Genomic DNA, 922,746 nt, shown 5'->3' with positions numbered 1-922,746 from the left:
ACACACGTGCTACAATGGGCAGTACAACGAGAAGCGAACCTGTGAAGGCAAGCGGATCTCTTAAAGCTGTTCTCAGTTCGGACTGCAGGCTGCAACTCGCCTGCACGAAGCTGGAATCGCTAGTAATCGCGGATCAGCACGCCGCGGTGAATACGTTCCCGGGCCTTGTACACACCGCCCGTCACACCATGAGAGTCTGTAACACCCAAAGCCGGTGAGGTAACCTTTATGGAGCCAGCCGTCTAAGGTGGGACAGATGATTAGGGTGAAGTCGTAACAAGGTAGCCGTAGGAGAACCTGCGGCTGGATCACCTCCTTTCTAAGGAAGCTGAATGGTGGAGAGTAGAGATACTAACAGAAGCCAAGAAAGCAAACGGAAGCACACGAGAGAAACTTTGTTTAGTTTTGAGGGTAGTACCTCAAAAGAAACTTGAATAACAAGCGTTAGTCGGGCCTATAGCTCAGCTGGTTTAGAGCGCACGCCTGATAAGCGTGAGGTCGATGGTTCAAGTCCATTTAGGCCCATTGACATAATGAATAAAAAGAGTTAAAGTTATGTCAGCCTAAAATAAAAGAATATTGGGGGCTTAGCTCAGCTGGGAGAGCACCTGCTTTGCACGCAGGAGGTCATCGGTTCGATCCCGTTAGCCTCCATTGAATCCTAGAGGATTCAGGAGCTAGTACATTGAAAACTGAATAAGAAACCAAGCAAAAACCGAGACAATCATTGAACAGATTGCGAAGAGCGACCGAGAAGAGAGATCTTGAGTAAGGTCAAGAAGAAAAGGGCGCACGGTGAATGCCTAGGCACTAGAAGGCGAAGAAGGACGTGACGAACCACGAAAGTCCTCGGGGAGCTGTAAGTAAGCTATGATCCGGGGGTATCCGAATGGGGGAACCCAGTGCAGAGATGCATTACTTATCATTGTTAAGATGGTAAGGGCAAGACGCAGTGAACTGAAACATCTAAGTAGCTGCAGGAAGAGAAAGAAAGATCGATTTCCTTAGTAGCGGCGAGCGAAGAGGAAAGAGCCCAAACTCAGTAATTTATTATTGAGGGTTGTAGGACTGCAATAAGGCACTTCAAGAGATAGCAGAATCATCTGGGAAGGTGAGCCAGAGAGGGTGAGAGCCCCGTAAGCGAAATCTTAAGAAGGCTGAGCAGTATCCTGAGTAGGCCGGGACACGAGGAATCCCGGTTGAATCCGCGAGGACCATCTCGCAAGGCTAAATACTAGCTAGTGACCGATAGTGAACCAGTACCGTGAGGGAAAGGTGAAAAGAACCCCGGAAGGGGAGTGAAAGAGAACCTGAAACCGTGTGCCTACAAGTAGTCAGAGCACATTAAAGTGTAATGGCGTGCCTTTTGTAGAATGAACCGGCGAGTTACGTTATGCAGCGAGGTTAAGTCAGAAAAGACGGAGCCGCAGCGAAAGCGAGTCTGAATAGGGCGAGCAGTTGCATGACGTAGACCCGAAACCAAGTGACCTACCCATGGCCAGGTTGAAGGCGTGGTAAAACACGCTGGAGGACCGAACCCACGTAAGTTAAAAATTGCGGGGATGAGCTGTGGGTAGCGGTGAAATTCCAAACGAACTTGGAGATAGCTGGTTCTCTCCGAAATAGCTTTAGGGCTAGCCTCGTGGTAGAGGATAATGGAGGTAGAGCTCTGTTTGGACTAGGGGCCCGTCAGGGGTTACTGAATCCAGATAAACTACGAATTCCATATATCCATACACGGGAGTCAGACTGCGAGTGATAAGATCCGTAGTCGAAAGGGAAACAGCCCAGATCACCAGTTAAGGTCCCCAAATCTATGCTAAGTGGAAAAGGATGTGGAGTTGCGTAGACAACTAGGACGTTGGCTCAGAAGCAGCCATCATTCAAAGAGTGCGTAATAGCTCACTAGTCGAGTGGCGCTGCGCCGAAAATTTACCGGGGCTAAGCATAGTACCGAAACTGTGGATGTGTTTTAAAGAGCACGTGGTAGGAGAGCGTTCTAAGTGCGGCGAAGGCAGATCGAGAGGACTGTTGGAGCGCTTAGAAGTGAGAATGCCGGTATGAGTAGCGAAAGATAGGTGAGAATCCTATCCGCCGAAAGACTAAGGTTTCCTGGGGCAGGCTCGTCCGCCCAGGGTAAGTCGGGACCTAAGGCAAGGCCGAGAGGCGTAGTCGATGGACAACAGGTAGAGATTCCTGTACTGCGATCAATCGTTAAGAGCGATGGAGGGACGCAGGAGGCTAGGAACGCGTGGGGCTGGAAATCCACGTTCAAGCGTCAAGCCAGAGAGTGAGTCAAATGCTTGCTCTTGATAAAAGCAAGGCGTGATGAGGAGCGAAATAAAAGTAGCGAAGGTTCTGATGTCACACTGCCGAGAAAAGCTTCTAGCCAGAGAGATCGTACCCGTACCGCAAACCGACACAGGTAGTCGAGTGGAGAACACTAAGGTGAGCGAGAGAACTCTCGTTAAGGAACTCGGCAAAATGACCCCGTAACTTCGGGAGAAGGGGTGCTGATCGTAACAGATCAGCCGCAGTGAATAGGCCCAAACAACTGTTTATCAAAAACACAGGTATCTGCAAAGTCGTAAGACGACGTATAGGTGCTGACACCTGCCCGGTGCTGGAAGGTTAAGAGGAGAGCTTAGCTTAGGCGAAGGTTCGAATTGAAGCCCCAGTAAACGGCGGCCGTAACTATAACGGTCCTAAGGTAGCGAAATTCCTTGTCGGGTAAGTTCCGACCTGCACGAAAGGTGTAATGATTTGGGCACTGTCTCAACGAGAGACTCGGTGAAATTATAATACCCGTGAAGATGCGGGTTACCCGCGACAGGACGGAAAGACCCCATGGAGCTTCACTGTAGCTTGATATTGGGTATCTGTTAAACATGTACAGGATAGGTAGGAGCCTGAGAAGATAGGACGCTAGTTTTATCGGAGGCACTGTTGGGATACTACCCTTGTTTGATGGATACTCTAACCTCGGCGCCTCAGCGGCGTCAGGGACAGTGTCAGGTGGGCAGTTTGACTGGGGCGGTCGCCTCCTAAAGTGTAACGGAGGCGCCCAAAGGTTCCCTCAGAATGGTTGGAAATCATTCGCAGAGTGTAAAGGTATAAGGGAGCTTGACTGCGAGAGATACATCTCGAGCAGGGACGAAAGTCGGGCTTAGTGATCTGGTGGTACCGTATGGAAGGGCCATCACTCAACGGATAAAAGCTACCCTGGGGATAACAGGCTTATCTCCCCCAAGAGTTCACATCGACGGGGAGGTTTGGCACCTCGATGTCGGCTCGTCGCATCCTGGGGCTGAAGTCGGTCCCAAGGGTTGGGCTGTTCGCCCATTAAAGCGGCACGCGAGCTGGGTTCAGAACGTCGTGAGACAGTTCGGTCCCTATCCGTCGTGGGCGCAGGAAATTTGAGAGGAGCTGTCCTTAGTACGAGAGGACCGGGATGGACGCACCGCTGGTGTACCAGTTGTCTTGCCAAAGGCATCGCTGGGTAGCTATGTGCGGAAGGGATAAGCGCTGAAAGCATCTAAGTGCGAAGCCCCCCTCAAGATGAGATTTCCTTTGCGAAAGCAGTAAGACACCTCAGAGACTATGAGGTAGATAGGCTGGAAGTGGAAGAGTAGTGATACTTGGAGCGGACCAGTACTAATCAGTCGATATCTTGACCAAAGCGATTCGCAACGGTTTTTGCGGAAAGGTTTCATATTCAGTTTTGAGTGTAAAAGCTCACAAAAGAGTACGGTGGCGATAGCAAGAAGGATACACCCGTTCCCATGCCGAACACGGAAGTTAAGCTTCTTAACGCCGAGAGTAGTTGGTGGGAGACTGCCTGCGAGGGTAGGCAGCTGCCGTGCTCAAATGGAGGATTAGCTCAGCTGGGAGAGCATCTGCCTTACAAGCAGGAGGTCACAGGTTCGAGCCCTGTATCCTCCATTCCGAGTCGTTAGCTCAGTTGGTAGAGCAACGGACTTTTAATCCGTGGGTCGAGGGTTCAAGTCCCTCACGGCTCATGACCCTAATGCGGGTGTGGCGGAATTGGCAGACGCGCTAGATTTAGGTTCTAGTGTTTTCGGACGTGTGAGTTCAAGTCTCACCACCCGTATATGCCAACCACATGTTGACATTAATGCCGATTTAGCTCAGTTGGTAGAGCATCTGTCTTGTAAACAGGGGGTCGTACGTTCAAGTCGTATAATCGGCATTTATATTTTTGCGGAAGTAGTTCAGTGGTAGAACATCACCTTGCCATGGTGGGGGTCGCGGGTTCGAATCCCGTCTTCCGCTTTTCATTAAAATATGCCGGGGTGGCGGAATTGGCAGACGCACGGGACTTAAAATCCCGCGGTTGGTTTCAACCGTACCGGTTCGACTCCGGTCCTCGGCATTTAATGAAGCGCCCATAGCGCAACTGGATAGAGTGTCTGACTACGAATCAGAAGGTTGAAGGTTCAAATCCTTCTGGGCGCATTTATTAACGGGAAGTGGCTCAGTTTGGTAGAGCACCTGGTTTGGGACCAGGGGGTCGCAGGTTCGAATCCTGTCTTCCCGATTAGTAATCTATAAATACATCTAATGGTTACAGTTTTTGGCGGTGTAGCTCAGCTGGCTAGAGCGTCCGGTTCATACCCGGGAGGTCGAGGGTTCGATCCCCCCCGCCGCTATTTTGTAAGCTTGGACCTTTAGCTCAGTTGGTTAGAGCAGACGGCTCATAACCGTCCTGTCGTAGGTTCGAGTCCTACAAGGTCCATAATGACTAAAAACTTTAATTATTTTTTAATCGCGGGATGGAGCAGTCTGGTAGCTCGTCGGGCTCATAACCCGAAGGTCGTTGGTTCAAATCCAGCTCCCGCAATATGGTCCATTGGAGCAGTGGTTTATCTCGCCTCCCTGTCACGGAGGAGATCATCGGTTCAAATCCGATATGGACCGTAAGATGGCTCGGTAGCTCAGTTGGTAGAGCAAAGGATTGAAGCTCCTTGTGTCGGCGGTTCGATTCCGTCCCGCGCCATTCGTTTTTGTATATATTGCGGGTATAGTTTAGTGGTAAAACGAAAGCCTTCCAAGCTTTAGTCGCGAGTCCGATTCTCGTTACCCGCTTTTCTTTGGGCCTATAGCTCAGCTGGTTTAGAGCGCACGCCTGATAAGCGTGAGGTCGATGGTTCAAGTCCATTTAGGCCCATATGGAGTAGTACTCAAGTGGCTGAAGAGGCGCCCCTGCTAAGGGTGTAGGTCGGGTTTTCCGGCGCGAGGGTTCGAATCTCTCCTACTCCGTAGTGTTAAACCACCTAATCGTTTATGATTGGGTGGTTTTTGTGTTTTGTTAAAGTTTATAGGATAAAATTATGGTTTTTGAAAAATTAATTCGTAGTAAAAGTATTGCTCAAACAAAAGAAATAGCAGGTGCATTAACTTTTTGTGGAGGATTCATCGATGCCTATACTTATATACAAAGAGGACATACATTAGCTGCTGGACAAACTGGAAATATTATTTTCTTTAGTGCCTCTTTAGCGAATGGAAATGTAATGGGTATGATCAATAGATTATCAACAATTTTAGCTTTTATTTTTGGATTAACTATAGTTACATATATTCATTCACATACTCAAAGTAGATATTGGAGAATTTTTGAAATGATTCCAATAATGGTGGTTTGTGCAGTAGTAAGTTTCTTGCCTAAAAATGTTCCAGATTATTATGTGGTTCCAGCTTTGGCTGTTGGATTATCCATGCAAACTGGAGCTTTTAAAAAAATTGAAGGATTAGGTTATAGTAATGGTTTTACTTCTGGAAACTTGAAAAAAACTGTCATTGCATGGAGCGAATATTATTTTGACAAAGATGTAGATCAAAAAGAGCCTGCACGCAATTATACACTCTTAGTCATTGCATTTGCGACAGGAGCGATTATTTCAGCCATTTTTCAAAAGTTTATAGGGTCATACACCTTACTGATAGCTACAGCGCTCCTAGCGCTTGTAAATGGGCTTTATGGATATATGGTATATAAGCGTCATAAAGAATGGGAGGCTAAAAAAAGAAACCTATGAAAACGTTGATGCTATAAGGCTTTAGAACTTTTTTTGAATAAAAATAAAAAAAGTTTCAATTTTTACTTGCCAAAACCAAAATTATTGTGTAATATTAAATACGTCTTGTGGCGCAGGTCACTTAACAAAAAGCTTTAAATCAAAAAAATAAAAAAAGTTGTTGACAAATGATTTAAAGTTAGGTATTATAATTAAGTGCCTTGCGTCAGTAAGGAATGACACGACCCGTTGGTCAAGTGGTTAAGACACGGCCCTTTCACGGCCGTAACATGGGTTCAAATCCCGTACGGGTCATTACCAATTAAATATAAGTTGGTACTTTATTTCACGATGGAGGATTACCCAAGTGGCTTAAGGGAACGGTTTTGAAAACCGTCAGGCGGGTTATGCTCGCGCGTGGGTTCAAATCCCACATCCTCCTTAACATCGCGGGATGGAGCAGTCTGGTAGCTCGTCGGGCTCATAACCCGAAGGTCGTTGGTTCAAATCCAGCTCCCGCAATATGGTCCATTGGAGCAGTGGTTTATCTCGCCTCCCTGTCACGGAGGAGATCATCGGTTCAAATCCGATATGGACCGTAAGATGGCTCGGTAGCTCAGTTGGTAGAGCAAAGGATTGAAGCTCCTTGTGTCGGCGGTTCGATTCCGTCCCGCGCCATCAATAACGGAGGAGTAGCGAAGTGGCTAAACGCGGCGGTCTGTAAAACCGCTCTCTCTGAGTTCGGCGGTTCGAATCCACCCTCCTCCATATAATAGGGATATCGTATAATGGTAGTACATCGGTCTCCAAAACCGCTGATGTGGGTTCAATTCCTACTATCCCTGTTTATACTTCACGGCGGAATTGGTGAAGGGGTTAACACACCGGTTTGTGGATCCGGCATACATGGGTTCGAATCCCATATTCCGCCCTAGCATTGGGATATAGCCAAGTGGTAAGGCATTAGACTTTGACTCTAACATGCACTGGTTCGAATCCAGTTATCCCAATCTATTTAACAGAATATAAAGCTCATGGCAGGGTAGCCAAGTGGTAAGGCAGAGGTCTGCAAAACCTTTATCGTCGGTTCGAATCCGATCCCCGCCTTTAAGCTATCAGAAAATATTATGGCGGTGTGGCGGAATTGGCAGACGCGCCAGACTCAAAATCTGGTGTCCATTACGGACGTATCGGTTCGACCCCGATCACCGCTATTTTCAAACAGTTCACGGAAGTGAGCTGTTTTTTTGTTTTTATATAACTTTTATATATATTTGCTATTTAAAATTGCGAATGCTTTCTTGAATCTCTATAATGGTTACTATGGAGGTATTTTTGATGAACATTGGTATTTTCACCGATACATATTTCCCCCAACTAAGCGGTGTTGCAACGTCTATAAAAACGTTGAAGGATGCCTTAGAAAAACAGGGGCACAATGTATTCATATTTACGACAACTGATCCTCATATAAAAAAAGAAACTATTGAGCCAAATGTTTTTCGGTTTAGTAGTATTCCATGGGTATCGTTTACTGATCGTAGAATTGCTTTTCGAGGCTTTTTTGAAGCAGCGAAAGTTGCTAAAGAAGTGAAATTAGATATTGTACATACTCAAACAGAATTTGCATTAGGTATGATGGGTAAATATGTTGCTCATCAATTAAAGATTCCGGTAATCCATACTTATCACACTATGTATGAAAATTATTTACATTATGTACTTAATGGACATTTGTTAAAACCTTATCATGTAAAACAGTTTACTAAGGGTTATTTGAAAAATATGGATGGAGTAATTGCCCCAAGTGAAAGAGTGAAAGAGTTACTCATTCGCTATGGAGTAAAAATTCCTATTAAAATTATTCCAACTGGCGTTGATATTGAAATAATGAATGGTGAAATTAATAATAATCTGCGAAATGAATTAGGAATAGAGACAGATGCTCCAGTTATTTTGACTTTAAGTAGAATTGCGGCAGAAAAGAAAATCAATCATATTCTTAATATAATGCCTCAAGTGGTTGAAGAATTTCCAAAGGTTAAATTAGTAATTGCTGGTGATGGACCCGATGTTGATGTTTTAAAAGAGCAGGTTGAAAGATTGACATTAGAAAAATATGTAATCTTTACAGGACCTGTTAAGCATGAAGATGTAGGTAATTATTATCGAATGGCGGATTTATTTGTTTCTGCTAGTGATACAGAAACACAAGGTTTAACTTATATTGAAGCTATGGCATCCGGAACCCCATCTATTGTATATGAGACTGAATATACAGAAAATATTTTTGATAATAAGCTCCTGGGCCAAACTTTTAACACTCAAGATGAAATGTTAGCTGAAATTTTAGAATATTTACATATGGGAAAGAAGAAAATTCCGCATGATATATTAGAAGCAAAATTGGATAAAATTTCTGCTAAACACTTTGGTAAAGAAGTGTACAATTTTTATCAGGAAGTAATTGAAAACTATAAGAAAAATAAAGAGGATTTAGATGATTAGAATTAATATGTTTTCTCAAGCTGATTCTGTTAAAGGACAAGGAGTAGGTTCGGCTTATAATGAATTGATGAGCTTATTAAGAAGAAAGATGGTTGATGAATACTACGTCACCGTCAATAAATATGGAACATCCGATTTAACGCATTACCATACAATTAACCCAACCTATTACTTGAATAGTTTTTCGCCAGCACGTGGTAGAAAAATTGGTTATGTTCACTTCTTACCTGATACTCTAGAAGGATCAATCAAATTGCCAGGTTCTGCTAAAAAGATTTTTTATAATTATGTAATAGATTTTTATAAACGAATGGATAAAATTGTAGTAGTTAATCCAATTTTTATTGATAAATTAGCTCAATATGGAATTGATCCAGAAAGAGTTCAATATATTCCAAACTTTGTTTCAAAAACTGAATTTTATCCTCAAAATCAAGTTACTAAAAATGCTTTTCGCAATAAATTAGGTATTCCTCTTGATAAATTTGTGGTTTTTGGAGATGGTCAAGTTCAAGAACGAAAAGGTGTAGATGATTTTGCTAAAATGGCACTAGCTAATCCAGATGTGCAATTTATTTGGGCTGGTGGCTTCTCATTTGGAAAAATTACAGATGGTTATGATCATTATAAAAAGTTAGTAGATAATCCACCAAAGAATTTAAAGTTTACTGGTATAGTTGATCGAAAAGATTTGGTAAACTATTTGAATATTGCAAATTTATTTGTTTTACCTTCATATGATGAACTTTTTCCTATGTCGGTTCTTGAAGCTTTTAGCTGCGGAACTCCTGTATTATTAAGAAATTTGGACTTATATAAAGCTATTATTGATGGATATTATCTTAAAGGTGATAATTTTGAAGAAATGAATAAACAACTTCAGAATGCTGTTAAAAATCCACAAATTTTGAAGCAATATAAGGAATTATCTTTAAAAGCTAGTGATCAATATTCTGAAGATAATTTAGCGAGAATTTGGAGTGATTTTTATGCTCAACAATATGATATTGGAAGGGAATTAGGACAAATTCATTAATGAATAAAAAACACTTATGGGGCATACTGATTGTTTTGGCAATCAGCGCCTTTGTACTTTATACAGACTTAAAGACTACTCCAATTCATGAAATTCAAAAAGCTGCCCAGGGAATGAATTGGTTTGCTTTTAGTATGATTTTTGTATTGATGCTTTTATCTTATGTTTGTGAAGCTGCAATTTTAGCGACTTTAGCTAAAAGAAAAAATGAACCTAAAAGAAGTAAATGGTCATTTTTTAGAATACCTATTATTCAAGCTTTATTTAATGCCATTACTCCAATGTCAACAGGAGGACAGCCATCTCAGCTTGCTGCAATGGTTCAGATGGGAATTGAAGGCGGAAGAGCTACATCGCTTTTATTAATGAAATTCATCATTTATCAAGTTGTTGTATTATTTGCCTATGTATTAACTATTATTTTTGGTTTTCATATGGTAGCAACTAAATTTTCTGCTTTAGCAATTTTTATTGTTATCGGCTTTATTATTCATGTTAGTTCAATTTTATTTTTATTAGCTATTATGTTTGCATATAATTGGACCAAGAATGCTACTAATTTTTTGATGAATTTACTCGCAAAGTTTATTAAAAAAGAACGTGTAGAAAAATGGCGTGCAGCTACAATGGAAAAAATTGAAACATTTTACGCTGAAAGTCAAAAACTAAAAAAAGAAAAGAAAAAGTTATTAATTTCAACATTTTTGACTGTGGGTCAGTTATTAATTTTTTATTCAATTCCTTATGTAGTATTAATGGCACTTAATGTACATGCTTCCTGGTTTGCAGTTACACAAATTAATATTATGATTATTATGTTTATGGCAATTATTCCAATTCCAGGAGCTTCCGGCGGGGCAGAATATAGTTTTCAGACACTTTTTGCTACTTTTGTTTCTTCACATGGTGCACTTGTCTTGGGAATGTTTTTATGGAGATTTGCGACTTATTTCTTTGGGATGATATTAGGAATTTTTGGCTGGATTTTTAAACCTAAGAAAATAAAGAGCAAGCAAAATAATTAACATTCAGTAAAATAGCTAGTTATTAACTGGAAATACGTAGTAATATGGTTAGCATGAGCGAAAGGAGGAGCACTGTTTGAAAAGTATAAAGTCTTTTTTTAACTGGTTGACTAAAACTAAGCTGGGCTTTTTTATAATTGTTTTGACCTTATTTTGGTTAAAGACTTATTGGGTCTATTTAAATAAGTTTAATTTAGGCGCAGTAGGTCCTATGCAAAATTTTTTATTATTAATAAATCCAATTCCAGCAGGGATGCTGCTTTTAGGAATAGGACTATTTTTTAAAGGACGAAAATCATACTGGATAGTGATGATTATCGACTTTTTGCTTAGTTTGTGGTTATTTGCAAATATTTTATATTATCGTGAATTTTCGAACTTTTTGTCTTTTTCAATTATGAAAACATCAGGCTCAACTTCAGATAATTTAGGAAAAAGTATTGCAGGAATTACTCAAGCCAGTGATTTTTTAGCATTTTTGGATGTTGCAATAATTATTGCATTATTAATTTTTAAAGTTATTCGTATTGATATTCGCCCATTAAAATTACGAGTTAATTTAATGATTGAAACTTTAGCCTTAACATTAATGGGAATTAATCTTTTGATGGCTCAAGAAGATCGTTCAGGACTTCTTACTAGAACCTTTGATAATAATTATATTGTTAAGTATTTAGGAATGAATGAGTATGCCGTTTATGATGGATTTAAAACTGCACAAACAAGTGCCCAGATGGCTAAAGCAAATGTTTCTGATATTAATTCGGTTCAAAAATATTTAAAGGCAAATTATGTTAAACCTAATCCTGAGTACACGGGTGTGGCTAAAGGAAAAAATGTTTTGGTAATTCACTTAGAGAGTTTCCAACAGTTTTTAATTGGTTACAAGTGGAAAGGCAAGGAAGTAACTCCTAATTTGAATAAAATTTATCATGCAAAAGATACTATAAGTTTTGATAATTTCTTTAATCAAGTAGGTCAAGGGAAAACTTCCGATGCTGAAATGATGCTTGAAAATTCGCTTTATGGGTTACAATCAGGAAGTGCAATGTCAAGTTATGGCACCAGCAATACTTTTCAAAGTGCACCAGCAATTTTGCATCAACAAGCAGGCTATACTACGGCTGTAATGCATGGTGGGGCTGGGTCGTTTTGGAATAGAAATAATGCTTATAAATCATTTGGTTATCAGTATTTTATGCCTTTGTCTTTTTATGAAAATAAGCCCGATTACTACATTGGATATGGAATAAAGGATAAGCTATTCTTTAATCAATCTATTAAATATATCGAACGTTTGCCGCAACCGTTTTATTTAAAGATGATTACAGTTACTAATCACTATCCTTATGATATTGATAAAAAAAATCAAACAATTTCTAAAACCAATACAGGAGATGAAACTGTTGATGGTTATGTTCAAACTGCTCATTATTTAGATCAAGCTATTGGTCAATTAATGAGTTGGATGAAAAAGACTGGCTTAGATAAAAATACTTTGATTATGTTCTATGGGGATCACTATGGAATTTCTGGTAATCACCATAAAGCTAGTGCTGAACTTCTTAAAAAAGATAGTTTTAATGATTTTGATAATTTAAATTTCCAAAGAGTTCCATTAATGTTTCATATGAAAGGACTTAAGGGAAAAATTGATCATACTTATGGCGGTGAAATTGATGTTTTACCAACTTTATTAAATCTTTTGGGCATAAAGGACAATGATACTATTCAGTTTGGACATGATTTATTAAGTAAAAATGCTCCACAAATAGTTGCTCAAAGAAATGGTGATTTTATTACGCCAGAATATGCTAAAGTTACAGGGAATTATTATTATACAAAGACAGGAAAGAAAATTACTCATCCTAATAAAAGGCTAAAAGAAAAGCTGTTAACTCTTTCTAATCAAGTGACAACTCAACTGTCATTATCAGATCGTGTAATCGATGGTAATCTTTTGAGATTTTATCAACCAAAATGGTTTACTAAAGTTAAACCAAGTGATTATAATTATAATAAAGATGAGTCTTTGAAGACTTTGTATTCAAAAGATAATAAAACATCATTGTGGTATAAGAATCACAAGAAGACAACACAATCGAAATTTAAGACAGATGCACCTGAGCTAGAAAAATAAGCCTGCAAAATTTTCTGTTTTGTGATAAAATTGTTCAGTAATCGTATCTGTGTATTGGAGGCAGCGCATTGTACAATTTATTTATGACGCTACTAATCATTGTTTCAATTTTAATCGTTATTGCAACAATGATGCAGCCACAAAAACAACAAGACGCTTTAAACGCCCTTTCTGGTGGTGCAGTTTTTAGTGGTCAAACCAAAAAACGTGGTTTTGAAGCATTTATGGAAAAAGTAACCGCAGTTTTATTGGTACTATTTTTCGCATTTGCTATTGTATTAGCAATAATGTCTTCAAAATAATTTTTGTTTAAAGTCTCCCGATCAAGTGTGTTGGGAGGCTTTTTTTATAAATACTTACTTATAAAGAAACGGAGAATATTAATGGTACAAAATGAAAAAACTTTAGGCGGTGTTTTAGAAATATTTCGTCATGAGCCTCAGAAACAGTTTCGTATAGATCAAATTGAAAAAAAGGCTCGAAGAGATCGTTTAGGCAATTTTACTGAACTTATTAAAGCATTATCATTTCTAGAACATGAAAAAAAGATTATTACAGATGGCAAGGGACGCTATCAATTAGCTCAAGCTAATACAATTGTTGAAGGTGAATTTAGAGCAAATGAACGCGGTTTTGGCTTTATAAGACTTGATGATGAAGAAGCCGATGATGTATTTGTTGATGCTGATTATACTAAATTTGCAGTTAATGGCGATCGTGTAAAGGTAAAAATTATTGCTGATGGCAATCCTTGGAATGGTAAGGGACCAGAAGGTCATATTGAGGAAATTTTAGAACGAGGAACCACAACATTAGTTGGTGAATACCATCCATTAACTGATGAAGAAGTTGAAGCAAGTCACTTTATTGGTTATGTTTTAAGTAACGATAAAAAACTTCATAAATATCGTGTTTATGTCTCAGAAAATGGTATTGTTCCCCAAATGGGTGATATGGTCAAGGTTTCAATTAAGGATTATCCTACTGAAGCTAATCCAGAATCAATGACTGGTGCAGTTATTGAGGTGATTGGTAATAAAAATGATCCTGGTGTAGATATTATGTCTATTGTCGCTTCTCATGATGTGCGCACAGAATGGCCTGAAGAAGCAATGGATCAAGCTAATAGTATTCCTGACCATGTTACTGATGAAGATAGAAAAGGCAGAGTTGATATTACTGATCAACCAGCTGTAACTATTGATGGGGATGACTCAAAAGACTTTGACGATGCTGTTGTTGTATGGAAATTGCCAAATGGAAATTACCATTTGGGTGTCCATATTGCTGATGTATCTCACTATGTCAAAGAAAATACTCCTTTGAATGCAGAAGCTTTTGCTCGTGGAAATAGTACATATTTAGTTGATAGAGTTATTCCAATGCTTCCATTTAGACTGTCTAATGGGATTTGTTCTTTAAACGAAGGTGTAGACCGTCTTGTTTTATCATGTGATATGGAAATTACACCAGAAGGTAAGCGTGTTAACTATAAGATTTATCCATCAGTTATGCGTTCTCATGGTCGAATGACTTATAATAAGGTTAATAAGGTCTTAGCAGGCGATATGGATGGCTTAGAAGATAAATATGTAAAACTACGTCCGATGCTTGAAGATATGTCAGACCTTCACAATGCCCTTTATAAGCAACGTCATAAGCGTGGTGCAATTGATTTTGAAGAACCAGAAGCAAAAATTATAGTTGATGATAAAGGCAAGCCTGTCGATATTGTTTTACATGAACGCGGAACAGCAGAAAAAATGATTGAATCTTTCATGTTGATGGCAAATGAGACTGTAGCGGAAGATTATTATAAAAAGCATGTTCCTTTCTTATATCGTGTTCATGAAACTCCTGATGGTGAAAGAATTAAAACTTTCTTTGAGTTTTGTAGTGCTTTTGGACTTAATGTAAAAGCTGATCCAAATAATGTGAAACCAATAGATTTACAAAAAGTGGTAACTAAAACAGAAGGTACGCCTGAAGAAGCAGTTGTTCAAATGATGATGTTAAGAAGTTTGAAGCAAGCACATTATTCTGAAGATGCGCTTGGACACTTTGGTTTGGCTGCAGAATTCTATACCCACTTTACTTCACCAATTCGTCGTTATTCTGACTTAATGGTGCATAGAATGATTCATCAATATGCAGATAAAGGTATGGGAGAAGATACCAAGAAACATTTTGCAAGTTATTTGCCAGAAGTTGCTGAACAAACTTCAACTCAAGAGCGTCGCTCAATTGATACTGAGCGTGAAGTTAATGATCTTAAGATGACAGAATTTATGGCAGATAGAGTAGGTGAGCATTTTGATGCAGTAGTTTCTTCAGTTACTAGCTTTGGAATGTTCATTCAATTGCCAAATACTGTTGAAGGTCTCATCCATATTTCTAATTTAGATGATGATTTTTACAGCTTTGATGAAAAAACGCTTACTCTTACGGGACGTGGCACTCATAAAAAGTTTAAGATAGGGATGCCTATTAAAGTTACATTGATTAATGCTAATGTTGAACAACATCAGCTGGATTTTGAAATTTATGACCCTAATGCTCCTAAGCGTAAACATAATGATCGTGGGATGAATAATCGTCGTCGTGGTAACCGCGGTTTTAAAAATAATCAAGGACGCCGTGGTGAAAAACAACATAACTTCCATGGTCGCAGAAATAATAAAAATCACAATAGCCGTAGTTTTAAGCATTAGGTGAGTTTTTATGAAAGAAAAAAATGAAAATCTGATTGCTCAAAATAAAAAAGCAGGTCATGACTATTTCATTAAAGAAACTCTAGAAGCAGGAATTGCACTTACAGGGACAGAAATTAAGTCTATTCGTGCACGCAGAATTAATTTACGTGATGGTTATGTGCAAATTATTGATGGATCTGCTTTTTTGGAAAATGTGCATATCAGTGAATATAAACAAGGAAATCGCTATAATCATGATCCATTAAGAAGTAGAAGGCTTCTTTTGCATAAAAAAGAAATTGCTCGTTTGGCTAAAGCTCAAGCAGAACGTGGGATTGCTATTATTCCTTTAAAGGTTTATCTTAAGCATGGCTTTGCTAAAGTTCTCATTGGAGTAGGTCAAGGGAAGAAGCAATATGATAAGCGAGAAACTATTAAGAAACGAGATCAAGATAGAGAGCTTCGTAGAAAATATAAAGTTTAGTTTTTAAAGAGTTACCCTTTTAAGGTAGCTCTTTTTTATAAGTATAAAATTATATTTGTATAGTATAAAATAAATAAAAAATATAGAATAGATTATTGAATAATATAACTTGGGATAGTAATATGTTTTTTGAAAATTATGTATAAGAAAGGAATTTAATCTCCATGCTAGAATATCTTATAGGACTGGAGAGTCTGATTAATGCTGGTGAAAGAAAAATTACCGTCACTAAGTTATGTAGAAAAAGTAATAAAGGATTGAATGATTTTAACTATCGTTTTAAGACCATGGGAGAATTCATAACCCAAGTCTTAGAATATGAGTTAAATAATAATTTACGTGCAAATACTTCTGAAGATTTTTCTAGGATTTTTTATAATGTTTTAAGAGAAATCTATAATCGAAAGTATTATTATCATGCTGTGATAGGCTTGTTAGATACAGGACATTTTGAGAAGCGAATTGAGCATAAAATTAAGGCATATCACAAAATTGAAAAAATCTTTATGATGGAGATTGAAGAATACATTAAAAGTACAGGTGTTTTGCGGATGAGGGATGTAAGAGGGTGTGCGAGCCATATTTGTTCAAGAATTCAAGTTTGGTGGACACATGAATTTAATGAAGATCCACAGACAATTTATCAAGAACTTCGTTCATCATTAGATATAGTGGAAAAAGCAAAAAGGGAAAAATATTAATAATAGATGTCTGAGAAAAAAACTAGATACTTAAAATAGAAAAATCCGATAGAAATCATTTCGATCTCTATCGGATTTTTCTATTCCTAATAATCACATTGTTTCAGTAATTAATAATTTTGGATATTATTCCTGAAGAAATACTTTTAGAAGATTAGCATAGTACTGGTAGACCGACTATTATCCGACAATGATGGTGATCGCAGAAGGCAGGCAGATCTTCTATCACGCGATTAATAATTTCAGGAGCAGTGATCATGCTGATCGACTAATCAAAGAATCTTTTGTTCATTTTATTAATCTTTTGCAAGAAGAAGGATTGATTAGAGAAGATGCCATCTTTATTGATGAAGCAAAGATTGAAGCTGAATTTCTTAAAGATTTATAACGAACTGTTTCAAAAAGAAGTTGAATTAGCTATAAGCGAAGAAAAAATTCAAAAGTTAGATGAGAGTATCGAATGAGAACCTAAAGTAATGCCAGACGGTTTTGTAAAGAAGCAACGCAGACATAACCTTAAAAAATACGTTCGTAATTTTCATACTAAGAGTTAAAAAGTATGAGAAGTTAGAACAAATCTTTGACGATCGTAATAGTTACTCTAAAACTGATCATGACGCCACATTTATGCATATGAAAGAAGATCATATGAGAAATGGACAATTAAAGCCCGGTTATAATGTTCAAGCAGCTACAACTAACCAAGTAGTAGACTTTGCACTCTATTCTAATCTAACGGACTTTAGAACCATCCTTAAATCAATGAAGGTTATAGATAAGTTTCAAAATATAGTAGCTGATGCAGGATATGACAGTGAGCTTAATTATTATGTTCTTGAAGATAAGAACTGCTACATTCCATATACTTGTTATGAGAAAATACAAGAATATTTGATTTAATTTAAATTTTTTAGAAAAAAGGGTTGCAATTTAACAAAAAGTCCTGTATTCTAATAAAGTCGCTTGAAGCGATAAAGAACTTCTGAAAAAGGAAGAGACAGCTCAAGAAAACTTTTTAAAAAAGATTCAAAAAAGGGGTTGTCAAAAAGAAGAAAAGCTGGTAATATATTTAACTGTCGTCAGGAAAAAGGCAGAAAGCCAAAGAGAGATGACAGCCAAGCTCAAAAATCTTTTAAAAGAAATTGAAAAAAGTTCTTGACAAAAGAAAATGAGCCTGATATAATATAAAAGCTGACTTCTAAGTCAGAAGGTAGTACATTGAAAACTGAACAAAGTTTCGCAAAGTGTGCGGGTGTAATAACCCAAACAAATGAGCGAAGTCAATTCGCAAGCAATAAATTTTGAGACAAAGATCTTAAAAAAACGATTATTTATAAAAATGAGAGTTTGATCCTGGCTCAGGACGAACGCTGGCGGCGTGCCTAATACATGCAAGTCGAGCGAGCGGAATTAGCAGATTTACTTCGGTAATGACGCTTTGGAAGCGAGCGGCGGATGGGTGAGTAACACGTGGGTAACCTGCCCTTAAGTCTGGGATACCACTTGGAAACAGGTGCTAATACCGGATATGATCTATAGCTGCATGGCTGTAGATTGAAAGGCGGCGTAAGCTGTCGCTAAAGGATGGACCCGCGGTGCATTAGCTAGTTGGTGAGGTAACGGCTCACCAAGGCGACGATGCATAGCCGAGTTGAGAGACTGATCGGCCACATTGGGACTGAGACACGGCCCAAACTCCTACGGGAGGCAGCAGTAGGGAATCTTCCACAATGGGCGAAAGCCTGATGGAGCAACGCCGCGTGAGTGAAGAAGGTTTTCGGATCGTAAAGCTCTGTTGTTGGTGAAGAAGGACATGAGTAGTAACTGGCTCATGTTTGACGGTAATCAACCAGAAAGTCACGGCTAACTACGTGCCAGCAGCCGCGGTAATACGTAGGTGGCAAGCGTTGTCCGGATTTATTGGGCGTAAAGCGAGCGCAGGCGGAAAGATAAGTCTGATGTGAAAGCCCTCGGCTCAACCGAGGAATTGCATCGGAAACTGTGTTTCTTGAGTGCAGAAGAGGAGAGTGGAACTCCATGTGTAGCGGTGGAATGCGTAGATATATGGAAGAACACCAGTGGCGAAGGCGGCTCTCTGGTCTGTAACTGACGCTGAGGCTCGAAAGCATGGGTAGCGAACAGGATTAGATACCCTGGTAGTCCATGCCGTAAACGATGAGTGCTAAGTGTTGGGAGGTTTCCGCCTCTCAGTGCTGCAGCTAACGCATTAAGCACTCCGCCTGGGGAGTACGACCGCAAGGTTGAAACTCAAAGGAATTGACGGGGGCCCGCACAAGCGGTGGAGCATGTGGTTTAATTCGAAGCAACGCGAAGAACCTTACCAGGTCTTGACATCTAGTGCCATCCTAAGAGATTAGGAGTTCCCTTCGGGGACGCTAAGACAGGTGGTGCATGGCTGTCGTCAGCTCGTGTCGTGAGATGTTGGGTTAAGTCCCGCAACGAGCGCAACCCTTGTTATTAGTTGCCAGCATTAAGTTGGGCACTCTAATGAGACTGCCGGTGACAAACCGGAGGAAGGTGGGGATGACGTCAAGTCATCATGCCCCTTATGACCTGGGCTACACACGTGCTACAATGGGCAGTACAACGAGAAGCGAACCTGTGAAGGCAAGCGGATCTCTTAAAGCTGTTCTCAGTTCGGACTGCAGGCTGCAACTCGCCTGCACGAAGCTGGAATCGCTAGTAATCGCGGATCAGCACGCCGCGGTGAATACGTTCCCGGGCCTTGTACACACCGCCCGTCACACCATGAGAGTCTGTAACACCCAAAGCCGGTGAGGTAACCTTTATGGAGCCAGCCGTCTAAGGTGGGACAGATGATTAGGGTGAAGTCGTAACAAGGTAGCCGTAGGAGAACCTGCGGCTGGATCACCTCCTTTCTAAGGAAGCTGAATGGTGGAGAGTAGAGATACTAACAGAAGCCAAGAAAGCAAACGGAAGCACACGAGAGAAACTTTGTTTAGTTTTGAGGGTAGTACCTCAAAAGAGCTAGTACATTGAAAACTGAATAAGAAACCAAGCAAAAACCGAGACAATCATTGAACAGATTGCGAAGAGCGACCGAGAAGAGAGATCTTGAGTAAGGTCAAGAAGAAAAGGGCGCACGGTGAATGCCTAGGCACTAGAAGGCGAAGAAGGACGTGACGAACCACGAAAGTCCTCGGGGAGCTGTAAGTAAGCTATGATCCGGGGGTATCCGAATGGGGGAACCCAGTGCAGAGATGCATTACTTATCATTGTTAAGATGGTAAGGGCAAGACGCAGTGAACTGAAACATCTAAGTAGCTGCAGGAAGAGAAAGAAAGATCGATTTCCTTAGTAGCGGCGAGCGAAGAGGAAAGAGCCCAAACTCAGTAATTTATTATTGAGGGTTGTAGGACTGCAATAAGGCACTTCAAGAGATAGCAGAATCATCTGGGAAGGTGAGCCAGAGAGGGTGAGAGCCCCGTAAGCGAAATCTTAAGAAGGCTGAGCAGTATCCTGAGTAGGCCGGGACACGAGGAATCCCGGTTGAATCCGCGAGGACCATCTCGCAAGGCTAAATACTAGCTAGTGACCGATAGTGAACCAGTACCGTGAGGGAAAGGTGAAAAGAACCCCGGAAGGGGAGTGAAAGAGAACCTGAAACCGTGTGCCTACAAGTAGTCAGAGCACATTAAAGTGTAATGGCGTGCCTTTTGTAGAATGAACCGGCGAGTTACGTTATGCAGCGAGGTTAAGTCAGAAAAGACGGAGCCGCAGCGAAAGCGAGTCTGAATAGGGCGAGCAGTTGCATGACGTAGACCCGAAACCAAGTGACCTACCCATGGCCAGGTTGAAGGCGTGGTAAAACACGCTGGAGGACCGAACCCACGTAAGTTAAAAATTGCGGGGATGAGCTGTGGGTAGCGGTGAAATTCCAAACGAACTTGGAGATAGCTGGTTCTCTCCGAAATAGCTTTAGGGCTAGCCTCGTGGTAGAGGATAATGGAGGTAGAGCTCTGTTTGGACTAGGGGCCCGTCAGGGGTTACTGAATCCAGATAAACTACGAATTCCATATATCCATACACGGGAGTCAGACTGCGAGTGATAAGATCCGTAGTCGAAAGGGAAACAGCCCAGATCACCAGTTAAGGTCCCCAAATCTATGCTAAGTGGAAAAGGATGTGGAGTTGCGTAGACAACTAGGACGTTGGCTCAGAAGCAGCCATCATTCAAAGAGTGCGTAATAGCTCACTAGTCGAGTGGCGCTGCGCCGAAAATTTACCGGGGCTAAGCATAGTACCGAAACTGTGGATGTGTTTTAAAGAGCACGTGGTAGGAGAGCGTTCTAAGTGCGGCGAAGGCAGATCGAGAGGACTGTTGGAGCGCTTAGAAGTGAGAATGCCGGTATGAGTAGCGAAAGATAGGTGAGAATCCTATCCGCCGAAAGACTAAGGTTTCCTGGGGCAGGCTCGTCCGCCCAGGGTAAGTCGGGACCTAAGGCAAGGCCGAGAGGCGTAGTCGATGGACAACAGGTAGAGATTCCTGTACTGCGATCAATCGTTAAGAGCGATGGAGGGACGCAGGAGGCTAGGAACGCGTGGGGCTGGAAATCCACGTTCAAGCGTCAAGCCAGAGAGTGAGTCAAATGCTTGCTCTTGATAAAAGCAAGGCGTGATGAGGAGCGAAATAAAAGTAGCGAAGGTTCTGATGTCACACTGCCGAGAAAAGCTTCTAGCCAGAGAGATCGTACCCGTACCGCAAACCGACACAGGTAGTCGAGTGGAGAACACTAAGGTGAGCGAGAGAACTCTCGTTAAGGAACTCGGCAAAATGACCCCGTAACTTCGGGAGAAGGGGTGCTGATCGTAACAGATCAGCCGCAGTGAATAGGCCCAAACAACTGTTTATCAAAAACACAGGTATCTGCAAAGTCGTAAGACGACGTATAGGTGCTGACACCTGCCCGGTGCTGGAAGGTTAAGAGGAGAGCTTAGCTTAGGCGAAGGTTCGAATTGAAGCCCCAGTAAACGGCGGCCGTAACTATAACGGTCCTAAGGTAGCGAAATTCCTTGTCGGGTAAGTTCCGACCTGCACGAAAGGTGTAATGATTTGGGCACTGTCTCAACGAGAGACTCGGTGAAATTATAATACCCGTGAAGATGCGGGTTACCCGCGACAGGACGGAAAGACCCCATGGAGCTTCACTGTAGCTTGATATTGGGTATCTGTTAAACATGTACAGGATAGGTAGGAGCCTGAGAAGATAGGACGCTAGTTTTATCGGAGGCACTGTTGGGATACTACCCTTGTTTGATGGATACTCTAACCTCGGCGCCTCAGCGGCGTCAGGGACAGTGTCAGGTGGGCAGTTTGACTGGGGCGGTCGCCTCCTAAAGTGTAACGGAGGCGCCCAAAGGTTCCCTCAGAATGGTTGGAAATCATTCGCAGAGTGTAAAGGTATAAGGGAGCTTGACTGCGAGAGATACATCTCGAGCAGGGACGAAAGTCGGGCTTAGTGATCTGGTGGTACCGTATGGAAGGGCCATCACTCAACGGATAAAAGCTACCCTGGGGATAACAGGCTTATCTCCCCCAAGAGTTCACATCGACGGGGAGGTTTGGCACCTCGATGTCGGCTCGTCGCATCCTGGGGCTGAAGTCGGTCCCAAGGGTTGGGCTGTTCGCCCATTAAAGCGGCACGCGAGCTGGGTTCAGAACGTCGTGAGACAGTTCGGTCCCTATCCGTCGTGGGCGCAGGAAATTTGAGAGGAGCTGTCCTTAGTACGAGAGGACCGGGATGGACGCACCGCTGGTGTACCAGTTGTCTTGCCAAAGGCATCGCTGGGTAGCTATGTGCGGAAGGGATAAGCGCTGAAAGCATCTAAGTGCGAAGCCCCCCTCAAGATGAGATTTCCTTTGCGAAAGCAGTAAGACACCTCAGAGACTATGAGGTAGATAGGCTGGAAGTGGAAGAGTAGTGATACTTGGAGCGGACCAGTACTAATCAGTCGATATCTTGACCAAAGCGATTCGCAACGGTTTTTGCGGAAAGGTTTCATATTCAGTTTTGAGTGTAAAAGCTCACAAAAGAGTACGGTGGCGATAGCAAGAAGGATACACCCGTTCCCATGCCGAACACGGAAGTTAAGCTTCTTAACGCCGAGAGTAGTTGGTGGGAGACTGCCTGCGAGGGTAGGCAGCTGCCGTGCTCTTTTTTAATATTCCGGCTTAGCTCAGTTGGTAGAGCGCTTGACTGTTAATCAAGATGTCGTCAGTTCGAGTCTGACAGCCGGAGCTAGCGGAATAGGAATAAAAGGCGAGGATAGTTTGTCCTCGTCTTTTTTGTTTTAAATTTCACATTCTTACTATATAAAGACTGTACAAAACAGAAAATTTAATATATACTATCTATAGTGACATAATGTCACATGGCTGTTAGAGTAATAATTTATTATGCTAGCATTATATAGTACTATTTTTAAAAAAACATTGCTCACTTTTTCATCATTTTGCAGAAAACGCTATCAAAATATAAAATTTTATAGTACAATAATAGCGGATTCATTTTTTGATCTAGAGGAGGAAATAACATGGTAGGAATTGTTTTAGCCAGCCATGGTGGTTTTGCCGATGGTATTGCACAATCAGCACAAATGCTATTTGGTGAACAAGACAATTTTGCTCATGTCATCTTAAAACCAAGCGAAGGTCCAGATGATATTCGTGGCAAAATGGAAAAAGCAATTGCTTCGTTTGATAGTCAAGATGAAGTATTGTTCTTAGTAGACTTATGGGGAGGCACACCTTTCAATCAAGCTAATGGGCTTCTTGAAAAACATGCAGATAAATGGGCAATTGTAAGTGGTTTAAACTTACCAATGGTAGTTCAAGCATTAACTGAAAGAATGATGAATGCTAATGCAACTGCTCGTGATATTGCTACTGCTGTAATTGAGCCAGCAAAAGATGGTATTAAGACTAAGCCATCTGAATTAATGCCTCAAACAGAAGCAGCTCCTGCGGCTACGTCAGGTGATTCTGCAGCATCTAAGAAATCTATCCCAGAAGGCACTGTTATTGGTGACGGTCATATTAAATATGTTTTGGCTAGAATTGACTCACGTTTGCTTCATGGTCAAGTAGCTACTGGATGGATTCCAGCAATGAAACCAGATCGTGTAATTGTTGTTTCAGATAGTGTTGCAAAAGATGATTTGCGTAAGAGTATGATTCGTGAAGCAGCTCCTGCAGGTGTTAAAGCACATACTGTTCCACTTAAAAAGATGGAAGAAATTGCTAAAGACCCACGTTTTGGTAATACTCATGCACTTCTTTTATTTGAAAATCCAGAAGATGTGCTTCGTGCTATTAAAGCCGGCGTTGATATTAAAGAAATCAATGTAGGTTCAATGTCATATTCTGAAGGTGACGTTAACGCTAACAATGTATTGTCAATGAATCAACAAGACGTTGATACATTCCGTGAACTTGAAAAGATGGGCGTTAAGTTTGATGTAAGAAAGGTTCCTTCAGATAATCCTGGTAATATGGATGCTATCTTGAATAAAGCACAAACTTTACTTGATGAACAAAAGAAATAATAAAATTAATTAGGAGTAATTAAATGAACGCTATACAAATGATTTTGGTAGTGGTTGTTGCTTTTCTTGCTGGTACTGAAGGTATCTTGGATGAATGGCAATTCCACCAACCATTAGTTGCATGTACATTAATTGGTTTAGTAACAGGACACTTGGACTTAGGCGTAATGCTCGGTGGGTCTCTTCAAATGATTGCTATGGGTTGGGCAAACATTGGTGCTGCCGTTGCACCAGACGCAGCTCTTGCATCTGTTGCCTCAGCAATCATCTTAATTGAAGGTGGTCAAGGAACAAAGGGTATTGGTACTGCTACTGGTATTGCTATCCCACTTGCAGTTGCTGGTTTATTCTTGACTATGATTGTACGTACCATTTCTACTGCTATTGTTCACATTATGGACGCAGAAGCTAAAAAGGGTAATTGGCGTATGATTAATTTGTGGCAATGGATTGCAGTTTGTCTTCAAGGTTTAAGAATTGCTATTCCTGCTGCTTTATTATTAGCTATTCCTTCAAATGTCGTTAAAGGTTGGCTTGCAATGATGCCACAATGGTTAAACGAAGGTATGACTATTGGTGGTGCGATGGTTGTAGCTGTAGGTTATGCCATGGTTATTAACATGATGGCTTCAAAAGAAGTATGGCCATTCTTTGCTATTGGTTTTGCCTTAGCAGCTATTAAGGACTTAACTTTGATCGCTCTTGGTGCTATTGGTCTTTCAATGGCTTTAATGTACTTAGCACTTGAAGCAAAAGGTGGTAAAGGCGGTTCAAATTCAGGCGATGCTGGTACCGGTGATCCACTTGGCGATATTATTGACGACTATTAAAAAGACCAATAGAGGAGGATTTTTATAATGGCTGATAAGAAAATCAAATTAACAAAAGCCGACCGCTTCAATGTTATGTGGCACTCACAATTCCTTCAAGGTTCTTGGAACTATGAAAGAATGCAGAACGGTGGTTTCGCTTATTCATTAATTCCTGCATTGAGAAAGCTTTATCCAAATAAAGACGATATGTCTAAAGCTTTAAAAAGACAATTAGTATTCTTCAACACTCACCCATACTTGGCTTCACCTGTTCTTGGTGTTACTTTGGCTTTGGAAGAAGATAAGGCTAATGGTGCCGATGTTGAAGATGAAGCAATTCAAGGTGTTAAAGTTGGTATGATGGGACCTTTGGCTGGTGTTGGTGACCCAGTATTCTGGTACACTGTTCGTCCAATTTTAGGTGCCTTGGGTGCATCAATGGCTTTAACTGGTAATGTTCTTGGTCCAATTTTATTCTTTGTATTATGGAACATTATTAGACTTGCCTTCTTGTGGTACACACAAGAGTTTGGTTATAAGGCAGGATCTGCTATTACTAGCGATATGTCAGGCGGTCTTCTTCAAAAAGTAACCCGTGGGGCTTCAATGATGGGTATGTTCGTCTTGGGTGCCTTAATTGAACGTTGGGTAAACATTAAGTTCACCCCAGTTGTTTCTCAAACTCCTATTCAAAAAGGTGGTTACATTGAATGGGATAAGTTGCCAAAAGGCGCTGAAGGTATTCAACAAGCTCTTCTTCAATGGAATAAAGGCGATGGTATGTCTTTAACTAAGACCAAGACCACTACTTTACAAGATAACTTGGACCAATTAATTCCAGGTTTGGCAGGTCTTCTTCTTACTTTCCTATGTATGTGGTTATTAAAGAAGAAAGTTTCACCAATTTGGATTATTATTGGTATTTTCGTAGTTGGTGTTCTCTTCCACGTATGGCACATTCTTTAATCAAAAATGGTTAAATCAATTAATACAAAAGTCGATCTAACTAAGAATGGAACTTGGTTTAGAGGAATTCCTTCTTATGGAAAAATTATGATTGGCGATAAAGCATTTGAGTTTTACAATGAGAAAAATATTGGAGATTTTGTTCAAATTCCATGGGATGAAGTTACATATGTAGTAGCTGATGTTAAATTTGGTGGAAAATATATTCCTAGATTTGAAATCAGAACTAAAAAGAATGGAAACTTTATATTTGCATCTCGTGATGTCAAAGAAACACTACGTGCAATTAATAAATATATTCCTTCAGATCATATGAGACGCTCACTTAGTCTTTGGCAAGGTCTAAAGCAACGATTTACTCATCGTAAAAAATAAAAAATAAAAATCCTTCCTATAAAAAATAGGAAGGATTTTTTAATCTTCAGAAATTGCTGCTCGAACTCTATCAATAAAAAGCTGAGCTACTGGTGAAAGTGGAGTTTCGTGTTTCCAAATTATTGTAATTGGGGAAGTCATAGCTGGTTTTAAAGGTTTGAATAAAAGTCCTGAACCAGCAGATGTATTTGCAAGTTTATCAAAGCAAAGCATGGTTGCAGCATGATTTTTTACCATTAAGGTAGCGTTATAATTTAAGTTGTAATCACCAATAAAGTCAATGCTTTTATAATAGTTGCCAAACCAAGATTGGAACAAGTTTCTTTCATTAGCTTGAGCAGAGTTTAAAATCGGGCGTCCGACTAAATCTTTTGGGGTGACAAATTTTTTGTCCTTTAAGATGTCATCTTCTGGGATTAATACTCCCCAAACATCTTTTTCAGGTAATTTAAGCGATTCATAGTTGGTTAATGGCAGATCACCCATTATTACTGCAAAATCTAATGTGCCATGATTTAAGCGCTTTTCCGTGATAGTATAATCACCACTAAAAATCCGTGATAGTATAATCACCACTAAAAAGATGAAGTTTAACCGTTGGATAATCTTTGATAATGTTGCTGATAATGTTCATAATTCTTTGCATTCCAGCACTTTCACCAGCACCAATTGTTAAATCTCCACTAATTACGGCTGAAGAGCGTAAATTTTCCTTAGTTTTATTAGATAAAGCAATAATTTCTCGGGCTTGTTCTTGTAAATATTGTCCTGCCGGTGTAAGGACTAATTGACGGGGATGCCGTTCGAACAGCTTAACTCCTAATTCGTCTTCTAAATCAGCAATTTGTCTTGAAAGAGCTGGTTGAGACACTAGAAGTTTTTCTGCAGCGCGAGTCATATTCAATTCTTGTGCTGTTGCTAAAAAGTAATTTAGTACTCGAATTTCCATAGTTGCTATAAATATTAGTTATCCTTAAATATAATCAATAAGTTTTTAACATTATTACTCTTTCATTTTAAACTTAATTTTAGTAATAATAAAGAAAAGGAACTAATAAAAATGGAAGATGCAGTTCAACAATTAGTGGCACAAAATCAGCGGTTATTGCAAAATTTAAACACAGAACGTCATTGCAAATGTGAAATTAATCAATTAATTGGTGAAATTATTGGTAAAAAAATACCATCTTCAACGGAGATTCGTCTGCCTTTTTATACTGATTTTGGCAGAAATATTAAGATTGGTAAAAATGTTTTTATAAATTCAAATGTAATGCTTGCCGATGAGGGTGGAATCGTTATAGAGGATGGAGTTAAGATTGGTAGTAATGTGCAGATATTAAGTGTAGATACAGTTTTAAGTTCTAAAAAAGTCATAATTAAAAAAGGTGCCAAAATTGGTTCTGGTAGCATTATTTATCCGGGTGTAGTAATTGGAAGGAATGCAAAAATTTTACCCGGAAGTATCGTAAAACACTCGATAGAGGATAATAGTATTTGCAAAGAATAAAAAAATCCAGCTTACAAAGCTGGATTTTTATTAAGCATTTTTTTCTTTATCCCAAATTTTACTAATTGTATAAAGTACAGCAAAGATAATCATTGCTGCAATCATTGGAATGCGATAACTTGGCAATATTAAAAGTAAAATTATCATTAAAATGAAAAACGCTAAAATTAAATAGTCAAGATATGGAAAACCTGGCATTTTATAATCGCTTAATTGATCTTCTGGAGTAGTGCGACGATAAGCCATATGAGTTAAAGTCATCAAGCACCAGATAATAAGAAACATACTGGTTGAAGTGGATGAAATGAAGTTAAATGCTTGGTCACCAATAATTAAAGTGATTAAAGGTGCAAGCCCCATTAAAATAGCAGATAAAATTAAACCATTTTGTGGTAATTGTCTACGTGATAAGTGACCAAAGGTTTGATTCCACTTTCCTTTTCCATCATAAGTTACTGAAAATAATAATCTGCCGGCACTATATAAGAAACTGTTAGTAGAAGAAACAGCTGCAGAAATAACTACAAAGTTGATAATTGAACTTGCATTACGAATGCCAGTTGCACCTAAAGCTTGTACAAATGGACTTGAACCTGTAGAAACTTTTGACCATGGAATAACCAATAAAATAGCTAAAATAGCTAAAACATAGAATAAAATAATTCTAACTGGTAATTCATTAATAGCATTTTTTAATGTAACTTTTGGATTTTTAGCTTCAGCAGCTGTTAATCCTACTAATTCGACCCCAATAAAACTGAAGATAACCATTTGGAAGCCTTGTAAAAATCCTTTACCACCGCGGGCAAAAAAGCCACCATTATCCGCAAGATTTTCAAACGATATTGGACCAAAAGTAGTTTTACCACCTGTTACTAATAAATAACCAATCAAAAGCACAAAGGCAACAATTGTTACAATCTTGATAATTGCAAAACTAAACTCTAAATTTCCAAAAACTTTGGCTGAAATTAGGTTAATTATCAATAAAACGACAATTGTAATAAGTCCCGGAATCCATGGCTTTAAACTTGGAAACCAATATTGAAAATAAATTCCTAATGCAGTAGTTTCTGCCATTCCTAATGTAATCCAACTTAACCAATATAAGTAACCTGTAATAAAGCCAATGTTTTTTCCTAAATATTTTTCAATAAAATCAATATATGTGTGCTTATTTAAATCGGACATAATAAGCTCACCTAAAGCACGCATTAGTAAAAATAAGAAAAGACCTACAATGATATAAATTAGAATAACACTAGGACCGGCACGATGAATACTATCACCAACTCCTAGGAATAATCCTGTACCGATTGTCCCGCCCAAGGCGATAAGCTGAATATGAGCATTACTTAAAGTTCGCTTATATCCAGTATTGTTTTGTGAATCCTTATTTGTCATTCAATCGCTCCCATAAAAATATGTTTAATAGTATTTTACCATTACTTAAAAAAGCTGCTATATTTATATATATTTTTTAAGAAATTCTAAAAATCTTAATAAATTATAATATATGTAAACATAAATAGCTTTACTTATATAAAGTTTGTTAATTCACAAACAAATAAAAATGATAGCGATTACATTCAAGAGAGAGTAAATTTTATCTTTAGCTACTGTGCTTGTGCAATAGAATATTTACTAAGTTAAGCATTTACATTTTTTTATTAAGTGCTATAGTAAAGATTGTAAAGAAGTTCACAATAACTAGTTAGTCTTAGAGGTAATAGAGAATGGCTAAAAAAGAACAAAAGCAAACTCTAACAGAAGAGCAGAAAAATCAACAAGTTTACGATATGGTTGATAACTTGGTGAAAAAATCACATATTGCTTTAGATGAAATGGCAAACTTCACTCAAGAACAAGTTGATAAAATTTGCGAAGCTATTGCAACTGCAGGTGAACAAAATGCGTATCCTTTAGCAAAGATGGCAGTTGAAGAAACTGGACGTGGAGTTGTAGAAGATAAAACAACTAAGAATATGTATGCAAGTGAAAATATTTGGAATTCACTTCGTCATGAAAAAACAGTTGGTATTATCAATGAAGATAAAGAACAAGGTTTGATAAAAATTGCAGAGCCTAAAGGTGTCATTGCTGGTGTAACTCCTGTAACTAATCCAACTTCGACAGTTATTTTTAAAACCATGCTTGCTCTCAAGACTAGAAATACAATTATTTTTGGTTTTCACCCACAAGCACAAAAATGTTGTGTTGAAACAGGTAAAATTTTACAAAAAGCAGCTGTTGCAGCTGGAGCTCCTAAAGACGCAATTCAATGGATTGAAGAACCAAGCTTAACTGCAACTAATGACTTGATGACGAATCCTGGAGTTCAAACAATTTTAGCAACAGGTGGTCCAGGAATGGTTAAGGCAGCTTATTCATCTGGTAAACCTGCAATTGGTGTAGGTCCTGGTAATGGTCCATCATACATTGAAAAAAGTGCTAATATCGACCGTGCAGTTTATGACATTGTATTATCTAAGACTTTTGATAATGGAATGGTCTGTGCTTCAGAAAACTCTGTTGTGGTTGATGATTCAATTTATGATAGAGTAAAGGAAGAATTTAAAAAGTGGAACTGCTACTTCTTGAATAAAGATGAAATTAAGAAATTTGAAGAACATTTTATTGATCCTCGTCGAGGCACTGTAGCAGGACCAGTAGCAGGTAAAAGTGCATATGATATTGCAAAACTTTGCGGAGTTGATGTTCCACGAGATACTAAAGTGATTGTAGCAGAATATAAGGGTGTAGGTCGCGACTTCCCATTATCTGCTGAAAAATTGTCACCAGTCTTTACTCTTTATCGTGCTAAAAATCATGAAGATGCATTTAAGATTTGTACTGACCTTCTTGATTATGGTGGTCGTGGTCACACTGCAGGTATTCATTCAAGTGATAATGAAATCATTAAAAAGTTTGCTATGAAGATGGATGCTTGTCGTATTTTAGTAAATTCACCAGCTGCACTTGGCGGTATTGGTGACCTTTATAACAATATGCTGCCATCATTAACTTTAGGAACTGGTTCTTACGGTGCTAATACATTCTCACATAATATTGGAGCAATGGACTTGCTTAATATTAAGACTGTAGCAATGCGCCGTGATAACATGCAATGGGTAAAGGTGCCAGCTAAAACTTATTTTGAACATAATGCAGCTAACTACTTACGTCATATGCCAGATGCACACCGCTTTTTCATTGTTACTGATGAAGGTGTAGCAGATCAAGGCTTTGCTGACGAAATTACTGATATAATTTCTAAGCGTCGTGGTACAAAAGAATACGAAGTGTTTAAAGCTGTTACACTTGATCCATCAACCGACGTCATTAAAGATGGTGTTCATAGAATGGAAATCTTTAAACCAGATGTTATCGTAGCAATTGGCGGTGGTTCTGTGATGGATGCAGCTAAGGCTATGCGTTTATTTTATGAAAATCCTGAGATGACATTTGAAGAAGCATATCAAAAGTTCTTAGATATCAGAAAACGTGTAGTTCGCTTCCCAAAGACTAATGATGTAAAGCTTGTATGTATTCCAACTACTTCTGGAACTGGTTCTGAAGTTTCTCCAATTGCAATTATTAAAGATGCTGAAACAGGTATCAAACACACTTTATGTGATTATGCATTGAACCCAGATGTTTCAATTGTTGATGATCAATTTGTTGAAAAATTACCAAAACGCTTGATTGCTTGGTCTGGTTTTGAAGCACTTGGTCACGCAATTGAAAGTTATGTTTCAACAATGGCGACTGACTTTACTCGTGGTTGGTCACTTGAAGCTATTAAAACAATCTTTGAGAACCTTAAACCTTCTTATGATGGTGATATGGAAGCTCGAAAACGAATGCATGATGCAGCAACTATTGCTGGTATGGCTTATTCAAATGCCTTTCTTGGCTTGGGTCACTCAATTGCCCACACTGTAGGTTCAACTTTTGATATTCCAAGTGGTGTTAGTGATGCGATTGCTCTTCCGCAAGTTATTCGCTTTAATTCTAAACGTCCACAAAAATTAGCTATGTGGCCTCATTATTCTGTTTATCGCGCAGAAAGTGACTATGCTAATATTGCTCGTGCGCTTGGTTTAACTGGTAAAAATGATCATGAATTAGTTGAAAAATTAGTACAAAAGATTATTGATTTAGCTCATTCAGTTGATATTAAACTAGCATTTAAAGAGTATGGTGTTGACAAGAGTGAATTTGATAAGAAAGTCAATGACTTAGCAGTTGAAGCTTATGGTGATCAAAATACGGTCACTAATCCAGTAGCACCACTTATTAAACAGACTGAGTGCTTAATGCAGGACTGCTATGAAGGCAAAGATGTAAAATAATTTCCCGGGAAATAAATCGCCAATTTTGAATACATATCCTATAAAAATAACCGTATCCTCTGTGGGGGATGCGGTTATTTCTTTTAGTTTGTTATAATAAAGATGATGATAATTATGACAAAACGATTGATTTTTTCAGATATTGATGGAACTTTACTTAATTCAAATTTGACTGTTTCAAAAGAGACTAGGAATACAATTCGTAGACAAATTATTAAGGGCAATCCATTTATACCAGTTTCAGCAAGAAATATTAAAGCAATAAAAACAGCAGTCGATTCTGTTGCGACAATATTGCCAATGGTTAGTTTAGTCGGAGCACTTGTAGTTGGTAAAGTCAGCTCCGCATTTATTGGAAATAATGCTCAGGGGTGTCAATAAGGGTGAAGGAGTTAAGGCAATTTGTCAAGAATTTGATATTTCTCTTAGAGATGCTTGGGCATTCGGAGATAACTTTAATGATGAAGATATGCTCAATATAGTAGGACATCCAGTGTTAATGGGGAATGCACCTAAAGATTTAAAGAGAAAGTTTTCTACTGTAACTTTAGATAATGACCATGATGGAATTGCAAAAATTCTAAATGAATTAAATTAGTAAACAAAAAATCATCAGATTGATAAAATAGTCTGATGATTTTTATTATGGATCTTACTAATTTCAAATATTAACTTAATTCCTTGATAATGTCTTCCATTTTTTATTAGATATCAATTATTACTTTTTCTCTTTTTAATTCGTAAAAAAGTAAATATTGCATCAATTAGAAATACTATATCTAATGGTATTAATAGGAGAATCATAATTCTTCCAGACAATTGTATCCCAATAAGATTAGATATTAGAGCAATTAGAATAGGAATAAAGATATTCCAATATCCTAGTTTTTGGTAAAGATATAGTTGATAGCGATGATATTGAGGAGTTGAACTACTTATTATGATTATTAATAATAAGAATATACTCCACCAAAATAGATGTGACATATATAATTAGTCCTTAATCTATCTAAAAGTGTGGAAAGAGTAAATGGAAGCAAAGTTAATATCCATATATATTTTACTATGTCTATGTGCCTTGTTATAATTATATAATCTATTATACATGGAATCGGCATACATTCCTATAGCATCCCCTAGTGTACCTGCGATTTCATGCCCAGTAACTTGAGCCACCATCGAAGCGACCGTAGCAATTCCAGAAGCTGTACTTATTTTACCTCTAAACCAATTTACAGCTGCATTTGAAGTAAAGTAAACTCTGACGCCCCACCAAAAAACTCTTACATAACATCCGCTTCTTAATCTAGTAGCACCTTTTACACTTGCAGCAAAAATGTTATAAGGTGAATATCGTGTGATTTCTTTTGTATCTGGATTAATGATTAGGTTGTCATCTTTAATAGCTTTATTAACTATTGTCAATCTGGATTCAACTTGGTTTACCAAGGTAGTTGGCATACTTGTTTTACCTTGATTAGAAAGAATAAATTGATTATTATTGACTACTATAAATTTATCAATTGATTGAATAGAGCTATCAGATAAATTTGCTTGTGAAGCACTTAAATTTGTAGTATTAGATGTATTTTTATTTGTAGTAACTTCTGAGTTAGACATATTTGTAGTATTTGATGATGCAAAGACTGTAGCTGGAGTTTCAATAGTAAGTAGACTTGCAGTTGCTAATAAAAGACAAGTTTGTATTGATTTTTTTATTGTAATTCTCTCTTAACTAATTAACTATTAACTTAATTCCTTGATAATGTCTTCCAAGGTCTTTTTAGCTTCTTCTTGGATTGGAGTTTCTGGATGTTCTTCATCGTATTTATTAAGCCAGTCCAAACGATCTTGCATTCTTCTTGCTAAGGTCTTTTGGTATTCTGGGTCTTCAAGGTGTACTTCATAACCATCAATTGGTAAGTATTGAACACCCTTGAAGTTACCAAATTGCTTCCAGTCGCTATCTTTGATGTCGCCATTAGCTAAGTCTTCAACAATCTTCTTAGTAACTTCTTTTGGAATATCTTTGCCCATGAATGCGTCAGTGTTCAAAATATAACATTGAGCACCACGCTTAGTGAATAATTCCTTGAAATCGCGGTAATCGCCACTTACAGGATAAGCACGGAATGGATCTGCAAATGGTTCAATTACCAAAGTATTCATGTCAAAACCTTTTGGTAAGTTTTCAGCACTAGTACGCTTAGTAGCAAGAGTACAACCCATAGTAGTTGCTAAAACTGGGTCATCAATTCTAAGAAGTGGTGGAAGTGAACCATCTTTCATAATCCAGAACAAAGCTGTAATTGGAGACTTTTCAAAGTCTACTCGGTGAGGACTAGTGTAACGAGTCTTTATAACACGACCATTGTTGTTTCTGAGGTCTTCAGTAACTATCACCTTGTTACCATCTTCATCTTGAGTAACATCACAGTTCATAATTGTAGTGTAGTACTTAGTTTCATGATGGCCTGCTGGATAGTCGTGAGTCTTATCAAAATATGAAGGCTCAAGGGCTACAGAAGAACCATCTTCACGTGAAATAATAAATGCATCATCATGTAAAACTGTGATGTCATATTTACCATCGTACATTTCATGAGTTAAGGTTGATTTACCAGAACCAGAAAGTCCATAAAAGGCAAATACTTTATCATCCTTATCATCAAAGTGGAATGACTTTTCACCACCGTGACAAGCAGTATAACCATGACGGTGAGCAATTGCCCAAGCCAAAGTTAAAGTACCTTTCTTAAGTTCACCAAAGTAGCGGAGGTTAAAGACGGCAGCACAGTTGTGTGGTGCATCAAATACACCTAAGCCCTTTGGAAATTCGGGATCTTGAGTGTTAGGATCGAAGTAAAAGTAAATATCTGGTTCATTATAAGCTTTTGATTTCTTGTACATTTTTTCAGCTTCATCATCAAAGAAATGGAAGTTTAAAATGTAAGAAAGTAAGTTAAACGCTTGATCTTCTGGCATCATAACGTGAGCTTTGACTGTGAAAGTAGGATCAAGACCAACTAAAACAGTAGCTTTTAAGAATTTTTGATTATGACCGGCGTAAATATCCTCGCGTAAGTTTCCTGCGAGAGCTTCTGCATCTTCTTTTGGATCATCAACAAAATGACGCGCACTAGCAGTTCTACCTAAAATTTTACCGTGGTTGTAAACAAGTTGCTTTGCATCTTTTGGTAAGCCTAATTCTTTAGTGTGTAAGATTGGCAAATCAGTAACAATAACACCAGGTTGCTTTTTTGCAAGTTCGTATGCTTCTGCAACGCTCTTAACTTCGTGTACGTTGTTGCCATAAAAAGCACTTTCAATAGTTGCTCGAACTCTACTAAACATAGGGTTAGCTTTTCTAAGTTCATCTTTTGAATAACGTTCTTTTGTACTCATTTTAAGATTATTCCTCTCTAGAACATTCGTAAGCGTTTACATTTGTTTACATACACTATAGTACCACACTTATTTGTGAATGAACACACAAATTTTGAAATATATATTTTGTTTTTATAAAACTATAATTAAAAAGTATCTTTGGCAATTTACCAAAGATACTCTGTACGTTATTGGATTTGAAGTATGATAAGTGTTGGGGAAAATAATAAATAAAGTTTACTTACTTGCTTCAGTAATGAGCTTCTTTAATTCATCATCAGAAAATTCTGTGCCGTATTTATCTTGCAAAGCTTCCAAAATGTAGCCATTGTCGCGATTACGGTGCATCATTTCTCTGGCTGATTTGATGACATCTTCTTTGTCACTTGTTGACATTGTCATTGGAAAACACCTCGATTCCAAAATCTCTCTACACTGCTTATTGTATGAGCTTTTATCATAAGACTCAAAGAATTAGTGTTAATATGCGAATTATTATATTTTTTAATAAAAAAATCACTTCAAAGTGAAGTGATTTTTATTGTTATTACTTATCTTCATAGCCTTTTGGATGACTCTTGTGCCACTTCCAAGCTGTGGCTATTACATCATCAACATTTTCATGCTTTGGCTTCCAGCCTAAGACTTCACGCGCCTTAGTTGAATCTGCTACTAAGCTGTCAGGGTCGCCTCCGCGGCGTGGTCCCATAGTGTAAGGGATGTCGATGCCAGTAACTTTCTTAGCAGCTTCCAAGATTTCCAAGTTGGAGTAACCTTGTGCAGTTCCTAAATTGAAGACATCAGACTTATTAGTTTCCATAACATGCTTAAGTGCTAAAATGTGGGCATCGATCAAGTCTTCTACTTGAACATAGTCGCGAACATTGGTGCCGTCTTTAGTATCATAATCATCACCAAAGATGGTAAAATTGCCATCTCCTGCAATAGCACTCTTTAAAATATTAGGGATCAGGTGAGTTTCAGGACCGTGGTCTTCACCGATTGTGCCATCACTTGAAGCTCCTGCTACATTAAAGTAGCGCAATGCAATTGACTTAATGCCGTCAGCTTTATCAGCCCAGTGCATGATCTTTTCCATCATCATCTTGGTCTCGCCGTATGGATTGATTGGATCAAGTGGAGTGTCTTCAGTGATTGGCAGCTTCTTAGGAATACCATAAGTAGCAGCAGAACTTGAGAAGACTAAGTATTTCACGCCTGCGTCATCCATTGCCTTTAAAAGTGAGATCATACCAGTGACATTGTTGTCATAATATTTAAGTGGCTTTTTAACAGATTCGCCAACTAAAGAATAAGCTGCAAAGTGCATCACAGCATCAATTTTTTCATCACGAAGGATTTTGGAAACTAAGAAAGTATCTTCGATATCACCTTGATAAAACTTAGCCTTAGGATCAACAGCCTTTTTGTGACCTGTATATAAAGCATCTAAAACAACAACATCGTTGCCTTGTTTAACTAATTCTCTGGTGGCATGAGAGCCGATATAGCCTGCACCACCAATAACTAAAACTCGCATATTTTGCTCCTTTGTTAATGTGATTTTCTACCCATCTCATAGTGTAGCATAATTAAATTTCTTAGTTGAACTTACAAAAAATTAGTAATAAACTAAAATAAAAGAGAGGAATTTTTATGATTGATAATTACACAATTAATAAGCAAATTAACCATCGTTCAATTAGAAAATTTAAAAATAAGACTTTAACTAATGAACAATTAACTACCATATATAAGGTATTTAGCCAGACTCCAACAAGCATGTTTATGCAAAATGCTAGTCTACTTCATATTACTGATGAAGAGCAAAAGAAGAGAATTCAAGATTTATGTGGTCAAAATTATGTTGGCGCAGAAGGTGATTTGTTCATTTTTGTAGTAGATTTGTATCGCAATCAACAAATTCGTAAGCAATTAGGAGTTGATGATGGGAGAGTTCATACAACAGACATCTTTTTCCAAGCAATGGAAGATACAATTTTAGCTTTTCAAAATGTAGCAAATGCCGTAGAAAGTATGAATTTGGGATATGTTCCACTTGGAACAATTAATGACCACCCGTTAAAAATGTTAGAGGAGTTAAATTTGCCAGAATTGACTTTCCCAGTTTTAGGGATGCAAGTTGGTATTCCAGATCAAGAGCCTCAATTGAAACCACGTTTACCGCAGAAGTTTACTTGTTTTGAAAATGAATATCCAAAAAACTTTAATGTTCAAGATTTAAAAGCTTACGATGAAAAAGTTACTACTTATTATGATCTGCGTGATAGTAATCGTAGAATTGACTCATTCACTAAACAAATTACCGGTGCTAAACTTAATAATCATGAAACTGATCGTGATGAATTACCAGAAGAACTTCATAAGCAAGGATTATGTTTAGACTGGAAATAATTCTTTTATAAAGGAAGGTTTTTTGCTATAATTACATTGTTATAGCAATGCCGAGTTAGCTCAGTTGGTAGAGCGCTTCCCTCGTAAAGAAGAGGTCGCCAGTTCGATCCTGGCACGCGGCATAAAATATTGCCAGAATATGATAGCTAAGTTGCTGTCATATTTTTTGTAATAGGAGAAAATATGAAAACAATAATTATTAGAATGATTCGTGCGGTAGCCGTGGTAAATGTCCCAAACAAGAGAGGTGAATAATTAGTTACAGAAGGGACAAAGAAATGAATAACTTACCAAATCCAAATGACATTTTTCCAAATCAATATCATACAATGTGCTTTGTTAAAAATGTAGTCAAAGCATCAAACATTGAAATCGGTAATTATACCTATTATGATGATGAAAAAGATCCAACTAAGTTTGAGCAGAACAATATTAAGTTTAACTATCCTGAATTTGGGGATAAATTGAAAATTGGAAAGTTCTGTTCAATTGCGCAAGGAACTCAATTTATAATGGGAGCAGCCAACCATCGGTTAAGTAGTGTAACTACTTACCCATTTGCAGTATTTGGTGGTGAATGGGAAAAACGAACACCAGAACATATGTCACAATTACCTAAAAAAGGAGATATTGTGGTAGGGAATGATGTTTGGATTGGGCGAAACAGTGTAATTATGCCAGGAGTAAAAATTGGAACTGGCTCAATTGTTGCTGCTAATTCTGTTGTGGTAAAAGATGTAGAACCATATTCGATTGTGGGAGGAAATCCTGCTAAATTTATCAAGAAAAGATTTGATGATGAATTAATAAACTTATTGCTTGAATATAAATGGTGGAACTTTAACAAAGAAAAGTTAGTGGAAGTTTTACCTTTGCTTTGTAATCCAGATTTAGCGCAAGTAAAGAAAATAATTAAAACGCAAATCAAATAATATGAAAGTGATGGAAGATATAATGGTCCATCACTTTTTGATTGCTTGTAGTTTTAAATGGAATTAAAATAATTTAAAAGTAAAAATAAATTTAAAAGGATTTAAAACTATGACATTAATCTACACAAGAAGTGCAAAACAAAGCGATTTAGAAGTGATTATGCAAATTATTCAAGAAGCTAAGAACTTTTTAAAAGATAGTGGTAGCAGTCAATGGCAAGGAACTTATCCAGATAAAACTACTATCCAAGATGATATTGAAAATGGTTATGGGCTAGTTTTGATTGTTGATGGTCAGGTTGCTGGTTATAGTGCAGTAATTACTGGTATTGAACCAACATATATTAACATTGAAGGTTCTTGGAAAAACAATAAAGATGTTTATGCGACTATTCACAGGATGGCGATAAGTTCTAAGTTTAGAGGGATGCATTTAGCTGACAAATTTCTTTCTAACATTATCTCAGTCAAATATGCAGAAGGTGTGCGGAACTTTCGAATAGATACTTCTCGTAAAAATAAAATTGTGCAACATATTGCAACTAGTCATAATTTTGAAGAGCGCGGAATTATTTACGTTGATGAAGATCCAGAAGATAAGAGCCGTTTGGCTTATGAATTGAATTTATAGGAAAGAATTAAAATGGATATAAAATCACAAAAATATTGGCATGAATTTTGTAAAAAACACAATTTAGATATAAATACTCCAATTGAAGCATTCGCTTTTGGTAGGACAGATGAGGAAGCAAATTATTTAGCTGATTTAGTGAATAAAGGCATTAAGACTGCAACTACCTCTGCTTATGACTTTTATATTGAAGATCCCCTTCCTAAAGCCGGCAACTACAGTATTATTTTAAATGCAAATGATGAACCAGTTTGTGTTATAAGAAACACTGATGTGCAAATTACTCCATATAATAAAATTACGCCTGAGTATGCTTTCTTGGAAGGTGAGGGAGACCGAAGTTATAAGTATTGGCGTGAAGTTCATGATGAGTTTTTTAAACAAGAATTTAAAGAACAATTAAATGAAGCTTTTGATCCTAAAAGTTTAATGGTGTGTGAATTTTTTGAAAAAATAGACTAAAAAACTTCAAGTCTTAGCTAATGCTAATTCTTGAAGTTTTTCATTAATCAAAATAGTGAAATCTTACTGAAACTATATTTAAGCCATTATCATCAATAAAGTAAATAAATCTGTGTTCGTTTGTAATTCTCCTAGACCATAATCCTGACATATCACCTTTTAGGGGTTCTGGTTTTCCAATTCCTTCGAATGGTGTGCATCTGGTATTCTTAATTAATTTTCTAATTCTTTTAGAAATTTTTTTATCATTATCTAGCCAATATTCAAAGTCTTTCCAGGATTCATCTGACCATATTACATTCATTATTCCCAGTTATGTTCCTTCCCTTTGCCAGATTTTAACTGTTCCCATGATTTCATGATGTGATTTACATTAGCTTTGGAACTGCGAATATAAGCATTTTCTATTAAGTTGTCATATTCATCTTGGCTTAAGAGTACAGAATTACTTTCTCCATCTCTAGAAGTAATAATAATCGCATCTGCATCATCATTTACTTTTTTCATAAAAGATTTTAAATTGTTTCGTACATTTGAGTAAGCTTCAGCTTGCATTATTAGATACCTCCATTTTTGACAATTTTTTGTACAACAATTTTAGCAAAAAATTGTACAAGTATCAAACAAAAAACTTCAAGTTTTAGCTATGCTAATTCTTGAAGTTTTTTCTGTATTTAATTATTCAGCATTTAAATCCATATCAAGCTCGCCGTTCTTCTTAGCTTCACGCTTTCTAAGCCATGGCAAGAGGAATCCGAGACCGAATAGTACGATAACAGTGATAATGTTCATCCATAATTGATGATTAAATTCACTAGTGCCTATTGCAACGTTTTGTGGAATAAATCCTAAAGTTGCACAGATGAAGGTGAAGATTAGACACCAGAAACCAACAATCAAAGCACCAGTCTTATTCTTAATAAAGACATAACCAGAAGTGAATTTTTCTTGTTGCAGTCTCATTGCTACGAAGGCAACGAATACCCAACAGGTCTTATATGGAGAAATAATACCGTTAATATTTAAAAGCCAGTTATAAATACTGTGAATACTTGGTAAAGTACCAGTAAGTAAAAGTAAGAATAAACTTAAACCAACAGTAAGTGTATAACTGTGAACTGGACGGCCATTTTTGTTTTTCTTAGTAAGCCACTTAGGCATGAATTTATCGCCAACATCACCAGCAAATACACGACTTGATGCATCAAGTAAAACAGCTAATTGAGCCATCATAAAGAGAGCTTGAACAACGGCGAAAATATACATTAAGCTCTTACCCATACCTAAACTTTGACCAAGTAATTGGAAAGCCTCATATGGTCCATTCATCTTGAATTTTTTATCGTATTGAACAGTATGAGCATTGAAAAACATTGATAATGCTAAAGTACCAAAGATAGTCAAGAAACCAGTCATAATTGCGAGCATCCACATAGCTTTAGGGAAGTCGCGCTTAGGGTTCTTCATTTGAGAAACATATGGTGCAGCAAGTTCAGCTCCGGACATTGCAAAAATCAAAAGTCCAGTAGTTGAGAAGTAATTCAAGCTGAAGCTTGGCTTAAATGAGCTCCAATTAAATGGTTGAGTAGCAATATGATGGTGTCCATGAATAACTGCCCATGCTGCCATTACAACAAAGAGTACAGACATAATGAACATCGCCCCACCACCAAGAAGAGAAAGAATTTCAAGTGAGTTCTTAAGTCTATTTTCTAATAAAATAAAAATTAAGATAATGACAAATGTCAAAATTCCAAACCAAAAAGTTGACATCTTCTTATCTAATGAATTATTTCCCAAAATAATCCAGCTAAAAGACACAATAACAGAGTTGGATACATCAACTAAATAAGGTACAGTTTGCACCCAGTACATCCAACTAGTCCAATATCCTAACGTATCATTGGTACTGTATTTTACCCAAGAAGCAAGTCCCCCTGCCTGGTTATCAAAAGTCAAACTCATTTGACTTGAAATAAGAGCATAAGGAATTACATAAGAAAAGAGCAAGAATATCCATGAGATTACAACAGATAATCCTTGGTTTTGAAATGGATAGAAGATATTTTCAAAACTAATAATTGTAACAAAGTCAATCAAGGCAATAACTGGCCAAGACATATAGTGTTTTTTATTTGGTTCTAAATCAATAGTTTCCAATTTTTTCCTCCTAAGTTTTAATCAGCTGTATTTTTAAGCAGAAATTAAAACTTCGGCGGCTTTAAAACAAGTAAACTTGGTGCTAGCACTTGTCTATACTCCCATATCTTTTTATAATTTATGTATTACATTCTTATAGGAAATGCAAAAAACATACGAAGAAAATTATAAGAGGGGTAGCACTAGTAATGCAAGACCTTTTTTAGAAAAAGGGGGATTTGGATGAATTTTTTAAAAATTGCGACAAGTAAAGATGTGCGTCTTACTGGGATTGAGTCAGTTAATTTATCTGAACAATTAAATCCTGCAGAACTTGCTGCAATTGTTATTAAAAAAGAGGAGAAAAATTCACAACAGTTAGCACAAAATTTGCGTGAAAAATCAGGATTAGAAATTCCAATAATTGAAGTAGATAATAATGTAGATTCTGAGCAAGTTTTAGAAATTGCAAAAAAGTATGAACAAAAAATGGTACCGGGCTTTTTGCAAGACTTGGTAAATTTTGCTCAAGATAGACCGATTAGTTTTACAACTCCGGGACATCATAATGGTCAATATTATATGAAACACCCAGCGGGAGTTGTTTTTGATAAGTTTTTTGGAGAAAACTTAATGTTTGCCGATACCAGTGACACAGTTCCTGAACTTGGCGATACTATGACGCACGAAGGGACACCGCTAACTGCGCAGCAAAAGGCTGCTAAAACTTATAACGCAGATAAGGTATATTTTTGCACAAATGGAACAACCAGTGCTAATTCCATTTGTGCAAGTGCGTTATTAAGTGAAGGAGATTTGGTTTTATTTGATCGTAATAATCACAAGTCTCTATATAATAGTGCCTTAGTTATGAGCGGTGCAAAGCCAGTTTATATTGCAACAGACCGCAATCCATTAGGACTAATTGGTGAGATGACGCCAGAAAGTTTGTCAGAGCAAAATATTCGCAAAGAAATTGCTAAAATTGACCCAGAAAAAGCTAAGGCTAAACGTCCATTTAGATTAGCAATTGTTCAAGCAGAAACCTACGATGGTTTATTTTATAATGCCAAATGGATTGTTGATAATATTGGAAAGCTTTGTGACTATATTTTATTTGACTGTGCTTGGGGTGGATTTGAGAGTTTTGTTCCAATTATGAAACACCTATCACCGCTTTTAATTAATTATGGACCAGATGATCCGGGTATTTTGGTAACGCAATCGCTTCATAAGCAACAAGCAGGAATGGCACAAGCTTCACAAATTTTGAAAAAAGATGCGCATCTTAAAGGGCAAGCTCGCTACGTTGATCATAAGCACTTTAACAATGCTTATCTTAAGTTTGTAACCTCTAGTTATTCTTATCCTCTTTATGCTTCTTTAACTGTTAATTCTTATATGACAGCTGGAGCAGGTAATAAGAAGTGGTGGGATGAAACCTTAAAAATGGGTATCGAATGGCGAAAAAAACTTCTTAAAAAATCGAAATTATTTAAGCCATTTGTTCCAGATGATTTTGCAAAAATTCCAACTAAAGATTTAATGAGGGATGCAAAATACTGGCAGATTTCCCCCGGTGCTAATTGGCATGGCTGGAGGGAAATCGGCAAAGGTGAAGCAATGCTCGACCCTCTTAAAATTACAGTAGTGACTCCAGGTATTGATATTAAAAATGCTCGTTATGAAGAAGAAGGAATTCCAGGTCCAGTAGTGGCGGAGTTTTTAATGGAAAAACGCATCATTCGAGCAAAAGACGACTTAAACTCACTTTTATTTTTGTTAACACCTGGTGACACCCAAGAAGAACTTGATGTTTTACTTGAAGCATTTTTAGAGTTTGAAAAATTATACAAGGAAGATGCTCCACTTGAAAAAGTAGTACCAAAACTAGTTCAAACTTATTCTGAGCGTTATAAGGGATATACAATCAAGCAGCTCTGTCAAGAAATGCATAACTACTATGCTAAAAATAAAACTTTTACTTTGCAAAGGGCAATGTTTAATCGAAAAGATATGCAAGATTATAGGATGACTCCTGCGCAAGCTGATCAATTATTTATGAAGAATCATAGTGAACTTGTAGATCTTGAAAAAGTAAAAGGACGAATTGCAATGGAAGGTGCGCTTCCTTATCCACCGGGAGTTTTTGTAGTTGCACCTGGTGAAAAATGGACTGAAGAGTCTTTAAAGTATTTTGAAGTTTTAGTTGGTGCAATTGAGGAGTTTCCAGGTTTTGTCCCAGAAATCCAAGGTGTATATTGGGACCAAGATAAAAACGGCAAAATTCATGTACAAGCAGAAGTATTAAAAGAGGAGAAATAAAATGGCATTTTCATGGAAAGAAGATTTACCACAAGAATTACAAGAAAAAGTTGCTAAAGTTGAAGAAAAGATTCAACCACGACTTGAAGAAATTGATGAGCAAGTTTTATACAATCAACAACGTGTATTGAACTTATTTAGAAAACACCATGTAGGTGAAGAAGATTTAGTTCCTTCAACAGGCTATGGCTATGATGATATTGGTCGTGACAAGATTGAAGCAATCTATGCAGATTATTTTAAAGCTGAAGATGCCCTTGTGCGTTCACAATTTTCATCAGCTACGCAAGCTATTTCTGTGGGGTTATTTAGTATGCTTAGACCAGGCGACACACTTTATTACTTAACAGGCACTCCATATGACACTATTCAAGAAGTTATTGGCTTAGCTGGTAATAAGTCTGGTAATATGAAAGAATGGGGCATTAATTTTAAAGCCACTGAACTTAAAGATGGAGAAGTTGATTATGAACAAGCTAAGAAGGATATTATGGATCCTTCAATTAAAGTAATCGCACTTCAACGTTCACTTGGTTATGCAGTGCGTAAGAGTTTTACCATGGAAAAAATCAAGAAGATGCTTAAGTTTATCAAGGAAGTTCGTCCTGATGTAAATATCTTTGTTGATAATTGCTATGGTGAATTTTCTGAAACTGAAGAGCCAACTTTTTATGGGGCAGACCTTATTGCAGGGTCCCTTTTCAAGAATGCAGGCGCTGGAATTGTTAAAGGCGGAGCCTTTTTAGTTGGTAGAAAAGATTTAATTGATGGAGCAGGCTCTCGCTTAAATGTACCCGGTGCTGGCAAAGGTGAAGGTGCTACTTGGGGTTACTTACGTGACTTTTATCAAGGTTTCTTCATGGCACCTCATACAACTGGCGAAGCTTTAAAAGGGATGATTTATACTTCTGCCTTATGTGAAGAAATGGGAATGAATGTATCACCTAAGTGGAGTGATCCAAGAACCGATATTGTGCAAACAGTAGAATTCGGTAAAGCTGACCCAATGGTTAAATTCTGTGCTGCAATTCAGCACTATTCACCAATGAATTCTTTTGTGGATCCGATTCCATATCACCAAGATGGTTATGAAGATGAAGTTGTAATGGCTTCTGGAAGTTTTACTGAAGGTTCAACTATTGAGTTATCATCAGATGGTCCACTTCGTCCACCATATCGTTTGTATATTCAAGGTGGACTTTCATATGCACATGTTAAGATTGCAATTACGCAAGCTGTAAATGAAACATTTTATAAATAGTAAAAACTGCTGTCCTGTGAGGGATAGCAGTTTTTTAGTTCATATTGAAAAATGTGATGAGGGATGTGATTAGTAGTAATAAACCGATTATAAGAAAAATGAAGGCGAGTGTAAGAGAGAGTTTGTTTTTCTTAGTTTTGAATATTAATAAACAGGTTAAAGAAATAATTATTAAAATTATACTGATAATAGACATTCCTAAATTTTCTTTTTGTTATTTATGGTGAAAGATAAAAGATTTTTTAATTCTATAGGTTACTATAAAAACATGTTTTTTTCATTGCTCATTATTACCGAATTTATGATAAAGTACCATAGCTATAATAATCAGCAAGATGGAAATAGAAGTACCTAAAGTATCTAATACATTATTATGTGCAGTTAATAAACTTCTAACTAAAGCCGTAATTCCTAATTCCATCAAGAATTCAATACTAGTATGACCTTTGTGCCTCAGGGCCGCAATTGCTAAAGCTGCAAATTCAAAGAATAAGAAGAATACAATGATTTCATCTAAAATTTGTTCATTATTTTTTGAAATCGGAATTGAAAAAAGTTGCTGACTAATAGGAATTAGTTCTCTAAATAATAGTAATATTAAAAATATACCCATTAGTCCTAATGTAATGGTTCGTAAAGTATGTAAAAATTTAGCGAAACGTACAATAATTTTATCCATGAAATTTTACCTCCATTCTTTCATTATAAAAGAAAAAGCGCAAGATACTAAATAATTTAATTTTTTAGCTAAAAATGTTGACAAACAACAAAACTAAAAGTAAGATATATGCATAAAGTTGATAAGCAACAAAAAGCGAAAACAAAAAATATATAAAGAAGGTAATAATTATGACAAAAGTTTTAGTAATTCAAGCACACCCACACATTGATAATAGTTTATCTTTAACAGTTGGAAAAGAATTTGTTGAAGATTATAAAAAGAGTCATCCAAATGATGAAGTGGTTATTCGTGACTTGTTCACTGAGGAAGGTGTTCCTGCTTTAAATGATGTAACGATGATTGCTTGGAAGAAGCAAAAGTTTGGTCAAGAAATGACTGATGAAGAAAAAGAAACTATTAAGAAACATGATGAATGGCTTGATGAATTTATTTCAGCTGATAAGTACATTTTCATCAATCCAATGTACAATCACTTCTTGCCAGCAGAAATGAAGCAATATCTTGATTTAACGGCAATTGCACGTAAGACTTTTAAATATACTCCTGAAGGAGCTGTAGGTCTTTTAACTGGTAAAAAAGCTATGCACATTCAAGCAGCAGGTGGTAAATATCATTCAGAAGATGCAAATCCAATGATGGATCTTGGAAGTGTCTACTTGACTAAGATGCTTAATTTTTATGGAATCAATGATATAGATAACATTTTTATTGAAGGAGCAGATGAAAATCCTGAAAAGCGTCAAGAAATTTTGGAAAAAGCATTACAAGACGCTCAAGCAAAAGCACCAAAATTCTAGTATAATAGAGAAAAAACTAGTGAGGTAAAGATTATGGCTTCAGAGCAACGAATTTATGAAGCAATTAAAGTTATGAGAGAAAATGCGCAAAATGCCCATTCTTCTCATGAACAAAATTGGATTAGTGAACATTTAGATAATTGTAAATTGAAAATAATTATTAGTAAGCTATCAATTGTTGCTTTGCACATGCTCTCTAGCCTTGAAAAAGGTCCTCAAACAGGGATGGAATTATCTTGCAATATTAATGTTACAAGGGGAGCCATCACACGTGCTAGTAAAAACTTGCTTAAATATAAGTTGATTACTACCCATAAAAAAGAAACTAATAGGAAAAACATTTATTATGAACTAACTGATGACGGGTTAGAGGTGGCTAAAGCTCATGATGAAATGCATTGTGAAATGAGGAAAACTGTAATTGACAAAATCAAGAAAAAATATAGCACGCAAGAATTAACATTGATTGCAGATTTTTTAGAAGATGTAAATTCTTTAGAACAGGACTTTTAAGTAAGTATATAAAAGAATCTTAGTAATAAAAAACGACTTAGTTGACATAATTCCAAATGGATGCATCAATTAAGTCGCTTTTTGTTTAGTCTTCTTTTTTGGCTTCATTCATAGCCTTCATAATTGAAGGGTTCTTTGAGTGACAATCCTTAATCATTTGCATATCTTCTTCATTTAACTTTACAACGTATTTAGTCATGATTATTCCTCACTTTTTAAAAATCTATCTATATTATAGTCTTTCAAGTTAAAAATTCCATATTTAATTCCTTATTTGAGGTATAAATCTTTCATTAATTTTTTAGAGGGAAACATATTTTCGATAATAGAAATATTGCAAAATTAGCAGTTTGAAGTTATCCAAATATACTGCGAACGTGTGTGCTTTTACTTAAATAAATGCTTATAAATCAATGATTAAGGCTGATTTTATTAGCTAAAATAAAATGACATAAATATTACAAATGTTACAAAAGTGACACATTTAGTAATAATTTCTTAACACTTGAGTGATAATTCTGTTATAGTTCTGAAATTTTTACATTGTATTATATAGCATGTCAATTGAATGATACAAATATTTATTGAGTGATTATTCACTCATCAATTTATTTTTTATGTTTAAGGAGAGACTTTTTTTGAAGATCAATTCTATCTTAGGTAAATCAATTGCAGCTGCTGCACTTTCAGTAACTGGTTTAGTTGCAGTAAATAATATGAACTCAAATGATGTACAAGCTGCTGTTGTTGCAAATGACGCAGCAGTATACACTACTAACAAGTCAACTACTGTTTACAACAATTACGAAAACCCAGTAGCAACTGGTCAAGTTTTATCAGCTAATACTTCATGGAAAGTTATTAAGACTGCTTACGACGCACAAGGTAATAAGTGGTACGACTTAGGTAAGAATCAATGGGTTAAAGTTGAAACTGAAACCAAAAAGGTAACTAAGTCACAAAATACTGAAACTAATACTGTTGCTCAAACTGCACAAGTAGAGCAACCTGCTGCTACTCAAGCACAACAGACTCAAACTTACTCAGCACCTGCAGCAACTCAAACACAAACTCAATCATCAAACTACACTTCAAATGCTACTGGCTCAGAAGCTAGTGCTAAGGCTTGGATTGCTAGTCGTGAATCAGGTGGTTCATACTCAGCAACTAACGGTCAATATATTGGTAAATACCAATTATCAGCTTCATACTTGAATGGTGACTATTCAGCAGCTAACCAAGAAAGAGTAGCTGACAACTATGTTAAGTCCCGTTATGGTTCATGGACTGCAGCTCAAAGCTTCTGGCAAGCAAACGGTTGGTACTAATAAGATTACAATCTAAGACGTCTTCCATTGGAAGGCGTTTTTTTATAAAATTTTATTATTAGTATAGAAGGTGAAAAATATGCATAAAAAAATTACAATTGCAATTATTAGTGCGCTGATGACTGTAGGATGTGTAAATTTTAATAAAAATACAAATCCTAATATTCAAACAGTTCAAGCTGCAACAAAGAAATATTTAAAAGTTAAAGGAACTAAAAAAGTTCGTTTATATACTTCAACGGCTAAAAAATCTAAGTACTATGCAAGTCCTAACAAAAAATATTCCTATACTGCAACAAAATATTTAAAAATTTCAGGAAAAAAGTATCTAGCTTATAAAATTGGAGATAATTCTCATTATATTTTAGCTAAAAATGCAAATTTAATTAAAAATGTTCAATATAAACAAGCTACTATTAAACTTCCTAAAGGTTATACTAAATCAGCTCTTCTTAAAGCATATAAAGGTAAACCAAGTAGCAGTTTTATTAAGGCATCCATGAAAGGGATGAATGATAATAACTTTAGTAGAGTTAAATTAGCTGAAAGTAAAAAAGATAATCAAACTAAAGTTGATCCTGCTAACTTAACTGCAAGCCAAAAGCAGGAGCTTACTAAGTTCAGTTTACGTCTTATTAATGATGCAAGAAAAGATTTAGGTTTAAAGCCATGGATCTATAGTAAAGGTGCGCAGAAATTAGCAGATGATATTGCAACTGAATATCAAGCAGACAAACATGGTATCCAAGATGGCGACCATTATGTAGCTGGAATTGTACGTGCATATAAAAATAATGGCTTAAATTTAGATGACAATTACGTAGAAGATATGGCTGGATTTGCTCATCTTAATGGTAAGATGACAATGACAGAAATGAAGAAAAATATTTATTTCGGTATCAAGCAGATGATTTTTGGTTATACTGGTGCAACTGAACTTGATCGAAAAAATAAATCATATTATCGTGAATGGGAACATGCAGGTGATTTATTTAATACTCAAGGTTCAAAACATGATGGGGACTACAATTATTATGGCTTCAGTATTTCAAAAGTAGGAAATGTCTATTCCATGCACTATGTAAGTGTGCCAAGTTTTGTAGTGAATAGTAGCAAGTATAATACTGGATTTGAAGTTTAAAAAAATGAAACGTTGATTCGTTTCATTTTTATTTTTCAATATTTATTGCTTGGATTAAATAATTACCATTTTTGAAGGTATTAAGATTAAGATTACTATAATTATTGACTATATCTTGTACAATTTGAAGTCCTAATCCATGATGCCCTACTTTACTTGTTTTGTGCTGTAAGATATTTTCCATTGAAAATCCAACATGCACTTTATTTTTTATAATATAAGAAATTTCGTTATCTATTTCTTTAATTGATAAACTTATTTCACCATCATTTAATTGTTTGCTTTCTTCAATTGCATTATCAATTAAAATTCCTAATATTCTTGATAAATCAATTATTTCTATACCTAAGAAAAAATGTTTAATATTAATGTTTACATCAAATTTTATCTTTTGATCAATGATTTGTGTAGATTTAACTTGTAGAAGTGACCTTAATGGTAATACAGGAATTTGATAAAATTCTTGAATAATTTTACTTTTAGAAATTTCTTGTTCAGCAAAAGGATAAATTTCATTCCAAAAATATTCTTTTAATGTTTCATCAGAACTTTGATTGATAAAGCTTCCCATGGTAAAAAAGAGATTTTTAATGTCATGGCGAACCTTTCTTAAGTTCATTAAAGTTTCTTCTGTATTTTCACTTTTTATAATAGAGTTAACTTGTGATAATTGCTGGCGATAATATAAAAGATATAATCCTAAGCAAATAAAAGCTAGTTCAATAGTTAAAAGAATTATTCCAAAAATTGGAATAAAGCTGATCAAGATATTATCAACATTATGTGTAATAATGATTGAAATAAAATTAAGTCCAAAAAGAAGCAGGGTTGTAAAAATTACCAAAAGATAACTCCAAATACTAACTTTAGGATATTGTAAATTAGCATATTTTAAACGTAATAAGAATTTTTTGAAATGTTTGCCGAGAATATAAGTTAAGCAGATTATGATTGTACTTGTTATCAATTCAAAGATAAATGGTAAATAGCGAAGTAATCGAAAAGGTAAATTGAGTTGTAAAGTAGTAATATTTGAACATAATTTTAATATGTAAGCTGTTAGTGAAAGATAAATATACGAGAAACAAATTTCTAACATATGATTTTTAAGTTTTTGTTGATGCAATTTGATTAGCATTGGCAATACAAAAATTAAAACCGCAAAAACTAAAGAATAGCCTAATACGGATAAAGCTGAACTAAAAATTCTATCGGGAAATAATAATGTAAGAAAAATATAACCATAATCATATTTTGAAAAGCTAGGAATTTTTAATAAAAATAATTCTGCTGTTAATGTAAATGAAAAAACAACTGACATTCCTATATCAAAATAGCTACCAAATTGTAATTGAAAATAAATTGCCCCTATACTTGAAATGATAAGTAAAGGCAATTTTAATCTTTTAAAAAGTTCACCTAAATGTGCCAGTATAATTAAAAGAATAACGTATCCGTAATATGTTAAAATTTGCCCGATCCCTTGAATTAATAAACTTTGAAAAGATATAACGTTATTAAGCATTATTGAGAACCTCTTTTAAAATTTTGGTATATTTTCTTGAATAAGGAATAGTATCACCACTGGATAAGCGTAAGTCTCCGTGATTCATGTTGACAATGTAATCTTTATTTACAATTGTAGAACGATGACAGCGTATAAAATTATCTGGTAGTTTTTCTGCTACTTTAGTTAAACTCCAACGGATAATTAATTGAGAATTATCTATTGTATGAAAGTAAATATGGTGTGCCTTTTCCAGAGCAGTTTCAATATAAGTGATTTTTTCAAAGGGCAAAAATACATATTCATCAATTCCAATTGGAATTTGTAATCCGTTACTTGACTTAGAGGCTGATGTGGATCTAATTTGAGCATTAGCTTTTTCAATTAAGAGTAGATAATGTTCAAATTCCTCTAGCATTTTTTGTTGATTGATAGTTTTTTCAATAAAGCCAAATGGCTCAACACCACTTTTTAAAACTTGAAAGACTTCTTCAGAATGACTAGTAACAAAAATTATCTTAGCATTTTCATCATATTGTCTAACATAATGAGATATATCAACTCCATTGAAATGATTATCACCAAAATCTAAATCCATAAAATAAATAAATGATTCAGAGGTATTTTCTAAAAAAGTTGATAATTCCTTATAGTTTCTTAAACAAGCAACGATTTCAAAATTAAGTTGCTTGTTTTTTATTATAGTAGATAAATAATTTTGTTCTATTTTTAAAGTAAATTCATCATCATCGCAAATAATAATTTTTTGTATCATAATTTCTCCTTAAAAATATTGTAAATGATTATTGCCTATAGATATTATCTTGTCCTTAATAACAATTTTTTGTCTTAAATGAATATCCTTAATGACTATTTGAGAGATTGAAAAAGCTAGTATGACAAAAAATACTTTTTAAGATTATGACATGTTACAGTAACAACATCAACTTAGAAAGGTTTTAATTATGCAAGAAAGTAAGATGATTCAAGGTCTCGGAGGATTAAGAGGAATTGCAATTATTGCAATTTTCTTCTATCATCTTTATCCTGAAATTTTTAAGGGTGGATTTATTGGAGTGTCTATCTTTTTCATTATGAGTGGATTTTTAATTTATATTACTACAATGAGAAAGCTAGACCAAAATGTAGGTAAATTTTATTGGCAAAGAATTCAAAGAATATACCCTAGTCTGTTAATTTTATTAATAGTTTGTACGATTTTCTTTGTTACCTTTATGCCAACAGGAATTCAGCACATTTTTTCTGAAGGTGTGAGTACAATTGGTTCATATAATAATTGGTATCAAATTTTTGAAAATAAATCTTATTTTGCAAAAATGACGTCTGGCTCTCCTTTTACACATTTATGGTATTTATCGGTTCAGATGCAATTTTATTTACTGTGGCCCTTAATTTTCTTTATTCATAAAACATTAATTGAAAAAGAGTCAGTTTCTGCTGGCAGTTGGTTTTTAGTTGGTGGAATTATTTTATCAGCTGCATTGATGTTTGTGATGTATAAGCCAGGAAGTGACCCATCAAGAGTCTATTATGGAACTGATACAAGATTATTTTCTTTTTTGATTGGAAATTTGCTCGGTGCATTATATTTGCAAAATGGTGCAGTTCGAATTAAGAATCAAAAAAATATTTTTTCCTTTTTGGGTATTTTAATTTTAATAGCATTTTTCTTAGTTGATGGAAATAAAGGATACATCTATCAGGGAGGAATGCTAATAATTGATGTAATAATTGCAACATTTTTATGGATTGTAATAAATAGTGAAAAAAAGGTTCCAATTTTAAATAATTCAATCTTGGAATTAATAGGTAGTTATAGTTTTGAAATTTATTTAGTTCACTATCCAATTATATTTTTCTTTTACAATAAAACTCGCAAAATTGATTTATTGTTATGCTTACTAATTATTATTTTAACAAATGCTTTTGCATTTTTATTAAAGACGGTTACTAAACAAGGAGTGTTAATTTTAAAAATGAAACTTAAATATTTATTATCTTTAGCAGTTATAGCAATTTTAGCATTAGCTTGTGGGCAATACATGGTTAATCGTTCACCAGAAGTTCAGCAGCAAAATAATTTAAAGGCTAGTTTAGAAAATAACCAAAAATCACTAAAACATGACAAAAAGAAAAAAGAAGCATACTCTTTAAAAAAAGAAGCAGTTACTTTAATTGGTGACTCTGTGAGTCTTGGGGCGGCTCCTGAATTAAAAGAGAAGTTCAATGAAATCGATATTGATTCAAAAGAAGGACGTCAAGTAGTTCAAACCCAAAGCATTATTGAAAATTTAAAAAAAGAAAATAAACTTCATAAACTTGTTGTTTTAGCTTTAGGAACAAATGGACCATTCACTAAGGAAGTAGGGCAAAAATTAATTAATACAATTGGTAAAAATCGTCAAATTTTTTGGGTAAATTCATATGGTACCCACTTACAATGGCAGGATCAAGTTAATGAAGTTATTACTCAATTAGCTGAAGAAAATAAAAATGTTCATGTAATTAATTGGGCTGCTGTGGCAAGTAAAAATCAAGATAAACTTTATAGTGATGGGATTCATCTTAAACCTGAAGCTCAAACTGAATACGCTGATTTAATTAAAGAAAGTATTGGTGAGTAAAATTAAGTTTAAAAAATCAATTGTAGTAATTATTTTTTTGAGTATGTTTGTTATTTTGGGATTTTTTGCTATTCAGAATCATCAAAATATAAATAAGAAAAATATTCCACAAACATTAGCAAGTCAAAAGCCAATTTCGTTTTTGATACTTGGAGTAGATCAAGGTATTGAGGGAAGACATGATAAAGGAAATTCTGATACGATGATTTTGGTAACGTTAAATCCCAAAAAAGAAAAAATAACTATAACTTCAATTCCAAGAGATTTATTAGTGCAAATTGAACAGAAGAATAAAAAATTTTGGTTTAAGATTAATTCTGCTTATCAAGTTGGAGGTTCAAAAACAGCCTCAAAAACAGTTTCTTCGCTTTTAAATGTACCAGTTAATTATTATATGGAAGTAAATATGAAAACTGTTAAAAATTTAGTTGATGAAATTGGTGGAGTAGATGTTGAAGTACCATTTAATTTCACTTATCATACTAAGTTTAAAAAAGGAAAGATGCATTTGAATGGTACACAAGCTCTCGATTATTCTAGAATGCGTTATGATGATCCAAAAGGTGATTATGGTCGACAAATGAGACAAAGACAGATAATTTTTAGTATAGTAAAAAAATTACTTAACGTAACTTCAATTCATTACTATCAAAAAGTCTCCCAAATAATTAATAAAGAAGTTAAGACAAACTTTCCAATGGATAAAATAATTGAAGTTGGATTAAAATACAAACCAGCTTTAAATAAAATTGAAGATGGATATATTCATGCTCATGATGCATGGATTGAGAAAGTTGCTATGCAAGTTGCTCCTACTGCAGAATTACAACGAGTTTCAAATCAAGTGAGAAAAAATATGGATTTGAAAGAAGAAACTATAGTTAATGCAGAAACAAAATTAAATTTAGAACAAGATGTTAATTGGAATTCGTTAGCTGCTTTTAAAAATTATCATGTAAAACTTTTAGATTAGTTGCTGATAAAGGCGACTTTCTGATAGGATAGAAGCATTGAATCTAACCTATCGGAGGAAAATTATGACAAAAACTATCTATCTAGTTCGACATGGTCAAACGTATTTCAATTTTTATCATAAGGTACAAGGGCAATGCGATTCACCTTTAAATGAACGTGGAATTCGCCAAGTTGAAATGACACGGGATTATTTCATTAAAAATGGCGTCAAATTTGATAAAGCTTTTTCTTCAACTCAAGAGCGTGCAAGTGATACTTTAGAAATTATTACTGCTCATAAGATGAATTATGTGCGGCTTAAAGATTTGCGTGAAAAATGCTACGGTATTTTTGAGGGACGAGATGAATTTTTGCTTCCTTGGAATTATGGTAATGAAAATATTGATCCAACTATGGAAAAAAATGAAGATGTTATAGCTAGAATGAAACGTGCAATTGTTGAGATTTTGTATGGGATGCAAGATGGTGAAACAGCACTTGTAGTAGGGCATGGCGATATTTTAGCAAAATATGTACGTGAATTTACTGAAAAGAAGGATTTTGCTGGATTTGGCAATGCAAGCTTTGTAAAGCTTACGTTTGAAGATAGTAGGCCACACTTTGAAGAATATGTTTGGCCAGCAGAAAATATGAAATAGCAAAAAAAGAATGGTTTAGTCATGATGATTAAACCATTCTTTTTTAAAATACAAATTTTTCAAAAGCTTCTGCGATTCCATCTCTATCATTAGACCCAGTTACATAATCTGCTGCCTTTTTTGCATCTTCTTGACCATTTCCCATGCAAACAGAGGTACCAGCATAATTAAACATTTCAATGTCATTTCTTTCATCTCCGATGACCATCACCTCATCAGAACTAAGATTTAATTTTTCTGCCAAAATTTTAAGAGCTGCACCTTTATTAACTGCTTTATTCAATAATTCTAAAAATGTGTTTTCTGTTCGCATGACATTAAGTGCTTTTCCAAATTTCTTTTTAATAACTGGCTCCCATTCATCAAGTAAAGCTGCATCACCTACATAACAGCCTTTAGCAATACGAATATTGTCTTCAGGCATTTCGTCAGGAGTTCGAATATAAAGTGGGGCATTATTTTCATAAGCTTGACGATAAATCATAGGATCAACATTGTGATCTGCGGTAATAATGCGAGAATTTGAATCAACAATGTTAAAGGGAATTTTGTGAGCTAAACCAAAAGCCGTCATTTCGCGATAGAAACTATTTGGAACCAAATTTTCTGTGATGATATCAGCATCAGTATTACGTATAAGTGCACCATTTAAAGTGATAACATATTCACCAGAACCCTTAATTCCTAATTCATTAAGAAAATTAGTTAATCCATCAATTGGACGACCAGAACAAAGTACAACCCTTATCCCTTTATCAAGAGCTCTGGTGATTGCTTTTTTAGTACTTCCTAAAATTTCTCCGTCAGAATTAAGTAATGTACCATCAATATCGAGAGCTATCAATTTAATTGCCATAATTATTCTCCTATTTTCAAAATTTGTAACCACTTTCAATTATAAACTAAAATAGTGATTTTTATATAAAAAACATTCTAAGCTTAATAGTGGATTGATTATCCGACGGGATAATTGATTCACTATTTTTCGTTTAGCCGTAAACTTTAAATAGTGATAAAACAATATGCCGAGAGGTGTTTAGGCGCATGACGCCGAATAAAAAACTGGCAGTTTTATCTTGCAGTTAGTAGCTTCCTCGAAGAATGTGGGCACCTGATGCCGAGTTTAGAAAATTAAGTCTGACTGCCTGGATAAATCAGTTTTATCACTTAGAAACAGCGAGGTATTGAAGATGGATATTGTTTTTGGAATTGATGTAAGCAGCCGTGAATCCAGTATTTGTATGTTAATGGATGATACCAGGAAAGAGTTTAAGATCTCTAACGATTCATTTGGATTTAAAGAGCTGCTCAAGAATCTTGCAGTATTCTCAAAGCATCCTCAGATCATTTTTGAAGCTACCGGGGTCTATTCAAGAAGACTGCAGAAGTTTCTAGAAGACTATGGCTATGATTACGTGATCCTTAATCCTTTAAAAGCTAAGAAAGAAATGGATCAGGGACTTCGTCATAATAAAACCGACAAAACAGATGCCTATAATTTAGCCAGAATTCAGCTTCAAAACAGACACAAGGCAAATAAACAAGAAGCCGAAGATTATCATAGATTGCGTGCCTTAAGCCGCTCTTATGAAGAATTGACTTCCGACATTGTCAGTGCCAAGAATCGTCTTCACCGTATCTTGCAATTGACTTTCCCTGAAATTGAAACAGTGGTTTCTACACCCAAGAACCGCAATTATTGGGAATTAGTTAAACTATTTCCGCATTGCCAAACGGTCAGAGAGATTGAAGCAGAAGATATTATCAATAAAATCAAGGATTTTAAAGGCTATGGCATCAAACGTGCTCAAAAAATTGCTCAAGGATTAAAAGAACTTGCCAATAAAGCATATCCCGTAGCAGAGCTTGATAGTCCTGAAACCAGCGATGTAATTTACTATGCCCAACGTCTCATCCAGCTTGATCAGGACAGAGATGAGCGGCTTAAGCAAATGGTTGATATATCTAAAAAGCTGCCTAATCGTGATCTAGAAATCCTCACAAGTATCCCTGGCTTCGCCCAGACTACTGCAGTACGTGTTTTGGCAGAGCTCGGAGATATCAGGAGATTCGACAACCCTAACAAGATTGATGCTTTTATTGGAATTGATCCGGGCAGATACCAGTCAGGCCAAATGGATTCCCGCCTTGGTATCACTAAACATGGTAACGCTATTGCACGTAAGATTCTTTATCGGGCAGTTGGTCAAATAGACAATGCTTCAAAGACCAATCCTTGCCATATTGCGGATTACTATGAAAATAAAAAATCTTCTCAAAGCAAAGGCTTCAAGAAGATTGCAATAGCTTCAGTGCATAAGCTAATCCGTACTATTTATGCACTAATCAAAAATGATCAGTTGTATAGTTACGAAGTCGCCAAACAAAATCAAAGACGTAAATCGTAATTAACTGATCAGCTTCATTATACTCTAACTTAGCTTCAAAGAGGTAATTTCTTTGAAGTCTTTTGCAGTACTTTCATAATTGAAATAATTCGCACCATTAAAACAAAGAAATCCAAATATATCAAAATAAGATAATTAAACATCTTGATATACTTGACTTTACGTAGAAAAACATCTCCGGTATTGACACCGCTTACACAAATTGCTATTATAGTAAACGTAAAGAAGCGGATTACTGATTAAATCAGGTCTTAGCTACTATAAATAATCAAGCGTGTTTGTTAAGGTTATTTATGGTGGCTTTTAATTTTGCAAAAAGGTAGGTGATTCGTTGAATGGATTTTCTAAAACAATTAAATAATAGCGCCGCAATTGTAAATGATAATGGTAAAGAAGAAGTAGTTCTTGGCAAAGGGATTGGCTTTGGTCTTAAAAAGGGCGATAAAGTTGATAAAACCAAAATTGAGCGCACGTTTGTTACGACTGATGATCAAATAAACTTAGATCAGGTTCAGGACATAAGCGCTAAAACACTTGATGTGACTACTCAAGTTGTTAAGATGGTAGAGCCGATACTGGATATTAAATTTAATGACTTTCAATATTTAGCTTTGGCAGATCACATTGATTTTGCCGTTACTAGAGTTAAAGATAATATTGATTTAAGTGATAATAATACTCGCTGGGAAGTTAAGAATCTTTTTCCTAAAGAATTTGCTACTTCTAAAGAAGTTATTAAGTTGATCAATCAAGAATTAGATATTAATTTGCCTAAAAGTGAACAAGTCTTAATGACTTATCACTTAGTAAATGCTTCTTCTAATGACAGTCAAATTCAAGAAACGATTCAAATTACAGAATTAATCAAAGGAATTATTAATATTATCCAGTTTGATTATCAGATGACATTAGATACAGATTCTTTTAACTATAGTCGTTTTATTACTCATTTACGAGCTTTATTTGTAAGGTTGCTTAGAAATCAATCAACAGACACCGCAGAACTTGATTCATCCCTTCTTGCATTCATGAAGATAAAGTATCATCATGCTTATGAAACAGAAGAAAGAATAGCTACTTTTTTACACGCAAAAATGGGCTGGATTTTAAAGCAAGATGACCGTTTTTACCTTGTTTTACATATTTGGCGAGTTACAAGTAGACAAAAAATTAAATAATACATACTTAGGTGTGTTACTTAAGAGGCATTAACCCAAGTTATTGTATGATTTTGAATTTATATGGAAATTCATCTTTATGCAATATCTTGGGTTTTTATTTTTTAATTAGGAGGAACATTATGGCTGATAATTATGATAAGTTAGCTAAAACTATCATTGAAAATGTTGGTGGAAAAGACAATGTTAATAGTGTTGTTCATTGTACAACTAGATTAAGATTTAAGTTGAAAGATGAGTCAAAAGCTAATGATGATGTCTTAAAAGATACTGATGGAATTGTAACAGTTGTCAAAGCAGCTGGTCAGTATCAAGTAGTTATTGGAAATGAAGTTAGTGATGTATATGATGCTGTTTTAAAAGAAGGAGGCTTTAGCGGCGGAGGAGAAGTTGCTGATGATTACGGCGAAAATGATGATACAAGTTTTATGGATAAAGCAATATCGCTAATTTCTGGAATATTCACTGACATTTTAGGGCCACTTAGTGCTGGTGGTATTATTAAAGGTCTAACTGTAATGGCTGGAGTGTTTGGCTGGTTTTCTACTAAATCAGGAGCTTATCAAATTCTCTATGCAATTGGTGATTCAATCTTTTATTTTTTACCAATTTTCTTGGGAGTAACTGCTGCTAGACGATTTCATATGAATCAATTTATTGGTTTAGCAATTGGGGGAGTCCTTACTTATCCATCAATGGTACAATTGGCAGCAAGTAAAACGGTTTTAGGAACCTTGTTTAGCGGAACACCGTTTGCATCAGAAATTCATACTACATTTTTTGGTATTCCAGTTGTAACGATGAATTATACTTCAACTGTTTTGCCAATTATCTTTGCAGTATGGTTTGCTTCAATTATTGAACATTGGGCAAATAAATGGGTTCCAGCAGTAATTAAAACTTTCATTGTTCCTGTAGTAACTATGTTAATCACTTTACCTGTTGCGTTTATTGTAATTGGTCCAGTTACCACTTGGGTTGGTGATGGTATTGGTGCAGTAATGTCTGGTATTTATCAATTTAGTCCAATTTTAGCTGGTGCGCTTGTAGGAGCTCTTTGGCAAGTATTAGTAATTTTTGGAATTCACTGGGGAATTGTTGCTGTAGCTACTACAGATTTAGCGGCTTTAGGATATGATCCAATTTTAGGTCTTTCTTGTATGGTTTGCTATGCACAAATTGGTGTAGTTTTAGCAATGATTAAACAAACTAAAGATCCAAGCTTAAAGAAAAATGCTATTGGGGCATTTTTCTCAGGACTTTTTGGTGTTACTGAACCAGCTATCTATGGTGTAACACTTCCGCGTAAAGTACCATTTATTTTAAGCTGTATTGGTGGTGGAATTAGTGGTGCAATTATTGGTGGAGTAGGTGCTAAATTATTCATGCTTCCATCAATGGGATTCTTTGCAATTCCTGGTTATGTTGATCCTAAAGGAAACTCTACTCTTCAAATTGTTGGAGTTATTATTGCCGCAATTGTTGCATTCATTGTAGGTTTTGTTCTTCAATTCATGTTTGGTAAAAAGTATGTTGACCAAGCTTATAATGAAAAGCAAGCTAAAAAGACAGTAGAAGCAATCAAAAATCCAGAACCCACTACTCCTATTTTAAATGTGGATACTGATCTAGTAAGTCCAGAAGATGGAACTATTATGCCACTTAGTGAGGTAAAAGATGAAGTGTTTTCTAGTGGTGCAATGGGACAAGGTGTAGCTATTGAGCCTACCGAAGGAATATTACATGCTCCAGCAAATGGTGAGATTGTTATGACTTTTCCAACAAGTCACGCAATTGGAATGAAGACTAATGATGGTGCAGAAGTATTAATGCATATTGGAATGGACACAGTTAATTTGCAAGGTGATGGATTTGAAACATTAGTTAAAAAGGGCGATAAGGTTAAGGCTGGCGATAATTTAATTAAGTTCGATATTCAAAAAATTAAAAATGCAGGATATATTGTTACTACTCCAATAGTTATTACTAATTCTAAAAATTATAGTGATATTAAACAAGTAGCAACTGGTAGAGTAAATACAGGGCAAAAGATTATAGTCTTAATCGGTAAGAAAGCAGAAAATTCTGTAGCGTCTACCATTCAACCGGCTTAAATAAGTTTATAATAAGTAAAAGAAAGCGTTTTATACAGAAAAGAGAAAATTATGTCATTTAAGAAAGATTTTTTATGGGGCGGAGCAACTGCCGCTAATCAAATTGAAGGTGCTTATGATAAAGATGGTAAAGGCTTGTCAGTAACAGATATAACTACTGCTGGCAGTTTAAAAAAGCCACGAATGCTTACTTATAAATTAAATGGAAAATTAGAAAAAACACCAGCAGTTCCTGGAGCTGGTTTACCAGATGGTGCAATTGGAGCGATAGACCCTAACAGTTATTATCCTAACCATGTAGCAATCGACTTTTATCATCACTATAAAGAAGATATTAAAATGTTTGCTGATATGGGATTTAAAACCTTTAGATTATCAATTGCGTGGACACGGATTTTTCCAAAAGGTGATGAAGAAAAGGCTAATCAAGCTGGACTTGACTTTTATCGTAAAGTTTTTGAAGAATGCAAAAAATATAATATTGAACCTTTAGTCACTATTTCTCACTATGAAGATCCCCTATATTTGAGTGAAAAGTATCATGACTGGGGCGACCGCAAGATGATTGATATGTATGTCAAATATGCTAAAGTTTTGTTTGAAGAATATAAGGGTTTGGTTAAGTACTGGCTGACTTTTAATGAAATTAATTCTACACTTTTGATGCTTAGTGCATTTGGCAATAATGTTACTGATGATAAAACTTTTCAACATGCATATCAAAAACTTCATTATCAATTTGTGGCAAGTGCTAAAGCTGTTAAATTAGCACATGAAATTGACTCAAATTATGTAGTGGGTAATATGATTTGCGGAATTTTGGATTATCCATTAACTCCAGATCCAGAAGATATGCTTGCAACTCGTCATCAAATGGAAGAAACTGTTCTTTATTGTGGCGATGTTCAATGCAAAGGTAAGTATCCAACTTATTCTAAGCGTTTATGGGATGCACATAATGTCCATCTTGATATTACTGAAGAAGATAAGAAAACTTTGGCTGAAGGAACAGTTGATATGTATGCCTTTAGTTATTATATGAGTAATGTAATTACAACTCATGAAGTAAAAGATAAAGCAAGTGGAAATTTTGCGGCTGGTGCTAAGAATCCATACCTTCAGTATTCTGAATGGGGTTGGGCAACTGATCCAACAGGACTTCAATACTATCTTGAAGTAATGTATGATCGTTATGATTTACCAATGATGGTCGTTGAAAATGGTTTAGGTGCAGTTGATAAAATTAGTGATGATGGTAAAATTCATGATAAGTATAGAATTGACTACTTAGCTCGACATATTGAAGCAATGCGTAAAGCAGTGGATGATGGAGTAGACCTTATTGGTTATACAACTTGGGGTTGCATTGATTGCGTAAGTGCCGGTACTGGGCAAATGTCTAAGCGTTATGGTTTTATCTATGTTGATCGTGACGATGATGGAAAAGGCAGTTTAAAGAGAATGCCAAAGGACTCATATTACTGGTATAAAAAGGTAATTAATTCAAATGGTGAAGATTTAAGTAAATAAACTAATATAATTAAAAATGCGCTGTCAATGACAACGCATTTTTAATATGAGAAATATTTCCCAGGAAATACTAATCTAATTCCATTTCATTGTAAGATAATTTTTTGCGGCGAAATACATGAACGACTAATCCAATTACTAATCCTGCAAGAGCGGGTAAAAGCCATGAAAGTCCCACGCTTGCTAAAGGCAATACATTTCTTAAAGAAGCTACCCATGTGCCAAAGGTACTTTGGCTAACAACACTTGGAAAAGCTACAACCATATCGCCCAGTGCAGGAACTACAGTAAGCATTACTACCCAGAAGTATACTACACCATCTCGTTTGAAAAGTGGGGACGCTACTGAAAGTAAGATAAGTACCATTGAAAGAGGGTATAAGAACATTAACATTGGAGTCGACCAAGCAATGATTTGATCAAGACCAAAGTTTGCGGCTAAGAATGAAGCAAAGCAACTTAATGCAAGCCAAGTGTGGTAGCTGACTTTAGGAAAATGATTGTGAAAATCTTGAGCAAAGGCAGCTACTAATCCCACAGCAGTTGTTAAACAAGTTACTGTTAGTAAGAATGCTAAGACAATTTGTCCAAAATTACCAGCATATGCGTTTACTAATTGATTAAATGCAACACCGCCATCTGCAGATACCTTAAAACGACCAAGTGACATTGCACCTAAAATGATTAAAAGAACATAAATTACAGCAACAGCACCCATTGAAAGGACGCCGGACTTTGCAACTACTTTAGAAACATCTTTACTTGATTTTTGCCCCATTAGGCGAATTGCTGTTACAACAGTTACACCAAATGCTAATCCAGCTAAGGCATCCATTGTGTTATAACCTTCTAAAAATCCATTAACAAGCGCACCATGAACATAGTTGGGAGTTACGGGGGCAGTTGCAGGATTGCCTAAAGGACGAGCAAAAGCAACTACAAAGACTAAAAATAAAAGTCCTAAAAATACTGGATTTAAGATTTTACCAATATTAGTTAAGATGTCGTTTTCTCGATATGAGAAGTAAAATGCTGCTGCAAAAAATAATGCTGAAAATACAAGTAATGCTACAGATTGATAATGTTTGTCAATAAACGGAGCAAGTCCAACTGTAAAAGAGACAGTTGCAGTACGAGGAGTTCCAAAAAGTGGTCCAATTGTTGCATGGATTAAAACCATAAACACTAATGCGAATCCAGTTCCAAGAGGTTTACCAATGTCAAAAACTCCGTCAGCACGTGTGACTGCCACTGCTAAAACTGATAAAAGTGGTAATAATACTCCGGTAATCAAGAATCCGACAGCTGCCATCATCCAATTTTTTCCAGCTAATTGACCCAAATGAAGTGGAAAAATTAAGTTCCCAGCTCCAAAAAACAGCCCGAATAAAAGGGAAGCCACTACTAAATATTTTTTAAATGTGAGTTTCGTTGAGGTTGACTCATTCATAATATTTCCTCCTAAAATTTCTTAATGAAAAAGAAAAACGCCCCTTAGTCCAACTTGGACTAAGGGACGCTGAGCGTGGTACCACCCTATATTCGTGCTTATTAAAACACCTCGTACACGTACGGCCAAACCGGCGATACGCTGCGACTATAATGGGCGCTCCCACTAAAACTTACTTTAATTTAAGCTTTAGACTCAAAAGTGATTTTTAATCAAATAAGGAAGCTATCTCTTCACACCAATCGAGACTCTCTGGAAGCTATTATTTGATCTACTTTTCTTTCTCATTGCGATTTATTAATTAAATTGTTGTTAATAATATTATACTGTTTTTAATAAAAGTCAATAGAAAATCAAAAATAATTTTAAGTGTATTTTGCCTTGTTGTTTTTATAATAAGTTCTAAAATATACTTATAAGCTAGATTTTTTATTAGATTTTTTAGGAGAAAAAAATGGACAATACACCTGTATTAAAGTTAACTAAGTTAGTTATCAAAAAAGAAGATCGTGCAGAATATATTAGAGAAGCTGAAAATGATATGCATCAATCAATTCCAGCACAAATTGATACTTTGATTATTGGTAGTGGTCATGAAGATGCCCAAGGAACTATTAATTATGTTGTAAGATTGTTCCGTAGTCCAATAGCTGAAGATTTATATACTGCTGCTGATCATGCAGATGAGTATGCAGAAACTATTAAGAGAATTGCCCAAGAGCAAAAAACTTGGGATTTGAATGCACAAATTATTACAACAAAGCCAAATAAAGCTCTTAATTCTTATGCTAACGAGTTTGTAATGCATCTTAATAAAATTAATGTTAAAAAAGGTAATGAGGATAAGTTTGAACATGCAATAAAGAAAGAAATTACCAATGCTATGGCCGAAGAAGTTGGCGTTGAAATGATCATTGCAGGTAATGATAAGAGTAATCCTGATGAATGGTTTGTACTTGAAGTATATTCAAATGACACTGAGTACAAAGCACACCTTGATTCAAAGCATTTTGCAGAATATCAAGATGAGATTAAGGACTTAATTGAAAGTAGAGAAAGCCACGAATTAGTACGTGATACACTAGCCTCACAAGGTGCTGTAGTAATTGACTAAATTTTTTTGAAAAAGTTTCAAATTTTTCTTGACTCTTTTCTTGTTATCCCCTATACTATTAAATGTCGAGTGGTGAGAACCATTTGAATAGAACTAACAAGTAAAAGGTTCGAAGGATGGGTTATAGCCAAGTGGTAAGGCAATGGTTTTTGGTACCATCATGCGCTGGTTCGAATCCAGCTAACCCAATTCATTGATTTTTAGGCGAGATACCAGCGATTTTAATCGCTGGAGGGATAGCCTTAAGCTGATGCGTTCGCGTCAGCTTATTTTTTTGATATTTTATATATTTCACAGTTTATATTTGATATAATATTTGTGAAGAAAGGAGGACAACAATGAACCAAACTGTTACTATCAAAGTAAAACTAAACTTTGATAATCAAACTATTGCTAACAAATTTGAAAAAACTATGGAAGCTTATCGTCTTACTTGTAACTATATTTCTGAGTACATATTTAATCATAATTTTGATATGTCACAGACCAGACTGAATAAAGCTATTTATTCTGATTTGCGTTCAAAATTTGGCTTAAAGTCCCAAATGGCTCAATCTGCAATTAGAAATGTTGTTGCCAAGTATAAGACTGTTAAGACTCAGCTCTTTAATAATCCACTGTATTATGATACTGGCCAAAAGAATGCTAAAGGCAAGAAAGTTTATCAGCGTGTTTATCGTAATTTAGACTGGCTTTGGAATCCGATTTCTTTTAATACTCCACAAGTTGACTTGCAGAGAAACAGAGACTGGTCTTATTTAGCTTCTAAAAACTTGCTCTCTTTAAATACTTTAGATGGCAGAGTCAAAGTAACTCCAATCTGTAAAGGCTTTGATCAATACTTTACACCTGAATGGAAATTAGGAATTGGCAAGCTTTTGAATATTGGAAACAAGTGGTATCTGCATGTTTCTGCTACTAAAGAAATACCTGATTATCAAGTTTCACAGACTGAGCATGTAGTTGGTATTGATCGTGGACTACGCTTTTTGGCAACCTGTTATGATGAGCATGGTAAGACAGCTTTCTTTGATGGCAAACAAGTTGCTAGAAAACGCAGAAAATATAAGAAATTAAGAGCTCAATTACAAGCTAAAGGTACTAAATCTGCCAAACGAAGACTGAAAAAAATCGGTCAGCGAGAGAACCGTTGGATGACTGATGTCAATCATCAATTGTCTAAGACACTCGTTAATAAGTATGGCAAGAATACCCTTTTTGTAATTGAAGATTTGGGCGGAGTTAGAGAAGCTACAGAAAAGACCAATAAAGATTCCAGATATGAAAATGTATCTTGGGCTTTCTTCCAATTAGGTCAATTCTTAACTTATAAATCAAACCTTAATTCTTCTCAAACTGTTGAATTACCGGCAGAGTACACCAGTCAAAGGTGTCCTAAGTGCGGACGTATTCGCAAGGAGAATAGAGATCATGATTTGCATCTCTATATCTGTGATAAGTGTGGTTATAGCACAAATGATGACCGTTTAGCAGCTATCAATATCCAGCAATTAGGGACAAGATATGTATCTGGTGAAGAAGAGCCGATAATAATCAAAGATAAATAGCTAGCAGATCAGTTTATGATCCTGTTAGAACATCTAGTGAGCTAAATCTTGCTAGATAAACGGGCGTAAGTCAATCGTCCGATATGATGTAGCCACAAACAAGCAGGAGTCGCAAGACATTTGGACTGCTGACTCAATGAGAGTCGTGAGTTACAAGCCACGGACTTTAGTCCGTGGTGAATTGACAGAGGTGAAAAAGAACACAGTGAGAGCTGTGTTCTTTTTTTTTGCTTTTTTATCTTAATTATTAATATAGCAAAACAAAAAAGAGTGACGTGTTAACCATGTACACTCCATTAGCTAATGCGGGTAATCAGCCCGACTTTTTGCGTGCTAGGTATGACCTAGTTTTATTAATCTTGCTAAAAAGATTATAGCATAGAATCAACAAAATGGTAAAATGTTTAATGCGTGCTTTAAGCACCTAATTAAAAACGCTTATGCGTTGAAAGGAGGTGTATGATATGAACCCTAAAATTAGGACATATTATTGATTAGCTTTGATTCATGATCGCATTCCGATATTCAATCGGAGTGCGATTTTTTAGTATAGATTTTATTCTCTTAGTGTTGTAATACTTAATATATTCTCTAATAGCTTGTTCTAATTCATCTAAGTTTTTAAAGTTTTTCTCAAAACCGTAGAACATTTCTCTTTTGAGTATGCCAAAGAACCCCCTCCATCATGCCATCATCTAAGGAGTTACCTTTGCGTGACATACTTTGAGTAATACCATGGTTTTTGAGCCAATTTTGGAAGAGTGGTTTTTGATATTGCCAACCTTGATCAGTATGGAAGATCAAGCCATTAAGTGCTGGATACTTCTTGTATGCATGTTCTAACATATCCATTACTTGTTTTAAAACAGGTCTGTGGCTGAGAGTATAAGAGACGATCTCTTGTGTGCAACCATCCATGATTGGGGATAAATAAAGCTTTTCACCATTTAAATGAAATTCTGTCACGTCTGAATACCACTTTATATTTGGCATCACAGACTTGAAATTGCGTTTGATTAGGTTAGCTTTGATTTTACCTACAGTTCCACGATAGCTTGAATATTTATACTTACGTCTAATGGCAATGCCATATAAGTGCATTTTAGTCATTAGACGCTTTACTTTTTTATGATTAATTTTAAGTCCTTCACGTTGAAGCTGCGCAGTAATTCTTCTATAACCATAGCGATGTTTGTGCTCTTCATATACTTCTTTGATCCTCTTCATAATCTTTTGGTTTTTTCTATCTTTATCATCATGTCCTTGAACATAGTAATAATTACTTCTGGATAGATGTGGAAGGTCAGGCTTAGAATTGATAACTTTGAGCACAAAACTTACAGTCACGTGAAGTTCTCGCCTTAGCTGTGTGACTGCAGAAACTATTTCTTGTGCTTTTGGTTTCTGGTTCTTTGTGCTACTAAGGCGTCTAATTTTTTTATAAATTCGTTCTCGACAGTAAGCTCTAAATTCTTCTGTTTGAGATTTTTGATTTGCTTTTGAAGTTCTTGGATCTGTTTGTCTTTGTCCTGCATTGGGTTTTCTGCCTTTCTGATGATTAATGACATTATACCCATCTTCTTTGTATTTGCGAAGCCAATTACGAAGCATTCCATCACTTGGTAAAGCAAGGTCTAGTGCTATTTGTTGTATCGGTTCAGCACCATATAGTATACGTTTTATTGCCTTCTCTTTAAACTCAATCGAATAGTTAGTATATGACCTGTTTAAGACGTCTAATCCATGTTTATCAAGTAACCTAACCAAATACCTAACTACACTAGAAGCTATTTTATATTCTTTGCTTAATGATTCAGCTGACTTTTTATAATTTTTCCAATTATTATAAATATCGATTTTATCTTGCTTAGTTAATTTAGTCATAATAAAACCCCGAAATTCTTGTCCAAATTTCGGGGTTCATATCAAAGGAGGTGTAAGGCATGACCAACGTTTTATTAATCATTGCTATCAGTGTGCTAATCGACTCAATCACTCGGTTAGTCCGTGAGATTAAGCGCCCTTAATGGCTTGCTTGATTTCTCAACTGGGACAGTTCTAATTGTAGAGCTGTCTTTTTTGGTTAATATGTACTTTCATCCGTATAATTTTAAAAATTTATATTTAAAACTTCCTAGATAGTTAAAAATTTAGTAGTATAAAGTAGGATACACCAGAATCATGTTTTAGCTTTTAGAAAGAAAGTTGTTTATGTCTGAAATTAAATATGAAAAAGTTCGCAATAGTCTGATAAAAGATATTGAAAGTGGCAACTATCAAGAAGGCGAAAAATTACCTACTGAGTCTGAATTAATGCAAATGTATAGTGTAAGTCGCTATACAATTCGAAGAGCAGCTGGTGAATTAGAAAATAGACACTATATTTATCGTATTCAAGGCGGCGGAATGTTCGTTGATAATTGGAAAAAAAGAATTAAATCTAAAGTTAGTGACACCAAAATGATTGGTGTAATAACTACTCATTTAGCTGATTATATTTTTCCTAGAATTATTAGTGGTATAGACAGAGTTGTTTCAGAAAATGGTTATTCTTTAATTCTTAATAATACCCATAATAATTCTGATGAAGAGCGTAAAGCTTTAAAAAGAATGATTGATAATGAAGTATCAGGATTAATTATTGAACCAACACAAAGTGCATTACCAAATAAAAATCTAGATCTTTATAATTATTTAAAAGAAAAAAATATTCCTACTCTTTTGATTAATGCCCATTATAATGATTTAGATTTTCCATATATAGAAGTAGACGATTTAAAAGCTGAAAAAGATATAACTAATTATTTGATTGGCTTAGGACATAAAAAGATCTTAGGTATGTTTCAAGTAGATGACATGCAGGGAACTAAGAGATTGCGAGGTTTTTTAGATGCCTACATGGAGCATCCTGATATTTCATATTTAAATGAAACTATTATGTATCAGTCAACTGAAAATATGTCGCCGATATTAAAAGAAGCAATTTCAAAAATTAATCGTGAAAATGGACCGACTGCAATAGTTTGCTATAATGATGAACTTGCCATTCAAATGATGGATGTAATTAGATCAGTAGATTTAAAAATTCCTACAGATATTTCAGTTGCTGGTTTTGATGATTATATTTTAGGAAGATATATTTCCCCACGCTTAACAACTGTGGCACATCCTAAAGAAAGAATGGGTGTAGATGCAGCTAAAACATTACTGGATATGATTAATGGTAAAAAAGTAACTTCTAAATGTTATAAAGTTAAGATAATGCCTAATGAAACAACCAGTAAGATAGATTAAAAATAATACTAATAAAAAAGACATTGAGCAAAAATTTGTTCGATGTTTTTTTATTTGTGTAATAATTTTAAATACAAAAATAATAAATGCAAAATTTATTATTAATTTGTATTGAAAAAAGGACGAGAAAGAAGTATTATTGATTTATAAATTGAAAGCGCATTCAATGACGAAAATAACAAGTTAATTTCATGAAAAAGGAGGAAAAAATGGCTAAAAGTGAAAAGAAGATATCTAGTGCTTTTATTTACTTCTTTGGATCGTTTGGTGGTATTTTATTTGGTTATGACATCGGTGTAATGACCGGGGCCTTACCATTTTTGGAAGCAGATTGGCATCTGCAAAACGCAGCGAGTTTGGTTGGATGGATTACTTCCGCCGTTATGTTTGGGGCTATTTTTGGTGGTGCACTTGCAGGTCAACTATCTGATAAGCTTGGTCGACGTAAAATGATTTTGATTTCTGCGGTAATATTTATGATTTTTTCAATTTTATCAGGGATAGCACCCGATATTGGAAAACTTAGCCCATATTATCTAATTATTGTAAGAATGCTTTTGGGACTTGCAGTTGGAGCTGCTTCGGCATTAGTTCCTGCATATATGTCAGAAATGGCTCCAGCAAAAGCAAGAGGTCGTTTATCAGGTCTTAATCAAACTATGATCGTTTCAGGGATGCTTTTATCTTATGTTGCTGATTTTTTGTTAAAAGATTTACCTGGAGAATGGGCATGGAGATTAATGCTAGGACTTGCTGCAGTGCCGGCTTTGATTTTATTTATGGGAGTATTGCGTTTACCTGAGTCTCCTCGTTTTTTACTTAAAAAAGGTGATGAAGCTCAAGCAAAGCGAGTTTTATCCTATATTAGATCAAACCCTGCTGAAATTAATCAAGAATTAGAAAGCATTAAAAAAACCGCTAAAAAAGAGCGTGAAGCAAATAAAAAAGCTAGCTGGAGTACTTTATTCAGTAGCAAGTATCGTTATTTAGTTATTGCTGGTGTTGGTGTTGCAGCTTTTCAACAATTTCAAGGTGCTAATGCAATTTTCTACTATATTCCTTTAATTGTACAAAAAGCAACTGGTCAAGCAGCTTCCTCTAACTTAATGTGGCCAATTATCCAAGGTATTATTTTAGTGATTGGATCACTATTTTATATGTGGATTGCAGATAAATTTAATCGCCGTGCGCTATTAATGCTTGGCGGCAGTGTAATGGGACTATCATTTATTTTACCGGCTATTTTAAATTGGATGATTCCAAATATGAATCCAATTACAATAGTTGTATTTCTTTGTATTTATGTGGCATTTTATTCATTTACCTGGGCTCCTCTTACTTGGGTTTTGGTTGGGGAAATCTTCCCATTAGCTATTAGGGGTCGCGCTTCTGGTCTTGCTTCTTCATTTAATTGGATTGGTTCATGGCTAGTTGGTTTAATTTTTCCAATTATGACTGCAAGTATGCCACAAGAAGCAGTATTTGCAATTTTTGGTGTAATTTGCTTATTAGGTGTAATCTTCATAAAAACTCGTGTTCCAGAAACTAGGGGACACACTCTTGAAGAAATTGAAGCTCAAGGAACAAATCATTTTAAGGCGATTAAAAAAGTACACTCTAAAAATATTAATGTAGAAAGAACTAATTCTTAGGAGAATAATTATGAATTTACTTGAAACTAAAAAACAAATTCAAAATGGTAAAACAGCCTTGGGAATTGAATTAGGATCTACAAGAATAAAAGTTGTCTTAATTGATAATAACTTTGAAACACTGGCTTCCGGAAGTTTTACATGGGAAAACCAATATAAAAATAATATTTGGACATATTCACTTGACCAAGTCTGGGAAGGAATTCAGCAAGCCTTTAAGCAATTAAAAGCTTCGGTTCAAAGTAAATATCATATTCCTTTAACTAGGATTGGTTCAATTGGTGTAAGTGCGATGATGCACGGATATTTACCATTTGACAAGGAAGGAAATTTACTCACTCCATTTAGAACTTGGAGAAATAATATTACTGAAGAAGCAGCTGATAAACTTACTGAATTATTTAATTTTAATATTCCTCAAAGATGGAGCATTGCGCATTTATATCAAGCTATTCTTAACAAGGAAGAACATGTTGATAATATTGATTTTATTACTACATTGGCTGGATATGTACATTGGAAGCTAACAGGAGAAAAAGTTACAGGAATTGGAGATGCTTCAGGTATTTTTCCAATAGATGAAAACGTGCTAGCTTATCGCAATGACTTTTTAAATAAATTTAGCAAATTACCAGAAGTTGCCAAATATTCATGGTCAATTGAAAATATTTTACCAAAACCTGTTGTAGCTGGAAAAAGTGCGGGGGAGTTAACCGAACAAGGTGCCAAGTTACTAGACCCCACAGGTTCTTTAAAAGCAGGTTCTCTTATGGCACCTCCAGAAGGGGATGCGGGAACTGGAATGGTAGCGACGAACAGTGTTAGAAAGCGTACAGGTAATATTTCCGTGGGTACATCAGCATTTTCAATGAATGTTTTAGATAAACCTCTCAAATCTGTTCACCGTGATATTGATTTGGTAACTACTCCTTCAGGTACACCTGTAGCTATGGTGCATGTTAATAATTGTTCTTCAGATATTAATGCCTGGGTTAATTTATTTAAAGAATTCGCAGATGCAACAGGTAATAAAATTAGTACGGATAACTTATATCAGACCTTATTTGATTCTACTGTTCGTGCTGATTCAAATGCTGGTGGCTTAGTAAATTATAGCTATTTATCTGGTGAAAATATTACAAAAATTAAGGCAGGTAGACCACTATTTGTCAGGACTGAAAATAGTAAGATGAATCTTGCTAACTTTTTCTTGAGCCAATTATATGCAGCTTTTGCTCCTCTTAAAATCGGTATGGATATTTTATTAAATGAAGAACATGTGCAAACTGATGTAATGGTAGCTCAAGGTGGTTTATTTGCTACACCTGTTATTGGACAACAAGTTTTAGCTAATGCTTTAAATATCCCTATTACTGTGATGAATACAGCAAGTGAAGGCGGTCCATGGGGAATGGCTGTTTTAGCAAAGTACGCTGAAACAGGTGGTGTTAAAAAATTAGCTGATTATTTAGATGAGGATGTATTTAAGAATCCAGAAAGCATGACTCTTACTCCTGAAGATAACGGTGTTAAAGGATATGAGGAGTTTATTGGGGATTATCAAGCTGGGTTGCCAGTAGAGGAGCTTGCTGGAAGTAAAATTAATTTTCAAGAAGGAGAAAAATAATGCTAGAAGACTTAAAAAAGGAAGTTTATGAAGCAAATATGCAGTTGCCGAAGCTAGATTTGGTTTCATTTACATGGGGAAATGTTTCCGGAATTGATCGTGAAAAGGGTTTGTTTGTTATTAAACCTTCTGGAGTTCCATATGATGAATTGAAGCCTGAAGATATGGTAGTTGTTAATCTTGATGGTGAAGTTGTAGAAGGGACTATGAATCCATCTTCAGATACTCCAACGCATACCTATTTGTACAATCATTTTCCAAAAATTGGAGGTATTGTCCATACTCATTCTCCATGGGCTGTTTCTTTTGCGGCAGCTAATATGGATATTCCAGCACTTAATACTACACATGCAGATACTTTTTATGGGGATGTACCGGCTGCTGATGCATTAACTAAAGAAGAAATTGAAGAAGATTATGAAGGGAATACTGGAAAAACAATTGTACGTACTTTTAAGGAACAAAATTTAGATTACGAAGCAATTCCAGCATCTTTAGTAAGTCAGCACGGCCCTTTTGCTTGGGGAAAAACTCCGCAAGAAGCAGTGTATAATGCAAAAGTTTTGGAAGTAGTTGCCGAAGAAGATTATCATTCTTTGCAATTAACTCGAGGTAATATTCATTTACCACAATATTTACTAGATAAGCATTATTATCGTAAACATGGTCAAGATGCTTATTATGGGCAAAATAACGCTCATTCTAAAGATCATGCTAAAAAAATTAGCTAAAATTAATTAATAAATATGTTATATTTATATTGAATTTATATGGTATTAGCCTTACAATTAAAATGTAAGCGTTTTATTTAAAATAAAAAAGGAGATCAATTATGCGTAAAGTTCCAGATTATAAGTTTTGGTTTGTTGTAGGTAGTCAACCGTTATATGGGGAGGAAGCTTTAAGAGAAGTAAAAGAAGATGCAGAAAAAATTGTTGCTGGTATTAACAAAAGTGGAAAGTTAGAATATCCGATTGAATTTAAGTTAGTTGCTACAACTGCAGAAAGTATTACTAAGTTTATGAAAGAAGCAAACTATCGTGATGATGTTGCTGGGGTAATTACTTGGATGCATACTTTTTCACCAGCTAAAAATTGGATTCGTGGTACTCAATTATTGCAAAAGCCACTGCTGCACTTATGTACACAATTTTTAAATCATATTCCATTTGATGATATTGATATGGATTATATGAATTTACACCAAAGTGCACATGGTGATCGTGAGTATGAATACATTAATGCAAGGTTAGGTGTTCCAGATACCATTGTTTATGGATGGTGGAATGATGAAAAAGTTCAAAAACAAATTGCTTCTTGGGAGCACGTAGCAATTGCTTATGATGAAAGTTTTCACATTAAAATTGCTAGATTTGGCGATACAATGCGTGATGTTGCTGTTACTGAAGGTGATAAGGTTGCTGCTCAAATCAAACTTGGCTGGACAGTTGATTATTACCCAATTGCTGATTTAGTTAAATTAGTTAATGAAGTAAAAGAAGAAGATATTGATAAAGAATATAAGAAGTTGGAACAAAACTTTGAAATGGTTGAAGGCGATAACGACCATGAAAAATATGTTCACGCTGTCCGTTATCAATTACGTGAATATTTAGCTCTTAAAAAGTTTTTAGATGATAATGATTACAATGCCTTTACTGATAACTTCCAAGATCTTGCAGGACTTGAACAATTGCCAGGACTTGCAGTACAACTTCTCCAATTACAAGGATATGGTTTTGGTCCAGAAGGTGACTTTAAGACAGCTGGCTTAAGTAAATTGATTAAGATATTAGCTGATAATAAGAAAACTGGTTTGATGGAAGATTATACGTTAGATTTACGTCGAGGCCATGAAGCAATTATGGGTTCTCATATGCTTGAAGTTGATCCTACCTTAGCCTCTGATAAACCTAGAGTAGAAGTTCATCCACTTGGTATTGGTGGTAAAGCAGATCCAGCACGATTAGTATTTACGGGATCAGAAGGAGACGGTATTTATGTAACTTTGTCTTACTTTGATAAAGGTTATAAGTTTGTTTCTTATCCAGTTGATGCTAAAATCCCTGAAAAAGAAATGCCTAAATTACCAACAGCTAAACAAATGTGGACACCAAAAGTTGGCTTAGAACCGGGTGCTAAAGCTTGGATGTATGCAGGTGGTGGACACCATTCAGTAATTTCTTTGAATGCTACTGAAGAACAATTGAAGCAATTAGCTCGCTTATTCAAAATTGAATTAGTTGATATTGATAAATAGAATTTTATGATTAATCTCGTTTAAAACTAGAATTAGATCTATAGTTTAAGCGAGATTTTTCTTTGCTTTTATAAATATTGGGCTACTCAAAAAAGCAGTAATAAAAGATAAAATCCAAGTTAAACAATAAATTATAAGAATACTTAAGAATGGAACTTGTTGAAATAAAATTTTGCCAAATAAATTCCAAAGAATCCATGACCACATTGCATTAGGCAGATAAGCTAAGTAAGCAATCTGAGCTAATTTATGAATTAAGTAACTTGTTTTTTTAAAGCGTGGTCCGACATGAATTGCAAATAAAGAAATTAAAAAGATAACACTTAAATCATAAAAAGTCATTGAAGGTTTATAATATGGTGCATTTGCTAGATTAAGAGGTAAGCCAAATTGAAATAATTCAAGATTAATAACAATAAAACTTAATATCAAAATAGCCACAATCGAGTATTTCCATTTTGATAAGAAATCACAATAAAATTCAAAAAATATAGCACATAATACACCGAGAAAACCATAAAGTGCAAAGCTCATAAAGAATCTGTCAAATAAATACCAATCGTGCATTTTAGGACCATGGAAAATCAAGCAATCATAGAATATTAACCATGAAGCAGATAAGATTAGAATAATAATCAAATAAAAGATAAATTTTTTCACTCGAAGCTGAAAATTAAAATCAATCCATTTTACAAGCAAATTAAATAGTGGCATTAATACCAAAAATTGCAGCATCATTACTGCATACCATAAGTGAGGTGCAGCATTTCCACTGATAAGCTGCCATAAAAAACTTTGAAAGTTATGATAATGATTAATTTGCTGTAAATTTGGAAAAAGTAACAAATAAATTATTCCCCATAAATAATAGGGAAAAAATGAGCTACGTAATATTTTTAGATAAAACTTTTTAGTATTAAATTTTGTTCCCAAATTGTACCGCGTATTAGTAAATAAAATACTAAAAATAAAAGCAGGTGCAGAAAATTTCACAACATTATAGCTAATACCAATTCTAATTTGGGTATCTGTATTGGGATGAGCATTTAAAGCAAACCCTAAGATAGATTGTAAAAAGACAGCTGATACTGCTATGACTTTTAAAAAGTCGCCATTATCAGCTGCCGTTTTATCTTGGAAAAAATTTCTATAATTCATTTTCATTGTCATAAGGGAATTTAAGTCCCCAAGCTACACGAACGCTGTTTAAAATATGAGCGATAGCTCGAGATTTCTCTAGTTGACCATCATCATGACCTTGTTCAATATAATGTTCAAAGTCACGAACCTCATATTGTAAAGCTTTATAACTTTCACCTGCTTCGATATAGTCGTGATCTTCTTCGTGAGCGCTTTCAGTGTAAGTAATGTCAGCGCGTGTTGCACGTGGATATTGGCTTATTTCAACATAACCTTTAGTGCCAGAGACAAGTCCACGCTTAGGTTGTTTAGCACGCATAGAAAGTGACATTACTGCCATTTGCCCTTTAGAGTTCTTTAAGATAATACCGGATTGTTCATCAACCCCAGTTTCAAAAAATTTAACTGAAGTAGTAATACTTTCTGGATATTCACCTAAAAATTCCATTGCAAATGCAGTAGCATACCCACCAATATCAAGAAGGGCTCCACCAGCAAGACGTTTACTAAAGAAGCGATTAGAAGGATCATAGTCTTTTAAACTGCCAAAATTAATTTGAATCATTTTTACTTGACCAAGTTTACCATCTTTAATAAGATCTTTAACTTTTTTATAAATAGGCATGTGATAAAGAGTAAATCCTTCAGTTAAGATAAGATGTTTTTCCTTAGCAAGTTTTGCTACTTCGTCAAACTGCTTAGCATTAACTGTTATAGGTTTTTCACAGAATACATTTTTGCCTGCATTTAACGCCTTTTTTATATAAGTATAATGAGACATATTAGGAGTAGCGATATAAATGATATCAATATTAGGATCTTCAATCATTTCATCAGGATCAGTAAAAATATGCTTAACATGCTTTTCTTCAGCGAATTCATCAACAGATTTTTCATTATTATTAGCTGCAGCATAAATTTCACCATTAACTGCATTTATTGCATCAGCCATATCATGAGCAATCCAGCCAGTGCCAACAATTCCCCAATTATATTTTTTCATAGTTTTCTCCTTATCAAAATTTTCTTACAATTAAAGTTTAGTATTATTGAAAGCGCTATGCAATAAAAGTGTTATGGCTTTTGATAAAGAAAAAAGATAATTTCAAAAATTAATTGATTTTTTTACAAAAAACACTTGCATTTATCCCTAAACTTATGTATTATAATAAACGTGCATTACGGAGGAATAGCGAAGTGGCTAAACGCGGCGGTCTGTAAAACCGCTCTCTCTGAGTTCGGCGGTTCGAATCCACCTTCCTCCATTGCTGGTTTATCCAGCTGGTAATTAGTTGAACTAACAAGTAAAAAGTTCAATGAATTGGGTTATAGCCAAGTGGTAAGGCAATGGTTTTTGGTACCATCATGCGCTGGTTCGAATCCAGCTAACCCAATAGTTCTTATAGAACACCCAACCCGATTAAGAAGTATCTCTTATGAGATGCTTCTTTTTTTGCTTATTTTCACTATACATTTTATGTATACTAGTATAAATAAATGTCATTTGAAAAATAGCTTGTTTCCTTTATACTTATTAATTGCAATAAACTTATATTTTGTAAGCAGGAGGAAAATATGAGACGTAATAGGGGATTTTTAGCTGGAATTGTGGTGTTAGTTGCAGCAGAGACATTAGCTGCGTGCTCTAATTCTAAAAATCAATGAAATAATAAAAGCTCGGATAATTCCGAGCTTTTAAAGTTCACTTATAGTTTTACCATGCCAATCGAGCATTCCTCCTTGAACATTAGTGACTTCGTAGCCCTTTAGTTCAAGGATAGCTGCTGCTTGACTAGAACGATTTCCAGATCTACAAATTAAGTAGTAAGGCTGATTTTTATTTCCAGAAAACTTTGCTATTTCTTCTAGTGGAAAATTTTGAGCTTCAGGGATATGGCTACCAGCATATTCCATTTCAGTGCGAACATCAATTAAGTTGATGTTTTTATTATTTAGCAAGTCCATTAATTTATTTGTAGAAATTTCTTTCATTTTTTAACCTCGATTATGCATTATTTACCTATTATAAAAGAAAAACAGGTAAAATGGTATTTAGTTTGTTTTTAGAAAGGGAAAAGTTGGATGCCTAGACTTATAAAAATTGGAGCTGGTGGCGCAGAAGTCACTTGGCATGATGCATTAAAAGATTTACACGCAGATGATGTATTGTTCTTAGAGCCTGGTTTTTACGAATTACCTAAGGGAATTACTTTGGCAGATATCACTATTAAAGGAACAGGATCAAGCCCAGAAGATACAACGATTTTAGGGTATGCCAGTATTTCTAAGAATAGTCGATATGTTACTTTAGAAAATCTTTGTATTAACACAAATAAAGATCGAAATAGTTTATTTGTACCCTTAGAAGCAGATACTTATCTGAGTTTACGAAATTGTGTTATTAAAGGATGCGGAACAGATACCGCAACTATTGCTGTAAATGGAAAAATCACTTTAGAATTATATTCAACAAAAATTATTGGTGGTTCTATTTCAATGTTTGAAGCATCAGATTTTAAATTAGAAATGAATGATTCAATTATTGACTATCCCTCAAATGAGTATTGTGCTTTAGCTTTAGAAGGGCATGGGACGGCAATTATTAATAATTCTAGAATCCATGGAAGTATTAATACTTTTGATAAAACTAACATGGAACTTGATTTTAATAATTCAATTCTTGATTACTTACTACTTCATGGTCAAACATGGATGAATATGATGGGAAGCGAAGTATTATCAATTGAGGATTCTTGTTTGTATGTAAGTGATGAGTGTTGGGTGAATATTTTAAATAGTAAATTTAATGGCGGTGTCTATTTAGATAAACAAGCTAGAATGATCGTACAAAATAGTGCTATAAATCGGATGGTGGCGATTGATGAAGCTGATGTGACTCTTAACAATTCGATTATTATGGCTCATGCTGATTTTCAAAATGATGCAAAATGTGATGCAAATCGTGTAACATTTAATGGAAATGCAGAATACGAGTATTTTTTAGCTGTTAGTGATGATGCCAAACTTTCAGGAAGTAATTTAGTTTTAAATTCAAATGGAGCTATTTTAGCAGTTCAAGATAATGCAAAATTTAAAGTAAATGTACTTGCAAGTAAAGATGACTCTCTACAAGTTGAATGTAGTAAAAAACCTAATGTTCATATTTTAGGAATGAAATGGACCGCTAAGAAAAAATAGCCATAAAAAATAAATGGGTCTTTAGACTATGCAATCTAGACCAATTTAGCTTATAATTGATTATAGATTTGGAGGGATGCACTATGGAAGAACCGATGTACATCAAAATTCATAATCAGATCAAGCAAGATGTAGAAAATCACGTCTATAAAGTGGGGGATCGAATTCCGGCAGAAAGACAGCTTGCAGTTGAGTTTGGTGTGTCAAGAATGACTTTGCGTCAAGCTATAAAAACGCTAGAAGAAGAAGGAATTCTTGAAAGACGCCTTGGTAGTGGAACTTATGTAGCTAGCCAAAAGGTTCAGGAAAAGATGTCAGGTATTATGTCTTTTACTGAAATTACTAAAGCAAACGGACAAAAGCCATCAAGTAAGCTGATTTCTTATCAAATTGGCAAACCATCATTATCAGAAAAAGAACGTTTAGCACTTCCAGCTGGTAAGGATGTTTTACGAATGGAGCGAATTAGATATGCTGATGAGACTCCAATTTGCTATGAAGTAGTAACGATTCCATATGATTTAGTTGAAGATATCTCTAAAGAAGATATATCTACTCATCTTTATGAAGCTTTAAGTAAAAATCATTATAAAATTGGACGTGTAACAGAACATATTTCTGCAGCTATTGCTAATGAACAAGATGCCAGACTTTTAAATGCTAAAAAAGGCGAAGCTCTTATTACTCGTAGACAAGTTACTGAGCTTTCTGATGGACAGCCTTTTGAATATACACGCGCACGTTATGTAGCAGAACGTTTCGAATTTACTTTTTCAAAATAAAAAACTCCAAATCTTACTCAAAGTAGTGAGATTAGGAGTTTTTTATTTTAAATCTTCTTTTATTTTAGTTGTAGAAATTCCAGGAGTTCTAGGTAAATAAATAACTTTACAATAAGGTTTTAAAAAGTCGAATTTTCCTTTCCAATCATCCCCCATTACAAAAGTATCAATGTCATATTTTTCTACATCTTTTACTTTTTGATCCCAATCCTTTTCCGGAATCACCTCATCTACGTAACGGATAGCTTCAAGTATATATTTTCGTTCAGGATAAGTGTTATAAGCTTCTTTATGCTTTTGAAATGCATTAAATTCGTCAGTTGAAAGTCCGACAATTAAATAATCACCTAGTTCTTTGGCACGCTTTAATAAACGAATATGACCATAGTGAAGCAAATCAAAAGTTCCATATGTAATGACTTTTTTCATATTTTTCTCCTTACATTGCTTAAAATAATATACCACAATTTCTAAGAAATCTTAAATTTACTAATGTTTCACGTGATTTTTGATAGAATTAAAATAAAAAACAATAAGAGGTTTTTATATGGATAAAGTAAATGTTCTGGGTGTAAATTTTGATAATAAGAATTTTAAACAATTTCAAGAAGAATTTTTGAATAGAATTAATAATCATCAGTCGACTTTTGTCGTAACTGCAAATCCTGAAATAGTTATGGCAGCTAATGAAAATCCTGTATTTATGAAAATATTAAAAGAAGATGCTGATTATATTACTGCCGATGGAATAGGAATTATTAAAGGGGCTAAAATTTTAAAAACCCCCTTACCTGAAAGAGTAACTGGGTATGATTTATTTACTTGGTTAATGAAGTTGGCAGATGATAAAGGGTTGAGAGTATATTTAATTGGAGCAAAACCTCAAGTAATTCATGCTGTTCAGGAAAAAGTTGCTCACCAATATTCTGGAACTAATTTAGTTGGTGCAGAAGATGGATATTTTACGGAAGATTTAGAAATGGTGGCTCGCAGGATTCGCCGAGCAAAACCGGATTTAGTTTTTGCAGCCTTAGGTTTTCCTAAGCAAGAACAGTTATTATCAATACTAAGAAAAGAAAATGTTCCAGCTTTAATGATGGGGGTTGGAGGAAGTTTTGATGTTTTTTCTGGAATGAGTAAAAGAGCGCCGCAATTTTTTCAAAATTTGCATTTAGAATGGTTTTATCGTTTGCTTAAAGAACCATCAAGGATTGGAAGAATGATGGTACTTCCGAAGTTTGTAATAGAAGTTAAAAAATCGAAAAGAGGCAAATAATTGTGAAAGTTTTGCATATTAATGCTGGCTTAGAAAATGGTGGCGGCTTAACTCATATTGTTAATTTGCTTACAGAAGCAAAAAAAGAAAATAAAAACTTTGAATTATTAACTCTTTCTGAAGGTCCCGTTGCTAAAAGTGCTCGAATAGCAGGAATTGATACCTACGTATTAGGTGCTAAAAGTCGGTATGATATAAATAGCTTAAAAAAATTAATACAATTTATTAATCAAGGCCATTATGATATTGTGCATACTCATGGAGCTCGTGCAAATTTATTTTTAGCAATGATTTATAAAAAAATCAATGCTAAATGGTGTATAACAGTTCATTCTAATCCATATTTAGATTTTGAAGGACGAGGCATTATTGGAGCGATTTTTACGAAATTAAATATTCATGCCTTAAAAAAGGCAGATTGTGTATTTGCTGTAACTAAACGTTTTGCAAATCTTTTGATAAATAAAACTCATATTAATAAAAATAAAATTCATGTTATATATAATGGGATATTCTTTCGTACTGATAATCAGATTCCCGCTAAGTATGAACATCCTTATTTCAATTTAATTAATGTAGCCCGTGTTGAAAAAATAAAAGGTCAAGAGCTTTTATTAAAAGCTTTGAAAAAAGTTGATGACCAGCATGTTCGTTTACATATTGCAGGAGATGGTAGTCAGCTTGAAAACTTAAAAAAATTAGCTAATGACTTGCAAATTGCTCCACAAGTTACATTTCATGGTTTTTTGAATCAAAATGAATTAAATAATTTATATAGAAGAACTGATTTGGCAACTTTAACGTCTTATTCTGAAAGCTTTCCGTTGGTTTTACTTGAAGCTAGTGATAATTTAGTACCAATTTTGTCAACTGATGTTGGTGATATTAAAATGATGATTCCAGATGATAATCATGGCTTTGTAGCTAAAATAGGAGACATTGATTCTATTGCTAAGCAAATAAAAAAGGCAGTTAATATGAATGCTGAAAAATTACAAGAAATAGCAGTTAATGAGAAGCGATATACTGAGAATAACTTTTCTGTAAGAAATCAATTGCAATCAATTGAATCTGTTTATAAAAAACTACTAGTAGAATAATTGCCGATATAGCTGGCTAGTCGTATAATTAAAGGCAAAACGTTTATTGAACTATGAGAGGAAAACAATGTTTTACCCAGAAATAGATAAAGATGATTCATTGGCTCTACATACAGATCTATATGAAATCAATATGATGTATACCTACTTCAAAAAAGGAATTGCTGATCGTAATGCCGTTTTTGAGGCGTTTTATCGTACGGAACCATTTGGTAATGGATTTGCTGTTTATGCTGGACTTGAGCATGTAATAGAATATTTGCAAAATCTTAAATTCAGCGAAAGTGATTTAAAGTATTTAAAAGAACAAGGGAATTATGATGATGATTTTATTGATTATCTTCGTAATTTAGAATTAAAATTAAACATTCGTTCAATGAAAGAAGGAGAATTAGTATTTGCTAATGAGCCTCTTCTTCAAGTTGAGGGACCTCTTGCACAATGTCAGTTAATTGAGACTGCAGTACTTAATATAATTAATTTTCAAACTCTTCTTGCAACTAAAGCTGCAAGAATTAAACTAGCAGTAGATGGAGACCAAATAATGGAATTTGGTTCTCGCCGAGCTCAAGAAGCAGATGCAGCACTTTGGGGCGCACGAGCTGCTTATATTGGTGGTTTTGATTCAACTAGTAATGTAAGAGCTGGAAAGTTATTTGGTATTCCAATTTCAGGAACTCACGCTCATGCTTTAGTTGAAGCTTTTGGTAGCGAATATGAAGCTTTTAAAGCATATGCAGAAACTCATAAAGATTGTGTTTTCTTAGTTGATACCTATGACACAGTTAGAAGCGGAGTTCCTAATGCTATCAAAGTAGCTAAAGAGATGGGAGATAAAATAAACTTCTTAGGAGTACGTATTGACTCAGGAGATATGGCTTATATTTCTAAGCAAGTTAGAAAAGAGCTAGATGATGCAGGTTATCCTGATGCAAAAATTTTTGCTTCAAATGACCTTGATGAAACAACTATTACTAACTTAAAAATGCAAGGTGCTAAGATTGATGTATGGGGAATTGGTACTAAGTTTATCACTGCTTATGATCAACCTGCACTTGGCGCAGTTTATAAGCTTGTTGCAATTGAAGATGAAGTTCATGCAATGCGTGATGCTTTGAAGATTTCTTCAAATGCAATTAAAGTTTCAACACCGGGTAAAAAGCAAGTATGGAGAATCAGTGCTAATACTGAAAAGAAAAATGAAGGTGATTGGGTATCACGTGATAGTGAAGATCCGAGAAAGTTTAATGCTCTATTCATGTTCCATCCGCAATATAATTATATTAATAAAGTGGTAACTGATTATACTGCTATTCCACTTTTGCAAGATATATTTAAAGATGGTGAATTAGTTTATAAGCAACCTACGCTAACAGAAATTCGAGAATTTGTTGCACAAAACTTGGATGGTTTATGGGATGAATATAAGAGAAGTCTTAATCCACAAGAATATCCAGTAGATTTATCACAGGACTTATATGAGTCAAAGATGAACCTCATTCAAGATATTCGTCGTAAAATTCGTGAAAGAAGTATTGGTCGATGAGAGAATTACAAAAGAAAATTATCGCATATGAACATGTTTTACCAGAAATTGATCCAGAAAAGGAAGTTAGAAAGTCAGTAGATTTCTTAAAAGACTACTTGAAAGCAAATCCTTTTTTAAAGTCTTATGTTTTAGGAATTTCCGGTGGACAAGATTCAACTTTAACTGGAAAACTTTGCCAAATAGCAATTAGTGAAATGCGCGAAGAAACTGGTGATGATTCTTACCAATTTATCGCTGTTCGTCTTCCTTATGGTGTTCAAGCTGATGCTCAAGACGCTGCAGATGCTGTTGAATTTCAAAATCCAGATCAAGACTTAATTGTTAATATTAAAGAACCAGTTGATGCCATGGTTAAGGCTGTTGAAGCTAGCGGTCAAAAGATCAGTGATTTTAATAAAGGTAATATTAAAGCACGTCAAAGAATGGTTGTTCAATATGCGATTGCTGGCGCAAATAGGGGTGCAGTTGTTGGAACTGATCATGCTGCAGAAAACTTTAGTGGTTTTTATACTAAATATGGTGATGGTGCAGCTGACCTTACTCCTTTATTCCGCTTAGATAAGCGTCAAGGTAAAGCGATGCTTAAATATTTAGGTTGTCCAGAACACCTTTATTTAAAAGCTCCAACTGCTGATTTAGAAGATGACAAACCAGAGCTTCCAGATGAAGTTGCACTTGGTGTTACTTATCAAGAAATTGATGACTATTTAGAAGGTAAAGAAATTAGCGATAAAGCAGCTGACCAAATTGAAAAATTATGGAAGAAGAGCGAACATAAACGTCATTTGCCAGTTACTATTTTTGATGATTTTTATAAAAATTAAACTTGTATAGTTGTTTGTTTTTCCTTATAATTATTATTGATCATAAGGGAGTAACGGCATCTTATATGCGATAAGCCCAACACCCGAAGAAAATCTTCTGGACTTATCTTAATTTGTGAGACTTATGTGCGATATGCATGTAGGTCTCTTTTTTGTTATAGGAGGTTAAAAAATTGGCGAAGAATTATTATACAGAGTCAATTTCTGAAGTAGAAAAGAGTTTTGATACTTCTTTAAGCGACGGTTTGACTAAAGATCAAGCTAAAAAAAGGCTAGAAAAATATGGTCCGAATGCTTTGGCTTCAAAGAAGAAGAAGTCAATGTTCATGAGATTCATTGATCAGTTTAAAGACTTTATGATTATTGTCTTGATTATTGCGGCTGTTCTTTCGGGAGTAGTTGCTAAAGAATGGACTGATGCAGCTATTATTATGATTGTAGTAGTTTTGAATGCAATTTTAGGAGTTTTTCAAGAAGCGCGTTCAGAAGCTGCTATTGATGCTTTAAAAGAAATGGCCACGCCTAATGCTCATGTCAAGCGTAATGGAGCAATTATTGAAATTCCAAGTACTGAATTAGTTCCTGGGGATATTGTTTTACTTGAAGCCGGCGACGTAGTTCCAGCAGATTTACGTTTAAGTCAAGCATATAGTTTAAAAATTGAAGAATCAGCTTTAACTGGTGAATCTGTTCCTGTCGAAAAGGCTGCTGAAACTTTAGAAGGTAGTGATATTGCTCTAGGAGATAGAGTAAATATGGCTTATTCCAACACTAATGTTACTTATGGTCGAGGCGAAGGTGTTGTTGTTGGAACAGGGATGCACACTGAAGTTGGTAAAATTGCCACTATGCTTAATAATGCTGATGAAACCGATACTCCTTTAAAGGAAAACTTAAATCAGCTAGGTAAGACTTTAACTATCATGATTTTGGCAATCTGTGTGGTTGTCTTTATCGTTGGTGTTTTAAAAGCGGATCCGGCTCAAAGAAACTCTACTCTCATGATCAACATGTTCTTGGTAGCTGTTTCATTAGCAGTTGCTGCAATTCCTGAAGGCCTTCCTGCTATTGTTACGATTATTTTGGCATTAGGAACTCAAACAATGGCTAAGCATAAAGCGATTGTTAGAAAATTACCTGCTGTAGAAACATTAGGTGCAACTGATGTTATTTGTTCTGATAAAACTGGAACTTTAACTCAAAATAAAATGACTGTTGAAAAAATCTTTTACAACGGTCAAATTTTTCCAGATAAAGATGCTATTTCAGAAACAAATCCAGCACTTCTTTCAATGGTTCTTGCCAATGATACTAAAATTGAAAATGCAGGTGATTTATTAGGTGATCCTACTGAAACTGCCTTGATTCAATATGCATTTGATAAAAAAATTGATGTTCCTGCCATGCTTAAAAAGTATGCACGTGTTCAAGAAGTTCCATTTGATTCAGATCGTAAATTAATGAGTACAGTTAATAAATACGGTGATAAATATTATGTAGCTGTAAAAGGTGCTCCAGATGAACTTTTAAAACGTGTTACTCAAGTTGAAATTGATGGTCAAGTTTCACCAATTACAGATAAGCAAAGGGAAAATATTTTAGCAACTAACCAAAACTTAGCTAAACAAGCTCTTCGTGTATTGGGACTTGCTTATAAAATTGTTGATAAAACTTATGAAGATCCAACAACTGAAAATGTAGAACAGGATTTGATTTTTGCAGGGCTTGTCGGCATGATTGATCCAGAGCGTCCTGAAGCTCGTGCTGCTGTTGAGGAAGCTCACAATGCAGGCATTAGAACTGTCATGATTACAGGTGACCACCAAGTTACAGCTCAAGCAATTGCAGAACGTCTTGGAATTTTAAAACCTGGTCAAGATGAGCGTGTTTTAACTGGGGCTGAACTTGATAAATTAAGTGACGACTACTTTATTAAGCACGTTCAAGACTATAGCGTCTATGCACGTGTTTCTCCAGAAAATAAGGTAAGAATCGTTAAGGCATGGCAAGCAAATGGTAAAATCGTTGCCATGACTGGTGATGGTGTCAACGACGCTCCAAGTCTTAAGCAAGCTGATATTGGTATTGGTATGGGAATTACTGGTACAGAAGTATCTAAGGGTGCCAGTGATATGATTTTAGCTGATGATAACTTTGCGACAATTGTTGAAGCGGTTAAGCAAGGTAGAAAAGTCTTTAGTAATATTCAAAAGGCTATTCTTTACTTGATGAGCTGTAACGTAGGTGAAGTTTTAACAGTCTTTATGATGACGATGCTTGGTTGGGATATTTTAGCTCCTGTGCAGCTTTTGTGGATCAACTTGGTAACTGATACTTTGCCAGCTATTGCGCTTGGTGTAGAGCCTGTAGAAGATGGTATTATGAAACGTAAGCCTCGTGGAAGAAAGAGTAACTTCTTCAGTGGTGGTGTAGCAAGTTCAATTATTTACCAAGGTATCTTGGAAGGTATTTTAGTACTTGGTGCATACCAAATAGGCCTTCATGTAGGACCACATGTTAATAATCCAAGTTTGCAACACGCAGATGCTTTAACAATGGCATTCTTGACTTTAGGATTAATTCAATTGTTCCATGCAATTAATTCTAAATATATTCACCAATCAATCTTTAGTAAGCATACATTCTCAAATAAATGGTTTAATTGGGCAATTATTATTGCAGCAATCATTATGGCATCAGTTGAATTGCCATTTATGACAAAACTCTTTGAAGTAACTGAACTAGATGGAATGCAATGGCTTGTCATTTTGTGTGCTGGACTTCTTATGATTATTATTGTTGAAATTGTGAAGTTCTTCCAAAGAAAATTAGGCAAAGAATAAAAATTATCAAAATAAATTAGAAAAGGCTTGAGTTTTCTCAAGCTTTTTTTGTACTCTTAACTAATAAGTATATTTTTGAATGGAAGATTAATTAATGAAGAGTTTTTTGTTTAGGCTTTATTTGTCGTGGATGAAGTTTTTGAGCCATTTTACAACAATGGAAGATAATAATATTGTTATTTTGAATGGAGCTGGGAGATCAGGGTCCAATGGTTATATTTTTTATAAATATTTACAACTAAATCACCCAGAATACAATGTTACATTAGTTGAGCCATGGCCGTCATCACATTTAAATTGGAAAACTTGGCAGAAAATTGGAGCAGCCAAATATATCATTACTACACATCAGCCATTTAAGGCTCGTAAAGGGCAAATAAATGTGCAATTTTGGCATGGAGTACCACTTAAGCGCATGGGAATTATGGCTAATAATACAAAACGCCGCGATAATCAAAGAAATGCAAATTTGTGGCACAAAACAGCCGATATTGTAACTTCTAGCTCTGATCTTTATGAAACACTAATGAGTAGTTGCATGGCTATTGAAACTAATAAATATAAAAAAATAGGTTTTCCAAGGCTTGATGCACTTAAAAATCCAATAATACCAAAAGAAAAATTATTAAAAGACTTATTTAATACTGAAGATAGTAATGCTGAAATCGGGATTTATATGCCGACTTTTCGTTATGAATTAGAAGATAAATCAATCATGGAAAAAATTAAGCAAGGGAACTTTTTTGCTTTTGATGATTTTGATGGAAAAAAATTAAATGCGGAGCTTAAGAAGAGGCATCAATATTTAATTGTTAAATTGCATCCTTATGAAATGCGATTGTTTGATAATTTTAATAGTAAGTATTCAAATATTGCTTTCATGAACAATGATTATTTATTTGATAATGATTATGACTTGTATGAATTATTAGGAAATACAGATTTCTTAATGACTGATTTTTCTTCAATTTATTTTGATTACTTGCATTTGAATAAGCCAATTATTTTTGTAACGAATTTTTTGAAACAATACGAAAAAACACGTGGACTTTTAATGGGACCCTATGAAGAAATTACACCGGGAATTTGCATTAATTCACAAAGAGAATTGATGCAAAATTTAGACAATTTAGATAATCAACAGATACAAAATCGTAGATTATATTGGCTTGATTTAACTAATCAAGTTAAAGGTGATAATTATTCAGATAAAGTATTTGATTACATGACAAAATATTTAGGTGATTAAATGAAAAGAACTTTCTTGAATATTTTATATAATGCTATTTATCAAATCTTTCTTGTTTTAGTTCCTTTAATTACTGTTCCGTATTTATCTCGGGTTCTTGGTCCTAAAACTTACGGAATTTATAGTAGTGTTAATAACACTGTGCAGTTTTTAATGGTCTTTTGTATTTTGTCTTTGTCTTATATTGGAATGCGGACAATTTCAAGGACACGTGTTCACGGTACTCCTCAAGATTTAACTAATACGTTTTGGGGCTTATGGTATTTTCAGGGAATTGCAGGAGTTGTTACAATTTTACTAACAATTTCGATTTGTAGTATTTTTAAAATTAAATATTGGAATTATATTCTTTTGATGCTTCCTTTTTTGGTTTCTGCTCAAGTTGATATTTCCTGGTTTTTTCAAGGGTTAGCTGATTTTGGTAGAGTTGTATTAAAAAATACAGTGGTGAAACTTGTCAGTGTTGTTTTAATTTTGCTTTTAGTAAAAAATCCGGGAGATTTATGGAAGTACTTGCTTATCATGTCGGTTTCAACGATGCTAGGGTCTTTTGTGTTTTGGCTTGATATTCATCGTTATGTTGGAAGACCTGCAAAGCATTTTTATAAATTTAAAACCACTTTGAAAGCAATCGTTATCTTGATGATACCGCAAATTGCTACTCAGATTTATACTTCACTTGATAAACCTCTTTTGGGGCTTTTTCAAAATTCGACTCAAGTTGCTTTTTATGATAATTCACAAAGAATTTCCAATATGGTGCTAGGGGTAATTACGAGTATTTCGTTAGTTATTATGCCTAAAATGGCGAGTGAAGAAAAAGAAACTCAAAAGGTAGTTTTGAAAAAATCGCTCGAAGCAACCATTATGTTAGGGACACTTTTTTCAGTGATTATTATGGCAAATACTAAGCAATTTGTACCATTTTTCTTTGGAAATAAATATACTCCGATGATTCCATTGATGTTTTTCTTCACTTTAACAATCATTATGATTCCAACTGGTGGAGTATTTGCGAATCAGTTTGCTTTAGCAAATCGCCGTGATAAAGATTATGCCTTTCCAGTTGTAATTGGAGCAGTCGTTGAAATTGTTTTGAGTTTTTTACTTGATAAGCCATTTGGAGCAACAGGAGCAATGATTGCAATTTTAATTACTGAATTTGTAGTTTTAGTTTTAAGACTTTGGGTTGTTAGAGATGGTTATAATTTCAAGTATGTATTTCATGATGTGCCTAAGTATTTCTTAATTGCCATAATTACATTTATGGTGGGGATGATATTACCGAATTTTATTCCGTCGGCCTTTTTTAATATGGCATTTAAGTCTATTGTGATGTTAATTGTATATTTAGGTATTATGTTTATGATGAAGCTTGATTTTAATCAAGATATTAAGAAACTAATCAAGAATTTTTTAAAGCGAGGCTAAAATGATTCCTAAAAAAATTCACTATGTATGGGTAGGAAGAAACCCAAAATCTCCTCTTATTCAAGAATGTATTAAAACTTGGAAAGAAAAACTTCCTGATTATGAAATTATCGAATGGAATGAAGATAATTTTAATATGCATGAAAATTGTTATATTGAAGAAGCCTATCAAGCTAAAAAGTGGGCTTTTGTATCTGACTATATTCGAGCAAAAGCAATTTTTGAAGAAGGAGGAATTTATTTAGATACTGATGTGCGAGTAATTGATAAGCTAGATTCACTTCTTGATGATAGAGCGTTTATTGGTTTTGAAAATAAAGACTTTCTTTCAGCTGCTATTTTTGGTGCGGAAAAAGGTCATCAATTCATGCAGGACATTTTAGATTATTATAAAGATAGAGAATTTACTTTTGATAAAAATAATCAAATGGCTGGAGTGAATAGTCTTTCTGTGACTGATATTGTAAAAAAATATGGACTTGAAACAGGTAACTTTGAGCAACGATTAAAATATGGTGTTCATATTTATCCAGATGGAATCTTATGTAATCCAAGTTCAAAATCTAAAAGTATTCACTTATTTACTGGAACTTGGATGAATGGAAAGCATTCTATTAAGGAAAAGATTGTGACTGCTCTTAAGCGTCATATTTCAACACCAAAACAAGCAGGGATGTATCAAAAATTAATTCGATGAATCAAAAAGAATTACAAAGGCTAGTTGAAGATATTTCGATAAATTATTTTCACAAGCCTTTTTTGCACCAAGTGAAAATTAATAAAAGAATGCGAACCACTGGTGGCAGATACCACTTAGATGACCATCATATTGAGATTAACCAGCATTTTTTAGCGAAAAAATATCATGCAGACTTAATTGGCATAATTAAGCATGAGTTGTGTCATTATCATTTGCATTTGGCTGGTCATGGTTATCGACATCGAGATGCGGATTTCAAAATTCTTCTTCAACGAGTTGGTGGAAGTCGTTATGCTCCTGATATTGGTTTAAGACAAAAGCAAAATAAAAAATATTTTTATATTTGCAAAAATTGCAAAGCAATCTATCCTAGAGTTAGAAAGCTTGATACTAAGCGATTTGTCTGCGGAAAATGTCATGGTAAATTAGTCTTGAAAGAAAAAAATGAAATTTTTTGAAAAAAGTTTCAAAAAACACTTGCCAAAATCCAAAATTACATGTATATTATTACATGTACCGCGGGCGTGGCGGAATGGCAGACGCGCAAGACTAAGGATCTTGTGACCAATATTAGGTCGTGGAAGTTCGAGTCTTCTCGCCCGCACTACTTAAGAAGTCGTTGGAAAACGACTTCTTTTTTTGTTTCTTAATGATTATCTGCGCTATAATTTAGTTATTAAACACAGATAGGGAATTTTTATGGCTAAAGAAAAGAAATCTAAAAAAGCAGCAATCGTTAAATTTATTGTTATAGTTTGTTTAACAATTATCGTATTAGGAATAGGTGCTGTAGGCTTTCATTATTATCGCCGTTATGCTGTAAAACAAGAGCAGATTAGAATGGCACAAATGCAGCGTCAAGAAGAGCAAGCACGTTTAATGAGAATGCGTAAAGCATTCATTAAAAAGGTAGGCCCAATTGCTAAGCAAGTTGATAAGTCTTATGATTTGCTTCCAAGTATTACAATTGCGCAGGCTTGCCTTGAAAGTAATTATGGACAAAGTGAACTTGCACAAAAATATAATAATCTCTTTGGTGTAAAAGGTACTAATCCAAATACTTCTGCAGTTTTAACTACTAAAGAATATGTAAAAGGAAAATGGGTCAATGTAAAGGCACGTTTTCAAATTTATGATTCCTATGAAGCATCTATTCGCGCCCATGCACGACTTTTTCAAAATGGCACCACTTGGAACCATAATCAATATAAACATGTCTTAGCAGCTAAAGATTATAAAAAACAAGCTAAAGCCTTAGTTCAAGATGGATATGCAACCGATCCAGATTATGCTAAGAAATTAACTGATTTAATTGAGCAGTTTGATTTGGACAAATATGATGAAAAGTAGATTTTCTTAATAATATTTACTAAACCCCACAAAAGCATTTAGAATCACTTCGAATGATTTCTAGATGCTTTTTACTATAAGTAAAAACTTAATAAACTTTAGAAAACGTTAACATAAACATCTCATAAAGCTCACAAAGTCGTTGTATAATAACAGTGTAGTCAAAAAAGTATTAATATTTGTTATGGAGGTACTTATTATGACAGATATTTATAATGCTAACGTACAAAAAGAATACGACTTGACAGGTGTTAATCAAGTTGTAGTTCAAAGATTATACAACTAAATATAATCGAATTTATAAGATTACTTGGTAGTGAATTTTAAGAGGAACAACAATGAAATTAAATAAAAATATTATCATCGGAGCAACGGCACTTGCCCTAGGAAGCTTATCCGTAGTTGCAATTAACACTAATAACTCTAACTACGTTTCTGCTTCTGCTGCAAGCACTAAAGAAACTACCGTTAAATTGCGCTTGAATCATAACTCCTATATCTATGATAAAAATGGAAAAAGGCTAAAGAAATATAAAGGCAAAAAAGCCCTTATAAAGAAATCCCAGGAATTAACGATAAAAGGTAAAATAGAGCCTATTCAAAAAATTAAAAGATATTATTTTTATATTGTGACTGATAGCGGAAAACATTCTACTCCATATTGGATGCAATATAAGAAAATAAAGGGCGACTATTATTACAACCTTGGTAATGGTAGCTACATTAAATGCATAAATGTTAAAAGTATTAATGGAAATAGTATTATCCCTTCACAAGCAACCGTAATTGTAAAACCGTTTTTGGGTAAGACGACTACATATGCAACAGATGATACAGGAAAGGCAACAAATAAGGTTCTTAGAAAAAACGAAAAATTAATTGTTGATAATACTGGAGTTCTAGGAGAAGTTGGTGGCTTTTCTTATCATATTAAAGGGACAGATTATTGGGTTTCTTCTGAGGATTTGAAAGCTAAACCAAGAACAAATTATGTTTCTAATAAATTGAAATTTGATTATGTAGTTCAAGAATAGTAAATACTTTGTTTTAGGCAAGTTCCATATTGGACTTGCCTTTTATTATCAATAAAGAAAGGCAAAACAATGAAATTAAATAAAAAAATCATTATCGGAGCAACGGCGCTTACCCTAGGAAGCTTATCCGTAGTTGCAATTAACACTAATAACTCTAACTACGTTTCTGCTTCTACCACAAGCACTAAAGAAACTACTGTTAAACTGCGCTTGAATCATAACTCCTATGTTTATGATAAAAATGGAAAAAGGCTAAAGAAATATAAGGGCAAAAAAGCCCTTATAAAGAAATCCCAGAAATTAACGGTAAAAGGTAAAATAGAGCCCATTCAAAAAGCAAAAAGATATTACTTTTATGACAATGATGTAAACAATAATATAATTCCTTATTGGTTAGCTTATACAAAAATAAAAGGAAATTATTATTACAGTATTGGTAATAAAGGCTACATTAAATGTATTAATGTTAAAAGTATTAACGGGGACGATAATAGATTAATATCTACCGAAGCAACTGTAATAATAAAACCACGTATAGGAAAAGTGGCCCATACTTGGAATAAGTTAGGTAAACAAACTACTAAAACATATAAAAGTGGACAAAAATTAATTATTGATGATACAAATATATTACCAAATCAAAACACTTATTCTTATCGAGTTAAGGGAACCGATTATTGGGTATCAGCCCAAGACTTAAAGTCTTATCCTAGACCTTCTCATACTGTTACCTCTCATCTACAATTTCACTAAACCCCACAAAAGCATTTAGAATCACTTCGAATGATTTCTAGATGCTTTTTTCTTATGACCAATTTGTTATAATAGTTAAGTTATAAAAGTGATTTGTGAAGGAGAAGATTATGAGCGAAGAAACAATTTTGTCAGGATTAAATCCGCAACAAAAACAAGCAGTTCAAACTACTGAAGGACCATTACTTGTTGTTGCAGGAGCTGGAAGTGGTAAGACATCAGTTTTAACACGTAGGATTGCTTATTTAGTTGAAGAACACGGTGTAGCTCCTTGGAATATCTTAGCCATTACCTTCACCAATAAAGCTGCTCAGGAAATGCGTGAACGTGAAAAGAGTTTATTAGGTCCAGCAGCAGAAAGTATTTGGATGTCAACTTTCCATGCTCTTTGTGTGCGTATTTTACGTAGAGATGCTGAAAAAATCGGCTATTCTTCTAACTTTTCAATTGCGGATTCTGCAGAACAGTTAACATTAATTAAGCATATTGAAAAGGATTTAAATATTGATCCTAAGTATTACCCTGCAAAACAAATTTTGGCAAATATTTCTAATGCTAAGAATGCTTTACTTACACCTGATGACTTCAGTACAAGTGTATCTTCTCCTTTTGAAAAGATGACAGCTGAAATATATACCGAATATCAAAAACGCCTCAAACGTGACCACATCATGGATTTTGACGATTTGATTATGCAAACTTTAGTATTGCTAAAAAAGGATAAGGATACTTTAGAATTTTATCAAAATAAATTCCGTTATATCTTAGTTGATGAGTACCAGGATACTAATCAAGCGCAATATGAATTAACTACGCTTTTAGCTAAAGGTTCTAAAAACATTTGTGTTGTTGGGGATGCTGATCAGTCAATTTATGGTTGGCGTGGGGCTAATATGGAAAACATCATGAATTTTGAAGAAGATTACAAAAACGATGGTGTTCAAACAGTAAAACTAGAACAAAATTATCGCTCAACTGGTCATATTCTGTCTGCAGCTAATGCAGTTATTAAAAACAATCAAAATCGTAAAGACAAAAGTTTGTGGACTGACCAAGGTGATGGTCAAAAACTAACTTACTATCAAGCTCAAAGTGGTGATGATGAGGCACACTACATTTTGTCTAAGATTAAAGAAGAAGTTGACGAAAAAAATCGTAATTATCGCGATTTTGCGATTCTTTATCGAACAAATGCCCAATCTCGTACTGTCGAAGAAGCCTTTGTTAAGTCTAGCGTTCCTTATCAAATCGTAGGTGGTCATAAGTTCTATGATCGAAAAGAAATCAAAGACGTTTTAGCTTACTTAAAACTTGTAGCCAATCCTGCGGATACGATGAGTTTAAATAGAATTATCAACACTCCTAAGCGTGGAATTGGGGTTGCTAGTGTTGACCGATTGCTTAGTTTTGCTAATAGCAATGGTTTTAATGCCTTAGAAGCTATGGATAGAGTTGGGATGTCTGATGTTTCAACTAGAGCAGCAATGAAGATGAATGATTTTGCAAGTAAGCTTCATGATGCAATTGCTTTTTCAAAAAATCATACTGTGACTGGTTTAACGGAAAAACTACTTAGTGACTTTGGTTATATCGAAGCTTTAAAAAAGGAAAAAACAATTGAAGCTGATACTCGTTTAGAAAACTTAGATGAATTTTTGTCTGTAACTAAACGTTTTGATGATAGTTATGAACCGGAAAGTGATGAATCTGATAGATTGAGTGATTTTTTGGCAGAAGTCTCATTACTAAGTGATCAAGATGATCTTAATGAAGATGATAACCAGGTAACTTTAATGACTTTACATGCTGCCAAAGGTCTTGAATTTCCAGTTGTCTTTTTGGTAGGGATGGAAGAGGGACTGTTTCCATTGAATCGTGCCATTCAAGAAAACAACTTGGAAGAAGAAAGACGTTTAGCTTATGTAGGAATTACTCGTGCTAAAGAAGAACTATTCTTAACAAGTGCATATTCAAGAATGATGTTTGGTCAAATGCAGCATAATGCTCCTTCGAGGTTTTTAGATGAAATTAATGATGAAGATATTAAAAAAGAAACATCTAATGCTGCTTCACCAATTTTTAAGAGTCAAGCTGCACCGTTTGCAAGAAAAATGGAACGAGCAACAAGTCAAGTTTATGCTAAAAAAGCCAGTGGAGCTGTTGGTGCTGAAAAGAAGGGCTGGAACATTGGCGATCAAGTAGAACATAAAGCTTGGGGTAAAGGTGTAGTTACCAAAATCAATGGTACTGGCGAAGATATGGAACTTGATATTGTGTTTGGAAATGGGATTGGTACTAAGCGTCTTTTAGCTGCCTTTGCACCAATTAAAAAGGTATAATTAAGACAGTAATTTTTGTTAGGAAGGAGAAACTATGGTTAAAACGACTTTAGAAGAAGCACAAAAAGAAGCTACTTCATTAAGACAAAAACTTAATAAATGGGCTGATCAATATTATTCACAAGATGCACCTGAAGTTGAGGATAGTGTTTATGATAAAGCTTACAGTCGTTTATTAAAATTAGAGCAAGACTTTCCAAAAATAGTAACACCTGAATCAATCACTCAAAGAGTTGGTGGTGAAATCAATTCCGATTTTTCAAAAGTTGAGCATGATATTCCTATGCTTTCAATGGGGGATGTCTTTTCAAAAGAAGAATTAAAAGAATTTGATGAACGTATACAAAAGTTGGTCGGTCATCCAGTAGCCTATAATGTAGAATTAAAAATTGATGGACTTTCTTTATCGCTTGAATATACAAAAGGTAAGCTTACAAGGGCTTCAACTCGCGGAAATGGTCAAGTTGGTGAAGATGTAACTCAAAATGTGCGCTATATCAGTGATATTCCGCAAAAATTACCAGTACCACTTACAACAGAAGTGCGTGGCGAATGCTATATGGAAAAAGACGTTTTTGCAAAACTTAACCAAAAACGTGAAGATGAAGGATTGACAACTTTTGCCAATCCTCGCAATGCTGCAGCAGGTTCATTAAGACAGCTTGATGCTCGTATAACAAAAGAACGCCAATTAAGTACTTTTATCTATACTTGGGTGAATCCTCCTGAAAATATTACCAGTCAACATCAAGCAATTGAAGAAATGCATAAGTTAGGCTTTCATACTAATGAAACAGGTAAGAAAGTTAATAATTTAGACGAAGTATTTAAATTTATTGATGAATATACAAAAAAGCGTGATAGCCTAAGTTATGGTATTGATGGAATTGTTTTAAAAGTCGATGATTTAAACTTGCAAACCAGTCTTGGTAATACTGTTAAAACTCCGCGCTGGGAAATTGCGTATAAGTTTCCTCCAGAAGAACAAGAAACAATTATCCGTGATATTGTTTGGACTGTGGGTAGAACTGGAGTAGTAACTCCTACTGCTGTAATGGATCCAGTTGAGCTTGCAGGAACTACAGTATCAAGAGCCAGTTTACATAATCCTGACTACTTAAAGCAAAAGGATGTGAGAATTGGCGACACCGTTAAGCTTCACAAGGCTGGAGATATTATTCCAGAAATTTCAGAAGTAGTATTAACAAAAAGACCAGTTGATTCTAAATCTTATGAAATTCCAACTAAATGTCCCTCTTGTGGTCAAGAACTGGTACACTTAGAAGGTGAAGTTGCTTTGCGTTGCATTAATCCTTCATGTCCTGCACAAGTTGAAGAACAGATTACTCACTTTGCTTCTCGTCCAGCAATGAATATTGCGGGTCTTGGCCCAAAAATTGTCAAGCAGCTCATTGATAAAGATTTAGTACATAATGTAGCAGATTTATATTTATTGACTGCAGATAATTTAGCCCAATTAGATCATTTCAAAGAAAAATCTATCAATAATTTGCGGACAGCTCTTGAAAATTCTAAGTCTAATTCTGTAGAATTGCTTTTAACGGGTCTTGGAATAGACCATGTTGGAGCTAAAGCTGCCAAGCTTATTGCACAAAAGTTTAAAAATATGGCAAAGATTATGTCTTTAAGCGTGCAAGAAGTAGCGGCAATAGATACAATAGGCATGACGATTGCAGAATCGCTTACGACGTATTTTGCGCAAGATTCTGCTAAGGAATTAATTGCCAGTCTTCAGTCAAGCGGCGTTAATATGAAGTATTTAGGTGAGGAGCCTGAAGAAGCACCAGATAATTTCTTTAAAGATAAAAAAGTTGTTTTAACTGGTAAACTTGAACACTATTCAAGAAGTGAGTTTACTAAGAAATTACAAGAATTAGGAGCTAAAGTTACTGGTTCTGTCTCTAAAAAGACAGATTATCTTATCTATGGTGCAGATAGCGGCTCAAAATACACTAAAGCTAAAAATTTAGGGATCCCACTTTTAACTGAAGAAGAAGCGATTGAAAAAATCAAATAAAAGGGTTTAATAATAGTGAAAAAATATGTGCAAGTGATGATGTTGGCTGGGGCTGCATTAACTTTAAGTGCTTGCGGAAATTTAAAAAATTCTGACTTAGCCAATAATGCAACCACAACTTCGAACACTAAGAAAAAAGGTTATCAAACAACCACTACAGGCAAGAACGGATATACCGTTTTAATGAAAAATGGACGCTATATTACAAGTCCAATATCTGGTTTAACTGCAACTGATAATGATAATTCAGTTGATACTCGTGAACTTGAACGTGGTCTTATTCAAATTTCTAAAGGTGAATATTCACCCAATTCTTTTGTCTTTCAAGAAGGACAATACTTAGATGCTTCAACAGTTACAGACTGGCTCGCAAGAAAGTCCAAGAATAACCCAGAAGGATTAAATCCAGAAGCAGGTACTAAGAAAAACTACAATCCATATTATTTAGAAGAAATTATAGAGCAAGATTATTTAACAGGTTCCAATCCTAATTATAAAATGGGTGGCATGAGTATTGGTTTGGCATTAAATTCTATTGATTATTATCAAAAAGTAAAAGATGGTCCAGAATATCAACAAACTATTTCTCGTAGTCAGCAAAGAAAATTTGGTGAAGAAGCTGCAGAAAAAATTATTGCTAGATTGCGCAAAAAGAAGGCTTTGAAAAAGATTCCAATTACAGTTGGGCTTTTTTCAAAGACTTCTAAAGATTCATTAGTTGGTGGAAGTTACTTTGCTTATGGGACAGCAGACGCTAATAGTAGTAAAATAACTAAATGGAAATCCATATCGGAAAAAACACAAGTTTTACCGACAGTTGGAAGTAATAAAGCTATCAATAGTGATGATGCATCTAGTTTCAATAGCTTTAAAAGTGCAGTTCAAGACTATTTCCCTAACATTAGTGGTGTAACTGCTACTTTGCGCTATGAGAATGGTAAACTTGCTCAAGAAAATATTTCAATTACTACGCAATTTTATGGTTATGAGCAAACACAAAGTTTTACGCGGTTAGTTTTATCAACTGCTAAGAAATATTTGCCAAAGAATTGTCCAATTGAAATAAAAATTGGGTCAGTTGATAATGTTCAAGCATTAATAGCTAAAGAAACGGCTGATAGTGCATATCAAGTTCATGTTTATGGTGGCGAATAGGAGGTAATTTGAGTGGAAATCACAGAAGAGACGATTAAGCACGTTGCTACTCTTTCTAGACTTGAGTTTAGTGATGATGAAATCGGCAAATTTACTGAACAAATGAGTTCAATTATTAATATGGCAGATCAACTTTCAGAAGTTGATACTGAAGGTGTCCCTGAAACTGTACAAGTTGTTGACCGTGATACTGTTTTCAGAGAAGATATTCCTGAACACTGGCAAACAAGAGAAGAATTGATGGAAAATGTTCCTGAAAAGGCTAACGGATTCATCAAGGTTCCTGTAATTATTGATAAGGATGAGGACGAGTAATGAATTACTTAAACGAAAATATTGACTCATTAAACAAAAAACTTGCCAGTGGTGAACTTTCTGCAGATCAACTTGCAAAAGACACTGTGGCAAACATTAAAGATACTGATGAAAAAATCAACGCTTGGATTACTGTTGATGATGATGCTAAACCAAGTGAAAATCTTGATTTTGAAAAAAATAAATTAGCTGGTATTCCAATTGGTATTAAGGATAATATTATTACCAATGGTACTTTGACTACTGCAGCAAGTCATATGCTTTACAATTACATGCCAATGTATGATGCAACTGTAATTAAGAAGCTTAAAGATGCTCAAGCTACCTTTGTTGGTAAGACCAACATGGATGAATTTGCGATGGGTTCTTCTACTGAACATACATACTATGGTGAAACTCATAATCCATGGAACTTAGATAAAGTACCTGGTGGTTCATCTGGTGGTTCAGCAGCAGCCGTTGCTAGTGGTCAAGTAGTTGCTGCTCTTGGTAGTGATACTGGTGGTTCAATCAGACAACCAGCAGCATTTAACGGTATTTTTGGTATTAAGCCAACTTATGGTCGTGTATCACGTTGGGGACTTATCGCATTTAGTTCTTCACTTGATCAAATCGGTGTGATGAGTAAGCGAGTTAAGGATTCTGCCGAAGTACTTAATGTAATTAGTGGTGGAGACGTTCACGATTCAACTGTTTCTCAACGTGAAGTTCCTGACTTTACTAAGTTTATTGGTAAAGATGTTAAAGGTCTTAAAGTAGCTGTTCCTAAGGAATACATGGATGCAGTTGAAGGAGAAGTTCGCGACGTTATTCAAAAGCAAATTGATATGCTTGAAGAAAATGGCGCAATTATTAATGAAGTATCTCTTCCACATACTAAGTATGTTGTTCCAACTTACTACATTATTGCTTCAAGTGAAGCTTCATCAAACCTTCAAAGATACGACGGTATTCGTTATGGTTATCGCGCAAAAGATACTAAGAACTTGCTTGATGTTTATGTAAAATCTCGTTCAGAAGGTTTTGGTAATGAAGTTAAGCGTCGTATTATGCTTGGTTCATTTGCATTGTCAGCTGGTTCTTATGATAAGTTCTTCAGACAAGCAGCTAAAGTAAGAACTTTGATTTGCGAAGACTTTGACAAGATTTTTGCCGAAAATGATGTTGTTGTAGGACCTGTCACTACTACTCCTGCATTTGGAATTGGTGAAGAAGTTTCTGATCCAATTAAGATGTATAACAATGATATTTTGACAATTTCAGCAAACTTAGCAGGTATTCCTGCAGCTAGTGTTCCAGCTGGGTTAGTTGATGGTATGCCTGTTGGCTTCCAAGTTATGGCTAAGCGTTTTGATGAAGGTAGCATTTTCCAAGTTGCTGACTTTGTTGAACGTAAGAATAAATTCTATGAAAAAACACCAACTGGAATGGAGGATTAATTGAATGAATTTTAAATCGACAATCGGACTAGAAGTCCACTTCGAATTAAAGACTAAGAGTAAGATTTTCTCACCTTCACCAGTTAGTTATGGTGCAAAACCAAACACTGAAACTAATGTTATCGACTGGGCTATGCCAGGTGTTCTTCCTCAAGTTAATAAAGATGTTTACCGTTTAGGTATTATGGTAGCTTTGGCAACTCACTCACATATTTTGCCAACTACTCATTTTGACCGTAAGAACTATTTCTATCCAGATAACCCAAAAGCTTACCAAATTACTCAATTCTTCCAACCACTTGCTCGTGATGGTTACATTGAAGTTGAAGTACGTGGTAAGAAGAAGCGTATTGGTATTCATGAAATGCATATCGAAGAAGATGCTGGTAAAAACACTCACGGAACAAACGGCTATTCTTATGTTGACTTGAACCGTCAAGGTGTTCCTCTTCTTGAAGTCGTTTCTGAACCTGACATGGAAGATCCTGAAGAAGCTTATGCATATCTTGAAAAGCTTCGTAAGATTGTTCAATTTACTGGTGCTTCTGACGTTAAGATGGAAGAAGGTTCAATGCGTGTTGATACCAATATTTCTATTCGTCCAGCCGGTCAAAAAGAACTTGGTACTAAGGTTGAAATGAAAAACTTGAACTCATTTGACCACGTAAGACGTTCCCTTGCTTATGAAGAAAAGCGTCAACAACAAGTTCTTTTGTCAGGCGGACATGTTCAACTTTCTACTCGTCGTTTTGATGAAGCTACTGGTAAGACTGTTTTGGAACGTGTTAAGGAAGGTGCTAGTGACTACCGCTACTTCCCAGAACCTGATATTGCTCCAGATCACATTAGCCAAGAATGGATTGATGAAATTGCTAAGACTCTTCCTAAGTCAGCATTTGAACGTTATGATGACTATGTAAACAAGTTTGGTATTAAGCCTTATGACGCAAATGTTTTGCTTCAAACTAAGGAAAGTTCAGACTTCTTTGATGAAGCAGTTGCAGCAGGTGCAGATCCAACTCTTGCAGCTAACTGGATGAACACTCAAGTTAATGGGTACCTTAATGATAATCGTGTAAGTTTAGCAGATGTTAAGCTTACTCCAGAAAACTTGGCTAAGATGATTAAGCTTATCCAAGATGGTACTATTTCATCTAAGATTGCCAAGAAGGTCTTTGCAGAAACTATTGAAAACGGTACTGATCCTAAGAAGTACGTTGAAGAAAAGGGTATGGTTCAATTATCAGATACTAGTGTCTTAGCTCCAATGGTTAAGGAAGTTGTTGATAATAACCCACAATCAGTTGAAGACTTTAAGAATGGTAAAGATCGTGCAATTGGCTTCTTAGTTGGTCAAATTATGAAGCAAACTCGTGGTAAAGCTAACCCTAAGATGGTTAATAAGCTTCTTAATGAAGAATTGGCAAATCGTTAATTAGAACTAAGGTAGTGAATATGACTCGTAAAGCAAGATTAATTTATAATCCTGTATCAGGTCACGAGCAAATGCCAAAAAATGTGGCCGATATTTTGGATGTTCTAGAACAAGCAGGTTATGAAGCCAGTGCTTTTAGAACTACTCCCGCAAAGAAAAGTGCACAAAATGAAGCTACGCGTGCTGCAAAAGAAGGCTTTGAACTTATTGTGGCTGCTGGTGGAGATGGTACGATCAATGAAGTAGTTAATGGAATTGCATTTTTAGAAAATAGACCTAAGATGGCAATTATTCCTGCGGGAACTACTAATGATTATGCCCGTGCGCTAGGAATTCCACGTGATAATATTCTTGATGCGGCAAAAATTATCCTTAAAAATAAAACTCGTAAAATGGATATTGGAAAAGCACATTTTGGTGCTCAAGACCAATACTTTGTTAATATCGCTGCCAGTGGTTCTCTTACTGAACTGACTTATGGCGTTCCTTCAGAAATCAAGTCAGCATTAGGTTATGCGGCATATTTAATTAAAGGTGCAGAAATGTTACCTCATTTGTCTGAAAACGAAATGCGTCTAACTTATGATGATGGAGTTTATGAAGGTAAGCTTTCAATGTTTTTACTTGGTATGACTAATTCGATTGGTGGTTTCGAACAGATTATGCCAGATGCTCAATTAAGTGATGGATTATTCCAATTAATTGTTGTTAAACCATCTGATCCAGTTAATTTGATGAGATTAATGGTTATGGCGCTTAATGGAAAACATGTTGATGATCCTAACATCATTTATACTAAGACAACTAGTCTTAAAGCAGAGCTGATTGGTAAAAGTAAAGGCAAAGATTTACCAGTGAACCTTGATGGTGAAATTGGTGGTTATTGTCCAGTAAGTTTTGAGAATTTGAAGCAACGTATTGAATTTTACGTTGGTGCATAAATTTAATAATATAAAATAGTGCTTAGCAATATTCTGTTAAGCACTATTTTTTGAGGTGAATTATGAGAAATAGAAATTCAAGAAAGCCACGTCCAAAATTATCCCAAAAACAAGCTAATGAAGTAACAAAATTTAGAGAAAAAATTAAACAAAGTAAAAAAGAAGAGCCGAAAAGATTAGGAGAACATCTACAAGCCTTTAATGATGCGGTGATTGCAATTGTAATGACGATTATTGTTCTGGAAATCAAGCCCCCTCTTTATGAGGCTAATTATAAAAGTTTTTTAACTGATATCTTTATCTTTTTAATTGCTTTTTTTATACTGGCTGATTTTTGGTATGATTTACATAAAATGTTCTCTCCACTAATTTTTAAACCGAATAAAATAGTTGTAATCTTTGATATCTTCTTATTAGCCGACTTGTCTTTGTTACCAGTTATGACAAAATGGATTATGGGAGAAGATACTGGATTTGCCGTAATGAATTTTGGAATAGTATTTTTAATTGCCCAAATTTTAAAAATTCTAATCTCATATTTTGGATTTAAATATGTTATGGAAAACTCTAAAATGGTAGAGATTTTTATTACGCGTGGAGCAATATGGAAAGCGATTTTTATTTTAATGTTAAATATACTTTTAATAGTTTTAGCATTCTATATTCCTCGATTAGCAATGATTTCCTATATTGTTATTCCAATTATTTCATTTTTCTTTACGCCTGAAGATACAAGGATTATATAAACCTTAAAGTAATATTTTTAGTAAAATAGTGGGTAGTGAATTAACTAAATACTATTTTTTGTGGAAGAATAATTATATGGAAAAAGCTTTCTTTTAAAGTGTTGGTGCCAACACTATCAGCAGGGATGCTATGTTTTTTAGGGATTTTAGATGAAACATCAACTACAGTAACGTTTACGAAATTGGGCCGATTAGCTCACAAATTAGACTACGTTGGTCAACTAAAAAAATATTTATTATTGGAATTAATAATTTTAATTATTATTAATTTGTTGATTTCGCTAAAATTTGTTCCTAAATCAATAAAAAAGGTATAAAAATAGCTCTGAATGTAAAAATTCAGAGCTTTTGTATTATCGACGGTCATTAAAGCCGAAGATTTCCAAGAAGTACATAAACAAGTTAACAAAGTCTAAGTACAATTGAAGAGCACCAGCAACTGCTAATCCCAATTCAGTATTTTCATCAGCGTAATTTGCATAAATGTTTTTCATTTGTTGAGCATTCCACGCAGTAAGAATGGTGAAGATAATTACACCAATGTAAGAAAAGATGTAAGTTACCATAGGATTCTTAAGGAAAAGATTTACCAAGCTGGCGACAATTAATCCAATTAATGCAGCAAAAGCATACGCACCAAAATTAGCTAGGTCTTTTTTCGTAAAAGTACCATAAAGTGCCATAGCAATAAAGACTGTAGCTGCAGAAACAAAGGCTGTAGCAATAGTTGCGCCAGTATAAGCTGTACAAATAATTGCAAAAGTAAATCCATATGCAATTGCCATTATCATCAGCATGATAAAGCTAGCTACTGGATTTCTAGTTGCTCTAAAACTAATTACAAATGTTAAAACAAGTGGCAAAAATAATAAAACCCAAGAAGCTGCCGCATTTGAAAGAAGTGAAATGAACACGCTTCTAAGAACTGTAGTTGATAAAAAGGCAGTAAGTGCTGAAACAAGAACAGCTAAGGCCATAATACCGTAAGTTTTTGCTAAAAAACTATTTACCTGACTGACGTCGACAACTTTTCGACGTTCAGGATTATTTGAAAAATTATCCATAATAAAAGTCCTTTCTACTATATAGAAACTCAATACTAAGTTACCACAAATATATAGAAACTCAATACTAAGTTACCACAAAAGCAGCAAGGACTAAAGAAAAAAGTTTATTTACTAAAAAGTTTTATTCAGCTTTAGCTTCATTGGTTTTTGGAAATGATTTTGGGGACCGTTGAAGACCAATTCCAGTTGTTCCGCTTAAAATTGAGAATACTGGAGATAATAAACTAAAGAATGTAAATGGTAAAAATTCAAGTACTGGTACTCCCAATGTTGATGCAGCGAATGATCCAGCTACACCCCATGGGATTAAGTAGTTAATAACGCTTCCCCCATCTTCAAGTGTTCGACTCAAAGCAAGAGGAGATAGTCCAATTTTATCAAATGCTGATTTAAATGCACGTCCTGGCAAAATTACCGAGAGGTATTGTTCACCAACAAAAAGGTTGATGCAAATCCCAGAAAGAATAGTAACAGTGATTAAACGACCAGGCTTTTTTAAGTGTTTAACTAATGGTTCCATTGCGCCTTGAACAATGCCGAATTTCATTAACATTCCACCAAGAGAAAGTGTAGAAATAATTAAGGCAACTGTAGCCATCATGCTTGAAATTCCACCACGTGTTAAAAGCGCATTAACAGATTTATCAGCGGTTTTTGCAACAAAGCCATTCATTATTAGATCATTTAAGCTAACAATTGAGTAATGAGGATTTTGTACAAAAATCATAGCTACTGTAACTGCAATATTAAGAAACAAGGTTGGAATCGCAGGAATCTTTTTCCAAGCACATAAAAGCATTAGGATAATTGGTAAAAGAGCCCACCAGCTGATTGTAAAATGAGATTGCAAAATTTGTGATGTGTGTTGAATTTTACTGGAATCAATTTGACCGCTATTACCTAAAATCCAAAAAAGAATGAAAGAAACCACAAAGGCTGGAATGGTTGACCACATCATATTTTTGATATGGGCAAATAATTCGCTTTCTGCAATTGCAGAAGAAAGGTTGGTTGAATCTGATAGTGGAGACATTTTATCACCAAAAACGGCGCCCGAAATAATTGCTCCCGCAACAAGTGCAGGGTTGGCGTTCATGCTTGCTCCAATTCCAAAAAGGGCAATTCCAACTGTTGAAATAGTAGTAAAACCACTACCAATGGCAGTTCCAACAATTGCACATACTATGAAGACTGATGGTACAAAGAAGCTACCATTGATTAAATGGAATCCAAGGACCATGATTGATGGGATGATTCCAGCTTGAATCCAAAGGCCAATCAATGCCCCAATTAAAATAAAGATAAAGATTGGAATAATTGCTACTCCGATACCTTCTTTGATACCGTCTTGAATTTCTTGCCAAGAAAATTGACGTGCTTTAGCCCAAAAGGTAAGAAGTAAAACTGTAAATAAAACAGGAACTTCTGGGGAAAGACTAAATTTGATAACTGCAACTCCTAAAATTACAAGAAGAAGCGCGAGAATAATTAAGGATTCGCTGAAAGAGACTTTCTTTTTCATATTTTTCCTCCAAATAAAAAATCCCGCTGACTAATTGTCAACGGGACGATTCTAATAACCGTGGTACCACCCAACTCATGGATCTAAATCCATACTCTACCAGATGATAACGGTTCTGGATATTTCCGAACAAACTAAGAAGATGCTGTAATTCACTAATCCTGCCTGACTGGTTCGCACTAACCACCAGATCTCTGAACACTTAACAAGTTAGCTACTGATTCATCTGTTGTTGAAAAACATGATAACAAGGTTAAAAAAATGTGTCAATACTTTTAATCAAAAAATTATTTTGCTTTTAAAGTTAATTTGAGGATGTAATTTTTAGGTGAAGATGAACTAGCTTCATCAATCAAGTATTCTTGGTAAATATTGCTATCAATTAATAAATGATGTTGATGAAGATAATGATATAAAAATGTATAGATTTCTGAGGTATCTTCATAATTAGCATAGTGATAAACTTGCAAATATTGTTCCTTAGGAATAAAACTATTAGTTAAAAATAAAGTTGGGTTTATGGGACGATAAAAGAAATTACTAATATTTTGGTAGTTATGTGTTTCAGCATTGTTCTTAGAAATAATGCTACTAATAGGAATGCTAGTCGTTATATGATTTTCTTTACAATAATTAATAAAGTTTTGAAATGCTAGCCAGTAGTTATCATTATCAGGGATATTTTTACTAAGAATAATAGGTGTCTTTGGGAAAATGTTAGTTTTAATGTAAGGCAAAGTTGGTAATTCTTTTGCTTCTTGAATATTTTTTTGACGGTACATTAATACATCTTGAAGTTGTTGTAAATATTTTATTTTAGAATTAATTTCCTGTGCTTCTTGATGGAAAACATTTTGCATAGTTTTGGGAGTGCGATGAATATTCCAATTTTTTATCTGTTCTAGGCTGAATCCACTCTCACGTAAAACAATAATTGCGCTTGCTAAATCTACTTGTTCTAGGGTGTAGTAGCGATAATTATTTTTGGAATCAATAAAGGTAGGTTTGAGAATATTCTCTTTATCGTAAAAAATTAAGTTTTGTCTGGGAATTCCAGTTAAATGAGCAAATTCACTAATTTTTAAATATTTCATTTTTTCTCCTTGACTATAAAGTTACTTTACAGTTTAAAATATTTTTTAGAATAAAACAAGAATAAGGGAGAGAAAATTATGCATTGGATTTATTTAATTATTGCAGGATTATTAGAAACTGTATGGGCTTCCACAATGAAGTTAAGTGATGGTTTTAGTAATTTACCATATAGTATTGCAACGATTATTGGAATGATTTTTAGCTTTGGTGCATTAGCATTAGCTACTAAAGATATGTCATTAAGTATTGCTTATCCTATTTGGACTGGAATTGGTGCAGTAGGAACCGTGATTGCTGGGGTAATTATATTTAAAGAAAATTTGAATTGGATGACTTTGGTTTTTGTAGGACTTTTAATTATTTCAATTATTGGAATTAAATTCACTTCGGGGGAATAATATACTAAAAAAGCGGATGGAGTATTCCATTCGTTTTTTTCTGTTATAATAGATTTCTAGTTACTACAAATAAAGGGAATTTAAAATGCAAAAAAATCAAATTGTTGAATTAGAAATTACAGATTTATCTTACGAAGCAATGGGAGTTGCCCACTATGAAGGGATGACTATCTTTGTTAATAATGCCATTCCAGGTGAAGTTGTAAAAGCTAAAATATTAAAAGTTAAAAAGAGCTTTGCTTTTGCAAAAATTGAAGAAATCATCAAAGAAAGTCCTGATCGAATTAAAGTTAAGCTGAATCAATGGGTGCAAACAGGTTTAGCAAGTCTTGCTCATATTAAGTATGAAAAGCAGCTTGATTTTAAGAAGCAACAAGTTGTGAACCTCTTAAATAAAGCTCATATGGATAATATTAAAGTTGATGAAACTGTAGCTAGTCCTGAAGAAACAGGTTATCGTAATAAAGCTCAGGTTCCAGTACGTATGGTTAAAGGACAGCTTGAAATTGGATTTTTCCGACGTCATTCACATGATTTAGTTCCGTTAACTAACTTTTTTACTACTGATCCAGAAATTGACCGTGTGCTTGTAGCGGTTCGTGATATTTTGCGTAAATATAAAGTACCAGCTTATGATGAGATTCATAATAAAGGTGAAGTGCGTTATCTTGATGTGCGCAGAAGTAAGGCAACTGGCGAAATTATGGTGATTCTTGTATGTTTGCACAAGGATTTCCCACAATTGCCAAAGGTTGCTGCTGAAATTAGTAATCTAAAAGATGTTGTCAGCATTGTTCTTAATTATAACCCTAAGAAGACTAATGTCATTTTAGGTAAGAAAGACTATCTTGTCTTTGGTAAAAGTCAAATTACCGATAAAATTGGCGATGTTGAATTTAAGATTTCTCCACAAAGTTTCTTTCAAATTAATTCTTTGCAAACACCGCGCTTATATGATTTAGCTATTAAAAAAGCCAACTTATCCCCTGACGATGTTGTAATTGATGCTTATTCTGGAATTGGTACTATTGGATTAAGCGTTGCTAAGCATGTTAAAGCAGTTCGCGGTATTGAAATTGTTAAAGATGCTGTTGAAGATGCAAATGAAAATGCTCAACTTAACGGTATTACTAATGCAAAATATGTTACTGGTAAAGCAGAAGAAATTATGCCTCGATGGGCTAATGAAGGTCTTAAGACTGATGTGATTTTTGTGGATCCACCAAGAAAAGGTCTTACTCCAGAATTTATTGATGCTGCTGTAAAAACAGGTCCTAAAAAGGTCGTATATATTTCATGTAATCCAGCTACCCAAGTGCGTGATTTGGAATTGTTTAAGGAACATGGATATAGCTTTGATGAAATTTCACCAGTAGATATGTTCCCACAAACACCGCATGTTGAAAGTGTGACGGTTTTAACTAAAGAAAATTAGTGTAAAATAATAAATTGTGTATTAATTCTATAGTTAATATTGGGATTAGTACACTTTTTTATTTTATGTCTTTTAATGAGTAAAATAAAAATGGTATAGTTATTAGTAGGTTGTATAAATATTAAGTACAAAAAGAAATAGCTCTATGAAAGAAAAAAACATAAAATTTATTCAATATAGTTTATCAGGAAAAATAATTAAAGAAGCTGAATTTCTTATTGATTTATTTAAAGAAAATCCAATTGGGGAAAAAGTTCGTATTACTTTAATTAATAATAAACAGTATATTGGTTTTTGGGATACTTTAATTGAGGATCAATTGTTGCCTGAGAAAATTAAAGTAAGTTGTTATGATTTAGATGAAGTAACTGGTTCTCTTAAAAGCTCTAAAAATATTACTAGTTATGTACCAGTAAATAGAATTTTTAAAATTGAGGTTATATTGCATAGTAATCCTCGATGGGGAGTTCCAATAACTAATAAATTTATCTTTATTAAATCTTTAAAATAATAAAAAAGAGGAGTCAATTATTATGGATGAATCAAATAAGTATTTAGATATTGGTGCTCAAGCTTATCAAGTTGGAAATTATGAAGAAGCACAAAAATATTATGAAAAATCAGCACAACTTGGTAATTCTCAAGCTGCTTGTAATTTAGGATACATCTACGAATACGGTAGAACAGGTGAAAAGAACCCTGAAAAGGCATTCTATTATTACAATGAAGCAGCAATGGAAGATAATGCAAATGCTTGTTATAAGATGGGAGACGCATATTTATATGGTGATTTTGTTCAAGAAAATCACCGTCTTGCTTTTTTGTATTATCAGCAAGCATTAGATTTAAGTCGAACTTATGGTGAAGATGATATTAAATCGGATATTTATTATCGAGTAGCACTTTGTTATTATGATGGAATTGGAGTAAAGAAAAGTTACTTAGAAGCGTTAAATTGGATTAATCAAGCTCATACATATTCTTATTATGACCGCTTCAATGACAAGTTCATGTGGCAGTCAACTGCGAGAAGAATTGCAAATTTACGTGAAAAAATTATTCGTAAATTAGATGCTGGAAAAAACAACTAAAATTAAAACAACAAGTCTAGTTATAGATTTGTTGTTTTTGTTATAATTAGAAAAAATACTTGGAGGAAAAATATGCCAATTAATCTACGAAATCGTAATTTTATTTCATTGACTGATTTCACTACAAGAGAATTAGAATATTTGTTAGATTTAGCAGAAGAGTTAAAACGTGAGAAATTAGCAGGAACTCGACATAAAAGACTTGAAGGCAAGAATATTGTGCTTGTTTTTGAAAAAGGCTCAACTCGAACTAGAGCTTCATTTGAAATTGCAGCTCATGATGAAGGGGCACATGTAACATATTTTGGTCCAGAAGATACACATTTTGGTTCTGAATCTTTAAAAGATAGCTCAAGAGTTCTTGGAGAAATGTTTGATGGGATTGGATATCGTGGATTTAGTCAAGAAAGTGTTGAAACTTTAGCGAAATATGCAGAGATTCCAGTTTGGAATGGACTAACTGACTTAGGTCATCCATCTCAAGCTTTGGTTGATTTTATGAGTGCAAAAGAAGTATTGGATAAATCATATAGAGATATGAAATTTGCATTTGTAGGAAATGGTCAAGACAATATTTCTAATTCCTTGATGATTGGAGCAGCTAAGATGGGGATGCAATATAGTATTGTTGCTCCAAAAGAATTGTGGCCAGAAGCAAAGCTTGTAAAACAAGCACAGAAAATAGCTAAAGAAACTGGTGCAGTTATTCAGATAACTGATAACATTAAAAAGGGTGTAAAGAACGCTGATGTAATTACTACCGATGTTTGGGTCTCAATGGGAGAATCATCAGAATTATGGCAAAAGCGTATAGAATTATTAAAGCCCTACCAAGTTACAATGGAAATGATGAAAATGACTGAAAATCCTGATACAGTATTTACGCATTGCTTGCCAGCTTATCATAATTTGGAAACAGATCTTGGTCGAAAAATCTATAAAGAATTTGGCTTAAAAGAAATGGAAGTTACTGATGAAGTTTTTGAAAGTGATAAGTCAATAGTTTTCAATGGTCCAGAAAACCGTATTCATGTTTTAAGATCAATTATGGTTGCTAGTTTGGGAGTGTAACAAATGAATAAAATGTATGTAGTTCAAGAGATAGATTATGATGGTGAAGAGTTTCCATTAATTCAATTATTTAAGAGTCATGAAAAGGCTGTTGAATATTTTGAAGCTCGAAAAGAAACTTTGAAAAGTATGTATGAAATAATGCGTGACTTTGGTAGAAATGATAATGAATTAGCTACTATGTTTCAAAAGAATGAAAAAGAAGTTAATTATTTGATGAAATTGACAGTCGAAAAAGTTAGAGATTAGGACAAATAATTCATCCATGCATCCACAAAAAATAAAAACTAATAACAAATATGGAACAAATTTTTCTCTTTTATCAGGTCAAACTCGTTATATGTATGGAATCGATGATAGTATTGATTTTTATGATATGCAAGAGTGGGGAATGCGCGAGAGCATTGAAGGAAGCGAGATTTATTTTTATGATTTAAAAACTCGAAAAATATACTCTCCCTTTAAAAAAGAGAAAAACGTTCTATATGGTAAACCTTTATGGCAAGATAATTATATTTATATTTTGCAAGGTGACTTTAATAGAAAGTTTATTAGAATTTATCAGTATTTACCCGAAAATAGTTTGAAGTTAGTCTATGAGCAGTCATTGCGGGATATGAGCCTATATAATCTGGAATTAACCCCAGGAGATAAGGTTTATTTGACCAGTACAGATTTTGAAACCTTTAATTGCTATTGGCCTAAGAGATTTAAAATGAAGTTCATTGAAGCACACGAAAATGTTGTTTATATTGATAAAAATCGGTTATTTATTCAATATGATAAAAATTTTGATGGAGATTTTTCAGAAGATACTGTAAAAATTACGGATTTTTCAAATAATACTTTATCTGAAGAAGATGGCTGGTTACAACAATTTCCAGATGGCTCATGGAAGATAGTGGATTAGCTTTAAAAAACTGTATTGTACCTAAAATACAGTTTTTTTATTTTCCTTTTTTGATTAGTTCCCGAACAATAAAAATATAAAAATAATCAAAAGTTAGAAAATAACATAAAAATACGCACGAAAAGGGTTTATTTATTTTATAAATATGCTAAAATCTTATTGTTAGTAATTCAGAGGGGATAACTTTTTAAAATGAACAACGATATTGAGCGCGTATTATACAGTGAAGAAGAACTTAGCAATCGTATGGACCAGATGGCTCAAGAGATTACAGCTAATTATAAAGATAAGACTCCACTAGTTGTACCAGTTATGACGGGAGCAATGATGTTTAGTAGTGAAATGCTAAAACGAATGAATTTCTTACTTAATGTTGATATTGTTAAGGCTTCAAGCTATGTAGGTTCAAAGTCAACTGGTGAAGTTAAGCTTGTACAAGATGTTAGAAGTGATGTTAAAGGTCGTCATGTTATTTTCATGGAAGACATTATTGATACTGGTCACACTTTAAAATATTTGAAAGAACTTTTTGAAAAGCGCGGTGCAGCAAGCGTTAAAATTTGTGCGATGCTTGATAAACCTGATACGCGTCAAGTTGATCTTCAAGGAGATTATGTAGGCTTTAGTGCACCAGATGAATTTTTGGTAGGGTATGGTTTAGACTATGATGGTTTTTATCGTAATTTACCATATATAGGTGTACTTAAAAGAAGCGTTTATGAAAAATAATAAATGAAAACACGTCCAATTTGGATGTGTTTTTTGTTGGTAATCGTTTTCAAAGTTGACTATACTAGTAATAGAAGTTGCTAGAAATGAGGCAAGATAACTATGATTAATGCACTTTGGATTGGTTTACTTGAAGGTTTATTAGCAGCAATCGTTGTTTTGGGAACTAGATGGGTATATGCGGTTAAGCATGATGAGCAATTTTTTGTAATAAAAAAAGATTTAACTTCGCGTAATCGTAAAAAAAGAAAAGTTAATCTTTATACTTGGAATATTTTTGGCATTTTGATTGGCATACTATTTATAGTGACAAGTTTTGTGTTTAAAGGTAGTTTTGTTGCAATTTCCTGGGGATATTTTGTTGGATTTTTGATTTTATTCATGGGCATTGGTGGAACAATTTTATTAACTCAAGAATTGAAGAAGGCATGAAATTATGAAAATTAAAAAAATTAATGAGGATTTTACTATTTGCAAGTTAGAAGAATATAGTGAAATTAATTTAGGCTTACCTTGGGTATTTGTAGCAAGTACTGATAAAGAATTATCACTAGTATGTCCTACCTATATGACACCAAAAGAAACACTAGCTAGAGAAGACGGCTGGAAAATGTTTAAGGTAGATGGTCAGTTTGATTTTTCTTTGATTGGAATTTTAGCTGAAATTTCTAAAATTTTAGCAGATAAAAAGATTAGTATTCTTACTCAATCAACTTATGATACGGATTATATTATGGTTAAAGCAGATAAATTTGATGAAGCTTTAATTGCATTAGCAGATAATGGATATAAAGTTATAAATTAATCCTTTACAACTAACAAAAAGTAAGCTAAAATAGTCTCTAGCGAAAACTTATTAAAAGTAAGCAATGCGGAGGCTATTTATGATTTAGGTGCTTTTGGACAGATTAGCAGCGAATAAAGGACTAGATTCTATGCCTGCATGGGAAATTGTTCAATATCCGGAATCTATTAAAAAGCATTTAGGTATTCCGAAAGATAAAATTTTGGCTATGGGAATAGGATTAGGATATCGTGATCCAAATACAAAAATAAATAAGTTTTATACTGATCGTGCAAATTTAGATACATTTGTAACAATTAAAAAGTAAGTGCTTTTAGTTAACTAATTGTAAATTAAATTCTAAAATAGAAGTAAAGATATTGTTAGATAAGGAGATTTCCATATGAGCAAAGTATTTATATATGGTGGCTCAGGTAGAGTTGCTAAAGACTTAATTAAAGACTTGGTTGTTGAAGGTTATGATGTTGTTGCTGGTGCTCGCCATCCAGAAAGAATTGAAAAAATGGATCACGTTGAAGCCGTAAAAACGGATTTACATGCAAGTGTATCAGATTTGGCTCAACAGTTAAAAGACAATAATATTGAAGTTGTTTACTTTACTGCAGGCAGTCGCGGTCAAGATTTGATTCAAACTGATGCCATGGGTGCCATTAAGACGATGATTGCAGCAGAAAAGGTTGGAATTAAACGTTATATTATGTTGAGTTCAATGTTAAGTTTGAACATTGATAAATGGAATGCTCTTCCAAGATTAGAGGATTATTTGGCTTCTAAATTCTTTGCAGATAAGTTTTTAATGGATTCAACTAATCTTGAATATACTATTTTGCAACCAACAAATCTTACTGAAGTAAAGGGAACTGGTAAAATTTCCTTGAATAATACTGATTCTAAAGAAAATCCAATTCCAGATGTAGCAATGGTATTAGCACATCTCTTAAAGTTCCCAGCAACTAAGTATAAGGTAATTGAAATGACTGGCGGGGATACCCCAATTGATCAGGCTTTAGAAAGTATTAAATAATAAGTAAGATAGGCAGTAAAAAATCCATACAAGCGGTTGACTTGTATGGATTTTTTGTTTTATTAAAATTAAATTCCAAATGCAATTTTATATGCGAAGATACCGATAATAGCACCTAAAATTGGGGCAAGTACAGGAATCCATCCATAGTTCCAGTGACCATGGCCCTTCTTATTAGGAATTGGTAATAATGTGTAAATAAGACGTGGACCAAAGTCACGAGCTGGGTTTAAAGCTGGACCAGTAGGACCACCAAGTGCCATAACAAGACCGGTAATAAGGAAACCTACTCCGATGTTAGCAACATCAGTAGCTTGCTTAAAGAACATACCATGGTAAAGTCCAATTGCAGCAAACATTAAGATGGCAGTACCGATAAGTTCGGAAACAAAACCGTTCCATTTACTTCCAGTACAGTCACTTGTTGCAAAAAAGCTGAATACGATATCTGGATTAGTAGATTCCTTAATGTGTGGCCAGTAAATAGCTAAAACAAGTAATTGACCACAAATTGCACCGGCAACTTGACAAAGAATGTAAGGTAAAACATGAGACCAAGGGAAAGCGCCAGCGGCTGCTTGAGCAATAGTTACAGCTGGGTTTTGGTGGTTACCTGAAATTGAACCAAAAAGCATTGCGGGAATCATTGCACCAAAACCGAATCCGAATGCAATAAGTAACCAACCACCATTTGCCTTACCGTCTTCTGGGTTGGCTGTGGTTCCTTTTAAGAATGAGTTAGCAACAGAACCGTTACCAAAAGCGACTAATATCAATGTACCGAAAAATTCAGCAAAATACTTTGCCATCCATGTATGTTCCATAAAAGTACTTTTTCCTCCTAAAGCTTGAAAAAATAGATGAAAAATAAACTGCAAGAAAGATTATACATGAAACCCGTTGTGAAACATAGCCCTAATTCGATAAGAATACGTTTTCATAAAAAATATTTTTCATTGAATTGAAAAAGCCTTTACACTAACCGCTTTCAAAGAGTTAAATATAAGAAAAAGTAGCAGTCCCAAAAGGGACTGTTTTAGTTTGAAAGTGGGATCTTATGAATGAAAAACAAATAAAAATGGTAACTATAGCCTTAATGCTAGGAAACGTTATGGCAGGACTTGATGGAACAATAACTAATACTGCAATTCCAGCCATTGTTTCAGCCCTTCATGGTATTCAATTTATGGGTTGGATTGTTGCAATTTATTTATTAGGCATGTCAATTTCTATTCCAATTTGGACAAAAATTGGTGAAAGAATTACTAATAAAAAAGCTTTTCAAATTGCAATTTGTCTTTTTGTGATTGGATCTGCTCTTCAAGGAATAGCACCTAACATCATATTCTTTCTATGTTCACGTTTAATTATGGGAATTGGTGCTGGAGGAATGGGGTCGCTCCCTTATATTATTGCGGGATATGTTTTTAAAAATATTAAAAAAAGAACTCAAGTCTTGGGATATTTAACAGCAAGTTTCAATGGAGCTGCAATTATTGGTCCCTTAATTGGAGGGTGGCTCATTGATGCTTTTTCATGGAATTGGGTATTTTATATTAATATTCCAATTGGAGCAGTGGCATTTATAATTTGTTTACTATTCTTTAAACCTGTTACTCCGAAGTCAATTCCAGTTTTTGATTTACCAGGTGCAGGATTATTAAGTAGTGGTTTATTGCTATTTTTATTAGGGATTCAACTTTTAGGAATTGCTAAAAATATTATTGTAGTAGCATTAGTAATTATGAGTTTAGTTTTATTGATAGCATTTTTTTATCGAGAAAAACATGCAGAAAATCCAATTATTCCGCTTTCAATTTTTAAAAAGAAAGATTTAGATGGAGACTTTCTCTTATTTGCGTTTACTTGGGGTGCATTTATTGCGGTTAATACTTATTTGCCCATGTGGGCGCAGGCTCTTTTAGGAATGAGTGCGTTACTTGGTGGAATGACCTTAATTCCTAACTCAGTTGTGGAAATTATCGCATCTCAAACAGTTGCTACTGTACAAGAACATTTAAGAACATTCACTTTAGTTTTAATTGGTATTATTACTATGATGATTTCAGTAGGGGGATTATATTTATCTACTCTTCAAACTCCATTATGGTTTTTAACAACGATTGCAGCTTTTTCTGGAATAGGAGTAGGATTTATTTTTGTAGCACTTCAAGTAAAAGTTCAAATTGATGCAGGAATGAAAGATATGCCTACAGCTACTTCGACCTCGTATTTGATTAGAATTTTAGCACAAACTATGATGGCAGCGATTTATGGTGTTATCATGAACCTTTCACTAGAGCATGGAATTGCACATCGCACAGATATTACTATGACAATGATGAATAAATTGAGTGATGCTAAATCAGCAGCTACTTTACCTCATGAATTATTGCCAGAAATGCGTATGATTTTTCATTCCGGTATAAAGGAAATTATGTTAGTATCTTTTATTTTGTTGATTTTTGCAGTGGTGTTGAATTTCTACTTTAATTTTAAAAAAACATCCAAAAAAGTTTTGAAATAATTGGCTAAAAAACTTGTTTTCTAAACTATTAGCAAGCATAATATAGATAATAGCTAGTCTTGATTTCCAAATCAAGGCTATTATTTTTTGAATACTTTGAATAAAGGAAGTGGGTTTATGAATAAAAAACAGGTTTCAATGGTAACTTTTGCTATGATTTTAGCAAATGTAATGGCTGGTCTTGATAGTACAATTATTAACACTGCAATTCCAGCTATTGTAGCTGATCTGCATGGGATTCAATTTATGGGTTGGATTATAGCAGTTATGCTACTTGGAATGTCAGTTTCAACTCCTATTTGGGGAAAAATTGGTGAAAAAATCGGTAATAAAGCTGCATTTGAAATTTCATTGCTCCTTTTTGTATTAGGCTCACTTTTCCAAGGTTTAGCTACTAATATGTATTTCTTCTTAGTTGCTCGTGCTGTCATGGGAGTAGGAGCTGGAGGAATGGGTTCTATTCCATATATTATGGCAGGATTTATTTTTGATAATCTTAAAAAGCGAACTAAAGTTTTAGGCTACTTAGGAGCCAGCTTTAGTGTAGCAGCAATCGTTGGACCGCTTGCTGGAGGTTATTTAGTAGATACTTTATCATGGCATTGGGTATTTTACATTAATATCCCTATTGGACTTTTTGCAACTCTTTTGTCAGTTCTATATTATCGTGAAAAAGTTGTTCATGAAAAAACAAAATTTGATTTAGGCGGTTCTATCTTAATTGTTATTAGCTTGGTAGCTATTTTACTTGGTATTCAATTACTAGGACTAGTTTCAGGATGGATAATTGCTGGCTTGATTATTGCCGGGGGAATAATATTAGTAATCTTCTTTAAGTATGAAGACCATGTTGCAAGTCCGGTTGTTCCAATTAGTATGTTTAAAAATAAGGCTTTAGTTGGAGATTTATTACTATTTTCACTTACTTGGGGAGCATTTTTAGCGGTAAATACATATTTGCCAATGTGGGCTCAAGGACTTCTTGGGACTAGTGCCCTGATTGGGGGATTAACTTTAGTTCCAAACTCAATTGCTGATACAATTGGAACCCAGGTAGTTAACCAGTTCAAAGCTCGTTATAGTGATTTGTCATTAATTATGATGGCAATTATTTGTATGATAATTTCAACTTTAGGAATGGTAGTAGCTCCAATTGATACCAACTTTTGGGTTTTAACGATAATTGCAACATTTTCTGGATTTGGCGTAGGTTTCATATTTGTGCTGTTACAAGTAAAAGTTCAAGTTGATGCTGGTGAAGAAAATATGGCACCTGCAACTTCATTGTCTTATTTGATTAGAATTTTAGCGCAAACGGTGATGGCTGCAGTATATGGTGTAATTATGAATTTGGCATTAGCTCGAGGGGTTGCAACACACAGCAATATTACAATGAATATGCTGAATAAATTAAGTGACGCACAATCTGCTAAAAGTTTGCCAAGTAGTTTAATTCCACAAATGCGTCAGATTTTTTATAGCGGGTTACGTGAAATTATGATTTGTGCCTTAATTTTATTGGTTTTATCAGTTTTCTGTAACCTTTATTTCAATAGAAAAAAGAATTAATTATTAGGTCATCTTATTAGATGACCTTTTTTGATATTTGTATAGTTATATAATATTTGATTTTAAAAAACGCTTACATTAAGATAGAGGTGTAATTAAATATATATAGATATATTTTTTGAAAGAAGTGTAATTATGCATTATACAAGTGGAAATTATGAAGCATTCGTACATGCTTCAACTCCAAAAGATGAAAATGTTGATAAAAAATCAGCTTACTTGGTTGGGTCAGGACTAGCTTCACTTGCAACGGCTGTTTTTTTGATTCGAGACGGTCATATGAAGGGTGAAAATATACATGTTTTTGAAGAGTTAGCTCTTCCAGGTGGTAGTCTTGATGGAATTTATAATCCAGCTGATCAAGCTTATATTATTCGTGGTGGTCGTGAAATGGAATCCCACTTTGAATGTTTATGGGATTTGTTTAGATCAATACCATCGTTAGATTATCCTGATGAAACAGTTTTGGATGAATTTTATCGCTTAAATCGCAAAGATCCAAGCTATTCTAAGACTCGTGTAATAATTAACCGAGGAGAGGAATTACCGACTGATGGTCAGCTTTTACTTACTCCAAAAGCTGTTAAGGAAATTTTAAATTTGGTAATGACTCCAGAAAAAGACTTACAAGATAAGAAGATAAATGAAGTCTTTACTAAAGAGTTCTTTGAATCAAACTTCTGGCTATATTGGTCAACGATGTTTGCTTTTGAGCCTTGGGCTAGTGCAATGGAAATGAGACGCTATTTGATGCGTTTTGTTCAACATGTGGCTACACTTAAGACTTTATCTTCACTTAAGTTTACTAAATATAATCAATATGAATCTTTGGTATTGCCATTAATGAGTTACTTAAAAGATCATGGTGTACAGTTCCATTATGATACAATTGTAAATAATATTATTGTTAACCGCTCAGAAGGTTACAAGGTAGCTCGAGAAATTCATCTAACTGAAAAGGGTAAAAAGAAGAATATCAAATTATCTGAGGATGATTTGGTGTTTGTAACTAATGGATCAATTACGGAAAGTACAACATATGGTGACAATTTCCATCCAGCAGACCAAAAGCACCCACTTGGTCCAAGTTGGCAATTATGGAAGAATTTAGCAGCTCAAGATACTGATTTTGGTCACCCAGAAAAATTCTGTGAAAATATACCAAAAGCAAATTGGGTAATATCTGCAACTATTACATTTGAAAATAACGATATTGTTCCATATATTGAAAAAGTTAATAAAAAAGATCCACATAGTGGTTCAATTGTAACTAGTGGTCCAACTACAATTAAAGATTCAAATTGGATGTTAGGTTATTCTATCAGTCGTCAACCTCATTTTCATAAACAAAAGCCAAATCAATTAATTGTTTGGTTATATGGTCTATATTCTGATACAGAAGGTAACTATATAAAGAAAACAATGCCCGATTGTAACGGTATTGAGTTATGTGAAGAATGGTTATATCATATGGGCGTGCCAGAAGAAAAGATTTCTGAAATGGCTCATGCAGCCAAGACTATTCCAGCACATATGCCATACATTACAAGTTACTTTATGCCACGAGCTTTAGGCGACCGTCCAAAGGTTGTTCCTGATCATGCAAAGAATTTTGCATTCATTGGTAATTTTGCGGAAACTGAAAGAGATACTGTCTTTACGACAGAATATTCAGTTCGTACTGCAATGGAAGCTGTTTATACTTTACTCAATGTTGATCGCGGAGTTCCTGAAGTATTTGCTTCTGCTTTTGATATTCGAATGTTAATGAATGCAATGTATTACTTAAACGATCAAAAGAAGCTTACAGAAATTGATTTACCAATTGGTGAAAAGATGGCAATTAAAGCCATGCTTAAGAAAGTTAAAGGAACTTATGTAGAAGAATTGCTTAAGAAATATAAATTAATGTAATATTTCCTCGGAAATAAAAAAGTCACGCAATCAATGCGTGGCTTTTTTGGTATAATATAAATATAGTTTTATTTGAAAATTAGAAAAGAAGGATACTATTTTAGAATCTAAACCAGCCCGATGGGGTACAAAAGCATATCGTGATGCAAGACAATTATATTTAAGTTCATTTCCAGAATGGGAACGCTTTTCATTACCATCATTATTAGTGATGTCATTGAAACCAAGTGTAAACTTTCATTCATTATATGATGGAGATAAATTTGCTGGACTTGCTTATTATGTTGAAAGTGAATCTACTATCTATTTGACTTATTTAGCAGTTAATGAAAAGTTACGTGGTCATGGTTATGGTAGTCAAATCTTAACAATGCTTGAAAATAAATATCAAGATAAGGCAATTGTAATTGATATTGAACCAGTGGTGCCAACTGCTAAAAATTACAAACAACGAATTAGTCGACTTAAGTTTTATGAAAGAAATGGTTTCCATCGAACAGATCAGAAATTAAAAGATCAAGATGGAGAGTTTGAAGCTCTTACCACTGGTAAGAAGCTTGATAAAGTAGGCTTTGCTAAGGCGCTTAAACAGATGAGTTTTGGTCTTTATCAATTTAAAATTGAAAAATAAAAAAGAGTTAGCTTCACCTCTTCGTTAGAGGGCAACTCTTTTTTGATTTATTGATAAATTTTTCCGTCTTGTTTTTCTTTTTTCTCATCAAGTACTTTTTCGCTAGCAGCTTTTTTAGGTAAAATCCAATTAAGAAGCATTCCTAAAATTGTACAAAGAGCAACAGAAGTTAATTGGAAGTTGCCAAGTTGAAGATAGGCTCCTCCAATCCCAATTACTAGGATAACAGAAGCAATAAGCATGTTCCTTTTTTCACCAAAATCAATTTTGTTATCTACTAAAATTTTAAGTCCATTAGATGCAATAGTTCCAAATAATAAGAATGAAATACCACCAATAACTGGCATTGGAATTGATTCGATAACTGCGGCAACTTTTCCAACAAAACTAAAGATAATTGCAAAGACTGCAGCCCCAGCAAGTACCCATACACTGTGAACTTTGGTCATAGCTAAAACGCCGATATTTTCTCCATAAGAAGTAGTAGGAGGACCACCAATGAAACCGGCAATAATTGTTGAAAGTCCATCACCCATCATAGTACGATGAAGGCCAGGATTTTTAAAGAAATTACGCTTAGTAAGAGAATTGAGGACCATAATGTGTCCCATATGTTCAGTCATTGTAACAAAAGCGATTGGTGCCATAGTTATAATGGCAGCAGGATACCACTTAAGATGATAACTAATTCCAGGTAATTCAAGTGCAGGTAAGGAAAACCATGCCGCTTTTTCTACTCCGGAAAAATCAACTATTCCTAAAAAGCAGGATAATACATACCCACACACGATTCCCAGCATGATTGATACTAAACTAGTGAACCCTTTGAAATACATTTGGAAGAATAAAGTCATAGCCAAAGTAAAAAGTGCTACTGCAAAATAAGTTAAATCATATTTTTGGTTATGGAGCATAGCATCATTTGCGGCAGTGGTTGCAAGTGAAAGGCCAATTACAATAATGATAGGTCCAACCACAATTGGAGGTAAAACTTTATTGACCCAAGCTGAACCTACTTTGCCAATAATCAGTGCAACTATTACATAGACAAGTCCTGCAGCAATTGCACCTTGGGCAATTGCGGGATAACCGTCCATTTTCATTAGTGCTTGCATTGTTGCTACAAAGGCAAAACTACTTCCAAGATATGCTGGAATTTTAAATCTTGTTAACAACATATGGACTAGTGTTCCAACTCCAGATGATAATAAAGCAATGCTTGGACTGATTCCGACTAAAATTGGTACAAGCACCGTAGATCCAAACATAGCAAACATATGCTGTAAGGATAATAGCACTCCTTGTCCCATTTTAGGTTTTTCATAAACATCTAAAATAGCATCAGAATTGTGAAAACTATCTTTTTGATTCATTCAAATTCTCCTAATCTAGATGACCAAAAGAAAAGACCATCCTGAACCCTGGGGTCCAAGATGGTCTCTTTGGATATGCGGATGCTCAAAAAACGCATTCTAAACACAAGATTCCTTCTTAGCCTCACGGGACTAACTTTAAAGGTCATCACTTATTTAGATATATTTAACTATCCTTTAGAGTATTTGTCAACTAAAAATTATTCTTGTGTATAATCTGTATTGATTGAAAATGTTAAGCGAGAATGTTTTAATTCATCTTTAACTAGCTCGCCGACTGTTTGCATAGCTAGATTTTGCATTTTTTTGGCATTTTGATTGTTAGCAGTTGTAAGAAAGTGGGTTAAGTGATTATCATGTAAAGTATTTGCTGTTTTGTCAGTTTGATGGATCAATTCATTAGCTAATTGGTCTGCTGTTGGGAGATACCCGTTTAATCCAATTAATAAGCTCTTCATTTCATTATAACTTGGTTGAATTAAACTGGCTATAGTGCGACTAAGCCAATAAGCTTCACTGATATTATAAGAATCGCTTGTATTATTGTAGGAATCACTTGTACCATTAGCATTAGCATAAAATGGGACATAGGGATTAAAAGTTGTCGGAGCAAAATTAAACCAAGTTATTGCGCTATATTCATCAGGAACATTATTTCTAATTTCTAGGATATGGGATTCGGCACATCTTGCCATTGCAATTGGACGAAAGCGAGTCTTATCGGCTTTTTTATCAGTTGAAGACAAAGGATCAAATATAGTTTCATTATAGTGCGAACTTAAAATGTAACCAATATCTTCATGTTTCAGTTTTCTATTTGGTTTAAAAGTAAAATCTAAATTATCACTTGTTGGACTAGAAGCGCGGTGTCCTAGATAGTTTTGACCAAACCAGACTCTTGGAGTATTGTAGCAATGGTCGCGGGCATTATTGGTTCCAAAGATGTGGCGGAAGTTATAGCCATCGACATCAGGATTAAGGTCATTTTGATCGATAAATTCTTTTAATCCAGCAGCCCATAAATAGTTATCAGTATCTTCAAAGTCTATGTTTTGTTCAGCTACTTGATTGGCAATTACCGCTACTCGGTTTTCGGATAATTTGGTTGCTGCCCAATAGTGACCGGTTGGAATTTCCATATACCATACTTCATTTTTATCACTAAATATTATGCCGTTTCCTTCATGAGAGCCATAAATGGCAATTAACTGACCTAAGTATTCAACTCCTTCACGAGCACTATGAATAAATGGTAAAACAATACTTAAAAGGGCATCTTCTCCAATCCCGTTTTTTACAAGAGGATCAAGAGCTAATACTTGAGGATTGCCATAAAGACTTTCAGTTGCACTCATTGCAACATTTGCGCTGTTAATCCCACATTCTCCAAATTGTCCATGGCGTTTATAATCTACAAATGGTGCCATTTGATAACGCATAGCACTATTTGGAAGAGGAATATCTAGTCCAGTTACATAAGAATGAAATGTTTGTTCTTCATTTTTAGCTGGAACAACAACGAATTTAACAGGGATATTGCATCGTTCTGCATCGCAATTACGAGCAATCATGGTTGACCCGTTGATGCTGGCTTTTTTACCGACTATTACGGTGGTACATGCCATAAAAATCCTCCTTTCTAAATTGGATTCATAGCATTCCAGAATGGTAAAATGATTGGATCAGTGGTGTACATATTGATTTCTTCGTCAGTTAAGTATTTCTTATTAACTACGATTTCGTAAGTATATTGATCCATCCATTCGTCTCCCATAATGAAGTAGCCTTTGTGACCGGGCTTGTCGCCCCATGAATTTTGAATCTTCCACTTAGTTGGTCTATCATGATTTAAATCAACTCCGCAAATTAGCATGGCATGGGTTGGAAGACTTTCATCAAATTCAAATCTTTTAGTTTTATCATTACCAAGTTCAATGCCGAATGATCTCTTCCAGTCATAAGTATCAAGATCAAGTAAGCCGGCAGGATTATTCCATTCTTGTAAAACATCGCATCCATACCATACAGGAGTGCCGTCTTTTAATTGTTCAATCGCCATTCTTTTAAGTTCTTTCATTGGTAAGTTTAAGTAACGATTTGGAGTTCCTCCTACCATATTTTCAGAATTTTCAATACCATAAATTCGATCATAAGGATAATCATTGCCTGGTAGGTTCATTAACTCGACATAATTATCTAAATCAACATCAATAAATTTCTTAAAGAATTCCATTGGTGTGATTTCACCAGTCGTATGGAATTTATTATTTTCATCACGATATTCATAAGTAAATTTTTCAGGAGGAGTACCAAAACTAATTGAAAGAATGCGATAATTTTCTTTATTAAAGCTTTCTAGTACACTCTTGATTTTTTCATCAGAAACATCATTATTTACTAATTCACGAAGCTTCATAGCATCTTTTTGAAGCTTACGATTATACATAAAGTCAAGTTCTTTAGTATTTTCAGTTACTGCAGTTTCATCCATTGTATTTTTTGGAACTACACCATATTTTTCAACTAAGTTAACTAATAAACTCCAATCCCCACCATCTTGTTGAGGTGTTTTAAGAAGCCATGAAACTTTTCGATTAGAAATTGGTAAATCAGCAGTTTCAATAATATTTTGATAGAAATAATTGGCTTTTTCGAGTTTATCGTAGAAAAAGTCATAAGTTGTTGAAAGTTCGAAATCCTTGATATGGTGCTTTTTTCCAGCTAAAAATCTGATAAAGTTAAGAGCACTGAACATCCAGCAGCGACCAGACTTCTTTTGATTCATTACTTTGTCAGAATCAACGTCAACTGAAAAAGCAAACGGTTTTTTGGCTGCAGCTGACTGATTCATAATTGATTTTTTAATGCCATTTTTCATAACGGCATTTTGAGTATTACGGAATTTGCTTTCTCTTAAAAAGTCAGTTCTAATCTTCCTTAAATTCTCAGTATTGATTTCCATTATAAATCTCTTTTCTAAAAATTATGATTTATTTTCTTTTAACTTCTTGATTTCGGTTTCAGACATTTGCTGATCAGGACTATATTTACGCTTGATTGGCATTCCCATTGGGTTTTGATCTTTTGACATTACCGTAGTTGGAATGTTAGAAGTTGCCTTGCTTGGTTTTTTAAGTCCTTCAATTTGCCAAGTAAATGGAGCGAATTCATTATCTGGATTTACCCAATCATGTTTCTTGGATAATTGATAAAGTAGGAGACAGATAGCTAAAATTACTAAAACTAATATGATAATTACAGAAACATAAGTTATGGGGGAACCAACTTCTGCTTTAACTTGTGCTGGTGGATAAATAGCTAAAACAATTGCAAACACACTTGAAATAAGTCCAATTCCTGCTACAAGCCATGCACCAAACATGCCGCCTGGTACTTTAAATGAACGAGGACGATTAGGCTGATCGTAGCGCAATCTTAAGAAGGCTGTAAACATTAAAATATAATAAATCATATATAACACCGTAATAGTTTGGGTTAACATGATTACAAACCCTTCGACATTTGGAATCATTTTTACTAAATAAGCAATAATCGTCATTCCTGCAATTTGAGTATACATTAGGTGTGATGGCATCTTATGCTTGTTTTTTTGTTGGAACCAGTTTGGCAAAAAACCGCTTCCTCCAGCTTGTCCAAGCATAAATGATGGGCCTGCCATATTAGTAATAACCATTGCAATAGTATTGCAAAGAAGTGCCCAGACAAGTACCATGTAAAGCCATGGAATCCCGATAGTTGTTCCTAAAACTCTAAATACTGAAAATAGAGTATATAAAACATTGATTTGTTTTTCCGGAATAATCATTGCAATAATGACAGTACCAACAACAAAGATTAAGAAGGCAAGAATGATTGAAATAAACATTGCCTTAGTAAAATCTTTTTCAGGGTGTTTTAATTGCTTAATGTGAGCAGCATTCATATCAATACCCGTGTAGGAGAAGAATACTCCAGCCGCTAGAGCTAGCGTACTCATTCCATTCCATTTAGGTATTAGTCCTTTTGGTGTCATTGGAATAGCTGGTTGATGTCCTTGAGCAAGCCAAACAATTGCTAAAACTACCATAACTACTAATGGAATTAAGCTCCCTATGATAACACCATATTTAGCAATGTTTGAAAAGGCCTTAACACCCTTGGTAGCAAGCCAGGTGAGGAACCAATATAAAATAATCCAACCAGTCATAATTAATAGTTCGTGATGTGGGTCTTGTGCAAATTTTACCGCAGCGTCATAATTAGGAGTATAGAACATAATCGTTGCTGTAAAACTAGGCATTCCCATACCGAAGTTAAGCATTGTTTGGAACCATAAAATTAGAAGGCAGGTAAGTGCCCATCCTTTACCTAGTCCTTCACCAACCCAGCGAAAAATACCTCCACGGTTGCTCCATCCAGAGGCAAGTTCAGCGGCTACTAATGCAGTTGGAATAAAGAAACAAATCGCCCCAATTGCAAAGTAGGTAACAGAAGCAAGGCCATAAAATGATTGCTGAACATCATTAGCAAGTCCAGCGACCATTGATACGTTCATCATAGTAAGGGCAAGAACGGATATATAGGCCTTTTTTTCTTGGCTTTTTTCATTCACCATCTAAATAATCAACTCCTATCTAATAGCTAATAGACTTTACTAAAAGATGAATAACTAGGAGCTTTTATAAATTAATAACCACTTTAGGCTTTTAGTTTATGGAATACAAGAAGTTGTGCATCCATTAGAAAGTTGAAATATTATTTTTAATAGATGAATTTCCAGCGCCTTAAATTAATCTATTCAAGACAAAGACTAAAACGTTCCCAAATAAAAGACAAATGTTAAGACTTATTAACTAATATTTTATAAAATAGCGCTTTATTACTAAAACAATAGGGATGTTAACCAAAATTATATAACTAAGAATAAATCTCTAAAATAGTAGCTTTTATTGGTATTAAGATACACTAAAGCCTATACTAAAGTGGAGAGAAGAAAATTATTAAGGAGGCAATTATCATGGCAAAAAAAGCGTGACTCCCAAGAAGCTTTCGTTCATATCTATTTACTTTTTGGGAATTAATGGGGTAATTGGTTCAGGAGCCTTTTTACTCCCACAAACTATTTATAAAGATATGAACTTGATGAGTGTTTTCGTTACGATTTGTGCCGCAATTACTGTTAGTATGGTTGCACTTTGTTACGCGGATCTCTCAAGTCGCTTTACTGGTTCTGGTGCTGCGTGGCTTTATTCATATAATGCCTTTGGCAGATTTACTGGTTATGAATTAGGTCTTTTTACTTGGTTTTTGGGATGTTGCACTTATGCTGCGGAAATTGTGGCACTTCTTACAACACTTAAGAGCTTTTGGTCAGTTTATAATAATAACTGGGTTTACTTTGGAACGGCGCTAGGTTTAATACTTTTATTTTCAATTATTAATTTCTTTGGACGTTCCCTTGTAAAGTTTGTCGATAATTTATCATCTGCAGCCAAAATGGGTACAATTATTTTGTTTATCATTATTGGTGCATTCTTTATGCATAAGGCAAACTTTTCACCAGTTATTCCAAAAGCTGCAATGACTGGAGTAGGTCCCTATTTTAAGCATTTTGGTGCAGCATTTAGTGTAGTTTTCTATATGTTTACTGGCTTTTCATTTATTCCAATTGCAGCAAAACAAATGCAAAACCCAGAAAAGAATATTCCAAAAGTTTTGATTTCAGTAATGATTAGTGTAACTATTATGTATTCATTAATGTTGTTAGTAGCAATTGGAATTCTAGGTGATAAAATGTCACTTTATAGTACTCCGATTGCTGAAGCTTTAAGAAAAGGCGTTGGTGAATGGGGTTATATTTTAATTATTATTGGGATGCTAATGAGTATCTTTGGTGTTGCATTTACTTGTTCATTCAATACGCCGTCATTAATTTCTTCCTTATCAAACGAACATGCTATGCTTCCAAAATGGATCGGTAAAAAGAATAAGTATGATGCACCATGGGTATCAATTATTTTAACTGCGATTGTCACTGCAGTATTGATAACGCAAAGCTACTTATTCCTAGTATCATGTATTGTTCTTGCATCCTTTGTTCAATATGTTCCATCAATCTTGGCGGTTATCAAATTCAAACACACTAATGAATTTCCAAACCATGGCTTTAAGCTCCCTGGGGGCTACACTATTCCAATTTTAGCTTTGATAATTTCTGCATATATGGTAACTAACTTTACTTGGAAAACTATCCTAGTCGGTGCTGTTGTTGCAATTTTAGCAGCAGTGCTTTACTTCTTTATTAAAAAAGATGTTAATGAAGAAAAGCGTAGACAAGATTATTTAAGTAAAATGAGGCAGAAGTAGAATAATAAGAAAACGTCTTATAATTGCTAGTAAATCTAGTAGTTATAAGACGTTAATTGTTTTATCAGCTAAAGTTGAGAAGAAAATAGAACAATGATAAAATTATAGCTTTAAAAATTTAAATAACCTAGAAAGGAAGCGCGTATAATTGAAGAAATTATTAAAAGTGGGATATTAAAAATCCTGAAATAATAACGAGTTTTAAAATTGTACGCAATGTAATCACCCCCCCTATATGAATGAAAATGAATTAAATTTTGGAGAAAACTTCAAAAATATCAGAAAAGCAAAGAAAATGAGTTTATCTAAAGTAGCTGATGGTATTACTTCTAAAAGTTCATTGAGCGAATGGGAAAATGGAAAAGGAAAAATGAGCTTTGAAAAGGTAGTAAAAATGCTTACTAAGTTATATATTACCCCTTCAGAGTTTGTTGTTGATAGTCTACAAAGCTCTCTCAATGAAATGATGATTGAAATTGACAATGCTTATACTAATGATCAATTAGATAAGTTAAAGGAATTATACGATTATTATTCAAAAAACTCTGATAAATATTTTTCTGATAAAAATGCATTTATATTAGAAATGATATCTGCTAATTGTTATATGGCTTTAAGTGGAATTAATTTATTTTCTGATGAAAAACAGGATAAGTTAGAAAATAAGGTACGTAAAATAAATAATTGGTATTATGAAGATGTGTTTTTTTTTAATAATTCTTCATTTTTATTGCCAGCAAAATTAGGAGAAAAAATGAGTTTGAATTTAATTGGTAAAATAATTCAAGTAGATCATACTAAAGAATTACATGTTAAATGGACAATAGTAGCTCTTGATGCTGTACTTAATTCAAGCTTTATTTTACTTCTACGTGATTATCAAAAAGGTAAAGAAGTTATAAAAAAGTTCAAAAAATTAACACCAATACTAGATAGATATGGAACTCAATTAGTAAGATTTCGATTTTTAGAATGTGCTGTAAATTATATAAAAACTAAAGATAGTAGTGAGTTTGAAAACAAATTTTTTCCAGCAATAGAATTTTTATCATTTTCAAATTATGGTGAAGGACTTAAATATGCGTTTAAACAATTAAAAGCAGTATATGGTCAATAGTTAAAATTTATTATTAACTAGTAAAATAATAGTAAATTTTATTATAAAAATGAAAAAGTGTTCGAAATAGCGAACGCTTTTTTACTTGATAAAAATAAAATAATAATATTAGTAAGAAAGTAAAAGTACTTTTAATTAAAAATTTGGAGGTTTTCTTATTGTTAAGGAATAAGAAATTAGGTTTATTAACTACAATTGGAGCAGCGTTTTTAATGGCTCCAACTGCAACTGTATTTGCAGGTAACACAGGAGACACTACATGGACTAATCACTATAGCGTGTTCTCTAGTGAAGATCATACACCTGCTAGAAGAAAGTCTAATGGATCTGCTTACTCCAATAAAACTAAAAGCTGTAGTGTAGTATATCACACTATTTGGGCTGCTTTGTACGATGGTAGAGATGTTTCAGCAGGTCATAGTTACAAGAGCTATGCTGGACAGACAACTCACTTATATAATGTTGCCACTGAAAACTATGGCAAAGGTGTGTCAGTGAGAATTAATTCTAGAAGTTTTAACAATGGAAGTGCTTCTGGTGTATGGAGTCCGGATTCTAAATAGGTGATGACAGGGGAATTAATATTCTCCTGTTTTTATATCATAATTTACGGAGGAACTTTATGAATTACATCATATCTAGACTACCTAAAAAACAAATCTATTTATCATTATTAATAGGTATTGCAATTAGCCTTTCACAATTTATCAATATGAGTAGAATTGATATTTTAGATTCGCCTTATACAAGATGGCTGGGAGTTGATTCATTTGGTTATTCTGCAATTTTGTTTTATTTATTATTGCCAATAATTTCAGCAATTCCAGCATCAACTTTATTAAAGAAAGATATAAATAGTGGATTTATTTATAAATTAAAAAATAAATATTCCATAAGCAAAATTTTTTCACTTTATGCTGGAGTTAGTTTTATTACTGGTGCAGCTATGATTGCTATTCCCTTACTATTAAATTTAATAATTTGGTTCACATTAGCACCTAATAATATACCAGATAACTTATTAAATATTAATGTGTTGATTTTTAACAAAAATACACTATTAGTACCCCTGTATTATTCTCACCCACTTTTGCATAGTATTCTTGCAATTATCTTTGCTTCAATTTGGGGAGGATTATTTGCGCTATTTTCTCTTGGAGTTTCTTTAAAAGTTAAAAATATCTTTGTAGGTTTAAGCAGTGGCTTAATTTTACAAGTAATTATTTTGGTATTAAATGCGACGATAAAATTACCTGATTATGTAAGTTATTCACCGGCTGACTTTTTACATGAAACGTCACCATCTTCTAATATTGATGGAGTGGTTATTTTGGTAGCCACGATAATTATGGGGATAATAGTAGAAATTTTAATTGAATTAGGAAAGCGTAATGTGGAGTAAAGTCATTAAACATCAGTTTTTATATATTAGTAAAAATTATAAAATCAATTTGGTAAATATTTCCCTGGGAATAATTATTGCTCTAGCAAGTGTAGGAAATTTAGCAAGAGAGACTACACAAGGTACTTTTATTTATGAAGTATTTTCTGAATATTTATTTTGCTTTGGTTTATATCCAATGATAATTTTTAACACTTTATTTAAATTTAAAATTAGATTAAGTGATATATATGCAACAAGAAGCCGAAACATCTTACTACAGCAAATGATTATTCAACTATTAGAAACTCTAATAAGTTTATTAGTACCGTGGCTAGTAACAATCTGGATTAGTTGTAAAATTAAATCTCTACGTCCTTCAATCTTTAAAATAGATTTTTTATTACCATTTATATACTTGATTTTGAGTTGCATATTAGTGATGTTGATGACATTAATATTTTATTGGGCATTTTTCAATAAAATAATTGCGTTTTTGTTAAGTTTTGTAATAGTTGCCATAATGTTTTATTGCTATCGCAGTTGGCATAATGGGGTACTTTATAGTTTTATGATAGCTATTACTGATTGGAAAGTTATTAGTGAAATAATTGGAATAGATATTTTATTATTTGCATTATTAGAAGTTCTTGTTACGCAAAGGGAGATTCTATAAGTGGGAATTTTTTTGAATCAGTGGATTAAAGTTTGGTATGAGATTCGAAAAAGAAGTTTAGCTTGGATTATTATTTTAGGATTGAGCATATTTTTATTAAAAAATAATATTCCCATTACTTCAAAAATTCATTTAGTCAATTATTTGTTTGATGGAGTAAGTTTTAAAGAAATTGAGTTAAATATGGTTAGATTGCCAATATTTTGGCTGAGTTATTTCTATGGGATTAGTTTAATTTTGCTGGATACTTTTGTGCAATTGAATAAAACTAGAGCTGTTGTTTTAAGAGGGATGCAAGTTTCAGCTAAAAAATACAATTTTTCTATTTTATGCATTATGAATTTACTCTGTTTTTTGTACTCTGGAATTATTTTTTGGATCATAATGGCAAATGATAGAAAAATCATTGACTACAGATTATGGTTAGTTATGTATTTAGGAACTTTATTTTTTATAGTAGTCCAGAATATTTTTAGTAAATATAATCTGATTTTGGGTCTAATTATTCCGCTAATATTTTTGGTTTTAACAATTTATATTCCATGGCAGCAGAATCCTTTGAATAGCTTAATGTTGGCAAGAAATAGTAGTGTGGGTCTATTAGCAATTAGTACAGTTTTAGTAGAGGTTATATTTTATTATTTGAATGATTATGGAGAAAAATATTGAGCTATATAGAATTAAAAAATGTAGAAAAAACTACAAAAAGACGAAAACTACTTTCAAATATTAATTTAAATATTGATAAAGGTGAAATTACGACTATTCAGGGTATCAATGGATCAGGAAAGACATTATTGCTTAAGGCAATTTTAGGAATACTTAAGACAACCGGCGAAGTTAAAGTTGCAGATCAAATAGTTGCTCCTAAAGCCAAGTTCCCTGTTAAAGCTGGAATTTTAATTGAAAATCCAAGTGTGATTAATGAATTTTCAGCTTATAAAAATTTAGACTTATTAGCAAAATTAGACTCTAATATTAAAGAAAAAGATATTTTGGAATTGCTTGAATATTTTAATTTGCCAGATGAAAAAGTGAAAAATTTTTCTTTGGGAATGAAACAAAAGCTTGGGATTAGCCAAGCTTTTGTTGGAAAATATTCTTTGATAATTTTAGATGAACCTACAAATGCACTAGATGATGAAAGTATTCAAAAGCTAGTTGACTTAATAAAGCGATATAATCAAAAGTATGGCACAACTTTTATTATTGTTTCTCATGATAAGGATTTTGTTAATGAAGTTTCAACTAAGAAGCTTTATATAAAAGAGGGACAAGTTTATGAAAAATAAAATTATTGCAATAATAAGTTTGATTTTATTTTTCGGAGTTGGGGTTGTTTTTGTTAAGAAATATACAGAAGTTAACGCTAATAACATCAAGGTTACAGAAAAAGTGATTCATAAAAATCAGCTCATTCATGCCCATAATATCAACTTTAAAGTTCTTAATACATCTGTACAAAAGAATAATGATGAAATTGAATTAAGAGTAAAAATGTATCTTCATCAATATGGAAAATTGGATTTTGGTCAAAAGACAAATAATCCTAATTACATCGAAAATATGTGGCTTGAGGTTCCTTATAGTTTAAGCAATCCAGTTGTTAAAGTATATGATAAAAATGACAAAGACGTAACTTATCTTAAAAAGCTACTTCATGCTAAGCAACCAGTTACTGTAGTTGCTACTCTTCCTAATAAAGAATATTATTCTGCTGAAAAGAAACCTAGATTTACTTTTATTGTTCCTAATGGTAAAAATTATACAAAATATTCTTTGCTGCTTTCACGTTAATTATAGTTAGAAAAAGATTTCTTCATCAGCATTTTAGTGATTAACTTTCATAATCTGAATAATACCTGTAAAATACTAATTAAAAGTTATTGTTTTTAAAAAGGATTCAATTATGAAAAAAGAACAAGAAATAAACATGCTTAAGGAATTCTCTGATGCAAATTCTACTTCAGGTTTCGAAGAAGAATTTGTGAAGATGTTTTCTGAATACGCTAAAGATACAGCTAATATTGATGTAGATGGAATGTTAAATGTCTATGCATCTAAAAAAGAAAACAAGGGCAATCGTCCTGTAATTCAAATGGATGCCCATTCTGATGCTGTAGGTTTTATTACGCAAGCGGTTCGACCAAATGGATTAATTAAATTTGTTCCTCTTGGTGGCTGGGTTAAGTATAATATTCCTGCTTTAAGAGTTAAAATTCGAAATCGTGATGGAGAATTTATCCCAGGAGTAGTTGCAACTAAGCCACCTCATTTTATGACAGCACAAGAGCGAAATAATGTTCCAGAAATTGCAGATATGTCAATTGATGTAGGTTCAAGCAGCCGTGAAGAAACAATTAAGGATTACAAAATTGATACGGGATGTCCAATTTTTGTTGATGTTAAGTGCGAATATAACGAAAAATCAGGTCTCTTTTTTGGAAAAGATTTTGATGACCGTTTTGGTGCAGGCGCTATGATAGATGTATTGGATAATTTAAAGGGTGAAGATACCAATTTTGATGTTGTGGCTGCCTTATCTAGTCAAGAAGAAGTTGGTTTACGTGGCGCTTATGTAACAGCAAGAAAAGTTAAACCTGACTTATGTATTGTGCTCGAAAGTTGTCCGGCTGATGACACATTTGAACCTGAATGGCTATCGCAAACTGGTTTAAAGCGAGGTCCTATGCTTAGAGATATGGATACAACGTTTTTACCAAATCCTAAATTCCAACAATATGCTTGTGATCTAGCTGATAAAAATCACATTCCATATACTCGCTCAGTTCGTACTGGTGGTGGTCAAGATGGAGCAGCGATTTATTATGAACAAGGTGCTCCAACTATTGTAATTGGGATTCCAGTTCGTTATGAGCATTCACCATATTGCTTCAGCGCATATCATGATTTTAAAGCATCCGTTGATTTAGCAACGGCAATTATTCGTGATATGACCCAAGAAAAATTAGATAGTTTCAAAAAATTCTAAATTATTTCCTAGGAAATAAAAGAGCTTTCTCCAACCAAAACGGAGAAAGCTTTTTTAAAGCACGTTATCAATAATTGCAGCTAGAGAACATAAAATAAAAATAATTCCAACAATGCTGGCTTGCAGTCTTTTAGTAATTACAACATAGGCAATAAATTCACGAATAAAAGCATTTAAAGTAAAGTACCATTTAGTTTTTGCACCATAGCCAATACATTTGAAGCCTTGGTTTTTAGCTAAAACTAAAGCTCTGTAGACATGGTAGGAGTTAGTAACTAAACAAAACTTAGAATTTGGACCCATTAATTTGTGCGAGAACATTATATTTTCATAGGTGGTTTTAGATTTGTCTTCAATAATTATTTTATTTTTAGGTACTCCAAGCTTTTCGGCGAATTTTGCCATTGCTACTCCTTCTGGAATAGATTCATTATTACCTTGACCACCAGACATAATTAGTTTTGAGCCAGGATTTTTCTTCATAATTTCAATTCCGCGCTTAATTCTTGCACCTAAAAGTGGGGAAACTTCGCTTCCGTTAAGAAGTACTGCTCCTAAAACTACAATGTAGTTAAGGTCTGTATTTTTAGGATTGACTAGATTTATCCAAGCAGTGAAAGTATACATAATCATAATATAGATAAAATAGAGAGTGGTTAACAAAATGAATGCATAAACATAAGTAACCCAGTCATTAACATAAAAGTGACCGAAATTAGGATAAATGAATAAAATTAATATAAATAAAATTCCTAACCCTAATGAAAGATAATTAGTCCAATGATTACCTTCTTTAAGAATAATTTTTATTCCATTAAATATAAGCATTCCTATTAAAACTAAAACTGTTCCCACAATAATTGCTAATGCTAAAATTAGAATTAGTAGAAATACTGAAATTAGCCAAGGATGATTTTTAGAGTAGATATCAGTTAAATCCATTAAACTAATAAGTATTAATAAAGCAAAAGTAAATAATGATGCCGTAAAAGTCATCCCAGCCCAAAGAGTACGTCGTTCATGTACTAAAACGTAGATGAAGCTTGCAAAGCAAATTAAAAAAATGCCTAAAATAATTAGTAGAACTTTTAACATAAAATCCTCCATCAGAAATATTTCCATAGAAAATTTTACCCTAATTTTCATTACAAAGAAAATGATAGCTAAATTTTAGCTATCATTTGTGCTTATTTCTTGAATTGATTTTTAACATATTCAGCGTAAAGTGGAGTAGATTTGATTAACTCATCATGGGTTCCGCTACCAGAGACGGTGCCATGATCAATGAAGTAAATCTTATCGGCATCTACAATTGTAGACAGACGGTGGGCAATAACTAGAGTGGTTCTGTCTTTCATTAAACCATTTAAGGCTTTTTGGACCATAGCTTCACTTTCAGAATCTAGACTGGCAGTTGCTTCATCGAGCATTAAAATTTTAGGATTTCTTAAAAATGCTCTAGCAATAGCAATACGTTGACGCTGACCGCCGGATAATTTGATTCCACGCTCGCCAATTTGAGTATCAAGTCCATCTTCCATTTCTTTGACAAACTTATCGGCATAAGCCATTTCAAGTCCATGCCACAATTCTTGGTCACTAACTTCACGATCTAAACCATAGATTAGATTTTCACGAATAGTACCGGGCATAACGGCTGAATTTTGTCCTACTAAGCCAATTTGTTTACGCCAATGAGCTAAATCAAGATTATCAATATTTTCATTTCCAATTGTAATTTTTCCAGAAGTTGGTTGATAGAACCTTTCAATTAGTGAAAAAATTGTGCTTTTACCACCGCCAGAAGGTCCTGCAAAGGCTACAACTGTATTTGGTTTGGCTTCTAAATTAATGTCATGCAAAATTTGTTTTCCATCTTCATAAGAAAAGTTAACTTTTTGAAACGCAAGGATTTTATTTGATATTTCATCAGTTTTATCATCTTGAGCTAGTTCCTCTTTTTCATCTAGCATTTGCTTAATGCGTTGAGTAGAACCGCTAGTTTTTGATAATTCATTGAAAAATTGGCTGATAATTAAAACAGGAGACATAATTTGAAAAATATACATTAAAAATGAAATTAATGCACCCATTGTAAGAGAGCCACTCATTACTCGAATAGCTCCATAACCTAAAATTCCTAAAAAGAGCATTGTCATTAACATATTAGTTAATGGTTGAGTAATAGCATTAATCCAAGCCTCTTTTTTACCGATATTGAATAAAGTTTCGATTCGCTTATTTCCAGTAGTAAGTTCTTTATTTTCTGCGTTAGAAGATTTAACTAAACGAATTTCACCTAATATACTAGTAGAATCGCTTGAAAAGTTAGCTAATTCATCTTGACGAACTTTACCAATTTTTCGAGATTGTTTCATTACTGGAAGCATAGCAAGCATTACAATTGGAATTGCGATAAACATAATTAGTGTCATTTGCCAATCCATTGCTAGCATAATAACTAAAGCACCAAAAAATTGCAAAATACTAGTCATTGCATTCGGCAAGGTATTGGCAAGTAAGTTTTTGACTTGAGAAGTATCGTTGACAAGACGTGAGGAAATTTCTCCAGTTTTAGTATTATCAAAATAACTAACGGGTAGATGAAGAAGCTTATTCCAGAGAAGCTTACGTAAATTCGCAACTACATTTTCACCAAAAATTCCTAATATTAATCCTGATAAAGCACTAATTAATATTCCACCAATGAAAATAATGATTGTTAAGATAATAATCCCAGAGTTTAAATTTTTAAAACTGTTAATAAGTTTTTGTGCAAGTTGTGGTACTAAAAGATTAGCTCCAGTTGAAATTAGCCCCAATAAGACCCCAATAAATAATTGCCAGTAATGAGGATGGGTGTGATTAATTAATTTAAAAAAGTCACTGAATTTAAATTTTTCAGTTGATTTTTCAACTTTTGTATTAGACATTCTATCCATAAAAATCTCCTTTCACTATAGTTAGGTACCTAACTAATTGAGTGAATATTATTAAAACAGATAGATGCCTAACTGTCAACTATTTATCAATAAAATCTTCTAAATGCTTATTTAAGTTTTTAAGTAAATGAATTAATTCATCTAATTGTTCTTCATCTAAATCGTGGCTGGCATCATCATTGATTTTTGAAAATGCTTTTCGAATTGAGACTATAGTTTTTTGACCGTATTGGGTGAGATAAATTCTTTTTACTCGGGCAGAAGCGGGATCATTTTTGCGGATAATATAACCATCTCTTTCTAAGTTCTTTAGCATATTACTAGCGCTGGCTCCACGCAAATGAAAATTATCTGCTAATTCTCTTTGAATAATTCCCGGATGACGCTCAATATAAGATAGAGTTCGAGACTGTTGAGGAGTTAGATTTAAATTTTCAGTATATTTTGAAAATAAACGATGTGAATTAATCATATAGAGACGTAATATTTGGTTAAGTTCATTAAATTTTGTAAGTTTGGTAGTCATTTGAATATCCTTTCTAAAAATTAGATACCTAATTATAAACTAAAGAAAATTTGACGCAAAATAAAAAACGCGATTTTTTCGCGCGTTTTTTAACTAGGATTAATAATTTGTTTGAGCTTCAGCTTTTCATCGTTAAATTCAAACTCAAGTACTGAACAATTACCAAAACCTTGATCTTTAACAACCTGAGGATTCAAGTTAACACTGATAAGAAAATTAAGTATTGCACCAGCATGGGAAATAATTAAAATATTATCACTATCATCACTAGATAATAATATAGAAAGAATTGTGGAGTTCATACGAGTTTGAACTTCTTTTTCACTTTCACCGCCATATTTTTTGAAAAAGTCTCCATATGGATAAGGTGGATTTAAACGTTCGCTGCTGCCCTCATATTTACCAAAGTTACATTCTTTTAAGCTTTTTAGGCGCATATAAGGAGAGTTTTCGCAAATGATATCCATTGTGTCGCAGGCTCTTTCGGAAGTTGAAGTATAACGTTTATCAAAGTAGATATTATTTTTTATGAAATATTGTTTGATTTCATTTGTTTGTTTAACACCTGTTGGAGTTAAGGCAGAATCACACCATCCTTGGATTCGATGCCATTTATTAAAATAAGTTTCACCATGACGCATTAAAAATAATTTAGTCATAATAATCACCTCTGTTAACGTCTCTGACTTCATTATAGTACAGAAGTCGTTAAGGTGGGTGTTTGAAGCAAAGTGAACTATAATAAAAGTGTTGCAAGTGAAAGCGATTCCGAAAAAGGAGAGATTGTAAAATGTTACATGAAAAAACAAGAAGAATTACAGATGAAGATATCATTAAGAAAAGCTTGTCTACGGAAAAGTTTGCTTCATTGAATATTAGATTGCTATCTAGTGATATTAGAATTGAAAACGGTGATCGTTTTGAAGTTACCTATAAAGGTATCAAGGAAGAAATGCCAAGAGTTGAACTTATTGGCGATATTATGAATATTGAACAAAATAGCCGTGAAGAAATTAATGTAACTTATGATTTGAATCATCGTTATGATTTAGGAGTTAAGGTTACTATTCCAAGAGAAGCACAAATTGATAAGTTAAACTTTTCTTCGATTGAAGGAGACTTCAAATTAAGAAAATTAATTGTTGCAAATATGTACATTAAAAGTAGCAATGGTGATGTAGACTTAGAAGACAGTAATATTAAGTCAGGAGAAATTTATGTTTTAGATGGTGACTTCAAAGCTGATAATACTGATCTTGATAATGTTGCTATTCAATTAGATGATGGAGATGCCTATATGAAACGGATGCACTTAACTGGTGGCTCTATTAATTTAATTGATGGTGATTGCAGAATTTGGGATAGTAAGTTTAATGGTAAATACTTTATTAGAAACAGCGATGGTGATAATAAAGTTGAAGGTGTTATGGGCGATGGTTATGGCTATAGCTTGGATACGCTTGATGGAACAAATAAATTATTTAAAGAAACTCGTCAAGGACATCTAGAATTAAATACCCAGTTTGATAACTTTATTACAATGAAGACAATGAAGGGTGACAATATTGTAAAATAGTCAACTTCTCCTTATAATTATGTAAGATATTAATTATAAGGAAAAATTTATGAAAAAAGCGATAGTATCAATAATTGCAATTCTTGGATTAACTGCATGTTCTAGTCAGAATAATAATTCAAAAAATCATACTAATTCGAGTAAAGTTCAGAATAAAGTAACTCAAATAAAAGAAAAAAAGATAGATACCTCTAAAAAATATCCCGGTCTTAGTTTGATGACGATTCCAAGTGAATTTCGCGGTAATTGGTATCGAAGTGATGAGTTTTCAAAAAGTGCTCGTAAGTTAGTAATTACAAAGCACTTAGTTAACGATTCTGTCGTTTATCAAAAAACTGGAAACATTAAGTTGGATCATAATTCTGAAAAGCAAAATAAGCAATATGCTGGGAATATTTCAATTGGTAAAGTTGATACAATAAATGGTCTCAGTTCTCTTAGAATTCGTGATGTGCTAGGCAGTGTAGATATTATCTATATGCTAGGAACATTTAAGGGACATCAGTGCTTATTTTTAGCGTATGATTTTGGTGATCGTGAAATTCATGGAGTGTTATTTAAAAAAGCCGATTTAGCAGTTAAGTATCGTAAGTATGATTTTTCAAAATTAAAATAGTAAAAATAACTCACTAATTATGAGTTATTTTTTTGTCTTGACAATAGTCCCCACACATACTAAAATTCTAAAGGTATGTGTATGGACTAAATTGAATGAAGAAGGATGTGAAGTATGGAAATAAATATGGATACAACTGAAAAAATATATTTAGCTATAGTGCGAGCTAATAAAGCATATGAAGAGTGGAACCGACAAAATAAGATGCCGGATTATATGAGTGTACTTTTATATGAACTTTTACTCCATAAAAAATTAACTCAAAAAGAACTTGTAAATTTAAGTGATTTGCCAAAACAATCAATAAATAAAGGTATTCACCATTTACAAGATTTAGGATATGTGAAATTAATTAAAGATGATAATGACCGGCGAAAAAAGTATTGTTCTCTTACTAAAAAAGGTGAAGAATATGCTTACAAAAAAATAACTCCTCTGATTGAATTAGAAACAAAAGTTTCTAACATAATGGGAAAAGAGAAAATGATGCAACTATCTCAGCTTTCTTGTGAATGGAGCGAGATTTTTTGGAGTTTATTAAAGAAAGAAGGGGAAAATAAGTGAAGATTTTAAAGCCACACCTTAAAAATTACAAAAAAGAAATTATTGGTGCTGTAATTGCTATTTTGATTTCGGCCTTTTCAACTCTTTGGCAACCGCGTGTTCTTGAAGATATTCAAAAAGCACTTCTTGTTAATAATCAGTCAAGAGTTTTACGTGATGGAATTTGGTTAGTAATTTTGGGAATAATTGCAATTGTTGCTGGGATTTTTAACGTTTATTATGCTGCTAAGATTGCTCAAGGAGTAACTAGTGATTTACGTGAAGAAACTTATAGTAAAATTCAAAGTTTTTCTCTAGCGAATATTGAAAAATTCTCAACTGGTTCATTAACTACGCGTTTAATCAATGATATGAACCAAATTATGAATATGATGATGACGCTATTTATGCAACTTTTGCGAATTCCAATAATTTTAGTTGGCTCATTTGTTTTAGCAATTATTACAATTCCGCGCTATTGGTGGGCACCGGTTTTGATGCTGGCATTGATTTTGAGTGTTGGAACTTGGGTTATGAAAAATATGACCAGCCTCTTTAATAAGTTTCAAGAGACAATGGATCAAATTTCTACTAGGGTCAAGGAAAATCTACAGGGCGTAAGAGTAGTAAAGTCTTTTAATCAAGAAAATAACGAAATTAAGAAATTTAATAAGACATCGGACTATTTAAACGATTTGAATATTAAAATTGGTTACTGGTTCTCTGCAATTATGCCAGCATTTATGTTGATAGCATATCTTGTAATTGCTTTGGTAATTTTATTAGTAGGAACCAGTATCAGATCACATCCAAGTGATGTAACTGTTGTAAGTCCATATGTTTCATATATTTTAACTTTATTATTTGCAATTTTAATTGGTGGAATGGTCTTGATGACTTTTTCACGTGGGAATGTTTCTCTTAAGAGAATCGCAGAAGTGCTTGAAACAGAAGCAGATGTTAAATTTGATGAAAATGCACCAGAAGAAGAATTATCGGAATCAATTGAGTTCGATCATGTATCATTTACTTATCCAGATGGTAATGATGAAACTTTACATGATATTTCATTTAAAATTGAACCTCATCAAATGATAGGTGTAGTTGGAGCCACAGGGTCTGGTAAGTCAACTTTAGCTCAGCTTATTGCCAGACTATATGATCCAACTGATGGTGAAATTAAAATTGGTGGCAAGAATTTAAAGTTAATTAATGAAAAAACTTTGCGTGATACAGTTTCTTTAGTTTTACAAAAAGCAATTCTTTTTTCAGGAACAATTGCGTCTAATTTGCGCCAAGGTAAAAAAGATGCCACCGATTATGAATTAGAGCGAGCTTCAGAAATTGCTCAAGCTCAAGAATTTATTAAACGTTATCCCGATGAATTTGATCATGAAGTAGAAGAAAGATCAGCTAACTTTTCTGGTGGACAAAAACAACGTCTTTCAATTGCACGTGGGGTTGTAAGTCAGCCACCAATTTTAATTTTAGATGATTCTACTTCTGCACTTGATGCTAAAAGTGAAAAGTTAGTTCAAGAAGCATTAGAACATGATTTAAAGAATACGACAACAATGATTATCGCTGAAAAAATTATGTCTGTGAAGAACGCTGATAAGATCTTAGTACTTGATGAAGGAAAATTAGTGGCTATGGGAAGTCATGATGAGCTTCTTAAAACTTCAAAAGTTTATCGTGAAATATATGATAGTCAAAAAGCAAAAGAAAAAAGAGGTGAATTAAATGAATAAAGCTCCAGAAAAAAGCAATGTTCAAAAGGCCTTAGCTTATTTTGCTCGTTATCTTAAACCTTATTGGAAAGGTATTACAATTGTTATTGTCTTGGGATTGATTTCAACTGCAACGCAAGTAATTGCGCCAATTTTCTTAGGAAATGCGGTTTCAAGTTTAACTAAATTTGTTGCAGGTGCTTTTAAGGGACAGAATCAATTAAATAACTTTTATCAAGCTTTAGGTTTGATGATTGGCTTTTATGCATTGGGAATTGTTTCAACTTTTATTGCTTGGATGGTTATGTCTAAGTTTAATGCTGATTCTACTAATGATATGCGTGAAAATTTGTTTGGAAAATTCCAAAGAATGTTAATTAAGTATTTTGATACTCATCAAGATGGTAAGCTATTATCATTATTTACTTCTGATCTTGATAATATTTTTAATGCAATGAATAATGCTGTTTTTGAAATTATTTCTCAAGGTACACTTTTCATTGGGACTATTATTATTATGTTCGTTGTAAACCCAATGATGGCTACAATGACAGTAGCTACTACGCCATTTATTTTGATAATTAGTATTATCATTATGAAAAAAGCTCGCAAGTACTTAGATAAGCAACAAGATGAAATTAGTGATTTGAATGGTTACATTAATGAACAAATTAATGGTCAAAAAGTAATTATTGCAAATGGCTTGCGAGAAGAATCAATTGATGGCTTTAAAACTTACAATAATAAAGTTCGCCATGCGATGTTTAACGGGCAATTTTATTCAGGGATGCTCTTCCCATTGTTACAGGGATTATCCTTACTTAATTTAGCCATTGTTATTGTAGGTGGCGCTTGGATGATCGTATCTGGTCAAGTAAGTCAGGCTGTCGGATTGGGATTGATTGTAACATTTGTAGAATATTCTCAAACTTATTTCCAACCCTTGACGCAGCTTACTTCAATCTATTCAATGATTCAGTTAGCACTTACTGGAGGTCGCAGACTTAATGCGGTTGAAGAACAAGCTGAAGAAAATCCAGAACTTGATGGTGAAGTTTTAACGGAAATTAAGGATGGAGTAAAACTTGAAAATGTATACTTTGGTTATACTCCGGACAAAGAAATTTTACATGGAGTTAATATTTCAGTAGATAAAGGCAAGTCTGTTGCCTTAGTTGGACCAACTGGCTCAGGAAAAACGACAATTATGAATCTTATTAATCGTTTTTATGACGTAGATAAGGGACACGTAATGTTTGATGGCGTAGATGTTCGGGACATTACCTTGAAATCACTTCGTGATAATGTGGGGATTGTGTTACAAGACTCAGTTTTGTTTACTGGAACAATCGAAGATAATATTAAATATGGTAAACCAAATGCAAGTCGTGAAGATGTGATTCGAGCAGCTAAAGAAGCTCAAATTCATGATTTTATTATGACTTTGCCAGATGGTTATGATACTGAAGTTTCTGATGAAAATACAATTTTTTCAACTGGACAAAAACAGCTTCTTTCAATTGCTCGAACTATTTTGACAGATCCAACTTTTCTTATTCTAGATGAAGCTACTTCTAACGTAGATACAGTTACAGAAGCAAAAATTCAAAAAGCTATGGATGCAGTGATTGCTGGAAGAACCAGCTTTGTGATTGCGCACCGTCTTAAAACAATTTTGAATTCAGATAAAATTGTAGTTCTAAAAGATGGAAATGTAATTGAGGAAGGTAATCACCAAGAGCTTTTAAAAGAACATGGTTTTTACTATGATTTATATACTAATCAGATGTCATTTGAATAAATTGTGTTATAATGAAAGCGTTACATAACAAATGATTAAGTCACTAGGGGTGCTATTTAGCTGAGACAATACCCTTTGAACTTGAACAAGGCAATACTTGCGTAAGGGAAGTGAAAAAAGAAGCAAAATATCAATTAAATGCTCCTAGCTGGCTTATTTGTAGTTTAGTTAGGAGCTTTTTATGTTTACAAGATCATCTAAATGGGATGTAAAATCAGTGATATTAGTAGCTTTAATTGGAATTTTAATGGGGATTATTTATACTTATGGGTTTAATAATCTTTACAACTTAACAAAATTTATTATGCTGCCAACTGGTTATGCTCCAGTAATGGATATGGTGTTTTCAGGATTATGGTATATGGCAGCTCCATTAGCTATGTACTTTGTTCCTACTTGTGGATCGGGTATTTTAGGAGAAGCAATAGCGTCAGTGGTTGAAATGGCAATCGGTGGTCAATGGGGCGCTTTAACGATTTTAGAAGGAGCCATTCAAGGTGCAACTAATGAGATTGGCTTTTTTCCTAAAAAAAGCCGTTATGAAAAATATTCTTGGAAAAGTGTGCTAACTGGAGCATTTTGTGCTAACTTGGGTGGTTATATTCCGCAATACTTTATTTATGGCTGGTACAAATATAGTCTTAATTTACAAATTACAATGTTTATTGTAGGGGTAGTATCGGCATTACTTTTTGATGGAGTGTTAGTAAAATTGATTACTAATTTATTTGAGCGAGCATTGAAACCTAAGTTAGACATTGATTAAACTGGCAAATTAAAAAGAGTGGTTTTGAAACCACTCTTTTTTAACTTAAAATTGATTCAACCTTAGTAGTAAGCATATCAATTGCTACATTGTTTGCGCCGCCTTCGGGAACAATAATATCAGCATAACGTTTAGTAGGCTCAATAAATTGATGATACATTGGCTTAACTGTATCCATATATTGATTGATTACAGAGTCAAGTGAACGACCGCGTTCTTTCATGTCACGTTCAAGGCGACGAATGAAGCGAATATCATCATCAGTGTCAACATAAACTTTAATATCCATTAAGTCACGAATCTCTTCATTAAATAAAACTAAGATTCCTTCCAAAATAATGATATCTGCAGGTTCTACATGAACTGTTTCATCACTTCGAGTGTGTGCAGTAAAGTCATATGTTGGCATTTCAATTGCTTGACGCTTCAAAAGCATTCCCAATTGTTTTTCAAGAAGTGGCATATCAAATGCGTTTGGATGATCATAATTGATATTCATTCGCTCTTCCATAGGGATGCCAGTATTATCCTTATAGTATGAGTCTTGTGTAATAATCGTTATACGGTCATTATCATCAAACTCTTCAGCAATTTTATGGGCGATAGTAGTTTTTCCACTACCAGAACCTCCAGTAATTCCAATAATCACAGGTTTATCAAGATTTGTCATTTTTTACTCCTTAAAATATATCCTTACCAATATTACCTGTAAAATAGCGTTGTGACAACATTTACAGGTGATTTTTTAATAAAAAAATTGTGTAATGTTTAATTTAACGAATATTTAAGACAGAGAATAAGAAATAAGTACCAGAAATAACGAACGCTTAGGAAAAGTATAGTATTATAATTCAGTAAATAACTAACCATTTTTAGTATACAATATAAAAATGTGTGGGATTTAATTAAAAAGGCACTTTTCTTTTTTGTGAAAAAAAGGTAAAATTTAAATTAACGCTATGTATGAAAGGATGTAAAACATGACACCAATTATCGAATTCCATCATGTTGACAAATACTATGGTAAATTTCATGCCTTAAAGGATATTAATTTAACTATCAATGAAGGCGAAGTCGTTTCAATTATTGGACCTTCTGGTTCTGGTAAGAGTACGCTTATTCGTACTATGAATGGATTAGAACCAATTAATAGTGGTAAATTAATTGTTAATGGTTATGATTTAGCTGATAAGAAGACTAATATTAACAAGATTCGTAAGGATGTCGGAATGGTATTCCAGCACTTTAATTTATATGAAAATCATACTGTATTAGGAAATATCGAATTAGCACCGCGTGTCGTATTGAATCGTCCTAAAGATGAAAATGAAGAAATTGCAATGGACCTTCTCAAAAAGGTTGGCCTTGAAAACAAAGCTCATATGTTTCCACGTAATTTATCAGGTGGTCAACAGCAACGTGTAGCTATTGCAAGAAGTTTGGCAATGCATCCAAAGGTAATCTTGTTTGATGAACCTACAAGTGCACTTGACCCTGAAATGATTCAGGATGTTTTAGATGTTATGAAACTTGTTGCAGAACAAGGTATTACAATGGTTGTTGTTACTCACGAAATGGGCTTTGCAAGAGAAGTCGCAAATCGCTTGATTTTCTTTGATCAAGGTCATATTTTGGAAGATCGTAAACCAGAAGAGTTCTTTGCTCATCCAAATACTGAACGTGCACAAGAATTTTTGGGTAAAATTATTACAAATTAACCGAGGTAGTTCTTATGCGAAAAATATGGAAGAAGCTTGGTTTTGTAACGCTTTTTTTGTTAGCAGTCGTTTCACTTAGTGCTTGTGAAAGTTATGGCAATAGCACAGCTGAACCAGAAAAAGATCAAGTTTATAGCCAAGTAAAAGCAAGCAAAAAGATTATCTGGGGCGTTAGAAATGATACACGTTTATTCGGTATCATGGATATTAAAGAAAATAAGTTAGTTGGGTTTGATATTGATTTGGCTAAGGCAATTACTAAACAAATGCTAGGAAAAGATGCCAAAGCTGAATTGTTCCAAACAACTTCAAAAACTAAGATTCCAGTTTTAAAAAATGGAAATGTTGATGCTTTAATGGCTACTGTAACTATTACGCCAGAGCGTAAAAAGCAAGTTACTTTTTCAGAACCTTACTTTAATGCTGGGCAGTCTCTTTTAGTATCTAAAAAGAGTTCAATTAAGTCAGTTAAGGACTTAAATAAAGCTGGCACAGTTGTAGTAGCAGTTAAAGGAACAACTGCAGTAGAAAATATTCACAAGTTTGCTCCAAAGGCTCGTGTTCTTGAATATGATGATTATGGTCAATGCTTTACAGCTCTTAAGGCTGGTCAAGGCCAAGCCATGAGTACTGATAATGGTATTTTAGCAGGGATTGCTGCAGAAAACCCAGGCTACAAAGTTGTTGGGGGCACTTTTACTCATGAACCTTACGGTATTGCTGTTGATAAGGGACAGACTAAGATGGCTAGTGAAATCAATAAAGCTTTTAATGAACTTAAGAAAAATGGTACTTATAATCGTTTAATGCATAAATGGTTTGACGGTATCCCAGGATTTAGTATAAAGGAGGCTGAAAGATAAATGTGGTCATTATTGGTTAATAATTGGCAAACCTTTTTGATTGGTTTCTGGAATACTATCTTATGTAGTATCTTAGCTTTAATTTTTAGTTTAATTATTGGAACCGTCTTTGCCATTTTAGAAACTATGCCAAATAAATTTTGGCGTGGGGTTGCTCGTGTTTATATCGAAATATTCCGTAATATCCCTCTATTGGTTATTGCGATGATCTTTTATTTAGTTATTCCACAATTTTGGATTAAAATGAGTGGATTTGCAGCAGGTACAATTGGACTTACACTGTATACTTCTGCATTTATTTCAGAAACTGTGCGAGCTGGTATTCAATCCGTTGGAGATGGTCAAATGGAAGGGGCCAGAAGTAATGGGATGACTTATTGGCAAGCAATGCGATATGTTATTTTGCCACAAGCGTTTAGAATTGTTATTCCACCATTAGGTAACCAGTTTGTTAACTTAATTAAAAACTCAAGTGTTTTAGCCTTTGTTGCTGGATTTGACTTAATGTATCAAGGGGATGTTATTGCATCAAGTACTTTCCAAACAATTCCAACTTATATTATTGTAGGGTTGTTCTACTTGATTTTAACATTGCCATTGTCATATTATATGCAACACTTAGAAAACAAATAAAAGGAGGATTTAAATGGATTTTTCACATGCATATTCATGGATTAACTTCCGCTTCCTCCTTGATGGGTTGTGGGTTACAATCTATGTTTCACTTATTTCAATCGCATTAAGTTTCATTATTGGACTTGTTTTGGGAACAATTAGATATTCTAAGGTTCCAATTTTGTCAAAGATTGTTGGTTTTATAGTAGATATTATTAGAAACTTGCCGCTTCTTTTAATAATCTTCTTTACTTATTTTGGACTGCCAGCAATGCAGATTAGGGTTAACGCAGTTGTTGCGTCGATTATAGCTTTGGTTGTATTTGAAAGTGCAATGATTGCCGAAATTGTTCGTTCTGGTATCGGAGCAGTTGATCCTGGTCAAATGGAAGGTGCTAGAAGTAATGGTATGACATACTTACAAGCAATGTTTTATGTAGTTATGCCACAAGCTTTGATGAAGATGATTCCAACGCTTTTATCACAATTTGTTTCCTTAGTTAAGGATACTTCTCTTGCAACGATTATTATCTTGCCAGAACTTCTCTATCATGCACAAATCGTTTATAGTCAAGACACTAACTATATGATTCCAATGTACTTGATTATTGCGGTAATGTACTTTGTAGTTTGTTTCTGCTTATCAATGGTTGCATCTTACTTACAAAAGAAGTTTTCAAACGATTAATATCAAAAAATACTAACTACGTGTTAAAGTTAAAGTAGTTAGTATTTTTTTGTAAGGAAAATAAACATGGATGCAAATTTGCAATTAACAGACTTAGACCGAATAGAATTAACTAAAAAGTCATATCAAAATTTAAACTTAGGCGAACGAATTGAAATTAGTGGTCACTTTATTGGAATTGTTACAGATTCTATTTATGAAAAAGATGGCTTAAGAGCTTTTGTAATTACGAATCAAAATGAAGTTACGATTTTATATAAGGGTTCATATGGCTTTTTAAAAGGTAATCCGACAACTTGGCGGGATGAGTGGCTTAAGACAAATTTACCAATTTTAGTATCATTGCTTATCAATAATGAAAAGAAAATTCCCAGTCAATTAAATTCTGCAGCAAAACTTTTAAATAAGACGATTAATAAATATCCTAAAGCACATTTTTATATTTATGGGCACTCACTGGGATCAATTAATGCTCAATATGCTTTAGCTAATTGTCACCATCCAAGTTCTATTTATGGTGCATATTTATATGAAGGTACTAATATTTGGTTACTTTTAACTCAAAAACAGCGTCAAGTTGCCGCAAAATTAAGAACAAAAATTTATAACTATGTAGATATTTATGATCCAGTAACCCTTGGCATTACTGCTACTCATCACATGGTAGGAAGATTGATGTATGTAGATTCAACGCCGATGTCACCCATTAAGCAGCATATGTGGGGTGGGTATCGTTTTGATAAAGATGGCAACTTGCTTTTGCGCGAAGTTGATGATGAATTTTTAAGGGAAAGTTTGAATGAGAGAAAATTTTTAACTAAGACTAATGATTTAGCTAAGGCCTTAGAAAAGAAGGGACAAGCTGGTGAAGTAAGAAAACTTGCCGCAGAAAAGTTAACAGATTTGAAGAAACGTTTTCCAGATAACAGCGGCTTTAATAAATTGGCAAGTTTAATTGATAAGGCTGGATTTTTGAAAGAAAAATAATTAATAAAAAGGCTTAATTTTGATTAAATTCAAAACTAAGCCTTTTATTCATATACTGTATAGTTTAAACTCTATTTTTTCTTACAAAAATATGATATAGATTTTCCTATGAAAATTAAAACAAAGCTCATCAACATAGGTCTTATAAATGTTTGAAAGTTGAGGACTCGCATATCTAGTAAGTAGTATAAAAATAAAAGTAGGTAGGTGATAAAAAAATCTATTAAATTTTTACCCATATCTCTTGTGTACTAATTCCACTCCATACCACATGCCACTGCCCAAACGGCTAACTGACCTGCTACAAGAATAGCATTTGTTTTTACACCAGCTCCTTTTGCAACTCTAATTACTACTTTTGCTAGCTCTTTCCAAGCCTTTTTCTTTGCGTATTTAACAATAACGCCAACATTTACCATTGCAAAAAGTTCATCTTTAATTTTATTGTACATACACTTGCCCATACTATTCCAACTGAACATTGAAATGAATGGAGAATATGTAGTTGAACTAGTATTTGCTAAATAATTAACATCTAATTCGCGACTAGCTGCTTGTAACTCTTGTTTGCTAAAATTTTCTTTAGCATATTTATTAAGATTTTCTTGACTTACGCCATGAGCAAACATTTTTTGTAATTCTGTCGCTACAGTATCAACATCTTGAGATTGTACTGAATCACTCGCATATACATTACTTGAAAGTGTCGCAAATAATTCTAAAATAATAGTAAAAACCATTAATAATTTAATGATTTTGATTGATTGTGATTTTGTTTTATTCATAAACACATCTCTCTTCTTTTAAAATATTAATTTTTAAAAAATTATAACAAATATATTAAAGTGGTGCAATAAGCTTTATTAAAGAAGTGATATTGGTAACTCTAATGAAATATCTTTTAGATGATTTAAAATAATAAAAAACGTTTTCCAGATAACAGCGGCTTTAATAAATTGGCAAGTTTGATTGATAAGGCTGGATTTTTGAAAGAAAAATAATTAATAAAAAAACTCGCCAAAAGGCGAGTTTTTGCTTAATAAGATTATTGTTTCCAAGCCGCATCAAGCTTAGTTTTCCCAGTTGAAATAGCTGTATTCCAGCTTTGCTTTTTACCAGCTTGAGCTAAAATTGTTTGCATGTTTGCATTCACTTGATCATATGCAGTTGTGGCATTTTTTGTAACTGGTAAGAAGTAAAGATTCTTGGTTGTATCAGCTAAAATTGCAGGAACTTTACTATTTTTATCAGCTTTATAAGTCTTAGAATTTAAGACCTTAGAGTTAACAGGCATGTAACCTGTTTGCTTGGCCCAATATAGTTGAGACTTTTCACTTGAGAGGAACTTAAGATACTTGAAAGCAGCAGCTTTTTGCATAGCAGATGCCTTATTAAACATATAAATGTCTGTACCTTGTTGAGCATTCAACTTACTTGGTCGAGGCGCAATCCCATATTGATATTTTTTACTCAAAGCTTGTTTGACATAAGCTTCATTAGCAGTAGAACCAATAAACATTGCAACTTGAGCATTATCAAAAGGAGTTGACATGTATTTTTCAGTACCAGCTTGCATGAAGTAGCCGTTCTTTACGCCATCTGCATAGTAATTGATGACTTTTTTAGAAGTTGAACTAGCGAAATTAAGCTTATTATTAAAATTGACGCCGTTTTCCTTCATTGCAAGCATGTAGTAATTATTAAGTGCATCAAAACCAGCTCCTCGAACTTTGTGGTTGCTCTTTTTATAAATGGTTTCAGAAGCTGATTTCAATTCTTGCATAGTTGTTGGTACTTTTACACCATATTTATCAAGCAGTGTCTTATTGTAGAAAAGAACCTCAACTGACTTGTTAAATGGTACACCATATTGTTTGCCATTGATCTTTGCACCATCCCAGAGACCTGATTGAATGTCGCTTTTTTTATAAGAGCCCCAGCCAATATTTTTGTTGTTAACATAAGGTGTTAAATCGGTTAGCATATTATTCTTAGCTGCATTATAAAGCCAACCAGGATAAGCTTGAGTAATAGTTGGCAAATCTTTAGGAGATTGTAGACTTGAAGTTAACTTTGACTGCAGGTCTGCATAATTTCCACCCTGGCTTTGCAATTTAATAGTAATATTCGGATTTTTCTTTTCAAAATCACTTGTAAGTTTCTTAAGAGCATTTTGAGAAGTTCCAGTTAAAGAATACCAGAAAGTTACAGTAGTTTTTTTAGAAATTTTTTCTGGAATCTTGCTACTAGAATTATTAGCCGATTTATTTGAGCATGCGCTAAGTGCAATAAGTGCCATTAAGACACCGGCAGCTGTAGCGACTTTATGTTTAAGTTTCATTTTTGAGTTTAAAAACCTTTCCTAACTCGAATGCTTTTTGAATTATACCGTAATTTTATCATAAAACACGGATAATTATAAATATTTTTTAAAATATTGTTCTTGATTGACAAAAGATAATTAGAAAATTATTATTGAGATTAAGAAACATAATAATATTTAGGAGAAGATCATGGATAAAGACCCATTAGTATATCAATACGCAATTGGTAAACGTAAACCTTATGATTATGATTATGGTAATCGGCAAGGTAATCAAAATGCCGGCTGTCCATTTTGCGATGTAGCTCATTTAGAGAATATTTTTGAAAAAGATGAGGATCGTATTTGGCTTAAAAATAAATATCCAACATTACAAGATACTGATCAAACAATTTTAATTGAATCAAGTGATCATCAAGGCGATATTTCAACTTATACTAGAGAAGAAAACCAAAAATTAATGAAATTTGCCCTTAAATGTTTTCATGAGATGCTAAATTCTAAAAAATATAAAAGTGTTTTATGGTATAAAAATTTTGGTCCCAAATCTGATGGTTCATTAACTCACCCTCATATGCAGATTGTTGGCTTAGACAAAAAGGACGGCTATCAAGATGTAGGTGAAGACAATTTTAAAGGTTTTGAAGTTGGAAAAAGTGGCGATGTGGAAATGAATTTATCTTCTCATCCAGTTCAAGGCTATCAAGAAGTCAATATTATCACTTATCATAATCAAGACCTGAATACTTGGGCAGATTTAATTCAAAAAGGTACTCAATATGTAAGATCAGTCTTATCACATGGTGTGGATTCTTATAACTTATTTTTCTATCCAATGAATAATGGACAAGGAACTTGCTGCAAGATTATTCCTCGTTTTTATGCGTCTCCATATTTTGTAGGTTACAAAATTTCTCAAGTAGATGATTCTGATACCTTAAAATGGGAGGCAGCACGCCTTAAAGGTTTTGTGACAGGTGGAATAAGTCTTAATTAACTTATATTTTTTTCTTGGTGGCAGACTGGTTTGCCACCTTTTTGTTATAATAAAAGTGACAAAAATGCGCATTAAAGAAGGAATTTATTAATGAAAAAAATTGTAGTTATTGGATCCAGTAATGTTGATACAACATTACATGTAAAAGACTTTCCTAAACCAGGTGAAACCATCAATGCTCAAGATGTTACTGTAGCAGGTGGTGGTAAAGGTGCCAATCAAGCTATTGCTGCAGCAAAGAGTGGTGCAGAAACTGAATTTATTAGCCGTGTAGGTGAAGATAGTTTTGGTGAATTTATCATGGCTCAACTTAAGAGTTATGGTGTATCGCTTGATTATGTACAAACAACTCAAGAGCAAAAAACCGGCCATGCTTACATTACTTTAAATGAAAATGGTCAAAATGATATTATTATCGATCATGGTGCAAATTATCAATTAAGTGCATCCGATATTGATGCTGCAAGCGATTTGATTGATGAAGTTGACTGTGTGATTGCTCAATTTGAAACTCCAATTGAAGCAACTATAGAAGCTTTTAAGATGGCTAAAAAGAAAAACGCAGTCACAATTTTGAATCCGGCTCCTGCTATTAAGGAGATTCCAGCAGAATTATTAAAATATACTGATTTAATTGCACCAAACGAAACAGAAGCTGCTGTGATTACTGGCATAGTTATCAATAAGGAAGAAGATTTAGCACAAAATGCTCAAAAATTGCATGAACTAGGTGTAGAAAATGTCGTTATTACTTATGGAGATAAAGGCTCATATATTTCTGCTGGAAATGTAGAAAAGCTTGTTCCTGCTTTTAAAGTGAATGCTACTGATACAACTGGTGCTGGAGATACTTTTATTGGCTTTTTAGCTGGAAACTTAAATAAGGATCTTTCTAATATTGAAGAAGCAGTTCTTATTGCAAGTCGTGCATCTTCTATTGCAGTTCAACGTCTTGGTGCTCAACCTTCAATTCCAACTGCAAAAGAAGTAGAGGATTTAATGGAGAATTAAAAAATGGATAAGCAAAAACAAGATGAATTAAAAAAAGAAGCAGCTACTCAAGCTGCAATGATGGTTAAACCAAACTCAGTATTAGGAGTGGGAACGGGTTCAACAGTTGCATTTTTCATTGATGCTTTAGGAAAAAGAAAAAATGAAGAAGGCTTAGAATTAAAACATATTGTTACAACTTCTAATAGAAGTAAGAAGCAACTTGAAAGTTTAGGCTTTAAAGTTGATGAATTAAGTGATGTTGATCAAGTTGATTTAACAGTTGATGGAGCTGATCGTGTAGACGACCAATTAGATGGTATCAAGGGCGGTGGCGGAGCATTAACTCTTGAAAAAAATGTTGCTGTAAATTCTAAGCAAATTATTTGGATCGTTGATGAATCAAAACTTGTTCATCATTTAGGTGGTTTTGCTCTTCCAGTAGAAGTGTTGCCCATTTCATGTGAACAAAACTTCCGCAAGTTTCAAGAAGAAGGGCTTAAGCCTAGATGGCGTATGACTGATGAAGGCAAGCGTTATATAACTCACTATGGCAATTACATTATTGATTTAGCAGCAGACCCAGTACCTGCTCCACATGGCTTGGCTGACTACTTAGATCACACTGTAGGAGTTGTAGAACATGGATTATTTCTTGATATGTGCGATGAAGTAATTATTGCACATAGTGATGGAACAATTGAAGAAAAGGTAAGATAAACTTATAAAAATAATAAAAAAATATTTTTGTTTTGCCCACAATTGGTAGAATTAAAGTAACAATAGTTACAAGAAAGGAATTTTATAATGACTAAAAAGCCATTGATTATTAGTACTGATCCAGGCATTGACGATGTTGCAGCGATGACGATCAGTTTATTTAGTAAAGAACTTGATGTGAAAATGATTGTACCAACTTGGGGCAATGTGCCACTTAAGTATACTTTGCAAAATACACTTAATTTAGAAAAGTTTTTAGGTACTACTGTGCCTGTAGTTGTAGGTGCAAATCAACCATTAGTGGCTCCAGCTATCAGTGCTGCTAGTGTCCATGGGAAAACTGGAATTGCCGGTTTTGAATTGCCAGAAGCTGATAATTCATTAGTAAAGTCTGGGCTTGCTGCAACATTAATGTATGAAGAAATTATGAGTAGCCCTGAAAAAGTTACTTTAATGGGAATTGGTCCTTTAACTGATTATGCACTTTTATTAAAGCAATATCCTGATGTTGTTAAAAATATCGAAGAGTTTGTTATTATGGGTGGAAATATTGGGCGAGGCAACCATAGTCCTTTAGCAGAATACAATATTGCAGGCGATCCAGAAGCTGCAAGTGTTGTCTTTAATAGTGGAGTTTTAGTAAAAGTAGCACCTCTTGAAATTGGGAACAAAGCTCATGTTACTCAAAAACAAATGGCAGAAATTAAGAAACATGGGAAAGTTGGCGACATGCTCTATTCAATGTTTTCTAATATTCATGAACCAGATGGTGATACTCGAATTAAGATTTTTGATCCAACAGCTGTAGGTATTATGCTTCATCCTGAATTTTTCACTATGAAAAAAGCTCGTGTAGATATTGAACTTACTGGTCGCTTTACTTATGGTGCAACAAGTATGGACTTCTTGAATGAAGAAACCAATGCTTTAATTGCGACCGATGTAGATGTTGATAAGTTTGCTGGTTGGTTTATTGACAGTGTAGAGCTTGCTGAGCAAGGACAAAAATAATGACGGACTTTGTTTATCGCAGTGTAATGCGCGATATTAAGCAAAATATTTTAAAGGGAAATTATGAGGGGATGCGTTTACCAGATGAGCGCAGTCTGGCAGAACATTATCAAGTTAGTCGTTCTTCAATGAAGCGTGCTTTAGGAGTGCTTGCTGAAGAGGGGATTGTTTTTAAAAAGCGTGGTAGCGGTACTTTCATTAATCCTTTATATTTAAAAAATCAGGCTCTTTTTCGTTATGAAGGTTCAAACTTGGGTTTGACTGATAGTTTCAAATGGCCTGGTAAAAAGCAAACTATTAAATTACTTAACTTTCATGTAGTTAAGGCAACTTCAGAAATTGCTCAGGATTTGTTTTTAAATGAGCAGGATTTTGTCTATGAGTTTAAAAGATTACGTTTATTAGATAATCAGCCATTTTTAATAGAAACCGGCTATTTACCAATTAAAATTATGCCAGAGCTAAAACCAGAAATTTTGCAAAGTTCGCTTTTTAATTACTTAGAAGATGAACAAAATAAAACAGTTACCAAGGCATTCTTAAATATTACAGTTGAACCATCGAATAGCGAAGATCAAAAAGAAATGAAATTAACACCTACTGAGCCGGTAGGAGTAATGGATGGAATTTTCTTTTTGGATGATGGAACTCCGTTTGAAGTATCAAATATGAGAGTTCATTATCACTATATGAGATTTAACACTTTTGTAAATTTAAATAGATGAAAAAAGGCAAATCACTTAGTGATTTGCCTTTTTTCATGGATTCATTTTTTGAGTTAAAGTAAGAAATTATACTTCAAATTGGTCGCTGTTATTTATAGGACTAGTATAAACATAGCACAAGTTAGTATATTTAGTATCCTCACGCAATACTTGCATAATTTTTCGTTGTTCGTGAGTCAAATGCAGATTTTTCAAAGCTACTTGTGCATCAATATACATTACCAATTTATTAGTATATGCTAAAGGATGATCGTGTTTTTCAAACTTACGCATTACTAGTCCTGCAGCATCGCGCACATTACGATATTTTTCGATATTCATTTCATTAAAAGTATTATTTTTGGAAAAACTGTTATAAAACTCATTTAATAATGTATAAATCTTATTATCTTCTTGCTTTTGCTGAGGACGACTGAACAAACTAATCATGATTTTACCTCCTTAAGTTACAGAGATAATTTGGGTTTTGGGACTGAAATTATCTGCAATTTCTTTAGGTAAAGCTACATCAGTAATTAATACGTTAACTTTATCTAAAGGTAATGACATAAAGGGAGAAGAATTTGCATTAGTGAACTTATATTGTTCAGCAACTAATACAATTTGCTTAGCTCGAGAAGCTGCCGCTGAAATCATTTGCGCATCTACTTGAGTTGAAGTGTAAACACCATCTTCGCGCACTTTTGATGTTCCAATAAAAGCTGTATCAAAATGCAACTTATTTAATTCAGAAAGTGAGTTCATAGAGTAGATAAGGCGATCTTTCTTTTGAATGGTACCTCCAAGTATTGATACAGCAGGTAGTGGTGCAGCCATTAAAGCTAAGGCATTATCAACAGAATTGGTAACTATTTCAAGATTTTTCCCAGTAATAAAAGTACAAAGATGGCGAAGAGTAGTGGAAGGGCCAATAAAGTCAAGTTGTCCAGGATGCACGAAGCGAGCTGCCACTTTTGCCATTTTTGCTTTAATTGGAGATTGAATTTGAGTTCTTGCTAAAAAATCAGGCACATCTCCGTGATTAATAGCCATCAAACCGCCATGAATCCGGAGCGCTTGACCTGTAGAAGTTAAATGGATTACATCACGGCGAGCTGTATCAAAAGAAACACCAAAATGCTTGGCAAGTTTTCGAGTTGATAGTTGATCATATTCTTTCAATAATTTTTTGATTTCAATTAAACGCTTCTCTTGTGACATCTTTTTCCCTCCATCAATAAGTTAACATTTTGCAAAGATTTAGTCTGTGTTTAGTAAGTGTTTTGCAATTATTTATCAGTATTATTATGTATTTAATTATAGAAATACTTAGATGCTTTGACAAGAATAGCTTTATAGCAAGCTTTTATGAATCAGTATTTATTTTTGATACTTGTTAAAAATTGGGTGGTACCAATTTTTTAAATAGTTGAACTTTCGTAAAAAGGTGGTATTATTAAAGTGTAAGAAAAAAGCAAATAAACTACTAAAATCTTATTTAGTATTAACCCAAAAGGAGAAATTATCATGGCGGTTGATTACGATTCAAAAGACTACTTAAAGAGTGTCGACGCTTACTGGCGTGCAGCTAACTACTTGTCAGTTGGACAATTATTTTTAATGAAGAATCCACTTTTAAGAACTCCGCTTTTAGCTGAAGATGTTAAGCCAAAGCCAATTGGTCACTGGGGTACAATTGCTCCACAAAACTTTATTTATGCTCACTTAAACCGTGTTCTTAAGAAGTATGACCTGAATATGTTCTATATCGAAGGTTCAGGTCACGGTGGTCAAGTTATGGTTTCTAATTCATATCTTGATGGTTCATATACTGAACGTTATCCAGAAATTACCCAAGATGTAGCAGGGATGACTAAGCTTTTCAAGAGATTCAGTTTTCCAGGTGGTGTTGCTTCACACGCTGCTCCTGAAACTCCAGGCTCACTTCATGAAGGTGGTGAACTTGGTTATGCATTATCACATGGTACAGGTGCAATTTTAGATAATCCTGATGTAATTGCTGCTGTAGAAATTGGTGATGGTGAAGCAGAAACTGGTCCACTTGCAGCTAGCTGGTTTAGTAATAAGTTCATTAATCCAATTACTGATGGTGCGGTTTTGCCAATTTTACAAATCAATGGTTTTAAGATTTCTAATCCAACTATTGTTTCAAGAATGTCAGATGAAGAGTTAACTGAATACTTCCGTGGTATGGGTTGGGATCCACACTTTGTTTCTGTCTTTAAAGGTGGACGTTTCGATGGTGAAAAGTCAATTGAAGAAGTTCACGAAGAAATGGCCAAGACAATGGATAAGGTAATTGAAGAAATCAAGGCCATCCAAAAGCATGCTCGTGAAAATAATGATGCTACTTTACCACATTGGCCACTTATTATTTTCCAATGTCCTAAAGGTTGGACTGGTCCAAAAGAAGACCTTGATGGCAATCCTATTGAAAACAGTTTCCGTGCTCACCAAATTCCAATTCCTGTTGCTCAAAGTGATATGGAACACAAAGACCTCTTAGTAGATTGGCTTGAAAGTTATAAACCAGAAGAATTATTTAATGAAGATGGTTCACCTAAGGATATTGTTACTCAAAACACTGCTAAGGGCGATAAGCGTATGGCAATGAACCCAATTACCAATGGTGGTATTGATCCTAAGCGCCTCAACTTGCCAGATTACCGCAACTATGCTTTAGAAATTAATAAGCCAGGTGAAAAGACTGCTCAAGATATGGTTGAATGGGCTAAGTATTTAGATGATGTAGCAACTTTGAACCCTGAAACTTTCCGTGGTTTTGGTCCGGATGAATCAAAATCAAACCGCTTGTTCCAACTTCTTGATAATAAAAAGCGTCAATGGGAACTTGATGTTCATGAACCAAATGATGAAAACTTGGCACCAGAAGGTCGTGTAATTGACTCACAATTATCAGAACACCAAGATGAAGGTTTCCTTGAAGGTTATGTATTGACTGGTCGCCATGGATTCTTTGCAACTTATGAAGCATTTGGTCGTGTAGTTGACTCAATGCTTACTCAACATATGAAGTGGCTTAGAAAAGCTAAGGAACAATACTGGAGACATGATTATCCATCTCTTAACTTTGTGGCAACTTCTACAGTATTCCAACAAGACCACAATGGATATACTCACCAAGATCCGGGTATTTTGACTCACCTTTATGAAAAGAATCGTCCAGACTTAGTTCATGAATACTTACCAAGTGATACTAATACTTTGCTTGCTGTATCAAACAAGGCTTTCCAAGACCGTGAATGTATTAATGTTTTAGTAACTTCTAAGCAAGAACGTCCACAATGGTTCTCAATTGATGAAGCTACTGAATTAGTTGATAAGGGTCTTGGTTACATCGACTGGGCTTCAACTGATAAAGGTGCAAAGCCTGATGTTGTCTTTGCTTCAACTGAAACTGAACCAACTCTTGAAACTTTGGCAGCAATCGACATTTTGCACAAGAAATTCCCTGACCTTAAGATTCGTTACATCAATGTTGTTGATGTTATGAAGCTTATGGCTCCAAAGGATAATAAGAATGCAATTAGTCAAGAAGAATTTGACAGATTATTCCCAACTGATGTGCCAATTATCTTCGCATGGCACGGATACAAGTCAATGATGGAAAGTATTTGGTTTGCTCGCAAGCGTTACAATGTTTCAATTCACTGCTATGAAGAAAATGGTGACATTACTACTCCATTTGACATGCGTGTCTTGAACCACTTGGATCGTTATGACTTAGCAAAGGATGCAGTTGAATCAATTCCAGAATTGCGCGGCAAGAATGCTGACTTTATTGCTGAAATGGATAAGATGCTTGCTAAGCACCACCAATACATTCGTGATAATGGTAAGGATATGCCAGAAGTTACTGAATGGGAATGGGAAGGCTTAGATTAAGATAGAATATAGTTATAAGAAAAAACGTCTGATGAAAAATCAGGCGTTTTTTGTGTATTGGAATATATTGTTATTAATAAGCGCGTTCTTTTGATGAGATGGAATATAAAAACTATAATAAAAGTGTAGATACAGAGGGAGAAGATGGATAAATGAAAGATAAAATAATCTGGTGGATACAATTTATTATTAATGAATTGTTTATGTTAAAAATGTATAGTTACATTTCTCAGTTATATGGCTATGATGGGGGCTGGTCTTTACTTATAGATGCGATTTTGATAGTAATTGCATTAGCGTTAGGCTATGCCCTAACAGTAAAATTTGAAAATAAGGAGTGAGAGTTACCATAAAAAATTGAAAACGTTGGCTATGGAAGTATGCTATACCCATCTTGGGGAACTGGACCTCAAGGTACTCCAGCTAAAACGCTTACCGTTGCTCAATTAGGTAATAATGCTGCGTATAGATTACCAGATTACTTCAAATACTTATTAGATAACAATGAATCAAGTTATCCATCATACTATTAAATAGTGTTTAATAACAAAAAACGTCTGATGAAAAATCAGGCGTTTTTTTGCTTCATAAAAATTATAAAATACGTTTTGTAATTTTTACTAAAATAGAAAAATACAAAGCATATTTTTCAATAATATTAAAAATGCAAAATTATAAAATATGTTTTATAATTTTAATAAAAATTGCAAATTATAAAATATGTTTTTAAAAAAGGAGCAGTTATGATAATTCAAAGACCAAGATACATGGAATTTTTAGAGAAGTTCAAAAACAATGAACAAATAAAAATAATTACAGGAATTCGTCGGTCAGGTAAGACCTACATCATGAAAATGTTTATTGATAAATTAAAGAAAGATGATGGAGTTGATTCGTCAAACATTATTCAAATGAATTTTGAATCATTTGCTTTCCGCAAAATTAAAGATGCAGATTCTCTCTATCAATATGTTATGGATCATAAAGGAAGTGGCAAGCAATATTTGTTCTTTGATGAAATTCAGCATGTCAACGCTTGGCAAGAAGCTATAAATGCTTTTAGAGTTGATTTAGATTGTGATATTTATGTGACTGGATCAAATAGTTCACTTCTTTCGGGTGATTTGGCTACACTTTTAGCGGGTCGATATGTAGAAATGCATGTTTTTCCGTTATCATTTTCTGAATATTATAATTATCATCAAGGAAAATCTGATACAGCTTACCAGCTATTTTTAAATTATGTTCAAGATGGTGGTTTTCCATTAGTTTCAATTGCAACCGATGCTGAAGTTAAAGCTTCTATTAAAGAAGGGATTATCGATTCAGTAATTTTAAATGATGTTTTGTTGAGATCGAGATTGCGTGATGAAACAGCACTTCTTAGATTAGTAGGCTATTTGATGGGTGAAGTTGGTAACAGTATTTCTGTGTCAAAAATAGTTTCTACATTAAAATCTAATCAAATAAATGTTTCTAATCCAACAATTAATACCTATTTGGATCTTCTTAAGAGAGCGTTTGTTTTTTATTCAGCAAAGAATTATGACTTACGTGGAAGAAAATATTTGAGTGCAAACGAAAAATACTATGTAGTAGATACTGGATTACGTAATACCTTCATTAATAAAAGTGGACGTGATAGTTTAGGACATCAATTAGAAGATATTGTTTACATAGAGCTTCTTAGACGTGGTTATCAGGTTGATGTCGGTAAATATGGTAGTAAAGAAATTGATTTTGTTGCAAGAAAAGGAGATGAAACTGTTTATTATCAGGTTACTCAACAATTACCAGAAAATAGTAAACGTGAAACCGATAATTTACGCTATATACCTGATGGTTATAAAAAGAAGGTTCTAACTTTAAATTTGTTAGATCAAGGAACAGTGGATGGAATTGAAGTTGAATATGTAATAGATTGGTTATTAAAAAATTAAATATACTTGACGACGTTTGGCCTAGTGTCAAGCGTTTTTTTGTGAAATAACTTAGCTATTTGTTTCTTATTTGGAAAATATAGCTTTCATCTATAAAATCTATCCTTTGTTATTTATCAATATGTAAAGCCTTAATATAAACATATTCTTTTGTGTAAACGGTTGCACAAACTTCTTATTTAATTATTTACTAAAAATGAAATATATTTCACAAGTTGAAATATTACATGAAAAAGTAGAAACAATCTTTCATCATTTCTGAAAGCGGATACATTTAATTGAAATAATGATATAAATATAACTGTAAGAACTAAAGAAAATCTTGATTGAGGAGGAAGAAACAATGACAGATAATCGTAAGTTTTCAGTTGTAATTGCTGGTGGTGGAAGTACATTTACACCGGGATTTGTACTTGACCTTATTAAAAGTCAGGATATGTTCCCATTAAGACAGCTCAAGTTTTATGACAATGATGCAGAGCGTCAAAAGAAAATTGCAGACGCTGTAAAAATTATTATTAAAGAAAGAGCTCCACAGATTAAATTTGAAGCAACAACAGATCCAAAAGAAGCCTTTAGTGATGTTGACTTTGTAATGGGATCAATTCGTGTTGGTAAGTACCACATGAGAAGCCTTGATGAAAAAATTCCATTAAAATATGGTGTCAATGGTCAAGAAACAACAGGCCCCGGCGGAATGGCATATGGTCTTCGTTCAATTCCTGCAATTTTGCAAATTATTGATTGGATGGAAAAGTATTCTCCAAATGCTTGGATGATTAACTATTCAAACACAATTGCAATTGTCGCTGAAGCTTGTCGTAGACTTCGTCCACACGCAAAAGTTATTAATATTTGTGATATGCCAATTGATATTATGAACAGAATGGCAAAAATTTGTGGTCTTGATAGTTTCCATGACTTAGATTTCACTTATTATGGTCTGAACCACTTTGGTTGGTGGAAGTCAGTTACTAACAAGAAGACTGGTGAAAACTTAATGCCAAAACTTAAAGGTTATGTAAATGAAAACGGCTACTGGGTTGGTGGCGACTATGATAAAGACACTGAGCCAAGCTGGGAAGCAACTTTCAAAAAAGCTGCAGATTGCTACAAACTTGAACCAGAAACATTGCCAAATACTTATATGCAATATTACTACTATCCAAAATATGAAGTAGAAAATGCCGATCCAAAGCATACTCGTACTGATGAAATTTTAGAACATCGACAAAAGATTGTCTTTGGTGAATGTAAACGTATTGTAGAAGCTGGAACCGCTAAGGATAATATTTGGGATATTTCAGGTCTTCACTCAGAATATATCGTTGATATTTGTCACGCTATTGCTTATAACACTCATGAAAAGTTTTTAGCAAATTGTCCAAATAATGGTGCCATTTCTAATATGGATCCAGATTCAATTGTAGAAGTGCCTTGCCTTTACGGAGCAGATGGAATTCAGCCAATGGCTACAGGAAGGGCTGGAAGATTCCAAAGAGGATTGATGATGGAACAACAAACTTGTGAAAAGCTCGTCGTAGATGCCTTTGTAGAACATTCATATAATAAGATGTGGCAAGCATTTGCACTTAATAAGACTGTTCCTGATGCATTAGTTGCTAAGCAAATCTTAGATGACATGATGGTTGTTAATAAGCCTTACTGGCCAGATTTAAAGTAACGATCAATTAGTTAGAAGGTGTATTATCATGATGCAAAAACTTCAGCGTTTTGGAGCAGCGATGTTTGTTCCGGTTATGCTGTTCTCATTTGCAGGTATCGTGGTAGCTCTTGGGAGTTTATTTAATAATCCAACTATTTTTGGGTCACTTGCTAATCCAGGGACTACTTGGAATTCTGTTTGGGATGTTATTTCAGCTGGGGGCTGGACTGTTTTTAATCAAGAAGGAATATTGTTTGCGGTAGGTTTACCAATTGGACTTGCAAATAAGTCTCGTGGTAGGGCAGCTATGGAAGCTGTTATTACCTATTTGACTTTCAACTACTTTGTTGGAGCAATCCTTGCCCACTGGGGAGCAAATTTTGGTGTTCCGGACTTTAATAAGATTCAAATTACAGCCAATTCAACTAATGGCGGTTTAACTATGATTGCAGGTATTAAAACTCTTGATACTTCAATTATTGGTTCATTGATTATTGCTGGGATTGTAATTTGGCTTCATAATCGTTATTTTGATAAAAAATTACCAGATTGGCTTGGAACTTTCCAAGGATCAACTTATGTATATTTCCTAAGTTTCTTTGCTATGATTCCTTTAGCAATTATCACTTGTTGGGGCTGGCCTAAATTACAATTAGGTATTACTGGTATGCAACACTTTATTGTTAACAGTGGTTTAGTTGGTATTTGGATTTATACATTCTTAAATCGTGTACTTATTCCAACTGGACTCCACCACTTAGTATATATTCCATTCCAGTTTGGTCCTGCTGTTGTAGCTGGCGGACTTCAACCATATTGGTTAAAGCACTTATCAGAATATGCGGCTTCAACTCGCCCATTAAGTCAATTGGCTCCATTTGAAGGTTTTCAGATTTATGGTAATGAAAAGATTTTCTTAGTACCAGCTATCTGTTTTGCCTTTTATGCAACTGCAAAAGTCAATAAAAAGAAGCAAACTTCAGCACTCCTTATTCCAGCTGGTCTTACATCATTTTTAGCTGGGATTACTGAACCTGTTGACTTTACTTATTTGTTTGCGGCACCCGTACTTTGGATTATATATTCGATTTTAGCAGCTACTATGAATACTATTATGTGGTGCTTTGGCCTTCGTGGCAATATTACTGACGGTGCGATTGGGATTGCTGCTCAAAACTGGATTCCTTTATGGCAAAACCACTGGCATGTATATTTAATGGAATTTATTGTTGGTCTTATCTTTGCAGTAATTACATTCTTTATTTTCAAAATCATGATTGAAAAGTTCAATTATGTCACCCCTGGTCGTGAAGCAGATGACCAAGATGTTCATCTTTTGAATAAGAAAGAATATAAAGAAAAGAAAGCTGCAGAAAAAGCTGGCGAAAGTGATCCATATACAGCTCGTGCAAAAGCCTATCTTGAACTTTTAGGTGGTCCTAACAATATTGAAGAACTAAGTTCATGTGCTACTCGTCTTCGTGTAACGGTAAAAGATCCAAGTAAGATGGGATCCGATGCAGAATTTAAAGCTAATAAAGCAGTTAATGTTGTTCACCATGGAAAAGCTATCCAAGTTATTGTAGGACTTGATGTGCCACAAGTTTTGGAACATATGCAAACTTTGATGGAGCAAGCAGGTAATAGCAATGTAAAAACTGAACAAGATAATCCATATGTTGAACGTGCAACGGGTTATATTGATCTTTTAGGTGGAAGTTCTAATATTGAAAAAGTAATTAGTTGTTCTACAAGAATTCGTGCTACTGTAGTTGATCCTAAGAAAGTAGCTCCAGATAATGAATTTAAGAAGTTTGATGCAAAAGAAGTTCAAAGAAAAGGAAACGAAGTTAATATTGTTGTAGGACTGGACGCAGATCAAGTTCTTGATGAAATGAAATCGCTTTTATAGAAAGAGAAAATTGTGTTAATATTAAAGTATAAATATTTTAATAAAGGACACAATTATGGCAAATTTGAAGACGATGGTTTATAAAAATGGAAATAAATTGAATGATTCTGAAAAGCAAATCGTTCAATTTGTCCTGAATAATCCTAAACTGTGTAGCAGTTTGAGTTTGTCCAAGCTTTCTAAGAAGTTATATGTTTCGGAATCCGCAATTTTTCGCCTATGTAAGAAATTAGGCTTGAGTGGCTATAGCGAGTTGAAATTTAATTTAGAAGAATTAGCTCGCCAAGAAGAACGAAATATCACAGCTAAAAATAATTTTCCTGAGGAATTAGCTTCAGGAATCAACGAAGTACAAAAATATTTTAAAAGTCTTGATTTGAATAAGTTGTTCCAAGATATTTCTAAAGCAAATAATATTTATATCTATTCAACTGGCTGGCAACAAGAACTTATTGCTCAGTATTTGTCTCACGAATTATTCATGATAGGACAACATACAACGGTTTTACCATCGGCAATTGATGAGTTGCGAACTATTAGCAGATATGCCAAAAATGGAGATTTACTCTTTATCATTTCTTATAGCGGTGATAACGCATTAATCAATAATGAATTAGTTAAACTTGAGTTGACAAACGATAAATTTAAATATGTTTCATTTACTAACTTAAAACAAAATAAATTAGCACTGCTAGCAGAATATAATTTTTATTATCCGACAATTGTTTTTAGCAAGGATTCCGAGTATACAGATGGTAAAGTAGCCTTTACTCCAGCGTATTACTTAATTGATTTATTTATTAGTGAGTATTTCACTTGGAAGAAAAATTACGAAGAAGGTGAATAAATATGTGGAGCGTTAGTAAAGTTAGATTGACAAATTTAATAAATAGCTTTTTAAAAAATGCCAATCTCACTGCAACAAGAATATTACATCTGTATACGTATATTCTGTTCTTTATTCCGCTTGCATTTGCAGCCTTGATTGAATTGCAAAGCTTATTAACTAAGGTTAGTTTTGCAGATCTGCTTAAATCACCTTTTGTAAGCATTTCAGTAATTGTTGCTTTTTGTGATTTTCTACTTGGATACTATCTGTGGATTAATAAAGATAAAGTTCTATTAAGAAAAACTCTCTATAAAAACTTTATGATTATTCAGGCAATTAGTCAGATGTTGGTTGGAAATTTTGTTTGTGGGGTTTTAGCTATTGCTGGAATTTATCAAGCAAAAGAAATAAATGGTCAAGAAATAACAAAAACTGATAAAATTATCAAAATTTCATCTATTGTAATGCTAGTAATTTTTGTAATGTGTTTTGTAATGTTATTGATGGCTAGTTTAAGAAAATAAGGTAAAGAAGGCAAAATATGTTTAACTTTTTCAAGAAAAAGAATAAAGGTGTTGAAATAGCAGCAGCTGTTAATGGAAATTCGATGCCTATAACAGATGTAAAAGATGATGTTTTTTCTACTAAAATGCTTGGAGATGGCTATGCAATCAAACCTAGTGATGGTGAAATTGTTGCTCCGATTGATGGTGAAATAACTACACTTTTTCCTACAAAACATGCCATTGGAATTACAACTGATAAAGGATTAGAAATTTTAATTCATTTGGGCCTTGATACTGTTGAACTGAAGGGTGAACCTTTCAAAGTAAAAGTCCAAAAGGGAGATAAGGTCAAAAAAGGCGACTCTCTTGCCCAAATGGATTTAGCTTCAATTACAGATAAAGGCTATGATAATACTGTAATTGTTGTTTATACAAATATGGATATCTTAAGTTCAGTTTCTACAATTGAACCAAAAACCGTAACTCGCGGTGAAGATATTCAAGTTATCGAGTATAAATAAGAATCTCCCCCTCTTTTTAGAAGTCTGATGTTAAATCAGGCTTCTTTTTTTATTGAAAACATTTACATTGAATTTTTTTAAAAAAATGCTTGCGTTTTTTAAAACATCCGGTATACTAATAAATGTGCTTGAGATATGAAGCATAAATCGAATATGACCCGTTGGTCAAGTGGTTAAGACACGGCCCTTTCACGGCCGTAACATGGGTTCAAATCCCGTACGGGTCACTAATGGAGGATTAGCTCAGCTGGGAGAGCATCTGCCTTACAAGCAGGAGGTCACAGGTTCGAGCCCTGTATCCTCCATATTTTTTTACCATCGACTAAGGTCGATGTTTTTTTCTTTTTAAATAATAGTTGAATTGGTAATTTTGCACTATAATTAAAGTAAACGCTTTAAGAAGTAGGTGTAAAAATGAAAAAATATCGTCCAAATACAACGGCTGTAGTTGTAGGAATTGTCTTGATGGTAATTGGTCTTATTATGTGGCTTATAAGAGCAGCTTTTAATCAAAACTCACTTAATTGGTTAATTATCTGGGGGTTACTATGTGTTTGCTGCGGAGGGTTAGAATTAACAATTGTAGCCTTTATTGCTTTAAGGAAAAATGACCTTGAAATTCAAAAGCAAGTTCGAGCAAAAGAAGCTCAAGAAAAGAAAGATAAACAAAAATAACCGTCTTAATTAGGACGGTTATTTTTGTTGCAGTTTTTTCTGTAATAACATTTGCTTTTTAAGCAGAGCTTGTTTCTTAGCCATTTCTTTTTGTAAGTTTTTAGCTTGTTTTACTGAGAGCACATGCCAAGAATTAGGCACTTTAAAAGTATATTGGCGACTTTTAAGCTCATTATTATGTTTAAAAATTCCAAACATTAAGCTGCTAAAGGTATTTTTATAAACATAAGTAGTTGTTTTGATAGTCATTGTAGGTTTTTTAGACTTAATTACGTTAGCAGACATTTTTTCAGTTGAAATTGCTTTAGGCTTCTTCTCGCCATCATAATTTTTATAAAGGTATACTTTTTCGGTGCCATTTCCAAGTGGTTGGTAAAGCAAGATTGGTAATTGTTTGTTAACACTAGAAGCTAAAGGCTTAGTAACAGTTACTGTTTTTTCTTTCATACCATAATGATTATAGTCATGTGCAACAATTCCCACAATTGAAAGAGTTGTTATTATTAAAGATATCCAAGCAAGTGGAGTGTGGAATTTGCCAGGAATCACATTAAAGTAAATAAAACTAATCGCGGCAATAATTAAAATTAAGATTATCATTACTTTTTAGCCTCCTCTGTGCTAATTCTTGCACGATTTCCTTTTTTTAAGAAGAAGGATAACACAAGTGCAATCAATGCGAATCCAATACTAATCGCAAATGAAGCATGGAAACCATCAAGAGTAGCATTAATCACGGAATTTTTATATTCAAGAGGAAGTGTATGGAGCAAAGTTTTGCCGGGCATATTGTCTTTAGTCGTTGTAGTTAATACTGAAACTAAAATTGCAGTACCAATTGATGATAAAACTTGTCTAAAAGTATTGTTAACAGCAGTACCATGAGAGATTTTATTTAAAGGCAGAGAGTTCATCCCACTAGTTGTAACGTTCATCATGACCATGGCAACACCCACCATTCTCACAGCATAGAGGATAGTAATCATTGTGAAAGAACTTTGTTCAGTTAAAAATATAAATGGAACTGTTCCAAGAGTAAGCAACGTCATTCCAGTAATTGCCATTTTACGAGCACCATAACGATCAAAAATTCGACCAGTAATTGGCGACATAATCCCAATCATTAAAGCCCCCGGCAAGAGCATAAGTCCAGAATGAAAAGCACTTTCTCCACGTAAGTTTTGAATATAAAGAGGGAGGACCATTTCAATTCCAACCATTGCTAAATTGGTAATCCCACTTAAAATTGCAGCAAGTGAAAATTCAAAATGTTTAAAAACAGTAATATCAAGAAATGGATCGGCCATTTTAATTTGACGAATTCCAAATAATACTACAAAAATTATCCCTATAAAGATAAATGCTAAAATTTCTGGATTAGTCCATCCTTTATTACCTGCTTCTGAAAAGCCATAAAGAAGAGAACCAAAACCAATTGTAGAAGTAGCAACTGAAAAGACATCAATTTTTTCTTCTTTAGTTGGAAGTACATCCTTAATTAAGAAAAATGCTAAAGCTACAACTACAAAGGAAATCGGCGCAATCAAAATGAATAAGTATCTCCAAGAAAGGTTATCAACTATCCATCCAGAAAGAGTAGGACCGATTGCAGGAGCTAATCCAATAACGATTCCTACAGTTCCCATAGCTGCTCCACGTTTATCAGCTGGAAAAATCGTTAACATGATTGTTTGAAGAAGTGGCATTGTAACTCCAACTCCAAGGCCTTGAATAATTCGACCAGCTAAAAGAAAATTGAAGTTTGGTGCTATAGCAGCTACTGTAGTCCCAATAAAGAAAGTTGACATAGCTGTCAAATACATCTTTCTTGAGCCGAAATGATTAATCAGCCAAGCTGAAATAGGAATCATTACCCCATTTACTAACAAAAATGCAGTTGAAAGCCATTCTGCAGTTGCAGTACTAATTTTAAAATCACGCATTATTGATGGAAGAGCTGTTGAAAGCAAAGTTCCATTTAGTACAGTACAAAATGATCCGATAATTAAAACTAAAACTAATAGATTACGATTATACTGCTTACCGTGAATATCGACAGGTTGTTTATCCATTTTATCCCTCTTTCTTTTTAATTTGCATTAAAAATATAGAATAAAAAAATATGTTTGTCAAATAATTTTACAAATTGGTTATATTTTTATACATATGTGTTAAAATTATTATATAAAAAAAGTTGAAAGAGAGACTAATTATGGCTGATACTCAACAAATAGCTAAACTGTTTAAAGAACTGAAAATTGGAATAGGTGAAGTTAGTAATATTTCTGGTGTTTCTCAGCGTCAATTACGTTATTGGGAACAAAAAGGCTATATAAAACCTATTGATAGTAGTAGCGGAGTGCGAGTTTATAATTTTGAGACAATATGCACCGTCTTTTTTATCAAAGGAAAGTTAGATGAGGGCTATACTTTAAGTGCAGCTTATGAAAAGTCAAAGTCAGCCTATACTAAAAGCAAAATCATTCGTAAATTCTTTCATAATTTAGTGAATGGGGTTGAAATAACTGATGAAAAAGCAGCTTATGGAAAAATATTATTAGGAGATAACTTGCATATTGATAATGAAGATTATCAGGTAGTGGGAATAGTTGATGATGATGGGAATCACTTTGAAATAAAAAAGAAAAAGTAGTATTAAATTGAAGTATCGTGGGGCTTTTTCTATTATAATAAGTAAGTATTAGTATGAAACGGTTGATTTTGAAGGGAGAAATTATGGATTTTAAAGAAGTATATAACAAGGAACGTGTAACCCGTAAGTTTACTAATCGTAAGGTTAATGAGAAATTATTAGAAAAAATAATTAAAGAAGCTCAATTATCACCGTCGCTTCTTAATTCTCAACCTTGGCGTGCATATGTAGTTACCGGGGATGCTTTAACAAAGTTAAGAGCAGAATCAAAGACTAAAATTGAAGCTGGAGACAAGCCGGATGAAGATTTTGCATCAATGCTTTCACTTGATTGGGATACTTTTCCAAGTCAAAATATGGCAACTATGGGGGCTTCTCAGGCTTACTTTTTCCGTAATAAATTGAATTTATTTGTCGATTCAAATAATGATATGTTTAATGCTCCAGCAATTATATTTTTGACTATTCCTATGAAGTCTCCAGCATGGTCAGTATTTGATTTAGGAATTTTTGCACAAAGTATTATGCTTTTAGCAATTAATAATGGATTGTCAATCATGCCAGCTCACTCATTAGTTTCTTTCCCGGATTTAGTAAGAAAACATGCTCAAATTCCTGAAACTGAAATGGTAGGTATGGCAATTGGAGTAGGATATCCAGATCGTGCTGCTGAAGTTAACGATCCTAAGTTTTTCCCAGATAGGGTTCCATTTGAAAAAATTTATAAGTTAATCAAATAATTATCTTGTATCAAAAGTCAGCTACTTAACAGCATAAATGGTAGAATAGTATTAGATAATATTTTAAATAAAAAGGTGAGAATACTTTGAGTGATGCTCAAATAATAACTAATATAGTTGCTACTTTGATTATCTTTGTTTTCGCTGCCTTCTTTGTTGCTGCCGAATTTGCATTAGTTCAAACGCGCTCTAGTCAACTAGAAGATATGCTGGCAAATGGTCAAGGTAATCAGAAAAAATTAAAACGTGCTTTACATATGGTGCACAATTTGAATGAATATCTATCCACTACTCAAGTTGGTACAACTTTAGTTGGGGTAGTTCTTGGTTGGTTTTCTGCGGATACTCTTTCGCAAATTTTTGAAAGATTATTTAATTTAACTTCTTTAAACCACTCCTTGGTTAAATCAATTAGTGCTATTTTAGGTGTGATTCTTTTAACTTACTTAGAAGTTGTAGTAACAGAAATCGTACCAAAGAATATTGCAATTGACATGCCAGTTAAGATGATGATGTGGGTAGTTACTCCTCTTCAAGGCTTTCATACCTTGGTTTATCCATTTGTATGGTTGCTTAATACAAGTTCAAACGGTTTATTAAAACTTTTAGGTTTTGAGCCGGCAGATGAAGAAAATGAAATCTACTCTCAATCAGAAATTATTAAATTGTCGCGAAATGCCGTTCATGGTGGTTCTCTTGATAAGTATGACTTAACTTATATGGAACGAGCTTTTGAATTAAACGATAAAGTTGCTAAAGATATCATGACTGATAGAACAAGACTTTGCGTTTTAAATTCAACTGATACGATCGAACATGCTTTGGATATGTATCTAAAAGAAGGCTATAGTCGTTTTCCTGTTGTGCGCGATAATGATAAAGATGATGTTGTAGGTTATGTTTATGCATATGACATTGTTCAACAAGCACAAATTGATAAAACAGTTCCTGTAACTAGAATTATTCGTACAATTATCACAGTACCTGAATCAATGCCAATTCAAGATATTTTGCATTTGATGATTAAAAAACACACCCCAATTGTATTGGTGGTTGATGAATATGGTGGTACAAGTGGTATTGTAACTGATAAAGATATTTATGAAGAGCTGTTTGGAACTGTTAAGGATGAAATTGATGATGTTTCGGATGATTACATTATCAAAGATAAGGATGGACAGATTCGCGTTTCCGGTAAAACAACCCTGTATGATTTTGAACGCTACTTCCATACTGACCTTAAGAGTTTTCAAGATAGTGATATTATCACTATTGGTGGATATATGATGGAACATTATCCTAACCTAAAAAAGGATGAAACGGTTGATTTAGAAGGTTATATCTTTAAGTTAGAGAACATTGAACAAGGTTTCATGCGTTGGTTTATTGTTACTCCACCTAAAAAAGAAGAAAAAACCGATTCAGAAAAATGAAATTATTAGCAAGAAAGCGTGATTTAATGCGCTTTTTTTGTTTGATGTGTTATAATTTTTCTATTAAGAGTTTTTGTAATAATTGAATGAAGGATGAATAAATGGCAAATAGCGACAATATCAACAGAATTATTGACCACAAGTTATTTACAGAAGAAGATATTCATGAAATGTGTGTTAGTTTAGGTGAACAATTAACTGAAGATTATGCTGGTAAGAAGCCTTTGGTTGTTGGTGCACTTAAAGGAGCAGTATATTTCTTGACTGATCTTACTCGTCAAATGGATGTGGAACATCAACTAGATTTTATTGATGTTTCAAGTTATGGAAATGGTTTTGAATCAACTGGAAAAGTTAAAGTAGTATCAGATTTATCAGTTGATGTTAAAGATCGCGATGTTTTAATTGTAGAAGATGTTGTTGATTCTGGACTTACTTTAAAGTTTATGAAGGACCTCTTTAAAAAGCGCGGTGCTAAGAGTGTTAAGTGTTGTGTAATGCTCAATAAGGAAGCTCGCAGAACTACAGATGTAGAAATTGAATATTACGGTTCAAAAGTTGGCGACGAGTTCTTAGTAGGCTATGGATTGGACTTTCTCAACATGTTCCGCAACATTCCTTATGTTGGTGCACTTAAGCCTGAAATCATCGAAAAATACACTAAGTAGTTTTCTAAAAAAGAAAGTCGCCTGATGGAGGTGGCTTTTTTTCTTTGAAAATAGGTGAAAAAAGTGAAAAAATTTCAACATAAATATACTTTACCTGCAATATTGACCTTGCTTGTACTTGCAATTAGCGGAATTTTAATTGGATTTTTCAATTTTCAAAGACAAACCACATTGCCGCCTGATTCCAATCCAAGTGCAATTGGTGTAGAGTTGAATCAGTCACTAGGGTATGTTGATTTGCATAAATTGCAGGATAATGGAGTTTCTTTTGTTTATTTAAAAGCAACTCAAGGAAGATCATATTTTGATGATGATTTTTTATCATATCGTGATCAAATTCTCGGAACTAAGCTTGCGTATGGCTGCATTATCAACTATAGTAATGAATCAACAGCTAATCAGCACTATCGCTACTTTAATAATAAGGTAGGGAAAAATACTGGTACTTTACCTGTTTTACTTGAGCCTACTAGTAGCAAAATGACTCAAAAATATTTGCACTCAATGAGTAAATTTGTTAAGTTATTACAACTTGAAGGAAAGCAAGTGATGGTAGAAGTTGCACACAAATATTATAAGATTTTTCCAACTAAAACTTTATTTATGGCAACTAGTGATAAATCTCCCAATAAACTTAAGTATTCATTTTGGAAATATACAAGTGATGGGCGGGTAAAAGATGTTGATGGACTAGAAAATGGTGCTACTATGTTTACTTATAATGGCACCGTTCAGCAATATAGACAAAGGTATGGACAATTAACGCAATAATGTATAACGAAAAAATCAAACAAGTTCTAGAAAAAGAACATAAAACTAAACCAACAATTATTCAAAAAGAAACATATGATGCAATAAAAAATGGCGCAAGCATTGTAGCTCTGGCTAAAACTGGAACTGGTAAAACTCTTGCTTATGCACTTCCAAGTTTAGAAAATGTAATAGCAGGTGAAGCAAATAGCTTAGTGATTTTTGCACCAACTACAGAATTAGCTGTGCAGATTCGTCATGCAATTAATCCTTATTTACATGTATTAGGATTAAAGGGAGCTACTTTAGTAGGAAGTGGTAATCGTAAGCGTCAAGAAGAAAACTTAAAAAAGAAGCACCCTGAAGTTATTGTGGCAACTCCAGGAAGATTTTTTGATTTCTTTTCAAGTGGCAGAATCAAAATTAATCAAATCAAAACTTTAATTATTGATGAAGCTGATGATATTTTGGAATTTACTAAGATGGAACTTTTGACTTCTTTAGGGCAAAATTTGCGTCCTAATAGTCAAATTTTACTTTTTGGTGCAACTGATTCTGAAATTACTAGAGATGCCGAAGAATTATTTGTACGTAATTTCTTACTAATTGATGTTCGTAATCAACAAAAATCAACTAGAAAAGATTATTTTTTGATGGTGGACAATTCTCATAAGATTGAATTCTTGCAAAGAATGACTAAACTTGACCACTTCAAGGGGATTCTTTTCTTTGATTCTAATAAAACAATGATGAGATTTGCTGGGATTTTTGGACATACTAAAACTAAATTTGAAATTCTGTCAAATGAGTGGAGTAAAGAACGTCGCGCCCAAGCTTTGCGTGATTTAGCTAGCGGAAAGACAAAACTTCTTTTAGCAACTGATTTAGCTGCGCGTGGTCTTGACATCCCTGGAGTTAGCTATGTGATTAATTTTGATATTCCAAGTGAAGTTAATACTTATCTTCATCGCGCAGGTCGTACTGGAAGAATGAATGCTGAAGGATACATGGTAACTTTAGGAAATGACCATGATTTTCGTGATTTAAAGAAGCTTCTAGTTAATGAAGAGGAAATCGAAGTTAAGCGTGTTTATTTTGCTGGATATCATTTAACTGAAAAGTTGCCAAAGAAAAAGAGTGAAAAAAAGCATAATAAACAAAATAAAGAAACTCAAACACAGGTAGTTAAAAAGAAAAAACATAAAAAACGAAAAAATAAAAATAAGGGATACCATCCTCATTACTTGAAAGGAAAGAAATGAGTCGATTAGTAGCATGGCTTGAAGATTATATTTTACCTTTGGCGAATAAATTAGGACAAGTTAGGTGGTTAGTTGCCCTAAGAAATGCTTTCATTTCAATTATGCCAATTACAATTGCTGGTTCAATTGCAGTTTTGATTAAGAGTTTAGTAGAAGCCTCTCGAGATCATTTGGGGTGGGATACTTTTGCGTTTGTAATGCAGCCAGTGGTTTCAATTAGTAATGTTGTATGGCGTGGAACTTTCTCGCTTTATGCCCTTTTTTTGGCAATTGCATTAGGTTATCAGTTAGCTAAAACTTTTGAAGCTAATAGATTAGCTGGTTCAATTGTTTCTTTGGCTTCTTTTACAATGAGTGTTGCCAGTTTTATGAAGTTAAAACTAAATGGTGATAATTTAGTTGTTCATAATGCTTTTGATATTACGCAATTTTCAACGATGGGGATTTTTACAGCTATCTTGTTTGGTAGTTTGGGGATGCTGATATACGTAGTTTGTTATAAAGCGCGTATAACTTTAAAAATATCAACTAATATGCCTCATGCTGAACAGGCTGCTTTTGATTCGCTGATACCAGGAATAATTTCAATTTTTACGGTTGGGGCAGTTAATTATATTTTCCAAGTTGCCACCGGAAGCTATTTTGGTAATTGGTTGCTTCATTCTGTCCAAGAACCATTAGTAAAAATGGGTCAAGGATTTGGAATGGTACTTTTAGTTACTTTATTAGTACAAATCTTTAGCTTTTTTGGGTTAAATGGATTGGGAGTTTTAGCACCAATTTTGGATTCAATTTGGGTAACTGCTCAAAATATAAATATTACTGCAGCCAGAAATGGAAAGATACCGCAATTTCTTTGGGTAAGAGGGTCATTTGATGCTTTTGCTTGGTTTGGCGGAACGGGTGGAACTTTGGCCTTGATAATTGCAATTTTATTCTTTTCAAAAAGAAGAGATTATCGAACGATTGCGAAAGTAGCACTTGCTCCTGGAATTTTTAATATTAATGAACCGATTATTTTTGGTCTTCCAGTAGTACTTAATCCAATTTATGTTATTCCATTTGTAGTGGCTCCTATAATTAATGTTGCATTTTCATATTGGGTTACTTTGATGGGACTTGTTAATCCAGTTCAAGTAGCAGTTCCCTCAATTGTTCCTCCAATCATTGGACCTTTCCTAGCTTGTAATTATGACTGGCGAGCAATTGTATTGAGTACGCTTAATATTATAATTGCGGTTTTGATTTGGATGCCATTTGTCTTTGCAGCTGATAAAATCGCTGATACTAATAATCCAAGGACATTCTTTAATACCCAATATTAAAAAATATAAAAAAGAATTAGCTTTTATCAAAGTTTTTTGGTAAAGTTAATTTATATTGGTCTCGTAGCTCAGCTGGATAGAGCATCGGTTTCCTAAACCGTGTGTCGTGAGTTCGAATCTCACCGGGATCATAAATTAAGGAAAGCTAAGCGTTGTGTCGCTTAGCTTTTTTATTATTTAAAAATTTATAAAATGCTGGTTATTTAAATGGTGTTTTATATACGAACATGATAGAATTATACTGATAAATCATAAAAGATAATTATTATCTAAGTGATTTTGTTAAGACACAGAAATGATACACTTTTTACAGGTTTTATCAAAATTTTACATAAATAATAACTATACAAAACTAATAGTTCAAAAAGGGGCGAGAGTGGTATTATTGAGTGTGTCACGGCAAAATAATAGTCGTCATGAGGAAATAGATTTTGGAGGCTGAAATAATGGTTTCAAAGAACAATCGTACTAAGAAACTTGAAGAAGTCGCTGAACGGCAATCTCATTTTGGAATTCGCAAATTGACCGTTGGGGCTGCTTCAGTTTTGTTAGGTACTACACTATGGCTAGGGTCAAACTCACAAATTGCCCATGCCAGTGATAATAATAGTGGCAATGATAAAGATATAACAGATGAAAGTCATAGCCAATCTGTAGATTCAGTTGATACTTCAACTGCTAAAAAAGCAGTTATTGAAGTTGAGGGCAATCAAAGTGCTGCAAGTAGTAGCAGTTCTGAAGCACAATCTAGTCAGAATTCTAGCGCTCAAAGCCAAGCTTCAACTGAGCAAAGTACTGAAAATACAAAGCAAACTACAAGTGAGTCATCACAAGCTCAAAGTAGTGAAGATAGTTCTGCTGCAAATGTTAATACTGATATTAAAGCAGAAACTAAGGTGCAAAAAAATGCACAGTCTAGTGCTGCGGTGCAAAAAAATACACAATCTAGTGCTGCATCTGCAGCTAAGTCTTCTGATAAAAATGACGAAGCAAAAGCAGATGCTGAAGCTGCACTTAAGATTCAAAAACAAAAAGCAGAAAAAGTTGCACAAAGTGCTGAAAAGCAAGCTCAAACAGCAACAAATGCTGCTGAAAAAGCAACAGAAAGTAGTAGTACTCTTGCTTCTCAAGCAGCAACTGCTAGTGAGGAGTTAAATTCTAAGGCTGCTCTAACTAGTAGTGCAATTAGTGGAGATAAGAGTGTTAATGCTGCTCAAAAGTCTGATAAAGATGCAGAAGTAAACGTTGACCTTACTAAGACAGGCTTAGATGGAAAGACTGCTAAGGCACTTTTAACTACAAATGAAATAAACTTGCTTAGATCAACTATTGCAAGTTTAGATAATGGTAATAATAAGGTAGACGCTTCTAAATATAGTGCAAAACAACTTGAACAATTGTTAGGCGCTTCTTTGGTACAAGATACGTCTTCTTCAACTACGCCTCAAAATATTGAGGATGTAACACCAAACTTTAATTTAGGTTCTACTTTTAATAGAAGTGTTTTTAATTATATACCTGAAACTCAAACTCTATTTTCAGCAGATAGAGATACTACTAATGGAAATGTTTTTGCATATTCTACAGATATTGCAGATCCCGGTAAGACTCTCTATTTCTGGTTAAATGGTAAACTAGTTGCTCAAATTTCTGGAGATAATTCTACCGGTGGTGCAACTGGTACAGGTAATATAACGAATCCTTTACATGCTGCTTTTAGTCCAGAACAATCATTTAATGATACTTTAGATGGAAAAGTATTCTTTATTGATCGTTATACAACTAAAGTGGGCGCTTACCAATATACTAAGTCTGTCATTACAAGTAATGATATGAAAGTTTATGGTATTTCTGGAGATGTAAAGAATACTGCAAGCAACTTTGTTTGGCTTGATCGTCAAACTGGTGAAGTTGATACAAGAATGAATTATTCTTTTAGAACAAGTTGGGTAGATGTAGCGGGATCTGTAAATAATAAAGTTAAACAAACAGTATGGTATGTAGATGAAGAAACCGGTAAGATTATGGCTAAAAAGAGTACAGATGCTCTTAGTGGTCAAACTTATAATATTACTGATGCTACTCCAGAAAAGGTAACTTGGAATGGAAACACCTATGTATTCGATCATCCAACTGATGGTGATAAATATGATTTAAATGATGCAGGAGTAAAGAATACCTTAAATACTGTTCTTGAAACTGTAAATGGTATTGATAAAAAAGTTAGCGATGTTATCAATACTCCTCTTCAAGGTACTGTTTCTTCAACAAGTGTTGGTGACATTGTTGGTATAAGTAATAACTTCCAAGGAGACGTTATCTGGCTTGATCAAATTATTGATGGGAAAGGTACCGCTAATATAAATGCCTATGTATTAAACAATGAAAACTCTTCGATTTCTACAGGCGGATATTCTGGTCGTCAAGCAGTCTTTCAAAATGTTCCAGGCGCAATAGCTAAAGCTAATTGGCCAGCTGGAAAGGCTTTTGAAGGGAAATATGGTGCTAATCCTACGTATGCTACTGCTGGGGCCATCGGGGTTAATGATAATATTCCAGGTAGTCAAGATATTGTTCTTCTTTATAAGAAAGCACCAGTTGAAATGCAAAAGGCTGATGTAATCTTTGTTGATGATGATAATAATGAACAAGAAATTCCAGGTTCAGTAAAACAAACTGCTGAAGGTGCTGCTGATACTCAAATCACATTTAGCGGTGCAGCAAACCAAGTTATTAATATTTTAGGTAAAGGCTACGAATACGTTAAAACAACTGGTGCTGGTGTAACTGGTGGTAATACTGGCAACTATACTAGTGTAAACTACCCAGATTATGACAATGATGTCAATACTGACCAACACTTCGTTGTTCACTTCCACAAGAAGACTGTTACTCCACCTACTCCAACCACTCCAACTTACAAGGCTACTACTGAAGAAAAATCAGTTACTCGTACTATTAACTACTACGACAAGGTAACTGGACAACGTATACCTCAAAGTGTAATTGATAAGAGTGATGTTCAGGTTTCTAATCCAGTGACTGAAACTGCTACCTTTACTCGTAGTACTATTACTGATAACAACGGTAAGTTTATTGGTTATGGTACTGTAAATTCTGATGGTACAAGCTACCGCCTTAACAACAACGGTGATATTGGTGAAGGATGGGTTGCTAAAGATGGAACTACTGGATTTTTAATCAAAAACTCTCCAGATCTAACTGCCCAACATTACACTGCTCCAACTGGTGGATTGAATGCGACAGCTGAAACCCCAGATAATGGTAGCCGAGTAGCGAGCTGGAACATTTCTCCAGAAGACCTTGGCACAAGTCGTGTATACAACATCTACTACGGTCACGAAACTCAACCGATCCACAAGACTGAAACAGTAGAACGTAATTTCCACTACATCTTTACTGATTCAGATGTAGAAGGCAAGCCGGGCAATGGTTCTACTCAGACTTACTCTAAAGCACCTCAAACTGTGACCTTCAAAGGTGATGGAACTAAGGATCTTTTGACTGGTGAAGAATCAATCACTTGGACTCCAGAAAGTGACACACTTGAACACTTTACACCAGAAGAGATCCCAGGCTACAAGCTCAAGTATGTATATAACGATGGTAAGTCATCTCCAGTAAGTGATGGCGCAGTTGAGATCAAGGTAGATCCAACTTCTAAGGATCACTCTGCAACCTTTATCTATGATCCTGACCAAAACCTTCAAAAGGCTAAGGTAACTATCGTAGATATTACAGATAAAGACAACCCACAACCAGCCAAGACTTTGACTTACTTTACTAACTACAATGGTGAAAGCGACAAGTCGATCATCTTTACTGTTAAGGGTGCGCCATCAGAAGACGCAGATGGTTCAAAGCAGGCATTGCAATCCTACCTTAACTCAGGATATGAATTTGTTAAGGCAGTAGAAGGTACTCCAATTCAAGACCTTAAGAATGTAAGTGACATCACCGGCACTGACATTGGAGGAGCCTCAAGTATTGACTATGGCAAGTTCAACACTGATACTAGCGATGTTCAAAACTTTACTATTTACTTAGCTCACAAGTTTGATACTAATACTGAAAAGGGTACCACAACTTCTACAGTTCACTACATCGTTGAAGGCAACAAGCCAGATAAGCCAGCGGCACCTAAAGATGATGTTCAAACCGTCAACTGGACTAAGACTGACAAGACTGACTTGGTAACTGGTACAGTTACACGCGGAGACTGGACAACAGAAACACCAAACTACAAAGATGTTCCAACTCCAGAACTTGCAGGCTATACTGAATCAACCAAGAACGTTCCAGGTGAAAAGACTGAATACGGCAAGAATCCATACACAGTTGTAACTTATTCACCAGTTGATACTCCAGTAACCCCACAAAAGGCTACAGTTGAAGTGATCGACAAGACCAACAACAAGGTACTTGGCAGCTTTGAAAATCCTCATGGAACAAGCGGTGCTAAGATCAGCTTTGATGGTTTGACCCCAACAGTTCAAGCCTACCTTAATAACGGTTACAAGTATGTCAACGCTGAAGATACTACTAATGGTACCAAGGAGATCACTTATAATCCTGCTGATGGCAGCGGCTTCCCAGAGTTTGATGATATTGACAACAATACTCAAAGCTTCAAGATCTATCTTGACCATAATGAAAAGACTGAAAAAGTTCCATCAACTGCTAAAGTCCACTACATTATGTCAGATGGTACTAAAGCTCCTGATGATAGCCCAACTCAAACTATCACCTTTACTAATGTATTTGATGCTGTAACTGGTGAAGTAAAGAGCTCAACTCCAGATAAGGATAGTTTCACTGATGTTAAATCACCAGATGTCAAAGGTTATACTCCAAATCAAACCAATGTAAGTTTTGCTAAGCCTGTTGCTGGTCAAAACCAAGTAATCAATGTTATCTACACTCCTCAAGCTCCAGATATACAACATGCAAGTTTGAAGATCGTTGATAAGACTGCTAACAAGACTTTGATCGATGGTTTGACAGCTGATGGCAACAGCGGCACCCAGATCTCCTTCCCAAGTGAGAAGAGTTTGGTAGATACCTTTATCAATGCTGGATATAAGTTTGATAGTGCTGTAAATGATGCCGACAATAGCTCAATCGGTGATTCTCAAGACAGCATCAAGTTCCCAGAATTTGATAATGATGCTTCAAAGAGCCAAGACTTCACTATTTACTTAGTTCATGATACAGCTCCAGTAGATCCTGAACACCCAGGTGCAGGATATGCCAAGAGCGACCTTGATAAGACAGTAACTAGAACGATCAACTACCTTGATGAACAAGGAAACAAGATCGCAGATTCTAAGACAGAAACTGTTGAGTTCAAGGGTAGCGGCATCGTTGACAAGGTAACTAACAAGTTTGTCAAGTCTGCAACTGATCTGACTCCGCTTGAAGATCAATCAAAGGGTATTACTTGGACTAAGACAGTTGATGGCAAGACTTCTGACGGCAACAGCTATGAATTCGCTTCAACTCAAGAGCGTCCAAACATTGAATTCAATAGTAATGACTACATCTTTAACCATGTAGATAAGAAGGAATATGATGGCGGCAGCGGAAGCGTTAAGAAATATGAAGTATCAGTTCCAGATAATGCAAATGATTTAACAGTTAATGTGATCTACAGCTTAAAGCCTGCAGATACTACTTACCACTACGCAGCTACTCCAGAAGAAAAGACTGTCACTAGAACGATCAACTACTATGACAAGCAAACTGGAGAAAAGATCCCAGCAGACTTGATCAAGGATAATCCAACTACCCAAACTGCGAAGATCACTCGTCAGGTAGTTTTAGACAATAATAACAAGATAGTTGGTCATGGAACTATTTCTGAAGATGGCAAGACATTTACTCCAAGTGATGATTGGACAACTGATGACAAGTCATGGGCAGAAGTTAAGTCACCAGACCTATCAAGTCACGGTTATACTGCTCCTGACAAGGAAAAGGTCGCTCATGAGACAGTTGATGGCAATACTAAGGATCAAACGATCAATGTTTACTATGATCATACTTATGTTCCAGTAACTCCAGATGATCCTAAAAAGCCAACTGATCCAGTCAATCCAGATGACCCACAAGGTCCTAAATATCCAGAAGGTTTGACTAAAGAAGACCTTGAAAAGACTGTAACTCGCAATATCCACTATGTAGGTGTAAATGATGATGGTACAACTACTGCAGTAAATGGTGCTCCAGATGGCAAGAGTGACTATACTCAAAGTGTAACTTTCACTAAGCATGCGATCGTTGATAAGGTAACTGGCAAGATCGTGGGTTATGATACTGATAACGATGGCAAGGCAGATACTCAAGATGCAACTCGTGCTTGGATGCCAAACAGCGCAAGCTTTGACCAAGTTGATTCACAAACTCCAGCCAGTGTTCAAGATAAGGATGGCAAGAAGTTTGACAGTGTAGATATACCAACAGTTTCATCAACTAGTGTCTTGCCAGACAGCAAGTTCCAAGATATTACTGTAACTTACCGTCATACTCCACAAACACCAGTAACTACTTACAAGGCAACTGACGAAACCAAGGATGTAACTCGGACCATCACTTACAAAGACAGTGTGACAGGTCAGGATATCCCAAGCAGTTTGGCTGAGCCACAGACACAAAAGGTAACTCTTCACCGTGATCGCATTACTGATAATAACGGCAACTTTGTAGGCTACGGAAAAGTCAGTGCAGACGGCAAGACTTACACTGTTGATTCTAAGAACCCAGAAGGCTGGAACACTGGTGATTGGGCTGAAGTTAAGTCTCCTGATTTATCAAGTCATGGCTACACTGCTCCAGATAAAGAAAAGGTCGATCATGTTACTGTAACTGGAGATACTCAAGATGCCAATGTAGTTGTTTACTACGGCCATCAAACTATCCCAGTTAAACCAGATGATCCTAAGAAGCCAACTGATCCAGTCAACCCAAGTGATCCAGACGGTCCTAAGTATCCAGACGGAGTTGATGAAACTAGTTTGAATAAGACTGTTACTAGAACTATCAACTATGTAGATGATGAGGGTAACAAGGTCAATGGTGCACCAGATGGTACAAGTCAAGAAGTAGAACATGTCAACTTCACTCGTACTGCAATCGTTGATAAGGTAACAGGAGACCTTCTTGGTTATGATACTAATGGCGATGGCAAGGCTGATACACAAGATGGTGATCGTGCTTGGAATCCAGTTTCAGGCAGCTTTAAAGAAGTAGCTTCTAAAGATCCTAAGGAAGTAGGCTACGATACAGTTGATAAGACCAGTGTTGCTGGACAAACTGTTGCTCCAAGTGATAAAGACATGACTGTCACGGTAGTTTACTCCAAGACCCCAGCTCCAACTCCTGCAGAAGATACAACAGGAAGCATCAAGTATATCGATGATACAACTGGTCAAACATTGAAGTCAGATAGCTTCAAGGGCAAAGTTGGAGAAAAGATCAGCTACACTAGCCAGGATAAGATCACCGATTATGAAAACATGGGTTATAAGCTTGTATCTAATAACTTTACTGATGGCAAAGAAGTTTATAACGAAGATGCTTCAAAGAATAACTTCGAAGTTCATCTGGTACATGATACGGTTCCAGTTAACCCAGATAACCCAGGAGAGCCAGACAAGCCGATCAACCCTAATGATCCAAGAGATCCAAAGGATCAGCCTAAGTATCCAAGCGGCAGTAGTGAAGATGACCTTCAAAAGACCATCACTCGTACTGTGCACTATGAAGGAGCAGATCAATACACTCCAAACGATGTCAAGCAGCCAGTCAACTTTACAGCTAAAGGCGTTCTTGACAAGGTAACTGGCAAGTGGACAACACCGCTTACTTGGTCAAGTGATCAAACAGTAGCTGCAGTTACAACACCGCAGATCCCAGGCTATCATGTTAAGAGTGTCGATAAGGATTCAACTGATGGCAAGAATGTTAATGCTTCAACTATCAAGCATGGCGATAATGACTACACAGTAACTGTAGTTTATGAAAAGGATCCAACCCCAACTGCAGAAACAACAACAGGTAAGGTTGTATATCATGATGATACAACTAACAAGGATCTTAGATCTGATGACTTAAGCGGCGAAGTTGGTACAAACATCACTTACACCAGCCAAGACAAGATCAATAACTTTGTCAACCAGGGTTACGTATTTGTCTCAAGTGATTATACTGATGGTACTGAAATCTTTGATAAAGATGCTTCAAAGAACAACTTCATTATCCACTTGAAGCATGGTACAACTCCGGTAGATCCTAATAATCCAGGAGAGCCAGACAAGCCGATCAACCCTAACGATCCAAGAGATCCAAAGGATCAGCCTAAGTATCCAAATGGTACTAGTGAAGATGACCTTCAAAAGACCATCACTCGTACTATTCACTACCAAGGCGCTGGTGAATACACACCAGAAGATGTCAAGCAGCCAGTCAACTTCACAGCTAAAGGCGTTCTTGATAAGGTAACTGGCAAGTGGACAACTCCGCTCACTTGGTCAGAAGATCAAGAATTTAGTTCAAAGAACAGTCCTAAGATTCCTGGCTACCATGTAGTAAGTGTTGATAAGGATTCAACTGACAACACTAATGTAGATTCAGCTAAAACTTCACATGATGGTTCAGACTACACCGTAAATGTAACTTATGCACCGGATGAAAAGGCAGAGCAAGGTTCATTGATCGTTAAGTTCCACGATGATACTGACGGTGTTGACATTCAAGGTGTGGGTACTAATACTGGTGATGTAGAAACTGGCACTAAGGTAACTTACAATTCAGATACTGATTTGCATAGCCTTGAAGAGCGTGGTTATGAATATGTATCAACAGATGGGACTATCCCAGCTGAGATCACAAAGGGCAATACAGTTGTCACGATCCACGTCAAGCACACAACTCGTCCAGTAACACCAGACAAGCCAGTTGACCCAGATCACCCAGTAGATCCAAATCATCCAGATAATCCATCTAACAAGAACCCTCAACCAGGACTTGCCAAGACTGATCTGGAAAAGACTCTTACTCGTAACATCAAGTACATCTTCACAGATGGCACTAAGCCAGATGCACATGGTCTAGCTGATCAAACACAAACAGTCAACTTCCATGGTGAAGGGACGATCGACCTTGTAACAGGAAACTTGGTAACTATTGATAAAGATGGCAACATCACTGGCAAGGGCTCAATTGTTTGGACAAGCGATAATGATAAGATGGCAGAAGTAGCAGCTCACAAGGTTGATGGCTACTACATCTCAGGTACTATCAATGCAAATGATGATGGTAGTGTAAATGGTTTAACTGTTAACCCAACTGATACAGTTCAAGATGCAACTATTATCTACACTCCTAATGCAAAGCCTGCTCCAACTGACCAATTAGCTCATCTGACTATTATTGATAGAAATGATGCCGCAAACCCTATCACTATGAATACTTACAATAATAGTGGTAAGGAAAATACTGCAATTTCATTCAACGGTTCACAAGATTATGTTCAAGATTTGATCAAGCGTGGATACATCCTTGATGGCTTTAAGGCAGGTAATGGTGCAGAAACTAAACTAAATTCATTTAACGATGTAACATTTGGTAATTTTGATAATGATCCTAATACTGACCAAGCCTTCACATTGTACTTAGTACACGGTACAACTACTGTAACTCCAGATAAGCCAGGTCACCCAGGGGATCCAGTAGATCCTACTAATCCAAGCGGACCTAAGTATCCATCAGGCACTGATGAACACAGTGTAAAGCGTGTTGGTACTCAAACTGTCCACTATGTAGGAGCTGGTGATAAGACTCCTGAGGATGCAGTTCAAACTACTACATTTACTAGAACTATTACATTTGATAATGTAACTGGCAAGATCGTTGAAGATTCTGGCTGGAATGAAAACAGTCACAAGTTTGATGAAGAAACTACTCCAGTCGTTCAAAACTACCATGCAGATAAGGCAACTGCCGGTGGAGTAACAGTAACTCCAGATGATTTGAACAAGACTGTAGTTGTAACTTACACACCAAATGGTCATATTGTTCCAGTAGATCCAGAAGGCAACCATATCCCAGGAACAGATACTCCAACCTTCCCAACAGATCCAAAAGATCCAACTAAGGTAGATACAGGTATCGTGCCAAATGTTCCAGATAACTGGACACCAACTAGCCATAAGCCAGGCGATAATATCAACCCAGATCCAAAGGATCCAGGCAAAGATGTCCCAGTACCATTCAATCCAGTGACACCAGCACCTGATCAAGGTTCAATCAATGTTATTGTTCATGATGTAACTGATAATGTAGACTTGCCAGATTATGGCAAGACTTCAGGTAGCCAAGACGTTGGAACTAAGTTTGATTACAATAAGCAAACTACAGTTAGCGACCTTGAAAACAAGGGCTACAAGGTGATCAACCCAGAAGTAACTATTCCAGGTGAAATTACTAAGGGCAATACCAATGTAACTATTTACGTAGAACACAATATTGTTCCGGTAAACCCAGATAATCCAGGCAAGCCAGGTGAGCCAATCAACCCTAACGATCCAGATGGACCTAAGTGGCCAAGTGACACTGATAAGGACAGTTTAACTAAGACTGGTACGCAAACAGTTCACTACACCGGTGCAGGTGAGGATACTCCAAAGGATAGTGTAACTACAGTTACATTTACTCACTCAATGACAATCGATAAGGTAACTGGAAAGACAACTGATAATGGCTGGACACCATCTACTCAAACTTACCAAAATATTGGTACACCAACTATTCCAGGCTACACTGCAGACCAGGTAAGTGCTGGCGGTGAGACAGTTAAGGCAACAGATGGCAAGATCGACCGTGAATACACAGTTCATTACACTAAGAACGCAGTAGTTGAAAATACTAAAGGTTCTGTAACTTACATTGATGATACTGATAATGGTAGAACAATGGAAACTGCAAACTTTGGTGGTCAAGTTGGCGACAAGATCGACTACACTACTAGTGACCGTGTAAGCTATTATGAAGGATTAGGCTACAAGCTAGTTGGCAATAATCCATTCAAAGATGGTGAGCAAACTTATGTTAAAGATCCAAATGGCAATACTTTCCAATTGCACTTTGTTCATGATACAACTCCGGTAAATCCAGATAATCCAGGTGCAGGCTACACTAAAGATGATTTGGATAAGACAATTACTAGAACTGTAACTTATGTTTACACAGACGGTACTGTTGCTCCGCAACCACAAGTACAAAAAGTCCACTTCACAGGAAGCGGTACTTATGACAAGGTAACCCATCAGTTGGTAACTGTTGATAAAGATGGCAAGATCACCCCAGGCGGTCAGATCACTTGGACTCCAGAAAACAGCAGTTTTGAAGAAGTTCCAGGTTTCAACTTGAATGGTTACTACATTTCAAGTGTTAAAGAAAATGGTACTAATGCCAATGTAAATATGGATAATGCTTCAGTAAGCGGTGAAGATGTAACGCATAATAGTACTGACAGTCATATCATTATTACTTTGACTAAGAAACCAGAAACTCCGGTTGCAGCTAATGGTTCAATCACTTACATTGATGACACTACAGGCAATGTTCTTGAAGGCGGCAACTTCAGCGGTGTAGTAGGACAAAACATTTCTTACACTACTAAGGATAGGATCACTCACTATGAATCAATGGGATACAAGCTGGTATCTAACAACTTTGATGATGGTAAAGAAGTATTTACTAATGGTGAAAACAAGTTTGAAGTTCATTTAGCTCACTTAACTACCCCAGTAACTCCAGATAAGCCGGGCAAACCAGGAGAGCCAGTAGATCCAAATAATCCAGATGGACCTAAGTATCCAGACAACTACCAGCCACAAAACTTAACTAAGACAGTGACTCGTGATGTAACATATGTTTACACAGATGGTTCACAAGCCCAAAGTCCAGTTCATCAAGAAGTTAAGTTTAACGGTAATGGTGTAGTAGACTTAGTAACTGGTCGCTTAGTAATAGTAGATAAAGATGGCAATGTAACTGGTAATGGAGATATCACTTGGACTCCAGAAGACAGCAGTTTTGAAGAAGTTCCAGGTATCGATACCACTAAGTACAACATTGTTGGTGTTAAGGAAACAAACACAAACGCCAATGTAGATAATACTGGTAAAATTGCGAGTGAAACTGTAACTCCAAAGAATAACAATAGCAGTATTGTTATTACTATGGATAAGAAGGCTCCAGTTGAAAATGCTCAAAAAGCAAGCTTGACGATCATTGATAGAAATGATCCTGCAAACCCAATTACAATGGGCAGCTACAGCGATTCTGGTATGCCAAATTCAGCTATTGCCTTTGATGGTTCTAAGAGTTTTGTAGATCAATTGCTCAAGAAGGGCTATGTAATTGATGGCTACAAGGCTGGCAATGGCGCAGAAAGCAAGGTAGATTTTGATACAGTAGAATTTGGCAAGTTTGATAATGATGATAATACTGATCAAACATTTACTCTTTACTTGAAGCACACAACTACCCCAGTAACTCCAGATAAGCCGGGCAAGCCAGGAGAGCCAGTAGATCCAAATAATCCAGATGGACCTAAGTATCCACAAGGCACCAGCAAGGATGATCTAACTAAGAGTGCAACTCAAACAGTTATCTACCACTACAGTGATGGTTCAAAAGCTGATGAAACCAAGACAGTAACAGTTCCAGATGCATTTACTAGAACGATCGTCTTTGATAATGTGACTGGTCAGTTTGTAAATACAGGTTCATGGACTGGAAGCCATAGCTTCAATGGTGTGAATACTCCGGTAGTTAACGGCTACCATGCAGATAAGAAGACTGCTGGAGAAGGTACTGCAACAGTTGATAATCCAACTATTACTGATGTAGTAACTTACACACCAAATGGTAAGATCGTTCCGGTAGATCCAGAAGGCAACCATATCCCAGGAACAGATACCCCAACCTTCCCAACAGATCCAAAAGATCCAACTAAGGTTGATACCGGTATCGTGCCAAATGTTCCAGATAACTGGACACCAAAGGATCCAAACAATAAGCCAGGAAGCAACATCACACCAGATCCAAAGGATCCAGGCAAGGATGTCCCAGTACCATTCAATCCAGTAACCCCAACTCCAGATAAGGGTTCAATTACTGTAATTGTTCATGACAACACAACTGGTAAGGACATTCCAGATTATGGTAAGACTTCAGGAAGTGTTGATGCTGGTACTAAGTTCACTTATGATAAGACGACCACAATCACTGACCTTGAAAACAAAGGCTACAAGGTAGTCAACCCAGAAGTAACTATTCCAGGTGAAGTAGCTAAGGGCAATACCAATGTAACTATTTATGTAGAACATGATACAGTTCCAGTTAACCCAACTAACCCAGGAAAACCTGGTGAACCAATCAATCCTAACGATCCATATGGACCTAAGTGGCCAAGTGAATCAGGCAATGTATCTAAGGATGTCACAAGAACTATTACTTTTGTTGATAATAACGGCAAGGAAGTTCATGCACCAGTAGAACAAACAGTTCACTTCACCGCTCAAGGAGTAATGGACAAGGTAACAGGTAAATGGACTACACCACTTACTTGGAGTTCAGACCAAACTGTAAACGGTCAAAACGTTCCATTTGTAGAAAATTACCACGTAACTTCTATCAGTAAAGACGGCGAAGGTACAAGTTCAATCAAGAGCGTAACTTTGAACCATGATTCTGACAGTTACAAAGTTGTAGTAAGCTACGAGCCAAATGGTCATATTGTTCCAGTAGATCCAAATGGCAATAAGATTCCAAACGTTGATAACCCAACTTACCCAACAGATCCAAATAACCCAGCTAAGGTAACACCAAATGAACCAGTACCAAGTATTCCAGGTTACACACCAGAAGTACCAACAGTAACACCAGATAATCCTGGTGAAGATACTCCAGTCATCTACACCCCAATCCCAGCAGATAAGGGACAAGTGATTGTGAAGGTCCATGACAATACAACTGGTAAAGATGTTCCAGATTACGGTTATAATTCAGGAGAACAAGAAGTAGGTCAAAAGGTCGACTACAACAAGAATGAAGTAATCACTAACTTGACCAACAAGGGTTACAAGGTGATCAACCCAGATGTAACTATTCCAAGTGACATCACTAAAGGTTCACAAGTGGTAACTATTTATGTAGAACATGATATAGTTCCAGTAAACCCAACTAACCCAGGAAAACCTGGTGAACCAATCAACCCTAACGATCCAAATGGACCTAAGTGGCCAAGTGACACTGATAAGGATAGTTTGACTAAGACTGGTACTCAAACAGTTCACTACACAGGTGCAGGAGACAACACACCAAAAGACAGCGTAACTACAGTTACATTTGAACACCACTTAGTAATTGATAAGGTAACTGGCAAGGTTGTTAAGGATGAAGGCTGGACTCCAAACAGTCAAACTTACAACAAGATCAATACACCGGTTATTGAAGGTTATACAGCTGATAAGAGTGTAGTTGGTGGAGACACAGTAACTAGTTCAGATAATAACATCAACCGTGAATACACTGTAACTTACACTGCTAAGACAACTCCAGTGACCCCAGTAACTCCAACACCAGAACCATCAGTAACTACAGTGGTAGGTAAGCAAACGATTACTTTTGTAGATGGAGACAATAACAACACTCCACTTAGAGATTCAGATGTACAAACACACACATTTACAATCACAGATGGAGTACCAAGTGAAAACAGCTACACATTTGGCACAGTTAATGTTCCAGTAATCAAGGGCTACGTCGCAGAGATCAAGACAGCAGGCGGTAAGACAGTAACGCCAAATGATCCAAATGCGGAAGTAGTTGTTGTTTACCACAAGATCGGCAAGATCGTTCCAGTGGATCCAGATCATAATCCAATCCCAGGAGCAGAAACACCACAATACAAGAACGATCCAGAGGATCCAACTAAGGTAGTGCCAGATGAAAATGTACCAATCATTGATGGCTATACCCCAAGTCAAAATACAGTGACACCAACTGATCCAACTGAGGATACTGAAGTTGTATACACTAAGAAGACAACACCGGTAGAACCAGATGAACCTGATACACCGGATGAGCCAGACAAGCCAACAAGACCAAAGAAGCATCGTGATAGCAACAAGCCAAAGCCTTCAACACCAAAGAAGACTAATAACTACAACTACAATAATGCACCACATGCCCAAAACGGCTATTGGAACAATAACGTTGCCCCACACGGCCAAACAGTAAATGGTTGGAGCAATAATATTGGACCACATGGAGAACATGTAGATGCAAATGGCAATATCGTTGCACCAAACGGTGAGATTATTGGTTACGTTGACAAGAACGGCAATCCACATTACACTAAGCAACTTCCACAAACAGGAGAAAAGCAGACGGATACTGCAGCAGCCCTTTTAGGAGGAGCAGCAGCAGGACTCAGTTTGATTGGACTTGCAGGTGTGAAGAAGCGTCGTAAGAAGGATTAAATCAAGTAAGTAAATTACTGATTGCAATAGAGCAAGATGTTAAAAAGCATCTTGCTTTTTTGTATGCATTTTTAAAATAAAATTAATAAGAATAAAGAAATATTAAAGTTATAGTATTTAAATTGAGTCAAGTATACATAATATGATAATATTATTTTCATAAAGGAAACGATTACAAAATAAAAGAAAGTGATATTAAATCAAGGAGGCTGAATATGGTTTCGAAGGTTAACAGTAATACAAAGTCAGTTTTAGTTGCAGAACATGAAGAAGCAACAATGCCTTATATTAAAATTGAGATTCCAGAGCATAAAAAACAACTTGCCCAAGTCGTATACCGTGATACTGATAATGACAATGAACATCTTGCTTCATCTGCGGTACTTGAAGGTGAAGCTGGCAAGCGAATTACTTATTCTACTGATAGAGTTGTGAAGCATTTTAAAAATAAGGGCTACACTTTGAAAAACAATGGATTTGATCCAGAAGGGCAAGTTCACTATTTTGATAGTAATGATGCAACTATACAGACTTTTTATGTTGACTTAAAACATGAACTCGTGAAAGTAACTCCGCAACATCCGGGTAAGCCAAATACTCCAATTAATAATGGAGACTCTTTAGGACCTAAATGGGAGAAAGAGACTGCAAAAAGTAATTTATTTAAGGACATAACACGTACTATTAACTATATTGATGAGCATGGTAAACAGCTTGCTGGTTCAATAGTTCAAATGACAAGGCTTACGCAAAGTGGAATTCTTGATAAAGTAACTGGAAAATGGATTAAACCTCTTACTTGGAATAAGTCTAATGGCACCTTATCTAGTCAAATTTTGCGAGAAATAGAAGGATATCATATAGTAGAAATTGATAGGAATTTTGAAAATAATAGTTATAAAAAAGAAAATGTTAAAGAGGAAAATCATTTAATAAATATTATTTATGCTCTTAACGACGTAAATATCAAAAATACTCGTTTAGTCCCATCTGTTCAAAAGATTAAGTTTACTGATGAAGAAGGAAATGAATTACAAGCACCAAGTATTCAGGAAAATGTATTTATTTATACTGGTGATACAGTAGATAAAGTTACGGATAAAGTTTTAAAGACAGGAAGCTGGAACCAGCAATCTTATACTTATGACGTGGTAGAAGTTCCAACTATTAAGGGCTATGTAGCTGATAGTGGTTATATTATCAGAGATAATAAAAAAATTACTGGAAATTTAACAGCGACATATAATACTCCTAATGTGACACGCACTGTTATATATAAAAAATGTAATTCTAAAACACATGCTGATATATTTAAAGGTATCTCCTTATCTAAAAAACCAATCGCAAGCATTATTGATGATCCAACTCAAAACTACAATTCAAATCATATTTCGAGTCTAGACCTAGTAGGATTATCAGGGATAAAATAAAGTCAAAATAACTTAAAATGACAAAATGTTTTAATGACATTTTGTTTTTTTATTGCAAAGAATCATCTCTTATTCTGTTATCACTATTTAAAGTAAAATATTGCTAATCTCTACGGAGAGTAAGAGTTAATAGTAATTATATTATGCTTAAATTACAGAAATAGCTGATAAAACTAGTGCTTTAATAAAATAAATTAGTTGAAAATAAAATAAAGCGCGTTATTATATTAGTAACAGATAAAATAAATCAAACATAACAGAAGTGTTAATAACAGAGCACTTTATTTAAGTAGAAAATTTGGAGGCCGAGTATGGTTTCAAAAAACAACAACATCAAGAAAGTGGAAAGGGTTGCTGAAAGACAACCTTCATTTGGTATTCGTAAGTTAACAGTAGGTGCGGTTTCAGTACTACTAGGAACAACATTGTGGCTTAGTAATAATGCAACTGTAGCAAAGGCTGATACTAATTCTGCTGATGATAAGGCAGAATCACAAGATAATACAGTAAAAAGTGTAAATGCTGCTCAAGCTAAAAAAGCAGTTGTGGTTGCACAAGTGACAGTTAATAATGAAAATAAGCAGACTGCAACTAATAGCACCACTCAGACTTCTACTCAATCAAATGAAAATTCTAAGTCTGATACAACTCAATCTAGCAATACTAATTCAAAAGACACTGACGCAAAACAAACACAGAGTTTAAAACAAAATAATGGTCAATATTCTGCAAAAAATGAAAGCGCTTATAGAAATAAGAGTGCATCTTCAGAAGTTACGTCTAAAAATGTTCAAACTCAACTTCAAAAAGCGGCTACTAATACTGCTCAGAAACAAGCTGAACAAAGAGCAAATAAAGATATAGCTACTCAAAAAGCAACAGCTTCTAAGATTCAAAAAGCAGCTCAAGATGGTCAAAAGAATAGTAAAAATGAAAATACTATTACTGCAGCAGCTTTAAAGGGTACTCAAACTTCACAAAGTAATGACTCTAAAACTGCTATAAAGGCTGATAATTCAACAACTAATTTTAATGCAGCACAAATTTCTGCTTTAACTGCAGCCAACACTGACCTTAATAAGGAATTAGGTGCTAGTTTAATTGATTTTGATGATAATGAAACTGCAACTTTAGATGGTTTAGTTGAGGGTGCCAATGCTCTTATTAAGAATGTTAATGCTCAAGTAGTACAGAAAGTAGATACTTCTAAATTTAAGACTGTTACCAATGGTAATGATTTAGTTAGTGCAATTAATAGTTGGGATACAAGTATTCAAGGAGTTAATGTTCAAGGAAACATCAATTTAACTGGTGCTGTTTGGGGCAATACTCTTACTATTAATAAAAACTTTTATATTAATGGGTTAGATAATGCGACTATTAATCTTGGACAAGTTTCACTTAATAACAATGCTAACTTGACTTTGGCAAATGTTACGGTTAATGGCTCTATTAAAGGAAATGGTAGTGTTGTAGTTAAGGGTGATGTTACTTCAAATGTAGATTACAGTAATAATGCAACTTTATCTGATAGCGAATTAAACACGCAAGTTGGTAGTAGTCATCCAGGCGTAAACACCAATAATTGGAAAGCTGCTAATATTGCTGCAAGTCGAGTAGTTATTGATCCAGAAGCAAGCTTAACTGTTAACCGCAATATTGACGGTGATGGAATTGTTCTAATGAATGGTGGAGCTTTATTTGGTCAAAATGTTGGAACAAATGGCGCTTTAGTAGCTAACTACAATAGTAAATTAACTATTAACTTAAAAGATTGGCAAACTGCTAGTCGTGCAAATGAACAAGCTACAAATATTGAAAATGCTAATACTGGTATTCGTGCAGTAAACAATGGTCACGTAGTTACTGGAGATAGTGCAGAAATCAATATTAATGCCGGTCATGGTCGTGCAATTATGTTCAATGAACCATTTGGTGGCAATGGTAGTATCCATCAAAAATCAAATCTTGAAACAAACTGGTACAACAATCGTTCCATTTCTCGTAATTTTAATTATGCAATGGATACAAACAACTCTGTGATTTTTGGTGATTCTAACAAGGTTCATGTTACTGGACGTGATGGTATTTTATTTGGTAATCGTGGTAATTTCGTAACTGGTGAACACTCAATTGTTAGAATTGACTCAAAAGGTAACGGTGCTGGGCTTCTTGGAGATGCTTTCAGTAGTGTTGAAGTTTCACCTCAATCACAATTGTTATTAACTTCAGATGGTAAGAATGCATCTGGTCAATGGAGTGGTGGTAACTTTATTGGACTTGGTGAAAATGGTCAATTCCGTGTAGAGCACGATGCAACATTTAGATATAAAATGATAAATCGTGGCGGAAATGATGGTAACTATTACGATGATAATATGAACATTATTTCTACTAATCCTCAATCTCACCCAGAAGTTTATGTAGGTACTAATGCTACGTTTGACGGTCAAAGTGACTATAGCAACTATTACGGAGAAATTTTCTCATTCCCACTTGGTTCAACTAATACTGTTTTCCAAATTGATGGTTCAAAATACGTTAACTGGGAAAGAAATGCAGTTTCTACAAAGCCAGGTCCAAATGGTAACCTTTATTATTCAATGGGTAAAAGTTTAATTGATGCAACTAGTGCTCAAAAAGGTCGCTCATACTATGTATTTAAGTGGTATAACCAATACTTTAACGGACAAGATTTAACATTTAATGATGAAAATTCTGATGCAGTCAAGCAATCACTTCAAGGATTCATTGATACATCAAGCGAGTATTGGAAGAATGTTACTCACTTAGCAACTTCTTATAGTAAGAATGGTAATACGGCAGAATTTCCAGGTCACTTTGTAACTGGAATTGATATGAATGGGGATGCTACTCCAGGACAAAAACATGGGACACCATTGAATGATTTTAGCGGAGGTAATGATGGTTTTGACCCTCATAGTTCTCAAAGATTGGTATTAGTAGCCACTATTATTCCAGTTCAAGAAGATAAAACAGAACAAGTTAAAACTCCATTTAAGATTCAAGTTCATGAAAACAAAGATCTTAAGCCTGGTGAAGTGAAGCTGGTTCAACAAGGTCAAGATGGATTAGTTCGTAAAACTACTACTACTTACTACAATGTTGATCCATCAAGTGGTGAAAAAACCATAGATACAAGCAAAGGTACTAATGGTGTAAAAACCACAACAACAGTAATTTCTGAAGAACAAGATGAAATTATTGATATAGGTCCACAAACCGCTTACATCAAATACCTATATCAAAATAATGACACTAATCAAACTGACCCAATTCAAGTTGATGGTCAAAACTTACAAGCAGCTATCAGTGCTATTCCTGTAGCAACTGATAGTCAAGGTAATATTATCTTTACTGAAAATGGCGATGTAACTGCTAATACAATTGATTACTCAGATGTGCAAGATTTACAAAAAGGTAAAGAAGCAGTTAGCCAGCAACAAAAAATAAATATTGATGATGTTCAAGTTCTTGAAAACCAATGGGAACAAGCTGTTAAGGATAAAACTAATAAATATAATGTAACTGGGCTTACTAGGGATGCAATTGTTGCAGCTGCTGAGAAGGCTGGTTTAAATAACCCAGTAGTAGTTGGTCCAACTGAGGGTCCAACATTTAAGGTTATTCTTGGAGAAAAGGCTCAGGATCAAACAGCACAAGTTATTTACCGGGACGTTCAAAATCCTGCAAGTCCAGTTCAATTAGCAACTTCAGGCGAACTTTCAGGTAAACCAGGAACTCCAATTAATTATTCAACTAGCCAAGAAATTCAAACTCTTGAAAGTAAAGGTTATGTTTTAACTAAAGATGGTTATCCAGCAAATGCCACATTTACTAATCAAGCAGAAACTTATTATGTAGACTTTGTTCATGGAGCAGTTCCAGTTACTCCAAATACTCCATCAACCGATATTCCGAAAACCCCAGATGGTAAGCAGTTAGTTGATCCAACTACTTTAACTAAGGATGTAACTTTAACAGTTGATTATGTAAACAACGATGGAACTAAGTTTACTGGTGAAATTCCAATGGATGCTAAGCAGACTATAACCTTTACTGGTTCTGCTTATATTGATAGAGTTACAGGTCAAATTGTTAATGCTAAGAAAGATGGAGATAATTGGGTAGCTAATGGTGCTGGTCAGATTACTTGGACTCCAGAAAGTTCAAGTTTTAAGGCAGTTATTTCACCTACTGAAACAAATTATCATGTAGTAAATGTCTCAGATTATAGAGATGGCAATAATGTTGCAGTAATACCTGATATTACTAAAGATAGTAAAGATATTAAGGTTACAGTCACTTATGCACCTGACGGTCAAAGTGTAATTAACCAAAAGTCAATCCCATCGACTCAAACTGTTAAGTTCCTTGAAGAAGGTACAGACAAGCAACTTCTTGATCCCAATAAACAAGCTTTCACCTTTACTTATAGCGGTGACACAATTAATTCTGAAACAAAAGAAGTGATTAAGAAGGGTAGTTGGAATGCCGAAAGTCACACTTATGATACAGTTAATGTTCCAGTAATTGATGGCTATGTAGCAGTTAAAGGATATGTAACTAAAGATGGCAAGGTAGTTGCAGGTGGACTTACTGCAACTCAAAGTGACCCAGATGTTCAAGCAATTGTTTACTATGCAAAAGTTGGTAAGATTGTTCCAGTTGACCCAGGTCACACACCAATTCCAGATACACCAACACCAACTTATAAGAATGATCCTGATAATCCAACTAAGGTAGTTCCAAATGAGCCAGTTCCAGAAGTACCAGGCTATACTCCAGAAGTACCGAATGTAACACCAGAAGATCCAACAAAGGATACTCCTGTTGTTTACAATAAGGATGCCCAAGATCAAACAGCTGAAGTTATTTACCAAGATATCAATGATCCTTCTAAGCCTGTTCAACTTGCAACTTCTGGTAAGTTAACGGGTAAAGTAGGAAACAAGATTGATTATTCAACCACAGATGAAATTAAGATCTTAACTGATAAAGGGTATGTCTTAGTTAAAAATGGTTTCCCAACAGATGCGATTTATCAAGATACAAACAAGGTTCAAACTTACTATGTAACTTTCAAGCATGGAACAGTTCCAGTTAACCCAGACAATCCGGGCAAGCCAGGTGAACCAATCAATCCTAATGATCCGGATGGACCAAAATATCCAGCTGATACTGAAAAATCTGCTTTAACAAAGACTATTACTCGTACAATTAATTACGTTGATAATAGTGGTAAGGTGATTAGTAAACCAGTTACTCAAACTGTAGACTTCACTAAATCAGGTGTACTTGATAAGGTAACAGGCAAGTGGATTACCCCACTTACATGGGATTCAACTTCTAAAGAAATTTCAGAAGTAACTTCACCAACAGTTCCTGATTACCACATTGTCAGCGTTTCAAAAGATAAAGATGGTGATAACGTTAAAGCAGTAACTATTATTCCAAGTGAAAGTAGTTATGATGTCACAGTCACTTATGCACCCGATGGTCAAAGCGTAATCAATCAAAAGTCAATTCCATCTAAGCAAACTATTAAGTTTGTTGATACTGATGGTAAAGAACTTTCTCCTGATAAGGTAAGTGATTTCACCTTTACTTATAGTGGTGACACAATCAATTCTGAAACTAAAGAAGTGATTAAAAAGGGAACTTGGAATGCGGAAACTCACACTTATGACACAGTGAATGTTCCAGTAATTGATGGCTATGTAGCAGTTAAAGGATATGTAACTAAAGATGGTAAGGTAGTTGCAGGTGGACTTACTGCAACTCAAGATAAGCCAGATGTTGAAGCTGTTGTAGTTTATGCAAAAATTGGTAAAATCGTTCCAGTTGACCCAGGTCACACACCAATTCCAGATACACCAACACCAACTTATAAGAATGATCCTGATAATCCAACTAAGGTGGTTCCAAATGAACCAGTTCCAGAAGTACCTGGCTATACTCCAGAAGTACCAAATGTAACTCCAAAAGATCCAACAAAGGATACTCAAGTTGTTTATAAAAAGAACCCTGAAGTTCAAGATCAAACAGCAGAGGTTATTTACCAAGATGTAAATGATCCAAGTAATGTTATTCAGCTTGCAACTTCTGGTATTTTAACAGGTAAAGCTGGCACTAGAATTGATTATTCTACTAAAGATGAAATTGCTAAGCTGACTAATGAAGGATATGTTCTTGTTACTAATGGCTTTCCATCTAACGCAACTTATGATGATAAAAAGAATATCGTACAAAAATTCTATGTAACTTTCAAGCATGGCACAGTTCCAGTTAACCCAGAAAATCCTGGTAAGCCTGGTGAACCAATTAACCCTAATGATCCAACTGGACCAAAGTATCCAGAAGATTCTAATGTAGTTAACAAGACAGTTACTAGAACTATTGAATTTGTTAATGAAAAAGGTCAACCAGTTGCTAAGGATATTAAACAATCTGTTAACTTCACTGCTAGTGGTGTTCTTGATAAGGTAACAGGTAAATGGATTACCCCACTTACATGGAGTCCAAATCAGGAAATAAGCGAAGAAAAAGTACCATTTGTTGAAAATTATCATGTTGTTTCTATTAATAAGGATGCAGATGGCAAAATTGCAGTTAAGGCAGTAACTCTGACTCATGATGATACTAGTTATACTGTAAAAGTTACTTATGCACCAAATGGTCATATTATTCCAGTTGATCCAAATGGTAAACAAATTCCAAATGCTCCAACTCCACAATATCCAACTAGTCCTGATAATCCAGCAGATGTTACTCCAAATGAACCAGTTCCAACTATACCTGGCTATACTCCAACTGTACCAACAGTAACACCACAAAATCCTGGTAAAGATACCCCAGTTATCTATACTCCAGTTGATGATATGGAACATGCTATTGTAATTTACCAAGACGTAAATAATCCAAATCACCCAGTTCAATTGGCAAGTTCAGGTGATTTAACAGGTAAAGCTGGCACTGTGATTAATTATTCTACTAAAGAAGAAATTACTCAGTTGATTGCTCGTGGTTATGTTTTAAAGAGCGATGGCTTTGCAAGTGGTGTGAAGTTTGATAGTGACAAGAATAAGGTTCAAACATTCTATGTAAACTTTGTTCACGGCACTCAACCAGTAAACCCAGACAATCCAGGCAAACCAGGTGAACCAATTAATCCAGAAGATCCAAATGGTCCAAAATATCCTGCTGGTTCAAATATTGTAAGTCGTGATGTAACTCGTACGATTGATTATGTTGATCAAAATGGTAAAGAAATGCCAGGACATAGCCCAATTGTTCAAACTGCCCACTTTACAGGTAGTGGTGTTCTTGACAAGGTAACAGGTCAATGGATTACTCCAATTACTTGGAGTGGAGACGGTAATTTAGCTGGAGAAACTAGTCCAGTAATTTCTGGTTTCCATATTGTACGTGTAAGTCAAGATTCAACTAATAATATTAATGTTGATCCAACTGTTGTTAAGTACAATACTGATAGTTATAAGGTTAGCGTTGTTTACGCACCAAACGGTCATATTGTTCCAGTTGATCCAAATGGTAAGCCAATTCCAAATGCTCCAACTCCGCAATATCCAACAAGTCCTGATAATCCAGCAGATGTTACTCCAAATGAACCAGTCCCAACTATTCCAGGATTTACTCCAGAGACGCCAACAATAACGCCACAAAATCCTGGGACCAATACTCCAGTTATCTATACTCCAGATGCAAAAATGCAAACAGCTATTGTCAACTATGTTGACAGTGATGACCATGATGCAATTATTGCAACATCAGGTGATATAACTGGTAAACCAGGTACGGTTATTGACTATAGTACTAAGAAAGAATTAACAATTCTTTCTGATAAAGGATATGTGTTAGTTCATAATGGCTTTGATCCTGATGGAGTTTCACCAAAATTCGATAGTGATAGTTCTACTGTTCAAACTTATACAGTTGTTTTGAAACATGGAATTGTAACTGTTACTCCAAATGATCCTGGTCATCCAGGTGAACCAATCAACCCTAATGATCCAAATGGACCTAAATGGCCTACTGATACTGGTAAAGATAGTTTGGAAAAAGTGGCTACTCAAACTATTAAGTATGTTGGTGCAGGAGACAACACACCAAAGGATAACGTTCAAAAGTTCACTTTTACTAAGAAGATGGTAATTGACAAGGTCACTGGTAAGGTAATTGAAACTGGGGCTTGGAATGATACAAGTCATACTTTTGGTTCAGTTGATACTCCAGTTGTTGATGGCTATCATGCAGATAAGAGAGTAGCTGGCGGAACTACTGTAACGCCAACTGATTTAAATAAGACAATTACTGTAGTTTATACTAAGAATGGTAAAATCATCCCAGTAGATCCAAATGGTAAGCCAATTCCAAATGCTTCTACCCCAACTTATAAAACTGATCCAAATGATCCTACTCAAGTTGTACCAGATGAACCAGTTCCAACTGTTCCAAATATGGTTCCTAGTCAAACTACTGTTACTCCACAAAATCCTGCTAAGGATACACCGGTAGTTTATAACTATCAACAAGGTTCAGTTGTAATTGTTGTGCATGATATCACTACTGATACTAATCTTCCTCAGTATGGTTATAATTCAAAGACCGTTGATGAAGGAACAAAGGTTGACTATGATTGGACAAAGACTAAACAAGAGTTGGAGAATCATGGCTATGAAATTGTGAGTCAAAACATTTCTATTCCAACTGTTGTAGGTAAGACAGCTCAAACAATTACAATTGATGTAAAGCACGCAACTGCTCCAGTTGGACCTGATAACCCACACGAACCAGGTACTCCAATTAATCCAAATGATCCAAGTGGACCAAAGTGGCCTGCTAAAGATACTTATACTAAGCACTATACTTCAACGATTCATTTCGTAGATAGTGAAGGTAAGGCTCTTGAAAAAGATAGTGTCCAAACTTCTACTTGGACCAGAACCATAATTGTTGATAAGGTAACTGGTAAGATTTTGAATGATAACGAATCATGGAAACCAAATATTACAACCTATGCTCCAACTACGGTTCCAGTCATCAAGGGATATGTAGCAGATAAGAAGTCAAAAGATGGTGTGACAGTTGGAACTACTCTTCCAGGAAGTAAAGTCGTTCAAAAAGATATTCAGGATTCAATTATCTACAATAAGATTGGTAAAATTGTTCCAGTTGATCCAAGCGGTAATCAAATTCCAGGAGCGATTACTCCAGAATATAAGAATGACCCAAGTAACCCAACTGCGGTTATTCCAAATGAACCTGTACCAAATATTCCAGGATATACTCCAGAAGAAAAAACGGTAACCCCAGTTGATCCAACTAAGGATACAAAGGTTGTTTATACTAAGCCTTCAACTCCGGTTACTCCAGTGACTCCAGATGTTCCAGCAACTCCTGAGAATCCAACTTCTCCAGTAGCTCCATCACCAGCACCACATCCTCAAACTCCATCAACTCCAGAGCCTACTCCAGAACCAGAAGCTGTAAAGCCTCATCCGCAAACAGTTCCTACTAAACCACAAACGCAACCTCAAACTTCTCAAAAAGAGACAACTGTAAAGCCTCATCCACAAACAGTTGAGACTAAAGTAATAACTACTCCGACAACTAAAAAAGTTGCAGAGAAAAAGGTAACTTCAAACCCAGTTTCGATTCAACAGCATGCACCAATTAAAGCACAGCAGGTATCTGAAAAAGCAAAAACTTCTTCATTAGTTTCAACTTCAACTGCTCAAAGGACACTTCCTCAAACAGGTGAAAATAATGATGAAAATGCCACAGCTGCTATTTTAGGTGCTGCAGCAACAGGCTTGAGTATGATAGGGCTTGCAGGTGTGAAGAGACGTCGTAGAAACAGATAGTAAAATTGTTATAAATTAAAAGCAAGGTGTTAAAATACAGCACCTTGTTTTTGATTACAAAAAATAAAATAGATGGTATTATTATCTATGTAATGAGAAATTAAAATGTGTTTTGTCATCTTAGATTTATATATTTTGGAGGCTGAATATGGTTTCAAAGAATAACCGTATTAAAAGACAAGAACAAATTGCGGAATGTAAGTCACATTTCGCTATTCGTAAATTAACCATTGGTGCTGCTTCTGTATTATTGGGAACAACATTATGGTTGAATAATGGTAATGTAGTCAGGGCTGATGCAAATTCAGATAAAGGGGATATGAATAAATCCAGCCAAGAAAGTAGTAGTTCTACTACTAACACTACAGATACTAAAAAAGTAGTTATTGTCACTGAAAATAAGCAAGAATCAGTGAATGATACTAACGAAAAAAATGAATCTCAAAACTCTAATCAACAAACAGATTCAAATTCTATACAGGATAAAAACGAAACATCACAAAGTAGTGATAATACCAATAAACAAACAAAAATCAAAAGTGAATTAAAAGATGATTCTGCTAAAAAAGAGCGGGATAATGAAGATATAGTTAAAAAGGATGCTAAAGCTGAAAATCAAATCAATCAAAATCAAACTAACACTAATTCAACGATTGATAAAGATGAACTAGCTCGTCGCAAAGAAGCAATCTCTACTCAGGTAGAAAAGGCTAAACAAAATACCGCCCAAATACCAGCTCAAGAGTCGCAAACAAATCAAGAAGATAAAGTTGCTTCTGATTCTTCAAGTATTTCGCATGATGTATTAACTGAGCAAAAGGATAATAATCAAATTGCAGAAAAAACAATTAATCCAATTTTGTCTCAAGCTGGTCAACAAGGTAAGCAAAATAAGGCTTCAAAATCTGAACAGTTAGATTTGTTCCAAATTGGAGAAAAAGGCAAAGTTCAAGCAAATCTTACTAAAGATAAGAATCTTGAAAATCAAGAAAAAGCTTTATTAAAACAAAAAGAAAATATTTTGAATATTGCTGCAACTAAAGAAGCTGCCTTAGATTCTGAAAAAATTAAGCAATTATCTACTTTATCAACTGAACAAGTTGCTCAATTATATGGAACTAGTTTAGTTCAAGCAAGTAGTATTAAAGGGATTTTTGATCAGTTGAAAGGATTAGACTTTAGCAAGATTAAAGATTCTGTTAGTCAAATTACTTCTACTATAAATGATCCTGATGTACAAAAAGCAGCAAAAGACTTGATGAGTGGTAACTTTAGTTTATCTACTTTATCAGATTTGAAAAAAGCCAGCAGCAAAATTGGTTCACTTACAACTGGATTAAAGGATTTAGCGGGAGAATTATCTAAAAATACTTCATCAGATAGTAGTACTGGAAGTATTTTAGACAAATTAAAGAATTTTAAACTTCCTGATATTACTAAAATTAAACCAGCTATTGATGGCATTAATACAGCAATGAAGGATCCTAATGTCCAAAAAGTCATTCAAGATGTAACTAGCGGTAATATAGGCTCAGCCATTGCGGATATGGGGACTGCTCTTCCTACTATTGAGCAAAACTTAACTCCATTAAATAATTTGGTTAAAGATGCTACTGGTATTGATGTTATGGATCAAGTTAAGAGTAAACTTCCTAACGTAGACCCAACTACACTTTCAAAAGCTTTAAGTGGAATAACTGGCATAATGAAGGACCCAGATGTTCAAAAAGCAATTAAAGATATTGCCAGTGGTAGTCCTAGTTTAAGTGATGTTACAGCAATTCCTAAAATAATCAAAGGCTTAAAGCCAGTAGGAAACATAGTAAAAGACTTACTTCCACATAAAGATGGTAGCAGTACAACAGATCCTGATAAAGACAAGGGGAAGACTAGTTGGTTTGATAAGTTAAAGAACTTAGTACCATCATTTACTGATGAAGAAATTACTGCTGCTAAGAATGCCATTCAAAGAACTATTTCTGATCCATTAATTAAAAATGTTGTAACGGATGTAATTACTCAAAATTATCCAAAGCTCTTAATGGATGTAATTCATTATGGCCCAGCTACTTTAAAGAATGCTAAGACTTCTATTGAAGAAATTACTAAAGCTATTAAAGATGCCAAAGAACAAAAACAACAAAATACTACTTACACTTACACTATCAATTACATGGATGGTAAGACTAAGGTAAGTTCTCAACAAGTTAGTGGTAAACCAGGAACTACCGAAACAATTACTGTTCAAGTTCCGAATGGTTATGAAGTCGCAGCTGGAAGCAGTGTTCCAGGAACCTATACTTTTACTACTAAGAATGAGAGTATTAATATTTCAGTTGTTAAAAAAGATGCTTCAAAGCCAGTTGATCCAGATGCTAAAGAACACACTTTGACTATTAACTATGTTTTATCAGATGGTAGTGCAGTTGGAGCTCCCCAAACAATTACTGGTAAAACTGGTGAAAGTAAGATTATAACTGCTCAAATTCCAGCAGGATATAAGTTAACTAATGGTACCAACATTCCAGGACTTTATACATTTAAAGATGCAGATGATAGTATAAAAGTTACTGTAGAAAAAATTGAAAATAAGCCAGATGTACCAACAACAAATGTAGTTTTAACCATTAATTATAAAGATGGTGATAAAGTAGTTGGCAGCCAAACTGTAACTGGTAAAGCTGGTAGTGAAGTATCAATTACTGCTCAAATTCCAAACGGTTATAAATTATCTTCAACAGGTGTAGTTCCTGCTACTTATACACTTGGAAATAAAGATTCTAGTTTGGATATTCCAGTTATAGTTGATAGTTCAGCTAAACCAGATAATCCGGATAACCCTAATAACCCTGATCATAAACCAGATAATCCAGATAAAAAGCCAGACAATCCAAGTGTTCCAGATACACCTGTAGAAACGCAAAAGGCACAATTGCTAATTGTTGATCAAGATGATAATAATAATCAAATTAAGGCTGATGGTATTGAAACTTCATTTATAGCTAAAGGTCAAAGTGGAGATACGATTAATTTTGGTAATACACTAGATGCTGTTTCTGCTTTACAAAAATTAGGATATGAACTAGTTTCAAATGATATTCCAACAGATGCTAAATTTGATAAAGATTCTGATAATGACAACATAAGTCAAATTTATCAAATTATTATGAGACATGGAGTTCAAGTAGTAACTGCTGCTACTGACCCTAGTGCAATTCCTGCTAAATCTCAAGGAATAATTAAACCAGCTGATTTAACAAAGAAAGTTAACTTAACTGTAACTTACACTAATTCTGATAAGACTCCATTTACTGGGGATGTTCCAGAAAATGCTAAGCAAACAATTACCTTTAATGGAACTGTTTATGTAGATAAAGTTACTGGTAAAGTAGTTAATGCTAAAGAGCAAAACGGTAATTGGGTTGTAGATAATGATAATTTAGCTATTCCAGAAGTTTCTTGGAAAGCAGATAATGATGAATTTAGTGCTGTAATTTCCCCAAAGGAAAAAGGCTATAAGGTTATTAGCGTTTCAAATTATAGTGCAGGCGATAATGTTGATAAGATCACTAAGTTACTCCCAACTAGCGGTAATATTAGCGTTAATGTTGTTTATGCTCCAGATGATACTTCTGTTCCAACACCAGCTAAGCAAGGCTCAATTAAAGTTATTGTTTTTGATCAAACTACTAACCAAATTATGAATGATTACGGTTATAATACTGGTAAAGTTGATGAAGGAACTAAAGTTGACTTCTTAGATCATGCAAAACAAATTCAAGAATTAGAAAATAAAGGCTATGACATTGTTAGTGATCCAACTGCTGATTTACCGACTACAGTAGCTGATGCAGATTTAACTTATAGATTAATTGTTAAACATCATATTTTATCGGTTAGTCCGGAAAACCCTGCAACACCAGGAAGCTTAATTGTTCCAGGTAATCCTTATAACAAATACCCATCTGATACAAATAGTGATAGTTTAACTCACGTAGTTACTAGAACAATTACTTATGCTGGTACTCCAACTGAAGTAACTCCAATAGTGGATTCTTTGAAATTTACTGCTCAAGGGTATCTTGATGCTGTAACTGGCAAGTGGACTACAGCAGATGGTCAAGAATTGCAAGATCAAACAAATCATTATATTTGGACTAGTCATGATGGTACTAAATTTGATAAAGTAACTTCACCTTACTTTAAGAACTATCATGTAGCTAATATTTCAGTAAATGGTAATGATTATGGAGATGTAGCCGAAACTACAAACATTAATCAAGATTCTAAGAACATTAATGTTGTGGTTAACTACGCTCCAAATGGTGAAATTGTTCCAGTGGATAGTACAGGAAAAGAAATAGCATCAAAAGTTCAATATGTAACAAATCCTGCAAACTTAACTAAAGTAATGCCTGAAGAATCTGTTCCTGAAGTAAGTGGCTACACTACTGAAATTAAGACAGTTACTCCAGTTGATGCATCAGTTAATACTTCTGTAGTTTATACCGCTATTCCAACTAAAGTTAAGAAGGGTAGAGTAATTGTTACAGTGCATGATAACACTGCTAATAGTAATCTTTCTGACTATAGTTATGATACTAAGAGAAGAAAAGTTGGTACTCAAGTTGATTTTGATAAAACTAGTGTACTTTCAGCCCTTGAAAAAGCGGGATATAAGGTTCTTAATTCAGATGTAATCATTCCACAGAAGGTTACTAAAGGAAACCACTTAGTTACTATTTATGTGGAACATGATATAACTCCTATTAAAGAAGATAATAATTCTAAACAAATAGTTTTAACTAAAGAAGCTACACAAACTGTTCACTATGAAGGTGCAGGAAGTTCAACTCCACAAGATAATATAAGTACAATTAAATTTATTCATAAAGTAAGCTTAGATAAGGTTACTGGTGAGTTAATTGATAATGGTTGGACACCGCAAACTCAAACTTATAAGACAGTTATTACTCCTAACGTTGCTGGTTATACTGCTAGTGTTAACGCAGTGGGTGGTGACCAAGTAAATGCAAATGATAATAATCTTGATCGTACCTACACCGTAACTTATGTCAAAGATCCAGTACTTGTTATGGGGAATGTCGTTTATATTGATGATGTGACTGGTGATGTATTAGAAAGTCACAGTTTCTTAGGTAATATAGGAGACAGTGTTAAATATGATCCAGCTAAAAGAATTGCTAGTTATGAAGCAAAGGGTTACCAATTAACTCAAAATGATCTTGATAGTGAAAAGAAGCTTGAAAGTCAAAATAATGATTTTGAAATTCACTTCACTCATACGACTTCTAAAGTAGATGCTAATAACGCTGCTGACAATTATAAGAAAGCTGATTTAGATAAAAATATTAGTCGAGTAGTTGAATATGTATATGCAGATGGTTCTAAATCAATTGCGCCAATTAAGCAAGAAGTACATTTGACAGCCAGTGGCACAATTGACAATGTAACAGGGCAATTGGTTACTGTTCAAAATGGTAAGATTATTCCAAATGGCAGACTTACTTGGACAGCAGTTGGTGAAGATAGTTTCGCTGAAATTCCAGCTATTAATTTAGATGGATATTATATCTCTGGAATTAAAGAAACTGGTACTAATGCAAATGTTAGTGAAAATGGTCAAATTGCTAGTGAAGTAGTAACTAATACTACTCCAAATGAACATATAACAATTACTCTTTCTAAAAAGACACCGATTGATATAACTGGTAGTGTAGATTATATTGATGATACAACTAATAAGACACTTGAAGTTGATAAATTAGGTGGTCAAGTTGGTCAGTTAATTAATTACAATACTGCAAATATCATTCAGGGATATTTGAATAAGGGTTATAAATTAGTTTCAAGTAACTTTAGAGATGGTGTTTCTACATTTGATGGGGATGCTGAAAAGAACAACTTCCAAGTGCATTTAGCACATAATACCAATGTAGTAAATGATGAAAAGGTAGTTACTCGAAATGTATCATATATTGATAAAGAAGGTAGAAATGTTTTACCTGCTGTTAACCAAAGTGTAAGTTTTACAGGTCAAGCTACTAAGGATGAAGTAACTGGTAATCTTGTTAACTTAAACAACGATGGTTCAATTAAAGATCAAAATGGAAAGATAAGTTGGACTGCAAAGGATGACGAATTTGCTGCAATTGCTGCAGTAGATAACAATTATCGAGTAACTGGAATTAAAGAAATTGGTACTAATACTGATGTTGATATGAATACTGGAGCTGTTGCTAGTGAAAAAGTTTCTCCAACTGATAGTAATAAGACTATTGTGATTTTACTTGAGCAAGCTAAAGCTAATGCTCGTGTGTCTTATATTGATGACACCACTGGAAAAGTTATTGAAACTAGAGAATTTGATGGTAAACTTGGCAATAAGATTAATTACGATGCTAATAGTGAAATTGCTAAGTACGAAAATCAAGGATATAAATTAGTTTCTAGTGATTGGGGTAAAAACGTAATATTTACTCAGGCTGATAATAACTACAATATCCATTTAGCTCATACAACTTCAAATCTTGATGTAAATCACTTAGTTGCTGGTTATACTAAAGATGATTTAACTAAACAAGTTACTCGAACTGTTAACTATGTATATGCAGATGGTTCTAAATCAATAGCCCCAATTAAGCAGATAGTAAACTTCAAAGCAACTGGTACGATTGATAATGTAACAGGGCAATTGGTTACTGTTCAAAATGGTCAAATTATTCCAAATGGCAAGCTTACTTGGGATAATTCGAATAAGGGTAAATTTGATGAAGTTTCTGGACCGGATTTAGCAGATTACTATATTTCTGGAATCAATCAAAGTAATTCTCAAGCTACTATAAATGACAAGGGTCAAGTATCTAGTGAAGAATCAAGTCCAACTTCCGCAAACATCAATATTGTTATTACTTTATCTAAGAAAGCCCCTATAGAAACTAGTGGAACAGTTATTTATTACGATGATACAATGAATATGCCTATTGAAACTGTTAAACTTGGTGGGAAAATTGGTCAAGTTATCAATTACGATACTAATAGTAGGGTAGAAGATTACCTCAAGCGCGGATATAAGTTAGTAAAGAATGACTTAAATAAAGATCAAAAATTTGCACAAGATTCTGCTAAAAATAGTTTTGAAATTCATCTTGCACATACCACTAGTCCAGTTAATGATGAAAAGACTGTGACTCGAAATGTATCGTATGTTGATGAAAATGGTGAAACTGTTTTGCCAGAAATTAAGCAAACTGTTAGTTTCAATGGTCAAGCTACTAAAGATGATGTAACAGGTAACTTAGTAAACTTGAATAGTGATGGTTCAATTAAAGATCAAGATGGAAAAATTACTTGGACTGCAAAGAACGATGAGTTTGCAGAAATTCCAGCTGTAGACGATGCAAAATATACAGTTATTGGAGTTAAAGAAAATAATAATGCAGTAGACTTGAAGACAGGTAAAGTAGCCAGTGAAAAAGTAACTGCAAATGCTGATAACAGCAACATTTTGATTACTTTGAATAAAGTAGTGACTCCTAAAGGCTCGATTACTGTTGTAGTTCATGACGAAACCGCTAATAAAGATCTTACAAACTATGGCAAGTCATCAGGTGAAGAAGATACAGGAAGTTCATTTGAATATAATCTTGCTGGAGAAATTAAAGACCTTGAAAATAAGGGTTATAAAGTAATTAATAAAGATTTGAGTGTTCCTCAAACAATTACTGCTGGAGATCAAAAACTTGTTCTTTATGTAGAACATGATTTGGAACCAGTAACTAATAGTAAAGATGTTACTCGCAGTATTAATTACGTTGATGAAAATGGTAATAGTCTTTCTCCAATAATTAAGCAAACTGTTCACTTTACTCAAAATGGAGTGAAAGATAAAGTAACTGGTGAATTTACTAGTCCTCTTACTTGGGATAAAACAAGTGATACTGTTCAAAATGCAATCTCACCATCTATTGATGGTTATCATGTAGTCAAAGTTTCTCAAGATGGCGACGGGGATAATGTTAAAGCCACGGTCTTGAAGAATAATGAAGATAGTTACGATGTATTTGTAACTTATGCTAAAGATACTAATAAACCAGATGATGGTAAGTCAGATAGCAAGACGGATCCAGTTAAGCCAGACGATGGTAAGTCAGATAGCAAGACGGATCCAGTTAAGCCAGACGATGGTAAGTCAGATGCTTCAGCTACTAATTCGACTAATAATACGACTACACCTGATCCAGTTCAATCAACAACTACATCAGAAACAACAACTTCTTCTGCTCCTCAAGAAGAAACTACAAATGATTCAGAACCTACAGAGTCTGATCCGGTAGAATCAACTTCTTCTTCAGGCGATGAGAATGAAGCTTCTAATGATGACAATGATGCAAATGATGAGGCTGCTGATGATGACGTAAATAATGATATCGATTCATCAGATAATAATGATTCAGTTGCGGGTCAAAATAGTAAAACTTCTAATAATTGGAAGGATAGTTTTGGACCACATGCAGAGACATTAAGTAGTAAAAATAATGCTATAAAGAGAGATATTACATTAACCAATAAAAATAACAATATTTCTTCAAACTCACAAAATATTAAACAAACTAGTCAGAATCAACTTCCTCAAACTGGTGATGATAATCAATCAGATGCAGCACAAACTATCTTAGGATTAGCAGCCGGCACTTTAAGTATGATTGGTCTTGCTGGAGTTAAAAAACGTAGAAAGCAAGATTAAGTTTATATAAATAACAAGAGGAGTAAATCACGTCTGTGATTTACTCTTTTTGTTTTGTTTAAAAGGGAAATACTTCTAAATAAAATAAAAAGTGTTATTATATACTTGTAATGATCAAAGAATAGAAATAAGAGAAGTTGGAGGCTGAATTTTAAGATGAATTCACAAAACAATTATACAGAGCAAACAAAACAAGTAGAGCGTCAACAACATTTTGCTATTCGTAAGTTAACAATTGGAGCAGCATCAGTGTTATTAGGAACAACTTTATGGATTGGGACTAATGCAAATACTGCTAAAGCAGATACTGTTGACGATAGTAATCAAGATAATGCAAGTCAAGAGGCTAAAGCAGTTGCGTCAAATAATACTTCTAATGCTAAGAAAGTAGTTATTGTCGCTTCTCAAGATAATCAAGTACCAGAAAGTAGAAACACTTCGAATCAAAATACTTCAACTATTTCAGAAAGTGCAGAAAAGCCTGTACAAAATACTGATGAAACAGCGTCAGAAACTCCAGCATTAACAGTTAATTCTGATGTTTCAGTAAAGACTGAAAAAAATAGAACAACTAGTGAAAATTTTTCAAAATCTACAAATAATGAAGAAAGTAAAGAAGATAGAGCTTCTACTAATTCAGTAAATATTGATAAGCAAAATAATTCTCAAGTTGCTGAAAAGAGTACCACTGAGAATAATATTGCTGAAAATAATCAAACTGAATCTAATATACAAAATAATTCTACCGTTAATTTAAGTGATTCAACTAAACAAGCTCTTCAATCAGCTGCTCAAGTTCAGGTTCAGAATGCTAAGTTGAATACGCCAAGTCAAAATACTAGTTCAAATTTATTTGCTAATAGTTTAGATTCTGTTCAACAGTCAGCTAAGCAAACTAAGGCGGAGACTAATATTCAAGATTTTGATTTATCTAAAGTTGCTTTACAAGGTGTGAAAAATACCACAAATTCTGATCTTAAATCAAGTCTTGCAAATATTGGAAATGTGAAACTTCAAACAAGCATTAATAACACTCTTCAAGCAAATCAAATTGATGAAAAGAATGCTAAACAAATTGCACAACTTTATGGAGTAAATAAAACAGTTGCTTCTTCCAATAATGTTCAAACTCAATTAAAGAGCTTTGAAATTCCAAGCATGACTCAAGCCCAAATGCAACAAGTGATTGGTCAATTAGGTTCGATCATTTCTGATCCAAATGTACAAAATATGGCAAAGGATATGATTCGCGGCAATTGGAATGGTGTTTTGAAAGAAAGTGAAGCAGCTGGTCAAAAGCTTGTAGCCAACCTTGGAGGCATTCAAGGCATCATTCAAAATGTAACTGGAAAACTTGCAGGTAGTGATTGGCAACAAGAACTCAAGAAGTTCAATATTCCAAGCATGACCCAAGCTCAAATGCAACAAGTGATCGGTCAATTAGGTTCGATCATTTCTGATCCAAATGTACAAAATATGGCAAAAGATATGATTCGCGGCAATTGGAATGGTGTTTTGAAAGAAAGCGAAGCAGCTGGTCAAAAGCTTGTAGCCAACCTTGGCGGCATCCAAGGCATCATTCAAAATGTAACTGGAAAACTTGCAGGTAGTGATTGGCAACAAGAACTCAAGAAGTTCAATATTCCAAGCATGACTCAAGCTCAAATGCAACAAGTGATTGGTCAATTAGGTTCCATCATTTCTGATCCAAATGTACAAAACATGGCAAAGGATATGATTCGCGGCAACTGGAATGGTGTTTTGAAAGAAAGTGAAGCAGCTGGTCAAAAGCTTGTAGCCAACCTTGGAGGCATTCAAGGCATCATTCAAAATGTAACTGGAAAACTTGCAGGTAGTGATTGGCAACAAGAACTTAAGAAGTTCAATATTCCAAGCATGACTCAAGCTCAAATGCAACAAGTGATTGGTCAACTAGGTTCGATCATTTCTGATCCAAATGTACAAAATATGGCAAAAGATATGATTCGTGGCAATTGGAATGGTGTTTTGAAAGAAAGTGAAGCAGCTGGTCAAAAGCTTGTAGCCAACCTTGGAGGCATTCAAGGTATCATTCAAAAAGTTACTGCAAGTATTAGCCAACATAATGGTACTAGTTGGTTAGATAAGTTTAAGAATATCATTCCTGATTTTGCTAATAATCAAAAATCAGTTGCTCAAAAGTTGATCGCGGGCATTAAGAATGCTGATGTAAGGGCTTTAGTTACCGATGTAATTAATGGTAAGGCTGGAAAGCTTTTACTTGATGTAGTTCACTATGGTACCAGTTCTTTGAAGACTGCTTACACTAAAGCACAAGAAATAATCAAGCAAGTTCAAGAAGGCATTCAAAAACAAGTGGCAACTATTAAGACAGATTTTTATAAATTTAATCAAAAGCTTGGTTTCCAACTTCCAAAGTTATCTTGGAATAGTATTACTATTAAGGTTCCAAAAATTCAATTTCCTCAATTTCACTTTAACTTGTTTGCGTTTTAACAAAAAATAAGAACTTAAAAACAGGATGTTTTTAAAGCATCCTGTTTTTTTATGAATTAAAAATAAAACTGCATACAAAATAAGAATTATTTTTCGTATAAAAAACAATTTTTAGAGATATAAATAGATTTGTCTAGACTGTTACGGACTGTAAGGACTGACTGAAATAAAAAAAGCATTATTTAACAAAAAACTATAAAAGTATAGCTGAAGCGAATAAAAACAGGTGTAATTTTATTCTTGATTTTAAAATAATACATGTTATTATATAGAGGTGATGAAAATACAACCACTAGGGAGTGGCTATTATTTTTTGGAATATTTTAAGAAAATGAGTAATTAGGAATTTGGAGGCTGAACAATGGTTTCTAAAAATAATCGCGTTCAAAAGATGGCTCAGGCTGCTGAACGCCAATCTCACTTCGGAATCCGTAAGTTGACAGTTGGTGCTGCGTCTGTTCTTCTTGGAACCACTTTATGGTTAGGCAATAATGCTAATGTTGCAAACGCTGATACAAAAGCTGACAACAATGATGCTGATAAGGCACAAAATAGTGAAAATGCTGTAGTAAATACTCAAAAAGTTGATAAGGTAGTTGTTGATGCAAGTAATGCTTCACAATCTACTGAAACTACTGATCAAACTCAAGAGTCATCTGATCAAAGTCAAAGTGCAGATCAAGCAGTGAAAAGTAATGATGAGAATACTGCTGATCAAAAAGTAGCAGAAGCTACTCAAAACGCACAAACTCATATTGAGAAAGCAACTGAAAATACAGAGAATAAGAAAGCTGAAATAACAAGTAGCCAAGCTGACGAGAAGGCTCAGGCTCAAAAAATCGAATCTGCTGCACAAAATGGTCAAAAGACCGCAGATGAGACTAACAATAAAAAAGATGATATTAATGCTGGTGCACTTAAGGGTGCTGAAAAAGCAGAAGATACAACAAACACTGATTTACAAACAAAACTTGATGAAGCTAATAAGAAAGCAACTTCAACTGCTGATTCAAAGGAAACTAAGGCAGATGCTACAACTACAACTTTAAACACTGCTCAACTTAGTGAATTAGGTAAGGCAAATGCTGCTTTGAAAAATCAACTTGGTGCAAGCTTAGTAAGTTGGGACGATATTCTTAGTGGTATTGGTCAAGCAGGAAGTGCAATTTCTGGTGCAATTAACGATGCTAATGCCGCAAAGACTAATGATGCAATCAACGAGGCTGAAAAGAACTTCAAGACTGTTGATAATGCTATGGACTTGCTTAGTGCAGCTAATAGTTGGGATAGCAGTATCCAAGGTGTTAACTTAAAGGGTAACATTAATCTTACTGGTGATTTGAATCTTACTAAGAACTTCATTATCCATGGTTTAGATGGTGCTACTTTAACTCTTAATGGTGGTTCAGGTTCTATTTCTAATAATGCCATCTTAACTTTAGATAATGTTACTGTTAACGGTAGTGTTGGTGGTAGCGGTAAAACTCAAATTAAGGGAACTGTAACTTCTAATGTTGGCTCAAACACTAGTAGCAAAGCTAACTTCGAAGGTTCAGGAGTTGAGGTTCTTAATGATGCAACTTTGACTATTAATCGAGCAGCTGTAGGAGATGGTATTAATTTAGCAGATGGTTCAACTGTAAAGGTTGACGATAATGCAACTTTAAATATTAATACTAATACTAACGGCGCAACTGATACAGCTCGTTATCATAATGCTGGTGTATTTATGGAAAAAGGTGGTAACTTCCTTACAGGTCGTAATTCTACTGTTAACTTAAATACTAGCATTGGTCAAGGTATTGCAATCGGTGCAGGTCGTCCAAATTCAACTGATAAGGATCGTTTTGGTGGTTATGGTACAGGTCAATCACGTCAAGCTGGACCAACTAATGTTATTTTAGGAGACCACACTACATTCAACTTTACTGGTCGTGATGGTATTATTTTAGGTAATAATTCTAACTTTACTACCGGTGATTATTCCAATGTTCATTTTGAAAACAAGGGTCGTGGTGTAGCGCTTGATTTAGCTAACGATAGTAATATTAATGTTTCCGATCACTCAGTTCTTTATTTGCACTCAGTTGGTAAAACTAGTTCAAGTGGTCCTTCTGGTAGTTATGATGGTTATAACTATGTTGGTGTTAACGAACGAGGAAATATTACAGTTGGTGAATATGCAACCTTCCGAGTAATTCTCGAAGGTCGTGGTGATAATGCATGGGATGATGTTGTTTCACTTGATTCACGTAGTTCAAGTAGTAATGCTGCCTTTACTTCTAAGAAGGGTGCTACTGTTGATATTCGTGATGATAACACTAACTTCTATGCAGAACTTATTTCTTTCCCATTAGGAAATGCTAATTCAAGAGTTGATATTCAAGATCCACTTTATGTAAACTTACAACGTTATTCAAATGGTGGTGAAACTACTGGTTGGATGCCTGTTGGTGGGGATGAAATCAACGATACTTCATCCCAGTATACTTCTAACTTAATTTATATGGGTGGTACTAAAGGTGTTGTAAATATTGGTGGATCTAATTATGTTGTTTACCAACGAATTAAGTCTAATGGTTCTAAGCAACTTTGGCTTAATGTAAACAGTGTTTCGATTCCAATGAATGGATTCCAAACTTTAGATCCATATAACAATAATGCTAACCCTGATCTTTCTATTAATGGTATTGGACTTACTGGTGGAATTAGAGCTAACCAAGTTCATAACTATAATGGTTCTCCTGATACTGGTAAGAATGCTCCTGCATATGGTATTTCAACTCAGCGTGCTAGTCATCAAATTTGGTTCCCACACTCAACTACTACTGAAGCTAGTGGAACTCATAAGAACATCATTAAGTATGTATATGAAGATGGTACTCCAGTAACTGATGCAAGTGGAAATCCAATCGTTAAAACTCAAGAGCTTGATTTAGATCGTCAAATTGAATTAGATCTTACTCCTGATGCTTTAAACAAGGTTCAAGAATATGCTTCAACTCACAGTTCTGATGAAACACTTGAATTCCTTAAGAATAACTATGCTGTTTCAAAAGATAGTGGTTGGCAAATTACTAATGCTGTTAATACATCAAAAGAAAATCCATATTCTGAAGTAGATTCACCAGTTCTTGACGGTTATACTGCAACTATTCAATCTACTAATGCACCGGGCGTAACTGTTGGTGCTAATGGTTCTAGCGTTACTGCTAAGTTCCAAATGCCAACTGAAGGTGTGGTTGAAAATGGCCAATTAACTGATGACTTTAAGAATAAAGGAATTACTGGTTTACCAGAAAATTATGAAACTGTAGTTGTTTACAAGAAGGGTCCAGCTGAACAAACAGTAACAGTTAAATATTATGATGATACTACTAATACTGAATTAACTAGTTATGATAAGACTATTACGGGTGTTCCAGGTAGTGACTTAAATTACACTACTCAACCATCAATTACCGACCTTGAAAATAAGGGTTATGACTTAGTAAGTGATAGCTTCACTAGTGCTAATTTAGATGGAAAAATGCCTGAAAATGGTGGTAATTATGAAGTTCACGTAAAACATGGTACTGTTCCAGTTAACCCAACTAATCCAGGTAAGCCGGGAGAACCTATTAACCCTAATGATCCAGATGGACCTAAATATCCAGATGATACTAGTGCTACCAGCTTAACTAAAGATGTAACTCGTACTATTAAGTACGTTGACAACACTGGCAAAGAAGTTGCTCCATCAGTTGATCAAAAGGCTACATTTACTCAAAGTGGTGTCTTAGATAAAGTAACAGGTGAATGGGTAACTCCACTGACTTGGTCAGAAGATCAAACAGTTAAAGCTGTAACTTCACCAACAGTTGATGGTTATCATGTAGTTAACGTGGATAGGGATGCCGATGGCAATAATGTTGCTCAAGCAACTCTTACTCACAATGACAGTGATTACACAGTAGTTGTAACTTATGCTCCAGATGAAAAACCAGCAACTGGTAAGGTAGTCTACATTGATGATACTACTGGTACTACTTTGCAAACTGATCCATTAAAGGGTGAAGCTGGCGATCCAATCAACTACACTACTCAAAGTACAATTAAGGATTATGAAGATAAGGGGTATGAATTCGTTTCAAGTAACTTTAAAGATGGTGATGAAACCTTTAAAGAAGGCGATGCTAATAACTTTGAAGTTCACTTGAAGCACGGTACTGTTCCAGTAACTCCAGAAAACCCAGGAAAACCTGGTGAACCAATTAATCCAAATGACCCAGATGGTCCTAAGTATCCAGATGATACTAGTGCTACTAGCTTAACTAAAGATGTAACTCGTACTATTAAGTACGTTGATAACACTGGTAAAGAAGTAAGCTCTCCAGTTACTGAAACTGTTCACTTTACTGCTAAAGGTGTCTTAGATAAAGTAACTGGTGAATGGGTAACTCCACTTACTTGGTCAGAGGATCAAACTTTTGCAGCTCAAAAGACTCCAGTAGTTCAAAACTATCATGTAACTGGCGTTGACAGAGATTCAAACGATAATGTAAACGTTGATAGTGCAACAGTAAACCATGATGCAAATGATTACACAGTAATTGTAACTTATGCACCAAATGGTCATATTATTCCGGTTGATAAGACTACAGGTGACCCAATTCCAGGACAAGATCACCCACAATTCCCAACAGATCCAAATGATCCATCTAAGGTTGATAATGGTGAAAAACCAAGTGTTCCTGGCTATAGACCAGAAACTGGTAAACCAGGTGATCCAGTTGAACCAGACTCTCAAGACCCATCTAAGGATGTAGAAGTTCCTTACGTTAAGGATGATACTCAAGTATCTGGTCAACAAACTGTTCATTATGTAGATAGTGAAGGTAATAAGCTTCTTCCAGATCAAGTAAATGATCGTGTAGAGTTTACTAAAGATGGTGCAACTGGTAAGTGGAATGAAGATAGCTATAAGTATAAAGATGCAACAGCTCCTGTAATTGAAGGTTATGTAACTAGTTCTAAGACAGTAGAAGGTAAGACAGTAACTCCAGAAGATCCGAATGCTGAAATTACTATTGTCTACAATAAAGTTGGTAATATCGTCCCACAAGATCCAAGTGGTAATCCAATTCCAGATCCAAGTGATCCATCTAAGAATGTACCAGAAGTTCCTTATAAGAATGATCCAGAAGATCCAACTAAGGTTGTACCAAACGAACCAGTTCCAGATATTCCAGGTTACACTCCAAATGTACCAAGTGTAACTCCAGAAGATCCAACTAAGGACACTCCAGTTATTTACAACAAGGATAAGAATCCAGCAACTGGTAAGGTAGTCTACATTGATGATACTACTGGTACTACTTTGCAAACTGATCCATTAAAGGGTGAAGCTGGCGATCCAATTAACTACACAACTCAAAGTACAATTAAGGATTATGAAGATAAGGGTTATGAATTTGTTTCAAGTAACTTTACTGATGGTAAAGAAGTCTTTAAGAAGGGCGATGTAAACAACTTTGAAGTTCACTTGAAGCATGGTATTGTTCCAGTTACCCCAGAAAACCCAGGAAAACCTGGTGAACCAATTAATCCAAATGATCCAGATGGTCCTAAGTATCCAGAAGACTCTGGCAAGGATAACTTGAGTAAGGAATATACTTCTACCCTTCACTTCCAATATGAAGATGGAACTAAGGCTGCAGATGATAATGTACAAACTTCAACTTGGACTCGTACTTTGAACATTGACAAGGTAACTGGTGAAATTTTAAATCCAGACGAAGCTTGGAAATCAAATATTGATACTTACAAGAATGTTAATGTTCCAGTTATCGACGGCTATGTTGCAATGACTAAGACCAAGAATGGTAAAGCTGTTTCAACTTATGTTGAAGGTGACAAAGCGGTTCAAGAAAATCTTGAAGATACTGTTATTTACAAGAAGATTGGTAACATCGTCCCACAAGATCCAAATGGTAATCCAATTCCAGATCCAAGTGATCCATCTAAGAATGTACCAGAAGTTCCTTATAAGAATGATCCAAACGATCCAACTAAGGTAACTCCAAATGAACCAGTTCCAAATATTCCAGGTTACAATCCAAATGTACCAAGTGTAACTCCAGAAGATCCAACTAAGGATACTCCAGTTGTTTACACTAAGGATGATACTAAAGTAACTGGTACTCAAGTTGTTCACTATGTTGATGATCAAGGCAATCAACTTCGTCCAGATGAAGTAAATGATAGTTTTGAATTTATTAAGAATGGTACAACTGGTAAGTGGAATGAAGATACTCATACTTATAAGAATGCAACAGCACCTGTAATTACGGGTTATGTAACTGCTGCCAAGACTGTAGAAGGTAAGACTGTAACTCCAGAAGATCCAAATGCTGAAATTACTATTACTTATCATAAAGTTGGTAAAATCGTTCCTGTTGATCCAAGTGGAAAAGAAATTCCAGACGCACCAACTCCAAGTTACCAAAATGATCCAGAAGATCCAACTAAGGTAACTCCAAATGAACCAGTTCCAAATGTTCCAGGTTATAGACCAAATGTACCAAGTGTAACTCCAGAAGATCCAACTAAGGATACTCCAGTTCCATATACTAAGGATGAAACTCCAGAAGCCAAGGATCAAATTGCTAGAGTTCAATACATTGACCAAGATGAAAATGATAAGATCATCACTGAATCACCAGAATTAACTGGTAAACCAGGTGACAAGATTGTTTACTCAACTGCAGAAACAATTAAGAAGTTAGTTGATCAAGGATATGTATTGGTAAATGATGGCTTCCCAACCGATGCTGCATTTGACAACATTGATGGTAACGAACAAATTTTCAAAGTTGTGTTGAAGCACGGAACTACTCCAGTTAACCCAAGTAATCCAGGTAAGCCGGGAGAACCTATCAATCCTAACGATCCAGATGGTCCTAAGTGGCCAGAAGATACTGGTAAGGATAGCTTGACTAAGGAAGGTAAGCAAACTATTCATTACACAGGTGCAGGTGACAAGACTCCTAAGGATAATATTCAAGACACTACTTTCAGTCATGAATTAGTGATTGATAACGTAACTGGTAAAATCATTCAAGATAATGGTTGGACTCCAGATAGCCATACTTTCACTACTGTTGATACTCCAGTAGTTGATGGTTACCACGCAGACAAGAAGACTGCAGGCGGTAAGACTGTTACTGTTGATAATCCAGAAGTAGAAGAAACTGTAACTTATACTGAAAACGGTAAGATTGTTCCAGTTGATCCAGAAGGAAACAAGATTCCAAATGTCGACAACCCAACTTACCCAACTGATCCAAGTGATCCAACCAAGGTTGTACCAAATGAACCAGTACCAAACATTCCAGGTTATACTCCAGAAACTCCAACAGTAACACCAAATGATCCAGGTAAAGATACTGAAGTGGTTTACACTAAGCCAGATGCTGATAAAGGTGTTGTAAATGTTTATGTTCATGACAACACTACTGGTGAAAATCTTGATCAATACGGATACACAACTGGTAATGTAGATGCAGGTACTAAGGTAAATTATGATAAGAATAGTGTAATTACTGAATTAACTAACAAGGGCTACAAGGTATTGAACCCTAATGAAGTAATTCCAGATGAAGTAACTAAGGGTACTCAAAACATCACTATTTATGTAGAACATACTACAACTACTGTAACTCCAGATAATCCAGGTCACCCAGGTGATCCAATTGATCCAAATAATCCAGATGGTCCTAAGTATCCAGATGGAACAAGTCTTAATGACTTAAAGAGAACTGCTACTCAAACAGTTCATTACACAGGTGCAGGTGACAAGACTCCTAAGGATGATGTAAAGAGCTTTGAATTTACTAAGCAAATTACTTTTGACAATGTAACTGGTAAGATTATTGATAACGGTTCTTGGAATGTTTCAAGTCATGAGTTTAATAGAGTTGATACTCCAGTAGTTGATGGTTACCACGCAGATAAGCGTATTGCCGGTGGTATGACAGTAACTCCAGATAACTTAAAGGCAGAAGAAACTGTAACTTATACTGAAAATGGTAAGATTGTTCCAGTTGATCCAAATGGTAATAAGATTCCAAATGTTGATAATCCAACTTACCCAACTGATCCAAGTGATCCAACTAGAGTTACACCAAATGAACCAGTACCAAATATTCCAGGTTATACTCCAGAAGTACCAACAGTAACTCCAGATAATCCTGGAAAAGATACTCCAGTCATCTACACCCCAATTCCAGCAGATAAGGGACAAGTTATTGTTAACGTTCATGACAACACAACTGGCAAGGATCTTCCAAATTATGGTTATGATTCAGGAGAACAAGAAGTAGGTCAAAAGGTTGATTACAACAAGAATGATGTAATTACTGAGTTGACTAACAAGGGTTACAAGGTAATCAATCCAGATGTAACTATTCCAAGTGAAGTTACAAAGGGTTCACAAGTTGTTACTATTTATGTAGAACACGATACTGTACCAGTTAACCCAACAAACCCAGGAAAACCTGGTGAACCAATTAATCCAAATGATCCAAATGGACCTAAATGGCCAAGTGACTCAAGCGATGTATCTAAAGATGTTACAAGAACTATTATTTTTGTAGATAATGAAGGTAAAGAAGTTCATGCTCCAGTTGAACAAACTGTTCACTTCACAGCACAAGGTGTGATTGATAAAGTAACTGGTGAATGGACTACTCCACTTACTTGGAGTCCAGCTCAAACCGTTTCTGGTCAAAATGTACCATTTGTTGAAAACTACCACGTAACTTCTATCAGTAAAGATGGCAATGGAAATACTTCAATTAAGAGCGTAACTTTAGATCACAATACTAATAGTTATAAAGTTGTAGTAACATACGAACCAAATGGTAAGATTGTTCCAGTAGATCCAAATGGTAATAAGATTCCAAATGTTGATAATCCAACTTACCCAACTGATCCAAACAATCCATCTAAGGTAGTACCAAATGAACCAGTACCAAATATTCCAGGTTATACTCCAGAAGTACCAACAGTAACTCCAGATAATCCTGGTAAAGATACTCCAGTCATCTACACCCCAATTCCAGCAGATAAGGGACAAGTTATTGTTAACGTTCATGACAACACAACTGGCAAGGATCTTCCAAATTATGGTTATGATTCAGGAGAACAAGAAGTAGGTCAAAAGGTTGATTACAACAAGAATGATGTAATTACTGAGTTGACTAACAAGGGTTACAAGGTAATCAATCCAGATGTGACTGTTCCAAGTGAAGTTACAAAGGGTTCACAAGTTGTTACTATTTATGTAGAACACACTACAACTACTGTAACTCCAGACAATCCAGGTCACCCAGGTGATCCAATTGATCCAAATAATCCAGATGGTCCTAAGTATCCAGATGGAACAAGTCTTGATGATTTAAAGAAGACAGGAACTCAAACAATCCACTACACAGGAGCTAATAATAAGACTCCAAAGGATAATGTTCAAAGTTTCGATTTCACTAAGAATATTACTTTTGACAATGTAACTGGTGAAATTATCGACAACGGTTCTTGGAATGTTTCAAGTCATGAATTCGGTACAGTTGATACTCCAGTAGTTGATGGTTACCATGCAGATAAGCGAACAGCTGGCGGTATGACAGTAACTCCAGATAATTTAAAGGCGGAAGATACAGTAACTTACACTGAAAATGGTAAGATAGTTCCAGTTGACCCAGAAGGAAACAAGATTCCAAATGCATCAACTCCAACTTATGTAACTGACCCTAATGATCCAACCAAGGTAGTACCAGATGAACCAGTACCAACAATTGATGGCTACACACCAAATCAAAACACTGTAACACCAAAGGATCCAGGTAAGGATACTGAAGTGGTTTACACTAAGCCAGATACTCCAGTAACTCCAACACCAGAACCATCAGTAACTACAGTGGTAGGTAAGCAAACGATCACCTTTGTAGATGGAGACAATAACAACACTCCACTTAGAGATTCAGATGTACAAACACACACATTTACAATCACAAATGGAGTACCAAGTGAAAACAGCTACACATTTGGTACAGTTAATGTTCCAGTAATCAAGGGCTACGTCGCAGAGATCAAGACAGCAGGCGGCAAGACAGTAACGCCAAATGATCCAAATGCGGAAGTAGTAGTTGTTTACCACAAGATCGGCAAGATCGTTCCAGTGGATCCAGATCATAATCCAATTCCAGGAGCAGAAACGCCACAATACAAGAACGATCCAGAGGATCCAACTAAGGTAGTGCCAGATGAAAATGTACCAATCATTGATGGCTACACCCCAAGTCAAAATACAGTGACACCAACTGATCCAACTAAGGATACTGAAGTTGTATACACTAAGAAGACAACTCCAGTAGAACCAGATGAACCTGATACACCGGATGAGCCAACAACGCCAGATAAGCCGGTTTCACCTAAGCCAACTAATCACAAACCAGCTGAGCCAAACTATAATAACAATATTCGTCCTCATTCCGAAAATAACAATTGGAATAATAATATTCGTCCACATTCACAAAATGGAGATTACAGTGATACTGTAAGACCTCATGGTGAGACTATCGACGAAAATGGAAATATTATCAGAGATGGCAAGGTTGTAGGATATGTTGATAAGAATGGTAAGAAGCATTACACTACTAAATCAACTCTTCCACAAACAGGTGAGAACAATAATGAAGAAACTTCTGCAGCAATCTTAGGAGCAGCTGCCGCAGGAATCGGCATGATTGGTCTTGCTGGTGTAAAGAAACGTCGTAAGAAAGATTAGTATATACTTGAATTTAGTTCTCTAATTTAAGTATGAATATAGAAAAAGCATAGCTTCTGTAAAGAAGTTATGCTTTTTTTAAACTTTTTTAGTGTGAAACTTGGGAAAATAGACTATCTCGTATTATAATAGATGTATATGAAAGGCTAGAATCTAATGAATAAACTAACAAGAAAGATGGCTCTTTTTGGTAAGGGCCGAAAAGCAGTTGTAAACTTCATAGATATAGATAACGATTTAGCTAAGATTGGAACCTCTGGCGAGTTGGAGGGTAATAAGGACACTCCTATCGAATTTGATAGTGGTTCTAAGATTAAGGAACTAGAAGACAAGGGATATGTTCTTGTTGAAAACAAGTTTGATCCAGACGGCAAAAAGCCGCTTTTTGGTGATGATGAAGATACTCCATATGTGATTAGCTTTCGTCATGGCTATGAAGTTGTAGATGTAGATAATCCCGGATGGGGTTTTAGTAAGGAACAGCTCCAAAAGATCGGTACGCAAACTGTTCATTATAGTGGAGCTGCGGGTAGAACACCTGAGGATAATGTTTCGCATATTGTATTCAATCATACGATTAAAGTTGATAAAGTTACTCACAAAATGGTTGAAGACATGGGATGGAACCCTGAAAGTCAATGTCACTTAATGATTGGGACTCCAACTATTCCAAGCTATATTCCTGATGAGACAGTAGTTGGTGGAGAGCTGGTTAATGTTGATGATCCTGATAGAGAATATAATGTTGAATATGAAATCAACAAAGATTCTTCAACTGATGAACAAGCAGCCATTATTAAGTTTGTTGATATAACTGATGACAATCGTGAAATTGTTTCAGATAAGTTATCTGGTATGCCAAACACTCCTATTGAGTATGACCCTCAAACTAAAATTAATGAATTAAAGGAAAAGGGTTATTCTCTTGTAAATAATGGCTTTAATCCTGATGGTGAAGTGCAGTTTTATTTAAATAGTGATGATGTTGTACCAACTTTTATCATTACAATGAAGCATGAATTAGCACAAGTTAATATTGATCACCCTAATGATAAAGTAAAACCAACAGAATATCATCAAGAAACAACATTTGCTGTTGATTTTGAAGGAGCTGGAGAAAAGACTCCAGTTAACAGTGTTCAGAATGCTGTTTGGGATCGTTCAATTACTGTAATTGCTCCAACTGGGCAGATAATTGAAAATGGAAAATATACTACTGATTGGATTGTTGATCCTGACTCTTTCCATGATGTAGAAGTTCCAGTTGTTCCTGGTTACCACACTGATGTTAAAGTAATTAAGGCACAACCGATTACTCGTGAAGATCGAATTGTTAATGTAAACTATGTTGAAAATGGTCGGATTATTCCGGTTGATGAAAATGGTGATCCAATTGAAGGTGCAGATCAACCTGTATTTACTACGCTCAAGACTGATCCAACTAAGGTAATGCCTGATGAAATTGTTCCTACAGTAGAAGGATATAGTAGTGAATTGATGACAATTACACCTCATCAACCAGATAAGGACTTAAAAGTAACTTATAAGGCTGATGCCAAGAATGATGTTTTAGTTATTCCAGTAGGCAAAAATAAGTTTAAAGATCAGGATGAAAAGGAAAATATGGCAAGTCAAGAAGATCAACCACAAGTAGTAGGCTCTAATGTAATTAAACCTGAAAAAGCTGAAAATCAAGATGAGCCTAAAAAAGATACAAAAGCTCCAGCAGCTGTTGCTACACCAGTTCAAGCTCAACCAGCTCAAACATCTAGTGCAGATAGACCAGCAGCTGTTGCTCAAAATGTACCCGATGATGTAGAAAGTCAAGTTAGTGATGCTACTACTACAGTAGAGCCACATGATCAAGTTGCAATCATTAACTTTATTGATATTGATAAAAATGGTGCACAATTAACTTCATCAGGTCCGTTAGTTGGTAAGCCGGGCGAAAGTATTAATGACTTATACAGTACTGAAATTCCACTTAAAGCAATTGAAGATGCTGGTTATGAAGTTGTATTTAATAATTTTGACCGTGATGGTGTTATTCAACGTTTCGATAATAATGATTTAATGACACAAATTTTTACTATTGGGGTTAGAAAGAAGCGTACTCCTGAAGAAAAAGCTGCTGAAGCTCAAAAGGAAATTGAAAATAAAGAAAAACAAGTAACTGCTCCAACGCAAATGAGAAATGAAGATGTACCTGTAGCAATGAGAAATCCAGCATTGCCAAGCAGATACGACCACTTTATCCCTCAAGCAGATAGAATTAGACCAACTGACCGTGAAAGAGAAAGACAGGCAATTCGTGATCACAATACAAGTACAGCTGCTATGGTACTTGGAGTTGCCGCAACTTTAATTAGTCTGATTGGTTTAACAGGTAAGCGTAAGTAATTTAGGCAAAAAGCAACGCAGATGGTGCGTTGCTTTTTTTCCTAATGATTCATATTTTATCTTGGAAATAAATAGTAACAATAGTTATTTATATATGTTACTATTAATATGTAATGTAATTATATTTAAGATTGTACACTTTAAACTGAGGCTGATTAAATGTTATCAAAAAATAATTATAACGAACGTCTCCATAAAATGGAGGAAAAAAATGAACGTTTTTCTATCCGTAAGTTCTCAGCTGGTGCTGCATCTGTTCTAATTGGAATTAGTTTTATGGGAATGGCAAATAGTCAAACCGTAAAAGCAGATACAAATCCAACAAAAGAACCAACTACAGATAGTGATACTAGTCACGTGGCAAAAGCAGATACCACTAATGTTAAAAACATTAATAAGGTAGTGGTTGACGCTAATGCTAATAGTTCTAAGCAAGAAAATATTGAAGAAACTAATCAATCTTCAGCTCAATCAACTACTAAAAAAGTTGAAGAAAAAGCTGAAAATTCAAATCAAGAAGTTTCTCAAACTCAAAATGAGAATCAAGAAAGTGATAAAACAACAAAAGAAGTAATTGCTAAGCAAGCAACTGATGAAAATAAAAATCAAACTTCAACTGATATAGATGTTTCTTCACTTGAAAAAGCAGGTATGGCAGGTCGTAGCAACTTAAATGAAAGTAAAGTTACATCTGATGCTAATGCTTTAAAGCAAGATGCACAAAAACAAGCTGAAAAGACAGCATCTAATGCTCAAGATGATTTAGTTAAAACTGCTACAGAAACTATTACTGTTACTGCACCAGATGGTAGAAGTTTCCAAAATCAAGATGGTACTACTAGCCAGACTTTTACTACTGATACACAAGCTAGTGCAACTCGAAGTAAAAATATTGACTCGGTAACAGGAGAGGCTACTTATAGTGATTGGACTTATAATCCAACTGATAAGAAGTTTACAGAACAAAAAGTCCCAGCTTTTAATGGGTATACTCCAAGTGCAGATTCAGATGGTCAAACTATTGACTTGACTAAGAAGGGCAATGATTATTATATTCCTTCCACTGATGCTTTCACTGAAAATGGAGAACCAATCGATAAAAGAATTAATATCAAATATACTGCAGACCAAGCTGCTGCAAATATTAAATATATCGATAATAATGATAAAAGTAAGACTATTTACACGCAAAATGTTACCGGTGTAACTGGTCAAGTTGTTAGCTTTACTACCACTGGAAGTAATGGAACTACTAAGTTAGAAGTTCCTGAAGGCTGGCATTTAATAGATGGTCAAAGTTATGCATCTACTATGACTCTTGGTCCTGATAATAAATATGCAAGTCAAACTTTATATATTGAAAAAGATAATACAGATACACCAGCTTCCACTTACACATTTACAATTAATTATATAAATAATAATCAAAATGTAGCTAAGCAAGAAGTGACTGGTAAAGCCGGTGAGACAGTTAACTTTAGTTTGGATGGAGCAAATAACACCACTAAATTAAATGTTCCAGAAGGTTATCAAATCAATGGCAAGTATCCTTCATACATCACTTTTGGTGAAGGGATGCAAACCACTTTTGATGTAAACGTTGTAAAGACATCAGGTTCAGAGAGTACCGATCCAAACGCAACGTATACTTACACTATCAATTATGTAACTAAGAATGATAATCAAAATGTTGGCAAACAAGAAGTAACTGGTAAAACTGGTGAAAAAGTTGAATTTAGCTTAGATGGAGCAAACGACACCACTAAGTTAAATGTTCCAGAAGGTTATCAAATCAATGGTAAATATCCTACCCAAGTTACTTTTGGACCAAATATGCAAGAAACTTCTTTTGATGTAAATGTTGTAAAGAAGTCAGATTCTGGTAATACTGATCCAAATGCTACTCATACATACACCATTAACTATGTAACTAAGAATGATAATCAAAATGTTGGCAGTCAAAAAGTAACTGGTAAAACTGGTGAAAAAGTTGACTACACTCTTCAAGTTCCAGCGGGTTATGATTTAGTTGCAAATGATGAAGGTAAAATTCCAACTGGTGGTTCAGTTACCTTTGGTTCAAAGGATGATTCAACAACTATTTATGTAGAAAAACATGATGCAAGTGGAGACGTTGGTCAACCTGCAAGTCAAGTTATTAATTTTGTTGATACAGATGATAATAACAAGGTAATTGAATCAAGAACTTTAGATGGAAAGATTGGAGATACTCAACCACTAATTCAAGATGGTAAGATTGCTATTGAACTTCCTAAGGGATATGTAGCAGTTAGTCAACAATTGCCTGCAAATATTACTTTTGCTAAAGATGCAGCTCCAATTGAAATTAAGCTTGCTCATGAAAAGGCCCAAGAATCTTGGACTGACCATAAAGATGATTCTAACTATAACAAGGTAATCACTGAAACCATTACTTACACTTATCCAAGTGAAAATGCTAAAACTTTAACTAATCAAATTTCATATGTTCGTAATGGTGTTAAAGATGAAGTAACTGGTAAAGTTACTTATAGTGATTGGGTAGCTGCTACAGATAAAAATACTGGTAAAAAGATAACTAGTTTTGCAGAAGTACCATTTTCTGCAATTAAGGGCTACACTGCAGTTTATACAGATGCAGATGGTCAAAGTCATACTTTGACACCAAATGCAGATAACAAAGTAGTTATTCCAGCAATTAATGCACCAGTTGATGGACCAAGTACTTACAACTTGAGTTTAGTTTATAACAATGACAAAACTGGTAAGCCAGATGATCCAAATGCAACTTATACTTTTACTATTAACTATTTAGCTGATAATCAAAATGTTGGTAAGCAAGAAGTAACTGGTAAAACAGGAGAAACTATTAACTTTAGTTTAGATGATGCAACAAACACCACTAAATTGAATGTTCCAGAAGGTTATCAGATCAATGGTAAATATCCATCAGAAATTACTTTTGGACCAAATATGCAAACTTCTTTTGATGTAAATGTTCAAAAGAAAACCGATTCTGGTAATACTGGTTCTAATACCCCAAGTGATAAGACTTCTAAATACACTATTAATTTCGTAGATGGAAATAATACAGTTGCTAGTGCTACTTTAACTGGAACTGTAGGGGCAAGTGTAGATATTGCTTCTAAAGTTAAAGTTCCAGTTGGCTATAAGCTTGCAGATGGAGAAACGCTTGATACTAATTACACCTTTACAGATCAAGATGTAACTAAGAACATACAAGTTGTTTCAACTAATCCAGATAGTAATAAAGTTAATGTTACTGTAAATTACACTTACAATAATGAAACTATCGGTACTACTACCATTAATGTTACTAAAGGTAAGTCACAAAACATTGCTGGTTTTGTTAAAGCAAATGTTCCAAATGGTTATCAAGTAACTGCAACAATTCCTGCACGAGCATATAATGAAAACACTACACTTAACATTCCAGTTGAAAAGTATGATCCAAGTCAAGATACTGATAAAGATAGTGTTGTAACTCAAGTTATTAACTATGTAGCAGATGGAACAACTGTTAAAACACAACATTTGACTGATAAAGTTGGCACTAGTTATAAGGTTATTCTTGATGGTACTGCACAAGACGGTGAAGTTTTAATTCAGGCTCCAGATGGTTATAAGATTAATCAATCAAGTATTTCTTCACCAATTGTTTTACAAAAACAATCTCAACCAATTACTATTCAAGTAACTCCAATTGTATATTCTGGAGCAAATCCTGAAGATGCTGCTAAATATCCGGATCTTACTAAAAAGGTAACAGGAATTTATAAATACAATATTCTTGGAAAAGTTAGTGAATCCCAACCAATTTCAATTGTCTTTTATAGAACTGCTTCTATGGATCCTAAGACTGGAAAAATGGAATACACTGACTGGAAGTCAAATATGACTGGCGGTTCAAGCGATGTTCCTTCAGTTACTCTAAATAATATTGATGGCTACACTATTAAAGCTACAGCTTCAACGGGTCAAGAAGTAACTACTACAGCTGATGGTAATAAGACTATTATTTCAGGAGTTTCTGCATTAAAGGATGGTCAGCCAACTGATGTAACTATTAATGTTGATTACATCAATGATGAAACTGGTAAACCAATTGAACCAGATGCTCAGAATACAACTACTACTCTAGAGTTAGTAGATGGAGATAAAGTTATGGCTAGTCAAACCGCATCTGGCCTAGCCGGAACAACTGCTAAAGTAACTCTTCAAATTCCAGATGGTTACAAGTTAGCAGATGGTGTAACTCTTCCAGATACGATTACTTTGGCTAATGAAGATAAAACTTTGACTTATAAAATAGTCAAAACAACTTCAACAGATCCAGATAAAGGCGATAGTGGTAATACTGGTGATGATAAGACAGAAGTTACTCAAGTAATTAACTATGTAGATCAAGAAACTCAAAAGATAGTTGCTACTCAAACAGTTACTGGTCAAGCTGGTACAATGTATCAACCAATTATTGAAGGTACACCAGATAAGAGTAAGAATGAAGTATTAATCAAAGCTCCAGATAATTATGAATTAGCTAAACAAGAAATTAAGCCATTTACTTTAGCAACTGGGGCTGCAGCAATTAGTATTTTAGTAAATGCTGTCATTGTTCCAGAAGCCTGGGATAAACATAAACAGGATCCTAATTACTATAGAGAAATCAAACAAACTGTAACTTATAACTTACCAGGACAAGAACCAACTACTAATACTTATCAAGTAATTTACTACAGAAATGGTAGTTACAATAAAGCAACTGGTGAAACTACTTATGATGAGTGGCAAGCTGCTAAGAAAGATGGCGTAGCAGTTACAAGTTTTTCTGCACATAATGTTTCATTAGCAACAGGTTATACACCAGTAGTTACTATGGATGGTAAACAAATTACTCTTGAAAAAGATGCTCAAGGCAATTTGGTTATTCCAGCAGTTCAAACTACTCCTGATAGTAAAGACACTAATTATGTTGTTAACTATGAAGCTGATAGTTTAAGCTTTAAGATTAATTATGTAAATAATGCAGATAAGCAAGTAGTTTCTAGTCAAACTATAACTGGTAAAGCTGGTGAAAGCGTTGATATTAAAGCAGAAATTCCAGAAAACTGGCAAGTAGTTCCAAATACGCCAGTTCCAAACGGTAAGTATACTTTTGGTGGTCAAGCTCCAAAGGATATCACTGTTTTAATTGAACCAAAGACAATTTATGCAGCTGACAATATGGATAATCCAGACTACCATAAGACTGTTCATGGTACGGTTTCAGTAGCATTCCCTGGTCAGGAAGCTAAGGTAGAAAATCAATCTAATGTAAGTTTTATTAGGGATGCAACTTATAATCCAGAAACTAAGAAGTATGACTTTACAGCTTGGAAGTCCAACATGAAGGATGGTTCTACTACATTTGCTGGTGTAAATGTTCCAGTAATTAAGGGCTATACTATTTCAGTTAATGCAAGTAGCGGTGAAAAGATTACTCCAGTAGTAAATGGTGAAACTGCTACAATTTCTGGTGGGTCTGCTCTTGTAAATGGGACCCCTGAAGATGTAAATGTTCAAGTAACTTACATTAATGATCAGACTGGCAAAGAAGACCCAATTGTTGATCCAAGTTCTAAGGAATATACTTACACCATTAACTATCTGGATGGTGAAACTAAGGTAGGTAGCCAAAGTGTAACTGGTAAAGCTGGTACGACAGCCGACATTAGTGCGCAGGTTCCAAATGGTTATAAATTAGCTGAAGGTATTACTATTCCAACTACTTATACATTTAGTGATAAGAATGAAACTTTAAATGTTCAAGTAGTCAAAGATACAACTAATCCAGATAATCCAGACAATCCTAATAACCCAGATCAAGAAGTAACCCAAGAAATTCAATATATTTCTGATGGTACAGTTGTTAAAACTGATAAGTTAACTGGAAAAGCTGGCACAAGCTTTAAAGTAATTACAAGCGGAACTGCACAAGATGGCGAAGTTTTGATTCAAGCTCCTGAATATTACACATGGGCAGGTCAAACTAGCATTCCAACAGTAATTAACTTAAGTAAAGATGCTAAGCCAATCACTTTCAATGTAGCTCCAATTACATACTATGGAAATAGTACTGAGAACCAGTCAAATCCAGAAATGTACAAGACAGTAACAGGAACATATGACTTCACAATGCCGGGAGGATCTACAAGTCAATCAAAGACCACGTTGGCCTTTTACAGAGACCGTACAATGGATCCAAAGACTGGCACTTGGAAGTACAGTGATTGGAAGTCAAACATGCAAGATGGTTCAAGCGACTTTGCAAGCATGACAAACTTGAAGGTGGTTGATGGTTACACAATCAAGGTTACAACTTCAACAGGTCAAGAAATTACCCCATCAATTAGTGGTAGTGCGGCAACAATTTCAGGAGTATCAGGACTTAAAGATGGACAGCCAATAGATGTAACAATCAATGTTGATTACATCAATGACAAGACTGGTACTACTGATACACCAGTTGATCCTAATAAGACTTATAGCCAAGTTGTTAACTTCATAAATAAAGCAGATAATCAACAAGTTGGCAGTCAAACAATTAGCGGTAAAGCTGGTGAAACTGTTGACTATACTTTGACAGCTCCAGAAGGCTATCAAATTATGAGTGGTCAACCAGCTGGTGGAAGCATTACTTTTGGTACAGAAGATTTGAAGCCGATGACGGTTTATGTTGAAAAGAAGACCGATCCAAATCAAGAATACACTTACACCATTAACTATGACTACAATGGACAAACTGTCTCCAGTCAAAGTGTAAAGGGTAAAGCTGGACAAGAAGTAAGTGTTGAGTTGCAGGTTCCAGAAAATTACCAACTCGTAAATGGTCAACAAGTACCAAGTAAAGTAACATTTGGTAATCAAGATATGTCAACTACGATTAACATTGAACCAAAGGTTATTCAAGGTAATACTGAAAGTAATCAAAATAATCCAGAAGTTTATAGAACTGTAACTGGAACTTATAATGTAACTATTCCAGGTGAAAAGACTAATACACAAACGGCTCAACTTGCTTTCTATAGAACTGCAACATATAATCCAGCAACTGGTAAGTATGATTACAGTGAATGGAAGTCTAATATGAAGGATGGGGCAACTACTTTTGCTAGCTTAGCAGTTCCAGCCGATATTCAAGGTTACACTCTTAAAGTAACAACTGATACTGGACAAACAATTACTCCAACTGTTGAAGGCACAACAGCAACAATTTCAGGAGTATCTGGACTTAAAGATGGTCAGCCAACTGATGCCATTATTACTGTGGAATATATTAACGATCAAACTGGCAAGCCAGATAACCCAGATGATACTACTCGCAGCGTAACTATTAACTATGTTTATAATGATCAAACTGTTGGTAGTCAAACTGCTTCTGGTAAAATTGGCGAAAGTAAAACTATTACTTATGAAGTTCCAGAAAATTACCAATTAATTCCAAATGGTGACCAAATTACTACTGGAACTACAATTAAGTTTGGTAATGATCAACTTGCTCCAATTACCGTTCAAGTTCAGCCGAAGGTAATTGATGGACAAATTTCTGGTAATCAAAACAATCCAGAAGTATATAAGACTGTAACTGCTCATTACACCATCAATATTCCAGCAACTGCAACTAAGACCTTTGCTCCAACTCTGTCTTTCTACAGAACTGCAACATATAATCCAGCAACTGGTAAGTATGATTACAGTGAATGGAAGTCAAACATGGAAGATGGTTCAACTACTTTTGCAGGTATCACTGTTCCAAATGATATTCAAGGCTACACTTTACAAGTAACTGCAAATGATGGTCGTACAATAACTCCAACTATTGATGGAGGTAACGCTGTTATTTCTGGTATTTCAGGTTTAGTTGATGGTCAACCAGAAAACGTTGATGTAACTGTTGATTATATTAATAATGCCACTGGAAAACCTGATACAAATCCGTCTGATACTACTCGTTCACTTGTGATTAATTATGTAAATAAAGCTGATAATCAAATAGTTTCAACTCAGACTGTAACTGGTAAAGTTGGTGAAAAAGTCAGCTTCACTAATGATGTTCCGGCTGGTTATCAAATTGTTGGCGGACAAAGTATTATTGGTAGTCCAATTACATTTGGAATTGGCCAAATGCCAACTGAAACTATCTATGTTGAAAAAACTGGATCTACTGATCCAACTAATCCTGATAAGGATAAGACTTATACCCAAGTTATTAACTTTGTAGACAATGGTAAGACTATTGCTAGTCAAAACGTAACGGGTAAGAGTGGTGAAACAGTTCAAATTAGTCTTGATTTACCAAAAGGATATAAAGTTGCAAGCGGCAGTCAAATTCCAAGCAAAGTAACTTTTGGAAATAGTGATCCACAGGCAATTAATGTTAACGTTGAAGCTAATATTATTACTGAAAATGGTTTAAGTTCTAAAGCAGCTGATTTATATCGTGTGATTACTAGAACAATCACGTTTAATATGCCAAGTTCAAATGCGGCTAATACCCAAATGCTAGTAAGTTTGGCAGAAGGAACAAATAGCAATACTCAAAGTCAATCAATTGTTTTATACAGAATTAAGACAACTAATGAAGCAACTGGTCAAGTTACTTATAGTGATTGGAAGTCAAATACCGTTGACAGTAGCGGTAATCCAGTAACAGAATTTGAAGCTGTTAAGATTCCAACTATTCAAGGTTATAAAGCTGATGTAACCGGAGCAAATATTGTAAATACTGCAGATGGTCAAGAAATTGCAGCTCAACCTGTTTTGACAACAAATGGACAACCAATTTCTGATACAAATATCAATATTGAAGTTAACTATGTTGCAGATAGTAATCCAGATAATCCAGACAATCCTAACAACCCGGATCAAGAAGTAACCCAAGAAATTCAATATATTTCTGATGGTACAGTTGTTAAAACTGATAAGTTAACTGGAAAAGCTGGCACAAGCTTTAAAGTAATTACCAGCGGGACTGCACAAGATGGTGAAGTTTTGATTCAAGCTCCTGAATACTACACATGGGCAGGTCAAACTAGCATTCCAACAGTAATTAACTTAAGTAAAGATGCTAAGCCAATCACTTTCAATGTAGCTCCAATTACATACTATGGAAATAGTACTGAGAACCAGTCAAATCCGGAAATGTATCAAACTGTAACTGGAACTTACAAGTTTACATTGCCAGGAGGTTCAACTAGTCAATCAACAACCAAACTCTACTTCTATAGAAATCGTACAATGGATCCAAAGACTGGAACTTGGAAGTATAGCGATTGGAAGTCAAACATGCAAGATGGTTCAACTGATTTTGCAAGCATGACAAACTTGAAGGTGGTTGATGGTTACACAATCAAAGTTACAACCTCAACAGGTCAAGAAATTACCCCATCAATTAGTGGTAGTGCGGCAATAATTTCAGGAGTATCAGGACTTAAAGATGGACAGCCAACAGATGTAACAATCAATGTTGATTACATCAATGACAAGACTGGTACTACTGATAAGCCTGTTAACCCAGATCAAGAATACACTTACACCATTAACTATGACTACAATGGACAAACTGTCTCCAGTCAAAGTGTAAAGGGTAAAGCTGGACAAGAAGTAAGTGTTGATTTGCAGGTTCCAGAAAATTACCAAATTGTAAATGGTCAACAAGTACCAAGCAAAGTAACATTTGGTAACCAAGATATGTCAACTACGATTAACATTGAACCAAAGGTTATTCAAGGTAATACTGAAGAAGGCAAGAAGAATCCAGAGCTTTATAAGCAAGTTGCTTTGACTTATGAAGTTGCTACTCCAGGTCAAGCTAGTGAAACTAAGTCTGGCGGTACACTTGATTTTTATAGAAATGCTACTTACAACCCAGCAACTGGTAAGTATGATTACAGTGAATGGAAGTCTAATATGGAAGATGGTTCAACGACGTTTGGTGGCAAAATGGTTGTTCCAGTAATTGATGGTTATGATCTTAAGGTCACTACTAGTGATGGACAAACTATTACTCCAACAATTGATGGTGATAAGGCAACAATTTCAGGAATTTCTGCTTTGGTTAATAATCAACCAGTTAATGTTAGTGTTCAAATTCAATACATTAATAAGAACACCGGTAAGCCAGATACTCCTGATACAGTTCACACAATGACAATTAACTTTGTCAATAATGGTGATAAGCAAATTGTTTCTACTCAAACTGTAACTGGTAAGACTGGTGAAACAGTTAACTTTAAGCTCGATATTCCAACTAATTGGGAAGTGGTTCCAGGTACGTCTATTCCAAGTGGACAATATACATTTGGTAGTCAAGATCCTGCTGCTCAAACAGTCTTGATTCAACCAAAGACTATCAATGGTAATGATCCAGCTAACCAAAACAATCCAGAAGTTTATAGAACTGTAACCGATACTGTGATTGTTAACTATCCTGGCAAAGAGCCAGTTGTTCAAAACGCTAGCTTGTCATTCTATAGAAATGGAACTATTGATCCAGCAACAGGTAAGTGGACTTATGGTGAATGGCAATCAAATATGTCTGATAAGTCAACCACATTCCCAACTATTACAGTTTCAACAATTAATGGTTATACTATTGTTGCTACTACAAATGATGGTCGAACAATTACTCCACTTATCCAAGGTAATACTGCGACAATTTCAGGTGTTTCTGGACTTAAAGATGGTCAGCCAAGTGATGTCACAATTGCAATTAATTACAAGAATGATTCAACTGGTGATGAAGATAATCCAGTAGATCCAAATGCTAAACTTTACACTTATACTATTAATTACATGGATGGAGATAAGCAAGTAGCAAGTCAAACCTTGACTGGTCCTCAAGGAAGTGTTGCACAAATTACTGCTAATATTCCAAATGGATATAAGTTAGCCGATGGTGTAACTGTTCCGACTACTTACACATTTGGTGATAAGAATGAAACATTGAATGTAAGTGTTGTTAAGGATAGCTCTAATCCAGATAATCCAGATAAGGATGATACAACTACAGTTAGCGGTTTAGATGATAAAACTAATCCAGATTTGTATCGTGAAATTACTCAAACTATCACTATTACTAGTCCAGACGGTAAGAGTCAATCAGTTGAAAATCATTTGATTTTCTATAGAGATAAGACCACAAATAATAAGACTGGTCAGACTACTTACACTGATTGGAAGTCTAATAGTGGAACTGAGGGTCACTTGGTAACTGACTTTGGTGAATTAGAAGTACCAACTTTGAAAGGTTATGAAGTAGTAGCTACTAAAGGTGGTCAAAAGATTGATCTAATTTCTAAAGATGGTAAGCTTTACTTGCCAGCACAACCTGGTCTTGTAAATGGCACTCCAGATAATCAAGCAATTTCAATTACTTATGATGCTCAAACTCAAAGTGTAAAAATTAACTTTGTTGATAAAGATAATCAGGTAATTTCAACTCAAACTGTAACTGGTAAAACTGGTGAAACTATCAAATTGAACTTAGATATTCCTAAGAATTGGCAATTAGTTCCGAATACTACAATTCCAACTAGCGTAACAATTGGAGCAAATGACAATAAGGATATTGCAGTTCAAATTGAACATAAGTTGACAATTGTTGATGGGCGTAATGATCAATCTAACCCAGAATTGTTTAAGCAAGTGACTAGAACAGTTATTATGAACTGGCCTGGTCAAACTGCCGGCAAGTCAACTGCAAGCTTAGCTTTCTATCGTGTAGCAACTACCGATGAAGTAACCGGTAAAACTACTTACAGTAAGTGGCAGTCAGCTTCAACTACTAGTCAATATCCAGAACAAGTTGTATCAATGGCAGGATATACTGCAGAATCAAGTGATGTTCAGCTTGTAACCAAGGATGGCAAACAATATGTTCCAGCAACTGACGCCAGCTTTAACTCTGAAGGTGTTCCAGTAGATAGCACTATTATTGTTAACTATGTTGGTGATAAACAAGAAGTTAAGATTAATTATGTTGAAAATGGTCAAACAGTTTCAACACAAACTCTTACAGGACAAACTGGTCAAACGATTGCTATTCCATTGGATATTCCAGCAGGTTATGAAGTTGCAAATGGTGCAAGTATTCCAACTCAAATTACCTTTGGTAAGGATACAAAACCAATGACTGTTGAAATAACTAAGATTCCAGCAGGTAGTCAAAAACAGACTATTAATTATGTTGATCCAAATGGCAAGATTGTTGGTAGTCAGTATGTAACAGGCAAGATTGGTTCAACAGTTGAAGTTAAGGAAACTCTTCCAATTAATTGGAAGTTAGCTAATGGAGAAACAGTTCCAACCAGCGTAATAATTAAGGATACTGATACTCCTATTAACATCAAAGTTGTTTCAACAACGGTTCAAGTTGATCCAAATAGTCCAAAGACACCAGGTACAGAAATCGATGGTGCTCATGGTCAAACTTATCCAAATGGCTTGACTGAACAAGATTTGAATAAGACAGTAACTAGAACAGTAAATATTGTTGATCCATTAACTGGTAAAGTTGCTACAACTATTCAAACAGTTAAGTTTACTAGAACTGCTACTGTTGAAGTAGCTACTGGAGAAGTTAGCTATGGTGATTGGACTGCTAGTGGAGATAAGAGTTTTGCTTCAATCAAAGTTCCAGTAATTGATGGATATACTGCAAGTGGCAGTGTTGATGAAATTACACCAACAGCTGATTATGGTAATCAAACTTTAACTATTACTTACACTAAGAATGGTTCAGAAGATTCTAAGACTGATAGTGAAAAGTATAAGCCAGAGGTTAGCGAGACAACTTCAATTACAACTAATGGTGAAATCAAACCAGAAGATGTAATTAAGAATGCAGATAAGATGCCTGATGGTACTAAGTTTGAATGGACTGATCCTGATAAAGTTGCTGAAGATTTGAAGAAACCAGGCACTTATAAGGATGTTGGTGTCAAAATTACTTATCCAGATAAGTCAACAACTACTGTAACTACTACAATTGTTGTGTCAGACAAGCAAGAAGCAAGTTATACTCAAGAAATTATCTTTAAAGATGAAAAGACTGGTAAAGAAATTAGAAGCTTCAAGTTTACTGGTCCACTTACAGATGGTAAAGCTACATTAAGCGCTGATAAACTTAAGAGCGTAATTGAATCCTTATTTGAAGTTATTAAGGCTGCTGGCGATTCTTACAAGAATGCTATCATTGTAAGCTTACCAACTAAGGATGTCGAAGTAACTGGTGGAGATAATGCTCCAATTGTTGTCATGGTTGGCTTTGAAAATAGTAAACCAGATGATAGTGGAAACACTGGTGGAAATACCGGTGATAATACTGATAACAATACTGGCGATAATATTGATCATGGTGACAATTCTGGAAATAGTAATAATAGCAGTAGTTCAAATACTGACAATACCGGTTCAGATAGTTCAAATTCCAACACTTCTGGTTCTAATACTACAAATAATACGACAGATGATGGAAACAAGAATAATAATTCTGAAAACACCGATAATACTGCTAATACTACTCCAACAGATAATGATAATCAGGATAATAGTTCTGATGATAATGATTATGATGATTCTGATTCCGATGATGAAGATGAAGATGTAACTCCATCAAAGACAAGTCACAATAAGTCAGCTTCATCAATAACTACATCCGATGGTGGCGTAGCTAACCATGCAGGAGATGCTCAATGGCTTGCAAAGCATGGCTATATTGTAACTGTTGGCTCTCATGGACAAGTTCTTGATTATGTCAAATCCCCAGATGGTAAAGGCCGAATCATTACTGCACAACCTCACAGTCAATCTGCAATTAATGGTGCTTCAATCAGCGCACTAGAAAAAGCAGGCTTGGCCGGAGTAAAGAATGACAATAATGCTAAATTACCACAAACTGGTGAGGAAAATGATGATAAAGCAGCTATTGGACTTGGTTTAGTAACTGCTGCAGGGCTTCTTGGTCTTGCAGGAGCTGAAAAGAAACGCAAGAAAAATTAGCTACTGATATATAAAAAGAAGGCAATGTACTAAATTAAAAATGTACATTGCCTTTTTTTATAATTTAGGCGACAAGTATGAATTTATACGTTATTATAGATATAGAAGAAATTAGGAAGGCGTAATCATGAAAAAGAATAAATTATTTACTGCATTAGCTGCAGCAACTTTACTTATAAGCACTGGTGCAAGTATTGCACAAACTACTAATTCAACAGTAGTTCAAGCTGCTACTAAAACTACAAAAAAGACCGCTACTACTAAGCGTTATACGGTTACTTTTAAGCGTAAACCAGCTGCTTTATATAATTTAGTGATTTCTAAAGATAAGAAAACTAGCAGTGTTAAGAAGATTAAATCTAAGAAAATCATTAAGACTATTGGCTTTAAAAAGGGTAGTAAGAGTACAGTATTGAATGGAATTATTACAACTCCAAATGCTAAAAAGCCTCAATATTACTGGATGGGTCGTATTAAATACGGTAAAAAGAATTACTTACTCTGTGTAAAGAGCAGCGATGTAACAGTAAAATCAAAGAAGATTAAGAATCTTTATACTAGCTCTGCTATAAAGAATAATATCCAAATTCCTGTTAAGACTCCAACTATGCAAGAATATTTGGATACTCAAGCTAAGAGTTTTACTGCTACTATTAAAGACGACACACAAAGTCTCTTTACACCAACTGCTACTAATGATGGAAAGACTTCATTTGAGCAATATAAAGATGCAAGCGGAAATGCTGTAAAATGGGCAAAGAATAAACAATTCAAGATTTACGCTAAGATAAATCTTGATCTTTCAAGCAAGGATAATCCAAGCCAAACTGCATCAGTTCCATTCTATGTAACAATTGTCATTGAAAATAATACGTTTAAGTATATCTTTGTTCCAGCAGAATTAGTTGATCTTCAAAGTGGTGTTCAAACTGCAGATATTCCTGAATTTACCACTTTTGCAAGTACACTTAAAGATAACTTCACTAAGTGGGGAACAGACAATATTAATAAGCAAAGAACCGACTATCTAAATCAATTAAAAGCTAAGCAAGAACAAGCTAAAAAAGAAGCAGCTGCAAAAAAAGCTAACGCAAAGAAGTCCAAAAAGAAGTCAACTAAAAAGACAAAGAAAACTACAAAAAAGACTACTAAGGCTAAGAAAACAGCTAAGAAGTAATTAAAAGCAAAAATTCTCAAGTAAGTTTATTGTACTTACTTGAGAATTTTTTTATAAAAATCGCACTAAAGCAGTTAATGATTGACATCTTTATTTATATTTTGAGTTGAGCGGATATTAATAGCTGTTACGTGTTCAGGCTCACTGAACAAAAATGTTGTACTTAAAGTTGAAACAGCTGCAACAGTTAAAAATACCTTATGAAAAATTCTAATCGCCTTCATATTTCAATGCTCCTTATAACCTATCTACTTAGATTATATACCGAAAATGTAGAAGCGGAACTATGATTTGTAATTTTTTTAACTTCTTTAGAAAATATTAATTTAGCTAAAAAAGCCCCACTATATGGGCTAGATATGTGCTAGCGGTAATTAATTTTAATTTAATCAAAGAAAAAACAGTCTCTTGGACTGTCTTGAAATGCCCCGAAAAAGATTCGAACTTTCACTCAGTTACCTGAACAGCGACCTGAACGCTGCGCGTCTGCCAATTCCGCCATCGGGGCAAATAAATATTTACAACTCATTACTAATAATACCAAATTTTTTGGTAAAATGTAATCATAAAACTACTTAATTTTATATTTTTTCAGAGGAAGGTTTTATGAGTTTTCATAATAAGATCAAAAAAACATTCATTACTTTAACTGCAGCGATTTCTTTAGCTGGCGGTGGTCTATTTATTAGTCAAGCGACTACACACGTTGCTTCAGCGGCAACTTATGATGCTAATCAACTTAATCTAGATGTAAAATCAGCAATTGCAATAGATAGCCACACTGGTCAAATATTGTATACTAAAAATAAAGATAAAGTCTTGCCAATTGCATCCATGACAAAGTTGATTACAATTTATTTAACTTTAAATGCAATTAAAAATAAAAAGATTTCTTGGAATACTACTGTTGAACCAACTGATTCTATTATTAAAGTTGCTAATAATTCCGAATACTCTAATGTTCCTCTAAAAAAGGGTCACAAGTATACAATTAAACAACTTTATCAAGCTACTCTTATTGAATCAGCAAACGGTGCTGCAATGTGTTTAGCCCAAGCTGTTAGTGGTAATCAGGAAAATTTTGTTAAATTAATGCGTAAACAATTAAAGGCTTGGAATATTAATGATGCCAAAATTTATACAGTATGCGGCTTACCAAATGGAAGCTTAGGTACAGATGCTTATCCTGGAGTCAGCAAAAATGCTGAAAATGTGATGTCAGCTAAAAGTATGGCAGTTGTTGGTCAACACTTACTTAGAGATTATCCAGAAGTATTAAATACTACTAAACTTGCGCATCTTGATTTTAAAGATGGTCAAAAAACAACCAAAATGGACAACTTTAATTGGATGCTTAAAGGATTATCTCAATATGATGCTAATTTAGATGTTGATGGATTAAAAACTGGTACTACAGATGCAGCTGGGGCTTGCTTTATCGGAACTATGCAAAGAAAAGGGGCTCGAATTATTACTGTAGTAATGGGGGCACGTCACCAAGATGGAACTGATCCTTCGAGATTTGTTCAAACAAAAAAACTAATGCATTATATTTTTGCTAAATATACTCCGGTAATTTTAAAGCAGGGAGAAAGTATTAAAGGTGCTGAGAATGTAATGGTTAAAAACGGTCAAGAAAAGACTGTTCCTCTTGGTCTTCGCCGACAAGTTACGGTGTGGGATCCGGTTGACGGTAAAGGATTATCCGCTAACTTAAAGGATAATCCTTTAGAAGCACCTGTTGATAAAGGAACAACAATAGATTCATATGAATTTAAATCTGGAAATGAAAAATTAATTTCATTATCAGACCCAACTCAAATGCAGATCCAAGCTCAAGCAATGAAAGGAACAGCTAAAGTTAACTGGTTCACTCAAGTTTGGCGTTGGATCATAGGAGAAAACTAAAATGAAAGAAATTTCTGATGCAGTTTTAAAAAAAGTTATCCAAAAAAGACCAAGCGCTTCTCATAAAGGAGATTATGGTCGGATTCTCTTAATTGGAGGAAGTGACCGCTATGGAGGAGCAATTATTATGGCAACTGAAGGAGCTTTAAATGCTGGTGCGGGACTTATCGCAACTGCGACTCATTCAATTAATTTAACAGCTCTTCATGCTCGTGATCCCGAAGCTATGTATATTGATTGGAATGATAACTCTTTAGGAGACATTATCAAAAAAATGAATGTAATAGTTTGTGGACCAGGTCTGGGAAACAGTAAAACTGCTCAGAAAATTATGACTTTGCTTCAATGCAATGTTAATGAAAATCAAACCGTAATTTTAGATGCTAGTGCATTGGACTTGATTGCTGAAGATCATACTTTAATCCCACTTAATGCTGGTCATATTATTATGACTCCGCATCAGATGGAATGGCAGAGAGTTAGCCAAATAAGAATACCTTTTCAAACTGATAGTGCTAATAGAAGTGCGATGAACAATTTAGTCCCAAATAAAAACTTGACTTTAGTTTTAAAATCTAATCATACTAAGGTCTATAGTGAAGATGGAAAGGTGTTTATCAATCCTATTGGTAATCCAGGAATGGCTACTGGTGGTAGCGGTGATACGCTGGCTGGAATTATTGGTGGGTTTGTGAGTCAATTTTCAAGTAATATTGAAACAATTTTGGCAGCAGTGTATATTCATTCTTTGGCTGGGGATGAGATATATAAAGAAAATTATGTTGTTAAGCCAACTGAGATTTCTAAGTTGTTACCTAAAATTATGAAGAAATATTCAGAAGAATAATATTGAAAAACATGGGAATTATCTCATGTTTTTTTCTAGATAAATCTTTTAAATACTGATAGAATCTAATGAGAGTATAAATTTGAAAAGATGATTGAGTGAATATGAAAAAATATGTTTTTAGTACAATTGCTATTATTCTAGCGGTTGTAGCAATGGCTAAAATTTGCACACCAAAAAGCAATGCACAAAATAATAAAGCAAAAATAAGCAGAGTAGAAAAGAAAAATAAAGCTACAAGTAAAAAGACCAAAACTGCTTCCAAAACTGTAGCTGAATTAGCTCGTCCTTATAAAGATCCTAAGGATTTAGCTCCTGAAGGAAGCTGGAAAGTCCGTAGTGAAAAAAAGAAATATCCTAAATTAACCAATCCTGCCGATTTAACTTTGCGAGTTTCTCTCAAAGGAAATCGCGTGTATGTTCTTAAAAAAGGTAAAGTTGTATACACCATGCTTTCAACTGCAGGAGTATATAGTAGGAAGGGAAAATCTGCCACTCCAACTGGAACTTATCAAATTCATGAAGGACGGGGAGAAAGTTTCTTCAATCAAGGACTTAATGAAGGTGCTAATAACTGGGTAAGTTGGGATCCAGAGGATGCAAATGTATATTTGTTCCACTCAGTTCCAACTGATGCAATGGGAAAATATAATCTTAAAGAAGCTAAAAAATTAGGTAAAACTCAAGGCTCTCATGGTTGTATTCGCTTGAGTGTGCCAGATTCTAAATGGCTAATGGAAAATGTTCCTGTGGGGACAAAAGTAGTAATTAAAAATAATTAAAAAGACGAGATGAAATTTCTCGCCTTTTTTAGTATAAAAATAGTCACTTAATTATATTTGTTCAAGCCACTTTAATTGGCCTTCAATTCTGGAAATTGCTCTTGTTAGAATAAGATAGTGACCATAATTATTTTGATAACCATTCTCGAATAATAATTTTTTTCGGCTTTTTAAATGAGCAAGCTGCTTATTAAGAAGCGTTTTTTCTTCTGTAATTAATTCTGGAATTCTTGGATCAGATTTGTCATTGATGAAGAATAATTTGAGAGAAAATAAGTCATGGCTGATAGGCAATTCTGTTAAAGGTTGATTGATCCATTCGTCTAATTTTTGCTTACCGAGTTTGGTAAGTGAATAGTGGATTTCTTTACTATTCGACTTGCTTGGCAGTGTTTGAATCCAATTATCTGCCAGCATTTTTTTAAGTTCAGGATAAATTTGACTATGACTAGCTTTCCAAAATTCGCCAATTTCATCTGTGAACTGGGTAGTGACAAATTTTCCAGTAGAATTTGGATTTTGCTTTAAAATACCCATAATGATGTAAGGTAAGATACGTTTTTTAGGCATGATTTTCTCGCTTTCGTTTTTGTTAATTGTAACATTTTTAGGTGAATAATAATCCAATAGATATTTATTGAAAATTGTGTGACAAATAACGTACAATATAGTTGAGGTGATTAAAATGGAAGCACGTGTAGATAGTAGAATACCAGCAGATATTAAAAACAAAGCTAATAAAGTATTAGCAGATCATGGATTAACAATTTCTGCATTTATCAGAATTGCTTTAACCTCGGTTGCAAATGATGGTTTACCTAAATATTGGGGAACTCCTAATGCATCGACAATGGCTGCTATTAATGAAGTCTTGGATGATTTAAATGATCCACATTTAAAAGGTGCAAAAACTTATGATGAATTGGAGAAGCTATTGAATGAGTAAAATTCTACCAGTTAATAAGTTTAAAAAACAATATAAGAAAGTAAAAAATAATCCTCGATGGAACAAAATTTTTAATGGGACTGTACCTTTTTCAAATGATAATGGTTCACCATGGGAATATGTGATGGAATGTTTTTTAAAGGATGAACAAATAGATAGTTACTTTTATGAACATCCGATAACTTTAACTCAAAAGCAGCGCCAGCAAATTAAAAATAGATTACCAACAAACTTGAATAGTGAAATTAAAGTTTGTGGATTAGATTTACATTTTGATGGACATAATGGGGATCATTTATTGCTTTTTGTTAGAACTAATCAAAAATTGATTTACTTGATAGGTATAGGTACTCATAGTGAACTTTTTAATAGTTAAAAACCTACACATTATAATTATGTGTAGGTTTTATTATTAACATAATTTTCAGTAAATAAAAAAGCTAATCACAAGGATTAGCTAAATTAATAATTAATTGAAGCTAACAACTATATTTGTTAGCTTTTTTCATTGCAGTTCAAAAACTACTTCTCAATCATTTTGTAGTTTTCGTCATAAAACTTACCATTGCGGATGTCATCAGTTATACCTTCATATGGCTCTTTAGCAATAACATCTTCATTATTAGCACCTGCATCCCCAATATAAGTAATTGTCGCAAATTCTGGCACAACCATCTTAGGGTAAGTTTCGTATTTTTCACGGCTTTCGTGCATTAAGTCGATGTGGTCATTTTGGAAACAAACAGTAATTTCAGGATGGTCTTGAACCCACTTAGGGAAGAAGATAGTACCATTTAATTTGTGTTCATTTGGGACAAAGTCAAGTGCAACATCAGTACCCGTTGGTTCAGTCCAAGCAACTTTGTAAATGCCTTCTGTTAACATATTTATGTGTGCTTCTTGATCCTTTACCCAGCGTCCAGCAACCATTCCGCCGTGGATGCGGTAGTCAACAGTATGGTCATTCTTGCAGTACCATTCATATTCCCAACCATTATCATAAGTGTAGATAAAGTGAGTTCCTACAAAATCTTCCAAAGTCTTAAACTTCTTATCCATATTATTTAAGTTAGCCATGAAAATTCTCCTTTAAAAATATTTTCGTAAGTTTATTTGTTGTCTTTTTAAATGTGTCGTTGTCGACATAAAATATTATATGTCGTTAACGACACTAAATCAAGTGAAAATAAAAAAGATTTGCTAAAACAAATCTTTCTTACCAAAATTAATTCAATTTCATACATAACTTTTCGATTTATTGAGTAGTTATCTATAAATAGTAGCATTCAGCTATAAAGTGTTGCTAGTTAAAAATAATAAGTTATAATAGCTATTATGTATAATTTCGAAACTAAATTTAATAATTTAATTTTGAAGTTAAAATGTTTTAAAATGGGAGTTGGTAGATTGCGACAATTTTATCTTTTAAATGAAAAATTATCTGAACAAAAAATAGCTGAAAAATATTTAGAGGATGAATATGAGATTAATCAATATATTGCAGAACCAATATCACGAATTATAACATTTTTGTCTAATATTACTTTAGATAATGAAGGAAACATTGAACAATTACGACCAAAGCGTAAGGGTAATCAAATAGTAGGATATTCATTTGAAGATGAATATGTATTACCTGATTCTAATCGAATAATAAAATATGAAATTGTGAAAAAAATAATATCATAAAATCATGTATATGAAATTCGATTTCTGTCACAAGATGAAAATAGTAAACGAAATTGTAGAATTTTATTTACTATCAATTTAAGTAAACCATATCTCATTTGGACGCATGGTTTTACTAAGTTTCCAACAAAGAATATGAATCAAATTAAGGCTTCTAATGAATTGACCGATCAGCTAGCTACTTTGGCAGAGTTAATTCATAAAAATTTAGAAAAAAATGAATCTAATTATATAGGTGAAGGTGATGGTAAACATGAGATTCGATGAAATTAAATCAAAAAGTACTGAACTTTCAAAAAGATTAAATTCATATCAATTTAAATTATCTCAAAAAATCTTTGGTAAAAGAATAAACTTAAACTTAGATAGGAATGAAGCTGCCAAGCTAGTTGGCTTATCAGAAGAACAATATACTAAATTTGAGCAAGGAATAGATTTAGATAGTTCAAAAAAAGAATATGAAGAAGTATTACATAAACTAACTCATTTAAATCAACTTTCTGAAAGTCAGAATAGTTATTATTCTGTTCATATTAAAAATGAAAAACCTAAGAGAATTCCTGAAAAATTTGTATCGGTAACTACATATACACTTAAAAATTAATAATGGGGAAGTAAATATGTCTGTAAAGATAAAATTTAATAGCTTTGAAATAGAAAAAATAAATTATGAAAATATAAGTGCAGAGGTCGATAATACTACAAAAGAAGCAGAGTTCAATCTAAATATTTCTAAAATTAAAGTTGGATTATCTAGTAATAATAAAATGGGTAAGATAACTATTTTAGGAGCCACTAAAAATAATAGTAATAATAGAACTTTAGAGTTAAATATCTCTTATTACTTTGAATTTGAATATCAACCAAATGAATTTAAAGACTTTATTAATGTACGTAAAAGTCTTATTGAAGAATATGGAATAAATACTTCTATGAATATGTACATAGATATGATTAGACAAATTACATCTATGGACTATAATGCTCCTGTAGTTGTAAATAATTACACAATGCCAGGATCTATAAAAGAAATAAATTAGAAAAAAGAGGATAATACTTTTGTTTCTTGATATGAACCTTAAAATTAGGACAAAGATTTAGAGGTTCATATCATCTATAAAAAGTACCGTCCTCTTTTTTGTTAATTATGCTTTACGAAATAAAAAAGATTTACCAAAATTAATTCAATTTGTCTCGTAACTTTCTAAGCAAACTGCGCTTAATTCGTTGTAAATATTGCCGGCTTACTCCACACTCACTTACTAAATCAGTAATTGTCCTTTGGAAAAGTAAATGCTCAAATAATATAAGTCGCTCGTAATCATTAAAAGTTTCAACTAATTCTTTAAAATCCAGTAGCATCTCCCAATTACATGATTTGCTTGCTAAAGTAAAAGCTTCATCAAAGTTTGCATTGTGTTCATCCCATTTTTGGATTTTGCGTAGTTGGTCAATTGTACGCCAGATGATTTTTCTAAAAGCTAAATTATCTATTTGCTTGCGCTCCATTTCGGGATACTTGTCTAATACCTCGGCATAAGTTAATACTCCTTCTTGAAAATAATCTTCATAATAAGAAAACTCTCGCCTCACATGCGCCATCTTAAGTGCGCCTGCTACTAACTTCTTGTTCTTCCATGCCTTATTAAAACTTGCTCTTGTGATTTTCATCTTTGAAAATCCCCCTTAAAATAAAAAATTCTTGTCCCAAATGAGGACAAGATAGATAGTAGCAAGTATAAAAATGTAAAACTATCTCTAAGAATGATGTAATTCTATTCATAATTAATGAAAATATAGATTTTAATTTGCTTATAAATTGATTATCTATCTAGATTTAGCGAGTAACTTTGAGAAAAAATAATAAAAAAATAACCTTACTAAGTAACTTGATTTCAAGTTAGAAGTAAGACTTTGTAAGTTTCTTATAAATAGAATTGTTAAAATCAGTATGATAAATCTTTGGTGTTTGAGTATGTTCAGCATAGGTATGAGTTGCTGATTTAGTAAAAGATTTAATACTTGCATGAGTTAAATCAGGAATTGAAAGAGTAGGCTTATTCATTACTCCATGTTCATCGCTATTAGTAAGAAGTGAACGTTTGGCATACCAAAGATAAGTGTGCTGAAATTCAGCCTCCTTCAATTTTTGTTGAGTAACATCGTATAAAGCTAAAGCCTTGTTCAAGCGCTTCTTAAGATTAGAATAACAATTGATGAATTTGATTTTATAATTTATGCCTTGAATAGCCAGCGTAGTAAAAGTTAAGTCTGCATATTCTTTTTTGCCAACTTTATGAAAGTTATCTTGATGAGTAGAATGGATAAATTGCAAAGATACCCAGTCACAATTCCCAGTGAAAAATCCATGACTAGAAAATAAGGCATTATATCCTAACATCAAGATGTAATACTGCTTAATATGCAAATGTGCACGTAAGTTTTTTTGAATCATATAACTTGGAAAAACACTGTGAGCTGCAACTTGGTATAAAAGTGCAGAAGGTGGACGTTTGCATAATAATACGCCAAGCTCTAGATCAAGAATACAGGAGGGGTAGTTTTTTAGGAGAGGTTTTTTCTTGAAGTTGAAAATAGCTAGAGTATCTTTGCTGACTTTATAATCATTTACATAAGTAACATATTTAGTTCTAAAATTCTTAGAATTAACATAATTTTGGACCGTTTGTCGACTCCAAACTTGAAAATTTGGATTTTGAGGTAACTTTACTGTTATTTTTGGTTTTCTATAATTTGGCATGATAAAAGACCTCCTTCTATTAAAAATAATAAAGCTGTATTCTCACCTCTAATGTAAGCTTATTTAAATGAAAAATAAAATAAAACGCTTTCTAAAATAAATTATTCTTTACAATTACCTGTTATCGTATCTATAATTGTAAAAAATAAAATACAAAATTTAAGCAATAAAGGAGCGAATGTTATAAAATAAAGGTAGGTAGTATATTACCTGAGAAGAAATTAGATTAGTTGTTAAGTATGAAATAATAGCGAATGTTTAGGGACTATAGATACTTTTAATTAGTATTGAATGGTATTAATATAACAAAGTGTAAATTAAGATATTAACATTTTTATTAATATGAGTTACAATTAAGGAGTATTAGATAACATTTGTTATTAAAACCATATGAGAATATGTTTTGGTTAAAAAAGGGGAAATAAAATGGAAGATAAGAGATTGAAGACTAGAGTGGAAAGATTACACCAATCTACTTCTAGAGAAAAGCAAAGATTTAGTATTAGAAAGCTCTCTGTTGGAGCTGCAAGTGTATTTTTAGGAACTACGTTCTTTTTGAGTACGCAAAATTCAACGGCACATGCAGATACTGTAAATAGTAATCCTGCTAATGCTAACCAAGATGGAAATAGCGTTAAAGAAAATAATGCTCAACAGGTAAAAGCTAATGCTGATATTACTACTATAACTAAGTCAGATGAAACATCTAATAATGTGCAATCAGTTGAGCCAGCAGATGCTGATGAAACTACAAGAGACGAACAAGTATCCCCTAAAAAAGAGGATGCTACTGTTCCTCAAACCGAATCTGCACAAACAGATAAGGATAAAAGTAATAAAAAAGTAAATTCTGAAAAATCTACTGAAAGTGCTGATACCAAATCTAATGAAGTTACTGCTAAAATGGCAGTTGAAAATACTCAAATAGTAGATGGTCTTGCTAAAAGTAATCCTCTTAAGGAGGTACAACAAACTCGAGAGCTTGTTGATAATAAGAACATTTCAAATGAAACTCAGAAAAAGACAACTGATTTGAAAATAACTGCTCAAAGTTTAGAAGTTAATGGCGCTGAGCTCAAAGAAGCAAAAGTTGCTACTCAAGATGAAATTACTACGCAAGTTAAGTTTCATGATACAGGACGTGAAAATACACCTGATAGCCCAAATTCTACTACCACATTAACAGAGGATCAATTACCTACTGTCATTTATAAGCACGATAAAAATGCAACTGTAGGTGATTTGGTAAATTATCTTAATGAAAAAATTAAAGAAGCAAATGAGCATTATACAGTTTCACCAGTAATGCAAACTACAGATAACAACTTATCAACAGCTGACCCTAATTGGGATACGAATATTGATCCTGATTATGAAACTGAAATTCGTGATGAAAATGGAGTAGTTGAGCAAGACAGTAATGGTAAGATTAAAACCACTAATCTTAAGAAGTTATATGAAGAATGGTTAAAGAATAAGAATCCCCTTTCCGGGATTGCGATTGATACAACCGGCCTTGATCAAACACAAAAGTTAACCGCTCAACCTGTTACCTTAAATATTAAGCATGATGTAGGTAATATAACCGGAGCGCTTTATAAGAATATTTATCGTAAAATTAATTATATTCGATATGAAATGACTGGTGATTTAAAGCCAGAATATGATTCTGTTAAGCAGTATGGAAAAGCAACCTTAGCTAAAATGGCTAATTCAATGTCTCCAAATAAAATTGTAACTGCTTCTGATGGTAAAAGTCATAACGTTATTGCTTATTATCAATGGCGAAATCGCTCATATGACATGCTTACCGGACTTCCTAATATAAGCTTTAATGATATAAGTGGCACAACTAATACTCCAGTAGTATTTGATGAAAAGCCAACTTTGCAAGGTACTGATGGCTGGGTAACGTTTGATGATGATGTTCCAGCTACTACTACAACTTGGCTAAATGGCGATTATCGTCTGCGTGGCGGCAAGTTCCAATATAACGATAATGGAAAAACTATTTCTGAACCAAACATTCCAGAAATCACTAAGATTTATTACCATGCTCAACCAATTGACTTTACTTTCGAAGATGTAAGTGAATCTAATTTCAAGCAAGATTTAAGTAATAATAACTATACTGCTACTCAAGAATTATCATGGAATAATGATACTGATGATTATCAAACTTATACTAATGGTAAGGTAACTAATCCTGCTAAATACGAAGTTCGAGATGCTACTAATAGTAATGGTCAAAGTTTAGACCAAATAATTGAAAATCTTAAAAAGCAAGGCTACACTTTAGTATCAATTGCACAAAATGCAGATAACACTGGTGTAGTTACAGCAAATGAGATGGCTCTTGGAACTAACTTAAAAGATGCTAAGAATATTGAACTTGATTACAATAAAGATAAAGTAGTTAAGGCTAACAAAATTCAAGACATTCACTTCACTATTCAACTTAAGCGCAGCGGTGCTACTAAAGAAAGCGAAAAAAAGACCATTAATCGTATTGTACACTTTAAAACTGATATCAGTCATCAAACTTTAAAGGACGATACTTCTACTGAAGAAGTAACTTTTAGCCGCAGTTGGTACACAGATGCTGATGGCAACATAGTTAATGTTGCTAAAGACAGTAATGGTAATCCAATTTCTTTTGTTGCTAATGATGGTAAGACTTACTATGTAATTGATTCAGATGATACTACTGAGGCTACTAAAGGAGACTGGACTCTTGAGAAGGGCACAGACACCTTTAAAGAAGTAAATGTACCAGAAATTACTGATGGTAAACTCCCTGGTGACTGGATTCGCGTAGGTGCTGAAAGAAATAGTGAGTTTGGTCCTGAAACTGAAAACGATGTTGTACTTAGTGACAGTAATTTAGCTCGATACAAAAACGGTCAAAACCAAGAATACACTATCTACTACGCACAAAAAGCCGATGAACATCAAGACAAGAATACTGTTAGCCGTGTAGTTAACTTTGTTACTGAAAATGAATATGGAAATAAGACTTTACTTGATTCAACTAATGAGTCGGTAACTTACAGTCGTCATTACTTCACTGCTCTTGATAAAGATGGCAAGACCATTTTTGTAAATGCTAAGAAGCTTGCTGATGGTACTTTAGTAGTTGACTATAGCAATACAAATGCACCAGTTACTGATAAGTGGAATCAAGAAGGCGATGGTAATTTTGTCAGAGTAGATGTTCCTGAAATTACCAATGGTAAATTACCTGGTGACTGGATCAGAACTAGAGCAACTCGTAATAATGACAATGGGCCAGAAGTTGATGGAGCAGTTGTTCCAGTAGATTCAATTACTGCTGATAATATCAAGAACGGTGCAAATCAAGAATATACTATCTACTATGCACAAAAGGCTAACCAAGAAACTGAAGAAAAGACAGCTAAGAGAACTATTCACTTTGTTGGGGATGAAGGTTTAGATAAAGAGACGAAAGATATGCCTGAACTTACAAATGATAAGTATCAAAATATTAGTTTAGAAGGTACTTATTATGTATCTTCAGCCGATGGTAAACGCGTTGCTGTTAAGACCATTCAAGTTGATGGTAAAGATGTAGTAATTGTTGATAATTCTGAAGGTGCTACTCCAGCTGAAACTTGGACGATTAAGTCAGTCCAAGATGTTGACAGTAACGATAACGGTACTTATGACTTCAATGAAGTTAATGACCCAGCTACTATCAATGTGGATTCTGCTTGGTCACAAGATCACGATAATGTAGCAACTGGTGACTGGTACCATACTTCAGGTAAGGCCGAAGTAGTTACCGTTGATCCTAATAGCAAGGATTGGAAGGAAACCCTTGATGATCAATACTTAGTTTACAAGCAAAAAGCTGCCTACAACATTCACTATGTTGATGTAACTGGTCTTGATAAATCAAGCTATGACCCAAGTTTGGATACTCCAGAACGTGATTTGGGTCATACAGTTACTGGAATTGGTAACGATACTGATGGTCACGTTTACTATGTAGGTGACACACCGGACGCAACAAATGAACTTTGGAAGACTTATGAAGATGAAGGATATGTTTTAGTACAAGAAGATCCTAACCTTGGTAAGCAAACTTTAACTGCTAATACTCCAGATCAATATGTATACTTGGTTAAGAAGGCAGAGCATCATACAGATACTAAGACTGTTAACCGTGTAGTTAACTTCGTAACTGAAGAAGGACACAACGTTTTGCTTGATCCAACTTCTGAATCTATTAAATTTACTCAAGACTACGATTACTATATTGGTAAAGATGGCAAGCAAGTTATTGTAACTACTAAGAAGCTTCATGGCGTTGATGTTGTTGATAAGATTTTAACAGGCGATGAAGCTAATAAAGCTACTGCTTGGAAGGCAGATAAGAGTAACAAGCCATTTGCCCAAGTAGACAAGCCTGAGATTACTGATGGTAAGATCCCTGGTGACTGGATTCGTGTAGATGCTACTAAAGATGAAGGTAATGGTCCAGCTATTAGTGATAATATTGTTCCTGAAGATACAATTACTACTGATAAGTTAGCTAATGCCGAAAATCAAGTTTACACAATTTACTATGTTCAAAAGTCTACTCCAAACGAAGAAACAGTAACTCATGTTCGTCATATTAACTACTTTGATGGTTTAACTGGTGAAAGTCTTAGTCAAATCGCACCAAGTGTAACTCAAGAAGTAAGTTTCAAGCGTACTGGCATTTACCAAAACGGCAAGCTTATTGGTTACAACACTACCGGTAAGACAGATAAATATGGCCAATTAACTGTTGACACTACTGACCCAGATAAAGCTTGGGTAGCTACTACTAATGATGGTAAATATGCTGAAGTTAAGTCACCAGATTTGACTAAGAATGGTTACAAGTTAGTTCCATCATTTAAGCTTCATGAAGATAACCAAGATGCAGCAATTGCTCCTGAAGAAGTTGCTAGTGCATTACATGATGGAAAAGATATTGATATCTATTACTTCCACAATATTGAAAATGTTCAAGAATCAGCTGATGCGCTTCATACTATTGACTACAAGTATGCTAATGGACCTCACAAGGGTGAACCAGCTGCATCTGATTTCAAGCAAACAGTTACTTACACTCGTAAAGGTACTAAGGACCTTGTAACAGGTAAGATTACATGGAACAGTGATTGGCAAGCAAGTGATGCATTTAAGGATGTAACTTCACCAGAAATCAATAATTACACAGTTGATATTGAAAAGGTAGATGGTCCAACTGTTAATACTAGTGAATTAACTGATGGTAAGCATCTTGAGTTCCATGATCATGTTTTATATGTAACACAAGATACACCAGACCCAACTCCAACTGAAAAGAAGTACCACTGGACTATTGAATATGTTGACGAAGATGGCAACAAGTTGATTCCAGATGTTAAGGATCCAAAGGATTACCCAACAGGGGACACTTACAACGGTTCAACAAGTGGCTATGAAAAGCCAACTATCACAGTAAATGGAAAGACTTATGAATTAGTTCCATCTAAGAGTGTGAACACTAGTGGAACATTTACTGATCATGACGAACATACTATTTATGTTTACAAGCTTAAGGAAGATAAGCCAGTAAATCCAACTCCAGAAGTACCAGACGAGCCAAACAAGCCAGATACTCCAGATAAACCAACTGAAAAGAAGTATAACTGGACTATTGAATATGTTGACGAAGATGGCAACAAGTTGATTCCAGATGTTAAGGATCCAAAGGATTACCCAACAGGGGACACTTACAACGGTTCAACAAGTGGCTATGAAAAGCCAACTATCACAGTAGATGGAAAGACTTATGAATTAGTTCCATCTAAGAGTGTGAACACTAGTGGAACGTTTACTGACCATGATGAACATACTATTTATGTTTACAAGCTTAAGGAAGATAAGCCAGTAAATCCAACACCAGATAAGCCAGTTGAACCAACTACACCAACAGAACCTTCAACTCCTAACACTCCAACACCAAGTGAACCTTCAGAGCCAACTACTCCTACTCCTGATACTCCATCAGAACCAAATACTCCAAGTGAGCCAAGCACTCCAACTCAAGATGATTCTACTCCAAAGCCTTCAACACCTAAGAAGACTTCATATAGAGAATCTAACCCATCTAAGTATGAAACTGTATCTGCTAAGAAGAAGTATAAAGAAGCAACTGCAGCTCTTCATCAAGATATGGATAACCTTAAGAAAGGTACCAAGACTTCATACAAGAGTTCAGTAGTTCCTAAGTCTGATAAGATTTTGCCACAAACCGGTGAAAAATCTAACACTGCTTCAGAAGTTGCAGGCATTATGACTGCTGCTTTAGCAGGACTTGTAGGATTTGTAGGTGCTGATCGCAAGAAGAAGCGTAGATAAAGTTATAAGTTTATAACTTTTCTTGAATAACAAAAATAGCTCTCGTTCCAATTAGGAATGAGGGCTGTTTTGTTTTGGGGATAATTTTAAAATTTATTTTAATTTTTTATGTAGATGGAACAAAATATATGATAACTAATGGCTTTACTAAAAAGACTAAGAAAACTCCAGTACGTGAAATAAATCATGCTAAGGAACTACGTAAAGAATATTATGATAACAAGAAAAAGGAGCAATAATTATGGATTTTAAAGATTATCTGAATGAGCAGCTTAAAGATCCAGAATTTAAGCAAGAGTTTGAAAATGAAACTACAAAATTAGAAAGTGCAGTTGCATTGACTGAAATTCGTAAAAAGTCAGGGCTATCACAACGTCAATTAGCAGAAACAGCCAATGTTCCTCAATCAACAATTGCTAGAATTGAGCGTGGAGATAATACAAGTATTGATACACTCACAAAACTAGCAAATGCTCTTGGTAAAAAATTAACTATTAGTTTTTCTTAGCTAAGTAAAAATTAACAACAAACAAAATAGCTCTCGTTCCAATTAGGAATGAGGACTGTTTTGTTTTAAGGATAATTATTAAAGATATAAGGTGTTTGAAAAAATTCTCAAAAACAAAAGAATTTTGAATCTAAAAACAAATAAGTTTTAAACTCAATCAGTAGCAAAAACCAAAATTAGCTGGTATAATATCACAGAAGTGTTAGAAGTAGTAGTGAAGTAGTTTTTTTCAGCGAATCTGCATAGAGTGTGAGGCAGGTAAGAATCTTCATGAAGGCGTGTCTAGCTAATAAGAATAGAATATAACAAGCGGATACTTAAGTATCAAGTTGAGTGGTACCGCGGGATAACATCTCGTCTCTTTCTACATAGTAGGAAGAGGCGTTTTTTATATAGAAAGGCATCATATGGATTTTAAAAAAGAAGTTGTTGAATTAATTAATAGTCAAGTAGATCTTCCAGAAGAAAAGATTAATGCTCTTATTGAACGTCCTAAGAACCCTAAGATGGGGGATTACGCATTTCCTTGTTTTGTTTTAGCAAAGACTATGCACAAGAATCCTGCAGAAATTGCCCAAAATATTGCTAGTGAATTATCAAGTGATGATTTTGCAAGTATTAAGGCTGTGGGACCATATGTTAACTTTGCAATTGATCACGAAAAGCTTATCTCTTCAACTTTAAAGGATGTTTTAGCAGCTGGAGAACACTATGGAGATCAAGAAATTGGTCACGGTAATGTTCCAATTGATATGTCCAGCCCTAACATTGCTAAGCCAATGAGTATGGGACACCTTCGTTCTACTGTAATTGGTAATTCAATTGCTAAAACTATGGAAAAAGTTGGCTATAACCCTATTAAAATTAATTACTTAGGTGATTATGGTACACAATTTGGTAAGTTGATTGCGGCTTATAAGCATTGGGGAAACGAAGAAGATGTGAAGAAAGATCCAATTATGAATCTTTTCCATTACTATGTACGTTTCCATAAAGAAGCTGAAGAAAATCCAGAACTTGAACAAGAAGGTCGTGAATGGTTTAAGAAGCTTGAAGAAGGCGATCCAGAAGCTGTTAAGCTTTGGAAGTGGTTCCGTGAAGTTTCACTAGCTGACTTTAACCGTATTTACAAAGAACTTGGTGTAGAATTTGATTCATATAATGGTGAAGCATTTTTCAATGATAAGATGCAACCAGTAATCGAAGAATTGAAGGATAAAGGCCTACTTCATGAATCTCGTGGTGCCCAAGTAGTTGATATGGGTGAAGATGAAAATCCAGCCATTATTGTTAAGTCAGATGGTACTTCAATTTACTTAACTCGTGACTTGGCAGCTGCTGAATGGAGAATGAAGGAATATGACTTTGCTAAGATGCTCTATGTAGTAGGTAATGAGCAAGCTCAACACTTTGTTGAACTTAAGACAGTTCTTAAGAAGATGGGCTATGACTGGTCAGATGATATTCACCATATTCCATTTGGTCTTATTACTCAAGGTGGTAAGAAGTTATCAACTAGAAAAGGTAACGTTGTTTTCCTTGATCAAGTATTGAAGGATGCTGTAAGCTTAGCTAAGAAGCAAATTGAAGAAAAGAATCCAGACTTAGCTGATCAAGACCAAGTTGCCCATGATGTTGGTGTAGGGGCTGTGATTTTCCATGATCTTAAGAATGACCGTCTTGATAGTTTTGACTTTGACTTAGAAGAAGTTGTCCGCTTTGAAGGTGATACTGGTCCTTACGTACAATACACTAATGCTCGTGCGCAAAGTGTCTTGCGCAAAGCTGCTGCAATGGGTAAGAAGCCAGCAGATAATAACTTTAATTTAGATGATGAATGGGCATTTGCAGTTGCAAAGGACTTAGCAGACTTCCCAAGAATTATTGCAAGAAGTGCAGATAAATTTGAACCATCTATAATTGCTAAATTTGCTTTAGGCTTATCCAAAAAATTCAACAAGTATTATGCTAATGTGAAGATCTTGACTGATGATGATCAACTTACTTCACGTCTTGCATTAGTAGAAGCAACATCAATTGTTCTTACAGAGAGCTTACGTCTTTTGGGTGTAAACGCTCCTAAAGAAATGTAGTGAAAATAAAATAATAACGCTTACATTTTGTGAAAACGTTGTTCATTTACTCAATAAAAGGTACAATGAACATGTAAGATTTTTAGGAGGTATTTTTTAAATGGCTTATTTTGATAACGGTAATCAAATCTTTTTAGATGCTCGTAAGAACCACTACGCTGTAGGTGCTTACAACACTAACAACTTGGAATGGACTCGTGCAGAACTTCGTGCTGCAGAAGAAACTAGAACTCCATTACTTATCCAAGTTTCAACTGGTGCTGCTAAGTACATGGGTGGCTACAAGTTCGTTAAGGACATGGTTGCTGACCAAATCGATTCAATGGGTATCTCAGTTCCAGTTATCTTGAACTTGGACCACGGTGACTACGACTCAGCAGTTGAATGTATCAAGCTTGGTTACTCATCAGTTATGTTTGATGGTCACAATCTTCCAATTGAAGAAAACTTAGCTAAGACTAAGGAAATCATCAAGCTTGCTCACGAACGTGGTATTTCAGTTGAAGCTGAAATCGGTAAGATTGGTGAAAACCAAGGCGGCGGTGAATTAGCTTCTGTTGAAGATGCTAAGGCATTCGTTGAAGCTGGTGTTGACAAGCTTGCTTGTGGTATTGGTAACATCCACGGTGTTTACCCAGATGACTGGAAGGGTCTTAACTTCACTCGTTTGAAGGAAATTGCTGACGCTGTTCCAAACACTCCACTTGTACTTCACGGTGGTTCAGGTATTCCTGAAGACCAAATCAAGAAGGCTATTCAACTTGGTATTGCTAAGATTAACATCAACACTGAATTCCAATTAGCATTCCAAGAAGCTACTCGTAAGTACATCGAAGAAGGTAAGGACGAAGACAAGAAGGACAAGGGTTACGACCCACGTAAGCTTCTCTTGCCAGGTACTGAAGCAATCACTGATAAGATGAAGGAAATGATTGCTTGGATGGGTACTAGAACTATCGATGACGAACTTAAGGATGTATCATTTGACCGTTCATCATTGAACGAAGAATAATCTCCTATTAAGGTAATAAAAAACGCAAGGATAAAATCCTTGCGTTTTTTGTTTTGAAAATTGATTTAGTTATATGATATAATTGATTGAAATCAATTACATGTAATTACTTTATGAGGTGGTAAAATATGGCTACAGTAAAAGAAACTAAAGTTAGAAAGCAAGGAAATTCTCTAGTTTTACTAGTACCTAAATCTTTTAATATAGATGAAAATACTAAAATGATTCCTGAGCTAACTAAAAATGGTATTTTTTATAAGTTTGCCCAAGATAATTTTTGGGATTTTGATGATAAAATCTTAGAAGATTTAGTAAATCAAGGTTATGAAGGAAAAAAATTAATTTCAAAATTTAAAGAGATGAAATCAAATATTCCTAGTGCTATTGATGAAATTGCTACCAAAGTAGATAAAGATGCACAGCCATTGACACAAGAGGAGTTTGAAAAAGAAATTGGTTTATAAAATTGAGTTTGGTAGTAATAAGCCTAAAAAATATATTAAGAAGTTAAAGGATAAAATATTAAAAAAGAAATTTTCTGACTTAATTTTTAAGGATATTGCTATTGATCCATATTCAGGAGAACCCAAAGAAGGCGATTTAGCGACAATTTATACAAAAAAACTGTGGTATCAAAAAACACAATATCGTATAGGATATAAAATTGAAGATGATAATACTATAGTGATTATATTGTTGATAGGTACTCGAGAAAATTTCTATGAAGAGTTAAAAAGATTGTTATAATTTTACCTTCAACTCATCAAAACTATAAGGCTTGATCAATTCCATCTCAACCGCTTCAAGTTGTAAATCACTTTCATCAAACTCAGGATTATATAAAGGATCGCCCACAATTGGACTCCCAAGTGAAGCCAAATGAACACGAATCTGGTGAGTACGGCCAGTTTCTAGACTTATTTTAACTTTAGCTGTGGATTTATTTTTTTGAATTAATTGATAGTGAGTTATCGACTTCAAGCCGTCTTCTCTTATCATTCGCTTGCGTTGATCTAGTGGATCGTGTCCAATCGGAGTAGTAATTGTACCAGAAGAGTTTAAATTTTCTGGATGAATCACAGTAGCTATATAGTTTCTTTTAAAAATCTTGCTTGTTAATTCTCGATTAAGAATTGGGACAACAGCAGGATTTTTTGCTACCAAAAGAAGACCACTAGTAAGCATATCAAGACGGTGAACGATATAAGGAGAATAGCCCAAGTAAGTTGCACAATCATTTAAAGCTGTATCAGTTTCAAATAAATTGGGGTGAGTTTTTTGTCCCTTAGGTTTATTAATAATCAATAAATTCTCATCTTCGTAAACAATCTCCGGCATTTTGCCACTAACAGGATAAGTTTGTTGCTGACTTTCGATAAAATCTAACTTTAATTGAACTTTATCATTAGGGTATACTAATTGATTAAAATAGCGATACTCACCGTTGACGGTAACTTGCTCTTTTGTCCGCAAAAAGTGGCGCCATTTACGTGGAATCAGGAGTTTTTGTAATAAATCACTGACTGAAATATCTGGTTTATCTTTTGGATATAAAAGTGTAAAATTGTATGTCATAATTTTTGTATTTTTCTTAAATCTCTAGATGAAAAACATATGTTTTTATCAAATATGGTAAAATCAACTTGTTATTGTAAAGGAGAATACGAGATGGACAACCAATATAATGATCGCGGATTTAAAGCAGCTTGGCGCCGTTTTGATAATCGCTTCTACATTGGCAGATGGATAATTGTGATCCTCTTGCTTTTGACTTTACTTACGTGTACGTATTACACCATTAAAGTCAAAACTTCAAATATCTCGAATTTGAAGGCGTCGCTTTCAACAACGACTACAATTTATGATTATAAAGGAAAAAAGGCTGGGTCTCTATACTCTCAAAAAGGTTCTTTTGTAAAATATAACCAAATCTCACCTAATATTAAAAATGCGGTGGTTGCTACAGAAGATAGAACTTTTTGGAAAAACCCAGGCTTCAGTATTAAAGGAATGGCTAGAGCTGGAGTTAATTTAATGCTTCATCATGGTGAAATTACTGGTGGGGGATCAACCCTAACCCAACAATTAGCCAAAAATTCCCTCTTAACTCAGCAGCAGACTTTTTCACGAAAGCTTGAAGAGCTATTTTTTGCAATAGAGATTAATAATGTCTACAGCAAGAAAGATATTTTAACAATGTATCTTAATAATGCTTATTTCGGTAATGGTGTTTGGGGAGTTCAAGATGCAAGTCGTAAGTATTTTGGTAAAAATGCCAGCGATGTGTCTTTATCTGAGGCTGCTACTTTAGCGGGAATGTTACGAAATCCTAGTTTTTATAATCCTATTGACCATATGGCAAATGCGACTGCAAGACGTAATGTGGTTTTAGGATTAATGGCTGATACTGGTAAGATTAGTAAACAAACAGCTACTGCCGCTTCTCAAACTGGACTTACTTTAAATGATACTTATCACGGCAAAGATGGTTATAAATATCCTTACTTCTTTGATGCTGTAGTTAATGAAGCTATCAATAAATATGGCTTAAAAGAAGAAGATGTCATGAATAAAGGGCTAAAAATTTATACGACTTTGAATCAAGATTATCAAGGTCAGATGCAAGAGAAATTTAATCAAAGCTGGCTTTTTCCAGCTGCAGCTTCTGATGGCACTCAAGTTCAAGGAGCAAGTGTAGCAATGGATCCTTCTACTGGTGCAGTTAGAGCAGTTGTTGGAGGTAGAGGAGAGCATGTGTTTAGAGGTTATAATCGAGCAACTCAAATGAAACGTCAGCCAGGTTCCTCAATTAAGTCACTTGCAGTTTATGCACCTGCTCTTCAAGAGGGGTATCATTATGATTCTGAACTTTCTAACAAATTACAAAAATTTGGTAAGAATGGTTATGAACCTCATAATGTTGATAATGGTTATTCTGATAAAATTCCAATGTATCAAGCTTTAGCTGAAAGTAAGAATGTACCAGCAGTTTGGCTTTTAGATAAAATTGGAGTTCAAAAAGGTGTTAAGTCTGTAGAAAACTTTGGCATCAATGTTCCAAAAAGCGACCAGAATTTAGCATTAGCCTTAGGTGGACTTTCAAGTGGGGTCTCTCCTCTTCAAATGGCTAGAGCTTATTCTGCTTTTGCAAATCAGGGGAACTTACCTGATAGTTCTTATTTTATTACTAAGATTACAGATGCTAGTGGAAATGTCTTAGTTGAAAATAATAATCCTAAAACGCATAAGATAATTTCGACTAATACTGCCAAAGAAATGACTACCATGATGCTTGGAGTATTTACAAATGGGACCGCAAAGAGTGCACAGCCGAATGGTTTTCGTGTTGCTGGAAAAACTGGCTCCACAGAAGTGCCAAATTCATACGGCTTTGGTACTAAGGACCAGTGGATTGTTGGTTATACTCCAGATATTGTATTAGCAACTTGGGTTGGTTTTGATAGAACTGATAAACAGCACTTTATGCAAGGTATTTCTGAAACTGGAATTACTAGACTTTATAAGGCTGAAATGGAAGGAATATTGCCATATACTGCTCAGACTCAATTTAGTGAAAAAGCACCAAGTCAATTAATTAAGCAAAATGGTTCAAATAATGATTGGACTGGTGGAATTGGCGATAAAATTCAAAAAGGAATAGGTTCTGCCCAAGAGACACTTAATCAATGGTATAATAATATCAAGGGTCTTTTTGGCAATTAAATTTTTTATAGAAAGAAGGATTTTTATCTTATGGTAAATATCTACGACAATGCTAATCAATTAGCAAAGGATTTACAAGAAACTCCTGAATTCAAGGATCTTCAAGCAGCAGTTAAGGCTGTAATGGATGACCAAGAAAGTGCTGACTTATTCAAGAAGATGGATGCACTTCAAACTAAGATCATCAACGCTCAACAAACTGGTGCACCACTTAGTGAAGATGATCAAAAGGCATACCAAGATTTAAATAAGAAAGTTCAAGATAACAAGAACATTGTAAAGCTTTTACAAACTGAACAAGTTTTGTACAAGTTGCTTGATGATGTTCAAAAGACTTTCACTAATCCAATTAACGATCTTTACGCAGATCTTAGAAAATAAGGTAATATGAAATTTATTCATTTTGCTGATGCGCATTTAGATAGTCCATTTCGTGGGCTATCTTTTTTGCCATCTAAAGAATTTAACAAAATACATAATGCAGCTAATCAGTCTTTAGAAAAGATTGTTGATTTGGCTGTAGAAAAGCAGGTTGATTTAGTTTTAATAGCCGGAGATACTTTTGATAGTAGTAAGGCTAGTCCAAGTAGTCAGTTATTTTTTGCTAAAGAAATCAAAAAATTAACAGATGCTAGAATTCAAGTAGTAATGATTTTTGGAAATCATGACCATATGAATGAGGGGGATTTATTAATAGAAAAGAGTCCCTACTTTAAATTATTGGGTACAAATGAGAATATAGAAAAGGCAAGTTTTGAAACAAAAGCTGGTTTTAAATACGATGTGGTAGGTTTTTCATATTTAAATAATCATATCGAAGAAGATATGATAAAAAATTTCCCTATAAAAAATTCCAATTTTACGTTTGGGCTAATGCACGCTCAAGAAAAAAGTTCGTCTGGAAAAAATGTCTATGCTCCATATACTAATCAAGAAATAAAAAATTTGAATTATGATTATTTTGCTTTAGGCCATATCCATAAAAGACAGATTATCTCTGAACACCCATTAGTAGTTTATCCGGGAAATATTCAAGGGCGTCACATTAATGAATTAGGCGAAAAGGGATGTTATTTAGGTGAAGTTGATGAAAAGAATAAAAATGTTAAAATTAGTTTTCTAAAAACTGCACCAATTACTTGGCAAGAAGCTAAAATAGAGATTAAGCAAGAAGTAACTAAAAATGAATTGCAAAATTTAATTTTAGAAACTTTGTACCCTGCAGAAACTACTTATTATTCTTTAAAAGTTATTGGTGCGCAAAACTTAACTGATGAGGAAATGGAATTATTAAATGATAGTAGTTTTTGGCTATCGATATCATTGCAGCTTGCATATGGGTCCCAGTTAGTTGATGTAAGGTTTGAATCAAATGATAGATTGCAACTTAATTCTAATGATGATCAAGCTTTTAAAGATGCTAAAGAGTCAATCTTTGAGGAGGAATTTTTACAGATTGCTTCAGATTGGGCAAAAAAAGATATCTTAAGCAGTCGATTGGTTAATAGTCCATCATTTAAAAAACACGTAAAAGAGCTTGCCGAAGTGAAGCTAGCTAGTCGATTGAAAGGACTTAGGGATGATACTTAAAGAGATAAAAATTATTAATTTTGGACAATTATCTGATTTAACGTTTGATTTACCAAGTTCACATTTAAATATCTTTTTTGGCGCTAATGAAGCTGGTAAAAGTACTACTGTGGCTTTCATTAAGCAAATTATGTTTGGCTTTTATCTGAGAAATAATTCCTCTCCATTTTTTGAAGATTATAAACCTCTTGCTCAAGTTTCTCCAATGGGTGGAGCACTATATTTTGAAGATGAAAAAACTGGTGACCGATATAAATTAGAACGTTTATGGGCTAAAGGAGATAAAACCAAGCGCGGAATTTTAACTGTAAAAAAAGATGGCGAAGAAGTTCCTCCAAATGTCTTTTTTGATAAAATTCATAATATTGATGATGATTTTTATACCGATAGCTTTATTTTTAATCAAGAAATGTTAGGAAAAATTACAGCTCTTAAACAAGAAGACTTGCTTGAACGAATTTACTATTTAGGAGCAGCTAATAGTACTCAATTGATTGAGGAAAGAGATAAGTTTGCTAAAGAAGCAGGGATGATGTTTAAAAAAAATGGTAAAAAACCAGAAGTAAATCGTTTGCTTCAAGAGCTTCAAACAAAGCGTGAAGATTTGACAGAAAGTCAGACGGAATTTTCTCGTTATAAAGAGTTACAGGCAGAATTTGATTGCCAAAATAAAAAGTTAGCTGAACAAAACAATGCCTTAGCAGAATTGACTAATCAAAAACATCATCTAGAAAAGTTAAAAAAGGATTTTGTTAATTATCAAACTTTACAGAAATTGAATGAGCAAAAGAAAAAGATAAGTTTTGATAATCAAAATTATCAAAAAACACAATCCTTATATGCTCAAGAAACTAATTTAAAGGAAATTATTGCTAATGAACAACGGCATTTAGAAAAGTTAGCCGACAATAAGTGGGAAAATAATTATGATGAACTTTTGCAAAAAAAGCCGGAGCTTTTGCAATGGCAGGCAGAAGATAGGGCCTATCGGCAAAAAGCAGATCAAATTAAGGCTGAAGAAGAACAAATTTTAGCTTTAACCTCAGAATTAGGACAAGTTTTAGATAAAAGCCATGAGCAGATTCAAGAACTGCAAACTGATTTTAATAAACTGCCGAAAAAAGAAAATGTTGTCCAATCTTCCCAGTCAATTATTAATTCCACAACAGTTATAGGTCTGCTAGTAACTGTTTTAGGAATAGCGGGCGTCACTTTATTGAAAAGCAGTGCGGTGATTTTTATCATTGCAGGTTTAATTATAGGAATATATGGTGGCTATTCTCAGTTTAATAAAAATAAAAAAGTAAAATTACTAGCAGATAAAGCTAAAATTGCAAATCAAAAAAGAATTAACTTTCAAAATAAATATGGTTTAAATCCTGATCAATTAAATTTGAAGGATTTATTATGGCAACTAAATCAATATAAGCTAAAGCTTCAAGCAGAAAAGGAAAACAGTAAGCTCCTTAATGAACTTAGTACTAATTTAATTCATTTAGCTAATGGATTAAGTAAAGCTCTAAATAGAAAAGTACAACCTGAATTTAAGGACTTATTAGTGGCTTTAAATGAACTTGAAACTGAAAACCGAATTTTTCTTCAAAATCAAAATAAACGCCATGAAATTCAAGCTAATTTAGAAAATAATCAACAACAACTTAAAGAAGTTACGCTACAAATCAAACTTTTATTAGCACAAGCTGGTGTAGCAGATATTGAAGAATATAATGATTTATATAAAGAGTATTTAGAACAAGCTAAAATTCAAACGCAAATTGCAACCTTAAAAACAAATCTTGCTGATAGTTTGGATGAATTGAAAAAACTTGCCCAATCCTCTGATAATTTAGACGAACAATTAAAAGAAGTTTCTGTTAAAATTACACAGAAGGAAAAAGAAATTTCTACTTTACATCAAAATGTTGCAAAAATTCAGGTTCAATTAACTAATTTGGCTAATTCGACTGTTATTTTTGAAAAAAAGCAGTCTTTAGCTGAAACCGAAGCTCAGTTTGTCAATGCTAGTAAAGAATATTTAGCTGCTCTTTTTGCTTCTAAATGGATTGCCCGTGCACTTGATTTAGCTTCTAATGAACGCTTCCCTAAAATGCTTAAAAGCGCTAAAGAATACTTTAATATTTTAACGGGTGGACGCTATAATGATATCATTTTAGACAAGAAATTATCTGTTGTAAGAAGCGATGGTAAAAAGCGAGAAGTTAAATTTTTATCAAGAGGAACGAGTGAACAATTATATTTTGCTTTGAAATTAGCATTTATTGAACAAATTAAGAATCAAATCAATCTACCGATTTTAATTGATGATTCATTTGTGAACTTTGATAATTCTAGAATAGAGTATATTGTTAAATTATTGAAAAAAGTGGCAGACTCTAATCAAATCTTGATTTTTACAGCTCAAGAAAATTTGATTGATAAATTAGGAATCAGGCCATTAACTTTTGAAAGGAACGAAAATGCTTAAAAGATTGCTTGATTATAATGATGGCGAGGAAATGGATCTCGTAGTAATGATAAAGAATTCTCAATTGAGACATACCAAAAAGGATAAGCTTTATTTAGCCTTATCTTTAGGAGATGAATCAGGAGAAATTAGAGCTAACTACTGGGATGCTAGTCAAAGGGATAGCGATATCTTTTCCACTGGAACTATTGTTGAAGTAAATGGAAAAAGAGAAGAATATCAAGGTCGTCCTCAAATTAAAATTTATTCTTTGAGAACTGTTAGTGAACAAGAGGGATATGATTTAGATGCCTTTATCAAGTCGGCTCCTGAAAAAGCTAGTGATATGCAGGAAGAAATTGGCAAGTATGTCTTTGAAATTTTGAATCCAATTTGGAATCGAATCGTAAGATATTTACTTAAAAAATGGGGAAAACGTTTTTATGAGTATCCTGCAGGTAAAAGTAATCACCATGCAGTTCGTGCTGGTCTTGCTTATCACACTGTATCAATGCTTAGGGATGCTAAAGGGCTTGCTGATAATTATCCGCAGGTAAATCGTTCTTTATTGTATGCTGGGTGTATTTTACATGATATGGGAAAGGTATTAGAGTTAACTGGTCCAGCTGCCACTCAATATACAACTGAAGGTAATTTAGTAGGGCATTTAGTTTTGATTGACGAGCAAATAATGATGGCAGCACAGGATTTAAAGTTAGATTTAGAATCTGAAGATTTGCTGTTGCTTAGACATATGGTTTTATCTCATCATGGAAAATTTGAATATGGTTCACCTAAATTGCCTGCTCTTTTAGAAGCGGAACTTTTACATAGAATTGATGATTTAGATGCTTCAATATATGCAATTACTAATGCTTTGCAACATACTAAACCAGGACAATTCACTGAAAATATTATGAGTCAAGATGGTAGAAGATTCTATAGACCTAAAGATGATCCTGCTTTATCTAATAGTAAAAAACTTGAATAAAACAAAAAAGCAGCTGCATGGCTGCTTTTTGTATAGTAATAAAAATTTTACTTCTTCAAGTCACTGCTTGAAATGTATGAAGATAATACATTCTTCAAGTCGTTATCCTTAATTGAAACATCAGCACGCTTCAATACAGTAGCGATAACACTTCTCATAGTTTCTTGGTCTTGAGCCATTGATGCGTAAATTTGGTCGTCAATTGCCTTCTTGTGTGAACTGAAGCTACCCTTAGCTGGGTGGTTGATCATCTTAATTACATGATAACCAGATTGTGATTTAACTGGAGTTTCAGTAACTTCACCAGTCTTAAGCTTAAATGCAGCAGTCTTGAAGCTACTGTCTAAAGTGGTGTCAGTTGAGTCAAATGCTGGTAGTTTTCCGGCACTATTCTTAGTAGCAGTATCAAGTGAGTACTTCTTAGCCAAACTCTTGAAACTCTTACCATCTTTTAATTGCTTGATGATATCTTCAGCAGTTGACTTTTTAGCTACTAAAATATGTTGAACAGTAACTTTAGGTTGGTATGACTTCCAAGCTTCTTGTTCTTGCTTCTTAGTAACCTTCTTAATGCTCTTAAGAGCTGCTTCTGAAAGAAGGTTAGTCTTCAAGTTTTGCTTGAATGAGCTAGCAGTCATTCCGTTTTGTTGAAGAACAGCACTGAATTGAGAGCCGTATTGCTTCTTGTAGTTGTTGTATTGCTTATCAACTTCTTTTTGAGAAACCTTGCTACCGTATTGTTCTTCTAAAGCACGATTAATAATCATGTTAGCAAGAGCACTTTGACCAGCTTGTGACTTCTTCATATCATCGTAGTATTGTTCTTGAGTGATCTTACCACCTTTGTAAGATACAACAGTTTTATTACCACTTGAACAAGCAGAAAGTGATAGTGCAACACCTGCAACTGCTAAAGCGGCAGCCGCTTTTTTCATATATTTCTTCATAAAAAAATTCTCCACATCCTTAATAAAATTAAGTAACCGACAATTAATATACCACAAATTAAGCTTACTTGTTTTCAAAGCTTAAATTTTCACAGAAAAATCAAACTTTCTTTAATTTTTCTTAGGAGTCTCATCTAAATCTGTTTCAATTTTATGAGCTGATTTTTCAATGTTAGTTACATCTGGTTCGATTCTTTCACTGTAATGTTTAACATCGTCTCCAATATCACTAACTGCGCGTTGAGCTTGTGGAAGAGTCTGTGATAATTCGTAGCTTGCTTTTTTAGCATTTTGAATGCCTTCTGCTAAGCTTTCTGCATCATACATAAAGCTATCAAAGTCACGCTTGATGGGAGCACCTAAGCGTTTGCCATTTTGATCTTTAAAAAGTGATAAAACAAATCCAGCAGCAGCTCCTGCAGCTAAGCCTAATCCAAATTTACTCAAATTTTTTCTCCTTAGAATTGTTCTTTGATTTTTTCAGCAACTTCAGTATATTTTGCCTCATCATAATCATCGGCATTGTTGCGAGTCATAAGGTGTAAGCCATCACCTTCAAAACGTGGGATAAAGTGAATATGAGAATGCATGACAACTTGTCCTGCAACTTCACCGTTATTGGTGGTGATGTTCATACCAGTTACATTTGGAAATGCCTTTTTAATTGCATTTGCAATTTCTGGAATATATTGTAAATATTTTTTAGCATCTTCGTTAGTGTAGTCAAATAAGTTTACAATGTGTTTTTTAGGAATCATTAAAACATGACCAGGATTTACTTGAGAAATATCAAGAAAAGCCTTAACATCATCATTTTCAAAGACAGTGTAACTTGGAACATCGCCTTTGATGATTTTACAGAATAAACAATCATCTACTAAATTTTCCATAAATAAACCTTCTTTAAAATTTTAGTTTGTTAATACTTCCATGTTATCATAAATGAAGTAAACATAACTAAAGAAAGATAGGAAAAAATGAGTTTAAAGATTGAAAATCTAACAGGAGGCTATACTGGGGTTCCTGTTATTAAAGATATAAATTTAGAAATAAAATCAGGGCAGGCTCTGGGGCTTATTGGACTTAACGGAGCTGGGAAGTCAACGACAATTAAGCATATTCTGGGGCTACTTCGTCCACAAAAAGGAAAAATCATTTTAAATGATGTTGTTTTAACGCAAAATCCGACTAAGTTTAAGCGTCAAGTTGCTTATATTCCTGAAACTCCGGTTCTTTATCCAGAATTAACTTTAAAAGAACATTTAGAATTAACCATGCTTAGTTATAATTTAGATGAAAAAAAGGCCTGGACAAGAGCACATGAGCTTTTAAAGATGTTTAGATTAGATGATAAGCTAGAATGGCTTCCAATTCACTTTTCTAAAGGGATGCGTCAAAAAGTCATGATTGTGTCGGCATTTTTAGCAAATACTAGTTTGCTTGTAATTGATGAGCCATTTACTGGACTTGATCCACTAGCGGTAGCAAATTTAATTGACTTAATTAAAAAAGCAATTGCTGATGGCAAGATGGTTTTAATGACGACGCATGTTTTAGCAGATGCACAACAGGCTATTTCAAATTATGCCGTTCTTAATAATGGCACTATTGAAATTATTGGTTCTTTGAAAGAAATTCGTCAGCACTATGGCTTAAAACCAGATGATCCTTTTGACAAGTTATATCAAGTATTGAATCAGGTGGATCATCATGAATAATATTGCGAAGAGACGTTTGAATGAGAATTTCAAACAATCAGTTAAATACTTAACATTGGTTTTCAATGATTTCTTCATTTTAGCATTGATTTTCTTATTTGGTGCTTTAATGTTTTGGTATGCTCAATCAATGAAAACAATGCCAAGCAACTTGTGGTTTTATAAACCTTTAGTTGGAATTTTACTTTGGGTGCCGCTATTAACCGGACACTTAGTTACGCTTATTCGTGAAGCTGATATGCAGTTTTTATTTACACAAGATAAAAATATGGGGCAATATTTGAAGCCGATGTTTCGCTATAGTTTGATATTGCCGGTAATTTTAGAATTGTTATTAGCAGGAATACTTTTCCCATTTGCAAATCTTAAAGCACAAATAGGAGTAGCAAATTATATTTCATTAGTAATAGTTGCTCTTATTTTAAAGTATGATGAATTATGTGCTGAAGAAAATAATTTATATTTTGGTCAAAAAATAAACTTTAATATATTGAGCTTATTAGCTTTAATAATTATGATTGCAAGTAGTTATTGGGAAGTTATTGGATTATGTCTTGGCGTAATAGGAATGTTTTTTGAGCCTAATTTTCAACCAGCATTTGGAGATAAAATTAATAAAAAGAATTTATTTGATTGGCGCTATGCAATTGACACTGAACGACTTAGAAAAGATCGTGTATATTCAATCTTTTCAATGTTTACTGATGTTCAAGAAAAGCAAGTAACAATCAAGCGCAGAAAGTATTTAGACTTTTTACTTCCTAAGAATTTAGCTAAAGAAAATCCAAATAAGTTTTTATATCAAAGATCACTTCTTAGAAATCCAGAATATTTAAACTTGCTTGTGCGAATGACTATTTTTGCAATTTTAATTTCTTGGCTGGTACAAGATTGGAAATGGGCGTTAGGCTTGGCTGCTTTGGTAGTATTTTTAACAGCTTATCAATTGCTTCCAATGGCAACTGAATTTGATTCGAATATTATGTATCGCGTTTATCCAATTAGCCGTGATAATCGTGGACGTAATTTGGTACAAGTTTTAAGTTTAGCTTTGCTCTTGCAATGGCTGGTGATTAGTGTATTCTGGTTAGTTGTACTAAATGTTAACTTGAATGTTTTTGAGGCAATTGCGGCATTATTTGTCTTTGTTTGGATTTTAAATGTTGGCTATTTGCCTTACAAGGTCAAGAATAAGAAGTAAAGGAATAGAAAAATGAGACTAAGAAACAAACCTTGGGCTGTTAAGCTTGTAAATGATCATCCAGAAAGTGTTTTGCAAAATCCTGATCCACAAGTAAAAATCGATTGGAAAAAACGCTTTAAAAATCCTGATGCTCCTCTTCAAATTGAAGTTGGATCTGGTAAGGGAGCTTTTATTACAACTTTAGCTAAGCAAAACCCGGATAAGAATTTTGTAGCTTTAGAACTGCAAACTACAGCAGCAGGAATTATTTTGAGAACTAAACTTGAAGAAGGTTTGGAAAACTTACAAATTTTACGTGGTGATGCCGCTGATATTGATCTTTTCTTTGAAGAAAATAGTGCTGAAATTATTTACTTGAACTTTAGTGATCCATGGCCTAAGACTCGCCATGAAAAACGCCGTTTAACTTATAAGAGTTTTTTGGCAAAATATGAAAAGGTATTAATGCCTGAAGGTCATATTGAATTTAAGACAGATAATTCTGGCTTGTTTGCTTATTCTGTTCAAAGTCTCAACAATTATGGAATGCATTTTGATTTTGTATCAGTTGACTTACATCATGAAAAAGCAGAAATCGTTGAAAAGAATGTAGAAACTGAATATGAGCATAAGTTTGCTGCAAAGGGTAATCCGATTTATGCTCTTCATGCAACTTTTAAAACAAAATAGTTGGCAAAGTTACCATTCTTGATTATAATACTTATAAAAAGTAAGCTAGTAGAAATGAGGTAACTCAAATGGAGGAAATTAAAGAATTAACTGAAAATAAGCTTAAGGAAATTACAAAAGATGGCAGAGTTGTACTTGAATTTTCAGCAGCTTGGTGCCCAGACTGCCGCTTTTTAGATCCATTTATGCCACAAATTGAAAAAGATTTTCCAAATGCAAAGTTTTATAAAATCGACCGTGATGGATCAATTGATTTAGCTAAAAAATTAAATATTATGGGAATTCCTTCGTTTGTTGTCTACCAAGATGGTCAAGAAATTGGTAGACTAGTTAATAAGGACCGTAAGACAAAAGATGAAGTTGAAAACTTCTTGCGGTCACTTGACTAAAAGAGGAGATTTTAATAAATGATCACTAGTATTAATAAAGAAGCATATCCAAATACTTTGATCGTTATCTTAGGTGAAGACAACGGCAGAAGTGAATTTGAAGAAAAAAGCGATGTAACTCGTGTTACTGACAAAGATGGTAAGTTGATTGGTTACAACTTCTTTAATGTAAATGAAGTATTGGATTATGATAAGTTGCCAAATGGTGAAGTTCATTTAAATGATGATGAACTTGATGCGCTTAATAAGAAGCTTGAAGAAGTTGGCTTTGAAGGCAATCTTGAATATGGTAAGCCAACTTTAGTTTATGGTTATGTTAAAACTTGTCAGCCACATCCAGATAGTGACCACTTGCATGTAACTACTATTGATGTAGGTGGAGAAGAACACCAAATTGTCTGTGGTGCTCCAAACATTGCTCAAGGTCAAAAGGTAGTAGTTGCACTTCCTGGTACTTTGATGCCAAATGGTCAACAAATTTGGCCAGGTAGCTTGCGCGGTGTTGATTCATACGGTATGATTTGTTCTGCACGTGAATTAGGTCTTCCACATGCACCACAAAAGCGTGGAATTATGGTTGTTCCAGATAGCTTTGAAGTTGGTGCTGAATTTGAACCAACTAAGTGTGATGAATTAATTGCTAGTGGTGAAATCACTTTGTAATTTATATTGAAAAAGAGGTCCAGTAAGCCTCTTTTTTATTTTGGTTAAAATTTTTACTAAAAAAATGGTAAAATTATAAACGAATAAATTGCAATTAAATGTTTGGAGACAATAAATATGTTAGATAAGACAAAAGAAATTTGGTTCATCGGTATTAAAGGTACTGGTATGGCATCCTTAGCCCTTGTTTTGCATGATTTGGGTTATAGAGTGGCTGGTAGTGATATTGAAAAATATACATTTACACAAGTTCCATTAGAAAAAGCAGGTATTGAAGTTAAAAACTTTGATCCTAAGAATATTAAATCTGAAGGGCAAATTATAGTTAAGGGGAATGCTTTTAAAGAAGATAATCCAGAAGTTAAGTCTTGTCTTGATCAAGATGTTAAATGGCAAAGTTATCCAGATACAGTTGAAGAAATTGTACAAATGCATACTTCAATTGGCGTTTCTGGTACTCATGGTAAAACTTCAACTACTAGTCTTTTAGCCCACGTTTTAGGTGAAGTTGAACCAACTTCTTATCTTATTGGAGATGGACGAGGAAAGGGTGTTAAAGATTCACGCTTCTTTGTTTATGAAGCAGATGAATATCGTAGACACTTTTTAGCATATCATCCCGATTATCAAATTATGACCAATATCGACTTTGACCACCCAGATTACTTCAAAGATCAAGCTGATTATACTTCTGCTTTTCAAACGGCTGCAGATCAAACTAAAAAAGCTCTTTTTGTTTGGGGAGATGATAAGCGCCTTCAAAGCCTTAAAACAGAAATTCCTAAATATACTTATGGCTTTAATGATAGTGATGATTTCCAAGCAATTGATATTGAAAAGACAACTAAAGGTTCTAAGTTTAATGTAGTAGCTCATGGTGAAGACTTAGGACGTTTTGAAATTCCATTATTTGGTGATCACAGTATTTTAAATGCGACTGCTGTAATCGCTGTTGCGTATACTGAAAAAGTACCTATGGAAGATATTCGTGAAGGGATGTTAACGTTTAAAGGTGCTAAGCGTCGTTTTAGTGAAAAAGACTTTGGTGATATTGCGGTAATTGATGATTATGCACACCACCCAACAGAAATGCGAGCAACTATTCAAGCAGCTCGTCAAAAGTTCCCAGATAAGGAATTAGTAGTAGTCTTTCAACCACATACTTTTTCAAGAACTAAGAAGTATCAAAAAGACTTCGAAGAAATCTTGCGTGGAGTAGATAAGGCATACGTGACACCAATTTATGCATCTGCTCGTGAAGCAAATGGCGATATTACTAGCGAAGACCTCACTAAGAATATTCCTGGCTCTGAAGTGATTGACTTAGACAATATTGCAGACCTTACCAAGCATAAGAATGCGGTCGTAGTATTTATGGGTGCTGGTGATATTCCTAAGTATGAAGATGCTTATGAAGCATTGTTAAAAAAATAATATTATAGTAAGCAGCATTGCCATTCTAAGGCAATGCTGTTTGAATTTTAGGGTGAAAAAACAATGAAATCAAAAGTTGCATTAAAAAGGGCGCTTATTAAGTTATTGACAAGACAGAGTTTAATGCAAATTTCAGTAAAAAAATTATGCCAAGAAGCAGAAGTAGGCAGGAGCACTTTTTATAGCCATTATAATAATCTTGATGAATTACTCGAAGAACTTGAAAATGACTTGGTTAAAGAATTGAGTGTGCGTGATAGTGAGTTGGCCGATAGGAAAAAGACTAAGCCAAGTGATTTTTCTTATTTTTTAGATGTAGTTGATTATATTAAAGAGCATAAAACTGAAATTTTAGTTTTAACAAAATTCCGTCCGGATGCTAGGTTTATTGAAAAATGGAAAAATGCAATTAAAGCGAATCTTCATAAACGCGGTTTGCCTAAAGATGATTTGCTCTATGAAATGGTTGCTGCAGAAACAATTGCAGCTTTTGATTATTATTTGCTTAGTCCAGAGAAATATAGTGAAAGTCAAATTCAAAAAGTAGTTGTTCAAGCTTTAAAAATTTTCGAAAAATAGACACTTATCTAGTTTGTGTTCTGGCAAGAAAGTACCCCTCTATCTAAAATATATTTATAAATTTAGAAAAGTAGGTATTAAAAATGTCTCAATATAAAGTTCATGTCTTACACACAGGAAAAGTTAGAATTGCACCAGAATTAGCTTTTGGTGGAGATAATTGCTCACTTTGGAAAGCAGCCGGACTTTTAGATAGTGCTAAAGAAGAAATTTGGCTACCAGTGTCTGTATTTTTGGTAGAAACTCCTAAAGGACTTTTATTACTTGACACTGGATGGGACCGTTCAATGAGTCCAAATGGTGTATACGATAAAAAAGCACAAATTAATTCTTTAGGTTCTTATATTTTATATCGCGTAAATAAAGGCATAGTGGCTAAAGGAATGACAGCTAGTGAACAACTCATCCAAATGAGAATAAAGCCGAGTGATATTGATTATGTAATTATCTCTCATCTTGATTGTGATCATGCAAATGGATTACGTCAGTTTAAAGATGCCAAACATATTATGGTATCTAAAACAGAATATGAATATGCTAAAAAGCACTCGACTTTCCGTTTTAAGAAGAAATGGTGGGATGGTATTGATTTAGATTTGTATGATTGGAACGATGCATTAGGTCCCTTTAATCGCTCATATGACTTGTTTGGAGATAAATCTGTGGAATTAGTTAATATTCCAGGTCATACTGATGGGTTGACTGCTACGAAAATTACAAATATGGATACAGGTAAATTTTTCCTTTATTATGGTGATGGTGGCTATGGTGAAAAATCTTGGAAAGAAATGATTACTTCAGGGATTTCAACTGATAAAAAGTCACAAAAGGAGTCTTTAGCTTGGATTAGAAAGATGAGCTTAGATAAAAATTGCGTTGAATCTCTTGCTTGTCATGGTGAAGAAGTTAAGCCACATATAATCAAATTTTAAAATTTAATTGACAAAAAATAAGTATACATCTATTATAGTTACTGAAGATAAGTAACTTACATAAAGTAATTAGTTAGAAAGGAAAAATAGAATGTTTAATTCAGCAGTTCAAAATGTGAACCAAGTTTGTTGCATTTGTATGCAAGCTTATTTCACATACTCTGAATTGCGTTCGCTTTTAACTAATTAATCTTTTTATTTTATTGGATAATTACTAAGGATTTACGAACGAGATTCGTAGATCCTTTTTGTTTTGCCATAGAAGGAGTTTGTAATGAATTGGGAAATTGTAAACCAAGCACTTCCATTTTTTGCTAAAGGGTTTGAATTGACTTTATGGCTATCTTTAATTGGAATTGTTGGATCAATTATCGTCGGTGCTATAGTAAGCCTGATTGAGTATTTTAAGATACCAGTTTTAAGCCAATTTTTTAAAGGATATGTTGAGCTTGCAAGAAACACACCTTTATTAATTCAGTTATTTTTCTTATATTATGCTTTTCCAGCATTCGGTATAAAACTTTCCGCAGAAGCTAGTGGAATCATTGGATTGATTTTTTTAGGTGCGGCATACATGGCTGAAGGTTTTATGGGTGGATTTAATGGAGTAAGTAAAAGTCAGATTGATAATGGATTAGCTTTAGGAATGAATAATTTTCAACTAGCTCGTTATGTTGTGTTTCCGCAAGGATTAAGCTTGAGTGTACCAGCCTTAAGTGCAAATGTGATTTTTTTGATTAAGGAAACTTCAATTTTTTCTGTAATTGCTATTCCGGAATTAACTAATACTGCTCTTGATTTAATTGGCATGTATTACCATTCTAATGAATATCTTTTGATGCTGGTGGTTGCATATGCAATTATTTTGATACCAGTTATTTTGTTTTTAAATTTGCTTGAAAGGAAGGTTCGCAATGCTCAATTCGGGAATTAATGTATTATTTGAGGGAAATAATTTTGCAAGGTTGATGGCAGGACTATGGACATCAATTTGGATTGCTGTTTTATCTTTGGTGATTGGGTTAATTATAGGAACTTTGTTTGGAGTTTTAAGGACGTTACCAAATAAATTTATCCGCTTCATTTTGCGCTTATATCTTGAATTTTTTAGAATTGTGCCCACTGTAGTGCTTTTGTATCTAGTTTATTATATTTTGCCAAGAACTTTGCATATTAATTGGGCTGGAACTTGGATGGCAACTTTAGCATTTAGTTTATGGGTTGCAGCTGAGTTTAGTGATATTGTTCGTGGAGCAATCGAATCAGTTCCAAAAAGTCAAATAAATAGTGGACTTGCATTGGGTTTTAATAGGTGGCAATTGTTTAAATATGTTTTAATTCCACAATCAGTAAAATTAGAAATTCCAGCAGCAATTAACTTAGCTACTAGAGTTATTAAAACAACTTCATTATTAATGCTAATTAGTGTTATGGAAGTTATTAATGTAGGTCAGCAAATCATTGAAGCAAACAATCAAAAGTATCCAATTGGTGTTTTCTGGGTATATGGTTTTATTTTTATTTTGTACTTTATTTTGGATTATCCATTGTCTGTTTGGTCAAAAAGATTAGTTAAGAAGAATAGTTAGGTGATAAAAATGACAGAAGAAGTTTTAAAAGTTGAACATTTAAATAAGTTTTATGGTGATTGGCAGGCTCTTCATGATATTAGTTTTTCTCTTGAAAAAGGTAAAGTTTTAGCTCTTTTAGGACCTTCTGGGTCAGGTAAAAGTACACTTTTAAGAACATTAAACGGATTAGAGGGCTATAAGAGTGGAAGTATCTATTTTCATGATAAAAAAATTATTCCTACTCCTAAACAGTGGCAAAATTTACGTCAGAAAATTGGAATGGTATTTCAAAGTTATGATTTATTTCCTAATTTAACAGTAATGGAAAATATTTTATTGGCACCTGTTAAAGTTCAAAAAAGATCAGAGGCTGAAGTTCGAAATGAAGCCATAAAACTATTAGAACAAGTTGGTTTATCAAATCATATTAATTCTTATCCCAGAGAATTATCAGGTGGTCAAAAACAAAGAATAGCTATTGTCAGAGCTTTAGCAATGCATCCTGAAGTAATGCTTTTTGATGAAGTTACGGCTTCGCTTGATCCTGAAATGGTTCGTGGAATTCTAGAAATTATTCAAGATCTATCTGACAATGAACATATGACAATGGTAATTGTTACTCATGAGATGAATTTTGCAGCTAAGATTGCAGACGAAGTTCTATTTTTAGAAAATGGTAAAATTCTTGAAGCTACTCCAGGAAAAGAGTTTTTTGTACATCCTCAGACAAAGCGTGCGCAAGAATTTTTAAAGAGTATGGATTTCTAAGAGGAAACTAGAATGAAAATAAAAAAGATATTTAATTGGCTTATTAGCATTTTAGCAGTATTTTTTGTAGGAATTGCCGCATATTATGGTATAAGTCAGCCTAACTTAAATGCTTCTGCATCTGGTGGTTGGAGCAGTGAAAGTCTTTCAGCTATTAGGCGTCGAGGGTATATTAAAGTCGCAGTATTTGGAGATTTACCACCATATGGATGGGTTAATTCTCAGGGCAAGCGAGTTGGTTACGATGTTCGGTTAGCTAGAAAAGTTGCAAAAGATATGGGAGTTAAACTGCGTTTTGTTCAAGTAAATGCTAATAATCGAGTAGATACTCTAAATTCTAATAAAGCAGATTTGGTATTGGCTAATTTTACCGTTACTCCAGAGAGAAAAGATGTTGTTGATTGGGCTAAGCCTTATATGAAAGTATCTGTTGGAGTAATTTCTCCTAAGAATGCACCAATTACAAAAGCTGCTCAATTAAAGAATAAAACCGTAATTGTGACTAAGGGAACGACGGCAGAAAATTACTTTACTAAACAAAATGGAGTAAAAATGTTAAAATTTGACTCAAAGACGCAACAATTTAATGCTTTTAAAAATGGACGTGGGCAAGCTTTGGCAGATGACAACTCATATCTTTATGCATGGGTAAAGAATAATCCTAAGTTTACTGTAGGTATTAAAAATATAGGTCCTAACCAATATATTTCTCCAGCAGTCAAAAGAGGAAATAAGTCACTTAAAAACTGGATGGATAAAGAAATTACTAAGCTGAATGCAGAAGGATTCTTCATATATGATTACAATCAAGAATTGAAACCATATTTTGGCAAAGAAATTAAACCAAGTGACATTGTACTTCCACAAGGAAATAATAAATAAAGGTTAATTTGTGAGCTAGCTATTTTCCAAATTAAGTCTAAGTATTTCACTTCTTAATAGATTTCGCTTATAATTTTCCCTGAATAAAAGTAAGGAAGGGATTATTATGAATAAAAAAGCAGGCATAATTAGTGCATTAGCGATTATTATTGTAGGGCTTGCAGCTTGTTTAGGCTTAGTTTTAAACAAAACTTCTAAAAATACTGTAATCTCACAGGCAAAAGTAACTCAAAAAAATAAGCAAAAAACTATTAAAAAAATAAAAATAGGTTTACCAACGATTTTTATTCATGGATATGGCTCTAGTTATCATGCAGAAGAACATATGGTAAACGCAGCAGTTCAAGCTGGAGTGACAAATTCTAAAAATGTAATTAGGGCTGATGTGGCTTCTAGTGGCCAGGTCAAGTTGATTGGAAGTTTTTCTAAAGATGCAAAAAATCCAATTGTTGAAGTAAATTTGGAACAAGGTTATGGGGATGCACAAGATGTAAGAAATGTGCTGGAAGCTTTGCAAAATAAGTATAGTTTTAAAGAAGTTAACCTTGTTGGACATTCATATGGTAATTTAATGGTGGCAAATTATATTAATGATAATTACCAAATTAAAACATTGCCCACGATTAATAAAGTAGTCTCAATTGCAGGGCATTATAATGGCTGGCTTGGTGAAGAAGAGGCTTCTACAAGTCCTATTAAGAATAAAAAAACTGGAGAACCAGAAAAATTTTCTTCGAGTTTTAAGCAGTTATTGACTCTTCGTCAGCATTATCCTAAGCAAATTCAAGTGCTTAATATGTATGGCGATTTAGAAGACGGATCAAAGTCAGATGGTTCAGTTGCTGTCAGTTCTGCTCAAAGTTACAAATACTTAATTAATGGTCGAGCTAAAAGCTATCGAGAAATTGAATTTACTGGTAAAAACGCACAACATAGTCGCTTGCATAGAAACAGCCAAGTTGATAAAGCTTTGATTGAATTTTTATGGAATAAATAATCGAATAGTTAAAAGCATTCTCTTATTGAGAATGCTTTTTTAGTTAATTGCTATAAGAATAAGTTATTGCTATATATTAATTATAAATATTTAACAGAGATATAGCTTTACAATAAAATTATTATAAATAGTCTTGAAAGGAAGATAATATGACAATTTTTGATGAAACTTATACTTTAAATAGCGGCGTAAAAATTCCTCGTATGGCACTTGGAGTTTGGGAAATTCCTGATAATCAAACTCCAAAAGCAGTAGAAGAAGCTATAAAAATTGGCTATCGTCATATTGACACAGCTCAAGCATATGGCAATGAACGTGGAGTTGGTGAAGGGGTTCGAAAATCTGGAATTAGTCGAGATAAATTATTCATTAATTCTAAAGTTGCAGCTGAAATTAAGGATTACAAAGAAGCTAAGAAATCTATTGATGAAACCTTAAATAAGATGGAACTTGACTATCTTGATATGATGATTATCCATAATCCACAGCCCTGGAAAGAAGTAAATCAATCAAAAGATCGTCATTTTGAAGGTAATCTTGAAACTTGGCGTGCCTTAGAAGATGCTGTTAAGGAAGGAAAATTACGTACAATTGGGGTTTCAAGTTTTAATAAAGAAGACTTAGATAACATTATTGAAAATAGTTCTACTACTCCAGCAGTTAATCAAATTTTATGCCATATTGCAGCTACGCCGATGGATTTAATTAATTATTCTAAAGAAAAGGGTATCGTTGTAGAAAGCTTTTCTCCAATTGCTCATGGTGCAGCTATAAATGATGAAGATATTATTGAAATAGCTAAAAAATACAATGTATCTGTTCCACAATTATGTATTCGCTATGATTGGCAACTTGGTACTGTAGTATTGCCAAAATCCGCCAATCCAATTCATATGAAGAGTAATAGTGAGATTGATTTTGAAATTTCTGATGAAGATATGGAAATTTTGAAGAATGTTAAAGCCTTAGACTATGGGGATGCAGAAGTATTTCCAGTCTTTGGCGGTAAGATGTAATTTAAATTTATAGAAAATAAAAAGGCATTTCCTGAGTTTAGGAAATGCCTTTTTTATAAAATTCAATTATTCTTGAATTTCATCAATGTTCAAAACAACTACATATGCGTTAGGGGTGTCTGTACCTTCAACAACACTCTTAGCATAGTCATCATTTTCATGAATTTCTGGAGTTGCAATAATCTTCATTGCCTTGTGGCTTGGAATATCAGCAACCACAATAGCAGCCTTTGAGCCATTTTCTAAGTTTTCAAAAGCATGTGACTTGGTCTTTTCAAGATATTGAAGTTGACCGTCGTTAAGAACCTTCATTGATGCCTTAGGACCAACTGATGGAACCCCATCTTCATCAACAGTTGCCATATAAGCTAAGTGATCTGGATTATCAAAGAATTCAATTTGTTCTTGAGTTAATTTATTTGAGTCTAGTTTTTTCATGAAATCATAAGTCCTTTCTGTTTCATTAAGCTATACCTATTATACGTCATAGTAGCTACTAATAAAATTAATATGCACTAAATTTTGACAAAAACTATTATTAACTGTAGCCTTGCAATATAGTTACTTTTCATTATAAAGAATAAGAAAGATAGGGATAAAAATCAATGAAAAAATTACCAACTCAAATTGAAGTGCGAGGCGGACGCGTACATAATTTAAAAAATATCGATGTTAATATACCACTTCATAAATTTGTAGCTATCTCTGGAGTATCAGGTTCGGGAAAAAGTTCTTTAGCGATGGGAATTTTATATGAAGAAGGGTCAAGAAGATATTTAGATTCTTTGTCTACTTTTTATCGAAGAAAAATTAAGCAAGGAAGACAAGCTGATGTAACTTCTATTAAACATATCCCTTCTGCTATTGCTTTAAGACAGCGTCCCAGCGTTCCTTCAGAAAGAGCAACAGTGGGAACAATGAGTGAAGTTTTTAATGTTTTAAGATTAATTTTTTCACGTTTAGGTTCTCCCGTTTGTCCTAATGGACATCAAGTTGCACCTAGTTTAGAAATTGCAGAAGCTATGAGCAAATCTGGAGAAGCAATGGGAAAAATAAGTTGCCCTACTTGTGGAGTTGAGTTTTTTGTACCAAGTGCCGAAGAATTTGCCTTTAATTCAACTGGAGCTTGCACTAATTGTGGAGGAACGGGAAAAGTTCGCCAACTTGACGATAATAAACTAATTGCTGATGAGAATTTAAGTATTGCTGAAGGTGCCGTTGCTTCTTGGCGACTTCCAGGACGTAATTTCATGCCAAATGTTGCTGAACATGCGGGAGTGAGAATTAATATTCCTTTTAAAGATTTGACTCAAAAAGAAAAAGATTTTGTATTAAATGGTCCTGAGAAAAAATATAAGATGGATTTTCTTTCAGGAACTGGCCGAGTTTTTCATAATTTTGAAGCTTTGTATGAAAATGCTCATCAAGCAGTTTTACGTTCTGCAAAAACTAGTAAAAGTGAGCGTGCCCAAAAAAGAATCAGTGAATTTTTTACTTATGATACTTGTCCAGTGTGCCATGGAAGCCGGCTAAAACCGATCTTGCTAAAGCAACTTGCAGGCGCCTTAAACATTGCTCAAGTTACAGAGCTTTCACTTGAAAAGTTAAAAGATTGGCAGACAACAGTAGAAAAAAGTTTGCCTCAGGAAATGGATAAGATGGCTCGTAGATTATTTACAGAATTTGATGGAAATTTGCAGCCTTTATTAGATTTGGGACTAGATTATTTAACTTTATCGCGTAATGGTAATACTTTATCAACTGGTGAATTGCAAAGAATTCAATTAGCACGTACTCTTAGAACAGAAACTACAGGGGTACTTTATGTATTAGATGAACCCTCAATTGGACTTCATCCTGCTAATGTAAATGGTCTTATTAAAATTTTACGTAAAATTGTTGCTCAAGGCAATTCCTTGGTAGTGGTTGACCATAATGTTGATATTATTGCAGCGGCTGATTACATAATCGAAATTGGACCAAATTCTGGTGAACAAGGTGGAGAAGTTATTGATCAGGGAACTATCTCTGATATTAAGAAAAGTAAAAACTCTTTGATTGCTCCATACTTAAATGGAAGGACTAAAATTTTAGCTAGAAGTTTAAATACTAAAGCAGAAGATAATATTCAAATTGAGGTTAAAAACTACTTCAATTTAAAAGATGTTAGAGCAAAAATTCCAACAAAGAAATTAACAGCGGTGACCGGTTTTTCTGGTGCAGGAAAAACTAGCTTGATTTTGGATAGTTTGGTTCCTGCAATTCAAGCGCAAGAAAATAAACAAATACTACCTCAGCAAGTTACTAGTTTTGACTGCAATATTAAAAACGTAGTTAGTGTTGATGCAACGCCGGTTGGTAAAAATACTCGCTCAACTGTCGCAACTTATACTTCTATTATGGATAATTTGCGAAAGCTTTTTGCAAGTACTGCAGAAGCTAAAGCACATCACTATACAGCTAGTTACTTTTCTTATAATAATAAACAAGGTGCCTGTCCTACTTGTGGCGGGGTTGGAAGTGTAACCTTAGATATTCAATATTTACCAGATATGGAGCAAGTATGTCCCACTTGTCATGGAGATCGCTATAATGCTGACATCAAACAAATTAAATGGCATGGATTAAATATTGTCGATATTTTAAATTTAGATGTCAGAAAAGCTTTACCGGTTTTTGCAGAAGTTCCAAAGATAAAGCGAGAACTAGAATTATTACAAGAAGTAGGATTAGATTATCTTCATTTAGGTGAGAGCACGCCGCAGCTTTCTGGAGGAGAAGCCCAGCGATTAAAACTGGTTACCCATTTATCCCATAGTCAAAAAAACACTTTATTTGTTTTTGATGAGCCAACAATTGGATTGCATCCCCTAGATGTTAAAGTTTTAGTAACTGTTTTACAAAAACTTCTAGATAAAGGCGCAACGATTGTTACTATTACTCATGATCTTAACTTAATTGCTAATTGTGATTATATTTTAGATATGGGACCTAAAGGAGGAAATCATGGTGGACAAGTAGTTGCAGAAGGTCAATTAAATGATGTAGTGAAAAATGATAATACTTTAACTTTAAAGTATCTAAAAAATTACCTAAGTAAGTTTAATGGTTAAACGAAAATAACTAAAAACTGTTAAAATGAATAATGAACATTTTGACAGTTTTTTATTTTAAGGAGAAAATTATGGCACAAAAGAAATTACTTTTAATTGACGGTAACTCAGTGGCCTTTCGTGCCTTCTATGCTTTATATCGTCAGCTTGATAAATTTACTAGTCCTGATGGATTGCATACTAATGCAATTTATACTTTTAAAAATATGCTCGATGCAATAATAAAAAAAGTGAATCCAACTAATATTTTAGTAGCTTTTGATGCTGGAAAAGTGACTTTTAGAACTAAAATGTATGAAGATTACAAGGGTGGTCGTGCTAAAACACCTAGCGAGCTTTCCGAGCAATTACCCGTAATTCGTGAAATGTTAAGCGATTTAGGAATTAAAAGTTACGAACTTAAGAATTATGAAGCAGATGATATTATTGGTACCTTAGCTAAAATGGGTGAAAAAGCAGGTTATGAGGTTGTAATTGTAACTGGAGATCGAGATTTAACTCAGCTTACTTCCGATAATATTACAGTAATGATTACTAAAAATGGGGTTGGTGATACTGAGGATTATACTCCTGAACATATGAAAGAAGTAAATGGGGTAACTCCAACTGAGTTTATTGATATGAAAGCCTTGATGGGCGATTCTTCCGATAATTATCCTGGTGTTACTAAAATTGGCCCTAAAACTGCGTCTAAGCTCATCCAAAAATATGGCTCAATTGAAAATCTTTATGCTAATATTGATGAAATGAAAAAATCAAAAATGAAGGAAAACTTGATTGCAGATAAGGATAAAGCTGTTTTGGCTAAGAAGCTTGCTACAATAGATTGTGATTCACCAATAGAAGTAACACTTGATGACACAAAACTAAAAGAAACTAATTATGAAAAACTTCGTACTTTATATGAACGCCTTGGTTTTAGAAAGTTTTTAAGTCAGCTTGATCAAAGTGGAGCTGCTCAGGATGAAAATACAGGTGAAGAAAACTATAAGTATATAGAACTCACGCAAGATAATATTTCTGAATTAAGTGATATTCAAGAAAAAGAAATTACTTTTTATTTAGGGATGTTAGGTGAAAATTATCATACAGCTCCTTATGTTGGTTTTGCCACTAAAATAGGAGATAAGAATTATGTCTCCAAAGATGCAGCGCTTCTTCAAGAAATGCCTCTTAGAGGAATATTAGAAAATAAAACAATTAAAAAGAATGTTTTTGATATTAAGCGTACATATGTTGGTTTGCACCGAATGAATATTAAAGCCGCAGGTCTTGATTATGATATGCTTTTAGCGAGTTATTTAGTTAATAATGAAAATAATTCCAATGACTTGGGTGAAGTAGCTCATTTATACGATGAATACTCTGTGAAGACTGATTTAGAAGTTTATGGCAAAGGTAAAAAGCAAGCAGTTCCTGATGATGATGAATTTTTTAAGCATTTAGCTGCAAAAGTTTGTGTAATTAAGAAATTAAAGCCGATTTTGTTAGAAATGCTAAAAGATCATGAACAAGATAGCTTATACGACGAAATTGAAATTCCAGTTGCTTTTGTTTTAGCTAAAATGGAAATTGCGGGAATGAAGGTCATGCCAAGCACGCTTTTAGAACTTCAAAATGAATTTGCAGTCCGTCTAAAAGACCTTGAAGAAAAAATTTATAAACAAGCTGGCGAAGAATTTAATTTGAATTCTCCAAAGCAATTAGGACATATTTTATTTGAAAAATTAGGCTTACCAGTTATTAAGAAAACTAAAACAGGTTACTCGACGTCTGTAGATGTTTTAAATCAATTGCGCAAAGACAGCCCAATTGTTAGTGAAATTTTAGATTATCGTCAGCTTTCTAAAATTCAATCTACTTATGTAAATGGTTTGTTAGATGTAATTCAACCAGATGGCCGAGTACATACGCGTTATTTACAAACCTTAACTGCAACTGGTCGTCTTTCTTCAGTTGATCCTAACTTACAAAATATTCCAACTAGAACCGAAGAAGGAAAGCAAATTAGAAAAGCCTTTGTACCAACTACAGAAGATGGGTATATTTTTTCATGCGATTATTCTCAAGTTGAATTGCGAGTATTAGCACATGTTGCAGGAGATAGTGCAATGCAGGAAGCCTTTAAAACAGGCTATGATATTCATGCCCATACTGCTATGAGAATCTTTCATTTAAATTCTCCAGATGAAGTAACTCCACTTCAACGTCGTCATGCTAAGGCTGTTAACTTTGGGATTGTTTATGGAATTTCTGATTATGGTTTATCAAAAAATCTAGATATTTCTAGAAAACAAGCTAAAGAATTTATTGAAAATTATTTTGAACAGTATCCTCAAGTTAAGGAATATATGGATAAAGCGGTTAAATTTGCACGTGAAAAAGGTTATGCTGAAACTATCATGCATAGAAGACGTTATTTACCAGATATTCATTCTAAGAATTTTAATGTACGTAGTTTTGCAGAAAGAACAGCAATTAATTCACCAATTCAAGGCTCAGCTGCAGATATTATCAAAATTGCAATGATTAATATGGAAAAGAAACTTGAAGAAATGCATCTTAAGACCAAAATGGTCCTACAAGTTCATGATGAATTGATTTTTGATGTACCAAAAGAGGAATTAGAAATTATAAAAAAGGTCGTTCCAGAAGTTATGCAGTCAGCAGTTCAACTAGATGTGCCATTAGTTGCAGATTGTGGTTGGGGTCATAGTTGGTATGATGCTAAATAATTAAGGAGATTGTTATGCCTGAAATGCCAGAAGTTGAGACTGTTAGAAGAAGTCTTTTGTCGTTAGTTAAAGGGAAAACCATAAAAAAAGTAACTTTGTGGTATCCCAATATTGTAGACACTGATCATGATAAGTTTGTTAAAGAACTTCCTGGTAAAAAAATTGTTAACATTGATCGCTATGCTAAGTATTTACTTTTTAGATTAAGTGATAATTTAACGATTGTTTCTCACCTTAGAATGGAGGGAAAGTATCATTTAGTAAATAGCAAGCTTCCTAAGAGTAAGCATGACCATGTTGAATTAGAATTTACGGATGGATCAGCTTTAAGATATAACGATGTGCGTAAGTTTGGCAGAATGGAGTTAATTATAACTGGAACTGAACGACAAACTACTGGGATTGGAAAGTTAGGATTAGAGCCTAATAGTTCAGAGTTTACTCTTTCCTACCTAGTTAATAGGCTGCATACTAAGAAAAAGAACATTAAAAATGCTTTACTTGATCAGACCGTTGTAGCAGGTTTAGGAAATATCTATGTAGATGAAGTTTTATGGCAAAGCGGTATTCATCCTTTATCAAGTTCAAGCGCAATTCCAAAAAAGCAGATAGAAAGTCTGTATCAAAATATTAATAATGAAATTGCACAAGCAATTGCTTTGCGGGGAACGACTGTACATACATATTTGGATGCTAATGGAGATGAAGGCGGCTTTCAAGACTATTTAAAAGTCTATGGTCATAGTGGTGAAAGTTGTGCTAAATGTGGTACAACATTAGAAAAAATCAAAGTAAATGGTCGAGGAACCACTTTTTGCCCAAGATGTCAGGTGATGTATAAATGACTAAAGTATTAGGATTAACAGGCGGAATTGCCACGGGAAAAAGTACTGCTGATGAATTTTTTAAAAAACAAAATATTCCAATAATTGACAGTGATAAAATTGCTCATGATATTTTAAATATTGGCAAGCCCGCTTATAAAGAAGTTAAGTCTATATTTGGTAGCGAATATTTAAATGCAGATCAAACTATAAATCGTAAAAAATTAGGTCATTTAGTTTTTTCTGATCCTAAAGAATTAAAAAAGCTAAATGATATTACTCATCCCTTGATTTATCAAGAAATCCAAGAGAAAATACAAGTAGAGAAAAGTAAAAATACTCCTCTTGTAATAGTTGATGCACCGGTACTTTTTGAAAGTAATGGTCAAAACTATTGTGATGCCACATTAGTAATAACTTTACCATTAGATGTGCAGCTTAAAAGATTGATGGCACGCAATAATTTAACTAAAGCTGAAGCAATGAACCGAATCAATTCGCAAATGCCTCTTATTCAAAAAGAAAAGCTAGCTACTTATGTAGTTGACAATACTGGTACAATAAAAGAATTAGAAAATAAATTAGAAAAAGTTTTAATAAAGATGTGTGAGGTTTAATTATGGAATGTCCAAATTGTCACAAAAATTCCTCTCGCGTTATTGATTCGCGTCCTAGCGATGAAAATCGTGCAATCAGACGGCGCAGAGAATGTGAAAATTGTGGTTATAGATTTACTACTTTTGAAAGAATTGAGACTGCCCCTCTTCTTGTAATTAAAAACGATGGCACCCGTGAACCATTTAGTCGTAAAAAAATTCTTCATGGAGTTATGGCTGCGGGTCAAAAGCGTCCAATTACAAGCAGTCAGTTTGAGCAATTAGTTGATCGAGTTGAAAACAAGGTCAGAAAGCAAGGAGTTAGCGAAATTTCATCAAAGAAAATTGGTCAATTCGTGATGGATGATTTAGCTGACATTGATGATGTTGCTTATATTCGTTTTGCTTCTATTTATCGAGAGTTTAAAGATATGTCAAGTTTTATGAAAACAATGGAAGATATGATGGCAAAGCGTGAGAAAGGAAATTAAAAATGTTTGAGACATCTAATCCCAGGCAGCCTTTTCTTGTACTTAATCAAATAAAGCTTTTTCCAGAAGATATTGAAATATTAATAAAGCTCTATCAACCTTTGATAGGGGCGACGGCGATTTCACTATATCAAACTTTGATTGAAGATTTTGACTCTTATGATACTATTTCAAATGCAAAAGCAATTGGTTTTTTGCAGCAGCAGATAGATTGTGGATTAAGAGATTTATTTTTAGCTCTTCATAAGTTGGAAGCTGTGGGATTAGTTAAAACTTACCTAAAGTCGACAATGGTAAGTCAGACAATTTTATTTCGAGTATTAAAGGTCCCGCAGTCAAGAGAATTTTTTTCAACGCCATTATTATCTAGTTTGTTGCGTGAAAAAATTGGTCCTACGAATTTTCAAAGTCTAAGCCATTATTTTGCTGTACAAAATAAATCTAGGGAAAAAGAAATTAAGGATGCTCAAGAAGTTTCTGCGTCCTTTTTTGACGTTTTTCGTCTTTCTAAAAGTGAAGCTATTAGTCCTTCTCAGGAAGTACAAGAAGCAGCTGTAGAAAATCAAATTCAAGATATTCCAAAAGCGGAAGTTAATGATACTGATACAGTAGATTGGAAGTTTATTGAAGACCAGTTTGAAACTTATCAAATTTCTGTAGAAGAAATTAAGATAAATCAGACTGCAATTAGATTTTTAATGCAAACTTATGGATTAACTGAACAAGAGTTTGTGGAAGAAGCACTTCCAACGTTGCACGGAAGTTATAAACTTAACATGAAAGCAATTGAGGAAATGATTGCAGACAATTATCGTTTGGATCATACTCGCAAGAATGTAATTAAACAAATTAATAAAAATAAAGAAAATGCGGCTCCTCAGAAAAATAATAAAAATCAAAAAATAATAGATGTAGCAACAAACTTATCGCCAGCACAATTTTTATATAAAATGAAAGAAGCAAAAGGTGGCTTTACAACTGCCTCCGAAAATAAAATTTTAAGCAATTTGCATATTAAGGGTTTACCAACTGATGTAATTAATATTATTATCTATACTTGCCTTGAATATTATGGAAATGCAAATGTTAGTTACAAGTTGGCTGATAATTTAGCTAATGATTGGTTGCAGCATAATGTTGCTACAGCAGCGCAGGCTTTAGAATATATTGAAAAACGCGGTATAAATAATCGCAGTCAAAATAAAAAGCGCAGTTTTAATAAAAAGCATATTGAAAAAGGGACAGATTGGAGTAAAAAGAAGGCTAAACAGCCAGATGAAAACTTTGATCCTGACGAATTAAAGAAATTTTTTAAAAATTTTGAAGATGAAAATGGTATGAATTAGGTGATAAAAATGAAGCCGATAGGCGACATGATCAATAATCTTGTTAAGAAACGTAATTTAGGTAACTTGGGTTTATTGCAAAAAGAAGTATTACAAGATGAAGATATCCAAAACTTTTTAAGAAAAAATGGCAATCAATTAACTAAAGCAATTGTTGCTAATAGTATGGCTAATTTATATGAGTTTTATGCACAAAAAAAGAGCAAAAACCAAATAATAAATGGATATCAGCCAGAATTGTTTTTAAATGGTCAAGTTATAGATGTACGTTATAAACCTACTGCTGAAAAAATCACTCATGATCGTGAAGAAAACACTAAACAGCATCTAGAATTAATTGATTTACCTAAAAAACTTCATGATGTTCGTTTAAGTCAATTAGATTTGACTACAGATAGATCTGAAGCTTTTGGATTGATTCAAAAGTTTTTGGTAGATTATAAAAAATATAATCATCAAAGAGGATTATATTTAACTGGAGATTTTGGCGTAGGAAAAACTTATTTATTAGCAGGTCTTGCAAATTCAGTGGCAGCGATGAGCAAGCAAGTTGTTTTTTTGCATGTTCCAACTTTTATCTCTGAATTAGGTAGCCATTTTAAAGATAATAGTTTACAAAAAGAGATTGATAGAGTGACAGAAAGTGACTTATTGATCTTAGATGATATTGGTGCTGAAACTTTAAGTCAATGGTCACGAGATGATGTATTAGGAGTAATTTTACAAGCAAGAATGGATAATGTACTTCCAACATTTTTCTCATCAAACCTTAGCATGGATGATTTAGAAGAGCATTTTAAAGAAACTAAAAGTTCAGTTGATGCTGTTAAAGCAGCTAGACTTATGCAAAGAGTTCGCTTTTTAGCAAGAGAAGTAGTAGTAGATGGAAAAAATCGTCGGATTCAAGAATAATTTAAAAAAAGTCTTGCAAGTAAAAAATGAGTGCGTATAATAGAATTTAAATAAACGAACATGATGTTTCTTGAATCAGAGAGAAGAGCCTAGTTCTGGAAGTTCTTCATTAAAGAGACACCCCACTCGTTTATCCCTGATTTTCATACTTGGTTAGATCTCATTATCGATCTATTAAGAGAGGCTAGACTCACTCTAGCCTGAATTTTGGGTGGAACCACGTAATTAAGCGTCCCAGTGCTATTAATTAGCACCGGGACTTTTTTATTTTTCTTTTTTGGAGGTAAATATGAGTTTTTCAATTACTTTGCCAGATGGTTCAAAGAAGGATTTTGACAAAGAATTAACTATCGCAGAATTAGCACATGGAATTGCTACATCATTAGGTAAAGCTGCTGTTGCTGGTCGCGTTGACGGTCAAATTAAACCCCTTGACTTTGTTTTAGATGGCGATCATGAAGTTGCAATCATTACAGATAAGGATGAAGAAGGTTTAGATGTTTTGCGTGCAACTACTGCTTTCATGTTTGAAGCAGTTGCTAAAAAGGCTTCCCCTGAACTTCGTTTAGGTGAACATGTAGCTGATGATGGCGGCTTTTATGTTGACACTGATAAAAAAGATCAAATTAAAGTCAGTGAATTGCCTAAGTTAGAAAAGGCAATGCAAAAGATGGCTAAAAATGGTGAAAAGATTGAACATGTTCAAATGGCTAAAAGCGAACTTGAAGAAATGTTCAAAGATGATCCATACAAGAGTGATCTTTTGAAGAAGATTGATGCAGATACTGTTGATGCATACAAGCTTGGTGATTTTGTAGACTTTGGTTTTGATGCTTTAATGCCAAATACTGGTAAAGTTAAGCACTTTAAGCTTTTATCAGTAGCTGGTGCTTACTGGATGGGTAAGAGTTCAAACCCTATGCTTCAAAGAATTTTTGGTACTGCATTTTTCAAAGCAGCCGCATTAGATGAAGACTTAAAGCGTCGTGCAGAAATTAAAGAACGCGACCACCGTACTATTGGTCGTGACCTTGACCTCTTCTTTGTAGATCCAAAAGTTGGTGCAGGTCTTCCTTACTGGATGCCAAAGGGTGCTACTATTCGTCGAGTAGTAGAACGTTACATTATTGACCGTGAAGTAGCTGATGGTTATAAGCATGTTTACACTCCAGTTCTTATGAACCTCGATGCTTACAAGACTTCTGGTCACTGGGCACACTACCGTGATGATATGTTCCCACCAATGGACATGGGAGACGGTGAAATGCTTGAACTTCGTCCAATGAACTGTCCAAGTCATATTCAAATTTACAAGCACCATATTCGTTCATATCGTGATCTTCCACTTCGTGTTGCTGAACTTGGTATGATGCACAGATATGAAAAATCAGGTGCCTTGTCAGGTCTTCAACGTGTTCGTGAAATGACTTTAAACGATGGTCACACTTTTGTAGAACTTGACCAAATCCAAGAAGAATTTGCTAAAGTTTTACGTTTAATTATGGACGTTTATAAAGACTTTGACATTACTGATTACTACTTCAGACTTTCATACCGTGATCCAAAGAATACTGACAAGTACTTTGCAAATGACGAAATGTGGGAAAGAAGTCAAAAGATGCTTAAAGGTGCTATGGATGATCTTGGCCTTGACTACGTTGAAGCAGAAGGTGAAGCAGCATTCTACGGTCCTAAGCTTGATATTCAAACTAAGACTGCTTTAGGTAATGATGAAACTATGTCAACTATCCAACTTGACTTCATGCTTCCAGAACGTTTTGGTTTAACTTATGTAGGTAAAGATGGTGAAGAACACCGTCCCGTTATGATTCACCGTGGTATTGTTGGTACTATGGAAAGATTCATTGCTTACCTTACTGAAATTTACAAGGGTGCATTCCCAACTTGGCTTGCACCAGTTCAAGTACAAATTATCCCAGTTAACAATGATGCTCATGGTGAATATGCTGAAAAGGTAAGACAAGAACTTGCTAAGCGTGGATTTAGAGCAGAAGTTGATAATAGAAATGAAAAGATGGGTTACAAAATTCGTGAATCTCAAACCCAAAAAGTACCTTACACTTTAGTTCTTGGTGATGAAGAAATGAAGTCAAATGGCGTTAATGTTCGTCGTTATGGTACTGAAGAAGAAATTTCTAAGAGTCTTGATGACTTCATTAGCGAAATTGATGCTGATGTTAAGTCATACTCACGTGAAAACTAAATTAATTATTGACGATTACTTTAGTAAAGAGTATAATCGTACTAGTTGAGAACAAGAAGAAGCTCCCGCTTCTCGCCTAAGTTAAGTTAACCTCTAGGCTGATCGATAATTTCTGTTGATTAAGGGCGGGCGTTAACTTATTGACCCGCTCTTTTCTTGTCCTCAAATTAACACGGAGGTGAAGAGTCATACCAAGGAATTTGATTTTAAACGATAGAATTCGCGCACGTGAAGTTCGTTTAATTGATGAGAATGGCGAGCAAGTTGGTGTTATGTCTAAGCAAGATGCACTTCAAAAGGCAAGTGATGCAGATCTTGATTTAGTTTTGATTTCACCAAATGCTAAGCCACCAGTTGCCCGTATTATGGACTACGGTAAGTATCGCTTCGAACAACAAAAGAAGCTTAAAGAATCCCGTAAGAAGTCTAAGACTGTTAGTGTCAAAGAAATTCGCTTAAGTCCAACAATCGAAGGTAACGACTTTGAAACTAAATTGAAGCATGTACAAAAGTTCCTTACTAAAGAAGGCGCTAAGGTTAGAGTTTCTATTCGTTTCAGAGGTCGTGCAATCACTCATAAGGAATTAGGCCAACAAGTACTTGAGAAGATGGCAGAAGCAACTTCCGACATTGCTAATGTAATTAGCAGACCTAAGATGGAAGGTCGCTCAATGTTCTTAATGCTTGCTCCTAAGAGTGAAAAGGACAAAAAGAAAAAGTAGTTAATTGGAGGAAATTTATAATGCCTAAAATGAAAACACACCGCGCTTCAGCTAAGCGTTTCAAGAGAACTGCTAATGGTGGTTTGAAGCGTCACCACGCATTTACTGGTCACCGTTTCCACGGTAAGACTAAGAAGCAACGTCGTCACTTAAGAAAAGCTGCTATGGTTTCAGCAAGCGACATGAAACGCATTAAACAAATGGTTTCACAAATGCGTTAATTAAAGTACGAACGATAGTAGGAGGATTTTCTAATGCCAAGAGTTAAAGGTGGAACAGTAACACGTAAACGTCGTAAGAAGGTTATGAAGCTTGCCAAGGGTTACCGTGGCGCAAAGCACATGCAATTTAAAGCTGCAAGCACTCAATTGTTTGTATCTTACAAGTACGCATTCCGCGACCGTCGTCGTCGCAAGAGCGAATTCAGAAAGTTATGGATTGCTCGTATCAATGCTGCAGCTCGTCAAAATGACATTTCTTACTCTAAGTTAATGCACGGCCTTAAGGTTGCTGGTGTTGACATGAACCGTAAGATGTTAGCTGACATTGCTTACAACGACTCAGAAACTTTTGCACAATTAGCAGAAACTGCTAAGAAGGCTTTGAACTAGTCTAAGAAAATTGACGCGCCCAAGTGACGCGTCTTTTTTTATGCTAATTTTACTAATTTTTTGTTATTATATAATTACGGACTTTTGAATTGAAAGGGAAAAATTACTGAATGTTATTTCGACCAAAATATACCATCGATACAATTTATCATTTGAAAGTTGATGAATTGAAAAAGCTTGGAATCAAGGCAGTTTTTTCAGATTTAGATAATACCTTGCTTGCTTGGAATAAATTTGAAACAGCTGAAGAGATGAATAAATTGAATCAGCGTCTAGCAAAGGCTAATATAAAGTTAGTAGTTATTTCTAATAATAATGCTGTTCGTGTTGGTAAAGTATTAAATCCATATGGAATTGCTTTTGTAGCAAAGTCTCGTAAACCTTTACCATTTGCAATTACTAAAGAGCGAGAAATATTAGGTCTTAAAAAAAATCAAGTAATGATGGTTGGTGATCAATTGATTACTGATATTCAAGCTGCTAATTTAGCTGGTGTTGAATCGGTTCTAGTTCAACCATTAGTTAAAACGGATAAGTGGAATACTCGCATTAATCGTTTTTTTGAAAAAATCATCTTTTTCTTTTTAAATTTATCCCATCGTGTAACTTTTAAGGAGACATTAAATAATGGCTGAAGATATAATTTGTATTGGATGTGGTTCAGTTTTACAGTCAACTGATCCAAAAAAGGCAGGTTATTTACCTGCTAGTGCATTAAAAAAAGCAGAAAAAGGAGAAGTTGAAGAAGTTTATTGTCAACGTTGTTTCCGTTTGCGTCATTATAATGAAATTATGCCAGTAGACTTAAATAATGATGACTTTTTAGCACTTCTTAACTCATTAGCAACTAAGAAAGCCTTGATTGTTAATGTTGTTGATTTATTTGATTTTTCCAATTCTCTTCTTTCTTCATTGAAGCGATTTGTAGGAGATAATGATTTCATTTTAGTTGGTAATAAGTTTGATTTATTCCCTAAAAATACTCGCCAAAGCAAAATTAAGGATTGGATGAGACAAGAAGCTAATCGCATGGGACTTCATCCTAAAGATATCTTTTTAATTAGTGCTGCTCGTCAAAAATATCTTGATGATTTAATTGAATATCTATATAAGGAATCACAAGATAAGGATATTTATTTTGTTGGAATGACTAATGTTGGTAAGTCAACTTTAATTAATGCAATTATTGATAAAATGGGAGATGTAAAGAACTTAATTACAACTTCACGTTTTCCAGGGACGACTTTAGATAAAATTGAGATTCCCCTTGATAATGGGCATTTCTTAATTGATACCCCCGGAATTATGACAGCTAACCAATTAGCTACTCATTTAAGTCCAAAGGATCTCGAATTTATTTCTCCTAAAAAGCCTTTAAAACCTGCTACTTATCAAATAAAACCAGGTAATACCTTATTTTTGGGTGGACTTGGTAGAATTGATTTCTTAAAGGGTGAGCCAACTAGTTTTACTGTTTATACCGCACGCGGGGTGTATGTTCACCGTACTAAAACTGAAAATGCAGATGCATTTTATGAAAAGCACTTAGGAGAATTACTCACTCCTCCAATGGATGGAGAAACCATTGCACCGCTTAAGGGACAAGAATTTAAGACTGAATACGATAGTGATTTGCTTTTTGGCGGAATAGGGTTTGTAAGAGTGCCTAAAGGTAATTTGGTAAAAACCTATACTCCTGATAAAATTGGTTTAGGAATTCGCCATGCGTTGATTTAGAGGTGATTTTATGCCTAGTTCAAAATGTATTGAAAAACCAGAAACTAAGTTGCAAAAGGCTAATCAAAATGGTCGTCAAATTGGTATCATGGGTGGGACTTTTAATCCTGTTCATATGGCTCATTTAGTTGCAGCAGAACAGGCTCTAACTAAATTGCGGCTTGATGAAGTGTGGTTTATTCCAGATAATATTCCCCCTCATAAAGACGCTCCGCTCACTTCTGCCAAGGATCGTGCAACTATGCTTGATTTAGCTACTCGGGATAATCCTCGTTTTAGGGTTAAATTATTAGAATTATTTCGTGGAGGAGTTTCTTATACTGTTGATACTTTAAGATACTTACGGGAAAAGGCTCCCCAAAATGATTATTACTTAATTATGGGTAGTGATCAGGTGAATAGTTTTCATACTTGGAAAAATGCTGATGAACTTGCAAAAATGGCAACTTTGGTTGGAATCAGAAGACCAGGTTATCCTCAAAACCCCCAATATCCAATGATTTGGGTAGATGCACCAGATATTCAGTTAAGTTCGACTTATATTCGTCGCTCAGTTGCAACTGGTACTTCGATTCGTTATCTAGTACCTGAAAGTGTGCGTGAATACATTATGGAAAAGGGGTTATATCGTGACTGAGCTGTTTTTTAAAGAGACTTATTCGCCTTTATCTAGTAGTGAGCTTATTGCTAAAGAAAAGGCAAATATGGATGAAAAACGTTTTAAACATTGTGTTCAGGTTAGCCAAACAGCTAGAAAGCTAGCTAGACTAAATAATTATGATGAGGAAAAGGCTGCTCTTGCTGGATTTATTCATGATTATGCTAAGCAAGTTCCAGTTGAAGAATATCGTAAGGTTATTCAAGAACAAGATTTTGATAAGGACCTTCTTAACTGGAATCGTGCAATTTGGCATGGTATTGTAGGAACTTATTTTATTAAGCGAGATTTGAAAATTACTGATCCAGAAATTTTACAAGCAGTCTGGAGACATACAACAGCTGATATAGAGATGACGACTTTAGATAAAATTGTTTTTGTGGCAGATTTTATAGAACCTGGTCGTGACTTTCCTGATGTAGAAAAAGCTCGTGAAGTCAGCTATAAAAATTTAGATGAAGGTGTGGGGTACGAATTAGCCCATACTTTGGAATTTTTGATTGAAAATAGAAATAAAGTTTATCCATTAACATTGTCTGCATACAATGTATGGAGTGTTAAATAAAGGAGAATTTGATGACAAGTAAAGAAATTTTAGATTTTACAGCAAAAGCAATTAGTGACCGCCATGGTGAAAATACTGAAGCTTATGATATGCAAGGAATTAGCATCTTAGCTGACTACTATGTGGTTACAAGTGCGGGTTCTAATAGACAGCTTAATGCAATTGCCAATGCTATTATTGATGAAGCTCATGAAAATAATTATACTGATTACCGTATCGAAGGTACTCGCGATTCAAATTGGCTTTTAATTGACCTTGGAGATGTTGTTGTTAATATTTTTACTGCTGATGCACGTGATTTTTATAATTTAGAAAAATTATGGGCAGATGGTAAGCGTGTTGAATTAAAGGAAGACTAATTCTATGAGTGCAGTTGGGATTATAGCAGAATACAATCCCTTTCACAGCGGGCATGAGTTCTTGATGAATCAAGCCCGGTTAATTGCTGGAAATGATCCAATCATTGTCTTAATGTCGGGAAATTATGTCCAGCGCGGAGAAATGGCGATTATGGATAAGTGGAAACGCGCTAAGGCTGCCTTAAATTCAGGTGCAGATCTTGTGTTTGAAATGCCATTTTCTACAGCTGTAGAGCCTGCTGATTTGTTTTCGCTTGGAAGTATTGAACAATTACAAAAGTTAGGTGTAGACAATTTAGTATTTGGTGTTGAAGATGCAAATTTAAACTTTGCATACTTAGGTAGTAAAATTGCTGAAATTCCACAAAATCATATGGATTTTAAGGATTATACTCAAACATATTCTACTCAATATAATCAAATGGTAGCTAGAGAAGTAGGATATGAAGTTAATCAACCTAATGCAATTTTAGGACTTGCTTATGCAGTTGCAAATTACAATTTGGGCTCACCTTTAACTTTACATCCTGTTAATCGAATTGGAGCAGGTCATGATGATTTGCTTAATAGGACTCATGTGGTTCAAAGTGCAAGTGCAATTCGCAATCTTTTATTGCACGGTGAAGATAAAGATCAGCTTAAAACTTGGCTTCCTAAACAAGAAGCTAAAGAATTAGCAGAACAAGAAGTTTATCCAAATTGGAATATGTTGTTTCCATTTTTAAAATATCGCCTTGAATCTTCCTCAGTTGAAGAATTACACAATATCTATCAAATGAGTGAAGGTTTAGAATATAAAATGAAGCAAGAAATTCATTTAGCTGAAAGTTTTACTGAGTTTTTGCGTCATATAAAATCTAAACGTTATACTTATTCCAGACTTAGAAGATTGAGCTTATATACTCTTTTAAATGTTACTCAAGATGATATGCTTGATAGCTTCAATGATCAATCATTGATGTTATTAGGATTTAGTAAAATTGGTCGTAAGTATTTAAAAGATAATCGTAAAAATTTTGAGACTAAGATTGTCTCTAAGGTTGATAAGCGTAGTGCTAAAAGTGGCTCACTTCATTTACAAGTTAGAGTTGATCGATTTTTTGAACAGTTTATGCATGTTGACCAGAATTTTGGTCGACGACCATTGGAGGTGTAAAGATGCTTACATTAAGTTTTTCAAGTATTAAAAATAGTAAAGCTCCATTAACGCATATTGAACGTGATTTAGAAATGCGTCCAGAGTTTTTTGATCGGAGTAAAGATTTACTTATTAAAGCGGAAAATGTTCATTTAGAAGGGGATCTTTTCTATGATGAACCTTATGTAATTGGTAACTTTCATGTGACAGCTGATTTGGTAGTTCCATCAAGTCGAAGTTTGAACCCAGTTAAGTATCATGAAGATTTTCGTTTTACTGAAAATTATTCAGAAACTACTCCAACTAAACAGGAACTTGATGATAATTCAGATCCAATTGTTAAGGTTGAAGATGATAAGATTGACTTGCAAACAGCAGTTGAAGATAATATCTTGCTTCATATTCCAGTAACAATTTTGACTCCAGAAGAAGAGGAAAATGATATTTATCCAGAGGGTCAAGATTGGGAAGTTATTTCTGAGTCTGATTTTGAAGAAGGTAAGAAAAATCAGATAAATCCAGCTTTTGCTAAGCTTAAGGATATGTTTAAAGACCAAGATGAAAACAACGATAAGTAGCATTAAAGCAGTCAAAAAGAAATTTCCTTTTGATTGCTTTTTTAGCTTGTTTTAAAGGGCATTTTAAAGTATCCTTTAATTATAAAAACATTTTTTAATCTAATTTTTAATAGATTAAATACAAATTTATTGACAAGGAACAGGATAGACATGGCAAAAATTCTGATTATTGAAGATGAAAAAAATCTAGCACGTTTTGTGGAACTTGAACTTCAACATGAAAACTACGAAACTGTAGTTGAAAACAATGGTCGTAAAGGCTTGGAAGATGCATTAAAAGAAGACTTTGATGCGATTTTACTTGATTTAATGCTTCCAGATTTAAATGGTTTGGAAATCGCTCGTCGAGTTCGTCAAGCTAAAACCACTCCAATTATTATGATGACAGCTCGTGATTCGGTTATTGACCGAGTTTCTGGACTTGATCATGGAGCAGATGATTATATTGTTAAGCCATTTGCAATTGAAGAACTTTTAGCACGTTTACGCGCTGTTCTTCGCAGAGTAAAGATTGAAAAAGATGCTTCAAAAGTAACAGTTGCTAAGCAAAAAATTGTTAAATTCAAGGATTTAACTATTGAAACTGCAAATAGAATTGTTCACCGTGGAGATGGTAAAGCGATTGACTTAACTAAGCGTGAATATAATTTACTTATGACGCTAATTGAAAATAAGAATAATGTTGTTAGTCGCGATCAACTTCTTAATAAGATTTGGGGACCTGAATCAAATATTGAAACAAATGTCGTAGAAGTTTATGTTCGTTATTTGCGCAACAAGATTGATATTCCAGGTCGTCCATCATACATTAAAACAGTTCGCGGAACTGGCTATATGGTAAGAGATGAAGATGATGACCAAATCTAGGGGTAAAAAAAAGAAAGAGACCAAGCACTCATCTCTTATTGTAAGATGGGTCAGTGTCGTTACATTAACGATTTTGGTCTCTTTTGTCATATTTTCAGTAGTTGTTTATTCCATTGTAAGTCAGCAATCCTTAGACCAGCAAGAAGAAGTTTCTAATAATGTGGTGGCGGCTTTTGAAAGAAGACTTGAAACCATACCGAATGAATTACAGATTTCTAATGTGATTCCTTCGCTAACTCCATCTACTAAGCGTATTTTACAAGGGAAACCAGCTATTAGTAGAGGAGACAATGTGAATAGCGCTTTTAATGATGATTTATTATCATCAGTTACTAATCCTGATATTAGTGTAGCTATTTATAATAAACACAATGAGGTTGTTTTTTCTAATGGAAATGCAGTACCAGAATTTCACAAATTTTCCGGAAATTCAAAAACCGTTAAAAAGCAAAATGGTAATAATATCAGACTGATTACTTATCAGCGAATAAAATCAACAACAAGTGGAAAGATAATTGGCTATATTGTTGTTGCAAATCAGATGAATTATTATAATCGTCAGATGAAAAACTTATTGCATTGGATGTTAATTATTTCTATTATTGCAATAATTATATTTTCAGCTATTGCTTATTTGGTGGTAAGAGATGTAGTAAAACCGATTAAAGAAATTTCTGAAGTTGCACGTGAAGTAAATGATGATCCAAATAGTTCTATGCGAATTAAAGAACTACATCGAAATGATGAGTTGGAAGAGCTGGCAACTACGTTTAATGAGATGCTTGATCGGATGCAGCGTTATATTGATCAACAAAAAGAATTTGTTGGGGATGTATCTCATGAATTGAGAACACCAGTTGCTGTAATTGAGGGTCATTTAAATATGCTTGAGCGATGGGGAAAAGATGATCCCCAGATTTTAGATGAATCTATTAAAGCATCTCTTCAAGAAGCTGATAGAATGAAGCACCTTATCCAAGAAATGCTTGATTTAACGCGGGCAGAACAAATAAATGTTCAATACCCAAATGCGGTTACAAATGTGTATAACGTGTTGAAGCGTGTCGTTAGCGGCTTAGCTTTAGTGCATCCAGACTTTAAAATCCGCCTTGATATGGACGATTTACCAGCAAATACAGAAATCCAGATTTATCATGGACATTTAGAGCAATTATTAGTAATTCTCATTGATAATGGAATCAAATATTCAACTGATACTAAGCAGATAAATGTTTCTGCTGGAGTTAGTGATAATGAGGTTCATATTATTGTTCAAGACTTTGGTGAAGGGATTTCTAAAGAAGATCAAGAAAAAATCTTCAATCGTTTCTATCGAGTTGATAAGGCACGTACTCGTGAAAAAGGTGGCAATGGGCTAGGTTTATCAATTGCACAAAAATTAGTCACTAGTTATCATGGAACAATTAGCGTTGAATCTGTTGAAAAACAGGGTAGTCAATTTAAATTGAGCTTTCCAATTCTTAGTGCAAAAGAAGCAGCGAGATTAAGAAAACTTGATCAAAAGAAACATGAAAAAATGTAATTAAATAGACTTTGAAAGTAGATTACTTTTAAGGTCTATTTTTATTTACTGTATTTTTTAATTAATAGATACAATTTCTAAAGAAAATATTAAGAAGCCATAAAAACACTTCCATTCAGTGACATTGTGTCATATTATATATTTATCGAATGACACAACGTCACTGAATGATTTTTTTAAATAGAATGAGGTAAAAAATATGGTTTCAAAAAACAACCGTTTAGAAAGAATTCGTAAAATTGAAGAAAAAAGTGAGCGTCACTCTATTCGCAAGTTTACTGTAGGTGCTGCTTCTGTCTTGATTGGCCTATCCTTTCTGGGAGTGAGCGGTGTAACAGTTAATGCATCTGATGTAAATCAAGAAGCAACTGTGTTACAAGAAACTAGTGGAAGTAAAGATGTAAGCGAAGATGTTTCTCAAGCTGAAGTTAAAACTGAAGAAGCAGTGACAACTGAAGCTAGTCAAGAAACAAATGTAGTTGCACAAACTGAAAATACTAGTGAGCAAGCTGATGCACCGCCTGTTAGTGAGAGTTCAGCTTCTGTTCAAGAAAGCGCTGGGGCACAAGACAGTCAAGCTGTTCAAGAATCAAGTGCATCAGTAGTTAGTGAAGCTCCTGCAGTAGAAGAAGCACCAGTTTCTGAAAGTGCACAACCAACTTCAGAAGCACAAAGTGTACAAAGTAGCAGCACAGCTCAATTAGAAAGTACTGCTCCAGCTCAGGTTGAAAGTAGTGCACAAGTTGAAAATTCTCAAACATCTGAAAGTGCAAGTCAAACTGTAAATACTTCAGAAGAAGTAAATGTACAAGAAGCTGCTTCTCAAGTAAGTGAAAAACAAGCTCAAGCAGAAGTTAAGGCAGATGTGCCAGCAGTTGCTGCAGAGACTTCAACTAAGATGACTTATGATGAAGCTAAAGAAGAAGTTGACAAGGTTAACCAAGAAGTTAATAGTGAACTTGATAATATTATTAACGAAGCTAATAAAGTTGATGGTGTAGTTATTGAAGTCAATACAGTGGATCCTGAAAAAGTATTCAACACAACTGTAGCTGATATTAAAATTAATATCGAAAAGCTTAAAGAATATACCGAAGCTCAAATTAAAGAAATCAGTGCTACATTAAAGAAATACCAAGATGAATTAGCTCTTGCCGAAAGTATATATAATAAAGAAATGGAAGAGTATAACAAGGCAAGAGAAGAATATATTGCAAAATTAAAAGAATTAGGTCTTTGGAATGATGATCACACTGATCCAGGTGACCTTTCTCAATCCTTAGTTATTGGTAAGGAAGAAAATGCTACAGTTACTACAGTAATTAAAAATCCAAATGTAACTGAAAGTAGCGGTAGTAAATTAAATGGTCTATTGAATCATTTCTTTGAAATAAATGGAGCTGTTTCTGGAGATTTTCTTGAAGTAACATACTCTGGTCTACAAAATTCAAATTATGCTGATCAAAAAATTGATAAAATAGTTATCACTTTTAGCGATTGGACAACTGACTATACTGGATATCTTGGAAATAAGAATGACAAAGCAGGAATTTACTTTGGAGACTGTCCAACTAATGGTTTCTTCTATGCGAAAGCTGATGGAGTTACCATGGATATGAAGCTTTACAACTCTGAGGGTAAGTTAATTAATTTAGCTGATAACTCAGCCTTCATTACTGTTGGTTCTTTAAATAGTGAAGTAGGTAAAAATGATAACTATGTAGAAAAAGCTGAAATTGTTAATGGTGCTGATCATGGTGGTAGTGGGGTTGCGTTACCAGAATCTTCTATTACTATTCACCAAGGTCAGTATGGTGATGTTCTCTATTCAGATAAATATAATAATATTTTAAATCATCTTACTGCTACAAATTATGACGAAGCTGTAAGACTTTGGGGACAAGCCGCAGTTGATAAATATCTTAACTGGGATGATACTAGTGATAGAACTAGAGAAATATTCGGTTCCGGACTATTCAAAGTTCATGGTAATAGCATCAAGATTAGATTTAGTAATAAAGTAGGTTCTGCATGGGCAACTTACTCAACGACCATTCCAGAAATTACTTTTTCTCCAGAAAAGCCAGAATTTAAAAAACCAGACCCAGTATTAATCGTTTACACTCCAGGTAAGTTACAATTAAATGCCAATGGTACAGTTCATATTCACTATGTTGATGTGCATGATAAGGCGCAATCTGGTCAAACTAGCTTTATTCCTGATGATGGTAAGCTTTTAAATCAATCACAACATATTTTGCACTTAGCAGTAGGTGACAACTATTCAAACGAACTATGGGACTACATTGGTGCAAACTATGAATTAGCAACTGATTCCGTACACCCAGAAGCAACTAATGGTGAAGTTAGTGAAGGTGAAAAGCACGTATATGTTTACTTGAAGCGTAAAACTCAAGAAGCTAGTCGTGATAAAGTTGTAACTCAAACTATTCACTATGTATATGAAAATGGCGACAAAGCTGCAGAAACAGTAAATAAGACTATCACATTCACTCAAAGTGGTGTCTTAGACTTAGTAACTAACCAAATTACTTGGAACGGCGAATGGACTCCAACACAAACATTTGTGACTGTAGTCAGTCCAGATATTAAAGGCTACACTGCAGATAAAGCAGAGGTTGGTCCATATGACATTACTGTAAACAATAGTAATGTTGATGATAATTTAGATAAAAATGATATCGTAGTTTACAAGGCTAATGCTACAGAAACTATTAACCGTGATAAAGTAGTTAACCAAACTATTCAGTATGTTTACGAAAATGGCGATAAAGCTGCTGAAACATACACATACACAATTACATTTACTCAATCAGGTGTTAGAGATACAGTAACAGGTGAAGAAACTTGGAATGGCGAATGGACTCCAACACAAACTTTAGTAGTAGTAAAGAGCCCAGACATCAAAGGTTATCACACTGATACTCCAGAAGTTGGACCATATGACATCACTGTAACTAATGACAACTTCAACGAGAATTTAGATAAAAATGATGTTGTAGTCTACAAGGCTAATGCTACAGAAACAATTAATCGTGATAAAGTAGTTAACCAAACTATTCACTACGTTTACGAAGATGGTACAAAGGCTGCCGAAACATACACAGTACAAATCACATTCACTCAAACTGGTGCTAAGGACTTAGTAACGGGTGAAGAAACTTGGGATGGCGAATGGACTCCAACACAAACTTTAGTAGTAGTGAAAAGTCCAACTGTTGATGGCTACACTCCAGATAAGGCAGAAGTGGGTCCATACAACATCACGGTTACAAATGACAACTTTAATGACAACTTAGACAAAGTTGACATTGTAGTTTACAAAAAGAATGCCCCACAAACTGAAACAATTAGTCGGGACAAATATGTAACTCAAACTATCCACTACATCTATGAAGATGGAACTGAAGCTGCTCCAACAGTAATCAAGACTATTAAGTTCACTCAAAGTGGAGTTAAGAATTTAGCTACTGGTGAAGAAACTTGGGATGGTGAATGGACTGCAACTCAAACATTTGTAGTAGTGAAGAGCCCAACTATTGATGGCTACACTGCAAATAAAGCAGAAGTAGGTCCATACGATATTACAGTTACAAACGATAACTACAATGATAACTTAAACAAAGATGACATCGTAGTTTACAAGAAGAATGTAACTCCAACACCAGATCCTGCTCCTGAACCAAAGCCAGAGCCAGAGCCAGAAAAACCAACTAAGCCGGAAGAACCTGAAACTCCAGAGGTTCCAACACCAGATCCAGAAGAACCAAAAGAAGATGATAAAACTGATATTCCTCCAAAGGATGAAACTTCAACTCCTGTGGACTCAGATCCTTCTGATGATTCAGACAAGTCTGATGAAAGTGAGAATGTAGAATCAAAAGATGATGATACAGAAACTCCAACTGAAATTGAACCAAAAGATGAAACTTCACCTTCAAGTGTAAATACTAGTGAAGCTTCAACTCCTAATACTTCACCACAGGGTGAAACAGTAGTCTCAACTCAAGTTGAAGAAGCTAAAGCAACTCCAGAATTAGTAACTGTATCAGCTAAGAGTACTAAGGAGGCTGAAAAGCCAGCTCAAGTTGCAGTTAACCAAGATGCATTACCACAAACTGGTGCCGAAGAAACAAATAAAGCCGGGGTATTCGGATTACTTATCGCTTCCTTAGCTTCAGTATTTGGTCTTGCTGCTGGTAAGAAACGTAAGAAGAGATAGTATAATATAAACGAAAAATCGCTAGAACATAGTTCTAACGATTTTTTTATATTATTTATTCTTTTTATTTTGTTTGCCTTGATTACGTTTACGTAAATCTTGGTGCAATTCTTGAGTTTTTTCATCGTTACCATTAGTTGAAGAATGTGCGCTAAACAAATCATCAATTTGCTTTTGCGTTACTACTTCAACAATTGGATTATCCTTTAATTCATTATTGATGCGCTCTTTTTCACGAGGCTGAATAATGAAAGTTACAATTAACTGTTGGATAATCATTACGAAGTTACCGGCAGCCCAGTAGAGAGCTAAGGCTCCTGAGAATGACAAACTGAAGAATAAAGTCATGATTGGATTCATGAACATCATTGATTGCATTGTCTTCTTTTGTTCTTCAGGAATGCCAATTAATGAAATATATCCTTGAATTACAGCAAAAATAGTTGCGACAATTGCTAAAATAACTGATTTGTCACTTAATGAAATTCCAAAGAAAGTAGCTTTCTTAAGAATAGCAGAATAGGCCACGGCTTGATAAATACCAATCATGATTGGCATTTGAATAATCAATGGTAAACATCCAATTCCACCTGTTAAAGAAACATTATTCTTAGAATAAAGCTCACGTTGCCAAGTTGAAAGTTGCATCTGCTGTTCCGGGGTAATACCTTTATGCTTCATTGCTCCTTGAATAAGCTTCATTTGAGGTTGCAAGCGTGACATCTTTTCTTGTTGAGTAACGCTCTTTTTTTGCTGGTTAAGCATTAAAGGCAAAAGAATGGTTCTCACAACCAAAGTAATAATAACAATTGCCCAACCGGCTCCATCAGCTCCACCAATTGCATGCGCTACTTGCAACATGATATTTTGAATTGGCAAACTGATATATTGGAAGATCCACCCATAAGGACCCCCATGAGGAGGGGTATTGGTGTTGGGGTTGCCTCCAGAACAACCTGAAAGAATGACTGCAACTACAGCAAGTAGTGCAAGTAAACTAGCATATTTACGAATTTTTTTCATTTTGAAATAGATCACCACTTATTTTCTATCATACTAATTAAAAATGTTACTTCTTAATATATTACATGGAAATCATGCATCTTTTCAACATTTTCTAGTCTTTTTACGTCAATATTTGTAATTTTTGCAAATGGTGACACATTGTTAGGCAGTTCTTTTAAAAACTCATTAACTTTGCCGTGATTTGCTTGTAGGATAATGGTTACAGTCATATCAGGATTATTTTTGACTGTGCCAGTAATTCCCATTCCTTGAGCTAAAGTAGCGACACTCCATCTAAATCCTACTCCTTGAACGGTTCCAGAAGCAATAGCTTGCCAGGTTTCAACAGGTGTGCCAGTTGATGTAGTAGTTTCTTTTTTTATAAATTTATCAAACAAATTCATTGTTTTTCTCTTTTCTATTACAAATTTATATTGTCTATGTTAATTTTAGCTAATCTTCTATAAAATAGTGTAAGAAGAAGGAGATTCCTATGCAACAAATAAGTTCAGTTAATAATAAAACAATTAAAGAATTAGCAAAATTAAATAAAAAGAAGTATAGAGAAGAGACAGGTCTTTATCTTATTGAAGGCTTTCATCTAATTGAAGAAGCTTTAAAAGCTGATAAGAAATTCCAATACTTATTAGCTACTGATGAAGCTCTTTCTAAAGTAGAAGAGATGGGAGTAGACATCAATGGTAGCAATATAATTTTAATCAATAAGGCGATTGCTAGACATTTGAGTGATACTAAAAATTCTCAAGAAATTTTTATGGTACTTAAAATCAACCAGCCTAAAGATTTTTCATTCAATTATGGTAAATGGGTCTTATTGGATGATTTAGCCGATCCAGGAAATGTAGGAACAATTATTAGGACAGCTGATGCGGCTGGTTTTGATGGAGTAATTTTATCTCCAGAAAGTGTAGACTTATATAATCCTAAAACTCAGCGTTCAATGCAAGGAAGCCAATTCCATATTGATTTGATAAAAAGAGATTTGAGTCAAGTGATTGCTGATTTTCAAACAAATGATATTCCAGTCTATGCAAGTATTCTTGATAAAACAGCCAAGGAGTTACCAGATTTTGAAAAAGCACCTCAATTAGCACTTGTTATAGGTAATGAGGCTCATGGAGTTAGCGAATTAATTAGTCAAATGAGTGATGAAAAATTATATATTCCTATTAAAGGACAGGCTGAATCATTGAATGCAGCAGTTGCAGCTGGAATTATGATTTATCATTTCGCTTAGCTCTACACTTGTATTAAGTAAGTAAATTACTTATAATAAGTATATAGATTTATATTCTATTTTAATAACTAAATTTGGGTTATTAGGGGGAATTTATTATGGCTCAAACAGTAAAAGAAAAAGCTAAAGATGGCTGTAAACCTGAAGACTATGAATTATGCGGACATTTCATTAACGCCTTTCAAATTATTGGTAAGAAGTGGAATGGCTTGATTATCAGTTCTCTATGTGATGTACAAGATATGCGTTTCAAGGATTTAGCGCATTGTATCAATGCATGTTCTGATCGAGTTTTAGTTGAAAGATTGAAAGAACTTGAAGGTGAAGGAATCGTTAGAAGAAGCGTTTCTGAAACAGGGATTATTTCTTATGGATTAACGCAAAAAGGGAATGACTTGAAGCCTGTTTTTGATCAAGTTCATAATTGGGCAGATAAGTGGGTCTAAAAGAAAAGACTTGCACATTTTAAAAAAAAGCCGTATCCTATTATTTAATTACTGAGATCAAGACTAGTAACAGTTAATTCTTATCCAGAGAAGTTTTTTATTAGCTGAGAGAAGAACTTAAGAAGAAACTGTGAATTTCATCTTGGGAGTAGGATTTAATCAATTCCGGTATTTCACCGTTATCGAAAGCTTGAGTGTAGGCACACTGTGTCTAAACAAGGGTGGTACCGCGAAGCTTCGTCCCTATTAGGGATGGAGCTTTTTTATTTGAAAGGAAATGTTTATGGACTTATTTGATAAGTTAAAAGAGCTTAGAGAAGAAGGCCTTAATGATATTAAAAAGGCTACTGATGAAAAGAAGTTAAATGAAGTTCGTGTTGAACTTGTAGGTAAAAAAGGTGAACTAACTAAAATTTTACACTCAATGAAAGAAGTTGCACCTGAAAATCGTCGTGAAGTTGGCCAAAAAGTTAATGAATTGCGTGACTTATTTAATGCACAATTAGATGAAGCAAAGGAAAGCATTGTTCAAGCACTTATTAAAAAACGTCTTGAAGAAGAAAAAATTGATGTAACTTTGCCCGGTAGAAAAGCTCATCTTGGTTCAAAACACCCAATTAATATTATTTTGGATGATTTGGAAAGTTACTTCATCGGAATGGGTTATAAAGTTGTGCAAGGCCCAGAAATTGAAACTGACCACTATGTCTTTGAAATGATGAACTTGCCAAAAGATCACCCAGCACGTGATATGCAAGCAACATTTTATATTGATAATGAAAACTTGCTCAGAACTCAAACTTCCGGTGACCAAGCTAGAGTTTTAGAAAAGCATGATTTTTCAAAAGGTCCTCTTAAGATGGTAGGTCCGGGTAAGGTATATCGCCGAGATGATGATGATGCGACTCACTCACATCAATTCATGCAAATGGAAGGTTTAGTAATTGACAAAAATGTTACTATGAGTGATCTTAAGGGAACTTTAGACATGATTGCTAAGCATGTATTTGGTCAAGATCGTGAAACTCGTCTTCGTCCAAGTTATTTCCCATTTACTGAGCCATCAGTTGAAATGGATGTATCTTGTTTTAACTGTAATGGTAAAGGTTGTCCTGTCTGCAAGTATACTGGTTGGATCGAAGTATTAGGTGCTGGTATGGTTCACCCTAATGTTTTAGAAAATGCTGGTGTTGATTCAAACGTTTATGGTGGATTTGCATTTGGTCTTGGACTTGATCGTTTTGCTATTTTGAAATATGGTATTGACGATATTCGTGACTTTTACACTAATGACGTTCGTTTCTTAGAACAATTCCGCAAGGAGGAAAATTAATGTTAGTTTCTTACAATTGGTTACAAGACTTTCTTGATTTAAATGAAGATCCAAAAGATTTAGCAGAAAAAATTACCCGTACAGGTGTGGAAATTGCTGATGTTATTCACCCTGCTGAAGGTCTTAAAAAGCTTGTCGTAGGACATGTTGTTGAATGCGAAGCAGTTGAAGGTACCCACCTTCACAAATGTATGGTTGATGTTGGTGAAGAAGAACCAATTCAAATCGTTTGTGGTGCTCCGAATGTTGCAGCTGGTGAAAATGTTATCGTTGCTCTTCATGGTGCAAGAATTGCTGGTAATGAAAAAATTAAGCGCGGTAAGATTCGCGGAATCAAGAGTAACGGTATGATTTGTGGCTTACAAGAAATTGGTTTTAGTGATAGCGTTGTTCCTGAAAAATATGCTGACGGTATTTTTGTATTTCCTGAAGATGCTGATGTTAAGCCAGGTGAAGATGTTTATGATGCACTTGGTATGAATGATTATATTTTGGATTTTGATATTACTCCTAACCGTGCTGATACTTTATCAATGGAAGGTGCAGCTTATGAAGTTGGAGCAATTGTTGAACAAAAGCCTAAGATTGAAGAAGTTGTTTTAAAAGAAGATGGCAATTCTTGGAGCAATCAACTTACTGCAACTGTTGATGAAAAGCTTGCCCCTAAATTTTATTTACGCAAATTAACTGGGGTAAAGGTAGCTGAAAGTCCTCTTTGGATGCAACGCAGACTTTGGAATGCAGGTATTCGTCCAATTAATAACATAGTAGATGTAACCAATTATGTAATGCTTTTAACTGGTCAACCAATGCATGCTTATGATGCACGTGCTTTTGAAAATGGTAAGCTTGAAGTCAGAACAGCAAATAAAGGTGAAAAATTAACGCTTCTTAATGATAAAGAAGTTGATTTAGATGAACGCGATATTGTTATTACTGATGGTGAAAAGCCAGTAATGATGGCTGGAGTAATGGGTGGTCTTAACTCAGAAATTACTGATGATACTACTGATGTAATTTTAGAATCAGCAATTTTTGATCCAACTTTAGTTAGAAAATCAGCCCTTCGTCATGCTAACCGTACTGAAGCTTCAAGCCGCTATGAAAAAGGCGTAAACTGGGATAACACTGAAAAGGCTATTAATATGGCAGCTCTTTTGTTAAGAAATGATGCTGAAGCTACAGTTGAAGAGGGTATTATTAAAGCAAGTGATCAAAAGCGTGAACCAGTAATTATTAAGACAACTCCAGATTACATTAATAAAGTTTTAGGAACTAAAATTTCAAATGATGAAATGCTTGAAATTTTTAATCGTTTGAATTTTGAAGCTAAAATTGAAAATAGCGAATTAACTGTTAATGTTCCTAATAGAAGATGGGATATTTCAATTCCAGCTGACTTAGTTGAAGAAGTTGGTCGAATTTATGGTTATGATAATTTGGACTCAACTCAACCTCTTCTTGCAGAAACTCACGGTGGCTATTCTGAAAAAGAAGAAATGATGCGTCGCATGAAGCAAATTGTTGAAGGACAAGGTTTAATGGAAGCAATTTCTTATTCACTTACTTCACCAGAAAAAGCTCTTCGTTACACTAAGGATCAAAAGCCATTAGTTGAAGTAGAGATGCCACTTAATTCAAGCAGAAGTGCAATGCGTGAAAACTTAATGACTGGTTTAATGGATGCTGCTAGTTACAATATGGCTCGTAAACAAAAAGAGTTAGCTCTTTATGAACAAGGGCGTGTTTATGATTTGGAAAATAACACTTTTAATGAACATGAACATTTAGCTGCACTTTATTCTGGCAATACTTTTACAGATAACTGGCAACATGTAAATCAAAAAATTGATTTCTATTTTGTTAAGGGGCAATTAACTAATCTCTTTACTGCAATTGGTATTGACGAAAATAGAGTAGAATACCAAGCTGCACAAATTCCAGGTATGCACCCAACAAGAACTGCTGCAATCTATATTGATAAGCAATATGTTGGAATGATTGGAATGATTGCGCATAGAGTAACTATGCTTGAAAAGGCAACTCGTGGAAGTGAAATTTATGGTTATGAATTAAACTTAGATACTATTATTCCGATGCTTACTAAGGGTATGACTGCTAAAGCTGCACCAAAGTTCCCAGCAATTGAACGTGATCTTTCTATTTTGATTAATAAAGATATTACTAATCAAGAAGTAGAAAATGTCATTAAGGCTAATGGTGGTAAGTACTTGGTTGATCTTAGAGTAATCGACGTTTATGAAGGTAGCCATATTGAAGCTCATAAAAAGAGTTTAGCTTATAACTTGACCTTCTTGAATGAAAAGGATACATTAACAGATGAAGTTGTAAATAAGGCAATGGATGATATTATGGCAGCTCTCAAGAATGACCTTGAAGCAAAAATTCGTTAGTAGTTGACAATCTTAGTCTAAACTAATATCATCTATCAGTGCATAAAGAATTATTAATTTCAATTTCTAAGGAGAATAGTTTATGGCTGAAAAATCATTCCCAATGACTGCTGAAGGTAAAGAAAAACTTGAAGCAGAATTAAAAGATTTAAAGTTAGTTAAGCGTCCTGAAGTTATCCAACGTATTAAAGTTGCTCGTTCATATGGTGACTTATCTGAAAACTCAGAATACGATGCAGCTAAGGATGAACAAAGTCACTTGGAAGATAGAATTGCGCAAGTTGAAGAAATGCTTAAGTATGCGCAAGTTGTAGATGCTGATGCAGTGGCACCAGATGAAGTAGCAGTTGGTAAGACTATTACTTATACTGAAGTTGGTGAAGATGATCCAGAAACTTACACTATTGTAGGTAGTGATGAATCAGATCCATTAAATGGTAAGATTTCTAATGATTCACCAATTGCTAAAGCTCTTTTAGGTAAGAAGAAGGGTGAAACTGTGTCCATTACTACTCCAGGTGGGAAGTTTGACGTAGTTATTAATGAAGTTAAGGCTTAAAAAATGGACAAGGGTGAACCTTGTCCATTTTTATTATTAAATTAGAAAGGAAACTATTATGAGAAAAGTTGGAATTATTGGAATGGGACATGTAGGTGCAACAGTTGCTTATACATTGTTTACTCATGGAATTGTTGATGATTTGATTTTATTTGATAAAAATGAAGATAAAGTAAATGCAGAATATAATGATTTACATGATACTTTGTCTCGCAATAATTACTATGTAAATGTTATCCAACAAAATTGGGATGAATTAAAAGATACTGATGTTCTTGTAACTGCATTCGGAGATATTGCAGCTAGTGTGAAGACTGGAGACAGATTTGGTGAATTTAGTTTAAATGCAAAGAATGCACGTGAAGTTGGCGAAAAAATCAAAGAAAGTGGCTTCCATGGTGTCTTGATTAATATTTCTAATCCTTGCGATGCAGTAACTTCTATTTTACAAGAAACTACTGGACTTAAGAAAAATAGAGTATTTGGGACTGGGACTTTCCTTGATACTGCTAGAATGCAAAGAATCGTTGGAGAAGAATTGATGCAAGATCCACGTAATGTTGAAGGTCTGGTTTTAGGAGAACATGGCTCTTCTCAATTCACTGCTTGGTCAACTGTTAGAGTGGATAATAAGATGGCTCTTCAATTGTTTACTGAAGAACAACAAGAAAAAATTAGTGCTCAATCAAATAAAAACTCCTTCATTGTAGCAAATGGTAAAGGCTATACCAGTTATGCAATTGCTACATGTGCAGTAAAATTAATTGAAGCAGTATTTAGTGATGCTAGACTTTATGCACCAGTATCAGTTTATAACCCTGAATTTAAGACTTATATTGGTTATCCTGCAATTATTGGGCGAGACGGAATTGAAAAATTAATTGAACTTAAATTAACTAGTGAAGAGCATAAGAAACTTGAAAATTCAGCTGATAAGATTAAAGAACATTTGAAGGATTTGAATAGATAAACTTTATAATCAAAACAAAAAACATGGTGATTTTTTCACCATGTTTTTTGTTTACCTTAATTAACAATTAACGGTCTTCGTGGTTAGTGAAGTAACGGTAATCTTTGCTCTTGTCATACATAACTCCACGAGCGTTTTCACCATTTGAAACTGAGAAGATAGCATCTGGGTATTTAGCCTTAACTTCATCTTCAATAAGACCACGCATCATTGCATTATTAGCTAAAACTGAACCAGTCAAAGCAATCTTCATTGGCTTAGGATCTTCATAGCGGTCAAGACCGATGATGATATCACGAGCCAAAAGGTGAGCTTGTTCTTCAATAATCTTAGTTGCGTCAGGGTCACCATTATCGGCAAGTTTTGCAACATGAACTGCCATTGAAGCAACTTCTGAGTTGCTCATCTTGTAAAACTTAGCATTACATTCATCCATATGTTCAACACCGAAAAGTTCAGTAAACATTGGAATAAGTGCATTATCTTCACGCTTGTCCCAGCTAAGAAGAGCAGATTGCATAGCACTTTTAGCAATTGCATAACCACTACCTTCGTCGCCCAAAATAGCACCATAACCACCAACAGCAATGAGGTGACCATCTTGAAGACCGTTAAATACTGAACCAGTTCCAGCAATAACTAAAGCACCATCATCACCTTCAAGACCGCTGTAAAGAGCTAAAAGTGAATCAGTAATAGCACGAGTTGGCAAGTTATTGATCTTTGAAGAAATTGTTGCAGCAACTTCTGGAGCATTACCAACAACTGAAAGACCAGAGATACCTGCAAGAACACGCATACAATCGCCATCAATTTTATTTAATAATTCATTTACTGCGCTAGCAATATTGTTAATACCAGCTTCATAATCAGTATTAATTTGACCTGGACCACTTTCTGCACGTCCAAGTTCCTTACCGTCTAAGTCATATGCAATAGCAGTAGAGTGAGTACCCCCTGCATCGACACCAATTTGGTATTTAAGAGTCATAGCTAATCTTCTTTCCATATTAAAAATTTATTGTGAACGTATACATTTTATTACAAAACCCTGTTCCAGGTCTAGTAAAATTTGTTTTGTTAGCGTTATCAAAGGTTAAACTTTTTTCTTTCTTAAGATTATTAAAGTGATAACTGATAATATTATTCCAATAAGCAATGCAAAAGGTACATAAATAAAGATAATTTGATGACTGCCTTTATTTAGATGAACGCTGAGAAAAGTGTTTGCAAATAAGTGAGTTTTTAATAAATGACCATTATTAATAATTAGCCAGTTTTTACTATAGGGAATAGTTGTAGCTAAAGTTTGGGATTTTGAAGTTTTAACTAGTGCAGATAAAACTATAGGGTTAATTTGTTTGATTTTAGGTGATTTATTAAATTTTTTCATTGCTTTATTTAATTTAGCAGTTTGCAAATGCCATAAGCTAAGCTCAGAGAGATTTAAAGTAGGATTCTTAAGATTAAAAACAATGTGTAAATTTTGCCCTTTTTGATTATTAGCTAAATTAATTAATCTAGCTTGGCTATCTCGAGTTTCCATTGATATTTCTGAACCATTAACATATAAACTGCAGTCTTGTTCACTTAAAGTTGCAGGTAATTCAAGATAGTAGGAATCATTAGTTTTCAGCTTTATATTAAAACTAATTTTACTTGCTTTCGTTTTTTGCTTCTTAGAGTATTCCATAAAGCTACCCGGAGTTTCACTCAAATTCACCATCTGTCCATGCGGAAAAGTTACTTGAGTAAAAAGTGGTTCATTATTATTAGTGATATATCTATATAATCGTTCTTGATTAGTAATTGGAGCATTAGTTAAAAAATGTAATTTGTAATTTGGTAAATTAGTTAAAAATGCTAGTGGAAGGGCATCGGGATTTTTAAGTAAAAGTAACTGAGAAAATTCATGAACTAAGTGATAATTATCAAGATCTAAACGATGATTAGGATTATTAAAAACCATTTTTTGTGAATTTTTAATATTTTCTGCTGCATAATTTGGCTCGATATAATATTTGATTCCAAGTAAATCATCTGTTAAAGGTGTGCCACCCATATTAGTATAAGAATTGCTATTATGAAAATAGCCCAAATTGGTTAAAAATGTGAGTACTTTTTGATTACTTATTGAATTAAAACTTGTAATCCCGTTATATCCGGCTGTAAAAGGATCATCGTCAGAGCGATAGAAAGTTTTTTCGGTACGATATAAATTTGAATCATATCTATTTAGATATGAAGTTAATTCAGTAGTATTTTGAGCAAAATTTTGATAGTCACTATTTTTTTGATAAGACAAATTATTTAATGACAAAATCATATTGATAATAATTTCCAAAATTACACTTATTGCTAAAAACTGTCCGCTAAACTTAGTATAGCCATAAATAAAAGCAAGGAATATAATGCCTACTACCAAAAATAGACCGGAAATAATTAAATTAGTGTTAGTAATATAAGAAGAATTTCCTTCATTAACCAACCAGTAAATGATTAAGAAAAGAGCGATAAAAGTAATAAAAACTTTTTGCCATGAAAGAAGATTTGCTCTTTCTTGCAAAAAGAGCATACCTAAATTTAATGCAAAAAATATCCAAATAAAACTAAAGCGTCCGGGATACCAGACAGGAAATTGTCCCATATGCCATAGTAAAACTAGTGGTGTCCAAAAAAGTGATGCAGTTAAGAAGATGAACAACAATCCGTTAGAAAGTTTGAACTTCCATGAAATATTTTTACTTAGAAAATATGCAATAACTAAAAGTAGGAAAGGCATAGTAATAAAAATATTTGGTAAGCCGGATTCCATTTCTTGGAAATTGTAAGCACCATCACTTAATTTTAAAATTTGCTCATATGGTGCAAATTGAAATCCCCATGAAAAGTCTGTGCTTGTAGAAGCTTTCCCAGCTAGCATTTCAAAAAAAGTTGGCAGTAATATGAATGATGCTAAAAACGAACCTGCAATACTTTCTTTAAGATAAGTAAAGAAAGTATCTTTCTTGTCTTCATAAAAAAAGATTTTTGATACAAAATATAGTAGACCAAAAAATAGCACCATAAATCCAGTATAAAAGTTTGTAAGCCATAGCAAAAAGGTAATTAAAATTAAGTGATTATTTTGTTTATTTAAATTTTTATCAATAGCATCAACGATAAAAGGCAAAAGTATTGCAGAATCTAACCACATTAAATTAAAATGATTGGCAATAATATAACCAGATAATGCATATACGGAACTTGCACCAAGAGCAAAAAATTGATTATTTTTCTTATTCCAATAATAAAAACTGCTAAACCCACAAAAGCCAATTTTTAAAGAAATGATTAACAAAACTGCAATTGGTAGATTTTTTGAGTTGAAGAATAAAAATATTAAATTAAATGGGCTAAGCAAATAATAAGCATTTGTTGCTAGCATGGATGAACCGAGTCCATTTTGAAAACTGTAAATAAAGTTTAAAGGAGAATTAAAGCTATGTTTTAAAAAAGCAAAAAAATCAATGTATTGCTGGCCAAGATCAACGGTTAAAATGTTACAATTATTTAGTAAAAAATAGCCCAAAAAAGCTAAAAATGGAATGAAGAAACTGCAATAATAGAAAATAGTTTTTTTATTAAATAAATTAGAAAGTAAAGTTTTAAATTTTTGTTGAATCATATTAAAATTTATCAAAGCTCCTTATAGAATATAGAATTATTAGGTACTTTTTGTTAAAATATTTCTGTTTAGTGAGGGAAGATAACACGTGAATTATTTTAGAAAAAACAGTGGCACTGGTTCAAATAAACAGGCCTCAACACCAATTAGAATGAGAATCATTCTTGGAATTATCTTTATACTTTTTGCGACACTGATAGGACAGCTAGCATATTTGCAGTTAGCCTATGGTTCTCGTTTTAAGTCAGAAGTCCAAAAGTCTGATTCGACAGTTGTTTCAAGTCAAGTTCCCCGCGGAGTCATGTATGATGCCAAAGGGAGAGTCCTAGTAGGTAATAAAGCTAATAATGCGATTACTTATACTAAAGGCGCATCGACTTCATCGGAACAAGTATACAAGATTTCGAATGCTTTGAGTAATTATATAAAAATTACTGATGAAAACCCGACCGAGCAGCAAACAATAGATTATTATTTGGCTGATCCAGTTAATTCTAAAAAAGAACTAGCAAAATTGCCAGCTGCTCAAAAAGATAGCGATAAGTTAACTCAAGCTCAAATTAATCAAAACTTAGATAATCAAGTAAAAAAACAGAATATCAAGTTAACTGAAAGACAAAAAACTGCAGCTTTAATTTTTAACAAAATTTCTGGTGCCTATACTTTATCAACAATTTATATCAAAAACAAAGGCTTGACAAATAAGGAAATCGCCCAGGTAGGTGAACACCTATCAGATCTTCCGGGTGTAGGTATTGGAACAGACTGGCAACGTTCATATCCAAATGGTTCTTCTATTCAAAGTATAATCGGTTCTGTTTCAACTGAAAAGTCAGGATTGCCAAGTGATAATTTACAATACTACTTGACTCAAGGCTATTCTAGAAATGACCGTGTAGGTACTTCATACTTAGAAGAAGAATATGAACCACTTTTAAAGGGAACTAAGTCAACCAGTGAAGTTCAAACTAAAGCAAATGGTGATATCCAGCAAACTAAAACTGTTTATAAAGGTCAAGCTGGTGCAAGTTTAATGCTTACAATTGATGCCAAGTATCAAAAAGAAGTACAGTCTACTTTAAAGAGTGTTTATAATTCTGCTTTAAATGCAGGAGCAGCTAAATATTCAAATGGTGCCTATGCTATTGCGATGAATCCAAAAACGGGTGCTCTTTTGGCAATTGCGGGACTCAATAGAAACCCTAAAACTAACAAGGTTACTGATAATGCACTAGGTGCAATTAATCAATCATTTGTTATGGGGTCTGTTGTTAAGGGGGCAACTGTTTCTGGAGGGTTGATTAATAAAATAATTACCCCAACGAATAATACAATGCCTGATACTCCAATTTACTTACCAGGTTCTCCTGTCAAAAAGTCTGTTTATCCTGTAGGAACTTTTAGCTCATTAGATGCTCCAACTGCGCTCGAAGTTTCAAGTAACATTTATATGATGCAGATGGCTTTAAAATGGGTAAAGGCTAAATATGTTCCTAAAACTTACATTCATATGCCAAGTGATGCTTTTGAAATTTTACGTAGAAACTTCAATATGTTTGGCTTAGGTCAGAAAACTGGCGTTGATTTACCAGGTGAAGTTGCGGGTATTCAAGGTAAGTCATTTAATGATAAAGGACAAATTTTATCAGGTTCAGTTCTTGACTTGGCTTATGGTAACTATGATGCTTATACGCCAATTCAACTTGTCCAATATGTTTCAACTATTGCAAATGGTGGCTATCGTATGCAGCCTTATGTAGTTCAATCAGTTGGTAAGACAAGTTCAAATGGAAATAAAATTTATATCGATTATAATAAAACCCCGAATGTTCAACAAAAGATTCCTTGGACACAAGATGAACTTGATGTTGTGCGTGAAGGATTCTATCGTGTGGTTCACGGAACTAACGGCTGGGGAACAGCTCATAAATTAAAGGATGTAAAACCATCAATTTCAGGTAAGACTGGTACAGCTCAAACTTTCTATTACGATCCAGATAATCCTAATAGAAAGAATCCACCAGAACTTATCAATGCTACTTTTGTAGGGTATGCTCCATCTAAGAATCCTAAGCTTGCAATTGCAGTGGTATTCCCTGGACTTGACCCAGACTTAGAAGGTAGTTATACTCTTCAAGTAGCTAAAGCAATGGTTCAAGATTACTTTAAGTTACATAAGTAAGAAAAAACACTGGTAAATTGTTTAGAAAAATGCTATTCTAATACAGTCAGAATAAAAATTGTAGGTGGTGAAAGAAATGGCAGATAACATCATTTTGGAATGCACCGAATGTGGTGACAGAAGTTACTTATCTAAGAAGAACAAGCGTAAGCATCCAGAACGCTTAGCTTTGAAGAAGTATTGCCCTGTTGAAAGACACGTAACACTTCACCGTGAAACTAAGTAATAAACCCGAAGTAGCAGGTCTATGTGCCTGCTATTTTTGTTATACGCATTGGTTGAAAAATGAATAAACAAAAATTACGTAAATTGCAAATAGAGAAACTTAAGGCTTTTGCAGATAAAGATGAGAAAAAGCAAGAAGATCAACTTCTGCTTGCGAATTTAATGAAAACTGATTTATGGAATAATAGTCAATCAGTTGGAATAACTTCATCATTACCAATTGAAGTAGATACTTCAGAATTGATTGCCAGATTATGGGATGAAGGAAAAGAAGTTTATTTGGCTCGAGCTAATGATGATTTAGAACATTCTCAAGACTTTTTACAATATACTTATCAAAGTCATCTTGGTAAGTCTAAATTTGGTGTTGATGAGGTAATTGATAAAAACGCCAAGATAAACAACAATCTGGATTTAGTCATTGTGCCGGGACTTGCCTTTAATATTAATACACATGCTAGGTTGGGCTTTGGTGGGGGATATTATGATCGTTTTTTAGCAAAATATCCAACTAAAACCGTAGCTCTTGTTAATTCACAGATGATTTTTAAAGAAGAGACATGGAAAACAGAAGCTACGGATATTCCAATAGATGTAATTATTACTCCAGAAGAAATTATTGATTAGAAGGATTTTATGAACCGAAAAATAAATTTCACTGATACTTATGTCACTTTTGGCATTTTAGTCGTTTTGCTCGCTGTATTTATTGGCGAAATTTTTATGGGTGGCTCAGAAAATAGTTATACTTTAATGAAAATGGGTGCTATGCAAAATTATGCAGTTATCGCAGGACATCAATGGTGGCGCTTGTTTACTGCTCAATTTCTGCATATTGGTGTGCTTCATTTAGTTTCAAATGCAGTCATTATCTACTATATGGGTCAATATATGGAACCGATGCTTGGTCATTTAAGATTTTTGGTTTTATATATTTTGTCTGGAATTGGTGGAAACTTGTTAAGTTTAGCTATGGGAAGTGATAGTGTGATTAGCGCTGGTGCTTCTACCGCATTATTTGGATTATTTGGTGCAATGACAGCAATTGGCTTACGCAATATTAATAATCCAGTTATTAGTTATTTAGGACGTCAAGCTTTTGTATTAGCAATTATTAACATTGTGCTTGACCTCTTTGCACCTAATATTGATATTCAAGGTCATATTGGTGGCTTTATTGCAGGATTTTTACTTGCAATTATCTTAGGTGATCGTACTATGAAAAAATACAATCCTAAATGGCGAGTATTAGCAATGGCTGGATTGATTTTTTATGTTGTATTGACTGTTAGAACAGGAATGGTAATCAAATTCTAATGAAGACATTGTATGATGTACAGCAATTATTGAAAAAATATGGAATTTTGGTTCATGTTGGTAAGCGAATTTGGGATATTGAGTTAATGGCAATCGAACTAGATAATATTAATCGAGCAGGACTAATTGATAAGCACGATTATATGATGGCTAAACTTGTTTTAAATCATGAACATGAAATTGAAACTAAAAAAGAAAAAGACCCTAAAAACCATGGCATCTAATATTTTTTAGCGGTATCATATATAATATAGATTTTTTTAAGGAGTAGATCCTCATGACATTTTTATATATTTTAGATGCCGTATTATTAGTTATTATTCTAGCTATTGCAGGTGTTTGGGCTTGGAATAAGATTCAAGCTAAAAGTATTGGTGGCGAGCTTACCAATGAAGAGTTTAAAGAAGGTATGCGAAAGGCACAAATTGTTGACTTACGTGAAAAAGCTCCTTTTAAACGTAAGCATATTGATGGTGCGCGTAACTTGCCATACACTATGATTAAATACAATTACACTGAATTGCGCCCTGATTTGCCAGTATATCTCTATTCAGATTCTTTAACAGTTACTTTGAGAGCTGCAAGATTTTTGAAAAAGAAGGGCTTTACTTCCATTCATTGGTTAAAAGATGGTTTTGAAAATTGGAAGGGTCGTACTAAAGCATCTAAATATTAATAAAAAAAGCACGTTGAATCTTTTTCAGGCGTGCTTTTTGTCTAGAAGGAAAAGGAAGTTATGCAGAAAGTATTAGCAATTGTTGGACCAACAGCTGTTGGTAAAACTGATTTAGCTATTAAGTTAGCTCAAAAACTAAATGGTGAAATTGTGTCTGGTGACTCGATGCAAGTATATAAGGAAGTGGCAATTGGCACTGCGAAAGCAACTAAAGAAGAACAAAGTAAAATCAAGCACTATTTAGTTGATACGAGATCAGTTTTTGAACCTTATTCAGTTAAAGATTTTGTTGATGAGGCAACTCAAGCAATTGACGAGATTGCTCATAAAGGTAAATTACCAATTATCGTCGGAGGGACGGGGTTTTATGTAAATGCCCTATTAAATAAAATGCAACTAGGTGAAAAGACCCCTGAAGAAACGAGTGTTACCAAAAAATGGGAAAACTATTTAGAAAAAAATGGTCCAGAAAAACTATGGCACCAATTAAACCTTAAAGATCCTAAAGCTGCAGAAAAAATTCCTGTAGCAAATCATCGTCGTACTTTAAGAGCGCTAACTGTGATTGATCGAACTGGCAAAAAGTTTTCTGAACAACAAAAAAAGATTGAAGCTCGTTATGATTATTTAATTATTGGATTAAATTCTAATCGTAGTCAAATTTATGATCGAATCAATCATCGAGTTGATTTAATGATGGAGAAGGGAATGCTTGATGAAGCTAAATTTATCTATGAAAATCGCAAGCAAGAATATCAAATTTTACAGGCTATTGCATATAAAGAATTTTTCCCATATTTTGAAAAAGAGCAAACTCTAGAAGAGGCAATTGAGCAACTCAAAACTTCTTCACGTAGATATGCCAAAAGACAATTGACATATTTTCGTAATAAATTACCAGTAGAATGGTTTGAAGTATTGAACGATGCTAATTATGAAGAAAAAATTTTAGAAAGAGTGGAGAAGTGGCAAAATGATTAATATTCCAGAAAAATTACAAAAACTAGTAAATGAAGTAGATGAAGAAATAGCTCCAAAATTTAAAGAAATTGATGAGCAGATTTTTTATAATCAGGCAAAAGTATTAGAAGCTTTTCAAAAAGAAGAAGTAGCTGAATCTGACTTGAATGGAACAACCGGTTATGGTGATGATGACTTGGGCAGGGATAAACTTGATAGAATTTATGCTCACGTATTTAATACAGAGGATGCAGTAGTACGTCCACAATTTGTTTCAGGGACTCATACTTTGTTTACAGCTTTAAGTGGCAATTTATTACCGGGAGATACTTTAACTTATTTAACAGGGATGCCTTATGATACCATGCAAGAAGTGATTGGACTTACTCCAAATAAACAAGGAACTCTAATTCAGCGTGGAATTAATTTTTCATATGTTCCATTGACTTCTGATGGCTTAGTAGATTATCAAAAAGCAGAAGAAATTTTGAAACATGATCAGCCAAAAATTGTTGCGATTCAGCGTTCTCGTGGCTATTCAACTAGAAAAACTTATACAGTAAAACAAATTAAAGAAATGATTGCTTTTGTTAAAAAAGTGAGTCCAAATAGTTTAGTTTTTATTGATAATTGTTATGGCGAATTTGCTGAAAAACATGAACCAACTGAATATGGAGCAGATTTTATGGCTGGTTCACTCATCAAAAATGCTGGTGGCGGAATTGCCAAAATGGGTGGCTATGTTGTTGGTAAGCATGATTTAATTGAAAATACTAAAATTGCTTTAACAGCACCTGGTTGCACTGATGAAGGAGCAACATTAGATCAATTACATGATTTTTATGAAGGCTTTTTTATTGCACCTAATGTTACAGGAATGGCTGAAAAAGGAATGATTTTTGCGGCAAGTTTATTTGCAAAAATGGGTATGAATGTCACTCCGGCTTGGAATGAACAGCGAAGTGATGTGATTGAAACTATTATTTTTAATAATCCAGAAAAAATGCAGAAGTTTGTGCAACAAGTGCAAAAAAATTCTCCAGTTGATTCTTTTGTTCGTCCAGAAGCTTATCATATGCCAGGATATGAAGATAAAGTTATTATGGCAGCTGGAACTTTTGTATCAGGATCTACGATTGAATTTTCAGCAGATGGTCCGCTTCGACCTCCATATGCTGTATATATGCAAGGTGGTCTAAGCTATGCCCATGTTAAATTAGCAGTAATTAATGCTGTTAAAGCGACCTTTTTTGACACTGAAAATAATAATTAAAAATATTGTTAAACTAATGATTTGGTTTATTTTTTAATATTGTTTAAGAAAATATAAAGGCTTAGAAAAATCAATAGACCAATTTGACAATTTATAATTGGTCTGCTACTATAATTTACAAGTTCTACAAAGAGAAAGAGAAATCTAAATAGGACTAGACCAATTTAACATTTATTTGATTTTTAGGTGAAAAATTATGAGTAAAACAGTTACAGCAGATGATATTAGAAAGAGCGTTGAAGAAAACGACGTTCACTTTTTGAGATTAGCTTTTACCGATGTTAATGGTACTCTTAAGGCTGTAGAAGTGCCAAAGAGTCAACTTGACAAGGTGCTTACTAATGATATCCGTTTTGACGGTTCTTCAATTGATGGCTTTGTTCGTCTTGAAGAAAGTGATATGGTCTTATATCCAGACTTCTCAACTTGGTCAGTTCTTCCATGGAGTGATGAACGCGGTGGAAAGATTGGACGTTTGATTTGTTCAGTACATAAGACTAATGGTGAACCATTTGAAGGTGACCCACGTAACAATTTAAAGCGTGTGTTAAAAGAAATGACTGACATGGGTTTTTCAGACTTTGAAATTGGTTTTGAAGCTGAATTTCACTTGTTTAAATTAGCTGAAGATGGAAACTGGACTACTGAAGTTCCAGATCATGCTTCATACTTTGATATGACTTCAGATGATGAAGGAGCAAGATGTCGTCGTGATATCGTTGAAACTCTTGAAAGCATTGGTTTTGAAGTTGAAGCTGCTCACCATGAAGTAGGTGATGGTCAACAAGAAATCGACTTTAAGTTTGATGATGCTTTAACTACTGCTGACCGTGTTCAAACTTTCAAGATGGTTGTTCGTGAAGTTGCTAGAAAACATGGTTTATTTGCAACATTTATGGCTAAACCTCTTCAAGGTGAAGCTGGTAACGGTATGCATACTAATATGTCACTTTTCAAGGATGGCAAGAATGTGTTCTACAACAAGGATGGTGAATTCCACTTATCTGACACAGCTCTTCATTTCTTGAATGGTATTTTGGAACATGCTCGTGCAATTACTGCAATTGGTAATCCAACTGTTAACTCATATAAGCGTCTTATCCCCGGTTTTGAAGCACCAGTTTATATTTCATGGGCTTCAAAGAACCGTTCCCCACTTGTACGTATTCCTGATGCTAATGAAGTTGGTACTCGTCTTGAAATGCGTTCAGCTGATCCAACAGCTAACCCATACTTGCTTCTTGCAGCTTGCCTTACTGCTGGTCTTCAAGGAATTAAGGAAGGCAAGATGCCAATGGACGCAATTACTTCTAACGTCTTTGAAATGAGCGAAAAAGAAAGAGCTGACCGCGGTATTAAGCCACTTCCATCAACTCTTCATAATGCAATTAAAGCACTTAAAGAAGATGAATTAATTCAAAGTGCTCTTGGTGAACATTTAGCACACAGCTTTATTGACTCTAAGCAACTTGAATGGTCACAATATACTCAATCAGTTTCCGATTGGGAAAGAGAACGTTACATGGGTTATTAATTAGCTTAAAAATAAGTCGTCGAAAGACGGCTTATTTTTTTGCAAAAATGGTTAAATAATTAGAAATGTACATTGTTTATTAAAAATGAATCCGCTTACTACAAAAATTACTTACGAAGGAAAATTTTTCTTGGTATAGTAATCAACGTCATAAAAAAGGAGGATTTTATTTTAAATGAATAATACACAAAATGGTGGAATGAAAGCTCGCGTGAATGTAGAGCATCCATGGCTTACAATTTTGCCATTATTATTGGGCTCATTTGTCGGAATGTTTAGTGAAACTGCCCTAAATGTTGCCTTGCCGCAACTTATGAAGGCTTTAAATGTAGGTGAAGCATCAGTTCAGTGGTTAGTAACTGGATATATGTTACTATTGGGAATTTTTCTTCCTTTGTCAGGCTTACTTACAAGATGGCTGACTACTCGTCAATTAGTATTTATTGGCTTAGGAGCGTTTATTTTAGGTTCACTTATTTCAGGTTTTGGAATTAATTTTGCAATGGTTTTGATTGGTAGAATGATTCAAGGAATTGGAACAGGAATTATTTTGCCATTAATGTTTACTATTGCAATGCTTATTTTTCCAGCTAGCAAACTAGGAACTGTTAATGGAATTTTAGCTTTAGTAATTATGTTTGCTCCAGCAATTGGACCAGTAGTAACTGGATTTATATTGGCTGCTGGATCATGGCAAGCGGTATTTTTCTCATTTGTAATTTTGTTAGTAGTAGCCTTAATTATTGCTATTCCTTGTGTTAAAAATGTTAATAAACTTACAAAAACTAAGATTGACTTTTTATCAATTGTTTTATCTGTTATTGCATTTTCAGGGCTAATTGCAGGAGCAAGTTCCGCGAGCCATTCTGGTTGGGGATCAGTACAAGTTATTGTTTTATTAATAGTTGGTATTATGGCCCTTATTTGGTACATTAAGCGTCAACTTACAATTAAGAATCCCGTATTAAATTTACGAGTATTCAAATATCAAAATTTCATGTTAGGTGCAATTTTGATTATGATTGATTTTGGGGTTAATTTATCAATTCAGTATCTTTTACCGCAATATTTGCAAAACGGATTATTAGTTTCTGTAGCAATGACTGGAATAATTATGCTTCCAGGTGGCTTGGTTACAGCTGCTACATCAGCTGTTGCAGGAAGACTTTATGATAATTTTGGTGCAAAGTGGCCAGCTAGAATAGGTTTCTTAATTGCAACTCTTGGAGCAGGATTATTTGCTTTTGTAAGTACGAATAGTCCAATTTGGTATGTAATTTTGGCTCACATTGTAGTAATGATTGGTGCGCCACTTGCACTTTCACCATCACAAACTTCTGCTTTGAATACTTTAGAAGGACTTGAATCAGCTGACGGATCTGCAATATTAAATACTTTGCAACAAATTGTCGGAGCAGTTATTACAGCAGTTGTTACTAGCTTTTTAACAATTGGAAAAAATTCTATTAGTGGGTCTAATGCTTTTAGATTCACTAATGGTGTACATTATGGAATTTATTTTACTATAATTTTGGCAATAATTGGATTTATCGTTGCTTTATTTGTTAAAGATGATGGTAAATATACAGATTAATGAAAAATACATTGATGATTAATAATCAATGTATTTTTTGTGGGAAAGAAAATATTAATGTAAAATAGGGTAAAGAATACTAGAAAAGAGGAAATCGTATGGCAGAAGATTCTATTAATGTTGAGTTTCAAGCAAGTGATGCTCGCAGTGTAAAAATGCTTAATCAACTTTACAATTACCATTTGATCTTAAATGATATTGCAGTTAGATTGAATGAACAAATTGGAAGCGATGAAGAAATCACAGTTCCTAATGAAGAAGATGTCAAAAACTTAAATAGTATTTTTGGTAAAAGTGTTGGAACTTTTACTGATATTACAAGTTCATACGAAAATGTTAATAAGTATGTTGAGAACTTTTTTGGCAATACTAAAGATTTTGCTCAAGCTTTAGTTGAAGAATTGATTCAATACAATAATGGAATTGCAGATATTGCTGATGTTGGACTTGAGGCTTATGATGAAGAAAAGCTTAATGAATGGGTAAACAACATGATGGAAGCTGTTGTCCAGACAAATGAAGCTTTTAATAAGTTAATTGGTAAAAAGTAAGATAAAGAAAAATGCTAACAGAAATATCTGTTAGCATTTTTTGAGGGAGAAAATAAAATTAATTAATATCTATTAAGTGAATGTTTACTTGTCTTCATAGCCTTTTGGATGACTCTTGTGCCATTTCCAAGCTGTGGCTATTACATCATCGACATTTTCATGTTTTGGCTTCCAGCCTAAGACTTCACGCGCCTTAGTTGAATCTGCTACTAAGCTGTCAGGGTCGCCTCCGCGGCGTGGTCCCATAGTGTAAGGGATGTCGATGCCAGTAACTTTCTTAGCAGCTTCCAAGATTTCCAAGTTGGAGTAACCTTGTGCAGTTCCTAAATTGAAGACATCAGACTTATTAGTTTCCATAACATGCTTAAGTGCTAAAATGTGGGCATCGATCAAGTCTTCTACTTGAACATAGTCGCGAACATTGGTGCCGTCTTTAGTATCATAATCATCACCAAAGATGGTAAAATTGCCATCTCCTGCAATAGCACTCTTTAAAATATTAGGGATCAGGTGAGTTTCAGGACCGTGGTCTTCACCGATTGTGCCATCACTTGAAGCTCCTGCTACATTAAAGTAGCGCAATGCAATTGACTTAATGCCGTCAGCTTTATCAGCCCAGTGCATGATCTTTTCCATCATCATCTTGGTCTCGCCGTATGGATTGATTGGATCAAGTGGAGTGTCTTCAGTGATTGGCAGCTTCTTAGGAATACCATAAGTAGCAGCAGAACTTGAGAAGACTAAGTATTTCACGCCTGCGTCATCCATTGCCTTTAAAAGTGAGATCATACCAGTGACATTGTTGTCATAATATTTAAGTGGCTTTTTAACAGATTCGCCAACTAAAGAATAAGCTGCAAAGTGCATCACAGCATCAATTTTTTCATCACGAAGGATTTTGGAAACTAAGAAAGTATCTTCGATATCACCTTGATAAAACTTAGCCTTAGGATCAACAGCCTTTTTGTGACCTGTATATAAAGCATCTAAAACAACAACATCGTTGCCTTGTTTAACTAATTCTCTGGTGGCATGAGAGCCGATATAGCCTGCACCACCAATAACTAAAACTCGCATATTTTGCTCCTTTTATTTTATATCATTAATTGGAACCGATTACATTATAACACAAATTTGAGTAAATAATTTACTGATTTTTAATAAATTTATTATTACATGTGATAAATAATGCAAACAAAAATACCTCTTATAAAGAGTCTATCCTTTGGCGATTAGTAAATCTTTTGTATAATGTAGTTAATTATTAAGTTTTAGGAAAGAAATTTAAAATGACAACAATAAAAGAAATTGCTGAAAAATCGGGTTATTCTTCGGCTACTGTTTCAAGGCTTTTGAATAATGATCCCAATCTTTCGATTACAGCAGATACCAAAAATAAAATTTTAGAATTAGCAAATAAATTAGGTTATTGGGAAAGTCACCAAGGCAAGCGTATTAAGCCCACGATTGCTCTTTTATATCGAGTAAACCATCAAGAACAGCTTCAAGATGAGTATTTTATTTCTTTAAAAGAAAAAATTATTGAAACTACAAAATCTCAGGGCATTAAAATGAAAGTTTTTGAGGATATTGATGAATTAGTTAAGAATGCATCTTTATTCCAAGGTTTTTTGGGAGTTGGTTCAGATGAAATTTCAATAGCAAGTTTACAAAAATTACACAAAGCTTTGCCTAATGGTGTCTTTATTGATACAAATCCAGCTCCAAATTTATTTGATTCAATTAAACCTAATCTTTTTTTGACAGTTAAAGATGCGCTTAATCAATTATTGCAAGCAGGTTATAAAAAAATTGGTTTTATTGGAGGGTTAGGACAAAAGTTTGAACATATCCAAGAAAAAGATATTCGTGAAGTTGCTTTTAGAGAATATGCTAATGCTCTAAAAATTGAATCAGCACCAATTTATGTTTCGGGTCCTTTTAGTGTAGAAAATGGCTATAGTTTAGGAAAATTAGCCACAAAAAAGAAGCTGCCCCAAGCTTTTATTGTAGCTTCTGATACTTTGAGTGTGGGAGTACTCCAAGCTTTTAATGAAGCAGGGATCAGTATTCCTCGTGAAGTTGCTATCGTTTCAATAAATAATAGTGATATTGCTAAGTATGTTTCTCCACCTTTGACTTCTTATAATATCAATCAAGAAGAGATGGTTCTGCGAGCTATTAGCATGTTAACTGATTTAATTATGCGTCCAAGTCGACCTTATGAAGAAGTAAACATTAATACTAATCTTGTAGTCAGAAAAAGTTTTATCCCTAAAAAATAAATCCTTCAGAAACACTGTTAAATCAGTGTTTCTTTTTTTATTAAGTATTTAGTAATAATAAATCCTTTACTAATATTTAGTAAAGAAGTATACTAATCGTTGTAAACGGTTTCATAGTTTTATTAGGGAGGCAAACTATGGCAAAAGATCAACAGACTAAAGGAAAGCAGATTCTTTCCTATGCATCATTTTGTTTGGGGAATCTTGGTCACTCGGCATTTTATGGTGTGTTAAGTACATATTTTATTATTTTTATTACCAGCTCAATGTTTAATGGTGTTGAACCAAGTGTTGCTGATAAATTAATTGCAATGATTACTAGTTTGATGGTAATTATTAGGATAGTTGAACTAGTAATTGATCCTATTTTAGGAAATATTGTTGATAATACTAGAACTAAATGGGGTAAATTCAAACCATGGATTCTTGGAGGAACTGTTGTGAGTGCCGCATTATTATTAGTTTTATTTACAGGAATTTTTGGTTTAGCTAGAGTAAATTGGATTTTATTTGCAATCTTATTTGTAATTATCTTTGTTTTATTTGATGTATTTTATTCCCTGTCTGATGTATCTTATTGGGGAATGGTTCCAGCTTTAAGTGAAGATTCCCATGCACGTGGAATTTATACTTCACTTGGAGCTTTTTCAGGAACAATTGGCTGGAATGGCTTAACTATTATTATGGTGCCAATTGTTACCGGTGTAACTTACATGGTAACAGGAAAACATAGCGAAGGAGCAGCTGGTTGGTTTGCTTTTGCAGCAGTTATTTCATTACTTGCAGTTTTATGTGCGGCTATTGTTTGTGTAGGTACTAAAGAAAAAGAAAACTTAATTAGAACTTCTGCTAAGAAAAATACAACAATTAAAGAAGTTTTTGGTGCAATTTTTCATAATGATCAAATTCTTTGGCCAAGTTTAGCTTATTTAATGTATTCGGTAGCTCAAACCATTACTAATGGGGTTATGTTTTACATGTATAAATTTGTACTTGGAAAACCAAACGACTTTTGGGTGGTCGGTGTAATTGCCACAATTGTTGGCTTTTGTGTTAGTCCGCTATTTCCAATTTTAAATAAGTACATTCCACGTAAATGGCTATTTATTGGTGGTCAAATTTCAATGTTGTGTGCATATGGAATTTTCATTTTTGCAAGAAGCAATGTAGTTATGATGGATATTGGTTTAGCATTATTTAATATTAATTTTGCTCAACTTGTAACTGTTTTAACTTTAACTGATGCTATTGAGTATGGTCAGCTTAAAAATGGTCAAAGAAACGAAGCTGTTGTATTAGCAGTTCGTCCAATGATCGACAAGTTTGCAGGTGCAGTTTCAAATGCTTTAGTAGGTTATGTTGCTATTGTAGCGGGAATGACTGGTAGTGCAACTGCAGCTGATATGACAGGAAAAGATATTCATACTTTTAATGCCTTAGCATTATATATTCCATTAGTTTTAGCAGTATTATCAATTATTATTTTTGTAAGTAAAGTTAAATTAACCGAAAAAAAGCATGCAGCTATTGTTGAAGAATTAAAAGATAAGCTTGCGGAAGGCAAGGCTGAAAATCCAGTTATGGCGCCAAGTTTGAAAACTGATGCTGTATATTCACCAGTTTCAGGTGAACTTATTAAAATGCAGGATGTAATTGATGAAAATGGTAAACCATTTCCTGGTAAAGGGTTTGCAGTGATTCCAAATGCAAATCACATTTATGCACCATTTAATGGGACGATTAAATTTACTTTCGGCACTAAACATGCTTTTGAAATTGTATCTGATAATGGTTTAGCAATGGTAGTCCATGTTGGACTTGGCACAGTAAATATGCGCGGAGAAGGTTTTGTAACTCATTATTTAGATGGTCAAAAGGTTAAACGTGGCGACTTGTTACTTGACTTTAATAGAAAACTGATGCTATCAAATGGCTATAAAGATACAATTGTTTGCTTCTTTACTAAACCAAGCGATATTCAAAAACTTGAAGAAACTGTAACCAATAGAACGATAAATCATGGTGATACTGTGATGGAAGTTGAATTTAAAGGTAAACTTGAAACTCCGCCACAAGTTCAACAATCACCAATTATGGCCTAGAAAGGATTAAGTATAATGAAAGAATTATCACGCTTCTTATATGGAGGAGATTATAATCCTGAGCAATGGCCAGAATCTACTTGGGCAAAAGATATTGAAGTTTTTGAAAAAGCTGATATCAACTCTGCTTCAATAAATATTTTTTCTTGGGCATTACTTGAACCTGAAGAAAATAAGTATGACTTTTCTAAATTGGATAAGATTGTGGAGGAATTGTCTGAGCATAATTTTGAAATTGTAATGGCCACTTCAACCGCTGCTATGCCTGCTTGGATGTTTAAAAAATATCCTGATCTAGCCCGAGTTGATTATCAAGGTCGACGTCATAAATTTGGTCAAAGACATAACTTTTGTCCCAGCAGTTCTAATTATCAACGTCTAGCTAAAAATTTAGTAGAAAAAATTGCTAAACGTTATCACGATAATTCCCATATTGCCGTTTGGCATGTGAATAATGAATATGGTGGTAATTGTTACTGTGAAAAGTGTCAAGAAGAATTTAGAAAATGGCTTAAGAATCGTTATAAGACTTTAGATAATTTAAATAAAGCTTGGAATAATAATGTGTGGAGTCACACTATTTATAATTGGGATGAAATAGTTGTTCCTAATGAATTAGGAGATGCTTGGGGAGAAGAGGGCACTAAAACAATTGTGGCTGGATTATCAATTGATTATTTACGATTTCAGTCAGAAAAATTACAAAATCTTTTTAAAATGGAAAAATCGATCATTAAAAAATATGACCCCGATGCATCGGTTACAACTAATTTTCATAGTTTGCCAAATAAGATGATTGATTATCAAAAGTGGGCTAAAGATCAAGATATTATTTCTTATGATTCTTATCCAGCCTATAATGCTCCTAAATATTTACCAGCTTTTCTTTATGATTTGATGCGGTCACTTAAGCACCAACCTTTCATGTTGATGGAATCGACACCATCACAAGTTAATTGGCAAGCCTATAGTCCATTGAAACGTCCTAGCGAAATGGAAGCAACAGAATTTCAAGCTGTAGCTCATGGGGCAAATACTGTTCAATTCTTCCAATTGAAGCAGGCAATTGGTGGTTCTGAAAAATATCATGGAGCTGTTATTAGCCATTCGCAAAAAACAGATACTCGAGCTTTTAGAGAAGTAGCTGATTTAGGTAAAAAACTTAAAAAAGTCGGTCCTAAAATTTTACCTACAAATAATCATGCTCAAGTTGCTCTATTATTTGATTGGAGTAACTTTTGGAGCTATGATTTTGTAGATGGAATTAGTCAAGACTTTAATTATATGTCAGAAGTTTTAGATTATTATCGACAGTTTTATGAGCGTAATATTCCAGTTGATGTAATTGGTGTGGATGATGATTTTAGTCAATATAATTTAGTTGCTGCTCCTGTTCTTTATATGGTGAAGTCCGGACTTAATGAAAAGATCAACAATTATGTTAACCATGGTGGCAAATTTATTACTACATTTATGTCTGGAATGGTTAATGAAAGCGATAATATTTATATTGGCGGCTATCCTGGTGCGCTTAAAGATGTGACTGGCATTTGGGTTGAAGAAAGTGACGCAGTAGTACCTGGTCAAGAAATTACTGCTGATTTTGATGGAAATGAACTTGAATGTGGTTTAATTTGTGACTTGATTCATCCACAATCTGCTAGAGTGCTAGCAAAATATTCTTCTGAATTTTATGCAGATACTCCAGCTGTAACAGTTAATGATTATGGTCATGGCAAAGCATGGTATATAGGTAGCAAGTTTAAACATGATTCACTTACTAAAATTATGGATAAGATTTTAGAAGAATGTAAAGTTTCAGGTTTAGCAAATAGTAATTTAGAAATTACTTGTCGTGAAGACCAAGATGATAAAAAATATTACTTCATTTTAAATATGAGTAATGAAATCAAAGAATTACCAAATAAATTTTTGAACTATCAAGATTTAATTACTGAAAAATTTCCAAATAAAAAAGTTCGTCCATGGCAGGTTTTGATTTTGAATAAATAAAACAAATAGACTAGTGAAATTTTTTGCTAGTCTATTTGTTTTTTAGTTAAAAATTTATTTTATTTAAGTAAATTATTTACTAAACAACTTAAAAGTACTATACTTTATTTATGAAAACGATTACAAAGAGGAACGAGGAAGTTAACATGAACAAAGAAGAACTATTAACGGCTTATAAAGATATTTATGGTGAAGAAGGGAAAGATGTTTTCTTTTCACCTGGAAGAATTAATGTAATTGGAGAACACACTGACTATAATGGTGGACATGTCTTTCCAGCTGCTATTAGCTTAGGAGTATACGGTGTTTATGGTCCGCGTAAAGATAACAAAGTAGCTCTTTATTCTGGTAATGTCGATGGTGACGTGGTTGAATTTGACTTAGATGATGAAACAGTAGAAAAAGATGATCGTTTCTGGACAAATTACTTTAAAGGAATGCTTACCTATCTTCGTCATCGTGAAGATGGTGATAAAATCAATCATGGTTTTAACCTTTATATTAAAGCTACTCTGCCATCTGGATCAGGTCTTTCTTCAAGTGCTGCTATAGAAATGCTAATGGGAATTATTTTAAAGGATGAATTTAAGCTTAATGTTGATCGCGTAACTTTAGCAAAACTGGGTCAAAAGACAGAAAATGAGTTTGTTGGCTTAAATTCTGGAATCATGGATCAATTTGCATGTATTATGGGTAAAAAAGATAGTGCAATTTTTCTTGATTGTAATACTTTGGAATATCAATATAAACCACTTAAGTTAGGTGATTATGAAATTATTATCATGTCAACTAATAAAGAGCATACTTTAGCTGACTCTGCTTATAATGATCGTGTTCGTGAATGCAGTAATGCTCTTAAAAAGTTACAAAAAAAGTTAGATATTAAGGCACTTGGTGAAATTGATGATCAAGTTTTTGATGAATATTCTTATTTAATTAATGATGAGACTGAACTTAAACGTGCGCGTCATGCAGTTAGTGAAAATGGACGAACTATTCGAGCAACTAAGGCGATGGAAGCTGATGATCTTGAAAAACTGGGTCGTTTGATTAATGCTTCTCATGTTTCACTTCATTATGATTATGAAGTAACTGGTAAAGAACTTGATACGTTAGCAGAAGAATCTTGGAAGCAAGAAGGCGTACTTGGTGCAAGAATGATTGGTGGCGGTTTTGGTGGAAGTGCAATTGCCATTGTTGAAAAAGATAAAGCAGAGGAATTTAAGAAGCGGGTTGCTAAGGCCTATCGAGATGCAGTAGGTTATGATGCCAGTTTTTATGATGCTGAAATTGTTGATGGAACTAAGAAAATATAATTTTAAGGGAGAATAAAATGCAGGTTATAGAAAAATTTGCGGATGAAGTTATCAAAAGCGGAAGTTATAAGCCACTTGATAGAGTATATTTAATTAATCAAATTAAAGCTTTAGTTGGAGATAAAGATGAAAAAGCTCTAGATGATGAAAAGACTGTTAAACAATTAGTAGAATTAGCAGTAAAAAATCAAAAAATTCCTGATGATATTACTAGTCGTGAAGTTTTAAATGATAAATTATATGATTTGATGACCCCAACTCCATCACAAGTTAATGAAATATTTTGGCAAAAAATGCAAATCTCACCTGAAGAAGCTACTAAGTGGTTTTATAAATTATGTGAGGATAATGATTATGTGAAAAAAGAAGCTATTGCTAAAAATATTGTATTTTCTGGAACTTCTTCTAAAGGACATGGTTTGGAAATTACTATTAATTTATCCAAACCTGAAAAAGATCCAAAGGCTATTGCTGCAGCTGCCCATGCAACAGGCAAAAAGTATCCACAGTGTGCTCTTTGCCTTGAAAATGAAGGTTATCTTGGTGGCTATGGTAAAAATGCCCGTTCAAATTTACGCATTATTAGAATGAATATTGGGGGAAGTCCATGGGGATTTCAATATTCACCTTATGCTTATTTTAATGAGCATTGTATATTTTTGGATCAAAAGCATATTCCAATGGAAATTAATGAACAAACTTTGATTAACTTAGTAGATATTGAAAAGCAAATTCCAGAATATTTTGTTGGTTCAAATGCAGATTTGCCAATCGTTGGTGGTTCAATGCTTGCTCATGAGCACTATCAAGGCGGACGTCATGTTTTTCCTATGATGAAGGCTAAAATCAAGAAGAATTTAAAGTTTGAAAAGTATCCTGAAGTTGAAGCTGGAATTGTTGATTGGCCAATGAGCGATATTCGTTTAATTAGTGAAAATTCCTTAGATATTATTGACTTAGGAACACAAATTATTAAATTCTGGGATCATTATAATGATGAAAGTCGCCAAATTGTTGCTTTTAAAGATAATGAGCGCCATCATACAGTAACCCCAATTATGCACCGAGATGGTGAAAAGTTTGTTTTGGATCTTGTTTTGCGTGACAATAATACTAGTGAGAGATATCCATTAGGAATTTTTCACCCACATGCAGAACTTTGGCACATTAAAAAGGAAAATATTGGTCTTATTGAAGTTATGGGACGTGCAATTTTACCAGGGCGTCTTAAGAGTGAAATGGCGGAAGTTAAAAAGTATCTTTTAGGACAAAATAATCAAATTGCAGAAAACCATCTTAATTGGGCTCAGAAAATTAAGGCAAATAATAATATTTCTGAAGAAAATGTTGATAAAGTTTTACATCAAGCTTTAGTTGAAGTATTTGAAGAAGTATTGCAATGTGCAGGTGTCTTTAAGAATACAGAAGATGGTAACAAAGGCTGGGAACAATTTACAACCGATTTAGTGAAAGAAGTAGATCAAAATGAAAACTAGTTTTGTAAAATATGGTAGAAAAGATGATAAAGATCTCTGTGAAATTACTTTGGCGAATTCAAAGGGAACAGAAGTTAAAGTTTTAAATTATGGTGCCACTTTAGAAAAAGTCTTATTAAATGGCGAAAATATGATCTTATCATTAGATACACCTCTTGATTATTCTAAAGAACGTAATTACTTAGGTGGAACTGTTGGGAGAGTTTGCGGTAGAATTCGTCATGGTCAATGGGGCGTCAAGCATATGATAGTTCAACTGCCGTTAAATGAAGGTAAAAATCATATTCATGGTGGAAAAGGTACTGATATGCGAGTATGGGATTTTAGTGTATTTGCTGATGATAATACTGCTAGAGTAGATTTAACTTTGCTTGATTCTGATTTTAATAATGGTTTTCCTGGAAATATGAAAATTATGGCTAGTTATGAGCTAGATGAAGAAGATAATTTGCGTTATAACATTACAGCAATTAGTGATAAGATGACAATTTTCAATCCTTCAAATCATACTTACTTTAATTTGGGAGAATCAGCTAAGGATCTTAATATGCAAATTAATGCTGATTACTATATCCCAGTTGGAAAAGATGGCTTGCCATTAGAGGGAATGGAAAGTGTAAAGAACACTGCTTTTGATTTTACTAAACAAAAGAAAATTTCTGAAGCACTTGCTTGTGATGATGATCAAATTAAGGGACGTAATGGATTAGACCATCCATTTATTTTGAATGGTATGCAACCGGCAGCTGTCTTAACTGGAAAGAAGCATCGTTTAATTGTTACTACTGATGCTCCTGCACTTGTTGTTTATACGGGTAATCACTTCGATCATACTGGTCTTGCTAAAAAATACGGTCAATATGATGGGGTAACTTTTGAAGCTCAATGTCCACCAGCTTATAACAGTGATTTAGATGAAATTACCTTGGTGCCTGGAGAAGTATTTGAAAGAAATATCTGTTGGAGTTTTGAATAATTAGATGTTACAAGTGCTATGATTATATTTTTGCTAAAGATGCTGTTATACTAAAAGTGTAGAAAGCGCTTAACACGTGATTGTTTAGAAAAGAGTGTTCATAAATGGAAAAATACATTGTAAATTCAGATCTTGAAGATGGGACTGTTCAAGTTTATACCAAAGTTGGTATTCACAAATTGATTAGTGATGAGAGAATGGCTGAAGGCGGAGAAGACGCTGGTCCAAATCCAGTTGAATACTTGGCAACTGCTGTTAACTCTTGTATTGCCATTTCTGCTGGAAGCTTAGCTAAGGCAAATACTGAAGCACTTGAAAATTTCCATATTGAAAATCATGTTGAAACCAAGCCAATTGTTCACACTAAGAGAAGCGTTGTTTCTAAAATGATTATCAGAGTAAGCTTTGATGGTATTCCAAAAGATAGAAAGCAAGAATTTTTAGCACATGCTCTACATGTTTCTACGGTTTATAATACTTTAGCTAAAGTAGTTGAAATGGATGTTAAGCTTGAAAATTAAAATGAGAGTCGCATTAGCGACTCTTTTTTAATTTTTAAACGCAAAAGTTAGTTTTGGGTTTATAATATAAGTGTAAAAATCGTTAGCAAATATTTTAAAGACAAGTTCTTTTGAGGCGTAATTATGTCCTGGGGAATAATTTTAAGTGATATTGTATTTTTGTTGATGATTGCTGGAGGTATATGGAGCATTTATGCTTCAATCTCTAGTGCAAAACCATTGCACATCAGAACAAGTAGCAGTATTCGTTTTGTCAATTTATTTGATTGGTATGGCTACTTCTTCGGCGCAATTGTAATTCTTTGTGCAATTGCAGGCTTATGCGGTGCATTTAGATAAAAATAAAAAAGGCTTCGGCCTTTTTTATTTTTTTTATTTTGTTTTTTTGTATTGCATTTGGATTCTCAACGCTTCATAAATTGGACGTCCGCCAAGCCAATCTAAAACATAATAAGCGATAAAAGTAGTAATAATCATTGGTAAAATTTGTTCAACTGTTCCTACCATTTCTGATAAAAGAGTAACGGCAGTAAAAGGTGCTTTTTCAATAGCGCCAAAGTAGGCCGCCATTCCAATTACTACAATGTGGGGATAATAAGCTTCAGTGATAAAGCCGCTACGAATAAGCGCCATAGCAAATGCAACCCCAAGAAATGCTCCTAAAACTAGAATTGGCATAAAAATACCACCAGGTACTGAACTACCATAAGATAACATTGAAAAGATAAATCTTACTGCAAAATATAATAATGGAATTAAAATAACCATTGCGATGGATTGTTTATTTAAATTAGTTTTAAAAGAACTTGTGAATAAACTACTAATTAAATCATGAGAACCGCCTAATAATTTTGCATTCCAAAGTCCTACCGGAATAATTAAAATAAACGGAATAATACTATGATAAGGACGTGGAATAAACTTAATATGTGAAAACCAAGGCTTCAAACTTAACAAGCAATATTGATAAGCATAGGCTAAAAGACCTAAGAGAACTCCAAAAATTGGTAATGACCAATAAATATTGAGAGGCAAGTCTCCTTTAACGGGTAAATATAGACATGGAGTAGTTCCAAAAAAGAAAAGCGTCATTAAATCTGCACTAAAGCTGGCAGCCAATCCCATTAAACATTCACGAGGCTTAAAATTAAAAGTTATTTCTTCAACTAAAAAGAAAACCCCAGCCAGTGGTGCACTAAAGGCGGCTGCAAGTCCTGCTGCAACTCCGCTTTGTTGAAGCAAGCGAATGTGTTCTTCATCAGAATTAAAAAGCTTGTCTCCTAAACCTTGTCCTACTAATGCACCCATTTCAATACAGGGACCTTCTCGTCCAAGCATTAATCCGGGACAAATAGCTAAAAGTCCACCTACAAATTTGCGCCAAAGAACTGGCCACCAAGCAATTTTATTTTCATTTAAAAAGACAGCTTCAATTTGTGGTACACCAGAACCAACTAAATCATTTAAGTAGGGTTTAATTAGTAGACCTAAAATAATACAAATCACTGCCATTATTAAAACATAGGGAATTAAATAAAGGGGATGTTTTCCTAAGATTGGATAAATAGTAAATAAAAATTGCATAGTATGATCAATTATCCAACGGAATATCCCGACAATTCCTCCTGTCATTATTCCCACTAATACACCGTCAGCAATATAAGATGTTAACGAGGAAACAAAAGGTTGTCGTAAAATTTGTTTAGCTTTTAAAATCATAATTCACTTCTTTTATAGATACAACAATAATATACAATTATATTTTATCAAAAATTCTTTAAAAAAACTTAAAAAGAATTTTGAATATTCCTAATAAAAGGTTCATAATAGTATATGTTTGACGGTTAAAAAAGGAGTTTTATTTTTTTATGAAAAGTAAAGATGATGTCAAGATTAAACTAGGTAGTTTAGTCTTGATGATTTTTTCTTCCATCTTTGGTTTTAGTAATTCACTAACAGCCTATTATCAGATGGGATATTACAGTATTATTTGGTACATTATTACCGCAATTTTATTCTTTTTACCATCTGCGTTAATATTTGCAGAATATGGTGCAACATTTAAAGGAGTAAAGGGTGGAATCTTTTCTTGGCTTGAAGGCTCAACTAATGAAAAAGTAGCTTTTATTGGAACTTTCATTTGGCTTTCAGCTTGGGTAGTATGGCTTGTATCTTCGACACAATTTTTCTTAGTATCAGTGTCTACCGCAATGTTTGGACATGATACTACTCAAAGTTGGCACTTAGCAGGTCTTACTTCAACACAATTACTGGGAATTTTAGAGGTAATATTCTTAGTAGTAGTTACATTTTGCGCAAGTAAAGGAATTGATAAAATCGCTGTAGTCAATAATATTGGAGGCGTCTTTACCTTAGCAATTGCGATTGGATTTATGGTAATTTCTCTTTTAGTATTTATTTTAAATCATGGTCAACTTGCGGAGCCAATCACTGCTACTAATTTGACTCATTCACCAAATCCGGCTTTTCAATCTCCAATTGCTGTTGTTTCATTTATTGTTTATGCTTTATTTGCATATGGCGGTCTTGAAACGACTTCTGGAGTTATTGATTCAGTTGACAAACCCGAAAAGACTTTTCCTAAGGCACTTGTGACTGCAATGGTTGCTATGACTGCTTTATATGTTATTAATATTTTGATGTGTGGGATTGCTGCTAATTGGAATACTCAACTTGGTGTTAAAGGTGTAGATTTGGCTAATGTTGAATATGTATTGATCAACAACTTAGGTGTGGTCACTGGACATAGTTTGGGATTATCCCAATCTGCATCTTTGGCACTAGGGAATGCATTTTCTCACTTTGCAGGTATTGCAGATGTATTATCAGGGATTGCAGCAGCCTTTTTAATGGTTTATTCACCAATTAAATCATTTATTGAGGGATGTGATCCACGACTCTTACCTAAGAAGTTAGTTGAATTGAATAAACATGGTATGCCAGAAAAATCCATGTGGCTTCAAGCAATAATTGTTGCTGTAATCATTCTCTTTATTTCCTTTGGTGGTAATGCAGCAGATCAGTTTTATACAATTTTGATGGATATGATGAATGTTTCTTCATCTGCACCATACTTGTTCTTAATTGCTGCATATCCATTTTTCAAGAAAAAGAAAGATTTGGATCGTCCTTTTGTCTTTATCGAAGGAACCAAAAAGGTTTGGGCAACAACTATAGTTGTTTGGCTTGTAGTAGCTATCGGAATTGTATTCACTTGTATTGAGCCGCTGTTTACAGGAGACTATCAAACCTCTTTCTGGACTGCAATTGGACCAGTTGCCTTTGGTATAGTTGCATGGGTATATTATGATTATCGTGAAAGAAAAAGCGAAAAGGCAAGTGAAATAGCTGAATAAGAATAAGCTAGAATGATGTGAAGTTTCACAAAATTCTAGCTTATTTTTTACTATTTTTTCCAATTCCATGGATTTTCATGCCATGATTTCAAGATTTGATATTCTTCTTCAGAAAAATGATTAGAATTTTTTTCGATTTTAATTAATTCAGGATAAGAAAGCAAAGGCTCAAATTTGACTTTATTTTTGGCAAAATTTGTTTTAGCATCTGGTAGATAATAAGTAAAGATAGAAGATACCCCTAGCACATTTCCGCCTTCTTTTTCGGTAGCTTCTACAGCTTCTAGAACTGAACCACCAGTAGTGATAAGGTCATCGATTAAAACAATCTTGTCTTTTTTAGAAAAGCGTCCTTCAATTTGACGTCCTTTTCCGTGATCTTTAGGTTTTGGTCGAACGTAAATCATAGGTAAGTTGAGTTTTTCTGCAACAAATGCTGCATGTGGAATTCCCGCAGTTGCAACTCCACCGATAATTGTTACATCTGGAAATTTATTTTTAATTAAATCAGCTAAATCTTCCTCAATCCAGCTTCTAAGTTGGGGATAAGAAATTGTAAGTCGCAAATCAGTATAAATTGGTGATTTCATCCCACTAGCATAAGTAAATGGGGAATTTGGAGAAAGGGTAATAATTTCATTTTTAATTAAATTAGTAATAATCTGTGTTTGATGCATTAGTTAAAATCCTCCTTGATAGCGTTGTAAGCTGCTTGTGGGTCGCTGGCTAAAGTAATGGGTCTGCCTACCACAATTGCTGAAGAACCATATTTTCTTGCTTGAAGTGGGGTTGCAGTGCGACTTTGGTCGTCATGAGCATTTTCTTGCGGACGAATGCCTGGAGTAACATATAAAAAATCCCCGGAAATATTTTCTCGTAATTTTTCAACTTCTAAAGGTGAACAAATTACGCCATCAGCTCCATTTTCTTGGGCTAGTTTTGCTAAAGAGATAACTTGTTCAGTCATTGAAAGGCGACAGTTTTGTTCTAATTGAAGACCATAATCTGAAATCGAGGTAAGTTCTGTAACTGCTAAAAGTTTAGGGACAGGATGATTAGTAGCACTGCCTGCAACTAAGCCATCTTTTGCTGCTTTAATCATTTGACTGCCACCTAAAGCATGGACTGTGGTATAAGTAACTCCTAAAGTGGCAATAGTTTTTGCAGCTTGATAAACAGTATTAGGTATGTCATGTAGTTTTAAATCCAAAAATATTTTATAACCTTCTTGAACCAATTTTTCGACTGTTTCTCTGCCAGTTGAATAAAATAATTCCATTCCAATCTTGATAAAAGTATCTTCTGGCTTACCAAGTTTAGATAAAATTTTTTCAAGGCTAGTTTGATTGTTTACATCGAGTGCAACTATTACTGGATGTTCCATTTTTCCTCCACAAAAAAAGACTTAGAGAGTACAGAGAGAGTACGCAAAAAGTCTTGATCTTGTAGTTCAACGATGTCAAACTTGCGGTCTCTCTGTACCGGATTAAAGTTTGTTTGAAAAAAGTCTACCACCAAAAAAATAAAAAAACAACTTAAAATTTAAAGCTTGCAAAATTTAAATTTGCGTGTAAACTTAATTGTCAAAAAATAAAGAATGTCAGTGAGCATTCATTTTGGAGGAAATTATGGTCAATACTCATGTTGAATTACCCGGACTGAATTTAAAGAATCCTATTATGCCAGCCAGCGGTACTTTTGGCTTTGGAGATGTAGCAGCAGCTCAAAAGTTTGATTTAAATAGTTTGGGTGCAATGGTTATTAAGACTGCTACTGTATCTAGTACAATTGGTAATCCTGCACCGCAAATTGATATTTTAAAAAACGGTGTTCTAAATTCAGTAGGACTTACTAATCCTGGGGTAGATAAAGTAATTAGTGAAAAATTACGTCCTCTTCGACAAAAATATCCTACCCTTCCAATTATTGCTAGCGTGGGTGGCGATAAAGAAAAAGATTATGTTGAAGTTGCAAAGCGGTTTGACAATTCTGGTTTAGTTAATGCTTTAGAAATTAATGTCTCTTGTCCAAATGTTGAAGCAGGAGGAATGAGTTTAGGAATTCATGCAGATTTGGTAGAAAAATTGACTAGCCAAATCAAAGCTAATGTAAAACTACCTGTTTATGTAAAACTAACCCCTAATGTAACTGATATTACTGAAATTGCCAAAGCTGCTGAAAAGGGTGGCGCTGATGGAGTTTCACTAATTAATACGCTGCTTGGAATGGATATTGATATTAAAACTAGAAAACCAAAATTAGGTCATAATTTTGGGGGCCTTTCTGGAGAAGTGATTAAACCTTTAGCCTTAAGAATGATATATCAAGTTCATCAAGCCATTAATTTGCCAATTATTGGAATGGGTGGAATTGAAAGCGCAGAAGATGTAGTTCAATTCTTATTGGCTGGAGCAAGCTGTGTTGGAATTGGAAGTGCCCATTTTAACGATGAATTAGCAAGTCTGCATATTAGTCAAGAGTTACCAATTTTACTTGAAAAACTTGGCGTGCAAGATATTAATGAGTTAATTGGCAAAGTTGAAATGAATTAAGTGTTGACAAAAAATACTAATCTAAGTATATTTAACTTAAATATTACTTTTAAATTGGTCCTGTGAGGCTAGTAAAGTAAACTTCAATTAAAGTGAAAACTTTGAAAAGGATACTCCTAGTCTAACCAGACTAGGAGTTTTTTTAGAAAAGAGGAAAAACATGGCAAAGCAAATTTGGGATGAAGCAGCAATGAACCGGGCATTAACTAGAATCACTTATGAAATTATTGAAAGAAATAAAGGAACAGAGAATCTGGTTTTAGTTGGAATAAAAACTCGAGGAGTATATTTAGCTCAAAGAATTCATGACCGTATTGAAAAGCTAGAAGGTGTCGATGTTCCTCTTGGCGAACTCGATATTACTCTTTATCGTGATGATCGTCATGATGCAAGCTTGAAGCAAGACCCAGTAATTAATTCAGAAAAAATTGGAGTCAATATTGATGATAAACATGTAGTTTTAGTTGACGATGTAATTTATACAGGCAGAACAATTCGTGCAGCAATGGATGCTTTAATGGATCAAGGACGTCCCAGCTCAATTGCAGTAGCTGTTTTAGTAGATAGAGGTCATCGAGAATTACCAATTCGTGCAGATTTTGTTGGTAAAAATATTCCAACTTCAATGGATGAACAAGTTGCAGTTGAAGTTAAGGAAATTGACAAGCAAGACAGTGTAGAGTTAAAAGCTTTATCAAAATAGAATAATAAACAGAATATTTCAACCATTTAATTGACTCCAGAGAGGGCCAGAAGGGTTGATTCTATTTGGTGCAGTCTAACTGCAAATAGAATTTTAAAAGCCTGGAGCAATTAAATGCTTCAGGCTTTTATTTTTTAGAAGGAATTAAATTATGAAAACATTAAATCTTGTTAGTTTAAAACATTTTGTGGAAGTTAAGGACTTAACTCAAGAAGAAATTATAGCTTTAATCAAGCGAGCAGAATTTTTTAAAAAAGGTGGGAGTTGCCAAAAGCTTACTCAGCCTGTATATATCAGCAATCTGTTTTTTGAAGATTCAAGCAGGACACACACTAGTTTTGAAATGGCAGAAAGAAAGCTAGGTCTTACAGTAATTCCTTTTGATGCAAAACATAGTTCAGTAAATAAAGGCGAAACTTTATACGATACTTCTTTAATCATGGATGCAGTTGGAGTAGATATTGAAGTAATCAGACATTCGCAAAATGAATATTATCAAGATTTGATTCATCCTAAAGGAAACTTGAATGTTGGAATTATTAATGCAGGAGACGGCAGTGGTCAGCATCCTTCTCAATGTATGCTTGATATGATGACTATTTATGAAAAGTTTGGCAGTTTTCAAGATTTAAAAGTTGCTATTATCGGTGATATCACTAATTCTCGCGTAGCAAAAAGCAACATGGAATTGTTAAATAAATTAGGAGCGCAGGTCTATTTTGCAGGGCCAGAATATTGGTATGATAAAAAATTTGATAAATATGGCAAATATAGTCAAATAGATGAAATTTTACCGCAGGTTGATGTAGTGATGCTTTTGCGAGTGCAACATGAACGCCATCAAGGGGATGCACATGAAGAAAAATTTAGCGCTAACCAATATCATGAAAAATACGGAATTGGTGAAAAGCGTTATAAAAAGCTAAAAAAAGGAGCAATCATTATGCATCCAGGTCCTATTAATCATGATGTAGAACTAAGTAATAAATTAGTTGAAGCACCAAAGTCAATGTTTTATAAACAAATGCAAAATGGGGTATTTATGCGGATGGCCATGATTGAAGCAGTAATTAGAGGACGAAAATTAGGAGGGATCAGATAATGAAGACAGTTATTAAAAATGGTCTTGTCTATCAAAATGGCGAATTACTTCATTTAGATGTTTTAATTGATGGCAAAAAAATAAGCGCAATTGGAGAAAATCTATCAGCTGAAAAGACTATCGATGCTGCTGGAATGCTTGTCACACCCGGGTTAGTCGATGTTCATGTTCATTATCGTGATCCTGGTCAAACATATAAAGAAGATATTGAAACAGGAAGTTGTGCAGCTCTACACGGCGGTTTTACTACAGTTTGTGCAATGCCAAATGTAATACCTGTTCCTAATACGCCAGAATTGATGAAAAAAATGGTAACCAACAATCAAGAGCGTGGATCAGTCCATATTTTTCAATATGGGCCAGTCACAATTGATGAAACTAGTGATAAAATTCCAGATTACGCAGCCTTAAAAAAAGCTGGAGCAATTGCTTTAAGCAACGACGGTCATGGAGTTCAAAGTGCGCAAGTAATGTATAAGGCAATGGAAAAGGCTAAAGAAAATAATTTAATAATTGCAGCCCACGCTCAAGATGATTCTTTGTTCAATCATGGCGTAATCAATGAAGGTGAAAAAGCACAAGAATTAAATTTGCCAGAAATTAGTGAACTTGCCGAAACTACACAAATTGCTCGAGACCTGCTTTTAGCTGAAAAAACTGGGGTTCATTATCACATTTGTCATGTTTCTACAAAAACAAGTTTGGACTTAGTTAGAACAGCTAAAAAACGTGGCGTTCATGTTACTTGTGAAGTAGCTCCGCACCATTTATTACTAGCTGATAGTGATATTCCAACAGATGATCCTTATTATAAAATGAATCCTCCTCTTCGCAGTAAAGAAGATAAAGAAGCATTGTTGCAGGGGTTAATTGATGGAACTGTTGATATGATTGCGACTGATCATGCTCCTCATGCAAAAAATGAAAAAACAGGCTCAATGAAAACAGCTGCTTTTGGAATTACTGGAAGTGAAACAGCTTTTGGCAGTTTATATACTAAATTGGTTAAAACTGGAAAACTTAAACTAGAAAGATTGCTTGAATTAATGACTAAGAATCCAGCACAAATATTCAACTTGAAAACTGGAATAATTGAACCAGGACAAGAAGCAGATATTGCGATATTTGATATAAATCATAAAAAGAAACTCTTAGAAGAGGATTATCAGTCTAAAGCAGTAAATACTCCTTTTACAGGTGAGAGCTTTTTTGGAGAAACAGTCAAAACAATCGTAAGTGGTGAAGTTAAGTACGAGAGGTAAATAATGCAATATTTAATTTTAGAAGATGGCTCTATTTATGCAGGCGAAAGTTTTGGTGCAAAAATTGAAAGTGAAGGTGAGGTAGTCTTTACAACAGGAATGACAGGGTATCAAGAAGCTATCACTGATCAATCTTATGCAAATCAGATTTTGGTTTTTACAAATCCATTAATTGGAAACTATGGGGTTTGTTTAGCAGATAATGAAAGTCTAAATCCGCAAATTAAGGGCGTAATTTGTCATCAGGTTGCGCGCTATCCTGATAATTGGAGAATGCAAGAAAGTTTGCCTGAATTTTTGCAAAAAAGAAATATTCCTGCTATTCAAGGAATTGATACTCGTAGCTTGGTTAAAAAATTACGACTCCATGGCACTTTAAATGGTAAAATTGCATCTTCTAAAGAACAAGCGGAAAAAATTGCTGCAGAATTGCGTGAAAAGAATCTAACCCAACATATTATTAAGCAAGTTTCTACTAAAAGTCCTTATCCAGTTCCAGGTAGTCAAAGAAATATTGTGGTAATTGATTTTGGCTTGAAAAATAGCATCTTGAAAGAACTTACAAAAAGAAATTGTAATTGTATTGTTTTACCCTTTTCAGCAAGCAGTCAAGAAGTTTTAAATCTGCATCCTGATGGAGTTTTATTATCAAATGGCCCCGGAGATCCAGAAGAAATGCAAGAAGCAGTTAAGATGGTTCAAGAAGTTGAAAAGCATATTCCACTCTTTGGGATTTGTATGGGACACCAAGTTTTCGCTTTAGCTAATGGTGCTAAAACTTATAAGATGAAATTTGGTCATCGCGGATTTAATCATCCAGTAAAAGAAATTGCTACTGGTAAAATTGGCTTTACTTCTCAAAATCATGGTTACGCTGTTGCTGAAGATTCAATTGATTTTCAAAATTTAATGGTCACTTATAAAGAGATAAATGATAATACTGTAGAAGGTTTACGTCATAAAAAATATCCTGCATTTTCAGTGCAGTTTCACCCAGATGCTACTCCAGGTCCATATGATGAAGTTTCATTATTTGATGAGTTTATGATGATGATTGATAATTTTAAAGGAGCAAAAAATGCCTAAGAGACAAGATATTCATAAAATTTTAGTAATTGGTTCAGGCCCCATTATTATCGGTCAAGCAGCCGAATTTGATTATTCTGGAACTCAAGCTTGTTTGGCACTTAAGGAAGAAGGCTATGAAGTAGTTTTAATTAATTCTAATCCTGCCACTATCATGACTGATACTACAATTGCTGATAAAGTCTATATTGAGCCTTTAACTTTGGAAAGTGTTTCAAGAATTATTCGTCAAGAATACCCAGATGCAATTTTGCCAACTTTAGGAGGGCAAGTTGGACTTAATATGGCATTAAGTCTTGCTAAAAGTGGTTTGCTTGATGAACTAGGAATTGAACTTTTAGGTACCAAATTAGAGTCAATTGAACAAGCTGAGGATAGAGAAAAGTTTAAAGAACTTTGTCAAAAATTAGGTGAACCAGTCCCTGCTTCTAAAACCGTTAATACAGTAAAAGAAGCACTAGATTTTGGTGAAGAAATTGGCTATCCAATCATTGTTCGCCCTGCTTTTACTATGGGAGGAACTGGAGGCGGAATCTGTAATAACGCTAAAGAATTGCGTGAAATTGCTAAAAATGGCCTTGAATTATCTCCAGTAACAGAATGCTTAATTGAAAAATCAATTGCTGGTTATAAAGAAGTAGAGTTTGAAGTAATGCGTGACAAAAATGATAATGCTATGATTGTGTGTTGCATGGAAAATTTTGATCCAGTCGGCATTCATACAGGAGACTCGATTGTTTTTGCACCATCACAAACTTTGTCTGATAAAGAATATCAAATGTTGCGTGATTGCTCTTTAAAACTAATTCGCGCTTTGAAAATAGAAGGTGGCTGTAATGTACAGCTTGCTTTGAATCCCGATAGTTTTGAATATGATGTAATCGAAGTAAATCCGCGCGTTTCTCGCTCAAGTGCCTTAGCCTCAAAGGCAACTGGGTATCCAATTGCTAAAATGGCAGCTAAAATTGCAATTGGGGAAACTTTAGATGAAATTAAGAATCCAGTAACTGGAACTACATATGCAGAATTTGAACCAGCACTTGATTATGTTGTCTGCAAAATGCCACGTTTACCATTTGATAAGTTTCCTAAAGCAAATCGCACACTTGGCACACAAATGAAGGCAACAGGTGAAGTAATGGCTATTGGCCGAAGTGCTGAGGAAGCTCTTTTAAAGGCAATTCGTTCTTTAGAAATTGATGAAAAAGATCTCTTTTCTAAAAAAGCTCATGAAGCAAGTGATGATGAAATTGAATATAAATTAGTTAAAGCTCAAGACGATCGTATCTTTTATATTGCTGAAGCTTTTAGAAGAGGATACAGTTTAGAAGATATTCATGAACTTACTAAGATAAGTCGCTACTTTTTAGATATAGTTAAGCATTTAGTTGAACTTGAAAAAGTAGTTATTAATAATCCTAATGATGTTGATAGTTTAAAACTTGCTAAAAAATACGGCTTCAGTGATTCGACAATTGCTAAACTATGGCAACTAACTGCAGATGAAATTCGAAGTCTTCGCAAAGAAAATAACATTCTTCCAGTGTATAAAATGGTAGACACTTGTGCAGCAGAATTTGAATCAACTACTCCTTACTTTTATTCAAGTTATGATAGTGAAAATGAAAGTAAAAAATCAGCTAAAAAGTCAATTCTTGTTTTAGGCTCAGGACCAATCAGAATTGGTCAAGGGGTTGAATTTGATTATGCGACAGTGCACTCTGTAAAAGCATTACAAAAAATGGGTTATGAAGCAATTGTAATTAATTCAAATCCTGAAACAGTATCAACTGATTTCTCAGTTTCAGATAAGTTATACTTTGAACCATTAACTTTAGAAGATGTACTTAATGTTTGTGATTTGGAAAAGCCCGAAGGAGTTATTGTTCAGTTCGGTGGTCAAACTTCAATCAATTTAGCAGAAGATTTAGAAAAACATGGAATAAAAATTCTTGGTACAAGTATAGCTGATTTAAACCGTGCAGAAGACCGGGAAGAATTTGATCAAGTAATTAAAGAATTAAACTTAAAACAACCTCAAGGCTTAACTGCAACTAGTCAAAGTGGTGTGCTTGAAGCTGCTGAAAAGTTAGGCTATCCAGTGTTAGTTCGTCCAAGCTATGTTTTAGGTGGAAAGGCGATGGAAATTGTCTATTCTGAAAAAGAACTAAAAGAATATCTTGCTAACCACGTAGATATTGCTGAAGAACATCCAATTTTAGTTGATGATTATCTTGATGGCAGAGAATGTGATGTAGATGCAATTTGTGATGGAGAAGATGTTCTCTTGCCAGGAATCATGGAACATATTGAACATGCTGGTGTTCACTCAGGGGACTCGATGGCAGTTTATCCTCCGCAAAGTTTTGATGAAAATATCAAAGAAAAAATTATGGATGTAACTAGAAAACTCGCACTCAAGTTGAATTGTCGCGGAATCATGAATATTCAGTTCATTGTGCGTGACGGAGATGTTTATGTAATTGAAGTTAATCCGCGAGCAAGTCGAACTGTACCATTTTTAAGTAAAATTACTGGTATTGAAATGGCACAAGTTGCTACAAGAGTGATTATGGGCGAAAGTTTGAAAGAACAAGGCTATAGTGATGGTCTGTATCCAGAACCTGAAATGATTAGTGTAAAAGCACCTGTCTTTAGCTTTAGTAAATTAGCTGATGTTGATAGTTATCTTGGACCTGAAATGAAATCTACTGGTGAAGTTATGGGGAGTGACCGAAGTTTTGCTAAGGCTCTTTATAAAGCTTTTGCTGGGGCTAAGATGAAACTGCCAGAAAATGGAAGTGTTTTGCTTACTATTGAAGATCAAGATAAAGAAAAAATTCTGCCAATTGCGAAGAAGTTTGCACAAATTGGTTATCGGATTTTTGCTACTAAAGGTACAGCTAACTTCTTACAGAGCAACCAGCTTCATGTAGATGAAGTAAGTAAAATAAATGAAGATTCTGCTAATAATATCATTTCAGAAATGCAATCTGGTAAAATTGACTTAGTGATCAATACTATGGGGCATGACTTAGAAAAAAATAGTGATGGCTTCATTATCCGTCAAACTGCTATCCAGCAGAATATTCCGCTCATCACAGCATTAGACACTGCTAAGGCTTTGTTAACTGCGTTGGAAAATCGCTCATTTAGTACACAAAGTTTGGATTAGAATTTAAGAAAATAATAGAATAAGTGTTAAGTAGATTATCAGCTACTTAACACTTATTTATTTTGAAAAATTGAATGAGGAAATATATATGAGATATAAAACACCATTAGCTAATCAAATACGACCGCAAAGTTTAGATGAGATAGTAGGACAAAAAGAACTATTAGCAGAAGGGATGCCACTTAGAAAAATTATTGAGCAAAAAGTTTCTATCCCGTTGATTCTGTGGGGACCACCTGGAACTGGGAAAACAACGCTTGCTAGAATCATTGCAAAGAATTATCAATATCCTTTAGCTGAATTTAATGCTTCAATTGATAATAAAGCTAAATTGACAGAATATCTAAAAGTTTATCAAAATCAGACTTTTATTTTATTGATTGATGAAATTCACCGCATGACTAAAACTTTACAGGACTTTTTGTTGCCATATTTGGAAGACGGTCACATAATGCTGATTGGTGCTACTACTGAAAATCCAGTAATGTCATTAGTTCCGGCAGTTAGGTCACGTTGTCAGATTTTTGAGTTTAAGGCATTAACTGATGAGGATATTTTGACAGTTCTGAAAAAAGCAGCAAAAGAAAATTATCAGCTTAAAAATTGCCAGATTGAAGATGAGGCTTTAGAAATGCTGGCTGCAATTGCTGATGGAGATTTGAGAGTGGGATTGAATCTTTTAGAAACTATACATGCAATTAACCCTGAAAAAATATCTAAAGAAGATGTAATAGTCTATTCTAAGCAGCAAAACTTTAGCTATGACAAAAATGCAACGAAACATTATGATTATCTGGCAGCTTATTCTGATTCAATGGCTGGCTCTGATACGGATGCGGCGCTGTATTATTTGGCAGTTTTATTAAAAAATGGAGACTTGCCATCCGTTGTGCGCAGATTAAGAGAAATTCCTTATACTTATGTTGGCTTAGCAAATCCTGAAATGGTAACACAAATTGTGATAGCGGCTAATCAAGCTGAAGAGGTGGGGATGCCAAAATCAAAGTATCCCTTGATGTTTGCGACAATGCTGATGTGTCTTTCACCAAAGTCTGGTGCTTTTGATGAAATTTGGGAGCGGTTAGATGAAGATACTGACCATCCCAGCCAGCACCCAATGCCTAGAGGATTGCGTGATCAGCATTATAAGCATTCAGAAGAAATTACAGGTGGAGGACTAATTAAGTCACCATTTGAAGAAAAATATCAGATTGCTAAACAAAATTACATGCCAAAAGGGTTAGAAGGTAAAAGATATTATTATCCAAAAGATAATAAAAATGAGCGAAAATTTGCGGAAAAGTATTTAAAATTACATCATTATATTTATGGTGAAGATTATAAGAATTAGTAATGAAGAGTTGATTTAAGTTGCATGAAAGCGTGTACTTCTGGTATAATTCCATAGTTATACAATTCTATAAGTATATAGGGGAGAGAAAACAAAGTGAAATACGTATTTCTATTTTTACCAGCACTGGCTTGGGGTATTATGCCGGTTTTTGTTGCTGGTGTGAAGAAGAGTACCACTTATAATCAAATTACTGGTACAGTTATTGGTGCATTCTTGCTTGGAGCAGTTGCTACATTGATTACACGTCCTGCAATGAACTGGACAACATTTTTAATTGCGATGATTGCCGGGGCTGCCTGGACAATTGGTCAGGTTGGACAGTATATTTCTTATGCTAATATTGGTGTTTCAGAAACTATGCCACTTTCAACTGGACTTCAGTTGATTGGTGTACCAATCGTTGGTGTTCTGCTTTTTGGAGAATGGAGCAGTGCCCAAGCTAAGATTTTTGGTTTTATTGGAATTTTGGCTTTGATTATTGGGGTTTACCTTACTTCTAAGGATGATGAAGGAACTGAAGAAGGCAACAAGAAGAATCAAACAACAACTTTGATTATTTTGGTTGTAACTACTCTTGGTTACATTGCTTCAAGTTCTATTCCAAAGGCAGTAAAGGCTGATGGTGTAGCTATCTTCTTCGGTGAAACTATCGGTATGCTTATTGCGGTACTAATTTACTTAGCAGCAAGTAAGCAACTTGGAGCTATCAAGCAAAAAGAAAGTTACTTGGTAATTCCAGCTGGACTTATCTTTGCAATTGGTAACTTGAGTTACATTATGTCAGTTAAGGATAATGGTGTTAACTTAGGATTTGTTATGTCACAGCTTGCTGTTATCATTTCAACTCTTAGTGGTATCATTTTCTTACATGAAAGAAAATCAAAGAAGGGTTACATTTTTACAGCTTGCGGTCTTGCATTGATTGTTGCTGGTGCTATCCTTACTTCTTTGTTCTAGAGAAGATATATAAAAAGAGATTCAGTAGGACTGAAATAGTCTTATTGAATCTCTTTTTTGTTGTTTGTGAATGACTGTTGATCTTGAGTTAAGTAAGAAAATCAAATTGAAGGGATGTTTTTTCACTTATTGCTACGTTTCTACTTTATTCTAATAATTATATTTAGTATAATTAAGTTATACAGGAAGGAAGTGGAATTATGTCACAAGCAAAGACAAGAAAAGTTGGTAATTCAGTTATGATTTCAATTCCTAAGGAACTGCATCCCGAAATTAATAAAGAGTACATCATTACCCGAACTAAAAACGGAGCATTTATTATGGCCCCTAAAATTAGTAATCCTTTTAGCAGTAATGAGAATTTTCAAGATTCTCCAAGTCTTTTTGAACTACAAGCCATGAAAGGATGGGAGAATGACTAATATTCAACAAGGAGATATTATATGGGTTGATTTTTCTCCTTCTGTTGGAGAAGAAATGAGAGGAAGACACCCAGCACTAGTTGTATCATCAAATGATTATAACCAAAAAACTTCTTACATAATTGTTTGTCCTATTACTTCTCATGGTAATAATTTTAGTGGATACGTTCCTCTGCATAACTATAAAATACATGGTCGAATTAATGCTACACAGATTTACAGTTTTTCACTGAAACGAATGAAATCACAAGTTGTAGATAAAATTAGACCAGAAGATTTATTGTTAGTAAAACAAATAATTGATTATGCACTTCAAATAAATTAAATAATAGCTAAACTTAATTTTAACAATAAAAAAGAAATTCAGTAGGGCTGAAATAGTCTTATTTAATTTTTTTATTGTTTGGATTTACTTTTTATCTAATTTTGCAAATAATATACACTAAATATCTTTGAATTTATAAATAATTATACTTTTGTATGTAATTAAAATTAAGGGGGGTTTAAATGGATTCAAGTGCAGGTTCAACAGCACTACCAAGATTATTATGGAGATAAAATTAATTTTTGTCCTTAAGAGGTGCGTTATAATTAATATATAGTTTGAGTCTAAATAGTAATTATGACAGAAAAATTCGTTATAAATACTTTAGAAGAATAATATAATTGTTGAAAATTAAGGCCTTGATACTTATGATTTATCATTAAGAATCTCAGCTGCTCAAAATAAATGTGATTACGCTTATTCTTGATGGGATAAAGAAGGGGTTAGAGCAGCGAGAATAAAAAAGGATTATAGCCAATTACGACTATAATCCTTTTTATATATCATTAATTACTTTTGCCAGAATCTTAATTCAGTTCCAGCTAAATCAACTGTATAAGTTTCATCTTCAAGTGGGCGCTTAGTCATACCTTGGTCAGTTGAATAGATAATTAGTGCTAGGCTTGAACCAACAGGAATGCGGTAATAAGTTGGCTGAAGTTTAAACTTCAAATCGACAAATTGATCTGCTTTAATTTCACTAGGTTTCTTCATATCTTTGTAGTTTTGCAAGTTCATATGTCCCTTAGTAATTAATTTTGCATCGGTTATTTTATCTGGGACAAATTCTTGCAAGGTATCAGTTCCGAAGCGATAGCCAAGTTCTTGACCGCCGCGCATTAAGAATTTAGGAGTAGGAGTTAGACGCTTGCGTTTACCCATTTCAACTAAAGCTACGGAGAGTTGACCTTTTGGCAAGCTTCCAGATACACGCACTGTGACTTCTGGGCGACCTACAATTGTTGTTGGATGGATAAACTCATCAGTTGTATAACGCAGACTAGCTTTAGCCCATTTCTCATCGCCAGAAATAAATTTATATTGCCACTCACTCTCAGAAATCTTAGCCTCTTTGAATTCTTTTCCACCAACATCAACAAAGGACTGCTTTTCTTTGCCATTACCATCTTTATATAATTCATGGTCATCAGTTGGGTAGTAAGTAGTTTCATGGCCGATTTCATCAGACCAATCATCTTCTTCATGCCATTTATCGGCATATAGATTATCCTGAATCATTACAGTTGGCCATTGTTCATAAGCATGATTTTCAATATTTAATAATTCATGAACAAACCAAAGATTCATCAAGTCGGTAAAGTCAATTGAAGCAAAATTGTTCATATTATAGTGAGGTCCTTGATGAAGGAAGAGATGGTGTTCAATTGGCAAGTTTTTAACTTTTTGCCAAATTTTATAAACATTTTTAGGTTTAACATTCCAGTCATTAAGTCCATGAACGCTGATCCATGAACATTTGATGCCGTCTGTATGATGGCGATAGTTACGAACATTCCAGAAGTTAGAATATTGACCAGTTATGCGATCTTCTTTATCATATAGCTTTTTTTGTTCTGCGTCATATTTTGGCTTGATTTTAAGCATACTACCTGCATCCCATAAATTAGATTGACAAGTTTCTGCTAATAAATCTAAGTCTTCTCCTTGGCAATCTTCTGGAGCTATTACCAAGCCATGTTCGCGATAGTAATCATACCATGAAGAAATTGCAGCTTCAGAAACCACAGTCTTAAGTCCTTTTACGCCAGTAGTAGCAACCGCAATTTGCAAAGTACCAAGGTATGAGCGACCAGTCATTCCGATATTTTTATTACACCAGTCAGCTTTTGTTTCATGCTTTTTAGTTCTATCAGTGTAAGCAATGCGGTCTCCATGTAACCACTCTACAACAGCCTTAGCAGATTCAGTTTCTTCGGGAGCTCCAGTAATTCTTAATCCGTCACTGCCGCGAGTTCCAATTCCTCCCGCAAAAACACTTGCAAAACCGCGCGCAAGCATATACTCATTAAGTGGGTAAGAAGACTTATGAACTGCTTCTTCAGTTGAGGGAGAATTTTCTGAGTTAGGTTTTGGTGCATCAATATGAGGAGAAGCAACATACTGAGGGTCAGTCCATTCAGTAGCATCGCTCAAGTTTTCATCAACGTTATGGTTGCGCTTTTCATTTGCAATAATTCCGCCGAAATATGGACTTGCAGTGTATAATGCTGGGACTTTAAGACCCTTATTTGATTCAGCTGGTCTAAATACAGTCACTTGAATAAGGTCGCTTTTACCATCTTGGTCGGTATCAAGGTCAGTTTCAACATATACAACTTCTCGAATTACTTTTTCAGTGTTAAAAACAGGCAGGGATTTTCCATTGAAGAACATAAACTTGTTTTGACCCCAGAATTGAGTGAAGTAGCCTTTGCCAGCCATCACATCAATTAATAGCTGACCGTTTTTAGCACGAGTATTAAGTAAGCGATAAAATACTTCAACTAGGCGATGAGGAGAGTCAATATCTTGTAAAAATGGCAACGCCTGTCTTTGCATAAAGCTAGTTGGGTCATCTAATTTATAATCATAATTAACATGATAGCCTAATAGTTGCAAGGCTACGTTGTAAAATTGAATAGTGCCAATTTTTTCCGGCTTTTTTGTTAAAAATTGTGCCAGGGTCTCTTTATCAGAAACAGCAAATTCAGTAAGTTTGGCTGTTTTTGCTTCATCGCTTTTAGCTTCAACGATAATTGTCTTGATAAGCTTACTAAGCAAGTCGCTGAATTTCCAATCTTGCCAGTTTTTAGGTAAGAAGTTAATGTCTAGCAATTCTTTTTCTTGTCTAGCAAAGTCGCTATTAACATAGGCGTATTGATTGTACTTCATAATAGTTTTAGTTTCCTCCTTTTGACTAATTCTATTAATTTAAGTGTACTAGTTTTGTTAATGATAGAAAATAATTATGGCTATTAATTAGTAAAAAATATTTCATTTTTTAACTTCTTGAGGATAAAATGATTGTGAGTTAATTAGAAAGAGGAATAATGATGAAAAAGAAGTTCTTAATCCCGGTTTTAGCTATCTTGACAATAATATTAGCAGCTTGTTCAAATTCTAAATCAACTTCTGCAAAGACTAGCAAAGTAACAATCGGCACTCCTACTTTATTTTTTCATGGAGGAGGGTCATCATATCACGCTGAAGAGCATATGGTTGACGCTGCCAAAAAGGCTGGTGTTACGAAGTCGGTTATTAGAGCAGAGGTTACATCTAGCGGAAAGGTAACTTTAATTGGTGATTTTAGTAAAAATGCTAAAAATCCTATTGTTGAAGTAAACTATCAAAATAATCGTCAATTAAATTTTAAAGAGCATGGAGTTTATGCAACCAATGTAGTTAAAGCTCTGCAAAAGCAATATTCTTTTAAGAAAATGAATATGGTAGGCCATTCTTTAGGAAATATCTCAATTATTTATTACATGCTTTTAAATGGTAAAAATAAGAAAATGCCCAAGTTAGTCAAGCAAGTTGACATGGCAGGACATTTTGCTGGACTTAACTTTGATGTGCCTAGTGATATTCGCCAGCCAAAGGGACTTAAGCTTGATAAAAACGGCAAGCCGAACAAGATGAATAAAACTTACAAAGAAATGACCAAAGTTCGCAATACTTATCCTAAAAACCAGGTTAAAGTTTTGAATATTATTGGGGATATCGGCGATAAAACTGATGGTACAGTTCCTAATGTGTCATCTCTTTCATTGAAATATTTAGTTGCAGATAAAGCTAAGAGTTATCAAGTAGTTAAATTTGCTGGTAAAAATGCTCGTCATTCAAGACTTCATGAAAATAGCCAGGTTGATAAGGTATTAATTAAGTTTTTATGGAATAAATAAAAATAAGGCTTCATTTTGAAGCCTTTTTCTTATTCTTGAATAAATCTTCTAAAGAAAGTTAGTTCATCGTCTGTTGCTTGAGCAGCGGCTTTGCTTTTTTGATCTACAAAAAAGACGTGTCCTAAGGGATGCTCTTGAGTACCGTACATGTTTAAATCAGCATGAACACCTCTTGCAAGTAAAAATCCAAATAAAGTATGCTGCATATCACGTAAGAAGTCATCATTTGCAGTAATTAAAAAGGTTGGTGGAAATTGATTAGTGATATATTTTTCAACATTTAACTGTTCATGATACTTTTTAACAGCTTCAGGAGTAAAATATGCAGATTCTAATCCATTAAGACCATTCAGTACAAAAGAAGCAGCACAATTAAGACCAACAGCTCTAACGTTTAAATTAACTGGTTTATAGTCAAATAGTTTTGCGTAATTAGGATTTGATAAAATCGTTACATATTGTTCTGCCATTTGGCCGCCTGCTGAGTCTCCAATTATAAAGACATTATTTCGATCCAAGCGGTATTCTTCAGCATGTTTATCAACCCAATGAATATACTGATTGACATCATTTAATTCGTCGGGATATTCGGCATTTTCTGGAGCTAGATGATAGTTAGGATTAATAAAAGCAAAGCCGCGTCTAGCAATCCCCATCCCGTAGTATTGGTAAGTTTCTTTAGTTCCATATACCCAACCGCCACCATGAATATTAATAATTGTAGGATATGGGGGAGTAACGCTTTTTGGAAGATAAACATCGAGCAAGTTCCATTTAGGATCAGGACCATAAGGAAGGTTATCAATTCTTTCTACTTCCTGAGGAGTAGAAAGACCGCTGTCACGCTTATCATCATTTTCTTTAGCATTCATCCTAAAGCGTCCAATTAATTGGTTTAGTTCAATTTTATCCATAATAAAAGTCTCTTTCTAAAAATGAAATCACTTACATAAATAATAGTAGTACATTTTCAAAAAAATTGAAAATTTTTTATAAAAAATGCTTGCATTTTTTAAAATTAGCCCGTATAATAATTTATGTTCTGTTGAGGACATACAAACATACAACTGGTCTGGTAGCTCAGCTGGATAGAGCAACAGTCTTCTAAACTGTGGGTCGTGGGTTCGAATCTCACCCGGATCACCAAGTAAGGTAACATCTGTGGATGTTACCTTTTTTGTTTTCATTTTTTCTATTTTTTTGTAAAATTAAATAAAAAATATTTGGAGTTTTTTGATGAGGAAAAGAGAAACCATAAATTTAACAATTACTGCTATTTTTACTGCAATTTTATTATTGCAGACTCTGGTGCCAAACATTGGCTATATCCATCTTTTGCCAGGGCTTCCGGCAATCACGACAGTGCCCTTGACCGTAGCTTTATATGCGAGCTTGATGGGGATTAAAGCAGGAAGTTTATTTGGGCTTTTTTGGGGGATTACTAGACTGATTATGGCTTATTTGCAACCAACTGATATGGTAACGATTTTACTTTTTCAAAACCCACTAATTGCAATTGTGCCACGCTTTTTTGCTGGTTTTATTGCAGCTGTGGTTGAAAAAATAATGTCAAATAAAAATGAAAAACTAGCAGCGTTTTTTACAGGTTTTTTGACTTCATTTACTAATACAGCTTTAGTAATCGGACTTGCAAGTTTAGTATTTATACATAATCCTGCAAGCTTAACTAAGTATTTAAACATTTCTAGTTCTAGTCAACCACTTATTTTAGTTTTGATAGGAGCTTTAGGTATAAATGGGCTAGTAGAGATGGTTTTTACGGGGGTTTTGACACCGATTATTTTGCCAGCATTAAAAATTGTCCGCAAAAAAATCTAAAATAGCGTATAATTCTAGTAAAAAACAGGAGGTAAAATTTATGCCGTTTGTACATATTGAATTAATTAAGGGTCGCTCTGATGAACAACTAACTAACTTGATGAAAGATGTTACTGAAGCCGTTCACAAAAACACAGGTGCACCTAAAGAACATATTCACGTAATTATTAATGAACTTGATAAGCATACTTATGGTCAAGGCGGAGAATGGCGCGCATAACATTTTAAGCGTTAGGTAACTAGCGCTTTTTGTTTTGGAGAAAAATATGACATTAAAAATGTACGATATTGCCAAACTTGCCGGAGTATCAATAAGCGCTGTTTCAATCGCACTCAATGGTAAAGAAGGCATTAGTCAGGAAACTCGTGAAAAAATTTTTAAGATAATTAATGATACAGGTTATCAACCTCTAAGAAAGCGCAAAAAAGGTGGAATTAGAAAAGTTGCTAGTTGTGATTTGATTATTATTAGCGATGAAAATGGAATAGTTAATCGTAACTATTATAGTTTGCCTTTTTTTGATCATTTGGTGACTAACTTATCTCAAAGTGTAACAGGTTTTGGAACTGACTTAAGAATTAATAATTTGAAAATTGGCCATTTGAAGCAGGACTTAACTTTACTTTTGAAAGCCAAACCTATTACAAATGCAATTGTATTAGGAACTGACTTAAGTAAACAGCAAGTAAAATTTATTAATGAAAAAATTCAGAATGTGGTTTTTCTTGATACATATTTTGAAGAACTTAATTGCGATTTTGTAACGATGGATAATTATCATGCTACTTATCAAGCTGCTGAATACATTCTTAATAAAGGAATTACAAAAGTAGGTTATGCAGCTTTAACTAAAGAAAATGCCAATTTTTTGATGAGAAGAGCAGGATTTTTTTCAGCGCTTGAAGATCATCACATTATGATTAATAAAAATAATTTTTATAAAATAAATCCGCTTGATTTATCACCTGATGCAGTATTGAGAGGTTTTTCTAGTAGAAACTTGCCAGAGGCCATTTTTTGTGAAAATGATTATTTAGCAATTCGAATAATAAAAGAATGTTCCAAATTAAATATTAAAATCCCACAGGACTTAAAAATTATGGGATTTGATGATATTAATGAAAGTCAATTACTGTCTCCATCTTTAACTACGATTCATGTACCAATTGATCAAATAGTTAATCAAGTGATTTTTCAATTACAAAGTCAAGTTGCTGCAAATTCTTGGCAAGCCCAAAAGTCTTTAGTTGGGACAAAAATCATAAAGCGTGAAAGTTTATAAGAAAATTACTAAAATAAGAACTAAAATAGTTCTTTTTACTTTAAATTAGTTTGAAAGCGTTATCACTATATGGAATAATAATTATAACAAATCAAGAAATAAATTTAATGTCAAGTAAAGGAGACTCCCATGACAAAAATCTCAGTTTTAGGAAGTATCAATTTAGACACTACTTTACATATTAATCATATTCCGCTCCCTGGAGAAACTTTACATGTTTCTGAAAAATCAAGTGCTGCAGGTGGCAAGGGCGCCAATCAAGCAGTCAGTGCTCAAAGAAGTGGAGCTGAAGTTAGCTTTATTGGAGCAGTTGGAGTAGATGATGGTGGCAAGTTTATGCTTGAAACAATGAAAAATGAAGGAATTGACTTGTCTCAAGTTAAAGAATTAGACAATGCCGACACAGGAACTGCGACCATTATGCTTGATGAAAATGGTCAAAATAGTATTTTAGTTGATGCAGGCGCAAATGCTAAAGTAGATAGTGATCAAATTAAAGAAGCTAGTGAAACAATTAAGAATAGTGATTATATTATCGCTCAATTTGAAACACCAATTCCTGCTACGATTGAAGCTTTTAAAATTGCTAAGAAAAATGGTGTTACTACTATTTTAAATCCCGCACCTGCTTCAGAAGTTAGTGATGAGCTTTTAAGCGTAACTGATATTATTGCTCCAAATGAAACAGAGAGTGCTGCTATCACTGGTATTGAAGTTGACAATGAAGACAATATGCTCAAAACTGCAGAATACTTTAAGAATAAAGGTGTAAAGATGACTTTAATTACATTAGGTGAGCGTGGAGTATTTTACTGTGATGGCAGTCGTCATGGTTTAGTTCCAGCTCACACTGTAAAGGCAGTTGATACCACTGGAGCTGGTGATACTTTTATTGGGGCAATGAGTGCTGTATTAAATCCAGATTTATCTAACATTGATGAGGCAATTGATTACGGTCAAAAAGCTTCTTCACTTACAGTTCAAAATCTTGGTGCAATGCCATCAATTCCAACTAAAGAAAAAGTAGAAAAAGTTTATGGAAAGGAAAATTAAAAATGAAAAAAACTGGTGTAATGAATTCAAATATTTCTCGTGTAATCGCTGATATGGGCCATATGGACTGGCTTGGAGTTGGAGATGCAGGGACGCCTGTGCCAAAAGATACTGAGAAAATTGATCTTTCAGTTAGAGCTGGTCTTCCATCATTTATTGATGTTTTAAAAGAAGTATTGGTAGAATTAGAAGTTCAAAAAATTTATGTTGCTGAAGAAATTAAGACTGAAAATCCTAAGCAGCTTGAAGAAATTAAAAAAGTTTTACCAGATGTAGAAATTGAATTTATTCCTCATTCTGAATTGAAAAAGGATTTATCTAAATCAAAGGCTTTTATTAGAACTGGTGAAGAAACTCCTTACTCAAATGTTATTTTAGAAAGTGGAGTAATCTTTTAAAATTTAATTGAATAGGTGAAAAATATGAATGGAATTGCTCTTTTAATTGGGCTCGGACCTCTGATTGGGTGGGGATTCTTTCCAACTATTGCATCAAAAATTGGAGGTAAACCGGTTAATCAAATTATCGGTGCAGCCTTTGGGACTTTTATCTTTGCTTTGATTTATGATTTGATTCAAGGTTTAGGTTTGCCAAGTGGGGCGAGTCTCATGTGGTCGATTATTTCAGGGATTGGTTGGGCAAGTGCACAGATTATTACTTTTTATTCATTTACATTGGTTGGATCTTCTCGTGCGATGCCGATTACAACTGCTTTTCAGCTTTTAGGTGCATCTTTATGGGGTGTATTTGCATTAGGTGATTGGCCAAGTTTACCAGATAAGTTGATTGGCTTTATTGCTTTAGTTTTAATTATTATCGGTGCTTGGATGACTACTTGGACTGAAAAAAAGACAGCCGAAGGTAGCTCTAAACTTAAAAAGGCTGTAATTGTTTTATTGATTGGTGAAATTGGTTATTGGGCTTATTCTGCTGCTCCACAAGCTGCACATATTGATGGTTCACGAGCATTTTTACCACAATCAATTGGAATGTGTATTGTAGCTATTGTATATGCAATTTTCTTATGGTTTAAGAATCGTGATGAAAAATTTGCCTTAGCTGAAGCTGTTTCTTATAAACAAATTATTTCAGGTTTCTTCTTTGCTTTTGCAGCATTGACTTATCTTATTTCCGCTCAACCAAATATGAATGGGTTAGCAACCGGATTTATTTTGTCACAAACTTCTGTAGTTTTAGCAACTTTGACTGGAATTTGGATGCTTCATGAAACTAAGACCAAAAAAGAAATGGTAATTACCGTTTTAGGATTGATTTTAATCATTGCAGCCGCTGCAATGACTGTAATTGTATAAATTATAAAGCTGTTGAAAAAATCAACAGCTTTTTTGTTTTATTTACTTTAAGTAAGTTATAATTAGAGAGATGAAAATTAAAATGGGGATGAAAAAATGTTTGATTATCGAAATAACTTAAAAAGAATTTTAATGAAAACAGATGGCGATGATAAAAGTCTAAAGAATAGTTTAGTTGCAATAAAAACTATTATTAATATGGTTGATGAAAATCCTGATAGTTCTAAGGATAATTCAAATAAAGTTAAGTCTAAAAAGATTGCCCAACAAAATCACGCTAATAAAGAAGTTCGAAATTTAATTTTGCAATTAGCAAATTTAATAGAAAATCCTGGCGATAAAAATGCAAAAAATGCTTCTTTATCAGCACTTCATAAGTTAACATTTGAACCTGGAGTTGGAAAAAATTATGGAAATGCTTTAGGTAAACTTGATCAGGCAATTCAAAAATCTACTCCAACAAGTGAAGCTGTTAATAAAAAAATTTTTGAAGATGCAATGAAACCAAAGGAAAAAATTAAGCGTGATTATCGTAAAGGTCGTCGCTACACTGTAATTCGCTTAGTTAGTGGGGCTGATTTAATCAATGATAATGGTGATACTGTTTACACAGTAAAAGAATCGCAAGTTCATCCATTGAATTTGAAAACTGGTGATATTGTGGAGGCTCTAGAAGATAAGACAAATCCAAATTATGAAGCCGAAATTTTACGTGTTGTAGGATTTAGAAAAATGCGCAAGCGCGATTATGATGAAGTGGAAGAATTTAAATATGGTGTAGTCCAAGGGGATACGGGAAGTTTTGCAATTACGCGTAACATTCGCGGTGAAAAATTAAAAATCCGTGGTAAAAGTGTTGTTATCCCAGTTGATTCCAGTTATTATCAAGGTGAAAATATCCATATTGAAGATGGTTCCATTGTTGATTTAGCTTGGTATAGTGGGGATGTTCGATTAAAGAAAAATCCAGCGGATGCAGTCCAAATTCGCTGGATTTATCAAACTGAACAGCCAAGAAGAGTTCAAAATACTAAAAAGAAGAAAGAAAAAACAAACTCTGAAGAAGGACTGACTAAGTTGGATATGGATTTGCACTATCAGCGAGTAGGAATTGCGATTGGGGATAACCAAAATGAAGCCATGCTTGAAAGTATAGTAACTCGCTATAATGGAATACCGATTCCAATTGATGCGTTTGAAGGTAAAAAGAAAGTAATGGAAAAACAAATTAAGGATTTAGATATTGTAATTTTAGTGACAGCTTTTGCAGCCCATGATAGTACTTGGAATATTAGAGAATTTAGTAGTAAATACGGTGCAAAGTTTGCAGTAAGTTCAAGTAAAGGTTATCAATCTTTTGAAAGAGCGCTTTATCGAGCTGAAAATGGTCTTCCTGCTTATGAAGGAAATCAAACTATTGAGTATAAAGTCCAAAGTTAAAATTTTCCTTATTTTTTGTAATTAATATTGATACAGTGTCACAAAGTCGTATACAATATACTTACCTAATTATAATTATAGAGAGGACGCTGGATAATGAAGAGTAATATAAAGAAACGTTCTTGGATGCGTTGGGTGGTTTTTCTTGCTGGACTTGAAATTATTGCCATTTCAATTAACTTGTTTTATGGACCAATCAATATTGCGGCAGGGGGCTCAACTGGTATTTCAATTTTAGTTGATGCAGTTTGGGGAATTAATCGCTCAATTACAGTTTTTGTAGTTAATATCTTAATGTTGATTTTAGCAGCAATATTTTTAGGGAAAAAGACCACTAAAAATATTGCGCTAGGAAGTCTGCTTTTACCTCTTTTAATGGAGATTACGCCTAGTTTTAAGGCAACTAATAATGAGCTTTTAGCAGTGATTTATGGTGGAGCATTAATGGGGCTAGGTGTTTCTTTGCTATATAGAGTTAATGCTTCAAGTGGTGGAACTACGATTCCGCCAATGATTCTTAAAAAATACTTTTATTTAAACTCTGCTACTACCTTGCTATGTATAGACATGGTTATAATTTTCTTAAATATTTTTGTAGATGGTTGGAATGCCTTTTTCTTAGCAGCTTTTTCACAAGTAGTGACTGCAATTACTATGAATTATACTGAGACTGGTTTTGATAAAAAATACCAAGTTCGAATTATGAGTAATGATCATTTAAAAGAAATTCGTGAGATGCTACAAAAAGATTACGTAGGTTTAACTGTTTATAACGTTGTAGGTGGTTATAGCGATGATGATAAGCAGCAACTTTTAATTATTGTAGATACAAATGAATATGGGGCTCTTCTTACAAAAATCCATGAAATTGATGAAGATGCATTTATCGTCACTTCTAATGTAGCCAAAGTTCATGGCGGCCGATGGGGAATCTGATTTTTTTATTGAAAAGTTCTATATTTGGTAGTAAACTGTAGTAGTTGTATTTGTGGAGACCTCCACATCTGCAACCGCACGATTGCGGGTTAGAAGTCTTTCGAAGTAGAAAGCACCCCAATTCGGCGAGTCTAAGTATTTTACGGAGGTGTACAAATGTACGCAATTATTAAGACCGGTGGTAAGCAATACAAGGTTGCTGAAGGTGAAGCAATCTTTGTTGAAAAGCTTGATGCAGAAGAAGGTTCAAACGTTACCTTTGACCAAGTTATCCTTGTAGCTAATGATGGCGATGTTAAAGTTGGTACTCCATTAGTTGAAGGTGCTAAGGTTACTGCTAAAGTTGAAAAGCAAGGCAAGGAAAAGAAAGTTGTAACTTTCAAATACAAGCCAAAGAAGCACTCACACACTAAGTATGGTCACCGTCAACCTTACACTAAGGTTACAGTTGAAAAGATTGAAGCTTAATTCAGAGGTGAAACAATAATGAATATTTTAGGTTTGAAATTATTTGCCCACCACAAGGGTGGCGGTTCTACTGCTAACGGTCGTAACTCAGCTGGTCGTCGTTTAGGCGCAAAAGTTGGTGACGGTCAAGACATCCACGCAGGTTCAATTATTTACCGTCAACGTGGTACTAAGATTCACCCAGGTGCAAATGTTGGTCGCGGTGGCGATGACACTTTGTTTGCATTGGTAAACGGTACTGTTAAGTTTGAACGTCTTGGCAAATACAGAAAGCAAGTTTCTGTTATTCCAGCTGACGAAGCAGAATAAGACAGTTCTAATTAAAAAGGCAGGAGCAAGTAGCTCTTGCCTTTTTTAACATATAAGGGGCTTTTAAAGATGAGCAAAGAACAAGAATTGTTAAGTTTAATTAATCAGCGTATTTTGAAAACGACGAATTTGATAAAAAAAGAAGGTGCAGATGCTTTAATTATTTATAGCGAGCCTAATTATCGTTATCTTACGAATTTTACAGGTGAAGAAGCACAACTAATTTTAACAGCTGCTGGAGATCGAATTTTATTATCAGATTCACGTTTTGCTGATCAAATAAAAGCTCAAGCTCCTGGTGAATTAAATGTTATCATGAAGCACAATAGTGATTATGAAGAAATTAGTAAGATTTTAAAAACTTTAAACTTAAAGAAAGTGCTCATTGAAGGCGAATTTGTTTCAGCTACAGAATATGAAAAGCTTAAACAGCTTAATCCAGAGTTAAACTTTGAGATATGTGAAGAACTAGTTGAGCAAGTTCGTAATGTCAAGGATAAACTTGAAATTGAAGCTTTAAAAAAAGCAATTAATATTTCAATGGAAAGTTTTAATGAAATTTTACCTATGATAAAAGTAGGTGCGAAAGAAAAAGATATTGCAGCTAAGCTTGATTATCTTTTTAAAATTAATGGTGGCGACGGTCCCGATTTTGATACAATTGTTGCCTCTGGTCTGCGTTCTGCTTGGGCTCATGGAGTAGCAAGCGATAAAATAATTGAAGATGGTGACATGATTGTTATTGATTTCGGAAGTTTTTATAATGGTTATGCAGCAGATATTACGCGTACAGTATCTGTAGGAAAAGTTGATCCTGAACTTAAAAAGATTTATGAAATTGTCCTCGAAGCCCAAAGACGTGGCATTGAAAAGGCAACTAGAGGAAACTACGGTAGAGATGTTGATCAAGCAGCTCGTGAATATATTGCTCAAGCTGGATATGGTCAATATTTTGGACATGGAATTGGTCATGGTATCGGATTAGAACTTCATGAATTATGTCAGCCATCTATGCCTTTTGCTAAGCAAAAATTAACAGATAATATGATTCATACTGTTGAACCGGGAATTTATCTTCCAGAAAAAGGTGGCGTTAGGATAGAAGATGATGTTTTGATTAATGGTGAAGAACCTGAAGTTTTATCTAATTTGCCAAAAAATGAATTACTTTCTCTATAAATCTGAAGATTATTTATAGCCAAATCGCGCTTAAATTGGTAACATAGATAGTGTAGAAATGAGGGAACTAATATGACAATGATTTCAGTTAACGAATTCAAGAACGGCTTAACTATTCAATATAACAATGATTTATGGCGTATCATTGAATTCCAACACGTAAAACCAGGTAAGGGTAGTGCCTTTGTACGTTCAAAGCTTAAGAGTTTACGTACTGGTGCAGTTCAAGAAAATACTTTCCGTTCAACTGCTAAAGTTGAAACTGCCGATATCCAAACCAAGTCAATGCAATACTTATACAATGACGGTTCAAGTTATGTATTTATGGATACTTCAACTTATGACCAATTAGCAATTCCAAATGAACAAGTTGAAGAAGAATCCAAGTACTTACTTGAAAATATGAATGTTAGTGTAATTACGCACGAAGGTGAAACTTTAGGTATTCAATTGCCTAACACAGTTGACCTTAAGGTAGCTAAGACTGAACCAAATATTAAAGGTGATACTTCATCAGGTGGTGGTAAGCCTGCAACTATGGAAACTGGTTTAGTAGTTAATGTTCCATTCTTTATTAATGAAGGCGATGTATTGACTATTAACACAGCTGATGGTAGTTACGTATCACGTGCTAATAAGTAGTTTTTTGAGGTAATATTATGGCAGATAGTTCAAAAATTCTCTTAAGCGGCGAAGAAAACGGCGAACAAATTAAGATAGATCCTAGTGTTCTTGAAGTTATTTTGGGCATTGCTGCTGAAAAAATTGATGGCGTTGCTGGAATGCGTGGCAGTCTTAAGTCTGGTCTTAATTGGGTTCTAGGACGAGAAGACCGCGGTAAAGGTGTAAATGTAAGTGTTGACGATGATAAAAAATTAGTCGCTGATGTTTATGTTTACCTTAACAGCGGTGTCAATGTTCCAGTTGTAGCAACTAATTTGCAAAAAGCACTAAAAGCACAGCTTGTTCAAATGACTGATCTTGAACTTAAAGCAATTAATGTTCATGTGGTGTGCCTTGTTTTTCCAGAAGATGAGAAGAATGCAGAAGAGGTCACTTCAGAGCTGTTTCCGGAGGATAAAGATAAGTAAATGAATCAACACGAAAGTCGTAAGGTTGCAATGCAAGCAGTATACTTGGCAAATCAAGAACCAACTTACTCTGCTGCAGAAGTTGAAGCCAAAACCGTACAAACGCTTGATTTAAAAGAGCTTTCTGCCTATTCAAAGACTCTTATTGAAAGCATTATTGCAAAGCGTAGTGAACTTGAAGATGAAATTTCTAGTCACTTAAAAAAGGGCTGGAAGTTATCTAGAATCAATCAAACTACAATTGCAATTTTGGAAGTTGCTTTATACGAAATTAAGTATAGTGACGAAATTGAGCCTAAGGCAGCGGTTAGTGAAGCTTTAAACTTATGTGATGAATTTGCTGATCCAAAGGCAAAGCCATTTGTTAATGGGATTTTAGCAAACTTCGTTAAATAATAAAACTAATAGCCGGCATTTTGCCGGCTATTTTTGCTATGAAAGGAACTGATTAAATGGGAAAAATTCTTGATGGAAAAGCTTTTGCAAATTTACGAGCAGAAAAATTAAAGAAAAAAGTAGAAGAATTAAAAGCTGAGGGAATTGAACCATATTTTTGCGTAATTAATATTGGAGACAATCCTGCTAGCAAAGTTTATGTCCATACTAAAAAGCGTCGCGCTGAGAGTGTTGGAATAATTCAAAAAATTTATCAATTACCTAAAACTGAAACAGAGGAAGAAGTTTTGGCATTAATTGATAAATTAAATGCTGATCCTAAAGTACATGGAATAATGGTTCAGCTTCCTGCACCAGATCACATTAATGTTAATCGAGTTCTTGAACGAATTGACCCAGAAAAAGATGTAGATGGTCTAACTCCAAGTAATATTGGGCGTTTATGGCAGGAGGATCATTTTGTAGAACCTGCTACTGCCGATGGTATTATGGCATTATTAGATTATTATGGAGTTAACTTAGAGGGGAAAAATGCTGTGATTATTGGTCGCAGCAATATTGTTGGTAAGCCCTTAGCAGCTTTAATGCTTGAAAAAAATGCTACAGTTTCTATCCTTCATTTAGCAACTAAAAATTTATCTGAATATACTAAAATGGCAGATATTTTAGTTTCTGCGGCTGGTCAAGCTAATTTGGTAACTGGCGATATGGTAAAAGATGGCGCAATAGTTATTGATGTGGGTATTAATCATATTAATGGTCATTTAGTAGGAGATGTTGCTTTTAATGAAGTTGAACCTAAAGCCAGCATGATTACTCCAGTTCCTGGTGGAGTAGGTCCGTTAACTGTTGAATTTTTGATGGAGCAAGTTATTAAGTTAACAAGGAGAGCTTATGACAAGCGAAAATAATTATTTAACAGTTACGGATTTGAATTATTATATTACACAAAAATTCAAAAATGACCCTTATTTACATAAAGTGTTTTTACAAGGTGAGTTATCTAATTTTCGCTTTCGTAGAAATTCCCATCAATATTTTTCATTAAAAGATGAAAAGTCAAAAATCAATGTAGTAATGTTTCGTTCCTTTTTTGATAAGGTGAAATTTAAACCAGAAGAGGGGATGAAAGTTTACGTTGTTGGATATGTAAGTGTATATGGACCACAAGGTTCATATCAATTTTATGCAGAGCAAATGGAGCCAGCCGGGCTTGGAGCATTATATGAGCAATTTAAACAACTTCAAGCAAAATTAAGTAATGAAGGTTTATTTAATCTAGACCATAAAAGACAATTACCTCATTTTCCTGATAAAATTGCTGTTGTCACTAGTGCATCTGGGGCAGTAATTCATGATATTATGGTTACTGCTAATCGTCGTTTTCCTCATGCTGAAATTGATTTGTTTCCAGCTCAAGTACAAGGAGAACTAGCTGCGGATTCTTTAGTGAATGCAATGAAACAAATTGCAGCTAAAAAAGATGAATATGATGTTATGATAATTGGACGTGGGGGCGGTTCTTTAGAAGATTTATGGCCATTTAATGAAGAAGAGGTAGTAAGGGCAGTCTATAATATGCCTATTCCTGTTATTTCTTCAGTAGGACATGAAACTGATACTACTCTTTGTGATTTGGCAGCTGATCAACGTGCCGCTACTCCTACAGCAGCTGCGGAATATGCAACACCCAATTTATCAGATGAATTGATTAAATTACATCAACTTGAAAGTAGGATGCAGGCAAGTATTCAGTCACTAATTAGACAAAAGCGTGAAAGGCTAAATCAAATTAATAATTCTATTGTTATGCGTGAACCGACTAGACTTTATGATCAACAGATACAGATGGTTGATATATTAAAAAATCGCTTGCAAAGTAGCATAAAAAATGTGTTAAATACTTCACATCAAGATTATAATTTGTTGAAGCAGCGTTTATTAAGTGCAAATCCCGATAAAAAAATTGTGCGCTTGCAACAAGAAAATGTTTTTTATCAAAAGCAACTTTTTGATAATATAAAACATTATTTAGTAAATAAGAGAAATACTTTTTCACAGGTTGTTCAGCAGCTTGATGATTATAGTCCATTGAAAACATTAGAGCGTGGATATGTATATGTGACTGATGATAAAAGCAAAACTGTCAGCTCTATTGAGCACATATCAGAAAAAGAAGAGTTGAATTTGCATTTTAAAGATGGCGAGGCCACTGCAACTGTAGAAACAATAAGGAGAAAATAATGGCAGCTAAAAATAATTTTGAAAGTCAATTAACAGAATTAGAAAAAATCGTTAATAATCTTGAAAATGGAAATGTTCCTTTAGAAGATGCCCTTAAGGAATTTCAAGAAGGGGTACAAATTAGCCGAGATTTAGATAAAAAGTTAACACAAGCCGAAGAAACAGTAGCTAAGTTAATTGATAGCGATGGCAGTGAACGTCGTCTTGATCCAACTAATGCAAGTGCACCCGAGGAATAGTTATGACAGCATTTCAATATTTTAAAGATCAGTGGACACCAGTAATTAATGATTATTTAGAAAAAAATTTATCTGAAACTATCCATAATAAAAAAATTAGTCAAATAATGGCTTATTCAGTTATGGCTGGGGGAAAAAGATTAAGACCATTATTATTTTTATCAACTTTAAACTCTTTGGGACAAGAAATTGATGAAAATGCGATTCAAATTGCCTGTGGAATTGAATTAATTCATACCTATTCATTAATTCATGATGATTTACCAGCAATGGATAACGATGATTATCGTCGAGGTAAATTAACAAGTCACAAAAAATGGGGAGAAGCAGAAGCTATTTTAGCAGGGGATGCTTTGTTGCCTTTAGGAATTCAATGGATTGCAGAAGGAAGTGATTCTGCTAGACTTGTAACTGTTATTACTCAGGCTATTGGCCCAAACGGAATGGTGGGGGGTCAATATTTAGATATCGATTCTACAAATAATGAAAAAGTTGCTAATGACGCCAATTTTATCAATGAAATGGAATGGCTTAAAACAGGATGCTTAATTGAGGCTAGTGTTCAAATGGCGGCAATTTATGCTCATGCTGATGATATTAAACAAGTAAAATTAATTGATTTTGCGCGTGAGTTTGGACGTGCTTATCAAATTTATGATGATTTAGTAGATGTTGTTGAAACTACTCAAGAAGCAGGAAAAGCAACCCACAAAGATGAAGAAGAGGGTAAAAATAATACCCTTACCCTCCTTGGAATCGATAAAAGTCGTAAAGAGCTGCAAAATTTGATTGATCAAGCAAAAAAAGATTTACAAGACTTAAATAATGAAGTATTAGTTGGATTTTTGGATCTTTATAAAAAGGTATTATAAATGGCAAAAGAAAGAGCAGATATATTATTAGCAGAACAAGGGATTTTTCATTCTAGAACTCAAGCTCAGCGTGCAATTATGGCAGGTTTGGTATCTGATCATAATCATCAAAGAATTGATAAGAGTGGGACTAAATTTCCAAAAGATGAAAAGTTTTACGTAAAAGACGATGGTAAAAAGTATGTTTCTCGTGGAGGCTTTAAACTAGAAAAGGCACTAAAAGTTTTTAACATTGATTTGACAAATAAAATTTGTCTTGATATCGGTGCTTCAACTGGTGGTTTTACTGATGTAGCTTTACAAAATGGTGCTAAAATGGTTTACGCTTTGGACGTAGGTTATAATCAATTAGCTTGGCAGCTTCGAGATGATCCGCGTGTTATTGTAATGGAAAAGCAAAATTTCCGTTATAGTAAACCTGAAGACTTTGAAGAAGGAATGCCAGATTTTGCAATGACCGATGTTTCATTTATTTCTTTGGATTTGATCATGCCACCAATGTATGCGATTTTAAAAGATAAGTGTGATGCAGTTTGCTTAATTAAGCCTCAATTTGAAGCTGGTCCTGAAAATGTAGGTAAACATGGAATCGTTCATGATCATGAAGTTCATAAGGATGTTATTGAACATACTATGAATGAAGCAATGAAAATTGGTTTTAATGTATTAGGTGTTGACTATTCTCCAATCAAGGGTGGAAAAGGAAATATCGAATTTTTAATTCATTTACAAAAAGATGAATTAGCAGGTGGTCAAAATCTTTGGACTGGAACTCCAGAAGAAGTTGTAGCTAATGCGGTAAGTGGGCTCTAGGTGAAGGTATGCTTATTGAACTGGATATTGAAAATTTTGCAATAATTAAAACTTTAAAAGTTCGCTTTCAAGAAAATATGACGGTTTTAATTGGAGAAACTGGTGCGGGTAAGTCAATTTTAATTGATGCTGTTTCACTTTTAATGGGTGGAAGAGGTCAAAAAGAAATGATTCGTTCCGGTGAAAAAAAAGCCGTTATCACTGGTTTATTTGAATTAGAAGAGCAAAAAGACAAGATTTCTGAATTATGTAATAAATATGGCTTGCCCCATGATGATAATCAATTAATTGTAAGTAGAGAATTAGCTGTTAAAGGTCGTAATGTTGTTAGAATTAATGGACAATTAACTACGATTAATATTTTAAGAGAAATTGGTAAGTATTTAGTTGATATTCATGGACAGAATGACCAACAAATGCTAATGAATCAAGATCGTCAAATATATTTAGTGGATGACTATGCTTCTGAAGATTTCAAGCAGAAGTTACTTCAATATCAAGAAAATTATCATAAATGGCAAAAGTTAACTGCTCGATTGCGTCATCTTCGCCAAGATGCACAAGAACTGGCGCAAAAGCAAGATATATTGCAGTTTCAAAATGATGAGTTAGATGCTGCTAACTTAGAAGATCCAAAGGAAGATGAAAAACTTGAAGAAGAGTTTAATGAACTTAATAACTATCAAAAAATAGCAGATAGTGCCCAGTTTTTTATGCAGTTATATGACGATGATGAACACGGTCTCGCTACTTTATTAAGTGATGCACAAAATGCTGCGCAAGATTTGACTGAATTTGGTAATAAATTTAAGGATTTCGCTAAAAGTGTTGATGATGGTGTGTTTGCTTTAGGGGATGCCAGAAGTGAATTATCAAGTTTAATGGATCAATTAGATTTTGATGAAGAAAGATTTCAATATGTGACTACTCGCTTGGATACGTTAAATTCATTAAAAAAGAAGTATGGCCCAACTTTAGAAGATGTATTTAAGTTTTATGAAAATATTCAACGAGAACTTAAACAATTTGAAACTGGTGGCTTGGATGAAGAAGAAATTCAAACTGAATTATCAAATTTAGAAAAAATAATGTCTAAGCAAGCAAATGAATTACATCGGAGTCGTGAAGAAGTTGCTCATATTTTAGAAGAAAAAATTAAGAGAGAACTTGCAGACCTTTATATGGAAAAGGTAAGATTTGCGATTAATTTTGAAGAAAGTAAATCTTTTAATGAAAATGGTACAGATTATATTTCATTTTTAATTGCTCCTAATCCCGGTGAAGATTTAATGCCACTTGTAAAAATCGTGTCTGGTGGGGAACAATCAAGATTGATTTTGGCTTTAAAAGCAATTTTTAGTCAAGTAGAACCGGTGGGAACTATGATTTTTGATGAAATTGATACAGGTGTTTCTGGTAGAGTATCAGCTGCGATTGGGCGTAAGATGCATTCCATTGCAAAAAACAAGCAGGTTATTACGATTACACACTCTCCTCAAGTAGCTGCAGCTGGTGATCATCGATATTTAGTTGCTAAAAAAGTTCAAGATGGGGCAACTTTTACGCAAGTTGGTCCTTTGACAAAAGAAGAAACAATCACTGCAATTGCACAAATGATGGCAGGTAAAAATATAACAGATGCTGCTAAACAAAATGCGCTGGATTTAATGAAAAGTTTTAAAACTGATAAATAAACAGAGGGATGCAAATAATTGCAAACTTCTGTTTTTTATTTTTGTAAAATAAAACCTTTTTTCTAAGGTTAAGACTTGAAAAAGAAACTATTTTAGTGCAAACTAAATATATTAGATATTTCTAGGAGTGTTCGGCATGGCAGATAAAGGTTTGTTACTCGTCCTTTCGGGTCCTTCGGGTGTTGGTAAAGGAACCGTTAAAAGCGCAATTGTTGAAAATAAGGTGTTTCCTTTTGAATATTCTGTTTCAATGACTACGCGTAAGCCTCGTCCTGGCGAAGTGGATGGAGTAGATTATTATTTCGTAAGTCGTGAGAGATTCCAAGAAGCTATTAACCAAGGAGAGCTTCTGGAATATAATGAATACGTAGGTAATTTTTATGGCACACCTGTTGCACCAGTTAAAAAAATGTTAGAAGAAGGCAAAGATGTTTTGCTTGAAATTGATGTTAATGGTGCACAAAAGGTCCGTGAAAAAATGCCAGATGGCGTATTCATTTTCTTAACGCCGCCAGATTTGCATACTTTGCATATGCGTCTTGAAAATAGAGGCACTGAATCTGAAGATGTGATTATGGGAAGAATTAAGCAAGCGCGCAAAGAAATTTTAGTAATGCAAGATTACGACTATGCCGTGGTTAATGATACTGTTGCAAATGCAGTTGATCATATCAAGGCAATCGTTGATGCTGAACACGTCAGTGTTAAGCGAGTTATCGATGACTACCGTAAAATGGTCAGGGAGGATTAATATGAGAATTACATACCCATCAATTGATAAATTATTGTCTCGCGTTGATTCGCGTTATTCATTATCAGTACTTGCTGCCAAACGTGCACATGAACTTGAAGCAGGAGTACCACCAACACTTGAACACTTTAAATGTGACAAGTCTGTAGGTCGAGCTCTTGAAGAAATTGCAGCTGGTAAGGTTACAGTTGATCCAGCTCACCGCGAGGTTAACCTGGTAGATGAATAAAAGTTAATGACCTCCATCAAATAGATGGGGGTCATTTTTTACAAAAGGAATTTAAATGATTGCGCAAGTTATTGTAGATATTGCAGCTAAACAAACTGATAGAATTTTTGAATACCATATCCCATCTGAATTACCAGATGTTAAAGTAGGGTCGCGAGTTGTTGTACCATTTGGACCAAGAAAATTGCAAGGTTTTGTTGTTGGAATCAGTGAAAGTAGCAACTTTTCAGGAAAATTGCGTGACTTATTATTGGTAGTTGATGAAATGCCACCCCTTACTCCTGAGCTTGTAGAACTGTCAGCAGAATTAGCTAGAGAAGTTTTTTCTTATCGAATTACAATTTTAAAGGCAATGCTTCCACGTGTAATGAGAGCGAATTATCGAAAAATTTTGAGTCCTATAAGTGAAAAAGCTAAAAAAATGCCCTATTTTCAAGGAAATCCAATTGATTTAAATAGGATAAATGATATTAAAGAAATTTCTTTTGTACATAAGCTGCTAAAATCGCAAGATGCTAAAATTGAGTATATAGTAGAAAATAAGGCTAAAACTAAGACTGAAAATCAATATATATTAACCAAATCTAAAGAAGAGTATCTAACAATTTATAATTCTTTAAGACACAACGCTACTAATCAAAAGCGTTTATTAATGGACATCATACAAAATTATACTTCTTATCCTAAAATGCAAAATATTCTTGAAAACGATGCTCAAATTAATGCTGCTACTTTAGCTAATGCAGTTAATAAAAATTGGCTTCAAAAAAAGAAAATAGAAGTATATCGTAATCCCTTAGCCGGTTTTAAAGATAATAAAAATATTTCTAAAAACATTAAATTAAATGATGAGCAAAAAATAGCTCTTAAACAGATTAATTCTTCTATTAAAAATAAAGAATCAAAAACTTATTTATTGGAAGGAATTACTGGAAGTGGTAAAACAGAAGTATATCTACATGCTATTAGCCAGGCTTTGGAAAATAGAAGAAATGCTTTGATGTTAGTACCGGAAATTTCTTTAACTCCACAAATGGTTTCACAAGTTAAAGAAAGATTTGGACAAGAAGTAGCTGTACTTCATAGCGGACTTTCTGAAGGGGAATTGTATGATGAATGGCGCCGAATTCGTAGAGGAGAAACTAGAGTAGTTGTTGGAGCAAGGAGTGCAGTTTTTGCACCGCTTAAAAATATTGGATTGATTGTAATTGATGAAGAACATGAATCTTCATATAAGCAAGATTCTGATCCACGTTATCATGCCCGTGACGTGGCATTATGGCGTAGTAAGTATAATAATTGCCCCCTTGTTTTAGGAAGTGCTACTCCGTCACTGGGAAGTCGGGCTCGAGCTCAAAAAGGAGTATATACTTTACTTAAATTAACCAAAAGAGCAAATCAAAAGAAATTGCCACAAGTTAAATTAATTGATCTAAAGCATGTAGAATTTGCAGGAGGTCAGTTTGATATATCAACAGACTTATTTAATGCTATTAAAAAGCGTTTAGCCAAAAATGAACAAACTATTTTAATGCTTAATAGGCGTGGGTTTGCTAATTTTATGCTTTGTCGAGAATGCGGCTTTGTTTTAAAATGTCCTAATTGTGATTTATCTTTGACGATGCATAAAGATACTAATCAAATGCAATGTCATTATTGTGGTTATAGTGAGAAAATCCCGCAACTTTGTCCTAATTGTCAATCAAATAAAATTCGCTTTTTAGGAACGGGTACACAAAAAGTTCAAGAAGAATTAGAAGAACTGCTTCCAGAAGCGAAGATCTTGCGAATGGATGTAGATACTACTAGAAGAAAAGGTAGCTATAAAAAAATTTTGGATAAGTTTGGCAATCATGAAGCAGATATTCTTTTAGGAACTCAAATGATTGCAAAAGGTTTAGACTTTCCTAATGTAACCCTAGTTGGGGTAATAAACGCAGATACTGGTTTATGGCTGCCAGATTATAATGCATCTGAGAAGACTTTTGAACTGTTAACGCAAGTGGCAGGACGTGCAGGACGTGCAGATAAAACTGGCGAAGTTCTTATTCAAACTTATAATCCTGAGCATTATGCAATTCAATTAGCGCAATCACAAAATTATGAACAATTTTATAATTATGAAATGCATGTACGACATGAAGGAGATTATCCACCATATTTTTATACAGTTTTAATTTCAATTGCATCTAAAAATGAACAAAATGCTGCACGACAAGCTTTTAAAATTAAACGAAAGCTTCAAAATAATTTACATGCTAATGCAATTATTTTGGGACCAACACCAAGTGCAATTTCTCGTTTAAAAAATCAGTATTATTATCAAATACTGGTAAAATATAAAAAAGAGGAAAATTTAAATAATTTGCTGCATCAAATTCAAGATTCAGCACAAGAGATTAAAAAATATGGCTTAAATGTCTATATTGATAATGAACCAGAAAGAATTATGTAAGGAGAAAATTATGACATCAATAATTTTTATGGGAACACCTAACTTTGCTGTTCCAGTTTTGGAAGGACTAGTTAATAAAGGCTACGATGTAAAAGCAGTAGTTACACAACCTGATAAAAAGGTAGGGCGTAAACAAAAAATTACTAAAACACCTGCTAAAATTGCTGCAGAAAAATTAAATATTCCAGTATATCAGCCAGCTAAACTATCTGGTTCAGATGAAATGAATGAATTAATTAAAATGAATGCTGATTTTATTGTTACTGCAGCTTACGGTCAATTTTTACCAACGAAATTTTTAAATTCAGTAAAAATTGCAGCAGTCAATGTTCATGGCTCTCTTTTACCAAAATATCGTGGTGGAGCTCCAATTCAATATTCACTAATTAATGGTGATAAGCAAACTGGAGTAACTATCATGGAAATGGTCAAGAAAATGGATGCTGGTGATATGTACGCTCAAAAGGCTATCGATATAGAAGAAGAGGATACTGCAGGAACAATTTTTGAAAAGCTATCTTATTTAGGTCGCGATCTTTTATTAGAAACTTTACCTAAAATCGAAGATGGAAGTGCAGAAAAAATCCCTCAAAATGAAGCTGAAGTTGTATTTTCACCAAATATTAAAAAGTCTCAAGAACAAATTACTACTAAAATGACTGCCCAAGAAGCTAATAATTTGCTTCGTGGACTTAATCCAGATCCAGGCGCTTATATGATTGTGGATAATAAGCGACTTAAAGTTTGGAAAGCAGAAGTAGCTTCTGATAAGACTGACTTAGAAGCAGGAAGTTTAGTAGATAATAAAGACAGATTTGCTATTAGCTTTGCTAACGGAACGGTTCTTAATTTACTTGAGCTCCAACCTGCTGGAAAGAAAAGAATGCCAGTTAAGAATTTCTTAAATGGTCAAGGTAGCAAGTTTACGATAGGAGAAAAAATTGTCGACGACTAAGACTGCGCGTTCAATAGCGCTTAATACTTTAATTCGTGTGTTAGAAGATGGTTCATATTCAAATATCAGTTTGAATAACAGCTTGAAAAATTCGCACCTTTCACAAGCTGATCAAAACTTAGCTACAAAATTAGTTTATGGAACTATACAATATAAAATTTATCTAGAATATCAATTTAAAGGTTTAATAAAAACTAAAATCACAGAAAAATATATTATGCCACTTCTGTTAATGTCGGCATATCAGATTTTTTTCTTAGATAAAGTACCTAATCGAGCAATTTTAGATGAAGCAAATAAACTAGCTAAACAATTTGGAAAGCATCATTCATCAGGCTTTAGATTAGTTAATGGTATTTTACGAGCATTGACACGCAGAGGTGAAATTTTACCTAGTCCAAAAGATAGCCTTAAGTATATAAGCGTGAAAGAAAGTATGCCAATTTGGTTAGTGGAATATTTTGTTAAAAACTGGGGTAAAAAACGAACAGAGAGCATTTTGGCTAGTTTTAATGAAAATGCTAAAAATAGTGTTCGTTTATCTAGCTTAGTAGATCAAAAGAAAACTTTTATTGAATTGAAAAAAATAGGGTTTGACCCAGAATATTCTAGTTTATCTAGTCATGATGTGATTTTAAGTCATGGTGGAATAATTGACACTGACTTATTTAAAAATGGAGCTTTGACAATTCAAGATGAAGCAGCTAGCTTAGTGGCAGATGTTTTTGACATTAATGGTAATGAAAAAGTATTAGATGCTTGCAGTGCTCCGGGGGGCAAGACTATTCAAATTGCTGAAAAATTAAATGAAGGTAGTGTAACTGCATTAGACATCCATGAAAAGAAGTTAAAATTAGTGCGTCAAAATGCTCAAAGAATGGGTGTAAATGAAAGAGTAACTACCAAAGGTGTAGATGCTCGCAAAGCGCATGAATACTTTTCAAAGCAACAATTTGATAGAATACTAGTAGATGCACCATGTTCAGGATTAGGGCTTCTTAGAAGAAAGCCTGAAATTAGATATTCGAAAAAATTGGATGATTTACTTAATTTACAAAAAATCCAATTAGATATATTGGATTCTATTGCTCCACTTCTGAAAAAAGAAGGCGAGTTAGTGTATTCAACTTGCACTATTTCTGTTGAAGAAGATGAAGAAGTGGTAGAAAAGTTTTTACAAAGACATCCCGATTTTGAATTGGCTCCATTTAAGTTAGAAAAAGTAGCATCCAAAACAGGAATGTTAAAAATTTTACCAGATAGCTATGGTAGTGATGGCTTCTTTATAGCCAAGTTTAAATTGCGAGGTTAGATTTTGATTAAAACAGCATATGCCTCAAGTATTGGAAGAATACGAGAGAGCAATCAGGACTTTGTACAAGTTTTTAAAAATAAAAGTGACGTAACATTGGCAATTGTGTGTGATGGTATGGGCGGTCATCAAGGTGGCGACGTGGCATCTACAATGGCAGTGAGTCATTTAGGCCATAATTTTAAAATGACCGATTTTAAAGATGCAGTTTTAGCTCATAAATGGTTAGATGTTCAATTAAATTCTGAAAATGAAACGATCTTAAAAACTGCCGATCGTTTTCCTGATTTAAATGGGATGGGGACCACAATAGTTTTAGCATTTGCCTTTAAAGATACAGCTTTAATTGCTCACTTAGGTGATTCAAGGGCTTATAGTTATGCTGATGGAAATTTTGTCCAATTAACAGAAGATCATTCTTTAGTTAATGAATTGGTAAAAATGGGACAAATTACTAAAGAACAGGCTAAACATCATCCGCAAAAAAATATTATTACCCAAGCTTTAGGAGTATCAAGCACTATTGATCCCGAATTTTGTGAGATTGATCTTCATGCCAATGATATTATTTTGTTATGTACTGATGGATTAACTAATTCATTAAGTGATCCTCAGATCCAGCAAATTTTGGCAACTAGAGATTTAAGCTTGCAAGATCGTTGTAATAAGTTAATCAATGAAGCTAATAGATTAGGTGGTGGTGATAATATTACCGTTTGTCTAATTTGGAACAAGGAGGACGAAAGTAAATGATCGATAAGGGTTATTTGCTTGGCGAACGTTATCGAATCATTGATACCTTGGGCGAAGGTGGAATGGCCAATGTATATTTGGCAGAAGATATAATTTTGCAGCGAAAAGTTGCAGTTAAAGTTTTACGATTAGACTTACAAAAGGAATCGCAAACTTTAGCTCGTTTTCAGCGAGAAGCTTTGGCAACTAGCGAATTAAGTCATCCCAATATCGTGTCAGTTCTTGATGTGGGAACTGACAATGGCTTGCCTTATATGGTGATGGAATATGTAGATGGACCAGACTTAAAGGATTATATTTTAGAAAATTCTCCTCTTGATCTGCATGAAGTTATTCGCATAATGGATCAAATTTTAAGTGCAATGACTTTGGCTCATAAGCATAATGTAATTCACCGTGACTTAAAACCACAGAATATTTTGATGGATAAACGTGGAAATATTAAAATCGCAGATTTTGGAATTGCCGTAGCACTCAATCAAAGTTCAGTTACTCAAACTAATTCTGTAATGGGGTCAGTACACTATATGTCTCCTGAACAAACTCGAGGTGGTTTGGTAACTAAACAATCAGATATTTATTCCTTAGGTATTATCTTGTATGAGTTGATTACAGGAAAGGTACCTTTTAATGGTGATACTCCAGTTTCAATTGCTTTAAAACATGCTCAAGAAGCAATTCCATCTATTCGCAAAAAAGACCCTGAAGTACCGCAGGCTTTAGAAAATGTTGTTTTAAAAGCAACTGCTAAAGACCCACGAGATCGTTATAAAACAGCTCAAGAAATGAAGGCAGACCTTGATACTAGTTTAGATGCTAGTCGAAGAAATGAAGCCGAGTTTGTGCCGGATCATGGTTTTAATAATGATGAAACGATAGTGTTGCCAAAATTTAGCGATAATGATGATGGCAATAAAACACCTCCAGATGATCCAAAAGATAATGGAGATGATGCAGATGGAGATTCAAATAGACCAGGCTTTTGGCAATCACTAAAAAAGCATAAGTGGTGGTGGATTTTTATGAGTTTGGCTGCTGTTTTAATAGTTTTTGTGATGATTTTTGCTTTAAGTAGTAAAGATAATCCTAATATTAGAATCCCAGATGTTACTAATATGACTGAAGAAACAGCAAAACAAAAACTCGAAAAAGCAGGGCTTGAACTTGGAAAAATTTCTCATCAAAGATCAGATAGCATTGATGCTGGTCGAGTAATTAAAACTAAACCTAACTCTGGAAGATCAGTTTCAAAAGGTAAAGAAATTGATCTAGTGATTTCTAATGGAGCTGGAATGGTAAAAGTTCCAGACGTTACAGGACAAAGTTATTTGCAAGCTGAAGCAAAATTAGAAAAAATGGGCTTTGAAGTTGTCAAAGAAACTCAATTTTCAGAAGAAGTTCCGCCAGATCAAGTACTTAGTCAAAGTATCGCTGCAGATGTGGAAGTTAAGCCTAAGCAGACAACAATTACTTTAGTTGTGTCTAAAGGAAAGCCAGAGCCAGAAACACGTCCTAAGAAACAAATGGTTAAGCTTAAAAATTTAAAGAATTATTCTTTAAAGAGTGCACAAGATTACGCAAAAGAAAATGATTTGACTCTTCAAATTGCAGAAAAGTATTCTGATGATGTAGAAAAGAATATGGTAATTTCAATGAATCCAAGTGCTGGCACGGAAATTGAAAAAGGTTCAACTGTGACTATTGTTGTTTCTAAAGGTGCTAAAGAAAAAGCAAAGGAAAATATTGTAGTAACTAAGAATTTTACTGTAAATTATGAAGCGCCAAATTCTGGTAAAGATGAAAAATCTGACAATGAAGCCGAAAAAGAAGATAACAATAAAGGTAATCATGTTCAGATCTATATTCAAGATGATGACCATTCTATAAGTAATATTTATCGAGATCTTTATATAAAACGCGACACTAATTTTTCAATTCCATTTACTTTAAAAAATAATAATGGTGAATTACGTGTTGTAAGAGATGGTCAAACAGTATTAAGTGAAAAGGTGACTAAATGACAAAGCAAGCTGAAGGAACTGTTATCAGTTTAATTGCAGGCTTTTACGATGTTGAATTGGATAATGGAGAAATTATAAGAACTAGAGCACGAGGAGCTTTTAGACAGAAAAAACAAAAGCCGGCAGTAGGGGATCACGTTGAAGTTAAGATTGATGAGAAGGGGATAGGATATTTAGTACAAATCTTGCCTCGAGTTAATCGTATTGGTCGTCCTGCTGTTGCAAATGTTAGTCATGTTCTTTTGGTAATTTCTGCTGTTCAGCCAGATTTTTCTTTGCAGCTGTTAGATAGATTCCTAACATTTTTCTCTTGGCAAAAAGTTGCTGTAACTATTTATTTATCAAAAGGAGATTTACTTCCTGCTGATAAATTAGCAACTATTCAAAAAGAGTTAAAATATTATCGTGAGATCGGGTACCAAGTTTTTGATAATGAAAAGGATATTCAAAAAATTCCTGATCAAATCAAAAAGGGGCAAATTTGGACATTAGCAGGTCAATCAGGAGCTGGAAAATCTACCTTATTAAATAAGCTAAAAGAAGATGCCAATCAAGAGACTGGCGAAATTTCTATGAGTTTAAATCGTGGTAAACATACAACTAGGGCTGTAAAACTATTTAAATTAGGAGAAGGTTTTTTAGCTGATACACCAGGATTTTCATCAATTGATTTAACCCCAATTAAAATAAATGAACTTTGCAATTATTTTGTTGAATTTAAAAAAGCAAGTGTTAAATGTAAATTCAGAGGTTGTCAGCATTTACAAGAACCAGGTTGTGAAGTTAAAAAATTACTTGAAGAAGGAAAAATTGCTCAAAGTCGTTATGATGATTATTTAGCTATGAGAACAGAAATTAGTGAAGGCAGAATTCCTGAATATTTGAAATAATTGGAGAAAATTTTATGATAATTGCACCCTCAATTTTAAATGCAGATAACTTAAATTTAAAAAAAGACATAACAAAGGCAGTTGAAGCTGGAATTGGACGTTTCCATATTGATATTATGGATGCCCATTTTGTTCCTAATTTATCTTTTGGACCAGAACTTGTTAGTGATTTTAAGTGTTGTTTTCCAATGACAGATGCTGAAATTCATTTAATGAGTGATAAACCTGATGTGTTAGTGCCCGCTTTTGTAAAAGCAGGTGCTGATATGATTGAACTTCATTATGAAGCAATGGATGAAGAAAAATTAAATTATTGGTTAGATTATTTAGCCTCTAATGGAGTAAAAGCAGGTCTAGTATTAAACCCCGACACTCCAGTAGAAGTGATAAAAAGTTTTGCATCGAAATTAGATCAAGTTTTATTAATGACAGTTTATCCTGGTTTTGGTGGTCAAAAATTTATTCCAGATTCTGTTGTGAGAATTGCTAAAGCTCGTGAAATTTTAAATGAAGTTAATAAACGTGTCCCAATTGAAGTAGATGGCGGAATTGATTCGAAAACTGCTAAGCTTGCTAAAAACGCAGGAGCTGAAGTTTTTGTAGCAGGGTCCTACATCTTCAAAAATGGGGATATTGCTACTCAAGTTAACCATTTAAGAGATGTCCTCAAATGAAAGCAACAGCTTTATTAGGAGGACCAAAAGAAGAATGGCCTGATGACTTAGTAAGTCAGCTTCAAGCTGCAGATATAGTTTTAGGTGTTGATCGAGGTGCACTTCTTTTGCAAGAGTTAGGAATTATTCCTGACGTAGCTATTGGTGATTTTGATTCATTAAAAAAGAAAGAATTGCAGCAATTAGAAACCTTAGTTCCAGATATCCGCTATTCTAATCCGGTTAAAGATTTAACTGATTCTGAATTAATGCTTCAGATTGCTTTTGAAGATTATCAAATTGATGAATTAAATATCTTTGGGGCTACAGGAGGTAGAATCGATCATTTTTTAGTAAATTTACTAATGATACTTAACCCCCAGATAAATCTGTTTGCTTCTAGAATCAGAATTATAGATAAGCAAAATTATATTAGATTTTATTGTCCAGGGAGTTTTGAAATAAGTAAAATAAAGCAGTATCCTTATTTTGGTGTAATGACTTTAACAGAAATTCAAAATTTGAATATTAGCGGAGCTCGCTATGATTTAGCAAATTATAATGGAAAATATCCTCGTGTATTTTCATCAAATGAATTTTTACCAAATAAAGATAATTTTAACTTATCTTTTAAAAATGGAACGGTTGCAGTAATTTTGTCTAAGGATATTGATCGTTTTTATAATATTTAAAGAATTTGGATTTTATGTTCAAATTCTTTTTTATTTTTGCTAAATACTAGTAGAATAAAGATGAATGTTAAGCTAGAAAAGAAGGTCGATAAAATGAAGTATACAGATTTTGAAAAAGATATCGCTGATTTCGATAATGGCCGTTATGAAGCTCGTCTTAGCCGTGCAAAACAAAACGTAGATAATTACATGCACAAAAATAGAGTGCATATTTTTGATAAGAAAAAGCATAAGCGAATTGCTAGCATTGCTGGCGATGATACCAACATCTTACAAGCTGATTTAGGAATGCCTACAAAGCTTAGTGAGATGATTACAGACTACGCTTATACTCCACTTGATGAGCGTATGGCTGATGAAATTCCAGATGATGATATGCATCATAATATTGAGCGATAGTAAAAAGGACATCTAACTACAATAGATGTCCTTTTTATATAAATTATTGAAAATAAAAAAACCTGCTAGAACTGAATTCTAACAAGCTTCATGGTCTATTAGGCACGAGTAACTTTACCAGACTTCAAAGTCTTGGTTGAAACCCAAACGCGCTTTGGCTTACCGTCAACAAGAATGCGAACTTTTTGAAGGTTTGGCTTCCAAGCACGACGAGTTGAGTTCAATGAGTGTGAACGCTTGTTACCGAAAGTGGTCTTCTTACCTGTTACAAAATCTTTTGCCATTTGCTAAACCTCCTTTATGTGTTTTCATACTTTATTACGATAGCATATGTTGAGGTTTAATTCAACCTGAAAAACTATTTTTTATAAATGACTACTTTTTAATAAGCGCGAAGTCAATTACTATGATAAAATAAATGCGTATATTAAGAACAATGAGACGGAGGACAAACATGGCTGTTAAAATCAAAACAAAAGATGGTTTGATAGATATTTCAAACGGAGTAATTGCAACTGTTGTTGGTAGTGCAGCTACGTCTAATTACGGCGTTGTTGGAATGGCTTCAAAAAATGCTATTCGGGATGGTTTCGATGGAATTCTTAATCGTGCCAACTATAAGCGCGGCGTTGTTGTTAAGTCAGAAGATAATAAAATTACAGTTGATGTTTACATTATTGTAGGCTACGGCTTGAAACTTTCAGAAGTTAGTCGCAACGTTCAAGGTAGTGTGAAATTTAACTTAAAGAATCAACTTGGAATTGACACAGAAGCTGTTAATGTCATTGTACAAAGCGTAAAGGTACTTGACGAATAACGCGAGCGGAGGTTTAAGAATATTGGTTTTAAAAGAAATAGATAGTAAACAATTTAGAGATATGGTTCGTGTAGCCACTCATAGAATGGGTAAAAATGCAGAGTTTGTTAACTCTCTCAATGTTTTTCCTGTTCCTGATGGGGATACTGGTACCAACATGAATTTAACTATTGAAAGCGGCGCAAAGGCAGTCAGTGAAAATCCAAGTGATAGTGTAGGAGATTTAACTGAAAGTTTAGCTAAAGGAATGTTAATGGGAGCTCGCGGTAATAGTGGTGTTATAACTTCTCAGCTTTTCCGTGGGATTTATAAAGCTACCCAAGGTATGAAAACTTTAAATGCTCAAGAATTAGCTAATGCTTTTACTAATGGGGTTGCAACTGCTTATAAAGCAGTTATGAAACCAGTAGAAGGTACTATCTTAACTGTTGCTCGTATCGCTGCTCAAGAAGGTGCTAATAAAGCTAGTGAAACTGAAGATGTTGAAGCTGTAATGAAGGCGATTGTTGAAGGCGCTAAAAAGGCATTAAAGACTACTCCTGACTTACTTCCAGTATTAAAGCAAGTTGGTGTAGTTGACTCTGGTGGTCAAGGATTACTATTTATTTACGAAGGATTTTTAGAAGGACTTCTTGGTGAAAACTTTGCAGATCAATATCAACCAGATGAAAGTGAAATGGATGAGATGATCAACGCAATGCACCATCAATCATCAGTTCAAAGTCAACTAGCAACTGAAGATATTATCAATGGTTACTGTACTGAAATTATGGTTGATTTAACTGCCGATGTTCCTAATAAGAAGCAGTTTGAACTTGAAGAATTTAGAAAGCACTTATCTGAACTAGGCGATTCGCTTTTAGCTGTGTCAGATGGTGAAGTAGCTAAAGTCCATGTTCATACAGAACACCCTGGCGATGTTTTCCAATATGGTAGTCAATTTGGTCAACTTGGTAAAATCAAGATTGATAATATGCGTATTCAACATGAAACTATTGTCGAAAGTGATGAAGATAAACAAGAAAGTGTTGATTTTGCAGTAATTGCAGTAGCTTCTGGTAATGGTATCCGCAAGTTATTTGAAAGTGAAGGAGTTAACCGCATAATTTCTGGTGGTCAAACAATGAATCCTTCAGCTGGTGATATTGTTGAAGCTATTAAGAAGAGCGGTGCTAAGAAGGCTATTATTTTACCAAACAACGGTAATATCATTATGGCAGCTAAACAAGCAGCTGAAGTAAGTGACATTCCTGTTGGAATTGTTCCTACTAAGACTATTTCACAAGGTTTGACAGCAATGCTTTCATTTGATCCAGATAGTAGTGTTGATGAAAATGTTGAAATGATGACTGAAGATTTGGATTCAGTAATTTCAGGTGAAGTAACTCAAGCTAACCGTGACACTGTAATTGATGATATTGAAATTCACAATAATGATTACTTAGGTATTGTGGATGGTAATATTAAAGTTGATAATCCTGATCTTATTAAGACTACTGTTCAAATGATTGAAAAAATGCTTGATGAAGATTCAGAAATTATTACCATCATGTATGGTCGTGATTCAAATAAGAGCGAGGCAGAAGAAGTTGTGGCTCAGCTTGAAGATAGTCATGATGACTTAGAATTTGAAATTCATGATGGTGGTCAACCAGTCTACAATTTCTTAGTTTCAGTTGAATAAAAATGAGTAATAATGCACTGTTTGCTCCTGTTACCGATTTAAAAGGCGTAGGAACAAAAACAGCTGCTGCTCTTGGCAGTTTAGGAATTTATAGTATTTATGACTTATTATTTTATTTTCCTTTTCGTTATGATGATTTAGAAACACTGCCGTTAGACCAGATCATGGATGGTCAAAAGGTAATGTTAAAAGGAATTGTAGCTACAGAAGCCTATGTAAGTCGCTTTGGCTATAAAAAAAGTCGCCTAAGCTTTAAATTGAGAATTGACCATGATATTGTCATGGTCAATTTTTTTAATCAGCCTTGGCTAAAATCTAAAATTGAAATTGGTCAAGAAGTGGCAGTTTACGGTAAATATAACATCGCTAAACAAAGTTTATCAGGATTCAAGTTCGTTGCAGCTAAAGAAAATGATAGTGGCATGGCACCGATTTACCCAGTAAATAAAAATATTCATCAAAAAACATTACAAAAATTAATTAATTCTGCAATTGATGAATATTTGGATGAATTAGTTGATATTGTGCCAATTGAAATTAGAAAAAAATACCGATTGATGTCCGATCAAGAAATTATTAAGGGAATGCATCATCCAAATAATGGGCACATGGCTGAATTGGCTAAAAGAAGTGCAATTTTTCGGGAATTCTTTGTTTTTCAAATGCAATTAGCATTGCTATCTAATTCTAATCCCAATAATGCACAAGGGATTGCAAAAAAATATAATTTAACTGAGATTGCTAAATTAACACATTCTTTGCCGTTTGAACTTTCCGATGACCAAAAGCATGTTGTAAATGAAATATTTGCTGATATGCATTCAGATTTTCAAATGCAACGTCTTTTGCAAGGTGATGTGGGATCAGGTAAGACAGTTGTCGCAGTTTATGCAATATATGCAGCTATTACTGCTGGCTTTCAAGTTGCATTAATGGTTCCTACTGAGATTTTAGCAACTCAGCATTTTAAAAAAATTGATGAACTTCTTCGCCCTTTAGGAGTGCGTGTGGCTCTTTTAACTGGAACAACAAAGACTTTGGAAAAGCGAGAAATATATAAAGAATTAGAGGATGGTACCATTAATGTAGTAATTGGTACTCATGCTTTAATTCAAGATAATGTAATTTTTAAAGATTTAGGCTTAGTTATAATTGATGAACAACACCGTTTTGGGGTTGGCCAACGCAAGAGTTTGATTAATAAAGGACTTGCTCCTGATGTTTTAGCAATGACAGCAACTCCAATTCCAAGAACTTTAGCTTTAACAGTTTATGGTGAAATGGCTGTTTCAGAAATTCGTCATTTGCCTAATGGTCGCAAACCAATCATTTCAGCTTGGAAAACAAGCACTCAAATGGATGAAGTTTATAGTAAAATGAAACAGCAATTGAATGCAGGTTTTCAAGTTTATATAGTTACTCCTTTAATTAAGGAATCTGAAAATCTTGATTTGCGTAATGCTGAAGAAATTTTTGCAAAAATTAAGCATGATTTTCCTGAGCAAAATGTTGTTTTACTTCATGGACAAATGTCTGGCGTCCAAAAAGATAAAATTATGTCTGATTTTTCTTTAGGAAAGATAAATATTCTTGTCGCTACTAGTGTTATTGAAGTTGGGGTTGATGTTCCTAATGCCAATATGATGGTTATTTATAATGCCGATAGATTCGGCTTGAGCCAGCTTCATCAATTGCGAGGAAGAATTGGTCGAGGACAAACACAAAGTTATTGTGTCTTTTTAGCTGATCCTAAGACTGATTCAGGAAAAGCTCGCATGAAAATTATCGCTTCGACCACTAATGGTTTTAAGCTTGCTGAAGAAGATCTTAAAATGCGTGGTGAAGGTGACTTATTTGGAAAAGCTCAATCTGGTTTGCCAGAATTTCAAGTAGGAAATGTAGTAAACAATTACAATACCTTAGTTGTTGCTCAGGAAGTTGCTAAGAATGTAGTTAAGCATGATCCAAAGCTTATTGAGGCAGAACATTTTGCACTTAAGCAGATACTCGATTATAATCAATTAAAACAAAAAAATAGAAGTTAGAAGAGAAAAAATATGAAAAAAATAGCGATTGATGCAATGGGAGGAGAAAATGCTCCTAAGGCAGTAATTGACGCTGTCTTAAAAGTTAGAGATGAACTTCCAGATACTAAATTTATTTTATTTGGAGATAAAGAAGAGCTTCGTAAGCTTTTACCAGCAGATAAAATAAATAATCAATTAGAAGTTGTTCCTACCACTGAAGTAATTAATGATGAAGATGAACCTGTTAGAGCAATTAGAAGTAAAAAAAATTCTTCAATGGTTGTAGCTGCTAATTATGTTAAAGATGGTAAAGCAGATGCTTTATTTTCAATGGGAAATACTGGTGCGCTTTTGGCATGCGGGATTTTTATTATTGGACGAATTAAAGGAATTAAGCGTCCCGGGTTGATGCCAACTTTGCCAACTCAAAATGATCACGGTTTTAATATTATTGATGTTGGTGCAAATGCAAAATCTAAGCCCGAATATATTCTCCAATGGGCTCAAATGGCTAGTTACTACGCTGAAAAAGTGCGTGGAGTTAAGAATCCTAAAGTTGCTTTATTAAATAATGGAGCAGAAAGTGATAAAGGAGATGAACTTCATCAAGAAGCTTATAAATTGTTAGAAGAGAGTGATTTGAATTTTATAGGCAATATTGAAGGAAATGAAATCATGACGGGTAAAGCAGATGTAGTTGCAAGTGATGGATTTTCTGGTAATATTGCTTTAAAGAGTGTAGAAGGGATGTCAAGTGTTCTACTTCATTCATTAAAAGATAGCTTGCTTAACAATGGAATGGTAACTAAACTTGGAGCACTTCTCATTAAAAATGCAATTAATGACATTCGTCATAAATATGACACTGCTGTTCATGGTGGTGCTGTTTTGATGGGAATTGATGCACCAGTTGTTAAAACTCATGGTAGATCAGATGAGCGTCCAATTTACTATACTCTTAAACAAATTGATAAAATTTTAGATGAAAAATTAATCGATAAATTCAGGGAAGAATTTTCAAAATAAGGAGTAAAAAATGACAGAAGAAGAAATTTTTAATAAAATTGCTGGAATGATTGCAGATAACTTTGAAGTGGATCAAGCTTCAATCACAAAAGAAACTAATTTCAATGAAGACTTGGATGCTGATTCAATTGATTTGGTTGAGTTTATTCTTCAACTTGAAGATGAATTTGGTTCAGAAATTCCAGATGAAGATGCTGAAAAAATTAAAACAGTTGGTGATGCAGTCGCTTATATCAAGGCTCATCAAGAATAATTTTATAAAAAAACCGGTTCTCAATTTGCATGAGACCGGTTTTGTGTTTATAATTAGAAAATAAATTAAAATTATTAATTGTCTTTTAATAAAGAATTGGTTTTGAAATGGGGGAAGGAACTTTGGATAAACAGAGCGATCTCTTGCTAGATATTCAACATCTGCATACGGCCTACCGTTTACAAGGTACGTTTTATGACGCTGCAGATGATGTTAATCTAACACTCAAACGTGATGAAATATTGGCCATTGTAGGTGAGTCAGGTTGCGGAAAAAGTACTATTGCTTCCAGTATAATCGGCTTATATGATCATAAAAATACAAAAGTTACTGGTGATATTCTTTATAATGAATTGAACTTAGTAGGATTGAATGAGTCACTTTTTAATAAAATTCGTGGTGACAAAATTGGAATGATTTTTCAGGATCCGTTGGCAAGTTTAAATCCCTTAATGAAAGTTGGAGATCAAGTTGCTGAAACCCTCTATTATCATACTGATATGAATGAAAGTCAGCGCCATAGCCGTGTTATTGAATTGTTTAATCAAGTTGGAATGCCTCGACCAGAAGAAATGTATGAGATGTATCCTCATGAGTTGTCTGGTGGCTTGCGTCAGCGTGTTGTAATTGCAATGGCTATTGCATGTAAGCCTGAAATTATTATTGCTGATGAACCAACTACAGCGTTAGATGTTACCATCCAAGCTCAAATTTTAGACTTGCTAGAAGATATTCAGAAACAAACTCACTCTGGAATTATTTTAATTACTCATGATTTAGGAGTTGTTGCTGAAACAGCCGATCAAGTAGCAGTGATGTATGCAGGTCAAATTGTTGAAAAAGCTGATGTTAAGACTATTTTTGAAAATCCACTCCATCCATATACTCGTTCTTTGTTGAATTCAATGCCACAATCAGATGATGAAAGCGAAGACCTGCATGTGATTCACGGTACGGTACCCTCTCTTAAGAATATGCCACGTACAGGAGATAGATTTGCTGCAAGAATTCCTTGGATTCCTGAGAGTGCGCATGAAAAAGAACCAACTGTTCATGAAGTTGCACCAGGTCACTGGGTAAGATGTACTTGCTGGAAAGATTTTCATTTTGAAAATGATGTAAATTCAAAAACGGAAGTTAAAGCGGTAAGCGGGGAGTAGTTTATGGCTAAAGAAATAATTCAAATAAAAGATTTAAAAGTCTATTACCCTATCCGTTCTGGATTCTGGAATAGAATTACCGACTATGTTCGTGCAGTTGACGGAGTAAATTTCTCAATCAATGAAGGTGAAACTTACGGTCTTATTGGAGAATCTGGTTCGGGTAAATCAACTACAGGTAAAGCAATTGTTGGAGTTGAAAAAGTTACCAGTGGTCAAATTATTTATAAAGGAATGGATGTTACCAAGGCTTCTAATCGTAAGAAGCTAAATTACAATAAAGATGTTCAAATGATTTTTCAGGATTCGATGTCTAGTTTAAATCCAAGAAAAAGAATTGAAGATATTATTGCAGAGCCAATTCGAAATTTTGAAAATTTAACTACAGACCAAGAACGAGACCGTGTGCAAGAATTACTGGATATTGTAGGTATGCCAAGCGATGCGATTTATAAATATCCACATGAATTTTCTGGTGGTCAGCGTCAAAGAATCGGAGTTGCACGTGCAGTTGCTACAAATCCTAAATTAATTGTTGCTGATGAACCAACAAGTGCTTTGGATTTATCAGTTCAAGCACAAGTTTTAAACTTTATGAAGCATATTCAACAGCAGTATAATATTGCTTACCTATTTATTTCCCATGATTTAGGCGTGGTAAAGCATATGTCAGAAAACCTAGCAATTATGCACCGCGGACGATTAGTAGAATTAGGGAGCAGAAAAGAAATCTATAAGCATCCTATTCATATTTATACTAAGCGACTTTTGTCAGCAATCCCAGTAGTTGATGTTGCTAAACGTGCTGAACATAAAAAACATCGTCAGCAGGTTGAAAAAGAATTTGAAGAAAACCAGAGTAAATGGTATGACAAAAATGGTCGAGTATTTCCTCTTCAAGAAATTACTCCTAATCATTTTGTAGCAGTACCAAAAGATGAAATTCAAGAAGCTAAGTTAGAAGAAAGAGAGGGTGAATAAATATGTGGAAAACAATCCTGAGACGTTTGTTGATTATGATCCCTCAATTGATTATTTTGAGTATCTTAGTCTTCTTACTTGCTAAGATGATGCCAGGTGACCCATTTAGCGGATCAATCAATCCTAATACTGACCCTAAACAAATTGCAGCTTTGAGACAAGCTGCTGGGTTAAACGACCCAGTTTGGGTTCAATATTGCAGATGGGTAGGTAATCTATTCCATGGAGATTTAGGAACAAGTTATATTCAACATGTTCCTGTAAGTTCATTGATAGCTGATCGTGCGGTTAATACTTTTTGGTTATCACTTTTAACTACTATTTTAACTTATGCGATTGCTATTCCTATGGGAATTACAGCTGGTCGTCATCAAGATCAATGGCAAGATACGGCAGTTCAAATTTTTAATTATATTACTTTCGCTGTACCTGGTTTTGTATTTTATATTTTAGGTCTTTGGTTATTTGGATTTACTTTAGGTTGGTTCCCAATTTCAGGTTCTGTATCGGCTAATGCATCTGGCTTTTGGGGAATCTTATTTAGTCGTTTAGACCACATGATTTTACCAGCTATTCTGTATGCGGCAATTACTACTACAACAATTGTGCAATATTTGAGAACTGGAATTGTTGATAATAAAGTTGAAGATTATGTAAGAACTGCTCGTAGTAAAGGAGTTCCAGAAAAAATAGTTTTCCATAAGCATATTTTAAGAAACTCACTTTTGCCAATTGCAGCCTTTTTTGGTAATACAATCACCGGTCTTCTTAGCGGTTCAATGATTATTGAAACTGTTTTTAGTTATCCTGGTATGGGTAAGTTGTTCCTTGATTCTATTGGACAGCGTGACTACACTACTTTGACAGCATTAATCCTTATTTTTGGTATTTTGACATTAATTGGTAACTTGTTGTCAGATATTATCATGAGTATCATTGACCCACGTATTAGAATCCAATAGGGAGGGAGAGAAAAAATGGCTGATAAAAACGAAGCTAAAAAGAATCAAGAAGTTAAAAGTGATAAGCCAAAAGCATCTCTTCCACCTTCTGGATTTAAAGTAGTAGTTAGAGAAATTGTTCGTGATAAAACAGCTTTAGTTGCATTTATCTTAATTGTTTTAATTTTATTGTTTACTTTTGGTGGATCACTATTTTTAAACAAGGCGCAAATTACTGAAATTAATATTGTAGATGCTTACTATGGCTGGGGTGAAGGCGGTCACTTACTCGGAACTGATGATGGTGGACGCGATATTATGAAACTGCTCATGATGGGTGGTAGGAACTCTATCTTAATCGGTTTCTCAATTACTGTGATTACTGAAGTTGTCGGTTTAGTTGTAGGATTGGTATCAGGATATTATGGTGGAATTGTAGATTCAATTATTATGAGAATAGTTGATTTCGTCCAAATTTTGCCAATGATGCCGATTATCATTGTTTTAACTACAGTTATTCCAAACTATAATGCGGTAACTTTAGTATGGTTGATTGCAATGTTTGGCTGGACAACAACTGCACGTTATTACAGATCATTTATTTTATCTCAAAGAGATCGTGATTATGTTTTAGCATCTAAGACTTCTGGCTCAAGTGATCTTAAGATTATGTTTAGAGAAGTATTACCTAATATTACATCAATGATTATTATCGATGCGGTTTTAACAGTTGCAGGTAATATTGGTATTGAAACTTCATTATCATTCTTGGGCTATGGGTTACCAACTACAACTCCATCCCTTGGAACTTTGATTGGATTTGCTAACGATCCAGTTAATGTTATTAATCGTCCATGGTTGTGGCTCCCAGCAACAATATTACTGTTAGTGATTTCTTTAAGTATTAACTATGTAGGACGTGCACTTCAACGTGCTGGGGATGCAAGACAGCGTCAAAATTAAAATTATTAAAAACTATAAAAAGTCTTCTATTAGCAATAATAGAGGGCTTTTTTACATGTTGGTAATCTTAATATAATAATAAAATTAAAATATTTTTCATGAAAGCGTTGATTTTCTCATAAAAAGTGATAATATTTAATTATTAAATTAATTTTAGAAACTTAAAGACTTGTTTTTTAAAAACGGGGGACTTAATATGAAAAAATCTAAATTATTAGGCTCAGTTGGTGTAGTAGCTGCTGCAGCTTTAGCACTTGTAGCTTGTGGTAAGAGTGGACAAAATAGTAATTCAGGCGCAAATGATGCTAAGAAGTTTCCATCCTCAACACCTAAAAAGGCAGTTAAACAAGGTGGTTCTGTAAATGTTGCTCTTGAAACTGATACTCCATTTACAGGTATCTTCTCAGATGAATTAGCTACCTCAGCTTACGACTCACAAGTAGCAGCTCCAGCATCAGAATCACTTTTTGATACTGATGACCATTACCAAATTAATGACAAAGGTCCAGCAACTATGAAGATGGATCGTCAAAATAAAACTGTTACTATCACTGTTAAAAAGGGTGTTAAATGGTCTGATGGTAAGCAAGTTAATGCCAAAGATTTGGAATATCCATATGAAATCTTAGCAAATAAAAAGACTAATGCTCAAAGATATAGCAGTCAATTTGAAGAAATTGAAGGTATGAAAGAATACCATGAAGGTAAGGCTAGTTCTATTTCTGGTATTGAAATGCCAGATGGTGAAAATGGTAGAACTATTGTAATTCACTACAAGGAATTAAAGCCAGGTATGAAATTTAGTGGTAATGGTTACTTTTGGGAAAGCGCTGCTCCATACCACTATTTAAAGAATGTTCCATTTAATAAGCTTCAATCTTCCGATGAAATTAGAAAGAAGCCCCTTTACTTTGGACCATTTAAAGTTTCTAAAATTGTTCGTGGTCAATCTGTATCTTATGTTCCAAATAAATATTATTGGAGAGGTAAGCCAAAACTTAATAAAGTTACTATTCAAGTTGTATCACAGGATTCAGCTTCACAAGCTATTAAGAGTCACAAGTTTGATATAGCCGAAGTAGTTAATTCTCAATGGGATCAAGTTAAAGATACTAAGGATGTAAACTTTGTAGCTCAAGTTCCATTACAATATAGCTACTTAGGCTTTAAAGTTGGTAAGTGGGATGCTAAGGCTGGCAAAAATGTCATGGATAAGAATTCTAAGATGAATAATAAATCTCTTCGTCAAGCTATTGCCTATGCTATGAATGTTGATGCGGTTAATAAGCGTTATACTAATGGTTTGAACTTTAAAGTTAATACTTTGATTCCAAAAGGCTTTGGTGAATATCATGATAGCAGTGTGAAAGGTTACAATTATAACTTAAAGAAAGCTGAACAACTGCTTGATAAGGCCGGCTATAAGAAGAAGGGAAAATGGCGTGTGCAACCTAACGGTAAGCCACTTAAGATTAAGTTTGCTGCAATGAGCGGTAATCCAAATGCAGAAGCTATTGCTCAAAACTACTTACAACAATGGCATAAGATTGGATTAGATGTTTCACTTGTTGGAGGACGTTTAACAGAATTTAATTCGTTCTATGATAAAGTTCAAAATGATGATCCGGGTGTAGATATGTTCCAAGCTGCTTGGAGTTTAGCTTCTGAACCTTCACAAAACTCAATGTATGGAGAATATACTTCTTCAAATTATGAGCGTTTTGTAACTAAGAAGAATAATGAACTTTTGAAAGAAATGGATTCACAAAAAGCCTTTAATACTAAGTATCGTGTAGAGAAGTTCCATGAATGGCAACAATACATGAATGATGAAGCTTATGTTGTTCCACTTTATAATTCATATCAAATTCAAGCTGTTAATAGTAAGCTTACTGGTTACTCAACTAAACCATCTCAACAAAATAAACTCTGGAGTCAAGTTGGCTATGTCAAATAATGGTTTATAACAATAATAAAAATAAAGCAGGTTGCTCAAATGAGCGAACCTGTTTTTTCTTGTAGTGTTACACCATTATTAGATAAGTATTCGTGTAAAACTGGTATAATGTTAAACATGGGAGGTTAACTTATGGTAAGCACAAAGTTTATTAAACAATTGAATGAAAAATATGGAATAAAATTCCATTCAAAAAAATTATTAGAAGAAGCTTTTACTCATTCTTCTTATGCTAATGAGCATCCCAACGACGGAATTAGAAATTATGAAAAACTAGAATTTTTAGGAGATGCTGTCCTTGAATTAGCAGTTTCTGATTATTTGTATCGTCATTTTCCTAATTTAAATGAAGGTGAATTAACTAGACTTCGTTCAAACATTGTTAGAACTGAAGGCTTTTCTGAATTTGCTATTGAGTGTGGTTTTCAAGATGAAATTAATTTAGGAAACGGTGAAGAAAAATCAGGTGCTCGTCATCGTAAAACGCTACTTGAAGATGTATTTGAAGCTTTTAATGGGGCATTGTTTCTTGATCAAGGGATGCCGGCAGTGCAACACTTTTTGCATTTAACGGTTTATCCATTAATTGACCAAGGAGAATTTACTGCTTCACGTGATTATAAAACTGATTTGCAGGAATTTTTACAACAAGATGGTCCAGTTAAGATTGAGTATACTGTTTTAGAAGAATCGCAATTACCATCTCACTTCGTAGTTGAGCTTAAAGTCAATGATAAAGTTCAATCAACTGGTGAAGGTAAAAATAAAAAAGCTGCTGAACAAGAAGCAGCTAAGGCCGCCCTTGAAAAACTTGAGTAGGAAGGTGACGACGTGCCATTAACAGAATTAATTATTGATGGTTTTAAATCATTTGCTGAAAAGACAACTATTCATTTTGATACAGGAATTACAGGTGTTGTTGGACCAAATGGAAGTGGTAAAAGCAACATTACTGAAGCTATTCGCTGGGCAATGGGAGAAACAAGAGCTAAGAGTCTACGCGGAAGTAACATGAAAGATGTGATTTTTGCCGGAAGTGAGTTCCGTAAACCGCTTAATCGTGCAATTGTTACTTTGATTTTTGATAATAAAAAACACGAATTAGCTTCAAATCAAGATAAGGTTTCAATAACAAGAAAGATTTTACGGTCAGGAGATAGTGAATATTTAATTAATAATCGTCCCGTAAGATTAAAGGATGTTCGAGAATTATTTTTGGATTCGGGAATTTCGCAGAATAGTTTAGCAATTATATCTCAAGGTAGAGTTGATCAAATTTTAAATTCTCGTCCTGAAGAAAGACGGGTGATTTTTGAAGAAGCAGCTGGAGTTCTTCATTTTAAGGAGCAAAAAGAAACTGCAGCTCGTGAACTAGAACGTACTAATGATAATCTTATTAGAATTAATGATTTAGTAAAAGAACTAGAAAAGCGAGTTGAACCACTCCATGAACAAAGTTCTTTAGCTAAAGAATATAAATTTCAAAAAGCTGGCTTAGATCAAAAGTTGAAGACTTTATTAGCTTTTGAAATTGAAGATTTAGATAATAAAAAAGCTGAAATCCAAAAAAGCGCTACTAAAAATCAGGTTTTATTATCTAAGTTAGATAAAGAAGTTAAAGATTCTCAACAAGCAGTTAGTGAAAAACGTCAAGAATATCAGGAAATTCAAGAAAAACGTGAAGCTGCTCAAAGTCAACTGTTAAAATTAACAGATGAAATTTCAAAATTAAATACTAATTTACAAGTTACTGAACAGTCTAAACAATTTGATGAAGCAACTAAAAATGAGTATAAAAATCAAGTAGCTGAACTCACTAGCCAAATTTCTCAATTGAATAATGAACTTGCAGATATTTCTAAAACTAAAGAGTCATTATCTATTGAACAAGATGAGTTAAAACAAAAGCGTGAAAATTTACTTGGTCAATTGAAGGACGATCCGGCTATTCTCGAGCAAAAACTAGAAGACTTAAGAAATACCTATATTCAATTATTGCAGGATCAAACCACTAATAACAATCAACTAGTTTATTTAGAATCTGAATTGAAGAAAACTAGAGATGATCAAAGTTATAAAAATAATGATGTTTCTGAACAATTAAAAACATCCAGTGAAGAATTAACTGCTTTAAAAAATCGTGGGAAACAGTTAACAATTAAGCATGATAATTTAGAAAAAAGTTTAACCGATTTATTTTCTAAAAAGTCAGATGCAGAAGATAGACTGAGAAATTTAAGAAAGACTGTTAATAATGAGCGAACTGATTTACAAAAAATAACTGCTCGTTATGAAGCATTAGTAAATATTCAAAAGCGCCATGAGGGCTATTACTATGGGGTAAGAAGTATTTTAAATAATCTTGATAGTTATCCAGGCGTAATTGGTGCGATTGGTGAATTGATAAGTTTTTCTGCGGAATATGAAGCTGCAATGACAACAGCTTTAGGTTCCAGTGTTCAAGATTTAGTAACTGATTCCCGTGTTAGTGCTAAAAATGCAATCAATAAATTAAAACAAACACATGCTGGTAGGGCTACTTTTTTACCATTAGATGGTTTACGTCAATATAATATTCCTACTTCAACGATTACAACTTTAAAATCGTTTAAAGGGTTTAAAGGAATTGCAAGTCAACTGATAAAGAATAATAGTAAACATGATATTTCAGAAGCTATTAATTATTTATTAGGTAGTGTAATAGTAGTTGATAATATTGAGAATGCTTTAGCAATTTCAAGACGTTTGGGACGCTATCGAATTGTAACTTTAGATGGAGATATTATTTCACCAGGGGGTTCGATGACCGGAGGGATGCGCAATCAGCGCAATAATTCACCTCTTCAAACAACCAGTGAAATTAATCGTTTAAAAGATAAGAGTACAACTCTTGAGAAGCAATTTAATAGTGATCAAAAGATGCTTCAAGTAGCTATTGAAGATAGTGAAGATTTAACTCAAAAATATAATCAAATTAATAAAGAGTTACAAGCAGTTGCTCAAGAATTGGGAGAAGTAGCGCTTTCTTATAAAAACCAAGAAAAAGAGGTTAAAAGACTTTCTGATGCAAATAATTTATTTGATTCGCGAGTTAAAGAACGGATAGGGCAAATTAAAGCAACTGAAAGCCAAATTGAAGAAGCCCGTAATAGAAAAGAAGAGTTAGCCCTTCAAGCTGATAAAGAAAAGCAGCAAATGGCACAAATTCAAGACTCGATTAAGAATTTTAATTCTCTTAATCAAGAAGTTCAGAATAAACTTTCAGATCTTGATCCGAAGTTGGCGGTTGTTTCAAATAAATATGAGAATTTGCACAATCAGGAATTAGAAAAGTTGCAGCAATCAAAGAGCAGTCAAAAACAATTAGAAGAATTAAAGCAAAAATTATCTAGTTTAGGTAAAAATAATAAGTTATCCGAACAAAAACGGCTTGAGTTGCAAAAGCAAGAAAAAGCAGCAGTAGCTGAAAAAATTCAATTAGAGAAAAAATTGCGAACACTCTCTTCTAATCTTGGTCAAGTCGATGCTCAGATAACCCAACTAGATCAGGTTGCAACAAGAAACTATGAGTTGCGAAAAAATGCTGCTACAGAACAAGAAGAATATTCTGTAAAAATTGCTAAATTTAATACTGAAATTGACCAAAGATTGACTACTTTAAGTGAAGATTATTCATTAACTTATGAGGGTGCATTAAACCAAGCTAAGCTTGAAAATAATGCTGAAAATAGGGCTGATCTTAAGAAAAATGTCAAATTGCACCGAATGTCACTTGAAGATATAGGTCCAGTTAACTTAAATTCTATTGAGGAATACGAAGATGTAAAAAGTCGCTATGAGTTTTTACATGGTCAGCAAGATGATTTATTAAAAGCTCGGGAAGACTTAAAACAGTCAATGAATGAATTAGATATAGAAGTTAAAACTCGATTTAGTGAAACTTTTACGGCAGCTAGTGAGAATTTCACTAAGATTTTCCCTATTGTATTTGGGGGAGGGAATGCAAAATTAGTTTTAACCGAGCCTGATAATTTGCTTAAGACAGGAATTGAAATTATTGCTCAACCTCCTGGCAAGAAATTACAAAGATTAAGTTTATTATCTGGTGGTGAAAGAGCTTTAACAGCAATCACACTTTTATTTGCAATGTTACAAATAAATCCGGTACCGTTTTGTGTACTTGATGAAGTTGAGGCTGCTCTTGATGATGCCAATGTTAGCCGTTTTGCACAGTTTTTACAAAAATATGATATGCATACACAATTTATCGTGATAACCCATAGACGAGGAACTATGCAACAAGCAGATCAGTTATATGGAGTTGTGATGCAAGAGTCGGGTGTGTCACAAGTTTTATCAGTGTCATTAAAAGATATTAAAGATGAGGTAGAGTAAATTTGGGTTTATTTGATAAGATCAAAAAATCACTTTTTGGAAAAAAAGATGAAGAAGAAAAACAAGAACAAGATTCTGTTCAAGAAGAAGTAAAAAACGATGTTGAAGATGCAGATGAAGAAAAGTCTGCTGATTTTACTAGTGTTGATAAAGAAGATTCTCTTGAAGAAAGTTCAAAAGAAAATACTGAAAATAATTCAAAAAAAGAGGATTCTAATGACTCTAATAATTTAGCTGATTCTGATGTAGAAGCAGATTCTAGTCAAGATGCTCTTAAGGATTCTACTATAGAAGAATCTAAAAAAACTGACTCAGAAATTAGTGAAGAAAATACTGAAAATGAATCTGAGAATCAAGAAAATTTAGAAAAAAACACTGAAGAAGCTAAAGATGAAGTTGTAGAAGATTCTGATAATACTGCAAATGAAAATCAAACTGAACTTTATGAAAAGGGACTTGAAAAAACTAATAAAGGTTTTGGGGCTCGATTAAATGCTTTCTTCGCACAATTTAGAAGTGTTGATGAGGATTTCTTTGATGATTTGGAAGAATTGTTAATTGAATCAGATGTTGGTTATGAAACAGCAGAAGAATTAACTGAGCAATTACGTGATGAGGCTAAACTTCAAAAGGCTAAAACACATGACGATTTAAAGCGAGTAATTGTTGAAAAGTTAGTTGAAGTCTACGATCAAAATGGTAATAGTGATGATGAAAAATTAAATTATCATGATGATGATACTCCTAATGTTTATCTTTTTGTTGGAGTTAATGGTGCAGGTAAGACCACTACTATTGGGAAATTAGCTAAACGCTTTAAGGATGAAGGAAAGTCTGTTATTATGGCAGCTGCTGATACATTTAGAGCAGGTGCTGTAGAACAATTAGTAGAATGGGGTAAGCGTGTAGATGTACCTGTAGTTACAGGTGCTGAAAAAGCTGATCCTGCTTCAGTCGTTTATGATGCAACTGAAAAGGCAATTAAAGAAAAAGCCGATATTTTATTAGTTGATACTGCAGGACGTCTTCAAAATAAGAAGAATTTGATGAATGAACTTGAAAAAATTCAACGAACGATTAAAAAGTTGCTTCCAGAAGAACCTACTGAAACGCTTCTTGTTTTGGATGGATCAACTGGACAAAATGCACTTTTACAAGCAAAAGATTTTGATAAAACTACCAAGTTGACTGGTTTAGTTTTAACAAAACTTGACGGCTCTTCAAAAGGTGGGGTTGTCTTAGCAATTAGAAATGAAATGAACTTGCCAGTTAAGCTTGTAGGACTTGGAGAAAAGCCAGAAGACCTTGCGGATTTTGACGCTGCAAATTATGCTATTGGTTTATTCCATGGTTTGGTCTAAAATTAGGATAGTAATTGATTATTTTATTATAAGGAGAACACTATGAAAGAATACAGTGCTTGTACAACTATTTTAGTTGGTAAAAAAGCCTCAATTGATGGCTCAACGATGATTGCACGTAATGATGATACTTTTAAGCCAATTACACCTCAAAAGTTCATTATTGAACCTGCCGCTAAAGATGAAAAGGGACGTCATATCAAGTCTTGGCTCAACAAGTTTGAAATGGATTTACCAGAAAATGCACAAAGAGTCCCAGCCGTTCCTAATGTTGATTACAAAACTCAAGGCTATTATGACGAAAGCGGTATTAATCAAAAGAATGTTGCAATGTCATGTACTGAATCAACTTATGGTAATGAAAGAACTTTGGCATTTGATCCACTTGTTAAAGATGGATTAGATGAAGATTGTATGCAAACTGTAGTTTTACCATATATTGATTCTGCTCGAGATGGTGTTAAGCGTTTAGGTAAGTTAATCAAAAAGTACGGTTCACCAGCTGGTAATTCTGTATTATTCAGTGATAAAGATGAAGTATGGTACATGGAAATCGTTACTGGTCACCACTGGGTAGCACAACGCATTCCAGATGATTGTTATGCTGCAACAGGTAACCGTGTTGCTATTCAAGAAGTAAACTTTGATGATCCAGACAACTTTATGTGGAGTGAAGGAATTCAAGAATTTGTTGAAAAGCATCATTTAAATACTGATCATGAAGGTTGGAATTTCCGTCATATTTTTGGTACTTATACTGAACAAGATCGTCACTATAATACTAGTCGTCAATGGTATATTCAAAAACTTTTTAATCCTGAAATTGAACAAGATCCACAAGATCCTGATATTCCATTTATTCGTAAAGCTGCAAAGAAAATTAGCCGCGAAGATATTCAATATGCTTTAGGTAGTCATTATCAAGATACTCCTTATGATCCATTTGGTAAGGGTACAGATGAAGAAAAGCATATGTATCGCCCAATTGGTTTAAATAGAACTCAAAACTCACATGTTCTTCAAATTAGAAGTGATGTTTCAGAAGATAAAGCTGCTATTATGTGGTTATGTATCGGTGGTCCAACATTTACACCATATGTACCATTCTTTACAAATATGAATGATACTGATCCTTCATACAATAATACTTCAATGGATTATAATATGAATGATGCATGGTGGTACTACAAATCATTTGCTGCTCTTGTTGAAAGTCACTATCCACAATTTGTTCAGCTTGATACTACTTACCTTACTGAACTTAACCGCTATTATAGAGGTCGCGTTGAAGAAATTATTAAAGGTGCAGATGGTAAACGTGGCGATGAGCTTACTGAATATTTAACTAAAGAAAACCAAAAAACAGTTGCTCATACTAAGAAAGAAACAGAAAAACTTTGGGGACAAATGTTTACTGAATCTATCAATATGTCTAAGTTAACTTTTAATATGGATAAAAATCTTTAAACACATGAAAAATAATCTTATCTTCTTAGGTAAGATTATTTTTTATTTATCTAAAAAAAGACTAAACTATAAGTAACGAAGGAGGCAATAATTATGAAGATTGACGTGTTTAGCCATATTTTAACGCCAAATTATTATCAAAAGATGCTTGAAATTGACCCTAAAATTCCAGAAAAGTATCCCTTTTTGAAAGTTAAAGCACTTACAGATTTACAATTTCGGTTAAATAATTGGCCTGAAAACCATTTAAAACAGGTTTTATCTTTTGCAAATATCAGTCCGGAAGATTTTGTTATTCCAGCAGAAGCTGCGGACCTTTGTGAAATGGCAAATAACGAGTTGGCTGCCATAGTTCATGATAATCCTGATAAATTTGAGGCTGGAGTAGGGATGCTTCCAATGAACAATATTAAAGCTGCGCAAGAGACTCTAGAGAAAATTGCTAAATCAGATATTTTAGTGGGTGCGCAAATTTTTACTCGTCATTTAGGAAAAAGTATTGCTAATCTTGAATTTCGTCCAGTTTTAGCAAAAGCTGCTGAGTTGAATGTTCCTTTATGGCTTCATCCTGTTTTTGATAAGCGTAAGCCTGATAATAATTTAGTCTTTTCATGGGAATATGAGTTATCTCAAGCCATGCTTCAATTAGTTAAAGCTGATTTATTTGAAGAATATCCTAATATTAAAATTCTGGTCCATCATGCTGGAGCAATGGTACCGTTTTTTAGTGGCAGAATTAATCATATTTTGGATGAAGAACATGCCGAAGATTTTAAAAACTTTTATGTTGATACGGCAATTTTAGGTAATACCCCAGCTCTACAATTAACATTAGATTATTTTGGAATTAATCATGTGTTATTTGGTACGGATGCACCTTTTGGAGTAGCTCCAGTTGGACCAGATGAAATTGTGTCAAAAGCAATTGATGATTTAGATATTTCAGACTTATATGAAAACAAAATTTTTAAAACAAATTATGAACATTTTATAAGGAGATAAAAAATGAACATAAAAAATGCACCTATTATGAACTTTTATCATTTAACTGTTAATCCAGCTGAAAGAGACGAATTCTTAAAGGCTGGCAAAGAGAATATGTTTACTTCAATTCAAAAAGAAGATGGGGTATATTTCATGTCCTCAGCTTCTGAAGGAAAAGATAGTAACTATATCTTTGAAGTCTATAAGGATGAAGAAAGTTATCAAAATCACATCAATTCAAAGCAGTTTAAAGCTTACCAAGCAGTAGCTAAAGATGCAGTAGATGAAACGGATTCTTTTAATTTGACGCCACAATTTATTGGTACTAATTATCAGGATTTACGAATTGATAAAAACAATAATTATGTAGTCAATATGGCTAAAATCACTTTGGTAGATGATGATTTAGAAAAGTTTGGCGATATTGTTAAAAAAGAAATGACAAAATCTATGGAAAGAGAAGCTGGCATAATTGCAATGTTAGCTGGAAATATGTTTGATATAGAAAACGAATGGCGCTTTTTTGAAGTTTACCAAGATGAAGCAGCTTATGAAGCTCATACTCGAACGAAACATTTTATAGATTATATTTCCCAAACCAAAGAAATGATTTACGAAAAAAGCATATTGAGTTTGCATGGCGATGTTATTGTAGACCGGTCTAATATGAATTATGAAGCATAAAAATTAGCTAAGTACATTTGTACTTAGCTAATTTTTGTTTTAAGAGTTATTTTTTTAGACTAGTTGTTGAGTGGCGTATTCCGTAAACAAGATAAATGATTACTCCAATGATAAACCAGGCTAAGGCATAAACTTTAGCTTGAATATCTAATCCTAAGAATACTATTAAAGAAGCTAAAAAGGCTAAAATTGGTAAAACTGGATAAAGTGGCATCTTAAATGAAGGATCTACAATATCTTGTCCTTCGCGCTTTCTAAGAGGAAGAATAGCAATTGATACAAACATAAAGGCAATTAAGGTTCCTGCAGAAACTAATTGTGAAATTGCTGAAAATGGGAAAAGAGTTCCTACAATAATTGCAGCTGCAGTAATGGCTAATACTGCGTTATTAGGACGATGATCTTTGTCAATTTTTCCAAGCCATTTTGGAAGCATCCCATCACGGCCAAATGAATAAATTAAACGAGACCCTGCCATTGTCATTCCAATTAAAGCAGTAAACATTCCAAAAACGGCAATAGTTTGAACAATAACTGCTACTAATGGGTGTCCTGCATAACGCAGAGCCAATCCAACTGGTTCAGCATTACCAGCGTATTTTTGATAAGGTACTACACCAACAAGGACTAAACTTACGCTAACAAAAAGAACGACCGCAATAACTAATGAACCAATGATTCCGCGAGGCATCGTCTTTTCAGGGTCAATTGCTTCTGCTGAGTTTGCAGCTACAGAATCAAAACCAATATAAGATAAGAAAATCATTGCTACCCCAGCGTAGATTCCTTGCCAGCCACCGAATGGACCGTTAGCAGTTTCATGGTATTTAGGAATGAATGGAACAAAGTTTGAATGTTTGATTGCAGTTGCTCCCACTACAACGAAAAGTAGAATTGCAATAACTTTTAAAATAACAAGAGCATTTTCAACACGGGCAACTTTTCCAATTCCATTAGAAACTAAGATAGAAACTAAAGCAATAGAAACAATAGAAATAATGTCAACTATTCCGCCATCAGTTCCAAAAGCATTTGAAAGTGAAGCTGGTAATTTCCATCCCAGTGGAGCAATTAAAGCGCGGAAGTTAGCCGATAAGCCGGAGCCCACAAAGGCTAAAGCAATAAAATATTCTGCTAGTAGGGCCCAACCGGCAACCCAACCCCAAAATTCTCCAAATATTACATTGATCCAGGAATAAGCACTTCCAGCAAACGGCATTGCTGCTGACATTTCTGCATATGCAAACGCTACAAGCCCAGCGGCAATAGCTGCTAAGATAAATGAAATAGCCACTGCAGGTCCAGTATGCATTGCAGCAACTTCACCTGGAAGAGTAAAAATTGAAGCAGAAACAATTGTTCCTACTCCCAGTGCCAAAATATCACGTACTTTTAGTGAACGAACTAAATGGCCATCTTTATTCTCATATACACGTGGATCTTCTTTGCGGTTCATTTTTTTCCAAAGATTCACAGAAATTTCCTCCCTTATGTTTTTAGAAATAATTTATAATTAAATCTAAGTTAAATGAATTGTTAAAATCCATTTAATTTTAACAACAAAATCAAATACGGTCAATCGTCAATTAAGTATATTTTTGATATACTAATAAGCGGTGAAGCTTTATGGATGAACTAACAAAAAATGAAAAATTAGGTGATCTTTATGCCTATTATGGGAAATTATTAACCAAAGGGCAGCAGAGCTATTTTGAAGATTATTATTATAATGATTTATCTTTAGGTGAAATTGCTGACAATCATAATGTTTCTAGGCAGGCTATTTATGATAATTTAAAACGATCAACTAAAAGTCTAAAAAAATATGAATCTTCACTGCATATGCAGTCAGATTATAATAAAATAGAAGATAATCTTGAATTGACAGTAAAGTTGCTTGATCAAGGAGAGATTAATCAAGCTAAGGAAAAAATTCAAAATTTATTAAATAAGATGAGAGGGGAATAAACCCATGGCTTTTGAAAACTTAAGCGAGCGAATTCAAAAAGCATTAAAGAATTTGACTGGTAAAGGAAAGGTTTCGGAAGAAGATATTAATCGTGCCAGTCGTGAAATTAGATTAGCATTATTAGAAGCTGATGTTAACTTTAAAGTTGTTAAGGATTTTATTAAAAAAATAAAAAAGGAAGCTCTTGGCAAAGAAGTTCAAGAAAGCTTAAATCCAGGTCAGCAAGTAATTAAAATTGTTAATGAAGAATTAACTAAGATGATGGGAGAAAGTGCAGTTGGTTTGAATAAATCAAAGCACATTCCCACTATTATCATGATGGTTGGTCTTCAAGGTACTGGTAAGACTACTACTGTAGGTAAACTTGCATATCATTTACAAAAAACACAAAATGCTCGTCCACTTTTAATTGCAGGAGACATTTATCGTCCTGCTGCTGTTGAACAATTAAAGCAAATTGGCCAACAATTAGAAGTGCCTGTTTTTAGTGAAGCTGATGAAAAAGATGTTGCGAAAATTGTTGAAGATGGATTAGCTGAAGCTGATAAAAATAAGAATGACTATGTAATTATCGATACAGCAGGTCGTCTTGAAATTGATGAGCCTTTAATGGAAGAACTTGAAAGAGTTAAAAAAGTTGCTGATCCAGATAATATTTTGCTTGTTGTTGATGCAATGACAGGTCAAGCTGCAACTGATGTTGCTAAAGGGTTTGATGAAAGACTTAATGTTACTGGAGTTATTTTAACTAAACTTGATGGTGATACTCGTGGTGGGGCTGCTTTATCAATTCGTGCGGTTACTGGTAAGCCGATTATTTATACTGGTCAAGGTGAAAAACTTACTGATTTAGAAGATTTCCACCCAGATAGAATGGCATCCAGAATACTTGGAATGGGTGACATGCTTACGCTTATTGAACGTGCTCAACAAGATTATGATGAAAAAGAAGCTCAAAAAGTAGCTGAAAAGATGAAAGCAAATCAATTTGATTTTAACGATTTCATCGAACAACTCGAGCAAGTTCAAAAAATGGGGCCATTAGATCAAATTATGAAAATGATTCCAGGAATGGCTAATAATCCTCAATTACAAAACATGTCAATTGATGAAAAACAAATTGCCCATACTAAAGCTATTGTGTATTCAATGACTGCAGAAGAACGTGAAAATCCTGATATTTTAAATCCTAGCCGTAGAAGAAGAATTGCTGCTGGATCTGGTCGTCCAATTGTTGAAGTTAACCGTATGATTAAGCAATTTAAGACTGCTCGTGATATGATGCAAAAAGTTACTAAGGGTAACTTTAAAGGATTAGGTAATTTGCCAGGAATGGATTCGCCAATGGCTAAAATGGCAATGCGCCGAATGGGTAAAAATTTCAAAAAGAATAAGAAAAAGCGGATGAAGAAGATGAAGAGATATCACTCTTAAAGAAATTTTTTAATCTGTTAAGTAAAAAGCCTTTACACCTTTTACTTTTGGTGGTATATTATTAATCGTTAAGTTTTAGGAGGAAATTAATTTATGTCAGTTAAAATTCGTATGCACCGTATGGGTGCCAAGAGAAAGCCATTCTACAGAATCGTTGTTGCAGACTCACGTATGCCACGTGACGGTCGCTTCATCGAAGAAGTTGGCTACTACAACCCAGTTTCAAACCCAAAGCAATTGAAGCTTGAAGAAGACAAGATTTTTGAATGGCTTCAAAAGGGTGCACAACCTTCAGATACTGTAAGATCACTTCTTTCAAACGCAGGTATCATGAAGAAGTTGCACGATGCAAAATACAATAAGTAATTATTACTTTGAAAAGTTTGGAGCAGTTGCTTCAAACTTTTTTTCTTGATTAGATTTTGCAAGGAGATTAAAATGCAATTTTATGATGTAGCAAAAATTTTAACTACCCATGGTTTAAATGGGGAAGTAAAAGTTAGCTTAATAACTGATTTTCCTGAAGAACGTTTTGCTCCGGGTTCCATTTTATCCTTAAAAAATGATACAGAGCGTACTTTGACTGTTAAAAGTAGTCGTCCATTTAAACAGTTTTGGTTAGTGCAGTTTGAAGAAGTTACTGACATTGATCAAGCTGAAAAGCTTCGTGGTAAAACTTTAGTTGTGAGTGAGGAAAATCAACAAGAATTACCTGAAGGGGTATATTATTACCGTGATATTTTGAACTCAGACGTAATTGATGAAACAACTGGCGAAAGAATCGGAAAAATTACCGATATTCAAGCCCCTGGTGCAAATGATGTTTGGGAAGTAACTGAAGATGATGGGACAAGTTTTCTCATTCCATATATTTCTGATGTAGTTAAGAATGTAGATGTTGAAAATAAAAAAATCTATGTTGAACTAATGGAGGGATTGCGTTAATGAAAGTTAATGTTTTGACACTTTTTCCCGATATGTTTACTCCGCTTCAAGTCTCAATGTTAGGAAGAGGATTAGAGGATGGAAAGTGGGATCTCAATTTAGTTAATTTCCGTGATTTCACTACCGATATTCATCATCATGTAGATGATACTCCTTATGGTGGAGGAGCTGGAATGGTTCTTCAGATTATGCCAATTAAAAAGGCACTTGATTCTTTACCCTCTAAAGGGAAAGTGATTATTACTGCTCCTCAAGGCAAAACTTTTAATGAAAAAATGGCTCAAGATTGGGCAAAAGAAGAAGAATTAACTTTTATTTGCGGACACTATGAAGGCTTTGATCAACGAGTATACGATTTAGCTGATGAAACTGTTTCAATTGGAGATTATGTTTTAACCGGTGGAGAATTACCTACAATGAGCATGATTGATGCGACAGTAAGACTTTTACCAGGAATTTTAGGAAATAGTGCTTCTGCTGTGGAGGAAAGTTTTTCTCATGGATTATTAGAATATCCACAATATACCAGACCGGCTGATTTTGAAGGACAAAAGGTTCCTGAAGTATTAACTAGCGGAAATCATCAAAAAATTGCTGAATGGCGACATAAAGAAGCGTTAAGAGCTACTTACTTGCATCGACCAGATATGCTAGAAAATCGCCAATTAACTAAAGAAGAACAGCAGTGGCTGAAAGAATTTGAATAAATTTAAACTTGAACTTGTGGTAAAATTTTGCTAGAATCGTAGAAGTGGTTGTTTAGACCAAGTAATAAAGTTATGGGTATTCCGCTGGACGCAAAGCGTGATAAGAATACCGTAGAAGGAGAAATTATAATGGATCCATTAATTGCAGAATTAACTAAAGAACAATTACGTGACGATATTCCTGCTTTCCGCGCAGGTGACACTGTTCGTGTACACGTACGTGTTGTTGAAGGTAGTCACGAACGTATTCAAATTTTTGAAGGCGTTGTAATTAAGAAGAAGGGTGCTGGCATCGGCGCAACTTACACTGTTCGTAAGATTGCTTCAGGTGTTGGTGTTGAACGTACCTTCCCAGTTAACGACCCACGTGTTGCTAAGCTTGAAGTTGTACGTCATGGTCGTGTACGTCGTGCTAAGCTTTACTACTTACGTGATCGTCACGGTAAGTCAGCTAGAATTGCTGAAGCACGTCGTTAATTTAACGCGAATGCATACAAAAAAGAACCAGTTCTTAGGAATTGGTTCTTTTTTTGCATTTAAATACAATATACACTTTATTTTTTGTATAATTAATAAAAAGGGGGTTATTATTATGATTCATGAACATTCAGCTGGTAGCATTATTTATAGAAGAGAAGGCGGAGATCTCAAATATTTATTAGTCCAAAGTGTGGTTCATCATACATGGGGATTTCCAAAGGGACATTTAGCACCAGGCGAAACAAAGCAAGAGACAGCAAAACGCGAAGTTGCTGAAGAAGTGGGACTCCATCCTAAATTTGACTTTCGATTTGAAAAAAGTACGACATATGAAACTGAAGAACATACTATAAAGACAGTTACGTTTTTTATAAGTGAGTATGTACCTGGTCAAAAAGTAGTTGATCAAAAAGAAGAAATCCTAAATTCGGCTTGGGTCACTCTTCCAGATGCTAAAGTCTATTTAAAACGCCCGGGTTTGTATGATATTTTGCAGGAAGCAGAAGCATATATTCAGTTGAAAGATTAGGTGTTTGATTTGAAGTATCCTAAAGAATTAGTTGATGAGGTAATGAGTCGTTCAAAAGGGATGCGGCTAGAAGGTTTGAATGAGGGAGATGGACCAATTCATCCTAAATTAATGATTGTAGGGGAAGCTCCAGGAAAAAATGAACTTATTACACATAAACCTTTTTCAGGTGATTCCGGTAAGGAACTAATAAAATCTTTGGCATTAATTGGATTAACACGAGAAGAAGTGTATATTACTTCTGCTGTTAGAAGTCGTCCATACGGAATTAAGGAAGTTTTTAGCAAGCGCGAAAATAAAAAAGTTATAAAATATCCTAATCGAAAACCAACCAAAAAAGAAATATTAGCTCATGCGCCATTTTTTGACTATGAAGTTACCCAAGTACAACCTAAGTTAATTGTTACAGTAGGCAATGTTGGTCTAGAGAGGTTATTAGGACGAGGTCATAAAATTTCTCAAGAACATGGAACAGTGATTGAAAATACCCCTATTCTTAAATTAAATGATAAAAAAGACGGCTATATTTGGTCTAAGGAGCTTTACACAATTTTTCCGCAATATCATCCTGCAGCTATTTTTTATAATAGAAAATTAATTACAGATATTGAAAAAGATTGGCAGGTAATTAAACCGTATTTGGAGGAATAAATAATGAGTAATGAAACATTTTTAATTCCAATTAGGCAAAATAATGACTTGTCTGATATTGCCTTAGCAGAATTAAGACAGGATTTAGATTTACATCCCTTAAATCAGCGGATTTATACTAAGTTTTCATATTTGCCTGGAAATAGCAAACAATTTAGTTTAAACTCACAAGCTTTAAATGTTAGTTCTCCTCTTATAGGCAAACGAATCCTTTTTCTGGGATCATCAGTTACTTTTGGCTTTGGTGCACTTGGGGAGTCATTTGTTGATTTTCTTTGGAAAAAAGACGGTGTTGAAGCTATTAAGGATGCAGAGAATGGAACTACTCTAGTAGAACAAGATGTTAATTATTCAGGAGATTCATACGTAGCTAGATTTAAGGAAAACCTTCATTTAGAGACTCCTGAAATGTTGGTTTTACAGCTTTCAACTAATGATGCATTAAAAAATAAAGAAATAGGGAAAATTAGTACAAATGATGATTTTGATACACAAACTATTACAGGTGCATTAGAATATATTATTTCAAAAGCACAGAAAGTTTGGCATTGTCCAATTTTGATTTATACTAATCCCTATTTTGAAAATTCTTTATATTCACAAATGGTTAAAAGAAGTCATGAATTAGTGGAAAAATATGATATTCAAATCTTGGATTTATATAATGATCCTAATTTTAAAAATCAGGATAAGCTTTATATGGCGGATGAAATTCATCCAACTAGAGCAGGTTATAAAGAAAAGTGGCTTCCTAAATTTGAAAATAAGATAATAAATATCCTAAAATAACAAAAACTGGTAGAACTTTTAAATTAAGAGTTCTACCAGTTTTTTAGCTAATATGGTTGCGATAAAGACCGATAACTTTACCCAAAATTGTAACATTCGTTAAAATAATTGGAGACATTGCATCGTTTTCGGGTTGCAAACGATAGTGATCTTTTTCTTTGTAAAAACGTTTAACTGTTGCTTCATTTTCATCAGTCATGGCCACTACAATATCACCATTTTCGGCTGTATTTTGTTTACGAACAATAACTTGGTCACCATTAAAAATACCACTATTAATCATGCTGCTTCCTTTGATGGTAAGCATATATAAATCTCCCTTGAAGCCTTCAAGATCGGGAGGAAGAGGGAAGTAATCTTCTGGTTCATTTTCTTCTACAGCTAAAATTGGTTGACCTGCTGTAACAACACCTAAAACAGGAATCTTCTTGGCAGCAATTCCCATTGCTTTGCGTCCTGCATCAGTTACTTCGATGGCACGAGGTTTAGTTGCATCTTTGATTACATATCCTTTTCTTTGTAATCGAGCAATGTGACCGTGAACAGTTGAAGTTGATGAAAGACCTACAGCAGAACAGATTTCACGAACAGTTGGTGGAAAGCCATGCTGTTCTACGGATTCATAGATGTAGCGCAAGACTTCTAGTTGTTTTTTATCATTTTTTAACATGTTAATTACTCCGTTTTATGATTGATTTGGTATATACTATATATTGTAGCAAATAACTAATAGTTTCACAAACGAGTGTTCCAGAAGAAAAAATGTCTTTTATTCTAATACTTAAAAGTGTAAACTTATTTTTATATGTGAGGTGTAAAAAATGGACAAAGATGAAGAAAAGAAAGTTACAGATCGTATCAATGAACTTTATCACAAGAAGCAAGATGAAGGCTTAACTGATGAAGAAGAAAAAGAACGTAAAGAACTTCACAAGAAGTTTTTAGAAAACTTTAGAGCCGGATTTAAGCAGCAACTTGAAAATACTGTTATTGTTGATAAAAATGGCAAAGAAGTAACTTCTGAAAAGGCAAAAGCTGCTCAAAGAAAAAAGGGTCTAAGAAAAGATTAATTTCACCTTTAAAAATTCACTGATTTTAGGTACAATAACCTTATTAGTTAATGGAGGATTTTTAATTATGAATTTAGCATTAGCAATTGTATTGATTATCGCTGCACTTTTAATCGGTCTTGTTGGCGGATTTTATGGTGCAAGAGCATACATGAAAAAGTATTTCCAAGATAATCCTCCAATCAGTGAAGACATGATTGTTGCCATGATGTCACAAATGGGTCAAAAACCTTCAGCTAAGAAGGTCAACCAAGTGATGAACATGATGAAGCATCAACAAAGATAAAAGTCTTTTCATATCGATTGGACTCTTAAAGGGCGAAGGATTACCTTCGTCCTTTTTGTGTAGTTTTGAGAAGGAGAAATCATGAAAAAATATTTCAATGTACGTGGCGGTGTTGGTGATATTACCAAGGCAGATATGGCAACTAGAATTCAGGATAATTTATATCTAGCAGTTAATTCAAAATGGCAAAAACAAGCTGTCATTCCACCTGATAGAACTGAAACTGGAACAAATGCCAAAATTGATATTAATCTTGAAAGATTAATGATTCAGGAGTTTAACGATTTTGCATCAAGTAAAAATAAATTGCCAGAATTAAGCAATTTTGAAAAGTCAATCCAACTATATAAATTAGCTCTTGATTTTGATAGAAGAAGTAAGGAAGGAGCATCTCCAGTTCAAGCTGACTTAAAGAGATTAAAGAAATTATCTAATTTTTCAAAATTTAATCAAGATGCAAATGAACTCTATTTCACTTATTCCTTACCAATTAGCTTTGAAGTTGATGCCGATATGAAAAATACTGATAAAAATGTTTTGTATTTTTCAGGACCAGGAACTCTTTTACCTGATACAAGTAGTTATCAGGATGCTGATGCAGATAAATTATTAAGTATTTTAAAAAAGCAATCAGTGAAGCTATTAATTATGGCAGGGATGCCTGAAGAAGAGGCGCTACAAGAAGTTGAATTGGGATTAAAATATGATGCACGCCTTGCTAAGGTGGTAAAGTCAACTGAAGAGTGGTCTGATTATCCAAAAATGTATAATCCCATGACTATGAAAGACTTTTTAGCAAAATTTGAATCATTTGATATGGAAGCTTTTTTGAAGAAAATCTTACCCGTACTTCCTAAAAACGTAATCGTAACAGAGCCACGTTATTTGGATCACATTAACGAGTTTCTCAATGAAACTAGCTTTGAAGAAATTCGTGGCTGGATGTTAATTAAATTTATTAATGGTTCAGCAAACTTGCTATCACAGAAATTTAGAGAGGCGGCTTTTTCTTATCGTCAAGCAATTACTGGCGCTAATGAATTGCCCACTGCTCAAAAATACGCATATCGTTTAGCTGATGGTGTCTTTGATGAAGTTGATGGGATTTTTTATGGTAAAACTTACTTTGGTAAAGATGCTAAAACTGATGTAACTGATATGATTCATACCATGATTGGAGTATATGAGGACCGCATCAGAAATAACACTTGGCTTTCAGAAGATACTAAAAATAAAGCTATAGTTAAATTGAAGTCTTTAGTTTTAAAAATTGGATATCCAGAAAAGCAAGAAAAAATCTACGATTTGCTTAGAGTTGATACGACAAAAAGTTTATATGAAAATATGTCATTAATTAGTAAAATTGAAGCTAAGTATAATTTAGCTAAAATTACAGAACCAGTAGATCGTAGTGTTTGGCTAATGCCAGGAAATATGAATAATGCTTGTTATGATCCTCAAAGAAATGACATTACTTTCCCAGCAGGAATTTTGCAAGCACCATTTTATAGTTTGAAGCAAACTCGCGCTGAGAACTATGGTGGAATTGGTGCAACAATTGCTCATGAAATTTCACATGCTTTTGATAATAATGGTGCGCAATTCGATGAAAAAGGTAATATGAATAATTGGTGGAATGAAAAAGATTTCAAGGAATTTGAAAAGCGGACGCAAAAAGCTATTGATATTTATGATGGTTTGCAATATGGTTCAGGTAAGTTAAATGGTAAGCAGATTGTTGCTGAAAATATTGCAGACTTAGGTGGGTTAACTTGTGCAATTCAATCCTGCAAGAGTGAGAAAGGTGATTTAGCTGAATTATTCAAAAATTATGCTAAATCTTGGGCTCAAGTTCAACGTCCAGAGGCAATAAAAACAGAAATTGCCGTGGATGTTCATGCACCACAGCCCACTCGAGTTAATATTCCAGCCCAGTGTCAAGATGAATTTTATGAAGTTTTCAATGTCAAAGAAACTGATGGTATGTGGCTTTCACCTGATGAGCGTGTAACTATTTGGTAAAGCAAAAAAATAAACGTTAAGCTAGAAAAACTAGTTTAGCGTTTATTTTTTATTTATTTAACATGTATTTGCGAGTCATCGGTAAGTTTTCGCCAGATGGTCCTTTAGTTAAAAGATATTGCACTACATCAATATTACCAGATTCAAAACTTGCAGCACAAGCTTGTAAATAAAGATCCCACATCCGAGTAAAACGTTCGCCCATTTTTTCTTGAATTTGATCACGAACATTATTGAAGTTCTTATCCCAAATTTCAAGAGTTCTTTGATAGTGACGACGAAGCATTTCCATATCAGTTATTTGTAAATTGTTTTCAACAATATCAGTTACAATTTCTGGAAGTCCGGGAATATAGCCACCAGGGAAAATATACTTATTAATCCATGCATTAGTGGCTCCACCTTGTTGACGAGTAATACCATGAATAAGGGCAACTCCGTTTGGCTTTAAGTATTTATAAACATCACTAAAGTATTCACTTAAGTTTTCTGAACCAACATGTTCAAACATACCAACAGAAGTTACATAATCCCATTGTTCATTACCGAGTTCTCGATAATCTTCCAATTTAACTGTAGCTACATCTTCTAAGCCTTCATCGTAAATTTTCTTTTGAACTAATTCAAATTGTTCTTCACTTAAAGTTACCCCTGTAACTTTTAGACCGTATTCTTTAGCTGCAGTGAGCATCAATGTTCCCCATCCGCAACCAATATCTAATAAAGTTTTGCCTTTTTGTGGGTGCAACTTATTAAGGATGTGGTGAACTTTAGCTATTTGAGCCTCTTCTAAATCATTTTGATTGTCATCTTCAAAATAAGCACAAGAATAAGTTAAAGTTGGGTCAAGCCACATTTTATAAAAGTCATTACCAATATCATAATGGCTTTGTACATCTGCTTCACTTTGTTTTTCAGTATGCTTTTGTTTAGGTAAAAACTTTCTGAATTTTGATGCTCTCATAAAGCTATCGGCACTTTGATAAGCACCCATAATTATTTTTTGAACTGCTTTTTCGTCACCTTTAATTTCAATTTTTTTGTCCATGTAACCTTCACCAAGTGCTAAAGAAGCATTTTTAGTAATTTCAGTTACTGGAATCTTTTCATTAAAAACAATTTCAACGTCAGGTTCACCGTTACCATAAACTTCGCTCTTTCCATCCCAATAGGTTACTTTGACCGGGAAGGGGAAGGATTTACTGAGCATCATCTTGTAAAATGTTTTTTCTAACAAGTTAGTTCCCTCCAATATATAAAAGCTAACACTTAATTCTAACACTTCTGAAATTGGGTGACTGAATAATTTTATGAAAAACAAAAATAAGCTAAGTTTTTGACTTAGCTTATTTTGCTACATAATGAAAATTAGGGTTTTGCTCTTTATCTAGCTTATCCCATGCTTTTTGCATTTTTTCATCATATTTTGCTTGATTTTCTTTGGTCATTTTAACCTTCCGATCAATGTAAATTGGCTCACCAAAACAAACATTAAGTGGTTTACGCTTTAAAAAGCCTTTAAAAGTAAGTGGCCCTTGATAAACTACAGGAACTAAAGGTTTACCAGACATTTTGGCAATTAAAAGCGCACCGCCTTTTAATTCACTAGAATGGCGAGTTCCTGATGGAAAAATTATTAATGATAATTTTCCTTGTTTTAATCCTTTAACTGGAATTTTTAAAACTGATGGACCAGGATTTTGTCGATCGACTGGGAAAGCATGAGCATGTTTTAAAATAAAACGTAAAATTGGATTTTTGAATAATTCAATTTTAGCCATAAACATGAACTCCATAGGACTAGCTGCTAATGCAAAAAGAATAGGTTCCCACCATGTACGATGAGGCGCAACTAAAATATAATTTCCTTCAGGAATCCGCTCTTTATGATGGACATGTAAATGACCATTCAACACCCATACGATAAATCTAACTATTGGTCGAATAAAACGATAAAACATATTTTTCCTCCGAATTGTTGTATGCTATTATAACAGATATTTAGAAAGGATAAAATTCTTCATGGTTGAATTAAAGAATAATGAACGGATTGATTATTTATATAGCGATGATATGAAAATCATTCAAGATAAGACTGCTTTTAGTGCTACTCTTGATACTTTATTTTTAGCTTATTTTGCTAAAAACTTGATTCGTGATCGCTTTAAAGTAGCTGATCTTTGCTCTGGAAATTGTGCCGCAACAATGTACATGGCTTATTTTAATAAAGCTAAATATGATGCAGTTGAAATACAAGAAGAAGCTTATTCACAAGCTGTAAGGTCAGTTGAACTTAATCATATGGAAAATAGGATCACTGTTCATAAAAATAATGTAAAACAGGCCCCAACTTTTTTACGAAAAGATAGCTATGATATGGTGGTGGTTAATCCGCCATATTTCAAAGTTCCGAAAGGACATGAAGTCAATCCTGATAAGAAAAAGGCGATCGCCCGGCATGAAATTTTAATTAATTTAGAAGAAATAATTGAAGTAGCGAGCGCTCTTTTAAAAATGAAGGGGAAAATGTTGATGGTGCATCGTCCTGAGCGTCTAGGTGAAATTACTTATTTTTGTATGAAGTATGACTTAAGTATAAAAACAATTCAGCCATTTGTTTCTCATAGAGGAGAAGATAGCAACTTGGTAATTGTGGAAGCCGTAAAACATACTGCATTTGATGGAACTGTATTAAAAGATGCTATTGAAGTTCATGATAAAGATGGTCATTTTTTGCCAGATATTCAAAGAATTATTATAGAAAGTGAAGAAGACCGTAAAAAGCATCAAGAACAAGAAAAATATTATTTTTATGTATTATTGTGCAGTGATGGTAGCTTTTATGGTGGTTTTACAAATAATTTGAAACAACGTCTAAAAATGCACAATACTGGAAAAGGTGCAAAGTATACTAAGAGTCGCAAACCAGTAAAAATGATTTACCATGAGGAATTTGATGATAAAGGATTAGCTTTAAAAAGAGAATATTGGTTTAAGCATCATGATAGAAAATGGAAAGAGAAATTTTTAAAAGAACATAACGTAAAATACTAAGTTTTTCTTGCAAAAACTATGTAAATTTAGTATCATGTTCAGGTGTGCTAACCACACTTAAAAAACACATCAAGAGCGATCGGTATATGGTGCCTTTGAAGAAGGTCAATGCCGAAATGAACGCTTGAGAGGATTAAAACCATAGGAGGATTTTATTTATGTCAGTTGTATCTATGAAGCAATTGCTTGAAGCTGGTGTACACTTTGGTCACCAAACCCGTCGTTGGAACCCTAAGATGGCTCCTTACATTTTCACTCAAAGAAATGGTATCTACATCATTGATCTTCAAAAGACTATCAAGATGTTAGATGATGCTTACAACTTTATGAAGGCTGTAGCACAAGACGGTGGTGTATTCTTATTCGTTGGTACTAAGAAGCAAGCTCAAGATTCAATTGCTGAAGAAGCAACCCGTGCAGGTCAATACTACGTTAACCAACGTTGGTTAGGTGGTACTTTGACTAACTGGACTACTATCCAAAGTCGTGTTAAGAGATTAAAGCAATTGAAGGAAATGTCACAAGATGGCACTTTCGATGTACTTCCAAAGAAGGAAGTTGCACTTTTAACTAAGGAAATGGACAAGCTTGAAAGATTCTTGGGTGGTATCGAAGATATGCCTAGAATTCCAGATGTTATGTTCGTAGTAGATCCTAAGAAGGAAAAGATTGCTGTTCACGAAGCTAACATTTTAGGTATTCCAGTTGTTGCAATGGTTGACACTAACACTGATCCAGACCCAATCGACGTAGTTATCCCTTCAAACGATGATGCTATTCGTGCTATTCGTTTGATTGCTGGTGCTATGGCTGATGCCATTATCGAAGGTCAACAAGGTCAAGATGATGGTGAAACTCTTGAAGTTGACTTTAAAGAAAACGCAGACGGTTCAGAAGAAATCGCTAGCGCTGAAGAACACGACGAAGACTAGTTTTTACTATTAGTTCCATTAGGAGGACTCAATAATGGCACAAATTACTGCAAAACAAGTTAAAGATTTACGTGAACGTACTGGTGCAGGTGTTATGGATGCCAAGAAAGCATTAGTAGAAGTTGACGGTGACATGGACAAGGCAGTTCAATACCTTCGCGATAAAGGTATGGCTAAGGCTGCTAAGAAGGCTGACCGCGTTGCAGCTGAAGGTTTAACTGGTGTTTACGTTGATGGTAATGCAGCAGCTATTACTGAAGTTAACTCAGAAACTGACTTCGTTTCTCAAAACGACAAGTTTGTTAACTTAGTAAATGATGTTACTAAGACCATCGCTGAAGGTAAGCCTGCTGACATGGAAGCAGCTCAAGAATTAAAGATGGCTGATGGTACTACTTTAGCTCAAACTTTTGTTAACGCTACTGCAACCATTGGTGAAAAGATTGATTTACGTCGTTTCGCTTTAGAAGAAAAGACTGATGATCAAGAATTTGGTGCTTACCAACACAATGGTGGCCAAATTGGTGTTATTACTGTTTTAGAAGGTGCTGATGCAGCAACTGCTAAGCACTTAGCAATGCACATCGCAGCTATGAGTCCTAAGGTTATTTCACCTGACGAATTAAGCGATGATTTTATTGCTGATCAATTGGCTCAAATGAATCATAAGATTGATCAAGATAATGAAAGTCGTGCATTAGTAAACAAGAAACCATTGCCACACCTTGTTTACGGTTCAGCAAAGCAATTAACTGATGACATTTTGGCTAAGGCTAAAGAAGACATCAAGGCTGAACTTAAAGAAGAAGGTAAACCAGAAAAGATCTGGGACAAGATTATTCCTGGTAAGATGCAACGCTTTATTGATGATAATACTCAAGTTGATAAGCAATTTGCAGTTTTATCACAAAACTACATCATGGATGACAGCAAGACCGTTGGTGAATTCTTAAAAGAAAACGGTGCTAAGTTAGTTGCTTTCCAACGTTATGAAGTTGGTGAAGGTATCGAAAAGAAGCAAGAAGACTTTGCTGCTGAAGTACGTGAACAAATGAAGTAATCTTAATACTTTCAAAAAAGGAGGAGGAAAATTTTCTTCCTCTTTTTTTATGGAATTTTTATCTTCTCTAAATACAGCATTGAAGCTGTTTATATGGTAAAATGATTAAAGCTATAAGGAGGTTCATTATGAGTCAAGTTAAATATAAACGTATTATTTTAAAAATCTCAGGTGAAGCATTAGCCGGAGATAAGGGAACAGGTATTGATCCTACAGTTATTAGTCATTTAGCAAAGGAAATTAAATCAGTTCATGATTTAGGTGTTGAAATTGGTATCGTTTGTGGTGGCGGTAACATGTGGCGCGGTGAAACTGGTGCTAAGTTAGGTATGGAACGTGCCCAAGCTGACTATATGGGAATGCTTGCTACTATTATGAATGGTTTGGCACTTCAAGACGGATTAGAGCATGAAGGTGTTCCTACTCGAGTTCAAACTTCAATTGAAATGCGTCAAGTTGCTGAACCTTATATTAGAAGAAAAGCAATTCGTCATTTAGAAAAGGGGCGTGTAGTAATTTTTGGTGGTGGTACTGGTAACCCATATTTCTCAACTGACACTACTGCTGCTCTTCGTGCTGCTGAAATCAATGCAGATGTAATTTTAATGGCGAAAAACGGAGTGGATGGCGTTTACTCAGCAGATCCTAAACTTGATCCAAATGCAACTAAGTATGATGAATTAACTCAACTTGATGTTATTGCTAAAAACTTAAAAGTTATGGATAGAACTGCAAGCTCATTGTCAATGGATACAGACATTCCTTTAATTGTTTTCAATGTTAATACTGAAGGCAATATCAAGAAGGTTGTAATGGGCGAAAATATTGGTACTGTTATTGAAGGTGGTAAAAATGAATAACGAAACAATTTCAAAAGCAAAAGAAAATATGGAGAAGTCAATTAAGGTTTATCAAAAAAATTTGGCCTCTATTCGTGCAGGTGTAGCTAACGCTTCACTTCTTGAAGGGATCAAAGTAGATTACTACGGTGCTCCAACTCCACTTACTCAAATGTCTAGTGTAACTATTCCAGAACCACGTGTTTTATTGGTTACTCCATATGATCAAAGTAGTTTAGATAATATTGAACATGCAATTTTAGCATCTAATATTGGTCTTACTCCAGCAAATGATGGTAAAGTAATCCGTTTAGTGATTCCGCAACTTACCGGTGAAAGACGTGAAGAAATTGCTAAAGAAGTTGGAAAGATTGCTGAAGAAGCTAAGATTGCTGTTCGAAATGTTCGTCGTGATGCAATGAATAGCTTGAAAAAGCAACAAAAAGATGATGAAATTACGGAAGATGAACAACGTAATTTAGAAAAGCAAGTTCAAAAAGTAACTGATGATGCTACTAAAGAAATTGATAAACTTGCTGATGAAAAGCGTAAGGAAATTACTCAAGGTTAAAAATGAGTAAGAAAAAGAATGAATTAAATCATCTTGCCATTATTATGGACGGTAATGGTCGCTGGGCTAAGAAAAAGCATAAGCCACGTTTTGTTGGTCATAGAGAAGGTATGAACAATGTTGAACGTATTACTCTTGCAGCCAATAAATTAGGAATCAAAGTACTAACTTTGTATGCTTTTTCAACAGAAAATTGGGCACGTCCTAAAGAGGAAGTTGCTTATTTAATGAATTTACCAGTACGTTTTTTCGATAAATTTATGCCTACACTAATGGAAAACAATGTCAAGGTAAATATTATGGGTTATTTAGATGAATTACCTAAAAAAACCTATGATATTGTTCAACGGGCTATGGCTGAAACCGCTAATAATACTGGTATAGTTTTAAACTTCGCTTTTAATTATGGCTCTCGCAGAGAAATTACAACTGCAATGAAGGAATTGGGTGATCTAATTGAAAGTGGAGCATTAAACAGTTCAGAAATTACTGAAGATATGATTTCTGAACGTTTAATGACAGGTAATTTTGGTGAGTATAAAGATCCAGATTTATTAATTAGAACTTCAGGGGAACAAAGAATTTCTAATTTTCTATTATGGCAATTAGCATATTCTGAATTAGCATTTAGTAATAAAAATTGGCCTGATTTTACAGCAGATGATTTAAAGAAGTTTGTAGATGATTTTCAAAATCGTAATCGTCGATTTGGAAAAGTGGATGAATCGGATAGTTAGATAAGAGTATTTATGAAACAACGTGTAATTACAGCAGTTATTGCTTTGTGTTTATTTATTCCAATTGTCCTTGCAGGAGGACTTTGGATGGATTGGCTGACAGTATTATTTGCTGCAGTCGGAATTAGCGAAATCTTTTTAATGAAAAAGCAGATTTTAGTATCTGTAGATTTCGTACTAGCATTGTTAGCTACTTTAACTATGACAGTTCCAGATGCATTTTTTAAAGGAATGCCTTGGGGCTGGAGTAAAATGGGAATTTTTTATGCATTGGTAATGTTGTTATTAACTTGGACTGTTTTATCTAAAAATAAAACGACATTTGATGATGCGGGTGTTTATACTTTAGCTGCACTTTATATCGGAACAGGTTTCCACTATATGGCAGCTATTAGAAGTGACCATAATGGATTAGCTTTACTTTGCTATGTATTTGTTGTTGTATGGTCAACTGATATTGGTGCTTATATGATTGGACGTAAAATCGGTAAGCATAAATTGTGGCCAGTAATTAGTCCTAACAAGACTTGGGAAGGTTCAATTGGCGCTGTAATTTGTGCGTTAATTTTCACAGCTATTTATGTTGCATTTGTCAATGTAGGTTATCCTCAAATTCAGATGATTGTAATGGCCTTCTTCTTGTCAATTGTTGGACAAATGGGTGATCTTGTTGAATCAGCATATAAACGATTTTATGGAGTTAAAGATTCTGGTAAAATTTTACCAGGACACGGTGGTATTTTAGATCGTTTTGATAGTATGCTTTTTGTATTACCTGTTGTCGCAGCGATGTTAGGCATTGTTCATTAGGAGATATCTATTGAAAGGTATACTGATATTTTTAGTTGTGTTTGGTTTGCTCGTATTCGTCCATGAATTCGGGCATTTTATCGTAGCAAAAAAATCAGGTATTCTTGTTCGAGAATTTTCTATTGGGATGGGTCCAAAACTTTTTCAAATTAGAAGAAATCCAACTACTTACACTATTAGATGGCTTCCTTTAGGAGGGTATGTAAGATTAGCTGGAAGTGATGATGAAAGTAAGTTAGATCCAGGGATGACTGTAATTGTACAGTTAAATGACAAAAATGAAGTGGTTAGAATTGATGCTTCTGAGTCTGATTTACCAATAGAAGGAATTCCAATTCAAGTAACTAAAGCTGATTTAATTGATGCGTTAATAATTAGTGGATATGAAAATGGGGATGAAAATAAACCTGTTACTTACCATGTGAATCATGATGCAACTATTATCGATAAAAACAAAACTGAATTAGTTATTGCACCACGTGATACACAATTTCAACAAGCTAATGTTTGGCAAAAACTTGCAACCAATTTTGCTGGACCATTTATGAATATAGTTTTAGGGTTTGTAGTGTTTTTAATTTGGACTTTCACTATTCCGGGTCCTGCGACTACTACAATTGCTAAAGTAGCTAATAATTCACCAGCTCAATCAGCAAAAATTCAAAAGAATGATAAAATTCTTGCAATTAATGGCAAGAAAATGAATAATTTTGAAAATGTTTCTGAACAAATTGATCGAAGTAATGGTAAAAGTTTAAATATTAAACTTGAACGTAATGGTAAAATTAAAAATGTTACTTTGAAGCCTCAAGCAAAAACTATTCAAAAGCAAAAAGTTTATCAAATTGGTATTGTTGCTAAAAGTGATAATAATCCTTTGGCAAAGCTTAAGAGAGGCTGGAATACAGCAGTATCCACTACTGGAATGATTTTTAGTGCTGTTGGAAATTTATTTAGACATTTTAGTTTAAATAAATTATCAGGTCCAGTTGGAATTTATTCTCAGACTTCACAAGTTTCGAATATGGGCTTTAGTTATATTTTGGCATTTTTAGCTATGATTTCTATTAATTTAGGAATTGTCAATTTAATACCAATTCCAGGCTTAGATGGTGGTAAACTATTATTGAACTTAGTTCAATTAGTACGTGGAAAACCAATTTCTGAAGACCACGAAGCAATTGTGGAATTGGTTGGATTTGCACTGTTGCTTGTATTGATTATTGCAGTTACTGGTAACGATATCTATCGCTACTTTATTAAATAAATTAGGAGATATGAATGCGTCAATCAAAATTTTTTATGCCAACTTTAAAAGAAGCACCTGCAGATGCAGTTGCTGCAAGTCACAAGTTAATGATTAGAGGAGGCTATATTCGTCAGGTTACTGCTGGGGTATATGCTTACTTGCCACTTGGATATCGTGTGTTGCGTAAAGCTGAGTCTATTATTGAACAAGAAATGGAAAACATTAATGTTCCTGAAATGATCATGCCTCATCTCTTGCCAGCTACTCTTTGGCAAGAATCGGGTCGTTATGAAAAATACGGTGCAGAAATGTTTAAACTTCAAGACCGTCATGGTCGTGAAAGTTTGCTTGGACCTACTCATGAAGAAACTTTTACTGAAATTATTGCTAAAAATTTAAAGAGCTACAAGCAAATGCCATTAGCTCTTTATCAAATTCAAACCAAATTCCGTGATGAAAACCGTCCTCGTTTTGGTCTTCTTCGTGGACGTGAATTTGTAATGCTTGATGGTTATAGTTTTGCAGCTACTCGTGAACAATTAGATGAACAATTTGATGATCAAAAGTCTGCTTATAAGCGTATTTTTGCTCGTGCTGGTGTAACTGTTCACCCAGTAATTGCTGATTCCGGTACAATGGGCGGCAAAAATTCAACTGAATTTCAAGCTCCCGCTGCAATTGGTGAAGACACTATTGCAACTAATGAAAAGGGTACTTATGCTGCAAACCTAGAAATGGCAAAAAGTATTGATACTTTTAAGCAAGAAGCAGAAGAGCTTAAAGACATGGAAAAGGTAGCAACTCCAGATTGTGATTCAATTGAAAAGTTAGCTAAGTTCTTAAATGTTCCTGCTACAAGAATTGTTAAGAGTATTTTATTTATTGCTGATGATCAAAAAGTTTTAGTATTAATTCGTGGTGATAAACAAATTAATGAAGTAAAGCTTGGCCATGTTTTGGATGCCAATGATGTTCATGAAGCAAGTGCTGAAGAATTAGAATCAATTACTGGCTCTCGAAAAGGCGGCGTAGGTCCAGTGAATGCTGATTGGGCTGACAAGATTATTGCCGATGAAACAGTTAAGGATCTTTATAATGTGGTAGTTGGAGCTAATGAAACTGACTTCCAATTCAAAAATGCTAATTTAGATCGTGACTTCAAGGTAGATGAGTTTGCAGATATCAGAACTGCTAACGAAGGTGAACCAGATCCAGTAGATCATTTACCACTTAAATTTACTACTTCAATTGAAGTAGGTCACATCTTTAAGCTTGGTACTTACTACACTGATACTATGGGTGCTGATTTCTTAGATCAAAATGGAAAAGCGCAACCTGTCATCATGGGTTCATATGGTATTGGAGTAACTCGTATGCTTTCAGCAGCAGTTGAACAACACTTGACTGAGCGCGGAGTTGCATGGCCTAAAGAAATTGCTCCATTTGAAATTCATCTTATTCAAATGAAGATGAAGGATGAGGACCAAACTGCATTAGCTGAAAAACTTGAAAAACAATTATCAGCTAAGTATGATGTTTTATATGACGATCGTAATGAGCGTCCGGGTGTAAAGTTTAACGATGCGGATTTAGTAGGAGCTCCTATAAGAATTACTGTAGGTCGCGGTGCTAAAGATGGTATGGTTGAAGTTAAACGCCCAACTGATGAAAAAGCAACAGAAATTTCTGTTGAAGAATTAAATGAATTTGTAAATAAAGAGTTAGGATAGATTTTTCGTGGCAAATAAAAACGAGTTATTCTTAAAACTTTTAAAGCAAATTAATTTTCCTGATCAGTTTGAAGATAATGAACTTCTTCAAAAAGGGGAAATTGAGAACGTGGATGTGTACGCTAAAAAACATAAGTGGGATATCCACGTTTTTTTTGCTACACCATTAAAATATGATACATACGTTGCTTTAAATACGGCGATAAAAGAAACCTTTACAGGTTTTGTTGATACAGAATTATTCATTAGGACTGGGAATGGTTCAGATCAATATTTATTAGATTATTGGCAGTATGCAGTTCAAAATTCGCATGTTTTACAACCAGTTGCACGTGAGTTTCTAGCTAAGCAAAAACCTAAGCAAATTAATAACCGTTGGGTTATTCCGGTTGATAATTCGATAGTGGATAATATGATTGAACAAAAGGCTTTAGATGATTTAGCTGAAGAAATGCGTAATTATGGCTTTTTCAATTTAAAGTTTATTACTGAGCTTGATCAAACTAGTTCACAAAATAATTTAGAAAGTTTGCAGCAATTACAAGAAGAGCATGAAAGAAGTATGCAACAAGCTTATGAAGCTGCTCCTGAAAAAACAAAATCGCAGCCTTCAAAAAAATATTCCACTAAAAGGACTAGCTATGGCAATCGCAAACTTGATGAGAATATAGCTATTACCCAAATTCAAGATATTGAAGATGGTAGTCGTAATGTGGTAATTGAAGGAAATATTTTCAATATTGAAAGTCGTAAATTAAAATCTGGCGCAGTAATTTTTACTGGAGAAATCACTGATTATAGTGATTCAATTGCTTTTAAAAAGTTTGTTTCAAATAAAGAACAAATCGAAAGTATGTCTGCCATTAAACCTGGAACTTGGGCAAAGATGCAGGGTTCTGCTGCTGACGATCAATGGGAACATGATATTGTATTTAGCATTAGTGCTTTTGAAACTGTAGAACACAAGGGACGTCAAGAAAAGTATGAAGGCAATCAAAAGCGAGTAGAATTGCATTTACATACTAATATGAGTCAGCTAGATGCAACGAATACCGCTTCTGATTTTATTAATACTGCGAAGAAATTTGGTCAAAAAGCTATTGCGATTACAGATCATGGGGATGTACAAGCCTTTCCTGAGGCATATAGCGCTGGAAAAAAGAATGATATAAAAATTCTTTATGGCTTAGAAGCTAATATGATTGATGATCATGCATTATTAGTTTTAAATCCGGCAGAGATGAAATATGAAGATCGTGAGTTTGTCATTTTTGACGTTGAAACTACTGGACTTTCATCAGTTTATGATACGATTATTGAAATCGGTGCAGTAAAAATGAAAAATGGCGAAGTAATTGATCGATTTGATGAGTTTATTAACCCTCATCATCCTTTAAGTGAACAAACAATAAACCTGACTTCTATTACGGATGAAATGGTTAGTGCGGCTGATGATGAAGAGGTAGTAATTAAGCGTTTTAAAGAATTTTATGGCGACGATCCACTTTGTGGTCATAATGTGCAGTTTGATGTTGGATTTATTAATGCTGCATTAAGAAGAGCAGATATGGAAGAAATTACTCAGCCAGTAGTTGATACACTTGAAGTTTCTAGACTTTTACATCCTGAGCAAACACGTCATACTTTAGACTCTCTTGCAAAGAAATATAATGTTGTTTTGGAGCACCACCATAGAGCTAATCAAGATGCGGAAGCAACAGGTTACTTGATGTTTAAACTGCTGGATGCGTTTAATGCACGCTTTCATGAAGATGACTTGGGCAAAATGAATGACTATGCTGAACAAGGACCAGTTTATAAGCGAGCTCGCCCTTCTCATATGACTGTTTTGGCTAAAAATCAAGCGGGATTAAAAAATATGTACGAGCTAGTTTCAATTGCCAGCACTAAAGATTTTTATCGTATACCAAGGACACCTAAATCTGAATTACGCCGTTTGCATGAAGGTCTTTTATATGGATCTGGTTGTGCTCAAGGGGATGTATTTGTAGCAATGATGCAGAAGGGATATGATGAGGCTCGCAAGAAAGCAAAGTTTTATGATTTCCTTGAAATTCAACCGCCTGCAGCTTATAAACAAATGATTGAAGATCAACTGATCAAAGATGAAACTGAGCTTGAAGAAATTCTGACTAATATTTATAAATTAGGTAAAGAATTGAAAAAGCCAGTTGTAGCTACTAGTGATGCCCACTATGTCGATCAGCATGATGCGATTTATAGAACTATTTTATTATCTGCTCAACGTAGTAATCCTAATCGCAATAAACCTCAACCAGATTTGCATTTTTACACTACTCAAGAAATGCTTGATGCATTTGCATTTTTAGGAGAAGAAGCAGCTAAAGAAATCGTTATTACTAATACAAATAAAATTGCTGATTCCCTTGATGAAATTGCACCTGTTAAAGCTGGCTTATATCCTCCGCATATTGAAAATGCTGATCAAGAAATGAAGGATTTAACATATAACAAAGCACATGAACTATATGGCAATCCACTTCCTAAAATTGTTCAAGATAGAATAGATTTAGAATTAAACTCTATTATCTCTAACGGATATGCAGTTATTTACTTGATTTCACAGCGTTTAGTAGCTAAATCCAATAAAGATGGATATTTAGTAGGGTCGCGTGGTTCTGTTGGTTCTAGTTTAGTAGCCACAATGTCAGGGATTACGGAAGTTAACCCTTTAGCACCACATTATCGTTGTCCTAAATGTAAATACTCAGAATTTTTTGAAAATGGTGAATATGGATCTGGATATGATTTACCTGATAAAAAATGTCCAAAATGTGGAACTAATTTAGTAAAAGATGGTCAGGATATTCCATTTGCAACTTTCTTAGGGTTCCACGGTGATAAGGTTCCTGATATTGATTTAAACTTTTCAGGAGACTATCAGCCTGTAGCTCATAATTTTATTCGAGTAATGTTTGGTCCTGATAATTCATATCGTGCGGGAACAATTGCTACAGTGGCTGACAAGACAGCTTATGGATACGCCAAGCACTATGACGATGAACGTGAACTAAAATTACGTAATGCAGAATTGGATAGATTAGCAGCTGGTGTTTCAGGAGTAAAAAGAACCACTGGTCAGCATCCAGCGGGCATCGTAGTAGTTCCTGATGATATGGATATTTATGATTTTACTCCAGTTCAATATCCTGCAGATGATTTAGACGCGGCTTGGCTGACTACACACTTTGATTTCCATTCCATTCACGATAATATTTTAAAATTTGATATTTTAGGACACGATGATCCTACGATGATTAGAATGCTGCAAGATCTTTCGGGAATAGATCCTTTGACTATTCCACCAAATGACCCCGGAGTGATGTCGCTGTTTTCAAGTCCAGAAATTCTAGGAGTAACTCCAGAACAAATTCAGTCAAAAACAGGTACTTTGGGTGTTCCAGAATTTGGAACTAAATTTGTAAGAGGGATGCTTGAAGAAACTAAACCAACTACATTTTCTGAATTATTACAGATTTCTGGATTATCTCATGGTACCGATGTGTGGTTAGGAAATGCGGAAGAATTAATTAATGATGGAACTTGCAGTTTGAAAGATGTTATTGGTTGTCGTGATAACATCATGATGGACCTCATTCACTGGGGCGTAAAACCTGAAGTAGCCTTCTCGACTATGGAAAGTGTACGTCATGGTCGAGGAATTAGCGATGAAGATATGGCAGTACTTAAGAAAAACAAAAATATTCCAGATTGGTATATTGAATCCTGTTTAAAGATAAAATATATGTTCCCTAAGGCTCACGCTACAGCATATATTTTGATGGCACTTCGAATTGCTTGGTTTAAGGTATATTATCCAGAAATTTATTACACAGCTTACTTTTCAGTGCGTGCTGATTTATTCGATTTAGTGGCTATGAGTCACGGTAAAAATACGGTTAAAGCAGCTATGAAAGCAATTCAAGATAAAAGTAATGCTTCTGCTAAAGATAAAAGTTTGTTAACAGTTTTGGAAATCGCTAATGAATGTATTGAACGTGGTATTAAAATTAAGATGGTTGATGTTAATGAATCAGAAGCATTAAACTTCAAAATTCTTGATAAACATACTATCTTGGCACCGTTTAATGCCGTTCCAGGACTAGGTGATAATGCAGCTAAACAGATAGTAGCAGCAAGATCTGAGCAAAAGTTTTTATCAAAAGAAGATTTAGCAACTCGTGGTAAAGTATCACAGACCATTATGGAATACTTTGAAGAAAATGGTGTTTTGGAAGGGATGCCTGACCAAAACCAACTATCTTTATTTTAAATAGTGCTTGCTTTTTTTGAAAAAATAGGATAAACATGGTATACTTATTCGTGAAGTTCGAATAGGTAAATTCGAGTGAGCAAGAATGCTCACTCTTTTTATTACGGAGGAAAAAAATCTTTGTCTAAAGTTACAGATCTTGTTCGTTCAGAAATAGAACCTATTATTGCAAATCGTGATGATAAGTTTGTAGATATCGAATATGTAAAAGAAAAAGGTCAGAATTATTTAAGAATTTATGTTGATAAGGAACCAAATGGAATCGATATTGATGAGATTGCTGATTTAAGTGAATTGGTTTCTGAAAAACTAGATACACTTGATCCTGATCCATTGCCAGATCCATATGTTTTAGAACTTTCATCTCCTGGTGCTGAGCGTCCAATTAAAACGCCCCAAGATTGGGAAAAAGCTAAAGATGATTATGTTCATATTGGGCTTTATCAAAAAATTGAAGGTAAAAAAATGTATGAAGGAACACTTAAGTCATATAATGATGATGAAGTAGTTCTTGAAGTTAAGATTAAAACTCGAAAAAAGACAATTACTATTCCTCGTAAGCTGATTGCAAATATTCGCTTTGCAATCGAATTTTAGAAAGGCGAATCAAACTATGTCTAAAGAAATGCTAGAAGCGTTTGCTACCTTAGAAAAAACTAAGGGAATTGATCAGGAAACTATCGTTGAAGCAATCAAAGCTGCTTTAGTTGCTGCTTATAAAAAGAATTATAATCAAGCACAAAATGTCGAAGTTGACTTTGATCCACGTACTGGTAATTTCAAGGTGATGGCAGTTAAAACTGTTGTTGATGAAGTTCAAGATGATCGCCTTGAAGTTAGCTTAAAGGAAGCTTTAGCAATCAATGGTGCTTATGAAGTTGGAGATGAAATCCGCTTTGAAGTAACACCAAAGAATTTTGGGCGTATTGCTGCTCAAACTGCTAAGCAAGTTATTATGCAACGCTTGCGTGAAGCTGAAAGAAGTCACATTATTGATGAATATTCTCAATATGAAGATGAATTGGTCACTGGTACTGTTGAGCGTCGCGATAATCGTTTTGTATATGTTAAAATTGGTAATGTTGAAGCTGTTATGCCACAACATGATCAAATGCCAAATGAAGTTTACAATCCACAAGATAAAATTCGTGTACTTGTAACTCATGTTGGTTCTGATTCAAAAGGTGCTCAAATTACAGTTTCTCGAACTGCTCCTGATATGGTCAAGCGTTTATTTGAACAAGAAGTTCCAGAAATTTATGATGGTACTGTTGAAATTGTATCAATTGCACGTGAAGCGGGCGACAGAACTAAGATTGCTGTTAAAAGCAGTGACCCTAATATTGATGCGGTAGGTACATGTGTTGGTCAACGCGGAGCTCGTGTACAAAATGTTGTTAACGAGCTTGGTGGAGAGAATATTGATATTGTTCAATACGAAGATGACCCATCAGATTATATAGCAAATGCTTTGAATCCAGCAGAAGTTATTGCTGTTCAATTCAGTGGTGATGAAGATGATAAGAGTGCATTAGTTATTGTTCCAGATTACCAATTATCATTAGCTATTGGTAAAAAAGGACAAAATGTACGTTTAGCTGCCCGGCTTACTGGCTATAAGATTGACATTCGACCAGAATCTGAAGTTGAATTTGTAGATGAAGCTGCTAAAAGCTCAGACAATACTGAAACTGCTGCTGATACAGATGAATTAACTGCAGAAACTCCATCTTCTGAATCCATGGATGAAGCAACTCAAGAAAATGTAGAAGTAAAAAATACTGAAAAATAAGTAAGGATTGGTGATCTTTTTGAAAAAAAGAAAAATTCCAATGCGCAAAGACCTGCTTACTAATACAATGCAACCTAAAAAAGAATTAGTAAGGGTTGTGATTGATAAAGAAAAAAATATTTCTGTTGATCCAACAGGAAAAAAGCCGGGTCGTGGCGCATATGTATCCCTTGATCCTGCCAAGATTGAAGAAGCAAAAGAAAAGCGTGCTTTAGAAAAAAGCTTAGGAACCACAATTCCTGAAAGTTTTTATGAAGAACTCTATTCTTATGTTGATCATCAAAAGGCTAGAAAAGAATTATTTGGTGATAAATAAGATTGCAAGAAAAACAAAAAGCAATAAATTTTCTTGGTTTAGCTGAACGTGCTCGCAAACTTGTTACAGGAACTGAGACCGTTATCGGCTCAATCAAAAAAGGTAAAGTTGTAGCAGTTATTTTAGCTAATGACGTTCAAAAAAATACAGCTGAAAAAGTTATTCGAGCAGCTAAAAATAAAAATATTCCTATTATTAATATTTTTACATATGAAGAGCTCTCTAACGCCATAGGCAAAAAGCGTAAAGTAATAGCTTTAACTGATGTTGGTTTTTATAAAGCATTAGCTAAGAAGATTAATGAAGGAGTGTGATTAGATGACTAAAAAACGAATTTATGAAGTCGCAAAAGAATTAGGCATCGATAATAAAGTTGTGGTTGATAAAGCAAAGGACCTCGGCTTTGATGTAAAAAATCATATGTCATCAATAGAAGATTCCCAAGCGAATCGATTAAAAGGTAGTTTTCAGAACTCCGCTCCCGCTAAAAAGCAAGAGAAGTCTTCTAATAAAAACAGTAAGATAAAAGTTTCAATTTCTTCAATTCGTAAAAACGAAAAGGAATCTGAAAGTAATAATTCTAACCATAAAAACCGTAGAAGACGTAATAATAATCGCCGCAGTCAAAATCACGATAATAATGGTCAAACAAATAACCATAAAAATCGCAATTCTAAACCGGCAGCTCGCGATTTACTTAAGCAGTTTAAACAGAAGCAACGTGCTGAAGAAAGTTCATTAAATGAACAAGCACAGAGAACGAAAAAAGAATATCACGAACAATTGAAGAATCCAAATAAAGACACTCAACCAAAGAATAATAAGACGAATGCAGCTAAGGAAACCCCTAAGGCTGAGAAGACAAGAAAAGTTATTGGCCCTAAGATTTTGAAGCCATCACCAGCACGCCTTAAGCAAAATCAGGATGGCAGTGCTAAATCTGCTTCAAATAGAAACAATAATTCTAACAGAAGCTCAAATAGAAGTTCTAATAGAAATTCATCTAGAAATAACACTCACATTAGTACTCCAATTCCTAGAGTTGAATTAAATACTGAAGTTTCTAAGGACAATAATAAACGTGGCAATGGTCATGGTAGAAATACTGGTAAACCAGGCCGTAAAGGTAAGAATCAATTCGCAAATAATCATAACGAACATTCCGATCGTCAAGAACGCCGTAGACGCAAGAATAAGAAGCGTCAACATGAACAAGCTCCAAAGAAGCAACCAACTCAAAGAAAAGAACGTCCATTACCAGAGACATTAATGTATGATGAAGGTATGAATGCTCAAGATTTAGGTAAACTGCTTCACCGTGAACCAGCTGAAATTGTCAAAAAGTTATTTATGCTTGGTATCATGACTAATCAAAATCAATCTTTAGATAAAGATACTATTGAGTTATTAGCAGCTGAATACGGCATCAATGCTGAAGAAAAAGTTCATGAAGATATCTCTGATATTGATAAGCTTTATGATGATAGAATGGAAGCTTCAAAGGCTTCAACTAATCAAGTCAAGCGTCCACCAGTAGTTACTATTATGGGTCACGTTGACCATGGTAAAACCACTTTACTTGATCGTTTACGTCATACTCATGTATCAGCTCATGAAGCTGGTGGTATTACTCAAAAAATCGGTGCTTACCAAGTACGTCTTGATGATCGCTTGATTACTTTCCTTGATACTCCAGGACATGCTGCCTTTTCTAACATGCGTGCTCGCGGTGCAGAAATTACTGATATTGTTGTTTTAGTTGTAGCAGCTGATGATGGTGTTATGCCACAAACAGTTGAAGCTATCGATCACGCTAAAAGTGCGGGTGTTCCAATTATTGTTGCAATCAATAAGATGGATAAACCAGGTGCAAATCCACAACACGTAACTGAAGAATTAATGAAGTATAATTTAATTCCAGAAGATTACGGTGGTGACACTATTTACGTTAATATTTCAGCTAAGACTGGTCAAAATGTAGAAGATTTGCTTCAAATGATTTTGCTTCAATCAGACGTCATGGAACTTAAAGCAAATCCAACCGAAATGGCTATTGGTACTGTAATTGAAGCCCGTTTATCCCGTGGACGTGGTCCAGTTGCCGATGTATTAATTCAACAAGGTACTTTGAATGTTGGTGATCCAATTGTAGTTGGTGATACTTTTGGTCGTGTACGTACAATGACTAATGATCGTGGTCGTCAAGTTAAGAAGGCAACTCCATCAGAACCAGTTGAAATTACAGGATTAAATGATGTTCCTGAATCTGCTGACAAATTAGTAGAATTTAAGGATGAAAAGACAGCTAGAAGTGTTGGTGAAGCTAGAGCACAACAAGCTTTACAAAAATCACGTGAAAATGTTCAACATATTACTTTAGATAACCTCTTCGATACTATGAAGAAGGAAAACATGAAAGAAGTTGACATTGTTCTTAAAGCTGATGTTCAAGGATCAGTTGAAGCATTACAACAATCACTTGAAAAGATTGATGTTGAGGGTGTACGTGTAAATATCATTCACTCAGGTGTAGGTGCTATTAATGAAAGTGATGTTACTTTAGCTGGTGCTTCTAATGGTTTCATTATTGGATTTAATGTAAGACCAACTGCTACTGCCAAGTCTCAAGCTGATAGTGAAGGAGTAGATATTCGTCTTTATAGCATTATTTATAAGGCTATTGATGATGTGACTGCTGCTATGAAAGGTATGCTTGAACCAACTTATGAAGAAAAGGTTACTGGCAACTTGACTGTTCGTGAAACTTGGAAAGTATCAAAGGTTGGTACCATTGCTGGTGCATTTGTTGATTCCGGTTATGTAACACGTGATTCAGGTATCCGAGTTATTCGTGACGGTGTTGTAGTCTATGATGGCAAAGTTGCGTCTCTTAAGAGATTCAAGGATGATGTTAAGGAAGTCAAAGCTGGCTTTGATTGTGGTTTAACAATTGAAAACTTCAATGATATTAAACTTGATGATCAACTTGAAGCTTATGAAATGCAAGAAGTTAAGCCAAAGTAATTTTAGGTAAAATACAATAGGAGGAAAACATGAAGCATAGAATTGGTCGTGTTGAAGGAGAAATCCTCCGCGAATTAACAAAAATCTTACGTAAAGATATTCGCGATCCTCGTTTAAGTGATGTGACTATCACAGCAGTTGAATGTACTAATGATTTATCATATGCAACTATATACTATAGTTTATTAAGTGAAGATCCTGAAAAGGAACAAGAGGTAAGTGAAGCATTAGATAAAGCTAAGGGTATGATGCGTCATTTACTTGGTCAAGTTTTGACAGTATATAAAGTACCGGAACTCATTTTTAAACGAGATAACTCAGTTAAATATGGTAGTAAAATTGATCGTTTAATTGCGGAAGTTAGAAAACAGGACGCTGAAAGAAACGGTAAATAAAAAAAGACGCTGAGAAGCGTCTTTTTTTATTTTTATAATGCGAGGAGAATGGATATGCTTAATGGAATTTTAGTAATTGATAAAGATAGCGGGATGACTAGTGCAGATGTAGTTTATCATCTTAGAAAAGCCCTTCATATTCGAAAAATTGGTCATGCTGGAACCCTAGATCCAGAAGTTACTGGAGTATTGCCAATTGCTATTGGACAAGCAACGAAGTTAATAGAAATGATGCACACTCGTCCTAAAGCTTATATTGGGTCAGGACTTTTAGGTTATCGAACTGATAGTTATGATACCGAAGGAAAAATTTTAGAAAAAAAGAAATTAGATGCACCTTTCTCCGTTTCGGAAATCCAAGAGAAAATGCAAACTTTTAAGGGAGTAATTACACAAGTTCCTCCAATTTATTCGGCAGTAAAAGTTAATGGTAAACGTTTATATGAATATGCACGTGAAGGAATTGAAGTAGAGCGACCTAAACGTGAAGTAGAAATCTATAAATATGATTTAACTAGAAAACCTGTGTTTGATTCTGATAAAGGAGAAGAAAGTTTTAATTTTCAAATTGAATGTTCAAAAGGAACCTATGTCAGAAGTTTAGTTAATGATTTAGGTGAAAAATTGAATACTCCAGCTGTAATGACACGCTTAAGAAGGGTAGCAAGTTCCGGATTTAATATTGGACAAGCAGTCAAACTTGATGAAATAATTAATAATCCAGAACGAGCAGCTGAATTAATTCAGCCAATTGATGCATTCTTTAAAGACTATGAAACTATAGATTTAAATGAAGGAAAATGGCTAAAAGTAAAAAATGGCGCTCTTATCTCTTTGAAAACGGATGCAAAAAGTGTAGCATTAAGATACAATGGTAGAGTTAAGGCAATTTATCAAAAAACTGCCAAGGGGTATCAACCAAAGTTAATGCTCCTCCAAAATGAATAAGTGAAACGAAGGAAATTATTGTGCAAGTCATCCATTTAACTTATCCAGTTAAAGAAAATATTATCCCAAATAAAATAGTATTAGTTTTAGGCTTCTTCGATGGAGTTCATCTTGGTCATCAGCACTTAATTAATGAAGCTAAAAAAGTTGCAAAACTTCAAAAACTTCCTGTAGTAGTAATGACATTTGATCATCATCCAAGAGAAGTATATGCTGAAAAACATAATTTTGAATATATTGATACAATTGCAGAAAAGGCACGTAAAATGGAAGCCTTGGGAGTAGATTATTTAATTGTAGCTCCATTTACAAAAAACTTCAGTGAAATTTCAGGACAACAGTTTGTGGATCAAGTTATTGTAAAACTAAATACTAAAACTGTTGTAGCAGGATTTGACTATACTTATGGACCAAAGGATATATCGAATATGTCAAACTTGCCAATTTTTGCAAAAGGAAGGTTTGATATTTTGAAAGTTCCTAAACAAACTTTTGATGGAAAGAAAATTGGTTCCACTGAAATACGCAAAGCTATTAAAAATGGTGAAATGGAATTAGCTTATGAATTGTTAGGACAACATTATTTAATGAGTGGCACAATTGGACATGGCAAAAGAAATGGACATAAATTAGGTTTTCCAACGGCAAATTTAGTCTGGGAAGATAAAAAAGTTATTCCTAAAATTGGTGTATATGCTACTAAAACCAAAATTGGGAATAAATGGTACAATTCTATGACTAGTGTTGGTTACAATGTAACTATTAATCAAGAGAAAAAGATTTATATTGAGTCACATTTATTTGGGTTTGATAAAGAAGCTTACGGCAAAAAAATGACTATTGAGTGGTATCATTATACTCGTGGGGAAATTAAGTTTGATAATTTAGATGAATTACAAAAACAACTAAAACTTGATGAACAAGAAATAAAAACATATTTTAAACGAATGAAGAATTAACTTGTAAAATATCGTAGATGTGTTAAACTATAAATAATATTATTTCATGTTTAAGAAAGAAGGGTCGCCATTGCGTTCATTAATTTTCTAATAAGTGTAAGTTGAAAATTCGTTGATTAGCGGAGATTTTGTACACTTTTTTAGAAATTGGTGGACCTTTGGTGCCCTTCTTTTTGTGTGCCTAATTTCCATTATTCTGTACGGATCTCCTTAGTTCTTGAGGTGATTATTGTGAGCATTATAAAAATTACTAACTTATCGTATGGTTATGAAAATAGCAGTAGTAAAATTTTTTCTGATTTAAATCTTAATTTAGATAGCAATTGGAAATTGGGGCTTGTTGGAAGAAATGGGGCCGGTAAAACTACTTTTTTAAATTTATTAAGAGGAAAATTAACAGCTACTGGTCAAATCACAAGCAAAAATAATTTTTCATACTTCCCATTACATATTGAAAACGAAAATGAATTAGCTATTTATGAATTACAAAAAGAAATAAATGTTGAACAATGGGAACTTGAACGGGAAATGAATTTATTAGACCTTGATTCTAGTCATTTATGGCAGCCATATAATACTCTAAGTGGGGGAGAAAAAACCAAGTTATTGTTAGCGGCTAGTTTTGCAGATTATAATAATTTTCCTTTAATTGATGAACCAACTAATCATTTAGATGAAAATAGTCGTCTGGAAATTGCTCAATACTTGAAAAACAGTAAATCTGGATACATAGTTGTTAGTCATGATAGAGATTTCTTAAATCAAGTTACAGACCATATTTTGGCAATTGAAAATACGGAAATTCATTTATATCAAGGTAATTATGCAAGTTATGAAGATACAAAAGAAAAAAGAGATGCATTTAATCAAAATAAGAATATCAAGCTTCAAAAAGAAATTAGTGATTTAACTAAAAGTGCACAACGAATTAAGGGATATTCTGAAAAGTCTGAAAAACAAAAATCTGCTGCTAATCATAAAAATGAAATCAATGTAAATATTGATCGCGGATTTGTCAGTCATAAAGCTGCCAAAATTATGAAAAAGTCTAAAAATATTGAACGTAGAATTAATAAAAATATTGATTCTAAAATGGGACTTTTACAAAATATTGAACAGGCACCTAAATTAACAATGAACTTTCTGCCAGATTATCATCATGAATTAATAAATTTGCAAAAATTTGGTATCAAGTTTGATGATGGAACTAATTTATTTGATAATTTAAACTTAAGTATTTCAAATAAAGAAATACTTGCACTTCAAGGGAAAAATGGGTCAGGCAAAACAACATTAGTAAATTATTTATTAAGTAAAAATCAGCAAATTCAAACAAGTGGAAAAGTTGTAATTCAATCAGGTTTAAAAATCTCTTATTTGCCACAAAACTTCACAGAATATCATGGAAATTTAAAAGATTTTGCACATAAGCAAAAAATTTCTTATGAAGAATTGTTAAATAATTTGCGAAAGATGGGTTTTAAAAGAGAGACTTTTAATGTTGCAATTGAAGAAATGAGCATGGGACAACAAAAACGTGTTGCAATTGCTAAATCACTTGCAGAAGAAGCTAATCTTTATATTTGGGATGAACCTGCAAATTATCTTGATATTTATAATCAAAACCAATTAATTGAATTACTTAAAACAATTAAGCCTGCAATGCTTTTAATTGAGCATGATAAACATTTTATTGATCAAGTTGCTGATGAAAAGATAAGTTTATAGTATGTTTTTTGCAATTTATGCTACTTAAATAACCGTTTGTGTTAAAGGTTGATACAAATAATCCTCTTCTTAGTATTCTATTCATGAATCGAAAGGAGAGGATTTTTATGTTGATTGAAGTTCAAAATTTAACTAAAAAATATGGTGAGAAGTTCGCATTAAATAATGTGAACTTAAAAATTGATGAAGGACAACTTCTTGCTTATCTTGGAACCAATGGAGCTGGTAAATCGACGACTATCAATATTTTAACGGGATTACTTACTCCTACTACTGGAATTATTAAAATGAAGAAAAATTTGAAGATAGGAGTAGTATTTCAAGATAGTGTTTTGGATGAAAGTCTGACTGTTAAAGATAACTTATTTTTACGTGCGAAAATGTATTCTGAATATTCTAAAAATTGGTTAAATAAGTTGATTGACTTAATTGGAATTAAAAACTTTTTAGATCAGAAATATGGTACGCTTTCAGGAGGACAAAGACGCAGAGTAGATATTACTCGTGCATTAATAAACAAACCGGACTTATTATTTTTAGATGAACCTACAACTGGATTAGATTTGCAAACTAGGCAGGTTATTTGGCAGTTACTTGAAAAGTTGCGTAAAGAAGAAAATCTAACTATATTTTTAACTACGCATTATCTAGAAGAAGCGGAAAATGCAGATCAAATGTATATTTTAGAGAATGGTAAAATTTTGGCTTCAGGTTCGGCTGTTGAAATCAAAGAAAAATATACGTCTACTAAGTTAAAAGTGGTGATTCAAAATAAGATAAATGTTTTAAAAGGATTATCTGATAAAGATGCAATTAGGTGGCTAACTGACCATAAAAATGAAATTGAAAAATTTGAATATCAACATGGTTCAATTGATGATGCATTTATAAAAATTACTGGTAAGGAGATTCAATAAAATGTTTGCACTTATTAAAAGAAACATTAAGATTTATTTTTCCAATATTCCGGGCGTGATAATGTCCTGTCTAGGGGCCTTAATTGCATTTTTTATTTATATTGGTTTTCTTCAAGAAAATTTAACTTCTTCTTGGAAGAATGTAGTAAATGCGACTAAGTTACTTGATTTATGGATGATGGCAGGAATTATTACTATTGGTGGTATCACTACTTCCTTTCAAGCATTAGGTCAATTGGTTAAAGATAGAGAAAGTAGAAAATTCGATGACTTTATGTTAAGCGATATTCCAATAATAAAGCAGTATCTAAGTTATGTATTATCTGCAAGTTTTATTAGTTTTATTATGCAAATCTTCACTTGGATAATAATGGGTGTATATTTTAAGATAGTTGATCAAGTTAATATTCCTCTGTCAGCAATTCTACCAGGAATAGGATTTGTTATATTAGGAGCAATAGCTGCAACATTTATGAATATGGTTTTAGCATTATTCATTAATTCTTCAACTACTTTTAGTCGTTTATCAGCAATTTTAGGTGCTGCAGCTGGTTTTATGATTGCAACTTACATGCCTTATGGTACTTTAAATGATTGGGCGCGGAATATGGTAAAATTAATACCAAATAGTTATGAGGCAGCTAGTTTAAGAAGTTTATTTTTGAATAAATTAAGTGAAAAGTTACCGGTAGGGATGCGACACTCAATGATTGAATATTTAGGTATTCATTTTAAAATTGAAAATTATCAATTAACTAATTTAGATAATGTGATTGTAATGATAGTTATGATTTTAATTTTAGTTATTGTTTTAAGTAGTGTGATTTATTTAAATCGAAAAGGAAAGACGAAGAGTGAAGGTCAATTTTCTAGAAGATAGAAGTTTGAAAGAAAAAGAAGTAATAGTAGAAGTTAAGGCTTGCCTTGAAGATGAAGAGGTAGATAGCCTTATTTCTTTTATAAAGAAATTTAAGCAAAAAAATAAGAGATTATTACCAGTTAAATCTGAAGATAGAATTTTTACTATTAAGACTAAAAATATTATCAAAATTGAAGTTCAAGGCACTGAATTAACATACTATTTACCAGAAGAAACTATTAAAACTAAGGGAAGATTATATCAGGTACTTGATAAATTGAATATGGATTTTGTTCAAGTTTCTAGACATGCGATAGTTAATATTAATTACTTAGAAAGTTTAGAAGCAGGATTTGTAGGAAATATGATTGCAAAGCTAGATTATGGTTATAAGGCGGAGATTTCAAGACGGTATATGAAAGATTTAGAAAAGAGGTTGGGATTATAAATGAAAGTATTGCAAAAAAATATTAAAAATTTTGTTACAGGAATGGGTTTTGGTGCAATTATCTATTTGTTGATTCTTGGCTTTGCCTACAATAACGTTAATATTTCTGTTTCTAAGCATAGTGTATTAAGTGTTTTGATAATTAGTGGACTAATTGGAGAACTAGCATGGATTTTTAAGTTAGATATATCATTTTTATTAGCACTGTTCATTCATGCAATTGCAACTATCAGTCTATATATTTTAATGATGACAATGAATCATTGGTATATAAATGGCACGACGATAGTGATTTTTATTATATCGTATATTATTATTTGGGTAATTGAAGAAGTTATTAGAATTGAAGAAGTAAATCGTATTAATATTCAAATTAAAAAAAGAAGAAAACAGCAGTAAGACTTTAAAATAAGTTAGCACTCCACTTGACAACCTGCTAATTTTTGGTATTATAGTATTTGTTAGCACAAAAGAGTTAAGAGTGCTAAAAGTGAGGGCGATATTTATGTTGACCGAACGTCAAGAACTTATTTTAAAAACAATCATCAAGGACTTTACTCAGACACATGAGCCGGTAGGTTCAAAGACCGTGATGATGCAATTGCCGGTTAAGTATTCAAGTGCAACGATTCGTAATGAGATGGCAGTTCTTGAAGAGCTAGGATTAATTGAAAAGACCCACTCTTCAAGCGGTCGTGTTCCTTCAACAGAAGGTTATCGTTATTATCTTGATAACTTAGTCGAGCCGTTGCAAGTACCTGATTCAGTCTATGATCAAATCGTCTGTCAACTAGATCGACCATTTCATCAAGTGAATGAAATTGTTCAAGAAGCTGCTAAAATTTTGTCAGATTTGACTAATTATACAGCTTTCGCGGAAGGTCCTGAAACACATAGTGTAACTGTGACTGGTTTCAGAATCGTGCCTTTGTCTAATAGGCAAGTAATGGCAATCCTTGTTACTAGTGATGGTAATGTTCAGAATCAAGTTTATACTTTACCTCATAATATTCATGGGGATGAAGTTGAAAAAGCGGTTCGAATGATTAATGATAAGCTTGTTGGTAAGAATTTAAAAGAAATTACGCCAAACTTATTAAAGACCTTATCGACGCATGATCTTGCAGGTGAGCATTCAAGTGAACTTTTAGAGCTTGTAGAAGATGTGATTAAAGATGCTGCAAGTGAACAAATGTATGTTGATGGACAAATCAATCTACTTAATAATGCAACTGAAAATGTAAAGGATCTGCGTTCTTTATATGAATTAGTTGGTCATGATGATTTGATTTCTGATTTGATGAGTTTAAGTAAAAGTGATAAAGAAGATCATTATCCAGTCCAAGTTAGATTAGGATCTGAGCTTCCGAATGATTTGCTTAAAGATTATAGTCTGCTTACAGCTGAATATAGTGTCGGGAGTCATGGCAAAGGTACAATTGCATTACTAGGTCCTACGAATATGCCATATTCGCAAATGATTGGATTATTAGAGTATTTTAGAAACGAGCTAGCCAAGAAATTGCTCGATTATTATGGTAAATTTCAATAAAAAAGGAGGCCAGCCGTGAGTAAAGAAGAATTTCCAAGTGAAGAAGAATTAGCAAATGAAAAACCTGCACCTTCTTCTGAAAATAATAAAGCTGAAAAAAAGGCAAATAAAAAAGCAGAAGAAAAACAGGATAACAGCAAAGAATTAGTAAAAGAAATTGCTGAATTAAAAGAAAAAAATAAAGAGCTTGAAGATAAGTACTTAAGAAGTGAAGCCGAAATTCAAAATATGCAAAATCGCTATTCAAAAGAACGTGCTCAACTAATTAAGTATGAATCACAATCTTTAGCTAAAGATGTTTTACCAGCTATGGATAATTTAGAGCGTGCTTTAAGTGTTGAAGCCGATGATGAAGCATCTAAACAATTGAAAAAAGGTGTTCAAATGACACTTGATTCATTAGTTAAGGCTATGAAAGATCATGATATTGTTGAAATTGAAGCTGAAGATGTAAAATTTGATCCAGCTATTCATCAGGCTGTTCAAACAGTTGAAGCTGAAAATGATGAACAAAAGGATAAAGTTGTTCAAGTTTTACAAAAAGGCTATCAATATAAAGATAGAACACTTAGACCAGCAATGGTTGTTGTAGCTCAATAGGAGAGGTAAATATAATATGTCAAAAGTTATTGGTATTGACTTAGGTACTACTAACTCAGCAGTTGCAGTACTTGAAGGTAAAGAACCTAAAATTATTACTAACCCAGAAGGTAATCGTACTACTCCATCAGTAGTGTCATTTAAAGATGGTGAAGTTCAAGTAGGTGATGTTGCAAAGCGTCAAGCAATCACTAACCCTAATACTATTGTTTCCATCAAGAGCCACATGGGTGAAGATGGTTACAAAGTAAAAGTAGGAGACAAGGATTACACTCCTCAAGAAATTTCTGCATTTATTTTGCAATACATTAAAAAGTTTGCTGAAGATTACTTAGGTGAAGAAGTTACTGACGCAGTTATTACTGTTCCTGCTTACTTCAACGATGCTCAACGTCAAGCAACTAAAGATGCTGGTAAGATTGCTGGACTTAATGTTCAAAGAATTATTAACGAACCAACTGCTAGTGCTTTAGCTTATGGTCTTGATAAAGATGAAAACGATGAAAAAGTACTTGTATATGACCTTGGTGGTGGTACTTTTGATGTTTCTATTTTGCAATTAGGTGACGGTGTCTTCCAAGTATTGTCAACTAACGGTGATACTCACCTCGGTGGTGATGACTTTGATAAGCGCATTATGGATTGGCTTATTGAAAACTTTAAGAATGAAAATGGTGTTGACTTATCTAAGGATAAGATGGCACTTCAACGTTTAAAGGATGCTGCTGAAAAAGCTAAGAAAGATTTATCAGGAGTTTCATCAACTCATATTTCTCTTCCATTTATTTCAGCTGGTGAAGCAGGCCCATTGCACCTTGAAGCAGATCTTACTCGTGCTAAGTTTGATGAATTAACTGACGACTTAGTTCAAAAGACTAAGGTTGCATTTGACAATGCTTTGAAGGATGCTGATTTAACTGTAAATGACATCGATAAGGTTATCTTAAATGGTGGTTCAACTCGTATTCCTGCAGTTCAAAAGGCTGTTAAGGAATGGGCTGGTAAAGAACCTGACCACTCAATTAACCCTGATGAAGCTGTTGCTTTAGGTGCAGCAATTCAAGGTGGGGTTATTTCAGGTGATGTTAAGGACATTGTTTTACTTGATGTTACTCCATTATCACTTGGTATTGAAACCATGGGTGGTGTCTTCACTAAGTTAATTGATAGAAACACTACTATTCCAACTTCAAAGAGTCAAATCTTCTCTACAGCTGCTGACAATCAACCAGCAGTAGATGTTCACGTATTGCAGGGTGAACGTCCAATGGCAGCTGATGATAAGACTTTAGGTCGCTTTGAATTAACTGATATTCCACCAGCACCACGTGGTGTTCCACAAATTCAAGTTACTTTCGATATTGATAAAAACGGTATTGTAAATGTATCTGCTAAAGACATGGGAACTGGTAAGGAACAAAAGATTACCATCAAGAGTTCTTCAGGTTTATCAGATGAAGAAATCAAAAAGATGCAAAAAGATGCTGAAGAACACGCTGAAGAAGATAAGAAGCGTAAAGAAGAAGTTGACCTTAGAAACGAAGTTGATCAATTGATCTTCACTACTGAAAAGACCTTGAAAGAAACTAAGGATAAGGTTCCAGAAGAAGATACTAAGAAGGTACAAGAAGCTTTAGATGATCTTAAGAAGGCACAAAAAGATAATGATTTAGATGCTATGAAAGAAAAGAAGGATGCATTATCTAAAGCTGCTCAAGATTTAGCTGTTAAGCTTTATCAACAAAATGGTGGCGCTCAAGGTGCGGCTGGTCAAGCTGGACCTCAAGGTCCACAAGATGGTGGTCAAAACAATTCTGGCCCACAAGATGGAGAATTCCATAAGGTAGACCCAGACAAGTAATGGGTTTATAATTTAAATAACCTGTAAAGAAAAGAACTGCTTATGGGTAGTTCTTTTCTTTTGAATAGCGAGGAGTTTAATAAATTGGCACAAGAAGATTACTATAAAGTTCTTGGTGTTGATCGCAATGCTAGTGATCAAGAAATTAGTAAGGCTTATCGTAAACTTGCTAAAAAATATCACCCAGACCTAAACCATGAGCCAGGTGCTGAAGAAAAGTATAAAGAAGTTAATGAAGCTTATGAAGTATTGCATGACAAGCAAAAACGTGCGCAATACGATCAGTTTGGTGCAGCTGGTGTGAATGGTCAAGGTGGCTTTGGCTCAGGACAATCATACGGTGGTCAAGGTTTTGGTGGTTTTAGCGACTTTGGTGATATTTTTAATGATTTCTTTGGTGGTGGAGGTCAAAGACAAGTTGATCCAACAGCTCCACAACGCGGTCAAGATTTGGATTACACTTTAACTATTGATTTTATGGATGCAATCAACGGTAAAAAGAGCCAAGTTAGCTATACTCGTAGCGAAACTTGTTCAACTTGTGATGGTACTGGTGCAGAAAAAGGCACTCACCCAATTACTTGTGATAAATGTCATGGAACTGGTTATATGACCATTACTCAACAATCAATGCTAGGCACTATTCGTCGTCAAACTACCTGCGATAAGTGTCATGGTAAAGGAGTAATTATCGAACATCCATGTAAGAGCTGCCATGGTGAAGGAACTGTAGATAGAAAGAATACTATTGAAGTTGAAATTCCAGCAGGAATCGATAATGGTCAACAGCTCCGTTATGAAGGCCAAGGTGAAGCTGGACGAAATGGTGGACCATATGGAGATTTGTATATTAGTTATCGTATTAAGCCATCTAAGGAATTTGAAAGACGTGGAAATACCATTTATACCACTATCCCAATTTCATTTGCCCAAGCTACTTTAGGGGATGAAATTAATGTTAAAACAGTTCACGGTAACACTAAGTTGAAGATTCCAGCAGGTACTCAACCTAATAAGAAATTTACTTTGCATGGTGAAGGTGTTCCATATCTCCGCGGCAATGGTAACGGCGATCAAATAACAACAGTTCAAGTTGAAATTCCAAAATCAATTAATGAAAAGCAAAAAGAAGCTTTGGTTGACTTTGTTAAAGCTGGCGGTGGTAATATTTCACCACAGGAAAAAGGTTTCTTTGAACGTTTAAAAGATAAATTGAAATAAAATTTTGCCTTAATGTCGATAAATGGCATTAAGGCATTTTTTATGATTTTTGCCTACTAGCTTTCCACTTGATATAATAGATAAGATAGAAATGTAAAGGCATGTGATTATATGGATTTAAAACAATTAAAAGATTATCAAAAACATATTCGTAATTTTTCAATCGTAGCGCATATAGACCATGGTAAATCAACAATTGCTGATAGAATTCTTGAGTTAACAGATACAGTATCTGAGCGTCAACTCAAGAATCAAATGCTTGATGATATGCCACTTGAACGCCAGCGTGGAATTACTATTAAGATGAACTCTGTAGAAGTAAAGTATCATGCAAAAGATGGTGAAGATTATATTTTTCACCTTATTGATACTCCAGGACACGTTGACTTTTCTTATGAAGTTTCTAGGTCGCTTGCTGCTTGTGAAGGTGCACTCTTAGTTGTTGATGCTTCTCAAGGAGTTCAAGCTCAAACTCTAGCAAATACTTATTTAGCTATTGATGATGATTTGGAAATTTTGCCAGTTATCAATAAAATTGATTTGCCTTCTGCAGATCCAGATAATGCTAAAGAAGAAATCGAAGAAATGCTTGGCTTAGATGCTTCAGAAGCTGCTTTAGTTTCTGGAAAGACTGGCGTAGGAATTGAAGAAATGCTTGAAAAAATCGTTAAGGATATTCCAGCACCAAGTGGTGATTTAGAGGCACCTCTTAAGGCTTTGATTTTTGATTCAAAGTATGATGATTATCGTGGTGTTGTTCTTTCCGTAAGAATTGAAGAAGGAACAGTAAAGCCAGGCGATAAAATCAAAATTATGAATACTGGAATGGAATATGAAGTTACTGAAGTAGGTGTTTCTAGTCCTCATCCAGTTAAAAAAGATATTTTAGTTGCTGGAGATGTAGGATACTTAACTGCAAATATTAAATCAGTTCGTGAAACTCGTGTGGGTGACACTATTACTGATGCTGAAAATCCAACGGCAGAACCTCTTCCAGGTTATCGTCAAATTCCACCTATGGTATTTTCTGGTATGTATCCAGTAGATAATGCTAAATATGATGATTTAAAAGAAGCTCTTCAAAAATTGCAACTAAATGATGCAGCCTTAGAATTTGAACCAGAAACTTCAACAGCCTTAGGATTTGGTTTTCGTTGTGGTTTTCTTGGACTTCTTCATATGGATGTTGTGCAAGAGCGACTTGAGCAAGAATTTGATTTGGATTTAATTATGACTGCTCCATCTGTTGATTATCACGCAATTATGAATGATGGTACTACTAAGGTTATTGATAACCCTTCAGATTTACCAGATGCTGGTGAATATGAACGAGTAGAAGAACCTTATGTAAAGGCAGAAATTATGGTTCCAAATGATTTTGTTGGTCCTGTGATGGAACTTTGTCAGCATAAACGTGGTGAATTTGTGACTATGGATTATTTAGACAAATATCGTGTAAATGTAATTTATAATATTCCATTAGCAGAAATAATTTTTGATTTCTTTGATGATTTGAAATCATCAACTAAGGGATACGCTTCTCTTGATTATGAAATTACAGGGTATCGTGCAACTAACTTAGTTAAGATTGATATTTTACTTAATAAAGAACCAATTGATGCTTTGAGTTTTATTGCTCACCGTGATGAAGCTCAAAATCGTGCTCGTCAAATGACTTCGCTTCTTAAAAAGCTTATTCCTCGTCAAAATTTTGAAGTTGATATTCAAGGTGCAATTGGAGCAAAAATTATTTCTCGCGCAACTATTAAACCATATCGTAAAGATGTTACATGGAAGATCCATACGGGGGACCCAGATCGTCGTGCCAAACTTCTGGAAAAACAAAAACGTGGTAAAAAGCGAATGAAGGCAGTTGGTCGTGTAGAAGTGCCGCAAGATGCATTCATGGCAGTATTAAGGATGAATGACGATGACATCAAAGGAAAGTAAAAAGAATAAAAGTAGTGTTACTACAATTATAATTAGAATTGTAGCTATAATTTTATTGCTTGTTGGATTAGTTTTGATTTTTAATAAGCAAATTAGAAATCATATTGTTCAACAAAATCAATCTAAAGCATTGAGTAGTTTAACTGTTAAAAAAGTTGAACAGAACCAAAAAAAGAAGGGAATGTTTGATTTTGATAAAGTTAAAGAAATTGATTTTGCTCAAGTAACACGTACACAAGTGAAAAACACATCTGATGCTATTGGTGCTTTAGCTATCCCAAATGTAAATATGTATCTTCCAATAATGCTTGGATTATCTGATAGTGCTATGGCAACTGGTGGTGGTACTATGCGAGCTGATCAACAGATGGGAAAAGGTAATTATGCTTTAGCAGGCCACTATATGACAGCTAAAGGAGTTCTTTTTTCACCTTTAGAAGATAGTAAGAAGGGGCAGTTAGTATATTTAACTGACTTAAAGAAAATATATATTTATAAAATTTATATGAAGAAAAAAGTTAGTCCGTATGCTGTTTGGTTGGTAGATAATACTAAGAAACCAATTGTTACTCTAATTACTTGTGCTGATGGTGGAGTTGATCGTTGGGCAGTTCGTGGTAATTTAATTAAAACAGAAAAGGCTTCTAATAAGAATTTACAGGTGTTTAAGTTAAAATAATGAAGTGGCAACAAAGAAAAGCGAATGAATTGAACCCTGATTTAGTAGAAAAGTATCAACTTAGTCCAATAATGGCTAAGTTGTTTTCTTTAAGGGGAATTGATAGTGATGAAAAACTTGATTTTTGGTTTAATGCAACTGAAGAAAATTTAGCTGATCCTTTATTAATGCATGATATGGAAAAAGCTGTCGACAGAATTAATGAAGCAATTGATTCTGGGCAAAAGATAACTATCTATGGCGATTATGATGCTGATGGAATAACAGCTACTGCAATAATGACTGAAACCTTAAGTATTTTAGGTGCAGATGTTCATTATTTTATTCCAGATCGCTTTAAAGATGGCTATGGTCCTAATCTTGACAGATATAAAGATATTGTGGCTGACGGCACACAATTGATTATTACTGTAGATAATGGGATTACTGGTGTTGAAGAAGTTAAGTATGCCCAAGCTAATGGAGTAGATACCATTATTACTGACCATCATACTTTTCAAGAAGAACAACCTGCTGCTTATGCTATTGTTCATTGTAATTATCCTGGGCAAAAATATCCTTTTGACGATTATTGTGGAGCTGGCGTTGCCTATACTATATGTAGAGAATTAATGCAAGATACTATGCCAGAATTACTAGATTTGGCCATGATTGGAACAATTGGAGATATGGTTAAAGTTAGTGGAGAAGGTCATATTATTGTTAAGCGTGGGCTTGAGATACTTAATCAAACTGATAGACCTGGCTTAAGAGCGTTGATCAATAATGCTGGTTTAACTTTAGGAACAATAAATGAGCAAGATGTAGGATTTAATATTGCTCCTCGGTTAAATGCGGTTGGAAGATTAGGAAATGCAAATTTAGCTGTTCAGCTTTTATTAGCAGATGATGATATAGAAGCACAAAAGATAGCAAATGAAATAGAAAAATTAAATAATCAGCGTAAGGAATTAACAACTGAAGTATTTCAAGATTGCTTAAAACAATTTAAAGAAAACAGCTGGCAAAAAAAGAATACTTTAGTAATCTATAATCCTAATTATCATGAAGGGGTATTAGGACTAGTAGCTAATAAACTTGTCGAAAAGCTTCATAAACCAACTATTGTTTTAACTAAAAGTAACACTGGTGAAATTAAGGGGTCAGGACGTTCTAAAAAAGGCTTTAATTTATTTAATGCTTTAGAGCCTTTAAAAGGTAATATCTTGAACCAATTTGGCGGTCATGATTTTGCATGTGGATTAGCACTTGATGAAGAGAATATTGTAAAATTACGTAATAAGTTTGAAGCAAGTTTTTATTCTAGTGATAATCTAGAGATGAAAGATTATGATTTTGAGCTGCCAATGGATAATTTAACAACACAATTATTAACAGATATTAATCAAATTGGTCCCTTTGGTACGGATAATCCTACTCCTATTTTTAGTATTTCTAATTTTAAAATAAGTGGTTTTACTAAGATGGGAAAAGAACAAGAACATGTTAAATTTAATGCAGAAAAAGATAATGGCAAATTAACTGTTATTGGTTTTGGAAAGGGCTTTTTGAATAATAATTTATTACCATTTATTACAAAAGTCTTTGTAAGACTTTCTATTAATACTTTTAGAGGGAAAAGTAGCCTACAAGGAATAATTGAAGGAATTGACTTTTCTGCTCCTAAGTTAGCTGTTAAAAATTCAGTTATTGATTTGCGAAATGAAAAATATGTTATGGGATTTGCAGATAGGTATTTATTATTTGATAAAAAGAATCTTCCAATCGTACAAAATCAATTAGGAATAGAAAAAGAAAAAATAAGTTTAGTTCAAGATTACCAAGAAAATAATGAAACTGTTGTCTTATTAGATACTCCACGTAGTCAAACTGAATTAAACTTAGCATTGAATCAAAATTATCAGCAATTATATTTAAGATTTTTGTTAGATCAATTACCTGTGGAATCACTACCAAATAAGTCATATTTTGGACAAGTTTTAAAGTATATTTATCAGCATCCAACGCTCACACCTGATGATTATCAGGCAGTAGCACCATATTTAGGGTTAGATTATGATAGTATTCTATTTATTTTAAGAGTATTTTTTGAACTAGGATTTGTAAAATTAGATAACGGCAAATTAGTTGGTGAAAAAAATCCTCATAAAAAACCTTTATCACAATCTAAATATTTAATGGCAACAAAATCGCAAATAAAGTTTATTCGACAATTACGAACTATGCCAACAGTTGAGTTGATTGATTATATCAATAATCTTTCTGATTAAGGTAAAAAGAAGCTCATTTTAGTGCTTTTAGGACAAAAGTTTGGTAAAATATAACAGTTAAAAGTGTTTAGAATTAAACACAAAGATTAATGGAGGTTTTTCTTCTTATGGCAATTGATTTTAGTGAACACATTGCAAGCGTTCAAGATTTTCCTAATAAAGGCATCGTCTTTCGTGATATTACACCTATTTTGCAAGATGGAGACTTATTCCGTGCAGCAACTCATGAATTAGCAGAATATGCTAAGAGTCGAAAAGCTGATGTAATTGTGGGACCAGAAGCGCGTGGTTTTATTGTAGGATGTCCTGTTGCAACAGAACTTGGTTTAGGATTTGTCCCTGCTAGAAAGCCACATAAGTTGCCAAGAGAGGTTGAACGTGCTTCTTATGACTTAGAGTATGGTTCTAACAGTTTGGAAATGCATAAAGATGCTATTAAGCCAGGACAAAGAGTAGTACTTTGTGATGACTTGCTTGCAACTGCTGGTACTTTAAGAGCTTCAAAAGAGTTAATTGAAAATCTTGGCGGTGAGCTTGTAGGTGCAGCATTTTATATTGAATTGCCTGACCTTAAGGGTCGTGAAAAGTTACCAGGACTTGACATTTTTAGTTTAGTTCAATATCATGGTGCTTAAATAATCAACAGAAATTTAATAATAAAGCCTCAAGAAGATACTCTTGGGGCTTTATTTTTGGAGAAAATATGAAAAAAATAGTAAATAATGCTTTAAAAGCTCTCTTATATGAAGTTGTTGCTTTACCTAAGCCGGGATTAGTTGACCCAGCTGATAATGGATCCCACTTAGATATGAATGTTTATACCTTTATTGATTCTAGTTTGGCCTTAGAGCCATATTTAGAAAATGCGGCCAATATTGGTGAAAACTTTATTGAAGATGATTTAACTAAAATGTTTGCTGAACTTCGTCAAGCAGGTATTGCTGCTGAAAAAGATATGTTAGATGCAACTAACGGAATAAATACTCATAAGGGAGCAATTTTTTCATTAGGGATTTTTGTTTGTGCTCAAAGTTATGCCAAGAAAAATAATGTTAATATTTTTAATGTAATAAGAAAAATGTGCCATAATCTTGTTAAAAATGATTTTACTAAAATTGATTATCAAAATATAACTGCAGGTGAAAAACAATACTTGAAATATAAATTAGGAGGTGTGCGACAATTAGCCCAAGATGGGTATCCGGTAGTTGAATATGATTCTTTACCATACCTAAAAAATGCTTCAGGTAAGCTGAATGAGCAGCTATTAGATACATTAATGCTTTTAGCTACTAAAGTTGATGATACTACCTTTATTAAGCGCTCAGGGGATGCTAAAAAACTTGCTTGGTTGCATCAAGTATCTCAACTCTATTTAGATAAAGGAGGCAGTCAAACAATTCAAGGAAGAAAATATTTAAATCAATTAAGTCTGATTTTTAAGAAAAATAATTATAGCATAGGTGGATGTGCAGATTTATTGATTGTAACGATTTTTATGGCTTTAGAAGAAAATTATTTATAAAATAAATTAAATTTTAAGTACTTTCTTTTTACAAGTAAATAAGTTTTGTGTACAATAATAGAGTTAATAAATAAGGGAGATGACAATTTTGAAACTTAGACAAGCTACTATGGCAGATTTTGATCAGATTATGACAATTTTAAAGGATGGTGCAAATCAATTAGCCGAGCGTGGAGTTGAACAATGGCAAGGGGATTATCCTTCTCCTGATCAAATAAAAGAAGATATTGAAAATGGTTGGGCATATTTAGCAGTTTCTAAGGATGAAGAAACTGTTGGCGCAATTTCAATTGTGCCATCTCCAGACCATTCCTATGATAAGCTTGACGGTAAGTGGCAGCTTGATACTGATAAATACTTAGTAATTCACCGTGTTGCAATTCATTCAAATCATGCTGGTAAAGGCTACGCTACTAAATTATTAACTGAGGTTATTAATTATATTAAACAAAATCGTCAAGATATTGATTCAATCAGAATTGATACTCATGAAGATAATAAAGCCATGCAACATTTGATTGATAAGATGGGCTTTACCAGAGTTGGTACTCTTCATGGAGTTTATCGCCCAGATGAAACTTCTTATGTTTATGAGCAATTAAATAAGTAAAAAAGATTCGCGCATTTTTGCGTGAATCTTTTTTAATAGCGAATTATAAAATTGGAGATAATAGTCTTGAAAAGTATTGCTTAAATTTTCGCCAATTGGATTGCTTATCAAAGTATTCATTGGTCATTAAAGTAGATTCTTTTAAATCTTCTTCAAAAATAGCTTTTAATTTAGCTGTAAGCTGCGGACTATAATTAAAACTATTAACTTCAAAGTTTAAACTATAACTGCGGTAATCTTGATTGGCAGAACCAACTGATGAAATATTTGAGCCACTGACCATAGTTTTTGCATGAATAAAGCCATTATCATATTTGTATACTTTTACACCATTTTCGGTTAAATATTTTGCATAATATTCAGTTGCTCGATATACAAATGGATGGTCAGGCATACTTGGAACCATAATTCTTACATCAACTCCGCTTTTTGCGGAAACAATTAAAGCTTCAAGAATGGAATTTTCAGGAATTAAGTATGGTGTTTGAATATAAATATATTTTTTTGCCGTTGCAATAATTCCTTCATAAGCTCGACGAATAGCAAAATTTTGATTATCTGGTCCAGAAGAAACGATTTGCATTGCTACTTGGTCTGAAGAAGTAGGGGGAATAATATCTAGGTTTTTCAAATAGCCTAGATTATATTTTGGCAGGTGAGATTTACGACAAGAAGTATTCCAATCCATCGCAAATCTTACTTCCATCATAATTGGTGCTTGTCCTACAACTCTCAAATGGGTATCACGCCAGTGACCAAATTTAGCTGATTTATCAATATATTGATCTCCAATATTAAAACCACCAATATAGCCTATTTTACGATCAATAATTATTAATTTACGGTGCAGATGATAATTCATTCGTGGTGTACGAATTTTGTATTTACTAGAGCTAGAGATAAATGGTTGTGCTTCTCCACCTAATTTGCGTAATTTATCAAAAAATCGAGGTCTAGTACCACGCGAGCCATCAACATCATAAAGTATGCGTACTTGAACTCCCCGCTTTTGAGCGTGCTCTAACGCGCTTAAAACACGTTTACCTAAACTATCAGAATAAAAAGTGTAAAATTCTACATCAATAAATTCTTTTGCCTTATTAATATTATTAATAATATTGTCAAATAATGTAGGGCCATCAGTGAAAATTTCTACATCATTATCAAAAGTTAAAATTGCTCCATCATTATTTAAATTTAAATCTGTAAGCATTCGAGCTCGCGGTTTTTGATCCTCTTTTGGTAAAAGGTCATGCTTTCTTAATAATTCGCGTTGCTTTTTTAAATAATGATTTTGGATTCTTTTTTGCTCGTCTTTAATAGCAAAAATTTCATCATGTGAAAGCTGTCTCCCAAGAAACAGATAGATGATAAAACCAATTCCTGGAAATACAGACAACACTAACAGCCATGCCCAAGTAGAGGCAATATCTCGTCTTGAACGAAATACTGTCCATATAGCAAACCCGATATTGATTATCCATAAAATCTCAATAATTCGTCGAATTACATCCCATGTCCAAATCATAAGTTTCCCCCTTAAAAATATACTGTTAAAGTTTATTTTACCTAAAATTTACCAACAAAAAAAGAAGATGTAATTATTCACCTTCTTTTCATTAGTTATCTATTTTTCATGATTGGTTGATAAATCAAGTCAATTATAATAGCAGCAACTAGAGCAATTACAATAGTAATTAAAAGATTGTCCCATGAGATTTTTACCATTGCAATTCCACAAAGTGCCAAAATAAAGGTAATGCCAACATCGGCAACTTGAACGATACCAACTAATCTAGAAGGGTGATCTTGCCAGAAGTATTTACGAGTTCTAGTAATTAAAACAATTAACATCGCACTTAAGACAAGATAAACATAAACCATTGTTGAAACAGTTCCATGACTCCAACCATGTGTATTTAAATACCAAACAAAACCAACACCAATAATTGTCCAACCAGCTGCTAATGAAAAGGCAATTTTAGCAAGACGTGCCATATTCCAGTTTTCTGGTTTATAAGTGATATGCGTACGGTCAGTACCAATCATCATAGTTACCATGTTGTTCATGATAGTGTAAATAACCATTGCATTAAGAGCCATAGGCAAATATCCAAAGAAGAGATATCCAAAAGTTAATAGCATGGTTAATTCAGCCGTTCTGGCAAGTTTAGTTAATGACCAAGTGGTCATTCTTTGATATACACGGTGACCAGCATCTAAAATTTTAATAATTGAGGTTAAACCATCATCAAGAAGCACCATTTTGCTTGAACGTTTTGCAACATCGGCAGCATTTGATACTGCAATTCCAACTTCAGCTTGTTTTAGAGCAGGAGAGTCATTCACACCATCTCCAGTCATTCCAACAATATAACCTTTTTCTTGGAAGAATTTAACCATTTTCAATTTATCTTCTGGTAATACATCTGCAATTCCGGCTAGATTTTTAATATCAACTTCATCATTAAAATCATGTATTGAAATTACTTCTCCGGTTAAGTCTACTTGTTTAGCTACAGCAGCTGCAGTTCTTTGGTTATCACCAGTAAGCATAATGGGGTGAATACCACGCTTTTTAAGTTCATTTAGTGCCTTTTTTGAATCTTTTCTAACTTTATCTTGTAAAATGAAAACTCCAGCTAACTTATTATCAATTAAAACAGCTACTGATCGACCAGCTTTAAAATCAATGTTCGCAGTTTTAATTTCGGCATCTTTGTCAATTAACGATAGTTGCTTAAAGCTTCCTAATTTAATGTTATGACCATTTACTTCTGCCATTGAATAACCAGTATTTGAAGTAAATGGCTCAAACGTTTCAGGACTTTTAATTGCAAGTCCTTTAGATAGGATATATTCATCAAGAGCAACATCTATGATACTTTTATTTCTTTGATCTACTGCTGCAGAAACTAAAGTAAGAATTTCACTATCACTCAAGTTAGAAAAGTTATTCCAGCTAGCTACACTAGTTTTGTTTTCAGTAATTGTACCGGTTTTATCGAGAAGTAATAAGTTTAAATTAGCTGCATCCTGAATTCCAGTTAAATCAGCAGTTAAAACTCCTTCTTTGCTTAAGCGAGTAGCTTCAAAAGAGTTAGACAGTGCAAAAGTTGATGGCATTGCTACAGGGATAGAAGCAATAAACATCATTGCCAAGAATGGCAACATATTGATAAAGTTTGCAAAATCTCCACCTTTAATGAAGCTAGCAATAATAATTACTAAAGTTAAAACACCATCTAAAAGGCAAAGATAGTAAATTATTTTAGTGAGTAATTGTTGTAAGTGACCAGGTGCAGCAGAATTATTAATTAAATTAATTGTTTTACCACTTCTAGAGTTTTTACCAGTTGCGGTAACAATTGCAAGGCCATTTCCTTCAACAACTGTGGTTCCCGCATAGGCTTCACTATCAATGTGTTTTTTTACAGGTTTAGATTCACCTGTAATTGAACTTTCATCAAAAGCCATATCTCCAGAGATGATTTTTACGTCTGCAGCGACTACATCTCCTCGCTGAAGACTAATTAAATCTCCTACTACCAATTTTTTAGAATTAAGTTTGATCCATTTGCCATCACGTTCTACTGCAACGGTAGGGGTCAATTGATGAGAAATATCATCTAAAACTCGTCTGGATTGTTTCTTCTTAGAAGCACCATTCCAAGCTGCAAAAAGCAACATTGCTAAAACAAAGAGTGCTTGAATTCTTTTGCCTAAGATAAATTCAAGAATTAATGCTCCTTCTAGAATCCAAGCAGATAAGTTCCAAAGTTTTCCGGCAAATTCTTTCCAAAAATTATACTTTGGCTCAGGAACTTCATTTAATCCATTTTTTTGAAGTAATTTTTCTGCTTCAAGTTGGCTTAAACCATGAATTTTTTCAGCCATTTTTAACTCCCTTTCTTATTAAGTAACCTAATCTAAGGTAGCATAGATATTGCAAACAAGGAAATATTTCATTAATATAAACATTATACAAATATTTAATAATAGAGGGCAGAGAAAATAATTTTATGAATTTAAAGCAATTACGCTATTTTTTAGCAGTAGCTGAAGAAAAACAAATTACTGCTGCAGCCAAGCGTTTATTTATTGCACAACCACCGTTAAGTTATCAGCTGAAACAATTGGAAAAAGAATTAGGTGTTCAATTGTTTGTTCGTACTGCACATGGAATAGAATTAACGGATGCAGGAAATGAATTACAATCTTATGCTGAAAAAATTGTTGGTTTAGCAGAAACAGCTAAAAATCAAGTTAAACGAACTGCAGAAGGAGAGTTTGGAACTATAAAAATTGGTTCGGCATCTTCTTCTGTAGGTGAGTTACCATCGGATAAATTTAAACAATTAACAAAGTTTTATCCTAATATTTCTTTTGATATTTATGAAGAAAATACATTTGGTGTTTTAGAAAAATTAGCCAATAATACTATTGATTTAGGAATCGTACGTACGCCATTTAATAGACGTGGACTTGATAGTAAAATTATTACCAATGAAAAAATGATGGCAATAACAATTGATCCTACAATTTTAAATAAACAAGAGATTACTTTGAAAGAGTTGGCAAAAGAACCTTTAATAATTTATAGAAGATTTGAAAATATTTTTAATGAAAGTTTTACTCATCAAGGGTTAAATCCTTTTTATGCAGTTAAATGTGATGACTCCCGTACTGCAATACTTTGGGCACAAAAGGGGATGGGGGTTGCTCTTGTACCTGAATCAATTGCTAACTTGTATGCACCAGATTGTCATGTGCCAGTAAAACATGTTAATTGGCAAACTCACCTAGAACTAGTTTGGCGAAAAGGGCAGATTTCACCATTAGTAAGACGAATTATTAATTTATTTTAGGAAACAAAAAAAGCTCGCTATGCGAGCTTTTTTCATGCGGTTTAAACTAACGTTAAAATTAGTCTAAGTCAACGTTGTCTGGGAAGAATGCCAAACGTTCGCCCTTACCGAGTTCTTCTTCGATTTCAAGCAAACGGTTGTACTTTTCAACACGTTCTGAACGAGCTGGAGCACCAGTCTTAAGTTGACCACCGTTGATAGCAACAGCAAAGTCAGCGATGAAAGTGTCACCAGTTTCACCTGAACGGTGAGAAATCATAGTGTTGTAACCATTCTTACGTGAAAGACGAATAGTTTCAAGAGTTTCAGTAACAGTACCGATTTGGTTCAACTTGATAAGTGAAGCGTTACCAGCACCTTCGTGAATAGCCTTGTTCAAAAGCTTAGGGTTAGTACAAATGAAGTCATCAAGAACGATTTGGATACGGTCCTTGTGGCTTTGAGTAAACTTAACCATACCTTCTACGTCGTTTTCGTCGTATGGGTCTTCCATAGAAATTAATTCTGGGAATTCGTCAAGCAACTTGTCGTAGTAGTCAGCCAATTCTTCGTCAGTAAGAACTTTACCTTCAAGGTGGTATTTACCATCTTCCTTGTTGTAGAAGTATGAAGCAGCACAGTCACATGCAATAGCGATATCTTCACCTGGCTTGTAACCAGCCTTGATGATTGATTCGTGAAGTGCCTTCAAAGCTTCTTCAGAGTTCTTCATGTTAGGAGCGAAACCACCTTCATCACCTAAGCCAGTTTCGTAACCCATGTCTTCAAGAACCTTCTTCAAAGTGTGGTATACGTTAACGATCTTTTCGAAACCATCACGGAATGAAGTCTTAGCAACTGGAGTGATCATGAATTCTTGAATGTCGATACCGTTGTCAGCGTGTTCACCACCGTTGATAACGTTGTGGAAAGTTTGTGGCATTTCAAGGTCAGTACCACCAAGGTAACGGTACAATGGTTGGTGAGTATCCTTGGCAGCAGCAGCAGCAGTAGCCATAGATACACCCAAGATTGCGTTAGCACCAAGACGACCCTTGTTGTCAGTACCATCTAAAGCAATCATAGTAGCGTCAATGTTTGCTTGGTCGTGTGGGTCCATACCCTTCAAAGCCTTGTTAATTTCAGTGTTAACGTTGTTAACAGCCTTCATAACACCTTTACCACCAAGACGATCATCACCGTCACGTAATTCAACAGCTTCGTTTTCACCAGTTGAAGCACCTGAAGGAACTTCAGCCTTACCTACGACACCGTTTGAAAGGGTAACAAAAACTTCAACAGTTGGGTTACCACGTGAGTCAAAAATTTCAAGTGCATGAACATTTTCAATGACTGATTTTAACATCAAAAAACCTCCTAAATATTTATGATGCAATATTAATTAAAATTATAGTTGCATCATCCAGAGCAACTTGCTCTTTAGTTACAACACAAATTTTAGCCTAACTTTTTAATTGTGTAAACTATTGAAAGCGGTTTACATCTTAAAATTTGTTAAAGTGCAATTTCTTTGCAAATAAATTTGCGTTATGATATACATAAAGTGATAAAGTACACTAATTATTTACTAAGGATTTAATTATGGAAAAAGTACGTTTAATTTTAGATTCTAGTTCAAATGAAAAAACTAACGCAGAAAATAACTTATATGTTGTTCCGTTAACCGTTTCTTTTAATGGAAAAGAATTTCGTGATAATGAAAATCTCGATTTGAATAATTTTTTAATAGAGATGCAAAGCAACAATGAAGCTGGAAAAAGCTCTTGTCCAAGTATTGATGATTGGCTCCACGCTTTAGAAGGTAGTGAACGAGCTATCATTTTAACTTTAACTAGTGGTATGAGCGGTAGTTACTCCTCAGCTCTGCAAGCTAAGAATATATATGAAGAGCGTCATCCAACTAGTAAGGTCATTGTGGTTGATACACGTTCAGCTGGTCCTGAATTGGCAATAATTTTAGATGGAATAAAAAAATTATTAAATGAAAAAATCCGTTTTGTTGATTTAGAACAAAAAATTGCCGAATTAAGATTGAAAACTCACTTGGTATTTGTTTTGCAATCGCTTCATAATCTCTCCCTAAATGGAAGAGTGTCACCAGCAGTTGCTAAAATTGCTAAAATGATGAATATAAAAATTGTCGGAACTGCTAACAAAGATGGTAAGTTAGAACCTCTTGCAAAAACTCGTGGAATGAAACGTGCACTTAAAGAAGTGCTAAAACAAATGGAGGATATGAATTACCAAGGTGGGGAAGTGATTATTGATGAATGTAAAAATAAAAAGGATGCTCAAATTCTAAAAGAAAAAATTTTAGAAAAGTTTCCTGATGCTAAAGTAACCATTCGACCAACTTTAGGCTTATGCAGTTTTTATGCAGAAGAAGGGGGACTAATGGTTGGATTCCATGAATAAAATAAAAGGCAGCTAGTTTACTAGTTGCCTTTTAAAATATCCCTATAAAAATTTGAGTTGTAATACTAAAACAACAAATTGCTAAACTTGTTGCACCAATAATATCTGATGGATAATGGGCTTTTAAGCTAAGTCTTGATATTACTACCATCATCCAAATTACTATTAATAAAAAAATAAAGCCTATCCCATATTTAGGACCAAATAATTGTAATAAAATCAAACCCATTGTAGTAGCACCAAGAACATGGCCGCTAGGGAAGCTGTAGCCATTTTCAAGTGCTGAATGTTTATAAGGGCGCTGACGATGCATATATTTTTTTAAAACAATTCCTGCTGCATCTGCAAATCCTAAAGTTGCCAAAACCCATAGAGCAGAAATTACTTCGTCATTATTTAATAATACACTTGCTAATAAAACAGCCCAAATTACCATTAATTTTGGATCGTTTAAAAATGCTATTACTTGCCAGCCAAAACCATCACGCTTATGTACAAGTTTATGATGGAGCATATGATCATACAGATTGAAAAGACGAGAGTATTTAATAGCACAAATCAAAATTAATAGTAAAATAGCTGAAAATAAAACTACTATCCAACTAAAGTTTTCCAAAATTAAATCCTCAATCTATACCTAAAATATAGTTCTACTGGATATTTTAACAGGAAAAATCGCAGATAGTAGTTTCTTGATTAAAATTTAATAATTAGTTTTGCTTATTAAATTTTATTTTGTCATTCATTTTATAGCAGATCAAATTAGAAGAATCTAAATTTTCTTTATTCATGTTTACTTGATTAATTTGTTTATTATCATATGTGGTATAGTAAAATAAACCATCTTCTAAATTAGCGCAGTCGGTATAAATAGTATATTCATAACTATTAGGCGCGACTTCATCTAATCCTTTCGGTTGTTCAACTGCATGTAAAATATGAAAATAATTATTAACAGTTTCTTCCTCAGTAGTTGAATTAGTAGGAGCATGAAATTTAGCAAAAGTTGCTCTTACAAAACGAGAAGATGAATCCATCCCACCAGGTAAGTTGTGTGAAGCTAAAGCACGACTATAGTTGTCTAACTTTAATCCTGGTGCTAATGTATTTTTGTGAACACTTGGTGAAACTTCTTGATAATTATTTAAGTTAAATAATTGTTTAGGGAAAGTTGGATTATTAGTTAAAACTCCAGCTGGATTATCATAAATATGTAAACCATCTTTGTCTGGCTCAACTACGATTGATTTGCCGCTTTTGTCAGCGAGTAACCAATGAAGAGGAGAAGTAGGCATATTTTTTGTAAAACTAATATTAACAACGTTTGCATTTTTTAAAAGATTTTTTGCTTCATCAATGTTTTGTGCCTGTCCTAAAATCCACGGAATAATTTCAAAAGAAGTAACATTGTCTTTTCCAGGAATTTCTTCTTGATAATAAGCATTCCCAGCATACGCTAAGCCTGCCATTCCAAGACCTTTTTCATTTGCAGCATCAAAATAAAGAGGATAGTTATCAGCTACATCAGCAATTCCAATTATTGCATAGTGAGTTTGAATGTTTTTGAGTTTGCGAAATTCTAAGTTAAAGTTTCTAGGAGTGATAGCAACTTCTTGACCATATGAAATTTCGTAGTCAAAATTACGACCAAAATAATGCTTATTTGGACTAAAAATTATAGATGTACACATAGGTTTGTCACACTTTCTAAAATACCTACAACACTAAAAACTATCATAGACTAATTAGAAGAGAAAGCAATAATTTACTTGCGATATTTAAAATAATTGATATAATTGAAGCAGTTGTGGAGTGTTGGCAGAGTGGTAATGCACCGGACTCGAAATCCGGCGAACCGAGTATTCCTTGGCGCGCAGGTTCAAATCCTGTACACTCCTTAGATTAATGCTGTTAAAACACCTTGTGTGCAATTTATGTACCAAGGTGTTTTTATTTTTAAAGTATTAAATATAAGAAAAATAAAATTGTTGCTAGTAAATATTAAAATGGTAAAATTGTAACTTGTTTAGTAAATTAATAAAACGAGGAAGATTATGGCGACAATTAAAGATATTGCAGCTAAGGCAAAGGTTTCACCGGCAACTGTTTCACGAGTTTTAAATTATGATAAAAATCTGGCTGTTAATGATTCAACAAAAAGAAGAATCTTTCAAATAGCAGAAGAATTACATTATCAAAAAAATAAAAAAGTTAGAAAAACTAATCTTAAAACAATAGCAATTGTATTATGGTGTGATCGAGAGCAAGAAATCAAAGATTTATACTATTATTCAATTAGAACAGGAATTGAAGATCAAGCAAAAGCATTAGGATATCGAGTTCAAGTATATTATGAGTCGGATAGTTTAGATTCATTAGATAAAAGTATTGCAATTGTTGCAATTGGGTACTCTCAATATTCGCAGGTGCGTTTAAATAAAATTAAAACTGCAGCTAAACCTTTGGTTTTTGTGGATGAAGATACATTGCAGCAAGGGGAATGTTGTGTGATTTCAGATTTTCATTCATCAATCATTGAAGTAATTGATCATTTTTTAAATCATGGGCAAACTAAAATTGGAATGTTGGCTGGAGACTTGCACAATGATTATGACAAAGATAACTTATTAGATTTTCGCTTCCAAGGATATAAAAAATATCTGCAAAGTAAAAATCTTTATGATAAAAATAATGTGTATGTTGGAAAGTTTACCCCTGATTCTGGCTACCAGGCTATGCAAGAAATGATTAAAAGCAAAAATATTCCAGATGCTTTAGTAATTTCTAATGATGCAATGGCTATTGGAGCTTTAAAAGCTTTTCGTGAAGCAAATATAAAAGTACCAGAAGATATAAGTATTATTTCGTTTAATGATACAACAGCAGCTGAGTTTGCAAATCCGTCCTTAAGCAGTGTGCATGTTAATACTCAAGAAATGGGTAGAGCAGGGATGAAAATTCTACAAGACTTGCTTAGTGATGGAATAAAAGTTCCATATAAAATTGTGATGGATACCAATTTGATCCTAAGAGAAAGTAGCATTAATTAAGAATGAAAAAACTAGCCGATTTATTTCATGACTAGTTTTTTTGATTGACCTTGAAAAATGTTAATATCCATAATAAAATATTAAAGATTTAATAAATCGTGTTTTGAAAAATTTAATAATAAGGATAGATTTTTATGGAAGAAAAAAGGACAATTCCTAAGTTAAAACGAACCATGACTGCTGGTCAAATGGAAATGATTTCTTTGGGGGGAGCAATTGGAGTTGGTTTATTTATGGGATCTACTTCAACCATTAAATGGACTGGCCCTTCTGTTTTGCTAGCATATATGTTTGTAGGGCTGATTTTGTACATTGTTATGCGAGCTCTTGGAGAAATGCTTTATATTAATCCAGGAACTGGCTCATTTGCAGATTATGCTACAGAATATGTGCATCCCTTGGCTGGTTATATGGCCGAGTGGGCAAATGTTTTTGAATATATTGTTGTAGGGATGTCAGAAGTTGTTGCTGCAACGGAATATCTTAAATATTGGTGGCCAAATATCAGCGCACTTTGGTCAGGAATCATTATCATTGCATTTTTACTTTTGGCTAACTTAGCTAGTGCTAAAGCATATGCATCACTTGAATTTTGGTTTGCAATGATTAAAGTTGTAACCATTATCTTAATGATTATTTTAGGATTCATTGTGATTTTCTTTGGTTTAGGTAATGGAGGAAAACCAACGGGCTTTAGTAACTTATGGAGCCATGGTGGCTTCTTTACTGGAGGGGTTAAAGGATTTTTCTTCTCGATGTCAATTATCGTTGGTTCATATGAAGGAATTGAATTATTAGGAATTTCTGCAGGTGAAGTTGCTCAACCACAAAAAGCAATTGTAAAAAGTGTTAAATCGGTTTTACTTAGAATCTTAATCTTTTATGTAGGAGCAATTTTTGTAATTGTTACTATTTATCCTTGGAATAAGCTAGATAGTATTGGTTCACCATTTGTAACTACTTTTGCAAAAGTGGGTATTACCGCAGCAGCTTCAATTATTAACTTTGTTGTTTTAACAGCAGCTTTGTCTGGGGCAAACTCTGGAATTTATTCCTCAAGTAGAATGTTGTTTAAGTTATCCCATGATGGAGATGCTCCAAAGATTTTTAAGCATATTTCTAAGAGAATTGTTCCAGATCGTGCAATTATGGGAATTTCTGGCGGTATTTTTATTGGATTTATCATAAATACAATTGCATCACAATACAACCATTCAGCAAGTGATTTGTTTGTAATTGTTTTTAGTTCATCCGTTTTACCTGGAATGGTTCCATGGTTTGTAATTTTATTAGCGGAATTACGTTTCCGTCGCCACAATAAAGATATTATGGAAAAACATCCATTTAAGTTACCACTATATCCATTTTCTAATTATTTTGCATTTTTAATGCTTTTAGTAATCGTAGTATTTATGTTTATCAACCCAGATACTAGAATTTCTGTTTTAGCTGGCGCTTTGGTATTGATTGCGGCGGCAATAGTATATCTAGTTCGTCACCGTGGTGAAAACACAAAATCTTGAGTTTGTATTATCTAACTCTACAAGATGTGGTAGTCTATTAAGTAAACTATTAAAGAAAGAGGACTTACTAATGGCTATTTTAGAAACACCATATCTTGAACTGTTACAAAAAATTATGACTGACGGTCATGAAAAAATGGACCGAACACAAACAGGCACTCGCAGTTTATTTGGTGCGCAGATGCGCTTTGATTTATCTCAAGGCTTTCCAATTCTGACTACCAAGCGGGTGCCTTTTGGTTTAATTAAAAGTGAGCTGTTATGGTTTTTGCGGGGAGATACTAATATTCGCTTTTTGCTGGAACATAATAATCATATTTGGGATGAATGGGCATTTAAAAATTGGGTAACCAGTAATGAATATCAAGGCCCGGACATGACTGATTTTGGTTTAAGAGCTGCAAAAGATCCAGAATTTAAAAAAATTTATCAAGAAGAAATGAAAAAATTCAATCAAAAGATTCTTGATGATGAAAACTTTTCACAAAAGTATGGAAATTTAGGAAATGTTTATGGTGCACAATGGCGTCATTGGCAAAAACGTGCAGGTGGGTTTATTGATCAAATTCAAAATGTAATTGATCAAATTAAAAAAACACCAGATTCAAGACGATTAATAGTATCAGCTTGGAATCCGGAAGACATTCCAACCAGCGCTTTGCCACCTTGTCATGTTCTCTTTCAGTTTTACGTTGTTGAAGGAAAATTAAGTCTACAACTTTATCAAAGAAGTGGGGACATGTTTTTGGGAGTACCTTTCAATATTGCAAGCTATTCTTTATTGTTACATTTGATTGCTAGAGAAACAGGATTGGAAGTTGGTGAATTTATTCATACATTGGGAGATGCTCATATTTATAGTAATCATTTTGATCAAGTAAATGAATTGTTATCACGAAATGCATACGATTCTCCGCAGCTTTGGCTCAATCCTGATAAAAGTAACATTAAAGATTTCGCAATGTCCGATATTAAATTAATTGATTATAAACATCATTCTACAATTAAGGCTCCAGTAGCTGTTTAAGGGGAAAAATATGATAACGTATGTATGGGCTGAAGATAAAAAACATCAAATTGGTTATCAAGGACGCTTACCATGGCATTTACCTGCTGATTTAAAATATTTTAAAAGTCAAACAATGGGTCATCCAATATTAATGGGAAGAAAAACTTTTGACAGTTTACCTCATATTTTACCTGGACGTCATCATTTAGTATTGACACATAGTCAAGATTTTAAGAATAAGTATAAAGATAATCAGCAAGTAACTGTCTTTTTAAATAAAAAAGAATTATATACATATTTAGAAAAAAATAATGATGAAGATATTTGTGCAATTGGCGGAGTAAGTATATTTAAAATACTACTTGATAAGGTTGATTGTTTGAAAAAAACAGCAATAGATGCTAGTTTTAAGGCAGATACGGTAATGCCGCAGATTGATTACTCAAAGTTTGTTTTAATCAAAGAAGAAAAACATGAAGCGGATAATAAAAATGAATATGCTTATTCATTTTTAACTTATGTTAGAAAGGACAAAGATCATGGATAAAATTATTTATTCTGGCATTATCTTACTGATAGATATTGCAATCTTTATTATGCTGATTGTTGCCGCAATGAATACCGCCTGGCTATGGTGGGCAGTCGTTGGACAAATTATTGTCAGCTATGGCGTCTTTGACTGGCATATGGGTATCATCCATAAATTTAAGTCACACCAAGCTGCAGCTTAATTAATATTTTGTAAAAGAATTTCGTTATTAACGAGATTCTTTTATTTTTCCGTTATAATATATAAAAAATTGGATAACGGAGTTAGATATGAATTTTAAAAGAACCAATATAAAAACGGGATTAACTCAAGCAGAAGTAAATGAACAAATTTCTCAAGGACATGTGAACAAAGCTGTTGATGATCAATTTAAAACAACTGGTCAAATAATCGGTGAGAATGTTTTTACTTACTTTAATTTGATTTTTCTAGTGTTGTCAATTCTTTTAATTATGGTAGGTGCATATCGTGATTTGACATTTTTGCCAGTAATTATTTTGAATACTGTGATTGGGATTGTACAAGAAATTCGTGCTAAAAAAATATTAAGCAATCTTAATGTAATGAATGCGACAGAAGTTATTGTAATACGTGATGGAAAAGAAACTGAGATTCCAATTGAAGAATTAGTTAAAAATGATATTGTTAAATTACAAACTGGGGATCAAATTCCTGCTGATGGTGAAGTGGTTAAAGGAAATATTCGAGTTAACGAAGCACTTTTAACTGGTGAATCTGATGAAATTGTTAAAGCAGTGGGCTCTAATTTGATGTCAGGATCATTTGTCGTTTCTGGAACTGCATATATGCAATTGGAAAAAGTGGGGAAAGAATCTTATATTTCTAAATTAACCATGAAGGCTAAAGAAATGGGAACTACCGAACAGTCTAAAATGGTTCAGGCTATTAATCGTTTAGTCAAATGGGTCGGAATAATAATTATTCCATTAGGAATTGCACTTTTTAGCCAGAGTTACTTCTTTAATCATTCAGGTATTGAACGAAGCGTTGTTTCTATGGAAGCCGCAATTATTGGTATGATTCCAGAGGGACTTTATTTATTGACTACAATTGCTTTAGCTCTAGCTGCAACTCGTCTTGCGCAAAAGCAGGTAATGCTTCATGATATGAAAAGTGTTGAAACCTTAGCTAGAGTGAATGTTTTATGTGTTGATAAGACAGGAACAATTACTGAACCTAAAATGGCAGTAGAGAAAGTTATTAAGTCACAAAATATTAAAATTAATAATTTAAATCAAGTAATTGGTGATTTTGCTCAGAACATGCCTGCTGATAATATAACGATGAAGGCAATTAGTAATTATTTTAGTAAAGGAACTGGAAAAATTGCTAACGGTATTGTTCCTTTTACTTCAGTAAATAAATATTCCGGAGTAGTTTTTGATGATTATACATTAATAATCGGTGCTCCAGAAATGGTTTTGCGTACTCAATTTAATGACTATAAAACAGAATTTGAAAAATACGCTTCTCAAGGATATCGAATCTTAATTGTTGCAAAGTATCCAGAAATTTTAAGCGAAGAAAATTCGCAACTAGTTAAAAATGTAGAAGTTTTAGGATATATATTATTATCTAATCCGATTAGAAAAGAAGCCAAGGAAACTTTTGAATATTTTGTAAAGCAAGGAGTAGATATTAAAGTTATTTCTGGTGATAATCCTATTACTGTAGCTCGTGTAGCTAAGCAAGCAGGGATTAAAAATGCGGATAAATATATTGATGCACAAACTATTAAAGATGATGAGTATGAAGAAGCTGTTAAAAAATATGCTATTTTTGGTCGGGTAAAACCAGAACAAAAACGAAAATTTATTATAGCCTTACAAAAAGCAGGCAATACTGTAGCTATGACTGGGGATGGAGTTAACGATATTTTAGCTATGAAAAAAGCTGATTGTTCAATTGCTATGGCGTCAGGTAATAGTGCCGCAGTTCAAGCTTCCCAAGTTGTGCTGCTTGATTCTAATTTTGCTAAAATGCCGATGGTAGTTAATGAAGGTCGAAGAGTAGTAAATAATATTCAAAGATCTGCTAGTTTATTTTTAGTTAAAAATATTTTTAGTTTTTTAATGGCAATTTTTTCTTTGATTATGGTTATCAATTATCCTTTGCAGCCGGCACAAATAACTCTAATTTCAGCCTTTACAATTGGAATGCCATCATTTTTATTGGCGTTAGAAAGCAATCATAATCGAATTAGGGGCCAGTTTATTCCAAATGTTTTAGCAAAGTCAATTCCGGGCGGTATAACAGATATGCTTACAGTTAGTGTGATGGTTATGGTGGGCTTATACATGGATTTGGATCATGATCAAGTAGGAACGACAGCAACTATTTTGTTAATTGCTGTAGGGATGATGGTAATGTATCATATTTCAGCTCCGCTTAATAAATTCCGATTTAGTGTGATGATGCTATCACTTGCGTGTGTTATTTTATCAATAGCTTTTCTACCAAGGCTTTTTGCTTTGAAAATGGTTACTCCAAAAGTAATTTTTATTTTATTAGTATTGTTTTTCGCTGCAACGACAGTTTTTCGTTGGTTGTCGAAAATTATGGATGGAGTTAGCGAAATGTTTGTAGTTTATGATCAAAAAGGTCAAAGCACTACTTTAAGTGAGTTGAAACAGGCGTATGAGCGTGGAAAAAAACAAACTGCTTAAAAAATTAAATTTTTTATTGACAAGATTAAATCTAGATGATAAATTAATTTACAACAAATAATAAAACACATCTTGAAAAGCTGAGTAGCTAACTATTTACTTTTAAAGAGAGGCGATATTGTGGTGAAAGTCGTCAAGCAAATACTAGTGAATATGGGCTTGGAATGATGACTATAGGTGACTTTTAGAAGCCTAGAGCGGGTTTGCAGCCGTTATAATTGCAGGCTATTTTTGTAGCTAGTGAGGGTTATTGCGTGAGCAATAACTGAATTAAAGGTGGTAACACGAGCACTCGTCCTTGATTAAAGGATGGGTGCTTTTTTAATACAAAAAAACGGAGGATATTGAATATGAGAAAGAGAAGACGAAGAAATACAATTATTTGGTCGATAATTGCAGTTGTAATTTTAGTAGCAGGATGGTTTAGTTTCGGTCCAGGAATCAATACTAAATCAGAAGCTAAAGTGGTCACAGTTGGAATTGTCGGTGAGAGTAAGCAAGAAGAAGCCATTTGGAAAAGCGTTGCTAAAACTGCCAAAGAAAAATATGGCATTACTGTTCAAACTAAAAACTTTACTGACTATAATCAACCTAATAAAGCTTTAAAAAGTGGGGATGTTGATTTAAATTCGTTTCAACACTATGCTTTCTTGAAATCTTGGAATCAATCAAATGGAGGTGGTGTAGTTGCAATTGGTAAAACTTATATTGCTCCCATTCGCTTATATTCAAGAAAGTATCACAAGTTAAGCGATTTACCTGATGGTGCAACTATTGCTATACCAAATGATGCAACTAATGAATCGAGAGCATTATTTGTTTTAAAAAATGCTGGATTAATTTCTTTAAGAAAAAACAAAAAATTAGTAACAGTAGCCGATATTGTGAACAACCCTCATGATTTTAAAATTAAAGAAGTTAATGCTGAACAAACTGGGCGTGTTTTATCATCAGTAGATGCGTCTGTTGTTAATAATGACTATGCTGGACCTACAGGCTTAACTGATAAACAAACGATTTATACTGAACCTGTTAATAAAGATTCAGAAGAATGGATTAATATTATATGTGTTAAAAAGGATCAAGAACATAATAAAATTTATCAAGATGTTGTTAAGGCATATCAAACACAAGCAACTAAAAAGTTATATCACAAGTTTTATGGCAATAAGCAAGTAGCAGCTTGGGATATTAAGTTGAAATAAAAGGAGTTGAAAAAGAATGGGAATTATTGATATTAAGAATGTAGATGTTGATTTTTATCAAAAAAAGAAAGTTGTAAAAGCTGTAAAAGACGTTTCTTTAGAAATTGAAAAAGGAGACATCTATGGAGTTGTTGGCTTTTCTGGAGCTGGTAAATCAACCTTAGTGAGAACTATCAATTTGCTTCAAAAACCCAGCGCTGGCGATATTACCGTTAATGGTGTGGAATTTATAAAAAATGGAAAGCAAGTTATTTCAAATAAGAAATTACAGCTTGAACGTCGAAAAATTGGTATGATTTTTCAACACTTTAACTTACTTAATGAAACTACAGTTTTAGAAAATGTAGCTTTTGCTTTAAAACATGCTCGTCTTAGTGATGAAGAATTAGAAAAACGTTCTTTAGAATTGCTAGAACTTGTAGATTTAAAAGATAAGGCTGACTTTTATCCAGTTGAACTATCCGGTGGACAGCAGCAACGTGTCGCAATTGCTAGAGCATTAGCTAATCAACCAGATATCTTAATTTCTGATGAAGCAACGAGTGCCTTAGATCCACAAAATACACAACAAATTTTGGAATTGCTTAAAAAATTAAATAAAACATTGGGTCTTACAGTAGTATTAATTACTCACGAAATGGATGCCGTTAAGAAAATTTGTACTAAGGTAGCAGTAATGGAAAAAGGACGTGTAATTGAGCGAGGGAGCTTACGACAAATTTTCCTTCATCCTAAAAAAGAACTTACTAAGAAATTTGTTGGAGGGTCTTTAGAAGCAATCTCTACTTTAAATTCTCTGGACATTGATCGCTTAAGTAAAAATGAAGCTATTTATCAATTAGTATATAGTATTGGAAATGTTACAAAATCTATTATCATAGAGCTTTATCGCAAAATAGGAGCAGAAGCAAGTATGCTTTATGGAAATGTGGAATTATTAAATGATGAGCCGATTGGTACCTTAGTCGTATTAATTAAAGGGGATTCAAAAACACAAGAAAAAGCACGTGAATTCTTAGAAAAACAAAATGTCACAATTACGCGTTTAGATGAGAAGGGGAATGTATATGATTAATTGGATAGATAAATTTTTGCCAAATGTTGCTCAGCTAGGTTGGGGTGGAGATGCTGGCTGGGGAACCAGTATTTTTCAGACATTATTCATGACATTTTGGTCAGCTATTTTTGGAGGAGTTTTAGGAATTGTTTTTGGAGTGATTCTAGTTTTAACTAAAGAAGGTGGCGTTCGACCAAATAAGTTCTGGTTTAATGTTTGCGATAAACTTGTATCTATCTTTAGAGCTATTCCGTTTATTATTTTAATGGCCTTTATTGCACCAGTAACTCAAAAAATCGTTGGTACGCAAATTGGTATGAAAGCAGCTTTAGTGCCACTTACTTTGGGAGTGTTTCCGTTTTATGCAAGACAAGTTCAAGTAGCGCTTGAAAGTGTAGATACTGGTAAAATTGAGGCTGCTGAAAGTTTAGGAGCAACAACTAGTGACATCATATTTGATGTATATATTCGTGAAGCTCGTTCAGAACTTATCAGGGTATCAACTGTAACTATCATTAGTTTGATTGGACTTACAGCAATGGCTGGAGCTATTGGAGCTGGTGGTCTTGGAAACACTGCTATTTCATATGGTTATAATCGTTTCAATAGTGATGTAACTATTGTAGCTACAGTTTTAGTAGTTATTTTAATTTTCATTGTTCAAGTTGTAGGTGATTTCTTTGCTAAGAGAATGAATCATCAAAATAGATAAAATAATTAATCAATATAAAAAGCACATTTTTCATAATAGAAAATGTGCTTTTTGTTTAGTTATGTTTACCAAACAAATAATCCAATCATCGCAGCGGATAATAATGATACTAAAATTCCAGAAATTAATAAGTAAATTACATTTTTTGAAATTAAGTCATTCTTTTCCTTACTTACCATTCCTTTAAAAGCTGCAATGATCATTCCCAAAGTTGAGAAGTTAGCGAAACTTGTTACAAATGCAGTAAGTACTGCTTGATAGTGAGGATTAAAAGTATGGATAGTTTTAGTTACTTGACCCATAACAACGAATTCATTAGTAACTAATTTAGTTCCCATATATTGAGCAAATTGGAAAGCATTTTCGTGAGATAATCCCATTAACCATGCAAATGGATACATTACAATTCCCAATAAGTGTTCAAGTGACAGCCAAGGATTAATCAATCCTAAAACTTTGTTGATAAGAGCAGCTAAAGCAACAAATGCAACGACATTAGCAGTAATAATTAAAATTAATTTTCCTGCTCCTAAAATGGAATCTCCTAAGAAAGAAAAGAAAGGTTCTTTTTTAGGCTTGCCATTTTTATCTACATCTCCAATTTCTTCTTCAGCAACCGCCTCAGAACTTCCCATGGTGGCAATAGTATCTTCTTCTTTAGGTACTTTAACAGGATTTAACAAGGCAGTAACAATTAAAGCGTTAATTACATTGACTGGAATTGCTGTCAAAATGTATTGTGCAGGCATCATTTCAGTGTAAGAACCAATAATTGATGCAGTAACACAACTCATTGACATCATGGCTAATGTAAGATTACGTTGAGCATTCATTTTTTTTAGTTGAAGTGATGAAACAGCTAGAGCTTCGGTATTTCCTAAAAACATCATTTCAACTGCAAAGAATGATTCAAATTTAGGCTGTCCTGTAAGCCATGATAATCCTTTACCTACCCATTTAATAATAAATGGTAGAATGCCGATGTAAGTTAAAATGTCGAATAATGGAACAATCATTAAAATTGGCATTAAAACTTGGAAGAACCAATCCATTTGCTTAGTCTCAACAGCACTTGGAAAAGCAAATTTGATTCCTTGATATGCAACTTGCATTAATTGATCAAACATTGTTGCTGCACCGCTAACGATTGCACGACCAATTGAAAAACTAGTCAAAAACCAGGCGAGAACAACGTTAAATATAATCATTGTGATTACACCACGCCAGTTGATTGACTTTTTATCCTTTGAGCACAACCAGCCAATAAGGAGAAAAATTAAGAGACCGGCTATGTTAATGGCTAAATACAATAAATCCACCTCTTCTAAAAAAACAAACGGTATATAAAATTTTTCTTATATAAATATACTATTTGAAGAGGCAAAAAAGCAATAATTTTAATAAAAAAAGCCCAGAAAATTCGATTTCTGAACTTTTTAATTATAAAAATATAATCTACTTATTAAATTTTTTGTAGTTCTTAATATAGCGCTTAGCCACTCCAATCATATGGACACTAATTTTGGAGTCGTCATCTTTTAAACTGCTAAAACTTACACCAAAAAGTTTGGTTTTAGCGTCATACTTGCTCCGAAGTCCAAGTAAGTCTCCAGCATGTTCCCATTCGACATATCTTGAAGCATCATTCATTTGATTGTCGGAACCATAAAAACCGCCAAAGAGCATTTGTTTAACATTAAAATAAATTTGTTCTTTTAAAACTTTCATAGTTCGGGTATGACCATTGTATTCACTGGTGATTGGAAGGCCGGATTCATCTTCGTATACTTGACCAATTGTAGAAAGTCCAGATGCTTTAGCAGCACGCTTAATACCAGCAACATAGTGATCGGGATCCCAACAAGATTTATTATTATTAGTGTATTCAAGCGCTACACGATTGGCAAACTTTAAAGCATTGTCGCTATATGTCCAATCTCTTTTTCCCATTTGACGACGAGCAGAATTGATTAAAGATAGGGTATATTTGCTAATTTCAACTTGATCTGAATGACTCAAATGAAGAACATCAACGCTCCGATTATCACTAGTATCAGTATCAATAAACTTATTTTCTTTCATACCAGCAATTGAACCTTTAATAAGTTTATTGCGATTAGCTTTAGAAATGGTGCCTTCATTTTCTCTTAAAATATTGCTTTTAGTATATCCCGCTGACTTGGGTAAAGTAATAGAAGAAGTAACAGCTGCTTGGACGGTTTCTGTTTTAATATTAATTAGATGTCCATTATTAATATTTCCTGAAAAACCAGCAAATGATGCAACAATGCCAAATATAGCTAAAAATTTAAATTCTTTTTTCAATTTCCTAATCCCTCTATTTAAATAAATACTGTGTTATGTTTTTTATACTCAGAAAAGATAGTCACACTTTTTATGAGTTAAGTAGTCTGTTTTTCTTTACATAGAATAGAGTACCAGGATTAAATAAGCTGTCTAGATAAGAAAAAGTTAAATAACAAAAAGTAAGTGATTTATAACTTAGGTTATTTTCTAACTAAGCATTCTAGTGTCTTTTATTAAATGTTATTTATTTCTATACAGAACAATAAATAATTTCAATAAAATTCAAAAAAAGCAAAAATATATAAAATAATATATAAAAATAACTGGCATATTTAAAGTTAGAAGTAAGTCAAGTATCGGTAGTAAGCGTTTTTGCAATATACAAATCTTAAATTTATTTGTAAACATGAAATAATTAATATTTAAAATACTTAAAAATAGAGAAAGATTTTTAAAATTATTGAAAAAGAAAGCTCTTACATGTATGATAAAAGTTGAAAACAAGGTAGGTTATCACATAAAATAAAAGAAGCATATTGTAAAGGAGATATTTCGCATGACTGAAGAATATCGTATTGAATCAGATACCATTGGTCCTGTTAAGATTCCTAAGGAAGCTTTGTGGGGTCCGCAGACTGAACGTAGCCGTAATAACTTCCCAAGCGGTGAGTTAATGCCACTTGCTATTATCCGTGCATTTTTGCATCTTAAGAAAGCAGCCGCAGAAAGTAATGTTGAAGTAGGAGATGAACCTAAGGAAAAAGGTAAGGCAATTGAAGATGCAATTGACCATCTTTTATCCCTTAGTGATGAAGAATTACGCAAAGATTTTCCTCTTCATGTTCTTCAAACAGGTTCAGGTACTCAAAGTAATATGAATGTTAATGAAGTTGTAGCAAATCTTGCTAATAAGCTTTATCCAGGATTAGACATTTTACCTAATGATGATGTAAACCGAGGTCAATCTTCAAATGACACTTATCCAACTGTAATGAATATTGTGGCTATCGAAGCTCTTGATAAGCTTGAACCAGCAATTCAGCACTTAATCGATGAATTAGTAGTAAAAGAAAAGAAATATTGGAAGACTGTAAAGGTTGGCCGTACCCACCTTCAAGATGCGACTCCTTTAACATTTGGACAAGAATTATCAGGTTATATTTCAGCTCTTAAGCATGATCTTTCCTATATTAAGGAGCTAAAGCCAACTCTTTATGAATTGGCAATTGGTGGTACTGCTGTAGGAACTGGTCTCAATGCTGCTCCTGGTATGACTGAAAAGATTGCCGGTAAATTATCTGAAGTTTATGGACATGACTTTGAAGTTAATACTAATAAGTTCTGGGGGCTAGCACATCATTCTGGTCTTGACGTTGTTCATGGTGCTCTTAAGACATTAGCCGCTGATATGTTTAAGATTGCTCAAGATATTCGACTTTTGGCAAGTGGTCCAAGAGCTGGATATGGTGAGCTTAACATTCCAGCCAATGAACCGGGTTCAAGTATTATGCCTGGTAAGGTAAATCCTACTCAAGCAGAAGCTGTTACTATGGCAGCAGCAAAAGTATTTGGAAATGATACAACAATTACATTTGCGGCTAGTCAAGGTAATTTTGAAATGAATGTTTTCAAAACTGTAATGATTGCTAGTTTCCTTGATTCATGCGATATTTTAACTGGTACTATTCGTGGTTTTGCAGATAAGATGATTCATGGTTTAACTATTAATGAAGAAAGAATGGATGATCTTCTTGATAATTCATTAATGACTGTAACTGCACTTTCACCACATATTGGTTATCATGATGCAGCAAAAATTGCACAAAAAGCTGATAAAGAAGGTACTACTTTACGTGAAGCTGCTCTTGCTAGCGGCAAAGTAACGCCAGAGCAATATGATGAATGGATGGATTATATGAAGATGACCAATGTAGATAAAGATAAACCTGAAGAAAGTAAGTAGGAAAAGATGGCAAAATTTATTTTTAACCCCAAAAATCTTAACCAGCTAAAGCCAACTTATGATGCAGTTATTGTTGGCGCAGGGGGAACTGGCTTAACAGCTGCACTTCAAGCTCATGAACTTGGTTTAAAAGTGGCTGTATTAGAAAAAAATGAAAATTTGGGTGGAAATACTAATCGCGCTTCAAGTGGCATGAATGCATCTGAAAGTTTAGTTCAGCTTAATGAAGGTATCATTGATAATAAAGAAGATTTTTATAAAGAAACTTTAAAGGGTGGCGGTCTTCTTAATGATCGCGAAATGCTCAGATACTTTGTTGATCATTCTGCCATTGCTATTTCTTGGCTGATGGAACATGGTATTGATTTAACCGATTTAACAATTACAGGTGGGATGAGTAAAAAGCGTGCCCATCGTCCAGCTTCAATGGCTCCTGTGGGAGGATATTTAGTTAGCGGACTTCTTAAGCAAATTGAAAAAGAAAGCATTGATGTTTTTAATAATGTTAAAGTAACTAAGCTTTTGCAAAAAGATGATAAAAGTGTAGATGGAGTCGTTGTTGAAACTAAAGATGGCGAAAAAACTATTCGTGCAAAAGCTGTTCTTTTAGCAAGCGGAGGATTTGGTGCTTCAAAAGAATTAATGAAGAAGTATCGTCCAGATTTGGTTGATTATAAAACAACTAATCAGCCTGGTGCAACTGGAGATGGACTTAAGCTTGCAGAAGATGTAGATGCACAACTTATGCAAATGAATTTTGTTCAAGTTCACCCAACTGCTCAAACTGATACTGATCATACTTATTTGATTGGTGAAGGTGTTCGTGGTGAAGGAGCAATTTTAGTTAATAAAGAAGGTAAGAGATTCGTTAATGAACTAACAACACGTAAAATTGTTTCTAATGCAATCACTAATCTTAATGAAGATGGTGCTTACCTTGTTTTTGACCAAGATGTGCGCGATCACTTCAAGGCAATTGAATTTTATGATCATGTTGGTCTTGTTGAAAGTGGTGAAAGTTTAGCTCTACTTGCAGAAAAAATTGGTGTGAATGCTAAAAACTTAGAAGAAACTGTTGCAAAGTGGAATCAAGATGTAGAAAACAAGGATGATAAACTTTTTGGCAGAACTACAGGAATGGAACGGGAGCTTAATCACGCCCCATATTATGCAATTCATGTTCATCCAGCAATCCACTATACAATGGGGGGAATTCATGTAACTCCTGAAACAGAAGTTTTAGATAGTAATGGAAATATTATCAAGGGATTATATGCTGCTGGAGAAGTTTCAGGAGGACTTCATGGCAATAACCGTATTGGTGGTAATTCAATTGCTGAAACTGTAATTTTTGGTCGTCAAGCAGGGATGCAAATGGCGAAAAATATTGAAAATAAGTAATAATTTGAATAGTTTAAAAAGTGCTGAATTATTGTTCAGCACTTTTTGTATTTCATTGAGTTTGTTTTATTAATTTAATTTCATTTGAGTTTAGGCTTGTAATATTAAAATAAAGTACCTGATTAAACTATATTATAACGAAAATGTAAATTATATCTTGAATATATTAAAATAACTCGTATTTATTGTGATACTATATAAGTGTATATCAATTGTGAAAAAATAAGGAAGTTTCAAGAAAGTGTTAAGATATGTTATCAAAAAACAATTATAAAGAACGCTTACGTAAGATGGAACCAAAAAAGGACCGTTTCTCCATTAGAAAGTTTTCTATTGGTGCAGCTTCGGTTCTTATTGGTTCTGTTTTTATTGGAATGAGTAATGGTGAAATTGTTGAGGCTCAAGATTCGAACTCTGATAATGGAAATGATGCTAATGCTGCTGATAAGACTGAATCAAAAGTAACAAAAATACCAGATAAGGTTGTAGTAACTACAACGTTAAATCCAAAGGATTTTAATAATTCAGTTTCAACTCAAAAAAATACAGAGGATTCAAAAACTAAAGATTATAATAAAGATGAAGTAAATTCTAAAGCTGCTAGTCAAGCTGCCCAAGTTAAAGCACCGGTTGAAAAGGCAAATGATAATGCTAAAGATCAAACTAAGACTTCTATAATCAAATCTTCTAAACAAACTAAGGCTGAAGTTAATAAGCAAACTTCCAAAGCTGTAACTAATCAAACTTTACAATCAGATACAAAAGCTAATGGAAGTGCTGTCTCTGTTCAAAAGGGCAATACTAATGCTGTTGCTAGTGAAAGTGCTAAAGCTGTAGAAAATTCAGTTCAAACATCAGCACCTACTCAAACTATAAATAAGGATACTAAGGGTGCTAAGCTTCCAACAGATATTACTGCTAAAAATACTACTGTAACTACAGAAAGCTTAAAAGATTATCAAAATTACATGGATAATCTTGAAAAACAACTTTCTACAATGAATAAAGAAGATCAAGTTGCAGCTTTAAATGATGCTAAGAAAAAATTTGATTTATTAAATAAAGCCGATCAATTAGCTCTGTCTAATCAAGTATTAGCTACTAATGATAATTTGAATAGTGACTATACTGTTGATGAAAATGGAGTAGCTAATATTGCTACATTTGGTCAATTTAGTAAAGCGATTGTTGATAGTAAAGTTAAAACCATGAACTTAACTGCTGACATTGATTTTACTGGATTAAAAGAACAAACAGGTCCATTAGGTCTCAGAGTTACTGGCGAAGATGCTGATATTAACGGAGGACTATACACTGGTGGTATTAGCGGTGGATGGAATCACACGGGTTTAGGAAAATATGAGCTTGCTACAGCTGATAATGGTCTAATAGGAATAGGAGGCAACCCTTATCCTGATTCTGCTCGTGACTTAACAATTGCTGGTAATGATCACTCTATTAATATGGGAAACTGGTTTATTTCTTTATGGGATAAATCAGGTAATGAGAGTAAGCAAGGCTGGAATATTACTTTAAAGGATTTAACACTTAAGCAAAATAGTTCAGCTAATGGTGGACATGCTCCTTTTTATTTTTATCAAACCGAAAATAACACTCTTAGTAGATGGGATAACTCCATTACATATGATAATGTAACTGCCGATATAACAGGACCTCTTGCAAATAAAGGAACTTCTCTTGCTTCGGTTAGTGTAGCTGGTAAAAATCAAGAAACGATTGTTTTTAAGGGTACAAATAATATTTCTGATAATTATGCAGGAAGTGCTGTAGATGTTGAACATATTAATATTGCCGATGGAGCAAGTTTAACCTTAACTGCACCAAATACTGCTTTGAAAGCTACTACAGATATTACTATTGGTAATAATACTAAACTAAATATTCGTGCTACTGGTCAGGATTTAATAGCACCAACAATAAGCATTGGTAATGATAATATTATTAATCTAGTTGATCTTTATAATAGCAGTATGCAAAATTTTGATAATAATGGAATTACTGCTTCTAAAGGTATAACTATTGGTAATGGCAATACCATTAATTTTAATACTGGGGATGCTATCTCTGGAATTGAGGACTTTAATACTTTAAATCGTACTGATGTGCGTGGTATCTTTGCAAGTTCTGATATGATGGATGTTGCTGCAAAACTTGTAGTCGGTCAAAATAATAAAATAAACATGGATATGGCAAAGGGCCATTCAAGTGCTATTACTGCTGATGATATCGATGTTGGCGAAAATACGGATATTAATATTCACACTATGCAAGATAATAATCATGCAAATCGGATGAATATTGCTCAAAGCTGGGAAGATCCAACTAAATGGCCACAAATTATAAACCAAATGAGTTTGTTTGCAAAAAATCCAGACTTTTTCCACAGAGCTCCAATTACAGTTGCATTTAACTCAGATGGTGCTCTTCATTTGGCTAAAGGTGCTAGTCTTAAGGTAGTAAGAGATAATCATGATGAGAATATCATTACTCCAATGATTTCCTTTGGTAGCGGAGGAGATGGTCGTAAAGGTGCTAGTCCAACTGATTTTCTAGCTGGTGCTGCAAGAAACTATAGCTTAATCGTTGATGGTGGAGCAAGTCTAGATTTGCAAGATGCCTCCTCATCAAAAGGATTAGGCGGATTTAATTGGAAGTATAGTTCTTATCTTGATAATGACTATAAGAATACAATTCACCATGCTGCAATGATTTCGATGTTTGGTACTAATTCAAATGATACTGTTCAATTTGGTACTGAAAAAGATAGTAAATATATTGCACCTAAATATATTAACTTGCAAAGAACTGGTACTCAATTTGGTACAATGCTTAACCTTGAAGGTAAAGCACTTCCCGGTAAATGGAGTATTGATATTACTCAGTGGTGGAAGAATATTCAAAATGTAGCATTAATGTATGGTCGCGCTCCTCTTGCTCAATGGGATAAGGGAAATACTACAAATACACCAAGCAATGCTTGGAATATAGAAGAAGTTGTTTCACAAAATGGTGGTGGTAATACTTCCTATAATTATGTTCCTGCTAATACAAGTCGATTGTCTCCTGATGGTTTTGTTGAAAATGAAGCTATTCAAGGAATTTCATTTGGTAATTCTAATGGGATTGCTATTTTACCTGTTAAAGATGCCAAAGGTAAACTTGAACTGACTCAATATAATGGTAATCAAAATAATAAAGGAGAAATTACTGGAAATAAATCCAATTTAGTTCAATTACAAAACTTTTTGAATAACTTTAATTGGTGGAAAGCTCGTCGTATTAGTTATGGAACTGATTTAGCTGATACCAAGACAGCAAGTGATCATTCAATTCATATTAATGAAAATGACCAATATGATCCTATCGTTGCACCTCAAACATATACTGAAGGTAAGAAATTAACAATAGGCGATTTTAGTAATAATAAAATTGTCATTGGTGTAATGGATGCTAATTATAAGCAAATTAAAGATAATCTCAATAAGATAGTTACTAGAGCTAATTGGGGGATTGATTGGAGTCATACTTCACTAAAAGATTGTTTGGATAGTAATGGTAATATTGATCAAACTAAAATTGATGCTCTAAAGTCTACAAGTGGTAAAAGTGATGATCAAATTTATCAAGATACAGTTTTGTATAATGCATATGAAGATTTTATCAAAAATATCAATAATCCAGATGGTACAACAGGATATGACCCAACGAAGTTTAACAGTGGATTAAAGTTATCTGATTCAACTAAAGAAAGTCAAACTTATAATATTCCAATTACAGTAACTTATGCGGATGGTAATGCCGATGTTGCTTTGGTTCCAGTTACTGTTTTAAAGAAAAAACAAAATACAGAATATCAACCAAAATATCAAACTACTACTGTTAAACAAGGTGATACTGCAACAGTAGCTGCACCTACATTTATGAGTCAAGTACCAAATCTTGATGGTGGATATGATTATAAATCTTCATCAACTGCTCCAAAAGATATTACTTTCTCACTTACTAAAAATGTAAGTGCTCCTGATTTTATTACATTAAATTCTGATGGTTCTATTACACTTAAACCAACTACTACTGATAATATTGGTATTTACACAATTCCAGTTACTGTAACTTATAGTGATAAGTCGGCAGATAATATCTCAGCTATTGTTAATATAACAGATGGCAAGAGTCAGGTTATCTGGGGTAACACTAATCCAGATGGTACGATTACTGGTGCAGTTGTGGTTAAACCAAGTGATGTTTTTGAAGCTCATAAAACTACTGATAACTCAATGAGTTTTGATAGTAATGATGCAAAGAAGGCTGTTGGTGAAGTTGATGTTTATACTCAAGATAGCAAGGATGCAAGTAAGTTATCAGCACCAGTTCAATATACTTATGATGCAAATACTGGTGACTTCGTCAACGGTACGACTAAGTTAGGTGCTAATATTAGTTATGAAACTTTACCAGATACTACTCAAGCTTCAACAAACGGAAGAGTAACTGTTAAGTTTGGAATGGGTTCAGAAGCAGTTAAAGATGGTGCAATTGATAATGGGAAGAGTACAACTATTACTCAAGAAGTTAAGCTCATTGATGCCACAGTTGCTAACCCTTTAACTCCAATTACAATTCCTAAGAATGATTATGCAACCGGAGAACTTGCCAAATTCCTTCCATCTGACAAAGTGGCTAGTTTAATTAATCATCAAGCCCTTGATAGCTATGGTAAAGACCATGCTAATAATGCAGTAGCTAGCTATGAAGTTGTAGAACCAGATGAAATCAATACTTATCAGACTGGAATTCGTGATATTACTGTTCGAATTAACTTTAAAGATGGTACTTATTTAGATCTGCCTGTTAAAGCTGGAGTGAAAATTTCTGATGGTGAAGATGCTAATTATCAGCCAGCTTACGATAGTGTTGTAAGTGCTGATCAAAAAGATATTATAAGTGCTCTTCCTACTTGGGATAAAAGTGCTAAGCCAACTGATGGAGTAACTTATAAAGTTATCAATGGTGATGCAACAGTTAATAATGCTGGAATAATCACTATTCCAGCAAGCAGTTTAACTGATACTACTACTAAAGACATTACAGTTCAAGTAACTTATAATGATGGAACTAAAGATTATGTTCACTTTTTGGCTTATGAAGTTAAGGGTGTGGGCAACCTTACAGATCCATATTCTGCAAGGGATGCAATTCATGATGCTAATGAGCTGCCTTTGGAGGACACTAAATATGAATGGCATACAGCTCCAAATCCTCATATTTCAACTCCTCAAAAGTTAAGTGTTGATGTTACAATTAATGGCAAGACGGTTAATGTTCCAGTTACTGTAACTCTTACTAAGACACTTCCTGATAGTACTACTAAAGTTTATAGCGATGATACTTCAGCTTCCATTATCGTGGCAACTCCTGATTATCATAAGACAACCGGTTCTAATATTCCGGCGGCTCCTAAAGTTAGTGAAATTGATTTATTTGATGAAACAGGTAAACAAGTTAAAAAGTATACTTTATCTACTGATGGTACACAATACATTGATGGAACTGGAAATACAATCAGTGCTGATGCCTTTTCAACTAAATGGGCAGATGACCATACTTTAAATACTGATAGCAGTAAATTTAGTCAAGATGGCACTGCTACTACTTCTTCAACTAGTGACGATGAAAAAGATACAACTAAGAACAGTAAATATCGTGTAATCCTTCATTGGAATTCAAATGCTGCAAGTGTAATTGGTATTCCTGCTCCAAGTGCAGATAATGATACCAATTGGGCTAATGTATATGCTAATGTTTATGGTGCCAAGGCTGCTGAAGCTAACAAAGATAATAATAACTTGGAAGCTACACATAATGTTGATAGCACTTTAAAGGATGCCATAAGCTATGTTGACAGTTCTGATTTGACTAAGGAACACAATGCTGAAGTTGATAAAATAACTTGGAAGACTCGGCCAGATATTGCAAAACTTGGTAAGCAAACTGGTATGGCTGAAATTAGCTTTAAAGATGGCACTGTTTTAGATATTCCCGTATCTATCACAGTTAATAAGTCTCAAGCTGATAACTTTAATGATAAGAATACTGATAAAAATTCACTAACTCATGAATTAAGCTATGGTAAAGGTGCCACAATTCCAGCAACTGATGCTCTTAAAGGTATTGGAACAAAGGATGAAACTCCAGAAAGCTTAGGAATTACTGGTGCAACATTCAATCAGACCGTTTTGACTGACCAAGAACATGTTGGTAAAGATACAGATTATGATGCCCGTGTAAGTTTTAACGATGGATCAACTGCTATTGTTAAGATTCCAGTAATGGTTACTGATCAAGCTACAACTAGTGCACCAGTTGCTAAGGATAAGCCAGTTCAAGTTGATCAAGGAAGCTCAATTGATCCAAGTTTAATTATTGATGCTACTAAGTCTACTCTTCCAGATAATACAACTGAAAAATGGACTCTTGGACCAGATACTTCTAAACCAGGTACTCAAAATGTATCCATTAGTTTAACTTATCCAGATGGAACTATTGGTTCCCTAGATGGTCAGGTAACTGTTGAAGCTACTCCAATTACTCAAACTATTCAATTGAAACAAGGTATTCCTGCAACTGATACTGATGCTGCAACTGGAATCACTAATCTAGATACTAAGGGTACTGATGGGATGCCGAAGAGTGTTGTTTGGACTAATATCCCTGCAACTGATAAAGTCGGCATTCAAGATGCAACTGTTGATATTACTTATAATGATGGTTACCAAAAGAAGAATGTAGCAGTTAAGATTAACGTTTGGTCAACTAAGAAGGGAACAGATGAAAAAGGTAAAGACCCAACTAATCCTGACTATAAGAACATGGTTAAGAACATCACTCGTACTATTATAGTTGATGGAAAAACGCCAATTATCCAAACAGTAACTTTCACTCGTGATAAATATATTGATACTACTAATAAAGATAATGTGAGTTATGGTGTTTGGAGTAGTGAAGATCCAATCTTTAAAGAAACAGAAAAGCTTTCTAAAGATGGATATTCAACTTCAGTTACTGGTAAAGATGAAAGTGACAAAAACTATAAGTTAACTGATAAAGGCACAATTGCTGCAGAAACTATTAAGGCACCAAAAGCAGCTAACACTGATTGGAATCCAGCCAATGAAACAGTCACAGTAACTAACAAAGCTAATAAAGAAACAGTTAATATTTCTTACATTGATAAGAAGTCAGGTAAAGAAATTGCTGTAACTCCAACTCAAAACTTCACTGGTAACTCTGATGATAAAGTTTCTATTATCAAAGCGGATGACTTTAAGAGTTTTAAGATTGGAGATAAGAACTTCATTATTCCAGAAGGTTACAAGATTGATAAGAATGGTCTAGTAGCTAGTTACACAATTCCAGCTCAAAATGGTAAGTTACTTGTAACTCTTGATAAGTTAACTACGATTAACCCTAGTGATGTTGATCCAAACACTCCTGGTAAAAAAAACAGTGATATGTTTGAAACCATCACTCGTACCATTACTTATACTGATCCAACAACTAATAAGGAAGTTAGTGATAAGCAAGAAGTTAAGTATCAGAGAACTAAGACTACTAACGAAGATGATCCAAGTGATATTTCTTACGGTAAGTGGGAATTGATGAATGGTCAAACTGCTTCATGGCCAGATTATGAAGTTAAGATATTTGATGGGTTTTATAAGATTAGTGCTAGTGGTAAAGATTCAAAGGGTAATGATATAACTATTGTTAATAAAGATGGCAAAAAGATTATTACTTCAGATACTCCAACTGTTAGTGATGATTTAACTAAACTTAATAATGTCAATATTATTCTGACTTACACTAGAACGGATGCAGGCAAGTTTGTTGATGATAATAAGAATAATGCTGCAACTCAGACAATTTTAGTTCACCAAACTAAGACTAACGACCCTTCTGCAATTATTGCCACTGATGGTATTAAAAAGTCAGCTGATTATAAACTAGCTGATGAGAATCCAGTTGTTTGGAAAGATTCAACCCAACTTCCAGATACTTCTGTAATAACTCAAGTGGGTAATGTCCCAACGTATGCAGCTACTGTAACCTTTAGTGATGGTTCAACTGCTGATGTAAATATTCCTATTAAGATTTGGAATGACGCTTCTAAATTTAATGAAGATAACAATCCTGATAAAGATCATAAGAATGTTTTAGGTCATGAAATTGATTACAATAAGGGTACTGTAGTTAATAAAGGCGACAGTGCTATTCAAGGCTTTGACAAAGATAAGTATGATATTACTTCAGTTGTCTACAATGAAAATGTTGATACTTCAAAGGTTACTGATACAACTACACCATATGATGTAGATATTGCATTTGCTGATGGTAGTGAACTCAAGACTGGTATTACAGTTCCAGTTAAGATTGTTGCAAAAGGTGACGCTTCTAAGTTTGACCATGACAATAACGACAAGAATGCTTTAGTTCATGAGTTAAGTTATGGTAAAGGTTACAATAATGGTGCTCTTGCTTCAGAAACTGCTAAGGATGGTATTGGTAAGAGCGCTGCAGATAATGCAAAGACAATTCTTGATTACAATATTGATAAGGTTATCTTTAATGAAATTGTTTCAACTAAAACAGCCCATAATGCTGAAAGTCAAGCTGCAACTATTACTTTTAAGGATGGAACTACTTCAGTAATCGATATTCCTGTAGAAATTACTGATGAAGCTTCAGAAAATGATAAGAATATCGTTATTAAAACCACTCCTGTTCAAATTGACCAAGGCAAGAGCATTGAAGCTTCTAATTTAGTTGATGCTGATAAGACTAAAGTTCCAGAAGGTACTAAGTATGCATTTGGTAAGAGTGCTGACTTTAATACTCCCGGTACACAAAATGTAACAATTATTGCAACTTATCCAGATGGTACTGTTGGGAAAGAAATTGCTGGTAAGATTACTGTTGAGGCTACTCCTGAAGTTCAAACTATTACTTTGAAGCAAGATGTTGCAGCAAAGGCTACTGATGCAAATGCTGGTATTAAGAACTTACAAGCAAGTGGCGTTGATGGAATGCCTAAGAGTGTTGTTTGGACATCTGATGCTCCTTCAACTGATAAAGCCGGCAAAGAAAGTATAAATGTAACTATTACTTATAATGATGGTTATAAGAAGAGTGTCAATATTCCAGTTAATGTCTTAGAAACAATCCATGGTTCAAAAGATACTCCAAAAGATCCAAACGGTTCAAAAGACTTATATAGAGAAGTAACTCGTAATGTTTCTATCGATGGTGAAAAGCAGCCAACTCAAACAGTAACTTTCACTCGTGATGTATACCTTGATACTCAAAATGGTAACAAGATAATTGGTTACAGTGATTGGGTAAAGAATGGCAATTTCACAGAAGTTAATGTTCATAAAGATGGTTATGCTTCAATTGTTAAGTTAAATGGTAAAGATGTTTCCTTAACTAATGAAACTATTCCAGCAGAAGATAATATTACTGTTGATTCTCCAAATGAAAACTATGTTGTAACTCACTCAGCTAATGCAGATATTGTAAATATTAAGTATGTGAATGCTAAAGATAAGACTACTGAAGTTACTGATGATACTCCAGGTGATTCATTTAATGGGACAACTGGTCAAAAGATTACAATGTCTAAAGATCAACTTACTGTTCCAACTGGCTATAAGTTGAACGATACTTTGAACGGTGATTATACTTATACTTTTGGTACTGATAAGAATCAAACTAAGATAATCTATGTTGATCAACTTACAACTTATCACCCAGATGATGAGCATATTGCTCCATCTGGTGAAGACAGTGATATGTTTAAGGATGTTACTCGTAAGATTATTGTTAAGAATCCAGTTACTGGTAAGGATGATGAGACTGACCAAGTAATTCACTTAGCACGTAATAAAGTTATTAATGATACTACTGGTAAGGTTGAAAGTTATGGTAAGTGGACCTTTAAAGATGATACTAAGACTTGGCCAGAATTTGATGTACCACAGTTTGATAGTATGTACACAATTACTGCTGTTGATGACAAGGGTAATAAAATAGATGTTTCATCAAAGAAGATAGATTCTAAGAGTTTTGATCCAAATGATGAAAAGAGTATTCCATCTAATACTATAATTACTATTTCTTATGCAAGAACTGATGCTGGTAAGTTTAGCGATGATAATAAAAATAATGCTGAAGTTAAAACTATCCTTGTAAGACAAAACACTGATCCTAAGACAATTAATGCCCAAACTGGTATTAAAGAAAACAAAGACTACACAATTACTAGTGTTGCCTTTGTTGATCCAACTTCAATTGATACTAAGACAATTGGTACTAAGAATTATGACGCGCTTGTAACCTTTGGCGATAAGTCAACTGTTAAGGTTTCAATTCCAGTTAAGGTTTGGAATGATAAGTCTAAGTTTGATGAAGATAATAGTAAAAATCCATTAACACAAGAAGACGATATTAAGCAAAGCACTCCAACTCCAGCAGGATCAACTGCTAAAGGAGGGTTTAGTGATAATATTTGGAAGAATTATGATATTAAGAATGCAAGCTTTGATAAAGATGTTGATACTTCTAATGTTACTATTGATCCAACTTCATATGATGTAACGGTAACCTTTAACGATGGCACAACTACTAGTGTTAAGGTTCCAGTTAAGATTATTAGTGGGGATGCGACTAAATTTGATCATGATAATAATGATTCAACTGATCCATCTAAGAAAAATCTTCTAGCTCAAGTAATTCGTGTAAAAGAAGGTACTGATGCTAAGACCATTAATGCTGAAACTGGTATTAAGAATTTAGATCAATATGATATCAAGAGTGTTAACTTTAATGATATAAGTAAGATTGATACTTCAAGTCAAGCTGCTGGTAAAAAGACGTCATATACTGCAACAATAGTCTTCAATGATGGTACGCAAAGTTTAATCAACATTCCAATCTATGTATTTAATGACGCTGTTAACTATCATGATGACCATAAGGATTCAGTAGATCCTACTAAAACTATTGCAACTAATCCAGTTCATGAAAACATGGGTAGTCAAGTTCCAGCAACTGATGCTGCTAAGAGTTTAACTGCTGATGAAATTAGTAAGTATGGTATTACTACTGATGGTGTAAATGGACCTAAGTTTAATAGTGATATTGATACTTCTAAAGTTGATAAAACTGGTAAAAACTATGCAGCAACCCTTCATTTTACTGATGGTTCGACCTTAACTGATGTTCAAATCAAGGTCTTAGTTGATGATAAAGGGGAAGCAGCTCACTTCAACGATGATAATACAGACAATGCCTTGGTTAAACAGTTAACTTGGGGTAAGGGAACTATTCACCAAGCTAGTGAAGCTATTAATGGTATTGAAGATTCGGCTGCTTACAATGTAACTAGTGCAACATTTACTACACTTCCATCAACTGATGAAGTTCATCCAGCTCAAAACTTTAAAGCTATTGTTTCATTCAAAGACGGAACAAGTCTTACAGTTCAGATTCCAGTTGCAATTACTGATCAAGCTCATGACACAAATGTTGATACTCAGCCAATTCATATTCCAGTAGATCCAGGAAAGACTCCTAAAATCCCAGACCCACATGAGGGTATAAAGGATCCTGATAAGTTACCAAAGGGAACTAAGGTTGAATGGACTAATAAGACGCCAGTTATTCCAGATCCTGGTAAAACTTCAACTACTCCAGAAATTACTATTACTTACCCTGATGGTACTAAGAAGAAAGTAAGTCCTAAAGTTGATTCTATTTGGGCACCAGTAGTTGGTGAGTTAACTACTAAACTTAATGAAACTCCAGATTTGACTAATACTACTACTGATAAAGAAGCTATTACTAACTTTGGTCAAGGCGTGGGTTATCCTGAGACTTTGACTTGGACTACTGCACCAGATATAACAAAAGCAGGTCAAGTCAATAGTACTATTCATGTTGTATATGATGATGGCTACTCAGTTGATATAACTGTTCCGGTTAATGTTCTTGATGTGAAAAAGGGTAGTGATGTTGTTAAAACTCCAACAGACCCTGACTACAAGAACATGGTTAAGACTATTACTCGTACAATTACGGTTGATGGTGGCACACCAATTGTTCAAACTATAACCTTTACTCGTGATAAGTACACTGATACTACTAAGACAAGCGACAATATAAGTTATGGTGTCTGGACAACAGATGATCCAACATTTAAAGAAACTAAAAAAGTTTCAAAAGATGGCTATACCATAGCTATAACTGGTAAAGACGCTCAAGGTAATGACTATCAGGTAACTGATAAGGGTACAATTGCTGCAGAAACTATTAAAGCACCAAAAGCAGCTAATACTAATTGGAATCCAGTCAATGAAATAATCACAGTAACTAATAAAGCTAATGAGCAAAAAGTAACTTTAAACTTTGTTGATGTTAAGGATGGTAAGACTGTTGTTGGTCATCAAGATTTGACAGGAGTAACTGATCAAGTTATTCCAATTGATCCAGCTAAGTTAACTTTGCCAGACAGCTATAAACTTGATAAGAATTCAGGGTTACCAACTAGTTACAAATTCAAGAGCAATAATAATGATTCAATTACAATTCTTGTTGACCACTTAACTACAATTAAACCAAGTGATGTTGATCCTAATAATCCTAGCAAGAACAGTGATATGTTTGAAACTATTACTCGTAAATTCCAAATCAATGGTGTAACAGATGACCAAGTTGCTCAGATTCCAAACCAAACGGTTAGCTTCCAACGTACCAAAACAATTAACGATGATGATCCAACAGACATAACTTATGGTGAGTGGGTTCCAGTGAATGCAACTGCAACTAGTTGGAAAGAGGTCAACATAACTAAGCTTGACCATTACAACGTTGAAGCAACCAAAAATGGCAAGAACCTTAATATTACTTCAGGTAAAATTGATGCTGTTACTGTTGAACCAAATGGTGATAATCCAACTAAAGATGTAAATATTGTTTTAACTTATACTCTGAATCAGTCAGGACAATTTAAACATGATACGGATCAGAAAGCCTTGGTTAATACAATCCGAGTTAAGAAGGGTACTGCAGCTAGTGAAGTTAAAGCTAGTGATGGTATTAGCGAGCAACCCCAATATCATATCACTAGTGTAAATTGGAGTGATGATGTTCAAATTGACACTTCTGAAACTGGTACTGTTTCATATAATGCAGTCGTTAGTTTTGAAGATGGGTCAAGTTTGAAAGTCAAGATTCCAGTTAAAGTTTATGATAAAGCTTCTGACTTTATTGATGATTGGAATAATAAAAAGATTACGTCAATTCCAGTTATTGAACACATGGGTGTTCCAGCTCCTAGGACAGATGCCATTAAAGGTTTTGACGATGATACAAAAACTAAATACGGTATTGTGGCTAAGGACAAGCAGAATACCACTGAGTTTACAGTAGATGTTCCAGTGGATAAGGTTCAAGAAACCCAAGTACAGGCTCAAGTTGTATTTGATGATGGATCAGTTGCTACAATTGATATTCCAGTGGATATTAAGGCAAGTCAAGCTAGTGACTTTAAGAATAATTATGATGCTAAAGTTCAAACTGTTGAAGAAATTTATAATTCAACTGTGGATAAGCATGATGCCTTTACTAAGGGTTTAGTAGATGCTAAACGTGATAATGTAGAGGATGCAAACTTTATCCAAAATATTGATACTACTCAAAAAGATACTACTACAAATTACAGAGCTAAATTAGAGTTTAACGATGGATCAACTATTGAGGTAATGATTCCGGTTAAGATTGTTACTGAGGCTGAAAAGTTTAATGATGCTAATAGGAATAATGCATTGATTAAGGGACTTGAAGTTAAAGTTGGTGATGTGGTCAATAAAGACAATGCTATTGATGGTCTTAGTGAAATTGATCCTGAAAATCCAATTATGGATAAAGCTGAGTTTAAGAATACGGTAACTACTGATCAATCTGGTACTAATAACTATCAAGCAACTATTACCTTTAAGGATGGTTCAACTATAGAAGTTACTATTCCGGTAACTGTGGGAGATGATGAAGCATCACGCTTCAATCCAGTTACTGATTTACAACCAATCGAAGTGCATAAGGGTGATAATATTACTCCAAGTAATCAGGATGCTGATTCAGCTTTGAAGAATGTTCCAAAGGGTACTCATGCTCAGTTTGATAATCCTTCTACAATTAATACAACTGTTCCTGGAACTACTAAGCATGATATAACTATTACATTTCCAGATGGCTCTAAGAAAGAACATGTTTCAGTTGATGTTCATATTTATACAGATAGCGATAAGTTTGACTATACTAAGAATGTTAAACCGATAACTATTCATCATGGAACCACTATAAATCCAACGGATTCAAATAATGCTAAAGATGCAGTCGGAGATCCAGATAGTGTAGTTGAAAGTGTCAAATTTATAGATCCTTCAGGAATTGATACTTCAACAGTAGGAGAGGTAGAACATCCACAGATTATCATTACCTTTAAAGATGGTTCTAGTCATCAAGTAAAAGTTCCTGTAACGATTGTTAATAGTGATGCAGATAACTTTAATTCATCAAACTTAAAACAAATTACTGTAAATGAAGGAGACAATCTTCCATCTGATCCAAAAGTTCAAGTAATTGATTCCAATGCTAAGAATGTGATTGTAGTAACTTATGATAAAAGTAATGATCCTGATGTAACTAAGACGCCTGGTGAAAAACAAATTCAGGTAAATGTTACTTTTAAGGATGGCTCAACCAAGACTCTTCCTATTACGGTAGTTGTTGGTGATAAGGGTACTCCGACCAAGTATGAACCTGGTCAAAATATGACAAATGATGAGTTTAATAAATATGTAACTCGTACAATTGAAGAAATCAATCCACTTAATAATAAAGTTGATTACATTATTCAAACTATTCACTTTGTTCGTGAAGATAAGGATGGCAATGCTGCATATACGGATCCTGTTTCTGGTAAAAAGACCTATGTTCCATGGATAGTTATGGATAAAGATGGTGAGCTTACTAATAAGACTAATGGTGTTTGGAAAGAAGTTAGTGAAAAAGATTTAGATAGCTTTGATGGTTATAAGCCTTCTGTCACTAACTTTGCAGAAGTTGCAGTAACTCCAGACACTAATTCTAAAGAAGAGCAAGTCGCTTATATAATAGACTTTAATGCTGTTTCAATATTATTTGCTAACCAAATGGTTAATACTGAACAAAGTGCAACCTTTACACCAATTCTAATTAGTAAGAAAACTGGTAAAAAACTTAATCTTCCTTTAGGTCAGCTGTTATATAGTTTTGATCCTCAAAACATGAAGGATTTGCCAAAGGATGCTCAAATTGATGACAAAACTGGTAAAATTACTATTCCAGCAGGTCAGCTTGCTAAGCTTTATAATATGAGTTTAATTGCTAAAAATGGCTTAGGTGAGAGTGAGCCACTTGTAGCAACATTGGATGTAGCTAAACAAAATAATACTGATAATTCAAACAATACTACTCATCCAACAGATAATACTAGTTCAAACACTTCAGATAATGCTAATTCCAATAGTAATCCTAGTCTTCCGGATAATAATCCTATTACTCCAAGCAAACCAATTGTTCCAAGCAAGAATGATAGTGATAAATATGCTCCAATTGGACAAGATATTACTACTAAGCCAGGTCAATTGCCTAATGCTACAGAGGGAATCAAGAACAAGGATCAAATGCCAGCAGGCACTACTTATACTTGGAAGACTGATCCAAATGTGGATGCTGATGGAACTGCTAATGGTACGATTATAGTTAAGTTTAAAGACGGTTCTACTAAAGATGTTAATGTAAAGATTGATGTCAAGAATAGTGAAGATACTTCAAATATTGGTAATCAAACTGTTTCCGAAAATAAGTTATCTCATGTAAAACATGTAAAGCCAATTATTATTCACTTAACAGTTAAGAAAGGGCATTTGCCTGATCCAGAAGATTTGATTAAAAATATGGATAACATGCCAGCAGGCACTGAAGTCTACTGGATTAAGAAGCCAAATGTCCATAAGGCTGGTAAGCAAGAGGGAATTATTGGAATTAAATATCCAGATGGAACTACAACTAAAAAGCATTTCTTTGTTTCTGTAAAACCAGGTAACGCCCTAGGTAGTAAAGAAAGAGATTCTTCATCTACCAAACCATCTCATAATGGAAAAACTGACTATAATAATTCATCTCGATTAGGTAATAATAGTAGCTATAGTACAAATAATTATAATTCTATGACTGCTACAAAAGGTGAGTTTGCAGATTTAGGTTCACTTGGTAGAACAAGTTCAGCTACTTCAATAAATTCTGGTGTAAAATCTGAAAAGACTATGTCTTCTCACGCTGCTTTGCCTAAGACTGGCTCTGATGAAAACGAAGCTGCGCAAGCAGCAGGTTTATTAGCACTTGGTTTGGGCATGATAGGTCTTGCCGGTGTTAAGAAACATAAAAAACGTGATTAATTTATTAAAATCATATTTTGTTATTGATTTTATTAATTGAAAAAGTTATGCTCAGTGCATAGCTTTTTCTTTTTGCTAAAAATTCACAAATTAAGAAATATTATTATTGGTTTAAATCGTTTTAATATTATAAAAAAACAAAATATTTTTTAAATATTGAAAAAGTGAAAGCGCTTAGTGTATAATAGTTTGTGTAAAGTAGAACAAGTTATTTTTGAAAGGACAAATATTATGAGTAAAGTATTACTTGTTGGTGATGGTGCAGTTGGTTCAACTTTTGCAAATGATTTATTACAACATGTTGACCTTGATGAATTAGTTATCTGTGATGTCGCAAAACAGCGTCCAGTAGGAGATTCAATGGATCTTGAAGATATTACTCCATTTATGGGTGAAACTAATATTCATCCCGGTGAATATTCAGATGCTAAAGATGCTGACATTGTTGTAATTACTGCTGGTGTGCCTCGTAAACCAGGAGAAACTCGTCTTGATCTTGTTAACAAGAATGTTAATATCTTAAAGAGCATTGTTAAACCTGTTGTTGACTCAGGATTCAAGGGGATTTTTGTAGTAAGTGCAAACCCTGTTGATATTTTAACTACTTTAACTCAAAAATTATCAGGCTTTCCTAAGAATCGTGTAATCGGTACAGGAACTTCTCTTGATTCAGCTCGTCTTCGTGTTGAACTTGCTAAGCGTCTTAATGTTCCAGTTGCTAAAGTTAACTCAATGGTTCTTGGTGAACATGGTGATACTAGTTTTGAAAACTTTGATGAGTCAATTGTTAATGGTAAGATGCTTCGTGATTATCCAGAAATGACCGCTGAAGTTTTAAGTAAAATTGAAACCGACGTTCGTAAAAAAGGTGGCAAGATCATTGCTAACAAAGGTGCCACATTTTATGGAGTTGCAATGATGCTTACTCAAATTGTTAGTGCGATTTTAGAAAACCGTTCAATCTGCTTGCCATTATCTGCCCCAATCAATGGCGAATATGGTATTAAGCATGACCTTTACTTGGGAACTCCTACAGTTATTGATGGTAATGGAATTAGTGACGTTATTGAAACTAAGCTATCAGATAGTGAAAAGAGTAAAATGCTCAATTCAGCAGATAAAATGCAAGAAGTTCTAGATGGTGTGAGTTTAGATTAATTAGTGGAGAAGTCGAATGCCAATAGGTAAGAGAATATATTTAAAAAGAGAATTACCTAATCCTGAAATTGTGGCAGCATTTAAAAAACTGCCAGCTTCTAATGTTGCGGATTGTATGCAACGTAACAGTGCCATGCATCCCCGCATTAAATTAATGTCCAAACCAAAATCTGAAATGGCTGGAGCTGCCTTTACGGTACACAATCGAGCTGGAGACAATTTAGCTATTTATGCAGCCTTAAGATATTGTAATGAAGGCGATGTGCTGGTTATTACTAATGAAGGCGATAATACAAGATCATTAATTGGCGAAGTGATGATGTCATATTTACGCGATCAAAAAAAGATTGCAGGAATTGTAATTGATGGTCCGATTCGTGACATTGATAATCTTCAGAATTGGGATTTTCCAATATATGCCCGTGACACTACTCCCGGAGGCCCATATAAGGAAGGGCCAGGTGAAATCAACGTTCCAGTTGCATGTGGCAATATAAGTGTTAATCCAGGAGATATTATTTTAGGAGATAGCGACGGCGTGATTTGTATTCCAAGACGTGATGCTGCTGCTCTTTTACCTAAAGCACAAGCTTTTCATCAAAAAGACGATGAAAAATTAATTGCTTTTTCTAATGGAAATGTTGATCTTTCATGGGTTGATGAATCTTTGAAAGATAAGGGATTCGACATTATTGACGATATTTATCGCCCGTAATTAGAGTGGGAGAAAAATATGAAAACTCTTGAGAAGGTAAACTATAAAGGCTTTATCTGGCCTTTAATTGTGGGAATCATTCTTTGGCTGATAACGCCATGGCGTCCAAGTGGTCTTACACCCCAAGCTTGGGAAATGTTTGCAATTTTTGTTGCCACTATTGTCGGTTGTATTACTAAGCCTTTTCCAATTGGGGGAACTACTTTGACAGGACTGGTTGTGACTGTTCTTGTTGGGCTGGCTCCTATGAAGGATGTTGTAAATAATAAAGGCGTAGTAGTCAATCAAGGGGTACTTAGTTCTTTTGGAAACTCTGCTGCTTGGCTAATTGCTATGGCTTTCATCATGGCTCATGGTATTAGCAAGACCGGACTTGGTAATCGAATTGCTTATATTATGATTGAAAAATTTGGTAAAAAGTCACTTGGTATTGGTTATGCGATTACTGGATTGGAACTTATTTTAGGAGCTCTTATTCCCTCTAACTCAGCTCGTACTGGTGGGGTAGTGTGGCCAGTTGTCCAATCAATTTCAGAAGATGGTTATCATTCAGAACCAAATAGCCCATCTCGTAAAAAGATTGGTGCATATATTGACTTTATGGCTTTTCATGCCAATATCTTGTCAACTGCATTATTTATTACTGGGGCTGCGCCTAACATGGTTGCACAGCAATTAGCAGCTCAAAAAGGTTATCAGATGACTTGGGCTGGCTGGTTCTTTACAGCTATCGTTCCAGTAGCTGTTCTAACTTTAATTATTCCATTGGTCATTTATAAAATTTATCCACCAGAAATTAAAGAAACTCCCGATGCCAAAAAATGGGCTGAGAGTAAACTTGAAAAGATGGGTCCAATGTCAAAGCCTGAAAAAATCATGTCAGCAGTTTTCTGTTTATCAATTGTACTTTGGGTTTTGTCAGGATTTTTCAAACTTGAGCAATTAAATGCGACATTTGTTGCTTTCTTAGCAGTTGTACTTCTGTTAATTACTGGAGTACTTACAATGCAAGATGCTTTGAGAGAAACTGGTGCTTGGAACATTTTAATTTGGCTTTCAATTTTGATGTTTATGGCTGGAAAACTTATCTCTTATGGTTTTATCGGTTGGTTTTCAAAACTTGTTCAAAATGGGCTTCACGGTATTAGCTGGGGAATTGTGTTAGCGGTATTGGTACTTCTTATGTTCTATACTCACTATTTCTTTGCAAGCGGTACTGCTCACATGACTGCACTTTATTTACCATTCTTATCAGTTGCTGTAGCAACAGGAGCTCCTCTTGGACTTAGTGCAATGCTCTTAGCTTTTACTGGTGCAATCAATGCTTCAACTACTCACTATGCTAACGGTCCAGCTTCAATTCTTGCTACGACTGGTTATGTTAAGCAAAGTGAATGGTGGAAGATGAACTTTATTTTAGGGCTTATCTATTTAGCTGTCTTTGGTACAGTAGGTACTTTATGGATGAAAGTTATTGGCGTTTGGTAAACCAGAAGTTATAACAGATATGATAAAATACTTGAGTTTTTGCTGACTCAAGTATTTTTTCTTGGGTTATAATTTAATAAAAAAGTGAGGTTTTAGTATGTTTTTTAAGACAAATGATGGCGTGAAAATTAGTTATACTGATACTGGTGAAAAAAATAAAAATGCTGTTTTATGTATTCCAGGAATTGGGGCTTCTCATCAATTATGGAATAAAGCAGTTGAATTATTCAATCATAAATATCGTGTAATTGTCATGGATCCACGTAATCAAGGTTTGTCTGAGCGCACTTATAAAGGTCAACGGATTGCGCGCTTGGGAATGGATTTAGAGGAATTATTAAATTATTTGAATTTAGATAAAGTTATTCTTATTGGAAATTCAATGGGAGCTGCAGTTATTTGGGCAAACATTTCTTTATTTACGTCAAAAAAGATTAGTGCTGTAGTTGATTTAGACCAATCACCAAAAATGGTAACGGATGAAACTTGGCGTTATGGATTTAAAGATTTGGATTGGACTAATTTTCCAGATTATTTAAAACTTGATATGGGACGAGCAACCTATAAACGAATTGATAATGAAATGCGTGATAAAGCTAAGGCAGAATATCAAACGCATCCGTATAATCCAGAAGACGATTTTGATTTACTTTGTGACCATGCTGAGCAAGATTGGAGAAGTTTATTAATTGATTTTAAAATACCAATGCTGATTTTAGCTGGAGAAAACTCCCCTTACTTTAATAGTGATTTTGCTAGAGTTGTGGCAGGAATGAATGATAAATTTTCCTATGAAGTTATTAGAGATTGCGGACATGTAATTCAAGCAGAGCAGCCGGAAAAAATGTATGAATCAGTTATTGAGTTTTTAAAAAATAATAATATTTAGAATTCTATGAAGATGTGAAATTAAGCACGAGCATCTTCTTTTTATTTAAGTTAAATTATTATTGTAATCACTTACAAATTTTAAATATTTAAAAATATAGTTAATAAATTGAAAAATATAAAAAATAAGAGTAAACTAAAGATGTTGAATAATTAGTTTTAAATTGCACAAACTTTAGTTAAGAGGTGCACAATAATGGATAAAGTTGTAGATCTATATTTAAATGAACCTGTTACTCGTAAGAAATGGGAAACATTTTTAGAGAAACTTGATTTACATAATTTTAGTTCTCGAGAAGTAGATAGTATTGATCATACCATTGGATTAATTGATGAAGATGGTCAGCTTGTTGGGACAGGTAGTGTAAGTGGGAATGTACTGAAATATATAGCTGTTTGCAATCAGGACTCACAACCAGGAGCACGTTTTAATAAAATTGTTACAGCTTTGCAGCAGTATTTATTTAACGAAAATATTTTTCATATTTTTGTTTTTACAAAGCCAAAATATTCTGAAAGTTTTCAACATTTGAATTTCACACAATTAGCTAAAACCGACCAAGCGGCCTTTCTTGAAAGCGGCACTCCAGATGTTGAAGATTATATTGAAAGTATCCCTAGAATTAAAAATCAAGAAGATAAGAAAATCGGCTCAATTGTAATGAATGCTAATCCTTTTACTAAAGGACATCGTCATTTAGTAGAGTTAGCAAGTCAAGAAAATGATTTAGTTTATGTATTTGTAGTAGCCGAAGATGCTTCTTTATTTACAAGTGATGAGAGAATGCAACTTGTTAAAGAAGGGGTTAAAGACTTAAAGAATGTAAAGGTAGTTAGTGGAGGAGACTATATGGTTTCTAAAGCAACTTTTCCAGCATATTTTTTAAAGAGTCCGGAAGATTTGATTGAAGTGCAAACTGCAATTGATGCTAAAGTTTTTAAAAATGTAATTGCCCCACCACTTAATATTTTACGACGCTATTTAGGCAAAGAACCTCTTTCAATGACTACTCATTATTATAATGTTTCTTTAGCTCATGAATTGGGCCCCGATATTGAGGTGATTACTATTCCTCGCTTAGAAGTTGATGGTCATGTCATCACTGCTACTGAGGTGCGTCAATTGATTAAGGATGGTAACCTTGCTGGTATGGAGAAGCTCTTACCAGCAACCACACTTAAGTTTATTAAAGAAAATCTTGAAGAATTGCAGGATAGAATTAAGAAAGGAATAAATATCAATGGAAATTAAAACCACTGGTGTTGCTGGAACTCTTGAAAGTTCAGATATTCAAATTATGATCTCCAAGGGTAATCATGGCATCGAAATCGACCTAGACTCAGAAGTAAAAAAAGCATATGGTGATGAAATTGAAAGAGTCATTACCGAAACCTTGCAAAAATATGGTTTAGATAATGTTAAGGTTAAGGCAACTGATAAAGGAGCACTTGATTGTGTAATCAAAGCACGTACTTTGGCTGCTGCTCAAAGAGCAACTGAAACTTCAGATAAGCCAGATTTGGAGGTACTCTAATGACTTATGTAAAAAATCGCTTACGTCGTACGATGATGTTTGTGCCTGGTAATAATCCTGCTATGATTAAAGATGCAGGTATTTATGGCGCTGATTCAATTATGCTAGATTTAGAAGATTCAGTTTCTTTAACTGAAAAAGATGCTGCTAGAATGCTTGTTTATGAAGCTATTAAAACTGTTGATTTTGGCGGTAGTGAAATTGTTGTTAGAATCAATGGTCAAGATACACCGTATTATGATGAAGATGTAAAAGCCATGGTTAAAGCTGGTGTTGATGTGATTCGTTTGCCAAAAACTGAATCAGCAGCTATGATTCATAAATTAATTAAAGATATGGAAAAAGCTGAAGAAGAATATGGTATTAAGAAGGGTTCGATTGGTGTAATGGCAGCTATTGAAAGCGCCAAAGGTGTTCTTAATGCCCCTGAAATTGCTACTTCAACCCCGCTTATGATGGGATTGGCAGTTAGTGGAGAAGATTATACTGCTGATATGCATACACACCGTTATCCAGATGGGCGTGAATTAGAATTTGCTCGTAATATGGTTCTGCAAGCTGCTCGTGCTGCCGATGTATATGCTTTTGACACTGTCTTTAGCAATATGAAAGATACTGAAGGCTTTTATCGTGAAACTAATTATATACATGAATTAGGTTATGATGGAAAGAGTTTAGTTAACCCTCGCCAAATTCCAATGGTTAATAAAGTCTTTAATCCAACTAAAGAAGAAATTGAAGAAGCTAAAAATGTTGAAAATGCTATTCGAGAAGCTAAGGCTAAGGGTAGCGGTGTAATTTCAATGAATGGCAAGATGGTTGATAAGCCAGTAGTAGAAAAAGCTACCCGTGTTCTTGAAACTGCAAAAGCTTCAAATTTAATTGATGAAGAAGGTAACTACATTGGAGAATAAAGTAAAACGCAACCTACCAGATGAAATTATGTCAGAAATGAATTTAAAGCCTTTTGAAACTACTGAAATTGGTCATCCAGAAATTCAAAGAGTGGCTCCTAAAGTTCGTGTTACTAGTGGACAAGACAAGATCGTTGATTCACTTGAAGAAGTTATCAAGAATAATTTAAAAGATGGGATGACTATCTCTTTTCACCATCACTTTAGAAATGGTGACTTTGCCTTTAACAAGGTAATGGATTTAATCATTAAGATGGGTTATAAAGATTTAACTCTTGCGCCATCTTCTCTTACTGGAGTAATGAATGATAAAATTATTGAAGCCATTAAAAAAGGTGTCATAACTAATATTACTTCTTCAGGAATGCGTGGAAGTTTGGGTGATTTTGTATCACATGGTGGTCTTAAAAATCCAGTGATTTTTCGTTCTCATGGTAACCGTGCGCGTTCAATTGAAGAAGGCGAAATTAAGATTGACGTGGCTTTTTTAGGTGTTCCAAATGCTGATAGGACTGGAAATGCTAATGGTCAAGAAGGGGATGCTGTATTTGGCTCACTTGGCTATGCTTTAATGGATGCAGCTTATGCAAATAAAGTAGTATTATTAACTGATAATATTGTTGATTATCCAAATACTCCAGCTTCTATTAAGCAAGATCAAGTCGATTATGTTGTTAAAGTCGATAAAATTGGTGATCCTGACAAAATTGGCTCAGGTGCTACTCGTTTTACTAAAGACCCTAAAGAGTTAATGATTGCTCAAATGGTTAACAAAGTAATTGTTAATTCACCATATTACAAAGAAGGATTTAGCTTCCAAACAGGTTCTGGTGGTGCTGCTTTAGCAGTTACACGTTATTTACGTCAATCAATGATTGATGATGGAATTACAGCATCTTTTGCTTTAGGTGGAATTACTAAGCCAACTACGGATTTGCTTGAAGAAGGATTAGTTAACAAAGTGATGGATGTACAGGACTTTGATAAGGGTGCTGCAGAATCTATGGCTAAAAATAAGAATCAACAAGAAATTGATGCTTCTTGGTATGCTGATCCACATAATAAAGGTGCAGTTGTTAATAATCTTGATGTAGCAATCTTGTCCGCTCTTCAAATTGATACTGACTTCAATGTTAACGTTATGACGGGGTCTGATGGTGTTATCCGTGGAGCAATTGGTGGTCACCAAGATGCTGCAGCAGGCGCTAAAATGACAATTATTACAGCACCATTAGTTCGCGGACGCAATGCAACGGTTGTTCCAAGTGTTGAAACAGTAGTTACTCCTGGTTCATCAATTGATGTTTTAGTGACAGAACGAGGAATCGCAATTAATCCTGCTAGAAAAGACTTAAAAGAAGCTTTAAGTAAAGTTCCAGGTCTTAAGATTCTTGATATTAATGAATTACAACAAATGGCAGAAAAGCAAGTAGGTGTTCCAAAACCACTTGAATATACTGACCGTACAGTTGCCTTAATTGAATATCGCGATGGTACAATTATTGATACAGTTAAGCAAGTAAAAGATTAATAAATTTTGATAAATAAAAATGTGTTCTGCTTTTTTAGAAGCAGGACATATTTTTTATAAGGGATAAATAATGAAGACAATATTTGACGAAGGAAAATATCTGGGAATAGCAGAAGTTCTTGGTGAAAAAGATAAAAGAGTAAAAATGCAGGAGACTATTTTCAAGAAGTATCCAAATCGGGTTTTAGTTGATGTAAAGATGAATATACCAGGACCTATTAAAAATAATCAATATCTAGAAATGATGTTTAAAAAAGGTATTAATGAATTAGAAGATATATTTTTAAAAAATAGTTTGAGTTATAAGTTAGTTGCAAGTTGGAATCACGATACTGGATGTGAAAATTTTTATATAGTAAATAATAAAATAAATTATGTAAAAAAGTACTCCGTAAAATTTGAGGATAAGTCAGAATTAGGACGATTATTTGATGCAGATGTTTTAACAAAAAGTAAAAAACAGGCAATTTCAAGAAGAGATCTTGGATTACCTGCTAGAAAATGTTTTATTTGTTCACATCTCGCTAAAGAATGTGCTCGTTCGCGAAGACATTCCGTTGAAGAACTACAAAATTATATATTTCAAATTTATAGAAAAATTTTTAAAAATCAAATAAAAAAGTAAATAAATTTTATTTTAAAAAATTTATTTTTGATAAATTCTATAATCTCGGAAGTGAAATTCCGAGATTTTTTACGAATTAGTATCGTCTTAAAAACTATGACAATATATTTTTATTTGTTGTGACTGTTGCACAGTTAGAAGAGTTTAATATTATTATAATATAGTTTTATATTATTTATATTTACAAATAATCTTGAAATAAATTGGAATTAATGAGTTGTTTTATTTTAAATCGCTTCCAAATCGTGTTACTGTATAAGTGTTCGATGAGAGAACACTAGATATATCAAGGCTTCCAAACAAGCATTCTATATATGGCTTTATTAATTAGGAGGTATGTTTTTATGTTTTTGAAGAAAAACGCTATGAAACAAAAGATTGAAAAAATGGAGCCTCAAAAGCAACGCTTCTCAATCCGTAAGTTTACTATCGGAGCTGCATCTGTATTAATTGGATTAACTTTCTTTGGGATGGAAGGACAATCAGTTCATGCTGATACTTTAAGTAAATCCCAAGTAGCACAAACCGAAAATAATACAGCTAAGACTGATTCTAAAGCTGACGTTAAAGTAGATGGCAACAAAGTTGTCGTTACAGGGCAACCAACACAAAAGGCTGCAAATACTAACCAAGCTGCTAAACAACCAACACAAAAAGCAGTAACCACTACGCAACAAGCTGCAAATACTAACCAAGCTGCTAAACAACCAACACAAAAAGCAGTAACCACTACGCAACAAGCTGCAAATACTAACCAAGCTGCTAAACAACCAACACAAAAAGCAGTAACCACTACGCAACAAGCTGCAAATACTAACCAAGCTGCTAAACAACCAACACAAAAAGCAATTTCACAATCTGAGAAAGCAGTTACTCAACAACCAACACAAAAAGCAGCTGCTTTAACTCAAAAAGATAAAGTTGCTCAACAATCACAATCATTAGCACAAAAGCCTGCTACTCAAACTGCTGCTAAATCATCTTCGGAAGTTCAAGCTACTCACGTTAAGACTGAAAATGATTTACAAGCTGCTTTGAATAACACTCAAGTTACTAATATTGTTCTTGATGATGATATTATAAGTAATAACAGCAACTATTTCAACTTAAATAATGGAACCGCTCGTCAAGTTACTATTTCAGGTGATAACGGTAGCGGTAAGAATGCAAGCTGGGATGCTGGCAGTAACTATATTTGGTTAGGTCAAGGCACTGAAAATAATAATCAACAATGGGACATTACTTATAAAGACATTAACATTGCTTCAAGTAATCAAGAAGGTTACAGCCCAATTAGCTTTGGTGATAATGTTACTGGTACTGTAAACTTTGAAAATGTAACTAATGGTGGTAACGGTGTATTACTTTACGCACCTAAAGCTAATGTAAATATTAGTAATACTACTTCCTCACCTGTAGGTAATTCAACTGACCCTAACATTACTGCTAATAACGTAAATGTTGGCAATAATGTTACTTTAAATACTACTTCAACCCCTTACCAACAAGGTAACATTTATGCAAGTGGTGATGTCATTGTTAGTGGTAAGAATGTTAAGTTAACTGCTAAGGGTACTGATGGTAGCCTTACCAACCCAGTTACTAACATTAGAGCTGGTCGTAATGTAGTATTTAAGACTGGAGCAGATGCTGAATTATCTGGTTCAAATGCTAAAAACGAATATATTACTAACTTGTTCACTAGAGGTACACTTGATATTCAAGAAGGTGCTAAGGTTGTAATTAACACTGATGTTCAAGCAATGAACCTTCCAACTCCAACTGATCAAGGTGGCTTTAATAGTTACGACTTCCCACATGGTAGAGCATCAATTAACCTTTACAACTATGGTGCAAATATTGATGGTGATTTAACTATTAATGAATCTGCTCCTCAAGGTTCAAGTGGTGTAATTGCAGGTATTGCTGTTCAAGGTAATCCTAACAATATGGCGGATGTAATTATTGGTTCAAAGGGTAGTTACACTATTAACTCAACTGGTTCACGTGATACCCGTGGTATCTTCTTTAGTGCTGATAACCATACTTTAGGTTTAAAGGAAGGTGCTAAAGCTACATTTAACATGGGTCACGGTGTTTCAAACGCTGTATTCAGAGCTGATAACATTATTTTGAAGCCAAAGGCAAGCATTAACATCACTACTTACCAAGATAACAATGGTAATGCAAATAATGGTATTCAAGCCGATGGTGCTGGTGACCACTCAGGTCCTATTGTTGTTGGTTGGAATCCACAAGTAAGTACACCAGATAAGTCAGACTTTGTAACTAACAATACTCACGCTACTATTGATATTGAAGGTGGATCTAACTTAACTATTATCCGTAAAGTTGATGGTACTTCTAAGCAAGCTAACAGTCCATTAATTGTTTATGGTTCTAATGGTGGTAACCCATTCAACATGTACTTGACGATGAACAATGGTACATTAGATCTTGAAGATGCTTTGCAAATGGACAGCACTTCAGGTACTCCACTTGCATATGCTGATTACTTAGGTAATGTACAAAACGTATTCCCAGTTGGTATGATTGCAATGTATGCCCTTGCTTCAAACAACTATGTACAAATTACTAACCCACAATTATTCAAGATGGAAAGAACTGGTTATCAAAAGGGTATGTTCTTCCGTCTTGAAGGTGGTAAGAATGAAATTTCTATTACTTCAAATAATGGTACTCCAATTCCACTTGAATATGATTCAATAGCAGGCGTTAAGTATACTAATGGTAATGTATCTACTGCTAACCACTATCACTGGGACATTACCAGCCTTAACTCTGTAAACAAGTGGGGTAACTGGTCTGCTAACTTTAACAATAAAAATGGTAGAACCTCATGGGCTCCATCTTCATCTTCAAAAGGTATTTCATTTGGTGAAGCTGATGCTAGTGTAACCTTTGCACCTCAAGTTGCATCAGTTAATGGTAATTCTGGCATGTCGACACCTTATGACTTTAACAACTACTTCAACTGGTGGGGTGGTTCTAAGATTGCCTTGGGTAGTGATTTGATTAAAGATGCTGATAAGTATACCCCAAAGGGTGGTACTATCACTGTTAATGAAAATGCTACTTTGACACCAGAAGATGCTGCTAATGCTATTACGAATAAGTCAGAATTAGGTGGCAACCCAACTTATTCTTGGGATAAAGATGCTACTCCAAGTACTGCTAAGCCAGGTACTTTTGATGGTAAGGTTGTTGTAACTTATGATGATAAGTCAAGCAGCGTAGTTGCAGTTAAAGTTATCGTAAGAAGCTTAGCTGAAGAATATACTCCAGTTGGTCAAAATATCTATGTAAAGCAATATCAACCTGCAAAGGCAATTGATGGTATCAAGAACACTGCAGATATGCCAAAGGGTACTGAATATACTTGGAAAAAAGCTCCAGATACTTCAATTATAGGTTCTCAAATTGCTACAGTTGTTGTAACCTTCCCAGACAAGTCAACTAAGGATGTTCCAGTTAACGTATTTGTAACGGGTACTACTGATAAGAAGTCAGATGCTGAACAATATGTTCCAGTTGGTCAAGACATTCATGTAAAGAAGGGTGAACCTGTAAAGGCAATTGATGGTATCAAGAACACTGCAGATATGCCAAAGGGTACTGAATATACTTGGAAAGAAGCTCCAGATACTTCAAAGGTTGGTACTCAACCAGCAATCGTTATTGTAACTTATCCAGATAAGTCAAGAAATGACGTTTCAATTAAGGTTATTGTAACTGATTCTACTAAGCCAGCTGAAAAGACTGATGCTGAAAAGTATGAACCTGTTGCTCAACCAGTAACTGTTGATAAGGGTGCTGTTGCCAAGGCAATTGATGGTATCAAGAATACTTCAGATATGCCAAAGGGTACTGAATATACTTGGAAAGAAGCTCCAGATACTTCAAAGGTTGGTACTCAACCAGCAACTATTATTGTAACTTACCCAGATGGTTCAAAGGATGAAGTTTCAACTACTGTTATTGTTAAGGATGAAAACAAGCCTGTAAACCCAGACAAGCCTGTAAATCCTGATCAACCAGTAAACCCAGAGCCAGAGACTCCAACTACCCCAACAGATACTAATAATACTACTCCTCAAACTAAAGTAATTGAACCTACTGATATTAATGACCCAGCTCAAAAAGACTTGTTTAAGACTGTAACTAGAGTTATTACTATTAAGAAGCCTGGTGAAAAGACTCAAACAGTTACTCAAACTGCAAACTTTACTAGAAACAAGACTATTAATGTTGCTACTGGTGAAGTAGTTTCATATGGTAACTGGACTCCAGCTGAAAAGACATTTGATAGTGTTGATGTTCCAGAAATTGATGGTTACACTGCAAACGTTGACGGAAATGTTGATGAAGTAGAAGTAACTGCTGATTCAGATGACATGACTGCTACAGTAACTTACACTCGTGATGAAAAGAAGCACGAAAGTGAAAAGACTGAAAAGACTGAAAAGCACGAAGAACCATCTGTAGAAAAGAAGTCATCTGCTACAATGTCAGGCAAGACGCATGCTAAAGTTAGTGAAGTTGGTTACAACTATAACAACTCTCCAAGAGCAGAAGCTCGTTATAACTATAATAACTCTCCAAAGTCAACTATACTTCCTGGTTGGCTTAAGGGTAACACCCCACAAACTATTGCATGGCTTAGAAGTCATGGCTATCAAGTAACAGTTGGTCCTAACGGTGAAATCGTTAAGATTACTAAGACTATGGGTGGTAAGACTTACACTTATGAAATTGGTAAGAATGGTCAATTAGTTGCAACTGCTGTTTCAGGCAATAAGACTAGTGCTAAGACTTTACCACAAACAGGTTCTAAAGATGCAAGTGTTGCTGCTTCCGTTGGCTTAGCTGTAGCTGCTGCTGGTACTATGTTAGGTCTTGCTGCAGATCGCAAGCGTAAAGAAGACAAGTAATTGTTGAATAACATCTTTCTTGAATAATAAAAGAAAATTAATTCAATAACTTTCTAGTCAATAAACCTAAAAAAGTCAGTTCGATATGAACTGGCTTTTTTGTTCCCAAAAAATAATTAAGTTAATTTTCGTTGGCTTTTTGCCAAACTCGTTCCGCAATTCCTTCGCTTGTAACTAAGTGAGTAAAAATCTCACTTCTAAGAGCTCCTAATAAAGCGTTTGTTTTAAAACGATTCTTCACAATTACAAAGCGATTAGGAGTATTTTGTAAATCTTTTATTGAAATTGAACAAATATTATTGTCAAGTTGAGTAAAAAAGTTACCTTCTATGTCATAAGCATGACCAAAAACTAATCCAGCTATTTTATCCACGTCAATATCCTTAAATAAAATAGGAGCATAATTTTTCATAAAAAATTGATTTACTTGAATTGATTGAAACGTTCCTAGTCCAGCAAAAGTTAAGTCAAGATTTTGATAGTAATTAATCAAATTTTGATAAAAAGGCTCTTGTTGAATATCTTTAATTAATTGTGGATTTTTTACATATAAAGGAGCAGGTAAAGTATAAGCTTTTGCATTAAATTTTGTGGCAGCTTCTTGAGTTAGTTGCTTTTTTCGAGGACTAGAATTGAATGTTTGCCCAGAAAGTTGAATAAAATTTAAATCTTTTCGCTCTTCTTCTTTAAAAAATCTAATAATATCCATCATTAAAGTTCCCCAGCTCATTCCAATATTGTGAGCACTTTTAGCGTAATTTTGAATTTGTTGTGCAGCGAATTTTACGATAGCTTCATTATCTTGATTAGTAGTATCTTGATCTTTTAAAATAAATACTTCTTTAAGATGAAATTTGTTTTGAAATTTACGTTCAAGTTCTGAATCTCGTTTTGTTTGTTGCTGAATACTAATTTGTACAATGCCGTGTTTTTGTGCATCATCTAGAGCTTTGGATACTAAATAGCGTGAAAGATTGTATTTTTGTGAAATATCAGCAATATTTAATTTACTTAAATAATAATCGTGGGCAATCCCTGCTAGAATGTCGTCTGTAAGTTGTGTCATTGTATACCTTACCTTCCTTAATATTAATAGAATTCACTTCACCTATTATTATATACTTAATTATTTAAATTATTTTAATAAATAGACTTATTTTTAAAAAATGCAAAAATTGAATTTGTGGTAGAATATTAAAGTTGGTGAAAATTTATGTTAGAAGAGGAAATATAAAATGACTGAAGATGAACATGGATATACACATCATTTGTCACGTCATCACCATATGAAAATTCAGTGGGATGATTTTTTTAAAAGTGATGATAATACACTTGCTCGTAATGCAACCATTGTTGAAAAAGGATCCTTAGTTGGTAGAATTGGAATCATGCTTTTAAGTTGTGGTACGGGGGCATGGCGAGTTCGAGATTCGATGGATACTGTTGCTAGAACTTTAGGAATTACTTGTTCTGCTGATATTGGCTTAGTCTCAATTGAATATACTTGTTTTGGATTAGATAATGAATCATATTCACAAACTTTATCCATTCCTTCAACTGGTGTTAATATGACTAAACTAAATGCAATGGAGAAGTTTGTACGCCAATTTGAAAAAGGACACGGTCATTGGACTTTAGGGCAAATTAATACACGTTTAGAAGAAATTGAAGGTTTTACTACTTCATATCCAACTTGGATTACTGGACTTGCTTCCGGGCTTGCGTGTGCTGGGTTTATTTTTTTATTAGGTGGAAGTCTTCCCGAAGTCATTTGTGCTTTCTTTGGAGCCGGAGTGGGTAATTATGTTCGAGGAGAAATGGGAAAACATAAAATCACTTTGGTTGCAAAGATTGCAGCAGGTGTAGCAGTTGCTTGTGCAGTATATTTTGCCATATTTATGCTTTTGCAAAAGTTAACAAATATAGATTATCACCATATCTATGGTTATATTGGAGCAATGTTGTTTGTAATTCCTGGTTTTCCTTTCATTACTTCAGGATTAGACATGTCAAAACTAGATATGAGGTCAGGACTAGAACGAATGACTTATGCTGCTTTAATTATTTTAATTGCTACTATGACTGGATGGGCAGTAGCGATGATTTTACAGATTCATCCAGGTACAATGCCCAAACTACAACTTAATCCAATTGTTTTAACAGTGTTACGGTTTATTGCAAGTTTTTGTGGTGTTTTTGGCTTTTCAATTATGTTCAATTCTCGCCCTGAAATGGCAGCAACAGCAGCTATAAGTGGGGCAATAGCCAATACTCTAAGACTTAGTTTAGTTGATTTTGATCATATTCCAGCAGCTTTAGCTGCCTTTATTGGAGCAACTCTTGCTGGTCTTTTAGCAAGTATTGTAAGAAATAAAGTTGGATTTCCAAGAATTGCTTTGACAGTTCCTTCAATTGTGATTATGGTTCCAGGGCTATATATGTATAAAGCAATGTTTAACTTTGGGATGACAAATATCAATATCGGTGCTTATTGGATTGTAGAGGCACTGATGATTGTGGCAGCATTGCCTTTAGGACTTTTAACAGCAAGAATTATTACTGATAAAAAATGGCGCCACGTTGATTGGTAAGAAAAAAGAGAGCAATTCAATTGCTCTCTTTTTTATAGTTAAAACTTCGTTATTTGACAAATGCTGTACTCATGATAGCAAGTACTGCAATAATTGCGATTCCAAAGCCGACAAAACCTAACATAATGTTCATCTATATCATCTTCTTCTGTAACTCTATATGTGGTATAGATTCATTATAACATAAAAAGAAGAAGATGAAAGCGATTACTTATTCTAATAAATCGCCAAATGTAGCTTCGGTTACTTTTTGCAAATCTAATGGATTAAGAAATACACTACGACCTACTTTACCACTTGAAACTCCGATTTCTTCTTCTGTTTTCATACTGTTATCTAAATAAATAGGATAGTGATGAGTAAAATGAATTCCAATAGGAGTATTCGCACCATGTACATAACCGGTGGTTTTTTCAAGTTTTTTCAAAGGAATCATTTCGCATTTTTTATTACCAGAAATTTTAGCTAGTTTTTTCATGCTTAAATGTTCTGTTACTGGGACTACACCAACTAAAGGTCCGGTTTTATTTCCTTCGACAGCTAAGGTTTTGTAGACCAAATGCTCCTTTTCCTTTAAAATGGAAGTGTTCATTTGTGCCACGCCACCTTTATCTTCGTGGGTCGCAAAGGACGCTTGTCGGTATTTGATTTTATGTTGATCAAGGATTTTTTCAACTAAAGTTTTTTCAAGTTTGTTTTTCTTTTTCTTTTTTGACATATTAATCACCGTTTACATGATAACATTGAAATTGATTTTCTAAAAGGAAGTAAATAATGAAGTTATTAGTTTTAAAAATTGAAACAAGTCATGAAGTAGAAGATGCTTTGAGTATCTTTAGCCAAGATAATTTAAATGCTTTAGGCACAGAAACTAGAAAAAGAAGTGACTTTGAGCAAGTAGGTGATCTTCATGATTCCACTGTTGTCGAAATGGATGACATTGAAGATTTGCCAAAGGATACTCAATTTATGGCATATTTTGATGAGGAAGCTGATAAGGATGAATTAGTTAAAAAGTTTAATGACAAACTACAAGAATTAAAGAGTTATGGATTAGATATCGGGGATGGTAAAATTACTACTTCCTATGTTGCTGATCAAGACTGGAATACAGCATGGCAGAAATATTATCATGTAATTGATTTCTCTCGTCATTTAGCGATTGTTCCGGAATGGGAGAATTATACACCTACATTTGCTGATCAAAAACTTATCAAACTTGATCCTGGTCTTGCATTTGGTACAGGAAATCATAAAACAACTCAGCTCGCTATGATGGGTCTTGAAAGAGCTATGCTTAGACCAGTAGATGTAGTAGATGTTGGAACAGGAAGCGGAATTTTAGCGATTGCAGCTGCAGAACTTGGTGCTAAGCATGTTTTAGCGACTGATATTTCTGATGAATCAATGACTGCTGCTAAAGAAAATATTGCATTGAATGATTTAAATAATATTGAATTACAGAAAACAAGCTTGTTAAAAGATGTGAAGGGTAAATTTGATATTATTGTGGCTAATATTTTGGCGGAAATTTTACTTGAATTGATTCCTCAATTGGATACGCATTTAAAGGAAAAAGGACAAGTGATTTTTTCAGGAATTGATTATTTGCAATTACCAAAAATAGAAAAAGCACTAGATGAAAATGACTTCAAAATTGATTTAAGTATGCGCCAAGGTCGCTGGGTAGGATTAGCAATTACAAGAAAAGATTCAGATGACTAGTCAAATCTGCAAATAGTGGTACAATAATAACAAATTAAATTAAACTTAGATTGGGAGTCGAAAGTTTTAATGAAAAAATTAAGTGCAAAATACGAAACGGTTCCAGTAGTTTTCTGGAGTTTGATAAGTACAATATTGCCATACCTATTTAGTTTTTTAAAAATTTCTATTGTATGGCGTGTTGGATTAGTATTTATGATTATTAATGTAATAATCAGCTACCATGTAGGAAAAATTATCAAGCAAAATCAGCTGAGCCGACTATGGCTATTGATTTTACCATCTATTTTTTGTGTAGCAATTTTGTTTAAGTTTGCAAACTACAATCTTTTATTCGGACTTGTGTACTTAATTTTTGAAATATTTGGTTATATGAGTAAGCAGATGTACCGTTAGGAAGGGATGGTTTTATGTCAAAGTATATTGAAATGACACATGATCAGGTGATTGATACTTGCAGAAAGTATATGGATGAGTCGCAATTAGCTTTTGTAGAAAAAGCCTATGAATACGCAAATAATGCTCATAGTGGACAAACGCGTGCATCCGGTCAACCATATATTATCCATCCAACTCAAGTTGCAGGAACACTTGCTAATTTAGGTCTTGATCCAGATACGATTGCAGCTGGTTTTTTGCATGATACTGTAGAAGATACGCCTGTAACTAATGATGACATTAAGAAGGAATTTGGTGAAGATGTCGCTTTCATTGTCGATGGTGTTACTAAGCTTAATAAATATCAATATAAGTCTCATCAAGAATTTTTAGCGGAAAACCATCGTAAAATGCTGATTGCAATGGCTAAAGATCTTAGAGTAATCATGGTTAAATTAGCCGATCGGTTGCACAATATGCATACTTTGCAACACCTTCGTCCTGATAAACAGCGACGTATTTCCTCTGAGACCATGGATATTTATGCTCCACTTGCAGATAGATTGGGTATCGGAACTATTAAATGGGAACTTGAAGATATGAGTTTTCATTATCTTAATCCTGAAGCTTACTATAGAATCGTTAGTCTGATGGATGTTAAACGTAGTCAGCGTGAGAGCTATATTTCTGATGCAATCTCTGTTATGAAAAATACATTGGATGGTCTAGGAATTAAGTATGAAATTTACGGTCGTCCTAAGCATATTTATTCTATTTATAAAAAAATGGTTAATAAGCATAAAGACTTTGATGAAATTTATGACTTGTTGGCTGTTAGAGTAATTGTTAAAACAGTTAGAGATTGTTATGCAGTTCTTGGTGCGGTTCATACTGAATGGAAGCCAATGCCCGGTCGATTCAAGGATTATATTGCAGTTCCTAAAGTTAATGGCTATCAATCACTTCATACTACAATTATTGGCCCTGGTGGCAAGCCTCTTGAAATTCAAATTAGAACCGAACAAATGCATGAAGTTGCTGAATACGGTGTGGCGGCTCACTGGGCATATAAGCGCGGAAACTTTGAAGGAGTTAAAGAGTCCACTTCTGGTGAAAAACTTGACATGGTTCGTGAAATTTTAGAACTCAAAGACGAGACTAAAGACGCTGGCGAATTTATGAAAAGTGTCAAAAGCGACATTTTTTCAGATAGAGTTTATGTGTTTACCCCACGTGGAGAAGTTTATGAGTTGCCAAAGGGGTCAGTAACTTTAGATTTTGCTTATGCAATTCATACTCAAGTTGGTACTCATGCAGTTGGTGCTAAGGTTAATAATAAATTAGTTCCACTTGACTATAAGCTTAAAAATGGTGATGTCATTGAGATTATGACACAAACTAATGCAGCACCAAGTCGGGATTGGGTAGATATTGTTAAGACAAGTCGAGCTCGCAATAAAGTTAAGCGCTATTTTAAAGAACAAGATCGTGAAGAAAGTATTCACCGAGGCCAACAAGAATTAGCAGAAATGCTTAAAGAACATAATTTATCCTCAAAAGAATACATGGATAAAGACCATATTGAAAAATTGGTCGAACACTTTAATTATCATAATGCTGATGAATTATTTGCAACAATTGGTTTTGGAGATCAATCGGTTATAAGCGTATTTAACCAATTAACAATTGATTTGCGTCGTAAAGATGAAGAAGAAAAGCAGAAAAAATTAGAAGAAAAAATTCTTAATTCAGGTCAACAAGCTGCTAATGATACTATTAAGCAATCAAAAAGTTCTTCTGCAATGAAAGTTAAACACCGTGATGGAGTTATGATTCAGGGTGTAAGTGACTTGATGCTTCATTTGGCTAAATGTTGTAATCCCGTTCCAGGTGATAAAATTATCGGTTATGTAACTAAGGGACGTGGTGTTACAATTCATAGACAAGATTGTCGCAATATTACTAAAGAAGCTGAAGAACAAGGTCGTTTAATTGATGTTGAGTGGGAAAATGTTGAAGAAAATAATCAATCATTTAATGCAAATCTAGAAATTTTTGGTTATAATCGTTCTAATTTATTAAGTGAAGTGATTAATAAGCTTAACTCCTTGACTAGCAATATTAATAATATTTCTGGAAAAGTTAATGAAGAAAATATTGCTCATATGTATGTAACAGTTGCTGTAAAAAATTCTCAGCAACTCGATGGTATTTTGAGTAAACTACGTGACATCCCTGATGTTTATGAAACAAAGAGGTCAGATAATTAATGCGAGTTGTAATTCAAAGAGTAAATAAGGCGCAAGTTGATATCGATGGTGAAACTGTCGGAAAAATTAAGCGTGGATTTTTATTATTAGTTGGAATTGCTGAGGGTGACGAACTTCCAGTAATTAAAAAAGCTGCTGATAAAATTGCTAAAATGCGAATTTTTGAAGATGAAGAGGGTAAAACTAACTTGTCTTTAAAAGATGTTAATGGTGAAATTCTTAGTGTAAGTCAGTTTACGCTTTTAGCTGATACTAAAAAAGGAAATCGACCTAGTTTTGTTCATGCAATGCGCCCACCAAAATCAAAAGAGTTATGGGAAGATTTTAACCAAGAGTTGATAGATAAAGGCTTTCATGTTGAAACAGGTCATTTTGGTGCAGATATGCAAGTTAGTCTTGAAAATGATGGCCCATTTACAATTGTTCTAGATTTGTAAAATAATGCGCTTTCATAGGTTGACTTTATTCTATTAAAAATATAAGCTAGAAAAAGAATTATCGATGACAAAGATTGAAGATTAGCAATTATTCATTTTCAGAGACTGCTTGTTTGGTGAAAGAGCAGATGAATAGCTAACTGTGACCCCTTTAACAGATAATAGTTCGTGTCGCGAGCGTTAATCGTAGCAAGCAAAAGGTGGTACCGTGCTAATCTTAAGCGCCCTTGATTTAATTCAAGGGCGCTTTTTATTTGTTAATTAAAAAAAGGATTGATTAAATGAGAGTTCAAAAACCTAAAGGAACCGTTGACATTTTGCCAGGGGATTCAGGCTCATGGGAAAAAGTAGAACAAATTGCAAGAGACTTTTTCAAGCGTGCAAATTATCGTGAAATCCGTACGCCAAGTTTTGAAAATTATGAAGTATTTTCTCGTTCTAGTGGTGAAACTTCTGATGTTGTTGAAAAAGAAATGTATGATTTCAATGACAAAGGTGGTCGTCATATTGCTCTTCGTCCAGAAGGTACAGCAGGTGTAGTACGTGCTTATGTTGAAAATAAGCTTTATGGTCCAGACGTAGTTAAGCCATTCAATGTTTACTATATTGATAATACTTTTAGATATGAACGCCCTCAAGCAGGTCGTCAACGTGAATTCCACCAAATTGGTGTTGAAAGTTTTGGTTCAAATAGTGTGTTTGCTGATGTTGAAACCATTATGATGGGACATGATTTACTGGCTGAACTTGGAGTTAAAAACTATGAATTGCATATTAATTCCTTAGGGAACGCTCAAGTAAGACAAGACTATCATGATGCTTTAGTAAATTACTTTACTCCAGTAAAAGATGAATTATCTGAGGATTCTCAACGCCGTCTTGAAAAGAATCCGCTCCGTATTTTAGATTCAAAAGCTGAAGAAGATAAAAAGTTTTTGCCGGATGCTCCGAAAATTGTTGATTATCTTGATGAAGAATCTAGAAATAATTTTAATACCATTACTGAAATGCTTGATCAACTTGGTATTAATTATGTTTTAGATGATGATTTAGTTCGCGGTCTTGATTACTATACCGGAATTATATTTGAGTTTATGGTAGAAGATAAAAATTTATGGGAATCTGCAACAACTATTCTTGGTGGTGGACGTTATAATCACTTAGTAGAAGAATTTGACGGTCCACAAACTCCAGCTGTTGGTTTTGGTATTGGTGAAGAACGTTTGATGCTTGTTTTGAAGCAGCAAAATCCAAGTCTTTTCCAAGATAGTGGTATTGATTTCTTTATCACTAATATTGGTGAAGGAACTGGTATGAAGGCTGTTGAGATTGCTAGAAGTTTGCGTAAGCAAGGATTTAAAGCTCAATACGACGTTGACCAAAAGAAGTTAAAGGCCCAATTTAGAAAAGCTGATCGAGTTCATGCCAAGTATGTAATTACTTTGGGAGCTAAAGAACTAGAAAATGGCGTTTTAAATATTAAGCGTTTAGCAGATGGTAAAACAATCGATTTAAGCTTAGAAGACTTAAATGATATGCAAACTATTATGAAAAAGTTAGAGGACTAATTATGATGGAAATGGATAAAAGAACTGATTACAGTGGAAATATTACTGCAAAATATCTTGATCAAGAAGTAACTTTGTATGGTTGGGTACAACGGGTACGTAATTTAGGAAACTTAGTGTTTATTGATTTACGCGACCGTGAAGGAGTCGTACAAGTTGTTGTTAATAAGGATTCTGGTAAGGAATTAATGGAAATTGCTGATTCACTTGGCAGTGAAGATGTAATTGAAGTTAAGGGTAAGGTTGTTAAGCGTTCAAGCGTTAACCCTGATATGAAGACTGGGGAAGTTGAAGTTGATGCAAATTCAATTGAAGTTTTAAACAAGTCTCAAGTTCCACCATTTGAAATTAAAGATGATGTTGAAATTGGTGAACAAACTCGTTTGAAGTATCGTTACCTTGACTTGCGTCGTCCAACTTTGCAAAATGCAATTATCTTACGTTCTAAAATTTTACGTGCAATTCACGAATACTTTGATGAAAATGGCTTTATCAATATTGAAACTCCAATTTTAGGTAAGTCTAGTCCAGAAGGGGCACGTGATTACTTAGTTCCTTCAAGAATTTATCCAGGAAGTTTCTATGCACTTCCTCAATCTCCTCAATTGTTCAAGCAACTTTTGATGGCTGCAGGATTTGATAAGTATTACCAAATTGCACGCTGCTTCCGTGATGAAGACCTTAGAGGAGATCGTCAACCAGAATTTACTCAAATTGATATGGAAGCTTCTTTTGTTGATGAAAAGGGCATTCAAGACTACACTGAAGGTCTTCTTAAAAAAGTTATGAAAGACGTTATGGGAATTGATCTTAAGACTCCAATTCGCCGTATTACTTGGGATGAAGCAATGAACAAGTATGGTAGTGATAAGCCAGATACTCGTTATGAAATGTTCTTACATGATTTGAGTCCAATTTTTAAGGATAGCGACTTTAAGGTATTTTCAGGTGCAATTGCTGATGGTGGTTTTGTTAAAGGTATTGCTGTTAAAGGCGGTGCTGAAAAGTACTCAAGAAAACATATTGAACAAAAGCAAGACTACATTAAACGTTATCATGCTAAAGGTTTGGCATGGGTTAAATTTGAAAATGGAGAATTTTCAGGTCCTGTAGCTAAATTCTTGACTGATGAAAATAAACAAGCCTTAATTAAGGAATTTGACCTTGAAGGTGGAGAACTTGTGATAATGGTTGCTGATAAGTGGAAAGTTGTTACTGATTCACTTGACCATCTTCGTCGTGAATTTGCTAAAGAAACAGGTATTATTCCTAAGGATGTTTATGATTTTGTCTGGGTAGTAGATTGGCCATTATTTGAATATGATGAAGGTTGGGGTCGCTGGATTGCTGCTCACCACCCATTTACAATGCCAGATGACAAGGGTATTGAATTACTTGATACTGATCCACACAAGGCTCATGCACGTAGTTACGATATCGTTATGAACGGGGATGAACTTGGTGGTGGTTCAATCCGTATTCACAAGCGTTCAATTCAAGAAAAGATGTTTAAGGCTCTTGGTTTCACTAAGAAACGTGCTTATGAACAATTTGGTTACTTGATGGATGCTTTAGATATGGGATTCCCACCAGAAGCAGGTCTTGCAATTGGTCTTGATCGCTTTGCTATGATGCTTGCTCAAAAAGACAATATCCGTGATGTTTTAGCATTTCCTAAGAATGCTTCTGCTTCAGAACCAATGATGCATGCTCCAGCTCCAGTTGCTGATCAACAATTAGCTGATCTTGGAATTGAAGTTGAAGACCAATACGCAGATAGTGTAAAAGAAACTGAAGCTCGTCTTGAAAAAGAAGCAAAAGAAGATGCTGATAAAAATTCAACTTGGGATGAGTAATTGTTTTAAGTAATAAAAATAGGCAAAGTACAACAGTGAATGCCTCATAATCATTAGATTTATGTTCAACAATTATGAGGTACTTCACAGCAGGCTTTGCCTATTTTTTGTGGACTTTAAACTTTATTAATGAATCTGTTAACGTTTTGTAATTTCATAAGTCTTAAAATCTGCTATAGTTATTCCTTGGATATATTAGACAAAAATAATTTAAGTAAAGATACATTTTTTTATTAAGAGGGATTTAATTGTTAAAGAAGAGAAAATTATTAGGTATTTTAGCATGTGCTAGTGTCCTTTCAACTGCAAGCATTAGTATTGTTGAAGGAACAAATAATACTAAAGTAGTTCAAGCAGCAAAGAAATCAGTTAATTCACGTTCATATGGGGTGGATGTTTCTGTTTATCAATCAAGCAGCTTGAAAGCACATGCTAATGCTGGTTCACAATTTGCAATTGTAAAAGTGAGTGAAGGTACTAGTTACCGCAATCCTAAAGCAAGTGCGCAAATTTCAAGTGCAAAAGCTAATAATATGTTACCAATGGCATACCACTTTGCCTTATTTGGTGCAAATTCTGGGGCTGCAGTTGCAGAAGCCAACTATGCAATTTCAAGTGCAAAAGCTATGGGTCTTCCTAAGGGTTCTTATATAGCTTGTGATTGGGAAACTGGTGATGGTAATAATGTAAATGGCGGTCGTGATGCAAGTGCTAATGCAATTATTGCGTTTATGAATCGAGTAAAATCTGCAGGTTACAAGCCACTTTTATACTCAGGAGCTTCACTTCTTAATAACAATATCAACACAAGCAAAGTAACTGCAAAATATCCTAATTCATTATGGGTAGCCAGTTATGCAACTATGGGTAGAATTGATAAACCTGATTTTTCTTATTTTCCATCAATGAATGGAGTTGCTATTTGGCAATTCACAGACAATTGGCGAGGATTAAGTGTTGATGGTAATATTAGTCTTTTGCCTTTATCTTATGGAAATGGTGCCTCAAGTCAGGCTCCAAAGGCTAAATCAATTAAAAATAAAAAGACTGTCATGCATACAGCCCATGTTTATAATAAACAGGGAAAAAAGACAGGTAAAACTATTAAAGCCTATAAAAGAGTAACGGTTCTTGGTGGAGTTGTAACTATAAATAATAAAAAGTTTTACCAGATTGGTAGCGATAAATATATTAAGCTTGCCAATGTTGATGGTACTCCACGTACTTTAAAACATACTTCATATGTTTATAAAAATAATGGTAAAAAGGTTAAACATATGAAGCTTAAAAAAGGTGCTAAGGTAGCCACTTACGGTACCAAAAAAATAAAAAACAAAAAGTTTTATAAGATTAATAAGAATCGTTATGTAAAGGTTAAGAATTTTAAATAAAAAATGGTTGAACCACTTGGTTCAACCATTTTTTATAATTAAATATTTTTGACGTATTTTTCAATACGTTTCAAAGCTTCCTTAAGTTGCTCAGTTGAAGAAGCATAGGATAGTCGAATATAGCCTTCGCCACCCTTACCGAAGTAACGTCCGGGAGTAACTCCCACTTTTGCTTTAGTGGCAAGTTCATTGGCAAAAGCTTCATCATCTTGTCCAAACTCGTCTGGAATTTTGGCAAAAATATAAAATGCACCTTGTGGAGTAGACATTTCAAAGCCTAACTTTTCAAGACCTGACTTCATAAATTTAAGACGATCTTCATAAATTTTACGAGCTTTAAGAGGGTCATCTTGACCATTATTAAGAGCTTCAATTGCAGCTGCTTGAACATTATCAGTAACAGAAGTTACTAAAAACGCATTGATTTTACGAATACTGGTCATGATTTGACTTGGCGCAGCAATATATCCTAATCTCCAACCAGTCATTGCATAAGCTTTAGATAAGCCTGAAATCAAAATATTTCTTTCTGGAATATATTCTGAAAGAGAGTGATGAACATTACCATCATAAACTAATTCACCATAAATTTCATCTGTAATTGAAAATAATTGATACTTTTTAATAATTTCTGCTAATTTTTGAAGAGTATCTGCTGGGTAAACTCGCCCTGTAGGATTAGAGGGGTCGGTTAAGATAATTGCTTTAGCGCCTTTACCTTCCTCATTTAATACTTCTTCTAAATGTTCAGGAGTTAAAATAAAACCATCTTTTGAAGTGTCGACTTGAACAGGAATTGCACCAGTCAATTTAATAAGTTGGAAATATAATGCCCAAACTGGAGTAGGGACTAAAATCTTATCTCCAGGATTTAAAATTGACATGAATACATCATTTAGAGCGCCTGTTGCCCCAACTGTCACACAAATTTCAGTATTTGGATCATAGTTTAAATTCAGGCTACGTTTGAGGTAGGCGCTGATTGCATCCAAAAGTTCCGGCTTTCCTGCTTGAGGAGCATAGTGAGAGTCGTTGGCATTAATATCATTAATCGCGGCTTGTTTTACATGCTCCGGTGTATTTAAATCAGGTTCACCAATGGTCAACTTGATAATACCCGGTATTTGAGAAGCTTTTTCGTCAAAAGCACGAATTCTAGACGGGGTTAATGAATTTAACCGAGTGTTTAATGTCATTGATAAATCATCAGCTAATTTTGGCATACTAAATTTTCCTTTCTATTCGGTAAATCTATTTTAAATTATTAAGAAGCTTGAAACAATAACTTTTTAGATAATTTTGCTATTATTGAAGTAAAACAAGTAGAAAGGATGTTTAAAAATGTTTGATAAAGAAAAACGTTTAAAAGAACTTACTAAACAGCAATATGATGTGACCCAAAAAGCTGAAACAGAATACCCCTTCACTGGTAAATATGATGACTTTTATGAGAAGGGGATTTATGTAGATATTGTTTCAGGTGAGCCTTTGTTTTCTAGTGAAGATAAGTATGATGCAGGTTGTGGGTGGCCAAGTTTTACTAGACCAATTAAAAAACTTGCTTACCATCGTGATCAATCTTATGGTATGGAGCGAACTGAAGTTAAAAGTCCAATTGCTGATTCTCATTTAGGACATGTCTTTACTGATGGTCCACTTGATACAGGAGGACTCAGATATTGTATTAATTCAGCCGCTCTTAGATTTGTTCCATATGATAAATTGGATAAGGAAGGCTATAGTGAATATAAAAAATTATTTGAATAAATTTAGTGACTTTTTTAAATAATTGCTTCTTAATCTTTTCAGAGCCTTTTGTTGATGATAAAATAAAAAACGTCAATTAAATAGAAAACGAGAAGGTAAATGAAAAGATTTAAAAATAGCATTTATGTAGGTTTACCGATTTTCTTGATTTTTGCTGTTTCGATTGTTCTGCATGCTTCATGGGTAGAACAATTTGACAGTTTCTTCCAAGGATTGGTAAGAAGTGTTTCAGGTCTTCAAAACTTAATGCTAAAAATAACTGTGCTTGCAGCTCCAAAGCTAGATTTAGTATGGATGCTTTTAATAGCTGTTATTTTATGGCTTAAGAAAAGACGTCCTTTGGCGATTAGTCTTGTGGTAACTTTGGTAAGTGCAGATGCAGTAGGATTCATTGTAAAGCATATAGTTCAACGAGCACGTCCAGTACAACATTTAGCAATTGATGATGGTTTTAGTTTTCCAAGTGGACATACTTTAGGTATGGGAATCATTGTTATTTGGATAATTATGGTTATGCTTCCTAGAGTAATGGAAAATAAAACTCATAGAATATGGATTGATACTCTATTAATTATTTGGTTAATAATTGTGATGTGTTCACGTATTTATGTATTTGCACATTATCCTTCTGATGTTTGTGGATCAGTTGCACTTGCTTTAACTTGGGTAGGAGCAGTTGAACTAATTATTTATCCAATTCTTAATAGATATTGGCGATTAGATTATAAATAAAAAGTAAAAGGTAATTATTTGATATTATCCTAATTGAAATGGGTAGTTCAATAATTGCCTTTTTTATATATTAAAAAGTATGCGTACTATGCATACTAGTATTAATTTTTGGTAATTTTAAAAAAGCTTTTATCTTAATATACTATATTTAACAAATTTGAAATTAAATAATTAATTAAAGGAGAAAAAATATGGTTTATTCAGAATTAAAAAATAAAGTTGCTGTTGTAACCGGTGGTTCAAAAGGAATCGGAACTGCTATCAGTCAAAGATTCGGTAAGGAAGGCATGAAGGTTGTCATCAACTATCACTCCGATGAAAAGGGTGCTCAAGAAGCTGCTGACAGTGTTAAGAAAAATGGTGGCGACGCAGTTATTGTACAAGCTGACATTGGTTCTGAAGAAGGCGCACAAAAGCTAATTGATGCAGCAGTTGAAAACTTTGGCGGTTTAGACATCTGGGTCAACAATGCCGGAATGGAAAATCAAGTAGCTACTAAGGACATGACACTTGAAGAATGGAATAAAGTTATCAATGTCAATTTAACAGGTGTGTTCTTAGGAACCAAGATGGCATTGCGCTACTTTACTGATAATAATAAAAAAGGCAACATCATCAACATGTCCAGTGTCCATGAACAAATCCCATGGCCAACATTTGCACACTATGCTGCAAGTAAAGGTGGGGTGAAGCTCTTTACAGAAACAGTTGCCATGGAATATGCTAAGCAGAATATCCGAGTAAATGCAATTGGACCAGGTGCAATCAATACTCCAATCAATGCAAAGAAATTTGCAGATCCAAAGCAATTAGAAACCACAACATCAATGATTCCAATGGGCAGAATTGGGAAGCCAGAAGAAGTAGCAGCAGCTGCGGCATGGCTTGCAAGTGATGAATCAAGCTATGTAACCGGAATTACGATGTTTGTAGATGGAGGTATGACTCTTTATCCATCATTCCAAGGTGGTCGTGGATAAAAAAATCGCGCATTAGCGCGATTTTTTCATAATTAGACTATAGGAGAATCGCATGAACATTTAACAATGTGATAGGGGCAAGTTATGAATAAAAAAGTGGTAGATCTATTAACTAGATTTGAAAATAGTCAATTTATTAAAGTGTTAAATTGGTCAATGATGGTCCTTTTTCCAGTTGCATTATTGGGAAGTTTTGCTTGGATTTTAAATATGGTGATTCTTAATCCTAACGGTTTTATTGGTAATATGATAAATATAAATCATTGGCTGGATAATTTATGGTTTATTAGAACTGTAATTGGTGACATTGAACGTGCAACAATGAGATTGTTGGCCCTTTATGCTGCTGTTATTAGTGCTAGTGTAAGTGCGAAAATATACCGTAGTCCTAGTCTTTTAGCAGAAGTTATTGCTGTTGTAAGTTATGTATTAATTTTCTTTCATACTGTAAGAAACAGAAGAATGATAGTTGATACAAGTTATTACACTAGTAACTGGTTTATTATTGGTATTCTTGTTGGATATGTAACTGGTTTGATTTTTGCAAAACTAGGCAAGGCAAATTTATCTGAAAGATCCGATATATTAGAAAATTGGAAACCGTTTTCACTTATGATTGGGCTAGCCTTTATTTTACATATTCTATATGCAATTTTTAGAACTTATTCATTAGATACTGTCTTTTTTGAAGGAGCGACAGCTTTTTCTAATCGTCATAGTAATTATTGGCTATCTTTAATTATCTCAATTATTTCTACTTTTAGTTTATGGATTGGTTATGCAGGTACACTTAATTTTAGTACCAACATATTTAGTAATGAATCTTTAGCTAATTTAAATTATGTTTTAAACCATAAAAGTGGTCAGGTACCATATCCTTTTACTCCAAATAGTTTGAATAATGGTTTTGCACAAGTGGGCGGTTCAGGAATATTGCTAGGATTGATTATTGCAATTTTATTAATTAGCACCAATAAACGTACTATAAAAGTTGCTAATTGGAGTATTATGCCCGTATTCTTTGGGGCAAATATGCCTTTGATTTTGGGCTTGCCTTTAATCCTTAATCCTATTTATTTTATTCCATTCTTATTAACTCCAATTATAAATTTAACTATTTCAGGAATTTTAATGGCTTTAAAACTTATTCCAGTAATTGTATATCCTGTTTTGGAAGGAACCCCTGGAATATTGGTGCCGTTTGTAGGTAGCGGAGGTAATATAACTATGCTTGTATATTCGCTATTTTTATTAATCTTGGATATATTAATTTATCTTCCATTTGTAAAATTGGCCAACCAAGTAGCTAAAATCAATAAAGAGGTGACAGATGATGAGAGAAAATAAAATTCGTTATTTGCTTATCATTATGATTTTTGCTGCGATAATTTTGTTAGCAATCCCGACAGGGATTTGGTCAAAGAAAAATGTTCAAGATTTACAAAAACGGCATGATTCCCGATTAACTCCTATTATTATGATTCCAGGTTCCAGTGCTAGTGTTAATCGATTTGATGCTTTGGTCAGAACGATTAATGAACGTACTCAAACTAATCATAGTTTATTAAAGGTTAAAGTAATGAATGATGGCACTATCCAATATAGTGGTGCTGTTAAGTCAGGAGATTTAGAACCTTTTATTGTAGTTGGTTTTGAAAATAATAGAGATGGCTATAATAATATAAGAAGTCAAGCTAAAATGTTTAATCGTGCTTTCAGACAGTTAAAGTTACGTTATGATTTTAATAACTTTAGAGGTATTGGCCATTCTAATGGCGGTCTTATTTATACAGCTTTTTTAGAAAATTATTATAAAAATGATAATGTAAAAATTACGCGCTTAATGACTATTGGTAGTCCATATAATTTTGCAGAAACTCGAAATCGTCCCACCCAAATGTTACAAGACTTTATCAAAAATCGAAAAAATTTACCTGAAAACCTAATTATGTATTCTGTTGCCGGTACTCAAAATTATGTGGCAGATGGTTTAGTTCCAGTTAGTAGTGTAGAAGCTGGAAAATTTATCTATCAAGGGCAGGTTAAGCACTATACCCAAATTACTGTGACAGGTAGATTAGCCCAGCATTCAGCCCTTCCACAAAATACTGAAGTATTAAGTTTGATTGAAAGATATATTTTGAAATAGTATTCATTACATTAACCCGTTCTTTGCTAAAAACTTATAAAAAATTATTATTGCATTTTTAGAGTCGATGAATATAATTCGTCGGCTTTTTTTGCATTCTCTGAAATTTGATGAATAATTGGAGCAACTTGAGTTTTATCAGATTTGAGATAAGTAGCATAAATATTTAGACTAGCTTCTGGATTTGTTATAGGAATAATTTTTCTTTTAGTATTTTTAAAGAAACAAGGAGAATTTAAGCTTAAATTTGTTGCAAATAATGGGAAGTTTGAATATTGAATTAGTTCGTTAAATGATTCTAAGCTATTTTGATAAATAAATTTTGCATGTAAGATATTTTGTTCAATAATAGTTTTCCATGGGCCTAAATTACTAAGAACTATAAATTCATTACTAGAAAGATCTTGAAAAGTAACTGTATTATTCCCATATAACGAATTATAGGGAGTAAGCATTACAGAAAGTGACTCTTTTATAATAAATTTTGATTCAATATTAGTTGTTTGAATTTCTTGATTTGAAAAAATAACACTGTATTCATGAGAAAGTAAATTTTGTTGGATATTATTAGGAGAGATTAACTTTTTTTCTAAATTAATGTTAGATGAATTCAGCAATATTATTGGCGCAGGTAAACTAGTAGCTACTGTCAAAGTGTTTTCTTTTTGATAATAATTTTTAACTAATTGTGGAAACTGTTTTTCGGCAGTTAGTATTTTTTTAGCTTCTAAAACTGCATATTTACCAGCAGAAGTAAGAGTTAAACGTTGTGGATTATGAGTAAAAAGGGGAGTATCAAGTTGGTTTTCAAGCTTTTTAAGCCCGCGACTAACACTTGCAGCACTGATATGCAATTTTTTGCTGGCTGCAGATAATGAGCCACTTTCCGCAAAAGTAACTAAGTATTGTAAAAGGTAATTTTCAATCATTTTGTTTTCCTTTCTAGATTACGTCATACGTAATCTAGCATATAAATTAAGTAATTTTCAAGTTGGAGCAATAATAATAAACTTATAAACGAAAGTTGAAAAATAAGATGAAAGGAAGAAAAAACGTGGAAATAACAGAGAAGAAAACAAAGTTTGGTATAATTTTGCCAATTGTATTAATAAGCTACTTTTTAATTCTATTAAATAATTCACTGGTATTTACCAGTACAGTTCAAATTAGTCAAGAATTGCATATGAGCAATGTAATGGTTTCATGGGTAAGTAATGCTTATGCTTTGACTTTTGGAGGATTTTTATCACTTGGTGCAAGATTAGGTGATATGCTTGGTAGACGTAAAGTTTTACTTATTGGATTAATTGTTTTTACTGTTGCATCTTTATTGGTAGGAATTTCACTTAATTCAGGGATGTTAATAGCAATGAGAGCCTTGCAAGGTGTAGGTGGCGCATTTTTAGCTCCAGCAACTTTAGCTTTATTAATGGATTATTATCAAGGAAAACAATTAACCCAAGCTATTGCATATTATGGTGCAACTGCTGGAATTGGTAGTAGTTTAGGATTAATTGTTGGTGGTATTATTTCAAGTTATTCAACTTGGAGAAACGGTTTTTATTTAGATATGATTATGGGATTTATCTTAATTTTCATGTCACTTAAATATGTTCACCCAACTCAAGAACTTGATACTGATAGTAAAATTGACTGGTGGGGTGCAATTACTTCAGTAATTGGTTTTAGTAGCTTAGTTTATAGTATTAATGCTACTAGCTTTAGAACTACTGCAATTATTTTAACAATTGTATCTTTAGTCGCATTTGTTTTAATTGAACGTAAAGTTGAAAATCCATTGATGCCATTAGTAATTTTTAAAGATAATCAAAGAGCAAGTGCTTTGGTTGCTAGATTCTTTATGTTAGGAATTAGTATGTCATACTTCTTCTTAATGCCTCAAGCTATGCAAAAGGTATTTGGAATGACACCACTTATAGCAGCTATTGGATTTTTACCATTAACAGTAGTACAATTTATTATTTCACTTTTTGTTGCAAAACTTACTTTTAAATATTCTAATGCTTTAGTACTCTTTGTTGGTGCAATTTTAGACACAGCTGGTCTTATTTTAGGTGCGATTTTAGGAATTGGCTCAGGATATGTTATTGGAGTTGCTATTCCAATGGTTTTGATTGGATTAGGACAAGGTCTGTTAATGTCACCAATGACAGTCGCGGGTGTAGCTGGTGTTGATGATGATATTGCAGGGGCTGCTTCTGGAGTTGTAAATACAGTTCACCAAATTGGTGGTGCAGTAGGATTATCTATTGTTTCAGGATTAGTAGCATCCATATCTGCACCTGCATTAAGTATTGATCGAGCACAGTTTTGGATGGTTATTTTAGCTATTCCAATGATTTTAGCGGCAATCAATATATTCCACGGACCACATGAATAATGAGAAAAATGGGTTTAACCCATTTTTTATTTTGGGGAAATTTTTTATACGCTTAGTGCATACTAGCATAAAAAAGTAGTAATTTTTTTATAGCGAAGAAGCTTATATACTAAGTTCATCAAGTAAAAGAAGTTGAAAGATTTTAAGAGGTAGAAAAATGAATGTATTATTAGCACTTCTTCCAGCAATTGGATGGGGAATAATTCCTTTAATTGTAAGAAAAGTAAAAAATAGTCAGCCAGCAAATCAAATTCTAGGAGTAGGAATTGGTGCAACTTTGGTTGGAATTATCGTAACTATTCTGCAACATCCAGCAATGGATTCAAGAATATTTATTTTATCGTTGATTTCTGGGGCATTTTGGACGATTGGACAAATTGGTCAATTTATCTCATTTACTAGAATCGGCGTAAGCAAAACCATGCCAATATCTACTGGTTTTCAATTAGTTGGTAATACAATCATTGGAGCAATAATATTTGGTGAATGGAAAGGTATTAATCAGTATGTGCTTGGTATTTTGGCTTTAATTTTGATTATTGTGGGAGTTGCTTTAACTGCAGTAAGTAAAAATTCTGATACTGAAAAAATAACTCCACGAGATTTATTGTTCCTATTGTTTACATCAGTTGGTTATTGGATCTATTCTGCATTTCCAAAAGCGGTCACTGCAAGTGCTCAAAGTTTGTTCTTGCCACAAATGATTGGTATTTTAATTGGAGCAGTCTTATATATTATATGTTCTAAACAAACTAAAACATTTACTCAAAGAGCAAGTTGGCTGGATGTTTTAGCAGGATTAGCCTTTGGAATCGGTGCCTATACTTATATTATTTCTGCTCAAGCTAACGGTGTTACAAGTGCATTTATTTATAGTCAATTGAGTGTAATTATTTCAACTGTTGGTGGAATGACAATCTTAGGTGAATATAAACATGGAAAAGAATTAGTATCTACTTTAATCGGGTTAGTACTTATTGTGATTGGAGCTGTAATTTAGAAAGGATGAGTTTTATAAAAATTTGGAAAAAATTAAGTTTAATTGTCGGACTGGTTTTAATAGTTGGAATTATAACTGCTTGTTCTAATTCGAAAACCAAAACTACAAGTTCTACAACTAATTCAAGCAGGACTGAAAAAATGAGCAAATCTAATAATAAAACTTTGATTTTGTACTTTTCTTTAACTGGTACAACTAAAGAAGCAGCGGAATATATCAAAAAAGAAACTGGAGCTGATATGCTTCGCTTAGAGCCGGAAAAACCTTACGGTGATTATGATAGTGCAGCCAGAAGAGGGGATCGTGAACGTCGTAACAATATTCATCCAGCACTTAAAACTAATATCCCTAATTTAAATAAATATCAAATTATCCTTATTGGTTATCCAACTTGGTGGCAAAGACCACCAATGCTTATTGAAACTCTATTTGATAAATATGATTTCAAGGGGAAAACAGTAATTCCATTTACTACAAGTATGAGTACACCAATTGGTCCATCTGAAAAGTATATTCGTCGTATGGCGCAAAATGATGGTGCTACTTTTAAAAATGGTATTCGCTATGATAACAATAAAAGGGAGGTACGTTCATGGCTCAATAATCTTGGACTACTAAAGTAGGTGATTAAAAGTAGGTGATTAGATGAAGAAAAAGAAATGGATGATTGTAATGGTAGCAGCTTTTTCTGCTTTAATTGCAGGATGTGTTAATCAATCTAATTCTTCAAAAACAGATGCAATGTCTAATTCAAGCAAGCAAAGTAAAAGTGAAGTTTTATCTTATCGTACTACATACAATAGTAAGAAGGTAACAAAGCAAGCGATTGTCTACTTACCAAAAAATTATAAGAAAAATCAGAAACATAATATTTTGTACTTACTTCATGGATCCACTGAGGTTAATAATGGACGATCACTTTTATACAAGGAAGGAAATTTTAAACAAACTTTTGATAAGCTAAGTGATCAAGGAAAGCTAAAAAATACAATTGTAGTTTTTCCTACATATTATCCAACTGAAAAGCAAGTTTCATCAAATTATTATAGTGATGATCCATTAAATAGGAGATTTGCAAAAAATGAACTAGTTCAGGATTTAATTCCAGCAGTAGAAAAGAAATATAAAACTTATACTACAAATACTTCTAAATCTGCTTTGAGAAAATCACGTGCACATAGAGCATTTGGAGGATTTTCAATGGGATCGATCACAACATGGTATGTATTTCAATATGATTTGCCATATTTTAAATACTTTGTACCAATGGCGGGTGATTCATGGACTGTAGCTTCTGATGGTGGTGCAAGTGAACCTGCTAAGACAGCGCAAGTTTTAGCACAAGAAGCAAAGAAATACCCAAAATTATCTTTTAAGATTTTAGCTGGTGTCGGTCAAGATGATGGAACCAAGTCCTCAATGAGTCCACAAATTAACGCAATGAAAAAATTACCACAATTTAAAAATAAAATTGAATATTATGAACAAATTGGTGGTAATCATGATGCTCCAACAATGGCAAAAATTATTCAATATTATGGAAGTAAATTGTTTAAGTAATAAAAACGATCAGTATTGATCGTTTTTTTGTGTTTATTAAATATTAAAAGTAGAATAATTAGTAAAGATACTTTAATTAGGAGTAATTATGTTTAATCAAATCAAATATTTTATTGCAGTGGTTAAAAACAAAAACTTTACCAAAGCGGCTGAAGAATGTAATATTTCTCAACCTGCTATTTCTCAGCAAATTAAAGAGTTAGAAGCAATGCTTGGAACTCAACTTTTAGAAAGAAAGGGACGAAGTTTCACTTTAACTAAAGCTGGAAAATATTTTTATAATCATAGTCAAGATGTTTTAAATAACGTAGAAATATTGATTGAAGAAACTCAAAAAATAGGTAATCAAAAAATTGAACCGTATGTTTTACATGCAGGTTATTTACGTAATTTTGGTACCAGGGAATTCTTAAAGGCAGTTGAAGAATTCTCAAAAGAATATCCAGATATTAAGTTGAATATTACAAATGGTAGTCACGAAAAATTGTATCTTGCCCTTGAAGATAATAAGCTGGATATTGCATTGAATGATTTAAGGCGTGCGCCATCTGAAAAATATATAAATAAATTTTTAATTACAAGTGGCTTTGAAGTTGTAGTTAATAAGAAGCTGGTAGATTTTAATCAAACAAAAATACAAATGAAGGATTTAGTAGATTTACCTTGTATTTTAGTAGTGAGTCCAAGTGAACAAGCTGATGAAGAATATTATTATCGTGATATTTTGGGAGTTGGAGGGGATTTTTTAATTACTAATACTTATGAACAGGCGTTTTTAATGGTTACTTTATGTCAAGGTTATCTAGTAATAAATAATCGCACTAAAGATCAAATACCTCATAATTCTGAGGTGATTAGTTTACCGCTTTATAATGGTGGAGAAAAAATGGAGCAGAAATATTATGCTTTTTGGAAAGCTGATAATTCTGGTTATTATGTTGAGAGTTTTTTTGATATTTTGAAAAAGCAGTTTGAATAAGTTATTAATAAGTTTTACTTATAAAAAAGCCTAAGATTTTAAAATTGTTCTTAGGCTTTTTTTGATTAGAATAATAAATGAATTAAGAAATTTATGAGGTGAAAAATATTCTAATCATTGGTGCCACTGGTACTTTAGGTAAAGCGGCTACACAAGCAATTTTAGAAAACACAAACGATTATTTAACTTTATTCTCTCGTTCAGCTAATCGGATTAATATAGCTGATTCAAATAGAGAAAAAGTAATTGCAGGAGACGTTACAAATCAAGCAGATCTTGATAAAGCTTTAAAAGGTCAAGATGCTGTATTTGTTGCATTAAGTGGTAATTTGGGACATTTTGCTAAATCTATTGTAGAGGCAATGGATCGTAATAATGTAAAGCGTTTAATTTTTATTACTTCAATGGGAATTTACAATGAAATTCCAGCTAATGTTGGTGCAAGTGGTAATTTAAGAAGTAATCCAGTTTTACAGACATATCGTGATGCAGCAGATATCGTTGAAGCTTCTGATTTAGATTATACAATTGTCCGTCCTGGCTGGTTTACTTCAGGACCCATTAATTATGAAATTACTAGAAAAGGTGAACCATTTGGTGGACATGACGTTTCAGTTGCTTCTATTGCTGATTTAGTTCAAAAGTTAGTAGACGACAACTTATATGCGCGTGAAAGTATTGGAATTAATACTCCAGAATAGGACATTTTGAAAAGAGGAAAAATTATAAATGAAAAAAGAAGTAGTGGTATTGTTTGGAAGTGGATCTATTGGTGAAGCGATTGTTAGAAGAGTAGCCAGTGGTAAAAAACTATTACTTGCAGATTATAATGAAGACAATTTAAATACTGTTCAAAAAAGATTGCGAGAAGCTGGTTTTGATGTAGAAACAATCAAAGCAGACTTATCTTCTCGTGACTCAATTAAAACTGTTGTAAAAAAAGCACAAGAATTAGGTGAGATTAAGCATTTAGTTAATGCAGCTGGAGTATCTCCTTCTCAAACTACACCAGAGCAAGTATTAAAAGTTGATTTGTATGGAACTTCTGTATTGCTTGAAGAATTTGGAAAAGTAATGACTGAGGGAGGTAGTGGAATTATTATTTCTTCTCAGTCTGGTCATCGCTTGCCAGAACTTGGTGAAGAAACAAATAAAAAGCTTGCAATGACTCCAACTGAAGAATTGCTTAATTTAGATATTTTGCAACCAGATGTTATTACTGATTCTCTTTATGCTTATCAATATGCAAAGCGGGAAAATGTATTACGTGTTGCAAGTGAATCAGTTAATTGGCAAAAACGTGGGGCAAGAATAAATGCAATTTCTCCAGGAATTGTAATGACACCACTGGCACTTGATGAATTAAATGGCCCTCGTGGAGCTGGATATAAGAAGATGTTTGACTCTATGGTTACTAAACGTCCTGCCACTCCTGATGAAATTGCCGGGGTAGCAGAATATTTAATGAGTGAGCAAGCTTCTTTTATTACTGGTGCAGATTTTCTAATTGATGGCGGTGTTACTGCGCAATATTGGTATGGAGATGTGAATGAAGTTAGAAATTAATAAAAAATAACAAAAATCAGGACATCTGTCCTGATTTTTTATATAATTTTGTGTTTTAGTTTAGTATTTTCAAGTATATGGGCAGGAATAGCAATTACTAAAGCGGCTACAAATACAGAAATCATTCCAGCTGGTGGATAAATTGTAGCAGCTAATATAATACCGATGGTTTTGATACCAACATCAATTGTTAACCAGCGTTGTCGAAAAATAGATTTTAGTTTTAGTTTTTCATTGGTTTCAATTTTGGTTAGAGTATGGCTCATCCAAATATTAGAAATAGTGGTCAAGGTTGCAATAACCCCATACATTACTTGGGCAGTTTTGTTATCGAAATTTGCACTAACTATTTTAGTAGTATATGGAAAAAGCGATGCCCAAAAGAGCATTACAAGGTTTGCCCACAAAGTTGCACCAGATATTTTTTCTATATGTTGCCACTCATTATGAATGCCAATCCACATTGTTCCTAACCAAAAAAATGAAATTGCATAAGAAAAATAACTTTCACGTAAAGCCCAAATTCCGGACCAATTTAAAGTTTTAGGTTCTTGTAATTCCAGTACTAAAATAGTCATAATGATAGCTAAAATGGCATCGGTAAATGCAGTTGTTCTTTCTTTATTCATTAATCTATCCTTCCATTATTTAAATTTTCCATATTCATAATAACAGAAACTTCCATAAGTACAACTTATAATTAATCTTATGAATTTACGATTGGTTGGTTGAAATAGTAATTCTATAATTAAAAATAGAGAGGTAGAAAAATGACTAACGAACAGAAAATTATTGAATTATATCGTAAAGAAAATGAAGCAATGGTAAATAAAGATATTACTACTTTGAATGAAATTCTTGCTCCAACTATGGAGTTAACGCATATGACTGGATATGTTCAACCAAAGATGGAGTGGATTGATCAAATTCAAAATGAAGAAATGAAATACTATTCGTCTAAAGAAGATGTAATAGAAGACATTCAAATTAACGGCAACCAAGCCTCTTTAATTGGCAAAAATCAGGTAAAAGCAAGCATATGGGGTAGCAGTATCTCTACTTGGAGATTACAAATGAAGATGTATTTTGCAAGAGAAAATGGTAAATGGTTTATTATCAAGCAAGTTGCAAGTATTTATTAATAGTATGCCTTGAATGCATACTAGCATACTAAGTTAGCATTTTTAAATTAATAAGAGCGATACTATACTATAAACATAAGTTAATTACAGGAGGAAAAATGACTACACAAATTATTGGAATTGCAGTTTTGATAATTAGTTTAGTTGCTATGACACATCAGCCTGCAAGACAAACCGAAAGAATTAATCATAGACGTTAATAATTTGACAAAAGAAAGGAAATAGCAATGAAAGCAGCAATTTTTGTAGAACCAGGTAAAATGGATATTAAAGAAATGCCAAAGCCTAAGGTTGAAAAGCCAGGTCAAGCCGTAATTAGAATCTTAAGAGCTTGTGTTTGTGGAAGTGATCTTTGGTGGTATCGTGGAATTAGCAAGCGCGAAAGTGGCTCTTTAGTAGGTCATGAAGCAATTGGTATTGTTGAAGAAGTTGGTTCAGATGTAACTGTTGTTCATCCAGGCGATTTTGTAATTGCACCATTTACTCATGGTTGTGGTTATTGTGCCGCATGTCGGGCTGGTTTTGATGGAAGTTGTCTTAATCAACCAGCTGGTGGAAATGGAGGCTATCAAGGAGAATACTTATTATTTGAACAAGCTAATTGGGCTCTTATTAAAATTCCAGGTAAGCCAGAAGATTATTCTGATGAGCAATTAAACAACTTCTTAACTTTAGCAGATGTTATGGCTACTGGTTATCATGCAGCAGATAGTGCAGAAGTTAAGCCGGGTGACACTACTGTAGTTATTGGCGATGGTGCAGTTGGTCTTTGCGGGGTAATCGGAGCACGTCTGCGTGGGGCTTCAAGAATTATTTTAATGAGTCACCATGAAGATCGCGCAGAACTTGGTCGTGAATTTGGAGCTACTGATATTATCAGTGAACGAGGAGAAGAAGCTGTAGCCAAGGTTATGGAATTAACTAATGGTGCAGGGGCTGATAGCGTCCTTGAATGTGTTGGTGCAACAAGTAGTATTGAACAAGCAGGTAAAGTAGCTCGTCCAGGAGCTGTTATAGGTAGAGTTGGAGTCCCACAAACAGAACCATCATCAAATACACTATTTTGGAAAAATATTGGTCTTCGTGGAGGTATTGCCAGCGTAACTACTTATGATAAGAATTTGCTCTTAGATGAAGTATTAAAAGGTAATATTAACCCAGGTAAGGTATTTACTAAGCGTTTTGACTTAGATCATATTCAAGATGCTTATGAAGCAATGAGCAATCGTGAAGTTATCAAATCATTGATTATTGTAGCAGACAAATAGAGGCAAAAATGGCTAAAAAAATTTTAGTAGCTTATTATTCTTGGTCCGGCAGAACTAAGGAAGAAGCTCAAAAATTAGCAAGAGAAAATTCTGGAGATTTGCTTGAAATAAATGTACCAAAAAATACATTTTCAGATGATATGTATGAAACATTTGATATTTCTAAAAAGCAAGTTGCAGATGATGACTATCCAGAAATAGATGTAGGAAATATTGATTTTAATAAATATGATGAAATCATGGTTGGTAGCCCGGTATGGGGTGGGATGCCAGCTACGCCGATTCATACATTTTTACAACTTCTAAAATCAAACAATTATCCTGGATTAGTATCTTACTTTTATACAGATGCAGGAACTGTGGGCGATTTTGTTGGAGTGTTTAAAGATTGGGCAAAAAGTTTAGAGGTAGAAGATTAAATTAAATACTGGACGAAAGTCCAGTATTTTTTTATTTGTAGCATACTGAAGGCGTATACTAGCATAAAAAACAAGTAATTTTCTAATTTGCTTTTTCAAATTATACTTAAGTCAATAATTGAAAAATGAAAGGAAAAGAATGATGACAGAAGAAACTTTTAAACTTAATAACGATGTTGAAATTCCAGTAATGGGTCTTGGTACTTTTCAAATGACTCCAGATCAAGCTCAAAATGCAACTTTAGACGCATTAAAAGATGGATATCGTTTGATTGATACTGCTAATGGTTATATGAATGAAAAAGCTGTAGGTCGAGCAATTAAAGAAAGTGGTTTAACTCGAGAAAAAATTTTTATATCTTCAAAACTATGGCCAACTGTTTATGAAGATGAAAATGCAATTGATGATACTCTAAAGAGATTAGATATTGATTACATTGATTTACTTTTCTTACATCAACCTGCAGGTAATTGGAAGGAAGGCTATCGTCAAATAGAAAAGGCTTATAAAGAAGGCAAGGTTCGTGCTATAGGTATTTCTAATTTTGAAGGTGCAACGTTAGATGAGTTGCTTGATTTTGCTGAAATTAAACCTCAAGTTATTCAAACTGAAGCACATCCTTACTATACTGCTCAAAAAATCATGGCAACTTTAAAGCCTTATGGCACTCGCTTAATGGCATGGTACCCATTAGGACATGGAGATAGTTCATTGCTTAAGCAACCAATCTTTACTCAACTTGCGGAAAAATATAATAAGAGTAATGTTCAAATTATTTTACGCTGGCATATTCAAGCAGGTCATATTGTGATTCCGGGCTCGACTAATCCGTCTCACATTAAATCTAACTTAGATATTTTTGACTTTAAGCTAACTGATGAAGAAATGACTGAAATTGCAAAACTAGATACTGAAACTCGTTATTACAATCCTACTCCATCTTTAGTAGCAGGATATGCAAATATGAGAATGGATTTTAACTCTCAAAAATAAAAATATGGGAAACTTTGGGAACTTTTAGAGGTGAATTTATGGAGACAAGACTTTTAAGTAAAGATTTAAAGGTAACAGCTGTTGGTTTAGGTTGTATGGGCTTTTCTCATGGCTATGGTGCACCAACTGATGAACAAGAAGCTATAAAAGCAATTCGGGCTGCTTATGATATGGGATATAGATTTTTTGATACTGCAGAAATTTATACAGGAACGCATCCCGATGGCAGTATTAGTTATAATGAAGAGTTAGTTGGAAAAGCTTTAGCTGATGTGCGTGATGATGTTGTAATTGCAACTAAGTTTGGAATTGCTTCTCATGGTGATACATTAAAAGTAGATTCAAGCCCGGATACCATTCGAAAGTCTGTAGAAGGTTCACTTAAAAGACTGGGTACAAATCATATTGATTTATATTATCAGCATCGAATTGACCCAAGTGTTACTCCTGAAGCCGTAGCTCAAGTAATGCAAGAGTTAATTAACGAAGGTAAGATTACTCATTGGGGAATATCTGAAGCAAATGAAGATTATTTGCGCCGTGCAAATGCAGTTTGCAAAGTAACTGCAGTCCAAAATCGTTATTCGATGATGTACCGAGAATATGAAAAACTATTTCCAGTTCTAGAAGAATTAAATGTAGGCTTGGTAGCTTTTTCACCACTGGCAAATGGTTTATTAACGGGTAAAATGGCAAAAACTAAATTTGCTAAAGATGACTTACGGAATAAAATGCCACAATTTACTGAAGAAGCATATGAAAAAAATCAAGAATTAATTCATTTGCTTGAAGAAATTGCTAAACGTCACAAGGCAACTCCAGCGCAAATTTCACTTGCTTGGATGATTAATAAAAAGCCTTACATTGTTCCTATTCCTGGTAGTCGTCATTTGAATAGAATGAAAGATAATTTAGATGCTGCTAACATTAAAATGACTAAAGAGGAAGTTTCTCAAATTGATGCAATATTAGATGAAATTCCAATGTCTGATGTATTTGGCGGCACAAAAACTGAACATAAATAAAATGAAAGAGCTGAATTAAATCAGCTCTTTTTTAATAGTTTCACTATGCAAATGTTGCATACTGGTATGATTTATAAGTAATTTTCAAAGATAAATTAACCTTATATACTAATCATGTAAATTGAAAACAAGGAAAGGTAAAAACAATGACAGAAGAATATTTCACTTTAAACAATGATGTAAAAATTCCAAAGATGGGAATTGGTACTTTTAGAATGTCACCTAATCAAGCGCAAAAAGCAGTAGAGGATGCTCTTGAAGATGGCTATCACTTAGTAGATACAGCACAAGCATATAATAATGAACGAGGAGTAGCGCAAGCAATCAAGAACTCAAAAATTCTTCGTGAAGAATTATTTGTAAGTACTAAGCTCTGGCCATCAGTTTATAGTGACTCAAATGCAGTTGATGACGCATTGAAACGTTTAGGTGTAGATTATATTGACTTATTATTCTTACACCAACCATCTGGAGATTGGAAAAAGGCTTATAGAACTCTTGAAAAGGCATATAAAGAAGGTAAAATTCGTGCAATTGGAATTTCTAATTTTGAACGCAGTTCTGCAACATTGCAAGAAGTTCTAGATTTTGCTGAAATTAAACCTCAAGTTTTACAAGCAGAAGCACATCCATACTTCCCCCAAACTGAAGCAAGAGAAATTTTAAAACCATATGGAACACGTTTAATGGCATGGTATCCATTAGGTTCTGGAGATAGAAATTTAATTAATGAACCGATTTTTACTGAGCTTGCTAAAAAGTATAATAAGACTAATGCACAAATTATCTTGCGTTGGCATACACAAATGGGATTTATTGTAATACCAGGTTCCACTAATCCTGAACATATTCATGATAATCATGATATCTATGATTTTGAATTAACTAAAGAAGAAATGGCAGAAATTGCAAAAATTAATAAAAATCGCCGTTACTATTAATCATAAACTAAAAAAGAAGTTGGTCATATTTAATGATCAACCTCTTTTTTAGTTATTAGGCCAATTTTTTATTATTTCTTTTAAAAATGGCTGAACAATTGAACGTTGATTTTTTAGATAAGTACCAAAAAGCTCAATTACATTATTTTCGTCCTTAATTGGGATAGAAATACGATTATCATCATCACGTTCATGAATATTGCTGGCAAGTGTTACATTTGATCTAAAAGTTGGAAAATTAGAATAGTGGGTTAACTCATCCAAGGCATTAATATCTTCTTGGTAAAGAAACTTAGCGTTAGGGATGTTATCTTCGATTACCTTCTTCCATGGACCAATATCATTAACTACTAAAAAGCTTAAGCCGGCTAAATCTGCAAACGTTACACTCTTTTTTGTAGCTAAGGGATTAAATGGGTCAATTCTAACATAAAGCTGTTCAGTACCAACAAACATTGATTCTATAGCTTCATTTTCAATTTCTTCTCCAGTAAAAATTAAGCGTTCTTTAAAGTTGATAAGATCAGAAATAACATCATTTTCTTTGACTAACTGATTATTAAAGGTAAGTTTTTGTTTAAATTTGTCTTGGTGAGCTTGAGTCCAAATAAGTGGACCGGGAGCAGTAGAACCAATATGGATATAATTTTGCATTTTATCAAAGTTAATAATTTTTTCTGTAAAATCATTTTCAGCTTGAAGGAGCTTCTTAGCTTCTTTAGCAGCTAACTTTCCAGTTTCATTAAGTGAAATACGATTAACAGTTCTATCAAATAGTGTTACGCCAAGTTCTTGTTCTAGTCGTTTCATTCCTCGTGTAACGCTTGGCTGAGTAATCATTAAATGTTCTGCCGTTGCGCTTAATGTTCCATATTCATTAAAAGCAACTAGTTCCTCTAAGAGTTCTAAATCAATCATATTCATCCTCTTTTCATAGTATGCATTATAAGTATAGTACCACAATTTTTTATTTTGCTTTAGTCCAAATAGAAATAATTTCTTTTAGTAGGGGTTGAATATTTTTACGCTGTTTTTTAAGGTAAGATCCATAAAATATTAAAGAACTATTTTTACCAATTACTGGGATAATAATTTTATTGTCATTATCTCGATTAGGAATGTGACTATTTAAAGTTAAATTAGATCTAAAAGTAGGAAAAGACGAATTGTGAGTTATTTCATCTAAGGCTGCAACATTTGTCTGATATAAAAATGTGGCATTAGGAATATTTTGAGATAAAACTTTGCGCCAAGGACCAATTTCATTTGCGACTAAAAAACTATTACCAGTTAAAGTTTTTAAAGTTACGGAATTATAAGATGCTAATGGGTCATTAGGACTGAGTTTTACATAAAGATGTTCAATTCCCAAATACATTGATTCAATAAGCTTAGTATTTATTTCTTGAGTAGTTACAATTAAGCGTTCTTTATAGTTAGTCAAAGCAGAAATAGTATTAGTTTCTTTGATGAGTTGATTAGTGAAACTAAGAGATTTATTAAATATTTTTCTATTTTGTTTTAACCATATTAAAGGACCTGGGGCAGTAGAACCAATATGAATATTGGCTTTTGTTTTAGAAAAATTAATTACTTTTTCAGTGAAGTTATTTTCTGCTTCTACTATTTTTTTAGCTTCTTTAGCAGCAAGTTTTCCAGTTTCATTAAGTGTTATTTTGTTGACTTGGCGATTAAACAATTTGACACCTAATTCTTGTTCTAGTTGTTTCATTCCCCGCGTAACGCTTGGCTGAGTGATCATTAAATGTTCTGCCGTTGCGCTTAATGTTCCATATTCATTAAAAGCAACTAATTCCTCTAAGAGTTCTAAATCAATCATAATTCGTCCTCTTTTCTACTATACACTATAAGTATAGTAGCATACTAAAGCGGCAATTTTATTTTATTTGACTTGCCTTTATACTAGAAAATGTCAAGAGATGAAAGAAAACTAATTAAACAAAATAATTTATGGAGGAAAAATTAATGGATTACATTAAATTAAATGATGGAAAACAAATGCCGATGTTAGGCTTTGGTGTATTCCAAGTGCCAGATTTAAAACAAGCTGAACAAGCAGTTACTGATGCAATTGATGTAGGTTACCGTTTATTCGATACTGCAGCTGCTTATGCCAACGAAGAAGCAGTCGGTAAAGCTATCAATAGAAGTGGAATTGATCGTGATGAATTCTTTGTAACTTCTAAGCTTTGGGTAAGTGATTTTACTTATGAAAAAGCAAAAAAGGGAATTGATGATTCACTTCAAAAGTTAAATATGGATTATATGGATCTTTATTTGCTTCACCAACCTTATGGAGATACTGCTGGTGCTTGGAGAGCTTTAGAAGAAGCACAACAAGCAGGTAAAATTAAGTCAATTGGTGTTTCAAACTTTTATCCCGATCAATTGAAGAATTTGGAATTAATGTCAAATGTAAAACCAGCTGTTAACCAAATTGAAGTTTCTCCATGGTATCAACAAACTAACGATGTAAAATTTAATCAAAGCGAAGATATTGCAGTAGAAGCATGGGCACCATTTGCGGAAGGTAAGCACAACATCTTCACTAATGAAACAATTGCAGAAATTGGTGAAAAATACGGTAAGAGTAATGGACAAGTTATTTTGCGCTGGTTGTTGCAACGAGGAATTGTAGTAATTCCTAAGTCAGTTCATAAAACTCGAATGGCTGAAAACTTTGATGTTTTTGACTTTGAACTCAACAATGAAGATATGAAAAAAATAGCCAGTCTTGACATGAATGAAAGTCAATTCTTTGATCACCGTGATCCAAGTGCAATTGAAAGTATCTTTGGTTCAAGTTTAAGAAGTTTGCGTTAAAGTTTAATGTAAGGAGTGAAAATTGATGAAAAAATCTAAAAAATTTTTATCAGGATTTGTAGCAGCTGCTGCTCTTTTAATTGGGGGTAGTCTAGTAAATAAGACTACTGTAAGTGCTGCTAAAACTCCAATTGTTAAAAAAGTTAAAAAGACACCTACTAAAAAGAATAGTTTAATTCTTTACTTTTCATTGACCAATACAACTAAAACAGCCGCAAATCAAATTCATAAAGCTACTGGAGCTAAAGAAATTAGATTACAGCCTAAAGTTGCTTATGGTGATTATGATTCTGCAGCTAGAAGGGGTGATAATGAAAGAAGAAATGATATCCATCCAGCTTTAGCAACTAAACTGCCTAGCTTGAAAAAGTATAAGACCATTTACTTAGGCTTTCCAACTTGGTGGCAAAGACCACCAATGTTAATTAGTACTTTGTTTGATACTTATTCTTTTAAGGGTAAAACAATTGTACCTTTTACTACTTCAATGGAGACTCCAATGAATGCTTCAATGCCTTATGTACAAAAAATGGCTAGAAAGGATAAGGCAAAAGAAGTAGTGAATGGTTATCGCTATAATGGTAATAACAAAGCAATTAGAAATTGGCTTAAGAGAGCTAATTTGATCAAGAAGTAATTTTAGGAAGGAAAAATAATTATGACAAAAGTTTCAATTATTGGGGCAAATGGCCAAATTGCTCGTTTAGTAGAAGATAGAGTTTTAAATGAAAATTCAGATGTAGAATTGACACTTTTTTTGAGAAAAGCATCTAGATTAGCAAACTTGAAAGATAATCCTCGTGTTACTTTGATTGATGGGGATGCAAATAACCAAGATGATTTGCGTAAGGCCATTAAGGGTCAAGATATTGTCTTTGTGGCTTTTGTAGATCATGGTGCAGGTGCCAAGCTTACACAAGATGTAATTAAGATTATGGATGAAGAAGGAGTCAAGCGTTTAATTTCATCAAATATCCTAGGAATTTATGATGAAGTTCCAGAACCATTTGGCTCATATAATCGTGAAGTTTGCTTTGGCGGTGTAGTTCGTCCAGATAATCCAATGGTATTGTCAGATAAGTATATTGAAGAAAGTGATCTTGATTACACTGTACTTCGTTTAGCATGGCTTAATGATCGTGATGATACTAATTACACTATTACTCAAAAAGGTGAACAATATATCGGAGTATCTGTTTCTAGAAAGAGTGTTGCCGATGTAGTTGTAAGTATTATCAATGATCCTTCAAAATACAGTGATGAAAGTATTGGCTTTGCTGATCCCGCAACAGAAGGTGCAAGTCGTCCCGTATATTAGAAAAAGACTTATAATTTGAGCAAACAATCTAAAAGCTACTATTATTATAGAAAAAACAAAATATTATAGAAAAAACAAAAAATTCTCACTTATATTCCAAAATTTATATTCCTTATAACAAAACACGTAAAAATACGCCCTAAAGAAATTTCTTTAGGGCGCGTTTTTGTATGGTACAATTAAGTAAATATATTTTTTGGAGTTGAAAATTGTGCTAATAAAATCGCACCGCTTATGCAGTATTGCTATTGTGGAAGCAGGATTAATTGTAACTAATGTTTATTTAAAAAGTCCTGTTTCTGATGTTCTTCTTTTGCTTGCAACAGGTGTAGGGGCAGGGTTGCCTGATATTGATCATTACAATAGTACAGTAAGTCGAAAATCTCCTATAAATTTTAGCCTTTTTTTACGTCATCGTGGAATTACTCATACGCTTTTAGGATGGTTAATATTTACTGGGGTTTTATATTTTTTGATGAATTTAGTCCTTCCGATTCAGCTACGACCATTTAAATTTGACCCTTGGAATAGTGTATGGTTAGGTTTAATAATGGGATATTTTTTACATTTATTAGAAGATAGTTTTAGCACACAAGGAGTTAATTGGTTGATGCCATTTCATAAGGCAAATACAAGAGGGCGTTTTTTTAGATATAAAGTTGGAGGAAGCTTTGAAAAGATGCTGGCTTTTATCGCTTTTGTGCTCATTTTAGCAATGACGGCTTATGCGTTAGGAAACATTTTAGTGCTTAATATATAAAAAGAGATTCAATTATGATGCCTTTCATCATATTGAATCTCTTTTTATTATTTGTGAATCAAGACCATGACTTGTCGTGCAATTGGTTGAGCAATTAATGCTTCAATAGCTAAGGCTATTCCAAAGTTACGTGGCCAAATTTGTCCAAATTGGTGAATTGTATGCATAGGGATGGATCTTTGTCCAATCCAACTTCCTACAATCGTCATAATTGCAGAAATAATTAAAACATTACAGATAGTATTAATTATTATTTGAGAATTAAAACTATCGTTTTTATCAGTGATTTTTTGTTGAAAGTAGGTAGCAGGTTTTTCTGCAATCAAAACACTAATAATGACTGCTACCCAGATGATTGGCAATATAGTTAAAGTATTTCGGTAATTACTCCAACTAAAACCAATTTCGCACATTGAAATAACCGGACCAATAATATTTACTGAAATCAATGAGACAACTAGCATGAATAGAATCTTTTCTTTAGTGTTTTTAGGTAATTTTAAATAAAATTCCAATTTGTACCTCCAAAAACAAAAAAACAGTTCAGGCAAAAACAATGAGAGTTTTGCTGAACCGTTATACGCGAAAACTTTTTAACTTATCAATTACTAGTTTAGCATAAAAAATTGACGCGCATAAGTAAAATATTATGCATAAAATATGTTATCGCTTACAAAACGGAGTATACTAGACATATATGAGATAGTTTGGAGGCTTTTTATGAAATTTTTAAAAAAACTTATATTGCTTATGGGTTTAATCTTGGTAGTAGGAATTTTTGCAGGATGTTCTAATAATACGAAAAGCAGCTCAACTTCAACCAGCTCTTCCAGTAAAACTGTGAAAAATAAAACTTTAATTGTTTACTTTTCATTAAGTGGTAAAACAAAAAAAGCTGCTCAATATATTCAAAAGCAAACCGGTGCAGATATTGTAGAAATAAGAGCAGCTAAGCCTTATGGTGATTATGCTAGTGCTGTTAAACGTGCTAAATATGAACAAAAGAATAATATTAAACCTAAGATTGCAAATAAAATTCAAGGCTTCAATGAATATGGAACTGTTTTAATAGGTTATCCTACTTGGAACAAGCGTCCACCAATGATTATTTATAGTTTATTCAATGATTATAATTTTAAGGATAAAAATGTAGTCCCATTTACAACAAGTGGAAAAGACACGATTGAGACTTCTGAGCAATATGTTCGCAGACTTGCAGAAGATAGTGGTGCAGATTTTGCTAATGGTATTCGCTACACAGGCAATAATAACAAGCAAGTTATTAATTGGCTTAAGAAGTTAGGCTTATATTGTGAGAAAAACAGTAAAAAGTAATAAATAAAATTATGTAAAATAAAAGCAGCATCTTATATGATGTTGCTTTTTTGTTTATACTAATATATTTAAATCATGTATCAAAAATTTAAGGGCGGATGCTGAAACTTCTTTAGCTAATAATACGGGTACGGCGTTTCCGATTTGTTTATATTGTTCATTCAATTTATTATTTTTAGAAACATTTTCCTTTTTACCATCTGAAAACTCAAACCAATCTGGGAATGTTTGAATTCTTGCAGCTTCTCTTACTGAAATGCGTCTGTTAAAATTGCCTTGAAATTCCCATTTATCTTTTGAAACTTTTTTCATTGGGGCACCTCCTGGATACTGGGGAGCTTGGCGACCAGATGCTTGAATAGTAAAGGATACATCATTCCAAGATTTTTTTCTGTTTCGTGACATATACATAGAACTATAATTACTATCAAACACGTCGTCAGGATTTTCTGGTAAATCTCCAATAGCATCTTTTAATGTTACTAGTGGTTTTTCTAAAGTATCAGTAATGGGCAAAGGATATTCATATTTATATTTTTTATGAATATCATTTCGAACGCCAACTATAAATACTCGCTCTCTACTTTGAGGTACATTGAAATTTTTAGCGTTTAATAATTGAACTGTAACATAATAGCCTGCAGCCGAAAAATCTTCTTTTATTTGTTGTAAAACTTGTCCGTGAGCCATAGTCATAAGTCCCTTAACATTTTCGGCAATGAAAATCTTTGGTTTAGAATCCATTAATGCACGTATATAATGAATATATAAAAAATTGCGAGGATCATCTAATAGTCGAGGTCCGGCAGCACTAAAACCAGGACAAGGAAAACCGCCAAGCATCAGATCACTTTTTGGAAAATGCGTAACTTTTCTAATGTCTCTTGTATCTTGAATACCATTGATAGGTAGGTTTTGTTTATAACTCAAATTTGCTGCTTTAAAATTATCATTACTGTAGACAGTATTAATAATTTTTTTGCTTAACTCAATAAATTTATTTTTATCTTTATAAGCTATATTGAAGGTGTCTTTTCCAAAAAATTGTTCAATTGCAGATAATTCTGTTCCTAAATCTAGCCCTCCAGCACCGCTAAATAAAGATAAAATATTTAATTTGTTTGAATTATAAATTGCTTTCGAAAATATTTTCTTTTCGAAAGCTGAACTTTCAGTAGTTTGATTTTTTTTAACTTTAATTTTTTCTTCTTCAATTTTTTTATTGAGAATAGAGGATACTTCTAAACTACTTAATGATAATGAAGAAATAAATGGCTTATTTAGTGACATAAAAAACTCCTTTTCATATTTTATAGAATATCACATAAATTTTAACTTGGCCAGTATTATAATTAATGACAAAATAAAATAATAAGTTAACTAAGGAGAATTATTTTATGCGAGCTAAGACGAATGTAATAATTGCTTTAAAAAATATATTGGATCATAATTCTACACGTTTAACTCCAATTTATAAATCTAATGGATCAGTTAATGCAACTGGAGATAATTTGGAGTTTTTTGTTAAGGATATGTTTTGTAAAGAAGCCATGCAGTATTCTTATGAAGATCAAAAACAAAAAGAATATATGAAATACTTATCTTGGACTGGTGATTCATCACATTTTCCCGATTTAATCGTTCAAGGTGGAGTAGGAGTTGAATCTAAAAAATTAAATAATGACAGCAAATCCACTATTGCACTAAATAGTTCATATCCTAAAGACTATATAACAAGATATACTCAAAATTATCCTTTAAATTCACTTTATTTTGAACCTGATGTAGATAACCTAAATAAAAAACCTGTGATTTATGCTATCGGCAATTTAAACACTAATAAAAAGGATTATTTAGATAATCAATTAATTAGTTTATGGTTTGTATATGGAAATACAATAGTTCCTAATAGTAATTACTATAAAAATATAATTAAAGGAATCAGAGATTCTATTAAAAATGTTAATTCTAATATAAAAATTGAAGATAGCAAGGAGTTAGCTAGAGTAAAAGGTGTTGATAAATTGAGCAGGACTAATATGCGAGTAAGAGGAATGTATGAACTTGAACACCCTGCTAAAATTTTTGAATCTTATGTAAAAAGTTTTAAAGTTCCTAAAGGAAAAAGCAAAATTTTTGTAGTTATTCTTCAATCAGATTTAGATGAAATTAAGAGAGATATGGAAGATAAATGGGATATTTTATCTAATGAGTTAAATATATAAAGAAAATGGAAACTTAATTGAAGAAGAAATTCAAATTCCAGATCCGAATGAACCTGATAAGAAATTATCAGCAGTAATATTTAAAGCTTATACAAATTAAAGTTATTCCACACAAACATAAGTTTCCATCTTATTAATTAAAAGTGACATTTTAAGTAAATCGATGCATTTCTTTTCATATAAAAGTCTACATATCCTACAATCATATAAGCTATTCTGAAACATAATTTTAAAATTTGTAATATACGAAACGTGGTATAGTAGATTGTGTAATAAGAAGATAACAATGCGGAGGAATTACATGCAAATTAGAAATAAGAAGTTAATCGGTGCACTGGCCTGTGCAAGTGCGTTAGCAACGGCTACTGTTATTTCAGTAAAACCTAATGCACCACAATCTGTGTCAGTTAAGGCAGCGCGTACTTCTGTTGCAGCCCGTTCATATGGTGTAGATGTAGCAAGTTATCAAAGTACTAACTTGTCTAGTGTAGCCCAAGCTGGTTCACAGTTCGCTATTGTAAAGGTGAGTGAAGGTACAGGCTACCGCAATCCTAAAGCAAGTCAACAAATTTCAAGTGCAATTGCAACTAATATGATGCCAATGGCATATCACTTTGCTACTTTTGGTGCTAATAGTGCTGCAGCTGCTGCAGAAGGTAATTATGCTGTAGCTAGTGCTAAAGCACTTGGTCTTCCAAGTGGTTCATATATTGCTTGTGACTGGGAAACTGGTCAAGGCAATAATGTTAACGGTGGAAAAAATGCAAGTGCTACTGCAATCTTAGCATTCATGGATAAAGTTAAAGCAGCTGGTTACCAGCCACTTCTTTATTCTGGTGCATATTTAATGAATAATAACATCAATGCAAGTATGGTAACTGCAAAGTATCCAAATTCTCTGTGGGTAGCAAGTTATGCATCTGCTGGTAGAATTGATACTGCTAACTTTAATTATTTCCCATCAATGGATGGTGTCGCTATTTGGCAGTTTACTGATAATTGGCGTGGATTGAGTGTAGATGGTAATATTAGTTTGCTTCCATTATCATATGCAAGCGCAAATGCTACAACTGATACTACTGCTGAGAGTAACTCAAGCACTAATAATTCAAATTCATCTAATGATGATCAAAAACAACCATCTAGTCAAGCTCCAACACCAACAGAGGCTATTGTAGAACAAGCTAAAGAAGATGCAAATAAGACAACATCAGCAAGTTCTGAAGTTAAGACTACTAAAACTGTAATGCACAAAGCTTACGTTTATGATAAAGACGGTAACCATGGTAGTGAAGCTATCGGTGCCTACAATCAAGTTACAGTTTTAGGTGGTGTAGTTGTAATTAATGGTCGTGAATACTACAAGATTGGTGAAAACCGTTACGTTGTTTTGAATAATATTGATGGTAAAAAGCGAGTTTTGAAACATAATGCCTATGTTTACAATAATAAGGGACGTCGAGTTTATGTAGGAACTCTTCGTCGTGGAGCTACACTTTCAACTTATGGTGGTTCAATGAGAATCAACGGTAAGAAGTATTACAGAATCAATAAAAATCGTTACGTTAAGGTAGCAAATTTTAGCTAATAATTTTAATGCACTTTTCTCAATGAGAAAGGTGCATTTTTTAATGTAAATTTTTTGTTAAGTGTTAGTATAGATAAAAAGATTCTATAAAGAATTTAAAATGAATAAAGGAGAATAAAAAATGACAGAGAACAATGCAACTAATGTAGACCCAAACTCTAAATATGACACGGCTATTTTTGCTGGGGGATGCTTTTGGTGTATGGTTGAACCTTTTGATAGTTTGCCAGGAATTAAGAAAGTGATTTCTGGCTATACTGGCGGTCATGTTTCTAATCCTACTTATCAAGAAGTATGTTCGGAAACTACAGGTCACACTGAAGCTGTAAAAATTATATATGATCCAAGTGTAATGCCATATAAAAAATTATTAGATTATTATTGGCAAGTAACTGATCCTACAGATGCAATGGGACAATTTCAAGATCGTGGAGATCAATATCGCCCAGTTATTTATTATAATTCTGAAAAACAAAAAGAAGCTGCCGAAGAATCAAAGAAAGCATTACAAAATAGTGGTAAGTTTGATAAACCAATTGTTACTAAAATAGAACCAGCTGAACCATTTTATCCTGCCGAAGAATATCATCAAGACTTTTATAAAAAAGATCCATTAAGATATGCCATTGAGGAGGCTGGAGGTCGGTCAGCTTTTATTAAAAAACATTGGCAAAAGTAATTAATTTATATTGGTTCACTCTTCAAGTTTTGTTAAACTGAGTATGTAAGAATAGTTTTGGAGAAGGGCTAAAAATAAACATGGACAATATAGATAAGTTCAACAGAAGGTATAATTTCCTTTCGAAATTATCAGCAGCGTTCTTTTATTCGGTAGCTGTAGCAGTTGCCTTGAATTTCTTCTGGACACCGGGGCATATGTATTCATCTGGAATTACAGGTTTTGCTCAGTTGATAAACTCAATGAGTGAACGTTTTATGCCATTTACTTTGTCGACATCTTTAATGTATTTTGCATTAAATGTTCCGCTATTTATTTTGGGCTGGTTTAAAATCGGTCGAAAATTCACATTTTTTACAATTGTGGCGGTTGTTTTAGGATCAGTAATGATGAAAGTTATTACTCCTTTAACTGTTAACTGGGATCCACTTCTTTGTGCAATTTTCGGGGGAACTATCAATGGAATTGGTACAGGATTTGCCCTAAAAAATGGTATTTCTACAGGTGGATTAGATATTATCGGTATCGTAATTCGTCAAAAAACTGGTATGAATTATGGTAAGTTTAATATTATTGTTAACTTGGTTATTATTGCTGCAGCCGGTTTTGTTTTTGGTTGGACAAGAGCTTTATACTCTGCGCTTACTATTTTTATAAATGGTCGCGTTATTGATGCAGTGTATACCCAGCATAAAAAGATGCAAGTCATGATTATTACAGAGCATCCTCATAATATTATTAAAGGTATTCAAGAAAAAATGCATCGTGGAATTACAATTCTTCATGATGCAGAAGGTGCATATGGTCATACTGAAAAAACCGTATTGATTACAATTATTGATAGATATGATATGTATGATATTCGGCAAATCGTAGCTAAGGCTGATCCATATGCGTTCATGAGTGTATGCGAAGTTGAAAAAGTATATGGACGTTTTAAAGAACAGGAAATTGTATAGGTATATAAAAAAGAGCTATTATAGAAATAGCTCTTTTTTATATTGAAAATTATTTATTAACATGTTTTTCAATCATGCTGACTGGATTCAACCAAGTACCAACGTTTCTGTACCAGTTATTACATGGAAATCCTTGAGTATTAATATATTTTTTAGTAGTTTTAGTTAAACCTAAGTGAAGGTGGGTACCAGTTAACTTACCAATTTTTTGACCAGTTTTAACTTTTTGACCAGCTTTAACGCTAATGTCTTTTCTAGAATTAAATCCTTCTTGATAAATTTCTACATATCCATCATCGCTGATAACCCATGCATACCAGCCAAGACCGGCACCATAGCGTACTTCTTTAACTGTACCTGGGTGAATTGCTTTAACTGTTGAATTTTTACCAACTTCAGAAACACCAAAGTCCCATCCATCATGAAAGTAGCTTAATGGATTAAGAGAACGAGCATAATTAGTCATACCAAAGGTTTGTGAGTTATACATTGGGCGAACGCCCTTTTTCTTTTGAACTGCGAATGGGTAACCCCAGGTATTTTTAACTTTTTTGGTATCTGTGATAGTTGTAGTGTTCTTTTCACTATTAGTGCTACTGATAACATCTTGAGTAGTGATATCTGCAGCGTGAACTGTTTTAGTAAAACCAATAAAATTTCCAGCTAAAATTGCAATAGTACTAATTGTAATTAATTTATGTTTCTTCATTTAACTATTTACCAATGTGGTAAAAATATTCACTCCTTTTTATTTAACGTGAATATTATAGCGCGTCAGTATTACATAGCCGTTACAATTGCATAAAAAAACAAGGCATAAGCCTTGTAAAGTTAGTTAGTCTTCAATACCCAAATGGTCCATAATAAGAGCAGCCGTTTCTTCAATTGAGCGATGAGCTACATTAATAACATAGCAACCTAATTTATCATAGAGCTTCTTAGCAGAGGCAAGTTCTTCATTGATAGAATCCATATTAGAATAAGTAGTATCAGGATTGAGCCCATAGGCTATCATTCTTTGACGTCTTATTTCATTAAGAACAGATGGATCATTAGTTAATCCAATAATTTTCTTAGGATTGATTTCATAAATTTCTTTTGGAATATGAGTTTGAGGAACTAATGGTAAATTAGCAACTTTTAAGTTTTTGTTAGCAAGGAATAAGGACAAAGGAGTCTTAGAAGTTCTAGAAACACCTAGAAGTACAACATCTGCTTCCAAAAAACCTTTTGGATCTTTACCATCATCATACATTACTGCAAATTCCATGGCTGAAATTCGATCAAAGTACTTTTGGTTCATCTTGTGCTGAGCACCGATTTTCTCAACAGGTTTCATATGAGTAGTTAACTGAAGAGCCTCAACAGCAGGTGAGAGGATATCTACACTTTGAATATTATGTTCGCGTGAGAACTTAAGAACAGGCATCTGTAGTTCATCACTAACCAAACTATAGATAATAACTAAGTTGGGATATTTCTCAATTTCTTCAAAAACGCTATCCAATTTTTCTTTATTAATAATAAAAGGATAGCGACGGTAATTAATTTGTGCTTCTGGAAATTGTGCTGCAGCTGCTGTAGCACAATTAAAAGCAGTATCACCTGCAGAGTCTGAAATGATAATGATATTTACTTCCATTTTTTCTTTATTTGTTACGTTTTCTGGCATAAACTTGCACCTCTTTCTAAGTAAGATTATACCTAAAAAGGTCTAGTTTTGAAATCGCTTTATATATTTTTTGAGACTTATTTAATATTCGCAAAAAAATATCAAAAAAGTTGCAAGTTTCTATTGACCAAAAAAGATGGTTTGCTATAATTTAATTATACATATGGCGCAACGCCAAGAAATGGAAGGAGGGATCACACATGGCTAAGACAATCGTTCACGAAAACGAGTCTATTGATGATGCTCTTCGTCGTTTCAAGCGTTCCGTTTCTAGAAGTGGTACCTTACAAGAATACCGCAAACGCGAATTCTACGAAAAACCAAGCGTTCGTAGAAAGCTTAAGTCAGAAGCTGCGCGCAAACGTAGACATTATTAATTCTGAGAAGAAGACCTTACCCTTGGGTAGAGGTCTTCTTTTTGGTTTATATTTAAATAATTTCATTAATTAGTAATATTTATTTTCTTGTAGTGTTAAGTTTTGTTATAATCTACATAGGTTTAATTAAAGGAAGAAGGATTAACATTGAGTTTATCTGACAATATCATGGCTGATATGAAAAAAGCCATGAAGGACCATGATAAGATTAAGTTGAACACGGTAAGAATGATTAAATCAGCTTTAATGAATGAAAAAATTAAGCTTGGACATGATTTAAATGCTGATGAAGAATTAACAGTTCTGAGCCGTGAAAAGAAGCAAAGAGAAGAATCTATTGAAGAGTTTATCAATGCTTCAAGAAACGACTTAGCAGAAGAAACCAAAAAGGAACTAACTGTAGTTGAAAGCTATATGCCAAAGCAAATGTCTAAAGATGAACTTGCTAAGATAGTTAAAGACACTATTAAAGAAGTTGATGCAAAGGGCAAGTCTGATTTTGGTAAAGTGATGAAAGCTTTAATGCCAAAAGTAAAGGGACGCGCTGATGGCAAAGAAGCTTCAGCTGTAGTTCGAGATAACTTGAATTAAGCATTTAGAAGGAGCGGGTTTATTTGGCTCATACAACTTTTATTCCTAAAAACCCAGAAGATATTCAAAAATTAGTTGGAATTAATGACGGCAATTTAAAATTATTATCAGACGGTTATGATATTTCTGTAACTGATACTGGCAATGAAATTGTTTTAGACGGCGAAGATAATGGTGTAAAGAAGGCTTTAGCTGTTCTTAAAGCACTAGATGATGTTGTGAATACTGGCGTTAACGTCGGTGCGCCCGATGTTGTTAGTGCAATGAAGATGGCTGATAAAGGTACAACTGAGTACTTTGGTGATTTATATAAAAAAATTTTAATTAGGGATGCTAAAGGTAAACCTATTAGAGTTAAGAATATGGGTCAAAAACGCTATGTTGAAGCTATTCAAAAACACGACGTTGTCTTTGGAATTGGACCTGCCGGAACTGGTAAGACATTTTTAGCTGTAGCAAGTGCAATTGCTGCCTTTAAAAAGGGTGAAGTATCTCGTATTGTGCTTACTCGTCCAGCTGTTGAAGCTGGGGAATCACTTGGCTTTTTACCAGGAGATTTAAAGGAAAAAGTTGATCCATATTTGAGACCAATTTATGATTCGCTCAATGCTATTTTAGGTGTCAACACCACTGAACGCTTAATGGAGCGTGGGACAATTGAAGTTGCTCCGCTTGCATATATGCGTGGTAGAACTTTGGATGATGCTTTTGTTATTTTGGATGAAGCACAAAATACAACAGATGCACAGATGAAGATGTTTTTAACTAGACTTGGATTTAATTCTAAGATGATTGTAAATGGGGATATGACTCAAATTGACTTGCCTGGTCGCCAGCGTAGTGGGTTAAGTGATGCAGAACATATCTTAAAGAATATTGATCAAATTAAATTCATTAATTTCTCTGCAAATGATGTGGTTCGTCATCCAGTAGTTGCAAAAATTATTAATGCTTATGAAAAAGAGGACGTTAAACATTAATATGGAACCAATTGAAATTACCTATAATGATGAAGTCGGTTTTTTAAAAGATAAAAATCGTGACTGGAAAAAATGGATAATGGATTTGCTTTTACTTGCCAAAAAAGAAATTAGTAAAGAAAGCAATTTAGAAATGAGTATTAATTTTGTTGATGAGGCTAAAAGTCATGAAATTAATTTAAAATATCGAGATAAAGATCGTCCAACTGATGTGATTTCTTTTGCTATTGAAGACGGCGAAGAAGGACTTGATATGACAGAATTTCTAGATGATCCTACTTTCCAAGAAGATATTGGTGACTTGTTTATGTGTCCCAGCGTCATTAAACGTCACAGTGTGGAATACGGAACAGGTTTTGATCGTGAATTTGGTTATACAATTGTTCATGGATTTTTACATTTAAATGGCTATGATCATATTGAACCAGAGGAAGCTAAAGAAATGTTTGGTATTCAAGGTAAAGTTTTAGAAGATTATGGATTACCTTTATATCCTGATCAGTTAGATGAAGGGCGAGGCAAATAATGAGCAAAGATAAAAAATTTAAATCTGGTTTTGTTGCCTTGGTAGGTCGACCAAATGTCGGTAAATCAACATTGATGAACTACTTGGTTGGTCAAAAAGTCGCAATTACGTCTAATAAACCTCAAACTACTCGTAATCGTATTTCAGGAATTTATACTTCTGATGATATGCAAGTAGTATTTGTTGATACTCCGGGAATTTTTAAACCACATTCAAAACTTGATGATTATATGGATAAGGCTAGTTTATCTAGTTTAAATGATGTAGATCTTGTATTGTTTATGGTGGAACCTGAGGAAATTGGCAAAGGTGATCAATATATTGCAGATTTACTCAAAGAAGTTAAGGTTCCAGTATTTCTTGTAATTAATAAAGTTGATCAAGTGCATCCTGATAAATTATTGCCAATTATTGATTCATATCGTAAATTAGCTAATTTTGCAGAAATTTTACCAATTTCTGCTACTCAAGGGATCGGAATTAGTGATTTATTGGATTCAATTTATAAATATTTACCAGAAGGACCACAATATTATGGAGCAGATCAAATTACAGATCGTCCAGAATATTTTGTTGTAGCAGAATTAATTCGTGAACAAATCTTGCATTTAACTGGACAAGAAGTTCCGCATGCTGTTGCAGTAGTGGTTGAGCATATGAATCAACGAGTTAATGGAAAATTGCAAATCGAAGCTACCATTTATGTTGAACGTGATGGTCAAAAGGGTATCATTATCGGTAAAGGCGGTAAGATGCTCAAGCAAATTGGAATCAATTCACGTAAGCAAATTGAAGATTTGTTAGGTGAAAAGGTTAACTTGCGTTTATGGGTCAAGGTTCAACGTAATTGGCGCTCAGATCCAAACTTTTTAAGAAGAATAGGTTATGATAAGAAGGAACTTTCTTAATGGCTAAAGAACTTAAAGAAGTTCAAGGCATAATCTTTAAAAGACAAAAATATAAAGAAGCAGATTTACTTGCAAAAATCATGACTAAAGATAATGGTATTATTACTTTAATTGTAAAAGGTGCATTAAGACCTAAGTCACGTTTAGGAGCTTGTACTCTAAATTTTTCTTATGGCAAATATGTTATCTATACAAATGGTCACGGATTAAGTAATTTGCGAACTTATAAAGAAGTAAAGCAGTTTGATGGAATTTATAATGATTTAATCAAAAATGCTTATGCTTCTTTTATTTTGGACTTAATTGACCATGCTTTTGTTGAATATCAACCATTAGGAAAATTTTTCAATTTAATTGATATTGCCTTGAAAAAAATAGATAAAAATGCTGACCCTGAAATGATTACACAAATAGTTCAAATGCAAATGCTGGAAGCTTTTGGTGTAATGCCCACGTTAAGAGAATGTGTGATATGCAGAAAAACTCATGGGAATTTCGACTACTCAATTCAATCTGGAGGAGTAATTTGCAGTAATCACTTTAATTCAGTACAAAATCGGATGCATTTAGATGCTAAAGCAGTCGCTGTTTTAAGAACAATTGGTTTAATTCCAATCGAAAAATTGGGAGAAATTAATCTAAATGACGAAACTAAACAAACTACTCGTAAAGCAATTGATCGAGTTTATCGCGAAACAATCGACTTAAATTTAAAGACAAAAAAATTTTTAGATGAGATAAAACTCTTTTAGTTAATTTATAGTTTTAGTTGACAAAATGTGGTAAAATAAAAAGCGAATTTTGACGATGATAAGGATTTAGAAAAGTACTAGTTAAGCGAATGCTGTATGGTGAAAGAGCATCTAGGAAAAGGCACCTTTAGTCAAGTTAATTAAGAGCAGGCAAAAATTGCCTGAATTAGGGTGGAACCGCGATTAAATCGTCCCTATGCAAAATTTTGCATAGGCTTTTTTTATGGCCTAGCGCAGGAGGGAAATGGAAAAATGGCAGATAAGAAAATTAATATTCAAAATATGATCTTTAAGCTGGAACAATTCTGGTCCTCAAAGGGTTGTATGATTATGCCTTCATACGATGTTGAAAAGGGTGCAGGTACAATGAGCCCTTATACATTCTTACGAGCAATCGGTCCTGAACCATGGGCAGCTTGCTATGTAGAACCTTCAAGAAGACCTGCTGATGGTCGTTATGGTGAAAACCCTAACCGTTTATTCCAACACCACCAGTTTCAAGTTGTTATTAAACCAGCTCCAAAGGATATTCAACAATACTATTTGGACTCTTTAAAAGTTCTTGGAATTGATCCACTTGAACATGATATTAGATTCGTAGAAGATAACTGGGCTAATCCATCAATGGGTTGTGCCGGTGTTGGTTGGGAAGTCTGGCTTGATGGTATGGAAGTTAGTCAATTTACTTACTTCCAAGTAGTTGGTGAACTTGATGTTAAGCCAACCATGAGCGAAATTACTTATGGTGTTGAAAGACTTGCTTCATATATTCAAGATGTGAATAATGTCTTTGATCTTGAATGGGGCGATGGTGTTTTATATCGTGATATCTTCAAGCAACCAGAATATGAACATTCAAAATATGCATTTGAAGAATCAAATCAAGATCAACTTCTTGAATTCTTTGATATTTATGAAAAAACTGCTAAGCGTCTCTTAGCACAAAACTTAGTTCATCCAGCATATGATTACATTTTAAAGTGTTCACACACTTTCAACTTGCTTGATGCTCGTGGTGCAGTATCTGTTACTGAACGTGCAGGATATCTTTCAAGAATTAGAAATTTAGCACATGAAGTTGCAGTTAAGTTTGTTGAAGAACGTGAAAAACGTGGATTCCCACTTCTTAAGAGTGCAGAAGATAAGAATGGTGTTAATAATGGCTAAAGATTATTTATTTGAAATTGGTACTGAAGAAATGCCAGCTCACGTGGTTACTCGTAGTGTTAACCAACTTGCTGACAGAACTCGTAAGTTTTTAAAAGAAAATGGTTTAAGCTTTAAGGATATTAAGACTTTTTCAACTCCTCGTCGTTTAACAATTTTAGTTGAAGATTTAGCTGAAAAACAAGAAGACATTGACGAAGTTAAAAAGGGTCCTGCTAAAAAGATTGCTCAAGATGCTGATGGCAATTGGACTAAAGCTGCTCAAGGCTTTGCTCGTGGTCAAGGTATGAGTGTTGATGATATTTACTTTGAAGAGCTTAAAGGCACAGAATATGCATATGTACATGTTCAAAAAGAAGGTAAAAAAGCCAGCGATATTTTGCTTGGAATGAGCGATATTATTAAGGCTATGACTTTCCCAACCAAAATGCGTTGGGGATCAAATGACTTTGAATTTGTTCGTCCTATTCATTGGCTTGTATCATTATTTGGTAGTGATGTGATTCCTGTTGAAATTTTAGATATTACTGCAGGTCGCAAAACTGAAGGTCATCGTTTCTTAGGTGACTCTGTAGTTTTGGCTAATGCTGATGATTATGAAGATGCCTTGAAAAACCAATTTGTAATCGTTGATGCTAAAGAACGTAAAGATATGATTGTGCGTCAAATTGATGAATTGGTATCTAAGAATAACTGGCAAGTAAAAGAAGATAAAAACTTACTCGAAGAAGTTACCAATTTAGTTGAGTATCCAACTGTTTTTAGTGGTAGCTTTGATGAAAAATACTTACAAATTCCGGACGAAGTATTAATTACTTCAATGAAGGACAATCAACGTTACTTTGAAGTTTATGATCAAGATGGTAAGCTTATTAACCACTTTATTGCTGTTAGAAATGGTAATAAGGATTATATTGATAACGTTATTTCTGGTAATGAAAAAGTACTTGTTGCGCGTTTAGATGATGCACAGTTCTTCTATGATGAAGATCGTAAGTATCCTCTCAGTCACTTTGTCGATAAAATGAAGAATGTTTCATTCCATGATAAAATTGGTTCAATGGCTGAAAAGATGGAACGAGTTCGGATTATTGGTAACTATTTGGCTAAAAAGTGGAACTTAGATGAAAATGTTGTCAATGATTTTGATCGTGCCGCTGAACTTTACAAATTTGACTTAGTTACTCAAATGGTAGGAGAATTTGCAGAACTTCAAGGTGTAATGGGAATGCATTATGCACGTCTTGCTGGTGAAGACGAAGAAGTTGCTGTCGCAATTAAGGAACACTACATGCCAGCTACTGCTGAAGGTCCTCTTCCTGAAACTACTGTTGGGTCATTATTGTCAGTAGCAGATAAGCTTGATACAATTATTACATTCTTTGGTGCAGGTATGATTCCATCCTCATCCAATGACCCATATGCTCTTCGTCGTTATGCATATGGTATTGTAAGAATTTTATTGAATCAAAAATGGTCATTACCATTTAACGAAGTTTTACCTGAAATTGTTGATTTAATTGATGGTAAAACTCCAGCTAAACTTCCAAAGGAAGGCGAAGAGGATCAAGAAATTGCACTCTTTATTCGTGACCGTATTAAGCAATACTTACAAAAGAACGACTTTAAATATGACGTAATTGATGCAGTTTTGGCTTCAAGTCAACAAGATCCAAGTCAAATTTTAGCTGCTGCTAATGTATTAGGACTTCACCACGATGATCCAGAATTTAAGCCAGTTGTTGAAAGTTTGACTAGAATTGACAATATCTTGAAAAAAGCTAAATTTAAAGGTCAAATCAAGATTGATGAAGATCTATTTGAAGATGCTAGTGAAAAAGAATTATATGCTGGTGTTCAAAACTTACAAGAAATGAAAGACTTAGCAGATCTTTACCAAGGTTTTGTTCAATTACAACCAGTAATTGATAACTACTTTGAAACTAATATGATTATGGCTAAAGATGAAAAAGTTAAGAATAATCGTTTAGCACAATTAGCACAAGTAAGTGTACTTGCAGATAGACTTGGTGATCTTAGCCAATTAGTTATTAAATAATAGAAAATAGGTGATATGATGGCTGGTTTAATTCCAGAAGATTTTATTTCGGAAGTGCGTAACAGTGTAAATATTGTTGACGTAATCAGCCAATACGTTTCACTTGAAAAGAAAGGCAAAGACTATTTAGGTCTTTGCCCTTTTCATCAGGAAAAAACACCATCATTTACAGTTAATGAAGAGAAACAATTCTTTAAATGTTTTGGGTGTGGAAAAGGTGGAAATGTTTTTAAATTTTTAATGTATAAGGACGATTTATCTTTTCCTGAAAGTGTTGAGGCTGTTGCACAATTTGCACATATTCCTATGCCTTCTGGATATGGAAATAATAATCTGGTTCAAAAAATGTCCCCGTTGATGCAAATGCATAAAGATGCTGCAGAATTTTATCATCGAGTTTTAATGGTGATGAATGCAGGGGAACCAGGAATGGAATATGCTCGTAAACGTGAACTATCTGATGAGGTTTTAAAGCATTTTAATATTGGCTATGCCCCTAATCAAGAAAATTTATTATTAACATTTTTAACAGATAAAGGTTATTCCAATGATGATTTAGCAAAAAGTGGACTTTTTGTTCAAAGTGAAGATGGAAGACTTTTTGATCGTTTTAGAGACCGATTAATGTTTCCGTTAGGGGATGAAAGTGGAAGAACAATTGCTTTTTCCGGTCGTCGTTTATCAAATAATACCAATGAAGCAAAATACATTAATAGTCCAGAAACAGAAATTTTTACTAAATCAAAGGTACTTTTTCATTTTGCGGAAGCTAAAAAAAGTGTACGTGAAGAAAAGCACTTAATTTTGTATGAAGGTTATATGGATGTTATTGCAGCCTATAAAGCAGGTATAAAAAGCGGTATTGCTTCGATGGGTACAAGTTTGACAGACCAGCAAATATATATGCTGCGACGAATCACTAACAATATCATAATTAATTATGATGGTGATGATCCAGGAATCCATGCTGAAGAGCGAGCAGTGAATTTATTTGAAAAAACTGCCAATTTTAATTTAGGAATAGTAGTCTTACCAGAAAAATTAGATCCTGATGAATATGTTAAAAAATATGGTGCGGACCAATATCACAAAGAAATTGCTGGAGCATTAAGTTCAACAGAGTTTTTTTTAAAACGTTTAGCAGAAAAATACAATTTAGATAATGAACGTGATAAGATTACTTATTTGGATGAAGCTGTTAAAGAAATTGCTAAAAGAATGAATCCAGTTGAACAGGATATTTATATTAATCGGTTAGCTTCAGAACAAAATGTATCAGCACGTGCTTTAAAGGCAAATTTAGTTAGAGAAAATAGACGTCTTCGGACTGCTAATAGACATAAAAATTCTAGATACTCAGATGCTTTTTATCAAGAAGATAAAACAATCCCAGAAGTTTTAGATAAGCCTGCTGAAAAAATTGATAAAGTCCAGCAACGTTTGATATTCTTATTTATTCATTCTTCAGCTGCACGAAAATATTTAATGAATAAAAAATTTCTTTTTCCAAGTGACAACTATGCTCAAGTTGCAGAATTATGGCTTCAATTTATGGAAACACATGAAAATTGTTCTATAAGTGAGTTTTTAGATTTTGTTCCTGAGCAATTACAGAGTATAATAGTAAGTGCTGAAATGACAGATATGCCTAAGGAAACTTCTGATGAAGAACTTGAAGAACAACTTACTGCATTGAAGAAGCGCAAAATCAATTTAAAGCTGAATAAGCTGCAACAAGAACTAGAGGATGCAAAGCGCAAGTCTGATGATGATAAGATTCTTCAATTAATGAGTCAAGTTTTGGCTTTAAAAAGGGACTTAGGCTAGAAGGAGGCTTTTTTAGTGGTAGAAAAGGGAACCGAAACACAAAAGCCATCTTTAGATAAGATGGTTAAAGAAGTCGTTAAAGATGTGAAGAAAAGCAAAACAATTACAGAGCAGGATTTTACTGACCGTTTAATTAAGCCTTATAATTTACAAGGTAAGGCCGTAGATCAATTAGTTCAAGAATTTGAAGATAACGGAATCAGTATTGTTGATGAAAATGGTGATCCTGCACAATTAGCTTTAAAGAAGCAAAAGGATATTGAAAAAGCTGAATTAAAGGATATGTCTGCTCCTTCTAGTGTACGTATGAATGACCCAGTTCGTATGTATTTGAAAGAAATTGGACGTGTTCCATTATTAAATGCAGATCAAGAAATTGCTTTAGCAAAAAGAATTGAATCTGGGGATGAAGAAGCTAAACAAGAATTAGCTGAAGCTAACCTTCGTTTGGTAGTTTCAATCGCTAAGCGTTATGTAGGACGTGGAATGAGCTTTTTAGACCTTATTCAAGAAGGTAATATGGGACTTATGAAAGCTGTAGATAAGTTTGACTATCGTCTTGGATTTAAGTTTTCAACATATGCTACTTGGTGGATTAGACAAGCGATTACACGTGCAATTGCTGATCAAGCTCGTACTATTAGAATTCCAGTTCATATGGTTGAAACTATCAATAAGTTGATTCGTATTCAAAGACAACTCTTACAGGATTTAGGTCGTGAACCAACTCCTGAAGAAATTGGAGCAGAAATGGATATGGCAACTAATAAAGTTCGCGATATCTTAAAGATTGCTCAAGAACCTGTTTCTCTTGAAACTCCAATTGGTGAGGAAGATGATTCTCACTTAGGTGATTTTATTGAAGATAAGGATGCTACAAGTCCTGAACAACATGCTTCTTATGAAATGCTTAAGGAACAACTTGAAGAAGTTCTTGATACTTTAACTGATCGTGAAGAAAATGTTTTGCGTCTTCGTTTCGGACTTGATGATGGTCGTACGCGTACTTTAGAAGAAGTTGGACGAGTATTTGGTGTTACTCGTGAACGTATTCGTCAGATTGAAGCAAAAGCTTTGCGTAAGCTTCGTCATCCAAGTCGTTCTAATCAATTACGTGACTTTTTAGATTAAAAAGCAAGTAAAAAAGCGTTTGAGTGTTGATATGCACCCAAACGCTTTTTATTTATCTTTTTTTGCTTCTGCTATATTATCTTCAATAATTTTCATTGGATTAAGCCACGTGTCATTATTTTTCCACCAGTTGCCACATGGATCACCATGTTTATCAATGTAATGTTTATCGGTTTTTGTTACTCCTAAGTGAATATGAGAACCTGTAAGTTTTCCTATTTTTTGACCTAGTTTAACATGTTGACCTTTTTTGACATAAATATCTGTAATACTTAAAAAACCTTCTTGATAAATTTCTACATAGCCATCTTTACTAATAATCCAAACGTACAATCCCATACCTGGGCGGTATTTTACTTTGTGAACTGTACCTTCATGAACTGCTAAAACAGGTGAGTGTCCAACTTCGGAAAATCCAAAATCATAACCATCATGAAAGTAACTTTTTTTATCAGGTCTTCGTAAAATATCAGTTTCACCGAATTTTTGTCCGCTCTTGAATTTTATGTTTTTATGATAAAGTCGTTCAAATGGATAGCCCCAGGTAACTTTATGGGGCGTTTTCTTCTTGAGCTTTTTAACTTTTTTGGTAGTGGTCTGATGATTAGTGCCCAAAAATGTTTTTTTGGCTAATGGAGCACAAGCAAATAAGATAATTGTAACAAAAGCGACAATGAATAATATCTTTCCTGTTTTTTTCATTAGAAAACTTCATCTCGCTTTCCATCTAAAATGTGTTCACTTAAATTATCATTAAAATAAATTGGTAGGTCATGATCAAAATTATAGGCAAGTTTATGATTTTGCAATTCATCTTTTGTCATCCAATAAAGGTCTCCTTCATCAGAAGCCTTAATATTTCCACTAAATTGAGTTGCAATATAGAAAAATACTAAGTAGCGTTGATCATTTCTATCAAAAAATTGCTTAACACCTATTAAATGTGGATTTTTGATAGTTAAACCGGTCTCTTCTTTGATTTCACGAATAACTGAATCGTGAAAAGCTTCATGTTTTTCAACATGACCACCAGGAAAAGTTAATCCAGGCCATGTTTTATCATTTCTATTTAAAACCAATATTTTGTCTTTATTTTTAATCATACACATATTGGTTAGTGTAACTGATTCTGTTCTATCCATTTTTTATCCCATCTTTCTTTTGTCGATTATAGCAAACTTCGTTTAACTAGTTACAAAAAATGTAAATAAAATTTTAAAATTTGGTTATTCCTAATAAAAGTAAGGTACACTTATAATAAGAAAAAACAAAGGTGAGGAAAATATGAATTTACGTTTGAATACTTTAGCCAAAATGGTTGATTCCAATACTCGTGTTGCTGATATTGGAACTGATCATGCTTATTTACCAATTGAATTGGTGAAAGAAGGAAAAATAAGTTTTGCTATTGCAAGTGATATTGCTGCAGGACCTTTACAAAATGCAAAAGCTGATATCCAAAAAGCTGGTCTTCAAGACAAAATTGAAACTAGATTAGGAGCAGGTCTTGAAACAATTAAGCATGAGGATAAAATTGAAACTGTGGTGATAGCTGGAATGGGAGGTAAGTTGATGTCTCAAATATTAGAAGACGCTTACCAAAGAGGCTTTCAGTTTAAAAATTTGGTTTTAGAGCCCAATATTGGTGAACCTGGGGTTAGAAGTTGGCTAATGAATCATGAGTATAAGATTTTAGATGAAGACTTAATTGCAGAAGCTGGACATACTTATGAATTGATAAAAGCTGAATTAGTTAAAGAAAAGGTTCAATTAACTGAAAAAGAGATTTTCTTTGGTCCACTTATTCTAAAAGAAAAAAATTCTGTATTTTATCAAAAGTGGCAGGGACAATTGAATTATTATAAAAAACTGCTTGTCAATTTAAATAAGGCCAGGCAAAAAGATAGTGAAAGAATTGAACAAGTAGAAAGAAATATTGAATTAATTAAAGGAGAAATCAATGACTAAAGTTAAAGATATTGTAGCTAACTTAAGAGAAAAGTTTCCTGAAGATATTGCAAGCAAAGGTGATCCTGTAGGGATGCAAATCGGGGACCTTAATGCTTCTGTTACTAAAGTAATGACAACTTTAGATGTGAGACCTCAAGTAGTAGATGAAGCAATTGAAAAAGGAGTAGACTTCATTGTTAGTCATCATCCAGTTATGTTTCGTCCTGCAAAAAATCTGGATTTTAGCAATCCTCAATATGCTATGTATGGCAAAATTATAAAAAATGGAATAACTGTTTATTCAATCCATACTAACTCTGATAAGGCGCAAGATGGCTCGAGCGACTGGCAAGCTGAAGAACTTGAACTAACAGATGTTGAACCATTTGCGTTAGATGATGATGGAATTGCAATTGGGCGAAAAGGTCGTCTACCAAAACCAATGTCAGCTTATGACTTTGCTTACTATGTTAAAGAAAAAATGAATATAAAAATGGCAAGGTTAATTACAGCAGATGATAAAAAGCAAATTTCTACAGTTGGATTTATTTGTGGTGATGGAGGCAAATATTGGCATAGGGCAGTAGAAGAAAATCTTGATGCGTTTATTACAGGGGATATTTACTATCATGTAGGCCATGATATTGTTTCTTCCGGCTTAACGGTGGTGGATCCAGGTCATTATACAGAAAAATTTTTTAAGTATAAAGTTTATGAATTACTTGAAAAGTGGAATAATGAAGATAATTGGAATATTGGAGTTGAACTTTCTGAAGTATCAACTAATCCATTTCAAGATTTATTTTAATTAAAAAGGAGAAATTTTATGGAATATCCAAATTTACTACCACGATTTTTAAAATATGTAAAAGTTAATTCCCGTTCTGATGAGCATTCAGATCGTTTTCCATCAACTGAACGTGAAGAAAAGTTTCAAAAAGATGTTATTATGAAAGACTTAGAAGAATTAGGTCTAAATGATATTCATTATAATCAAAAAGCTGGAAGCGTAATTGCTGAAATACCTTCAAATGTTGACTGGGATGTACCAGTGATGGGATTTTTAGCTCATTCAGATACTGCAGACTTTAACTCAGAAAATGTTAAACCACAAATTCATGAAAATTATGATGGAAAAAGTAAAATTCAATTAGGCGATTCAGAATTTTATTTAGATCCCAAAATTTTTCCTAATTTAAAAAAGTATAAAGGACAAACTATTATTACGGCTTCTGGTGATACTTTACTTGGTGGAGATGACAAATGTGGTGTATCAGAACTTGTAACTTTTGCAGAATATTTGCTAGCTCATCCCGAAATTAAGCATGGTAAAATCCGTCTTGCCTTTACTCCAGATGAAGAAATCGGAACTGGAGCAGAACACTTTGATGTAGAAGATTTTGGAGCTGACTTTGCTTTTACGGTTGATGGTGAAGCTCCTGGAAAACTTGACTGGGGGACTTTTTCTGCTGCTCAATTTAGTCTTGATATTCAAGGAGTAAATGTACACCCAGCAGTTGCAAAAGGACAAATGATTAATGCTATTCAAGTAGGGATTGATTTTCATAATCAATTACCTGATCACGATCGCCCTGAAGAAACCGAAGGACGTGAAGGCTTCTTCCATTTGATGAATTTTGATGGAACTGTTGATAATGCTCACTTAGATTATATTATTCGTGATTTTGAACGAGATGGACTTGAAAAGCGTAAGAATTTAGTTAAGTCAATTGTAGATAAAATGAATAAAGAATTTGGGTCTGAGAGAATTAAGTTAAAGATGTGGGACCAATATTACAATATGGCCGATGAATTGAAAAAGCATATGGATATTGTAAATTTAGCAAGGGATGCATATAAAGCAGAAGGTCTTGAAATTAATGAGGATCCTGTTCGTGGTGGTACTGATGGTTCACAATTGACTTACATGGGTCTTCCATGTCCGAATATCTTTGCTGGAGAAGAAAACATGCATGGTCGTTATGAATATACTGTTCTTGAATCCATGTATAAAACAGTGGATGTAATGATTAAAATGGCGGAGTTAAACGCAGAACGTAATAAATAGTGAAACAAAATTGCAATAAAATTTTATAATTAGTTAGATATCCACAGTTTGACTAATGCCTATTGTTCAAGCAATGAAAGCACTTTTTGAAAAATGCTTAAAAGTTATACACTCATAGTGTTAATTTAAAAAAGCGAGCTATAAATCCTTATATATAAAGGAATACGGCTTGCTTTTTATTTTTATCTATAAAAATAACACATTGTGAAACAATATAAATTTGTTAAAAAACTTGATTAATGTATAAAAAAATAATATCATAATACTGTAATAGATTAATAATACAGTAAACAGAAGGTGATTAAGTGGAATTTAAAGACAATATTCCAATTTATCTACAAATTGAGCAGTATCTTTATAGACAAATAGCCATGGGTGAACTAAAAGCTGGGGAAAAAATTCCATCAGTTAGAAAACTCGCCCTGCAATTGACTGTAAACATAAATACAGTTCAAAGAGCTCTACAACAAATGAATGATAGAGGTATTCTTTACACAAAACGTGGAGAAGGAAATTTTGTAACTGAAGATACAGAGCTTTTGGAGGATACTAAAAAGTCATTAATTAATAATGAACTTGATGAGTTTATCCAAAATATGGCAAAACTAGGAATAAGTGGTGATGAATTAGTAAAGGTTTTGCAGGAATATTTAAAGGAGGAAAATAATGGATAAGTTGTTAACAATTAAGAATTTGACTTATAAAAAGAACCAACGAGTAATTTTGCATGATGTTGATCTAAGCTTATCATCTGGCAAAATTATAGCACTTCTTGGAGAAAACGGTGCAGGAAAAACCACTTTAATGCGTATTATAGCTGGTGTAGCCAAAAACTATAAAGGAACAGTAGATTTGGCAGGCAGCACAAATGAAGCTGAGAGAAAGGCAAAATTGTCTTTTACAGATGGTTTAACCGGTTTTAGTGATTCAACTAAAATATCAGAAATTGTTAAATTTTATCAAAATATTTTCAATGATTTTGATACTAATGAATTTGAACAATTGCGTGAATTTATGAAGTTAAGCTTAGATATGAAACTTAGTCAATTATCTCGAGGAATGAGAGAAAAGTTGATTATTGCTTTGACATTTGCTCGTAAAGCAGACTTATATTTGCTAGATGAGCCTTTTGGCGGTATTGATGCAATGGCACGCAAAAAAATCATTAACTCCATTATTTTATGGAAAGATCCTAAGGCTACTATTTTGATTTCTGATCACTTTGTTAATGAAATTGCAACTTTACTTGATGAAGTAGTCATTGTAAAGAACAAGACAATATTGGAACATAAATCAGCTGATGAAATTCGTTCACATCATAAGAGTATTGAAGAATACTATGAAGGATTATATGAAGAGGATGATGATTAATTATGACAAAGTCATGGACCTTATTTAAGCAATTATTTAAACAAAAGTCTAAAACAGCATATTTATTGATTATTATTCAATTAATTGCAGCTTTTGTAATAACTTTATTTGGAATATTTAATTCTGAAGGAATGGATCAGGCTGAGTTTATTGGTGTGCCAATGCACGATAAGTTGTTAATTTATATGATTACATTTGTTATAAGCTTTTTAGTACTTAGTATTTTTACTGACTTTGCATATTTTATTATGACAAGTTGGAAAAACGAAAAAATCAATCGAAGTCAAACTTGGCAACTTATCCCAATAAATTCTGAGAAGTTTTATGTAATAAATACATTATCATCATTTTTATCTTTTGTTTATCTATGTGTATTACAAGCTTTAGTTGGAATTATTGGAGCTATTACTTTTTATGTAGGATCAAATGAATTTCGAAAAGGGATAGCGGAATTAATTACTGCTATGAATAAAGAACATGTATGGTCACAAATTGATTGGGGATTAATTGGAGAAGAGTTTATTTTAGTTCTTTTGCTGGGTCTTGCTTGGTATATAACCGTTAGTTTTTATCACTTTATTACTCGAACAATTATTGATTTCTTGCCTGATAAAGCTGCAAGATTAACAGCTATCATTGTAAGAATAGTAATGCTTATATTGGTGATTTGGCTTTTAATTGAATTTTTAAATATAACGTTTGCAATTTATGAAAGTCGTTTTATCAATCCTGGTCTGGGAACTGATATAGGCATTGCAATTGCTAATTTTGCAATATTCGATATTATTTTTGGAGGAATAAATATCGCTTTATTTAAGAAGTTCGTTGAAGCCAAAGGGAATAGATAGGAGAAAATATATGGCTGATTTTAAATCAGTTTTTAAGCAAATATTCAATCAGAAGAAAAAATATATTTATCTAGTATTGCTGGTTCAATTATTTGCTGTAGTTTTTATGACTGTTTTTATGATTATAACTAATCATGTTATAGCTGATGGAACATTTTGGACAATATTCATTGCTGGTCGATATGGTACATGGTGGGAATTACCTTTTGGATTAATGATATCTTTGTCTATTATTGCAGATATTATTTTTGCTGGAATAATGGCATGGCAAAATGAAAAGATAAATTCAAGTCAAACTTGGCACCAAATACCTATTTCTGATAATAAACTTTTAATAGCTAATTTTTTATCAAGTATGGTTGCTTGTGCATGTATTTTCATTATTCAGATTATTATAACCTGTGTATGTTTGATTCCTACAACAACCTATGAAAACAAGAATATTTTTGTTGAAATTTGGAATGGCTTAGGAGTTGGAACAAATAATTTTAATTATTTGCTTAATGAATTGTTATTAATTGCTAGTTTAGCTTTTATAGTTTTTGCTTTTGTAAGCTTTGCTAATTTATCTTCACGTACAATTATGGAAGTGCTACCAATTAAAAGTAGTGGTTGGATTAGAATGCTTATAATTATTATTTTAGTTATTTTAGCAGTTTATATTTATATTTCAGTTGATAGTCAAATTAAAAATTATTTGTCATTTTATTATAATCAAAAACATAGTGTATATATTCAAGAAATAATGCCATTATGGATAACACTGTTGGAAGTACTAGGTGCAGGTATTATTTGTGCTAGTTTATGTTTTATATTAATTAACAAATATGTGGAACCAAAAATAATAAATAGATAGGAGATGATATAGGTGATAAATTTCTTAGCTATTACTAAGCAAATGTTCAAGCAAAAAAGCAAATTTATATATTTAATTTTGCTTGTACAACTTATTGCTGTTATTGCTTCTTTAGTTTTTAATATTCAAACAATAGCTCAGGGAGAATTTCAAGAAATTCTGTATAATAATACAATTTTTACAACTGTATTGTTCGATGTAATATTTTTAGGAATAATGTGCTGGCAAAATGAAAAAATAAATTTAAGTCAAACTTGGCGACAAATTCCAATTTCTAGTACTAAATTTTACCTTGCAAATATTATGTCAACTTTAATCTGCTGTGTGTATATTTTTATAATTCAAATTATAGCTAATATTATTGTGACCGCTCCGAAAGTTACAAGAGTGTTTAATGATTTGATTGGATATGCAGATTATACGGCTAATTTTTGGAATAGGGGATTGATTTTTGGATTGTTTTTAGTATTAATTGTTATTACTATTTCAATGTTTGTCAGTTTTACCAATTTTTCAACCAGAGTTATTGTTGACTTTTTACCAATAAAAAATACTACATGGGTAAAAATGCTGGTAATGGGGATTTTAGTTATAATTGGTGTTTATGTAGGGATGCAAATTAATAGTCACTTTACCAATTTTATGGTTACAAATTTTACTCATTCAGTAATGATATATTCTAATATTGGGGAAGTCGGATCAATGCAAATAACTAATATTGAACTAGCTATCATTAGTTTGATTTTAGGAAGCTTAAACATTTGGTTAATTAATAAGTTTGTTGAAACTAAAATATAGAATTAAAAATAGAAGGATTGCTAAAAATGCAATTCTTTTATTTTTTTGCTTTAATTTTATAATAAATTGTTACTAAATTAAAATAAAAAACCAAAAAATAAAAGCAAACAAAAACTCCCTCAAAACGAGGGAGTTCTAACAACTAATTATTAGCTGCCATGTAATCATATAACTGATTTATTTCTTCAGCAGTAAATTCACCATCTCCAACTTTCATTGAATGAACTTTTTCTACTGAAAGGTGACTAGCAAATGCTAAGTCAGTATCATTAACGTGATGTTTAACTTGATAGTCAATAATAGCATTAGATAAATCTTCTTGATTCATATTGAAAATCTCCTTACAAGTTAATTTTAACTAAAAACTCCAAAAAATAAAAGATTTAAGTTTATTTAAAATGTACGGATTTGATTGAGAGGCCAATAACGGAGCTTTACTTCGCCAATTAGGGCACTTCGTTTTACAAAGCCAAAATATCGTGAGTCTTTCGATACATCACGATGATCTCCCATTACAAAATAGCTATCTTTAGGCACTCGTTTTTTCAAAGTAAAATTATTTGTGTATAACTCGCCTTCTTTATGAGCTTGCTCTTGTAATGCATTATGTAAATATGGTTCAGAAATCTGTTTACCATTAATATACATTTTATCGTTCTTAGAAGTTACCATGTCTCCAGGCATACCGATAATACGCTTAATATAAAGTGCATTTTTTTGGTCCGGAGCTTTTAAAATGACAACATCGTTTCTCTTCGGCGTAAAATGTCTTACCGCAATTAACCTATCGTTATTTTCAAAAGTAGGTTGCATTGATGGTCCAGAAACAGTTTCATTTGATAAAACAAAACTAAATACAAGATAGTAGATGCCAATCAAAATGGCAAACATAATTACGACATCTAGTATAAATTTACCTAGACTTTCGTCTTCTTCAGTCTTCTTATTTGATTTTTTTGTCATAAAACCTCTCCTTATATCATACTGATTATTATTATAACTGATTTATCGTTCAGTGAATGGTAAAATCATTTATAGGTATTAAGAAATGACAAAATTTATAAAAAAAATTAACACAATTAATGAAAAAATAGATAATAGAATAGTGCAAGAGCAGGTAAAAGAGTTAAATAAAATAGTGAAAACTGTTGCTTTAAAACAAGTCCTAGCAAAAGCACCTGATCGCTTAGGCTTATATCCTGATGAAATAGAAGAAATAGTGAACAATAATTTTAAAGATGTAAAAACAATAAATCATTTATTAAACAGTACAAGACAATTTTTATCATTAAAATTTGGAATATGGTCTTTGCCCAATTTAACTACTGCAAAACTAATAAGAAAGGAATTTAAAATTAAAACAGCTGTTGAAATTATGGCAGGAAACGCATATTGGACTAAAGCATTGAATGAAGCAGGAATTCAAACTATAGCAACGGATTCATTAGAATGGGCAAAGACTTCATCAACCGGACAAAACCAATTCTCTCGTGTTGAAAATTTAAGTGCTACAGATGCAATAAAAAAATATAACAAGGTAGATTTAATATTTTGTTCGTGGTCGCCTAATTTTGGCAGAAGTGACTTAGAAGTAATTAATACATGGAAAAAGTATAATCCTCAAGCTCACTTATTGTTTGTTTGTGAAAAAAATGGAGCAACGAATTCACCAGATTTTTGGAAATTAACCCACTTTAAAAAAACTCCAGAACTTGCTAAAATTAATCAGTCCTTTGTTAGTTATGATTTTATAGATGAAAAGATATTTGAAATAGATGAATTATAAAAAAATACTATTATTATTTGTTATATTTTTAAGTCTTCTAGGGATTGGAGCTGTTTTATCTAATGTTCAATCAAGAGAAGCAAATCAATTATTAGAAGCTCATGGGCTTAGTAACAATACTAGATATATTAATATTAATAATAAGCAAAATATTGGCGAATTTTTACAATATTTAAATAAAACCTTTCATAATAAAAAGATACAATTACACTTAGATAATAAGATTCAAAAAAATCAAGTATTAGTATGGGCAAATCATAGTGTAATTACTGTTCCAACTGAAACCGGACGGTATTTTGTACCGGATGATTTTAAGGGACAGGTTTCTTTTGCTATTTTAGGTCCAGACACAAAAATAAAAACTTTACATGCGCAAGGTAATAGTTACGTTTTATGGAATAAAAGATATTATTCTGTTATTGGTAATTTAAAACATTACCATCAAATGGATCAAACTAAGTATTATTTAAGCACAGGAATAAATCAGCCTACTGCTCAAGAAAGAATTAAAAACTATCAAATTGTTATTGATAGTAATACTAAAGTAATTAATCAGATTGCCAAACATTATCATGTTTCAGTTCATACACCTGAATTTGTTAAGAAGCATCAAATTCATCGACTATCTGTAATCAATGAAATATTAATGATTATTGGATATTGGCTAGTTATTGCAATATGTAATATGATATTGGCGCTTGTAAATTGGCGTCAAGCTAGAAGAACAAACTTACGAGACAATTTAATGAAAATTTGGCTAATAAATAGAAGTCTGAGACTATTATTAATAGAAGGAATCGTTACTTTAGCAGCATATATCTTTTTGTGCTGGAGAGCATTTTTTTCAAAGACAGACCATTTGGTTGAACTACTTATTTTAAGTTTTATTGCAATGATTCTTAGTTATGGTTTAGAAATTATAATTTTAAAAAGAAGGGAAAATATTAGTGCTTAAATTATCTGTTGAATTTAAAGAAAAGTATAAAAATTTACTTGGGGAAAAGGCAGCAGAAAAGATGTTTGCTGCAATGAATGATAATAGTAAAAAAGCATTTCGCATTAATCCATTAAAAAAAGTAAAAGTATCATATCCTTTAAATGAAAGAGTTCCTGATTTAAGTAATGGATATTATGGAGAAATTTCAGGAAATGATCCTGAATGGGTAAGTGGAAGTGTTTATTCACAAGATCCTTCAGCAATGTTTCCTGCTCATATTGCTAACGTAAAGCCAGGAGAAAAAGTTCTTGATTTATGTGCAGCTCCAGGTGGAAAAAGTACAGGATTAGGAGAAGCATTAAAAGGAAAAGGAGTTCTTGTAGCAAATGAAATTTCTACTAGTCGAGCAAAAATTTTAAGAGAAAATATTGAACGTTGGGGTATTACAAATGCTTTAGTAACAAATGCAAGCCCTGATGAATTAGTTCCGTATTTTAAACAATATTTCGATAAAATATTAGTTGATGCTCCATGTAGTGGAGAAGGAATGTTTAGAAAAAATCCTGAGGCCATTGAATATTGGTCACCTAATTATGTGGAAACTTGTAAGTTAAGACAACAAGATATTTTAACTGCTGCTATTAAAATGTTAAAACCAGGTGGAAAAATAATTTATTCAACTTGTACTTTTTCACCTGAGGAAGATGAACAAATTGTAGAGTGGCTAGTAAAATCTTATAGTATGCAAATTTTACCAATCGAAAATATTACCTCAACTAAAATTAGTTATGGTCATCCTGAATGGGGAAGCAATAATTCTGAATTAACTAAAACTTTACGTTTTTGGCCACAAGATGATTTAGGAGAAGGACAATTTGCAGCATTACTTAAGTTGCCAGATAGTAAGACTGAAACAAAAACAGGTTCAAAAAAGAAAAAGAAACAGAAGAAATCAAACTTTGCTTTAACTAATTCTGATAAAGACTTAATAGACAAAGTTTTAAAAAGGTTTACTTTGCCAGTTCCTCTAGCCAATTGGAAAGAGGAAGCTTTAGTTAGAAATAATCATGTTTTCATTCCTGTTATCAATCCTATAGAGATTAAAGGATTAAAGATATTAAATAATGGTGTTGAACTAGGAATATTAAAGAAAAATCGTTTTGAACCAGGACACCAATTAGCAGAAGTTCTAGGACAAGATAAACAAACAGAAGTTATTGACTTAACTAGTGAAGATGAATTTTTAAGTTACTTACATGGCGAAACTATTCAAGTTAATAGTCCGCTTAAAGGTTTTGTTTTAGTAAGTTATAAAGATATGATTTTTAGTTTTGGAAAAATTGCAGGTAAAACTCTCAAAAATTTTTATCCAAAAGGACTACGACTTTTGAAAAAATAAAAAGCAGCTCAAATGAGCTGCTTTTTTACAATATAAAATATTATGTTAAATAAGTTGGTCGATGATATTTTTTAAAGAAAAATCATAATAACTTTTAACTTGTGGTAATTCGCTTAAGTTATTGCAACCATAGATCGCTAAAAGTCCAGCAAGTTCTTCTTTCCAAGCATGAATTTCATTAAAAAGACCATCTTCGCCATTTTCCATGTATTCTTGTAAAAATTTATTAGCTACTCCGACATATTTTCCGCCTAAGACAAGTCCTTTAAGTACATCTAGTGGATTACGCACACCACCAGAAACAATAAATTCTAGGCCTGCTTTTTGAGCTATACGAGCAGTTACCACAGTAGGAAGCCCTAAGTCTTCTAAATAAGAAACATCTCGATTATTTCTTCCATTTTCAATTTCAGCAAAATTCGTTCCGCCACTCCCAGCAACATCTATTAGAGTAATATTTTCACTTTTGAGAAGTTGTATAGCAGAAGCATCGATTCCAAAACCTACTTCTTTCACTATAATTGGAACAGTTATCCCTTGTCGAAGTTCACGAATATTATTGATCCATTTAAAATTTCGATCACCTTCAGGCATTGAAATTTCTTGAACTGCATTTATATGGATTTGTAAGGCATCTGCTTGAAGCTCATTAATAATAGTTTGAGCATTTTTTAGAGGAGTTAATGGATTAATATTTGCAATTAATACTCCATTGGGGTTTTCCTCACGTGCAATATAAAAGCTATCTAGTTGTTCATGCTCGCTTACTAAGATACTAGCAGAGCCAAGTGCTAAAGCGATGTTCTCTTTAGCTGCAACTTTTCCTAATACTTGGTTAACTTTATAAGATTTTTTTGAACCACCAGTCATTGCATTTATAAAAAATGGAGCAGAAACAACTTTGTTAAACATTTTAGTTTTAATTGAATCTATATTTACCACGCTTTCAGGAAGAGCTGGGCGTACTAAATGCATCTGATCAAAACTGTTTTTCTTTTTTTCATCAAAAAACATCTGAGCTAATGTCAGATGTTCTTCTTTTCTCTCAGATCTAATTGACATAAATTACCTTTTGTTAATTAATAAAAAGTTATCTGGTGAACATGTAAATTTAATGGAAGGATACCATTATTTTTCCATTCTTTTTCTAAGGCATCCCCATCAGTATGCTCATTCATAATCACAATTCCGCAATCACCATTTCCTGCACCAGAAGTCTTAGAAGCTCCTCCAAACTTTTCAGCAATATTAATTAATTTGGATAGGCGAGGAATCTCAATAGCGATTTGATTAATTTTCGCAAAGTGTTGCAAAAGACCTCTATTTATGCGAATTTGTTTTTGAATTGTATTAATATCATTATTTTCAAAACCAGCTATCATTTTTAATACACATTCACGTGAATTAATGAGAAACTTTCGATATTCATCATTTAAAAATTTCTTATTCGCATTAGTTTCATCGACTAATCGTGAAGTAGAAGCTGGTTGCTGACTCCAACCAATTAAGAGTTTCATTCCAACTGGTGGAATAAGAAGCTGAACCTTTAAACCAGGCCATGCCTCACTGACCACTTCAGATAAGGATTTAGTAGCTAGTTCTTGTTTTAACCAATTTTTATCAAATGTTTGATAAGCTAGCCAACCACCATAAACACTAGCAGCAATATCACCAGCACTACCATTTCCTTGAACTGAGTAATGAGAAATAGCAGATAGCTTATAAATCAACTCATTATCGAGTTCTACGCCATAAAAACGTAAAATAGCTTTCACAACAGCAACAGTAACAGCAGCACTGGAGCCTAAACCGTATTTTTTACCATCTGCTGAATCAAGATCAGAATTAACATGTAAATCATAAACATTCATAGGAATATTTTGTTCAATACAATATTGTTCTGTATAGGAAATAGCAGACAAAATATATTCAAATGGATTGTCTCTGTTGTCAATTACCATCTTGGAGCCTTGACGCACCCAATGGATAGAATCCTGGGAATATTGCTTAGAGTGGATAAGACCTGTACCTGTTTTATTTTCAGTGATTGAAACACGTACAAATTGATCCACTGCAACCAAAATTGCAGGACAATCTTGTTCTAAAACTGCATATTCTCCGGCGATATATAATTTCCCGGGGGCTTTTTCTGTTATCAAAAGATTTTAACCCTCTAATCTAATTAAGTTTTAAATACAATAATTAATCCAAATATGAAACTCCTGGACCAAAACTTGCATCGATTATAGTAACATTATTAAAAGAAGACTCAAAGCGTTGTTTGATATCTTTTACATTTCTTAACTGACATAGAACCTTCACATTAGGACCTGCGTCAATAGTGTAGTAGCATTCAATTCCTTGAGTTCGCATATTTTCAACAAGTTTAATTGCTTTGATAGTATCTGGTTCAAAATAAGTGAAAGGAGGTTGAGCCGACAAATTAACGGCATGCATTTCACTAGCATTTAATTCAGCTAAACTTCCTAACTTAGTAAAATCTTCATCCTTAATTGCCTGAATCATCTCATTTAATTCAGAATCGTTTTTTTGAATCCAAGTTTCAAAAAATGAAGAAGTTTGAGCAAGTTCCATCCCCTTAGTAGAAGAGATAGATTTTTGATTTTTATTCAATTCAATTGCCAATAAATGAAGGTCCATCTTTGGTTTTTCATCTAAACTATAGGCAAAAGAAGAATTGTCATCGCCCTTTTGCCAAATAGCAAAACCACCGTAAATTGAGCGGCTAGCAGAACCTGACCCCATACGAGCTAAGCGTGAAAGTTCTTTTTTGTCAACATTAATATTATAATAAGCACAAAATGCGCTTGCAAGTGCAGCAAATGCAGAACTAGAAGAAGCAAGTCCAGCAGCGGTTGGAACATGATTAATTGAAGAAACAGTGAAGTTATCGGTAATGTCATATTTTTTCTTAAGCATTTCTAAATATGAAAAAACACGTTTACTAGCATTAGAAGTTTGTTTTTCATTATTTAAATAGAAAGAGTTTTCCTCAGCTGCTTCAATAGAAGTATCAGTATAAAATTTATCAAGTGTCATTGACAGACTTGACATAAGAGGTAAACGCAATTTAGGGTCTTTTTTACCCCAATATTTAATCAAAGCAATATTAGTATGAGCACGAGCTGTTTTTTTCATTAAATTTCCTCAATCCAGTATCCATCAATTAATTCAGAGCTTTGTGCAGCAATTTTTTCAGCGATCTCTTGATTATCACAAAGAGCAAGCACAATACCACCTAAGCCGCCACCAGAAAGCTTAAAACCAAGAGCACCATTTTTAAGAGCAATATTTTGTAACTGGTTTATTCGTTCAGTAGCTAAACCAAAACTTGCAAGAATTTCTTCGGCTTCAGTAAAGTATTGACCAATAGATTTTCTATCGTGATTATGCCAAGATGCAATTGTTGCATCTGCTAAATTCCCTAAACGCTCAATCTTTTTATTTGCATCGACATTGGTTTCAAGTTGTTTCCTAACCATACCTACAGCTTCTTTAGTATTACCAAGTTCACCTGTATCCATAATAAGGAGGGTAGCATTTAATTTTTCCTCAAGTTTTTTAGGACCGTCTTCTTTATTAAAAAGCACTAGATAATCAGAATTGACAGTTGCTGCATCAAGACCAGAAGCTTTACCATGATTGATCATTTCAGCATGGTTAGTAATTTCCATAATTTTTGCTTCAGGTAAGTTTAATTGATAAAATTTATCCATTGCTCGAACTGTTGCTAAAGCTACAGTTGCACTTGAGCCAAATCCTCTTTCCATAGGAATTTCTCCAGTATAGGTAACTTTAACAGGAGCAGAAGAATTAGCCAATTCCATCATAGTTTTAACTACATATTTAATTCCATCATAGTCACTAGGCGCTTCAAAAAACGGACCATGATATTTTGCAGTATCCATCCAAGTTTCGTTGGATTTTTCTACATCAGCTTTGATATGTAGGGCAGTAATTGGCATAGCCAATGCATTCATTCCATAAACTACAGAGTGTTCCCCAATCAATATAACTTTTCCATGAGCTAAGAAACTCGACTTCATATTTTAACCATCCTTAAATGAGATTTAAAATTTAGAAAGGCACTCTTATGCTAAAATTAAAAACACAAGGAGCCAAGAACTAATGATTAAATTTATAACTGGTCGACAAACCGACCCATTACAAGAAAAAATTCTGGAAAAAGCTGTAGAAAACTACAAAAAACATCCAGAATCCGAAACTTTCATCATCGTTCCAAATCATATTAAGTTTACCACAGAAGTTAAAGCAATTAACAAACTTGCTATTTCAAATAAAAAATCTGAAGCTTCTGTTAAGAATTTACAGGTATTATCATTTTCACGTTTGGCATGGTTTTTCTTAAAAGAAGCAGAAGAAGGATTGCCAACTCAGCTTGATGATGCTGCAAGTGCAATGCTTTTAGAAAAAATCATAAACAATAAACGTGAGGAATTAGACCTTTTTAAAAATGTTAATATCAATACTGGATTAGTTAAACAAATTTATCAAAGTGTTTTACAAATTCATGATGGGAATTTAGACTTAGATGAAATTGATGAAAGTAATCTAGATTTAGAAACAAAAAGCAAAATTCATGATTTAAAAATTATTTATACTGCATTCTTAGAAGAGATTGCAGGTAAATTTTCTACTAAAAATGAAATTGCATTTCAATTAAATGAATTATTAGCTAATAAAAAAGAAGAACTTAGGGATAAAAGTTTTTATTTTACGGATTTTTCACATTTTTCATTGCAAGAAAGTCTAACAATCAAATTACTGATGAAATATGCAAAGAATGTAACAATTGCTTTTAAAACAAAAAATGGTGAGATAAATCCTAACTCGGAAGCTGGAGAGTATGATTATGTCATTCAAAAGACTATCAGTCGTTTGATCCATTATCTTCAAACCGAAAATATTGAGTATTCTATTGAATCTGAAGAAGTCAATTTCAATCCTTCTAAGCGAGAAATCTTGAATGGAGTATGGACACAAACTCTCCCTAGAACAGAAGAATTAAATCAAGTTCGATTAGTCAAAGCTGACTCTAGATATGCAGAAGCTTATTTTGTTGCGCATACAATTTATCAACAAGTTGCCCTCAGCAATTATCGTTATCAAGACTTTTTGATTTTAGCACCTAACTTGCATGAATATGAAACTTATTTAACCCCAATTTTGCGGCAAAATAATATTCCATTTTTTAACGATCTGCAGCAAGAAATGAAATATCACCCCGTAGTTGTATTAATTGAAAATTTAGCAAGTCTACTAGAGCATCCCTATAATACACAAAACTTAATCACTATCTTAAAGACACGTCTTTTAATTCCAGACTGGTATCCAAATGAACAAGCTTACCTTCATGATGTAGATGAATTAGAGAACTTTGTTTTAGCTCATGGTATTAATCATCAGCTATGGAAAAAGCCTTTTACGGATTTTATTGAAGCAGAGACTATCAAATTGGATAAAATGCCTGATGAAATCGCAAATATTGATAAGTTGCGACAATTTCTCATCGAAATAATTGATAAGATGTTTCAAAAAATCAATACTGAAACAAATAGTCAAAAAGCTATTACTATTTTCTTTAATTTTTTAATCAAAAATGGAGTATCAAAAAGACTAGAAAATTGGCGTGAAATTGCACAAGAATCTGGTGACTTGCAGCAAGCTCAACAGCCAGAGCAAGTCTGGGATTTATTAATCACTCTGTTAAAGGATTACTTGCTAATTAATCCAGATGAATTTCAAAGTAAGAACTTTTTCGATATGTTGATTAGTGGTTTTAGAGAAGCAAGCTTTTCTCAAATCCCATCAACTTTAGATGCAGTAAACATCTCTGAAATGGGAATGGTTCAAGCAGGTGATTATAAACAAGTTTTTATAATTGGAGCAACTAGTGGAAACTTGCCAGCTATTAAAAAAGATCCTAGCTTTTTAAGTACAGAAAACTTATCCGAATTAGCACAAGTTTTTGGTGATGATTCCTATATTGAAGATTCGCAGCAACTAAATAATTTAGATCAAAATTATCAGTTTGGAATGGCTTTGGCTTTAGCCCAAGATCACATTTATCTGTCATATCCCGTATTAAATGCATCAAATGAACAATTAGATCCCTCTCTTTATTATGAAAATTTAAAAAATTACGGTGCTCCAGAAATGTGGCAGCATGATTTACCAAAGAGTATCCAAAATACCTTATCATTTTTAACTAATGCCCAAGCAAGTCTAGGTTACTTAGGCTATTTAGAAGCCACTAATAATTCAAAAGTTCTTACCGATTTATTAGAGCTAACTAAAGAAAAAATCCCAGAAAAAACTAAGGCTGTTTTAAAAGCAACGGAGTTTGACAACACTCCCCAAAATATTGATAGTAAACTAGCACAAGAATTATATGGACAAAATTTAAATGCTTCTGTATCGCAATTAGAAACATTTTATCAAAATTCATATGAATACTTTTTAAATTATGGACTAAAACTTCGCAGACGCTCTGAAAATGAATTTGATGTTATTCAAGCCGGAAACTATTTCCATGAAACTTTTGATAGGCTAGTAAAAGAACTAAAGCAAAAGCATCTTAACCTAGCTAATATTGATAATATTGAGTTAGAAAAACTTCTTTATGAAGCTCGCGAAACCATGAAAAATGAAGGCAGATATAAGCAATTAATGAGTGATCCATTTAATAAGTATCTTTTTAAATGCTTAGATCATACTACCTCTAAAGTAGCACGTAATTGGCATCGTGCAGTCAAAAAGACTCCTTTGCAAGCTAAGTATTCCGAATTAAGTTTTGGTTTAGGAGAAAAAGTTAAGGGCTTAAATTTTGAAATACCTAATCTTACAGGGAGTCACTATGTAAACTTACGAGGAAAAATGGACCGTGTAGATTTGGCAGCAATTAATGACAGTGAAGTGCTAGCACAAGTAATTGACTATAAATCCTCAAAAAAGGATTTTGATCTAGGAATGTTTTATAATGGCTTATCCTTACAAATGGTGTCATATCTAGATGTTTTAGCTAAAAATAATAAATTCTTTGCAAATAACGATGAATTAAAGTTATTGGGTGCTTTTTATCAAACTATTACTAGACAAGTAGAAAAGTTAAATGGAACTAGTTTAATCAGCAAAAAATTAACTCTCAATGAAAAATACCTAGATACTAATAATAAGTTGACTTATCGTGGACTTATTAATAATGATCCTGATTTATTATTAGAAGCAGATCCATTACTAGAAAAAGACGATTCAAGTATTTACTATGGGGTCAAACCTGCAAAAAATAAGCTTAAATTACCAAGTGCTAACTTCAATCAAGAAGAAATTGACCTGCTTTTAGCTTATGATGAGTACCTTATTAAGCAGGCATCTAACAAAATTCTGTCTGGAAATATAGAACTAAATCCGTTCCGTAAGGATAATACTCATAATGCTCTAACCTATTCTGATTATCGTGATATTTTCTTCTTTGATGCCATGCTTAAGGAAAATCAATACCACGATATCTCCACTTTAAAGAAAAACGAATTAATGACTAAAATTAGAGAAATTTTAAATCAAGAAGGAGAGGAAAACTAGTGCCTTTTACTAAAGAACAAGAACAAGCCATTAAAGAAGAAGGCAAGGACATTCTAGTTTCTGCTTCTGCTGGTAGTGGTAAAACAACTGTCCTAACCCAACGTGTATTAAAAGAAATAATGAGTGGCAGAAATGTTGATGAGTTGCTGATAGTTACTTTTACTAAAGCTGCGGCTGAGGAAATGAAGAAACGAATCAAATCTGAATTAATAACTCATTTGAAAGATGATTTGTCTTCTAAGCAAAGAAATCATTTACGTACACAACTTAATAATATTGATACTGCTAATATTTCTACTATTGATGCCTTTTGTTTAGAAGTGATCCATAGATTTTACTATGCAATCAATCTTGATCCCAGCTTCAGCGTTTTAACAGATGATACACAAGCTGCTTTATTAAAAGAGCAAGCACTTCATGAAGTTGAAAGTCAAAAGCTAGAAAACAATGATACGGACTTTTTAGCATTTTATGATAATTTTGCTGGTGATAGAGATGCAGAAAGCGCCAGAGACTTACTTTTAGATTTATATAACTTTGCCATGGCTAAGCCAAAGTATCGTACTTGGCTTAAAAGTTTAGCTAATGAATATAAGATTGAAGATAAGTTAGTTTTATCTGATTTATGGCAACAAAAAATAAAACCTTATTTATTAGATATTGCTACTAATATTCAAGCTGAATTAAAAACTATTACTACTACATCCCAATTCGAAACAACAGAATTGGAAAAATTGCGAGTACAGTTTTTAAAATTTGAACAAAATCTGTCAAACTTTATAGAAGTTGTGAACAATGATGCTTCTTATAATACTCAACGTGACATGATAAGACACTGTCTTTTTGACGGTACCTTGCGAATAAGCAAAAAATGGGATGAGGATATTCAAGATGTATATAATGAAGCCAAAGAGGTTCGCTCTAATATCCAAAGTCAAATTTACGATATATTTACTTCATTTTTTGTTACAGATGAAAAAGAACAACTTGAAGTAATTCGTACTTCTCAAAAGATAGTATCTGCTATTATTGATTCGGAACTTGCGCTAATTGATAGATTTTCGGAACTTAAAAGGGACCAAAATCTGCTTGACTATGGTGATATAGAACAAATGGCTTATACAATTTTGAGTCAAGATACATCTAATTCACAATTAGCTCGTGATTTTTATCAAAATAAATTTAAAGAAATTTTGGTTGATGAATATCAAGACATAAATCCCTTGCAAGAAAATATTATTCAGCTTTTAAAACAAGAAGGAAAAAACAATCTCTTTATGGTAGGGGATGTTAAACAATCAATTTATGGTTTCCGTCAAGCTGAGCCAAGCTTATTTTTAAAAAAATATCATGAGTTTGGAAAAGATAATAATAAATATGAGCGGATTTTACTTTCAGATAATTTTCGTTCAACTGAACCAGTTACTAAAGTAGTAAATACGTTCTTTAATCAAATTCTTACACCAAATTTTGGAGGAATCGATTATCAAAAAGAAGGACAACTAATTTTTGGGGCAAAATATTATCCCAAGCATTTAAATAAAGCGACAGAAGTCATCTATCATAAAAAAAGTAAAGATGACAAAGACTTTTCTGAAATACAAATGGTAATTGATCGTATCAAACAATTTGAAAAAGAGAACTTGCAAATCTACGATGCAAAATTAGGTCATACTAGAAAGTTTACCTATAGTGATATTGCCATTTTAACTAGAAGTAGATCACATAATTTAGAAATTATGCAAGAATTTGGTAAAGCTAATATTTCTTTATTTGTGACAGATGCGGAAAATTATTTTCAAACTTTCGAATTAACTGTGATTATGAACTACTTGAAAATAATTGATAATCCAGATCAAGATATTCCATTAGTAACTGTTTTAAGGTCACCTTTGTTCAATTTTAGCGAAACTGAATTTGCTAAAATTAGAATCAAAAGTAAAAATAATAGTTTTTATAATGCATTAACTAGTTATGTGTCTAAAAATGACGAGTTGTCTAAAAAAATCAAAAACTTTTTAAATCAATTGGAAGAATTGCGAGATTTTTCTGCAACGCATCGGATTTCTGATTTGATTTGGAGTATTTATGCAAAAACTAATCTATTAGAAATTATGACAGCTCTTCCAAATGGGGAACAGCGGCGAGTTAATTTAGAAGCTTTATATGAAAGAGCTACTTCTTATGAAAGCGCAGGATTCAAGGGGCTATATCAATTCATTAACTTTATTGAACGTATTCGTCGAAGCCAAAAAGATTTAAGTCAGCCGCTTTTGACTAAAGAAGCTGGAAATTCAATTAAATTAATGACTATACATGGTTCAAAGGGGCTAGAATTTCCAATTGTATTTTATTTAGGAATTGAGAAAAAATATCAAATGAGTGACTTGCGTGGAAATTATGTAATTAATCCTAATGAGCTAGGGATTACTTTGCGTAAATCACAGTATCGTATTGATTCATTAATTAAATCGTATGGAAATATTGAGAAAAAACGTCAATTGTTAGAAGAAGAAGCAAGAATCTTTTATGTTGCTTTAACTAGAGCCAAGCAAAAGCTAATACTAATTGGTGATATTGCTAGTTTTGATAAAAAATTAAGCAATTGGCAAAAACAAAATCCTAAAGCACTTTTACATAAATTAAATGCTAATAGTCCTCTTGATTTTATTGGACCAAGTTTAAAACTTGACCGACAAATTAGCCAAAATATGGCAGACATTAGCAGTGCAATTGATGAAAATAAAGAAGTCTTATTTATTGATTATAGTGCGCAAGAACTTAGTGAAAATACTTCACAAGAAGAAGCAACTGAAAATAGTCAGGATTCTGCTTTATTAATAGAAACAGCACGCAAGCTTTATGATTTTGATTATCCTTTTAAAGATGCTAGTCAAACTACAGCATATCAAGCTGTTTCTGAAATTAAAAAAGCTTTTAACGATCCTCTTGAAACAGATTTGGAAAATTCACGTCTTATTTCATCTACTAATCGATATTTGCAACCAATTGACACTAAGCCAAATTTCTTATTTGAAACAAGTTTTACAGGAGCAGAGATTGGTACGGCAACTCACTTAATCTTGCAATATTATGATTATAAAAATAATGATGAAAAACAACTTGAAAAAGAACTCGAAGAATTAGTTTTAAGAAAAAAACTAAATCCTGAAATTATCTCAAGTATTAAAAAAGACCAAATAGAGTGGTTTGTTCATAGTGATTTTGCCAAAAAGTTTTGGAAGAAACCTGAAAATTTAAAAAGAGAAGTTGATTTTTCAAGTTTAATTTCAGCAAGTAAATTATTTGGTGATTTTAGTGATAAAAATGCCAAAATTTTAGTTCATGGTACAATTGACGGTTACTTTATAGATGAAGATGGTATTATTTTATTTGATTATAAAACCGATTATGTAGATAAGAATCATTTAAATGAGGCCATTACTAATATTAAGCAAAAGTACACTGGTCAACTTCGACTTTATGAGCAAGCGCTAAATGGCTTCAGCGACAAAAAAGTCAAGGGAAAATATTTGATTTTGCTTGACGCTAAACAGGTAATTGAAGTTAAATAAACTTAATAAGTGAAAGGTGGTGAAATTATGGAAAACATATTCGCAAATGATACCTTTGCCGTAGTAGACCTTGAAACTACGGGGACACAAAGAGAACATGATAATCATATTATTCAGTTTGGTTGTGCAATTATTAAAGATATGAAAATAGTCAAAACTTATTCTTTTATGATTAATCCACATCGAGAAATTCCGCAATCAGTTCAAAATTTAACGGGAATCAGTAACGATGATGTGAAAGATGCCAAGGATTTTGATTATTATGCTCCTAAAATCATCGATATCTTAAAAAATACAATTTTTGTAGCTCATAATGTTAATTTTGACTTACCTTTCTTAAACTATGAATTAATGCAGCATGGTTATGAAGCCTTAACTAATAAGGCAGTTGATACAGTTGAATTAGCCAAAATTGCTTTTCCAACTTTACCATCATATAAGCTAAGCGATTTAACTAACAGACTAGATATTCAGCATCTAAATCCTCATAAAGCTGATTCAGATGCTTATGGTACAGCAGTTTTATTACTTGATATTATTAATAGTTTGATTAGTTTGCCTCAAGCTACTCTGAATACCTTAGGTTCTTTATCTCACGGATTAGTTCGGGATACATCATGGATCATTAATAAAATTGCTGATAGTTTAAGACAAACTAAGCGACCACTTGGTAAAGCATATATGCAAGTACGTAATATTATTTTGCAAAAACAAAACCATTCTTTGACAAGTCATGGACAAGGGTATAAATTTCCTAAAGATGATAATCTTAAAAAGAAGCTTTTCAAGGATAAATTGCATTATCGTAAACCTCAAATTGATTTAATTAACCATATTCATCAATTTTTAAATCAGCCAAGTGAAAAAGCAATGGTAGTAGAAGCACCTAATGGAACTGGAAAAACTTTTTCTTATCTGTTTAGTTATGCTTATCAGCTTTATTCTGGAAGAAAACTAGTAATTGCGGCACCTACTAAGGTATTGCAAGATCAAATTCTTAAACAAGAAATTCCACAAATGCTGAAAATCACTAACTTAGATTTAACAGCAGAAGTAGTTAAGGCGAGCAGCCACTATTTAGACTTAGATGGGTTTGTTCAAAGTTTATTCCAAGGAACACCTAATAAACCTACTTTGATTTTACAAATGCAGATTTTGGTTTGGTTAACTAAAACTAAAACTGGTGACTTGGACGAGTTAGAATTAACTAATTATAAAGAGCCGCTATTTGCACAAATCCAACATCCAGGAGATGCTAGAGTAGGGAGCAGATTTGCGGAAGTTGATTTTTGGAATTTAGCACGACAAAAACAAGAACAAGCAGATATTTTAGTTACTAACCACTCTTACTTAGCTAACCATTATATGGACACTATTTGGGGACAAAATCCATATTTGGTAATCGACGAAGCTCATAGATTTACCGATAATGTAATCATTTCTAGAAATGATGCTATGCGTTTTGAGTCATTATGGGGAGTGTTGAGTCATTTAAGAAATCTATTGTATTTTGGTGATGACTGCATTAAAAATCAATATAATGATGATGTCCAACTTAATTTTTTGCTTAAAAATCTTGATCCTGAAATTCTAGAATTGATTCAAGCTATCAATGAATTGCAAAAATCGCTCTATAAGCATAAAGATATGGCAATTAATAAATCTTTGTTGGCTAATGGTACATTGCAGCTAAGTTTTGAAGCAAGCAAGCTATTTCCTCAAAGAGAACAATTCTTACAAAGATTAGAAAAGTTCTGCAAAAAATTAGAAAAAGTACGTCAAGATACTAATCAAATTTTATTTCATTTGTATCGTGAACAAGATACTTCAGGAGCAGGGAATGATGCTGTGCTTGGAGATATTACGGATCAAATTGATAAATTAGATTATTATACTGAAAAAAGCTACCAATTATCAGACTTAGTATCTGATCCATTGAGTATGGAACAAGAGGGCTTTGTATTAATGGTTACTAACCCTGAAGATCCGCTCAGTACTAACTTAGAATGGATGATGCTTGATGTATCACAAGAGTTAAAGCAAATTTATAGTCGTTTTGATCATATTTTGTTTGTTAGTGCAACTTTTACAAGCTCTGATAACTTTGAATTTGCGACAAAGCAATTAGCAATTACTGATTTTCATCCCGTTTTATATGTGGGTAAAAGTACGTTTGACTTTAATAAACACTTAGAAGTGTTAGCAGTGACCGGGATGCCAGATCCTGCAAGTGAAGAATTTGATGAAAAGGTTGAACAAATTTTAACTGACGATTTAAAAACTAAAAATCATGTTTTAGTTTTAATGACAAACCTTGATCGAATTAGGGATGTATATGTTAGAATCGTAAATAAGCCTGAACTGAAGGACTTTGAAATCTTAGCACAAGGCTTATCGGGTTCTAATAATCGAATTGCTAAAAGATTCGGTATTGCTAAAAAAGCAATTATTTTAGGAGCTGATAGTTTTTGGGAAGGCATCGACTTTCACGAATGCGGCGTTGATACGGTAATTGTTACTAAACTGCCTTTTGAATCTCCTAGTCAACCAGAAGTTAAGTTACGGCAAAAGCATTTAATGAATTTAGGTATTAATGTTTTTAAAGCTGATACCTTACCACGAGCAATAATTCGCTTTAAACAAGGGATGGGACGATTGATTCGTGGAGAAGAAGACCATGGACAGTTTGTGATTTTAGACTCAAGATTATGGACAAAAGATTATGGTAAAGGTTTTTTAAATGCTCTTCCAGTAAAACCAGAAAAAGTAAATCTAAAGGAATTACATAAAAAATTAGAAAATTATGATCAGAGACGACACAAGACAAACCATTAAATTCGTAGTATGGACATTTGTACTTGTTATTGCTTTTTATATTGCAAGTATATTTGTTTTTTATAGAGCGGGGTCCCAATCTCGTGATAACGATAAAAGGGTTGCGCAGCTAGCAAGTCAGAAAACACCAATTACAAATATCCAGTCTTACTATCATTTAGATAGAGGAGTAAGTAGCTATTCTATTCAAGGAAGTAGTAAAAAAGGACAGAATTATTACTTTATTTATTTACCTAAAACTAAAAAAGCCTACTTATTGTCTGCTAAAAAAGGTGTTAATGAAAATAAAATCCAAAGTGAATTTAAGAGATTGCATCCAGAACAAAATATTTCTGAAGTTAATTTAGGATGGTATAAAGGAGAAGCTGTTTGGGAAGTAGCTTCTCAAAATAAAAATAAAGAGTATAGTTACACTTTATATGAATTTAAATCAGGAAATGAAATATCAGAAGTCGCCAATCTTTAAAAACTTTGGTATGATAGATAAAGTATATTGATGAAGGTGGAGAGAAAAATTATGACAGAATTAATCTCAATTAAAGATTCTTCCAAACATGTCGATGAAGAAGTAAAAATGCATGTTTGGTTAACAGACAAGCGTTCAAGCGGAAAAATCATTTTCTTGCAATTACGTGATGGTACTGCATTCTTCCAAGGTGTTGTTCGCAAAAATGATGTTTCAGAAGAAGTATTTCAGACAGCGAAATCTTTGCACCAAGAAGCAAGTTTCTACCTTACAGGTACTGTTCACAAAGATGAACGTTCAAAATTTGGTTATGAAATCCAAATTAAAGACATCAAAGTAGTAACTAATAATGGTAACTACCCAATTGGTAATAAGGAACACGGTATTGATTTCCTTTTAGATCACCGTCACTTGTGGTTAAGAAGTCGCCGTCCATTTGCTATTATGCAAATTAGAAACCAAGCATTTAAGGGTATTGTTGACTTCTTTGAACAAGAAGGCTTCATCAAGTTTGATGCACCTATTTTAATGCAATCAGCTCCAGAAGGTACTACTGAATTATTCCATATTGATTACTTTGACCATGATGCATATCTTTCACAATCTGGTCAATTATACGGTGAAGTTGGTGCTGCTGCCTTTGGCAAGATCTTTACTTTTGGTCCAACATTTAGAGCAGAAGAATCAAAGACTCGTCGTCACTTGACTGAATTCTGGATGATGGAGCCAGAAATGGCATGGATGCATCAAGATGAGTCATTAGACATTCAAGAAAGATTGCTTCAATTCGTAACTAAGCGAATTTTGGACAACTGTGAATATGAATTGCGTCTTTTAGATCGTGATCCAGAAAAGCTTCGTCCAACAACTGAGGGTAATTTCCCACGTCTTTCATATGATGATGCAGTTAAGATGCTTCAAGATGCTGGTCGTGACTTTAAGTGGGGCGATGACTTTGGTGCTCCAGATGAAGCTTACATTTCTGAACAATTTGATCGTCCAGTATTTATTATGAACTACCCAACTAGCATCAAGCCATTCTACATGAAGAAGAACCCTGACAATCCTAAGGAATATCTTTGTGCTGATGTTTTGGCTCCTGAAGGTTATGGTGAAATTATTGGTGGTAGTGAACGTGAAAGTGACTACGACACATTAAAAGCCCAAATTGAAGAAGCCGGCTTAAATGAAAAAGACTACGAATGGTACCTTGATCTTCGTAGATATGGTTCAGTTCCTCACTCTGGATTTGGTATTGGTTTTGAAAGATACCTTGGTTGGATTTGCAAGTTAGATCACATCCGTGAAGCAATTCCATTCCCAAGAATGATTAACCGTTTGGAACCTTAATTAGTTTTTTTAAATAATAAAAAAGTTGGACTTTTAATAGTTCAACTTTTTTAATTTAGAAAGGATAAAAATTCTTGGAATATAATAGTTATCGTGCACTTGGTTTTACTACACTTCAAAATGGACTAATTGCATATTATTCACAGTTAGGACTTTCTGATATTCAACTCATTTTGATTATTCAGTTAGAAGCCTTTAATCAACGCGGAGAGCATTTTCCTTCCAATGAAAAAATCGCGGCTAATACAAACCTAACAACTAATGATGTTGCAAATCTTATCCAACAAATGATTGATCAAGGATTGCTATCAATTGAACAAACTACTGATTCTAAAGGAAGAATTGGTAATCGTTATAACTTGAATCCACTATATGAAAAGTTGGATAATTATCTCGATGAGCATATTCTAATTAAGAATAATCAAAATAATCAAACTATTGAAGTAACTGATAGTTTAGAGAATAATCCAATCAATATGTTGGCTAGACAATTTGAAGTTGAATTTGGACGCTACTTAAGTCCAATTGAGCGACAAGAGTTGTCAGCATGGCTAACAGTAGACCATTATTCTCCAGAAATTATTAAGATGGCTCTGCGTGAAGCTGTATTATCACAAGTTTATAGTTTAAAATATGTCGACAGAATCTTATTAAATTGGCAACGACATAATTTAAAAACTGTGTATGAAGTTAAACAATTTTTGCAAAGGAATCGATAATGGCAAAAGAAGAATTATTAAGTGACGATGAAGCAAGAGATGTTTTAAATAAAATTGATAGTTTATATCCAGAGGCAAAAGGAGAACTTCAATGGGATAACAAATTTCATTTGTTATGTGCAGTACTGATGAGCGCTCAAACAACAGATAAAATGGTTAATCGGGTAATGCCTAAGTTCATTGAAGATTTTCCAACACCAAAAGATTTAGCTAATGCATCAATTGAGGATATTGAAGCAGATATTAAAAAAATTGGCTTATATCATTCAAAAGCTAAACACTTAAAAGAATCTGCTCAGATTATAGTTGATAAATTTAATAGTCAAATTCCGAATGATAAAAAACTATTGATGACTCTTCCTGGAGTTGGTGAAAAAACTGCAAATGTAGTGTTAGCAGAAGGATTTGGCAGACCTGCAATTGCTGTTGATACACATGTTTCTCGAATTTCTAAAAAATTTAAAATTGTTGATGAAAAAGCGACTCCTCATGAAGTTGAGCAACGATTAGAAGAACTTCTTCCAAAAGAAAAATGGATTCATACTCATCATGCAATGATATTGTTTGGTCGTTATACTATGCCATCAAGGGCTAAGGGAGATCCATATTCATATTTACCAAAATAAAGTTAATCATGTTATGGGTTAGTATATATTTTACTGAAAATATACTGGAGAAAGCTCGGGATTTCAATCCCGAGATGAATCCAGCAATCTAAGTGACAAGTTTTGTTTTAAAAAATCTACAATTTTAAGATTTTGTTCGCTTTTTCCTCCTATTCTGTTTTGGTATAATTTAAGAATAATATCAAGAAAGGAGGCACAAAAATGCTTGCTGGAATCAAGTTAAGACTATATCCAAATAAAAAACAACAAGGACAATTATTTCAAATGTTTGGTAATGACCGTTTTATTTGGAACCAGATGCTTGCCATGATGAATGAGCGTTACAAGAATAATCATCATTTGCCATTTTTAGGTAAATATAAGCTAGATATTTTGTTAAAACCTTTAAAACATCAATATAGCTTTCTAAAAAACAGTGATTCTTCTAGTCTTCAAATAGTTAATGCTAATTTGAATCAGGCTTGGAAAAATTTCTTTGACAAGTCAATCCGTGCAAGAAAGCCAAAATTTCATTCAAGAAAGTCAACTAAGAACTCTTATACTGGCAAGTCAACTGTTCGTGTTATTGGCAGGCGATATTTGAAATTGCCTAAACTTGGCTATATTAAGACTAGCAAAACTGGACTTTTGAAAGATGCCAAGATCAAGCGATATACAGTAAGCTTAGAACCAACTGGAAAGTACTACATTTCTTTTCAAGTAGAAGTTGAAAAGAAAGAGCTACCTAAGACTAACAAAGAAGTTGGGATTGATATTGGATTGGCTGATTTAGCCATTCTTTCAAATGGTATCAAGTATGATACTTTTGATGGTTCTTATTTTGACAAAAAAGCTACTGAATGGCAGAAGAAATTTTCAAGAAGACGCCATTTAGCTCAAAGACTAGTCTTGCAAGATAAGAATAAGAAAGTTCTTAATCCCAGAAATCTAGAAAGCTTTTCTAATTGGCAGAAAGCCAAAATAGTAAAAGCAAGATACCAAAATAAAGTCAAAAATCAGCGCAAGGATTATCTCCATAAAGTTACGACTGAACTAGTCAAAAACTATGATGTGATTGCAATTGAAGACCTGAAAGCCAAAAATCTTCAAAAGAATCACCATTTGGCTAAATCTATTAGTAATGCGAGTTGGAGAATGTTTAGAATGATGCTTGAATACAAGTGCGAATGGTATGGCAAAAAGTTAATCATTGTCAATCCCAAGAACACTTCAAGAATCTGTTCAAATTGCGGATTCAATAGTGGTGAGAAGCCACTGAATATTCGTGAATGGACTTGCCAAAAATGTAAAGTCCATCATGATCGAGATATTAATGCGGCAGTTAATATCCTAAATAAAGCAAAGCTAACTGGTTAGGGACTAGCCAAGGTAAATAGGCAGGTTCTGTGAGTTAGGTATGAGACCTTCTGGACATCAGAAGCTAATTCTCTGTAAGAACCTAAACACTACCTGCTGTTCCCAGAAACTCGGGAATTTATTCCCGATGTAGTTCATTTGGCATTTATTAATTGAAAGTTGTTATAATATAAAGAAATAAGACAAAAGAGGAAAAATTATGAAACTAAATAAAAAGATTTCTGCCGTTGCACTTTCAGCAACATTATTAATCAGCCCTATTGCGTTAAGCGGTTTGCAAATTGCAACAACAAATACGGTCCAAGCAGCTGAATCTTTAAAAGGAAAAGTAACTTTAACATCAAGTTATAATAGTCCTATTATTTACGATAAAAATGGTGAAGCGCTTGATCATCAGCCACAAAATTTTAACTTTAAAAAAGCTTATAACTATTATGGTCAAATAATTACTAATGGTCCTAGAATTTATGCAGATGCTTTTATAAATGGTGAGCCTCAAGTAATTATTAATGGAGAAGAATATGTTGACTTGGGAGATGGTGGCTATGTCCTTGCTAAGAATGTTGGTTCTTATAGTTGGAAAACTGGCGTTCTTACTTTAATCAAGGATTCTTATATTTATAACAAAAATGGTAAGAAATTATCAACTTATCGTGGACAAAAAGCTTTCTATAAAGCTCGTTCAAGTGTAAAATATACTGGAAAATTATACACTTACCATCCAAACTCATTCATCAACATTGGAAATGGTCAATATATTAGTAGCAATATCATTAATACTATGGATGGGAAAGGTGTTTTAAAGCTAAACACTAACTCTGCTATCTATAATAAGGCTGGAAAACGAATTACTTTTAATGGTAAGAGAACTTTAGCTAAATATAGCTTAATTAACTATGCAGGGAAATGATGATTACTATTATTACAGTGGAAACAAAAAATACAGCATCCCTACCATTAAAATCCACGGTCAAAATTACTATTCATTAGGTAATGGGGCTTACATTAAATCTATCAACGTTGATTCAATTAACGGTCATGCACTTTTCCGTGATGGTGGTTCTACAACAGTAACACCACGTAGTGACATCTTCATCTATAATAATGATCTTCAGAAAACTAAAAAGTTTGTAAAACAAGGTCAAAAAATCAAGGTTGATAAAACTGAAGTAACAGGTCGAGGAGATTCTGCCCAACGTTGGTTTAAAATAGCAGGTACTAAAGGAAGCAACGCTCAATGGCTCCTTTGGGGCGATGATAGTGAGTATGGCTATGGCAATGATACATTTGCTGGTAACTTATTTGTGAGAACTAGAATTGAAGATTAACATAAAAAGCAGAACACGAAGTTCTGCTTTTTTGCTAGAATAAACTTAACAAATATTGATTTTTAAAGAAGATGTAAAAATGAAGAAAAAGTTACTATTATCATCCTTACTCTTATCTAGTACTATATGGCTTGCCAGTAAGTATTTTTTTAAGTATGCTATGACAGCTTTTAATAAAAAGCCAGATTCAAAAGTAATCTCCGGCAAAGATCCACTCTATTCAGAAAAAATTTGGTATAAAAACTTTAAAAAACAAAAGTGGACTTTTACAGTTGAACCTAAGATAAAGCTATTTGCTAACTATGTAGATCACCATTCTGATAAAACCGCTATCTTGCTTCACGGCTTCATGAGCGATGGAGATAGTATGGGAGCCTTCAGTAAAATGTTCTATGATATGGGATATAACGTATTGATTCCGGATGCTCGAGCTCATGGTCGAAGTCAAGGTAAGTATATTGGTTATGGCTGGCGAGAAAAAGAAGATATTCTGAAATGGATTAAGTCAGTTATTATTAAAAATGGTCAAAATCAAAAAATTGTTATTATGGGGCAAAGCATGGGTGGAGCCACAGCAATGATGGTTAGTGGAATGAAATTACCTAAGCAGGTTAAGTGCTTTATTGAAGATTGTGGCTATTCAACTGTTAAAGAAGAAGTAACTTATCAAGCTCAACAAACAGTAGGTTTACCCAGTCCTTTATGCAAACCACTAGTTGAAGGGGTTAGTGTAATTAACAAAAGACGAAATAAATTTTTCTTAGAAGAAGCTTCAAGTATTAAGCAACTTAAGAAAAATACTCGACCAATTTTCTTTATTCATGGAAAGCGTGATCACGTTGTCCCAACTAAGATGGTTTATGAAAAACTATAAAGCAACTAACGCTCCCAAAAAATTATGGGTAACACAACTTGCAAGTCATGCACAATCTTATCCGATGTATAAAAAAGAATACGAAGAAAAAGTTAGAATGTTTTTGCAAAAATATGTGAGGTAGTTACTATGAGTCTTAAAGATGAATGGCAGGATACTAAGCGTGTCTTTAAACAGTATAAAAATGACTGGAAAAAAGAATCCGCTCAAAAGTTGCCAGCTAGTAAAAAGAAAATTATTATTTGGTTATTTTCTGTTTTAGCTATGGGTATTGTAGTTCTACCATGGCTTAACCTAAAATATATTGCTTATCTTTTAGATGCCGCAATTGCCTTTCTTCTAATAGATGATGGTAACCCTTTAGCATATGTCTTTGGCAGGAGGGGAGTTAGTCGATTAATTTCTTTTATTCTAAGTTTTTTAATTGGCTTAATAATTGTAATTATTGCTGGAATTTATGTTTTCATAATTCCGGATGCGTTTAGATAGGGCTCAGTATGAATGGTGTCAATGGGCAACTAACACTCATTAGCTAATTTACAGCATTTAAAAAATATGCTTTAATCATAACAATACATTTTTAGGAGGGATGTCTTATGTCAAAATTCTTGCTTGATTATGATAAAGACCAACACTCTGTCCTTGAACCTACACATGAAAAGCTGCCATATCATTTCCATAAGAAACTTCTCTATGCATTCGTAGAAAAGAAGGATATTGATGAATTTTTGAAAAAGTATCCTCATCAATCCATCGGTGAATTTTTAACTATCTCTTTTAATCCAACTATCTATGAAGTGGAAGTTAATGAACAAAAGTTTACTTTGTGTCAAGCACCTCTTGGAGCACCAGCTGCAGTACAGCTTCTTGATTGGCTAATTGGGTATGGTGTTAAGCAAGTTTTAGCAGTTGGTAGTGCTGGAGCAATTAGCGACTTACCTGAAAACAAGCTGTTTCTAGTTAAAAGAGCTTTGCGCGATGAAGGTACGTCTTTGCATTATTTACCAGCATCAAACTTCATTGATCTTGAAACAAACTGGCATAATATTGTTCGGGCAACATTAACTAAGCTAAAACTAGATGCTGAAGATGTTACAACTTGGACTACCGATGGCTTTTTTAGAGAGACTAAGAAAAAGGTTATAACTGCTAAATCATTAGGATGCGAATTAGTAGAAATGGAGTGCTCTGCAATGGCTAGTTGTTGTAAATTCCGCGGTGTTGATTTCAGCCAGATTTTATTTACTGCTGACAGCTTAGCTGATATAGAAAATTATGACGAACGAAATTGGGGCAATGATTCCCATAGTATAAGTTTAGAAATTGGAAGCATGATATTAGGTGAAATTGAATAACTAAAAAAGCTGCTATTTTGAATAGTAGCTTTTTTAGTGCGAAAATTATTCCGGCCAAAATAATTCATCTAATGTCTTATCTAATGCCTGACAAATGTTAATACATAAGTTAATGGTTGGATTGTAATTTCCTTTTTCAATTGCAGAAATTGTCTGTCTGGTTACCCCAACTTCTTTAGCCAGCTCTTCTTGAGACAAATCTTTAGCAGCACGAGCTGCTTTCATTTTCAAGTTTTTCATTAAGCATCATCTCTTTTACTGCGATAGTTAACATATAAGATTGCAATTCCCATAATAATCAAATACACTGCTAACATACCAAATGTCACAATACTAGTGAAGTCCTGATTAAGACTCGTAATGCAAAAATATGCTTCCATAAGTCCGCAAACAATTAAAAGAAAACCGTTACCAGTCATGTGCTTTTCTTTCATTCTAAAATAAGCTTGGTTGATAACATCATAAATGCTAGCTACAAAACATCCACAATATAAAGGAATAATGCTGAATAAATAATTAGAAAACTTGATGTTAAACATCTCTAAGTACATCATAAGTACTGCTACAATCGTTATTGTGAAAAAGCCATATTTGTAACCACGATTACGAATTGCTTCTTGACGTTCATCGTAGTTACCTTTCTTTTTTTGTGACCACATCATAGCAATGAGTGTAATGACACATATGGTAATAAAAATGATTGTTAATTCCATTTTTGTTCCTCCATTGAATCCTTTTTTTGTTTGATTTAGTTATAATAATATAATATTTATTACTTTTTGTAAAATATATTTTACATAAAATTGTAAAAATTGATAAAAAACAATAAAAACACCGAGTAGTTTAAAATTACTTGGTGTTTTTGTTAATTTATTTAATTGTACCGATATATTTAGGAATTAATGATAGTTTATTATTAGTAGGAACAGTTAATAAACAATCTTATACTATAAGTTCTTGTTAAAGGGCGTTATTTTTAGATAAAACTTCTCCTTCTTCTTTAGAAAGATTATTAATTCCCTTTCTTAACTTGGTGATAGTTGCCTTAGGAATATTAAAAACACTCAAAAAATCATAAATAAAAGTATTTTTATCATTTTTTTCTATTATTTTAGAAATTTTATCTTCAATATTAATAATAGCCATTTATTATTCCTCAAATCAATTTTGTAATTATACTTATATTATCGTTGAAATATAAGTATAACTCAATAATTTATTTTATTTTAGATTAAAACCAAGTTTACTCTTTGAATAAGAGGGTGATAAAGATCTAAAAAATAAGCTCTACTATAAAACAACAAATAAATCATTAATGCAAGTCTTTATTGATGTTAAAACTAAAGTGGATCAATTAGGCTCAAAACCACGTTATATCTTAATAACTAACTTTAAAGATATACTTGCGTTTGATACGAAAACGGAAGATACACTTAGTATTCCTTTTAAAAAATTGCCACAAAAATTTGAATTCTTTTTAGCATGGAATGGAATTGAAAAAGTAGATTTTGACAAAGAGAACCCTGCTGATATTCGTGCAGCTGAAAGATTTGCTAAATTGTATGATGTTATTATTAAAGATAATCCAGATGCATCCCGTCATGGACTCAATCTATTCTTAATAAGATTATTATTCTGTTTATTTGCAGAAGATACTAATATCTTTGAAAAGGACTTATTTACTAATCGTCTTAAGCAACTTACTAAAGAAGATGGTAGTGATCTTGATCAATTTGTAAATCAACTATTTAGCATTCTTGATGTTAAAAAAGAAAATAGACCAGCTGATACACCAAGCTACTTAAATGATTTTCCATATGTTGATGGTGATTTATTCATTGAAAAGCATGAATCACTGAAATTTACTGAACACTCACGCAAGCTAATCATTGATGCAGGTGAGAAGCTTGAATGGGATGATATTAACCCTGATATCTTAGGCTCAATGATTCAAGCTGTGGCTAGTGAAGATAGTCGTAGTCATTTAGGGATGCATTATACTTCTGTACCTAATATCATGAAAGTTATTAAACCATTATTCTTAGATGATTTAAGAAATGCTTTTGAAGACGCTAAAGGTAATATGGAAAAGTTAGATAAACTTTACGATCGTATTGGTCATATTAAGTTTATGGATCCGGCTTGTGGTTCTGGTAATTTCTTGATTATTACCTATAAAGAATTGCGACAGTTAGAAATTGATATTATCAAGGAACAGAATAATATTGCAGCAAATTTTGGAAAAGCATTCAATAATGGTAAAACTATTAAAAAAATGTTTTATGGAGGTAAAGAAGTAAGAAAAGTTTACATGGAAGGTAAAAAGGTATGGGATAACAAATATAGTGGACAATCCGTTATGTATATTCCATCAGTTACTCTTGATCAATTCTATGGAATTGAAATTGATGATTTTGCCTGTGATGTTACTAGGCTTTCTTTATGGATTGCAGAACACCAGATGAATGTTAAGCTTCATGAAGAATTGCAAGATGCAGTGCGTCCAACTTTGCCATTGCAACATGCTGGGGATATTGTTTGTGGAAATGCGCTTCGACTTGATTGGAATGAAATTTTGCCTCATAAAGCTGATGATGAAGTTTACTTGTTTGGTAATCCGCCTTATTTAGGAGCATATGGGTCAAAACAAAAAAAGCAACATAAAGAAGATATGAAAATAGTATTTTCAAATTATGGTGGAAATTATAAAGGCTTAGATTATATATGTTGTTGGTTTATACTAGGCAGTCACTACATTAATAATACTCAAGCCCAACTTGCCTTTGTATCTACGAGTTCTATAACTCAAGGTGCACAAGTTTTTGACCTTTGGTATAAAATATTTCGATTTGATCTAGAGATTTCCTTTTGTTGGCTGCCATTTATATGGTCAAATAATGCAAAAAATAATGCTAAGGTTACTGTTAACATCATAGGATTAAGAAAGAAATCCTCATTATCTAAAACTATATATAAAGAAAAGAAACAAGGATATATTTCATCAAAAGTTGAAAACATTAATCCTTATCTAACAGATTTTGATAATGTCTTTGTTAAAAGAAGTTCAAAATCTATATTTGGATTACCTGATATGAATATGGGCGATATGGCTAATGATGGTAGTGGTACAAAAAATAAGCAGGGATTATTATTCTCTAAAGAAAAATATGAAGAATTAATAACAAAATATCCTGAAAATAAAAAATTCTTTTTACGACATGTTGGCACTAAAGAATATATGCTTGGTACTTATAGATATTGTTTATGGCTAAATAATAAAAAAGAATATAAGGAATTAGATAATATCTCTGACTTTCATAATATATTTGAATATGTTAAAGAGCATAGATTAAGTAGTTCAGATACTGGAACTAATAAATTAGCCGAACGACCATATCAATTTAGAGACACATTTAAAGCGCACGAATATAGTATTGTTATTCCAAAGGTTAATACTGTTGGCAGACTTTATATACCTGCAGGATTATTAGATAGTAGTTATATAATTTCTGATTTGATGTTTGCAATTTATGATGGCCCATTATGGGTATTAGGGTTAATTCTTTCAAATATTCATTATGTATGGATACAGGCAGTTTGTGGAAGAGAGGGAAATAGCTATCGATATTCTAAAATTTTAGGATATAATACATTTCCTGTTCCTACTTTATCCACTAGAAGAAAAAATGAAATTGAAAAATTAACTTTTAAAATTATAGATATTCGTAATGAACTTGGAACCTCTCCTGCAGATTTATATGGTGCTCCATATGCAGAAAAGAACCCTAAACCCATGAATCCTAGACTTTTGGCAGCTCATCAAGAATTAGATCAAGTAGTAGATAGGGCATATAAACTATCTGGCTTTAAAGATGATAATGAACGATTAGCTTTATTATTGGATATGTACAGTAAAAGAATGGATGAATTAAATGAATAATATTCCAGTAGTTTTATTAGATGATATCTATAATCATATGGGTGACTTCTTTAGTAGAGATGAATTATACGATTTGACATCTGACTTTATTAATAGTAAAGGTAAAAATACACCGAGGGGAAAAATAACCATGCTTACTAGTAAGGAGGATTATTATTCAAAATACAGAATAGTAAAAATAAATTTAAGTGTTTTAAGTGATAGAGAAAAAATTGAATTTTTTAAGCAGCTTAGTATGCATAGTCGTGTAGATCAGAATACAGTTCTTAGAGAGCAAATTTCTAAATTAATTGATACGTTCGATGCACCTAATAGGTCAAGGGAGAATATTTCTAATTTACTCGCAAATTATTCAGATGAAGTTCAAACACAATGGAAAAATTCACTAAACTTTTATAATCACAAAGATTATAGAAATGCATTAGATTCAATTAGACTAACTATTGAGTTGTTAGTTAAAATTCTAACAAACTCCTCAGCTTCTTTAGAAAATCAAAAAGGAAATTTAGGTAAATTTCTTGAAGAGAATGGCATTAGTAAAGAAAGCAGAAATTTATTTCTTAAAATGCTAAAGAATTATGAAGATATTCAAAATAATAATGCAAAACATGGTACACCTGATGGAATTAATGCAGAAGAAATATCATTTTTGATGAATCAATCTTACGTAATAATTAAATTTTTAATTGATTGTGACAAAAAGAGAGAAAGAAATAATGCAAGATAAAAATGTAGTAGAAGTTAACTATCATCAAACAGGTAAAAGTACTAATACAGATGAACTCGGTATGCGTGAAATGCAGGCTCGTGTCTATCAACATAGAAATTCGCAATATTTATTAGTAAAAGCACCACCAGCATCAGGAAAATCACGTGCTTTAATGTTTGTTGCACTCGATAAACTTGCTAATCAAGGTATCAAGAAAGTTATTGTAGCAGTACCAGAACGCTCAATTGGTCGTTCTTTTAAAGATACTGAGTTAGTTAAGTATGGCTTTTATGAAGACTGGAAAGTCGATTCACAATATGATTTAACTCTTCCTGGTGGAGCTGCAGGTAAGGTTCAAAAGTTAGTAGACTTTTTAAATTCAAATGATGGCAGAATTCTCATTTGTACTCATGCTACCTTGAGATTTGCTTATGAAAAGGTGGCTGATGATAAGACTTTCGATAATGTGTTAGTAGCTATTGATGAGTTTCACCATGTTTCTTCAGAAGATAGTTCTGTGTTAGGTACGGCACTGAAGAATATAATGCATAATTCTTCAGCTCATATTATGGCGATGACTGGATCTTACTTTAGAGGAGATTCTGCACCGATTCTGTCACCAGAAGATGAACAATTATTTGATAAGGTTACATATACTTACTATGAACAGTTAGATGGTTATCAATATTTAAAGTCTTTTGGCATTGATTACAAGTTTTATCAAGGTAATTATTTAGATGCACTTGATGAGGCTTTAGATACTACTAAGAAAACTATTATTCATATTCCAAGTGTCAACTCCAGTGAATCCACTAAGGATAAATACAATGAAGTTGATTCTATTATTGATGCCATTGGTGAAATAGTTGATCAAGATGATAAAACTAGAATCTACACGATTAAGAGTAAACAAACTGGCGAATTATTAAAAGTGGCTGACTTGGTTAACGAAGATGGCCGTGAAAAAGTTCAGGATTATCTTAGAGATGGTCTTAATGGCCCAGATGACTTAGATATTATTATCGCTTTGAATATGGCTAAAGAAGGCTTTGATTGGCCGTGGGCTGAGCAGGCATTAACTATTGGGTATCGTCATTCATTAACTGAGATTGTTCAAATTATTGGTCGTGTAACTCGTGATAGTTCTAATAAGGACCATTCTCAGTTTACTAACATGATTGAACAACCTGATGTCAAAGATGGGGATGTTGAATATGCTGTTAACCAGATTTTGAAGGCTATAACAGCATCCCTATTGATGGAACAAGTATTGGCACCGGAAATTCACTTGAAACGCAAAAGACATCCTCATGAGAAATCTGGCAATGGTGCAGATATTTTTATTAAAGGATTAAAAGAGCCCTCAAGTGATCGTGTTAAAAGTATTATTGAAAATGATTTACCTGATTTAAAAGCTGCTATTTTACAAGATCCTGTGGTAAAAAATGGAATTGCAACTAATGTTGATGCTGAAGTAATGAATAAAGAGCTTATTCCTAAAGTTGTTATGACTCGTTATCCTGATCTATCTAATGATGAAATAGAGCAAGTTAGCCAATATGCAGTAGCTGATACTGTATTACGACATGCTAAAGTTGATACCGCAGTTGATCAAAAAGGAAATACTAACGAGTTCTTGAAGATGGCGGATAAGTTTATCAATGTTGATGATTTGGATATTAATTTGATTGAATCGATTAATCCATTCCAACGTGCTTATAATGTTATGAGCCAAAATATTGATAGTAATACTTTACGAATTATTGAACGCTCAATTGATGCTAAAAAATATGATTTTACTGAGGAAGAATTAATACAACTTTTCAAAAATTCTAAATTATTCGTAGAAAAATATAATAAATTACCAAATAAAGACTCTAATAATGAGGAAGAGGTCAGAATGGCATATGCATTAGCTAAGCTAGCTGATATGAAGGCAAGAAGGAATAATCAAAATGGATGATACAAGACCAATTCATTCGCTAGAAGATATTTTTAATGATCCGGATTCAAATGAATTGTTAGTTCAAAAACAACCGCAAAAAAAATATATTGAAGTGAATCCAGAAATTGAAAAATTTAAAGAATTACAGCAATGGATTGAAGTTCATGATGGTAAAGAACCAAAAAAGACAACAGATATATCTCGTCTTCATGAAAGAGGGTTGGCTAGCTATTTAATTGGTATACGTAAAGATGTTGATCGAATCACTTTACTTAAACCTTACGACAAATTAGGATTACTAAAAGAAGCTACTGCAAATCTCAGTTTAAAAGATCAAGTTAAAGAAGAAAAACAAAATTTTGATTCTTTAGATGATATTCTTAATAATGACTCTGTATTGCTTAATACTTTTAGTAGTAATACTCTTAATTCAAAGCTTTTCAATACAAGTAAATTAAATAAAATTAAGAGAGAACAAAAAAATATCCCTGAAAACAAATCTAAACGTAAGGTAATGAAAAATTTCAATGAATACAAGCAATTATTTACAAAAGTTCAAGAAGAATTAGCTTCTGGTAAAAGGAAACTTACGACTTATAATAGTAATACGATTGAACTACATAAATTTTATGTTTTAAATGGTCAACTATTATATATTGAATCGACAGGTTCAGAATTTGAAAGTAAAACCAGAAGTGCAAGTAAAACAGATGCTAGAGTTCATGTAATTTATGAGAACGGAACAGAAAACTATCCTCTTCGAAATGGATTAATAGCTTCACTTTATGGTAGTAAAAAGCGTCATGGATATGGTAAGGCAGTATCTGAGCCTAAAGGTTCCTTTTCTTTTTATGCTGATGATCAAATTACGGGATATATTTATGTTTTGAAATCTTTAAGTAATAATCCTGAAGTGAAAAGAATTCAATCAGAGTATCCACTTTATAAAGTTGGATTCACATCAAATACAGTAGAAAAACGAATAGCTAATGCAGAAAATGAGTCTACTTATCTTTATGGACCAGTTAAAGTAGTTGCAGAATATCAAGTTGTTAATCTTAATCCTGAAGCTTTAGAAACAGCTTTACATCATGCTCTATCAAATTATAGATTGGATGTAGATATTAAAGCTCCGAATGGACATATAATACATCCTCGAGAATGGTTTGTTGTAAGTTTAGAGACTATAAACACCTTAATAAATAAAATTATGAGTAATTTAAGAATTAATTATTAAATATTGAAAAGAGAGTCTTCAAAATGTTATACAAACAAATTGAACAAAACAAGCGCAACACTTGGATAGTTCTGGGATTATTTATGTTGCTGCTGATTGCAATTAGTGTGTTTTTGGGATGCATTTGGATACCGATTGGGGTAATTTTCTTTATTGCAGGAATCATTTATATTGCAGTAGTTTACTTTGATGCAAGTAAGCACTTGCTCAAGTTAACTGGAGCACAAGAAATAACTAAAGAGTCCAATCCAGAAATTTATGAAATGGTAGAAGAATTATGTCTTGCAGCTAATATCCCCATTCCTAACTTGTACATTGCACCAACTACAGAAGTTAATGCCTTTGCTACTGGAATTGATCCTGAACATGCAAGCTTAGTTCTTTATCAGGGATTGCTCAATATTATGAATAAGCGAGAAGTCCAAGGCGTTATTGGTCATGAGTTATCACATATTCGTAATTATGACATTAGAATAACTGTAATTAGCAGTAGTTTAATGAATTTAATTTTCATGACGGGAGTAGGAGCAACAATTATTGGTGGCTCAATTGCGATGTCAGATGCTAAGGGGTGGCTAGCATTCATTGTGAAAATACTTGGCATGGTAATGTGCGGAATTGGGATTGCAATTAGTGTCGTCGCTATTCCGCTTGCTAAGTTATTTTCATTATTAATTTCACGCCAGCGCGAATATTTAGCAGATGTTGGATCAGTTGACTTAACGAGAGAACCATCTGGATTAATTTCAGCTTTACAAAAACTGGAAGACTTAGAAAACGGCCAGCAATTACCAACTAGCAAATCAGATAATTTGGTTTTAAACAGTCTATACTTCAATGTGAACATTACTAAATGGTGGCAAAGACTTTTCTCTGATCATCCACCACTAGATAAAAGAATTCAGAGACTAAAAGATAGCAACAAGGTTTAATTGAAAAAAGCACCTTTATTAAAGGTGCTTTTTATATTTGTTTTAAAACATGATATTTTAAAAAATACATGTATCAAATAATACATAATATGTTCACATCTTACCTAATAGCGTTAAATTGCAATAAATCCGCAAATAAAAATAACTTTTTGCTTGCATTTAGTAAGTATCATGTTATAATCTATGTATAACATGTAAATATTAAAAATACAGGTAATCAAAAAGTAACTACAAAAGGAGAAAAAATATGGTTTATTCAGAATTAAAAAATAAAGTTGCTGTTGTAACCGGTGGTTCAAAAGGAATCGGAACTGCTATCAGTCAAAGATTCGGTAAGGAAGGCATGAAGGTTGTCATCAACTATCACTCCGATGAAAAGGGTGCTCAAGAAGCTGCTGACAGTGTTAAGAAAAATGGTGGCGACGCAGTTATTGTACAAGCTGACATTGGTTCTGAAGAAGGCGCACAAAAGCTAATTGATGCAGCAGTTGAAAACTTTGGCGGTTTAGACATCTGGGTCAACAATGCCGGAATGGAAAATCAAGTAGCTACTAAGGACATGACACTTGAAGAATGGAATAAAGTTATCAATGTCAATTTAACAGGTGTGTTCTTAGGAACCAAGCTGGCATTGCGCTACTTTACTGATAATAATAAAAAAGGCAATATCATCAACATGTCCAGTGTTCATGAACAAATCCCATGGCCAACATTTGCACACTATGCTGCAAGTAAAGGTGGGGTGAAGCTCTTTACAGAAACAGTTGCCATGGAATACGCTAAGCAGAATATTCGAGTAAATGCAATTGGACCAGGAGCAATCAATACTCCAATCAATGCAAAGAAGTTTGCAGATCCAAAGCAATTAGAAACCACAACATCAATGATTCCAATGGGCAGAATTGGGAAGCCGGAAGAAGTAGCAGCAGCTGCGGCATGGCTTGCAAGTGATGAATCAAGTTATGTAACCGGAATTACGATGTTTGTAGATGGAGGTATGACTCTTTATCCATCATTCCAAGGTGGTCGTGGATAAAAACTTTTATTATGAAGACGAATTGATATACTTTGACCACCGACTAAAAGAATAAATGTTTAAAAGGAGAAGTAAATTATGAATGTAATTTTAGCGCTTTTACCAGCTATTGGCTGGGGTGTAATTCCTTTAATCGTAGGCAAAGTTCCTAATAGCCATCCAGCTAATCAAATTTTAGGTGTAGGAATCGGAGCTACTTTGGTAGGAATTATAGTTACAATTTTGCAAGTTCCGCAAATGACACTTGGAATTTCATTGCTTTCGCTTATATCAGGAGCTTTTTGGTCAATTGGTCAAGTTGGTCAGTTTGTTTCTTATACTAGAATGGGCGTCAGTAAAACTATGCCAATATCCACTGGCTTACAATTAATTGGTAATACAATTATTGGTGCATTGATATTTGGTGAATGGGATTCAATTAATCAATATGTAGTTGGTTCCTTAGCTCTAATTTTAATTATTATAGGTGTAGCCTTAACTGCAGTAAGCAATAACTCGTCAGCTAAAAAAATAACTGGTAAAAACTTGCTATTCTTACTATTAACTACAGTTGGTTACTGGGTATATTCCGCATTTCCTAAAGCAGTAAATGCTGATGCACAAAGTTTGTTTTTACCGCAAATGCTTGGAATTTTACTTGGAGCAAGTATTTACGCTTTATTTGCTAAAGGTCCACAAATTTTTAAACAAAAAGCAAGTTGGATTGACTCGCTAGCCGGAATCGCTTTTGGAATTGGTGCATATACATATATTCTTTCAGCTCAAAAAAATGGTGTCACGAATGCTTTCATTTACAGTCAGTTAAGTGTAATTATTTCTACCATTGGTGGTATGACTTGGCTTAAGGAATATAAACATGGTAAAGAATTAATTTCTACATTAATTGGATTAGGATTAATAGTAATAGGCGCCGTAATGTAAATAAAAAAAGGATGTATTACATCCTTTTTTTATTTACATAAATTATCAATTAATAAAGGGCATAATCACATTTACCCAAAGCCATGATAATGGCATAACTAAAATCATTGCTGGAATCATTTCCGCAATTGGAAACATCTTTAATTTTACCATTCTGAAACCAGTAGCTAACATTAAAAATCCACCACATGCTTTGAAATCTAAAATCATATTCGGGGTTGTAAATGGAATAATAAAGCGAGCCAAAAAGAATAAAATTACAAAAATGATTACTTGCGGTATCGCTATAATTGAAACTGCATAGCCTAAACTAGCAGCAAAAATTGCCGCAGTAAAAAAGTCCAATATTGACTTAGATACTAAAATGGTTAAATCACCTGACATTCCTTCGGCTAATGAGCCATAAATTCCCGTTCCACTAGCACAAAATAATACTGTAGCAGTAACCATTAAACTTATAAATTCGCTATGTGAAATTGATAAATTTTCTGTAGGAATTAATTTAGTGATAGGCTTTTGCATTAAAACAGCACCTTTATTAAAAATATTTCCTAATTTAATCCATAAACCAAAAATTGTTCCTAAAATTATAGCAAAGATTACTGCAGGCATATTTTTCATAGGTGAAATTGAATATATCCCCATTCCCATTGAGCATGCCCCAAAAATCATATTTAGTTTTTCCTTAAAATCTTCAGATAATTTATTTCCGAAGAAACCACCAAAAATACCTCCAAGCAATACTGCTAAAGAGTTAATAATCACACCAGTTGGCATTGAATGACCTTCTTTTCTACAAAATTAATCTTAGTATATTAGTAAAAAGAACTTGTCGACAATTCTAAAAGATAGTTTAATTATTCTTAAATGGAATAATAGAGGTATGACATGGAAATAAACAAATTAAAGACGTTTGTAAATTTGGCACAAACATTAAATTTTTCAGAAACTGCAGCAAATTTATATATTAGTCAAAGCAGTGTTTCAAAGCATATTAAATCTTTAGAAAAAGAAATAGGGCATTCGCTATTTATTAGAAGTAATAAAAACGTAGTTTTATCATCATATGGAAAAATAATGTTGCCGTATGCTCAGCAAATTTTGAATTGTAACAAAGAATTAGAATTAAAGTTTGAACAGTTTCAAGCTCAAAATAATAAAACTATCGTTTTAGGAACTATTCCTACTTTTTCTAATTATGCAATTTTCCAAAAAATTATGGCTTTTAATAAAACTAATCCTGACATAAATATTATCCTTAAAGAATATGAAACTGCTGACATATATCAAGAAGTCTTAAAAGGAAAGATAGATTTAGCTTTTGTTCGTAATATTAATAAATTACTAGCTAATTTTGATGTTATTAAACTTAAAACAGAATCGTTTAAACTTTATTTACCTGATAATGATTCTCTAGCTAAACAAAAGGTAGTTAAAATTGCAGATTTAAAGAATAAGACCTTTATTACTTTAAATAAAAACAGTTTATTGCAAGATCCAGTCTTACAATTATGCCGTGAAGCCGGTTTTGAAGCAAATATAACTTTTGTTAGTGACCGAGTTAATTCCATTTTAGAAATGGTAAAAAGCAAACAAGGTGTCGCGATAATGATGGATTCATTACCAGCTGTTAAAGGAGTGTCAGTACATGACATTAGTCCTACAATAAAAGATGAGCTATTGTTTATTAAGAAAAGGCAATCAAACCGAGCCCCGTTAAATAGTCTATGGAATTATTTGAAAAACACCATTCCAATTAGGAATAGTTAATTAGTTAGTTAGAATTGATTACTATCGTTAGCGCTTTTAAGATAAGAGTATAAATTTATCGAAGGAGCGTTTTTTATGACTAAATTACCACAAGATCCTTGGGACTTACGTAAAGTTTTAAGAGAAATACAAGATGACCCAGTTGATTTTCATGAAACTGATGTTGAAATTGATCCAGATGCAGAAATATCAGGTGTATATCGTTACATTGGTGCAGGCGGTACAGTTGAACGTCCAACTAAAGAAGGACCTGCAATGCTTTTTAACAATATAAAAGGTTTTCCAGATAGTCGTGTTTTAATTGGATTGATGGCTTCAAGAAAACGTGTAGGAAAGATGTTGCATCATGACTATAAGACATTAGGTCGTTTTTTAAAAGATGCAGTTGAAAATCCGGTTCATCCAGTTAAAGTTGATAAAAAGGATGCTCCAGCTCAAGAAGAGGTCTACTTAGCAACTGATCCTGATTTTGATATTAGAAAGTTAGTACCAGCTCCAACTAATACACCTTATGATGCTGGTCCATATATTACTTGTGGACTAGTTAAAGGTTCCAATCCTGATAAAACTATGACTGATGTAACTATTCACAGAATGGTTTTAGAAGATAAAGATACTTTAGGTATTTATATTATGCCGGGCGGACGTCATATTGGTCATTTTCAAAAAGAATTTGAAAAATTAAACAAACCAATGCCAATTACTATTAATATTGGTTTAGATCCAGCAGTTACAATTGGAGCAACTTTTGAGCCACCAACCACACCATTGGGATATGATGAATTAGATGTTGCTGGAGCTTTGCGTCAAGAACCTGTCCAATTGGTGGATGGAGTTAGTGTAGATGAAACTGCATTGGCTAGAAGTGAGTATGTATTAGAGGGCTATATTATGCCTAATGAAACTATCCAGGAAGATATTAATACTCATACTGGATTTGCAATGCCAGAATTTCCTGGTTATAACGGTCCAGCTAATCCAGCTCTAAATGTAATCAAGGTAACAGCTGTAACTCATCGTAAAAACCCAATTATGCAATCTGTAATTGGACCTAGTGAAGAACATGTTTCAATGGCAGGAATCCCAACTGAAGCATCTATTTTAGAATTAGTTGACAAGGCTATTCCAGGAAAAGTTGTTAATGTTTATAATCCACCTGCAGGTGGCGGAAAATTAATGACGATTATGCAAATTCACAAAGATGAACTAGCTGATGAAGGAATTCAGCGTCAAGCTGCAATTTTAGCTTTAAGTGCGTTCAAAGAACTTAAAACAGTTTGGTTAGTTGATGAAGATGTGGATATTTTTGACATGAATGATGTCATTTGGACAATGAATACACGTTTTCAAGCTGATCAAGATATTGTGGTTTTACCAGGAATGCGGAATCACCCACTTGATCCATCAGAAAGACCACAATATGATCCTAAATCAATTCGTGTAAAAGGGATGAGTTCCAAAGTGATTATTGATGGTACTGTTCCATACGATATGAAAGACCAATTCAAACGTGCACAATTCAAAGAAGTATCTGATTGGGAAAAATATCTAAAATAAATTCAATAAGGGGGGATGATTTAAGTGAAAAAAATTATCGTAGCCATTACTGGAGCTTCTGGAAGTATTTATGGCATTGATATTTTAAAAAAATTAAGTCAATTACCCGATATAGAAACTCACCTTGTAATGAGTGACTGGGCTAAAGAAAATATTAAATTAGAGACTAATTATACTCCTGAACAAATAACAGAGATGACCACTTATGTTTATGATAATCATAACATGGGAGCAACTATTGCTAGTGGATCATTTAGAGTTGATGGGATGGTAGTTGCACCAGCTTCAATGAAGACTGTTGCTGGAATTGCGGCTGGTTTTGATATTGATTTGATTATTAGAGCAGCCAGTGTTATGCTCAAAGAACAACATAAACTAATCATTGTCCCACGAGAGACTCCGCTGTCTACGATTCACTTAGAAAATTTAACCAAGTTATCTCGAATGGGAGTTCAAATCATTCCACCAATTCCGTCTTTTTATAATCATCCAAAAACTATCCAAGATTTAATCGACCATCAATCTATGAAAGTGATTGATAATTTAGGTATTGAAAACAATTTTGGTAAACGGTGGAACGGTCAAGAAAATGGTTAGCAAAATTTTTAAAATTACGCAGGAAAATTATACAATTTATGCCAATTGTCAATTACTCAATCAAGATTTAGTAGTTAATTTAAGTGGCGGAGATCTTCCTCATATTGGCGGAATTGTTAGTTGGGATGGTAAAAGTAAAAAAGAAACTAAGGTTAGTTTTACAAGTCATAATGGTCGCATTCACAAAGATATTTTTTTAGCAGAAAAATTTGCTAAAAATGTTGAAGCAGCGTTACCAGGTAATTTGTGTGTTACTGCTGGAGTTCATATTGATGGGATTACTCAAGCTCAAATTGAAGCTTCTTTTCCTATGACTGAAGCTTTAGCTAAAGAAGTAATAAATTGGGTTGATAATAATATAAAAGAGATGAAACAGCCTAAATATACTACCCATATTGAGAATTATACTTTATCGAAAAAGTTAATGGCTAAAAAGGATAAATTTTAGATTAATTGAGCATGATAGCAGTGACTTTGATTTGATGAAAGGGTATATTAAAGGGTATATTAATGAACAAACATTTCATGAAAAAGTCAGATTTAGACAAAATGCCAAGTGATTATATAGAGCCAATAGATGAAAGCTATGAGGATTTTCCAAAATCCAGCCTTAATCCTACAGGATTAAAGTCTTTGAAAGTTGATTTAAAAAATAATTATCCTAAAGTCGATTTAAATGTTCCTTATGCAGTAAAAGATGGAAAGGAACTTCATTTACAAATAATTATTCCCCCTATAAATCATCCTCAAGAACGTTTTCCCTTAATTATGTATGTTCAAGGCTCGGCTTTTCATAAGCAGGATTTAGGATTACATTTAGCGCATATGATAGAAGTAGCTAAGCATGGGTATGTTGTAGCAATGGTTGAATATCGTTATGCACCAGAGCATATATTTCCGGTGCAAGTGCGTGATTTAAACACGGCTACTCGATTTATGCTGGAGCATTCTAATCAATATCATATTGATTCTAAAAATTATATTGCATGGGGAGATTCATCTGGAGGACATACAGTTGCATTAGCCAGTGTAACTGAAGATAAACAGTTCTTCAGTGATGAGGACATTGATGTCTTTCCACTTAATTTTAAGGCATCTATTGATTTTTATGGTCCAACAGATATTAGTCAAATGAATAAAGTACCCTCTACGCAAGACCACGTTACAGAACACAGCTTAGAGGGGGAGCTATTTGGCTCAATTAACTTATATGAAAACCCGGATATTGTTCAAAAAGCAAATCCAATAAACTATATAAGTAAAGATAAAACTATTCCGCCATTCTTGATTATGCATGGTGATAAAGATAGACTTGTCCCATTTCAACAAAGTTGTTTACTCTATGAAGCATTAAAAGAAAATAATAAAATAGTAGAGTTTTATAGAATAGATGATAGTGATCATGCAACTGACGCATTTTTTACTTCGGAAGCGTTAGAAATAGTGTTTGCATTTTTAAAAGAAACTGATAAAGATAATAATTAATAACGGTTTGCTAATCAGAAAGACTTCTAGTTTAGACAATTTGTCTGAGCTGGAAGTCTTTTTTGCTATAAAGGTGTTTTTTCTTACTCTCTCAACGGAAGTCTATTTTAAATAATAAACAAAATTGTTAAAAAATTTGTGCAAACATAGTATAATATGCTTGCAAACTAGTATATTGTACGTATAAATTAAGGAGAAATATTATGAGTTTAACTCTTGGTATTGATAATGATTTAAAATCAGAAACTAGATCTAACCTTAAAAAAATGGGTCTTGATATGACTACTGCAACTAAAATGTTTTATATCTATATTAATCAACATGGAAAGTTGCCTTTTACTCCTAGCGTAGGTAGATCAGAATTAGAACAAGCAGTATATGAAGCAAAGCATCATCAATTTGCAGGTGAGTATAAATCTTTAGAAGAAATGCGAAAGGATTTATACTCTGATGAAGATTAATCATATTACAAAAATTTTTTATACAGCTGCTTATAAACGAGCTTTAAAAAAGTGTAAAAGCACCTAAAAGGGCGCTTTTTTTCTTACTCTTTCAACGGAAGTCTACTTTTTAGACTTCTAGAAGTAGACAAAACAGACCTCTTAAAGTCTACTTAATAGACTTGATAAAGATAGAGTTAATAAAGAGTCAACTACCATTCACTAAAGTGAATGGCATGGTGACTTCACAAATAAGCTCATCACTTATTTGTTACTAGCACCAATATGTTTGGATGAGACTGCGATATCCTCGCTCAAGAAGCAAGCTTCTATCGGCAAAGATATCTACGCCAAATCGCCCCAAACTAATGACACAAGTTGCTGTGCCAGTAAGATTTTGCAAGAAAATCTACGAAAATTTATATTCATAATCAGGAATCTTCAATGCCATATATCCTTTGCCCAGGATATTTTTAGCTGCATTGTAGTCCCTGATATGATGCGCGTTGCAATTAGGACAATCCCACTCACGCATTTGCAGCGTGAGTTTTTTCGTGCCTTTCTTACCCATCACGAACTTGCAGTCATAACAAGTTTGGGTAGTATAAGCCGGATTGACCAAGACAAAGGTCTTGCCGTGAAGCGGTGCTTTATATTCAAGCATACCGATAAACGTTCTCCAGCCTACATCACTGATGCTCATTGCCAAGGCGTGATTTTTAAGCATGTTCCTGCTTTTCAGATTTTCTCCGACTACCAAATCGTGGTTCTTGATAAGTGCAGTCGACAAATTATGCAGAAAAGCATTCCTCTGCCTATATATTCTGCGATACAATTGAGCTACTTTGAGCTTTTGCTTTTGGTAGTTCTTGCATTCAGATAATTTATGCTTGGTCTTTTTGGCTCTGCGACACCTTCTAGACAAGATGCGCTGCTCTTTAGCCAGTTTGTCTCTCATTCTCCGATAATACTTTGGATTAGCTACTTCATTGCCGTTCGTATCTATCAAGAAGTTCTTGATGTTTAAGTCATAACCAAGAGCCGAGCCTGTTTTAGGATAGAGCGAAGCCAAAGGATCATTAGACTTGATAAGCATTGAGATATAGTATTCTCCCGAAGAATGAACAGAAATCGTAACTCTGGCAATTCTGATTTCCTTAGCTTTTGGCAGTTCTTTAGACAAATAAACTTTAATCTTGCCAAGCTTAGGCAGCTTAATATGACAATAGCCATGCGGATTCTGCTTTAAAAATCTAACTGTACCGTTGAATAAGTTAGGCACTTCGCCATGCTTCTTGTCTAATCCTACATACTGACAATTAGTGGAATAGCTTTGCTTAGAAGCAGACTTGCGCTTGAATTTAGGCACTCCAGCATCATGAACCTGTCTGAACGTTTTCCATGCAGATTGATAATTTATCTGAGCATTGTAAGCAGTCAAAGAATCCAAATCCTTATCGCCTAGCCAAGGATACTTATCTGCAGTGATCCTGTCTAAGCCAGTTTTACGCTTAGTTGACTTAGTTATCAAAGTACCTTTTTTGTTGTAGCGCCAATTCTGGTGTACAATAAAACACTTCTTGATTCGGTTGAATCTTACTGTGTATTTAGGAATTGGATATTTTTTGTCCAGCTTGTTTCTATGAATTGCACTATCAGTATAAGAATTAGCTAAAAGCTGATTATAGACAAAGCGAGAAGCATCAGTATTCTTTTTAATGATCTTCTTTTGCTTGTGGTTGGGAAAGGCTCTCATTTTAAGACCAAGCATGTATTTCATTTCTGTTTTGCGCATTATTTTCACCTCCTTTGCGAATAACATTAATTATATCATCTGTCAATGTATGTTACAATATAGTTATGAATCACTTTAATAACAAGGAGTAAATTATATGTCAATGAATATAAGAAGAGATAAAATAAAAGATGCAGTTTATGAGAGAAGATATGTTTATAGCACCCACTATCATTTAATCTGGTGTACTAAATATCGCAACCAGATATTTAAGGACCAAAAATTAGCTGATGAAATGAAAGAGCTGCTTGTGCAAATTGCCCAAGACAATGACATTCTTATTGAAAAAATGGAGGTAATGCCCGAGCATATTCATCTGCTTATTTCGTTCAAGCCGTATAAAGCTGCTTCCAGCGTTATCAAGGCACTAAAAGGCAGAAGCGCATTTTTATTCTTCCAAAATCATCCAGAAATAAAGAAATCACAGATGTGGGGCGGACACCTGTGGTCTTCAAGCTATTATTTTGGCACTGTAGGCAATATGTCAAAAGAAGTAGTGGAAAAGTACATCAATGATCAAATATATAATGCCCAGAAAGAAAAAAAGCCCTATCCATCCACTCATTAAAATAGGTGGATTTCCGGGCAAATTTCATTAAATATAAAAAGATTATTGATTGATCAATCAAGAAAAATAATATTCACAGTTTTTTTAATTAGTAGGGGGATGTACTAAAAAAGGCATATCTGAAAATTATATTTTCAAATATGCCTAACAATGGTACAATAAATTTAAATGTTATAAAAATTTTAATAAATAAAAACAAAACAAAAAGCTCGTCTTTCAGATTGGAAGCCTGGACAACGAACTTTTGTTAGATGCTTTTATGCATTGCTATAGTAATTATACCAAGATTAGTATAATTTTCAATAGGATTGCATATTAAGCCTGCAAAAGTTACTCAAGATGAGCTAACCTTGGAGGTTATTTTTATGAAATTAGATAGTATTGTACTTTTTAACGATAATCATAGTAAGAAAGCTACATTTCTCAAGTATTTTAGCTTTTTAGATAATAAAAAATACGCTCATCTTCCTGAAAAAGCTAATAAATTGTATAGCTTATTTTACAACCGTTATAAACTTTCAAAGATTAATAAAAATAAATTTACTGATGAAGATGGAAATTTGTTTTTCAACTATACATTAAAGTCGATTGAAGAAGCACTTAATTGTTGCCATGAAACTGCTTTGAAGTATAAAGACATGCTTATTAAGTGCGGTCTTATTGCTCAACAGCGTATGGGACTTAATAAAGCAAACCGCTACTATTTGCTTGAACCAGAATACGAAGAATCTGACTTTTATAATGAAAAAGCCGAACCAACTAAAAATCATAGAAAGGTTAAAAGGGCGAAATCTATCTTTAAGCCTCAAAAAAAGACTGTCACTAAGCCATTTTTTGTAAATGATTCTGGATATAAATTATTACTTGGATTCAAGCACTATGGTTTTTTAACGAGCAATCGACAAATTAAAATAATTATGCAAACTTTGCACTCGATTGCCTCTCAATTAGAAAAAGATATTATAAGTGCAAACTTATTGACTAATAGGGAGTTTCACCATATGTTTGTAGAATATACTTCTGCACAAATAACGACCCAAAAAGCTTTTAGTCAAGTATTATTCCGCATCAAAGAACAATTAGATTTTGGAGAAAACATCACGAATTTTGGTGCTTATTTGCGTCGTGCAACTGAGGATGGTTTATATGAAGTGATGGTAGAGAGAATTAACGAATTAAAAGAATTGCAAGGCTAACAATAACCTTATAATGCAGTGTTATTTTCATCTTGCTTTGCTTTTTTAACAAAAAAAGGATTCAAAGCTAGGCAACGCACCTAGATTGAATCCTTTTTGCTTTCAATCAGTGAACTATAAATAATTAGAATCGGTAAGTGAAAATTATTATGCTGATTGAAAACGTTTATACTACTCAGCACATCATATTGTAGCGCTTTCCTAATTTAGTGTAAAGCAATAAGCCTCTTAATTTTAAAAAATAATCATTAAAAACCTGTATACAAGTTATGCTTTGAAAAGGCTTGTTCATATAAAGCAAGTGAACTACTATACAATTGTAAGCAAAATGAAAGGAGGTTGAAAAAATATTCATAGAATAATAGTCAATAGTTTAGTCTGTTATAGTTTGTCTAAGAGGTATTTTAATATGACAAATCAAACAAAGGCATACAACTACATCAAAGAACAAATTATAACAGGAAAATATCGTCCTGGTCATCTGCTTTCAGAAAATCAAATGGGAATTAGATTGAATCTTTCTAGAACTCCTATTCGTGAAGCAATTAATGTACTAGAGTCGGAAGGACTTATTGAACGAGATGGTCAAGAGACACGAGTTACAAAAATAACGGCTGCAGAACTAAAAGAAAATTATGATTTGCGGTCAATGCTAGAAGCATATGCATTACAGAAAAATTTTGATAATTTAGATGAAACTAAGCTTATTAATTTTAAAACTCAACTTATCAAAGCTGGTGTAGAGCAAAATTGGTCTCAATATATTATTTTGGATAAAAAACTACATTTATACTTAACTAGCTCTGCTAGTGGTTCTACTTTACAAAAAAGCTTAGATCTATTGAATAATCAAACTGATAGAATGCGTTACACAATAGCTAAAAGTAACTTATGTGTTAAAACATGTGTCAAAGAATTAATTGAAATTATTGATACTATTTTAAATAAAGATAAAAATTTAGCAATTAAACTTTTACAAGATCATATTAGCAAAATATTTTCTTGGGAGAGTGAGTATTTTAATAAAGAGGCATAAAAATGATTAAAGTTATTGTATTAGGTGCACATGGTCAAGTTGCACAATTAACTGAAAAAATGTTGTTTACGGATAAAGATATTGAAACTACCTTATTTTTACGTAATGCATCCCGCCTAAGCCAAGATAAAGATAAGGCTACGATTATTGAAGGCGATGCTACAAATGAGCATGAACTTGAAGAAGCAATTAAGGGACAAGATGTCGTTTATGCAAATCTTGGCGGAACCAATACAATTGTCAAACAAGCAAAAGCAGTTGTAGAAGCAATGAATAAGGATAAAGTTAAGCGCTTGATTTGGATTTCAACACTTGGAATTTATGATGAAGTGGCTGGTAAGTTTGGTGATTGGAATAAGCAGACTTTAGGTAATTACATCACTGAATATGCTAAAGCTGCTAAAATTATTGAAGATTCAGATCTTGATTACACTATAATTCGTCCAAGTTGGATGACCAATAAAGATGAAGTTGATTATCAAAGATCTAAAAAAGGTGAAGAAATAACCAATACTGAAGTTTCCAGAAAGTCTGTCGCTTCATATGTTTATGAATTAATCAAGAATCCTAAAGAAGATATTGATGAATCTATCGGCTTAGAAAAACCACATACTGAAGGAGATAAGCCAGAATGGTATAGATAGTTTTTATTTTAAGCAAAAATGTAAGCGCTATTATTAATTAAGAGGGATTGATTATGGTAAATGGTAATTTTACGGGCTGCGCTAAAGGGATGCACACCCCAATAAAGGTAAAAGTAGAGATTGATAATGATAAGATTACTGCGGCTCATATTGATTTGGGTGAAGGAGCAAATGGATATGCAAAAGTTGCTCAAAATTTAGAAGAACAAATTTTGAAAAAGCAATCTAGTGACTTAGATGCTGTTTCTGGTGCTTCAGTAACCTCAAGAGCTGTACAAAATGCAACTTTTAATGCATTGAATAAAGCAGGACTTGAAAAAGCAGACTATTCTTTAAAAAACGGCACATATTCTGCAAGCGCACATGGACATGGAGGACCAGTAAGTGTAGAAGTAACTACAAATGATAATAAAATTACTGCTGTAAAAGTGACAAAGCAAACTGAAAGTCCTTATGTTGGTGATACTGCGATGAAAGTAATTCCAAAAGAAATCGTTAAACAGCAAACTTTGAATGTTGACGCTATCACAGGTGCCACAATGACTTCTGAAGCTATTATTAATGCCGCAACTAAGGCTGTCGCCCAAGCGGGAAATGCTCAAGCATGGTCACAAAAGCCGTTTGTTAAGAAAACTACTCCTGCAAAAAATCTTACCACTGATGTAGTTATTGCTGGTGGAGGATTAAGTGGTTTATCTACTGCCGCATTTGCTGTTAAAAAAGGGTTAAAAGTAGTAGTTTTAGAAAAGAATGACCAAATAGGTGGCTCATTTAGATATGCGGCAGGTGCTTTTGCTACTCATGGATCAAAAGCTCTTCAAAAGATTAATCAGGATAATAATATGAATGAACTTCTATCTTGGATCAAAAAAGCCAACCAAGATGATCCCGGAAGCTCAATGAATATGGACTTTGTAAAATATCTTCTTCATAATTCTGGAAAGACTTTTGATGAATTGCTCAAAATAGCAAAAACTGATCCGAAGTTCTTTTTAAAGCTTCCATATATCTGTGCTGGATTTGGTGCTGGTGGCCAAGTTGCTCAAATCTTAGAAAAGTATATCGAATCTAATGGCGGAATCATTCTTAGAGGAACTATTATTACAAAGATAAATATGAAAAATGATATTGCTACAGGAGTTCAAGCTAAAAATAGTAATGGTAAATTTACTATTAATGCCAAGAATGTAGTAATTGCTACAGGGGGTGCTTCATATTCTAAAGAAAAATTGCTTCAAGAAAGTATGCCAAGTTTAAAAAATGTTCACGTGTTTAATGAAGCAAATTTAGGTAATACTGGCGATGGTTATGACTTACTTCAAAAAATTGGTGCAAAAATAGATTCTAATAACGTTTATAAAAGTGCAGAGTTAGATTTTTCTCCAATGTTTTATACTAATTTCAGCAATGAGCCGGATTACAGCAAAGCAATTGTGATTAACGATCAGGCTAAGAGGTTCACTAATGAAGCTCCATTTAGTTTTTTGAACTTAACGACTGCTTTATATCGTGAAGGAAGTTCCAGGTATTATTTGATCTATGATGTTGATCAAATAGATGAAAAATTTAAAGAAAAACTAGATAAAATTCCTCAAGGTTCAAAAACTATGGTTCATGCTCAAACGATTGAAGAATTAGCTGATAAACTCAATCTAGATTCAACTAATCTTAAGGAAACTTTTAATCAGTACCAGAGAGCGTGCGCGCTTGGTCAAGATAAATTTGGTAAATCTTCTCAAAATTTAGTTAGTTTCACTGGTAAAAATGGTTACTATGCTATTTATACAATGCCTGGATCATGGGGTACAATTGGCGGTGTCAATATCAACAAAAAAATGCAAGTTCAAAAAGAAGACGGTGGCTATTTTACCAATGTTTATGCAGTGGGTGAAATGTCAACGGGAAATTTATTTACTGATTATTATATGATTGGCTTTTCTCTTTCAGATTATTCTACTGAAGGCAGGTTACTTGCTGAAAGTTTATAAAGAAATCCATTTAAATAGTTCAACTAATTTTTATAAAAAGATACTTTATTATTTAAAATAAAGTATCTTTTTAGTTATAACTAGTCTTAAGCAAAATAAAAAAGATTTGACGATATAAATCAAATCTTTTAGAATGTATTCTTACGAACTATTGTTTGTAAAAAATACTTATTTTTTATCGTGAGCCTTTTTGTACCAATAAACTAAACCAAACGGCACAAGATTTTCTTCATGGTTTTCAATGCGTTTAATGTTTGACCGATGACTCCAGTAAATTAAAATTACTAATAATCCGCTCAAGATAGTTAATGCCATATCATGAAAGAAAAATGACACAATAAAAATTAAGATAATTGAAATCAAGCTCGTTAGAGATACCATACTAGTGATGAATAATAATGGGAAAAAGATAATTGCACATATCAAGAAGAAATGTACATTATATCCTAAAAGAAAACCAGCAGTTGTCGCAACAGCTTTTCCACCTTTGAAATTCAAAAAGATAGAAAAAGCATGTCCTAAAATAGCTGCTAATCCAAAAAACAAGCAAAGATAATGTGGTCCCAAATGAAATATCACTGGTAAAATTGTTGCAAGTGTCCCTTTAAAAAAATCAATTAAGAAAACAATTACTCCTGCAACAGGTCCCAATACTCTGAAAGTATTGGTAGTACCAATATTTCCAGAACCATATTTGCGAATATCTTTATGAAAAAAGACCTTTCCGACAATCACACCTGTTGGGAAGGACCCAATCAAGTATGCTAAAATAAATAACGATGCAATTTCTAATGCAGACATATGTTAATCACTCCATTTAAATCTATGGCTATTTTAGCAAAATTTTGCTTGTAAATATATGGAGTGAACTAAATTAATGAATAAGTGGAGGAATTTTAGTGGCTAAAGCTAATACTTATGATGATTCTTCAATTCAAATTTTACACGGATTAGAAGCAGTTCGTAAACGTCCTGGTATGTATATTGGGTCAACTGATATTCATGGACTGAACCAGTTAGTTTATGAAATTGTCGATAATTCAGTTGACGAAGCTATGGCTGGCTATGGTAAAGAAATTGATGTAACCATCCACAAAGATAATAGTATAACTGTGCGTGACTTTGGACGTGGAATGCCAACAGGGATGCACAAATCAGGAAAACCAACGATTGAAGTTATTTTGACAGTTTTACACGCCGGAGGTAAGTTTACTGAACAAAATTATAAGACCTCTGGTGGTCTTCACGGGGTAGGTTCATCCGTAGTTAATGCACTATCTAGTTATATGAAGGTGCATGTTGTACGTGATGAAAAAGCTTATGAAGAAGAATTTGAAAATGGTGGTCATCCAGTTGGCACTCTTAAGTGTTTAGGTGATACTGATGAAAAAACGGGTACCACTATTACTTTTAAACCGGATGATACGATTTTTTCAACAACTAAATATAAATACGAAACCATTCAAGAAAGAATTCGTGAAAGTGCCTTTTTACTTAAGGGAGTTAAATTCACTTTAACCGATGAGCGTGATCCAGAACATCATGATGAGTTTCAGTATGATGATGGTATTAAGTCATTCGTTTCTTACCTTAATGAAGGCAAAGGCACAATTAGTGATGTCTTTTATTTTGAAGGTAAGCAAGATGGAATGGAAATTGAATTCAGCGGTCAATATAGCGATGGTTATTCAGAAAACTTAGTTTCCTTTGTTAACAATGTGCGTACTGCAGATGGTGGTAGTCACGAAGTAGGTGCTAGAAGCGGTTTTACTCGTGCATTTAACGACTATGCTAAAAAGCAGGGGCTTCTTGGTAAAAAAGATAAAAATATTGATGGTTCTGATTATCGTGAAGGTTTAAGTGCAGTCTTATCAATTAAGATTCCAGAAGAACTTCTTGAATTTGAAGGTCAAACTAAAGGAAAACTTGGAACCCCGCAAGCTCGTTCAGCTGTTGACTCCTTAGTATATGAAAAGATGTCATATTACTTAATGGAAAATGGCGAACTAGCACAGGAGTTGGTTAAGAAGGCTCAACGTGCTAGGGATGCACGTGAAGCAGCTAAAAAAGCAAGAGATGAAAGTCGTAATGGCAAAAAGCGTCGTAAAAAAGAAGTTCTATCAGGAAAATTAACTCCTGCTCAATCGCGCAATCCGAAGAAGAATGAATTGTTTTTAGTCGAAGGGGATTCTGCCGGCGGAAGTGCCAAGCAAGGGCGTGATCGTAAGTTCCAGGCGATTTTGCCACTTCGTGGTAAGGTCTTGAATACTCAAAAGGCTAAATTACAAGATATTTTCAAAAATGAAGAAATCAATACAATGATCTATACCATTGGAGCAGGTGTTGGTACTGAGTTTAATGTCGACGATTCTAATTATGATAAAGTTATTATTATGACAGACGCCGATGATGATGGAGCTCACATTCAAATTTTGCTTTTGACATTCTTTTATCGTTACATGCGCCCAATGATTGAACAAGGAAAAGTATATATTGCTCTTCCACCTTTATATCGTCTTCAAAAAGGACGCGGCAAAAAAGCTAATATCAAATATGCTTGGACAGATGAAGAATTAGCCAAACAAGAAAAAGAAATGGGACGCGGCTATTCTTTACAACGATTCAAAGGTTTAGGTGAAATGAACGCTGAACAATTATGGCAGACTACAATGAATCCTGAATCAAGAATGCTAATTCGCGTTAGAATTGATGATGCTGCATTAGCTGAACGCCGAGTAACCACTTTAATGGGTGACAAAGTTGCTGCCAGAAGAAAGTGGATTGAAGAAAATGTAGAGTTTAGAATGGGGGAAGATGCTTCCATTCTTGATAAAGAAAATGATTAAAGAAGGTTTTTGATTTAATGACCACTAAAGAACGAATTAAAGAAATGCCCCTTGAACAAGTAATGGGGGAAAGATTTGGCCGTTATTCTAAATACATTATTCAAGAACGTGCCTTACCTGATATCCGTGATGGGTTAAAACCTGTTCAACGTCGTATTTTATATGCAATGTATCAAGATGGAAACACTTATGATAAGCCATTTAAGAAAGCTGCTAAAGCTGTTGGTAATATCATGGGTAATTTTCACCCACATGGTGATAGTTCCATTTATGGTGCATTAGTTCACTTATCACAAGATTGGAAAATGCGTGAACCTCTTGTAGAAATGCATGGAAACAATGGCTCTATGGACGGTGATGGTCCAGCTGCAATGCGTTATACAGAGTCACGTTTAAGTAAAATTTCCAATATGCTCTTGCAAGATATTGATAAAAATACTGTCAAAATGGTACTCAACTTTGATGATACAGAGTATGAACCAACTGTGCTTCCAGCGCGTTTTCCTAATCTTTTAGTAAATGGATCTACTGGTATCTCATCAGGTTATGCCACAGAAATTCCACCACATAACTTAAGCGAAGTAATTGATGCTACTATTTATCTGCTTAAGCATCCCGATGCTACACTTGAAGATTTAATGAAGTATGTTAAGGGACCGGACTTTCCAACGGGTGCAATTATTATGGGCACTAAAGGAATTAAGGAAGCTTATGAAACTGGTCGTGGCCGTATTCAAGTAAGAGCGAAAACCACAATTCAAGAAATTCGCGGTCATCGTCAAGAAATTGTTGCCACAGAAATCCCATTTGATGTCAACAAAGCAATCCTAGTTAAAAAAATTGATGAGATTCGTTTGAATAAAGAAATTGATGGGATTGCGGAAGTTAGAGATGAAACCGACCGTCATGGTTTATCAGTAGTAATTGAACTTAAAAAGGGCGCTGATGCTCAAAATATTTTGAATTATTTATTTAAAAATACTGACTTACAAGTGTCATATAATTTCAATATGGTCGCAATTGATCATATGACACCAGTTCAAGTTGGCTTAAAGCGGATTTTGTCATCTTATTTAGAGCATGAAGAAGATGTTATCACTAAAAGAACCAAATATGACTTAGATAAGGCAGAGAATCGTCTTGAAATTATTCAAGGTCTAATTCATGCTATGGATATTTTAGACCAAGTAATCAAGGAAATTAGAGCTTCTAAAAACAAAGCTGATGCTAAGAAAAACTTGGTTAAAAAGTTTGATTTTACTGATCGTCAAGCAGAAGCTATTGTGTCTCTTCAACTTTATCGCTTAACTAATACTGATGTTGATGCCTTAGTTGCTGAACAAGAAGATCTTAATAAAAAAGCCGAAAAGTTTAGAAAGCTTTTATCTGATAGAAATACTCTTGAAAAAGAAATTATTAAAGAACTCCGTCAAGTGAAAAAAGACTTTGGTAGTGAGCGTAGGACTGAAATTTCTGAAGAAAGTGCCAAAATAAAGATTGATGAAACTGCCCTGGTTGCTGAAGAAAATGTCCGCGTTTTAATTAGTCGTGATGGTTATCTTAAGCGTTCATCTTTGCGTTCATTCCAGTCTACTGAAGAAGGAGATAATGGGCTTCCTGATGGAGATAAGGTCATATATGAAAAGACATTGTCTACTTTAGATAATCTCTACTTGTTTACTAACCGAGGAAATGTAATATATCGTCCAGTCCATGAATTAATTGAAACTAGATGGAAAGAAACTGGTCAGCACTTATCTCAGGAAATAGGGTTAGAGTCTGATGAACAAATTATTCGCGTTTTTGACTTTAAGGATTTATCTATTCAAAAGAACTTTCTTTTAGCAACTAACGATGGATATATTAAGCAATTAGAACTTGCTAATTTACAACCTACTAGAACTTATAAGTCTCGTGCAATGACTGCTATTAAAATGAAAACTGAAAGTAGTCGCTTAATTAGTGTTGATGTAGTTGATACTGATTCTACTCAAGAAGTAACTTTATTTACTAATCATGCTTATGCAGTTAAATATGATATTAGTGAGGTGCCAACTTCTGGAGCTAAAGCAGTGGGTGTAAAATCCGTTAACTTAAAAGATAATGATTTTGTAGTTGGCAGTGTTTTGGTTAAGCCTGAATTTAATGATTTAATTAAGGTTGGTCTTATTACTCAGCGAGGTGCATTTAAGCAGTTTAATTTAAATTTAGTTAATAAAGTATCTCGTGCTAAACGTGGTGTTTTAGTCCTTAGAGAACTCAAAACTAATCCACACAGAATTTCAGCAATAACTTCATATGGTCAAAACCATACTTTGCTTTTAACTACTAGCAGCGATCGTCATTACAAGATTAAGACTAATGAATTTCCATTAGGTGATAGATACTCTAATGAGTCCTTTGTACTTGATCCTAAGGTAGATGGTGCTCCTATTTTACTTGAGCTTGGTCGCCCGCTTAGTGATGAAAATAAGGACGTTTCAGATTTATTTGACTAAAATAATGCTTAAATAATGCCTATTAAATACTTGGATAATAGGCATTATTTTAGTAGACTAGAGTAGAAAAGAAAAACAGAAGAAGAGAGGATCTTTTTAATGGAAAAAGAATTAGTTTTCGGACACCAAAATCCTGATACAGATGCGATTGGCACCGCAATTGCATACTCATATTTACAAAATAAGTTAGGTTACAATACTGAAGCTGTTGCTCTTGGTGAACCAAATGATGAAACTGCATATGCACTTAAGACATTTGGTTTTGAAGCACCACGTGTAATTAAAACTGCAGCTAATGAAGTTAACTCAGTTATGCTTGTTGACCATAATGAACCTCAACAAAGTGTTTCAGATATTGAAGATGTTAATGTATCTAACGTAGTTGACCACCACCGTATTATGAACTTTAACACTTCTAAGCCTCTTTACTACCGTGCTGAACCAGTAGGTTGTACAAGTACTATTGTTTGGAAGATGTTTAACGAAAATGAAGTTGAAATTCCTAAAAACTTGGCAGGTTTAATGCTTTCAGCTATTATTTCAGATACTTTACTTTTGAAATCACCAACAACTACTGCAGATGATAAGGAAGCTGTTGATGCTTTGGCTAAAATTGCTGGTGTTGACTATGAAGAATATGGTCTTAGAATGCTTAAAGCTGGTGCCAATATTGCTGATAAGTCAGAAGAAGAATTAATTGACTTAGATGCTAAGAGTTTTGAATTAAATGGTAACAACGTTCGTGTTGCACAAATCAATGTTGTGGACTTGCCAGAAGCAATGGATCGTAAAGAAGCCTTTCTTAAGGCAATGAGCGATGCATCTGAAGAAAATGGCTACGACATGTTCATGCTTTTGATTACTAATATCTTAGATTCAGATTCTGAAGCTTTAGTGGTTGGTTCTGATGATAACAAGGCTACTTTTGAAAAGGCATTTGGTAAGAAGCTTGAAGATTCTGAAGTTAAACTTCCAGGTGTTGTTTCTCGTAAGAAGCAAGTTGTTCCACCATTGACTGATGCTTTTGAAGGCTAATTTAAAAGTCAGTTTTTAGTATTAACAAGCTGGTAACTCTAAATAAAGAGCTGCCAGCTTGTTGTTTTAGAGGACTTTATAATATGCTTATGGAATGCAAGCATGTTAAACTTGAAATAGAATGTTAATTAAAAGGGGAGATTTATTTATGTCATATCCACAATTAAATATTGAAGATGCCAAAATTATCAAAGCTACTATTAAAACCAATCATGGGGATGTTACAGTTGCTTTATTTGAAGAACTTGCACCAATGACGGTTGAAAATTTTGTTCGTTTGGCTAAAAAAGGCTACTACAATAATACTACCTTTCATCGTGTAATCAGCGATTTTATGATTCAAGGTGGTGATCCTAAAGGGGATGGTACTGGTGGAGAAAGTATCTGGGGACATCCTTTTGAAGATGAATTTTCTCGTGAATTGTTTAATTTGAGAGGAGCACTCTCAATGGCTAATTCAGGTCCTAATACAAATGGAAGCCAGTTCTTTATTGTACAAAACAAAAACATGCCTAAACGTATGATTCGTGAAATGGAACCCGCAGGTTATCCAAAAGAAATCATTAAGCAATATAAGCAAGGTGGAACCCCATGGCTTGATGGTCGCCATACAGTTTTTGGTCAAGTAACTGATGGTATGGATATTGTTGATGAAATAGCCAAAGTAAAGAAGGATAAAGCAGATAAGCCAGTTGAAGATGTAATCATTAAAACAATTGAAGTAAAAGATAATAGATTTAATGATTAACTTACCAATCTAAAAAACAACCCATTGTAGCAATTCGAAAACTACAATGGGTTGTTTTTATTATAGAATACAGTATTCTACTTTTGCTTCTTATCAACGGAAAGTTGTTCCTCAGAAAGAGGAGTTACACTAACATTTCCAGAAGCAGAAGTAATCTCTTTCAACAATACGATGAGTGACTTACATACTCTTTCAGAAGTACCTTGAGGCAACTTTCTGAGTTCATTGATAACCTTACGGATAAACACAGGAGTGTTATCTGTAGAAGAATTCTTTGAACGAGCTACATCGTAAGCACTGTTGATAAGTTCCGGAGTTGTGGTGTTCAATGCTTGTGCAATCGCATCTAACTTCTGAATACTTACATTCTGATCTTTAGTTCTCTCAAGACGTGAAATAAAATTAACTGACAAGTCACTTAGTTCAGCTAAATCTTCTTGAGTTAATTTTTGCTCGCGACGACGGCGAGAAATTTCCTGTCCTATATTAGCCATGAAGCATTCGACCCTTTCAAAATACTTATAATTCTATAGCTATAGACTATAGAAGTTTTTATTAAAAATAAATAGACTATTTTAATATTATTCACTTACATTATATAAATATATAACAATTGTATGTGTAAAAAGCTTATCAAATAAGCATTTTAAAGTTGAAAGAGATGTTATTAAAAAAATAATATAAGTTTAAAAATAATCCATTCATAACAACAAAAACAGAAAATTGTGAGAATTTCAGCGGTGGAAAGTTAAGACTCCGTATCTTGGTTTATTTCCTGTCCAATATTTAGTGTAGGTCATTTTAAGATGATTTAAAACTAATATGCACTTAAATTATGTATTTCTTTATTTTATTTACACATATTTAAGGCTTTATTAAATATATAATAATATAAATAAATAGCGAAACTTATAATGTGGTATTTAATTATAATGTTTTCAAAAAATATTTTTCAGTGTTAGTTTTTACTTATTTTTGCCTTATGTTGACTGTAGCAAAGGAACTATATATTTAATTAAAGCTTGTTGAATTAGTTATAATTTTCAATAATAAGTAATTGCTGAAATATTTATCATATGCTAAACTCAAATTGTTTAAAAATTCAAACAATTTGGTTTTTTATTTTTGAACAAAAAAGAACAGGAATGGCCGTTCCTGTTCTTAAACATTAGAAGCTTCAAGTAAAAAATTAATAGCTTCAAAATATTGACGAATTTAAGACACCACAAAAACTTATCAGAGGTAATTAAAGAGTAGCGCTTTGCTTTTACGAAAAAAGTAACGCTTTATTTAAGATATTTTATTTTCAAAATCTTTAATTTAAAATCTTTAAATTCACCTAAGTGAGCTTTTAAAATCTTTAAATTCATAGTTATTATACTTAATTCCACGTGTTATTTCAAATAACTATGACTTAAACTTTTATTTGAAGCCTCTGGGAAACAAAAAACATTTTACGGAGGTAATTACTATGTCAGAATTTTATACAGTTAATGAAAAGAGCAACGCTTTATTTTATCAAATGCCTAAGTGGCTTTATGAATTGAAGCCTTATAAGTCAGTACTCAAAAGTAATCATCGTGAAACTTATATGCTTCTAAAGGATAGATTATCTTACTCTATTGAAAATAAGTGGATTGATAATGAAGGTAGACTTTATCTCATTTACACTAACGAAGAATTAGCTTCAATGTTGGGTTGCAGTGAAAAGACAGTCACTAATATCAAAAGTAAATTAATAGAAGTTGGCTTGCTCATTGTAAAGAAACAAGGCTTTAATTGGAAGGAAAAGAAAAATAATCCATCTCATTTATATTTACTCAAGCCAGCATTATCTGTAGCTAATGTTTATAATGTTTCAGATAAAAAATTATCTCAGGGCGTAAGTTTTTCTTCCCGAGAAGAAAATAATGCAGTTAGCTTAAATACTGATATAAGTGAAGACGTAAATACTCCTTCTAGACAAAAAGATAGTCAAAGCATTGAATTAAGCGAAAAAGTAAAAACTACTGTAAATAAATATAATAATTCCTTAGATACTAAGAAGATACATAAAGATACTCAACTAGACTTTTCACCATCAAGTTTTACACAAGCTGAAATTGAAGCTCAAAATAGAGATTTAGTTAAACACGCTCCGCAGTTTATGACTGAAAGTGATGATTCAGAAAACTTTATTCTTTCAAAACCAGCAACTAAGTTGCTTTCTTTGTGGTGCAAAACTCCAAAACAGCTTTACCGTGTAGTTCAAATTATATTGAACGCTAAAAATTCAGTTAAAAAAGAATTTACAAAATTAAATTTGTGGCAAAAGTGGCAAGTTAATGTTGCATTAGAGTTGCCAGGTCAATATCGTGATGATGAACAAGTACTTGGCACTGAGGAATATGAATATACTGATCAATTTAATCAAGGAATAGAAAATACATTGAGAAAAGTGCTTAATAGTATTAGACGTAACTACGATTATGGAAAACCTATTAAGAGTGCCGAAAATTATATGTTTATCTCTTTTAAGCGTTATTTTGAAAAAGTAGCCATGAATAAACTAGAAAGCTTAGTTACTAATTTAGATGATTCTCAGAGGTTGCTTTCTTGGTATAAACAAAAAAATTTAAAAATAAATCAATTTCCTATTGACTAATTTCAGGTTATCTTGTAACAAGATAACCTGAAATTTTAATTTCAGGTTATCTTGTACTATAGACTTGTTCCTAGCTAAGAACAAAAAAGTTGAGGCTTTTTCCGGAGAAAGCGAAAAAATATTTTGGAGGAAAGTATGATGAAAAATAAAAGTTGTCTGCTTTCAAACTCCATCTTGATTTATTAGTTTTGAATTTGAAACTTTTAGAGATGTCATAATCAAGTGGGAGTTTGATTATGACAAAGTTAGTTATTTAAGTTTTAGCTGCAGTTGTTGTAGTAGTTTTTGATGTCTAATATATCCGTGTAGCTAAAAAATTAATGATAAAGCACACCCTTAAAAGTTTGATATTGAAGAAGTGGTTAAAGTTAAGTTATTGATTCATGCTTTTCTTAGATTGGAGGAAGAAAAGAGTGAATTTGATAGTGATACTGATACCGACTGAATTAATATACAAGCTAAGCAAATCATTAATGAAAATGATAACTAGTAAATTCTCTAAAAAGAAGAAAAATACATAGCCAATAGATCAAAAATTCAAATTAGTTAAGGGATAGGTTGTTATGACTTTTAGTGACTATTTTGAACTATGTGGTTTGATTTTGTGGATCATCAGCCTAATTGGAGCTGGAGTATTAGGACATTTTCATCTTAAGAACCAGCGCTTAACTGAATTTCAAGACACCGCGAAAACACTAATGACTGATTACGTTTACTTCTATGATAAGGCAGTAATGTCAGATGATAAGAAGCTAAACAATGTAGTTAATGCCGTGGTTGATGGTCTGCAAAGAAAGGGATTCAAGGTAACAGAAGAAGACGTGCAGAATATTTTTGCAGGAGTTGAAAAATCTGTTACTGAGCTTAGGTTTAAGCAAAAAGAAAATTAATTGGAGGAAAAATATGAGACAAGCATATAACATTTCAGCTTTTCACACAGCTGATTTAAACACTGGCTACTTAGCAGTAGCACAAAAAGGAAACGTTGGTTCAAAGTACATTTACGCAGAGCAATTGCGTAATAACCAAACTGAAACCCATATTTTGCGTGGATACGCAGGTAATGTAACTACCCCAGTAGTTACATTGTATAATTCTGCTGGTGGCCATACTCAAACTTGGGAATATTCAGGTCGTTCTGGTAAGTGGTTTGTAGGTACTAAACCAGCTACTGGTAGTAGCAATTGGGATAAACAAATTGCTCGTGTAGATATTAGCTCAATTGGTAGAACTTACACTTCAAATACTGAACTTCCGCGTTTAGCATACTTGAACAGAGCTGGTTCTTTAACAAAACCAGATGGTAGTTTCTATTCAGGTGATGACTTAAAGCGTGCAGAAGCTGCAGTATCACCGGATTACACTAAGTTTTTATTAGCAACTGTAGATCAAAATGGTAATGGCTACTTTGTAATCTTTGATAATAATGTAGTCAATAATGCACTTGATAATGTAGAATACAGTAATGGCTATGTTAACCTTGGGGATCTTCCATATCAAGAAAGCTTCGTGGTTGAAGGATTTTATGGAACTGTTAAATCAATTCAAGGTTATGACATTGATAATGCTGGTAATATTTATGTATCTAGTCAACTATCACCTGATACAATTAATGGTGTATATCATCAAAAAAACATTTACAAAATTCCTACTTATGCAAGAACCAACACAGGCAGTTGGTTACAAGTAGACTTGACTCATAATGCAGGTCCAATTGATATTCATGGACAAGGGATGCATACTGAGCTTGAAGGTATTCAAATTTTTGGTGAGAACCACTGCTACTTAACTGTTGCTTACCACAAAACCATGAATGGTAAAAATAAGACAGCATCAAACAAGATTTATGAAGTATCTTGGAATGAATAGTTAAAATTAAAAGAGTATAAACTTAGTAATTTGCTGAGTTTATGCTCTTTTTAGCTTGAATTATATTCTCTAAAATAAGATAATTAAATAAATCGTAATAGTAAGGGGATATAATTCATGAAACTCAACAAAAAACTAACAGCTATCTCAGCTGTTGCATTAATGGGGATTGCTCCATTTGTTGCTTCAAACACAGCTGAAGCTGCTGATAGTAGTACTATTAATAAGACTGTTATGCACAATTCTGTTGTTTATGACAAGAATGGTAAAGATACTGGCAAAATGTACAAATCTTATCAAAAAGTTGTTGTAGAATCAGGTATCGTTAAAATTAATGGTGGACAATATTACAAGCTTGCTGACAAGGATCAATACATTAAAATCACAAACATTGATGGTGTTGAGCGTACAGTAGAACATAATGCTTATGTTTACGCAACCAGTACTAAACGTGCTAACCGCAGACTAGTTAAAAAAGGTACTACTATTGTTACTTACGGAGGAAGTTATAAGTTTAAGAATGGTAAAAGATATTACCGAGTTGGTGGACCAGCTAAGCAATATGTAAAAGTAGCTAACTTAGGTGATGCAGTTACTACCTCTGCAAGTTCTAATTCATCTAACTCGACCGTGACCAATAAGAATAACACCTCATTAACCAATAACTCAACATTGAGTCCAAGTGATGGTGAAACAACAGTTACTGTAAATGTTTCACGTACGCCTTTATATACAGAAGTTTCTGGAAAAGATGCTGTTCAACCATCAGGTAAATATGCAAAAAAGGGCGATAAGTTTATAGTTGATCGTCTAGAACAAGGAACACGTGCAGATACTGGAAGGGACGGTGACGATGATTGGGAATTAGCAATTTATCATATTAAAGGTACTGATTATTGGATCTACAGTAATTCTGTTTCGGCTGCTAAAGAATTGCCAGTTCACAATTATTATCACTATTACAAGTCATATATTCAATTTTCAAAAGCTACAGATGTTTATAATATAGATGGAACTATACAAAATCATAACGGCCAAAAGATACGTAAACAAAGTGGTTTGATGGGAGTAGATAAATTAGTTTATATCTGGCTTCCAAGTGAACAAAAATCTGAATTATTCTATCATCTAGTTGGTACCAGTTTTTCAGCTACAACTAACTCAGCTAGTCAGGAAAGCACTATTGAAATTGGACATAATGCATATGTAAAAGCAAATGATGTGAAATTTGTTGAAGAGAGTACAAAGTTAACTCCAAGTAATACTCCAGAAGAAGCAAAGGCTACGTATGAAGCAAGTCAAGCTAATACTACAAAATAATTAACAAAAATACAGATGGTTCATTTCATGAATTATCTGTATTTATTTTTAGATAATTCATGATTTTGTATATATTGAAATATAAATATTAATATAAGATAATTAAATAAATCATAATAGTAAGGGGATATAATTCATGAAACTCAACAAAAAATTAACAGCTATCTCAGCTGTTGCATTAATGGGGATTGCTCCATTTGCTTCTAAAACGGTCCAAGCTGCAGATGTTTCAATTACTAAAACAACTATGCATAATTCAGCTGTTTATGATAAAAATGGTAAAAATACTGGAAAAACATATTCATCATACCAAAAAATTACTGTAGATCCAGACACAGTTGAAATTAATGGAAGTCAATATTACAAATTAACTGGCAAAAATCAATACATAAAAGCAACTAATATTGATGGTGTTAAACGTACAGTTGAACACAATGCTTATGTTTACGCAACCAGTACAAGACGTGCTAACAGCAAATTAGTTAAAAAGGGTACTACTATTGTTACTTATGGTGGGAGCTATAAGTTTAAGAATGGTAAGAGATATTACCGAGTAGGTGGACCAGCTAAGCAATATGTAAAAGTTGCTAATTTAGGTGATGTTGTAAAAGATAAAGATACTAATTCTACGACAAATACTGCTCAAGAAGAGACTACTATAACAGTATCATATCCATATAATGTAAATATTTATGATGGTAAAGGAAATGTGGTACAAAAAAAGGTAAAATTGGGTACTAAGTTTATTACAGATAGACGTGAGATTACATCATTTGTCAATCAATTTCCAGCTGGAATGACTAAGGATGGTTTATATCGAATTAAAGGTACCGATCATTGGATTTTAGCAGCTGATGTTAAAGCTGAAAGAAAATTACCTTTGCATGATTACAACACTGAACATTATTCTTACATAAATTTTATTAAAGATACAGATGTTTATGATGCTAAAGGCAATATTTTGGATCCTAATGGAAATGGTCAACGTATAACAAAGCAGCTGGGAGATATTAAAGTAAATAAATTGCTTTATATTTGGTTACCAAAGAAAAACAAAGCTGAATTGTTTTACCATTTAGTAGGCAAATCATTTTATGCCACAAAGGGAGAATGGTCAGCAATTACTGTAAAAGATGGTTATGTAAAAGCTGATGATGTAAAGTACTCCATGGGCATTAAATTAACTCCAAGTAATACTCCAGAAGAAGCAAAATCTGCTTATGAAGCAAATCAAGCTACTAGTGCTGTTGTAAATTCAAATAACTAATAAAAAAATAATATATATCTTCTATTTTAAAAGCAACTCATACCAAATTTGAGTTGCTTTTTAATTTGCAAAATTTATTCACGATTTAGTTTATTAACTATTTTAGTAAGTTGATTAAGCTTCGGGAAAATAAAGTTAAAATAATTAACTAATTTTTCCCCACGTAAACAAGAAACTATCTCACCAGAAGATGCACTTAAGGAAATTATCAAGTCACTTAAGAAGAATGTGAAGATTGACTTGAACGGTGAAGAAGTAACGATTATGGAAACACCTGCAGTTAAAGTTACCTTATCAGCTAGTGATGAGTTTGCAGGCTCAGGAGATTCACCAACCTTTACAATTAGTAATGGTAAGTTAGATTCTGCAAGTATTACTAACTGGTTGAAAGATAAATATAGCTTAAATGCAGGTTCTGTAGGATTAACTGTTAATGATGCAGGAAAAATTATTGCTTCTTCTGGTATTTCAGCTGGTGAAGTTTCAGTAAAAGTATCTGAAACCAATGGAGTAGATTATAAGTTAACAATCAGCTGCAATGTCTACAAGGAAGACAATAAATTAGTTACTAATGAGTTATCTCTTGAAATTGGCATTACTGTAAAACCTACTGACTTATTGCATGGACTACCAAATGGTGATTTGGTAAAGGTTACAGCAGGTGCAATTTTGATAGTGGCCATAGCAATATTAGCCGCTTTAGCGGATGGTGGAACTATTGCTGCAGGTGCTGGAGCAGCGATAGGTGCACTTTTAGGAGCATAAAAAACATAGTTAAAAACTATGTTATAACTTGATATATTTTTTATAGTATGGCTTTAATTCTTGGCGAAGGTCTATTTTTTGAAGAACATCTTTATTTTCTATTTTAGAAATAGGATAGGTCAGTTTAATATTTTTATTATTAGTTTTATCAAAGCCGCATATAATAAAATGCTTTGAAGTTTCAATTAAAAAGTCATATCTGTACTTTTTTATAGGAAAGAAATAGATTTTATCATTGATTGAAAAATTTGCCTTAACTTGTTCTTTTTCAGTGGAACTTAATGGATTAAGAGAAAGAATAATTATTGGATATATTTTTATTCTAGTATATATCCATGCAAGGCAAGCAGGGTATAAAAATATTGATAGTATGACAAATAATACTAGTAATTCTAACTCTTTTGTTAGTTTGGCAGGCATATAAAATGGTATTAGAATTGCTAAAATTATAAGGATAATTATAGAGGAATGGAAGATAAATTGATGAAACTTCCTATATTTTGGAGAAACACCCATTCCAAAGAAAATATCAAAAAATGTAGAAATATAGTATCCTTTAAATTTTGTGCTGGTAGTTGGTTTATAAATAAAAATTGGATTAGTTGATGGATTCATGATTATTGACTGTCCTTTCAAAATTAGAGAAATAAAGCTTTAAAATAAAAATAATATATCAAGAATAGCATTAAAAGCACTAAAATATCAACTTGATTAAGGGATAGATCAATGACTATTAGTGAGTATATCGAATTGAGTGGATTAATATTGTGGATCATCAGCCTAATTGGAGCTGGACTATTAGGGCATTTACATCTTAAAAACCAGCGCCTAACTGAATTTCAAGACACCGCGAAAACACTAATGACTGATTATGTTTACTTCTATGATAAGGCAGTAATGTCAGATGATAAGAAGCTAAACAATGTAGTTAATGCCGTGGTTGATGGTCTGCAAAGAAAGGGATTCAAGGTAACAGAAGAAGACGTGCAGAATATTTTTGCAGGAGTTGAAAAATCTGTTACTGAGCTTAGGTTTAAGCAAAAAGAAAATTAATTGGAGGAAAAAATATGAGATTTATTAAACCTACTACAAGTGTAAATGTAGAAAAGAGTTTTGAAGTAAGTACTGGACATGGTTCAGTGATTCAAAAAGGTAATGTAACAAAAGACAATATTTACGCATTACAATTATGGAATAATCAAGAAGAGATTAGAGTTTATAGAGGTTCAATAAATGATCCTAAGAATTTGAATATTTTGAAGTTTAAAGGTAATGGAGCTGCTGGTCACCATACACAAACTTGGGAATATTCCGGTAAAAAGAATAATTGGTTTATTGGAACTAAATCTGTTGGTAGTTGGTGTAGTCAAATTGCTAGAGTAGACATTGTTACTGATAAAGTGGACTCCAACAGTAATTTAGATTTTGCTAGAATTGCATGGTTAAGTCATGCTGGTAAAATGGATTATCCTGGTGATGATATGGTACGTTCTGAAGCAGCTGTATCACCTAATTACGAAAAGCTTTTGATTGCAACTATTGATAAAGCTGGTACAGGATATTTTTCAGTTTATCATTTACCAAAAATTAATGAAGCATTGAATAAGGTTAAGAACTTGTCTCCAGAAAAGAGATATGTAAAGATCAATGACTTAGAATACGCACTTGATTCATCATTTAAGGTTACAGAATTTTATAATAAAAATGCAGATAAGTATGATAACTTTGTTTTAAACTCTGTACAAGGATATGATTTGGACAATAAGGGTAATATTTATGTAACAAGTCAAAAGTCTCCTGATATTGATAAAAGAACTGGTAAATTCGAAGCACATCATAAACAGGTATTAAAAATTCCTACTTATGCAAGAAATGATTCGAGCAGATGGAGCACTTTAGATTTAAGTGCAGCAGGAGTAGTCGATATTAAAGGGCAAGGACTTCACTCAGAAGTTGAAAGTATCCAAATTATTGATGAAAATTATGGATATTTAACTGTTGCTTACCATAAAGCAAAAAAGATTGATAAACCTAAGAATCCTGCAGAAAAATATTATTCATATACTTCTAAGAACAAGATTTATAGAATTAAATGGTCTGATTAGTTATGTGTAAAAAGCGTGAACTTTTAAGTTCACGCTTTTTACATTGAATTAAATAAATTGTTATTAGATAATAAGATTAATCTAATAAAGGGAGAATTATTTCATGAATTTATATAAGAAAGTATTATTAGCAGGAACCATAGTATTAATTGGAACTACACCTTTTATGTCTAATACAGTTCAGGCTGCCAATAAAGTAGTAACTAAAAAAACAATGCATAATTCTGCAATTTATAATAAAGATGGTAAAAATACTGGAACAGTATTTGCTTCATATCAAGATGTAGAATTTTATTCTGATCCTGTTAAGATTAATGGAGAATACTACTACAAAATCACATATCAAGATAAATACATTAAACTAACCAATATTGATGGGGTTCAAAGAAAAGTTGATTCAAACGCATATGTTTATGCAACAAGTACTAAACGTGCTAATAAAAAAGTACTGAAAAAAGGCACAACAATTACAACTTATGGTGGAAGTTATAAATTTAAAAACGGTAAAAAATACTATCGTGTAGGTGGACCAAAGAAGCAATATGTAAAGGCTTCTAATTTAAGTAAATCAGCTAAAGAAGTTCCGACTCCTGTAAAAGAACAAGAAGCTACTGCTACAGTTAAATCAAGCGTGGCTGCAATTTATACTGGAGAAGGCAAAGACGATAAACAACTTAAAATAGTAAAGAAGAACTTAAAAGTTGGAACTAAATTTACTGTTGATTATTTTTCAGATACTCCGTTTTCAGGTTACTTCCCTTCAACTCAATATGGAAATGCTCCAATGTATCGAATAAAAGGAACCAATAACTGGTTACATTTTGCGGATGTAAAAGTTAATAAAGAATTGCCATTATATGATTATGATGATGAACATTATTCACGTATTAGATTTGTGAAGGCAACTGATGTGTATAATGCGGATGGAACTATAAGAAATCTTGGTGGACAAAAAATCAAGAAGCAATGGGGAGCTTTCAAAGTAGATAAACTTACTTATATATGGGTTCCTTCTGAAAATAAGGCGGAACTATTTTATCATCCTTTAGCTAAAGAAATTGATGGTACTTTTACATATCCAAATAATGTAATTAAGATGAACAATGGCTATGTGAAAGCAAATGATGTTGAATTTTTTGGTGGAATCAAATTAGCACCAAACAATACACCAGAAGAAGCAAAAGCTACGTATGAAGCAAGTCAAGCTAATACTACAAAATAATTAACAAAAAATACAGATAGTTCATATCATGAATTATCTGTTTTTTTATATTTGGAAGAATAATAATTTTCTATATATTGAAATATAAATATTAATAAAGGAAAAGTAGTGCAAAATAACTTAGCCAAAGGTACTAAATTAGTTGTAGACAAACATCAAGAAACTGTTCCTTTCGCAGATATGTTTGTTCCAGCATGGAAGCTAAATGGTTTTTACAGAATAAAAGGAACTAATAATTGGGTAGTTGGTGTACTTGTTAAACCCGATAAGGAACTTCCAACAAGTAACTAATATTACTAAAAATATGCATTTCATTATGTAAAGGATGGTAGCAATACAACATCACGCGATAATTGCTTGGTAAAGTAATAACTTCTTAGAGTAAAAAAGGATTCAATATTACTGAATCCTTTTTTAATAATTGTATGTCCATATTAGGAGCGATATACCCATATGTGGTATAATTAAATAAAAATGGAGATGAGATGATATGACAACTACAATTTCAGCAATCCTAAATAATAATAATTTGACAGTTGCAGATATTGCATCAAAAAGTGGAGTTGCTCGATCAACATTAGGAAATGCTATTAAAAAACCAATTGAATCTTGGTCAATCAGAGTATTAAACGCTTTTGCTAAAGGATTGGGGATGCAATCACCTGATTTATTAAGTAAATTACAGTCTGACAACTATGAACTAAAGATTGATGATAAACATCAAATGATTCAGGGAATTCAAATAAGTGATAAAGAATTATATCAACAAGTTAAATTTGCTGTAGTTAATAATCACTTGGAAGGATGGCAACCCACTAGAGATGATATTTTGTACTTACTTAAAGAAGTACAAAACCCTGATCCCGAATTTGATGAAATGTACAGAGAACTTTTTGAAAATGAGTAATTGGATTAAAGAAACAATTTATCCTAACGGTGTATTAATTAATAGATTAAATATTCATGATGCAAAAAAACTTGCAGCATTAGAATTTGAAGAAACTGCAGTAGCAGCAATTAAGATCTTACAAAGAAGGCCTAAAGTTAATAATATTATGCAATTAGCTAAATTGCATAAATTAATGTTTTACAAACTTTACGATTGGGCTGGCAAATATAGGTGGGGAAATTTTCAAAAAGATGGCTATACTTTTTTTGACTACAAAAGATTTAGATTTGCCGAAATTGATATAAATAATTTATTGCAAGAACAAAGTAATAAGAGAACGTTGTCTGCTTTAGATTACGCACAATTACTAGATTTGATTAATTATATGCATCCTTTTAGAGAAGGAAATGGACGTAGTGCTCGTTTATTTTTACAATGTTACGCTGCAAATCATCAACAGATTATTGATTATCAAAAAAATAATGATCAAATGATTTTAGCCCAACAAAATGCTGATACAGAGGCAATCGCTAAACTAATTAAAGTTGAAAATACTATGACACGTGAGATTGCATTTCAACAACTAATTGTGAAAAGAAATGCCGAGCGTAAAAATAAGAACCTCTAATTAATGCATTTCAAATATGTCAATTATATTGTTGATATGCGCCCCGAAATTTTTAATCCAAATTTCGGGGTATTTTTATGTAATATTTATAAAACTGATAATAAATTAGTTACTAATGGATTATATCTGATTTTTAGTTTATTCAAATATAAATGTGTTAATGAGACCGAAAATATTTTTATATAAAAAAAGCTCTATATTAGAATTCTTTTATGTGCTATCATTAAAACTATAATTTTAATGATAGGTAGATATTACTTCCCTAGACAGAAGCTGTAAGACAAAAAATTAAAATTCATATATAATTAAAAATAAATTATCAATAATAGTTTTCAACATAAATTTAAGGAGTTAACAAATTTATGGAAACACAAAAATATTTAGAATTAATAGATACAGAATTAAAAAAGATGCCAGATTTTGTTCAAGAGTACAATCTTGGAACAAATCATTCACTAGCAACTTCATATCAATATTTAACTGAGATTCGACGTTTTTTTAATTGGTTACGACAAGAAGGTATTTCCAAAGCAAAAACAAATAAAGAGCTTTCTACAGATACTCTAGCTACTCTTAGGCGCAATGATATTATGCTCTATATAAATTATCTTGGTCACACTAAAAATCAACAAGGACGTCTTAATTCGCCAACCACAATCAACCGTTCTATCAACGCTTTAAGATCATTATTTAAGTTTTTAACGATTACCGCTGATAACAATGATGGCAATCCTTATTTTGACAGAAATGTAATGCTTAAAATTGATTCTCTAAGTAGTTCACAAACATTGAATTATCGTGCCCATGTTTTGGAATCACACATGTATACCGGTAATATGAAATACGAATTTTTAGATTTTATTGAAAGCGATTATGAAAAACAATGTGTCAAGCAAGCTCTTCCCTCCTTCAAAAAAAACAAAGAGCGCGATATGGCAATCGTAGCCCTCATCTTAGGAACTGGAATTCGCGTTTCAGAATGTGCTAATGTAAATATGAAGGATCTAAACTTAAATAATGCAATTTTAGATGTTACACGTAAAGGTGGACAGCGAGATAGTGTGCCGATTGCTGAATGGACACTTGATTATATCCAACAATACAAAGAGATTCGTCAGACTCGATATAATGCTCCTAAAAATGAGCAAGCTTTCTTTTTAACAAATTGGCATAATCAAACTAAGAGAATAACTACCAATGCTATTGAAAAAATGGTTAATAAGTATTCTGCTGCCTTTGGTCACCCTCTTACTCCTCATAAGCTTCGTCATACCTTAGCATCAGAGTTATATGATATAACTAAGGACCAAGTCTTAGTAGCACAACAATTAGGTCAAAAAGGCACTTCTGCGACTGATCTTTATACCCATGTTGATCAGAAAAAGCAACGTGCAGCATTAAATGAAATTACTAATGAGGAGAAAAAAAGACATGAAGATAATTAATTTAGATCATTTTGTGTTATCAGTTAAAAACTTAGATAAATCTATTTACTTTTATAATGAAATAATTGGTTTACCAATCATTAAAAGCCAAACTAACGATGACTTTGCCAGTTTAAAGTGTGGACACTCATTACTTCGATTACGAAAAGTAGAAAATAAAGTAAATGCAATTGTAGCAAATAAATTAGCTACTGGAGTTTATGATTTTTGTTTAGAAACTGATTCTTCCATAAATGAAATAATAACCAATTATCAAAATCACAATATCCCTATTGAATTAGGTCCTGTCACTAAGCATGGTGCGTATGGGAAAATGACGTCAGTTTATGTCAGGGACCCAGATAATAATTTAGTAGAAATATGCACTTATGAATAAGCTAGAAGATTTTTAAAAAGGAAAATACTATGAACAAAACAATTAGATTAGAAATTCCTGATTGGCAAGCTGGTAATAATCCAGTATATAAATTAGGGGCGCAAATATTATCAGTCATTGCTCCAATAAATAATAATCAAAAAGAAATTAAAATTTCTGTACCCGACTCCCCTCAAAAATTAGCAAAAGAAAATGGCGTATATGGTCAAAATATTATAAAAAGCACAATGTCTAAAACTTATCAGATCATCAATGAAGAAAGACCTGATAAAATCATCACTTTTGGTGGAAACTGCCTAGTTTCCCAAGCACCTATTGATTATCTTAACGGGCATTATGATAATTTAGGTGTTATTTGGTTTGATGCTCACCCTGACATATCTAATCCTGAAATGTTTTATAATGAACATGCCATGGTTTTAGGGAATTTATTAAATCGAGGTGATTCAGAGCTTGCTAAGTTTGTCAATCATCCCTTAACAAATAAGCAAATTTTCTATGCTGGTTTGCAAGAACCTACTTTTCAAGAAAAGGAAGAACTAAATAATTTGCATATCAATTATTTAGTTCAAAAAGATGCTGTATTAGACTTGAGTTTAATTTCCAATTGGATTAAACAGAATAAATTTGACAATATTTATATCCATTTAGACATGGATATTATGGACCCGCATACTTTTTATGCAACATATTTTAATAATCCTACCCTAACCCACATCCCTTCCAATGCTGCTATAGGCATAATTGATAGACAAAGTGTATGGAAAACAATTTCAGAACTAAGTCTGCAAACAAATTTAGTAGGATTTACAATTGCTGAATTTTTGCCTTGGAGTGCTAAACAATTACAAGACCTAATGAAAGACACTTCTATATTTGATAATTAATTATAGAATATAAAAAAGACACCGAATGGTGTCTTTTTTATTAGTTTAAATCAATTTTATCAATATCTACCATCCAAGCAATAGCAATGGATTTCTCTCCTAAGTGTGTAGCAATTACAGGACTAAATTCTGCTACATCAATTGGCATCCCCGGAAAGTTCTCTTCGATAAATTCCTTGATTCCTTCAGCTTGCTTTGCATCATTAGAGTGAAATACAAAGAAACGCAATTTGTCTTTATAATCTAACTTGCTAGTACGCTCTAAAGCAATATTTTCTACCTTAGCTACAGCACGCTTGAGGGAACGAATTTTATCAAAAGCGATAATCTTACCTTCTTCATTAAAAGTAAGAAGTGGCTTAATGTGAAGCATCGTTCCAATAAAGGCACTAGCGTTGCTAAGGCGTCCTCCGCGACTAAGATTCTTTAAATCATCTACAACGAATAATTCATCAATAGTAGATCTAATAGAATCTAACTTAGCGATTATCTCTTGTGGTTCAAGTCCATTCTTAATCATTTTAGCAGCTGCTAAAACTAAATATCCTTGAAGACGAACTGTCATTTTAGAATCATATGGGTATAATCCATATTCTGGATAATTACGTGCCATATTTTCTAAAGTACTGTAGAAGCCTGAAATACCACTTGATAAAGTAATTGTAATGATTGCTTCATAGCCCTCTTCATGAAGCTTATTGAATAACGCAAGCATATCTCCCATACTTGGCTGTGAAGTTTTAGGAAATGCTGCACCTTGCTTTTGGGTTTCAAAAAGTTCGGCAGATGTAATATTAACCCCTTCTAAATATTCCTTATCACCAATGATAATTGGAATTGGAGCTACGATTACATTGTTGTCCTTAACTTCCTTTTCAGTTAAGACACTAGTACTATCGGTAACTAATGCAATCTTCATTTCTTTAACCCTTTCCATTCTATTTAATTATATAGAAAAATTATAACACAAAAAAATACATGTGACGACTTTAACAAGATATGCTCTCAATAATTGATTCTAACTCATGTGAAAATTCACTTTGTTGTTGTTTATTTAAGTCAAAAAATATTTTTTGCTCAATCAAACATAGCTCTTTCTTTAATTCATTAACTTTTTCTAATCCTTCTAAGTTAAGATGAATATGCTTGCTTGTGTCTTTTTCAGAACGTGTTACTTCTACAAGTTTGCGAGTTTTATTCTGTTGCAATTGCCGACTAAGCGTTGATAAAGAAATGTCCATTTGATGAGCCATTTTTCCCATTGTGATTTTTTCGTTATTATTTTTATCGAAAAATAATAATATTCGCATTTGTGAGACATTTAGTCCACACTGGTTATTGACTTCTTTATTGATAAAATCTGAAATCGTGCTAAACGACAAAACATCCATTTATATTTCTCCCAAATAAAACTAATAAACAACATTGTACCACTATTTGATAAGTGTTGTTCTCCTAAAAGATAAAAATATTACATAACATTTTATAACATATTTTGAATATTTGAATGGGATTATGTTTAGTAAACCTTATTTATCATAGTCAGATAATTAGCCATCTTCTTTATCTATGTTATAATAATTGATGTTTTGAGGTGATATAAATGGCATTTGATGGTTTATTTATCCATAGCTTATTACATGAATTAAGTCCAGAAATCATAGACGGACGTTTATCAAAAATTTACCAACCATTTGAACAAGATTTGGTATTAGTATTTAGAAAAAATCGCAAAAATAAACAATTGCTTATTTCAGCTAATGCGCAATATCCACGGATCTACTTAACTAAGCAATCTATTTCCAATCCTGATAAAGCTCCTACCTTTGTAATGGTACTTAGAAAGTATTTAGAAGGATCAGTTTTACAATCAATTGAACAAATCGGAGTAGACAGAATTATTAACTTTCATTTTAGCAACCGTAATGAACTCGGGGACGAAGTAGAATTGGTTTTATCGGTTGAATTAATGGGTCGCCACAGTAATGTGATTTTGTACGATCAACAAGATGGTCATATCATTGATTTGCTTAAAAGAATCAATCCTGATGAAAACCGTGCTCGTATTTTATTACCAAAAGCTAAATATGAGCTCCCTCCACTTAAACCCGGTATCAACGGATTAAATATTAAAGAAAAAGAATTTAATGAATTAAAAAGTAAATATTCTACAGGAGAAGAACTTACTAAAGAATTAGATGGTCTTGACCGCGATGATCGTATGGAACTTAGCGGTTATTTAGAAGACTCTTATACCTACTCTTCTTTTAAAACTTTTTTTGATCAATTTGATAATCCTAGAGGTTTTGTTCTTAAAACTCCCAAAAACAAACGTAAGATATTCAGTTATTTGCCTTATCATTTAGATTTAGAAAAAGAAAGCTCTGATCCTAGTCTCAATCATGCTCTTGATGAGTTCTATGAATACCAAGCAACTCGTGATTGGGTAAAACAGCGTGCTAGCCAAGTAGAACGTATAGTTAAAAATGAACAAAAGAAACTTTCTAAGAAAATCATCAAACTTAAAAAGCAACTTGATGTAGCAGAAAATTCTGAAGGGTATCGAATCCGTGGCGAAATTTTAAACGCTAATTTAGGAATGGTTAAACCCGGTATGACTAAAGTTGCTCTTCCTAATTATTATGACAATAATAATCCAATCGAAGTCAAGTTAGACCCTGCTCTTTCTCCTGCTCGCAATGCTCAAAAATATTTTACCAAATATAAAAAACTGCGCGATTCAATTAAGCATGTCAATGAACAAATTCAAATAGCTGAAAACAATTTACGCTATTTTGATTCTATTCAAACTGCAATTGATAATGCTGATCCGCAGGATATTGAACAAATTACTGATGAATTAATTAATCAGGGTTATCTTCGTAAAAAGCAAACTAATAAGCGTCGTAAAAAGATTACTGAACGCAATCTAAACAAATTTAAGCTTTCTTCTGGTAAAACAGTTTTAGTAGGAAAAAACAACTACCAAAATGACTGGTTAACTCTTAAAAAGGCAAATAAGTCTGACTATTGGTTCCATGTAAAGAATATGCCGGGGTCACATGTGATTTTGCAACATGATAACCCTAGTGACCAAGATATTCAAGAAGCAGCTGAAATTGCTGCCTACTTTTCTAAAGGTAAACTCTCAGCTCATGTACCAGTTGATTATGTTCAAGATAAGCGCGTTAAAAAACCTAATGGCGCAAAGCCTGGTTTTGTAATTTATACAGGTCAAAATTCAATTGAAGTTACTCCTGAAGAAAAGGAAATTATGGCCAAGAAAATAGATTAAGCTTGCAGCATTCATTAAAAATCACTACACAAAAACACAGATAAGTTCTTAAAGCCTCATGAACTTATCTGTGTTTTTAATATGTTGAAAAGTTATGCAATAATAGTTCAAACTACCCTTTAAATTGGTTGAGTAGTTAATGCCAAAGATTCTAGTACATCAAGAATTAATTCAGCCGTTTCAATACTTGAAAATACTGGAATATGTGTGTAGAGCGCCTGGTCTCTAATAAGAGTAGCATCATCACTTGCAGCATCTGACAAGTTAGTAATATTAACTACCATTACGATTTTATGCTGACGAATTTTTTCTAATAGATTCCGCGGATCAGTATGAACCTTATCTACAACTCCTGTAGTAATTCCTGCTTCCGCAAACATATTAGCTGTTCCTTCTGTCGCAATCAATTTAAATCCTAACCGGTCAAATCTTTTAGCTAGTTTAGTCACACGTGCTTTTTCTTCATCCCTCACAGAAATAAAAATCGTACCATAACTTGGTATATGTAAATCACTAGCTTCATATCCCTTATATAAAGCCTTAGCTAAATGCGTATCTCGACCCATAACAGATCCTGAAGACTTCATTTTCGAGTCAAACGTATTTCCGCTACTATAATTAATATAAGAAAAGACTGGCATTTTAACATGAATAAAATCATTTGTAGGCCATAGTTTTTCTTCATAACCCATTTCAGGCAGATTTTTACCAATTAATACTTCGGTAGCACAAGCTGTAATATTTTTACCTAATGATTGAGATAAAAAGGCAACATTATGTCCTGCATATGGCTTAATCTGTAATAAGTAAAGTGTTTCTCCTACTCTTAAATAATGCAAGTTAAAGATACCTCGCATTCCAACTTTTTTTATTAAAGAAATAGAATACTTAGTCAGTTTTGCTTTACCATCACTTGATAAGTTTTGAGGTTTAAATACTGCAATCGAGTCTGAAGCATGAGAACCAGTTTGCTCCAAATGTTCTATAATACCCGGAATGGTAACATGTTCACCATCAGAAATAGCAGTAACTTCGTATTTGTTTCCTTCAATAAATCTAGATACAGAGATTTCATCTAATTGATTTTCCGTCAGATATTTGTCAAAAGCTGGCATATCATATACAACCGCTGATTTTTGTTTAATTTCTTTACTTATGCCACCTACTAATAAAGGAAAACCGTACAATTCTACAAATTTTTTAACCTCAGCTTTATCAGTCGTAGTTAGTGATGGAACACGTTTTAATTTTTTAAAGGGTTCTGACAATAATTGATTGATTTTATCACGAGGGTTAATATTTTCTCGTCCTAAAATATGTAACCCATTGTCAATCAACTTTTGACTTAAGGCACTAACTTTTTTACCGGAAAACTGCAAAAGAATATCTTTGATTCCTTCTTTTTTAGCTACAGCAAGTATATTTTCAACTGTGATTGGATCAAAATATACTCTATCTACATCTTTATACCTTGTAGCTACAGATTCATCATTGTTTGATAATAAAATTGTTGCATAACCATTATTATGAAGAGCATGTACTGCATGAGCCAACATATAGTCAAACTCACTGGTAACAGAAACTTGTAATGGTAGCATCCCTATTACTAAAACCTTCTTTTCAGCAATCAACGGCTTTACTTCATCTTGAACTCCATATCCACTATAAAAAGCATGTACATTAGGACGATAAATCCCAGCAGAACCATCAATTTCAAGATAAGATGGAGCTAGATTTAACTCATCTATTTGCTTTTCAACTTGTTTTATTGAAATATGGGCAATTTTAGCAATTAAATCATTTGAAAAACCACGCTTTTTAGCTTCTTCTAGCAGCTCATTATTTAAGTTGTTATGAATTTGAGTTGCTATTTTAACTAGGTGACGTAATTTTTGATAATAAACGGGATGCAAATGAGTAATATCTTGAATTTCAGAATAAGGGATTTCTTTAGCAATTGCAGCTAATAATTTAATTAGATGCATTTCATCTGCTTCACCTAAATCACTTTTGATTTCTTGAATATCTTTATTAAATTCATTTTTAAAAACAGAATAAGCAATATCAGTATCAATCGTAGATGATAACCCCTTTAAAAAAGCTGTCTCAAAATTGCGACCAATTCCCATGGCTTCTCCACTAGCTTGCATAGCCTTACCTAATTTATAGTGATTAGAGCCATAATTTGATAAAGACCAATAAGGCATTTTGATTGCAATTGCATCTAAAGTAGGTTCTATTGCGGCATTTAAACCAGATAAAGGATCTGTAATTTCATTAAGAGTATAACCTATTGCAACTTTAGAAACGATGTAGCCTACATTATATAAGCCTGCTCGCTGAATCCAGACTGAACTTCGAGTCAAACGTGGCTTTATAGTCAAAACCTTAGTTTGAATCTGAGTACCATGATATTTAACTGCAAAATGAACACTTAAAATACCTAAAACATTAAGCTCTGTAGCAATTTTTTTAGTTATTTTCCTAATTTCTTGGATTTGATCATTATTTAGAGTAAGTGACGGCATTACAGTTGCAGAGTCTCCTGAGTTAATGGCCACTGGCTCAATAGAATCAGCAAAGTTTACAAAAACAATATTTCCTTCTTTATCTCGAATAACATTTACAATTACTTCTTCCCAAGAAGATAAATCCTCAGTTAAACGATAATGTTTCCATGAAAAGTTTTCACTTTGACTTTCTTTTTTGAAATATGCCATTAATTCTTGAGCATCTTTAAATCCAAGATGTTCATTATGGACATATTTATGGTATTTAGTTACTAAAACTGGAAACGAAACTTCATCCTCAATTTTTTTGGCTCGAAATTCAAAATCATCATGTGCAATTTCATCAAGTTTCCATGAACGATTAACATCAATTCCTAGCTTTTGTAAAAATTGTGTGCGTTTTTGTTGGTTACCCATTACTAAAGTTCGTGGATTCAAGGTTAATAGTTTAATATGCATTTGTTGCAAAATTCCGTCTTGAATCAATTTATGAGCAACCTTAAGTCCGGTTGTTGAACCATATGCAGTAATAATTGCATCAGGTTCTTCCATTCGTAAAATTCGCTTTAAAAAATCCAGCGTCATTGGCTCTAAATAAACCGTCACTCCTGGACGCTTATCTGTAGAAATTGTTGCTGGATTTGGATTAACAATTACAACTTCAATTCCTTCTTCAGTAAGTGCATCAATAGCATCTGTTGCTAAAAGGTCCATTTCTGCTACACTTCCAATTAATGTAGGACCTGAACCAATTATTAAAACTTTGTTTAGATCATTTTCTAAAGGCATCCCTCTTCCTCCTTTCTTATTTCATCATATCCATAAACTTATCAAAAATACTATTTGCATCTAAGCTACCGGGAGCTCCTTCTGGGTTAAATGCAGTAGCAATAATTTTTTCTTTTTCATTACAAAATCCAGCTAACAAATCAGTATGCAAATCAAAAAATTCTTGGTTCATATTCATTTGCATACTATCAGGAAGAACTAACTGATCAATATCCATTGAAGTTTGCCAAATTCGGTTTGAATTTTGTTCAATAACTGGATAATTTATCCCATCAAATTCTTGTGGTAACTTAACAAGTTCAAAATTTAAATAATCACTTAAAACTAAAAATCCTAGTCCAATACCTAAAATGGGAAGTTTTCCATAAAAATAATCGAAAACTGGCTTTAATGTATTTTTTAATTCTTCGGGCTTACCAGGGCCGTTAGAAATAATTATTCCATCTGGACGCAAGTTTTCAATATCACTAGGTTTAGCATTATAAGGTAAGACTGTCACGTTCGCTTGTCTTAAGGATAACTCTCTTAGCATAGAATGTTTTAACCCTAAGTCAAGGACAGCGACAGTTTTTCCCATATTAGGTGCCGCATATGCATTTTTAGTAGAAACAGCCATCGACTTGTTTTTAGGTAAAACAAGAGCCTTGATTTGATCAAAAGCATGAGCATCATCAGTATCCATAATCGAAGCCTTAATTGTTCCTTCTTCCATTAAACGATGAACTAAAGCTCGAGTATCAACATTGAAAATTGCTGGAATCTTTTTTTCTTTTAAAAAACTCTCCAGATCCTGAAAGTTTTCGCTATCAGAAATATTCCAAGCAATATCGCTAGCAATAATTCCTTTAACGGTGGGATCAATACTTTCATAATCAATGGCATTAATACCGGTGTTACCAATCATTGGAGTTGTAAAAACTAAAATCTTACCAGCATTTGTAGGATCAGTTAACGACTCTTGGTAGCCAAAATTTCCAGTTTGGATTGCAAGTTCTCCCGTAGAAATAATAGTTGACCCAATTCCTTCTCCTGAAAAAGAACTACCATCTTCAAGAATTAAATAGCGTTTCATTATATCACTTGTTTCCTAAGTTGTACTAATTGATCTTTAAAAATCTGTGGCGGCTCTACTGAAAACTCTAACCACTCACCTGTTGTTGGTTGCTCAAAGCCTAGTACCTTAGCATGTAAAAACTGACCATTACCTTTTAAAGTTTTTCTTGGACCATATAAAGGATCTCCTGCAACTGGATGGCCAATATAATCCATATGTACTCTGATTTGATGAGTTCGACCTGTTTCTAATTGACACATAATTAAACTATAGCCTTTAAATTGCTCTAAAACAGTAAAATGTGTTACAGCATTTTTGCCATTTTCAACTACAGCCATTTTTTTACGGTCATTAGGATTGCGTCCAATAGGTGCGTCAATTTTTCCAGCTTCTTCACCAAAGTTTCCATGAACAATTGCTAGATATTGACGCTTATTAGTTTTATGTGCCAATTGACTTTCTAAGCTTTCACGAGCCTTTATGTTTTTGGCAATCATTAGAAGTCCCGAGGTGTCTTTATCTATTCTATGGACAATACCTGGACGAAAGCCTTCTGAACTTTTGGCTAAATCTTTTGTATGATATAAAAGAGCATTAACTAAAGTGTGGTCAGGATGACCAGCTGAAGGATGAACTACCATCCCTTGAGGCTTATTAACTACGATTACATCTTCATCTTCATAAATGATATCTAATGGAATATCTTGAGCTTCTAAATTAAGTGGTTTTACTGCAGGAACCGTAACACTTATTACATCCCCATCAGAAATTTTATAAGAAACTTTTTCTTTCTTACCATTTACCAAAATATCGTTATCGTTAACTAATTCTTTAACTCTGCTACGAGATAATTCATCAATCTTTTCAGAGACATATTTATCTAGTCTCCCAGATTCACCTTTAACAGTAAGTTCATATTTTGACATTATTTTCATCCTTATCAAAAAATATCAAATAAACAAAAATCAAAATCACACCAATAGTAATTGCGCTGTCAGCAATATTAAAAATATTAAAGTGAACAAAATCAAGCTGAAGCATATCAACCACATACTTTAAGTGCAAGCGATCAATAAAGTTCCCAATTATTCCCCCAAGTACCAAAGAAACACCAGTATCAAATAGTTTACTAGTATATTTTTTATTAAACAAGAAATATACACAAACACCGATAGCAATGATACTAATAGCATAAAACAGCCACATTTGTCCTGGTAAAATATTCCATGCAGCCCCGTTATTTTGCAAATAATCAAAAGACAGGATTCCAGGAATGATTTGATGAACTTCACCTACAGAGTAATTATTTATAATGTAGGCTTTCAGTCCTTGATCTGCCACTACTACTAACAGTGAGATAATTAAGTATAAGTATTGCATATTTAAAATAGTCCACTAATTTTTCCATTATTATCGACATCAATATCAAGTGCGGCGGGATGCTTTGGAAGTCCTGGCATATCTAAAACATGTCCTGTAGTAACAACAATAAAACGTGCACCATTTTTAAGACTTAAGCCTTTAACATGAAGAGTAAAATCTACTGGTGCTCCTAAAGCATCTTTATTGTCGGTAAATGAATATTGAGTTTTAGCAATAATTACAGGTAAATTATTTTTACCTAATTTTTCTAATTCTAAAATGTCTTGTTCCGCTTTTTCACTATAGTCAACATCTTTAGCATGATAAATATTTTTAGCAACTTTTTCAATTTTAGTTTTAACATCATCATCTTCACTATAAGTGGAAACTAAGTCACTTTTACCAGAATCAGCTAAATCAATTACAGCTTGGGCTGCTTCTACTCCGCCAACTGATCCTTGATCATGATAGTTGACTACTTCAGCTTGAATATCTTGTTCTTCTACCAATTTTTTAAGCAAGTTAAGTTCTGCATCAGTATCTGTAGCGAAGCGATTGATTAAAACAATTACAGAGACATTATATGCACGCATATTGTTCATATGACGCTTTAAGTTGTTAAAGCCTTCCTTTAAGGCGGTTAAGTTTTCTTCATCAAGTTTATCAGTAGACTTTAATGCCTGATACTTTAATGCACGAACAGTTGCTACCACAACACTAGCATCAGGAGTTTTATCTAAATGCTTAGAAACAAAATCCATAAACTTTTGTCCACCTAGATCACTACCAAATCCAGCTTCAGTCAAAGTATAATCGCTAAGATGCAATGCCAAGTTAGTGGCGATTACAGAGTTTGCACCATGAGCAATATTAGCAAAAGGTCCTCCGTGAACAAGGGCAGGAGTATGTTCAAGAGTTTGAACAATATTAGGTTTTAAGGCTGTTGAAAGAAGTGCCGCAATTGCTCCCTCAAACCCCAGTTGCTTAACATACACTGGTTCATCTTCAACAGTGTATGCAACAAGCATTTCACCAATGCGCTTTTTTAGATCATCAATATCGGTTGCCAAACAGAGAATCGCCATCAATTCATTAGCAACTGTTATAGCAAAACTTGATTGATGTTCAATTCCATTGAATTTAGAACCTTGTCCTACAGTGACTTTTCTAAGTGTACGATCATTTACATCAATTCCTCGTTTAAGCATGATTCTATTTGGATCAATATTTAAACCATTATCTTGATAAATATAATTATCAACTAAAGCCGCTAATGTATCAATAGCACTAGTTAAAGCGTGCATGTCCCCTGTAAAATGAAGATTAATATCTTCCATAGGAATGATTTGCGCCATTCCACCGCCAGTAGCACCACCTTTGAGTCCAAATACTGGTCCCATAGATGGCTCTCTAAGAGCAATCATAGTTTTCTTGTGTAATTGATTATTAATTGCATCCCCTAAACCAATCGTAATTGTAGACTTTCCTTCTCCAGCAGGTGTTGGAGAAATAGAAGTTACTAATATCAATTTCCCTAGATGATTGTTTTGACGTGCTTTGTTAATTGCTTGCCAAGTAATTTTCGCTTTATCATAACCGTATGGTTCAAGGTCTTTTTTAGTTAAACCCACCTTTTCGGCGACTTGAGTAATTGGCAATTCTTCAGTTTCTTGTGCAATTTGAATATCTGTTTTCATCTGCGCGCCTCTTTCTAATTAATATTGATAAAATTCAATCTTTATTATAGCAAACAATCCTAGCTTAACATACAATCTAAAATACACTAAAAAATACTGAACAAGTTGTTCAGTATTTATATAGTTATTATTTACTTTTGCGATATCTTAATAAATCTCACTAAATAAAAAGTTTGATATTTATTTAACTTAATTTCATAAAAATTGAATTTCCAAATTCTTTTAATTAATTTTGGTGTTTGTGGTATTTTCACTTTAAATTTAAAAGGAATGCGAAAATATTCCTTGTTCCAATATGAAGTCAAAATAGTATAAATTAAAATTACAAAAAATCCAATTAGTAAACTAACTCCCGGCCAACTTATGGTCGTATTTTTTTCGTAAAAAAATGTCAAACTAATAAATAAAACTACAAACATCCAGCTATAGTAAATGAGTCCGGCTTTACCTAAAAATACGTAATGTTTTTTCTTCATTCCGTCACCTATTTAATATCTAATTTTTACTTGTAAATTACTATGGTTGCTTGTATCATACAAAGTCTTTAAATATAGACGATATTCAGGATGCTGCTTAATTAAGGTTTGATAAGCTTCAGTTCTATGAATCTTATTTAATTCAGAAGCCTTTAAATTATTATGCCCTGTATAAAAGTTATAATTCATCCTTGCAAACAAGTTCCCCATCGCTCTGACTAACTCTAAGCTATTATGATTTTTACGCAAATCACTTTGCATCAAGTCTGCTGCGATACTTCCAAGTTGCAAATCTTCTAAATATTCATGAAAATGGTTCAAAGTATAGTCTTCTTTTTCTTTATCAGTTAAGTATCTATTCATATCAAAAGTCTTGCGAATATAAGTAATATGATGTTGATGAATACGCACTATACCATAGCCTTGATCATTAGAACAAAAACTTGAAGTGACTATTTCTGTAGTTGGAGTTGTTCCTTGAGGTCCCAATATATTTTGAGCATGAATGTGTCCGGAAAAAGCAAGTCTTACATTATACCGAGAACACAATCTTCGCAATTCTATTGCATCATCTAATACATATCCATGATTAACTGCAGGATTGTGAGCATATAAATTATGGTGCATAAAAATAATCGGACGCAAATTATTTTCTGAAGCATACTTTAGTTGCTTTTCAACCCATTTTAATTGCTTTTTACCAATTGCTCCTCGAGTATGCGGAGCTTCAGTAGTTTCTTCTTTACCATAGTAATTAGAATCTAGCATTAATAAAAAGTAATTTGGATTAAGCTGAACACTATAAGCCAATGAATTAGGATCTTTACTTTTAGCACATCTATATGAGTCACTGAAGATTGATTTCCAGAACATTGGACTAATTTCTCCGGCAAAAAATTGCTTTTTCCCTCGAAATTCTCTAGCCCATCCATCAAAAATGTCATGATTTCCAGGAACTACTAACAATTTTGTTTCTTTTAAGGGTTTAAAAATTTGCGCAAACTTTTCTGCAGAAACTCTTTCTCCATTAAAAGTAACATCCCCTGTAACAATAATCGCTGCGGGCTTTTTTTCTTGAGCCATTTTCATAAAAGCATTCAAAACCGTCTCTTGATAATATAAATCTTTGCCTTGACTGGTTTTTTGCATTCTAGAAAAAGCCTGTCCATTATCATGAAGGCTATCTGCAATCAAATGTGTATCAGAAATTACCCAAAATTCTGTGTTTAAATCTTCAGTTATCATAATTTATCTTCTATTTGCCCAATATTGGTAGAAATCTACTCTCAAATTACCATTAAATAATTTACGCTTCTTAGTAGCTTTTGCTCCAAAAAACTTTTCAAAATTAGGATCAGCAGTTAAATAGTACTGACTAAAGTCAGTATATTTACCTAATACATCTCCCATTTGCTTATATAGCTCTTCTGCACCTTTACGGTCCTTTAATCGTTTACCGTATGGAGGGTTAGCAATAATAATTCCATTTTCTAAATCGGTAGTAAAGTCTTTAACAGCTACTTGTTTGAAACGAATATCTTGCAGCACTCCTGCGTTATGAGCATTAAGCTTAGCAATTTCGAGAACTGATTGATCAATATCACTAGCCCAAATAGGTGCTTCAAGAGGCTTAATCATAGTTTTAGCCTCTTCAAGAAGTTTTTGGTGAAGAGTTGGATCAAACCAGTCAAAATTGTCAAAAGCAAATTTTCTCCAAGTACCTGGTGCAATATTCTTGGCAATTAAGGCTGCTTCAATTGCCAAAGTACCAGAACCTGTCATTGGATCAATTAAGGGATGCGTGCCATTGTATGGAGTTAAACGTAACAAACCAGCTGCAAAGTTTTCCTTCATTGGAGCACCACCATGTTCAACCCGATAACCTCTCTTAAATAGACTCTCGCCAGTAGTATCAAGTGAGATTCTTGCTATATCTTTATAAATATGAATATCTAATGGATATTCACTACCAGTTTCTGGCAAAAAACCTCGTCTATGATATTGGTCAGTCATTTTATCCACGATGGCTTTTTTTACAATTGACTGAACATCTGGTTCTGAATGGAGCTTAGATCTTACTGCTCGACCTTGCACAGGAAATTTAGCATCTACTGGTAATAATTGTGCCCAGTCAAATGCATAAACTTCATTATATAAGGTATCAAAATCTAATGCTTTAAATTCTTTAAGAAGAATTTTAACTCTATCAGCTGTTCTAAGCCATAAATTAGTTTTTACAATATCTTCTTGTGTTCCTTCAAAAAAAACACGTCCATTTTCAGTGCGAGTCTCATAACCAAGTGTTTGTAGTTCTTTAGCAACTACACTTTCAAAACCTGCACCCATTGTTGTATATAATGTATATTTTTTCATAATTTCTCTTTTCAAATTTATTTTTTTCTTAAAAAAAGAGCTGAGCTCCAAAAGAAGCTCAGCTCATGCCAGTGCAATTTCTATAAGCCACGTTCTGTTCCAGTTGCTCTTGGCAAAAAACAACCTTCAGCAGCCATCTATCTTTATTGCAATAGCAATAACCCGACCTTTAGTTCATTTTCTTAGGTCGAAACGCCCCCACCAAATTTAGGTTGCACACTCGCAGGGTTTACCTCGTTCCACCAAGGTCGTTTCCAACCTTGCTTCGTCACTGTGGCACTTTCAGGATACTTATGCATATCAAAGACTTAGCACTTTCTCCGCCGTGATATAGAAACTATATCCTCCAGCTTATTGAGCTGAATACGGGCACTACAAGCAATCTCAGCTTGTGTGTGCGTGGACTTTCCTCAGTTAGCTCTAGGCTAACCGCGACTGCTCGAAATTAACACCATTTGCTATTATACCAAAACTTTTTACTTTTGTAACCCATAAACATGTTGTTCAAGATTATAAACTTTTCTTTCTAAAGTTGAGATACGTTGAATAATCGCCATATTGGTAGAAATTTCGCCTGAACTTTCATTATCAACACTGAAAGTGGGCTTTCTGCGTTTAGTCGGCGTATATGTCTTAATATCTTCTTGCTCTTGAGCAGGTTCTGCAACTGATTTTGCAGTATTTGCTGCTACACTTTGAGCCTTTTTCTTTTCATCCATTAATTGACGCTGCAAGGTTCCAATTTGACCATACAAGTCTTCAATAATCTGATGAAATGTTTCATAGTCGGAAATAATTTGATCTAGATAAGCATCAACTTCATCTGGATCATAACCTTTTACCTTTGATCTAAATTGCTTTTTTAATACATCTTGTGCGGATAATTTAATATCATTTAAATTTGCCATCGATATTGACAACTCCTTTACCTAACACACCCTATTTTAGCAAAAACTTACCATAGGTAAAACTAAAATTGCTAGTTTAGAAAAAGTTTTAATTAATTATATGAATTTTTAAAATTATGATTCTCCTGATATTCCTCAGCGGAATCTTGTAAATCGTAAAAATCAATTAAATCTAAAGGATATTCTTTAACTTCTTGCTTATTTTTGATTAACTGATAATCGTATTTGGACTTACCCGGATGTTCAGGATCATAAATCATTAATGCTTGGTCGGTATGATCAACAATAAAATTTTGATAATTTTTGAGTTGCATTGGACTTGAATATGGTGAATTAGAAGTTGAAGCAAAAAAATCCGCTCCATTTTTAATATTTATAAATTTAGCTTGATTATTTTCATTCCATCTATCTGCAAAATTAGTGTATGGGATAAGAACAGAAAAGCGAACATTATATTCTTCTCTCAATTCCATCATTACTTCTGCACACCACTGTTCTACACCCAAGTTGGCACCTGTAATGATCCAATCGATTTCTGCATTTTCAAGTTTATTAATTAAGTAATTTTTGAGGGCATACTTAATTATCTTGATTTTAGGATCTTTATCATTAAATATGTTTAGTTCAAAACTACGATATCCTGTAATCCAGACTCTATCCATCCGGATTCCTCCTTATTCAAAAATTTAATCAATATTTGTTATAATGGTATACTAACAGGAGTTGAAGTTAATGGTCAAATATCCAAGCGGTAGCACAGCCGCATTTCGAAAACCGGTAAAAAGACCTAAAGTTCGACGGTCATTTTCTCATAGAAAAGGTGTTAGTTTTTCAGATAGAGGAATGACTCTTGAGCAGCAGATCAATGAATCAAATAAGTATTACCTTGATGAAGGGATTGCTGTAGTGCATAAAAAGCCGACCCCTATTCAAATTGTAAAGGTCGACTATCCTAAACGCTCAAAAGCAGTTATTAAGGAAGCTTATTTCAGACAAGCTTCCACAACTGACTATAATGGTGTTTATCAAGGGTATTATCTTGATTTTGAGTCTAAAGAAACTCATAATAAAACAAATTTTCCCCTCAAAAACTTTCATGAGCATCAAATTTTTCATTTAAATGCTTGTTTAAAACAACAGGGAATTTGTTTTACTATAATAGGTTTTACTAGTTTGGGTCGATATTTCGTTACACCGGCAAGTTTTGTAATTGCGGCCTGGCAAGATAAAAATAAAAGTTCGATGAAATTGGAAGAATTAGAAGAAAATTCAATTGAGATTTCAAGTGGTTTTCGTCCCACTCTTCCATATATCGATGCAGTCGATCAATTAATTAAAGGTAGGAAATAAAGGATGGCAAATAATTCGGATAATCGGGAAAACATGCGTCGTGAATCACGCAGAGATTATCATGGTCGTAAATCTAGGCCATGGTTAAAAGTTATTAGATGGTTTTTTTTAATTGTTTTGCTTTTAGTTGTATCAGGAATCGGGCTGTTTGCCTTTTACGCAAAAGATGCTCCAAATATCAGTCAAGATCAGCTTCAAAGCGGTGGAACTTCTAGTCTTTATACAAATGATGGAAAGTTTTTACTTTCTTTAGGTTCAGAAAAGCGAATCTATGTGAAAAATAGCCAAATTCCCCAACAATTAAAGGATGCAATCGTTTCTGTAGAAGATAAACGTTTTTACAAAGATAAAATTGGTGTGGACCCAGTTAGAATTGCAGGCTCAATGCTTACTAATGCTAAAAGTAATAGTATTGCTGCAGGGGGATCAACAATTACTCAGCAACTAGTTAAATTAACAGTTTTCTCTACTGCTACTTCTCAACGTACTTTAAAGCGTAAAGCACAAGAAGCTTGGCTGGCTATGAAAGTCCAAAGAGAATTTTCTAAAGATCAAATTTTAGAGTTTTATATTAATAAGGTTTATATGAATTACGGTAACTATGGAATGGGTACTGCCGCAAATTACTACTATAATAAACCTTTGAAAAAATTGGATTTAGCACAAACTGCATTAATTGCAGGGATGCCTAATGCTCCTGTGGCTTATGATCCATACTTGTACCCAGAAAAAGCTAAATACCGCCGAAACATTGTTCTTAAGACAATGTTGGAAAATAAAAAAATCACTCAATCTCAATATGACCAGGCAACTAAAGAAAGTATCACTAAAGGTCTTCGTCCACGTCATTCAAATAATGAATCTCAAAGACGTAAAATTGATGACCCATATATCAAAGAAGTTATTTCTGAAGTTAAGCAAAAAGGCTTTGATCCGTACAATGATAATTTAAAGATTACAGTTAATATTGATCAAAAAGCTCAAAATAAACTTTATGAATTAGCTAATAGCGGTGCTGTTCCTTTTACTAATGATAAAATGCAAATTGGTGCAACTATTGTCGATCCAACTAATGGTCATGTTGTAGCGATTCTTGGAGGCCGTCACCTGCCCTCAGTTCAATTAGGACTAGACCGTGCAGTTCAAACTGGTCGTTCAACTGGTTCTTCAATTAAACCTGTACTTGACTATGCACCGGCAATTCAATATTTGAACTGGTCAACTGCTAAAATGCTTGATGATAGTAGATATGTTTATCCCGGAACAAATATTCAGCTTTACGATTGGGATAATAAATATGATGGTATGATGACAATGCGTAAAGCTCTTGAGCAATCTCGTAACGTTCCAGCTGTTAAAACTTTAGCTAAAGTTGGTGTTGGTCGAGCATCAATTTTTGCAAGAAGAATGGGTATTAATGTCCCAGCCAACTCTGGTTTATCAGTTGCCATTGGTGCAAATGCTTCTAGTTTACAAATGGCTGGTGCATATAGTGCATTTGCGACTATGGGAATTTATCATAAACCACAATTTGTTTCTAAAATTGAAACTCCTGATGGTTTAGCAAGAAATTATGACTCTCCTGGTGTACGTGTAATGAAGAAGTCTACGGCTTATATGATTACTGATATGCTTAAAGATGTAATTAAATCCGGTTCTGGGACAAGTGCTAAGATTTCTGGTCTTTATCAAGCTGGTAAAACTGGTACCGTTAAATATTCAGATGAAGAATTAGTAAGATACCCTGCATATGCTTCTACTCCAAAAGATTCATGGTTTGTAGGTTACACTAAGAGTTACGTCATGGGTGTTTGGACTGGATATGATAATTTAAAGGATGGTACTATTTCAGGCGTTGGTCAACAATCAGCCCAACTTATGTATAAAAATATGATGAGTTACTTAATGCAAAATAAGGCAAATGTTGATTGGAATAAACCAAGTTCGGTTATTCGTGCTAAGATAGTAAATAATTCTAACCCACCTAGAGTAGCTACAAGTGGCGGTACTTGGCAGTTATTCGTAAAAGGCCATGCTCCAGCTGGTGTGGGTGATAATGATGCCAGTTATGACGAAGATGATGAAGAAACAGATACTTCTTCATCTAGCCGTACAAATGACTCCAATACTACAACTGTTACAGCAGACGATGAAGCAGATAGAGAATCATCAAGAACTGAACGAATTGAAGAAAGACGTTCAAGCTCATCAAGTAGTCAAACAGTCGAAGTTAGACAATCGTCATCTAGTGAAAATCGACAATCCTCTAGTACTGTAGCTAATTCTTCTAGTCAACGCCCAACTAGTAGTCGTGATGACGATGAAGACGATGGAGACTAGTTGAATATTTGATATTTTTAAAAAGGGATGTACCTTACAATGAGGCACATCCCTTTTTTGATTGGTTGTTTTTAGTTTTTTAAATAATCTTATAACCAGTTACAGGTTTAGCTGGAGTTGAATTGAAGTCATAATTTGCTAAGGTTTCAAATTCAGTATTTCCATCAATGATTGTTGTTACGCCTTGTGCTAACATTAAGTTCATTACCTTTTCTGGATTTTCTTTTTCAGTAAATGGAACTAAAATTACAGGCTTGTGCATTGCTCGCATAAATCCAATCTCAAAAGCACAACCATCATCAATACGATCCATATCATAAAGAAATACACCACATGTAGCGTTAATAATTCCGTTTAAATCATTTTGATAAGTTCCAACGCGCCAAGTCATAGAGCGAATGCCACCTATTTCGGGATTTTTTTCTTCAGGATCAACAAAGTTTTGATCAAATGGAAAATGAACTTGCAATACAGTTGGATTGCTTGCAAGCAATTCTTTAGCCTTTGGTACACGAGCACGTTCAGCATCAGTATAAAATGGTGAGCCAAGATATATTTTTGCAGTAGGGTTTGTCATAATTTTACCTCCTATTTTGATATTATTTTATCACACAGTTCGATAAAATGATTAGATCTTCAGCAATAGGATTTACCAAAGAGTCATAAAAGCAGCAATTTCTTACTACTTTAATATTTCATTTACATTATTAATAACTTCTTCTGCTTCTGGAATTGAGAGCCATTTTTCCGGAGAACGTTTTAATTGATTGAGAAGTTTACTTAATTTAGAATTTGTTTTTATTTCGGAATAATAGTTAACCACCAAAGCTTTATATAAACCTTCTGCTTGAATATCAGTAAAAATTTGATGATCATCTTCATTCATTTTGAAATATCCTTCAGCAATGGCCGCAAATATTGAATTTTTACTTCGAATGTTTTTAATAGTACTATTAATTTGATAATCCCGACTTGTAACTTTTAAAAGTGCCAAATTATCTTCATTAGCTACCCCTAATCTCTTCCAATAATGAAAGCCAGCATGAATAGCTTGTGTTTGCACATTTCTACTGAGAACTTTTACTTTATTACGAATAATTTTGACTAAATAATTTCTCCAAAAATAAACATTTCCATTAATCAATTGTCCATCTCTTATTACATCAACTGAAGAAATATTTTTTTCTTCTAAAAACATCGAATGCGGATAACCAATTATATTTGTTTCAATTTTTTGTAATAATTCAGCTTCCAAGTTCTTAATCATTACAATATAGGAACGATTAGAACGAGGATTAAATAGGCCAATCTTTTTAATACTGTCAAATTCACGATGGACAGAATGCATCCCCATAAGATAATAAATCAAAACTTGTAGTGTATAACTACTAGTTGGAGCACTTTTTGATACTTTTATATCCCATAAGGTATCTTCAGTTAAATACTCGCCTTCTCCAGATTTAATAAAATCAGTATATCCTCCCTCAAAATCAATTCCTTCAATAACAATTGGACTATATTTCTTCCAAAAATTAATATTTCGCTTCACCATAATTTTAATATTGTGAATAGTCTCATCATTTGGATTTATTAATTCAATAGACTTATATGCACTTGGATTAACTCTATAACATACATCATAACCTACTAGCTTACACGCATTAATGATTGAATCTGAATCTAATCCTTTTATTTTTGATAAAAGGTTTTTAGCAATGGAATAATGCTCTTCAGCAAAGGTCATAGTAAATAAGTCAGTTACAGTGTTATCTAAGTAAGAAGCACCTTTAAGTGAAATTGCAAATGCATCTGCTGGTTTTGCACCTAACATTAATTTGGTGAGATAATTGATTGCCAAGCTCACTAGAGAAACATTAATATTTTCTTTAGGATACAAATTATTTTCATCATTAAATTGTATTACTTTAAAACATTTTCTAGGTAAGTAGCCACCATATGGCTGCTTTATTTGTTTAATTCTGTCAGTTACTGAAGTCATGATCAAAGCCTCGCTCAATTTTGTTAAGTTAATTATAACTGTTAATTGAGCAAAAAAATAGCAGGAATTTCCCCTGCTATTTTAATTTCTACTAATTTTACATAATTTTAGTTATTATTCTAATTAGCCAATAACTTTTTAAACTCTGTAATTAATTCTCGATTTACTAAAGAATCATTTTTATAAACTACTGAATAATTTTGCTTTAATTGCTTTCCATCTTTCAATAAAAACATTTTTTGTAATTGATCATTTTTTAATAATGGTGCTGTATTTTCATTCATTAAAAAATATCCAGAACCACTTGCAGCCATCAAAGCAGCCTCATTAAAACTGTCAACAGCAATAAATGGGCTAGTGATTTTTAAAATATCTTTATGATAATGTAATTCTCCCCATTCTTCTTTAGGCGTTGCAATTAAAATGTTTGGAATATTTTTTAATTGTTCCATTTCTACAGTTTGTTCACTTTTCATAAAGTTTCCGGCTTGAAGAAGAACTATTAAACTGACTTCTGCAATTGATTCAACTGAATAATCATCAAAATTATTATCTCGTGGATCAGTAAGTGCTAAATCAATATTCTTATCTTCTAGTTCATTCTTAACCTGATCTTGATAAAGTGAAACTAAATTTATCTTGATATTAGGATGACTTTTTTCAAAGTTAATTTTAGCTTGATCAATAACTTTTTTACCAAAGTTTTTAAAATAGCCTATGTTAAGTGTTTCCATAACGTTTCCAAATACCTCCAAAAGAAAAAGGGCTTAATGCCCTCTAAATCTCTATTCATTATCATCTTCACCATGGTAGGTAATTCCAAATCCTGCGTTAAATTCCTTACCAGGTTCCAAATGATTCATGCCATATTTGTCTTCTAACTTACCATTGGCATCTTGGCGGTCAGCAATTCCCCACCAAGGTTCAATGCAGACATAATTAGCCGTTTTTGGATATTGTGACCAAATTCCCACAAATGGTGCATCTCTTGTCCAAACATTGATATGATATTTATTTTTATCCGTTTTAAGTGAAAATTTATTATCATGACCACATAATTCAAAAATCAACGCATCATTTTTAAATAAGTCATCACTCAACGTAATCAAACTATCGGTTGAAGCTAAGGAGCGATTATTCCAATCAAGATATGATTCCTTAAGTGGAATTTGAACTCTTGCTTTAGAAGGAGCTGTTGCAAAATAATAATCTTCTTTACCAACTTCTTCATCGACTGGAATATTGAATCCAGGATGACCTCCTACACCAAAAATCAATTCTTTATTATCAGTGTTTTTGACTGAGAAATTTTCTTCTAATAAATTATTGAGTAAGTTGTAATTTACACGAAATTCAAATTTGAATGGATATACTTTGCGAGTTTCTTCGTTATCCTTTAATAACAAAGTGATACTCTCTTTAGTATGTTTTTCTACTTCAAATTCTTGATCTCTAGCAAAACCATGCTGACCTAAATGATATGTTTTTCCATTGTAAGTATATTCATCATTTTTTAAACGACCTACGATTGGAAAAAGAATTGGTGCGTGACGACCCCAAACTTGAGGATCTGCTTGCCACATATATTCATGCCCAGTATGAATGCCTTTTACACTTACAACTTCAGCACCCTTAGTGGAAATTGTAACTTTTAACATATTATTTTCAATTGTATAGTCCATGTTTTTTGCCTTTTATTAAAGAATAAACTTAGTAAGATCCTTATTAGTAATTATATCACTAAGCTTGTCTTTAACATATGCTTCAGTAATGGTGATTTCGCCCATTTCCATATCTGGACCTTCATAAAGAACATCTTCTAAAAGCTTTTCAAGAATTGTTGAAAGTCTACGAGCACCGATATTATCAGTACCTTGGTTAACATCAAAAGCAATTTGAGCAATTGTATCTACCGCTTCTTGAGTAAAGACAAGCTTGATACCGTCTGCATGCATCAAAGCAATATATTGTTTTAACAATGAATTTTCTGGATCTTTTAGAATCTTAACAAAATCATCCTTAGTAAGTGCATTTAATTCCACACGAATTGGAAAACGACCTTGAAGTTCTGGAATCAAGTCACTTGGTTTACTTTCTGCAAAGGCACCTGCTGCAATAAACAAGATGTGATCAGTTGATACTGGACCATACTTAGTTTGAATTGTAGATCCTTCTACGATTGGTAAAATATCACGTTGTACACCTTCACGAGATACTTCACCAGAAGTCTTTTTATTACCAGCAGTAATTTTGTCGATTTCATCAATAAAGATAATTCCGTTATTAGTAGTACGTTCAATAGCTTTTTGATAAATATTATCATAATCAACCATCTTACGAGATTGATCTTGAATAAGAACTTCGCGCGCCTCTCTTACAGGTAAAGTACGCTTAACCTTCTTCTTAGGAGTTAAACGATCAAGCATTGAACTCATGTCCATTCCCATTTGACCCATCATATCGCTCATTGGGTTAACTTTTGGAGCTTGATCAACTTCAATAGTTACTTCTTTATCTTCTAAAAGTCCTTGTTTTAATTTCTCTGCAACACTTAAACGCTTTTCACGAATGTCAGCTGGAACTTCATCTTCTTTGTTATTATCTTGGTCGTTATTATCTAACCCTCCACCAAGCATTGAAAGCATACTTTGAAGTTGTTGCATTTGATCTTCACGTTTTTCTTTCTTTTCTACTGGAACAAGTAAACGAATAAGCTCTTTATTTGCTTCCTTAGTAGCTTCAGTGCGAACTCGATCAAATTGGTCTTTTTCTTCCATACGAACTGCTTCGTTAACAAGGTCTCTAACCATTGATTCAACGTCTCGACCTACATAACCAACTTCAGTAAACTTTGTAGCTTCCACTTTTACAAAAGGTGCATCAACAATAGTTGCAAGACGACGTGCAATTTCAGTTTTACCAACACCAGTAGGACCAGCCATTAATAAGTTCTTTGGTGTGATATCTTTTTGCATGTCTTTTGAAAGTTGCATTCTACGATAACGATTGTAGAGTGCAATTGCAACTGATTTTTTAGCTTCATCTTGGCCAATAATATATTGATTTAAAATATCTACAATTTTCTTTGGAGTTTTAATTGCCATATTATTCTCCTTATTTAAAGTTCATCTGTGTGAATTTTATCATCAGTAAAAATATCGATTCCAGAAGCAATCTTCACTGCTTCGTGTGCAATCTCTGTCGCATCCATTCCTTCAGTGTGTCTTGTCATAGCAATTGCTGCAGCTTGAGCAAAATTACCGCCTGAGCCAATAGCAACTACATTTTCATCTGGTTCAATAACTTCACCGCCACCAGAAATCAAAAGTAAGTCATCTTTATTAAAAGCAATAAGCATAGCATTAAGCTTTTGTAAAGTTGGGTCTTTTCTCCATTCTTGTGCCATTTCAACAGCTGCGCGACGAAGATCACCACTGTATGTTTCAAGCTTGCCTTCTAACATATCTTGCAAACTAACAGCATCTGCAACGCCTCCAGCAAATCCAATAACTACACGATCATGGTAAATTCGGCGAATCTTTTTAGCTGTTGCTTTTGCAATTACTTTTTCGCCTAAAGTTACTTGACCATCCCCTGCGATGGCTGTTTTTCCATTATATTTAACTGAACAGATTGTTGTCATAATTTATCCCTCGATTAAAAATGTTTACTCTTACAATTATATTACTTATTGAAAGCAATTACATTTATTATTTTAAAACATTTTCCTTGAATTTGTCTAAACTTTCTAATCCACGTTCACTTACTTTTAAGTGTCGTTCTTTTTTATTACGAATTTTCTTACCTTCTAAGCTTGGTAGAAGTGCGAAGCTAGCATTCATTGGTTGGAAATGCTTAGGATTGGTAGTAGTAACATAGTTAGCCATTGAACCTAAAGCGGTATCCTTTGGAAATGCAACTGTATCTTCACCTAATGCGCGTCGAGCTGCATTAATTCCTGCAACTAATCCGCTTCCAGCACTTTCTACATAACCTTCAACTCCAGTCATTTGACCTGCAAAGAATAGTCCTGGCTGACTCTTAGCTTCATAACTTGCAGTTAAGACTTCGGGAGAAGCCATATAAGTGTTACGGTGCATTTTTCCATAACGAACAAAACGAGCATTTTCAAGACCTGGAATCATTGAAAAGACACGCTTTTGCTCACCATATTTTAAGTGAGTTTGAAAACCAACGATATTGTACATAGAAGCAGCCGCATTATCTTGACGAAGTTGAACTACTGCATATGGAGTAGTACCAGTATGAGGATTTTCTAAACCAACTGGTTTAAGCGGACCAAAAAGCATAGTTTTGGCACCTCTGCTAGCCATAACTTCAATTGGCATACACCCTTCAAAAACGTCTTGCTTCTCAAAGCCATGCATTTCAGCAGTTTCTGCCTTAATTAATTCTTTAGCAAACTTTTCATATTGTTCCTTATCCATCGGACAATTAAGATATGCTGCTTCACCACGATCATAGCGTGATTTCTTATAAACTATATTCATGTCAATTGAATCAGCAGCTACAATTGGAGCTGCTGCATCAAAGAAGTGGAGACTATTAGTTCCAGAAAATTTTTGAATTTCTTTTGCTAAAGCATCACTTGTTAGTGGTCCAGTAGCAACTATAGTAATACCATCCTTTGGAATTTCAGTAACTTCTTCATCATGGATTGTTACATTATCCAAATTATGAATAGTCTCTGTTACATATTTGCTAAAACGATCACGATCTACGGCAAGTGCTCCTCCAGCAGGAACTTGAGTTTTATCAGCTGCTTTTAAAATAAGAGAATCTAATTGTCTCATTTCTTCTTTTAAAAGTCCAACTGCATTGGAAAGTTGATTTGAACGCATAGAGTTAGTGCAGACAAGCTCAGCTAATTCCCCAGTTTCGTGAGCTGGAGTTGATTTTTTTGGACGCATTTCATAAAGATCAACGTGGATGCCACGTTTAGCAAGTTGCCAAGTAGCTTCACTACCTGCGAGCCCTCCACCGATAACTGTTACTTTTTTAGGCATGTGTCTCATCCTTTACTTAAAAATTTCCTATTTATCAATATATCATTAAATTGTAAAAAGACTATAATTATCTGCACGAATATTAATTATTTTTAATATTTTTTTGCAAAAAAGCGCATTAAGAACTGATATGATTTCAAACAATTAAAAATCAATCAATTTTACCTAATGCGTTTTTTATAATTTAATTTTCGTTGTCTTCTTCTGGTTCTTCTTTATAATCACCATTTGGGCATAATACTACTAATCCTTTTTTAGTCTTCTTTTGAACTAAGAAATGACCATCGTTGGGACAATTACGCCCAATTGGCTGATCCCAAGATACAAAATCACAGTCTGGATAACGTGAACAGCCATAAAACTTGCGATTACGTTTAGACTTCTTTTCAATTACATCACCTTGACCACACTTTGGACAAGTAACACCAACTTTTTTAACTATCGGCTTAGTATTTCGACAATCAGGGAAACGTGAACAAGCATAAAACTTACCATATCGTCCTAGCTTAATTACCATAGGTGCACCACAAATATCACAGTTAAAGCCAGCTGGTTCATCTTTAATTTGAATCTTTTCAATCTTTTCTTCTGCAGTGTCAAGTTCTTTTTTCAATGGTTGATAGTAATTATCTACTACATTAGTCCATTGTTTTTTTCCACCTTCAACATTGTCTAAGTCATCTTCAAGCTGGGCAGTAAAATCAACATTAACAATATCAGGGAAAAACTCTTCAATTAATTTGTCAACAATTTCTCCTAATTCTGTTGGAACGATAGAACGTCCTTCAAGTTTTACATAATAGCGTCTTTGAATAGTATCAATTGTTGGTGCATAAGTTGAAGGTCTGCCAACCCCATTTTCTTCAAGAGCGTGAACCAAACTTGCTTCAGTATAACGGGCAGGTGGCAAAGTAAAGTGTTGTTTATTATCAGATTTATCTAATTGAACTTTGTCGCCTTCTTCAAGATTTGGCAATTCAACATTTTTTTCATGCTGATTATCGTAAACTTTAGTAAATCCGGCGAATTTCATTTTTGAACCAGTGGTTCTAAAAATCACACCATTTTGAACAATATCTGCTCTTACAGTATCATAAACAGCTGGTGTCATTTCACTTGCTAAGAATCTTGACCAAATAAGCTTGTATAAACGATACTGTTCAGTTGTTAAAACCTTTTTTAATGAGTCCGGAGTTCTATAAACACTTGTTGGACGAATTGCTTCGTGCGCATCTTGGGCATCTTCTTGGTTTTTAAAATGTCGCTGACTCTTTGCTGCAAATTCAGCACCATAATTTTCATGTAAAAACTTCGAAGCTTCAGCTTGAGCAACCGGAGATGTACGCTTAGAGTCAGTTCTCATATATGTAATTAAACCAACTGTACCTTCTTTGCCTAAACTGATTCCCTCATATAGCTGCTGGGCAATGCTCATTGTTCTTCTAGTTCGATAGCCTAAACGTTTATTAGCTTCTTGTTGCATAGTTGAAGTTGTAAATGGAGCTGCTGGCTGACGACGGCGCTGTCTAGTTACTACTTTTTCAACGGTAAAGTCTTTCTTTTTATCAATTTTACTTAAGACTTCTTTAACAGCGTCATTATTTGGTAATTCTTTTTTCTTACCATCTATTCCATAAAAACTTGACTTAAACAGTTTTTTATCCTTTTTAAAGTCTGCATCTATTGTCCAATATTCTTTAGGCTTGAAATTTTTGATTTCTTTTTCGCGATCAATAACTAATTTCAATGCTACAGATTGGACTCTTCCTGCACTAAGTCCCTTTTTAACTTTAGCCCATAAAATTGGAGATAATGAGTAACCCACAATTCTATCTAAGACACGGCGAGCCTGTTGTGCATCAACGGTATCCATATCTATGGTGCGGGGATGTTTAAAACTTTCTTTTACAGCATCCTTAGTAACTTCGTTAAAAGTTACACGGTTCTTAGCATTTTCATCTAAATCTAAAGCATGAGCTACATGCCATGCAATAGCTTCTCCTTCACGATCAGGGTCAGAAGCTAAATAAACATCTTTAGCTTTTTTAGCCTCTTTTTTTAGTTCTTTAATTGTATCGCCTTTACCGCGAATTGAAATATACTTTGGCTTATAATCATTATCAAAGTCAATTCCCATTTGTGACTTTGGCAAATCACGAATATGACCTTTTGAAGCAATAACATGATAATTACTTCCAAGATATTTTTCAATTGTTTTAGCTTTTGCAGGTGATTCTACAATTACTAGTGTCTTTTTACGTTTTTTAGTTGTTTTCTTTTTTGGTTTACTTACTTTAGTAGGCATTAAATGCCTCCTTTATTTATATTATTTTAAAAATCTACTAGTTTGAGAATAAAATACCTGTGTTGGAATTGTCAAATCTTTCTGTTCTTAAATTAAAATCTACTATTGGAATTGCACCGGCTTCAATTAGTTTATTAGGTCCTTTTGAAAGATCATTAGTTATTGGACCTGGTACCGCATATACATCTCGATTTTCTTGTAAAGCTAAATTTGCAGTGATTAGTGAACCAGATTGTTCCCTAGCTTCGGTTATAATTACACTTTGAGACAAACCAGCCAGTATACGATTTCTTTCAGGAAAACGAAATGGTCTAGGTGGTGTATCAGGTAGATATTCGCTAAGAAGTAAGCCAGATTTTATAATTTCATTTTGAAGATTTTGATTTTGGATAGGATAATAATGATTTAATCCATTACCAACAACAGCAATTGTTTTACCGTGATTAGCTAGGGATGCTTCGTGTGCCATTCGATCTACTCCTTTTGCTAATCCACTGGCAATTACGTAATTTTCTTTAACTAATTTAGGAGTAAGTTCAGATATTACATTTTGACTGTAAACAGTAGCAGCACGTGCTCCAACAATTGTAATAATTTTTTGCTGTAGCAAACTTACATCCCCACGGGCAAATAAAATCAAAGGTGGTTGATAAATTTGACGTAATTTTTCTGGATACTCATCATCAAAAAAACTGACAACTTTACACTGAGCATTTATTCTTTCGATAGTTCTTTTATAATCATCATTATGATACGCATTAATCGCCTTTTCACGCAAGTCAAAAGATAGCTGCATTTGTTCTAAATTTTCTATATTAACTTCGTCCGTATCGAGCTGACTTGCGATTTGAAGCATCTTAACGTATCCAATACCCTTTTGCAATTTTAATCTTAATAAAAATTCTTTAGTATTCATGGTAAAAGCCTCCATTAACAATTACGTCAAAAAATGGAGACTTTTTTATTACTATTTAACTTTATTGCTTACAGGGGCAAAGGTCTTTCTATGAATTGGAGTTGGACCATATTTGTTTAAAGCTGCAATATGGATCTTAGTACCATATCCAGCATTTTTGGAAAAACCATATTCTGGATAAATTTTATCATAATCATCCATTAATTTATCTCTAAACACTTTAGCCACAATTGAAGCTGCTGCAATTGAATTAGATTTTGCATCCCCTTTAATAAGTTCAGTTTGAGGAACATCCAAAGGAACATTCATCGCATCTACCAAAAGAGCATCCGGCTTTTGTGATAAATTAAGCACTGCATCTTTCATTGCCAAACGGTCTGCTTCATAAATATTAATTTTATCAATTACTTTAGCGCTTTTTACTCCAATTCCTACAGCTACAGCTTGTTGTAAGATTTTAGGATATAATTCTAACCTTCTTTTGGGACTCAGTTTTTTTGAATCATTAACTTCTAAAAGATCAAAGTTTTCATCAATAATCACTGCTGCTGTAACTACAGGTCCTGCAAGTGGTCCTCGACCTACTTCATCAACGCCAGCAACAATTTGTCCTTTTTTCCAAAATTCTTTTTCATATTTAAATCTAGTAAAAAATTCTGCCTTTTTTTGAGCTAATTTTTCTTGTTTTCTAATATAGCTTTGCAATAATTTTTGAACACCACTTCTAGAATCTTGGCTAAGTTTTTTTAATTCTTCGTCACTAACTTGATCATTATTTAAAAGCTCTTTTATTTCTTTAATTGTCATTTTTTACTCTATCTAAAGTAATTCTACCAATTTTACCTTTTCTCAATCTTTGTAACATATAAAGTGAAAAACGGTCGTAGTCATCTCTCATCCCATAAACATTGGTCATAGCCAGCAAAAGATCAGGATCACTAATATTTTCAATTGTTTCTTTACTTGTCCGCGCAAACTTCACTAAATCATTCATGTAATACTTGCGCAAATTCTTTAAAACAAATAAAGCTACATCGTCTGCATGGAAAATACTGTCTTTTATTGCACCAAATGCTGCTAATTTATAGCCTACTTCTTGATCCTCAAATTTAGGCCATAAAATCCCTGGTGTATCTAAAATTTGAATATTAGTTTTAGTTTTTAACCAGGTTTGTCCTTTAGTTACTCCGGGCTTATTACCAACTTCAGCAACATTTCTTCCTACTAAACGATTGATTATTGTCGATTTACCGCAATTTGGAATCCCTGCCAGAGCAATTCGGATTGTAGGGTTTGATGCACCCTTTTCCTCTAACTTTTTAGTTTTAGCACTAGCAGCTTTTTTTATTAAATGAATTAAAGCTTGCATATTTGTGTTATGGAGTGAATCCATTGCCATTACGAATTTTCCTGGTTGCTGTAATTTCTTTTGCCATAATTTAGTCATTACAGGATCTGCTAAGTCAGCCTTGTTCAAAATAATCAAATGAGGCTTATTACCTACCAATTCTTCAATCATTGGATTACGTGAAGCTTGCGGAATTCTTGCATCTAGAACTTCCACGATTACATCAATCAACCCTAATTTATCTTCTAATTGATTACGAGCCTTATTCATGTGACCCGGATACCATTGAATTGTTGCCATAATACTCTCTCCTTTTTTATTAAAAACTATTCTTCATCATGTAAGAATATCACTTCAGCTAATAAAATTTGCCTATACAATGACCTAAAGCTACTACGATATTCTTGTTTTTGCTGAGCGATTTGACCTAAATAATTTCTTTCTAACCTAAAGGCATATCGATAAACTTCATCTCGAAATTCTCTTTCATTAGCTGAAAGTTCTGGATTTCTAATAGACTTTTTTAACTCACGCAAAAAATCCTGCATTGAAGTTTCATTAATTTGTGCATTAAGATCAAATTTTATCTGTTTTCTAATTTTTTTAGGAAGATAAATTTTATCAAGTTCTTTTAATGCATAATCGACCATTTTTCGTCTAATTTTATCTATTTCTTCTTCTTGTTCTAAATCGGTTTTTTCTTTAGGTAAAATAAATTTAAATAATATAGTCGGAATCACCATACTCAAGATTATCAAAACAGCTTCACTAAATAAAATCAAGTGAAAGTTATTATTACTAATCAAAGTATGATCTAGTGTATAAGCTAAAGCAAATGTTACTGCTCCATGAATCCCTCCAAGAGCAAAAATCCATGCATCTCTATTTGATAATCTTTCCACAAAAAAGCTATATAAATACCTAACTATTATATTAGCAATGTATAAAATTATACCAATCCAAATTGCTAAGTCAATTCTATTAGGCAAAAGAGCTCCGTTGCTTGTTTTTACTATAGTTAAGCCTAATCCAATAAAAACAATAGTATTCAAAAAATCACTTATAAAGTTACTTAATTGAGTACTATTATAAATCATGTATACATTAGTTAAGCGACTTCTTTCAAATTCAGCACGATGTACTAACCCTGCAACTACAACAGCAATAATTCCTGAAACATGAAGCCATTCTGCAAAATAATATAATAAAAATGGTGTTAACAAATAAATGGCAATTAAAGCATTAGCAGGATTGTAGCTTCCCTCTACGAACCGTAAATCAGTACGTACTAATTTTTGTCTAAATATAACTAAAATACCTGCTACCATTAATCCTAGAATAATTCCTCCACCAGCAGAATACAAAAAACTAGTTACAGTGTGTGTTATTTCGAGCTTTTTGGATAAATACCATGTTGTTGCCATTTCTAATAAAATAATTCCCGAGGCGTCATTAAATAAGGATTCATTTTGTAAATATTTGCTGACTTTGCTTGGCATTTTTAGACCGTGGATAACTGATTCTGTAGCTGTAGCATCAGTTGGAGTTGAAATTGCAGCTAGGATAAAACTTAGTGGTAAAGCAAGTCCTATCAACCATTTTATTCCAAAAGCTGCTACCACAGTTGCAATAATAATCATAACAACTGTAATACTGACAATCGACTTCCAACGTCGAGCAATTGCATATAAGCTATTATTTTGACCTTCGAAAAACAACAAAGGTGCTACAATTAATCCCATAAACACTTCTGGATTTCCAATAAATATTTCAGTATTAATTTGAGGAATTAATGCTATCAAGATCCCAATCATTAAAGCTACATAGTTTACTGAAATTTTACGAAAAAGCCAATTTTGAACAATCATAGCCAAGCAAGAGCTTAAAACTAAAAGTGTTATGCCATAAAGTATCTGCATATATGTAACTCCTTTCAATAAAAAAAGCCCCCCTATAAGGACGACCATCTTCTAATATGCCATTTTGTCTTCATACATTCTATATGCTTCATCAAACACTGACATACTTGCTAAATAACTTCCATTCAGTTCTAAATAATCGGACAGTTTTTCATAATCCTGTTCCTGCTTAGGAAAAGTCATATCATGCTGTGCATTATTTGCAAACTGAGATATTTCACTCTTAGAATCTGGATCTCTAAGAGTCATTAAATAACGATAAAAACTTTCTCGATAAGCCATAAGTTACTCCGTATAATAAAGAATTGCATAAGCACCATTTCCTGCGTGAGTTGCAATTATCGGACTAGTTTCTTGAACCAAGACATTAATATTAGGATTAATTGCTCGAATTTTATCAGCTAATTCTTCCATAGCTTCTGGAGTATCTACATAAGAAATCCCTACTTCTGGGATTCTATCTTTATTTGCTTCAATATCAGCTAAAACTCGTTCATCAAATGCCTTTGAAAATTTTTTGCCACGTCCTTTTTTAGCAACAATTAACTGTCCATTTGGCATATGAAGTTCAATTCTAATATTAAGAAGTGTAGCAATCTTTCCTGATAAAGCGCCAAGACGTCCACCCTTAATCAAGTTCTTCAAGTCAACAACCATCATTCGTAATTTTTGACTCTTTTTGATTTCGTCAACATGTTTAAGAATCTCTTCAATACTTTTGCCTTCTTGTGCATCTTTGGCAGCTGCTAGAACCTGAAATCCTTCAGCGCGGTCAGTTAACTCTGAATCAACCAAGTGAACATGGTCTGATTGTCCTGCAATTTCTGCTGCTTGTCTTGCTGCATCAATTGTACCACTAAGTGCTTTTGCCAAGAAAATTCCAACTACTTCACTGCCATCTTTTGTAAGAGTTTTAATTGTTTCAGCAAAACGTCCTATTGGCGGTTGACTAGTTTGTGGAAGGTTTTTAGCTTCATTCATTTTGCGTACAAAGTCGCTACGGCTTATATCTACTCCATCAATATAAGTCTTACCATCTATAGAAATCGACAATGGAACAACTGTAATGTTGTATTTTTCAATTTCTTCTGGTGTTAGTTGAACAGATGAATCTGTCATAATTTTAATTTTTGACAATGTATTCGCCCTCAATTCTAATATACTTTTTTATCCTGTGATAAAATATAAGCATGTATATAAGCTAGTATATCAAAAAAATTAATTAAAAAAACTAGAAAAAGGATGATAAAAATAATTATGAATTTAAAAGAGCTATGGCAAGAACCAAAAGAACGCTCCAAAACATACTATATTTTAGACAATATTTTTAGCGCTATAACTCATGGAATAGGATTTGGATTATCTGTCGCTGGATTAGTAGTACTTATTGTAAGAGCTGCTCATACAGGAAGTGCGATGAGAATTGTAACTTTTACTATTTATGGTTCATGCTTAGTTCTGTTATATTTATTCTCCACTTTATACCATAGTTTGATTTTTACAAAAGCAAAAAATGTTTTTCAAATATTTGATCATTCATCTATTTTTCTATTGATTGCTGGATCCTATACTCCATATTCCTTAGTTGCAATTGGTGGCGCATGGGGCTGGACTTTATTTGGATTAATTTGGGGATTAACTATTTTTGGTATTTTATATTATATTTTTAATCGTGGAAAACATGTAATATTTGATACTATTTTATATGTCGCTATGGGTTGGCTAGTAATTTTATCAGGAGGCTATCTTTATGTGCGACTTAGTCCAGTAGGATTTTGGTTATTAGTTAGTGGTGGAGTAGCTTATACAGTAGGTGCAATATTATTTACAATGCGTAATGTACCATTTATTCATGTAATTTGGCATATGTTCGTAATGTTGGGATCGATTTTAATGTACTTTTCAATTTTACTGTATGTTTAAAAGAGCCAGGATTTTATCCTGACTCTTTATTTTTATTAATTTTGTTCTTTTATAAATTTTTTGATTGCTACTTCTGAATTATCTAATTCATTGGAAACAACTTTTTCTTTAATTTTATCAAGCATTATCCCTAATTTGGGACCAGGTCGAACTCCTTGCTGAATAAGAAATCTGCCATCTATAGCAAGCTCAGAAGCATTTTTTATCGGCAAAGAGGTATAACGATCAACTAATACTTTTGAATCAATTGGTTGACCTAAAATATGCGCTACATCAATAGTATTAAGGAGTGTATCTTGCCCTATCTTAAATAGTTCATAATCACTTGGAATTCTTTCTGCCAATAAATCAAATAGTTCCACGATTCTTTCAACTGAATCAGTAGTTGCATTGGAGTTTTTCCAGTCTCGCATAAAACCAGTTATCTTATTATTAGGCAATTTTAATAAAATGATTATAATTGACCAAAGACTTGTTTCCAAAGTAGGATTAAATTTCAAACTTGGAAAAACAGCTAATAAGTTACTCTTTCCAGCAAAATCAGGTACATTTTCACTTAATTTAGTATCCAAAAATATTTGAAAGGCTTGTCTTGAATGAGGTCCCAATCCCATTTTTACAAATTCATCGCGAATTCTTTCAACTGAAATTTTTTGTAATAACTTATGATTATCTTTAATAGCTTGTTGTGTATTTTCTTCTAGATTAAACTCTAACTGACTCATGAATCTTACTGCACGCATCATTCTAAGAGCATCTTCATGAAAGCGCGTCTCGGGATTTCCCACAGCTCGTATAACACGCTTTTTCAAATCTTCTAAACCATTAAATAAGTCAATAACTTCTCCATCAGTATTCATTGCTAAAGCATTGATAGTAAAATCTCGTCTTTTTAAGTCTTCATCTAGGTTTTGTACAAAAGTAACATGATCAGGTCTACGATAGTCCTGATAACCAGATTCCGTTCTAAAAGTAGTAATTTCATAGCTTTCTCTATTAAACAAAACTGTAACTGTTCCATGCTTAATACCTGTATCAATTGTCTTTTCAAACAATTCTTTTACTTCTTCTGGATAAGCACTAGTTGCAATATCTACATCATGAATATGTCTGTTCAATAGTAAATCTCGTACAGAACCACCCACAAAGTAGGCTTCAAACCCAGCATCTTCTAATTTTTTTAGAACAGGCATAGCCTGCATAAATATTTTTGGTAAATTTTCTATTTTCATTATTAAACCAACTCATTTTTCTTATTAATTTAGCGTTTAACTTTTATTATATCGCATTATTTAATTTTGGGTGTGACTTCTTTTTTGTTAGTTTTATTTTTTTTGTTAGTTTTATTTTTATTGTTTGTTTTTTAATTTAGTAACAACTTATTATAAAAATATTAACAAAAAAATAAAATCTAACTGCTAATCAGCTAGATTTTATTTTTTATAGATATTGATTATATAAATCTTGCATCTCATCATCTTCTGGAACTAATTTTAAGTAGTTTTGTAGCAACTGTTTAACTACATCTTTTGAACCAGCTTCATTATTAAAGAAAACAATCATTTGCTTTAAGAAATCTGAATTATTTTTAAAATCGGGATAAGCTAACAAGAACTCTCCCCTTGCTTTTTCACGATTATCCATTTCTTCATATGACAATGCCATATTCCAGTGAGCCTGTGGCTCTATTTCATCATCATTTAAGTTTTGGAATAAATCTAAATTTTCTTCATTCTTATTTTCATGCAAATACAAGTTAGATAATTGTAGTCTCAAATCACTATTATCTGGGGCTATTTCTAATCCCTTTTTTAATAAATCTTCCGCAGTAGATAAATCGTTTAAATTAGCAGCTGCTTTAGCTCCTAACGAATATAAAGTTTCATCTAATTCGTTATAAGCAAGACCCGCTTGAGCAGATCGCAAAACTTGATCATCATCATGTTTATACTGATATGCTTGCGCTAATAAAGGATAAGCATTAACATAGTCTGGACTTTGATCAATAACTTCATCAAGATATTTAATAGCTTGATCATCATCATTCACCGAAAGCATCACAAGACCTGCCTGATACTTACTATCAATATCCAAAATAGCACTACTATTATTGCGAATAACTTCCGCAGCATCTTCATAGCGACCTAATTTGGCCATAGTTTGAAACTCACGCTGAACTAAATTTACTTCACCAAAAGTTTTTTGAGTTTTTACCAAATCTTGATATAAAGCTAATGCTTCTTCATATTCACCGCTCATGTAATCTAATTCTGCTAAGCCAAACTTAATTGCAACTTCATCAGGAGCTAATTTAAGTGCCTTCACTAATTTGCTTTTTGCAGTTTCAATAAAACCATTAGTTTGATAATAGTCTGCTTGAATCAATAAACTATCTAAATAAGCAGCTGAATCTTCAGAAACATCATATAACAAAGATAATCCATCATCATCATTACCATCATTTAACAAAATTTCAGCTAAATAGACCTTAAATAAATCCTCTTTAGGAAATTTAGCAATTAATGCACGATAAACTTCCTTAGATAAATTAGTAAAGCCATAATTAGTTAAATTTTCAGCAAGTGAAGCTAATACTTCTGGTTTATCGTTATCAAGTGCTTGTTTAAGTAAAATCTTTTCTTGTGAAAAATCATGATTTTCAATTGCATCTAATAATTGTTCTGAGTAAGTCATATTTTCCCTCCATCCAAGTTTATATTTTACACAAAAAAGCACTTGGTACAAAACCAAGTGCTTTTAAATTAAGAAGCAAATTAATCCTTCACTGCATCCTTAAGAGCTTTACCAGCTTTAAATGCTGGTACATTGCTTGCTGGGATTTCAATTTCATCACCAGTTTGTGGGTTACGACCCTTACGGGCTGCACGATGACGTACTTCAAAAGTACCGAAACCAATCATTTGAACTTTATTACCTTCTGCAAGGTTCTTTTGGATTGCACCAAAGATTGCATCTACAACTGCAGTAGCTTGTTTCTTCTTCATATCAGTTGCATTAACAACTTCTGAAATCAATTCCGCCTTATTTGCCATATTCAATTCACCTCCTAAAAATTTTCTAAATTACGAATAATTAAAGAAAATTTTATTACTAAACAAAAATATCATAAAAACCTTACTGTAACAAGTTTTTATACAATATTTATTACTATTTTCGTTTACGTGGAATAATTTTAATAGGTGTACCTGTGAAATCAAAATTTTCACGTAATTGATTTATTAAGAATCTTTGATATGAAAAGTGCATTAATTCAGGGTCATTAACAAATACTACAAATGTTGGAGGATCAGTTTTAACCTGAGTCATATAGTATACACGTAATCTCTTGCCTTTTACTAAAGGAGTTGGTACAAGTTTACTTGCTTCAAGAAGCAAATCGTTAAGTACACTAGATTGAATTCGTTGATTTTGATTTTTGTATACTTTTTTAACCATCTTAGGAATTTGTTCTAATCTTTGACCTGTTTTTGCAGATACAAATAAGATTGGCGCATAATCAAGATATTGAAATTCTTGTCTAATAACTTTTTCAAAGTCTTTAGCACTAGTACTATTTTTTTCCGGCAAATCCCACTTATTAACTAAAATAATGATTCCACGACCCGCTTCATGTGCATATCCGGCTACGTGCTTGTCTTGTTCTCGAATACCAGTACTTGCATCAAGAACCAAACAAACCACATCTGAACGTTCAATTGCGCTCATAGCACGTAAAACAGAGTACTTTTCGGTTTTTTCGTAAACTTTCCCTCTACGACGGATTCCTGCAGTATCGATAAGCTTAAACTTTGTATCGTCAGCTACAAAAGGAGTATCTACTGCATCTCTAGTAGTGCCCTCTTCATTAGCAACAATTACACGTTTTTCTCCTAAAAGTTTATTAACAATAGATGACTTTCCGACATTAGGACGTCCAATCATACTAAAAGAAATTACATCATCATCTTTACGATCCAGATCTTGTGGGAATTCACTCACAATTTTATCAAGCAAATCACCAATACCTGTCCCATGACTACTTGAAACAGGAATTGGATCACCTAAGCCCAAACTATAGAAATCATAAATATTGGCTCTTTGTTCAGGATTATCGGCTTTGTTAACTGCTAAAATAACCGGCTTTTTAGTTCTATATAAAAGCTGAGCTACCTTTTCATCTAAATCCGTTACCCCATTAACCACACTAGTTAACATAACAATTACATCTGCTTCTTCGATGGCAATTTCTGCTTGAGCACGAATTTCTTCTTCAATCTTACCATCTTCCCAAGTAATCCCACCTGTATCAATTACATCAAACTTACGTCCTAACCATGTAGCTTGAGCATAATTTCGATCACGAGTCACTCCGGGTTTATCTTCTACGATTGCTAAACGTTCATTAATTATACGGTTAAATAATGTTGATTTTCCAACATTTGGACGACCAACGATTGCTACCACTGGTAAAACCATATTTCCGCCTCCTTAAATAAATTATTTTAATTAATAAAAAAAGCCGACATTGTCGGCTTTTTTATCATATGATTATTGACGGTCCTTTAATTGGTCACCAATAATGTCACCCAATGCAAAGCCGTTGTCGTCACTGCTCATGTACTTCTTATTTACTGAGTTTTCATTGCGTGAACGACGTGGACGAGAACCTTCTGATGAAGCGTTAGGATCTGCAGCCTTGATTGAAAGTGAGATTCTTCTATCGTTAGGGTCAATGCTCAATACCTTAACCTTAACAGTTTGACCAACCTTCAATACATCGCTTGGCTTGTCAACGTGCTTGCTTGAAATTTCTGAAACGTGTACCAAACCTTGAATACCGTCAGCAACTTCAACAAATGCACCAAAGTTAGTTAATGACTTAACTTCACCTTCAAAAACATCACCTTCAGTTAAGTCAGCAGTTGCTTGTTCAAATGGTGAAGGTTCTGTTTGCTTAATTGACAAGGAGATACGATGTCTGTCATCGTCAATACCGATAACTTTAACCTTAACATCTTGACCAGCCTTTAATACATCACTTGGCTTATCAACATGCTTGTAAGAAATTTCTGAAATGTGTACTAAACCGTCTACACCACCAACATCGATGAATGCACCGAAGTTAGTTAAACGTGAAACCTTACCTTCGATTACGTCACCCACAACTAATTGTGATGCAACACTTTCAAATGCTTCTTCACGTTCTTCTTCAATCAAGTCCTTGTGTGAAAGAATCAAACGATTCTTGTTTGGATCGATTTCAGTGATCTTAAGCTTCATTGTCTTACCAATGTAAGGCTTCAAATCTGAAACATAACGGTTTGAAATAAGTGAAGCTGGTAAGAAACCACGAGTACCAACATCAACAAGTAAACCACCACGTACTGATGAAGTTACAGTACCTTCAATTGGATTACCTTCTTCGTAGTCCTTTTGTAACTTATCGTAAGCTTCTCTTTCCTTCAAGCGAGTAACTGAAAAGAAAAATTCACCATTTTCCTTATCGCCACCAGCTCTTCTTAATACCAAGGCCTTGAACTTGTCGCCAGACTTAACTAAGTCACGTAAGTCTGCATTACGGTCTGCAGTGAATTCACGGCGAGTGATTACACCTTCAACACCGGCGTTTTCTACACCAACATCGATTTGGCCGTCTTCAACGTCTAAAACTTCGACATCGACAATATCTCCGACCTCAACTCCTTGCATTTGCTTTAATGCGTCTAAAAATTGATTACTGTTTTCTGACATATGTACCTCCCAAATATCATGTCCCATTTTAAATGAAAATCAGATATTTTTCTACTGTTTTGGCTTATTTTTTTACTTTTTTATTTATTTTTTTATTTTATTTAAGATTTCATCAACAACTTGATCAATTGTCATGCTAGTTGTATCAATCTCAATAGCATCATTTGCCTTTTTTAAAGGTGAAATTTTTCTATGAGAATCCTTATAATCTCTAGCCGCGATATCTTTTTCAATTTCTTCAACTGTCTGATCAGTTTGAATACCACGTTCTTTAAAATCTAAAAGACGACGTTCAGCGCGTGATTTTGCAGATGCAACTAAAAAAATCTTTACCTCTGCATTTGGAAGCACTGTAGTTCCAATATCTCGTCCATCCATAATAACATTAGTATGACCTGCCATATTTCTTTGCAAATCAACCATCTTTTCACGTACACCAGCTAAAGCTGATACTTGGGATACATTAGCGGAAATATCTGGTGTGCGAATCTCAAGAGAAATATCCTTGCCATCTGAATAAACTTTTTGTTCACCATTTTCAGATTTCAATTCAATTCCATCCTCATCAATTGCCTTTAAAATACCGGCTTCATCACCATAATCTAATCCATGATTACGTGCGATGACGGTACAAGCACGATACATTGCACCAGTGTCGATATATACAAATGACAATTTTTTCGCAATAATTTTTGCGACTGTACTTTTTCCTGCTGATGCAGGACCATCAATTGCTACTTGCATTTCACATAAGAAAAGTTATTCAACTTTTCTATCCTTTCTCAAAATTTACTGCTCATCTTGCAGCTTAAGTGTTTGACCAGCATTAACGCCTGAATCTGAATCTAAATCATTCAAATCTGCTAAAGCGCTAACACTCATGCCATGTTTAGCGGCAATACTTGAGAGTGTATCGCCTTCTTGCACAACATAAACCTTCGGAGTTTCAGCAGATGAAGAACTGGATTGCATAGTTTCAGAGCTTGAAGAACTACTCATCGAACTTGATTTAAGCGAGCTAGAAACTGCAGTTTGCTTATTTTTGCTCTTTTTAGCCTTTATTTTAGGTTTAGACGCATTCTTCTTTTTAGAAGATGAGTTTGCCACCATAGTAGTTTTGGCTGGCTGAGCAGCGCTTTTTTGACGCTCAGAAGCAAATTTATGAACAATAGGGATCAGGGCAATAATAATGACAATTAATATTATAATTATTGCACCCCAACGACTTGATCCCATATTATCATCATGGGAATTAACTCTAGACTCAGTTGGTCGTTCAACATGCTTGTATGGTCCTTTTGGTTTTTGATCCATTTGGAATTTCCTCCAATCCACTTAACTGCTTAATTTTAGCACAATTAATTGTTTCTTTGAATACCAAAAAAGACCAGCCAAAAGCTGATCTTTAAAATTAGTTATTTATATTAAATCTTCGTCTCACAAAAGGTTTAATGTTTTTTAGCGTGGCTTCAAAAAGTAAATATACCACTATACTATTAATTACACCTTTAAGTAAATTAAACGGAACAATTATCCCAAATATATAGGCATTCAGTGATGGTAAATGCAAAAACTGTCCTAAATATACTTTTTCGGTAAAATTCATTAAAGCACCATAACTTCCAATAGATGGAAGATTAGGAACTGAAAATAAAGCATACATCGGTGTCAAAATAAAAGCATTCAGCAAGGATAAAATTGCTGTCATTGCTACAATACCAAGTACTAATCCAAAAATTGGCATTAAATATCCTTTTAAAGTTTTACGATTTGTTTTTGTTATATTCTTTGATAACACATAAAATGGTATTGCAAATGAAATTGATGCTAAAAAAGCTGCTAACTGTCCTACAATGCTCATAGGATTAAAACCGCTAAAAATCAAACTCAACAATGATCTGATAAGTGCAATAAAAATACCTGGAACTGCTCCAAAAATGAACATCCCTATTGTAATTATTACATCAGAAAAATCAAACTTTAAAAATCCAACTCCTGGCATGATTGGAATTTCAAACTTCATTACTACAAATGAAATAGCTCCAATTAATGCATACGCAATAATATTAGCTAAACTGCTAGAGCGTTTATTAACGTTCTCCATAATTGCTTACCTCCGTATAAAAACAGGTCTGTCGCTTCAGCAACAGACCTTATTAAAAGTAAGCATATCCTCTTTTAACTAAGCCTGTCTTCTTCCATCTAGACTATACTATCGGTATCCTTACTCGGATTCAGCCACCTAAGTGGGTCGCGGACTTCCACCGCCGGTCGGGACTTTCACCCTGCCCTGAAGACAACAAACTTAAATATCAAATTACAATTTCAGTTTAGTCTAAGTGTTTTAATCTGTCAACTTCATTATGCGATAATTCGCGATACTGTCCCGATGTAAGTGATTTCAAATCTAAAAATGCATAACGTTCTCTTGACAATTTTAATACTCGATGACCTACTGCTTTAAACATTTTTTTAACTTGATGATAATGTCCTTCATGAATTGTTAATTGTACAATTTGAGTATTTTTACGCTTATCTGTATGTAAAATCTTTACTTTAGCTGGTGCACTTTTATGTCCATCAAACTTTACTCCGTGAGTCAATGACTTAATTTCTTCTGGTGTCAAAATTCCAGAAATCTTGGCAACATAAACTTTTGGTACCTCATGCTTAGGATGCATCAATTTATTAGCCAAACTTCCATCATTAGTCATCAACAATAAGCCTGAAGTATCATAGTCTAGTCTACCAACTGGATAAATCCGATATGGAATTTCATCAAAGTAATCAACTACAGTTTTTCTACTTTTGTCATCATTTGCAGTCGATACAACTCCTCGTGGTTTATAAAAAAGATAAGTATGCAAACTTTCTCTTTCTATTGGTTCACCATCTACAGTGATATTACTAAAAGTTTCTACTTTAGTTCCTAATTTAGTAACAACTTTTCCGTCTACTCGAACTCTACCAGCAACAATCATTTTCTCTGCTTTTCTTCTAGATGCAATACCAGCTTCTGCAATAACTTTTTGCAAACGTTCTAATGCCATTATTCTTCCTCCTTTTGATTTCTATCAAATAAATCTACTTCTTCATCTTCAACTGCCAGGTCATCTTCAAAATCTTCGATTACTGGCAAATCAGCTAAACTTTGATAACCGAAATATTGTAAAAAATAATCTGTAGTAATATATAAATTTGGATGACCAGGTGCATCTTTTTTACCACTTGCTTTTATTAAGCCACGCCAAATTAATGTTTGGATAGCACCAGAAGAATTTACTCCACGAATATCATCAATTTCAACCCTGGTAATTGGTTGACGATAAGCTACAATAGACAAAATTTCTAATGCAGATTGACTAAGAGTTTTTGAAACATCTTTTTGAAAATATTTTTCAACTGTAGAACTTACTTCTGGCTTAGTAGCCAACTTGCAATTATTGTTGATTTGAAGCAATGTTAAACCAGACGAACTATCTGCAGATAATTTTTGCGTTAATTGCTGTAATAAAGTATCCACTTCAGTTTGACTTAATTTTAATAAATTTTCTAAAGATTCTTTACTAATGCCATCATCGCCTGCAATATATAACAATGCTTCTAACTCAGCCAATTTAGTCATGATTATCAATTCTTTCTAAAGTTAAGTCTCCAAAATTTCTTACTTGCTTTACTATGCATTGATGGTTTTTACATAATTCTAATAATGCTAAAAACAGCCCAATTACATCTGAAATATTATTAAAATTATCCACACAAGAAAAAAAGCTCACTTGCCTTGCTTGGTTAAGACGATTTTTTAAATATACAATCATATCATCGATTGATATTTCTTCCATCTTAATCATAGCCTTGTCTGAATGCTTAACTTTCATTCGACGCAAAACTAAAGCAAAAGTATTAGCTAGCTCCGAAGATGTAATTTGTCCTAAAGGTAATGGCTGTACCTTATTATCTGTAGATACACTAGCCTCTTTAGAAACAGTTATAGGAATTTCATCGTTTCTATCCTTGAAATAGCCTGATATTTTCTTAAAAAGTGAGTACTGAACCAATTGCTGAACTAATTCATCTCGGGGATCTTCTTCTTGACTTTCTTCATCAATAAAATCATTTTGCGGAAGTAAATACTGTGATTTAATTCTTAACAGAGTTGAAGACATGACAAAGTATTCCCCTGCAATTTGTAGATTTAACCTTTGCATCTGCTTTAAATATGCTAAATACTGACTAGTAATTTGTGCAATGGGAATATCATAAATATCAATTTCTTGAGACCTAATTAAGTGTAATAGCAAATCTAATGGTCCTTCAAAATTAGGCAATTCTAGTGTCAAATTTTTATTCATCAGAATTATTCAAGTCCTTTATTAAAAATGTATATTCTGGAACTGCTGTGACAGTTAATTTAGGATGACTAGTAGCTAAATCTTTTAAAATAGCTATTTCATATCTTTTTTCTCTAAATCCTGGTGCTAGTGAAAGATAGCGTACAATAATAAACTTTCTATTGATTTGCGTTCCAATTACTCCGATAACATTATTATCTTCATTTTTATATAAATATAGTTTAAATTCTTCACTCTCACGATTAAGTTTAATTTCTTCTTTAAGATTTTCAAGATTTTTAAAATCTGACAAATAGGATAATAGTCCCATTGCGACTTTTTCATTATCTTTTTTATATTCGATTAACATTTTTTCACCTATAAACGTGGATGAGAGTTTAAATACACATCCAAAATTCTTTTTTGTGATAACTCTCTCTGAAAGATATCATTACCAGTATATCCTAAAATCGCCTGTACCACTTGGAGATCAGCACCATGATTTAATAAATGTACAGTAAAAGTATAGCGAAGCATATTAGGTGTTACATTTTTTTCTATGTTTGCATTCTTACAAGCACGCTTTATAATTTGCCAAATTGCTTGTCTAGTTATCTTAGTAGCACGATTATTTAAAAAAAGATTTTGACTACTCGATTCTTTTTTATGCACAAGAGGATTTCGAACTTCTTTTTCATATTTTTCAATCCAATTTAAAGCCTTTTTATTAATTGGAATTAACCGAGACTTGTTACCATCATGAATCTGGACTAACTGTAAATCTTTATAAACATCCTGCACTCTTAAATTTACTAATTCACTAGTTTTAATTCCAGTAGCATAAAATACCTCAAGAAGAGCCCTATCTCTGATACCATTTTTTTTATTAGTATCTATTTTTTCTAATAACTGGACTATTTCATTTTCAGTTAGAGCAGTTTGGTGTTGAACTTTTCTATCAGGGGCATCAACTTCCAGCATAGGATTAAGTTTTTGAATATTCTGTCTTGCCAGCCATTGATAAAACTTATTTAAAGTTGAAATCATTCTTGTCACAGAACTGTCTGACTTTTCTTGACTTTGCCTTGCTAAAAAAGCATTAATATCAATAACATCACTGGGCCAAGATTTAATACCTTCAACCTGCAAAAAGTTTATAAATTCAGTTAAATCTTGCTTATAGGCTAGAATAGTATTGTTGCTTAAGCCCTTTTCTATTTTTACAAATTCTAAGTAACTGTTTATTTGATCATTTAACCTATTCATCTTCAGATTTTTCTGGATCATTAATCATGGTAATAGTTCCAGCATCCTTATCTTCTACAATCAAGTTTGCTTTCAACAAATGTCCTAGTGCTCGTTTAAAAGCGGATTTAGATATGCCAAAATAATTTTTTATATCTTGTGCATCAGATTTATCGTAAAATGGTAAAGTTTTACTTTCTTTTCTTCTTAAACTCATTAAAATCATTTGAGCATCATCATCAATTTCTTCAAACGCACGAGGTAAATTACTTAAATTTAACCGTCCATATTGACTAACTCCAATTACGCGCCCTTTAAATTGCTCTCCTAATCGCAATTGACGTCCCATTTGAGATTCATGTACAAAAGCCAAATAGTAATCACTAGTGATTACAAATGCACCAATATCACGACTTGCATAAACGGTCCCAAAGACATTTTTGTTTTTCATGTCTTTAGGGAAATTTGCAGCTAATTGTTCAAAAATATTCTCATCAGCTAATTTTGCCCAAATTCTATCTTTCTCATCAGTTTCAAGACGAACTAAAAGCTTATCATCCTTTCTTGGCCAGCGATTTTTATCAAATGGAAGATCATCCATCGATAAAACAACGTCTTTATCTGGTAAGCCAATGTCTATAAATACACCTAAACCCGGACGAGTTTCTGTAACTTTTCCCCAACCATATTGATCTGGTTGAGCAAATGGTAAAAACTGTGTCATTTCACGATCATGGTTTTTATTGTCATAGATAAATCCTTGAATTTCATCTCCTACTTTTGGAATTTCATCTTGAGTAAGTTCATGTTTTTTTAGTTCATATGTAATACCATCAATTTGAACGTAAAATGCGTCCTCATTTTGATCAATAATTTTTCCTTTTTCAATTGTTCCAAGCATAAATATTCTCTCCTAATAGATTCATTAATAATAGTATAAGAGAAAAAGCAATAAATTAAAATAGTTAGCATCTTTATAACAAAAAAATAGCTAGTCACTTAAGACTAGCTATTTAAACTATTTAATTCTATGAATTAAAGGTTTGAGATTTCGCCTTGGTAGATAGCACCACGACGTGCATCAACAGTGATAGTTGAACCATCAGCAATCTTTTCAGTTGCATCAGTAGTACCAACAACAACTGGGATACCTAATGATAAACCAACAACAGCTGCATGTGAAGTCAAACCTGAAGCTTCAACAACTAAACCTGCAGCCTTCTTGATTGCTGGCATGTAATCTGGGTCAGTAGTCTTAGCAACTAAGATGTCGCCTTCCTTAACCTTGCTGTTTGCTTCTTCTGCTGAAGTTGCAACAACTGCCTTACCAACAACTGAGCCGTTACCAACACCTAAGCCTTGTGCAAGCTTGTTACCGATGATTTGAAGCTTCATCATGTTAGTAGTACCTGATTCACCAACTGGAACACCAGCAACGATGATTACAAGGTCACCATCCTTAACAAGACCTTCTGCCTTAGCAACTTCTGCAGCCTTTTCAAACATGTCATCAGTTGATGATGGCTTGTCTGCCAATACTGGAGTTACACCCCAAACAACTGCTAATGAGTGTTGAATCTTTTCATCGAAAGTCATAGCAACAATATCAGCATTTGGACGGTACTTAGAAATCATACGTGCAGTGTAACCTGACTTAGTTGCTGCAATAATAGTCTTAACGCCTAATTCTTGAGCAGTACGTACAACTGATTCACCAATAGCTTCAGTAACGTTTGAACCCTTGTAGTCTTCAAATCTTTGAAGAGCTAAAGTGTTACGCTTAAGCATTTGTTGTTCAGTACGTTCGTCAATTTCAGCCATTGCCTTAACAGCGTTAACTGGGTACAAACCATTTGCTGATTCACCTGAAAGCATAGTTGCATCAGTACCATCAAGAACAGCGTTAGCAACGTCTGAAACTTCGGCACGAGTTGGACGTGGGTTTTCTTGCATTGAGTCAAGCATTTGAGTAGCAGTAATAACTGGCTTACCAAGTGCATTAGCTTTTCTAATCAAGTTCTTTTGTACAAATGGAACTTCCATGAATGGAATTTCAACACCCATGTCACCACGAGCAACCATCAAACCATCTGAAACTTGTAAAATTTCATCAGCGTTGTCGATACCTTCTTGTGATTCGATCTTAGGGAAGATCTTAACGTAGTCAGCACCTGCTTCTTCACAAAGTTCACGGATGTCTAAGATATCTTGAGCCTTACGTGCGAATGAAGCAAAGATAAAGTTAATACCTTCCTTCAAACCAAACTTAATGTCGTTAGTATCCTTTTCAGTGATACCTGGGAGGCGAATTTCAACACCTGGTGCGTTAACACCCTTCTTTGAACCGATTAAACCAGTGTTTTGAGCTTCACAAACAAGTTCTTGATTTGCGTCGTCCTTTTCCTTGATCAAAAGATCAACCAAACCGTCATCGATTAATACGTGACCACCAACATGAGTATCACCGTACAAGCCCTTGTAAGTTACGTAGATCTTGTCCTTGTTACCCTTCTTAGTGTCATCCATTGAAATACGGATAATGTCACCAGTGTTAATAGTGAACTTGCCGCCTTCTTGTTCAGTAGTTCTAATTTCAGCACCCTTAGTGTCAAGAGCGATACCAAGTGGTCTACCAAGATTCTTTTCTACTTCACGAACCATGTTCATACGTTCACGGTGTTCATCGTGGTCACCGTGTGAGAAGTTGAAACGGAATACGTTTGCACCAGCTTCAGCTAACTTAGTAATAGTTTCAATATTGTTTGAAGCTGGCCCTAAAGTACTAACAATCTTAGTTTTTTTCTTCATTATAATTAAAATCCTCTCCAAAAATTGACTAATTATTCTTAGTCATTTCTTCATTAACATCTAACAATGTGAAATCGCCTTGGTGCTTACCATCGAAAAGATCAAGGATGTCATGGGTATTAAGCTTACCGCCTTCCATACCGACAGCCAAGCCACCCTTACCTTCAAGAAGCAAGTTAACAGCAAAATTACCCATCTTAGTAGCATTCACTCTATCTTCAACAGTTGGTGAACCACCACGTTGCATATGACCAAGCACATTGCCACGAGCATCAAAGTCACCATACTTCAAGAGTTCATCCTTGAACTTATCAGCATCCATGACACCTTCAGCTAATACTACAAGACCATGGTCTTTGCCATCAGCAAAACCACGCTTAAGAGTTTCTGCAATTTCCTTCATGTCGTAAGGACGTTCAGGAATAACAATTGCATCAGCTCCACTAGCTAATCCTACACGCATAGCAACATCACCACAATCGCGACCCATTACATTAACAATGAATACGCGGTGGTGACTACTTGCTGTATCGCGAATCTTATCGATTGCGTCCATGGCAGTACGACAAGCAGAATCATAACCGATAGTATATTCAGTATAAGGAATATCGTTATCGATAGTTCCTGGAAGACCTACTGAATTAATACCAAGACGAGTCAAAGCTAAGGCACCATGATATGAACCGTCACCGCCGATAACGATGACAGCGTCGATACCATGCTTTCTTAATTGTTCAGCACCCTTTTTTTGCACTTCTTCTTGTGCAAATTCTGGATAACGAGCTGAATATAAGAAAGTACCACCTTGGCTGATCTTATGGTCGACATCTTCTGCTGTAAGCGGAATAAAGTCACCGGCAACTAATCCGGCAAAACCATAACGAATGCCAAAGACTTCAAGTCCGTGATGGATTGCAGTCTTGGTAACGGCTCTGATTGCTGCATTCATGCCAGGGGCGTCGCCACCACTGGTTAAAATACCAATCCGTTTCATGAATTCACCTCATCATGATAATTTGTGTAATTTCTCACATCAAATAAATATTAACATTTTTTTGCTAAAAAATCTCAAAAAAAGTGGTTTAATTTACTGATTTATCAATGTTTTTTACTGTTTGCGCTTACAAACAGCTTCTATTAAGCAACCACAAATTTACATTTATTCTACAAATTGTACTTCACGCAAATTGGTAAGGAGATACTGTTTACGTTGAGGATCAAATTTATCATTTTGAACACGCAAACCTAATATATATATTTTCCCTTCACTTAATTTATTACTGATTTTTTCATATACTTGCGGAAAAATTGTTATATCTTGCGAAGTGGTTGTATCTTCAAAAACAGCAAACGCCATTGCATCACCTTTTTTAGTTCTAATTTGCTTTAGTTTAATAAGTCTACCAACACTAATTCCAGTTTCATTAGCAAAAAACTGATTCAATGGTTTAGCATTAAATTTTTGAGCATATTTTTGTATAGCAATCAATGGTGAAGCAGCAGTTGAAAAACCTAAAACTTCTTCTTCCATCTCAGCTTTTTCCCTAGCTGTTACTTCATGGGCTTCAGACATTCTGATTCCGCCTAAACTCTCTGATAGAGACAAATTGTCCCCTGTTAATCGAATATTCTCAACAATATCTGCACAATTTTCAAGCAATTTATTTCTGTTGGGCTCAATTGTATCAAAAACACCAGCTTTAATTAGTGCCTTAATTGCATCTACCTGCAAAAATTTTGAATCAATTTTTCTTAAAAAATCACTAAGATTTTTTATCGGCTTTTTTAATAAAACAATTTGCTGAATAAAATCATTTCTTAATCCCTTAATCGCTTTTAACCCTACTAAAATTCTACGATTATCAAGCGTATAGTCAATCATACTTTTATTAATATCTGGTGGCAAAATTTTAATTCCAGCTTCTTGAGCTTGAGCAATATAACTCTGTGTTTTTTTACCAGCTCCTCCAGCATTTAATAGTGCTGTAAAGAAAGCATCAGGAAAATGAACCTTTAAATATGCTAACCAAAATGCAATTTTAGTATAAGCTACAGCATGCGAACGATTGAAACCGTAATTTGCAAACTGCTCAATATAATTATAAACACGTTCACCGACTTCTTGAGGATGTCCATTTTTTATAACCCCATTTATAAATTTTTGACGTTGCTTATCAATAATTGCTTGCTGTTTTTTCGACATTGCTCGCCGTAATAAGTCAGCTTCTCCTAAAGAAAAACCTGCCAAAACTTGAGCTGTTTGCATAACTTGTTCCTGATAAACCAAAATACCGTAGGTAGACGATAAAATTCTCTTTAAACTAGGGTCCGGATATTTTATAGGACTATTACCCTTTTTACGAGCAATAAATAAATCAATATTTTTCATAGGACCTGGTCGATATAAGGCATTTACTGCTACTAAATCTTCAAAATTGTCTGGATGAAGCTTAGTTAAAACATTTCTAATTCCATTAGATTCAAATTGGAACACCGCATCTGTATTGCCTTTTTGAAAAAGCTCAAGAGTTTCACGATCATTAAGCAGAATTTTATTAGGATCAATGTTAATTCCTTGACTACGAATTAGGTCTAATGTATTTCCCAAAATTGTTAAATTACGCAAACCCAAAAAATCAATCTTTAAAAGTCCTAATGATTCAACATATTTTTTAGTTTGTTGAGTTATAGGAATTCCTAGTTGACCAGCTTGAAGACCAGAAATCCCAGCAATTGAATCATCACTAATTACTAACCCAGCTGCATGAATAGAATAATGTCTTGGTAAATTTTCAATAGCTCGAGCAGTTTGAAAAAGCAATTTATTTTCTGGTGTTGAGTCTACTATAATACGAAAATCACGAGATTGTTCATAAGCTTCGTCTAAACTTATTTTGCCTTTAACTCTAGGAATTGCTTTAGTCCACTTATCTACTTCCACCAAACTATGACCAAAGGCTCTTCCTACATCCCTAATAGCTTGTTTTGCAGCTAAGCTACCAAAAGTTAAAATTTGAGCAGCATGGTCCATCCCATACTTTTTATACATATACTTTATTACATCATCACGCCGATTATCAGGAATATCAAGGTCAATATCTGGCATTTCATGACGAGCTGGATTTAAGAAACGTTCAAATAGCAAATTATACTTTATTGGATCAACTTGAGTAATCTTTAATGCATATGACACTAGTGATCCACATGCAGACCCTCTCCCAGGTCCAGTTGTAATATTTATTCGATGACAATAATTAATGACATCCCAAACAATTAAGAAATAATCATCAAATCCCATCTGATTAATAATCTTAAGCTCATATTCTAATTGTTTTTGATACTTTATAGGAATATTATGATTTTCAAACTTTTCTTTAAGTCCTTTTTGAGCTAAATAATATAAATATTCTTGTGATGATGGAAATTGAGTTTGATGATATTTAGGTAAAACTGGCTTTTGAAATGTAACTTCTGCTGTACATTCCTGAGCAATTTTCCAAGTATTTTCAAGGGCTTCATCTAATCCAAATTCATGATACTTCTCTACCAGTTCACTACTTTCCATCATAAAATGCGAACCATTTTGTTTAGATAATGGAATGATATTCTGAAGTTTGTCATTATTTTTAATTGCTGTGAGTGTTTTTTGTAAAAATTGCTGCCGTGGATATAAATATTGCACATCCTCTACACTAACTAAGGGTAAATTAAACTGCTTAGCTAAACTTTGTAAGTAATTAATATAGTCTTGTTGATTTTTATTCGCATATACTCCCAAATACAATGAGCTTGTCGTAGAAATCAAACTTTTTAACTCTCTCAAATAATCACTGCCAAGATTTTGGTTACTTTCATATAGTCTTAAAAGTTCACTATGAACATTAGCTGTTGTAATTATAATTAAATTGTCTAAATATTTACTTAACTCTTTTAAGGTTAAAATTCTTTTATTTTCACCATTTTCTGTAAGCAAATTAATAGCACTAGAAAGTCTGAGCAAGTTTTTATATCCTTGATTATTTTTAGCTAGAACTATCAAATCATATTTTTCACTAGAATCAACTAACCCATTAATTCTAATTTGCATCCCTAAAAGTGGTTTAATTCCTACTTCATTAGCTACTTCAAAAAAATTCACTAATCCATAAGTAACATTAATATCAGTTAGTCCAACTGCCTCATATCCCTTGTCTTTTGCTGTTGTCAACAAATCTTTTATTTTAGTTGGACTTTGCAAAAGAGAAAAACTACTAAGATTTTGAATTGCTGCAAGTTTCATTTTAACCACCTTTCTTATGTTAAATTAATTATACCAAATCCATTTATTCAGTTTGAAAATAGACTCAAACTTTGCTAAAATTCATCTATGAAAGAAGGAAATAACTATGGGTCGTTTTATCGTAACAATTATCTGGAGCGTTATTTACATGCTCGTAATCGGCTTTATCGCTGCTCCTTTAACTCAAAGTGTATTTGAACCTAAAGAAGCTCTTTTAATCGGAGTTATTTTCGGTGTTCTTTTCGCACTTATCATTCCAGCAATAACAGCTGGCTCACATAAGGACAAGAGCAAGTATAGCAAGCTTAACAGATAAAAAGCAAAGAAAATAACCAGTTGGTGCTCAATTTAGCATCAACTGGTTATTTTTTATCTTAATAAAATTTGTAATTTTTCTTAGTATCTACCTTAACTTCACCATGAGTCAAATATTCAGTAAACATCTGAACATAATCTTTATCCAAAGTCATATCAATTTTATCTACACTATACTCAGGATAAAATCCTCCACCCATAGCTCGATAATTATTAACAGCTAAATAATAAGTCTTATCATCTTCAAGAGACTTTCCATTTAAAGTTAAGTTTTGGATTCGTTCTCCTACAGGCTTAGAGATGTCAGCTTCATATTTAACTGGATAAAAGACATCAAAATGATATAGTTGTGGCTTTGGCGTAATCCAGCGATCTAAGAATTTGATTTTTCCATTATTATCTTTTTCCAAGAAACTAGCACTATGTTCAATTATATGGCGTAATTCTTTACCTGTTAATTTCACACGGCACAACTGATTTGCATAAGGATAATTTAATAAAATATCACGCAAGGTTACAGTTTTATCAAATCCTCTAGCTACCTCACTCATTACCGCAGTTGCAGAAACATCTGCTTTAGTAAACCATAATTGCATCTGTTGCAATAAATTAATAAACGGTGCACCTTCTAAACGTCCCTTCATAGCATTTTCAATTGGAGCTGACTCACTTAATTCAGCAATGGGTTGGTCTAGCCATTTTTGAGTATCAGAATCCAGATCTTTTACAATATTAACTACTTCAGGATCAGGATCATAATCTTTAGTATCGACTAATTTAGTTGACATTTCTTTGATTTTTTTAGTTTTATCATCAATATCCAAGATTACTTCCGCAATTGCTTCACCGCGATACCCCGGCTGAACAATTGCTGTGTCTCGAGTAACTAAATTAAGTCTGCGATGTTGGTGACCAGTAAGCATCACATCAACTTCAGGAATTTCTGTTAAAATCTTATAACCTTCGTTTTCTCCTCGATGAGGTTCTGTAGCTTCTCCGGTGATAGGATCACTTTCAAATCCACCATGATACATTACAGCTAAAACATCAACTTGTGGGCGCAGAATTTTTGCATAATGTTTTATTCTTTCAAACGCAGAAACAAACTTCAATCCCTCAACATGTTCTTTAGGTTCCCAATGAGGTACATATTGAGTAGTAATTCCAAGAAGTCCAACTTTAATCCCTTGTTTTTCAATAATTACATATTCTCGTCCAAAAGCTGGCACATTAGTTTCTGCATCAAGAACATTATCGTTTACCATTGGCGCCTTATTATTATCAATATAATAAGCTAAATAATCTAAACCAAAATTAAAATCATGATTTCCAAGACACCTTGCATCATACCCTACTTCATTATAGGCATCAGTAAACTTGCTCAACCCCGAATAATTCTTTAATGAATGCGTATATGAGGCCAAAGGTGATCCCTGTAAGCAATCACCTGCATCTGTTACAATTACGCTATCAGCGCCGTATTTCGCCTTTTCAGACTTAATAGCTGAACTTACACGACTTAATCCAATCGGCGCATCATATCTTCCTCTGCTTTGATAATCAGTCGGAAGCATAAAACCATGTGTGTCACTTGAATGTAAAAATACTAATTTCATATTTCAAAAACTTTCTAAAATATATAATAAAAAAAGACACCGACCGGTGTCTTTTTTATTAGTTATTGCCGTTAGCGTTGTTAACAACTTGACGACCCTTGTAATAACCCTTTGGTGAAACACGGTGGCTTAAGCGGTATTCACCAGTAGTTGCATCATAGTGCATTGCTGGTACTGAAAGCTTAATGTGACCACGACGTGAACGTTTCTTTTGCTTTGAAGTATGTCTTGCAGGAACTGCCATTATTTTGATCTCCTTTATTATAATATTTAAGTCTCAAGCTAATTCAACAGCCTGATTAACTCACGTGATTCAATGATACTATTGAATCATCAATAAATCAAGGTTAATTAATTTTTCTTCTTATGAAAATTTTTATCTTGTCCCAAAAACCAGCCTAATAATACTCCAATAATTACCATTACAACAAGCACAATTATTAACGGCAATTTAACTTTAAAGAAACCAAAGTTGATTGCAACAGGGCTTGTATTCATTACTACAAAAATCACAGCAATTAAAGCTACTACTAAGCTGATAATTAAGTTAACTTGTTTTTTCTTATCCTCCATTTATAAATCTACTTTCTTGATGCAAATTCTAATGAAACTTTATCTCCTAAAGTTGGGAACAAATTATAAAGTTTTGCTAAAATTGCTAAACTAATTGGTAAATTCAATTCACGTTTATCACTACCAAAATAATGAACTACTTGCCAAGCCACATCATCGGGATCAAGCATAAATTCTTCAACATTCTTAGCATAATTGCCAGTTGAATCAGCAACATTAAAGAAGTTAGTATAAACCGGTCCTGGATTAACTGTCATCACCTTTACTCCAAATGGTTTAAGTTCTAAACGTAAAACATTTGAAAATTGGATAATTGCAGCTTTTGATGCGCTATAAGCTGCTGATTTTGTAGTTGGAACTTTTCCAGCAATAGAGCCAAAGTTTACAATTTGACCAGTTTTTTGACTCATCATTACACGTCCTACCAAACGTGTAAAGTACATCAAGCCTAACACATTTACTTGGAACATATTAGTAGCATCTTGAATATCGCTTTCCATAAAGTTTTCGAACTTGCCATATCCAGCACAGTTAACCAAATAATCAATATGCTTAACTACTTTAGTCATCTTGTTAAAAGTATCGCCGATTTCATCAGCCTTACTCATATCAGTTGGGAAAACATATGCATCAGCTCCTGATAATTCACGAGCTTCAGCTGCAATTTCTTCCAAACGTTCTTTTCTTCTAGCAATTAAAATGACAGTTGCTCCGCGTCCTGCACTCTCAAGTACAATAGAGCGTCCAATACCACTTGAAGCTCCTGTTACAACAACTACTTTATTTCTTAATGAATCACTCATCAGTCTGCAGTACCTTTCATTGGAATTATAATATCATCAAAATCATTTACTAACTTAGTGTTAGGGAAAATGTCCTTAGCTTGTTTCTCTAAAGCTTTAGCATTTGCACCTAAATACCTAGCAGAAATATGATCTAAACATAAATGCTTTACTCCATTATCGCGCGCAATCGTCGCAGCTTCAACCGCTGTTGAATGATAATATGAATGTGCTAATTTTGCTTCATGACCAGCAAAAGTTGACTCATGAACTAATACATCAGCATCTTTGGCTAATTGGGCAATTGTTGGAGTTGATCTTGTATCATAGATTATAGTAACAATTCTACCAGGTCTATCGGGTCCAAGGAAGTCTTTGCCGTTTAAAATCGTCCCACCTTCTAAAACTACTTGTTCACCATTCTTGAGCTTACCTAATAAAGGACCATTAGGGACATTATAGTCAGCTAATTTATCCATTAATAGCTCTCCTGGGCGAGAATCTTCTACAACCCTATAACCAAAGCTTGGTACACGGTGGTCTAACTTCTCAGTGTAAACTTTAAACCCTTGTCCCTTATAAATTAAGCCCCCCTCTTTAAGTTCTACAAACTTAATTGGGTATGATACCTTAGTGCGTGAAACACGCAGAGAAGTCTTTATAAATTGCTCTAAACCTGGTGGTCCATAAATTGTAATTGGACCTACATCTCCTTGAAAAGAACGTGTAGCAAGTAATCCTGGCAAACCAAAAATATGATCACCATGATTATGGGAAATAAAGATTTTTGTTACTTTTCTTAAACGAATATTAGTCCGTAAAATTTGATGTTGGGTAGCTTCTCCTACATCAAAAAGCCAAATTTCATTTAGTTCATCTAATAGCTTCAATGCTAAACTTGATACATTTCTTTGTTTTGAAGGCTGTCCTGCCCCAGTTCCTAAAAATTGTAATTCCATGTATTTCCTATTCTAAAACTTTGATTCCTTAACTATCGTCTTTGTTATAAAACTACTGTAGTATTTCGACCCTTTAAGATTTGGATGAGTATGATCATCATAGAACCAATTAGGATGATTTTTAGAATAACCATACCAATCAATAACCGTCAAATTGCGATACTTTTTCGCAGCTTGCTTTAATAGTCCATTTACTTGACCTTGCCATTGTCTAGTAGGAACATGTGTATTTATCCAAAATACATGACGTTTTTGCCCTACTTGATGCATCAAATGATCTACATCTTCCATAGAAAATGGTCCATTAGTACCAAGACCAATTAAAACATTATTAGCTAAAACATTTTCGTTTTTGTATTCATCTAGTAGTCCAAATGCTACATTTAATTGTCTTGATACAGCTGCATCAATTAAAGCTTTAGGCATAAGTTTTTTCAAATCATCACTAGAACCAGCCATTACCGAATCTCCTAGTGCAGTAACTTGAACATGTTGTGCTAATTGTAAATCAAGCTGTGAAATTCCATACTTAACAAAAGATTTGTTAACAGGGTGAGTTTTAACAGCTTTTTCAGCTTTTTTTATAATATTTGAAGAATCAGCTTCTGTTTTTTTGCGTTTCTTCATTTTTGCAATTAACTGCTTATTCTCTTTCTCTTGTTCTTTCTTATTGGCAGTAATTCTTTCAGCTAGTTGACTCTTATTAAAGTCAACTGCTTTGGCATGAGGAGAAACTAGAATTCCAATTGATCCAAATAAAAATACTATACTAGCTAAAGTTGCTTTAGTTCGTTTAACATAATCTTTTTCTCGACTGTCAATTACTTGTAAGAAAAAGTTCTTAGTTTTTTGCCAAGTAATTTTACTCATTGGTTTTTCAATTAAGCGATAAGTTACTTCACTTAAAATCAAAATTAATCCAATTTCTATTACATGGTATAAAAAGACATGGTCTGCTAAATCGGTAACTTTATCCTCAAAGAAAATCATTACTGGAAATTGATATAAATATATTCCATAACTTCTTGAACCAATCCAACTAAAAACTGGATTAGTCATCCATTTATTCCAATGACTTCCCGGATGAGCAATTACCCCTACTAAAACAGTAGTAAAAAATGTAAATAAAAACATTCCACCGCAATATACAAATGCAGATTGGGCTTCAACTTGTTTACTAAAGAACATAGCTAGCATTACTACTAAACTTGTAAATCCAATTAAGTCCAATAATTTAGTATCTGATTTAGTAATATTTGTTTTTAAGTTCTCAATCGGCCAAATAATAGCCAAAGCAGCTCCCAGACCTAATGCAAAAAAGCGTGTATCGGTACCATAATAAATTCGATTAATATCAGCACCTCTCAAATATAAGACTGCCATTTCTATTGCTGAAGCAATAGATAGACCAAATAATATCCAAAATACCCGTTTTCTTTTTTTAGCAAACTTTACTAATAAAAAAATTACAAGAGGCCATAAAATATAAAACTGCCCTTCAATAGACATCGTCCATAAATGAGTAAACGGAGACTCATTAGCTGCAAACCTTTCAAAATAGCTTTGACCATTTGAAATTTGCCAAAAATTATATACATTTAATAAATTAGTTGCCACTATCTGATTTAATTTTGCCAAAAGATTTCGTTGAAATAATAATATATAAGCAGCACATAACCACAAAAGAGTAACCATCTGCGGATATAACTTTTTAACACGAGTTAAATAAAAATGCTTATTATTATATTTTCCCGTATGCTTATAGGATTTAAGCATATGGTCTGTAACAAGATATCCTGACAAAACAAAAAAGATCGGCACCCCAAGATACCCGCCAATAAAGGTGTTAGGATCTAGGTGATAAAGAATGACCCCAATAACTGCTAACGCTCTAAGTCCAGAATATCCTGTAATAAACCGATTTTTTGCCATATTTTTAACTTCTCTACTAGTGTTTTATTGTACAAATTCAAAGTTAAAGTCGCCAATTGCTACATCATCACCATCAACTGCACCTTTTGCACGAAGGGCATCATCAACGCCTAAGTTCTTAAGCTTTCTAGCCAAACGCATAATACCGTCTTGGTGATCTAAATTAGTCATTTGAACTAATCTTTCTAGGCTATCGCCTTTAACGATAAATTCATGTTCTCCAACTTTTTCAACTGTAAATTCATTCTTCTTAGGTGCAGCATACTTGTATTCACGAGTTTTTTGCTTTTCAACTGGCTTTTCAGCAGCTTTTTGTTTTTCAACTTCTTCAACCAAATCAGCAGTATTCTGCATTAAGGTTTCTACACCTTTATGAGTTACACTTGAGATAGCATATACAGGTTCATTTATACCATCTTTTTCAAGTGCTTTTTTAAACTCAGCAAGTTTTTCATCAGCACCAGGAATATCCATTTGAGTTGCAACAATTAATTCTCTCTTATCTGACAAATCAGCATCATAACTTGCAAGCTCTTTACGAATCGTCTTGTAATCTTCTAAAGCTTCTCGTCCATTATTAGGATCCATAGATACCAAATGCAAAATTACCTTAGTTCTTTCGATATGACGCAAAAACTGAATACCTAATCCTACACCTTGGCTTGCTCCTTCGATAAGTCCAGGCAAATCTGCCATTGAAAAATCTCGCCCATCTGGCAAAATTACCATTCCTAAATTAGGAGTTAAAGTTGTAAATGAGTATGCCGCAATTTTAGGTTTAGCCTTAGTTACTACTGAAAGTAAGGTGGATTTACCAACTGATGGGAATCCAACTAATCCCACATCAGCAAGCATCTTAAGTTCTAAACGTAAAACCCGATTTTCACCAGGTTCCCCATTTTCAGCAATTTCTGGTGCAGTATTTACACTGTTAGCAAAGTGGATATTACCGCGACCGCCGCGACCGCCATGGGCTACAACTAATTCTTGTTTATTTTCAACTAAATCTCCAATTACTTCGCCCGTATTAAAATCATATACAGTAGTACCAACTGGGACTTTCAAATATAAGTCCTTAGCACCACGGCCATATTGAGATTTTATTCTACCATTTTCGCCATTATCAGCCTTAAACTTTCTGCGATAGCGAAAATCCATTAAAGTACGTAACCCTGTATCAGCAACAAAGATAATGCTGCCGCCACGACCACCATCGCCACCTGCAGGTCCGCCATTTGGAACGTATTTTTCATGGCGGAAAGCAACCATGCCGTCGCCACCTTTACCGGCTTGAACTTCAATTTTGGTTTGATCAACAAATGTTGGCATGTTACCTATCTCCTTCCGTCTTTAAAATTCTTATTTCTAACTAATCTAGTTTACCACATCAAGGGCAGTTTCTTATAGTATTACAAAGTTAATTTTACAGTTTGTGCTTGAGTTAAGCTTAATCCTGCAGCCCGCAAGTCGTCAATTGAAGCCTCTTTAATTTTCTTAAGAGAACCAAATTCTCGCAAAAGCTTATTACGACTTTTAGGACCAATCCCCTTAATTGAATCAAGCTTACTTGATAAAGCGTTTTTTGCGTGAGTACGCCTATGAAAAGTAATTGCAAAACGGTGTACTTCATCTTGAATACGAGTCATTAAATAAAAGCCTTGCGATTTTGGATCCATTGGAATCATTCGAAATTCTTCCCCATTTGTTGGATCTCCATAGAGCAAATGATTCGTGCGGTGTTTATCATCTTTAACCATCCCAGCCACTGGAATATTTAAATTTAATTCATTCCTTAAAACATCTTCACAAGCTTCTACTTGAATTTGACCACCATCCATTAAAATTAAATCAGGCATACGTTTATGTTCTCTTAAAAGCCTTCCATATCTTCTGCGAACAACTTCACGAGTATTGCGCAATTCATCGGCCATGTTTTGATGCTCAACTTCACCTTTTAATTTAAATTTTCGATATGAAGTCTTATCAGGTTCACCATCTTTAAAAACAACTAATGCTGAAACTGGATCTGCACCTTGAATATGAGAATGATCGAAACTTTCAATAATATGACCATATGGCAAATTTAAAGCATCAAAAATTTCTTTTTGTGCTCCTTTAGTTTTTCTATTTCCAAGTTCCAACAAGCGAAACTTATCATCGAGCTTTAATTTAGCATTTTCTTCAGCCATATCAAGCAGTGACTTTTTTTGCCCGCGCTTAGGAGTTCTAACTGCTACTTTTAAAACCTCTGCAAGACTCTCATTGTCTAATCCCTCAGGCACTAATACTTCTTTAGGCAAAACATGATTTTTTTGATTATAAAACTGGGCAATAAAAGAAGTAAACTCATCTTCTGGATCATTAATATCAGTTAAAGGGAACATTCGAGTTTCTCTGCGTAAAAGCTTTGCTTGCCGTAAGAAGAATATTTGAATAGAAATCCAAGATTTATCTACATAAAAATTAAATATATCTCGTTGAGTTCCATCATTAGAAATAATTTTCTGTTTTTCAACAGTTTCTTCAATATATTTCAATTGATCACGGATTTCTCCAGCTCTTTCAAATTCCAAGTTTTCAGAAGCTGTCATCATTTTATTAGTTAACTCTTGCTTAACGCTTGCAATATCACCATTCAAAAAACTCTTAATTTTTTTAATTTGAGAATCGTATTCACTTTTAGGTACTTTTTTAAAGCAAGCTCCTAAACATTGTCCCATATGATAATAAAGACATGGTCTACCTTGATTACCACTACAGCGACGAAGTGGAAATACTTTTTGAATGAATTTTAAAGTAGCCTGAGCTGCATAAACATTAGGATATGGTCCAAAATAATAGCCGCCATCTTTGCGAATCACACTAGTTAATCTAGTTTGAGGGTCATGTTCCTTAGTAATTTCTATATATGGATATCCCGTACCTTGTTTGAGTTGAACATTATAATAAGGCTGATATTTCTTTATTAATGTTATCTCTAATAAAAAAGCTTCCTTATCAGTGGAAACGGTAATAATATCATAATCGCGAATTTCTTTAACAAGCTCAGCTCGTCTACCTACTTGCTTACTTTTGAAATAAGAACGGACACGATTTTTTAAGTTTTTAGATTTCCCTACATAAATTACCTTACCATTAATATCTTTCATTAGATAACAGCCAGGTTTTTCAGGCAGTAATTTTAATTTATTTTCAATTAATTCTGTTGCCACTTTGCTCCCTCCTCAAAATTAGCACTCCAATTTTAGCACAACTTTTAACAATTTATTTATTTTTTGCTTAAAGAATTGTTATCTAACATTTTTTTTGATATATTTGTCAATAAAACTTTTTATATTTATTAAGGAGAATTTAATGACCGCTTGGATTTTTTCATTGATCGATCATTTTGGTTATCTAGCAGTCCTATTGCTGATTGCTGTGGAAAATATTTTTCCGCCAATTCCATCAGAAGTAATTCTTTCTTTTGGTGGTTTTATGACTACACATACTAAGATGAACGTCTTAGGATTGATTATTGCTTCAACTATTGGTGCCCTAATTGGTGCGTTAATTCTTTATTGGGTTGGGACACTACTTAATGAAGAACGCTTAGAAAAACTATTTAATCATAGTTTTTTCAAAAAATTAGGATTTAAAAAAGATGATGTTAAAAAATCAATTGCTTGGTTTGATAAACATGGAATAAAAGCTATTCTTTTTGGTAGATGCATCCCAGTTGTGCGTAGTCTTATTTCAATCCCTGCTGGAATTGCTAAAGTTTCTATGACTAAGTTTATAATTTTAACTACTTTAGGAAGCTTGATTTGGAATAGCATTTTGATTTCACTTGGAGCCTATATGGGAAGCAAGTGGGAAAAAATCGTTTTGATTTTTGAAGAGTACTCATTAGCAGTCGTTATTCTTTTACTAATTGCTTTTATTTATTTTGCTATTAGTTGGTATAAAAAGCGCATTAAGAATGCATAAAATACAAATAGAGGAGTTGTTTGAATTTGAATATTTTTCGTAAGCAAAATGTTAAGACTTATCTGGGCGAGGATATCAAATTTTCTCGTACTTTATCAGCCTTTGATTTGATTGCGATGGGAGTGGGAGCTGTAATTGGTACTGGAATATTTATTTTGCCGGGTACCGTTGCAGCAACAACTGCGGGGCCTGGAGTCAGTCTATCATTCTTAGTGGCCGCAATGATCTGTGCTCTTGCTGGGATGTGTTATGCGGAATTTGCATCTGCAATTCCTGTTGCCGGAAGTGCTTATTCATACGGTAATATTATTTATGGTGAATTCACTGGTTGGCTAATGGGCTGGGCTCTTATTTTAGAATATATGTTGGCTGTAGCAACCGTTGCCGCTGGGTGGTCATCATACTTTGCCTCATTTATTAAACCATTTGGTTTAAGTTTGCCAAAAGCTATTTCTGGTCCATTTGATCCAAAAAATGGAGTATATTTTGATTTAGTTGCGGTAGTTGTAGTAGTTTTAATTGCTCTTTTACTAGCCCAAGGAATGAAGAGTTCAATTAAAATCAATAATTTTGCAGTTATTTTAAAAATTGCTATTATCTTAATATTTATTTTTGTTGGATTGCAATTTATTAAACCATCCAATTATAAACCATTCTTGCCATATCATATGTCAGGAGTTATTAAGGGAGCTACTACTGTATTCTTCGCATTTCTAGGTTTTGATGTGGTATCTTCTTCAGCCGCTGAAGTTAAAAAGCCACAAAAGAATATGCCCTTAGGAATTATAGGAACTTTAGCTGTAGCAGTAGTTTTATATATGGGAGTTTCTATCGTTTTAACTGGAATGGTTAATTATACTGACTTAAATGTTGCTAACCCCGTAGCCTTTGCACTTCAATATGTTCATCAAAATTGGGTAGCAGAATTACTTTCTCTTGGCGCAATGGTTGGTATGGCAACTATGATGCTTACCATGATTTATTCAAGTTCTCGCCTTATTTACGCAATGGCACGAGATGGACTTCTTCCTCATCACTTCAGTAAATTTGATAAAAAACACAATTCTCCACAAATTTCTTTATTTGTTGTAACGGTTGTTATTGCTTTAGGATCTGCATTTTTCTCAGTTAACCAGTTAACTAATTTAGTAAGCTTTGGTACATTATTTGCATTCACACTTGTATCCTTTGGAATCTTACGATTAAGAAAACGGACTGATATTTCAAATACTGGTTTTAAAGTACCTGGTTATCCAGTCGTTCCTATTATTTCTGGTTTATTCTGTATTTTTATGATGTGCCAGTTAAATAAAGATGTTTTCATTATGGCAGCTATTTGGTTAGTAATTGGTGCAATCATCTATTTGGTTTACGGTTATCATCATAGCCAATTAGAAAATAAAAATTCTAAGGCAGAAGAAGCATAACTTTACATAATTTAAAATATCAAGCAAAAAGAAACGTCTCACTTAAAGACGTTTCTTTTTTAATTAATTTTATTAATTGCTTTATCATCAACTAAAAATGAATAAACATTTTTTGCAGCTTCTTTTGATAAATTATAGCGAGCTATGTGCGTAGCAGAACCTGCGTGCGGAGTTAATACTACATTATCTAACTTAAATAATTCAGGATCAATATGTGGTTCATCTTCATATACATCTAAACCTGCACCTGCAATCTCACCATGTTTTACTGCTTCAATCAAATCTTTTTCATCTACTAATGAACCACGAGCAACATTAATTAAAAACGCAGTAGGTTTCATAACTTTAAAGACATCCTTATTAATAATATGATTAGTCTCTTTTGTAGCAGGAGCATGAAGTGTTAAAAAGTCAGCTTGTTTTACCAATGTATCAAAGTCAACGTAAGTTGCATTTAACTTTTTTTCTACATCAGAACTTAATTGGTGACGATTATGATATATAACTTTCATTCCAAGTGCTGCAGCAAATTGCGCCACTAATTGACCAATATTGCCCATTCCTAAAATTCCTAGAGTTTTACCTTCAACAGTATAACCCTGATTATCATATTCACTAACATTTAAAAAGACCCCTTCTCTAAGAGAATGATCATAAAAGTGAACTCTTCTTGCACTAGCAAGCAATAAAGTTAAGGCTAATTCCGCAGTAGGACGACGTACGCTATTAGGACAATTTGAAACTATAATTCCTTTTTCTTTTGCGTATTTGGTATCTACGTGATCATATCCTACTCCATAGGTTGAGATGATTTTCAAATTTTTGGCTGCATCGATCATTTCTCGATCAAAAACCATTTTTGCAACAATAACACCATCATATGCAGCAATATGATCTAATACCCACTGACGATCATCTTTCATTCTATGACCTTCAGGTCCAATTACTACATCACATTTTTCCTTTAAATTTTCTAAGGCATCTTGTCTAAGTTCACCTAAAACCAAAACCTTTGCTTTTGCCATAATTTTCTCCTTTGTAATAAACACTTTTTCTAAATTCATCTTATTACAAAATTGTATTAATTGCTACAGCCACTCCATTATGATCACAATCAGCAGTAATCATATCTGCACTATCTTTTGTAATTTGAACAGCATTTCCCATAGCTACACCAATACCAGCATAATTGATCATTGACATATCATTTTCTTGATCACCAATTGCCATTACATTTTGAGCTGCAATCCCTAAATGCTCACATAATATTTTTAGCCCTTTTCCTTTATCTACTCCTGCTGCAGTAGCTTCAAAATAGAATGGTTCAGTCTTAGAAAGGGCTACACGATCTTGAATAGCTTTAAAAATCGGATTGCTAATCTTACTATTAAGATAATCAGGTTCATCAATATACATACACTTAATTATCGGTATCTTTCGCATTTCTTCTTGCGTACGATAAGATACATTCAGCTTTACAACACTTGAATTATAAATAGTATATGGACTTAAATCTCGATTAGCAGTATAGATACGATCAAGAGCTATTGCTTGAAAATGCAACTGCAATTTACGAGCAATTGCTTCTAAATCAACATATTCTTGATAATCTAGTTCTTTTTTAAAAATTACATTTCCACTAGTTGATTCAACAACTGCTCCATTAAAGCTTACTATATACTGATTGTCCTGATAATTTAAACCTAGCTCATCTAAATATTGTTGAGCACCTGATAAAGGTCTGCCAGTACAAATAACTATTTTTTTACCTGCTTTTTCAGCTGCTTTAATTGAAGATTTAACTTCTGGCGTAATCTTTTTTTGTGAATTTACCAAAGTTCCATCAATATCAATTGCAATTAATTTTATATCTGTCATTTTTTCATCTACTTTTTTATTTGAATTTCTATTTCATTATCTCACTTTGATGATGCATAAAACCCCAGAAAAATACTACGAAGAAATTATATTTTTAATAAAAAAGAAAGGGTTGACAAAATTACCGTCAACTCTTTCCCTTCAGTCTCTTAATTCCCACAACTTATGATACTAGATTTAACTAATAAAACAAGCATAAACTATACAATTATAACAAAAGTTATGTTATAAAACTCCTTCAAATCTAGTATTTATGCAGATTTAGCTCTAAAATAACTATTTTTAATGTTATATTACACTTCTGTTACAAATCATTAGACAATAAATTAACTATTTTTTTGGCAATTTGTTGCTTGCTCATTCTTGGCCAATTCTGATTTTTACTATCTTTTTGCAAAATGGTAACTTGATCTTCATCGTTGCCAAAAACATTCTTAGAAACGTCATTAGCAATAATGTAATCAGCTTCTTTTTCTTTCAACTTTCTATTTGCATTCTTTAAAAGATCATTTGTCTCTGCAGCAAACCCAACTATAACTTGATTATCTTTCTTCTTAGAAGCAATTTCTTTTAAAATATCTTTAGTTTTAACTAGGCTTAAATGTAATTCATTCTGATTTTCTTGTTTTTTAAGTTTATGATCTGCTACTTTTTTCATCCGCCAATCAGCTACTGCAGCTGCCATAATCAAAGCATCAGCATCCTTAAATTCTTCTTGAACTTTTTCAAGCATATCTTCTGAACTAGTTACATGGAATTTTTGAATACGTTTATCCTCAGGTAATTCTATACTGATATTACCATAAATCAAACTTACACAAGCACCAGCTTCAGCAGCAGCTTCTGCTAAGGCAATTCCCATTTTGCCACTAGAATTATTCCCAATATATCTAACTGGATCTATTGCTTCAATAGTTCCTCCAGCCGTAATCACTATTTTTTTATTTATTAAATTTTGATTACGTTGTAAAAATTTGTCTAGATAGCTTAATACTTCTTCTGGTTCTGGCATTCTTCCTTTAGCACTGTAACCCTCAGCTAGCATCCCTACTGCCGGTTCCATAATTTTTACTCCATCTTTCATAAGAAGAGCAATATTTCTTTTAGTTGCTGGATTATTCCACATATTATCATTCATTGCAGGAACTATAACTTTAGGAGATGCTGTTGCTAAAATTGTAGTAGAAGCCGCATCTGTAGCAAGTCCATTAGCCATTTTAGCAATAAAGTCTGCACTTGCTGGAATTACGAGCGCTAATTCAGTCCATTTAGCCAAATGGACATGAGGAACTTTTGCTTCATTTTGTGCTAACCACAAATCATCCAAAACTGGATACTTAGTTAAAGTAGCAAAAGTTTGTCTTGTTACAAATTTTTCTGCATTTTTAGTCATGATAACTCTCACTTCATGACCCATTTTTTCTAAACCACGTACAACTATCGCTGCCTTATATGCCGCAATTCCACCTGTAATATAAACTGCTATTCTCATAATATTACCTTCTAAAAAATAAAATAGATTAATTTCATCTTTCATCCTCAAAAATAAATAGTAACATTATATAGTGGAAGAGTAAAAAATGAAAAAAATTATAATAAGTATATTACTAGCTTTAACTATGGGATCTAGTGCTTGCAGTTATCATACTCAGCCACTTTCACCTAGTTCTCCTGTTAAAACTATCAAGGTTGTTGACCATCAAGTTAATTCAAAATTCACATATAAGCCACCTAAGAAAAAGCCACCTAAAAAGCCCAAGCTTTTTATTCTACCAATGCAAAAAACTAAAAAAATGATCTACACAAATTCTAACAATATTTTAGAAAACTAAAAAGGATGAGCCCTATTCAGAAGGTTCATCCTTTTTAGCTATTTGCTATTTTTTTAAAACCAGCCTGTAAATTAGAATTTTTAGTTTTAATCAAAGTAATCGGATTTGTATTTCCACCTTGATCTAAAAGTACTATCGGCTTTTTATTATGGAAACAGAATAAATATGTATAGTGCATATTAGCTTCTTTAAAATTATCATTATAAATTGCAACTACTTTATATTCTGCATTTCCAGTTAAATTAGGACTCCAGCTTAAAGTAACAGCTTGACCATTTATTATGAATTGGCGCTGGGATAAAACATCTGGATAAATTGTTCCTACGTTAGTTTTAAGAGCTTGAACACCATCGTATTTTTGATATGCTTGATTAATCCCTGCACTCCAATTAGTTATAAAATCAGCTAATGCTTGATCTTTAGTTGCATTCCAAGTAACATTTCTAGTTTTGCTTTTTTTCTTCTTAGTTTTTTTAGTAATTTTCTTTTTAGTTGATTTTTTAACTGTTTTCTTTTTAGTCTTTTTTAATTTTTCTTTCTTGATTGTCTTTTTATCTTCTGAACTGGATTGCGAACTTGAAGATTGGTTTATCTTATTTGAACTTTGCTTTTGTGGCTTTACTTTTTCAGATTTGGTTTGTGAACCGAATCTTATTCCTTCTTTATCAAAGTGTATCCCACAACCGCTTAAAGTTCCAGCTACTAATGCTATTGATACTCCTACCAAAATTTTTTTATTCATTTAAATCTGGCTCCACATCTATAGATTTTTTATCTAAATAATTCTATTTATATTATAAACTATTTTGAAAGAAAACAAGGAAGAAAATAAGAGGAACCTACCACTATGGTGATAGATTCCTCTTTTGACTCTTAAGATGAGTTCAGCTCATTTTAGGAATTAGTATTAAGTTACTTTAACTTGCCGGCTTTTTCAAGAATTTCCTTTGACTTCTTGATATAGTCATGTTCTGCTCTAAATGCCTTGATCTTGTAGCCATCAACATTGTTCAAGCCCTTTAGCTTCTTTGCAAGTTCAGCATATTCTTTCTTAAGGTCCTTAATAACTGGTTCTTCATCTTCAATGTATACATAGTGATCTTCAATAGAACCCTTACGACCTTCGCCTTCATGTTGAATAATCTTGTCTTGATACTTATCAACCTTACGAGCATGCTTCAAGATTGACTTAATATCCTTGATGGTTTCATGTTGAGCAGTGTGGTGCTTCTTGTCATCCATACTGTCTTCAATTTCAGTCAAGTGACTGTCGGCATCAGCAATCTTCTTTGCTAATCTGTCCAATGCCTTTAATTGTCTTTTTTCGTAATCTGCCATAATACTATGCCTCCTAAAACATATCTTTTACTTAATACGCCTTTAGTTTATTGCTATAAGGTATAGTTAGCAAATGAAAGCACTTAATATTCTTTTATTATATAATTTGTGCAAAAATAAAAAGAATTGAAATATAATTCAATTCTTTTCAAAAATATTAATTACTTAGTAGTTGCTTTCTTTACTGTCTTTTTGGCAACAGCTTTCTTAGCAAGCTTCTTATCAGCTTTTTTAGCAACTTTTTCTGTTTTTTTAGTTACCTTTGCGGTTTTAGCTGACTTTTTAACTGTCTTTTCTGACTTAGTTTCAGCAGTAGTTTTTGCTGAAGAATCAGTTGTTGCCTTCTTTTCTGCGGCATCAGTAGTTTTTACTGATTTTGCATCATTTTTAGTTACAGCTGATTTTACAAGCTTAGCATTTTTAGCTAATACAAATTCATTCTTTGCTACTTGGTAGTACTTCTTACCAGCAATCTTAACAAGAGTGTTAGCAAATAATTCTACAGTTTCACCTTTCTTCAAGGTCTTCTTAGTAGTTTTAGCATTCTTGTCAACAACAACAGTTTTCTTAGTTAAAACGATTGTCTTTTTAGCTGTCTTCTTTGCAACGGTCTTTTTAGCAGCATTCTTATCAGCTTTCTTAGCAGTCTTTTCTGACTTTTTAGCTGCTTTCTTGGTAGTTTTCTTAGTTGCTTTTTTAGCAGCAGTCTTCTTTACTGCCTTTTTTGCAGTCTTTTTAGTTGCTTGAGTTGCAACAACTTCAGCTTCCTTTGTATCTGCTGCGTGAACAGTTGAGGATGCAAGTGGAGCTAAAGCTAGCACTGCAGCTGCTGAGAATAATGTAACTTTTTTCAATTTCATATCTGAAACAACCTTTCTTAAATAAATATATTTCTCTAAAATTATAATCCAAAATCCAAAAAATACTAGCTTATTTTTTAAAAAAGTTCAAAAAAATTATTATTGACAGCGTTTACATATAAAGCTATTCTTGAATAAAAGTATATATTTTATTAAGGAGAAAATCATGAATTTAGCAGTAATTGATATTGGCGGAACTACTATTAAGTTTGCTACTTGGAAAAATAATCAACTTCAAAATAAACACAGTATCAAAACTCCATCAACCTTGGAAGATTTTTATCATATTTTGACAACTGAAGTTAAAAATATTCAAAAAAACATCCCCATAGAAGGAGTTGCAATTTCCTCTCCTGGAGCCGTAAACAAAAAAACTGGAATTATCGGTGGCTCTAGCGCTCTTCCCTATATTCATAACTTTAATATCGTTAGTGAATTAGAAAAAAGATTTAACTTACCTATTTCAATTGAAAACGATGCAAATTCCGCAGCCCTTGGAGAACTTGCTGCTGGAAGTGGAAAGGGACATGATAGTTTAGCGTTTTTTGTAATTGGAACTGGAATTGGTGGCGCAATAATTATTAACCAAAAAATCTGGCATGGAGCTCACCTCTTTGGCGGAGAATTTGGATATATGGTAATCAATGGCAAGCAACTTAGCAGTTTAGCTTCTCCAGTTTCCATGGCAAGACGTTATAATGAACAAACTAGTAAAAGTTTAGATGGTAAAACTATATTCGAATTAGCTGATAAAGGAGATGTAATTGCTGAAAAAGAGCGTGACACCCTGCTTCATTCTTTAGCAATTGCAATCTTTAATATTCAGCATAGTTTTGATCCAGAAAAAATCATCTTGGGCGGTGGAATTTCTAATAATCCTAAGTTAATCCCACTCTTAAATCAAGAAATTGAAAAATTACGTTCTAAAATGCAAATTGCCAGTGTCAAACCACTCTTAGCCCCATGTAAATTAAGAAGTGATGCCAATTTACGGGGAGCAGTTGCGGATTTTGAACAAGAAAATAATTAATAATTTTTAACTATAAAGTCTGATTAAATCAGGCTTTTATTTTTCACTTTTATAAAAGTATATATTTTTATTATAATTTAGCTTTATTTTTATAAAAATAAATGTTATATTTTATATGTAATCAATTGAAAGCGCTTACAATAAGGAGGAAGATATGACTGATTCTCGTAAATTACCTAATTCTTTTTTCTGGGGTAACTCAGTTTCTAGTATGCAAACTGAAGGTGCTTGGAATGAAGATGGCAAAGGATTATCAGTCTATGATATTCGACCAGCAACTAAAAATACTACGAATTGGCATGTTGCCATCGATGAATATCATAGATATGAAGAGGATTTAGATTTAATGAAGGCTATGAATATGAATATGTACCGTATCCAAATTTCATGGTCACGTGTTTGTCCTGAAGGTGACAGCGAATTTAATCAAAAAGGAATCGATTTTTATGACCGGTTAATCAACGCAATGCTTAAGCGCGGAATTGAACCAATGATTTGTCTTTATCATTTTGATATGCCACTACATCTTGCTAAAGAATATAATGGCTTTATGTCTCGCCATGTTGTAGATGCCTTTATCAGATTTGGTAAAAAAATGATTGATCATTTTTCTGATCGAGTTAAATACTGGATTGTCTTCAACGAACATAATCTTTATTTTCAAGATGAAGTTTTCAATATTTCAGGCTATGAAAAAGGCGATAAAACATTAAATGATATGTATCGTATTTTCCATCATACAATGGTCTGTCACACAAGTTTAGCCAATTATATTCATGACAATTATAATGATATAAAAATTGGCGGGATGCTTGCTTATCAGCAAATCTATCCTGAAACTAGTAAGCCCGAAGATGTTTGGGCAGCTAAACAAGTAATGGAGTTTTTAAATTATAATATTTATGATGCTGATACTGGCCAAGGCTATTCTCCTGAAGTATTGCAATACGCTAAAAACCATAATCTAAACATGGATATTACTGAAAAAGATAAACAAATAATGAACAAAGCACAAGCCGACTTCCTTGCTTTCTCCTATTATTCATCATGGGTAATTTCAGCTGATAAAATTCTTAAAGGCGAAGCTCCAAATCGCTACCTAAATAATGGTGGTGTTCCAAACAAATACGTCAAAACAAATGATTGGGGTTGGGCTATTGATCCACTTGGCTTCAGAAACGCAATTACTACAATGTATAATCATTATCGCCTGCCAATTTTTCCAATTGAAAATGGAATTGGACTTAAAGAATCTTGGGACGGCACCCATGAAATTCAAGACGATGAACGAATCAAGTATCATGAAAGCCATATAAAAGCCTTAAAAGATTCTGTTTTCTTAGATGGGGCAAAAGTTTTAGGATATCTTGGCTGGGGCTTAATTGATATTCCCAGCTCACATGCTGATATGGAAAAACGCTACGGAGCAGTATATGTTAATCGCTCTAACCATGATTTAAAGGATTTAAAACGTATTCCAAAGAAATCTTTCTATTGGTTCCAGAAAGTGTTTAAAGATAATGGAGATGAATTATAATGACTGATAAAAAATCAAGCTTTAGCAACTTTGTTAATAGCAAAATTTTGCCACCTGTAATGAAATTTGTTAATACTAAAGCAATTGTCGCCCTGCAAAACGGTATGATTTACACTTTACCATTTATTATCATTGGATCAATTTTCCTAATTTTAGGAAATATTCCAATTCCAGCAGTTGCGACTGCAATCAATAACTCTGGTTGGGGAGCATTCTTTAATCAAGCTTATGTAACTACTTTTTCAGTGATGTCACTTTGGGCATCAATTGGTATTGCTTATATTTATGTAAAAAATGAAGGCTATGAACCACTAGCTCCGGGACTTACATCTTGCGCAGTATTCTTAATGCTTCAAACACTCAATATTGCTAGTCCTATTAAAACAGCACTTAGTGGTGGTATCAAAAATGGTGATACTGTTGTAATGAGTGCCAAAGCTGTTACCGAAAATATTGATAAATTGCCACATGCTCTTCAAAGTTATATTGAAGCTCCAGTTACTGGCGTTATCAATATGACTTGGCTAGGTGGCGACGGAATGATTGCCGCAATTATTATTGGACTTTTAGTTGGCTGGATTTATAGTTCTATTGTTAAAAGAGGTTGGACAATTAAGTTACCAAAGCAAGTTCCCCCTGCTGTTGCTAACCAATTTACAGCAATGATTCCTGCTGGACTTATTTTAATCAGTTCAATGTTTATTTATGCCGGATTTAACATCTTCGCACATACTGACTTTCTACAATGGATTTATAAAACGGTTCAAACTCCACTTCAGGGAATGTCAGATTCCTTTGGTAGTGCAGTTGCAATTGGATTCTTAGTTCCATTCTTCTGGTTCTTTGGTGTTCATGGTGGATTGATTGTTGGTTCTTTAGCTGGTCCTCTTCTACAAGCAAACTCTTTTGAAAATGCCCAATTATATAAGGCTGGTAAACTAACTATTGCTAATGGTGCTCATGTTGTAACTAATGAATTTTATAACAATTTTATTAATTTAACTGGTTCTGGTATTACCATTGGATTAATTATTTTTATCTTAGTTGCTGCAAAATCTGCCCAATTAAGATCAATTGGTAAACTGGAACTAGTACCAGGTATCTTTAATATTAATGAGCCTTTCCTCTTTGGTTTACCAATTGTTATGAACCCATTTTTAGCAATTCCTTTCTTCTTGACACCAGTAGTAGTTTCAATATCTACTTATTGTGTAATTAAATTTGGTATTGTTCCTCCTCTAAATGGCTTTGCAGCGCCATGGACAACTCCAGCTATTATTTCAGGATTTTTAATTGGAGGTTGGAAAATGGCTATCTGGCAAGCATGTACGTTATTAATTTCTACTGCAATATATTGGTCATTTGCAAGAAAATACGATAAAGTTTTATGTAAACGAGAAGCTGAAAAAGCTGCTCAAGAAAGTAATTAATCCCAATGCTTTATAGCTGAATAGACGTTATCATCATGCTAAGATAGATATAGATGATAGCGTCTTTTCTTGTGTATAATATAAAGAATAAAATTAAATATTAATAGAAACTGGATGATAAATCATGACACAAGCGAAATATTTAGAAGTCGCGAAAATTATTACTGATCGTATTGATAATGGAACTTATAAGACTCGTCAGCCTCTTCCTGATCAAGAGACTTTAGCTAAAGAATTAGGTGTTAGTCGTCTAACTGTTAAAAAAGCCCTAGATGGACTAGAGCGTCAAGGGCGCGTTTATAAACAATCAGGGTTAGGAACTTTTGTATCAAGTGACATTCCTATTAAAGATAAAAAAGATTCCCCTGCTAATGTCTTTTCTGGTTTAAAAAATCAGCTTAAATCTGACAACGTCCGGAGTAAAGTCTTAAGCTTTTCAGTTGAATTTCCTGATGAACAAATGCAAAAAAATCTAGAATTAAAGAAAACTGAACCTGTTTATAATATTGTTCGTCTTAGAATCGTTGATGATCAGCCTTTAATTATTGAGCATACTTACATGCCCGTAAAATTAGTGCCAGACCTTGATGAGGATATTTTACATGATTCTATTTATAACTATCTTCATCACAAGCTCAAACTTAAATTCGGTCATGCCTATCGTAAAATTCGAGCAGCTAAGTCCAATCATTATGATCAAAAATATTTAAATGCAGCTCAAGACGATCCAATGCTTGAACTAGAACAAATAGTATGGTTAAGTAACGGTCAGCCAATTGAATATTCAGAAAGCCGTAATCGTTACGATCAACGTACATATACTATTTTAGAAAATAATAGATTTTGATTTTTATAAAAAATAGAGCTTCCTCCTAATAATAAGTATATACTTATTATTAGGAGGGCTTTTTATGATTACTATTAGTAAAGAATTTAATTTTACGGCTGAAGATTTTTTTGATTATCTTGATGAACAACTACTATCAGCCATCAAAACTGCACGCGGGAATAATTTACCTGTTAAACTTGCTTCTGGCACTCGTTACACTCAAGGTGACATTGATACAGAGATTACTACTTATCAACGAGGTAAGCTTTATGAAGCACATTTTAAAAATGATCGCATAGATATTGTAATAAGTTATAAAACAATTAATGTAAGTAAAGGTGTTAAAATTACCTTTTCAGAAGAAATCAAAAGCTATGATCCATCTAAACATGGTTCATTTAATAACTGGCTATACAATGTTCAATTAAAGCATGGAGCAAAAAAAGAGCTAAATAAAATGGCTAAAAATGTATACACAAATATGCAAAACTAAAAGCGGTAAATAATCACCGCTTTTAGTATAGTTTTATTTTTAAACTCTGTTTTTTAGTTTCAACTTTTTTTATTGAAACAATAATTGCACTATTATATTTAGCCTTAAAATTATAGCTTGTTGGAATTTTATTTCTATTTATCAATTCATATCCTGCAGGTACATCCCTCTGACTTATCTCAAATGCAACAGTCTCATTTGTTCTTCCTTCTAAAGGGATACTTTTAATAACTTTTCTATCATGACTGTCTAAATCTATAAAATCAATTGAAGTTTTTTGTAAGTCGGGCTTAATAAAAATAGTTATATCCTCATTTGGAGTATCAAACTTAGGCTTAACGGCATCAACAGCAAATATACTACCATTTTCTTTTTTGATAACTTTATCATAGTCTTGACCATTTGCATTCTTAATTGAGCAAACTGTATATCCTTCAGGAATATCAGGCGTAATGATATTCCATTTTAATTTGGTTCCAGGAGCAAGTTTCCATACCCCATTAACATTTTCAAACTCAACTTCTTGTAAATGAGTTTTCTTAACACCATTAGTCTGAATTTCTGTTACCATTCTTGTAACCTTACGAAACTGACTATTATTATTTGGTCGATAAGTCAAAACAGTATCTGCTTCTGGATTGCTCGGAATTAACGAAAGTGGCAATTTACTAATAGCTTGATAACCATTAGGCGTTTCAGGAATTGAAATTTTAGCTGCTTTAGTTGAATCTAGGGCATTATCATAGTTAAATCTAGCAAGTTCTTTTCCATTAATATCTTGCTGGATAATTGCACCAAGAGGACGATAAATAATCAAAACATGCTCATCAATTTTTTGCTGATTAGTAATAATTTTGTCAATTGAGATTTCTTTATCATCAGCTTGTATACGACTGGCATAATATCCTTTTTCTATAGGAGTAGTTACTGAACTATAGTTATCTTGTTCTTTTTGCCAGTCAAAATAAACTTTCCCAGTTAATAAATCAGTTGTCTTTTTAGCTTTAAACTCTAACTTTTGACGTCCATCATTAAGATTATTAACTATTCCAGTAGAACTCACAATTTTATAATTAATAGTTCTTTTACCAACAAGAGTAATTTCTTCAACTTCTTTTTTATGAACTAGCGGAATCACCAAAATATTTTTTTGATTTTTAAGAAAAGTATAAGTAGCTGGAAGTGAATAGTTATTAGCTAATTCATATTTTTTAGGAAGAGTAATTTTTAAAGAGACTGTTTCTCCCGCTCTTCCTTGTAAGCTTATACTGTCTCCTACTTGTTTATTTGATTGAGAATTATACTTATCGGTATCAACAAACTTAATATAAGCTATTTTACGTTCTGAATCATCATTTAGCAATTTTTCCATCTATTATCAACTATCCTTATTATCTATTTTGGACTAATTATAACATAACAAAAAATCTTTCAGTTAATTATACGCTGAAAGATTTTTTATACCATATAATTACTTATTAAGCCTTAGCACTATCTGCTTTTTCCTTTTTAAGTAAAACATTATCATAATGCTTAATAAATGGATACCAAATCACAAATGCTACTAACGCACAAACAATTGATAAAACTGCACCCTTCCAGCTAGCAGTGGCAATAAAACCACTAAGTCCAACTGGAGTAGGCCATGGTTGCTGAACAATGATTTTTGGAACGATATGTGAAGTAACTGCAATATAACCAACTAGTCCAGAAGCAAGTGGTGCACAAATAAATGGAATTACTAAATTAATATTATAAACAATTGGTAATCCAAACAGAATTGGTTCATTAATATTAAAGATGGCAGGAACTAATTCAACTTTACCAATTTCTTTTAACTGACTAGAGCGAGCACCAAATGCAAGCCAAATTGCCATACCCAAAGTTGCACCAGAACCACCAATAATTACAAATGAATTAAGTGGATCACCTGCAAAGAAGTGATTAGCTCCTTGAACATTTGCTGCCATATTTGCCAAGACAATTGGTGTATAGAATGAACTCATAATTGTAGCTCCGTGGATACCAAACCACCATAAGAAGTGAATTAAGAAGATAATAATTAAGAATCCCCACCACGTATCAGCAATTGCACTAATGAATGAAAATGGGATATATAAAACTTTAAATATATCAGTTCCAATCATCACCAAAATTAAGTTAAGTACTGCAACAACAACTGCAATACAAAAGCCTGGAATCATTGCACTGAATGAATTAGAAACTCCTGCTGGAACACTTGCGGGCATTTTAATTTGCCAATTATGTTTAACAGTATAACGATAAATTTGTACCGTTAACCATGCAATTACAAGCCCCGTAAAAATACCAACTGAGGCAATTCTAGTAATACCAGATGTTGAAGCTTCATAACCACCTGCAACCATCTTAGTTTTAGTGAAGATTTGTACAAATTGAACTGTTCCATTTTTCCAAATTAGTTCAGGAACAGTGATAAAGAATGCCATTAAAAACATTAACAAAGCATTCATAGGTACGATATTGATTTTTTCTTCTTGTTGATAGATTTTTGCATAAGAGTATGAAAAAGTACCAGCGAAAATCAAAGCCAAAATACCCATAGTTGAGTTATATACAACCTGAAATAAATTATTAAAGCGACCAATTGTATTTGCATAAAAGCTTGCAAAACCTGGAATTGGAAATGCTTGAGGTAAAACAGTTAAAATTAAAAAAACTGCACCAATAATTGAAAACGAGATAACGCTATATCCTGCGTCCATAATTGCTCTAACAAAGCGAGAACCGGCAAACTTTCCAGCCATTGCTGCCATTTTCTCTTTGAAAGAACTTGATTTTGTATCAGACATAATTACTTTCCCCCGTATATTCTGAAACACTTATCAAATCCAACAACCACATTATAGTCCAAATCCATTTTATATGTAAGCGCTTTTCGTTACATACTAGCTTAACATACGCTATTAATAACTTGTTATACTTCTTTTTAATAAAGCGCTTTCTTTTGCAATCCTGTTATTTATAGCCTTCTAGACTAATTTGTCTACTTAAAATCACAAAATAAATAACATAAAAAATAGCGATAAAAATATTTATTTTTATCGCTAAAACTTTAATTATTTTTCTTAAAAGTATTAATCACTCTTAAATATTTATCTTTACCATCAATGATATTATTAATTCTCACTTCACAGATTATACAAAGCAAAACTCCAATCAATAGTATCCCCTCAATTACCCAAGTTGAACTAGCATCAGTAATAAATGGCAATAAATATTTTCTCAAAGGAGTAAGTACGCTTATTCCTAAAATAAAGTTTACAAATATTTGTACTAATAAATATACCCTGGTTATGGGAATATCTGGTTTTCTATTATGCATTTTAGACAATTGTTCAATGGCAACTCCTGCTGCATAAATAGTCATTATCAACGCTAAAATTATTCCTAACAGAGCATTATTATGATATGGAAAACAAAAAATTAGCCAAAATAGATTTGCAAATAATAATGCTGTTGTACAATATCTAACCATTAAATATCTTCCAAAATACAAATACTTAATACTATCTTTATGTGCTTTTTTAGCATTGATTATATTTTGTTCTTTAACAGACATTTTCTTTTTCATTTTATTTAACTCTTTCATTAAAAACAAAAATAAACTTGGCAAATAAGCCAAGTTTATTTTTACTTTTAGTTAATTGATTATTCTTGTTTAAGTGTGCCAGATTTGTATAGCTTTTCATAAAGATCCACCATTTCTCCGGCCAAGTCTCTAAAAGTAATGGCATTCATCAAATGATCTTGTGAGTGAACTACTAGCAATGTCACCTTCATATGGTCTCCTTGAGCTTCTTTAGTTAACATTTTTGTTTGAGAGTTATGAGCTTCAAGAAGTGATTTATCACTCTCTTCCAATTTTTCACGAGCACCTTTAATGTCACCAGTTTTAGCTTTTTTAATTGCTTCAAAAGCTAAACTTTTTGCATTACCACCATTAGCAATTAAGCCCATTGCAGCCATTAATGCATCTTGCTCTTTTTGTTCATTCGTTCGTTTAGTTTCTTCTGCCATACAAATCTTACACTTTCTATTGTCTTGATAAGACTAAATTAGCCATTGATCATTTCTTCAGCTTGCTTTAATACCTTTTCGCCATCCATCATGCCATAGGCTTGCATATCAATAACACCTAATGGAATATCTTTGCCATCCTTGCCCTTACCAGCAACTTTATGTTCAAAGTCACCTTTCATGTAGCTTACTTGAGGCCCAAGAAGAACACAATCAATTTCTTCTTGTTCAAGGTGTTGATCAGCTTCAGAAGCAGGACATGCAAAAATTTTTGCATCTATACCATCATTCTTAGCAGCTTCTTGCATCTTAGTTACTAAAAGTGAAGTACTCATACCTGCGCTACAATTTAACATGATAGTTTGTTCAGCCATAATTGTTTCCTCCTAAAATTCTGAGTTGTATTTTCTTTTCATATAGACTTGCCTTATCTACACAAATTATTATAAATCGTTTTCAATCTAATGTAAACGCTTTTTTAGATATATAAAGTTTACGCTAACTGTTAACTAATCCAACTCTTACTCGCTGTAGTGCTCATGAATTCTTAAGTTTTTATAAAAATATATACTTTTGTAGAGATGTACTAATTTTGCTTTACATATGAATATATTTTGCAAAAATATAGAAAGCGCTTTCTGATTAGCGGTATAATTGATGTGCAATGTTATTATTTTGATTTACAAGCGAGAGGAGGAAAATATGAGTCTCTATTTAGAAATTGCTAATGACATCGAAAAAAATATCATTGAAAAGAAATATCAAGGTCGTATTCCAGAACAAGTGATCTTAGCCCAAAAATATAATACAAGTCGTGTCACTATTGTTCATGCATTAAAAGTTTTACAAAGTAAAAAGCTAATTAAAACAGTTAAAGGTCACGGAACATATATAACTTCCAAGGCAATTCCAGATATATTTTTAAATTCAGGCGCTAGTGAAAACGATGGTTTTACTAGTCATATTAATGGTGCTGGTTTTATAAAAAGTCATGTGGTCTCTTTTAATATTCGTAAACCAACTGATGAAGAAAAACGTGCTCTTAATTTACCACCTGATGAAAAAGTCTATGATATTATCCGTCAGCGTATATTAAACAATCAGCCTGCCAAGTTAGAATATACGGTTATGCCTGTTAATCGAATCCCAGGATTAACAATCGACATTTTACATAAGTCAATTTATGCTTATATTCAAGATACTCTTGGACTTAAAATAGGCAAAGACGACAGAGTAATTACTGCTGAAAAATCTGACGCATACGATATGAAGTACCTTGATTGTGCAAAAGATGACCCCATTCTATGTGTTCATCAAAAAGCTTATCTTAGTGATGGTACACCTTTTGAAATTTCAGAATCTCGCAATCGCTACGATCGTGGCGCCCTGACAGTAAATAATAGTAAAAGTTTTTTATAAATTTAAGTCTCCTCTTGCCTATTGAATAAAATTATGTTTACAATATTATATGTAAACGTTTCCAAATACATACAGTGAAAGAGAGGTTTTTATATGTATTCAGCAAAAATGCCTAATGGATTTATGTGGGGCGGCGCAGTAGCTGCTCACCAATTAGAAGGTGCTTGGAACGAAGATGGCAAAGGAATGTCTGTTGCTGACGTAATGACAGTTGGTTCAGCAACTAAGCCTCGTGAAATTACAGATGGTGTAATTAAAGGAAAAAACTATCCTAACCATTCGGCAATTGACTTTTATCACCATTATAAAGAAGATATTAAATTAATGGCAGAAATGGGTTTTTCAGCTTTTAGAACTTCTATTGCTTGGACTAGAATTTTTCCTGAAGGTGACGAGACTGAGCCTAACGAAGCAGGACTCAAGTTTTATGATGATTTATTTGATACTTGTCATGAATACGGTATTGAACCAGTTGTAACACTCTCTCACTTTGAAATCCCATATCATCTAATCGCAGAATATGGTGGTTTTACTAATAGAAAGATGATCGACTTCTTTGTAAGATTTGCAACAACTTGTTTTAAACGTTATAAAAATAAAGTTAAGTATTGGATGACATTTAACGAAATTGATAATCAAACTGCCTTTAACAATGATTTCTTAATGGCAACTAACTCTGGAATTTTATTTAAAGACGGAATGAGTGAACGTGACAAAGAGGCTGCAATGTATCAAGCCGGTCACTATGAATTAGTGGCTTCTGCTTTAGCTGTTAAGATGGGACATAAAATAAATCCTGATTTTCAAATTGGATGCATGATAAACTACTCACCAGTTCGACCTCTCACCCCTTCTTCAGATGATGTTTTATTAGCAGATAAATTTGAACAGCGTCGTGATTGGTTCTCTGATGTTCATGTTTTTGGAAAATATCCTAATGAAGTTGAAACCTATATTGAACGTAAAGGCTTTCGTCCAGATATAACTGATGAAGATCGAATTGTTTTGTCAGAAGGTACAGTAGATTATGTTGGCTTTTCATATTATCAAACAACTACTGTTTCCAGTAAAAAAGTTAAGCCTGATGAACTAACCGACCTTGAAGCAGCTGTCGCTGAAAACCCTACTCTTGAACGTAATGACTGGGGTTGGGAAATTGACCCCAAAGGTTTAAGAATCGCTTTAAATCAGCTTCAAGACCGTTATCACCTTCCTTTATTCATTGTAGAAAATGGATTAGGAGCATACGATAAAGTTGAAGCAGATGGATCCATTCATGATAGTTACAGAGTCAGTTACTTGAAACATCACATTTCAGAAATGGAAAAAGCAGTAATATTAGATGGCGTCGACTTAATGGGCTATTTGCCATGGGGACCAATTGACTTAGTTAGCGCTGGAACTGGTCAAATGGACAAACGTTACGGCTTTATTTATGTAAATAAAAATGACCAAGGTGAGGGTGATTTAAGCCGCTCACGTAAGGATTCCTTCTTCTGGTACAAAAAAGTTATTGAATCTAATGGTGAAAATCTAGACGATTAAAATATTTATAAATATAAAAATGCAATGTTTGCACTTAATTGATATGAACTCTAAAATTATAACAATCGGACTTCATACCAATTACAAACATTGCATTTTTTTATTCATCAATAATTTCGTGAATTTCTTCATCAGAAAAATGTTTACAAAAATCTTTTTTTAAATTAATAAATATTTCTTCATCGGTTAAATCTAATTTACGTAATTTACTCACCCTATCTTCAGCAACCTGTTTAGGGCTACCATCTTGAGCATGTAATTTTGCAAAAATTTTTTCTTGTTTTGAGGCAACTTTATTGTTAATCAATAAAAACATCTCCTTTTAGTTATTTAGTCGAAACACTTATCACCCTTTTACTTTAGTATACACAATTTTGTAAGCGATTACTATTAAGAAGCAAAAAAGAAGACCCTTCTCAAAATTAGGTCTTCTTAAAGTTAAAATTTTATTACTTAATTCAAAACTATTCTTTTGGTCGATAATCCTTATCAATGATTAAGACTGGTTTAATAGTTTTACCAGAGCCTGAATCAGCATTAGCTTGGTTAATATCCTCAAAATCATAAAACTTTTCAGTCTTATCAAAATCAAACATTCCCATCTTCCAAAAGTCAATTAGTCTTGGTACATCAATTTGAGGAATTGCATCCCCCATATTAACACCAATAACCTTTTTATCACCTACACAAAGGTCATTCCAAGTTGAAAATTCAAATTCATGTGGGGTAACTGCAATTGCTGCTTCAGTTCCTCCTTGAGCCAAACTATCTAGTCCATTCTTCATAACTGCTGGCAAGCCAGTTGTATCAACCACATAATCTACACCATAGCCATGAGTAAGATCTTTAATGGTTTCAACAGGATCTACTTCTTTAGAATTAATCACATTCGTCGCACCTAACTCCATTGCAAGTTCAAGACGAGATGGAACAATATCTACTGCAATAACTTTAGTACAACCAGAAATTTTACCAGCCATCATTGCTGCAAGGCCAACTGCACCAGTCCCAAATACTGCAATCGTTTGACCAGGGCGAGGTTTTAAGGTGTTAAATACTGTACCAGAACCTGTAATATAACCACAACCTAAAGGACCAACTTTACGTAAATCAACATCTTTATCAATCTTTACACAATTACGTTGATTAGTAACAGTAGTTGAAGTAAATGAAGACTGATTGAACATATCAGAAATGTGATTACCATTTTCTTGGAATTGATCATCACCATCAAATCTTACTCCTGATAAGTTATAGTCAGCATAATGACGGCATTGAGTTGGAATTCCTTCTAAACACTTATCACAGAGACCATCAGCATAAAATGCCATTACCACATGATCCCCTGGTTTAAAGTTCTTAACTTCTGACCCGACTTTTTCAACAATGCCAGCTCCTTCATGTCCTAAAATCACAGGATAGCCTAAACTTGCATCGCCGCGTCTAATTGCTTCATCCGAGTGACAAATACCACTTGCAACAACGTGTACTTGAACATCTGTTGGACCTACATCATGTAATTCAATATCATCTTTAATTACAAATGGATCGCCCATTTTTTCAACAATAGCAGCTTTAATTTTCATAATTTTTCCTTTCGTTAAGTTTAACCGCTTTCATCTCACAAATTCATCATACACTTTGCATTTATTTTATCAAGTAATCGCTTACATTTTTATTGTAAAATTATACTAATATACATTTATTTTTACAGCTCTTCATAAGGAAAAATATGATTATTTAAAAATCGGTTATTATTAAATAAAAAACTAGACCCTAGGGTCTAGTTAAATTTAAAGATATTTTACTGCAGTACCATATGCTACAACTGACTGCATGTCTCCTGCAATTGAACCTGTATCAAAGCGCATCATCACAACTGCATCGGCTCCCATATCTCTAGCCTTATCTCTCATTCGTTCAATTGCTTCATCACGAGAAGAGGTAAGCATCTTAGTATAAGCCTTAATTTCTCCACCAACTAGACTTTTTAGCCCTGCTCCAATATCAGAAATAGCATTTCGTGACTGGGTAGTTACTCCAAATACTTCTCCAATGATTTCATAATCTTTTCCAGGAATACGTTCAGTTGTAGTTACTAAAATTTCTGCCATAATATTGCCTCCCTTGTTTTTATTATCTCATGAAATACTAAAAATTTGCGAATATTTAAATTACCTTTATGTGTTTTTTATACAAAATAACTGCAATCCATGCTGAAATAAAAGATGGCAAAACTAAAACTACAATTAAATCTGGATTTAAGAAATTTCCTACTTCGATAAACTTAGTAATAGACTTAATTTTTTTAATATTACTGAAAATTGCCTGATAAACTGTTACATAAATTAAGCTCCATTGGATGTAATATTCAACCAAAGTTAAGGTCGTAGCAGAAAACTTAAATATCTTTGCAGCTCCAAGCATCCCCCAAAAGAGCAATATTCCTGATAAAACCACAAACATTGCTAATAGTAAAAACAAATTTCCTAATTTAATATGTATTTGATTATCCATTAATAAATCTGAAATCACAAAAAATATCAAAAAGTTAATTGTTGAAAATATAATCTGAATACTAAATAAGATAGCTGCTTTTAAAAATTGAAATTTATTTTCAGACTTAAATAGAATTACTATTAGTGTTATAATTGCCAACGCTAAAAAGAAATATGTAACTTTCACTTTAATTTCCCTTCTAAAAAAGAAAAAGATAGGCAAATACCTATCTCCTTCTTTGGATTCATTGTTAATCTATTTATTAAAAATTAACTTCTATTCATTATAAATGTTATTTCAAAATAAGTTAAGAGTTTTTAAGTTAAAAACTGGTAGAATTTGATAAAATCATCTATAATCAATAAAAACGAAAGGAATGATATATATGGGTTTAACTTTTGACAATCCTAACAACTTAAACAAAATGTTAGATAAATTTGCTGTAGTTCCAGATCCTAAAAAGACTCCTAAAAAGCCGGTACCTAAGGGACATGGACCAGAAGCAGACAGAAGAAAAGATGAAGAAAACGATACTGAAGATAAAAAAGATAAAAAGTCTCAAAAATAAAAAAGCTGCCAAATATGGCAGCTTTTTTACTTAATAAATTTTTTCTACTTGTTCTTGAGTTGATTCACTTGCTAAGAAATCATCATAAGTGGTGTCTGCACGACTAATAGTACCCTTTGGTCCCACTTCAATAATATGATCTGCAATAGTTTGAATGAATTCATGATCGTGAGAAGTAAACAAAATTGAGCCCTTATAATCTTTTAACGCATCGTTTAATGATGTAATTGATTCTAAGTCCAAGTGATTAGTTGGATCATCCATTACCAAGACATTTGCTGGTTGAAGCATCATTCTAGATAATTGACAGCGTACTTTTTCTCCACCAGATAAAACCTTGATTTTTTTCTCAATTTCATCCCCACTAAAGAGCATTCTACCTAAGAATCCTCTTAAGAAAGTGTTATCATCTTGTTCTTCGGTAGCGTATTGACGAAGCCAATCTAAAATAGTTAAATCATCATTGTTAAAGTTAGCATTCAAATCTCTTGACATGTAGTTAAATGCTGTAGTTTGCCCCCATGTTACTGTTCCAGTATCAGGTTTGATTTTACCTGCAATAATTTGCATAAGAGCAGTTGTAGCTAAAGTATTGCGTGACAAGAATGCTACCTTGTCACCTGGTCGAACAATGAAAGAAACATTATCTAAAATCTTTTCACCATCAACTGAGTAAGACACATTTTCTACTTTAAGTAAATCATTTCCTAAATCACGGTGTAAGTCAAATTTTACAAATGGGTATTTACGAGATGATGGACGAATATCTTCTAAAGTGATTTTTTCAAGTTGCTTCTTACGAGAAGTTGCTTGACGAGATTTAGAGGCGTTAGCAGAAAAACGAGCCACAAATTCTTGCAGTTCTTTAATTTTTTCTTCTTTTTTGGCATTTTGATTAGCTGCAAGTTCTGCTGCTAATTTACTTGATTCATACCAAAAATCGTAGTTACCAACATAAAGCTGAATCTTACCAAAGTCAACATCACACATTTGTGTACATACTTGATTCAAAAAGTGACGGTCGTGAGATACGACAATAACAATATTAGGATAATCAGCTAAAAAGTTCTCAAGCCAATCTACTGTGTGAACATCAAGACCGTTAGTAGGTTCGTCTAATAATAGAATATCGGGATCACCAAACAACGCTTGTGCCAAAAGCACTTTAACTTTATCAGATTCTGGCAATTCACTCATCTTGCTTTGGTGAAGATCTTCTGGAATATTCATAGATTGTAAAAGCTTAGCTGCGTCAGCTTCCGCATTCCAACCATCAAGCTCAGCAAATTTACTTTCAAGCTCGGCTGCCCTTACCCCATCTTCATCGCTAAAATCAGGCTTTGAATAAAGTGCATCCTTTTCTTGCATTACCTTATAGAGTTCTTTATGCCCTTGAATAACTGTATCCATTACTGTGTAATCTTCAAAAGCAAAGTGATCTTGGTTAAGACTAGACATTCTTTCATTTGCATCGATTGAAATATTACCAGTGGTTGGTTCAAGCTTTCCTTCTAATAATTTTAAAAAAGTAGACTTACCAGCACCATTGGCACCAATAACTCCATAGCAGTTGCCTGGCGTAAACTTTAAGTTGACATCTTCATATAATGTACGACCAGATAAATTAAGACTTAAGTCAGAAACTGTAATCAAAAATTTTTCCTCCCAAAATAAAAATACATTTAAGTTATTTTATCAAATTCTAGTCAAAAATCTATAAAAATTAGTAATAGTTTATTATTTTTTAGAAAATTAATTCTGTATAAAGAAAAAACTCCTGCCGAAGCAAGAATTTTTGATAAAAAGATATAAAGATAATTGAAGAAAGTATATCATTTTTTATAAATAACTGATATACTCTGTATGGGTCTCGAAAAATCTATAAGTCCTTATGATGACCCCTTCAATCAGGTAGTTGAATCCCCTTCTACCTGATTTTATTATAACACATAATATAACGAATGTTATAATATTTTTATATTTTTTTGAAAAAAACGTAAAATTATTTATTTTATTAACTCCACTCTCCAGTTTAAGGTAAAATTATCATAGACACTTAATTGGAGGTGGAATTTTTGTATCCTGATAATAATATGTACTCATATCTTAAGTGGCGTGGCGATATTGATTTAGCAAAAGCACCCTTTAATGAAATTGATGCTTTGGTGCTTTCTATCTTCTCTTATTTGAATTTGCCTAATATCGTTTCAGATGGTCCTAAAACTATTACAGTTCAAGAGGCTGCTAAGATATATTTTTCACCTAACTATTACAGAAGTGACCATAGTTATTACCAAAAATTATTTAAATTAATGTCGGAAGCTAACCGTTTCAAAAATGCTAAACTCTCTTATTACGTTAATACTTTAACCGATCAGACTCAATTTAGCGCTATTAAAATTCAATTAACTAATGGAATTAATTTTATTGCTTTTCGTGGTACCGATGATTCTTTGGTTGGATGGAAAGAAGATTTTGAAATTAGTTTTAAAACAACAATTGCTCAAGAACAAGCTGTACGTTATCTAACTACCATTATGAATCACGATAATGAAAATTATATGCTGGGTGGTCACTCAAAAGGCGGAAACTTAGCAGAATATGCCGCACTTAATGTGAGTGCAGACTTACGAAAACGCATTACTCGCATATATACCTTCGATTCTCCTGGAATTGCTCAAGAAGTTGGAAATCAAATTCCTGATGACTATTTAAAAAAGACTCTTCATCGTTATGTTCCAGAATTTAGTATTATTGGACGACTTTTTGAGCCTGATGGCATCACTGCCACAATCGTAGAAAGCAGTCGCAAAACTTTAAGTCAGCATGATGCATTCAGTTGGGAAGTTACGGGTTCTCATTTTGTAACCAGACGACATCGTAATCCCCAAGCTAAAATTTATAACCAAATTATCAGCGAATGGATCGGAGATGCTAGTTTAGAAGAACGAGAAGCTTTAACAAACGACCTTTTTGGTGCTTTTGCGGCCAGTGGGGCAACTAAAATTAACGAATTAAGCAAAAATGGTTTCGGAGGTTTTGGAGCAATATTAATTTCTCTTGCCAATTCTTCCAGAAAAACTCGTTTTGTTGTTGGAAGTTTATTCACCACTTTATGGCAAACCATTAAAAATATGGAAATCATTAAGGCTCTCTTTACTCGCGACACAATAGTTGGTTGGGTAATGGTAATTTTAGGGATTGTTAGTTTAACTGCTCCCCAATATGCTATTAGAGCGTTTGGCGCCTTAGTAGCTTTTGCTGGGATTGGTTTTAGTGTTCAGCAAATTTTAAAAACCGCTAATACTGCCTTGCAAAAAAAGCAAAAACAATCTTTCATTATTAGCTATCTATTAATTTTCGCACTTTCAATTGCCCTTCTTTCCAATAATCGGCTACTAATATTTTTAGCTCACTATTTTTTAGGAATATTTTTAGTGGTTTATTCATATATTCGATTACGGCAAGTTATACTACGAGCAGTGGTTGGAGTATTTCAAAAGATAATTGTTTGTATTGAAGCTATTATTGCATTTGCATTGGGAATAATTGTTGTAGTAAATCCTAAATATTTTAATAAGGAATCAATTATAATTGTAGGTATTTTGCTCATCATTTACGGTTTCTTTAAGCTTGTAGATGAGTTATTTAAACAACGCAAAAAATTACCAACTAAACATAGATGAAAATAAGCTAGAAGTTACCAATAACTTCTAGCTTGTTTTTATAGTAAATTCATCTTTACCAAATATTCAGCATTTTCTACAGTGTTCCAAGCAGCGCCTTTCAATAAATTATCAGCTACAACCCACATATTAAACGCACCTGGATTTTCATAATCAGGACGAATTCGTCCAATATAAGTTTCTCTAGTTCCTTCAGCATTAAGCGGTTGAGGATAAACTTGATTTTTAATGTCATCTTGTAAAATATTTCCAGGAAAACTTGCCACTGCATCTTTAATGTCTTGTGCCGTAGCTTTTTCATCCTCAACTGTAAAATAGACGCTCTCACCATGAGATATTACTACTGGGACTCGAACACAAGTTGCAGTTACTTTAATATCTTTAGAGTTCATATCACCAAGCATAATTTTCTTAGTTTCATGAATCATTTTCCATTCTTCATGTGAGTAGCCACTATCTTCTAAAACATCAATTTGAGGAAGCAAGTTAAAAGCTAGCGGATAATGTTTTTTATCACCTTTAGTTGGTAAAATTTCGGCATCATCCTTAATATTTTGACCATTGAGATAGTCTTGAGCTTCCTTTTTCAATTCATCAATTGCTGCTTGTCCTGCGCCTGAAGCAGCTTGATAAGTAGACACAATAATTTGCTTTAAACCAAACTTACGGCGAACTGGTTCCAAAGCCATCATCATTTGAATAGTTGAACAATTTGGATTAGCAATAATACCATGGTGAGATTTTAAAGCATCTGGATTGACTTCAGGAACAACTAGTGGCACATCTGGATCCATTCTAAATGCACTAGTATTATCTACACAAACTGCTCCGCGTTTAACTGCTTCTGGTAAAAATTTTTTAGAAACAGCTCCACCTGCAGAAGATAAAACCAAGTCAATTCCATCAAAAGATTCCGGGGTAGTTTCTTCAACAATTAATTCTTCATTTCTAAACTTTAATTTTTTACCCGCTGATCTTGATGATGCTAATAACTTTACACTTTTTACTGGAATCGTTGATTGTTCAAGTTGTTCAATCATTCTTCGACCTACTGCACCAGTTGCACCCAGAATGGCAACATTATATTCTCTATTCATTATTTTCATTTTCCTCTTTAAAAAAATCACTAATTCTTCTCATTGATTCTTGTAAATCTTCATCAGATGATGCATAAGACAAACGAATATATCCTTCTCCGCCAGGACCAAATGCACTCCCTGGCGTTACTCCAACCTTTGCCTTAAATGCTAAATCTAATGCAAATTGCATATCATCTTGACCATAGCTAGATGGAATCTTAGCAAATATATAAAATGCCCCTTGAGGATCAACAGTTTTGATACCTAATCTATTCAGTTCCTTAATAACAAAGTCCCTTCGTCTTTGATAAGTTTTGCAAAATTCTTTTGGATCATTTTGACCATTAACTAAAGCTTCAATAGCTGCAGCCTGAGCCGAATCATTAGCAGTGGTAACCATTAAACCATGCACTTTTCCTATTTGTTCCATAATTTCTTTAGGACCGGCAATATATCCCAAACGATAACCGGTCATAGCATGTGATTTTGAAAAGCCAGAAATATATAAAGTTCTTTCAGGAATTTCTTGAGCGATTGAATAATGTTCAACTCCATAAGTAAGAGAACTATAAATTTCATCAGTAATCATATATAAGTGATGATTTTTAATTACTTTAGCTAGTTTTTGAATTTCATCTTTACTATATTCAACTCCGGTTGGATTGGTTGGATAATTTAAAACTACGGCTTTAATTGATGGATCTTTTATTAATTCTTTTTCAAGTTTTTTTGCTGACAATTTAAAATCTTCATCTGAAGTATCGACTAATTTATAAGAAGCATCTGCTAAATATGCCACTGGCCAATAAAGTGAAAAAACTGGTGTAGGAATTAAGATTTTATCTCCAGGATTAGTAAGTGCAAAAATCGCTGCATTAATAGCTTCAGTAGCACCAATGGTAACCACGATTTCTTCCTCGGGATTATATTTTACTCCCACTTCTTTTTTTAAAAACTTACTAATAGCTTGACGCAATTCTATCTTTCCCTTTTGTGGAGCATAGTGAGAATCATTATCACGAATACTTTTAATAGCTGCTTCTTTAACATGCTCTGGAGTATTAAAATCCGGCTCACCTAAAGTTAATTTAATAATTCCTGGAATCGTAGAAACTTTATTATCAAAAATTCTAATCCCAGAAGCTTTTACATTCTTTATTTTTTGACTAAGACTTAAGTCTTGTGCTAAATGTGGCATAAATCCACCTCAATCTATAAAATATTTTCCAATCCAATTACTAACTGCTTGAGATTCATAATCTTTTCTAAACCAACTTTAACTCCACTCATAAATGATGAGCGATCAAATGAATCTTGTCGAATAGTTAAAGCCTCACCTTTTGCACCGAATAAAACCTGTTCATGAGCAATATATCCCGGCAAACGAACGGAATGAATTTTAATCCCTTGATAATCACCACCACGTACATTTTCCAAAGTTTCTTCATTTGGCGCACTTTCATGAGCTTCACGAACTTGACTTATTAATTTAGCTGTAGCTAAGGCAGTCCCAGAAGGAGCATCTTTTTTGTCCGCATGGTGCATTTCAATAATTTCAACATCAGGAAAATATTTTGCAGCTTCACGTGCAAATTTCATTAATAAAACTGCTGACATTCCAAAGTTTGGTGCAATCAAACCACCAAGCTTTTCTTTTTGAGCAAGTTTAACTAGTGTTGTTTCTTGTTTTTCACTTAGACCAGTTGTACCTACAAGAGGTCTAATATGATGTTTTAAAGCAAATTCTATATTTTCAAAAACAGCGCTAGGACTAGTAAAATCTACCCAAATATCCGCAACATTAGCTGGAATTTCAGCTAAACTATTAAAAATTTTCACATTCTTATTCAAGCCGTACTTAAGTGGGTCTTTTTGAGCATGGGGAGCTAATCCAGCAACTACTTCAAAACCTTCTAATGAAGCAATTAATCTAATCGTTTCTGCTCCCATGGCCCCAGTAAAACCAGCAATTAAAACTCGTTTATTCATTTTATTTTTCCTCTTCCAAATTTAGTGGTAATTTTCCCATTAATGCATTATCTTTTAAACCTAATTTTTGTGCTAGTATTACCTTTTCTTCATCATTTAAAGTTACAAGAGGTAAACGAACTCCTCCCGTCTTAAAGCCTTGTGCATTCAAAACAGCCTTTACAGGGGTTGGTGAAGGATACATAAATAAAGCTGCCATTTTTGGAGTAAGCCATCTTTGAAGACAGGCTGCTTCAGAATAATTACCCGAGTATAAATCATCATACATTTTACGCATTTGAGTTGGATAAATGTGTTCTGCAACAGAAATTACACCATTTGCTCCTAACAAACGTGCAGTTAAAGCCTGGGCATCTTCTCCAGTAAAAACTTGAAAGTCTTGGTCTTTGTGATCAATTATGTATTCTAATTCTTCAAGAGATGCACACTGCTTGATTCCTTTAATGTTTTTTAAATGCGACAATTGAACAACAGTTTCTTTAGCCATTTTTACTCCAGTTCTGCCAGGAATATTATAAATAATGAGTGGTAATTGACTTGCATCATTTACTGCAGTAAAGTGAGCAACCATCCCTCGTTGATTAGGCTTATTATAAGGCGGCACTACTACTAATCCATAATCAATCCCATCAATACCTGCCACTTCATTAGCAAAAGCAATTGTTTCTACCGTATTATTAGACCCAACTCCTGCAATAACTGGGACACGGTTATTCACAATTTGTCCAAATCTAGTATATAGTTCAATTTTTTCATCATGACTTAAGGTAGGTGTTTCTCCAGTTGTCCCACCAATTACAAAACCATTAGATCCATTATCAATTAAGTAATTCGTTAACTTTTCTAAACTATCAAAATCAATCTTATTATCTTCATTAAACGGAGTAATAAGTGCTGTGATTAAATCTGCATCAATTAAATTTGCCATTTTATTTCTCCATTCTATTAATTAAAAAACCTTTAATTGCTTCAATACCGCGAGAAATACTAGTCTCATCTGGAGTTAATGTCGCAGAATGAAGTTGAGAATCATCTTTAACTCCTAACCAAAACATTACCCCAGGGAACTTATTGAGTAAAAAGCCAAAATCTTCTCCTGTCATTGCTGGCTCTGTCTCAATATAAGTTACAGTTGAATTATTCTTCATATAAGAAATAAACTCTTTAGTTAAATCAGGATTATTTTCTACAGGCCAATAACCGCCCTGGTTTAAATTTAATTTCACTTCTACGCCATAACTTTTAGCAATTCCATCACATACTTCTTGCAAGCGCTGATCAATTTTAAGAATCATTTTTTGAGTTAATCCTCGAAGCGTACCTTCAATTCGTGCATGAGATGCAATTACATTGCGAATCGTTCCAGCTTTAATTTTTCCTAAAGTTATAACACCACTTTGAATAGGATCAATACTGCGAGAAATGATTGTTTGAATTTGCATAATTAAGCTTGCACTCGCCACTACTACATCATTTGCATCTTGTGGAAAAGCTGCATGACCACCTTTTCCATAGATATCAATATTAATTTCTGTAGTTCCTGCAAAAAGAGTCCCCTTTCGACACCCAATTGCTCCCGCTGGCAAAGTAGGATTATCATGCAATCCGTAAAATTCATCAGGTTTCCATTTTCCTTGGAAAATCCCTTCTTCATAAGCTAGTTTTGCTCCACTTTCACTTTCTTCTGCAGGTTGAAAGAAAAATAACAAATTATCTTGTGGTTGGTTTTCACTAAAGTAACTAAGTAAGCCTAATGCGACCGTCATATGAATATCATGCCCGCAAGCATGCATTACACCCGGATTTTTAGAAGCAAAGTCCAAACCCGTTTGCTCTTCAACAGGTAGTGCATCTATATCTGTACGATAAGCAATCGTTCTTAGGGGCTTTTTGCCATGAACTAGAACTAAAATTGCTGTAGGAAGTGCATGTGGAACTCGAATTTCTAAATTATCTTGTTTAAAATTTTCAATTACATCCATTAAATAGTCATGAGTCTGTATTTCATGGAGGGCTAATTCAGGGATTTGATGCAAATCTCTTCTAATATTTATTAACTCATTTTCACTCAGCATTTTAAATCTTCCTTAAATCGTCTTCTAATTCAGTTTTTTGAGCGGTTTGTTCGTCTACTTGTTTAATAAACTTGGCTGGAACGCCGGCAACCATTGTATGTGGTTCAACATCATGAGTTACAATAGCGCCAGCAGCAACTACTGCACCTTCGCCTACATGAACACCTTCAATCACTACAGCGTTAGCTCCAATCAAAACATTATCATCAATTCTGACTGGGTCAGCTGAAGCAGGTTCTATCACTCCCGCTAAAACAGTTCCTGCTCCAATATGACAGTTTTCCCCTACAATTGCGCGTCCACCTAGAACTGCCCCCATATCAATCATAGAATTTGAACCTATTTCCGCACCGATATTAATAATTGCGCCCATCATAATTACAGCATTATCACCAATTTCTACTTGATCCCGAATTATGGCACCAGGTTCAATTCTGGCATTAAACTTTTTTAAATCAAGAAGAGGAACTGCTGAATTTCTAGCATCATTTTCAATATGATAACTAATAATTTTTGCTTTATTTTTATTTAAAAAACTTTCTACATCTTTCCAATCACCAAAAATCACTCCGCTTTTAGCATCAACATAATCTTCAATTTCATTTGGAAAAGTCAAATTTTCTAAATCCCCTTTAATAAAAACTTTAACAGGGGTTTTCTTTGGAGCATTTCCAATGTAATTAATAATTGATTGTGCGTCTAATTTTGTCATATTTTTCCTCCAGACTTTATGCTATAAAGATTGATCTAAATGAACTAAATCTTCTAAACTTTCTCGCTTTATAACTAATTTAGCTTTACCATTTTCTGCAAATACAACAGCAGGACGAGGATTACGATTGTAATTTGAAGCCATTGAATACCCATATGCCCCAGTATCTAAAATTGCTATAATGTCGCCTGTGTGAAGTGAGGGTAAAAGAGCATTTTTAATTAAAATATCACCTGACTCACAATATTTCCCAGCTAAATTAATAACTTCATCTGCTTGTTTATTAGGATCATTTGCAAGGATAGCCTCATATTCTGCGCCATAAAGAGCTGGTCGAATATTATCTCCCATACCGCCGTCAACAGTTACATAAGGCGTTAAACCTGAAACTACCTTGCTACTACCCACTGTGTATAAGCTATATCCTGCTGGACCTACTATCGAACGACCAGGTTCAATATCAATTTCCGGCATTGGTAAATTAACTTTTGCCGTTTCTTCTTTAATCGTTGCTATGATGGCTTTTACAAATTCTTCTGGCTTTAATGGTTCATCTTTTTCTACATACTTAATTCCAAATCCGCCTCCGACATTAATCACTTGAGCTATGAAGTTATATTTTTCACGCCATAAGGCAGCGACTTGAACTAATTTCTTTGCAGCCATTTTAAAACCATTTAATTCAAAAATTTGTGATCCAATATGAGCATGGAGTCCTAAAGGATTCATTCGTGGCTCATTTAAAACTTGCTTTAATGCTTCGTCTGCTTGTCCTGAATCCAAATCAAACCCAAACTTGCTATCTACTTGTCCAGTTTGATCATATTCATGGGTGTGAGCTGAAATACCTGGCGTAATTCTTAAAACAACATCAATATTTGTTTTATTTTCTTTTAAAACTTGACTTAACAACTCAATTTCATGAAAATTATCAATCATAATTCTACCAACGTGATTTTTAACTGCCATTTCAAGTTCAAAAAGAGATTTATTATTTCCATGAAAATTGACCTTTTCCATTGGGAAGCCAGCCTTAAGCGCAGTATACAATTCTCCTGCTGAAACCACATCAATGGCAGCTCCTTCTTGTTTTGCTAGTTGATACATTGCAATTGCTGAAAAAGCCTTGCTTGCATAACTAACTTCATAGTTGACTTTTTCTTTTTCAAAAATTGTTTCAAAATTACGAATTTGATTACGAATTTTACTTACGTCATAAACCACTAAAGGGGTTCCATATTCTTGAGCTAACTCTATAGCATCAACACCACCAATAGTTAAATGACCTTCTTGATTAATTTCTTCTGAGTTAATTTGTGAATTCATTTTTCTCCTACTTTCCTTGGTAGGAGCGCCAATAAAAAAATCCATTGCTTGCGCCAAACAAACAATGGATTAAATTATTTTTAATCTTATGGTCGATAGCGCTCCGCGAGTATTTTTCGCGACAGTCCGTAATTTATTCAATTACGACCCAGCCAATAGCACTGACAAATACTATAGCTTCGGCAATCTTCCCTTTCACTCCAATCACTAGCATTGTCTTGCTTCATAAGAGTTACTGATGTTGATTGCACCTCTTCGATTTGAGTAAATTGTATATTTTATTAAAATTAGTGTCAATACTTTTTTCATAAAATTTAATTTTATTTTTTTATTACTATCTATGCCATCTTTAAAAAGGTTTATTTATCAACATTTCGCCTTGCAAGAATAAAAAAGCATGTTAAAATTCAATTAAATTAATTTTGACAGTGCACTTTTAAAAAATTAAAATTCCAAAAACATGAAAGAAGTTTTAAATTATGAAAGTAGTTAAGTTTGGAGGAAGCTCTTTAGCTTCTGGAGAAAGTGTTTCAAATGCTATTAATATTTTAACTTCAGAAAAAGAGCGCCAAGTAATGGTGGTTTCTGCACCAGGTAAGAGATTTTCAAAAGATATTAAAGTAACAGATTTATTGATTCAATATGCTGAGGATTTTTTACATCAGAATCCTACAAATGATATTGTGTCCAAAATCTTCAATCGTTATCAAGAAATTGGTAACTACTTTGGAATTGAATCTGCTCAATTGGAAATAATTCATGATATTTTGTTAAATTTACCTAAGCAAAATTATCCTAATAATGATTATCTTTTAGCAGCCTTTAAAGCTCATGGTGAACGACTTAATGCACGATTAATCGCTTTAATTTTAAACCATATGGGAATTAAAAGTCGTTATCTTGATCCAATAGAGGCTGGATTAATTGTTACTGGAGAACCTAATGATGCCTTAGTAAATCCTGAAAGCTATATAAATTTAGATCATTTAAAAATTTTTGATGATGAAAAAATAGTTTTTCCGGGATTTTTTGGAATCACACCTTCAGGTCATATTGCTACCTTTTCTAGAGGAGGTTCTGATATTACTGGAGCTATCTTAGCAAGAGGGATGCACTGTGATCTTTATGAAAATTTCACAGATGTCAGTGGTATCTTTTCAGTGAATCCAGCTATTATTCCTTCTCCTAAATCAATCAAAAAAATGACTTATCGTGAAATGCGTGAATTATCATATGCTGGTTTTTCTGTTTTTCACGATGAAGCTTTAATTCCAGCTATTCAAGGTGATATTCCCATTAATGTAAAAAACACCAACGCTCCTGCTGACCCAGGAACTATGATTTTACCTAATAGAAATTTTTCAGCTGACAGAATTATTACCGGAGTCGCAAGTCAAAAAAACTTTTCAGCATTATATCTTCATAAATATTTATTAAATAAAGAAGCTGGATTCACACTGAAAATTTTACAGATTTTAGATAAGTATCACGTTCCTTATGAACATATGCCTTCTGGAATTGATGATATTACTATCATTTTTAATCGTAAATTTTTAACAGATCAACTAATTGATTTAATTTGTAATGAGATTCAAGCCTTAATCAATCCTGACCAATTAGAATGGATTGATGATTATGCCATAATCATGGTTGTAGGTGAAGGAATGAAGAAGCATTCTGGTATTAGTGCTACTATTCTTTCTGCTCTTCAAGCACAAAACATCACACCACAAATGATTAATCAAGGAGCCTCACAAATTTCAATCATGATTGGAACCAAAAACGAAGAAGTTAAATTAGCAGTCAAAACTATTTATCAAGAATTTTTTTAATGGAGGTTTTTATATGAAATTAATTAAAGTTCACGGTTCACAAAATTCTTTTTTTATCTTAGATGAAACTCAATTATCAGCTCCTCTTGGTGATGATCTTTTAAAAACATTCACTCAAAAAATAACTTCCCCTAATAATCCTTTAGGAGGTGCTGACGGCGTTTTAGTAATTACTGAGGCTACTACATCAAAAGCAATTGCAAAAATGCGTGTAATTAATTCTGATGGTAGTGAAGCATCAATGTGTGGAAATGGTTTGAGAACTGTTGCACGTTATTTATCAGAAAAGTTTAGTCAAGACTCTTTCGCCGTCGAAACTATGAACGCAAATTTACGCGTTAGAAGAGAAAAAAATCTTGCTAAGGGTATTTATACCTTTGCAGTTGAAATTTCTCCTGTAAGCTTTAATAAAGCTTCATTACCCTTTGATAATTTAGGACATGAAAGAATCATCGATACATTTTTACCAGAAATATATCCTGGACTTAAATTTACCTCAATTGCAGTTCCTAATCCTCATCTGATAAGCTTCATAAGTCAAGAACAAATTGAAAGTGATATTTTAAAAGATGTCGGTTCTTATCTAAATTCTCCAAACCCTTATTATCCAGATGGGGTAAATGTTAATTTTGCACAAATTTTAGATAAAAATCAGCTTTTTGTGCGTACATTCGAACGCGGAGTTGGCTTTACCAACGCTTGTGGAACTGGAATGTCCGCAACTAGTCTTGCTTTTTGTTTAACTCATCCGGAATGGGCAAAATTTGAAACCCCAATCAACGTTTACAATCCTGGAGGAATGGTTAAAGTTATCGTACATCACGATTCAACTTACTGGATGGAGCTAATTGGAAATGCCACATTTACTAAAATAATTAATCTTCCTGAAAAATCTCTTTATGATTTTAACTTTTCTCATGCTCAGGTAATAAATACTAATGAACAACAAGACTATGAAAATTTTGTAGCTTCACTTCCTACTTTTAACAACTTAAGAGCAAAGTAAAAGGACATAAGCTTTAAAGCTTATGTCCTTTTATATTTTTATAAATGTTCTTCAATCCAATCTCCAAGTTCTTTAACATGAAGCTTAGATACTGAACTAAAAGTTAACACCGAAACATTTTCATAACTTAAATCTAGATATTTCTTTAGCTCAGACATCACTTTATTTGTCTGGCTCTTTTTAATTTTGTCCATTTTAGTGCAAACTACTAAAATTGGTAGATTCAAATATTGCGCATAATCATACATTGCAATATCGTCTTTAGTTGGTGCATGACGAGAATCAATTAAAATAATTAAACCCTTTAAGTTGGCACGAGTTTCTAAATAATCTTGAATCATTTCACCAAACTGCTCACGCTGTTTTTGTGATACTCGTGCATAACCATATCCTGGAACGTCTACTAAATAAAATTCATCATTTACAATATAGAAATTTAGAGTTTGCGTTTTACCAGGCTGAGAAGAAGTTCTAGCAAGGTTTTTACGCTTTAAGAAGGTATTTATCAAACTAGACTTTCCAACGTTTGAGCGGCCTGCTAGAGCTATCTCAGGCAAATTATCTTTTGGATATTGACTTTCTTTGACCGCACTAACCGCATAATCGCTATTTTTAATTATCATTTGTTTTTACCTCTGCTTTATCAGAGTTTTTAGCGGATTTGCGAATTATTTTAGGTTCAGCACCCTTAGTAATAACATCTTTAGTAATTTCAACTTCTTCAATGTCACTTTCGCTTGGAGTCTTATACATAATATCCATCATAGAATTTTCAATGATAGTTCTAAGACCACGAGCTCCCATATTACGTTCAATTGCTAAATCTGCGATTGCACCAAGTGCACCATCAGTAAATTTAAGTTTAACATCATCAAGCGATAATAATTTTTGATATTGCTTAACTAATGCATTCTTAGGTTCAGTAAGTACTCTCACTAAATCTTGGCTATTTAACTTATCTAAAGTTGTAATAATTGGAATTCTACCAATAAATTCTGGAATCATTCCGAATTTTACTAAGTCCCCAGTAGTTAAATGATGGGTCCAATCATCAGCATCAACTTTATTTGCAAAACTTTCAGCTCCAAAACCAATAGTTTTCTTTCCTAAACGGTTCTTAACTATTTGTTCGATACCATCAAATGCTCCACCAACGATAAAGAGGATATTAGAAGTATCCATCTTAATCATTTCTTGTTGAGGATGCTTACGTCCACCCTGAGGGGGAACTGAAGCAATAGTACCTTCCAAAATCTTAAGAAGTGATTGTTGAACACCTTCACCTGAAACATCACGAGTAATTGAAACATTTTCTGACTTTTTAGAGATTTTATCAATTTCATCAATATAGATAATCCCACGTTGCGCACGTTCAATATCATAGTCAGCGTTTTGTAATAATTTCAATAAAATATTTTCAACATCTTCACCCACATAACCTGCTTCAGTTAAGGTAGTGGCATCAGCAATTGCAAATGGAACATTTAAAATTCTAGCCAAAGTTTGTGCTAAGTATGTCTTACCTGATCCAGTAGGTCCAATCATAGCAATATTAGACTTTTGAAGTTCAGTTGATGAATCAACATCCATTTGACTAATACGCTTATAATGGTTATATACAGCTACTGAAAGCACACGCTTTGCTCTATCTTGACCGATGACATATTGATCAAGCTGTTCTTTGATTTCTATTGGCTTTGGTAAATCACGTGCTTTTTTAAGTGAATCTGCTCGTAATTCATCATCGATTATTCGTTTAGACAAGTCAACACATTCATTACAAATATAAGCATTATTACCTGCAATCATTTTCTTGACTTGATCTTGAGTCTTACCACAAAAAGAACATTTAATTTCTTCTTGATCTGTAAACTGTGTTGCCATATTATTCCTCCTAATATCTACCAAGTTTTAGATTATCATAAAATTGGCAATAATAAAGGATTTTTGCTCATATAAATAAAAAGGCGGCTGATTTACAGCTGCCTTTTTATTCTGTAAAAGCAAGATTACTTATCAGACTTCTTGTCGTCTTTTTCTTCCTTAAGTTTTGACTTTGCAACTTGCTTTGCATTGTCAGTTACAAGGTCCATTGCCTTACGTACAGTGATGTCATGAGTTAACATATCATCACTTAAAGTGTTGCGAACAACCTTTTCATCCATGTTGTATTCGCTAGCTAAGTCCTTAATTTCCTTATCAATTTCGTCCTTAGTTGCTTCAAGGTTTTCAGCAGCAGCAATTGCTTCAAGAACTAAGTTAGTCTTAACACGTTCTGCAGCATCTTGAGCAAATTGCGCACGAAGTTGTTGTTCGTTAGTGTTAGTTAACTTGTAATAAGTTTGTGGGTCAATACCTTGACGTTGCATGTTACCCAAGTATTGATTTAATTGAGTATCAACATCTTCTTGAATCATTGCATCTGGAATTTCATCAATCTTAGCGTTCTTAACAGCACCTTCGATTGCAGCTTGTTCAATAGCGTCCTTAGATGCAGCTTCCTTTTGACTCTTCAAGTTCTTCTTGATAGCTTCTTTTAATTCATCAAGAGTTTCAACTGAATCATCAACATCCTTTGCGAATTCATCATCTAATTCTGGAAGATGCTTTTCCTTAACTTCGTGAAGCTTAGTAGCAAAATGAGCTTCCTTACCTGCTAAGTCCTTTGCGCCGTAGTCTTCTGGGAAAGTTACTACAACATCAACATCATCACCAGCTTCGTGACCAATTAATTGATCTTCAAAACCAGGAATAAAAGTACCTGAACCTAATTCAAGAGAGTAGTTGTCAGCTGAACCGCCGTCAAATGCTTCACCGTCAATAGTACCTTTGTAGTCGATAGTAACAGTGTCGCCCTTTTCAGCCTTACCCTTCTTAAGAACGAGTTCAGCATTTTGTTCACGACGCTTTTCAAGTTCAGCATCAATATCTTTTGCGTAAACACGAGTGTTTTGCTTTGGAACTTCAACACCCTTGTAGTCACCTAATTCAACTTCTGGTTCAATTGAAACAGTAGCCTTCATAGTCCAATCTTCACCCTTGTTCATTGAAACTGGTTCAATTTTAGGTTGACCTACAGCTTTAATTCCAGCTTCTTTAACTGCATCTGAGTATGCCTTAGGCAATACTAAGTTTAAAGCATCTTCATATAAAGCTTCTTCACCGTAGTATTGGTCAAAGATTACACGAGATACGTGACCCTTTCTAAAACCAGGAACACGTAAATTCTTCTTTACTCTTCTAAAAGCTCGGTCTAAACCAGATTTAATTTCATCTTTTGAAATATCAAAAGTTAATTCACCAGTAGTCTTACCGGTTTTTTCCCATTTAACAGACATTAATAAAATACCTCCAATGTCATTTTTGAGTTTGCTTATGCATACTAAGTTATCTTACCGTAAACTAAAACAAAAAACAAATATAAGAAGTAAAAAAAGATACACTTCCATGAAGAAGTGCATCTTTTTAACTATATCGTTAGAAATTAGTCAAGGATTTCAGTAACTTGACCGGCACCAACGGTACGACCACCTTCACGGATGGTGAACTTAGTACCCTTTTCAATGGCTGCTGGCTTAATTAAAGTAACAGTGAATTCAGTGTTATCACCAGGCATAACCATTTCAGTACCTTCTGGCAATTCAATTTCACCAGTAATATCAGTGGTGTGGAAGTAGAATTGTGGACGGTAGTCTGAGAAGAATGGGGTGTGACGACCGCCTTCTTCCTTCTTCAATACATAAACTTGAGCCTTGAACTTGTTGTGAGTTTGGATTGAGCCAGGTGCAGCCAATACTTGACCACGAACGATTTCGTCACGGTCAACACCACGAAGCAATACACCAACGTTATCGCCGGCTTCACCTAAGTCAAGAGTCTTGTGGAACATTTCCAAACCAGTAACAACTGACTTCTTAACGTCGTCTACCAAACCAACGATTTCAACTTCGTCACCAACCTTAACAGTACCACGGTCGATACGACCTGAAGCAACAGTACCACGACCAGTGATAGTGAATACGTCTTCAACTGGCATTAAGAATGGCTTGTCAGTTTGACGTTCTGGAGTTGGGATGTATTCATCAACGATGTCCATCAACTTCAAGATTTGTTCTTGAGCTTCCTTGTCGCCTTGTAAAGCCTTCAAAGCTGAACCACGAACAACTGGAATATCGTCACCAGGGTAATCGTATTCAGTCAACAAGTCACGAACTTCCATTTCAACCAAGTCGATAAGTTCTGGATCGTCAACTAAATCGCACTTGTTCAAGAATACAACGATGTAGTTAACACCAACTTGACGAGCAAGCAAAATGTGTTCACGAGTTTGTGGCATAGGACCATCAGTTGCAGCTACTACCAAGATAGCACCGTCCATTTGAGCAGCACCAGTAATCATGTTCTTGATGTAGTCAGCGTGTCCTGGAGCGTCCATGTGAGCGTAGTGACGATTTTCAGTTTCGTATTCTACGTGGGCGGTATTAATAGTAATACCACGTTCCTTTTCTTCTGGAGCAGCATCGATTTGTGAGTAATCTTCAGCTTGTGCCAATCCCTTTTCAGCTAATACAGTAGTAATAGCTGCAGTTAAAGTAGTCTTACCGTGGTCAACGTGACCAATAGTACCAATGTTTACGTGTGGCTTAGTTCTAACGTAATGTTCTTTTTCTGCCATTAAAATGACCCTCCTGTAAATTTGCAAGAAGTCCGTCGAGATAAGTTAACGGATAATTCTCTGTTGAATATTGTACTACTTTCATCGGCAAATGCCTAGTGTTTTACACGCATAGTGCCATGCCTAATGAAAATATCCTTTGCTAATTATACTAAATCCACCAAAAAAGTAAACCTTTTTTGCTCAATTATTTGGTAAATTTGCATAAATTTTTTCTAAAAGTTCTTGATTCCCTTCTCCATTGCCTTTTTCAAGATAAGAAGTTAAATCTTTAGCAAAATTATCTGGATTTGTAATGTATTTTGAAATTTGAGGATATAAACTCCCTAAGGCTAAATTAGCTTCACCAAGCATTACAGGTAACTGGCTTGGATTATTGCGATAGCGACTACCAATACTTGAAATCACCTCTTGATAAATAGGATTTTTTTCTAATAAAGTTGTATTTTTAGGAATAAATTCTTCAAGATGACCTAAAACCCAAACTTTAATTTTTTCTTTAATACCAAGTCTAACTAAATCTTCGCATAAAGATAATCTAACAGCGAAATTTTGCGTAGGATCCAATAACAAACTTTGAGCAAAATTTTTATAATTTACCAAATCAAGTTTAAGGAGCTGTTCATAGTCAAATTGACTAATTTGTTTTTTGCTTTTAAACAATTCCATAATCTTTTTTTGCTTTTCTACATCAACGGGTTCTATTTTAACTGGTATTTTTTCTCCTAAGATATTCTCTAGCTGCAATGCTTCAATCAAAAAATTATTAGCCTGCAAAATCTTAAAATACTCTTCAGAAACTTGCTTATTTGAAAAAAGATCAGGCTGAGCCTTGATAAGCGCATAAGCCTGATCTTCTTGCTTATTTTTTCGATACAAACGACAAAGTTCTAGAACTATGTCTAAAGAATTAGAAATACGTAAAGCTTCTTCTAAATTTTGTATTGCTTCACCAATATTTCCTTGTTCTTCATTTTGCTTAGCAAGTTTCATTAAATTCTTTTGACTTAATGATTCCATATTTACTTACTTTTTGTATCCCTTGTTTGATCCTTTTTAACGTTCTTCTTATTTTGATGTTCTTGCTTACTATTTTTCTTTTGTAAAGCACGATGACGATTCTGGTTAACTTCCATCACTACTGGCAAGACAACTGGACGACGATTAGTCTTTTTATATAAAAACTTTTCAAGGTCATTTCTAATATCTTGCTTCAATTCTGACCAATCGAACTTCTTATGTTCAAAATTAGCATCAATTGCCTTTTTAATAACCTCAATTGAATCACGCATTAGTTGATGATTTGCTTTGATATATACAAACCCACGGCTTGTTACTTGAGGTTGGGCAATAATTTTTTTCTTTTTACGATCAATAGTGACTACCGCAATAAAGATACCATCATCAGATAACACTTCTCGATCACGCAATACTATATTACCTACATCTCCTACACCAGAACCATCAATCATGGTATCTTCTCCTGGAACTGGATCACTTAAATAGAAACGCTTCTTTTTATAGTCATATTTTAAGCAATCTCCATTTTTGGTAATATAAACATCATCTTTGTGCATACCAGTCTTTACAGCTAATTTTTGATGAATTTCAAGTAAACGATATTCTCCAATTACAGGAATTAGGAATTTAGGCTTCAAAGTATCTAATAATAATTGTAAGTCTCTTCCAGTAGCATGACCACTGGTATGCATATTTCTGCCAAGTTCAATGACTCTTCCGCCTGCACGATAAATATAGTCACTTGTTTGAGCGACCATTGTTTCAACAGCATGAGAAGGAGTGGTAGCAATAAATACTAAGTCACCTTTATGAATAGTAATCATGCTATGACGCTTTAGAGCCATTTTTTGAAGAGAATTTAATGGTTCTCCCATTCGACCAGTTTCTAAAATTACAGTCTTATTATCTGGAGTTGTCTTAAGGTCTTTAACTCGCATCAAAAGACCTTTAGGCACCTTTAAATAGCCCAATTTCATAGCTGTACGTACAATTTTTGCTACATCACGACCAGTTAATAATACTCTTTTTCCAGTAGCATGTGCTGCGTTAAGAACTTCTTGAACACGATTTAAATTTGAAGCCTTAGCAGCAACAATTATCCTACCCTTAGCATTTCTAAAGACATCAGTTACATATTCACCAATATCTTGTTCTGAAGCATTTGGAAATGATGCTTCAGCATTTGATGAATCACTTAACAGAGCTAATACACCCTTTTGAGAAATTTCTGCTAAACGATCCATATCTGTCCGATAATTTTCAGTTGCTGTGGGATCAAACTTAAAGTCTCCTGTATATACTATTTCACCTTCAGGAGTATGGACATCAATTCCAAGAGATCCAGCAATTGAATGAGTAGTATGGAAAAATGAAATGCTTGCATTTTTAAAATCAATTTCAGTATCGGCATCAATGACATGAAACAAGTCTTTTTTCAGATGTTTATTTTCACGTTTTACCTCAATTTTGGCTAATTCAATAGTTAATTCAGAACCAAAAATCGGAATATCATATTGGCGCAAAATATATGGTAGTGCACCGATTGAATCAGCATGTCCATGTGTCAAAAAGATTCCAGCTACTTGATCACCATATTGAGCAAAAAAATCTAAATCTGGAATAACAACATCAATTCCAAATAACGAACTATCTGGATACTTTAATCCAGCATCAAGGACAAAAATTTCATCATTAACTTGAACGGCAAACATATCTTTTCCTTGTTCACGTACACCGCTCAAAATCATAACTTTAATTTGATCAGTCATAGTTTTTCCTTTTCTAAAAATTAATTATTCTATTTTTTATTTTTTATGGATCTTTCGATCACAACGTAAAAAGAATCTTAATCAATTTTAGCATAAAAGTTATAGATATGACAAAAACAAAAAAAGCTAGTCCAAATGGACTAACTTTTTTATAATGCAAAAAAGAAATTAACGACGTAAACCTAACTTCTTAATTAATGCACGGTAACGTTCGATATCGTTATTTTGTAAGTAACGAAGCAAGTTACGACGGTGACCGATCTTCTTAAGCAAACCAACGTATGAGTGGTGGTCATGCTTGTGGCTCTTCATGTGGTCAGTCAAGTTGTTGATGTCAGCAGTTAAAACTGCAACTTGAACTTCAACTGAACCAGTGTCGCCTTCGTGAGTTGCGTATTCTTTAATGATTTCGTCTTTCTTTGCTTTTGAAATAGCCATAAATATTTCACCTTTCAAATAAACTAATTGCCATTAACAACGTTAATCGTCAGGTGTGAGCGAAATAACAGCGTTAATGGTTCACAACACTAAATATAATACCTAGATTTTTTTTAAAAAGCAAGTACAATTTACCTTGCATCCCAGCAAATTCTTAAGTATAATCAATTAAGTAAAATTACCAAGTTAATGGAGGTGAATTTCATATGCCACAAATTAAATCAGCAATTAAGCGTGTTAAGACACAAAATGCTACCAGAAAGCACAATGCTGCTCAAATGAACGAACTCAGAACTGCTGTTAAGAAGTTCAAGGCAGCTGTTGCAGCTGGTGAAGAAGACGCCTCCAAGTTGCGTGTTGAAGCAGAAAGTGCTTTAGATAAGGCCGTTTCAAGAGGTTTAATCCACAAGAACAAGGCTAACCGTGACAAGAGTCGTTTGGCTAAATTAGCTAAGTAATCAACCAAAAAAACGAGGATTTTTATCCTCGTTTTTTTATACCCTTAAAATAAACATTTTTAAGAAATTATCTTCTGTATAAGTTCCATTTTTGTAATTATAATCTAATTTAATTGCCTCTTTTAATAGCTCTTCTAATTTTTCAATACTTAGCCTATTTTGCAAGGCTAATTTTACTCTATATGGGTGCACACCTAACTCTTTAACAATTTGGGTTTCTGTTCTATTTCTTTTGGCTAAAATTTTTGCTACTAGTACTAACTCAAGTTGATTTTCAAAAACAGCTATTAATTGAATTGGATTAATACCTTCATGCAATTGGTCTTCTAATCTATTAAGTGCTTCAGAGTATTTTTTATTAATTGCTGAATCAAGAATAGCAAATATATTTTGCGCAAGCGATAAATCAACATTTTGGATAACAGCTTTTTCAGTGATCCGATTATCTTCAGACGCCATCTTTAATTTTATATAATTGCTCAATATTGTATTCATTACTTGATCACTGCGTTCAATTAGTAATTGAAGAGCAGACTGAGAAATAGTGTAACCCTCTTCTTTAATAATCGACTTAGTAATCGCCCCAACTTCATACGACTTAATTTTCGGTTCAACTACATTAAAATTAGAAATAATTGATTTTGTTAATTTTTTTCGTCGATCTATTTTATCATAGGAAGCTATTAAAATTACAATATCTTCAATTTCATTTATATGTAAAAATATTTCTTCTAGCTGTTTAATTTGTTTTTGGAATTTTTGAGCAACTTTTGCAGTTAAAAAGAATGGATTTTTAACAATTATCAATTTTTGTTTACTAAATAAACTAGACTCTGTTAAATCTGCAATCAACTCATCTAAACCATCACTTTCGCAATCAACTGTTACCTTATCAAGATCTTTAAATTTATTTTCTGCTGCGTATGAACGTGCTAAATAATCATTAACAAAATCATCATCACTCCAGATTAAAGTTTGAGGATTTTTAAAATCAGAATTTTTAAATAATGAAAGTAATGTCATAATATCACTCCAGAAAAGTCTTAAACTTCGGTTGTCTCCAACCATAATACCAGCTAATCATACCATAGTCTTGTGTAGATACCCATGGTATATGTAAAGATTTTAATGTATTTAAAGTCTCAGGATGGGGATGACCAAAACGATTTTTTCTTCCTGCAGAAATAAATACCAATTCTGGTTTTAATTTTGCTAAAAATTCAGGATTAGATGATGTTTTACTTCCATGATGCCCTAACTTGAAATAATCTGCTTTAATATCAAATTTATTTATAATCTCTTTCTCGCCTTCCTGTCCTAAATCACCAGTAAAAAGCCACCTTTTATTAGCCACCTTAAAGGTAAGAGAAAGCGAATCTTCATTTTTACCTTCGCCTGATTTAAAAGGATAAACAACATTAAAGTTTATTGCTTCTTTTACTTGCATCCCTGCTAGCAATTCCACTAATTTAGTATGAGAAACTTTGCTATATATTCTTTTCTGAAATGATGGATTATCAATGAGCCCTTTTGCCATATATAATTTATCTACCTGTACTTTTTCAAGTAAAGGACCTAAATCACCTACATGATCAGCATCTTGGTGAGTTACAAATAAGCCATCAATTCTACTGATTCCTTGTGCTTTTAGCAAAGGAATTGTAATTCTATTTATCTGAGGATTAACTTTCTCGCCCGAGAAATTCAATTTTCCACCTGTATCAACCATATATACATGTCTATTTAAAGGAGTTGTTATTAAAATACTATCTCCTTGACCAACATCAATAAAAGTTACTTGTCCCCGTAATGGGAAATGAATTAAACAAAAAATACTTGCATATATAGTGAAAATAATACTGCTAATCCTTATATTTAGTTTTTTATTTTCACTTTTTTCATTAATACATACTAATAATCCTGCACTTATCAATAACAATAATAGACATTCCCACCAATTAATCTTACCAAATAACAGCATCCCTGCTTGAGTTTCAGAAATTTGACCTATAACTTTTTCACACGTCTCTAGTATGTTTTCTAAATTTACTGCAAATTTATTAGTTAGTCCAAATGTAGCTATATTAAAAAATGTAATTGGCAACACAATATAATTAAAGTATGGCACTATTAGCATATTAAAAAGTACAGTAAGTATATTTACTTGATAAAAATAAAACAACAATAAGGGCGTTAAAAACAAATTCAACAAAATTGATTGCTTAAAATTAGATAAATTATTTGTCAATTGCAATCCCAATACTAAAATATAGCTTAAGATTGCTCCAATTCCTAAAAACAATCGCGGAATAAATAATAAATGTACTAAACATGTTAATCCTAATAAATCTATCCCTGATATTTTCCAATTTTTAAATTTAAATACCTTTCCTAAAATATATGTTAAACTTGCGCGAATAAATCCAGCTTGACCCCCACTTAAAAATATTTCTAAACATAAAATGATTATAGTATAAATAAATGCCCTTTCTTGAGTAATTTTAAAAAAGTAGCATAAACTTGCAATTACTAAAGTATATATTCCTACATGTAAACCAGAAATACTTAATAAATGGATTACACCTAAATCTCGATAATTATCTAATACATCGTGATTATCTGAAGAATTATTTTCTGCTAAAATTAATTCACTAGCAAAAAATCCCAATAATTTAGGCATTTTTTTAAAATATTGTTGTAATTCAAAGCGAAAATAATGCATTTTATCCCAATATGAAACTGATGTAGTCTCAATGGTGCAACTTTTAAATCTTATTTTTTGGAAAATATTTTTGGCAGCATAATAAGCTTGATAATCAAACTGTCCAAAGTTAGTAGCTCCTTCTATTTCATTAATTTCTCCAGAAAGCCGAGTTAAATAAATTGGGTATCCCCTTTTAATAATATTCTCTTGGCTTTCATTAACTTTTCCAGAAATTGAAACTTTTTGTCCATTGCTATTTCCAATTCCTGATAACCAATTGTCTTTTATTTTAATTTGATCCGGATAAACCTTTACAATTGTATTAGCCGTTAATTGAAGATCTTTATGAGTAGAAAATATTTTTATACTTATTAAGCCTATTACAAAAGCTAATGCAGTAATTATTTTTAAAGTAGGATATTTTTTTAAAATTAAAAAAACTAAATAACAAGCAATGATAATTATCACTATTTTCTGAACTATGCTTTTTCCTTGGTAAATCCCAAAAGATAAATCTGTCATTAATAAGGCTAATAAAAATAAGTATCCCGGTTGAGAAATTCTAAATGGTAAGCTGATCTTTGAGAGCTGCAAAAGTCTTTTCTCCAATTCCTGAAACCTGAGTCAAATCTTCAATCTTTTTAAATTGTCCATTTTGATCACGATAAGCAATAATTTGCTCTGCCTTTTTTGACCGATTCCATTTAATTTTTGTAATTCTTGTGCACTAGCAGTATTCAAATTAACCTTATCACCACTATTATCAGACTGGGAAACTGACGATTCTGAAGAAGTTACATTAGATGATGAAACTGAAGTAGCATTATCTACTTTTTCACCTTTATAAGGAATGTGAATTTTATCTTGATCTTTTAATAAAACAGCTCGATTAACAGCTTTTAATTGAGCATTTTCTTTTGCTCCACCAGCTGCATCAATTAATTCTTGTAAACGTGCACCATTTTTCAAAGTATAAACACCTTGATGCTTAACAGCCCCTGTAATATCACAAGTAATAGTTTTAGACTGAATAGAAGACTGCGAGACAGCTTGAGAGGGTGAGCTTGATTGATTAGATGAAGCCCCCAATCTCTCACTAGATTGCTCCGTTTTTTCATTTAAAACACTAGAATTATCTACTAGGGATGAATTATCCTTTTTCATCCAAAAGAAAATACCAATAACAACAACTCCAATAATAAAATATTGTTTCTTTTCTAAAACAAATTCTTTGATTTTCTCTAAATTCATTTAATCACCTCATTATTTAAATACGAAAAAAGTCCAGATTTATTTCTGGACTTTTTGATTAATAATGAGTTTGTAAATATTTAAGAGCATCATCAAAATTAGAAACCGGAACTATTTTCATTTTAGTTCCAATTTGTTTTGCAGTTTTCTTTGCTATTTCATAGTTGGTTTGGGATTTTTTAACTCCAGTTGAATCAGTTGGAGCAAAAAACACCTCTGCTCCAGCCTTGTCAGCCGCCACTACTTTTTTATCAACCCCACCGATAATTCCTACCTTACCATTTGGAGCAATTGTACCAGTTCCTGCTATTTTATGACCCTTAGCCAATTTATGATGTGTGAAATATTCATAACTGGTTAAAGTAAACATTAAACCTGCCGATGGACCGCCAATATCTCCTGCACTAATTTTTAGTTTAGGCTTTGTTTCTACGCTAACTCGTTCAACTAGTTGAATACCTATCCCCGCACGCTTAGTTCCTGAAACTTTCACTATCTTTCCAGTAAAGTTTCGTTTTTGATTATTTCGTAAAACCGTAATTTTTACTTTAGACCCAATCTTCTGCTTTTGTAAATAAGACATCATCTCTTCAGTAGAATGAAAACGATGCCCATTCGCACCTAAGACTGTATCTCCTATTTGCAGCTTATTTTTAAAACTGGAACTTTTTTGGATATCCATTACATAGACACCCTGATATTTTAATTTAGGTTTCAAGCCTGCTTTTTTAGCGGCATAATAAACTGCATTTTGCTGACTAGTTTCCATATACCAATTTTGAAGCTCTTCATATTGACTATTAGATTGGTCACCTAATAATTCTGAACTAGATATTCGACTATCAAATTTTTGTGTAAAACTCCACAAATACTGCAAAATCGATGCTGGCTGTCTGGTTACACTAACAGTTACTAAATAAAAATTCTTAGGTTTCTTTCCTTTAGCTTCAAGAAATTGTCCAACAGAGAAGGCTTGCCCTGGTTCTTCAATATAATAATTAGTTGGCCAAATTGCTATCACTGCTAAGACTACAATAATTAATAAACCAACAATCCATTTAAGAGCTTTACTTTGTTTTTTAGCTTTATGCATTTATATCCCTCATTTTCTGAGTTAATGCTTTTTCAACTGAATCTGGTAAAAATTTAGAAACATCCCCACCAAATTTAGCAACTTCTTTGAGCATACTTGAAGCTACAAAACTCTGTTCAGGATCAGTAAACAATAAAACAGTGTGAATATCAGGAGCCAACTTTTCATTGATTCCCGCAATTTGCTGTTCATAGCGAAAATCATCACTATTTCTAACTCCTCTTACGATTGCGCTTGCTCCTAATTCATGAGCAACATTGACTGTAAGTTCTTCTGGTCGCTCTAGAATTTCTATATTATGGATATTTTTTAAAGCATCTTTTGCAAAATGACTTCTTTCAGATGAAGAAAACATATAATTTTTGGAAGTATTAGTCATAACTACAACATAAACTTTATCAAAAATTTCAGCAGCTTTTTTAGCAACACTTACATGTCCATTTGTTATAGGATCATAGCTTCCAGGAAAAAGTGCTATTTTCATTATTTTTCCTTTCGATAAATTCTTACAATTGTTTTACCTAAGTGATGTTCCTTAATGAGTTCAAAGTTTGGAACTTCGTCCAAAGTTGTTTGATCATCAGTTTCTGCAACAATAAGTGCCTCATCATTTAGTAAGTCTAATTTATCCATCTTTTTCATATCTTGAATAATGCGTTGCTTAGCATAAGGCGGATCTAAAAAAACTAAATCAAACTTAAGACCTTGTTCTTCAAAAAAATTTAATGCCTTATTACTTGGCATCTTATAAACTGAAAAGCGATTTTTCTCTTTAGTTAAATCAACATTTTTTCTAATTATTTCACAAGCTGCATAATTAACATCCACAATTGTTGCATGATCATATCCACGAGAAACAGCTTCAATACCTAAAGCACCACTTCCACCATAAAGGTCGAGTACTTGACCGCCATTAAAAAATTGCCCCAAGGAATTAAATAATGATTCCTTTACCTTATCACTGGTTGGTCGAGTTTTATTACTTTTTAGTGTATACAAATTTCGCTTAGCATACTTTCCTGAAATAATTCTCATTCTAGTTTACCCTCATTTTCTTTTTGATTTTCTAAAAGTTTATCTTCTGCCTTTTTAGCTAAATTTGTAATTTGATTTTCAAGATGTTCACTAGAAAGATCAACTTTTTCATCTTGAGAATATTCAACATACTTTACAAAATCTAAACTTGAAATTTCATTTAATTCATTTTCTGCATCTTTACTATCAACATATAAAACGCAATAACACATTTTTTTAGAAAAATATACAATATCACCATAACGCCGTAACTTATACTGATCACTTGCATTTTTTAAAAAAATAATTAATCCTGTTCTTTGAACAAGAGGGCTATCTTTTAAATCAAAATTTATACTCATGCTATCACTTCTAACTCCTCTTTTGCCATTTTTTCATTTGCAGAAATATTAAGAACCAAAGCAACCGAAGCCGTAAGTACAATCATAGATGAACCTCCATATGACATAAACGGCAGTGTAACACCAGTAATCGGCAAAAGTCCTAAAACTGCACCAACATTAAAAAGAGTTTCGGTAAACAAAATAGTAGTCACACCAAAGCAAATTAAGGCGTTAAATTGTGAATTTGCATGTAATCCTACTTCCATGATGCTCCACATCAAATAAAATAGTAAAACTAAAATCAATCCAGCTCCTGCAACCCCCAATTCTTCAGCAGTAATTGACAAAATAAAATCTGTATAAGGTTCAGGTAAATAGCCACGCTTTTGCATGCTATTTCCTAATCCTACACCAAAAATATTACCATTGTGAATTGCATAATAAGAATTTACTAATTGTGCTCCACCTTTACGCTCTAATTGAAATGGATGAAGAAATGACATCAATCGTTGAAATTGATAACTTTCTTGTAAAAATTTAGGATTCCAAGTAACTACGATAATAAAAATCGCAGCTACCGAAATCACTATAAACGCTAACCATCTTAAGGCGATTGCAGTCGGTACTCCAGAAACAGAAAACATGACTAAAACAATCATGAATAAAATAGCAGTCCCACCAAAATCTGGCTCAACAATAACTAAAGCCATCATTACAGCCGCTATTGCTGCAGGACGCCCTAATTGCTTCCAAATTTGCCCTTTAACAAGCTGCCCATCACGCTTATCCAACATATATGCCAAATATATTACTAATGCAAGTTTTGCCACTTCTAAAGGCTGTAAATTAATGAAGCCCAAATTTATCCAACCAACTGCTCCATTAACAGCAACGCTAGAACCTTTAAAAATTTTCATTACAACTAAAACAGCTAGCATAATCAAACTAATCATCATAAACCAGATAACAAATTTTTGCTTTTTAAATACATCCAACTTTAATGCAAAAATAGGAACTCCAAAGCCAAAAAATGCTACTGCAGCATATATAGCTTGTCTTATTCCATAAGTAGCCGGCTTAAAGCCATTCATTAATAGAATGTTTGAACTTGCTGAATAAACCATAATAATCCCCATTACAACTAAAATTAGATATGGGATAAAAATATGATAATCAAGATAATGTATTTTTCGACGCACTACAGCCGTCCCCTTTTTTAAATATAATCTAGTTTATTATAAAACAAAAAGGTCATCACTTCTATTGAGTGACGACCTTTTTATAATTCATTAATTATTACGATTACGCTTCTTGTCAAACTTTTGACGTTCTGAAGTGTTTAAAATCTTCTTACGAAGACGAATACTTTCAGGGGTTACTTCACAATATTCATCATCGTTTAAGAATTCAATAGCTTCTTCTAAAGTCATCTTCTTAGGTGTCTTGATTGCAGCTGCGTGGTCTTTACCAGAAGCACGAGTGTTAGTCAAGTTCTTACCCTTAGTTACGTTAACAGCGATGTCTCGTTCACGACTTGATTGACCAACAATCATACCTTCATAAACTTCAACACCTGCTCCAATGAACAATACACCACGTTGTTCAACTGATTGAAGTGAGTAAGTAGTTGATTGTCCTTGGTTAATTGAAACCAAAGCACCATTTCTACGTCCTGGTTCCCAGTTCTTAACTACTGGCTTGTATGAATCAAAAGTATGGTTCATAATACCGTAACCACCAGTTTGTGACATAAATTCATTGTTGTAACCAATAAGTCCACGTGAAGGTACCAAAAATTCAAGACGAGTTTGACCATTACCAGTTGATTCCATGTTCTTCATTTCACCTTTTCTTTGTGAAAGTGAATCAATTACAGAACCTACATATTCATCTGGAGTATCAACTTGAACAGCTTCATATGGTTCACACATAGTGCCATCAATTTCACGGTAAATAACCTTTGGACGAGAAAGTTGCAATTCAAAACCTTCACGACGCAATTCTTCTACCAAGATTGATAAGTGAAGTTCACCACGACCAGAAACAGTCCAAGCATTCAATTGGTCTGTTGGGTCAACTTTAAGTGAAACATCAGTACGAGTTTGACGAATCAAACGATCTTCAAGTTTCTTAGGAGTTACTTGGTCACCTTCACGACCTGCAAATGGTGAGTCATTAGCAACAAAGTCCATTTGAAGAGTAGGTGGATCAATCTTAAGAAGTGGCAAAGCTTCTGGTTGTTCTGCAGAAGCAATAGTTTCACCAACGTAAATATCATCAATACCACTGATTGCAACAATATCACCAGCTTTAGCTTCTTTGATCTCATTACGCTTCAAACCAAAGTAACCAAATAATTTAGTTACACGGAAGTTTTGAGTTGAACCATCACGTTTCATAACAGTAATGTTGTCGCCAACTTTAACTTGACCACGGTAAATTCTACCGACACCGATACGACCTACATAGTCATCCCAGTCAAGCATAGTAATTTGGAATTGTAAAGGTTCATCAACATTATCAAGTGGTGCTGGAATATTTTTAACGATAGTGTCAAAAATTGGATCCATAGTTTCCTTTTGAGTACTTGGATCTGGTTCATATGAAGAAGTACCATTCAATGCTGAAGCGTAAACAACTGGGAAGTCAAGTTGTTCATCATTAGCACCAAGTTCGATGAATAATTCAAGAACTTCATCTAAAACTTCCTTAGGACGAGCACCTGGACGGTCAATCTTGTTAATCACTACAACTGGCTTAACTCCAGCTTCCAATGCTTTCTTTAAAACAAAACGAGTTTGTGGCATTGTACCTTCATAAGCATCAACAAGCAAAAGTGCTCCGTCAACCATGTGCATGATACGTTCAACTTCACCACCAAAGTCAGCGTGTCCTGGAGTATCCAAGATGTTGATAGTAGTATCACCGTACTTAACAGCAGTATTCTTTGACAAAATAGTAATACCACGTTCACGTTCAATAGCGTTTGAGTCCATTGCACGGTCTTCCAAATTCATATGTTCTGGTAAAGTATCTGATTGCTTAAGCAATTGGTTAACCAAAGTAGTCTTACCGTGGTCAACGTGAGCAATGATTGCAATGTTTCTTACGTCTTCTCTTCTTTTATCTGACAAAAGTAATTTCCTCCCCACTCCTCAATAAAAAAACTGTGACCCTGTCACAGTTTCGGTGGCGCGAAAGGCGCGAATCGAAGTGTTTTCTATTAGTTAATTTCGTTCCTAAATTTTACCACCTAAGTCGTTATGGGTCAACGATTTAGCGGAACTTAACTTTTTATTTAAAATTATATCCAAAAAATAGGCAAGATTTGTCAACTTATGGTACAAATAATATAAAGACTTTTTAAAAGGAGAAATCAAAATTGATTTTAATGAAAGATATTACACGCGACGGAAATCCCGTATTGCGTAATGTAGCAAAACCACTCACTTTTCCATTAAGTGATCATTACAAAAAACTTGCTGAAGATATGATGGAATATCTTATCAACTCACAAGATCCAAAAATCGCTGAAAAGCATCAATTGCGTGCTGGAGTTGGGCTTGCCGCTCCTCAAGTTGGTGAAGGCGTTCAAATGGCATCATTACTTGTTCCAGATGATGAAGGAAATATTATTTTTAAAGAAACTTTCGTAAATCCTGAAATTTTGTCAGAATCAGTTCGTCAAGTTTGCTTAAGTGAAGGCGAAGGGTGCCTTAGCGTTGATAAGGTTATCAACGGATACGTTCCTCGTCCTGATAAATTGACTATTCACTACTTTACAGTTGATGGCGAAGAAAAAACTATTCGTTTAAAAGATTACCCAGCAATTGTTGCTTCTCACGAAATCGACCACTTACATGGTCACCTTTTCTATGATCGTATCAATAAAGAAAATCCATTTTCTTTAAAAGATGACACTATTGTTATCTCTTAGTTATGTTATTTTAAAAGCAAAAATTTGTTATAAAAAAGAAGGATTAGATCTAATCTTTCTTTTTTATTTTATTAAAAATAAAAAAGACTGCCGGGTGACTAAGCCGACAGTCATAAAATTGGGAATTAAGAAGATTGAAGAGACTTCTTATAAGCAAATGATTTTTAAAAGCCATTTACTACACTTTTATAGTATCGCTAATGTTATTTTAAGTCAATGGTATTAGTAATTTTATTTTTAGCAGTTATATTAAAATTTATTTTTCCGATAATCATTAGGCTATACTTGACATTGTAAATATGATAAAATTTTCATTAGCTGTTGAATATTTTTCAATATTCACTTATGAGAACGTTTTTTAACAATTGAATAATAAAGGAGAATACAAATATGATCTACAAAGTTTTGTATCAAAAGGACAAGATTGTTAACCCACGTAGAGAAACCACTCAAACTCTTTACATGGAAGCTGACAACTATGTTCAAGCTAGAGAATTGGTTGAGGATAATACCCCCTACAATATTGAACTCATCCAAGAATTAACTGGTAACTCTTTAAAATACGAAAAAGAACACGCTGATTTTAAATTAACGACGTTCGAGGATAAGAAGTAATAAAGAGTGCGAATCAAAAATAATGAAGTAGCCGTTTTCGCAATCGGGGGTTTACACGAAATCGGTAAAAACATGTATTGTGTGCAGTACCAAGATGAAATTATTATCATGGACTGCGGTATCAAGTTCCCTGAAGATGACCTTTTAGGTATCAATTATGTCATTTCTGACTACTCTTACTTGATTAAAAATCGCAAAAAAATCAAAGCTCTAGTGGTTAGTCACGGTCATGAAGACCATATCGGTGGTATTCCATTTTTATTAGAAAAAATTCCAGAAATTCCAGTTTATGCAACGCCATTCGCTCTTTCTCTTATTAGAGGAAAACTAGAAGAACATGGAATCTTAAAAACCACGGAATTACATGAAGAACACGAAGACACAGTTTTAAAATTTAATAAATTAACTGTTAGTTTCTTTAGAACTACCCACTCCATTCCTGATACTTTGGGAATTGCTGTTCATACTCCACTTGGAGCTGTGATTTTTACTGGTGACTTTAAGTTTGACTTAACTCCAGTTATGAATCAACCAGCACCAGATTTTCAAAAGATGGCTCAAATTGGTAAAGAAGGTGTCCTAGCACTTCTTTCAGATTCAACCAATGCTGAAGTTTCGCAATTTACTAAATCTGAAAGATTTGTTGCTAAATCAATTCATGACATGATAACTGGCATTGATGGCAGAATTATCTTTGCGACTTTTGCTTCAAACCTTTATCGTGTATCTACTGCATTAAAAGCAGCTATGGACACTGGTCGTAAGGTAGCTATTTTTGGTAGGAGTATGGAAAATGGCGTTCAAAACGGTATTGATTTAGGATATTTAGATATTCCAGATGGATTAATTGTCGATGCAGATGAAATTAATAATACTCCACCTGAAAAGGCAATGATTCTTTGTACCGGCTCTCAAGGTGAACCACTTGCAGCCCTTTCTAGAATTGCCAATGGGACTCACCGCCAAATAAGTTTGCAACCAAATGACACTGTCATTTTCTCATCTAATCCTATTCCAGGTAATACATTAAGTGTTAACCACCTTATTAACAAATTAATGGAAGGTGGCGCTAATGTAATTCATGGACGTGTTAACAACGTTCATACTTCTGGACATGGTGGTCAAGAAGAATTAAAGATGATGGTTCGTTTAGTCAAGCCTAAATATATGATTCCAGTTCACGGTGAATATAGAATGCAGGTTATTCATGCTCAACTTGCTCAGGAAGCTGGAGTTCCTAAAGAAAATACTTTTGTTTTAGATAATGGCGAAGTAGTTTGCTTTAGTCCGGAAGGTTCTAGAATTGCAGGTCATATCCCTGCTGGAGATATTTATGTAGATACCTCAGGTACTGCTGATGTTGGTAATGTAGTAGTACATGATCGTCAAATCCTTTCAGAGGAAGGTTTAGTAGTTGCAGTAGCTACCGTTGATTATAAACGTAAGCGCGTGCTAGCTGGACCTGATATTTTAAGCAGAGGCTTTGTCTACATGCGTGAATCTACAGATTTAATTAGTCAAGCTCAAAAACACGTATATCACGTTCTCAGAAATGAAATGGCTAAATCTGATCGACCAAAAGACAGCGACGTTAGAAAGGCAATAGTTGAAAATCTTTCAGACTTCCTTTACTCTAAGACTGAAAGACGTCCGATGATTTTGCCAATGATTATTGAAAAGAAATAGAAAAAAGCCCTTAAAGGGCTTTTTATTTTGAACATATGAATATAAAAATCACAATTTTAGTTAACAAAACCGCCGGAAATGGCAACGCAGAAATCACCTTTAATAAAACAAAGAAAATTTTAAATAGTAAAAATATCCCCTACACTGTATTAGAAAGTACTTATCCTGGAGAATTAATTTTACTTGCTCAAAAATATGCTAATCAAGCTCATTCAAATAAGGAACACTTATTAGTAATTGGTGGTGATGGCTCATTCAATCAAACTTTAAACGGCGTAAAAAAATCTAATAATCCTGATACTCCTATCGCCTACCTTCCTGCTGGTACAGGAAATGATTTTGCACGAGCCGCAAAATTATCTTCCAATCCCCAAAAAATTATAACCTCGCTCCGCTCTGGTCCACAAATACAAATCGTAGATTGCGGAAAGTTTACTCTTGACCAACATAAATGGCAATATTTTGTAAATAACTTTGGAATTGGTTTTGATGCTTACATAGTTCATAAAAGCAATCACGGTTCATTTAAAAAAATCCTTAATAAAATCAAACTTGGCAAGTTAGTCTATGTTTCTAATTTAGTCAGTGCTTTACATAATCAAAATAATTTTAAAATCAATGTTAAAACCCTTGCTAAAGAATATCATTTTAACAATACTTATTTTGTAACTACTACTAATCATCCTTATTTTGGTGGTGGAATTCCAATATTACCATCAGCAAATATTCATAGTCATGTTTTAAATGCAGTAGTTGTTGAAAAACCATCTCTTAGGAAATTTCTCATTTTATTTGTCCATTTACTAAAAGATGGATCTCATGTTAATGACCCACATTTTCATAATATTGAGGCCAAAGAACTTCAAATTTCAACTTATACTCCAGAATATGGTCAAATGGATGGTGAAGATACAAAAAAACGGTCATTCCGAATCACTTTCCAGATTGACCATTTTAATCTTATTCACTAAAAGCCTAAGTTAGGCTTTTTTATTTTAACCTAAATATGAAATCGCTACTTGTAATTGAGCAAGACGAATAATTGCTTGTGCCAAATTTTCTTTATCAACTTCCACAAAAATTTCACAACTATCTTCATCAAAGTTAAAACCAGCACCTATAGCAACTTGAGCACCCGTACGATATAAATCAGCGTCAGTTTCACCAGGATCAAGTTTAAACAAAATATGACTATCATCACTTACTTCATAATAGTCACCTTTATCAATTACAAAGCAGTAAACAGTGTCACCATAGGCATCAATTTGAGTAGTGGCAATTTCAAGTGTATCATTATCTACATTAACTACACCGGTATTATTTGAAACCCAATCCCCAATGCCTTTTTTAATATATTTTTGCATCTCGTTCATTAAGTAGTCCTCCATCTAATAATTTTGCTACTTCTTATTATAAACGAAAAAGATGGCATTTTTAATCAAATGCCATCTCAAAAATTATCCGAAAATCACATCATGAGCCTCACTTAACTTCTCTAAAGTCGGCTCATTAATCGTGTAAGCCATATCAAGATTCCGAGCATACATTTCTAATGAATCTTGGGCAATATAAGTTAAATTACTTATTCTTTCTAAATCGCCATAAGTTAGCACCTCAATGGCTTTGTTAATTGATTTATCATTCGGATAAGGATCTTCGTTCATGATTACTTTTAACCTTTCTTATAATACTAGTTGTTAAATATTGTAGCGCATTTTTAAGAAAAATAAAACAAATATGACTTATAGCATGAAATGTATGATGAGTATTCATCATTCCATCTTATTAAAATTGATCCTGCATAAGCTGAACTGGTGAATTAACTTCAACTTTACCCACAATATGACGAATTTGATGTGGTGACAGCTTATCATCGTATTGAAGTAGATTAGAAATTATATTAATAATAGAATTTACATAATTGTTCAATGCAATACTAAATAAAAAATTATGGTCTTGTTTAATTTTTTTATCTGAACCATATGCCAGCTTGATTCTTGTTAAAATTTCATTTTCTGTTGTTTTATATATCTTTTTCAAAAAACCAATATCACCATTCTCAGATAAAAGTGTTAATACCATAGACTTATTTATAATATAAAAATTAATAGTAGCCTTAAAATCTTCTTCAAAATCATGAATTATTTCTTCACTTGTAGCAAAATGGTCTCGTCTTTTGACTCCTGATCTATCCTCTTCCATTGCTTTTTTTAATCCAGAAACTAATTCATCTTCTGTATCATCCAAAACTTCATTTTTATTTGAATAATAATGATAAAAAGTACGTGAACTAATTTCCGCCTTTTTTATAACATCACGACTATAGATTTCACGAAAGGGTTTTTCTTCCATACATTTTAGCAAGCCTTGTTGAATTCGATTCTTGGTATTAGTTACTCGAATATCCACTACAACCAGTCCACCTTTTCTTACCTCTAAATACTTTTCATGCTAACATAGTGACATAGTTATATGATAGCGATTACGAGATATTGCCTACGTATCGCCTATAATAAAATCTATGTTTACTATTTGAAAGTAAAGTTTGAAAAAGAGACTTGAATAAGCTTATGCTTTTCTTGCAAATTTTAAATTAAATTATATATGAAGATATTTTATTTACCCTTTAATTTTACACCTTCCATACCAATCATGGGATCAATTTGACCTGAGTAAATCAGTTCGGGAGTCAAATGATAATCTTGAGAGTTTAATTTTGATTCATTTTCTAAATTCTTTCCTGCAGAAACTTTTAAAATCTGATGCAACTTTTCAGCTAAAGTAGTTTTTCGATCATTGCCTGGAGTATTTAAAGCAGCTTGATAAGCGCGTGGATCACCTATCAAGACTAAATTCTTCTCAGCACGTGTAATAGCTGTATAAAGTAGATTTCTTTTTAACATAACATAATTTTGCATGGTTAAGTTTAAAACTACTAAAGGAAACTCTGAACCTTGTGATTTATGAATTGTAATAGCATATGCTCGTGTTAAATCACTCAAATCTTTCTTTGAAAAAGATACCTCTCGATCATCAAAATTAGTAATTAAACATCTTTTGGCATTTTCTTCATCAATCCCTACTACTTTTCCAATTTGACCATTATAGATATCTTTTTCTGGATTATTTTGTAATTGTAAAACTCTGTCTCCAATTCTAAAGATTTCATTATGAGCTTCTATTTTTTTAGTATGTTTTTCGGCAGGATTCATAATTTCTTGAATAATATCATTCAAGTTATTTACTCCTCCATTACCGTTATACATTGCACCTAAAACTTGAATATCATCTTTTGAAAAGCCTTTTTTTATGGCAAGTTCAACAATTTGTCCCACTGCATCCCCCACCAAGTCGGGTCTGCATGGAATAAAAGAGTAATTTTTAGTCTTTTTAAAAATTTCTTCTTGATTATTTCCCTCATTAACACTGTGAGCCAAGGTTATTATAGTTGAATCATCACCCTGACGATGGATTTGCTTCAAAATAGTTGTAGGAAAAGCTTCTGATTTGATTAAATCACTAAATACATTCCCAGCCCCTACTGATGGTAATTGATCTTTATCACCTACAAACACAACTCTAACAGTATCATTGATGCTTGAAATAAGTTTTTTAAATAAAAACATATCAACCATTGACATCTCATCAATGATCAATATTTCCCCATTTAATTCATTAAGCTCTTCATCCTCATTATTACCTATTCCAATTCCTAGCATTCTATGAATCGTTTTAGCCGCAATTCCTGTAATTTCACTCATTCTTTTGGCAGCTCGACCAGTTGGAGCAGCAAGTAAAAATGGTGGATCATCACTATAAAGAGCTGAAGCAGGAATGGCAGCTAATTTTCTCAGTGAAATTAAAATTCCATTAATAATAGTTGTTTTTCCAGTTCCAGGACCTCCTGTCAGAATAGAAATCGGATTGTTTAAAGCATTTTTAATAGCTGCTTTTTGAGTATCATCGTATTTAATTTTTAATTCTTGTTCAGCTTCTTCAATCGCCTGTTGAATATCTTCATTAGAAAAAGTTTCCGTAATATTTTTCTTTTTTACTAAATCTTTCATTATTTGTGCAATATCTGATTCAGTTTTAAAAATATTCTGTAAACTTGCTTTATTATCATCAACTATTATTTTATCAGCATGTTGCAAATCATTGATATTATTAGCAATTAGATCAAAACTATTAATTTTTAATAGTTCATTGGCTTCAGTTAATAACTCTTCAAGTTCAACATAAGTATCACCATTGTTTTGCAATTTATCACTTAAAATTTGAAAAATCGCACCCTTAATTCTACGAGAGTCATCTTTAGGAATATCTAATTCCTTTCCAATTAAATCTGCAGACTTAAATCCATAACCATGAACTTCTGAAATTGGACTATATGGATCTGTTTGTAGCTTTTCAATAGCTTCACCACGATATATTTGATAAATTCGATTAGCAATTGGACGTCTAATTCCATATTGTGTAAGTTTAAGCGCTACTTCTGCATATGAATCCATCGCGCTTATTCCGGATAATAGACTTTTCTTTTGCTTAGTTGACAAAGATAAAGTTTTTATTTTATCAGGATTATCTTTTAATATATCTAATGCATCTAATCCTAATTCATCAACTATGGTATTAGCACTTTTTTGCCCAATTCCGGGAAATTTATCTGAACTAAAATATTTTACTAGTCCTCCTACTTCATGAGGCATTACTTGTTGGTAACTAGTAGCACGAAATTGTAAGCCAAACTTTTCATGCATTACTAATTGTCCTTCAAAATGATAGCTACTAGAGTAATCTATTTCACCAAAATTTCCAGTAACTTTTATTTCTTGTTCATCATAATCATCTAATTTACCCAAAATCTCAACATCTAAGATTTTAAACATATCGCGATTATTTTCAAACACAATCCCATTAACTTTACCAGTAAACTCAACCATTTTTCTTTTCCTTATCATTTATCATTTTCATGATTGCAGAATATTGATTTTTAGCTTGTTCAAAATATTTAGTATCCTGCTTTTTTGACAATGCAAAAAACCTCTCCGCTTCATCACGATTATTTTCTAATAAACAAATCCCAATTAAAAAGTTAACCTTACTATTGCGTTCTTTTTCTGTAATTTGACGATATGTATTCTCGGCTTGTTTTATATCTCCAAGGCTTAACCAAATATCACCTAGCAATTCTTTAGTTCGATTATCCACTTTTTTGATAGTCATAGCATATGCTAAAGCCTTTTGACTTTGACCAAGTTTTAAATACACTAAAGCTTTTTGATATAAAGATATATCATCATTAGGGATTTTTTCAAGAAGAGTCAGGGATTTATCAAAATCACCTTGCATATAGTAGCAAACCGCTAAATTATAATCTAATTCTTGTGGTTTTTTAACTAGATGCTTTGCTTCTTCCAATAGTTTAGCAGCTTGGTCGCTGCTACCTTGCTCCATTAAATACGTTGAAAGTTGTAAATAATTTTCTATTTTTTGTGGATTTTTATCAATTTTTTCAATTAACTTGTGAATCGCTTCTTGTACTTTACCTGCATCATATAAATTTGAAATTTGTTTGTCCATTATAATGAGTCCGTTTTTGATAACTTTCTACCTAAAAAATCTGTTTCATTCCACACAACTGGTTTAAAAGTTTTTCCACCATCTAAAGTTTCCAAAATAGTTAAACTAGTATTACTTAGGCCTCCACGCTTGCGCACTTCTGCCAATGGATACCCCAATAAACCACCCATAATAGCTGAGAGAGCTGCTCCATGACTTACTGCTAGTACTTTATCATTTTCATTTGGAAATCTTTGTGCCATTTCTTGAGCAAAACTTTTACCTCGAGCTATCACATGAGGATAATCTTCACCATGTAATTGAGCTGGATTATATAAGTTAGGATGGTTCCAAAAGTTATCAATTTGTTCAGGAAACTTTTCTTTAGCTTCTGAGAACTTCATTCCTTCCATATCACCCAAATTAAATTCTCTGAGCCTTTCATCAATTACTACTGGTAAATTTGCATTCATTGCATCATCAATGCCTTGTGCTGTATTAAATGCACGATTTAAAGGACTAGCAAAAATTCCGCGAAACTGTGTCCCTTTAAGATGTTTTCCTAATTTTTTTATATCTTCTAAACTTTGTGGTAACAATGGCGAATCACCATGTCCACCTTGAAAACGACTCGCTAAATTCCACTCTGTTTTTCCGTGACGCACAAAATAAATTTGCATTTTTTAGCCCCCTAATAAACAATATAAATAATCATTATACCTAGTTTATCATTTTCATGGCAAAAGAAAAAAGAGTTGAATAACCAACTCTTTTAATAAATTAAACTAATTGTAATTGCTTTTCACCTTGGAAGGCTTCATCAATATTGCCTCCGCCGATGCATTCTTCACCATTATAAAGTACTAAAGCTTGACCTGGAGTGACTGCACGTGCAGGTTCATCAAAGAAAACATCTGCAGTATTATCAGCAGCATTATATTTTACAGTAACACCTACGTCTGCTTGACGATAGCGGAATTTAGCGGTGCAATGAAATTCTACATCATGATCTGGGGCTCCGGTAAAGAATGACATACCACTAGCCTTTAATTCAGTAGCATATAAAAGCTTGCTATCATAGCCCTGTTCAACAATCAATTCATTCTTCTTAAGATCCTTACCCACTACAAACCATGGATCAGTTGATTCTTTAGTTGAACCAAGTCCCAAACCCTGTCTTTGACCAATAGTGTAGTACATAAGTCCAGCATGTTCACCTACAACTTTACCAGTTGGAGTAACCATCTTTCCTGACTTAGCTGGTAAAAATTCACTTAAAAACTTTCTAAAGTTTCTCTCACCAATAAAGCAAATTCCAGTTGAATCTTTCTTAGTAGCAGTAGCAAGACCAGCTGCTTTTGCAATTTCACGAACTTGTGGCTTAGTTAAGTTAGCAAGTGGGAAAATAACCTTATTGATTTGATCTTGGCTAAGTTGGCTTAAGAAGTAAGTTTGATCCTTATTACCATCTTTTGGACGCATCATATGAGTCACACCATTTGCATCCTTGACAGTTTTAGCATAATGACCCATAGCAATATAATCTGCATCTAAATTCATAGCAAATTCAAGGAAAGACTTAAATTTAATTTCACTATTGCACATCACATCTGGATTTGGAGTTCTTCCCTTTTTATATTCATCTAAGAAATACTCAAAAACGCGATGCCAGTATTCCTTTTCAAAATTAATTGAATAATATGGAATACCAATCTTATCAGCGACCTTTTTTACATCATCATAGTCTTCAGTTGCAGTACAAACACCAGAATCATCGGTGTCATCCCAATTTTTCATGAAAACTCCGACAACATCATAGCCTTGTTGTTTTAAAAGCAGGGCTGACACACTTGAGTCAACTCCACCGCTCATCCCAACAACAACTCTGATTTTACTATTGTCCACCATTTAATCAATCCTTTGCTTCAAGCAAAATATTGCGCTCCTCTAAATCTTTTAAAATATAGTCTAAAAGTTCAACCGTTGGCGCTAATTGCTTGTTCTTAAATATATTTACCTTTTGCAAACCATTCCGATCAGTAATAACCATAGTTAATCGATCTAAATCCTTATTAATAGTCATCTTAAGCTTAGTTGGAGCATTATAAGGAGAGTCATTGTATAAAGGATGCTCATAATTATAGTTTCCTTTATTAGTTCTCACAAATCCTGCATCAATTAAAGCATAAAGCTTAATATCTGGACTTAAAGTAAACTTACGGTTATCACCATTAATCACAACTGTGTTTGCCATAATATTCCTCACTTACTAATAATAAGCCACTTTCTTTTTGAAAGCAACCCTTTTGTTTTGAATTAATTAATTGATTTCCTCAACATACTCACTAATTAGCTTAGCAGCTTTTGCTCCTACTTTTTTAACAAAAGTCTCGAAATCTTCATCTGCATTTTCATCCCCATTATCACTAATTGCACGCATGGCAATTAGTGGCTTATTAAAATGATATGCAACTTGTGCAAAAGCTGCACCTTCCATTTCAACACCTAGAGCGGAAGGAAAGTTTTTCTTAATTTCTTCTTTTTGTTTTTCTGAAGCAATAAATGAATCTCCAGTAACAATTAAGCCTTCTTTATAATCAATACCCTTTTGATCTAAATAAGCCTTAAAATCATTGCGCTTTTTACTATCTAATTTAAATTCTGCTGGTTCTTGTGGAATCTGTCCTTCAACATAATCTCCTGCAGCAGTATTATGAGCATCATGATAAGTAAAACTTGATGGTAAAATCAAATCTTCCTTATGAACATTTTCATTCATTGAGCCAGCAGATCCTGTCATAAAAATCATATCAATATCTACATTACTCAATAAGCTAGACAAATTCATTGCTGCTTGAACTTTTCCAATTCCGCTCAAACCAAGATAAATATCATTACCATTAACAGAAAAATGTTCAAACTCAGTTGAGCCGAACATTTCCTTGGTTTCAGAGCGGAAATTATTTCTATAATATGCTGCCTCAATTTCCATTGGGACAATAATTGCAATTTTCATAATTTCCCTCAATTCATTTATATCAATTCATTTATAAATGAAATAATGCCAGTAAGACCAAGCCAATTAAAACAATCAATATTAAAATAGTCCAATTTAATCTCTTCTTGAGCCTTAATCCTTTTTCATTCTGAAAAGATTGTTTTCTATTTAAATTATAGTTTGCCGCCGGCTCAGTAGGTTGACCATTACCTTCTAAGCTACGTAGTTTTGGCATTTCTTCTTTTTTATTAGAATTACTAAATTCAGACTGATCATTTTGACTAAATTCTTGATTGTCAATGAAAGCACTTTTAATTTTATCAAAAATTTTTGTATAAGATTTTGATTGCTTTTTTCTGTAATCAGATCTTTTTTCAGTCATTATTTTCTTTTGAACCTCCAGTAAGAAGCATATTTTCCCAAACAGACATCGCATAAAGTGTCTTGGCATCAACTATCTTACCTTCAGCTGCTAATTTTTTTAATTCTTCTAAGCTATACCAACTAGAAGTTAAAAATTCATCAGAATCTAAGTCCCTTTTTTCTTCTAATTTAGTTAAAGTATCGCAATAGAATAAATACATTTTTTCATCAGTAAAGCCAGGAGTAGAATAAAATTCTATAATTTTTTCCCAGTATTCTGCCCTATAGCCGCCTTCTTCATTTAATTCACGCTTCATTGCATCTAAGGGGCTTGCATCAGTTGGGTCGATTAATCCTGCTGGAATTTCCAAAGTTAATTGCTTAATTGGTTCACGCCATTGTTTAACAAGAAGCATTTTATTTTCTTGATTAATAGCAATTACAGCAGCTGCTGGTTGATGTTTCACTACTTCGCGAGTTGCAGTTTCACCATTTGGCAACTTAATAGTTCTAACAGATAAATCAACAATTCTGCCCTTAAATATCTGTTGTGAAGAAATTTCAGTTTCTTTTAAATCCATTTAGATCCTTTCTTGTGATTCTGCTAAATAGACATTCACACATTGTAGGCCATTTTTCCCTTGTGCAAGTTGATACTTCACTCTTTGACCAACTTCGAGATTTTTATAACCATCTTCTTTTATAGCAGTATAAAATACAAAATATGATTTATGATTTAAATCATCATCAATGAAACCATAACTGCCATCAAACTGTTTTACAGTACCTAAACGCATTAGTCCTCAAATCCTTCTTGAACTGCTTCTGGATAATCCTTTTCAACAATTTCTGCACAGCGTGCACAAAGTTGTGGAAGCTTTGGATCAGCACCGATATCTGTCTTGATCATACGACAACGTGGACACACTTCACCATCTGCTCTTTCAACAACAATTGATGCATTGTTGAATTGTTCAGCATTTTCTGGAGCATCCCCATCAGCAATTGTCAATTTAGAAACAATCAAGATTTGTCTAAAGTCTGCTTCAAGATTTTTAAGCATTTCTTTGGTTTCTTTATCTGGGTAAATGGTTACAGCTGCTTCAAATGACTTACCAATAAGTTTATTATTTCTAGCATCTTCTAATGCCTTCAATACATCATCACGCAAATTCATGAATTTTGCCCAATTTTCAATAAGCTCTTCACGATTTAAGTGAGTTTGAGCTTCTGGCATATTAGTAAGTTGAATATATTCTTCGTCTTCTTTTAAAAAGCCCCAGATTTCTTCCATAGTATGTGGCAAAATTGGCGTCAAAAGCTTAGCGAGTTTCACAGTTGCATCATAAATTACTGTTTGCATTGAACGACGTGCATGGCTATCTTTTGATTCAATGTATAAAACATCCTTAGCAAAGTCTAAGTAAAATGCTGATAAGTCATTTGAAATAAACTTAAAGATATTCTTGTAAACATTATTAAAGTCATATTCATTATATGCAGCTAAACTATCCTTAATAACATCATTAAGCTTAACTTCCATATATTGGTCTACTGATCTTAAATTGTCATAGGCCACACGATTTTCCTTAGGATCAAAGTCACTAGTATTTGCAAGCATATAACGGAAAGTGTTTCTAATCTTACGATAGCTTTCAGAAGCTTGACGTAAAATGTCGTATGAAACAGCCACATCTGAAGTAGCATCAGCTTGTGCAACCCAAAGACGAATAATTTCAGCACCCATCTTCTTGATAACGTCTTCTGGTAAAATTCCATTACCACGTGACTTACTCATCTTGTGACCCTTATCATCAAGAACAAATCCTTGTGATAAAACTTGCTTATAAGGTGCTAAACCAGTAGTAGCAACAGAAGTAATTAAACTTGAGTTGAACCAACCACGATATTGGTCACTACCTTCTAAGTAAAGGTCAGCTGGGAAGTTAAGACCTCCACGCTTCTTCATTACACCAGCCCATGATGTTCCTGAATCAAACCAAACATCTAAAATATCAGTTTCCTTCTTAAATTCACCATGTGGTGAGTGCTCTGAAGTAAAACCTTCTGGAAGTAATTCTTTAGCAGTATGAGTATACCAAGCGTTTGATCCTTCTTTTTCAAAAATTTGTGCTACATGTTCAATAGTTTCTGGAGTAACAATTGGAGTATCATCTTCTGCATAGAAAATTGGAAGTGGAACACCCCAAGCACGCTGACGTGAAATTACCCAATCGCCACGGTCTTTAATCATATTGTAAAGACGAGTTTTACCCCATGATGGAATAAAGTTAGCTTGTTCAATTTGATCTAAAATTTGATCGCGGAACTTAGCAATAGAAGCAAACCATTGAGTAGTTGCACGATAAATTACAGGCTTCTTAGTACGCCAGTCATGTGGGTAGGAGTGAGTAAAGAAGCTAAGCTTTAATAGTGCACCAGATTTTTCAAGTTTTTCACTAACTACTTTATTAGCATCATCATAAAACATTCCCACTAAGTCTGGATCAGGAATTTCTTCAGTAAAGCGACCTTGAGCATTCATTGGACTAAATACTGGCAAGTTATAGCGTTGTGCTACATTATAGTCATCTTCACCAAATCCACTAGCAGTATGAACTAATCCGGTACCATCATCTGCAGTAACGTGCATAGCATTCATTACTAAACTATCTTGATCGTAAAGTGGATGCTTAGCAACCATACGGTCCATATCACTACCCTTAAGGTGTTGCACAACTTTATAGTCTTCCCACCCTAAAGCTTCAGCAACTGCATCTAAACGAGTAGTTCCAACAACATAACGCTTACCATTTACTTCTACTACTGAATAGTCGAATTGTGGATTTACTGTAATACCTTGGTTTGAAGGGATAGTCCAAGGAGTAGTTGTCCAAATTACAAAGTAAGTATCTTTTTCATCTAAAATTCCCTTACCATCTTTAACTGGGAAAGCAATATAGATTGAAGGAGATTTTACATCGTGATATTCAACTTCAGCTTCTGCTAAAGTTGATTCACTTGACCATGACCAATAAACTGGTTTTTTACCCTTGTAGATATAACCATTTTTGAACATATCTCCAAATACACGAATTTCTTCAGCTTCAAACTCAGGTTGAAGCGTGATATAAGGATGATCCCAGTCAGCCATAATACCAAGACGCTTGAAGTCAGCCATTTGCTTTTCAACTTGTTCTTGAGCAAATTGTCGGCAAAGCTCACGATATTTAGCTCTGTCCATTGTTTTGCGATCAATACCTTTTTTAGCTAAGGCTTGTTCCACAGGAAGTCCATGTGTATCCCAACCAGGTACATATGGTGCATAATAACCGTTCATATTTTTAAATCTAACGATAATATCCTTAGAAATCTTATTAAGAGAGTGTCCCATGTGGATATTACCATTAGCAAATGGAGGACCATCATGTAGATCAAAACGAGGCTTACCTTCATTTAATTTCAATCTTTGTTCATATAAATCATTGTCTTCCCATTGTTTTTGCCATTCAGCTTCACGAACAGGAAGATTTCCACGCATCTTAAATTTAGTCTTACCTAAATTCAAAGTATCTTTGATTCTCATTCAATAAATTCCTTTCTTAAATAGAAAAACCTCGTCCATTATTAGGACGAGGTTAACCGTGGTACCACCTAAATTGAGTTTAAAACTCCACTTAATAACTACGTATCGTGTAGTCAAAACGCTTAGACTTATCTTGATAGCTGATCAACCATTAGACCTTTTTTACTAATCTCGCACCAACATTAGCTCGCTGAACCGTCTTCAAGTTTTACTACCAGTCTAAAATTTGTTATTTTTTATAAGTATCCGGAAAGACTATTGTTGTACCAGTATGCTTTTTAGGCTTTGGCTTTTCAACATTAACCGTCTCTTGACTCGGACTATCCCCTATTAATGGATGAGAGGTATTTTCATCATCATGAGGGTCTTGGTATGAGTTTACGTCATCAAGAGGTGAATTGTCAACCTGTACATCATCAAAATCGGCATCATCTTCATCAAATTCCTCATCAGAATCAACAGAAGGAATAGGTTCTGACCCATCTTCAGGATAAAAACGATCTGTACCAAAATATTTATCTAACTCATGTTGCCAATCTTCATCATTTAAACTATCAATCTGCTTTTGCAGCAAATTTTGAATATGATTACGAAATTCGTTAACTTCTTGCTTTAAACGTTGATAATCACTATTTAAAACTTCTTGTTGCTGTTTTTCATATTTTGTATCAACGCTGGCTTGATCTTGCGCATTATTCAATAACTCATCTGCTTCTTTTTGAGCATCGGCTTTAATTTTTTTTGCGGCTTCCTGTGCTGAAATAATTGATTGATTAAGGTCTGACTTTTTTTGATCGTATTCTTCTGCCTTTGCCTTATAATCATTCAATCTTTCTTTAGTAAGTGTTAATTCATTATTTAAGTCTGCATTTTTATCTAAAACATTGCCATAATCTTCAACAACTTGATCTAAAAATGAATCAACTTCATAACGATCATACCCACGACGTCCACGTCTAGTAAATTCTTTTTTATTTATATCAATTGGGGTTAATTTCTTGTCCGCCAAAGTTTGAGCACCACCTTATATTTACCTTTTTTTGTTGCTGAGATGTCTGTAATTTCAACTCTACCAAAATGTCGTAAACTCAGTACATCTCCTACTTTTATAATTATATTAGAATCTTGAATATCATGCCAATTTAATTTAGCTTTTTTATTCTCAATTAGCTTTTTAATTTGTGTTCTGCTCTGTTTACTAATACCTGCTAAAACACTATCAGATCTTAAAGAGGCAATAATTTCTGTTTTTTGGAGTGAAGTATCTTCTGGAATAAGAATTTCTTTAAAAGAAATCTCTCGTAATTTTACTCGAACCTTTCCAATACGATCGATTTGTTCTAAAAAGAAGTCTCTAAGCTCGGTTTTAACAAAAATTTGCCAGTTTCCTTCACCATCCGTAATTATGTCACCAAAAGTATCAGTGTCAACTCCTGAATTAGCAAGGGAACCTAAAATTGAACCATGCCTTATTTTTTCAAACTTCATCGGATATTCAATATTTATGGGAGTAATTTGATAATCTTCTGGACTCAAATTTTCCCAATCTAAACTTAAATATACTCGCTTTTTTTCTGCGTTTTTATAACCGCCATATTCTTGAATCAATGCATCATTACCCACAATTGTTTTCAAGATTTCCCGCTTGCCTGGGTCTAAAAAATCAGTTAAAATTGCTTTTTGTTTAAAAATTAGCTGATTAAAAAGACCAACAAACTTATCAATTGTTGGTCTTTCTTCTTGTTCAAAATGTGGGTAAAAACTACTCGCTTGTCGGCGTTCCATCAGGCAAATAACCTAAACAAAATATTGAAAATCCATCTAAGAACATAATATTGAACAAAATAAAGAACTAATAAAGCGATAATCGGCGAAAAATCAATTCCCGTTGAATATGCTAAACGTGCAAGCGGTCCTTTTCTAAATAAATTCAAATATGGATTAACAATTTTATTGAGCCATTCGCCAATAACTGAATTATTCAGTATTGGCACCCAACTAAGAATAGCATTAATTACAATGAATAAGCTATATAACCAAAAAATCCATTGGATAATTTTATATAAACTAAGTAGTATGCTTACCATTAACTTAAATTATCTTTCTTATCTACTAAATCACTAATTTTACCATCAGTGGTGAATTTAGGCGGAGTAGCCAAAAATATTTTATCACCAATGCGCTGAATCTCACCATTCAAGGCATATACGGTTCCTGTGATAAAATCAACGATTCTTTTAGCGGAACTATCTTCCATTCTACTAAAATTGATGATAACAGCTTTATTATTGAGTAAATTCTGTGCAACTTCTTTAGCATCTGAAAAAACACGCGGTTCATACAAAACAATTCTGCTTTTAGCCGCATTAATTCCTGATTTTATAGAAACAATGTTATCGCGATTGATTGTATTGAGCGGAATCTCATTATGTTCTTCTGTCTCACGGTTATCGGTATATTCTTCGTCCAGCATATCACTTTCATCATCTGAAATTCCGAAGAATCTACCAAGTTTATCAAAAGCCATGTTCCTTACCTCCTACTAGTTTTCTCCACGATGCTTAAAGAATGGAATATCTTCTGTATCATCATCGCTTTGAGCACTAGTTTCAATTTGTGAAATGCTATCTTGTTCATCATTGTTGTATGAATCAAAGCTATCATCTTTTTGTTGAGAATCAGGTTGTGTCGGTCTTCTTTGAGATTGATCAGCATTATTTAAGCCCCAGACACTTGTTGGATCAACCATAGTTTCTTGTTTATGAGAAGGTTGTGAATCAGCTTTATTTTGTGAAGAAGTTGGATTTACACTATCTGCTCCTACTACTGGACGCTCTTCCTGCTTTTTTTCTGGTCTAGCAGGTTGTGCCTTTACTTGGTGACTTCTTCCTGGAAGTTGTTTTGAAGCAGCTTCTTCAGCGGCTGAATCAATACCAGTTGCAATTACAGTAACAACTACTTCATCACCTAAGTTAGGATTAATTGAAGTACCAAAAATAATATTAACATCATCGCCAGCAGCTTTTGAAACAATTTCAGAAGCATCTTGTGCTTCAAATAAAGTCAAGTCAGGTCCACCAGTAATGTTTAAAAGAACTTGCTTAGCACCATCAATTGAAACTTCAAGAAGCGGTGAAGAAATAGCAAGCTTAGTTGCTTCAACGGTTCTATTTTCACCACTAGCACGGCCAATACCCATTAAAGCAGCACCTTGATTTTCCATAACAGTCTTAACATCAGCAAAGTCTAAGTTCACATAGTCAGTAGAAGTTATCAAATCAGAAATACCTTGAACACCTTGCTTCAAGACATTATCTGCTTCTTTAAAGGCATCCATCATTGGAGTTTTCTTATCTACCATTTCAAGTAAACGGTTATTTGCAATAATAACTAAAGTGTCAACATACTGTTTTAATTGAGTAATACCTTCGGCAGCATTCTTTGACCGCTTAGGACCTTCAAAACTGAATGGACGCGTAACTACCCCAACAGTTAAAGCACCGGTTTCACGGGCAATTTTTGCTACTACTGGAGCAGCACCAGTTCCAGTACCGCCACCCATACCAGCAGTAATAAAAATCATATCTGCGCCTTTTAAAGCATCTTCAATAGTTTGTTCACTTTCTTCTGCAGCCTTTTGACCAACTTCAGGATGTGAACCAGCACCAAGACCACGAGTTAACTTTGGTCCAAGCTGAATCTTATTTTCAGCTTTATTGCTATTTAACGCTTGTACATCGGTATTTGCCGCAATAAATGAAACGCCTTGTACACCATCGTCAATCATTCGATTGACAGCATTGCCGCCGGCGCCACCTACACCAATAACTTTAATGACAGCATTTTTATTGTCATCTGAATCGAACGTAAAATCCATGTAATTAACCACCTTTAATCAAAGAACTTCTTAAAGAAATTCTTGATGCCCTTTGTATTATTTTGATTATTGCTTTCTTTTTTATCTTCTGAAGCTTCGACATCTTCAGACACATTATGTCTATTATAATCTTCTTTTGCCTTAGTTTCACTAGTAGAAGGCTTAGTTTTTGAAATCTTTGGCTTTTCTTGTGCAATCTCTTCACGCTTAACAGCAACATCGTTACCATAAATTGCACTGACAACCAAATAATCAATATCTGACATCTTATCAGCATAATTAACAATGCCATAAGCTGCTGCATAAATTGGATTACGCATTCCCATCTGATCTGGTTGATAAATACGTGCTTTTGATCCAAGTTTATTTGCAACTAAACCATCAATTCCTTGTAAAAGACTGCTTCCACCAGTTATAACAATTCCACCTGGCAATTTCAAAGCCTCATTTTTGGCTAAACCTTTGCCGATTCGATTAATTGTTTGAACCAATCGAGCATTAATAATCTCACTAAGATAAACTTCGCTCACCATTTGCTGACCATTAGATCCAACACTATTAACTGCAAACTTATCTTGTTCAGAAGCTAAACTTGGATCAGCAAATCCATAATCAAGTTTAATTTGTTCAGCATCTTTCTTAGAAGTACTCAAAACCACAGAAATATCATTGGTAATATCACTGCCACCCTCCAAATCAATATTTGCATATTTAATTTGTCCTTCATGAATAACAGTAGCAGTAGTATCGCCCCCACCTAAGTCCAAAATAATTGAACCAAAAGTGCGCTCTCCTTCATCTAAAGCTACACTTGCAATTGCTAAAGGAGTCGGAATGAAGAAATTATTATTATAACCAGCTCTTTCAATAGCTTTTTTAATATTATGAAGAGACCCAGATGGCGCAGTTAACAATATTCCATATACAGAAAGTGAATGTGCTATCATCTTGCGTGGATCATCTACATCAGTTTTACCATCAATCATAAATCGGCTTGGTAAAAATGATATAGGTTCACGACCATCTTTAACAGCTGATTTAACAGCTGCTTGTAATACTCTTTTTACATCTTCATCGCCAACTTCTTGACCGCTTTCACCTACATTAGTAAGTCCTGTAGCAGTTTCAAGTTGAAGCATCCCTACTGGAATTCCTGTTACAACACGATAAATTGTTGCATTAGTCTTTTCTGCAACTTCTTTTAATGCTCGACTAATTGCTGCAGCAGTTTGATCGATATCTACAATTTTACCATGCCGCATACCTGTATTTGGGGTAGTAACTGCGCCAATTACTTTCCCTGAGTCAGATACTACGGCTTTTATACTTGTGGTCCCGATATCAAGTCCCACTAAAAGATTTGAATTATCCAAAATTTAGCCCCCATTATTATCTGCCATGAAAAAATTTTAACATAAAAAAGCGTCAAATTCAGCCTATGATATACCATATGTCTTCATTTCATTAGTAGTAAGAGGTCTGCTAAATGCTCCAACCTCTAAATCAATCAAACTATGCTTGCCTGCTTTTTCTTTAATTGCATTATAATACTTAATTTTGTTTTTAAGAGTAGTAATATTACCAATAACAACATTACCATCTTTCATTACTAATACAATTTGAGAAGGTCGACGAGTATTACCGCTCAATACTTTAACTTCATTTTTAAAATATTGTGGAAAACTATTATATAGTTGTAACTCATCTTTTAAAGCAGCATTTCGCTTGTATCCTATGAATAAAGGTTTACTTTGCTGAATCTTATTCCAAGCTATAGATTGAGTACCAATTTTACCATTTGATAAAATTCTCTTATATTTTGTTCCAGACTTAATGTAACCTAAAGTTCCATATTCATCAACTTCTAATACTAATTGATTAATATGCGTTAATTTAACATTAACATCTTTAATTTCGGGATAATGCTTGATTAATTTTTGTTTCAAACTATTTTTATCAAAAATATAATCAAAAACCTTGTCACTTGCTTTAATTCCAGAACTTTTAACTATTTCTTTACTTGGAATATCAGTTGCACCTTTAACACTAACTCCACTAATATTTGCATATGGCGATATATAGTAGCCTAGACAGATAATCGCAATTAATGAAACAAGAACAATTAAACCTAAACGTTTAAATAATGACTTTCGTCGCTCTTTATGTAAACCAGAAAGTGAGGCAGAAACTTTAGTCTTTTTATTTTTACGTCTTTTACGCTTTTTAGATTGATTAGTTTGATGATTAATATATGGCGATAGTTCTTTTCGCGGGTCAATCTTAGTAACTCGTTTTCTTGGCATCTGCCTCACCTCCTCACTAATGTGTAATTTCTTCCATCACTTTAATGACTTGATCAGATGCATCAGGAACACCTAATTCCTTAGATGCTTTACTCATATCTTCAGCATATTTTTCATCAAGTAAAATATGATCAATTGAAGAAACAAAATTATTAGGATTTAAATCATCTTCAGGAATTACAAGGGCAGCACCAGATTTTTCAAGATCAAGTGCATTCTTCATCTGGTGATTATGAGTAACATTAGGACTTGGAATAAGAATAGCTGGAACTCCTAAAGCGGTAAATTCTGCAATACTTGTCGCACCAGATCTAGATACTACACAGGTCATTTCAGGAAGCAATGCTGGCATATCCTTAATATAAGGCAAAACTTTAATATTATTCCCTAAGTCAACATTCTTAAGTTTTTCTTCAACTGAATCATAGTAAAGCGTACCTGTTGCCCAAATAATCTGATATGGCTTATCCTTAAGTTGCATAATGCTCTTAAGCATAATTCTATTAATTGCCAAAGCTCCTCGTGAACCACCGAATACCAACACTGTAGGCATTTGTGGATTTAATCCCCATTCTTTCAAGTCGATTGGAGTTTTATTTAAACCTAAAACTTGTTGTGAACGTGGATTACCTGTACGTACTAACTTTTTCTTTTCAGGGAATTGTTTAGCAGCATCATCAAAGGTATAGCAGATCTTATCTACATAATGACCTAAAAACTTATTTGCCAGTCCCACAACTGAGTTAGATTCATGAATCATAGTTGGAATATGCATTTTAGCAGCTTCATACACCATCGCACCACTTACATATCCACCTGTACCTACTACAATATCTGGCTTAAAGTCTCGTAAAATTTCTTTGGCTCTTTTAGTAGCTTTAATAAATAAATCAATGGTTTCAAAATTTTTCAAAGGATGTTTTCTATTAAAGCCTTGAATTTTAATTGTTTTAAAATTAACACCAGCCGCTGGAACAATTTTAGATTCGAGTCCTTTTTGAGTACCAACAAACAAAATTTCATCATCAGTACTAATTTTGCGTTCCTTTAATCTTTCAATAACTGCCATGATTGGATAAATGTGGCCGCCTGTGCCACCGCCTGTAAATATAACTCTCATTTTATTTAGTCTTTAAATCCTTTACAAATTTTACAAAATAGTCGCCACGTGCTTCAAAAGTCTTAAATTGATCCCAAGATGCACATGCTGGAGAAAATAGCAATACATCTCCAGGTTCAGTTAATTCGTAAGCTTTTGGAACTGCTTCTTGCAAAGTGTTTTCAATCACAATATCCTTAATACCAGCTTTTCTTGCACTATCGGCTAACAGATATTTTGTTTCACCATATAAAACAATTGCCTTAACATGCTTTTTAAAGTATGGAATTAACTCATCAAAAGTAAATCCACGGTCAAGTCCACCAGCAATAAGAACTTCTGGTTCATCAAAAGATGGAATCGCTACACTTGCAGCTTCAATATTAGTTGACTTAGAATCATTATAAATCTTGCGTCCATCTAATGTCATTACATATTGCAAACGATGTTTTGCACCAGTAAAAGTTTCAAGAACCGCTTTAATATCTTCGTTATCTGCACCCATAATTTTTGAAATTGCAATCGCTACCAAAGCATTTTGTTGATTATGAATTCCTGGCAATTTCATATCACTGGTTTTCATTAATTTTTCGCTTTGACTTTGAAGATATCCATCTTTAATGAAGTAATCAGCACTATCATCCATTTCAGAAAAAGTTTGAATTTGGGCTTTAGTCAAATCTACTTCCCTTTTCAAAATATCTTTTTGGTCAAAGTTGGCAATAAAGTAATCACTTTCATTTTGAAAACGAGTAACGTTGAGTTTAGCTTGAACGTAATTTTCAAAAGTTTTGTGATAATCAAGGTGAACATTATTATAAATATCTACTATTGCCGCTACTTTTGGATCAATATCAGTTACACCCATTAATTGGAAACTAGAAATTTCTACTACCAAAATGTCATCTTTAGTAGCTTTAGTTACTACTTCAGAAATAGGTACACCAATATTACCTACTGCATAAGCATGGTGACCATTTTTAGATAGGTGATGATCTAATATTCTTTGTGTAAGCATAACTGTAGTAGTTTTACCATTTGATCCTGTAACACATACATATGGTGCTTCACTTACACTAAGTGCTACCTCTGGTTCAGTAATAATTGGAATTTTTAATTCTTCAGCTTTTGCAACCATTGGATTTTCATAAGGAATACCTGGGTTTTTAACTAAATAATCAAAATGTTCTTTTTCTAAAAGCTCAGTTGGGTGATGACCACCAATTACTCGAACACCTTTTTCTTTTAATTCTTGAGCCTTAGAATTTTTATCTAAATCAGCCTTATCATTTAAAATAAGCTTTGCTCCAAGCTTTAATAAAAGTTCACTTACCGCAAAACCACTTTTACCAAGACCTAATACTAAAACATTCTTATTTTTATATGTGTCAATCTGTTTCATTTTTTAACCCCAGATTATTAAATACAAAATACTACCAATTAAACCAACAATCCAAAAGACAATGTCAACTTTCCATTCAGACCAACCAAGCATTTCAAAGTGGTGGTGAATAGGAGTCATCTTAAAGATTCTCTTACCAGTTGTTTGGAATGAAATAACTTGTAAAATCACACTAGCTGTTTCACAAACAAACACAATCCCAATTAAGAGAAGTGACCATGGTCGATTCAAGAAAATACTTACTGCAGCAAGTCCTCCACCAAGTGCTAAACTTCCAGCATCTCCCATAAAAATTTTTGCTGGTTTATGATTAAACACAAGAAAGGCAGCTAACCCACCAATGACACTCATACAAAATACAAAAATTGGAATATTATTTTGCTGATATGCAATATAAGCATAGGTTCCGTAAGCTACAATTGAAAGTCCAGTTGCTAACCCATCTAATCCATCTGAAAGATTAACAGCATTTGAAAATCCTACAAGCCAGAAAACAATAAAGATTGTAAATAATACAACACTATTAATATTGCCAATGAATGGAATAAATAAATTAAATTTGAAATGATCACTTGCCGCAATCAAAACAATGATGGCAGCAATTACAATTTGAAGAGACAACTTTTGCCAAGCACGAAGACCTAGGTTTCGTTTAAAGTAAAGCTTGATTCCATCATCAAGAAAACCAATAATTCCATATCCCAATAAACTAACAAGCAAAATCCAAATTGTTTTATCTAAATCATGTTGCCAAATAGTTACCCAAAGAGTTGAAATAACTGAAGCTAACACAAAAATTGTTCCTCCCATTGTAGGAGTTCCGGATTTTTTCTGGTGCCACTTAGGACCCTCATCTCGAATCTCCTGACCTTCATGGTGTGAATGCATAAAAATAATCAACCATGGTAAAAAGATCGCCGTTAAAACAAGCGAGCTTACTAATGCAATAATACCATTAATCATATAATAGCTACTCCTTTAAACTGATTTTTATTGTATCTCCGGCTTTTAATACGCTACCAGCTTTAATGCTTTGGCCAGTTACGCTGCCGCTTCCTTCTACACTTACTTTAATGCCAGCAAGATTTGCAAATTGGTGTACATCTTCCATACTCCAGTTTGTCATATTAGGACAAGTTATCTTACCAGACGTTAAAACAAAAATCCTTGAGCCTGACTCTTGTTTTTGTCCTTTAGAATATAATTGGTTAGTAACTTTTTCACCGTTACCTATTTTAACAATATTTAAACCAACGCTTTGTGCCTTTTGCTTAGCTCTTTCATAAGTCATACCTTTTAAATTAGGTGTTTTAACTTTAGTTGAAGCTGATTTAGCATTCTTTGACATTAAAATTACTCGACTCATAACTGGTTTAAAAATTGAGGCAAGAATTTTTTCTGCCGAATTGCTCATTCTGCGAGGTTGCTTCATTGTTATATAAATACAATAGCGTGGATTATCTGCTGGAGTGACCCCTACTACTGAGAAAATATAGTTTGAATCACCCTTTAAATATCCTCCACCTTTAGGATTGGCGATTTGAGCAGTACCTGTCTTAATCGCAATACTTTCTCCGGGAATCCTATAAGCTGACCCTGTACCAATTTGTTTATTCAAAACTTTTTTCATATTATCGGTAACAACTTTACGAGCTGCTGCTGAATAAACTGGCTTACCAACTTTTTTGATTTGATAACCTTGAATAGTTTTACCCTCAGAATCAGTAATTTTATCAACGAATTGTGGCTTAACCATCTGTCCATTATTACCTAAGGAACTAAATGCCTGCATCATTTGCATTACATTAACATTTACACCTTGTCCAAAGGATGTCACAGCCTGATCTACTGGACCATTAAAGGACAAAATTCCAGCTTGTTCACCTGGCAATGTTACACCAGTTTTTTGTGCAATTCTAAATCGTTTGAGATACTTAAGCCAGGTCTTGGCACCCATTTCACGTTCAATTTTTACAAAACCGGTATTACTTGAATGCGCAAAAGCTTGAGATAAAGGAATTGTTCCCCATCCAGAAGTTAACCAGTCATGGATAGTAGCACCACCAATGGTAACTGAACCAGACTTGTAATATTCATTAGGGTGATAATTACCACTGTCAGCAGCTGCTGCCAAAGTTAAAATCTTAAATACCGATCCTGGTTCATAAGTATCTTGAACTAAAATATTTCGATATGAATTAGTTAATCCCTTTTTAGTTTGAGGATTAAATGTTGGTCTTTGAGCAGCTGCTAAAATTTTTCCTGTTTTCATATCTTCAACAACAGCCGTCATATTAACGGGATCGTATTTATTTTGAACATAATCCAAACGACTTTCAAGATAAGTTTGAAGTTGAGAATCAATAGTCAAATAAATATCTTTACCATTTTTGGCAGCTTTATATGTTTGACTACCATTTGGCAATTGGTTTTCAGAAGCATCTACTGATGAAATTCGATATCCATCTTTACCCTTCAAAGTACTATTAAACCAAGATTCCAGACCCATTGTTCCTACTAAATTTTGACTGCCGTTTTTATTGTATATTGGTTGTGCTAAACCAACTATATGAGCAGCAAAATTACCATTAGGATAAAGTCGAGATGGGGTTTCTAAGAATTTAATTCCCGGCAACTTCATCTTTTCTATTTTTTGCTTTTGCGCTTTAGTAAGATTACTTCCACCACTTCCGAATTGTACCTGAAAGGCTTTTTGCTTTGGATTTAAATATTTTAAAATTTGTTTTTTTGAAAGCGGTAAAACTGTTGCCAATTTTTTAGCAGTTTCTTCTTTATTTACCACATATTCTGGTTTGTTTTTATAATTAATTGATGACTTGTCTAAAATTGCATAAATCGTGTATAAATGCGAATCTTCTGCAATTGCCAAGCCATCTCTATCAAAAATAGTTCCTCGGTTAGCTTTTAGAACTTGATTACGCTTATAAAGCTGATGAGTTCTAGCTGACAAATCTTGTCCACTAACTTTTTTAGAAACTCCGATATATATAAATCTAGCTATAAATACAAGAAAAACCAAAGCCACGGCTAGCTGGAGAATTCTCCCCACCGTAAAGCGGTAGCCGTGGGCTCTGGTTTTTTGTAATTTTAAATTACTTTTCTTTTTCATTAACGAATTGTCCTAATATTTTTTTCAATCAATGTTAAACCTTTTTGACGTGCAACCTTATTAAGTCGTGCACTAGAAGTTAACTCGCCAATTTCTTGACGTAAATCAGTTATTTGATTTTGATTTTTTGTAGTTGATTGTTGAATATCCGATAGTTCATGTTGAGCCGAGGTTGCAGAAATACTAGAAGACACTAAGAAAATCATCATACAAAGTGTGATAATACTTCCTAGCACAAGTAAAGTTTTTTCTAAACCGGTCCAAGGAACCTTTCGCGGATCTACAACAATTCGTTGTCTCTGTTCAGACTTTATTTTCTTATTTGGTTCAAATTCTACTCTTCTTGCTGAGCTATCAGCCATTTCACTTTCCTCTTTATATCTTCTCTGCAACCCTTAATTTTGCACTGTGTGAGCGGTTGTTGTTCTCTAATTCAGAAGATGAAGCCACGATTGGTTTTCGATTAACCAAGCGAAGTGTCGGCTTTAAATTATCTGGGATCATAGGCATTCCGCGTGGAACTTCAACTTCCGAGTATTGCTTAAAAATCTTTTTGACGATTTTATCTTCATGAGACTGGAAAGTAATCACACTGATTCGACCGCCAGGTCGAAGAATCTTGATGGCCTCTTTTAGGGATTCTTCTAGGACATCAAGTTCATGATTAACAGCCACTCTAAGAGCTTGAAAAGTCTTCTTAGCTGGATGTCCCCCAGTCCGTCGTGCAAATGCAGGAATTGCTTCTTTGATCACGTCTACTAATTCAAACGTAGTCTCAATTGGCTTTTTTCTCCGTTTTTCAACAATTTGACGGGCGATTTGACGAGAGAATTTTTCATCTCCATATTTATATAAAATATTCGCTAATTCTTTTTGGCTAAGTGTATTAACCAGCTGGTAAGCATCAAGTTCTTGACTTTGATCCATTCTCATATCTAATCTAGCATCAAAACGGTAAGAAAAACCGCGATCAGCCTGATCAAATTGTGGCGAAGATACTCCCAAATCGTAGTATATGCCATCAATTCCCTCAGTATAACCTAGCTTAACCAGGTTATCTTCTAAGTGACTAAAATTGTCATGTACTAACACTAACTTGGGATCAGCATCTTTTTTTAATAAATCAGCAAAGTTTAACTGTGCTGACTTTATTGCGTATTCATCTTGGTCAAAACCAATCAGCGTTCCAGAGTTAATTTTACTTAATAAGTATTTAGCGTGTCCGCCTCCACCAAACGTTGCATCTACATAAAGACCATCGTTTTTTGGTTTTAAATTATCTATTGTTTCGTGTAAGAGTACACTGGTGTGTTTGAATGTCATAATTTTATAGTTCAATGTCGTCCAAATTTTCTGCGATGTCATCATAGTCAGAATTTGCTTCTTCTTCAAAGCTTTCCCAATTTTTAAGCGACCAAATTTCAATTCGATCACTTACACCTACAATGACACATTCTTTCTTAAGCTCGGCATGCTGTTTTAATGTCGTGGTCAGATTAACACGCCCTTGCTTGTCGAACTCGCTTTCCATCGCACCAGAGTAAAATAATCGCGTAAATTTACGCGCATTCCTCTTAGTCAATGGAAGGTGTGCTAATTTTGCCTGCAACTTTTGCCATATTTCTTCAGTATAGCCAAAAATGCAGCCATCCATACCTTTAGTGAATATCATCTTATTACCAATCTGCTTGCGAAAATCAGCCGGTATAATTAGGCGACCTTTGCTGTCCAGATTATGGTGATATTCACCCATGAACATGGTCTAGCCCTCCCTTCCGTACATTAATTTACCACAAATCCCCACTTCCTACCACACTATCAATAAAAAAAGCTTGTATTTTTATTTTTTCTTACATTTTTTCTAAAAAAATCCAAATAAAAGACCTCCAAACTTAAAGTTCAGAGGTCAAAGATAATCAATAAATCACCATACAAATTAACAAACCAAAATACCAAAAAATACTACAAAGATCTAAATAATCCCATAGTTGCCTAATAGTTTTGCCCAAAGAAATATTTTTATTAATTATTGCAGCTTTAAGTGAAACTCCAATAGCTAAAATAAAATATAATAAAAATCCATATGGCAAAAAAGATGGCAAGTTTTTATTAAGCGTAATCAAATTACAAGCAATAATTAAAAAAAATGGCAATATATCTCTTCCGCTAAATTGTGCGCGCGGAAAAACTTTATCAAGTAAAATTGCAATTATTAGGCCAATTACTGGCAATACAAAAATCCATACCATAAAAGTATCCTCCATCTCAAAATACAATTTTACTATTTTTTGTAATTGAAAAAAACCGCTAATAAGCATAAAATATTCTTCAAGAATAGGAGGATATTTGATGGCTCGCAGAAAGAAAAAGAAATCAGTTTTTCAAAAAATCACAATTGTGATGGCGTTATTAATGGCAATTATAACTTTAGCCGGAATTGTATTTCAAGTACTTGGAAACATAGGAATATTTGAGTAAAAAAAGAACGCGAAATCGCGTTCTTTTTTTGTTATTGGCGATATGCTTGCATATCTACTAAATACGGATAATCTTGTGCTAAATTACCCCATATCCAATATGTGAGCACTGTAAATACCAAAGACCATACAAGATTAAAAGCTAGGCTAATGAGCATTATATGAATGGAGACATTAATTAAATTCACCATACTCAAAATTATCCAACTATAAATATCCAGCGCTGTAACTCCTAATAAAACAACTATTAGGCGTGCCCAAAATATTTCTGGCAAAAAACGTGCTATTTTTTGACAAGTCCAACAAGCAAGTGGCAAAAACACAGTATAAACGCCAATTATCCCCAATGAATAAATATCCGCTACAAGTCCTGCTCCAAATGCCAGCCATAATTCTTTTGGATTTGTATCATCAAATAATCCAATAAGCATAACACCAATTGGCATAAGCCACGCAGCAGATCCATAATCTCCATAGTTCATGAATTGATGTAAATAAAGTGCAAGTGACCCATCTAAAACCAATGCTACAAACAATGCAATCGCCAAAATCCATTGTCGAAATATGCGCATTAGTCTGCCACCTTTCTTCTAACTACGGTAACTACAGAAGGATCATTAATTTCACCAGCTGGGTTAATTTTAATCAAATCAGACAATCCAAAGCTATCACGAGTGGTTTCAGCAACAGTCCCAATTAATAAGCCTTTAGGAGAGTTACCACCCATACCACTGGTATAAACACGTGTGCCTTGCTTCAATTTTCTACTGTCAACTACTTGAGTAAATGCTAATCCACCATTTGAAGTAACAGTGATAATTCCATGAACACTTTTACCATTAGAAGCAGTTGCTTGAACTGAAAAACGATTTGCGGAAGTATCGCTAGTAGTAATTAGTTCCACTTTTGAAGAAGCAGCACTAACTTCAATAACGCGACCAATAACACCACCGCCACACATTACAGCCATGTTTTTCTTGATACCTGAAGTAGAACCTTTATCAATCACTAAAAGGTCTGACCAAGTATCTGAAGAGCGTGAAATTACTGAAGCATCAACTAAACTATAACCACTTAAAGTATCTTTTAGTTTCAAGGCTGATCTTAATTGTTTGTTTTCTGCTTCAAGGGTAGAATTGCGAGCTTTAGTTTGACCTAAATTTGTGACTTGACTCTTTAAATGATCATTTTCACTTTGAGCATTCAAAATTTGGTTAACATTGTTCAATCCATCAGAGACCAACCCTAATGGAATATCCACGATTCTAGAACCGATTGCAACAACATCATTCCCAAAACTTTGTACAAGAAGCGGAGCTTTATGCTTATTTCTTAAACTTACACTTCCACCTAGCACAGCCAGAATCACAATTACAATAATAAATGCTGATAATAGTTTTTTATTTTCTAGAAACTTTTTCATTCGTAAATTTACCTAAATAAAAACCGGCATTAGCCGGCTTTTTTGTTATTTGCGACTTCTACGCATTACTTCAATGTTCTTAAGTGACTCGCCAGTACCAATTACAACACAGTCGAGTGGATCTTGTGCAATAAATACTGGAACTTTGGTTGCTTCAGAAATAACTTCTGGTAAGTTCTTAAGAAGAGCTCCACCACCAGTTAAAACAATTCCATGGTCAATAACATCAGCTGCAATTTCTGGTGAAGTTTGTTCCAAAGTTTCTTTAATTGCAACAATAATATCTTGAACTACATCTTGAATAGCTTCAGCAACATCTACTGCTTCAACATCAACAGACTTAGGAAGACCTGTTACCAAATCACGTCCACGAATACTAATTGATTCAATTTCTTTAGCTTTCTCCACTGATGCAGAACCAATTTGAATTTTAATATCTTCAGCAGTTCTTTCACCAATAAGCAAGTTAAATTTAGAATGAACATAATTAATAATTGAATTATTAAACTTGTCACCTGCTTGACGAATTGATGATGATGATACAATACCACCAAGTGAAATAGTAGCTACATCAGTAGTACCGCCACCAATATCAACCACCATTGAACCAGTTGGGTCCATTACTGGAAGTCCTGCACCAATAGCAGCTGCAAATGGTTCTTCAATTACAAATGCTTCACGAGCACCAGCAACACGAGCAGCATCAATAACTGCACGCTTTTCAACTTCAGTAACACCACTTGGTACACAAATCATTACTGATGGCTTAGAATTACCAACAGTTTTTTCCATAAAGTACTTAAGCATTGATGCAGTAGTATCGTAATCTGCAATTACTCCATCCTTCATTGGACGAATTGCTACGATTGTACCTGGAGTTCTACCAATCATTTCTTTAGCTTCAGAACCAACCGCAATAACATCCCCAGTTTGAGTATTCTTTGCGACTACTGATGGTTCTCTTAAGACAATACCCTTGCCTTCCATATAAACAAGTGTATTGGCTGTACCTAAGTCGATACCAATATTTTTTGTACCTAATCCAAACACGAAAATCTCTCCTTAATTGTTGCAGTATCTAAATCTTGAATAATTATAGCATAATCTGAACATAAAACCGATTTTCAGTTGAACTTTAAAGAAATTAAAACAATTCATTCTCTTTCATACTCAAATAATGCCCTTTTCCGACAATAAAATGATCTAAAAAATCAATTTTCATTAAATCAGCTGCCTGTTTTAATTCACGAGTTAATTTAAAGTCACTATTTGATGGCAAAAGTTTGCCACTTGGATGATTATGAACCACAAAAATTCCTGAACATCCATATATCACAGCCCAACGAAAAATTTCTCTTGGATGTGCTACACTTCTATCCAAAGTTCCTTGAAACAGTTTCTTTTCAGCAATAATATGATTACCATTATCAAGATATATAGCCCAAAACTCCTCTTGCTTTCTTCCTGCTAATTTATCGGCAAGATAAGTTCCTACTTCCTTACTTGAAGTAAAAATTGCCTCTCGATTTATATTCGCTAATCGTAGACGTTCAATCACTTCTTCAATTGCAATAGCAACGTGACTATCACAATCTGGGCCGGAAGCATATATTAATAATTCATTAAAACTTGTTATATTGAGTGTCTGCATTTTTTGTATTAAATCACTTAAAGTTATAATACCATTTTCTTCAAGCTCTTCAAACAAACGCAATAACACTTCTTGATCTGTACTTACTAAGTAATGATTCATTTTTGCAATTTTCAAAAAAATCGCTCCTTTCATTACTTAAATACGTAAAAACAGATTTATATTCTTTTTAAAAAATCAAAAAAGTCAGTGCAAATCATTGTTGCATTTTGTTTTTCTTTAGCCGTTGGCTCAATAATATCAGGAATCATAATACAGTTAATACCTGCATTTTTTGCAGCTTTTACTCCAGTTGGCGAATCCTCAAAAATTAGCAAATTTTTCTTATCTATCTTTAATTTTTCTGCCGCCAACAAGTAAATATCTGGTGCAGGTTTTGGTTGTATATTACCCTTTTGAACATCAATATAACTTAAGTGAAACTTGAAATAGTTTCTAATTCCTGTAGTCCAAATCACATGTTCTACAACATCTTCATAATTGCTTGAAGCAATTGCCATTGGTAAACTCAATTCTTGAAATTTATCTAATGTTTTTTGAACACCAGATTTCAATTTTAATTTTCCTTCATCAGTCCACTGCCATACTAAGTCATCGGTACGTTTAATAAAATCATCACGTTCTTTAGCTGACTTAAAATGCTTATGATAAAAATCTTCCATATCCTTAGCAGTGGTACCTGCTAGCTTAAGATAAGTGTCTTCAGGAAGATTTAAATCATATTCCTTAGCAGCTTGAATATTTGCATCCCAATAAAGTTTTTCAGAATTAACAAGAAGTCCATCCATGTCAAAAATGACACCCTTGATTTCCTCATCTATTCCTTGAACCTTCATTATTTTTCCTCCATATTGAGTGCCGCCCCAACAAGATAAAAAGACCCAGTTACTAATAAAATATCATCTTTTTGACTTTCTTTTTTCATTTTATCAAAAGCCTTTTGCCAATTTTCTTCATATGGATAACGCTTTTGAATATCACTAGGAAAATCTGAAAGTTTTGCAGCACGTGGATAAGGGATGGTTGTTAGTACTACTTGATCTTCATTATCAAATAATGAAAATACTTCTTCTAAATCTTTGTCTTTCATCATTGTAATCAGCACTCGAATAGTACCTTTACGCTTTTCCCTTTGCGCATGCATAAACTCAAGAAGATTCTTCATCGCCTGAATATTATGCGCTCCATCAAGAATAATTAATGGATTACTTTTTAGCAAATGATAACGCCCCGGAATCAAAGTATTATCAATTGCACTTCTTATTTTATCCGAAGAAAGAGGTAAATCAAGCAAATGAAAAGCACAGATTGCCACAGCAATATCATAACTTTCTACTCTTGGCCGTGTCTTAAAACTCAACTGATAATTTCCACAAGCATACGTAATATGTTCATCATCAGTCACAGTAAAGTCGCGCCATAATAAATATAAAGGGGCTTTTTCGTCATAAGCCTTTTTTTCAATAATAGGCAAAACTTCTTTAGGAACATTTCCAACAACAACTGGACGTCCCTTTTTTATAATGCCAGCTTTTTCACGAGCAATATCTTGAATGGTTGGTCCAATAATCTTTTCATGATCTAATCCAACAGTAGTAATAATAGATACTTCTGGAGTAATAACATTAGTTTTATCATGCTGACCACCAATTCCAACCTCAATCACTGCGTAATCACATTTTTGCCACGCAAAATAGATAAAAGCCATTACAACTTCATATTCAAAAGTCACTAAAGCAAACTTTGAATCCTGCTTTTTAATTGTAGCAATAGCTTTTTCAACTTCATTTGCTAATAATACCAAATCGTCATTTGGGATATTTTCACCGTTAACTTGAATTCTTTCATTAAATTCATAAATATATGGTGAGACAAAAAGACCAGTCTTTTGACCGGCCTTCTTGAGAAGATTACTCAGATAATAAGAAGTAGAACCTTTACCATTAGTTCCGGTGATGTGAATTGACTTCACCTTATCTTGCGGATTATCTAAAACAGCCAAAACTCTTTTGATATATGATAAATCATTTTTGGCATGAAGATTAGGCAATGAATAAAGATGTGAAATTACTTCTTTTGCATTAGTAAACTTCAAATCTATTTGCTTTCCTTCAATTCTTGAATGCGTTCACGAACACCAGCAAGTTGGTTTTCGTAATCGGCTTTCTTTTCTTTTTCCTTGTTAACAACAGCTTCTGGAGCATGAGCAACAAAGCCTTGATTTGAAAGTTTCTTTTCAGCACGTTCAACTTCACCCATCAAACGCTCTTCTTCTTTCTTCATCTTAGCAAGTTCTTCATCAACGTTTACAAGTTCAGTCAATGGAACAAAAATTTGAGCGCCAGTAATCACAGCAGTCTTAGCAAGTTTTGGTGCTTCAATATCACTTGAAACCGTCAAATCTTTAGGATGCAAGAAGTTTTCAACGTAGTCAACATTTTCATCCAAAATGCGTTTATTCTTTTCATCATCAAGCTTAATCATAATGTCAATTTGACTAGACATTGGTGCATTAACTTCCATACGGATATTACGCACAGCCTTAATAACTTCAATTAAGAAGTCCATATCTTCATCTGCCGCTTCATTTTCAAACTCTTTATGTTCAACAGGATATGAAGCAGTCATAATACTTTCGCCATCATGAGGCATTGAGAGCCAAAGCTTTTCAGTAACAAATGGCATGATTGGGTGCATTAAACGCAAAATTTGATCAAGAATCCAGATCAAGTTTTCTTGTTTTCTTGCCTTAAGCTCTTCATCATCACCATTTAATGCAACCTTAGAAATTTCAATGTACCAATCACAGAAGTCATTCCAGATAAAGTTATAAAGAATACGTCCCGCTTCACCAAATTGATATTCATCAAATAAACGGTTAACTTCCTTTACAGTATGGTTAAGACGGTCAAAAATCCACTTATCAGCCAAATCAAACTTAGTAGTATCTGGCATATGAGCAGGCTTTGCATCGCTTGGCAAGTTCATAATTACAAAACGACTTGCATTCCAAATCTTGTTAATAAAGTTCCAAGCTGAATCCATCTTAGTATAACTAAAACGAGTATCTTGACCAGGAGCGGTACCATTTAACAAGAACCATCTAAGAGCATCAGCACCGTACTTGTCAATAACGTCCATTGGATCAATTCCGTTACCCAAAGACTTACTCATCTTACGTCCTTGTTCATCACGAATCAACCCATGCAAAACAACATCTTTAAATGGGCGTTCCTTAGTAAAGTGAAGACTTTGGAAAATCATTCTAGAAACCCAGAAGAAGATAATATCATAACCAGTAACTAATGCATTAGTTGGGAAGTAACGCTTAAAGTCGCTACTTTCAGTATCAGGCCAACCCATAGTTGAAAATGGCCAAAGAGCACTAGAGAACCAAGTATCTAATACATCTGGATCTTGTTCCCAGTTTTCAATATCCTTAGGAGCTTCAATGCCTACATAAGTTTCACCAGTCTTCTTGTTGTACCAAGCAGGAATTCGGTGGCCCCACCATAATTGACGAGAAATTACCCAGTCATGAACGTCTTCCATCCAGTGGTTGAGAGTTTGTTCAAAACGTTCTGGAACAAAGTTAACTTTATCTTCGCCCTTTTGATTTTCAAGAACTTTTTCAGCAAGTGGCTTCATCTTAACAAACCATTGCTTAGAAAGACGAGGTTCAACTTGAACACCTGAACGTTCAGAGTGACCAACTGAGTGAACAATTGGTTCAACCTTAATAAGGTAGCCTTCCTTCTTAAGATCTTCAACTAAAGCATCACGTGCTTCAAAACGATCCATACCAGCATATTTACCAGCTTCTTCGTTCATAGTACCATCATCGTTCATAACATTGATTCTTTCAAGATTATGACGATTACCTACTTGGAAGTCATTAGGGTCATGAGCTGGAGTAATCTTAACAAGTCCAGTCCCAAATTCTGGATCAACATGTTGATCTTCAATAATTGGAATGTGACGACCAACAATTGGCAAAATAAGTTCTTTACCTACAATATCCTTGTACCGTTCATCACCAGGAGCCACGGCTACTGCAGTATCACCAAACATAGTTTCTGGACGCGTTGTTGCTATTTCTACAAAACCACTACCATCTGCAAATGGATACTTGATATGGTAAAAAGCACCCTTATCATCCTTGTGAATAACTTCAATATCACTAAGAGCTGTTTCAAGCTTTGGATCCCAGTTAATGATATATTCACCACGATAAATAAGACCTTCATTGTATAATTGAACAAAAACTTTCTTAACAGCCTTTGAAAGTCCCTTATCTAAGGTAAAGCGTTCACGTGAATAATCAAGTGAAAGACCAAGCTTAGACCATTGGCTCTTGATGATATTTGCATATTCATCTTTCCAGTCCCAAACTTGCTTAACAAAAGCTTCTCGACCCATTTCATGACGGTCTTTGCCTTGTTTACGCAATTTTGCTTCAACTTTAGCTTGAGTAGCAATACCAGCGTGGTCCATACCTGGAAGGTAAAGTGTGTCATAGCCTTGCATACGCTTCAAGCGAATCAAAGTATCTTGAATTGCTGTATCCCATGCGTGACCCAAGTGCAACTTACCTGTTACATTTGGTGGTGGAATAACAATTGAATATGGGTGAGCCTTCTTATCACCAGATGGCTTGAATAAATCTTCATCAAGCCAAGTTTGATATCTACCCTTTTCAACCTCTGTTGGGTTGTATTTAGGTGCTAAATCTGTCATTAAAATTCCTCCATAAAAAAAGTCCTAGACTTATTGTCTAGGACGATTTACTAACCGCGGTACCACCTAATTAGTTAGATGTTAAAAACATCTCTCTTAATAAGACAATAACGGCGTCTGAAGTGTCCGGACTTGCCTACTTTTGGTTCAACAAGTCAGCTAATCAAGCTACAAGTCAACTTCTAATTGGCTCTTCTCAGCTCTAGAACCCTCTCTGTTAAATAATGAAGCGACTACTCTTGACTAATTGCTTTGTCTACTATTTTAGCATGATGCCCTTTAAGAATAAAGTAGATTGATAAAATTATCTCAAATCATCCTTCAACTATTCCTTTAATAGAATCATAATAATTTAGTCAAATTATTATTCTAACTTATCCATTATTTCTTCAGTAAGATTTTTATCATTTTTGTACTTGTTTGTAAACTTTTTAGCTATTTCAGAACTTTTAAAGTAGATTCCGGAGGGTACACCACTAACATTAACAAGACATGGTATTCCCTCTAAATTAATCAGCTCATATCCTGTAGCATCAGTTTGTGTACCAGCCAAAGTATACGAAATATGAGTTCCACGCGGCTTTTCCAACATAATATAATCATTTTTATGCTCTTCTTTAAGTTCCTTTAGCGACTGTGAATCACTAGGAGACTTTGCCAAGTAATAAAGTTTTTTGTTGTCAATAGTACTCGTTCCCAAATTAACTCTTTCATCTAATTTTGATGATAGTAGCCCTGCCGCATACCAAGTTCCTTGCATTGCAGATGGAATTTTTACTAATGGAAGATTACTGTATTTACCAGCTAAATTTGATTTCTTAGTTGATGAATTTTCACTATCCTCATCCCTCTCACTAGAAGAACTTGATGCTTCATCTTCATCATCAATATCATCTTCATCTGATTTTCTTACAATTAATTGCTCAGCTAAATCATCAACTTTTCGTTGTTGATCTGCAGTTGAATAATACCTATTGATTAAGTCCGAAATAGAGTATTCAACTGTCTTTTCAGGCGCATCAGCTGCATCTTTTGCATTATTTACATCTTGGAACTTGACAATAACTTTTCGTCCTACTTGTTTAAAGAAAATAGCTGACGGACCATCTGCACCCATCTGCAATTGATGAAACCCATCTTCACTTTCTTCATAATAATCTGGATTATTAGTTCTTTTATTCATCTGAATTTCTTCAGTAAAATCACGGTCTCCACTATGAGCAAAACCAACCAAAATAGCTAATTGTGTGTTAGTCAAACTCACACCAGATTTACTATTGATTTTTTTCATTACTGAAGCAGAATTATTATCCTTCATCACGGTCTTATAAGCTTTAACAGCGTTAACTGTACCAAGATTTTTCTTACCATCAGCCAGTTCCAACGTAGCTTTGGCAGGCTCTTGTTCATTACTAATTGTGAAAGCTACTTTATCATTAATAATATAGACATTGTTTCCTCTTGCTGCCTTCACTGTATAACCATTCAGATTATATGATTTGTGTTTAGTTACTCTTATTCCGGAATTAAGTGCTTCATCATAGACTTCATTCCAAGCATGATCCTTAGGATATTTAAAATGCACATAAGCAAGAGTCATCCCTGCTAGTTTTTTCTTAGACATGTGATTGATTGCAACTGCGGCTTCTTGATCTTGATGAAAATCATAAATAAATATTCCACCAATAGCTATAATTATCACAATTATAATACTAATAAATGTCCACATTAGACCTTTTTTATTAAAATGCTTTTTTGTTTTTTGTGGTTGCGAAAAGGAGTTATGATTGTTAGTCGGTTGTGAAACTGGTTTTGTAGTTTCCTTTGCTCCAAAGTCATGCCCACAATTTGGGCAAAAGCGGGTATTTTGGGGAACTAGCTTCCCACAATTTGGACAGAATTTATTCATTTATTCACCTCGCACCTTATCATTAAAGTCGTCTAAATGAGCATTATTATATTTAAAACCTGCTAAAATTTTATCAAGATCTGCTTTATATGATTTAAAATTATTTACTAAAGTTTTTTTATCATATTTTTTCTTTTGACCAGATACACCGCCTCCATATGGCTGACCTATAACATATTTATCTTCGATAGTATATCTTTCATATTGACTAGTGGATGCATTAAATGCTACATAATAATAATTATCTGACGGATTTTTAACACCAGTTAAATAATCATCGTTTGGTGCATCTAATTTTTGAGCAAGTAATTTTTCAACACGATTAATTTCTTCTTGAGGAGTACCTTTAGCAGATAAAAAGGCAGCTACTACATATTCTTCATTACTAAATTCTTCATCAGAGTCATTAGATTTTTTGTCACTCTTAGCAGCGTCACTATTATTATCTTCTTTCGAATCAGAATCCCCATTCTTAATATAGCTAGTCATTTTCTGAATTTGACCTTTATAAGAAGAAAAAGTATCTTCTAGCTTATCCTTATCAGTAGTTACTTCATCGCCATTATCAGCTTTGACTTTAACATCATTAGAATCGACATCAACATCAACACTACCAAACTTATTGGTTAACGTGTATGAAGTGTCTGAATTTCTATCTACTTTTAAATCACTATTAGCAATATCTTCGCCAACATCTTCTACCAAATCTGAAGTTCCACTAATATGGCGACTTTCAACATAATTATCATGTGCATAAGCCATGTAACCCATAAGCATCCATTCATCAGTTGAATAATTTGAATCATTTTGACTTGCTGATTGATTATCACTTTGATCAGCATTTTGTGCAGCATTGTTTGTTTTCTTAGCATTTGCTTTATTACTCTTATGAGTTAATACAGAAGTTGCTTTTGAAGCTTGGCTATTTTTTTGATAAATTACAAAACCAAAACCTCCAGCAATCGCCACAATAATTATTGCCATTGCAATAATGAAAGCTTTATAATTTTTAAACTTCTTTGGCTTTTTAGACACTTGTTGTACAACTTGTTCTGTCATATTTTGACGTGGACTAACTTTTGATTCAATCTTAGTCCCACATTTGGGACAGAACTTAGCATTTGGCTTTAATGAATTTCCACATTTAGGGCAAAAATTCTTCATTTTCTTCTCCTTGCATTATAAAAGCTGAGCTTTCACTCAGCTTAACATCATCTAAAATTATTGTAATCCTAACATCTTCATCAAATCTAAATATGGACTAATATCCACATTTAAAATGCTTTGAAATTGACTAACCATTTGTCCCTTAACAATTTCCCATGCAATAAAGACTATAACTACCATAACAATAATATAAAGAATAACTCCATAAAAATAATCTCTATTAGTTTCTGGACCATCTTTAATGCAAAATGCACATGCAAATATAAATAACCAGTTAACTAATGTTAACAATCCAAAAAAGGCTAATTTATAGTTCATTGGATTCATAAATAATACAAGCGATATAGCAATTACTAAAAAGACTGAAATATTACTTAATTGAACTATTTTATTAATATAGTCAAAAACCGAAACAGTTTTACCATGTACAAATTTATTTATAAAATATGAAGCTGCAATTAAACCAATTACAGAAATAAATACGAATAAGAATAAATCAAATCCAAGACCATGAACTAATTGTGTAATTTTATTTTGAATGTATTGAGATACACCAGAATAATCTGAAGTTGCAACTTGATCAGAAACTTTTTCATAAGTTATCTTTTTAATTGCAGACATCCCAGCAAATGAGAACAAAATCATTTCTACAAGTAAAGTAGCAATCCCATACCACTTCTCACCTTGTTGCTGCGCACTTGGAGTCTTCCAAGAAGTAACAAACCATTTCCAAAGACTTTCTTTATCAAAGTTTTTAACTGCAGTTGTAATTTGTGAAGAAACTTTTGAAAAAGTATCATTAATTTGTTGTGGTTGCTGATTAGATTGAGGTTGTGAACTTTGAGGTTGACTAGCAGCTTGTTCAGATTGAATTGTATTTGAATCAGTTGATTGAGGTTGTTGTGAAGGCTGTACTTGTGATTGAATCTGTTGTGGTTCTGCCTTTACTTGTGGTTGAGGTTGTGGATTTACTGGAACTTGAGGAGCAGGTTGCTCTACTGGCTGTGCCCCATCAAGTGGAACATCTTTAATATTAGTACCACATACCGTACAAAAGTTTACATCGGCTTCCATTTTAGAGCCACAATTTGGACATGTTTTCATTCTTATTCCTCCAATTAATCATCATTGTCTGTCTTTTTTGAACTAATTAGCTTACCATTACCTAAGTAATCAATCTTGTACTTGTCACCATCTTTTTTAACAGTGGCACCTTTATATTCCATTACTTGAGTATTAGTATAGTCATCATGGTCAAACTTATAAGTGACTTTATAATCTACCTTACTTGTTTCATCTGCTGCTGGAGTAATAGATTCAACTTCAACTTCATAATCTACATTTGAAATATCATCATTATCATCAAATCCCTTCTCCATCTTCGTAATATCCTTGTAAGTAGTATTACTTGAGCCATTTACAAAGTCATCGGAATCAGGATCATCAAAAGTATCTTGGAACAAACTCTTAGCATCATCATCACTAATCATTCCAGGCCATTCTGGAGTTACAACTACATCATCATCTGAAGTATCAACTTGATCTGATGAACCATTGTAATTATCTGAAACAGCTTCACCAAAATTATGAATAGTAGTCGATGGTAAATCTTTCTTTCCTACTTTAGTAGTTACATAGAAATCCATATTCTTAGTGATTGGATAATTTTCAAAAGTTACCTTACCATCTTGTCCTACTGTGCCAATTTTCTTATCATTAATGAAAATATTAGCATCTGGAATACTCTTAACCATGAAAGTTTGTGTTTCAATCCCCATGTCGATATCTCCTTTTGAGACATCAACAGTTGAAGAAGCTTGCAAGTCACGTCCAGAAATTTTTGATTTAACCAAAAAAGTATACTTACCAGCTAAAAGTCTGTTTTCTTTATTGTAGTAATTATTATCACTATCATCTAAAAACTTACCAGACTTATCTCCATTAATATAAAGCACAGAATCAGCATGATTAGTGGTTACTTTAGGTTGATAAGTTTGTACTTTAAGCTGATATTTTGGAAACAATAAGAAATACTTACCATTTTCAACTAATTCACCATTAGTAACTGAATTTTCATCAGTTAAATTTGATTGTAATTTATCTGATTTTTCAGTATTAAGTAATTTTTTGTAAGGTTCAACAGATTCGGCTGTTATCTTGACATTTGAATCATCTGCAATCACATATTTAGACAAGTCGCTATTTGAAGACTTGACAGCATTTACAATTCTAGCAATTTGATGATCTCTACTATAGTATTGGTTACCAAATATATATAATCCAATGAAGATTACGGCAAAAGCAGCAACAATTGACCAAATGATTTTGTTCTTTTTGCTCATTGGCTTATGTTGCACAGGCTTGCGTTGTACGCTTCTAGTTGGCATTTGCTGAGGTGCAGATTGAGGCGTTTTTGGAGCAGTATTTTGAGTAATTTTTGCTCCACAATTTGGACAAAAAGCAGCGCCATCTTTTAAAGGTTTACCACAATTTGGACAGAACTTTTTCACATTATCCCACTTTCTATATCACTTAATTAAGTTTAGCACCACAGTTAGTACAAAATTTTGAATCAGTAGTTACCTTATTACCACAGTTTGAGCAGAACTTAGTATTTCCTGCTTGAACATTATTAGCAACTGAATTAGTAACAGGTGCAGCAGTATTTTGACTTCTAATCGCATCAGCAATTACTTGTGAACTCATTTGAGTTGCATTAATTTGACGATCAGTATTCATTCTTACATTAGTATCATCCTGACGTTGTGCAATACTGTTATTAATTTGATTTGCAAAATCTCTAATTTTAGTACTTTCAAAAAAAGGTACAGCAATAGTTTGCATAATACCTGATTTTTCAAAAGTTAGACTGGTTTTAATCCCAGATAGGAAACAAAGTACTCCAATTAATAAAATAATTAATCCACCTAAAAATGATGAACTGAACATTCCGAATCCCAAAAACGCAAGAACTATACCTAAGAACATAGCACCTAACTTATATGAATTTGAAACTGCTACATTTGTAATACCAGTTAATGGAACGTTCTGCATATTTTTTCCTGCTGGAATTAATCCCCATAAGACAGTATTAGGAAGATCAATATGTACAAAACGACTATCAACCTTTAATACTCCCTTTACCCAAAATGCTAATAAACTTACTGAAAACTTATCGTTTTCATTTGCAGTGATGTTTGATTCGACCATTGTACTTTCTACTCCTTCTATATCACTTTAGATTTGACCAATTAAGCAAAATGTTTAAGATTTGCTTAAATAATCACAGCAAATCACATTGTAGTCCACCTATTTTACAAAATCTACAAATCTGCGAATTCGAAAGTTTTATTTTTACAAAAAAAGAAATTGGCGTATTTAGGCCAATTTCTTTAATAGACTAGTTTTAATTAATCATCATATTCAACCAAGTACGAGTTAGGCATATCATCAGGATATCTTTCATTTAACTTGTTTTCAGGAAGTAATGTAGTATCTGAAACTTTAATATATCCTGAACTAAAATCATAATAGTATTCTCCATTATACTTAATCACTTTAGTATAATCGTCTCCATCAACTTGGGTCGTACCATCAATCCAAGTATCTTTATCTACATTATCAATTTCGCTTAGCTTTATATCAGGAGTTTTCTCTGGATCTAAAGTATTTTTATAAATTGAAGTTCTTTGGTTTACCACAATGTAAAGATTAGTATCATCCTCTTTACCTCGTTTAATTAATTCGTCATTATATTTTTTTAATTGTAAATCATTTCTTAAATCTACTTTACTTGTAGATGACTCATAGTTTGCTGGCTTAAATTCAAAGTCTTTAGCAAGAAAATATCCTGTAAGAGTTGGATCCACGGAATCACAAGATTTTATATAATAATTACCTTTTGAGCCTTTAAATACTCCCTCTGGATCTACCAATCTTGTTCCTTTATATATTTCTCCAATTTCATAATCATTTTCAGGAATTCTATCTATATCACCTTTATATGAATTAAAAGGTATTATCGTATCCGTAGCTTTTTTAGCTACAATATAACCATTACTTTCAATCCAATTCATATATTTCTTATATTCAGCTTCATTTTTATATGATGCTGGATCAATTGCACTTGAAATATTTTTCTTAGTATTCTTCTTTGGCTTACTCATTGCTTTCTTTGGAGTAAAGTTAGCAGCTACAACGTATTCGTTCTTACCAGTTTGAACGTACTTCTTCCCCTTAATAGTCTTGAAACCAAGAATCTTAATCTTCTTACCCTTTTTTAAGCTATGCTTTTTAATATGCTTACCTTTTGAGTTATAAATATAAGCATTACGGGCAAGCTTTTTAGTCTTTCCTTTTACTAAACTAGTCTTCGCAGCGTCAACAGGATTACCACTTTCAACTGCAATAGTTGCCAAACTTGTTGAAATTAAAGCAACTCCTGCTAAACTAATTAATACTTTTTTATTCATTTATATATCCTTACTACATTAAAACATTAACGGAAATTATATTTCATTTTTTCAGCATTATTACTACTAATAGTAGTAAATGTTACATCATCAGCCTTAACATAAAATTGTTGAGGTAATGATTGCACAATTCCATCTTTATCTTTCTTAAGTTTAGTTCCTTCGAAGTTATAGTAATAAGTTCCCTTATATGGGAAAGCATCTACTAATCCTACTACATATGGATCATTAGCTTCTGGTTGAATAGCAATTACTCTATTTGGGGTAACAGACATTTTTTTAGTTCCCTTCATAAATGGATTCATTTGTGAAAATGATTCATATTGTGAATCATCTTTTGGAAAGTATAAAGTTGTCTTTTTCTTAAATTTAATAGCTAAATGTTTATTAATATTTGCCTTAGGATTTACATCATAATTAACTGGAAAAGATTTTTTCTTAAATAAATTATGATATTTATTATATTTTGAGTCTCTTACTAAAGGTTTTATATCCTTTATATTAATTCTTGCACTTTTAGTATAAATATCTTCATCAATTTGTCTCTTATAACTAAAAGTTAAATAATATTGACCTTTTATTTTTTCTACAAATGCTTCATCATCAATATTGTACAATATTCCTTTTTTAAAGGTTCTATTGTTTTCATTATTCTTGCCAAAGTAAATCTTCAAATCCTTAAGCGGAGTAATATACTTTACATGACTATATAATTTATCATATTCATGCAAAGTCTTAGGATGGATATTTAATCCCTTTTTCTTTTTACCTTTTGTTGCAGTAGTCTTCGCAGCGTTAACAGTATTACTACTTTCAACTGTAATTGTTGCCAAACCTGTTGAAATCAACGCAGCTCCTGCTAAGCCAATTAATACTTTTTTATTCATCTATCTATATCCTCACTTTTTATCTTTTCATATTCTTCTCAACAAATTTAAAATCAGTAGCTGGGAAATAATAATATCCTAAGCCTATATCAGGAAAACCTTGGAGATAATATGTACCGTCAGAGCTTTTAAGTACACGAGCTAACTCCAAATCAACCTCGCCGAAATCACTCACTTCTTCTCCAGCAACTAATGAATTTACACTCTCACCTTTTTCTATTGGATGAGCAAAATTAGCAGACATATCCCAAAGTTCTTTAGGATCTTTACCAAAACCATCTTCATTTTCATTTCCTGGATCTTGGATTGCTCTAGCAGTAGTGCCTTTAATAGCAACAATATCGCCCTTACCATCATTATATTTTTTTACCCACTCCATATACTTCTTGTATTCAGGTTCATTTGCATATGATGGGGCTTTTTCTTGATATGAATCATCTTCATTTTCAGTTGATGGAGCTACCTTTTTTGAAGTATTTTTCTTAGTGTTCTTCTTTGGCTTACTCTTTGCTTTCTTTGGAGTAAAGTTAGCAGCTACAACGTATTCGTTCTTACCAATTTGAACGTACTTCTTACCCTTGATAGTCTTGAAACCAAGAATCTTAATCTTCTTACCCTTTTTTAAGCTACGCTTCTTAACACGCTTACCTTTTGAGTTGTAAACATAAGCATTGCGAGCAAGCTTCTTAGTCTTTCCCTTTACTAAGCTAGTTTTCGCAGCATCAACAGTGTTGCCACCTTCAACTGCAATTGTTGCCAAACCTGTTGAAATCAACGCAGCTCCTGCCAAGCTAATTAACACCTTTTTATTCATGTTTGTTTCCTCACTTTTCCAAAAATAATTTACTTACTGATGATATTCCTAATAAAATACTAAATCCACAAATTTTCGTATTCGAAATTATTTCTTTGACAAAATAAAAATACTCAACTCTAATCCCTTAAAGTTGAGTATTAATCTTATTTTCTAAATGTATCTTTCATGAAAATATTTTCAAAAGTTAACGTACGTCCTTTAACAGAAAGCGCACCATTAGAAGTTGAACTATATGAGCGAAGCCAAGTTTCTTTTCTAAATTCAAAACCTCTAGAATTAATATTATCAGGTGCGAGCCATCTATGCTTTGCAGCATATTTTTCAGCAGCATTTATCTTCTTAATTGAAAACTTTGCAACGTTCTTAGGAGTTTTATACAAAGTATATTTACCACTCAGTCCACGTTTACCACGTTTTTTAGTAAATATAATTGTATGTGTACCAATTTTTATTTTGCTGTATGGGTGCAATACATCTGACTTTACACCAGTATTTGGCATAGTTTTAGTATTTTTTAAATACCAAGTTCCACGCATTGCTTTGGGAGTCGTATAGAGACTTGCACCATACTTTGCTGCAGAAACTTTATTGGTATTAATTGATAATCCAAAAAAGATTGAAACAATTGTTAATAAAATTAAGTTAAATCGTTTTTTGTTCATTTTAAAATCTCATATAAATCAAAATTTCAAATACTTACTTGGAATCCATTGGTTCTTGCCATAAATCTTATAGCAAGTTCCATGTCCTTTGATGTTCTTCTTTTGATTCAACTTGTAAGTCTTGTGACCATAAACATAATGCTTACTGAACTTACCAGTTGAAGTGTAAGTACGTACTTTATGACCTTTACGTACAGTTACGTAACCACGTGCGTTTATTTTGGTGGTTGATGACGGAGCCTTTTTATTGGAAACCTTAATCGGAACAAATAATCCAATATCATTCGAATCAACATAGTTTCTCTCTGATCTAGGTGCTTCATCAGCTTCATAATAATCAGTACTAATCGGAATAATTACTTTGCCATCATCATTACTAAACGAAACATTACATGATAATAATGCAACATAATTTTTACCCAATTCTAATTTATCACTTTGATGTAAAACATTACCAAAGTCTGGCATACCATTATCCATAGCTGGAAATACATAAATCTTAACTAACTTATTAACTCTTCCAATGTTAGAAGTTACATCAGTAACTCTTTGACCAGCAAAACTTTTAACAGTTTGATTATTATAACCAACAATATAAGGCGTTTTTTTAGTTAATTTAATAAAAGAATAGTCTGAATCGGAATATTCTTTACGTGCATCTTGATAAAATGTATCATTAATTTGATCCATAGATGCTACTGAATCCGCCTTAACAATCATCGGACCTGAAACAAAACTTGTTGTAGCAATCGGTGCTACTGCTAAAAGTGCTGCTGCAGCTAATGCAAAATATCTCTTTTTATTCAAAACTTTTTTCTCCAAATAATTATTTCTTCAAAGCCAACTTGTTTGCCAATACCCATTGATTCTTAGCAGTTAATTTGTAATAAGTCTTACCCTTAATAGTCTTCTTTTGGTTAAACTTGTAAGTCTTCTTACCATAAACATGCTTCTTAGTTAATTTACCAGTTGAAGTATAAGTAGAAACTTTTGCATTCTTCTTTCCCTTAACAGTAGCTGTAACCTTAACTTTAATAGCCTTTGAACCAGTTACAAAGTTAGCAACTTTTACATATTGATTCTTAGCAATCTTGTAGAACTTCTTGCCTTTAATAGGTACTTGTTTGCCAAAAGTATCAACTGTAGCACCTTTCTTAAGCAAGATGTGCTTCTTATTCTTCTTAGCAAGCTTACCCTTACTAGTGTAAACATAGGCATTATGTACTAAAACTCGCTTAGTTGATGAGGTCTTAACAGTAGTCTTAGTCTTTGAATCTGAAACTTCTGCTGCAGGTTCATTATCTGACTTGCTTGAAGTAACTTCATTCTTTTTATCAATTGATGGATTAGAAATTGGAGTTGAACTAGAAATTTCAGAATTACTATCTACAGTAGAATGAGAAGTTGAAGGAGTCGTTGTAGAAGTGCTGGTTGATGAAGTGTCTTTTGAACTGTCACTCTTTGAAGATGAGCTTGCATCAGTAGCAGGAGTTGAAGGGGAAATGTTAGTTGTGCTATCTGACTTGTGATCATCTTTTGAAGTTGATGAGTTAGTATTATTATCTTTAGATTGATCTTCGTTAATTACTTTACTGCCATTTTTACCAACTATAAAAGTTACAGGATCACTACTTATGCCATAGTTTTCATAATTTTTAAAATCTTTAACGTTTCCTAATTCGTCATGAGCAACCATGTAACCATCACTATCAGTTTGTTGGGTATGTGTTTTTCCTCTATAATTATCAGTCCAAGTGTACCAAGTATTTGGTTTTAATTGTGAAATATTTCCACCTTCAATAGTGTAAGTATGACCCTCACGGAAAATATAATCATCAATATCTTTTTTATCTTTTGGACTGATTGAATCTCCACCATCAATACAATTTTGACGACCATTAGTTCCCTTAGTTAACAATTGACCATCAGCATAAAGATGAGCGCTATTTTCAACTATATCTACATTATTTTCATGGTTAATATCCATAAGATCACCAGCTTTAATGTTTGAAACATCATAGCGCAAGGTTAACTTTATTGGATTATCCTTACTATCACCTGGTTGACCCTTTTTAGCAACTTGAGTAGTACTGTCGGCATTAACTACTGCGCTATTATTTACAACAACTGGTGCAACTGCTAAAAGAGCAGCAACGATAGCTCCACTATATTTCAAAGATTTTTTCATGAATCTATATCCTCACTTTTCCAAAAAATCAATTTACGTAGATGATAATATTCCAAATAAAATGCTAAATCCACAAATCTTCGTATTCGAAATTAATTTTTTGTATAAAAAATAGGACGCCTTTTAGCATCCCTTTTCTTGATTATCAATATCTCTAATAATTGAATAATATCCGGTCTCTTTTAAGTCTTGTACTATTCTAGCTTTTCTTGTTTTATCATGATTAACTAACGCTTCAAAATAATTAGTAAGTAATTTCTCTATTCCAATTGCAGGCTCAATAGGCAATGAATGTACCGCTTCAATTGCAGTTTGATAATATTCTTTTGGTGCATCATAGTAGTAGCAACACATTAAAAAATTAACTCCTAAATACCCCAATGCTTGTAAAGTAAATGTATCATTGGAAGGGTGATTTTTAAACGACTGAAAAGCTTTTTTAAAGAATATATATGAACTATCAATATCAAGCAAAACTACTACCTGACTTAAATATGTATAAGATACTTTATTCCATCTATTTTTACCTAATACAGTCTTTACTTTCCGCTTTAACTGGCTTGACACTCTACTATTAGAATGTAATACCCAAGCATAAGCTATCTCTAACTTTCTCTTTACAGTGGAATAGTCAAGCTGATTACCCCCCCATTTTTAATTTCTTCTGAAATTCTATCTAGTTCTTTAATATCTTTTTTATTTTGTGCAAAAATAATCCTACTAAGCAATTCAAAACTTGGCTTACTTTCTCTTTTTTGATGAGCAAGTTTAGTAAAAAAATCTACTATATCAAAATTATGTAAAGATAAAATATCTATCAATAAATCTGCATCAATTTTGTGAATTCCATTTTCTACTTTAGAATAAAATGATTCTGAAACTAAACCACCTGTCATTTCTTTTTGAGTTAATCCATTTTCTAGTCTTAAAGATTTCAGAGCCTCACCAATTGTCATAAAATCTCCCCTCAAAATACTAATTCATTTCTCCAAAAGATATTATAACAAAATTTTAAAGCCCAAATAAAAAAGCCTCTTTTGAGACTTTTTCATTATTTTATTTTTCTACTTAGAAGTATAATCCAATATACTAATAATCCAATCCAACCAAGAATTGTAATAATAAGTAAAATCCAGAACCAAGTTGCAACCTTAAAGCTTAAAGTAGCACTATTTTGTCCTTTTCGAGCTAATATTTGCGGTTGACCATTTTTAATTAGTTTTGGAGAAACTTTTTTACCATTCAATACTAATTGAGATTGTTTATACATTATTAATGGCAATATCATCTTTTTAGCTTTTTTGCTCTTCCACGTAATAGTTAACTTACTACCTTTAACACTATGTTTAAACTTTTTACGTGCTTTAATAACATAATTTCCATAAAAGTCATTAGATACTGGTTTTGGCAAATAATCTGGTTCTGCATGACTTAGGTTTCTAAACAATTCACCATTATTAGTCTTGCGAGTAAGACGTCTGAATTTTTTGCGGTTTTTAGAAATAGTATAATAACTATCCATGCTAACCACACGCTTGGAATTAGCATATGTATTTGCATAGCTATAATTCATAGCAACACTACTACCTAAACCTTCAAAAATTACAATTAAAATTGCAAAAAGGATAAAGTTTCTCTTTACTTCCCGATAATTTTTTTGCTCCCAAATTTGAGTTGCACTAATTCCAAACGCCATCAGCATTAATGGAATTGCACCAACAACTAATCTATATGGAAATTGAAGACTTGATCCTAGATTTGCATATTTAGCCTGAATTGCATCCCATGGCATTAATTTTGAAGATACTACAAAAATCATTAAGCTCCAAATAGTTGCCAATGTATTAAGATGAGACTTTTTAAAATAGCGCAGAAGATATATGAATTGAAATACCATCATTAAGAAAAATCCAAAACCAATGTGTCCATGTTGATAAAAGCGCCCCATTAAACTGGTGTGAATTGCATGGATTCTTAATGAATAGATATTTGGTGTTGCAATTTTATTTGAAGCATAAACATATATAAACGCACCCCAAATATTTGCTGTTAAAACAACTGCAACTCCTATAGCCTTTATAATATCAATAACTATCTGCTTTTTATTATCACTTTCAACAAAACTGTATATTGCAAATGGAATCAAAGTTACAGCTAAGATTACAGTTGACAACAAATGTACTTGAGCAACTACAGCCATAACAATTCCTAAAGTTAGCCAATGAATTGGACGCTCTTTATCCTGCATCATATTGACAGCTTGAATCAAAACATATGGCGCAAGCGCTGCTCCCCATGCCATAAAATTATTAGCACGCATCATTCCAATAATGATTCCAAACTGCAAATATAAAATTGCTAATAATAAAGAAATAGTTCTATTAACTTTTCCTTTTAAGCCTAATTGATACATTCCAATTCCGCCAACTAAACATACAGCTATATTAGTTAATAGCGAATAATTATACCAATTACGACAAAGTATTAAAGCAAGACCATTTAAGTAAGCAAATAATGGACCATATAAAGCATTAAAAATTCTTCCACACTCATTAAAGCCATAATTCATCTGGAAATACGAAAAATTACCAGTTTTAATTTGCATACTAGCATCATAAAATCTTGAAAAATGCAAAAAACGATCACTCGTAATAAAAGTCGCATGTGCTCTAATTTGGTAACGCAACATAACATAGGTTGTAAGCAAAATAACAAGATAAGGTAATACACTTAAACCAACTTTATCCCACTTTACTTTTTTTATTTTCAAACTTTTCCCTCCACTTTTTGTAATACTAAATAATTTTATGCTTTTATAAATTAATAATCTACAAACTTTCTAATTCGAAAATTTTATTTTCATAAATAAAAGAAGCCACTTTCGTGACTTCTTTTTATATTTCATTTTTTACTAAACAATTCTTTATGAGAACCTAAACGAATAAATCTGAAAACTTTCTTTTTATTAAATTCAGTATAAATAACTACTAAATCAAGCCTTCCATCAAAAAGATGAAAATCCATATTCCCATAATAAGGCAATGTAGGATCATTTAAAGAATGCGGATTATAATCATCTGGAATATAGCCAAATTCTAAAATAAAATTTACAATAGCTCTCATTTCCTATTGAAGTTCAGGAATTTGTTTTTTCCATCTTTTAACATCAGCTTTAAATTCTCAATCATAATGAATTTTCCATTCTTTACTTGTCACCGAATAAGTCCTCCATTATATCCTGAGCATTATCAAACTCTCTAGCAGTATTTGGAATTACACCTTCTTCTTCAGCATATGCTCTAATAATTGCCTTACGAGTCTTCTCATTAAGAGTTATATTTTCAATATCAGGCTTTGATTTTATTTCAAATGGAACTTTCCCTTGAATTAAAAATTGCTTAGCAGCCAAAGTAAAATAACCATTCAAGGTTAAACCAACCTCATCTAATTTTTTATTTAATTCTTTACGAAGGTCAGAGTCTAATCTAATTGTAGAAGCTGTTGTAGTCATAATATTCATCCTTTCTGGTATCTATTTGATACTTAAATGATACCATGTTTTGCATTATTAATACAAAAAGAAGCCACTTTCGTGACTTCTTTTGAGGGTAGAAATTATTTTTTGAATTATACTTTATTATCTATTTTTTCAAAGAGGAAAAAGATTATTTCTTTAAGTTAAGCTTACTTGCAGGAACCCAATCATTCTTACCAGCAATCTTGTAGTAAGTCTTACCATTAATTGTAAGTTTCTCATTGAACTTGTAACTCTTCTTGCCAAGTACGTAATGCTTGTTAAGTTTACCGCTGCGTGCATAAGTCTTAACCTTACTATTCTTCTTAGCTTTGATGGTTGCAGTTAAGTGAATGACCTGAGTTGTAAACTTAGCGTTAGCTGCCTTAATAAATTCATTCTTACCAACTTGGTAATACTTCTTACCTTTGATAGTAACAGTCTTCAAAGCCTTAACAGTTTTACCACGCTTAATATAGTTAATCTTAAGACCTTTTCTTACAATTTTACCGTTTTTGTCATAAACAAATGCAGTATGAGTAAGTTTAATTGATTTAGCAACTGATTTCTTAGTAGTCTTATTAACTTTCACATTGCCAGCCTTGATAAATTCATTCTTACCAATTTGGTAATATTTTTTACCCTTAATAGTAACAAGCTTGCCATTAATCTTGGCACCCTTCTTGTAGGTTACAAACTTGCCATTCTTCTTAATAGCTTTACCATTCTTATCGTAGACACGAGCTTTTTGACTTAAAGTCTGCTTAGCTGTTGATTTAGCTTCATTCTTAGTTGACTTCTTGGTAGTTGTATTAGTCTTGATATTGCTCTTTGAAGCTTCCTTATCTTGAATAGTTTTCAACTCATTTTGTGCTTGGGTAAGCTTGTCTTGAGCAGTCTTAAGTTCATTTTGTGCTTGATCATAATTTGCTTGGGCAGTTGCAACAGCATTATCTGCAGAATCCTTAGCAGCTTGTAAGTCCTTAAGCTTAGCTTCATCCTTAGTTAAAGCATCTTGAGCGGTCTTGAGATTATCTTTGGCAGTAGCTAATTCCTTGTTAGCCTTATCTAAGTTTGCTGGAGCATTTTCAAGATCTGATACATGTTGCTCTAAAGTCTTGAGTTCATCTTGAGCCTTCTTAACTGCTTCTTGCTTGGCAGCAATGTCCTTGTTTAAGTCAGATTGGACTTTTTGCGCATTTTCAAGCTTACTTTGAGCTTGGTTAACAGCTTCTTGAGCGGTCTTAACTGCTTCTTCTGCCTTAGCTTGAGTAGCTGTTGCTGTTTGCAAATTCTTTGCCTTTTCTTCATTTGAAGCAGTTAATGCAGCAAGACGAGCTTGAGCAGAGTTTTGAATCTTTTGATCAGCTGTTAACTTTTGATTGATTTGAGTTTGCTTAGTAGTTACTTCACTTAATTTTTTAACTGCAGAGTCATAGTTTTCTTGAGCAATCTCGGCAGCCTCTGTCTTAGACTTCAAGTCATTTTGTGCATTAGTCAGATTGATTTGTGCAGTATTAGTTGTAGCTTGTTTTTTATTATAGTCATTAGTTAATTGGACTAATACGTTATTTTCGTTACTAATTGACTTTTGTAAATCCTTGATTTGGTCATCATATGAAGGAATAGCCTTAGTATCACCAAACTTAGTAGCATCTTTTACATTATTAGGGGAAACATTTAAGAAGTGAATTTGGAAAACATCCATTTGTGAAACAGGATCATAATAAAATGTAGTTATTGCTGAAAGATATTGCTTTGATTCAATAAAATCATCAGTTAGCTTACCATTATTTATATCATTTAAATCTTGTGTGAGTTTTTCAATTTTTGTATTTAGTACATCAATATTATGTAGGTTATAAACTTCTTCTTTACCATCATTAGATATAGTCGTTTGAGTTCCAGGCTCATTTTCAATATCTTTTTTAGCACTTTCATACATATTTTTAGCTTTGTTTAAGTATTCAATGCTATTTTTATTTACAGTGATTCCTAATAAACCACCAGCATGGCCCATTTCATAACTTTTATCACTATTTGGATCATCATAGCCGTTTCCATCTGGAAGAAGCATTGTTAAAATGGCATTATATACTCGACTTTTCAATTCGTTCATAGTACCAGTAGGATTAGCCTCATAACCATAGTTTGTAGTACTTAAATCTTCATATCTTTGCCATACTGATCTATCTGGTCTTTCATTAGACTCAAGTCCACTATTTTTAGATTCATCATTTATTCCAGTAGCATCATGCCAACCAGGTACCCATGATCTTTTAGCTAAATCAGTATTATATCTTTTAGCTATTTTTTGAGCAAAATCTACCATGGCAGGATTTACTTCATCATCTGATACTTTTAATCCTAATTGACTTCTAACTTTATTCAAAACATTAGTAGCAAATAATGATATATCTTGAATTTGATTCTTTGACATATCATTATAATTTATTGTTTCATTATCTTCTGATGATATATAGTTATTCTTACTACGAGCAGAATTTACATAATCAATATCATCTTGAGTTAACTTACCCTTTAAAGCATAATCCATATAAGCTTTTTTAAACTTATTAACATCCCCAAGATCAATAGTATTTATACTTATATTTTTCAAATTTAAAAGTTGATCCTTCAAGTTAGAAATATCTACATTCTTTGAATCTACCTTAGTTTTAGCTTCATCAGATGATTTTTTAGCAGTATCATAAGCTTTTTGAGCATCATTTTGCTTAGCAGTTGCCTCTGTTTTGGCCTTATCTGCTACTTGCTTAGCTTTATCAATATCATTCTTAGTCTTTGTAGCATTTTCGACATCAGTATCAATTTGCTTCTTGTCTTTGTTGTCTTGATCAACTGCCTTATTAGCTTTATTAACAGCATCCTGTGCTTCATTAATGCCTGTACCATTTAAAGCATCTTGAGCATTCTTGACAGCTTTATCAGCATCTGACTTAGCAGTCTTTTTATCATTTAAAACATTTTGCTTATCAGTTAAATTACTCTTAGCATCATTTACTGCTTTTTCAGCTGCAGGGGTTTTACTTTGAGCAGTCTTTACAGCATCTTGCTTCTTAGCGATATCATCATTCTTATCACTAACTGCCTTCTTAGCATTATCAATGGCATTTGGCTTTTTAGCTTCATTAACTAAGTCTTGGCGCTTTTCTTGTTCTTTTGTTGCATTATCAACCGCATCGCTCTTAGTTTTAACATCTACTCGGTCTTTTGCAACAACGTCTGCTTGAGTTGAATATGCATTATCTGGTGCTGAAGCATTGCTATTGGCAGAATCAAGTGAACTTTTGGCATCATTAACCTTAACTTGTGCATCGTTTACTGCTTTTTGAGCGCTATCAACATTAGCCTTAGCATTATCAACTGCAGAGTTAGCCTTAGCAGTAGTTCCTGATACTTGAGAATCTGCTTTAACTTCATCATTCAAATTTGCACTAGCCAATACAACTGTTGCAAGAGCTGCAGTAGCTAAACTTGTAATTTTAACCTTTTTATTCATGTCTGTATTACTTCCTCTAGTTTTTATTAACTTTTCCAAAATACAAAATACAAGAATAACAATATGCTTTTAATTTCTAAAAATCCACAAATCTTCGTATTCGAAAATTTTATTTTCAATAAAAAAATAGGGCTGCTTTAAACAGCCTTATTCTTAAATTATTATTTCTTATATCCTACATAATACCAGTTAGGCAACTTATTACCCATTGACTTACTTGGAGATGTTGAATACCCTGTTAACTTACTATTAACTGCAGTAACTTGATAAGCATTATACATTGGCACAACATAAGCTTCATCATTCATGTACTTTTGCCATTCATGGAATTTATCTACACGGTAAGAATGATTGAATGCTTTTTGAGAATCAATTTCTTTAATTAGTTGATTATTTTTCTTAGTTACAAAACGACCATAGTTCATTGGAGTCTTTTCACCATATACCATAGCTGGAGAAGGTTCAGTTGCTAAATTCCAAGCATTTATAAACATATCAATGTTTGAGTCATCGTGTTGAAGTTTATCTAAGAAGATATTTTGATCAAGTAAGCGATTATCAGTTAACTTAACATTCAAACCCATCTTCTTCCAATCTTGAATAAAAGTTTGAATTACTGGATTCTTGGCAGCATCTCCGCTTCCCATTGCAGCCAAGCGAATAGTTAATTTCTTACCATTTGGCTGAATACGATAAGTACCCTTCTTTTTATATCCCGCTTTATCTAGAAGTTGGTTAGCTTTTTTAATGTTATAAGTGTAACCCTTGATATTTTTATCAGAGTAATCACCAAATTGAGTTGGAATTAAAGTTGGAATTCTAAATGCAGCTCCATTACTCATCTTGCCATAAGTTCCTTCAATGTTCATTCCGTAAGCAATGGCTTGACGAAGAGACTTATTATTCATCTTAGAATTCTTATCCATTACGTTCTTGTTGTTTTCCCACTTACCAACTTTAAAGCCAAGATAAGTATATTGTGGGACTGTTCCCTTAACAAAATTAAAGCCCTTCGTCTTCTTTATATCATTCCACTTAGAACTTTGAACTTGAATTACGTCAAATTGATGTGCTTTAAGAGCTTCGGTCGCTGAAGTTGAAGAAACTACTGAAATTTCAATCTTAGACAATTTTGGTGTTCCACGCCAGTAATACTTATTAGGTACCCAAGTTACACTTTCTCCGCGAACAATATCTTTTACTTGATATGGGCCATAAAATAGTGGCTTTTTGCGAATTTTATCACTTGAAATAAGCTTATTAAATGAAACATCTTTCAAATAATGGTATGGAAGAGCAACTTCATGAATATAACCATTACCAGATTGCTTCATTCCTGGCTTCATTTCTTTAAAATGAATCACAATCTTGCGTCCATTAGCGCCATCTGGCATCTTAATTCCAGAAATCGTCTTACTCTTACCATTATGGTAATCTTCCATACCAATAATATTAGTTAAACTACCATTATACTTAGGATTTTGTGCTTCAGGATTGGCTAAAACTTCATAAGCATACACATAGTCACGTGCAGTCACTTGCTTGCCATCTGACCACTTAACACCCTTTTTAATATTAATAGTTGCAGTCTTAGCTTTTTGATCAAGCTTTAATGTTGCAGGACCATTATTGTTAAATACATAATGGTCATTCATACCAAAAAGGTCTTCAATACCGTATTGTGATACAGCAGTATCTACAGTTGTAGTCTGCAATTCTGTAATAAAAATCCCAGTAAATGGACTATCAGAAATAAGAGCGGTTTTTACAGTACCACCTTGTTTTGTGGGAGCTTCTGGAACAGAAGTTTTAAGTGCAGAAATCTCAGTTGGTTTTATGGTTTTAGTTTCAGCACTCTTATTGCTTTTACCACATGCAGCAAGTGTCATTGCTACTACTGAAAGCATAGTTGTACCCATAAATAACTTTGTTTTATTCATTTTCTCATCCCTACCATAGTATTTTGTATTTTGAAATAGTTTCACTTCTCCAAGCAATTATTATAGCAAAAAAGATAGAAATCAAACGTATGATTTCTATCTTTTTTCGTATTAGAAATAATAATTATTTTAACGATGATATTTAATTCTAGAACCAAAAGCCTGCCAAATTAAAAACTTACCACTTCTCTTCAATCCAAAACCATCCACTTGTGGAGCTGCTAAAGTAATACCAGTTCCATCTTTTTGTACCAAGTAAACTTTAGATTTATATGGAATTACAGAGTGTTGTGGAAACTTGTATAATGAATATCCATTAACTCTACGGCTAGAGATTTTTAATTTATTTCTTCCATGATGCCAAGTTCCACGATATTTCTTAGGCATTATATATGCCTTAAGATGATACTTACTTGCAAAACTTGCATTAGCTGTTTGCTTACTTAAACTAAGTCCCATTCCTAAAATTACTAACAAGCTCATCAAAAAAACAATTTTTTTCTTCATTATTATTCCTCCACTGTATCCTCAATAAGTTGATAATATCCTACTAACTTTAATAATTTAACAATTTCTTTTTGCTGTTGCTTATTATTTTTGAATAAGGCTGTATAATACTCACCAATAATTTTTTCTAATCCAATTGCTAAATTAGCTGGTAAAGATTTAAGCATAATTAATGCTCTATAAATATATTTTCTTTTTACTTTTTGGTGATAACAACAATTCAAAAAATTTATACAAATTTGACTAATAGCTTGAAGCGTATAAACATCCGTCTGCGGATCACGTTCATAAGCTTTAAATGCGGAATCAACTAGCTTATATGCATCCTCAATATCAAGCAATATTATTGCATGACTCAAAAACGTATACGAAAACTTATTCCACTCACATTTAGTTAATTGTCTTCGAACCTTCTTCTTTAACTGTATTGAAGCATGTGCATTTGAATGCAAAATCCACGCATATGCTTCCTCTAACCTTACTTTAAAAACTTCTGGAATATTACTTTTAAGATTTTCTGCAAGTTTATCTAATTTTGTAATATCTTTTATATTTTGAACAAATTTCAATTGATTTTCTAATTCAAAATATGGATTTTTTTTAGAATCTTGACTTAAAATTTTATCAAAAAAATCTTCCAAATCAATATGGTTTGCGACCAAAATATTAAGCAATACTTCTGCATCTATCTTATGAATATTGTGTTCAACTTTTGAATAAAACGATTCAGTTGTAAAACCAGCAACCATTTCTTTTTGTGTTAATCCATGTTCAAGCCTTACTGACTTCAATGCCTCTCCTATTGTCATTCGTTTTCTCTCACCTTTCCAAATGTCAACTTGATTTTATAAAGAAAAGAGTTGAGAGTCCACGAACTTTCGTATTCGAAAATTTGTTTTTTAATTCACTAAAAAAACAGCTTACTAATGTAAGCTGCTAATTAAATTTAATACATTGTACTTGCAGAAGTTTCCATAAATTACCTCCTCTCTTCACTAACATCCCTACCATCAATCCATTGATTACTACCAAGATTATAAAATTTATGCCCGCTCACGCTGCTTACTGCAAAATAATTCCACTTGCTATTTGCTCGTAAACTTCTATCTAAATTCTTATCTCCCAATGGATCACGCCACAATGATGCAGAACGTGTTAAAAATATTTTCCCTTGTTCACTATATGGCGCATCCCTATTTATAGCTGTAACATCAACTTCACTAAGCCAGCCATTATTAAAGCCATACTTTAGTTTACCATTTTGCAAAGTTAGCTTATCTACTTTTACTAAACTTCCTTTTGGCAAAATTTGATAACTATCTTTCACAATTGCAAAAGGTTTCTCAACTTTCATTACAGCATCAATTGCATGCACTGGTAATACTGTTTTTTGCCACATAACATTTTTCAATCGTTCAGGAAAATCCGTAATTAAGCCAGTAACTCCGTGTGCTATCATCTTTTGCATAATAGATGATTTTTCAACGCCCCATAAGATATAACCTTTATCATGCTTTCTTAAATATTCTGCCGCATTTTTATCATAAAAACCATTTGAAAAATATTGATTGTTGCTAATATCGTGATAATCTCCACCAAGCTGAGTTCTAGGAATGTTTGGTGCAAGTTTGGCTAACTTTTTAAGCGAACTTAGTGAAAACGATTCAAATAAAATTCTATTTTCTAAACCATTTTGCTTAATTAACTTAACTAGAACTTGTTCCATTCCAATTTGACCGTCTTTTGTTTCAATCATGAACTTGATTTTATCAGGTTTATAACGAGTAAATACTTCTTGAAGTGAATGAAGTGATTCACCAGCTCGATTTTTTACATTTCGGAGATCCTGAAAGTTGCTCTTTTCAATATTTTGATCTATTCCAAAAACTCGTCCCAAATTATTATCATGACTAACTACCAAAACATTGTCATGCGTTTTTTGTAAATCAAGCTCCAAATAATCCGCTCCATTAATAACTGCATGATCATACGCTTGAAAGCTATGTTCAGTATAGCGTCCTAATCCATTATCACCGCGATGGGCAATATTAGTAAAACCAAACAAAAATGGCAATACTAATATAAAAGACATTTTTTTAATTATTTTCATTATTCTATCCCTAATAAAAAATGAGGATTTACATCCCCATTTTTTATATAAATCAATTCTTTGTATAACTACTTAGCAGGACCTTGAAAAAGTTCCCCATGAGATCCTAATCTTACTAGCCTAATAGTTGGATTAGTCTTATGAGGCAAATAAAGTACCAGCACATCTACTTTACCATCACTTAAATGCAATTCATAATGACCGTTATAATTTCCACCCCAATTATTCAAAATGTGTGGATGATAACTGGCTTCTACGGTTCCTTTATTACGTAATTGTTCTAAGACATTTTTTAAATCAGGCTTTAATTCTGGATGTTCTTTTTTAAATTTTTTATAGTCAATTTTAAATTGTGAGTCATAAGTTAAAATATACATTAATCTTCTTTATCTAATGATTCAATTAAATCATCTATATTATCAAAGCGAGGAGAATTATCCAGAATTAAACCTTCTGCTTTTGCCTCAGCTTCTAACATAGCCTTTCTAGTAGTTTCATTAGGAATATCAGGTTCTGTCAATATTTCAAACGGAACCTTTTTTTGAATAACAAGTTGCTTGGCAGCTAAAGTAAAATATGCATTAATACTTAAACCGGTAGCTTTTAATTGCTTACTTAGTTGTTTTTTTAGATTATCATCTAATCGAATCGTTGTAGTACTCATTTTTATCAGCTCCTTTGTATGTCATTATAACATACAATAGATATACAAACAAAAAATGAGGATTTACATCCTCAAATTTTTATTCAACAACGATAACTTTCTTTGCTAACTTCTTAGCAAGCTTCTTGTTGATTCTTTTATTTTTATTCTTCTTGATAGCTTTTTTACTAGCTTTCTTCAAATGCTTTTTTTGACCATTCTTATTCTTCTTAGATTTAATGCAGTCAAACTTAACATACTCATTCTCACCAACTTGGTAGAACTTTTCTCCATTAATAATTACAACCTTACCTTTATTCCAAGCACCTAAAGTTTTCCCTTTTTTAAAGAAAATGTAACGTTGGTTATTAACTGCAAAGTCACCATTTTGGTCATAAATGAAGCCACCACGCTTCATAGTAACATTTACTATATCGCCAGTATTTTGTTTAGTTACTACACTTTGTTCAGTAACCGCTTTTTGAACATCAGCCTTAACAATAGTTGTACTTGAAAATACTGGAGCGAGTGCTAAAAGTGCAACTGCAATTGCTCCAAATTTGATATTTTTCTTCATTTTCAAACAACTCCTCTCACTTATTTTCTCTAAGAATATTATATTATTTTTTATCTTCTTATCCAAACTATTTTATTGTTTTTATTTCTTCTCCACTTAATTCACGATATTCACCTAGAGGCAAATTACCAAGAATTAAATTTCCCATTGAAATTCTATGAAGTTCAACCACTTTCATCCCGCAAGCACCAAACATTCTCTTAATTTGATGATATTTTCCTTCTTGAATTTTAATTTCAATTTCTGAACTATCGTTTACTTTATCTTGACTTAAAACTTTTAATTTAGCAGGCTTTAATTGAGTGCCATCTCCCAATGTCATCCCTTGTGCAAAAATTCTTATAGTTTCTTCATCTGCTACTCCTGCAATTTTAGCTTGGTAAACCTTATCAACATGCTTATTAGGAGCTAAGAGCTCATGATTAAGCTGACCATTATTAGTTAATAAAAGTAGTCCTGTCGTATCTTTATCAAGTCGACCTACTGGTGCTAAATTTTGATAACGATCTTCAGGTCTAAGCAAACTAATTACAGTTCGCTGACTTCGATCTTCTGTCGCAGATAGGACCCCTTTAGGCTTATTAAGTAAAAAATAATGATACTTTTGATAAGTGACTACATCTTCTCCTACCATCACTTCATCAGTATCTGCTACTTTTTGCTTTGGTGTTTTAACAATTTCTCCATTAATAGTTACGATTCCTTGTTTAATCAACTTATGAACATCTTTACGCGAACCAACATTCATATTGGCTAAATATTTATCAATTCTCATACTACGTTCCTATTTTAATCTAAGAAAAAAGCGCTAGGTTTTTTCCTAGCGTTTTTATTTTACAATAAATCTGCGTCTTCTTGAGCCTTATCATCTAAGAACTTTTGATTTGGATAAATTGGCATTACTTCAATACCATCAAGAGCTCTTTGAATAAGACCATCAACATCAAGACGGGCTTCGTATTCACGTGCCTTATCAAGCTTTGGTTTAGTCTTTGGACGAGGTGGCGCAAAAATTGTACAACAATCTTCAAATGGTTCAATTGAAAGATCAAAAGTACCAATTTCTTGAGCGCGTTCAATAATTTCAGTTTTATCCATTGTAGCAACAGGGCGAAGAACTGGTGTTGTAGTTACATCGTTAATTGCAACCATAGATTCCAAAGTTTGGGACGCAACTTGACCAACTGACTCACCATTAAAGATTGCTAGTCCACCACGTTTTTGACGAATAAGATCAGCTAAACGAAGCATAAAACGACGTTGAATAGTCATTAAGTAGCCCTCTGGCAATTTTTCTTTAATAGTTTCTTGAATTTCTGCAAATGGAACAGCAATAAAGTTAATCTTACCAGAATAGTTTGCTAAAATTCCTGTGAGTTCCTTTGCCTTAGCCAAAGCCTTATCACTGGTATAAGGTGGACTAAAGAAGTGAACCATTTCAATATCAACACCGCGCTTAAGTGCGAGGTATGAAGCAACCGGTGAGTCAATACCACCAGATAACATCATAACTGCCTTTCCAGCAGTACCAACTGGCATCCCTCCCACACCATGAAGCAACTGATTAGAAATGTAAACCGCATCTTGACGAACTTCAATTCTCAATACTAAGTCCGGATGTTTCATTTCAGCTTCTAAGTTTTCCATATTATCAAATAAGTAATCCCCAACCATTCTATTTAATTGGTTAGTATCATATTCAAACTTATGGTCACTGCGCTTAGTATTTACTTTGAAAGTCATTCCATCTTCAAATGTGTCTTGCATCAATTCTAAAGATGTTTTTTCAATATCTTCTAATGTTTTTGGTACTTTAATAGCAGGTGAGTAAGTCTGAATACCAAAAACTTTCTTTAAACGCTTATCAATTTCTTCAAAAGGTGCGCCATTAAGAACAATATGCATTCTATCATGACGTGGATGAATTTCAACTTCTGGAAAATCTTTCAAGACTTTAGTAACATTTCCTGCTAAACGTCCAATAAAGTCCTTTCGATTCTTACCTTTAGTTGACAATTCACCATAGCGAATCATAACTTCTGTGTATTTAACCATTAATTTTCTCCTAAGTGATTAATTTTTGCAAAGTGCTTATAAATCTTATCAAATACTTCGATAAACTTATCTGCCTCTTCCATTGTATTACTTTCATCAAAGCTAAGACGAATTGCACTTGTTGCAATTTTATCATCAACTTTCATAGCAACTAATGTACTTGCTTCATCGGCAGTCTTAGAAGCACAAGCCGAAGTAGTTGATACAAAAATATCTTGCTCTTCTAAAGTATGAACTAAAGTTTCGCCACGAATTCCTTCTAATGCAAAACATAAAATATGTGGTGCAAAACCATCAATTGGTGAAAAGATATGAATCCCAGGCTTATCTTTTAGATAATCAGTAATTTTTTGCTTGATTGCTAATTCTCTTTTTGCTTTTTCAGGTTCATCTTCTAAAAGAAGACGAACTGCTTTTGCCATGCCTGCAATAGCTGGTAAGTTTTCAGTTCCTGAACGAAGACCTTTTTCCTGTCCCCCACCATCATGAAGTGGTGTTAACATTTTACCCTCTTTTTTGTAAAGAATACCGATTCCACGTGGTGCATGGAATTTATGAGCTGAGAGACTAGATAAGTCAACTCGTGGCGTAAAAACTTGCTCCCAAATATTCTTGCCAAGTGCCTGAACATTATCAACATGGAATTGAACAGTTGGATAATTTTCTAATAAGTCACTAATTTCTTCAATAGGTTGGATAGTACCAATTTCATTATTAACACCCATAATTGAAACCAGTGTAGTATCTGAATCAAGAGCATTACGCAAGTCATTGACATTAACTCGACCCTTTTTATCAACAGGAAGACGAGTTACGCGATAGCCTAAGTTTTCTAAAGCTGTAAAAGAATTAGCAACAGAAGCATGTTCAACACTAGAAGTAATAATATGCTTACCAAATTCTCGCTTTTGAATGGCTGTACCTTTAATGGCAGTATTATTAGACTCAGTACCTCCAGAAGTGAAGAAAATTTCATGCTGCTTTACGCCCAATAATTCTGCAATTTGCTTACGTGAAGCTTCAAGCAACTGGTGTGACCGATCACCCAACTTATGCAAACTAGATGGATTGCCCCAGATGTCAGTAGCTACTTTATTATAAGTTGCTAAAACTTCCGGATTAATCTGTGTTGTTGCACTATTATCAAAATATATCACGATACATTAACCCCTTTAAAAAAACGGTCAGATTGACCGTTTAACAATACTTACTAATTGTAACTAGAAATTGCTCTAATTTCAATCTTTTAAGCTTCGTTTTCTTTATGATTTTTTTCAGAGTAATATGAATTTTCTAGACGTTGATACGAACCTGGCTCTACTTTTTCAATAGCAGTGGCAATAATATCTAAAGCACCTTTATAATCATAATCTTGTTGATAAAATCTAAGTGCTTTTTCTTGTGCTCGCTTAATTGATTCTTGTTTTGCATATTTATTTGAATATTGCATAGTAAGTTCAACCAAGTTAGCAGAATTAATAATATCATCGGCCTCACGCTTTAAACGTTCAACATCATCTGAAATTTGAATTAATTCGTCAGAAATTCTTTCCATATTAATTCTTACCCGACTAAGTTCCTCACTTACATGTCCAATTTCATTAACCACTAGAGTATACATTTGAACAAATGATTCGGGATTACCTGGTAAATTACGCCGTTCAAGTCTGCGATAGACTAAAGATACTTCTTGTTTAAATTGAGCAATTGAATCATTAGCAACGTTTTCTGATTCATACAACCCATCAACATCTTGTGACATCTTCTTTTGTTCTGCATCAATCTCACGTAATCTATCGAGCATTGCCAACCATGAATCTTGAATTTCTGAATAGACCCCTTTACCATCAGTGATCTTTTGAATTTCCTCGGTATATTTACGGCTCATATCATTAACTTCTTTTTCAAGTTTCTGACTTTCTTCTAGTTCGCCATGAGTTAATTCATAACTTTCATCAATATGGTTGAGCTTTTCAACAAGCTTTTTAGAAGCAACTTGTTGATGAGTAATAAGCGAAAGCATTTTATCACGATTTTCTTCCACAAATGGACGTGCTTTATATTCTTTTTCTAAAACAGTATAAAGACCATCAATCTGTTTAGAAATTTCTTGATTCTTTTTGATTAATTCTTCAATTTTTAAACCAGCTAACAAATTACGAGCTGCATCAATCTCAACATGAATCTTCTTAATTTCATCAAAAATATTGATTTCAGTAATATAATATTTTTCTGAAATCATATTTTTATAAGTATTTGATAACTCACGCAACTGATCTTGAAAGACAGATTCAATTTGATGATGACCTTCTCGCAGTTTAGGTAATTCATCCTGCAAGTTTTTTAAATCATTGCGAATCTTTGATAATACGCGTTTTGCCTCAACATGGTCTCCTTGAGAAGATAAATTTTTAGCTTGATCAAAATCATTATCCATACTGGAAAGTTCATTTTCAACTTCTTCAAGTGAGACACCATAATCAAATGAATCTGCCAAAACCATTTTTCTAATCTCACGATAATTTTTAATAAGTGCATCATATTGCACCTGGTTTTCACGATTAGATTCAAGTAGTTCTGTAAAGACTTCCTTTGTATTTTTGGCATCTTCATAAACTTGCTTAATAATTTCTTGTGCCCTCTTAATGTTTTTACGAGCCTTAAACAAACGATAGCTGGTATTTTGATCTGCAGCCTCTTCTACTAAATGACGTGCTTCAGGAAGTTTAATTGTTGAATTTTCCTGATAACTCTTGCGCCATGTGTTCAGTGTAGTTAAGCTTTCACCGGCTAAATCCATTTTGTCTAAACGGTCTATATCGCGTTCTAGATGCATCTTTTCAATTTTTTCGATTACTTTATCTAGTATTTCGATTTGATGCAGCTGTTTACGATTCATAATTAACATGAAGGCAACGACGACGATAATTAAAATAATAACTGAAATAATAATTAGAGTTTCAACTGATGACATGCTTTTCCTCCAAAACTAAGTCAATTATACCAAAACAACATAAAAAGCGGGATAAAAGATGCGCTTTTTCTTGATTTATTCTTCTAAGCTCTATATAATTGAGTTCGTGTAAAATATTTGCAGCAATAAGTGACAAGAACGTCAACATCTTGATACGCTTTTTCCAGTGAATGAGTAACCCACGCTGCAACGGGCGAAAATGAAAATTAAGATGCACGAATGTTGAACTTATTTGTAATATTTTACTCCAAAAATTATTATTTAGATTTTATTGGAGGATATTTTTTATGTCAAGATATACAGGTCCAAGTTGGAAGCGTTCAAGAAGATTAGGTATCTCACTTTCAGGTACTGGCAAGGAACTTGCTCGTCGTAACTACGCTCCAGGTCAACACGGTCCTAACCAACGTGGTCGTTTGTCAGAATACGGTGAACAATTACACGAAAAGCAAAAGCTTCGTTGGATGTACGGTTTGAACGAACGTCAATTTAGAACCATGTTTGCACGTGCTGGTAAGATTCGTGAAGGCGAACACGGTACTAACTTCATGATTTTACTTGAACGTCGTTTGGACAACATCGTTTACCGTTTAGGTTTGGCTACTACTCGTCGTCAAGCTCGTCAATTGGTAAACCATGGTCACATCACTGTTGATGGCAAGCGTGTTGACATTCCTTCATACGAAGTTTCAGTAGGCCAAGTTATTGGTTTGAAGGATAAGTCAAAGAACTTACAAGAAGTTAAGGATGCTTTGGAAGCAGTTACTGCTCGTCCAGCATACGTATCTTTCGATGACAACAAGATGGAAGGTACTCTTGTACGTTTACCAGAACGTGACGAAATGAACCCAGAAATCAACGAAGCACTCGTTGTTGAATGGTACAACAAGTTACTTTAATTTCTTGTTTCATTTCAAAAAACCTTTCCCGTGTTTGGGAAAGGTTTTTTTATTATAGAAAGTAAGGTTTTATCTTATGACAGAAGATTTAAACGATAGACTTAAACAATCATCTTTAGGAGCAGGTCCTCAAACTAAACCAGATGAAAGACGCCGATATTTAGGGTCTTTAAGAGAACGAGTTCTTGTTAGAATGAATAATACCGAAATTCATAATGCTGACTTGGATAAATTGTTTTTAGAACATATCAATGATTACAAAGGTTACACAGTTTTAATCAACGGAAACATTGATGATGATGCTTTTTTAGGAAAAGTTGAATCAGCATGTAGTAAAAATAATATTCCATTTACTTTAGTAAATAATGAAACTGCCAAAACTGGTCCTGAAGATACTGCAATTTTAGTAGTCTCTAAAAATGCTATCAATAAAATGCGAGTTGAAATCGGTCAAGTTTATCCTCCTGAGATGCCAAAAACAGAATTAGCAGCTCCAGAAAAAAAGCATGACTTTTTTCATCATCTATTTCATGGAGATAAGTAAATGCAACCATTAGCTTATCGAATGCGTCCACAAAATTTAAACCAAGTTGTTGGACAAGAGCATCTAATCGGTAGAGGAAAAATAATCCGACGAATGGTAGAAGCTCGCCTGCTCTCCTCTATGATTTTATATGGACCTCCAGGTATTGGAAAAACAAGCATCGCTAGTGCTATTGCCGGTTCTACTAAATATGCTTTTAGGAAACTTAACGCTGCTACCGATGGTAAAAAGCAACTGCAACAGGTAGCTGAAGAAGGAAAAATGAGTGGCACGGTAATTTTGCTGCTAGATGAAATACACCGTTTAGATAAAACTAAACAAGATTTTCTTTTGCCACTACTAGAATCGGGACAGATTATTTTAATTGGTGCTACCACAGAAAATCCATATATTTCTATTTCTCCTGCAATTCGTTCAAGATGTCAGATTTTTGAACTTAAACCTCTCTCTGACAAAGATGCCTCAATTGCAATTGATCGCGCATTAAAAGATGAAGAAAACGGCTTAGGGAAATATCATGCTGCTATCAGTGATGATGCAAAGCAACTTTTAATTGATAAAGGAAATGGTGATTTACGTTCCACCTTAAATGGTCTAGAACTTGCAGTTTTATCTACTAAACAAGAACTCATAGATAAAAATATCGACTCCTCAAGTTTCACCATTACTCAAGAAGAAATGGCTAATTCAATTCAAATGAAAAATCAAAACTTCGATGCAGATGGTGACAGCCACTACGATTTAGTTTCTGCTTTTCAAAAATCTATTCGTGGTTCTGATACTGATGCTGCCCTTCACTATTTAGCTAGGTTGGTAGAGTCTGGTGACTTAATCTCTATCTGTCGCAGACTCACAGTAATTGCTTATGAAGACATTGGCTTAGCTAATCCAGCGGCTGCCCAACATGCTTTTATTGCTATTCAAGCTGCACAGACGCTCGGTTTCCCTGAAGCTCGAATTCCCTTAGCTAATGCTGTAATTGAATTATGTTTATCCCCAAAAAGCAATAGCGCAATTACTGCCATTGACTCAGCTTTAAATGATATCCATAATAAAAAATTGGGAGAAATTCCTAATAATTTAAAAGACGCTCATTACTCAGGTGCTAAGAAATTAGGTAGAGGTCTTGATTATATTTATCCTCATGATTATCCGGGCGACTGGGTTGCTCAGCAATATTTACCAGATAATTTAATGGGTAAACAATATTTCACACCTAAAGGTAATTCAAAAATTGAAAAAGCTCTCAAAAAGCAATACGAGATTTTACGGAAAATGCAATTTGAAAAGCTCAATGATTGACAATTAAGTTGAGATTGCGTATTATAATAAGTGATCTGAGTTGATCGACAAGCTTAAATGTATAAAGTTGACCGATCAAACTATAAGACGTGGGAGTTAGTGAATAACTACCGAATCGGAATACTGGCATTTTTGTCCAGGATCCATATTCGCTGCGACATTAACTCAAATTTTGAACATTGCGGGTTCAACAAGCGTCATTATGCTATGTTTGGTCAACTCGGATTTCTTTTGAATTTTAGCGAGAACGACCTTTACAAAGGTCGTTCTTTTTATGTTTGGAGTTAAAAATTAATGGCTATTAAGATTGTAATGGGAATCTTTATTATTGTCCTTGCTCTTACCTCTTGGTATATGTGGCATAGAAGGAATGGTCACTTCATTATTTATGATGTTGGCGGAAATCCTCGTTTAGGTAGTATTTTAAAGTGGACTTCTATAGCATTAATGCTCGAAGCCATTTTAGGAGTATTTATTCTATTTTTGGCAAACAAATATATGAATTTAATCACCTTATTACTGGGTTCAATAACTATTTTGATATTTAGTTTATCAATTAATCAAAAGGATTAATATTTTTGCCTTAAATTTGGTAAAATAAACACTAGAAAGAGGTGCAGAAAATGCTTACACAATATCAACATATTCAAGTTTCAGTAGACGGATCTAAAGAATCTGACTTAGCTTTCAGCAAAGCTGCTGCAATTGCTAAGCGTAACGGAGCTACCCTTGAAATTTTACATGTTATTGATACTCGCTCATTCCAAAACGTTTCAAGTTTTGATTCAGCAATGGTTGAGCAAGTTTCAGAAGATGCAAAAAAGAGAATGGAAGACTACAAGAGCCGTGCAATTAAAGCCGGAATCAAAAATGTCGACTATCATATTGAATTTGGTTCTCCTAAAACTATCATTGCCATGGACTTCCCTAAGAAACATGACATTGACTTAATTGTAGTTGGGGCAACTGGTCTTAATGCTGTTGAACGATTATTGATTGGTAGTGTTACCGAATATGTAACACGTACTGCTAGATGCGATGTACTCGTTTGTCGCAGCAAAGAAATTCAAGATGCTCTTAGTGAATAATACATATAAAAAACCTTCAGAAGTTCTAAGCGATTAACCACTTAAAACCTGAAGGTTTTTTATTATCTAAAAGTCGCCAGCCGTACTGAACATATAATCTTTATTATGAAATTTCATTGATAAAATCATACCTATACCAATCATATTTCCAATTAAGGCAGAACCACCTTGAGAAATGAATGGTAAAGGAATACCAGTAAGGGGCAAAAGATCAATACTCATACCAATATTTTCAAATACATGGAATAAGATCATCATAATTACTCCAGTTGAAATATATGAGTAAAATGCATTACGAGTATCAAACGATATTTTTACCATTTGAATAATTAAATACAAATAAATTAAAATTACAGCAACACTTCCAACAAAACCAAAGGTTTCACCAATTACGGAGTACACCATGTCAGAACCACGAACGGGAACATAAACACTGATTTTGCCAAAACCATTACCAAAAATCTGTCCAGATCCAATTGCTTGCATACTTTGCCATAACTGATAGGCACTAGAACCAGTATCAGTGGCAGGACTCAGCCAGGAATCAATTCGCGCAAATTGGTACGCTTGGAAAAAGTGACTTAAAAATGCTCTACCACCGGCAGTAACAACCATCGTAATGACTAATGCACCTAATACGATAACCGTACCATAAAGTGGAATGATTATTTTCCAGCTTATTCCAGATACTAAGATAACTCCCCCTACAATAGCAAAGAATACTAACATAGTACCAAAGTCATTTTGTAATTTTAATAAAATGGCAACAGGTGCAAGCCAAGCTATAATTTTACCAATAAGTAACCAGTCAGACTTAATAGTATGACCATATTTTTCATTATGATCCTTTACTACTCTAGCTAGCATTAAGATAAATGCCGGCTTCATAATTTCAGACGGTTGAAAAGTTAATGGTCCCAACTTGAACCAGCTTTTAGCACCAGTATCTGCAGCAACACTTCGATTATAAAGGAATAAAACTGCTATTAGTAAAATTATTCCAATCCCATAAATATATGGTGCTATTCGAAAAAGTTGCTCCGCATCGAACTGCATTACAAAAATAACAATTGCAATTGAGATTAAGTACCACAACCCTTGCATAATAACTGCTCTGGTTGGAGTACCTATATGACTAGTATCATTAGTTGCTGCAACATAAATTGCATATAGTCCTATCAGTGCAAGTGCAATAACTGGAAAAACAATATTCCAAGCTATTCTATCAATTAGACTTGTTTTATTTTGTACTTCTACCATTAAATAATCACTGCTTTATTTTTTACTTTTCGTGTAAAGTAAAGTATGAAAGTAAGTCATTAATAGAACTTTCTAAGCTCTTAGCAAATAAAACATTGCTAGTCTTAGTAGTAGTGGCGCGGTAACGACCTTCTACTTTTTCAATTAAACCAATTGACTTCTTATTAGGGATAACAACTTCCCAAGTTGGAAGGCTCTTACCCTTAAGTTCATTTACTTCAACATCGATATTAACTAATTTTTTTGACATAATTCCTCCTACTTGCTATCTGAGTGAAATTTTTCCGCAATTATTGGATCTTCATAACGCTCAGGATGCGGATTTCGAAAAATAGTAAATTTATCAGGAACCGGATCTACTCCGCCTCGTACAAACGGATTACACCGTAAAATACGACAAATTCCCATAATTAATCCTAATATTGGACCATGCTTTTTTAATGCATCAATCATATACGTCGAACAAGTTGGGTAATATCGGCAACTGTCTGGCAGTACCGGCGAAATAACAGTTTGATAAATTTTAACTAAAAAGATCAAAACCTTACGCAAGTAATCCCCTCACTTTAATGACGCTCATGCTTTTCAATATTTTTAAGCAAAGTTCCTGTACCAAGTGCAACAGCTTCCAAAGGATGGTCAGCTGTTAATACTGGAACTTGTAAATGATAAGAAATGAGTTTATCAATATTTTTAAGCATTGCACCACCACCGGTTAACATGATTCCGCGATCAATAATATCTGCAGATAATTCCGGTGGAGTTGTTTCAAGAACTTCTTTTGCAGCTGCAACAATATCGAGCAAGCCACTTTCTAAAGCTTTTTGAATTTCTGGTGCTGTAACAGTAGTCTGCTTAGGTAATCCATCAACAACATCACGTCCTCGAACAGTTATTGACGCATTCTCATCAGGTTCAAAAGCACTACCAATTTCAATTTTAATTTGTTCAGCAGTACGAGAACCAATTAGCAAGTTATGTTTATTCTTAATATAAGAAATAACTGCTTGATTCATCTTATCCCCTGCATAACGCAATGATTGACTAGTTACAATTTCACCCATTGATAAAATGGCAACATCTGTAGTACCACCACCAATATCAATAACCATGTTACCTTGAGGTTTAAAAATATCAAGACCAGCACCAACTGCTGCAACCTTAGGTTCAAAGTCCAAATAGACTTTTCCGCCGCCTGATTTTTCAGCAGCTTGAATAATTGCTTTCTGCTCAATTGAAGTAATGCCAGTAGGTGCACAAATCAAAATATTTGGTTTTGACATAAATCCCTTAACATTCAATTTTTGAATGAAATATGAAAGCATCGCTTCTGTAATATCAAAATCAGCAATTACCCCATTTTTCAATGGACGAATAACTCTTATATTACCAGGAGTTCTTCCTACCATTTCATAAGCTTCTGATCCAACTGCAACCACTTTATTAGTTGATGTGTTAACAGCTACAACAGAAGGTTCATTTAATACAATACCTTTTCCAGAGACATTGATAAGCACATTTGCTGTCCCTAAATCTATTCCTATATTTCGTGCCACAATAACCCTCCATGTATATTTCATCGTCCATTTTACCATAAATGACGAAAAGATGCCCTTAGTATTATATACTTTACTAAGTTTTAAAAGAAATTACTTAATTGCATTGATGTATCAATTAAGGTAACAAAAAATTGTCCTACTAAAAATCCTAATCCAATTGCCATAAATAGTATTAAAACTTGTGCTTCAAAAGTACGACCTTTACGAATAAATTTTTCAACCTGTAATGATTTCATTGCCTGAAATGAAAAACCAATAGTAATTAAATAAATAATAATACTAATTACTGCATGAATACCTAATTGAACCATAAATTTCTCCTTAAAAAAAGACAGACGCACTAAATGCGTCCGTCTTAAATATAGGCTTAATTATTTAGAATTATAAACATTAATTCTGTTAGTAGCCCGTCTAAGCGCAACTTGAGCTCTCTCAAGTGAACGTTCATCATGCTTTTCACGAGCTTCTTTAAGATGCTTTTCAGCACGTTCTTTAGCTGCTTGAGCACGAGAAACATCAATGTTTCTAGCACGTTCTGCACTATCAGCAATAATTGTAGCGGTATTATTAGAAAACTCCATATAACCACCATTAACAGCAATGTGATCAACTCTATTGTTCATTTCACGGCTGCGCTTAACTCTAACATCACCAATTGCAAGAGGAGTTAGAATTGGCACGTGACCATACATAATTGAACGCTGACCATCAATTGCACGCATATCAATAATGCTTGTGCGATGAGAATAGATCAAGCCATCAGGAGTTACAACATTTACTGTAAAAAGCTTTTCTGGATCTGCCATATGACATCACCCTACTTTTCTAGCAATGCTTTAGCTTCTGGATCATTTGGAGTAACGCCCATTTCTTGTGCCTTCTTCAAAACATCAGTAATTGGGCCTACACCACGAAAGGCATCTTCTGGAAGATCATCAAGATGACCATCCAAGATAAGCTTAAAGCCTGCAATAGTATCCTTAATTGGAACGTATGAACCTGGAACACCAGTAAATTGTTCAGCAACAAAGAAGTTTTGTGATAAGAAGAATTGAACTTTACGAGCACGAGCTACGATAAGTTTTTCTTCATCAGATAATTCATCCATACCCAAAACAGAAATAATATCTTGTAATTCATGGTAACGTTGCAAAACGTGTTGTACACGAGTAGCAGTTTCATAGTGATCTTTACCAACTACTTCAGGGTCAAGCGCACTTGAACTAGATTCAAGTGGATCAACAGCTGGATAAATACCCTGCTCAACCAAACTACGTTCCAAGTTAGTAGTGGCATCAAGGTGAGCAAAAGTAGTAGCTGGAGCTGGGTCAGTATAGTCATCGGCTGGAACATAAACGGCTTGAATTGAAGTAATTGAACCCTTCTTAGTTGAAGTAATTCTTTCTTGCAATTGACCCATTTCTGTTGCTAAAGTTGGTTGATAACCAACAGCACTAGGCATACGACCAAGCAAAGCTGAAACTTCTGAACCGGCCTGAGTGAAACGGAAGATGTTATCAATAAAGAGCAATACATCTTGTCCTTCAACATCTCTAAAGTATTCAGCAAGAGTCAAACCAGTTAAAGCTACACGCATTCTGGCACCAGGTGGCTCGTTCATCTGACCAAATACCATGGCAGTTTTACTCAAAACACCTGAAGCCTTCATTTCAAAGTAAAGGTCATTACCTTCACGAGTTCTTTCACCAACACCAGTAAATACAGAAATACCACCGTGTTCTTGGGCAATATTGTGAATTAACTCTTGAATAATGGTAGTCTTACCAACACCGGCACCACCAAACAAACCAACTTTACCACCACGGACATAAGGTTCAAGTAAGTCAATAACCTTAATCCCTGTTTCAAGAATTTCACGACTAGTAGTTAATTCATCGTATTTAGGTGCTTGTTTGTGGATACCTTCACGTGGATGATCCTTTGGAAATTCTGGTCCATTATCAATTGGCTGACCTAAAACGTTAAACACACGTCCTAAAGTATCTTCACCAACTGGAACAGAAATTGGACCACCAGTATCTTCGACTTTCATTCCGCGTCGAAGACCATCGGTAGATTCCATTGAGATGGTTCTAAGTACACCATCACCAAGTTCAAGTGTAACTTCAAGTGTAATTGTTTCATCTTTAGACTTAATAACGTTTAAAGCATTATTAATATCAGGTAGTTCCTTGTTCAATGGGAATTTAACGTCGACAACTGGGCCGACTACTTGAACGATTTCACCTTCACTCAAAACATCTACCTCCTTCTTTTATCTATTCTAAGGCATTAGCACCACCGATAATTTCAGTAATTTCAGTAGTGATTTGTGCCTGTCTTGCACGGTTTAATTTAGTAGTTAAATTCGATACCAAATCTTTTGCATTGTCAGTCGCACTTTGCATAGCTGTCATTGAACTTGCGTGTTCGGCAGTTTTTGCATCCAGAATTGCACCATAAATAGTTGAACGTGCATATTGTGGTAAAAGTGATGTCAATACAGTATTGATATCTGGTTTAATATCATATTCTAATTCTTGATGTGCTTCAGCTTCCTTTACGCCGATATCTAAATCAACGATTGGGAGCATTTTTTCAACTCTAAATGCAGATGAAAGCGAGTTAACATGATGAGTGTAGCAAACATATAATTCATCATAAACGCCATTCATATACATCTTTATAGCAGTTGAAACAATTGGTAAAACTTCTGCAAAAGTTGGAACATCCGTAATATTGTCATTTTCATACACAACATTTAAATTATTCTTTTTAAAAAATTGTGCCCCAACTGAACCAACAGCTAAAATTTTAACATCTTTATTTTCAGCTTTTGAATCTTCAAAAAGTCCCATCATATTCTTAATTACTGAACTATTGTAAGAACCCACTAAGCCACGATTACCAGTAATCACTAAGTAACCAGTTGATTTGATATTCTTACGGGTTTGAATTAAGTCAGATGTAATACCTAATCCAAAAACATTGGCATAATCAAGTTTAGCAATATTCTTTTCATCAACAGTTGCATTTTCTTCACGTAAGTGGTCAACTACTTGAGAACTTACAATGCGAGATAATGTTTCACGAATATGATCATTGTAAACTGAGTAACCTTTATCATGTTTTTCAGTTTGGTTCAATTTAGATGCAGAAACCATTCTCATGGCTTCAGTAATTTTACCAGTTTGATTAACTGAAGCAATCTTTTTCTTCAACTCAAGTAGAGATGCAGGCATATAATTACCTCCTAATTCTTACTTGGTGAAAAACTATCATTAAATTCTTCAATAGCAGCTTGCAACTTCTTTTCATCTGGTAATTCACCAGTCTTACGAATATGTTCAAGCAAGTCTGCGTGACTACTATCAAAATTGTCGTAAATTTCTTGTTCATAACGAGAAATATCTTCGACTGGAATTGAATCAAGATAGCCGTGAGTTAATGCATAAAGAATCAACACTTGCTTTTCAACTGGAATTGGATCATGAAGTGGCTGCTTCAAAACTTCAACAGTTCTACGACCACGATTCAATTTAGCTTGAGTAGCTTGATCCAAATCACTACCAAATTGTGCAAAGCTTTCAAGTTCACGATATGCAGCAAGGTCAGTACGCAAAGTACCAGCTACCTTCTTCATCGCCTTGATCTGGGCACTACCACCAACACGAGAAACTGAGTTACCCGCATCAATGGCTGGACGAGTTCCAGCAAAGAATAAATCACTTTGTAAGAAAATCTGCCCATCAGTAATTGAAATAACGTTAGTTGGAATATATGCAGAAATGTCTCCAGCTTCAGTTTGGATAAATGGCAATGCAGTCATTGATCCACCGCCCAACTTGTCGTTAAGCTTAGCACTACGTTCAAGCAAACGTGAGTGTAAGTAGAACACGTCACCTGGGTAAGCTTCACGACCAGGCGGACGACGGAGAAGCAAGGAAAGTTCACGATAAGCAACGGCCTGCTTAGATAGGTCATCAAATACGATTAATACATCCTTGCCATTGTACATAAATTCTTCACCCATTGCGGTACCAGCATATGGTGCAATATAAAGCATTGGTGCTGGTTCACTTGGGCCGGCTTCAACTACAATAGTATAATCCATTGCACCGAAGCGCTTTAAAGTTTCAACTTGAGTTCTAACGGTTGATTCTTTTTGACCAATAGAAACGTAAATACAAATTACGTCTTTACCCTTTTGGTTCAAAATGGTATCAATTGCTAAACTAGTTTTACCAGTTTTACGGTCACCGATAATCAATTCACGCTGACCTTTACCAATTGGAACTAAAGCATCGATAGCCTTAATACCAGTTTGAAGTGGTTGATCAACAGACTGACGGTCCATAACACCCGGAGCCTTTGTTTCAATTGGACGAGTCTTATCAGTTTTAATTTCACCTAAACCATCAACAGGTTGACCTAAAGGGTTAACAACTCTACCGATTAGTGCGTCACCGACTGGAACTTCCATGATTCGACCAGTTCTCTTAACCCGGTCACCTTCACGAATATCGTCAAAAGTACCTAAAATAATGATACCTACATCATTTGATTCTAGGTTTTGGGCGATACCGTAAGAGCCATTGTCGAACTCTAACAATTCGTTAGAAAGCGCATTGTCTAATCCGTGAGCACGGGCGATACCATCACCTACGTAAGTTACAACACCAACTTCATCAATGTTGAGCTTATCGTCATAATGTTCAAGTTGTTGCTTGATCAAAGAGCTAATTTCTTCCGCTTTAATGCTCAATGGTTTCACCTCTTTTAATTTTCATCAACTAATTGCGCACGGATCTTGTTCAGCTTAGTTTTAACTGAACCATCGATCACGAGATCCTTAACTTGAAGGATCACGCCGCCTAAAATACTTGGATCAACTTGATTCTCAAGACGCACAGCCTTTAGGTTATACTTCTTAGCAAAGCTTTCACCTAAACGCTTAAGTTGATTATCATCTAGTTTAACTGCAGTAGTTGCCTTTCCAGATGCAATCGACTTCTCATTATCATAAAGGTTATTAAAGTAATCAATAATACCAATTAAATCGCCAAAACGATTGTAATCAAGTAATAAGTTAAGAAAAGATTGAACTTCATTTGAAAAATCTTTTTCAATTTCAGCTAGAATTTTCTTTTTATCATCTTTATTGAGTACAGGATTACTTAAAACTCCAATAATTGCAGGATTTTCTTCAACTGCTTTTTTAAGTGCTTGAAGTTCTTCATGCGCAGAGTCTAAAACCTTCATATCTTGCACATAGCCAAACAGTGCTACGCCGTAGCGTGCAGCAATTTCTTCTCTACTTAAAGCCATTAATCATTCAGCCCCTTAATAAATTGGTCGACTAAATCTTTTTGATCTTCAGCAGATAAATTCTTAGCAATAACTTTTTCAGCGATTGCTACAGAAATGTCCGCAACTTGACCACGAGCATCATCTAGAGCTTCAGCTTTTGCTTTTTTAGCTTCGGCTTCAGCTTTTTTACGAATAGATGCAGCATCGTCATTAGCATTAGCTACAATTTCTTTGCTAGTTTTTTGTGCATTTTCTTTTGCGTCAGAGAGAATTTGAGTTGCCTCTTGTCTTGAATTCTTAAGTGCAGCTTCACGTTCATTGGCTAAAGTTTCAGCCTTTTTACGGTTAGCTTCAGCAGAATCCAAATCATCAATAACTTTTTGCCGCCGCTTTTCCATCATATCGGAGACAGGTCCCCAAGCGTAATGCTTAACTAAAAGCATTAAGATGGCAAAAACAACAAGATACCAGATAGCATTACCTAGGTAAATATGATGTGAGGCTGCAAATAATGTTTGAAATGTCATTTACTGCCCTTCCCTCTTTTTATCCTAATTTATTTTTATTTTCAAAAATTAAAGGAAAAGAATCAAGAAGGCTACAACGATAGCCAAAATTGGAACGGCTTCAATCAAACCAACACCAATAAACATAGTTGCTCTTAAGTTGCCGGCACTTTCAGGTTGACGAGCCATACTTTCGATGGTCTTTGAAATAACCTTACCGTTACCGAAGGATGCAGCTAAGGCTGCTAAACCAGCTGCGATTGATGCAGCGAGATATTTATAAGCTTCTGACATAAATAAACCTCCAAAAAATTATTCTTTGGTAACCTTCTTACCAATGTACACCATTGACAAAGTTACAAATACATATGCCTGGATAGAGCCAATGAAGACAGAGAACCCTTGCCAAATCATAGCCAATGGAGCTGCTAAAATCATAGTTGATATACCAAAGCTTTGAGCTAATCTACCACCAATCAAAGTTAGCAAAACTTCACCAGCATAAATATTCCCATATAAACGAAGTGCCAATGTTAAGAAATTGGTAAACTCTTCAATCACATTGATTGGAAGTAAGAATCCAACCGGTGCAGTATAATTTTTTAAATACCCACCTACTCCAAACTTTTGTACTCCAAATGAGAAAGATAGAAGCAGAGTCATCATTGCAAATGACATTGTTACTACCGGATCAGCAGTTGGTGACTTAACGACCATAAATTCATCGACTTGAACTTCCATGAACATTCCCAATTGGTTCATAAACCAAATAAAGAGAAATAGAACAAAAGCATAAAGCGATAAGTGCTTTTGAGCATCTACATCTTCAACGTTATCCCGGACAATTCCGTTAGTAAAGTCCAATAGATACTCTAGCACATTTTGCTTTTTGTTAGGTTTGAGTTCTACTTTACGTGAAAGCCAGATACAAACGAATAATACTGCTAATGCCATCAAGGTTGAACCTATAACGCCTGTCATATCAAAGTTCAATCCTAAAAAATTGATAACAAATGATTTCTCCATTACTTCGTGACCTCCCTTCTCGTGCTGAATAAACTCGAACACGCTTATTATCTTAACACCAAAATTTGTCTTTGTGAAAATTGTAAGCGCATTTAAAATATTATTTTTTTACGAATGGGTAACTATTTTGTACCAAATAGTCTGTCACCAGCATCTCCCAAGCCTGGGAAAATGTAACCATTGTCAAGCAATTTTTCGTCTTCTGCAGCTGCGTAAATATCAACATCTGGATGTGCTTCTTGAACTGCCTTAATTCCTTCCGGAGCAGCTACCAAAACAGCAAGCTTAATGTCTTTTACACCACGCTTTTTAAGAGCGTCAATTGCCATGTTTGCACTACCACCAGTGGCAAGCATTGGGTCAACAATTAAACATTCACGTTCTGCAACATCTTGTGGCATCTTACAGAAATATTCATGAGGAATTAATGTTTCTTCATCACGATACATTCCAATAACACCAACTTTTGCAGACGGAATCATTTCTAAAACACCATTAACCATTCCCATACCCGCACGTAAAATTGGCACAATAGTCAATTTTTTGCCGGCAATTTCTTTTTGAGTGGTCTTACCAACTGGTGTTTCAATTTCAACATCTTGAAGTGGTAAATCTCGAGTGATTTCATAAGTCATCAAACCACCAATTTCACCAACAATTCTACGAAATTCGTTAGAACCAGTTTCCTTGCGACGAATAATTGTCAATTTGTGTTGAATCAATGGGTGATCCAAAACTACAAACTTTCCCATTTGTGTTTGCCTCCTGTATAAACTAAAGTAATGTCACAACTTATTTTATCAAAAAAGACAAGGGTTTAAACCCCTTGTCTTAATTTTTTTAATTAAAATGATGTCCACCAGCAGCTTTATTCAATCTATTCATATACGCAAGGCTTTCTTGACCCTGATTAAACCCTTGAACAAAAATACGGTCAATATTATTTTTATCATCAAAATAACGCAATCCACCAAACAAATTATGATCTGCATCAACCAAATTTTTACCTAGACTAAATTTATTTTCTTCAGGTAAATCAATTTCTTCTAAAATTGAATCTAGTGCCATTACGCCCATATCTTTCTCAAAATCAATTTTTGAAAAATCATCACTATTATCTACTACTACAACTGGAGCACTCGGAGCATAATGACGATATTTCATCCCAGGAGCCTTAGGAATTTCTTTATCAGAAACTTTTCCGGTATTAATTAATACTTCTTCTCCTAATACTTCACTCAATTCTTCAGGAGTAATTTCACCAGGACGCAAAACAATTGGCGTATCTACAGATAAATCAATAATTGTGGATTCAAGTCCTACGCGAGTTTCCCCACCATCAATAATACCAGCAATTTTTCCTTTTAAATCATGATAGACATGTTCTGCTGTAGTAGGACTGGGTTTGGTTGAAGTATTGGCAGATGGGCCTACGATTGGATAACCTAGTTTTTCAATTAAATCATGAGTCAACTTGTGATCTGGACAGCGAAAAGCAACTGTATCAAGACCTCCTGTTACAGCTTCTGGCAAAGCATTTGGTTTTACATAAAGCAAAATTGTCAAAGGGCCAGGCCAAAAATGCTTAATAAGTTTTTTAGCACGTTCTGGAACACTTTTTGCATACTTTTCAATCATCTTTTCATTAGATACTGTAACGATTAACGGATTATCACTAGGACGGCCTTTAGCAGCATAAACTCCCTTCACAGCGCGTTCATTTGTGGCAATTGCCCCTAATCCATATACAGTTTCAGTTGGAAAAGCTACCAACTCTCCTTGACTGAGTAATTTTACTGCATCATCTAATTGATCTTCTGTAAAAATTTTGGTATCCATTATTTTTGCCACCTTCCATATACCATGCGGGGCTTACCGGCCATATCATTCTTGAATTTAATATCGAAATCTGGCAATTCATGTGCAAAAAGATCTGCCAATTCTTCTTTTTCACTAAAACCATATTCCAAGAAAAATTCACCATGACTATTCAAATGCTCACGCACTTGTTTAGCAAACCTTTTATAAAATTCAAGACCATCTTCTCCACCAAATAAGGCTTCTTTAGGTTCGTTTTGAAGGACATTTTGATCCATTACGCTAGTTTCACTTTTTTTAATGTATGGGGGATTAGAAACTATTTTGTCAAATTTCCCTAATCCAACTAAAACATTAGCCTTTCTAACAGTTGCGTCAACTTCATAAGTTAAAAAGTTTTCTTCAGCAATTCTTAACGCACTATCTGTAATATCTGAAGCATAGAAATTAAGATTTTTTATATTCTTTTTTTCTGCTTCTTTTGCTAAGGCAACAGTGATGCAACCGCTACCGGTTCCCAAGTCAAGAATAGTTTCATTATCGTTTAAATTTTCTAACGTCCATTCAACTAATTCCTCAGTTTCAAAACGAGGAATCAAAACCCCGCGCTGAACCATAATTTTATAACCCAAAAACCAAGCATAGCCCAAAATATATTGCGGAGAAACTCCTTTTGCAAGTTTTTTAATATCTTTTTGAGCTTGTTTAATTTGACTATCCTCTAATACCATATCCTGCTTTAATTCAAACTCACTAGGAGTTAAATCTAACCTCTCAGACAAAAGATAATCAATATCTTCTGGACGCGCATTAGTAGCAATTTCTCCAGCTAAAGTTCTAATCTCTTTTAAAGTTTTAGGCATTTTGGTCAGCAAGCTCCTCTAATTGCTTAGTTTGGTTGTAAAGAATAAGAGCATCAATAATTTCACCAAGCTCACCATTCATTACACGATCAAGCTTATTAATAGTTAAACCAATTCTGTGATCAGTTACACGATTTTGTGGGTAATTATAAGTTCTGATACGTTCTGAACGGTCACCTGTACCTACCGCATTTTTACGCTTTTCATCATATTGATCACGGTTTTGGCTTTCATAGTAATCATAAACACGACTCTTCAAAATTTGCATTGCTTTTTCACGGTTTTGTTGTTGACTACGTTGGTCTTGCATTGCAACTACAATTCCAGTAGGTAAGTGAGTCATTCGAACAGCACTGGAAGTTTTGTTAATGTGCTGACCACCAGCACCACTTGAACGATAAACATCAACACGAATGTCTTTTGGATCGATATCAATATCAACTTGTTCATATTCAGGCATAACAGCTACGGTAGCAGTTGAAGTATGAACACGACCTTGGGACTCAGTAACTGGGACACGTTGAACACGGTGAGCGCCATTTTCATATTTCAATTTTGAATATACTTTGTCTCCGGTAATCATTAAAGCAACACGCTTATATCCACCAACTTCAGTAGCTTCTGAATCAATAAGAGAAACTTTCCAATTTTGAGTTTCAGCATATTTTTCATACATTCTAAGAAGATCGCCAGCAAACAAGGAAGCTTCATCCCCACCGGCTGCTCCTCGAATTTCCATAATAATATCCTTATCATCATTAGGGTCTTTTGGAAGCATTAAAATTTTTATTTCGTCTTCTAATTTAACAACTTCTTCCTCTAATTCAGAGTTTTCCTCTTTAGCCATTTCAACTAAATCAGAATCACTTTCATTAGAGATGATTTCTTTATTATCTTCAATTTCTTTTTTGTCGCTCTTATATTTGTTATATTTTTGAACAACTTCACGCAAATCTGCTTCTTCTTTAGAAATTTCCATGTAGCGCTTGGTATCATTGATGACTTCTGGATCAGCCATCATTTCTTGTAATTCTTCATAGTGTGCAACTAATCCTTCAAGTTGCGCCATAACTTTATCCATCTAATTACCCCTTCTGTATTAATTAAACTTATCTATTTTGACTTGGGTGAAAATAATGAAAACGGCAAACTGGGTAATAACTCTCATCGCCGCCAATTTGTACTTGTTCACCTTCGTAAACAGGCACACCATTATTAATTCGCAAATTCATTGTAGCCTTATGACCACAATAATGACAAATAGTTTTCATCTCTTCAATTTTATCAGCATAAATCAATAAATTTTCACTGCCTTCAAAAAGATGATTTTGAAAATCATTTTTGAGTCCAAAAGCCATAACTGGAATTTTTAGCTCATCTACAATTTTAGCGCATTCTAAGACATGATGCTTTTTTAAAAATTGTGCTTCATCAATTAGTACACAAGCAATTTTTCCATTTCCAGCTGCCATATCTTTTTCACTATTACTTTTTACATATTCAAAGATATTCATTTCATCGCTTACTGGAGTTGCTTGACGATGAAGACCAATTCTAGAAGCTACTGTTCCTACGCCACTGCGATTATCAAGGCCACTTGTTAAAAGTGCAATCTTTCGTCCTTGCGCTTCGTAGTTATGAGCTACTTTTAAAATTTCAATTGTTTTACCGCTACTCATTGAACCATATCGAAAAAATAATTGCGCCATGTATTTTTCTCCCTTTTATAAAAATATCCGCTCTCTAGTATATAAGAATTTTCATTTTTGTGCAGTGGTCAACGTTAAAAATATCGTTTTCTTGCATTTAATATGGTAATATAAAAACTAGTTTTAAAGTGAGGGATTATCAAAAATGAGTTTTAAATCAGGTATTGCAAAAGTTGCCGGAAAATCCTCATATTGGTTCTTACACAACGTTTTAAAAGGTGGAACCAGTTTTCCAGGAAAACTTGCAATGAAAATCGACCCAGAAGTATTAAATACATTGGCTAATGGCTACGAAACAATTATCGTAACTGGAACTAATGGTAAAACTATGACAACTGCTTTGATTGTTGAAGCTTTAAAGAAAAAATATGGGGATATTTTAACTAACCCATCCGGCTCTAACATGCAACAAGGAATTGTAACTGCTTTTTTAGCACATAAAAATAAAAAGGTTAGTCGCAAGATTGCAGTTTTAGAAGTTGATGAAGCAAATGTTAAAATGGTTACTAAATTGCTTCATCCAAGTGCATTTGTTTTAACTAATATCTTCCGTGATCAAATGGATAGGTATGGAGAAATTTATACAACCTATGAAAAAATCGTGAACGGCATAAAATTAGAGCCTAAAGCCAAAGTTATTGCGAATGGCGATGCCAGCATTTTTTCATCAGTAAAATTACCAAATCCTAAAGTATTTTATGGTTTTAAATTACCAAACGATAAGGCAGAAAATGACTTTAAAGCACCTGTAAATACGGATGGCGTTCTATGTCCTGAATGTGACCATGTACTTCATTATCACGAACGTATTTATGCTAACTTAGGTGACTTCTTCTGTCCTAACTGCGGTTATCATAGACCAGACCTTACTTATACCGTCAACAAAATCATTGATCAAACTCCTAATAGTCTAAAATTCCAAATGGGAAATAAAGATTATTCTATTGGTATAGGTGGTACTTACAATATTTATAATGCTTTAGCTGCTTATTCAGTTGCTCGAGAGTTTGGTTTAAGCGATGAAGAGGTTGCTGAAAGTTTTGCCGAAAATAAACGTATTTTTGGACGTCAGGAATTAATTAAATATGCCAATAAAGATATTGATCTTATCTTAGTGAAAAATCCTGTTGGCCTTGATGAAGTGCTTCATATGCTTAACACTGAACAAGATAACTATTCATTAATTACTCTATTGAACGCCAATCATGCAGATGGAATTGATACTTCTTGGATTTGGGATGCCGATTTCGAAGGATTGGACAAGAGTAAAATCAAGAAAATTTTAGTTGGAGGTCAACGCTGGCACGACATGGGCTTTAGACTTGAAATTGCTGGTTTTGATCCTGGAATGATGGTCACAAGTCCTGATAATGATAGCTTGATTGAAGAAATCAGTAAATTACCAACTAAAAAAGTTTATATTCTATCAACTTATACTGCTATGCTAGCCCTTAGAAAAACAATGGCTGAAAAGAAAATTATTAAAGCTGGTATGTAAAATAATGGTTCAAGTTTTCGTACTTGAACCATTTTAATTTTCTAAAAAATAAAAATTAATTAAACTTCATGAATATTACTCAATTTTTTCAATAACCTTCTATACTAGTACTATTAATAGAGAAAGGATTTCACACATTATGAAAAAACATAAATTTCTTTCGCTACTTTTAGTTCTTATATTGATTATCACTTGTTGCATGTTTTATGCAATAAAAATTGAACCGCATCGCTTAACAGTTGACCATACTTCACTTAATCAAAACAATGGTAGTCGTCCACTAAAAATTGTTCAGTTCTCTGATGTGCATGTTAAAAGTAATTTTACCTATCATGATTTAGATAAAATTGTTAAAAAAATTAATGACCAAAATCCTGATGTTGTTATCTACAGTGGTGACTTATATGATCATTATGACAAATATAATGATGACCAACATGTAATTGAAGAACTTAAAAAGATAAAAGCAAACTATGTAAAACTAGCCGTATTCGGAAATCATGATCGTAGTTTTCCAGCCCAATATCAAAATATTATAAATTCAAGCGGTTTTACTTTATTGCAAAATCAAAATTATTACCTTACTACCAAAAATGGTTCTAAAGTATTATTTACTGGACTTGATGATTGGATTTTAGGTAATAGTTATATTCCTGCCAATAATAATATTTCAAATATAAAATATAAAATTTTGCTTAGTCACGAACCCGAACAAGTACTGAACTATATTGGCTTCAATTATGATATTGCTCTTACAGGCCATAGTCATGGAGGACAAATTAATATTCCCGGTATCAATTATGAAATCCTCCATAGAACTCATCACTCTACAAAATATGTTAATGGAATTTATTCATTACCAAATTCCAATATTAAAAAAATGTACGTTAATTCAGGAATTGGCACAACTCAACTTAATGCTCGTTTTGGTGTTATTCCAAAAATCAGTGTTTTTTATCTATACTTATGACTCTCTAATTAGAGAGTTATATTTTTTTAGAAGATTTTCCCTTTTCACCCAAATTTTTAAAAAGCCACATTCAACCAGAGAAACAAAAAAGCCACATTCAACCAGAGAAACAAAAAAGCCACATTCAACCAGAGAAACAAAAAAGCCTTTAGCATTAATGCTTTAAAAGCATTTAATGCTAAAGACTTGCTAAAAAATTGAGATATTGGGGCTCGAACCCAAACATCCAGGAACCAGAATCCTGTGCCTTACCAATTTGGCTATATCTCAATAAATCACCCGTACGAGAATTGAACTCATAACTCCACCTTGAGAGGGTGGCGTCTTAACCATTTGACCAACGGGCGAATCAACAATAAATATTATTGACTTTTATTATAAAAAAGTCAAGTTGTTTTATTAAGAAAAAAGCATTATTCTTTATTTATTATGATTGATTATTCTACAACACAACATTTAATTGAATCAATGGTTTCAGAAAGAATTGTACCTGGTGTGAACTATGCTTTTATCAAAAAAAGTCAAGTTTTCACTTCAACCATTGGTTTTGCCAGTATTTATCCTGAAGTAACTCAGCTAAGTCCATTTGCTGAATACGATTTAGCCAGTTTAACCAAAGTATTGGCAACTGAAAATATTTTATTAAAATTATATGATCAAGGTAAACTGAATTTTAGTGAACCGGTCTCGAAGTTTATTCCTGAATTTAAAAATTCTCAAGTTCGTTTATTTCACTTACTTACTCATACCAGTGGTATTCGAGGATGGATTGAAAACCGTGATAATTTAAATCATGACGAGCTTTTAGATGCGTTAGTAAATTTACCAGTTACTGATGAATTCAGAACTAAAATGCGCTATGCAGATACTAACTTCATCTTACTAGGTTTAGTTATTAAAAGTATTTTCAATAAACCGGTTCAAGAAGTAGCAATGGATGAAATATTTGAACCTATGGGACTTTCTCATACATCTTTTTGGCCTGAGCCCCAATTTTGTGTACCTACAGCTTTAGTTAATGGAAAAATACTTCAAGGTATCCCACATGATCCTAAAGCCAGACAGCTTGGAAGTGATTGCGGTTCTGCGGGATTATTTTCTACAATGGAAGATTTAATCCACATCAGTCAAGGATATTTAGGATTAAATCAAAATATTTTACCTTATAGCCAAAACGTAGTTGAACAATTATTTGATAACAAAAATCCACGAACTGTAAAGCCGCGTTCATGGGGATGGGATTTACGCTTTGACCCTAAATATAATTATCCAATAATTTTACATACTGGCTTTACCGGGACTTTAATTATTCTTGATAGAATTAAAAAATCAGGTCTAGTACTTTTAACAAATCGTGTTCATCCCACAAGTCATAATTTAATCTTTTTAGCTATGCGAGAAAAGATTATCCAAAGCTTTTTAAAGGAAAACTCCAAATAAAGAAAAAGGCGACTGGTGTTCAGTCGCCTTTTTAATCTCACTTATTTTCAATCATTCACTATAATTATAGTCTATTTTTTAGTTTTTGTCTTGATTTTTTCTAATCTAAAGAGTCTTAAGTAGCATCCTAAAATTATTAGACCTAATATACTTGTAAAGCAAAATGCCATTTGACTTCCTTTAGCAGTCAAAACCGCATATGATGCCCCACCTTTATTTTGAGAAATAGCAATAATTGATGCCAAAATAGCAGTTCCAATAGATCCTGCTAATTGTTGGCTAGTTTGACATACAGCCGTAGCATCTGCACGTAAGTTACCTTGTTGAAGCTTTAGCGATTCAGCTAAAGTATTACTGAAAGCCATTCTGTGACCTAACATTAAAATCCCATAGATTATCATTATCATCATAACAGTTAAATCTAATCCATAAATAGCAAATAAAATACTACTGATTGTCATTAAGCCTCCTCCTAAATAAAGAGGCAATCTTGCTCCCATGTTATCATATAATTTTCCAAAATATGGATTAAGTAAACCAGCAATAATACTTCCTGGTAATAAAATTAGCCCTCCAACAAGTGAGCTTTGGTGACTAACAATTTGAACATAGTTTGGCAAAACAAAACTAGTTCCGATATTAATGAATTGCAAAAGAAAATATGCGAGAGCCCCATAAATAAAAGCTTTTTGCTTGAAAACAGCTAAATCTAATAATTTTTTAGTAGATTTTTTGGAAAGTTTAGCAAAAGTATAAAATAATATTCCTGCTAATAATAACAACCCCCACAATTTCCAATTAGCTAATCCATGACTAATTTGGTTAATACCAATTGTTAAACTCACAAAAGCCCCAGATAAAATAATAAAATTCAACCAGTCAAAGCCATTATCTTTTTGTTCATGATATTTTCCAACTACAAATATTCCCATAATAAATACCATAGCTGCAAAAATTACTACAATTATAAAAATCCAGCGCCAATTCATATAATAAGTTACAGCGCCTCCAAAAGCTGGACCCAGAGTGGGGGCCATCGCAATTACTAATCCGGCAATTCCCATATAAACGCCCCATTTAGCTCTAGGCATTATTTCAGTAATCATATTAAACATTAATGGCGTACTTAATCCTGCTCCAAGAGCTGATACCAGACGCCCCAACAGTAAAATTACAAAATTAGGTGCAACTGCGCTAATTAAACTCCCAATGATAAAACCAATACATGCTACAGAAAATTGCTGTTTAGCGGTAAATCTTTCATTCAAATAAGACGAAGTAATCATAACAATTGCAATCATTAATAAATAGCCCGTAGTCGTCCATTGAATTGTATCTAAACTTACCTTAAATTGTTTCATCATCGTTGGAAAAGTAACATTCAAACTAGTTTCTGTCAAAATTCCCACAAAAGACATAAAAGCTGCAGCTAAAACTGCAAGTACATTTTTACTACTCGTTTCTTTATTCACAAACACATTCCCTTTCAATGAAAAAGAGTAGAAGCAAAAAGCTTCTACTCTTTCTTTAGCTAAAATTAGCTTATTTCTGCTGTATAATCATCTGTTAACCATCAATTATACTAAGTAGATTATTTATTATTAAAGACGCTTAGTTAAGTCGTCATGCAAGTCTTCATAGCCTGGCTTGTTAAGAAGACCAAACATATTGCGCTTGTAAGCTTCAACACCTGGTTGGTTGAATGGGTTAATACCATTCAAGTAACCTGAAATAGCAATTGCTAATTCGAAGAAGTAAATCATGTAGCCCAAAGTATGAGCGGTTTGATCTGGAATGTTAATAGTCATTACAGGAACACCACCATCAGTGTGAGCTAAAACAACACCTTCATAAGCGCGGTCATTTACGTAATTTAAGCTCTTACCTTCTAAGAAGTTAAGACCATCAAGGTTTTCTTTGTCGCCTGGAATCTTAACATCATGGCGTGGCTTTTCTACACGAATAACAGTTTCAAAGATGTTACGAAGACCTTCTTGAATGTATTGACCAAGTGAGTGCAAGTCAGTAGTAAAGTTAGCACTTGATGGATAAATACCCTTTTGGTCTTTACCTTCTGATTCACCCATTAATTGCTTGCACCATTCAGCAAACATTCTAAGGCTTGGTTCATAGTTTTCAACAATTTCAGTTGTGTAACCCTTGCGGTAAAGAATGTTACGAATTGCTGCGTATTGGTATGGAGTAGGTTTTGATAAATCAGTGTCAGTGTAGTCTGCACGAGCGTCAGCTGCACCCTTCATTAATTCATCAATATCAGCACCACTTGCAGCAATTGGAAGCAAACCAACAGCTGTAAGAACACTGTAACGACCACCAACATCATCTGGAACTACAAATTCTTCGTAGCCTTCTGCATCAGCTTCAGTCTTAAGTGCACCCTTCTTACGGTCAGTAGTTGCGTAAATACGCTTAGCAGCTTCTTCCTTACCATATTTTTCAATAAGCTTAGCTTTAAAAATACGGAATGCTACTGATGGTTCAGTAGTTGTACCTGACTTAGAAATAACATTGATACTAAAGTCCTTATCACCAAGCCATTCAATTAAGTCGTAAAGGTATGAACCTGAAAGTGAATTACCGCAGAATACTACAGTTGGGTAATCGCTCTTTTCCTTACCGTAAAAGTTACTGTTCAAAAATTCAATTGCAGCTTGTGCACCAAGGTATGAACCACCAATACCGATACAAATCAATACTTCTGAATCGCTTTGAATCTTCTTAGCAGCTTTCTTAATGCGTGCAAATTCATCTTTGTCATAATCAACTGGCAAGTTAAGCCAACCAAGAAAATCACTACCAGCACCAGTACCATCGCGGAGTTCAGTGTTAGCAGCATTTACCATAGCTTGCATTTCGCTCAATTCGTTTTTGTGAACAAATGGAGCTAATTTACTACTATCAAAATTAATTAAACTCATAAATCTGCTTCCTAACTAGATAAAATATTTATTTCACAAGACCTATTTTAGCAATTTTGTTACATAAATACCAGTCTTATTATAATTTAAAAATTCCGCCTAATTCTTTTAAACATCATAAAGAAACCGTAACCAATTATACAACCACAAGTATTAAAAAATACATCATCAATATCGCTAACTCCTGTTGCTAAAAAGAATTGCATAACTTCAATACAAATCGAAAACAGCATCCCTAACAAAGTTACTCTCCAAAAAGTTTGCTTTTTTGAAAAAACTATCGGCGCCAAAAAACCAATCGGTACGAAACATAAAACATTTCCAAATGAATTATAAATAAAATCTACCCTACTTTGCGCATAAATTAATTTCCATGTCTCTTCCATAAATGTCAAATTTATGTCGCTAAGCGGTCTTTTTAAATGCAGTTGAATTTGCCACGGAAAATATGTATCCCTAAATGTTGTCAGCATTAAAACTAAAATAATATAAAATGCAAAAATCCAAACAGTAGCTTCAGATTTTATCGATCTCCTTCTACGAACACAAAGTAGCCAAATCAAACGAATTACAGCAAAAATCAAAAAATAAAAAACAGTTTTATCTAATGCAACTAGTGATAACTTTATCAACGGAAAATGATTTATTCTAGTTGCATACAGTTTAACTAATAAATTATACAGCGGTCCAAAAAATACCATAATAAATCCCTTAAATTTTTAATGTCTAATTTAAATTATACTCAATTTTGATCAAAAATTATTAAAAAACTACTAACTCTCACTAAAAGATTGTCTATTTTTTTTATAACCATTAAAATGAAGAAGTTAATAAGGAGAAATTATGAAAAAAACACTACTCAATTTCATTCAAACCCGTACTGGATTTTTTACGTTACTGGTAGTTTTATTTTGGATCAAATATATTTTTGCGGCCTATGTTGATTTTAATTTAGGTCTTAGCGATCCCTACCAACATATAATCATGTGGACAAGTCCAATCGGCACAGCAATCTTATTGATTGGTATCGGTTTTTACTTTCCTCGTCCACTAGTATCATACATTGCAATGTTGGTAATGGACTTTTTAAATACGGTCCTTTTATTTGCAAATATTTTATACTATCGGCAATTTTCTGACTTCATTACAATGAAGACCATCACCAATGCCGGAAAAGTTGCTCCCGGTTTAGGTAAAAGTGCAGTTAGTTTACTTCATCCTAGTGATATTTTCATTTGGTTAGATTTAATTATTATCATTGCTTTATTGATTACTAAAAAAATTAAAATTGATCCAAAGTCTTATGGTCTTTCAACACCATTTGCCATCACTTCATTTGGAGCATTTATGCTAACTTTAAATATGTTTTTGGCCGAATCATCAAGACCACGTTTATTAAGAAATACTTTTGATCGTTCTTATATTGTTAAGTATCTTGGTTTAGATACTTATACGGTATACGACGGCATTAAAAATGCTCAAACAGTACAAGTAAACAAGAATGCCAACTCATCAGATCTTAATAAAATAATCAACTATACCAAAAAACACCATGCTTTAGCTGGAACAACCTTTGGAAAAGAAAAAGGAAAGAATGTAGTTATTATTCACCTTGAAAGTTTCCAGCAATTTTTGATTAATTTAAAAATTAACGGCACAGAAGTTACTCCATTTTTAAATTCTATTTATAAAAATCCTCATACCATTAGCTTTAAAAACTTTTATCACCAAGTAGGACTTGGGCGTACAAGTGATGCAGAAACCATGCTTGAAACAGGTAGTTATGGAATTTCAGATGGGTCACTTTTTACTTCTCTAGGCTCTGAAAACACATTTCAAGCAGCCCCTCAAATTTTACGTCAAGATGGTTATACTTCAGCAGTTTTTCACGGAAATGTCGGAACTTTTTGGAATCGTAATGAAGTTTACAAAAATTTTGGTTATAACTATTTCTTTGACCAAAATTATTTCAGTAACAAAACTAACGATAAAATTGGTTACGGTTTAAAAGATAAATTACTTTTTTCTGAAAGTGTTAAATATTTAGAACAAATGCAACAGCCATTTTATGCTAAATATATTACTGTTACTAATCACATTCCTTTTTCAATGGATAAAGAGGATTTAGACCCTAAGTTCAAGACAACTAATACTAGAGACGAAACCATTAATAACTACTTCGAAACTGCGCATTATTTAGACCAAGCCGTTCGCGAGTTTTTCAATTATTTAAAAGCTTCTGGACTATACAAAAATACCATGATTGTAATTTATGGAGATCATTATGGTTTATCAAATAGTGAAAATGAAACTTTAGCACCGATTATTGGTGAAAGTTCAGATACTTGGAATAGTTTCAATAATGTACAAATGCAACGTGTTCCGTTTATGATTCATGCTGCTAATCTCAAAGGTGAAATCAAAGATAAGGTTGGGGGTGAAATTGACGTTTTACCTACATTACTCCACTTACTAGGTATTAAAAATAAAAATTATATTCAATTTGGTAGTGATATGCTTTCCCCTAAATATAAAGATTGGATAGTCTTTAGAAATGGAACAATTGTAAGTGGCAAATATGTCATTATCGGTGGTAAAGGAATTAAGGGGGTAGTTTATGACCGAAAGAGCGGAAAACAAATCATCAACTTTACTTCACAAGAAAAGCGTGAAATCACCTCTTTAGCAAAAGAAGCCAAACAATCATTAAAATATTCTGACTTATTGAATAATCATAACTTACTTAGATTCTATACTCCAATTGGTTTTAAACCGGTTGATCCAGCTCAATTTGATTACTTAACAAATTATGAACAGATGATAGAATTAAGACAAAAATTAAAAGAAAAATCAACTTCACTTTACTCTCAACATCATGGCTCAACTACTAGTTTATATAAAACTGATGCAGCAGAATTACGTGGACGTCAAAAAGAAATTACCGAAGTTCCTGATACTGTTAAAAACAACAGCCTTACTAATAAGTCAACCTCTCAAAAAGAAACTCAAACTAAAAATAAATAAAAAATCAAGCAAAAAAGCTGACATTTTGTCAGCTTTTTTAATCTATAAAAAATCATATATTATTATTTTTCTCATAACCGTTATCATAAATAATCACAGTAAAAGTAGCGCCTTTATTCGGTTGAGATTCTACAGAAATTTCTCCTCCATGCTGTTTAACAAGTGAATATACAATTGCTAATCCTAACCCAGACTCACCAGTTCCTAAACGAGCTCTGGAAGGATCCGCTTTAAAGAAACGCTCAAAGATATATTTCATTTGTTCTTTACTCATTCCAATTCCATTATCTTTTACTTGAATTTGGACTGCATGGTCAATTCTGCGTCCTAAAAGCGTTATTTTACCATCATGTGTAAACTGAATCGCATTCTGAGTTAAGTTAACTACAATTTGAGTGAAGCGATCTCTATCCGCATAAATTGGCAAATTTTCAGGACATTCAACAATTAATTTATCATTTGCCTTTTTAGCATTTTGTTGCAGCTGCGTTTGCACATCATGCAATACATCTGCCGCATTAAACTCACTCTTATACAGAGAAACTTGATTGCTACGAATTTTTTCGTAATCTAAGTTTTCATTAACTAGCCTAATGAGTCTCTTAGTTTCATGCTTCATTAAAGAAATCGACTGTGGCTTGGATTCTTCAGGGATTGCATCATATTGTAATCCTTCAAGAATCCCATTGATAGTGGTCAAAGGGGTCCTCATTTCATGAGCAACATCTGCCATAAATTGGTCGCGTCGTTTTTCTTGAGCTTTAATTTCTTCATTAGATTCTTTTAGAGCTTTAACCATTTGATTAAAGTTTCCAGCTAATTGGTCAATTTCATCACTATTTTTATGTTCAAGATGAACATCAAAGTCTCCTGCTTCAACTTTTTTAGTGGCTCTTGATAAACGCTTAATTTTAGCTGTTGAATAATACGAAATAATTAAACTTAATACCAATCCTACAACTAAAGTCACAATTAAAGCGTTCATCAAATTGTGCTTTGCCATCATAATGGGTCTTTCAACATTTTTTACTCTTGATCCTAGCCAAATAACACCAACTAGTTTTTTACCATTCATCCACGGCATTAATACGCCTGTATAAGCATCTTTAGTCTTACCAATATAAGAACGACCAACATTATTGTTTTTGATTCGAATTTCTTGTCCCTTTTTCAAAGTGGCAAAAACTTTTTTAGATAATTTTACTTGATTAGGCACTTTAGGATAAATTTGCTCATTTTGACCATTAAAAATCCTAAATTGCATATCATCTCCTTGCAAAACAAATTGCAATTGAGTTAAAAAATTATCGCTTAAAACAGCTTCTCCATTTCTTCCTTCATTAATTGCAAGCTGTCCCAAAGAATCTGCATAATTTTCCATACGGTGATAATTTTGCGAATAAGCTTGATTTTTAGCATAATCAATTTCCGCATAGCCAATAATTGAAATAGTAGTAATTATTATTATCAAAAATCCGAGCATGTGTTGATAGATTAACTTCATTATTCAACCTTAGAATCATCAAATTTATATCCTACACCCCAAACAGTTTGAATAACTTGAGGACCAACTTTTTCTAATTTTTGACGCAGTTTTTTAATATGAGCATCAACCGTTCGCTCTTCACCATAATATTCATAACCCCACACAAGTTCTAATAACTGTTCTCGTGAAAAAACTTGTTTAGGTTTTTGTGCTAAAGTAAACAGTAAATCAAATTCTTTTGGTGTTAAATTTCTAACTGGTTGACCATCAAAACTAACTTCACGTCTAGCAGTTGAAATCATTAGATGCTCTGTCTTGATATCATAATCTTGTATATTTTCGCTTTCATCACCTTTAGAATCATCCATCATTACTCGACGATGAAGAGCCTTGATACGTGCAATTAAAGCCAAAGGACTAAAGGGCTTTGTCACATAATCATCCGCTCCTACGCCTAAACCCAACACTTGATCAGATTCACTTCCACGCGCTGTAAGCATAATAATTGGGACAGTAGGAGAAATAGCCCTAACTTCTTTAGCAACTTGAATACCATCTTTTTTAGGCAAATTAAGATCCAGCGTAATTAAATCATAACTAGCTGGATCTTGTTCAAATTTATTGACAGCTTCTTCACCATCAACCGCAATAACTTGCTCCCAACCTTCTTTTTTGAAAAACATCCCCATCATTTCTGCAACAGACTTGTCATCTTCAACCATTAAAATTTTTAAATTCATATTCAATCCTTAAATCCTTTTGTTCTTGTTTTCTTAATTTTATCAGGATCGACATAATCTCTTGGAAGCTGACCACGTTTTTGCAAAAACAATTTCAAACTTTTTTCAGTCCAAACAATTGGAAACAAAATAAACAAATAAAAAGTTAGCAGCCATAAAAGAAAGTAGCGATCCCAATTCAAAAAATGAATTATCATACCTAATACTACCTGAATTGTACCGAATAGTAAAAGCCAATAGCTAGCAATTTTTTGAGCATATTTAAAGCTCTCCGAATTTACCTGGGCTAGATATGATAGATAACCATATAGACGATTAGGCTTTTTTGCAGGACTTATCAACCAAATAAATCCTACTACCATCATTACACTGCCACACGCGATATATATCATCAAGGGCCACTTCCTTTTTGAAAATTTTATTCTTGCTCTTCATCTGGAGCAGACATAACAATTCTCATTTTACCAGTGAAAGTGAAATTCTTCATCTCATTTGGAATAATTAAATTATCTCCTAACTTTAAATTCCATTTTTGACCATTAGATTCAATAGTTCCTTTACCATCAATTACTGAAACTAATAAATAAGGATGATTATTGAGACTGGTTTGCCAAGTTCCATCTAAATCAATTTGCCACAAATAAAAATGTGGTGAAACTGGTGGCTCAACTAATGTCTTAATTTCCGCATCTTGTACTTTTTCAGTATGAATATCTAATTTAGGATCTTGATGCGGAACTGTTGTTACATCAATCGACTTTTGAGTATGGAGTTCTCGCTTTTTTCCTGTTTTTTTATCAACTCTATCATAATCATAAAGACGATAAGTAACATCGCTTGATTGTTGAGTTTCAATAACTAAACTACCTTTAGTCAAAGCATGGATAGTTCCTGCTGGTACATAGAAGAAGGCTCCTTTTTTTATTGGAACTTTGCGAAGTAACTTATCCCATTCACCTTTTTTTATCATTTCCGTAAGTTCTGCTTTGCTTTTTGCATGATGACCATAAATCAAATATGCACCGGGATCTGCTTGTAACACATACCAGCTCTCAGTTTTACCAGAATCATTTTCTACTTTATTAGCATAGTCATCATCTGGGTGAACTTGAACAGATAAATTATCATTAGCATCCAAGAATTTAACAAGCAATGGAAACTCTTTTGACTTAGGATTGCCAAATAATTCTGGATGTTCATGATAAACTTCTCTTAAGCTCTTTCCCTTAAGTGGCCCTGAAGTTACCGTTGAAGCATCATCTTTATAGCCAGAAATAATCCACGCTTCTCCAACTTTTCCTTCTGGAATATCATAATGAAAAATTGTATCTAATTTACGACCGCCCCAAATTTTTGGTCTAAAATATGGCGTTAAAAAAATTGGTTCCATTTAAAATCACCTCACATAAAGTATATACTTTTTCGGCAAATAAATGAAACCACTTTCTTTATTTTTATAAATTTTTTTGAAACTTTTTAATACCACTAATTAGTCGGCTTATTCCATCCTCAACAAGCTTCATTGGACAAGCTAAGTTTATTCTAATAAAACTAGAACCATTCCCACGATAAATATTACCGGCTGAAACTATTAGTCCAGTTTCTTGTTTAAGATATTGAACTAACTTTTGACTATCACTAGTAATTTTACTTATATCCAACCACATCAAATAAGTTGCAGTTGAAGGAATGATATATACTTCAGGTATTTTAGCATTAATTTCTTCTCCAGCATAAGCAAAATTTTTTTGCAATTGTAACTTCAACTCCATTAACCACTCATGTCCTTTTTCATATGCAGCAATCGTTGCTGGAATAGCTAAAAGATTTGGTTCAGCAATCTCATCGCTATTTAGTCCTCGATTGACTACATTGCGAAGATTATCGCCCGGAATAATTGCAGTAGCTGAATGAAGAGCTGCCACATTAAAAGTTTTACTTGGTGAAACTAAAGAAATCACATTATTTTGAGCTTTGCCCTCTACACTATAAGCTGGAGTATAGTCGATTCCTTCTCTGACTAAGTCGCCATGAATTTCATCTGATAACAATACAACATGATTCTTATAGCATAACTCAGCAATTTTTTGTACTTCATTTTTCGTCCAAACTTTTCCAATTGGATTATGTGGATTACAAAAAATCATCAACGTTGTCAATGGATTGGCTAATTTTTCTTCTAAATCCTCCCAATTAATTTGATATTCTTTTCCATTAAAAATAAGATCATTGGATAAAACATGACGACCATTATTTTCAATTGAATTATAAAAAATATTATAAACAGGCTCTTGAACGAGTACATTATCACCAGTGTGTGCAACTCTGCGAACAATTGAAGATATCGCTGGCACAACTCCAGTTGTAAAAATCATCCAATCTTTTTTAGCATCTTGACCATGTTCTTGTTTTTGCCAATTAATTACAGCTTTAAAATAATCATCTCCTGGCCATTCATAACCAAAAGCTCCAAGCTGGATTTTCTTTTCCATTGCCTTGACAATTTCTGGTGCTACCTTAAAATCCATATCGGCAATCCACATTGGAAGCTGACCTGGTTTTACATTCCATTTAATTGAATCAATATTGCGTCTATCTGGCACAGTTTCAAAATCATACTTCATATTTTGCCTTCTTTGCTTTTTGATTTGTATCTGACTCTTCAGTTCTTATTTCTACCGTATCACAATTTATTATAGTTTTGTTTGGATCAATCTTAGTTGGATCCATAATTAATTGAGTAATTTTAGGTACAGTGATATTTCCAGAAATTGGATTTTTTATACTATCAATCTTAGTAGTAATCTCGGCATTAATATCAGAAACATATTCAAAAACTAAATTTGAATTAATTAATTTACAATCCTTCATTTCTAGATGTTCAATATAATTAAGTCCCTGTTTACTTTGAATAATACAATTAACTAATTTTAAATTCTTAGTATTCCATGCTAAATATTCACCATCAAGAGTTGAATCATAAATTACTACATTTTCACAATTCCAAAACGCATCTTTAGAAACAAAATTTGAATTGTGAACTTCAATATTTTTGCCACCATCAAAGCAGTAATTTCCAATAATTGAAACATTATCTAAATAAATATTTTCACTATCTTTACCAAAATAATCACCATTAATTTGTGAATTTCTAATTTTTATATCTTTGCATGTCCACATGGTTTCTTCAGCATTTGAAAAATGAACATTATCTAAACTTATATTTTCACAGCGTCTAAACAGTTTAGGAGCCTGTAAAGCTGAATCTTTAATTGAAATATTTTTTGTGTACCAGATACCGCTACGCGACATTGTTTCAAAAACTGTATTTCTAACTTTTATATTTTCATCGTACCATAGAGGATATTTCCATTTAAATACTGAGTTTTCAATATTAATATTTTTCACTTCTTTAAGCGGAGATTCCCCTTTGCCAAATATTATTTCATTAAGATTTGCATCTTTTAATCCATATAAAATTCTTTCGCCTTCGAAAAATTCATCTTCATAATTTCGCATAAAAAACTCCTCACTAAATCTATAATCACATTTAGTATAGGAGTTTTATACATTAACATCTAATATTTATACTTGATTTTAATAAATAACTTTTAGTTATATTAGAAATCAACACTTTTCTATTATTATATTACCTCCTTTTTTGTCCATTTTTTAAAAACCAGATTTAACCAGAGAAACAAAAAAGCCTTTAGTACCAACACTTTCAAAGCATTAAATACTAAAGACTTTTATAAAAATGGAGATGAGGGGAATTGAACCCCTGTCCAAACGCATCTCGTCACTGACCTCTACGATCATAGTTATATTATTTGAACTTCACTAATTCACAACGCCATATAACAGGGCTAATATGAATTAGCTAACCTGTTAAGACTCTTTCTAACTATTCAGGTGAGGTAGTTAAACGTAACTCGCTAATGTTGATACCAATAGTTAATCACGAGTAAACCAACTAAAGGCAACACAGGCGCCTAATTAGGCAGCTACTGCGTAAGAATTACTGTTTTTTGCAGTTAAATTTATAAGTGACGTTTTTACGTAGACGTGACCTACGAATCGCAGTCAATGCGAGTCTACGCCTGTCGAATCCCAAAACATCCCCTTGAGATGTTTTTATTATAGCATAGACTACATGAAATGCGAAGCAATTTGCTTATTTATTCTAAATGAGCCAATCTTACAACGTCACGTTCAATCATTAATTCTTCATTGGTTGGAACAATCATTACACGAATCTTAGAATCTGGTTTAGTTATTGTCTTTTCACCATTAGTTTCATTTTCTTCAAGATCAGGAACTACTCCAAATATACCCAATTGTTCCATCACCATTTTACGGATGTGTTGATCATGTTCACCAATACCTGCAGTAAAAATAATTGCATCAGCACCATTCATTTCAGTAATGTAAGCACCGATATAGCGAACAACACGATTAACAAAAATTTCACGTGCTAAAATTGCACGCTTATCTTTATTCTTTTCTAAATCACGCATATCAGGTGAAATTCCAGAAATACCCAAAAGTCCTGACTTATTATTCAAAATACTGATCATATCATCAATAGAAATATTCTCTTTATCCATTACAAATCTTAAAAGTGATGGATCAACATCTCCTGAACGTGTACTCATAGTAATTCCGGCAAGTGGACTAAAGCCCATTGAAGTATCGTATGATTTACCATTCTTTACAGCTGTAATTGAAGCACCGGAACCCAAATGACATACAATAAGATTCAAGTCTTCTAGTTTTTTATCTAATAATTCTGCAGTTCTTTCCGAAACATAACGAACAGAAGTACCATGAGCACCATATTTACGAGTACGATATTTTTCATACCATTCATAAGGTACAGAGTACATGTAATGAACAGGGTCTAAAGTTTGATGGAATGATGTGTCAAATACTCCTACTTCAGGTACTCCTGGCAACAACTTCATAAAGGCTTCTATTCCTTTTCCTTCAGCAGGATTATGAAGTGGGGCATAATCAGTTAAATCAAATATTTTTTGTAAATTATCTTTATTGATAATCGCAGAATCTTTAAAATATTCGCCACCTGCAACAATACGGTGACCGACACCTACAATTTCATTGAGATTCTTAACAACATCATATTTTTTCAAAGCTTCTAATAATAAACTAACAGCTTTTTCTTGGTTTGGAATTGCTACTTTTTCAACATGCTTCTCACCATTTGCTAACTTTATTTCAAATGATGAACCATCAAGTCCAACACGATCAGCTATTCCTTCAGCTAATACTTTTTCATCAGGTAGTGAAAAGATTTTATATTTAAATGATGAGCTACCTGAATTAATTGCTAAAACTTTATCCATAAGACAAAATCCTCCACATAAATTGTTGATTGTTTCTAACAAACTAATGAATAGTTTTAGTATACCACTCGTTTAGCTTATCATTAAAGTTTACAAGCGCATCTTGGCCGTTCAAAGATTCTAATTTAGTAAGCAAAACCTCACTGCTGGTAGCGTTTTCACCATGATTCTGAAATACTAAAATAGATTTTTGATTAAATTTATTTTGGAACATCTTATCTGGTAATTCAACAATAGCTTTTAGATAAACTTTCTTAGTAAGCCACGGCATAAAGTCAGCACCAACTTTTCCTGATAGGATTGATTTAGGAACTACCAAAAATGCGTACCCAGCTGGCTTTAAATTCTTGATAATTTGTTCAATCAAGAGTAAATGAGCAAAAGAATGTCCTTTTTCTGCCTTTGTAGCAAAGTTTTTAGCATTTTCATCAACTGGATAATATCCAATTGGCAAATCACTAACCACTGCATCGGGACTTGGAACCATCCAAGGAGTTAATGCATCCTGACAAAAAAGTTCAATATTAATATTATTTAAATGAGCAGCAACATCAGCTAAATTCAACATTTCTTCATCATTATCAATACCAATCAATTTATAATGATCCTTAGAATGATTTTCAGATTTTAATTGATTAATAACCGCATAAAGTAAATTACCTGTTCCCATAGCTGGATCAACAATTTCCAGCTCTTTATCTGTAGGCAATAATTTTTGCATAATTAGTGCAATTAAAGTAGAAATTATAGGAGGTGTTGGCATTTGATTAGCATCTCTATTATCATCATTGATTGCCTTTAAAGTTAAATAAGTAAATACTTGAACTTTAACTTTTTGAGGAAGATGATCATAATCTAACTTCTCATACATCTTACTTAGCTTAGCAACTGTTTCTTTATCTGGAGCACCCATTTCAACTTTGATTTTTCCATTTTCTAGATTGTCAAAAGTTTCAACCAAGGCCTCTGCAAAGGAAACATTTAAACTTTCTTGTAAAGTTTGCACACAAGCTAAAAACTGATTAAATATTTTTTCAAATTTTTCAATATTTTCCATAATTCACCCTTCTTTTTATCTTACTTACAATTTTAAAGAAAGGTGAGAAATGGTGCAAGAAATATCAATCTGAGATTAGATAATCAATAATCATAATATTGTTTTCCATACTATCATGAAATATTTGTCTATATACTGCTAAAAACAATAAGCACGTTGTTAATACTAATACGCTACTTAGAAGAGCGCTTGCTTTGAGAGTTTTTATTTTTTCGAGTCGTATTTTCACTCTGAGATTTATTTTCTTCATCTTTTTTACTTTTTTCTTTTGGTCTAGGATCAAGTTTAAAATACAATTCAGATTTTCTTTTATCTTTTTCAATTACAGTGATTTTTATTTGTCCATCTTTAGTAGAAAACGATGCTGCTTGTACATTTAATAAAAGTGGCATATGACCGCCCTCATCAGTAGTTGAACGAATCATATGCTTATATTTTTCTAAAATATACGTTTTTTCAATCTTCTTTTTTCCGCTTCCTTTTACTTTAACAAGTTTTGATTTAAAAGAATTTGAAGAATCAGCCAGTGCATATACAACCCCACTATCTTCATGTAAAAAGCGATTAAATTGAACATAAGCAAAAGCAATATCATCAGTACGATGGCTAGATTTATTTACAGTTTTCAAATTTGTTAATAAATTCTGAAGAATTAATATTACTAACATTGAAATAAAAATTGAAAAAATAGTTTCAGCTAAAGTAAATCCTTTACTTTTCAATTTTATAAACTTCTTTTTCTTGTGAATCATAAACATGATTATTTCCTGTCATTTTATAAATCCTATCATGAACCATGACTTCTTTTAAATTATTCTCTTTCATTACATGCCATGCATACGCTCTATCAGTTTTTAATTCTAAAACTCGTTCAGTTTTGTGCATCCCACTTAACGTAATTGCCATCACAATTACTCCTAAGATAGCAATTGTTAAACCTATTAAACTTTCAGCTATCAAAAAACCCTTTTGTTTACTCATCAATCGCCCTTCCCCACATCATTTGTAATTTTAATTTTTTATTATCTTTGCCATTTGAAAAGGTAATTGTTCTAGGAGCTACTGCACCTTTACTAGATATTTGAAAATTAGTCGGATTTGTAAGTTTTATTTTTTTATTAATTATCACTTTTTTGGAATATTTTCTTCCCTTAAACTGTAAATATGACGAATCAGGCAAATACATTACACTTATTGATTCATGTTGAACTGTACTAATTCTAGCCGCTTGTTCAATTGCAGTCTTAACTTGTTTTTCAGTATTTACCAATAGCAATTGATTTTCATAGCTTTCCATTTTCAAACTTCCTATAAAAATTAATAAACATGAAACTGCAAGTGTAATAACGCTTTCTAAAACTGTAAATGCACTTAAACTATTTCGCTGCATCTTTAGCTACAACTGTACCATCTTGGTTAAAATCGTATTTTTGCGATTTTTTCAATTGATCTTTAGTCAAATAACCCTCTTTTTCCATAGCTTCAAAAGAAACGGATTTATTATCATCTAATTTTTTCTCATCTCGGTATAACTCTACTTGCGTTTGTAAAGTCGATTTAAATGCATCTGAAGTTCTATTTTCTGCATTTCCTTTTTGTTTCATCAAATTAGGTGCAATAATCAATACTAAAAGTACAATAATTGCAATAACTACTACCATTTCAATCAAGGTAAAACCTTGTTGATTGCGATTTTTAGCTAAAATATTTAATAAATATTTTTTCATTTTATTCTTCATTTCTATCTCCTATATTCCTTGCATCATTGTATACATCGGCAGAAGTAACTTCATATACATTGCAACAATACAAATTCCTATTAAAACAAAACATACTGGTTGAACATTAACTACTAGTTTTTCAATTTTTGCAGTTAATTCACTAAATAAGCTTCTTCCTAAAATCAGACAACGACTACTTAAGCTTTTTCTTTTGGAGCCTGTTTTTAGCAATATCAATAATGTATCCGGTAAAAACTCTTCTTTTTCAATTATTTCATTTAAGTTTTCACCATTAGCTAACTTTCGACCAATCTTTTCGCCTAAGACTTGTTGAAGTGAGCCTTTAGTTTGTTGAGAAGCATATTCACACATCTTTTGCAGTGAGAAACCACTTGCTAAAAGCATTCCAATATCGTATACCAAAAGATAATTAACATAAATTCTAATCGTTGAACCTAAAATGGGTACATGACATAGCTTTTTCAAAGCTTGATAATCTTGCTTTGCTAATAAATTTAAAATTCTTGAAAAATAATAGATAAATACCAAAGCAAAAAGAATCAATCCGATTAATAAAACATCTCCCATGTGCTCACCAGAATCAGAAAATTGAGCTGAAATAAACGTTTGCATAAATGCCAAAAGTAATACCATCATAATTGCTAAAACAAATGGATAAGAAAGTTCAGCTTTTAATTTTTTTATTTGCTCATTTTTCAATCTTGTTAAAGTAGCTAATTGATCTAAACATTCTACTAAATTTCCTTGCTGCATTGCCAAATTAATCTGTGTTACTGTAGTTTTTGAAAAACCTAATTTCAAAAGCTGCTGAGAAAATTTAGCACCACTTTTCATAGCATAATTTAGATCTTCCATCATTTGCTTTCTTTTAGGCCATAAAACTGGCATTAACTCAATACTATTATTAAGAGAAAAACCATTTGATAAACTATGTTTTAAATAATCTAAAAACTCTAGCTGTTCATCGCTTTTTAAGTTATCCCTCTTGGTAGAAACTATACGTTTCATCGTTAATTTGTCCTCCTTTCTTCAAAGTATTCAAATTATTTTGCCAGTCTACAAAGTTTGACCGAATTTGACTATTAATCGCTTCTTTTAAACTTTCTCCACTAGCAATATCAAGTAGACAAGCCACATTAGACTTAGTTGGTAACAAACGCTGATATGAAATAGCTGTTAAACAATTTGCCAGTTCGTCTTTACGAATACCTAGTCCTTCTAATCTAGAAATGGTTTGAAAAGTACTTTGAGCATGAACAGTTGCAAACACTAAATGGCCACTAAGAGCAGCATCTAGAGCTACACGAGCAGTATTTGCATCTCGTATTTCTCCAATTATTAAAATATCTGGACGATGGCGCAGGGCCGCTTTAAGTAAATCAAGATATTCTATTCCCGCTTCACTATTAACTTGTGACTGCAAAAAAGAACTTTCATGAATTTCAACGGGATCTTCAATCGTCATTACTACTTTTTTATTTTGGCTAACTTTTTTAGCTAATTCATACATAGTAGTAGTTTTACCAGATCCAGTAGGACCACTAGTTATAATTAAGCCTCGCTTTTTTGATAAGCTTTCTAGTAGTTTAATTTGTTCAGTAAAAAAGTAATTGCTATTTTCAATTTGATAAATTATTCTCACTACTAAAGATTCTTTATCAGCAAAATCTCCTAAGCTAGATAATCTTAAATAGTATTTTTGTTCTTGATAATCATACTCAATTGCTCCAACTTGCGGACGTTGATGTTCGGAAATATCCATTTGAGCAGCATATTTAAAAAAATTAATAATTTCAATTCCTTGTTTTTGATTATATTTAGTCAAACTTTCAATTCCTGAACTTAATCGTAAGTTAACTTGTACATTTTCTTCTTTAATCAAAAAGAAAATGTCACTTGCTTTTTTAGCAATTGCTTCTTCAAGTAATTTATCAACTATCTGCTTTGTTTCCATAAAAAAAGTCCCCTTTCTTGACTGCTCAATATTAATTACGTCAAAAAAGAGGATTTTATTTTTAAAATAAAAAATCATTTAGCATAAATGCTAAATGACTCTTTAATATTATTAGTCTTCATCTGCAGCTGCAGTGTAAACATTTTGAACATCATCGTCATCTTCTAGTTGTTCAACTAAATGTTCAAATTGTTCCTTCTTATCTGCAGGAACTGGAGTGGTATTTTGTGGAATCATAGTTAATTCCGCATTTGCAAGTTTGTAACCAGCCTTTTCAAGAGCATCACGAACTTGAGCAAATTGCTTAGGATCAGTATAGATTTCATAAGCATCATCACTAGTTTGTAAGTCGTCACCACCGGCATCCATTACATCAAGTAATACTTGATCTTCATCTGCATCAGTAGTTGAACGGTCAATTACAATGTAACCTTTACGGTCAAACATGTAAGCAACTGAACCAGTAGCACCAAGTGAACCACCATTACGAGTAAAAGCAACACGAACAGCAGAAGCAGTACGATTCTTGTTATCAGTTAAGGCTTCTACAAAGACTGCTACACCACCTGGAGCATAACCTTCATAAGTGATTTCATCATAGTGTTCTTCTGAATTACCTTCAGCCTTCTTGATCGCACGTTGGATGTTGTCCTTAGGCATGTTAGCTGCACGGGCCTTATCCATTACCATACGCAAGGTAGGATTCCCTGAAGGGTCAGGACCACCACTCTTTGCAGCCATGTAAATTTCACGAGATAATTTTTGGAAAACTTTACCTCTCTTAGCGTCTTGCGCATTCTTGCGGCCTTGAATATTGTGCCATTTTGAATGTCCTGACATAAAGGATCCTTCTTTCTTTTATTTATAATCTTTAACGTTTATAATCTTAACTCACACAGCTTGAAAATTCAATGCTATCAATGATTTAACTGGACTTTTTCTGCAATTTATTTTTAATTGCTAAAATTATTATACATATAACAATTCCTACTAATGCCCCAGCTCCATCTAGCATTACATCATGGACACTAGGAGTTCTATCTCCAGTTAAATATTGGTGATACTCATCAAAAGCAGCAAAAGCTATCGTAGCAAACCAAATAAACATTGGAGCCATCCAATTAACTTTAAATACACTACGCAAACCTAAATAACTAAATATTCCTAAAAAGAAATAAGAAGTAAAATGTGCAAGTTTTCTCACAAAAAACTGAGTCATTCCTGCTACTCCACCATCTGAAACTTTATTATGCCAATGACCTGCATAATAAATATTTAAATTTCCAACTATTTCTTCAATAAAATATAAATGAGTATGGATAAATCCCGGCTTCATTTCTTGTTCATGATAGGTCATTGAACTTGAGATGAATAACATCAATAAAACTAAAAAAGCTAAAAATAAACAAACTTTTTCAAATTTAGTAAATTTAAATTTTTCCATCTTAATTTCCTTATCTAAAAATTCTTATGTCCTATCTTAACAATTTTTGAAGTAAGAAAAAACTGCTAGTTATTAACTAGCAGTTTTAAAATTACCAACTTGCTTTCTTCACACCTGGAAGTTGACCCTTATGAGCCAATTCTCTCATACATTCGCGACACAAACCGAATTTACGATAAACTGAATGCGGTCTTCCACAACGTTCACAACGTGTGTATTCACGAGAAGAAAACTTAGCTTCTTGATGATTTCTAATAATTTGTGATGTCTTTGCCATAAAAACTCCTTTTATCTATGCTTTCTAATACGCTCTGGCGCAGGCTTAGGATGATAAGTTAAGCCAACCAAAGATAATAATATAATTCCAATTGCGATAATTTGACTTGTCATAACAGGGTTACACTCTTTTCTATTCCGATTTTTCTACTTTACTTACTTTTCGTTAATAATTATACCTTCTTACTAAAAATAAGTAAAGCAAAAAGCATAATTTTATTTTTTGAAAACGCAATCGCTTACACACTGGTAAAAATACTCCATAATCTGTAAAATGTAGTCGTTAAGCTATTTTGGAGAGGAATTTTTACGTGAATGTAAAATTCAAAAATAAATCGCCTGCAAAATATTCTAGTCAAACATGAAAATTGAATACTAGAAAAGGATATTAAAAAGTGGACGAAATACAAGAATTAAATCCTGATAAGAAATATATTTCTTGGCAAACCTTATTTTTGATGGCTCTTTGTACTGTTATCGGTATTGACGATATCATGTATAATTTTCAAAACCAAGGAATGTCAGTTATTTTTTCTTGGGTGGTAATGGTTATTTTTTATGTTATTCCATATTCATTGATGGTAGGACAGCTTGGAAGTGTCTTCAATAAAGAAGGCGGAGGTCTATCATCATGGGTTAGAGGAACTGATGGTGAATTTCTTGGATACTTTACTGCTTGGACATACTGGGCAGCCTCAATTCCATATGCAGTAGATTCAGCAAATGAAATTATTGTTGATGTTGGTTGGGCTTTAACAGGTTCTGAAAAGTTCCAAGATAAAATGTCAAACACCACTTTTGCAATCTTAACGTTTGCAATGTTTATTATCTTTATTGTTGTTGAACATCACTTCTCCCGTTCAATGGAGCTTCTTTCCACTATTGGAGGAGGATTAATGATGATCATGACAGTATTACTTGTAATAATGGCCTTTATTGGACTTATAAAGTCTGGTGGTCATATGGCAACTCAGCCATTTACTTGGAAAACAATGATGCCAGACTTTAATTGGCACTACTTTTCAACCATTGCTATGCTTATTTATGCTATGAATGGTGCTGAATTAGTTGCTCCTTATGTTACTCAAATGAAGAAACCACAATATGACTTCCCTAAAGCCATGATTGCTTTAGCTGCAATGACTGGTTTCCTTACTATTTTGGGTTCATTTTCACTTGGAATTTACTTCAATGCTTATCATATTCCAAATGACTTGAAAATGAATGGTGCGTATTACGTATTTGACATGATTGGTCATCAATATGGCATGGGTAAAGGACTTCTTTATTTCTGGGCTTGGACTTCAGTATTCTTTAACTGCGCACTTTTAGCGGTTTTACTTGATGCAATGACTAGAATGTTAATTTCTGATACTGGTGACCGTTACATGCCTAAGCTTTTACGTAAAAAAGACAAAAATGGTCTTCCAATCAACGGTTACATTTTAACTGTTTCTCTTTCTTCATTCATCATGATTCTGGGCATTTTCTTACCAGATATGAATGATATTTTTAACTGGTTATTAAACTTAAACGGAATTGTATCACCTGGTGTAACTTGCTGGATTTTCTATTCCTTTATGAGAGTTAGAAAGAATTCCAAGAAGTTTCCAAGTAAATATGTCTTTATCAAAAATGATAAAGTTGCTTGGAGTGTGGGCTTATTCCTGTTATTAGTAACTGCAATTGCAACTATTATGGGTATTACGCCTCAAGATGTACCCCAAGGCTCATCAATATGGTGGTATGAACTAATTATCAATATTGTTGCTGTAATTGTTTTAATTGGCCTTGGTGCAATTTTACCTGGAATTAGAAAACGTGAAATCGAATATGGAATTGCCTTTGATAAGCTGCAGTGGATTACAATGATTTCTCTAATTATTATTGCAATTATTCTTGGGGTTTACCTTGGAGGAACCAAGATTGCCCTACGTGGACTTTATATTGCAATTGAAGGAATTATTGCCTTAATCGTTGTATGGCTAATTGGTCGCAAAAAACCAAACTTGGCTGATGGCTTTAAAGCCGAAGAAGAATAACTAAAAAAACTAAGGATATAATCCTTAGTTTTTTTAGTTAAAAGTGTAAATTAAATAAACTAACTATTACAAAAGTCATCCCACTTGCAATAACTGGACCTGCTGCAATGCCTTTAAATGCTACTACACCAATAATTGTCCCTAAAACTAAAGCTACGGTTACTTGTGGAACTGCTGCCAATTGATCTACCCCATAACGTGATAAAATAGCAACTGCAATTCCAGCTGCAATCGCAATCCAGCCAGCCGGAGTCTTAAATGTTTGAAACAAATCTTTAAAACCAATCTGGCCTGTAGCAATAGGAATTAAGATGGCAACCGAAATTACTGTAACACCCCAATTGATACCTTTAGATTGAATCACAGGCAACCACTTAGTAGTAAATGGCAACAATTTTAAAACCATAACTACCCCTGTTGCAATAATTAAAGAAGTATTTTTTCCAACTATTGCTATTGCTAATACTAATGCTAAAAATAACCAACTTTCCATAAGTTTCCTCCACTATCATTATTCTTTCCTTACGGTACCTGATTTTTTAATTTTCATCAAGAATGAATATTAATCAAGCAAAATTAAAGCGCTTACTGTATAATGTAAGTATATAATTTTGAGGAGGAAATTATGACTAAAATTCCATTTAAAGCCGTTGCAGTAGATATGGACGGCACATTCATGAATGACGACTTAACTTATGACCATGAACGCTTTGATAAAGTTTTAACTCGTTTACGCAATCATGGTGTTCATTTTATTGTTTCAAGTGGACGTCCCTTATCTAGACTTAAGAGAGACTTTGCTGAATTTCTTGATAGAATTGATATTGTTGCAGAAAATGGAGCTATCCTTGTACAAGATAATAATATTATTTCTAGCCATTATTTAACTCCAAAAACTGGTAAGGAATTAATAAATTTTGTTCAAACTCACTATCCTCAAGCCTACATTTGCGTTAGTGGAAAAGAAGGCTCATATTATCTTAATTCATATCCTACTGCTTTTAAAAAGTTAATGAATTTTTATTATCCTGATAATATTGGTCTTAACAATTTCGATGAAATTCCCAGCAGTGAGCGTGTCATTAAATTAACTCTAAATGTTGATGCAACTCTTGCCAACGAACTTGAAACTAAATTTAATCATGACCATACAGAAAGAATTCATTGTACAACTAGTGGCTTTGACGATATTGATGTTGTACCTTATGGTGTCAATAAAGCACAGGCAATAAAATATTTTTTACGCTATTTTAAACTTGAACCTAGTGAACTGATTGCATTTGGGGATGGATTAAACGATAAAGAAATGTTAGAATTAGCCGGCTATAGCTATGCAATGGCAAATGGTAACCCTGAAATTATCAAATTAGCAAAATATAAAGCACCAAGCAATAACGAGAGTGGTGTTTTACAAGTATTAGAAAAATATCTCGATGAAGCTGAAAAAAATAATAATTAAACTAAAAAAGCTTGAGGAATTTCAATCCTCAAGCTTTTTCTATTCAATTGTAACTTCATTAGCAACATCAGTATCAAAGAATTCTGCAACTTCATGTACATCCATGCCTTGACCTAATGCCCACATAAGCTTTGTAATTGCACTCTCAGAAGTCATATCACGTGCACTAATCGCACCTTCTAAAAGTGCTAACCTTCCAACTTCATACTTAGTCAAATCACTACGCTCATATAAGCATTGACTGCTAGCAATTACAGGAATTCCTTGACGAATTAATTTACCAATTGCGGCAACAGTGTTTCGGCGAATATAATTCATTCCACCTAAACCATAACCTTCAATAACAATCCCTTTGCAACCACTATCAGCCATTGCAAATAATAATTTAGGATCAAATCCTGGAAATAATTTAACCAGCGATACATGGGGATTAATATTAGTATTTAATACACAATGAAGATTACTCTTCTTTTTATTTTGATTATTAAAAATCAAGCCATCTGATGTTACTTTAGCTACTGGTGGAACATTTACACTTTCAAAAGCATTAAAATTGGTTGTCCGAACTTTAACTGTCCTACATCCCAACATAATCTTACGATCAAATGCTAAATATATTCCTGGCTGACAACTTGCTGCTGCAGCAAAAGCTAAACGTAAATTATCTGGCGCATCACTTAATACCACATTGATTGGCACTTGGCTACCTGTCAAGATAACTGGAATTTCAATGTTTTGAAGCATAAAAGTCAGCATTGATGCTGTATACGCCATTGTATCAGTTCCATGTGATAAAACAATTCCATCATAATCCTTACGATATTGATAAATTTTTTCTGCAATAAATTTCCATTCTTCAGGTTGCATATTAGAAGAATCTAATTGCAAAATGTCTTTTACATCAATGTCGTATGGCATTTGACCTAATAACTTAAGAAGATCTTCTCCTGATTCTTTGGGAACTAATCCAGAATCAGATACGACGGAAGCAATAGTTCCACCGGTTGATAGAAGTAATAGTTTCTTCTGCATTGGAAGCGCCTACTTTCATTTTGGGGGGGTGCGAGCCTCAGCTAGAGCTTCCCCAATTACAGTTTTTACTGCTTTAGTAAGTACGCTAGCTGAAGCTATCCCATCAATTTTTACTGATTGAGCCTGCAAAATTTGTCCTTTAAACTCTTCTTCAAGTGCCGGTTCAATCTCACGTTCACCTGGCTGACTCTTTAAAGATACATCAATGATTTTTTCATCATTCACAATTACTGTTGCTGTAATATGAGCCAGAGAATCGGTCTTGGCGGAATAAGAACCAGGCACAAACTTGATTTTTTCTGCCATTATATCTTCTTTTCTAAATCCACTTATAAATTTACAACAATTAACAAAGGATATTTTATCAGATTTCATTAAAAAAGTTACTAAAAAATAATATTAGTAACTTTTTTGTAATTAATAACAACGCCTTATTTTTTATATTATTGCGGAGTAATAATTCCCACACTTTGTCTACTATACAAAGTTGGATCTTGTAATAAACATTTAGCAAAATCTGCAATTGAAGCAATTGTAACACCATTAGATGGAACAGTGTCTCCAATTTCAGTTATTTCATAATTTACATCGCCTTGAGTATACCATCCTGGACGAACCACAGTATAATTTAAATCAGACTCTTCTACTTCATCTATCATTTCGTTATACGGAACTGACATTTCATTGTAGTCTAAGTTGTTTTCTAATTTTTCAGGAGCCGGAATCTCATCAAAAATTCCCATCGAAGTTACAAATACCAAGCGCAAGACATTATTTCTATTCATTGTAGAAATAATATTTTCTACAAATTCATCATCTTCACCACCAATTGACGCAAAAACAGCATCTTGCCCTACCATAGCTTGAGCTAATTCATCTTCGTTTTCAGTATTGCCAGAAATTTTGGTTTCACGAGTTTTATCAATATTTAGCTCACCTGCATCTTTAGAAAAGAGCGTTAGAATATCATCAGTTTCTCTTAAAAGAGTCTCTCTAACCGCTTCACCAACAGTACTTGTTGCACCTATAATTAAAACATTTGTCATAATTTTCACCTCAATAATTATTAATTTATTCTCACTTTTATCTTAAGCGAAAAAATTTACAATAACAATTTTCACGACTTAACTTATAATAAATTGTATGGAGGGACTAATAATGAAATTTGTTTTAGCACCAGATTCATTCAAAGAAAGTATGACAGCCAAAGAAGTCTGCTTAGCAATGGCATCAGGCATCAAAAAAGTGATACCTGATGCAAAAATTATTCCAATTCCCATGGCAGATGGTGGTGAAGGAACAATGACTTCTTTAGTAGATGCAACTAAAGGTAACTATATTCAAAAAACTGTCACTGGTCCATTAAATGAGCCAGCTAAAGCAAGCTATGGACTGCTTGGGGACGGTTCGACAGCAATTATTGAAATGGCAGAAGCTAGTGGAATTAGTTATTTAAAACAAAATCAAAAAACACCCGTTAATATTTTAAAAACTACTACTTATGGTACCGGCGAACTTATTCTTGATGCATTGAAACATAATGTGACTAAAATTATCATTGGCTTAGGCGGCAGTGCCACAAATGATGGTGGTAGTGGCATGGCTGAAGCGCTTGGTGTTAGATTTTTTGATAAAAATGGCCAAATTATCTCAAAACTATCTGGAGGAAAATTAAATAAAATTACAAATATAGATATTTCTCAACTTGATGCTCGAGTAAAGAACTGTCAAATAATTTTAGCCAGTGATGTAACTAATCCCCTTATTGGGCCAAAAGGTGCTTCTTATGTTTTTGGAAAGCAAAAAGGGGCTGATGCTTCTACTCAAAAATTATTAGATAGCAATCTTACCCATTATGCAAACATCATAAAAAAAGTTCTTAATAAAGATATTTCCTCAATTCCAGGTAGCGGTGCTGCAGGCGGACTAGGAGGCGGCTTATTAGCTTTTACTAATAGTAAAATTCACTCAGGTGTAGAAATTGTTGCCCAAGAAACTCACCTAGAAGAAGCAATTAAAAATGCCGACTATGTTTTTACAGGGGAAGGTGGAACGGATTTTCAAACTAAATATGGCAAAACACCATATGGTGTAGCAAAAATTGCAAAAAAATACGATGTCCCTGTAATTTCTCTTGCAGGTTATTTAGGAACCGGAATTGAGCAACTTTATCAATATGGTTTTACAGCTATTTTTGGTATTCTTGATAAAGCTACTACATTAGACGAAGCTCTCAAAAATGGACCGAAAAATGTAACTAGAACTACTGAAAACATTACTCGTCTACTTATAACAAAATAAAAAACGGGATTGGTCCCGTTTTTTTATTTCTTTATTTTCTTTAACAATCCTTCACATCCTGTAGCAATTTCACAATATGCCTCATCAAAATCTCCCGTATACCAAGGATCATCTATGTCATCACTCTTATCAATAAAGTAAAGCAACTTATATTCTTTTCTTTCTGGATCACCACCAGTTATTCGATTCATATCCATAAAGTTTTCCTCATCCATACAAATCAAATAATCATACTTCTGATAGTCATCTTTAGTCATTAAGCTAGCTTGATGAACTGTATAGGGAATATGATTTTTATCTAAAACTCTTCGCGTTCTTATATCCATCGGCATCCCAATACCATTATGAATCGCATCACTTGTAGTAGCTTTAGAATCAACTTCAATATCTTTAATATTTTCTTTTGCTAACAAGTTTTTCATAACAAATTCAGCCATCGGTGATCGACAAATATTACCGTGACAAACAAATAAAATTTTCATGATTCTATTCCTTCACTTCTATCTATAGTTTTACTTAAACTTTTTAATAAAATTGGCCAAATCAACGCCACTAAGACTCCTATTATTAAACCTGCCCAAATTCCTTGAGTCATATTAACAAAAATTCCATGATAAACTTGTTCTTGTAAAGCATTAGTGGCTTCACCAGTGAAATACCATAAAATTCCAAATACTCCTACTGTAGCAATAGAAAGAGGAATTGAAGCCCAATACTTTCCAAAAATCATTAATAGAGCTGCCAATAGATAAATTAAAATAACTACAAAAATTGAGTAGCGATAAATTGTAATTACATGATAGACCTCTCTGGAATCTTCTTTTAATTGTCTATTAATCTCTTTAACAATATATTGATTTACAATTTGACCTAAACGATTATTACTACTCAAATTAAAATCTTTAGCAGTCAATTCTCCTGTTTCATCATATTTTGTACTCAACTTATATAAATCAGCATATGACAGATCTAAATGATATTTTTTAGGAAAACTTTTTAACAATTCATCTTCAAGCCCCGTTGCTTCTAGGAAATTTGTAGCTAAGCCCAATTCAGTATTATCAGAATCTTGAACAACTTCTCGAACTATATGTTTAGTCATCGCGTGAGTATTATTAATTCTTAGTTGAATATTACTAGTTAACATAAGATAAGCAGATAAGACTACTAATAAAACAGAAGTAACGCGTAAAATAATCATCCATATTTTTCTCATTATAATACACGTCCTAAATAAAATCCGACATAAATTAAGATTAATCCACCAACATAAGAAACTAAAGCATATAAAATTAATCCACGATAATTTTTGTCATGATACATCCCTACCAACTCGGTATTTAAAGTAGAAAAAGTAGTATATCCTCCCATAACACCAGTTCCAACAAGAGCATAAAGGAACATATTTACCTTCAAACCAAATAAAATTCCTAATATTAAAGTTCCAGTTAAATTAATAATTAATGTTGCAGTAGGTAAATTAGCATATTTTCGACCTATTTTCTCCCAATGTTTCTTTCCATAGTTTGTAATAAAAAATCTTAACATTGCACCTAAAGAGGCCCCAATTCCTGCAAATAACAGCTCCATTTTAATCCTCCCTAGCTTTAATTAGCATTGCAACTGTTTCACCCATATGACTACCAATATAAGCAAAAACAAATCCAAATATGATAGAACTAAAATAATATATCAAAGCAGTAGATGTTAAATGAGCATCAAAATTTTTTAAGACCTCCAAATTAAAGGTAGAAAAAGTAGTAAATGCTCCTACAAAGCCGGTCCCAATTCCAACACTCAACCATTCATAAAAATCTTTAAACTCAAAAAATAGATACGTAAAAAATGCTAAAAGGAAACATCCGATGATATTTCCCCAAAAAGTTCCATAAAAATGAAAATTTATATTTAAACTAGCTCTTGCAATTCCACCAAAAAAAGCAAAAACAGCAATACTAAAATAATTTTTTACTTGCGATGACACAATATCGCTCTCTTTCTAAATTATAAAACAAATTTTTTAAGTGCTTTGGCAATTCCATTATGATCATTATCATCAGTAATATAATCCGCCCTTTCTTTTATATCACTGATAGCGTTACCCATAGCAACTTTCTTAAATTCAGGATTTTCAAACATGGACATATCATTCCCCTGATCTCCAAAGACCATTACTTGGTTTTGATCAATTTTTAGCCGTTCTGCCAAATCCATTATAGCGTTTCCTTTTGAGGCCCCAATTGCATTTAATTCAATACAATTATCTAAACTATGTACAATATCATACGATTGAAATGCCCATTCAGGAATTGAAGCCCACAATTTTGAAATTTGGTCACTATCTTTAGCACAAGTAAAACCAACTTTATTAAAAGTAAAATCTTTAGAAATTTCATCACGATTTCTGACTTTAATTTCATTATTAGTGTAAGCCGCATTTATCTGCATTTGTACTGAAATATCACGATCCAAAGTCCAAAAACATTCTGTAGTTTCAAAATGAAGATTCACATGACTAAGTCTTTGCAAACGAAGCATTGTATTAAAATCACGATAGTCCATCTCATGACTCATTAAAACTTTCCCTGCCAAGTTCTGAACTACTGCTCCATTAAATACTGCAGCGTATTCATTTTCTCCTTCTAAGCCCAATTCTTCATCAAAGGGTAACACCCCAGACAAAGGTCTACCAGAAGCTAATACAATTTTTATTCCTTGATTATGTGCTTCTTGAATAGTCTTTTTAGTTTCTGGTGAAATAGTATTTCCTGAAGTTAAAAGCGTCCCATCTAAATCAATTGCAATTAATTTAATAGCCATTTAGTTCATCCCTTTTTTATAAAAAATTTAAACATTCAATCTTAATTATACAAAAAAACGTGAGAAGACTCACGTTTTTTGTATATATTTACTTTTTAAGAATTAAGCAATTCTTTGGGTATGATCTGCATCATGATATGATTTTATAATTTTATCAACTAATTCTGCATCATCTTTAAGTCCAGTTGTTTCAATAATTACTTCTTTTAAGTCTTTATCTTTAAGCATCTTTTGAAGCTTGACACTTTCACTATCTTTTGGTTCATCAAAATGATAAATTCTACCAACTGTTTCCATCAGAGCATCATAACTTAAGCCACGCTCTTTTAGCTCACGAATTGGACGAATGAATCTTTCATTATATCCCAATTTCCTAATAGGAGTTCTGCCAACACGGGCAATATCATCAGAAATATAAGGATTTTGGAATCTACTTAAAATCTTATTGTGATATTCTTCAAGACTTTCTTCAGTAAATTCTTTATTCCATTTATTGTGAAGAAGAGAACGCGTTTCAGCTAATACACGCTTAACTTGCTTTAATACAAATGGATCTTTAATAGCATCCCCAATTGTATCATAACCTAAACTTTTACCTGTATAAGCTACAGTTGCGTGACCAGTATTTACTGAGAATAGTTTTCGTTCAATATATGGTTCAAGGTCAGGAGCATAATCAACGCCCTTTAATTTAATATCTTTATTCTTCATTTGACTTTCGTCAATGACCCATTCTTTAAAGTCTTCTACTGAAACAAATAATGGGTCATCATTATGCTGAATTGGAACAATTCTATCAACAGCAGCATTTGGAAAACCAATATACTTATCTACTTCAGGTTTAATATCATCATCCAAGTGTTTATAAACTTCTTCTTTTAAATGTTCGGAGCCACCAATCATGTTTTCACAAGCGATAACATCAAGCTCTTGCTTATTACCAGACTTAATTCTTTCTGTTAACCCTTGTGCAATAAGAGGAGCAATAATTGCTAAAATCTTAGGTCCAATTGCCGTCGTAATCATATCTGTTGATTTAATTGCTTCGATTACTTTTTCAGGGCTTTTGGCATTATTAATTCCATCTACATTTGAAACATGAATTTTCTTTTTACCAGGTGCAGCAAGCTCAATATCATATTCACCACGCTTGTTTAATTCATCAATAATTGTTTCATTGACATCAACAAAGTCAATTCCAAAACCATTATCTGCCAAAGTTTCTCCAATAAAACCACGACCAATATTACCTGCACCAAAGTGTACTGCTCTCATTTTTATTCTCCTACTTCTTTCAATAAATCAATAACTTCTTGTGGTGTTTGTGCATCTGCAAGTTTTGCAACGTTTGAAACATCACTACAAAAAATTGCAATTTGTGATAAAAGGTTTAAGTGTTCATTGTTAAGTCCCGCAATTCCAAAAACAACTGTTACAAGCTGCTCTGTATCATCAGACGCATCACTAAAATCAACACCCATTGGAATTTGCACAACGGAGATTCCAGTTTTTTTAATATGTTTTTTACCTTCGTCAGTTCCATGAGGAATGGCGATAAAGTTTCCCATATAAGTAGAAACGTCTTCATTTCTTGCAATCATTGAATCAATATATCCAGGCTCCACACACCCGCCATCAACTAATAATTGACCTGCCATTCGAATTGCTTGATCCCGTGTAGGCACATCTTGATTCAACTTAATCATTTTGGGATCTAGTTGCATTATTTTCATCGCCTTCCTAATTTAATTTTTCAATTATTTCTTGAAGCTTTTTATCTTTAAGCAAATCATTTACAACTACAATTTGAATGTCACTATATCTAACTGCCAGATTCTTTTTAGCAGCTGGAGTAACAATTACTAAATGACTTGGATCATCATCTAATTCATTAATTCTAATTGCTTTAACTGGGATATCTTTGCCAGCTTTCTTCATCGCAGCTTCAAATAAACTTCTTGCCATTGTAGAAGAGCCAATATGCTGGTCATGACGAATAAAGTCAATTTCTTTAACTTTACTAAAATCAACATTATCAATAGACCCTGCTGGTTTTTCTTTTTTAGTTTGCTTAGGTTTATCACTTACTTGAGTAAGTGCTTTAAAGTTAGCAACAATTGCATCATATTTTGGACTACTCAAGAAGTTACCTACTGCAACATGCATGGCATTTGGTGTTTTTTGCAAAGCACGGTCTGCCAATTCTTCTTGAGTTACTACTAAAAGTCCTGGTTCATCTTTTAAGTTTCTGACAGCCGTATTAGTTACTGGAATCTTAATACCAGCTTTCTTAAATTTATCTCGAAGAAGTGAAGCTCCCATTGCGGATGAACCCATTCCAGCATCACAAGCAAAAATCACTTTATTAATATCGGCATAAGATTGAACTGACTCATGTGCTGATTGTTCACTAGGCATTTGTTGTCCTTTTGATTCAGCCTTCATTGATTGCATTTCTTTTTGCTTAGCTGCAAGATCACCATCGCCTTTATCATTTTTAAGGATTATTGCTGCAACAATAAACGAAACAATTGCAGCTCCAATAACACCAATGATATTTCCAAAATATGAACCTTTTGCTGAAACAAGTAAGATTGCCAAAATAGAACCGGGTGAAGCAGCTGCCTTTAATCCACCATTAAGTGCAGTAAATAAAGCTGTTCCTGTCACACCACCACAAATTGCTGCAATAATCAGACTTGGCTTCATCAAAACATATGGGAAATAAATTTCATGAACGCCACCAAAGAATTCAATAATTGCTGCACCAGGAGCAGAACTCTTAGAATTACCCTTACCAAAGAACATAAAGGCAAGCAAAATTCCAAGACCGGGACCTGGATTTGATTCCATCAAAAACAGCACAGATTTTCCTACTTCTGAAGCTTGTTGAATACCAAGTGGAACCAAAATTCCATTTCCAATTGCATTGTTCAAGAATAATACTTTAGCTGGTTCAATGATGATATTAGCAAGTGGCAAGAGATGAACTCGAATAATTGCATCAACACCAACACTTGCCCAATGACTACCCCACATCATAATTGGGTTAATAATAAAGTAAGCAAAAATTGCTAAAATCATTCCCAAAATACCAAGTGAGAAGTTGTTATATATCATTTCAAAACCAGATTTGATTTTATCTCTACAAAGGTTATCTAGTTTTTTAAGACACCAACCGCTCAGTGGTCCCATAATCATGGCACCTAAGAACATTGGTTGAGTTGTACCAACAATAACTCCAAGTGTTCCAATTGCACCAATCACGGCACCACGTTCATCGTCAACCATTCTTCCTCCTGTATAACCAATTAACAGTGGCAATAAGTAAATAAGCATTGGTTGAACTAATTTATTAATTTGGGCGTTTGGAAACCAACCATTTGGAGTCATAAAGATTGCAGCAGTAAGACCCCAAGCAATGATTGCACCAATATTTGGCATAATCATTCCTGATAAAGCTGTACCAAATTTTTGAACCTTCACTTTAACTGAAGATTTTTTTGCTTGAGCCATGAATCATTCTCTCCTCTCTTAACTTACATATTTATCGTAAAGCAAAGTGTAACCGTTTACAATGAAATGAAAATAAAACTCTGGCACCGCTTTCAGTGCCAGAGTTTGCTCATCAATTCACTTAAATTTTATTATTTAGTTCATATAAATATTGTGCCGAAACTGCATCTTTGATTTCTGCTTGATTTCCCTCAGTAAACAATTGTAAATTTTCATCATTCATAATGATCATACTTGAAATCATACTCATGACTTCCTGTTCCAAAGATGACATTTTAGCGGGTCCTAACATTAATAAGACTCTTTTAACCTGAATTTCAGCATGATCCATCGATTTCATCGTTAACTTATTATCCAAATCAAAAAGTAAGAATGTGCATTTTTTAACATGTTTATCACTTGTATGTAAAAGTGCTAACTGACTATTAGGAATCCCTACTGGAGCTAATCTTATTCGTTTTAAGATCTTTTTAGCAATTGGTTGCTGACGTCTAATCACCCCTTTAGTATGGGCCAAACATTCTTGAACCACTGCAATTAAATCCGTAGAATTATTTTTTAGCTTAGTAACTTTAATATTATTCACTAATTCTGTACAAAATAAAGTTCCAATTGAAATTTTCACTAGTTTTTCCGTTGAATGGGTAAAGTCTTGCTTCTTTCTTTTATTTTCTACGATTGGAAATTTTCGTTCATATTCTTTCAAATAGTTCTTTATTCGATTAATTTCATCGTTTAACAAAAGCGGACTTACTAATAAGTACTTTCTAGAAAATCCCTTTAATTCTAGCGTGGACAGAATCAAATCATATTTTTGTAAATTTTCATTGGCTAAATCTGCTACTTTGCTCAAATCAATATTTTTAATTTCAGGTAATTCTTGTTTTAATCGTGCTCGTAAAATTGCAGACGTACCAATACCATTCTCACAAATAACCAAAGCATTAATTTGTTGGTTATTTTTTGCACTAGTATATTCATTTGCAAAATACAGCAATAACAATTGCATTTCAGACTTTGTAATTTTATTTTCAATAAATTCTTTGTTCCATGCATTTTCAATTGCTATATATAATTTTTTGAATTTTTTACTTAAACCTACCAAGGTCTCGATTTTAGTATTCGGCAAAGATACTACTTGATGATTTATTAAACTCATTATATGGTGATTAAGTCGTTTGATAAAATTTGGATTTTTTTGAAAGTTCCAATGCACCTGCTCAGAAACAATTTCTACAAATTTTTTAACTTTAATTGAAGTTGTAATCTTATAATCACTATCATAAGAAAAATCAATTTGAGTGTTATCACATGCCATAATTTTATTAGCCAAGTAGATAATATCAGTTTGTTCAATATTTAAATCAGTTTTAGCAGCAAATTTTGCCATAAATTTAAATACTAATCCCTGATACTTGAGCGAATCAACAGTTGGCTTAATATTTTCAATTGAAAAACCTTGTTTAATTCGCATAATTGAAACCACAAATGACAATATCAATTCTATAATCTGATGATCAGAATCTAAACTAATACTAGGAAAAACAGTTTCTTCTAGTAAATTTTTAACTGTTAAAAGAAGATTTTTAGGAAATAATTGTAAAAAGAAATTATTAGCCATTCTTTCGGTTTTACTTAAATAATGAAAAAAATCATAATCATTAATTTCATTTAACAGAATTCCTACTAAAACTTGTCTTCTTTGGCTTTCTAAGCTCTTTATAGCTACTCCAACACCTGGTTTTCGTAAGAGTGTAATTTTATATTCGTTAAGAATTCCTTCTATAGTATTAAGATCATTTTGAATAGTTGCTTCACTTACCTGAAGATCCATTGCTAAATTAATTATTTTTTGAGGCTGATCAGCTAACAAGAGTTTACTAACTAGAGCATTTTTTCTTTGTTCAATATCTAAAATCACTTGGCTTTTTGTAGTTTTAAGTAAAGTTTGCAGCTTCTTTAGTGATTTTTTATCTCCCACTAAAGTATAATTTCGCTTTTTACTTGCTAATTCTAATTTTTCTTGAGCTAAAATTGGTCTAAGTTCATTAAATTCTCGATAGACTGTCCTTCTGCTAATATTTGCTCTTTTTTCAATTTCTTTTACACTTACTTCCCGATTTGTTAAAAATAGTAAAAGAATATCTTTTTGTCTTTGTGTAAGTATCATAACTATAACTCCATAAAACCGTTTTCTTCAATTATACAAAAAAGAAGGCAGGTCTTTAAACCTACCTTCTTAAAAAGATATATTATTAATTATTCAACAGTTACACTCTTAGCCAAGTTACGAGGCTTATCAACGTCTAAGCCTTTATCTTTTGAAGCGTAATATGCCAAAAGTTGGGTTGGAACAACGCTCAAAAGTGGTGATAAGAAGTAGTCAATATTTGGTAATACCAAAGTATCGCCTTCTTTTGCTAAATCTTTAGCTACAATAGTAATTACACTAGCACCACGAGAAGCAACTTCTTGAATATTTCCACGAGTAAGATCTGCTGTTATTGGATCATTAATTAAAGCAATAACTGGAGTTCCCTTTTCAATAAGAGAAATAGTTCCGTGCTTAAGTTCTGCCGCAGCAAAACCTTCAGTTTGAATATATGATACTTCTTTAAGCTTAAGTGCACCTTCAAGAGCAACAGCATGATCAATTCCACGACCAATGTAGAAAGCATTTCTTGATGGTACCAAGTATTTATCAGCTAATTCTTTAATTTTTTCTTTACCGTCAACAATTTGTTGCATACCTTCAGCAGCAAGTGCTAAATCTTCTTTTACTGTAAAGTTTCTAGCATTTGGATTTGCTAAGTTTTCACCGATTGCTTTTGCCAAAATAGCTTGAAGAGCAACTTGTGCAGTATAAGCCTTGGTTGAAGCAACAGCAATTTCTGGACCAGCTTCTAAAAGCATAGTGTAGGTAGCTTCACGTGATAAAGTTGAACCTTCAACATTTGTCATAGTAAGTGAAGGAATGCCTCTCTTGTTAGCTTCTTTTAAAACAACGCGTGAGTCAGCAGTTTCACCAGATTGTGATAAGAAAATAAAGAAAGGATTCTTACTCATCATTGGGAAGTGGTAACCTGCTTCACTAGCATATCCAACTTCAGTAGGAATACCAGTAAATTCTTCAAACAATGCCTTACCTACAAGACCTGCATGGTAACTTGTACCTGCAGCAAAAATGTAAAGACGGTCTGCTTTAGACATTGCATCTACAATGTCCTTATCAACAATTGGGTGACCATCCTTATCTAAATAATCTTGTGACAAGTGACGCATAACACCTGGTTGTTCATCAATCTCTTTAAGCATGTAGAATTCATAAGCACCTTTTGAGGCAGCATTAGGATCAATATTTAAGACATGTGGTTCACGAGTTTGTTTTTCACCGTCAACATTTTCAATAGTGTATGAATCCTTAGTAATATCACCTACATCACCATCTTGAAGATCAACAAAAGTCTTAGTTTGGTCTAAAACAGAAATTGCATCTGAAGCAATAATATTAAAACCATCCCCAAGTCCAAGCATCATTGGTGATTTGTTCTTTGCAATAAATACATGATCTGGTTCAGTATTATCAATCAATAAAAATGCATAAGAACCCTTAACAAGCTTTAAGGCTTCTTTAAATGCAGAAAAACCATCTAAGTTTTTATCACGAGCAATCTTGCTAATAAGTTGGACAACAACTTCAGTATCAGTATCTGAATTGAATTTTACACCTTGGAGATACTTTTCTTTTAGTTCAGTGTAATTTTCAATAACACCATTGTGAACTAAGTAAAAGCGCTTAGTTTCATCAAAATGAGGGTGAGCATTGTCAACAGTTGGTTGCCCATGAGTAGCCCAACGAGTATGACCAATACCTACTACACCTTGCTCCTCAGGAGTAAGTTTTTCTTTTAAGTTTGAAATACGACCAACAGCCTTAGTTAAATATTCATGACCATTCAAATCATTTAAGTAAATACCAGCTGAATCGTAACCACGATATTCAAGATTGGTTAAGCCGTTTAAAATAATATCTCTAGCTGGTTTGCCAACAACACCAACAATTCCGCACATAATTTTTCTCCTTTGGTCTAGCGCAATTCATACGAATGGACTAGTTAATATTTATTGTTACAAGTGCAATCATAGCTCTTTTTATAAAATCGGTCAAGAATAAACTTCTAAAATTGGTCTATTATTTTAACATGAAAAAATAGATTCAGAAAAAATCTGAATCTATTACTTAATATAACCTAATTATTTGCCCATTTCTTCTTTTACAACCTTAACAATACGATCAACATATGCATCAGTTTCTTCTTGAGTTGGACCTTCTGCCATTACACGAAGCAAGTCTTGAGTACCGGATGGACGAACTAATACTCGACCATCTCCCCCCATATCATCTTCGACTTCTTTAATAACATTAAGAATTGCTTGATGCTCTTTCCAACTCTTTTTGTCCTTTACTGGAACATTGACTAAACATTGTGGGTATTCTTTAAAGTCTTCTAACAATTCTGATAAACTCTTACCGGTCTTCTTCATAACTAGCATTAAGTGGAGTCCAGTAAGCATTCCATCACCAGTATTATGATAATCAGTCATAATAACATGTCCTGATTGTTCACCACCTAAGTTGTAACCGTTAGCGCGCATTTCTTCTGAAACATAACGGTCACCAACTTGAGTACGAACATTTTTGAGACCTTTTCTTTCAAGGGCTTTAGTAAAACCTAAATTACTCATAACAGTAGTTACGATAGTATTTTTCTTAAGACGACCATGGTCTGCAAGATAAGTACCAATTACATACATAATATGGTCACCGTCAACTTCATTACCATTTTCATCAACGGCAATACAACGATCTGCATCCCCATCAAAAGCTAAGCCAAGTTGGGCACCTTGCTTAACTACTTCTTCTTGCAATCTCTTAGTATGAGTTGCACCAACATGATCATTAATGTTTAAACCATTAGGGTGAGTAGCAATAGTAGTAAAGTCTACGCCACAGTCAGCAAATAATCTAGAAATGAGGTCACTTGCTGCACCATTAGCACCATCAATAACTACTTTAATACCACTTAAATCTTCTGGAATAGTATTTTTAATGAATTGCAAGTACTTAGAGCTACCTTCTTGGAAATCAGTTACTACACCTAACCCTTCTGCAGATGGTCTTGGCAAAATATCTTCTTCAGCATCAATTAATTTTTCAATTTCTTCTTCCATCGCATCTGAAAGCTTTAATCCGTCGCTACCAAAGAACTTAATACCATTATCTTCTACAGGATTATGAGAAGCTGAAATTTGTATACCTGCATCAGCACCTTGAGCACGCACCAAATAAGAAAGACCTGGAGTAGAAATCACACCAACTTCAAGAACTTCAATCCCTACTGAAAGAAGACCTGAAATCAATGCATATTCAAGCATTTGACCAGAAATACGAGTATCACGAGATACTAATACTTTAGCTTGTTCTCCATTATCTTTTTCCTTAGTTAATACGTAACCTCCATCACGACCTAATTTAAAAGCCATTTCAGGGGTTAAACCTTTATTAGCTTCTCCACGTACACCATCAGTTCCAAAATACTTTAACATTTAAAAATAACCTCTCTTTAAAATAACTTTTCTATTTTTATTTTGCAGTTGACGCATCTTTTACCTTAATTTGAACTATCACGCCACTTGGATCTGATCGCACTACTCCAGCTGGTAATTTGATCGGAACTGCCTTAGTTGTTGAAGAATCTACATTATGCAAATCAACAGCAACTTTCAAACGATTAATTTTTGCCAATTTTTCTTTATCACCAAATAAAGTTACTTCGTCACTTCTTGCGGTAACGGAATAAACTTTATTACTTTCTTCATTCTTGGAGTCTAAATCAATCTTTACTTTCTTGCTAGCAATTGAAATAGGAACTGTCACCTTTGCAGTTGACGGTTGAATAACAACATTCAATTGATGACCTCGTTTATCCAAGGCTTGCAAAATTACTTGGCGTTCATAATCATGGTCAATATTATTAGGTAAGTCAGCTTTTGCAACTATTTGATCAATTTGATTGACCTCTGCATTTGCTCCTGTTACTTCAACTTTTTGTGGATTTACAGAAGTCTTACCAACTTTATAACCATTTGCCACAGCATTTTTATTATACTCTATTTGAACAGGCATAGTAGTTGATTTTCTTTTTTCAATATCAATATTTACAGTTTTAGGATTAACTGAATATGACAATTGATTGCTTAAACCACTAATCTGAACCTTAACAGTATGCTTACCGATTTTTTTATGGGTTAAATCAATATAAGCACGAAAATTCTGTGTATTAACAGCTGAGGTAACTAAGGCATTAGAACCTTCCAAAGTTACACTTACCTTTTCAGGATAGCCTACCACATAATACTTATCAGTATCAACTGAAACTTGTAGAGGAATCTTTACAGTTTGAGTTTCACTAGCGGTTTGCTGAGTGACCTTATTTTCTCCTTGAGTTAAAAATCCAGGTTGGGTAGAGTCAATATAAACTACAATTAAAATAGCAATAAGTAATGACACAACTTTTAAGACCCAGGGTCTACTCCAAAAATCCTTTTTCACTTGCCTGCACCCCATTTCCAGATTTTATTAAATAGTCGTTGATACCAACGATTATCTTTTTCTTTCTTGGGTACAAGTTCCGCAGTTAAATACTTCATATATTCTTCTCGTGTCATATCTAAAAGCAGGCGTCCATTCCGAGTAATAGTTACTCCACCAGTTTCTTCAGATACAACGATAGTAATAGCATCTGTTACCTCTGAAATTCCTACAGCTGCCCGGTGACGAGTGCCTAAACGTTTAGGAATCATTGTACTATCTGATAAAGGCAAGTAAGCAGCTGCAACTGCAATACGATTTTTATTAATAATTACAGCACCATCATGCAAAGGAGTATTAGGAATAAATATATTAATCAATAATTCTCCTGTTACATCGGCATCAAGTTTAATTCCAGTTTCAATATAATCATCAAGACCAGTTTCTTGCTGAATTGTAATCAAAGCCCCAATTCTACGCTTAGACATATACTGAATTGCCTTATCAAGCTCATTAATAAACTTAACCGATTCATCATGAGCATTTCCTTCTCTGCCACCAAAAAGCGGAGTGCGACCCAGCTTTTCCAATCCACGTCTAATTTCAGGCTGAAAAATCACAATAATTCCGACAACTGACCAAGATACTATTTGATCGACAATATAAGTCAGTGCATTCAAATGCAATAAGCCGGCAACAATTCTTACAATAAAAATAAAGACAATTCCTTTAGCAAGTTGAACAGCTTTAGTACCCTTAATAAGCATTATCAAACGATATACTAGATACCAAATAATCAAAATATCTAAAATAACTGCTAAATTATTCCAAGTAAGAACATTTGATAGGTTAAAATTCATAGCTTCTCCTTTCTAGCTATTAATTATACCTAACTTCTTTATTAACGAGCATACATTTTAAATTCTAAGAATAAATCATTATACTCTTGAGTTTTTTTAGTACCTAAATCTTTAAATACTTGTAAATGATTTAATGTATTTCGATTGGGGTAAAATTGTCTATCATCACGTACTTTTTCAGGTAATAATTTTTGTGCTGCTATATTTGGAGTCGCATACCCCACATATTCAGCATTCTTAGCCGCATTTTTAGGCTCCAACATATAATTAATAAATTTATATGCTGCTTCTTTATTCTTTGCAGTTTTAGGAATTACAAAATTATCAAACCATAAGTTAGATCCCTCACTTGGCACTACATAATGCAGGTGAGGATTTTGCTCCATCATTTCGTGAGCTTCTCCAGACCATGTTACCCCAACGGCTGCCTCATTTTGTACTAAATACATTTTCATTTCATCTGAAATAATTGCTTTAATATTAGGACCTAAAGCATCTAGCTTAGTTTGAGCCAAATGCAATTTTAAGCTACTAGTTGTATTCATTGAATATCCCAATGAGGCTAACGCCATTCCCATAGCATCCCTTGCCGAATCAACTAATAAAATCTGATGACGATACTTTTTATTCCATAAATTGTTCCAAGTTTTAATAGTCCCTCTTTTAACAAACTTGTCGTTGTATACAATTCCTAAAGTTCCCCAAAAATAAGGTACTGAGTAATCATTATTTTGATCAAATGATTTATGCAAAAAGCTCTTTCCAATATATTTCATATTTGAAATTTTTTTAGTATTAATTTTAGCAAGCAACTTAGCTTTTCGCATTTTAGTCACCATATATTCTGATGGAATTGTTAAATCATATGCAGTTCCACCTTGTTTGATTTTAGTATACATAGCTTCATTGGAATCAAAAGTTTCATAAACCACATGATATCCATACTTTTTTTCAAACTTTTTAATTAGAGTTGGATCTATATAATCACCCCAATTATAAATTATTAGATTTTGCTTTTTAGTTTTGATAGCAGGCTGATCGAGCTTTACTGCTGCATATCCTAACCCCATGCAAGCAAGTAAAATTGCAGTAATAATCCACAATACTTTTTTCATTTAATCAACCCTCCAATCTTTCTGCGTGTTTTTTGTTTAGTCAAAAAATAATATATTCCTACTAAAACTAAAACAAATAAAAACATAACTGTACTCAAAGCATTAATTTCTAAATCAATTCCTTGTCTTGCTCGTGAATATATTTCAACAGAAAGAGTTGAAAAACCATTTCCGGTTACAAAAAATGTAACTGCAAAATCATCTAAAGAATACGTTAGCGCCATAAATAATCCAGAAAAAATCCCCGGCATTAATACAGGCAGCATTACTCTACTAAAAACTTGATAAGAATTAGCTCCCAAATCTCGTGCAGCATCAATTAAAGAAAAATCCATTTCTTCTAATCGTGGCAAAACCATTAAAACCACAATAGGTATTGAAAACGCAATATGACTAAGCAAGACGGAGCCAAAATTCAGACCAAAGCCTAAAGCAGTAAAAAATATTAAAAAACTCGCCCCTATAATTACATCAGGAGAAACCATTAACACATTATTCAAACTTAACAAAGTTTTCTTTTGAGATTTTTTTCTTGCCATGGCTATTGCAAATGCACCCATTGTACCAATAATAGTAGCAATCAAACTTGACAACAGCGCTAAAAGAATCGTTTCTAAAAAGATAGCTAGCAAACGATTATCTTGAAAAAGAGTCTGATAATGCTGCCAAGTAAATTTGCCAAACTTATTCATATTTTTTCCACTAGAAAAAGAAAAATATATAAGATAAAAAATTGGCACATAAAGAATAATTAAAGTAAGAGTTAAATATATTTTTCCTATAACGTTTTTTCTCATAAATTAACCCTCTTTTTCTTTCGTTTGCTTCCTGTTAAGAGCATAACAATTATCATTAAAATAATTAAGATAACCCCGATAGTTGCTCCCATATTCCAATTCATTGTTGTCATAAAATACTCTTCAATTGCTGTTCCCAATGTAATTACGCGATTACCGCCAATCAACCTTGTAAGCATAAATAAAGACAAAGATGGAATAAAAATAGCTTGGACTCCACTTTCCACACCTGGCTTAGAAAGGGGCCAAAGTACATAATAGAAAGTCTGAAAATGAGAAGCCCCTAAATCTTCAGAAGCTTGAATAACTGCTGGATTAATTTCTTTGATTGCATTATAAATTGGTAAAATCATAAATGGAATTTCAATATAAGTTGCAACAAAAATAAAAGCAAAATCTGTAAACAAGAGATTTACTGGTCCAATTCCAAATAAATGTAAAAATTTATTTACTAATCCATCATTACCCAAGATTCCAATAAAAGCATAAGCTTTAAGTAAGAGATTAATCCATGTAGGTAAAATGATTAATAACAGCCATAGTTGTTGATTTTTTACCTTAGTTAAAAAATAAGCTGCTGGATATGAAATTACTAAAGTTAACAATGTAATCAAAAAAGCATACCAAAATGAATTAAACATCATCCTTAAAAAGGTACCATTTTTAAAAAATTGTACAAAATTATTTAAAGTAAAGTGATTATTACTATCTGTTAAGGCATACCAGGCAATTAATAAAATTGGCAAAATTACAAAAAGCAAAATCCACAAATAATACGGAATAAGAAACAGTGCTTTTTTATTTTTCACTAATTTTCTCCTCCCTCATAACTTTCTAGTCTTGCATCAAACTCGGCTTGACTTTCATGCATCCTCATAACATGAATATCTTCTGGATCAAAATAAAGTCCAATTCTTTTACCTATTTTCACACCATTAGTAGATTGGATAAGCCATTCATTCTCATCCATATCAACCGCTTTAATTTCAAAATGATCTCCTAAAAATAATTGGCTAAGTGAAGTAACAACAAGCTTGCCTTTTTCTGGAGTAGTAATATCAAGATCCTCTGGTCGAATTACTACTTCTACTTTTTCATTCGCTTTGATACCAGCATCAGCACATTCAAACTTTTTACCAGCAAATTCTACTTCATAATCTTTAATCATTCGTCCTGGTAAAATATTAGAATCACCAATAAAACGAGCTACAAAATCATTAATTGGTTCATCATAAATATCTACGGGTGTACCACTCTGCTGAATTTTTCCATCATTTAGCACAAAAATTTCATCACTCATTGAAAGAGCTTCTTCTTGATCATGAGTAACAAAAATAAAAGTAATCCCTAACTTTTTTTGCATAGCACGCAATTCAAATTGCATTTCTTTTCTTAATCGTTTATCCAATGCAGATAAAGATTCATCTAAAAGTAAAACCTTGGGTTCATTAACAATTGCTCTTGCAATGGCAACACGTTGCTGCTGACCACCTGATAGTTCTGAAATTTCACGATTGGCATAGCCATCAAGACGTACCATTTTTAAAGCTGCTTTAACTGCCGGTTTAATTTTATTCATGGCTTCTTTTTTTATCTTTAATCCAAAAGCCACATTTTCAAAAACATTTAAATGCGGAAATAACGCATAATTTTGAAACACTGTATTTACAGGCCTTTTTGCAGGATCCATATCTGTGATATTTTTCCCATCTAATAAAACTTCTCCTTCAGTTGGCTGACTAAAACCAGCTATTATCCGTAAAATAGTAGATTTTCCTGAACCACTTGGTCCTAAGAGCGAATAAAATTTTCCAGATTCAATTTTTAAATTAATATTTTTTAACGCTATAAACCCATCATCATAACGCTTATTTATATTTTTCAATTCAATAAGTGCCATTTTTTTCTCCATACATAAAAATAGCTACAAGCCTAAATAGCCTGTAGCTTGTCATTAATTTTCTTTATTATTACCGATAATTCTTACTTCTGTATGCAAATCTATGTCAAACTTTTCTTTAATTGTTTTTTGAATCAAATGGATTAAATCAAGATAATCAGTTGCAGTGGCGCCACCTTTATTAACGATAAAGCCAGCATGTTTAGTTGAATCCTGTGCTCCACCGATTTGTTTTCCTTGAAGACCTGCTTCAATAATCATTGGTCCTACAAAGTGACCTTTAGGACGCTTAAACACACTGCCGCAAGATGGATATTCTAAAGGTTGTTTATAACGACGCAAAGCATTCAAATATTCCATTTCATCTAAGATTTTACTCTTTTTACCTGGTTTTAATTTAAAAGTAGCTTGCAAAACAATTTCATCATTTTCTTGAATTAAGGAATGACGGTAAGAAAATTGCATTTCTTCATTTGAATATGACTTCATCTCTCCATTTGGAGTAATGACTTCAACTTTTTCAACTACTTCGCGCATTTCACCGCCATAGGCACCAGCATTCATGAAAACGCCGCCTCCAATGCTACCTGGAATTCCTGCCGCAAATTCCATTCCGCTCAAACCTGCACGTGCTGCAGTAAAAGCAGTATCAATGATTTTTGCACCAGCTTCAGCCACAACTTCTTCGCCATTAACCATAATTTTATTCATTTTGGTTAAAATAATTACTAAACCATCAATTCCACCATCACGAATAATTAAATTTGATGCATTTCCAATCACCGTTAATGGAATTTTGTTTTCTTTAGCAACTTTAAGTAGTTTCTTTAATTCATCAATATTTGTAGGAAAAGCTAAAAATTCAGCTGGTCCACCAGTCTTAGTAAATGTATATTTGCTAAGCGGAATTTGTTCTTGAATATCAATTCCGTCTTTTTTTAAATCAAGTAATTTCAAAAATAGACCCTCCCTCATTCTTCCTATATATTTTACCTCATTAATTATGCTAAAATCTTCTTTAGAGGAGATTTTTATGAATTTTATTGCAATGGATTTTGAAACTGCGAATCGTTACCCTGAAAGTGCTTGTTCACTCGCTTTAGTAATGGTTAGAGATAATAAGATTGTTGATCGTTTTTACACGGTAATTAATCCTCAAATGCCATTTGATGCACGTAATATTAAAATTCATGATATTACTGCTGATGATGTTAAAGATGCCCCTACAATGGCAGAAGTCTGGTCAAAAATCAAAGACTTATATCAGCCAGGAATGTTAGTAGCAGCGCATAATGCTCGCTTTGATACAAATGTAATGAAGAAGTCATTAGCGCGTTATGGAATTGACGAACCCCATTACCTAGTTATAGATACCTTGAAAACTAGTAAAACTTTTGAACCCAATTTAACTAATCATAAATTGGATACTGTTTCAAATGCCCTTGGTGTTAAACTCTGGCATCATCATAATGCATTAAGCGATAGCGAAGCATGTGCTGGAATATTAATTAAGCAGAACCAAAAATTTGGAAATGAAGCTATTAAAAATTTAATTTATCAATTATAAAAAATGATTCGGTACATAAGTATCGAATCATTTTTTATAATCAATTTATTTTATTCGCCTTCGCCAGGACGTTGACCAATTTCTGCTGCTAAAATCCAAATCCGCTTTTCAATAGCAGTATGGAATTCAATCAACATATCATTAGTTGAGTCATCGCCTTCATCGGCACTAATTTTGATTCCCTTTTCATAATCATCACGAAGTTGCTTATATGCGTTTAAAATCAATTGAATTCTTTCATCCATTGGCATATCCCAACTACCTGCTTGATCTGGAATCTTAGTTAATCCCAAAACTTCTTCATAAGTAGAAATTGGACTACCATTGATTTCAATCAATCTTTCTGCAACTGTGTCTTGCTGATTGGCTAATTCTTCCATCACATGGTCCAAATAAAAGTGAATCTTAATAAAACGATGTCCCAACATATACCAATGGTGTTGGTGAACAACCATGTGAGCTTGAGTTAAGTCTGCAACAAGTTGATTCAAAATTTCTTCAGTTTTTGGATACTTCATAAATAACCTCCTATTTATAAACCGTTTACATCACTATTGTAATCCAATCTATGCCTAAGAGGAAAAGATTACACTTATTAATTATGAAATTCCTTTAGTGTATCTTGAAGCCATTCTTCACTTCTTTTACCTTTTACATTAAATTCTACTTCACGCTTTGTAGAATTCCAACTATCATCCACACGAGTAATCACAAGTTGCAAATAATCATCAGGTAAATCGTGCATAATCAATTGTGGCCATTCAATAACAACTAATCCAGGTTCAGCTAAATAACTATTTAAATCAATTGAAGACAAGTCATCATTTTCCAAGCGATAAAAATCCATATGAAAAAGTGGCATCTTTCCTTCACGATATTCTCTGACAATTGTAAAAGTAGGACTTTTAACAGGACGCCTAATCCCTAACTCACGTCCCAAACCTTGAGTCATTGTAGTTTTTCCAGCACCTAAATCTCCATTAAGCAAAAGCAAATCATGAGGCTTAGCAGTTTTTGCTAAACTACTGCCTAATTTTTGCATTTCTTGTGCAGAATTAATTTCCAATTTCATCTTATTCATCCTTTGCAAGTACTTGAGCAGCTGTCAAAATACCCATTAAATAAACATCTTCACTGCTTGCTCCACGTGATAAATCATTAATTGGAGCAGCTAATCCCTCAAGTACTGGACCTACTGCACTGAAGTTTCCAAGTCGTTGGGCGATCTTATACCCAATATTTCCTGATTGAAGCTCTGGAAAAATGAATACATTCGCATGTCCAGCAACTTTAGAATTAGGAGCCTTACTTTTAGCAACACTTGGCACAAATGCCGCATCAAACTGTAACTCTCCATCTGCTGGAATGTCAGAGTGAGAATCTTGAAACTTTCTAGTTGCTTCTTGAACTTTAGTAACCATATCTCCTGAAGCTGAACCCTTAGTAGAAAAACTTAAAAAAGCAACTTTAGGATCTAATTCTGCCATCTTAGCTACTTTAGCTGCCTGATAACCAATTTCTGCTAAAGTATCACTATCAGGATCAATATTCATAGCACAGTCTGAAAAAATGTAACGTTCATCTTCACGTTCCATAATCATTACTCCACTTACTCGGTGCATCCCCTTAGCTGTTTTCACAATTTGTAAAGCAGGTCTAACAGTATCAGCCGTTGAATGAGCTGCTCCTGATACCATTCCATCTGCTATTTCCATCTTAACAAGCATCGTGCCAAAGTAAGTCGTGGTTTTAAGCATTTTCTTTGCTTCGTCTAAAGTATTTTTACCGTGACGAATTTCTACGAACTTTTCACACATTTCTTCAAAATCTGGATAAGTTTCTGGATCAATAATTTTAATATCAGTTAATTTAAAACCATTTTCTTTTGCAATTTCGTGAATTTTTTCTTTATTTCCAAGTAAAATAATCTCTACTAAACCTTCAGCTTCTAAGCGAGTTGCTGCGTCTAAGATTCTAATATCTTCTCCTTCTGGAAAAACCAATCTTGGTTTTACTTTAGCTTTTTTTACTTGTTCCTTAAATAATTCAAATACACTCATTTGTGATCCTTTCTTTATGCTAAATCTTTATTAGTTACTGTTTCTGGTAATTGCCAGTCTATTGGATTTTTCCCCCAATTTTCAAGTGCTTTATTACAACGTGAAAATGGACGAGAGCCAAAGAATCCTCTATCAGCTGAAAATGGGCTTGGGTGCGATGACTTAATGATAAAATTTTTACTTTCATCAATCAAAGGGATTTTATTTTGAGCAAATTTACCCCAAAGAATAAAAACTACATGCCCTCTATTGCTTAATGCCTTGATTGCTGCATCACTAATTGCTTCCCAGCCTTTACCTTGATGACCGTTTGCATGGCCATAAGGAACTGTTAAAACTGCATTTAAGAGTAACACACCTTGATCAGCCCATTTTTTTAAATAACCATGGTTAACAGGTCTAGCTCCTACATCATCATAGAGCTCTTTATAGATATTTCTTAATGATGGAGGTAAAGTTATTCCAGGCATTACCGAAAAGCTCATTCCATTTGCTTGTCCTGGATTATGATATGGATCTTGTCCTAATATTACAACCTTCGTTTTAGAAAAAGGTGTTAATTTAAATGCTGTAAAAATATGATACATATCAGGGAAAATTTGCTTCGTTGAATATTCTTCTTTTAAGAAGTTATGCAAATTACGATATTCTTCACTTTCAAAGACTGGACTCAATATTTTATCCCAATCATTGCCAATTAATTTTTTCACCTAATACCGACCTCTTTTCTATTCTGTATCTATGGTATCATTGATTTAAGAATTATTGGGAGGTATTTTATGATAAAATTAGTCGCTTGTGATTTAGACGGGACGCTTTTTAACAGTAATATGATTGTATCAAAAGAAAATGCAGAAGCCATCCATAATGCTCAAAAAAACGGAATTGAATTCTTAGTTGCAACTGGTCGTGCTCCTAAAGAATCCAAAGTTTTATTAAAAGATGCAAATATCCATACTGGATTTATTAATTTAAATGGTGCCTTGGTTTATGATAAAGAAGGACATTTGAAAATTAAGCATTCAATTTCAAAAAACAAAGCCAAAGAAATTATAGATTTACTCCATAAAAATAATTTTTATTTTGAAATTCTAACAACTAATAATGTTTACTCTGAAGACCTCAATGCGCGGATTTCGAACATTGCTCATTTAATGGTTGATTTAAATCCAGGAATGACATTTAAACAAGCAGTAGCAATTTCTGCAGCAAATAAGTCCATTATGAATATGACAATGATTGATGATTTTTATGAACTTTTAGATAGTTCCGAAGAAATTATGAAAATTATAGCCTTTGATTCTCGCGGACCAGCTGCTTTTGTTGATATCAAAAAAGATATTGAAGCTATTGGTGATTTAGTAATTACTTCAAGTTCATCATCAAATATTGAAATTAATAATATTAATGCTCAAAAGGGAATTGCTTTGCTTGATTACGCTAAACTCAATGGAATAAAACGTGAAGAAGTTGCAGCCATAGGTGACAATTTAAATGATGAAAGCATGATTCGCGATGCTGGGATTGGAGTTGCTATGGGTAATGCAATTCCAGCTATTAAACATTTAGCCCAAATTGAAACAAAAACTAACAATGAAAATGGAGTTGCGTATATTTTAAACAAATTTATAAAAGATAATGCTTAAAAGCGGAGGTGAAGCCCCATGCGTTTTTTACTTGAATTAAATCAAAATAAAGCTTATGGTCAAATTCCCATTATTGGTCCTAGCGGAAAAATTGAATATATCATAAAAGGAAATTTAGATAACCCTAATCATACTCTTTATTTGAGCCGCACAGACCATACTGAAATTGGGAGACTTTTTGCTGATAGCAGCGGTATTATATCCTCATTCATCGTAGATGTTGTTAATCACTCCCTTGTTCGAGTAAAAAAATTTAATACTCCTATGACCAATTTATTTTATGTCACACGATTAAATTATCTTGTCACTGGAAGTATAAAAAAAGGCACCTACACATTTCGAGCAGGTGTCAAAAATGTTGCAAATGTCAAAACAATTATGGGTAATTCCGGTGTGGTATTGGTTTGTGACATTCAGCGTCCTGAAGACATTCCATTTATTTTATTAATTTCAATTTTATTTACTCAGTGGCATGTAACACCATTGAAGTTGCCAACATTCCCGCCGATTTCCAGAAAAACTTCTCCAGATATTAATTAATTTCTTTAACCATGTGATCATATACACGATCACCAATTGTCATTTCTTTAATACTCTTATACCCCTTGTGTTCATATAATCTACGTGCACGGGGGTTTTCCTTGTCTACATTTAAACTAATATACTTATATCCTCGTTCTTTGGCTATCTTAGGTGCCAAATCCATTAGGCGACTAGCAACATGTTCTCCCCAATGCTCCGGATCCACGGCCAAAGCATCAATATACCATTCATCGGGCCATGCTTCTTGATCATCAAAAATTACTGTATCAAGAGGTAAGCCAACTTTTACGTATTCTTTTTTCAAAGCAAAATCAATTATTTTTTGATCTTCATAAGAATACATATCAATCATTCCAATAGGAATATCTCTACTATCAGTTACAACCCAAATTCTTGTATAAGAATAACGATAATATTCCGAGATAAAACCTAACCGCATTAAATCGTAAAATTGACTTTCTGGAAGTTTTTTAATACTTTCCATATCCATTTCTTCAAAAATTTGCTTTAAAATGGAATAAATAAATGTAAAATCTGATTTTTTAGCTTTTCTAATCATAAATAACACCTCAACTAAATTTTATCATAAATTGAAAGACAGCCATGGGAGATTTCCCATAGCTGTCCATCAAGAAAGTGATATAGATATAGATGTATTCTGCCATAATAGTTTTTGAGTAATAAGGAACTGGCAGAGACTGAATTTTGGAGGTCTTCCTCAACGTCTGATTTCAACCTCCATATGCTATTATACTTCATTGAAGTAAAAATTCAAGCATTAAAGTTATTTTTTGCTATAAAAAAGTAATTTATATCGGGCTTTTTCACCCATTTTTAAGAAAGCAATTGTTATTTTATAACACCTTAAAAACTTGCTTTTGAAAAACAAAAAACTCTCGCAAGTGCGAGAGTTTTTTAATAATTAGTCTTGGTAGTTAACTAATGCTAAGAAACTTTCTGGATCAAGTGAAGCACCACCAACTAAGCCACCATCAATATCAGGCTTAGCCATTAATTCCTTAACGTTAGCAGGCTTTACTGAACCACCGTATTGAATACGAACATTTTCAGCAGTTTCTTCATTGTACAAGTCCTTGATAGTTTCACGGATAGTCTTGCACATTTCTTCAGCTTGGTCGCTTGAAGCAGTCTTACCAGTACCGATTGCCCAAATTGGTTCATAAGCAATAACAAGCTTTGAAACTTGTTCTGCACTCAAACCTTCAAGAGCAGCCTTGATTTGACCAACAACCCATTCATCTTGCTTGTTAGCTTCACGAGTTTCAAGTGATTCACCACAGCAGATAATTGGAGTTACACCATTAGCAAATAAAGCCTTAGCCTTCTTGTTAATGTCTTCATCAGTTTCGTGGAAGTAACCACGACGTTCTGAGTGACCGATAATGCAGTAGTTAATACCCATGTCACTTAAAACCTTAGGTGAAGTTTCACCAGTGTAGGCACCTTCAACTTCAAAGTATGCATTTTCTGCACCAGTATGCAAGTTTGAACCTTCTGCACTCTTCTTTAAAACGTAAAGGTCAACTGCTGGAGCAGCAATAACTGATTCTACTTTACTTGGGTCTGGCAACTTACCTTTAACTGCTTCAACAAATTCAGCAGTTTGTTCTGGATTCATGTGAAGCTTCCAGTTACCAGCAATAATTGGTGTACGCATTTATTAGTATCCTTTCCTAATTAATTACTTGTCTGAAACGCAGGCAATACCTGGCAATTCTTTACCTTCAAGGTAGTTAAGTGAAGCACCACCACCAGTTGAAATGTGGCTAATCTTAGGTGCAATACCTAATTGCTTAGCAGCAGCAGTTGAGTCACCACCACCAATAATAGTTACAGCATCCTTAAGATCTGCAAGTGCACGACCAACTTCCAAAGTACCTTCTGCAAAGTTAGGCATTTCGAAAGCACCCATTGGTCCGTTCCAAACAACAGTCTTAGCATCCTTTAAGATTTCCTTGAACTTTTCAACAGTCTTAGGACCGATGTCAAGACCCATTTCGTTATCAGGAATATCATCACCAACTACTTCGTGTGAAGCATCGTTAGAAAATTCAGTTGCTGCAACGTTGTCAACTGGAAGAACAATCTTGTCGCCAGCCTTTTCAAGCAATTCCTTAGCAAGTTCAACCTTATCAGCTTCAAAGAGTGACTTACCAATCTTGTGACCTTGAGCGGCTAAGAAAGTATATGCCATACCACCACCGATTAAAATGTGGTCTGACTTAGGAATCAAGTTTTCGATAACACCAATCTTGTCTGATACCTTAGCACCACCAAGAATAGTTACGAATGGGTGAACTGGGTTTTCAACAGCATCACCTAAGAATTGGATTTCCTTTTCAAGAAGGTATCCAGCAGCTGCAGGCTTACCTTCCTTCTTCATAGCAGTAGCAATACCTACGTTTGATGCGTGGCTTCTGTGAGCAGTACCAAATGCATCATTTACGAACATATCGCCAAGACTTGCCCAGTATTCACCAAGTTTTGGATCATTACCTGATTCACGCTTACCAAAGTCGTTATCAATATCTTGGAAACGAGTGTTTTCAAGAACAACAACGTCGCCATCCTTCATGTTGTTGATGGTTTCTTCAACTTCTTTACCTTCATTAGATGGTACAAAAGTTACAGGCTTATCAAGTAATTCGCTTAAGCGTTCAGCAACTGGCTTAAGTGATAATTCTTTCTTGTCATCATCTGACTTAATACGACCCAAGTGTGAAAGCAAAATTGCCTTACCACCATGTTCAATGATGTACTTAATAGTAGGAAGTGCAGCAACGATACGGTTGTCATCACCAATAACGCCACCCTTAATAGGAACATTAAAGTCTACACGAACTAAAACTTTTTTGCCTTTAACATCGAGATCTGAAACGATTAATTTAGCCATCAAAATCCCTCCGAAATTGATTTTAATATTTTATATTTTTTCTTTAAAAAAAGACGGAAGGAGAAAGAATCTCCCTCCGCCTTCTCATTACTACTTAATGTTAATCAGTTTAAACTACTAATTAAAGAGTAGCAAAGTGTAACAAAGTACGAACCATTTGGCAAGTGAATGACCATTCGTTGTCGTACCAAGCAACAGTCTTAACTAATTGCTTGTCACCTGCAGTAGTTACCATAGTTTGAGTTGGGTCAAAGATTGAACCAGCAGTCATACCAATGATATCGCTTGAAACAACGTTGTTTGGTTCGTAAGCAAATGAAGGACTTTCGTACTTCTTCATAGCTGCGTTAACTTCGTCAGCAGTAACCTTCTTGTTCAAGATTGATACTAATTCAGTTACAGAACCATCTGGAACTGGAACACGTTGTGCGTGACCGTTCAACTTACCGTTCAATTCTGGAATTACAAGACCAATAGCCTTAGCAGCACCAGTTGAGTGAGGAATGATGTTGATTGCAGCAGCACGTGCAGCACGTAAGTTACCACCACGTACAGGACCATCCAAGATCATTTGAGTTGAAGTGTAAGCGTGGATAGTAGTCATAGTACCAACTTCAATGCCGAATTCGTTTTGTAAAGCATTAACCATTGGTGCCAATGAGTTAGTAGTACATGAACCAGCTGAAACAATCTTGTCATCAGCAGTCAAAGTGTCTTGGTTTACTGAGTAAACGATAGTCTTCAAGTCGTTACCAGCAGGTGCTGAAATCAATACACGCTTTGCACCAGCATCAAGGTGAGCTTGTGACTTAGCCTTGCTAGTGTAGAAACCAGTACATTCAAGAACGAAGTCAACACCGTCGTTCTTAACCCAAGGAATGTTTTGAGCTTGTGGTTCTGCGTATACACGGTAGTTCTTGCCGTCTACAACGATTGAGTCGTCAGTAGCTGAAACTTCGTGGTCAAAAGTACCATGAGTTGAGTCGTACTTAAGCAAGTGTGCCAAAAGTGCTGGAGTAGTCAAGTCGTTGATTGCAACAACTTCGATGTCCTTTGACTTTTCGCCCAAGTCCATAATACGACGGAATGCTAAACGACCGATACGGCCGAAACCGTTAATACCAATTTTAACTGTCATAACCTAAAGTCCTCCTTAAGAACTATAAACAACAATTTATTTTAAACAGGAATGTTACTTCCTCTTTAAAATCTTATCTGAGGCACCCTCATCAGTAATTAACCAGGTTTGACGAGGTGCATTGGGCATATAAGCTTTGATTGCTTCTGCTTTTCTTGCGCCACAAGCAAATGCAAATATGTGAGGTATTTTCTTTAGATTCTCAAACTGCAATCCAACCTGGGTGATGCGGTCAACAATCTTTCCATTGTCATCGAAGAAACACCCGAAACATTCGGTGACAGCTCCCTTTTCACGAAGTTCAGAAAGTTTAATTGAATTATACCCTCTTCTCTGTGCCATTTCTTGAGCCAAGCCAATTCCATGAATCACAGCATCGCTTTGGGAAATATCTTGCAACAAATCACTAATTGAATCTTCTCTAATCAAGGACTTATATGCACTTGAAGAGACTTGCTCTGGCAAATATAAAGTCTTGTAAGTACCAGAAGTCCTGGCTGCCATTTCTTGAACAATGGTATTACTTTGAGTCAAAACATTTTCACCTAAAGCTCCACGACCAGGAACAAATTCTAATTGACGATTATCACCTAAATGCGGTGATAAATAAGTTGCAGATTTAGCAAGTGCTAACCCTCCTAAAACAGTAATAATAGACTTACCTAATGGTAAAAGCAGATTAAGCGCTGAACTTAAAGCTTCCCCCATTTCTTGATAAACACGATCTTGTAAATCACTATTACCAGGAACTATTATAGTTCGTTCAATTCCAAGTTTTTTTGCTAACTTTAATTCAGTTTCACCTGCATTGAACAAACGATCAATTACTGGAGCTGCATCTTGCAATGTCTTCTCGCCCTTTTCAGTTAAGAACATTCCAAAACTCTTTATTTCAATTAAACCAAGATTTTTTAAATATTCAGTCTCAGTTCGAACATTTCGCTCTGAAAGCCCTAAACGCTGAGCAACACTTCTACGTCCAACAGGAGCATTAAGTGATATTTGCTCAAGAACAAGATATCTTTGTCGAAGAATCTTTAAAACATCGGGAACTAGAGCTTCGAGCAGGGAAAAGTCCGAGTTCATAAGCTCCCTCCTTCCCCTGGGACATCATTCGACCATATCTGTGTCATTTTCCGTCCCAGATTGCTTAAAAATATAAGAGAAACGCAGAACCATGTTTTTCATTCGTACATTTCCCAATCGACACTGTTAGTATAACAATCTATTTTTAGTAATTCAAGAAAAAATTGATTGAAATTAAAAATATTCTAAATCAAGTGAAAAGGTTTTTATTTTTAATGTTTTTTTGATATACTATAGCTTGCATGTTGTGGGTCCTTAGTGTAATGGATCGCACGTAAGATTCCGGTTCTTAAAATCTGGGTTCGACTCCCAGGGGACCCATACTAAAATAAGACGAGCTCTAATATGAGTTCGTCTTATTTTTTCTCTTGAATTATATAAATTGGTCTATTCTTAACTTGTAAAAATATTTTACCAATATATCTGCCAATTATTCCAATACATAATAACTGCAATCCACCAATTAATAAAATAATACTTACCAAACTAGCCCAACCAAAAACTGCAGCCGCTGGATTAATTATTTTTCTAACTATTACAGCAATCAAGCCAATTATTGCTAATACAAACGATGTACTACCAATCCATACAGCAATACTTAAAGGAAATTGGGAAAAGTCGGCAATTCCATCAAAAGCATATTTAAATAATTTCCATGTTGTCCAATCGCTTTCACCAGCTGCTCTTTCGACATTATGATAGTCTAAATATTTAGTTCTAAAACCTACCCATGAAAAAATCCCCTTAGAGAAGCGACTATATTCTTTCATTTCAAGTACTGCATTGACCATTTGTTTTGTCATCATTCGATAATCCCGAACTCCTGGCAAGATTTGAGTATTAGAAATTTGATTAATAAACTTATAAAACATATCGCTCAAAAAGGACTTAAACTTCGCTTCTCCTTTTCTATCTACTCTTCTAGTGCCAATACAATCCCAATTACCAGTTTCAAGCAAATTATACATCTCAGGTAAAAACGCAGGCGGATCCTGTAAGTCTACATCCATATCAACTATATAATCTCCAGTAGCTGCTTTGAGCCCAGCATATAAAGCCGCTTCTTTACCAAAGTTTCTTGAAAAAGAAATATAATGAACATTAGGATGTTGCTGATGTAATTTTCTCAATTCATCCAAAGTTCCATCACTTGAACCATCATTAATAAACCAATATTCAACTTCTACATCCATTTGCTCAACAACTTTTTGTGTTGCTGGATAATATAGAGGAATCATCTCTTCTTCGTTATAACAAGGTACAACTATTGATAATTTCTTCAAGATATCACTCTTTCATTTCTTAAAATCTTAATAATTCCATAACTCACTAATAATATCCAGGAAACAACTGTAAGCATAAATAATATTGTAAACCAAATTGGAGAAATAAACTGTAAAATAGCAATATTTTCACCATATTTTTGTTTTATTCGCGGATTTCCAATATAACTTAATTGAGGCGAAACAACTTTTTTATTTAAAACTAATCTAGATTGTTTATACATGATAATTGGTAATGTTATTTTTTTAGTTGATTCACTATTCCACTTAAGCTCTAGTCTTCCATTATTTAATACTCGATAAGAAAATTTATGAGTCAAATAAGGATCTATTACATCTTTGATATAGTAATAATCAACTAATGATCCTGTCATCTTTTTATGATATGTGGGTAAATAATCTGGATTAACTTTAATAATCGTATTAAACAGTTCTCCTTTTTGATTAGCATCATGGGTTAAATGCCAAACTTTAGTTAAATCCAGCGTATTCTTATAATAATCTCCTCGTGTAGCAACTTTTACATAAAGATTGCCTTGATTTGTATCTTTTACACCATTTGCTTGATATTTCCCATGCAACCCATAAACAAAATCATAATATTTTTCTTGTTTATACATATTTTTACCTGTGAAATATTTTTTAGACTTTACTTCATAAACTGCACGATGATTAAAAGTGGTTCGCTGAACGATACGCGCATAGTTAGCAGCATAATTTTCAATTATTACCAACCCCACAAAACATAAAGCCAATTTTTTAACAAGACTACCATCACTTAATTCTGTAACTGAGATTGCAATCCCTAACAATATAAGTGGATAAGCTGCAATCAACAACCTATGTGGAAACTGCAAATAATTAGTCAAAAACTCTGCTTTAGCTTGCACAATTTTCCAAGGAATTATCGCACTGGATAGCAATAAAAACAAGCCACCTTCTATTGATACTATAAAGTTTATCTTAGATTTTTTCCAAGTTAGACAAGCATAAATTATTTGTATTAGTACCAATATTAGAGTGATTTTTGAAATGGTGTTTCTCAGAGTTCCACAATCACTGATAGTTAACGCATTTATCGCTAATTGATGACTCAAAGTTGGTGATATATTGTTAGTTTTTAAAATTAATAATAAACTTCCCCATACATTGGCAGTTAAACATAGTGTACCTAAAACTGCTTTAAGTAAGTTAATTAGTAATTCTTTTTTATAGGGACTATTTATCCAAGAAATTACTACAAATGGAATTAAAGCAATCGTGAACAAAATTGTACTGAGTAAGTGAGTTTGAGCAATAATGCTCATAATTAACATTAACCTAACCCAGCGAACAGGATGGTCTTTATTTTGAAGCATATTTACGCCTTCAATAAATACAAATGGTGCAAATGCTGCTCCCCACGCCATCAAGTTAGTGTGATCAAACCAAGTCTGAATGCCCCCAATATTAATATATAAAATAGCAATCATTGTGGAAATGATTTTATTAGCTTGGCATTTTTGAGCTAATAAATACATCCCAAATCCACCAATAATTCCTATAATGAAGTATGAAGCTAATTGATAGTTATACCATGAACCTAATACATACACCAAAAATCCATTTAAATAAGCAAATAAAGGACCATATAAAGCATTAATGATTCGTCCGCTTTGCTGAAAGCCAAAATTACTTTGAAAATAAGAAAATTTTCCAGTCCTAAATTGTTCAACAATATCATAAAATCGATTATAGTGAAACATGGTATCTATATCTAATACCACTCTATGATTACTTAACTGAATTTTCATAAGTAAATATATAGCTATTAAAATAGCAAAATATGGCCATAACTTTTCTAACCAATTTTGCAAATTATTTTTTCTTAAGTATTTCATGCTATTTCCCTATTTTTTAAAAGTTATAGCTTTATTTACTCCGAACTGTAAAAGAGTGGCAACAATAGTAGCTAGCATCTTTACAATCATTTTATCTTGATGCAGTAAAGTAACAAAAACAAATAAACATGCTGTAGTAAACAAAGTCGTAATTTGACCTACAATATAATATTCCACAAAACGTCTTACCATATGGTCTTTTACTTTAAAATTAGTATAACTATTCCAAAAAAAGTTATTTATTAAACCACAACTAGAAGATATAAAATTAGCCAATTCTGGATTAAATTGTAAAATCAAAGTTAATAAAGCATATACTCCAAAATCGACAAATAAACCTATAATACCAATTAATCCATATTTGATTAATTGGATAAAATCTTCATTTTTAAATAAAGTTTGAATTTTTTCTCGCATAACTTCCATTTTAATTCAATCCTTGCATAGCATTATCTCTTATAATATCACAAAAAAGAAGACGTCTGTTTAAAAAACGTCTTCATTAAAGTTAACTGATTTTTCCAGACATTAATTCTGGTCGTTCAGCAAGTTCTACATACAACGTATTACCTACAGCACTTACTCCTTCAATTTCACGTCCTGTATTATAATGATGAGTACTTAAAAGTTTACCATTTTTAGCAATTCTCATAATGCAATCATTAAAAGCAAGATAAAACTCTTTCTTCTTACTATCATAAGTAAATCCTTGTACAGGTGACCCGTTTTTCATAAATTCACCCTTAGTAATCCCTATTTGCTTAGGATGCCACTCATTTCCATGGCGAGTTACTTCCCAATATTCAAATTGATGTTCAGTTCCGTTATGTTGTACAGCATAAAACTTTTTATCACTCACAAATGTCGCATTATGAATATATTTAGGCTTATTTTTTGAGCCATTCCAAATTTTAAATGTCCAAATCTTTTTAATTTGTAAATCTTTTTTACTAATTTGCATAATTTCTTCTGATTGTGGACTATTCTTTAAATTATGGTCATTAGCAATTACATATAAATAATTCTTACTTGCACTTAAAGTTTGTCCATGACCTAATTTAATATATGGACTAATTTTTATGTCCTTGGCCAAATTAACAAACTGATTCCATTCAATCCATGGAAGTTTTTGCATGACATATTTATCCGGAATTGCATTCATTTTATAACTAACAATTCGAGCGCGCTCTAAATATGGATGTAAATACATACTGGCATACATAACACCATTTGACATTACCATTCCTTCAGGAGTAGGGCCCATTGCACCAGTTGGAGTCGCACCTTGGCTTAAAGTAGCCGGCTGATAAAAAACAGTCTTTAAATTTAAACCTTTACTTCTTAAAGTATGAGGCTTTGTTTCTGGAGCATAACTTGCACCTTTTCCCCAATTTCCAGAAGTCTTATAGTGATGAAGCCAAGTCTTGGTAGTTCCACCTGATTGAGGCTTAGCTTTTCCTTTTTTAATTCCTTCTTTTTTATTAGAACGAACAATTACAGTTGCACTAGCATGACCTTTTCCATAAGTAAACTTAATTTTATGCTTACCAACCTTGGCTGAATCTATACTATTTTTAGATACATGAACTTTTTTTACATCAATAGAAGTTCCTTGAGCATCAGTAGCATAATTTATTGCATCCCTTGTCGGAAAAGAATATTCAGGATTATAAACTAAACTTATATTTTTAGCTACAGAAATTTTATTCTTTGCAAAAGCATTTTCGTTTACCCAACCAGCTAAATGGCCATCAATTAAAACATACCAATAATTAGTTTTACCAATTCGTCTCATTTGACTAGCTTGGTAATTTGCATAACGCAAAGTTTGCGTATTAACACGCCATCCTCTGGGTCCATTTTTAGTTAAGTTAGTATATACACCATAGTTTTTATTATTGATAATCTTAGTTTGATAACTTGAAAAAGTCTTTGCTTGAACTTTTTGTGGTTTAACTATAGCAAAAATTGCAAAAAGAACGTATATTGTTAAGCTGCTTTTTATTATTTTCATCTATATCTATCCTATATATTTATTTTAAACTCTTCCAATGAAAAGGTTGCCTAAGATTTCCTTAGACAACCCTTTTATCATAAAAATACTAGTTAAATTCTTCCAGAAGTTAATTCTGCACGTTGAGCAAATTCTACATAAAGCTGAGAACCTGAAACAGACATTCCTTCAATTTCACGGCGAGTATTAAACTTGTAATGCTTTTTAGCAGTTCCATTTTCGCTAACTTTGAAGATATTATC

Annotated in this window: 799 protein-coding genes, 43 tRNA genes, 6 rRNA genes, 2 other RNA genes, 9 pseudogenes, 3 riboswitches and 5 other annotated features (2 of these 867 only partly in view); of the genes and pseudogenes, 531 read left to right on the top strand and 328 right to left on the bottom strand. The window is 33.7% G+C overall.

Going from position 1 to position 922,746, the window contains the following annotated elements; all coding sequences use genetic code 11:
* The 51 genes and pseudogenes from FOD82_RS07210 to FOD82_RS06960 all read left to right on the top strand — a co-directional run.
* Nucleotides 1–319, top strand: a 16S ribosomal RNA gene (locus FOD82_RS07210); it begins 1,246 nt to the left of the window's first position.
* A 131-nt stretch (nt 320–450) separates the two neighbouring features.
* Nucleotides 451–525: transfer RNA gene (locus tag FOD82_RS07205), tRNA-Ile, on the top strand.
* A gap of 56 nt (nt 526–581) precedes the next feature.
* Nucleotides 582–654, top strand: a tRNA-Ala gene (locus FOD82_RS07200).
* Between the two features lie 118 nt (nt 655–772).
* Nucleotides 773–3,678 (top strand): 23S ribosomal RNA (locus FOD82_RS07195).
* 68 nt (nt 3,679–3,746) lie between these two features.
* Nucleotides 3,747–3,863, top strand: a 5S ribosomal RNA gene (rrf, locus tag FOD82_RS07190).
* The 16S, 23S and 5S rRNA genes sit together here with 18 tRNA genes alongside, the layout of an rRNA operon.
* Before the next feature lie 6 nt (nt 3,864–3,869).
* Nucleotides 3,870–3,942: transfer RNA gene (locus FOD82_RS07185), tRNA-Val, on the top strand.
* Nucleotides 3,943–3,946: 4 nt separating this feature from the next.
* Nucleotides 3,947–4,019: transfer RNA gene (locus FOD82_RS07180), tRNA-Lys, on the top strand.
* 10 nt (nt 4,020–4,029) lie between these two features.
* A tRNA-Leu gene (locus FOD82_RS07175) sits at nt 4,030–4,111 on the top strand.
* A 26-nt stretch (nt 4,112–4,137) separates the two neighbouring features.
* Nucleotides 4,138–4,210, top strand: a tRNA-Thr gene (locus FOD82_RS07170).
* 11 nt (nt 4,211–4,221) lie between these two features.
* Nucleotides 4,222–4,293: transfer RNA gene (locus tag FOD82_RS07165), tRNA-Gly, on the top strand.
* Nucleotides 4,294–4,307: 14 nt separating this feature from the next.
* Nucleotides 4,308–4,393, top strand: a tRNA-Leu gene (locus tag FOD82_RS07160).
* Nucleotides 4,394–4,402: 9 nt separating this feature from the next.
* A tRNA-Arg gene (locus tag FOD82_RS07155) sits at nt 4,403–4,476 on the top strand.
* Between the two features lie 8 nt (nt 4,477–4,484).
* Nucleotides 4,485–4,558: transfer RNA gene (locus FOD82_RS07150), tRNA-Pro, on the top strand.
* Between the two features lie 38 nt (nt 4,559–4,596).
* Nucleotides 4,597–4,670: transfer RNA gene (locus tag FOD82_RS07145), tRNA-Met, on the top strand.
* Between the two features lie 12 nt (nt 4,671–4,682).
* A tRNA-Ile gene (locus FOD82_RS07140) sits at nt 4,683–4,756 on the top strand.
* A 31-nt stretch (nt 4,757–4,787) separates the two neighbouring features.
* A tRNA-Met gene (locus FOD82_RS07135) sits at nt 4,788–4,861 on the top strand.
* Between the two features lie 3 nt (nt 4,862–4,864).
* Nucleotides 4,865–4,938, top strand: a tRNA-Asp gene (locus FOD82_RS07130).
* 6 nt (nt 4,939–4,944) lie between these two features.
* A tRNA-Phe gene (locus tag FOD82_RS07125) sits at nt 4,945–5,017 on the top strand.
* 18 nt (nt 5,018–5,035) lie between these two features.
* Nucleotides 5,036–5,106: transfer RNA gene (locus tag FOD82_RS07120), tRNA-Gly, on the top strand.
* Between the two features lie 7 nt (nt 5,107–5,113).
* Nucleotides 5,114–5,188, top strand: a tRNA-Ile gene (locus FOD82_RS07115).
* 3 nt (nt 5,189–5,191) lie between these two features.
* Nucleotides 5,192–5,280 (top strand) — tRNA-Ser (locus FOD82_RS07110).
* Between the two features lie 71 nt (nt 5,281–5,351).
* Nucleotides 5,352–6,059, top strand: a complete 708-nt coding sequence (locus tag FOD82_RS07105) for a YoaK family protein (RefSeq protein ID WP_144355761.1) — start codon at nt 5,352–5,354, stop codon at nt 6,057–6,059.
* A gap of 222 nt (nt 6,060–6,281) precedes the next feature.
* A tRNA-Glu gene (locus FOD82_RS07100) sits at nt 6,282–6,353 on the top strand.
* A gap of 38 nt (nt 6,354–6,391) precedes the next feature.
* A tRNA-Ser gene (locus FOD82_RS07095) sits at nt 6,392–6,480 on the top strand.
* A gap of 6 nt (nt 6,481–6,486) precedes the next feature.
* Nucleotides 6,487–6,560 (top strand) — tRNA-Met (locus FOD82_RS07090).
* A 3-nt stretch (nt 6,561–6,563) separates the two neighbouring features.
* A tRNA-Asp gene (locus FOD82_RS07085) sits at nt 6,564–6,637 on the top strand.
* 6 nt (nt 6,638–6,643) lie between these two features.
* Nucleotides 6,644–6,716, top strand: a tRNA-Phe gene (locus FOD82_RS07080).
* 8 nt (nt 6,717–6,724) lie between these two features.
* Nucleotides 6,725–6,806 (top strand) — tRNA-Tyr (locus tag FOD82_RS07075).
* 6 nt (nt 6,807–6,812) lie between these two features.
* Nucleotides 6,813–6,883: transfer RNA gene (locus FOD82_RS07070), tRNA-Trp, on the top strand.
* 13 nt (nt 6,884–6,896) lie between these two features.
* A tRNA-His gene (locus tag FOD82_RS07065) sits at nt 6,897–6,969 on the top strand.
* A 7-nt stretch (nt 6,970–6,976) separates the two neighbouring features.
* Nucleotides 6,977–7,048: transfer RNA gene (locus FOD82_RS07060), tRNA-Gln, on the top strand.
* A 26-nt stretch (nt 7,049–7,074) separates the two neighbouring features.
* Nucleotides 7,075–7,145 (top strand) — tRNA-Cys (locus tag FOD82_RS07055).
* A gap of 22 nt (nt 7,146–7,167) precedes the next feature.
* Nucleotides 7,168–7,252: transfer RNA gene (locus FOD82_RS07050), tRNA-Leu, on the top strand.
* A 124-nt stretch (nt 7,253–7,376) separates the two neighbouring features.
* Nucleotides 7,377–8,546: a glycosyltransferase family 4 protein gene (locus tag FOD82_RS07045; protein WP_144355760.1), complete on the top strand. Its 1,170-nt coding sequence runs from the start codon at nt 7,377–7,379 to the stop codon at nt 8,544–8,546.
* On the top strand, nt 8,539–9,582 hold the full coding sequence (locus FOD82_RS07040; protein WP_144355759.1) for a glycosyltransferase family 4 protein: 1,044 nt from the start codon (nt 8,539–8,541) through the stop codon (nt 9,580–9,582). The genes FOD82_RS07045 and FOD82_RS07040 overlap by 8 nt, the downstream gene beginning before the upstream one ends.
* Complete coding sequence (locus tag FOD82_RS07035; RefSeq protein WP_144355758.1) at nt 9,582–10,607, top strand: lysylphosphatidylglycerol synthase transmembrane domain-containing protein; 1,026 nt, start codon at nt 9,582–9,584, stop codon at nt 10,605–10,607. Before FOD82_RS07040 ends, FOD82_RS07035 begins: the two co-directional genes overlap by 1 nt.
* 76 nt (nt 10,608–10,683) lie before the next feature.
* A complete protein-coding gene (locus tag FOD82_RS07030; protein WP_144355757.1) occupies nt 10,684–12,747 on the top strand; it encodes an LTA synthase family protein in 2,064 nt (687 codons plus the stop codon).
* A gap of 68 nt (nt 12,748–12,815) precedes the next feature.
* Complete coding sequence (gene secG / locus FOD82_RS07025; RefSeq protein WP_144355756.1) at nt 12,816–13,049, top strand: preprotein translocase subunit SecG; 234 nt, start codon at nt 12,816–12,818, stop codon at nt 13,047–13,049.
* An 81-nt stretch (nt 13,050–13,130) separates the two neighbouring features.
* The gene (gene rnr, locus FOD82_RS07020) at nt 13,131–15,458 is read left to right on the top strand and encodes a ribonuclease R (RefSeq protein ID WP_144355755.1); all 2,328 of its coding nucleotides are present in this window, start codon (nt 13,131–13,133) and stop codon (nt 15,456–15,458) included.
* A gap of 10 nt (nt 15,459–15,468) precedes the next feature.
* Complete coding sequence (gene smpB, locus FOD82_RS07015; protein WP_144355754.1) at nt 15,469–15,924, top strand: SsrA-binding protein SmpB; 456 nt, start codon at nt 15,469–15,471, stop codon at nt 15,922–15,924.
* A gap of 164 nt (nt 15,925–16,088) precedes the next feature.
* Nucleotides 16,089–16,625, top strand: coding sequence for a hypothetical protein (locus FOD82_RS07010; RefSeq protein WP_144355753.1), 537 nt, complete (start codon nt 16,089–16,091; stop codon nt 16,623–16,625).
* Between the two features lie 190 nt (nt 16,626–16,815).
* Entirely contained in the window at nt 16,816–17,013 is a 198-nt protein-coding gene (locus FOD82_RS07005; protein WP_144355752.1) for a hypothetical protein, read from the top strand.
* A 167-nt stretch (nt 17,014–17,180) separates the two neighbouring features.
* Nucleotides 17,181–17,453 (top strand): annotated as a pseudogene (locus tag FOD82_RS07000) (transposase); the annotation flags it as partial.
* A gap of 507 nt (nt 17,454–17,960) precedes the next feature.
* Nucleotides 17,961–19,525, top strand: a 16S ribosomal RNA gene (locus FOD82_RS06995).
* Nucleotides 19,526–19,729: 204 nt separating this feature from the next.
* A 23S ribosomal RNA gene (locus tag FOD82_RS06990) occupies nt 19,730–22,635 on the top strand.
* 68 nt (nt 22,636–22,703) lie between these two features.
* A 5S ribosomal RNA gene (rrf, locus tag FOD82_RS06985) occupies nt 22,704–22,820 on the top strand.
* Nucleotides 22,821–22,833: 13 nt separating this feature from the next.
* Nucleotides 22,834–22,906 (top strand) — tRNA-Asn (locus FOD82_RS06980).
* Between the two features lie 295 nt (nt 22,907–23,201).
* Nucleotides 23,202–24,212, top strand: coding sequence for a PTS sugar transporter subunit IIB (locus FOD82_RS06975; protein ID WP_144355750.1), 1,011 nt, complete (start codon nt 23,202–23,204; stop codon nt 24,210–24,212).
* A gap of 23 nt (nt 24,213–24,235) precedes the next feature.
* Entirely contained in the window at nt 24,236–25,042 is an 807-nt protein-coding gene (locus FOD82_RS06970) for a PTS mannose/fructose/sorbose transporter subunit IIC (RefSeq protein ID WP_144355749.1), read from the top strand.
* Nucleotides 25,043–25,069: 27 nt separating this feature from the next.
* The gene (locus FOD82_RS06965; RefSeq protein ID WP_144355748.1) at nt 25,070–25,990 is read left to right on the top strand and encodes a PTS system mannose/fructose/sorbose family transporter subunit IID; all 921 of its coding nucleotides are present in this window, start codon (nt 25,070–25,072) and stop codon (nt 25,988–25,990) included.
* Between the two features lie 6 nt (nt 25,991–25,996).
* Nucleotides 25,997–26,365 carry a DUF956 family protein gene (locus FOD82_RS06960; protein ID WP_144355747.1) on the top strand — a complete coding sequence of 123 codons (369 nt, stop codon included), beginning with the start codon at nt 25,997–25,999 and terminating at the stop codon, nt 26,363–26,365.
* A 39-nt stretch (nt 26,366–26,404) separates the two neighbouring features.
* On the opposite strand, the pseudogene FOD82_RS09875 reads toward FOD82_RS06960, so the two are convergent.
* Nucleotides 26,405–27,314, bottom strand: a pseudogene (locus FOD82_RS09875) (LysR family transcriptional regulator).
* A 111-nt stretch (nt 27,315–27,425) separates the two neighbouring features.
* Here FOD82_RS09875 and FOD82_RS06950 point away from each other — a divergent pair.
* Nucleotides 27,426–27,875 carry a DapH/DapD/GlmU-related protein gene (locus FOD82_RS06950; protein ID WP_186277722.1) on the top strand — a complete coding sequence of 150 codons (450 nt, stop codon included), beginning with the start codon at nt 27,426–27,428 and terminating at the stop codon, nt 27,873–27,875.
* A 30-nt stretch (nt 27,876–27,905) separates the two neighbouring features.
* On the opposite strand, the gene FOD82_RS06945 is transcribed toward FOD82_RS06950, so the two are convergent.
* A complete protein-coding gene (locus FOD82_RS06945; RefSeq protein WP_144355745.1) occupies nt 27,906–29,279 on the bottom strand; it encodes an amino acid permease in 1,374 nt (457 codons plus the stop codon).
* Nucleotides 29,280–29,611: 332 nt separating this feature from the next.
* Here FOD82_RS06945 and adhE point away from each other — a divergent pair, with 332 nt between their 5' ends.
* Together adhE and FOD82_RS06935 are read left to right on the top strand one after the other, a co-directional pair.
* Complete coding sequence (adhE, locus tag FOD82_RS06940) at nt 29,612–32,230, top strand: bifunctional acetaldehyde-CoA/alcohol dehydrogenase (RefSeq protein ID WP_144355744.1); 2,619 nt, start codon at nt 29,612–29,614, stop codon at nt 32,228–32,230.
* A gap of 114 nt (nt 32,231–32,344) precedes the next feature.
* Nucleotides 32,345–32,828: pseudogene (locus FOD82_RS06935) on the top strand (HAD-IIB family hydrolase).
* A gap of 407 nt (nt 32,829–33,235) precedes the next feature.
* On the opposite strand, the gene FOD82_RS06930 reads toward FOD82_RS06935, so the two are convergent.
* From FOD82_RS06930 to galE (FOD82_RS06920), 4 genes are all read right to left on the bottom strand, one after another.
* On the bottom strand, nt 33,236–33,850 hold the full coding sequence (locus FOD82_RS06930; protein WP_242450205.1) for a hypothetical protein: 615 nt from the start codon (nt 33,848–33,850) through the stop codon (nt 33,236–33,238).
* 126 nt (nt 33,851–33,976) lie between these two features.
* Nucleotides 33,977–35,635 (bottom strand): phosphoenolpyruvate carboxykinase (ATP), encoded by a 1,659-nt coding sequence (locus tag FOD82_RS06925; RefSeq protein WP_144355742.1) that lies wholly within the window; start codon nt 35,633–35,635, stop codon nt 33,977–33,979.
* 219 nt (nt 35,636–35,854) lie between these two features.
* The gene (locus FOD82_RS09795; protein WP_186277721.1) at nt 35,855–36,019 is read right to left on the bottom strand and encodes a hypothetical protein; all 165 of its coding nucleotides are present in this window, start codon (nt 36,017–36,019) and stop codon (nt 35,855–35,857) included.
* Nucleotides 36,020–36,164: 145 nt separating this feature from the next.
* Nucleotides 36,165–37,157, bottom strand: a complete 993-nt coding sequence (gene galE, locus FOD82_RS06920; RefSeq protein ID WP_144355520.1) for a UDP-glucose 4-epimerase GalE — start codon at nt 37,155–37,157, stop codon at nt 36,165–36,167.
* A gap of 116 nt (nt 37,158–37,273) precedes the next feature.
* On the opposite strand from galE (FOD82_RS06920), the gene FOD82_RS06915 reads away from it, so the two are divergent.
* The 5 genes from FOD82_RS06915 (at nt 37,274) to FOD82_RS06895 (ending at nt 40,057) form a co-directional block, all read left to right on the top strand.
* Nucleotides 37,274–38,032 (top strand): NADPH-dependent oxidoreductase, encoded by a 759-nt coding sequence (locus tag FOD82_RS06915; RefSeq protein ID WP_144355741.1) that lies wholly within the window; start codon nt 37,274–37,276, stop codon nt 38,030–38,032.
* Between the two features lie 49 nt (nt 38,033–38,081).
* A tRNA-Thr gene (locus tag FOD82_RS06910) sits at nt 38,082–38,154 on the top strand.
* Between the two features lie 156 nt (nt 38,155–38,310).
* Nucleotides 38,311–38,964, top strand: a complete 654-nt coding sequence (locus tag FOD82_RS06905; protein ID WP_144355740.1) for a CatB-related O-acetyltransferase — start codon at nt 38,311–38,313, stop codon at nt 38,962–38,964.
* Between the two features lie 109 nt (nt 38,965–39,073).
* Nucleotides 39,074–39,595: a GNAT family N-acetyltransferase gene (locus FOD82_RS06900; protein ID WP_144355739.1), complete on the top strand. Its 522-nt coding sequence runs from the start codon at nt 39,074–39,076 to the stop codon at nt 39,593–39,595.
* A gap of 12 nt (nt 39,596–39,607) precedes the next feature.
* The gene (locus tag FOD82_RS06895; protein WP_144355738.1) at nt 39,608–40,057 is read left to right on the top strand and encodes an ASCH domain-containing protein; all 450 of its coding nucleotides are present in this window, start codon (nt 39,608–39,610) and stop codon (nt 40,055–40,057) included.
* A 43-nt stretch (nt 40,058–40,100) separates the two neighbouring features.
* Here FOD82_RS06895 and FOD82_RS06890 read toward each other — a convergent pair whose 3' ends face one another.
* The 3 genes from FOD82_RS06890 to FOD82_RS06880 all read right to left on the bottom strand — a co-directional run bounded on the left by FOD82_RS06890 (nt 40,101) and on the right by FOD82_RS06880 (nt 42,178).
* A complete protein-coding gene (locus tag FOD82_RS06890; protein WP_144355737.1) occupies nt 40,101–40,361 on the bottom strand; it encodes a Txe/YoeB family addiction module toxin in 261 nt (86 codons plus the stop codon).
* Nucleotides 40,361–40,612: a type II toxin-antitoxin system prevent-host-death family antitoxin gene (locus tag FOD82_RS06885; protein ID WP_144355736.1), complete on the bottom strand. Its 252-nt coding sequence runs from the start codon at nt 40,610–40,612 to the stop codon at nt 40,361–40,363. Before FOD82_RS06885 ends, FOD82_RS06890 begins: the two co-directional genes overlap by 1 nt.
* 123 nt (nt 40,613–40,735) lie before the next feature.
* The gene (locus FOD82_RS06880) at nt 40,736–42,178 is read right to left on the bottom strand and encodes an APC family permease (RefSeq protein WP_144356032.1); all 1,443 of its coding nucleotides are present in this window, start codon (nt 42,176–42,178) and stop codon (nt 40,736–40,738) included.
* A gap of 261 nt (nt 42,179–42,439) precedes the next feature.
* Here FOD82_RS06880 and FOD82_RS06875 point away from each other — a divergent pair, with 261 nt between their 5' ends.
* Nucleotides 42,440–44,521, top strand: coding sequence for a putative ornithine decarboxylase (locus FOD82_RS06875; RefSeq protein WP_144355735.1), 2,082 nt, complete (start codon nt 42,440–42,442; stop codon nt 44,519–44,521).
* Between the two features lies 1 nt (nt 44,522).
* Complete coding sequence (locus tag FOD82_RS06870) at nt 44,523–45,782, top strand: methionine gamma-lyase family protein (RefSeq protein WP_144355734.1); 1,260 nt, start codon at nt 44,523–44,525, stop codon at nt 45,780–45,782.
* Nucleotides 45,783–46,059: 277 nt separating this feature from the next.
* Here FOD82_RS06870 and FOD82_RS06865 read toward each other — a convergent pair whose 3' ends face one another.
* Nucleotides 46,060–46,461, bottom strand: a complete 402-nt coding sequence (locus FOD82_RS06865; protein WP_144355733.1) for a phosphate-starvation-inducible PsiE family protein — start codon at nt 46,459–46,461, stop codon at nt 46,060–46,062.
* Between the two features lie 170 nt (nt 46,462–46,631).
* Between FOD82_RS06865 and FOD82_RS06860 the strand changes: the two genes are divergently transcribed.
* The 4 genes from FOD82_RS06860 (at nt 46,632) to FOD82_RS06840 (ending at nt 50,243) form a co-directional block, all read left to right on the top strand.
* Nucleotides 46,632–47,261, top strand: a complete 630-nt coding sequence (locus tag FOD82_RS06860; protein ID WP_144355732.1) for an FMN-dependent NADH-azoreductase — start codon at nt 46,632–46,634, stop codon at nt 47,259–47,261.
* Between the two features lie 33 nt (nt 47,262–47,294).
* Nucleotides 47,295–47,774 carry a transcriptional regulator gene (locus tag FOD82_RS06855; protein WP_144355731.1) on the top strand — a complete coding sequence of 160 codons (480 nt, stop codon included), beginning with the start codon at nt 47,295–47,297 and terminating at the stop codon, nt 47,772–47,774.
* A 638-nt stretch (nt 47,775–48,412) separates the two neighbouring features.
* The gene (locus tag FOD82_RS06845) at nt 48,413–49,102 is read left to right on the top strand and encodes an SLAP domain-containing protein (RefSeq protein ID WP_144355729.1); all 690 of its coding nucleotides are present in this window, start codon (nt 48,413–48,415) and stop codon (nt 49,100–49,102) included.
* A gap of 79 nt (nt 49,103–49,181) precedes the next feature.
* On the top strand, nt 49,182–50,243 hold the full coding sequence (locus FOD82_RS06840; protein WP_144355728.1) for an SEC10/PgrA surface exclusion domain-containing protein: 1,062 nt from the start codon (nt 49,182–49,184) through the stop codon (nt 50,241–50,243).
* Between the two features lie 28 nt (nt 50,244–50,271).
* On the opposite strand, the gene FOD82_RS06835 is transcribed toward FOD82_RS06840, so the two are convergent.
* Nucleotides 50,272–51,768 carry a GHKL domain-containing protein gene (locus tag FOD82_RS06835; RefSeq protein ID WP_144355727.1) on the bottom strand — a complete coding sequence of 499 codons (1,497 nt, stop codon included), beginning with the start codon at nt 51,766–51,768 and terminating at the stop codon, nt 50,272–50,274.
* Complete coding sequence (locus FOD82_RS06830) at nt 51,761–52,525, bottom strand: LytTR family DNA-binding domain-containing protein (protein ID WP_144355726.1); 765 nt, start codon at nt 52,523–52,525, stop codon at nt 51,761–51,763. The genes FOD82_RS06835 and FOD82_RS06830 overlap by 8 nt, the downstream gene beginning before the upstream one ends.
* A 190-nt stretch (nt 52,526–52,715) precedes the next feature.
* Between FOD82_RS06830 and FOD82_RS06825 the strand changes: the two genes are divergently transcribed.
* The 3 genes from FOD82_RS06825 to FOD82_RS06815 all read left to right on the top strand — a co-directional run bounded on the left by FOD82_RS06825 (nt 52,716) and on the right by FOD82_RS06815 (nt 56,008).
* Nucleotides 52,716–54,395 (top strand): acyltransferase family protein, encoded by a 1,680-nt coding sequence (locus tag FOD82_RS06825; RefSeq protein ID WP_144355725.1) that lies wholly within the window; start codon nt 52,716–52,718, stop codon nt 54,393–54,395.
* Nucleotides 54,388–55,368: an LCP family protein gene (locus tag FOD82_RS06820; protein WP_144355724.1), complete on the top strand. Its 981-nt coding sequence runs from the start codon at nt 54,388–54,390 to the stop codon at nt 55,366–55,368. Before FOD82_RS06825 ends, FOD82_RS06820 begins: the two co-directional genes overlap by 8 nt.
* Nucleotides 55,369–55,432: 64 nt before the next feature.
* On the top strand, nt 55,433–56,008 hold the full coding sequence (locus FOD82_RS06815) for a histidine phosphatase family protein (protein WP_144355723.1): 576 nt from the start codon (nt 55,433–55,435) through the stop codon (nt 56,006–56,008).
* Between the two features lie 43 nt (nt 56,009–56,051).
* On the opposite strand, the gene FOD82_RS06810 is transcribed toward FOD82_RS06815, so the two are convergent.
* Entirely contained in the window at nt 56,052–56,864 is an 813-nt protein-coding gene (locus tag FOD82_RS06810; protein WP_144355722.1) for a Cof-type HAD-IIB family hydrolase, read from the bottom strand.
* A 334-nt stretch (nt 56,865–57,198) separates the two neighbouring features.
* Between FOD82_RS06810 and FOD82_RS06805 the strand changes: the two genes are divergently transcribed.
* The 4 genes from FOD82_RS06805 to FOD82_RS06790 all read left to right on the top strand — a co-directional run bounded on the left by FOD82_RS06805 (nt 57,199) and on the right by FOD82_RS06790 (nt 63,238).
* A complete protein-coding gene (locus FOD82_RS06805; protein WP_144355721.1) occupies nt 57,199–58,416 on the top strand; it encodes an IS110 family transposase in 1,218 nt (405 codons plus the stop codon).
* A gap of 335 nt (nt 58,417–58,751) precedes the next feature.
* A complete protein-coding gene (locus FOD82_RS06800; protein WP_144355720.1) occupies nt 58,752–59,594 on the top strand; it encodes a PRD domain-containing protein in 843 nt (280 codons plus the stop codon).
* 122 nt (nt 59,595–59,716) lie between these two features.
* Nucleotides 59,717–61,708, top strand: coding sequence for a beta-glucoside-specific PTS transporter subunit IIABC (locus FOD82_RS06795; RefSeq protein ID WP_144355719.1), 1,992 nt, complete (start codon nt 59,717–59,719; stop codon nt 61,706–61,708).
* 51 nt (nt 61,709–61,759) lie between these two features.
* Nucleotides 61,760–63,238: a family 1 glycosylhydrolase gene (locus tag FOD82_RS06790; RefSeq protein WP_144355718.1), complete on the top strand. Its 1,479-nt coding sequence runs from the start codon at nt 61,760–61,762 to the stop codon at nt 63,236–63,238.
* Nucleotides 63,239–63,308: 70 nt separating this feature from the next.
* Here the strand turns inward: FOD82_RS06790 and brnQ are convergent, their stop codons facing one another.
* Nucleotides 63,309–64,688 (bottom strand): branched-chain amino acid transport system II carrier protein, encoded by a 1,380-nt coding sequence (gene brnQ, locus FOD82_RS06785; protein ID WP_144355717.1) that lies wholly within the window; start codon nt 64,686–64,688, stop codon nt 63,309–63,311.
* Between the two features lie 59 nt (nt 64,689–64,747).
* Nucleotides 64,748–64,985, bottom strand: a binding site (T-box leader).
* A 157-nt stretch (nt 64,986–65,142) separates the two neighbouring features.
* Here brnQ and FOD82_RS06780 point away from each other — a divergent pair.
* From FOD82_RS06780 to FOD82_RS06770, 3 genes are all read left to right on the top strand, one after another.
* A complete protein-coding gene (locus FOD82_RS06780; RefSeq protein ID WP_144355716.1) occupies nt 65,143–65,802 on the top strand; it encodes an antibiotic biosynthesis monooxygenase in 660 nt (219 codons plus the stop codon).
* A 117-nt stretch (nt 65,803–65,919) separates the two neighbouring features.
* Nucleotides 65,920–65,991 (top strand) — tRNA-Gln (locus tag FOD82_RS06775).
* 149 nt (nt 65,992–66,140) lie between these two features.
* Entirely contained in the window at nt 66,141–67,370 is a 1,230-nt protein-coding gene (locus FOD82_RS06770) for an RNA-guided endonuclease TnpB family protein (RefSeq protein WP_144355715.1), read from the top strand.
* Nucleotides 67,371–67,864: 494 nt separating this feature from the next.
* Here FOD82_RS06770 and FOD82_RS06765 read toward each other — a convergent pair.
* Nucleotides 67,865–69,254 (bottom strand): annotated as a pseudogene (locus FOD82_RS06765) (IS3 family transposase).
* Nucleotides 69,255–69,581: 327 nt separating this feature from the next.
* Here FOD82_RS06765 and FOD82_RS06760 point away from each other — a divergent pair.
* The 5 genes from FOD82_RS06760 to araA all read left to right on the top strand — a co-directional run bounded on the left by FOD82_RS06760 (nt 69,582) and on the right by araA (nt 76,203).
* On the top strand, nt 69,582–70,664 hold the full coding sequence (locus FOD82_RS06760) for a GntR family transcriptional regulator (RefSeq protein WP_144355714.1): 1,083 nt from the start codon (nt 69,582–69,584) through the stop codon (nt 70,662–70,664).
* 209 nt (nt 70,665–70,873) lie between these two features.
* Nucleotides 70,874–72,316 (top strand): sugar porter family MFS transporter, encoded by a 1,443-nt coding sequence (locus FOD82_RS06755; protein ID WP_144355713.1) that lies wholly within the window; start codon nt 70,874–70,876, stop codon nt 72,314–72,316.
* 10 nt (nt 72,317–72,326) lie between these two features.
* Nucleotides 72,327–73,943: an FGGY-family carbohydrate kinase gene (locus FOD82_RS06750; protein ID WP_144355712.1), complete on the top strand. Its 1,617-nt coding sequence runs from the start codon at nt 72,327–72,329 to the stop codon at nt 73,941–73,943.
* Complete coding sequence (locus FOD82_RS06745) at nt 73,943–74,674, top strand: L-ribulose-5-phosphate 4-epimerase (protein ID WP_144355711.1); 732 nt, start codon at nt 73,943–73,945, stop codon at nt 74,672–74,674. Before FOD82_RS06750 ends, FOD82_RS06745 begins: the two co-directional genes overlap by 1 nt.
* A 101-nt stretch (nt 74,675–74,775) precedes the next feature.
* Entirely contained in the window at nt 74,776–76,203 is a 1,428-nt protein-coding gene (gene araA / locus FOD82_RS06740; protein WP_144355710.1) for an L-arabinose isomerase, read from the top strand.
* Nucleotides 76,204–76,248: 45 nt separating this feature from the next.
* On the opposite strand, the gene FOD82_RS06735 is transcribed toward araA, so the two are convergent.
* Complete coding sequence (locus FOD82_RS06735) at nt 76,249–77,373, bottom strand: acyltransferase family protein (RefSeq protein WP_144355709.1); 1,125 nt, start codon at nt 77,371–77,373, stop codon at nt 76,249–76,251.
* The gene (locus FOD82_RS06730; RefSeq protein ID WP_144355708.1) at nt 77,351–78,346 is read right to left on the bottom strand and encodes a Gfo/Idh/MocA family oxidoreductase; all 996 of its coding nucleotides are present in this window, start codon (nt 78,344–78,346) and stop codon (nt 77,351–77,353) included. Before FOD82_RS06730 ends, FOD82_RS06735 begins: the two co-directional genes overlap by 23 nt.
* A gap of 180 nt (nt 78,347–78,526) precedes the next feature.
* Between FOD82_RS06730 and FOD82_RS06725 the strand changes: the two genes are divergently transcribed.
* Nucleotides 78,527–78,608, top strand: a tRNA-Tyr gene (locus tag FOD82_RS06725).
* Between the two features lie 57 nt (nt 78,609–78,665).
* Nucleotides 78,666–78,737: transfer RNA gene (locus FOD82_RS06720), tRNA-Gln, on the top strand.
* 301 nt (nt 78,738–79,038) lie between these two features.
* Here FOD82_RS06720 and FOD82_RS06715 read toward each other — a convergent pair.
* Nucleotides 79,039–79,335: a rhodanese-like domain-containing protein gene (locus FOD82_RS06715; protein ID WP_144355707.1), complete on the bottom strand. Its 297-nt coding sequence runs from the start codon at nt 79,333–79,335 to the stop codon at nt 79,039–79,041.
* Between the two features lie 90 nt (nt 79,336–79,425).
* On the opposite strand from FOD82_RS06715, the gene FOD82_RS06710 reads away from it, so the two are divergent.
* Together FOD82_RS06710 and FOD82_RS06705 are read left to right on the top strand one after the other, a co-directional pair.
* On the top strand, nt 79,426–80,541 hold the full coding sequence (locus FOD82_RS06710) for a hypothetical protein (protein WP_144355706.1): 1,116 nt from the start codon (nt 79,426–79,428) through the stop codon (nt 80,539–80,541).
* Nucleotides 80,542–80,624: 83 nt separating this feature from the next.
* Nucleotides 80,625–81,323 (top strand): GntR family transcriptional regulator, encoded by a 699-nt coding sequence (locus FOD82_RS06705; protein ID WP_144355705.1) that lies wholly within the window; start codon nt 80,625–80,627, stop codon nt 81,321–81,323.
* 42 nt (nt 81,324–81,365) lie between these two features.
* On the opposite strand, the gene tagD is transcribed toward FOD82_RS06705, so the two are convergent.
* Nucleotides 81,366–81,752, bottom strand: a complete 387-nt coding sequence (tagD, locus tag FOD82_RS06700; protein WP_144355704.1) for a glycerol-3-phosphate cytidylyltransferase — start codon at nt 81,750–81,752, stop codon at nt 81,366–81,368.
* Nucleotides 81,753–81,870: 118 nt separating this feature from the next.
* Between tagD and FOD82_RS06695 the strand changes: the two genes are divergently transcribed.
* The 21 genes from FOD82_RS06695 to FOD82_RS06595 all read left to right on the top strand — a co-directional run bounded on the left by FOD82_RS06695 (nt 81,871) and on the right by FOD82_RS06595 (nt 105,840).
* Nucleotides 81,871–82,599, top strand: coding sequence for a WecB/TagA/CpsF family glycosyltransferase (locus FOD82_RS06695; RefSeq protein WP_144355703.1), 729 nt, complete (start codon nt 81,871–81,873; stop codon nt 82,597–82,599).
* A 2-nt stretch (nt 82,600–82,601) separates the two neighbouring features.
* Entirely contained in the window at nt 82,602–83,699 is a 1,098-nt protein-coding gene (locus tag FOD82_RS06690) for a glycosyltransferase (RefSeq protein ID WP_144355702.1), read from the top strand.
* Between the two features lie 67 nt (nt 83,700–83,766).
* The gene (locus FOD82_RS06685; protein WP_144355701.1) at nt 83,767–85,245 is read left to right on the top strand and encodes a nicotinate phosphoribosyltransferase; all 1,479 of its coding nucleotides are present in this window, start codon (nt 83,767–83,769) and stop codon (nt 85,243–85,245) included.
* Nucleotides 85,242–86,072 carry an ammonia-dependent NAD(+) synthetase gene (gene nadE, locus FOD82_RS06680; protein ID WP_144355700.1) on the top strand — a complete coding sequence of 277 codons (831 nt, stop codon included), beginning with the start codon at nt 85,242–85,244 and terminating at the stop codon, nt 86,070–86,072. The genes FOD82_RS06685 and nadE overlap by 4 nt, the downstream gene beginning before the upstream one ends.
* 173 nt (nt 86,073–86,245) lie before the next feature.
* Complete coding sequence (locus FOD82_RS06675) at nt 86,246–88,915, top strand: calcium-translocating P-type ATPase, PMCA-type (RefSeq protein WP_144355699.1); 2,670 nt, start codon at nt 86,246–86,248, stop codon at nt 88,913–88,915.
* A gap of 94 nt (nt 88,916–89,009) precedes the next feature.
* On the top strand, nt 89,010–90,164 hold the full coding sequence (locus tag FOD82_RS06670) for a CDP-glycerol glycerophosphotransferase family protein (protein ID WP_144355698.1): 1,155 nt from the start codon (nt 89,010–89,012) through the stop codon (nt 90,162–90,164).
* Nucleotides 90,165–91,595: an oligosaccharide flippase family protein gene (locus FOD82_RS06665; protein ID WP_144355697.1), complete on the top strand. Its 1,431-nt coding sequence runs from the start codon at nt 90,165–90,167 to the stop codon at nt 91,593–91,595.
* Nucleotide 91,596: 1 nt separating this feature from the next.
* A complete protein-coding gene (locus FOD82_RS06660) occupies nt 91,597–92,292 on the top strand; it encodes a glycosyltransferase (protein WP_144355696.1) in 696 nt (231 codons plus the stop codon).
* The gene (locus FOD82_RS06655) at nt 92,289–92,753 is read left to right on the top strand and encodes a SprT family protein (protein ID WP_144355695.1); all 465 of its coding nucleotides are present in this window, start codon (nt 92,289–92,291) and stop codon (nt 92,751–92,753) included. Before FOD82_RS06660 ends, FOD82_RS06655 begins: the two co-directional genes overlap by 4 nt.
* 60 nt (nt 92,754–92,813) lie before the next feature.
* A tRNA-Leu gene (locus FOD82_RS06650) sits at nt 92,814–92,899 on the top strand.
* A gap of 95 nt (nt 92,900–92,994) precedes the next feature.
* Complete coding sequence (locus FOD82_RS06645) at nt 92,995–93,645, top strand: glycoside hydrolase family 73 protein (protein WP_144355694.1); 651 nt, start codon at nt 92,995–92,997, stop codon at nt 93,643–93,645.
* 338 nt (nt 93,646–93,983) lie between these two features.
* On the top strand, nt 93,984–94,679 hold the full coding sequence (locus tag FOD82_RS06640) for an SLAP domain-containing protein (RefSeq protein ID WP_144355693.1): 696 nt from the start codon (nt 93,984–93,986) through the stop codon (nt 94,677–94,679).
* Between the two features lie 69 nt (nt 94,680–94,748).
* Nucleotides 94,749–95,432 carry an SLAP domain-containing protein gene (locus tag FOD82_RS06635; protein WP_144355692.1) on the top strand — a complete coding sequence of 228 codons (684 nt, stop codon included), beginning with the start codon at nt 94,749–94,751 and terminating at the stop codon, nt 95,430–95,432.
* A gap of 110 nt (nt 95,433–95,542) precedes the next feature.
* A complete protein-coding gene (gene pcrA, locus FOD82_RS06630; protein ID WP_144355691.1) occupies nt 95,543–97,771 on the top strand; it encodes a DNA helicase PcrA in 2,229 nt (742 codons plus the stop codon).
* Nucleotides 97,772–97,805: 34 nt separating this feature from the next.
* Nucleotides 97,806–99,809 (top strand): NAD-dependent DNA ligase LigA, encoded by a 2,004-nt coding sequence (gene ligA / locus FOD82_RS06625; protein WP_144355690.1) that lies wholly within the window; start codon nt 97,806–97,808, stop codon nt 99,807–99,809.
* Between the two features lie 15 nt (nt 99,810–99,824).
* Nucleotides 99,825–100,964: a CamS family sex pheromone protein gene (locus FOD82_RS06620; RefSeq protein WP_144355689.1), complete on the top strand. Its 1,140-nt coding sequence runs from the start codon at nt 99,825–99,827 to the stop codon at nt 100,962–100,964.
* Nucleotides 100,965–100,976: 12 nt separating this feature from the next.
* On the top strand, nt 100,977–101,279 hold the full coding sequence (gatC, locus tag FOD82_RS06615; protein ID WP_144355688.1) for an Asp-tRNA(Asn)/Glu-tRNA(Gln) amidotransferase subunit GatC: 303 nt from the start codon (nt 100,977–100,979) through the stop codon (nt 101,277–101,279).
* Nucleotides 101,279–102,718, top strand: a complete 1,440-nt coding sequence (gatA, locus tag FOD82_RS06610) for an Asp-tRNA(Asn)/Glu-tRNA(Gln) amidotransferase subunit GatA (protein ID WP_144355687.1) — start codon at nt 101,279–101,281, stop codon at nt 102,716–102,718. The genes gatC and gatA overlap by 1 nt, the downstream gene beginning before the upstream one ends.
* A 4-nt stretch (nt 102,719–102,722) precedes the next feature.
* Nucleotides 102,723–104,153 (top strand): Asp-tRNA(Asn)/Glu-tRNA(Gln) amidotransferase subunit GatB, encoded by a 1,431-nt coding sequence (gatB, locus tag FOD82_RS06605; protein ID WP_144355686.1) that lies wholly within the window; start codon nt 102,723–102,725, stop codon nt 104,151–104,153.
* Nucleotides 104,154–104,173: 20 nt separating this feature from the next.
* Nucleotides 104,174–105,094 (top strand): diacylglycerol kinase family lipid kinase, encoded by a 921-nt coding sequence (locus tag FOD82_RS06600; RefSeq protein ID WP_144355685.1) that lies wholly within the window; start codon nt 104,174–104,176, stop codon nt 105,092–105,094.
* Between the two features lie 62 nt (nt 105,095–105,156).
* A complete protein-coding gene (locus tag FOD82_RS06595) occupies nt 105,157–105,840 on the top strand; it encodes a TMEM175 family protein (protein WP_144355684.1) in 684 nt (227 codons plus the stop codon).
* A 353-nt stretch (nt 105,841–106,193) separates the two neighbouring features.
* Here the strand turns inward: FOD82_RS06595 and FOD82_RS06585 are convergent, their stop codons facing one another.
* From FOD82_RS06585 to FOD82_RS06575, 3 genes are all read right to left on the bottom strand, one after another.
* On the bottom strand, nt 106,194–106,904 hold the full coding sequence (locus FOD82_RS06585; protein ID WP_144355683.1) for a Bax inhibitor-1/YccA family protein: 711 nt from the start codon (nt 106,902–106,904) through the stop codon (nt 106,194–106,196).
* Between the two features lie 124 nt (nt 106,905–107,028).
* Nucleotides 107,029–108,429, bottom strand: coding sequence for a Na+/H+ antiporter NhaC (gene nhaC / locus FOD82_RS06580; protein ID WP_144355682.1), 1,401 nt, complete (start codon nt 108,427–108,429; stop codon nt 107,029–107,031).
* 287 nt (nt 108,430–108,716) lie between these two features.
* Nucleotides 108,717–109,523: a MerR family transcriptional regulator gene (locus FOD82_RS06575; protein WP_144355681.1), complete on the bottom strand. Its 807-nt coding sequence runs from the start codon at nt 109,521–109,523 to the stop codon at nt 108,717–108,719.
* 78 nt (nt 109,524–109,601) lie between these two features.
* Between FOD82_RS06575 and FOD82_RS06570 the strand changes: the two genes are divergently transcribed.
* The 12 genes from FOD82_RS06570 to FOD82_RS06520 all read left to right on the top strand — a co-directional run bounded on the left by FOD82_RS06570 (nt 109,602) and on the right by FOD82_RS06520 (nt 116,987).
* Nucleotides 109,602–109,922, top strand: coding sequence for a multidrug efflux SMR transporter (locus tag FOD82_RS06570; RefSeq protein ID WP_144355680.1), 321 nt, complete (start codon nt 109,602–109,604; stop codon nt 109,920–109,922).
* An 85-nt stretch (nt 109,923–110,007) separates the two neighbouring features.
* Nucleotides 110,008–111,357: a 23S rRNA (uracil(1939)-C(5))-methyltransferase RlmD gene (rlmD, locus tag FOD82_RS06565; RefSeq protein ID WP_144355679.1), complete on the top strand. Its 1,350-nt coding sequence runs from the start codon at nt 110,008–110,010 to the stop codon at nt 111,355–111,357.
* Between the two features lie 145 nt (nt 111,358–111,502).
* A complete protein-coding gene (locus tag FOD82_RS06560) occupies nt 111,503–111,868 on the top strand; it encodes a hypothetical protein (protein ID WP_144355678.1) in 366 nt (121 codons plus the stop codon).
* A 22-nt stretch (nt 111,869–111,890) separates the two neighbouring features.
* Nucleotides 111,891–112,448: a tetratricopeptide repeat protein gene (locus FOD82_RS06555; RefSeq protein WP_144355677.1), complete on the top strand. Its 558-nt coding sequence runs from the start codon at nt 111,891–111,893 to the stop codon at nt 112,446–112,448.
* Between the two features lie 72 nt (nt 112,449–112,520).
* Nucleotides 112,521–113,519, top strand: a complete 999-nt coding sequence (argF, locus tag FOD82_RS06550) for an ornithine carbamoyltransferase (RefSeq protein WP_144355676.1) — start codon at nt 112,521–112,523, stop codon at nt 113,517–113,519.
* 3 nt (nt 113,520–113,522) lie between these two features.
* Nucleotides 113,523–113,768, top strand: a complete 246-nt coding sequence (locus tag FOD82_RS06545; RefSeq protein ID WP_144355675.1) for a hypothetical protein — start codon at nt 113,523–113,525, stop codon at nt 113,766–113,768.
* A 16-nt stretch (nt 113,769–113,784) separates the two neighbouring features.
* A complete protein-coding gene (locus FOD82_RS06540) occupies nt 113,785–114,429 on the top strand; it encodes a hypothetical protein (protein ID WP_144355674.1) in 645 nt (214 codons plus the stop codon).
* Between the two features lie 192 nt (nt 114,430–114,621).
* On the top strand, nt 114,622–115,158 hold the full coding sequence (gene hpt, locus FOD82_RS06535) for a hypoxanthine phosphoribosyltransferase (protein ID WP_144355673.1): 537 nt from the start codon (nt 114,622–114,624) through the stop codon (nt 115,156–115,158).
* 102 nt (nt 115,159–115,260) lie between these two features.
* Nucleotides 115,261–115,590, top strand: coding sequence for a hypothetical protein (locus FOD82_RS06530; RefSeq protein ID WP_144355672.1), 330 nt, complete (start codon nt 115,261–115,263; stop codon nt 115,588–115,590).
* Nucleotides 115,591–115,594: 4 nt separating this feature from the next.
* Entirely contained in the window at nt 115,595–115,963 is a 369-nt protein-coding gene (locus FOD82_RS06525) for an ACT domain-containing protein (RefSeq protein ID WP_144355671.1), read from the top strand.
* Nucleotides 115,964–116,093: 130 nt separating this feature from the next.
* The gene (locus tag FOD82_RS09790) at nt 116,094–116,270 is read left to right on the top strand and encodes a hypothetical protein (RefSeq protein ID WP_186277720.1); all 177 of its coding nucleotides are present in this window, start codon (nt 116,094–116,096) and stop codon (nt 116,268–116,270) included.
* A gap of 75 nt (nt 116,271–116,345) precedes the next feature.
* Entirely contained in the window at nt 116,346–116,987 is a 642-nt protein-coding gene (locus FOD82_RS06520; RefSeq protein ID WP_144355670.1) for an NAD(P)H-binding protein, read from the top strand.
* A gap of 68 nt (nt 116,988–117,055) precedes the next feature.
* On the opposite strand, the gene FOD82_RS06515 is transcribed toward FOD82_RS06520, so the two are convergent.
* Nucleotides 117,056–117,811, bottom strand: coding sequence for an MIP/aquaporin family protein (locus FOD82_RS06515; protein ID WP_144355669.1), 756 nt, complete (start codon nt 117,809–117,811; stop codon nt 117,056–117,058).
* 233 nt (nt 117,812–118,044) lie between these two features.
* Between FOD82_RS06515 and FOD82_RS06510 the strand changes: the two genes are divergently transcribed.
* From FOD82_RS06510 to FOD82_RS06495, 4 genes are all read left to right on the top strand, one after another.
* Nucleotides 118,045–119,514: an MFS transporter gene (locus FOD82_RS06510; RefSeq protein WP_144355668.1), complete on the top strand. Its 1,470-nt coding sequence runs from the start codon at nt 118,045–118,047 to the stop codon at nt 119,512–119,514.
* 117 nt (nt 119,515–119,631) lie between these two features.
* Nucleotides 119,632–121,083, top strand: a complete 1,452-nt coding sequence (locus tag FOD82_RS06505) for an MFS transporter (RefSeq protein ID WP_144355667.1) — start codon at nt 119,632–119,634, stop codon at nt 121,081–121,083.
* Between the two features lie 135 nt (nt 121,084–121,218).
* Nucleotides 121,219–122,997 (top strand): oleate hydratase, encoded by a 1,779-nt coding sequence (locus FOD82_RS06500; RefSeq protein WP_144355666.1) that lies wholly within the window; start codon nt 121,219–121,221, stop codon nt 122,995–122,997.
* Between the two features lie 97 nt (nt 122,998–123,094).
* Nucleotides 123,095–123,628 (top strand): GNAT family N-acetyltransferase, encoded by a 534-nt coding sequence (locus FOD82_RS06495; RefSeq protein WP_144355665.1) that lies wholly within the window; start codon nt 123,095–123,097, stop codon nt 123,626–123,628.
* A 47-nt stretch (nt 123,629–123,675) separates the two neighbouring features.
* Here the strand turns inward: FOD82_RS06495 and FOD82_RS06490 are convergent, their stop codons facing one another.
* The 4 genes from FOD82_RS06490 to FOD82_RS06475 all read right to left on the bottom strand — a co-directional run bounded on the left by FOD82_RS06490 (nt 123,676) and on the right by FOD82_RS06475 (nt 129,616).
* Nucleotides 123,676–125,001, bottom strand: a complete 1,326-nt coding sequence (locus tag FOD82_RS06490) for a solute carrier family 23 protein (protein WP_144355664.1) — start codon at nt 124,999–125,001, stop codon at nt 123,676–123,678.
* 200 nt (nt 125,002–125,201) lie between these two features.
* Nucleotides 125,202–126,626, bottom strand: a complete 1,425-nt coding sequence (locus FOD82_RS06485; RefSeq protein WP_144355663.1) for a C69 family dipeptidase — start codon at nt 126,624–126,626, stop codon at nt 125,202–125,204.
* 14 nt (nt 126,627–126,640) lie between these two features.
* Nucleotides 126,641–127,966, bottom strand: a complete 1,326-nt coding sequence (locus tag FOD82_RS06480; protein ID WP_144355662.1) for a C1 family peptidase — start codon at nt 127,964–127,966, stop codon at nt 126,641–126,643.
* A gap of 18 nt (nt 127,967–127,984) precedes the next feature.
* A complete protein-coding gene (locus FOD82_RS06475) occupies nt 127,985–129,616 on the bottom strand; it encodes an APC family permease (protein ID WP_144355661.1) in 1,632 nt (543 codons plus the stop codon).
* Nucleotides 129,617–130,032: 416 nt separating this feature from the next.
* Between FOD82_RS06475 and FOD82_RS06470 the strand changes: the two genes are divergently transcribed.
* From FOD82_RS06470 to FOD82_RS06430, 9 genes are all read left to right on the top strand, one after another.
* Nucleotides 130,033–131,367, top strand: coding sequence for an APC family permease (locus FOD82_RS06470; protein ID WP_144355660.1), 1,335 nt, complete (start codon nt 130,033–130,035; stop codon nt 131,365–131,367).
* 235 nt (nt 131,368–131,602) lie between these two features.
* Nucleotides 131,603–132,484: a helix-turn-helix transcriptional regulator gene (locus FOD82_RS06465; RefSeq protein ID WP_144355659.1), complete on the top strand. Its 882-nt coding sequence runs from the start codon at nt 131,603–131,605 to the stop codon at nt 132,482–132,484.
* Between the two features lie 158 nt (nt 132,485–132,642).
* Nucleotides 132,643–133,047 (top strand): hypothetical protein, encoded by a 405-nt coding sequence (locus FOD82_RS06460; protein WP_144355658.1) that lies wholly within the window; start codon nt 132,643–132,645, stop codon nt 133,045–133,047.
* A gap of 59 nt (nt 133,048–133,106) precedes the next feature.
* A complete protein-coding gene (locus FOD82_RS06455; protein WP_144355657.1) occupies nt 133,107–133,886 on the top strand; it encodes a hypothetical protein in 780 nt (259 codons plus the stop codon).
* Entirely contained in the window at nt 133,876–134,541 is a 666-nt protein-coding gene (locus FOD82_RS06450) for a hypothetical protein (RefSeq protein WP_144355656.1), read from the top strand. Before FOD82_RS06455 ends, FOD82_RS06450 begins: the two co-directional genes overlap by 11 nt.
* Nucleotides 134,542–135,210 (top strand): hypothetical protein, encoded by a 669-nt coding sequence (locus tag FOD82_RS06445; RefSeq protein ID WP_144355655.1) that lies wholly within the window; start codon nt 134,542–134,544, stop codon nt 135,208–135,210. It abuts the gene before it with no gap.
* Nucleotides 135,207–135,833 (top strand): ABC transporter ATP-binding protein, encoded by a 627-nt coding sequence (locus FOD82_RS06440; protein ID WP_144355654.1) that lies wholly within the window; start codon nt 135,207–135,209, stop codon nt 135,831–135,833. Before FOD82_RS06445 ends, FOD82_RS06440 begins: the two co-directional genes overlap by 4 nt.
* Entirely contained in the window at nt 135,823–136,338 is a 516-nt protein-coding gene (locus FOD82_RS06435) for a hypothetical protein (RefSeq protein ID WP_144355653.1), read from the top strand. The genes FOD82_RS06440 and FOD82_RS06435 overlap by 11 nt, the downstream gene beginning before the upstream one ends.
* A gap of 112 nt (nt 136,339–136,450) precedes the next feature.
* Complete coding sequence (locus tag FOD82_RS06430) at nt 136,451–137,533, top strand: M42 family metallopeptidase (protein WP_144355652.1); 1,083 nt, start codon at nt 136,451–136,453, stop codon at nt 137,531–137,533.
* A gap of 54 nt (nt 137,534–137,587) precedes the next feature.
* On the opposite strand, the gene FOD82_RS06425 is transcribed toward FOD82_RS06430, so the two are convergent.
* The 4 genes from FOD82_RS06425 to FOD82_RS06410 form a co-directional block, all read right to left on the bottom strand.
* On the bottom strand, nt 137,588–138,628 hold the full coding sequence (locus FOD82_RS06425; protein WP_144355651.1) for a YdcF family protein: 1,041 nt from the start codon (nt 138,626–138,628) through the stop codon (nt 137,588–137,590).
* A 92-nt stretch (nt 138,629–138,720) separates the two neighbouring features.
* Entirely contained in the window at nt 138,721–140,475 is a 1,755-nt protein-coding gene (locus FOD82_RS06420; protein WP_144355650.1) for an ABC transporter ATP-binding protein, read from the bottom strand.
* Between the two features lie 79 nt (nt 140,476–140,554).
* Nucleotides 140,555–141,001, bottom strand: coding sequence for a MarR family transcriptional regulator (locus FOD82_RS06415; protein ID WP_144355649.1), 447 nt, complete (start codon nt 140,999–141,001; stop codon nt 140,555–140,557).
* An 89-nt stretch (nt 141,002–141,090) separates the two neighbouring features.
* The gene (locus FOD82_RS06410; RefSeq protein ID WP_144355648.1) at nt 141,091–141,660 is read right to left on the bottom strand and encodes a histidine phosphatase family protein; all 570 of its coding nucleotides are present in this window, start codon (nt 141,658–141,660) and stop codon (nt 141,091–141,093) included.
* A gap of 131 nt (nt 141,661–141,791) precedes the next feature.
* On the opposite strand from FOD82_RS06410, the gene FOD82_RS06405 reads away from it, so the two are divergent.
* The 6 genes from FOD82_RS06405 to FOD82_RS06380 all read left to right on the top strand — a co-directional run bounded on the left by FOD82_RS06405 (nt 141,792) and on the right by FOD82_RS06380 (nt 148,033).
* Nucleotides 141,792–142,577, top strand: coding sequence for a DUF4097 family beta strand repeat-containing protein (locus FOD82_RS06405; protein WP_144355647.1), 786 nt, complete (start codon nt 141,792–141,794; stop codon nt 142,575–142,577).
* Between the two features lie 49 nt (nt 142,578–142,626).
* The gene (locus FOD82_RS06400; protein WP_144355646.1) at nt 142,627–143,193 is read left to right on the top strand and encodes a hypothetical protein; all 567 of its coding nucleotides are present in this window, start codon (nt 142,627–142,629) and stop codon (nt 143,191–143,193) included.
* 114 nt (nt 143,194–143,307) lie between these two features.
* A complete protein-coding gene (locus FOD82_RS06395; RefSeq protein ID WP_242450203.1) occupies nt 143,308–143,757 on the top strand; it encodes a helix-turn-helix domain-containing protein in 450 nt (149 codons plus the stop codon).
* Complete coding sequence (locus FOD82_RS06390) at nt 143,754–145,487, top strand: ABC transporter ATP-binding protein (RefSeq protein WP_144355645.1); 1,734 nt, start codon at nt 143,754–143,756, stop codon at nt 145,485–145,487. Before FOD82_RS06395 ends, FOD82_RS06390 begins: the two co-directional genes overlap by 4 nt.
* On the top strand, nt 145,480–147,267 hold the full coding sequence (locus FOD82_RS06385) for an ABC transporter ATP-binding protein (RefSeq protein WP_144355644.1): 1,788 nt from the start codon (nt 145,480–145,482) through the stop codon (nt 147,265–147,267). The genes FOD82_RS06390 and FOD82_RS06385 overlap by 8 nt, the downstream gene beginning before the upstream one ends.
* Before the next feature lie 35 nt (nt 147,268–147,302).
* A riboswitch (TPP riboswitch) is annotated at nt 147,303–147,393 on the top strand.
* 55 nt (nt 147,394–147,448) lie between these two features.
* Complete coding sequence (locus FOD82_RS06380) at nt 147,449–148,033, top strand: ECF transporter S component (RefSeq protein ID WP_144355643.1); 585 nt, start codon at nt 147,449–147,451, stop codon at nt 148,031–148,033.
* Nucleotides 148,034–148,073: 40 nt separating this feature from the next.
* Here FOD82_RS06380 and udk read toward each other — a convergent pair whose 3' ends face one another.
* On the bottom strand, nt 148,074–148,703 hold the full coding sequence (gene udk, locus FOD82_RS06375) for a uridine kinase (RefSeq protein ID WP_144355642.1): 630 nt from the start codon (nt 148,701–148,703) through the stop codon (nt 148,074–148,076).
* Nucleotides 148,704–149,013: 310 nt separating this feature from the next.
* Between udk and FOD82_RS06370 the strand changes: the two genes are divergently transcribed.
* The 5 genes from FOD82_RS06370 to FOD82_RS06350 all read left to right on the top strand — a co-directional run bounded on the left by FOD82_RS06370 (nt 149,014) and on the right by FOD82_RS06350 (nt 152,904).
* A complete protein-coding gene (locus FOD82_RS06370; protein WP_144355641.1) occupies nt 149,014–149,751 on the top strand; it encodes an amino acid ABC transporter ATP-binding protein in 738 nt (245 codons plus the stop codon).
* A gap of 14 nt (nt 149,752–149,765) precedes the next feature.
* A complete protein-coding gene (locus FOD82_RS06365; RefSeq protein ID WP_144355640.1) occupies nt 149,766–150,614 on the top strand; it encodes a transporter substrate-binding domain-containing protein in 849 nt (282 codons plus the stop codon).
* Entirely contained in the window at nt 150,615–151,247 is a 633-nt protein-coding gene (locus tag FOD82_RS06360; RefSeq protein WP_144355639.1) for an amino acid ABC transporter permease, read from the top strand.
* 13 nt (nt 151,248–151,260) lie between these two features.
* Nucleotides 151,261–151,917 carry an amino acid ABC transporter permease gene (locus tag FOD82_RS06355; RefSeq protein ID WP_144355638.1) on the top strand — a complete coding sequence of 219 codons (657 nt, stop codon included), beginning with the start codon at nt 151,261–151,263 and terminating at the stop codon, nt 151,915–151,917.
* A gap of 66 nt (nt 151,918–151,983) precedes the next feature.
* Entirely contained in the window at nt 151,984–152,904 is a 921-nt protein-coding gene (locus FOD82_RS06350; protein WP_144355637.1) for a DUF2974 domain-containing protein, read from the top strand.
* Nucleotides 152,905–153,155: 251 nt separating this feature from the next.
* Here FOD82_RS06350 and FOD82_RS06345 read toward each other — a convergent pair whose 3' ends face one another.
* Nucleotides 153,156–153,689, bottom strand: coding sequence for a streptococcin A-M57 (locus FOD82_RS06345; protein ID WP_144355636.1), 534 nt, complete (start codon nt 153,687–153,689; stop codon nt 153,156–153,158).
* 260 nt (nt 153,690–153,949) lie between these two features.
* Nucleotides 153,950–155,245, bottom strand: a complete 1,296-nt coding sequence (locus FOD82_RS06340) for an extracellular solute-binding protein (protein ID WP_144355635.1) — start codon at nt 155,243–155,245, stop codon at nt 153,950–153,952.
* Nucleotides 155,246–155,417: 172 nt separating this feature from the next.
* Here FOD82_RS06340 and FOD82_RS06335 point away from each other — a divergent pair, with 172 nt between their 5' ends.
* The 5 genes from FOD82_RS06335 (at nt 155,418) to FOD82_RS06315 (ending at nt 159,670) form a co-directional block, all read left to right on the top strand.
* The gene (locus FOD82_RS06335) at nt 155,418–156,224 is read left to right on the top strand and encodes a DUF4931 domain-containing protein (RefSeq protein WP_144355634.1); all 807 of its coding nucleotides are present in this window, start codon (nt 155,418–155,420) and stop codon (nt 156,222–156,224) included.
* A gap of 90 nt (nt 156,225–156,314) precedes the next feature.
* Entirely contained in the window at nt 156,315–157,235 is a 921-nt protein-coding gene (gene rbsK, locus FOD82_RS06330) for a ribokinase (RefSeq protein WP_144355633.1), read from the top strand.
* Between the two features lie 3 nt (nt 157,236–157,238).
* Nucleotides 157,239–157,934: a ribose-5-phosphate isomerase RpiA gene (rpiA, locus tag FOD82_RS06325; protein WP_144355632.1), complete on the top strand. Its 696-nt coding sequence runs from the start codon at nt 157,239–157,241 to the stop codon at nt 157,932–157,934.
* Nucleotides 157,935–158,021: 87 nt separating this feature from the next.
* Nucleotides 158,022–158,945 carry a nucleoside hydrolase gene (locus FOD82_RS06320; protein ID WP_144355631.1) on the top strand — a complete coding sequence of 308 codons (924 nt, stop codon included), beginning with the start codon at nt 158,022–158,024 and terminating at the stop codon, nt 158,943–158,945.
* Nucleotides 158,945–159,670 carry a GntR family transcriptional regulator gene (locus tag FOD82_RS06315; protein ID WP_144355630.1) on the top strand — a complete coding sequence of 242 codons (726 nt, stop codon included), beginning with the start codon at nt 158,945–158,947 and terminating at the stop codon, nt 159,668–159,670. The genes FOD82_RS06320 and FOD82_RS06315 overlap by 1 nt, the downstream gene beginning before the upstream one ends.
* A 66-nt stretch (nt 159,671–159,736) precedes the next feature.
* Here the strand turns inward: FOD82_RS06315 and FOD82_RS06310 are convergent, their stop codons facing one another.
* Together FOD82_RS06310 and FOD82_RS06305 are read right to left on the bottom strand one after the other, a co-directional pair.
* Nucleotides 159,737–160,099: a bacteriocin immunity protein gene (locus FOD82_RS06310; protein ID WP_144355629.1), complete on the bottom strand. Its 363-nt coding sequence runs from the start codon at nt 160,097–160,099 to the stop codon at nt 159,737–159,739.
* Nucleotides 160,100–160,111: 12 nt separating this feature from the next.
* Nucleotides 160,112–160,870, bottom strand: coding sequence for a DeoR/GlpR family DNA-binding transcription regulator (locus FOD82_RS06305; protein ID WP_144355628.1), 759 nt, complete (start codon nt 160,868–160,870; stop codon nt 160,112–160,114).
* 306 nt (nt 160,871–161,176) lie between these two features.
* Here FOD82_RS06305 and FOD82_RS06300 point away from each other — a divergent pair, with 306 nt between their 5' ends.
* The 12 genes from FOD82_RS06300 (at nt 161,177) to FOD82_RS06250 (ending at nt 171,625) form a co-directional block, all read left to right on the top strand.
* Nucleotides 161,177–163,576 (top strand): phosphoketolase family protein, encoded by a 2,400-nt coding sequence (locus FOD82_RS06300; RefSeq protein ID WP_144355627.1) that lies wholly within the window; start codon nt 161,177–161,179, stop codon nt 163,574–163,576.
* Nucleotides 163,577–163,728: 152 nt separating this feature from the next.
* On the top strand, nt 163,729–163,917 hold the full coding sequence (locus FOD82_RS06295; protein ID WP_144355626.1) for a hypothetical protein: 189 nt from the start codon (nt 163,729–163,731) through the stop codon (nt 163,915–163,917).
* Nucleotides 163,918–163,956: 39 nt separating this feature from the next.
* On the top strand, nt 163,957–164,109 hold the full coding sequence (locus FOD82_RS09785) for a hypothetical protein (protein ID WP_186277719.1): 153 nt from the start codon (nt 163,957–163,959) through the stop codon (nt 164,107–164,109).
* A gap of 210 nt (nt 164,110–164,319) precedes the next feature.
* The gene (locus FOD82_RS06290; protein ID WP_144355625.1) at nt 164,320–165,516 is read left to right on the top strand and encodes an ATP-binding protein; all 1,197 of its coding nucleotides are present in this window, start codon (nt 164,320–164,322) and stop codon (nt 165,514–165,516) included.
* A gap of 343 nt (nt 165,517–165,859) precedes the next feature.
* The gene (locus tag FOD82_RS06285; RefSeq protein WP_144355624.1) at nt 165,860–167,200 is read left to right on the top strand and encodes a 6-phospho-alpha-glucosidase; all 1,341 of its coding nucleotides are present in this window, start codon (nt 165,860–165,862) and stop codon (nt 167,198–167,200) included.
* Between the two features lie 28 nt (nt 167,201–167,228).
* A complete protein-coding gene (locus tag FOD82_RS06280; RefSeq protein ID WP_144355623.1) occupies nt 167,229–169,094 on the top strand; it encodes an alpha-glucoside-specific PTS transporter subunit IIBC in 1,866 nt (621 codons plus the stop codon).
* Between the two features lie 55 nt (nt 169,095–169,149).
* A complete protein-coding gene (locus FOD82_RS06275; RefSeq protein WP_144355622.1) occupies nt 169,150–169,941 on the top strand; it encodes a MurR/RpiR family transcriptional regulator in 792 nt (263 codons plus the stop codon).
* A 2-nt stretch (nt 169,942–169,943) separates the two neighbouring features.
* The gene (locus FOD82_RS06270) at nt 169,944–170,447 is read left to right on the top strand and encodes a hypothetical protein (RefSeq protein WP_144355621.1); all 504 of its coding nucleotides are present in this window, start codon (nt 169,944–169,946) and stop codon (nt 170,445–170,447) included.
* 17 nt (nt 170,448–170,464) lie between these two features.
* Entirely contained in the window at nt 170,465–170,950 is a 486-nt protein-coding gene (locus tag FOD82_RS06265; protein WP_144355620.1) for a PTS glucose transporter subunit IIA, read from the top strand.
* Nucleotides 170,951–171,105: 155 nt separating this feature from the next.
* Nucleotides 171,106–171,177, top strand: a tRNA-Glu gene (locus tag FOD82_RS06260).
* Nucleotides 171,178–171,182: 5 nt separating this feature from the next.
* A tRNA-Val gene (locus FOD82_RS06255) sits at nt 171,183–171,255 on the top strand.
* A gap of 109 nt (nt 171,256–171,364) precedes the next feature.
* Nucleotides 171,365–171,625: a hypothetical protein gene (locus FOD82_RS06250; RefSeq protein ID WP_144355619.1), complete on the top strand. Its 261-nt coding sequence runs from the start codon at nt 171,365–171,367 to the stop codon at nt 171,623–171,625.
* 18 nt (nt 171,626–171,643) lie between these two features.
* Here FOD82_RS06250 and FOD82_RS06245 read toward each other — a convergent pair whose 3' ends face one another.
* Nucleotides 171,644–172,225, bottom strand: coding sequence for a DUF4811 domain-containing protein (locus tag FOD82_RS06245; protein ID WP_144355618.1), 582 nt, complete (start codon nt 172,223–172,225; stop codon nt 171,644–171,646).
* Nucleotides 172,225–173,697, bottom strand: coding sequence for an MDR family MFS transporter (locus FOD82_RS06240; protein ID WP_144355617.1), 1,473 nt, complete (start codon nt 173,695–173,697; stop codon nt 172,225–172,227). The genes FOD82_RS06245 and FOD82_RS06240 overlap by 1 nt, the downstream gene beginning before the upstream one ends.
* 140 nt (nt 173,698–173,837) lie before the next feature.
* On the opposite strand from FOD82_RS06240, the gene FOD82_RS06235 reads away from it, so the two are divergent.
* The 17 genes from FOD82_RS06235 to FOD82_RS06155 all read left to right on the top strand — a co-directional run bounded on the left by FOD82_RS06235 (nt 173,838) and on the right by FOD82_RS06155 (nt 247,095).
* Nucleotides 173,838–174,278, top strand: a complete 441-nt coding sequence (locus FOD82_RS06235; protein ID WP_144355616.1) for a MerR family transcriptional regulator — start codon at nt 173,838–173,840, stop codon at nt 174,276–174,278.
* Between the two features lie 83 nt (nt 174,279–174,361).
* Nucleotides 174,362–175,018 carry a nitroreductase gene (locus FOD82_RS06230; RefSeq protein ID WP_144355615.1) on the top strand — a complete coding sequence of 219 codons (657 nt, stop codon included), beginning with the start codon at nt 174,362–174,364 and terminating at the stop codon, nt 175,016–175,018.
* 86 nt (nt 175,019–175,104) lie between these two features.
* On the top strand, nt 175,105–176,451 hold the full coding sequence (locus FOD82_RS06225; protein WP_144355614.1) for a hemolysin family protein: 1,347 nt from the start codon (nt 175,105–175,107) through the stop codon (nt 176,449–176,451).
* A gap of 101 nt (nt 176,452–176,552) precedes the next feature.
* Nucleotides 176,553–177,119 (top strand): hypoxanthine phosphoribosyltransferase, encoded by a 567-nt coding sequence (hpt, locus tag FOD82_RS06220; RefSeq protein ID WP_144355613.1) that lies wholly within the window; start codon nt 176,553–176,555, stop codon nt 177,117–177,119.
* A gap of 63 nt (nt 177,120–177,182) precedes the next feature.
* Entirely contained in the window at nt 177,183–177,890 is a 708-nt protein-coding gene (locus FOD82_RS06215) for a GH25 family lysozyme (protein WP_144355612.1), read from the top strand.
* Complete coding sequence (locus FOD82_RS06210; protein WP_144355611.1) at nt 177,890–179,131, top strand: DEAD/DEAH box helicase; 1,242 nt, start codon at nt 177,890–177,892, stop codon at nt 179,129–179,131. The genes FOD82_RS06215 and FOD82_RS06210 overlap by 1 nt, the downstream gene beginning before the upstream one ends.
* On the top strand, nt 179,128–180,456 hold the full coding sequence (locus FOD82_RS06205) for a PTS transporter subunit EIIC (RefSeq protein WP_144355610.1): 1,329 nt from the start codon (nt 179,128–179,130) through the stop codon (nt 180,454–180,456). The genes FOD82_RS06210 and FOD82_RS06205 overlap by 4 nt, the downstream gene beginning before the upstream one ends.
* A gap of 57 nt (nt 180,457–180,513) precedes the next feature.
* Nucleotides 180,514–180,587: transfer RNA gene (locus tag FOD82_RS06200), tRNA-Arg, on the top strand.
* A gap of 315 nt (nt 180,588–180,902) precedes the next feature.
* The gene (locus FOD82_RS06195; RefSeq protein ID WP_144355609.1) at nt 180,903–196,028 is read left to right on the top strand and encodes a YSIRK-type signal peptide-containing protein; all 15,126 of its coding nucleotides are present in this window, start codon (nt 180,903–180,905) and stop codon (nt 196,026–196,028) included.
* A gap of 215 nt (nt 196,029–196,243) precedes the next feature.
* Entirely contained in the window at nt 196,244–197,458 is a 1,215-nt protein-coding gene (locus FOD82_RS06190; RefSeq protein WP_144355608.1) for a hypothetical protein, read from the top strand.
* A 311-nt stretch (nt 197,459–197,769) separates the two neighbouring features.
* A complete protein-coding gene (locus tag FOD82_RS06185) occupies nt 197,770–207,366 on the top strand; it encodes a YSIRK-type signal peptide-containing protein (RefSeq protein ID WP_144355607.1) in 9,597 nt (3,198 codons plus the stop codon).
* Between the two features lie 148 nt (nt 207,367–207,514).
* Nucleotides 207,515–216,133: a YSIRK-type signal peptide-containing protein gene (locus tag FOD82_RS06180; protein ID WP_144355606.1), complete on the top strand. Its 8,619-nt coding sequence runs from the start codon at nt 207,515–207,517 to the stop codon at nt 216,131–216,133.
* 156 nt (nt 216,134–216,289) lie between these two features.
* Nucleotides 216,290–218,629 carry a YSIRK-type signal peptide-containing protein gene (locus FOD82_RS06175; protein WP_144355605.1) on the top strand — a complete coding sequence of 780 codons (2,340 nt, stop codon included), beginning with the start codon at nt 216,290–216,292 and terminating at the stop codon, nt 218,627–218,629.
* Nucleotides 218,630–218,990: 361 nt separating this feature from the next.
* Complete coding sequence (locus FOD82_RS06170) at nt 218,991–229,457, top strand: YSIRK-type signal peptide-containing protein (protein ID WP_144355604.1); 10,467 nt, start codon at nt 218,991–218,993, stop codon at nt 229,455–229,457.
* A gap of 156 nt (nt 229,458–229,613) precedes the next feature.
* Nucleotides 229,614–231,857 (top strand): mucus-binding protein, encoded by a 2,244-nt coding sequence (locus tag FOD82_RS09780; RefSeq protein ID WP_186277718.1) that lies wholly within the window; start codon nt 229,614–229,616, stop codon nt 231,855–231,857.
* Nucleotides 231,858–232,016: 159 nt separating this feature from the next.
* A complete protein-coding gene (locus FOD82_RS06160) occupies nt 232,017–245,918 on the top strand; it encodes a YSIRK-type signal peptide-containing protein (RefSeq protein ID WP_144355603.1) in 13,902 nt (4,633 codons plus the stop codon).
* 127 nt (nt 245,919–246,045) lie between these two features.
* The gene (locus FOD82_RS06155) at nt 246,046–247,095 is read left to right on the top strand and encodes a hypothetical protein (RefSeq protein WP_144355602.1); all 1,050 of its coding nucleotides are present in this window, start codon (nt 246,046–246,048) and stop codon (nt 247,093–247,095) included.
* 74 nt (nt 247,096–247,169) lie between these two features.
* Here FOD82_RS06155 and FOD82_RS09775 read toward each other — a convergent pair whose 3' ends face one another.
* Together FOD82_RS09775 and FOD82_RS06150 are read right to left on the bottom strand one after the other, a co-directional pair.
* Nucleotides 247,170–247,319, bottom strand: a complete 150-nt coding sequence (locus tag FOD82_RS09775) for a hypothetical protein (protein ID WP_186277717.1) — start codon at nt 247,317–247,319, stop codon at nt 247,170–247,172.
* A gap of 200 nt (nt 247,320–247,519) precedes the next feature.
* Nucleotides 247,520–247,603 (bottom strand) — tRNA-Leu (locus tag FOD82_RS06150).
* Between the two features lie 98 nt (nt 247,604–247,701).
* On the opposite strand from FOD82_RS06150, the gene FOD82_RS06145 reads away from it, so the two are divergent.
* The 3 genes from FOD82_RS06145 (at nt 247,702) to FOD82_RS06135 (ending at nt 250,632) form a co-directional block, all read left to right on the top strand.
* Entirely contained in the window at nt 247,702–249,003 is a 1,302-nt protein-coding gene (locus FOD82_RS06145; RefSeq protein ID WP_144355601.1) for a serine hydrolase, read from the top strand.
* A 1-nt stretch (nt 249,004) separates the two neighbouring features.
* On the top strand, nt 249,005–249,850 hold the full coding sequence (locus FOD82_RS06140; RefSeq protein WP_144355600.1) for an NAD(P)H-hydrate dehydratase: 846 nt from the start codon (nt 249,005–249,007) through the stop codon (nt 249,848–249,850).
* Between the two features lie 104 nt (nt 249,851–249,954).
* Entirely contained in the window at nt 249,955–250,632 is a 678-nt protein-coding gene (locus FOD82_RS06135) for a L,D-transpeptidase (RefSeq protein WP_144355599.1), read from the top strand.
* Nucleotides 250,633–250,683: 51 nt separating this feature from the next.
* Here the strand turns inward: FOD82_RS06135 and FOD82_RS06130 are convergent, their stop codons facing one another.
* Nucleotides 250,684–251,202 (bottom strand): PadR family transcriptional regulator, encoded by a 519-nt coding sequence (locus tag FOD82_RS06130; protein ID WP_144355598.1) that lies wholly within the window; start codon nt 251,200–251,202, stop codon nt 250,684–250,686.
* A 115-nt stretch (nt 251,203–251,317) separates the two neighbouring features.
* On the opposite strand from FOD82_RS06130, the gene FOD82_RS06125 reads away from it, so the two are divergent.
* Both FOD82_RS06125 and FOD82_RS06120 read left to right on the top strand, forming a co-directional pair.
* Entirely contained in the window at nt 251,318–251,578 is a 261-nt protein-coding gene (locus tag FOD82_RS06125; RefSeq protein WP_144355597.1) for a type II toxin-antitoxin system RelB/DinJ family antitoxin, read from the top strand.
* Nucleotides 251,571–251,954: a replication associated protein gene (locus tag FOD82_RS06120; protein WP_144355596.1), complete on the top strand. Its 384-nt coding sequence runs from the start codon at nt 251,571–251,573 to the stop codon at nt 251,952–251,954. The genes FOD82_RS06125 and FOD82_RS06120 overlap by 8 nt, the downstream gene beginning before the upstream one ends.
* 146 nt (nt 251,955–252,100) lie before the next feature.
* Here FOD82_RS06120 and FOD82_RS06115 read toward each other — a convergent pair whose 3' ends face one another.
* Nucleotides 252,101–252,637: a phenolic acid decarboxylase gene (locus FOD82_RS06115; RefSeq protein ID WP_144356030.1), complete on the bottom strand. Its 537-nt coding sequence runs from the start codon at nt 252,635–252,637 to the stop codon at nt 252,101–252,103.
* 333 nt (nt 252,638–252,970) lie between these two features.
* On the opposite strand from FOD82_RS06115, the gene FOD82_RS09885 reads away from it, so the two are divergent.
* From FOD82_RS09885 to FOD82_RS06100, 3 genes are all read left to right on the top strand, one after another.
* Nucleotides 252,971–253,267 (top strand): hypothetical protein, encoded by a 297-nt coding sequence (locus tag FOD82_RS09885; protein ID WP_242450202.1) that lies wholly within the window; start codon nt 252,971–252,973, stop codon nt 253,265–253,267.
* Between the two features lie 244 nt (nt 253,268–253,511).
* Nucleotides 253,512–253,871: a hypothetical protein gene (locus tag FOD82_RS06105; RefSeq protein ID WP_144355595.1), complete on the top strand. Its 360-nt coding sequence runs from the start codon at nt 253,512–253,514 to the stop codon at nt 253,869–253,871.
* Between the two features lie 16 nt (nt 253,872–253,887).
* Nucleotides 253,888–254,307, top strand: a complete 420-nt coding sequence (locus FOD82_RS06100; protein WP_144355594.1) for a hypothetical protein — start codon at nt 253,888–253,890, stop codon at nt 254,305–254,307.
* 139 nt (nt 254,308–254,446) lie between these two features.
* Here the strand turns inward: FOD82_RS06100 and FOD82_RS06095 are convergent, their stop codons facing one another.
* Nucleotides 254,447–254,938: a sigma-70 family RNA polymerase sigma factor gene (locus FOD82_RS06095; RefSeq protein ID WP_144355593.1), complete on the bottom strand. Its 492-nt coding sequence runs from the start codon at nt 254,936–254,938 to the stop codon at nt 254,447–254,449.
* A 229-nt stretch (nt 254,939–255,167) separates the two neighbouring features.
* Nucleotides 255,168–256,028 carry a hypothetical protein gene (locus tag FOD82_RS06090; RefSeq protein ID WP_144355592.1) on the bottom strand — a complete coding sequence of 287 codons (861 nt, stop codon included), beginning with the start codon at nt 256,026–256,028 and terminating at the stop codon, nt 255,168–255,170.
* Nucleotides 256,029–256,454: 426 nt separating this feature from the next.
* Here FOD82_RS06090 and FOD82_RS06085 point away from each other — a divergent pair, with 426 nt between their 5' ends.
* The 7 genes from FOD82_RS06085 (at nt 256,455) to FOD82_RS06055 (ending at nt 266,787) form a co-directional block, all read left to right on the top strand.
* Entirely contained in the window at nt 256,455–262,427 is a 5,973-nt protein-coding gene (locus FOD82_RS06085) for a YSIRK-type signal peptide-containing protein (protein ID WP_144355591.1), read from the top strand.
* Between the two features lie 74 nt (nt 262,428–262,501).
* Nucleotides 262,502–262,666: a type II toxin-antitoxin system RelE/ParE family toxin gene (locus tag FOD82_RS06080; protein ID WP_242450201.1), complete on the top strand. Its 165-nt coding sequence runs from the start codon at nt 262,502–262,504 to the stop codon at nt 262,664–262,666.
* Between the two features lie 2 nt (nt 262,667–262,668).
* The gene (locus tag FOD82_RS06075) at nt 262,669–262,935 is read left to right on the top strand and encodes a helix-turn-helix transcriptional regulator (protein WP_144355590.1); all 267 of its coding nucleotides are present in this window, start codon (nt 262,669–262,671) and stop codon (nt 262,933–262,935) included.
* Nucleotides 262,936–263,342: 407 nt separating this feature from the next.
* Nucleotides 263,343–265,028, top strand: a complete 1,686-nt coding sequence (argS, locus tag FOD82_RS06070) for an arginine--tRNA ligase (protein ID WP_144355589.1) — start codon at nt 263,343–263,345, stop codon at nt 265,026–265,028.
* 100 nt (nt 265,029–265,128) lie between these two features.
* Nucleotides 265,129–266,040, top strand: coding sequence for a ketose-bisphosphate aldolase (locus FOD82_RS06065; protein WP_144355588.1), 912 nt, complete (start codon nt 265,129–265,131; stop codon nt 266,038–266,040).
* A gap of 128 nt (nt 266,041–266,168) precedes the next feature.
* A complete protein-coding gene (locus tag FOD82_RS06060) occupies nt 266,169–266,504 on the top strand; it encodes a toxin-antitoxin system (protein WP_144355587.1) in 336 nt (111 codons plus the stop codon).
* Nucleotides 266,494–266,787, top strand: coding sequence for a type II toxin-antitoxin system RelE/ParE family toxin (locus tag FOD82_RS06055; protein WP_144355586.1), 294 nt, complete (start codon nt 266,494–266,496; stop codon nt 266,785–266,787). The genes FOD82_RS06060 and FOD82_RS06055 overlap by 11 nt, the downstream gene beginning before the upstream one ends.
* Here the strand turns inward: FOD82_RS06055 and FOD82_RS06050 are convergent.
* Nucleotides 266,782–267,615, bottom strand: coding sequence for an RluA family pseudouridine synthase (locus FOD82_RS06050; RefSeq protein ID WP_144355585.1), 834 nt, complete (start codon nt 267,613–267,615; stop codon nt 266,782–266,784). The two genes, FOD82_RS06055 and FOD82_RS06050, sit on opposite strands and share 6 nt — an antisense overlap.
* A 93-nt stretch (nt 267,616–267,708) precedes the next feature.
* Here FOD82_RS06050 and FOD82_RS06045 point away from each other — a divergent pair, with 93 nt between their 5' ends.
* From FOD82_RS06045 to FOD82_RS06025, 5 genes are read left to right on the top strand one after another with little or no spacing between them, the layout of a single operon-like run.
* Nucleotides 267,709–269,763, top strand: a complete 2,055-nt coding sequence (locus FOD82_RS06045; RefSeq protein ID WP_144355584.1) for a PBP1A family penicillin-binding protein — start codon at nt 267,709–267,711, stop codon at nt 269,761–269,763.
* Between the two features lie 30 nt (nt 269,764–269,793).
* Complete coding sequence (locus FOD82_RS06040) at nt 269,794–270,144, top strand: YlbF family regulator (RefSeq protein ID WP_144355583.1); 351 nt, start codon at nt 269,794–269,796, stop codon at nt 270,142–270,144.
* 6 nt (nt 270,145–270,150) lie between these two features.
* The gene (locus FOD82_RS06035) at nt 270,151–271,353 is read left to right on the top strand and encodes a DNA repair exonuclease (protein WP_144355582.1); all 1,203 of its coding nucleotides are present in this window, start codon (nt 270,151–270,153) and stop codon (nt 271,351–271,353) included.
* The gene (locus FOD82_RS06030) at nt 271,343–273,838 is read left to right on the top strand and encodes an AAA family ATPase (RefSeq protein ID WP_144355581.1); all 2,496 of its coding nucleotides are present in this window, start codon (nt 271,343–271,345) and stop codon (nt 273,836–273,838) included. The genes FOD82_RS06035 and FOD82_RS06030 overlap by 11 nt, the downstream gene beginning before the upstream one ends.
* On the top strand, nt 273,831–274,808 hold the full coding sequence (locus FOD82_RS06025) for an HD domain-containing protein (protein ID WP_144355580.1): 978 nt from the start codon (nt 273,831–273,833) through the stop codon (nt 274,806–274,808). The genes FOD82_RS06030 and FOD82_RS06025 overlap by 8 nt, the downstream gene beginning before the upstream one ends.
* Nucleotides 274,809–274,855: 47 nt before the next feature.
* On the opposite strand, the gene FOD82_RS06020 is transcribed toward FOD82_RS06025, so the two are convergent.
* The 3 genes from FOD82_RS06020 to FOD82_RS06010 form a co-directional block, all read right to left on the bottom strand.
* Entirely contained in the window at nt 274,856–275,755 is a 900-nt protein-coding gene (locus FOD82_RS06020) for a peptidylprolyl isomerase PrsA (protein ID WP_144355579.1), read from the bottom strand.
* A 111-nt stretch (nt 275,756–275,866) separates the two neighbouring features.
* The gene (locus FOD82_RS06015) at nt 275,867–276,202 is read right to left on the bottom strand and encodes a hypothetical protein (protein ID WP_144355578.1); all 336 of its coding nucleotides are present in this window, start codon (nt 276,200–276,202) and stop codon (nt 275,867–275,869) included.
* Nucleotides 276,203–276,213: 11 nt separating this feature from the next.
* Complete coding sequence (locus FOD82_RS06010) at nt 276,214–276,645, bottom strand: HIT family protein (protein WP_144355577.1); 432 nt, start codon at nt 276,643–276,645, stop codon at nt 276,214–276,216.
* Nucleotides 276,646–276,732: 87 nt separating this feature from the next.
* On the opposite strand from FOD82_RS06010, the gene FOD82_RS06005 reads away from it, so the two are divergent.
* From FOD82_RS06005 to FOD82_RS05940, 14 genes are all read left to right on the top strand, one after another.
* Nucleotides 276,733–277,473, top strand: coding sequence for an ABC transporter ATP-binding protein (locus FOD82_RS06005; RefSeq protein ID WP_144355576.1), 741 nt, complete (start codon nt 276,733–276,735; stop codon nt 277,471–277,473).
* Nucleotides 277,466–278,674, top strand: coding sequence for an ABC transporter permease (locus FOD82_RS06000; RefSeq protein ID WP_144355575.1), 1,209 nt, complete (start codon nt 277,466–277,468; stop codon nt 278,672–278,674). Before FOD82_RS06005 ends, FOD82_RS06000 begins: the two co-directional genes overlap by 8 nt.
* Before the next feature lie 12 nt (nt 278,675–278,686).
* Nucleotides 278,687–279,346 (top strand): tRNA (guanosine(46)-N7)-methyltransferase TrmB, encoded by a 660-nt coding sequence (trmB, locus tag FOD82_RS05995; RefSeq protein WP_144355574.1) that lies wholly within the window; start codon nt 278,687–278,689, stop codon nt 279,344–279,346.
* Between the two features lie 68 nt (nt 279,347–279,414).
* Nucleotides 279,415–279,735: a thioredoxin family protein gene (locus FOD82_RS05990; protein WP_144355573.1), complete on the top strand. Its 321-nt coding sequence runs from the start codon at nt 279,415–279,417 to the stop codon at nt 279,733–279,735.
* An 18-nt stretch (nt 279,736–279,753) separates the two neighbouring features.
* Entirely contained in the window at nt 279,754–280,398 is a 645-nt protein-coding gene (ytpR, locus tag FOD82_RS05985; protein WP_144355572.1) for a YtpR family tRNA-binding protein, read from the top strand.
* 117 nt (nt 280,399–280,515) lie between these two features.
* On the top strand, nt 280,516–281,832 hold the full coding sequence (gene murC, locus FOD82_RS05980) for a UDP-N-acetylmuramate--L-alanine ligase (protein ID WP_144355571.1): 1,317 nt from the start codon (nt 280,516–280,518) through the stop codon (nt 281,830–281,832).
* Nucleotides 281,833–281,895: 63 nt separating this feature from the next.
* Nucleotides 281,896–282,411, top strand: coding sequence for a hypothetical protein (locus FOD82_RS05975; protein WP_144355570.1), 516 nt, complete (start codon nt 281,896–281,898; stop codon nt 282,409–282,411).
* Nucleotides 282,412–282,494: 83 nt separating this feature from the next.
* The gene (locus FOD82_RS05970; RefSeq protein ID WP_144355569.1) at nt 282,495–283,343 is read left to right on the top strand and encodes an N-acyl homoserine lactonase family protein; all 849 of its coding nucleotides are present in this window, start codon (nt 282,495–282,497) and stop codon (nt 283,341–283,343) included.
* A gap of 274 nt (nt 283,344–283,617) precedes the next feature.
* Nucleotides 283,618–284,277, top strand: a complete 660-nt coding sequence (locus tag FOD82_RS05965; RefSeq protein WP_144355568.1) for an amino acid ABC transporter permease — start codon at nt 283,618–283,620, stop codon at nt 284,275–284,277.
* Nucleotides 284,258–284,932, top strand: a complete 675-nt coding sequence (locus FOD82_RS05960; RefSeq protein ID WP_144355567.1) for an amino acid ABC transporter permease — start codon at nt 284,258–284,260, stop codon at nt 284,930–284,932. Before FOD82_RS05965 ends, FOD82_RS05960 begins: the two co-directional genes overlap by 20 nt.
* A gap of 9 nt (nt 284,933–284,941) precedes the next feature.
* Entirely contained in the window at nt 284,942–285,682 is a 741-nt protein-coding gene (locus FOD82_RS05955; RefSeq protein ID WP_144355566.1) for an amino acid ABC transporter ATP-binding protein, read from the top strand.
* A 12-nt stretch (nt 285,683–285,694) separates the two neighbouring features.
* The gene (locus FOD82_RS05950; protein WP_144355565.1) at nt 285,695–286,564 is read left to right on the top strand and encodes a transporter substrate-binding domain-containing protein; all 870 of its coding nucleotides are present in this window, start codon (nt 285,695–285,697) and stop codon (nt 286,562–286,564) included.
* 106 nt (nt 286,565–286,670) lie between these two features.
* Nucleotides 286,671–287,561 carry an alpha/beta hydrolase gene (locus tag FOD82_RS05945; protein WP_144355564.1) on the top strand — a complete coding sequence of 297 codons (891 nt, stop codon included), beginning with the start codon at nt 286,671–286,673 and terminating at the stop codon, nt 287,559–287,561.
* 149 nt (nt 287,562–287,710) lie between these two features.
* The gene (locus FOD82_RS05940; RefSeq protein WP_144355563.1) at nt 287,711–288,577 is read left to right on the top strand and encodes an aldo/keto reductase; all 867 of its coding nucleotides are present in this window, start codon (nt 287,711–287,713) and stop codon (nt 288,575–288,577) included.
* Nucleotides 288,578–288,643: 66 nt separating this feature from the next.
* On the opposite strand, the gene FOD82_RS05935 is transcribed toward FOD82_RS05940, so the two are convergent.
* On the bottom strand, nt 288,644–289,015 hold the full coding sequence (locus tag FOD82_RS05935; RefSeq protein WP_144355562.1) for a pyridoxamine 5'-phosphate oxidase family protein: 372 nt from the start codon (nt 289,013–289,015) through the stop codon (nt 288,644–288,646).
* A 167-nt stretch (nt 289,016–289,182) separates the two neighbouring features.
* On the opposite strand from FOD82_RS05935, the gene FOD82_RS05930 reads away from it, so the two are divergent.
* The 21 genes from FOD82_RS05930 (at nt 289,183) to FOD82_RS05830 (ending at nt 313,839) form a co-directional block, all read left to right on the top strand.
* Nucleotides 289,183–291,690 (top strand): excinuclease ABC subunit UvrA, encoded by a 2,508-nt coding sequence (locus FOD82_RS05930; RefSeq protein WP_144355561.1) that lies wholly within the window; start codon nt 289,183–289,185, stop codon nt 291,688–291,690.
* 71 nt (nt 291,691–291,761) lie between these two features.
* On the top strand, nt 291,762–294,425 hold the full coding sequence (polA, locus tag FOD82_RS05925) for a DNA polymerase I (RefSeq protein WP_144355560.1): 2,664 nt from the start codon (nt 291,762–291,764) through the stop codon (nt 294,423–294,425).
* Nucleotides 294,426–294,439: 14 nt separating this feature from the next.
* A complete protein-coding gene (gene mutM / locus FOD82_RS05920; protein ID WP_144355559.1) occupies nt 294,440–295,270 on the top strand; it encodes a DNA-formamidopyrimidine glycosylase in 831 nt (276 codons plus the stop codon).
* Nucleotides 295,267–295,866 carry a dephospho-CoA kinase gene (coaE, locus tag FOD82_RS05915; protein ID WP_144355558.1) on the top strand — a complete coding sequence of 200 codons (600 nt, stop codon included), beginning with the start codon at nt 295,267–295,269 and terminating at the stop codon, nt 295,864–295,866. The genes mutM and coaE overlap by 4 nt, the downstream gene beginning before the upstream one ends.
* Nucleotides 295,867–295,868: 2 nt before the next feature.
* A complete protein-coding gene (nrdR, locus tag FOD82_RS05910; protein ID WP_144355557.1) occupies nt 295,869–296,336 on the top strand; it encodes a transcriptional regulator NrdR in 468 nt (155 codons plus the stop codon).
* A gap of 2 nt (nt 296,337–296,338) precedes the next feature.
* Nucleotides 296,339–297,682, top strand: a complete 1,344-nt coding sequence (locus FOD82_RS05905; protein ID WP_144355556.1) for a DnaD domain protein — start codon at nt 296,339–296,341, stop codon at nt 297,680–297,682.
* A 9-nt stretch (nt 297,683–297,691) separates the two neighbouring features.
* Nucleotides 297,692–298,594, top strand: a complete 903-nt coding sequence (dnaI, locus tag FOD82_RS05900; RefSeq protein ID WP_144355555.1) for a primosomal protein DnaI — start codon at nt 297,692–297,694, stop codon at nt 298,592–298,594.
* 289 nt (nt 298,595–298,883) lie between these two features.
* Nucleotides 298,884–300,818 carry a threonine--tRNA ligase gene (gene thrS / locus FOD82_RS05895; protein ID WP_144355554.1) on the top strand — a complete coding sequence of 645 codons (1,935 nt, stop codon included), beginning with the start codon at nt 298,884–298,886 and terminating at the stop codon, nt 300,816–300,818.
* Nucleotides 300,819–300,865: 47 nt separating this feature from the next.
* Nucleotides 300,866–300,981: a sequence feature (ribosomal protein L20 leader region), on the top strand.
* A 37-nt stretch (nt 300,982–301,018) separates the two neighbouring features.
* On the top strand, nt 301,019–301,540 hold the full coding sequence (infC, locus tag FOD82_RS05890) for a translation initiation factor IF-3 (RefSeq protein ID WP_144355553.1): 522 nt from the start codon (nt 301,019–301,021) through the stop codon (nt 301,538–301,540).
* Between the two features lie 20 nt (nt 301,541–301,560).
* Nucleotides 301,561–301,761 (top strand): 50S ribosomal protein L35, encoded by a 201-nt coding sequence (gene rpmI, locus FOD82_RS05885; RefSeq protein ID WP_144355552.1) that lies wholly within the window; start codon nt 301,561–301,563, stop codon nt 301,759–301,761.
* A 33-nt stretch (nt 301,762–301,794) separates the two neighbouring features.
* Nucleotides 301,795–302,151 carry a 50S ribosomal protein L20 gene (gene rplT / locus FOD82_RS05880; protein ID WP_144355551.1) on the top strand — a complete coding sequence of 119 codons (357 nt, stop codon included), beginning with the start codon at nt 301,795–301,797 and terminating at the stop codon, nt 302,149–302,151.
* A 110-nt stretch (nt 302,152–302,261) separates the two neighbouring features.
* A complete protein-coding gene (locus tag FOD82_RS05875; protein WP_144355550.1) occupies nt 302,262–302,786 on the top strand; it encodes a YqeG family HAD IIIA-type phosphatase in 525 nt (174 codons plus the stop codon).
* Nucleotides 302,779–303,888, top strand: coding sequence for a ribosome biogenesis GTPase YqeH (gene yqeH / locus FOD82_RS05870; protein WP_144355549.1), 1,110 nt, complete (start codon nt 302,779–302,781; stop codon nt 303,886–303,888). The genes FOD82_RS05875 and yqeH overlap by 8 nt, the downstream gene beginning before the upstream one ends.
* Before the next feature lie 10 nt (nt 303,889–303,898).
* Entirely contained in the window at nt 303,899–304,525 is a 627-nt protein-coding gene (locus FOD82_RS05865; protein WP_144355548.1) for a nicotinate-nucleotide adenylyltransferase, read from the top strand.
* Nucleotides 304,518–305,111, top strand: a complete 594-nt coding sequence (gene yqeK, locus FOD82_RS05860; RefSeq protein WP_144355547.1) for a bis(5'-nucleosyl)-tetraphosphatase (symmetrical) YqeK — start codon at nt 304,518–304,520, stop codon at nt 305,109–305,111. The genes FOD82_RS05865 and yqeK overlap by 8 nt, the downstream gene beginning before the upstream one ends.
* An 11-nt stretch (nt 305,112–305,122) precedes the next feature.
* Nucleotides 305,123–305,470, top strand: coding sequence for a ribosome silencing factor (rsfS, locus tag FOD82_RS05855; RefSeq protein ID WP_144355546.1), 348 nt, complete (start codon nt 305,123–305,125; stop codon nt 305,468–305,470).
* Nucleotides 305,471–305,474: 4 nt separating this feature from the next.
* Nucleotides 305,475–306,626 (top strand): nucleotidyltransferase, encoded by a 1,152-nt coding sequence (locus FOD82_RS05850; RefSeq protein WP_144355545.1) that lies wholly within the window; start codon nt 305,475–305,477, stop codon nt 306,624–306,626.
* A gap of 2 nt (nt 306,627–306,628) precedes the next feature.
* Entirely contained in the window at nt 306,629–307,186 is a 558-nt protein-coding gene (locus tag FOD82_RS05845; RefSeq protein ID WP_144355544.1) for a DUF177 domain-containing protein, read from the top strand.
* 150 nt (nt 307,187–307,336) lie between these two features.
* Complete coding sequence (locus tag FOD82_RS05840; RefSeq protein WP_144355543.1) at nt 307,337–308,053, top strand: response regulator transcription factor; 717 nt, start codon at nt 307,337–307,339, stop codon at nt 308,051–308,053.
* Complete coding sequence (locus FOD82_RS05835) at nt 308,031–309,596, top strand: HAMP domain-containing histidine kinase (RefSeq protein ID WP_144355542.1); 1,566 nt, start codon at nt 308,031–308,033, stop codon at nt 309,594–309,596. The genes FOD82_RS05840 and FOD82_RS05835 overlap by 23 nt, the downstream gene beginning before the upstream one ends.
* 199 nt (nt 309,597–309,795) lie before the next feature.
* A complete protein-coding gene (locus FOD82_RS05830) occupies nt 309,796–313,839 on the top strand; it encodes a GbpC/Spa domain-containing protein (protein ID WP_144355541.1) in 4,044 nt (1,347 codons plus the stop codon).
* A gap of 51 nt (nt 313,840–313,890) precedes the next feature.
* On the opposite strand, the gene yidC is transcribed toward FOD82_RS05830, so the two are convergent.
* Both yidC and FOD82_RS05820 read right to left on the bottom strand, forming a co-directional pair.
* Nucleotides 313,891–314,862 (bottom strand): membrane protein insertase YidC, encoded by a 972-nt coding sequence (yidC, locus tag FOD82_RS05825; protein WP_144355540.1) that lies wholly within the window; start codon nt 314,860–314,862, stop codon nt 313,891–313,893.
* A 53-nt stretch (nt 314,863–314,915) separates the two neighbouring features.
* Nucleotides 314,916–315,248 (bottom strand): acylphosphatase, encoded by a 333-nt coding sequence (locus FOD82_RS05820; protein ID WP_144355539.1) that lies wholly within the window; start codon nt 315,246–315,248, stop codon nt 314,916–314,918.
* 89 nt (nt 315,249–315,337) lie between these two features.
* On the opposite strand from FOD82_RS05820, the gene FOD82_RS05815 reads away from it, so the two are divergent.
* From FOD82_RS05815 to FOD82_RS05790, 6 genes are all read left to right on the top strand, one after another.
* Nucleotides 315,338–316,102 carry an RNA methyltransferase gene (locus FOD82_RS05815; protein ID WP_144355538.1) on the top strand — a complete coding sequence of 255 codons (765 nt, stop codon included), beginning with the start codon at nt 315,338–315,340 and terminating at the stop codon, nt 316,100–316,102.
* Nucleotides 316,103–316,200: 98 nt separating this feature from the next.
* Entirely contained in the window at nt 316,201–316,548 is a 348-nt protein-coding gene (locus tag FOD82_RS05810) for a helix-turn-helix domain-containing protein (RefSeq protein WP_144355537.1), read from the top strand.
* A gap of 44 nt (nt 316,549–316,592) precedes the next feature.
* Nucleotides 316,593–316,796: a binding site (T-box leader), on the top strand.
* Between the two features lie 35 nt (nt 316,797–316,831).
* On the top strand, nt 316,832–317,881 hold the full coding sequence (gene pheS, locus FOD82_RS05805) for a phenylalanine--tRNA ligase subunit alpha (RefSeq protein WP_144355536.1): 1,050 nt from the start codon (nt 316,832–316,834) through the stop codon (nt 317,879–317,881).
* On the top strand, nt 317,881–320,295 hold the full coding sequence (gene pheT, locus FOD82_RS05800) for a phenylalanine--tRNA ligase subunit beta (RefSeq protein WP_144355535.1): 2,415 nt from the start codon (nt 317,881–317,883) through the stop codon (nt 320,293–320,295). Before pheS ends, pheT begins: the two co-directional genes overlap by 1 nt.
* An 82-nt stretch (nt 320,296–320,377) precedes the next feature.
* Nucleotides 320,378–320,854, top strand: coding sequence for a transcription elongation factor GreA (gene greA / locus FOD82_RS05795; RefSeq protein WP_144355534.1), 477 nt, complete (start codon nt 320,378–320,380; stop codon nt 320,852–320,854).
* Between the two features lie 58 nt (nt 320,855–320,912).
* Complete coding sequence (locus tag FOD82_RS05790; RefSeq protein WP_144355533.1) at nt 320,913–321,824, top strand: L-lactate dehydrogenase; 912 nt, start codon at nt 320,913–320,915, stop codon at nt 321,822–321,824.
* A gap of 67 nt (nt 321,825–321,891) precedes the next feature.
* Here FOD82_RS05790 and FOD82_RS05785 read toward each other — a convergent pair whose 3' ends face one another.
* Nucleotides 321,892–322,815 (bottom strand): BadF/BadG/BcrA/BcrD ATPase family protein, encoded by a 924-nt coding sequence (locus FOD82_RS05785; protein ID WP_144355532.1) that lies wholly within the window; start codon nt 322,813–322,815, stop codon nt 321,892–321,894.
* Nucleotides 322,816–322,920: 105 nt separating this feature from the next.
* The gene (locus FOD82_RS05780) at nt 322,921–325,491 is read right to left on the bottom strand and encodes a YfhO family protein (RefSeq protein ID WP_144356028.1); all 2,571 of its coding nucleotides are present in this window, start codon (nt 325,489–325,491) and stop codon (nt 322,921–322,923) included.
* 88 nt (nt 325,492–325,579) lie between these two features.
* Here FOD82_RS05780 and FOD82_RS05775 point away from each other — a divergent pair, with 88 nt between their 5' ends.
* The 11 genes from FOD82_RS05775 (at nt 325,580) to FOD82_RS05725 (ending at nt 335,803) form a co-directional block, all read left to right on the top strand.
* Nucleotides 325,580–327,673, top strand: coding sequence for a penicillin-binding protein 2 (locus tag FOD82_RS05775; protein ID WP_144355531.1), 2,094 nt, complete (start codon nt 325,580–325,582; stop codon nt 327,671–327,673).
* A gap of 76 nt (nt 327,674–327,749) precedes the next feature.
* Nucleotides 327,750–327,899: a 50S ribosomal protein L33 gene (gene rpmG / locus FOD82_RS05770; protein ID WP_144355530.1), complete on the top strand. Its 150-nt coding sequence runs from the start codon at nt 327,750–327,752 to the stop codon at nt 327,897–327,899.
* Nucleotides 327,900–327,958: 59 nt separating this feature from the next.
* Nucleotides 327,959–328,525 carry a 5-formyltetrahydrofolate cyclo-ligase gene (locus FOD82_RS05765; protein WP_144355529.1) on the top strand — a complete coding sequence of 189 codons (567 nt, stop codon included), beginning with the start codon at nt 327,959–327,961 and terminating at the stop codon, nt 328,523–328,525.
* 9 nt (nt 328,526–328,534) lie between these two features.
* The gene (locus FOD82_RS05760; RefSeq protein WP_144355528.1) at nt 328,535–329,215 is read left to right on the top strand and encodes a rhomboid family intramembrane serine protease; all 681 of its coding nucleotides are present in this window, start codon (nt 328,535–328,537) and stop codon (nt 329,213–329,215) included.
* The gene (locus FOD82_RS05755) at nt 329,215–329,439 is read left to right on the top strand and encodes a YqgQ family protein (RefSeq protein WP_144355527.1); all 225 of its coding nucleotides are present in this window, start codon (nt 329,215–329,217) and stop codon (nt 329,437–329,439) included. Before FOD82_RS05760 ends, FOD82_RS05755 begins: the two co-directional genes overlap by 1 nt.
* Before the next feature lie 53 nt (nt 329,440–329,492).
* The gene (locus FOD82_RS05750) at nt 329,493–329,891 is read left to right on the top strand and encodes a rhodanese-like domain-containing protein (RefSeq protein WP_144355526.1); all 399 of its coding nucleotides are present in this window, start codon (nt 329,493–329,495) and stop codon (nt 329,889–329,891) included.
* 60 nt (nt 329,892–329,951) lie between these two features.
* On the top strand, nt 329,952–330,872 hold the full coding sequence (gene miaA / locus FOD82_RS05745; protein WP_144355525.1) for a tRNA (adenosine(37)-N6)-dimethylallyltransferase MiaA: 921 nt from the start codon (nt 329,952–329,954) through the stop codon (nt 330,870–330,872).
* On the top strand, nt 330,865–332,124 hold the full coding sequence (locus FOD82_RS05740) for an aminotransferase class V-fold PLP-dependent enzyme (protein WP_144355524.1): 1,260 nt from the start codon (nt 330,865–330,867) through the stop codon (nt 332,122–332,124). The genes miaA and FOD82_RS05740 overlap by 8 nt, the downstream gene beginning before the upstream one ends.
* A gap of 196 nt (nt 332,125–332,320) precedes the next feature.
* Complete coding sequence (gene glnA, locus FOD82_RS05735) at nt 332,321–333,658, top strand: type I glutamate--ammonia ligase (RefSeq protein ID WP_144355523.1); 1,338 nt, start codon at nt 332,321–332,323, stop codon at nt 333,656–333,658.
* Between the two features lie 175 nt (nt 333,659–333,833).
* A complete protein-coding gene (locus tag FOD82_RS05730) occupies nt 333,834–335,252 on the top strand; it encodes a DHA2 family efflux MFS transporter permease subunit (RefSeq protein ID WP_144355522.1) in 1,419 nt (472 codons plus the stop codon).
* 98 nt (nt 335,253–335,350) lie between these two features.
* Nucleotides 335,351–335,803, top strand: coding sequence for a hypothetical protein (locus FOD82_RS05725; protein ID WP_144355521.1), 453 nt, complete (start codon nt 335,351–335,353; stop codon nt 335,801–335,803).
* Between the two features lie 84 nt (nt 335,804–335,887).
* Here the strand turns inward: FOD82_RS05725 and galE (FOD82_RS05720) are convergent, their stop codons facing one another.
* On the bottom strand, nt 335,888–336,880 hold the full coding sequence (gene galE, locus FOD82_RS05720; RefSeq protein ID WP_144355520.1) for a UDP-glucose 4-epimerase GalE: 993 nt from the start codon (nt 336,878–336,880) through the stop codon (nt 335,888–335,890).
* A 212-nt stretch (nt 336,881–337,092) separates the two neighbouring features.
* Between galE (FOD82_RS05720) and FOD82_RS05715 the strand changes: the two genes are divergently transcribed.
* The 8 genes from FOD82_RS05715 (at nt 337,093) to FOD82_RS05680 (ending at nt 346,851) form a co-directional block, all read left to right on the top strand.
* The gene (locus FOD82_RS05715) at nt 337,093–338,088 is read left to right on the top strand and encodes a LacI family DNA-binding transcriptional regulator (protein ID WP_144355519.1); all 996 of its coding nucleotides are present in this window, start codon (nt 337,093–337,095) and stop codon (nt 338,086–338,088) included.
* A 137-nt stretch (nt 338,089–338,225) separates the two neighbouring features.
* On the top strand, nt 338,226–340,190 hold the full coding sequence (locus FOD82_RS05710; protein WP_144355518.1) for a PTS sugar transporter subunit IIA: 1,965 nt from the start codon (nt 338,226–338,228) through the stop codon (nt 340,188–340,190).
* 15 nt (nt 340,191–340,205) lie between these two features.
* Nucleotides 340,206–342,203 (top strand): beta-galactosidase, encoded by a 1,998-nt coding sequence (locus FOD82_RS05705; protein WP_144355517.1) that lies wholly within the window; start codon nt 340,206–340,208, stop codon nt 342,201–342,203.
* 146 nt (nt 342,204–342,349) lie between these two features.
* Complete coding sequence (locus FOD82_RS05700) at nt 342,350–343,519, top strand: galactokinase (protein ID WP_144355516.1); 1,170 nt, start codon at nt 342,350–342,352, stop codon at nt 343,517–343,519.
* A 17-nt stretch (nt 343,520–343,536) separates the two neighbouring features.
* Nucleotides 343,537–345,015: a UDP-glucose--hexose-1-phosphate uridylyltransferase gene (locus tag FOD82_RS05695; protein WP_144355515.1), complete on the top strand. Its 1,479-nt coding sequence runs from the start codon at nt 343,537–343,539 to the stop codon at nt 345,013–345,015.
* Complete coding sequence (locus FOD82_RS05690; protein WP_144355514.1) at nt 345,005–345,991, top strand: aldose epimerase family protein; 987 nt, start codon at nt 345,005–345,007, stop codon at nt 345,989–345,991. The genes FOD82_RS05695 and FOD82_RS05690 overlap by 11 nt, the downstream gene beginning before the upstream one ends.
* A 104-nt stretch (nt 345,992–346,095) precedes the next feature.
* Entirely contained in the window at nt 346,096–346,512 is a 417-nt protein-coding gene (locus FOD82_RS05685) for an OsmC family protein (RefSeq protein WP_144355513.1), read from the top strand.
* 123 nt (nt 346,513–346,635) lie between these two features.
* The gene (locus FOD82_RS05680) at nt 346,636–346,851 is read left to right on the top strand and encodes a hypothetical protein (RefSeq protein WP_144355512.1); all 216 of its coding nucleotides are present in this window, start codon (nt 346,636–346,638) and stop codon (nt 346,849–346,851) included.
* Nucleotides 346,852–346,884: 33 nt separating this feature from the next.
* Here the strand turns inward: FOD82_RS05680 and FOD82_RS05675 are convergent, their stop codons facing one another.
* On the bottom strand, nt 346,885–348,231 hold the full coding sequence (locus tag FOD82_RS05675) for a ClC family H(+)/Cl(-) exchange transporter (RefSeq protein WP_144355511.1): 1,347 nt from the start codon (nt 348,229–348,231) through the stop codon (nt 346,885–346,887).
* Nucleotides 348,232–348,380: 149 nt separating this feature from the next.
* On the opposite strand from FOD82_RS05675, the gene yjeM reads away from it, so the two are divergent.
* The gene (yjeM, locus tag FOD82_RS05670; RefSeq protein WP_144355510.1) at nt 348,381–349,889 is read left to right on the top strand and encodes a glutamate/gamma-aminobutyrate family transporter YjeM; all 1,509 of its coding nucleotides are present in this window, start codon (nt 348,381–348,383) and stop codon (nt 349,887–349,889) included.
* A gap of 50 nt (nt 349,890–349,939) precedes the next feature.
* On the opposite strand, the gene pyrE is transcribed toward yjeM, so the two are convergent.
* Both pyrE and pyrF read right to left on the bottom strand, forming a co-directional pair.
* A complete protein-coding gene (gene pyrE, locus FOD82_RS05665; RefSeq protein ID WP_144355509.1) occupies nt 349,940–350,566 on the bottom strand; it encodes an orotate phosphoribosyltransferase in 627 nt (208 codons plus the stop codon).
* Nucleotides 350,566–351,273, bottom strand: coding sequence for an orotidine-5'-phosphate decarboxylase (gene pyrF / locus FOD82_RS05660; RefSeq protein ID WP_144355508.1), 708 nt, complete (start codon nt 351,271–351,273; stop codon nt 350,566–350,568). The genes pyrE and pyrF overlap by 1 nt, the downstream gene beginning before the upstream one ends.
* Nucleotides 351,274–351,517: 244 nt before the next feature.
* On the opposite strand from pyrF, the gene FOD82_RS05655 reads away from it, so the two are divergent.
* From FOD82_RS05655 to FOD82_RS05610, 10 genes are all read left to right on the top strand, one after another.
* Nucleotides 351,518–352,441: a dihydroorotate dehydrogenase gene (locus tag FOD82_RS05655; protein ID WP_144355507.1), complete on the top strand. Its 924-nt coding sequence runs from the start codon at nt 351,518–351,520 to the stop codon at nt 352,439–352,441.
* 160 nt (nt 352,442–352,601) lie between these two features.
* Nucleotides 352,602–353,144: a bifunctional pyr operon transcriptional regulator/uracil phosphoribosyltransferase PyrR gene (gene pyrR, locus FOD82_RS05650; RefSeq protein WP_144355506.1), complete on the top strand. Its 543-nt coding sequence runs from the start codon at nt 352,602–352,604 to the stop codon at nt 353,142–353,144.
* A gap of 151 nt (nt 353,145–353,295) precedes the next feature.
* Nucleotides 353,296–354,246, top strand: a complete 951-nt coding sequence (locus FOD82_RS05645) for an aspartate carbamoyltransferase catalytic subunit (protein ID WP_144355505.1) — start codon at nt 353,296–353,298, stop codon at nt 354,244–354,246.
* A complete protein-coding gene (locus FOD82_RS05640) occupies nt 354,246–355,508 on the top strand; it encodes a dihydroorotase (RefSeq protein WP_144355504.1) in 1,263 nt (420 codons plus the stop codon). The genes FOD82_RS05645 and FOD82_RS05640 overlap by 1 nt, the downstream gene beginning before the upstream one ends.
* A gap of 3 nt (nt 355,509–355,511) precedes the next feature.
* Nucleotides 355,512–356,594 carry a carbamoyl phosphate synthase small subunit gene (locus FOD82_RS05635; RefSeq protein ID WP_144355503.1) on the top strand — a complete coding sequence of 361 codons (1,083 nt, stop codon included), beginning with the start codon at nt 355,512–355,514 and terminating at the stop codon, nt 356,592–356,594.
* Nucleotides 356,587–359,769 (top strand): carbamoyl-phosphate synthase large subunit, encoded by a 3,183-nt coding sequence (gene carB / locus FOD82_RS05630; RefSeq protein WP_144355502.1) that lies wholly within the window; start codon nt 356,587–356,589, stop codon nt 359,767–359,769. The genes FOD82_RS05635 and carB overlap by 8 nt, the downstream gene beginning before the upstream one ends.
* A gap of 88 nt (nt 359,770–359,857) precedes the next feature.
* Nucleotides 359,858–361,120: a replication-associated recombination protein A gene (locus tag FOD82_RS05625; protein WP_144355501.1), complete on the top strand. Its 1,263-nt coding sequence runs from the start codon at nt 359,858–359,860 to the stop codon at nt 361,118–361,120.
* A 96-nt stretch (nt 361,121–361,216) separates the two neighbouring features.
* Nucleotides 361,217–362,080: a GRP family sugar transporter gene (locus tag FOD82_RS05620; RefSeq protein ID WP_144355500.1), complete on the top strand. Its 864-nt coding sequence runs from the start codon at nt 361,217–361,219 to the stop codon at nt 362,078–362,080.
* Between the two features lie 200 nt (nt 362,081–362,280).
* Nucleotides 362,281–362,502, top strand: a complete 222-nt coding sequence (locus FOD82_RS05615; RefSeq protein WP_186277716.1) for an AbrB family transcriptional regulator — start codon at nt 362,281–362,283, stop codon at nt 362,500–362,502.
* The gene (locus tag FOD82_RS05610; RefSeq protein ID WP_144355499.1) at nt 362,495–362,827 is read left to right on the top strand and encodes a type II toxin-antitoxin system PemK/MazF family toxin; all 333 of its coding nucleotides are present in this window, start codon (nt 362,495–362,497) and stop codon (nt 362,825–362,827) included. The genes FOD82_RS05615 and FOD82_RS05610 overlap by 8 nt, the downstream gene beginning before the upstream one ends.
* 510 nt (nt 362,828–363,337) lie before the next feature.
* On the opposite strand, the gene FOD82_RS05605 is transcribed toward FOD82_RS05610, so the two are convergent.
* Entirely contained in the window at nt 363,338–365,719 is a 2,382-nt protein-coding gene (locus tag FOD82_RS05605) for a Xaa-Pro dipeptidyl-peptidase (protein ID WP_144355498.1), read from the bottom strand.
* A 161-nt stretch (nt 365,720–365,880) separates the two neighbouring features.
* On the opposite strand from FOD82_RS05605, the gene FOD82_RS05600 reads away from it, so the two are divergent.
* Nucleotides 365,881–366,729 carry an alpha/beta hydrolase gene (locus FOD82_RS05600; RefSeq protein ID WP_186277735.1) on the top strand — a complete coding sequence of 283 codons (849 nt, stop codon included), beginning with the start codon at nt 365,881–365,883 and terminating at the stop codon, nt 366,727–366,729.
* Between the two features lie 29 nt (nt 366,730–366,758).
* Here the strand turns inward: FOD82_RS05600 and FOD82_RS05595 are convergent, their stop codons facing one another.
* A complete protein-coding gene (locus FOD82_RS05595) occupies nt 366,759–367,643 on the bottom strand; it encodes an alpha/beta hydrolase (protein WP_144355496.1) in 885 nt (294 codons plus the stop codon).
* Between the two features lie 155 nt (nt 367,644–367,798).
* Here FOD82_RS05595 and FOD82_RS05590 point away from each other — a divergent pair.
* The 32 genes from FOD82_RS05590 to FOD82_RS05435 all read left to right on the top strand — a co-directional run bounded on the left by FOD82_RS05590 (nt 367,799) and on the right by FOD82_RS05435 (nt 395,008).
* Nucleotides 367,799–367,875: transfer RNA gene (locus FOD82_RS05590), tRNA-Arg, on the top strand.
* A 90-nt stretch (nt 367,876–367,965) separates the two neighbouring features.
* Nucleotides 367,966–368,568, top strand: coding sequence for an ECF transporter S component (locus FOD82_RS05585; protein ID WP_144355495.1), 603 nt, complete (start codon nt 367,966–367,968; stop codon nt 368,566–368,568).
* Nucleotide 368,569: 1 nt separating this feature from the next.
* Nucleotides 368,570–368,788 carry a 2-hydroxymuconate tautomerase gene (locus FOD82_RS05580; RefSeq protein WP_277950088.1) on the top strand — a complete coding sequence of 73 codons (219 nt, stop codon included), beginning with the start codon at nt 368,570–368,572 and terminating at the stop codon, nt 368,786–368,788.
* A gap of 46 nt (nt 368,789–368,834) precedes the next feature.
* Nucleotides 368,835–369,851 carry a LacI family DNA-binding transcriptional regulator gene (locus FOD82_RS05575; protein WP_144355493.1) on the top strand — a complete coding sequence of 339 codons (1,017 nt, stop codon included), beginning with the start codon at nt 368,835–368,837 and terminating at the stop codon, nt 369,849–369,851.
* 129 nt (nt 369,852–369,980) lie between these two features.
* Nucleotides 369,981–370,904, top strand: a complete 924-nt coding sequence (rbsK, locus tag FOD82_RS05570; RefSeq protein WP_144355492.1) for a ribokinase — start codon at nt 369,981–369,983, stop codon at nt 370,902–370,904.
* Between the two features lie 2 nt (nt 370,905–370,906).
* On the top strand, nt 370,907–371,302 hold the full coding sequence (gene rbsD / locus FOD82_RS05565; RefSeq protein ID WP_144355491.1) for a D-ribose pyranase: 396 nt from the start codon (nt 370,907–370,909) through the stop codon (nt 371,300–371,302).
* A gap of 24 nt (nt 371,303–371,326) precedes the next feature.
* The gene (locus FOD82_RS05560; protein ID WP_144355490.1) at nt 371,327–372,217 is read left to right on the top strand and encodes a GRP family sugar transporter; all 891 of its coding nucleotides are present in this window, start codon (nt 371,327–371,329) and stop codon (nt 372,215–372,217) included.
* Between the two features lie 96 nt (nt 372,218–372,313).
* A complete protein-coding gene (locus tag FOD82_RS05555; RefSeq protein ID WP_144355489.1) occupies nt 372,314–373,657 on the top strand; it encodes a DUF2325 domain-containing protein in 1,344 nt (447 codons plus the stop codon).
* A 96-nt stretch (nt 373,658–373,753) separates the two neighbouring features.
* Nucleotides 373,754–374,593, top strand: a complete 840-nt coding sequence (locus FOD82_RS05550; protein WP_144355488.1) for a YitT family protein — start codon at nt 373,754–373,756, stop codon at nt 374,591–374,593.
* Nucleotides 374,594–374,655: 62 nt separating this feature from the next.
* Nucleotides 374,656–374,736 (top strand) — a sequence feature (ribosomal protein L21 leader region).
* Between the two features lie 13 nt (nt 374,737–374,749).
* Entirely contained in the window at nt 374,750–375,061 is a 312-nt protein-coding gene (rplU, locus tag FOD82_RS05545; protein WP_144355487.1) for a 50S ribosomal protein L21, read from the top strand.
* 18 nt (nt 375,062–375,079) lie between these two features.
* Nucleotides 375,080–375,370, top strand: a complete 291-nt coding sequence (gene rpmA, locus FOD82_RS05540; protein ID WP_144355486.1) for a 50S ribosomal protein L27 — start codon at nt 375,080–375,082, stop codon at nt 375,368–375,370.
* Between the two features lie 69 nt (nt 375,371–375,439).
* On the top strand, nt 375,440–376,549 hold the full coding sequence (locus FOD82_RS05535) for an aminopeptidase P family protein (RefSeq protein ID WP_144355485.1): 1,110 nt from the start codon (nt 375,440–375,442) through the stop codon (nt 376,547–376,549).
* 72 nt (nt 376,550–376,621) lie between these two features.
* On the top strand, nt 376,622–377,191 hold the full coding sequence (efp, locus tag FOD82_RS05530; protein ID WP_144355484.1) for an elongation factor P: 570 nt from the start codon (nt 376,622–376,624) through the stop codon (nt 377,189–377,191).
* A 17-nt stretch (nt 377,192–377,208) separates the two neighbouring features.
* Nucleotides 377,209–377,640, top strand: coding sequence for an Asp23/Gls24 family envelope stress response protein (locus FOD82_RS05525; RefSeq protein WP_144355483.1), 432 nt, complete (start codon nt 377,209–377,211; stop codon nt 377,638–377,640).
* A complete protein-coding gene (gene nusB / locus FOD82_RS05520) occupies nt 377,641–378,036 on the top strand; it encodes a transcription antitermination factor NusB (RefSeq protein ID WP_144355482.1) in 396 nt (131 codons plus the stop codon).
* Between the two features lie 56 nt (nt 378,037–378,092).
* A complete protein-coding gene (locus FOD82_RS05515) occupies nt 378,093–378,947 on the top strand; it encodes a tetrahydrofolate dehydrogenase/cyclohydrolase catalytic domain-containing protein (RefSeq protein WP_144355481.1) in 855 nt (284 codons plus the stop codon).
* Nucleotides 378,931–380,280 (top strand): exodeoxyribonuclease VII large subunit, encoded by a 1,350-nt coding sequence (gene xseA, locus FOD82_RS05510; protein ID WP_144355480.1) that lies wholly within the window; start codon nt 378,931–378,933, stop codon nt 380,278–380,280. Before FOD82_RS05515 ends, xseA begins: the two co-directional genes overlap by 17 nt.
* Nucleotides 380,277–380,519: an exodeoxyribonuclease VII small subunit gene (locus FOD82_RS05505; RefSeq protein WP_144355479.1), complete on the top strand. Its 243-nt coding sequence runs from the start codon at nt 380,277–380,279 to the stop codon at nt 380,517–380,519. The genes xseA and FOD82_RS05505 overlap by 4 nt, the downstream gene beginning before the upstream one ends.
* 2 nt (nt 380,520–380,521) lie before the next feature.
* Nucleotides 380,522–381,391, top strand: a complete 870-nt coding sequence (locus FOD82_RS05500; RefSeq protein ID WP_144355478.1) for a polyprenyl synthetase family protein — start codon at nt 380,522–380,524, stop codon at nt 381,389–381,391.
* A complete protein-coding gene (locus FOD82_RS05495) occupies nt 381,392–382,204 on the top strand; it encodes a TlyA family RNA methyltransferase (RefSeq protein WP_144355477.1) in 813 nt (270 codons plus the stop codon).
* A gap of 8 nt (nt 382,205–382,212) precedes the next feature.
* Nucleotides 382,213–383,898 (top strand): DNA repair protein RecN, encoded by a 1,686-nt coding sequence (gene recN / locus FOD82_RS05490; protein ID WP_144355476.1) that lies wholly within the window; start codon nt 382,213–382,215, stop codon nt 383,896–383,898.
* A 136-nt stretch (nt 383,899–384,034) separates the two neighbouring features.
* Nucleotides 384,035–384,649 (top strand): guanylate kinase, encoded by a 615-nt coding sequence (gmk, locus tag FOD82_RS05485; RefSeq protein WP_144355475.1) that lies wholly within the window; start codon nt 384,035–384,037, stop codon nt 384,647–384,649.
* 1 nt (nt 384,650) lies between these two features.
* Complete coding sequence (gene rpoZ / locus FOD82_RS05480) at nt 384,651–384,878, top strand: DNA-directed RNA polymerase subunit omega (protein ID WP_144355474.1); 228 nt, start codon at nt 384,651–384,653, stop codon at nt 384,876–384,878.
* 55 nt (nt 384,879–384,933) lie between these two features.
* Nucleotides 384,934–387,333 carry a primosomal protein N' gene (priA, locus tag FOD82_RS05475; protein WP_144355473.1) on the top strand — a complete coding sequence of 800 codons (2,400 nt, stop codon included), beginning with the start codon at nt 384,934–384,936 and terminating at the stop codon, nt 387,331–387,333.
* Nucleotides 387,334–387,343: 10 nt separating this feature from the next.
* Nucleotides 387,344–388,288 (top strand): methionyl-tRNA formyltransferase, encoded by a 945-nt coding sequence (gene fmt, locus FOD82_RS05470; RefSeq protein WP_144355472.1) that lies wholly within the window; start codon nt 387,344–387,346, stop codon nt 388,286–388,288.
* On the top strand, nt 388,275–389,600 hold the full coding sequence (rsmB, locus tag FOD82_RS05465) for a 16S rRNA (cytosine(967)-C(5))-methyltransferase RsmB (RefSeq protein ID WP_144355471.1): 1,326 nt from the start codon (nt 388,275–388,277) through the stop codon (nt 389,598–389,600). The genes fmt and rsmB overlap by 14 nt, the downstream gene beginning before the upstream one ends.
* Before the next feature lie 3 nt (nt 389,601–389,603).
* Entirely contained in the window at nt 389,604–390,353 is a 750-nt protein-coding gene (locus tag FOD82_RS05460) for a Stp1/IreP family PP2C-type Ser/Thr phosphatase (protein ID WP_144355470.1), read from the top strand.
* Nucleotides 390,350–392,374: a Stk1 family PASTA domain-containing Ser/Thr kinase gene (gene pknB / locus FOD82_RS05455; RefSeq protein ID WP_144355469.1), complete on the top strand. Its 2,025-nt coding sequence runs from the start codon at nt 390,350–390,352 to the stop codon at nt 392,372–392,374. The genes FOD82_RS05460 and pknB overlap by 4 nt, the downstream gene beginning before the upstream one ends.
* Complete coding sequence (gene rsgA, locus FOD82_RS05450) at nt 392,371–393,264, top strand: ribosome small subunit-dependent GTPase A (RefSeq protein WP_144355468.1); 894 nt, start codon at nt 392,371–392,373, stop codon at nt 393,262–393,264. The genes pknB and rsgA overlap by 4 nt, the downstream gene beginning before the upstream one ends.
* A gap of 14 nt (nt 393,265–393,278) precedes the next feature.
* On the top strand, nt 393,279–393,938 hold the full coding sequence (gene rpe, locus FOD82_RS05445; protein ID WP_144355467.1) for a ribulose-phosphate 3-epimerase: 660 nt from the start codon (nt 393,279–393,281) through the stop codon (nt 393,936–393,938).
* A complete protein-coding gene (locus FOD82_RS05440) occupies nt 393,935–394,609 on the top strand; it encodes a thiamine diphosphokinase (protein WP_144355466.1) in 675 nt (224 codons plus the stop codon). The genes rpe and FOD82_RS05440 overlap by 4 nt, the downstream gene beginning before the upstream one ends.
* A gap of 93 nt (nt 394,610–394,702) precedes the next feature.
* Entirely contained in the window at nt 394,703–395,008 is a 306-nt protein-coding gene (locus FOD82_RS05435) for a hypothetical protein (RefSeq protein ID WP_186277715.1), read from the top strand.
* 98 nt (nt 395,009–395,106) lie between these two features.
* Here FOD82_RS05435 and rpmB read toward each other — a convergent pair whose 3' ends face one another.
* Entirely contained in the window at nt 395,107–395,292 is a 186-nt protein-coding gene (gene rpmB, locus FOD82_RS05430) for a 50S ribosomal protein L28 (protein ID WP_144355465.1), read from the bottom strand.
* A 170-nt stretch (nt 395,293–395,462) separates the two neighbouring features.
* On the opposite strand from rpmB, the gene FOD82_RS05425 reads away from it, so the two are divergent.
* The 16 genes from FOD82_RS05425 to FOD82_RS05350 all read left to right on the top strand — a co-directional run bounded on the left by FOD82_RS05425 (nt 395,463) and on the right by FOD82_RS05350 (nt 415,708).
* Nucleotides 395,463–395,825 carry an Asp23/Gls24 family envelope stress response protein gene (locus FOD82_RS05425; protein WP_144355464.1) on the top strand — a complete coding sequence of 121 codons (363 nt, stop codon included), beginning with the start codon at nt 395,463–395,465 and terminating at the stop codon, nt 395,823–395,825.
* Nucleotides 395,826–395,847: 22 nt separating this feature from the next.
* The gene (locus FOD82_RS05420; protein WP_144355463.1) at nt 395,848–397,509 is read left to right on the top strand and encodes a DAK2 domain-containing protein; all 1,662 of its coding nucleotides are present in this window, start codon (nt 395,848–395,850) and stop codon (nt 397,507–397,509) included.
* Nucleotides 397,510–397,511: 2 nt separating this feature from the next.
* Complete coding sequence (recG, locus tag FOD82_RS05415) at nt 397,512–399,554, top strand: ATP-dependent DNA helicase RecG (protein WP_144355462.1); 2,043 nt, start codon at nt 397,512–397,514, stop codon at nt 399,552–399,554.
* Nucleotides 399,555–399,566: 12 nt separating this feature from the next.
* On the top strand, nt 399,567–400,562 hold the full coding sequence (gene plsX, locus FOD82_RS05410) for a phosphate acyltransferase PlsX (RefSeq protein ID WP_144355461.1): 996 nt from the start codon (nt 399,567–399,569) through the stop codon (nt 400,560–400,562).
* A gap of 10 nt (nt 400,563–400,572) precedes the next feature.
* A complete protein-coding gene (gene acpP / locus FOD82_RS05405; protein ID WP_144355460.1) occupies nt 400,573–400,815 on the top strand; it encodes an acyl carrier protein in 243 nt (80 codons plus the stop codon).
* Between the two features lie 122 nt (nt 400,816–400,937).
* Nucleotides 400,938–401,975: an ABC transporter ATP-binding protein gene (locus tag FOD82_RS05400; protein WP_144355459.1), complete on the top strand. Its 1,038-nt coding sequence runs from the start codon at nt 400,938–400,940 to the stop codon at nt 401,973–401,975.
* Between the two features lie 3 nt (nt 401,976–401,978).
* Nucleotides 401,979–402,956 carry an ABC transporter ATP-binding protein gene (locus tag FOD82_RS05395; RefSeq protein WP_144355458.1) on the top strand — a complete coding sequence of 326 codons (978 nt, stop codon included), beginning with the start codon at nt 401,979–401,981 and terminating at the stop codon, nt 402,954–402,956.
* Between the two features lie 2 nt (nt 402,957–402,958).
* Nucleotides 402,959–403,918 (top strand): oligopeptide ABC transporter permease, encoded by a 960-nt coding sequence (gene opp4B / locus FOD82_RS05390; protein ID WP_144355457.1) that lies wholly within the window; start codon nt 402,959–402,961, stop codon nt 403,916–403,918.
* A gap of 15 nt (nt 403,919–403,933) precedes the next feature.
* Nucleotides 403,934–404,860 carry an ABC transporter permease gene (locus FOD82_RS05385; RefSeq protein ID WP_144355456.1) on the top strand — a complete coding sequence of 309 codons (927 nt, stop codon included), beginning with the start codon at nt 403,934–403,936 and terminating at the stop codon, nt 404,858–404,860.
* A gap of 196 nt (nt 404,861–405,056) precedes the next feature.
* Nucleotides 405,057–406,817 carry an oligopeptide ABC transporter substrate-binding protein gene (locus tag FOD82_RS05380; RefSeq protein ID WP_144355455.1) on the top strand — a complete coding sequence of 587 codons (1,761 nt, stop codon included), beginning with the start codon at nt 405,057–405,059 and terminating at the stop codon, nt 406,815–406,817.
* 132 nt (nt 406,818–406,949) lie between these two features.
* Nucleotides 406,950–407,636, top strand: a complete 687-nt coding sequence (gene rnc, locus FOD82_RS05375) for a ribonuclease III (RefSeq protein WP_144355454.1) — start codon at nt 406,950–406,952, stop codon at nt 407,634–407,636.
* A 12-nt stretch (nt 407,637–407,648) separates the two neighbouring features.
* Entirely contained in the window at nt 407,649–411,212 is a 3,564-nt protein-coding gene (smc, locus tag FOD82_RS05370) for a chromosome segregation protein SMC (RefSeq protein WP_144355453.1), read from the top strand.
* A gap of 2 nt (nt 411,213–411,214) precedes the next feature.
* On the top strand, nt 411,215–412,573 hold the full coding sequence (ftsY, locus tag FOD82_RS05365) for a signal recognition particle-docking protein FtsY (RefSeq protein WP_144355452.1): 1,359 nt from the start codon (nt 411,215–411,217) through the stop codon (nt 412,571–412,573).
* 42 nt (nt 412,574–412,615) lie between these two features.
* Nucleotides 412,616–414,040 (top strand): C69 family dipeptidase, encoded by a 1,425-nt coding sequence (locus FOD82_RS05360; RefSeq protein ID WP_144355451.1) that lies wholly within the window; start codon nt 412,616–412,618, stop codon nt 414,038–414,040.
* 93 nt (nt 414,041–414,133) lie between these two features.
* Complete coding sequence (locus FOD82_RS05355; RefSeq protein WP_144355450.1) at nt 414,134–415,042, top strand: amidohydrolase family protein; 909 nt, start codon at nt 414,134–414,136, stop codon at nt 415,040–415,042.
* Nucleotides 415,043–415,045: 3 nt separating this feature from the next.
* The gene (locus FOD82_RS05350) at nt 415,046–415,708 is read left to right on the top strand and encodes an antibiotic biosynthesis monooxygenase (protein WP_144355449.1); all 663 of its coding nucleotides are present in this window, start codon (nt 415,046–415,048) and stop codon (nt 415,706–415,708) included.
* 46 nt (nt 415,709–415,754) lie between these two features.
* Here the strand turns inward: FOD82_RS05350 and FOD82_RS05345 are convergent, their stop codons facing one another.
* Nucleotides 415,755–417,182, bottom strand: a complete 1,428-nt coding sequence (locus FOD82_RS05345; RefSeq protein ID WP_144355448.1) for an amino acid permease — start codon at nt 417,180–417,182, stop codon at nt 415,755–415,757.
* A 152-nt stretch (nt 417,183–417,334) separates the two neighbouring features.
* Between FOD82_RS05345 and ylxM the strand changes: the two genes are divergently transcribed.
* The 9 genes from ylxM to FOD82_RS05300 all read left to right on the top strand — a co-directional run bounded on the left by ylxM (nt 417,335) and on the right by FOD82_RS05300 (nt 423,212).
* On the top strand, nt 417,335–417,676 hold the full coding sequence (ylxM, locus tag FOD82_RS05340; RefSeq protein WP_144355447.1) for a YlxM family DNA-binding protein: 342 nt from the start codon (nt 417,335–417,337) through the stop codon (nt 417,674–417,676).
* A 4-nt stretch (nt 417,677–417,680) separates the two neighbouring features.
* Nucleotides 417,681–419,111, top strand: coding sequence for a signal recognition particle protein (gene ffh, locus FOD82_RS05335; RefSeq protein WP_144355446.1), 1,431 nt, complete (start codon nt 417,681–417,683; stop codon nt 419,109–419,111).
* A 93-nt stretch (nt 419,112–419,204) separates the two neighbouring features.
* Nucleotides 419,205–419,477, top strand: a complete 273-nt coding sequence (rpsP, locus tag FOD82_RS05330; protein WP_144355445.1) for a 30S ribosomal protein S16 — start codon at nt 419,205–419,207, stop codon at nt 419,475–419,477.
* A 72-nt stretch (nt 419,478–419,549) separates the two neighbouring features.
* A complete protein-coding gene (gene rimM, locus FOD82_RS05325; RefSeq protein WP_144355444.1) occupies nt 419,550–420,056 on the top strand; it encodes a ribosome maturation factor RimM in 507 nt (168 codons plus the stop codon).
* The gene (trmD, locus tag FOD82_RS05320) at nt 420,056–420,763 is read left to right on the top strand and encodes a tRNA (guanosine(37)-N1)-methyltransferase TrmD (RefSeq protein ID WP_144355443.1); all 708 of its coding nucleotides are present in this window, start codon (nt 420,056–420,058) and stop codon (nt 420,761–420,763) included. The genes rimM and trmD overlap by 1 nt, the downstream gene beginning before the upstream one ends.
* Nucleotides 420,764–420,892: 129 nt before the next feature.
* Nucleotides 420,893–421,240 carry a 50S ribosomal protein L19 gene (gene rplS, locus FOD82_RS05315; RefSeq protein ID WP_144355442.1) on the top strand — a complete coding sequence of 116 codons (348 nt, stop codon included), beginning with the start codon at nt 420,893–420,895 and terminating at the stop codon, nt 421,238–421,240.
* A 115-nt stretch (nt 421,241–421,355) separates the two neighbouring features.
* Complete coding sequence (locus tag FOD82_RS05310; RefSeq protein ID WP_144355441.1) at nt 421,356–421,772, top strand: NUDIX domain-containing protein; 417 nt, start codon at nt 421,356–421,358, stop codon at nt 421,770–421,772.
* A 9-nt stretch (nt 421,773–421,781) separates the two neighbouring features.
* Nucleotides 421,782–422,423, top strand: coding sequence for a uracil-DNA glycosylase (locus FOD82_RS05305; RefSeq protein ID WP_144355440.1), 642 nt, complete (start codon nt 421,782–421,784; stop codon nt 422,421–422,423).
* Between the two features lie 3 nt (nt 422,424–422,426).
* Nucleotides 422,427–423,212 carry an SGNH/GDSL hydrolase family protein gene (locus FOD82_RS05300; protein WP_144355439.1) on the top strand — a complete coding sequence of 262 codons (786 nt, stop codon included), beginning with the start codon at nt 422,427–422,429 and terminating at the stop codon, nt 423,210–423,212.
* A 43-nt stretch (nt 423,213–423,255) separates the two neighbouring features.
* Here the strand turns inward: FOD82_RS05300 and lexA are convergent, their stop codons facing one another.
* Nucleotides 423,256–423,882, bottom strand: coding sequence for a transcriptional repressor LexA (gene lexA / locus FOD82_RS05295; protein ID WP_144355438.1), 627 nt, complete (start codon nt 423,880–423,882; stop codon nt 423,256–423,258).
* Nucleotides 423,883–424,033: 151 nt separating this feature from the next.
* Here lexA and FOD82_RS05290 point away from each other — a divergent pair, with 151 nt between their 5' ends.
* The 3 genes from FOD82_RS05290 to FOD82_RS05280 all read left to right on the top strand — a co-directional run bounded on the left by FOD82_RS05290 (nt 424,034) and on the right by FOD82_RS05280 (nt 426,590).
* A complete protein-coding gene (locus FOD82_RS05290) occupies nt 424,034–424,282 on the top strand; it encodes a DUF896 domain-containing protein (RefSeq protein ID WP_144355437.1) in 249 nt (82 codons plus the stop codon).
* A 67-nt stretch (nt 424,283–424,349) separates the two neighbouring features.
* Nucleotides 424,350–424,568 carry a YneF family protein gene (locus FOD82_RS05285; protein ID WP_144355436.1) on the top strand — a complete coding sequence of 73 codons (219 nt, stop codon included), beginning with the start codon at nt 424,350–424,352 and terminating at the stop codon, nt 424,566–424,568.
* Nucleotides 424,569–424,649: 81 nt separating this feature from the next.
* Complete coding sequence (locus FOD82_RS05280) at nt 424,650–426,590, top strand: M13 family metallopeptidase (protein ID WP_144355435.1); 1,941 nt, start codon at nt 424,650–424,652, stop codon at nt 426,588–426,590.
* 49 nt (nt 426,591–426,639) lie between these two features.
* On the opposite strand, the gene FOD82_RS05275 is transcribed toward FOD82_RS05280, so the two are convergent.
* Nucleotides 426,640–427,827 (bottom strand): cyclopropane-fatty-acyl-phospholipid synthase family protein, encoded by a 1,188-nt coding sequence (locus FOD82_RS05275; RefSeq protein WP_144355434.1) that lies wholly within the window; start codon nt 427,825–427,827, stop codon nt 426,640–426,642.
* A gap of 109 nt (nt 427,828–427,936) precedes the next feature.
* On the bottom strand, nt 427,937–428,551 hold the full coding sequence (locus FOD82_RS05270; protein WP_144355433.1) for a 1-acyl-sn-glycerol-3-phosphate acyltransferase: 615 nt from the start codon (nt 428,549–428,551) through the stop codon (nt 427,937–427,939).
* Between the two features lie 61 nt (nt 428,552–428,612).
* Here FOD82_RS05270 and FOD82_RS05265 point away from each other — a divergent pair, with 61 nt between their 5' ends.
* The 33 genes from FOD82_RS05265 to FOD82_RS05105 all read left to right on the top strand — a co-directional run bounded on the left by FOD82_RS05265 (nt 428,613) and on the right by FOD82_RS05105 (nt 465,541).
* Entirely contained in the window at nt 428,613–429,644 is a 1,032-nt protein-coding gene (locus FOD82_RS05265; RefSeq protein WP_144355432.1) for a GIY-YIG nuclease family protein, read from the top strand.
* Between the two features lie 158 nt (nt 429,645–429,802).
* Nucleotides 429,803–430,576, top strand: a complete 774-nt coding sequence (gene rpsB / locus FOD82_RS05260) for a 30S ribosomal protein S2 (protein WP_144355431.1) — start codon at nt 429,803–429,805, stop codon at nt 430,574–430,576.
* A 34-nt stretch (nt 430,577–430,610) separates the two neighbouring features.
* Nucleotides 430,611–431,636: a translation elongation factor Ts gene (tsf, locus tag FOD82_RS05255; protein ID WP_144355430.1), complete on the top strand. Its 1,026-nt coding sequence runs from the start codon at nt 430,611–430,613 to the stop codon at nt 431,634–431,636.
* Between the two features lie 128 nt (nt 431,637–431,764).
* A complete protein-coding gene (gene pyrH, locus FOD82_RS05250; protein ID WP_144355429.1) occupies nt 431,765–432,496 on the top strand; it encodes a UMP kinase in 732 nt (243 codons plus the stop codon).
* The gene (gene frr / locus FOD82_RS05245; RefSeq protein ID WP_144355428.1) at nt 432,489–433,046 is read left to right on the top strand and encodes a ribosome recycling factor; all 558 of its coding nucleotides are present in this window, start codon (nt 432,489–432,491) and stop codon (nt 433,044–433,046) included. Before pyrH ends, frr begins: the two co-directional genes overlap by 8 nt.
* A 2-nt stretch (nt 433,047–433,048) precedes the next feature.
* Entirely contained in the window at nt 433,049–433,783 is a 735-nt protein-coding gene (locus FOD82_RS05240) for an isoprenyl transferase (protein WP_144355427.1), read from the top strand.
* A gap of 12 nt (nt 433,784–433,795) precedes the next feature.
* Entirely contained in the window at nt 433,796–434,593 is a 798-nt protein-coding gene (locus tag FOD82_RS05235; protein ID WP_144355426.1) for a phosphatidate cytidylyltransferase, read from the top strand.
* 10 nt (nt 434,594–434,603) lie between these two features.
* The gene (gene rseP, locus FOD82_RS05230; protein ID WP_144355425.1) at nt 434,604–435,860 is read left to right on the top strand and encodes an RIP metalloprotease RseP; all 1,257 of its coding nucleotides are present in this window, start codon (nt 434,604–434,606) and stop codon (nt 435,858–435,860) included.
* Between the two features lie 14 nt (nt 435,861–435,874).
* A complete protein-coding gene (locus FOD82_RS05225; protein ID WP_144355424.1) occupies nt 435,875–437,572 on the top strand; it encodes a proline--tRNA ligase in 1,698 nt (565 codons plus the stop codon).
* A gap of 7 nt (nt 437,573–437,579) precedes the next feature.
* Nucleotides 437,580–441,887 carry a PolC-type DNA polymerase III gene (locus tag FOD82_RS05220; protein WP_144355423.1) on the top strand — a complete coding sequence of 1,436 codons (4,308 nt, stop codon included), beginning with the start codon at nt 437,580–437,582 and terminating at the stop codon, nt 441,885–441,887.
* Between the two features lie 120 nt (nt 441,888–442,007).
* A complete protein-coding gene (rimP, locus tag FOD82_RS05215; RefSeq protein WP_144355422.1) occupies nt 442,008–442,484 on the top strand; it encodes a ribosome maturation factor RimP in 477 nt (158 codons plus the stop codon).
* 16 nt (nt 442,485–442,500) lie between these two features.
* Nucleotides 442,501–443,679 carry a transcription termination factor NusA gene (gene nusA, locus FOD82_RS05210; RefSeq protein WP_144355421.1) on the top strand — a complete coding sequence of 393 codons (1,179 nt, stop codon included), beginning with the start codon at nt 442,501–442,503 and terminating at the stop codon, nt 443,677–443,679.
* Nucleotides 443,680–443,698: 19 nt separating this feature from the next.
* Nucleotides 443,699–443,995, top strand: a complete 297-nt coding sequence (locus FOD82_RS05205) for a YlxR family protein (protein ID WP_144355420.1) — start codon at nt 443,699–443,701, stop codon at nt 443,993–443,995.
* Between the two features lie 2 nt (nt 443,996–443,997).
* Nucleotides 443,998–444,309: a ribosomal L7Ae/L30e/S12e/Gadd45 family protein gene (locus FOD82_RS05200; protein WP_144355419.1), complete on the top strand. Its 312-nt coding sequence runs from the start codon at nt 443,998–444,000 to the stop codon at nt 444,307–444,309.
* Nucleotides 444,310–444,313: 4 nt separating this feature from the next.
* Nucleotides 444,314–447,019 (top strand): translation initiation factor IF-2, encoded by a 2,706-nt coding sequence (gene infB, locus FOD82_RS05195; protein ID WP_144355418.1) that lies wholly within the window; start codon nt 444,314–444,316, stop codon nt 447,017–447,019.
* A gap of 29 nt (nt 447,020–447,048) precedes the next feature.
* On the top strand, nt 447,049–447,414 hold the full coding sequence (locus FOD82_RS05190) for a ribosome-binding factor A (RefSeq protein ID WP_144355417.1): 366 nt from the start codon (nt 447,049–447,051) through the stop codon (nt 447,412–447,414).
* Nucleotides 447,415–447,468: 54 nt separating this feature from the next.
* The gene (truB, locus tag FOD82_RS05185; protein WP_144355416.1) at nt 447,469–448,362 is read left to right on the top strand and encodes a tRNA pseudouridine(55) synthase TruB; all 894 of its coding nucleotides are present in this window, start codon (nt 447,469–447,471) and stop codon (nt 448,360–448,362) included.
* A 20-nt stretch (nt 448,363–448,382) separates the two neighbouring features.
* Nucleotides 448,383–449,321: a riboflavin biosynthesis protein RibF gene (gene ribF / locus FOD82_RS05180; RefSeq protein WP_144355415.1), complete on the top strand. Its 939-nt coding sequence runs from the start codon at nt 448,383–448,385 to the stop codon at nt 449,319–449,321.
* 231 nt (nt 449,322–449,552) lie between these two features.
* Complete coding sequence (gene abc-f, locus FOD82_RS05175) at nt 449,553–451,049, top strand: ribosomal protection-like ABC-F family protein (RefSeq protein WP_144355414.1); 1,497 nt, start codon at nt 449,553–449,555, stop codon at nt 451,047–451,049.
* Between the two features lie 107 nt (nt 451,050–451,156).
* Complete coding sequence (locus FOD82_RS05170; RefSeq protein WP_144355413.1) at nt 451,157–451,966, top strand: ABC transporter ATP-binding protein; 810 nt, start codon at nt 451,157–451,159, stop codon at nt 451,964–451,966.
* A 1-nt stretch (nt 451,967) separates the two neighbouring features.
* On the top strand, nt 451,968–452,846 hold the full coding sequence (locus tag FOD82_RS05165) for an ABC transporter permease (RefSeq protein WP_144355412.1): 879 nt from the start codon (nt 451,968–451,970) through the stop codon (nt 452,844–452,846).
* Complete coding sequence (locus tag FOD82_RS05160) at nt 452,821–453,273, top strand: LytTR family DNA-binding domain-containing protein (protein ID WP_144355411.1); 453 nt, start codon at nt 452,821–452,823, stop codon at nt 453,271–453,273. Before FOD82_RS05165 ends, FOD82_RS05160 begins: the two co-directional genes overlap by 26 nt.
* Nucleotides 453,274–453,672, top strand: a complete 399-nt coding sequence (locus FOD82_RS05155; RefSeq protein ID WP_144355410.1) for a DUF3021 family protein — start codon at nt 453,274–453,276, stop codon at nt 453,670–453,672. It abuts the gene before it with no gap.
* A 106-nt stretch (nt 453,673–453,778) separates the two neighbouring features.
* Nucleotides 453,779–454,825 (top strand): heat-inducible transcriptional repressor HrcA, encoded by a 1,047-nt coding sequence (gene hrcA, locus FOD82_RS05150; RefSeq protein WP_144355409.1) that lies wholly within the window; start codon nt 453,779–453,781, stop codon nt 454,823–454,825.
* 15 nt (nt 454,826–454,840) lie between these two features.
* Nucleotides 454,841–455,425 carry a nucleotide exchange factor GrpE gene (gene grpE / locus FOD82_RS05145; protein ID WP_144355408.1) on the top strand — a complete coding sequence of 195 codons (585 nt, stop codon included), beginning with the start codon at nt 454,841–454,843 and terminating at the stop codon, nt 455,423–455,425.
* A gap of 16 nt (nt 455,426–455,441) precedes the next feature.
* Nucleotides 455,442–457,286 carry a molecular chaperone DnaK gene (gene dnaK, locus FOD82_RS05140; RefSeq protein ID WP_144355407.1) on the top strand — a complete coding sequence of 615 codons (1,845 nt, stop codon included), beginning with the start codon at nt 455,442–455,444 and terminating at the stop codon, nt 457,284–457,286.
* Nucleotides 457,287–457,370: 84 nt separating this feature from the next.
* Complete coding sequence (gene dnaJ / locus FOD82_RS05135; RefSeq protein WP_144355406.1) at nt 457,371–458,507, top strand: molecular chaperone DnaJ; 1,137 nt, start codon at nt 457,371–457,373, stop codon at nt 458,505–458,507.
* 111 nt (nt 458,508–458,618) lie between these two features.
* Nucleotides 458,619–460,457 (top strand): translation elongation factor 4, encoded by a 1,839-nt coding sequence (gene lepA / locus FOD82_RS05130; RefSeq protein ID WP_144355405.1) that lies wholly within the window; start codon nt 458,619–458,621, stop codon nt 460,455–460,457.
* On the top strand, nt 460,438–461,136 hold the full coding sequence (locus tag FOD82_RS05125) for a class A sortase (RefSeq protein WP_144355404.1): 699 nt from the start codon (nt 460,438–460,440) through the stop codon (nt 461,134–461,136). Before lepA ends, FOD82_RS05125 begins: the two co-directional genes overlap by 20 nt.
* Nucleotides 461,136–463,406, top strand: coding sequence for a single-stranded-DNA-specific exonuclease RecJ (gene recJ / locus FOD82_RS05120; RefSeq protein ID WP_144355403.1), 2,271 nt, complete (start codon nt 461,136–461,138; stop codon nt 463,404–463,406). The genes FOD82_RS05125 and recJ overlap by 1 nt, the downstream gene beginning before the upstream one ends.
* A 107-nt stretch (nt 463,407–463,513) precedes the next feature.
* The gene (locus FOD82_RS05115; protein WP_144355402.1) at nt 463,514–464,041 is read left to right on the top strand and encodes an adenine phosphoribosyltransferase; all 528 of its coding nucleotides are present in this window, start codon (nt 463,514–463,516) and stop codon (nt 464,039–464,041) included.
* 68 nt (nt 464,042–464,109) lie between these two features.
* On the top strand, nt 464,110–464,931 hold the full coding sequence (citG, locus tag FOD82_RS05110; RefSeq protein ID WP_144355401.1) for a triphosphoribosyl-dephospho-CoA synthase CitG: 822 nt from the start codon (nt 464,110–464,112) through the stop codon (nt 464,929–464,931).
* A gap of 79 nt (nt 464,932–465,010) precedes the next feature.
* Nucleotides 465,011–465,541, top strand: a complete 531-nt coding sequence (locus FOD82_RS05105; protein WP_144355400.1) for a GNAT family N-acetyltransferase — start codon at nt 465,011–465,013, stop codon at nt 465,539–465,541.
* A 43-nt stretch (nt 465,542–465,584) separates the two neighbouring features.
* Here FOD82_RS05105 and cls read toward each other — a convergent pair whose 3' ends face one another.
* Nucleotides 465,585–467,069: a cardiolipin synthase gene (gene cls, locus FOD82_RS05100; RefSeq protein WP_144355399.1), complete on the bottom strand. Its 1,485-nt coding sequence runs from the start codon at nt 467,067–467,069 to the stop codon at nt 465,585–465,587.
* Nucleotides 467,070–467,164: 95 nt separating this feature from the next.
* A complete protein-coding gene (locus tag FOD82_RS05095) occupies nt 467,165–469,438 on the bottom strand; it encodes an HAD-IC family P-type ATPase (protein WP_144355398.1) in 2,274 nt (757 codons plus the stop codon).
* Between the two features lie 125 nt (nt 469,439–469,563).
* Here FOD82_RS05095 and FOD82_RS05090 point away from each other — a divergent pair, with 125 nt between their 5' ends.
* The gene (locus FOD82_RS05090) at nt 469,564–470,409 is read left to right on the top strand and encodes a LysR family transcriptional regulator (RefSeq protein ID WP_144355397.1); all 846 of its coding nucleotides are present in this window, start codon (nt 469,564–469,566) and stop codon (nt 470,407–470,409) included.
* A 58-nt stretch (nt 470,410–470,467) separates the two neighbouring features.
* Here the strand turns inward: FOD82_RS05090 and eno are convergent, their stop codons facing one another.
* On the bottom strand, nt 470,468–471,754 hold the full coding sequence (eno, locus tag FOD82_RS05085) for a phosphopyruvate hydratase (protein ID WP_144355396.1): 1,287 nt from the start codon (nt 471,752–471,754) through the stop codon (nt 470,468–470,470).
* Nucleotides 471,755–471,990: 236 nt separating this feature from the next.
* Here eno and FOD82_RS05080 point away from each other — a divergent pair, with 236 nt between their 5' ends.
* Nucleotides 471,991–472,824: a DegV family protein gene (locus FOD82_RS05080; protein ID WP_144355395.1), complete on the top strand. Its 834-nt coding sequence runs from the start codon at nt 471,991–471,993 to the stop codon at nt 472,822–472,824.
* 31 nt (nt 472,825–472,855) lie between these two features.
* On the opposite strand, the gene FOD82_RS05075 is transcribed toward FOD82_RS05080, so the two are convergent.
* A complete protein-coding gene (locus FOD82_RS05075) occupies nt 472,856–473,440 on the bottom strand; it encodes a phosphatase PAP2 family protein (RefSeq protein WP_242450200.1) in 585 nt (194 codons plus the stop codon).
* A 94-nt stretch (nt 473,441–473,534) separates the two neighbouring features.
* Nucleotides 473,535–474,515 carry a choloylglycine hydrolase gene (gene bsh, locus FOD82_RS05070; RefSeq protein ID WP_144355394.1) on the bottom strand — a complete coding sequence of 327 codons (981 nt, stop codon included), beginning with the start codon at nt 474,513–474,515 and terminating at the stop codon, nt 473,535–473,537.
* 118 nt (nt 474,516–474,633) lie between these two features.
* On the opposite strand from bsh, the gene FOD82_RS05065 reads away from it, so the two are divergent.
* The 10 genes from FOD82_RS05065 to FOD82_RS05020 all read left to right on the top strand — a co-directional run bounded on the left by FOD82_RS05065 (nt 474,634) and on the right by FOD82_RS05020 (nt 484,617).
* Nucleotides 474,634–474,722 (top strand) — tRNA-Ser (locus FOD82_RS05065).
* Nucleotides 474,723–474,878: 156 nt separating this feature from the next.
* Complete coding sequence (locus FOD82_RS05060; RefSeq protein ID WP_144355393.1) at nt 474,879–475,874, top strand: LacI family DNA-binding transcriptional regulator; 996 nt, start codon at nt 474,879–474,881, stop codon at nt 475,872–475,874.
* 134 nt (nt 475,875–476,008) lie between these two features.
* The gene (locus FOD82_RS05055; protein WP_144355392.1) at nt 476,009–477,397 is read left to right on the top strand and encodes an amino acid permease; all 1,389 of its coding nucleotides are present in this window, start codon (nt 476,009–476,011) and stop codon (nt 477,395–477,397) included.
* A 70-nt stretch (nt 477,398–477,467) separates the two neighbouring features.
* Nucleotides 477,468–478,424 carry a thymidylate synthase gene (locus FOD82_RS05050; RefSeq protein WP_144355391.1) on the top strand — a complete coding sequence of 319 codons (957 nt, stop codon included), beginning with the start codon at nt 477,468–477,470 and terminating at the stop codon, nt 478,422–478,424.
* Nucleotides 478,425–478,434: 10 nt separating this feature from the next.
* Nucleotides 478,435–478,953: a dihydrofolate reductase gene (locus FOD82_RS05045; protein ID WP_144355390.1), complete on the top strand. Its 519-nt coding sequence runs from the start codon at nt 478,435–478,437 to the stop codon at nt 478,951–478,953.
* Nucleotides 478,946–479,137, top strand: coding sequence for a hypothetical protein (locus tag FOD82_RS05040; RefSeq protein ID WP_144355389.1), 192 nt, complete (start codon nt 478,946–478,948; stop codon nt 479,135–479,137). The genes FOD82_RS05045 and FOD82_RS05040 overlap by 8 nt, the downstream gene beginning before the upstream one ends.
* Nucleotides 479,138–479,225: 88 nt before the next feature.
* Nucleotides 479,226–481,643, top strand: a complete 2,418-nt coding sequence (locus tag FOD82_RS05035) for a cation-translocating P-type ATPase (protein ID WP_144355388.1) — start codon at nt 479,226–479,228, stop codon at nt 481,641–481,643.
* A 63-nt stretch (nt 481,644–481,706) separates the two neighbouring features.
* Nucleotides 481,707–481,946: a binding site (T-box leader), on the top strand.
* A gap of 47 nt (nt 481,947–481,993) precedes the next feature.
* Entirely contained in the window at nt 481,994–482,848 is an 855-nt protein-coding gene (locus FOD82_RS05030; RefSeq protein ID WP_144355387.1) for a MetQ/NlpA family ABC transporter substrate-binding protein, read from the top strand.
* A 16-nt stretch (nt 482,849–482,864) separates the two neighbouring features.
* Entirely contained in the window at nt 482,865–483,923 is a 1,059-nt protein-coding gene (locus tag FOD82_RS05025; RefSeq protein WP_144355386.1) for a methionine ABC transporter ATP-binding protein, read from the top strand.
* Nucleotides 483,916–484,617 carry a methionine ABC transporter permease gene (locus FOD82_RS05020; protein ID WP_144355385.1) on the top strand — a complete coding sequence of 234 codons (702 nt, stop codon included), beginning with the start codon at nt 483,916–483,918 and terminating at the stop codon, nt 484,615–484,617. Before FOD82_RS05025 ends, FOD82_RS05020 begins: the two co-directional genes overlap by 8 nt.
* A gap of 65 nt (nt 484,618–484,682) precedes the next feature.
* On the opposite strand, the gene FOD82_RS05015 is transcribed toward FOD82_RS05020, so the two are convergent.
* Both FOD82_RS05015 and FOD82_RS05010 read right to left on the bottom strand, forming a co-directional pair.
* Nucleotides 484,683–485,927, bottom strand: a complete 1,245-nt coding sequence (locus tag FOD82_RS05015) for a nucleoside transporter C-terminal domain-containing protein (RefSeq protein ID WP_144355384.1) — start codon at nt 485,925–485,927, stop codon at nt 484,683–484,685.
* Nucleotides 485,928–486,072: 145 nt separating this feature from the next.
* Nucleotides 486,073–486,942 (bottom strand): SEC10/PgrA surface exclusion domain-containing protein, encoded by an 870-nt coding sequence (locus FOD82_RS05010; RefSeq protein ID WP_144355383.1) that lies wholly within the window; start codon nt 486,940–486,942, stop codon nt 486,073–486,075.
* Between the two features lie 538 nt (nt 486,943–487,480).
* On the opposite strand from FOD82_RS05010, the gene FOD82_RS05005 reads away from it, so the two are divergent.
* The 13 genes from FOD82_RS05005 (at nt 487,481) to FOD82_RS04945 (ending at nt 520,671) form a co-directional block, all read left to right on the top strand.
* Nucleotides 487,481–488,887: a class II fumarate hydratase gene (locus FOD82_RS05005; protein ID WP_144355382.1), complete on the top strand. Its 1,407-nt coding sequence runs from the start codon at nt 487,481–487,483 to the stop codon at nt 488,885–488,887.
* Between the two features lie 6 nt (nt 488,888–488,893).
* Nucleotides 488,894–490,288 carry a flavocytochrome c gene (locus FOD82_RS05000; RefSeq protein ID WP_144355381.1) on the top strand — a complete coding sequence of 465 codons (1,395 nt, stop codon included), beginning with the start codon at nt 488,894–488,896 and terminating at the stop codon, nt 490,286–490,288.
* Nucleotides 490,289–490,539: 251 nt separating this feature from the next.
* Nucleotides 490,540–506,865, top strand: coding sequence for a Rib/alpha-like domain-containing protein (locus FOD82_RS04995; RefSeq protein ID WP_144355380.1), 16,326 nt, complete (start codon nt 490,540–490,542; stop codon nt 506,863–506,865).
* Nucleotides 506,866–507,093: 228 nt separating this feature from the next.
* Nucleotides 507,094–508,023: an L-lactate dehydrogenase gene (locus FOD82_RS04990; protein WP_144356025.1), complete on the top strand. Its 930-nt coding sequence runs from the start codon at nt 507,094–507,096 to the stop codon at nt 508,021–508,023.
* 16 nt (nt 508,024–508,039) lie between these two features.
* A complete protein-coding gene (locus FOD82_RS04985; RefSeq protein WP_144355379.1) occupies nt 508,040–508,738 on the top strand; it encodes an RraA family protein in 699 nt (232 codons plus the stop codon).
* 18 nt (nt 508,739–508,756) lie between these two features.
* A complete protein-coding gene (locus tag FOD82_RS04980) occupies nt 508,757–510,226 on the top strand; it encodes a DASS family sodium-coupled anion symporter (RefSeq protein ID WP_144355378.1) in 1,470 nt (489 codons plus the stop codon).
* A 97-nt stretch (nt 510,227–510,323) separates the two neighbouring features.
* A complete protein-coding gene (locus FOD82_RS04975; protein WP_144355377.1) occupies nt 510,324–511,115 on the top strand; it encodes an alpha/beta hydrolase in 792 nt (263 codons plus the stop codon).
* A gap of 195 nt (nt 511,116–511,310) precedes the next feature.
* Nucleotides 511,311–512,366 (top strand): [citrate (pro-3S)-lyase] ligase, encoded by a 1,056-nt coding sequence (gene citC, locus FOD82_RS04970; protein ID WP_144355376.1) that lies wholly within the window; start codon nt 511,311–511,313, stop codon nt 512,364–512,366.
* Complete coding sequence (citD, locus tag FOD82_RS04965) at nt 512,356–512,649, top strand: citrate lyase acyl carrier protein (protein WP_144355375.1); 294 nt, start codon at nt 512,356–512,358, stop codon at nt 512,647–512,649. Before citC ends, citD begins: the two co-directional genes overlap by 11 nt.
* The gene (gene citE / locus FOD82_RS04960; protein ID WP_144355374.1) at nt 512,649–513,563 is read left to right on the top strand and encodes a citrate (pro-3S)-lyase subunit beta; all 915 of its coding nucleotides are present in this window, start codon (nt 512,649–512,651) and stop codon (nt 513,561–513,563) included. Before citD ends, citE begins: the two co-directional genes overlap by 1 nt.
* Nucleotides 513,553–515,094 carry a citrate lyase subunit alpha gene (gene citF, locus FOD82_RS04955; protein WP_144355373.1) on the top strand — a complete coding sequence of 514 codons (1,542 nt, stop codon included), beginning with the start codon at nt 513,553–513,555 and terminating at the stop codon, nt 515,092–515,094. The genes citE and citF overlap by 11 nt, the downstream gene beginning before the upstream one ends.
* Nucleotides 515,095–515,164: 70 nt before the next feature.
* Nucleotides 515,165–515,719, top strand: a complete 555-nt coding sequence (citX, locus tag FOD82_RS04950; RefSeq protein ID WP_144355372.1) for a citrate lyase holo-[acyl-carrier protein] synthase — start codon at nt 515,165–515,167, stop codon at nt 515,717–515,719.
* Between the two features lie 344 nt (nt 515,720–516,063).
* Nucleotides 516,064–520,671, top strand: coding sequence for a Rib/alpha-like domain-containing protein (locus tag FOD82_RS04945; RefSeq protein WP_186277714.1), 4,608 nt, complete (start codon nt 516,064–516,066; stop codon nt 520,669–520,671).
* A 121-nt stretch (nt 520,672–520,792) separates the two neighbouring features.
* On the opposite strand, the gene FOD82_RS04940 is transcribed toward FOD82_RS04945, so the two are convergent.
* On the bottom strand, nt 520,793–521,737 hold the full coding sequence (locus tag FOD82_RS04940) for a sugar-binding domain-containing protein (protein ID WP_144355370.1): 945 nt from the start codon (nt 521,735–521,737) through the stop codon (nt 520,793–520,795).
* A 169-nt stretch (nt 521,738–521,906) separates the two neighbouring features.
* Here FOD82_RS04940 and FOD82_RS04935 point away from each other — a divergent pair, with 169 nt between their 5' ends.
* Nucleotides 521,907–523,262 carry a threonine/serine exporter family protein gene (locus FOD82_RS04935; protein WP_144355369.1) on the top strand — a complete coding sequence of 452 codons (1,356 nt, stop codon included), beginning with the start codon at nt 521,907–521,909 and terminating at the stop codon, nt 523,260–523,262.
* Between the two features lie 211 nt (nt 523,263–523,473).
* On the opposite strand, the gene ybaK is transcribed toward FOD82_RS04935, so the two are convergent.
* Nucleotides 523,474–523,980 carry a Cys-tRNA(Pro) deacylase gene (gene ybaK / locus FOD82_RS04930; RefSeq protein WP_144355368.1) on the bottom strand — a complete coding sequence of 169 codons (507 nt, stop codon included), beginning with the start codon at nt 523,978–523,980 and terminating at the stop codon, nt 523,474–523,476.
* 56 nt (nt 523,981–524,036) lie between these two features.
* Between ybaK and prmA the strand changes: the two genes are divergently transcribed.
* The 7 genes from prmA to FOD82_RS04895 all read left to right on the top strand — a co-directional run bounded on the left by prmA (nt 524,037) and on the right by FOD82_RS04895 (nt 532,887).
* On the top strand, nt 524,037–524,987 hold the full coding sequence (prmA, locus tag FOD82_RS04925; RefSeq protein WP_144355367.1) for a 50S ribosomal protein L11 methyltransferase: 951 nt from the start codon (nt 524,037–524,039) through the stop codon (nt 524,985–524,987).
* A 69-nt stretch (nt 524,988–525,056) separates the two neighbouring features.
* Nucleotides 525,057–525,383, top strand: coding sequence for a hypothetical protein (locus FOD82_RS04920; RefSeq protein WP_144355366.1), 327 nt, complete (start codon nt 525,057–525,059; stop codon nt 525,381–525,383).
* Between the two features lie 14 nt (nt 525,384–525,397).
* Entirely contained in the window at nt 525,398–527,635 is a 2,238-nt protein-coding gene (locus FOD82_RS04915; RefSeq protein WP_144355365.1) for a bifunctional (p)ppGpp synthetase/guanosine-3',5'-bis(diphosphate) 3'-pyrophosphohydrolase, read from the top strand.
* Nucleotides 527,635–528,072 (top strand): D-aminoacyl-tRNA deacylase, encoded by a 438-nt coding sequence (gene dtd / locus FOD82_RS04910; protein WP_144355364.1) that lies wholly within the window; start codon nt 527,635–527,637, stop codon nt 528,070–528,072. The genes FOD82_RS04915 and dtd overlap by 1 nt, the downstream gene beginning before the upstream one ends.
* Nucleotides 528,073–528,353: 281 nt before the next feature.
* Nucleotides 528,354–529,640: a histidine--tRNA ligase gene (gene hisS, locus FOD82_RS04905; protein WP_144355363.1), complete on the top strand. Its 1,287-nt coding sequence runs from the start codon at nt 528,354–528,356 to the stop codon at nt 529,638–529,640.
* A 2-nt stretch (nt 529,641–529,642) separates the two neighbouring features.
* A complete protein-coding gene (aspS, locus tag FOD82_RS04900; protein WP_186277713.1) occupies nt 529,643–531,496 on the top strand; it encodes an aspartate--tRNA ligase in 1,854 nt (617 codons plus the stop codon).
* A gap of 248 nt (nt 531,497–531,744) precedes the next feature.
* Nucleotides 531,745–532,887 carry a GH25 family lysozyme gene (locus FOD82_RS04895; RefSeq protein ID WP_144355362.1) on the top strand — a complete coding sequence of 381 codons (1,143 nt, stop codon included), beginning with the start codon at nt 531,745–531,747 and terminating at the stop codon, nt 532,885–532,887.
* A gap of 38 nt (nt 532,888–532,925) precedes the next feature.
* Here FOD82_RS04895 and FOD82_RS04890 read toward each other — a convergent pair whose 3' ends face one another.
* Entirely contained in the window at nt 532,926–534,110 is a 1,185-nt protein-coding gene (locus FOD82_RS04890; RefSeq protein WP_144355361.1) for an aminotransferase class I/II-fold pyridoxal phosphate-dependent enzyme, read from the bottom strand.
* Nucleotides 534,111–534,228: 118 nt separating this feature from the next.
* On the opposite strand from FOD82_RS04890, the gene msrB reads away from it, so the two are divergent.
* From msrB to FOD82_RS04865, 5 genes are all read left to right on the top strand, one after another.
* The gene (msrB, locus tag FOD82_RS04885) at nt 534,229–534,654 is read left to right on the top strand and encodes a peptide-methionine (R)-S-oxide reductase MsrB (protein ID WP_144355360.1); all 426 of its coding nucleotides are present in this window, start codon (nt 534,229–534,231) and stop codon (nt 534,652–534,654) included.
* A 99-nt stretch (nt 534,655–534,753) separates the two neighbouring features.
* Entirely contained in the window at nt 534,754–535,386 is a 633-nt protein-coding gene (locus FOD82_RS04880; RefSeq protein WP_144355359.1) for a phosphatase PAP2 family protein, read from the top strand.
* 191 nt (nt 535,387–535,577) lie between these two features.
* On the top strand, nt 535,578–536,366 hold the full coding sequence (locus FOD82_RS04875) for a glucose-1-dehydrogenase (protein WP_144355358.1): 789 nt from the start codon (nt 535,578–535,580) through the stop codon (nt 536,364–536,366).
* Nucleotides 536,367–536,450: 84 nt separating this feature from the next.
* Nucleotides 536,451–537,713: a PTS transporter subunit EIIC gene (locus FOD82_RS04870; RefSeq protein ID WP_144355357.1), complete on the top strand. Its 1,263-nt coding sequence runs from the start codon at nt 536,451–536,453 to the stop codon at nt 537,711–537,713.
* A complete protein-coding gene (locus FOD82_RS04865) occupies nt 537,700–538,515 on the top strand; it encodes an alpha/beta hydrolase (RefSeq protein WP_144356023.1) in 816 nt (271 codons plus the stop codon). The genes FOD82_RS04870 and FOD82_RS04865 overlap by 14 nt, the downstream gene beginning before the upstream one ends.
* 47 nt (nt 538,516–538,562) lie before the next feature.
* Here the strand turns inward: FOD82_RS04865 and FOD82_RS04860 are convergent, their stop codons facing one another.
* Complete coding sequence (locus tag FOD82_RS04860) at nt 538,563–539,444, bottom strand: LysR family transcriptional regulator (RefSeq protein WP_144355356.1); 882 nt, start codon at nt 539,442–539,444, stop codon at nt 538,563–538,565.
* 125 nt (nt 539,445–539,569) lie between these two features.
* Between FOD82_RS04860 and FOD82_RS04855 the strand changes: the two genes are divergently transcribed.
* The 7 genes from FOD82_RS04855 (at nt 539,570) to FOD82_RS04825 (ending at nt 546,021) form a co-directional block, all read left to right on the top strand.
* A complete protein-coding gene (locus FOD82_RS04855; RefSeq protein WP_242450199.1) occupies nt 539,570–540,916 on the top strand; it encodes an MFS transporter in 1,347 nt (448 codons plus the stop codon).
* A gap of 157 nt (nt 540,917–541,073) precedes the next feature.
* Nucleotides 541,074–541,916: a GRP family sugar transporter gene (locus FOD82_RS04850; RefSeq protein WP_144355354.1), complete on the top strand. Its 843-nt coding sequence runs from the start codon at nt 541,074–541,076 to the stop codon at nt 541,914–541,916.
* A gap of 140 nt (nt 541,917–542,056) precedes the next feature.
* A complete protein-coding gene (locus tag FOD82_RS04845; RefSeq protein ID WP_242450198.1) occupies nt 542,057–542,539 on the top strand; it encodes a flavodoxin in 483 nt (160 codons plus the stop codon).
* 22 nt (nt 542,540–542,561) lie between these two features.
* A complete protein-coding gene (locus tag FOD82_RS04840) occupies nt 542,562–543,476 on the top strand; it encodes an alpha/beta hydrolase-fold protein (protein WP_144355353.1) in 915 nt (304 codons plus the stop codon).
* Between the two features lie 88 nt (nt 543,477–543,564).
* Nucleotides 543,565–544,455 carry a LysR family transcriptional regulator gene (locus FOD82_RS04835; protein ID WP_144355352.1) on the top strand — a complete coding sequence of 297 codons (891 nt, stop codon included), beginning with the start codon at nt 543,565–543,567 and terminating at the stop codon, nt 544,453–544,455.
* A gap of 98 nt (nt 544,456–544,553) precedes the next feature.
* On the top strand, nt 544,554–545,156 hold the full coding sequence (locus FOD82_RS04830; protein ID WP_144355351.1) for an NAD(P)H-binding protein: 603 nt from the start codon (nt 544,554–544,556) through the stop codon (nt 545,154–545,156).
* 28 nt (nt 545,157–545,184) lie between these two features.
* On the top strand, nt 545,185–546,021 hold the full coding sequence (locus tag FOD82_RS04825) for an SDR family oxidoreductase (protein WP_144355350.1): 837 nt from the start codon (nt 545,185–545,187) through the stop codon (nt 546,019–546,021).
* A 38-nt stretch (nt 546,022–546,059) separates the two neighbouring features.
* Here FOD82_RS04825 and FOD82_RS04820 read toward each other — a convergent pair whose 3' ends face one another.
* Nucleotides 546,060–546,650, bottom strand: coding sequence for a TMEM175 family protein (locus tag FOD82_RS04820; protein ID WP_144355349.1), 591 nt, complete (start codon nt 546,648–546,650; stop codon nt 546,060–546,062).
* 141 nt (nt 546,651–546,791) lie between these two features.
* On the opposite strand from FOD82_RS04820, the gene FOD82_RS04815 reads away from it, so the two are divergent.
* The 6 genes from FOD82_RS04815 (at nt 546,792) to FOD82_RS04790 (ending at nt 551,810) form a co-directional block, all read left to right on the top strand.
* Nucleotides 546,792–547,163: a nuclear transport factor 2 family protein gene (locus FOD82_RS04815; RefSeq protein WP_144355348.1), complete on the top strand. Its 372-nt coding sequence runs from the start codon at nt 546,792–546,794 to the stop codon at nt 547,161–547,163.
* Nucleotides 547,164–547,390: 227 nt separating this feature from the next.
* Nucleotides 547,391–548,431, top strand: a complete 1,041-nt coding sequence (locus FOD82_RS04810; protein ID WP_144355347.1) for a zinc-dependent alcohol dehydrogenase family protein — start codon at nt 547,391–547,393, stop codon at nt 548,429–548,431.
* Nucleotides 548,432–548,439: 8 nt separating this feature from the next.
* Nucleotides 548,440–548,850: a flavodoxin gene (locus tag FOD82_RS04805; protein WP_144355346.1), complete on the top strand. Its 411-nt coding sequence runs from the start codon at nt 548,440–548,442 to the stop codon at nt 548,848–548,850.
* A 142-nt stretch (nt 548,851–548,992) separates the two neighbouring features.
* The gene (locus FOD82_RS04800; protein WP_144356021.1) at nt 548,993–549,844 is read left to right on the top strand and encodes an aldo/keto reductase; all 852 of its coding nucleotides are present in this window, start codon (nt 548,993–548,995) and stop codon (nt 549,842–549,844) included.
* Between the two features lie 38 nt (nt 549,845–549,882).
* Nucleotides 549,883–550,869: an aldo/keto reductase gene (locus FOD82_RS04795; protein WP_144355345.1), complete on the top strand. Its 987-nt coding sequence runs from the start codon at nt 549,883–549,885 to the stop codon at nt 550,867–550,869.
* 146 nt (nt 550,870–551,015) lie between these two features.
* Nucleotides 551,016–551,810: an aldo/keto reductase gene (locus FOD82_RS04790; RefSeq protein WP_144355344.1), complete on the top strand. Its 795-nt coding sequence runs from the start codon at nt 551,016–551,018 to the stop codon at nt 551,808–551,810.
* 48 nt (nt 551,811–551,858) lie between these two features.
* Here FOD82_RS04790 and FOD82_RS04785 read toward each other — a convergent pair whose 3' ends face one another.
* Both FOD82_RS04785 and FOD82_RS04780 read right to left on the bottom strand, forming a co-directional pair.
* A complete protein-coding gene (locus FOD82_RS04785; RefSeq protein WP_144355343.1) occupies nt 551,859–552,728 on the bottom strand; it encodes a LysR family transcriptional regulator in 870 nt (289 codons plus the stop codon).
* Between the two features lie 49 nt (nt 552,729–552,777).
* Entirely contained in the window at nt 552,778–553,650 is an 873-nt protein-coding gene (locus FOD82_RS04780; protein ID WP_242450197.1) for a LysR family transcriptional regulator, read from the bottom strand.
* Nucleotides 553,651–553,796: 146 nt separating this feature from the next.
* Between FOD82_RS04780 and FOD82_RS04775 the strand changes: the two genes are divergently transcribed.
* From FOD82_RS04775 to FOD82_RS04760, 4 genes are all read left to right on the top strand, one after another.
* Nucleotides 553,797–554,654 carry an aldo/keto reductase gene (locus tag FOD82_RS04775; RefSeq protein ID WP_144355342.1) on the top strand — a complete coding sequence of 286 codons (858 nt, stop codon included), beginning with the start codon at nt 553,797–553,799 and terminating at the stop codon, nt 554,652–554,654.
* A gap of 25 nt (nt 554,655–554,679) precedes the next feature.
* A complete protein-coding gene (locus tag FOD82_RS04770; RefSeq protein ID WP_144355341.1) occupies nt 554,680–555,291 on the top strand; it encodes a flavodoxin in 612 nt (203 codons plus the stop codon).
* Nucleotides 555,292–555,312: 21 nt separating this feature from the next.
* Nucleotides 555,313–555,972: an NAD(P)H-binding protein gene (locus FOD82_RS04765; protein ID WP_144355340.1), complete on the top strand. Its 660-nt coding sequence runs from the start codon at nt 555,313–555,315 to the stop codon at nt 555,970–555,972.
* A gap of 211 nt (nt 555,973–556,183) precedes the next feature.
* Nucleotides 556,184–556,732 carry a metal-dependent hydrolase gene (locus tag FOD82_RS04760; protein ID WP_144355339.1) on the top strand — a complete coding sequence of 183 codons (549 nt, stop codon included), beginning with the start codon at nt 556,184–556,186 and terminating at the stop codon, nt 556,730–556,732.
* 47 nt (nt 556,733–556,779) lie between these two features.
* Here the strand turns inward: FOD82_RS04760 and FOD82_RS04755 are convergent, their stop codons facing one another.
* Nucleotides 556,780–557,247 (bottom strand): hypothetical protein, encoded by a 468-nt coding sequence (locus tag FOD82_RS04755; protein ID WP_186277712.1) that lies wholly within the window; start codon nt 557,245–557,247, stop codon nt 556,780–556,782.
* Nucleotides 557,248–557,452: 205 nt separating this feature from the next.
* Here FOD82_RS04755 and FOD82_RS04750 point away from each other — a divergent pair, with 205 nt between their 5' ends.
* Nucleotides 557,453–558,067 carry a flavodoxin gene (locus FOD82_RS04750; RefSeq protein ID WP_144355338.1) on the top strand — a complete coding sequence of 205 codons (615 nt, stop codon included), beginning with the start codon at nt 557,453–557,455 and terminating at the stop codon, nt 558,065–558,067.
* A 54-nt stretch (nt 558,068–558,121) separates the two neighbouring features.
* Here the strand turns inward: FOD82_RS04750 and FOD82_RS04745 are convergent, their stop codons facing one another.
* Nucleotides 558,122–559,357, bottom strand: coding sequence for a DNA cytosine methyltransferase (locus tag FOD82_RS04745; protein WP_144355337.1), 1,236 nt, complete (start codon nt 559,355–559,357; stop codon nt 558,122–558,124).
* A gap of 107 nt (nt 559,358–559,464) precedes the next feature.
* Here FOD82_RS04745 and FOD82_RS04740 point away from each other — a divergent pair, with 107 nt between their 5' ends.
* The 4 genes from FOD82_RS04740 to FOD82_RS04725 all read left to right on the top strand — a co-directional run bounded on the left by FOD82_RS04740 (nt 559,465) and on the right by FOD82_RS04725 (nt 563,518).
* Nucleotides 559,465–560,292, top strand: a complete 828-nt coding sequence (locus tag FOD82_RS04740) for an NgoPII family restriction endonuclease (protein ID WP_144355336.1) — start codon at nt 559,465–559,467, stop codon at nt 560,290–560,292.
* A gap of 301 nt (nt 560,293–560,593) precedes the next feature.
* Nucleotides 560,594–561,880 (top strand): GH25 family lysozyme, encoded by a 1,287-nt coding sequence (locus tag FOD82_RS04735; RefSeq protein ID WP_144355335.1) that lies wholly within the window; start codon nt 560,594–560,596, stop codon nt 561,878–561,880.
* Nucleotides 561,881–562,001: 121 nt separating this feature from the next.
* Nucleotides 562,002–562,559 (top strand): peptide-methionine (S)-S-oxide reductase MsrA, encoded by a 558-nt coding sequence (gene msrA / locus FOD82_RS04730; protein WP_144355334.1) that lies wholly within the window; start codon nt 562,002–562,004, stop codon nt 562,557–562,559.
* A gap of 80 nt (nt 562,560–562,639) precedes the next feature.
* Nucleotides 562,640–563,518: a YitT family protein gene (locus tag FOD82_RS04725; RefSeq protein WP_144355333.1), complete on the top strand. Its 879-nt coding sequence runs from the start codon at nt 562,640–562,642 to the stop codon at nt 563,516–563,518.
* A gap of 49 nt (nt 563,519–563,567) precedes the next feature.
* On the opposite strand, the gene FOD82_RS04720 is transcribed toward FOD82_RS04725, so the two are convergent.
* A complete protein-coding gene (locus FOD82_RS04720) occupies nt 563,568–564,227 on the bottom strand; it encodes a M23 family metallopeptidase (protein WP_144355332.1) in 660 nt (219 codons plus the stop codon).
* 126 nt (nt 564,228–564,353) lie between these two features.
* Nucleotides 564,354–565,190, bottom strand: coding sequence for a pyruvate, water dikinase regulatory protein (locus FOD82_RS04715; RefSeq protein ID WP_144355331.1), 837 nt, complete (start codon nt 565,188–565,190; stop codon nt 564,354–564,356).
* A 200-nt stretch (nt 565,191–565,390) separates the two neighbouring features.
* Between FOD82_RS04715 and rpsU the strand changes: the two genes are divergently transcribed.
* The 10 genes from rpsU to rpoD all read left to right on the top strand — a co-directional run bounded on the left by rpsU (nt 565,391) and on the right by rpoD (nt 575,508).
* Complete coding sequence (gene rpsU, locus FOD82_RS04710; RefSeq protein ID WP_002880182.1) at nt 565,391–565,567, top strand: 30S ribosomal protein S21; 177 nt, start codon at nt 565,391–565,393, stop codon at nt 565,565–565,567.
* A gap of 147 nt (nt 565,568–565,714) precedes the next feature.
* Nucleotides 565,715–566,158 carry a GatB/YqeY domain-containing protein gene (locus tag FOD82_RS04705; RefSeq protein ID WP_144355330.1) on the top strand — a complete coding sequence of 148 codons (444 nt, stop codon included), beginning with the start codon at nt 565,715–565,717 and terminating at the stop codon, nt 566,156–566,158.
* Nucleotides 566,159–566,181: 23 nt separating this feature from the next.
* Nucleotides 566,182–567,138: a PhoH family protein gene (locus FOD82_RS04700; RefSeq protein ID WP_144355329.1), complete on the top strand. Its 957-nt coding sequence runs from the start codon at nt 566,182–566,184 to the stop codon at nt 567,136–567,138.
* Between the two features lies 1 nt (nt 567,139).
* A complete protein-coding gene (gene ybeY / locus FOD82_RS04695; protein WP_144355328.1) occupies nt 567,140–567,664 on the top strand; it encodes an rRNA maturation RNase YbeY in 525 nt (174 codons plus the stop codon).
* Nucleotides 567,664–568,572 carry a GTPase Era gene (era, locus tag FOD82_RS04690; protein ID WP_144355327.1) on the top strand — a complete coding sequence of 303 codons (909 nt, stop codon included), beginning with the start codon at nt 567,664–567,666 and terminating at the stop codon, nt 568,570–568,572. The genes ybeY and era overlap by 1 nt, the downstream gene beginning before the upstream one ends.
* Nucleotides 568,572–569,324 carry a DNA repair protein RecO gene (gene recO / locus FOD82_RS04685; RefSeq protein ID WP_144355326.1) on the top strand — a complete coding sequence of 251 codons (753 nt, stop codon included), beginning with the start codon at nt 568,572–568,574 and terminating at the stop codon, nt 569,322–569,324. Before era ends, recO begins: the two co-directional genes overlap by 1 nt.
* Nucleotides 569,325–569,576: 252 nt before the next feature.
* Entirely contained in the window at nt 569,577–570,491 is a 915-nt protein-coding gene (gene glyQ / locus FOD82_RS04680; RefSeq protein ID WP_144355325.1) for a glycine--tRNA ligase subunit alpha, read from the top strand.
* Nucleotides 570,484–572,550, top strand: a complete 2,067-nt coding sequence (gene glyS / locus FOD82_RS04675) for a glycine--tRNA ligase subunit beta (RefSeq protein ID WP_144355324.1) — start codon at nt 570,484–570,486, stop codon at nt 572,548–572,550. Before glyQ ends, glyS begins: the two co-directional genes overlap by 8 nt.
* Before the next feature lie 18 nt (nt 572,551–572,568).
* Nucleotides 572,569–574,377 (top strand): DNA primase, encoded by a 1,809-nt coding sequence (gene dnaG, locus FOD82_RS04670; RefSeq protein WP_144356018.1) that lies wholly within the window; start codon nt 572,569–572,571, stop codon nt 574,375–574,377.
* A gap of 15 nt (nt 574,378–574,392) precedes the next feature.
* On the top strand, nt 574,393–575,508 hold the full coding sequence (gene rpoD, locus FOD82_RS04665) for an RNA polymerase sigma factor RpoD (protein ID WP_144355323.1): 1,116 nt from the start codon (nt 574,393–574,395) through the stop codon (nt 575,506–575,508).
* A gap of 48 nt (nt 575,509–575,556) precedes the next feature.
* Here the strand turns inward: rpoD and FOD82_RS04660 are convergent, their stop codons facing one another.
* Nucleotides 575,557–576,210 carry a M23 family metallopeptidase gene (locus FOD82_RS04660; protein ID WP_144355322.1) on the bottom strand — a complete coding sequence of 218 codons (654 nt, stop codon included), beginning with the start codon at nt 576,208–576,210 and terminating at the stop codon, nt 575,557–575,559.
* Nucleotides 576,210–576,650 carry an 8-oxo-dGTP diphosphatase gene (locus FOD82_RS04655; RefSeq protein WP_144355321.1) on the bottom strand — a complete coding sequence of 147 codons (441 nt, stop codon included), beginning with the start codon at nt 576,648–576,650 and terminating at the stop codon, nt 576,210–576,212. Before FOD82_RS04655 ends, FOD82_RS04660 begins: the two co-directional genes overlap by 1 nt.
* A gap of 142 nt (nt 576,651–576,792) precedes the next feature.
* Between FOD82_RS04655 and FOD82_RS04650 the strand changes: the two genes are divergently transcribed.
* The 8 genes from FOD82_RS04650 (at nt 576,793) to FOD82_RS04615 (ending at nt 583,399) form a co-directional block, all read left to right on the top strand.
* Nucleotides 576,793–577,476: a class I SAM-dependent methyltransferase gene (locus FOD82_RS04650; RefSeq protein ID WP_144355320.1), complete on the top strand. Its 684-nt coding sequence runs from the start codon at nt 576,793–576,795 to the stop codon at nt 577,474–577,476.
* Nucleotides 577,469–578,266, top strand: a complete 798-nt coding sequence (locus FOD82_RS04645; protein ID WP_144355319.1) for a Nif3-like dinuclear metal center hexameric protein — start codon at nt 577,469–577,471, stop codon at nt 578,264–578,266. Before FOD82_RS04650 ends, FOD82_RS04645 begins: the two co-directional genes overlap by 8 nt.
* An 18-nt stretch (nt 578,267–578,284) precedes the next feature.
* Nucleotides 578,285–579,526, top strand: a complete 1,242-nt coding sequence (gene pepT, locus FOD82_RS04640; RefSeq protein ID WP_144355318.1) for a peptidase T — start codon at nt 578,285–578,287, stop codon at nt 579,524–579,526.
* 305 nt (nt 579,527–579,831) lie between these two features.
* Complete coding sequence (locus FOD82_RS04635) at nt 579,832–580,200, top strand: GntR family transcriptional regulator (protein WP_144355317.1); 369 nt, start codon at nt 579,832–579,834, stop codon at nt 580,198–580,200.
* Nucleotides 580,193–580,897, top strand: a complete 705-nt coding sequence (locus FOD82_RS04630) for an ABC transporter ATP-binding protein (protein ID WP_144355316.1) — start codon at nt 580,193–580,195, stop codon at nt 580,895–580,897. The genes FOD82_RS04635 and FOD82_RS04630 overlap by 8 nt, the downstream gene beginning before the upstream one ends.
* A gap of 2 nt (nt 580,898–580,899) precedes the next feature.
* The gene (locus FOD82_RS04625; protein ID WP_144355315.1) at nt 580,900–581,745 is read left to right on the top strand and encodes a hypothetical protein; all 846 of its coding nucleotides are present in this window, start codon (nt 580,900–580,902) and stop codon (nt 581,743–581,745) included.
* A 10-nt stretch (nt 581,746–581,755) separates the two neighbouring features.
* Nucleotides 581,756–582,601, top strand: a complete 846-nt coding sequence (locus tag FOD82_RS04620; protein ID WP_144355314.1) for a hypothetical protein — start codon at nt 581,756–581,758, stop codon at nt 582,599–582,601.
* A gap of 12 nt (nt 582,602–582,613) precedes the next feature.
* A complete protein-coding gene (locus FOD82_RS04615) occupies nt 582,614–583,399 on the top strand; it encodes a hypothetical protein (RefSeq protein ID WP_144355313.1) in 786 nt (261 codons plus the stop codon).
* A 142-nt stretch (nt 583,400–583,541) separates the two neighbouring features.
* On the opposite strand, the gene FOD82_RS04610 is transcribed toward FOD82_RS04615, so the two are convergent.
* Together FOD82_RS04610 and lepB are read right to left on the bottom strand one after the other, a co-directional pair.
* Nucleotides 583,542–583,727, bottom strand: a complete 186-nt coding sequence (locus FOD82_RS04610; RefSeq protein ID WP_144355312.1) for an LBP_cg2779 family protein — start codon at nt 583,725–583,727, stop codon at nt 583,542–583,544.
* A 65-nt stretch (nt 583,728–583,792) separates the two neighbouring features.
* Nucleotides 583,793–584,362, bottom strand: a complete 570-nt coding sequence (gene lepB, locus FOD82_RS04605) for a signal peptidase I (protein WP_144355311.1) — start codon at nt 584,360–584,362, stop codon at nt 583,793–583,795.
* 85 nt (nt 584,363–584,447) lie between these two features.
* On the opposite strand from lepB, the gene FOD82_RS04600 reads away from it, so the two are divergent.
* Genes FOD82_RS04600 through FOD82_RS04590 form a run of 3 tightly spaced genes read left to right on the top strand, consistent with a single transcriptional unit; the run spans nt 584,448 to nt 587,521 of the window.
* Complete coding sequence (locus FOD82_RS04600; protein ID WP_144355310.1) at nt 584,448–585,185, top strand: SAM-dependent methyltransferase; 738 nt, start codon at nt 584,448–584,450, stop codon at nt 585,183–585,185.
* A complete protein-coding gene (locus tag FOD82_RS04595; RefSeq protein ID WP_144355309.1) occupies nt 585,175–586,140 on the top strand; it encodes a hypothetical protein in 966 nt (321 codons plus the stop codon). The genes FOD82_RS04600 and FOD82_RS04595 overlap by 11 nt, the downstream gene beginning before the upstream one ends.
* Entirely contained in the window at nt 586,133–587,521 is a 1,389-nt protein-coding gene (locus tag FOD82_RS04590) for an RsmB/NOP family class I SAM-dependent RNA methyltransferase (protein WP_144355308.1), read from the top strand. The genes FOD82_RS04595 and FOD82_RS04590 overlap by 8 nt, the downstream gene beginning before the upstream one ends.
* 45 nt (nt 587,522–587,566) lie before the next feature.
* On the opposite strand, the gene fni is transcribed toward FOD82_RS04590, so the two are convergent.
* The 4 genes from fni to mvk are packed head-to-tail and all read right to left on the bottom strand — an operon-like array spanning nt 587,567 to nt 591,588.
* On the bottom strand, nt 587,567–588,583 hold the full coding sequence (gene fni, locus FOD82_RS04585; protein ID WP_144355307.1) for a type 2 isopentenyl-diphosphate Delta-isomerase: 1,017 nt from the start codon (nt 588,581–588,583) through the stop codon (nt 587,567–587,569).
* Between the two features lie 17 nt (nt 588,584–588,600).
* Nucleotides 588,601–589,680 carry a phosphomevalonate kinase gene (locus FOD82_RS04580; RefSeq protein ID WP_144355306.1) on the bottom strand — a complete coding sequence of 360 codons (1,080 nt, stop codon included), beginning with the start codon at nt 589,678–589,680 and terminating at the stop codon, nt 588,601–588,603.
* Between the two features lie 43 nt (nt 589,681–589,723).
* Complete coding sequence (gene mvaD / locus FOD82_RS04575; protein WP_144355305.1) at nt 589,724–590,680, bottom strand: diphosphomevalonate decarboxylase; 957 nt, start codon at nt 590,678–590,680, stop codon at nt 589,724–589,726.
* Nucleotides 590,680–591,588 carry a mevalonate kinase gene (gene mvk, locus FOD82_RS04570; protein WP_144355304.1) on the bottom strand — a complete coding sequence of 303 codons (909 nt, stop codon included), beginning with the start codon at nt 591,586–591,588 and terminating at the stop codon, nt 590,680–590,682. Before mvk ends, mvaD begins: the two co-directional genes overlap by 1 nt.
* 82 nt (nt 591,589–591,670) lie before the next feature.
* On the opposite strand from mvk, the gene FOD82_RS04565 reads away from it, so the two are divergent.
* From FOD82_RS04565 to FOD82_RS04505, 13 genes and pseudogenes are all read left to right on the top strand, one after another.
* The gene (locus FOD82_RS04565) at nt 591,671–595,144 is read left to right on the top strand and encodes a PD-(D/E)XK nuclease family protein (protein WP_144355303.1); all 3,474 of its coding nucleotides are present in this window, start codon (nt 591,671–591,673) and stop codon (nt 595,142–595,144) included.
* Entirely contained in the window at nt 595,144–598,719 is a 3,576-nt protein-coding gene (addA, locus tag FOD82_RS04560) for a helicase-exonuclease AddAB subunit AddA (RefSeq protein ID WP_144355302.1), read from the top strand. Before FOD82_RS04565 ends, addA begins: the two co-directional genes overlap by 1 nt.
* A gap of 27 nt (nt 598,720–598,746) precedes the next feature.
* Nucleotides 598,747–601,554, top strand: a complete 2,808-nt coding sequence (locus FOD82_RS04555) for a helicase C-terminal domain-containing protein (RefSeq protein ID WP_144355301.1) — start codon at nt 598,747–598,749, stop codon at nt 601,552–601,554.
* Nucleotides 601,523–602,020 (top strand): hypothetical protein, encoded by a 498-nt coding sequence (locus tag FOD82_RS04550; RefSeq protein ID WP_144355300.1) that lies wholly within the window; start codon nt 601,523–601,525, stop codon nt 602,018–602,020. The genes FOD82_RS04555 and FOD82_RS04550 overlap by 32 nt, the downstream gene beginning before the upstream one ends.
* Before the next feature lie 51 nt (nt 602,021–602,071).
* Nucleotides 602,072–603,370, top strand: coding sequence for an asparagine--tRNA ligase (gene asnS, locus FOD82_RS04545; RefSeq protein ID WP_144355299.1), 1,299 nt, complete (start codon nt 602,072–602,074; stop codon nt 603,368–603,370).
* A 74-nt stretch (nt 603,371–603,444) separates the two neighbouring features.
* Nucleotides 603,445–604,089: a DnaD domain protein gene (locus FOD82_RS04540; RefSeq protein ID WP_144355298.1), complete on the top strand. Its 645-nt coding sequence runs from the start codon at nt 603,445–603,447 to the stop codon at nt 604,087–604,089.
* A complete protein-coding gene (gene nth / locus FOD82_RS04535) occupies nt 604,089–604,715 on the top strand; it encodes an endonuclease III (RefSeq protein ID WP_144355297.1) in 627 nt (208 codons plus the stop codon). Before FOD82_RS04540 ends, nth begins: the two co-directional genes overlap by 1 nt.
* Before the next feature lie 201 nt (nt 604,716–604,916).
* Nucleotides 604,917–606,071 carry an RNA-guided endonuclease TnpB family protein gene (locus tag FOD82_RS04530; protein WP_144355296.1) on the top strand — a complete coding sequence of 385 codons (1,155 nt, stop codon included), beginning with the start codon at nt 604,917–604,919 and terminating at the stop codon, nt 606,069–606,071.
* A 199-nt stretch (nt 606,072–606,270) separates the two neighbouring features.
* Nucleotides 606,271–606,981 (top strand): SLAP domain-containing protein, encoded by a 711-nt coding sequence (locus tag FOD82_RS04525; RefSeq protein ID WP_144355295.1) that lies wholly within the window; start codon nt 606,271–606,273, stop codon nt 606,979–606,981.
* Nucleotides 606,968–607,399, top strand: coding sequence for a hypothetical protein (locus FOD82_RS04520; protein ID WP_144355294.1), 432 nt, complete (start codon nt 606,968–606,970; stop codon nt 607,397–607,399). Before FOD82_RS04525 ends, FOD82_RS04520 begins: the two co-directional genes overlap by 14 nt.
* Nucleotides 607,400–607,478: 79 nt before the next feature.
* A pseudogene (locus FOD82_RS04515) lies at nt 607,479–608,397 on the top strand (alpha/beta hydrolase).
* Nucleotides 608,398–608,402: 5 nt separating this feature from the next.
* Nucleotides 608,403–608,762 carry a hypothetical protein gene (locus FOD82_RS04510; RefSeq protein WP_144355293.1) on the top strand — a complete coding sequence of 120 codons (360 nt, stop codon included), beginning with the start codon at nt 608,403–608,405 and terminating at the stop codon, nt 608,760–608,762.
* 107 nt (nt 608,763–608,869) lie between these two features.
* Entirely contained in the window at nt 608,870–609,628 is a 759-nt protein-coding gene (locus FOD82_RS04505) for a nucleoside phosphorylase (RefSeq protein ID WP_144355292.1), read from the top strand.
* A gap of 45 nt (nt 609,629–609,673) precedes the next feature.
* On the opposite strand, the gene FOD82_RS04500 is transcribed toward FOD82_RS04505, so the two are convergent.
* The 3 genes and pseudogenes from FOD82_RS04500 to FOD82_RS04490 form a co-directional block, all read right to left on the bottom strand.
* Nucleotides 609,674–609,868: a helix-turn-helix transcriptional regulator gene (locus tag FOD82_RS04500; RefSeq protein ID WP_144355291.1), complete on the bottom strand. Its 195-nt coding sequence runs from the start codon at nt 609,866–609,868 to the stop codon at nt 609,674–609,676.
* Nucleotides 609,868–610,341 (bottom strand): DUF6442 family protein, encoded by a 474-nt coding sequence (locus tag FOD82_RS04495; RefSeq protein WP_144355290.1) that lies wholly within the window; start codon nt 610,339–610,341, stop codon nt 609,868–609,870. Before FOD82_RS04495 ends, FOD82_RS04500 begins: the two co-directional genes overlap by 1 nt.
* A 259-nt stretch (nt 610,342–610,600) precedes the next feature.
* Nucleotides 610,601–610,774, bottom strand: a pseudogene (locus FOD82_RS04490) (type II restriction endonuclease subunit M); the annotation flags it as partial.
* Between the two features lie 127 nt (nt 610,775–610,901).
* Here FOD82_RS04490 and FOD82_RS09880 point away from each other — a divergent pair.
* From FOD82_RS09880 to FOD82_RS04455, 7 genes and pseudogenes are all read left to right on the top strand, one after another.
* Nucleotides 610,902–613,568, top strand: a pseudogene (locus FOD82_RS09880) (DNA methyltransferase); the annotation flags it as partial.
* Nucleotides 613,561–614,295 carry a hypothetical protein gene (locus FOD82_RS04480; protein WP_144355289.1) on the top strand — a complete coding sequence of 245 codons (735 nt, stop codon included), beginning with the start codon at nt 613,561–613,563 and terminating at the stop codon, nt 614,293–614,295. The pseudogene FOD82_RS09880 and the gene FOD82_RS04480, both read left to right, overlap by 8 nt.
* Entirely contained in the window at nt 614,285–616,240 is a 1,956-nt protein-coding gene (locus FOD82_RS04475) for a DEAD/DEAH box helicase (RefSeq protein ID WP_144355288.1), read from the top strand. The genes FOD82_RS04480 and FOD82_RS04475 overlap by 11 nt, the downstream gene beginning before the upstream one ends.
* Nucleotides 616,227–617,459, top strand: a complete 1,233-nt coding sequence (locus tag FOD82_RS04470) for a GIY-YIG nuclease family protein (RefSeq protein ID WP_144355287.1) — start codon at nt 616,227–616,229, stop codon at nt 617,457–617,459. The genes FOD82_RS04475 and FOD82_RS04470 overlap by 14 nt, the downstream gene beginning before the upstream one ends.
* Nucleotides 617,460–617,482: 23 nt before the next feature.
* Nucleotides 617,483–618,391: a M48 family metallopeptidase gene (locus FOD82_RS04465; protein WP_144355286.1), complete on the top strand. Its 909-nt coding sequence runs from the start codon at nt 617,483–617,485 to the stop codon at nt 618,389–618,391.
* A 247-nt stretch (nt 618,392–618,638) separates the two neighbouring features.
* Nucleotides 618,639–619,427: a glucose-1-dehydrogenase gene (locus tag FOD82_RS04460; RefSeq protein ID WP_144355285.1), complete on the top strand. Its 789-nt coding sequence runs from the start codon at nt 618,639–618,641 to the stop codon at nt 619,425–619,427.
* A 78-nt stretch (nt 619,428–619,505) separates the two neighbouring features.
* Nucleotides 619,506–620,348 (top strand): GRP family sugar transporter, encoded by an 843-nt coding sequence (locus FOD82_RS04455; protein ID WP_144355284.1) that lies wholly within the window; start codon nt 619,506–619,508, stop codon nt 620,346–620,348.
* A gap of 45 nt (nt 620,349–620,393) precedes the next feature.
* Here the strand turns inward: FOD82_RS04455 and FOD82_RS04450 are convergent, their stop codons facing one another.
* Nucleotides 620,394–621,125 carry a DUF554 domain-containing protein gene (locus tag FOD82_RS04450; RefSeq protein ID WP_144355283.1) on the bottom strand — a complete coding sequence of 244 codons (732 nt, stop codon included), beginning with the start codon at nt 621,123–621,125 and terminating at the stop codon, nt 620,394–620,396.
* A gap of 111 nt (nt 621,126–621,236) precedes the next feature.
* Between FOD82_RS04450 and FOD82_RS04445 the strand changes: the two genes are divergently transcribed.
* The 6 genes from FOD82_RS04445 to FOD82_RS04420 all read left to right on the top strand — a co-directional run bounded on the left by FOD82_RS04445 (nt 621,237) and on the right by FOD82_RS04420 (nt 626,218).
* Nucleotides 621,237–622,118, top strand: coding sequence for a LysR family transcriptional regulator (locus tag FOD82_RS04445; protein WP_144355282.1), 882 nt, complete (start codon nt 621,237–621,239; stop codon nt 622,116–622,118).
* A 75-nt stretch (nt 622,119–622,193) separates the two neighbouring features.
* The gene (locus FOD82_RS04440) at nt 622,194–623,675 is read left to right on the top strand and encodes a UbiD family decarboxylase (RefSeq protein WP_144355281.1); all 1,482 of its coding nucleotides are present in this window, start codon (nt 622,194–622,196) and stop codon (nt 623,673–623,675) included.
* Nucleotides 623,676–623,699: 24 nt separating this feature from the next.
* Nucleotides 623,700–624,272: a UbiX family flavin prenyltransferase gene (locus FOD82_RS04435; protein ID WP_186277711.1), complete on the top strand. Its 573-nt coding sequence runs from the start codon at nt 623,700–623,702 to the stop codon at nt 624,270–624,272.
* Nucleotides 624,265–624,720, top strand: a complete 456-nt coding sequence (locus FOD82_RS04430; RefSeq protein WP_144355280.1) for a hypothetical protein — start codon at nt 624,265–624,267, stop codon at nt 624,718–624,720. The genes FOD82_RS04435 and FOD82_RS04430 overlap by 8 nt, the downstream gene beginning before the upstream one ends.
* 62 nt (nt 624,721–624,782) lie before the next feature.
* Nucleotides 624,783–625,757 (top strand): alpha/beta hydrolase, encoded by a 975-nt coding sequence (locus tag FOD82_RS04425; protein ID WP_242450196.1) that lies wholly within the window; start codon nt 624,783–624,785, stop codon nt 625,755–625,757.
* A 203-nt stretch (nt 625,758–625,960) separates the two neighbouring features.
* Complete coding sequence (locus tag FOD82_RS04420; RefSeq protein ID WP_144355279.1) at nt 625,961–626,218, top strand: type II toxin-antitoxin system RelB/DinJ family antitoxin; 258 nt, start codon at nt 625,961–625,963, stop codon at nt 626,216–626,218.
* Between the two features lie 388 nt (nt 626,219–626,606).
* On the opposite strand, the gene FOD82_RS04415 is transcribed toward FOD82_RS04420, so the two are convergent.
* A complete protein-coding gene (locus FOD82_RS04415; protein WP_242450195.1) occupies nt 626,607–627,992 on the bottom strand; it encodes a transposase in 1,386 nt (461 codons plus the stop codon).
* 103 nt (nt 627,993–628,095) lie between these two features.
* Between FOD82_RS04415 and tnpA the strand changes: the two genes are divergently transcribed.
* The 5 genes from tnpA (at nt 628,096) to FOD82_RS04390 (ending at nt 633,424) form a co-directional block, all read left to right on the top strand.
* Complete coding sequence (gene tnpA, locus FOD82_RS04410; RefSeq protein ID WP_144356016.1) at nt 628,096–628,560, top strand: IS200/IS605 family transposase; 465 nt, start codon at nt 628,096–628,098, stop codon at nt 628,558–628,560.
* Between the two features lie 365 nt (nt 628,561–628,925).
* Nucleotides 628,926–629,756 carry a replication initiator protein A gene (locus tag FOD82_RS04405; protein ID WP_144355277.1) on the top strand — a complete coding sequence of 277 codons (831 nt, stop codon included), beginning with the start codon at nt 628,926–628,928 and terminating at the stop codon, nt 629,754–629,756.
* Between the two features lie 409 nt (nt 629,757–630,165).
* A complete protein-coding gene (locus FOD82_RS04400; protein WP_144355276.1) occupies nt 630,166–630,792 on the top strand; it encodes a GntR family transcriptional regulator in 627 nt (208 codons plus the stop codon).
* 2 nt (nt 630,793–630,794) lie between these two features.
* Complete coding sequence (locus tag FOD82_RS04395; RefSeq protein WP_144355275.1) at nt 630,795–631,436, top strand: NAD(P)H-binding protein; 642 nt, start codon at nt 630,795–630,797, stop codon at nt 631,434–631,436.
* A gap of 53 nt (nt 631,437–631,489) precedes the next feature.
* Complete coding sequence (locus FOD82_RS04390) at nt 631,490–633,424, top strand: FAD-dependent oxidoreductase (protein ID WP_144355274.1); 1,935 nt, start codon at nt 631,490–631,492, stop codon at nt 633,422–633,424.
* 168 nt (nt 633,425–633,592) lie between these two features.
* Here FOD82_RS04390 and plsY read toward each other — a convergent pair whose 3' ends face one another.
* Nucleotides 633,593–634,225, bottom strand: coding sequence for a glycerol-3-phosphate 1-O-acyltransferase PlsY (gene plsY, locus FOD82_RS04385; RefSeq protein ID WP_144355273.1), 633 nt, complete (start codon nt 634,223–634,225; stop codon nt 633,593–633,595).
* A 98-nt stretch (nt 634,226–634,323) separates the two neighbouring features.
* Between plsY and parE the strand changes: the two genes are divergently transcribed.
* The 4 genes from parE to FOD82_RS04365 all read left to right on the top strand — a co-directional run bounded on the left by parE (nt 634,324) and on the right by FOD82_RS04365 (nt 640,551).
* On the top strand, nt 634,324–636,270 hold the full coding sequence (gene parE, locus FOD82_RS04380; RefSeq protein ID WP_144355272.1) for a DNA topoisomerase IV subunit B: 1,947 nt from the start codon (nt 634,324–634,326) through the stop codon (nt 636,268–636,270).
* A 17-nt stretch (nt 636,271–636,287) separates the two neighbouring features.
* Nucleotides 636,288–638,768: a DNA topoisomerase IV subunit A gene (gene parC / locus FOD82_RS04375; RefSeq protein ID WP_144355271.1), complete on the top strand. Its 2,481-nt coding sequence runs from the start codon at nt 636,288–636,290 to the stop codon at nt 638,766–638,768.
* A 99-nt stretch (nt 638,769–638,867) separates the two neighbouring features.
* A complete protein-coding gene (locus FOD82_RS04370; protein WP_144355270.1) occupies nt 638,868–639,803 on the top strand; it encodes a manganese-dependent inorganic pyrophosphatase in 936 nt (311 codons plus the stop codon).
* Nucleotides 639,804–639,951: 148 nt separating this feature from the next.
* Nucleotides 639,952–640,551: a peptidylprolyl isomerase gene (locus tag FOD82_RS04365; RefSeq protein ID WP_144355269.1), complete on the top strand. Its 600-nt coding sequence runs from the start codon at nt 639,952–639,954 to the stop codon at nt 640,549–640,551.
* A gap of 152 nt (nt 640,552–640,703) precedes the next feature.
* Here FOD82_RS04365 and FOD82_RS04360 read toward each other — a convergent pair.
* Nucleotides 640,704–641,045 (bottom strand): annotated as a pseudogene (locus tag FOD82_RS04360) (helix-turn-helix transcriptional regulator); the annotation flags it as partial.
* 977 nt (nt 641,046–642,022) lie between these two features.
* Here FOD82_RS04360 and FOD82_RS04355 point away from each other — a divergent pair.
* The 6 genes from FOD82_RS04355 to FOD82_RS04330 all read left to right on the top strand — a co-directional run bounded on the left by FOD82_RS04355 (nt 642,023) and on the right by FOD82_RS04330 (nt 648,416).
* The gene (locus FOD82_RS04355) at nt 642,023–643,195 is read left to right on the top strand and encodes a replication initiator protein A (protein ID WP_144355267.1); all 1,173 of its coding nucleotides are present in this window, start codon (nt 642,023–642,025) and stop codon (nt 643,193–643,195) included.
* Nucleotides 643,196–643,758: 563 nt separating this feature from the next.
* Nucleotides 643,759–644,085 carry a helveticin gene (locus FOD82_RS04350; protein WP_144355266.1) on the top strand — a complete coding sequence of 109 codons (327 nt, stop codon included), beginning with the start codon at nt 643,759–643,761 and terminating at the stop codon, nt 644,083–644,085.
* Between the two features lie 13 nt (nt 644,086–644,098).
* Nucleotides 644,099–645,064: a helveticin J family class III bacteriocin gene (locus FOD82_RS04345; RefSeq protein ID WP_144355265.1), complete on the top strand. Its 966-nt coding sequence runs from the start codon at nt 644,099–644,101 to the stop codon at nt 645,062–645,064.
* A gap of 117 nt (nt 645,065–645,181) precedes the next feature.
* On the top strand, nt 645,182–646,384 hold the full coding sequence (locus FOD82_RS04340) for an SLAP domain-containing protein (RefSeq protein WP_144355264.1): 1,203 nt from the start codon (nt 645,182–645,184) through the stop codon (nt 646,382–646,384).
* A gap of 136 nt (nt 646,385–646,520) precedes the next feature.
* Nucleotides 646,521–647,651: an SLAP domain-containing protein gene (locus FOD82_RS04335; protein WP_144355263.1), complete on the top strand. Its 1,131-nt coding sequence runs from the start codon at nt 646,521–646,523 to the stop codon at nt 647,649–647,651.
* A 228-nt stretch (nt 647,652–647,879) separates the two neighbouring features.
* Nucleotides 647,880–648,416: a hypothetical protein gene (locus tag FOD82_RS04330; protein ID WP_144355262.1), complete on the top strand. Its 537-nt coding sequence runs from the start codon at nt 647,880–647,882 to the stop codon at nt 648,414–648,416.
* Nucleotides 648,417–648,437: 21 nt separating this feature from the next.
* On the opposite strand, the gene FOD82_RS04325 is transcribed toward FOD82_RS04330, so the two are convergent.
* On the bottom strand, nt 648,438–649,031 hold the full coding sequence (locus FOD82_RS04325) for a hypothetical protein (RefSeq protein ID WP_144355261.1): 594 nt from the start codon (nt 649,029–649,031) through the stop codon (nt 648,438–648,440).
* Between the two features lie 111 nt (nt 649,032–649,142).
* Between FOD82_RS04325 and FOD82_RS04320 the strand changes: the two genes are divergently transcribed.
* The 9 genes from FOD82_RS04320 (at nt 649,143) to FOD82_RS04280 (ending at nt 655,968) form a co-directional block, all read left to right on the top strand.
* Nucleotides 649,143–649,469, top strand: coding sequence for a helveticin (locus FOD82_RS04320; RefSeq protein WP_144355260.1), 327 nt, complete (start codon nt 649,143–649,145; stop codon nt 649,467–649,469).
* Nucleotides 649,470–649,483: 14 nt separating this feature from the next.
* Nucleotides 649,484–650,521 (top strand): helveticin J family class III bacteriocin, encoded by a 1,038-nt coding sequence (locus tag FOD82_RS04315; RefSeq protein WP_186277710.1) that lies wholly within the window; start codon nt 649,484–649,486, stop codon nt 650,519–650,521.
* Between the two features lie 103 nt (nt 650,522–650,624).
* The gene (locus tag FOD82_RS04310) at nt 650,625–651,743 is read left to right on the top strand and encodes an SLAP domain-containing protein (RefSeq protein ID WP_144355259.1); all 1,119 of its coding nucleotides are present in this window, start codon (nt 650,625–650,627) and stop codon (nt 651,741–651,743) included.
* 108 nt (nt 651,744–651,851) lie between these two features.
* Nucleotides 651,852–652,034: a hypothetical protein gene (locus FOD82_RS04305; protein ID WP_144355258.1), complete on the top strand. Its 183-nt coding sequence runs from the start codon at nt 651,852–651,854 to the stop codon at nt 652,032–652,034.
* A gap of 199 nt (nt 652,035–652,233) precedes the next feature.
* Entirely contained in the window at nt 652,234–652,650 is a 417-nt protein-coding gene (locus FOD82_RS04300) for a helix-turn-helix domain-containing protein (protein WP_144355257.1), read from the top strand.
* Nucleotides 652,643–653,260: a Fic family protein gene (locus FOD82_RS04295; RefSeq protein WP_144355256.1), complete on the top strand. Its 618-nt coding sequence runs from the start codon at nt 652,643–652,645 to the stop codon at nt 653,258–653,260. The genes FOD82_RS04300 and FOD82_RS04295 overlap by 8 nt, the downstream gene beginning before the upstream one ends.
* Before the next feature lie 362 nt (nt 653,261–653,622).
* Nucleotides 653,623–654,705, top strand: a complete 1,083-nt coding sequence (gene xerS / locus FOD82_RS04290) for a tyrosine recombinase XerS (RefSeq protein WP_144355255.1) — start codon at nt 653,623–653,625, stop codon at nt 654,703–654,705.
* Nucleotides 654,692–655,081: a VOC family protein gene (locus tag FOD82_RS04285; RefSeq protein ID WP_144355254.1), complete on the top strand. Its 390-nt coding sequence runs from the start codon at nt 654,692–654,694 to the stop codon at nt 655,079–655,081. The genes xerS and FOD82_RS04285 overlap by 14 nt, the downstream gene beginning before the upstream one ends.
* A 29-nt stretch (nt 655,082–655,110) precedes the next feature.
* Nucleotides 655,111–655,968: an arginase family protein gene (locus tag FOD82_RS04280; protein WP_144355253.1), complete on the top strand. Its 858-nt coding sequence runs from the start codon at nt 655,111–655,113 to the stop codon at nt 655,966–655,968.
* Nucleotides 655,969–656,008: 40 nt separating this feature from the next.
* Here the strand turns inward: FOD82_RS04280 and FOD82_RS04275 are convergent, their stop codons facing one another.
* Both FOD82_RS04275 and FOD82_RS04270 read right to left on the bottom strand, forming a co-directional pair.
* Nucleotides 656,009–656,887 (bottom strand): DegV family protein, encoded by an 879-nt coding sequence (locus FOD82_RS04275; protein ID WP_144355252.1) that lies wholly within the window; start codon nt 656,885–656,887, stop codon nt 656,009–656,011.
* Nucleotides 656,888–656,957: 70 nt separating this feature from the next.
* On the bottom strand, nt 656,958–657,359 hold the full coding sequence (locus tag FOD82_RS04270; RefSeq protein WP_144355251.1) for a MarR family winged helix-turn-helix transcriptional regulator: 402 nt from the start codon (nt 657,357–657,359) through the stop codon (nt 656,958–656,960).
* 212 nt (nt 657,360–657,571) lie between these two features.
* Here FOD82_RS04270 and FOD82_RS04265 point away from each other — a divergent pair, with 212 nt between their 5' ends.
* The gene (locus tag FOD82_RS04265; protein ID WP_144355250.1) at nt 657,572–659,263 is read left to right on the top strand and encodes an NFACT RNA binding domain-containing protein; all 1,692 of its coding nucleotides are present in this window, start codon (nt 657,572–657,574) and stop codon (nt 659,261–659,263) included.
* Nucleotides 659,264–659,382: 119 nt separating this feature from the next.
* Here the strand turns inward: FOD82_RS04265 and FOD82_RS04260 are convergent, their stop codons facing one another.
* The 10 genes from FOD82_RS04260 to FOD82_RS04210 form a co-directional block, all read right to left on the bottom strand.
* Nucleotides 659,383–662,562 (bottom strand): carbamoyl phosphate synthase large subunit, encoded by a 3,180-nt coding sequence (locus tag FOD82_RS04260; RefSeq protein ID WP_144355249.1) that lies wholly within the window; start codon nt 662,560–662,562, stop codon nt 659,383–659,385.
* Between the two features lie 16 nt (nt 662,563–662,578).
* The gene (locus tag FOD82_RS04255) at nt 662,579–663,634 is read right to left on the bottom strand and encodes a carbamoyl phosphate synthase small subunit (protein ID WP_144355248.1); all 1,056 of its coding nucleotides are present in this window, start codon (nt 663,632–663,634) and stop codon (nt 662,579–662,581) included.
* Nucleotides 663,634–664,545, bottom strand: coding sequence for an RluA family pseudouridine synthase (locus FOD82_RS04250; protein WP_144356015.1), 912 nt, complete (start codon nt 664,543–664,545; stop codon nt 663,634–663,636). The genes FOD82_RS04255 and FOD82_RS04250 overlap by 1 nt, the downstream gene beginning before the upstream one ends.
* Nucleotides 664,529–664,996: a signal peptidase II gene (lspA, locus tag FOD82_RS04245; RefSeq protein ID WP_144355247.1), complete on the bottom strand. Its 468-nt coding sequence runs from the start codon at nt 664,994–664,996 to the stop codon at nt 664,529–664,531. The genes FOD82_RS04250 and lspA overlap by 17 nt, the downstream gene beginning before the upstream one ends.
* A 2-nt stretch (nt 664,997–664,998) precedes the next feature.
* Nucleotides 664,999–666,675, bottom strand: coding sequence for a formate--tetrahydrofolate ligase (locus FOD82_RS04240; protein WP_144355246.1), 1,677 nt, complete (start codon nt 666,673–666,675; stop codon nt 664,999–665,001).
* Nucleotides 666,676–667,163: 488 nt separating this feature from the next.
* Nucleotides 667,164–668,396: a metallophosphoesterase gene (locus FOD82_RS04230; protein WP_144355244.1), complete on the bottom strand. Its 1,233-nt coding sequence runs from the start codon at nt 668,394–668,396 to the stop codon at nt 667,164–667,166.
* 3 nt (nt 668,397–668,399) lie between these two features.
* The gene (locus FOD82_RS04225) at nt 668,400–669,524 is read right to left on the bottom strand and encodes a class I SAM-dependent RNA methyltransferase (RefSeq protein WP_144355243.1); all 1,125 of its coding nucleotides are present in this window, start codon (nt 669,522–669,524) and stop codon (nt 668,400–668,402) included.
* 78 nt (nt 669,525–669,602) lie between these two features.
* Nucleotides 669,603–669,971: RNase P RNA component class B (gene rnpB, locus FOD82_RS04220), an RNA gene on the bottom strand.
* Between the two features lie 29 nt (nt 669,972–670,000).
* On the bottom strand, nt 670,001–670,432 hold the full coding sequence (locus FOD82_RS04215) for a DivIVA domain-containing protein (protein ID WP_144355242.1): 432 nt from the start codon (nt 670,430–670,432) through the stop codon (nt 670,001–670,003).
* A gap of 92 nt (nt 670,433–670,524) precedes the next feature.
* Nucleotides 670,525–671,094 carry a DUF1273 domain-containing protein gene (locus FOD82_RS04210; protein ID WP_144355241.1) on the bottom strand — a complete coding sequence of 190 codons (570 nt, stop codon included), beginning with the start codon at nt 671,092–671,094 and terminating at the stop codon, nt 670,525–670,527.
* 70 nt (nt 671,095–671,164) lie between these two features.
* Here FOD82_RS04210 and recU point away from each other — a divergent pair, with 70 nt between their 5' ends.
* Together recU and FOD82_RS04200 are read left to right on the top strand one after the other, a co-directional pair.
* Complete coding sequence (gene recU / locus FOD82_RS04205) at nt 671,165–671,782, top strand: Holliday junction resolvase RecU (protein ID WP_144355240.1); 618 nt, start codon at nt 671,165–671,167, stop codon at nt 671,780–671,782.
* A 3-nt stretch (nt 671,783–671,785) separates the two neighbouring features.
* Complete coding sequence (locus tag FOD82_RS04200; RefSeq protein WP_144355239.1) at nt 671,786–674,122, top strand: PBP1A family penicillin-binding protein; 2,337 nt, start codon at nt 671,786–671,788, stop codon at nt 674,120–674,122.
* Between the two features lie 79 nt (nt 674,123–674,201).
* Here FOD82_RS04200 and FOD82_RS04195 read toward each other — a convergent pair whose 3' ends face one another.
* The 14 genes from FOD82_RS04195 to FOD82_RS04130 all read right to left on the bottom strand — a co-directional run bounded on the left by FOD82_RS04195 (nt 674,202) and on the right by FOD82_RS04130 (nt 688,773).
* Nucleotides 674,202–674,699 carry a nucleoside 2-deoxyribosyltransferase gene (locus FOD82_RS04195; protein ID WP_144355238.1) on the bottom strand — a complete coding sequence of 166 codons (498 nt, stop codon included), beginning with the start codon at nt 674,697–674,699 and terminating at the stop codon, nt 674,202–674,204.
* A gap of 105 nt (nt 674,700–674,804) precedes the next feature.
* On the bottom strand, nt 674,805–676,121 hold the full coding sequence (locus FOD82_RS09855; protein WP_197734832.1) for a hypothetical protein: 1,317 nt from the start codon (nt 676,119–676,121) through the stop codon (nt 674,805–674,807).
* Nucleotides 676,122–676,240: 119 nt separating this feature from the next.
* Complete coding sequence (locus FOD82_RS04185) at nt 676,241–676,855, bottom strand: LysR family transcriptional regulator substrate-binding protein (protein ID WP_144355237.1); 615 nt, start codon at nt 676,853–676,855, stop codon at nt 676,241–676,243.
* Nucleotides 676,856–676,906: 51 nt separating this feature from the next.
* On the bottom strand, nt 676,907–677,803 hold the full coding sequence (locus FOD82_RS04180) for an aldose 1-epimerase family protein (protein WP_144355236.1): 897 nt from the start codon (nt 677,801–677,803) through the stop codon (nt 676,907–676,909).
* A gap of 15 nt (nt 677,804–677,818) precedes the next feature.
* Nucleotides 677,819–679,225: an ATP-dependent protease ATPase subunit HslU gene (gene hslU, locus FOD82_RS04175; protein WP_144355235.1), complete on the bottom strand. Its 1,407-nt coding sequence runs from the start codon at nt 679,223–679,225 to the stop codon at nt 677,819–677,821.
* A gap of 14 nt (nt 679,226–679,239) precedes the next feature.
* Complete coding sequence (gene hslV / locus FOD82_RS04170) at nt 679,240–679,764, bottom strand: ATP-dependent protease subunit HslV (protein ID WP_144355234.1); 525 nt, start codon at nt 679,762–679,764, stop codon at nt 679,240–679,242.
* A gap of 67 nt (nt 679,765–679,831) precedes the next feature.
* Nucleotides 679,832–681,148, bottom strand: a complete 1,317-nt coding sequence (gene trmFO / locus FOD82_RS04165) for a methylenetetrahydrofolate--tRNA-(uracil(54)-C(5))-methyltransferase (FADH(2)-oxidizing) TrmFO (RefSeq protein ID WP_144355233.1) — start codon at nt 681,146–681,148, stop codon at nt 679,832–679,834.
* Nucleotides 681,149–681,332: 184 nt separating this feature from the next.
* Nucleotides 681,333–683,453: a type I DNA topoisomerase gene (topA, locus tag FOD82_RS04160; protein ID WP_144355232.1), complete on the bottom strand. Its 2,121-nt coding sequence runs from the start codon at nt 683,451–683,453 to the stop codon at nt 681,333–681,335.
* A 37-nt stretch (nt 683,454–683,490) separates the two neighbouring features.
* Nucleotides 683,491–684,369 carry a DNA-processing protein DprA gene (gene dprA / locus FOD82_RS04155; RefSeq protein WP_144355231.1) on the bottom strand — a complete coding sequence of 293 codons (879 nt, stop codon included), beginning with the start codon at nt 684,367–684,369 and terminating at the stop codon, nt 683,491–683,493.
* Nucleotides 684,370–684,420: 51 nt separating this feature from the next.
* Nucleotides 684,421–685,176, bottom strand: coding sequence for a ribonuclease HII (locus tag FOD82_RS04150; RefSeq protein WP_144355230.1), 756 nt, complete (start codon nt 685,174–685,176; stop codon nt 684,421–684,423).
* Nucleotides 685,166–686,017, bottom strand: coding sequence for a ribosome biogenesis GTPase YlqF (gene ylqF / locus FOD82_RS04145; RefSeq protein WP_144355229.1), 852 nt, complete (start codon nt 686,015–686,017; stop codon nt 685,166–685,168). The genes FOD82_RS04150 and ylqF overlap by 11 nt, the downstream gene beginning before the upstream one ends.
* Before the next feature lie 26 nt (nt 686,018–686,043).
* Nucleotides 686,044–687,636: a cation:proton antiporter gene (locus FOD82_RS04140; protein ID WP_144355228.1), complete on the bottom strand. Its 1,593-nt coding sequence runs from the start codon at nt 687,634–687,636 to the stop codon at nt 686,044–686,046.
* Nucleotides 687,637–687,687: 51 nt separating this feature from the next.
* Entirely contained in the window at nt 687,688–687,918 is a 231-nt protein-coding gene (locus FOD82_RS04135; RefSeq protein WP_144355227.1) for a YozE family protein, read from the bottom strand.
* A gap of 3 nt (nt 687,919–687,921) precedes the next feature.
* Nucleotides 687,922–688,773, bottom strand: a complete 852-nt coding sequence (locus FOD82_RS04130) for a DegV family protein (RefSeq protein WP_144355226.1) — start codon at nt 688,771–688,773, stop codon at nt 687,922–687,924.
* Between the two features lie 120 nt (nt 688,774–688,893).
* Between FOD82_RS04130 and FOD82_RS04125 the strand changes: the two genes are divergently transcribed.
* Complete coding sequence (locus tag FOD82_RS04125; protein WP_144355225.1) at nt 688,894–689,559, top strand: hemolysin III family protein; 666 nt, start codon at nt 688,894–688,896, stop codon at nt 689,557–689,559.
* A gap of 35 nt (nt 689,560–689,594) precedes the next feature.
* On the opposite strand, the gene FOD82_RS04120 is transcribed toward FOD82_RS04125, so the two are convergent.
* The 17 genes from FOD82_RS04120 to FOD82_RS04035 form a co-directional block, all read right to left on the bottom strand.
* On the bottom strand, nt 689,595–690,794 hold the full coding sequence (locus FOD82_RS04120) for a CCA tRNA nucleotidyltransferase (RefSeq protein ID WP_144355224.1): 1,200 nt from the start codon (nt 690,792–690,794) through the stop codon (nt 689,595–689,597).
* Nucleotides 690,795–690,999: 205 nt separating this feature from the next.
* Nucleotides 691,000–692,253, bottom strand: coding sequence for a tetratricopeptide repeat protein (locus FOD82_RS04115; RefSeq protein WP_144355223.1), 1,254 nt, complete (start codon nt 692,251–692,253; stop codon nt 691,000–691,002).
* 80 nt (nt 692,254–692,333) lie between these two features.
* On the bottom strand, nt 692,334–692,612 hold the full coding sequence (locus FOD82_RS04110; RefSeq protein ID WP_144355222.1) for an HU family DNA-binding protein: 279 nt from the start codon (nt 692,610–692,612) through the stop codon (nt 692,334–692,336).
* Nucleotides 692,613–692,727: 115 nt separating this feature from the next.
* Nucleotides 692,728–694,035 carry a ribosome biogenesis GTPase Der gene (gene der / locus FOD82_RS04105; RefSeq protein ID WP_144355221.1) on the bottom strand — a complete coding sequence of 436 codons (1,308 nt, stop codon included), beginning with the start codon at nt 694,033–694,035 and terminating at the stop codon, nt 692,728–692,730.
* 72 nt (nt 694,036–694,107) lie between these two features.
* Nucleotides 694,108–695,310 carry a 30S ribosomal protein S1 gene (gene rpsA, locus FOD82_RS04100; protein ID WP_144355220.1) on the bottom strand — a complete coding sequence of 401 codons (1,203 nt, stop codon included), beginning with the start codon at nt 695,308–695,310 and terminating at the stop codon, nt 694,108–694,110.
* 84 nt (nt 695,311–695,394) lie between these two features.
* Nucleotides 695,395–696,054 carry a (d)CMP kinase gene (gene cmk / locus FOD82_RS04095; RefSeq protein WP_144355219.1) on the bottom strand — a complete coding sequence of 220 codons (660 nt, stop codon included), beginning with the start codon at nt 696,052–696,054 and terminating at the stop codon, nt 695,395–695,397.
* Nucleotides 696,055–696,099: 45 nt separating this feature from the next.
* Entirely contained in the window at nt 696,100–696,624 is a 525-nt protein-coding gene (locus tag FOD82_RS04090; RefSeq protein WP_144355218.1) for an SAG1386/EF1546 family surface-associated protein, read from the bottom strand.
* A gap of 97 nt (nt 696,625–696,721) precedes the next feature.
* Nucleotides 696,722–697,414 carry an ECF transporter S component gene (locus FOD82_RS04085; RefSeq protein WP_144355217.1) on the bottom strand — a complete coding sequence of 231 codons (693 nt, stop codon included), beginning with the start codon at nt 697,412–697,414 and terminating at the stop codon, nt 696,722–696,724.
* An 82-nt stretch (nt 697,415–697,496) separates the two neighbouring features.
* Nucleotides 697,497–697,612, bottom strand: a riboswitch (FMN riboswitch).
* A 28-nt stretch (nt 697,613–697,640) separates the two neighbouring features.
* On the bottom strand, nt 697,641–698,360 hold the full coding sequence (locus FOD82_RS04080; protein ID WP_144355216.1) for a pseudouridine synthase: 720 nt from the start codon (nt 698,358–698,360) through the stop codon (nt 697,641–697,643).
* Nucleotides 698,360–698,938 (bottom strand): SMC-Scp complex subunit ScpB, encoded by a 579-nt coding sequence (gene scpB / locus FOD82_RS04075; protein WP_144356014.1) that lies wholly within the window; start codon nt 698,936–698,938, stop codon nt 698,360–698,362. Before scpB ends, FOD82_RS04080 begins: the two co-directional genes overlap by 1 nt.
* Nucleotides 698,928–699,662, bottom strand: a complete 735-nt coding sequence (locus FOD82_RS04070) for a segregation/condensation protein A (RefSeq protein WP_144355215.1) — start codon at nt 699,660–699,662, stop codon at nt 698,928–698,930. Before FOD82_RS04070 ends, scpB begins: the two co-directional genes overlap by 11 nt.
* Complete coding sequence (locus FOD82_RS04065) at nt 699,655–700,011, bottom strand: reductase (protein ID WP_144355214.1); 357 nt, start codon at nt 700,009–700,011, stop codon at nt 699,655–699,657. Before FOD82_RS04065 ends, FOD82_RS04070 begins: the two co-directional genes overlap by 8 nt.
* Nucleotides 700,012–700,019: 8 nt before the next feature.
* Entirely contained in the window at nt 700,020–700,913 is an 894-nt protein-coding gene (locus FOD82_RS04060; protein ID WP_242450215.1) for a tyrosine-type recombinase/integrase, read from the bottom strand.
* Entirely contained in the window at nt 700,900–701,787 is an 888-nt protein-coding gene (locus FOD82_RS04055; RefSeq protein WP_144355212.1) for a S1-like domain-containing RNA-binding protein, read from the bottom strand. The genes FOD82_RS04060 and FOD82_RS04055 overlap by 14 nt, the downstream gene beginning before the upstream one ends.
* A gap of 134 nt (nt 701,788–701,921) precedes the next feature.
* Nucleotides 701,922–703,694, bottom strand: coding sequence for a pyruvate kinase (gene pyk / locus FOD82_RS04050; RefSeq protein WP_144355211.1), 1,773 nt, complete (start codon nt 703,692–703,694; stop codon nt 701,922–701,924).
* A 28-nt stretch (nt 703,695–703,722) separates the two neighbouring features.
* On the bottom strand, nt 703,723–704,688 hold the full coding sequence (gene pfkA, locus FOD82_RS04045) for a 6-phosphofructokinase (protein ID WP_144355210.1): 966 nt from the start codon (nt 704,686–704,688) through the stop codon (nt 703,723–703,725).
* 165 nt (nt 704,689–704,853) lie between these two features.
* Nucleotides 704,854–707,973 (bottom strand): DNA polymerase III subunit alpha, encoded by a 3,120-nt coding sequence (locus tag FOD82_RS04035; RefSeq protein WP_144355209.1) that lies wholly within the window; start codon nt 707,971–707,973, stop codon nt 704,854–704,856.
* Between the two features lie 106 nt (nt 707,974–708,079).
* Here FOD82_RS04035 and FOD82_RS04030 point away from each other — a divergent pair, with 106 nt between their 5' ends.
* The gene (locus FOD82_RS04030; protein WP_144355208.1) at nt 708,080–708,289 is read left to right on the top strand and encodes a YjzD family protein; all 210 of its coding nucleotides are present in this window, start codon (nt 708,080–708,082) and stop codon (nt 708,287–708,289) included.
* 58 nt (nt 708,290–708,347) lie between these two features.
* Here the strand turns inward: FOD82_RS04030 and FOD82_RS04025 are convergent, their stop codons facing one another.
* The 8 genes from FOD82_RS04025 to uvrC form a co-directional block, all read right to left on the bottom strand.
* The gene (locus FOD82_RS04025; protein WP_144355207.1) at nt 708,348–709,904 is read right to left on the bottom strand and encodes a bifunctional UDP-sugar hydrolase/5'-nucleotidase; all 1,557 of its coding nucleotides are present in this window, start codon (nt 709,902–709,904) and stop codon (nt 708,348–708,350) included.
* A gap of 58 nt (nt 709,905–709,962) precedes the next feature.
* On the bottom strand, nt 709,963–710,148 hold the full coding sequence (gene rpmF / locus FOD82_RS04020) for a 50S ribosomal protein L32 (protein ID WP_144355206.1): 186 nt from the start codon (nt 710,146–710,148) through the stop codon (nt 709,963–709,965).
* 107 nt (nt 710,149–710,255) lie between these two features.
* Complete coding sequence (locus tag FOD82_RS04015; RefSeq protein ID WP_144355205.1) at nt 710,256–710,477, bottom strand: lipopolysaccharide assembly protein LapA domain-containing protein; 222 nt, start codon at nt 710,475–710,477, stop codon at nt 710,256–710,258.
* An 8-nt stretch (nt 710,478–710,485) separates the two neighbouring features.
* Entirely contained in the window at nt 710,486–711,280 is a 795-nt protein-coding gene (locus tag FOD82_RS04010; RefSeq protein ID WP_144355204.1) for an SDR family oxidoreductase, read from the bottom strand.
* The gene (gene rnz / locus FOD82_RS04005; RefSeq protein ID WP_144355203.1) at nt 711,280–712,218 is read right to left on the bottom strand and encodes a ribonuclease Z; all 939 of its coding nucleotides are present in this window, start codon (nt 712,216–712,218) and stop codon (nt 711,280–711,282) included. Before rnz ends, FOD82_RS04010 begins: the two co-directional genes overlap by 1 nt.
* Before the next feature lie 12 nt (nt 712,219–712,230).
* On the bottom strand, nt 712,231–714,150 hold the full coding sequence (locus tag FOD82_RS04000) for an acyltransferase family protein (protein WP_144355202.1): 1,920 nt from the start codon (nt 714,148–714,150) through the stop codon (nt 712,231–712,233).
* A 24-nt stretch (nt 714,151–714,174) separates the two neighbouring features.
* Nucleotides 714,175–715,479 carry a GTPase ObgE gene (gene obgE, locus FOD82_RS03995; RefSeq protein WP_144355201.1) on the bottom strand — a complete coding sequence of 435 codons (1,305 nt, stop codon included), beginning with the start codon at nt 715,477–715,479 and terminating at the stop codon, nt 714,175–714,177.
* An 80-nt stretch (nt 715,480–715,559) separates the two neighbouring features.
* A complete protein-coding gene (uvrC, locus tag FOD82_RS03990) occupies nt 715,560–717,362 on the bottom strand; it encodes an excinuclease ABC subunit UvrC (protein WP_144355200.1) in 1,803 nt (600 codons plus the stop codon).
* Nucleotides 717,363–717,504: 142 nt separating this feature from the next.
* Between uvrC and FOD82_RS03985 the strand changes: the two genes are divergently transcribed.
* Complete coding sequence (locus FOD82_RS03985; protein WP_144355199.1) at nt 717,505–718,119, top strand: DedA family protein; 615 nt, start codon at nt 717,505–717,507, stop codon at nt 718,117–718,119.
* Between the two features lie 20 nt (nt 718,120–718,139).
* A complete protein-coding gene (locus tag FOD82_RS03980; protein ID WP_144355198.1) occupies nt 718,140–719,546 on the top strand; it encodes an amino acid permease in 1,407 nt (468 codons plus the stop codon).
* A gap of 59 nt (nt 719,547–719,605) precedes the next feature.
* On the opposite strand, the gene FOD82_RS03975 is transcribed toward FOD82_RS03980, so the two are convergent.
* The 3 genes from FOD82_RS03975 to coaBC all read right to left on the bottom strand — a co-directional run bounded on the left by FOD82_RS03975 (nt 719,606) and on the right by coaBC (nt 722,919).
* Nucleotides 719,606–720,571, bottom strand: coding sequence for an NAD(P)-dependent oxidoreductase (locus FOD82_RS03975; protein ID WP_144355197.1), 966 nt, complete (start codon nt 720,569–720,571; stop codon nt 719,606–719,608).
* Between the two features lie 43 nt (nt 720,572–720,614).
* Nucleotides 720,615–721,424, bottom strand: coding sequence for a sugar-phosphatase (gene yidA / locus FOD82_RS03970; protein ID WP_144355196.1), 810 nt, complete (start codon nt 721,422–721,424; stop codon nt 720,615–720,617).
* Between the two features lie 304 nt (nt 721,425–721,728).
* Nucleotides 721,729–722,919, bottom strand: a complete 1,191-nt coding sequence (coaBC, locus tag FOD82_RS03965; RefSeq protein ID WP_144356013.1) for a bifunctional phosphopantothenoylcysteine decarboxylase/phosphopantothenate--cysteine ligase CoaBC — start codon at nt 722,917–722,919, stop codon at nt 721,729–721,731.
* An 85-nt stretch (nt 722,920–723,004) separates the two neighbouring features.
* Between coaBC and FOD82_RS03960 the strand changes: the two genes are divergently transcribed.
* The gene (locus FOD82_RS03960) at nt 723,005–723,256 is read left to right on the top strand and encodes a hypothetical protein (RefSeq protein ID WP_144355195.1); all 252 of its coding nucleotides are present in this window, start codon (nt 723,005–723,007) and stop codon (nt 723,254–723,256) included.
* A gap of 34 nt (nt 723,257–723,290) precedes the next feature.
* Here the strand turns inward: FOD82_RS03960 and FOD82_RS03955 are convergent, their stop codons facing one another.
* The 3 genes from FOD82_RS03955 to FOD82_RS09770 form a co-directional block, all read right to left on the bottom strand.
* Nucleotides 723,291–723,998, bottom strand: coding sequence for a DUF4767 domain-containing protein (locus FOD82_RS03955; RefSeq protein WP_144355194.1), 708 nt, complete (start codon nt 723,996–723,998; stop codon nt 723,291–723,293).
* 170 nt (nt 723,999–724,168) lie between these two features.
* A complete protein-coding gene (locus tag FOD82_RS03950) occupies nt 724,169–724,594 on the bottom strand; it encodes a hypothetical protein (RefSeq protein WP_144355193.1) in 426 nt (141 codons plus the stop codon).
* Between the two features lie 161 nt (nt 724,595–724,755).
* Entirely contained in the window at nt 724,756–725,454 is a 699-nt protein-coding gene (locus FOD82_RS09770) for an SLAP domain-containing protein (protein WP_186277709.1), read from the bottom strand.
* 166 nt (nt 725,455–725,620) lie between these two features.
* Here FOD82_RS09770 and FOD82_RS03940 point away from each other — a divergent pair, with 166 nt between their 5' ends.
* The 5 genes from FOD82_RS03940 to FOD82_RS03920 all read left to right on the top strand — a co-directional run bounded on the left by FOD82_RS03940 (nt 725,621) and on the right by FOD82_RS03920 (nt 730,773).
* Nucleotides 725,621–726,484, top strand: coding sequence for an ROK family protein (locus FOD82_RS03940; protein ID WP_144355192.1), 864 nt, complete (start codon nt 725,621–725,623; stop codon nt 726,482–726,484).
* A gap of 154 nt (nt 726,485–726,638) precedes the next feature.
* Nucleotides 726,639–728,021 carry a glycoside hydrolase family 1 protein gene (locus tag FOD82_RS03935; RefSeq protein WP_144355191.1) on the top strand — a complete coding sequence of 461 codons (1,383 nt, stop codon included), beginning with the start codon at nt 726,639–726,641 and terminating at the stop codon, nt 728,019–728,021.
* The gene (locus FOD82_RS03930; RefSeq protein ID WP_144355190.1) at nt 728,021–729,451 is read left to right on the top strand and encodes a PTS sugar transporter subunit IIC; all 1,431 of its coding nucleotides are present in this window, start codon (nt 728,021–728,023) and stop codon (nt 729,449–729,451) included. Before FOD82_RS03935 ends, FOD82_RS03930 begins: the two co-directional genes overlap by 1 nt.
* Before the next feature lie 124 nt (nt 729,452–729,575).
* The gene (locus FOD82_RS03925; RefSeq protein ID WP_144355189.1) at nt 729,576–730,298 is read left to right on the top strand and encodes a GntR family transcriptional regulator; all 723 of its coding nucleotides are present in this window, start codon (nt 729,576–729,578) and stop codon (nt 730,296–730,298) included.
* A 64-nt stretch (nt 730,299–730,362) separates the two neighbouring features.
* Nucleotides 730,363–730,773, top strand: a complete 411-nt coding sequence (locus FOD82_RS03920) for a DUF3284 domain-containing protein (RefSeq protein ID WP_144355188.1) — start codon at nt 730,363–730,365, stop codon at nt 730,771–730,773.
* Between the two features lie 22 nt (nt 730,774–730,795).
* On the opposite strand, the gene FOD82_RS03915 is transcribed toward FOD82_RS03920, so the two are convergent.
* The 5 genes from FOD82_RS03915 to FOD82_RS03895 form a co-directional block, all read right to left on the bottom strand.
* Nucleotides 730,796–732,145, bottom strand: coding sequence for a hypothetical protein (locus tag FOD82_RS03915; protein WP_144355187.1), 1,350 nt, complete (start codon nt 732,143–732,145; stop codon nt 730,796–730,798).
* Between the two features lie 106 nt (nt 732,146–732,251).
* The gene (gene celB, locus FOD82_RS03910; protein ID WP_144355186.1) at nt 732,252–733,604 is read right to left on the bottom strand and encodes a PTS cellobiose transporter subunit IIC; all 1,353 of its coding nucleotides are present in this window, start codon (nt 733,602–733,604) and stop codon (nt 732,252–732,254) included.
* A 263-nt stretch (nt 733,605–733,867) separates the two neighbouring features.
* Nucleotides 733,868–734,386: a PTS cellobiose transporter subunit IIA gene (locus FOD82_RS03905; RefSeq protein ID WP_144355185.1), complete on the bottom strand. Its 519-nt coding sequence runs from the start codon at nt 734,384–734,386 to the stop codon at nt 733,868–733,870.
* A gap of 77 nt (nt 734,387–734,463) precedes the next feature.
* The gene (locus FOD82_RS03900) at nt 734,464–734,832 is read right to left on the bottom strand and encodes a PTS lactose/cellobiose transporter subunit IIA (RefSeq protein WP_144355184.1); all 369 of its coding nucleotides are present in this window, start codon (nt 734,830–734,832) and stop codon (nt 734,464–734,466) included.
* Nucleotides 734,833–734,870: 38 nt separating this feature from the next.
* A complete protein-coding gene (locus FOD82_RS03895) occupies nt 734,871–735,206 on the bottom strand; it encodes a PTS sugar transporter subunit IIB (protein ID WP_144355183.1) in 336 nt (111 codons plus the stop codon).
* Nucleotides 735,207–735,534: 328 nt separating this feature from the next.
* Between FOD82_RS03895 and FOD82_RS03890 the strand changes: the two genes are divergently transcribed.
* Nucleotides 735,535–736,251: a GntR family transcriptional regulator gene (locus FOD82_RS03890; RefSeq protein WP_144355182.1), complete on the top strand. Its 717-nt coding sequence runs from the start codon at nt 735,535–735,537 to the stop codon at nt 736,249–736,251.
* Between the two features lie 93 nt (nt 736,252–736,344).
* Entirely contained in the window at nt 736,345–737,796 is a 1,452-nt protein-coding gene (locus FOD82_RS03885; RefSeq protein WP_144355181.1) for a 6-phospho-beta-glucosidase, read from the top strand.
* A 100-nt stretch (nt 737,797–737,896) separates the two neighbouring features.
* On the opposite strand, the gene FOD82_RS03880 is transcribed toward FOD82_RS03885, so the two are convergent.
* The 4 genes from FOD82_RS03880 to FOD82_RS03865 all read right to left on the bottom strand — a co-directional run bounded on the left by FOD82_RS03880 (nt 737,897) and on the right by FOD82_RS03865 (nt 740,481).
* Entirely contained in the window at nt 737,897–738,103 is a 207-nt protein-coding gene (locus FOD82_RS03880) for a hypothetical protein (protein ID WP_144355180.1), read from the bottom strand.
* A 157-nt stretch (nt 738,104–738,260) separates the two neighbouring features.
* Nucleotides 738,261–739,382 carry an NAD(P)-dependent alcohol dehydrogenase gene (locus FOD82_RS03875; protein ID WP_144355179.1) on the bottom strand — a complete coding sequence of 374 codons (1,122 nt, stop codon included), beginning with the start codon at nt 739,380–739,382 and terminating at the stop codon, nt 738,261–738,263.
* A gap of 207 nt (nt 739,383–739,589) precedes the next feature.
* A complete protein-coding gene (locus tag FOD82_RS03870; RefSeq protein ID WP_186277732.1) occupies nt 739,590–739,913 on the bottom strand; it encodes a heavy metal-binding domain-containing protein in 324 nt (107 codons plus the stop codon).
* Nucleotides 739,914–739,965: 52 nt separating this feature from the next.
* A complete protein-coding gene (locus tag FOD82_RS03865; RefSeq protein ID WP_144355177.1) occupies nt 739,966–740,481 on the bottom strand; it encodes a hypothetical protein in 516 nt (171 codons plus the stop codon).
* A 199-nt stretch (nt 740,482–740,680) separates the two neighbouring features.
* On the opposite strand from FOD82_RS03865, the gene FOD82_RS03860 reads away from it, so the two are divergent.
* Nucleotides 740,681–740,863, top strand: coding sequence for an SPJ_0845 family protein (locus FOD82_RS03860; protein WP_144355176.1), 183 nt, complete (start codon nt 740,681–740,683; stop codon nt 740,861–740,863).
* Between the two features lie 30 nt (nt 740,864–740,893).
* On the opposite strand, the gene FOD82_RS03855 is transcribed toward FOD82_RS03860, so the two are convergent.
* The gene (locus FOD82_RS03855; RefSeq protein WP_144355175.1) at nt 740,894–742,516 is read right to left on the bottom strand and encodes an ATP-binding cassette domain-containing protein; all 1,623 of its coding nucleotides are present in this window, start codon (nt 742,514–742,516) and stop codon (nt 740,894–740,896) included.
* A 422-nt stretch (nt 742,517–742,938) separates the two neighbouring features.
* Between FOD82_RS03855 and FOD82_RS03850 the strand changes: the two genes are divergently transcribed.
* Nucleotides 742,939–744,549 (top strand): Mbeg1-like protein, encoded by a 1,611-nt coding sequence (locus FOD82_RS03850; protein ID WP_144355174.1) that lies wholly within the window; start codon nt 742,939–742,941, stop codon nt 744,547–744,549.
* Nucleotides 744,550–744,587: 38 nt separating this feature from the next.
* Here FOD82_RS03850 and FOD82_RS03845 read toward each other — a convergent pair whose 3' ends face one another.
* The 7 genes from FOD82_RS03845 to lysA are packed head-to-tail and all read right to left on the bottom strand — an operon-like array spanning nt 744,588 to nt 751,730.
* Nucleotides 744,588–745,646 (bottom strand): aspartate-semialdehyde dehydrogenase, encoded by a 1,059-nt coding sequence (locus FOD82_RS03845; protein WP_144355173.1) that lies wholly within the window; start codon nt 745,644–745,646, stop codon nt 744,588–744,590.
* Entirely contained in the window at nt 745,639–746,826 is a 1,188-nt protein-coding gene (locus tag FOD82_RS03840; RefSeq protein WP_144355172.1) for an aminotransferase class I/II-fold pyridoxal phosphate-dependent enzyme, read from the bottom strand. Before FOD82_RS03840 ends, FOD82_RS03845 begins: the two co-directional genes overlap by 8 nt.
* A gap of 14 nt (nt 746,827–746,840) precedes the next feature.
* Entirely contained in the window at nt 746,841–747,617 is a 777-nt protein-coding gene (gene dapB / locus FOD82_RS03835) for a 4-hydroxy-tetrahydrodipicolinate reductase (RefSeq protein WP_144355171.1), read from the bottom strand.
* A gap of 1 nt (nt 747,618) precedes the next feature.
* A complete protein-coding gene (gene dapA, locus FOD82_RS03830) occupies nt 747,619–748,545 on the bottom strand; it encodes a 4-hydroxy-tetrahydrodipicolinate synthase (RefSeq protein ID WP_144355170.1) in 927 nt (308 codons plus the stop codon).
* A 1-nt stretch (nt 748,546) separates the two neighbouring features.
* Nucleotides 748,547–749,692, bottom strand: coding sequence for an N-acetyldiaminopimelate deacetylase (locus FOD82_RS03825; RefSeq protein WP_144355169.1), 1,146 nt, complete (start codon nt 749,690–749,692; stop codon nt 748,547–748,549).
* Between the two features lies 1 nt (nt 749,693).
* Nucleotides 749,694–750,404: a 2,3,4,5-tetrahydropyridine-2,6-dicarboxylate N-acetyltransferase gene (gene dapD / locus FOD82_RS03820; protein WP_144355168.1), complete on the bottom strand. Its 711-nt coding sequence runs from the start codon at nt 750,402–750,404 to the stop codon at nt 749,694–749,696.
* Between the two features lie 21 nt (nt 750,405–750,425).
* Nucleotides 750,426–751,730 carry a diaminopimelate decarboxylase gene (lysA, locus tag FOD82_RS03815; RefSeq protein ID WP_144355167.1) on the bottom strand — a complete coding sequence of 435 codons (1,305 nt, stop codon included), beginning with the start codon at nt 751,728–751,730 and terminating at the stop codon, nt 750,426–750,428.
* Nucleotides 751,731–751,817: 87 nt separating this feature from the next.
* A riboswitch (Lysine riboswitch) is annotated at nt 751,818–751,994 on the bottom strand.
* Between the two features lie 215 nt (nt 751,995–752,209).
* On the opposite strand from lysA, the gene FOD82_RS03810 reads away from it, so the two are divergent.
* Both FOD82_RS03810 and dapF read left to right on the top strand, forming a co-directional pair.
* Complete coding sequence (locus tag FOD82_RS03810) at nt 752,210–753,562, top strand: aspartate kinase (RefSeq protein WP_144355166.1); 1,353 nt, start codon at nt 752,210–752,212, stop codon at nt 753,560–753,562.
* 13 nt (nt 753,563–753,575) lie between these two features.
* On the top strand, nt 753,576–754,568 hold the full coding sequence (gene dapF, locus FOD82_RS03805; RefSeq protein ID WP_144355165.1) for a diaminopimelate epimerase: 993 nt from the start codon (nt 753,576–753,578) through the stop codon (nt 754,566–754,568).
* Between the two features lie 38 nt (nt 754,569–754,606).
* Here the strand turns inward: dapF and yihA are convergent, their stop codons facing one another.
* The 7 genes from yihA to rpsO all read right to left on the bottom strand — a co-directional run bounded on the left by yihA (nt 754,607) and on the right by rpsO (nt 762,470).
* Nucleotides 754,607–755,191: a ribosome biogenesis GTP-binding protein YihA/YsxC gene (yihA, locus tag FOD82_RS03800; protein ID WP_144355164.1), complete on the bottom strand. Its 585-nt coding sequence runs from the start codon at nt 755,189–755,191 to the stop codon at nt 754,607–754,609.
* Nucleotides 755,181–756,452, bottom strand: coding sequence for an ATP-dependent Clp protease ATP-binding subunit ClpX (gene clpX / locus FOD82_RS03795; protein ID WP_144355163.1), 1,272 nt, complete (start codon nt 756,450–756,452; stop codon nt 755,181–755,183). Before clpX ends, yihA begins: the two co-directional genes overlap by 11 nt.
* Nucleotides 756,453–756,577: 125 nt before the next feature.
* Nucleotides 756,578–757,906, bottom strand: a complete 1,329-nt coding sequence (gene tig, locus FOD82_RS03790) for a trigger factor (protein ID WP_144355162.1) — start codon at nt 757,904–757,906, stop codon at nt 756,578–756,580.
* A 146-nt stretch (nt 757,907–758,052) separates the two neighbouring features.
* Complete coding sequence (gene tuf / locus FOD82_RS03785) at nt 758,053–759,243, bottom strand: elongation factor Tu (protein ID WP_144355161.1); 1,191 nt, start codon at nt 759,241–759,243, stop codon at nt 758,053–758,055.
* A gap of 183 nt (nt 759,244–759,426) precedes the next feature.
* On the bottom strand, nt 759,427–760,263 hold the full coding sequence (locus FOD82_RS03780; protein WP_144355160.1) for a tetratricopeptide repeat protein: 837 nt from the start codon (nt 760,261–760,263) through the stop codon (nt 759,427–759,429).
* Nucleotides 760,264–760,265: 2 nt separating this feature from the next.
* Complete coding sequence (locus FOD82_RS03775; protein WP_144355159.1) at nt 760,266–762,032, bottom strand: ribonuclease J; 1,767 nt, start codon at nt 762,030–762,032, stop codon at nt 760,266–760,268.
* Between the two features lie 168 nt (nt 762,033–762,200).
* Nucleotides 762,201–762,470 carry a 30S ribosomal protein S15 gene (gene rpsO, locus FOD82_RS03770; RefSeq protein ID WP_144355158.1) on the bottom strand — a complete coding sequence of 90 codons (270 nt, stop codon included), beginning with the start codon at nt 762,468–762,470 and terminating at the stop codon, nt 762,201–762,203.
* Nucleotides 762,471–762,676: 206 nt separating this feature from the next.
* Here rpsO and rpsT point away from each other — a divergent pair, with 206 nt between their 5' ends.
* Nucleotides 762,677–762,928 (top strand): 30S ribosomal protein S20, encoded by a 252-nt coding sequence (rpsT, locus tag FOD82_RS03765; RefSeq protein ID WP_144355157.1) that lies wholly within the window; start codon nt 762,677–762,679, stop codon nt 762,926–762,928.
* 36 nt (nt 762,929–762,964) lie between these two features.
* Here rpsT and holA read toward each other — a convergent pair whose 3' ends face one another.
* The 9 genes and pseudogenes from holA to typA all read right to left on the bottom strand — a co-directional run bounded on the left by holA (nt 762,965) and on the right by typA (nt 772,468).
* Nucleotides 762,965–763,951 (bottom strand): DNA polymerase III subunit delta, encoded by a 987-nt coding sequence (holA, locus tag FOD82_RS03760; RefSeq protein ID WP_144355156.1) that lies wholly within the window; start codon nt 763,949–763,951, stop codon nt 762,965–762,967.
* A 4-nt stretch (nt 763,952–763,955) separates the two neighbouring features.
* Nucleotides 763,956–766,226, bottom strand: coding sequence for a DNA internalization-related competence protein ComEC/Rec2 (locus tag FOD82_RS03755; RefSeq protein WP_144355155.1), 2,271 nt, complete (start codon nt 766,224–766,226; stop codon nt 763,956–763,958).
* Nucleotides 766,195–766,883, bottom strand: a pseudogene (locus tag FOD82_RS03750) (helix-hairpin-helix domain-containing protein). Before FOD82_RS03750 ends, FOD82_RS03755 begins: the two are co-directional and overlap by 32 nt.
* Nucleotides 766,884–766,941: 58 nt before the next feature.
* Nucleotides 766,942–767,976, bottom strand: coding sequence for a SepM family pheromone-processing serine protease (locus FOD82_RS03745; protein WP_144355154.1), 1,035 nt, complete (start codon nt 767,974–767,976; stop codon nt 766,942–766,944).
* Nucleotides 767,969–768,460 carry a pantetheine-phosphate adenylyltransferase gene (gene coaD, locus FOD82_RS03740; protein WP_144355153.1) on the bottom strand — a complete coding sequence of 164 codons (492 nt, stop codon included), beginning with the start codon at nt 768,458–768,460 and terminating at the stop codon, nt 767,969–767,971. Before coaD ends, FOD82_RS03745 begins: the two co-directional genes overlap by 8 nt.
* Nucleotides 768,460–769,011, bottom strand: a complete 552-nt coding sequence (gene rsmD / locus FOD82_RS03735; protein WP_144355152.1) for a 16S rRNA (guanine(966)-N(2))-methyltransferase RsmD — start codon at nt 769,009–769,011, stop codon at nt 768,460–768,462. The genes coaD and rsmD overlap by 1 nt, the downstream gene beginning before the upstream one ends.
* Nucleotides 769,008–769,352, bottom strand: coding sequence for a YlbG family protein (locus FOD82_RS03730; RefSeq protein ID WP_144355151.1), 345 nt, complete (start codon nt 769,350–769,352; stop codon nt 769,008–769,010). Before FOD82_RS03730 ends, rsmD begins: the two co-directional genes overlap by 4 nt.
* Nucleotides 769,349–770,533 carry a putative peptidoglycan glycosyltransferase FtsW gene (locus FOD82_RS03725; protein WP_144355150.1) on the bottom strand — a complete coding sequence of 395 codons (1,185 nt, stop codon included), beginning with the start codon at nt 770,531–770,533 and terminating at the stop codon, nt 769,349–769,351. The genes FOD82_RS03730 and FOD82_RS03725 overlap by 4 nt, the downstream gene beginning before the upstream one ends.
* 90 nt (nt 770,534–770,623) lie before the next feature.
* Nucleotides 770,624–772,468, bottom strand: a complete 1,845-nt coding sequence (gene typA / locus FOD82_RS03720; protein WP_144355149.1) for a translational GTPase TypA — start codon at nt 772,466–772,468, stop codon at nt 770,624–770,626.
* 248 nt (nt 772,469–772,716) lie between these two features.
* On the opposite strand from typA, the gene def reads away from it, so the two are divergent.
* From def to FOD82_RS03700, 4 genes are all read left to right on the top strand, one after another.
* Nucleotides 772,717–773,271 carry a peptide deformylase gene (def, locus tag FOD82_RS03715; RefSeq protein WP_144355148.1) on the top strand — a complete coding sequence of 185 codons (555 nt, stop codon included), beginning with the start codon at nt 772,717–772,719 and terminating at the stop codon, nt 773,269–773,271.
* A gap of 390 nt (nt 773,272–773,661) precedes the next feature.
* Nucleotides 773,662–773,886 carry a DNA-dependent RNA polymerase subunit epsilon gene (locus FOD82_RS03710; protein ID WP_144355147.1) on the top strand — a complete coding sequence of 75 codons (225 nt, stop codon included), beginning with the start codon at nt 773,662–773,664 and terminating at the stop codon, nt 773,884–773,886.
* A 6-nt stretch (nt 773,887–773,892) separates the two neighbouring features.
* On the top strand, nt 773,893–775,572 hold the full coding sequence (locus FOD82_RS03705; protein ID WP_144355146.1) for a ribonuclease J: 1,680 nt from the start codon (nt 773,893–773,895) through the stop codon (nt 775,570–775,572).
* A 35-nt stretch (nt 775,573–775,607) separates the two neighbouring features.
* Complete coding sequence (locus FOD82_RS03700) at nt 775,608–776,543, top strand: YegS/Rv2252/BmrU family lipid kinase (protein ID WP_144355145.1); 936 nt, start codon at nt 775,608–775,610, stop codon at nt 776,541–776,543.
* 24 nt (nt 776,544–776,567) lie between these two features.
* On the opposite strand, the gene FOD82_RS03695 is transcribed toward FOD82_RS03700, so the two are convergent.
* From FOD82_RS03695 to FOD82_RS03560, 28 genes are all read right to left on the bottom strand, one after another.
* On the bottom strand, nt 776,568–776,936 hold the full coding sequence (locus tag FOD82_RS03695; RefSeq protein ID WP_144356012.1) for a DUF1828 domain-containing protein: 369 nt from the start codon (nt 776,934–776,936) through the stop codon (nt 776,568–776,570).
* Between the two features lie 93 nt (nt 776,937–777,029).
* On the bottom strand, nt 777,030–777,236 hold the full coding sequence (locus FOD82_RS03690) for a hypothetical protein (RefSeq protein ID WP_144355144.1): 207 nt from the start codon (nt 777,234–777,236) through the stop codon (nt 777,030–777,032).
* Nucleotides 777,237–777,357: 121 nt separating this feature from the next.
* Entirely contained in the window at nt 777,358–777,981 is a 624-nt protein-coding gene (locus FOD82_RS03685; protein WP_144355143.1) for a TetR/AcrR family transcriptional regulator, read from the bottom strand.
* A 206-nt stretch (nt 777,982–778,187) separates the two neighbouring features.
* A complete protein-coding gene (locus tag FOD82_RS03680; RefSeq protein ID WP_144355142.1) occupies nt 778,188–780,515 on the bottom strand; it encodes an ATP-dependent RecD-like DNA helicase in 2,328 nt (775 codons plus the stop codon).
* Nucleotides 780,508–781,155 (bottom strand): tetratricopeptide repeat protein, encoded by a 648-nt coding sequence (locus FOD82_RS03675; protein WP_144355141.1) that lies wholly within the window; start codon nt 781,153–781,155, stop codon nt 780,508–780,510. The genes FOD82_RS03680 and FOD82_RS03675 overlap by 8 nt, the downstream gene beginning before the upstream one ends.
* On the bottom strand, nt 781,155–781,814 hold the full coding sequence (locus tag FOD82_RS03670; RefSeq protein ID WP_144355140.1) for a histidine phosphatase family protein: 660 nt from the start codon (nt 781,812–781,814) through the stop codon (nt 781,155–781,157). The genes FOD82_RS03675 and FOD82_RS03670 overlap by 1 nt, the downstream gene beginning before the upstream one ends.
* A 100-nt stretch (nt 781,815–781,914) precedes the next feature.
* Nucleotides 781,915–783,042 (bottom strand): tRNA 2-thiouridine(34) synthase MnmA, encoded by a 1,128-nt coding sequence (mnmA, locus tag FOD82_RS03665; protein ID WP_144355139.1) that lies wholly within the window; start codon nt 783,040–783,042, stop codon nt 781,915–781,917.
* Nucleotides 783,043–783,046: 4 nt separating this feature from the next.
* A complete protein-coding gene (locus FOD82_RS03660) occupies nt 783,047–783,388 on the bottom strand; it encodes a DUF1831 domain-containing protein (protein ID WP_144355138.1) in 342 nt (113 codons plus the stop codon).
* Between the two features lie 66 nt (nt 783,389–783,454).
* The gene (locus tag FOD82_RS03655; RefSeq protein ID WP_144355137.1) at nt 783,455–784,150 is read right to left on the bottom strand and encodes a 5'-methylthioadenosine/adenosylhomocysteine nucleosidase; all 696 of its coding nucleotides are present in this window, start codon (nt 784,148–784,150) and stop codon (nt 783,455–783,457) included.
* Nucleotides 784,151–784,181: 31 nt separating this feature from the next.
* Entirely contained in the window at nt 784,182–784,514 is a 333-nt protein-coding gene (locus tag FOD82_RS03650; RefSeq protein ID WP_144355136.1) for a hypothetical protein, read from the bottom strand.
* Nucleotides 784,507–785,076 (bottom strand): NUDIX hydrolase, encoded by a 570-nt coding sequence (locus tag FOD82_RS03645; RefSeq protein WP_144355135.1) that lies wholly within the window; start codon nt 785,074–785,076, stop codon nt 784,507–784,509. Before FOD82_RS03645 ends, FOD82_RS03650 begins: the two co-directional genes overlap by 8 nt.
* A complete protein-coding gene (locus FOD82_RS03640) occupies nt 785,077–785,292 on the bottom strand; it encodes a cold shock domain-containing protein (protein WP_144355134.1) in 216 nt (71 codons plus the stop codon).
* A complete protein-coding gene (ileS, locus tag FOD82_RS03635) occupies nt 785,292–788,081 on the bottom strand; it encodes an isoleucine--tRNA ligase (protein WP_144355133.1) in 2,790 nt (929 codons plus the stop codon). Before ileS ends, FOD82_RS03640 begins: the two co-directional genes overlap by 1 nt.
* 229 nt (nt 788,082–788,310) lie before the next feature.
* A complete protein-coding gene (locus FOD82_RS03630) occupies nt 788,311–789,090 on the bottom strand; it encodes a DivIVA domain-containing protein (RefSeq protein WP_144355132.1) in 780 nt (259 codons plus the stop codon).
* Nucleotides 789,072–789,866, bottom strand: coding sequence for a YlmH/Sll1252 family protein (locus FOD82_RS03625; RefSeq protein WP_144355131.1), 795 nt, complete (start codon nt 789,864–789,866; stop codon nt 789,072–789,074). Before FOD82_RS03625 ends, FOD82_RS03630 begins: the two co-directional genes overlap by 19 nt.
* Nucleotides 789,866–790,168 carry a YggT family protein gene (locus FOD82_RS03620; protein WP_144355130.1) on the bottom strand — a complete coding sequence of 101 codons (303 nt, stop codon included), beginning with the start codon at nt 790,166–790,168 and terminating at the stop codon, nt 789,866–789,868. Before FOD82_RS03620 ends, FOD82_RS03625 begins: the two co-directional genes overlap by 1 nt.
* A complete protein-coding gene (gene sepF / locus FOD82_RS03615; RefSeq protein ID WP_144355129.1) occupies nt 790,168–790,608 on the bottom strand; it encodes a cell division protein SepF in 441 nt (146 codons plus the stop codon). Before sepF ends, FOD82_RS03620 begins: the two co-directional genes overlap by 1 nt.
* Nucleotides 790,609–790,623: 15 nt before the next feature.
* Nucleotides 790,624–791,958, bottom strand: coding sequence for a cell division protein FtsZ (gene ftsZ / locus FOD82_RS03610; RefSeq protein ID WP_144355128.1), 1,335 nt, complete (start codon nt 791,956–791,958; stop codon nt 790,624–790,626).
* A 14-nt stretch (nt 791,959–791,972) separates the two neighbouring features.
* Nucleotides 791,973–793,331 (bottom strand): cell division protein FtsA, encoded by a 1,359-nt coding sequence (gene ftsA / locus FOD82_RS03605; protein ID WP_144355127.1) that lies wholly within the window; start codon nt 793,329–793,331, stop codon nt 791,973–791,975.
* Nucleotides 793,332–793,394: 63 nt separating this feature from the next.
* Nucleotides 793,395–794,261 carry an FtsQ-type POTRA domain-containing protein gene (locus FOD82_RS03600; RefSeq protein ID WP_144355126.1) on the bottom strand — a complete coding sequence of 289 codons (867 nt, stop codon included), beginning with the start codon at nt 794,259–794,261 and terminating at the stop codon, nt 793,395–793,397.
* A 16-nt stretch (nt 794,262–794,277) separates the two neighbouring features.
* A complete protein-coding gene (gene murG, locus FOD82_RS03595; RefSeq protein ID WP_144355125.1) occupies nt 794,278–795,381 on the bottom strand; it encodes an undecaprenyldiphospho-muramoylpentapeptide beta-N-acetylglucosaminyltransferase in 1,104 nt (367 codons plus the stop codon).
* A 1-nt stretch (nt 795,382) separates the two neighbouring features.
* Nucleotides 795,383–796,762 carry a UDP-N-acetylmuramoyl-L-alanine--D-glutamate ligase gene (murD, locus tag FOD82_RS03590; RefSeq protein ID WP_144355124.1) on the bottom strand — a complete coding sequence of 460 codons (1,380 nt, stop codon included), beginning with the start codon at nt 796,760–796,762 and terminating at the stop codon, nt 795,383–795,385.
* A 3-nt stretch (nt 796,763–796,765) separates the two neighbouring features.
* The gene (gene mraY / locus FOD82_RS03585) at nt 796,766–797,725 is read right to left on the bottom strand and encodes a phospho-N-acetylmuramoyl-pentapeptide-transferase (RefSeq protein ID WP_144355123.1); all 960 of its coding nucleotides are present in this window, start codon (nt 797,723–797,725) and stop codon (nt 796,766–796,768) included.
* Between the two features lie 7 nt (nt 797,726–797,732).
* Nucleotides 797,733–799,892, bottom strand: coding sequence for a penicillin-binding protein (locus FOD82_RS03580; protein ID WP_144355122.1), 2,160 nt, complete (start codon nt 799,890–799,892; stop codon nt 797,733–797,735).
* Nucleotides 799,892–800,254 carry a cell division protein FtsL gene (gene ftsL, locus FOD82_RS03575; protein ID WP_144355121.1) on the bottom strand — a complete coding sequence of 121 codons (363 nt, stop codon included), beginning with the start codon at nt 800,252–800,254 and terminating at the stop codon, nt 799,892–799,894. The genes FOD82_RS03580 and ftsL overlap by 1 nt, the downstream gene beginning before the upstream one ends.
* Before the next feature lie 13 nt (nt 800,255–800,267).
* A complete protein-coding gene (gene rsmH, locus FOD82_RS03570; RefSeq protein WP_144356011.1) occupies nt 800,268–801,215 on the bottom strand; it encodes a 16S rRNA (cytosine(1402)-N(4))-methyltransferase RsmH in 948 nt (315 codons plus the stop codon).
* Between the two features lie 4 nt (nt 801,216–801,219).
* Entirely contained in the window at nt 801,220–801,651 is a 432-nt protein-coding gene (gene mraZ / locus FOD82_RS03565) for a division/cell wall cluster transcriptional repressor MraZ (RefSeq protein ID WP_144355120.1), read from the bottom strand.
* 157 nt (nt 801,652–801,808) lie between these two features.
* Nucleotides 801,809–802,141 (bottom strand): DUF3397 domain-containing protein, encoded by a 333-nt coding sequence (locus FOD82_RS03560; protein WP_144355119.1) that lies wholly within the window; start codon nt 802,139–802,141, stop codon nt 801,809–801,811.
* Between the two features lie 100 nt (nt 802,142–802,241).
* Here FOD82_RS03560 and FOD82_RS03555 point away from each other — a divergent pair, with 100 nt between their 5' ends.
* A complete protein-coding gene (locus FOD82_RS03555) occupies nt 802,242–802,370 on the top strand; it encodes a DUF4044 domain-containing protein (protein WP_144355118.1) in 129 nt (42 codons plus the stop codon).
* 31 nt (nt 802,371–802,401) lie between these two features.
* Here FOD82_RS03555 and mreD read toward each other — a convergent pair whose 3' ends face one another.
* From mreD to ezrA, 35 genes are all read right to left on the bottom strand, one after another.
* Nucleotides 802,402–802,941, bottom strand: a complete 540-nt coding sequence (gene mreD / locus FOD82_RS03550; RefSeq protein ID WP_144355117.1) for a rod shape-determining protein MreD — start codon at nt 802,939–802,941, stop codon at nt 802,402–802,404.
* The gene (gene mreC, locus FOD82_RS03545; RefSeq protein WP_144355116.1) at nt 802,941–803,792 is read right to left on the bottom strand and encodes a rod shape-determining protein MreC; all 852 of its coding nucleotides are present in this window, start codon (nt 803,790–803,792) and stop codon (nt 802,941–802,943) included. Before mreC ends, mreD begins: the two co-directional genes overlap by 1 nt.
* Nucleotides 803,793–803,837: 45 nt before the next feature.
* Entirely contained in the window at nt 803,838–804,842 is a 1,005-nt protein-coding gene (locus FOD82_RS03540) for a rod shape-determining protein (RefSeq protein ID WP_144355115.1), read from the bottom strand.
* Between the two features lie 94 nt (nt 804,843–804,936).
* A complete protein-coding gene (gene radC / locus FOD82_RS03535; protein ID WP_144355114.1) occupies nt 804,937–805,578 on the bottom strand; it encodes a DNA repair protein RadC in 642 nt (213 codons plus the stop codon).
* 23 nt (nt 805,579–805,601) lie between these two features.
* Nucleotides 805,602–806,279, bottom strand: a complete 678-nt coding sequence (locus tag FOD82_RS03530; RefSeq protein WP_144355113.1) for an HAD family phosphatase — start codon at nt 806,277–806,279, stop codon at nt 805,602–805,604.
* Nucleotides 806,279–807,538 carry a folylpolyglutamate synthase/dihydrofolate synthase family protein gene (locus tag FOD82_RS03525; RefSeq protein ID WP_144355112.1) on the bottom strand — a complete coding sequence of 420 codons (1,260 nt, stop codon included), beginning with the start codon at nt 807,536–807,538 and terminating at the stop codon, nt 806,279–806,281. The genes FOD82_RS03530 and FOD82_RS03525 overlap by 1 nt, the downstream gene beginning before the upstream one ends.
* Nucleotides 807,539–807,540: 2 nt before the next feature.
* Nucleotides 807,541–810,180: a valine--tRNA ligase gene (locus FOD82_RS03520; RefSeq protein WP_144355111.1), complete on the bottom strand. Its 2,640-nt coding sequence runs from the start codon at nt 810,178–810,180 to the stop codon at nt 807,541–807,543.
* Nucleotides 810,181–810,544: 364 nt separating this feature from the next.
* Nucleotides 810,545–811,909: a hypothetical protein gene (locus FOD82_RS03515; protein WP_242450194.1), complete on the bottom strand. Its 1,365-nt coding sequence runs from the start codon at nt 811,907–811,909 to the stop codon at nt 810,545–810,547.
* 180 nt (nt 811,910–812,089) lie between these two features.
* The gene (locus FOD82_RS03510; protein WP_144355109.1) at nt 812,090–813,253 is read right to left on the bottom strand and encodes a zinc ribbon domain-containing protein; all 1,164 of its coding nucleotides are present in this window, start codon (nt 813,251–813,253) and stop codon (nt 812,090–812,092) included.
* Between the two features lie 57 nt (nt 813,254–813,310).
* Nucleotides 813,311–814,360 (bottom strand): zinc ribbon domain-containing protein, encoded by a 1,050-nt coding sequence (locus FOD82_RS03505; RefSeq protein ID WP_144355108.1) that lies wholly within the window; start codon nt 814,358–814,360, stop codon nt 813,311–813,313.
* 14 nt (nt 814,361–814,374) lie between these two features.
* On the bottom strand, nt 814,375–815,766 hold the full coding sequence (locus FOD82_RS03500; RefSeq protein WP_144355107.1) for a zinc-ribbon domain-containing protein: 1,392 nt from the start codon (nt 815,764–815,766) through the stop codon (nt 814,375–814,377).
* A 22-nt stretch (nt 815,767–815,788) separates the two neighbouring features.
* Nucleotides 815,789–816,466 (bottom strand): zinc ribbon domain-containing protein, encoded by a 678-nt coding sequence (locus FOD82_RS03495; RefSeq protein WP_144355106.1) that lies wholly within the window; start codon nt 816,464–816,466, stop codon nt 815,789–815,791.
* A 200-nt stretch (nt 816,467–816,666) separates the two neighbouring features.
* Nucleotides 816,667–817,728 carry an SLAP domain-containing protein gene (locus FOD82_RS03490; protein ID WP_144355105.1) on the bottom strand — a complete coding sequence of 354 codons (1,062 nt, stop codon included), beginning with the start codon at nt 817,726–817,728 and terminating at the stop codon, nt 816,667–816,669.
* Nucleotides 817,729–817,754: 26 nt separating this feature from the next.
* Nucleotides 817,755–818,615: a hypothetical protein gene (locus FOD82_RS03485; RefSeq protein WP_144355104.1), complete on the bottom strand. Its 861-nt coding sequence runs from the start codon at nt 818,613–818,615 to the stop codon at nt 817,755–817,757.
* Nucleotides 818,616–818,634: 19 nt separating this feature from the next.
* On the bottom strand, nt 818,635–819,429 hold the full coding sequence (locus FOD82_RS03480) for an SLAP domain-containing protein (protein WP_144355103.1): 795 nt from the start codon (nt 819,427–819,429) through the stop codon (nt 818,635–818,637).
* 146 nt (nt 819,430–819,575) lie between these two features.
* A complete protein-coding gene (locus FOD82_RS03475) occupies nt 819,576–820,094 on the bottom strand; it encodes a hypothetical protein (protein WP_144355102.1) in 519 nt (172 codons plus the stop codon).
* An 18-nt stretch (nt 820,095–820,112) separates the two neighbouring features.
* Nucleotides 820,113–820,901 (bottom strand): hypothetical protein, encoded by a 789-nt coding sequence (locus tag FOD82_RS09765; RefSeq protein ID WP_186277708.1) that lies wholly within the window; start codon nt 820,899–820,901, stop codon nt 820,113–820,115.
* A gap of 19 nt (nt 820,902–820,920) precedes the next feature.
* A complete protein-coding gene (locus FOD82_RS03465; RefSeq protein WP_144355101.1) occupies nt 820,921–822,282 on the bottom strand; it encodes an SLAP domain-containing protein in 1,362 nt (453 codons plus the stop codon).
* 123 nt (nt 822,283–822,405) lie between these two features.
* Entirely contained in the window at nt 822,406–822,756 is a 351-nt protein-coding gene (locus FOD82_RS03460; RefSeq protein ID WP_144355100.1) for a hypothetical protein, read from the bottom strand.
* Between the two features lie 143 nt (nt 822,757–822,899).
* Entirely contained in the window at nt 822,900–823,238 is a 339-nt protein-coding gene (locus FOD82_RS03455) for a helix-turn-helix transcriptional regulator (RefSeq protein ID WP_144355099.1), read from the bottom strand.
* Nucleotides 823,239–823,333: 95 nt separating this feature from the next.
* Nucleotides 823,334–825,052: a cell division protein gene (locus tag FOD82_RS03450; RefSeq protein ID WP_144355098.1), complete on the bottom strand. Its 1,719-nt coding sequence runs from the start codon at nt 825,050–825,052 to the stop codon at nt 823,334–823,336.
* Between the two features lie 131 nt (nt 825,053–825,183).
* Nucleotides 825,184–825,405, bottom strand: coding sequence for a type II toxin-antitoxin system YafQ family toxin (locus FOD82_RS03445; RefSeq protein ID WP_144355097.1), 222 nt, complete (start codon nt 825,403–825,405; stop codon nt 825,184–825,186).
* An 82-nt stretch (nt 825,406–825,487) separates the two neighbouring features.
* Nucleotides 825,488–825,793: a damage-inducible protein J gene (locus tag FOD82_RS03440; RefSeq protein WP_144355096.1), complete on the bottom strand. Its 306-nt coding sequence runs from the start codon at nt 825,791–825,793 to the stop codon at nt 825,488–825,490.
* Nucleotides 825,794–825,947: 154 nt separating this feature from the next.
* Entirely contained in the window at nt 825,948–829,316 is a 3,369-nt protein-coding gene (locus FOD82_RS03435; RefSeq protein WP_144355095.1) for an SEC10/PgrA surface exclusion domain-containing protein, read from the bottom strand.
* Nucleotides 829,317–829,477: 161 nt separating this feature from the next.
* Complete coding sequence (locus FOD82_RS03430) at nt 829,478–831,256, bottom strand: oligopeptide ABC transporter substrate-binding protein (protein ID WP_144355094.1); 1,779 nt, start codon at nt 831,254–831,256, stop codon at nt 829,478–829,480.
* A 129-nt stretch (nt 831,257–831,385) separates the two neighbouring features.
* A complete protein-coding gene (locus FOD82_RS03425) occupies nt 831,386–831,763 on the bottom strand; it encodes a hypothetical protein (RefSeq protein ID WP_144355093.1) in 378 nt (125 codons plus the stop codon).
* A 2-nt stretch (nt 831,764–831,765) separates the two neighbouring features.
* On the bottom strand, nt 831,766–832,572 hold the full coding sequence (locus tag FOD82_RS03420) for a helix-turn-helix transcriptional regulator (RefSeq protein ID WP_144355092.1): 807 nt from the start codon (nt 832,570–832,572) through the stop codon (nt 831,766–831,768).
* A 170-nt stretch (nt 832,573–832,742) separates the two neighbouring features.
* On the bottom strand, nt 832,743–833,873 hold the full coding sequence (locus tag FOD82_RS03415; protein WP_144355091.1) for a glycerophosphodiester phosphodiesterase family protein: 1,131 nt from the start codon (nt 833,871–833,873) through the stop codon (nt 832,743–832,745).
* Between the two features lie 68 nt (nt 833,874–833,941).
* Nucleotides 833,942–834,250, bottom strand: a complete 309-nt coding sequence (locus FOD82_RS03410; RefSeq protein ID WP_144355090.1) for a type II toxin-antitoxin system YafQ family toxin — start codon at nt 834,248–834,250, stop codon at nt 833,942–833,944.
* Nucleotides 834,250–834,537: a type II toxin-antitoxin system RelB/DinJ family antitoxin gene (locus FOD82_RS03405; protein WP_144355089.1), complete on the bottom strand. Its 288-nt coding sequence runs from the start codon at nt 834,535–834,537 to the stop codon at nt 834,250–834,252. The genes FOD82_RS03410 and FOD82_RS03405 overlap by 1 nt, the downstream gene beginning before the upstream one ends.
* A gap of 79 nt (nt 834,538–834,616) precedes the next feature.
* Entirely contained in the window at nt 834,617–835,093 is a 477-nt protein-coding gene (locus FOD82_RS03400) for an SLAP domain-containing protein (RefSeq protein WP_144355088.1), read from the bottom strand.
* A gap of 67 nt (nt 835,094–835,160) precedes the next feature.
* Nucleotides 835,161–835,868: a pseudouridine synthase gene (locus tag FOD82_RS03395; RefSeq protein ID WP_144355087.1), complete on the bottom strand. Its 708-nt coding sequence runs from the start codon at nt 835,866–835,868 to the stop codon at nt 835,161–835,163.
* A gap of 59 nt (nt 835,869–835,927) precedes the next feature.
* A complete protein-coding gene (thiI, locus tag FOD82_RS03390; protein ID WP_144355086.1) occupies nt 835,928–837,148 on the bottom strand; it encodes a tRNA uracil 4-sulfurtransferase ThiI in 1,221 nt (406 codons plus the stop codon).
* On the bottom strand, nt 837,148–838,305 hold the full coding sequence (locus FOD82_RS03385) for a cysteine desulfurase family protein (RefSeq protein WP_144355085.1): 1,158 nt from the start codon (nt 838,303–838,305) through the stop codon (nt 837,148–837,150). Before FOD82_RS03385 ends, thiI begins: the two co-directional genes overlap by 1 nt.
* 89 nt (nt 838,306–838,394) lie before the next feature.
* Nucleotides 838,395–840,122: a septation ring formation regulator EzrA gene (gene ezrA, locus FOD82_RS03380; RefSeq protein ID WP_144355084.1), complete on the bottom strand. Its 1,728-nt coding sequence runs from the start codon at nt 840,120–840,122 to the stop codon at nt 838,395–838,397.
* A 287-nt stretch (nt 840,123–840,409) separates the two neighbouring features.
* On the opposite strand from ezrA, the gene rpsD reads away from it, so the two are divergent.
* From rpsD to FOD82_RS03355, 5 genes are all read left to right on the top strand, one after another.
* Nucleotides 840,410–841,021 carry a 30S ribosomal protein S4 gene (gene rpsD / locus FOD82_RS03375; RefSeq protein ID WP_144355083.1) on the top strand — a complete coding sequence of 204 codons (612 nt, stop codon included), beginning with the start codon at nt 840,410–840,412 and terminating at the stop codon, nt 841,019–841,021.
* A gap of 76 nt (nt 841,022–841,097) precedes the next feature.
* Nucleotides 841,098–841,565 carry a YueI family protein gene (locus tag FOD82_RS03370; protein WP_144355082.1) on the top strand — a complete coding sequence of 156 codons (468 nt, stop codon included), beginning with the start codon at nt 841,098–841,100 and terminating at the stop codon, nt 841,563–841,565.
* Nucleotides 841,566–842,867: a replication-associated recombination protein A gene (locus FOD82_RS03365; protein ID WP_144355081.1), complete on the top strand. Its 1,302-nt coding sequence runs from the start codon at nt 841,566–841,568 to the stop codon at nt 842,865–842,867.
* A gap of 294 nt (nt 842,868–843,161) precedes the next feature.
* Nucleotides 843,162–843,440 (top strand): hypothetical protein, encoded by a 279-nt coding sequence (locus FOD82_RS03360; protein ID WP_144355080.1) that lies wholly within the window; start codon nt 843,162–843,164, stop codon nt 843,438–843,440.
* Between the two features lie 50 nt (nt 843,441–843,490).
* On the top strand, nt 843,491–843,955 hold the full coding sequence (locus FOD82_RS03355) for a universal stress protein (RefSeq protein WP_144355079.1): 465 nt from the start codon (nt 843,491–843,493) through the stop codon (nt 843,953–843,955).
* Between the two features lie 66 nt (nt 843,956–844,021).
* Here the strand turns inward: FOD82_RS03355 and FOD82_RS03350 are convergent, their stop codons facing one another.
* From FOD82_RS03350 to FOD82_RS03265, 18 genes are all read right to left on the bottom strand, one after another.
* On the bottom strand, nt 844,022–845,215 hold the full coding sequence (locus FOD82_RS03350) for an FtsW/RodA/SpoVE family cell cycle protein (protein WP_144355078.1): 1,194 nt from the start codon (nt 845,213–845,215) through the stop codon (nt 844,022–844,024).
* Nucleotides 845,216–845,237: 22 nt separating this feature from the next.
* A complete protein-coding gene (locus FOD82_RS03345; RefSeq protein WP_144355077.1) occupies nt 845,238–845,465 on the bottom strand; it encodes a DUF2969 domain-containing protein in 228 nt (75 codons plus the stop codon).
* Between the two features lie 8 nt (nt 845,466–845,473).
* Complete coding sequence (gene yidD / locus FOD82_RS03340; protein ID WP_144355076.1) at nt 845,474–845,767, bottom strand: membrane protein insertion efficiency factor YidD; 294 nt, start codon at nt 845,765–845,767, stop codon at nt 845,474–845,476.
* 14 nt (nt 845,768–845,781) lie between these two features.
* Nucleotides 845,782–846,771 (bottom strand): rod shape-determining protein, encoded by a 990-nt coding sequence (locus tag FOD82_RS03335; RefSeq protein ID WP_144355075.1) that lies wholly within the window; start codon nt 846,769–846,771, stop codon nt 845,782–845,784.
* Between the two features lie 83 nt (nt 846,772–846,854).
* Entirely contained in the window at nt 846,855–847,085 is a 231-nt protein-coding gene (locus tag FOD82_RS03330; protein WP_144355074.1) for a DUF1146 family protein, read from the bottom strand.
* Nucleotides 847,086–847,145: 60 nt separating this feature from the next.
* Nucleotides 847,146–847,580, bottom strand: a complete 435-nt coding sequence (locus tag FOD82_RS03325; RefSeq protein WP_144355073.1) for a F0F1 ATP synthase subunit epsilon — start codon at nt 847,578–847,580, stop codon at nt 847,146–847,148.
* A gap of 11 nt (nt 847,581–847,591) precedes the next feature.
* Nucleotides 847,592–849,031, bottom strand: a complete 1,440-nt coding sequence (gene atpD / locus FOD82_RS03320) for a F0F1 ATP synthase subunit beta (protein WP_144355072.1) — start codon at nt 849,029–849,031, stop codon at nt 847,592–847,594.
* A 22-nt stretch (nt 849,032–849,053) separates the two neighbouring features.
* Entirely contained in the window at nt 849,054–850,016 is a 963-nt protein-coding gene (locus tag FOD82_RS03315) for a F0F1 ATP synthase subunit gamma (protein ID WP_144355071.1), read from the bottom strand.
* A gap of 11 nt (nt 850,017–850,027) precedes the next feature.
* On the bottom strand, nt 850,028–851,539 hold the full coding sequence (gene atpA, locus FOD82_RS03310) for a F0F1 ATP synthase subunit alpha (RefSeq protein WP_144355070.1): 1,512 nt from the start codon (nt 851,537–851,539) through the stop codon (nt 850,028–850,030).
* Nucleotides 851,540–851,553: 14 nt separating this feature from the next.
* Nucleotides 851,554–852,102, bottom strand: a complete 549-nt coding sequence (gene atpH / locus FOD82_RS03305) for an ATP synthase F1 subunit delta (RefSeq protein WP_144355069.1) — start codon at nt 852,100–852,102, stop codon at nt 851,554–851,556.
* Nucleotides 852,102–852,611 carry a F0F1 ATP synthase subunit B gene (gene atpF, locus FOD82_RS03300; protein ID WP_144355068.1) on the bottom strand — a complete coding sequence of 170 codons (510 nt, stop codon included), beginning with the start codon at nt 852,609–852,611 and terminating at the stop codon, nt 852,102–852,104. The genes atpH and atpF overlap by 1 nt, the downstream gene beginning before the upstream one ends.
* Nucleotides 852,612–852,659: 48 nt before the next feature.
* A complete protein-coding gene (gene atpE / locus FOD82_RS03295) occupies nt 852,660–852,884 on the bottom strand; it encodes a F0F1 ATP synthase subunit C (RefSeq protein WP_144355067.1) in 225 nt (74 codons plus the stop codon).
* Nucleotides 852,885–852,902: 18 nt separating this feature from the next.
* Nucleotides 852,903–853,616: a F0F1 ATP synthase subunit A gene (gene atpB / locus FOD82_RS03290; protein WP_144355066.1), complete on the bottom strand. Its 714-nt coding sequence runs from the start codon at nt 853,614–853,616 to the stop codon at nt 852,903–852,905.
* Between the two features lie 122 nt (nt 853,617–853,738).
* Nucleotides 853,739–854,368 (bottom strand): uracil phosphoribosyltransferase, encoded by a 630-nt coding sequence (gene upp, locus FOD82_RS03285; RefSeq protein ID WP_144355065.1) that lies wholly within the window; start codon nt 854,366–854,368, stop codon nt 853,739–853,741.
* A gap of 88 nt (nt 854,369–854,456) precedes the next feature.
* Complete coding sequence (locus FOD82_RS03280; protein WP_144355064.1) at nt 854,457–855,455, bottom strand: L-threonylcarbamoyladenylate synthase; 999 nt, start codon at nt 855,453–855,455, stop codon at nt 854,457–854,459.
* Complete coding sequence (gene prmC, locus FOD82_RS03275; protein ID WP_144355063.1) at nt 855,455–856,297, bottom strand: peptide chain release factor N(5)-glutamine methyltransferase; 843 nt, start codon at nt 856,295–856,297, stop codon at nt 855,455–855,457. Before prmC ends, FOD82_RS03280 begins: the two co-directional genes overlap by 1 nt.
* The gene (gene prfA, locus FOD82_RS03270) at nt 856,290–857,378 is read right to left on the bottom strand and encodes a peptide chain release factor 1 (protein ID WP_144355062.1); all 1,089 of its coding nucleotides are present in this window, start codon (nt 857,376–857,378) and stop codon (nt 856,290–856,292) included. Before prfA ends, prmC begins: the two co-directional genes overlap by 8 nt.
* A gap of 28 nt (nt 857,379–857,406) precedes the next feature.
* Nucleotides 857,407–858,006, bottom strand: coding sequence for a thymidine kinase (locus FOD82_RS03265; RefSeq protein ID WP_144355061.1), 600 nt, complete (start codon nt 858,004–858,006; stop codon nt 857,407–857,409).
* A gap of 145 nt (nt 858,007–858,151) precedes the next feature.
* Here FOD82_RS03265 and FOD82_RS03260 point away from each other — a divergent pair, with 145 nt between their 5' ends.
* Together FOD82_RS03260 and FOD82_RS03255 are read left to right on the top strand one after the other, a co-directional pair.
* The gene (locus FOD82_RS03260; RefSeq protein ID WP_144355060.1) at nt 858,152–859,504 is read left to right on the top strand and encodes a Mur ligase family protein; all 1,353 of its coding nucleotides are present in this window, start codon (nt 858,152–858,154) and stop codon (nt 859,502–859,504) included.
* Between the two features lie 139 nt (nt 859,505–859,643).
* On the top strand, nt 859,644–860,474 hold the full coding sequence (locus tag FOD82_RS03255; RefSeq protein ID WP_144355059.1) for a metallophosphoesterase: 831 nt from the start codon (nt 859,644–859,646) through the stop codon (nt 860,472–860,474).
* 197 nt (nt 860,475–860,671) lie between these two features.
* Here FOD82_RS03255 and FOD82_RS03250 read toward each other — a convergent pair.
* Nucleotides 860,672–860,744 (bottom strand) — tRNA-Gln (locus FOD82_RS03250).
* A 5-nt stretch (nt 860,745–860,749) separates the two neighbouring features.
* Nucleotides 860,750–860,821: transfer RNA gene (locus tag FOD82_RS03245), tRNA-Glu, on the bottom strand.
* An 82-nt stretch (nt 860,822–860,903) separates the two neighbouring features.
* On the opposite strand from FOD82_RS03245, the gene FOD82_RS03240 reads away from it, so the two are divergent.
* The gene (locus FOD82_RS03240; RefSeq protein ID WP_144355058.1) at nt 860,904–861,914 is read left to right on the top strand and encodes a serine hydrolase domain-containing protein; all 1,011 of its coding nucleotides are present in this window, start codon (nt 860,904–860,906) and stop codon (nt 861,912–861,914) included.
* Between the two features lie 71 nt (nt 861,915–861,985).
* On the opposite strand, the gene FOD82_RS03235 is transcribed toward FOD82_RS03240, so the two are convergent.
* From FOD82_RS03235 to FOD82_RS03225, 3 genes are all read right to left on the bottom strand, one after another.
* Nucleotides 861,986–863,332 (bottom strand): MFS transporter, encoded by a 1,347-nt coding sequence (locus FOD82_RS03235; RefSeq protein ID WP_144356010.1) that lies wholly within the window; start codon nt 863,330–863,332, stop codon nt 861,986–861,988.
* Nucleotides 863,333–863,515: 183 nt separating this feature from the next.
* Nucleotides 863,516–864,853, bottom strand: a complete 1,338-nt coding sequence (locus FOD82_RS03230) for a glucose-6-phosphate isomerase (RefSeq protein WP_144355057.1) — start codon at nt 864,851–864,853, stop codon at nt 863,516–863,518.
* An 86-nt stretch (nt 864,854–864,939) separates the two neighbouring features.
* The gene (locus FOD82_RS03225) at nt 864,940–865,554 is read right to left on the bottom strand and encodes a VanZ family protein (RefSeq protein ID WP_144355056.1); all 615 of its coding nucleotides are present in this window, start codon (nt 865,552–865,554) and stop codon (nt 864,940–864,942) included.
* A 142-nt stretch (nt 865,555–865,696) separates the two neighbouring features.
* Here FOD82_RS03225 and FOD82_RS03220 point away from each other — a divergent pair, with 142 nt between their 5' ends.
* A complete protein-coding gene (locus tag FOD82_RS03220; RefSeq protein ID WP_186277707.1) occupies nt 865,697–867,877 on the top strand; it encodes an LTA synthase family protein in 2,181 nt (726 codons plus the stop codon).
* A gap of 52 nt (nt 867,878–867,929) precedes the next feature.
* On the opposite strand, the gene FOD82_RS03215 is transcribed toward FOD82_RS03220, so the two are convergent.
* The 18 genes from FOD82_RS03215 to FOD82_RS03125 all read right to left on the bottom strand — a co-directional run bounded on the left by FOD82_RS03215 (nt 867,930) and on the right by FOD82_RS03125 (nt 881,940).
* Nucleotides 867,930–869,381 (bottom strand): HAMP domain-containing sensor histidine kinase, encoded by a 1,452-nt coding sequence (locus tag FOD82_RS03215; RefSeq protein WP_144355054.1) that lies wholly within the window; start codon nt 869,379–869,381, stop codon nt 867,930–867,932.
* Nucleotides 869,381–870,103, bottom strand: coding sequence for a response regulator transcription factor (locus FOD82_RS03210; RefSeq protein WP_144355053.1), 723 nt, complete (start codon nt 870,101–870,103; stop codon nt 869,381–869,383). Before FOD82_RS03210 ends, FOD82_RS03215 begins: the two co-directional genes overlap by 1 nt.
* Before the next feature lie 2 nt (nt 870,104–870,105).
* On the bottom strand, nt 870,106–870,495 hold the full coding sequence (locus FOD82_RS03205) for an SdpI family protein (protein WP_144356009.1): 390 nt from the start codon (nt 870,493–870,495) through the stop codon (nt 870,106–870,108).
* 26 nt (nt 870,496–870,521) lie between these two features.
* Nucleotides 870,522–871,493, bottom strand: coding sequence for a mannose-6-phosphate isomerase, class I (gene manA, locus FOD82_RS03200; protein WP_144355052.1), 972 nt, complete (start codon nt 871,491–871,493; stop codon nt 870,522–870,524).
* A 64-nt stretch (nt 871,494–871,557) separates the two neighbouring features.
* Nucleotides 871,558–872,727 (bottom strand): MalY/PatB family protein, encoded by a 1,170-nt coding sequence (locus FOD82_RS03195; protein ID WP_144355051.1) that lies wholly within the window; start codon nt 872,725–872,727, stop codon nt 871,558–871,560.
* Nucleotides 872,717–873,622: a DUF3737 family protein gene (locus FOD82_RS03190; protein WP_144355050.1), complete on the bottom strand. Its 906-nt coding sequence runs from the start codon at nt 873,620–873,622 to the stop codon at nt 872,717–872,719. The genes FOD82_RS03195 and FOD82_RS03190 overlap by 11 nt, the downstream gene beginning before the upstream one ends.
* Nucleotides 873,623–873,858: 236 nt before the next feature.
* Nucleotides 873,859–874,226: a transfer-messenger RNA gene (gene ssrA / locus FOD82_RS03185) on the bottom strand.
* A 55-nt stretch (nt 874,227–874,281) separates the two neighbouring features.
* Nucleotides 874,282–875,466, bottom strand: a complete 1,185-nt coding sequence (locus tag FOD82_RS03180) for an acetate kinase (RefSeq protein WP_144355049.1) — start codon at nt 875,464–875,466, stop codon at nt 874,282–874,284.
* 43 nt (nt 875,467–875,509) lie between these two features.
* Nucleotides 875,510–876,514 (bottom strand): class I SAM-dependent methyltransferase, encoded by a 1,005-nt coding sequence (locus FOD82_RS03175; RefSeq protein ID WP_144356008.1) that lies wholly within the window; start codon nt 876,512–876,514, stop codon nt 875,510–875,512.
* Nucleotides 876,515–876,696: 182 nt separating this feature from the next.
* The gene (gene comGF / locus FOD82_RS03165; RefSeq protein ID WP_186277706.1) at nt 876,697–877,245 is read right to left on the bottom strand and encodes a competence type IV pilus minor pilin ComGF; all 549 of its coding nucleotides are present in this window, start codon (nt 877,243–877,245) and stop codon (nt 876,697–876,699) included.
* Nucleotides 877,235–877,504 (bottom strand): hypothetical protein, encoded by a 270-nt coding sequence (locus FOD82_RS03160; protein ID WP_144355046.1) that lies wholly within the window; start codon nt 877,502–877,504, stop codon nt 877,235–877,237. The genes comGF and FOD82_RS03160 overlap by 11 nt, the downstream gene beginning before the upstream one ends.
* Nucleotides 877,497–877,820: a Prepilin-type cleavage/methylation protein gene (locus FOD82_RS03155; RefSeq protein ID WP_242450193.1), complete on the bottom strand. Its 324-nt coding sequence runs from the start codon at nt 877,818–877,820 to the stop codon at nt 877,497–877,499. Before FOD82_RS03155 ends, FOD82_RS03160 begins: the two co-directional genes overlap by 8 nt.
* A gap of 79 nt (nt 877,821–877,899) precedes the next feature.
* Nucleotides 877,900–878,262 (bottom strand): competence type IV pilus major pilin ComGC, encoded by a 363-nt coding sequence (comGC, locus tag FOD82_RS03150; RefSeq protein WP_144355044.1) that lies wholly within the window; start codon nt 878,260–878,262, stop codon nt 877,900–877,902.
* 9 nt (nt 878,263–878,271) lie between these two features.
* Complete coding sequence (locus tag FOD82_RS03145) at nt 878,272–879,273, bottom strand: type II secretion system F family protein (protein WP_144355043.1); 1,002 nt, start codon at nt 879,271–879,273, stop codon at nt 878,272–878,274.
* Complete coding sequence (gene comGA, locus FOD82_RS03140) at nt 879,242–880,219, bottom strand: competence type IV pilus ATPase ComGA (protein ID WP_144355042.1); 978 nt, start codon at nt 880,217–880,219, stop codon at nt 879,242–879,244. The genes FOD82_RS03145 and comGA overlap by 32 nt, the downstream gene beginning before the upstream one ends.
* A gap of 111 nt (nt 880,220–880,330) precedes the next feature.
* Nucleotides 880,331–881,059, bottom strand: coding sequence for a YebC/PmpR family DNA-binding transcriptional regulator (locus FOD82_RS03135; protein ID WP_144355041.1), 729 nt, complete (start codon nt 881,057–881,059; stop codon nt 880,331–880,333).
* Between the two features lie 85 nt (nt 881,060–881,144).
* Nucleotides 881,145–881,663, bottom strand: coding sequence for a VanZ family protein (locus FOD82_RS03130; protein WP_144355040.1), 519 nt, complete (start codon nt 881,661–881,663; stop codon nt 881,145–881,147).
* A 91-nt stretch (nt 881,664–881,754) separates the two neighbouring features.
* A complete protein-coding gene (locus FOD82_RS03125; protein ID WP_144355039.1) occupies nt 881,755–881,940 on the bottom strand; it encodes a type Z 30S ribosomal protein S14 in 186 nt (61 codons plus the stop codon).
* 394 nt (nt 881,941–882,334) lie between these two features.
* Between FOD82_RS03125 and FOD82_RS03120 the strand changes: the two genes are divergently transcribed.
* Nucleotides 882,335–883,981, top strand: a complete 1,647-nt coding sequence (locus tag FOD82_RS03120; RefSeq protein ID WP_144355038.1) for an amino acid permease — start codon at nt 882,335–882,337, stop codon at nt 883,979–883,981.
* Nucleotides 883,982–884,018: 37 nt separating this feature from the next.
* Here the strand turns inward: FOD82_RS03120 and FOD82_RS03115 are convergent, their stop codons facing one another.
* Entirely contained in the window at nt 884,019–884,474 is a 456-nt protein-coding gene (locus FOD82_RS03115; protein ID WP_144355037.1) for a DUF441 domain-containing protein, read from the bottom strand.
* A 132-nt stretch (nt 884,475–884,606) separates the two neighbouring features.
* Here FOD82_RS03115 and FOD82_RS03110 point away from each other — a divergent pair, with 132 nt between their 5' ends.
* Entirely contained in the window at nt 884,607–885,440 is an 834-nt protein-coding gene (locus tag FOD82_RS03110; protein ID WP_144355036.1) for a Cof-type HAD-IIB family hydrolase, read from the top strand.
* Between the two features lie 39 nt (nt 885,441–885,479).
* Here the strand turns inward: FOD82_RS03110 and FOD82_RS03105 are convergent, their stop codons facing one another.
* From FOD82_RS03105 to FOD82_RS03095, 3 genes are all read right to left on the bottom strand, one after another.
* Nucleotides 885,480–886,472 (bottom strand): asparaginase, encoded by a 993-nt coding sequence (locus FOD82_RS03105; RefSeq protein WP_144355035.1) that lies wholly within the window; start codon nt 886,470–886,472, stop codon nt 885,480–885,482.
* Between the two features lie 15 nt (nt 886,473–886,487).
* Complete coding sequence (locus FOD82_RS03100) at nt 886,488–886,778, bottom strand: hypothetical protein (RefSeq protein WP_144355034.1); 291 nt, start codon at nt 886,776–886,778, stop codon at nt 886,488–886,490.
* 137 nt (nt 886,779–886,915) lie between these two features.
* Nucleotides 886,916–887,518 (bottom strand): NAD(P)H-binding protein, encoded by a 603-nt coding sequence (locus FOD82_RS03095; protein ID WP_144355033.1) that lies wholly within the window; start codon nt 887,516–887,518, stop codon nt 886,916–886,918.
* Nucleotides 887,519–887,630: 112 nt separating this feature from the next.
* On the opposite strand from FOD82_RS03095, the gene FOD82_RS03090 reads away from it, so the two are divergent.
* A complete protein-coding gene (locus FOD82_RS03090; RefSeq protein WP_144355032.1) occupies nt 887,631–888,773 on the top strand; it encodes a glycerate kinase in 1,143 nt (380 codons plus the stop codon).
* Between the two features lie 23 nt (nt 888,774–888,796).
* On the opposite strand, the gene FOD82_RS03085 is transcribed toward FOD82_RS03090, so the two are convergent.
* The 18 genes from FOD82_RS03085 to murB all read right to left on the bottom strand — a co-directional run bounded on the left by FOD82_RS03085 (nt 888,797) and on the right by murB (nt 907,330).
* Nucleotides 888,797–889,258, bottom strand: a complete 462-nt coding sequence (locus tag FOD82_RS03085) for a low molecular weight protein-tyrosine-phosphatase (RefSeq protein ID WP_144355031.1) — start codon at nt 889,256–889,258, stop codon at nt 888,797–888,799.
* Complete coding sequence (locus tag FOD82_RS03080; protein ID WP_144355030.1) at nt 889,252–889,989, bottom strand: hypothetical protein; 738 nt, start codon at nt 889,987–889,989, stop codon at nt 889,252–889,254. The genes FOD82_RS03085 and FOD82_RS03080 overlap by 7 nt, the downstream gene beginning before the upstream one ends.
* The gene (crcB, locus tag FOD82_RS03075) at nt 889,989–890,363 is read right to left on the bottom strand and encodes a fluoride efflux transporter CrcB (protein ID WP_144355029.1); all 375 of its coding nucleotides are present in this window, start codon (nt 890,361–890,363) and stop codon (nt 889,989–889,991) included. Before crcB ends, FOD82_RS03080 begins: the two co-directional genes overlap by 1 nt.
* Before the next feature lies 1 nt (nt 890,364).
* Nucleotides 890,365–890,757, bottom strand: coding sequence for a CrcB family protein (locus FOD82_RS03070; protein WP_144355028.1), 393 nt, complete (start codon nt 890,755–890,757; stop codon nt 890,365–890,367).
* A gap of 20 nt (nt 890,758–890,777) precedes the next feature.
* Complete coding sequence (locus FOD82_RS03065; RefSeq protein WP_144355027.1) at nt 890,778–891,593, bottom strand: Cof-type HAD-IIB family hydrolase; 816 nt, start codon at nt 891,591–891,593, stop codon at nt 890,778–890,780.
* A gap of 102 nt (nt 891,594–891,695) precedes the next feature.
* A complete protein-coding gene (locus FOD82_RS03060) occupies nt 891,696–892,868 on the bottom strand; it encodes a mannitol-1-phosphate 5-dehydrogenase (RefSeq protein ID WP_144355026.1) in 1,173 nt (390 codons plus the stop codon).
* A 2-nt stretch (nt 892,869–892,870) separates the two neighbouring features.
* Nucleotides 892,871–893,317 carry a PTS sugar transporter subunit IIA gene (locus FOD82_RS03055; RefSeq protein ID WP_144355025.1) on the bottom strand — a complete coding sequence of 149 codons (447 nt, stop codon included), beginning with the start codon at nt 893,315–893,317 and terminating at the stop codon, nt 892,871–892,873.
* A gap of 16 nt (nt 893,318–893,333) precedes the next feature.
* A complete protein-coding gene (locus FOD82_RS03050; protein ID WP_144355024.1) occupies nt 893,334–895,109 on the bottom strand; it encodes a PTS mannitol transporter subunit IICBA in 1,776 nt (591 codons plus the stop codon).
* A 121-nt stretch (nt 895,110–895,230) separates the two neighbouring features.
* Nucleotides 895,231–897,279 carry an HTH domain-containing protein gene (locus FOD82_RS03045; protein WP_144355023.1) on the bottom strand — a complete coding sequence of 683 codons (2,049 nt, stop codon included), beginning with the start codon at nt 897,277–897,279 and terminating at the stop codon, nt 895,231–895,233.
* Nucleotides 897,280–897,368: 89 nt separating this feature from the next.
* Nucleotides 897,369–899,180 carry a glutamine--fructose-6-phosphate transaminase (isomerizing) gene (gene glmS / locus FOD82_RS03040; protein ID WP_144355022.1) on the bottom strand — a complete coding sequence of 604 codons (1,812 nt, stop codon included), beginning with the start codon at nt 899,178–899,180 and terminating at the stop codon, nt 897,369–897,371.
* Nucleotides 899,181–899,363: 183 nt separating this feature from the next.
* Nucleotides 899,364–900,716, bottom strand: coding sequence for a phosphoglucosamine mutase (glmM, locus tag FOD82_RS03035; protein WP_144355021.1), 1,353 nt, complete (start codon nt 900,714–900,716; stop codon nt 899,364–899,366).
* A gap of 37 nt (nt 900,717–900,753) precedes the next feature.
* Complete coding sequence (locus FOD82_RS03030) at nt 900,754–901,722, bottom strand: CdaR family protein (protein WP_347337946.1); 969 nt, start codon at nt 901,720–901,722, stop codon at nt 900,754–900,756.
* Complete coding sequence (gene cdaA / locus FOD82_RS03025; protein ID WP_144355019.1) at nt 901,719–902,561, bottom strand: diadenylate cyclase CdaA; 843 nt, start codon at nt 902,559–902,561, stop codon at nt 901,719–901,721. The genes FOD82_RS03030 and cdaA overlap by 4 nt, the downstream gene beginning before the upstream one ends.
* Nucleotides 902,562–902,602: 41 nt before the next feature.
* Nucleotides 902,603–903,676 (bottom strand): ABC transporter substrate-binding protein, encoded by a 1,074-nt coding sequence (locus FOD82_RS03020; protein WP_144355018.1) that lies wholly within the window; start codon nt 903,674–903,676, stop codon nt 902,603–902,605.
* The gene (locus FOD82_RS03015; RefSeq protein ID WP_144355017.1) at nt 903,673–904,473 is read right to left on the bottom strand and encodes an ABC transporter permease; all 801 of its coding nucleotides are present in this window, start codon (nt 904,471–904,473) and stop codon (nt 903,673–903,675) included. Before FOD82_RS03015 ends, FOD82_RS03020 begins: the two co-directional genes overlap by 4 nt.
* A complete protein-coding gene (locus FOD82_RS03010; protein WP_144355016.1) occupies nt 904,470–905,282 on the bottom strand; it encodes an ABC transporter permease in 813 nt (270 codons plus the stop codon). The genes FOD82_RS03015 and FOD82_RS03010 overlap by 4 nt, the downstream gene beginning before the upstream one ends.
* Nucleotides 905,282–906,373, bottom strand: coding sequence for an ABC transporter ATP-binding protein (locus tag FOD82_RS03005; RefSeq protein WP_144355015.1), 1,092 nt, complete (start codon nt 906,371–906,373; stop codon nt 905,282–905,284). The genes FOD82_RS03010 and FOD82_RS03005 overlap by 1 nt, the downstream gene beginning before the upstream one ends.
* A 54-nt stretch (nt 906,374–906,427) precedes the next feature.
* On the bottom strand, nt 906,428–907,330 hold the full coding sequence (gene murB, locus FOD82_RS03000; RefSeq protein WP_144355014.1) for a UDP-N-acetylmuramate dehydrogenase: 903 nt from the start codon (nt 907,328–907,330) through the stop codon (nt 906,428–906,430).
* A 76-nt stretch (nt 907,331–907,406) separates the two neighbouring features.
* Between murB and FOD82_RS02995 the strand changes: the two genes are divergently transcribed.
* Nucleotides 907,407–907,940, top strand: coding sequence for a 3'-5' exonuclease (locus tag FOD82_RS02995; protein ID WP_144355013.1), 534 nt, complete (start codon nt 907,407–907,409; stop codon nt 907,938–907,940).
* 50 nt (nt 907,941–907,990) lie between these two features.
* Here FOD82_RS02995 and FOD82_RS02990 read toward each other — a convergent pair whose 3' ends face one another.
* From FOD82_RS02990 to FOD82_RS02975, 4 genes are all read right to left on the bottom strand, one after another.
* Nucleotides 907,991–908,458: a DNA starvation/stationary phase protection protein gene (locus FOD82_RS02990; protein WP_144355012.1), complete on the bottom strand. Its 468-nt coding sequence runs from the start codon at nt 908,456–908,458 to the stop codon at nt 907,991–907,993.
* A gap of 77 nt (nt 908,459–908,535) precedes the next feature.
* Nucleotides 908,536–909,012: a tRNA (adenosine(37)-N6)-threonylcarbamoyltransferase complex ATPase subunit type 1 TsaE gene (gene tsaE / locus FOD82_RS02985; protein ID WP_144355011.1), complete on the bottom strand. Its 477-nt coding sequence runs from the start codon at nt 909,010–909,012 to the stop codon at nt 908,536–908,538.
* 1 nt (nt 909,013) lies between these two features.
* Entirely contained in the window at nt 909,014–910,000 is a 987-nt protein-coding gene (gene pta / locus FOD82_RS02980; RefSeq protein WP_144355010.1) for a phosphate acetyltransferase, read from the bottom strand.
* A 14-nt stretch (nt 910,001–910,014) separates the two neighbouring features.
* Complete coding sequence (locus FOD82_RS02975; RefSeq protein ID WP_144355009.1) at nt 910,015–910,710, bottom strand: uracil-DNA glycosylase; 696 nt, start codon at nt 910,708–910,710, stop codon at nt 910,015–910,017.
* 69 nt (nt 910,711–910,779) lie between these two features.
* Between FOD82_RS02975 and FOD82_RS02970 the strand changes: the two genes are divergently transcribed.
* Nucleotides 910,780–911,646: a Cof-type HAD-IIB family hydrolase gene (locus FOD82_RS02970; protein ID WP_144355008.1), complete on the top strand. Its 867-nt coding sequence runs from the start codon at nt 910,780–910,782 to the stop codon at nt 911,644–911,646.
* An 18-nt stretch (nt 911,647–911,664) separates the two neighbouring features.
* The gene (locus tag FOD82_RS02965; protein WP_144355007.1) at nt 911,665–912,186 is read left to right on the top strand and encodes a hypothetical protein; all 522 of its coding nucleotides are present in this window, start codon (nt 911,665–911,667) and stop codon (nt 912,184–912,186) included.
* On the opposite strand, the gene FOD82_RS02960 is transcribed toward FOD82_RS02965, so the two are convergent.
* The 10 genes from FOD82_RS02960 to FOD82_RS02910 all read right to left on the bottom strand — a co-directional run.
* Nucleotides 912,179–912,748: a GNAT family N-acetyltransferase gene (locus tag FOD82_RS02960; protein ID WP_144355006.1), complete on the bottom strand. Its 570-nt coding sequence runs from the start codon at nt 912,746–912,748 to the stop codon at nt 912,179–912,181. The genes FOD82_RS02965 and FOD82_RS02960 overlap by 8 nt on opposite strands.
* Nucleotides 912,749–913,111: 363 nt before the next feature.
* On the bottom strand, nt 913,112–913,867 hold the full coding sequence (tpiA, locus tag FOD82_RS02955; protein ID WP_144355005.1) for a triose-phosphate isomerase: 756 nt from the start codon (nt 913,865–913,867) through the stop codon (nt 913,112–913,114).
* Nucleotides 913,868–913,891: 24 nt separating this feature from the next.
* Entirely contained in the window at nt 913,892–915,103 is a 1,212-nt protein-coding gene (locus tag FOD82_RS02950; RefSeq protein ID WP_144355004.1) for a phosphoglycerate kinase, read from the bottom strand.
* Nucleotides 915,104–915,224: 121 nt separating this feature from the next.
* Nucleotides 915,225–916,241: a type I glyceraldehyde-3-phosphate dehydrogenase gene (gene gap, locus FOD82_RS02945; protein WP_144355003.1), complete on the bottom strand. Its 1,017-nt coding sequence runs from the start codon at nt 916,239–916,241 to the stop codon at nt 915,225–915,227.
* A gap of 54 nt (nt 916,242–916,295) precedes the next feature.
* Nucleotides 916,296–917,327 carry a sugar-binding domain-containing protein gene (locus FOD82_RS02940; protein WP_144355002.1) on the bottom strand — a complete coding sequence of 344 codons (1,032 nt, stop codon included), beginning with the start codon at nt 917,325–917,327 and terminating at the stop codon, nt 916,296–916,298.
* A 356-nt stretch (nt 917,328–917,683) separates the two neighbouring features.
* Nucleotides 917,684–918,610 carry a glycosyltransferase family 2 protein gene (locus FOD82_RS02930; protein ID WP_144355001.1) on the bottom strand — a complete coding sequence of 309 codons (927 nt, stop codon included), beginning with the start codon at nt 918,608–918,610 and terminating at the stop codon, nt 917,684–917,686.
* Complete coding sequence (locus FOD82_RS02925) at nt 918,607–920,490, bottom strand: hypothetical protein (RefSeq protein WP_144355000.1); 1,884 nt, start codon at nt 920,488–920,490, stop codon at nt 918,607–918,609. Before FOD82_RS02925 ends, FOD82_RS02930 begins: the two co-directional genes overlap by 4 nt.
* A gap of 9 nt (nt 920,491–920,499) precedes the next feature.
* Nucleotides 920,500–920,907 (bottom strand): GtrA family protein, encoded by a 408-nt coding sequence (locus FOD82_RS02920; RefSeq protein WP_144356007.1) that lies wholly within the window; start codon nt 920,905–920,907, stop codon nt 920,500–920,502.
* Between the two features lie 91 nt (nt 920,908–920,998).
* Nucleotides 920,999–922,504, bottom strand: a complete 1,506-nt coding sequence (locus tag FOD82_RS02915; RefSeq protein WP_144354999.1) for an SH3-like domain-containing protein — start codon at nt 922,502–922,504, stop codon at nt 920,999–921,001.
* Nucleotides 922,505–922,596: 92 nt separating this feature from the next.
* Nucleotides 922,597–922,746, bottom strand: the 3' end of a protein-coding gene (locus FOD82_RS02910; RefSeq protein WP_144354998.1) for an SH3-like domain-containing protein. It continues 1,362 nt past the right edge of the window; only the last 150 of its 1,512 coding nucleotides appear in the window; the start codon falls outside the window, past its right edge; it ends in the stop codon at nt 922,597–922,599.

Origin of the sequence: Lactobacillus sp. LL6, from assembly GCF_007570935.1 — a bacterium.
Classification (GTDB): Bacteria; Bacillota; Bacilli; order Lactobacillales; family Lactobacillaceae; genus Lactobacillus.
This window is presented reverse-complemented; position numbering and strand designations above follow the sequence as displayed.

What these genes read in the sequence shown, in the direction of transcription:
- FOD82_RS06005 (WP_144355576.1), top strand. Translation starts at nt 276,733, where the DNA reads ATGAGTTTAAAGATTGAAAATCTAACAGGAGGCTATACTGGGGTTCCT.
- FOD82_RS03090 (WP_144355032.1), top strand. Translation starts at nt 887,631, where the DNA reads ATGAAATTTGTTTTAGCACCAGATTCATTCAAAGAAAGTATGACAGCC.
- ylqF (WP_144355229.1), bottom strand. Translation starts at nt 686,017, where the DNA reads ATGGCAACAATTCAATGGTATCCGGGTCACATGAATAAGGCTCGTAAT.
- FOD82_RS04085 (WP_144355217.1), bottom strand. Translation starts at nt 697,414, where the DNA reads ATGGAGAACGTTAATAAACGCTCTAGCAGTTTAGCTAATATTATTGCG.
- opp4B (WP_144355457.1), top strand. Translation starts at nt 402,959, where the DNA reads ATGTGGAAAACAATCCTGAGACGTTTGTTGATTATGATCCCTCAATTG.
- FOD82_RS05440 (WP_144355466.1), top strand. Translation starts at nt 393,935, where the DNA reads ATGAAAGCAACAGCTTTATTAGGAGGACCAAAAGAAGAATGGCCTGAT.
- FOD82_RS04720 (WP_144355332.1), bottom strand. Translation starts at nt 564,227, where the DNA reads ATGAAGAAACATAAATTAATTACAATTAGTACTATTGCAATTTTAGCT.
- FOD82_RS04025 (WP_144355207.1), bottom strand. Translation starts at nt 709,904, where the DNA reads ATGAAATTAGTATTTTTACATTCAAGTGACACACATGGTTTTATGCTT.
- FOD82_RS03700 (WP_144355145.1), top strand. Translation starts at nt 775,608, where the DNA reads ATGAATATAAAAATCACAATTTTAGTTAACAAAACCGCCGGAAATGGC.
- FOD82_RS05550 (WP_144355488.1), top strand. Translation starts at nt 373,754, where the DNA reads ATGAAGAGTAATATAAAGAAACGTTCTTGGATGCGTTGGGTGGTTTTT.
- FOD82_RS05045 (WP_144355390.1), top strand. Translation starts at nt 478,435, where the DNA reads ATGATAACGTATGTATGGGCTGAAGATAAAAAACATCAAATTGGTTAT.
- plsY (WP_144355273.1), bottom strand. Translation starts at nt 634,225, where the DNA reads ATGTCTGCATTAGAAATTGCATCGTTATTTATTTTAGCATACTTGATT.
- FOD82_RS03465 (WP_144355101.1), bottom strand. Translation starts at nt 822,282, where the DNA reads ATGAAAAAATCTTTGAAATATAGTGGAGCTATCGTTGCTGCTCTTTTA.
- FOD82_RS06210 (WP_144355611.1), top strand. Translation starts at nt 177,890, where the DNA reads ATGTATAACGAAAAAATCAAACAAGTTCTAGAAAAAGAACATAAAACT.
- comGA (WP_144355042.1), bottom strand. Translation starts at nt 880,219, where the DNA reads ATGGAAACAAAGCAGATAGTTGATAAATTACTTGAAGAAGCAATTGCT.
- FOD82_RS04795 (WP_144355345.1), top strand. Translation starts at nt 549,883, where the DNA reads ATGGAGACAAGACTTTTAAGTAAAGATTTAAAGGTAACAGCTGTTGGT.
- pyk (WP_144355211.1), bottom strand. Translation starts at nt 703,694, where the DNA reads ATGAAGAAAAAAACTAAGATTGTTAGTACTTTAGGGCCAGCTTCAAAC.
- FOD82_RS03680 (WP_144355142.1), bottom strand. Translation starts at nt 780,515, where the DNA reads ATGGTTGAGTTTACTGGTAAAGTTAATGGGATTGTGTTTGAAAATAAT.
- rpsB (WP_144355431.1), top strand. Translation starts at nt 429,803, where the DNA reads ATGTCAGTTGTATCTATGAAGCAATTGCTTGAAGCTGGTGTACACTTT.
- FOD82_RS03985 (WP_144355199.1), top strand. Translation starts at nt 717,505, where the DNA reads ATGACCGCTTGGATTTTTTCATTGATCGATCATTTTGGTTATCTAGCA.
- FOD82_RS03110 (WP_144355036.1), top strand. Translation starts at nt 884,607, where the DNA reads ATGACTAAAATTCCATTTAAAGCCGTTGCAGTAGATATGGACGGCACA.
- FOD82_RS04820 (WP_144355349.1), bottom strand. Translation starts at nt 546,650, where the DNA reads ATGAATAAAGAAAGAACAACTGCATTTACCGATGCCATTTTAGCTATC.
- FOD82_RS06485 (WP_144355663.1), bottom strand. Translation starts at nt 126,626, where the DNA reads ATGGCATGTACCACCGTAATAGTCGGTAAAAAAGCCAGCATCAACGGG.
- FOD82_RS04000 (WP_144355202.1), bottom strand. Translation starts at nt 714,150, where the DNA reads ATGGCAAAAAATCGGTTTATTACAGGATATTCTGGACTTAGAGCGTTA.
- nusB (WP_144355482.1), top strand. Translation starts at nt 377,641, where the DNA reads ATGAATCAACACGAAAGTCGTAAGGTTGCAATGCAAGCAGTATACTTG.
- FOD82_RS06840 (WP_144355728.1), top strand. Translation starts at nt 49,182, where the DNA reads ATGCATAAAAAAATTACAATTGCAATTATTAGTGCGCTGATGACTGTA.
- FOD82_RS06135 (WP_144355599.1), top strand. Translation starts at nt 249,955, where the DNA reads ATGAAAAAATATGTTTTTAGTACAATTGCTATTATTCTAGCGGTTGTA.
- FOD82_RS04110 (WP_144355222.1), bottom strand. Translation starts at nt 692,612, where the DNA reads ATGGCAAATAAGGCGGAATTGATTTCAGAAGTTGTTAATGCAACTGAT.
- FOD82_RS06350 (WP_144355637.1), top strand. Translation starts at nt 151,984, where the DNA reads ATGGATGCAAATTTGCAATTAACAGACTTAGACCGAATAGAATTAACT.
- rpiA (WP_144355632.1), top strand. Translation starts at nt 157,239, where the DNA reads ATGGATAAGCAAAAACAAGATGAATTAAAAAAAGAAGCAGCTACTCAA.
- FOD82_RS06175 (WP_144355605.1), top strand. Translation starts at nt 216,290, where the DNA reads ATGAATTCACAAAACAATTATACAGAGCAAACAAAACAAGTAGAGCGT.
- FOD82_RS03350 (WP_144355078.1), bottom strand. Translation starts at nt 845,215, where the DNA reads ATGGTAGAAGTACAAAATAAAACAAGTCTAATTGATAGAATAGCTTGG.
- tsaE (WP_144355011.1), bottom strand. Translation starts at nt 909,012, where the DNA reads ATGAAATTGGAAATTAATTCTGCACAAGAAATGCAAAAATTAGGCAGT.
- FOD82_RS04525 (WP_144355295.1), top strand. Translation starts at nt 606,271, where the DNA reads ATGAAACTAAATAAAAAGATTTCTGCCGTTGCACTTTCAGCAACATTA.
- FOD82_RS05595 (WP_144355496.1), bottom strand. Translation starts at nt 367,643, where the DNA reads ATGGATAAAATTGAACTAAACCAATTAATTGGACGCTTTAGGATGAAT.
- rplS (WP_144355442.1), top strand. Translation starts at nt 420,893, where the DNA reads ATGGATCCATTAATTGCAGAATTAACTAAAGAACAATTACGTGACGAT.
- rsmD (WP_144355152.1), bottom strand. Translation starts at nt 769,011, where the DNA reads ATGAGAATTATTTCAGGAAAGTATGCTAAGCGAAATTTGTATACACTA.
- rplT (WP_144355551.1), top strand. Translation starts at nt 301,795, where the DNA reads ATGCCAAGAGTTAAAGGTGGAACAGTAACACGTAAACGTCGTAAGAAG.
- galE (WP_144355520.1), bottom strand. Translation starts at nt 37,157, where the DNA reads ATGCGAGTTTTAGTTATTGGTGGTGCAGGCTATATCGGCTCTCATGCC.
- FOD82_RS04645 (WP_144355319.1), top strand. Translation starts at nt 577,469, where the DNA reads ATGACTAAAGTTAAAGATATTGTAGCTAACTTAAGAGAAAAGTTTCCT.
- FOD82_RS03410 (WP_144355090.1), bottom strand. Translation starts at nt 834,250, where the DNA reads ATGTATATTTTAACTTATGACTCACAATTTAAAATTGACTATAAAAAA.
- FOD82_RS06815 (WP_144355723.1), top strand. Translation starts at nt 55,433, where the DNA reads ATGACAAAAACTATCTATCTAGTTCGACATGGTCAAACGTATTTCAAT.
- FOD82_RS05950 (WP_144355565.1), top strand. Translation starts at nt 285,695, where the DNA reads ATGAAAATAAAAAAGATATTTAATTGGCTTATTAGCATTTTAGCAGTA.
- holA (WP_144355156.1), bottom strand. Translation starts at nt 763,951, where the DNA reads ATGACATTACTTTCATTATTTAAAAATTCTGATTTTAAAAATCCTCAA.
- acpP (WP_144355460.1), top strand. Translation starts at nt 400,573, where the DNA reads ATGACAGAAGAAGAAATTTTTAATAAAATTGCTGGAATGATTGCAGAT.
- FOD82_RS04565 (WP_144355303.1), top strand. Translation starts at nt 591,671, where the DNA reads ATGATTAAATTTATAACTGGTCGACAAACCGACCCATTACAAGAAAAA.
- FOD82_RS04135 (WP_144355227.1), bottom strand. Translation starts at nt 687,918, where the DNA reads ATGGCTTATCGAGAAAGTTTTTATCGTTATTTAATGACTCTTAGAGAT.
- FOD82_RS06915 (WP_144355741.1), top strand. Translation starts at nt 37,274, where the DNA reads ATGATTGATAATTACACAATTAATAAGCAAATTAACCATCGTTCAATT.
- polA (WP_144355560.1), top strand. Translation starts at nt 291,762, where the DNA reads ATGGCACAAAAGAAATTACTTTTAATTGACGGTAACTCAGTGGCCTTT.
- FOD82_RS05930 (WP_144355561.1), top strand. Translation starts at nt 289,183, where the DNA reads ATGAAAAAATTACCAACTCAAATTGAAGTGCGAGGCGGACGCGTACAT.
- FOD82_RS04915 (WP_144355365.1), top strand. Translation starts at nt 525,398, where the DNA reads ATGTCAAAGTATATTGAAATGACACATGATCAGGTGATTGATACTTGC.
- FOD82_RS05600 (WP_186277735.1), top strand. Translation starts at nt 365,881, where the DNA reads ATGAAAAAGAAGTTCTTAATCCCGGTTTTAGCTATCTTGACAATAATA.
- FOD82_RS04500 (WP_144355291.1), bottom strand. Translation starts at nt 609,868, where the DNA reads ATGAAAAACTTGAAAATGAAAGCAGCTCGTGCTGCTAAAGATTTGTCT.
- FOD82_RS03115 (WP_144355037.1), bottom strand. Translation starts at nt 884,474, where the DNA reads ATGGAAAGTTGGTTATTTTTAGCATTAGTATTAGCAATAGCAATAGTT.
- FOD82_RS03490 (WP_144355105.1), bottom strand. Translation starts at nt 817,728, where the DNA reads ATGAATAAAAAAGTATTAATTAGTTTAGCAGGAGTTGCTTTAATTTCA.
- gap (WP_144355003.1), bottom strand. Translation starts at nt 916,241, where the DNA reads ATGACAGTTAAAATTGGTATTAACGGTTTCGGCCGTATCGGTCGTTTA.
- FOD82_RS05575 (WP_144355493.1), top strand. Translation starts at nt 368,835, where the DNA reads ATGACATTAAAAATGTACGATATTGCCAAACTTGCCGGAGTATCAATA.
- rlmD (WP_144355679.1), top strand. Translation starts at nt 110,008, where the DNA reads ATGCAAAAAAATCAAATTGTTGAATTAGAAATTACAGATTTATCTTAC.
- FOD82_RS05035 (WP_144355388.1), top strand. Translation starts at nt 479,226, where the DNA reads ATGAATTTTAAAAGAACCAATATAAAAACGGGATTAACTCAAGCAGAA.
- FOD82_RS03660 (WP_144355138.1), bottom strand. Translation starts at nt 783,388, where the DNA reads ATGGCAAACACAGTTGTGATTAATGGTGATAACCGTAAGTTTACTTTA.
- dprA (WP_144355231.1), bottom strand. Translation starts at nt 684,369, where the DNA reads ATGAATACTAAAGAATTTTTATTAAGATTAAAATTGCAAAAGGGTATT.
- FOD82_RS04425 (WP_242450196.1), top strand. Translation starts at nt 624,783, where the DNA reads ATGAACAAACATTTCATGAAAAAGTCAGATTTAGACAAAATGCCAAGT.
- FOD82_RS04985 (WP_144355379.1), top strand. Translation starts at nt 508,040, where the DNA reads ATGCCAATAGGTAAGAGAATATATTTAAAAAGAGAATTACCTAATCCT.
- der (WP_144355221.1), bottom strand. Translation starts at nt 694,035, where the DNA reads ATGGTTTTACCAGTGGTAGCAATCGTTGGTCGTCCAAATGTTGGAAAA.
- mraY (WP_144355123.1), bottom strand. Translation starts at nt 797,725, where the DNA reads ATGATTAATGGTATTATTGCATTAGTAAGCTCGCTTGTTTTAACGGCG.
- dnaG (WP_144356018.1), top strand. Translation starts at nt 572,569, where the DNA reads ATGGCTGGTTTAATTCCAGAAGATTTTATTTCGGAAGTGCGTAACAGT.
- FOD82_RS04880 (WP_144355359.1), top strand. Translation starts at nt 534,754, where the DNA reads ATGAAAAGATTTAAAAATAGCATTTATGTAGGTTTACCGATTTTCTTG.
- dtd (WP_144355364.1), top strand. Translation starts at nt 527,635, where the DNA reads ATGCGAGTTGTAATTCAAAGAGTAAATAAGGCGCAAGTTGATATCGAT.
- atpB (WP_144355066.1), bottom strand. Translation starts at nt 853,616, where the DNA reads ATGGAGAAATCATTTGTTATCAATTTTTTAGGATTGAACTTTGATATG.
- FOD82_RS05605 (WP_144355498.1), bottom strand. Translation starts at nt 365,719, where the DNA reads ATGAAGTACAATCAATACGCCTATGTTAATAGCGACTTTGCTAGACAA.
- fmt (WP_144355472.1), top strand. Translation starts at nt 387,344, where the DNA reads ATGACATCAATAATTTTTATGGGAACACCTAACTTTGCTGTTCCAGTT.
- FOD82_RS04280 (WP_144355253.1), top strand. Translation starts at nt 655,111, where the DNA reads ATGAACAAAACAATTAGATTAGAAATTCCTGATTGGCAAGCTGGTAAT.
- FOD82_RS05585 (WP_144355495.1), top strand. Translation starts at nt 367,966, where the DNA reads ATGAGGAAAAGAGAAACCATAAATTTAACAATTACTGCTATTTTTACT.
- FOD82_RS05935 (WP_144355562.1), bottom strand. Translation starts at nt 289,015, where the DNA reads ATGAAAAAACTAGACTCAAATAAATTAACTCAAGAACAAATTGAATTC.
- FOD82_RS03020 (WP_144355018.1), bottom strand. Translation starts at nt 903,676, where the DNA reads ATGAAAAAAGTATTGTGGATTATTACTGCAATTTTACTTGCTTGCATG.
- pfkA (WP_144355210.1), bottom strand. Translation starts at nt 704,688, where the DNA reads ATGAAACGGATTGGTATTTTAACCAGTGGTGGCGACGCCCCTGGCATG.
- FOD82_RS06735 (WP_144355709.1), bottom strand. Translation starts at nt 77,373, where the DNA reads ATGACAATGAAAATGAATTATAGAAATTTTTTCCAAGATAAAACGGCA.
- coaD (WP_144355153.1), bottom strand. Translation starts at nt 768,460, where the DNA reads ATGAAAATAGCACTTTTTCCTGGAAGCTATGATCCTATAACAAATGGA.
- FOD82_RS06140 (WP_144355600.1), top strand. Translation starts at nt 249,005, where the DNA reads ATGAAAGAAATTTCTGATGCAGTTTTAAAAAAAGTTATCCAAAAAAGA.
- FOD82_RS04935 (WP_144355369.1), top strand. Translation starts at nt 521,907, where the DNA reads ATGACTGAAGATGAACATGGATATACACATCATTTGTCACGTCATCAC.
- FOD82_RS03215 (WP_144355054.1), bottom strand. Translation starts at nt 869,381, where the DNA reads ATGAAGTTAATCTATCAACACATGCTCGGATTTTTGATAATAATAATT.
- FOD82_RS06185 (WP_144355607.1), top strand. Translation starts at nt 197,770, where the DNA reads ATGGTTTCAAAAAACAACAACATCAAGAAAGTGGAAAGGGTTGCTGAA.
- dapA (WP_144355170.1), bottom strand. Translation starts at nt 748,545, where the DNA reads ATGGCAAATTTAATTGATGCAGATTTAATCACAGCACTTATTACTCCG.
- FOD82_RS05385 (WP_144355456.1), top strand. Translation starts at nt 403,934, where the DNA reads ATGGCTGATAAAAACGAAGCTAAAAAGAATCAAGAAGTTAAAAGTGAT.
- recO (WP_144355326.1), top strand. Translation starts at nt 568,572, where the DNA reads ATGGCTAAAGAACTTAAAGAAGTTCAAGGCATAATCTTTAAAAGACAA.
- udk (WP_144355642.1), bottom strand. Translation starts at nt 148,703, where the DNA reads ATGACAAATCTTGATAAACCTGTGATTATTGGAATTACTGGAGGTTCT.
- FOD82_RS03625 (WP_144355131.1), bottom strand. Translation starts at nt 789,866, where the DNA reads ATGGAACGCCGACAAGCGAGTAGTTTTTACCCACATTTTGAACAAGAA.
- rpsP (WP_144355445.1), top strand. Translation starts at nt 419,205, where the DNA reads ATGTCAGTTAAAATTCGTATGCACCGTATGGGTGCCAAGAGAAAGCCA.
- FOD82_RS07045 (WP_144355760.1), top strand. Translation starts at nt 7,377, where the DNA reads ATGAACATTGGTATTTTCACCGATACATATTTCCCCCAACTAAGCGGT.
- FOD82_RS05125 (WP_144355404.1), top strand. Translation starts at nt 460,438, where the DNA reads ATGACATCAAAGGAAAGTAAAAAGAATAAAAGTAGTGTTACTACAATT.
- FOD82_RS06655 (WP_144355695.1), top strand. Translation starts at nt 92,289, where the DNA reads ATGAATCAAAAAGAATTACAAAGGCTAGTTGAAGATATTTCGATAAAT.
- FOD82_RS04805 (WP_144355346.1), top strand. Translation starts at nt 548,440, where the DNA reads ATGGCTAAAAAAATTTTAGTAGCTTATTATTCTTGGTCCGGCAGAACT.
- FOD82_RS05760 (WP_144355528.1), top strand. Translation starts at nt 328,535, where the DNA reads ATGAACCGAAAAATAAATTTCACTGATACTTATGTCACTTTTGGCATT.
- rbsD (WP_144355491.1), top strand. Translation starts at nt 370,907, where the DNA reads ATGAAAAAAACTGGTGTAATGAATTCAAATATTTCTCGTGTAATCGCT.
- FOD82_RS04920 (WP_144355366.1), top strand. Translation starts at nt 525,057, where the DNA reads ATGAAAAAATTAAGTGCAAAATACGAAACGGTTCCAGTAGTTTTCTGG.
- FOD82_RS03355 (WP_144355079.1), top strand. Translation starts at nt 843,491, where the DNA reads ATGCTTACACAATATCAACATATTCAAGTTTCAGTAGACGGATCTAAA.
- FOD82_RS03485 (WP_144355104.1), bottom strand. Translation starts at nt 818,615, where the DNA reads ATGAATAAAAAAGTATTAATTGGCTTAGCAGGAGCTGCGTTGATTTCA.
- FOD82_RS06560 (WP_144355678.1), top strand. Translation starts at nt 111,503, where the DNA reads ATGAAAGAAAAAAACATAAAATTTATTCAATATAGTTTATCAGGAAAA.
- FOD82_RS05835 (WP_144355542.1), top strand. Translation starts at nt 308,031, where the DNA reads ATGAAGATGATGACCAAATCTAGGGGTAAAAAAAAGAAAGAGACCAAG.
- FOD82_RS03580 (WP_144355122.1), bottom strand. Translation starts at nt 799,892, where the DNA reads ATGAAAAAGAAAAGTAATTTAAAATTACAAAAAACCAGAGCCCACGGC.
- FOD82_RS06000 (WP_144355575.1), top strand. Translation starts at nt 277,466, where the DNA reads ATGAATAATATTGCGAAGAGACGTTTGAATGAGAATTTCAAACAATCA.
- pyrR (WP_144355506.1), top strand. Translation starts at nt 352,602, where the DNA reads ATGGCAAAGCAAATTTGGGATGAAGCAGCAATGAACCGGGCATTAACT.
- FOD82_RS07005 (WP_144355752.1), top strand. Translation starts at nt 16,816, where the DNA reads ATGATGGTGATCGCAGAAGGCAGGCAGATCTTCTATCACGCGATTAAT.
- FOD82_RS06340 (WP_144355635.1), bottom strand. Translation starts at nt 155,245, where the DNA reads ATGAAACTTAAACATAAAGTCGCTACAGCTGCCGGTGTCTTAATGGCA.
- FOD82_RS04365 (WP_144355269.1), top strand. Translation starts at nt 639,952, where the DNA reads ATGTCATATCCACAATTAAATATTGAAGATGCCAAAATTATCAAAGCT.
- FOD82_RS06865 (WP_144355733.1), bottom strand. Translation starts at nt 46,461, where the DNA reads ATGGATAAAATTATTGTACGTTTCGCTAAATTTTTACATACTTTACGA.
- FOD82_RS06585 (WP_144355683.1), bottom strand. Translation starts at nt 106,904, where the DNA reads ATGGATAATTTTTCAAATAATCCTGAACGTCGAAAAGTTGTCGACGTC.
- FOD82_RS04195 (WP_144355238.1), bottom strand. Translation starts at nt 674,699, where the DNA reads ATGACAAACCCTACTGCAAAAATATATCTTGGCTCACCATTTTATACT.
- rimM (WP_144355444.1), top strand. Translation starts at nt 419,550, where the DNA reads ATGCAATTTTATGATGTAGCAAAAATTTTAACTACCCATGGTTTAAAT.
- nhaC (WP_144355682.1), bottom strand. Translation starts at nt 108,429, where the DNA reads ATGAAAAAGAAAGTCTCTTTCAGCGAATCCTTAATTATTCTCGCGCTT.
- FOD82_RS04260 (WP_144355249.1), bottom strand. Translation starts at nt 662,562, where the DNA reads ATGCCTTTAGAAAATGATCTAAACAAAGTTTTAATAATTGGTTCAGGT.
- FOD82_RS06965 (WP_144355748.1), top strand. Translation starts at nt 25,070, where the DNA reads ATGGCTGATAAGAAAATCAAATTAACAAAAGCCGACCGCTTCAATGTT.
- FOD82_RS04345 (WP_144355265.1), top strand. Translation starts at nt 644,099, where the DNA reads ATGAGACAAGCATATAACATTTCAGCTTTTCACACAGCTGATTTAAAC.
- FOD82_RS04325 (WP_144355261.1), bottom strand. Translation starts at nt 649,031, where the DNA reads ATGAATCCATCAACTAATCCAATTTTTATTTATAAACCAACTACCAGC.
- FOD82_RS03495 (WP_144355106.1), bottom strand. Translation starts at nt 816,466, where the DNA reads ATGGTCGAATCAAACATCACTGCAAATGAAAACGATAAGTTTTCAGTA.
- tagD (WP_144355704.1), bottom strand. Translation starts at nt 81,752, where the DNA reads ATGAAAAAAGTCATTACATATGGAACTTTTGATTTGCTTCACTATGGT.
- crcB (WP_144355029.1), bottom strand. Translation starts at nt 890,363, where the DNA reads ATGGAGCTGTTATTTGCAGGAATTGGGGCCTCTTTAGGTGCAATGTTA.
- FOD82_RS06180 (WP_144355606.1), top strand. Translation starts at nt 207,515, where the DNA reads ATGGTTTCAAAGAATAACCGTATTAAAAGACAAGAACAAATTGCGGAA.
- FOD82_RS06890 (WP_144355737.1), bottom strand. Translation starts at nt 40,361, where the DNA reads ATGAATGTAATATGGTCAGATGAATCCTGGAAAGACTTTGAATATTGG.
- pknB (WP_144355469.1), top strand. Translation starts at nt 390,350, where the DNA reads ATGATCGATAAGGGTTATTTGCTTGGCGAACGTTATCGAATCATTGAT.
- FOD82_RS02960 (WP_144355006.1), bottom strand. Translation starts at nt 912,748, where the DNA reads ATGATTAGAAAAGCTAAAAAATCAGATTTTACATTTATTTATTCCATT.
- FOD82_RS06245 (WP_144355618.1), bottom strand. Translation starts at nt 172,225, where the DNA reads ATGATAATCTTAATTTTAATTATTGCCGCGATTAGTTTTATTTACTTT.
- FOD82_RS06010 (WP_144355577.1), bottom strand. Translation starts at nt 276,645, where the DNA reads ATGGAAAATTTAGTAGATGATTGTTTATTCTGTAAAATCATCAAAGGC.
- FOD82_RS05350 (WP_144355449.1), top strand. Translation starts at nt 415,046, where the DNA reads ATGAACATAAAAAATGCACCTATTATGAACTTTTATCATTTAACTGTT.
- ylxM (WP_144355447.1), top strand. Translation starts at nt 417,335, where the DNA reads ATGGATGAACTAACAAAAAATGAAAAATTAGGTGATCTTTATGCCTAT.
- FOD82_RS06525 (WP_144355671.1), top strand. Translation starts at nt 115,595, where the DNA reads ATGAAAATTAAAAAAATTAATGAGGATTTTACTATTTGCAAGTTAGAA.
- FOD82_RS06860 (WP_144355732.1), top strand. Translation starts at nt 46,632, where the DNA reads ATGACAAAAGTTTTAGTAATTCAAGCACACCCACACATTGATAATAGT.
- FOD82_RS06855 (WP_144355731.1), top strand. Translation starts at nt 47,295, where the DNA reads ATGGCTTCAGAGCAACGAATTTATGAAGCAATTAAAGTTATGAGAGAA.
- citC (WP_144355376.1), top strand. Translation starts at nt 511,311, where the DNA reads ATGGATAAAGTTGTAGATCTATATTTAAATGAACCTGTTACTCGTAAG.
- FOD82_RS04735 (WP_144355335.1), top strand. Translation starts at nt 560,594, where the DNA reads ATGCAAATTAGAAATAAGAAGTTAATCGGTGCACTGGCCTGTGCAAGT.
- FOD82_RS06900 (WP_144355739.1), top strand. Translation starts at nt 39,074, where the DNA reads ATGACATTAATCTACACAAGAAGTGCAAAACAAAGCGATTTAGAAGTG.
- FOD82_RS06830 (WP_144355726.1), bottom strand. Translation starts at nt 52,525, where the DNA reads ATGATACAAAAAATTATTATTTGCGATGATGATGAATTTACTTTAAAA.
- FOD82_RS05610 (WP_144355499.1), top strand. Translation starts at nt 362,495, where the DNA reads ATGACTAATATTCAACAAGGAGATATTATATGGGTTGATTTTTCTCCT.
- FOD82_RS06945 (WP_144355745.1), bottom strand. Translation starts at nt 29,279, where the DNA reads ATGACAAATAAGGATTCACAAAACAATACTGGATATAAGCGAACTTTA.
- FOD82_RS05905 (WP_144355556.1), top strand. Translation starts at nt 296,339, where the DNA reads ATGTTTGAGACATCTAATCCCAGGCAGCCTTTTCTTGTACTTAATCAA.
- FOD82_RS03745 (WP_144355154.1), bottom strand. Translation starts at nt 767,976, where the DNA reads ATGCATAAAGCTAAAAAACAAAGTAAAGCTCTTAAATGGATTGTTGGT.
- FOD82_RS03235 (WP_144356010.1), bottom strand. Translation starts at nt 863,332, where the DNA reads ATGTCTTTTGTGGGAATTTTGACAGAAACTAGTTTGAATGTTACTTTT.
- FOD82_RS03420 (WP_144355092.1), bottom strand. Translation starts at nt 832,572, where the DNA reads ATGACAATAGGAGAGGCATTGAAGTCAGTAAGGCTTGAACATGGATTA.
- FOD82_RS03415 (WP_144355091.1), bottom strand. Translation starts at nt 833,873, where the DNA reads ATGAAAATAATTAAAAAAATGTCTTTTATATTAGTATTGCCATTTTTG.
- FOD82_RS04275 (WP_144355252.1), bottom strand. Translation starts at nt 656,887, where the DNA reads ATGAAGATTGCATTAGTTACCGATAGTACTAGTGTCTTAACTGAAAAG.
- FOD82_RS05875 (WP_144355550.1), top strand. Translation starts at nt 302,262, where the DNA reads ATGTTATTTCGACCAAAATATACCATCGATACAATTTATCATTTGAAA.
- FOD82_RS03080 (WP_144355030.1), bottom strand. Translation starts at nt 889,989, where the DNA reads ATGAGAAAAATATGGATGATTATTTTACGCGTTACTTCTGTTTTATTA.
- FOD82_RS04390 (WP_144355274.1), top strand. Translation starts at nt 631,490, where the DNA reads ATGGTAAATGGTAATTTTACGGGCTGCGCTAAAGGGATGCACACCCCA.
- FOD82_RS03900 (WP_144355184.1), bottom strand. Translation starts at nt 734,832, where the DNA reads ATGGCAGAAGAAACTAAACGAACGAATGAACAAAAAGAGCAAGATGCA.
- lepB (WP_144355311.1), bottom strand. Translation starts at nt 584,362, where the DNA reads ATGACAAAAAAATCAAATAAGAAGACTGAAGAAGACGAAAGTCTAGGT.
- FOD82_RS06120 (WP_144355596.1), top strand. Translation starts at nt 251,571, where the DNA reads ATGAGTAAAATTCTACCAGTTAATAAGTTTAAAAAACAATATAAGAAA.
- FOD82_RS05300 (WP_144355439.1), top strand. Translation starts at nt 422,427, where the DNA reads ATGAGTAATGAAACATTTTTAATTCCAATTAGGCAAAATAATGACTTG.
- FOD82_RS03505 (WP_144355108.1), bottom strand. Translation starts at nt 814,360, where the DNA reads ATGAAAACATGTCCAAATTGTGGCTCTAAAATGGAAGCCGATGTAAAC.
- FOD82_RS06290 (WP_144355625.1), top strand. Translation starts at nt 164,320, where the DNA reads ATGATAATTCAAAGACCAAGATACATGGAATTTTTAGAGAAGTTCAAA.
- nusA (WP_144355421.1), top strand. Translation starts at nt 442,501, where the DNA reads ATGTCTAAAGAAATGCTAGAAGCGTTTGCTACCTTAGAAAAAACTAAG.
- FOD82_RS04780 (WP_242450197.1), bottom strand. Translation starts at nt 553,650, where the DNA reads ATGATTGATTTAGAACTCTTAGAGGAATTAGTTGCTTTTAATGAATAT.
- FOD82_RS03265 (WP_144355061.1), bottom strand. Translation starts at nt 858,006, where the DNA reads ATGGCGCAATTATTTTTTCGATATGGTTCAATGAGTAGCGGTAAAACA.
- yihA (WP_144355164.1), bottom strand. Translation starts at nt 755,191, where the DNA reads ATGATAATTAAAAATAGCGATTATGCGGTTAGTGCGGTCAAAGAAAGT.
- FOD82_RS04980 (WP_144355378.1), top strand. Translation starts at nt 508,757, where the DNA reads ATGAAAACTCTTGAGAAGGTAAACTATAAAGGCTTTATCTGGCCTTTA.
- FOD82_RS06275 (WP_144355622.1), top strand. Translation starts at nt 169,150, where the DNA reads ATGGCAAATTTGAAGACGATGGTTTATAAAAATGGAAATAAATTGAAT.
- FOD82_RS05105 (WP_144355400.1), top strand. Translation starts at nt 465,011, where the DNA reads ATGACAATTTTGAAACTTAGACAAGCTACTATGGCAGATTTTGATCAG.
- FOD82_RS02950 (WP_144355004.1), bottom strand. Translation starts at nt 915,103, where the DNA reads ATGGCTAAATTAATCGTTTCAGATCTCGATGTTAAAGGCAAAAAAGTT.
- FOD82_RS09785 (WP_186277719.1), top strand. Translation starts at nt 163,957, where the DNA reads ATGCTATACCCATCTTGGGGAACTGGACCTCAAGGTACTCCAGCTAAA.
- ftsL (WP_144355121.1), bottom strand. Translation starts at nt 800,254, where the DNA reads ATGGCTGATAGCTCAGCAAGAAGAGTAGAATTTGAACCAAATAAGAAA.
- FOD82_RS03925 (WP_144355189.1), top strand. Translation starts at nt 729,576, where the DNA reads ATGACACAAGCGAAATATTTAGAAGTCGCGAAAATTATTACTGATCGT.
- FOD82_RS04270 (WP_144355251.1), bottom strand. Translation starts at nt 657,359, where the DNA reads ATGGATGTTTTGTCGTTTAGCACGATTTCAGATTTTATCAATAAAGAA.
- FOD82_RS05495 (WP_144355477.1), top strand. Translation starts at nt 381,392, where the DNA reads ATGGCAAAAGAAAGAGCAGATATATTATTAGCAGAACAAGGGATTTTT.
- FOD82_RS04070 (WP_144355215.1), bottom strand. Translation starts at nt 699,662, where the DNA reads ATGAATAAAAATTTGACACTAGAATTGCCTAATTTTGAAGGACCATTA.
- FOD82_RS05535 (WP_144355485.1), top strand. Translation starts at nt 375,440, where the DNA reads ATGAGCAAAGAACAAGAATTGTTAAGTTTAATTAATCAGCGTATTTTG.
- FOD82_RS06320 (WP_144355631.1), top strand. Translation starts at nt 158,022, where the DNA reads ATGACTAAAAAGCCATTGATTATTAGTACTGATCCAGGCATTGACGAT.
- FOD82_RS05285 (WP_144355436.1), top strand. Translation starts at nt 424,350, where the DNA reads ATGAATTTAGCATTAGCAATTGTATTGATTATCGCTGCACTTTTAATC.
- FOD82_RS06130 (WP_144355598.1), bottom strand. Translation starts at nt 251,202, where the DNA reads ATGCCTAAAAAACGTATCTTACCTTACATCATTATGGGTATTTTAAAG.
- FOD82_RS04355 (WP_144355267.1), top strand. Translation starts at nt 642,023, where the DNA reads ATGTCAGAATTTTATACAGTTAATGAAAAGAGCAACGCTTTATTTTAT.
- FOD82_RS04790 (WP_144355344.1), top strand. Translation starts at nt 551,016, where the DNA reads ATGACAGAAGAATATTTCACTTTAAACAATGATGTAAAAATTCCAAAG.
- ileS (WP_144355133.1), bottom strand. Translation starts at nt 788,081, where the DNA reads ATGAGAATCAAAGATACTTTGAATTTAGGTAAGACTAAATTTAAGATG.
- murC (WP_144355571.1), top strand. Translation starts at nt 280,516, where the DNA reads ATGTTAGATAAGACAAAAGAAATTTGGTTCATCGGTATTAAAGGTACT.
- FOD82_RS04405 (WP_144355277.1), top strand. Translation starts at nt 628,926, where the DNA reads ATGAAATTAGATAGTATTGTACTTTTTAACGATAATCATAGTAAGAAA.
- FOD82_RS03780 (WP_144355160.1), bottom strand. Translation starts at nt 760,263, where the DNA reads ATGGAATCATTAAGTCAAAAGAATTTAATGAAACTTGCTAAGCAAAAT.
- FOD82_RS05790 (WP_144355533.1), top strand. Translation starts at nt 320,913, where the DNA reads ATGAGAAAAGTTGGAATTATTGGAATGGGACATGTAGGTGCAACAGTT.
- FOD82_RS04620 (WP_144355314.1), top strand. Translation starts at nt 581,756, where the DNA reads ATGGCTGATTTTAAATCAGTTTTTAAGCAAATATTCAATCAGAAGAAA.
- FOD82_RS06420 (WP_144355650.1), bottom strand. Translation starts at nt 140,475, where the DNA reads ATGGATAGAATGTCTAATACAAAAGTTGAAAAATCAACTGAAAAATTT.
- FOD82_RS03220 (WP_186277707.1), top strand. Translation starts at nt 865,697, where the DNA reads ATGAAAAAAACACTACTCAATTTCATTCAAACCCGTACTGGATTTTTT.
- FOD82_RS03315 (WP_144355071.1), bottom strand. Translation starts at nt 850,016, where the DNA reads ATGCCTGCATCTCTACTTGAGTTGAAGAAAAAGATTGCTTCAGTTAAT.
- FOD82_RS04230 (WP_144355244.1), bottom strand. Translation starts at nt 668,396, where the DNA reads ATGATAACTGAAGATTTAAACACAGAATTTTGGGTAATTTCTGATACA.
- rpmG (WP_144355530.1), top strand. Translation starts at nt 327,750, where the DNA reads ATGGCAGATAACATCATTTTGGAATGCACCGAATGTGGTGACAGAAGT.
- FOD82_RS04140 (WP_144355228.1), bottom strand. Translation starts at nt 687,636, where the DNA reads ATGCAGATACTTTATGGCATAACACTTTTAGTTTTAAGCTCTTGCTTG.
- FOD82_RS05645 (WP_144355505.1), top strand. Translation starts at nt 353,296, where the DNA reads ATGAAAACATTAAATCTTGTTAGTTTAAAACATTTTGTGGAAGTTAAG.
- FOD82_RS05675 (WP_144355511.1), bottom strand. Translation starts at nt 348,231, where the DNA reads ATGATTTTAAAAGCTAAACAAATTTTACGACAACCTTTTGTTTCCTCG.
- ybaK (WP_144355368.1), bottom strand. Translation starts at nt 523,980, where the DNA reads ATGTCAAAAAAGAAAAAGAAAAACAAACTTGAAAAAACTTTAGTTGAA.
- FOD82_RS06450 (WP_144355656.1), top strand. Translation starts at nt 133,876, where the DNA reads ATGTGGAGTAAAGTCATTAAACATCAGTTTTTATATATTAGTAAAAAT.
- FOD82_RS03065 (WP_144355027.1), bottom strand. Translation starts at nt 891,593, where the DNA reads ATGGCTATTAAATTAATTGCAATTGATTTAGATGGGACGCTTTTAACT.
- priA (WP_144355473.1), top strand. Translation starts at nt 384,934, where the DNA reads ATGATTGCGCAAGTTATTGTAGATATTGCAGCTAAACAAACTGATAGA.
- FOD82_RS05960 (WP_144355567.1), top strand. Translation starts at nt 284,258, where the DNA reads ATGCTCAATTCGGGAATTAATGTATTATTTGAGGGAAATAATTTTGCA.
- FOD82_RS05955 (WP_144355566.1), top strand. Translation starts at nt 284,942, where the DNA reads ATGACAGAAGAAGTTTTAAAAGTTGAACATTTAAATAAGTTTTATGGT.
- FOD82_RS04255 (WP_144355248.1), bottom strand. Translation starts at nt 663,634, where the DNA reads ATGAAACGCTATTTAATTCTTGAAGATGGTAGTTCTTTTTCAGGAGAA.
- FOD82_RS04030 (WP_144355208.1), top strand. Translation starts at nt 708,080, where the DNA reads ATGGGTCGTTTTATCGTAACAATTATCTGGAGCGTTATTTACATGCTC.
- FOD82_RS03100 (WP_144355034.1), bottom strand. Translation starts at nt 886,778, where the DNA reads ATGGCAGAAAAAATCAAGTTTGTGCCTGGTTCTTATTCCGCCAAGACC.
- FOD82_RS04835 (WP_144355352.1), top strand. Translation starts at nt 543,565, where the DNA reads ATGTTTAATCAAATCAAATATTTTATTGCAGTGGTTAAAAACAAAAAC.
- FOD82_RS04415 (WP_242450195.1), bottom strand. Translation starts at nt 627,992, where the DNA reads ATGCGCAAAACAGAAATGAAATACATGCTTGGTCTTAAAATGAGAGCC.
- FOD82_RS04595 (WP_144355309.1), top strand. Translation starts at nt 585,175, where the DNA reads ATGAATTATAAAAAAATACTATTATTATTTGTTATATTTTTAAGTCTT.
- FOD82_RS06880 (WP_144356032.1), bottom strand. Translation starts at nt 42,178, where the DNA reads ATGTCTTGGCCAGTTATTGCCTTGATTGACTTTGTTACAATTATTAGT.
- mreC (WP_144355116.1), bottom strand. Translation starts at nt 803,792, where the DNA reads ATGAAAAAGTTTCTAGAAAATAAAAAACTATTATCAGCATTTATTATT.
- tsf (WP_144355430.1), top strand. Translation starts at nt 430,611, where the DNA reads ATGGCACAAATTACTGCAAAACAAGTTAAAGATTTACGTGAACGTACT.
- tuf (WP_144355161.1), bottom strand. Translation starts at nt 759,243, where the DNA reads ATGGCAGAAAAAGAACATTACGTTAGAACTAAGCCACACGTAAACATT.
- FOD82_RS03930 (WP_144355190.1), top strand. Translation starts at nt 728,021, where the DNA reads ATGACTGATAAAAAATCAAGCTTTAGCAACTTTGTTAATAGCAAAATT.
- FOD82_RS05740 (WP_144355524.1), top strand. Translation starts at nt 330,865, where the DNA reads ATGATTAATATTCCAGAAAAATTACAAAAACTAGTAAATGAAGTAGAT.
- FOD82_RS05050 (WP_144355391.1), top strand. Translation starts at nt 477,468, where the DNA reads ATGGCTATTTTAGAAACACCATATCTTGAACTGTTACAAAAAATTATG.
- FOD82_RS03255 (WP_144355059.1), top strand. Translation starts at nt 859,644, where the DNA reads ATGAAAAAACATAAATTTCTTTCGCTACTTTTAGTTCTTATATTGATT.
- FOD82_RS03600 (WP_144355126.1), bottom strand. Translation starts at nt 794,261, where the DNA reads ATGCCAAGAAAACGAGTTACTAAGATTGACCCGCGAAAAGAACTATCG.
- celB (WP_144355186.1), bottom strand. Translation starts at nt 733,604, where the DNA reads ATGTCTGATACAAAATCAAGTTCTTTCAAAGAGAAAATGGCAGCAATG.
- FOD82_RS03875 (WP_144355179.1), bottom strand. Translation starts at nt 739,382, where the DNA reads ATGAAAATTAAAGCTGCTATTGTTGAAAAAATGGGCGATCCATTTGTA.
- argS (WP_144355589.1), top strand. Translation starts at nt 263,343, where the DNA reads ATGGATTTTAAAAAAGAAGTTGTTGAATTAATTAATAGTCAAGTAGAT.
- FOD82_RS04455 (WP_144355284.1), top strand. Translation starts at nt 619,506, where the DNA reads ATGAATGTAATTTTAGCGCTTTTACCAGCTATTGGCTGGGGTGTAATT.
- FOD82_RS03015 (WP_144355017.1), bottom strand. Translation starts at nt 904,473, where the DNA reads ATGAGAAAAAACGTTATAGGAAAAATATATTTAACTCTTACTTTAATT.
- FOD82_RS04600 (WP_144355310.1), top strand. Translation starts at nt 584,448, where the DNA reads ATGACAAAATTTATAAAAAAAATTAACACAATTAATGAAAAAATAGAT.
- FOD82_RS04740 (WP_144355336.1), top strand. Translation starts at nt 559,465, where the DNA reads ATGCGAGCTAAGACGAATGTAATAATTGCTTTAAAAAATATATTGGAT.
- FOD82_RS03950 (WP_144355193.1), bottom strand. Translation starts at nt 724,594, where the DNA reads ATGGCAGATTACGAAAAAAGACAATTAAAGGCATTGGACAGATTAGCA.
- FOD82_RS06760 (WP_144355714.1), top strand. Translation starts at nt 69,582, where the DNA reads ATGTCTGAAATTAAATATGAAAAAGTTCGCAATAGTCTGATAAAAGAT.
- FOD82_RS03360 (WP_144355080.1), top strand. Translation starts at nt 843,162, where the DNA reads ATGGCTATTAAGATTGTAATGGGAATCTTTATTATTGTCCTTGCTCTT.
- FOD82_RS07040 (WP_144355759.1), top strand. Translation starts at nt 8,539, where the DNA reads ATGATTAGAATTAATATGTTTTCTCAAGCTGATTCTGTTAAAGGACAA.
- FOD82_RS06870 (WP_144355734.1), top strand. Translation starts at nt 44,523, where the DNA reads ATGGCATTTTCATGGAAAGAAGATTTACCACAAGAATTACAAGAAAAA.
- FOD82_RS06575 (WP_144355681.1), bottom strand. Translation starts at nt 109,523, where the DNA reads ATGAAATATTTAAAAATTAGTGAATTTGCTCATTTAACTGGAATTCCC.
- FOD82_RS04200 (WP_144355239.1), top strand. Translation starts at nt 671,786, where the DNA reads ATGGCAAATAATTCGGATAATCGGGAAAACATGCGTCGTGAATCACGC.
- FOD82_RS03670 (WP_144355140.1), bottom strand. Translation starts at nt 781,814, where the DNA reads ATGCAAATTTATTTTGTGCGTCACGGAAAAACAGAGTGGAATTTAGCG.
- FOD82_RS04295 (WP_144355256.1), top strand. Translation starts at nt 652,643, where the DNA reads ATGAGTAATTGGATTAAAGAAACAATTTATCCTAACGGTGTATTAATT.
- recJ (WP_144355403.1), top strand. Translation starts at nt 461,136, where the DNA reads ATGAAGTGGCAACAAAGAAAAGCGAATGAATTGAACCCTGATTTAGTA.
- FOD82_RS04785 (WP_144355343.1), bottom strand. Translation starts at nt 552,728, where the DNA reads ATGATTGATTTAGAACTCTTAGAGGAACTAGTTGCTTTTAATGAATAT.
- FOD82_RS05030 (WP_144355387.1), top strand. Translation starts at nt 481,994, where the DNA reads ATGAGAAAGAGAAGACGAAGAAATACAATTATTTGGTCGATAATTGCA.
- yqeH (WP_144355549.1), top strand. Translation starts at nt 302,779, where the DNA reads ATGGCTGAAGATATAATTTGTATTGGATGTGGTTCAGTTTTACAGTCA.
- FOD82_RS06105 (WP_144355595.1), top strand. Translation starts at nt 253,512, where the DNA reads ATGGTAAACATGAGATTCGATGAAATTAAATCAAAAAGTACTGAACTT.
- FOD82_RS05270 (WP_144355433.1), bottom strand. Translation starts at nt 428,551, where the DNA reads ATGTTTTATCGTTTTATTCGACCAATAGTTAGATTTATCGTATGGGTG.
- FOD82_RS05990 (WP_144355573.1), top strand. Translation starts at nt 279,415, where the DNA reads ATGGAGGAAATTAAAGAATTAACTGAAAATAAGCTTAAGGAAATTACA.
- FOD82_RS04815 (WP_144355348.1), top strand. Translation starts at nt 546,792, where the DNA reads ATGACTAACGAACAGAAAATTATTGAATTATATCGTAAAGAAAATGAA.
- FOD82_RS04745 (WP_144355337.1), bottom strand. Translation starts at nt 559,357, where the DNA reads ATGTCACTAAATAAGCCATTTATTTCTTCATTATCATTAAGTAGTTTA.
- FOD82_RS03520 (WP_144355111.1), bottom strand. Translation starts at nt 810,180, where the DNA reads ATGACAGATTTAGCACCTAAATACAACCCAACAGAGGTTGAAAAGGGT.
- cmk (WP_144355219.1), bottom strand. Translation starts at nt 696,054, where the DNA reads ATGCAAGTAGCAATTGATGGTCCTGCATCAGCAGGAAAAAGTACAGTC.
- murG (WP_144355125.1), bottom strand. Translation starts at nt 795,381, where the DNA reads ATGAGAGTTATATTTACAGGCGGTGGCACAGGCGGCCACATTTATCCA.
- FOD82_RS06755 (WP_144355713.1), top strand. Translation starts at nt 70,874, where the DNA reads ATGGCTAAAAGTGAAAAGAAGATATCTAGTGCTTTTATTTACTTCTTT.
- FOD82_RS04840 (WP_144355353.1), top strand. Translation starts at nt 542,562, where the DNA reads ATGAAGAAAAAGAAATGGATGATTGTAATGGTAGCAGCTTTTTCTGCT.
- dnaI (WP_144355555.1), top strand. Translation starts at nt 297,692, where the DNA reads ATGAAGCCGATAGGCGACATGATCAATAATCTTGTTAAGAAACGTAAT.
- FOD82_RS03205 (WP_144356009.1), bottom strand. Translation starts at nt 870,495, where the DNA reads ATGATATATATCGCGTGTGGCAGTGTAATGATGGTAGTAGGATTTATT.
- FOD82_RS04550 (WP_144355300.1), top strand. Translation starts at nt 601,523, where the DNA reads ATGATCAGAGACGACACAAGACAAACCATTAAATTCGTAGTATGGACA.
- atpH (WP_144355069.1), bottom strand. Translation starts at nt 852,102, where the DNA reads ATGGCTTTAAGTAGAGAAGAAATTGCTGCACGCTACGGCGTAGCACTG.
- rnz (WP_144355203.1), bottom strand. Translation starts at nt 712,218, where the DNA reads ATGGAATTACAATTTTTAGGAACTGGGGCAGGACAGCCTTCAAAACAA.
- FOD82_RS03530 (WP_144355113.1), bottom strand. Translation starts at nt 806,279, where the DNA reads ATGAAGGTTCAAGGAATAGATGAGGAAATCAAGGGTGTCATTTTTGAC.
- rpmF (WP_144355206.1), bottom strand. Translation starts at nt 710,148, where the DNA reads ATGGCAGTTCCTGCAAGACATACTTCAAAGCAAAAGAAACGTTCACGT.
- FOD82_RS04850 (WP_144355354.1), top strand. Translation starts at nt 541,074, where the DNA reads ATGAATGTATTATTAGCACTTCTTCCAGCAATTGGATGGGGAATAATT.
- FOD82_RS06570 (WP_144355680.1), top strand. Translation starts at nt 109,602, where the DNA reads ATGCATTGGATTTATTTAATTATTGCAGGATTATTAGAAACTGTATGG.
- FOD82_RS03430 (WP_144355094.1), bottom strand. Translation starts at nt 831,256, where the DNA reads ATGAATAAAACAAAGTTATTTATGGGTACAACTATGCTTTCAGTAGTA.
- FOD82_RS04010 (WP_144355204.1), bottom strand. Translation starts at nt 711,280, where the DNA reads ATGAGTGATTCATTAAGAAATAAAGTAGTTGTTGTAACAGGAGCTTCA.
- FOD82_RS05845 (WP_144355544.1), top strand. Translation starts at nt 306,629, where the DNA reads ATGCTTACATTAAGTTTTTCAAGTATTAAAAATAGTAAAGCTCCATTA.
- FOD82_RS03060 (WP_144355026.1), bottom strand. Translation starts at nt 892,868, where the DNA reads ATGAGAGCAGTACACTTTGGTGCAGGTAATATTGGTCGTGGTTTTATT.
- FOD82_RS03440 (WP_144355096.1), bottom strand. Translation starts at nt 825,793, where the DNA reads ATGACTACAACAGCTTCTACAATTAGATTAGACTCTGACCTTCGTAAA.
- FOD82_RS02995 (WP_144355013.1), top strand. Translation starts at nt 907,407, where the DNA reads ATGAATTTTATTGCAATGGATTTTGAAACTGCGAATCGTTACCCTGAA.
- FOD82_RS06805 (WP_144355721.1), top strand. Translation starts at nt 57,199, where the DNA reads ATGGATATTGTTTTTGGAATTGATGTAAGCAGCCGTGAATCCAGTATT.
- FOD82_RS06750 (WP_144355712.1), top strand. Translation starts at nt 72,327, where the DNA reads ATGAATTTACTTGAAACTAAAAAACAAATTCAAAATGGTAAAACAGCC.
- FOD82_RS06895 (WP_144355738.1), top strand. Translation starts at nt 39,608, where the DNA reads ATGGATATAAAATCACAAAAATATTGGCATGAATTTTGTAAAAAACAC.
- FOD82_RS03515 (WP_242450194.1), bottom strand. Translation starts at nt 811,909, where the DNA reads ATGTGGACATTTATTAGTATTATAATTGTGATAATTATAGCTATTGGT.
- FOD82_RS05975 (WP_144355570.1), top strand. Translation starts at nt 281,896, where the DNA reads ATGAAATCAAAAGTTGCATTAAAAAGGGCGCTTATTAAGTTATTGACA.
- FOD82_RS04395 (WP_144355275.1), top strand. Translation starts at nt 630,795, where the DNA reads ATGATTAAAGTTATTGTATTAGGTGCACATGGTCAAGTTGCACAATTA.
- FOD82_RS06825 (WP_144355725.1), top strand. Translation starts at nt 52,716, where the DNA reads ATGCAAGAAAGTAAGATGATTCAAGGTCTCGGAGGATTAAGAGGAATT.
- FOD82_RS05190 (WP_144355417.1), top strand. Translation starts at nt 447,049, where the DNA reads ATGAAGCATAGAATTGGTCGTGTTGAAGGAGAAATCCTCCGCGAATTA.
- FOD82_RS03940 (WP_144355192.1), top strand. Translation starts at nt 725,621, where the DNA reads ATGAATTTAGCAGTAATTGATATTGGCGGAACTACTATTAAGTTTGCT.
- FOD82_RS06695 (WP_144355703.1), top strand. Translation starts at nt 81,871, where the DNA reads ATGGATAAAGTAAATGTTCTGGGTGTAAATTTTGATAATAAGAATTTT.
- FOD82_RS05850 (WP_144355545.1), top strand. Translation starts at nt 305,475, where the DNA reads ATGAGTGCAGTTGGGATTATAGCAGAATACAATCCCTTTCACAGCGGG.
- FOD82_RS06065 (WP_144355588.1), top strand. Translation starts at nt 265,129, where the DNA reads ATGGCTTATTTTGATAACGGTAATCAAATCTTTTTAGATGCTCGTAAG.
- FOD82_RS03645 (WP_144355135.1), bottom strand. Translation starts at nt 785,076, where the DNA reads ATGGATTTAAAAGAAACTGAAATTTCTTCACAACAGATATTTAAGGGC.
- FOD82_RS05025 (WP_144355386.1), top strand. Translation starts at nt 482,865, where the DNA reads ATGGGAATTATTGATATTAAGAATGTAGATGTTGATTTTTATCAAAAA.
- FOD82_RS03365 (WP_144355081.1), top strand. Translation starts at nt 841,566, where the DNA reads ATGCAACCATTAGCTTATCGAATGCGTCCACAAAATTTAAACCAAGTT.
- FOD82_RS05725 (WP_144355521.1), top strand. Translation starts at nt 335,351, where the DNA reads ATGGCAGAAGATTCTATTAATGTTGAGTTTCAAGCAAGTGATGCTCGC.
- FOD82_RS04475 (WP_144355288.1), top strand. Translation starts at nt 614,285, where the DNA reads ATGCAAGATAAAAATGTAGTAGAAGTTAACTATCATCAAACAGGTAAA.
- FOD82_RS03555 (WP_144355118.1), top strand. Translation starts at nt 802,242, where the DNA reads ATGGCTCGCAGAAAGAAAAAGAAATCAGTTTTTCAAAAAATCACAATT.
- FOD82_RS05865 (WP_144355548.1), top strand. Translation starts at nt 303,899, where the DNA reads ATGCCTAGTTCAAAATGTATTGAAAAACCAGAAACTAAGTTGCAAAAG.
- FOD82_RS04180 (WP_144355236.1), bottom strand. Translation starts at nt 677,803, where the DNA reads ATGGACTATACAATTGAAAATAATATGTTAAAAGTTACAATTTCCACT.
- FOD82_RS06090 (WP_144355592.1), bottom strand. Translation starts at nt 256,028, where the DNA reads ATGCCAAATTATAGAAAACCAAAAATAACAGTAAAGTTACCTCAAAAT.
- rpmI (WP_144355552.1), top strand. Translation starts at nt 301,561, where the DNA reads ATGCCTAAAATGAAAACACACCGCGCTTCAGCTAAGCGTTTCAAGAGA.
- FOD82_RS06540 (WP_144355674.1), top strand. Translation starts at nt 113,785, where the DNA reads ATGCATCCACAAAAAATAAAAACTAATAACAAATATGGAACAAATTTT.
- rsfS (WP_144355546.1), top strand. Translation starts at nt 305,123, where the DNA reads ATGACAAGTAAAGAAATTTTAGATTTTACAGCAAAAGCAATTAGTGAC.
- FOD82_RS05685 (WP_144355513.1), top strand. Translation starts at nt 346,096, where the DNA reads ATGGAAAAATACATTGTAAATTCAGATCTTGAAGATGGGACTGTTCAA.
- yidA (WP_144355196.1), bottom strand. Translation starts at nt 721,424, where the DNA reads ATGACAGATATAAAATTAATTGCAATTGATATTGATGGAACTTTGGTA.
- FOD82_RS03330 (WP_144355074.1), bottom strand. Translation starts at nt 847,085, where the DNA reads ATGGTTCAATTAGGTATTCATGCAGTAATTAGTATTATTATTTATTTA.
- FOD82_RS06405 (WP_144355647.1), top strand. Translation starts at nt 141,792, where the DNA reads ATGTTACATGAAAAAACAAGAAGAATTACAGATGAAGATATCATTAAG.
- FOD82_RS06710 (WP_144355706.1), top strand. Translation starts at nt 79,426, where the DNA reads ATGCCTAGACTTATAAAAATTGGAGCTGGTGGCGCAGAAGTCACTTGG.
- FOD82_RS03975 (WP_144355197.1), bottom strand. Translation starts at nt 720,571, where the DNA reads ATGGCAAAAGCAAAGGTTTTGGTTTTAGGTGAACTTAGACAAGATGCC.
- FOD82_RS03230 (WP_144355057.1), bottom strand. Translation starts at nt 864,853, where the DNA reads ATGAGTTTAATTAATTTTGATAGTAGTAAATTAGCTCCATTTGTTCAC.
- rsmH (WP_144356011.1), bottom strand. Translation starts at nt 801,215, where the DNA reads ATGACATTCAAACACACCAGTGTACTCTTACACGAAACAATAGATAAT.
- hslU (WP_144355235.1), bottom strand. Translation starts at nt 679,225, where the DNA reads ATGGCAATTAAAACTCCAAAGAAAATTGTAGATATTTTAAATCAATAT.
- FOD82_RS03345 (WP_144355077.1), bottom strand. Translation starts at nt 845,465, where the DNA reads ATGTCAAAAAAATTAGTTAATATCGATGTTGAAGTAAATGAACTTAAG.
- FOD82_RS03405 (WP_144355089.1), bottom strand. Translation starts at nt 834,537, where the DNA reads ATGAGTACTACAACGATTCGATTAGATGATAATCTAAAAAAACAACTA.
- FOD82_RS03195 (WP_144355051.1), bottom strand. Translation starts at nt 872,727, where the DNA reads ATGAAGTATGATTTTGAAACTGTGCCAGATAGACGCAATATTGATTCA.
- FOD82_RS06780 (WP_144355716.1), top strand. Translation starts at nt 65,143, where the DNA reads ATGGACAATACACCTGTATTAAAGTTAACTAAGTTAGTTATCAAAAAA.
- FOD82_RS04310 (WP_144355259.1), top strand. Translation starts at nt 650,625, where the DNA reads ATGAATTTATATAAGAAAGTATTATTAGCAGGAACCATAGTATTAATT.
- rpmB (WP_144355465.1), bottom strand. Translation starts at nt 395,292, where the DNA reads ATGGCAAAAGATTTTGTAACAGGTAAGAAGACCACTTTCGGTAACAAG.
- FOD82_RS05750 (WP_144355526.1), top strand. Translation starts at nt 329,493, where the DNA reads ATGACATTTTTATATATTTTAGATGCCGTATTATTAGTTATTATTCTA.
- FOD82_RS03885 (WP_144355181.1), top strand. Translation starts at nt 736,345, where the DNA reads ATGTATTCAGCAAAAATGCCTAATGGATTTATGTGGGGCGGCGCAGTA.
- FOD82_RS03280 (WP_144355064.1), bottom strand. Translation starts at nt 855,455, where the DNA reads ATGGATACCAAAATTTTTACAGAAGATCAATTAGATGATGCAGTAAAA.
- FOD82_RS06425 (WP_144355651.1), bottom strand. Translation starts at nt 138,628, where the DNA reads ATGTTAAAAGTTCTACTAATTATTTTAGGCATTTTTTTAATTTGCTTT.
- FOD82_RS06505 (WP_144355667.1), top strand. Translation starts at nt 119,632, where the DNA reads ATGAATAAAAAACAGGTTTCAATGGTAACTTTTGCTATGATTTTAGCA.
- pheT (WP_144355535.1), top strand. Translation starts at nt 317,881, where the DNA reads ATGTTAGTTTCTTACAATTGGTTACAAGACTTTCTTGATTTAAATGAA.
- FOD82_RS03180 (WP_144355049.1), bottom strand. Translation starts at nt 875,466, where the DNA reads ATGGATAAAGTTTTAGCAATTAATTCAGGTAGCTCATCATTTAAATAT.
- FOD82_RS03435 (WP_144355095.1), bottom strand. Translation starts at nt 829,316, where the DNA reads ATGAATAAAAAGGTTAAAATTACAAGTTTAGCTACTGCAGCTCTTGCA.
- rpsD (WP_144355083.1), top strand. Translation starts at nt 840,410, where the DNA reads ATGTCAAGATATACAGGTCCAAGTTGGAAGCGTTCAAGAAGATTAGGT.
- FOD82_RS06310 (WP_144355629.1), bottom strand. Translation starts at nt 160,099, where the DNA reads ATGATTAGTTTGTTCAGTCGTCCTCAGCAAAAGCAAGAAGATAATAAG.
- FOD82_RS06465 (WP_144355659.1), top strand. Translation starts at nt 131,603, where the DNA reads ATGAATGAAAATGAATTAAATTTTGGAGAAAACTTCAAAAATATCAGA.
- FOD82_RS04945 (WP_186277714.1), top strand. Translation starts at nt 516,064, where the DNA reads ATGTTTTTGAAGAAAAACGCTATGAAACAAAAGATTGAAAAAATGGAG.
- FOD82_RS04725 (WP_144355333.1), top strand. Translation starts at nt 562,640, where the DNA reads ATGGACAATATAGATAAGTTCAACAGAAGGTATAATTTCCTTTCGAAA.
- FOD82_RS06240 (WP_144355617.1), bottom strand. Translation starts at nt 173,697, where the DNA reads ATGGATAAACAACCTGTCGATATTCACGGTAAGCAGTATAATCGTAAT.
- FOD82_RS06040 (WP_144355583.1), top strand. Translation starts at nt 269,794, where the DNA reads ATGGTAAATATCTACGACAATGCTAATCAATTAGCAAAGGATTTACAA.
- FOD82_RS03325 (WP_144355073.1), bottom strand. Translation starts at nt 847,580, where the DNA reads ATGGCAGATCCAGAAAAGCTTTTTACAGTAAATGTTGTAACTCCTGAT.
- comGC (WP_144355044.1), bottom strand. Translation starts at nt 878,262, where the DNA reads ATGAAGAATAAAATGAAAAAATATTTATTAAATATTTTAGCTAAAAAT.
- rpe (WP_144355467.1), top strand. Translation starts at nt 393,279, where the DNA reads ATGATAATTGCACCCTCAATTTTAAATGCAGATAACTTAAATTTAAAA.
- FOD82_RS03810 (WP_144355166.1), top strand. Translation starts at nt 752,210, where the DNA reads ATGAAAGTAGTTAAGTTTGGAGGAAGCTCTTTAGCTTCTGGAGAAAGT.
- FOD82_RS03005 (WP_144355015.1), bottom strand. Translation starts at nt 906,373, where the DNA reads ATGGCACTTATTGAATTGAAAAATATAAATAAGCGTTATGATGATGGG.
- msrA (WP_144355334.1), top strand. Translation starts at nt 562,002, where the DNA reads ATGACAGAGAACAATGCAACTAATGTAGACCCAAACTCTAAATATGAC.
- FOD82_RS05945 (WP_144355564.1), top strand. Translation starts at nt 286,671, where the DNA reads ATGAATAAAAAAGCAGGCATAATTAGTGCATTAGCGATTATTATTGTA.
- FOD82_RS06960 (WP_144355747.1), top strand. Translation starts at nt 25,997, where the DNA reads ATGGTTAAATCAATTAATACAAAAGTCGATCTAACTAAGAATGGAACT.
- citE (WP_144355374.1), top strand. Translation starts at nt 512,649, where the DNA reads ATGACTTATGTAAAAAATCGCTTACGTCGTACGATGATGTTTGTGCCT.
- FOD82_RS06515 (WP_144355669.1), bottom strand. Translation starts at nt 117,811, where the DNA reads ATGGAACATACATGGATGGCAAAGTATTTTGCTGAATTTTTCGGTACA.
- FOD82_RS05095 (WP_144355398.1), bottom strand. Translation starts at nt 469,438, where the DNA reads ATGGCTGAAAAAATTCATGGTTTAAGCCAACTTGAAGCAGAAAAATTA.
- infB (WP_144355418.1), top strand. Translation starts at nt 444,314, where the DNA reads ATGACTAAAAAACGAATTTATGAAGTCGCAAAAGAATTAGGCATCGAT.
- prmA (WP_144355367.1), top strand. Translation starts at nt 524,037, where the DNA reads ATGAAGTTATTAGTTTTAAAAATTGAAACAAGTCATGAAGTAGAAGAT.
- asnS (WP_144355299.1), top strand. Translation starts at nt 602,072, where the DNA reads ATGACAGAATTAATCTCAATTAAAGATTCTTCCAAACATGTCGATGAA.
- rsgA (WP_144355468.1), top strand. Translation starts at nt 392,371, where the DNA reads ATGACAAAGCAAGCTGAAGGAACTGTTATCAGTTTAATTGCAGGCTTT.
- FOD82_RS06060 (WP_144355587.1), top strand. Translation starts at nt 266,169, where the DNA reads ATGGCTACAGTAAAAGAAACTAAAGTTAGAAAGCAAGGAAATTCTCTA.
- rbsK (WP_144355633.1), top strand. Translation starts at nt 156,315, where the DNA reads ATGAAAAAAATTGTAGTTATTGGATCCAGTAATGTTGATACAACATTA.
- FOD82_RS06810 (WP_144355722.1), bottom strand. Translation starts at nt 56,864, where the DNA reads ATGGCAATTAAATTGATAGCTCTCGATATTGATGGTACATTACTTAAT.
- FOD82_RS06020 (WP_144355579.1), bottom strand. Translation starts at nt 275,755, where the DNA reads ATGAAGAAATATATGAAAAAAGCGGCTGCCGCTTTAGCAGTTGCAGGT.
- FOD82_RS06490 (WP_144355664.1), bottom strand. Translation starts at nt 125,001, where the DNA reads ATGAATCAAAAAGATAGTTTTCACAATTCTGATGCTATTTTAGATGTT.
- prfA (WP_144355062.1), bottom strand. Translation starts at nt 857,378, where the DNA reads ATGGATAAAGTTATGGCGCAACTTGAAGGATTAGTTGCACACTATGAA.
- FOD82_RS06685 (WP_144355701.1), top strand. Translation starts at nt 83,767, where the DNA reads ATGTTTTACCCAGAAATAGATAAAGATGATTCATTGGCTCTACATACA.
- FOD82_RS04630 (WP_144355316.1), top strand. Translation starts at nt 580,193, where the DNA reads ATGGATAAGTTGTTAACAATTAAGAATTTGACTTATAAAAAGAACCAA.
- clpX (WP_144355163.1), bottom strand. Translation starts at nt 756,452, where the DNA reads ATGGCAACACAGTTTACAGATCAAGAAGAAATTAAATGTTCTTTTTGT.
- FOD82_RS04320 (WP_144355260.1), top strand. Translation starts at nt 649,143, where the DNA reads ATGACTATTAGTGAGTATATCGAATTGAGTGGATTAATATTGTGGATC.
- FOD82_RS06715 (WP_144355707.1), bottom strand. Translation starts at nt 79,335, where the DNA reads ATGAAAGAAATTTCTACAAATAAATTAATGGACTTGCTAAATAATAAA.
- ligA (WP_144355690.1), top strand. Translation starts at nt 97,806, where the DNA reads ATGGTTAAAACGACTTTAGAAGAAGCACAAAAAGAAGCTACTTCATTA.
- FOD82_RS03125 (WP_144355039.1), bottom strand. Translation starts at nt 881,940, where the DNA reads ATGGCAAAGACATCACAAATTATTAGAAATCATCAAGAAGCTAAGTTT.
- FOD82_RS06835 (WP_144355727.1), bottom strand. Translation starts at nt 51,768, where the DNA reads ATGCTTAATAACGTTATATCTTTTCAAAGTTTATTAATTCAAGGGATC.
- FOD82_RS03425 (WP_144355093.1), bottom strand. Translation starts at nt 831,763, where the DNA reads ATGAAGAAAAAAATTGTTTTTTTGATGAGCTTGTTAGTAATTTTAGGA.
- FOD82_RS04775 (WP_144355342.1), top strand. Translation starts at nt 553,797, where the DNA reads ATGGATTACATTAAATTAAATGATGGAAAACAAATGCCGATGTTAGGC.
- pyrH (WP_144355429.1), top strand. Translation starts at nt 431,765, where the DNA reads ATGAGTCAAGTTAAATATAAACGTATTATTTTAAAAATCTCAGGTGAA.
- FOD82_RS06045 (WP_144355584.1), top strand. Translation starts at nt 267,709, where the DNA reads ATGGACAACCAATATAATGATCGCGGATTTAAAGCAGCTTGGCGCCGT.
- FOD82_RS06520 (WP_144355670.1), top strand. Translation starts at nt 116,346, where the DNA reads ATGAGCAAAGTATTTATATATGGTGGCTCAGGTAGAGTTGCTAAAGAC.
- FOD82_RS09795 (WP_186277721.1), bottom strand. Translation starts at nt 36,019, where the DNA reads ATGACAATGTCAACAAGTGACAAAGAAGATGTCATCAAATCAGCCAGA.
- FOD82_RS06115 (WP_144356030.1), bottom strand. Translation starts at nt 252,637, where the DNA reads ATGGATAAGAAGTTTAAGACTTTGGAAGATTTTGTAGGAACTCACTTT.
- FOD82_RS04285 (WP_144355254.1), top strand. Translation starts at nt 654,692, where the DNA reads ATGAAGATAATTAATTTAGATCATTTTGTGTTATCAGTTAAAAACTTA.
- FOD82_RS04860 (WP_144355356.1), bottom strand. Translation starts at nt 539,444, where the DNA reads ATGATTGAAAATTACCTTTTACAATACTTAGTTACTTTTGCGGAAAGT.
- FOD82_RS05830 (WP_144355541.1), top strand. Translation starts at nt 309,796, where the DNA reads ATGGTTTCAAAAAACAACCGTTTAGAAAGAATTCGTAAAATTGAAGAA.
- lysA (WP_144355167.1), bottom strand. Translation starts at nt 751,730, where the DNA reads ATGAATTCACAAATTAACTCAGAAGAAATTAATCAAGAAGGTCATTTA.
- araA (WP_144355710.1), top strand. Translation starts at nt 74,776, where the DNA reads ATGCGTAAAGTTCCAGATTATAAGTTTTGGTTTGTTGTAGGTAGTCAA.
- FOD82_RS06435 (WP_144355653.1), top strand. Translation starts at nt 135,823, where the DNA reads ATGAAAAATAAAATTATTGCAATAATAAGTTTGATTTTATTTTTCGGA.
- FOD82_RS05765 (WP_144355529.1), top strand. Translation starts at nt 327,959, where the DNA reads ATGAATAAACAAAAATTACGTAAATTGCAAATAGAGAAACTTAAGGCT.
- FOD82_RS05780 (WP_144356028.1), bottom strand. Translation starts at nt 325,491, where the DNA reads ATGATTCAACAAAAATTTAAAACTTTACTTTCTAATTTATTTAATAAA.
- FOD82_RS03395 (WP_144355087.1), bottom strand. Translation starts at nt 835,868, where the DNA reads ATGAGAATTGATAAATATTTAGCCAATATGAATGTTGGTTCGCGTAAA.
- FOD82_RS05705 (WP_144355517.1), top strand. Translation starts at nt 340,206, where the DNA reads ATGAAAGAATTATCACGCTTCTTATATGGAGGAGATTATAATCCTGAG.
- FOD82_RS04875 (WP_144355358.1), top strand. Translation starts at nt 535,578, where the DNA reads ATGGTTTATTCAGAATTAAAAAATAAAGTTGCTGTTGTAACCGGTGGT.
- FOD82_RS06545 (WP_144355675.1), top strand. Translation starts at nt 113,523, where the DNA reads ATGAATAAAATGTATGTAGTTCAAGAGATAGATTATGATGGTGAAGAG.
- FOD82_RS06670 (WP_144355698.1), top strand. Translation starts at nt 89,010, where the DNA reads ATGAAGAGTTTTTTGTTTAGGCTTTATTTGTCGTGGATGAAGTTTTTG.
- bsh (WP_144355394.1), bottom strand. Translation starts at nt 474,515, where the DNA reads ATGTGTACATCTATAATTTTTAGTCCAAATAAGCATTATTTTGGTCGT.
- FOD82_RS06905 (WP_144355740.1), top strand. Translation starts at nt 38,311, where the DNA reads ATGAATAACTTACCAAATCCAAATGACATTTTTCCAAATCAATATCAT.
- FOD82_RS06335 (WP_144355634.1), top strand. Translation starts at nt 155,418, where the DNA reads ATGGATAAAGACCCATTAGTATATCAATACGCAATTGGTAAACGTAAA.
- FOD82_RS05700 (WP_144355516.1), top strand. Translation starts at nt 342,350, where the DNA reads ATGAACAAAGAAGAACTATTAACGGCTTATAAAGATATTTATGGTGAA.
- rpsO (WP_144355158.1), bottom strand. Translation starts at nt 762,470, where the DNA reads ATGGCTATTTCAAAAGCAAAGAAAGACGAAATCATTAAAGAATACGCA.
- FOD82_RS03675 (WP_144355141.1), bottom strand. Translation starts at nt 781,155, where the DNA reads ATGGACAAACAAATTTCAAATTTATATGATGCAGGTAAAGTACAAGAA.
- gmk (WP_144355475.1), top strand. Translation starts at nt 384,035, where the DNA reads ATGGCAGATAAAGGTTTGTTACTCGTCCTTTCGGGTCCTTCGGGTGTT.
- FOD82_RS05810 (WP_144355537.1), top strand. Translation starts at nt 316,201, where the DNA reads ATGGCTCAAACAGTAAAAGAAAAAGCTAAAGATGGCTGTAAACCTGAA.
- FOD82_RS05785 (WP_144355532.1), bottom strand. Translation starts at nt 322,815, where the DNA reads ATGACTCTTAAATACCAAATTGGTGTCGATGCAGGGGGTACTCACTCT.
- tig (WP_144355162.1), bottom strand. Translation starts at nt 757,906, where the DNA reads ATGTCTGTTAAATGGGAAAAAACCGGTAAGACTACTGGTGAATTAACT.
- FOD82_RS06885 (WP_144355736.1), bottom strand. Translation starts at nt 40,612, where the DNA reads ATGCAAGCTGAAGCTTACTCAAATGTACGAAACAATTTAAAATCTTTT.
- FOD82_RS04555 (WP_144355301.1), top strand. Translation starts at nt 598,747, where the DNA reads ATGGAAAACATATTCGCAAATGATACCTTTGCCGTAGTAGACCTTGAA.
- FOD82_RS02970 (WP_144355008.1), top strand. Translation starts at nt 910,780, where the DNA reads ATGATAAAATTAGTCGCTTGTGATTTAGACGGGACGCTTTTTAACAGT.
- FOD82_RS04750 (WP_144355338.1), top strand. Translation starts at nt 557,453, where the DNA reads ATGAAATTTTTAAAAAAACTTATATTGCTTATGGGTTTAATCTTGGTA.
- mutM (WP_144355559.1), top strand. Translation starts at nt 294,440, where the DNA reads ATGCCTGAAATGCCAGAAGTTGAGACTGTTAGAAGAAGTCTTTTGTCG.
- FOD82_RS03655 (WP_144355137.1), bottom strand. Translation starts at nt 784,150, where the DNA reads ATGAAAATTGCAATTATTGTCCCAATGGAAATTGAGGCAGCATATTAT.
- FOD82_RS04240 (WP_144355246.1), bottom strand. Translation starts at nt 666,675, where the DNA reads ATGAAAACAGATATTCAAATTGCACAAGAAACTGAAGAATTGCCAATT.
- FOD82_RS05730 (WP_144355522.1), top strand. Translation starts at nt 333,834, where the DNA reads ATGAATAATACACAAAATGGTGGAATGAAAGCTCGCGTGAATGTAGAG.
- murD (WP_144355124.1), bottom strand. Translation starts at nt 796,762, where the DNA reads ATGAAACAGATTGACACATATAAAAATAAGAATGTTTTAGTATTAGGT.
- sepF (WP_144355129.1), bottom strand. Translation starts at nt 790,608, where the DNA reads ATGGCTTTTGATAAACTTGGTAGATTCTTCGGAATTTCAGATGATGAA.
- ybeY (WP_144355328.1), top strand. Translation starts at nt 567,140, where the DNA reads ATGGAACCAATTGAAATTACCTATAATGATGAAGTCGGTTTTTTAAAA.
- FOD82_RS04420 (WP_144355279.1), top strand. Translation starts at nt 625,961, where the DNA reads ATGAGTTTAACTCTTGGTATTGATAATGATTTAAAATCAGAAACTAGA.
- FOD82_RS06085 (WP_144355591.1), top strand. Translation starts at nt 256,455, where the DNA reads ATGGAAGATAAGAGATTGAAGACTAGAGTGGAAAGATTACACCAATCT.
- FOD82_RS06035 (WP_144355582.1), top strand. Translation starts at nt 270,151, where the DNA reads ATGAAATTTATTCATTTTGCTGATGCGCATTTAGATAGTCCATTTCGT.
- FOD82_RS06305 (WP_144355628.1), bottom strand. Translation starts at nt 160,870, where the DNA reads ATGTCACAAGAGAAGCGTTTAATTGAAATCAAAAAATTATTGAAAGAA.
- rnc (WP_144355454.1), top strand. Translation starts at nt 406,950, where the DNA reads ATGGTAAGCACAAAGTTTATTAAACAATTGAATGAAAAATATGGAATA.
- plsX (WP_144355461.1), top strand. Translation starts at nt 399,567, where the DNA reads ATGAAAAAAATAGCGATTGATGCAATGGGAGGAGAAAATGCTCCTAAG.
- FOD82_RS04225 (WP_144355243.1), bottom strand. Translation starts at nt 669,524, where the DNA reads ATGAAAAAATATACATTATATACAACAATGGGTGCAGGTTTTGAAAGT.
- FOD82_RS09775 (WP_186277717.1), bottom strand. Translation starts at nt 247,319, where the DNA reads ATGAAGGCGATTAGAATTTTTCATAAGGTATTTTTAACTGTTGCAGCT.
- atpF (WP_144355068.1), bottom strand. Translation starts at nt 852,611, where the DNA reads ATGACATTTCAAACATTATTTGCAGCCTCACATCATATTTACCTAGGT.
- FOD82_RS06300 (WP_144355627.1), top strand. Translation starts at nt 161,177, where the DNA reads ATGGCGGTTGATTACGATTCAAAAGACTACTTAAAGAGTGTCGACGCT.
- pyrE (WP_144355509.1), bottom strand. Translation starts at nt 350,566, where the DNA reads ATGCATCAAACACAGATTATTACTAATTTAATTAAAAATGAAATTATT.
- nth (WP_144355297.1), top strand. Translation starts at nt 604,089, where the DNA reads ATGGCAAAAGAAGAATTATTAAGTGACGATGAAGCAAGAGATGTTTTA.
- FOD82_RS05715 (WP_144355519.1), top strand. Translation starts at nt 337,093, where the DNA reads ATGACAACAATAAAAGAAATTGCTGAAAAATCGGGTTATTCTTCGGCT.
- FOD82_RS05290 (WP_144355437.1), top strand. Translation starts at nt 424,034, where the DNA reads ATGGACAAAGATGAAGAAAAGAAAGTTACAGATCGTATCAATGAACTT.
- FOD82_RS06635 (WP_144355692.1), top strand. Translation starts at nt 94,749, where the DNA reads ATGAAATTAAATAAAAAAATCATTATCGGAGCAACGGCGCTTACCCTA.
- FOD82_RS03225 (WP_144355056.1), bottom strand. Translation starts at nt 865,554, where the DNA reads ATGGTATTTTTTGGACCGCTGTATAATTTATTAGTTAAACTGTATGCA.
- FOD82_RS06430 (WP_144355652.1), top strand. Translation starts at nt 136,451, where the DNA reads ATGAAAAAAGAACAAGAAATAAACATGCTTAAGGAATTCTCTGATGCA.
- FOD82_RS04870 (WP_144355357.1), top strand. Translation starts at nt 536,451, where the DNA reads ATGAATAAAAAAGTGGTAGATCTATTAACTAGATTTGAAAATAGTCAA.
- FOD82_RS06380 (WP_144355643.1), top strand. Translation starts at nt 147,449, where the DNA reads ATGTTTACAAGATCATCTAAATGGGATGTAAAATCAGTGATATTAGTA.
- FOD82_RS04465 (WP_144355286.1), top strand. Translation starts at nt 617,483, where the DNA reads ATGTTATACAAACAAATTGAACAAAACAAGCGCAACACTTGGATAGTT.
- nrdR (WP_144355557.1), top strand. Translation starts at nt 295,869, where the DNA reads ATGGAATGTCCAAATTGTCACAAAAATTCCTCTCGCGTTATTGATTCG.
- pta (WP_144355010.1), bottom strand. Translation starts at nt 910,000, where the DNA reads ATGAGTGTATTTGAATTATTTAAGGAACAAGTAAAAAAAGCTAAAGTA.
- FOD82_RS06510 (WP_144355668.1), top strand. Translation starts at nt 118,045, where the DNA reads ATGAATGAAAAACAAATAAAAATGGTAACTATAGCCTTAATGCTAGGA.
- FOD82_RS03475 (WP_144355102.1), bottom strand. Translation starts at nt 820,094, where the DNA reads ATGAACAAAAAACGATTTAACTTAATTTTATTAACAATTGTTTCAATC.
- FOD82_RS06660 (WP_144355696.1), top strand. Translation starts at nt 91,597, where the DNA reads ATGATTCCTAAAAAAATTCACTATGTATGGGTAGGAAGAAACCCAAAA.
- fni (WP_144355307.1), bottom strand. Translation starts at nt 588,583, where the DNA reads ATGTCAATTAGATCTGAGAGAAAAGAAGAACATCTGACATTAGCTCAG.
- FOD82_RS04315 (WP_186277710.1), top strand. Translation starts at nt 649,484, where the DNA reads ATGAGATTTATTAAACCTACTACAAGTGTAAATGTAGAAAAGAGTTTT.
- mnmA (WP_144355139.1), bottom strand. Translation starts at nt 783,042, where the DNA reads ATGGTGGACAATAGTAAAATCAGAGTTGTTGTTGGGATGAGCGGTGGA.
- FOD82_RS06705 (WP_144355705.1), top strand. Translation starts at nt 80,625, where the DNA reads ATGGAAGAACCGATGTACATCAAAATTCATAATCAGATCAAGCAAGAT.
- FOD82_RS03210 (WP_144355053.1), bottom strand. Translation starts at nt 870,103, where the DNA reads ATGAATTTAAAAATTTTAATGGTTGAAGATGACAAGTCTGTTGCAGAA.
- FOD82_RS04090 (WP_144355218.1), bottom strand. Translation starts at nt 696,624, where the DNA reads ATGGATCAAAAACCAAAAGGACCATACAAGCATGTTGAACGACCAACT.
- FOD82_RS05840 (WP_144355543.1), top strand. Translation starts at nt 307,337, where the DNA reads ATGGCAAAAATTCTGATTATTGAAGATGAAAAAAATCTAGCACGTTTT.
- FOD82_RS04015 (WP_144355205.1), bottom strand. Translation starts at nt 710,477, where the DNA reads ATGGAGGATAAGAAAAAACAAGTTAACTTAATTATCAGCTTAGTAGTA.
- FOD82_RS06295 (WP_144355626.1), top strand. Translation starts at nt 163,729, where the DNA reads ATGAAAGATAAAATAATCTGGTGGATACAATTTATTATTAATGAATTG.
- FOD82_RS06500 (WP_144355666.1), top strand. Translation starts at nt 121,219, where the DNA reads ATGCATTATACAAGTGGAAATTATGAAGCATTCGTACATGCTTCAACT.
- galE (WP_144355520.1), bottom strand. Translation starts at nt 336,880, where the DNA reads ATGCGAGTTTTAGTTATTGGTGGTGCAGGCTATATCGGCTCTCATGCC.
- brnQ (WP_144355717.1), bottom strand. Translation starts at nt 64,688, where the DNA reads ATGAATGAGTCAACCTCAACGAAACTCACATTTAAAAAATATTTAGTA.
- xseA (WP_144355480.1), top strand. Translation starts at nt 378,931, where the DNA reads ATGACAAGCGAAAATAATTATTTAACAGTTACGGATTTGAATTATTAT.
- FOD82_RS06950 (WP_186277722.1), top strand. Translation starts at nt 27,426, where the DNA reads ATGGAAGATGCAGTTCAACAATTAGTGGCACAAAATCAGCGGTTATTG.
- FOD82_RS06030 (WP_144355581.1), top strand. Translation starts at nt 271,343, where the DNA reads ATGATACTTAAAGAGATAAAAATTATTAATTTTGGACAATTATCTGAT.
- FOD82_RS05525 (WP_144355483.1), top strand. Translation starts at nt 377,209, where the DNA reads ATGGCAGATAGTTCAAAAATTCTCTTAAGCGGCGAAGAAAACGGCGAA.
- glmM (WP_144355021.1), bottom strand. Translation starts at nt 900,716, where the DNA reads ATGTTAAAGTATTTTGGAACTGATGGTGTACGTGGAGAAGCTAATAAA.
- FOD82_RS06100 (WP_144355594.1), top strand. Translation starts at nt 253,888, where the DNA reads ATGTCTGTAAAGATAAAATTTAATAGCTTTGAAATAGAAAAAATAAAT.
- FOD82_RS04265 (WP_144355250.1), top strand. Translation starts at nt 657,572, where the DNA reads ATGGCATTTGATGGTTTATTTATCCATAGCTTATTACATGAATTAAGT.
- recN (WP_144355476.1), top strand. Translation starts at nt 382,213, where the DNA reads ATGCTTATTGAACTGGATATTGAAAATTTTGCAATAATTAAAACTTTA.
- FOD82_RS06190 (WP_144355608.1), top strand. Translation starts at nt 196,244, where the DNA reads ATGGTTTCGAAGGTTAACAGTAATACAAAGTCAGTTTTAGTTGCAGAA.
- lepA (WP_144355405.1), top strand. Translation starts at nt 458,619, where the DNA reads ATGGATTTAAAACAATTAAAAGATTATCAAAAACATATTCGTAATTTT.
- FOD82_RS04975 (WP_144355377.1), top strand. Translation starts at nt 510,324, where the DNA reads ATGTTTTTTAAGACAAATGATGGCGTGAAAATTAGTTATACTGATACT.
- thiI (WP_144355086.1), bottom strand. Translation starts at nt 837,148, where the DNA reads ATGGTTAAATACACAGAAGTTATGATTCGCTATGGTGAATTGTCAACT.
- FOD82_RS03710 (WP_144355147.1), top strand. Translation starts at nt 773,662, where the DNA reads ATGATCTACAAAGTTTTGTATCAAAAGGACAAGATTGTTAACCCACGT.
- FOD82_RS09770 (WP_186277709.1), bottom strand. Translation starts at nt 725,454, where the DNA reads ATGAAATTGAAAAAAGTTACATTATTCTCAGCAGCTGCAGTGCTAGCT.
- FOD82_RS06875 (WP_144355735.1), top strand. Translation starts at nt 42,440, where the DNA reads ATGAATTTTTTAAAAATTGCGACAAGTAAAGATGTGCGTCTTACTGGG.
- FOD82_RS03055 (WP_144355025.1), bottom strand. Translation starts at nt 893,317, where the DNA reads ATGCAACTAGATCCCAAAATGATTAAGTTGAATCAAGATGTGCCTACA.
- FOD82_RS03955 (WP_144355194.1), bottom strand. Translation starts at nt 723,998, where the DNA reads ATGAATAAAAAAATTTTGGTAGGAGTATCAATAGCATTAGTAGCTGGA.
- pepT (WP_144355318.1), top strand. Translation starts at nt 578,285, where the DNA reads ATGGAATATCCAAATTTACTACCACGATTTTTAAAATATGTAAAAGTT.
- FOD82_RS06235 (WP_144355616.1), top strand. Translation starts at nt 173,838, where the DNA reads ATGGCTGATACTCAACAAATAGCTAAACTGTTTAAAGAACTGAAAATT.
- FOD82_RS05655 (WP_144355507.1), top strand. Translation starts at nt 351,518, where the DNA reads ATGGTCAATACTCATGTTGAATTACCCGGACTGAATTTAAAGAATCCT.
- FOD82_RS06475 (WP_144355661.1), bottom strand. Translation starts at nt 129,616, where the DNA reads ATGGTGAATGAAAAAAGCCAAGAAAAAAAGGCCTATATATCCGTTCTT.
- FOD82_RS04625 (WP_144355315.1), top strand. Translation starts at nt 580,900, where the DNA reads ATGACAAAGTCATGGACCTTATTTAAGCAATTATTTAAACAAAAGTCT.
- FOD82_RS06025 (WP_144355580.1), top strand. Translation starts at nt 273,831, where the DNA reads ATGCTTAAAAGATTGCTTGATTATAATGATGGCGAGGAAATGGATCTC.
- FOD82_RS03915 (WP_144355187.1), bottom strand. Translation starts at nt 732,145, where the DNA reads ATGGAAAAATTGCTAAATGATGATTCAGAACGTAAAATAGCTTATATT.
- coaE (WP_144355558.1), top strand. Translation starts at nt 295,267, where the DNA reads ATGACTAAAGTATTAGGATTAACAGGCGGAATTGCCACGGGAAAAAGT.
- glnA (WP_144355523.1), top strand. Translation starts at nt 332,321, where the DNA reads ATGAGTAAAACAGTTACAGCAGATGATATTAGAAAGAGCGTTGAAGAA.
- FOD82_RS06385 (WP_144355644.1), top strand. Translation starts at nt 145,480, where the DNA reads ATGAATAAAGCTCCAGAAAAAAGCAATGTTCAAAAGGCCTTAGCTTAT.
- ffh (WP_144355446.1), top strand. Translation starts at nt 417,681, where the DNA reads ATGGCTTTTGAAAACTTAAGCGAGCGAATTCAAAAAGCATTAAAGAAT.
- aspS (WP_186277713.1), top strand. Translation starts at nt 529,643, where the DNA reads ATGATGGAAATGGATAAAAGAACTGATTACAGTGGAAATATTACTGCA.
- FOD82_RS05080 (WP_144355395.1), top strand. Translation starts at nt 471,991, where the DNA reads ATGGAAAAAGTACGTTTAATTTTAGATTCTAGTTCAAATGAAAAAACT.
- FOD82_RS05635 (WP_144355503.1), top strand. Translation starts at nt 355,512, where the DNA reads ATGCAATATTTAATTTTAGAAGATGGCTCTATTTATGCAGGCGAAAGT.
- hisS (WP_144355363.1), top strand. Translation starts at nt 528,354, where the DNA reads ATGAGAGTTCAAAAACCTAAAGGAACCGTTGACATTTTGCCAGGGGAT.
- FOD82_RS06075 (WP_144355590.1), top strand. Translation starts at nt 262,669, where the DNA reads ATGGATTTTAAAGATTATCTGAATGAGCAGCTTAAAGATCCAGAATTT.
- FOD82_RS06270 (WP_144355621.1), top strand. Translation starts at nt 169,944, where the DNA reads ATGTGGAGCGTTAGTAAAGTTAGATTGACAAATTTAATAAATAGCTTT.
- atpE (WP_144355067.1), bottom strand. Translation starts at nt 852,884, where the DNA reads ATGTCAGAAGCTTATAAATATCTCGCTGCATCAATCGCAGCTGGTTTA.
- rbsK (WP_144355492.1), top strand. Translation starts at nt 369,981, where the DNA reads ATGACAAAAATCTCAGTTTTAGGAAGTATCAATTTAGACACTACTTTA.
- glyS (WP_144355324.1), top strand. Translation starts at nt 570,484, where the DNA reads ATGGCTAAAGATTATTTATTTGAAATTGGTACTGAAGAAATGCCAGCT.
- FOD82_RS03620 (WP_144355130.1), bottom strand. Translation starts at nt 790,168, where the DNA reads ATGGTAAGCATACTACTTAGTTTATATAAAATTATCCAATGGATTTTT.
- FOD82_RS06790 (WP_144355718.1), top strand. Translation starts at nt 61,760, where the DNA reads ATGTCATTTAAGAAAGATTTTTTATGGGGCGGAGCAACTGCCGCTAAT.
- mvk (WP_144355304.1), bottom strand. Translation starts at nt 591,588, where the DNA reads ATGAAGTCGAGTTTCTTAGCTCATGGAAAAGTTATATTGATTGGGGAA.
- dapF (WP_144355165.1), top strand. Translation starts at nt 753,576, where the DNA reads ATGAAATTAATTAAAGTTCACGGTTCACAAAATTCTTTTTTTATCTTA.
- FOD82_RS06360 (WP_144355639.1), top strand. Translation starts at nt 150,615, where the DNA reads ATGTGGTCATTATTGGTTAATAATTGGCAAACCTTTTTGATTGGTTTC.
- FOD82_RS02965 (WP_144355007.1), top strand. Translation starts at nt 911,665, where the DNA reads ATGCGTTTTTTACTTGAATTAAATCAAAATAAAGCTTATGGTCAAATT.
- hrcA (WP_144355409.1), top strand. Translation starts at nt 453,779, where the DNA reads ATGTTGACCGAACGTCAAGAACTTATTTTAAAAACAATCATCAAGGAC.
- manA (WP_144355052.1), bottom strand. Translation starts at nt 871,493, where the DNA reads ATGGAACCAATTTTTTTAACGCCATATTTTAGACCAAAAATTTGGGGC.
- upp (WP_144355065.1), bottom strand. Translation starts at nt 854,368, where the DNA reads ATGGGAAAGTTTGTAGTTTTGGATCACCCATTGATTCAACACAAATTG.
- FOD82_RS04845 (WP_242450198.1), top strand. Translation starts at nt 542,057, where the DNA reads ATGAGCAAATCTAATAATAAAACTTTGATTTTGTACTTTTCTTTAACT.
- FOD82_RS04480 (WP_144355289.1), top strand. Translation starts at nt 613,561, where the DNA reads ATGAATAATATTCCAGTAGTTTTATTAGATGATATCTATAATCATATG.
- FOD82_RS04215 (WP_144355242.1), bottom strand. Translation starts at nt 670,432, where the DNA reads ATGGCAAATTTAAATGATATTAAATTATCCGCACAAGATGTATTAAAA.
- radC (WP_144355114.1), bottom strand. Translation starts at nt 805,578, where the DNA reads ATGAAAGGAGCGATTTTTTTGAAAATTGCAAAAATGAATCATTACTTA.
- FOD82_RS04940 (WP_144355370.1), bottom strand. Translation starts at nt 521,737, where the DNA reads ATGACACAACTTACAGACGACATTCTAGCAGGGATTGCCCACGATTAT.
- FOD82_RS05310 (WP_144355441.1), top strand. Translation starts at nt 421,356, where the DNA reads ATGATTCATGAACATTCAGCTGGTAGCATTATTTATAGAAGAGAAGGC.
- FOD82_RS03730 (WP_144355151.1), bottom strand. Translation starts at nt 769,352, where the DNA reads ATGAGTATAAATTTTGATTTAAAAGATAGCCCTCTTGTTCAAAGAACA.
- FOD82_RS04125 (WP_144355225.1), top strand. Translation starts at nt 688,894, where the DNA reads ATGAATTTAAAAGAGCTATGGCAAGAACCAAAAGAACGCTCCAAAACA.
- FOD82_RS03640 (WP_144355134.1), bottom strand. Translation starts at nt 785,292, where the DNA reads ATGCGTTTAGGTACTGTAAAACAGTTTGATGGCAGTTATGGTTTCATT.
- FOD82_RS02925 (WP_144355000.1), bottom strand. Translation starts at nt 920,490, where the DNA reads ATGAAATACTTAAGAAAAAATAATTTGCAAAATTGGTTAGAAAAGTTA.
- frr (WP_144355428.1), top strand. Translation starts at nt 432,489, where the DNA reads ATGAATAACGAAACAATTTCAAAAGCAAAAGAAAATATGGAGAAGTCA.
- FOD82_RS06455 (WP_144355657.1), top strand. Translation starts at nt 133,107, where the DNA reads ATGAATTACATCATATCTAGACTACCTAAAAAACAAATCTATTTATCA.
- thrS (WP_144355554.1), top strand. Translation starts at nt 298,884, where the DNA reads ATGAGTTTTTCAATTACTTTGCCAGATGGTTCAAAGAAGGATTTTGAC.
- FOD82_RS06770 (WP_144355715.1), top strand. Translation starts at nt 66,141, where the DNA reads ATGAACCAAACTGTTACTATCAAAGTAAAACTAAACTTTGATAATCAA.
- FOD82_RS03445 (WP_144355097.1), bottom strand. Translation starts at nt 825,405, where the DNA reads ATGAGAGCTATTGTAAATTTTATTTTAGAATTTGGCTATATTCCAGAT.
- FOD82_RS04770 (WP_144355341.1), top strand. Translation starts at nt 554,680, where the DNA reads ATGAAAAAATCTAAAAAATTTTTATCAGGATTTGTAGCAGCTGCTGCT.
- trmFO (WP_144355233.1), bottom strand. Translation starts at nt 681,148, where the DNA reads ATGCCTAAAAAAGTAACAGTTATCGGTGGAGGGCTCGCAGGTAGTGAA.
- FOD82_RS06280 (WP_144355623.1), top strand. Translation starts at nt 167,229, where the DNA reads ATGATGCAAAAACTTCAGCGTTTTGGAGCAGCGATGTTTGTTCCGGTT.
- FOD82_RS05640 (WP_144355504.1), top strand. Translation starts at nt 354,246, where the DNA reads ATGAAGACAGTTATTAAAAATGGTCTTGTCTATCAAAATGGCGAATTA.
- FOD82_RS05060 (WP_144355393.1), top strand. Translation starts at nt 474,879, where the DNA reads ATGGCGACAATTAAAGATATTGCAGCTAAGGCAAAGGTTTCACCGGCA.
- FOD82_RS06345 (WP_144355636.1), bottom strand. Translation starts at nt 153,689, where the DNA reads ATGAATAAAACAAAATCACAATCAATCAAAATCATTAAATTATTAATG.
- FOD82_RS06230 (WP_144355615.1), top strand. Translation starts at nt 174,362, where the DNA reads ATGGATTTTAAAGAAGTATATAACAAGGAACGTGTAACCCGTAAGTTT.
- FOD82_RS04660 (WP_144355322.1), bottom strand. Translation starts at nt 576,210, where the DNA reads ATGAAAAAAACAGGAAAGATATTATTCATTGTCGCTTTTGTTACAATT.
- recG (WP_144355462.1), top strand. Translation starts at nt 397,512, where the DNA reads ATGAGTAATAATGCACTGTTTGCTCCTGTTACCGATTTAAAAGGCGTA.
- FOD82_RS04510 (WP_144355293.1), top strand. Translation starts at nt 608,403, where the DNA reads ATGAGTCTTAAAGATGAATGGCAGGATACTAAGCGTGTCTTTAAACAG.
- FOD82_RS05965 (WP_144355568.1), top strand. Translation starts at nt 283,618, where the DNA reads ATGAATTGGGAAATTGTAAACCAAGCACTTCCATTTTTTGCTAAAGGG.
- parC (WP_144355271.1), top strand. Translation starts at nt 636,288, where the DNA reads ATGACCACTAAAGAACGAATTAAAGAAATGCCCCTTGAACAAGTAATG.
- FOD82_RS04445 (WP_144355282.1), top strand. Translation starts at nt 621,237, where the DNA reads ATGGAAATAAACAAATTAAAGACGTTTGTAAATTTGGCACAAACATTA.
- FOD82_RS05225 (WP_144355424.1), top strand. Translation starts at nt 435,875, where the DNA reads ATGCGTCAATCAAAATTTTTTATGCCAACTTTAAAAGAAGCACCTGCA.
- carB (WP_144355502.1), top strand. Translation starts at nt 356,587, where the DNA reads ATGCCTAAGAGACAAGATATTCATAAAATTTTAGTAATTGGTTCAGGC.
- FOD82_RS04495 (WP_144355290.1), bottom strand. Translation starts at nt 610,341, where the DNA reads ATGGAATTAACAATCATTTTTATTACCATATGTGTCATTACACTCATT.
- tpiA (WP_144355005.1), bottom strand. Translation starts at nt 913,867, where the DNA reads ATGCGTACACCAATTATTGCTGGTAACTGGAAGCTTCACATGAATCCA.
- FOD82_RS04300 (WP_144355257.1), top strand. Translation starts at nt 652,234, where the DNA reads ATGACAACTACAATTTCAGCAATCCTAAATAATAATAATTTGACAGTT.
- FOD82_RS04890 (WP_144355361.1), bottom strand. Translation starts at nt 534,110, where the DNA reads ATGCCAAAATTAGCTGATGATTTATCAATGACATTAAACACTCGGTTA.
- FOD82_RS06410 (WP_144355648.1), bottom strand. Translation starts at nt 141,660, where the DNA reads ATGACTAAATTATTTTTAATGCGTCATGGTGAAACTTATTTTAATAAA.
- FOD82_RS06970 (WP_144355749.1), top strand. Translation starts at nt 24,236, where the DNA reads ATGAACGCTATACAAATGATTTTGGTAGTGGTTGTTGCTTTTCTTGCT.
- FOD82_RS05155 (WP_144355410.1), top strand. Translation starts at nt 453,274, where the DNA reads ATGAAAGTATTGCAAAAAAATATTAAAAATTTTGTTACAGGAATGGGT.
- FOD82_RS06315 (WP_144355630.1), top strand. Translation starts at nt 158,945, where the DNA reads ATGACGGACTTTGTTTATCGCAGTGTAATGCGCGATATTAAGCAAAAT.
- FOD82_RS06795 (WP_144355719.1), top strand. Translation starts at nt 59,717, where the DNA reads ATGGCTGATAATTATGATAAGTTAGCTAAAACTATCATTGAAAATGTT.
- FOD82_RS06195 (WP_144355609.1), top strand. Translation starts at nt 180,903, where the DNA reads ATGGTTTCAAAGAACAATCGTACTAAGAAACTTGAAGAAGTCGCTGAA.
- citG (WP_144355401.1), top strand. Translation starts at nt 464,110, where the DNA reads ATGAAAAAAATAGTAAATAATGCTTTAAAAGCTCTCTTATATGAAGTT.
- pcrA (WP_144355691.1), top strand. Translation starts at nt 95,543, where the DNA reads ATGAGCGAAGAAACAATTTTGTCAGGATTAAATCCGCAACAAAAACAA.
- FOD82_RS03845 (WP_144355173.1), bottom strand. Translation starts at nt 745,646, where the DNA reads ATGAATAGAGAATATAATGTTGCCATTCTGGGTGCAACTGGTGCAGTA.
- lspA (WP_144355247.1), bottom strand. Translation starts at nt 664,996, where the DNA reads ATGCAATACTTATACTTAATTATCTCACTGTTAGTAGTAGTGGCAGAT.
- pyrF (WP_144355508.1), bottom strand. Translation starts at nt 351,273, where the DNA reads ATGGAACATCCAGTAATAGTTGCACTCGATGTAAACAATCAAACTAGC.
- FOD82_RS05265 (WP_144355432.1), top strand. Translation starts at nt 428,613, where the DNA reads ATGGTTGAATTAAAGAATAATGAACGGATTGATTATTTATATAGCGAT.
- FOD82_RS06355 (WP_144355638.1), top strand. Translation starts at nt 151,261, where the DNA reads ATGGATTTTTCACATGCATATTCATGGATTAACTTCCGCTTCCTCCTT.
- FOD82_RS03890 (WP_144355182.1), top strand. Translation starts at nt 735,535, where the DNA reads ATGAGTCTCTATTTAGAAATTGCTAATGACATCGAAAAAAATATCATT.
- citX (WP_144355372.1), top strand. Translation starts at nt 515,165, where the DNA reads ATGAAGACAATATTTGACGAAGGAAAATATCTGGGAATAGCAGAAGTT.
- FOD82_RS05240 (WP_144355427.1), top strand. Translation starts at nt 433,049, where the DNA reads ATGAGTAAGAAAAAGAATGAATTAAATCATCTTGCCATTATTATGGAC.
- FOD82_RS03935 (WP_144355191.1), top strand. Translation starts at nt 726,639, where the DNA reads ATGACTGATTCTCGTAAATTACCTAATTCTTTTTTCTGGGGTAACTCA.
- FOD82_RS06285 (WP_144355624.1), top strand. Translation starts at nt 165,860, where the DNA reads ATGACAGATAATCGTAAGTTTTCAGTTGTAATTGCTGGTGGTGGAAGT.
- gatB (WP_144355686.1), top strand. Translation starts at nt 102,723, where the DNA reads ATGAATTTTAAATCGACAATCGGACTAGAAGTCCACTTCGAATTAAAG.
- FOD82_RS06800 (WP_144355720.1), top strand. Translation starts at nt 58,752, where the DNA reads ATGGATTTTCTAAAACAATTAAATAATAGCGCCGCAATTGTAAATGAT.
- hpt (WP_144355613.1), top strand. Translation starts at nt 176,553, where the DNA reads ATGGCAAATAGCGACAATATCAACAGAATTATTGACCACAAGTTATTT.
- FOD82_RS06160 (WP_144355603.1), top strand. Translation starts at nt 232,017, where the DNA reads ATGTTATCAAAAAATAATTATAACGAACGTCTCCATAAAATGGAGGAA.
- FOD82_RS04765 (WP_144355340.1), top strand. Translation starts at nt 555,313, where the DNA reads ATGACAAAAGTTTCAATTATTGGGGCAAATGGCCAAATTGCTCGTTTA.
- FOD82_RS04210 (WP_144355241.1), bottom strand. Translation starts at nt 671,094, where the DNA reads ATGGATAGAGTCTGGATTACAGGATATCGTAGTTTTGAACTAAACATA.
- pheS (WP_144355536.1), top strand. Translation starts at nt 316,832, where the DNA reads ATGGACTTATTTGATAAGTTAAAAGAGCTTAGAGAAGAAGGCCTTAAT.
- FOD82_RS05055 (WP_144355392.1), top strand. Translation starts at nt 476,009, where the DNA reads ATGGAAGAAAAAAGGACAATTCCTAAGTTAAAACGAACCATGACTGCT.
- hpt (WP_144355673.1), top strand. Translation starts at nt 114,622, where the DNA reads ATGAACAACGATATTGAGCGCGTATTATACAGTGAAGAAGAACTTAGC.
- FOD82_RS02940 (WP_144355002.1), bottom strand. Translation starts at nt 917,327, where the DNA reads ATGAACTCGGACTTTTCCCTGCTCGAAGCTCTAGTTCCCGATGTTTTA.
- topA (WP_144355232.1), bottom strand. Translation starts at nt 683,453, where the DNA reads ATGCCTACTAAAGTAAGTAAACCAAAAAAGAAAACAACTAAAAAACGT.
- rpsT (WP_144355157.1), top strand. Translation starts at nt 762,677, where the DNA reads ATGCCACAAATTAAATCAGCAATTAAGCGTGTTAAGACACAAAATGCT.
- FOD82_RS04055 (WP_144355212.1), bottom strand. Translation starts at nt 701,787, where the DNA reads ATGCTTGGAACAATTGAAAAAGGAAAAATTATTGATCAAAATGAGGAC.
- FOD82_RS03155 (WP_242450193.1), bottom strand. Translation starts at nt 877,820, where the DNA reads ATGGAAAGCTATGAAAATCAATTGCTATTGGTAAATACTGAAAAACAA.
- FOD82_RS06125 (WP_144355597.1), top strand. Translation starts at nt 251,318, where the DNA reads ATGGAAGCACGTGTAGATAGTAGAATACCAGCAGATATTAAAAACAAA.
- greA (WP_144355534.1), top strand. Translation starts at nt 320,378, where the DNA reads ATGGCTGAAAAATCATTCCCAATGACTGCTGAAGGTAAAGAAAAACTT.
- FOD82_RS04450 (WP_144355283.1), bottom strand. Translation starts at nt 621,125, where the DNA reads ATGCCAACTGGTGTGATTATTAACTCTTTAGCAGTATTGCTTGGAGGT.
- dapD (WP_144355168.1), bottom strand. Translation starts at nt 750,404, where the DNA reads ATGACAAAATTAGACGCACAATCAATTATTAATTACATTGGAAATGCT.
- adhE (WP_144355744.1), top strand. Translation starts at nt 29,612, where the DNA reads ATGGCTAAAAAAGAACAAAAGCAAACTCTAACAGAAGAGCAGAAAAAT.
- FOD82_RS05940 (WP_144355563.1), top strand. Translation starts at nt 287,711, where the DNA reads ATGACAATTTTTGATGAAACTTATACTTTAAATAGCGGCGTAAAAATT.
- rpmA (WP_144355486.1), top strand. Translation starts at nt 375,080, where the DNA reads ATGAATATTTTAGGTTTGAAATTATTTGCCCACCACAAGGGTGGCGGT.
- FOD82_RS07010 (WP_144355753.1), top strand. Translation starts at nt 16,089, where the DNA reads ATGCTAGAATATCTTATAGGACTGGAGAGTCTGATTAATGCTGGTGAA.
- FOD82_RS04610 (WP_144355312.1), bottom strand. Translation starts at nt 583,727, where the DNA reads ATGAATCAAGAAGATTTATCTAATGCTATTATTGACTATCAAGTTAAA.
- FOD82_RS03480 (WP_144355103.1), bottom strand. Translation starts at nt 819,429, where the DNA reads ATGAATAAAAAGGTGTTAATTAGCTTGGCAGGAGCTGCGTTGATTTCA.
- FOD82_RS03400 (WP_144355088.1), bottom strand. Translation starts at nt 835,093, where the DNA reads ATGAAGAAAAATATCAAATTTGGAGCAATTGCAGTTGCACTTTTAGCA.
- FOD82_RS06600 (WP_144355685.1), top strand. Translation starts at nt 104,174, where the DNA reads ATGACTCGTAAAGCAAGATTAATTTATAATCCTGTATCAGGTCACGAG.
- ezrA (WP_144355084.1), bottom strand. Translation starts at nt 840,122, where the DNA reads ATGTCATCAGTTGAAACTCTAATTATTATTTCAGTTATTATTTTAATT.
- FOD82_RS04810 (WP_144355347.1), top strand. Translation starts at nt 547,391, where the DNA reads ATGAAAGCAGCAATTTTTGTAGAACCAGGTAAAATGGATATTAAAGAA.
- tnpA (WP_144356016.1), top strand. Translation starts at nt 628,096, where the DNA reads ATGAATATAAGAAGAGATAAAATAAAAGATGCAGTTTATGAGAGAAGA.
- FOD82_RS09790 (WP_186277720.1), top strand. Translation starts at nt 116,094, where the DNA reads ATGCCTGCATGGGAAATTGTTCAATATCCGGAATCTATTAAAAAGCAT.
- FOD82_RS06730 (WP_144355708.1), bottom strand. Translation starts at nt 78,346, where the DNA reads ATGAAAAAATATAATTGGGGAATTGTTGGCACTGGCTGGATTGCTCAT.
- rpsU (WP_002880182.1), top strand. Translation starts at nt 565,391, where the DNA reads ATGGCTAAGACAATCGTTCACGAAAACGAGTCTATTGATGATGCTCTT.
- mreD (WP_144355117.1), bottom strand. Translation starts at nt 802,941, where the DNA reads ATGCGCATATTTCGACAATGGATTTTGGCGATTGCATTGTTTGTAGCA.
- FOD82_RS06595 (WP_144355684.1), top strand. Translation starts at nt 105,157, where the DNA reads ATGAGAAATAGAAATTCAAGAAAGCCACGTCCAAAATTATCCCAAAAA.
- truB (WP_144355416.1), top strand. Translation starts at nt 447,469, where the DNA reads ATGCTTAATGGAATTTTAGTAATTGATAAAGATAGCGGGATGACTAGT.
- FOD82_RS05005 (WP_144355382.1), top strand. Translation starts at nt 487,481, where the DNA reads ATGACTGAAGAATATCGTATTGAATCAGATACCATTGGTCCTGTTAAG.
- FOD82_RS06925 (WP_144355742.1), bottom strand. Translation starts at nt 35,635, where the DNA reads ATGAGTACAAAAGAACGTTATTCAAAAGATGAACTTAGAAAAGCTAAC.
- FOD82_RS05695 (WP_144355515.1), top strand. Translation starts at nt 343,537, where the DNA reads ATGCAGGTTATAGAAAAATTTGCGGATGAAGTTATCAAAAGCGGAAGT.
- FOD82_RS06365 (WP_144355640.1), top strand. Translation starts at nt 149,766, where the DNA reads ATGCGAAAAATATGGAAGAAGCTTGGTTTTGTAACGCTTTTTTTGTTA.
- FOD82_RS05000 (WP_144355381.1), top strand. Translation starts at nt 488,894, where the DNA reads ATGGCAAAATTTATTTTTAACCCCAAAAATCTTAACCAGCTAAAGCCA.
- smpB (WP_144355754.1), top strand. Translation starts at nt 15,469, where the DNA reads ATGAAAGAAAAAAATGAAAATCTGATTGCTCAAAATAAAAAAGCAGGT.
- FOD82_RS04115 (WP_144355223.1), bottom strand. Translation starts at nt 692,253, where the DNA reads ATGACTTACTCAGAACAATTATTAGATGCAATTGAAAATCATGATTTT.
- FOD82_RS03695 (WP_144356012.1), bottom strand. Translation starts at nt 776,936, where the DNA reads ATGCAAAAATATATTAAAAAAGGCATTGGGGATTGGGTTTCAAATAAT.
- FOD82_RS04335 (WP_144355263.1), top strand. Translation starts at nt 646,521, where the DNA reads ATGAAACTCAACAAAAAATTAACAGCTATCTCAGCTGTTGCATTAATG.
- FOD82_RS04035 (WP_144355209.1), bottom strand. Translation starts at nt 707,973, where the DNA reads ATGAAACTTGCAGCAATTCAAAATCTTAGTAGTTTTTCTCTTTTGCAA.
- eno (WP_144355396.1), bottom strand. Translation starts at nt 471,754, where the DNA reads ATGTTAAAATCAGTCATTGAAAATGTTCATGCACTTGAAATTTTTGAC.
- FOD82_RS04505 (WP_144355292.1), top strand. Translation starts at nt 608,870, where the DNA reads ATGTCAAAATTCTTGCTTGATTATGATAAAGACCAACACTCTGTCCTT.
- yjeM (WP_144355510.1), top strand. Translation starts at nt 348,381, where the DNA reads ATGAAAAGTAAAGATGATGTCAAGATTAAACTAGGTAGTTTAGTCTTG.
- nadE (WP_144355700.1), top strand. Translation starts at nt 85,242, where the DNA reads ATGAGAGAATTACAAAAGAAAATTATCGCATATGAACATGTTTTACCA.
- FOD82_RS03455 (WP_144355099.1), bottom strand. Translation starts at nt 823,238, where the DNA reads ATGACAATTGGTGAGGCTCTGAAATCTTTAAGACTAGAAAATGGATTA.
- FOD82_RS05615 (WP_186277716.1), top strand. Translation starts at nt 362,281, where the DNA reads ATGTCACAAGCAAAGACAAGAAAAGTTGGTAATTCAGTTATGATTTCA.
- FOD82_RS05815 (WP_144355538.1), top strand. Translation starts at nt 315,338, where the DNA reads ATGCAACAAATAAGTTCAGTTAATAATAAAACAATTAAAGAATTAGCA.
- FOD82_RS04865 (WP_144356023.1), top strand. Translation starts at nt 537,700, where the DNA reads ATGAGAGAAAATAAAATTCGTTATTTGCTTATCATTATGATTTTTGCT.
- lexA (WP_144355438.1), bottom strand. Translation starts at nt 423,882, where the DNA reads ATGTTAAAAAATGATAAAAAACAACTAGAAGTCTTGCGCTACATCTAT.
- glmS (WP_144355022.1), bottom strand. Translation starts at nt 899,180, where the DNA reads ATGTGCGGAATTGTTGGTGTTGTTGGCAAACCAGCTAGAGATATTATT.
- FOD82_RS03860 (WP_144355176.1), top strand. Translation starts at nt 740,681, where the DNA reads ATGGGTTTAACTTTTGACAATCCTAACAACTTAAACAAAATGTTAGAT.
- FOD82_RS06415 (WP_144355649.1), bottom strand. Translation starts at nt 141,001, where the DNA reads ATGACTACCAAACTTACAAAATTTAATGAACTTAACCAAATATTACGT.
- FOD82_RS03690 (WP_144355144.1), bottom strand. Translation starts at nt 777,236, where the DNA reads ATGAACGAAGATCCTTATCCGAATGATAAATCAATTAACAAAGCCATT.
- FOD82_RS05820 (WP_144355539.1), bottom strand. Translation starts at nt 315,248, where the DNA reads ATGAATTTGTTTGATAAATTTATAAAAAAAGAAACTACTACATCAACT.
- FOD82_RS03825 (WP_144355169.1), bottom strand. Translation starts at nt 749,692, where the DNA reads ATGCTGAGTGAAAATGAGTTAATAAATATTAGAAGAGATTTGCATCAA.
- yidC (WP_144355540.1), bottom strand. Translation starts at nt 314,862, where the DNA reads ATGAAAAAAATTCGTAAATATGCTAGTTTACTTGCACTACTTGCTGTA.
- trmB (WP_144355574.1), top strand. Translation starts at nt 278,687, where the DNA reads ATGAGACTAAGAAACAAACCTTGGGCTGTTAAGCTTGTAAATGATCAT.
- FOD82_RS03905 (WP_144355185.1), bottom strand. Translation starts at nt 734,386, where the DNA reads ATGAAAAAGAAAATGTCTGTTAAAGAACAAAATATAATCAATGCTAAA.
- FOD82_RS04460 (WP_144355285.1), top strand. Translation starts at nt 618,639, where the DNA reads ATGGTTTATTCAGAATTAAAAAATAAAGTTGCTGTTGTAACCGGTGGT.
- ytpR (WP_144355572.1), top strand. Translation starts at nt 279,754, where the DNA reads ATGATCACTAGTATTAATAAAGAAGCATATCCAAATACTTTGATCGTT.
- FOD82_RS06050 (WP_144355585.1), bottom strand. Translation starts at nt 267,615, where the DNA reads ATGACATACAATTTTACACTTTTATATCCAAAAGATAAACCAGATATT.
- FOD82_RS05020 (WP_144355385.1), top strand. Translation starts at nt 483,916, where the DNA reads ATGATTAATTGGATAGATAAATTTTTGCCAAATGTTGCTCAGCTAGGT.
- FOD82_RS06205 (WP_144355610.1), top strand. Translation starts at nt 179,128, where the DNA reads ATGAGTCGATTAGTAGCATGGCTTGAAGATTATATTTTACCTTTGGCG.
- FOD82_RS04150 (WP_144355230.1), bottom strand. Translation starts at nt 685,176, where the DNA reads ATGACAATTAAAGAAATAAAAGAGCTTTTAAATAATGATCAAGTTAGT.
- dnaK (WP_144355407.1), top strand. Translation starts at nt 455,442, where the DNA reads ATGTCAAAAGTTATTGGTATTGACTTAGGTACTACTAACTCAGCAGTT.
- FOD82_RS04655 (WP_144355321.1), bottom strand. Translation starts at nt 576,650, where the DNA reads ATGGATAGAACAGAATCAGTTACACTAACCAATATGTGTATGATTAAA.
- FOD82_RS07105 (WP_144355761.1), top strand. Translation starts at nt 5,352, where the DNA reads ATGGTTTTTGAAAAATTAATTCGTAGTAAAAGTATTGCTCAAACAAAA.
- FOD82_RS05235 (WP_144355426.1), top strand. Translation starts at nt 433,796, where the DNA reads ATGAAACAACGTGTAATTACAGCAGTTATTGCTTTGTGTTTATTTATT.
- FOD82_RS03650 (WP_144355136.1), bottom strand. Translation starts at nt 784,514, where the DNA reads ATGACTGAAAAAAGATCTGATTACAGAAAAAAGCAATCAAAATCTTAT.
- FOD82_RS04650 (WP_144355320.1), top strand. Translation starts at nt 576,793, where the DNA reads ATGAATTTACGTTTGAATACTTTAGCCAAAATGGTTGATTCCAATACT.
- FOD82_RS05380 (WP_144355455.1), top strand. Translation starts at nt 405,057, where the DNA reads ATGAAAAAATCTAAATTATTAGGCTCAGTTGGTGTAGTAGCTGCTGCA.
- FOD82_RS05425 (WP_144355464.1), top strand. Translation starts at nt 395,463, where the DNA reads ATGGCTGTTAAAATCAAAACAAAAGATGGTTTGATAGATATTTCAAAC.
- FOD82_RS04520 (WP_144355294.1), top strand. Translation starts at nt 606,968, where the DNA reads ATGCAGGGAAATGATGATTACTATTATTACAGTGGAAACAAAAAATAC.
- msrB (WP_144355360.1), top strand. Translation starts at nt 534,229, where the DNA reads ATGTTTGATAAAGAAAAACGTTTAAAAGAACTTACTAAACAGCAATAT.
- FOD82_RS03370 (WP_144355082.1), top strand. Translation starts at nt 841,098, where the DNA reads ATGACAGAAGATTTAAACGATAGACTTAAACAATCATCTTTAGGAGCA.
- FOD82_RS05395 (WP_144355458.1), top strand. Translation starts at nt 401,979, where the DNA reads ATGGCTAAAGAAATAATTCAAATAAAAGATTTAAAAGTCTATTACCCT.
- rpoZ (WP_144355474.1), top strand. Translation starts at nt 384,651, where the DNA reads ATGAGAATTACATACCCATCAATTGATAAATTATTGTCTCGCGTTGAT.
- FOD82_RS06395 (WP_242450203.1), top strand. Translation starts at nt 143,308, where the DNA reads ATGGAAATAAATATGGATACAACTGAAAAAATATATTTAGCTATAGTG.
- rplU (WP_144355487.1), top strand. Translation starts at nt 374,750, where the DNA reads ATGTACGCAATTATTAAGACCGGTGGTAAGCAATACAAGGTTGCTGAA.
- FOD82_RS04080 (WP_144355216.1), bottom strand. Translation starts at nt 698,360, where the DNA reads ATGGCATTAGAACGTTTGCAAAAAGTTATTGCAGAAGCTGGTATTGCA.
- FOD82_RS03135 (WP_144355041.1), bottom strand. Translation starts at nt 881,059, where the DNA reads ATGTCAGGACATTCAAAATGGCACAATATTCAAGGCCGCAAGAATGCG.
- dapB (WP_144355171.1), bottom strand. Translation starts at nt 747,617, where the DNA reads ATGAATAAACGAGTTTTAATTGCTGGTTTTACTGGGGCCATGGGAGCA.
- FOD82_RS03775 (WP_144355159.1), bottom strand. Translation starts at nt 762,032, where the DNA reads ATGACTGATCAAATTAAAGTTATGATTTTGAGCGGTGTACGTGAACAA.
- FOD82_RS03130 (WP_144355040.1), bottom strand. Translation starts at nt 881,663, where the DNA reads ATGGAAAAATTTAAATTTACTAAATTTGAAAAAGTTTGTTTATTTTTA.
- mraZ (WP_144355120.1), bottom strand. Translation starts at nt 801,651, where the DNA reads ATGTTCATGGGTGAATATCACCATAATCTGGACAGCAAAGGTCGCCTA.
- obgE (WP_144355201.1), bottom strand. Translation starts at nt 715,479, where the DNA reads ATGCCAACATTTGTTGATCAAACCAAAATTGAAGTTCAAGCCGGTAAA.
- FOD82_RS05360 (WP_144355451.1), top strand. Translation starts at nt 412,616, where the DNA reads ATGAAAGAATACAGTGCTTGTACAACTATTTTAGTTGGTAAAAAAGCC.
- cls (WP_144355399.1), bottom strand. Translation starts at nt 467,069, where the DNA reads ATGATTTGGACATGGGATGTAATTCGACGAATTATTGAGATTTTATGG.
- xerS (WP_144355255.1), top strand. Translation starts at nt 653,623, where the DNA reads ATGGAAACACAAAAATATTTAGAATTAATAGATACAGAATTAAAAAAG.
- FOD82_RS05435 (WP_186277715.1), top strand. Translation starts at nt 394,703, where the DNA reads ATGAAGTATACAGATTTTGAAAAAGATATCGCTGATTTCGATAATGGC.
- FOD82_RS05555 (WP_144355489.1), top strand. Translation starts at nt 372,314, where the DNA reads ATGTTTGATTATCGAAATAACTTAAAAAGAATTTTAATGAAAACAGAT.
- FOD82_RS02915 (WP_144354999.1), bottom strand. Translation starts at nt 922,504, where the DNA reads ATGAAAATAATAAAAAGCAGCTTAACAATATACGTTCTTTTTGCAATT.
- FOD82_RS06145 (WP_144355601.1), top strand. Translation starts at nt 247,702, where the DNA reads ATGAGTTTTCATAATAAGATCAAAAAAACATTCATTACTTTAACTGCA.
- FOD82_RS03190 (WP_144355050.1), bottom strand. Translation starts at nt 873,622, where the DNA reads ATGCGAAATTATGAAGATGAATTTTTCGAAGGCGAAAGAATTTTATAT.
- FOD82_RS06370 (WP_144355641.1), top strand. Translation starts at nt 149,014, where the DNA reads ATGACACCAATTATCGAATTCCATCATGTTGACAAATACTATGGTAAA.
- FOD82_RS03920 (WP_144355188.1), top strand. Translation starts at nt 730,363, where the DNA reads ATGATTACTATTAGTAAAGAATTTAATTTTACGGCTGAAGATTTTTTT.
- argF (WP_144355676.1), top strand. Translation starts at nt 112,521, where the DNA reads ATGCCAATTAATCTACGAAATCGTAATTTTATTTCATTGACTGATTTC.
- FOD82_RS04400 (WP_144355276.1), top strand. Translation starts at nt 630,166, where the DNA reads ATGACAAATCAAACAAAGGCATACAACTACATCAAAGAACAAATTATA.
- FOD82_RS03050 (WP_144355024.1), bottom strand. Translation starts at nt 895,109, where the DNA reads ATGGCTCAAGCAAAAAAATCTTCAGTTAAAGTGAAGGTTCAAAAATTT.
- FOD82_RS06095 (WP_144355593.1), bottom strand. Translation starts at nt 254,938, where the DNA reads ATGAAAATCACAAGAGCAAGTTTTAATAAGGCATGGAAGAACAAGAAG.
- FOD82_RS03145 (WP_144355043.1), bottom strand. Translation starts at nt 879,273, where the DNA reads ATGAAACGTATAGTTTCTACCAAGAGGGATAACTTAAAAAGCGATGAA.
- FOD82_RS04995 (WP_144355380.1), top strand. Translation starts at nt 490,540, where the DNA reads ATGTTATCAAAAAACAATTATAAAGAACGCTTACGTAAGATGGAACCA.
- citD (WP_144355375.1), top strand. Translation starts at nt 512,356, where the DNA reads ATGGAAATTAAAACCACTGGTGTTGCTGGAACTCTTGAAAGTTCAGAT.
- mvaD (WP_144355305.1), bottom strand. Translation starts at nt 590,680, where the DNA reads ATGAAAAAAACAGCTCGTGCTCATACTAATATTGCTTTGATTAAATAT.
- FOD82_RS06170 (WP_144355604.1), top strand. Translation starts at nt 218,991, where the DNA reads ATGGTTTCTAAAAATAATCGCGTTCAAAAGATGGCTCAGGCTGCTGAA.
- FOD82_RS04065 (WP_144355214.1), bottom strand. Translation starts at nt 700,011, where the DNA reads ATGTTAATCGAATATAAAAAAGATAATGAAAAAGTCGCAATGGGACTA.
- FOD82_RS03560 (WP_144355119.1), bottom strand. Translation starts at nt 802,141, where the DNA reads ATGGTATGGATTTTTGTATTGCCAGTAATTGGCCTAATAATTGCAATT.
- efp (WP_144355484.1), top strand. Translation starts at nt 376,622, where the DNA reads ATGACAATGATTTCAGTTAACGAATTCAAGAACGGCTTAACTATTCAA.
- FOD82_RS05680 (WP_144355512.1), top strand. Translation starts at nt 346,636, where the DNA reads ATGTCCTGGGGAATAATTTTAAGTGATATTGTATTTTTGTTGATGATT.
- FOD82_RS03045 (WP_144355023.1), bottom strand. Translation starts at nt 897,279, where the DNA reads ATGATACTTACACAAAGACAAAAAGATATTCTTTTACTATTTTTAACA.
- FOD82_RS06265 (WP_144355620.1), top strand. Translation starts at nt 170,465, where the DNA reads ATGTTTAACTTTTTCAAGAAAAAGAATAAAGGTGTTGAAATAGCAGCA.
- FOD82_RS03095 (WP_144355033.1), bottom strand. Translation starts at nt 887,518, where the DNA reads ATGACAAATGTTTTAATTATAGGTGCAACAAGTACTGTTGGTGAAGCG.
- FOD82_RS09855 (WP_197734832.1), bottom strand. Translation starts at nt 676,121, where the DNA reads ATGACTTCAGTAACTGACAGAATTAAACAAATAAAGCAGCCATATGGT.
- FOD82_RS06400 (WP_144355646.1), top strand. Translation starts at nt 142,627, where the DNA reads ATGAAAAAAGCGATAGTATCAATAATTGCAATTCTTGGATTAACTGCA.
- FOD82_RS03105 (WP_144355035.1), bottom strand. Translation starts at nt 886,472, where the DNA reads ATGCAGAAGAAACTATTACTTCTATCAACCGGTGGAACTATTGCTTCC.
- FOD82_RS03260 (WP_144355060.1), top strand. Translation starts at nt 858,152, where the DNA reads ATGAGTTTTAAATCAGGTATTGCAAAAGTTGCCGGAAAATCCTCATAT.
- FOD82_RS04430 (WP_144355280.1), top strand. Translation starts at nt 624,265, where the DNA reads ATGGTTAGCAAAATTTTTAAAATTACGCAGGAAAATTATACAATTTAT.
- FOD82_RS06530 (WP_144355672.1), top strand. Translation starts at nt 115,261, where the DNA reads ATGATTAATGCACTTTGGATTGGTTTACTTGAAGGTTTATTAGCAGCA.
- cdaA (WP_144355019.1), bottom strand. Translation starts at nt 902,561, where the DNA reads ATGAATTTTAACCTATCAAATGTTCTTACTTGGAATAATTTAGCAGTT.
- prmC (WP_144355063.1), bottom strand. Translation starts at nt 856,297, where the DNA reads ATGCCTAAAACTTTAAAAGAGATTAGAACTTTAGCTGGAGAAATTGCT.
- FOD82_RS05040 (WP_144355389.1), top strand. Translation starts at nt 478,946, where the DNA reads ATGGATAAAATTATTTATTCTGGCATTATCTTACTGATAGATATTGCA.
- rnr (WP_144355755.1), top strand. Translation starts at nt 13,131, where the DNA reads ATGGTACAAAATGAAAAAACTTTAGGCGGTGTTTTAGAAATATTTCGT.
- FOD82_RS05280 (WP_144355435.1), top strand. Translation starts at nt 424,650, where the DNA reads ATGAAAAAATATTTCAATGTACGTGGCGGTGTTGGTGATATTACCAAG.
- FOD82_RS02990 (WP_144355012.1), bottom strand. Translation starts at nt 908,458, where the DNA reads ATGAAGTATCCAAAAACTGAAGAAATTTTGAATCAACTTGTTGCAGAC.
- FOD82_RS05355 (WP_144355450.1), top strand. Translation starts at nt 414,134, where the DNA reads ATGAAGATTGACGTGTTTAGCCATATTTTAACGCCAAATTATTATCAA.
- FOD82_RS05090 (WP_144355397.1), top strand. Translation starts at nt 469,564, where the DNA reads ATGAATTTAAAGCAATTACGCTATTTTTTAGCAGTAGCTGAAGAAAAA.
- era (WP_144355327.1), top strand. Translation starts at nt 567,664, where the DNA reads ATGAGCAAAGATAAAAAATTTAAATCTGGTTTTGTTGCCTTGGTAGGT.
- hslV (WP_144355234.1), bottom strand. Translation starts at nt 679,764, where the DNA reads ATGACAACAATCTGTTCAGTTAAATATAATGGAAAAACAGCCATCGCA.
- FOD82_RS05970 (WP_144355569.1), top strand. Translation starts at nt 282,495, where the DNA reads ATGTCTCAATATAAAGTTCATGTCTTACACACAGGAAAAGTTAGAATT.
- ftsZ (WP_144355128.1), bottom strand. Translation starts at nt 791,958, where the DNA reads ATGGATTTTACGTTCGATTCAGATGACAATAAAAATGCTGTCATTAAA.
- FOD82_RS06665 (WP_144355697.1), top strand. Translation starts at nt 90,165, where the DNA reads ATGAAAAGAACTTTCTTGAATATTTTATATAATGCTATTTATCAAATC.
- gatA (WP_144355687.1), top strand. Translation starts at nt 101,279, where the DNA reads ATGAATTACTTAAACGAAAATATTGACTCATTAAACAAAAAACTTGCC.
- FOD82_RS06155 (WP_144355602.1), top strand. Translation starts at nt 246,046, where the DNA reads ATGAAAAAGAATAAATTATTTACTGCATTAGCTGCAGCAACTTTACTT.
- glyQ (WP_144355325.1), top strand. Translation starts at nt 569,577, where the DNA reads ATGGCAGATAAGAAAATTAATATTCAAAATATGATCTTTAAGCTGGAA.
- FOD82_RS06555 (WP_144355677.1), top strand. Translation starts at nt 111,891, where the DNA reads ATGGATGAATCAAATAAGTATTTAGATATTGGTGCTCAAGCTTATCAA.
- FOD82_RS05710 (WP_144355518.1), top strand. Translation starts at nt 338,226, where the DNA reads ATGGCAAAAGATCAACAGACTAAAGGAAAGCAGATTCTTTCCTATGCA.
- FOD82_RS03160 (WP_144355046.1), bottom strand. Translation starts at nt 877,504, where the DNA reads ATGAGTAAACAAAAGGGTTTTTTGATAGCTGAAAGTTTAATAGGTTTA.
- FOD82_RS04800 (WP_144356021.1), top strand. Translation starts at nt 548,993, where the DNA reads ATGACAGAAGAAACTTTTAAACTTAATAACGATGTTGAAATTCCAGTA.
- FOD82_RS04340 (WP_144355264.1), top strand. Translation starts at nt 645,182, where the DNA reads ATGAAACTCAACAAAAAACTAACAGCTATCTCAGCTGTTGCATTAATG.
- FOD82_RS03960 (WP_144355195.1), top strand. Translation starts at nt 723,005, where the DNA reads ATGAAAAAAATTATAATAAGTATATTACTAGCTTTAACTATGGGATCT.
- FOD82_RS07035 (WP_144355758.1), top strand. Translation starts at nt 9,582, where the DNA reads ATGAATAAAAAACACTTATGGGGCATACTGATTGTTTTGGCAATCAGC.
- FOD82_RS04185 (WP_144355237.1), bottom strand. Translation starts at nt 676,855, where the DNA reads ATGGAAACACTTAACATAGGCTATTTTAAAAACTTTGGTAAAAAAGTT.
- FOD82_RS06975 (WP_144355750.1), top strand. Translation starts at nt 23,202, where the DNA reads ATGGTAGGAATTGTTTTAGCCAGCCATGGTGGTTTTGCCGATGGTATT.
- FOD82_RS04440 (WP_144355281.1), top strand. Translation starts at nt 622,194, where the DNA reads ATGACTAAATTACCACAAGATCCTTGGGACTTACGTAAAGTTTTAAGA.
- FOD82_RS05625 (WP_144355501.1), top strand. Translation starts at nt 359,858, where the DNA reads ATGAGATATAAAACACCATTAGCTAATCAAATACGACCGCAAAGTTTA.
- FOD82_RS05170 (WP_144355413.1), top strand. Translation starts at nt 451,157, where the DNA reads ATGTTGATTGAAGTTCAAAATTTAACTAAAAAATATGGTGAGAAGTTC.
- FOD82_RS09885 (WP_242450202.1), top strand. Translation starts at nt 252,971, where the DNA reads ATGGGAGTTGGTAGATTGCGACAATTTTATCTTTTAAATGAAAAATTA.
- miaA (WP_144355525.1), top strand. Translation starts at nt 329,952, where the DNA reads ATGCAGAAAGTATTAGCAATTGTTGGACCAACAGCTGTTGGTAAAACT.
- FOD82_RS05515 (WP_144355481.1), top strand. Translation starts at nt 378,093, where the DNA reads ATGGGAAAAATTCTTGATGGAAAAGCTTTTGCAAATTTACGAGCAGAA.
- rpsA (WP_144355220.1), bottom strand. Translation starts at nt 695,310, where the DNA reads ATGTCAGAAAACAGTAATCAATTTTTAGACGCATTAAAGCAAATGCAA.
- FOD82_RS04715 (WP_144355331.1), bottom strand. Translation starts at nt 565,190, where the DNA reads ATGCCAGAAAACGTAACAAATAAAGAAAAAATGGAAGTAAATATCATT.
- FOD82_RS06745 (WP_144355711.1), top strand. Translation starts at nt 73,943, where the DNA reads ATGCTAGAAGACTTAAAAAAGGAAGTTTATGAAGCAAATATGCAGTTG.
- FOD82_RS05500 (WP_144355478.1), top strand. Translation starts at nt 380,522, where the DNA reads ATGACAGCATTTCAATATTTTAAAGATCAGTGGACACCAGTAATTAAT.
- FOD82_RS02920 (WP_144356007.1), bottom strand. Translation starts at nt 920,907, where the DNA reads ATGCGAGAAAAAATTCAAACTTTATTTAAAAATGAAGATTTTATCCAA.
- FOD82_RS06645 (WP_144355694.1), top strand. Translation starts at nt 92,995, where the DNA reads ATGGCTAAAGAAAAGAAATCTAAAAAAGCAGCAATCGTTAAATTTATT.
- FOD82_RS05690 (WP_144355514.1), top strand. Translation starts at nt 345,005, where the DNA reads ATGAAAACTAGTTTTGTAAAATATGGTAGAAAAGATGATAAAGATCTC.
- trmD (WP_144355443.1), top strand. Translation starts at nt 420,056, where the DNA reads ATGAAAGTTAATGTTTTGACACTTTTTCCCGATATGTTTACTCCGCTT.
- FOD82_RS09780 (WP_186277718.1), top strand. Translation starts at nt 229,614, where the DNA reads ATGAATAAACTAACAAGAAAGATGGCTCTTTTTGGTAAGGGCCGAAAA.
- FOD82_RS03240 (WP_144355058.1), top strand. Translation starts at nt 860,904, where the DNA reads ATGATTGATTATTCTACAACACAACATTTAATTGAATCAATGGTTTCA.
- FOD82_RS05560 (WP_144355490.1), top strand. Translation starts at nt 371,327, where the DNA reads ATGAATGGAATTGCTCTTTTAATTGGGCTCGGACCTCTGATTGGGTGG.
- FOD82_RS04350 (WP_144355266.1), top strand. Translation starts at nt 643,759, where the DNA reads ATGACTTTTAGTGACTATTTTGAACTATGTGGTTTGATTTTGTGGATC.
- FOD82_RS06640 (WP_144355693.1), top strand. Translation starts at nt 93,984, where the DNA reads ATGAAATTAAATAAAAATATTATCATCGGAGCAACGGCACTTGCCCTA.
- FOD82_RS06250 (WP_144355619.1), top strand. Translation starts at nt 171,365, where the DNA reads ATGAAAAAATATCGTCCAAATACAACGGCTGTAGTTGTAGGAATTGTC.
- FOD82_RS03895 (WP_144355183.1), bottom strand. Translation starts at nt 735,206, where the DNA reads ATGGCTGAACAAACTATCATGTTAAATTGTAGCGCAGGTATGAGTACT.
- FOD82_RS04825 (WP_144355350.1), top strand. Translation starts at nt 545,185, where the DNA reads ATGAAAAAAGAAGTAGTGGTATTGTTTGGAAGTGGATCTATTGGTGAA.
- FOD82_RS04370 (WP_144355270.1), top strand. Translation starts at nt 638,868, where the DNA reads ATGGAAAAAGAATTAGTTTTCGGACACCAAAATCCTGATACAGATGCG.
- FOD82_RS04530 (WP_144355296.1), top strand. Translation starts at nt 604,917, where the DNA reads ATGCTTGCTGGAATCAAGTTAAGACTATATCCAAATAAAAAACAACAA.
- FOD82_RS03840 (WP_144355172.1), bottom strand. Translation starts at nt 746,826, where the DNA reads ATGCCACATTTAGCACAAGACTTAAGTCTTAGTCAAAAAATAAAGAAT.
- FOD82_RS05115 (WP_144355402.1), top strand. Translation starts at nt 463,514, where the DNA reads ATGGCAATTGATTTTAGTGAACACATTGCAAGCGTTCAAGATTTTCCT.
- FOD82_RS05755 (WP_144355527.1), top strand. Translation starts at nt 329,215, where the DNA reads ATGAAGACATTGTATGATGTACAGCAATTATTGAAAAAATATGGAATT.
- recU (WP_144355240.1), top strand. Translation starts at nt 671,165, where the DNA reads ATGGTCAAATATCCAAGCGGTAGCACAGCCGCATTTCGAAAACCGGTA.
- FOD82_RS05165 (WP_144355412.1), top strand. Translation starts at nt 451,968, where the DNA reads ATGTTTGCACTTATTAAAAGAAACATTAAGATTTATTTTTCCAATATT.
- FOD82_RS03510 (WP_144355109.1), bottom strand. Translation starts at nt 813,253, where the DNA reads ATGAAGAATTTTTGCCCTAAATGTGGAAATTCATTAAAGCCAAATGCT.
- FOD82_RS06930 (WP_242450205.1), bottom strand. Translation starts at nt 33,850, where the DNA reads ATGTCTAACTCAGAAGTTACTACAAATAAAAATACATCTAATACTACA.